General features: G+C 44.1%; 852 protein-coding genes, 5 tRNA genes, 10 pseudogenes, 4 riboswitches and 2 other annotated features (2 of these 873 only partly in view). Of the genes and pseudogenes, 160 read left to right on the forward strand and 707 right to left on the reverse strand.

Features of this window, described 5'->3' with window-relative positions:
- On the forward strand, positions 1-491 hold the 3' portion of the coding sequence (locus PODO_RS18550; protein WP_038572084.1) for an AraC family transcriptional regulator. Its footprint begins 349 nt before the window's first position; 491 of the gene's 840 nt are visible here — the last part of the coding sequence; the start codon falls outside the window, past its left edge; it ends in the stop codon at positions 489-491.
- Positions 492-512: 21 nt separating this feature from the next.
- Here PODO_RS18550 and PODO_RS18555 read toward each other — a convergent pair whose 3' ends face one another.
- The 3 genes from PODO_RS18555 to PODO_RS18565 form a co-directional block, all read right to left on the reverse strand.
- Positions 513-1,163, reverse strand: coding sequence for a polysaccharide deacetylase family protein (locus tag PODO_RS18555; protein ID WP_244886354.1), 651 nt, complete (start codon positions 1,161-1,163; stop codon positions 513-515).
- A gap of 78 nt (positions 1,164-1,241) precedes the next feature.
- Entirely contained in the window at positions 1,242-1,847 is a 606-nt protein-coding gene (locus PODO_RS18560; RefSeq protein ID WP_038572087.1) for a YkoP family protein, read from the reverse strand.
- Positions 1,848-2,088: 241 nt separating this feature from the next.
- The gene (locus PODO_RS18565; RefSeq protein WP_038572089.1) at positions 2,089-3,357 is read right to left on the reverse strand and encodes a hypothetical protein; all 1,269 of its coding nucleotides are present in this window, start codon (positions 3,355-3,357) and stop codon (positions 2,089-2,091) included.
- A 55-nt stretch (positions 3,358-3,412) separates the two neighbouring features.
- Between PODO_RS18565 and PODO_RS31730 the strand changes: the two genes are divergently transcribed.
- On the forward strand, positions 3,413-3,595 hold the full coding sequence (locus tag PODO_RS31730; protein WP_218918651.1) for a hypothetical protein: 183 nt from the start codon (positions 3,413-3,415) through the stop codon (positions 3,593-3,595).
- A gap of 31 nt (positions 3,596-3,626) precedes the next feature.
- Positions 3,627-4,100, forward strand: coding sequence for a hypothetical protein (locus PODO_RS18570; RefSeq protein WP_038572090.1), 474 nt, complete (start codon positions 3,627-3,629; stop codon positions 4,098-4,100).
- A 102-nt stretch (positions 4,101-4,202) separates the two neighbouring features.
- Here the strand turns inward: PODO_RS18570 and PODO_RS18575 are convergent, their stop codons facing one another.
- The 9 genes from PODO_RS18575 to PODO_RS18615 all read right to left on the reverse strand — a co-directional run bounded on the left by PODO_RS18575 (position 4,203) and on the right by PODO_RS18615 (position 13,409).
- On the reverse strand, positions 4,203-5,411 hold the full coding sequence (locus tag PODO_RS18575) for a hypothetical protein (protein ID WP_038572092.1): 1,209 nt from the start codon (positions 5,409-5,411) through the stop codon (positions 4,203-4,205).
- A gap of 34 nt (positions 5,412-5,445) precedes the next feature.
- The gene (locus tag PODO_RS18580; RefSeq protein WP_038572093.1) at positions 5,446-6,840 is read right to left on the reverse strand and encodes a hypothetical protein; all 1,395 of its coding nucleotides are present in this window, start codon (positions 6,838-6,840) and stop codon (positions 5,446-5,448) included.
- Between the two features lie 126 nt (positions 6,841-6,966).
- The gene (locus PODO_RS18585; protein WP_038572095.1) at positions 6,967-7,518 is read right to left on the reverse strand and encodes a DUF4303 domain-containing protein; all 552 of its coding nucleotides are present in this window, start codon (positions 7,516-7,518) and stop codon (positions 6,967-6,969) included.
- Positions 7,519-7,581: 63 nt separating this feature from the next.
- Positions 7,582-8,148, reverse strand: coding sequence for an Imm44 family immunity protein (locus tag PODO_RS18590; protein ID WP_038572097.1), 567 nt, complete (start codon positions 8,146-8,148; stop codon positions 7,582-7,584).
- 37 nt (positions 8,149-8,185) lie between these two features.
- Positions 8,186-8,935, reverse strand: coding sequence for a hypothetical protein (locus PODO_RS18595; protein WP_036688766.1), 750 nt, complete (start codon positions 8,933-8,935; stop codon positions 8,186-8,188).
- Between the two features lie 181 nt (positions 8,936-9,116).
- Positions 9,117-9,734, reverse strand: coding sequence for a hypothetical protein (locus PODO_RS18600; protein ID WP_038572099.1), 618 nt, complete (start codon positions 9,732-9,734; stop codon positions 9,117-9,119).
- Between the two features lie 68 nt (positions 9,735-9,802).
- Complete coding sequence (locus PODO_RS18605; RefSeq protein WP_038572101.1) at positions 9,803-10,375, reverse strand: hypothetical protein; 573 nt, start codon at positions 10,373-10,375, stop codon at positions 9,803-9,805.
- 426 nt (positions 10,376-10,801) lie between these two features.
- Complete coding sequence (locus PODO_RS18610; protein ID WP_038572103.1) at positions 10,802-12,733, reverse strand: AraC family transcriptional regulator; 1,932 nt, start codon at positions 12,731-12,733, stop codon at positions 10,802-10,804.
- A 304-nt stretch (positions 12,734-13,037) separates the two neighbouring features.
- Complete coding sequence (locus PODO_RS18615; protein WP_038572105.1) at positions 13,038-13,409, reverse strand: MerR family transcriptional regulator; 372 nt, start codon at positions 13,407-13,409, stop codon at positions 13,038-13,040.
- Between the two features lie 135 nt (positions 13,410-13,544).
- On the opposite strand from PODO_RS18615, the gene PODO_RS18620 reads away from it, so the two are divergent.
- The gene (locus PODO_RS18620; RefSeq protein ID WP_038572107.1) at positions 13,545-14,303 is read left to right on the forward strand and encodes an SDR family NAD(P)-dependent oxidoreductase; all 759 of its coding nucleotides are present in this window, start codon (positions 13,545-13,547) and stop codon (positions 14,301-14,303) included.
- Between the two features lie 137 nt (positions 14,304-14,440).
- On the opposite strand, the gene hcp is transcribed toward PODO_RS18620, so the two are convergent.
- From hcp to PODO_RS18655, 7 genes are all read right to left on the reverse strand, one after another.
- Entirely contained in the window at positions 14,441-15,733 is a 1,293-nt protein-coding gene (gene hcp, locus PODO_RS18625; protein WP_036688774.1) for a hydroxylamine reductase, read from the reverse strand.
- 93 nt (positions 15,734-15,826) lie between these two features.
- Positions 15,827-17,227, reverse strand: a complete 1,401-nt coding sequence (locus PODO_RS18630) for an MFS transporter (RefSeq protein ID WP_143763127.1) — start codon at positions 17,225-17,227, stop codon at positions 15,827-15,829.
- 188 nt (positions 17,228-17,415) lie between these two features.
- Positions 17,416-17,973 (reverse strand): cysteine hydrolase family protein, encoded by a 558-nt coding sequence (locus PODO_RS18635; RefSeq protein ID WP_036688775.1) that lies wholly within the window; start codon positions 17,971-17,973, stop codon positions 17,416-17,418.
- Positions 17,974-18,173: 200 nt separating this feature from the next.
- Entirely contained in the window at positions 18,174-18,782 is a 609-nt protein-coding gene (locus PODO_RS18640) for a CPBP family intramembrane glutamic endopeptidase (RefSeq protein ID WP_036688777.1), read from the reverse strand.
- A 110-nt stretch (positions 18,783-18,892) separates the two neighbouring features.
- Positions 18,893-20,215 (reverse strand): sensor histidine kinase, encoded by a 1,323-nt coding sequence (locus PODO_RS18645; RefSeq protein ID WP_038572109.1) that lies wholly within the window; start codon positions 20,213-20,215, stop codon positions 18,893-18,895.
- Entirely contained in the window at positions 20,216-20,941 is a 726-nt protein-coding gene (locus tag PODO_RS18650; protein ID WP_038572112.1) for a LytR/AlgR family response regulator transcription factor, read from the reverse strand.
- Between the two features lie 128 nt (positions 20,942-21,069).
- Positions 21,070-22,284 (reverse strand): MFS transporter, encoded by a 1,215-nt coding sequence (locus PODO_RS18655; protein ID WP_038572114.1) that lies wholly within the window; start codon positions 22,282-22,284, stop codon positions 21,070-21,072.
- A gap of 337 nt (positions 22,285-22,621) precedes the next feature.
- Between PODO_RS18655 and PODO_RS18660 the strand changes: the two genes are divergently transcribed.
- The 3 genes from PODO_RS18660 (at position 22,622) to PODO_RS18675 (ending at position 26,752) form a co-directional block, all read left to right on the forward strand.
- Positions 22,622-24,202, forward strand: coding sequence for a spore germination protein (locus tag PODO_RS18660; protein ID WP_080742525.1), 1,581 nt, complete (start codon positions 22,622-22,624; stop codon positions 24,200-24,202).
- A gap of 5 nt (positions 24,203-24,207) precedes the next feature.
- Positions 24,208-25,377: a Ger(x)C family spore germination protein gene (locus PODO_RS18665; protein ID WP_036688784.1), complete on the forward strand. Its 1,170-nt coding sequence runs from the start codon at positions 24,208-24,210 to the stop codon at positions 25,375-25,377.
- A 268-nt stretch (positions 25,378-25,645) separates the two neighbouring features.
- Positions 25,646-26,752, forward strand: a complete 1,107-nt coding sequence (locus PODO_RS18675; protein ID WP_036688787.1) for a GerAB/ArcD/ProY family transporter — start codon at positions 25,646-25,648, stop codon at positions 26,750-26,752.
- 121 nt (positions 26,753-26,873) lie between these two features.
- Here PODO_RS18675 and PODO_RS18680 read toward each other — a convergent pair whose 3' ends face one another.
- On the reverse strand, positions 26,874-27,689 hold the full coding sequence (locus PODO_RS18680; RefSeq protein WP_244886355.1) for a CAP domain-containing protein: 816 nt from the start codon (positions 27,687-27,689) through the stop codon (positions 26,874-26,876).
- Positions 27,690-27,975: 286 nt separating this feature from the next.
- On the opposite strand from PODO_RS18680, the gene PODO_RS18685 reads away from it, so the two are divergent.
- A complete protein-coding gene (locus tag PODO_RS18685) occupies positions 27,976-28,965 on the forward strand; it encodes a ketoacyl-ACP synthase III (RefSeq protein WP_038572117.1) in 990 nt (329 codons plus the stop codon).
- Positions 28,966-28,982: 17 nt separating this feature from the next.
- Here PODO_RS18685 and PODO_RS18690 read toward each other — a convergent pair whose 3' ends face one another.
- Complete coding sequence (locus tag PODO_RS18690) at positions 28,983-29,564, reverse strand: LysE family transporter (RefSeq protein WP_038572119.1); 582 nt, start codon at positions 29,562-29,564, stop codon at positions 28,983-28,985.
- Between the two features lie 124 nt (positions 29,565-29,688).
- Here PODO_RS18690 and PODO_RS18695 point away from each other — a divergent pair, with 124 nt between their 5' ends.
- Complete coding sequence (locus PODO_RS18695) at positions 29,689-30,243, forward strand: helix-turn-helix domain-containing protein (RefSeq protein ID WP_038572120.1); 555 nt, start codon at positions 29,689-29,691, stop codon at positions 30,241-30,243.
- A 77-nt stretch (positions 30,244-30,320) separates the two neighbouring features.
- Here the strand turns inward: PODO_RS18695 and PODO_RS18700 are convergent, their stop codons facing one another.
- Genes PODO_RS18700 through PODO_RS18710 form a run of 3 tightly spaced genes read right to left on the reverse strand, consistent with a single transcriptional unit; the run spans position 30,321 to position 31,003 of the window.
- Positions 30,321-30,527, reverse strand: coding sequence for a hypothetical protein (locus PODO_RS18700; protein WP_143767710.1), 207 nt, complete (start codon positions 30,525-30,527; stop codon positions 30,321-30,323).
- Between the two features lie 26 nt (positions 30,528-30,553).
- Positions 30,554-30,742: a hypothetical protein gene (locus PODO_RS18705; protein ID WP_038572124.1), complete on the reverse strand. Its 189-nt coding sequence runs from the start codon at positions 30,740-30,742 to the stop codon at positions 30,554-30,556.
- 42 nt (positions 30,743-30,784) lie between these two features.
- Entirely contained in the window at positions 30,785-31,003 is a 219-nt protein-coding gene (locus PODO_RS18710) for a hypothetical protein (protein WP_155288149.1), read from the reverse strand.
- A gap of 118 nt (positions 31,004-31,121) precedes the next feature.
- Here PODO_RS18710 and PODO_RS18715 point away from each other — a divergent pair, with 118 nt between their 5' ends.
- Positions 31,122-31,748 (forward strand): glycoside hydrolase domain-containing protein, encoded by a 627-nt coding sequence (locus tag PODO_RS18715; protein WP_036688810.1) that lies wholly within the window; start codon positions 31,122-31,124, stop codon positions 31,746-31,748.
- Positions 31,749-32,393: 645 nt separating this feature from the next.
- On the opposite strand, the gene PODO_RS18720 is transcribed toward PODO_RS18715, so the two are convergent.
- Together PODO_RS18720 and PODO_RS18725 are read right to left on the reverse strand one after the other, a co-directional pair.
- Entirely contained in the window at positions 32,394-34,220 is a 1,827-nt protein-coding gene (locus tag PODO_RS18720; RefSeq protein WP_038572128.1) for a M56 family metallopeptidase, read from the reverse strand.
- Positions 34,220-34,609, reverse strand: a complete 390-nt coding sequence (locus tag PODO_RS18725) for a BlaI/MecI/CopY family transcriptional regulator (protein ID WP_038572130.1) — start codon at positions 34,607-34,609, stop codon at positions 34,220-34,222. Before PODO_RS18725 ends, PODO_RS18720 begins: the two co-directional genes overlap by 1 nt.
- 276 nt (positions 34,610-34,885) lie before the next feature.
- Here PODO_RS18725 and PODO_RS18730 point away from each other — a divergent pair, with 276 nt between their 5' ends.
- Positions 34,886-35,275: a YhfM domain-containing protein gene (locus tag PODO_RS18730; RefSeq protein WP_038572132.1), complete on the forward strand. Its 390-nt coding sequence runs from the start codon at positions 34,886-34,888 to the stop codon at positions 35,273-35,275.
- 136 nt (positions 35,276-35,411) lie between these two features.
- Here PODO_RS18730 and PODO_RS18735 read toward each other — a convergent pair whose 3' ends face one another.
- From PODO_RS18735 to PODO_RS18795, 13 genes are all read right to left on the reverse strand, one after another.
- Positions 35,412-36,287 (reverse strand): amidohydrolase family protein, encoded by an 876-nt coding sequence (locus tag PODO_RS18735; RefSeq protein WP_038572134.1) that lies wholly within the window; start codon positions 36,285-36,287, stop codon positions 35,412-35,414.
- A complete protein-coding gene (locus PODO_RS18740; protein WP_038572136.1) occupies positions 36,274-39,444 on the reverse strand; it encodes a GNAT family N-acetyltransferase in 3,171 nt (1,056 codons plus the stop codon). Before PODO_RS18740 ends, PODO_RS18735 begins: the two co-directional genes overlap by 14 nt.
- 223 nt (positions 39,445-39,667) lie before the next feature.
- A complete protein-coding gene (locus PODO_RS18745; protein ID WP_038572139.1) occupies positions 39,668-40,687 on the reverse strand; it encodes an LCP family protein in 1,020 nt (339 codons plus the stop codon).
- 30 nt (positions 40,688-40,717) lie between these two features.
- Entirely contained in the window at positions 40,718-41,839 is a 1,122-nt protein-coding gene (locus tag PODO_RS18750) for an FtsW/RodA/SpoVE family cell cycle protein (protein ID WP_038572142.1), read from the reverse strand.
- A gap of 99 nt (positions 41,840-41,938) precedes the next feature.
- Positions 41,939-42,502 (reverse strand): hypothetical protein, encoded by a 564-nt coding sequence (locus PODO_RS18755; protein ID WP_244886356.1) that lies wholly within the window; start codon positions 42,500-42,502, stop codon positions 41,939-41,941.
- Between the two features lie 60 nt (positions 42,503-42,562).
- On the reverse strand, positions 42,563-43,948 hold the full coding sequence (locus tag PODO_RS18760) for a sensor histidine kinase (protein ID WP_038572147.1): 1,386 nt from the start codon (positions 43,946-43,948) through the stop codon (positions 42,563-42,565).
- A 3-nt stretch (positions 43,949-43,951) separates the two neighbouring features.
- On the reverse strand, positions 43,952-44,656 hold the full coding sequence (locus tag PODO_RS18765; protein ID WP_038572150.1) for a response regulator transcription factor: 705 nt from the start codon (positions 44,654-44,656) through the stop codon (positions 43,952-43,954).
- Positions 44,657-44,795: 139 nt separating this feature from the next.
- Complete coding sequence (locus PODO_RS18770; protein ID WP_038572153.1) at positions 44,796-45,878, reverse strand: Gfo/Idh/MocA family protein; 1,083 nt, start codon at positions 45,876-45,878, stop codon at positions 44,796-44,798.
- A gap of 17 nt (positions 45,879-45,895) precedes the next feature.
- Positions 45,896-46,813: an AraC family transcriptional regulator gene (locus PODO_RS18775; RefSeq protein WP_235219571.1), complete on the reverse strand. Its 918-nt coding sequence runs from the start codon at positions 46,811-46,813 to the stop codon at positions 45,896-45,898.
- Positions 46,814-46,815: 2 nt separating this feature from the next.
- The gene (locus tag PODO_RS18780) at positions 46,816-47,814 is read right to left on the reverse strand and encodes a Gfo/Idh/MocA family protein (protein ID WP_038572155.1); all 999 of its coding nucleotides are present in this window, start codon (positions 47,812-47,814) and stop codon (positions 46,816-46,818) included.
- A 188-nt stretch (positions 47,815-48,002) separates the two neighbouring features.
- Positions 48,003-48,362 carry a GIY-YIG nuclease family protein gene (locus PODO_RS18785; RefSeq protein WP_038572157.1) on the reverse strand — a complete coding sequence of 120 codons (360 nt, stop codon included), beginning with the start codon at positions 48,360-48,362 and terminating at the stop codon, positions 48,003-48,005.
- 42 nt (positions 48,363-48,404) lie between these two features.
- Complete coding sequence (locus PODO_RS18790; protein WP_038572158.1) at positions 48,405-48,884, reverse strand: DUF6530 family protein; 480 nt, start codon at positions 48,882-48,884, stop codon at positions 48,405-48,407.
- A gap of 189 nt (positions 48,885-49,073) precedes the next feature.
- A complete protein-coding gene (locus PODO_RS18795; RefSeq protein ID WP_038572161.1) occupies positions 49,074-49,628 on the reverse strand; it encodes a GNAT family N-acetyltransferase in 555 nt (184 codons plus the stop codon).
- Positions 49,629-49,744: 116 nt separating this feature from the next.
- Between PODO_RS18795 and PODO_RS18800 the strand changes: the two genes are divergently transcribed.
- Positions 49,745-50,326 (forward strand): LysE family translocator, encoded by a 582-nt coding sequence (locus PODO_RS18800; protein ID WP_038572164.1) that lies wholly within the window; start codon positions 49,745-49,747, stop codon positions 50,324-50,326.
- Between the two features lie 19 nt (positions 50,327-50,345).
- Positions 50,346-51,116 (forward strand): AraC family transcriptional regulator, encoded by a 771-nt coding sequence (locus PODO_RS18805; protein ID WP_038572165.1) that lies wholly within the window; start codon positions 50,346-50,348, stop codon positions 51,114-51,116.
- Here the strand turns inward: PODO_RS18805 and nagA are convergent.
- The 5 genes from nagA to PODO_RS18830 form a co-directional block, all read right to left on the reverse strand.
- Positions 51,105-52,253 carry an N-acetylglucosamine-6-phosphate deacetylase gene (gene nagA, locus PODO_RS18810; RefSeq protein WP_036688848.1) on the reverse strand — a complete coding sequence of 383 codons (1,149 nt, stop codon included), beginning with the start codon at positions 52,251-52,253 and terminating at the stop codon, positions 51,105-51,107. The genes PODO_RS18805 and nagA overlap by 12 nt on opposite strands.
- Before the next feature lie 23 nt (positions 52,254-52,276).
- On the reverse strand, positions 52,277-53,062 hold the full coding sequence (locus PODO_RS18815) for a DeoR/GlpR family DNA-binding transcription regulator (protein ID WP_038572168.1): 786 nt from the start codon (positions 53,060-53,062) through the stop codon (positions 52,277-52,279).
- Between the two features lie 175 nt (positions 53,063-53,237).
- Positions 53,238-53,717, reverse strand: a complete 480-nt coding sequence (locus PODO_RS18820; protein WP_036688853.1) for a DinB family protein — start codon at positions 53,715-53,717, stop codon at positions 53,238-53,240.
- 38 nt (positions 53,718-53,755) lie between these two features.
- The gene (locus tag PODO_RS18825; RefSeq protein WP_038572171.1) at positions 53,756-55,222 is read right to left on the reverse strand and encodes a protein adenylyltransferase SelO; all 1,467 of its coding nucleotides are present in this window, start codon (positions 55,220-55,222) and stop codon (positions 53,756-53,758) included.
- Positions 55,223-55,420: 198 nt separating this feature from the next.
- Positions 55,421-56,710: an L-cysteine desulfidase family protein gene (locus tag PODO_RS18830; RefSeq protein WP_038572174.1), complete on the reverse strand. Its 1,290-nt coding sequence runs from the start codon at positions 56,708-56,710 to the stop codon at positions 55,421-55,423.
- A 138-nt stretch (positions 56,711-56,848) separates the two neighbouring features.
- Between PODO_RS18830 and PODO_RS18835 the strand changes: the two genes are divergently transcribed.
- Positions 56,849-57,652, forward strand: a complete 804-nt coding sequence (locus tag PODO_RS18835) for a lipase family protein (RefSeq protein ID WP_370511235.1) — start codon at positions 56,849-56,851, stop codon at positions 57,650-57,652.
- Positions 57,653-57,954: 302 nt separating this feature from the next.
- Here the strand turns inward: PODO_RS18835 and PODO_RS18840 are convergent, their stop codons facing one another.
- The gene (locus PODO_RS18840) at positions 57,955-58,296 is read right to left on the reverse strand and encodes a DUF4181 domain-containing protein (protein ID WP_036688860.1); all 342 of its coding nucleotides are present in this window, start codon (positions 58,294-58,296) and stop codon (positions 57,955-57,957) included.
- A gap of 426 nt (positions 58,297-58,722) precedes the next feature.
- On the opposite strand from PODO_RS18840, the gene PODO_RS18845 reads away from it, so the two are divergent.
- Entirely contained in the window at positions 58,723-59,154 is a 432-nt protein-coding gene (locus PODO_RS18845) for a flavodoxin domain-containing protein (RefSeq protein WP_036688862.1), read from the forward strand.
- Between the two features lie 56 nt (positions 59,155-59,210).
- On the opposite strand, the gene PODO_RS18850 is transcribed toward PODO_RS18845, so the two are convergent.
- Positions 59,211-61,286 carry a serine hydrolase domain-containing protein gene (locus PODO_RS18850; protein ID WP_038572176.1) on the reverse strand — a complete coding sequence of 692 codons (2,076 nt, stop codon included), beginning with the start codon at positions 61,284-61,286 and terminating at the stop codon, positions 59,211-59,213.
- Positions 61,287-61,378: 92 nt separating this feature from the next.
- Positions 61,379-62,101, reverse strand: a complete 723-nt coding sequence (locus tag PODO_RS18855; RefSeq protein WP_036688867.1) for an MOSC domain-containing protein — start codon at positions 62,099-62,101, stop codon at positions 61,379-61,381.
- 197 nt (positions 62,102-62,298) lie between these two features.
- Here PODO_RS18855 and PODO_RS18860 point away from each other — a divergent pair, with 197 nt between their 5' ends.
- The 3 genes from PODO_RS18860 (at position 62,299) to PODO_RS18870 (ending at position 65,584) form a co-directional block, all read left to right on the forward strand.
- A complete protein-coding gene (locus PODO_RS18860) occupies positions 62,299-63,762 on the forward strand; it encodes an ATP-binding protein (protein ID WP_036688868.1) in 1,464 nt (487 codons plus the stop codon).
- A gap of 86 nt (positions 63,763-63,848) precedes the next feature.
- The gene (locus PODO_RS18865; protein WP_038572178.1) at positions 63,849-64,700 is read left to right on the forward strand and encodes an AraC family ligand binding domain-containing protein; all 852 of its coding nucleotides are present in this window, start codon (positions 63,849-63,851) and stop codon (positions 64,698-64,700) included.
- A complete protein-coding gene (locus tag PODO_RS18870) occupies positions 64,700-65,584 on the forward strand; it encodes a DMT family transporter (protein WP_244886524.1) in 885 nt (294 codons plus the stop codon). The genes PODO_RS18865 and PODO_RS18870 overlap by 1 nt, the downstream gene beginning before the upstream one ends.
- An 81-nt stretch (positions 65,585-65,665) precedes the next feature.
- On the opposite strand, the gene PODO_RS18875 is transcribed toward PODO_RS18870, so the two are convergent.
- The 4 genes from PODO_RS18875 to PODO_RS18890 form a co-directional block, all read right to left on the reverse strand.
- Positions 65,666-70,147: a coiled-coil domain-containing protein gene (locus tag PODO_RS18875; protein ID WP_036688873.1), complete on the reverse strand. Its 4,482-nt coding sequence runs from the start codon at positions 70,145-70,147 to the stop codon at positions 65,666-65,668.
- A complete protein-coding gene (locus PODO_RS18880) occupies positions 70,134-70,892 on the reverse strand; it encodes a DUF6063 family protein (RefSeq protein ID WP_036688875.1) in 759 nt (252 codons plus the stop codon). Before PODO_RS18880 ends, PODO_RS18875 begins: the two co-directional genes overlap by 14 nt.
- 12 nt (positions 70,893-70,904) lie before the next feature.
- A complete protein-coding gene (locus tag PODO_RS18885; protein WP_143767709.1) occupies positions 70,905-72,413 on the reverse strand; it encodes a hypothetical protein in 1,509 nt (502 codons plus the stop codon).
- Between the two features lie 371 nt (positions 72,414-72,784).
- The gene (locus PODO_RS18890; RefSeq protein WP_244886357.1) at positions 72,785-73,336 is read right to left on the reverse strand and encodes a GNAT family N-acetyltransferase; all 552 of its coding nucleotides are present in this window, start codon (positions 73,334-73,336) and stop codon (positions 72,785-72,787) included.
- Between the two features lie 233 nt (positions 73,337-73,569).
- Here PODO_RS18890 and PODO_RS18895 point away from each other — a divergent pair, with 233 nt between their 5' ends.
- Positions 73,570-74,382 (forward strand): undecaprenyl-diphosphate phosphatase, encoded by an 813-nt coding sequence (locus PODO_RS18895; protein WP_036688882.1) that lies wholly within the window; start codon positions 73,570-73,572, stop codon positions 74,380-74,382.
- Between the two features lie 70 nt (positions 74,383-74,452).
- Here PODO_RS18895 and PODO_RS18900 read toward each other — a convergent pair whose 3' ends face one another.
- From PODO_RS18900 to PODO_RS18910, 3 genes are all read right to left on the reverse strand, one after another.
- A complete protein-coding gene (locus tag PODO_RS18900) occupies positions 74,453-75,046 on the reverse strand; it encodes a hydrolase (protein ID WP_038572190.1) in 594 nt (197 codons plus the stop codon).
- 81 nt (positions 75,047-75,127) lie between these two features.
- Positions 75,128-75,460, reverse strand: a complete 333-nt coding sequence (csaA, locus tag PODO_RS18905) for a chaperone CsaA (protein WP_038572193.1) — start codon at positions 75,458-75,460, stop codon at positions 75,128-75,130.
- Between the two features lie 35 nt (positions 75,461-75,495).
- Positions 75,496-76,401, reverse strand: coding sequence for a DMT family transporter (locus PODO_RS18910; protein WP_052097130.1), 906 nt, complete (start codon positions 76,399-76,401; stop codon positions 75,496-75,498).
- Positions 76,402-76,549: 148 nt separating this feature from the next.
- Between PODO_RS18910 and PODO_RS18915 the strand changes: the two genes are divergently transcribed.
- Together PODO_RS18915 and PODO_RS18920 are read left to right on the forward strand one after the other, a co-directional pair.
- Complete coding sequence (locus PODO_RS18915) at positions 76,550-77,440, forward strand: AraC family transcriptional regulator (protein ID WP_038572196.1); 891 nt, start codon at positions 76,550-76,552, stop codon at positions 77,438-77,440.
- A gap of 291 nt (positions 77,441-77,731) precedes the next feature.
- Positions 77,732-78,787, forward strand: coding sequence for an ankyrin repeat domain-containing protein (locus tag PODO_RS18920; RefSeq protein WP_038572199.1), 1,056 nt, complete (start codon positions 77,732-77,734; stop codon positions 78,785-78,787).
- A 71-nt stretch (positions 78,788-78,858) separates the two neighbouring features.
- Here the strand turns inward: PODO_RS18920 and PODO_RS31980 are convergent, their stop codons facing one another.
- Positions 78,859-78,939, reverse strand: a complete 81-nt coding sequence (locus tag PODO_RS31980; RefSeq protein ID WP_232061537.1) for a YjcZ family sporulation protein — start codon at positions 78,937-78,939, stop codon at positions 78,859-78,861.
- Between the two features lie 266 nt (positions 78,940-79,205).
- On the opposite strand from PODO_RS31980, the gene PODO_RS18925 reads away from it, so the two are divergent.
- Both PODO_RS18925 and PODO_RS18930 read left to right on the forward strand, forming a co-directional pair.
- Complete coding sequence (locus PODO_RS18925; RefSeq protein ID WP_036688893.1) at positions 79,206-79,631, forward strand: MarR family winged helix-turn-helix transcriptional regulator; 426 nt, start codon at positions 79,206-79,208, stop codon at positions 79,629-79,631.
- 82 nt (positions 79,632-79,713) lie between these two features.
- The gene (locus PODO_RS18930) at positions 79,714-81,129 is read left to right on the forward strand and encodes an MDR family MFS transporter (protein ID WP_143767711.1); all 1,416 of its coding nucleotides are present in this window, start codon (positions 79,714-79,716) and stop codon (positions 81,127-81,129) included.
- Positions 81,130-81,198: 69 nt separating this feature from the next.
- Here PODO_RS18930 and PODO_RS18935 read toward each other — a convergent pair.
- From PODO_RS18935 to PODO_RS18970, 8 genes and pseudogenes are all read right to left on the reverse strand, one after another.
- A pseudogene (locus tag PODO_RS18935) lies at positions 81,199-81,592 on the reverse strand (GNAT family N-acetyltransferase).
- Positions 81,593-81,632: 40 nt separating this feature from the next.
- Positions 81,633-81,902, reverse strand: a complete 270-nt coding sequence (locus tag PODO_RS18940; RefSeq protein ID WP_036688898.1) for a hypothetical protein — start codon at positions 81,900-81,902, stop codon at positions 81,633-81,635.
- 93 nt (positions 81,903-81,995) lie between these two features.
- A complete protein-coding gene (locus PODO_RS18945; RefSeq protein ID WP_038572205.1) occupies positions 81,996-82,649 on the reverse strand; it encodes a DUF421 domain-containing protein in 654 nt (217 codons plus the stop codon).
- A gap of 122 nt (positions 82,650-82,771) precedes the next feature.
- Positions 82,772-83,899: an ATP-binding protein gene (locus PODO_RS18950; protein ID WP_244886358.1), complete on the reverse strand. Its 1,128-nt coding sequence runs from the start codon at positions 83,897-83,899 to the stop codon at positions 82,772-82,774.
- A gap of 572 nt (positions 83,900-84,471) precedes the next feature.
- Positions 84,472-85,071 carry a chorismate mutase family protein gene (locus PODO_RS18955; protein WP_036688907.1) on the reverse strand — a complete coding sequence of 200 codons (600 nt, stop codon included), beginning with the start codon at positions 85,069-85,071 and terminating at the stop codon, positions 84,472-84,474.
- Positions 85,068-85,508, reverse strand: a complete 441-nt coding sequence (gene fabZ, locus PODO_RS18960; RefSeq protein ID WP_038572210.1) for a 3-hydroxyacyl-ACP dehydratase FabZ — start codon at positions 85,506-85,508, stop codon at positions 85,068-85,070. Before fabZ ends, PODO_RS18955 begins: the two co-directional genes overlap by 4 nt.
- 206 nt (positions 85,509-85,714) lie before the next feature.
- Positions 85,715-86,188 carry a GNAT family N-acetyltransferase gene (locus tag PODO_RS18965; RefSeq protein WP_038572212.1) on the reverse strand — a complete coding sequence of 158 codons (474 nt, stop codon included), beginning with the start codon at positions 86,186-86,188 and terminating at the stop codon, positions 85,715-85,717.
- A 154-nt stretch (positions 86,189-86,342) separates the two neighbouring features.
- Positions 86,343-86,654: an antibiotic biosynthesis monooxygenase family protein gene (locus tag PODO_RS18970; RefSeq protein ID WP_038572214.1), complete on the reverse strand. Its 312-nt coding sequence runs from the start codon at positions 86,652-86,654 to the stop codon at positions 86,343-86,345.
- 124 nt (positions 86,655-86,778) lie between these two features.
- Here PODO_RS18970 and PODO_RS18975 point away from each other — a divergent pair.
- Positions 86,779-87,208 (forward strand): annotated as a pseudogene (locus PODO_RS18975) (LysR family transcriptional regulator substrate-binding protein); the annotation flags it as partial.
- Positions 87,209-87,418: 210 nt separating this feature from the next.
- Here the strand turns inward: PODO_RS18975 and PODO_RS18980 are convergent.
- The 3 genes from PODO_RS18980 to paiA form a co-directional block, all read right to left on the reverse strand.
- Entirely contained in the window at positions 87,419-87,841 is a 423-nt protein-coding gene (locus PODO_RS18980; protein WP_038572215.1) for a hypothetical protein, read from the reverse strand.
- Between the two features lie 262 nt (positions 87,842-88,103).
- Complete coding sequence (locus tag PODO_RS18985; protein WP_036688919.1) at positions 88,104-88,592, reverse strand: LURP-one-related/scramblase family protein; 489 nt, start codon at positions 88,590-88,592, stop codon at positions 88,104-88,106.
- Positions 88,593-88,638: 46 nt separating this feature from the next.
- Positions 88,639-89,154 (reverse strand): spermidine/spermine N(1)-acetyltransferase, encoded by a 516-nt coding sequence (gene paiA / locus PODO_RS18990; RefSeq protein ID WP_036688922.1) that lies wholly within the window; start codon positions 89,152-89,154, stop codon positions 88,639-88,641.
- Between the two features lie 546 nt (positions 89,155-89,700).
- Between paiA and PODO_RS18995 the strand changes: the two genes are divergently transcribed.
- The 3 genes from PODO_RS18995 to PODO_RS31170 all read left to right on the forward strand — a co-directional run bounded on the left by PODO_RS18995 (position 89,701) and on the right by PODO_RS31170 (position 90,623).
- Positions 89,701-89,955: a CCDC106 domain-containing protein gene (locus tag PODO_RS18995; protein ID WP_076225060.1), complete on the forward strand. Its 255-nt coding sequence runs from the start codon at positions 89,701-89,703 to the stop codon at positions 89,953-89,955.
- A 135-nt stretch (positions 89,956-90,090) separates the two neighbouring features.
- Complete coding sequence (locus PODO_RS19000; protein WP_038572219.1) at positions 90,091-90,444, forward strand: hypothetical protein; 354 nt, start codon at positions 90,091-90,093, stop codon at positions 90,442-90,444.
- Positions 90,445-90,449: 5 nt separating this feature from the next.
- Complete coding sequence (locus PODO_RS31170; protein ID WP_155288150.1) at positions 90,450-90,623, forward strand: hypothetical protein; 174 nt, start codon at positions 90,450-90,452, stop codon at positions 90,621-90,623.
- A 90-nt stretch (positions 90,624-90,713) separates the two neighbouring features.
- On the opposite strand, the gene PODO_RS19005 is transcribed toward PODO_RS31170, so the two are convergent.
- The 3 genes from PODO_RS19005 to PODO_RS19015 all read right to left on the reverse strand — a co-directional run bounded on the left by PODO_RS19005 (position 90,714) and on the right by PODO_RS19015 (position 93,074).
- Entirely contained in the window at positions 90,714-91,175 is a 462-nt protein-coding gene (locus PODO_RS19005; RefSeq protein WP_038572222.1) for a hypothetical protein, read from the reverse strand.
- A 68-nt stretch (positions 91,176-91,243) separates the two neighbouring features.
- Entirely contained in the window at positions 91,244-92,536 is a 1,293-nt protein-coding gene (locus PODO_RS19010; protein WP_038572224.1) for a DUF4179 domain-containing protein, read from the reverse strand.
- A complete protein-coding gene (locus PODO_RS19015) occupies positions 92,526-93,074 on the reverse strand; it encodes an RNA polymerase sigma factor (RefSeq protein WP_038572226.1) in 549 nt (182 codons plus the stop codon). Before PODO_RS19015 ends, PODO_RS19010 begins: the two co-directional genes overlap by 11 nt.
- A 206-nt stretch (positions 93,075-93,280) precedes the next feature.
- Between PODO_RS19015 and PODO_RS19020 the strand changes: the two genes are divergently transcribed.
- Positions 93,281-95,146 carry an LTA synthase family protein gene (locus PODO_RS19020; protein WP_038572228.1) on the forward strand — a complete coding sequence of 622 codons (1,866 nt, stop codon included), beginning with the start codon at positions 93,281-93,283 and terminating at the stop codon, positions 95,144-95,146.
- A gap of 69 nt (positions 95,147-95,215) precedes the next feature.
- Here the strand turns inward: PODO_RS19020 and rbsB are convergent, their stop codons facing one another.
- From rbsB to PODO_RS19060, 8 genes are all read right to left on the reverse strand, one after another.
- A complete protein-coding gene (gene rbsB / locus PODO_RS19025; protein ID WP_038572230.1) occupies positions 95,216-96,139 on the reverse strand; it encodes a ribose ABC transporter substrate-binding protein RbsB in 924 nt (307 codons plus the stop codon).
- Between the two features lie 13 nt (positions 96,140-96,152).
- Positions 96,153-97,121 (reverse strand): ABC transporter permease subunit, encoded by a 969-nt coding sequence (locus PODO_RS19030; protein ID WP_036688938.1) that lies wholly within the window; start codon positions 97,119-97,121, stop codon positions 96,153-96,155.
- Positions 97,122-97,123: 2 nt separating this feature from the next.
- On the reverse strand, positions 97,124-98,605 hold the full coding sequence (locus tag PODO_RS19035; RefSeq protein ID WP_038572232.1) for a sugar ABC transporter ATP-binding protein: 1,482 nt from the start codon (positions 98,603-98,605) through the stop codon (positions 97,124-97,126).
- A 21-nt stretch (positions 98,606-98,626) separates the two neighbouring features.
- Positions 98,627-99,022: a D-ribose pyranase gene (gene rbsD, locus PODO_RS19040; protein WP_038572233.1), complete on the reverse strand. Its 396-nt coding sequence runs from the start codon at positions 99,020-99,022 to the stop codon at positions 98,627-98,629.
- A gap of 2 nt (positions 99,023-99,024) precedes the next feature.
- Complete coding sequence (rbsK, locus tag PODO_RS19045) at positions 99,025-99,903, reverse strand: ribokinase (protein ID WP_036689135.1); 879 nt, start codon at positions 99,901-99,903, stop codon at positions 99,025-99,027.
- Between the two features lie 27 nt (positions 99,904-99,930).
- Positions 99,931-100,911, reverse strand: a complete 981-nt coding sequence (locus PODO_RS19050; RefSeq protein WP_036688945.1) for a LacI family DNA-binding transcriptional regulator — start codon at positions 100,909-100,911, stop codon at positions 99,931-99,933.
- Positions 100,912-101,058: 147 nt separating this feature from the next.
- Complete coding sequence (locus PODO_RS19055) at positions 101,059-101,526, reverse strand: DinB family protein (RefSeq protein WP_038572234.1); 468 nt, start codon at positions 101,524-101,526, stop codon at positions 101,059-101,061.
- A 60-nt stretch (positions 101,527-101,586) separates the two neighbouring features.
- Positions 101,587-102,489, reverse strand: coding sequence for a LysR family transcriptional regulator (locus PODO_RS19060; RefSeq protein ID WP_038572237.1), 903 nt, complete (start codon positions 102,487-102,489; stop codon positions 101,587-101,589).
- Between the two features lie 158 nt (positions 102,490-102,647).
- On the opposite strand from PODO_RS19060, the gene PODO_RS19065 reads away from it, so the two are divergent.
- Entirely contained in the window at positions 102,648-103,265 is a 618-nt protein-coding gene (locus tag PODO_RS19065) for a histidine phosphatase family protein (protein ID WP_038572239.1), read from the forward strand.
- Positions 103,266-103,328: 63 nt separating this feature from the next.
- Here PODO_RS19065 and PODO_RS19070 read toward each other — a convergent pair whose 3' ends face one another.
- The 3 genes from PODO_RS19070 to PODO_RS19080 all read right to left on the reverse strand — a co-directional run bounded on the left by PODO_RS19070 (position 103,329) and on the right by PODO_RS19080 (position 106,562).
- A complete protein-coding gene (locus PODO_RS19070) occupies positions 103,329-103,574 on the reverse strand; it encodes a hypothetical protein (protein ID WP_036688955.1) in 246 nt (81 codons plus the stop codon).
- 662 nt (positions 103,575-104,236) lie between these two features.
- Entirely contained in the window at positions 104,237-104,788 is a 552-nt protein-coding gene (locus tag PODO_RS19075; protein WP_052097134.1) for a polymer-forming cytoskeletal protein, read from the reverse strand.
- 184 nt (positions 104,789-104,972) lie between these two features.
- Entirely contained in the window at positions 104,973-106,562 is a 1,590-nt protein-coding gene (locus PODO_RS19080; RefSeq protein WP_052097137.1) for a peptide ABC transporter substrate-binding protein, read from the reverse strand.
- Positions 106,563-106,763: 201 nt separating this feature from the next.
- Between PODO_RS19080 and PODO_RS19085 the strand changes: the two genes are divergently transcribed.
- Both PODO_RS19085 and PODO_RS19090 read left to right on the forward strand, forming a co-directional pair.
- Positions 106,764-107,675 (forward strand): LacI family DNA-binding transcriptional regulator, encoded by a 912-nt coding sequence (locus PODO_RS19085; protein WP_052097139.1) that lies wholly within the window; start codon positions 106,764-106,766, stop codon positions 107,673-107,675.
- A 48-nt stretch (positions 107,676-107,723) separates the two neighbouring features.
- Complete coding sequence (locus tag PODO_RS19090; RefSeq protein WP_038572242.1) at positions 107,724-108,989, forward strand: MFS transporter; 1,266 nt, start codon at positions 107,724-107,726, stop codon at positions 108,987-108,989.
- Between the two features lie 23 nt (positions 108,990-109,012).
- Here the strand turns inward: PODO_RS19090 and PODO_RS19095 are convergent, their stop codons facing one another.
- Positions 109,013-109,540: a hypothetical protein gene (locus PODO_RS19095; RefSeq protein ID WP_038572244.1), complete on the reverse strand. Its 528-nt coding sequence runs from the start codon at positions 109,538-109,540 to the stop codon at positions 109,013-109,015.
- A gap of 242 nt (positions 109,541-109,782) precedes the next feature.
- On the reverse strand, positions 109,783-110,823 hold the full coding sequence (locus PODO_RS19100) for a phosphotransferase (RefSeq protein WP_169744786.1): 1,041 nt from the start codon (positions 110,821-110,823) through the stop codon (positions 109,783-109,785).
- 165 nt (positions 110,824-110,988) lie between these two features.
- On the opposite strand from PODO_RS19100, the gene PODO_RS19105 reads away from it, so the two are divergent.
- Positions 110,989-112,851, forward strand: coding sequence for a rhamnogalacturonan lyase (locus PODO_RS19105; RefSeq protein WP_162164293.1), 1,863 nt, complete (start codon positions 110,989-110,991; stop codon positions 112,849-112,851).
- Between the two features lie 237 nt (positions 112,852-113,088).
- Here the strand turns inward: PODO_RS19105 and PODO_RS19110 are convergent, their stop codons facing one another.
- The 15 genes and pseudogenes from PODO_RS19110 to PODO_RS31735 all read right to left on the reverse strand — a co-directional run bounded on the left by PODO_RS19110 (position 113,089) and on the right by PODO_RS31735 (position 127,112).
- Complete coding sequence (locus PODO_RS19110; RefSeq protein ID WP_036688966.1) at positions 113,089-113,853, reverse strand: ABC transporter ATP-binding protein; 765 nt, start codon at positions 113,851-113,853, stop codon at positions 113,089-113,091.
- A gap of 14 nt (positions 113,854-113,867) precedes the next feature.
- Entirely contained in the window at positions 113,868-116,207 is a 2,340-nt protein-coding gene (locus PODO_RS19115) for an ABC transporter permease (protein ID WP_038572249.1), read from the reverse strand.
- A 34-nt stretch (positions 116,208-116,241) separates the two neighbouring features.
- Positions 116,242-117,489 (reverse strand): MFS transporter, encoded by a 1,248-nt coding sequence (locus PODO_RS19120; protein ID WP_174890044.1) that lies wholly within the window; start codon positions 117,487-117,489, stop codon positions 116,242-116,244.
- A gap of 42 nt (positions 117,490-117,531) precedes the next feature.
- Entirely contained in the window at positions 117,532-118,155 is a 624-nt protein-coding gene (locus tag PODO_RS19125; RefSeq protein ID WP_038572259.1) for a TetR/AcrR family transcriptional regulator, read from the reverse strand.
- A 758-nt stretch (positions 118,156-118,913) separates the two neighbouring features.
- Positions 118,914-119,591, reverse strand: coding sequence for a DUF1266 domain-containing protein (locus PODO_RS30105; protein WP_052097142.1), 678 nt, complete (start codon positions 119,589-119,591; stop codon positions 118,914-118,916).
- A gap of 16 nt (positions 119,592-119,607) precedes the next feature.
- Positions 119,608-121,056 (reverse strand): J domain-containing protein, encoded by a 1,449-nt coding sequence (locus PODO_RS19135; RefSeq protein ID WP_038572262.1) that lies wholly within the window; start codon positions 121,054-121,056, stop codon positions 119,608-119,610.
- On the reverse strand, positions 121,053-122,753 hold the full coding sequence (locus PODO_RS19140; RefSeq protein ID WP_038572263.1) for a molecular chaperone HscC: 1,701 nt from the start codon (positions 122,751-122,753) through the stop codon (positions 121,053-121,055). Before PODO_RS19140 ends, PODO_RS19135 begins: the two co-directional genes overlap by 4 nt.
- Positions 122,754-122,971: 218 nt before the next feature.
- Complete coding sequence (locus PODO_RS19145; RefSeq protein WP_038572266.1) at positions 122,972-123,541, reverse strand: 5' nucleotidase, NT5C type; 570 nt, start codon at positions 123,539-123,541, stop codon at positions 122,972-122,974.
- An 85-nt stretch (positions 123,542-123,626) separates the two neighbouring features.
- Complete coding sequence (locus PODO_RS30635; RefSeq protein ID WP_244886525.1) at positions 123,627-123,818, reverse strand: cysteine-rich CWC family protein; 192 nt, start codon at positions 123,816-123,818, stop codon at positions 123,627-123,629.
- 534 nt (positions 123,819-124,352) lie between these two features.
- Positions 124,353-125,216 (reverse strand): annotated as a pseudogene (locus tag PODO_RS19155) (adenosine deaminase family protein); the annotation flags it as partial.
- Positions 125,217-125,486: 270 nt separating this feature from the next.
- Positions 125,487-125,705 carry a hypothetical protein gene (locus PODO_RS31175; RefSeq protein WP_143758656.1) on the reverse strand — a complete coding sequence of 73 codons (219 nt, stop codon included), beginning with the start codon at positions 125,703-125,705 and terminating at the stop codon, positions 125,487-125,489.
- A 19-nt stretch (positions 125,706-125,724) separates the two neighbouring features.
- Positions 125,725-125,883: a helicase C-terminal domain-containing protein gene (locus PODO_RS32335; protein ID WP_368073997.1), complete on the reverse strand. Its 159-nt coding sequence runs from the start codon at positions 125,881-125,883 to the stop codon at positions 125,725-125,727.
- Positions 125,884-125,922: 39 nt separating this feature from the next.
- The gene (locus PODO_RS19160; RefSeq protein ID WP_155288151.1) at positions 125,923-126,207 is read right to left on the reverse strand and encodes a hypothetical protein; all 285 of its coding nucleotides are present in this window, start codon (positions 126,205-126,207) and stop codon (positions 125,923-125,925) included.
- A gap of 132 nt (positions 126,208-126,339) precedes the next feature.
- Positions 126,340-126,801: a DEAD/DEAH box helicase gene (locus PODO_RS19165; RefSeq protein ID WP_038572274.1), complete on the reverse strand. Its 462-nt coding sequence runs from the start codon at positions 126,799-126,801 to the stop codon at positions 126,340-126,342.
- Between the two features lie 101 nt (positions 126,802-126,902).
- The gene (locus PODO_RS31735; RefSeq protein WP_038572277.1) at positions 126,903-127,112 is read right to left on the reverse strand and encodes a hypothetical protein; all 210 of its coding nucleotides are present in this window, start codon (positions 127,110-127,112) and stop codon (positions 126,903-126,905) included.
- A 393-nt stretch (positions 127,113-127,505) separates the two neighbouring features.
- Between PODO_RS31735 and PODO_RS19175 the strand changes: the two are divergent.
- A pseudogene (locus PODO_RS19175) lies at positions 127,506-127,767 on the forward strand (DUF711 family protein); the annotation flags it as partial.
- A 166-nt stretch (positions 127,768-127,933) separates the two neighbouring features.
- On the opposite strand, the gene PODO_RS19180 reads toward PODO_RS19175, so the two are convergent.
- The 7 genes from PODO_RS19180 to PODO_RS19210 form a co-directional block, all read right to left on the reverse strand.
- Positions 127,934-129,892, reverse strand: coding sequence for a carbohydrate-binding protein (locus PODO_RS19180; protein ID WP_080742531.1), 1,959 nt, complete (start codon positions 129,890-129,892; stop codon positions 127,934-127,936).
- 382 nt (positions 129,893-130,274) lie between these two features.
- The gene (locus tag PODO_RS19185; RefSeq protein WP_038572282.1) at positions 130,275-131,285 is read right to left on the reverse strand and encodes a glycoside hydrolase family 130 protein; all 1,011 of its coding nucleotides are present in this window, start codon (positions 131,283-131,285) and stop codon (positions 130,275-130,277) included.
- Positions 131,286-131,341: 56 nt separating this feature from the next.
- Complete coding sequence (locus tag PODO_RS19190; RefSeq protein WP_038572285.1) at positions 131,342-132,178, reverse strand: carbohydrate ABC transporter permease; 837 nt, start codon at positions 132,176-132,178, stop codon at positions 131,342-131,344.
- 14 nt (positions 132,179-132,192) lie between these two features.
- A complete protein-coding gene (locus PODO_RS19195; protein WP_038572287.1) occupies positions 132,193-133,095 on the reverse strand; it encodes a carbohydrate ABC transporter permease in 903 nt (300 codons plus the stop codon).
- 104 nt (positions 133,096-133,199) lie between these two features.
- Positions 133,200-134,582, reverse strand: coding sequence for an ABC transporter substrate-binding protein (locus tag PODO_RS19200; protein ID WP_038572290.1), 1,383 nt, complete (start codon positions 134,580-134,582; stop codon positions 133,200-133,202).
- 172 nt (positions 134,583-134,754) lie between these two features.
- The gene (locus tag PODO_RS19205) at positions 134,755-136,386 is read right to left on the reverse strand and encodes a response regulator (RefSeq protein WP_038572292.1); all 1,632 of its coding nucleotides are present in this window, start codon (positions 136,384-136,386) and stop codon (positions 134,755-134,757) included.
- Between the two features lie 3 nt (positions 136,387-136,389).
- Entirely contained in the window at positions 136,390-138,198 is a 1,809-nt protein-coding gene (locus PODO_RS19210) for a cache domain-containing sensor histidine kinase (protein WP_038572295.1), read from the reverse strand.
- A gap of 262 nt (positions 138,199-138,460) precedes the next feature.
- Between PODO_RS19210 and PODO_RS19215 the strand changes: the two genes are divergently transcribed.
- From PODO_RS19215 to PODO_RS31180, 3 genes are all read left to right on the forward strand, one after another.
- Positions 138,461-138,691 (forward strand): hypothetical protein, encoded by a 231-nt coding sequence (locus tag PODO_RS19215; RefSeq protein ID WP_038572298.1) that lies wholly within the window; start codon positions 138,461-138,463, stop codon positions 138,689-138,691.
- 123 nt (positions 138,692-138,814) lie between these two features.
- Positions 138,815-139,003, forward strand: a complete 189-nt coding sequence (locus PODO_RS32340; protein WP_076134316.1) for a thioesterase domain-containing protein — start codon at positions 138,815-138,817, stop codon at positions 139,001-139,003.
- The gene (locus PODO_RS31180; protein WP_076273775.1) at positions 138,915-139,124 is read left to right on the forward strand and encodes a hypothetical protein; all 210 of its coding nucleotides are present in this window, start codon (positions 138,915-138,917) and stop codon (positions 139,122-139,124) included. The genes PODO_RS32340 and PODO_RS31180 overlap by 89 nt, the downstream gene beginning before the upstream one ends.
- Before the next feature lie 609 nt (positions 139,125-139,733).
- Here the strand turns inward: PODO_RS31180 and PODO_RS30110 are convergent.
- The 4 genes and pseudogenes from PODO_RS30110 to PODO_RS31185 form a co-directional block, all read right to left on the reverse strand.
- Positions 139,734-140,503: pseudogene (locus PODO_RS30110) on the reverse strand (IS5 family transposase).
- 23 nt (positions 140,504-140,526) lie between these two features.
- Entirely contained in the window at positions 140,527-140,658 is a 132-nt protein-coding gene (locus PODO_RS30655; RefSeq protein ID WP_080742533.1) for a ParA family protein, read from the reverse strand.
- A gap of 66 nt (positions 140,659-140,724) precedes the next feature.
- Complete coding sequence (locus tag PODO_RS19230; protein ID WP_155288152.1) at positions 140,725-141,213, reverse strand: hypothetical protein; 489 nt, start codon at positions 141,211-141,213, stop codon at positions 140,725-140,727.
- 12 nt (positions 141,214-141,225) lie between these two features.
- Positions 141,226-141,387: a hypothetical protein gene (locus tag PODO_RS31185; protein WP_155288153.1), complete on the reverse strand. Its 162-nt coding sequence runs from the start codon at positions 141,385-141,387 to the stop codon at positions 141,226-141,228.
- 69 nt (positions 141,388-141,456) lie between these two features.
- On the opposite strand from PODO_RS31185, the gene PODO_RS19235 reads away from it, so the two are divergent.
- Positions 141,457-141,987 carry a MepB family protein gene (locus PODO_RS19235; RefSeq protein WP_038572308.1) on the forward strand — a complete coding sequence of 177 codons (531 nt, stop codon included), beginning with the start codon at positions 141,457-141,459 and terminating at the stop codon, positions 141,985-141,987.
- On the opposite strand, the gene PODO_RS19240 is transcribed toward PODO_RS19235, so the two are convergent.
- Complete coding sequence (locus PODO_RS19240) at positions 141,957-142,487, reverse strand: hypothetical protein (protein ID WP_038572309.1); 531 nt, start codon at positions 142,485-142,487, stop codon at positions 141,957-141,959. The two genes, PODO_RS19235 and PODO_RS19240, sit on opposite strands and share 31 nt — an antisense overlap.
- A gap of 107 nt (positions 142,488-142,594) precedes the next feature.
- Here PODO_RS19240 and PODO_RS19245 point away from each other — a divergent pair, with 107 nt between their 5' ends.
- Positions 142,595-143,203, forward strand: a complete 609-nt coding sequence (locus PODO_RS19245; protein ID WP_036688989.1) for a methyltransferase family protein — start codon at positions 142,595-142,597, stop codon at positions 143,201-143,203.
- 128 nt (positions 143,204-143,331) lie between these two features.
- Positions 143,332-144,600 carry an alkaline phosphatase gene (locus PODO_RS19250; RefSeq protein WP_038572313.1) on the forward strand — a complete coding sequence of 423 codons (1,269 nt, stop codon included), beginning with the start codon at positions 143,332-143,334 and terminating at the stop codon, positions 144,598-144,600.
- 69 nt (positions 144,601-144,669) lie between these two features.
- On the opposite strand, the gene PODO_RS19255 is transcribed toward PODO_RS19250, so the two are convergent.
- Together PODO_RS19255 and PODO_RS19260 are read right to left on the reverse strand one after the other, a co-directional pair.
- Positions 144,670-144,873: a hypothetical protein gene (locus PODO_RS19255; RefSeq protein WP_038572315.1), complete on the reverse strand. Its 204-nt coding sequence runs from the start codon at positions 144,871-144,873 to the stop codon at positions 144,670-144,672.
- A 68-nt stretch (positions 144,874-144,941) separates the two neighbouring features.
- Positions 144,942-145,463, reverse strand: a complete 522-nt coding sequence (locus PODO_RS19260) for a PadR family transcriptional regulator (protein WP_036688994.1) — start codon at positions 145,461-145,463, stop codon at positions 144,942-144,944.
- A 181-nt stretch (positions 145,464-145,644) separates the two neighbouring features.
- On the opposite strand from PODO_RS19260, the gene baiCD reads away from it, so the two are divergent.
- On the forward strand, positions 145,645-147,570 hold the full coding sequence (gene baiCD, locus PODO_RS19265) for a bile acid Fe-S flavoenzyme BaiCD (RefSeq protein ID WP_052097144.1): 1,926 nt from the start codon (positions 145,645-145,647) through the stop codon (positions 147,568-147,570).
- A 393-nt stretch (positions 147,571-147,963) separates the two neighbouring features.
- On the opposite strand, the gene PODO_RS19270 is transcribed toward baiCD, so the two are convergent.
- From PODO_RS19270 to PODO_RS19300, 7 genes and pseudogenes are all read right to left on the reverse strand, one after another.
- The gene (locus tag PODO_RS19270) at positions 147,964-149,061 is read right to left on the reverse strand and encodes a winged helix DNA-binding domain-containing protein (RefSeq protein WP_038572317.1); all 1,098 of its coding nucleotides are present in this window, start codon (positions 149,059-149,061) and stop codon (positions 147,964-147,966) included.
- A 106-nt stretch (positions 149,062-149,167) separates the two neighbouring features.
- Positions 149,168-150,139: a ring-cleaving dioxygenase gene (locus tag PODO_RS19275; protein WP_038572319.1), complete on the reverse strand. Its 972-nt coding sequence runs from the start codon at positions 150,137-150,139 to the stop codon at positions 149,168-149,170.
- Between the two features lie 86 nt (positions 150,140-150,225).
- Positions 150,226-150,693 (reverse strand): MarR family winged helix-turn-helix transcriptional regulator, encoded by a 468-nt coding sequence (locus PODO_RS19280; RefSeq protein WP_038572321.1) that lies wholly within the window; start codon positions 150,691-150,693, stop codon positions 150,226-150,228.
- Positions 150,694-150,773: 80 nt separating this feature from the next.
- Complete coding sequence (locus PODO_RS30115; protein WP_052097145.1) at positions 150,774-151,487, reverse strand: CPBP family intramembrane glutamic endopeptidase; 714 nt, start codon at positions 151,485-151,487, stop codon at positions 150,774-150,776.
- A gap of 98 nt (positions 151,488-151,585) precedes the next feature.
- Complete coding sequence (locus tag PODO_RS19290; RefSeq protein WP_038572323.1) at positions 151,586-152,926, reverse strand: sensor histidine kinase; 1,341 nt, start codon at positions 152,924-152,926, stop codon at positions 151,586-151,588.
- Position 152,927: 1 nt separating this feature from the next.
- The gene (locus tag PODO_RS19295) at positions 152,928-153,623 is read right to left on the reverse strand and encodes a response regulator transcription factor (RefSeq protein ID WP_038572324.1); all 696 of its coding nucleotides are present in this window, start codon (positions 153,621-153,623) and stop codon (positions 152,928-152,930) included.
- Positions 153,624-153,663: 40 nt separating this feature from the next.
- Positions 153,664-154,025 (reverse strand): annotated as a pseudogene (locus tag PODO_RS19300) (aminoglycoside phosphotransferase family protein); the annotation flags it as partial.
- Between the two features lie 281 nt (positions 154,026-154,306).
- Between PODO_RS19300 and PODO_RS19305 the strand changes: the two are divergent.
- Entirely contained in the window at positions 154,307-154,654 is a 348-nt protein-coding gene (locus PODO_RS19305) for a PadR family transcriptional regulator (protein WP_036689003.1), read from the forward strand.
- Positions 154,641-155,636 (forward strand): HAAS signaling domain-containing protein, encoded by a 996-nt coding sequence (locus PODO_RS19310; protein ID WP_038572325.1) that lies wholly within the window; start codon positions 154,641-154,643, stop codon positions 155,634-155,636. Before PODO_RS19305 ends, PODO_RS19310 begins: the two co-directional genes overlap by 14 nt.
- Before the next feature lie 382 nt (positions 155,637-156,018).
- Here PODO_RS19310 and PODO_RS19315 read toward each other — a convergent pair whose 3' ends face one another.
- From PODO_RS19315 to PODO_RS19375, 13 genes are all read right to left on the reverse strand, one after another.
- Positions 156,019-157,296 (reverse strand): alpha-L-fucosidase, encoded by a 1,278-nt coding sequence (locus PODO_RS19315; RefSeq protein ID WP_038572328.1) that lies wholly within the window; start codon positions 157,294-157,296, stop codon positions 156,019-156,021.
- 48 nt (positions 157,297-157,344) lie between these two features.
- A complete protein-coding gene (locus PODO_RS19320) occupies positions 157,345-158,295 on the reverse strand; it encodes an ROK family protein (RefSeq protein WP_038572332.1) in 951 nt (316 codons plus the stop codon).
- A 28-nt stretch (positions 158,296-158,323) separates the two neighbouring features.
- On the reverse strand, positions 158,324-159,016 hold the full coding sequence (locus PODO_RS19325) for a copper homeostasis protein CutC (protein WP_038572334.1): 693 nt from the start codon (positions 159,014-159,016) through the stop codon (positions 158,324-158,326).
- A 23-nt stretch (positions 159,017-159,039) separates the two neighbouring features.
- Positions 159,040-160,479 (reverse strand): leucyl aminopeptidase family protein, encoded by a 1,440-nt coding sequence (locus PODO_RS19330; protein WP_038572336.1) that lies wholly within the window; start codon positions 160,477-160,479, stop codon positions 159,040-159,042.
- A gap of 41 nt (positions 160,480-160,520) precedes the next feature.
- The gene (locus tag PODO_RS19335) at positions 160,521-161,513 is read right to left on the reverse strand and encodes an ABC transporter ATP-binding protein (RefSeq protein WP_094903192.1); all 993 of its coding nucleotides are present in this window, start codon (positions 161,511-161,513) and stop codon (positions 160,521-160,523) included.
- Positions 161,510-162,511, reverse strand: coding sequence for an ABC transporter ATP-binding protein (locus PODO_RS19340; RefSeq protein WP_038572340.1), 1,002 nt, complete (start codon positions 162,509-162,511; stop codon positions 161,510-161,512). The genes PODO_RS19335 and PODO_RS19340 overlap by 4 nt, the downstream gene beginning before the upstream one ends.
- A 13-nt stretch (positions 162,512-162,524) precedes the next feature.
- Positions 162,525-163,355 (reverse strand): ABC transporter permease, encoded by an 831-nt coding sequence (locus tag PODO_RS19345; RefSeq protein WP_370510612.1) that lies wholly within the window; start codon positions 163,353-163,355, stop codon positions 162,525-162,527.
- A 147-nt stretch (positions 163,356-163,502) separates the two neighbouring features.
- Complete coding sequence (locus tag PODO_RS19350; protein WP_036689023.1) at positions 163,503-164,426, reverse strand: ABC transporter permease subunit; 924 nt, start codon at positions 164,424-164,426, stop codon at positions 163,503-163,505.
- A 112-nt stretch (positions 164,427-164,538) separates the two neighbouring features.
- The gene (locus PODO_RS19355) at positions 164,539-166,143 is read right to left on the reverse strand and encodes a glutathione ABC transporter substrate-binding protein (protein ID WP_038572344.1); all 1,605 of its coding nucleotides are present in this window, start codon (positions 166,141-166,143) and stop codon (positions 164,539-164,541) included.
- Between the two features lie 89 nt (positions 166,144-166,232).
- The gene (locus PODO_RS19360) at positions 166,233-167,237 is read right to left on the reverse strand and encodes an asparaginase (protein ID WP_036689028.1); all 1,005 of its coding nucleotides are present in this window, start codon (positions 167,235-167,237) and stop codon (positions 166,233-166,235) included.
- A 28-nt stretch (positions 167,238-167,265) separates the two neighbouring features.
- Positions 167,266-168,423: an ROK family transcriptional regulator gene (locus PODO_RS19365; RefSeq protein ID WP_036689029.1), complete on the reverse strand. Its 1,158-nt coding sequence runs from the start codon at positions 168,421-168,423 to the stop codon at positions 167,266-167,268.
- Positions 168,424-168,953: 530 nt separating this feature from the next.
- Positions 168,954-169,637, reverse strand: coding sequence for an MgtC/SapB family protein (locus PODO_RS19370; protein WP_244886359.1), 684 nt, complete (start codon positions 169,635-169,637; stop codon positions 168,954-168,956).
- 125 nt (positions 169,638-169,762) lie between these two features.
- On the reverse strand, positions 169,763-170,317 hold the full coding sequence (locus PODO_RS19375) for a GNAT family N-acetyltransferase (RefSeq protein ID WP_038572346.1): 555 nt from the start codon (positions 170,315-170,317) through the stop codon (positions 169,763-169,765).
- Between the two features lie 185 nt (positions 170,318-170,502).
- Here PODO_RS19375 and PODO_RS19380 point away from each other — a divergent pair, with 185 nt between their 5' ends.
- Positions 170,503-170,898 carry a DUF2871 domain-containing protein gene (locus tag PODO_RS19380; protein WP_036689034.1) on the forward strand — a complete coding sequence of 132 codons (396 nt, stop codon included), beginning with the start codon at positions 170,503-170,505 and terminating at the stop codon, positions 170,896-170,898.
- Positions 170,899-170,956: 58 nt separating this feature from the next.
- Here PODO_RS19380 and PODO_RS19385 read toward each other — a convergent pair whose 3' ends face one another.
- Positions 170,957-173,650: a glycoside hydrolase family 6 protein gene (locus PODO_RS19385; RefSeq protein WP_052097148.1), complete on the reverse strand. Its 2,694-nt coding sequence runs from the start codon at positions 173,648-173,650 to the stop codon at positions 170,957-170,959.
- 410 nt (positions 173,651-174,060) lie between these two features.
- Here PODO_RS19385 and PODO_RS19390 point away from each other — a divergent pair, with 410 nt between their 5' ends.
- On the forward strand, positions 174,061-174,489 hold the full coding sequence (locus tag PODO_RS19390) for a VOC family protein (protein WP_036685812.1): 429 nt from the start codon (positions 174,061-174,063) through the stop codon (positions 174,487-174,489).
- 57 nt (positions 174,490-174,546) lie between these two features.
- On the opposite strand, the gene PODO_RS19395 is transcribed toward PODO_RS19390, so the two are convergent.
- The 4 genes from PODO_RS19395 to PODO_RS19410 all read right to left on the reverse strand — a co-directional run bounded on the left by PODO_RS19395 (position 174,547) and on the right by PODO_RS19410 (position 179,786).
- The gene (locus tag PODO_RS19395) at positions 174,547-176,889 is read right to left on the reverse strand and encodes an ABC transporter permease (RefSeq protein WP_038572349.1); all 2,343 of its coding nucleotides are present in this window, start codon (positions 176,887-176,889) and stop codon (positions 174,547-174,549) included.
- A 2-nt stretch (positions 176,890-176,891) separates the two neighbouring features.
- Positions 176,892-177,665 carry an ABC transporter ATP-binding protein gene (locus tag PODO_RS19400; RefSeq protein ID WP_036685808.1) on the reverse strand — a complete coding sequence of 258 codons (774 nt, stop codon included), beginning with the start codon at positions 177,663-177,665 and terminating at the stop codon, positions 176,892-176,894.
- A 160-nt stretch (positions 177,666-177,825) separates the two neighbouring features.
- Positions 177,826-179,100 (reverse strand): HAMP domain-containing sensor histidine kinase, encoded by a 1,275-nt coding sequence (locus PODO_RS19405; protein WP_038572352.1) that lies wholly within the window; start codon positions 179,098-179,100, stop codon positions 177,826-177,828.
- A 2-nt stretch (positions 179,101-179,102) separates the two neighbouring features.
- The gene (locus PODO_RS19410) at positions 179,103-179,786 is read right to left on the reverse strand and encodes a response regulator transcription factor (protein WP_038572354.1); all 684 of its coding nucleotides are present in this window, start codon (positions 179,784-179,786) and stop codon (positions 179,103-179,105) included.
- A 66-nt stretch (positions 179,787-179,852) separates the two neighbouring features.
- Between PODO_RS19410 and PODO_RS19415 the strand changes: the two genes are divergently transcribed.
- A complete protein-coding gene (locus tag PODO_RS19415) occupies positions 179,853-181,124 on the forward strand; it encodes a serine hydrolase domain-containing protein (protein ID WP_051491413.1) in 1,272 nt (423 codons plus the stop codon).
- A 40-nt stretch (positions 181,125-181,164) separates the two neighbouring features.
- Here PODO_RS19415 and PODO_RS19420 read toward each other — a convergent pair whose 3' ends face one another.
- Positions 181,165-181,524, reverse strand: a complete 360-nt coding sequence (locus PODO_RS19420; RefSeq protein WP_036685802.1) for a hypothetical protein — start codon at positions 181,522-181,524, stop codon at positions 181,165-181,167.
- 280 nt (positions 181,525-181,804) lie between these two features.
- Between PODO_RS19420 and PODO_RS19425 the strand changes: the two genes are divergently transcribed.
- Positions 181,805-182,014 carry a hypothetical protein gene (locus tag PODO_RS19425; RefSeq protein WP_036685800.1) on the forward strand — a complete coding sequence of 70 codons (210 nt, stop codon included), beginning with the start codon at positions 181,805-181,807 and terminating at the stop codon, positions 182,012-182,014.
- On the opposite strand, the gene PODO_RS19430 is transcribed toward PODO_RS19425, so the two are convergent.
- The 6 genes from PODO_RS19430 to PODO_RS30120 form a co-directional block, all read right to left on the reverse strand.
- Positions 182,011-182,493: a DinB family protein gene (locus tag PODO_RS19430; RefSeq protein ID WP_052097152.1), complete on the reverse strand. Its 483-nt coding sequence runs from the start codon at positions 182,491-182,493 to the stop codon at positions 182,011-182,013. The genes PODO_RS19425 and PODO_RS19430 overlap by 4 nt on opposite strands.
- A gap of 37 nt (positions 182,494-182,530) precedes the next feature.
- Positions 182,531-183,634, reverse strand: coding sequence for an LCP family protein (locus PODO_RS19435; protein WP_052097155.1), 1,104 nt, complete (start codon positions 183,632-183,634; stop codon positions 182,531-182,533).
- A gap of 8 nt (positions 183,635-183,642) precedes the next feature.
- Positions 183,643-184,452: a GNAT family N-acetyltransferase gene (locus PODO_RS19440; RefSeq protein WP_038572355.1), complete on the reverse strand. Its 810-nt coding sequence runs from the start codon at positions 184,450-184,452 to the stop codon at positions 183,643-183,645.
- 208 nt (positions 184,453-184,660) lie between these two features.
- Positions 184,661-184,888: a MerR family transcriptional regulator gene (locus tag PODO_RS19445; RefSeq protein WP_038572358.1), complete on the reverse strand. Its 228-nt coding sequence runs from the start codon at positions 184,886-184,888 to the stop codon at positions 184,661-184,663.
- Positions 184,889-184,952: 64 nt separating this feature from the next.
- On the reverse strand, positions 184,953-185,153 hold the full coding sequence (locus PODO_RS19450; RefSeq protein WP_036685790.1) for a cold-shock protein: 201 nt from the start codon (positions 185,151-185,153) through the stop codon (positions 184,953-184,955).
- Between the two features lie 684 nt (positions 185,154-185,837).
- Positions 185,838-187,946 (reverse strand): methyl-accepting chemotaxis protein, encoded by a 2,109-nt coding sequence (locus PODO_RS30120; protein WP_052097158.1) that lies wholly within the window; start codon positions 187,944-187,946, stop codon positions 185,838-185,840.
- A 176-nt stretch (positions 187,947-188,122) separates the two neighbouring features.
- Here PODO_RS30120 and PODO_RS19460 point away from each other — a divergent pair, with 176 nt between their 5' ends.
- Positions 188,123-188,527 carry a CBS domain-containing protein gene (locus tag PODO_RS19460; RefSeq protein ID WP_038572361.1) on the forward strand — a complete coding sequence of 135 codons (405 nt, stop codon included), beginning with the start codon at positions 188,123-188,125 and terminating at the stop codon, positions 188,525-188,527.
- A 54-nt stretch (positions 188,528-188,581) separates the two neighbouring features.
- On the opposite strand, the gene map is transcribed toward PODO_RS19460, so the two are convergent.
- Positions 188,582-189,328 (reverse strand): type I methionyl aminopeptidase, encoded by a 747-nt coding sequence (gene map, locus PODO_RS19465; protein WP_036685786.1) that lies wholly within the window; start codon positions 189,326-189,328, stop codon positions 188,582-188,584.
- A 399-nt stretch (positions 189,329-189,727) separates the two neighbouring features.
- Between map and PODO_RS19470 the strand changes: the two genes are divergently transcribed.
- Complete coding sequence (locus PODO_RS19470) at positions 189,728-191,449, forward strand: cellulose binding domain-containing protein (RefSeq protein ID WP_038572364.1); 1,722 nt, start codon at positions 189,728-189,730, stop codon at positions 191,447-191,449.
- A 1,419-nt stretch (positions 191,450-192,868) separates the two neighbouring features.
- On the opposite strand, the gene cysI is transcribed toward PODO_RS19470, so the two are convergent.
- The 5 genes from cysI to PODO_RS19495 all read right to left on the reverse strand — a co-directional run bounded on the left by cysI (position 192,869) and on the right by PODO_RS19495 (position 202,042).
- Entirely contained in the window at positions 192,869-194,593 is a 1,725-nt protein-coding gene (gene cysI, locus PODO_RS19475; protein WP_038572365.1) for an assimilatory sulfite reductase (NADPH) hemoprotein subunit, read from the reverse strand.
- 46 nt (positions 194,594-194,639) lie between these two features.
- The gene (locus PODO_RS19480; protein ID WP_038574638.1) at positions 194,640-196,496 is read right to left on the reverse strand and encodes an assimilatory sulfite reductase (NADPH) flavoprotein subunit; all 1,857 of its coding nucleotides are present in this window, start codon (positions 196,494-196,496) and stop codon (positions 194,640-194,642) included.
- Between the two features lie 234 nt (positions 196,497-196,730).
- A complete protein-coding gene (locus PODO_RS30125; protein ID WP_052097162.1) occupies positions 196,731-199,991 on the reverse strand; it encodes an ATP-binding protein in 3,261 nt (1,086 codons plus the stop codon).
- Positions 199,969-200,349 carry a response regulator gene (locus tag PODO_RS19490; protein ID WP_036685780.1) on the reverse strand — a complete coding sequence of 127 codons (381 nt, stop codon included), beginning with the start codon at positions 200,347-200,349 and terminating at the stop codon, positions 199,969-199,971. The genes PODO_RS30125 and PODO_RS19490 overlap by 23 nt, the downstream gene beginning before the upstream one ends.
- 61 nt (positions 200,350-200,410) lie before the next feature.
- On the reverse strand, positions 200,411-202,042 hold the full coding sequence (locus PODO_RS19495; RefSeq protein WP_038572367.1) for a diguanylate cyclase: 1,632 nt from the start codon (positions 202,040-202,042) through the stop codon (positions 200,411-200,413).
- Between the two features lie 217 nt (positions 202,043-202,259).
- On the opposite strand from PODO_RS19495, the gene PODO_RS19500 reads away from it, so the two are divergent.
- Positions 202,260-202,529 carry an ACT domain-containing protein gene (locus tag PODO_RS19500; protein WP_036685776.1) on the forward strand — a complete coding sequence of 90 codons (270 nt, stop codon included), beginning with the start codon at positions 202,260-202,262 and terminating at the stop codon, positions 202,527-202,529.
- A 17-nt stretch (positions 202,530-202,546) separates the two neighbouring features.
- On the forward strand, positions 202,547-203,902 hold the full coding sequence (locus PODO_RS19505) for a PFL family protein (RefSeq protein ID WP_244886527.1): 1,356 nt from the start codon (positions 202,547-202,549) through the stop codon (positions 203,900-203,902).
- Positions 203,903-203,991: 89 nt separating this feature from the next.
- On the opposite strand, the gene PODO_RS19510 is transcribed toward PODO_RS19505, so the two are convergent.
- Positions 203,992-204,402, reverse strand: a complete 411-nt coding sequence (locus PODO_RS19510; protein WP_232061415.1) for a hypothetical protein — start codon at positions 204,400-204,402, stop codon at positions 203,992-203,994.
- 207 nt (positions 204,403-204,609) lie between these two features.
- On the opposite strand from PODO_RS19510, the gene PODO_RS19515 reads away from it, so the two are divergent.
- Positions 204,610-205,647 carry a glycosyltransferase family protein gene (locus tag PODO_RS19515; protein ID WP_052097164.1) on the forward strand — a complete coding sequence of 346 codons (1,038 nt, stop codon included), beginning with the start codon at positions 204,610-204,612 and terminating at the stop codon, positions 205,645-205,647.
- Positions 205,648-205,660: 13 nt separating this feature from the next.
- On the forward strand, positions 205,661-206,728 hold the full coding sequence (locus tag PODO_RS19520) for a glycosyltransferase WbsX family protein (RefSeq protein ID WP_036685768.1): 1,068 nt from the start codon (positions 205,661-205,663) through the stop codon (positions 206,726-206,728).
- A 33-nt stretch (positions 206,729-206,761) separates the two neighbouring features.
- On the opposite strand, the gene PODO_RS19525 is transcribed toward PODO_RS19520, so the two are convergent.
- A complete protein-coding gene (locus tag PODO_RS19525; RefSeq protein ID WP_038572373.1) occupies positions 206,762-208,222 on the reverse strand; it encodes an MFS transporter in 1,461 nt (486 codons plus the stop codon).
- A 164-nt stretch (positions 208,223-208,386) separates the two neighbouring features.
- On the opposite strand from PODO_RS19525, the gene PODO_RS19530 reads away from it, so the two are divergent.
- Entirely contained in the window at positions 208,387-208,806 is a 420-nt protein-coding gene (locus tag PODO_RS19530; RefSeq protein ID WP_036685765.1) for a MarR family winged helix-turn-helix transcriptional regulator, read from the forward strand.
- 59 nt (positions 208,807-208,865) lie between these two features.
- On the opposite strand, the gene PODO_RS19535 is transcribed toward PODO_RS19530, so the two are convergent.
- From PODO_RS19535 to PODO_RS19625, 19 genes are all read right to left on the reverse strand, one after another.
- Complete coding sequence (locus PODO_RS19535) at positions 208,866-210,533, reverse strand: extracellular solute-binding protein (RefSeq protein WP_052097169.1); 1,668 nt, start codon at positions 210,531-210,533, stop codon at positions 208,866-208,868.
- Complete coding sequence (locus tag PODO_RS19540) at positions 210,530-211,936, reverse strand: response regulator transcription factor (RefSeq protein WP_038572376.1); 1,407 nt, start codon at positions 211,934-211,936, stop codon at positions 210,530-210,532. Before PODO_RS19540 ends, PODO_RS19535 begins: the two co-directional genes overlap by 4 nt.
- Entirely contained in the window at positions 211,929-213,674 is a 1,746-nt protein-coding gene (locus PODO_RS19545; RefSeq protein ID WP_038572378.1) for a sensor histidine kinase, read from the reverse strand. The genes PODO_RS19540 and PODO_RS19545 overlap by 8 nt, the downstream gene beginning before the upstream one ends.
- A 134-nt stretch (positions 213,675-213,808) precedes the next feature.
- Positions 213,809-215,644, reverse strand: a complete 1,836-nt coding sequence (locus PODO_RS19550) for a type 2 periplasmic-binding domain-containing protein (protein ID WP_036685758.1) — start codon at positions 215,642-215,644, stop codon at positions 213,809-213,811.
- Positions 215,645-215,735: 91 nt separating this feature from the next.
- Complete coding sequence (locus PODO_RS19555; protein ID WP_036685756.1) at positions 215,736-216,632, reverse strand: carbohydrate ABC transporter permease; 897 nt, start codon at positions 216,630-216,632, stop codon at positions 215,736-215,738.
- A 17-nt stretch (positions 216,633-216,649) separates the two neighbouring features.
- On the reverse strand, positions 216,650-217,609 hold the full coding sequence (locus PODO_RS19560) for an ABC transporter permease (protein ID WP_036685755.1): 960 nt from the start codon (positions 217,607-217,609) through the stop codon (positions 216,650-216,652).
- A gap of 176 nt (positions 217,610-217,785) precedes the next feature.
- Positions 217,786-217,941 (reverse strand): hypothetical protein, encoded by a 156-nt coding sequence (locus tag PODO_RS31740; protein ID WP_155288155.1) that lies wholly within the window; start codon positions 217,939-217,941, stop codon positions 217,786-217,788.
- 1,099 nt (positions 217,942-219,040) lie between these two features.
- Complete coding sequence (locus PODO_RS19565; RefSeq protein WP_038572380.1) at positions 219,041-220,588, reverse strand: MDR family MFS transporter; 1,548 nt, start codon at positions 220,586-220,588, stop codon at positions 219,041-219,043.
- 40 nt (positions 220,589-220,628) lie between these two features.
- Positions 220,629-221,300 (reverse strand): hypothetical protein, encoded by a 672-nt coding sequence (locus PODO_RS19570; RefSeq protein WP_038572381.1) that lies wholly within the window; start codon positions 221,298-221,300, stop codon positions 220,629-220,631.
- Complete coding sequence (locus PODO_RS19575; protein ID WP_036685749.1) at positions 221,293-221,979, reverse strand: hypothetical protein; 687 nt, start codon at positions 221,977-221,979, stop codon at positions 221,293-221,295. Before PODO_RS19575 ends, PODO_RS19570 begins: the two co-directional genes overlap by 8 nt.
- Positions 221,980-221,991: 12 nt before the next feature.
- A complete protein-coding gene (locus PODO_RS19580; protein ID WP_038572382.1) occupies positions 221,992-222,636 on the reverse strand; it encodes a YhbD family protein in 645 nt (214 codons plus the stop codon).
- A gap of 271 nt (positions 222,637-222,907) precedes the next feature.
- The gene (locus tag PODO_RS19590) at positions 222,908-224,755 is read right to left on the reverse strand and encodes a fibronectin type III domain-containing protein (protein WP_218918653.1); all 1,848 of its coding nucleotides are present in this window, start codon (positions 224,753-224,755) and stop codon (positions 222,908-222,910) included.
- A 324-nt stretch (positions 224,756-225,079) separates the two neighbouring features.
- Entirely contained in the window at positions 225,080-225,688 is a 609-nt protein-coding gene (locus PODO_RS19595) for a 50S ribosomal protein L25 (protein ID WP_051491406.1), read from the reverse strand.
- A 210-nt stretch (positions 225,689-225,898) separates the two neighbouring features.
- On the reverse strand, positions 225,899-226,864 hold the full coding sequence (locus PODO_RS19600) for an ABC transporter ATP-binding protein (protein ID WP_036685744.1): 966 nt from the start codon (positions 226,862-226,864) through the stop codon (positions 225,899-225,901).
- Positions 226,857-227,840, reverse strand: a complete 984-nt coding sequence (locus PODO_RS19605) for an ABC transporter ATP-binding protein (protein ID WP_036685742.1) — start codon at positions 227,838-227,840, stop codon at positions 226,857-226,859. Before PODO_RS19605 ends, PODO_RS19600 begins: the two co-directional genes overlap by 8 nt.
- 11 nt (positions 227,841-227,851) lie before the next feature.
- Complete coding sequence (gene opp4C / locus PODO_RS19610; protein WP_036685740.1) at positions 227,852-228,775, reverse strand: oligopeptide ABC transporter permease; 924 nt, start codon at positions 228,773-228,775, stop codon at positions 227,852-227,854.
- A gap of 16 nt (positions 228,776-228,791) precedes the next feature.
- The gene (locus tag PODO_RS19615) at positions 228,792-229,745 is read right to left on the reverse strand and encodes an ABC transporter permease (RefSeq protein ID WP_036685739.1); all 954 of its coding nucleotides are present in this window, start codon (positions 229,743-229,745) and stop codon (positions 228,792-228,794) included.
- A gap of 64 nt (positions 229,746-229,809) precedes the next feature.
- A complete protein-coding gene (locus PODO_RS19620) occupies positions 229,810-231,558 on the reverse strand; it encodes an ABC transporter substrate-binding protein (protein ID WP_036685737.1) in 1,749 nt (582 codons plus the stop codon).
- A 232-nt stretch (positions 231,559-231,790) separates the two neighbouring features.
- On the reverse strand, positions 231,791-232,693 hold the full coding sequence (locus PODO_RS19625) for an ArsR/SmtB family transcription factor (protein WP_038572383.1): 903 nt from the start codon (positions 232,691-232,693) through the stop codon (positions 231,791-231,793).
- A 1,661-nt stretch (positions 232,694-234,354) separates the two neighbouring features.
- Here PODO_RS19625 and PODO_RS19630 point away from each other — a divergent pair.
- On the forward strand, positions 234,355-234,648 hold the full coding sequence (locus PODO_RS19630) for a GNAT family N-acetyltransferase (RefSeq protein WP_038572385.1): 294 nt from the start codon (positions 234,355-234,357) through the stop codon (positions 234,646-234,648).
- Between the two features lie 82 nt (positions 234,649-234,730).
- Positions 234,731-235,576, forward strand: coding sequence for a GNAT family N-acetyltransferase (locus PODO_RS19635; RefSeq protein ID WP_038572386.1), 846 nt, complete (start codon positions 234,731-234,733; stop codon positions 235,574-235,576).
- 97 nt (positions 235,577-235,673) lie between these two features.
- Here PODO_RS19635 and PODO_RS19640 read toward each other — a convergent pair whose 3' ends face one another.
- The 4 genes from PODO_RS19640 to PODO_RS19655 form a co-directional block, all read right to left on the reverse strand.
- On the reverse strand, positions 235,674-236,441 hold the full coding sequence (locus PODO_RS19640; protein WP_052097172.1) for a hypothetical protein: 768 nt from the start codon (positions 236,439-236,441) through the stop codon (positions 235,674-235,676).
- A gap of 1 nt (position 236,442) precedes the next feature.
- A complete protein-coding gene (locus tag PODO_RS19645) occupies positions 236,443-236,895 on the reverse strand; it encodes a flavodoxin (protein ID WP_038572388.1) in 453 nt (150 codons plus the stop codon).
- Between the two features lie 171 nt (positions 236,896-237,066).
- The gene (locus PODO_RS19650) at positions 237,067-237,432 is read right to left on the reverse strand and encodes a VOC family protein (RefSeq protein ID WP_036685723.1); all 366 of its coding nucleotides are present in this window, start codon (positions 237,430-237,432) and stop codon (positions 237,067-237,069) included.
- Positions 237,433-237,517: 85 nt separating this feature from the next.
- Positions 237,518-238,348: an AraC family transcriptional regulator gene (locus PODO_RS19655; RefSeq protein WP_036685720.1), complete on the reverse strand. Its 831-nt coding sequence runs from the start codon at positions 238,346-238,348 to the stop codon at positions 237,518-237,520.
- Positions 238,349-238,579: 231 nt separating this feature from the next.
- On the opposite strand from PODO_RS19655, the gene PODO_RS19660 reads away from it, so the two are divergent.
- Both PODO_RS19660 and PODO_RS19665 read left to right on the forward strand, forming a co-directional pair.
- On the forward strand, positions 238,580-239,443 hold the full coding sequence (locus PODO_RS19660) for a class I SAM-dependent methyltransferase (protein WP_036685718.1): 864 nt from the start codon (positions 238,580-238,582) through the stop codon (positions 239,441-239,443).
- Between the two features lie 3 nt (positions 239,444-239,446).
- On the forward strand, positions 239,447-240,193 hold the full coding sequence (locus tag PODO_RS19665; protein ID WP_036685716.1) for an RluA family pseudouridine synthase: 747 nt from the start codon (positions 239,447-239,449) through the stop codon (positions 240,191-240,193).
- A 708-nt stretch (positions 240,194-240,901) separates the two neighbouring features.
- Here PODO_RS19665 and PODO_RS19670 read toward each other — a convergent pair.
- The 6 genes from PODO_RS19670 to PODO_RS19695 all read right to left on the reverse strand — a co-directional run bounded on the left by PODO_RS19670 (position 240,902) and on the right by PODO_RS19695 (position 249,202).
- Positions 240,902-241,333, reverse strand: coding sequence for a MarR family winged helix-turn-helix transcriptional regulator (locus tag PODO_RS19670; RefSeq protein ID WP_036685713.1), 432 nt, complete (start codon positions 241,331-241,333; stop codon positions 240,902-240,904).
- A 192-nt stretch (positions 241,334-241,525) separates the two neighbouring features.
- Positions 241,526-243,967, reverse strand: coding sequence for a DNA gyrase subunit A (gyrA, locus tag PODO_RS19675; protein ID WP_036685712.1), 2,442 nt, complete (start codon positions 243,965-243,967; stop codon positions 241,526-241,528).
- Between the two features lie 178 nt (positions 243,968-244,145).
- Positions 244,146-246,128 (reverse strand): DNA topoisomerase IV subunit B, encoded by a 1,983-nt coding sequence (gene parE, locus PODO_RS19680; RefSeq protein ID WP_036685709.1) that lies wholly within the window; start codon positions 246,126-246,128, stop codon positions 244,146-244,148.
- Between the two features lie 169 nt (positions 246,129-246,297).
- Entirely contained in the window at positions 246,298-247,287 is a 990-nt protein-coding gene (locus PODO_RS19685) for an ABC transporter permease (RefSeq protein WP_036685819.1), read from the reverse strand.
- Entirely contained in the window at positions 247,280-248,260 is a 981-nt protein-coding gene (locus tag PODO_RS19690) for an ABC transporter ATP-binding protein (protein WP_036685707.1), read from the reverse strand. The genes PODO_RS19685 and PODO_RS19690 overlap by 8 nt, the downstream gene beginning before the upstream one ends.
- A gap of 102 nt (positions 248,261-248,362) precedes the next feature.
- Entirely contained in the window at positions 248,363-249,202 is an 840-nt protein-coding gene (locus PODO_RS19695; RefSeq protein WP_051491403.1) for a GDSL-type esterase/lipase family protein, read from the reverse strand.
- A gap of 239 nt (positions 249,203-249,441) precedes the next feature.
- Here PODO_RS19695 and PODO_RS19700 point away from each other — a divergent pair.
- Positions 249,442-249,514: transfer RNA gene (locus PODO_RS19700), tRNA-Lys, on the forward strand.
- Positions 249,515-249,647: 133 nt separating this feature from the next.
- Here the strand turns inward: PODO_RS19700 and PODO_RS19705 are convergent.
- The 3 genes from PODO_RS19705 to PODO_RS19715 form a co-directional block, all read right to left on the reverse strand.
- Positions 249,648-250,364, reverse strand: a complete 717-nt coding sequence (locus tag PODO_RS19705; RefSeq protein ID WP_036685704.1) for a CAP domain-containing protein — start codon at positions 250,362-250,364, stop codon at positions 249,648-249,650.
- Positions 250,365-250,668: 304 nt separating this feature from the next.
- Complete coding sequence (locus PODO_RS19710; RefSeq protein WP_038572389.1) at positions 250,669-252,633, reverse strand: WG repeat-containing protein; 1,965 nt, start codon at positions 252,631-252,633, stop codon at positions 250,669-250,671.
- Between the two features lie 255 nt (positions 252,634-252,888).
- The gene (locus PODO_RS19715) at positions 252,889-253,458 is read right to left on the reverse strand and encodes a hypothetical protein (protein WP_155288158.1); all 570 of its coding nucleotides are present in this window, start codon (positions 253,456-253,458) and stop codon (positions 252,889-252,891) included.
- Between the two features lie 124 nt (positions 253,459-253,582).
- On the opposite strand from PODO_RS19715, the gene PODO_RS31195 reads away from it, so the two are divergent.
- Both PODO_RS31195 and PODO_RS19720 read left to right on the forward strand, forming a co-directional pair.
- Positions 253,583-253,747: a hypothetical protein gene (locus PODO_RS31195; protein ID WP_170914200.1), complete on the forward strand. Its 165-nt coding sequence runs from the start codon at positions 253,583-253,585 to the stop codon at positions 253,745-253,747.
- Positions 253,748-254,009: 262 nt separating this feature from the next.
- Entirely contained in the window at positions 254,010-254,288 is a 279-nt protein-coding gene (locus PODO_RS19720) for a hypothetical protein (protein WP_038572392.1), read from the forward strand.
- Between the two features lie 309 nt (positions 254,289-254,597).
- Here the strand turns inward: PODO_RS19720 and mglC are convergent, their stop codons facing one another.
- From mglC to leuC, 17 genes are all read right to left on the reverse strand, one after another.
- Positions 254,598-255,605, reverse strand: a complete 1,008-nt coding sequence (mglC, locus tag PODO_RS19725) for a galactose/methyl galactoside ABC transporter permease MglC (protein ID WP_036685697.1) — start codon at positions 255,603-255,605, stop codon at positions 254,598-254,600.
- Positions 255,606-255,697: 92 nt separating this feature from the next.
- Positions 255,698-257,209 carry a sugar ABC transporter ATP-binding protein gene (locus PODO_RS19730; protein ID WP_036685693.1) on the reverse strand — a complete coding sequence of 504 codons (1,512 nt, stop codon included), beginning with the start codon at positions 257,207-257,209 and terminating at the stop codon, positions 255,698-255,700.
- Between the two features lie 146 nt (positions 257,210-257,355).
- Entirely contained in the window at positions 257,356-258,426 is a 1,071-nt protein-coding gene (locus PODO_RS19735) for a galactose ABC transporter substrate-binding protein (protein ID WP_094903385.1), read from the reverse strand.
- Between the two features lie 198 nt (positions 258,427-258,624).
- On the reverse strand, positions 258,625-259,647 hold the full coding sequence (locus PODO_RS19740; RefSeq protein WP_038572394.1) for a substrate-binding domain-containing protein: 1,023 nt from the start codon (positions 259,645-259,647) through the stop codon (positions 258,625-258,627).
- Positions 259,644-261,473, reverse strand: a complete 1,830-nt coding sequence (locus tag PODO_RS19745; RefSeq protein WP_080742537.1) for a sensor histidine kinase — start codon at positions 261,471-261,473, stop codon at positions 259,644-259,646. The genes PODO_RS19740 and PODO_RS19745 overlap by 4 nt, the downstream gene beginning before the upstream one ends.
- 2 nt (positions 261,474-261,475) lie before the next feature.
- Complete coding sequence (locus tag PODO_RS19750) at positions 261,476-263,128, reverse strand: response regulator (RefSeq protein WP_036685685.1); 1,653 nt, start codon at positions 263,126-263,128, stop codon at positions 261,476-261,478.
- A 194-nt stretch (positions 263,129-263,322) separates the two neighbouring features.
- Positions 263,323-263,787, reverse strand: a complete 465-nt coding sequence (locus tag PODO_RS19755) for a GNAT family N-acetyltransferase (protein WP_232061416.1) — start codon at positions 263,785-263,787, stop codon at positions 263,323-263,325.
- A complete protein-coding gene (gene purT / locus PODO_RS19760; protein WP_038572395.1) occupies positions 263,777-264,967 on the reverse strand; it encodes a formate-dependent phosphoribosylglycinamide formyltransferase in 1,191 nt (396 codons plus the stop codon). The genes PODO_RS19755 and purT overlap by 11 nt, the downstream gene beginning before the upstream one ends.
- A 149-nt stretch (positions 264,968-265,116) precedes the next feature.
- On the reverse strand, positions 265,117-268,809 hold the full coding sequence (locus PODO_RS19765) for a dynamin family protein (RefSeq protein WP_052097176.1): 3,693 nt from the start codon (positions 268,807-268,809) through the stop codon (positions 265,117-265,119).
- A gap of 337 nt (positions 268,810-269,146) precedes the next feature.
- The gene (locus PODO_RS19770; RefSeq protein ID WP_036676334.1) at positions 269,147-269,413 is read right to left on the reverse strand and encodes a hypothetical protein; all 267 of its coding nucleotides are present in this window, start codon (positions 269,411-269,413) and stop codon (positions 269,147-269,149) included.
- A 32-nt stretch (positions 269,414-269,445) separates the two neighbouring features.
- A complete protein-coding gene (gene nth / locus PODO_RS19775) occupies positions 269,446-270,126 on the reverse strand; it encodes an endonuclease III (RefSeq protein WP_036676333.1) in 681 nt (226 codons plus the stop codon).
- A gap of 313 nt (positions 270,127-270,439) precedes the next feature.
- Positions 270,440-273,172, reverse strand: coding sequence for an S-layer homology domain-containing protein (locus tag PODO_RS19780; RefSeq protein ID WP_052097179.1), 2,733 nt, complete (start codon positions 273,170-273,172; stop codon positions 270,440-270,442).
- Positions 273,173-273,259: 87 nt separating this feature from the next.
- Positions 273,260-273,919, reverse strand: coding sequence for a GerMN domain-containing protein (locus PODO_RS19785; RefSeq protein ID WP_036676330.1), 660 nt, complete (start codon positions 273,917-273,919; stop codon positions 273,260-273,262).
- A 116-nt stretch (positions 273,920-274,035) separates the two neighbouring features.
- Positions 274,036-275,475: an N-acetylmuramoyl-L-alanine amidase gene (locus PODO_RS19790; protein WP_038572397.1), complete on the reverse strand. Its 1,440-nt coding sequence runs from the start codon at positions 275,473-275,475 to the stop codon at positions 274,036-274,038.
- 149 nt (positions 275,476-275,624) lie between these two features.
- On the reverse strand, positions 275,625-277,217 hold the full coding sequence (locus PODO_RS19795; RefSeq protein WP_080742538.1) for an N-acetylmuramoyl-L-alanine amidase family protein: 1,593 nt from the start codon (positions 277,215-277,217) through the stop codon (positions 275,625-275,627).
- A 186-nt stretch (positions 277,218-277,403) separates the two neighbouring features.
- On the reverse strand, positions 277,404-278,006 hold the full coding sequence (gene leuD, locus PODO_RS19800) for a 3-isopropylmalate dehydratase small subunit (RefSeq protein ID WP_036676325.1): 603 nt from the start codon (positions 278,004-278,006) through the stop codon (positions 277,404-277,406).
- 29 nt (positions 278,007-278,035) lie between these two features.
- The gene (leuC, locus tag PODO_RS19805) at positions 278,036-279,460 is read right to left on the reverse strand and encodes a 3-isopropylmalate dehydratase large subunit (RefSeq protein WP_036676324.1); all 1,425 of its coding nucleotides are present in this window, start codon (positions 279,458-279,460) and stop codon (positions 278,036-278,038) included.
- 773 nt (positions 279,461-280,233) lie between these two features.
- Here leuC and PODO_RS19810 point away from each other — a divergent pair.
- Positions 280,234-281,145, forward strand: a complete 912-nt coding sequence (locus PODO_RS19810; protein ID WP_036676323.1) for a LysR family transcriptional regulator — start codon at positions 280,234-280,236, stop codon at positions 281,143-281,145.
- Between the two features lie 85 nt (positions 281,146-281,230).
- On the opposite strand, the gene PODO_RS19815 is transcribed toward PODO_RS19810, so the two are convergent.
- Positions 281,231-281,428 carry a hypothetical protein gene (locus tag PODO_RS19815; RefSeq protein WP_036676321.1) on the reverse strand — a complete coding sequence of 66 codons (198 nt, stop codon included), beginning with the start codon at positions 281,426-281,428 and terminating at the stop codon, positions 281,231-281,233.
- Between the two features lie 432 nt (positions 281,429-281,860).
- On the opposite strand from PODO_RS19815, the gene proB reads away from it, so the two are divergent.
- Genes proB through proC form a run of 3 tightly spaced genes read left to right on the forward strand, consistent with a single transcriptional unit; the run spans position 281,861 to position 285,169 of the window.
- Positions 281,861-282,964 (forward strand): glutamate 5-kinase, encoded by a 1,104-nt coding sequence (gene proB, locus PODO_RS19820; protein ID WP_038572400.1) that lies wholly within the window; start codon positions 281,861-281,863, stop codon positions 282,962-282,964.
- 38 nt (positions 282,965-283,002) lie between these two features.
- Entirely contained in the window at positions 283,003-284,250 is a 1,248-nt protein-coding gene (locus PODO_RS19825; RefSeq protein WP_038572401.1) for a glutamate-5-semialdehyde dehydrogenase, read from the forward strand.
- 49 nt (positions 284,251-284,299) lie between these two features.
- The gene (proC, locus tag PODO_RS19830; protein WP_038572403.1) at positions 284,300-285,169 is read left to right on the forward strand and encodes a pyrroline-5-carboxylate reductase; all 870 of its coding nucleotides are present in this window, start codon (positions 284,300-284,302) and stop codon (positions 285,167-285,169) included.
- A gap of 52 nt (positions 285,170-285,221) precedes the next feature.
- On the opposite strand, the gene PODO_RS19835 is transcribed toward proC, so the two are convergent.
- From PODO_RS19835 to PODO_RS19960, 26 genes are all read right to left on the reverse strand, one after another.
- Positions 285,222-285,944, reverse strand: coding sequence for a hypothetical protein (locus tag PODO_RS19835; protein WP_052097181.1), 723 nt, complete (start codon positions 285,942-285,944; stop codon positions 285,222-285,224).
- Positions 285,941-287,047 (reverse strand): hypothetical protein, encoded by a 1,107-nt coding sequence (locus tag PODO_RS19840; RefSeq protein WP_036676314.1) that lies wholly within the window; start codon positions 287,045-287,047, stop codon positions 285,941-285,943. The genes PODO_RS19835 and PODO_RS19840 overlap by 4 nt, the downstream gene beginning before the upstream one ends.
- 15 nt (positions 287,048-287,062) lie before the next feature.
- Entirely contained in the window at positions 287,063-287,560 is a 498-nt protein-coding gene (locus PODO_RS19845) for a hypothetical protein (RefSeq protein ID WP_141240287.1), read from the reverse strand.
- Positions 287,551-288,159 carry an RNA polymerase sigma factor gene (locus PODO_RS19850; protein WP_174890058.1) on the reverse strand — a complete coding sequence of 203 codons (609 nt, stop codon included), beginning with the start codon at positions 288,157-288,159 and terminating at the stop codon, positions 287,551-287,553. Before PODO_RS19850 ends, PODO_RS19845 begins: the two co-directional genes overlap by 10 nt.
- Before the next feature lie 71 nt (positions 288,160-288,230).
- Positions 288,231-288,983 (reverse strand): DnaD domain-containing protein, encoded by a 753-nt coding sequence (locus PODO_RS19855; RefSeq protein ID WP_038572407.1) that lies wholly within the window; start codon positions 288,981-288,983, stop codon positions 288,231-288,233.
- Positions 288,984-289,014: 31 nt separating this feature from the next.
- The gene (asnS, locus tag PODO_RS19860) at positions 289,015-290,313 is read right to left on the reverse strand and encodes an asparagine--tRNA ligase (protein WP_038572408.1); all 1,299 of its coding nucleotides are present in this window, start codon (positions 290,311-290,313) and stop codon (positions 289,015-289,017) included.
- Positions 290,314-290,334: 21 nt separating this feature from the next.
- Positions 290,335-291,543 (reverse strand): acetate/propionate family kinase, encoded by a 1,209-nt coding sequence (locus tag PODO_RS19865; protein ID WP_036676305.1) that lies wholly within the window; start codon positions 291,541-291,543, stop codon positions 290,335-290,337.
- A complete protein-coding gene (locus tag PODO_RS19870; protein WP_036676304.1) occupies positions 291,540-292,412 on the reverse strand; it encodes a 3-hydroxyacyl-CoA dehydrogenase family protein in 873 nt (290 codons plus the stop codon). Before PODO_RS19870 ends, PODO_RS19865 begins: the two co-directional genes overlap by 4 nt.
- A 133-nt stretch (positions 292,413-292,545) precedes the next feature.
- Positions 292,546-294,048 (reverse strand): AAA family ATPase, encoded by a 1,503-nt coding sequence (locus tag PODO_RS19875; RefSeq protein WP_038572410.1) that lies wholly within the window; start codon positions 294,046-294,048, stop codon positions 292,546-292,548.
- The gene (locus PODO_RS19880) at positions 294,041-294,583 is read right to left on the reverse strand and encodes a hypothetical protein (RefSeq protein WP_036676301.1); all 543 of its coding nucleotides are present in this window, start codon (positions 294,581-294,583) and stop codon (positions 294,041-294,043) included. Before PODO_RS19880 ends, PODO_RS19875 begins: the two co-directional genes overlap by 8 nt.
- A gap of 410 nt (positions 294,584-294,993) precedes the next feature.
- Positions 294,994-295,512: a cell wall elongation regulator TseB-like domain-containing protein gene (locus tag PODO_RS19885; protein WP_036676299.1), complete on the reverse strand. Its 519-nt coding sequence runs from the start codon at positions 295,510-295,512 to the stop codon at positions 294,994-294,996.
- Positions 295,513-295,683: 171 nt separating this feature from the next.
- Entirely contained in the window at positions 295,684-296,985 is a 1,302-nt protein-coding gene (locus tag PODO_RS19890; protein WP_038572411.1) for an amidohydrolase, read from the reverse strand.
- Positions 296,972-297,625, reverse strand: coding sequence for a redox-sensing transcriptional repressor Rex (locus tag PODO_RS19895; protein ID WP_036676294.1), 654 nt, complete (start codon positions 297,623-297,625; stop codon positions 296,972-296,974). Before PODO_RS19895 ends, PODO_RS19890 begins: the two co-directional genes overlap by 14 nt.
- Positions 297,626-297,755: 130 nt before the next feature.
- A complete protein-coding gene (gene dinG / locus PODO_RS19900) occupies positions 297,756-300,617 on the reverse strand; it encodes an ATP-dependent DNA helicase DinG (RefSeq protein WP_038572412.1) in 2,862 nt (953 codons plus the stop codon).
- A gap of 126 nt (positions 300,618-300,743) precedes the next feature.
- Positions 300,744-301,385 (reverse strand): tetratricopeptide repeat protein, encoded by a 642-nt coding sequence (locus PODO_RS19905; protein WP_038572413.1) that lies wholly within the window; start codon positions 301,383-301,385, stop codon positions 300,744-300,746.
- Positions 301,386-301,496: 111 nt separating this feature from the next.
- On the reverse strand, positions 301,497-301,880 hold the full coding sequence (gene panD / locus PODO_RS19910) for an aspartate 1-decarboxylase (protein ID WP_036676288.1): 384 nt from the start codon (positions 301,878-301,880) through the stop codon (positions 301,497-301,499).
- Entirely contained in the window at positions 301,873-302,763 is an 891-nt protein-coding gene (gene panC / locus PODO_RS19915) for a pantoate--beta-alanine ligase (protein WP_038572414.1), read from the reverse strand. The genes panD and panC overlap by 8 nt, the downstream gene beginning before the upstream one ends.
- Positions 302,764-303,630 (reverse strand): 3-methyl-2-oxobutanoate hydroxymethyltransferase, encoded by an 867-nt coding sequence (panB, locus tag PODO_RS19920; RefSeq protein WP_038572415.1) that lies wholly within the window; start codon positions 303,628-303,630, stop codon positions 302,764-302,766.
- Positions 303,631-303,967: 337 nt separating this feature from the next.
- Complete coding sequence (locus PODO_RS19925) at positions 303,968-304,768, reverse strand: biotin--[acetyl-CoA-carboxylase] ligase (RefSeq protein WP_051490911.1); 801 nt, start codon at positions 304,766-304,768, stop codon at positions 303,968-303,970.
- Positions 304,758-306,107: a CCA tRNA nucleotidyltransferase gene (locus PODO_RS19930; protein ID WP_038572416.1), complete on the reverse strand. Its 1,350-nt coding sequence runs from the start codon at positions 306,105-306,107 to the stop codon at positions 304,758-304,760. Before PODO_RS19930 ends, PODO_RS19925 begins: the two co-directional genes overlap by 11 nt.
- 10 nt (positions 306,108-306,117) lie before the next feature.
- On the reverse strand, positions 306,118-307,278 hold the full coding sequence (gene bshA / locus PODO_RS19935; RefSeq protein ID WP_038572418.1) for an N-acetyl-alpha-D-glucosaminyl L-malate synthase BshA: 1,161 nt from the start codon (positions 307,276-307,278) through the stop codon (positions 306,118-306,120).
- 234 nt (positions 307,279-307,512) lie between these two features.
- Positions 307,513-308,205, reverse strand: a complete 693-nt coding sequence (gene bshB1 / locus PODO_RS19940) for a bacillithiol biosynthesis deacetylase BshB1 (protein WP_038572419.1) — start codon at positions 308,203-308,205, stop codon at positions 307,513-307,515.
- Positions 308,202-308,624 carry a methylglyoxal synthase gene (gene mgsA / locus PODO_RS19945; protein WP_036676275.1) on the reverse strand — a complete coding sequence of 141 codons (423 nt, stop codon included), beginning with the start codon at positions 308,622-308,624 and terminating at the stop codon, positions 308,202-308,204. Before mgsA ends, bshB1 begins: the two co-directional genes overlap by 4 nt.
- Positions 308,625-308,639: 15 nt before the next feature.
- Positions 308,640-309,443, reverse strand: coding sequence for a 4-hydroxy-tetrahydrodipicolinate reductase (gene dapB, locus PODO_RS19950; RefSeq protein WP_036676273.1), 804 nt, complete (start codon positions 309,441-309,443; stop codon positions 308,640-308,642).
- A gap of 34 nt (positions 309,444-309,477) precedes the next feature.
- Entirely contained in the window at positions 309,478-309,999 is a 522-nt protein-coding gene (locus PODO_RS19955) for a tetratricopeptide repeat protein (RefSeq protein ID WP_036676272.1), read from the reverse strand.
- A 59-nt stretch (positions 310,000-310,058) separates the two neighbouring features.
- Complete coding sequence (locus PODO_RS19960) at positions 310,059-310,388, reverse strand: nucleotide pyrophosphohydrolase (RefSeq protein WP_036676271.1); 330 nt, start codon at positions 310,386-310,388, stop codon at positions 310,059-310,061.
- Between the two features lie 167 nt (positions 310,389-310,555).
- On the opposite strand from PODO_RS19960, the gene PODO_RS19965 reads away from it, so the two are divergent.
- Positions 310,556-311,425 (forward strand): YitT family protein, encoded by an 870-nt coding sequence (locus PODO_RS19965; protein ID WP_036676270.1) that lies wholly within the window; start codon positions 310,556-310,558, stop codon positions 311,423-311,425.
- A gap of 60 nt (positions 311,426-311,485) precedes the next feature.
- Here PODO_RS19965 and PODO_RS19970 read toward each other — a convergent pair whose 3' ends face one another.
- The 12 genes from PODO_RS19970 to PODO_RS31200 all read right to left on the reverse strand — a co-directional run bounded on the left by PODO_RS19970 (position 311,486) and on the right by PODO_RS31200 (position 320,537).
- Entirely contained in the window at positions 311,486-312,388 is a 903-nt protein-coding gene (locus PODO_RS19970; protein ID WP_038572421.1) for a sporulation protein YpjB, read from the reverse strand.
- 153 nt (positions 312,389-312,541) lie between these two features.
- Positions 312,542-313,189: a DUF1405 domain-containing protein gene (locus PODO_RS19975; protein ID WP_051490910.1), complete on the reverse strand. Its 648-nt coding sequence runs from the start codon at positions 313,187-313,189 to the stop codon at positions 312,542-312,544.
- Positions 313,190-313,280: 91 nt separating this feature from the next.
- The gene (locus tag PODO_RS19980; protein ID WP_036676267.1) at positions 313,281-314,153 is read right to left on the reverse strand and encodes a menaquinol-cytochrome c reductase cytochrome b/c subunit; all 873 of its coding nucleotides are present in this window, start codon (positions 314,151-314,153) and stop codon (positions 313,281-313,283) included.
- 26 nt (positions 314,154-314,179) lie between these two features.
- Entirely contained in the window at positions 314,180-314,851 is a 672-nt protein-coding gene (qcrB, locus tag PODO_RS19985) for a menaquinol-cytochrome c reductase cytochrome b subunit (RefSeq protein WP_036676266.1), read from the reverse strand.
- 5 nt (positions 314,852-314,856) lie between these two features.
- Entirely contained in the window at positions 314,857-315,411 is a 555-nt protein-coding gene (locus PODO_RS19990; protein ID WP_036676264.1) for a QcrA and Rieske domain-containing protein, read from the reverse strand.
- A gap of 239 nt (positions 315,412-315,650) precedes the next feature.
- On the reverse strand, positions 315,651-316,070 hold the full coding sequence (locus PODO_RS19995; RefSeq protein ID WP_038572424.1) for a DUF2487 family protein: 420 nt from the start codon (positions 316,068-316,070) through the stop codon (positions 315,651-315,653).
- A gap of 184 nt (positions 316,071-316,254) precedes the next feature.
- Positions 316,255-316,434, reverse strand: coding sequence for an IDEAL domain-containing protein (locus PODO_RS20000; RefSeq protein ID WP_036676261.1), 180 nt, complete (start codon positions 316,432-316,434; stop codon positions 316,255-316,257).
- Positions 316,435-316,680: 246 nt separating this feature from the next.
- Positions 316,681-317,766: a hypothetical protein gene (locus tag PODO_RS20005; RefSeq protein WP_038572426.1), complete on the reverse strand. Its 1,086-nt coding sequence runs from the start codon at positions 317,764-317,766 to the stop codon at positions 316,681-316,683.
- Positions 317,767-317,855: 89 nt separating this feature from the next.
- The gene (locus PODO_RS20010) at positions 317,856-318,443 is read right to left on the reverse strand and encodes a histidine phosphatase family protein (protein ID WP_036676257.1); all 588 of its coding nucleotides are present in this window, start codon (positions 318,441-318,443) and stop codon (positions 317,856-317,858) included.
- 178 nt (positions 318,444-318,621) lie between these two features.
- Positions 318,622-319,068 (reverse strand): hypothetical protein, encoded by a 447-nt coding sequence (locus tag PODO_RS20015; RefSeq protein WP_051490909.1) that lies wholly within the window; start codon positions 319,066-319,068, stop codon positions 318,622-318,624.
- Between the two features lie 152 nt (positions 319,069-319,220).
- Positions 319,221-319,808, reverse strand: coding sequence for an RNA polymerase sigma factor (locus PODO_RS20020; protein WP_036676255.1), 588 nt, complete (start codon positions 319,806-319,808; stop codon positions 319,221-319,223).
- 552 nt (positions 319,809-320,360) lie between these two features.
- Entirely contained in the window at positions 320,361-320,537 is a 177-nt protein-coding gene (locus tag PODO_RS31200) for an HAD family hydrolase (RefSeq protein WP_143766109.1), read from the reverse strand.
- A 196-nt stretch (positions 320,538-320,733) separates the two neighbouring features.
- On the opposite strand from PODO_RS31200, the gene PODO_RS20025 reads away from it, so the two are divergent.
- Together PODO_RS20025 and PODO_RS20030 are read left to right on the forward strand one after the other, a co-directional pair.
- On the forward strand, positions 320,734-321,300 hold the full coding sequence (locus PODO_RS20025; protein ID WP_038572428.1) for a helix-turn-helix domain-containing protein: 567 nt from the start codon (positions 320,734-320,736) through the stop codon (positions 321,298-321,300).
- A gap of 217 nt (positions 321,301-321,517) precedes the next feature.
- Positions 321,518-322,822 carry a CynX/NimT family MFS transporter gene (locus PODO_RS20030; protein ID WP_080742539.1) on the forward strand — a complete coding sequence of 435 codons (1,305 nt, stop codon included), beginning with the start codon at positions 321,518-321,520 and terminating at the stop codon, positions 322,820-322,822.
- A 481-nt stretch (positions 322,823-323,303) separates the two neighbouring features.
- On the opposite strand, the gene PODO_RS20035 is transcribed toward PODO_RS20030, so the two are convergent.
- The 39 genes from PODO_RS20035 to PODO_RS20220 form a co-directional block, all read right to left on the reverse strand.
- Complete coding sequence (locus PODO_RS20035; RefSeq protein WP_036676253.1) at positions 323,304-324,398, reverse strand: prephenate dehydrogenase; 1,095 nt, start codon at positions 324,396-324,398, stop codon at positions 323,304-323,306.
- A gap of 46 nt (positions 324,399-324,444) precedes the next feature.
- Positions 324,445-325,542 carry a histidinol-phosphate transaminase gene (gene hisC, locus PODO_RS20040; protein ID WP_038574657.1) on the reverse strand — a complete coding sequence of 366 codons (1,098 nt, stop codon included), beginning with the start codon at positions 325,540-325,542 and terminating at the stop codon, positions 324,445-324,447.
- A gap of 60 nt (positions 325,543-325,602) precedes the next feature.
- Positions 325,603-326,427 (reverse strand): tryptophan synthase subunit alpha, encoded by an 825-nt coding sequence (gene trpA / locus PODO_RS20045; protein ID WP_038572429.1) that lies wholly within the window; start codon positions 326,425-326,427, stop codon positions 325,603-325,605.
- On the reverse strand, positions 326,424-327,623 hold the full coding sequence (trpB, locus tag PODO_RS20050; protein ID WP_038572430.1) for a tryptophan synthase subunit beta: 1,200 nt from the start codon (positions 327,621-327,623) through the stop codon (positions 326,424-326,426). The genes trpA and trpB overlap by 4 nt, the downstream gene beginning before the upstream one ends.
- Positions 327,620-328,297 carry a phosphoribosylanthranilate isomerase gene (locus PODO_RS20055; protein WP_036676248.1) on the reverse strand — a complete coding sequence of 226 codons (678 nt, stop codon included), beginning with the start codon at positions 328,295-328,297 and terminating at the stop codon, positions 327,620-327,622. The genes trpB and PODO_RS20055 overlap by 4 nt, the downstream gene beginning before the upstream one ends.
- A complete protein-coding gene (gene trpC, locus PODO_RS20060) occupies positions 328,290-329,120 on the reverse strand; it encodes an indole-3-glycerol phosphate synthase TrpC (protein ID WP_036676246.1) in 831 nt (276 codons plus the stop codon). Before trpC ends, PODO_RS20055 begins: the two co-directional genes overlap by 8 nt.
- The gene (trpD, locus tag PODO_RS20065; RefSeq protein WP_174890045.1) at positions 329,110-330,150 is read right to left on the reverse strand and encodes an anthranilate phosphoribosyltransferase; all 1,041 of its coding nucleotides are present in this window, start codon (positions 330,148-330,150) and stop codon (positions 329,110-329,112) included. The genes trpC and trpD overlap by 11 nt, the downstream gene beginning before the upstream one ends.
- A 41-nt stretch (positions 330,151-330,191) precedes the next feature.
- The gene (trpE, locus tag PODO_RS20070) at positions 330,192-331,757 is read right to left on the reverse strand and encodes an anthranilate synthase component I (protein ID WP_036676243.1); all 1,566 of its coding nucleotides are present in this window, start codon (positions 331,755-331,757) and stop codon (positions 330,192-330,194) included.
- A 432-nt stretch (positions 331,758-332,189) separates the two neighbouring features.
- A complete protein-coding gene (aroH, locus tag PODO_RS20075) occupies positions 332,190-332,564 on the reverse strand; it encodes a chorismate mutase (RefSeq protein ID WP_036676241.1) in 375 nt (124 codons plus the stop codon).
- Positions 332,558-333,661, reverse strand: coding sequence for a 3-dehydroquinate synthase (gene aroB, locus PODO_RS20080; RefSeq protein WP_036676240.1), 1,104 nt, complete (start codon positions 333,659-333,661; stop codon positions 332,558-332,560). Before aroB ends, aroH begins: the two co-directional genes overlap by 7 nt.
- A gap of 2 nt (positions 333,662-333,663) precedes the next feature.
- Positions 333,664-334,833: a chorismate synthase gene (gene aroC / locus PODO_RS20085; protein WP_036676238.1), complete on the reverse strand. Its 1,170-nt coding sequence runs from the start codon at positions 334,831-334,833 to the stop codon at positions 333,664-333,666.
- A gap of 192 nt (positions 334,834-335,025) precedes the next feature.
- Positions 335,026-335,187 carry a hypothetical protein gene (locus tag PODO_RS31545; protein ID WP_169744788.1) on the reverse strand — a complete coding sequence of 54 codons (162 nt, stop codon included), beginning with the start codon at positions 335,185-335,187 and terminating at the stop codon, positions 335,026-335,028.
- A 105-nt stretch (positions 335,188-335,292) separates the two neighbouring features.
- Positions 335,293-336,096, reverse strand: a complete 804-nt coding sequence (locus PODO_RS20090; RefSeq protein WP_036676236.1) for a CheR family methyltransferase — start codon at positions 336,094-336,096, stop codon at positions 335,293-335,295.
- Between the two features lie 27 nt (positions 336,097-336,123).
- Positions 336,124-336,567, reverse strand: coding sequence for a nucleoside-diphosphate kinase (gene ndk / locus PODO_RS20095; RefSeq protein WP_036676234.1), 444 nt, complete (start codon positions 336,565-336,567; stop codon positions 336,124-336,126).
- Between the two features lie 99 nt (positions 336,568-336,666).
- The gene (locus tag PODO_RS20100) at positions 336,667-337,635 is read right to left on the reverse strand and encodes a polyprenyl synthetase family protein (protein WP_036676233.1); all 969 of its coding nucleotides are present in this window, start codon (positions 337,633-337,635) and stop codon (positions 336,667-336,669) included.
- On the reverse strand, positions 337,632-338,492 hold the full coding sequence (locus PODO_RS20105) for a menaquinone biosynthetic enzyme MqnA/MqnD family protein (protein WP_036676231.1): 861 nt from the start codon (positions 338,490-338,492) through the stop codon (positions 337,632-337,634). The genes PODO_RS20100 and PODO_RS20105 overlap by 4 nt, the downstream gene beginning before the upstream one ends.
- Before the next feature lie 4 nt (positions 338,493-338,496).
- Positions 338,497-339,099, reverse strand: coding sequence for a UbiX family flavin prenyltransferase (locus PODO_RS20110; RefSeq protein WP_036676229.1), 603 nt, complete (start codon positions 339,097-339,099; stop codon positions 338,497-338,499).
- Positions 339,099-339,971 carry a UbiA-like polyprenyltransferase gene (locus tag PODO_RS20115; RefSeq protein WP_036676227.1) on the reverse strand — a complete coding sequence of 291 codons (873 nt, stop codon included), beginning with the start codon at positions 339,969-339,971 and terminating at the stop codon, positions 339,099-339,101. The genes PODO_RS20110 and PODO_RS20115 overlap by 1 nt, the downstream gene beginning before the upstream one ends.
- Positions 339,964-340,710, reverse strand: coding sequence for a demethylmenaquinone methyltransferase (locus PODO_RS20120; RefSeq protein ID WP_036676394.1), 747 nt, complete (start codon positions 340,708-340,710; stop codon positions 339,964-339,966). Before PODO_RS20120 ends, PODO_RS20115 begins: the two co-directional genes overlap by 8 nt.
- A 9-nt stretch (positions 340,711-340,719) precedes the next feature.
- The gene (locus tag PODO_RS20125; RefSeq protein ID WP_036676391.1) at positions 340,720-341,589 is read right to left on the reverse strand and encodes a heptaprenyl diphosphate synthase component 1; all 870 of its coding nucleotides are present in this window, start codon (positions 341,587-341,589) and stop codon (positions 340,720-340,722) included.
- A gap of 115 nt (positions 341,590-341,704) precedes the next feature.
- On the reverse strand, positions 341,705-342,247 hold the full coding sequence (locus PODO_RS20130; protein ID WP_038572433.1) for a hypothetical protein: 543 nt from the start codon (positions 342,245-342,247) through the stop codon (positions 341,705-341,707).
- Positions 342,248-342,339: 92 nt separating this feature from the next.
- Entirely contained in the window at positions 342,340-342,588 is a 249-nt protein-coding gene (gene mtrB / locus PODO_RS20135) for a trp RNA-binding attenuation protein MtrB (protein ID WP_051490908.1), read from the reverse strand.
- A gap of 115 nt (positions 342,589-342,703) precedes the next feature.
- The gene (locus PODO_RS20140; protein ID WP_036676223.1) at positions 342,704-342,976 is read right to left on the reverse strand and encodes an HU family DNA-binding protein; all 273 of its coding nucleotides are present in this window, start codon (positions 342,974-342,976) and stop codon (positions 342,704-342,706) included.
- Positions 342,977-343,353: 377 nt separating this feature from the next.
- Entirely contained in the window at positions 343,354-344,832 is a 1,479-nt protein-coding gene (spoIVA, locus tag PODO_RS20145; protein WP_036676222.1) for a stage IV sporulation protein A, read from the reverse strand.
- Between the two features lie 451 nt (positions 344,833-345,283).
- Positions 345,284-346,030: a DUF3939 domain-containing protein gene (locus tag PODO_RS20150; RefSeq protein ID WP_244886360.1), complete on the reverse strand. Its 747-nt coding sequence runs from the start codon at positions 346,028-346,030 to the stop codon at positions 345,284-345,286.
- 30 nt (positions 346,031-346,060) lie between these two features.
- Positions 346,061-346,429: a 2Fe-2S iron-sulfur cluster-binding protein gene (locus PODO_RS20155; RefSeq protein WP_038572435.1), complete on the reverse strand. Its 369-nt coding sequence runs from the start codon at positions 346,427-346,429 to the stop codon at positions 346,061-346,063.
- Between the two features lie 34 nt (positions 346,430-346,463).
- The gene (locus tag PODO_RS20160; RefSeq protein ID WP_036676218.1) at positions 346,464-346,643 is read right to left on the reverse strand and encodes a DUF2768 family protein; all 180 of its coding nucleotides are present in this window, start codon (positions 346,641-346,643) and stop codon (positions 346,464-346,466) included.
- 197 nt (positions 346,644-346,840) lie between these two features.
- The gene (locus PODO_RS20165; protein WP_038572437.1) at positions 346,841-347,116 is read right to left on the reverse strand and encodes a stage VI sporulation protein F; all 276 of its coding nucleotides are present in this window, start codon (positions 347,114-347,116) and stop codon (positions 346,841-346,843) included.
- A 66-nt stretch (positions 347,117-347,182) separates the two neighbouring features.
- The gene (locus PODO_RS20170; protein ID WP_036676214.1) at positions 347,183-348,223 is read right to left on the reverse strand and encodes an NAD(P)H-dependent glycerol-3-phosphate dehydrogenase; all 1,041 of its coding nucleotides are present in this window, start codon (positions 348,221-348,223) and stop codon (positions 347,183-347,185) included.
- Entirely contained in the window at positions 348,216-348,833 is a 618-nt protein-coding gene (gene plsY / locus PODO_RS20175) for a glycerol-3-phosphate 1-O-acyltransferase PlsY (RefSeq protein ID WP_036676213.1), read from the reverse strand. The genes PODO_RS20170 and plsY overlap by 8 nt, the downstream gene beginning before the upstream one ends.
- Before the next feature lie 12 nt (positions 348,834-348,845).
- Positions 348,846-350,171, reverse strand: a complete 1,326-nt coding sequence (der, locus tag PODO_RS20180; protein WP_036676212.1) for a ribosome biogenesis GTPase Der — start codon at positions 350,169-350,171, stop codon at positions 348,846-348,848.
- A 176-nt stretch (positions 350,172-350,347) separates the two neighbouring features.
- Positions 350,348-351,670 carry a 30S ribosomal protein S1 gene (rpsA, locus tag PODO_RS20185; RefSeq protein ID WP_174890046.1) on the reverse strand — a complete coding sequence of 441 codons (1,323 nt, stop codon included), beginning with the start codon at positions 351,668-351,670 and terminating at the stop codon, positions 350,348-350,350.
- A 175-nt stretch (positions 351,671-351,845) separates the two neighbouring features.
- Positions 351,846-352,433 carry a lysophospholipid acyltransferase family protein gene (locus tag PODO_RS20190; RefSeq protein ID WP_036676211.1) on the reverse strand — a complete coding sequence of 196 codons (588 nt, stop codon included), beginning with the start codon at positions 352,431-352,433 and terminating at the stop codon, positions 351,846-351,848.
- On the reverse strand, positions 352,430-353,140 hold the full coding sequence (gene cmk, locus PODO_RS20195; protein WP_036676210.1) for a (d)CMP kinase: 711 nt from the start codon (positions 353,138-353,140) through the stop codon (positions 352,430-352,432). The genes PODO_RS20190 and cmk overlap by 4 nt, the downstream gene beginning before the upstream one ends.
- 206 nt (positions 353,141-353,346) lie before the next feature.
- Positions 353,347-354,000: a flagellar brake protein gene (locus PODO_RS20200; protein ID WP_036676209.1), complete on the reverse strand. Its 654-nt coding sequence runs from the start codon at positions 353,998-354,000 to the stop codon at positions 353,347-353,349.
- Positions 354,001-354,134: 134 nt separating this feature from the next.
- Positions 354,135-355,493, reverse strand: a complete 1,359-nt coding sequence (ypeB, locus tag PODO_RS20205) for a germination protein YpeB (RefSeq protein ID WP_036676206.1) — start codon at positions 355,491-355,493, stop codon at positions 354,135-354,137.
- 322 nt (positions 355,494-355,815) lie between these two features.
- Entirely contained in the window at positions 355,816-356,511 is a 696-nt protein-coding gene (prsW, locus tag PODO_RS20210) for a glutamic-type intramembrane protease PrsW (RefSeq protein WP_038572438.1), read from the reverse strand.
- Between the two features lie 153 nt (positions 356,512-356,664).
- The gene (locus PODO_RS20215) at positions 356,665-357,279 is read right to left on the reverse strand and encodes a genetic competence negative regulator (RefSeq protein ID WP_036676203.1); all 615 of its coding nucleotides are present in this window, start codon (positions 357,277-357,279) and stop codon (positions 356,665-356,667) included.
- Positions 357,280-357,513: 234 nt separating this feature from the next.
- On the reverse strand, positions 357,514-357,885 hold the full coding sequence (locus tag PODO_RS20220) for a hypothetical protein (RefSeq protein WP_036676200.1): 372 nt from the start codon (positions 357,883-357,885) through the stop codon (positions 357,514-357,516).
- Positions 357,886-357,988: 103 nt separating this feature from the next.
- Here PODO_RS20220 and PODO_RS20225 point away from each other — a divergent pair, with 103 nt between their 5' ends.
- Entirely contained in the window at positions 357,989-358,852 is an 864-nt protein-coding gene (locus PODO_RS20225) for a polysaccharide deacetylase family protein (RefSeq protein ID WP_425311656.1), read from the forward strand.
- A gap of 151 nt (positions 358,853-359,003) precedes the next feature.
- On the opposite strand, the gene PODO_RS20230 is transcribed toward PODO_RS20225, so the two are convergent.
- The 3 genes from PODO_RS20230 to PODO_RS20240 are packed head-to-tail and all read right to left on the reverse strand — an operon-like array spanning position 359,004 to position 360,834.
- Complete coding sequence (locus PODO_RS20230; RefSeq protein ID WP_052097190.1) at positions 359,004-359,846, reverse strand: metallophosphoesterase; 843 nt, start codon at positions 359,844-359,846, stop codon at positions 359,004-359,006.
- On the reverse strand, positions 359,840-360,244 hold the full coding sequence (locus PODO_RS20235) for a hypothetical protein (protein WP_038572439.1): 405 nt from the start codon (positions 360,242-360,244) through the stop codon (positions 359,840-359,842). Before PODO_RS20235 ends, PODO_RS20230 begins: the two co-directional genes overlap by 7 nt.
- Positions 360,241-360,834 (reverse strand): CPBP family intramembrane glutamic endopeptidase, encoded by a 594-nt coding sequence (locus PODO_RS20240; protein WP_036676197.1) that lies wholly within the window; start codon positions 360,832-360,834, stop codon positions 360,241-360,243. The genes PODO_RS20235 and PODO_RS20240 overlap by 4 nt, the downstream gene beginning before the upstream one ends.
- A gap of 115 nt (positions 360,835-360,949) precedes the next feature.
- On the opposite strand from PODO_RS20240, the gene PODO_RS20245 reads away from it, so the two are divergent.
- Positions 360,950-361,855, forward strand: a complete 906-nt coding sequence (locus PODO_RS20245; protein WP_036676195.1) for a hypothetical protein — start codon at positions 360,950-360,952, stop codon at positions 361,853-361,855.
- A 110-nt stretch (positions 361,856-361,965) separates the two neighbouring features.
- Positions 361,966-362,196, forward strand: a binding site (T-box leader).
- 243 nt (positions 362,197-362,439) lie between these two features.
- On the forward strand, positions 362,440-364,032 hold the full coding sequence (gene serA / locus PODO_RS20250) for a phosphoglycerate dehydrogenase (RefSeq protein ID WP_036676193.1): 1,593 nt from the start codon (positions 362,440-362,442) through the stop codon (positions 364,030-364,032).
- Positions 364,033-364,386: 354 nt separating this feature from the next.
- Here the strand turns inward: serA and PODO_RS20255 are convergent, their stop codons facing one another.
- Positions 364,387-365,220, reverse strand: a complete 834-nt coding sequence (locus PODO_RS20255) for an SDR family NAD(P)-dependent oxidoreductase (RefSeq protein ID WP_036676191.1) — start codon at positions 365,218-365,220, stop codon at positions 364,387-364,389.
- Between the two features lie 159 nt (positions 365,221-365,379).
- On the opposite strand from PODO_RS20255, the gene PODO_RS20260 reads away from it, so the two are divergent.
- The 6 genes from PODO_RS20260 (at position 365,380) to PODO_RS20285 (ending at position 371,759) form a co-directional block, all read left to right on the forward strand.
- Complete coding sequence (locus PODO_RS20260) at positions 365,380-366,336, forward strand: helix-turn-helix transcriptional regulator (protein WP_038572440.1); 957 nt, start codon at positions 365,380-365,382, stop codon at positions 366,334-366,336.
- 121 nt (positions 366,337-366,457) lie between these two features.
- Positions 366,458-367,708 carry a methyl-accepting chemotaxis protein gene (locus PODO_RS31745; RefSeq protein WP_036676188.1) on the forward strand — a complete coding sequence of 417 codons (1,251 nt, stop codon included), beginning with the start codon at positions 366,458-366,460 and terminating at the stop codon, positions 367,706-367,708.
- Positions 367,709-367,882: 174 nt separating this feature from the next.
- Positions 367,883-367,979, forward strand: a riboswitch (cyclic di-GMP riboswitch).
- 155 nt (positions 367,980-368,134) lie between these two features.
- Positions 368,135-369,775, forward strand: a complete 1,641-nt coding sequence (locus PODO_RS20270) for a thiamine pyrophosphate-binding protein (protein ID WP_155288160.1) — start codon at positions 368,135-368,137, stop codon at positions 369,773-369,775.
- A gap of 10 nt (positions 369,776-369,785) precedes the next feature.
- The gene (locus PODO_RS20275; protein ID WP_036676184.1) at positions 369,786-370,154 is read left to right on the forward strand and encodes a carboxymuconolactone decarboxylase family protein; all 369 of its coding nucleotides are present in this window, start codon (positions 369,786-369,788) and stop codon (positions 370,152-370,154) included.
- A gap of 102 nt (positions 370,155-370,256) precedes the next feature.
- Positions 370,257-370,712, forward strand: coding sequence for a hypothetical protein (locus tag PODO_RS20280; protein WP_244886361.1), 456 nt, complete (start codon positions 370,257-370,259; stop codon positions 370,710-370,712).
- 54 nt (positions 370,713-370,766) lie between these two features.
- Positions 370,767-371,759, forward strand: coding sequence for a ketoacyl-ACP synthase III (locus PODO_RS20285; RefSeq protein ID WP_036676183.1), 993 nt, complete (start codon positions 370,767-370,769; stop codon positions 371,757-371,759).
- 76 nt (positions 371,760-371,835) lie between these two features.
- Here PODO_RS20285 and PODO_RS20290 read toward each other — a convergent pair whose 3' ends face one another.
- The 21 genes from PODO_RS20290 to mscL form a co-directional block, all read right to left on the reverse strand.
- Positions 371,836-372,051, reverse strand: coding sequence for a helix-hairpin-helix domain-containing protein (locus tag PODO_RS20290; RefSeq protein ID WP_036676180.1), 216 nt, complete (start codon positions 372,049-372,051; stop codon positions 371,836-371,838).
- Positions 372,052-372,065: 14 nt separating this feature from the next.
- Positions 372,066-373,559, reverse strand: coding sequence for a glycerol kinase GlpK (gene glpK / locus PODO_RS20295; RefSeq protein WP_036676178.1), 1,494 nt, complete (start codon positions 373,557-373,559; stop codon positions 372,066-372,068).
- 118 nt (positions 373,560-373,677) lie between these two features.
- Positions 373,678-375,114 carry an ATP-binding protein gene (locus PODO_RS20300; protein WP_036676176.1) on the reverse strand — a complete coding sequence of 479 codons (1,437 nt, stop codon included), beginning with the start codon at positions 375,112-375,114 and terminating at the stop codon, positions 373,678-373,680.
- Positions 375,115-375,831: a response regulator transcription factor gene (locus PODO_RS20305; protein WP_036676174.1), complete on the reverse strand. Its 717-nt coding sequence runs from the start codon at positions 375,829-375,831 to the stop codon at positions 375,115-375,117. It lies immediately after the preceding gene.
- Between the two features lie 76 nt (positions 375,832-375,907).
- Complete coding sequence (ccsA, locus tag PODO_RS20310; protein WP_036676173.1) at positions 375,908-377,170, reverse strand: cytochrome c biogenesis protein CcsA; 1,263 nt, start codon at positions 377,168-377,170, stop codon at positions 375,908-375,910.
- A complete protein-coding gene (resB, locus tag PODO_RS20315; RefSeq protein WP_038572442.1) occupies positions 377,167-378,852 on the reverse strand; it encodes a cytochrome c biogenesis protein ResB in 1,686 nt (561 codons plus the stop codon). Before resB ends, ccsA begins: the two co-directional genes overlap by 4 nt.
- Positions 378,852-379,373 carry a redoxin domain-containing protein gene (locus PODO_RS20320; protein WP_038572444.1) on the reverse strand — a complete coding sequence of 174 codons (522 nt, stop codon included), beginning with the start codon at positions 379,371-379,373 and terminating at the stop codon, positions 378,852-378,854. Before PODO_RS20320 ends, resB begins: the two co-directional genes overlap by 1 nt.
- Before the next feature lie 120 nt (positions 379,374-379,493).
- The gene (locus tag PODO_RS20325) at positions 379,494-380,252 is read right to left on the reverse strand and encodes a pseudouridine synthase (protein WP_036676166.1); all 759 of its coding nucleotides are present in this window, start codon (positions 380,250-380,252) and stop codon (positions 379,494-379,496) included.
- A gap of 20 nt (positions 380,253-380,272) precedes the next feature.
- A complete protein-coding gene (locus PODO_RS20330; RefSeq protein WP_038572446.1) occupies positions 380,273-380,617 on the reverse strand; it encodes a peptidoglycan recognition protein family protein in 345 nt (114 codons plus the stop codon).
- Between the two features lie 60 nt (positions 380,618-380,677).
- Positions 380,678-381,211: a spore maturation protein gene (locus PODO_RS20335; RefSeq protein WP_036676158.1), complete on the reverse strand. Its 534-nt coding sequence runs from the start codon at positions 381,209-381,211 to the stop codon at positions 380,678-380,680.
- Between the two features lie 7 nt (positions 381,212-381,218).
- Entirely contained in the window at positions 381,219-381,884 is a 666-nt protein-coding gene (locus PODO_RS20340) for a nucleoside recognition domain-containing protein (RefSeq protein ID WP_038572447.1), read from the reverse strand.
- A gap of 36 nt (positions 381,885-381,920) precedes the next feature.
- The gene (locus tag PODO_RS20345) at positions 381,921-383,120 is read right to left on the reverse strand and encodes a D-alanyl-D-alanine carboxypeptidase family protein (protein ID WP_052097193.1); all 1,200 of its coding nucleotides are present in this window, start codon (positions 383,118-383,120) and stop codon (positions 381,921-381,923) included.
- Between the two features lie 250 nt (positions 383,121-383,370).
- Positions 383,371-383,859 carry a GerW family sporulation protein gene (gene ytfJ / locus PODO_RS20350; RefSeq protein ID WP_036676154.1) on the reverse strand — a complete coding sequence of 163 codons (489 nt, stop codon included), beginning with the start codon at positions 383,857-383,859 and terminating at the stop codon, positions 383,371-383,373.
- 89 nt (positions 383,860-383,948) lie between these two features.
- A complete protein-coding gene (locus PODO_RS20355; protein WP_038572449.1) occupies positions 383,949-384,656 on the reverse strand; it encodes a DUF2953 domain-containing protein in 708 nt (235 codons plus the stop codon).
- 181 nt (positions 384,657-384,837) lie between these two features.
- Positions 384,838-385,440 carry an SMC-Scp complex subunit ScpB gene (gene scpB, locus PODO_RS20360; RefSeq protein ID WP_036676149.1) on the reverse strand — a complete coding sequence of 201 codons (603 nt, stop codon included), beginning with the start codon at positions 385,438-385,440 and terminating at the stop codon, positions 384,838-384,840.
- The gene (locus PODO_RS20365) at positions 385,409-386,200 is read right to left on the reverse strand and encodes a segregation and condensation protein A (RefSeq protein ID WP_036676147.1); all 792 of its coding nucleotides are present in this window, start codon (positions 386,198-386,200) and stop codon (positions 385,409-385,411) included. Before PODO_RS20365 ends, scpB begins: the two co-directional genes overlap by 32 nt.
- A 136-nt stretch (positions 386,201-386,336) precedes the next feature.
- The gene (gene ribH, locus PODO_RS20370) at positions 386,337-386,804 is read right to left on the reverse strand and encodes a 6,7-dimethyl-8-ribityllumazine synthase (RefSeq protein WP_036676377.1); all 468 of its coding nucleotides are present in this window, start codon (positions 386,802-386,804) and stop codon (positions 386,337-386,339) included.
- Positions 386,805-386,840: 36 nt separating this feature from the next.
- Entirely contained in the window at positions 386,841-388,094 is a 1,254-nt protein-coding gene (locus tag PODO_RS20375; protein ID WP_052097196.1) for a bifunctional 3,4-dihydroxy-2-butanone-4-phosphate synthase/GTP cyclohydrolase II, read from the reverse strand.
- A gap of 62 nt (positions 388,095-388,156) precedes the next feature.
- Positions 388,157-388,825, reverse strand: a complete 669-nt coding sequence (locus PODO_RS20380; RefSeq protein WP_036676145.1) for a riboflavin synthase — start codon at positions 388,823-388,825, stop codon at positions 388,157-388,159.
- Between the two features lie 55 nt (positions 388,826-388,880).
- A complete protein-coding gene (gene ribD, locus PODO_RS20385) occupies positions 388,881-389,981 on the reverse strand; it encodes a bifunctional diaminohydroxyphosphoribosylaminopyrimidine deaminase/5-amino-6-(5-phosphoribosylamino)uracil reductase RibD (RefSeq protein WP_038572450.1) in 1,101 nt (366 codons plus the stop codon).
- Between the two features lie 219 nt (positions 389,982-390,200).
- A riboswitch (FMN riboswitch) is annotated at positions 390,201-390,374 on the reverse strand.
- A 188-nt stretch (positions 390,375-390,562) separates the two neighbouring features.
- Positions 390,563-390,958, reverse strand: a complete 396-nt coding sequence (mscL, locus tag PODO_RS20390; RefSeq protein ID WP_036676141.1) for a large-conductance mechanosensitive channel protein MscL — start codon at positions 390,956-390,958, stop codon at positions 390,563-390,565.
- Between the two features lie 461 nt (positions 390,959-391,419).
- Between mscL and PODO_RS20395 the strand changes: the two genes are divergently transcribed.
- The 3 genes and pseudogenes from PODO_RS20395 to PODO_RS32345 all read left to right on the forward strand — a co-directional run.
- Positions 391,420-392,130 (forward strand): response regulator transcription factor, encoded by a 711-nt coding sequence (locus PODO_RS20395; protein WP_036676140.1) that lies wholly within the window; start codon positions 391,420-391,422, stop codon positions 392,128-392,130.
- Positions 392,127-393,230 carry a sensor histidine kinase gene (locus PODO_RS20400; RefSeq protein ID WP_038572451.1) on the forward strand — a complete coding sequence of 368 codons (1,104 nt, stop codon included), beginning with the start codon at positions 392,127-392,129 and terminating at the stop codon, positions 393,228-393,230. The genes PODO_RS20395 and PODO_RS20400 overlap by 4 nt, the downstream gene beginning before the upstream one ends.
- 232 nt (positions 393,231-393,462) lie before the next feature.
- Positions 393,463-393,657: pseudogene (locus tag PODO_RS32345) on the forward strand (stalk domain-containing protein); the annotation flags it as partial.
- 16 nt (positions 393,658-393,673) lie between these two features.
- Here PODO_RS32345 and PODO_RS20405 read toward each other — a convergent pair.
- Positions 393,674-397,171 (reverse strand): LPXTG cell wall anchor domain-containing protein, encoded by a 3,498-nt coding sequence (locus tag PODO_RS20405; RefSeq protein ID WP_052097198.1) that lies wholly within the window; start codon positions 397,169-397,171, stop codon positions 393,674-393,676.
- A gap of 243 nt (positions 397,172-397,414) precedes the next feature.
- Here PODO_RS20405 and PODO_RS20410 point away from each other — a divergent pair, with 243 nt between their 5' ends.
- Positions 397,415-398,170: a YwaF family protein gene (locus PODO_RS20410; protein WP_036676136.1), complete on the forward strand. Its 756-nt coding sequence runs from the start codon at positions 397,415-397,417 to the stop codon at positions 398,168-398,170.
- A gap of 55 nt (positions 398,171-398,225) precedes the next feature.
- On the opposite strand, the gene PODO_RS20415 is transcribed toward PODO_RS20410, so the two are convergent.
- The 12 genes from PODO_RS20415 to PODO_RS20470 all read right to left on the reverse strand — a co-directional run bounded on the left by PODO_RS20415 (position 398,226) and on the right by PODO_RS20470 (position 416,027).
- Complete coding sequence (locus PODO_RS20415) at positions 398,226-398,657, reverse strand: peptidylprolyl isomerase (protein ID WP_036676135.1); 432 nt, start codon at positions 398,655-398,657, stop codon at positions 398,226-398,228.
- A gap of 145 nt (positions 398,658-398,802) precedes the next feature.
- The gene (gene lysA / locus PODO_RS20420; protein ID WP_038572453.1) at positions 398,803-400,137 is read right to left on the reverse strand and encodes a diaminopimelate decarboxylase; all 1,335 of its coding nucleotides are present in this window, start codon (positions 400,135-400,137) and stop codon (positions 398,803-398,805) included.
- A gap of 126 nt (positions 400,138-400,263) precedes the next feature.
- Positions 400,264-401,964, reverse strand: a complete 1,701-nt coding sequence (locus PODO_RS20425) for a spore germination protein (RefSeq protein WP_036676370.1) — start codon at positions 401,962-401,964, stop codon at positions 400,264-400,266.
- 573 nt (positions 401,965-402,537) lie between these two features.
- Entirely contained in the window at positions 402,538-402,963 is a 426-nt protein-coding gene (locus tag PODO_RS20430; RefSeq protein ID WP_036676132.1) for a stage V sporulation protein AB, read from the reverse strand.
- 2 nt (positions 402,964-402,965) lie between these two features.
- Positions 402,966-403,622, reverse strand: coding sequence for a stage V sporulation protein AA (locus PODO_RS20435; RefSeq protein ID WP_036676129.1), 657 nt, complete (start codon positions 403,620-403,622; stop codon positions 402,966-402,968).
- 318 nt (positions 403,623-403,940) lie between these two features.
- On the reverse strand, positions 403,941-404,819 hold the full coding sequence (locus PODO_RS20440) for a carbohydrate ABC transporter permease (protein ID WP_036676128.1): 879 nt from the start codon (positions 404,817-404,819) through the stop codon (positions 403,941-403,943).
- 27 nt (positions 404,820-404,846) lie between these two features.
- Positions 404,847-405,737, reverse strand: a complete 891-nt coding sequence (locus PODO_RS20445) for an ABC transporter permease (protein ID WP_036676126.1) — start codon at positions 405,735-405,737, stop codon at positions 404,847-404,849.
- Positions 405,738-405,970: 233 nt separating this feature from the next.
- Entirely contained in the window at positions 405,971-407,689 is a 1,719-nt protein-coding gene (locus PODO_RS20450; protein WP_038572454.1) for a type 2 periplasmic-binding domain-containing protein, read from the reverse strand.
- Between the two features lie 107 nt (positions 407,690-407,796).
- Positions 407,797-409,437, reverse strand: a complete 1,641-nt coding sequence (locus PODO_RS20455) for a response regulator (RefSeq protein WP_038572455.1) — start codon at positions 409,435-409,437, stop codon at positions 407,797-407,799.
- An 18-nt stretch (positions 409,438-409,455) separates the two neighbouring features.
- On the reverse strand, positions 409,456-411,162 hold the full coding sequence (locus PODO_RS20460; RefSeq protein ID WP_244886528.1) for a sensor histidine kinase: 1,707 nt from the start codon (positions 411,160-411,162) through the stop codon (positions 409,456-409,458).
- A 178-nt stretch (positions 411,163-411,340) separates the two neighbouring features.
- Positions 411,341-414,826 carry a glycosyl hydrolase 53 family protein gene (locus tag PODO_RS30660; protein WP_169744789.1) on the reverse strand — a complete coding sequence of 1,162 codons (3,486 nt, stop codon included), beginning with the start codon at positions 414,824-414,826 and terminating at the stop codon, positions 411,341-411,343.
- Positions 414,827-415,070: 244 nt separating this feature from the next.
- Positions 415,071-416,027, reverse strand: a complete 957-nt coding sequence (locus PODO_RS20470; protein WP_038572457.1) for a DMT family transporter — start codon at positions 416,025-416,027, stop codon at positions 415,071-415,073.
- 126 nt (positions 416,028-416,153) lie between these two features.
- Positions 416,154-416,302, reverse strand: a riboswitch (FMN riboswitch).
- A 209-nt stretch (positions 416,303-416,511) separates the two neighbouring features.
- Here PODO_RS20470 and PODO_RS20475 point away from each other — a divergent pair.
- Both PODO_RS20475 and PODO_RS20480 read left to right on the forward strand, forming a co-directional pair.
- Positions 416,512-417,684 carry a PstS family phosphate ABC transporter substrate-binding protein gene (locus tag PODO_RS20475; protein WP_038572458.1) on the forward strand — a complete coding sequence of 391 codons (1,173 nt, stop codon included), beginning with the start codon at positions 416,512-416,514 and terminating at the stop codon, positions 417,682-417,684.
- Positions 417,685-417,891: 207 nt separating this feature from the next.
- Positions 417,892-419,394, forward strand: coding sequence for an N-acetylmuramoyl-L-alanine amidase family protein (locus PODO_RS20480; RefSeq protein WP_038574680.1), 1,503 nt, complete (start codon positions 417,892-417,894; stop codon positions 419,392-419,394).
- Positions 419,395-419,442: 48 nt separating this feature from the next.
- On the opposite strand, the gene PODO_RS20485 is transcribed toward PODO_RS20480, so the two are convergent.
- The 4 genes from PODO_RS20485 to PODO_RS20500 form a co-directional block, all read right to left on the reverse strand.
- Positions 419,443-419,847 carry a VOC family protein gene (locus tag PODO_RS20485; RefSeq protein WP_038572459.1) on the reverse strand — a complete coding sequence of 135 codons (405 nt, stop codon included), beginning with the start codon at positions 419,845-419,847 and terminating at the stop codon, positions 419,443-419,445.
- Positions 419,848-419,870: 23 nt separating this feature from the next.
- Positions 419,871-421,343: a carboxylesterase/lipase family protein gene (locus tag PODO_RS20490; protein ID WP_038572460.1), complete on the reverse strand. Its 1,473-nt coding sequence runs from the start codon at positions 421,341-421,343 to the stop codon at positions 419,871-419,873.
- 19 nt (positions 421,344-421,362) lie between these two features.
- On the reverse strand, positions 421,363-422,517 hold the full coding sequence (locus PODO_RS20495; protein ID WP_036676105.1) for an AI-2E family transporter: 1,155 nt from the start codon (positions 422,515-422,517) through the stop codon (positions 421,363-421,365).
- Positions 422,518-422,759: 242 nt separating this feature from the next.
- Complete coding sequence (locus tag PODO_RS20500; protein ID WP_036676102.1) at positions 422,760-423,119, reverse strand: (2Fe-2S) ferredoxin domain-containing protein; 360 nt, start codon at positions 423,117-423,119, stop codon at positions 422,760-422,762.
- A gap of 149 nt (positions 423,120-423,268) precedes the next feature.
- Between PODO_RS20500 and PODO_RS20505 the strand changes: the two genes are divergently transcribed.
- The 3 genes from PODO_RS20505 to PODO_RS20515 all read left to right on the forward strand — a co-directional run bounded on the left by PODO_RS20505 (position 423,269) and on the right by PODO_RS20515 (position 426,348).
- Entirely contained in the window at positions 423,269-424,855 is a 1,587-nt protein-coding gene (locus PODO_RS20505) for an AraC family transcriptional regulator (protein ID WP_052097201.1), read from the forward strand.
- Between the two features lie 160 nt (positions 424,856-425,015).
- A complete protein-coding gene (locus tag PODO_RS20510; protein ID WP_052097516.1) occupies positions 425,016-425,975 on the forward strand; it encodes an ABC transporter substrate-binding protein in 960 nt (319 codons plus the stop codon).
- 142 nt (positions 425,976-426,117) lie between these two features.
- Positions 426,118-426,348 (forward strand): YczF family membrane protein, encoded by a 231-nt coding sequence (locus tag PODO_RS20515; protein ID WP_036676096.1) that lies wholly within the window; start codon positions 426,118-426,120, stop codon positions 426,346-426,348.
- Positions 426,349-426,354: 6 nt separating this feature from the next.
- On the opposite strand, the gene PODO_RS20520 is transcribed toward PODO_RS20515, so the two are convergent.
- From PODO_RS20520 to PODO_RS20560, 10 genes are all read right to left on the reverse strand, one after another.
- Entirely contained in the window at positions 426,355-427,452 is a 1,098-nt protein-coding gene (locus PODO_RS20520) for a GerAB/ArcD/ProY family transporter (protein WP_038572462.1), read from the reverse strand.
- Positions 427,453-427,488: 36 nt separating this feature from the next.
- Entirely contained in the window at positions 427,489-428,694 is a 1,206-nt protein-coding gene (locus PODO_RS20525; protein WP_038572463.1) for a Ger(x)C family spore germination protein, read from the reverse strand.
- Complete coding sequence (locus tag PODO_RS20530; protein WP_143760463.1) at positions 428,691-430,205, reverse strand: spore germination protein; 1,515 nt, start codon at positions 430,203-430,205, stop codon at positions 428,691-428,693. The genes PODO_RS20525 and PODO_RS20530 overlap by 4 nt, the downstream gene beginning before the upstream one ends.
- A gap of 156 nt (positions 430,206-430,361) precedes the next feature.
- Positions 430,362-431,387 carry an iron-hydroxamate ABC transporter substrate-binding protein gene (locus PODO_RS20535; RefSeq protein WP_244886363.1) on the reverse strand — a complete coding sequence of 342 codons (1,026 nt, stop codon included), beginning with the start codon at positions 431,385-431,387 and terminating at the stop codon, positions 430,362-430,364.
- A gap of 132 nt (positions 431,388-431,519) precedes the next feature.
- The gene (locus tag PODO_RS20540) at positions 431,520-432,530 is read right to left on the reverse strand and encodes an AraC family transcriptional regulator (RefSeq protein ID WP_076147000.1); all 1,011 of its coding nucleotides are present in this window, start codon (positions 432,528-432,530) and stop codon (positions 431,520-431,522) included.
- The gene (locus tag PODO_RS30130) at positions 432,488-433,144 is read right to left on the reverse strand and encodes a hypothetical protein (RefSeq protein ID WP_052097205.1); all 657 of its coding nucleotides are present in this window, start codon (positions 433,142-433,144) and stop codon (positions 432,488-432,490) included. The genes PODO_RS20540 and PODO_RS30130 overlap by 43 nt, the downstream gene beginning before the upstream one ends.
- Positions 433,145-433,288: 144 nt before the next feature.
- Entirely contained in the window at positions 433,289-434,329 is a 1,041-nt protein-coding gene (locus tag PODO_RS20545; protein WP_036676089.1) for an NAD(P)/FAD-dependent oxidoreductase, read from the reverse strand.
- A 42-nt stretch (positions 434,330-434,371) separates the two neighbouring features.
- Entirely contained in the window at positions 434,372-436,087 is a 1,716-nt protein-coding gene (locus PODO_RS20550) for an ABC transporter ATP-binding protein (RefSeq protein WP_036676085.1), read from the reverse strand.
- 42 nt (positions 436,088-436,129) lie between these two features.
- A complete protein-coding gene (locus PODO_RS20555; protein WP_425311693.1) occupies positions 436,130-437,104 on the reverse strand; it encodes a FecCD family ABC transporter permease in 975 nt (324 codons plus the stop codon).
- Between the two features lie 62 nt (positions 437,105-437,166).
- Positions 437,167-438,225, reverse strand: coding sequence for a FecCD family ABC transporter permease (locus PODO_RS20560; protein WP_036676077.1), 1,059 nt, complete (start codon positions 438,223-438,225; stop codon positions 437,167-437,169).
- 213 nt (positions 438,226-438,438) lie between these two features.
- On the opposite strand from PODO_RS20560, the gene PODO_RS20565 reads away from it, so the two are divergent.
- Positions 438,439-439,446, forward strand: coding sequence for an ABC transporter substrate-binding protein (locus PODO_RS20565; protein ID WP_036676075.1), 1,008 nt, complete (start codon positions 438,439-438,441; stop codon positions 439,444-439,446).
- Between the two features lie 88 nt (positions 439,447-439,534).
- Here PODO_RS20565 and PODO_RS20570 read toward each other — a convergent pair whose 3' ends face one another.
- The 13 genes from PODO_RS20570 to PODO_RS20630 all read right to left on the reverse strand — a co-directional run bounded on the left by PODO_RS20570 (position 439,535) and on the right by PODO_RS20630 (position 455,019).
- On the reverse strand, positions 439,535-439,756 hold the full coding sequence (locus PODO_RS20570) for a hypothetical protein (RefSeq protein ID WP_036676074.1): 222 nt from the start codon (positions 439,754-439,756) through the stop codon (positions 439,535-439,537).
- A 46-nt stretch (positions 439,757-439,802) separates the two neighbouring features.
- On the reverse strand, positions 439,803-441,764 hold the full coding sequence (locus PODO_RS20575; RefSeq protein ID WP_169744790.1) for an FtsX-like permease family protein: 1,962 nt from the start codon (positions 441,762-441,764) through the stop codon (positions 439,803-439,805).
- A gap of 4 nt (positions 441,765-441,768) precedes the next feature.
- Positions 441,769-442,536, reverse strand: coding sequence for an ABC transporter ATP-binding protein (locus tag PODO_RS20580; protein WP_036676070.1), 768 nt, complete (start codon positions 442,534-442,536; stop codon positions 441,769-441,771).
- Positions 442,537-442,670: 134 nt separating this feature from the next.
- Positions 442,671-444,086, reverse strand: coding sequence for an MFS transporter (locus PODO_RS20585; protein ID WP_051490900.1), 1,416 nt, complete (start codon positions 444,084-444,086; stop codon positions 442,671-442,673).
- Between the two features lie 199 nt (positions 444,087-444,285).
- Positions 444,286-445,290 carry an AraC family transcriptional regulator gene (locus PODO_RS20590; protein ID WP_038572467.1) on the reverse strand — a complete coding sequence of 335 codons (1,005 nt, stop codon included), beginning with the start codon at positions 445,288-445,290 and terminating at the stop codon, positions 444,286-444,288.
- Positions 445,291-445,455: 165 nt separating this feature from the next.
- Entirely contained in the window at positions 445,456-446,559 is a 1,104-nt protein-coding gene (gene cheB, locus PODO_RS20595) for a chemotaxis-specific protein-glutamate methyltransferase CheB (RefSeq protein ID WP_038572469.1), read from the reverse strand.
- A 41-nt stretch (positions 446,560-446,600) separates the two neighbouring features.
- Complete coding sequence (locus PODO_RS20600) at positions 446,601-448,229, reverse strand: methyl-accepting chemotaxis protein (RefSeq protein WP_244886364.1); 1,629 nt, start codon at positions 448,227-448,229, stop codon at positions 446,601-446,603.
- A 178-nt stretch (positions 448,230-448,407) separates the two neighbouring features.
- On the reverse strand, positions 448,408-449,070 hold the full coding sequence (locus tag PODO_RS20605) for a response regulator transcription factor (protein WP_038572472.1): 663 nt from the start codon (positions 449,068-449,070) through the stop codon (positions 448,408-448,410).
- A gap of 37 nt (positions 449,071-449,107) precedes the next feature.
- Positions 449,108-452,038 (reverse strand): sensor histidine kinase, encoded by a 2,931-nt coding sequence (locus tag PODO_RS30135; protein WP_052097208.1) that lies wholly within the window; start codon positions 452,036-452,038, stop codon positions 449,108-449,110.
- Positions 452,039-452,134: 96 nt separating this feature from the next.
- Positions 452,135-452,890 (reverse strand): RNA polymerase sporulation sigma factor SigF, encoded by a 756-nt coding sequence (gene sigF / locus PODO_RS20615; protein ID WP_036676059.1) that lies wholly within the window; start codon positions 452,888-452,890, stop codon positions 452,135-452,137.
- Positions 452,891-452,901: 11 nt separating this feature from the next.
- Positions 452,902-453,357, reverse strand: coding sequence for an anti-sigma F factor (spoIIAB, locus tag PODO_RS20620; protein WP_036676058.1), 456 nt, complete (start codon positions 453,355-453,357; stop codon positions 452,902-452,904).
- Positions 453,354-453,707: an anti-sigma F factor antagonist gene (gene spoIIAA, locus PODO_RS20625; protein ID WP_036676057.1), complete on the reverse strand. Its 354-nt coding sequence runs from the start codon at positions 453,705-453,707 to the stop codon at positions 453,354-453,356. The genes spoIIAB and spoIIAA overlap by 4 nt, the downstream gene beginning before the upstream one ends.
- 175 nt (positions 453,708-453,882) lie before the next feature.
- Complete coding sequence (locus PODO_RS20630) at positions 453,883-455,019, reverse strand: D-alanyl-D-alanine carboxypeptidase family protein (RefSeq protein WP_235219379.1); 1,137 nt, start codon at positions 455,017-455,019, stop codon at positions 453,883-453,885.
- Between the two features lie 364 nt (positions 455,020-455,383).
- Between PODO_RS20630 and PODO_RS20635 the strand changes: the two genes are divergently transcribed.
- Positions 455,384-456,397, forward strand: coding sequence for a serine hydrolase domain-containing protein (locus tag PODO_RS20635; protein WP_052097210.1), 1,014 nt, complete (start codon positions 455,384-455,386; stop codon positions 456,395-456,397).
- 110 nt (positions 456,398-456,507) lie between these two features.
- Here PODO_RS20635 and PODO_RS20640 read toward each other — a convergent pair whose 3' ends face one another.
- The 9 genes from PODO_RS20640 to PODO_RS20680 form a co-directional block, all read right to left on the reverse strand.
- A complete protein-coding gene (locus PODO_RS20640) occupies positions 456,508-457,839 on the reverse strand; it encodes a pyrimidine-nucleoside phosphorylase (RefSeq protein ID WP_036676056.1) in 1,332 nt (443 codons plus the stop codon).
- Positions 457,840-458,000: 161 nt separating this feature from the next.
- Complete coding sequence (locus tag PODO_RS20645; protein ID WP_036676055.1) at positions 458,001-458,819, reverse strand: purine-nucleoside phosphorylase; 819 nt, start codon at positions 458,817-458,819, stop codon at positions 458,001-458,003.
- A gap of 49 nt (positions 458,820-458,868) precedes the next feature.
- Complete coding sequence (gene deoB, locus PODO_RS20650) at positions 458,869-460,047, reverse strand: phosphopentomutase (protein ID WP_038572475.1); 1,179 nt, start codon at positions 460,045-460,047, stop codon at positions 458,869-458,871.
- Positions 460,048-460,289: 242 nt separating this feature from the next.
- Positions 460,290-461,183 (reverse strand): site-specific tyrosine recombinase XerD, encoded by an 894-nt coding sequence (xerD, locus tag PODO_RS20655; protein ID WP_038572477.1) that lies wholly within the window; start codon positions 461,181-461,183, stop codon positions 460,290-460,292.
- A 159-nt stretch (positions 461,184-461,342) separates the two neighbouring features.
- Positions 461,343-461,576, reverse strand: a complete 234-nt coding sequence (locus PODO_RS20660; protein ID WP_038572479.1) for a DUF4227 family protein — start codon at positions 461,574-461,576, stop codon at positions 461,343-461,345.
- A 162-nt stretch (positions 461,577-461,738) separates the two neighbouring features.
- Complete coding sequence (gene fur, locus PODO_RS20665; protein ID WP_036676051.1) at positions 461,739-462,203, reverse strand: ferric iron uptake transcriptional regulator; 465 nt, start codon at positions 462,201-462,203, stop codon at positions 461,739-461,741.
- A gap of 90 nt (positions 462,204-462,293) precedes the next feature.
- Positions 462,294-462,944, reverse strand: a complete 651-nt coding sequence (spoIIM, locus tag PODO_RS20670; protein ID WP_036676050.1) for a stage II sporulation protein M — start codon at positions 462,942-462,944, stop codon at positions 462,294-462,296.
- An 82-nt stretch (positions 462,945-463,026) separates the two neighbouring features.
- Positions 463,027-464,226 (reverse strand): endonuclease Q family protein, encoded by a 1,200-nt coding sequence (locus tag PODO_RS20675; protein WP_038572481.1) that lies wholly within the window; start codon positions 464,224-464,226, stop codon positions 463,027-463,029.
- The gene (locus PODO_RS20680; protein WP_036676048.1) at positions 464,217-464,789 is read right to left on the reverse strand and encodes an NUDIX hydrolase; all 573 of its coding nucleotides are present in this window, start codon (positions 464,787-464,789) and stop codon (positions 464,217-464,219) included. The genes PODO_RS20675 and PODO_RS20680 overlap by 10 nt, the downstream gene beginning before the upstream one ends.
- A 77-nt stretch (positions 464,790-464,866) precedes the next feature.
- Between PODO_RS20680 and PODO_RS31215 the strand changes: the two genes are divergently transcribed.
- Positions 464,867-465,040 carry a hypothetical protein gene (locus PODO_RS31215; RefSeq protein ID WP_155288161.1) on the forward strand — a complete coding sequence of 58 codons (174 nt, stop codon included), beginning with the start codon at positions 464,867-464,869 and terminating at the stop codon, positions 465,038-465,040.
- Between the two features lie 1,209 nt (positions 465,041-466,249).
- Here PODO_RS31215 and PODO_RS20685 read toward each other — a convergent pair.
- Positions 466,250-467,377 (reverse strand): tripeptidase T, encoded by a 1,128-nt coding sequence (locus PODO_RS20685; protein ID WP_036676047.1) that lies wholly within the window; start codon positions 467,375-467,377, stop codon positions 466,250-466,252.
- Positions 467,378-467,471: 94 nt separating this feature from the next.
- On the opposite strand from PODO_RS20685, the gene prli42 reads away from it, so the two are divergent.
- Positions 467,472-467,573: a stressosome-associated protein Prli42 gene (prli42, locus tag PODO_RS31220; RefSeq protein ID WP_094872112.1), complete on the forward strand. Its 102-nt coding sequence runs from the start codon at positions 467,472-467,474 to the stop codon at positions 467,571-467,573.
- A gap of 70 nt (positions 467,574-467,643) precedes the next feature.
- On the opposite strand, the gene lipB is transcribed toward prli42, so the two are convergent.
- The 5 genes from lipB to lpdA form a co-directional block, all read right to left on the reverse strand.
- Positions 467,644-468,363, reverse strand: coding sequence for a lipoyl(octanoyl) transferase LipB (gene lipB, locus PODO_RS20690; RefSeq protein WP_036676046.1), 720 nt, complete (start codon positions 468,361-468,363; stop codon positions 467,644-467,646).
- Positions 468,364-468,417: 54 nt separating this feature from the next.
- Complete coding sequence (locus PODO_RS20695) at positions 468,418-469,788, reverse strand: dihydrolipoamide acetyltransferase family protein (RefSeq protein WP_036676042.1); 1,371 nt, start codon at positions 469,786-469,788, stop codon at positions 468,418-468,420.
- A 146-nt stretch (positions 469,789-469,934) separates the two neighbouring features.
- Complete coding sequence (locus tag PODO_RS20700) at positions 469,935-470,921, reverse strand: alpha-ketoacid dehydrogenase subunit beta (protein WP_038572483.1); 987 nt, start codon at positions 470,919-470,921, stop codon at positions 469,935-469,937.
- Between the two features lie 3 nt (positions 470,922-470,924).
- Positions 470,925-471,956, reverse strand: a complete 1,032-nt coding sequence (locus PODO_RS20705; protein WP_036676031.1) for a thiamine pyrophosphate-dependent dehydrogenase E1 component subunit alpha — start codon at positions 471,954-471,956, stop codon at positions 470,925-470,927.
- 141 nt (positions 471,957-472,097) lie between these two features.
- Entirely contained in the window at positions 472,098-473,519 is a 1,422-nt protein-coding gene (gene lpdA, locus PODO_RS20710; protein ID WP_038572484.1) for a dihydrolipoyl dehydrogenase, read from the reverse strand.
- Between the two features lie 167 nt (positions 473,520-473,686).
- On the opposite strand from lpdA, the gene PODO_RS20715 reads away from it, so the two are divergent.
- Entirely contained in the window at positions 473,687-473,992 is a 306-nt protein-coding gene (locus PODO_RS20715) for a DUF2627 domain-containing protein (protein ID WP_038572486.1), read from the forward strand.
- A 242-nt stretch (positions 473,993-474,234) separates the two neighbouring features.
- Here the strand turns inward: PODO_RS20715 and PODO_RS20720 are convergent, their stop codons facing one another.
- Genes PODO_RS20720 through PODO_RS20730 form a run of 3 tightly spaced genes read right to left on the reverse strand, consistent with a single transcriptional unit; the run spans position 474,235 to position 478,035 of the window.
- The gene (locus tag PODO_RS20720) at positions 474,235-476,094 is read right to left on the reverse strand and encodes an ABC transporter ATP-binding protein (RefSeq protein ID WP_038572487.1); all 1,860 of its coding nucleotides are present in this window, start codon (positions 476,092-476,094) and stop codon (positions 474,235-474,237) included.
- Positions 476,075-477,808, reverse strand: coding sequence for an ABC transporter ATP-binding protein (locus PODO_RS20725; protein WP_038572489.1), 1,734 nt, complete (start codon positions 477,806-477,808; stop codon positions 476,075-476,077). Before PODO_RS20725 ends, PODO_RS20720 begins: the two co-directional genes overlap by 20 nt.
- 17 nt (positions 477,809-477,825) lie before the next feature.
- The gene (locus PODO_RS20730) at positions 477,826-478,035 is read right to left on the reverse strand and encodes a hypothetical protein (protein ID WP_139329853.1); all 210 of its coding nucleotides are present in this window, start codon (positions 478,033-478,035) and stop codon (positions 477,826-477,828) included.
- A gap of 156 nt (positions 478,036-478,191) precedes the next feature.
- Here PODO_RS20730 and PODO_RS20735 point away from each other — a divergent pair, with 156 nt between their 5' ends.
- Positions 478,192-478,761 carry a thymidine kinase gene (locus PODO_RS20735; RefSeq protein ID WP_036676019.1) on the forward strand — a complete coding sequence of 190 codons (570 nt, stop codon included), beginning with the start codon at positions 478,192-478,194 and terminating at the stop codon, positions 478,759-478,761.
- 64 nt (positions 478,762-478,825) lie between these two features.
- Here PODO_RS20735 and PODO_RS20740 read toward each other — a convergent pair whose 3' ends face one another.
- Positions 478,826-479,344 (reverse strand): DinB family protein, encoded by a 519-nt coding sequence (locus tag PODO_RS20740; protein ID WP_038572491.1) that lies wholly within the window; start codon positions 479,342-479,344, stop codon positions 478,826-478,828.
- A gap of 137 nt (positions 479,345-479,481) precedes the next feature.
- Here PODO_RS20740 and PODO_RS31550 point away from each other — a divergent pair, with 137 nt between their 5' ends.
- The 5 genes from PODO_RS31550 (at position 479,482) to sda (ending at position 481,521) form a co-directional block, all read left to right on the forward strand.
- A complete protein-coding gene (locus PODO_RS31550) occupies positions 479,482-480,147 on the forward strand; it encodes a hypothetical protein (protein WP_169744791.1) in 666 nt (221 codons plus the stop codon).
- Positions 480,128-480,655 (forward strand): accessory gene regulator ArgB-like protein, encoded by a 528-nt coding sequence (locus tag PODO_RS32350; protein ID WP_051490897.1) that lies wholly within the window; start codon positions 480,128-480,130, stop codon positions 480,653-480,655. Before PODO_RS31550 ends, PODO_RS32350 begins: the two co-directional genes overlap by 20 nt.
- On the forward strand, positions 480,652-480,771 hold the full coding sequence (locus tag PODO_RS31225) for a cyclic lactone autoinducer peptide (RefSeq protein ID WP_139329854.1): 120 nt from the start codon (positions 480,652-480,654) through the stop codon (positions 480,769-480,771). The genes PODO_RS32350 and PODO_RS31225 overlap by 4 nt, the downstream gene beginning before the upstream one ends.
- A gap of 21 nt (positions 480,772-480,792) precedes the next feature.
- On the forward strand, positions 480,793-481,128 hold the full coding sequence (locus tag PODO_RS20755; protein WP_036676016.1) for a LytTR family DNA-binding domain-containing protein: 336 nt from the start codon (positions 480,793-480,795) through the stop codon (positions 481,126-481,128).
- Positions 481,129-481,347: 219 nt separating this feature from the next.
- Positions 481,348-481,521, forward strand: a complete 174-nt coding sequence (sda, locus tag PODO_RS32355) for a sporulation histidine kinase inhibitor Sda (protein ID WP_080742544.1) — start codon at positions 481,348-481,350, stop codon at positions 481,519-481,521.
- A 181-nt stretch (positions 481,522-481,702) separates the two neighbouring features.
- On the opposite strand, the gene PODO_RS20760 is transcribed toward sda, so the two are convergent.
- From PODO_RS20760 to PODO_RS20780, 5 genes are all read right to left on the reverse strand, one after another.
- Positions 481,703-482,011: a hypothetical protein gene (locus PODO_RS20760; RefSeq protein ID WP_036676014.1), complete on the reverse strand. Its 309-nt coding sequence runs from the start codon at positions 482,009-482,011 to the stop codon at positions 481,703-481,705.
- 122 nt (positions 482,012-482,133) lie between these two features.
- Positions 482,134-482,793, reverse strand: a complete 660-nt coding sequence (locus PODO_RS20765) for a helix-turn-helix domain-containing protein (RefSeq protein ID WP_036676012.1) — start codon at positions 482,791-482,793, stop codon at positions 482,134-482,136.
- A gap of 945 nt (positions 482,794-483,738) precedes the next feature.
- The gene (locus PODO_RS30670; protein WP_080742546.1) at positions 483,739-483,915 is read right to left on the reverse strand and encodes an S-layer homology domain-containing protein; all 177 of its coding nucleotides are present in this window, start codon (positions 483,913-483,915) and stop codon (positions 483,739-483,741) included.
- A gap of 39 nt (positions 483,916-483,954) precedes the next feature.
- The gene (locus PODO_RS20775) at positions 483,955-484,368 is read right to left on the reverse strand and encodes a hypothetical protein (protein WP_038572498.1); all 414 of its coding nucleotides are present in this window, start codon (positions 484,366-484,368) and stop codon (positions 483,955-483,957) included.
- Positions 484,369-484,485: 117 nt separating this feature from the next.
- The gene (locus tag PODO_RS20780) at positions 484,486-485,403 is read right to left on the reverse strand and encodes a LysR family transcriptional regulator (RefSeq protein ID WP_038572500.1); all 918 of its coding nucleotides are present in this window, start codon (positions 485,401-485,403) and stop codon (positions 484,486-484,488) included.
- A gap of 164 nt (positions 485,404-485,567) precedes the next feature.
- On the opposite strand from PODO_RS20780, the gene PODO_RS20785 reads away from it, so the two are divergent.
- Complete coding sequence (locus PODO_RS20785; protein ID WP_036676006.1) at positions 485,568-486,317, forward strand: SDR family NAD(P)-dependent oxidoreductase; 750 nt, start codon at positions 485,568-485,570, stop codon at positions 486,315-486,317.
- A 79-nt stretch (positions 486,318-486,396) separates the two neighbouring features.
- Here PODO_RS20785 and PODO_RS20790 read toward each other — a convergent pair whose 3' ends face one another.
- From PODO_RS20790 to mobB, 4 genes and pseudogenes are all read right to left on the reverse strand, one after another.
- Positions 486,397-486,687 (reverse strand): MazG nucleotide pyrophosphohydrolase domain-containing protein, encoded by a 291-nt coding sequence (locus tag PODO_RS20790; RefSeq protein WP_036676004.1) that lies wholly within the window; start codon positions 486,685-486,687, stop codon positions 486,397-486,399.
- 154 nt (positions 486,688-486,841) lie between these two features.
- Positions 486,842-487,327: a molybdenum cofactor biosynthesis protein MoaE gene (locus PODO_RS31985; RefSeq protein ID WP_038574689.1), complete on the reverse strand. Its 486-nt coding sequence runs from the start codon at positions 487,325-487,327 to the stop codon at positions 486,842-486,844.
- 252 nt (positions 487,328-487,579) lie between these two features.
- Positions 487,580-487,897, reverse strand: a pseudogene (gene mobA, locus PODO_RS31990) (molybdenum cofactor guanylyltransferase); the annotation flags it as partial.
- A complete protein-coding gene (gene mobB / locus PODO_RS30140) occupies positions 487,881-488,552 on the reverse strand; it encodes a molybdopterin-guanine dinucleotide biosynthesis protein B (RefSeq protein WP_244886529.1) in 672 nt (223 codons plus the stop codon). The gene mobB and the pseudogene mobA, both read right to left, overlap by 17 nt.
- A 134-nt stretch (positions 488,553-488,686) precedes the next feature.
- On the opposite strand from mobB, the gene PODO_RS20805 reads away from it, so the two are divergent.
- Positions 488,687-489,400 (forward strand): YwiC-like family protein, encoded by a 714-nt coding sequence (locus PODO_RS20805; protein ID WP_169744792.1) that lies wholly within the window; start codon positions 488,687-488,689, stop codon positions 489,398-489,400.
- A gap of 191 nt (positions 489,401-489,591) precedes the next feature.
- Here PODO_RS20805 and moaA read toward each other — a convergent pair whose 3' ends face one another.
- The 11 genes from moaA to PODO_RS20860 form a co-directional block, all read right to left on the reverse strand.
- Positions 489,592-490,608 (reverse strand): GTP 3',8-cyclase MoaA, encoded by a 1,017-nt coding sequence (moaA, locus tag PODO_RS20810; protein WP_036676001.1) that lies wholly within the window; start codon positions 490,606-490,608, stop codon positions 489,592-489,594.
- Positions 490,609-490,633: 25 nt separating this feature from the next.
- Positions 490,634-491,884, reverse strand: coding sequence for a molybdopterin molybdotransferase MoeA (locus PODO_RS20815; RefSeq protein ID WP_036675999.1), 1,251 nt, complete (start codon positions 491,882-491,884; stop codon positions 490,634-490,636).
- Between the two features lie 42 nt (positions 491,885-491,926).
- On the reverse strand, positions 491,927-493,417 hold the full coding sequence (locus tag PODO_RS20820; protein WP_036675998.1) for a nitrate/nitrite transporter: 1,491 nt from the start codon (positions 493,415-493,417) through the stop codon (positions 491,927-491,929).
- Between the two features lie 261 nt (positions 493,418-493,678).
- Positions 493,679-494,206 carry a hemerythrin domain-containing protein gene (locus PODO_RS20825; protein WP_038572503.1) on the reverse strand — a complete coding sequence of 176 codons (528 nt, stop codon included), beginning with the start codon at positions 494,204-494,206 and terminating at the stop codon, positions 493,679-493,681.
- A gap of 23 nt (positions 494,207-494,229) precedes the next feature.
- Positions 494,230-494,877 (reverse strand): response regulator transcription factor, encoded by a 648-nt coding sequence (locus PODO_RS20830; protein ID WP_038572504.1) that lies wholly within the window; start codon positions 494,875-494,877, stop codon positions 494,230-494,232.
- A gap of 7 nt (positions 494,878-494,884) precedes the next feature.
- Positions 494,885-495,937 carry a sensor histidine kinase gene (locus PODO_RS20835; RefSeq protein ID WP_244886365.1) on the reverse strand — a complete coding sequence of 351 codons (1,053 nt, stop codon included), beginning with the start codon at positions 495,935-495,937 and terminating at the stop codon, positions 494,885-494,887.
- A gap of 11 nt (positions 495,938-495,948) precedes the next feature.
- Positions 495,949-496,407, reverse strand: a complete 459-nt coding sequence (locus PODO_RS20840; RefSeq protein ID WP_038572505.1) for a GAF domain-containing protein — start codon at positions 496,405-496,407, stop codon at positions 495,949-495,951.
- Between the two features lie 52 nt (positions 496,408-496,459).
- Complete coding sequence (narI, locus tag PODO_RS20845) at positions 496,460-497,146, reverse strand: respiratory nitrate reductase subunit gamma (protein ID WP_038572507.1); 687 nt, start codon at positions 497,144-497,146, stop codon at positions 496,460-496,462.
- Positions 497,143-497,709, reverse strand: coding sequence for a nitrate reductase molybdenum cofactor assembly chaperone (narJ, locus tag PODO_RS20850; RefSeq protein ID WP_036675989.1), 567 nt, complete (start codon positions 497,707-497,709; stop codon positions 497,143-497,145). Before narJ ends, narI begins: the two co-directional genes overlap by 4 nt.
- Complete coding sequence (gene narH, locus PODO_RS20855; RefSeq protein WP_038572508.1) at positions 497,702-499,273, reverse strand: nitrate reductase subunit beta; 1,572 nt, start codon at positions 499,271-499,273, stop codon at positions 497,702-497,704. The genes narJ and narH overlap by 8 nt, the downstream gene beginning before the upstream one ends.
- Complete coding sequence (locus PODO_RS20860; protein WP_038572510.1) at positions 499,263-502,937, reverse strand: nitrate reductase subunit alpha; 3,675 nt, start codon at positions 502,935-502,937, stop codon at positions 499,263-499,265. The genes narH and PODO_RS20860 overlap by 11 nt, the downstream gene beginning before the upstream one ends.
- A 387-nt stretch (positions 502,938-503,324) precedes the next feature.
- Here PODO_RS20860 and PODO_RS20865 point away from each other — a divergent pair, with 387 nt between their 5' ends.
- Positions 503,325-503,744, forward strand: coding sequence for a hypothetical protein (locus PODO_RS20865; RefSeq protein WP_038572511.1), 420 nt, complete (start codon positions 503,325-503,327; stop codon positions 503,742-503,744).
- A 277-nt stretch (positions 503,745-504,021) separates the two neighbouring features.
- On the opposite strand, the gene PODO_RS20870 is transcribed toward PODO_RS20865, so the two are convergent.
- The 7 genes from PODO_RS20870 to PODO_RS20900 form a co-directional block, all read right to left on the reverse strand.
- Positions 504,022-504,417: a DUF488 domain-containing protein gene (locus PODO_RS20870; RefSeq protein ID WP_051490895.1), complete on the reverse strand. Its 396-nt coding sequence runs from the start codon at positions 504,415-504,417 to the stop codon at positions 504,022-504,024.
- A gap of 483 nt (positions 504,418-504,900) precedes the next feature.
- Complete coding sequence (locus PODO_RS20875; protein WP_038572513.1) at positions 504,901-506,259, reverse strand: LLM class flavin-dependent oxidoreductase; 1,359 nt, start codon at positions 506,257-506,259, stop codon at positions 504,901-504,903.
- Positions 506,260-506,290: 31 nt separating this feature from the next.
- The gene (locus PODO_RS20880; protein ID WP_038572514.1) at positions 506,291-507,103 is read right to left on the reverse strand and encodes an ABC transporter permease; all 813 of its coding nucleotides are present in this window, start codon (positions 507,101-507,103) and stop codon (positions 506,291-506,293) included.
- Complete coding sequence (locus PODO_RS20885) at positions 507,100-507,951, reverse strand: ABC transporter permease (protein WP_038572516.1); 852 nt, start codon at positions 507,949-507,951, stop codon at positions 507,100-507,102. The genes PODO_RS20880 and PODO_RS20885 overlap by 4 nt, the downstream gene beginning before the upstream one ends.
- Positions 507,952-507,988: 37 nt before the next feature.
- Entirely contained in the window at positions 507,989-508,999 is a 1,011-nt protein-coding gene (locus PODO_RS20890) for an aliphatic sulfonate ABC transporter substrate-binding protein (RefSeq protein ID WP_038572517.1), read from the reverse strand.
- Positions 509,000-509,041: 42 nt separating this feature from the next.
- Positions 509,042-509,818: an ABC transporter ATP-binding protein gene (locus PODO_RS20895; protein ID WP_038572519.1), complete on the reverse strand. Its 777-nt coding sequence runs from the start codon at positions 509,816-509,818 to the stop codon at positions 509,042-509,044.
- 286 nt (positions 509,819-510,104) lie between these two features.
- Positions 510,105-510,488: a hypothetical protein gene (locus PODO_RS20900; RefSeq protein WP_038572521.1), complete on the reverse strand. Its 384-nt coding sequence runs from the start codon at positions 510,486-510,488 to the stop codon at positions 510,105-510,107.
- Positions 510,489-510,701: 213 nt separating this feature from the next.
- Here PODO_RS20900 and PODO_RS20905 point away from each other — a divergent pair, with 213 nt between their 5' ends.
- Positions 510,702-512,444 (forward strand): ABC-F family ATP-binding cassette domain-containing protein, encoded by a 1,743-nt coding sequence (locus PODO_RS20905; protein WP_038572523.1) that lies wholly within the window; start codon positions 510,702-510,704, stop codon positions 512,442-512,444.
- A 169-nt stretch (positions 512,445-512,613) separates the two neighbouring features.
- Here PODO_RS20905 and PODO_RS20910 read toward each other — a convergent pair whose 3' ends face one another.
- The 27 genes from PODO_RS20910 to PODO_RS21040 form a co-directional block, all read right to left on the reverse strand.
- Positions 512,614-513,333 (reverse strand): hypothetical protein, encoded by a 720-nt coding sequence (locus PODO_RS20910; protein WP_036682805.1) that lies wholly within the window; start codon positions 513,331-513,333, stop codon positions 512,614-512,616.
- A gap of 282 nt (positions 513,334-513,615) precedes the next feature.
- Complete coding sequence (gene spo0A, locus PODO_RS20915) at positions 513,616-514,431, reverse strand: sporulation transcription factor Spo0A (protein ID WP_036682806.1); 816 nt, start codon at positions 514,429-514,431, stop codon at positions 513,616-513,618.
- A gap of 197 nt (positions 514,432-514,628) precedes the next feature.
- Positions 514,629-515,741: a SpoIVB peptidase gene (spoIVB, locus tag PODO_RS20920; RefSeq protein WP_080742549.1), complete on the reverse strand. Its 1,113-nt coding sequence runs from the start codon at positions 515,739-515,741 to the stop codon at positions 514,629-514,631.
- Positions 515,742-515,879: 138 nt separating this feature from the next.
- Entirely contained in the window at positions 515,880-517,607 is a 1,728-nt protein-coding gene (gene recN, locus PODO_RS20925) for a DNA repair protein RecN (RefSeq protein WP_038572526.1), read from the reverse strand.
- Between the two features lie 46 nt (positions 517,608-517,653).
- Positions 517,654-518,103 (reverse strand): transcriptional regulator AhrC/ArgR, encoded by a 450-nt coding sequence (gene ahrC, locus PODO_RS20930; protein WP_036682813.1) that lies wholly within the window; start codon positions 518,101-518,103, stop codon positions 517,654-517,656.
- A gap of 31 nt (positions 518,104-518,134) precedes the next feature.
- A complete protein-coding gene (locus PODO_RS20935; RefSeq protein ID WP_235219482.1) occupies positions 518,135-518,608 on the reverse strand; it encodes a hypothetical protein in 474 nt (157 codons plus the stop codon).
- A gap of 265 nt (positions 518,609-518,873) precedes the next feature.
- Positions 518,874-519,776 (reverse strand): TlyA family RNA methyltransferase, encoded by a 903-nt coding sequence (locus PODO_RS20940; RefSeq protein ID WP_036682815.1) that lies wholly within the window; start codon positions 519,774-519,776, stop codon positions 518,874-518,876.
- Positions 519,777-519,821: 45 nt separating this feature from the next.
- Positions 519,822-521,726: a 1-deoxy-D-xylulose-5-phosphate synthase gene (gene dxs, locus PODO_RS20945; protein WP_038572528.1), complete on the reverse strand. Its 1,905-nt coding sequence runs from the start codon at positions 521,724-521,726 to the stop codon at positions 519,822-519,824.
- A gap of 99 nt (positions 521,727-521,825) precedes the next feature.
- A complete protein-coding gene (locus tag PODO_RS20950; RefSeq protein WP_052097217.1) occupies positions 521,826-522,773 on the reverse strand; it encodes a polyprenyl synthetase family protein in 948 nt (315 codons plus the stop codon).
- Positions 522,760-523,017, reverse strand: coding sequence for an exodeoxyribonuclease VII small subunit (gene xseB, locus PODO_RS20955; protein ID WP_036682818.1), 258 nt, complete (start codon positions 523,015-523,017; stop codon positions 522,760-522,762). Before xseB ends, PODO_RS20950 begins: the two co-directional genes overlap by 14 nt.
- Positions 522,995-524,374, reverse strand: a complete 1,380-nt coding sequence (gene xseA / locus PODO_RS20960; RefSeq protein WP_038572529.1) for an exodeoxyribonuclease VII large subunit — start codon at positions 524,372-524,374, stop codon at positions 522,995-522,997. The genes xseB and xseA overlap by 23 nt, the downstream gene beginning before the upstream one ends.
- Positions 524,375-524,385: 11 nt before the next feature.
- A complete protein-coding gene (gene folD / locus PODO_RS20965) occupies positions 524,386-525,243 on the reverse strand; it encodes a bifunctional methylenetetrahydrofolate dehydrogenase/methenyltetrahydrofolate cyclohydrolase FolD (protein WP_036682821.1) in 858 nt (285 codons plus the stop codon).
- 42 nt (positions 525,244-525,285) lie between these two features.
- On the reverse strand, positions 525,286-525,738 hold the full coding sequence (nusB, locus tag PODO_RS20970) for a transcription antitermination factor NusB (protein ID WP_036682824.1): 453 nt from the start codon (positions 525,736-525,738) through the stop codon (positions 525,286-525,288).
- 257 nt (positions 525,739-525,995) lie between these two features.
- On the reverse strand, positions 525,996-526,229 hold the full coding sequence (locus PODO_RS20975; protein ID WP_036682825.1) for a DUF2273 domain-containing protein: 234 nt from the start codon (positions 526,227-526,229) through the stop codon (positions 525,996-525,998).
- Between the two features lie 15 nt (positions 526,230-526,244).
- On the reverse strand, positions 526,245-526,784 hold the full coding sequence (gene amaP / locus PODO_RS20980) for an alkaline shock response membrane anchor protein AmaP (protein WP_036682827.1): 540 nt from the start codon (positions 526,782-526,784) through the stop codon (positions 526,245-526,247).
- A 74-nt stretch (positions 526,785-526,858) separates the two neighbouring features.
- Entirely contained in the window at positions 526,859-527,275 is a 417-nt protein-coding gene (locus tag PODO_RS20985; protein ID WP_036682829.1) for an Asp23/Gls24 family envelope stress response protein, read from the reverse strand.
- A gap of 115 nt (positions 527,276-527,390) precedes the next feature.
- The gene (accC, locus tag PODO_RS20990; protein WP_038572530.1) at positions 527,391-528,734 is read right to left on the reverse strand and encodes an acetyl-CoA carboxylase biotin carboxylase subunit; all 1,344 of its coding nucleotides are present in this window, start codon (positions 528,732-528,734) and stop codon (positions 527,391-527,393) included.
- Between the two features lie 54 nt (positions 528,735-528,788).
- Positions 528,789-529,298 (reverse strand): acetyl-CoA carboxylase biotin carboxyl carrier protein, encoded by a 510-nt coding sequence (gene accB, locus PODO_RS20995; protein ID WP_038572532.1) that lies wholly within the window; start codon positions 529,296-529,298, stop codon positions 528,789-528,791.
- Between the two features lie 147 nt (positions 529,299-529,445).
- Complete coding sequence (locus tag PODO_RS21000; RefSeq protein ID WP_036682837.1) at positions 529,446-530,363, reverse strand: SpoIIIAH-like family protein; 918 nt, start codon at positions 530,361-530,363, stop codon at positions 529,446-529,448.
- A gap of 67 nt (positions 530,364-530,430) precedes the next feature.
- On the reverse strand, positions 530,431-531,075 hold the full coding sequence (gene spoIIIAG / locus PODO_RS21005; RefSeq protein ID WP_036682839.1) for a stage III sporulation protein AG: 645 nt from the start codon (positions 531,073-531,075) through the stop codon (positions 530,431-530,433).
- Positions 531,076-531,118: 43 nt separating this feature from the next.
- Positions 531,119-531,895 carry a stage III sporulation protein AF gene (spoIIIAF, locus tag PODO_RS21010; protein ID WP_038572534.1) on the reverse strand — a complete coding sequence of 259 codons (777 nt, stop codon included), beginning with the start codon at positions 531,893-531,895 and terminating at the stop codon, positions 531,119-531,121.
- A gap of 27 nt (positions 531,896-531,922) precedes the next feature.
- Positions 531,923-533,155 (reverse strand): stage III sporulation protein AE, encoded by a 1,233-nt coding sequence (gene spoIIIAE, locus PODO_RS21015; RefSeq protein ID WP_036682845.1) that lies wholly within the window; start codon positions 533,153-533,155, stop codon positions 531,923-531,925.
- Between the two features lie 44 nt (positions 533,156-533,199).
- A complete protein-coding gene (gene spoIIIAD, locus PODO_RS21020; protein WP_036682847.1) occupies positions 533,200-533,589 on the reverse strand; it encodes a stage III sporulation protein AD in 390 nt (129 codons plus the stop codon).
- A gap of 7 nt (positions 533,590-533,596) precedes the next feature.
- Positions 533,597-533,800, reverse strand: coding sequence for a stage III sporulation protein AC (gene spoIIIAC / locus PODO_RS21025; RefSeq protein WP_036682849.1), 204 nt, complete (start codon positions 533,798-533,800; stop codon positions 533,597-533,599).
- A gap of 13 nt (positions 533,801-533,813) precedes the next feature.
- The gene (gene spoIIIAB / locus PODO_RS21030; protein WP_036682851.1) at positions 533,814-534,332 is read right to left on the reverse strand and encodes a stage III sporulation protein SpoIIIAB; all 519 of its coding nucleotides are present in this window, start codon (positions 534,330-534,332) and stop codon (positions 533,814-533,816) included.
- Positions 534,325-535,326: a stage III sporulation protein AA gene (gene spoIIIAA, locus PODO_RS21035; protein WP_038572536.1), complete on the reverse strand. Its 1,002-nt coding sequence runs from the start codon at positions 535,324-535,326 to the stop codon at positions 534,325-534,327. Before spoIIIAA ends, spoIIIAB begins: the two co-directional genes overlap by 8 nt.
- An 82-nt stretch (positions 535,327-535,408) precedes the next feature.
- Positions 535,409-535,672 carry a YqhV family protein gene (locus PODO_RS21040; RefSeq protein ID WP_371915730.1) on the reverse strand — a complete coding sequence of 88 codons (264 nt, stop codon included), beginning with the start codon at positions 535,670-535,672 and terminating at the stop codon, positions 535,409-535,411.
- Between the two features lie 302 nt (positions 535,673-535,974).
- On the opposite strand from PODO_RS21040, the gene PODO_RS21045 reads away from it, so the two are divergent.
- Entirely contained in the window at positions 535,975-536,841 is an 867-nt protein-coding gene (locus PODO_RS21045) for a YitT family protein (protein WP_080742551.1), read from the forward strand.
- 134 nt (positions 536,842-536,975) lie between these two features.
- Here PODO_RS21045 and PODO_RS21050 read toward each other — a convergent pair whose 3' ends face one another.
- From PODO_RS21050 to PODO_RS21070, 5 genes are all read right to left on the reverse strand, one after another.
- Positions 536,976-538,229 carry an aspartate kinase gene (locus PODO_RS21050; RefSeq protein ID WP_036682855.1) on the reverse strand — a complete coding sequence of 418 codons (1,254 nt, stop codon included), beginning with the start codon at positions 538,227-538,229 and terminating at the stop codon, positions 536,976-536,978.
- A 193-nt stretch (positions 538,230-538,422) separates the two neighbouring features.
- The gene (locus tag PODO_RS21055) at positions 538,423-538,971 is read right to left on the reverse strand and encodes a dihydrofolate reductase family protein (protein ID WP_036682857.1); all 549 of its coding nucleotides are present in this window, start codon (positions 538,969-538,971) and stop codon (positions 538,423-538,425) included.
- A 147-nt stretch (positions 538,972-539,118) separates the two neighbouring features.
- Positions 539,119-539,676, reverse strand: coding sequence for an elongation factor P (gene efp, locus PODO_RS21060; RefSeq protein WP_038572538.1), 558 nt, complete (start codon positions 539,674-539,676; stop codon positions 539,119-539,121).
- A gap of 47 nt (positions 539,677-539,723) precedes the next feature.
- Positions 539,724-540,794: a M24 family metallopeptidase gene (locus tag PODO_RS21065; protein WP_036682862.1), complete on the reverse strand. Its 1,071-nt coding sequence runs from the start codon at positions 540,792-540,794 to the stop codon at positions 539,724-539,726.
- A 74-nt stretch (positions 540,795-540,868) separates the two neighbouring features.
- Positions 540,869-541,360 carry a YqhR family membrane protein gene (locus PODO_RS21070; RefSeq protein WP_036682865.1) on the reverse strand — a complete coding sequence of 164 codons (492 nt, stop codon included), beginning with the start codon at positions 541,358-541,360 and terminating at the stop codon, positions 540,869-540,871.
- A gap of 206 nt (positions 541,361-541,566) precedes the next feature.
- Between PODO_RS21070 and PODO_RS21075 the strand changes: the two genes are divergently transcribed.
- Together PODO_RS21075 and PODO_RS21080 are read left to right on the forward strand one after the other, a co-directional pair.
- Entirely contained in the window at positions 541,567-542,514 is a 948-nt protein-coding gene (locus tag PODO_RS21075) for a DUF1385 domain-containing protein (RefSeq protein ID WP_094901946.1), read from the forward strand.
- A gap of 7 nt (positions 542,515-542,521) precedes the next feature.
- Positions 542,522-542,860 (forward strand): hypothetical protein, encoded by a 339-nt coding sequence (locus tag PODO_RS21080; protein ID WP_036682871.1) that lies wholly within the window; start codon positions 542,522-542,524, stop codon positions 542,858-542,860.
- 87 nt (positions 542,861-542,947) lie between these two features.
- On the opposite strand, the gene PODO_RS21085 is transcribed toward PODO_RS21080, so the two are convergent.
- From PODO_RS21085 to mntR, 3 genes are all read right to left on the reverse strand, one after another.
- On the reverse strand, positions 542,948-543,877 hold the full coding sequence (locus PODO_RS21085; protein WP_038572543.1) for a patatin-like phospholipase family protein: 930 nt from the start codon (positions 543,875-543,877) through the stop codon (positions 542,948-542,950).
- Between the two features lie 88 nt (positions 543,878-543,965).
- Complete coding sequence (locus tag PODO_RS21090) at positions 543,966-545,654, reverse strand: family 10 glycosylhydrolase (RefSeq protein WP_038572545.1); 1,689 nt, start codon at positions 545,652-545,654, stop codon at positions 543,966-543,968.
- A 263-nt stretch (positions 545,655-545,917) separates the two neighbouring features.
- Positions 545,918-546,343, reverse strand: a complete 426-nt coding sequence (mntR, locus tag PODO_RS21095) for a transcriptional regulator MntR (protein WP_036682880.1) — start codon at positions 546,341-546,343, stop codon at positions 545,918-545,920.
- A gap of 193 nt (positions 546,344-546,536) precedes the next feature.
- On the opposite strand from mntR, the gene splB reads away from it, so the two are divergent.
- Complete coding sequence (splB, locus tag PODO_RS21100) at positions 546,537-547,613, forward strand: spore photoproduct lyase (RefSeq protein ID WP_036682882.1); 1,077 nt, start codon at positions 546,537-546,539, stop codon at positions 547,611-547,613.
- 20 nt (positions 547,614-547,633) lie between these two features.
- Here the strand turns inward: splB and PODO_RS21105 are convergent, their stop codons facing one another.
- The 8 genes from PODO_RS21105 to PODO_RS21140 form a co-directional block, all read right to left on the reverse strand.
- On the reverse strand, positions 547,634-548,347 hold the full coding sequence (locus PODO_RS21105) for a cytochrome c biogenesis CcdA family protein (RefSeq protein ID WP_036682883.1): 714 nt from the start codon (positions 548,345-548,347) through the stop codon (positions 547,634-547,636).
- Between the two features lie 191 nt (positions 548,348-548,538).
- Positions 548,539-549,342, reverse strand: coding sequence for a metal ABC transporter permease (locus tag PODO_RS21110; protein WP_036682884.1), 804 nt, complete (start codon positions 549,340-549,342; stop codon positions 548,539-548,541).
- Between the two features lie 343 nt (positions 549,343-549,685).
- On the reverse strand, positions 549,686-550,435 hold the full coding sequence (locus PODO_RS21115; protein ID WP_036682888.1) for a metal ABC transporter ATP-binding protein: 750 nt from the start codon (positions 550,433-550,435) through the stop codon (positions 549,686-549,688).
- 34 nt (positions 550,436-550,469) lie between these two features.
- Positions 550,470-551,468, reverse strand: a complete 999-nt coding sequence (locus PODO_RS21120) for a metal ABC transporter solute-binding protein, Zn/Mn family (RefSeq protein ID WP_052097222.1) — start codon at positions 551,466-551,468, stop codon at positions 550,470-550,472.
- 199 nt (positions 551,469-551,667) lie between these two features.
- Positions 551,668-553,680 (reverse strand): methionine--tRNA ligase, encoded by a 2,013-nt coding sequence (gene metG / locus PODO_RS21125; RefSeq protein WP_038572547.1) that lies wholly within the window; start codon positions 553,678-553,680, stop codon positions 551,668-551,670.
- Positions 553,681-554,028: 348 nt separating this feature from the next.
- Positions 554,029-554,292: a membrane protein insertion efficiency factor YidD gene (gene yidD, locus PODO_RS21130; RefSeq protein ID WP_036682893.1), complete on the reverse strand. Its 264-nt coding sequence runs from the start codon at positions 554,290-554,292 to the stop codon at positions 554,029-554,031.
- Between the two features lie 2 nt (positions 554,293-554,294).
- Positions 554,295-554,756: a Fur family transcriptional regulator gene (locus PODO_RS21135; protein WP_036682896.1), complete on the reverse strand. Its 462-nt coding sequence runs from the start codon at positions 554,754-554,756 to the stop codon at positions 554,295-554,297.
- 220 nt (positions 554,757-554,976) lie between these two features.
- Positions 554,977-557,208, reverse strand: a complete 2,232-nt coding sequence (locus tag PODO_RS21140) for a stalk domain-containing protein (RefSeq protein ID WP_038572549.1) — start codon at positions 557,206-557,208, stop codon at positions 554,977-554,979.
- A gap of 346 nt (positions 557,209-557,554) precedes the next feature.
- On the opposite strand from PODO_RS21140, the gene PODO_RS21145 reads away from it, so the two are divergent.
- The 3 genes from PODO_RS21145 to PODO_RS21155 are packed head-to-tail and all read left to right on the forward strand — an operon-like array spanning position 557,555 to position 561,883.
- Positions 557,555-559,324, forward strand: a complete 1,770-nt coding sequence (locus PODO_RS21145; protein ID WP_036682901.1) for a sensor histidine kinase — start codon at positions 557,555-557,557, stop codon at positions 559,322-559,324.
- A gap of 12 nt (positions 559,325-559,336) precedes the next feature.
- Positions 559,337-560,581 carry a response regulator gene (locus PODO_RS21150; protein WP_036682902.1) on the forward strand — a complete coding sequence of 415 codons (1,245 nt, stop codon included), beginning with the start codon at positions 559,337-559,339 and terminating at the stop codon, positions 560,579-560,581.
- Between the two features lie 18 nt (positions 560,582-560,599).
- The gene (locus tag PODO_RS21155) at positions 560,600-561,883 is read left to right on the forward strand and encodes an ABC transporter substrate-binding protein (RefSeq protein WP_052097224.1); all 1,284 of its coding nucleotides are present in this window, start codon (positions 560,600-560,602) and stop codon (positions 561,881-561,883) included.
- A gap of 74 nt (positions 561,884-561,957) precedes the next feature.
- On the opposite strand, the gene PODO_RS21160 is transcribed toward PODO_RS21155, so the two are convergent.
- The 19 genes from PODO_RS21160 to PODO_RS21250 all read right to left on the reverse strand — a co-directional run bounded on the left by PODO_RS21160 (position 561,958) and on the right by PODO_RS21250 (position 592,454).
- On the reverse strand, positions 561,958-563,556 hold the full coding sequence (locus PODO_RS21160) for an ABC transporter substrate-binding protein (RefSeq protein ID WP_038572551.1): 1,599 nt from the start codon (positions 563,554-563,556) through the stop codon (positions 561,958-561,960).
- A gap of 94 nt (positions 563,557-563,650) precedes the next feature.
- Positions 563,651-564,613 carry a carbohydrate ABC transporter permease gene (locus PODO_RS21165; protein WP_244886366.1) on the reverse strand — a complete coding sequence of 321 codons (963 nt, stop codon included), beginning with the start codon at positions 564,611-564,613 and terminating at the stop codon, positions 563,651-563,653.
- A gap of 15 nt (positions 564,614-564,628) precedes the next feature.
- Positions 564,629-565,606: an ABC transporter permease gene (locus PODO_RS21170; RefSeq protein WP_235219484.1), complete on the reverse strand. Its 978-nt coding sequence runs from the start codon at positions 565,604-565,606 to the stop codon at positions 564,629-564,631.
- Positions 565,607-566,491: 885 nt separating this feature from the next.
- Positions 566,492-567,283 (reverse strand): response regulator transcription factor, encoded by a 792-nt coding sequence (locus PODO_RS21175; protein WP_036682908.1) that lies wholly within the window; start codon positions 567,281-567,283, stop codon positions 566,492-566,494.
- Entirely contained in the window at positions 567,261-569,114 is a 1,854-nt protein-coding gene (locus PODO_RS21180; protein ID WP_036682911.1) for a cache domain-containing sensor histidine kinase, read from the reverse strand. The genes PODO_RS21175 and PODO_RS21180 overlap by 23 nt, the downstream gene beginning before the upstream one ends.
- 28 nt (positions 569,115-569,142) lie before the next feature.
- The gene (locus tag PODO_RS21185) at positions 569,143-569,973 is read right to left on the reverse strand and encodes a carbohydrate ABC transporter permease (RefSeq protein WP_036682912.1); all 831 of its coding nucleotides are present in this window, start codon (positions 569,971-569,973) and stop codon (positions 569,143-569,145) included.
- Positions 569,973-570,857 carry a carbohydrate ABC transporter permease gene (locus tag PODO_RS21190; protein WP_036682917.1) on the reverse strand — a complete coding sequence of 295 codons (885 nt, stop codon included), beginning with the start codon at positions 570,855-570,857 and terminating at the stop codon, positions 569,973-569,975. The genes PODO_RS21185 and PODO_RS21190 overlap by 1 nt, the downstream gene beginning before the upstream one ends.
- 128 nt (positions 570,858-570,985) lie before the next feature.
- A complete protein-coding gene (locus PODO_RS21195) occupies positions 570,986-572,392 on the reverse strand; it encodes an extracellular solute-binding protein (RefSeq protein ID WP_036682919.1) in 1,407 nt (468 codons plus the stop codon).
- 437 nt (positions 572,393-572,829) lie between these two features.
- Positions 572,830-573,567 carry a pyruvate formate-lyase-activating protein gene (gene pflA / locus PODO_RS21200; RefSeq protein ID WP_036682920.1) on the reverse strand — a complete coding sequence of 246 codons (738 nt, stop codon included), beginning with the start codon at positions 573,565-573,567 and terminating at the stop codon, positions 572,830-572,832.
- Between the two features lie 216 nt (positions 573,568-573,783).
- A complete protein-coding gene (gene pflB / locus PODO_RS21205) occupies positions 573,784-576,045 on the reverse strand; it encodes a formate C-acetyltransferase (protein ID WP_036682923.1) in 2,262 nt (753 codons plus the stop codon).
- A gap of 252 nt (positions 576,046-576,297) precedes the next feature.
- A complete protein-coding gene (gene adhE, locus PODO_RS21210) occupies positions 576,298-578,919 on the reverse strand; it encodes a bifunctional acetaldehyde-CoA/alcohol dehydrogenase (RefSeq protein ID WP_038572553.1) in 2,622 nt (873 codons plus the stop codon).
- Positions 578,920-579,324: 405 nt separating this feature from the next.
- On the reverse strand, positions 579,325-580,791 hold the full coding sequence (locus PODO_RS21215) for an ABC transporter substrate-binding protein (RefSeq protein ID WP_036682927.1): 1,467 nt from the start codon (positions 580,789-580,791) through the stop codon (positions 579,325-579,327).
- A 132-nt stretch (positions 580,792-580,923) separates the two neighbouring features.
- On the reverse strand, positions 580,924-581,796 hold the full coding sequence (locus tag PODO_RS21220; RefSeq protein ID WP_036682930.1) for a carbohydrate ABC transporter permease: 873 nt from the start codon (positions 581,794-581,796) through the stop codon (positions 580,924-580,926).
- A 1-nt stretch (position 581,797) separates the two neighbouring features.
- On the reverse strand, positions 581,798-582,625 hold the full coding sequence (locus PODO_RS21225; protein WP_370510945.1) for a carbohydrate ABC transporter permease: 828 nt from the start codon (positions 582,623-582,625) through the stop codon (positions 581,798-581,800).
- Positions 582,626-582,835: 210 nt separating this feature from the next.
- The gene (locus PODO_RS21230) at positions 582,836-584,164 is read right to left on the reverse strand and encodes a response regulator (RefSeq protein WP_036682935.1); all 1,329 of its coding nucleotides are present in this window, start codon (positions 584,162-584,164) and stop codon (positions 582,836-582,838) included.
- 19 nt (positions 584,165-584,183) lie between these two features.
- Complete coding sequence (locus tag PODO_RS21235; protein WP_036682936.1) at positions 584,184-585,977, reverse strand: cache domain-containing sensor histidine kinase; 1,794 nt, start codon at positions 585,975-585,977, stop codon at positions 584,184-584,186.
- A gap of 1,221 nt (positions 585,978-587,198) precedes the next feature.
- Complete coding sequence (gene pgmB, locus PODO_RS21240; RefSeq protein WP_051491264.1) at positions 587,199-587,837, reverse strand: beta-phosphoglucomutase; 639 nt, start codon at positions 587,835-587,837, stop codon at positions 587,199-587,201.
- A 25-nt stretch (positions 587,838-587,862) separates the two neighbouring features.
- Complete coding sequence (locus PODO_RS21245) at positions 587,863-590,151, reverse strand: glycosyl hydrolase family 65 domain-containing protein (protein WP_038572556.1); 2,289 nt, start codon at positions 590,149-590,151, stop codon at positions 587,863-587,865.
- Positions 590,148-592,454: a glycoside hydrolase family 65 protein gene (locus PODO_RS21250; RefSeq protein WP_036682942.1), complete on the reverse strand. Its 2,307-nt coding sequence runs from the start codon at positions 592,452-592,454 to the stop codon at positions 590,148-590,150. The genes PODO_RS21245 and PODO_RS21250 overlap by 4 nt, the downstream gene beginning before the upstream one ends.
- Positions 592,455-592,876: 422 nt before the next feature.
- Here PODO_RS21250 and PODO_RS21255 point away from each other — a divergent pair, with 422 nt between their 5' ends.
- A complete protein-coding gene (locus tag PODO_RS21255) occupies positions 592,877-593,602 on the forward strand; it encodes a Crp/Fnr family transcriptional regulator (RefSeq protein ID WP_036682945.1) in 726 nt (241 codons plus the stop codon).
- Positions 593,603-593,780: 178 nt separating this feature from the next.
- Here the strand turns inward: PODO_RS21255 and PODO_RS21260 are convergent, their stop codons facing one another.
- The 10 genes from PODO_RS21260 to PODO_RS21310 all read right to left on the reverse strand — a co-directional run bounded on the left by PODO_RS21260 (position 593,781) and on the right by PODO_RS21310 (position 603,645).
- Positions 593,781-594,572 (reverse strand): formate/nitrite transporter family protein, encoded by a 792-nt coding sequence (locus tag PODO_RS21260; RefSeq protein WP_036682946.1) that lies wholly within the window; start codon positions 594,570-594,572, stop codon positions 593,781-593,783.
- Positions 594,573-594,624: 52 nt separating this feature from the next.
- Positions 594,625-594,945, reverse strand: coding sequence for a nitrite reductase small subunit NirD (nirD, locus tag PODO_RS21265; RefSeq protein ID WP_036682949.1), 321 nt, complete (start codon positions 594,943-594,945; stop codon positions 594,625-594,627).
- Positions 594,946-594,977: 32 nt separating this feature from the next.
- On the reverse strand, positions 594,978-597,401 hold the full coding sequence (nirB, locus tag PODO_RS21270) for a nitrite reductase large subunit NirB (RefSeq protein ID WP_036682952.1): 2,424 nt from the start codon (positions 597,399-597,401) through the stop codon (positions 594,978-594,980).
- A 231-nt stretch (positions 597,402-597,632) separates the two neighbouring features.
- The gene (locus tag PODO_RS21275) at positions 597,633-598,343 is read right to left on the reverse strand and encodes a hypothetical protein (protein WP_038572558.1); all 711 of its coding nucleotides are present in this window, start codon (positions 598,341-598,343) and stop codon (positions 597,633-597,635) included.
- A gap of 175 nt (positions 598,344-598,518) precedes the next feature.
- Positions 598,519-599,870, reverse strand: a protein-coding gene (locus PODO_RS30685; RefSeq protein WP_141118633.1) for an IS3 family transposase whose coding sequence is annotated in 2 segments (ribosomal slippage) — positions 598,519-599,483 and positions 599,483-599,870 — 1,353 coding nt in all. Because the reading frame shifts where the segments join, the coding sequence is not laid out codon by codon here.
- A gap of 120 nt (positions 599,871-599,990) precedes the next feature.
- Positions 599,991-600,686: an iron-sulfur cluster repair di-iron protein gene (ric, locus tag PODO_RS21290; RefSeq protein WP_038574702.1), complete on the reverse strand. Its 696-nt coding sequence runs from the start codon at positions 600,684-600,686 to the stop codon at positions 599,991-599,993.
- A 297-nt stretch (positions 600,687-600,983) separates the two neighbouring features.
- Positions 600,984-601,709 (reverse strand): hypothetical protein, encoded by a 726-nt coding sequence (locus PODO_RS21295; RefSeq protein ID WP_038572559.1) that lies wholly within the window; start codon positions 601,707-601,709, stop codon positions 600,984-600,986.
- Between the two features lie 211 nt (positions 601,710-601,920).
- The gene (locus PODO_RS21300; protein WP_036682958.1) at positions 601,921-602,238 is read right to left on the reverse strand and encodes a winged helix-turn-helix transcriptional regulator; all 318 of its coding nucleotides are present in this window, start codon (positions 602,236-602,238) and stop codon (positions 601,921-601,923) included.
- Positions 602,239-602,362: 124 nt separating this feature from the next.
- On the reverse strand, positions 602,363-602,686 hold the full coding sequence (locus PODO_RS21305) for a protein YxiS (protein WP_036682960.1): 324 nt from the start codon (positions 602,684-602,686) through the stop codon (positions 602,363-602,365).
- 23 nt (positions 602,687-602,709) lie between these two features.
- Positions 602,710-603,645, reverse strand: a complete 936-nt coding sequence (locus PODO_RS21310) for a Gfo/Idh/MocA family protein (RefSeq protein WP_038572562.1) — start codon at positions 603,643-603,645, stop codon at positions 602,710-602,712.
- Positions 603,646-603,808: 163 nt separating this feature from the next.
- On the opposite strand from PODO_RS21310, the gene PODO_RS21315 reads away from it, so the two are divergent.
- Together PODO_RS21315 and msrA are read left to right on the forward strand one after the other, a co-directional pair.
- Entirely contained in the window at positions 603,809-604,426 is a 618-nt protein-coding gene (locus PODO_RS21315; RefSeq protein ID WP_038572564.1) for a TVP38/TMEM64 family protein, read from the forward strand.
- 102 nt (positions 604,427-604,528) lie between these two features.
- Positions 604,529-605,515 (forward strand): peptide-methionine (S)-S-oxide reductase MsrA, encoded by a 987-nt coding sequence (msrA, locus tag PODO_RS21320; RefSeq protein ID WP_038572566.1) that lies wholly within the window; start codon positions 604,529-604,531, stop codon positions 605,513-605,515.
- A gap of 91 nt (positions 605,516-605,606) precedes the next feature.
- Here the strand turns inward: msrA and PODO_RS21325 are convergent, their stop codons facing one another.
- Positions 605,607-606,722 (reverse strand): DUF4349 domain-containing protein, encoded by a 1,116-nt coding sequence (locus tag PODO_RS21325; protein WP_051491265.1) that lies wholly within the window; start codon positions 606,720-606,722, stop codon positions 605,607-605,609.
- 428 nt (positions 606,723-607,150) lie between these two features.
- On the opposite strand from PODO_RS21325, the gene PODO_RS30690 reads away from it, so the two are divergent.
- Positions 607,151-607,303 (forward strand): DUF1540 domain-containing protein, encoded by a 153-nt coding sequence (locus PODO_RS30690; protein WP_076098619.1) that lies wholly within the window; start codon positions 607,151-607,153, stop codon positions 607,301-607,303.
- A gap of 146 nt (positions 607,304-607,449) precedes the next feature.
- On the opposite strand, the gene metE is transcribed toward PODO_RS30690, so the two are convergent.
- The 8 genes from metE to PODO_RS21365 all read right to left on the reverse strand — a co-directional run bounded on the left by metE (position 607,450) and on the right by PODO_RS21365 (position 616,861).
- Positions 607,450-609,753, reverse strand: a complete 2,304-nt coding sequence (gene metE, locus PODO_RS21330) for a 5-methyltetrahydropteroyltriglutamate--homocysteine S-methyltransferase (protein WP_038572568.1) — start codon at positions 609,751-609,753, stop codon at positions 607,450-607,452.
- Positions 609,754-609,908: 155 nt separating this feature from the next.
- Positions 609,909-610,114, reverse strand: a riboswitch (cobalamin riboswitch).
- A gap of 99 nt (positions 610,115-610,213) precedes the next feature.
- Positions 610,214-611,074, reverse strand: a complete 861-nt coding sequence (locus tag PODO_RS21335; protein WP_036682972.1) for an undecaprenyl-diphosphate phosphatase — start codon at positions 611,072-611,074, stop codon at positions 610,214-610,216.
- A 50-nt stretch (positions 611,075-611,124) separates the two neighbouring features.
- The gene (locus PODO_RS21340; protein WP_038572570.1) at positions 611,125-611,748 is read right to left on the reverse strand and encodes a DedA family protein; all 624 of its coding nucleotides are present in this window, start codon (positions 611,746-611,748) and stop codon (positions 611,125-611,127) included.
- 18 nt (positions 611,749-611,766) lie between these two features.
- A complete protein-coding gene (locus PODO_RS21345; protein WP_038572572.1) occupies positions 611,767-613,716 on the reverse strand; it encodes an FtsX-like permease family protein in 1,950 nt (649 codons plus the stop codon).
- Complete coding sequence (locus tag PODO_RS21350) at positions 613,691-614,461, reverse strand: ABC transporter ATP-binding protein (protein WP_036682980.1); 771 nt, start codon at positions 614,459-614,461, stop codon at positions 613,691-613,693. Before PODO_RS21350 ends, PODO_RS21345 begins: the two co-directional genes overlap by 26 nt.
- A gap of 85 nt (positions 614,462-614,546) precedes the next feature.
- Entirely contained in the window at positions 614,547-615,554 is a 1,008-nt protein-coding gene (locus PODO_RS21355) for a sensor histidine kinase (RefSeq protein ID WP_036682982.1), read from the reverse strand.
- The gene (locus PODO_RS21360) at positions 615,551-616,252 is read right to left on the reverse strand and encodes a response regulator transcription factor (protein ID WP_038572574.1); all 702 of its coding nucleotides are present in this window, start codon (positions 616,250-616,252) and stop codon (positions 615,551-615,553) included. The genes PODO_RS21355 and PODO_RS21360 overlap by 4 nt, the downstream gene beginning before the upstream one ends.
- Positions 616,253-616,414: 162 nt before the next feature.
- Entirely contained in the window at positions 616,415-616,861 is a 447-nt protein-coding gene (locus PODO_RS21365) for an NlpC/P60 family protein (protein WP_038574703.1), read from the reverse strand.
- Between the two features lie 238 nt (positions 616,862-617,099).
- On the opposite strand from PODO_RS21365, the gene PODO_RS21370 reads away from it, so the two are divergent.
- Entirely contained in the window at positions 617,100-617,849 is a 750-nt protein-coding gene (locus PODO_RS21370) for a hypothetical protein (RefSeq protein WP_052097228.1), read from the forward strand.
- Positions 617,795-618,262: a hypothetical protein gene (locus PODO_RS31230; RefSeq protein WP_155288162.1), complete on the forward strand. Its 468-nt coding sequence runs from the start codon at positions 617,795-617,797 to the stop codon at positions 618,260-618,262. The genes PODO_RS21370 and PODO_RS31230 overlap by 55 nt, the downstream gene beginning before the upstream one ends.
- A 97-nt stretch (positions 618,263-618,359) precedes the next feature.
- On the opposite strand, the gene PODO_RS21375 is transcribed toward PODO_RS31230, so the two are convergent.
- The 3 genes from PODO_RS21375 to PODO_RS21385 form a co-directional block, all read right to left on the reverse strand.
- The gene (locus tag PODO_RS21375) at positions 618,360-618,608 is read right to left on the reverse strand and encodes a hypothetical protein (protein WP_038572579.1); all 249 of its coding nucleotides are present in this window, start codon (positions 618,606-618,608) and stop codon (positions 618,360-618,362) included.
- A gap of 336 nt (positions 618,609-618,944) precedes the next feature.
- The gene (locus PODO_RS21380; protein WP_038572581.1) at positions 618,945-619,178 is read right to left on the reverse strand and encodes a hypothetical protein; all 234 of its coding nucleotides are present in this window, start codon (positions 619,176-619,178) and stop codon (positions 618,945-618,947) included.
- A gap of 46 nt (positions 619,179-619,224) precedes the next feature.
- On the reverse strand, positions 619,225-620,019 hold the full coding sequence (locus PODO_RS21385; RefSeq protein ID WP_038572584.1) for a TIGR00266 family protein: 795 nt from the start codon (positions 620,017-620,019) through the stop codon (positions 619,225-619,227).
- Positions 620,020-620,321: 302 nt separating this feature from the next.
- On the opposite strand from PODO_RS21385, the gene trhO reads away from it, so the two are divergent.
- Positions 620,322-621,218, forward strand: coding sequence for an oxygen-dependent tRNA uridine(34) hydroxylase TrhO (gene trhO / locus PODO_RS21390; RefSeq protein WP_036682991.1), 897 nt, complete (start codon positions 620,322-620,324; stop codon positions 621,216-621,218).
- 252 nt (positions 621,219-621,470) lie between these two features.
- Here the strand turns inward: trhO and PODO_RS21395 are convergent, their stop codons facing one another.
- The 5 genes from PODO_RS21395 to PODO_RS21415 form a co-directional block, all read right to left on the reverse strand.
- Positions 621,471-622,142, reverse strand: coding sequence for a YitT family protein (locus PODO_RS21395; RefSeq protein WP_036682994.1), 672 nt, complete (start codon positions 622,140-622,142; stop codon positions 621,471-621,473).
- A gap of 315 nt (positions 622,143-622,457) precedes the next feature.
- The gene (locus PODO_RS21400; protein ID WP_036682996.1) at positions 622,458-622,958 is read right to left on the reverse strand and encodes a Crp/Fnr family transcriptional regulator; all 501 of its coding nucleotides are present in this window, start codon (positions 622,956-622,958) and stop codon (positions 622,458-622,460) included.
- Positions 622,959-623,134: 176 nt separating this feature from the next.
- The gene (locus PODO_RS21405) at positions 623,135-625,063 is read right to left on the reverse strand and encodes a PTS fructose transporter subunit IIABC (RefSeq protein WP_038572586.1); all 1,929 of its coding nucleotides are present in this window, start codon (positions 625,061-625,063) and stop codon (positions 623,135-623,137) included.
- Positions 625,064-625,101: 38 nt separating this feature from the next.
- Complete coding sequence (gene pfkB, locus PODO_RS21410; protein WP_038572588.1) at positions 625,102-626,013, reverse strand: 1-phosphofructokinase; 912 nt, start codon at positions 626,011-626,013, stop codon at positions 625,102-625,104.
- Between the two features lie 117 nt (positions 626,014-626,130).
- Positions 626,131-626,895 (reverse strand): DeoR/GlpR family DNA-binding transcription regulator, encoded by a 765-nt coding sequence (locus PODO_RS21415; RefSeq protein WP_305953507.1) that lies wholly within the window; start codon positions 626,893-626,895, stop codon positions 626,131-626,133.
- 251 nt (positions 626,896-627,146) lie between these two features.
- Between PODO_RS21415 and PODO_RS21420 the strand changes: the two genes are divergently transcribed.
- Positions 627,147-627,419, forward strand: a complete 273-nt coding sequence (locus tag PODO_RS21420; RefSeq protein ID WP_036683002.1) for a hypothetical protein — start codon at positions 627,147-627,149, stop codon at positions 627,417-627,419.
- Between the two features lie 191 nt (positions 627,420-627,610).
- Positions 627,611-628,720: an AI-2E family transporter gene (locus PODO_RS21425; protein ID WP_036683003.1), complete on the forward strand. Its 1,110-nt coding sequence runs from the start codon at positions 627,611-627,613 to the stop codon at positions 628,718-628,720.
- Between the two features lie 110 nt (positions 628,721-628,830).
- On the opposite strand, the gene PODO_RS21430 is transcribed toward PODO_RS21425, so the two are convergent.
- Genes PODO_RS21430 through rnhA form a run of 3 tightly spaced genes read right to left on the reverse strand, consistent with a single transcriptional unit; the run spans position 628,831 to position 630,634 of the window.
- Positions 628,831-629,235 (reverse strand): hypothetical protein, encoded by a 405-nt coding sequence (locus PODO_RS21430; protein WP_036683006.1) that lies wholly within the window; start codon positions 629,233-629,235, stop codon positions 628,831-628,833.
- Between the two features lie 30 nt (positions 629,236-629,265).
- Positions 629,266-629,934, reverse strand: coding sequence for a uracil-DNA glycosylase (gene ung / locus PODO_RS21435; RefSeq protein ID WP_036683009.1), 669 nt, complete (start codon positions 629,932-629,934; stop codon positions 629,266-629,268).
- A gap of 43 nt (positions 629,935-629,977) precedes the next feature.
- Positions 629,978-630,634, reverse strand: a complete 657-nt coding sequence (rnhA, locus tag PODO_RS21440) for a ribonuclease H (protein WP_038572590.1) — start codon at positions 630,632-630,634, stop codon at positions 629,978-629,980.
- Positions 630,635-630,842: 208 nt separating this feature from the next.
- Here rnhA and PODO_RS21445 point away from each other — a divergent pair, with 208 nt between their 5' ends.
- The gene (locus PODO_RS21445) at positions 630,843-631,436 is read left to right on the forward strand and encodes a hypothetical protein (protein ID WP_036683014.1); all 594 of its coding nucleotides are present in this window, start codon (positions 630,843-630,845) and stop codon (positions 631,434-631,436) included.
- A gap of 65 nt (positions 631,437-631,501) precedes the next feature.
- Here the strand turns inward: PODO_RS21445 and PODO_RS21450 are convergent, their stop codons facing one another.
- The 4 genes from PODO_RS21450 to PODO_RS21465 all read right to left on the reverse strand — a co-directional run bounded on the left by PODO_RS21450 (position 631,502) and on the right by PODO_RS21465 (position 634,255).
- On the reverse strand, positions 631,502-632,074 hold the full coding sequence (locus PODO_RS21450) for a type 1 glutamine amidotransferase family protein (protein ID WP_038572592.1): 573 nt from the start codon (positions 632,072-632,074) through the stop codon (positions 631,502-631,504).
- Positions 632,071-633,189 carry a DNA alkylation repair protein gene (locus tag PODO_RS21455; RefSeq protein WP_038572593.1) on the reverse strand — a complete coding sequence of 373 codons (1,119 nt, stop codon included), beginning with the start codon at positions 633,187-633,189 and terminating at the stop codon, positions 632,071-632,073. The genes PODO_RS21450 and PODO_RS21455 overlap by 4 nt, the downstream gene beginning before the upstream one ends.
- 97 nt (positions 633,190-633,286) lie before the next feature.
- Entirely contained in the window at positions 633,287-633,820 is a 534-nt protein-coding gene (locus PODO_RS21460) for a hypothetical protein (protein ID WP_036683019.1), read from the reverse strand.
- 120 nt (positions 633,821-633,940) lie between these two features.
- Entirely contained in the window at positions 633,941-634,255 is a 315-nt protein-coding gene (locus PODO_RS21465) for a hypothetical protein (protein ID WP_036683022.1), read from the reverse strand.
- Between the two features lie 205 nt (positions 634,256-634,460).
- On the opposite strand from PODO_RS21465, the gene PODO_RS21470 reads away from it, so the two are divergent.
- Positions 634,461-634,670 (forward strand): hypothetical protein, encoded by a 210-nt coding sequence (locus PODO_RS21470; RefSeq protein WP_036683023.1) that lies wholly within the window; start codon positions 634,461-634,463, stop codon positions 634,668-634,670.
- Between the two features lie 77 nt (positions 634,671-634,747).
- Here PODO_RS21470 and PODO_RS21475 read toward each other — a convergent pair whose 3' ends face one another.
- Genes PODO_RS21475 through PODO_RS21485 form a run of 3 tightly spaced genes read right to left on the reverse strand, consistent with a single transcriptional unit; the run spans position 634,748 to position 637,675 of the window.
- A complete protein-coding gene (locus tag PODO_RS21475; protein WP_038572594.1) occupies positions 634,748-635,761 on the reverse strand; it encodes a Gfo/Idh/MocA family protein in 1,014 nt (337 codons plus the stop codon).
- A gap of 31 nt (positions 635,762-635,792) precedes the next feature.
- Positions 635,793-636,806 carry a Gfo/Idh/MocA family protein gene (locus PODO_RS21480; RefSeq protein WP_038572595.1) on the reverse strand — a complete coding sequence of 338 codons (1,014 nt, stop codon included), beginning with the start codon at positions 636,804-636,806 and terminating at the stop codon, positions 635,793-635,795.
- A 20-nt stretch (positions 636,807-636,826) separates the two neighbouring features.
- Positions 636,827-637,675: a sugar phosphate isomerase/epimerase family protein gene (locus tag PODO_RS21485; RefSeq protein ID WP_036683033.1), complete on the reverse strand. Its 849-nt coding sequence runs from the start codon at positions 637,673-637,675 to the stop codon at positions 636,827-636,829.
- A 183-nt stretch (positions 637,676-637,858) separates the two neighbouring features.
- Here PODO_RS21485 and PODO_RS21490 point away from each other — a divergent pair, with 183 nt between their 5' ends.
- Positions 637,859-638,764 carry an AraC family transcriptional regulator gene (locus tag PODO_RS21490; protein ID WP_036683035.1) on the forward strand — a complete coding sequence of 302 codons (906 nt, stop codon included), beginning with the start codon at positions 637,859-637,861 and terminating at the stop codon, positions 638,762-638,764.
- A gap of 413 nt (positions 638,765-639,177) precedes the next feature.
- Here the strand turns inward: PODO_RS21490 and gnpA are convergent, their stop codons facing one another.
- The 4 genes from gnpA to PODO_RS21510 all read right to left on the reverse strand — a co-directional run bounded on the left by gnpA (position 639,178) and on the right by PODO_RS21510 (position 644,735).
- A complete protein-coding gene (gene gnpA / locus PODO_RS21495) occupies positions 639,178-641,337 on the reverse strand; it encodes a 1,3-beta-galactosyl-N-acetylhexosamine phosphorylase (protein ID WP_218918655.1) in 2,160 nt (719 codons plus the stop codon).
- Between the two features lie 26 nt (positions 641,338-641,363).
- Complete coding sequence (locus PODO_RS21500) at positions 641,364-642,218, reverse strand: carbohydrate ABC transporter permease (protein WP_038572597.1); 855 nt, start codon at positions 642,216-642,218, stop codon at positions 641,364-641,366.
- A gap of 9 nt (positions 642,219-642,227) precedes the next feature.
- Positions 642,228-643,169 carry a carbohydrate ABC transporter permease gene (locus PODO_RS21505; RefSeq protein ID WP_244886367.1) on the reverse strand — a complete coding sequence of 314 codons (942 nt, stop codon included), beginning with the start codon at positions 643,167-643,169 and terminating at the stop codon, positions 642,228-642,230.
- Positions 643,170-643,259: 90 nt separating this feature from the next.
- Entirely contained in the window at positions 643,260-644,735 is a 1,476-nt protein-coding gene (locus tag PODO_RS21510) for a carbohydrate ABC transporter substrate-binding protein (RefSeq protein WP_038572598.1), read from the reverse strand.
- A gap of 347 nt (positions 644,736-645,082) precedes the next feature.
- On the opposite strand from PODO_RS21510, the gene PODO_RS21515 reads away from it, so the two are divergent.
- Together PODO_RS21515 and PODO_RS21520 are read left to right on the forward strand one after the other, a co-directional pair.
- The gene (locus PODO_RS21515; protein ID WP_038572599.1) at positions 645,083-646,822 is read left to right on the forward strand and encodes a cache domain-containing sensor histidine kinase; all 1,740 of its coding nucleotides are present in this window, start codon (positions 645,083-645,085) and stop codon (positions 646,820-646,822) included.
- Between the two features lie 4 nt (positions 646,823-646,826).
- Positions 646,827-648,443 (forward strand): response regulator transcription factor, encoded by a 1,617-nt coding sequence (locus tag PODO_RS21520; protein WP_038572600.1) that lies wholly within the window; start codon positions 646,827-646,829, stop codon positions 648,441-648,443.
- Between the two features lie 92 nt (positions 648,444-648,535).
- Here PODO_RS21520 and PODO_RS21525 read toward each other — a convergent pair whose 3' ends face one another.
- From PODO_RS21525 to PODO_RS21535, 3 genes are all read right to left on the reverse strand, one after another.
- Positions 648,536-649,069 (reverse strand): DinB family protein, encoded by a 534-nt coding sequence (locus PODO_RS21525; RefSeq protein ID WP_038574709.1) that lies wholly within the window; start codon positions 649,067-649,069, stop codon positions 648,536-648,538.
- Positions 649,070-649,136: 67 nt separating this feature from the next.
- Positions 649,137-650,084 (reverse strand): helix-turn-helix transcriptional regulator, encoded by a 948-nt coding sequence (locus PODO_RS21530; protein ID WP_038572601.1) that lies wholly within the window; start codon positions 650,082-650,084, stop codon positions 649,137-649,139.
- Positions 650,081-651,277 (reverse strand): macrolide family glycosyltransferase, encoded by a 1,197-nt coding sequence (locus tag PODO_RS21535; RefSeq protein ID WP_038572603.1) that lies wholly within the window; start codon positions 651,275-651,277, stop codon positions 650,081-650,083. The genes PODO_RS21530 and PODO_RS21535 overlap by 4 nt, the downstream gene beginning before the upstream one ends.
- 147 nt (positions 651,278-651,424) lie before the next feature.
- Between PODO_RS21535 and PODO_RS21540 the strand changes: the two genes are divergently transcribed.
- The 3 genes from PODO_RS21540 to PODO_RS21550 all read left to right on the forward strand — a co-directional run bounded on the left by PODO_RS21540 (position 651,425) and on the right by PODO_RS21550 (position 654,626).
- Positions 651,425-652,615: a coenzyme F420-0:L-glutamate ligase gene (locus PODO_RS21540; protein WP_038572605.1), complete on the forward strand. Its 1,191-nt coding sequence runs from the start codon at positions 651,425-651,427 to the stop codon at positions 652,613-652,615.
- A 91-nt stretch (positions 652,616-652,706) separates the two neighbouring features.
- Positions 652,707-653,606, forward strand: coding sequence for a LysR family transcriptional regulator (locus tag PODO_RS21545; protein WP_036683054.1), 900 nt, complete (start codon positions 652,707-652,709; stop codon positions 653,604-653,606).
- Positions 653,607-653,684: 78 nt separating this feature from the next.
- Positions 653,685-654,626 (forward strand): NAD(P)H-binding protein, encoded by a 942-nt coding sequence (locus PODO_RS21550; RefSeq protein WP_038572607.1) that lies wholly within the window; start codon positions 653,685-653,687, stop codon positions 654,624-654,626.
- Positions 654,627-655,067: 441 nt separating this feature from the next.
- Here PODO_RS21550 and PODO_RS21555 read toward each other — a convergent pair whose 3' ends face one another.
- From PODO_RS21555 to PODO_RS21570, 4 genes are all read right to left on the reverse strand, one after another.
- Positions 655,068-656,207, reverse strand: a complete 1,140-nt coding sequence (locus PODO_RS21555; protein ID WP_038572609.1) for a 5-methyltetrahydropteroyltriglutamate--homocysteine S-methyltransferase — start codon at positions 656,205-656,207, stop codon at positions 655,068-655,070.
- A 172-nt stretch (positions 656,208-656,379) separates the two neighbouring features.
- The gene (locus PODO_RS30145; protein WP_218918656.1) at positions 656,380-657,228 is read right to left on the reverse strand and encodes a GNAT family N-acetyltransferase; all 849 of its coding nucleotides are present in this window, start codon (positions 657,226-657,228) and stop codon (positions 656,380-656,382) included.
- Between the two features lie 160 nt (positions 657,229-657,388).
- The gene (locus PODO_RS21565) at positions 657,389-657,580 is read right to left on the reverse strand and encodes a hypothetical protein (protein WP_036683062.1); all 192 of its coding nucleotides are present in this window, start codon (positions 657,578-657,580) and stop codon (positions 657,389-657,391) included.
- A 77-nt stretch (positions 657,581-657,657) separates the two neighbouring features.
- Positions 657,658-658,008, reverse strand: a complete 351-nt coding sequence (locus PODO_RS21570; protein WP_036683066.1) for an MmcQ/YjbR family DNA-binding protein — start codon at positions 658,006-658,008, stop codon at positions 657,658-657,660.
- A 186-nt stretch (positions 658,009-658,194) separates the two neighbouring features.
- Between PODO_RS21570 and PODO_RS21575 the strand changes: the two genes are divergently transcribed.
- Positions 658,195-658,392 (forward strand): hypothetical protein, encoded by a 198-nt coding sequence (locus PODO_RS21575; RefSeq protein WP_036683067.1) that lies wholly within the window; start codon positions 658,195-658,197, stop codon positions 658,390-658,392.
- Positions 658,393-658,533: 141 nt separating this feature from the next.
- Here the strand turns inward: PODO_RS21575 and PODO_RS21580 are convergent, their stop codons facing one another.
- The 12 genes and pseudogenes from PODO_RS21580 to PODO_RS21635 form a co-directional block, all read right to left on the reverse strand.
- Entirely contained in the window at positions 658,534-659,109 is a 576-nt protein-coding gene (locus PODO_RS21580; RefSeq protein WP_038572611.1) for a dihydrofolate reductase family protein, read from the reverse strand.
- 199 nt (positions 659,110-659,308) lie between these two features.
- Positions 659,309-660,781: an amidase family protein gene (locus PODO_RS21585; protein ID WP_038572613.1), complete on the reverse strand. Its 1,473-nt coding sequence runs from the start codon at positions 660,779-660,781 to the stop codon at positions 659,309-659,311.
- 28 nt (positions 660,782-660,809) lie between these two features.
- Positions 660,810-661,268, reverse strand: a complete 459-nt coding sequence (locus PODO_RS21590) for a GNAT family N-acetyltransferase (RefSeq protein ID WP_038572615.1) — start codon at positions 661,266-661,268, stop codon at positions 660,810-660,812.
- Positions 661,269-661,422: 154 nt separating this feature from the next.
- Positions 661,423-662,532 carry a hypothetical protein gene (locus PODO_RS21595; RefSeq protein ID WP_038572617.1) on the reverse strand — a complete coding sequence of 370 codons (1,110 nt, stop codon included), beginning with the start codon at positions 662,530-662,532 and terminating at the stop codon, positions 661,423-661,425.
- Between the two features lie 114 nt (positions 662,533-662,646).
- Positions 662,647-663,711, reverse strand: a complete 1,065-nt coding sequence (locus tag PODO_RS21600) for a serine hydrolase domain-containing protein (RefSeq protein WP_052097231.1) — start codon at positions 663,709-663,711, stop codon at positions 662,647-662,649.
- 202 nt (positions 663,712-663,913) lie between these two features.
- Positions 663,914-665,098 (reverse strand): MGDG synthase family glycosyltransferase, encoded by a 1,185-nt coding sequence (locus PODO_RS21605; RefSeq protein WP_038572619.1) that lies wholly within the window; start codon positions 665,096-665,098, stop codon positions 663,914-663,916.
- A gap of 308 nt (positions 665,099-665,406) precedes the next feature.
- Entirely contained in the window at positions 665,407-665,847 is a 441-nt protein-coding gene (locus tag PODO_RS21610) for a DUF6678 family protein (RefSeq protein ID WP_051491267.1), read from the reverse strand.
- A 122-nt stretch (positions 665,848-665,969) separates the two neighbouring features.
- Positions 665,970-666,413: a GNAT family N-acetyltransferase gene (locus tag PODO_RS21615; RefSeq protein ID WP_038572621.1), complete on the reverse strand. Its 444-nt coding sequence runs from the start codon at positions 666,411-666,413 to the stop codon at positions 665,970-665,972.
- Between the two features lie 178 nt (positions 666,414-666,591).
- The gene (locus PODO_RS21620; RefSeq protein WP_038572623.1) at positions 666,592-667,446 is read right to left on the reverse strand and encodes a P-loop NTPase family protein; all 855 of its coding nucleotides are present in this window, start codon (positions 667,444-667,446) and stop codon (positions 666,592-666,594) included.
- A gap of 404 nt (positions 667,447-667,850) precedes the next feature.
- Positions 667,851-668,633: an SDR family oxidoreductase gene (locus PODO_RS21625; protein ID WP_038572625.1), complete on the reverse strand. Its 783-nt coding sequence runs from the start codon at positions 668,631-668,633 to the stop codon at positions 667,851-667,853.
- 286 nt (positions 668,634-668,919) lie between these two features.
- Positions 668,920-669,686: pseudogene (locus PODO_RS21630) on the reverse strand (nucleotidyltransferase domain-containing protein).
- A 348-nt stretch (positions 669,687-670,034) separates the two neighbouring features.
- Complete coding sequence (locus tag PODO_RS21635) at positions 670,035-670,538, reverse strand: DinB family protein (RefSeq protein WP_036683089.1); 504 nt, start codon at positions 670,536-670,538, stop codon at positions 670,035-670,037.
- A 967-nt stretch (positions 670,539-671,505) separates the two neighbouring features.
- On the opposite strand from PODO_RS21635, the gene PODO_RS21640 reads away from it, so the two are divergent.
- Entirely contained in the window at positions 671,506-671,964 is a 459-nt protein-coding gene (locus PODO_RS21640) for a hypothetical protein (RefSeq protein WP_036683092.1), read from the forward strand.
- Between the two features lie 226 nt (positions 671,965-672,190).
- On the opposite strand, the gene PODO_RS31240 is transcribed toward PODO_RS21640, so the two are convergent.
- The 8 genes from PODO_RS31240 to PODO_RS21680 all read right to left on the reverse strand — a co-directional run bounded on the left by PODO_RS31240 (position 672,191) and on the right by PODO_RS21680 (position 679,581).
- Complete coding sequence (locus tag PODO_RS31240) at positions 672,191-672,331, reverse strand: hypothetical protein (RefSeq protein WP_155288165.1); 141 nt, start codon at positions 672,329-672,331, stop codon at positions 672,191-672,193.
- A 272-nt stretch (positions 672,332-672,603) separates the two neighbouring features.
- Positions 672,604-673,062, reverse strand: a complete 459-nt coding sequence (locus PODO_RS21645; protein ID WP_038572627.1) for a hypothetical protein — start codon at positions 673,060-673,062, stop codon at positions 672,604-672,606.
- A 309-nt stretch (positions 673,063-673,371) separates the two neighbouring features.
- Entirely contained in the window at positions 673,372-674,547 is a 1,176-nt protein-coding gene (locus PODO_RS21650; RefSeq protein WP_038572629.1) for an MFS transporter, read from the reverse strand.
- 24 nt (positions 674,548-674,571) lie between these two features.
- On the reverse strand, positions 674,572-675,390 hold the full coding sequence (locus PODO_RS21655; protein WP_038572631.1) for a MerR family transcriptional regulator: 819 nt from the start codon (positions 675,388-675,390) through the stop codon (positions 674,572-674,574).
- An 821-nt stretch (positions 675,391-676,211) separates the two neighbouring features.
- Positions 676,212-676,388, reverse strand: coding sequence for a hypothetical protein (locus PODO_RS31245; protein ID WP_155288166.1), 177 nt, complete (start codon positions 676,386-676,388; stop codon positions 676,212-676,214).
- A gap of 22 nt (positions 676,389-676,410) precedes the next feature.
- Entirely contained in the window at positions 676,411-677,388 is a 978-nt protein-coding gene (locus tag PODO_RS21670) for a phosphotransferase enzyme family protein (RefSeq protein WP_038572637.1), read from the reverse strand.
- 249 nt (positions 677,389-677,637) lie between these two features.
- A complete protein-coding gene (locus tag PODO_RS30150; protein ID WP_051491268.1) occupies positions 677,638-678,561 on the reverse strand; it encodes a helix-turn-helix transcriptional regulator in 924 nt (307 codons plus the stop codon).
- A 318-nt stretch (positions 678,562-678,879) separates the two neighbouring features.
- Entirely contained in the window at positions 678,880-679,581 is a 702-nt protein-coding gene (locus PODO_RS21680; RefSeq protein ID WP_038572639.1) for a CPBP family intramembrane glutamic endopeptidase, read from the reverse strand.
- Between the two features lie 91 nt (positions 679,582-679,672).
- On the opposite strand from PODO_RS21680, the gene PODO_RS21685 reads away from it, so the two are divergent.
- Complete coding sequence (locus PODO_RS21685) at positions 679,673-680,416, forward strand: MerR family transcriptional regulator (protein WP_038572641.1); 744 nt, start codon at positions 679,673-679,675, stop codon at positions 680,414-680,416.
- 49 nt (positions 680,417-680,465) lie between these two features.
- On the opposite strand, the gene PODO_RS21690 is transcribed toward PODO_RS21685, so the two are convergent.
- Positions 680,466-681,485 (reverse strand): MFS transporter, encoded by a 1,020-nt coding sequence (locus tag PODO_RS21690; protein WP_244886368.1) that lies wholly within the window; start codon positions 681,483-681,485, stop codon positions 680,466-680,468.
- Positions 681,449-681,637 (reverse strand): hypothetical protein, encoded by a 189-nt coding sequence (locus PODO_RS31995; protein ID WP_244886369.1) that lies wholly within the window; start codon positions 681,635-681,637, stop codon positions 681,449-681,451. Before PODO_RS31995 ends, PODO_RS21690 begins: the two co-directional genes overlap by 37 nt.
- Before the next feature lie 183 nt (positions 681,638-681,820).
- Here PODO_RS31995 and PODO_RS21695 point away from each other — a divergent pair, with 183 nt between their 5' ends.
- Positions 681,821-682,681, forward strand: a complete 861-nt coding sequence (locus PODO_RS21695; protein ID WP_235219488.1) for a LysR family transcriptional regulator — start codon at positions 681,821-681,823, stop codon at positions 682,679-682,681.
- Between the two features lie 84 nt (positions 682,682-682,765).
- A complete protein-coding gene (locus tag PODO_RS21700; protein ID WP_036683113.1) occupies positions 682,766-683,167 on the forward strand; it encodes a VOC family protein in 402 nt (133 codons plus the stop codon).
- A 737-nt stretch (positions 683,168-683,904) separates the two neighbouring features.
- On the opposite strand, the gene PODO_RS21705 is transcribed toward PODO_RS21700, so the two are convergent.
- The 3 genes from PODO_RS21705 to PODO_RS21715 all read right to left on the reverse strand — a co-directional run bounded on the left by PODO_RS21705 (position 683,905) and on the right by PODO_RS21715 (position 685,963).
- A complete protein-coding gene (locus tag PODO_RS21705; RefSeq protein WP_038572643.1) occupies positions 683,905-684,606 on the reverse strand; it encodes a DUF421 domain-containing protein in 702 nt (233 codons plus the stop codon).
- 242 nt (positions 684,607-684,848) lie between these two features.
- Complete coding sequence (locus PODO_RS21710; protein WP_036683117.1) at positions 684,849-685,202, reverse strand: VOC family protein; 354 nt, start codon at positions 685,200-685,202, stop codon at positions 684,849-684,851.
- Positions 685,203-685,351: 149 nt separating this feature from the next.
- Positions 685,352-685,963, reverse strand: coding sequence for a DedA family protein (locus tag PODO_RS21715; RefSeq protein ID WP_036683119.1), 612 nt, complete (start codon positions 685,961-685,963; stop codon positions 685,352-685,354).
- Positions 685,964-686,017: 54 nt separating this feature from the next.
- Between PODO_RS21715 and PODO_RS21720 the strand changes: the two genes are divergently transcribed.
- Both PODO_RS21720 and PODO_RS21725 read left to right on the forward strand, forming a co-directional pair.
- Positions 686,018-687,463, forward strand: coding sequence for a hypothetical protein (locus PODO_RS21720; protein ID WP_038572645.1), 1,446 nt, complete (start codon positions 686,018-686,020; stop codon positions 687,461-687,463).
- A gap of 246 nt (positions 687,464-687,709) precedes the next feature.
- Entirely contained in the window at positions 687,710-687,922 is a 213-nt protein-coding gene (locus PODO_RS21725) for a hypothetical protein (protein WP_038572647.1), read from the forward strand.
- Positions 687,923-688,005: 83 nt separating this feature from the next.
- On the opposite strand, the gene PODO_RS21730 is transcribed toward PODO_RS21725, so the two are convergent.
- The 22 genes from PODO_RS21730 to PODO_RS21835 all read right to left on the reverse strand — a co-directional run bounded on the left by PODO_RS21730 (position 688,006) and on the right by PODO_RS21835 (position 716,122).
- Entirely contained in the window at positions 688,006-688,317 is a 312-nt protein-coding gene (locus PODO_RS21730; RefSeq protein ID WP_036683223.1) for a hypothetical protein, read from the reverse strand.
- Between the two features lie 120 nt (positions 688,318-688,437).
- Positions 688,438-689,313, reverse strand: coding sequence for a cysteine ABC transporter substrate-binding protein (locus PODO_RS21735; protein ID WP_038572649.1), 876 nt, complete (start codon positions 689,311-689,313; stop codon positions 688,438-688,440).
- Between the two features lie 19 nt (positions 689,314-689,332).
- Positions 689,333-690,088, reverse strand: coding sequence for an amino acid ABC transporter ATP-binding protein (locus PODO_RS21740; RefSeq protein ID WP_038572651.1), 756 nt, complete (start codon positions 690,086-690,088; stop codon positions 689,333-689,335).
- 22 nt (positions 690,089-690,110) lie between these two features.
- Entirely contained in the window at positions 690,111-690,788 is a 678-nt protein-coding gene (locus PODO_RS21745; protein WP_036683130.1) for an amino acid ABC transporter permease, read from the reverse strand.
- Entirely contained in the window at positions 690,769-691,434 is a 666-nt protein-coding gene (locus PODO_RS21750) for an amino acid ABC transporter permease (RefSeq protein ID WP_038572653.1), read from the reverse strand. The genes PODO_RS21745 and PODO_RS21750 overlap by 20 nt, the downstream gene beginning before the upstream one ends.
- A gap of 222 nt (positions 691,435-691,656) precedes the next feature.
- On the reverse strand, positions 691,657-692,772 hold the full coding sequence (locus PODO_RS21755; protein WP_038572655.1) for a glycoside hydrolase family 88 protein: 1,116 nt from the start codon (positions 692,770-692,772) through the stop codon (positions 691,657-691,659).
- Positions 692,762-694,627: a DUF2264 domain-containing protein gene (locus PODO_RS21760; RefSeq protein ID WP_244886370.1), complete on the reverse strand. Its 1,866-nt coding sequence runs from the start codon at positions 694,625-694,627 to the stop codon at positions 692,762-692,764. The genes PODO_RS21755 and PODO_RS21760 overlap by 11 nt, the downstream gene beginning before the upstream one ends.
- A gap of 24 nt (positions 694,628-694,651) precedes the next feature.
- The gene (locus tag PODO_RS21765; RefSeq protein ID WP_038572657.1) at positions 694,652-696,250 is read right to left on the reverse strand and encodes a response regulator transcription factor; all 1,599 of its coding nucleotides are present in this window, start codon (positions 696,248-696,250) and stop codon (positions 694,652-694,654) included.
- Positions 696,225-698,024 carry a cache domain-containing sensor histidine kinase gene (locus PODO_RS21770; RefSeq protein WP_038572659.1) on the reverse strand — a complete coding sequence of 600 codons (1,800 nt, stop codon included), beginning with the start codon at positions 698,022-698,024 and terminating at the stop codon, positions 696,225-696,227. Before PODO_RS21770 ends, PODO_RS21765 begins: the two co-directional genes overlap by 26 nt.
- 104 nt (positions 698,025-698,128) lie before the next feature.
- Entirely contained in the window at positions 698,129-699,493 is a 1,365-nt protein-coding gene (locus PODO_RS21775; protein ID WP_038572661.1) for an ABC transporter substrate-binding protein, read from the reverse strand.
- A gap of 140 nt (positions 699,494-699,633) precedes the next feature.
- A complete protein-coding gene (locus PODO_RS21780; protein ID WP_052097522.1) occupies positions 699,634-700,416 on the reverse strand; it encodes a carbohydrate ABC transporter permease in 783 nt (260 codons plus the stop codon).
- A gap of 63 nt (positions 700,417-700,479) precedes the next feature.
- Positions 700,480-701,385: a carbohydrate ABC transporter permease gene (locus tag PODO_RS21785; RefSeq protein WP_036683142.1), complete on the reverse strand. Its 906-nt coding sequence runs from the start codon at positions 701,383-701,385 to the stop codon at positions 700,480-700,482.
- Positions 701,386-701,576: 191 nt separating this feature from the next.
- Entirely contained in the window at positions 701,577-702,959 is a 1,383-nt protein-coding gene (locus PODO_RS21790; RefSeq protein WP_052097232.1) for an MATE family efflux transporter, read from the reverse strand.
- Between the two features lie 18 nt (positions 702,960-702,977).
- Positions 702,978-703,409 carry a MarR family winged helix-turn-helix transcriptional regulator gene (locus PODO_RS21795; RefSeq protein WP_038572665.1) on the reverse strand — a complete coding sequence of 144 codons (432 nt, stop codon included), beginning with the start codon at positions 703,407-703,409 and terminating at the stop codon, positions 702,978-702,980.
- A gap of 156 nt (positions 703,410-703,565) precedes the next feature.
- Positions 703,566-706,496 (reverse strand): insulinase family protein, encoded by a 2,931-nt coding sequence (locus PODO_RS21800; RefSeq protein ID WP_038572667.1) that lies wholly within the window; start codon positions 706,494-706,496, stop codon positions 703,566-703,568.
- Positions 706,497-706,567: 71 nt separating this feature from the next.
- Positions 706,568-708,709 carry an S-layer homology domain-containing protein gene (locus tag PODO_RS21805; protein ID WP_038572669.1) on the reverse strand — a complete coding sequence of 714 codons (2,142 nt, stop codon included), beginning with the start codon at positions 708,707-708,709 and terminating at the stop codon, positions 706,568-706,570.
- Positions 708,710-708,876: 167 nt separating this feature from the next.
- Positions 708,877-710,682 (reverse strand): glycoside hydrolase family 20 zincin-like fold domain-containing protein, encoded by a 1,806-nt coding sequence (locus PODO_RS21810; RefSeq protein ID WP_038572671.1) that lies wholly within the window; start codon positions 710,680-710,682, stop codon positions 708,877-708,879.
- The gene (locus PODO_RS21815; RefSeq protein WP_038572673.1) at positions 710,670-711,869 is read right to left on the reverse strand and encodes an N-acetylglucosamine-6-phosphate deacetylase; all 1,200 of its coding nucleotides are present in this window, start codon (positions 711,867-711,869) and stop codon (positions 710,670-710,672) included. Before PODO_RS21815 ends, PODO_RS21810 begins: the two co-directional genes overlap by 13 nt.
- Positions 711,866-712,642: a glucosamine-6-phosphate deaminase gene (locus PODO_RS21820; protein ID WP_076272194.1), complete on the reverse strand. Its 777-nt coding sequence runs from the start codon at positions 712,640-712,642 to the stop codon at positions 711,866-711,868. The genes PODO_RS21815 and PODO_RS21820 overlap by 4 nt, the downstream gene beginning before the upstream one ends.
- Positions 712,643-712,688: 46 nt before the next feature.
- Entirely contained in the window at positions 712,689-714,251 is a 1,563-nt protein-coding gene (locus PODO_RS21825) for an extracellular solute-binding protein (protein WP_038572676.1), read from the reverse strand.
- 44 nt (positions 714,252-714,295) lie between these two features.
- Complete coding sequence (locus PODO_RS21830; RefSeq protein WP_036683160.1) at positions 714,296-715,165, reverse strand: carbohydrate ABC transporter permease; 870 nt, start codon at positions 715,163-715,165, stop codon at positions 714,296-714,298.
- Between the two features lie 15 nt (positions 715,166-715,180).
- Complete coding sequence (locus PODO_RS21835; RefSeq protein WP_052097524.1) at positions 715,181-716,122, reverse strand: ABC transporter permease; 942 nt, start codon at positions 716,120-716,122, stop codon at positions 715,181-715,183.
- 293 nt (positions 716,123-716,415) lie between these two features.
- Between PODO_RS21835 and PODO_RS21840 the strand changes: the two genes are divergently transcribed.
- Positions 716,416-718,704: a helix-turn-helix domain-containing protein gene (locus tag PODO_RS21840; RefSeq protein WP_038572678.1), complete on the forward strand. Its 2,289-nt coding sequence runs from the start codon at positions 716,416-716,418 to the stop codon at positions 718,702-718,704.
- A gap of 75 nt (positions 718,705-718,779) precedes the next feature.
- On the opposite strand, the gene PODO_RS21845 is transcribed toward PODO_RS21840, so the two are convergent.
- The 5 genes from PODO_RS21845 to PODO_RS21865 all read right to left on the reverse strand — a co-directional run bounded on the left by PODO_RS21845 (position 718,780) and on the right by PODO_RS21865 (position 725,904).
- Positions 718,780-720,759, reverse strand: coding sequence for a beta-galactosidase (locus PODO_RS21845; RefSeq protein ID WP_169744794.1), 1,980 nt, complete (start codon positions 720,757-720,759; stop codon positions 718,780-718,782).
- 50 nt (positions 720,760-720,809) lie between these two features.
- A complete protein-coding gene (locus PODO_RS21850; RefSeq protein WP_052097234.1) occupies positions 720,810-722,234 on the reverse strand; it encodes a family 43 glycosylhydrolase in 1,425 nt (474 codons plus the stop codon).
- Between the two features lie 86 nt (positions 722,235-722,320).
- Entirely contained in the window at positions 722,321-723,994 is a 1,674-nt protein-coding gene (locus PODO_RS21855) for a type 2 periplasmic-binding domain-containing protein (RefSeq protein WP_038572681.1), read from the reverse strand.
- A 41-nt stretch (positions 723,995-724,035) separates the two neighbouring features.
- Entirely contained in the window at positions 724,036-724,905 is an 870-nt protein-coding gene (locus PODO_RS21860) for a carbohydrate ABC transporter permease (RefSeq protein WP_080742561.1), read from the reverse strand.
- A gap of 42 nt (positions 724,906-724,947) precedes the next feature.
- Entirely contained in the window at positions 724,948-725,904 is a 957-nt protein-coding gene (locus PODO_RS21865) for an ABC transporter permease (protein WP_080742562.1), read from the reverse strand.
- A gap of 228 nt (positions 725,905-726,132) precedes the next feature.
- Between PODO_RS21865 and PODO_RS21870 the strand changes: the two genes are divergently transcribed.
- From PODO_RS21870 to PODO_RS21880, 3 genes are all read left to right on the forward strand, one after another.
- Positions 726,133-727,863 (forward strand): sensor histidine kinase, encoded by a 1,731-nt coding sequence (locus PODO_RS21870; RefSeq protein ID WP_038572684.1) that lies wholly within the window; start codon positions 726,133-726,135, stop codon positions 727,861-727,863.
- Positions 727,844-729,199 (forward strand): response regulator transcription factor, encoded by a 1,356-nt coding sequence (locus PODO_RS21875; protein ID WP_038572686.1) that lies wholly within the window; start codon positions 727,844-727,846, stop codon positions 729,197-729,199. Before PODO_RS21870 ends, PODO_RS21875 begins: the two co-directional genes overlap by 20 nt.
- Before the next feature lie 75 nt (positions 729,200-729,274).
- The gene (locus PODO_RS21880; protein ID WP_036683178.1) at positions 729,275-730,153 is read left to right on the forward strand and encodes an AraC family transcriptional regulator; all 879 of its coding nucleotides are present in this window, start codon (positions 729,275-729,277) and stop codon (positions 730,151-730,153) included.
- A gap of 1,212 nt (positions 730,154-731,365) precedes the next feature.
- Here PODO_RS21880 and PODO_RS21895 read toward each other — a convergent pair.
- Both PODO_RS21895 and PODO_RS21900 read right to left on the reverse strand, forming a co-directional pair.
- Complete coding sequence (locus PODO_RS21895; RefSeq protein ID WP_038572691.1) at positions 731,366-733,555, reverse strand: alpha-galactosidase; 2,190 nt, start codon at positions 733,553-733,555, stop codon at positions 731,366-731,368.
- Positions 733,556-733,790: 235 nt separating this feature from the next.
- A complete protein-coding gene (locus tag PODO_RS21900) occupies positions 733,791-736,256 on the reverse strand; it encodes a beta-mannosidase (protein ID WP_038572693.1) in 2,466 nt (821 codons plus the stop codon).
- Positions 736,257-736,390: 134 nt separating this feature from the next.
- On the opposite strand from PODO_RS21900, the gene PODO_RS21905 reads away from it, so the two are divergent.
- Complete coding sequence (locus PODO_RS21905) at positions 736,391-737,242, forward strand: helix-turn-helix domain-containing protein (RefSeq protein WP_038572695.1); 852 nt, start codon at positions 736,391-736,393, stop codon at positions 737,240-737,242.
- Between the two features lie 69 nt (positions 737,243-737,311).
- Here PODO_RS21905 and PODO_RS21910 read toward each other — a convergent pair whose 3' ends face one another.
- The 3 genes from PODO_RS21910 to PODO_RS21920 form a co-directional block, all read right to left on the reverse strand.
- The gene (locus PODO_RS21910) at positions 737,312-738,925 is read right to left on the reverse strand and encodes an extracellular solute-binding protein (protein WP_038574721.1); all 1,614 of its coding nucleotides are present in this window, start codon (positions 738,923-738,925) and stop codon (positions 737,312-737,314) included.
- A gap of 107 nt (positions 738,926-739,032) precedes the next feature.
- Positions 739,033-739,923 (reverse strand): carbohydrate ABC transporter permease, encoded by an 891-nt coding sequence (locus PODO_RS21915; protein WP_038572696.1) that lies wholly within the window; start codon positions 739,921-739,923, stop codon positions 739,033-739,035.
- A 26-nt stretch (positions 739,924-739,949) separates the two neighbouring features.
- On the reverse strand, positions 739,950-740,906 hold the full coding sequence (locus PODO_RS21920) for an ABC transporter permease (protein WP_051491272.1): 957 nt from the start codon (positions 740,904-740,906) through the stop codon (positions 739,950-739,952).
- Positions 740,907-741,163: 257 nt separating this feature from the next.
- Here PODO_RS21920 and PODO_RS21925 point away from each other — a divergent pair, with 257 nt between their 5' ends.
- Entirely contained in the window at positions 741,164-742,888 is a 1,725-nt protein-coding gene (locus PODO_RS21925) for a cache domain-containing sensor histidine kinase (protein WP_162164272.1), read from the forward strand.
- On the opposite strand, the gene PODO_RS21930 is transcribed toward PODO_RS21925, so the two are convergent.
- From PODO_RS21930 to PODO_RS21955, 4 genes are all read right to left on the reverse strand, one after another.
- Positions 742,868-743,065: a hypothetical protein gene (locus tag PODO_RS21930; protein ID WP_038572698.1), complete on the reverse strand. Its 198-nt coding sequence runs from the start codon at positions 743,063-743,065 to the stop codon at positions 742,868-742,870. The two genes, PODO_RS21925 and PODO_RS21930, sit on opposite strands and share 21 nt — an antisense overlap.
- Positions 743,066-744,546: 1,481 nt before the next feature.
- The gene (locus PODO_RS30155) at positions 744,547-749,652 is read right to left on the reverse strand and encodes an S-layer homology domain-containing protein (protein ID WP_052097236.1); all 5,106 of its coding nucleotides are present in this window, start codon (positions 749,650-749,652) and stop codon (positions 744,547-744,549) included.
- Between the two features lie 382 nt (positions 749,653-750,034).
- Positions 750,035-751,576, reverse strand: coding sequence for a response regulator (locus tag PODO_RS21950; RefSeq protein WP_038572702.1), 1,542 nt, complete (start codon positions 751,574-751,576; stop codon positions 750,035-750,037).
- A gap of 242 nt (positions 751,577-751,818) precedes the next feature.
- Complete coding sequence (locus tag PODO_RS21955) at positions 751,819-754,140, reverse strand: glycoside hydrolase family 95 protein (protein WP_038572704.1); 2,322 nt, start codon at positions 754,138-754,140, stop codon at positions 751,819-751,821.
- Between the two features lie 211 nt (positions 754,141-754,351).
- On the opposite strand from PODO_RS21955, the gene PODO_RS21960 reads away from it, so the two are divergent.
- Entirely contained in the window at positions 754,352-755,221 is an 870-nt protein-coding gene (locus PODO_RS21960) for a helix-turn-helix transcriptional regulator (RefSeq protein WP_038572706.1), read from the forward strand.
- Positions 755,222-755,274: 53 nt separating this feature from the next.
- Here the strand turns inward: PODO_RS21960 and PODO_RS21965 are convergent, their stop codons facing one another.
- The 11 genes from PODO_RS21965 to PODO_RS30160 all read right to left on the reverse strand — a co-directional run bounded on the left by PODO_RS21965 (position 755,275) and on the right by PODO_RS30160 (position 772,080).
- Entirely contained in the window at positions 755,275-757,329 is a 2,055-nt protein-coding gene (locus PODO_RS21965) for an alpha-galactosidase (RefSeq protein WP_038572708.1), read from the reverse strand.
- Between the two features lie 248 nt (positions 757,330-757,577).
- Positions 757,578-759,962 carry a glycoside hydrolase family 95 protein gene (locus PODO_RS21970; RefSeq protein WP_038572710.1) on the reverse strand — a complete coding sequence of 795 codons (2,385 nt, stop codon included), beginning with the start codon at positions 759,960-759,962 and terminating at the stop codon, positions 757,578-757,580.
- An 11-nt stretch (positions 759,963-759,973) separates the two neighbouring features.
- Positions 759,974-760,126 (reverse strand): hypothetical protein, encoded by a 153-nt coding sequence (locus PODO_RS31250; protein WP_218918657.1) that lies wholly within the window; start codon positions 760,124-760,126, stop codon positions 759,974-759,976.
- Between the two features lie 8 nt (positions 760,127-760,134).
- On the reverse strand, positions 760,135-760,401 hold the full coding sequence (locus PODO_RS31255; RefSeq protein ID WP_036683261.1) for a hypothetical protein: 267 nt from the start codon (positions 760,399-760,401) through the stop codon (positions 760,135-760,137).
- A gap of 66 nt (positions 760,402-760,467) precedes the next feature.
- The gene (locus PODO_RS21980) at positions 760,468-761,601 is read right to left on the reverse strand and encodes an SGNH/GDSL hydrolase family protein (RefSeq protein ID WP_038572714.1); all 1,134 of its coding nucleotides are present in this window, start codon (positions 761,599-761,601) and stop codon (positions 760,468-760,470) included.
- A gap of 97 nt (positions 761,602-761,698) precedes the next feature.
- Positions 761,699-763,324: an extracellular solute-binding protein gene (locus PODO_RS21985; protein WP_052097525.1), complete on the reverse strand. Its 1,626-nt coding sequence runs from the start codon at positions 763,322-763,324 to the stop codon at positions 761,699-761,701.
- A gap of 137 nt (positions 763,325-763,461) precedes the next feature.
- Positions 763,462-764,364 (reverse strand): carbohydrate ABC transporter permease, encoded by a 903-nt coding sequence (locus PODO_RS21990; RefSeq protein ID WP_036683268.1) that lies wholly within the window; start codon positions 764,362-764,364, stop codon positions 763,462-763,464.
- 15 nt (positions 764,365-764,379) lie between these two features.
- Positions 764,380-765,234, reverse strand: coding sequence for an ABC transporter permease (locus tag PODO_RS21995; RefSeq protein WP_038574727.1), 855 nt, complete (start codon positions 765,232-765,234; stop codon positions 764,380-764,382).
- A 350-nt stretch (positions 765,235-765,584) separates the two neighbouring features.
- Positions 765,585-766,895, reverse strand: a complete 1,311-nt coding sequence (locus PODO_RS32000; protein ID WP_244886373.1) for a helix-turn-helix domain-containing protein — start codon at positions 766,893-766,895, stop codon at positions 765,585-765,587.
- Positions 766,892-767,794: a cache domain-containing protein gene (locus tag PODO_RS32005; RefSeq protein ID WP_244886374.1), complete on the reverse strand. Its 903-nt coding sequence runs from the start codon at positions 767,792-767,794 to the stop codon at positions 766,892-766,894. The genes PODO_RS32000 and PODO_RS32005 overlap by 4 nt, the downstream gene beginning before the upstream one ends.
- A gap of 365 nt (positions 767,795-768,159) precedes the next feature.
- Positions 768,160-772,080 carry a X2-like carbohydrate binding domain-containing protein gene (locus PODO_RS30160; RefSeq protein ID WP_244886530.1) on the reverse strand — a complete coding sequence of 1,307 codons (3,921 nt, stop codon included), beginning with the start codon at positions 772,078-772,080 and terminating at the stop codon, positions 768,160-768,162.
- A 377-nt stretch (positions 772,081-772,457) separates the two neighbouring features.
- Here PODO_RS30160 and PODO_RS22010 point away from each other — a divergent pair, with 377 nt between their 5' ends.
- Positions 772,458-773,288 carry a DNA-binding protein gene (locus PODO_RS22010; protein ID WP_169744795.1) on the forward strand — a complete coding sequence of 277 codons (831 nt, stop codon included), beginning with the start codon at positions 772,458-772,460 and terminating at the stop codon, positions 773,286-773,288.
- A 22-nt stretch (positions 773,289-773,310) separates the two neighbouring features.
- Complete coding sequence (locus PODO_RS31260; RefSeq protein WP_155288168.1) at positions 773,311-774,339, forward strand: hypothetical protein; 1,029 nt, start codon at positions 773,311-773,313, stop codon at positions 774,337-774,339.
- 337 nt (positions 774,340-774,676) lie between these two features.
- Here the strand turns inward: PODO_RS31260 and PODO_RS22020 are convergent, their stop codons facing one another.
- Both PODO_RS22020 and uxuA read right to left on the reverse strand, forming a co-directional pair.
- On the reverse strand, positions 774,677-776,287 hold the full coding sequence (locus PODO_RS22020) for a mannitol dehydrogenase family protein (protein ID WP_038572720.1): 1,611 nt from the start codon (positions 776,285-776,287) through the stop codon (positions 774,677-774,679).
- Positions 776,288-777,364, reverse strand: a complete 1,077-nt coding sequence (uxuA, locus tag PODO_RS22025; protein ID WP_038572722.1) for a mannonate dehydratase — start codon at positions 777,362-777,364, stop codon at positions 776,288-776,290.
- A gap of 219 nt (positions 777,365-777,583) precedes the next feature.
- Here uxuA and PODO_RS22030 point away from each other — a divergent pair, with 219 nt between their 5' ends.
- On the forward strand, positions 777,584-778,237 hold the full coding sequence (locus PODO_RS22030; protein ID WP_038572724.1) for a GntR family transcriptional regulator: 654 nt from the start codon (positions 777,584-777,586) through the stop codon (positions 778,235-778,237).
- Positions 778,238-778,395: 158 nt separating this feature from the next.
- Here PODO_RS22030 and PODO_RS22035 read toward each other — a convergent pair whose 3' ends face one another.
- From PODO_RS22035 to PODO_RS22165, 27 genes are all read right to left on the reverse strand, one after another.
- Positions 778,396-779,856, reverse strand: a complete 1,461-nt coding sequence (locus tag PODO_RS22035; RefSeq protein WP_038572726.1) for a glycoside hydrolase family 1 protein — start codon at positions 779,854-779,856, stop codon at positions 778,396-778,398.
- 18 nt (positions 779,857-779,874) lie between these two features.
- Positions 779,875-781,173 (reverse strand): PTS sugar transporter subunit IIC, encoded by a 1,299-nt coding sequence (locus tag PODO_RS22040; protein ID WP_036683289.1) that lies wholly within the window; start codon positions 781,171-781,173, stop codon positions 779,875-779,877.
- A 3-nt stretch (positions 781,174-781,176) separates the two neighbouring features.
- On the reverse strand, positions 781,177-781,482 hold the full coding sequence (locus tag PODO_RS22045) for a PTS sugar transporter subunit IIB (RefSeq protein WP_036683292.1): 306 nt from the start codon (positions 781,480-781,482) through the stop codon (positions 781,177-781,179).
- A 1-nt stretch (position 781,483) separates the two neighbouring features.
- On the reverse strand, positions 781,484-781,822 hold the full coding sequence (locus tag PODO_RS22050; protein WP_038572728.1) for a PTS lactose/cellobiose transporter subunit IIA: 339 nt from the start codon (positions 781,820-781,822) through the stop codon (positions 781,484-781,486).
- A 29-nt stretch (positions 781,823-781,851) separates the two neighbouring features.
- Positions 781,852-783,774, reverse strand: a complete 1,923-nt coding sequence (locus PODO_RS22055) for a BglG family transcription antiterminator (protein ID WP_036683298.1) — start codon at positions 783,772-783,774, stop codon at positions 781,852-781,854.
- Between the two features lie 335 nt (positions 783,775-784,109).
- On the reverse strand, positions 784,110-785,531 hold the full coding sequence (locus PODO_RS22060) for an amidase (protein WP_038572730.1): 1,422 nt from the start codon (positions 785,529-785,531) through the stop codon (positions 784,110-784,112).
- A gap of 15 nt (positions 785,532-785,546) precedes the next feature.
- Positions 785,547-787,175, reverse strand: coding sequence for an ABC transporter substrate-binding protein (locus PODO_RS22065; RefSeq protein WP_038572732.1), 1,629 nt, complete (start codon positions 787,173-787,175; stop codon positions 785,547-785,549).
- 19 nt (positions 787,176-787,194) lie between these two features.
- The gene (locus PODO_RS22070; protein WP_244886375.1) at positions 787,195-788,349 is read right to left on the reverse strand and encodes a M20/M25/M40 family metallo-hydrolase; all 1,155 of its coding nucleotides are present in this window, start codon (positions 788,347-788,349) and stop codon (positions 787,195-787,197) included.
- A 24-nt stretch (positions 788,350-788,373) separates the two neighbouring features.
- Positions 788,374-789,252: an oligopeptide ABC transporter permease gene (opp4C, locus tag PODO_RS22075; RefSeq protein WP_143761236.1), complete on the reverse strand. Its 879-nt coding sequence runs from the start codon at positions 789,250-789,252 to the stop codon at positions 788,374-788,376.
- Positions 789,253-789,267: 15 nt separating this feature from the next.
- Positions 789,268-790,218 carry an ABC transporter permease gene (locus tag PODO_RS22080; RefSeq protein ID WP_038572736.1) on the reverse strand — a complete coding sequence of 317 codons (951 nt, stop codon included), beginning with the start codon at positions 790,216-790,218 and terminating at the stop codon, positions 789,268-789,270.
- A complete protein-coding gene (locus PODO_RS22085) occupies positions 790,215-791,219 on the reverse strand; it encodes an ABC transporter ATP-binding protein (RefSeq protein ID WP_038572738.1) in 1,005 nt (334 codons plus the stop codon). Before PODO_RS22085 ends, PODO_RS22080 begins: the two co-directional genes overlap by 4 nt.
- Positions 791,206-792,201, reverse strand: coding sequence for an ABC transporter ATP-binding protein (locus PODO_RS22090; protein WP_038572740.1), 996 nt, complete (start codon positions 792,199-792,201; stop codon positions 791,206-791,208). Before PODO_RS22090 ends, PODO_RS22085 begins: the two co-directional genes overlap by 14 nt.
- A gap of 296 nt (positions 792,202-792,497) precedes the next feature.
- Complete coding sequence (locus PODO_RS22095; protein WP_038572742.1) at positions 792,498-793,376, reverse strand: LysR family transcriptional regulator; 879 nt, start codon at positions 793,374-793,376, stop codon at positions 792,498-792,500.
- Between the two features lie 140 nt (positions 793,377-793,516).
- Positions 793,517-794,416 (reverse strand): AEC family transporter, encoded by a 900-nt coding sequence (locus PODO_RS22100; protein ID WP_080742565.1) that lies wholly within the window; start codon positions 794,414-794,416, stop codon positions 793,517-793,519.
- A 139-nt stretch (positions 794,417-794,555) separates the two neighbouring features.
- Positions 794,556-796,013: a glycoside hydrolase family 1 protein gene (locus tag PODO_RS22105; RefSeq protein ID WP_155288217.1), complete on the reverse strand. Its 1,458-nt coding sequence runs from the start codon at positions 796,011-796,013 to the stop codon at positions 794,556-794,558.
- Positions 796,014-796,031: 18 nt separating this feature from the next.
- Positions 796,032-796,868, reverse strand: a complete 837-nt coding sequence (licT, locus tag PODO_RS22110) for a BglG family transcription antiterminator LicT (protein WP_038572748.1) — start codon at positions 796,866-796,868, stop codon at positions 796,032-796,034.
- A 44-nt stretch (positions 796,869-796,912) separates the two neighbouring features.
- The gene (locus tag PODO_RS22115; protein ID WP_038572750.1) at positions 796,913-798,817 is read right to left on the reverse strand and encodes a beta-glucoside-specific PTS transporter subunit IIABC; all 1,905 of its coding nucleotides are present in this window, start codon (positions 798,815-798,817) and stop codon (positions 796,913-796,915) included.
- Between the two features lie 261 nt (positions 798,818-799,078).
- Positions 799,079-800,215 (reverse strand): amidohydrolase, encoded by a 1,137-nt coding sequence (locus tag PODO_RS22120; protein WP_052097243.1) that lies wholly within the window; start codon positions 800,213-800,215, stop codon positions 799,079-799,081.
- 31 nt (positions 800,216-800,246) lie between these two features.
- On the reverse strand, positions 800,247-800,699 hold the full coding sequence (locus tag PODO_RS22125) for a MarR family transcriptional regulator (protein WP_052097244.1): 453 nt from the start codon (positions 800,697-800,699) through the stop codon (positions 800,247-800,249).
- Positions 800,700-800,863: 164 nt separating this feature from the next.
- Positions 800,864-801,556 carry an SDR family oxidoreductase gene (locus PODO_RS22130; protein WP_052097246.1) on the reverse strand — a complete coding sequence of 231 codons (693 nt, stop codon included), beginning with the start codon at positions 801,554-801,556 and terminating at the stop codon, positions 800,864-800,866.
- 39 nt (positions 801,557-801,595) lie between these two features.
- The gene (locus tag PODO_RS22135) at positions 801,596-802,372 is read right to left on the reverse strand and encodes an ABC transporter ATP-binding protein (protein WP_038572752.1); all 777 of its coding nucleotides are present in this window, start codon (positions 802,370-802,372) and stop codon (positions 801,596-801,598) included.
- A gap of 20 nt (positions 802,373-802,392) precedes the next feature.
- Positions 802,393-803,541: an ABC transporter substrate-binding protein gene (locus tag PODO_RS22140; protein WP_038572754.1), complete on the reverse strand. Its 1,149-nt coding sequence runs from the start codon at positions 803,539-803,541 to the stop codon at positions 802,393-802,395.
- Between the two features lie 16 nt (positions 803,542-803,557).
- Positions 803,558-804,361, reverse strand: coding sequence for an ABC transporter permease (locus PODO_RS22145; protein ID WP_052097249.1), 804 nt, complete (start codon positions 804,359-804,361; stop codon positions 803,558-803,560).
- Between the two features lie 53 nt (positions 804,362-804,414).
- Positions 804,415-805,257, reverse strand: a complete 843-nt coding sequence (locus PODO_RS22150) for a VOC family protein (protein ID WP_169744797.1) — start codon at positions 805,255-805,257, stop codon at positions 804,415-804,417.
- Positions 805,258-805,262: 5 nt separating this feature from the next.
- The gene (locus tag PODO_RS22155) at positions 805,263-806,243 is read right to left on the reverse strand and encodes a zinc-binding dehydrogenase (RefSeq protein ID WP_038572756.1); all 981 of its coding nucleotides are present in this window, start codon (positions 806,241-806,243) and stop codon (positions 805,263-805,265) included.
- 16 nt (positions 806,244-806,259) lie between these two features.
- On the reverse strand, positions 806,260-807,798 hold the full coding sequence (locus tag PODO_RS22160) for a class I adenylate-forming enzyme family protein (RefSeq protein WP_038572758.1): 1,539 nt from the start codon (positions 807,796-807,798) through the stop codon (positions 806,260-806,262).
- 40 nt (positions 807,799-807,838) lie between these two features.
- Entirely contained in the window at positions 807,839-808,246 is a 408-nt protein-coding gene (locus PODO_RS22165; protein ID WP_038572760.1) for a PaaI family thioesterase, read from the reverse strand.
- Positions 808,247-808,436: 190 nt separating this feature from the next.
- Here PODO_RS22165 and PODO_RS22170 point away from each other — a divergent pair, with 190 nt between their 5' ends.
- Complete coding sequence (locus PODO_RS22170) at positions 808,437-809,417, forward strand: MBL fold metallo-hydrolase (protein WP_038572762.1); 981 nt, start codon at positions 808,437-808,439, stop codon at positions 809,415-809,417.
- A 134-nt stretch (positions 809,418-809,551) separates the two neighbouring features.
- Here the strand turns inward: PODO_RS22170 and PODO_RS22175 are convergent, their stop codons facing one another.
- The 6 genes from PODO_RS22175 to PODO_RS22200 all read right to left on the reverse strand — a co-directional run bounded on the left by PODO_RS22175 (position 809,552) and on the right by PODO_RS22200 (position 816,087).
- Positions 809,552-810,982 carry a YfcC family protein gene (locus PODO_RS22175; RefSeq protein WP_038572764.1) on the reverse strand — a complete coding sequence of 477 codons (1,431 nt, stop codon included), beginning with the start codon at positions 810,980-810,982 and terminating at the stop codon, positions 809,552-809,554.
- 2 nt (positions 810,983-810,984) lie between these two features.
- Positions 810,985-812,565 carry an amidohydrolase gene (locus tag PODO_RS22180; RefSeq protein ID WP_038572766.1) on the reverse strand — a complete coding sequence of 527 codons (1,581 nt, stop codon included), beginning with the start codon at positions 812,563-812,565 and terminating at the stop codon, positions 810,985-810,987.
- Between the two features lie 90 nt (positions 812,566-812,655).
- Positions 812,656-813,369: a GntR family transcriptional regulator gene (locus PODO_RS22185; protein WP_038572768.1), complete on the reverse strand. Its 714-nt coding sequence runs from the start codon at positions 813,367-813,369 to the stop codon at positions 812,656-812,658.
- Between the two features lie 97 nt (positions 813,370-813,466).
- Complete coding sequence (locus PODO_RS22190; RefSeq protein WP_038572770.1) at positions 813,467-814,279, reverse strand: fructoselysine 6-kinase; 813 nt, start codon at positions 814,277-814,279, stop codon at positions 813,467-813,469.
- Between the two features lie 16 nt (positions 814,280-814,295).
- Positions 814,296-815,264 carry an SIS domain-containing protein gene (locus PODO_RS22195; protein WP_038572772.1) on the reverse strand — a complete coding sequence of 323 codons (969 nt, stop codon included), beginning with the start codon at positions 815,262-815,264 and terminating at the stop codon, positions 814,296-814,298.
- 304 nt (positions 815,265-815,568) lie between these two features.
- Positions 815,569-816,087, reverse strand: a complete 519-nt coding sequence (locus PODO_RS22200) for a TetR/AcrR family transcriptional regulator (protein ID WP_038572774.1) — start codon at positions 816,085-816,087, stop codon at positions 815,569-815,571.
- A 153-nt stretch (positions 816,088-816,240) separates the two neighbouring features.
- Here PODO_RS22200 and PODO_RS22205 point away from each other — a divergent pair, with 153 nt between their 5' ends.
- Positions 816,241-817,266, forward strand: a complete 1,026-nt coding sequence (locus PODO_RS22205) for a ketopantoate reductase family protein (RefSeq protein ID WP_038572776.1) — start codon at positions 816,241-816,243, stop codon at positions 817,264-817,266.
- 298 nt (positions 817,267-817,564) lie between these two features.
- Here the strand turns inward: PODO_RS22205 and PODO_RS22210 are convergent, their stop codons facing one another.
- From PODO_RS22210 to PODO_RS22225, 4 genes are all read right to left on the reverse strand, one after another.
- A complete protein-coding gene (locus tag PODO_RS22210) occupies positions 817,565-819,157 on the reverse strand; it encodes a sensor domain-containing diguanylate cyclase (protein ID WP_038572778.1) in 1,593 nt (530 codons plus the stop codon).
- Positions 819,158-820,170: 1,013 nt separating this feature from the next.
- The gene (locus PODO_RS22215; protein WP_038572780.1) at positions 820,171-821,085 is read right to left on the reverse strand and encodes a phosphotransferase; all 915 of its coding nucleotides are present in this window, start codon (positions 821,083-821,085) and stop codon (positions 820,171-820,173) included.
- Positions 821,086-821,288: 203 nt separating this feature from the next.
- Positions 821,289-821,765: a GNAT family N-acetyltransferase gene (locus tag PODO_RS22220; RefSeq protein ID WP_038572782.1), complete on the reverse strand. Its 477-nt coding sequence runs from the start codon at positions 821,763-821,765 to the stop codon at positions 821,289-821,291.
- Between the two features lie 395 nt (positions 821,766-822,160).
- On the reverse strand, positions 822,161-822,799 hold the full coding sequence (locus tag PODO_RS22225) for a hypothetical protein (protein ID WP_038572784.1): 639 nt from the start codon (positions 822,797-822,799) through the stop codon (positions 822,161-822,163).
- Positions 822,800-822,947: 148 nt separating this feature from the next.
- On the opposite strand from PODO_RS22225, the pseudogene PODO_RS22230 reads away from it, so the two are divergent.
- Positions 822,948-823,187 (forward strand): annotated as a pseudogene (locus tag PODO_RS22230) (MBL fold metallo-hydrolase); the annotation flags it as partial.
- Positions 823,188-823,402: 215 nt separating this feature from the next.
- Here PODO_RS22230 and PODO_RS31265 read toward each other — a convergent pair.
- From PODO_RS31265 to PODO_RS22245, 3 genes are read right to left on the reverse strand one after another with little or no spacing between them, the layout of a single operon-like run.
- Positions 823,403-823,579 carry a YolD-like family protein gene (locus tag PODO_RS31265; RefSeq protein ID WP_141240374.1) on the reverse strand — a complete coding sequence of 59 codons (177 nt, stop codon included), beginning with the start codon at positions 823,577-823,579 and terminating at the stop codon, positions 823,403-823,405.
- A 13-nt stretch (positions 823,580-823,592) separates the two neighbouring features.
- Complete coding sequence (locus PODO_RS22240; RefSeq protein WP_052097252.1) at positions 823,593-823,880, reverse strand: LexA family transcriptional regulator; 288 nt, start codon at positions 823,878-823,880, stop codon at positions 823,593-823,595.
- Positions 823,873-824,070 (reverse strand): hypothetical protein, encoded by a 198-nt coding sequence (locus PODO_RS22245; protein WP_038572786.1) that lies wholly within the window; start codon positions 824,068-824,070, stop codon positions 823,873-823,875. The genes PODO_RS22240 and PODO_RS22245 overlap by 8 nt, the downstream gene beginning before the upstream one ends.
- A gap of 208 nt (positions 824,071-824,278) precedes the next feature.
- Between PODO_RS22245 and PODO_RS22250 the strand changes: the two genes are divergently transcribed.
- Entirely contained in the window at positions 824,279-825,136 is an 858-nt protein-coding gene (locus PODO_RS22250; protein WP_038572787.1) for a discoidin domain-containing protein, read from the forward strand.
- A 22-nt stretch (positions 825,137-825,158) separates the two neighbouring features.
- On the opposite strand, the gene PODO_RS30165 is transcribed toward PODO_RS22250, so the two are convergent.
- The 11 genes from PODO_RS30165 to PODO_RS22290 form a co-directional block, all read right to left on the reverse strand.
- Positions 825,159-825,434 carry a hypothetical protein gene (locus PODO_RS30165; protein ID WP_052097255.1) on the reverse strand — a complete coding sequence of 92 codons (276 nt, stop codon included), beginning with the start codon at positions 825,432-825,434 and terminating at the stop codon, positions 825,159-825,161.
- Between the two features lie 42 nt (positions 825,435-825,476).
- Positions 825,477-825,761 (reverse strand): M15 family metallopeptidase domain-containing protein, encoded by a 285-nt coding sequence (locus tag PODO_RS22255; protein ID WP_143759087.1) that lies wholly within the window; start codon positions 825,759-825,761, stop codon positions 825,477-825,479.
- Positions 825,762-825,997: 236 nt separating this feature from the next.
- Entirely contained in the window at positions 825,998-826,168 is a 171-nt protein-coding gene (locus PODO_RS31270) for a hypothetical protein (RefSeq protein ID WP_143759088.1), read from the reverse strand.
- Positions 826,169-827,642: 1,474 nt separating this feature from the next.
- Positions 827,643-828,827: a M48 family metalloprotease gene (locus PODO_RS22260; RefSeq protein ID WP_038572788.1), complete on the reverse strand. Its 1,185-nt coding sequence runs from the start codon at positions 828,825-828,827 to the stop codon at positions 827,643-827,645.
- Between the two features lie 71 nt (positions 828,828-828,898).
- A complete protein-coding gene (locus PODO_RS22265; protein WP_052097258.1) occupies positions 828,899-829,966 on the reverse strand; it encodes a hypothetical protein in 1,068 nt (355 codons plus the stop codon).
- Between the two features lie 97 nt (positions 829,967-830,063).
- Positions 830,064-831,647, reverse strand: coding sequence for an LA2681 family HEPN domain-containing protein (locus PODO_RS22270; RefSeq protein ID WP_244886376.1), 1,584 nt, complete (start codon positions 831,645-831,647; stop codon positions 830,064-830,066).
- Between the two features lie 174 nt (positions 831,648-831,821).
- A complete protein-coding gene (locus PODO_RS32010) occupies positions 831,822-832,001 on the reverse strand; it encodes a hypothetical protein (protein ID WP_244886377.1) in 180 nt (59 codons plus the stop codon).
- A 303-nt stretch (positions 832,002-832,304) separates the two neighbouring features.
- Positions 832,305-832,655 (reverse strand): hypothetical protein, encoded by a 351-nt coding sequence (locus PODO_RS32015; protein ID WP_038572789.1) that lies wholly within the window; start codon positions 832,653-832,655, stop codon positions 832,305-832,307.
- A gap of 621 nt (positions 832,656-833,276) precedes the next feature.
- On the reverse strand, positions 833,277-833,651 hold the full coding sequence (locus PODO_RS22285; protein ID WP_155288170.1) for a hypothetical protein: 375 nt from the start codon (positions 833,649-833,651) through the stop codon (positions 833,277-833,279).
- Positions 833,652-833,995: 344 nt separating this feature from the next.
- Entirely contained in the window at positions 833,996-834,082 is an 87-nt protein-coding gene (locus tag PODO_RS32360) for a putative holin-like toxin (protein WP_425311695.1), read from the reverse strand.
- Positions 834,083-835,169: 1,087 nt separating this feature from the next.
- On the reverse strand, positions 835,170-835,379 hold the full coding sequence (locus PODO_RS22290) for a hypothetical protein (RefSeq protein WP_141240286.1): 210 nt from the start codon (positions 835,377-835,379) through the stop codon (positions 835,170-835,172).
- A 420-nt stretch (positions 835,380-835,799) separates the two neighbouring features.
- Between PODO_RS22290 and PODO_RS22295 the strand changes: the two genes are divergently transcribed.
- Positions 835,800-835,994, forward strand: a complete 195-nt coding sequence (locus tag PODO_RS22295) for a hypothetical protein (protein WP_038572792.1) — start codon at positions 835,800-835,802, stop codon at positions 835,992-835,994.
- 165 nt (positions 835,995-836,159) lie between these two features.
- Here PODO_RS22295 and PODO_RS31275 read toward each other — a convergent pair.
- The 24 genes from PODO_RS31275 to PODO_RS22390 form a co-directional block, all read right to left on the reverse strand.
- Positions 836,160-836,234, reverse strand: a tRNA-Leu gene (locus PODO_RS31275).
- A gap of 140 nt (positions 836,235-836,374) precedes the next feature.
- Positions 836,375-836,680 carry a DUF2513 domain-containing protein gene (locus PODO_RS22300; RefSeq protein WP_342342261.1) on the reverse strand — a complete coding sequence of 102 codons (306 nt, stop codon included), beginning with the start codon at positions 836,678-836,680 and terminating at the stop codon, positions 836,375-836,377.
- A complete protein-coding gene (locus PODO_RS22305) occupies positions 836,664-836,882 on the reverse strand; it encodes a helix-turn-helix domain-containing protein (protein WP_038572793.1) in 219 nt (72 codons plus the stop codon). The genes PODO_RS22300 and PODO_RS22305 overlap by 17 nt, the downstream gene beginning before the upstream one ends.
- Before the next feature lie 105 nt (positions 836,883-836,987).
- A complete protein-coding gene (locus tag PODO_RS30175; RefSeq protein ID WP_052097262.1) occupies positions 836,988-837,332 on the reverse strand; it encodes a helix-turn-helix domain-containing protein in 345 nt (114 codons plus the stop codon).
- A 33-nt stretch (positions 837,333-837,365) separates the two neighbouring features.
- Entirely contained in the window at positions 837,366-838,064 is a 699-nt protein-coding gene (locus tag PODO_RS22315) for a metallophosphoesterase family protein (RefSeq protein WP_244886378.1), read from the reverse strand.
- Between the two features lie 44 nt (positions 838,065-838,108).
- Complete coding sequence (locus tag PODO_RS31280) at positions 838,109-838,276, reverse strand: hypothetical protein (protein ID WP_155288171.1); 168 nt, start codon at positions 838,274-838,276, stop codon at positions 838,109-838,111.
- Between the two features lie 31 nt (positions 838,277-838,307).
- Positions 838,308-838,616, reverse strand: a complete 309-nt coding sequence (locus PODO_RS22320; RefSeq protein WP_038572795.1) for a hypothetical protein — start codon at positions 838,614-838,616, stop codon at positions 838,308-838,310.
- Positions 838,617-838,873: 257 nt separating this feature from the next.
- Positions 838,874-839,338 (reverse strand): hypothetical protein, encoded by a 465-nt coding sequence (locus tag PODO_RS22325; RefSeq protein ID WP_052097264.1) that lies wholly within the window; start codon positions 839,336-839,338, stop codon positions 838,874-838,876.
- 50 nt (positions 839,339-839,388) lie between these two features.
- Positions 839,389-839,556 carry a hypothetical protein gene (locus tag PODO_RS31285; protein ID WP_155288172.1) on the reverse strand — a complete coding sequence of 56 codons (168 nt, stop codon included), beginning with the start codon at positions 839,554-839,556 and terminating at the stop codon, positions 839,389-839,391.
- 41 nt (positions 839,557-839,597) lie between these two features.
- Positions 839,598-840,050, reverse strand: coding sequence for a GIY-YIG nuclease family protein (locus tag PODO_RS22330; protein ID WP_038572797.1), 453 nt, complete (start codon positions 840,048-840,050; stop codon positions 839,598-839,600).
- Positions 840,051-840,080: 30 nt separating this feature from the next.
- The gene (locus PODO_RS22335; protein ID WP_038572799.1) at positions 840,081-840,524 is read right to left on the reverse strand and encodes an AAA family ATPase; all 444 of its coding nucleotides are present in this window, start codon (positions 840,522-840,524) and stop codon (positions 840,081-840,083) included.
- Position 840,525: 1 nt separating this feature from the next.
- Positions 840,526-841,263 carry a tRNA(His) guanylyltransferase Thg1 family protein gene (locus PODO_RS22340; protein WP_038572800.1) on the reverse strand — a complete coding sequence of 246 codons (738 nt, stop codon included), beginning with the start codon at positions 841,261-841,263 and terminating at the stop codon, positions 840,526-840,528.
- Between the two features lie 44 nt (positions 841,264-841,307).
- Positions 841,308-842,084: an RNA ligase family protein gene (locus PODO_RS22345; protein WP_038572802.1), complete on the reverse strand. Its 777-nt coding sequence runs from the start codon at positions 842,082-842,084 to the stop codon at positions 841,308-841,310.
- 639 nt (positions 842,085-842,723) lie between these two features.
- Positions 842,724-843,086, reverse strand: a complete 363-nt coding sequence (locus tag PODO_RS22350) for a cyclic-phosphate processing receiver domain-containing protein (protein WP_038572804.1) — start codon at positions 843,084-843,086, stop codon at positions 842,724-842,726.
- Between the two features lie 70 nt (positions 843,087-843,156).
- Positions 843,157-843,549, reverse strand: coding sequence for a hypothetical protein (locus tag PODO_RS22355; protein ID WP_038572806.1), 393 nt, complete (start codon positions 843,547-843,549; stop codon positions 843,157-843,159).
- Positions 843,539-843,802: a hypothetical protein gene (locus PODO_RS22360; protein ID WP_038572807.1), complete on the reverse strand. Its 264-nt coding sequence runs from the start codon at positions 843,800-843,802 to the stop codon at positions 843,539-843,541. The genes PODO_RS22355 and PODO_RS22360 overlap by 11 nt, the downstream gene beginning before the upstream one ends.
- Positions 843,803-844,177: 375 nt before the next feature.
- A complete protein-coding gene (locus PODO_RS22365) occupies positions 844,178-845,047 on the reverse strand; it encodes a DUF2971 domain-containing protein (RefSeq protein ID WP_038572809.1) in 870 nt (289 codons plus the stop codon).
- 65 nt (positions 845,048-845,112) lie between these two features.
- Positions 845,113-845,346, reverse strand: a complete 234-nt coding sequence (locus PODO_RS22370; protein WP_038572810.1) for a hypothetical protein — start codon at positions 845,344-845,346, stop codon at positions 845,113-845,115.
- 93 nt (positions 845,347-845,439) lie between these two features.
- Positions 845,440-845,583: a hypothetical protein gene (locus tag PODO_RS31290; RefSeq protein ID WP_169744798.1), complete on the reverse strand. Its 144-nt coding sequence runs from the start codon at positions 845,581-845,583 to the stop codon at positions 845,440-845,442.
- Between the two features lie 248 nt (positions 845,584-845,831).
- The gene (locus PODO_RS32020) at positions 845,832-846,107 is read right to left on the reverse strand and encodes a site-specific integrase (RefSeq protein ID WP_244886379.1); all 276 of its coding nucleotides are present in this window, start codon (positions 846,105-846,107) and stop codon (positions 845,832-845,834) included.
- Positions 846,108-846,318: 211 nt separating this feature from the next.
- Positions 846,319-846,798: a site-specific integrase gene (locus tag PODO_RS32025; RefSeq protein WP_244886380.1), complete on the reverse strand. Its 480-nt coding sequence runs from the start codon at positions 846,796-846,798 to the stop codon at positions 846,319-846,321.
- A gap of 177 nt (positions 846,799-846,975) precedes the next feature.
- A tRNA-Leu gene (locus PODO_RS22380) sits at positions 846,976-847,061 on the reverse strand.
- A gap of 159 nt (positions 847,062-847,220) precedes the next feature.
- Entirely contained in the window at positions 847,221-847,697 is a 477-nt protein-coding gene (locus PODO_RS32030) for a WGxxGxxG-CTERM domain-containing protein (RefSeq protein WP_052097266.1), read from the reverse strand.
- A 75-nt stretch (positions 847,698-847,772) separates the two neighbouring features.
- Entirely contained in the window at positions 847,773-848,459 is a 687-nt protein-coding gene (locus PODO_RS22390; protein ID WP_038572812.1) for a M15 family metallopeptidase, read from the reverse strand.
- A gap of 116 nt (positions 848,460-848,575) precedes the next feature.
- On the opposite strand from PODO_RS22390, the gene PODO_RS31560 reads away from it, so the two are divergent.
- Positions 848,576-848,740, forward strand: a complete 165-nt coding sequence (locus PODO_RS31560; RefSeq protein ID WP_169744799.1) for a hypothetical protein — start codon at positions 848,576-848,578, stop codon at positions 848,738-848,740.
- On the opposite strand, the gene PODO_RS22395 is transcribed toward PODO_RS31560, so the two are convergent.
- Entirely contained in the window at positions 848,737-849,072 is a 336-nt protein-coding gene (locus PODO_RS22395) for a YolD-like family protein (protein ID WP_038572814.1), read from the reverse strand. The genes PODO_RS31560 and PODO_RS22395 overlap by 4 nt on opposite strands.
- A gap of 207 nt (positions 849,073-849,279) precedes the next feature.
- Positions 849,280-849,840, reverse strand: a complete 561-nt coding sequence (locus PODO_RS22400) for a hypothetical protein (RefSeq protein ID WP_038572817.1) — start codon at positions 849,838-849,840, stop codon at positions 849,280-849,282.
- Positions 849,841-849,957: 117 nt separating this feature from the next.
- Here PODO_RS22400 and PODO_RS22405 point away from each other — a divergent pair, with 117 nt between their 5' ends.
- Positions 849,958-850,446, forward strand: coding sequence for a PH domain-containing protein (locus PODO_RS22405; RefSeq protein WP_036683346.1), 489 nt, complete (start codon positions 849,958-849,960; stop codon positions 850,444-850,446).
- Positions 850,447-850,519: 73 nt separating this feature from the next.
- Here the strand turns inward: PODO_RS22405 and PODO_RS22410 are convergent, their stop codons facing one another.
- Positions 850,520-851,995 (reverse strand): glycosyl hydrolase, encoded by a 1,476-nt coding sequence (locus tag PODO_RS22410; protein WP_038572819.1) that lies wholly within the window; start codon positions 851,993-851,995, stop codon positions 850,520-850,522.
- 174 nt (positions 851,996-852,169) lie between these two features.
- Positions 852,170-852,586, reverse strand: a complete 417-nt coding sequence (locus tag PODO_RS22415) for a cytidine deaminase (protein ID WP_038572821.1) — start codon at positions 852,584-852,586, stop codon at positions 852,170-852,172.
- A gap of 106 nt (positions 852,587-852,692) precedes the next feature.
- Here PODO_RS22415 and PODO_RS22420 point away from each other — a divergent pair, with 106 nt between their 5' ends.
- A complete protein-coding gene (locus tag PODO_RS22420) occupies positions 852,693-853,124 on the forward strand; it encodes a NucA/NucB deoxyribonuclease domain-containing protein (RefSeq protein WP_036683407.1) in 432 nt (143 codons plus the stop codon).
- Between the two features lie 81 nt (positions 853,125-853,205).
- Here the strand turns inward: PODO_RS22420 and PODO_RS31295 are convergent, their stop codons facing one another.
- Positions 853,206-853,355, reverse strand: a complete 150-nt coding sequence (locus PODO_RS31295; protein WP_155288175.1) for a hypothetical protein — start codon at positions 853,353-853,355, stop codon at positions 853,206-853,208.
- A gap of 149 nt (positions 853,356-853,504) precedes the next feature.
- On the opposite strand from PODO_RS31295, the gene PODO_RS30710 reads away from it, so the two are divergent.
- The 3 genes from PODO_RS30710 to PODO_RS31300 all read left to right on the forward strand — a co-directional run bounded on the left by PODO_RS30710 (position 853,505) and on the right by PODO_RS31300 (position 854,624).
- A complete protein-coding gene (locus PODO_RS30710; protein ID WP_076098563.1) occupies positions 853,505-853,681 on the forward strand; it encodes a YjfB family protein in 177 nt (58 codons plus the stop codon).
- A gap of 163 nt (positions 853,682-853,844) precedes the next feature.
- Complete coding sequence (locus PODO_RS22425; protein ID WP_038574762.1) at positions 853,845-854,396, forward strand: ImmA/IrrE family metallo-endopeptidase; 552 nt, start codon at positions 853,845-853,847, stop codon at positions 854,394-854,396.
- A gap of 66 nt (positions 854,397-854,462) precedes the next feature.
- Positions 854,463-854,624 carry a hypothetical protein gene (locus tag PODO_RS31300; protein ID WP_155288176.1) on the forward strand — a complete coding sequence of 54 codons (162 nt, stop codon included), beginning with the start codon at positions 854,463-854,465 and terminating at the stop codon, positions 854,622-854,624.
- Between the two features lie 83 nt (positions 854,625-854,707).
- Here PODO_RS31300 and PODO_RS31305 read toward each other — a convergent pair whose 3' ends face one another.
- Complete coding sequence (locus tag PODO_RS31305; protein ID WP_155288177.1) at positions 854,708-854,854, reverse strand: hypothetical protein; 147 nt, start codon at positions 854,852-854,854, stop codon at positions 854,708-854,710.
- Positions 854,855-854,963: 109 nt separating this feature from the next.
- On the opposite strand from PODO_RS31305, the gene PODO_RS22430 reads away from it, so the two are divergent.
- The 4 genes from PODO_RS22430 (at position 854,964) to PODO_RS31750 (ending at position 857,541) form a co-directional block, all read left to right on the forward strand.
- Positions 854,964-855,299 (forward strand): hypothetical protein, encoded by a 336-nt coding sequence (locus tag PODO_RS22430; protein WP_036683354.1) that lies wholly within the window; start codon positions 854,964-854,966, stop codon positions 855,297-855,299.
- A gap of 444 nt (positions 855,300-855,743) precedes the next feature.
- Positions 855,744-856,238 (forward strand): RNA polymerase sigma factor, encoded by a 495-nt coding sequence (locus PODO_RS22435; RefSeq protein WP_038572823.1) that lies wholly within the window; start codon positions 855,744-855,746, stop codon positions 856,236-856,238.
- On the forward strand, positions 856,235-857,224 hold the full coding sequence (locus tag PODO_RS22440; RefSeq protein WP_038572825.1) for a hypothetical protein: 990 nt from the start codon (positions 856,235-856,237) through the stop codon (positions 857,222-857,224). Before PODO_RS22435 ends, PODO_RS22440 begins: the two co-directional genes overlap by 4 nt.
- On the forward strand, positions 857,203-857,541 hold the full coding sequence (locus PODO_RS31750) for a hypothetical protein (protein ID WP_218918659.1): 339 nt from the start codon (positions 857,203-857,205) through the stop codon (positions 857,539-857,541). Before PODO_RS22440 ends, PODO_RS31750 begins: the two co-directional genes overlap by 22 nt.
- Before the next feature lie 256 nt (positions 857,542-857,797).
- Here the strand turns inward: PODO_RS31750 and PODO_RS22450 are convergent, their stop codons facing one another.
- Together PODO_RS22450 and PODO_RS22455 are read right to left on the reverse strand one after the other, a co-directional pair.
- Complete coding sequence (locus PODO_RS22450) at positions 857,798-858,724, reverse strand: IS3 family transposase (protein WP_155288178.1); 927 nt, start codon at positions 858,722-858,724, stop codon at positions 857,798-857,800.
- Positions 858,673-858,990: a transposase gene (locus PODO_RS22455; RefSeq protein ID WP_036683594.1), complete on the reverse strand. Its 318-nt coding sequence runs from the start codon at positions 858,988-858,990 to the stop codon at positions 858,673-858,675. The genes PODO_RS22450 and PODO_RS22455 overlap by 52 nt, the downstream gene beginning before the upstream one ends.
- Positions 858,991-859,396: 406 nt before the next feature.
- On the opposite strand from PODO_RS22455, the gene PODO_RS30720 reads away from it, so the two are divergent.
- Positions 859,397-860,955 (forward strand): IS3 family transposase gene (locus PODO_RS30720; protein ID WP_094903917.1). Its coding sequence is split into 2 segments (ribosomal slippage): positions 859,397-860,030 and positions 860,030-860,955, totalling 1,560 coding nucleotides; the frame shifts between segments, so codons are not numbered across the junction.
- A gap of 215 nt (positions 860,956-861,170) precedes the next feature.
- Positions 861,171-861,845, forward strand: coding sequence for a hypothetical protein (locus tag PODO_RS22470; protein WP_036683363.1), 675 nt, complete (start codon positions 861,171-861,173; stop codon positions 861,843-861,845).
- 288 nt (positions 861,846-862,133) lie between these two features.
- Here the strand turns inward: PODO_RS22470 and PODO_RS22475 are convergent, their stop codons facing one another.
- The 11 genes from PODO_RS22475 to pyrR form a co-directional block, all read right to left on the reverse strand.
- A complete protein-coding gene (locus PODO_RS22475) occupies positions 862,134-862,637 on the reverse strand; it encodes a DUF2798 domain-containing protein (RefSeq protein ID WP_038572831.1) in 504 nt (167 codons plus the stop codon).
- 702 nt (positions 862,638-863,339) lie between these two features.
- Positions 863,340-863,413 (reverse strand) — tRNA-Ile (locus tag PODO_RS22480).
- A 44-nt stretch (positions 863,414-863,457) separates the two neighbouring features.
- Positions 863,458-863,534: transfer RNA gene (locus tag PODO_RS22485), tRNA-Met, on the reverse strand.
- A 359-nt stretch (positions 863,535-863,893) separates the two neighbouring features.
- A complete protein-coding gene (locus PODO_RS22495; RefSeq protein ID WP_038572833.1) occupies positions 863,894-865,381 on the reverse strand; it encodes an ABC transporter substrate-binding protein in 1,488 nt (495 codons plus the stop codon).
- Between the two features lie 1,043 nt (positions 865,382-866,424).
- The gene (gene pyrE / locus PODO_RS22500) at positions 866,425-867,063 is read right to left on the reverse strand and encodes an orotate phosphoribosyltransferase (protein WP_036683370.1); all 639 of its coding nucleotides are present in this window, start codon (positions 867,061-867,063) and stop codon (positions 866,425-866,427) included.
- Complete coding sequence (gene pyrF, locus PODO_RS22505; RefSeq protein ID WP_038572835.1) at positions 867,060-867,806, reverse strand: orotidine-5'-phosphate decarboxylase; 747 nt, start codon at positions 867,804-867,806, stop codon at positions 867,060-867,062. The genes pyrE and pyrF overlap by 4 nt, the downstream gene beginning before the upstream one ends.
- A 111-nt stretch (positions 867,807-867,917) precedes the next feature.
- Entirely contained in the window at positions 867,918-871,145 is a 3,228-nt protein-coding gene (gene carB, locus PODO_RS22510) for a carbamoyl-phosphate synthase large subunit (protein ID WP_038572837.1), read from the reverse strand.
- A gap of 1 nt (position 871,146) precedes the next feature.
- Positions 871,147-872,328, reverse strand: coding sequence for a glutamine-hydrolyzing carbamoyl-phosphate synthase small subunit (gene carA, locus PODO_RS22515; RefSeq protein ID WP_051491286.1), 1,182 nt, complete (start codon positions 872,326-872,328; stop codon positions 871,147-871,149).
- Between the two features lie 115 nt (positions 872,329-872,443).
- Positions 872,444-873,727 (reverse strand): dihydroorotase, encoded by a 1,284-nt coding sequence (locus tag PODO_RS22520; RefSeq protein WP_038572839.1) that lies wholly within the window; start codon positions 873,725-873,727, stop codon positions 872,444-872,446.
- A 109-nt stretch (positions 873,728-873,836) separates the two neighbouring features.
- The gene (locus PODO_RS22525; RefSeq protein WP_036683376.1) at positions 873,837-874,742 is read right to left on the reverse strand and encodes an aspartate carbamoyltransferase catalytic subunit; all 906 of its coding nucleotides are present in this window, start codon (positions 874,740-874,742) and stop codon (positions 873,837-873,839) included.
- 4 nt (positions 874,743-874,746) lie between these two features.
- Positions 874,747-875,310, reverse strand: coding sequence for a bifunctional pyr operon transcriptional regulator/uracil phosphoribosyltransferase PyrR (pyrR, locus tag PODO_RS22530; protein ID WP_036683379.1), 564 nt, complete (start codon positions 875,308-875,310; stop codon positions 874,747-874,749).
- A 78-nt stretch (positions 875,311-875,388) separates the two neighbouring features.
- Here pyrR and PODO_RS32180 point away from each other — a divergent pair, with 78 nt between their 5' ends.
- On the forward strand, positions 875,389-875,520 hold the full coding sequence (locus PODO_RS32180; RefSeq protein ID WP_256716065.1) for a hypothetical protein: 132 nt from the start codon (positions 875,389-875,391) through the stop codon (positions 875,518-875,520).
- Between the two features lie 770 nt (positions 875,521-876,290).
- On the opposite strand, the gene PODO_RS22535 is transcribed toward PODO_RS32180, so the two are convergent.
- From PODO_RS22535 to lspA, 3 genes are all read right to left on the reverse strand, one after another.
- Positions 876,291-877,544, reverse strand: coding sequence for an LL-diaminopimelate aminotransferase (locus PODO_RS22535; protein ID WP_038572841.1), 1,254 nt, complete (start codon positions 877,542-877,544; stop codon positions 876,291-876,293).
- Positions 877,545-877,749: 205 nt separating this feature from the next.
- The gene (locus PODO_RS22540) at positions 877,750-878,721 is read right to left on the reverse strand and encodes an RluA family pseudouridine synthase (protein WP_038572843.1); all 972 of its coding nucleotides are present in this window, start codon (positions 878,719-878,721) and stop codon (positions 877,750-877,752) included.
- Positions 878,714-879,226, reverse strand: coding sequence for a signal peptidase II (lspA, locus tag PODO_RS22545; protein WP_036683603.1), 513 nt, complete (start codon positions 879,224-879,226; stop codon positions 878,714-878,716). Before lspA ends, PODO_RS22540 begins: the two co-directional genes overlap by 8 nt.
- 246 nt (positions 879,227-879,472) lie before the next feature.
- Here lspA and PODO_RS22550 point away from each other — a divergent pair, with 246 nt between their 5' ends.
- Complete coding sequence (locus tag PODO_RS22550; RefSeq protein WP_038572845.1) at positions 879,473-880,195, forward strand: TraR/DksA C4-type zinc finger protein; 723 nt, start codon at positions 879,473-879,475, stop codon at positions 880,193-880,195.
- A gap of 92 nt (positions 880,196-880,287) precedes the next feature.
- Here PODO_RS22550 and PODO_RS22555 read toward each other — a convergent pair whose 3' ends face one another.
- The 37 genes from PODO_RS22555 to PODO_RS22740 all read right to left on the reverse strand — a co-directional run.
- Entirely contained in the window at positions 880,288-880,578 is a 291-nt protein-coding gene (locus PODO_RS22555; protein WP_282579970.1) for a DUF5665 domain-containing protein, read from the reverse strand.
- A 335-nt stretch (positions 880,579-880,913) separates the two neighbouring features.
- Positions 880,914-884,006, reverse strand: coding sequence for an isoleucine--tRNA ligase (ileS, locus tag PODO_RS22560; RefSeq protein ID WP_036683608.1), 3,093 nt, complete (start codon positions 884,004-884,006; stop codon positions 880,914-880,916).
- A 732-nt stretch (positions 884,007-884,738) separates the two neighbouring features.
- Positions 884,739-885,013 (reverse strand) — a binding site (T-box leader).
- 185 nt (positions 885,014-885,198) lie between these two features.
- Positions 885,199-885,711 (reverse strand): DivIVA domain-containing protein, encoded by a 513-nt coding sequence (locus tag PODO_RS22570; protein WP_051491297.1) that lies wholly within the window; start codon positions 885,709-885,711, stop codon positions 885,199-885,201.
- Positions 885,712-885,938: 227 nt separating this feature from the next.
- A complete protein-coding gene (locus tag PODO_RS22575; RefSeq protein ID WP_038572849.1) occupies positions 885,939-886,721 on the reverse strand; it encodes a YlmH family RNA-binding protein in 783 nt (260 codons plus the stop codon).
- 9 nt (positions 886,722-886,730) lie between these two features.
- Complete coding sequence (locus PODO_RS22580) at positions 886,731-886,997, reverse strand: YggT family protein (protein ID WP_036683616.1); 267 nt, start codon at positions 886,995-886,997, stop codon at positions 886,731-886,733.
- Positions 886,998-887,004: 7 nt separating this feature from the next.
- A complete protein-coding gene (locus PODO_RS22585) occupies positions 887,005-887,445 on the reverse strand; it encodes a cell division protein SepF (protein WP_036683619.1) in 441 nt (146 codons plus the stop codon).
- 11 nt (positions 887,446-887,456) lie between these two features.
- Entirely contained in the window at positions 887,457-888,143 is a 687-nt protein-coding gene (locus PODO_RS22590) for a YggS family pyridoxal phosphate-dependent enzyme (protein ID WP_038572851.1), read from the reverse strand.
- 3 nt (positions 888,144-888,146) lie between these two features.
- Positions 888,147-889,004, reverse strand: coding sequence for a peptidoglycan editing factor PgeF (gene pgeF, locus PODO_RS22595; RefSeq protein ID WP_038572853.1), 858 nt, complete (start codon positions 889,002-889,004; stop codon positions 888,147-888,149).
- A gap of 104 nt (positions 889,005-889,108) precedes the next feature.
- A complete protein-coding gene (locus PODO_RS22600) occupies positions 889,109-889,453 on the reverse strand; it encodes a YlmC/YmxH family sporulation protein (protein WP_036683628.1) in 345 nt (114 codons plus the stop codon).
- Between the two features lie 130 nt (positions 889,454-889,583).
- Positions 889,584-890,366: an RNA polymerase sporulation sigma factor SigG gene (gene sigG / locus PODO_RS22605; protein WP_036683631.1), complete on the reverse strand. Its 783-nt coding sequence runs from the start codon at positions 890,364-890,366 to the stop codon at positions 889,584-889,586.
- 78 nt (positions 890,367-890,444) lie between these two features.
- Positions 890,445-891,167 carry an RNA polymerase sporulation sigma factor SigE gene (gene sigE / locus PODO_RS22610; RefSeq protein ID WP_036683937.1) on the reverse strand — a complete coding sequence of 241 codons (723 nt, stop codon included), beginning with the start codon at positions 891,165-891,167 and terminating at the stop codon, positions 890,445-890,447.
- A 92-nt stretch (positions 891,168-891,259) separates the two neighbouring features.
- Entirely contained in the window at positions 891,260-892,207 is a 948-nt protein-coding gene (gene spoIIGA / locus PODO_RS22615; RefSeq protein ID WP_036683940.1) for a sigma-E processing peptidase SpoIIGA, read from the reverse strand.
- 269 nt (positions 892,208-892,476) lie between these two features.
- Complete coding sequence (ftsZ, locus tag PODO_RS22620; protein ID WP_036683633.1) at positions 892,477-893,598, reverse strand: cell division protein FtsZ; 1,122 nt, start codon at positions 893,596-893,598, stop codon at positions 892,477-892,479.
- A 61-nt stretch (positions 893,599-893,659) separates the two neighbouring features.
- Positions 893,660-894,922: a cell division protein FtsA gene (ftsA, locus tag PODO_RS22625; protein WP_036683637.1), complete on the reverse strand. Its 1,263-nt coding sequence runs from the start codon at positions 894,920-894,922 to the stop codon at positions 893,660-893,662.
- Between the two features lie 343 nt (positions 894,923-895,265).
- Positions 895,266-896,021, reverse strand: coding sequence for a cell division protein FtsQ/DivIB (locus PODO_RS22630; protein ID WP_038572856.1), 756 nt, complete (start codon positions 896,019-896,021; stop codon positions 895,266-895,268).
- A gap of 64 nt (positions 896,022-896,085) precedes the next feature.
- Positions 896,086-897,369, reverse strand: a complete 1,284-nt coding sequence (murA, locus tag PODO_RS22635; RefSeq protein ID WP_036683642.1) for a UDP-N-acetylglucosamine 1-carboxyvinyltransferase — start codon at positions 897,367-897,369, stop codon at positions 896,086-896,088.
- Positions 897,370-897,575: 206 nt separating this feature from the next.
- On the reverse strand, positions 897,576-898,688 hold the full coding sequence (murG, locus tag PODO_RS22640; RefSeq protein WP_038572859.1) for an undecaprenyldiphospho-muramoylpentapeptide beta-N-acetylglucosaminyltransferase: 1,113 nt from the start codon (positions 898,686-898,688) through the stop codon (positions 897,576-897,578).
- 5 nt (positions 898,689-898,693) lie between these two features.
- Complete coding sequence (spoVE, locus tag PODO_RS22645; RefSeq protein ID WP_036683647.1) at positions 898,694-899,791, reverse strand: stage V sporulation protein E; 1,098 nt, start codon at positions 899,789-899,791, stop codon at positions 898,694-898,696.
- A 49-nt stretch (positions 899,792-899,840) separates the two neighbouring features.
- Positions 899,841-901,262 (reverse strand): UDP-N-acetylmuramoyl-L-alanine--D-glutamate ligase, encoded by a 1,422-nt coding sequence (murD, locus tag PODO_RS22650; RefSeq protein ID WP_036683650.1) that lies wholly within the window; start codon positions 901,260-901,262, stop codon positions 899,841-899,843.
- A gap of 3 nt (positions 901,263-901,265) precedes the next feature.
- The gene (mraY, locus tag PODO_RS22655; protein ID WP_038572861.1) at positions 901,266-902,231 is read right to left on the reverse strand and encodes a phospho-N-acetylmuramoyl-pentapeptide-transferase; all 966 of its coding nucleotides are present in this window, start codon (positions 902,229-902,231) and stop codon (positions 901,266-901,268) included.
- Between the two features lie 21 nt (positions 902,232-902,252).
- Positions 902,253-903,659 carry a UDP-N-acetylmuramoyl-tripeptide--D-alanyl-D-alanine ligase gene (locus PODO_RS22660; RefSeq protein ID WP_038572862.1) on the reverse strand — a complete coding sequence of 469 codons (1,407 nt, stop codon included), beginning with the start codon at positions 903,657-903,659 and terminating at the stop codon, positions 902,253-902,255.
- Positions 903,656-905,143: a UDP-N-acetylmuramoyl-L-alanyl-D-glutamate--2,6-diaminopimelate ligase gene (locus PODO_RS22665; protein ID WP_038572864.1), complete on the reverse strand. Its 1,488-nt coding sequence runs from the start codon at positions 905,141-905,143 to the stop codon at positions 903,656-903,658. Before PODO_RS22665 ends, PODO_RS22660 begins: the two co-directional genes overlap by 4 nt.
- Before the next feature lie 55 nt (positions 905,144-905,198).
- Positions 905,199-907,124: a stage V sporulation protein D gene (locus tag PODO_RS22670; protein ID WP_036683661.1), complete on the reverse strand. Its 1,926-nt coding sequence runs from the start codon at positions 907,122-907,124 to the stop codon at positions 905,199-905,201.
- 79 nt (positions 907,125-907,203) lie between these two features.
- Positions 907,204-909,438: a penicillin-binding transpeptidase domain-containing protein gene (locus PODO_RS22675; protein WP_038572866.1), complete on the reverse strand. Its 2,235-nt coding sequence runs from the start codon at positions 909,436-909,438 to the stop codon at positions 907,204-907,206.
- A gap of 46 nt (positions 909,439-909,484) precedes the next feature.
- Positions 909,485-909,877 carry a septum formation initiator family protein gene (locus tag PODO_RS22680; RefSeq protein ID WP_036683668.1) on the reverse strand — a complete coding sequence of 131 codons (393 nt, stop codon included), beginning with the start codon at positions 909,875-909,877 and terminating at the stop codon, positions 909,485-909,487.
- A 23-nt stretch (positions 909,878-909,900) separates the two neighbouring features.
- Positions 909,901-910,854, reverse strand: a complete 954-nt coding sequence (gene rsmH, locus PODO_RS22685; protein WP_036683671.1) for a 16S rRNA (cytosine(1402)-N(4))-methyltransferase RsmH — start codon at positions 910,852-910,854, stop codon at positions 909,901-909,903.
- 36 nt (positions 910,855-910,890) lie between these two features.
- Positions 910,891-911,328, reverse strand: a complete 438-nt coding sequence (mraZ, locus tag PODO_RS22690; RefSeq protein ID WP_036683674.1) for a division/cell wall cluster transcriptional repressor MraZ — start codon at positions 911,326-911,328, stop codon at positions 910,891-910,893.
- A 263-nt stretch (positions 911,329-911,591) separates the two neighbouring features.
- A complete protein-coding gene (locus PODO_RS22695; protein WP_170914265.1) occupies positions 911,592-912,863 on the reverse strand; it encodes an adenosylhomocysteinase in 1,272 nt (423 codons plus the stop codon).
- Positions 912,864-912,964: 101 nt separating this feature from the next.
- Positions 912,965-914,596: a bacillithiol biosynthesis cysteine-adding enzyme BshC gene (gene bshC / locus PODO_RS22700; RefSeq protein WP_038572869.1), complete on the reverse strand. Its 1,632-nt coding sequence runs from the start codon at positions 914,594-914,596 to the stop codon at positions 912,965-912,967.
- Between the two features lie 230 nt (positions 914,597-914,826).
- A complete protein-coding gene (locus PODO_RS22705) occupies positions 914,827-915,747 on the reverse strand; it encodes an ABC transporter ATP-binding protein (protein ID WP_036683682.1) in 921 nt (306 codons plus the stop codon).
- Complete coding sequence (locus PODO_RS22710) at positions 915,744-916,739, reverse strand: ABC transporter ATP-binding protein (RefSeq protein ID WP_036683686.1); 996 nt, start codon at positions 916,737-916,739, stop codon at positions 915,744-915,746. Before PODO_RS22710 ends, PODO_RS22705 begins: the two co-directional genes overlap by 4 nt.
- An 11-nt stretch (positions 916,740-916,750) precedes the next feature.
- Positions 916,751-917,686, reverse strand: a complete 936-nt coding sequence (locus tag PODO_RS22715; RefSeq protein ID WP_036683689.1) for an ABC transporter permease — start codon at positions 917,684-917,686, stop codon at positions 916,751-916,753.
- A gap of 3 nt (positions 917,687-917,689) precedes the next feature.
- The gene (locus PODO_RS22720) at positions 917,690-918,622 is read right to left on the reverse strand and encodes an ABC transporter permease (protein WP_036683691.1); all 933 of its coding nucleotides are present in this window, start codon (positions 918,620-918,622) and stop codon (positions 917,690-917,692) included.
- Positions 918,623-918,843: 221 nt separating this feature from the next.
- A complete protein-coding gene (locus tag PODO_RS22725; protein ID WP_036683694.1) occupies positions 918,844-920,553 on the reverse strand; it encodes a peptide ABC transporter substrate-binding protein in 1,710 nt (569 codons plus the stop codon).
- A 150-nt stretch (positions 920,554-920,703) separates the two neighbouring features.
- Entirely contained in the window at positions 920,704-921,090 is a 387-nt protein-coding gene (locus tag PODO_RS22730; protein ID WP_036683696.1) for a DUF3397 domain-containing protein, read from the reverse strand.
- Positions 921,091-921,111: 21 nt separating this feature from the next.
- Positions 921,112-922,074, reverse strand: a complete 963-nt coding sequence (locus tag PODO_RS22735; protein ID WP_038572872.1) for a ketopantoate reductase family protein — start codon at positions 922,072-922,074, stop codon at positions 921,112-921,114.
- A 107-nt stretch (positions 922,075-922,181) separates the two neighbouring features.
- Positions 922,182-922,746: the 3' portion of an RsfA family transcriptional regulator gene (locus tag PODO_RS22740; protein ID WP_036683702.1), read on the reverse strand. The gene runs 86 nt beyond the window's last position; only the last 565 of its 651 coding nucleotides appear in the window; the start codon falls outside the window, past its right edge; its stop codon occupies positions 922,182-922,184.

Raw genomic sequence — 922,746 nt, forward strand, 5'->3', positions numbered from 1 at the left:
TGGATCAATATTTCATCGAACAGCTTTTTCAGAAAATGATCCAGGAGGGGAAGAAGCAAGCCCGCGGATATGAACAGTACCAACAAATATTATTGGTGGAGCTGCTCCTCTATCTTAATCGTAAACTATTTGACAGCCGCGTAGCTTCATTTGTAGAATCCAATCGTACACATAAGAAAGTCCTGGACATCGTTAATTATGTAAATCAACATTATATGGAACCGCTCAAGCTCTGTGAGATTTCACGGCAATTCGACATAAGCTCTTCCTACCTTTGCCGCACTTTTAAAGAATCCACCGGGTTCAGCTTCATTGAATATATCAATAATATCCGCATCAAAAAAGCGCGTGATTTGCTGGTTGGCTCTTCGTTTAATGTTACTGAAATTGCGGGAATGGTTGGGTTTGATAACACCTCCCATTTTGGACGAACCTTCAAATTAATAATGGGCATCTCGCCGCTCTGCTTCCGCAAACAATTTAAGTCTTAAAATCAAAATCACTGGAATACGTCAAGACATTTCATCAAGCCGGACAAATTGCAGGTTTCTTGCCTGTAGTTGGTTCAGAACTTCTTCTAAAGCTTGCAGCATAAAATAAGGAGCATGCCGGTCCGCGCCCGCAGTCTCACCGCTGTCGTGAAGTAAAACAACGGAGCCATCGGTGATTCCACCTAATAGAATGGCCTGCATCCGGGTTTGACAGGCCCGGATGTTCCAGTCGCCCGCCTTCAGGGACCATAAAACAATTCGATACTGCTTGTGCCGAAAGAAATCAAATAGATTGATTAATCCCCAGGGTGGACGGTAATGATTGGGTCTGATTCCGACAATAGACTCTATAATATCAGCGGAGCGATCCAGATGTTCTCGCCTAACAGTACTGGGCAGCATCAGCCAGTTAGATGTATGGCAATAATTATGGATGCCAATCTGATGGTCTTCCCGATCCATTCTTCTGATCAGATCTGGATACTGCTCCGCTCGCGATCCAAGCACGAAAAAAGTAGCCTTCACTTGATGTAACTTCAATAAATCCAGCAATTCCGGCGTATATTTCGGATGTGGCCCATCATCAAAAGTGAATGCCACCTGTTTTTTTACCGTTCCTTTGCGAAAGACACCAAAGCCGCTCACTCGCGTAATCAAACTTGGAATAAACATGTAAAGAGTAGCGGCACATAGTATTCCTCCTATCAGATATGTAAGTATGATTACACCTCCTTATAACAAGCCTAAGTCCTATCCAGAGTAGTTCTGTCCGGGTGAGAATCGATTTTTCAGTGAGGCGCGTGAATGGATCAGTAACATCGGGACCAGTTGCTCTGTTCGCCGATTGATTCTTTGTCTCCCTTCCGGATGCATGGTAGACAGCAGCAATCGAAGATAGATGGTGGTGATGCGTTCGAAAACGCCGGACTTTATATTTTGTTGTTCAAAACCAAGACCGTGTGTTAATCCCCGATGGAGCAGTGTAATCCCCAATAAAGCCTTGACCTGCCTGAACTCGGACTGCGATTCGAAGGCTTCATTGATTTGGTGCATTGATTTGCGCAGCATGCGAGCCGTTTGCAGTGCGGCACGATCCGATCCTTCGGACCGGATCAACTTCAGGATTCTTTCATTGTCGAGGTGGAGTTCTCCCACCCACTCTCCCTGATTGATGACCGTGGCGTCTTGGCATACAATAGGCTGTCCCCGGTGCTTTTTTAGCATCACGGTACATATTCCAAAGCGTGACTTATGCGATCCGCGAAAATGTGAAAGCAACGCAAAAGCTTTTTCCCACATCATCCAGACGGACTGCACCGTGTTTTTACGTATTTTGAAACCCAACTCATTCACCATCCTTAAAACGGTTATTGTCTCTCATTTCATCCATTGTACCTAACGGAACTTTCTTTTTTTCTAACGTCTACTTATATTTGACGCTATACACCGGAATTTCTCTGCGTGTATATCAAATTTCCATACAATTATTTTCATTAAGTCTAAATTTTTGGCATCCAACTACATAAAGAAAAACCCATGTCTCTTGGACATGAGTTTCGGAAGTTATCTTTTTGACTAAATCAATCTGGTTTCACTATCAATCCAAACTACCCAACTCCACCACATCTCCGCTAGTAGCCTTCACTGCAAAATCACAATCCAGCTTCCCGCACAGCACATACTTCTTCTGCCCAGGATTATACACATAGACGGGTGTTAATTCGAACCATCCCCTGAGCTTGTCATAAGCTTCGTCATGGCTCACAGCAATTTCCCCTTCGCTCTGGAACTCATCAAACGTATCGAGCATTAACTTGTTATCCATATAATCTATAACCTTATAATTTTTCGTATCGATAAACAGGAGGATCTTACGCTGAAAAATACGATTACTTGGCGCATTCCTCCTCAATGTCGCTTGAATATGTCCTCTTTCCCGATGTAAAGTCTTCAGAATCCATTGTCCGGATTCATCCGGATAGAGCTGGCTTAAACCAGCTTCGACTGCGGCTATACATTGGGCTTGTTCTACGTCTGTGATTGAAAATGAATCTGGATGCGGCTCACGTGCTACTGCCTGTTCGATTGTAACTACTTCTTGCAGACGGATCTCCGTCCTTGCGAACTGTTCCGTGTCCACTTGCTCCCAATGTATTACTTGATCAATATTCAGTCGTGCTCTCGTACCTGATATCATCTCAAATGGAATTGTGGTTGTTCCATCATTTGTAATGTAGATTTCTTCTATCCCATAGATCGGCAGGAGATGCTTCATCTCGTACACTGGATATTCGATAAGCTGTAGTTGTTTTTTCGCCAGTGGCTCTACCGCTTGAAGCGTGAGAGAATAATGCTCTTTGTGCACAAGGGAGCTAGAAGGAAACTGGCCATATACACTATAAAAAATAATCCTACCTTCCGCATCGAAGCGTAATTCCATTCGCCCGCCGGGGGAGATGGGGATACCGTCTATACATTCGGCAAAATGATATTCTCCTCTTTCTTCCTTCAATAGGTAGAATTGTTTACCATATTCAAGCCCTACTTCAGCTTCCATCCACTGAATAACGCCGTTTATTTCAATGTTTTGGAATGGTGTTCGATTTGCATAAGATTTCCCTCCAACAAAAATAACACTTTTATAGTTGCGGGATAGTAAGTCAAGCGTAATGACTGCAGTTCCTTCCGGATTATAATCCTCCTTCCATTCCTTAATGTGAGAAGGAAACCATTCCATACTAAGCAAATAGTCGGTTTCTCCCAGCATCGTAACTTCGCGATAAATTTCATTTGTATGTAAGTAGTAGTTGTCCAATCCATAGGTTTGCTGTGTAGCATTAACTAGTTCTTTGATTCGGAAATCCATATCAGTGCACCCCACAAAATTGATGCCTATATCATATCATTACTTAGCAATGATTATGAAGCGCAACGAATCATATCTGCTACATATTCTAAGAGCTTATGTAATGGGTTTTGCTGGTGTTCAGAAAATGATCAGTAGCTTGGGGTTTAATAATGCAGAGTGTATCAATCTATTGTACCAAGTCAGGGAAATTCACCCTACTGACTTACAACCTTGCCAGAATACTAAACATGTATAGTGAACACATATTTTAATGGAGGTATATCATCATGATTGACATCATCGACGGAAATGCGGCATTAATACATTTTTTTCCACTTCCGGCGCATCTTTATTCTAAGAATATTGCTTGTATTGTTGCTGTGGCTCATGAAGAAGAACGGGGTCCAAATTTAACAGGCCTCATAAACGCTTTATACTCAAAGGGATATACAGACCTTGATCATCTATTAAATTCCACATGGAAAAAACTATACCAAGTTCCGAGGTTGGGCCAGCAAAGACTGGTGCTTCTACTTAGTTTACTAGAACGAATTTCTGCAGATCCCAAGACCATAGAAAACTATACAACTGTCCCTCCTGTTACCATCCACAGTAAAAAGGAAATGAAAGAATTAACTTTAAAGAGGATCATTAAGAAGTATAACGAAACATCTGTAGAGGTATTAACTGAAGACAGCGAAAAAGAAGCTCGTTTAAAGAAAATTAAAGATAGACTCCGAGAAATGGGGATGATCGTATAAAAAAACCCCGCCAGTATAGTAAAGTGCACCCCTTAGAATAGACATTGGATAAACCCCTGGGTCAATCCGATTTCTATTCTAGGGGTGTGACTTTCAATTCATTTAGTAATCGCGCGCTGCATCGAACCAGCGTTGAGCCATCTCCTCTGTGATAGGCTGGCCAATCAGGTGGTCAGACTGGCTAAGTTGCCATACCGCTTCACCAAGATCTTCTCGTTCGGTGGTTTCGATGCCCTTAAGATTGTTGAAGCGCACGGTGAAAGCGGTAATGGCGGCCTCTGCTTCAGCAAAGCTATGGGCCTCGGACAAGGTTACCTGTGCAACGTTGTAAGCTTCATTAGCCAGCTTGGCTAGACGTTTAGTCCAGGAGGAGAATGGGCGGCCAAACTCGGTCGTCCACCACTCTGGCTTTCGTAATTGGCTCACTGAAGCATGGTCGGTCCAAGGACGGGTTTCAGCGCGAGTTTTCATTTGCTTTTTTAGATGCTTGCCAGCGCTCTCTTCCACATTGTAGGCGATAAATCTGTCAAGCAACGGCCACGCGTTCAAGGTCGGCAAATCCTCCAGATCAGGCATGAAGCGCAGCTCCAGATTCGTTAACTCGGTATGATGAGCCAATAGATTCAAATCGCAGAAGTTTCCCCACAAACTCAGTGATTTAAGGTTTGGGTACCGGTTTAGACACTCTAGCGAGATGGGCTGTCCCAGCGGTGCGTTATGTAGCGTCAAGCTCGTTACCTGGTGCAGCTCCCCCATATCGGGCAGCAAAAAAGGGGAATCATTCTTACGTCGGCCGGTGCGCGGTGCTAGTGTAAGAGAAGATGGCATATCACCTGTGGCCGAGAAGCGTGATAGATCGCCAGACACACTCAGGCGGAAAGGCTGCTTCGGAAGTATTAGGCTAAGGGACCTCCCGGATGGTTCCAACTTGACATGCAAGCCATGCAAATTGGACTGACTGGCGTCCGCCACCGTGTCTGCAGACAGGATCGGAGTCCATGTCATCTCTTCAATGGGACGTTTCTGTGCCCAGTCAAAGAAGCCTAAATCACTGCCTGTATAATGCAGAAATCTCGGCCAGGGAGAGCCGGCCGGTGTGGCAAAGACATCGAATACGGTCCAATCGATAGGCGCATCAGACGCGACATGAAGGTCAACCTTTTTCCCCAATTGCGACGGACCCATTGATAGACTGCCCACACCGGGCTTAAGGACAAGAGTATGACTACGTGGACCTGTCAGGTTGATAGGATAACTACCAACTTCTCTAACAGAACCAGCTGAAGGACCAGCTTGGCTATCATTTGGCATTTCTATCATCCTTTCCTCTAAAGCATATCAAGATCTAACTATTCACACCTGACTCTATCTTCTCAGTAATAAATTGTTTAAATCTTGTAAAATACCGCTCTGATGCTTCCCAGCGCCTAAGATCCAAATAGGGCATGTCCTGCTTGCCATATTGATCGGGCGGCTGATAATGCCGGGAAACATAAGTTCCATTGTCCAGTGTATAAAAATAATACGTTTCATCTGGAGTCCTGATTTCAATCCGACCATGTAGGAGGTCTCCGTCCTCGTCCGTATGCGTTTGACGGAAGCTGTAACATTTGGAGCCGTCCCAGAACCCGCCATTCTCCTCCACTTCCGAATTTAATTCCTGAATTACAGTGTGTTGCAAAATGTCTTGCACATACTGTACCTCAATGTTTGGTAAATAAAGCTCAGCCATATTAACGCAGGTCAGCAACATCGTCCAGCAATCGCTAATCTCTGCTAGTTGTTCCTGAGTCTCTTCTGTAATGTCCTCCCACTCAGACCCTTCTTCTATGGTTCTCTTCAACAAACCGACAGAATGATCTTGCTCCAGCCAAATATAATAGTGATGCCGGTTATCATTCATATAAACGCTAAGATCCCGCTCATCCCCATCAGCATCAATATGCTCCAGTTGAACTTTGAAAAAAACGTCTTGCTCGCGAAAATTAAAAGAAGGCTTGTCACTTGGCATTAAAATACACTGCGTCAACTTCAATATATTTTCTTCATTGATCGTGTTATGGGTGAAATATAAATGAACAGCTTGCTTGCTAGTGGGGGATTCATTTATTTTTTTTAGAGCAGAACGGCCTTCTTTAATTACGTTCACCAGTGTGCCAAAGGAAAAGTCCTCCTCATCCTCTTCCATATCCAAAAAAACTTCATCGATCAACACTTCATGAATGTCCACAGGAAGCTCCTGAAATACGCCGTCCCCCTCCCACACATTTACTAAGCAGGTGATCGATTTATGTCCGTCCACTTTGAAACTGTACTCGTCATCCTGAACTAAAACCGCAGCGCTGAGATCACCTTTAACAATCGTTTCCCCATGATTGTAGGAGCCGCATAATATTTCCTCAATAATCAGGTTGCCCGAAACATAAATCTCCTGACCGCCTACAGCTATATTTTTCGCACTCATATTACCGGTCACCAAAAGCCCTATGGCACCATCAGTTTCTTTATTATAAAGATTGTCTACAGTAAGATTCCCTTCTATAAAAATGATGATTACCTCTTTTTGTTGCGGGAAAGGTTGCTCCCAATCTAGATTAAGAGAAGGCAGCGTCAAATCCCCTTCATAGTAAGCGGCAAGTTGCTCGTCACTAAAATCTTGGTAAAACTTCGCCCACCAAGATCCTTCGGGAAATTTATCTGCTAGCTGGCTAATAGGAATGAATCGGAAAAGATTGCTCATACATTATTTTCCCTTCATTTTGAAATTTCCATTATTTCCTCACATGCCCCAAGGCTTACGCCCTGCTTAATCTCGACCATTTTATTAAATCCGAATATAGTAGACGGTTCCCGAAAGCGGATGCTTCTACTCCGCCGCTTCCGCCAACCATACTTGCATAGCCGAAGATTCTGCCCGATTCAAACGGAGGGCGATCTCAGTATTGATCTCATCCGGCGGCATGACTTCGACAAGGACGCATACTGACTCTCGCAGTTGATTCAAGGCAAACACACCTTCATCATCGAGCATTTTCATCGCCAGCTCCATGGCCTTCAGCCTCAAATCAAACTCACGATTTCCTTCGTCATTCTCAAGATCCGCAATGAAAGGACGCTCGGTAAATCGTTGTTTAACGTTATCGAAGTTCTCATCGCCGAAACAACAATAGGGCGAATCCGCATAAGACCATTTGATAAGTTCCGCAATCGTCGATGCCGGTGTGTCACTTTCCACTCCTTGCCTGGCTGCTTCCATCTCCAAAGCTTCCCACGACCAGGCGGAGATACTTGGCGCATGTCCCTCGCCAGTAGTGTATAGAGTACAGTAATAGTAACGTTCGCCATTTTCAAAAAGAGTGCGAAAAGACGTTCTAGCAGCATCGGCGATCTCTATCGCCAGCGTCTCTATTTCTTGCATCGGCTTCCTCCTTTCCGTTAGTGGATCCCCTCAGGCAGGATGTCTTCTATTAGCTCCAGCCTTCTACAAATGATATGGCGGCGCTTTTTCTACTACAAGGTTATCAGGATGAATATCAGTTGGCTCATAGTCATTCATACGGAGAAGGATATACTCAATCTCTTCTAATGGCATCTGCAATTTCTGGCTGACTTCATAAAGATCCATGTCTTGCGAAAGTAATTTCCGTGCTTGATTTAACTTTCCATTTAGCCAATTATTTTCGAGCATCCATTTTTTCACTAGGTCCAGTAGTTGATTTTGGGTTTTCTTATCTGCATGCTTATTATGTTTAGCAACTGACTCTGACAAATAGTTAAAAAGGTGAATACCTAATCCCTCACGTTGCTCATGCTTGGACATCCGTTGGTATTGCTCATAACTTATGCTGATATCTAATTCGAGGGTATGATCCCTGCTATCAAACCGTCTGGATGTTTTTCGACCATAACCTTCAGGTAAAACACGCAAAACAAAAAAGATATCATAGGGAAACTCCCATGTATTTGCTAATTCCTCTAAGGGCAGCAGTTCATCTCTCAATTGACCCACACACGTTCCATGTGTATCCAAAGTAAAAACTAGTTTCATGCCTACCTCCCTCTCCCATACGTAAGGAGCACCCAGATCAGCTGTTATTTTCTGAAATCGCTTCGCAGCCTTTCGACAAGAGCCACTGCTCCATATCGGCAAACGCCTGCCCCGTATCCTGTTCATAGAAGACGGCCACCTCTTGCTGGTAGGCATAATTCAATCGTACATAGCCTCCCAGCTGCCGGTAGAACAGGAAACAAGCATAGGCATTCTCATTAAACAAATCCGGCGGAAATTCATGTTGGCACAATCCAGCCAGTTCGGGTAGCGTAAGCTGGTCCTGCCCTTGTGGCAAACGCAAAAAGCGATGGCTACGAGTGCCCGTCCACGGTTCATAATAGACGCTCTCCCCTTGAATGATTCCATACACCTGACGATATATTTCGTCCAGCACCAAAGCGTACATCCCCTCGTCTTCCTGCTCCGGTGCCTGCAGGAAAATCGCCTTCACGTGCTCCGCATGCCGAGGTAGCCAGAGCAGCCCAGCTGTCTGTGGATACACTGCCAGAAAATCACCGTCAACCGTTGTACCTATAACGATACACTCCCCGATCTGTTGCTCAGTAATGGGGCTGTTTTCGTCATGCTCCCATAATCCGTACTCTGCAAAAGGTTTGAGCACCTCCGCATCCGGAAGCTGAACATTCAACCACCCTCTGTAAGTTCCTTCGCCGAATCGCCGCAAAAACCGGAGGTAGCCCGGTGGATAAACAGCGGCATCTTCCTTCGCAAGTGCTTGGTTTTGGTCATCAGACAGCGGTTTTGGCCGAGATACGATGTACATAAATACTCCTCCTGCTGCCCCCAACATGCAACTCTTCCAAATAAGAGAATTCTTTAAAATATTGCAGGTTGAGGAGCTTTTTTATCCAAGATAATACTGAAATTTTAGAGAGTGCAACATATCAATCCCCAATTTTTGAATTCTCCAGCTTGGCCAGTGCTTCGGTGTCATTTGCCCTGAACTATTTTCCACCCATCACAAGCCCATATTTATTGAAAATCCACGATTTGCTCAAATCTTGCATCGCACCATGGCTTATACGCACAGAAGGCTTTTGCTCCTTCATAGCATCTGCATCATGCGCCGAGAAGCGAAGCGGCCTTGTCATTTTTTTAATAGCACCCGTTATTTCATCGAAAAACGTATATGTTAATGGCTTATGGTCCCGAATATCCTCATAGATATAATACTTCCCTTTTTCATCTTCCAAATCTATTTGAAAGCCTTTAGGAAATGATAGCAAGATACACGGCAGTTCATCCTCTGCCCATTGTCCGTAATATGGAAAATAGACACCTTCATTTCTCGCGAAAAATCCAGAGCTTTCATTATCAGACGCAACAGAAATAGAATAAACAAAGAAAGGGAGACCCTCATTCCTTTTTTCTTCTGCCGTAAAATAATGATAAAAGGTCTTATACGCCTCATACACCTGATTCAGATCATGCTCTGTCTGGGCATAATTGGTTAGATGAAATTGCGCTTGCTTATGTTCAAAAAGCTTCAAAACGCTTTCAAACTCTTCCGGCCTTATGAAGAATCTAAGCTTATAAAATCCGCTGTTCTTTAATCTATCCATTTCTTTTCGCTCACCGCCATGTACTAAAATGTCATCTCAGCTGTCCTTAGCCATTTGCTCGTGTATTTTCAAAATTCATATTTCACAAATCGTTTTCTGAGAGTTTCTTCGTACGGGATCCACTCCCAATCACTCCATAAAGACATACTTACGAGTTCTGACAGCTTATCTACGGCTTGTCCCGGACTCGTTATGTCAATGAAGCCGTCAAAATCCTCATTACGGATATCCAACGCTTTTCGCAGGTAGTCATCATTGAGACGCTCTTCCCGGAGTTCTTCATATTCATCCCTCGTCCACTGTTCACAAAAGATCTTTTCGGCTTGAATGTCTCCATTCTCGAACAACGACAACTCGAATATTTCCTCATTCATATATCCGGCGGTCATCACTGGCTCCCCGATAAGCTGGGACAACGTTTTGCCGGCCTCCTTCACCGTACCCCATACAAAGTAATCGTGGAGCACGCTGATCCAGTTCTCGTTGCTTTTGCTTACGTACATGACAACTTTGCTCTCTGTAGCCTCATGATTGGACTTGCCTAATACTTTGGCATGCCCTTCGCTTAGCTCTCTTAATGCTTCGACAGTCTTCTCAAGGTTGTTCGACTTGATATGCAAATTTGCGAATGATCTTCCCACGAGATGGCCTCCTCTAATCGCTTTTTTTACTCAGCCGGATTCTATTTATATCCTATTGATCGGCTCTATGAATGTCTCATATTTCCATTATAGTGATCGCTTGTCCTGAGTCTACCTACTTTTCACCTGAATTTTGGAAATAACCTTCGCAAAGGAAGAGATATAACCTTGTCCGTTCAGCACAATCTCTAGCTCCTTCCCTCCTTCTCGCTTCGCTCACTCATTAAAAAAGGAGGGTATCCCTACGTCAATTTATGACGTTTGGGACACCCTCTGTCGAACTATTCCACATCCTTATTACAGCACTCTCCAACTTTCCGCTCAAAAATTTCCTGTCGTCCCTAATGGTACGGTTCAGCGCGCTGGCTGTAACGGCAAGTTCTGATTTTAACTTACCGTTGTTCGATCAATCCATACTTTGGGCAGTTACCGACTCGCTGCCTCCATGATCCAGTCGGTCAATTCGTTGATTTGTCTTTTCACGGCGATTGGGTCGCGGTACCAGGATTGGTTCTCCGTCCATAAAAATACCCGATTGTTGCGAATCGGCTCGAGCGTCCCCCAGATCGGATCAGCCTGCAGCGATTCCAAGCTGGCTTCTGTCGTCAGAATCAAATAATCACCCATGTACTCCGAAAGTTTCTCCAGCGAAAATTCATAGTAGGATTCTTTCAGCATAAATTCTGGAACCGTCGTCGGCGGTTTCAGCCCCATTATTTCATACATTAGCCGGCCGCCTCGTCCCGACTTCGGACCAAAAAGGCTCACGTTTCCATCGTACTCTTGCATAATTGAAAGCGTCTCTCCTTCGGGAACGGCTTGTTGGACTTTCTCCCGAATGTCTGCAATGTCCTTCTCGAATTGTTCGTTCCATTTCTCCGCTTCCTCGCGTTTATCCAGCAAGTCGCCGAAATACATCATTTCCTCCTGAATGGATGCAAACTGATTGTAAGGAACAGATACCGTAGGTGCGATCATCTGATATTTATCGACTACCTCAGGCTGTGGATTATGCGTTATGATTAAATCCGGATTGAGCTCCAGCAGCTTCTCTAATGAGTCACCTACATCCGTCACGACGTCCAGCATTCCCTCAAGATAAGGACTCGACATCAAGAACGATTCGGCTGCGATCGGCTGGACTTCCAGCGCAAGTACGGTGCCGAGATAAGAAATTGCCGCTACGCGCTGAGGATGTGCAGGAACCTCGACATCGCCGAAAGCAGTCTTAACTACCTTGATCTCCGAAGATGTCAAAACCTCTGACTCTTGGGTGACCATGGTTGGAGAAGCGCTGACGGCAACCTGGCTGTTCGTTGCGCCTCCGTTGTTCACCGCCCCACCACAAGCTGTTAACATCACGGTCAAACATAACAGCATCACTGCATAAAAACTTCTGGTTGCTCTAGTCATTTTATTCGCCCCATCCTGTTGAAATTGATAATCAATATCACTCACATAAAAAGGATAGCTTAATGACCGGCTTAGAACAACGGACGATTGTGACATATTCCTTGCATAATCTGAAACGAACTGGCCGTATCGTTTACGATATTGGCCTGGCGTCATGCCGACATACTTTTTGAACATGCGGCTGAAATAAATGAGGTCCGGATAACCGACATGTGATGCTATTTCCTGTTGCGTTGCTATCGTGCCGGCCAGCAGAGCCTTCGCATCTTCCATTCGGAAACGAATGACGTAGTCCAGCGGACTGAGCCCCGTCTGTTCTTTAAATTTTCGCGAAATGTATTGTTGGCTGTAATTCAATTGCCGAGCAAGCTCCTCAAACGAGATCGGCTGGCGGTAATTCCTGGACAAATGCCGAATAACTTGCTCCGATAAAGATGGCTCACCGGCTCCGAACAGACGCTCCCTCAGGACAGCGTGAACGAAGCGGATAAAGTCTCCCTTGGCCGACAGCCGGGTCAATCCGTCGTCAGAATTAAGCCAACCGTCGCGTATCGTTTGAAGCAGCTCGAGCATGGCCAGCGGTTCGCCAGGCGGGAACCCCCAGCTTTCCAGAAACGGGTCGGATTCCTCCATCATCATATGAAATTCGCGCGAGGCCGAAGCGGGGAGAGACGCTTTGTAGAGTACGATATATACATTCAGCGCTTCTCGGCTCCGAACCGTCACCAAAGAGCCTTTGCCGGCGTGCAGTACATGAAAACGATCGCACAGCCACACCTCATCATCAACCCACAACTCGCCTTGTCCTTGGAAAGCGAATATAAATGCGCTTGCTGGCAAACGGTATTGATTCAAATCGTTCTCGGTTCCGGCCTGCTTTAGCCTTACGTCCAGCACACTCATAATCACCTGGTTCCATATTTGTATAAGTTTCAGAACGTCCATAGCTGATTCGCAAACTCCCTTTAAATTCTCAAGAGATAATCATTCTCAATTGAATCATGTTTCTAAACACAATAACGAATACATCTAGCGCTGTCAATAAGGTATTGCCGAATGAGACGAGGATGCGAATAGCGAAGCATACGGTTATTTTGCCGGAGTCTAGCCCAAAAGCAAAAGACGCTAGTTCCGCAAACATACGTGCGGAACTAGCGTCTATCAATGAATCGTGAGGGCCCTTTCTTTGAACTCTCAATTATCTTAATCATTAGCATACTTTTATGTTGCCTGCTTAGTGAATGCCTGCTTAGTGAATGCCTGTCTCTTTCGTAAGGGAATTTTTGTAGGCTGCAATTTTGTCTTTCAACATCTTCTCTGTGGCTGTTAAGTTTCTGATTTGGCTCTGTATAGAGTTACTATGATTCTCAAGAAGGTTCAAGCGGGCTTGGGCCGTATGCTCTCCTTCTAAATATAACTGCGCATATTCTCTAATTTGTGAGATCGGCATTTGGGTTTGTTTCAACCTCATCACAAATCGCAGCCAAGCAAGATTGGAGTCATCATATATTCTTTCTCCATTCGCATTCCGTATCGGAGCAATAATCTTTTCCTTTTCATAATATCTCAGTGTATATGCGGTAATCCCTAGTAATTTGGCTACATCGCTGATCGTATACATACAAGCCCCCGAATCTATGTTGATTTTAAGAGTCCCCATAATTATAAAAAACATTTGACTTAGAGTAAACTCTAAGCTTTATGATTACATCGTTGTTGAAACACTAAATATTCTTGTAAAAACGGAGGAATTCACATGAAATATACTGTAGTTACAGGCGCCAGTTCAGGTATAGGTTATGAAACCGCTCTAGCCTTTGCGGCTCGCGGTAAAAACTTAATTGTTATAGCCCGCAGAAGGGAGCAACTGGAGGAGCTAAAATCTGAAATCAATCATAACTACCCCGATGTAGTTGTCGTTATTCGAGTGACTGACTTATCCGTTTCTAGTAATGCTTATAAGCTTTATGAGGATCTACAAGGGTTCGAAATCGAAACTTGGATCAACAATGCGGGATTTGGAAATTTCGCTTCAGTGGCCAAGCAAGATTTAGATAAAATTTCTGCAATGCTGCATCTGAACATTGAATCGTTGACGATCCTTTCCTCTCTATTCGTTCGTGATTACTCCAATGTTGAAGGAACACAATTAATCAACGTTTCATCCGGTGGCGGCTATACGATTGTGGGAAATGCCATTACGTACTGTGCGACTAAGTTCTATGTGAGTGCCTTTACTGAAGGACTCTCTCATGAGTTGAAGAGTCAAGGTGCACTTATGCAGGCTAAAGTGCTGGCACCTGCCGCAACAGAAACAGAATTCGCGAAGCTTTCTTTCGATGTCCCCGAATTCGAATATCATGGGACTGTGCCGAAATATCATACCGCGAAGGAAATGGCTGTATTCATGCTTGATCTGTATGACAACGATCATGTTGTGGGGATTGTTAATGGTTTGACGTACGAGTTCGAGTTGAGAGATACCCTCTATAATTATGTGGCGAGCACGCGATAAGTTCATCTCGTAATGGCAAGTTAAGAAGCATGATCATCCTTTACGGATCGCCGTGCTTCGACAATGATGTATCTCCTAAATCCCCTATCAAAAAAAGGCTGCCAATCCCTTATGGGCGGCAACCTTTGATTTTTACTCTACGACAACGCCAACATCGCGTTCATATCTTCCTCAGCAGTAGTAATTAGCTTCAATCCAAAAAGCTCTACCAACACATCCAGTACACCTGGCGAGATGAACTCGGGTGGCTTTGGTCCGATGCGGATGTCCTGAATGCCGAGACTGAACAAGCCTAGCAGAATGGCCACTGCTTTTTGCTCAAACCAAGACAGCACGATGCTGACAGGCAGCTCGTTCACCGTACACTCAAATGCCTCAGCCAGAGCCATGGCAATCTTCACTGTAGAACCGGAATTATTACATTGCCCAAGGTCAATGTAACGCGGAATACCGGTGTCTCCAACGGTGCCATAATCTACGTCATTAAAGCGGAACTTTCCGCAAGAAGTAGTTAAAATGACGGTATCGTTCGGTAAGGAAGTCGCCAACTCACGGTAGTAATTCCCGCCCGTACCTGGCGCATCACAGCCTGCAATGACGAAAAACCGGCGGATATGCCCGTCTTTGACTGCTTGAATGATCTCTGGTGCTAACCCGATTACAGTTTCATGATGATATCCGGTCGTGAGTACCAGATCTGACTCTACATCAGCCGCAGGTAGGGACAACGCTCGATTAATTAGTGGGGAGAAGTCGTCGCCCGTTATTTTCTCTACACCTTCCAGCCCCGCTACTTCATATGAGAAAAAGCGGTCTGCATAAGTGCCTTTAATCGGCATTACACAGTTTGTGGTAGCAAGAATTGCACCGGGAAACTGCTCAAACAATCTACGCTGATCATACCACGCTTTGCCGATGTTGCCTTTAAGATGCTTATACTTTTTGAGTGCAGGATATCCATGCGCAGGCAGCATTTCTGAGTGAGTATAAATGTTGATGCCTTTCCCCTCTGTCTGCCGCAGTAATTCCTCCAACGCATATAAATTATGTCCAGTCACAACAATACATTGACCTTCAATTTTGTTCTGACTGACTGTGATTGGTTGCGGAATGCCAAAGCGGTCCGTATGCGCACGATCCAGTACATCCATGATGCGCACCGCCGCATCTCCGACCTTCATCGCCATCTCCAAATGTTCCTGCGTATTAAAGTTGGAATTGGTCAACGTCATATACAAAGCTTCGTGGGTGATACGATCCACCTCGGGGTCGCTATATCCTAGCTGCCGGGCATGTGTCGCATAAGCTGCAATTCCTTTTAATGCAAAAATCATCGTATCTTGTAAACTCGCAATGGTTTCATTTTTGCCACATACCCCTACAACGGTGCATCCGCCATTCGGTGTCTGTTCACATTGGTAACAAAACATATCGTTATCCTCCATATCTAGATAATCATTCGTTACTTCCAACGTAACAGAACACCAAACCTTGAGTTGTGATTACACACACATTTTTTTAGATCAAGCAGATTTAAATGACCTTCTATTTATAACAATCATTAGTACAATAACGCCTAAACAAATGAAAATATTAATCTCAAAAACCAATTTGTACGCCTGCAACTGACTCCCTTGTCCTGTCCCTCCACTCATCACACCAAGTCCAAGTGCTGAGCCAAAGACCATCCCCGCATTTCTTGTTAAAGCAATTAATCCGCCAATCGAACCTACGTGTTCCCGAGGCGTCTGCTGCATAATAAAGCTATTATTAGGAGAGGCAATGAGCCCCATACCAAGGCCTATAAGAGATAGAATCGCCGCGATTCCATAAACCGGTATATGGTCTAAATACACCAGCAACAAGATAAACCCGCTTCCCATACAGCTCAGTCCCATAAGCATCAGACGATGAGAGCCATAACGGTCGGAACAGTAGCCTGCGAGAGGACCTGCAAACGCCAAGGCAATGGGATAAGCCGCCATAATATATCCTGTCGTAGATGACGAGAACGGAACCGCCGCCCCCATCAAATAAAATGGAATAAGGACAAGCAATGTATTAGACAGAATAAAAGAGGCACAGCTAACGATCAAGCCTCCCGCTACAGTTGGAATTTTCAAAGCTTGTAAGGGTAGAAAAGGATTCTTTTGCTTCCGTTCCCAGAATAGAAAAGTAATCAGTAACAAGAACCCCCCCACCAAACTTGTCATCGTCCACACGGACACCCAGCCCCATTTGCTCCCATTTGTTATTACGAGAAGAACCAAGGTGATGAATGCCATAAACAAGCTGGCCCCCACGAAGCTGATAGCACCCGGTTTGCGCTCTTGCACACGGTTGGGTATGTACCGATATGCCATAATTGTAGCCACAATCGCCACAGGAACATGGATTAAAAATAACCATTTCCAGCTCAGCCACTCTGCAATCAAACCTCCCGCTATAGGTCCCGTCATCCCGCCCAGTGCGACAGCTGTACTTAAAATTCCGAGTGCACGTCCTCTTTGCTCTTTCGGCATATGAATGGTGATGAGCGCAATATTAGTTGCTTGGAAAATCGCAGCTCCTACTCCCTGTATAACTCTGAGCGTTAGCAATATTGGTAAATTAGGTGAAAAAGCGACCAGGATGGAACCCACAGTAAAGATCACAAATCCAAGATTGTGAATCCGGCGAAAACCATAACGGTCGCCCAGTTTCCCCATAACAGGAAGAAGTGCCGTAATCACTAGCAGATACCCTGTTGTGATCCATAATCCCTTCCCAAGCTCTGTCTGAAAATAATCCACAATAAAAGGAAGCGACACATTCACAATTCCGGCTGTAAAATGGGAAATAAACGCCCCCATACAAATAGCCGCCATCATCCCCAGCCGCTGCCCGTGTCTGCTTTTAAACTCTATATCTTTTGCTGCTATCATGTTGATCCCGTCCCTACTCATATTGTTTAAGAATTACTAACAATTATAAGTAGATCCCTTGCAAGAACAATCCCATAAAGATGGGATGGAAATGGTTTAGGCGAATATGTCTATCAGAATAGGTGAGGAAAATCAGAGGTAATGCAAAACAGCAAAAAGCGGCACATTTAAGTGCCGCCTCTGAATTATTATCTATAAGAGTCATGCGTTGGGCGAAACAAATCTTCTTCGGAACTTCTGACCATAGAAAAATGTTCGACATTGTAGTGCCCATGTAATGTTTTATTGTGATGCTTGATGATTTGTTCTGCACTTAAAACATCATTGCCCGTTGTAGAATGACCATCTCCGACCAATGTAACATCCATGCCGCTAACCGTAGCCGTCCGAACCGCAGTATCGATGCAGTGTTGAGTTTTACATCCCATAATGACCACATGCTCAATCTGCTGATCTTTCAGATATTGTAGCAGTTCAGTTCCGTGAAAAGAATTCGTTGCCAGCTTATCAAAGATTTTGGCATTTACAGACCTATTGATTTCATTGTGCACTTGAAAGCCTGCACCTGTTCCTTCAGCGACATCAAGATCCCTAACAAACACAACTTCGACATTGGCTTCTTTTGCTTGTTCAATCACTTTATTAATATTCCGGATAAGCTGCTCTTTATTGAATACCGCACTTTCCTTTTCGTTTCCATCCATTAATTCTTGTTGTGCATCGATGATTAATAATACCTGATTCAAATGATTTTCCCCTTTCGAATGGTGGGGAACGCTAACACGCTTGATCAGTTAAACGTTTTCCCCATATAATTTTGCAAGCTGACATTGTTTTTCATAATATCTACCTCCCAATAAAAATGGTATATAAACTTTAATCTTATAATTTAAGACTTTTTTAGTTTACCATATTTTTAAAATGTACTCTCTAAAAACTTTGATCGCTACATCCATTGATACATCATAAAAATGGAGGAAATCAGATTAGTCAGCCCGTGCAGGACCCAACCTGGAATGATCGAACCGCCGGATAACTTCTCATTCAATATTCCGATACTCCAACCCACAAGACCCGTAAGAAGCATTACAACAGCAGAATTCAAAAATCCGGCACTACTGTATAACAGCACAGCATGTACGACACCAAATAATAAAGCTTGAGCACAGTTTCCAATTCCGAATCCGAATTTCGAACTTAACCGTTTTCCAATGAAGCCGCGGAACAGAATCTCTTCGGACAAGCTAGTCTGCAACCAAGAATAAATCAATGCCGGAATCAAACCTTTAAGACCTGTACCATAAAACTGTGAGCTGGCCAAAGTATTCCTATCCAGCATGTAGATTGCTGTAAGCATTCCCAGACTGGTGAATATAGTCATCGTAAGTATAAAACATAGTATGAACTGCTTCCTAGAAATCAATTGGGGTTTCTTCCAGCCAATCCACATGGCAAAGGATGATGTTGTTCTGCTTGTAAAAAACCAGTATGTATAGGGAATGATGCTGAATAAGATGAGCTGAAGGACTGCACTGATGAGCAATGACAATGTCAACGGAATACCCTCCCTTTAATAAGAACAGCCTCAATATATCATGGACCGCTGCTTGCCCGCGGGAAGAGACCGTAACTTGCAGGTTAGGTGGAGTAGTTGGTTTCGGATTGCTACTCAGGCAGTGGTAATACCGCCAACATCATGAACTGCCCATTCTCATATCTGAAACTGACGCTTCCTTGAAGCTGTTGAACCGCATACTCAATGCTTTCGATTCCGAACCCTCTACTCCCAAAGTTCCGCTTGCTGGACAAAAAAGAGCCCTGCCCGTCCTCTGTAAGCAGAGATGCAGGATTCTTTAAAGAAATCACCAATAACCCTTCGGTATAAATTACTTCCAGCTCAATAACATTCTGCTCTGACTCTGGTAATCTCTGAACCCCTTCAATTGCATTATCTAATGCATTGCCTAGAATAATTGCAATATCAACCTCTTTGCCTGCAAGTGACAGGTCCTGCGGGATGCGAAAATGAGATTGCATTGTAACTTGATGTAGCTCAGCTTTTGCGAATTTCTCATTATAAATGGCATCAATAGCGATATTTCCAGAAGAAATAAACTTTTCTCCCGCCTCCTGTGTCGAAGCAACCTCTGCAATATATCGCTTGGCTTCTTCTAAAGCGCCTTCATCCAGCAGAGAATGAATAAGGATCAGCACATGATTCAGATCATGCCGCAAACGCTGTGCTTCCTGATTATCTTTCAGTTTACTCGTGTAATCCTTCACTTGCTGCTGAAGCACATGATTATGGAATTCGATCTGCATCCGTTTCATTAACTTTTGATATATAAACATTACAGCCACATTAATTACAAGAATACCAAGCAGAATGAACACAAAATCAAGCGGAATATTAAAAGGTTTATCACTGGAATATCTCAGATTCACAATAATAATAAGCAAAGAACCCGCCGAAACAAGATTCAACACAGCCCAATCCTGATTCGACAATAACGTAGTGGTGTCCACTTTGAATAACCGCAACAATAGCAGACATAACATGATGCTTAGCAAAATAACAAATAGGAAAGCAAAAGATAACCACCAAAAATTAGCTTCATTTATTCCACCGGTATTGAGCGGGATATGCTGAATCCCATACCATACCAGCATTTCAATAACAACCGTAAACACTGTATAGAAACTGCTAAAGAACAGCTTTTGTAGCACACTGCCGCGGAAATAAACAATAGTAATCAGACTATATACAATCAGGTGAAGGATGACCGAATCAACTAGAGATAAGCTAGCAGCAGTAAGCGATTTAACCATATAAAAGATAATAAGACAGCCTATAAATGACTTTTTGCTCCTGTTCAGGATTAGAAATTTCTTGAGAAAAATATAAAATGTGACCCCTTGCGGAACATATATAAGGATGAGCATAAATACACCAAAAAAGTAAGGACTAATCTCCCGGATGAAAGACATTTATCTTAAGAGCCTCTTTTCTATAAAGGCATGGTATGACCGTAAAGAATCAGAGCTTTTACTGCGGCTGACTGGAAGTTCCACCCCGTTCTTCAGCTGAATAAGTTCCTTGCTTAAAGAACGAACATGCAGCCAATTTACTAGGAATCCCGTATGTACGCGACAGAAATCATGTGATCCCAGCTGTCCTTCCAAATCTCCCAGTTTGCCATAATACGAGTAAGTCTCTTGTTCAGTATAAAGGACCAACTTTTTACCTCGTTCTACCGTGATATACATAATATCATCTACCCTTAAATTATAGCTCATATGATGGATTGAGAATGTCAGCACATTGTTTCTTTGCAAGCATTGCTGAATGGCTTTGACTGTGGCGGTCTGCAGTTCATGTTCATCAATAGGTTTCAGCAAATAGCGAAAGGGATGAACCGCAAAGCTTCTTCTCATATAACTTGTATGGCTGGTGACATAAATAATTAATACCCTGGCATCTTTGAGCCGGATCTTCTCTGCAACTTCTATACCGTTATACTCGGGCATCTCCATATCCAGATAAACTATATCGTATGCGGTAGACGTCATTGTCTGAAGCAGGGTTTGGCCTGATTCATAAATCTCAATAGAGGCGGTCATCCCTTGCAGGCTAGTCATCTGCTTCTTGAGTAATTCTTCCAACCGCGAGGCATCTTGCCTCTGATCGTCACAGATAGCAATGTTAAGATTCATATTATGTATCCCTCCAAGTGAACGTAATTCTATCATATTATAATTTGGAAAAATATGAAGAACCGACAAAAAGCCGATCCTCTCGGACCGGCCAATAAACTCTTTTCATAGGAAAGTTTTTACCCTAATCAATTCATCGGAATCGCGGACGCCAGCCGCCGAAACTGGATGAAAATAAACAGAGCGGTCAGCATCACCACAATTCCTGAACCGAGGAACCATAGCTGCACTCCGTATCGATCCACTACAGGTCCTGCCAACAGCAGTCCAATTGGCGAAGACAACATCATAATGCTGGTCACAAGTGAAATGACACGCCCAAGCATCTCGGGTTCAAAAGAACGCTGGATCATCGCCATGAAGGGACCATTGAAGAAGGGTGCCGCACTGCCCATGAAGAACGAGAGAATGGCAAAGATCACAAATGCATTCGGACCAATCAAACCACTGATCACACAGGTAAGACCGATGACTAGCAGACCTACGCTCATATAGCTAATGTCGCTCCATTTTGATGAGAACATCGACAATAGCAGACCACCTAAAATCATCCCGATGCTGAACACCGCTTCCACCAGGCTGGCACTGTATCCTCCACGGCCAAAATGAGACAAAGTCATATAAGGAAACAGTGTCGCCAGCGGCATAAATGCGATACTAAACACCGCAGTAGCCCCCGTAATCAACACAATGGGTTTCGCTTGAATGAGTGCGTTCCAACCCAAACGGAATTCTTGAACGAAAGACGGCGCAGCTGTAGCCTGCACTTTAGGCTGATGGATCTTCACCATGAACAGCATCAGATTCGCAATCAAAGCCCCGGCCACATCGAGTAGCAATACCGCCCCAAGCGAAGTTGCCGAGTAAACCGCTATCCCAAGTGCAGGACCAATTACATTCGAGAAAGAGAACACCATCTGCTGCCAGCCCGCGACTCTTGTCAATTCTTCTTCAGGTGCAATCAACGGAACAGCCGCCTGAAAAGCCGGGGCATGAAAGGCCGAAGCCGCCGAACGCAAGCTCAGAATGACATACACAAAACCAAGTCCCGGTTCCCCCCACATGAAATAAATACCTAATATCAGACTGAAAAGCGCTATTGCGCTATCAGCAATAATCATTGTTATTTTACGATTCCAACGATCCAGCCAAACCCCTACGAAAGGACCCAAGACCGCTTGCGGCAAAAACGCTGCCAACCCAGCAATCATCAGAACTGCCGCTGACCCTGTCGATTCCGTCAAGTGCCAGATCACCGCGAATTGAACCATCGAACTCGTGAGAATCGAGAAAATCTGTCCGCTAAAAATAAGGGCGAAGGCTTTTTTCCATTGTATTTGCATAAGGTCATCTCCTTTGATTAAAAACTTAGATAAACTCATTCCATGAGCATAGGCACACTGAAACAGGCACATCACAAATAAACTCATTTCCTTATCTCAAAAAAATGAATGAGTCCACTTGTCTTGCACCACGGACTACCATAAACGAATGGAATGGGTCACAAGGAGCACCTCCTGAAAAAATTATGTTCATTATAACATCGCAACTCCTCCATGAGCCAGTTCCAATTGATCATTTTGCGAAGAATTTGATCTATCTCTATCTTCCGAATAAATTCCTAAATAAGGGAGAAGATAAAAATCACACTTAACATCTAATTTATTTAAGGAGAATTGCATGCGGAAATTTTTTATCGCCAAGACGCCTCCGTCTAATCCTAAGGTGCCCCCTCAAATCGAAGCCGAAAATGAGCTTTCAATGAAGGATCTTTTTTCCCATGCTATCTCTGCGTCTCTCGAAGACAACTTGCAGATTATTAATGACTGTTTTGCCAATTGCTCAGACCTAAAGGTTATTCCATGGCATTATGGCCCGGATCTTAAGTATGAAGCCTCATCCGTCTATTTCAATACACTTACTAAGTCTGACCCTACAAATTATTTTAAAGATGTCTTGCAAAATATAGTTCCGCATGAGCTGGGGCCCACCTTGGACGTAACCGTTGAAGATGTCATCTCTTATTTTGAAAAAAATGGTGTTTCATCACCGCTGCTTGAATTAATGGACAATATCGGTCAAGCCATTAAGGGGATTCTTGATGGGAAAGTTGTCCTTTTCTTTACAGGTTGGCAAAAAGCCGTTGCCTATTATGCCTTTGATGTAGAACAGCGCCAAACCTCTGAGCCCATTTCAGAGCCTACTGTTCAAGGTCCCCACGTCAGCTTTATAGAAAGCTTAGAGCGTAATATAGGTGTTATTCGTAGTTTGCTAAAATCTACTAATCTTAAGTTCGAGTTCTTTACCTCTGGTAAGCAGGTTCAAAGAACGTTGTCCTATGGTTATCTGGATGGAGTGGTGAAACCAGAAGCATTAAATCAATTCAAACAACGTATAGCAAGTATTGATCAGGAAGAAATTCTTGACGTCTCCTATCTCGAAGAGTGGATCGGTGATTCTCTCTACTCACCATTTCCACAAGTCCGCTACACAGAACGACCGGATACAGCTATAACAGCTCTGCTAGACGGGAAGATTATTGCTATGGTTAACGGAAGTCCTTCCATTCTGATCTGTCCCGGGAATTTCATGGAGTTTTTTACGAATAGCGAAGATTATTACTACCGAACCATTTTTTCATCATTGATAAGATTGATTAGGGTCGCTGCCTTCATCATCGCCCTGCTGTTACCCAGTACCTATATTGCCTTATCCAACTTCCATTCCGAACTAATTCCCACGGTTCTGCTGCTTGCCATTCTAAACACACGCGAAGGAATCCCCTTTCCGGCTATGGTTGAAGCTTTGATCATGGAGTTTTTCTTTGAGCTTTTGAGAGAGGCGGGCATACGCTTACCCAGACCGATTGGATCGGCCGTCAGTATCGTTGGAGCATTGGTCATTGGACAAGCGGCTATTCAATCGCAGATTGCCTCTCCGGTCATGGTCATTGTCGTCGCTTTGACGGGCATTGCCTCATTTGCGCTACCTCAATACAATATGGCAATTGCGCTGCGGATTTTACGGTTTCCCTTAATGATTCTCGCGGCAACGTTCGGAGGACTTGGCATCATGGTCGGTTTTATTCTAATTTACCTCCATCTGGCTACCTTGCGCTCTTTAGGAGAACCGTATTTAGACTCGTTAGCTCCGCTAGATCTCAAAAGAGTACGTGATTCTATTTTTCTACTTCCGAGAAGACTGCTGCTTCATTCACCACGGAATCGACACCTATATAAAAAGACTTCAGGAAGGAAGTAGATATAGTGAAGCGACTTACTACCATACTAATTTCCCTTCTTGTACTCACTCTAACTAGCGGATGCTGGGATAATAAAGAATTGGACGAGTATGGGTATGTGCAGGCGGTCGCCATTGACCAAAGCGAAGACAATCGGATTGTGATCACGACACATTTCTATAATCCTTCCACCAAAATAGAAATGGGACAAGCAGGGGATCCAGCGTCGAAGGGAATTAATATTGTTACAAGTGGAGAAACCTTTTTTGAAGCAATAAGGGAGATCCCGGCAAAATTTGGTCGAAAAGCCAAATGGGATCATATGCGTGTCATATTAATCGGGGAGCAACTAGCCAGAACCTCGAACATCCGGGAGGTGCTTGATTTTTTCTCCAGAGATCAAGAACCGCGTGGTACCGTTCTTCCTCTCATCGCTGAGCAATCTGCGGCACCATTTTTAGATATCAACCCGTTTATCGAGCAGACCATTGGTCAACAGTATAAGAGAATGGAGACGAGCGGTGCTCTATATGCCGCAAAAACTTCCAAGATTCCTCTCTATGAGCTGGCTATACAAATGTGTAGCCCCTCCAATACTTCCATCATCCCTTACCTGCATAAGACCAGTTTGGATCATAAACCATTGATATCTGGGCTGGCTGTAATCCATGACGGGAAAATGATTGACATCCTAAAGGAAAAGGATACAGAAGCATTCATGATGCTGACGGATAGATATATCTATGGAGTACTAGAATTTCCTTGCCCGGATGAAACCGAAGAACCGCTGCGAAAAAAAGAAACGCTTGAAGTGCTTACCTTCAACAGTACGCTTACTCCAACCGTGAAAAATGGTTCTGTATCCGTCGGTGTAAAAATTGCTATTGAAGGGATGATCGGAGAATTACGTTGCTCACATATAAAAAACAATAAGGACATGAAGCTTTTTGAGCAGCGTGTCATAACTCAGGTTGAACAACAGGTTGAGCATGCAACCAAGTTTTTGAAAACAAAAAAGATCGACGCACTCGGAATTGGCAATCAGATTTACCGGAAAAATCCGCAGCTGTGGAAACAACTAGAGCCTCAATGGAAGGATACATTCGCCCAGACTCAGTTCGATATCAACGTTGATGTCAAAGTGTTAAGCACTGGAATGAACTCAGGTACAATATTCGGAACAAAGGAGAAGTAGCTATGGTGGGAAAAATAATCTGCGTCCTCTTATTAGCTTCCGCTATGCTAGCCCATGACATTCCAAGGTTTAGGCAAGCCTCCATCCGCGATCGAGTAGTTTATGGAGTATTATTACTACCCGTACTTTATCTCGGATTTATCTTTATTGCAGCTAAGCCATGGCCCAATTTAGACTCCATCTTCAATTTACTTACGGCTCCAGCTGAGCACATCGTCCATTGGATCAACCCAACCATTTCATAAGCTTAAAGAATGAGGAGGAACGTATGAATAAGCAAGAACGTGTTAGCTCGATCCAAATGTCCATGCTGTTTCTCTTCTTTATGACCGGTTCCTCAATCGTCATCGTCCCTGCATCATTAACTAACTTTGCCGGCAACGGAGCCTGGATATCCCTCTTAATCGCCTCGGCCATAGGAATGCTTCTGCTTTCCGGCATTCTATATTTGAACCGACGAGCGCCAGATCTTTCGCTTGTGGAACAAAGCCGCTCCGTACTTGGAAACGGACTGACCCTTGTCCTCCTAATTCCTTTCACTTGTGTGCTGTTTTGGAATGTCGCAGGAATTGTAATTGAGATCGGAACCTTTTTCAAAAGTACGATGTTAAAAGAAACGCCCACTTACGCGGTAAACACCATGTTTTTTATAACGATTGCGATGACAGCTCTAGCTGGAATCGAAGTGATTGCCCGTATGGCAGCCGTCCTAATGTCACTAATGTTCGGATTTATCATCTTAGTCTGGATACTCGTAGCAGGGTTGTATCATCCCGAATACCTACTGCCCATCATGCCTGATGGATTTAGGCCTATCCTAAGCGCTGCATATGTAGTCTATGGCTTTCCCTATTCCGAGCTTATCGTTTTTTCGATGATTTTACCGTTCGTGCGTAAAGAAGACAATTCTAAACTGGGAAAACAAATGTATCTTGCACTCATCATCAATGCCCTGACGTTAATTGCTTCTGTCATTAGCAGTATTATGGTACTGGGACCACTGTCCGGCAGCTTAAAATATTCATTATATCAGTTGGCGAGACTCATTTATTTTCAGGAAACCATTGAAAGAATCGAATCCGTGATTGGTTTTTCACTCATTATCGGCTTCTATTTCAAGGCTTCTATCCTGCTGCTTATTCTTATTAAAGTACTAAAGGAGCTTCTGAGATTGAAGGATGAACGTTTAATTGTTTTCCCTCTTGCTTTTGTTTGCCTGCTGTTATCTGTAACGACTTACACACAAGAGTCTGAGCTTGAGGAAATCGTGAATATTACATGGCCCTTGATCACTAACCTAGCTTACACCCTGCCATTTCTTCTGATTCTATTGGTCACTTTCATTCGTTATCATATAAAAAAACACAAAAAATAACCCGTTCTATACGGATTCAATATCCCCTATCTCATTTTGCAGACTTCAGAAAAGTAGGGATGCCCTACAGCCACTTTTAGCTTATTAGGACACCCCTGTTAAGTTTATTACTTTAATCGCACTAACCAATAAATTCTTGAACCCACTCGCTGTTATAGTAACCTATTCCAATTTCTGTGAAGCTGCTATTCAGGATGTTGGCACGATGGCCAGGACTGTTCATCCATTGGTTCATTACTTCTTCTGCACTCGACTGACCTTTGGCGATGTTTTCCCCTGCTGAATTGTATGAGATCCCGAAGGCTTTCATCATATCAAACGGAGATCCATACGTAGGAGACTGATGGTCAAAATAATTGTTGTCATACATATCCTGCGCTTTAGCCAAAGCCATTTTCGAAAGTTCGCTATTTAAACTAAGGGGCTTCAAGCCTGCATTCGTTCTTTCTTTATTCACCAGATCCAATACTTGCTGTACTAATTGGGATGTATTGGCGGATGGTTGTGGATTTGCAGACTTCTGCGGGACAGCAGAATGTTGCGGATTTGCAGAATATTGTGGTTTGGCCGACTGCTGCGGATACGTTGTTTGGTCTGTTGTGCCTCCTGTAGGTGGATTGGTGCGGATGAACCCATCCAGCCATTTCGTTACATCGCCAGGAACTTGTTTAGTCTTAATTGTTGAATTCCCTGCATTCTCCGTGGAAATGGAAGATGCTTGCGTTAAAGTTGACGTTGAAGTAGTTTTACGAGCATGATTGTCAACCTTCGTTTGTTGAGTAGTCATTTGGTTGTTGGCCGAGTTATTACCCGAACAAGCAGTAACGAGTAATAGCGCTACTATAACGATAAATGGTTTAATAAGAACCCCTCCTGATTTGGCAAAGTAGTGACTTAATCGAATAAAGTTTTTGTAAAGTACCACTGATTTATTCATCCCTAATTCAAAAATATAAAAAGCAAAAAAGTCCACCCGCAACATGGTTGCTGTGGACTTAATTTTAGTGGATATATTAGATTCGTTGATTTTGTTACACTTTTAGGAATTTATAGAATTTTTTACTAATTAGTGTTATGCTTTATTAAGATAATAAACTATAACATCACAAATTTTTTTGGACAAACAAGCTTATAGAAATGAGCAGGCGTTGTTAGGTAAACAGATACTTTTAGATTACTTAATGTAATGTGATTGCAAAATTATTACAAGGGGTGATCATGCTATGTTAGAAGGTATCTCGATAAAACAAGTCTCCATTTATTGTCCTGAAAGAGTGATTAACAACCAATATTTTATTGACCATTTTCAAAAGCAAGGCATAGATATTAAGCGGATTCTTAAAAAGACAGGCAGAAAAAACCGCCATGTTATTGAAGGAACGAAGGAGAACTCGTTGACGATGGCGATTAATGCCGCTCAACAAGCAATTGATACTGCTTCATTGAAATCCACAGATATAGACCTGATTCTTTTTTCCAGCTCAACTCCGGAATATCTATCACCAACGAATTCATTGCTTATTCACAAAGCTATCAAAGGTAAAGATGATATTCTTTGCTATGACTTGAATGGGAATTGTATAGGAATGTTTATTGCGGTTGAACAGGCTGCTCGTACTTTATACGATGATCCTGATAGAGATAGAGCGTTGGTTATCGGTTCGGATTTTTTAAATTTATGGGCTGATCCTTCACATCCAATAACATATTCAATTTTTGGCGATGCCGCCGTAGCCCTCATTTTAGAAAAAGACCATTCAGAGAGTGGATTAATTGACGTAAGGTATCTTTCGGACAGCCGTTTTACAGAAGAAATTGTGTACCCCGCTCAAGGATTGGCTAAGTCTTTGCGTGATGGGGCTGAACACCGCTACTTACACTGGGGGAGATTCAGCGGAATAGACAGTGTACGATTTGCGGAAACATCTATTGTTGAATTATTGAACAAACATCACCTAACATTCGAGGATATACAAGTTTTTTGCTTTTCACAATTTACATTGGCTAATATTAAATTACTTCAGGCTAAGCTGAACCTGGATCAGCATAAAATTATTTATGTAGCCGACGAATATGGCTATACTGGCACAAGCAGTCCCTTTCTGGCCTTATATTGTGCAATTGAACATGGTTTGATCAAACGTGGCGATAACTTGTTATTTTGGACATTGGGATCAGGTTATCAAGCCGGTTCAATGTTATGGCGTTATTGACATGAGGCTTCATTTATTCATCCTATCACTATCGAAACTCCACAATACACTAACAACAATCCCATCAGTATATTAAATTGACTTCTATATTTAGATATCATTTTTTTGAAAAGAGAACCACATAAACACCAACTAAAAGTGCCCATAAAACCTATGAGAGCTAAGACTATAGAGTAACTCAATAAACTAAAATAGGAAGAATGAGAGGTACGAATAAATGTAGATGTAACTGTGATTCCATATAATATCCCTTTTGGATTAATAAATTGTAAAAGCATACCCGCAATAAAGCTGTTGTGTTTATCGCCACTTCCATCATTTTCTTGATGTTTACTTGTAATAATTTTAAATGCTAAATAAAACATGTAGACTCCGCCTATCACAGCCATAATAGATTCAATCTTTGGGATAAGATTAATCAGAAGTATATTAAAATAGCAACATAACAATATGATCACGAAAAAACCTGTGCCCACTCCTAAACAGAATTTCATTGTTTTTCGTAAACCAAACTGGTTTGCAAAAGTCATTGCCATAATGTTATTGGGTCCCGGAGTAAAGCTAGCAACAAATGCATATAAAAACAAAGAAACAATCACTAACTCATTTCTCCCCTTCCCTTTTTGTATGTTATAATGTATTTATCGAACGTTATAACGTCCTCATGTGCGTTTTATTGTATATCTTGGTCGTTATAAAGTAAATAGGGAGTGGAGAATTACCGTGGAAGAGATAAATCAAATCATTGCGGAGAATATAAAAAAGATTAGAAGAAGTAAAGATTTAAGCCTGGAAAAGGTGGCAGAATTAACAGGAGTAAGCAAAACAATGATTGGTCAAATCGAAAGAGGCGAATCAACACCTACCATTACAACCATTTGGAAGATCGCTAATGGATTAAAAACTTCATTTTCTACGCTAATAGATTACCCAAAGCCTGACACAAGAGTGATATTAAGAAATGAAATTCAACCACTGCTTGAAGACAACGGAAAATATCGAGTGTATCCATCTTTCCCATTTGATGAAAGCAAACGATTTGAGGGTTATACAGTCGAGATAGACGAAGGTGGATACCTTGATGCCAATCCACATATGGAAGGAACTGAAGAATTAATCACTGTATTTGATGGTGAATTGTCTTTGCGTGTCAATGATAATGAATATCTATTAAAATCTGGTGATTCTATCACGTTTAACGCAGACAAACCCCATGTATATTATAATCCAGGAGAATCATTGACCCGTTTAAGCATGATCTTATACTATTCTAGTTAGCAAAAAAACCAAGGTTCTTAAACCTTGGGATCAAATCTTACTATGATAACCTGCGGAGACGCCACTCAGCCTCCCCATTATGAACCGTCCAGCATAAACTTATAAACCTTACCGTCTTGTACATATTCATTATTAAAAAGCAGGGCATCCCCTTCTCTTTTCAGGAACTTCAGGTTATCTCCAAAAAAAGGAAGGTCGTTTGTTTCGGCATATTTTTGCTGCTCTACGTCAAGAAGTGCCTTGTACAACAATGTTTTGGCACTTGTTTTGCGATCTATCATCATGAGGAAACCTTGTTGATTGGACCTAATCAGTAGAAAATCCTCGTCCATTCCTGGCGAATGACCATTCCATCCTTAATAATCATCGTATACCATTTATTTTTGATATGTGGTTCTCCGTAAACATCTGTTACGGTTAGATAGATTAGACCTTTCGGCGTCTTCTGAAAATCGAATTGAACAGCATCGAATAACTGCGAACCAAGGTTCGTTAGCAAGCGAGTTTGTCCTGCGGAATCTGTTAGATATAAACCCCCTGTTTACTTCCAATACGAACGGCTATTTTTTCCCCATCCAGTAAACTCCGCTCTTTGATGCGATTTATCCCATACAACCTTCAACCCTGCCGCTTCCCAGTGACTAGCTGATACATAAGTAATCCCATCCTTTACTAGTGCAGCGCTCGTACCTTTCCCGCCTCCATCCATAATGAAAGTAAAATAAGCGATCAAAGTCTCTCCTTCTATTAATCCTCTCAATCTGCCTCTTTTTCTCTCATTTCGTGGTTCCCCCAAGAATCTGTGAAAGTTTTCTCATATATTGATAGGGAGGTTGGCGCCAAACCTTAAACAAAATAATTGAAAGAAGGCAATTACAATGGCTTTAGGTTGTGATACAGCTACAAATGTAACAGCAGCAAGATTAACTACACTTAAAAATAATAAATTCACATTCGTTTGCCGATATTTGAATCGCGTCGAAGGATATCAGGATGGTCTCACCTCAGCTGAGATTACACGGATTTCAGATGGGGGATTATATATCATATCCCTTTATCAAATCAGCAAATCGCTCGATCATTTTACGAAAGCCAATGGTGTTAAAGATGCTGAAACGGCTGTAGGCTTAGCAAGTGATTTGGGACAAACCAGCAGCACTCCGATTTATTTTGCCATAGACCGCGATATGACCTCTACCGAAATCACAAACAATATAGTACCTTATTTTCAAGGCATAAAATCAGTGCTAGACAGCAGTACTAAAAATTCCAAAGGCTATAAAATGGGTATCTACGGATCACGAGCAGTCTGCTCTCATATTCGAGGCACTAATTCCGCCACAACACGTTACACCTTCATCGTAGATAATGACTGGCAGGGAACCTTCGATGATTGGAACCTGCGACAATATAATTTCAACACTGAGGTAGGAACGAGCACTGGCAAAATCAACGTAGACTATGTAGAGTCCTCCTCACATAGCGGTGGAGGCTGGAAAAAGTAATTTATTCCTCTTTTATCGGTGACGAGGCGTTATACTAAAGCAGATGATGATAGATTCAAATAAAGTCTCGTTATTAAAAAAATAGTAAAAAGACAACCAGGCATTGACTATCCGATTATTGGAGAAGCTCTGCCTGGTGTTTTTGGTTTGTAGCGGAAGTTTAAGCAGATAATGATAAATCGTAGCTATCCGACTTTAAGGTCTTCTTTGAGCAACCCTCGGGGATTAATCCATAGAATTTTCAAATGCCCAGCCGAATTACGATAGAGCATCCGTTTCGCACTGACAGCAGCTTGCGTTCCTCACTAACAGCAGCTGGCTTTCCACTATGTTCTCCCCCTATATTTTTATCGCTCTAACTTTATGCAACCTATGAGATAACTGCACTTTATACACTTATTTCGTCTGTAAAAGGCTAACTTCTCACTTTAACTGTATTCTATACAATTAAAATCACAGTTATCAGCTTTAGCGGCAAAAAACTAAAAAATAGGTGTACAAAATACAACTATCTTCAGGAGCGAGTTTTTCGAGCGAAAATAGCTGTACGAAATACAATTATAAGCCACTACATATTAAAATCGTCAGCCCACCATATAAAAAAGGGGCGGGATCTTTGTAGACCCCCCCCTGCTCCACTTGCTCCTATTTAGAATCGCCCAATTGATCATATGCTGGATCATACGTCCACTTCAGGCCATTGTCCTTACTCGACAGATAGATGGTACCTACAGTGTTGCCCTCTTTGCTGAGCAGAATAGGATACAATCCCTCTTTTCCATTAAAAATAGGTGAAAGCGGCGTTTTTTGATATTCATCAAAGGTTTCCGGCAGGGATACCACGAGCTTTTCCCATGACTTACCCTTATCTTTAGTCCAATAAATAACAGGCCCATTATCTTCATAATATCTGAACCCCAAGAATCCGATATCCTTGTTAGAAAACCCTGCCCCGGCTAAACTTTCCGCGTATAAATCGTTAGGATTTCCAAGCTCCGTCCATGTCTTCCCGCCGTCAGAGGTCTGATATACATAATTTAGCGAACGTCCCACACCTACAGAACCTCCGGAGACGATCCAACCATTTTGCTTGTCAGTAAACCCGATGAACTTGGCATCATAACCCTTAGCACCTTCAATGTTGTAGTTATTCCACGATTTCCCCATGTCATCGCTGATTAATACATGTAGAGGGGATTCTTTACCATCCGCAAATCCATATACAATTGCGGTTTTGTCCTCGGAGATATAAAATCCGGTATCCGCTCTCCCCATCCCCATTTCAGTTCCAGTCGTATCAAGTTTTAAAGGCGTTTGCGCTTGGATCTCCCCTTTCCGATAGGAGACAGAGACATTACCATCCTCGTCCATGGAATACGTATTCCCAGCGTCACGCACAACAACTTGTTCACCACTAGAGCTGTAGGAATAAATAGTACCTGGTTTGAGCGCCGTATCTGTAGATTGTCCGGTTAGGTTCGTACAGGCTGCTAGCACTGCAGTTATACCAACCACCATTAAGACCGCAAGAAATGCACCTACTCCATTTCGTTTTTCTTTCATATTTAAAATACTGCCGAATCGCTGCTTCATCGAGTGTTTTCCTCCTGCAAAATTCGTTGATAAAGCTACATGCCGAGTAGCATTACTTTGCATAACCGATAAAATAGCTTCGCAGTATTTCTTTCGATATGCTGCATTTTGCTTACGTACAACGGTGTCATCACAATAAATTTCAATTTCGCGGACAGCTTCGCGTGCCATGAACCAGACCAATGGATTAAACCAATGCACTGCCTGCACAATCAGTAGCAACAGCTTATATATGATGTCATGCCTTTTGTAATGGACCAGCTCATGTTTTAAGATAAACTCCAGCTCTTCCTCACTATATTGATCATGCGGCAAGAATAGTGTTGGCTTGTAAAAACCCATTAGCATCGGATTCGGAACTTTACTGCTTATCAGAACCGGAATGGCGGGTGTTACATGCATTTCTTTAGCGACTTGTTTGAGCTTGGAGAACATATCCTCTCTCTGAAGAGGGCTGCTCCAACGTAATACCTGTTTTCTGAAAAAGAAATAACTAAGCAAATGATACCCTAAAAAAAGCACAGCTCCAGTAACCCAGATGTACGCTAAGATATTAGTTATAGAAGGGATATGGCTTACATCCCCTGTCTGGACCGGCTGAGAGATTACTGACGTATCCGCCTGCAAATTCTGGGACACTGAGCTTTGAAAGACAGTTGCTATGGCCTGACCTTCGGGTAGCTGAATCGCCACAGGAGGATTGGTAAAGGAAAAGTTGAATGGCAACAATAATCGCAGGGTTAGGATCAACCATATCCAATAGCTCAACTTAGCCGAATAATGTTTTCTTAACAAGGGAGTTAATGTGATTAAGCCGATAATAACTAAACTTATGGTCACAGAGATAACCAGAAAATCTGTAAAAAGACCTGTTATCATCAGGATTCCTCCTTATCTACTCTATCGAGCAGTTCCCGCAACTCAGCAAGATCGCTTTTATCAATCGCCTTTCCGTTGTATAAGGACATTACCATATCCTGCACAGAGTTGCCAAAAAGCTTTTCAAGCGTCGACTTCCCTTCGCTCTCTTTATAATCTGTCTCAGAAATTGCAGCGAGATAACGGTTGCTCCGCCCTTCTTTTTCGCAAGATAGAAAGCCCTTTTCAACCAGCCGTGACAGCACTGTCATCAAAGTTGCAAGCGCCCACTTACGTTTATCCCCCAGTTGATTCAAAATGTAAGAGGAGCTAACCCAACTCTCGGCTCGCCAAATCACCAGCATAATTTCCAGTTCAGCATCTGGCAAGCGTTTGATTTTGATATTCATCCCTATTTCTCCTTGTTATACATTTGTGTAATACATTCATTATACAAACGTATAATTAAAAAGCAAGCACATTATTTCTAAAATATGTATACATTCTTAGACGTTTATTATTTTAATAAAGGTTTCACCAGTCCAGTAGCAAATAATAAATAGAACCCTAGGAACTTTTATAAGATTCCAACAATGAGATAACCAACGCACACTCAGCTGAAATTTATAACTATTTTGGAAACTAAGTGATTGGTCTGCATTATTCTTAAGTAAGGAGGGCAGGTTATGAAAAAATTTAGTATTCTATCATTTTCACTGATAATTTTACTGATTTTATTATTTGTATTAGTCAGACCCACGCAAAAGATCTTAAGTGTCAATCTTGTATCCGAAACAACAGAAATCACTTATACTGACCGTGAAAGCCTTCAAATCTTCGAAGATGCTATAAGAACTGTAAAAAAAGTACGCGGGTCTGTTGATGTCGGTCAACCAACTTATCGAATGACTGTTACTTACGCTAATTCAAAGGTGGCCGGATTCAGCCTTTATATGGATTTTAAAACGAAAGATGGTTTCCTGATTAAAGCTAGCAATAGCGAAAAGATGCTGGATTTAAGAAATAAGAATTCGGTTGAGCTAGCTGATCTGTTAAGTAAAGAAAAGGAAGATTAGAATTTGGAAACTCAATCTAAAAATAGGCATGGTTTCATACAAATGCAAAAATAAGCCACCCTTTAGTACTAACTAAGGATGGCTTGTTCGTAATTATATTATTTTCCTGCGCTTAAAATATACTGTCCCGCTCCGCTCAGAGCGCTGCAATTCTCTGCTGGATGCGTGGGAATAATGCAAAGGCATTCTCATAAAATACTTTCTCGTGGTGCTGCTCAGGCACAAGTCGGCGGACGAACTCCGCATACAGGTCTATAGGCGCGAGTGGCCAATCCGTACCGAACAGCATTTTCTCATAGTGATCAGAGTATACCAGCGCCCGGCGAAAATGATCCATAAACAGGGGTTCATTCATGAACCGCTCAAAATGAGGCCGATCACCAACAACGAGACCAGATAAATCGGCATAGACGTTCGGATTCTTGGCGACCACTTCGGCAGCATCCATCACCCATGGATCGCCTAAATGGCAGATCATAAAGTTCACGTCGCGCCGTTGGAACGCTAGTTCGTCCACGGTAAGCGGATGCGCATACTTAAGCAATCCATTCATCGAATACGTATCACCGGTATGAATAACCACAGGCGTGCCATACTTGGCCGCCAGCTCATAGATCGGCGAGTAGATTTTGTCATAAACGTAATGATGATAGTACCCGGCATAAAGCTTAATACCAGCTACCTCAGGAGCTTGCAGCCGTGCCTCAATTCGGTCCAGCTCATCCAAAGCATCCTTTCCTCCGAGCATATTCGGATTAATGCCCACGCATTCCATTAAGAATGGCGGCACACTATCTTCCAAGTCAAGCCCCATCGGATTGGGAGAGGCAGAGTCAGGAAAGGCACCCTTCGTCTGCTCCGTGACCCCCATTCCAATGCCGAGAACAACGTCGTTCTTGTCAAACTCCGCTTTGAGCCCAGCAGCTGTGTAATCAACTTTGGAGAGGTCCTGTGCTGTCTGATGAAAGCTATCGATGTCCGACAGATGTATGTGAATATCAATGATTGGCATTTATAGTCTCCTTTTTGTCAGAAGCACTAGCAAAGGTCACCTTCATAAGATTACGAATTACCTCTGGATCCAGAGCGAGCTCTCCCATGATCATGAAGGTCGGCTGTGTCCAAGCGGTTTCTCCGTTCAGAAGTAGTAGATGGTGATTCACACCATATGTGAATACCTTATTGTTCAGGTAAGACATAGCTCTCTGATTAGGATAACTATGCACCACATGCAGCATGTCTTTACGCGAAGTTGCACCGATTCGGATAAGCCCCTTGGATTCCAGATGGGCTTCGACCTTCCCGATAGGGAAGTTGCCTTCCTCTGGGAGCTCCATCCAGCCTTCCGAATAGATTGGTGAAGGCTTAAAGTAACTATCCTCGGATAGCGAATAATGCGGCAGCGTCATTCCACTTTCATTGGTTACTGAAATCAACACACAGAGCACAGGAATTCCGGGCAGCATGAGGTAATGCTGATTGATCGTGATCCCCCGGTTTGCTTCCTGCTTCTCCATCGAAGTGGTCAGTCTCAAACCCTTCCAGACGTTGCCGTGATCATCCATCTGCTCCGTCCAAGCTGCGCTTCTTGGCTCCTGCAACCGGCTAAATCCGCCTATTCCAGAAATACCCACACCGAGTCCACCATGCCAAGGATTCCACCAGGAGCGTGGTTCTGCTTTCGGAAAGGTGCTGTCCAACCACTCTTCTCCTCGGTGCTTCAAGGAATGCACAACACTGCCGAAATCAGGAGCAGCTGCAATAGATAGAACTCCGTTGGTCACTGTGTAAATGGGACCCGCAGGTCCTTCTTCTATCCCACAAACAACGCTTGTTTCCGTTTGTGGAAACCAGAGGCCTGTTCGCTCTTGAATGCGGTCCTCACCGCGATAGACGACCCGGACCTTACGGCCAGATTCGTTGTGTTCTGGTGATTCTGTATCCTCAGTAGAGAGCTCAAAACCTGCGGAGTGCAAATTTTGTCCTCTTTGCAACTCCATCTCAGCGACACTTCGCTCCTCTTCTCCATCAGCCTGTACATACAATTCAAGGCTTCCATCAAGCGGTGTCATCTTTCGTTCGATTAGCTCGGCATGAAGTGCCCCTGCCGCAAACGGATTTCCACCGCCGAGCGTTAGCTCAAGATGGTCATCCAACACCGGTATGACCGAATTCTGCTGTTTTAGGGCAAAGGCGCGAAATTCCGACCACTTAAGGAAGGTGTTAAGAGCAAACATCATAGTTTTTGTCCGTACGACATCTCCAGCGGAGATTCGGCCAAGATTATGCTCCAGCCCAAGCGGGTATTCCGGGCGAAGTAATTTTAGCGAAGGATCCCAGCAGATTCCGCATGTGACGTTCTCTTCCTTGCAGAACAACCAGTTCTCCGTAATTTGTGCACTGTCCCAAAGACTTGGATCGCCTGAGTAAGCATCGCCCATGTCCACGTATTGGCCCTGATATGGCAAGATAAGCTGTTTACCGAAAAAGCCGAAATTCGTCAACAGATACATGTCTTCTTCCAGGATGTCACTATTGGTATTGCAGACCTCGCTATAAAACTCAGCGATTCCGTTAGCAAATAGCTTAGCCACTCTTTTTATCTCAAGACCCGGAAATTCTTCCGACTCGTAAAGAGCTTCGAGCACCTGACTCTCCCCTTCAGAATAGATCTTTACTTCTTTGGCCTGTTTCTTAGAGAATTCTTCTGCGAATGGCTTGCCTAACTTCGGATGGGTCAACCAGAAATTATGGCTCGAGCCGGGATATTCAATCCACATTCCATTGTCGGTATTATTAAGATGAATGGAGTAGGCGCCATTTACAGCCACCCACTGATCCCCGTTTTCCCCGCCAAAGCGGCCATGCGTTCCCTTCATTAGAACGGATAGCTTGCTGATAAAGGTGACTGCCTTCTCTCCAACCGGAACGGCCGTTACCTCAATAGCCTGTGAATAAAGACCGTATGACTTTAGGGTAAAGGGTACTTGAATAGAAGCCTTACTCTTAGCTGGAACAGTAAAGCTTACTGTACGGTCCGCCCACATCAGGAATTCGTCTTCGGGCAAATCAAAAGAAAATTCTGCTTCTGCAGCAAAATTATTCTCCACATTAAGGTACAGTTCCGAAGGAAGACCCAGATATAGTTCCCGGTGTGGCAGCGCTATCTTCATTTTGAGTGGGAATTTAGGAGCAACGCCAATGCGGAATTCAGCACGCTTGCCACCGATGATCCACTTGCTCAAAACAACGGGGTGTGTCTTCTTATCGTTCTGCTCTTCCCGAACCGAATCAAGCTCAAAATCACCTTCCACGATAACCGTTTCACCTGGTGCTAGTGTTCGCGCAGCAGATAGAGCAAAACGGATATTTTTATCGTTCTGGCCTTCGATCTCAATGGCCAGCTCAGACGCCGAACGATTCTTGATGCGATAGCGAATCTTGTAGGTCGAACCGAACACAAGATCATGATCATCAATCTCCGTGGAGATTTCATAGTCTGGTGTATCAAGAGCGGTCAGACCGCGGCCAGTCTTCTCGAATTCCGTCCGCAAGGAGAGTTCTCCCTTTTGCCAAGTATAATCAAAGAAATCAAAGCCACGCTCCTGGCGGCCATCTGGCTGGATGGGAAGTTCACGGGTACTGTCTGCATACCAATCCAGTTCTTCAAAATAAGGAGCAAGTGCTTCCGTTTGCAATACAGTTGGAATGAAGTTCATCAGATGGACGTAATCTTCATTTTTCTCCCAAAAAAATCCGCATTTCTTATACATCGGTACGGCTTTCGTATTACCTGCCCAAGTGAACAGATCAAGACGTGGCCAGCCCGCTTCTATTGTTTGGCGAACAGCGTTCAGAATCAGATTGCGGCCAACCTTGTATCCGTGATAATCGGGCCGTACATTCAATAGCGGGACATACAATGCCCCTTCATCTTGACGGTAGTGGGCGAAGCTGCAGAAGCCGACTACCTCTTTGCCATCAACGGCAAGAAAGGCATTAAGATTGGACGAGATCTCCATCTCACGGCGCACACTGTCCTCAGTTCTCTGATTAGTGCCTCCGCCCCAGCTTTCGTTGCTGCGGTTCCACATTTCTGCGACCGCCCCAGCATAAGAAGAATCGTATTCGATAATGCGGATTTGTTCCGCTGTAGTTTTTACAGTCATGCTCTCATCTCCTTATTCCTCAAAAAAATATGAGTATGTATTCGCATAAAGTTATTGTGGATAAGCTCTCTACAACATATTGAAATAACTCCTACGAGTTCTTATTATACTATTAATTGGAAGCTCAATACGAGGTAAAAAACTCTTTCACCTTATTTTCTACATAAACTCACAGCCGGCAGAAAGCTACAAAAAAACTGCTCCTAAGAGCAGTTTGTTGATGTTAATCCACAGTCCCAACATTCTCCAAGTGTAATGAGCTTTCGGAGCTGACGCCTGCTTCCGTACTCAGAGTAGTAAGTGCTTGTTTTAGATCCTCTTTATTCACATAGACATACGGACTCTTCCAAAGAGATTCCACATGTAAGGAATTAATATGCTCTGGTTTAAGTTTAGGGAAGTTGAATAACCACTGCTGCAGATCTGCTTGAGGAATATCCGTCTTCACATTTTCACCAATGATATCCAATACATTTCCCCATTGGGACACGCCTTGGAAATTTCCTAGCTTATCCAGAATCTGCTTGATTACTTGCTGCTGCCGATCATTGCGCTGGAAATCGGAGGATTCAGCCGTTCCTTGATTCGATTTACGGTACCGTACAAAATCAAGAACTTGTTTGCCATCCAGCTTCTGCAAGCCTTTCTTTAAATCGATGTGTGTACCATCTGCCGTATCGGTATATTTCATATCCATATCGACATCTATAGTCAGTCCGCCAAGCAAATCCACGGTCTTCTGCAACACATCAAAATTCACCACAACCATGTGCTCAATCGGCAGACCGAGCAAATTACTGAAGAACTCTTTTGTATTTGGAATAGCCTCTGTTTTGTCTTTTATGTAATGATAAGCATAATAATAATTGGCTTTGCGGGAAGGCAACGATTTAGGTTTTAGCAACAAATCCCGTGGTAAAGATAAGAAACTCGTCGACTTCGTGTCCGGATTGAAGCTGACAAGCATCAGAACATCGGTATTCATTACTCCACCACCGCCATCCCGGCTATCTACCCCGGCTAGCAGAAAAATCATAGGTTCAACCGATACCGTCTCCTTTTTTTCCTCTGGAACAGCTGTGGGCTGGATGGTGACTGGAGCTGCCATACGCTGTATCGCATCATCCGTCTTTTTATATAAATACCCTGCATATACTCCAATCCCTATAATAGCTGCGCCTAAGACAAGACCAATGCTCGTCAGAATTTTACGGGTTGTTGTCCACTTGCGTTTGTTAGACATAATTTCCTCCACTCAGTTCCAATAGCTAATTCAATCAGTGCTTTCATCCTTATGAACTTTAACACTTAACACCATGCCAATCGCAATCATATTAGTTAGCAATGAGCTGCCTCCATAACTAATAAAAGGCAATGAAATCCCCGTCAGGGGCAGCAACCCAATATGCATCCCAAGATTAACGGAAACTTGAAAGATGAACATGGCGATAAACCCGGTGACAATATAGGTACCCGCACGGTCCCTACTATCCAGCGCAATAAAGATCATTCGGTACACGAGCAGTAAATAAAGCATCAGCAGCACGGATGAACCTATAAAACCGTATTTCCCCCCGATGACTACATAGATCGAATCGGAATACGCATATGGAATATATCCTTTTCGCAAAAAAATACCTTCACTGCCCGATAATCCTCCGGAGCCAATGGCTATCATTGCGTTTTTTACATGCCAAGATTTATCAGGATCGCTTTGCGGGTCCAAAAAAGCTTGGATTCGTGACAATTGATGGGGTTCGACAATCTTGGATAACAAGTCGAAGTTGGCATAATACAGCCATAGTATCGTGCCGATCGAAATAATCACAACACCAAGGATCAGAATCATATATAGAGCACGGATGTTACCAATCCACAGCATACTAAGTAATATGCCAGCAAAAACGAGCGCTGTACCCAAATCGGGCTGATCCATTATTAAAATGAAAGGAATTAAAAAAACGAAACAAACCGGTACTAAATCTTGAAAAAACCGCAGCTGCTGGCCCTCTCGTGTACCTAATAGATGAGCAATGAGCAGCACCGTACTTATTTTAGCCAGCTCGGAGGGCTGAAGCTGAAAGCTCCCAATGCTTAACCAACGCACGGCACCATTGAGATTTTCTCCAACCAGCTTGACTAGTACGAGTAAACCTATGCCCACGCCATAAAAGAGATACGCTAACCTGCCTAATAGAATCTTATAATCTACCAAAGCAATGAATAACATGGGTAGGCAAAATAAAGCAAATAAATACAAATAACTTATGTAAAGACCGTCTAACCGCGTATCCGTAGTCGCTTCATAAATAGCAACAGTACCCACGCCAACTAAGCAGGTGGTGAGAAAAAGTACGGATCTGTCCAGCTTTGCAATTTTGGTAGAGATGAGCATAAAACAACCTCTATTTAATTTCTGTAGTTTTCTTGTTGTGCTGAGCACTTTTACTTCTTTTTTTCACATTGAAGCGCTACGGATGACTAGATTGAATGATTACCTCAGATCAAATTTGCCCTGATACGCTTTCTTCGATAACAGCTTCAGTTTATCTTCACTTAGCGTATAGATATCCAGACCATTCCCAGCCTCACCCAATGACCAGCCCAGCGCGAGCTCCTTATGGCCATCTTCATCAACATCAAAGAATCCGGCATAATCTAGACCATACCCAAACCCCTCAACCTCGGAAATCTTCTGCCAAGCTTCATTTTCCTGCCTCAACAACATTGCTTTTATAGTATATCCTTTGTTTTTACTGTACTCATACACAACTACGGCTTCGTCAATTCCGTCTCCATCCATATCGCCAAAAGAGATGGCATTATCCTCTTGTCCCTTCATCGGAGTTATCAATTGAGCTTTGTCTGGAAGCCACTTAATAAATTCCTGGCTCGTTTTGTCTCGCTCCAGGCTTGCTTCTGATGATGGAGGTTTAATCAGCTCTCCGGGTGTTGCCGGGACTCCGCATCCTCCGAGCAAAAATAAAGTTGTAAACAGGGTACCAATTTTTATGAATTTGCCCGGCATTTGGATCATCGACTCCTCGCTTGTCCGCATATATAGTATTTTATCTTTGAAAGAGGTGAAAGTGGTTATGAAATAGTTAAATTTGAATTCTTATTCTATCGGTAAGTCAAATTGGACAATCGTTCCTTTGCCTAAAGTGCTGCTTATTCGCAGCTCTCCATGATGCAATTTAATGATCTGTTCCGAGATGGATAAACCCAAGCCACTGCCCGAAGCCTGTTGATCCCCTTTGTAGAATTTTTGCCGCACATTCTCTAAATCCGTCTCTGCGATACCTGAGCCTGTATCCTCTACAGAAATCACGACTTTCCCTGGAACCGTATGGGCGCTGATTAAAATCCGATCTGATGAACCAGTAAATTTGAGTGAATTATCAATGAGATTAATCATGACTTGCTTCACACGATTCTCGTCAGCTTGAATCACTGGCAGATGTTCTTCTATTTTCACTTCTAGTGAGATGCCTTGTCGGGTCGCTCTAGGGGTAAGTTGTCTGCCGATATGCTGCAGCAGTTCTGTTAGATCCACTGATGTGAAGTGAACGGCGATTCTTCCGTTATCCAACTTAGAGAAATCCAACAATTCATCCACCATATGAGTTAACCTGTCACTTTCGGATTCAATAATATCAAGCCCATCATAAAATAGAGGTTGATTACTCACCTCACTCGCCTTTAAGGTAATTGCCCAACCTTTGATCGAGGTCAAGGGTGTTCGCAGTTCATGGGATACGGAAGCGATAAAATCATTCTTAAGCTGTTCACTCTTGGAGATTCGGCTTGCCATCATATTTAACGTATCCGCCAATGAACCAAGCTCATCTTGATAGCGCTTATGCACTCTGATGCTGAAATCACCTTCGGTCATCTGGTCTGCTGCCTGCTTCAGATCTTTAATTGATCTGGTTATGGTCCAAGACAGCAATAATCCAAGTAAGGTGACAATGCCAATAACGATTATCCCCACCCCGATCAGTAAAACCGTAATATGTTTAACTGTATGTATAGTTTCCGTTAAGGACGTGATAAATCTGACTCCCCCCACTATGTTTCCATTAGCCTGCAAGGGATAAGATACCGCGTAAATTGCTTCCTCTGTGTTAGGGTCCGCACCTTTCCAACTGCCGGGCTGCCCTTTTATTGCTGCTTGTACATCTATGTACTCAGTCATAGTTAGATCGCCTTGAAGTCCATTTGAGTCCTGCAACAGCCAGCCTTCAACATTAATAATCTGCACCTGTGCATCAGAATGACTCGCAAAACCCTTCAGTAACCTATCCGATTGTTCCTCCAGATCCTGGTCCCCAAAGTATTGCTGAAAAAAAGAAGCCGATAGCTCTGCTTGATTCATCAAGGTTTCCTCTATGTTATGAAAATAATAATATCGCACAGATACATTAAGAATGATTTCAAGAATGAGCACAGTAAGACAAATGAGTATAAAATAGCTTCCTACTAATCTTTTCTGAATCCCCATTCTTCAACCATCCTTTCTAAAGCGGTAACCGAGCCCCCATACCGTCTCAAGCCAATGCGGATTAGAAGCATCAACCTCAATTTTCTCTCTTAACTTACGCACATGAACATCCACCGTTTTGGGATCTCCAATATAATCCTCTCCCCAGACAAGATTCATTAATTCATTTCTAGAGAGTGCTGTATCCGGATGCTCCAGAAAGGTTTTCATCAACTGAAATTCCTTCGGAGTTAATTCAATGCTGTCATCCTGCTTAAACATCTTGTTCGCGTTCAAATCCAGCCGGATCGGTCCAGCTTGAAGTATCGTTTTTTGCGGCTTTAGAGCGGATTCTGTACGGCGCAAAATAGCTTTAATACGTGCTACCAATTCTAATGGATTAAAAGGTTTAACAATGTAATCGTCAGCACCCATTTCAAGGCCATTGATTTTGTCCAAATCCTGTCCACGTGCGGTTAAGAAAATGATGATGACCCCAGCGTCTTTCTCTCTTAGCTTTCGGCATATTTCGAACCCATTAGAATCAGGCAACATGATATCCAGAACCATAACATCTGGACGGCTCACCTCAAAGCTCTGCAATGCTTCTTCTCCACAAGCAGCTTCACTAACCACAAACCCATTATTCGTTAAATTTATAGATATAAAACGTCTAATATTATCGTCATCTTCCACAATAAGCACATGATTGCGATCAACAGTATCCACGATTCCCACCCCTATTACCCAGAGTCTAAACAAGTAAAAAAACAAAAAAACTCTCCCGGTAAAGAGAGAGTCTTGTCTCGGATCCCTATAATTAAATCACAAGTGGATATTACTCTAAATCGCTATAGTTGTCAAAAATCTAATCCAGATACACAGCCTTGCCGGTCTGCGCCGATTCATAAATAGCTTCCAATATTTGCGAAACAACAAAAGCCTGTTCAGGAGTTACAACCGGGTCCTTATCCTGTTCAATCGCTTCAATCCACTTTCTTAATTCAATATCCGGAGCACTTTCAGCTTTTCCTTCATAATAGGCAACACCGCCTGCCCCAAGCTCAATTTTATTAGTGTACAGCTTGCTGAATTTCTCTCCGTTAATTCTAAGTCCGTCCTTCATATCTGCGCCTGCTTCCGTTCCACTTAAGCTGCATTTCGCTTCATGTACGTCTAGTGAATTCAGAGCCCAGCTCGCTTCCAGCATGATTGTTGCGCCATTCTCCATTACGACCATTCCAAAGGCTGAATCCTCCACGGTGAACTTTTTAGGGTCCCACGGTCCCCAGGCGTTGGCGGCTTCTTCTTTTTGTGAAAGTTCATGATATTTAGTGCCCAGCACAACTTTTGGTTTATAGTTATCCATCATCCAAAGGGTTAGATCCAGCGCATGGGTTCCGATATCGATAAGCGGACCGCCGCCTTGTTTCTCTTCATCAAGAAATACTCCCCAGGTCGGTACGGCTCTCCGTCTGATGGCATGTGCTTTTGCAAAATAAATATGACCAAGCTCTCCGGACTCACAAGCTTTTTTCAAATATAAGCTGTCTTCTCTGTACCGGTTGTCATATCCAATGGTCAGCTTCTTGCCTGTACGTTTCGCTGCTTCAACCATTCGTTTGGCATCTGCCGCCGTCTTAGCCATTGGTTTTTCGCACATCACATGTTTTCCGGCTTCTAGAGCAGCGATTGATATTTCCGCATGGACATCATTAGGCGTAAGCACATGAATAATATCAATGGATTGATCTTTTAATAGTTCAGTGTAATCCGTATAGACAGTAGCTTCATTATTTCCGTATTTCTCCGCTGCCTCATCAGCACGTTCTTTAATAATGTCACAGAAAGCCACGATCTCAACCTTACTTTGTCTGCTCAAGCTTGGAAGATGTTTGCCATTCGCAATACCACCACATCCAATAATCCCTACACGAAAAACCTTACTCATATCCTTCACCCTCACCTCTAATGGATTTGTTTGCTGTTTCGATAAGTTGCCGGTGTCATACCTAACCGCTTGCGGAAGACAATATGCAAATAGGTAGCATTGGTAAACCCTTCCGACTGTGCGATTTGTTCTATCGGATAATTGCTTTCTTCAAGCTTGCGGCAGACCGCTTGCAATCGAATATCCTCAAGCGCCCTACTGAATGATTGTTCTGCATTTACTTGCTTAAACACCCGCTGCAGCTGCCTTGAACTAATATTTAGCTTTTCCGCAACATTTTCTAAGGTAACCGTTCCTGAATAATTCGCTTCCATATATTGCATTGCGTATTGATACCGGTAAGTCAGCATATCTCTAACCGGCGCCTCCGTGCGGATCCCGCCTGAATCATACGCTCTAACGGCTTTTAGTAAAATACTGATCACAAGATGCTTAATTGAAGTATAATATCCGGTCAACTTCCCATCGCATGCTTCGTACGCTTCTCGAAAACACTTCATAGCCCCGTGATAGTCTTGTGCTGGAACCAAGGGTAAACACTTCAGCTTCTCCACACAGGTCTCAGCTTCCGCAACCTCCCAAAGATCAGCATCATCCCTGATCCTCTTCTTGATGTCAACATGCAGACATAGCTCTTCCATGGATTCATCAGCATCTGCCTCTTGACGATGCATAACACCTGGTCCGGTTAGATAGAACATTCCTTCTGAAAGAGGATATTTTTGATCCCCAAGAATGACTTCTCCCTTCCCGCGCGGAATGAAATGAAATTCAAATTCAGAATGATTATGGAACTCGACTACTCTGCCCGGTGGAAAAGATGTCAAATGAAATCTAAACACTGTAATCTCGTAATGTCCCCATAGAATCGTGATATCCAATCTTTCAAGCATGTCCTGCTTCTCAAACATCATCTCATAGGGAAAGCTGCTCAACGTTAAGTCCTCCCAATCGGAATTACACAGCCTTCTTTAGCCGAGCGGTTCGCCACCTCCATTAATCTGGTAAGCTCAACTGCCATTTCAACATTTTGAGTGGCAAGTGTATTATTTTGAATATGATCAACCCATTGATGGAAGGCGCTTTCACGATTGCTTTGCAGGGCTACTTCTTTCCAGCCTTCTTCTTTATCCGTGGATTTGTTCGTTCTAAGAAGAAGCTTATTCTCTGGTGTTCCGTAAAGCAGCGTTCCTTCAGTTCCATGCACCTCGATAGTAAACGGCGAATGACTATTCACGAAACCAGCCTCCACCACACCAATTGCTCCTGAATCCGTAAATAGTGTCACTACGGCATTATCTTCCACTTCTTTACCGGTTACATAACCAAAATTAGCACTTACCCCAGTCACATCTTGATCTAAGAAAAGCTTCGCCAAATACATGGGATGACAGCCAAGATCAATCAAAGCTCCGCCTCCACATTGCTCCAAGCTAAAGAAATGATCAGGAAGCCAGCTTTCCGTTGCTCCGTTATGGGATAAGCGAACTCTAACGTAAGTAATCTTGCCGAGCAGTTCCTGACTTAGAATCTCTTGAATAGTTAGTGTATAGCCGTCATTTAAACGAGGCAAGGAGACCGTTAGCTTCACTTTGTTCTCGTTAACTTCTGCGATAATTGCGTTAACTTCTTTTAACGTTGGGGCAATAACTTTTTCTGTGAAAATATGTTTGCCCGCCTTGGCTGCAGCCACGATTACGTCTCTATGCATATTCGTTGGTGCATCCACGATAACGGCATCTATATCCTCTTGCGCAAGCAGATCATCCAGTGATTCAAAAAAAGGAATATTCAAGCTTTCCGCAGCTTTGTTCCCACGCTCTACGTTTTCGTCCCAAACTGCAGCTAATACGGTATCTTCATGCTCCTGAGCTTGCTTGGTATAATCCCATGCATGCACATGCCAATAGCTGAGCTTACCAATTCTAATGGTCATTTACTTGTGCCTCCCGTATATATGTTATTCTGACATCTGCTATAAAAATAACACATAATAAACAGCTTTTTTAGTAGGAAAATGCGACAAAACATATATAATATTACGACACATAAAATCCGGAGTGAAATACGATCCAAAAAAAAGAAACCCTTGCTATGAAAGCTAAAGGTTTCTTTATACTTGGCTTAATGGGTAAGTGGCTTATTATATCCTTTGTCATCAAAGGGTTGCAATTTCTCGAACCACTTCTTTTTCAATAGTTTAAGCTCCCAGCGCACGTCGGTTACGTCTTCTGACTCCTTCTGCTCTAACACCTCATAGCTGAAGGCTTCTGCTCCAAGTTCCTTCCAGTCCTTTTGCAGCTCTGCATTCGCAAATCTGCCCATATCTAATTGCATCTGTATAGTCATCCATTTATTCTTCAGGTTGGGATAGCTGTCAACGAATATTTTCCCGCTTCTTTTGTTTGTAATTTGAATAGCACCCATGTACGTCTTGAGCTGCTTATATTGCTCCTGAAGTTCTTTACGTTTACTTTTGTCCATTATAATTTATGATTCTCCTTTCACAGGCCATTCTGCTAAATTTCAGTACCCCATTTCTTTCAATAAACGGGACAATACCGAAAGTCGTTCTCCGATCATTTCACCATCATCACTAAGCGCCTGAGCGAACAGCTTAATATCATTATCAATCATGGGATTATCTGCACATACAGATACACTCATTGCATCTCCCTGCAGTCCAATACGATCAATCATAGGGCTCTCGGGATCATACATTTTTGGAAAACGATAGGCCTCTTGAAAATACAAACTACTTCTGCAAATCAAAATTGCCAGGTCAAGCACTCTGTGCATTGGCAGCTCTTCGGACTGTCTCGACCATTTGTCCCCTGTATGTCTCCATACCTTTGCTGAGATGTCGACCTTTCCTCTATCGTTCCATTGTGCTAATCCTAGGGATAGACCTTTTGCATCTGTGTCCCCGGCGTAGCGGCCATCAACCTGCTCGTAATTTTCTGACACGACTACAGGTTTATGTTTTAGAGTTGTTGGAATTTTCATGTTAGTCACTCTCCATTTTATGATTTACTAATTTACTCATTTACTAAATTACTAATTCACTAAATCTAAGATTCATATTACCCGGCAAAAGATCATCTGTCAAACGACATTACACCCGTTTTATCCAACAAAACAAAAAATCCCTCTGCGCGCAGCAAAGGGACTGTTATTTTTATGAAAAATATATCTCTAGCTTAAATGATCACTCACATTACACAACCAAACCATATGTACGGAATCAGGTCCCCAATAGTCTTCCACTACTTTATAAGGTTTTCCAAATTTACGTTGCCACCTGACTTGTGCACGTTTATAACCGCTGTCCAGACAAAACCGCTCTACCCCTTGCTTTTGTAGAAATATCATCATTTCCTTAATTAAGGCTGAACCTACACCTTGACCCTGATAACTTGGCATGATGTATAGACTGCCCAATTCCCCTATTTCATCTAACTGATGATCCGTGCAGGTTTGAATATCTTCGCCACAAGCTCCAAAGGAAATCGTACCGACCACCTGCTCTTCTATTTTTGCAAGAAGGAAGTAAGGCTCCCCAGTCGTAGTATCCAGTGAAGTCATCACCATTTGCTTTTTATGATCTATTTCACTTTGGATATCGTCTTGTAAATGATCAAGCCCTTCTTTTTCAAAAGCATCTGGGATTGAAATTTCAAAAACAGAGCATGTGGATTCAAAATCATCTGGAGAAAGTGTGCTTATGGCCATTTGATTACTCTTATTCATTGATTCGTACACCTCTTCTATTCCCGGCCGGAATTCTTAAAAATCCTGCAATAATATACTATCAGCATTCAGACTGAAAGGTTTATATTCATAGAACTACTTTACTGGAGGTCATCATGAATATATTGTCCTTTCTGATCTATTGCGTTGTCGCTACATTTACACCCGGTCCTACCAATATTGTTATTCTTTCTTCCGTGCAACATTCCGGGGCTAAAAAATCAATGGGGTATGTATACGGATCCACGCTGGCTTTTGGCTTATTACTTATCCTTTCTACTCTGCTGAACCGTGTTCTAGTAGAAATCATCCCAAATATCCTGATCATTATGCAAGTCATTGGGAGTTTATATATGCTCTACCTTGCTTATAAAATCTTTAAAATGGGTTCAATGGAAGACCAGCCTGACCCCAATGCCAATTTCCGCTCAGGCGTGCTTATGCAGCTTGTGAATCCTAAAGTGCTAGTATTTACACTAACGGTCATTCCCAACTACGTAATGCCATTCTATACCTCTTCGCTTGCCTTGTTTATGTTTGTTATAATTATAACTGTGATCGGATTTTTTGCATTTACGACATGGGTTGTATTTGGGACAATCTTCAGAACATTTATGAAAAATCATCAAAAAGTTCTAAATACCGTGATGGCACTGTTTTTAGTATACTCAGCCATTATGATATCGGGAATCCTATAAAGTCGCGGAGGTTAAGAACGTGGAGAGATTTAACTATAAAAAGTCAGCAGAGATCCTGTCCTTATCCGCCAGCCTTACTGATTTCACCTATAAAAAACATTGCCATGAGGAATATGCACTCGGTGTGACCCTTCGTGGCATTCAGCAATATAATCTTGACGGTAGTTTGCAATCCTCACATAAAAATGGCGTAATGTTGTTTAATCCAGAACAAACACATGATGGCAATGCGTATGATAAAGGTGGCATTGATTATGTCATGCTTTATATTAAGCCAACCCTAATGCGAGAGATACTAGATAAAAAAGAACTCCGCTTCGCCACTCCTATCTTATACGATGACAAATTGGCGCAGTGCATATTAGCCCTAAACCATGCCATCCAGAATGGCAAAGAGGAGTCTTTGTGCAGTGAACTGTTATTCACTCTGGTTCATTTAGTATCTAATACTGAAATAGTTACCGATCGTAGAACGAATAATAAATTTCTCAAAAAAGCAAAGGAAATGATGTACTGCAGTTTAGACCATGTGCTGAAGCTGGACGATCTCTGCACAGAATTTGGTCTGTCCAAATATCAGTTTATTCGCGAGTTTAAGACACATACAGGAATATCGCCCTATCAATTTTTCTTAAATTGCAAGGTAGAGCGTGCCAAGCAGTCCATTGAGAGAACCAAGGATATCTATGCAGCTGTTGTAGATTGCGGATTTGTGGATCTAACTCATCTGAACAGGCATTTTAAGAGCGTGTTCGGAATAACCGCACATGAATATCGGTCACAGCTGTAAGATTTGCCCTCCTACCATTGTCCAGAGCACTTTAAATTCATCATCCATGAGGACCAGGTCAGCATCTAAGCCAGTGATTATCGTCCCCTTTTGTTGAAGTTCAAGAATATTAGCAGGTGTAGTTGAAGCCATTTGTACGGCATCTGTCAGCGAAATTCCAGTTTCGACAGTATAACGTAAGGCTTCATTCATGGTAACTGTACTGGAGGCCAGCGTGCCATCTTCCAATCGCGCTATGCCCCCAGATACCGTAACCTGATGTCCTCCAAATATATAGTTCCCATCCCCTAACCCCATTGCTTGTAACGCATCTGTGATCAAGACCATTCCTTCTGGTCCTTTCATGGTATGCATCAATCGGATAATTGCAGGATGCAGATGGACATTATCCACAATAGCTTGCAGGCTTACATGTTTCTCTTCGAAAGCGGCAACCACAATCCCCGGATCTCGATGATGGATCGGCCGCATGCCATTAAAACAATGCGTAACATGACTTGCCCCAGCGGCAAAAGCTTGTTTGGATTCCTCATATGTGGCATCCGAATGAGCAATTGCTATCACCACTCCCCGTTCCTTCAAAAAGGAAAGAAGCTCCATGCCTCCCGGCAGCTCAGGAGCAATCGTAACCATTTTAATGAGTGATCCAGCTTCTTGGAAAATGAGCTTCATTTCCTCTAAGTTAGGATGCCGCAGATACTTTTCATTTTGCATTCCTTTTCTCTTGGGGTTTAGATAAGGTCCCTCTAAGTGAATGCCTGCGATCTTTGCTCCCACTTCATGCCCAATTACACGTTTGACACTACGAATCATCTCTAAAAGATCTTCCATCGTAGAACTCACAGAGGTAGCCAGAAATGAGGTGCAACCAGATGCTGCGCAAGCCTTCGATACTTCTTGAATACTCTCTTCAGTACCGTCCATCATATCAAACCCGTTAGCACCATGAATATGCACATCTATCATTCCGGGCACTAACAAATGCCCTCCGCCATCAATCCGTTCATACTCACCCTCTGGGATAGAGGTATCTCCTGAGTCTATCCTCATCACTTTTCCTTCAGAAATCCATACATTGGCCGCTGAAACTATACTATTCTGAAGCACTACTTGTACATTTTGCAAAATATAAGTCATAAACGTTCTCCTCCATTTCGTTATCACTCTTGATTTCGAACCTCTTCAGCTTCATCTTGACACTCAATAACTGTGATGTTCTTCTGATCTAGAACTTCTCTGATCTCGATTGGAAGCTCTCGATTTGTAATTAAAATATCAATGAAGTCAAAGTCTAGCCGATAAAAGGATTTGGCATTAAATTTGGTGTGATCGGCTACTAAAATCACTTGATCAGATCTTCGAGCCATTTCTCTTTTTACCCGCGCATCTTCTTCATAAGGATAATAGAGCCCATCAGCACAGATCGCCGACGCTCCAATAAAGGCTTTATCCGCACGAATTTCACTAAGTTTATCGATAATGGAAGAACCATATAACAAGCGGTTTTTCACATTCAAGTAACCACCAAGTACATAAATTTGCAGATCCTCACGATGGGATAAAATCCCTACATTATCTATTGAATGCGTGACAACCGTAATATCCTGTGCACTAATTTGTTCAGCAACAAACTGTACAGTGGTCGATACGTCTAAAATCACAGTCTCACGATCTTGGATAAGCGCGGCTCCGATCTTCCCTATTCTCTGCTTACTCTCGGATTCATCGATCAAACGATCCTGGTAAGATAATAATTCTTTTTGCAATTCAGGTAACGCTAGACCGCCATGCGTCCGAACAACGACGCCCTCTTGTACTAACCTAACAATATCCCGTCGGGCAGTATCTCTTGAGACTTCAAATTGCGTACAGATATCTTGAACACTCATTGCTTGGTGTTGTTTCAAATATTCGAGTATTTTTAATAATCGTTCCTCTTGATACATAATGAAATTCACCTCCTAAAGTCATCATAAGTCATTTTATAAGTATTTACAAGCGTTTATGAGTATATGATTAAGCATATGTAAGTATTAATACGTAAAAAAAGACGAAAGCCAGATGAATGTGCATCCGCTAACGCCTTTTTAATTTTATTTTTTTAGGATTTACTTCACAATGTCACTTCACATTGCGGTTCCAGCTTTTTTGTATTTTTCGAATAAAAACAATCTGGCCCACATGATAAGCATTATGGGTTGTTACATTTCCGAGTACTTCCCACCATTTACTGTCTGGGAATCCTTGAACATCAGCTTCCAATTGTTCTTTCTTAATCAATTCCTGCCAATGTAAAAGAACCTCTAAAAGTTGTTTTTGCAACGCTTCGAACGTTTTCTCTTCTGCAACGACAAAGGTATTATTATTATCCACTGAAGGAACCGCATGAACACTGGCTTCTTTATACCTTGTTTGCCAAGTTTCATTCCAGTAAAGCAGATGCTGCACAATCTCAGCAATACTATTGCTTTCTTCCGTTACCTTCCAAAAAGCTTCTTCTTCACTTAAGTCTTTAACCGCCACTTCAAAGGGCACATACCAACTCGGATCATTTGCATTGGCCAGCAACTGGTTGGCTAGAACATCATAAGCATGAAACATTCTTCCTTCCCCCATTTTCCAGATAGATTATAAGCAATTTAAGTACCGCAGAATGTACGATATGGACATGCGGATTCCTCAGGAAGTGCCGAGTATTCCTCTTGTTCAGGGGAGTAGGCGTATGGGTTAGACAATGCTTGAAGTAACCTCTCCATCACATCGTAATCTTTCCGCTCTACCGCCGCCTCAAGCGCTTCTTCCACACGATGATTCCGCGGAATAATCGCAGGATTACTGGTACGCATCAGCTCCTGTGAAAAGGATTGTGATTCCTGCTGCCTGCTAAGGCGCGCCTGCCACAGCTCATTCCATTGCTTAAATTCAGGAGTGCCAAACAGATCAGCATCTTCCATTACGCCTAAAGTTAAAGACCGAAATGTATTAGTGTAGTCAGACCGATATTTTTGCATCAGTTCAAGGAGGGTATCAATCAGAGCAACATCCTCTAACTCTTCGTTAAAGATTCCCAGCTTCGCTCTCATTCCCGTTAGCCAATATTGATAGGACCGCTCCGAAAAATCTGAAATTGCCTCCTCAGCCAGCTTAATCGCCTGTGCCTGATCGTCAGCCAGCAATGGCAAGAGAGTCTCGGCAAATCTGGCGAGATTCCATGCGCCAATCCCGGGCTGATTATGGTAGGCATAACGACCTTGCTGGTCTATGGAACTAAATACTGTCTCAGGATTGTACACATCCATGAAGGCACATGGACCATAATCAATCGTTTCTCCGCTAAGGGCCATATTATCGGTATTCATCACTCCGTGAATAAAACCTACAAGCTGCCATTTGGCAATTAGCGCTGCTTGACGTTCCATTACTTCCCGAAGCAGAACAAGATATGGATTATCTTCCACAGGAGCTTCTGGATAATGTCTTTGCAATGTGTAATCAGCCAGAATACGCAGATCCTCCACAGTCCCCCATGCAGCAGCATATTGGAAAGTTCCAACACGCAAATGACTCGCCGCGATCCGGGTCAAAACAGCCCCCGGCTGTTCCGTTTCTCGAATTAGCGACTCCCCTGTAGCTACCACCGCCAAGCTGCGAGTCGTAGGAATCCCGAGTCCATGCATAGCTTCACTGATGATATATTCGCGTAACATCGGTCCAAGCGCTGCCCGGCCATCGCCACCACGAGAGTATGGGGTTCTTCCCGCACCCTTCAACTGAATATCTACACGATCACCTTGAGGGGTGATCTGTTCGCCCAGCAGCACTGCTCGACCGTCTCCCAACATGGTAAAATGTCCGAATTGATGTCCAGCATAAGCTTGCGCAAGCGACACGGTACCTTCAGGAACTTCGTTGCCGGCAAGAATCCCAAGACCCTCCTTGCTCTGTAGTGCTGTGCTATTCAGCCCTAGAGTAGCAGCCAATGGTTCATTAAAAATAATCAGTTCCGGTTTACGCACAGGCGTTGGCTTAATTCTTGTAAACATTGATTCCGGCAGATGAGTATAACCATTCGCAAAATTCCAGCCTATATCTATTTTCTCTGTCATATTATCTCCTTTTTATACCCTCAGTCTCTATGCCTTTATTAACTCAGAATAAGTTATGTTAAAATTTAATGCAAATCTTCTCGCAGACCTATGTTTTGCCGAAGTGTTACAAAGACCGCCCGGCTTCCTGCCATTTTATGCAGGGAACCGGGCGGTCTTAATTATGATGTTCTATCTTGTTTTCAACTTATTTGGAAGCTAATTCGCTCCGCCTTTGGAGAGCATAATATTGAGAATGGTCTTGTCAGTTTCCGCCAGCCCTTCCTGAACCAAACGCTCCATGTTGCGGATGGTATCTTCCACCTCTTCGAAAATCACACCATCCTTGGTTGTAGGAGCAATGTTGTTCATAGCCAGTGTGGCTGCCTGGATCGCCGTATTGGTGGAGGTGGAAATTTTCAGCGCACAGGTAGAATTCGCACCGTCACAGATCATCCCTGACAAAGAAGCTATCGTATTCTGTATCCCATGCTTGATCTGCTCAAGACTGCCGCCCATGAGATAAATGATCCCGCTATTTGCTCCTACTCCTCCTGCAATCCCTGAACCACATAATGGGGACAAACGCCCGATATAATGTTTGATGTGCACAGTGACCAGATTGCTCAGTGCAAGCGCCCGAGCTAGCATTTCTTCATCTTTGCCCAGCAATTCCGCCAGAGCTATAACGGGTAGTGTACAGGCGATGCCTTGATTACCGCTGCCCGCAGTTGTCATCACAGGCATTGCACTGCCATCCATTCGAGCATCTGAAGCCGCTGCAGTGGCCGCGATAATTCTGTTCGCTACATCATTGCCGAACAGATTCACCGCAGATTGCTGATTCATTTTCTTGCCTACTTGCAAGCCATAATCGCCTCGCAATCCCTCATCAGAGATCGCTTTGTTCATCCGCGCTCCTTCCAAGAGAAAGCTAAGCTCTGAAAAAGGAGCGTTACAGATAAACTCGAATATCTGGTCTACTGAGCCCGCATACTCTTCCGTGTCGGAAAGACTAGGCTTGCCACAGTCGGCTTTTGAATTCCGGGGTGTTATTTTCTCCCCGTCCAGAGCCAAATATTCTATATGGGTGTGCTCTCTGGCAATAATGGCAGTCGCCGTATGGTTCTGCGTAAACAACTGGGCTTCAATATATAATTTCTCAGGAGTGTCCTTTATCTCCACTTTTAGCAGCTTTCTATCCAGCAGGTCATTTGCCATCTTCAACTCAGCCTGTGTCAGACCTGACAGAATTTCCAGTTCCTTGTGAGAACGGCCGACCACCGCTCCAAGGGCTGCTGCGATGGGCAGGCCTGTCTGGCCTGTCCCGGGAATGCCCACTCCCATTGCATTTTTGATAATATTACCGCTGAGATGCAGCTGAATCCCCGTAATTTCTTCCTCGAGAAGCTCTGCCGCCAAGGAGACGGCATACGCAACTGCAATCGGCTCCGTACAGCCTTCTGCCGGTACGACTTCCTTGTGTAAAATTTCCAATAAGTTGCTCATGTATGCATTTCCCCCTTCTCTCTCCTGTTGGAGTTATTTATATATAGTAACTCAGAGAGAAGTTTCAGGGAATCCTTTTTCTTAGGAATCACTCCTTCATCCCCCTAATATAGTGTAGGAAAGAAAGGCGGGATGCACGTGAGTAAGAGGAATGAGCAAGGGCAAAGGGCGATCTTTCTAGCTGCAGTCTGCGGGCAGACCTATACACAATTTTCAAATATAGATGGAGTTTTCGTCATTCCATTAGATTATCAGCTATGTCATCCCATTGAAGCACAATCCTTCAATAATGTATGGGAACGTTTCGGCTTTATTTTGGAGTCTTCACAAGAGATTATTATTGCCTTTCGGGGAACCAGTACGACGACCAATTGGATATCCAACGTCCTCGCTTCACAGGAACGGTTCAAATATCTTAAAGAAGACTCTCTCACCCATCGTGGCTTCACCAACATTTATTCTTCAGCTCGGGATGGCATCTTCTCTACGCTCTCCAAGCTATCTCCCGACAAGACCTTATACATTACGGGCCACAGCCTCGGTGGAGCGCTCGCCACCTTATGTACCTTAGATATTGCGGCAAATACCTCTTACACCACACCTAACCTCTATACTTATGGTTCCCCACGGGTAGGCGATCTGGACTTCGTTAATATTTTCAAACAATATGTGCGGAAGAGTTACCGGTATGCCAATCTTTTTGATGTTGTAACCTACGCACCTCCACATGTCTATAAGCTCCCCAAACGGGAAAAAAAGTATTATTACAATCATGTCCACACTTTTAACTCACTGTCTTTCCAAAATGGATCTACAAGTGGTAATCACGTAATCAGCAGCTATTTCGCCGAGCTCTCCAAGCTCCAACCGGAATTCGCTCAAGAATTATGTATAACGAACCCTGGATTCTGTCCACTCGTGGCTACGAAAGCAGAAGTATAATGTGAACACAAAAAGGAGGTGCCCAACAAGCCATAAGCTGGCTGCCGAAACACCTCTTTTCTTCGTATGATTCGATGCCATCAGCAGTTACAAAGTCACTAACGGACTCCATTGACACTAACAGCAGTATATTTCCACTTTAAGAATTCCATCGGACTCCATGGCCACTATTGGCATAAAAAACACCTAATATAAGTCACTTTCTAACGAATAGCTGCACTGGAGTCCGAAACGCTGCCCAAAAGGCGATTATTCAGCAATTAACGTCATCTGGGTCCGAAGCCGGTACGAATGAAACTAGATCAGAATATAAAATAAACTAATACCACACCCAGGACTAACAGAATAAGTGAAACTATGTGCTGTTTCGTATGTTTTAGAAATTTCCAGTCGATGAACGACTGAAACCCTATTGCTACTACTATAACTACAATCCAAAACCATTTTATAACCGTACCCTCTGGGCCATCGGCAATTATTATCACAATCCCCGTAATTAATCCCACAAGTGCAAGTATAAGCTTCCCTTTTATATTAAGCTCATAACCGTCTTCAGGAAGTTTTTCTTTGTCCGGGCCAACAATCCATATCCTTAGAAATAGATTAGAAAAAGCAAGTATTATAAGTATAAGTCCAATTTTCACTTTCGTTCACCTCCACCCTTATATAGAATTCATTCGTATTTATTTCTGATCATTAGTTCTTTGATTTCTTTTAACTCATTTAATATTTCTTTTGATAGTTGCGTACTTCTAGAGTTATCGATGCCTACTTTAATCACAAATATTCCAAGCAACAAATAGATGATTAGCATTACGATGATCCCCAATTTACGTTCACTCCTCTTTTTTTGTATATTTCATTAAAGATATAGTTAGCATTAGATTAATATTATTCCCATGATACCATAATAAGGATATCTAATTAACACTCAGGAGCTTGCCGTTGGCTTGACAAATGATCAGTATATTCGATAAAATATATTATATCTTGATTGTCGAGATAATGGATTTCCAAGATTTTTTACAATGCGGGAACGCGATTAATCTTAACTGAAAAGAGGGAACACAATGGCAGTACTTATTCTATACGCTACAAAATCTGGAGCAACAGAACAATGTGCAAAAGTATTATCAGAAGAGCTACCTCAGAGCAAAATTTGCAATATAGAATTAGAGAAGCCAAATATCGAGGCATTTGATAGCATTATTTTAGGGGCAGGAGTAAGAGATGAAAAAATATATAAAGCCATTCGTGACTTTATCAAAAAAAATAAAGATGAGTTACTGACTAAGAAGATGGGCTACTACATTTGCAACGAGAAACCCAAGAAAACCGAAGAATTAATAGAGAAAAATTTCCCTGATGATCTGAAAGAAGCTGCGATTTGTATTGAATCTTTTGGAGGTTATAAGGCCTATAAGGCTCCAAAGGAAGGTACTAATCAGCTCAAAGGGATATTGGTAGATAAAATAAAAGAATTCTCACAAAATTTCAAATAAAAAATCCTGTTACCAAGACGAAAATCTTGATAACAGGATTCTTTTTTTATATACGTTTATTGCGCCTTGAGGGTCACTTCAAACTTCGCACCGACATCACCTACAAATACAATTTTGCCGTTGCTAGGAAGTTTGACTTGCTTAAGACCGCTAATGGTAAAGTAATTCACACATACACCATTCTCATCATAGACGGCAAAGGAACTCTTGGTTGGCAGCTCTACTGTCATTATCTTACCTGTTGCGGTTTCAGGAACTCCATACCATCTAGCATATCCATCTGATTGGATCGTTACCATAGATTGCGGGCCTGCATAAATCGGTTTAACCGCATCTTGATGTATAAATAATTGATTGCCAATCTTTAAATACTCCACACCCTTTTTCTCTTCAAAAATAAGATCCGCAAGATCGCGTCCAGCGATGGTTGGGATTTGCACGGTCATTTCTGCTTTATTAGGTCCAGTTATTTTATTCGAGCCCATATAACCAGGTGCGTCAGGGAACATAGCGATTCCAGCTACCGGCATACTCATGTAATATTGGGAGCTGTACTTCTCGCTGACATCAAAATACAATTTCCCTTGACGCTGCTGCCATGCAGTAATGACCTCTTGAGATAGGGCATTAGGTTCAAGCTTCTCAGCTGCATATTGGGTAACGGCAGTTTCACCAAGTCCTGGAATTACCCCATACCCTTGACTCCAAAGATAGATACGGCCATTGCTCTCCTTCACAAAGCTAACTTTACTTGTACCCTCGGCATCTAAAAATTCACCGTTCGAATTATATGAAAATTTCTGCGCTGGCATTGTAGGAGCTATAATCGAAGATATACTCAATTCCCCAGCTTTACTAACTTCTATCTTCATTAGTTGCGTAGAATCACCATAGACACCCGCATAGTTTACCAATTCTTGCGGCATATCCTCTTTGTTCGAAGCTTTAAAGGTAGGTGTAGCTTTCAGTTCCTTAATAACTCCCTTTTCCTGTAAGGCACTGAGTAAAATTTCGTTGGCAAGCATCTGGTCCGTTGTACTTGCTCCGCCAGAAGATATTACTGCTGCTGCCATCCGTTGTTCGGGCAATACAACTAATGAGGTATGATACAGACCCGTATCTCCCCCCTTTGTCAAAGCCTTGATTTCGTACTGGTTAAATGGATATAAGTTCACACTGTCCCAGCCTAATCCATAAGCTAACGAATTATCTGTTCCCTTAGGCCATATTCCACGCTTATATTCCTCTTGTTCCATCGCTTTCACAGACTTTTCTGACAAAATGCCAGTCGATTGGCCCGTAAAAATAGTTGCAAAGCGCACCAAGTCCTCTGCAGTGGAATAGATACCACCTGTTCCAATCACGTTAATGGTTTCTTTGGGTAAAGCTGCTGAGTAGGTAGCATTGTAGACACTAGCCAGCTGAGAAGAAGCTACAGAATCTACAGGCGTTTTCGTATGTTCAAGCCCTAGAGGTTCTGTGAAATTTTGATGAATGAATGTGGTAAAGTCCGTACCGCTGACCTTTTCAACAATCAACTCAGCCAGCGTAAATCCATCATTACAATATACTGAGTAGGCACCTGGATCGGCCTTCAGACGTTGTGTTGACAACGTTTCTAGTAAACTATCTTTTGCAATAGGATCAGAATCATTAAATAAGAAAGAATTGGATAAGTTGGAGCCAGCAAGACCTGAGGAATGATTCAACAGCATCCGTACAGTGATTTGCTTATAACGAGGATCTTCCATCGTAAAATTATTCAAATAAGATACGACTGAACCGTCCAAGTCTACTTTCCCTTGCTCAACAAGCTTCATAATAGAAGCTGTTGTATACATTTTACTCGTTGAGCCAATTCCATACATCGTTGTAGCGCTTGGTGCTGTCTTACTCTCCACATGACTATATCCAGATTGACCGCTCACAACGATATTATCGCCATCAATAAGAGCATATTGGAGACTAGTCGTTCCCAGCTTTTCCGTTAAGAATGCTGCCTTCTCTGCTGCCACCTTCTGAGTGTTCACATACGTTTGCCCTTTGCCGCTATCTGCTGCTAATGCACTCGTAGGGACATACATTACCAGTAGAAGCAAAGCAACTAATAGGGATGCCAAATTCTTCTTCATACATAACCTCCCGATATGAAATCGTCATCCTTTAAAGGATAATTTATCCATGGAGTAATGTAAAGGAAGTTTGCAATTTTGGGACCATGTATCTAATCTACTAATTCTACTTTATCTCCGATTCGAATTTGCCCAGTTTTGATTACTGAAGCATAAACTCCAAAATGCAAATCAAACTCTTTATGCAGTTTTTTCAAAAGTACTGGGTCCTTCTGGAGACTATCCGGATCCATCGTAATCACAACACATCTCTCGCAAAAACTATCTACCTGTAGCTGTGCATCCCCAATGTTGAGCCGGCGTCCAATCCAATCTCCTTCAAAAAGAGAATCATCATTCAGCGCAATAACAAAATTCCCGCGAAAGCGCCGTGGGTCCAAGGAATGCCCCCAGGTTGCCTCCAGTTTTTTTAAGCTGGCATCCGTAATGAGTAGAATACTAGCGCCATCCACGGATAGGAGCTGCGGATGTTCTAGCTGAGGATGTACAGCTTTTAGACCAGACATAGTGATTGGAGTTTTGGTTTGGCTTTGGATTTCTTCCAATAGATTATCATCCCATCCAAAGGTTCGCCCGTCTGATGCCGTTACATGGATTTGTCCATCTATAAATTGCGCTTGATAGGTAAGCATATTCGGAATATTTCTAGCGGTGATATATTTTCGCCAGCCCTCTTTTGACTCATCGTAAAAGGAGCAAAAACGGTCACCAAGCATTCCATACGGTTCAATCATACAGCTTTCTAAATTCTCACCCGCAAATGACTTGACCGGGTAACGATTAATTCCTTGAATTTCACCAACAACTGATAACATGATACAACGCCTCCACTTGTCTTAAAATGCAACGTATCTTCCCATTCTACCTGATTTTATTTAACTGTTGTATGAATATCTAATAACCCAGAAATTTTATATGTTTTATTGAGTTATATGTTTTATACTATGACTGTTGGATATATTGCATTTTGAGATAACACTCACTCCCCTATAAAGAAGAGAGGTAACCTGCTGTGCGGACAAATGATTTTCAAGGTTTTGACTTTGTTTTTACCCAAGCCGTGATGGGTATGGCCCTTATTTCGCTTGATGGAACGTTCCTAAAACTGAATTCAGCATTATGCGACCTCTTGGGGTATGATGAAAACGAGTTAACGACACCCTCTCCAACCGTCCGTACCCTTCTAGATCAGATTCATAAATTCATTTCATTAGGAAGCTCTCTTCCATCTACGAGTACTGATCCGCAGAGACTCGAATTAGATTATTTCCATCCAACCGGACACCGGTTATCTTTAAACGTCTCCATATCTATCCTTCCGGATGACAATGGTGAACCCATATTTTATCTTACTCAATTCGAGAATAAGACCCTGATCAGGGAGATGGAGACTCAGCTTCAGGTTGTGAAGACCCATCTACTTGAAAAAGAGAGCTCTTTTCTACAGCTGCTGGAGGAACTGCCTCAGCCCGTGCTTATCACTAGGGGAGGGATTGTTCTATATGCAAATTCGGCAGGTTTACAATTAATCCATGCAGAAAGCCTAGATCAAGTGCTTGGTCTATCGACTATGGATATTGTAGACTACTCTAATTATGAAATTCTCTCAGAACGAAGAAAGAAATTCAACACTGATAGAACAACAGGTTCTGTCTGCTACCTGATTAATTGTTTAAATAACCAGCAGAAATATGTGGATGGAATTACATTGCCAATCATTTATGAGGGAAACGAAGCGTACATTGGCATATTCAAAGATATATCCGAGCAAGTATTGGAAGATGAACGACTGATACAGTCCGAGAAATTATCTACAGCAGGACAGTTAGCCGCTGGAATCGCTCATGAAATACGGAATCCTCTTACAGCCATTAATGGCTTTATGAAGCTACTGCGCTCTTCCGAGCGGATGAATGATAAATATATTTCCATTATTGAGTCAGAATTGAAACGCATCGAGTTCATCGTCAACGAACTGCTTGTCTTATCTAAACCCCAAACCACTCATATTAGTAAACCAGTGGATTTATTGTCTTTGCTGGAACAAGTCACCACACTAATGAATGGACAAGCTGCCCTAAAAAATCTCAAGATCCTCCCTGTCTGTACTGATCAATCCATTTGGATTAATGGTGAGGCTTATCAGATGAAGCAGGTATTTATTAACTTACTTAAAAATGCGATGGAAGCAATGAATCATGGGGGAAACATCTATATTCATGTGCAAACCTATGACAGAGAAGCCCGAATCAGTGTGCAGGATGAAGGCTGTGGGATGACAGAGGAACAGATCAATGCCCTCGGCAAACCATTTTATACGACCAAAGAAACAGGAACAGGCTTAGGTTATATGATCACACAAAATATTATACATAATCATGGCGGAGCGATCTCTATAGAAAGTATTCTGGAGCAAGGAACAACTTTTACTGTGAGTATTCCAACGATCATTACACCTGAGGAACCTATCATGTAGAAGATGAGGTATCGCAACATCATGCAAGAATGCCCCTAATTTTCACATTATAATGGTTATACATAATTGGAAAAGAAGGTGCAGCAATGACTCGTGAAGTTCGAACAGTAGTTTTCGATCATGACTTAAAATTTGAGGCCTATCGATTCGAAGGTATTATGCAGAAGTTTCCCAACCATTTTCATGACTATTATGTCATAGGTTTTATTGAACAAGGAAAGAGACATCTGCTATGTAACCAAGAAGAGCATATTCTTAACAGCGGAGATGTGGTCATCTTTAATCCGGCGGATCCCCATGCCTGTGAACAGATAGACGGGAGAACGCTTGACTATCGCTGCATCAATATTCAGCCGGAAGTCATGCGTGAGTATGTGCTAGAAATTACCGGCATAGGCTACTTACCGCGGTTCACACACAACGTTCTCTACCAAAGTGAACTGTCGAACCCTTTACACGACCTGCACCAAATGATATTAGAGGATCAATCCGATTTTCAAAAAGAAGAATTGTTTCTATTTCTCCTGGAGCAGCTTCTGAGAGAATACACGGAGACAGAAACCCCCTATCCAGCTCAAGAGCCTACTTCTGAAATTAAAATCATTTGCGATTACATAGAGTTACATTATGCGCAGAACATTACGCTGAACCAGCTAAGTGAATTGAGCGGCTTAAGTAAATATCACTTGCTGCGTTTATTTACCAGACAGAAAGGAATATCACCTTACCGTTACTTGGAAACTATTCGCATCAACCACGCCAAAAAGCTTTTAGAACAAGGAATATTGCCAATAGAAGTGGCCTCTTTAACCGGATTCAGTGATCAGAGCCATTTCACAAATTTTTTCAAAAGACTCATAGGCTTAACCCCTAAGCAATATATGCGTATATTTGTTCAGCAAACGGGAGTAAAGTCATCAATGGAACTTACGAAATGATAAATCAACGCAAGATTAACACAGGACATCTGCTGGCATTACTTACGATTTTAATCTGGGGAACCACCTTTATCTCCACTAAAATACTGTTAAAAGACTTTACGCCTGTGGAAATTCTGTTCTTCCGTTTTCTTATTGGGTACTTTGTACTGTTACTGATCTATTCACGTCCAATCCGAACTACATCTTTTAAAGAGGAATTACTCTTTATCTCAGCAGGTCTTTGTGGGGTCACGTTATATTTTCTTATAGAAAATATTGCCCTAATCTATACCCTTGCATCCAATGTAGGTGTGATTGTCTCCATCGCTCCATTTTTCACGGCGGTGATCGCTCATTTCTTTTTAGAACAAGAGAAATTTCATAGGCAGTTTATTATAGGATTTTTGATAGCCTTGGCAGGAATTATATTAATTGGGCTGAACGGGAGTTTTCTTCTGCAGCTGAACCCCATCGGTGACTTGCTGGCATTGCTGGCACCTGTGGTTTGGGCAATTTATTCAGTGTTGATGAGAAAAATAAGCGTATTAAAGGTTCATACTATAGGGGCTACCCGCAGAGTATTTTTCTATGGTCTGCTGTTTATGCTGCCTACTCTGTTTCTGTTTGATTTTCAGCTAGGTCCGAGTAGATTTAAAGAAATTTCAAATGTAGCTCACCTGCTTTTCTTAGGTCTGGGTGCCTCGGCACTGTGTTTTTTGACTTGGAATAAAGCTGTAGGGATTCTAGGGGCTGTAAAAACAAGTGTATATATCTATATTGTTCCTGTAATTACAGTGGCAGCTTCCGCCCTTGTTCTGAATGAAAAGATCACCTGGGCAATCCTAACGGGAACTTTTTTAACGCTCACCGGTTCTTATATTTCCGAACGCAAACCTAAATAAACAAAATATCTTTAACATTTAATAAAAAGAAGCCCCAGCAGCGTGATGCATACTGGAGCTTCTTTAAGTTTCATTCCATACTCAGAACAACGAGACAGGAATAAGCTTTCTTCCTCCCTTGATCAGGGTTGATTCCAGCATGTCCCCTTTGACGCCTCCAAAATAAAGCTGCCAATACACGCCAAAACGCACGCTGACATCATTCTTGACAAGCTCCGGCGGCGTAACAATCAGCCATTGGAATTTGAGTGCCTTGGAAATTTCGAAGACGGGGTCAAGCACGTTATTGGAGACCATTTCTCCGAAAGGATTGTCATATAAAAAGACCGTCCAGCCTTTATTCTCACGATTCACCCGTTTATGCGTCATGATCATCATTGCGACCAGCAGCTGTACAGATTGACGTTGCCCCCCACTGCCGACAGCTTCATCCAGTGCGCCGCGATTAATAATCTCCCAGTCCGAATAATGATAATCTTCCGGTGCGGCGTAGAGGAAATAATTCTCCGTTACCGGTTTATACACCTGAAGAACTGGAAAGCGGTTCTGCAGCGCCGCATAGACAATTCGTCCGTCATTAATAACCTCTTTGATTACCAGTGCCGGCACTTGTTCTATCTTTGGATACTTTTTGAGCAATTCATTGATACATTGATTGAAGTAGTCACTCACCATCGGCTCTACCTCATCGCTTGTTCTTGGCACATTGATATTCTTGTAATTCAGACGTACCAGCGGGAAGGCATAATTATTCTCGTTATGAATAATCATCCGGCGTTCCATTCGCTTCATAATATCAATGATTTGTACCACACGTAGAGAAGCCCGGCCTACCCACATCTTGCGGGAGAGATCCATGCCTTCCTTATCGCTTTGAATGCTCTCGATCTGATCACGCGAACTGCGTAGCATGGAATCTAGGACTTGCAGTGCAATAGCGAAATTATCCCAATGGACCGTATTCAATCGATCTAGAATCTTGGTCTCCAGTTCGGAGTTCCGTTCATTTTTCGCAAGTTTTTCGGTTAATGAATTTTTCTCTTCCTTCACCTTTTTGGAGATTTCATCCTGTCTAATCCGGCTATCCTTGATGCGGAGAAGCCAGTCGGCTACTAGAGGCTCGCAGCTTTCTCTAACCCTCAGCGTTATTTCTTCTGGTACACTCCGTAGGTTGACGCGATCCTCAATATGCGCATTCATTATTTTGATTTGATTGGATAAAGTCTGGATGAGGACATCCATTCGATCCAAGGATCTTTTACACTGGTTAAGCATAAGCTCATTCGCTTGGCAGCGCTCCTGAATTTCTGTCTCCTTATCCTCTAGCGCCTCATTCCAAAGCTCCACGGCACGTTCATGTTTCTCCTTGATACCCTTCTCTACTTTGCGCAACTCTTTCTGCAAGTTCTCCAATTCAGTCTGGCAGCGGATGTAACCGTCGTGAACAATCTGATAGTCTTCCTCTAACGAAGTAGTATCCGTCTTTTGGCGATTTCTTGCAGCCATAATAGACTCGGACGTTTCCGTAGGTTCAGTCGCCTTCCGCCAATTCACATCTACTTGATTCAGGCTGGATTCAAGCTCAGCCAGATTCTCGCTTGCTGCCTTAATCTGTGCAGCTCTTGTCCGAACTTCCAGCTCATTTTCGGTAAGTGATTGCTGCAGGCTTTCAACGGTACTGAGCTGCTGCAAGAGAAGATTCTGCTCTACAGGATCTACAGGTATGACTTCTCCTTCATCAGAAAGCTGGCGATCTGTTGGGAAAACAATCTCAGGAAACCATCGTTGCAGTCTAGGGAACATCGCATATTCGGTTTCTCTCGTCCATTTATTGCGTTGTCCGCTCAAGCTTTCCATTTGCACCTTTAGGTGTTCAAGCTGCTGATCTTTACCTGCTAACTCTTTACTCACCAGATTCTTTCGTTCGATTATTTTTTGTTTTTCCTTATAATCTTGTTCCTGTTTCTTCGTCCGTTCAATCCAAGCTTGCAGAACCCCCGCTCTCTGCTCATGCTCCACACTTAGAGCTTTGTTCTCCGCGAGCTCCCGTCCGATCCGGGTAAGCGTCCCTTCGTTCTCATTCATCTCATTGCTCAGATTGATAATGCTCTGCTGAAGTTCAGCCTGCAGTTTAATAAGGGCCTCATGCTTGGTTGTAAGCGTCATGGTATTCTCGTTTTGGAATAAACGTTCATATTCCTGACGCACCGATTTTAACTTAGATAAATAAGCTTCAGAGTCCTGAAGGATCTGCTCCTGTTCTTTGAGCTTCCCCTGAATACTACTCTTCCAATCCTGGAAACGATCCGGCTGCAAGACCATTTGCGGCCCTTGATTCGCAAAAAGCATGAAGGATGCTTGATGCGAAGCTGCCATCTCTTCACGGATAAAGATCGGCACCGCTGATTTCAGCAAGGTGTCCTTCATCAGTTCCGGCTGAATTTTATCAGCTTCGCGCCGGGTCAAAATCAAACTATATGGAAGTAACGGATATTGCTCCAGTTCTTCCTCACGTTCAAGATACGGACGGTCATTTAAGTAGGAACTACCTAGCGTTGATTGAATCTTTAACGAATCGAGTGTATCTTTGACCGTCAGAATATCTGAATTGGGTAGCCAGTAGGATTGGTTCTGTAGTTCCACATCCATGAGCTGATTATAGTAATCCCTTCTGGAACGTTTAGTCTGTTGCTCTACTTCATCTATTTTTCGGATAAAACGTGCCGGGATAACATCTTGTTCTTCAAAAAGGCCAGTAGCTCCTAAACGATTATGCTCTTCATACATTTCCAGCAGTACAACGAGCTGTGACCATAATTGGGATTCTTTCTGAGTCTGTGACTCAAGCAGAACCCCAAGCTCGTCCGCTTCACGCTCATAAGAACGCCGTTTCTCACTCAGCTCAGCATGACTCTTATGCAGTGCCAGCTTCCGAATCTCTTCCTGCTTGTGCTGTTCTTCCAAGTCTCCAATGTCTTGAAGAATCGTTTTGGCCGCTGAGACCGTACGCTGCAGCGCAGCTGCCGGAGAATGGGCGGCATCCTGCCCATATTGGGCTGCGAATGCTCCGAGTTCTTCCGTATATTGCCGAATAGATAAGGTCAATTCATTGATCTGATTATCCAGCCCCGCCAGCTCTACCAAGAAACTTTCCCTTTCCTTGCGCAATTCCCTTTCTTCCGCCGTCAGGTCTTGCTGCGCTGTCTCAAACTCTCTAATCGTTTGCTGCCAGAGATTAAACACCACATCCCACTGTTTCCGCAGCTGTTCCTTGGCTGCCTGAATGACCTCTTGCCGTTCTTTCATCTCCAGAGAACCTTCGATAGCTTGAATTTCTTTTTGCCACTGCTCAATTTGCCGGGTATGGAGCAAACGTTTAGCCAGAAAATAAGCTACTTCAAGCTTCTTCTCTTGCGCTTTGGAATCCTCCAACCGACCACGCGCACGGCTCTGATCATCACTGAGCTTCTTAAACTCTTCTTGCTTCAGTTCCGTTTCTTCCTTGCTGCGTAAGTATTTAAGATTGTCTGTCTCAAAGCGCAGTTGCTTCGCATCCTGATAACGTCCAGCCAGTTCATCAGCAATCTTACTTCGCTCAACTTCTGCATTTCTCTGCTCTTCATAGATAACCGTATAGATTTGGCGTCCACGTAGTTCAGTTTCTTGTACTACGTTTTCCGCCTCCACGCCAAGTTTCACCAGCTCATAAAGCGGTGCAGCCATACCAAGAAACTCTGAATAGACCTGCTCCCGCTGTTCAAGCATCGGCAAGCGCTGAGCCACTGTTGCTGTATCGATAAACATCCGCTGCAGCGTATTGTCGTCTTCCTTTAATCCTTCATTCAGACTAGATCCGATTTCAGGAATAATCAGCTTTTCGAACAAGTTATGATTGGTGAAGGCATCATTCTTTTTAAAATAACCTTTGATACCGCCCTCTTCACCATTGATCCGCCGCATATTTCGCCACTCGGCGATATGGATATCCCGGATAGCCAGGAAGTCATAATATCTTTTCAAATCCGAGCTATGGCTGCCAAAAGGTACAATCTCCCCCCGCCGATCGCGTACAAATTGCTGGATCGTTTCAAAACTCGTAGGTTCAGCAGTCACTTCGTCAAATAACGGCAACGTTGATAGCGTAAGTTCAGCCGCTTCACCGTAATCTGTAAGTGCGTACAGCAAGTAATCCACTTTGATATCCTGCTGATCAAGCGAATTATGTGCCGTCATAGCGATTCCCGTAGTCATATACTCATTGCGCTCATTGTTGTCGAGATGCCATTCGATAGCTACGTGAAAAGTGTACGGTTTAAGTTGTTTTTTATGATTATGAAAAAAAGCCTCAACCTGGTTCTCACTGTCTTTGCCCCATGGTGTTTTGGGCATTAACAGCTGAAAAATGGATTGCAGCAGTACTCCCTTTCCACCGCCATTCATGAGCGTAATAAGCGTATTAGCGGGTCCCTCTTCGTTGCAGAGGTCCAGAATCATATCGTCGTATTTCTTGAGCATCTTCTCGTATTTAAGTCCTGTAATTCGTATGCGTTCAATCCGCGGCATAGGTAGCACCGTCTTTCTCAGCTAAAGTTCTTCCAATGAGGCTCTTTAATTCCTGGTATCGATCGACATCATGATATAAATAACGCATTCTCTCATACAGCTCTTCCCGAGGAAAGATACGCTTCTCTGTCTCAGAGATGAATACGAGCTTCTCCTCTTCCAGAAGTTTCATGCCTTCATGGATCAGTCCAATTCGTGAGCCTGCGCCTCTGGTCAGAAGATCGCTTTCTTCCTGACTCTTAGTCTGCATGTACAGACTGGTCCATACCTTAGACATCGCTTGGATATCAAGCTGCCACTGCTGGCTAAATCGCCCATCCTCATCCATCTGAATCCACGTCTGAAAGAGCGAGGACACCTGATCAGCAATTTGAATATAGGACATACTGTCCTGCCCCGACTTAAAATGAGTCTCATCCTGATCCATTTCGGCCAGAAAAACCAGAATAATAATATTGATAATATGTAAGTGTGTTTTACGCTCAACACGTGAATATTTGTTCTTTAACTGGGTGAAATTGGTTGCAAACACTGACCCCAGCGGATTAACTAGCAGATGGAGACGGTGCCCGGAATTCATCACCCGACAGCCCCCTTCTTTGGCAACATACTGAAGTGCATCATAAGTTCCTGCATCCTGAAGGCATTCTGCCGCTGCAGGGTCATCAAGAGGAATTACTTTTTTACGGAGCAATTCAAAAAATAGCCGCGAAGCTTGCTGTACCTGTTCTAATGTATAACTCATGTTAGTAACTTCTCACCTCTCCACAATCGTAATCATATATGGACTCATATCCAGACCAGGACACCGTACCCTTGAGGCTGGTTCTGGAGCAATGCTCGTCCGCAGCGTTTTGCCGCGTAAACTCTCCAACAGAAGATCTTCTGCAAGCACATATTGGATTAGCTGTTGGCATTCATCAGAAACGCCGCTACCACCTTCTGGTGCCTGTTCCTGCACTAAAAAATCTGTATGAAAAAACTGCACCCACAGATCAACAGCATCCGGTGTGTTTGCCCACCCTGTCAGTTCTTCGGCGGAAAAAGCGTCTGCAGTAAAGGTAAAGCTTCCCTGCTCAGCCAAGGCAGTAAAAACCGGCTTCCACAGATCCACTACTTTTGCCCATGGGATACCTTTAGGAATATATTGAACAGGCTCTGCGTCCACCTCATCTTCGAAATCATCCATCACTAAGTCAGGGATAAACCCTACCTCTTGTTCCTCCCAAGCCCAAGGAAGCGGATAAACGAAGTCCTGATTCGGAGCGAATAATCCGCTGAGCAGCAGTTCAAGACTGTCACCGCTTGGCAGACCCTCTTCTTTCACCCATTCCTCCCATACGTGAGTACGGAAGTTAAACCCGGCTGCTCCCCAGAATAATTCAGGAAAGTTCAATCTTAAATTGGTCTCCATCTCAAAAATATTCAACACTACCTCAGCCAGCTCATCGTGTACACGCCTAGAAAGCTCGACTCGTTCAGAGAGAATACGGATCTCATTGAAGTCGATTACGTCTTTCTCATCATTGGCCAGCCTGGCCAGAGAACGGTGAATACTATCAAAATGTTTGCGTTCCTCCTCGAACTGATGATGAATCTCTTCGAGTCGCTGATGCCGAGCCACTCCGAATTCACTAAAAATATGCTTCGGATTGCGGCGTAACGCATTGCGGTATTCTTGCTGTTGCTGGGTCATCTTACGGACACGGGAGATCAGTTCATTAACATCCTGAAGAGCCCGAGTTACGCGCCCATGTTTAATATGCATTTGAATCTCGAGCAGTTTGATGCTGATCTGAAATTCATCAATAATCTCATGGCTCATAAAAATAAGCTCCATTGCATATTCGGAGAGACGATAGATGGTTCTTCCATTCTCTTCCCAACTGCTGCGGGTCGCATCCTCGTCCACCGTGAAATACTTATATTTCTGCACGGACATTTGCCGGGTCACATCATCATAGAAAAGGGATTCGAAATCTCCACCATTCCCGCTCCACAATAAACCGTCCACGAGACGCTCTACGGATTCGGTAGTCCCAAGATTGGCGATATTAAAACGTTCCAGTGCAGTCCAAGTAAGTTCTATAATATCCTCTTTGGATCTTCTCTCATTCGATTCTAACTCCAGATAATAGACTTGCAGCAGAACGCTTAAAGATACCATTTCTTTGTAAGGTTGGATTTCGCCAAGGTTCATGCCAGCCCCCAAATTCCACAGGGGATTCAATCGTTTGTTTCGTTCGCCAAAATCCGACCAATTCATCTTTCTGCTAACCTCGCCATCACTTCATAATTTAAAATTTCCTGCGGAACTCTCCGGTCCTCTTCTCCCTGTACGGACAACGCCATACTTATTCTCGATCACCCTCACTAAAAGAAATAAAACCCCTATACATCCTGTATAGGGTTCTGAAACACGGGAATATATGTTTCTATTATAACAATCCTTCGAAGCTTATGCTATTTTTGTTAAACAAAATAATAGATTCTAGCCGGATGACAAAAGATCGCAGAATTACAGGGAGAAATCCCCTGATTTTTCTCTTGAAGCTTCATTAACCCTTATGGACTAAGCAAAAAAAGGCTGCCCCAAAAACCATGAATTGGCTGAATGAGACGGCCCTTTTTTATTAACTACTCAGCAACTCCTTGCGTAAACGCCATACAATACTGCTCAAGTGGGCTATTAGGTAGAGGAATGACTTTAACCGTACGGAAATGATAATGCTCATAAATGGGCAAGTTGCTCGGCGTCTGTGTCTCTAACGTGCATAATGTATTGTTCACACGACATTCCGCGAGCAGCGGTGTCATGATTTTTGATACATATCCTTGGCCTCGATATTGTTCTTGCACTGCAAGCATATCCAAATGTTTAACCTTCTGATCCCCAAACATTGATAACCATAAAGAACTCATACTACGCAAAATAGATAAACCACGTATAAATCCTCGCACCCCAATGATTCGGCAGATCGGTAATGACTTGATGATCGCAAGGACTATCTGTTTCATATACCTGACGTTCGAAATCAATGTCCCTGTCTGACGCTCCAAATGGAACACTAAAGCCACTGCTTCAAAGTTAGTAGAAGTCGTTAGTAAATCCGAATATGGATACAACATCTCAATGTAACGATGAAAAAAAATATTCAACACGCGTAATCTGGTTGATTCATCAGGCAAGATATGCTGATATAAAGGATCATTTTTAGCAAATGCTTCGGCCAGAACACTGGCTGCTCTCGGAATATCATGCTTCTGAATTTTTAGTAATGTACTACAAATAGTTCCACCTCATTTAATAGTCTTACGAATTAGTATAACTCGTCCAATTGAATATGGCACGATGGTTCTATTGTCATTTCTTTATTGAATACGATATGATTGAAAAGATTACAAAAATACTGGGAGGTAAAATGGAAGATATTATACTGTGGCTTAAATACTTGTTTCTAGGGTTTGTTCAAGGGGCAACTGAGCCAATCCCCGTCTCTTCGAGCGGCCATTTGATCATCGCACAGAAATTGCTAGGCTTAAAACAAAATGGGCTATCATTTGAAATCTTAACAAATACGGCTTCACTAATCGCGATTTGTTTTATTTTCCGTAAAGATATCGGAAGATTGATCACTGGATTCGTTCAATTTATTCTGACCCGCAAAGAGGAATATAAGTCAGATTTCCTGTTCTCTTTGTACATCATCATCGGTACCTTGCCTGCGGTAATCGTTGCTTTACTCTTCAAGGATCAGATTGAGGATATCTTCTCGTCAGTTCATACCGTATCCATCGCCTTGCTGGTTACGGGGGTAGCTTTATGGTTGATCCGTAACCTTCGCGGCCGTAAACAAGATGGTGACTTAAAAGCGAAGGATGCAGTTATAGTCGGACTTGCCCAAGCAGTCGCCCTTATTCCTGGGATAAGCCGCTCTGGTGCAACTGTCATCTCTTCCATCGCTGTGGGAATGAAGCAAGAAACTGCTTTACGCTTTTCTTTTATGCTTTATATTCCTGTCAGTTTGGGCGGACTTGTTATGGGCGCATCTGATATTGCCCACGATCCTAACCGCTCGCAGCTAGCAATTCCATACTTGATTGCATTTATTACTACACTTATCGTTACTTATTTCTCCATGCGCTGGTTTATGGGGATTATGGCTAAAGGTAATTTGAAGTATTTCTCTTATTACTGCTTCTTAGCTGGGATACTTCTCCTCATCTTTATGTAAGACATAACTTCAATTAAAAAACCTCATGACAATCTCTGAAATTACAGAGAGAGCCTGAGGTTTTTTTATACTATTTCAACATGGATATTACTTCATCGCTCGACCGGATCTTACCTATACGAGGGAAGATAGTTTTGCATACATAATCATGCTCTTCTTTTACCATCGCGGTCATAGCGTCTTCTACAAAAACTTGATGATAACCAAGCTGATAAGCTTCTCTTGCAGTAGTATCCACACCAATCGAGGTAGAAATACCACATAATACGATCGTATCTATTCCGCGGCGCCGTAACTGCAAATCAAGATCTGTACCGAAAAATGCCCCCCACTGACGTTTGGAAATCAGATGTGCATTTTTGATATTCGCTAATTCTGGCACGATGTTGTCCCAACCTTCTGGAAAGGTGACAGAATTCATTTGTAAATCAGTTTTAGGTTTAAGCATATCTTGCCCATCTAGCCATGACACCCTCACTAGAACAACAAATCCCCCTTTCTCCGTAAAGGATTGAGCTAATTTGCTGGCATTCTCAACCACCTGAGCACTTGTATTCGGCCCCTGCTTTGGACTGTGGACAATTCCTTGTTGCAGGTCGATCACGACTAGCGCCGTTTTACTTGCCTCAATACTTTCAGATGCTAAGCTTGTTAATTCTTCCATTGTCTTCTCTCCGATTACTATCAATTTTGTGTACATCTTAAAATAGACCCACTGTTAGTTTAATACAACAATTACCCTATATTACCCAATAGGTGTCCCATTAGGTAATTTAATATCTGGCTTCAAGAGAACCACATCCCCTTTATCCGGTATTCCTCCAAGAACTAATACTTCTGATAGGAAACCCGCTATATTTCGAGCAGGGAAGTTAACTACCCCAATGATTTGTTGCCCTACAATCTCTTCAGGCCTATATCGTTTAGTAATCTGTGCACTTGATGTTTTGCTTCCGATATCGGGTCCAAAATCAATTTGGAGTTTAATCGCAGGTATTTTTGCTTTTGCAAAAAACTCCGCTTTAATAATCGTTCCAACACGAACATCAAGTTTCAAAAAATCATCAATAGTTACCATTTCCCATCCCCCTATACATATTTCCGACTACTCATTTACTTATTTTGAATGTTGTACTTTAAAGATTTCGACCAAAAATACATTCCCATACCGAGTAAGGTTATTATGCCGCCTAAAAGCTGGAATAATGACATAGTTTCCCCTAATAATAGGTATGCAAGGACAATGGCAAGAACAGGCTCACCAATAATCCCAACCGAGACAGTAGTTGCTCCAATCGACTTTAACAAAAGGTTAAAGATGTATTGACCAAAAATAGTTGGAATTATTGCAAGAAGCAAAAAATAAATCCAATCTGATGAAGCATAATTAATTAATGAGACATTATTTATCAAATTGTACACGAGCATAACAGTACCACCAATAAAAAAGACGAAAATGCTGTATATATTTGCATTGATTTTGCCGCTTACTTTTTGCCCGGCCAACAGATAGACTGAAGCGCAGAATGTGCCAATTAACGATAAAGCATCGCCGATTAGTGCATCTTTCGAAACCCATATGTCTCCCCATGCAATAACAATCGAACCTAAAAGAGCAACAATCAGGCAAAAAACGGTTAGCAGGTTAACATGTTCTTTGAATAAAAAGTAAGACCCCATCATAACAAATAGCGGCTGTAACGATAAGATCACCATGGAGCTTGCAACTGAAGTATAGACCAATGATTCCATCCAGAATAAAAAGTGTAACCCTAGAAATAGGCCGGATAAAACAACGATGGCCCAATCTTTTTTATTCATCTCAGCAGAACGAGCCATTTTCCCAGATGTAAAACAGAGCATGATGATTACAGAAATAAACAATCTATACATCCCGGCCACTGAAGTAGGTGTATCTGATAGTTTAATCATGATTGAAGAGATAGAAACGGACAAAATACTGATAAATAACAGAATAAACGGATGAAATAGTATAGGCGGTTTATTTGAACTAACCATAGTTCCTCCAAAATGTGTGACAATCCCTGTGCACAGAATTGTATGATAAGTCTAGGCTGGATATAATAATATCACCGTCAGGGTCTATATTGTGCAACTATATCTTTAATTTATATAGAAATATCGTCAAATAAGGAGAATAAGCACTTTGAAAAGGCAATTGCACGAAGCCATTCAATTTCCTGATGATGCATTTCCATACATCATGTACACTCATACCAATTATGAATCTATTCCTAATGGCAGAGGGGTTAACGATCTACATTGGCACCAAGAACTACAAATTACTTTAGTGACCAAAGGGAAACTAACCATACAAGTCAACGGAATCAATTATGATTTAGAAGCAGGTCAGGCCATCTTTATTAATAAGAGCGTACTTCATATTGTTACGTACCTTAACCAAGAGGGTGAATATGTTAGTTTTAACTTCCCAGAGAAGTTACTCGCTTTTTATTCTGAAAGTGCAATGGAAAAAAAGTATGTACTTCCGTATACCAATTCATTCTTGTTAAGTTTAGAAATCAAAGGAGATAAGGACTGGCATAATCAAATCCTACAAATTCTTTGGGATATGAAAAAAGAATTTGAATCGAAAAAAAAATGGGGATGGGAGTACGAAGTTTCTATCAAAACTGTCCAGTTATGGTTAATCCTTATATCAAATTTTTCTCTATCCTCTGAGGAATCGTCTAAATATAACAGACTCCAGCAAGAGAGACTACAATTAATGCTTAGTTTTATTCACAAAAACTATTCTAATAATTTGACATTGAAGGAAATAGCAGACACAGCACATCTAAGTGTATCGGAGTGCACTCGAGGTTTTAAGAAAAGTATCCATATGACTCCGTATTTCTACTTAATTAAATATCGCATTAATAAAAGCTGTGATTTGTTAATAGCAACTGACTACACGATAACTGAAATCGCACAGCGAGTTGGTTTCAATAACGCCAATCACTTTATCCAGTCTTTTAAAAAACACTTAAACATAACTCCTAAGGAGTTCAGAAAAATTAGAAATGAACGAACTTAAAAAACAACAAAAGCAGAGTCGATCGCTTTGTCTGACTGCCTAGTGTTAGCGTAATTTCGATGTCCTTCGTAAATCTCGAATATATTTCCAAGACACAAGCTTAATGTTTTTATTTTCTATTAGTCTATGATTCGAAATCGACATAAACGATATTCCACTCTTTTCCAATAAAGTTACGTTTATATCTTCAACCTTTTCGTCCTGCATGAATTAGTGTTCAATTCTCCTATATGATAAACTTGCAAGAAGTTATCTGCTATTTATCTATTAATAAAGGAGCGGAAAAATGAGATGGGCAAAAAGAAAAAAACATTACCCGCCAATTTTGCCGAGCTGGTTAAAACGAATGATATGTCTGCCTTAAAAGAGGTATTTGAGCTATGCGAATGGGATGCCCGTGGGGGTTACAGCAAAGGTACCGCCCTCAGCTTCCGGCAAATACCGGATGAAATGGTTTCCTGGCTTGTGGAGCAGGGTGCTGACATCAACGCTGCCGACAACTATAAGCGTACCCCTCTTCATGCTCAGGCTGCAACCTGGTCCGGAAATGTCCCCTTACTCCTTGAGCTAGGTGCAGATATGGAAGCCCTGGATTACCAGAATGAGACACCGCTGCACTCAGCAGCTGCTTCTTACAAAACAAAAGTAGTGCGGGATCTGGTGGTACGCGGCGCAAATGTCCATGCAGAAAATAACCGAAAAAACACACCTCTCGCCAAAGGATTATTACAATGCCGGAATATCGATATAGTTCACATGGCAGAAATCTCGCGTATTATGCTAGATGCAGGAGCAGTAATCACGCCGGAGATGAAGGAATCCGTGCGGCGTATCGGCAAGGATTTTGAATTCGTCAGAACAAATTACAATAAAGATCGACTGGATGAAACGGCAAATGCTCTCCTGGAGCTGTACCGGCAATTTGATGTCGAGCCTATAGCGAAACTGGTGAGACATGATGGAATCTCTCCTATCAAGGTAACGGCAGCCGCATGGCCCGCACAGCACCAAGAGCTGTGGGATTTTCTCGTCCCTGCTTCAGGACACGCGATAACGGTGCAGGGTGAGGTTATCCGCATCACAGGGCGGGTGTCTCATGAAATCCTTAATAATGGCGGAGGAAACTGGGATGCCGATTACCGTAAAATGCTGGATGCACTGATGCGGCATTTTAGCACGGGGACGCCTTTAACGCCCGTCCTTCTTCAAGAGGCAGCTGCACTCGCCAAACGGTTCCGCAACATCGCTGGCAATGAGCAACCAGCCAGATTATGCGAGCTGGCGGTGCAATGGGTACTTGCCAATCCTCAGCCCATTTCTATGACACAACCCGATTATTCCCGTTAAGTCTATCCTGCTAAAGAAAACAAAGAAACGCCCCGAAGAAAAAAACTTCGGGGCGTCAATTTACATAAATTCTAGATCCAACAAGTTTTAAGGATAATGACGAGGAGAATGTAAAGCACAAGAATCGTACCCGTTGATGTCCAAGGATTAATACAAACTGGAGCCTTTTTTTGTTCTTGAACGCCCCCAACACAGTTATACCCCATTTAAATCCCTCCCTAATTATTTTATTTTAATTTCACAACAGCATATGACTATGTATCATCAAGTGATTGGGCATTAAACAACTTTACCGCTTGTATTTAATTCTATGATTCTATTCATTTTCTTTAACTTGACAAGCATCCATAACTTTATGCTAATATAGACAAATCAATAACGTTGATATATCATCTATTCTTCAATTAGGAGAGATCATATGGATTCAAGAGAACCTTTAGGTTTGGTCATTCGAGATTTGCATTTAGAAATAGCAAATTATTTAACAAAGTTACTTGCTCCTTTTCGACTTGCACCTGAACAGCATCTACTTATGGCTCTGATGCTTGAGAAAGAAGGTCTATCTCAGAACGAGATTGCTGCTAATCTTGGTAAGGACAAAGCCAGTGTTGCCAGAATGATCGCCAGCTTAGAGAGCAAAGGTTACATACGCAAAGTAACAAGTGCGCAAGATCGCCGAGCGGTAAATGTATATGTAACAGAAGAAGGACGGAAATTAGAGAATACTATAAATGAGGTGACGGTCAATTTAAACGAAATTATCGAGTCAGGATTATCTGCTTCAGATTACTCAACACTTAAGACTTTGTTAACTCGTGTGCAGGATAATGTAAGAGGTGCTTAGAGCATTTCTCTCCTCCTCATAGTTGATATATCATCTATCCAGCATAAATAATCCGAATCACAATTCTGAAAAGAGGTTCATCATAATCATGGAATCAACATCAACTGTTCAAGTTAAACGTCCCGCCCTTATGGCCTTCTCGCTTATGCTAGGTGCATTCGTCGGGCTATTTAGTGAAACCGCCTTAAACATGGCTTTTACAAATTTAATGGATGAATTTTCAATCAACGCCTCAACGGTTCAATGGCTAACCACAGGATATTTACTTGTATTAGGAATCCTCGTTCCAATATCCGCCCTATTAATGCAATGGTTTACCACTAGACAATTATTCACAGCTTCCTTGCTATTATCTATCGTCGGTACATTAATTGCTGCCCTCTCCCCTAATTTCAGCTCATTATTAATTGCACGTTTAGTGCAAGCCTTAGGGACAGGCTTATTGCTTCCATTAATGACCAATATTATTCTTATTATTTTCCCTGCACATAAACGCGGAACTGTCATGGGAATGATGGGGCTCGTTATTATGTGTGCACCGGCCCTTGGACCTACTCTATCTGGTTTAATTGTAGATCATTTTGGCTGGGAGTATATCTTTTGGATAAGCTTACCTTTATTGTTATTTACATTAGGTTTCGGATTAACATTCATCAAAAATGTAGCCAACATCACAAAACCTAAAATAGATATTTTATCCATCTTGCTTTCTACGCTTGGATTTGGTGGAATCGTCTTTGGTTTTAGTAACTTTGCTGATCATTCTTTGAGTGAAATCATTGTTTTGTTGCCTCTTATTATTGGTTTCATCAGCTTAATCTTGTTTGTATTACGGCAATTTAAATTGGAAACCCCAATGTTGAATTTACGGGTATTTAAATATCCCATGTTTACGATAGGTCTTATAATGCTCTTTTTAGGAATGATGATCATTTTATCTTCTGCAATTTTATTACCTTTATATTTAAAAGGAGGTTTATTGTTATCGGCCACAATGGCTGGTACTCTACTTCTTCCAGGCAGTGTTATTAACGGGGCTATGGCTCCAGTTACGGGTAGAGTATTCGATAAATACGGTCCGAAATTATTGCTGCCGCTTGGATTTTCCATCACAACCATTGCTGGTTTTCTATTTACAAGAAACTCAACTGAAACCAGTAGCCTAACCTTTATTTTAATACACTGCGCAATGTTTATCGGATTAGCAATGGTCATTATGCCCGCTCAAACCAATGGGTTAAATCAATTACCTGTGAAATACTATCCGGATGGGGCTGCTGTTATGAGTACACTTCAGCAAATTGCAGGTGCTCTTGGTACAACGTTCGCTGTTACGCTAATGTCTAGTGGACAAACACGATTCGCAAACACACATCCAACCGCTGCACAGCCTGAAATATTAACCGCTGGAATTACACATGCTTACTTATTTATCGCAGCAATTGCAGGTATAGGATTGATTATATCGTTATTTGTGAAGCGTATTCGAGTGTATTGATTTGTATGTTAAAAAGACAGTGGACATGAACTGCCCGCTGTCTTTTTTTTCAAGTATAATCCTAAGGCTTTAACTCATATGTTTTTCATAAAAAACTAATATTAAGTTGTCATTTATTTTTTTGGTTTCCCCCGTGCTTCTATACCCTAACTTTTCATATAAATAGCAATTCCTTTGCTCTTGTATAATACTATCCAGCTCCCATTTCTTTGATACTGACCCGATAAGTTTTATTTTCCTTTTTAACGATGCGGACACCACCCACAACAATATCAAAACTCTTAATCATGTAATAATCTGCAAAAGACTGATTAATTCGATCCCTTATTTGTTCCACAGATTCATTGGCTGGGCTGGTTTCATAATCTTTATATTTCTCCAGCAATGGCATAAAGGCTTTGACTTGCATTTCATGAATAAACGCTGCGTCACTCGCGTCTGCTTTACATATAGAAATCTCCATAAAGTTATACCCCTCCGAAAGTTAGTAAATATATAAGCTGTCAGATATTCTTTTTATCCTCCGATTTAGAGGAATCTCTAAAAGAGCCCAAGATACCCGTAAACAGCCCAATTAATCCAATAAAAACGCCTATCCCGCGGCCACCCTCATAGGCTAATATCACAACTACTCCAAACAATGTAATGTGAAGACCAAAAAGCTGAGTTTGTAGGACACTAGGCCGGATAAAATCTAATAATGCTCCTGCGTGAAACATTACAACAACTAGCACAATTAGAGCGGTTAAGATCCATAATCCTAAACTAATCATCCTTACCTCCATTAAGATTTATTATTCACTAGGCACTCCTGATTTGAAAAAAGACACTTGAGCCTCCCGGCTCCAGCGTCTCATCATGTGGATTTATGGTTTGTTTTTGGGAAGGATATAGAGCGTTCCGTCTTCTTTATATTCAGCATAGGCAATATCCTCAATGCAATTATAGCCCTGCTCTCTGACGCGTTCCTTAATCTGCTCCTTGTTCATCGCTCTGCCACGCATAGACTCTTCCAGTACCCTGCCTTTATCAATAACTGTAACGGAAAAAGCAGAAGATTGCTCATCTTCAGACTTGCGCATTACCGATAGAGAACCGTTCGTTTCGAGCAGAGCATACCGTACTTCACTTAGGGAAAAGATATTTTGTTGCCTCAGCATGAACAGCAGTTGGGTATACTCAATATCATATTTCTCCAACAAATCCTGATTCACTATGCCATCGTCAATTAGCAGCACTGTCCGGCCTTCCGCCATGTTCCCGAATTTCACAAAATGGGTAGTCACCTTTTCGAACAGATAAGATAATGCGGTCCAAATAAAAAGAGCAAACAGCAGATGCCAGATCTTCACCTCATCATCATATATCGTATTGCCGACAATTTCACTTAAAATCAATGAAGACAGAAAATCAAGTGGTGTCAATTGACTAAGCGTCTTGCGGCCGGTAATAAAGGTAATGATCCACAAACCAAAAAAGCTGATGACCAATTTGACGCCTATAGTTACAAATATCTCCATTGCTGCACCTCCAGATGGGACTCGCGCAGGCACGTTGCCCTTTTTACACGAAATCCATTCATGAAAGGTATTACACACTCCTAGTGGGGTATAAACAGCAAAAGATACTCTCTGCAACTTGCCTATGTTGGGATGGTTATAAGGAATGTTGTCCCTTTGCCTTTTTCACTATCGACTTCAATATTTCCTTTCACTTTATCGACGGTACTGTAGACCATAAGCATACCCAGCCCCGTCCCTTCTGCTTTAGTAGAATAATACGGTTTACCGAGTCGCGATATTTCATCTTTAGTCATGCCGACTCCGTTATCTTTGATACTGATCATAATATTTTGCTTTTTTTCAAATATATCGATAAATAGCGTTCCGCCATCGGTTTCCTTCATCGCTTCTATACCGTTTTTATATAAATTAATTAGACACTGCTGAATCTGGTTCCGGTCATAATTTTTATTTAAGGAATTATTAAAATTGAATTGAACATCTACTTTGTGCATGGTGGCATAAGGCATTATGATATTTTTAGTATATTCTGATTCTGCCTTCATATTGGAGTAAACCATGTTTTCAGATTGTGGCTTGGCAAAGGAGAGATAATCACTTACAATTTTTTCTGCTCGCTGTAGCTCTTGTAAAGACAACTCTACAAATCCCTTTTCCTCTGGCGTCATTGTTTTAGATTTATTTAATAGCTGCAAAAAACCACTAGTCACTGTAAGTGGATTTCTGATTTCATGGGATACACTTGCCGCTAGCTCGCTGACGACATTTAATCTTTCCGATTGGACAATCCGTTCCCGATTTTTAATATTAGATATAATTTTTTCAATCAAAATCATAATGACACTCATCACCCCAACATGAGTCGTCAAAGCATTTAATGAAAGAATCCAAAATTGCCTGTCTAAAGAATCCTGAACCAAACCTAAAATAAACAGATAAACCCCCATAATTAGCAAAGCAATCAGATTTGCCGCAATCACACGACCTTTCGATGGTAATTTTAAAAATCTGTTTTTATATAACGGCACCAAAATCAGAATCGCCGTCGCAAATAGAAACGAATAAAATACGCCATCTCCACCCACATAGAATCTGTACGCATTCAAAATAATATATAGAGGAAAAACATTCCTATATCCTCCAAAGAGTGCCACAATAATAAACGGAATGTACCTTAAATCAAAAATATAGCCAATTTCTAGTCTGATAGGTTTAGCGATACAGAGACTCATGGTCACTGCTGACATAAAAACGAGAATCAATCTATTGTAGGAATAGGCCCGATTCTCAAAAAATATCAGAAATGTTAATACTGGAAAAAGCAAAAACAAAAAATTCAAAAGTAGGGTTTCAAACAAGAGATGACTTCCTTTCAGCCTTTTGCTGCGTAAATGAATATATTCAAGGTTATATTAAGGGTTTTAGATAATTACCTAAGCTAACATTATAAGTCACAGTATTGACTATACACTAAGTATTTCTCAACCATTTTTCAAATAATCCCAAAAAATCATACTATAGAACCACAATTAGCAAAAAAATACAGACATCTGAAGTCTGTATGGGGTCATCAATTTTCGTATTCCTGAATATCCACATTATAAACTGTACCTTCGTAGTTTTTATGGCTGGAAATGAATCATTGAATTTGTTTTACACAGAAAACAGCCATCCCCTCAGGATGGCCGGTTTTTATTTCACTAAAAATCCGTTAACTGTGATATGGAGCGGCGCCTAATTTAACTTCGCTCGGATCTCCACTTTTGATCATAGCAATGGAGACAGCTATAAGCAATATTTTCCGATGAATAAATAAGTACTACAGCCTAAAAACAATTTGATCTCCTGTCTCATTGTTCTTGAAGGGTTTACCATATTTCCTGAACTCTAATGTAACGCCTGAAGGATCGTCAGAAAGCGGTGGAGAAATCACGTAATTATAAGAAGCTTGTCCGGTTGAACTTCCGCCATTCGTCATTCGACTATCATATTCTTCTCCTATAAACAGCTCGAAAAAGCTATGGCTATGAGAATTTGCTGGAAGCTCAGTTGTCATGTCCCAATCTATATTAAGGGTGACCACACTAGCATTACTGTATTGACGTATAGAGGTCAGTGTATAAAATAATTCATCTTTCTCAATTGATTTAAGAACTGCAATATGTTTTCTAAAATCAATTGGCTCAACCATCGGTTTAAAATGCTCTTCACTTAGCAATGTCCCAAATACCGCTTTCAAAAAATCCTCATAGAGCTCATAATTTTCTGCCCATTTAGAGATAGATTCAAACGGTGGGAATCCTGGATTATTATTCGAGATTTCCTTTCGTTGCTTGATCAATGCACATATTTGCTCGTCGATATCCTTAATTTGCAGATCGTAATGTTCAGTTGGTCGTACAAACGGCATCCTTTTCATTTTGAACCTCCTTTTTGCACAAATGCAAAAGAAATCTCAGCTTCACATACCAGCTCACTATTTACTGTTGCGATGCCTTTGCCTTTTACAATCTCACCTTTCATCCGATTGACTTCGAATTCGAGAAGAAGCTGATCCCCAGGCGTTACTTGGCGCTTAAAACGGGCATTATCAATGCCAACTAATAACCCTATCTTGCCCATCAGCTTTTCGTTTTTGCACATTGTGATTCCTCCTACCTGGGCTAATGCCTCCACAATTAAAACACCTGGCATTACAGGATGCTCAGGAAAATGGCCGCTAAAAAACGGTTCATTAATGGATACTTTTTTTATACCTACTGCTCTCTTGTTCTCCTCCAACTCTATAATTCTGTCCACTAAAATAAACGGATACCGATGAGGAATAAGTTCTACAATCTGCTGTATATTTAGCATAATTCCCGTCTTAGCCTCCTAAAATACTTTTTGGGTAATTTTAACACCAGAAGAGATTTTGTACTACTCAAAAATACCAAAGCAACTGGCTTATAACATCACTTCTGGAGAACCTAAAAAACAACGGCAGCCCTGAACTAGTAAATAAAGTCCACGACTGCCGCTTTTTATTGATCTACTGTATCCTGTTAGCTTAAGATTCAAACTCAATTAACAAACACCTGTGTCTTTCTCCCTGCTTCAATTCGTTCAGTGAATTTTCCGCCAGTGTATTCCTCTATTACCTTTTTCCAAAAGCGTTGTGCGGGCTCATTATTATCTTTTTGATAAACTTCCCATTGCCCCTTATGTAAATTAAAAATATCTTTTGCAACTAGTCTACCTAATCCTACTCTCCGATACTTTTTTATAATAAAAAACTCTGCAATGGAAAAGTATAAATCATCATCTCTATTTTTTAATTTGACTAAAACGAATCCAGCATTTTTCTCATTCAGAGTTAACAGATATGGGAAATTCGAGGCTTCTGTCCAGTAATCGTTGAGAGGATAATCATTAAATTTTCCGTTTTCTTCAAGGTGCAAATCCATATACTCGGAGAAATCATACATATAAAATTGCATTAGGTTGTTGAGGATTTCTTTTTCTTCAAGGGTCGCCCTTTTAATTTGATAGTTCATTTAATAATCATCCCATATCTATATTTTATCTAATTAGTAACGGAATCTTCTATTTTCTCGGATAAGTTTCTTCGCATCCTTTTGAAATAAAATGATTGTTGTTGTACGCTTCAATGGATTGATTCCCAATTACTTTGCAGTGATATGTTACCACTCAAGAATACTCTCTTTCAACTTTACAAATTTTTACTTTGTAATTTTGGTACCATTCTTTCTTACCTTTCTCCTGAGCAACTTTGTGAGATTGATGCTGTTTCCAGTTACTAATCGCCTCTAAGTTCTCCCAATAAGAAATCGTAATACCCGCTCCTGAAGAATTCCGGACACTTTCCACTCCTAAAAACCCTGGTTGCCCGGACGCAAGCTGCTCCATTTTTTCAGCCATAATGTTATATCCGTTATCCCCCTCCGTACGTTGACTTGAAAATATGACTGCATAATAAGATCCGTTTGATTCATGAACCATTCCGCTCAAACTCCCCTTTAATCGTAGATGTTTTTATATAAAACAGATTATACTATTATAATTAAGATAAAAATAATGAATATTAATTATTAGTTTAATGAATTTTTTTCATATATTATTGAGGAGAGAAATCATTATGAATCTTTTAAAATATCAGATTTTCAGTAAGGTAGTTGAGATTGGCACTGTGAAAATAGGTACTTTCTCTAGTGTATCGATCCAATGGATGCCCCAAATCATTAAACAATTTCAAAATCAGTTTCCACATATTGAAATAAAACTACTTGATGGTAACTACTCTGAAATAGAAGAATGGATTGCCGATGGAACCGCTGACTTGGGATTTGTAAATCTGCCTAGTAAGTATACTCCCCGAAATGATTCTGTCACATCTCCCCGACAATGTATGTTATCGCCCATTAGAAGGAGAGCATTATCGTTCTATTGGCATTGCAGCCGCCTCCATTAAAAATGCCTCTCCAGCGGCAAAAAAACTAATTGAATTCATAACAGAATGGATCACCCAACGTGCCCAACCCTCCGCATTACCGTGATTAATGATACGGCTCAACGCGCTGTCTGTAACGGCAAGCTTTAAGGTTATCCTTCGCAGAGTAGTCCTTTTTTGAATCTAGTATTAACGTCAGCGTCAGGGAAAAATGAACCTTGTCTATGTATCTTTTGCGTAATTCACTACTCCCGGAACACGAAAATTCGCATAACATAGAGAACAGCCTGCTGGCTGTTCTCTATCGCTGTCTGCTTTAGAAGCACGTGAACGAAGCGATCCGATTCAAATCAATACCAAAGTACGACCAGAAAAAACCGTTCCATCTGAACCCTGCAATAGAATTACGCCCGACGAATACTGGAAAGAACCAGAATTGCTCGCCGTTGTTCAGCCAAATGTATGTGTTGCGGAACAGGCAGCGTCTGATCCCGCCGGGATCAATGGCAAATGTGGTAGTCGACATTTGCGGCACGAATTGCGGTGGAGGAGCCGTCGGCGCTTGAACGCCTCCTGGTGCACCCCCCGGAAATTGTCCGGGGGTTCCCGGAAACCCTGGTCCCCCGGGTCCTCCAGGTCCTCCGGGTCCTCCCGGTATGCCAGGTCCGCCAGGTCCGCCAGGTCCGCCCGGGAATCCTGGAAATCCTCCGCCGGCTCCCGGTGTTGGAAAAAATCCCATATGTGATCGCTCCTTTCAATGAGTAGGCATAATCATCATATGCATTCGTGGAAAGGGCGCTTGGGCGCAATGGGCATTTTTTCAAAAAATGAAAATCAACAATAAGATCTAACATAGGCAATATCAAAAAACTAAACTTGCTCCTACTTATAGTACGGTTCAACGCATCATAAATAAACTAAGCCAATTACACTCATCAGCACCTGCTGAATTAATTCCTTCCACGTCACCTTGTTAAGTTTTCAACTTTAACGTTAAATCGTCACTGATTAGATGCAGAAGCTTGGTCAGCCTTCACACAATCAATAGCGACAACGAAGGCAATCATGAGCGTCTCCATCTCATCATTCAATATTTGAACCTTATAGCTATCACCCCAAGTGAACCACTCCTTGTTCACTTTACCGATGACTACACCATGCTGTAAAACCTGAAAATCCATGTCCCACCAGTTACCATGTACCTCAATGTCAGCCGCATCAATCGTATAACGTGCTTTAAAGAAAGAAAACTCCTTCTTAATCGTTAACACCTCTCGACCATCTACTTCAACAAAAAACTTTGGTAAAAAACTGAACACCTTTTTTGTAATTAGTGCGACTTCATCTCTTGTTGTATTCATAATAGAGAAAGTCTTGGGAATTTGCATAAAACTGCCCTCTACGTAATAGACATCTTGCTCCTGCTGATTCTTTACCGTGAATTTACCACTTAGACTGAATACCTTTTGTTTTATATAAAGTTGCTTCATTCTAAGCCTCCTATCGCTCCTTAGTTAACATCATTTTAGAGAAATGTTATAGTTGTTTTGTCATAATAAAGTCTATTTGTTCCTCATCACCCATATAAAAAGAATGAGTTCCTGTATGAACAAACTTCATTTTTTCATAAAAGCTAATGGCGTTCTTATTTTTTTCCCAAACCCCCAGCCAAATCTTCTCTTTATTACATTGTATCGCTATTTCTATAGCTTTATTTATTAGATATTGCCCAAGCCCCTGTTTATGAAATTTTTTCCTAATATAAATCCTCTCGATTTCAAGCGAATCATTGCCCATTACTTCAGATTGAGCATCCTCGGTGTTAACCTTTAAATACCCAGCGATTTCTTCATTAAAATAAATAAAATAGAATTCTGATGAGCTATCCGACAATTCTTTTTCTAATTGTTTTAAGTTAAATGCACTATCCAGGTAGGCCTTCATATTTTCAGGTGAATTTTGATTACTAAATGTCTCATTAAATGTTTCAACACTAATTCCTTGAAGTGAACCTAGATCTTCGACCGTGCACTTTTTTATATTGATAGCCATATTGTTTTCTCCTTTTAAAATATCAATTTACAAATAAACTCTTATTTTGAGCTCCATTTATATGGTGTTATGCAGATGTGACAGGAAAATAGTATACCATAATTGTTGTATCTGCAACAAAAAAACTAAGGATTTACCATTCATTCTACCTATTAGCGTATTGGGGTAATCAGTCTCTATACGGCAGTCAGAACTCCAAAAGGGGAAGCGAACGAGGTTTTGGGGATTCGATGATGGATGGCGGTTACTTTCGGACCCAGATGACGTTATTTGCGAACATTTCGGCTTTGGAGCAAGGTTTCGGACTCCAGTGCAGTTATTCCTCCGAAAAGGCTGCTTTTGGGGTATTTTTCAGGCCAATAGCGACTATGCGGTCCGTTAGAATTCCATAAGTGGGATATGACGCGTCTAAGGGTCATCTGAGTCCAATAGCTACTTCCGGGTGCGCAAAGTGATCGAAGAAAGTGTGACTTGGGAGTGTGATAGCGGAAGAGAACAAAATTTGAGGATTCGGTGATGAAGAATGTGAGCGAGGTTTGGGGTTGAATGATGGAGAATGTGAGCGAGGTTTGGGAAATCGGTGATAGCGGTAACAAACGAAGTATGAGAAATCGCGGATGGAGGAAGCGAACGACGTTTGGGGATTCGATGATGGATGACGGTTACTTTTCGGACCCAGATGACGTTATTTGCGAATATTTCGGCTTTGGAGCAAGGTTTCGGACTCCAGCGCAGTTATTCCGTCGAAAAGGCATCATTTGGGGTGTTTTTCAGGCCAATAGCGACTATGCGGTCCGTTAGGATTCCAAAAGTGGGATATGACGCGTCTAAGGGTCATCTGAGTCCGTTAGCCACTTCCGGACGCGCAAATGTGATCGAAGAAAGTGTGACTTGGGAGTGTGATAGCGGAAGAGAACAAAATTTAAGGATTCGGTGATGAAGAATGTGAGCGAGGTTTGGGAAATCGGTGATAGCGGTAACAAACGAAGTATGAGAAATCGCGGATGGAGGAAGCGAACGACGTTTGGGGATTCGATGATGGAAGACGGTTACTTTCGGACCCAGATGACGTTATTAGCGAATATTTCGCCTTTGGAGCAAGGTTTCGGACTCCAGCGCAGTTATTCCGTCGAAAAGGCATCATTTGGGGTGTTTTTCAGGCCAATAGCGACTATGCGGTCCGTTAGGATTCCAAAAGTGGGATATGACGCGTCTAAGGGTCATCTGAGTCCGTTAGCCACTTCCGGGTGCGCAAATGTGATCGAAGAAAGAGTAGTTTTTGGGGGATAGCGGAGGTGACAAAATTAGAGTGTTCGATGATGGAGAATGTGCGCGAGGTTTGGGAAATCGGTGATAGCAGCAAACGACGTTTCTGGATTTGCGGATGGAGGAAGCGAACGACGTTTCTGGATTCGCAGATGGAGGAAACGAGCGACGTTTGGGGGTTCGATGATGGAGCAAAAAAATGAGGTGCCCCAGCAGCCATTTTCGGCTTTTGGGACACCCATCCTCTCCGCTGTACGCATATAGCGCGGTATGGTGGACTGGTCAGAGCCCGGTTAAAGCCATCTCATAAATCTTTTTTTAGATAGTTTAATCTGATTACTTTCGGCCCATGCGGTTAATTCTTTCATTCCCTTGTATTCTTCGTCAAGAAAACTAAAACATAATCTATAGGGAGGAAATTTGTGATCTACAGGTTTAATGCCTATTACGGGTATGAAATAGCCCTTTACATAAATATTCTCAATTTGTTTCGCTTGAATTTCTTTGTTATCTACTAGTATAGAGTCTGGAAGAATCCGAACCTCAATGAACTTTCTAATCGTAATGATCCTATAGAGCAATATGATTACAACAATCAGACAGAAGGTCAACCATATATAACCAAAATAAAGTAATACTTTATACTCCATATTATTTCTGGCATTTAACAGTAGTATGCTACTTGAAAAAATCATAGAAAACAGAAGCGACATTAACGACGGACGACTCACCTTATAAGCTCCTATATTTTCCATAACCCCCTCACTTTCTCAGACTATTATAGCTTACTATATTTCATAAATTATGGATATGGCACCTCTTTTTAATCCACTGGAATCTCAATCACCTTGTTATATCCCTTCATATAATGTATTCCTTCTATCAGAATATTTTCAGGTTTCGTTTGTGTATCAAATAATAAGGTGCGTTCCTTCATGAGTTTACCGTTGTTTTTTTCTGACTCTTTTTGATTAATTGTTGTTTTTAAAGCCGTGTTTTCGCCAGCATTTTCTATAGACACACCATCCAGCATTACATCCTCATCTGTAGCAATAGTTACTTCAATCCCTTGAGCGGTATTGGACACATCCTTAATCCATAATTCTTTATCCCCCAGTAGAATCGGCTCATTACTATCAGCATTTAGAGGATACTTCTCTTCCAGCTTCTGATATCCAACAAACTCTTTAACAACCAGCTGCAATGAATGTAGTTCTTTTGGCAAGGTGTCATAACGAATATCAAATGATCTCCCACCCAGCGAGGTTTTAGTGCTACTGCCTAATATTTCTACAGGCTTTCCATTGGCAATTAATTGAATGCCTTCTAACCCTAATCTTATTCGATCGAAATTCTCGACATTCATACTCCCTTTAATCACAGTCATGGTTGGTGTGGCCGTGATCGATTTGAAGGTAATTGATCCTTTGTCGGCTTTGACCTTTTTATTAATCGACTGTTTGATCTGAGTCACCATCGCTTGATTTGGATTATAAGAAAACGTTATGCTCCCTTCACTCATCTGCCCTTTCTGTAGAGGTCCCCAGTAATGAAGTGTTAGTTTTTTCGAAAATGGGCTTACGCTATCAAATGTCATCGTGCCTTTTATTTCTGTATGTTCGTCATTGATTAAAGATACACCACTTCTTATGTTGGAATTCGTGAGAAACCCTTCTATTTTAGAAGGACTAAAATGATCTCCCGTCTCCTCTAGTCCCTTAGGATTGTTTAACGTGTAATACACAATAAATTGATTGGCATCTGCCATAATTCCGTTAATCTTAAGTTCTGTTCCATCTGCTAACGTCGTCTTTTTGTCTATGCTTTGTCCCATTCCTTGTTCATTGAGTTGTTGTAAAGTTCCCTCTAACACCTCATCAAAACCAAATAACTTTTTTCCATAATAAGCGAAGGCATTATAGCTGTTTCCAGAAACCACTATCACTAATAACATGACGACTGCAATCTTCCAGAGGGGGGAGCTTTTTCTTTTTATTCTTTTTGGGGGTGCCGAGTCTAAAGCATTTCTTAATCTCATTTCTAAACCCACAGGTGCAGTTATGGACTCTAAATTCCTCTTCTCATCCACTAATCGTTGTTCGACGTTATCGTTCATCAACATCACCTCTGTAATGATTTTTTAGCGTTTGTAATCCATTGTAGATTCTTGATTTAACAGTTCCGATCGAGACCTGTGTAATGTCAGCTATCGTTTGATAATCGAGATCATGAAAATACTTTAATTGAATTGCTTCTCTTTGCTGCTCGTTCACATGTAACAATAACGTCTGCATATCCATTTGCTGTTCACTTTTATGATAAGGATCGCCTGGTGCAACATGGACGCTTTCCATCTTATCATTGGAGCTCCAATCCTCTAATAACACCAGTTTGCTTCGCTTATGAAGCTGCCTTTTGCAGCCATTTACCAAAATCGTTTTACTCCAGCTGTAAAAAGACTCCTCTTTCTTAAGTTGATCAATCTTCTCGTATAACGTAACTATCATTTCCTCCATGGCATCCATTGCATCTTGCGCATTTCCCATATAGCTGTACGCAAGCCTATAAAAAACATCTTTTTCAGACATAATTAATTGCAGCAAAACTTCTTTATTTCCTTTTTTGGCTTTTTTCACCAATCGTATAACATCCATGCCTTCACCTCTCTCCCCTATATGAGTCAGGAGCACTGTAAAAAGTTCATCTTCATAAAAAATTTTTATATATCGCGAACTATTCAATCCACCTAAACTGTAATATTCAGGAAAATTTCACTCAGACATACCCAAATCTAGTTGATTTTAAACGCTTCAATGTAATAGAATGAACTAATCTAAAAAGAAAAGGATGGGCATAAGCAATGCCGTTTAAAGAACCTCGTACCCTCAGTAAAAGATCCCTGCTATTCTTCTCTCTCATTATGCTTGTAAAAAGCTATTTTGCCTGGTATTTTCTATTTGAAGATGGCCCTACTTGGACCACTTGGCTTAAAGAAATCCCTTTTGTACTTCTAGTCTTTTGCTTGATTGAATGGTTCGCTACGAAACGAAAAATTGCAATTTACATGCTTGTCAATGTGTTGATTACTACTCTATTTTTCTCATTAATTGTATATCATAATCATTTTGGCATCATTGCTACTTCGCAAGTATTAGATCAGGTCAAACAAGTGGGAGCCGTAAAGAAAAGTATATTTTCGGTCCTTCGTCCTCAATATATGCTTATCTTTGTGGATATCATTGTCATCAGCTTGGTGATGTTTAGAAAACAGAAAGCACTGGATTGGAAAAAAGCCATGTCGCGCAAAAGTAACCGTAAAGCGGTGGCAGTCCTGTTCTGTATTTCCATCATCATTTGTGCAATGAATATTTTTCCAAACCGTGCCAGTATGAACGAAACGATTAAAGCGGAGCAAATGGGCATTCTTAATTATGAAGCCTACTCTCTGCTAGCTGATCAAGAGGAAGAACAAATTGACGTCTCTGAGATTACGCAATCCACTATTGATAAAACCAAAGGAATTCAAGCGATCTCTAACCCGGTTTTATTTGGAGCCGCCAAAGGAAAAAATCTAATCATTCTGCAAATGGAGTCTTTCCAGAACTTCTTAATCAATCTAAAGATTGATGGACAAGAAATCACACCAAATATGAACAAGCTTGCGGCCAGCAGCTTCTACTTCCCGCGTTTCTACCAGCAGGTTGGACAAGGCAACACTTCTGACGCAGAGTTTATTGTGAACACTTCTTTTTATGTACCACCTGATGGTCCAGCTACCCAAATGTACGCTCCTAAAGAGCTTCCAAGCTTACCCAAGCTGCTGCAAGCACAAGGTTACGATACGGCAACATTCCATACGAACGAAGTCGACTTTTGGAACCGTGGTGAGCTTTATAGTGCTTTGGGATTCAATCGTTATTATGATAAAACTTACTTCGGGGAAGAAGACACAGTATTTTATGGCGCTTCTGATGAAGTTTTGTATGAAAAAACCGCTGCAGAGCTGGCAAGAATGGATCAGGATAACCAGCCCTTCTACTCCCATGTAATTTCGATGTCATCTCATAACCCGTTCTCCATCCCAGAGGATAAATACAAAATGACACTTCCAGTGCGATTCGAAGGAACGCTTGTTGGCGATTATATTCGGGCTCAGAATTATGCTGATTATGCGCTAGGACTTTTTATTGATGAGCTCAAACAAAACGGAGTGTGGGATAACAGCTTGATCGTATTGTACGGGGATCATCGTGGGCTGCCTATCTTCTCTCTAAAAGAGGATGATCATCTCCTACTGGAAGAGATTCTCGGCCATGAATATTCGGAACGTGAATTGATTAATATTCCGTTGATCATGTCAGCGACAGGGATTACAACACCTAGTGTAAAAGAACAGCTGGGCGGGCAAGTGGATATTTTACCTACCGTATCTAATTTATTGGGTGTCTCACTTACAGATCATATTCATTTCGGACAAGATCTCTTGAATCAATCAACATATAACTTACTTCCACAACGGTATTATTTGCCTACAGGATCTTTCGTAAATAACGAAGAGCTCTTCTTATCCGGCAGTGGCTTCGAGGATGGCCAGCATTATACTTTATCTGGTAACGGCGATCAACCTCTGCAATCCACAGAAGACGAATTCGAGCGTGCCTTACAGCTGCTCCATTTGTCAGACAGCTATGTTACACAGCTACCGGATAGAGTTATTGAAGAATAAGCTGCAATGTACAGCAAAAAAGACTGTGCTCGCCAAATCGGCGAGCGCAGTCTTTTTCTATAATGGTTATTATTTTGACTCTTTAACAACTAGTTTAAGCGGTGCCGCAATCAGCTTTTCTACGGTTTTGCCTTCTAATACATCCTTAGCGGCTTGAATGGCTAGCTGGCCAATTAATTCAGGCTGCTGAGCAACGGTTCCTGTTAATTTACCAGCTTCGATGGATTTAAGTGCATCTTCATTTCCATCAAAACCAATCACAGGGATATTCTTGCCTGAACTTTGAATGGCTTCAATGGCACCTAGCGCCATTTCATCATTATGAGCGAAAACTGCTTGTACGCCAGGATTTCCTTGTAGAAGGTTCTCCATAACGGTCAGGCCTTTCGTACGGTCGAAATCAGCCGTTTGCTTAGCAATGACATCTAGCTGGCTGTCCGCAATTTCATGGAATCCCTTACCGCGTTCCCGAGTCGCTGACGCTCCTGGGGATCCTTCTAGCTCGATGACCTTTGCACCTTTCCCAAGCTGCTCTACAATATATTCTCCCGCCATAGAGCCACCCTTTACATTGTCAGAGGCAACTAGAGCTTTGATATCCCCTTGATCTGCGGAACGGTCCAACGTAACGACGGGAATATTTAAACTGTTAGCTGTTTGCACTACCGTCGAGATCGCTGATGAATCTACAGGATTGATCAATAACGCATTCACACCTTTTTGCATCAAATCTTCGACGTCATTACTTTGTTTAGCAGAATCATTTTGGGCATCAATGACAAGGACTTCCAAGCCTTGCTTCTTAGCCTCGGCCAAAACACCATCTTTAACGGATACAAAGAAGGGGTTATTCAATGTAGATATGGATAATCCAATCTTCATATTCTCCATGCTTCCACCACTGCTAGGCTTAGCCCACTCTGGAGGCTCCAAGGAACATCCTGTCATGAGAATTAATAGTAAGGAAGTAAGAATCAAAGTTAACTTTTTCATGTTGGAATCCCCCTTATACGGCTTTCTTACGGTCTATGAGTACGGCAATGGCAATAACGATCCCTTTGACCACCATCTGGTAAAAAGAGGATACGCCGAGCAAGTTCAAACCATTGTTCAAAATCCCGATAATCAGTGCACCAATCAATGTGCCCACGATACGTCCACGACCACCAGTTAAGCTCGTACCGCCTAATACTACAGCTGCGATAGCATCCAGCTCATAGGATGTGCCTGCTGTGGGTTGTGCTGAGTTCAATCTGGAAGTCAGGATAGCTCCTGCCAATGCGGACAACATACCGGTCAATGAATAGATCATAATTTTAATGCGGTCTACTTTAATCCCTGAAATAATTGATGCTTTTTCATTACCACCAATGGCATAGGTTTTACGACCAAATGGAGTTTTGTGCAATACAACCCATAAGACTGCGAAGACGATGAGCATTGTTATAGCAGGTACAGGTATTCCCAGTAAATATCCACGACCAAACAATTGGAAGGTCATGCTGTCTCCAAGACCTGTGATTGGATTACCGTCTGTGTATACAAGAGTTAATCCCCGGAAAATCGTCATGGTCGCCAACGTAGCGATAAATGGTGCCATTTTACCTTTGGTAATCATGAGTCCATTGACCATCCCCATCACACCACCCGCTAAACAACCTACAATAATAGCTAAGACAGGATCCCAACCTGACAACATCAGGTTAGCTGTGAAGGCACTGGATAGGGCTAGAATAGAACCCACCGATAAATCGATACCACCCGTTAGAATAACAAAGGTCATCCCAAAAGCGATAAGCGCATTTATGGCAACTTGTCTAAGCAAGTTCAGGATATTAAGGGGCTCCATAAAGCTTGGGTTCAACACCGTAACGATAACAATTAGAATAATCAGCCCTAGTAATGGACCTAGCTTCTGTGTAATTTGCCCGATTTGAAAACCTTTATTTTCTCTCTCACCTTTGATAGTTGTCATTACTATTGCCCCCCTGTAGCTAACGTCATGATTTTTTCTTGCGTAGCTTCTAGTTGTGATAGCTCTCCACTAATTTCCCCTTCATGAACCACTACGATCCGGTCGCTCATTCCTAAAACTTCAGGAAGCTCTGACGATACCATGATAATGGCGACTCCACGTTCCGTTAATTCGTTCATGAGCTGGTAGATCTCCCGTTTAGCTCCTACGTCCACTCCACGGGTAGGTTCATCGAGGATAAGCACACTTAAGCCAATCCCAATCCATTTGGCGATGACCACTTTTTGTTGATTCCCCCCGGATAAATTCCGGACCAAAGTGGAGGAAGACTGTGTCTTGATGTGCAGCCGTTTGATAAGTATGTCTACAAATTCTTGTTCTTTTTTATCAATGATTACACCCTTAGGAGCGAAGCTATATAAATTTGTAAGGACCATATTGTCTCGAATAGAGAAATCAAGCACTAACCCTTCATCTTTCCGATCCTCCGTAACGAATCCTATCCCCACCTTCATCGCATCATTGGGATTTCGAATCGTGACCTTTTCTCCCCGTACCATAATCTCACCACGGTCTAACGATTCCAATCCGAATAAGGTTCTCATCATTTCTGTTCGTCCAGATCCCATTAATCCTGAGAAGCCTAAGATCTCACCAGAACGAACGGAGAAATTAACATCTTTAAATTGCCCTTTTTTCGTGGCATTTTTGACTTCAAGAACAACCTCTCCGGGTTTGGAGGTACGCTCAGGAAACCGGTCAGTTAATTCACGCCCTACCATCTTCCGAACTACATCATCGAAGTTAGTCTCTGGAATAGGCTTCGTGTCTACTGTTTTCCCATCTCGCATGACCGTTATTCGGTCACATATCGTAAAGATCTCTTCCATCCGGTGCGAAATATACACGATGGAGACGCCTTCCTTTTTAAGGGAAGTTATGACTTCGAACAATTTTTGGATTTCCCGTTCGGTTAATGCCGCTGTCGGTTCGTCCATGACGATAACTTTTGCATGAGTCATAAGCGCTTTTGCAATCTCAATCATCTGTTTCTCACCTACCGAACATTCCCCCGCCTCTTGATTTAAGGGAATCGTTACGGAGAGCTTGCGAAATTGTTCATTTGCTAACGCTTTCATCTCTTTCATATTTAAGATCCCTAGTTTGGAGGTTCGTTCCTTACCAATAAACAGATTATCTAGAACCGTCATATCCGGCCACACGTTCAGCTCCTGATGGATAAAAGCGATCCCATAACGTTCAGCCTCTTTGGGATTATTAAAGTATGTTTCCTGACCATCTATAGTAATGGTCCCTTGATCACGCTGATGCAGTCCAATCAGAATGTTCATCAGAGTAGACTTGCCTGCGCCATTTTCTCCCATTAGGGCATGAACTTCGCCATCCTTCAGTTCAAAATCCACACCCGTCAACACACGGTTAGCCCCAAAAGATTTATAAATATCTTTCATCGTAATGTGCATACGCTTTGAACCCCCTTTTTATCAAAAATAGACCCCGGCTTGTAAAATACAATTTGCATAAGGCTTAGCTTCCCCCGTACGAATGATGACCTTCGCATGCTGGGTTAACCATTTAAATTGTTCATGTGAAATCGCCTCTATAGGTATTTCCTTAAATTTGTCATTCAAGTATTCAGAGGTATCTTTATTTTTTTCAGCTAATTCCTCTGCTACGATAACTTTCTCAATGACCATATCCTCTGAAATGATTTCGACAAGCTCTTGGAAGCTGGGAACTCCCAATTTAAGTGCTAAATCAATCTTTGGAACACCAGGTGGAACGGGTAATCCAATATCAGCAATGACAATCGTATCGGTGTGGCCTAAATCAGTAAGCACTTTGGAAATATGACTGTTTAAGATTCCTTGTTTTTTCATAATTAAAGACTCACCTCCACCTCTACTCTTGTTGGCATGCCACCTTGGGCACCAAATTTTGTGACGGATAAAGAAGCCGCGCGATTGGCAAACTTTACACTAGTTCGAATAGACTTGCCTTCAGCTAGAGCAACAGCAAATGCCGCATTAAAAGTATCTCCTGCTCCAGTGGTATCTATAGCATTCACTTTATAGGTGGGAACTAAAACTTCCTGTTTACCATCGTAATAACGCACACCATTGCTGCCCTCGGTAATAAATAACTTATTGGGATATTTGCGTAAAGCTTCAGCAGTACTCATCTCAGGAAATAATATTGCACATTCATGTTCATTGGGTGTTAAATAGGTGGCATTGTTTATAATCGTTTCACTGATAGGACGAGCAGGTGCTGGGTTAAGCAACATAGGCACATTGAATTTGTGGCAAATCTCACTTACAAAAGACACCGTTTCTTCCGGAATTTCTTGTTGGATTAATACCATGTCAGAGCCTTTAATATTCTCAAGTGCCCGTTCAACCAAAGCAGGAGTAACTAAATCATTGGCTCCTTTTACAACGATAATGCTATTATCACCTTCCGCTAAAATGATGTGGGCTGTGCCACTTTCGGCATGTGTAACCGGTTCCACATTGGCGGTAAAAACGCGATTCTTTTTCAGATTATCCATGATAGCGGTACCATAGAAATCATCACCTACACAACCAACCATCGTAACTTCTGCTCCAAGACGGGCAGCAGCGACTGCTTGGTTCGCGCCCTTACCGCCCGGAACGGTGGAGAATTGTTCTCCAAGCACAGTCTCACCCGCGTGAGGTCGCTTATTCGAAGTCACTACTAAATCCATTGAACAGCTGCCAATTACACAAATCTTAGCCATTTTCATCAACCTTTCTCATGTTGTCATCTATTCTTTACTTCTTGTAGTTTCCCGCTCCACAAAGCTAACGGGTAGTTGAATAATCTTCTCTTCCACCTTATCTTGCTCAATTAGCTTAATAAGTAAACCCGCCGCTTCTCTACCCATATCATGTGCCGGCTGGCGAATGGTGGATAAAGCAGGTGACAACAAGCTGCTAAGCGGGATATCATCGAATCCGATGATTTGCAGATCCTGCGGCACTCTTTTACCTAAACGATGTGCTTCATGAATGACTGCCGTCGCGACAATATCATTACTGGCAATTACGCCATCTGTATCTATATATTTAGCAAATAACTCCACAGCCCATTGTTCTGCTACTGTATGGGAGAAGGATGAAGTTTGGATCACATTATAGCTGATTCCCATTTCATTAAGTACTTCAATCGCCCCAAGAAATCGATCTTGTGCAGGTTTGATATGCGCCGGTCCTTGTATGACTGTGATTTTTTTGCTTCCCCGTGCGATAATCTCTTGTGCTGCAAGACGTCCGCCCTTTTTGCCATCTGCGTATACGGAAGGGCTATCGTTAGAAGTACGGTCCAGAAATACGACCGGAATTTTCAAGTTAGAATAAACGTCGCTCTCAGGGAAGTTGGTTGACGATATCATGCCAATGACATTATTTTGGATAAAGGTTTGAATATAATCCATCTCTTTGTCCTCGTTCTCATCACTATTGCCAAAGATGATCCGATAACCTTGCTCCTGCATCCGATCCTCTATCCCCCGCGCTAACTGCGGGAAGAAGGGGTTGGTAATATCAGGCAAGAGCAGCCCGATTAATTTAGATTTCCGCTTGTACAATGATCTTGCAACCTCATTAGGGGTATAATTCATTTCTTTGATCGCTGCCTCAACCTTTTTGCGAGTATCGATATTCACATATCCAGATTCATTTATAACCCGTGAGACTGTTGCTACCGAAACTCCAGCTATTTTTGCGACATCTTTGATCGTCATCATTCTTTAATTCATCCCCCAATGTGTAACCGGTTACATGTATTACATAAATTAGATTATCACATAACCTTTTCATTTACAAATCTTTTTTTTGATCATAAAGCTAACAAAAGATACCAATTATATATCGATATCTTTTGTTATTTGAATTTATTTATCTGCAAAGCGATTTAATAATTTTATTGTATTGAAGTGCATACCTTCATGGTAAAGTGTGAAATTTATGAATTCACCGATTGAATTTAAGGTTAATCCACTTCCTGTTGTAAGAGGGGTTACTTGCTCACTTAAGCGATTGTGAAAAGCTTCCTGGATCCGTTTGGGTTGCTCCGTAAACATCTCAAGTAAAACTTCAAGCGTTGGCGGTTCCTCATTCCACTCGGCTGGTTTAGTCCCTTTCGCAAATAAGCGTTCAAAGCTTGCCGGCAATTGCATAAGCTCCCTAGCAGAATGAAAGGCAAACTTCTCTTGCACCAAATAAATATGTCCCAAGTTCCAGCGGATATTGTTATTAAAACCTTCTGGAATACTATCTAAAATTTCCTCAGATAGTCCCTCGACAGCACGCACAGTAACACTACGCACAAACTTAAGTTGTTTGAATATGATTTGATCCATTATGACCCCTCCTAACTTTTATCCATAGTTTACCATAAGCTTATCTTTAATTTCCTAATATTATTTTAAACTTAATTGTTTCATAACGAGCGTAATAAACGACTGCATATAGCTTTCTTGAAGTTCCTTCTTTCTGTAACCCATCCATATCGAATGCTTGGAGACTACATTTTCTACTGCTACATTAGCTAATGTTCCCTGATCAAGATAAGGTTTCGCCAACAAAGCGGATACATAACTAATTCCATAACCGGCAATCACAGCTTGAATAACTTCATTCACTCCATTAAATTGAAGCCCAATCGTTGGTTGCTGTACACTTCTTTCTTCACACAACCGGACAAGCCGCTCTCTGGCTGCACTGCCCTCTTCTCTCATAATAAATGCTTCAGACATCACTTCTTCAAAGCTAACCTGCTGATTGGCAAAAGGGTGATGGGAAGAAACCACGAATACATACTCGTCCCTATATAACTCCCGATGTTCGAACACTCCTGTATTATGCGAAGGAAACTCCATATCACTGTAAATCGCCACGTCTGCTTCAAAATTATTCAATTTTTCCATGACTCCATGAGAATTAGTAGTAGTGATCTGAATGTTAACTTCCGGAAAAGATTGTTTAAATAATGACGCCCACCGGGGAATGAGGATGCTTGTCGCCAAATAATTACCTGCAATCCGCAGATTCCCCTCAGGAAATTTGTGATAGTCTTCAATGATTTGCTGGACTTGATCACCCATGGCAAAAAACTTCTCAAGAGGTTCGATTAACCTTTTTCCTAAAGGGGTGAGCACCATCCTCTTTCCTTTAATTTCAAATAACAAAATATGATTCTCCCGTTCAAACTTACGGATTTGCGCTGATATAGCGGGTTGACTGATATGCAAACGTTCAGAGGCTTTGGTCACACTACCTGTGATCGCAACGTAATAAAACAATTTTAATACATGATAGTTCATCGTGATCTCTTCCTCACTTCATAAAATAATATCTGTATTCGCCGCTTATCCTCAGTCATTTTACTATAACTATACATTATGGATGTTAACTATTATATATTGTTTATTTATATTTATTTCTTTTATACTTACAACTATTCATAAGGGAGGTTTTGTTAATGACAAAGACAGTATTATACTTAACCCGCCACGGGCAAACAGAATGGAATTTACAAAAACGAATGCAAGGGCATCAAAATTCTGCGCTTACAGCCTTGGGCGAACAGCAGGCCGAATGGTTAAGGGATCGTTTGCAAGTAGAAAACTTAGGCGCAATTTATTCTAGTACTAGTCCAAGAGCATTGCATACTGCGCAGATTTTACGGGGAAAGCGGAGTTTACCTATTCAACAGCAAGTTTCTTTAATGGAAATAAACATGGGGAGCTGGGAAGGAATGAATACGGATCAGATACAACTAGAATCCCCTTTACAATATTCCCATTTTTTCACCAGACCCGATCTATATATTCCTCTAACCTCAGGTGAGACTTATAAGCAGCTTGAAGGAAGAGTAGTGCCGACAATGGAGCGCATCATAAACGATAACGTAGGGCTAGAGGTGCTCATCGTCACCCATCGGATGACTTTAAAAGTCATTATGGCTTATTTTCTTAATAAATCATTGCAGGAAATAGGGGAGTTACCGGATATTCTCTCTACTGCATTATGTAAAGTAACCCTAACTGATAACAATACAACCATCGATCTGTATGGAGATACTTCACATTATCAATGACTATGTATTAAAAAAATAAAAAGGTAACTCCGATTAACGGGGCTACCTTTTTAGCGTTCAACATTAAATATCCACACTTTTGATTATAAAACTGCGTACCTTCATCCATTTGCCTGAAATGAATTCATCAATCGTTTTCGTCTTTGGTCTAACGCAAAAACGGTGTTTTGCCCCTTTATCAAAGCCCACAGCTTCAAAAATTAGGCTGTCCCCTATTTGCTCCTTGAAGAACACCTGCTTTAATCCCAACCTATTTAACATTTCAAGCTTTACGCTCTCAATATATGTGCGCGAATACTCCTTAGACATATGTGTTCCTCCTAGTAGTGGTAGTAATATTATAAGTCAATAGGAAGAAAATCAACAATAGTTCATATATTCATCATCCACAAAAAAACAACCAGGCAGCAATTCTCCGTTATTGGAGGTTCGCTGACTGGTGTTTTGGGTCTGTTGTGATTTGCTTGATAGGTTATGAGCTAAGCTTAATCATTCGTAGCTTTCGGATAACCACTCCGTTGTAGCGCACTATCTTGATATATCTGTAAGATAACTGCATTCTATACACTTATTCGATATCCACAAGGGCTAATTCTAACTTTAAGTGTATTCTATACAATTAAAAACTAGAGAAATAGCCTATAGAGTATTAAATCAGGAAAATAGATGTACAAAATACAGCTATTTTCATTGGCCGGGCGTTTTGAGCATTTTAGTTGTACAAAATACAGTTAAAACCATCTACTGTACACTTCAATGTTTCATACTCCATTACTTCATACTCCAATAATTCACTGCTTCAATACTCCATTACTTGTTACTTCAAAGCCGTTGGCTCTCATATGGTAACTAGATGGGGTGTAGTCCATTATGAGTCAGCCCATTCATTACTGATTCCTTTTGCCTATCCTATCCGGATAATTCTATCTATTTAGTCCTTCTACTTCTACCTAATCGAAATCATCACTAACTTATTTAACTTCAGTTGCCCCAGTCACTTTACCTTCAATCCCTGCAGTTGCTTTCATATCTTCGTTTGCGAAGTAAAGATTTCCATCAATAGTCGAAGTTTCATGCAGATTAAATCCGTTCGCATCTACATAAACATCACCTTTAATGGTTCCGCCTTGAACTCGTAAATTTTCACTTTGTACAGTTAACTTAGGTACAGTGAGTGTGTAATTGGCAGTAACTTTGTGATCAGCGTCTTGGGCATAAAGAGCAATCTTACGGTAGATGTCGCCGTCTGCGGCCCCTTTATCATGGAATTCGCCTTCAACAACAACATCTTGGGCAATGGTCACATCATTTAGAATGGCAATAATCCAGTTTCCATCTTTACTTACAGCCTTGGTAAACGCATCTGCTTGATTTACGATTGAAGCTGTAGTAACTGCATCCGTTTGCTCTGTTGCTGGAGTCGTAGTAGCCGCTGAATTAGTTGCATTATTATTATTCGCACCACAACCAGACAAGACTGCAACCGAGACGCCTGCTACTAACATCATTTTAAATAACTTCATTTTAAATCCTCCTTGTTTTTGATTATAAATTAATTATATATTAAAATTTTTAATAAAAAGGTGAAAATTTTCACAATATTGTGTCGTTATCTGAAGCGGTTTCACAAAGGTGATTAATTCCATACAAAAAGGACACTCCCAATAACTGCGGAAGTATCCTCATAGTCTTTATTACTATAATTTTTTAGATTAAATACCCTCTTGAAAAAGATATGGAACCATCATACTCTACACTTACTTTTTTAATGTTAGGTTTATGCAAAACATCAGCATAAAAATAATACAGCGGAAGGATGACCATTTGGTCAATGAGCATTTTTTCAGCTTTTGCATAAAGCTTGTTTCGTTCGCTAGTGTCTAATGTAAGCCTAGCTTGTTTAATATAACTATCATAAAGTGCACTGCTCCAGCCCGAATCATTATCGCTGCTCCAAGATGTGAAATAATCTAAAAAAGTCGATGGATCGTTATAGTCGGCTGCCCAAGCCGCTTTTGCCATTGTATAATTCTGCTTAAGACGATTATCAAGCAGATCTTCCCAGGGTTGAACCTCAAAGCCTACTGTAATGCCCAGATTTTTGTTCCAGCTGTTAATAACGGCTTCTGCAATTTCTTCATGCCCTTCATTTATAATAATCGAAAAACTAGGAAGCTGAGTTAAGCCCTCTTCCTTCAAACCTTCCTGAAGTAATTTCTTAGCCTGTATTACATCCTCTTTGAAATACCGTGTATCAATAATCTCTGATCTAAAATTCAACTTGGAACCACGAATACTCCGAGGAATAAAACCGTAAGCAGGTGTACCATAGCCGATAGATTCTCGGTTAGCTGCCATGGCTAATGCTTTACGTATCTTCAGATTTTTGAAAGGTGCTTTGCTTAGATTGTACTGATAATAATATGTAGAAGCATACGGCAAAGCATATAACTCCTGAGGGAATACAGAATTTAAAGAAGCCTTATCTATCAGCTCATCTTTTGCCCCTACCCAGTCAACTTCATTGTTTAAGTAGGCCATAGTTGGCGAAGGTGTTCCAGCTTTAGGCCGAAGTAGATGCACCTCTGAGAAACGAATTTCTTGCGCCGCATAATAGTTTGGATTTTTAATTAGATGAATCGAATTTTCATCCCACTGTTGCAGTTTAAAAGGGCCATTAGTAACCATAGTTTTAATATTGTACGCCCAATTCTTATCTGCTTTCGCGACTTGCGCATTAATTGGCATGTAAATACTTTCCGCGAGAAGCTGCGGGAAATGTGAAGTTTTTTCATTCAAAGTCACTTGGAGTGTATCGTTATTTAACGCTTTCACACCCACTTTCGAAGACTCCTTTAGCTTCCCTTTATGATAATTCTCTGCGTTAGCAATTATGAACATTTTGAATGCATAGCTATTCATAGACTGAGGTGCAAGCGCTTGTTTCCATGCATACTCAAAATCTGAAGCCTTAACCTGCTGCTGATTACTCCATTTTGCGCTCGGCCGCAAGGAGAACGTGTATGTTTTCCCATCCTTGGAGACTGTCCACGACTTGGCTATCCCGGGAACCGCCTCTCCCGCATCATTCAAACGCACCAATCCCTCAAATATCCCTTTAATGACCGTAGTCGTACTACTATCTGTGGAAGAGGCAGGATCTAGATCTACAGGAATATAATCAAAACCAATACGCAACACCTGTTTAGCCTGTACAGCAGATGCAGTGTTCCCTTCACTTACATTTAAACCTATTAGTAATACTAAAACAAAGAGAACATGGAGCAATTTTTTCATCGACACTCCCCCTATTTCTATTATTTTTATTAAATAGAATAACATGGAATCTATTGATTCCGATAGATTAATTTCACCGTAATTCTTCCATTTCTAGAACCTAGCAGGGTCATCTAACTGCACACTCACTTCCCATTGACGCTTTGGGATCAGAATGTTAATCTTTAGAAAATATCACAAGGATAAGGGAGCTATTTACTGGTGAAAAAGACAACCATGAAGGACATCGCACTTCGTGCCAATGTCTCCGTCGCAACAGTGAGCTATGTTCTGAATCGTGTCGGCAACCAAACCATTCCTGAGAAAACGCGCCAGCAGATTCTTCAGCTTGCCGAGGAACTACACTACATACCCAATCTGGCGGCACGTTCACTTGCGAATCAGAAAACAGGATTGGTAGGTGTGCTTGTTAACACCTCAGCCCATACACCACACTGGAAGCTCCATGCCCAGTTCTCATTTATACATGCCTTGGAACAACGGTTAACAAATGCTGGTTACCATACGCTGCTATATTCACTTGATGTTGATCAGCCTTCTTTGGATATTATCGTAGAAAGAAAGCTGGAGGCTGTATTTCTGATCGATGTGCGCGAGGAAGCCTTTTATTCGATCTCCAAGCATTTTGTAGAAGGAATTCCTTTGATTCTGATCGACAGCATGATTGAAGATAAACTCTTTAAGCAGGTCCTTTTCAACTATCGAGCAGCTCTGCAAAAGGTAAAACCACAGGACCTTTCACAGGTATGTTTAATTATGGAGAGCTTCAATAACTCTTTCCTCACCCGCTTTATTCAGGACAGTATTCCATTACCTGAAGAAGCGATATTCACCGTTGTCAATTTGGAGGAATTAAATACATTCTTACAGGAGGGGGACTATAAAGAGGCCATTGTCATTAATGAGTTTATTGGAAGTTACGTTGAAAAAAACGGGAGGTTCGAACAACTCTCTGTGCTTTGCACCTGCAATTGTCCGGAAATATTAGGCGATGACGTTCATAAATTCATTTTCACAGGGGATAAAGCGGCTACTGCATTTGAACTCATGGACAAATTATTGCATCATTCTGACTACTCCGCACAAGAAAATAATTGTTATTTTGTAGAATAATTTTTTTGTCTATTCACTTAAGCGTTTAAGTTGAAGGGAGCATAACTTATGCCTGATCCTGTATTAGTGAAACAAGTTCCCCCTGCTGTTCAAGCTCATCCCTCTCTTTGGGGAAATCGGAGATTCCTGCTGCTACTCAGTTCGTACTCCATTTCCTTATTCGGTAACACTTTTCATAGTATTGCTTTAAGTTTATGGGTACTGCAAACGACCGGCAGCGCCAAAATGATTGCCATCATCACGATAATCAATTTAGTGCTCAGTTCTTTACTTGGATCGATAGGGGGAACTTTTGCGGATAGGGTCAATCGTCGAACCCTCATGCTGATCACCGATCTGATAAGTTGCGGACTCGTAGTGACACTTGCTTTAGCCATTTCCCTGCCCTCTACATCGTTCATTATAGTCGCTATACTGACGGGTCTTACGACCGTTTCAGCTTTATTCCAGTCCCCGGCATACCAAGCTTCTATCACTACTGTTGTTGGTAAAGAACATCTACAAAAAGCGGTAGGATTGTTGAACTTGTCTGAAAACATCTGCCGGACTATTGGTTATTCAGCCGGTGGTATTTTCGTAGCGAGTTTTGGAGCAGCCGACGCTATTTTATTTGATGGAGTTACATTTTTCCTCTCCTTTCTGCTCGTTTTAGCAGTTCGCTCCCTTCCTTTGCCAACTCAATTAAATAACGCACCCAAGAAAGAACGGAAATTCACACAGGATCTGGTTGATGGAATTCGCTATATTTGGAGGTATCCTTTCGCACGCGCCGTTATGATTATGCTTCCTACCTTAACCTTATTTTTTGTCCCCTCCCTGATGTTGACGCAGGTTATGGCCGTCAAAGTGTGGGATTCCACTCCCTTTCAGTTTGGACTTATTGAAGCCTGTATTCCACTTGGTTATATGATCGGGTCCGGACTGATCTTGCTGCTTGGCTCCAAATTGAAAAACAGAGGTTTCCTTATTATGACTGGACTGCTATGTCTCGGTCCCCTGTACCTCCTGTTATCATTCGTCACTTCCGCTGCGATTGCCATTCCTATCATTCTTGTGATTGGCTTCATGTTCTCATTCTCCACGTTGCTGATTAATACAATCCTTAGGCTGGAAGTTTCAGAAGACATCCAGGGTAGGGTGTTCGGTGTATTAGGTTCTATCATGAGTGTAGCCCCATCCATTGGTCTTACTGCTGTCTCGTTCTTGTCTGATCTCTTCAGCCCTGGTCCTGTCATGGGTTCAATCGGAGTCTTACTGCTGCTGTTTGCCTTATCAACTATCACTAAATTAAAGGTAATTCGAAACTACAAGTAATTTCAGAATGTATCCTGTGTTCTTTATCGCCCTCTTTTTCTAATAACGCGTCTAAGATGAAGCTCAAACAGTAATAGAACAACCAGAAAAATCAATAACAGGAGACCCGCTATTCCAGTTAGAAACGGAAATAGGAGTGGGAAGAAAATACTAGGATAGGCCTTAGTAACATCTGAATAATACCCCATACCCATAAGGGAGGTACCGGAGAACTCGATTAGCTTGACACCTAAATGATTGTTGCTTCTTTGCGCATAGCTGAGAACCTCTTCGTCTACATCTCCGTTTTGTGCAATCGTGATGATTTTCCATTTTCTTGTTTCCATGGGTTGACTATCATCGGTCAGTCTTTGGACTATACTTACTTGTTCCTCACCAGTCTTTCGGTCCTTTACTGTGAGAATATCTATCCACGAAAAATATCTGCTGCCTCTGTCCCGATTGGATAGCCATATTTCATCAGGGGTGGAGATTTTTTGATCATTTAATAAGAACTGAACTTTGACAATATCACCAGGCGGGGCTTTCTCCTCTTCATCCCATGGAGTCATATCTGCTTTCCTGCCTGTTTTCACGTATATAGTTGAACAATGGGTTAAAAGAAATCGCCAGCAAAAATAGCGAGACGCCAGATATAACTATAAACTTCTTCATAAGTCCTCCTTTTTAACTTACAGTCAGTTTAAACTTTTGGCGTGAACCCCCATCCGGTCCATCGGGAACATATTCCTGCAAAGGACTAAATCCAAATTTCCGATAAAACTCCCTGGCAGGTTGGCCTGCTAAATGATCCTCACCAAAGGTAGTGACGGTTATCTAAATCTCCCAACCATAATAAACATTGTGGAATAAAATCTGCATAGTTCTGTAATGCATTAATCGTACGGATTACCTCACAAGTACCCAGCTCCCGTTCTGCGTCATCCGAGCTCTCCAGTCCTAGCGAACGTCTGATATTGTAAGCTAACCATTCTAATTTTCCCAAAAAGCCATAGTTGAGCACAACCTGCCAATCCGCATAAATCTCTCCGCCATGCTCCAGATAGCTGTTAATCAAATTTGAGAATGCCTTTTTGCTTAAATCTCCCGATTCAGAACCTGACCAATATAAAGCTACATCTATCAGCTCTACTGTCGGATGAATAGGTCCTGCTGCTTCCCAATCGATTATTATCGGAACTTTCTGCTCATCCCACAAGACATTTTTGGGGTCTAAATCCCGATGGCTGATAACATATTGATTCGTCAATAGACTCGCTGAAGAATGAATCAATGCCTCCCAATTCTCTATCTTATGCAGGTGATCTGCCAGCAAGCTTGACCATTCTGCACGCTGCTGCTCTCCTTTGAGAGCAAGCTCTTTCCAATTGGCAACTGCAGCATTAGACGCTATAAGCGTTTCAAAGTGATGATCATCCGTTCCCTGTGAGAAATCGATGATGTGGAGCTGCGCAAGAATTGCCCCAATCTTTTTACAACAATCTAAATCTATTTCACCTAAAGGTAATGCCTTCCCCTGAACCCATGGAAACAATAAATAAAATTGCCCCTCAACCTCGTGCATACTACTGCCATTAGATACGATTGCCGGAACAGCATGGATCCCCTTTTGATAAGCCAGATTCGCAACCATTTCAGAAAAAATATAATTAGACATGGCTGTATCTCGTTGCATAATTTGAGGATTTAAGGCCTTTACTGCGTATTGCGCTTTATCCGTTTGCAGGCGATACATTCTGTGCAAGAGTCCACCTGTTATCGGTTCAGGTTCATTCATCAACAGACCCAGATTATATTTGGCACAAAGTGTTGCGAATTTTAAATTATAGCTCATATTTTCCATGTTATGTATTCCTTTCCGTGTGAGTGAAGCCGTACTCATATAAAATGGTTCAAGTAAATTTAAAACATATTTTTATCTTTATGAAATATTATGTACTGTTCACTATGACATCCTGTGTAACCCTCGTGAACCAAAAATGAAAAGGAGGCTTCGTTAATGAGTAAGCGGTTACATCAATCAGGGTATCTTGTAATCATTTGGTTTTTAGTCTTTACCTTAGGGACGGCAGCTTTTGGCTCTCTTTCCTCTGTGTCGGCAGCAGCTGCCCGGCAAGCGGAAAAGCTAAATCGGGGACTAGTAGCAGTGAAGGTATCCAGCGGTGTATTTGTGAGCTGGCGGCTACTCGGAACAGAAGAACTGTCGGTTTCTTTTAATTTATACCGCAATGGCACAAAAGTAAACGTTACCCCAATCACGGACAGCACGAATTATCAGGATAACGCCGGCACAGCTTCGTCTAGCTATACAGTTCGAGCAATCGTTGGCGGTATTGAGCAATCTGATTCTCCAGCAGCAAATGTATGGGCCAACAATTATTTGGACGTTCCAATTCAGATTCCGGCTGGCGGCACTACGCCAGATGGCGTAAGTTATACCTATAGTGCCAATGATGCCAGCGTGGGTGACTTAGACGGTGACGGGGAATATGAAATCGTATTGAAGTGGGATCCTTCCAATTCCAAAGACAACTCGCAAAGTGGCTATACTGGCAACGTCTATCTGGATGCCTATAAGCTGAATGGAACTCGGCTATGGCGAATTGATCTGGGCAAAAATATTCGGGCTGGCGCACATTACACTCAATTTCTAGTCTATGATTTCAATGGTGATGGTAAAGCCGAAGTAGTCTGCAAAACAGCAGACGGTACGGTTGACGGAGTTGGCGTAACCATTGGAAACGCAAGTGCAGATTATCGCAATTCCAGTGGATATATCCTGACCGGACCTGAATATCTGAGTGTATTTTCCGGACAAACGGGGAAAGCCTTAACCACAATTGATTATGTTCCTGCCAGAGGAACGGTATCCAGTTGGGGTGACAATTACGGCAATCGAGTAGACCGCTTTTTAGCAGGAGTAGCCTATCTGGATGGAGTACATCCAAGCATCATTATGGCACGTGGTTATTATACACGCACAGTCGTTGTAGCTTTTGACTGGAATGGCAGTGCTTTGACTCGTAAATGGACCTTTGATAGCAATAGCTCCACCAATGCTGGAACCGCCGGTCAAGGTAATCATAGCTTAAGTGTAGCCGATGTGGATAACGATGGTAAGGATGAGATCATTTATGGTGCCTTAACCATTGATAATAACGGTGCGACCTTATACAATACAGGGCTGGGTCATGGAGACGCGCTGCATGTAGGCGATTTAAATCCGAACCGCCCCGGTCTCGAAGTTTTTAAAGTCATGGAAAATACTAGTTCTCCCTATGGCGCTGCGGTATGGGATGCTGCAAACGGGACGGTCTTATGGGGTGTATACACGGGAAAAGATACCGGCCGGGGGATGGCTGCCGATATTGATCCCAATTATCCCGGGGAAGAGGTATGGGCTCACGGTGTTGGCCTATACTCCATTACAGGCACCAAAATAAGCAGCACAATGCCTTCTGTGAATTTTGGAATCTGGTGGGATGGCGACTTGTCCCGCGAACTGCTGGATGGTGTCAAGATTGATAAATGGAACCCTGCAAGTAACTCCGTTACCAATTTATTAACCGGAGCGAGCGTAGCATCCAACAATAGTACCAAAGCAACGCCAAGCCTACAGGCCGACCTGCTTGGAGACTGGCGCGAAGAGGCTATCTGGAGAAAGTCCGATAACTCGGCTCTACGAATCTATACAACTACGAACATCACCACTAATAAAATATATACCTTAATGCATGATCCAGTATATCGGTTGAGCATTGCCTGGCAGAATACAGCTTACAATCAACCTCCGCACACAGGATTTTTCCTAGGCAACGGTATGCCCACTGTGTCTAAACCCAATATCTACGTAGTGCCGTAAGCTTTCTAAAGAATTAGTAAGTGAATAAAAAAGCAATTGCAGTTATCCGGATGTGCCGGGGCAATTGCTTTTTTGTTCGGTTTATATCAGCAATGATCGAGGTGCGTTAATAGTTTTTTTAATTGTTTAATGCCTTCGCATTGAGTGGTTATTATTGCATATAAAATAGGTTTTAGTGCTGGGCAGATATTAAACTGTAAAACGTTGTTTGACATTCGTACAGCGCTAGATCCCCAATCAGAATCCCAGCTTTAATAGCCAGGCCGCAAGCTTCTCCTCCCGCCTTTTCAATTCACCATCTACGCGATTATATTTTCCAAGCCGTTGCTCAGCTGCAATGCTGCCATCTAGCATATATAAGACACGCTCAGCTTGAGCAGCGACTTTAGCATCATGTGTGGCGATTATAAGCGTTGTTCCTGATTGATTAATATCTGCTAATATGTCCATGATTTCACTAGCTGCTTTTGAGTTAAGCGCCCCGGTTGGCTCATCGCCAAACAATATATCTGGCTGATTAATGAGTGCTCTGCAGATTGCTGCTCTTTGCAATTGTCCTCCTGACACCTGTGTAATATCACGTTCAGCCAGCGTAGCAATTCCTGTTTTGTTCATTAACTCGGCTGCTCTTTTATTGATAGTTCTACGGCTGCTGGTTCTCGCCCGATAAGCAGACAGGATGATATTGTCGCGGATATTCAAGTTTTTTAACAGATGCATTTGCTGAAAAATAAAGCCCATATGCTTTAAGCGCAGTCCGGCTAATTCGTTCTCTGAAACTCCGCTGATCTCCTGCCCTTTAAAAATAACACTTCCCGCTGTCAACTTATCCATCCCGCTGATCGTATACAGCAATGTTGATTTTCCTGAACCAGAAGGTCCCATGACAGCTATGAATTCCCCCTGTGACACCTGAAGCTGAACATCCTTTAATATCGACTGCGGAGTTCCTTGCCCTGTTGAATAACTTTTTTTTAACCCCTTCGTCTCTAATATGAACATTCTGCCACCTCCTATCATTCGACAATTAGTTTGGCTATACTGGATTTTCTCATTGAGATCGTGCTTGTTACGGTGGTGAGCGCTACAATCAGCATGAAAAGTAGCGGAAGAATAAGATAGGCTACCGCCGGATTGATTACAAACTGTATCTTAGAAGCACCCATAAAAGAGCCTAGCATTTGAGCAATTTTTTGCCCGAGAGTGTTAGCCGCAAAAGTACCAAGAATGACGCCCAGCCCTGATATTATCAGCATCCTTACCAGATACTGCCTACGAATATCTCCTAACGTAAAGCCAACACTTCTCAAAATAGCGGTTTGCGAAGAATCCTTGGCAAGCAGCATTTTCAGAAATAAAGAGGTAATCAATACCGAAATCGAAAATGCGATAACGATGGATAAGCCTGTAACTAGCTTCAATTGGCGAATTGTATTTCCTAATGTCTGAGCTAAATAGCTTTGCAGATGAGTGATTTTTGCTGGATAAAATAATTTGGTGTACTGATCCATTTTTGCCTGGACGGAAATTCCCGGGTTCACATCCAAAGCTACTACATACCAGAGAACCGTCTTCGGATCATATGACAATTGCGCTTTTGCGGTTCGGCCACCATTAGTTATATCCTGATAGATCCCGCTAACAGTCAATTTTTTTGCCACCCCAGCAACCTCTAAAAGAACGGTATCCCCCACCTTTTTATTCAGTTCCTTGGCGTTCAGGTCAGAAAGAGCGATCTCACTTGCACTGCTAGGAGTTCCTCCATGAACATACGAGAGCGGAAAAATAGTAAAGTCACCGGTTTCAACATTTAGCGATTCCCATACACCATCACTACCTAATACCTTAAATCTAGAAGTAATCAGTGGAGATAATTTAGAGATGTCCGGGTCATTTTCAAGCTTGGTTATCATCTCATTAAAACGCTTCTCTATTTGGTTCGATTGCTGCAAATCTATGCGAATATCACTCTGACCGACGCCCATATAAGAAACAAACCGGGGAGACTGAAGGGTATTCAATATATTCACTGGCACTAGAACGATAAACAAACTGATCACAAATACGAAGAACAATAATCCGTACATGGTGAAGCGCCCGTAAACATCTTTTACCCCGAGAAAAGCATTCACGTTAACAAATTTACGCTTACTAAGTGAAAATCTGCTTGTGTTAATCCTTGCTTCACCCCTCGTACCTGACCGTAAAGCTTCTACAACCGTGATGCGATTAAAGCGTCTAAGAATCATCCGGCAAAAGAATACAACAACTCCAAAGATCAAACCTACCGCCAGGACAGGAACAAAATATTGAAGGATACTGGCAGGAGCAACGCCCAAATACAAAGTAATATTGGCTGTAAACAAACGCACCACACCTAAAGACAGTAAATATCCACATACAGAGGCGACGGCTGCCATCACGATATATTTTGCTAAATAAATGCTGCGAATATCTTGCTGCGTGATCCCAATCGCTTTCATGACACCTATCTCTCTGTAATCCTCTTCCAAGGTAGCGATCATCGTAAATCTGAGACATAAAATAGCAATCAGCATCAGCAGAACACTTACCAAAATAATAACAACTGCGATAATCCCATCCGTCAGTGCATTCAGCGTTTTAAATAAAGGATAGTCAATAGAGGGGCCTTTATTGGGCAGATTTGAGGATTGATACTCATTGCGGAAATCATTGAGCTTGGATAGATCCGTAAGCTGAAATTCAATCAGGTATTCAGGTTCACCCAGCTTCTGTCTCAGCGCTATGAAGTCAGCAGTATTTACGACAAATCGTTTGGAGCTGACCATGGCTGGATTCATTTGGACATCCCTTACAAAATCAGTAATCACAAACTTTTTATCGAACTGTTCACCTAGAATGCTAACTACGTCGCCGATTTTCAAATTCTTTTGCTTCATATAATAAATGGGGACAGCGATTTCTCCTGCCGATACCTCAATCACCTTGTTCTCTAAATTCAGCAGCAAATCAAACGAAGGATTCTGCTCTACAAAGCCGATATCCATCACGCTGTTTGCTTCCGAGCCTTGGTTACTGCCTAGATAAACGTTAGATCCATCCAAGTTAAGCATCTCTACGGTTTGTTGATCTTTCACCAGTGGATTAGTAGTTGTAAAGCTCTCGATTGCTGAGCTGTCGATTTGTCCTGCGTGCATCTGCACGAAATGAGGGGCTTTGGATTTAATCAATAGCTGATTCAAGGACCCCGACAATTCCATAATCACTTGCGACGCAGAAGCAACAAGCAAAGCCGATAACATGATAAACACAAATAATCCGAAGGTAATGATTTTATTGCGTTGAAGGTCTCTTTTTACAATTCGTAGCAGCATTGACGGGCCTTCTCCTCTCTAATACGGAATTCAATTATTCATGTTCAAGGCAGCGAATTGATTTCATTCTGGGGATCACAAATGCCATAATAATGATGAGCAAACCAGAGATGATAAATAATAAGCCGATTCCCCGTCCTTCCCCTGTGCCTATCACCTTACCTACTGATGAAGTAAGCAGACCTCCCTCTCGCAAAAGAGGATTAAACACTTGATCAGCCAATATGCCAGCAAAAGCATACGCAGCCACATAACCGAGTTGTGATAAAATGCCAATGATCCCCCATGCCCGCCCCTGTGTGTCATTTGGGATATGGTTGCGAATCATAACGTCAGCACTGGTATTAACAAAAGGCAACGTTGCAAAAAATAAAAAGCCAGCAGCTGTAATAAAAGCAACATTCGTGGTCAGACCCACCAATGAATAAAACAGTCCGGCGAATCCTAGGCCGAGCGCTAATACTTTAATATATTTACGATCGATGCTAAAAACTCCAATAATCAGACTGCCGAGCAACATCCCTATAGCACTTACAGACACTACCGTGCCTAGAGTTTTCGTATCCGTAAAGGGTAGAAGCATAGGCGTATATAAGGTTTGGAGAAAACCCACATAAATAGTAACGACAGACAAAATGATCGTAAGCTGCAGTACACCTTTCGTGTAAATAAGAGCATCCCAGCCCTCCTTCAAATCTTTTACAAACGACTGATTCGTTGGGACTCTGTGTTCAGTCTGTAGATTCCTGCGAACAGCCATCACTGCAAGAACTGTAACTAGAAAGGTTGAGATATCTATAAGCAGGATAGTTTTTATATCCATAAAGCTAAGCAAAATCCCGGCAAGGATAGGGGAAAGAAGATATTTTGAGGACGCAGCAAGCTGAACTAAACCACTAGCCTTGGCAAATTGCTCCTCTGTTAATAAATCTGTAATGGTAGCCTTGTAGGCAGGTTCAAGCAAGGATACAAAAATCGAACTAAACGTCACGCCTAGACAAATCTGCCATAAATGAGGTTCACCCAGCAGCATGATGATGAGAACATATACTAGTCCAAAAGCAGATAACAAATCCCCTGCTATCATCATCAATCGACGATCAAACCGATCCGCTAACACGCCGCCAAAAGGACTGAGCACAATGGAAGGGAGAAAAGCACATAAGGTTAAAAGTGCCACGCTAGAGGCAGTCTGCGTCATCTGGAACACATAAACCCCTAAGGTGAAAGCCGTCAACCCGCTGCCAATACTGGATATCCACTCCCCCATCCAAATGATCATAAAATTTCCGAAGGATTTGTTGTTCAGAATATTCCCTCTCCCCTACTCAAACATTTGAAACACATAGTCGAAGCTGCCCTTCTCCGCCCCCAGCGTAATTTCCATCGTATAGATAAAAGCTCTTATCTTCTGGATGATTTCCTCAGGCTGCCACTTGAATATACCTTCATCAAAAAGAAATTGAGAGGTGATCAATAGAAATTCCATCGTCTCCCGGGGATACGGATTGTGAAACAGTCCCTCCTCTATGCCCTGCTCAATGACCTCCGTCAAAACAGGAGTTAGCCGTAAAATGGTTTCCACCAAGCTTTTCTGGTGCAGCTGTGCATTATCAGCCTGATGGAACTGCTCAATCATTTGGCTTTTTCTGTCCGTATCCGGCTTTTGCGCCATAATGATTTGCAGCAGCTTTTCATGAACGGTCAGCTTAGGATCTGCAGCAATTTGCTTAGCGGTTGCTACACCAACATCAATAAATCGCAGCACTACAGCATCCATGACCTCTTCCTTCGATTTAAAATAATAGTAGAAGGTCCCCTTCGCAATACCTATAGCCTGCAAGACATCATTCACTGTCGTTTTGGTATACCCTTTCGTAAAAAACAGCATTTCTGCTGTATCCAATATTTCATTTCTACGTTCTTCCGCTTCTTTGGAAATTCTCATCTGAAACGTCCTCCATTCTACCGACCGACCGTCGGTCTATTCCAATTATATACAAATATCAGATCCTGTCAAGATTAATCCGGCATCACAAAAAGAGAGAATTCCAAAAGCTATGTTATAGCAGCTGGAACTCCCTCTTTTTTGGATAAACTGTTGGGTTTTACTGTTGGGTTTTACTGTTGGGTTTTACTGTTGGGTTTTAGTCTTACTGTTTACTGTTTACTGTTTGGTCTTATTGTTTATTGTTGGATTTTACTGTTTGGTTTTACTGTTGTGTTTTACTGCTGGTTTTTAGTCTTACTGTTTACTGTTTACTGTTTACTGTTTACTGTTTACTGTTTACTGTTTGGTCTTATTGTTTATTGTTGGATTTTACTGTTTGGTTTTACTGTTTGGTCTTCCGGCTGCGTCTTACTTTTAGCTTGCTCTTTGATCTGATCCGTTGAGCGAAACCTTTGCTCGTGTTGTAACACTAAACTTCGTTTGCTTATATCACATTTACACTTACGACATAGCCTATCGGACACAGCTGACCTTATATGCGGCATTATCCCCCATTTGGAATCCTAACGGACCGCATAGCCACTATTGACATGAAAAACACCACAAAAGACCCCTTCCTCAAGGAATAGCTGCACTGGAGTCCGAAAACCGGCTCAAAGGGCTATAAATTTGCAAATAGCGTCCTTTGGGTCCTTAAGCTACACGGGATAGGTATTCTATAGGTATTCAATAGGTATTAATTACCTAAGTACGGACTAAGTGGCTTCCGGCTGCAGATTTTGCCCCCAAACGGCTTCCCTGTATAGAATGCTGCTATTTCGCATGAGCTTCTGCAATCCCGTCTCAAAAAGATTATCTAATCCGCCGGATTGTACTAATGAAAATTTGCTGCCCAAGGAATAGGCTATATAATAATCCGCCCAACTGCTATAACGTTCTTGTAGCTGCCTTGCTGCTTCTATTTTGTATTCCCAGGCTTCTTCCTTCTTCAAATAATCCTCAACATAACCAATCCGGCTCAGATAAATTACCCAAGCTAACCCAAAAGCAGAAATGTCACCAGAAGGCAACTGATGTATTCCTTGTGCAACAACCTTCAGATTAACAAAATCCTCATGATCCTTATGTGCCTCAAGATATTTACTGCGTGAGGTTTCGGAAATTGTGGCTAAACGAGCATGTAAAGATCTATATTCTGCACGGTTGCCATCTTCTAAAAGCCAGCGAATTTGGCGATGAAAGGAGTTAGCATCCTCGATATTCCATCTTTCACAAGCATTTTTGATTAATCCTCTTTTGAAGAAGACATTACTGAAATCAAACTCATAAACCACATAGTATCTCCCTAAGAGACCACGTATGCAGGTAGAGGAAAGACAGCGGAAATACATTTCCAATCGTTTTCTTTGCTTAACATTGTATTCCTTCAGCATGTAGAGCCTCCTGATATTAGTTCGAGAATAAGTATGCTGTTTTGCAAATGTTCCTGATTTTCCATAGAATAATAAGAATGAACACCGCATTGACAAGCGGGGGAAGCTCAGAAACTGAAAAATAACATATGGTATATACCAAAATATAGAACCAGCTTAATTTCAGGAAAACCAATAGATAGAATAATATAGGCCCTATAATGTTCTTTCCAATGGTTACTAGCGAAGAGATACGAAGACGTTGTGGATACAGTTTTTTGTTCTTCAACATGGACTTATTCGCAAGGTAACGAAAATGAATGAACTCGTCCTTTTTAGGCTCATTAGTCTCCGTTTGTGTAAGAGCTTCCTCAATTTGAGAACATGCAATCTTACATTCCAGAATTAAACATTGCACATCTCTATTTCCAGCATCCTCTTGCAACAAATATTCACAATCCTTCATCGCTTCCTCATAACGCTGCAAATAGTAGAGAAGCCGCCCTCTTAATAAGTAACCGTCTCTTTCGTTAGGCCACATAGTGGTTACTCGGTCCAAGCACACCAGCGCTTCCATATAATCAGCAGTATCCAGACAATACTTAGCTCGCAATAATTGCAGATCCGGATCATTCTGAAACAGCTTATTTGCTTCGTCGAGGAGTTGGCCAGCTTCAGTATGTTTATCCTCCATCAGCATGAATTGAGCGGATTGCCTCAGATTTAGATAGTGTTCTATGTCGAACTCAAGAGACTCCTGCAAAAGGAAACACTCATAACGCATCTCCAAACTTCCGTCGACCTGCCCTAGTATGTACTCGACTAACTTATTATCATAACGTTGAAGAAATATTTCCTTGTCCTCACGAAAATGAAAAAATGAATCCAACGCCTCCCATACGGCATGAGGCAAATTCCGATGCTGATCAAGGAACAACATAAGCTTGTCCCTTAGCCGATCACGATGCTCTATACTCCACATGAAATCTTCATTCAAAAGTGAATGCCACGAAGCTTGTTTAATCCGGCGCGAGAAATCCGCATACAGTACCCTAATTTGTCTGTCAAAAATATCTGCTGGCTGTTCTTGAAGATCAGCATCAAGCTGAATGGGAAGAGGGCGAACCAGCGCCCACTCGTTTTCATGAGGTATAGAAGTTGCCCCTTCTGCTTTTTCCTCGCCTTCTTCCTCCTCAGCTTCATCTACTCGTATTACTTTTTCTGCTTGTATCACCATTTTTTCTATTTCTTTTGATATTGCTTCTGCTATTTCTTTCTTATCCTCACCTACCAATGAAGGGACAGTGCTTGCTATGCGCTGCCCGGAGCGGGCCCATTTCACAGCTGTATCATAAGCTTCTCTAAGCTGCTGATATCCTTCAGGGTCATCTTCAGGGTGATGCGATTTCAGTTTTTTGGCATAGGCCTTCTTGATGATCGCTAGTTCATCTGTGGGTTCAATCTCCAACATACTCCAGATTGTCATGTGAAGTATGACCACCCTTCAATTTCCGCCAATTGCTCATTGAAAGCTTGTGCCGCTTTTTCAATCACTTTCTCGTTCTGAGTATATAAAGCATCTTCGAATACTTTCAGACACTGTGCGATAAACTTCCGTTGGTCCCCAAGCACCTCTTCATATAAACGCTCACCTCTAGCAAGCAGAAGCCTGTTCTCGGTACGCTCACGCGGATGAATTTTGATACTCCGCAGTTCCAGTAAACGAGCTTCAATTTGCTTTTTCGTCATTGCACCAGCATTTTGCTCGATGATCATCTGATGCTTCTGACCTGTTGAAACTGTTGTAACCTCCACCTCAAGAATCCCATTCACATCATATGTATATCTGACATCAATACTTTCTTCTCCCCGAGGTGCTTGCGGAATCTGAAACTCCATTTCTCCCAGGAAAAGATTATTTTCAACGCGAGGACTCTCCCCCTGATACACATCCACACTTATGATCTTTTGATTATCTGCAGCTGTATATAGACGTTCTACCCGGCTAACAGGAATCGGAGTATTACGTTCAATGATCGGAAAGTAATGTCCAGATGACGTTTGTCCACTTGAACCTCTACGCAGAACACTGGTCCCTAATGTATAGGGGCAAACGTCCGTCAAAATCATTTCGTCCAGCGCTTGATCACGCTGCTTCAGGGCCACCTGAACCGCAGCTCCCAGTGCGACTGTCTCATCTGGGCTGATATTCGCATAAGGCATTTTCCCGAACATACGGCTGATAATTTGCTTAATCAGAGGCATTTTAGTCGCCCCCCCAATCATCACAATCCCATCCAGATCGGAAGGCTGCAAAGAAGCATCCCGCAATGCTCTTTCTATCGGCTGCCTTAGACGTATTAGTAACGGTTGCACCAATTGCTCAAGCTCTAAGCGATCTATAGTCAGCACGTATTCTTCCTCTTTAATAACTATCCGCATAGTCGCAGCAGACTCTGTACCAAGAATTCGTTTACTCTGCTCTGCCTGCTTATACAACATCGACCTCGTTATTGGTGTTAACGATTCCGCGTCCAGCTTATTCTTTTGGATAAAATAGGCCACTAGTATCTCCGTGAAATCTTCCCCGCCTAGATAGTTATCTCCGGCAATCGACTTAACATCCATTACCCCTTCGAAAAGCTCCAGAATTGACACATCAAAGGTTCCTCCACCCAGATCAAAAACAAGAAATGAAGTCTCCTGATTCTGATGCAGACCATAAGCGAGTGCTGCCGCCGTAGGTTCACTAATAAGCCGCTCTACTTGTAAACCGGCCAGCTCAGCCGCTTTCTTCGTTGCTTTCCGCTGAACATCATTGAAATAAGCCGGAACACTGATTATAGCTTTCGTTACGGACTCACCTAGATGATTTTCCGCATCCTCTTTCAGTGACCGCAGAACAAAAGAAGATAACTCTTCAGGAGTAAAAGTCATCGTACCTAGCGTGTATTTTTTTGCTGATCCCATAAAGCGCTTAAAAGTCGAGGCAGTTAACTGTGGATGTGTAATCAGTCGTTCTTGTGCGATTCTTCCAACTAATACTTCTCCCCCTGCATCTACACTAACAATCGAGGGTGTTACATGCTCCCCGAGTACATTGGGAATAATTACAGCCTGACTGCCGTCCCAATAAGCAGCAAGACTATAGGTCGTTCCTAAATCAATTCCGATTGTTCTCACTACTATGTCCACTCCTTTTATATACAATAATATACAAAGAAAAGAGTCCAAGAATCGAAATGTCACTAATTCAACATATTTACATCCAGAGCATAATAATGAAATTGCACTTCTGCAATAGACATAAAAAAGGTATCTCAAAAGCCACAATGGCTAATGGGATACCTTCATTTATTGGCGGAGGATATTTTTCTGTACATCATCTATAAAAAACAGTCTCATTCATTCTCTTGACGTCCTAACATCTGATCTATCTTCTCTTTTGCACCTTCCCATGAGGTCAATAATGGAAAAGCATATTGTTCACGGGCCCGCAAATTCCATGGATGCGGAATACAAAGCACTTTTCTTCCCCCCTGCAATGCCGGAACCAGGTTATGCACCCCGTCATCGATCAATAGATCGTAGTTAATAAGATTTTTTCGCTTACAGGTAAAGAAATTTTCAATCGGAATAAACGGCATATGCTTCTGCAGCCAGTTCCATTTTTCCACCACCGACTGGGGTTGGGCTGCCGTAACAATAATTACATCATAAGCGTTATGCAACTTCTCCATTTCTCCTACGACATGTTCGTCAAACAGTTCAAGCTCTTCATACAGACCGGGCCGCCCATAGAAAATCTCTTGTGTACAATCCGGATGACGTAAATGATCCGTATTCCAATCAAGCATTTCCTCATACCGCAGCAGATGCGTGGGAAAATCATTATTATTATGGTATATGGCTCGCTTCACTAGATGGCAAATTGTATCATCCATATCTACTGCAATTATTGGCTTCCTCATCTGCGCCTCCATTATTTTTTTAGATTACACTTTAATTATATACAATGAAAATACGGTTTTCGTCGAGAGTTAATTAAAATCCCGGTTAATGTTTATTAAATGCTTCTACGCATTTTTGGCAGATACAAGCTTTCCCTCTCAGTTCTTCCGGGATCTGTTCTTGCAATTCGAGTGGAATTTCTGTATGGAAACACCAACATTCATCGCTTTCAGCGCCACAACGATTCAATTCTTTACATAAAGGACAATGGCGTTCTTCAACCAGTATGTTCATCATATCCAAAATTTCTACTCCCCCAAAAATCACAAACTATTTTTCTTTGGAAAACCATATTAATAAAAAAATCCAACAAATGACAATACGTCAGTAAGTAAAACAAATACCCCCCCGAATAGGTTTCCGCCATAACTACTTCTGAAGATCCCTAGTTTAGCATAAGCCCAATTTCTCTATTATTCCTAGACTTGTGAACTCGGTTCACTTGCATTAAGATAGTGAACATTACGAACTCAAATGGGAGAATAACAGATGAATGATAAGAAGATGAGCTTTTTAGAGTGGGTTCGGGAAAGAAACAGTCTCGTATTTATCCGCTTCAAACCCCCACTGCAATATTTTCATGTGTACCTCCAACAGTATTATTTCACTCTTCCAAGTGCTATCTTTCCTTCTATTAAATCTTTTCTTATTTCATGCAAAGCTTTAACTCCTTCATTCGTAAGTGCGACCTGATTATAGTTTAATCCAACACCCATCCTTTGCCTATCATCCAGAAGGGATGCAAATCAGTGGTCGTTAGTATCTCTTCACCTATATGGATATTCCAGTATCTGGATTATTGGACCAGACCATATCACCAACTTGAACCTGTTCAATCGGCTTGGCACCTTCTTGGTTATTCACCAGTGTGCCAGGTGAGAAGCAATTACACGGGTTGAATTTATAGATTTGCCTGAATATCCGTGCTACAAGAATAAGTTTCTGTCCACGAACAAGATATAAAATGGAGTTGAGTCCATCAGGACCCGCCCCAAGGATTTTAATAATATTTCCTGTTAGATCATAGTGAAAACAAGGTGGGTCGTCAGAATTAATGCATACTTTTACTTCGTTGTCTATTAATTTTTTGATTGGATATTTATCCCACGACGGATATACTTCTAAGCTTATATTAGAAGCTGGACATAGAGTAAGTAATATTTTTTTATCTGCCAACCATTCTAATAACTTTTCGTCCTCTACAGCACGAACACCATGATCTATTCTATCAAATGGTATCGATTGGATGGCATCCCAAATACCTTCTGGACCAACTTCTTCACCAACATGACCCGTAATAAAGAATCCATTTTCTTTTGCAACAGCAAAAGCCTCAGCTTGCCGATGAGCCGGATGTCCAAGTTCTTGCATATCCATTCCCACAGCAATCAATGAAATCATATCTCTGTACTTCACTAACTCTTGAATATATTTACAGTTATCCTTAACTTGAGCTGTTCTATCGAGGTTTGCAATGAAACGTATATCAATATTATTAAACTTTTGTTTTACTAATTTTAAGCCTTTAGCAAAGCCATTCATAACAGTTTTTAGTGGAATTCCTCTACGTCCATAGCAAGCTGTGTAATCAAACATTGCTTCACGATAAATAATATTTTGTTCTACCATTTCACGAGCACACTCAAAGCCATGTCAGCGAAGTCATTTTCTGTTTGAATTGAAGAGATCGCTGTTAACATCACAGTAATAAATTCATTAGCAATAATTCTCAGAATACTATTTCGCTTTAATCCAAATATTTTTTCTTTTTCTGGCCAGGTTAAATTATCCATATTTCTATTTGAAAGAATCTCAAAAGCCCTTATGAAATAAGTTCTCTCTATTAATTCTTTGCTTGAATTCAAACCGTATTCACAACTACAGTCAGGACAAAGAAAATACTGTTTAGAATGCAGCAAGTGTGATAAGTACGCCCTGCAGAAGACGAAGCAAGGATGTTGGGAGTACTCTTGATACTAAAAGTGAATTAGGTTCATCGATATCTGGATGAAGAGAACTAACCACAATTACAGCGACTACGGGTACTGTTATTTTATAATCGGCTAACCCTAAGATCGAAATAGTAACTCCGGTACTTATGGCTAAGTGAGCTCTTCCCATCATAAGAATCAATAACCTTTCTTTAGCAAGGTAGTATGTGAATGATATCCACTAATTTTCTTGAATATTGACACTTTGGGAGACTACGAATGACTCTTCCCCCATATCTCTTGGTTAAGATCCTGTTATCTAGAATGATAAAAGCGCCTTGGCACTTCATGGATCGATTTAAACGCCCAATCCTTGCTGAAGCTTTACCATCATTTTAGGGAACATATAATCAAAGAAACTGCTGCGCTTGGCTTAGAGTAGCACAAACCTCGGAAATTTCAATCTTGGTTGTCATAAGCTTGAAGGCAAGTAATCCTCCTTGATCATCTCTCATCTTCTTTCCTACTTGAGCGTACACTTCATCAATTTGCTGGTGAAAAGTTTGACGAAGCTGAGCAAGCTCGACTTGATTTCCATGATCGAGTTCCGAAAATGCACTTCGTTTGAAGATTGCTTCGTCAAAAATGACGGCATCATATGCTGGAAGAGTACCATTCCCCGTCTTCATTCTCATTTTTAGATCATTAAAGAAGTAGGCGAAATTTGTGACAATTATATGGGAGGTATACATCTTTCCTTTCAGGTCTTCTAACATGCAGTTGCTTGGTTTAGTATTGGCTGGACAATTGGAAGCACTAATCTTTTTTCACACATTGTCTTCAACATCGAATCCTAGAGCCGCACGATCCCCAACCCGTTCTTGTTTCACCATCTTTGAAATTTCACGTACAAGTTTAGCTTCAGAATCATTACTGCGTAACTTTTCTTGCCAGAGAGCTTCTAATTTTGTATTACAAATATAATGATCTTTTTCTTTGACATGTTGGAACTTAAGTGATAACTTCTCCATCTTAAGAATGTTAACTACTCTTGGCAGCTCCACATTAACGATTTGATTCATTAAAGGGATCGTATGCGTACAGACAATAACTGTTTTCTTATTAACGACAGCCCATCGAGCTGCAGGAGTTAAATATCCAAATGATTTACCAGTCCCGGTGCCGGCTTCGCAGATTAAATGCTGTGAATTTTCTAAAGATTCGCCAACCTTTTTCGTAATCTTTATTTGGGGGGCTCGTGGGATATATCCATTTACTAACTTAGACAAATGCCCTTGAGCCCCGAAAGCCCGTTCAATAAATAATATATTGTAAATGCCTTTGTAGGAAGCTTGATAAATAAAATCTATGCTATCACTCTCATACTTATTTATTCATCTAAAATTTTGGAAGCATCTGATTCGTAAAAGTATTCATTTTGTCGATCTTTATACTCCTGCGGAATTTCCTTCCCCCAATATTTTGCATACGAATGTAATGTCCTCTTGTTCCCTCCACTTCCAGGTTTCCCAAAATAAAATTCGAGATAACTCTCGGGTTTGCTAATAGGATCAAAATCCCGATCACTAATATCTTCCACGATGGATTAGGCAACCCTCTAGCTTTTCTACTGACGGGTGGTCAAGTTATTCTTTTCCAGCGATTGAATTGCTTCAGGAGTTAGATATTATTGGAAGTCACATTCTTGGCGACAAAGCCTATGGCTCAGAAGCGATTCGGACTGGATTACGACTAAACAGGCCACTTACACCATTCCGCCTAAAACGAATAGTCAACATCCATGGAAGGTCGATTGGATCGGTAGAAAGAACTCCACTTGGTTGAATGCTTTTTCAATAAAATCAAACACTTTCGCCGTGTGGCCACTCGTTACGATAAGTTGGCTAAGTCAATCCTCGCGTTTATATACATAGCTTCCATTTTTAAATTGACTCAATGATAGTTTTCAGACACGCCCTAAATGACATTATTCAAAAAAAGTGGCGTAATGGCCTCCTCCTATGTAGGTGGGCTTAATAGTAGAGCCTTAATTCCGGTCAATGAAGATCACGGCATGATTCAAGCGGCTCAGCGGGGTACCCTTACACTAGAGAAGCTGGAAGCTATGACCTTTGGTCGAATTTGGCGGCCTGCTCGGATATGCACCAGTTATAGCAGTAAACGGCTTCAACTGCGCGAACTTCGTTAATCGTGGCGGACGAATCCCAGCTCCAATTCATAGCTTTAAGAATTAATTGAAACCTCAAACAGCAAGTCCCTATTTCACTTCACTTAGGAGACTTGCTGTTTTTTTGTGTTAGTTAGTCAGTCGTAGAAAAAAACTTTAGCTGAATGTAGAGGCATATCATTTGATATACCCCTTTATCCATCTTATTGCAATTAAATCAAACCGTTTCCATTCTATTTGAACTGGAACCAAGTTAAATTTGCAACTGTGGTTGAATCTGACTTAACAAAAGTAACATATACTGTATGGGTTCCTACAGCTGTCCCGGCATTAAGCGAGATATTCTTGACTGACCATGTCTGCCATCCGCCTGTGCTTTCTGCCGTCCAATAACCCAGCATAGTGCCTGTAGGGCTGTCCAAGTGGAATTCTATTCTTCCGCCGGAATTAGCGGATGCAACCTTCAAATCAATACTTGTTTTAGCTGTACTACCAAAATCTACATTTTTAAATGCTATATAGTCGCCATTACTCCCTCCACCAACATCCAGCCCACCATCAGTGCTTGCCTCATAGGAAATAACACCTGAACTAAGGTTATAGCCTTCCGCTTCAAATTTCAATGTGTTGAATTTTGGAGCTTCAGCATAGCTGTTAGTATCTGTTATTTTCAATTCTGTCAATGTAGTTGCCGCAACTCCACCGACGCGAACATTGTTTAATGTAACTCCGGAGACAGTAAATGTATCACTCCAACCCTTCATTACTGAAATTTCACCTAAAGCGCGTAAATTGATATTATTATAGACCACATTTTTTATCGGTCCGCTTTTTGCAGAAAGATCAAACCATCTGGAGTGAACACCGGATCTTGGCCAGAAGCCTTCTACATCTATATTGTCAAATATGATGTTTTGTGCTGGTGTAGTCCCATAAAGATGACCTACCGCTAAAGCGCGCCAGCACCTGTATACATAAGAGTTTTTAACAACAATGCCATCCTGAAGCTGTTTAACTCCATCTCCAACCTTAAATGCTCCACATCTGCTCCAAGCCAAAGCATCATCCACAACTACATTTGACTGGTTTTCAGGACTTCCCGGCCAGTTTGCAGCTATATCCGTAGTTGCTACATCCCATGTCTTAAATGAGTATGTGTCATCCTCCGATACTGCTACCGTGTGCTTTATTAGTACATTCTGGCTCTCTTGAATGTCTATTGCATCATTTTCATAATCAAGTTCATTGTTGTTGAAATGCTTTGTATTCTGGAATGTGACGTTATTGGATCTTGTAACTATGGTAGCCCAGCCCCCGCTGTCTCTTATTGTTATGCCGTCAACCGTGAAGTTGCTGCACTGCAAGGGTACAAGAATATTGTTCAAATAATTCTTTGTATTTCTCATATAATGGCCATTGCCGTCAATAGTCCCCCTGCCGTATATCTTAATATTGTTTGCATTTGTTTCGGTGTAAATAAACCATGTTCCATCCTTACCCAGAGAATTCTTATGAAAATGGGTAGTGTAATCGCTCGGATTTCCTGAACCCCTTATAACAGAACCACCCTCCAGATAAACCGAAACATTGCTTTTTAAAACAAGGTTTCCGCACTTATAAACACCGGCTGGAACGTATACTATACCGCCACCTGCTGCGTTAGCCGCATTTATGGCGTTTTGTATTGCAGTTGTAGCCATAGCGGCACCGGTACTGTCGGCACCGTATTGAGTTTTAACATTGTATATACCTGTACCGGATGAAGCCGGAACATTGGTTTCAAGAGCATCTGCCGCAATAACCAGATCTTTCAGATTATTGATTTTAACTATAAGATATGTTGGTGATGAAAGTGTAAATGTAAGTGTATTTCCGCTCTTTGTTGCAGTAATTCCCAAAGCTTTGGGAGAAATATTATAGGTATTGATTGTCTCGCTTGCTGTTATTGTGATTGTAGTAGTACCTGAAAAAGAGAAATTACAATAATTATAGTTTACAAATATCGCCGAAGTGTCGATTACCGGTATATTTGTAGAGTCTGCTGTTACCGTGTATTGACTGGTCGTGGTATAGATCGACGGTAATGGATAGCTTACAATTGTATCCGCCGCTCTTGCTGTCAAAGGAACGACAGCTAAAAGACTGGCGAGCATACAAACAATTAAGCTTAAAAATTTTACCTTTTTCAGCATAAATAAACACCTCTTTCATATTTTTAGGAAATACTCTGTCATCAGTGAATAATGATTTCACCAGTGATGCTCTATTACTCTTTTCATAAAATCGACATATTCCTGTTCAGCTTCGGAAGTGGCAGAGTAATACTAACCTTTTCTGCATCAGCAAAGTTTCCTTTTAAAATACGGTCCCGGTTTTGTTGCACCTTGTGCAGGATTTCTGCGTTGGTCGCTACTACTGAGCTATATTGTTGCATTTTATGGATAATCTACCCACGGTCGCTGTTGTTGATTTAGCATAGTTGCACTTCATGCACAAACTCCGCGCAAGCCGCTCCAATCATGGCACATGGTCCCACTGTTACTCCGCATTTCCGCCCTCAGCCTGCTTCCAATCTTATCTATGCTCCGGCTCCAGACAGAGTCGGAGCAGGTCGTCCACATGGGCCGTTGCCAGACATTCTACCGTATCCGCAGAGCCATAATAGATCTTGACCTCGCCGTTATCCTCCAGAATCATCCCTCCCGGAAAAATCACATGATTGCGGAAGCCCCCGCCAATCTCATAGTCTGTCTCCGGTGCCAGCAGCGGCTGCCTGCTCATGCCGATCACCTTGCGGGGGTCCTCCAGATCCAGCAGCATAATTCCGGCGGTATAGCGCTTCTTCCAGGTGTCCTCCCAACCATGCTTGCCTCTGGCCGGGTCCACATCCACCGCATGGAAGGTGGTCAGCCAGCCCTTATCCGTCCGGACCGGAGGTGCGGCCGGACCGACCTTGTCATTGGCAAACGGCACCTGCTCGACGGCGAGCAGTAGGCTGGAGTTGCCCCAATGCTTCAGGTCCGGCGACTCGGAGATCCAGGCATCGAAGCGGTCCCTGCCGCCGCGGCTGTATACCGTGAAGGGACGCTCCAGCCGGACATACTTGCCGCCGATCAACTCGGGAAACAGTACCATATTGCGCAGGTCCGGTGTAGACAGGCTGAGCACCTCGAAGTGTTCCAGATCATCGGTAACGGCAATTCCGCCGCGGATGCCATGGTGCGTATCCACGGCAAAACACATATAACAACGGCCGCCGATCACGGTCAGGCGCGGGTCGTAGGCGCGGATAATTTCCTCGTCATGCATTTTGAACACTGGCTTCGGGCCGGCGGTCCAGCTCAGCCCGTCGTCACTGTAAGCAATGCCGAGATCCGTGGTGTGGTGCGGCTCAAGCGTCTGATCGGCCAGTGAGCCGTAATCATTGCGGAAGATCATCACATATTTGCCGTTAAATTTCGTTACACCGGCATTGAATACCAGTGCGGTGGGGTAAGGAATCTTCGCTGCAGCCAGCACCGGATTGCCCGGATACCGCCGGATGAACGGGGCAGATTGCAGAATCGCCGGAACGTGTTGAGTCATGGGGTGTACCTCCTTGAATGTTAAAGATGGATTATGGGTTGCGCAGGGCCGGACCGCTACCCTTTGAGGGAACCGGCCGTCATCTGCATGAAGGATTTGTTGGCGAACAGATAGGCCACGAGAATCGGCAGAATGGACAAGCAGGCGCCCGCCATCATATAGTGGGTCTGGGAAGCGGCTGAAATCCCGTATTTCAGGTTCGCCAGCCCGACAGTCAGCGTCTGCAGCTCCGGCTTCGTCATCGTGAACACGAGCGGCAGCAAATATTCATTCCACGCGCCGCGGAAGGTGAACAGCGCACCTACGCCGAGTCCGGGTCCGAGCAGTGGCAGAATAATTCGCCAGAAGGTGCGGCCAGGGGAGCTGCCGTCCATCAGCGCCGCCTCATCCAGCTCACGGGGAATCCCCTTCATGAAGCTGGACAGAATGAAGAAGATCGAAGCATGGGCGGAGATCAGAATCAATATGACCCCCCACAGGCTGCTGTGCAGATGAAGCTTGACCATCAGATCAAACTGCGGACGCAGCACGACCGCCCCTACTGCCACGAACATAGTGAAGGATTGCAGGCCGATATACAATTTCTTGCCTGCAAAATCCATCCGGTCCACCACATAAGCCGCCATGGATGATACCAGCAGCGTGCCAACCACCGCCGCCAGAGAGACAATCAGGCTGTTCAGCGTATATCTGGAGAAATTCGCCTGCGCCCAGGCTTCGGCATAGTTCGAGAAGTGCCAGCTATCCGGCAGGAAGGTGGCTCCCGCAGTCAGTTCGGCATTTGTCTTGAAGGAGCCGAGAATGGTGATAACGACCGGAATCAGGGTGATAAAAGCAAATGCCAGCAAAAAAATCCACAGGATGATATTGCCCAGTATGGTTCTTAGTCTCATAATATCCTCTCTCCTCAATCGGTCTGATTCATACGTCTGGATGCGTAGAAATAAATGAGCGATATGATCCCGACGATGACCGCAGACACGAAGGCGACCGCACTGCCGTATCCGAACTCTTGGACCTGGACCGCCGCGCTGCCTCCGCCGACAGGGAAAAATAATTTGTACAAATACAGGAACATCACCTCTGTCTTGCCTACGGGGCCGCCTTCGGTCAGCACCATAATGCTCTCGTAGCCCTTCAAAGCTGTAATGATCGCCAGCATAATGACCATCTGCATGACAGGCCCGAGCATTGGCAGGGTGACATAGCGGAACTGCTGGATTCTGCCTGCTCCGTCCAGGGAAGAGGCCTCATAAACATCCTCCGGGATATTCTGCAGACCGGCGAGGAAGAGCAGCATGTAATTGCCGACCGCCCCCCAGGCTGCAACCAGAATGACGGTGAGCATGGCATATTTCGGCCCCAGCCAGTCCACACCGGAATCGGAAAGGCCCGAACGGATCAGAAACTGGTTGAGAATCCCGTTATACGAGTTAAAGATCGTGAAGAAGACTACGGCCATTACGGCAGTACTGATGACGGTCGGCATGAAGAAAATCCCCCGCAGCAGCTGTCTGCCCCGCAGCCCTCGATTCAATATGGCGGCCAGCAGCAGAGCCAGCGGAATGGTGATCAGCAACTTGCCGCCTGCATAGACAAACGTGTTACCCACCGACTCCCAGAACTGGGTATCCTTCAGGATGCGTCTGAAATTGGCCAGCCCGGTAAACCGGGCCGTTCCGAACCCTTTGTAATCATAGAACATATAGCGGAACGCCCAGGCAATCGGATAAATCCCGAGGACCAACGTGAGCAAGGCACTTGGAAAGATAAAGCTGTATGAAAATAAGGCTTGTTTTGTTTTGTTCATCTGGTTTCTTACGGCTCCTCTCCCTTGCGGCCAGAGCAGAGGGAGAGGAAAGCTGCTTCCCCATCCCTCTGCTTTGGCCTATATCTCTATCCCTAACCTTCCGTCTACTTGGCGAACTTGCCGCCCAGTGCGGCGGGGTCAAAGCCGGCATCCGGCTCGGCCTTCACGCCATCATTCGCAATCACGCTGTCCAGTGCAGTGTTATAGCGTTTGTTCAGATCGGCGATAATCGCCTTCAGATCGCCGCCGTTCAGCATATACTTGAAGAAGGCGTCATCCGATTTCATCCCTTCCGGTGCTACAGACGGATAGACCGGCCACACTCCATCGTGCTTGTTCGGCAGGAAGCCTTCAATGCCGTTCACATCCGGTGTCTTGGCTACTGCGCTGACGGATGGAACCATGGAGATGCCAAAGCCTTTTTCCTGATAATCCGTCAGCACCTGATCGCCGTACATGAACTCCATGAACTTCCAGGCTGCTCCTTTGTGCTCCGACTTCGAGCTCAGCGCCAGCCACTGGCCCCCGAGGAAGCCCGAAGCCCCCTTCACGGTGCCGTCGATGGTCGGAACCGGAGCGGCTGCCCAGTCAATCTTGGCCGGGAACTGATTCTTGTAGACGCCCGGCTCCGAGGAGTAGGACATATACATTCCGATTTTGCCCTCTGCAAACTGCGACCGCAGCGGATCAATATCCAGTGATTCCACACCCGGCAGCATGCTGCCGTTGTCCCGGATCTGCTTAAAGGCATTGATGATCGGCTCGAAGCCGCTGAAATCGTAGCGGGCCGTCTTGAAATCATACCCGAAGCCGCCGTAGCCGCTCATCTCCGCAATCACCCGCGCCGAACGCCCGAACGCGCTTCCGGGGCTTTTGAAGTTCTGGGCGAAGCCGTAAGCGCCATCCGCTTTACCGGCTTCCGTCAATTTTTTGGCGGTTTCCACCAGCTCCTGCAGGGTAGCCGGCGGATGCTCAACGCCTGCTTTGGCGAACAGATCCTTGTTGTATACAAGACGCATGGTTGTTCCATAATTCGGCAGACTGTAACGCTTGCCGTCGAATTCATTCAGATCCGGCATGGCCGGGAATTTCGTCTTCAGCTCATCGGTGAGGAACTCGTCAATAGGAGCGAGAAAGCCTTTTTTGTAGAAGGTCTGGATGGTATTCTCCTTCACCCGGATTACATCCGGCGCATCGGAGGTCTGGAAGGACAGATCGAGTGCGGTATCGAAGTCGTCGCCCTTGACGACCAGTTCCACCTCAATCCCGTCGGTATTGGTTGCGTTGAACTCGGCTACCTTGTCCTTCACGAAATCCGCATCATGACGGTCGCCGGTCCAGTAGCTGATTTTGGTCTTGTCCCCCGAGCCGCCTGTCTTCCCGTCTCCCTTACCTTCTGCAGCATTGCCGCCGTTACCGTTGCCGCAGGCTGTCAGGCCAAGTGCCAGGACCAGGCTCAGAGATGTTATTAGCATACGCTTCATCATTGGTAGTTCCCCCTTATATATCCCTGCTGTATTCGCTTACAACCTGATTATAGACGGATTGGCGCATCCGGATAAGGCGGGTAAGCCCACTTTAAGGGCAGATTTCTGCAGAAGCTTTATACAGTGAAGGGAGGCCACCTCCGCCCTGCGGACATGCCTCCCCTGCGCATTTTTATTCTTTTCCAAGATAATGCAGTTTGAACTCGGACGGGGTCATTCCGGTATATTTCTTAAACACCTCGCTGAAATAGCGCCTGTGCTCATACCCAAGATCCTGGGCGATCTCCTGAACCTGCCGTCCGCTGATCAGCATCGCCTTGGCCTTCTCCATCTTCTCGTGCATCACATACTGCTGAAACGAAATCCCCTGCACCTTCTTGAACAGGTTGGAGAAATACCCCTGGCTGAGGTTAATCTGCTTCGCTACCTGCTCCAGCGACAGTCCCGTATCCAGATGGCTATCGATATAAGCGGCGGCCTGGCGGATAATCCGCGTGGACTCCAGGGAACGGGTCTCTGTAACCAGCGCACAGGCCTCCCGGCACAGCCCGGACAGCAGGTCCCGGATATCCTGCAGGGAAGGATGCACCTGGTTCTTCATGACGGCAATCCTGCGCTCCAGCGGCTCCACCTGCCCGTAGGGGAACTGCTCCAGCAGGACCCGGCAGATCCTGTAGCCCAGCTCATAGCCGACGCTTTCCACATAACGCGGCTCAGGCAAAAGCCCGCTGTCCAGCAGCTCCGCGAATAGCTGATCGAGCATCTGCAGGCTTTTGGCAGAATTGCCAGAACGCAGGGCGAACAGCAGCTCCTGCTCGGCGGCGGCGGAGTAGCTGTGAAGTGCGAGCGGTTTATTCTCGATATTGCTGTAAATATAGACCCCGTTGCCTCCGGTGTAGAAATGATAACCCAGCGCGCTAATCGCCTGCCTGTACGCTGCGCTCAGCTCCTGAATCGCCGCTGCGCCCAGCCCCACGCCAATGGAAAGCGTATGCCGGGAGAACCGGCTTACATTCGTGCAGCAGGCCTCCGTAACCAGCGCGGCCGTATCCGGGTCCGAGCCGTTCATGATGCAGACATACCGGTCTGTCGCCTCCCGGATGATGACGCCGCGGGTCCAGGCGGAAATCGTCTCTTCGAGAATATTGTGCAGGCTGAACCGCAGCAGCTCGACCTCCTGCACAGGCTGGCCGCTCAGTTTCTCCGTGAAATGATCGATTTCGGCGACAAACACGAAGAAATCATGCTGGTCCAGAGGGATATCGAGATAGGCCCAGCGGGAACGTGCATCCGATTCTGTCGTCTGGTGGTGCAGCAGGAAGATGAGATATTCCTGGCGGAGAATAGGCAGACTTTCTCTGATTTTGGCCTCCATCACAGCAAGTCTGGTGGTCTCCTGACGCTCCTCCCGGCACAACTCCCTGGCCTTCAGCACAGCCTGCATAATCTCGTCCAGCGAAAAGGGCTTCTTGACGAAATCAAGCGCCCCTAGTCGGATGGCTTCCTGGGCATAAGAGAACTCCGAGTAGGCGCTGAGGATAATAATCTTGCAGTCCGGAAGCACCTCCAGAATCGCCCGGGTCATCTGCAGGCCGTCCATTCTTGGCATTCGGATATCCGTCAGCACAATGTCCGGCCGGGTCTCGCGGATAATCTGCAGCCCCGCATCACCGTCAAGCGCCGTACCGACGACCTCAATACCGTGCTCCTGCCACGGCGGCTTGCGCGAGACCATCTCCACCACACTTTTAATATCGTCGATTACACATAACTTGAACCTTTCCTGCTCCAGCTCCCAGTCCATCCTTCATCTCTCCTCCCCTAACGGAATCCACAGATCTGTCCGTGATCCCTTACATGGTTCGCCGCCAACGTCCATACGTGCTTCGGCCCCGTAATACAGCGCCAGCCGATGCCTGATGTTGAACAGGGCATAACCTTTCCTCGACTGCGGAGCCCTGACCATCCCCTGCTTGACCCGTGCAGCATCAAGACCCCGCCCGTTGTCGGTAATGCAAATATGCAGCAGTTCCTGCTCCCGGCTGACCGTGATGTCGATCCGGCCGCCGGCGGTCCGGTCGCTGAACCCGTGCTGAATGCTGTTCTCCACCACCGGCTGCAGGATAATCTTGGGCAGCAGGCAGGACAGCAGGGCCTCGTCCTCAACAGTCACCGTGTATTCAAACAACCCTTCATAGCATTTCTGCTGAATGGCGAAATACTGCTGCATGTGGGACAGCTCATCCTCAAGGGGAATCAGATCCTTGCCGCCGCTGAGCCCGATCTGAAACATCTGCGACAACGACAGGATCATCTCATTCACATCATCATTCTCGCCCATGACCGATTTGCAATAAATGGTATTCAGAGTATTGTACAGAAAGTGCGGCTCCATCTGCGCCGTAAGTGCGCGGATCTCTGCATGACGCTTGTCCTCCTCCTTGGCCTTCACATCTGCAATCAGCACCTTAATCTCCGACATCATCCGGTTGAACTGATAGCCGACCTGGGCAACCTCATCCTCATAACGGCTCTCATAAACTACGCTTAGCTGGTTCTCCTCGACTCTGCGCATCAGCCGCCGCAGCTTGAACAGCGGCTTAAGCAGCACAGACGTCAGCTGATTGGAGATCAGCCAGGTGGCCAGCAGGAAGAATGCGATGACATAGAGGGTGATGCGCTGCACCCGCTGCAGCTTGCCCAGCAGCTGGTCCCTCGACTGCATGCCGGAGATGATCCAGTCCGGCGATGCCGCTGAGCCTGTATAATTAACCAGATACTCCTTCCCGCCATAGCTGTAGTTGTAATCCTTGGGACCGGCTGCTGTCCCGGCTCCGGCAAGCATCGGCTTCCAGGGGAACCTGCCTTGGAAGGGCCAGTGGGACTCCACCACCGCCTCGCCTTCCCCGCTCACCAGGTAATAATCCCATCCCGCTTGTTGTCCCCCTTTATTCAGCAGCTCATTTATCCGGCTCTCCCTGATATTGACCACAATAAATACATTGCTGATCGGTGTGTAAGGGTATTCATAAATTCCCCGGACCACGAAGGAGACCACCCGCTGGCTGCCCGTGAATAACCGGTCATAATGTCCTTTGGCCCAGTAGCCGCCCGGCTTCCCCTTGCTCAGACCATATAATTCCGAGTCGTAGAATGAATGGTCCTGCGCCCGGGTCTGCGTAGTGGAATAGAAATCGCCTATCGGGGTAACGATCAGTACATTCTCAATGATCGGCTGATTGAACGTTGCCTGGGAGAGCACATATTGCAGATCCGACAGATGCACATAGTAATTCGACACATCATGGCTGAACACATCGAGCATCATCTTGCGGTACGCATCGCTCAGCATCAGGGACTGCACGGACAGCGCCACATCATTCAGGCGGGAATCCAGCAGCTGTGCCGTCTTGCTTACGGTCTCCTGGCTGCCCGCGTAGGCATTGTCCTCGATCTCCTGCGCGGCAATCCAATACGAGAAGCTGCCCATTGCACTGATGGACAGCGTGATCAGCACGATGAACGAGAACAGAATTCTCTGCTTGATGGATATCCGGTAATACCTGCTGACGATCTGCCGCCGGATCTGTCGGCCATAGGCTGTGAATTTATTCATAGTTCCCCCTTCTTGAGCATGTGTTTGTATGTTTGTATGTTTGTATGTTCTTGTCACTTGTACCATACGGCTGCTCCAGCCCGGCGTCAAGACAGGGCATGACTATTTAGCTGATTCTGTCCCTTATTATCAATAGGCAGGGGGCCTCCGCTTAACATGGTGCGGATTCATTAATCATGGCTCAGGTTGACGGGAAGCTACGCGATTAAGTAATTATGCTTGTGACGGTCAGTCCATTCCGTTTGATGCCTTTCTGCGGCAAATGTTGAACGATCCAACAGTAGCAGAGCTCACTGATTTTGTTGCCTCATACGTAAAAAATAATACAATTAGCCAAACTGACGGTTTCAAGGGCGATTCTATGAAGCATGAAACAGAGATGGGGGGAACGTTGAGCGAAGTCCTGCCCCAACTGAATACTGGCGGCAACGCAGTGTTCACTTATTATGGCGGCAAGCAATCTGGTCCGCTTCATGTGGTATTCCATGTATAGGTCTGGGGACAATAAACTGCTTCCATTTGCTGCTTCGACACCTGGATGAATAAGGGCTGGGACCAGTTGTTGGCATTACGATTGCGGATGTAGAGCACTATTGAGACCAGGAACATTGACGGATTGATCGAACGACTGGCTGACGACTATGCGGCCCGTCTTCTGGATACCGGACATCGTCAATTTCAGCTAATCGGCTACTGTTTGGGAGGACTGATCGCGGTTGAAACAGCTGGTCGTTTGTTGGAGGCAGGGACTGGAGGTTGTAGACTTGGTGCTGGTAGACAGCCATCCTGTTTTTCATTCCATTGAAGATGAATTAGCAATGGAAGCGCTATTAGTACCGAACCTTAATATTTCACTGGAGCAGACCGGTTTTGTCGGAGTTGCCTCGGGACAACTTATTCGCGACCTACAGACAGTTTTTCTGTGAAAATAAGGGGAACTAGACGAATGGACGAATTTTAGTTTTTGGAGTCGGCCTTCTAAGTAAGCTTCTTTGTTTTTCAGCATGCTATAGGCTATGACCAGTAGGGTTCGTGCCATAGCAATTGGCGTTAGCATGAAAGAAGTACAAGAATGGCTAGGTCACAGTGTCTATTCCACCACAGCCAACATCTATGCTCACTTGGAATTCAGTTTTAAGGTCACTTCCGCAAACCGAATGAATGAAGTAATAAAAATAAAAATAGTCCACCAGATTTTTAATCTATTGAACTGCTCTTAGTAAAGGGCGAGAGGACTCGAACCTCCACGGTTTCCCACTCGATTTTGAGTCGCGACTGCTATTGAGAAGATAGCAGAAATTAAGTCCAAGAAGAGGAGTTTAAAGACCGCTAAAAATCCTTGTAGAATCAAGGTTTTTAGCGGTCTTTCTGGTCTTTTCCAAGCCCGTAAGGGTTCCCGGCATCTGGGCAAAATGAAGCTTTTTGGGACGTTGGAGAGAACTCGGGAAGAACTCAGAAAGAACAACAACAGAACGGCCCGCTCCCTACCATTGACAAAATAATGAAGCATCTGCGTAGGGCGTATCTGAAAACTATCATTGAGTCAATTTAAAAATGGAAGCTATGTATATAAACGCGAGGAATGACTTAGTCAACTTATCGTAACGAGTGGCCACACGGCGAAAGTGTTTGATTTTATTGAAAAAGCATTGAACCAAGTGGAGTTCTTTCTACCGATACCAATCGACCTTCCATGGATGTTGACTATTCGTTTTAGGCGGAATGGTGTAAGTGGCCTGTTTAGTCGTAATCCAGTTCCGAATCGCTTCTGAGCCATAGGCTTTGTCGCCAAGAATGTGACTTCCAATAATATCTAACTCCTGAAGCAATTCAATCGCTGGAAAAGAATAACTTGACCACCCGTCAGTAGAAAAGCTAGAGGGTTGCCTAATCCATCGACCATGGCATGAAGTTTGGTCGTCTTGCCGCCACGACTGACGCCGATGTGTTGGTTTACTTCGTGTCCATCTGCGTTTTTTTTTGCACCGGCACTGTGTCGGTGGGCTTTGACCGATGTAGAATCGATGCTCAAGTTTTTAAAATCGGGTTCGATGTGAAGGGCTTGGAAGATGGCGATAAGGAGTCCGGAGTCTCTCCATTTGCAGAAACGACTGTAGGCCGTTTTCCATGAACCATAACGTTCTTCCGGCAAGTCTCGCCATGCCGCACCACTTCGGGCAATCAAGGAAAGGCGTTAAACATCGTACGATTGCTTAATTTCGACGGTCTTCCTGTTTGATAGGGGGAACATGTCCTTTATTTGTTCCCACTGTTCATCGGTTATTTCGTACCGTCTTGGAATCATGCTTGTTTCTCCATTCGTTTTTCTCATATCATACCATAGGATTCTTTAGTTTTCAGACACGACCTAGATAAAGCGTAAGCAAGATTGTATGCAGTGGTCGTTTTGCCTGTACCGCCTTTCTGATTGGCAATGGTAATAACCGTCGTTTTGGACATTTCAATCCCCTCCCTGAAAACAGTAGGCTATTAAAATGAGTAAAAAAGATTTTATATCGTTCTCCTTTAACTGTTTCGCTTCTCTTCAAAGTCAGTCAAAACTGGCTCGGGAAGTTTGCGTTTCAAATGTGCCAGTATATGCTCAAAGCAATATACCAATGATTCGCGGTTTAAGTTCGGTATCCGTCCTAGCAACTCCCACTCGGCATTAGTCAGATTCTCTTTACACTTCAGGCATTTATGGTTTGAAACCGCAAATGATTGTATTGGAGCGGCTCCATCCTCCACTCCTGTAGGTGGTCCACTCTGTTGTAAATGTGCAAGCGCTGGGTTCCCTGCCCAGTCCTCAAGCTTGTAGGGGGCGAGATCCTTCCATCCCATCTCATAAGTATCAATCGCGTCGATGAAAGTTTCATTGACTGCCTGATCGACCGCTGTACGTATTAACTTGGGCTCGGCAGCAGGATCTCCATTCATAATCGATACTCCGTAGCCATCACGAGTATAGGGTCCAATACGGATCTGTACGATCGCCTTTACATAGCGATGTGGCACACTAATATCCAGCTACTTAATCTCCTTATCCCACTCACTGCCTGTTGCAGTCTCAATTCGATCTGTATAGACCTGATTGGGGATATAAACTCCCTTCTTATCTTTTCGGTGTGTTACTGTCCCTTCCGGAAAGCGCTGCTTCAGCGAAGCTATGATCTCCTGATAGTTATCCATCCTCTCATACCTTTCTATTAGTCATATTTTTTCATGATTTTAGAAAATCGTTCATAAACCTGGATGGCCATGTTTACTTCTATCCTACATAGTGACTTACTTGCTACCATGGAAGAAGTATATAATCCTTGCAGGTTTGATTGCTCCGAACCAATTCTTGAACCGCAAAATGCGGAATACGGAGCATATATCTTTACCTTAAATGCGCTGGCCATTAGATTCCGGGTGGCTAAAATCACACCCACTAAAGTCGGGCAATTTGTGACACTATGGGAGCGAATTGGAGATCATCCCATCCAACCCTATGACATCTCAGATCCTGCTGATCTCTTCGTTATAAGTACACGAAATGGGAATCACTTTGGCCAATTTATTTTTCCAAAAGCTGTACTAGGAGAACAAGATATTCTATCTGCTAAAGGTGAAGGTGGAAAAAGAGCTTTTCGAGTCTACCCGCCTTGGGACAATCCCACGAGTCGCCAAGCTCAAAAAACGCAAACATGGCAGTCGGAATATTTCTTGGATATCCCTGTAAATAAACCCGTAGACTACCTTCGTGCACAAGCACTTTACGGTTTACCTGTAAATCTTACGGTCTGACCTATCTCCTCCACATGTTCCTTATCGCCCTGCAAAATAAAATAATAGTATACATCATCTCCTATTTTCACTGCTTCGGGATATTTAATTATAAGCGCCGCTTGATGATTCCATTCCTCTCCTTGGTCAGTAGAAGGCATTATCAACTTTGCCTTCTCTTCCTCTTTTAACCCCTCTAATGTCAGTTCAGTGATTTGCGGATTGGAGCCATATGGTTTCAGCTGATGGGAGGCAATGATTTCAGCTACTTCATCTATTGATTGTCCCTCTCCAGACATAGCGGATAATTGAAAAAAACCATCCTCCCCCTGACCCTTCTCATCATCTGCTGAATCGACGACCCATTCCGTTGGATACTTCAAAGAGACTCCATAAGCATTGGAAGTAAAGGTTGCAAGCCCAGTTTGCGTAAGCAGCATACCGATTACAGTACCTGCAAGTGCAATAACCACGATAACCAACACCCAAAGCCACCGTTTTTTGTATACATTTGTTTTCACGATATCCCCCTAAATCAATAATTAGTTGACATGTACAATATTAGGAAATAAGATATAGACAAACATATGAGCAATCATTCATATGTATTGGTAAGGAGGAAATCATAATGAGCGATCTTAAAAATATCCTATCTCTACTTCTTTTCTTCATCTTCCTAATTTCTTATCTATTAAAGCTCCTAATACTTTACAAGAAAAACCACATTAAAGGAAACGTTCTGGCTAAAGGTGATAAACTATCTAAGATCCATTATACCGAGCTATTGGTAAAAACCTCTACTTTTTTATGGGGCGCAGCATGGTTTGTTTTTTCCGTAGCAGAGTCCTTTATGGTTACACTTGTAGGTAAACCGTTTGATATTCCTGTAATTCACTTTAGCGGTGTTGGTGTAGCTGCCCTCGGATGTTTTATTTTCATTCAAGCTATGATTGCTATGCGCACTTCATGGAGAGTTGGGATTGATAAGACTACTGTAACCAAACTCATCACACACGGTATTTATAAATATAGTAGAAACGCTGCATTTGTCGGGTTTGATCTCATGTTTCTGGGATTGTATCTGATGTACCCCAATCTGTTAACACTCCTAATATTCATTCTTAACATTGCCGCGATTCATTTACTAATTCTTCAAGAAGAGCAACATTTAAAGTCCGTATTCAGAGATGAATATATCCAATATTCCAATAATACACCTAGATATTTTCTATTTTAAAATCTTTTATCACAGCTCGGATAATTTATATTCGCTATATCATTTTACATTTTTTACAAGACAAGAAAACATTCTCTTAATGTAACTACTATAATATGAGACTGTAAACATACATTAGGAGGGAAATTATGAAATCACCGAAAAAGCATGGCGTCAAAACAGCAATTGTAGCGACAGCGGCAACGGCTCTTTTTGTATCCAGCATAGTCACTACTCATGCACCTAATCAAGCAGACGCAGCATCTTCGAACACAAGAAATGTAATTCTGTTTATTGGAGACGGAATGGGTGCTGCTCAGCGTGATGCCATCCGGCTTGCCACCGTAGGTGAAAAAGGAAATCTAGCAATGGATTCGATGCCATACGTTGGATTAATTCATACAAGCTCCACTGTCCCTGTTACAGATTCGGCTGCTTCTGCTTCAGCCTATGCCAGCGGTGTGAAAACTTATAATGGAGCTATCGGAATGGATGTCGATAAAAAAAGTGTTAAAACCATTATGGAATATGCTAAAGATGCCGGAAAATCAACAGGTGTCGTTACTACTAGTCAGATTACAGACGCGACTGGCGCCGCATTTGGTGCTCACGTCGAAGACCGCTCAAAGCAAAGTGATATCGCCCTCCAGCTTCTGACTAAGAGCAAGGTTGATGTTCTGCTTGGTGGGGGTGAGGATTTCTGGTACCCTGCAGGCAATCCCGGGAAATTCCCAGATGAACCCGCTGAAGATCCTTCAGAGAAAAGCAAAGGAACACAAGGTAACCTTGTTGATAAAGCTAAACAATTGGGCTACACCTATGTAACGAACAAAGCGGATATGCAAAAAGCTAAAGACGGCAAGCTACTGGGAATATTCGCAAACGAGGAAATGTTCCAGCAAAATCCTGAGGGTGAAGGGGATATTTATAATCCGGTGGTATCGCTGCCCGAGATGACTAAGAAAGCTATAGATACGCTAGCAACAAATAAAAAGGGATTTTTCCTTATGGTGGAAGAAGAAGGCACTGACGAATTTGCACACCAAAACAACGCTAAAATGACGATTAAATCAGGTCAAGAACTGGACAAATCCGTGCAAGTAGCCAAAGACTTCGCCAAAAAGAATCCAGATACACTGGTTCTAGTTCTTGCCGACCATGAGACCGGCGGATTTTCTATTGAAGCAGTTGACGCAGATGATGAGTCCGGTGACGGCATATCCAAAGAAGACGGTCCATTCGCCATCGCCAATTCCAAACACAATTTTGTAGTGGACTGGACGACCTCAGGCCATACTGCGGTTGATATTCCAATCACAGCTATGGGCAAAAATGCACAATTATTTACTGGAATCTACGAAAACACCGAAGTATTCACCAAGCTTATGCAAGCATCAGGTTTTAAAGGCAAAAAATAAAGGCGAACAATAAAAGACTAGCCAAATTAAGGAGGATGCCCCCTGCTCTCTATTGAGCAGGGGGCATCCTCACTTCTGATTACCTCGGTTGATATTAGCATCAATTAAAGCATTTTTGTGCTTGTTATCTTCTTCTTCTTCTTCTTCTGTTACAACTACGCTTTTCAAAAATAACGGACTGTTATTAGTAATCATCAAATTATACTCATTATCGTTTGCTACTTTTGTATCATACTTAAGTATTTCTTCACAGTCATAAGCTTGACTCTCCAATCTTATATTCTATTGTACCTCCTCATATTTTAAAAAATGATTGGTTCATAGGGTGCTAAACTGTTTCCTTATGCTTCTAATTTACGTGACAGCTCCTTAATTAACTCGATCTCTCGTAAAACCATACTTCGGGTGTAAAAATAGAGCTCCTCAGAGTAATCCATATCCTCACTATTGCCTACTACCTTGGATAATTGCTGTAAATGGTCCAGCTTTTCGTTCATATAAGTCTCTCTGTAATCAAGCAATCTTCTACGTGTCTCCTGATCCAAAAGCTCATAATAAGCAAGACGAATAGACCATTCATTATCAATTCGAATAGTCTCCAGCGTAAATTCTGTTAAGCAGGTGTTAAACCGCTCCTCACCCTCAGTAGTTATAGAATATACATAACGTTTAGGCCGGCGTTCCTGAATTTCCGTTTTTTTGATTACCCATTTTCGCTTTTCAAATAATTTCAGCTTTGGATAAAGCGAGTTATTGTTTACGATTTTATCATTGCCCATTACAAAAATAATGTTTTTTTTAATTTCATAACCATGTTTGGCCCCTTTCATTAATTGGGCCAGAATCAAAACTTCAATATCCATAATCATCCTCCGGGCTTCCGGAATACGTATCCGGTTCATCATTTTCTTATATTACCTCAATTACTACATTTCTGCCAAATCACTCGTGATTTTTTGCACATACTTTCACCCTACCCTTTCGCTAATATAGGTTAAAATAACCTATTTATTTTTAACCTATATGTAGAGAGGAAGTTATCATATGGAATTCACACATTTATTTAGCAAGGGCACAATCGGAAATATGGAGCTTAAGAACCGGGTCATTTTACCAGCGATGGGCACGAAAATGAATGCGCCGGGTGGATACGTCAGTGATCGTCTGATTGATTACCATGTAGCACGAGCTAAAGGCGGCAACGGCTTAAATACTGTAGAAGTAACAACTATTCACCCAACGGCGGCCTCCGATGATGCTCCTGCCCTTTATGATGATAAATTTATTCCAGGTATGGCTCAATTAGCATTAGCTATTCGAGAGGCAGGAGGCAAAAGCTGTCTACAGTTATGGCATGGAGGTAAAGTAACTCCCAACCTAATTCAGGTCTCCTCTTCACCTGTTCCATTTGAAGGCGTAAGTCATATACCACGTGAACTTGCGCATCATGAAGTCGGCGAGATGGTTCAAGCTTACGCAGATACAGCCTCACGTGCGAAGAAAGCCGGATTTGACAGCGTGGAATTCCATGCCGGCCATGGTTATTTGCCCCAACAATTTCTAAGTCCTGCAATGAATTTTCGTCAGGATGAATACGGCGGTTCTTGGGAGAATCGTTGCCGCTTCCCCTTGGCTTGTATCCGCGCTATCCGGGAAGCGGTTGGACCTGGGTTCCCTATCTTGATGAGAATTTCTGCAATTGAGGATCTACCGGGCGGACTTACGCTGGAAGATATGAAGCTCTTCTCGAAGCTCGCTGAAGAAGCTGGAATTGATGCTATTAATGTATCTCGTGGGGTCCCTGCTGGCGCTGCAATTAAATATGAAGTTCCGCCAATCGATTTACCTGTGGGCTTCAATGTAGATAACGCAGCACAAATTAAATCTGTGGTTAACATCCCTGTTATTGCCGTAGGCCGTATTAATGATCCAGCAATTGCAGACCGGATAATCGCGGAGGGTTTGGCTGATTTTGTAGCCATTGGGCGTGCGCAGCTGGCTGATCCGGAATTCTGCAATAAAGCTTTAGCCGGACGTGCAGACACCATCGTTAAATGTGTGGGTTGCGACCAAGGCTGCTTCGATGGATTCGTGAATCCTAATGTGCCATTTATCAGCTGTGTGTTTAATCCTGCAACCGGCCGTGAAAGTGAATATGAATTGCAGCAAACGAATATCCCCAAGAAAATACTTATTGCTGGTGGTGGCCCTGGTGGATTAGAAGCAGCTGTCACACTGAAACGACGTGGGCATCATCCAATATTATGCGAAAAAAATGACATTCTAGGCGGACAGCTTTATATTGCCGGCGCCGCACCACGTAAAGAGGAAATGGCTGCAGCCGCTCTGAATATGGGAGAAACCGCTAAACGTGAAGGTGTAGACATTCGATTGAATACAGAGGTTACACCTGAATTAATCCAAGAAATTGGTCCAGATGAGGTCATTCTTGCAATCGGATCTTCTCCTATTATTCCGCCTGTGGAAGGCGTCGACAGTTCACATGTGGTCAATTCACATGATGTGTTGTGGGGAACGGTTCATCCAGAAGGAAGAGTCGTTATTATCGGTGGCGGTTTAGTGGGGCTTGAGGTCGCAGAGCTGCTTGTAGAACGCGGACATCAAATCACTGTAGTTGAAATGCAAGCCGATGTTGCTAATGATCTAGGACTTTTGCGTAAAATCTGTGTCATGGAAAGTCTATATGGACATGGCGTTGAATTAATAACCAACAGCAAATGTATGGCGATTCAAGGGGATAGCGTAATTGTTGAAAAAGACGGCGAATCTCACAGCCTACCTGCTGATTATGTAGTAATCGCCGTAGGTTCACGCGCCCTCAACAAACAACCTCTTCAGGATTTCTTGGAGGAAAGCTCCATCCCTTATCATGTAATTGGCGATGCGGTGCAAGCGCGTAGAGCGCTTAATGCGATTTGGGAAGGCGCTGAATTAGCTAGACGAATCTAATTAAGCTAGCTATAAGATTTATGAAACAAACCCGGCAGGTCGCCCTGCCGGGTTATTTTTTACTCAGAGTGCATTCGTGAGCGGTTATCCGGTAATCGGTATCCATTCAACCATTCACCCATTATGCCGTTCTGTCGTTCGGACTCAGGAGGCGCTATTGAGCTAAAAGTAGTCTTTTTACGAATCTATCGGACCCAGATGCCGCTATTCCGCAAAAACAGGGGGCAAAAGTGGTGCTGCGACGGGAATAACTGCATTGGAGTCCGAAAAGCTCAGCAAATCAGCATTTAGGAGCTAATAAGTGCACTGGTGTCCGTTAGCGTTAAAGGTGCGCACAAAAGTATGGTAAGAAAGATGAAAACGGTGAGAATGATGATGAGAATAGTGAAATACTCATATCAATGAACCACTCACATTCATTTTGAGTATCGTCGGCAGCCCAATAAATGCCGCATATCGCTCAGCTTCTTTAAGTACCAACTTTTCCGTATCGCCCAGATCGGCAAAAGGATGGATCATAATCTCAATCCCCTTGGTCTTTAGGGTTCTTTTCCATGTACCCACAACCTGACCCTCCACAACAATCGTTGGAAGAAAAACACCATTATTCCCCGGAACTATCAAAGGAGCAACGTCGGGCTCTAGAACGGCACTTCGGTCTTTATAACCAAGAATGTACTCATCAAAACCCGGAAGCAGATGAACGCCCGAGTCCTCAGCAGTTGGCTCTAGCCGATCAGCAGACATCCAATACTCACTGCCATCAATAACCTCTGATTGCAGTTGACTTTTGGCCGCTTCCAATCCTCGTCTGGCATCTGTAAGGGTTATGCCTGCCCACCAAGCAAAATCTTGAACAGTTGCTAAACCATGTCCAGTGAAATATCTCCGAGCGAGTTCATACAATGACTCTTCGTAAGTAAGATCGCGAAAATGAGGCACCCATTCCTCTAGCAAAACAATCGTTTGCTGCTTACCATTCATCGGCCCGAAACAAATCAGCCCTTGGTACGCAACATTCCACAACATATGATAACCACGCTGGTTCCCTGTGTGAATACCTTCTTCTTCTATTAGCTGAAGTAAAAGAGCACGATCTAGCTGCTTTCCACCTTGTAAAGCATTAACTATAATATGTCTACAACGTTCTAGTGTCTGATCATCTAGCCCAAGCTCTGCATTTCGTCGCTTTGTTTGTCCCGTTAAACGCGGCACAGATAGCTGATGCATCCACTTTACATCTTCCGGTGGGACAAAATGAAGCGTACCACGCAGCGTCCAATTCAGAATCATCTTGCGATCAACGATAGCACACTCTATATCAGCTAAATTCGAAGATGGAGTACGTAATCCGATCGCCCACATCGCCTGCATGTAATCCTGCGCCTGTATTGCCCCTAATTCTTTAACGACCTGTTCAGGCTTGATTAGCTTGGAATCAACGATCTTCTGGTTATATAAACGCTGAGCAGCTATCATTTTATTCGTCACACTTTACCTCCTTAAGTGAACCTTATCAAACCATCGTCTAACCTTATAGGAATGATTTTAATATAATTTTTTCCAATCTCATAGTTTTTCTTATTTCTTAGCTATATTATTGGATAGGATGAAGTTTCGATTCAATCTCTTCCCGGCGTTCTTCCAGAAAAGAAGGTAAGGTCAAATTCTCGCCCAGCGCATCAAAAGATTCATCAATCTCAAACCCTGGACCATCTGTAGCAAGCTCAAAAAGAATATGGTTCGGATCACGGAAATACAAGGAATGGAAGTAATAACGATCAATGACCCCTGTGTTCTTGAACCCTGCAGCTGTGATTTTAGCAGCCCATGCGGTTAACTCTTCCAGATCCTTCACTCTTATAGCCACATGATGAATACTGCCTTTTCCCGGTCTTTCCCGGTCTTGATCATTAACTTCTTTGAGCTGAAGTTCAGTGTACAAGCCGCCTTTAGCTGTTTCATAAATATCCACCATTACCTTCGGGTCACCCATGGATGGCACTCTACGAACTTGTGTATAGCCTAAAATATCCTCCAAAACAGCCTTTGTACGGCTAGCCTCACGGACAGTCAATTCAACGGGACCCAAACCAACAATGGCATATTGTGGTGGAATATCATCAGTAATCCAAGGTTCTACCAGCTGAGTCACATTATCTTTTTCTGCGGACACCAGATGAACCGTTAATTCATCACTATCCTGAAAAGTAAGCGAATTGCGCTCCTCTATACTTACGATAGCTTCATGAGCGATTTCAAATGTATCTAATCTGTTAGCCCAATATACTAAGGCCTCATCGCTAGGAACGAGAAGAGAGATTGCAGAAATGCTGTTCGTTCCTTTCCGGGTCTGGCCTGCATTTGGCATTTCAAAAAAGGATACCTCGGTGCCTGGAGCGCCATTAGGGTTGCCATAGAATAAATGGTACATGGTTGGATCGTCCTGATTTACGGTTTTTTTGACAAGTCTTAGTCCCAGAACTTTTGTATAAAACCATAGGTTTTGTTTAGCGTCTTTAGTAATCATTGATACATGATGTTGTCCGGTTATTTGTTGTTGGCCCATTTTAATTTCCTCCTAATATGATTATGGTTTACTAGTAAACTGATGCTGAAAAAGGAAGCTTTATTCAGAATAAAGCTTTTACAATACTACTGAACTCCTCGTGGAATTCGATTCTCATTCTGGCTATGGCGGTGAATCTTCTTAAGCATGCTGTAAAATACCTTTTTCTCCTCGTCCGTCAGTGGATCGAATAACGAAGCTTGGAAATCCGATTGCAAAGGAAGAACTTTCTCGATAAGCGCCTGGCCCTTTTCAGTTAAAGAAATATACTTCACCTTCCAATCCTGCTTACGCTCAATCCATCCTTCTTTTTCTAATCTGCCAAGCATATGTGATACTCCACCTTTAGTAATGGTTAAATGCTCGGCAATATCCATCTGTGTCACAGGCTGATGTAATAGTATTTGTACTAACGCATCAAACTGGCTAACCGTTAAATCAAACTGCTTCAAGAACTCATTGGAAAGATCGTTACTATTGTCATAAACTCTTACCAGCCGCAGCCAGATCAACAAGCTTAGTTTGTTGTCTTCAGTGAATCCATTGTTTCGCATTATGCCACATCCATTGCTTTGGAATTGGATCTATTTGATTATCAGTTTACTAGTAATCTGATGTGGAGTCAAGTTTCGTATTAACTTAAGAAATAGAGAAGCACAGATAAACCATTACTAAACATGTGTGCACTTATTGGCACTAATATATTTTTTCTTTTCTCATATAGGTAGGCAAAGATTAATCCAGCAGTCATATAGGAGAAGATATTCCACATTTCGTTATAGTTACCCTGAAAAACCACGGCTCTATAGACATGCTGGAAGCCAAATAAAAAGGAAGATATCAGATAAGCCAGAAGACGACTCTTCCTGCGGATCGTGCTATAGATGGTAACCCGATATACTAATTCTTCAATCAAGGGGCCAATCCAGACCACATTCACTGTAAAAATAAATGGATACGAAGACAACATTGCCCGTAAATCCACCTCATTAACAGACTTTGTAATGGGATGAAAGATAGAAATTAGTGTGGGAATCAACATACTTCCGATGATAATAATCAAACAAAGTCCCCAAACCATCCATAACATATTACGGACCCAGTATTGTCTGAAATCATGGATAGCTTGTTTATAGAACCCCCTAAAACCTAAAATCACTCCTATGTAGATCAGACCATTCAACAGTAAGGCCATTCGATTTTGTTGTTCTGGCTGCCAAATAAAAACATGGTTAAGAATCTCCATAACCGGCCGGATCAAGAGAATGGAGAACAAGCCTAAAAAGTACATTACTGCTAATATAACGCCCATGATCAATTGCCTTTTACTTAATTTCTCATCAATCATTATAATCTAATCCCCCATGTAAAATTGTTAATAGACTGAATATCAACCATTTTAGCATTGGGAAATTTCATACGACTTAATGTAATCTTACATAGACCTTAAATTTTCCAGTTCAGCCCAATTATAATTTCAAACTGGTTATCCTGCGTATTCAGCTGAACAGTCCCTCCATGAGCAGTTATTATTTTCTGAACAATGAGTAGCCCTAATCCAGAACCTGCCGGGTTCAAGGCTGATGGTTGACCGTAATTAACAAAAGTAAGCTTGGCTCCATCACTCACCTTTTCCAGCACAACTTGAAACTTAGAACCTCGCTCCTGATAAGCGATGGCATTATAAAGCAGGTTTGAGAATACACGGTTCATTCTTTTTTTATCAAACTGTAGAATTATTTCTTCTGGCTCGATTACAAAATCAGGAATCAGACCCGCAGCCTCAAGCTCGGGCAACATATGTATCATTTCTTCTCTCAAATATTCTGAGAAATCATCTGTTGTAACATCCAAACGAAATTCGGGACTTTCCATTCTCGATAATTCAAACAAATCCTGAATCAATACATTGGCACGGATACTATTTTCGTATATTATTTTGGCAAATTCCAAATGTTCTATCCGACCGCTCACCTGTTCTTTTAGTTCAAGCTCTGCGTAACCCATAATACTTGTTAATGGATTTTTTAAATCATGGGATATATCCAATATTAGATTTTTTCGATTGATTTCACTCTGTTCTTTTAACGAGGTCTGGATCTGAATCACTTCTGCCATATGATTAAAAGCCTGCTCCAGTTGACTAAACTCCCGATTTCCGCCTACCTGTACTCTTGCTGAATAATCCCCATTCTTAACCTTTTCAACAGCAGCGGACAACTGGTCTAAGGGTTTAATGAAACTAACCGCTGTAATTCTCGCATAAATCATCGTGCTTAGAATCAAAATCAACAAATAACCTAACCCAATAAACCCAAGCATTTGAAGGGTATGATCCTGCATAGGTGAATCTGAATTCCAATGGAAACTGCCAATCATCTTCACTTGTATAGGTAAAAAGACGATCAGCCAAAAATGTTCCTGCTCATTATATTCAACAGTGATCATATCTTTGTTAGCTCCAGTATTCATTAGAAAATCCGTAAATTCTTTGACACTAATCTGCTTGGACGTAAATGGATTGTTGCCAATGGAGTGTATGACTTCGTAATTGGAATTCACAACCTGTAAACTGCCCCCGACATCATTAATAACACTAGTGTCAATTCTTTGATAGTCATTTTGCATAAGTTTAGCAGCCGTTAACTGATTATAAATAATGTCCTTAGATCCCAGCCTGTTCATGCTAAACAAAGCAACAATCACCAATATCGTGATAACCGTTGTTATAAGAAAGATCGCGATATAGTTTTTTAACAATTGATAGGATATATTATGTTTTTTCATCTTATTTACCTGGATTGTAGAATTTGTAACCTAGTCCACGCACTGTGACGATAAATTCGGGATGGTGTGGGTCCCGTTCAATCTTATTCCTTAGACGGCTGATGGTAACCATAATCGTATTATTATCACTATAGAAATCCTCTTCCCACGCCGCTGCATATAACTTTTTGGGCGTAAAAATTTGATTAGGACTCTGCATCAGACATTGTAATACCTTATATTCCTTGGCATTTAAAAGAACCGGACTTTCATTTATGTACAACATACATTCCTTTAAATTCAGCTTCAATTCTCTATGTTGGATTGTTTCTTCAGTTATCGATTGGCTAAGATCGTATACATTTCTTCGTCTCAGCTGCGCCTCAACCCTAGCCACAAGCTCTGAAGCACTAAATGGCTTCACCATATAATCGTCCGCTCCAAGACCTAAACCAACAACCTTATCAATTTCTTCACCGCGGGCAGTTAACAAGATAACCGGAATATGGCTTTTCTCTCTTATCTGTCGCAACAGATTAAGCCCATCAAGCTTGGGCATTACAATATCCAAAATGGCAAGATTTATTTCATGTTGATTAACAACCTCTAAAGCCTCAATGCCATCCTTGGCTTCGAATACTCGATAGGATCGATCTTCTAAATGTATTTTCACGAGTTTTCTTATATCAGTTTCATCTTCAGCAATTAGTATATTCATCGCTCAATTCCCCTAACTAATCTCAAATAGCTGAGTCTTTTCACTCAGTATAACTTGCCAAATACCACTTCGGTATATAAAGCCTAAAGAAAAGATCTGGAACATCATGATTAAAATACCCATGGATTCGGCCCGATGCGAACTCTGGACTCGTTAGTGCACACCAAGAAATGCGATTAAATTCCTCCCAAGGATCACCATAATCAAATCTATTAAAATCAATAATTCCAAGTTCCCTCGACTTCGTAATGATCATATTCCTACATGATAGTCGCCGTGTTGAAAAGTCTGCGACCGCCCCTCCAATAAGTAACGATTCGCCTCCACAAACTCAATGACCTGCTCTGCTCCCTTTAGAACAATGCCGAATGTTTGATATTTCGTGATGTACTTATCGATCTTCCACCCCAAACTGAAGAGGTCATTTCACAACCTCCTTTTAATCAAACCGCTTCACAAAATAGAAAAATTTTCTTATTTATTTCTTAGAAGATTATTTTATTCAATTGATGTTGGAACAATAATAGTGTATGATGCATAGTATAGATCGAATACTGTATGACACATAGTAAGTATAAGCGGCTTCGACGTCCTCTCAAGGACAACAAGCGTTTAAACCAAAAATATAAGAACAATTTATAAGAGATTATAAATCCTTATATTTTAAATAATGAGGTGGGTGAATGAGTACTTTATTAAATTCTTTAATCACAGAGCTTAGAAGAGGTACGTTAACGCTAGCCGTTTTAAGTCAATTACGAACACCCCAGTATGGATATTCGCTCGTTCAATTGTTGGAGGAATCCAGCATCATCATCGATCAAAGCACCTTATATCCATTACTTCGCCGATTAGAGAAACAGGAATTAGTGACGAGCAGCTGGGACACATCCGAGAGCAGACCCCGTAAGTATTATGTTCTAAGTGACTATGGCGTAGAGATTTTTTTACAGCTAAAGGAAGAATGGCTTAAGAATTCGAAAGAACTCTACGGCCTATTACAAGGGGAGGATGACCATGAAGCTAATTGAGATTTACATTCATGAAGTTACTCGGAGGTTACCGGAACAAAATCGGGAAGACATCGCATTAGAATTACGATCAACCATCGAGGATATGTTACCGGATGATTATGACGAAAAAGAGGTAAAGGCCGTCCTTGAAAAATTGGGCAATCCAGCTATTTTAGCTAGTGAGTACCGCGATCAGCCCATGTATCTCATCGGCCCACGCTATTTCGATTTATATGTTACGTTATTAAAAATGATTATACCAATCGCTGTAGTTGTTTCTTTAATCGCTCTGGTTGCTGATTACTTGATTGGCTACAGCGGCGATAAAACAGTTGCGGATATTGTTACTGCAGTTATAAGTACAGGAATTGGAACCTTCCTTGAAGTAGGAATCCAAGTCTTTTTTTGGATAACTGTTGTGTTCGCTATTATCGAACGGGCGGATAAAGGAAAGGAAGGGCATCCGCTTACTACAAAATTAAGGAAATGGACTCCTGATGATTTGAAGGATATCGCGCTTGTCCATAAGAAAAAAGCAATTACAAGCTTCGAAGTGTTCGGAAGTTTACTGTGGACTGCCATTTGGGCTACTGTTTATTTTAATGCTGAACACCTGATCAGAGTCTATAGAGGCGGTGAAGGCGCACTTAACTTCGTAGCCCCAGCTTTTAATCAGCATGTGTTACTTGATTATTGGCCTATTATTCTTATTGTGATCGGATTAGAAGTCGCATTAACTATATATAAATTAATCAAGAGACAATGGACTAGAGAATTAGCATTATGTAATACGGTCCTCGAGCTCATTGTACTTATTGTATTCGCTGTTATCCTTATAAATCCGAATGTATTTAACCAAGAATTCATTAACTACATGTCTAATTTATTAACTACTACAGCTAACCAATTTGAAACGGGGCTAGTAGGTGGAGGTATAGCAGTCTTGATTTTAGTTGCGGTCCTCAATATATATGAAGGCTTCCGCAAGGCTCGCCTCTAGTATTCGCAGAGCGGTGATTCTCCTGTTATTTGGAGAATTGCCGCTTTGTTTTCTGACTCGTTGAATGCCTGCTTAAAATGCTTCAACAGTATTGTCACCCTCTAAGAGTTACGGACCCAGATGACTTAATTTGCACATTTTCTGCCTTTGGAACAGGGCTTCGGACTCCAATGACGTTATTCCCTCGAAAGAGCTCCATATCGGGGTGTTTCAAGGCAATAGCGGCTATGCGGTCCGTTGGCATCCCAAACGTGCGATATTTCTGGGTTTAGTGTCATCTGTGTCCGATAGGTGTTTCGTATGTGCAAATGTTAGCGAAGAATACGAAAAAAAGGAGTTGTCCCATAAGCCATGAATGGCTGCTAGGACAACTCCTTCTGATTTAATTAAATAGTTCAAGCTCGATAACCGTATCCATCTCATCAGGTAACATCGCGCCTTTTAATGTAATAAACGCTCCACCGTCAACATCCGAATATTCCTCAGCCATCCACGGCGCCTCCACCTTTAGCTCGGTACCATCACGTAGTAATCTGGCCTTTTTAATCTTCCCTTTCAAGCCTTGGAAATAGATCGGGCCAATTCCACGGTCGTAAACGTGCGCATATAACTTATTGCCCTTTTGCGTATAACGTCCCCACTCTGGCTTAGGTAACAAAGACTTCCCGCATCCATAAATACTGTCTCCATTAAGGCGCATCCACTCCCCAACTTCGTCAAGGATAACCAGTGATTCCCGTGTCATTTCACCTTTAGCATCTGGTCCAACATTGAGGAGCAGGTTACCATTCTTACTGATACATTCGACCATCGTACGGATGACTTGCTTGGTTGATTTATAATTCTTATCCTCGGAATGATAACCCCAGTTGTCATTAAGGGTAATGCAGGCTTCCCAAGGGATGGATTGGCCGTTTACGTCAACAATGCCGCCAGGTGGAATGATCTGCTCGGGGGAGAAGAAATCTCCAGCATATTCCTCAGATTCTGCCGCACGAATATTGCCACCTAATCGATTGTCGATAATAATATCAGGTTGTATGGAACGAATCATCCGGATAAGCTCCGTCGCCTTCCACTTCTCCCCTGTCATATTATCGTAGGAGAAGTCAAACCACATAATGTCGATTTTACCGTAATTGGTGAGCAGTTCCTTTACTTGCCCATGCATATACTCCAAGTATCTATCGAAATCAATCGGCTTATCTTTAGCCGCTTCGTTATCCCGATCAGGATGTGCCTTATCTCCATATCCGGGATAATCCTCATGGTGCCAGTCTATGATAGAGTAATATAGACCTACTGCAATCCCTTCAGCCCGGAAAGCGTCTACATATTCCCGCACTAGATCACGCCCAGCGGGCGTATTAGTGGCTTTGAAATCAGTCAGCTTACTATCGAACAGACAGAACCCGTCATGATGTTTGGTCGTAAGAACAGCGTATTTCTGACCCGCAGCTTTTGCTGCACTTGCCCATTTCTTCGGATCATATCGAGAGGCGTCAAATTCATCGAAATACGTCATGTAATGCTCTCTACTCATCCGCTCGTTACCGCGTATCCATTCCCCTCTAGCAGGAATTGAATATAATCCCCAATGGATAAACATCCCGAACCTATCCTGTAAGAACCATTTCGTTCTTTCTTCTCTTGCACCCATCTCTCCAACTCCTCGTTAATGAAAGCTATAATCAATCTTTCACTCCACCTAAGCGGTATGAAATAATGCTGCGGCTCCAATTAAACCTACATCGTCTTTGAGAGCGGCAGGTTCAATTGTAAAAGTACCCTTATATGGATCCATGACAAATTGCTCCGTCTTCTCCACCAGTGCAGGGAATAACAAATCTCCAGCCTTACTCACGCCTCCACCGATCACGATCCGATCAGGATTGAACGTATGAACTGCATTGGCTAGACCTAGTGCCATATAATGAATACTGCGGTCAATAACCTCGACGGCCACGGCATCGTTAAGTGCCATGGCTTCAAATACGTGCCGCGAAGTAATTTTTTCTCCATTTATATTAGCCAGTTCCGTAATCATCGACGGTCTGCCCTCCATACTTCGCAGCGCCATATCCCGAATCGCTGTGCCCGAAGCGAAAACTTCCCAGCAGCCGAATCTTCCACAGCTACATTCCGTTCCGTTCGGGTCAATAATATTATGACCTAGTTCACCAGCAAATGAATTTTTGCCAAGAAGCAGCTTGCCGTCAATGACGATACCTGCTCCAATCCCTGTGCTAAAGGTAACATAAACCATGTTGTCTGCACCTTTGCCAGCTCCTCGGACATACTCACCCCAAGCCGCAGCGTTCGCATCATTCACTACCTTTACTTCAACGCCTAGCTCCGACTCCATCCAGTGCTTCAGCGGAACATTATCCCATTCCGGAAGATTGGTGCCGTGAATAACGATCCCGTCCTGGCTATTTACAGCTCCGGGAGAAGCCAGCCCCACTCCAGTGAGTGGTCGTCCTTCGGATACGGAGCGGATCATATCGATCATTCGCTGCACCACTTCTTTAGCGGTACGTGCCCCAGCCGTTTCCATCAGTTCCCGTTTCAACACGGTCCCCTTTGAATCGAACAATGCTGCGGCAATTTTTGTGCCTCCTAAATCGATTCCAACTACGTAGCTCTCAACCTTCTGCATAACCCATTCACCTTTTCACTATCTATTATTAGCCGTTAGAATGAATACTCTCTGCTAACGCCCGTAAGGCTGCTGGATCGATTGGCGACAAAGCGTCTTTATCATAACGAACAGCCGACCCAAAATGCACTTCTGTTACTCCAGTCTGATGTATAAATGAAGTAATACCTTCCGGCTTCAAACCGCTTCCAGCCAGTATACTTACCGTTTTACCTCTTGATTCCTCGACTAGCTTCCGCATAGCAGGAATAGCTTCTGGTGCCGGACCTGGCCCAGCAGAAGTGAGTACACGCGTAATTTGCGGATACTTACAAAGCGTTCGATAACCTTCTATTTGATCCTTCAACTCATCAAAAGCACGGTGGAAGGTTACTTGCAATCCATCGGTCAACGGCAATAATGTTTCAAGCGCTCGCTCGTCGATAGTCCCTTCCGGTGTTAACGCACCAATCACAATCCCCGCCGCTCCGCTGGCTGCAATTTGCTTTATCTCTGCTGCCATGGTCAAAATGTCATACTTTGAATAGCAAAAAGAACGGCTGTGCGGGCGAACCATAACAAACGCAGGAATGCTAACCGATTTAGCAACTTGTTGCACCAATCCTATCCCTGGTGTTAGACCGCCTTCCGTAATCGCAGTAATGAGCTCCAGGCGGTCAGCCCCGTTCGCTTCGGCTGTAAGAGCATCGTCCATACAGGTAGCGATGACTTCCAATCTCATAACTTTCCTCCACTCTTCCGTTGTTATTGTTGTGCCTGTTTCATGACATAATCAGCGAGCAATCGAGCACCATAGCCCGTTGCTCCAGCTTCTGAATACCCCACATCCTGCTTGTACTGAACCGTCCCAGCCATATCAATATGAACCCAGCTCAGCGATTCCGCTACAAAACGCCGTATAAAAAGCGCTGCTGTAATCGCACCTGCAAAAGGTGAAGTACTAACATTACGTAGATCAGCGTAATTGCTTCGAAGATCGACTTCATATTCATCCATAAGCGGCATGGGCCACAGTCGCTCACCATTGCGCTCACCGATTTCGACGAGGTTCTGCGTCATCTCTCCATCACCCCATATGCCGGCGATACCTAATCCTAGCGCTGCGCCAACATTTCCAGTAAGTGTTGCAATATCGATGACCTTAGTTGCCCCGATATTTGCTGCATGAATAAGCGCATCCGCGATAATAAGCCGCCCCTCGCCATCCGTATTTGCAACCTGAACCGTCAGCCCATTAGGATAGCGTATAACAGACGATGGCAGCATCGCTTCAGCATCTGGTACGTTATCAACAACTGGGATCAATACGGTCACATTTACATGAGCTTGATTCCGTACTAAAATATCCAGCGCCCCAATAACAGCTGCTGCACCACCCATATCCATACGTGCATCGCTGATATCACTTGCGGTCTTAACATTCATCCCACCTAAATCGAAGGTAACACCTTTACCCACCAATGCCAGCATTGGCAATTCAGGGTTACTCTCATAGCGAATTTCAACGAGGGCTGGGGAGTGTTTACTGCCTGCTCCAACCGCCAGCAACCCATTCATCTGTAGGTCAACCAGCTCCTGCCCCCGGTAAACATGAACTTTCACTGCTGCGTTATCACGCTCGAAATATTCGACCATCCATTCTGCGAACCGATCCGGATTTAGAGTCCCGGGCACCTCATTCACCAGATCGCGAGCAACCACTGCTCCTTCAGCGCGTATGCGGCCAGTACTTAGTACAACTTCCAGTTCAAGCTTAGTCAGCTCAGGCCAATCGGCTGTCTGGAGCAGCAAATCAACTGAATTGTCTATTTTAGTAACGCCACGATAGGTTTGGAAACGATATAATCCGAGAAGCCAGCCTTCAATCCATGCTTGCAGCTCATCCGCAGCGGAAATATCACTTTCTGCTGTCCTACGAACAAATGAAGCGAAATTCAGCCCTTCTCTTAGAGCTAAGCGGGCGGCAGATCCCGCTGCTCGACGAATTTTCTCAAGCGTAAGAGCCTTGCGTTTTCCCATTCCAACAGCTAACACATCGGACTCTTCCTCAGAACGAGCATATAACCATGTCACACTGCCACTCTGTTTGTGAGCTTCTCCCAGTCGAAGAGGAAAAGGCTCCTCTTCATAGGCTAAGTAGATAAGCATATCCGCCACATTAGCAGAATCGAACAAGATATTCATAGCTGTCCCTTCTTTTCCGTAAAGTGTACTCACATTTAAAATTATCGTTCTAGTTTCAACATTTCTTCATCAAACAGATGACAAGCGAGCTCATGACCTGGTTCAACTTCCCGGAATACAGGCACATGTTGCTTACAGATCTCCATACAGGAAGGGCATCTTGTATGAAAGCGACAGCCCGTCGGCGGATCAACGGGACTTGGAAGGTCACCTTTTAGAATAATGCGTTCCTTCTTCAAGCTTGGATCGGGCACGGGAACTGAAGATAGCAGCGCTTGGGTGTAAGGATGCAAGGGACGGTCATACAATGTATCCTTATCAGCCGTCTCCACAAGGGAACCCAGATACATGACCCCAATTCGATCACTAATATGCTCGACCACACTAAGATCATGAGAGATGAATAAATAGGTCAGGCCATATTCCTCCTGCAAGTCCTGTAACAGATTCAACACTTGGGACTGAATCGATACATCCAGTGCTGACACGGGTTCATCCGCCACGATTAGACTAGGGCGCACTGACAAAGCCCGGGCAATCCCAATCCGTTGCCGCTGTCCACCGCTGAACTCAAACGCAAATCGCTCAGCGTGCAAACTGTTCAATCCAACGGTCTCCAGCAGTTCGCAAGCTAGCTTATCCCGCTCTTTGGAGGACAGCTTTGTATGAATAAGCAGGGGTTCGGCGACAAGATCCTTCACCTTCATGCGTGGATTAAGTGAAGCGTAAGGGTCTTGAAACACCATCTGCATATCTTTGCGCAGAGGCCGCATTTGGTTATCTGAGATATGACTAATATTTTGCCCCTTAAACCACACTTCTCCATGATTGGGTTCCAGTAAGCGAGTCACTAGTCTGCCCGTAGTCGATTTCCCACAGCCACTTTCACCTACAAGGCTGAACGTTTCTCCTTTACGAATGGCGAATGAAATCCCATCAACGGCGTGCAAATATTTAGTCGTTCCGAAGAAGCCCTTCTTCACAGAAAACAACTTCTTCAAACCCTTAACTTCAATTAGTGGAGTCTCTTTCATAAACATCCCGCTCCTTCCGTGTCCTCCTGCTGTGTAAGCCAACAACGGCTTTTGCGCTCTAGTCCCTCAATCGGAAGTAGCTCAGGTTCGTGCGACAGACAACGCTCCATGGCAAAGTCGCAGCGAGGCGCAAACTTACAGCCGGCAGGCATTTGTGAAAGGTCTGGCACATTCCCTTTTATAGACTCCAAGCGATGTACATTCTGGCGCAGCTTAGGTACCGATTGAATCAATCCCTTGGTATACGGATGCTGCGGTCTGGCAAACAGCTCCTGAACAGAGGCTTCCTCCACCACACGACCTGCATACATAACAACAACCCGGTCACATAATTCGGCAACTACTCCAAGATCATGGGTAATGAGCAGCATTCCCATATCCTGTTCATCTTTCAACTGCTTCATCAGATCAAGAATTTGCGCTTGAATCGTTACATCGAGTGCGGTCGTGGGTTCATCGGCAATCAACAGCTTAGGATGACAAGACATGGCCATTGCAATCATGACCCGCTGTCTCATTCCGCCGGATAGTTGATGCGGATATTCATCGATTAATTCCTCTGCGCGAGGGATACCTACAAGCCGCAACATATGAATCGCATGCTCACGAGCCTTCTTGCGTCCATAACCCAAATGCAGTCTAATCGGCTCTGTTAATTGCAGCCCAATCCGCAGCACTGGATTAAGAGAGGTCATCGGCTCCTGAAAAATCATTGCCAGATCATTTCCCCGGATTTGGCGCATCTCCTTCTCAGAAATCTTCGTCAAATCCTTTCCTTCAAAACGCACAGAACCTTCAGAAATTCTACCCGGCGTATCTTTAAGCAACCGCATGATCGATAATGAGGTTACACTTTTGCCACAACCAGATTCACCAACCAGGCCTAGCACTTCACCTTTCTTAATGGCAAAGTCTACCCCCGCAACCGCAGTAATACTTCCATCGCCGCGTTTGAACTCCGTTTTCAGCCCTTGTACATCCAGCAAATGTTGAGTCATGTCTTGTCCCTCCTTAGTTTTTCATTTTGGGATCAAGAGCATCACGCAGTCCGTCCCCGACCAGGTTAAATGCAAGTACTGTTAAAAAGATGGCTATCCCCGGAAAATAAACAATATGTGGAGCAATACTTAAATAATCACGTCCCATACTTAACATTGCGCCCCAATCAGGCTCCGTTGTTTTTGCACCCATTCCGAGAAAGCTTAGTGATGCAGCGGCCAAGATCGCTCCGCCAATCTTCATGGATAGATTAACGATAATGCTGGGCACGGTCTCAGGAAAAATATGACGCCAAATAATCCGGCGATGCTTCGCTCCCATGGAACGAGCAGCTTCCACAAACAATGTTTCTTTCGCAGACAGCGTTACGCTCCGAATAATTCGGGCGAACGATGGAGTACCAAAGACTGCAACTGCGATAACAACATTGGATAGACCCGGACCGAGGATGGCGACGATCCCAATGGCAAGCAGCAAGTCAGGAAATGAAAATAGTACATCACTGCCACGCATAATAATCCGATCTAGCCAACCGCCATAATATCCACTTAACAGACCTAGGATGGTTCCAAGTACGCCTGCGATTAAGACGGAACTGAGACTGACAGCTAAGGTTAAGCGAGTACCATCAATCAAACGGCTTAGAATATCACGGCCATATTCGTCTGTCCCGGCCCAATGTGCAGCAGAAGGACCCGCCATAAGGGCATCGTAGTTTGGTTCATCAGGATTATACGGGGTCAGAAATGGCCCGAAAATTGCAATTAGGAATAGCAATATAATAAAAAATGCGGCCACAAGGGGCATCTTTTGTTTACTGAACTTACGTAAAAAAACACCCATACGGCCTTTTGTTTTCTCCGGGGCCAGTACCTCTCCGGGTAATGGAGATTTTGCTCCCATCACCGCCGAATTGTCACTCATGATATCCCTCCTGATCCTAAATTCACCCTATAAATCTATTGAAATTCTGCTTCTTAGTCGCATTAGCTACTGAGAAAACCTTATTTTCGGATTAAGTACGCCATACAATAAATCTACTAATAGATTGATAAGAATAAATTGTGTAGCAAACAGAAGCAGTAAGGCTTGAATGACTGTATAATCCCGGAACAAAATGGAGTCTACTAGCAGCCTGCCAAGACCCGGAATACTGAATACCGTCTCAACCATTACAGAGCCGCCGAGCAGGAACCCAAACTGAAGTCCAGCTACGGTAACCACCTGAATCAAAGAGTTGCGCAGCGCATGCCTGCCGATAACAACATACTCGCGTAAGCCTTTTGCACGTCCTGTACGGATATAATCCTCCCGAAGGGTCTCCAGCATAGATGACCTAGAATAACGGGCCAACATAGACATAATTCCCATCCCAAGTGTAATGGAAGGAAGAATATAGGACTTCCAGGAATCAACACCACCTGTTGGAAACCAACCAAGCTCTACCGAGAAAATTTGAATGAGTACCAAGCCTAACCAAAATCCAGGAATAGACATCCCTGAAATGGCTGTCAACGTCCCTAAATGATCTGGCCACCGATTGCGATAAACGGCTGAAACCACGCCAATTAGAAGACCAATAATTAGAGCCCAGGCCATACTGAGAAAAGTCAGCCACAACGTTGGCATTACTCTGCTTTCTAGCATGTCGGTAACCGGGATCCCTGAACGGATCGAATTGCCCAGATTCCCACTTAGCAGATCACCCATGTAGTTTATGTATTGCTTCCACAAAGGCAGATTGAGACCCAGCTGCTCCTGAATTCCACGAATCTCTTCAAGTGTGGCATCTTTACCGGCAATAAGTCGGGCTGGATCGCCTGGGATTAAGTGAATAAACAAAAAGACAAGCACCGATACAATGAACAACAGCGGAATAACCCCGAGGAGTCTTTGTAAAGCATATCTACCCAACTCATAAGCCCCCTTCAGTATCGACAAATGATTTAGTGAGGCCGCTTCCCACCATACTACAGAAGCGGCCTCGTTCATTTCTTGGGATATTAAACCTAACGTTTGTTTAGCATTATTTCACTTCTGCATTCAGAACATTAATGGAACCATCCGGGAAGACCTTAACTCCTTCCAGATACGATCTTTTGCCTGAGATGATTTGGTCGACGCCCATGAATGCCCATGGAGCATCTTCCCATATTGTTTTTTGAATATTGCCATAAATGGATTTAGCCGCTTCTGGATCAACAGATTTATTCGCCTCAGCGATCCACTTGTCTACATTTTCATTTTTATAATAAGCTGTATTTGAGCCAGCAGGCGGGAACATTTCACTACTGAACAACCCTCTGGTTGCACCATCTGCATCACCTGAAGACGGAGACCAGCTGACATACCACATTTGAATTTTTGCTTCTTCTGGCGTCTTAGCAGAGTTAATTTGGTCGGACAATGTGCCGCCTTCCATGGATTTCACGTCTACCTTAATCCCTACAAGTGCTAGCTGTTGCTGAATAAATTGCATACCCTTCATAGTTTCGGATTCATTTTCACCCCAAATTTCGGTTTCGAATCCATCAGGATATCCTGCCTCAGTAAGCAATTGTTTAGCTTTTTCAATGTCATAGTCATAACCTGTTTGTGGGGAATAGTATTGTGTTTTGGAAGACATCGTGGAATCAAGCTTAGCGCCAAGACCCGATTTCACAACTTTGATATAAGCTTCTTTATTGATAGCATAGTTAATGGCTTGACGAACCTTCACATCATCAAAAGGTTTTTTCATCGTATTTAACGTTACATAACGAACAATTGTCGAATCGATGGTATCTACAGTAATTCCTTCAAGACCTTCAACCTCAGATACTTGCTCCGTTGGCATTGGATAAATGAAATCTGCCTCGCCGGTCTTTAGCATGGCTATCCGTGATCCATTCTCTGGAACAGGTCTAAAGGTCACACTATCCACTTTTGGCAACCCAGCTTGCCAGTAGTCAGGGTTCTTAACGACAACCAAGCGGTCGCCTTGCACCCATTCTTTGAACTTAAATGGTCCCGTTCCTACAGGATTTTTCGAAATATCGGCGCCATTTTCTTCTAAAGCTTTCGGACTAATAATAGGTGCCATAGCTACTTTATTTAAAAATGCGTTGTACGGCTCGCTGAGTGTAATAACCACGGTTTTAGCATCAGGAGTCTCCACTTTCGCTACCTTTGCGAAGCTTTTGCGCAGTCTCAGATTGTTCTTCTCATCTTGAATACGGGCGATGTTTACTTTAACCGCTTCAGCATTAAAGTCAGTACCGTCTTGGAATTTAACATTCTCTTGCAGTGTGAACGTGTAGACCAACCCGTCTTCACTTATGGAATGGCTTGCGGCAAGAACAGGAACTACGTTCATATTCTCGTCAAAACCCATCAGACCTTCGTACATCGTTCTGGCAGCGCTGATTGAATGCGTATCGCTTGCGTTATGAGGGTCCAGCGTAATAAAGTTAGAATTGATGGCAATTACAATGTCTTTATCATTCTTTGTAGTTGGGGTGCTAGTTTCAGTTCCACCAGCAGTATTGCCTTTTTGTCCCTCGTTGCTCGCTTTGTTGCCGCACCCTGCAGTCACTACTACTGTAATAAGCAGCAGCATGAACATTGACCATACTTTTCCTTTTGCTTTCATTTTTTACACTCCCCTATTCAAACGATGTATTAGAAAAGCTTCTAGTCCGATTAATTACCAAACTTGAAGATTATTCTTGACCTTATGCTCTAGATCTCCCATTGAAATACAGCACGGCGTTCGCCGACCACAGTACCGCCATCATTAACAATCGTGTTAGGCACAAGTGCATATAAGCGATCAATTGTGTCTTGATTGCTGTAACCAATACGTTCTAGAATCGATGCGATAATACATGGCCAGACTTGTTCTGATCCGTCGGATACTTTCAGTGATATACCCATTCGTTCCTTACGGAGTCCGATACCGTATACCCCTTTTGCTCCACCTTTAGCTGTCAGATTGTCATCCTTCAGGAGCTCTGAGCATACAAATTTCGTGTCAGCAATCATAACCGGGTTATCGTTCATAAGTTTTGCAATGGCAGCGGCTGCCTTACGTATATCCGTATCCTCAATCAAATCGGGACACGCTAGCTTTAGATAGGAATAAGCGATTTTATGAAGCGGAAGTGCGAAGATAGGAAGTCCACAGCCATCAATACCTTGCGGGATGGACGCTTTGGGAACTTCAGCGATATAAGCCATCATCTCAAGAATCTCCTGTTGTACAGGATGGTTAGGATCGTAATAAGTGTCTATATCCCAACCCATATATTTGCTAAGGCCCATTAAACCTGCATGTTTGCCTGAGCAGTTATGAAAGATTTTACGAGTTGGCTCATTTGCCCGGTGACGTTCTGCTTTGGCTTCTTCATTCAGCGGGTATGTAGAGCAGCAATGAAGTGACTCTTCTTTTAATCCCATTTTCTGAAAAAGAGCTTCAAGCGCTTCAATATGGAAGGCTTCTCCCCGGTGTGAAGCGGTAAACAGCGAAGCTTCTTTACTTGTCAAACCATATACTTCATCGATCCGGCGTTTCATTACCGGCAAAGCTTGGAATGGCTTAGCAGCAGAGCGAAGATAAGTCATATGCTCCGGATCACCTGCTTTGTACAAAATGCTGCCCTTCTCATCAACTACACTAACTGCACCATAATGCACATTCTCCAGCAGGCCTCCACGATATTCTTCTACCAATGTTGTAAATCCCATCTGTACACCCTCCCTAGCAGTAGTTAATTTAATCTAAGGCAAAAAATCGATTCTGTGATAAAAGTCCCGATCCGATAATTACACCCTTCTCATTCAGCAACGAGCGATGAATCGTAAAGGAACCACGAAGCGGCTCCCATGTAAAGCGCGAGAGGTACAGCTGCTCAACTTCTTCGTATATATCCGGGAATTTGTCCACGAGTTCTCCACTTAAAATCACGCTGTCGGGGTTATACATGCATACGACATTATTAATGGTGATGGCCATATACATGAGTGCACGGTCGATCAAGTGAATCGCCCATTGTTCTCCTGCATGTTTTGCTGCGAATAACTCCTCAATCGTACGGATCGGGCGAATCCGATTAGCTTCAGATAATAAAGAACTGATATTTATATAGGTCTGTAAACAGCCCGCTTTGCCGCACTCACACATCATTCCGTTAGGATCCACTGTCGTATGCCCAATTTCACCCGCACTGTTCATCACCCCTCGATAAATCTCTCCCTCGAGAATCATCGCAGAACCCACGCCTTGACCGAAACCCAATAATGCCGTACGGCTGGAGCCGACTGCGGCTCCTTTAAGATGTTCAGCAAGAGCCCTTACTTTCAGCTCATTGTCCACAGCGATTTCAAAACCTGTCAGCTCTTTCAAGCGTTTGGCTAACGGCACATTTTTCCATCCTAGCTGAACAGAGAAGACAACAATTCCTTCTTCGTTATTCACAATGCCGGGAAGTCCAACGCCAATACCCACGATACGTGTTCTGTCAATCACATGCTGCTGGAACAATTGATCGATGGCATCCTTAATTCGTTCCAGCGTTCGATCTGGACTTTCGTCTGGTGTACGGGGAAATTGACTACTGCAGATAAGCTGTCCTTGTAAGTCCACAATTCCAATAGACATAAGACTGCGATCTAGTTCAACGCCAACCGATAATACAGAAGTGTCAATCATACCTATTAACGTTGATTTCCGACCTAATCCTGATGATACTTGCTCAGAGTCGAGTAAATATCCTTCCTCCGTCAACTCTCCGACGATTCGACTTACAGTCGTAGGGCTCATACCAGTCTGTTTAGCAATAGAAGCGCGAGAAATCGGTTGTTGATTTTTTATAATTTCGAAAACCGTTAAACGATTTTGTCGCTTCATGAAATCCTGATCGTGCTTTTTCACGGGCATTCTCCTAATTATTTTCTCCAGTGCATTAACTGGATTAATAAACCACAAAAACAAGAAAATATTTGCAAATAAAGCGCTGATAATGTATTGTTTGATTTAAATTTTAATTTAGTTTCTCCAGTGATGGGATTAATAATAAAGGGTCATGGTTTATGTGTCAATATAAATGACATATTTTTTATTTAAAAATAAATGTAAGCGGTTAACTAAAGATAACCAACACAAAAACCATTAAATATATAACACAGACATAACACACATACCCATGAATTAGCATTTAATTTGAATCTTGAACCTATTAATTGGGATAGAAAGACTGAAAGAAGTATTTTGTTTGGATTAATGTGAGGGGGTTGAATAAAAGATTGATAATGGGAGCTGGAGCAATCTGTAGATTGAAAATATACAAAACGATGTGTGAATCGAAAATACAATGGAGGTAACACTCGCATCAAAAGGAAGCTCTCTAAAGGGAGGTAACCTTTGATGCGAAGTGAGTTAGTTACATCGAGGGTGCTAAAAAATCATTGAAACTCAACGGTCTTAACGGCTGCGTCCTCTTGGATCATCGATAACAATTGCACTGGATTAAATGATTCAGGCAATCTTACAACGATTTCTACGTTTAATTCGGATTCTACACTGTTATTTTCAGCATGAAAACTTAGAACAGCAATTTTGTGTTCTTTAAGTAACTCTTGAATTCGGCCCATAGCGCCTTCTGTGTTAGCTAGACTTATAACGAGCTGTTGGGTTTTTGGTGCGGCCAGCCAGCTGTTACGACTGTGTAAGATCTTTTGCCCAAGTAAAATGATTATCGTTGCTCCTACGCCAAGAATATAAAGACCAGACCCTATGGCCATGCCCACTCCGGCTGTTGCCCAAATCCCTGCAGCAGTAGTGAGCCCTTTGACTGTGTGTCTTTGCATAAAAATCATCCCTGCTCCCAAAAAACCTACTCCGCTTACTACCTGAGCAGCTATCCGAGCGGGATCAAGAGAAAGATTAGGCCAATCCGCTTGGTCCTGAAACCCATATTTGGAGATGACCATCATGAGTGCAGCCCCTAAGGCTACAACAAAATGTGTTCTAACTCCAGCTTCTTTCATCCGGCTTTTGCGTTCATATCCAACTAATACGCCACAAATTCCCGCGCCAATTACACGAAGCAAATACTCAAACTCCATACCTTCACCTTCTTTCATCATGATATGTATGTTGGATTAGTACCACGTAGGATAAATTCGATAATCTATTTATTGTATCACAAACAAAAAACCATAATACGTCCTCTCGCATTATGGTTAACTTGCTTTTATTAATTTTACACTTCTTAGTTCGTATCGGAAGCTAACAAAGAGCAAATCTCCGCATCTACAAATCTACCTTTTTCAAAAAAAGATTCGCGTAACAACCCCTCATACTTAAAGCCCGCTTTCAAAAGCGACTTCTTGGAGGCAATATTAGCCGGATCATAAAACGCCTCAATTCGATGGAGCTTCATATGCTCAAAGCCATACGCAATAATAGCTGTCAGAACTTCCGTCATCACACCCTGCCACCAATAAAGTGGAGATAATTCATACCCAATCTCTGCTTTGAAATTTCTGTGCGCCCAGTTATGATATCCGCATGAACCAATCATTATATTATCCTCACGCCTGGCTATTCCCCAGCGAATGCTTTGTTTGCCTTTGAAACGTTCATCCCATCTTTCGATAAGGTTGATCGCTTGCTGTATATCGGTGAAGCTATCCAGATCATAATACTGGGTCACTTCATCTTTTGAAAAATAATCATATATTTCTTTAGCATCATCCAGTGTAATTCTTCTCAAAATAAAGCGGTCAGTTTCGAGCACCGGAAATACTTCAATGTTATCATTCATATTTTCCTTAAGTCTCCTCTCATTTCTCTAGTAGTACAGTTCGTCGTGGAAAGTGAAACTTCCTTTAGGATATAATGTATTTATAAACTAGTGATTTTTTTCACCTTGTAATCATTTGTTCATATTGCGTTCTTAATTGCTTGATACACTTCAATCATAACGATAACTACAAAGGAGATATTCTTATGAAAAAATTGTATTACACGTCTTTTTTCTATGCAATTCTTGGTTTGATAGCCGGAGTGGCCTATCGCGAAATTACTAAAATGAATGATTTCACAGGAGATACTATATTAGTTGCGCTTCACACCCACATTCTAATCTTAGGATTCTTTTTCTTTATTATTGCTATGATCTTAGATAAGTTATTTAATATCCATGAGGCTAAATCTTTTGGTGCATGGTACATTGTCTATAACATTGGTCTTCTAATCACGATTGGTGCAATGGCTACACGTGGAATGCTGCAAATTAACGGCAGTGATATTAGCTTCCTGCCCCATATTGCGGGGCTTGGTCACGCCATTGTTGGGGCTGGAATCATCTGGCTGCTTGTGCTACTCGGTAAACGAATTAAATAATATAGAAAGAGCCGCCAGGATCACTCCAGCGGCTCTTTTAAATATCCCCTGCTTTCCGTTACGGAGCAATCCCCCATACGAGAGCATCACTTTGATAAAGTGTCACTTTATCCCAGTTAGTATAAGCAGTTTTAGTAGCATCAAAGGAGTAGTCATTGGCTTCGTTAAAATTAGTCCAATCGGATTTATATATTCTGAGCTGAATATCTCCGGACTGGCCTCCAGCTGGAATGGAACCAGCTGCAGAAGTAAACGAAAGTTCAACGTAAGTGTCTGCATTCGTGCCTGTGTAGTCTGCAAAGGCGACTTGAATATTATTGTTGCCAACTTGTGCCCAGTCAATTGCGCTGTTTAACGTCTGATTACTATCTTTAGTGAAATAATAACGGATTTTAAGATCGCTTAAGTTCACTGCGGCTGTGCCGTTATTTTTAATATTAAAATAAGGTTTGATCTGATTGTCTGTCGCATTAGTATCTCCCGCCCGATACTGCAACGTCAGACTAGTTGCTGCCGGAACTTGTGGAACAGCACTCGCTTGTGCCGAATTCACACTCTCTCCCGCACTATTGGTTGCGCTTACAACATAGTAATAGGTTGTTCCGTTCGTTAAGCCCGTGTTGATGTAGCTCGTTGCCGTTAGCCCTGTTGCTACAGTGGTGTACGGTCCTCCGCTTGTGGTTGCACTTTTCACAGTGTAACTCGTCGCACCACTGGATGCGCTCCAGCTCAGGCTCACTTTCGCATCTCCTGCTGTCGCTACCAAGTTAGTTGGTGCCACTGGAACAGTTGCCACCGCTGCTGGGATCGCACTTGCTTGTCCCGAATTCACACTCTCTCCTACACTATTGTTTGCGCTTACAACATAGTAATAGGTTGTTCCGTTCGTTAGGCCCGTGTTGGTGTAGCTCGTTGCCGTTAGCCCTGTCGCTACAGTAGTGTACGGTCCTCCGCTTGTGGTTGCACTTTTCACAGTGTAACTAGTCGCTCCACTGGATGCGCTCCAGCTCAGGCTTACTTTCGCCTCACCTGCTGTCGCTACCAAATTGGTTGGTGCCGCGGGAACAGTCGCCACTGCTGCTGGAGTCGCACTCGCTTGTGTAGAATCCACACTCTCTCCCACACTATTGGTTGCGCTTACAACATAGTAATAAGTTGTTCCGTTCGTTAAGGCGGTGTTGGAGTAGCTCGTAGCTGTTAATCCTGTCGCTACTGTGGTATACGGCCCTCCGCTTGTGGTCGCTCGTTTTACCGTGTAACTAGTCGCACCACTGGATGCGCTCCAGCTCAGGCTTACCTTTGCATCTCCCGCTGTCGCTACCAAGTTAGTGGGTGCCTCTGGAACTACAGTGCCCCCTCCGTTGCTCAGAGGAATTACAGGGTAAGCATTCTGTACCAGCTGAACAAATTGATCATGGAACCAGTGACCTGATACAGGCGCATTAGGTAATGCACCGGTCAGTGTGCCGCTTGAGCTGGTATAAGTCGGATCACACATTCTGTCAAAGCCCTTGCCTTCATTATTTGGAATGGCACTGCTGGAACCATCAGATTCTCCCGGAGGTTTCACCCAGACAAATGCGTCCAAATGTGAGGCTGCATAACCTGCAGGGGCTGCTTGTGGAACTTCTCCAATTCCAGCGCCGCTGGCATTACACCAATTGCCGCGATGGAGACGTTTATCAATCCGACCGGAATCTGCATAAGCGTTAACGGTTGTTCCGCTTGCACTAGTCGGGCGATTAGGTCCACCCCACCCGTTACGGGAGGTATCAATAAGGAAGCCGATCGTGGAAGGCCAACCTTTTGCTACAAAACCTGAATACAAAGCTGCTGTGAAATCGGCTTCATCAAAATACGGATTCCATTCATAATAACTTGCGGAGCGAAGCTGCTGGCTGCCTATCGTAAGATTCGGATCTGGAAGATTAGGTTCTACTAGTGGAGTGGTATTGGCTGTATTCGTAATAAATCCATCGACACTAGCAAGTCCAGCTGTAGTGCCTGACACAACCGAAGTAAAGAGGTCGATAGCGGGGCCACGGTTAGTATCCCATCCGAGCCAGCCGGAGTGGCCAATATCCATGTAAGTATATACATTCGGAATGGCATGGAGAGCATTTAAAGTGTAACGCGTAGCATCACGGTAAATATTCGTGGAGTTAGCTTGAGCACACTGTGGTGTGCTGAGATTGGTGACTAGATTCGGAAGCGAGTCCGGCTCTACGATAGTCACTATACGAATGTCACTATATTTGGGCTTTGCAAAAATACTGGCGATTACGTCAACATAATCTGACTTATAGGTTGTAAGACCCGCAGCTGTCAGTGGCAGCTCGCCATTGGAGGCAAGAGCGTGGCAATCCCGCCCAGGCATGTCATAAATTACGAACGTGGCTGTAATCGGCGTATTGGGTTGCTTTTGCGCGAGTACGGCATCTAAAGTCTGTTCCAGACTTTTTCTACCTCCATTGTCCTCTCCGCCATAAATTGCAGCAATTCGATCCAGCCATACGGCTGTCGGATATTTTTTAATGGTCTCCATCTTGGAAACTAAAGTACTATCGGTAACCTGAGCAATAGAGGTATCAATCAGTGCGGCATAATCAGGATTCACATATGCTGTAGCTCCTACAAACGGATTGTCAACATGTGCCTCACTGGCATACGTGGTAGAAGGAGCATATCCGGTGATAACTAAAGCCATGATCGTAAGCAATAACAACATTTGCTTCCTTAGTGCTTTTGTCATTTATTATTCTCCTTTCGACAATTAAATAAATTCGTAAATAATTTATTAATAGCCACGCGATGCTACAATTGCAGTATTCACTCCTTTAAAGAATTGTCACCTCCTCTATGCCTTACCCGCACTCACCATCACCTCCTCTCAGTGGTAAAGATCAAACACGAGCCCAAATCCACCCCAACTATTTAACATAAATATAATTTTATTTAATTTATAGAAAATTATCCCTTTTCTTGAATACTACCATATCCTATTTTTAATTAGAAGATAGTAGATGAAATAAAAGTTTAATAATGAGACTAAAAGTATATTTGTTTATAAACTGGTAAATGATACAATGTGGATGTGATAAGGTATTTTGAATTTTAAGAACTTTTGATGTGCCGCTAACAAACCTTTAAGGAGTGAAAAAAATGTCTATCGATGTTTATCTTAATTTCAACGGGAATTGTCGTGACGCAGCAGAGTTTTACGCAGAGGTGTTTGGCACTGAACGTCCACAAATCATGACCTTTGGTGAAACACCACCCGATCCCAATTTCACTCTTCCTGAGGAAGCTAAAGATTTGGTTATGCACACCCGCTTGAATATCGAAGGCAGTAATGTAATGTTTTCTGATGTTTTTCCAGGCATGCCTTTTATCGAAGGAAACAATATTAGTCTTTCCGTAGTTAGTAAGGATTTAGATAACATAAAGAAATATTTCAATAAACTTCAAGAGGGCGGTAAAGTAGTTATGGAACTGCAAGAAACCTTCTGGAGCTCTTGTTATGGTAGTCTAAAAGATAAATTCGGCATTGATTGGCAATTCAATTATGATGACGGACGAATGAATATGTAAAAAAAACAACGAGTATGGAGTAACAAACCTCCTGCTCGTTGTTTTTTTGTCTTTTGCTTAGTCCATAATCAAATCGTAAACACTAACCTTCCGAATTCGCCGGGCAACAAGCATAGACACCGCATAAGCGACTACTAGAATGGCTGCACACAATAGCAATACTTGTGGCAAACTAACCGCCAGTTGGACGTTATAAATCCCTAAACTCGAGAGCAATAGTACAAACGCAGAGTCCGAGAAAAAATAACCGCCTATACTCCCCAAAGCTACTCCCACCACAATCACCGGAAACAGACTAAAGGTAATCTGCGTCATCAGATTAAAAGTGGTATAACCCATTCCTTTAAGAATGCCGAACTCACGCTTCCGCTTCAGAATCAAAGTCTTAATCACTAAATATAAAATCAGGCTTACTACTATAATCGTCACCACAGTGATGACTGCTGTCATAGAAGATACTGCGGCAGTGAATGTACTGAGCGTACTATCAACCGTTTCTCGAATGTTAGTAATGTTCCATTTTCCGGGGAAACGTGCTTCCAGATCCTTCACAAAAGCTTGCGCATCTCCCCCCTCTTTCAGATACACATTGATGGACAGAGGGGTGTACTCCGGTTGAAGTCTTCTCATTCCATCACCGGTCATACTCGCCACCATTCCAAGTTGGCTAATCTGCTGGCTTAAGCCAGTGACCAAATAATTCTCCGTCACACCATTAAAAGTGATAGGTACCTCGTCCCCTATTTCTGTATTTTCCAACTTTGCAATAACACCGGAAATCACAATTTCATTATCATAAATAGGCTCTCGCCCTTTGTATATGGTTTGTGTCTCCAGCTTGCTATAATCGTCAGATACCCGGAGCATAAAGCTGGTATTTTTAATCGAAGCGACCATGCTATCCAATACAGTCAACTTTTCAACCCCTGGCATGGCTTCTAATTCTGTAAACTTCCCCTGCTGTAGGTCACCGTTTTTCGGCAACAACAAAAAGTCGCTGCGTTCTATACCTACCAGTTTTATAACTGCTGAGGTGTCTCCCTTAAAGTTGAAATTCAATATAGAGCAAAAAATACTAGAAAAGGTTAATCCGGCAACGATCAATACGATCATCATATTCTGCTTCATTTGCCTTACTAAAGCTTTAAGGCTTAAGCTGAATTGCAGATTCATTCGGGATGTTTCGAGTGGAATTGGGTTCCGCTTAAAATTGTGAGTGAGGATTCCGCTCTGCAGAGCTGTAATCGGAGTAATGTTCCGAATTCGCCGGCTCGACAGATAGGTAACAAGTAGCACTAGTCCAGAGACAATAACCAAACTAAGTACTGCACTGACCCCTTCAAAGGATATTGGCCACAGAAGTCCGATTGAAGACGAAATCATATTTCCTACCAACGGCATAACAAACCCAGATAACCCACCTCCCGGTATAGCTGCGATGATTGACACTGAGGTGAACTGTAGCAGAAGCGCGTTTTTAATCTGCCATGAAGTATAACCGTTGGCTTTTAAAATACCGATATTCGTCAAATTGTCTTCAATATGTCCCAATATTTGAAACCTGATGACAATAAGCGAGATTAGAACCATAATCAGGGCAAATACGATCAGAATGGCCGCTAAAAGATTAACAAAAACACGGTTCCCTTGGAGACCAACCTCTGCCCGCATGACTTGAAATTGATCCGTACTTCCTAAGGCAAAAATCCGCTCACTTAGCATTTGTTCCAGCTTTACATCCTTTGAAGGATCGGTTAAATCTGCTGATAGAAAGCTGTACTGAGCTTCTGTTCCAAGACGTTTCTCCAACTGCTTATAACCTTCATCATTCAAAAATACTTTTAAAGCTCCATTAGTTAACGTCCCTAGCAACGGCTCCTCAATAAAGCCACCTATGGTATAAGAGAATGGCTTATTATCGTATACAAAAGAAAAGGTATCGCCAAGGTTATACCCCGATCCAACATGGAACAAATAAGGCAAATAGATCATATCCGCATCCTTAGATCCTAGCGGAGTCGTTGTCTTGAATAGTCCCTTGGTCCGCGGTGTATCCATGTTAAGAATTATAAAAGCTACCGTAGTGTCCGTTTGTCCGTACTTCATTTTAGCGTCTGCTAACAGAATTGCTGCTTCATTCTCCCAGGTTTCTGTATATGAATAACTATCCACAAGCTCCTCATACTCTTCTAGATGATCATCTTTTGGGAAAAATGCACTTATTTCTGGAGTCCTTAATTCAGTCATTTTTTCTTGCTGAAAAGAATTGAGCTTTAAACTGACCGTAAGGCCAATGTTCAGCAGCAGCACAGCTATCATGATCAAAATGAAGAGTGTAAGCGTGGCGCTTTTTCTTTTACGAATATTTGACCAAGCTAGTTTTCCTATTAGGCTGCTCATCCCTACCACCCCAATTCGGTTAGAAAGGACTGTACTTGCTGCTGCCGTTCAGGTCCGTTATCTTCACTATAAGGGGTAAGACGTAGATCACCAACGATGACTCCGTCCCGCAGATACAATATCCGATTACCACGCAACGCGGTTTTAAGATCATGTGTAACCATAATTATGCTTTGCCCTTGCCTATTCACCTCAGTGAGGACGCGCAATACACCTATTCCTGCTGAACTGTTTAACGCACCTGTCGGCTCATCAGCGAAAACCGCTTTTGGACTGTTGATCAATGCCCGGATAATACCCGCCCGCTGAGCTTCGCCACCTGAGATTTGCGCCGGAAACTTGCCCCAGACAGAGTCATCCAGACCTACATCTGAGAGTAGCTTTTTGGCTTTTTTCACAGCCCCTGCTCTATCCTTTTGTACAAGAAAAGCACTAGATAATACATTGTCGAGGACACTCATCGTATCCAGCAGATGAATCTGCTGAAACACGAACCCACAATTCTTCCGCCGGAATATCGCAAGCTGATCATTACTCATGGCTGTGATATCCTGACCTTCAAATAGAACCTCTCCAAGCGTTGGCTTATCCATACCCGAAATGGCATACAGCAGTGTTGATTTACCAGAACCAGAGCTGCCCATGATAATCGTGAAATCACCATGATATAAGGTCAGATCCAGATTTTTCAAAACATGCTGCTGAGTTCCTCCATGGGAGAAGGTTTTTCCAAGCTTATTAGTCTGCATCAGCACTTTATTATTCACTTCGCTCATGTTGAACACTCCATTTACATTCATGCTCATTAATTGCGCTAAAAGAAAATCATTGCTCTACGCGAAATATAATGGCTGCAATCACAAGCTCATTCGTAATTGCAACCTTATCGTACGTTAAATGTTCTTAACATGTCTTTGTGCAATCCTTAGCTAATTCTTAATTCTGTCCTGCTAAAGGAATTAGCAGTTTGACTGTAAATCCATCCTCCCGATTGGAGCACACAATGTCGCCTTGCATTTTTTGCATCATATAACGGGAAATGTACAGGCCTAGACCCGCACCATTCTGGCTCACGGCCAGACTGCCCCGAAAAAATTTATTAAATACTAAAGGCAGCTCCTCCTCCGGAACCCCGGGGCCATAATCCAGAATATCTACCTCCAGATAATGATCCGTAATCTCGAACCTAATATCAATAGGTGTGTCTATGTAGGCATATTTGTAGGAATTATTCACAACATTATCAATCACCTGCTGCAGCCGCAAGGAGTCCACCGTAATGATACAGTCAGGCACTGCTGCTGCTGAAATCCGTTCATAGAAATTTACATTATTTATAATTTGGATCAGCAGGTGGCTTTGCTCCTCCGTTAAGCTGACTTTAAGTTCATTTAGTTCCTCTAAGGTCGAATGGAACATATCGGTCACCAGACGATCAATCTGATCCGCTTTGGAATACAAAGTGTTAAGCTGTCTGCTGGTCTTCTCATCCCTTGCGCTTAATAACATCAGTTCCGTAATCGCCTTTAACGAAGCAACTGGTGTTTTAATATCATGACTGAGACTAGCAACCAGTTCCTTTTTACTTTTATTCGCCAAATATTCGCTGTGTCTAGCCGCTGCAAGCTCTTCCCGCATCATATCAAAGCTTTCGGTAAAAGCACCAAACAGATGATTACGATCCATCTCCAGCGGAACTTCCAGATCACCTCTCGCGATATGCTTCGCGAATAGCTGCATTTTGCGAAACGGACGGAGAACCGATCGATTCAGGAACCAAATATAGAGAATGCCTAGAACCGTAAGCAGTAGCAGCATCACAATAGAAACTTGTATAAATTGTTTTTTCATATGTATAAAAATCGCATGGTAATCATTATTAATAATCACCTTACCCACCATCTTATCCTGAACAAAAACGTCCACTAGAGTATCCCGATTGTTGATGGCTTCGTTAACGGTAACGGAAATCGCATTTCCCGTCTGATATTTAAGTACTCCCGCGGTATCGATAATGGCAAATTCATAAGGACCTTCCTTGTACAGGTTCGGATCAAGCTTGTCCCAGTTCTGTTCCGTGAGCTTCACAATGGTATTGATAGCCACTCTATCTGTTCCTGTCTCCTCCTGCAAATTAAGAATTAGGAATGTGAGCGTTAAACTTGCGGCAAATATAGTAAGTAGAAGAGCCAACAGCAGTTTTTTAGTCATAACTATTTGTCCTCAAAAGCATAACCGATGCCCCATACTGTACGGATGTACTGAGGATCATTAGGATTCTGCTCAATCTTCTCGCGTAGATGGCGAATATGTACATTTAAGGTGCCATCCCCCGCAAAAACATCTCCCCATACCTCTGTAAATAACTCCTCTTTGGGGATTACCCTATTTTTATGCTGAATCAAATAGCTGAGCAGTTTATATTCCATCGTTTTCAGCTTGAGAGCTACGCCATTAAGGCTTGCCCTCCTAAGTTCAGGGTCTATCTGGATAGATCCGGCTTGAAGGACCGCTGCCTCAGCTATAACTTCGTTATTGTGGCGTTTAAGCACTGCCTTCACTTTTGCGAGCAGCACTCTCAGGGTATACGGCTTATGAATATAGTCATCTCCTCCGATATCAAGAGCAATCAATACATCATCTTCACTGGAGCGGGCACTAATAAACAAGATAGGAATCCCCATCGTCTGACGCAGCTCTTTGCATAACTGGAAGCCGGATTCACCGCCTAAATTAATATCAAGCAGTAACATTGAGACTTGATGCTCACGCAAAAAGCTCCGGCAGGCAGCAGCGCTTGTAACAAACGCGGTTTGAACATCAAACAAATTAAAATATTCGCAGGTGCTCTCCGCAAGTTCAGTTTCATCATCAATAATTAAACAATCATATCTCATGGATTTCTCTCCGCTTCAACAGAATTTAGTATTATGTTAGAATATGCCTTTAAGGAGGGGTTACCTGTGGATAAACAATCCCAGCGTCTGGAGCAATATTTAGAAAAATACGAACAAAGCTGGCCACTGAGCGGCACAGTCTTAATAGCTCAGCATGGAGAAATCAAGCTACAAAAAGCATACGGATATGCGAATCTTGAACATCAGGTTCCGAACACTATAGATACCAAATTCCGGATCTGGTCATTAACCAAGTCATTCACTGGCATGGCAATTCTGATGCTAAAAGAACAAAAACGTCTGCGACTGGAAGATCCGATCCTTAAGTATCTTCCTGAACAGCATGCATTCGAGGGGATTACCGTCCTTCATCTGCTGGGACATACCTCGGGTATAGCCAACTACACTTCTCTACCCGAATATAATCAAAAATTAAATAAGCTGAAGCTGACTCCACTGGAGATGTTACAGCTATTTGTGAGTCAACCGCCTGCATTTATGCCTGGCACATCGTTTTCCTATAATAATTCAGGTTATTATTTATTAGGAATGATTATTGAGAAGATTACAGGCATGACATTTGAAGATTATATCACTACTTTTATATTACAGCCTCTTGGCATGGTAAATACAGGAGTTTATAACAATCAGCAAATCATTTCAAAATTAGCCTCACCTTATCATTCCTCATGGGGTGAGTATACTCAGGGTGAATACATAAATATGAGCTCTATCCTATCAGCGGGTGCTATGTATTCGACGGCTGCTGATCTTTTCCTGTGGGATCAAGCGTTATACTCCGATCAATTAGTATCCCACGATACTTTGGAGATGGCTTTTCATTCAAGTAATCTCAAATATCGTTTTGGTTGGTTTTTGGACGAACGTTATGATCGCAAAAGAATGTATCACGGCGGCGCTTATCGCGGCTTCCGAAGTGAAATGCACAGATATCCAGAAGAGCAGACGACCGTCATCATGTTGACCAATTATGATTGTGTCCCCATTACCAAGTTAACGGAATCTCTATCTGGATTAGTATTCGGTGAGCCTGCCGAGATGCCGATATTCCCGCAAGCCTTCCCACTTGATGATAGCATGTATGCTGAATATATGGGGACCTATGAGGGATTTGGCTGCAAAGCGAGCGTAGAGCGTAGGGGCCAGGACTATTATTTTGTCTGGAATGATGAAGAGGTTACACCGTTCTATCCTATCTCAGAAACAAGATTCCATCATACCAAGCATGACAGTGAATTTGAATTTAAACGGAATGAACAGGGTGAGCTTTCATTTCTGGGGATGAAAAAAAACAAACGAGTGCCGCATAAGCCATGAAATGGCTGCTGGGGCACCCGCCTTTTTTTTCAGCTAAAGCCTAAGCCTTGGCCAAAATAATAAATTGTGTGAGCATCACGATTACCGCTGAAGACACCCCCAGCGAATTAATGATTGTTAAAGCATTTGGATAACTTTCTTTCCGAAACTGTGAGAACAAAGATACCGTCCATAACACGCTGAAAAATAACGACGACAACCCAGATACAGCTTCACTATCAATTCGTCTGCTCCGGAGAAACAATCCGGCAAGGGTGGCGACAGTATAAACAATATATATTACTAGCTCTATCGATGTGATAACGATCGCCTCGCCGGCAGAGAACAAACGCATTAACAAGTATTGAAAACCTAAACAGATAAACACAAGCTGGTTAAAAGATAGTCTCTTCACTCTCATAGCTTAGCTCCTTTAGGATATATTTTCACAAAAAGATAACGCTTACATTGTACTAGTGATTGAATATATCTTCTGTGACTTTCCATACCCTGCCAAATATTAGTCAGATAATATCCTCACATACAAAAAAGGAAGTACACTTTGCGAAAAAGATCCGCAAGGCATACTTCCTTTTTTTACGATTCGATTGTAGATTTAGACGGAATGGGACATCTTAGTTCCAAAATAGAATGAACAGTGGATTTATAAGATGTTTTCTTAAAATTAGGAGGTCATTGCTGTGAGAAACAAACAATCCATTGTCTTCGTGACCATTCCATTATCCGAGATCAAGAAGTTCATCCTTATTGATATTGTTGCTGGATGGGTCTTTTATTTTGCTATAAAATTCCCCTTCCATTCCTTAATTGCCGCCTCTGCCGGAAGCATGTTTGGTCCTATCCTCATACGCCAATCCATGAAGTTAGTTCAAAATCGCGCCAAGGTTTAAGGTTTTAAGAACTGCTCAATCTGTTTTTTATGATGCTTATCATGTGGGATAAAACTTCTCAAGTACTTGCGAACGCTGAATTTTTTGCGATCTCCATCCTTATATTCCTGATTGAATTCATCTTCCGTTAAGCCTGCAGCTGCATCTAAGATTTTAGTTCTATAACGTACAAATTGTTCAATTAATGTTTGTTCAGATAATAATTTAGCATATTCTACAGCATTAGCATTAAACTCGTTAAAATCCAAATGCTTAGTTGTGATCGGTTCCCGGAGAATTATTTTCTTAATCGCACCTTCATAAAAATATTTATCCCATAACATGAGATGACAGATGATATCCTTTACAGTCCATTTACCAGCTGCAATAGGCTGATTCCAATGTTTGTCTGATACTTCCCCTAAAGATTCTACGAACGGGATGAGGGACTTAAATTCGAGTAACATTTGCTCATTTGTTTTTGCAGCCAGAGAGATCAACCTCCACATGAAAAATAAAATAATTCAGTCACAACATCTATGCTGCGTCATCCGCAGAAGCTGCGGCCAGATCCATATCGGTAGAGTCAGGATTCAGCCAAATCTCAATCAACTCATGGGTACGCTTCACATCATTTTCGTCAAGCATATAATACCATTGATCCTTCCGTCTGCCTTCACCCTGCAACATATGGCTTGTGATCTCAGGAGTACCCCCCTCGAGAATTACTCTTTTCGCCAAATCAAGAATAAAGTCTGACTTCATATTGGTTTGGAAATTACTGCCTGCTATTTCGATGATTTTCTGTATATTAAGGATATTATCTACTCTCTTCATCCGTTCAAGCGCAGATTTCAAAAAGATCCGCTGCCGCTCCGTTCGTTTAAAATCAGAATCCTCACGGTATCTTACATACATTAATGCTTCAGCGCCAGAATAAATCGGTTTGTTCGGTTCAATTCTTAATTTCTCATGATCCGGGCTCTTGTTCTCAATCACCTTGGTAATCGGAAGTTCAACACCCCCTAGAGCATCTGTAACGCCCACAAGACCGTTGAAATTAATAGTAGCGTAATATTCGATAGGCGCGTTTAATAAATTTTTAACGGTGTCTACACTCATCTGAGGACCGCCATAGGAATGTGCTGCATTAATCTTGGTTTCTTTCCTAGCTCCTTTAACATTTTCCGCTCCGATAATTTCTGCATAGGAATCACGAGGGATCGACACGAACAATACTTTATGATCAACTGGCCGAATCACAGTATATATAATCGAATCAGAAAGCCCGTTCTCTTTTCCCCGCTGATCAGTACCCAATAGGAGGATAGAAAATGGACGATCCTTATTATCCGTCGTGGGTTGGAATCCAGGAGCTTCAGCATTTTCATTATTTTTTAAAGGAACGTATGACCCATCAAGCGTGTGTTCAATAGTCGGAGCCACAACATTATTAAATCCGAAAATCAGCAGTTCTTTACGAAAAACATAAGATCCTAGCCCAGCAATAAGTACGATAGCAAGCGTAAATAGCCAGATCTTTTTTTTCTTGCTGGTCTTAGTTTTCTTCTTCACCTTTTTTTTCTCAATTCTACTTAAAGAAAATGAAGAAGCTGAATGGGTAATCTGTTTATTTTTCATTCGGATCCTTAACCCTTCCTGATGACGGATTCTACCAGCCGGTAATAGGGAATCATGTAGGTTGTCTCAAAGCCTAATCTATGCGCTAAGTTGAAAGAACCTTCGTTATCCAGACGACACGCCCACACCGGCTCAAGCTGATGTTCTAGACAGTATTCGATTAAGGCTGAACAGACAGCGTAGGCATAGCCCTTCCCCCGATGTGCTTCTGAGGTTTCTATGCCAATTTCCAGTTGATGCTCATTAACAAAACCCGAAAATGCCGTAGAGGCAATTTCCCCAGCATCAAGAATATTGAAGCCCAGCCCCTCAGCAAGAAATTGCTCTTCATTCCTCCAAAAATCCTTAGGATTGACACCTCCTGTTGCCGCCATAAACCGTTCTTTGTTCATTCGCACCACTTCAAGGTCTTGGTTAAGATAAGAAGCTTTCTGGTTCAGATATCTCTCGCGGTTAAAGCTGAAGTTGACCCTTGTATTTCTATGGAGCATTTCCTGTTCACTCCAATGAGCGATAACTTCCGGCCAACCTCCCGCTGGATCAGCCTGCAGCAACTCTTGATGATGCCGAATCATATTTTTATTGGTTATGTAATCAAAAAGGTCGCGCTTAAACTCTTCATTATCCGACTCTCCAATTAATAAAGACATTCCACAAGGGTGTGCAATGTAAAAAGCACGCGGGTTAACGATATCGTCAACATATACGCTGCCAGCAATGACTTGCTTCACCACTGACTCAGCAAACATCGTATTTATTTTCACATTTTCTAAAGGCTCAATTGCTTTGTAATAATCTTTACACTCTAGTCGTTTCATAATTTTCTCCTTAGATATCACGTAATGTTTTGATAGATAACCACCAGCTTGTGAGAATATTTTTTTACTGGATGACACCGTTACCTAAAATATCCCATTATTATAGACGATCTTCGGGTCGATAAGTTTCTATTTATAAGAAATTTGTGAGACAAAAAAAGACCATATCCTATCAAGGATTGGTCTACCCTATTTATTAATGATGATCTTAGGTTTTTTTCACAATCATATCGATCTCGCTCTTCAGTAAAAGATATCTGACGACACTTCTCATGATCGGAACTTTAGTCAACTTATGCTGATCTACATAACTTTTCATTTGATCTTTAGACAGCCCAAGCAAGCTTCCCGCTTCAGATACCGTCAATACTTCCTTGTTACTTGTAGCGTTAAAGGTTTTCTTAACTTTTAAATTCCAGTCTTCAAACACCTGCATTTACATCCGCCACCTTTCTATAAAAAAATCCCCAAACGATACGTTTGGGGATTCATTTTACTACTTACAGTTTTACAACATTCTCAGCTTGTTGACCACGATTGCCTTGAACTACGTTAAATTCTACACGTTGTCCTTCATCCAGGGACTTGAATCCGTCACCAGTAATTGCGCTGAAATGTACGAATACATCTTCTCCACCTTCAACCTCGATAAAACCAAAACCTTTGTCTGCGTTAAACCATTTCACTGTTCCTGTTTGCATAATATAATTACCACCTTATTTTTATTTACATGTTATTCTTATCCTCAAAAAATCTCTTACAAAATCTCTAAAAAAATAAAAATTCACATATGGTACAAGGTTATTAACGTCTAAAGAATAACCCTCTACGCTATGTGAATTCGCCAGGTAAATACTTTCGATAGATTGATTATAGCACAGCTAACACCAAATAGATACTCTTCTGCATTATGAACAAAATGGGAAGAAAGAAGGAGCTGTGTCATAAGTGATTCTACGAGTGGAGACTGACCTCCTCACTTTCAAAATCTTAAAATCAACAAAACAGCGATTCTTCTGTTCTCGAAGAATCGCTGTTCGGCGTTTTTTGGTCATTCGCGGTCTGCTTCAACTACACTTTCATTATCCTGCGGGGCTTTCGGACTCAGTTGACGTTATTTACATGTTTTTATCCTTTACAGCTAGAATTCGGACACCAGCGACGTTATTCCTTGGAAAGAGGCTCATATTAAGCATTTTTTGGGCCAATAGCTGCACTGGAGTCCGATAACATTCCAAATATCGGATAATCCTACGTTTAAGGACCACTGTGTCCCTTAGCAGGTTACTAAGCGTATTTTCCAGTGACTAAGCATGTGCTTTCGACACAGCAGTCATTTTCATAGCTTAGGGGATAGCCCTTTTTCTAAAATTTGAAAAGGGAATTTAAATTTTAAAATAGGACAATTTATCCAACAGGTCTTGCACCATTGAGCTAAGTGACTCCGACGAAGCTGAGATCTCTTCCATAGAAGCAAGCTGCTCCTCTGAGGCTGCTGCCACACTTTGGGAGTCAGATGAAGCTTCCGAAGCAAGATCGGCTAATTGTTTAACTGTAACTGAAATTTGCTCCGTACCCGCGGTCATCTGCTGTGCAGCTGCTGACACCTCTTGGATTTGATCAGTCACCTGCGTCATCTCTGTCAGAATCGAAGTAAATAAAAGATCACTATCAGATACACTTTGCACACCAAGAATTACTTTTTCATTGCCGACAGCCATTGCTTGTGAAGCTTGATTAGTATCTTGCACCACATCTTCAACCAAAGCAGTAACTTGTTCGGCAGCTTTTTTAGTCTGATCTGCCAGCATACGAATTTCTGAGGCCACTACAGCAAAACCTCGGCCATGTTCACCCACTCTGGACGCCTCAATAGCCGCATTTAGTGCCAACAGATTGGTCTGTTTACTTATGTTCGAAATCAGGCCTATAATCCCGCTGATCTGAGCAGATCGTTCGCCTAAACGTTCGATTGCCAGACTCGTCTCATCCACAGACAGCTTTAACTCTGACATTTGGTTCACTGCCATTTGAAGCTGCGCACTGCCCTTTTTCGTCTGATCGGTAACTTCATCTGCAGACGCAGACACCGATGACGAAGAGTCAGCGATCCGTTGCACTCCAACATTCAGCTCGCTCATCGCCATTGAAGAATCACCCGCATAATCACTCTGCAGCTGCGCTCCTTCGGCTACTCGTCCAATTGCCACAGCAATTTGTTCAGCAGCTTTCCCAGTCTGCTCAGCGTTAGCTGTCAGCTCTTCAGAGGTAGCTCCCACAGACATTGATAAATCAGCAACAAGTCCAAACATTTCTCGAAGCTTATGGGTCATATGATTAAAATGTGTAGCCATCTTGCCGAATTCATCATCATTTCGAACCTGCAGGGTTTGAGTCAAATCACCCTGAGACATCAGCTGCAATTTATCAGATAACAAGCGAAGCGGTTTAACTACCATCAACCATAGCTGAAGACCAACAATAACAGCTAAAATCAAAATACCAATAATCATAATGATAAAAAATTCTGTTTTGGCTTGTTCATAATCAGCCATGATTACATCCTTAGAAATCGCTGTCTGTGTGTACCAGACCTGGTCACTTCCAGGCATTGGTATCGGAACAAAAGTCCGCAGCACGTCTTCTCCCTTGGAATTTATCGTGTATCCCAGTGTGGCCTCCCCATTCTTCACACGCTTCCACAGTAATGTTTTATCTTCTGTATCACCGAACTCTTTGAGTACACTTTGAGGATCATTTGGATTGGCTGCATATTTGCCATTACCAGTGATTAAAGAAACATAACCTCCCAGAGGTTTATAGTTAACAGCTTCTTCCTGCAATTGGGTTAACGAAACATCGAACCCTACAGTCCCAAGAAATGCACCCGTTTTATCCAAAATCGGCAGCATGACCGAAATCATCTCTATTGCTCCACCAGTCGTCTCATAGGAATAGGGTTCAATATAGACCGGTTTTTTCTCTTTTTTAGGTAAAAGGTAATAATCACCTGCACCTTCTACATCGTAATTTTTTAAGGGTTCAACCTTAATTGCACCTTGATTTCTAAAGACATAAGGAATAAAACGCCCCGTACCATCATCATATGGCATCTTATTTATATTAGCCTGATCGTTCTGATCAAAAGCATTGGGTTCCCATAATATGCTCATCCCAAAAATTTCTGGTCTGTGCTCAAGCATAGTTTTCATTGTAGAAACAACATCTTCACGGTCCAAGGTTTGACGTTCTCTTGATTCAATCAGTACCTCAGCGAGCGCTTCACCCGTCGACTGAATGTCTATCATTCTATTCTGAATGGTCTCCGCATAACTTTTCCCTGCGATCTCTGCCTGAAGTTCACCGTTGGATATGCTCACACTACGCAGATTAGCCAGGTTTGCGACTAAACTAAAGAAAAAGATCACAATAATTACTAAACTTACCACCATAACAAACTTAAACGTTAAAGAAAGCCTTCGATACAATGCCATCTGAACAACTCCACTCTAGGATAATATATCTTTAATCGACAAAATACGACCTCTATTCAATAGGACTTATTACCTATAATTCAAAGGATGAAAATTTAAAATTCTATCCATTCCAAAAGTATGTTTAAATAAAAGTAGCCTAATCAAAAAAACATAATACAAAGGAGTTCATGCCGATGGAAATATCCTCTTTTTTGTTGCCAAAAGATCAAGTTGCCTATATCACTAACTCACTATCCATGCTGGAAGCCTTAGAACAATTAGAACAGCACCATTACACGGCTATCCCTATTATTGATAATGAAGGAAAATATGTAGGAACACTTTCGGAGGGTGATCTATTGTGGAAGCTGAAAAACACAGCAGACTTAACCTTTGACAATATAGGGGAAGTTCCAGTAAGCGACATCCAAAAGCATGTTCATAACGAAAGTGTTCTCATTAATGCAGAAATGGAAGATATGCTGACGCTCGCTGCGGATCAGAATTTCGTTCCTGTGATTGATAATGAGGGTGTATTTGTTGGAATTATTAGGAGAAAAGATATCATTGAATATTACACTCGCAACATTACGGATTAATAAAAAATGACCAATCTCCATTACGGAGACTGGTCATTTTATTTTTCATCAAAATTACAGTTCAGTCAGGATAATCGTTCCTTGTGGGGTAATCGCTAAAGTATGCTCATATTGTGCTGACAATCCGCCGTCAATGGTACGCGCAGTCCAACCATCCGCATCAATTTTTGTTCTGTAACTGCCTGTGTTCAGCATGGGCTCAATGGTAAATACCATCCCCTCTTTAAGACGAGGCCCTCTCCCTGCTGGACCATAGTGAGGCACTTCCGGAGCTTCATGCATTTCTGAACCGATCCCGTGGCCAATAAAATCACGTACTACAGAAAATCCGTTAGACTCTGCATAAACTTGGATGGCATGCGCAACATCCCCGATACGGTTGCCTGCAACCGCCTGCTCGATTCCACGGAATAACGATTCCTTAGTAGTGTCTAGAAGTTTGGTCGCCTGTTCACTAATATTGCCAATGCCGTAAGACCAGGCCGAATCTGCCAACCAGCCGTTTAAGTTAACAACCATGTCAATGGTTACGATATCCCCGTCTTTTAGCGGCTCTTTTTTCGGGAATCCGTGGCATATTACATCATTTACAGATGCACAGGTTGCGTACGGGTACCCATTATATCCTTTTTGCTCAGGAGTAGCTCCTTGAGACAATATAAATTTTTCTGCAAATTCATCAATTTCCCAGGTCGTAATACCAGGCTGCAAAATTTGCGCAATTTGACGATGACATTCAGCGAGAATTTTTCCCGCCGCACGCATTTTTTCGATCTCTTCCATCGTTTTCATGATAATCATAATATCGCCTCTTCTGTACAGAACTCATCGCTCTCGGGCAACGGTTCTTCTTTTGTATTTAGTTTACCCTTTATATTATGAAAGAAAATCGCGAGAAATCCAAATCATTAGTCAAAAAAAATTATATTTTCCTTCCTGAATCTAAAAATAACATCATTTTTTTATGATAATGTTAGATGAAAGACGAGTGCCTGATCAGCATTTCGTCTTATTTTCTAATAAAACATAAAGTTATTGTTATCGTTAAATTATTTATTATTCCTAAAAATTCCTTTATATGTTATATTCAGAATAACTGAGGAGGTGATACATGCCTGTAATTGAGTGCATTTACTGCAACCACCTGAAGGATACGCATAATCTAAGAAGCAACTCTATTTGATTAAGGAGGAAATGTTGATGAAATTCAGTAAGCATTTTTCGTTCCGGAAAATCAGTTTGTTAGTATTAATTAGTATCCTTACTCTTTCTATTTCCTTACCTCAACAGCAGGCAGCGGCAGCAAACACTTCTGTTAAGGGCTTTTATGTAAGCGGTACCACTTTGTATGATGCCACCGGCAGTCCTTTTGTAATGCGTGGGGTTAATCATGCACACACTTGGTACAAAAACGATCTGGCTACTGCAATACCGGCCATTGCAGCCACTGGCTCCAATACCGTCAGAATTGTACTTTCTAATGGCAGCAAGTGGTCTCTCGATACTTTAGCTGATGTCCAAAATATTCTTAAGCTTTGTGATCAGTATAAAATGATTGCCATGCTGGAAGTGCATGATGCTACTGGCTCAGACAACACATCTGATCTTAACGCTGCAGTCAACTATTGGATCAGCATCAAGGATGCTTTGATTGGTAAAGAAGATCGTGTCATTGTGAATATTGCTAATGAATGGTACGGTTCTTGGAACACTGCAACATGGGCCAGTGGTTACCAAGCGGCAATTCCGGCGTTAAGAAATGCGGGCATTAAGAACACTTTAGTTGTAGATGCAGCGGGATGGGGTCAATACCCACAATCCATTTTCACTAGTGGTCAGGCTGTATATAATTCAGATACCTTAAAAAATACTATTTTCTCGATTCATATGTACGAATATGCCGGAGGTAATGCTGCTACCGTTAAGAGCAATATCGACAGTGCCTTGGCCATTGGAGCCCCCGTGATTATCGGCGAATTCGGTGACAAGCACACGGGTGGAGATGTCGATGAAGCCACCATTATGAGCTACACTAAGGAAAAAAAGGTAGGATGGCTCGCCTGGTCCTGGTATGGTAATGGCGGAGGCGTCGAATATCTGGATCTAGCCAGCGGTCCAGCAGGAACACTCAGCAACTGGGGAAATACAGTCGTTAATGGAGCAAACGGAACCTTAGCAACCTCCGTGCTTAATAAAATTTATACAACGCCTGGTTACCAACCTGTGCCGGATGGTGGCACAACACCTACACCTACACCTACACCTACACCTACACCTACACCTACACCTACACCTACACCTACACCTACACCTACACCTACACCTACAGTAACACCTACACCAACACCAACACCAACGCCAACAGCTACGCCAACGCCAACGCCAACGCCAACAGCTACGCCAATGCCAACGCCAACAGCTACGCCAACAGCAACAGTAACACCTACAGCCACTCCTACCGGCTCGCCATCCAGTAATCTGGCACTTTACTACCGTGCAGCAGATACCAATGCTACAGATAACTCAATCAAACCTTACTTCAACATTTATAACAACGGAACAACGGCAGTCAATCTAAATGGACTGAAAATTCGTTATTACTTTACTAAAGATGGAAGCGCCTCCCTCAATGGTCTGATCGATTGGGCGCAGATCGGTGCTTCTAATATATCGGTTGCCCTTGGGTCCACTAGTGGAACGAACGCCGACTCTTATGTTGAGCTTACTTTCAACGCTAGCGCGGGCTCCATACCTGCCGGTGGACAGTCAGGAGAAATCCAATTACGAGTGCATAAAAGCGACTGGTCTAACTTCAATGAAGCAAATGACTATTCGTTCGACCCAACCAAAGTTTCCTTCAGCACTTGGAACAAAGTAACCTTGTATCAAAACGATGTACTGCTCTCCGGCATCGCTCCTTAAAAACATAAACCAGCGAGCCTCCCAAGATTGGAGACTTGCTGGTTTTTAAAATTAGATCTGTTGTAGCGCAGATGTTAGGATAATGCTTACTTATTGTAGCTCAAAAGATGACTGTTGTTAGATTTGTCAGTCAACAGTGATTTACTGCTGTTAGTCTGCTGCTGGATTAGTCTGCTGCTGGACTGTTACTACTTTGATGTTAGTTTACTATTGCTCGTCTATTGTTCCGCTAGTCGATTGCTGCTCTTTTGCTTGGCTATTCTGCGTACTACTCTACTGTTGCTCCTACTGATCTGATTTCACTCTTTCACACTATCTAATTCGACTCTTTCATTACTCTGACGTTAATCTACTATCGCTCATCTGCCGCTCATCTGCTGCTCATCTGCCGTTCTTTACTTTTTGAACACTCGGTTGTGGTTTTCGGACTCAGATGACGCTATTTGTGCGATTTAAGCCGTTTTGAGCAGTTTTCGGACTGGAGAGACTCTATTCCTCTGAAAAAGGCCTGTTCCTGCCTCTTTTCATCCCCATAACGGCGCTGGGGTCCGAATACTCTGCAATTAGGCAAAATTTCAGGAAATAAGGGCTCCTGAGTCCGTCACCTTGTTAGTCTACTGCCGCTCGTCGCGCTCATCTACTGCTCTGCTCATCTGCCGCTCATGTGCTGTTCATCTGCCGTTCTTTACTTTTTGAACACTCGGTTGTGGTTTTCGGACTCAGATGACGCTATTTGTGCGATTTAAGCCGTTTTGAGCAGTTTTCGGACTGGAGAGACTCTATTCCTCTGAAAAAGGCCTGTTCCTGCCTCTTTTCATCCCCATAACGGCGCTGGGGTCCGAATACTCTGCAATTAGGCAAAATTTCAGGAAATAAGGGCTCCTGAGTCCGTCACCTTGTTAGTCTACTGCCGCTCGTCGCGCTCATCTACTGCTCTGCTCATCTGCCGCTCATGTGCTGTTCATCTGCCGTTCTTTACTTTTTGAACACTCGGTTGTGGTTTTCGGACTCAGATGACGCTATTTGTGCGATTTAAGCCGTTTTGAGCAGTTTTCGGACTGGAGAGACGCTATTCCTCTGAAAAAGGCCTATTTCGGCCTCTTTTCATCCCCATAACGGCGCTGGGGTCCGAATACTCTGCAATTAGGCAAGATTTCAGGAAATAAGGGCTCCTGAGTCCGTCACCTTGTTAGTCTACTGCCGCTCTACTATCGAACATCTACTGCTTATCTGCTACTCATCTACTACTCGTATGCGCTTATCTGCTGCTTATCTGCTGCTCATTTACTCTTGTCTACCGTCTTTACCTCTAGAGCATTTTGTGTACGACACGACACCCCGCGCATCTAACTACGCCCAAACCACAAAAATCCCGGCAGCCATCAACTGGCCCCGGGACATTTTTAAATCTACTTTCATTTAGTCATGGAAATTAAGTCCAGAGGTAACGGCTTTAACATAATCTGCACGGATCACGAAATCTCCAAAATGCTCACCTTGTTGACGTTCTTTGGCATATCGGTGAAGAATAGGTTCAAGCGTCTCTAGGATCTCCTTCTCATCTATGTTTTCTTTATACATTTTATTCAGGCGATCACCCGTAAAGCCTGCTCCTAAATACATATTATATCTGCCTGGAGCCTTGCCGATAAACGAGATTTCACCCAGCGCCGGTCTAGCACATCCATTAGGGCAGCCGGTCATTCGAATTACAATTTCCTCGTCGCGCAAACCAGCTTTATCTATAACAAGCTCCAGCTTATCTATCAACGAAGGCAGATAACGTTCCGCTTCAGCCATCGCAAGTCCGCAGGTTGGCAGTGCTACACAGGACATGGAGCTGCGCCGCAATGCAGAAAGATGTGCTCCATCTGTAAGTCCATGCTGTTTAGCCAGCTCAGCTACTTTTCGTTTTTTGGCAGTAGTGACGTTGGCAATCGTTAGATTCTGATTCGGCGTTAGCCGGAAATCTCCAGTATGGATTTTAGCAATCTCCCGCAAGCCAGTCATCAAGGTGTATCCTTCTTGGTCATGAATCCGTCCGCTTTGAATATAAAGTGTCAGATTCCATTTTCCATTGGTACCCTTCACCCAGCCGTAACGGTCTCCGTTGTGATCAAAATGATAATCATGTGCCGCTTCAAGCTGCCATCCGAGTCTTTCATGCAGTTCGTCAACGAACCATTCCAGACCGTGGCGGTCAATCGTATATTTGAACCGTGCATTTTTGCGGACAGAGCGATTGCCATAATCCCGCTGGATCGTTACGGTCTTTTCTGCCACATCAATCAACTGTTCGGGACGGCAAAAACCAATAATACGTCCCAACTGAGGATAAGTACTGGTATCCCCATGAGTCATCCCCATACCGCCGCCTACAGAAACGTTGAAGCCGACTAGCTTCTCATTTTCCAGAATAGCGATAAAACCCAGATCTTGCGAGAATACATCCACATCATTAGAAGGTGGCACCGCTAAGCCAATCTTGAATTTACGCGGTAAATATACCGGACCATAGATCGGTTCTACTTCCGCACGTTCGCCTAAGCTATCTACTACCTTTTCACCGTCTAGCCAAATCTCATGGTAGGCGGGAGTACGTGGGGATAAGTGATCACTTACTTTACGCGCCCATTCGTAGACCTCTGCATGCACCTCTGACTGGTAAGGATTCGGATTACTCATTACGTTACGGTTAACATCGCCGCAAGCTGCCAGCGTCGTCATCAGCGTATCATTAATGCTGCGAATGGTTTTCTTAAGATTCCATTTGAGTACCCCATGCATTTGAAACGCCTGTCTGGTAGTCAAACGTAAGGTCCCATTACCGTATTTTTGTGCCAAATCATCCATCACTAGCCACTGCTCTGGTGTCGCTACCCCGCCTGGGGCAACTACACGAAGCATGAACTGAAATGCAGGCTCCAGCTTTTGCCGTTCACGCTCATTGCGTAAATCCCGATCGTCCTGCATATAACTTCCGTGAAATTTCAGCAGCCGATTATCATCTTCCGGCAAGCCTCCGGTAATCGAATTGCTTAATGTCTCAACAAGCGCGCCCCGCAGATAGTTACTCTCTTGCTTAATGTGTTCAACATCACTTGGAGGCCCGCCGATCGGCTTAACCTTTTCATTGTTTGCCATTGTTGTTATCTCCCCCCGAAGTCATTCGATAACTTTCCTCTATCCATTAGTAAACATCACGTTGGTAGCGCTGCGCCTGCTGCATATTATCCAAATAAGCTGCTGCTTCTTCAGGACTCAGCCCACCCTCATGCTGGATGACAGTAATCAGAGCAGAATGAACATCATGTGCCATATGCTTCTCGTCACCGCAAATGTAAATATGAGCTCCCGCTTGCAGCCATTCGTAGACCTCGCGGCTCTTTTCCAGAATGCGATGCTGAACATATACTTTCTCTTCGGTATCACGGGAGAAAGCAACATCCAGCTTAGTTAACAAGCCGTCTTTTAGCATTCTCTGCCAGTCTGTCTGATAGAGGAAGTCCGTCACGAAATGCCGATCTCCGTAGAACAGCCATGATTTACCTTCCGCCCCAAGCTCGCCACGTTCCTCCAAGAAAGAGCGGAAGGGTGCAACGCCTGTCCCCGGTCCAATCATAATGATCGGCGCATCAGGATTTGTTGGAAGCTTAAAGTTAGGATTATGTTGAATGTAGATGGGCAACGTATCTCCCGGCTGGACTCTTTCAGCACAATGTACCGAGCAGACCCCATAACGCTCACGGCCATGTGCCTCATAACGTACAGCTCTAACCGTTAAATGAACCTCATCTGGATTAGCTTTATAGCTGCTAGCAATTGAATAGAGTCGTGCTGGAAGCTTGCGCAAAATAGTCACAAAGTTACTGGCTGAGCCTTCCCATGGAGAGAAGTCCTGAACCAAATCGAGCAGATCGCGGCCTTGAATATATTCCTTAAGCTGTTGCGCACGTTCTGGCGCCAATAAATCCTTTAGTTTGTTAGAAGAAGATAACTTCGCCGCTTGCTCAAGCAACGGTTTGGTTAATACAGTGATTTCATAGTGGTGAAGAAGTGCCTCACGTAAGGAACCTTCTTCCCCTTTTTTATTAAATGGAACAATATCATTAGGATTCCAGCCCATAGTATGAATAATAGCGTCTACCAATTCAGGATGATTCTCCGGGTAGACACCCAGCGCATCCCCTGGCTCAAATTGTATGTTAGAGCCTTCTAGTGATAGCTCCAAATGGCGGGTCTCCCGGTCGGAACCGCGTCCGTTCAGATTTAGATTTTCTAATACTTCCGCTTTAAAAGGATTGTTGCGGGTATACAAAGGCTCCTGAGAATCTGTGTCTTCCGCAGCTTGAACCGCTTTTGCCGCAATGGCCGGAGCATTTAAATGTGCATTTAAGGCACCAATCACGCCTTCAAACCATTCGGTAACCGAATCATCATAATCAAGATCACAATCCACACGCGGACTTAACCGCTTGCCGCCAAGTTCCTCAAGCCGCTGATCGAAGTCTTTGCCGGTCTGACAAAAGAATTCGTAAGAGGTATCCCCCAGTGCCAACACTGAGAACTTCAGATTCTCTAATTGAGGGGCTCTTTTGCTATAGAGAAATTCATGGAACATCCGTGCATTATCTGGCGGCTCGCCTTCACCGTGAGTACTGACCAGCAATAGGAGGTTCTCAACCTTCTTAAGTGCATTGGGCTTAAAGCTGTTCATCGCAGTGATCGTGACCTGAAATCCTTGCTCCTCCAGCTTGCGGGACAAGCTCCCAGCCAGCCGTTGGCAATTCCCTGTCTGGGACCCAAACAACACGGTCACTTCACGTGAAGCTACAGGTTGACTAACGGCACTACCTTCCGCATTTCCTATCGTATTTGATTGCACTGCTTGAACCCCGGCACCTGCCGATGGTGCAGTAGTAAGGCCCATGGCCGACAAATAACCGCTAAGCCATATTTGCTGTGTCTCCGTTAAGGATGGTAGAAGACGATTGAGTAGCTCGACTTGGCTCTCGTTAAAAGGACTGTTCGTTACCTGTAGTTGCAACAATATCCACCTCTCCTAAACATGAAATCTTCTGATGATCCGTACCTCATGAAATCAGGCTATCACAATAATTGTAAACGATCAATGATGTCGATTTAACCTAATAATTGTAATTTATTGAAAAAGTATCTATATAGTACGTAAAAACCGATCAAAACAGTATGATTTAACCTGTTTTGATCGGTTTCATTATAAAAAGTGATACTATTTATAAAATATTGTGATAAATAAAAGCTATAATTTTTGCTTACTTTCGGGAAATAACACCTCGCCGATCCCCGTCTTAATCTTCACTATCTCCTCAAGCGTATTCGATAGCTCGCCGGGCGGATAAGGTTTAGTTAAATATTTTTGAATTACATCGTTTAATTGATTCTTATCCGATTGATCCAGAGCAGAAGAAATAACGATAGGGATATTTTCAGTTCTTGGATCTTCTTTAAGCATTCGGATCAAATCCCAGCCATCCAGCTCTTCACCCAACATCAAATCTACCACTATCGCCACAAATGGTGTTTTCAAGGCCTGATCAAAAGCTTGCTGTGGATGGTAATGATGGGTAACACGGAAGCCCTTCCCTTTAAGCTCTTCTGATAAAAGCAACGAAAGACTGTAATCATCTTCAACGATCATTACATTAGGCTTGAGCTCTTTATCGGTGCTCCATTTATTAAGCTCATCCTGTTGCCGGCTCGCTTCCGCATGGAGGATAGGGAGGCAAAACCAGACGGTAGTGCCTTCTCCTTCTACGGAATCTATACCGATATTTCCCTTTTGCTTCTCAATGATCTCCTTACAGATAGCAAGTCCAAGTCCTGTTCCTCCAATTCTTTTAGAGGCGCTATTATCCACTCTTCTGAATTTTTGGAATAGCTGTCCTATTTGATCCTTAGGAATGCCAAGACCATTATCCTGGATACGTACAATAATCCTATCCGACTCGTTATGCAGCAGTACTTTAACTTCATTGTTATCAGGCGAGAACTTAATCGCATTACTTAACAGATTCGTCAGAACTTGGACAATCTTATCCTTGTCCACATCAACATCCGCATTCAAAGCCTCATCCACTAGGAGCACATGATGGGTACTGCTCAGTTTATATTGATCAATTACGCCTAATACAATTTCACTGAGATTCAAATGCTCCGTGATATATTGCTGCTTACCTGACTCCATTCTCTGCAAATCAAGAAAATCATTTATGAGCTCCGTCAGTCGTTTAGCTTCTTTATGAATCGTCTCCAGATATTTAAGCTGCTTCTCAGGCTTCATGGTCTTAGACAATAGCAGTTCTGTGAAACCAAGCACACTCGATAGCGGTGTTCTTAGCTCATGACTTACCGTACTGACAAGATCAGATTTCATAAGGTCCAGCTCATATTCTCTAGTGATATCTCTGTAGACAAACAATGTACCAATACGCAGCTCGCGACGGAATACAGGGATCGCATACACATCAATATGCTTCATCGATTCAGTTCCAATGGAGTATTGCATGCTGCTGGATTCCAGAGCATCCTCAGCAATCGCTTTTTCAAAAAACATCCGAAGTTCATGGTTCTCATTCGAGTGCTCGATGAAATAATCCATCCATTTCTGTCGGGGAATCAAAGTTCCTTCTGTCCACTCATAATTAAAAATGTTGCTCAACGCTTTATTCATCTGCAGGAGCATACCTTCTGTATTCACAAATTGTATGCCCTCGTTCACATTATTTACGATGTCCCGATTCAGCTTTCGTCCATGTTCAATCTCTTCATACATGAATAAACGTTCAATCGCCAGCGCTACGCGGTTCATCATCCCCTGAACCTCATTAATCTCTTCTTTGCTAAAGGAATGACCAATCCGGCTGCCACAGAACACTGCAAGAATCTCATCCTCTGCGTTCACAACAGTAGTGTAGAAGTCGTAAACATAGACCTCACTCGCAGAAATCCCTTGCTCTGGTTGTGTGGCCAAACGCTTGATTAGGTACGTTTTTTCCGCTTGCAAGCGATATAACATCTCATTGTTCTCATGATCAAGATAACGCTCCACATTCTCCTGCGGAATGCCTTTCACAGCTGCGATATTATCTTTCACAAGCAGGAAGAAACTCGAATCAAAGGCATACAAGCGATGCATAAACTCAATAAACTTATCAGCAAATTCATGCTTATCCAAGGTATAAGTAATATCATGATTCAGCTGATTATTAAGCTCAAGCATCATCTTGGTCTGTTCTGTATTTTTTAACGTTTCGGCTAGCTCCTGCTGTACGCTCTTCATTGAGGTGATATCGTTCGCAATAAGGATGTATTGATAAATCACACCCTCTTCATTCAGGTACGGCACAATCGTTAGTTGCAGCCAGATGGGCAATCCGTCTTTGGCTAGAATCTGCAGCTCATTGTTCCACACTCCGCCTGTATTTAATTTGTTAAAGATTTTCTGATAACCCTCGTCAGAGATATTATAAAGTTCAAATAACTTATAGGTGTAACCGATAATCTCAGACTTTTTATAGCGGGTATATCCACTTAAATTATCATTCGCGTAGGTAAAGACACCTTTAGCAGTAAGGATCCCGACCGCAGACGATTGATCCAAAGCTTTCATCATACTTTCAATTTCACTAAGCGAGCGTTGCAGCCTATATTGCTGATCCTGAAGTTCATCCTGCTGCGCATGCAGCTCTTCATTCTGCATCATTAATTCTTCTTCTTTATCTTGAATACTTCTAGCCATATTAAGAAAAGCATCATAAAGTCGGCCAATTTCATCTTGATTCTTAAGCTTGCCCAGAAGAATTTCTTCTCCTGCAGCCAGGGAATGGGTTGCCCCTTCCAGCTTCAGAATAGGATCTATAAGGTTCTTCAGAATCCGCCAGATCATAAAGGTGAAGATTAGCAGAATAATCGTGCTGAAAAAGAATGCGATAAAGGTAAATTCATTGGCACGTTTGATGTAATCCATAGCCATAGTATTTAATGCGGCATCGGATCGTTGCTTGTACTCTTTTGTATACATTAAAAAATCATTCACTGATTTCGTGTTGCCATCTGCGGATAGAGCTCTCAAAGACACATAATCGTCTGCCTCGACAAACCGAATCGCTTCAGGTAAAACTTTAGTTTTGTACTGAACATAAAATGCTTTCAAACCATCTCTAAACAAGGCTTCTTCCGGAGATAAATTGAGATTAGAATAGGTATCCAGAATCTTATCAAAGTTAACAAGTCCTAGGTTTAGGAGATCTAATTCATTGGCACTCTTAAGTGCGCTGAATCCCCTCGCTCGGAAAAAAACCTCATTTAATGCAGTCGCCAATTCGTTAATCGTGTCCGCCTTATTCTGCAGAACTTCACGGTCTCTACTTAATTTGTTCTGCTCATTATTTATGAAAAATAAAAATACAGATCCCATAATAATGATTAACGAAAAAACCAAGGCAATGATACGAAAATATCTATTTTTAATACTGTGATTAGAGCTGCTTCCCTTTGTCACTTAGGATCCCCTCCACAATCTGCAAGAGTTCCATCGGACTAAAAGGTTTTGGCATAAAATAACGTGCGCCTGCATCTACCGCTCGAAGACGATCTACATCTTGGGCTTTGGCTGTTAACATTAAAATAGCTGTAGCCTTCTTTTTCTCATCATCCAGTTGGCCTAGGACTTCAATCCCTGTCATTTCAGGCATCATATAATCCAATATCACCAAATCATAATGATCCTGTGACAATTTTGAAAGCGCCTCTAATCCGTTCTCGGCAGTATGGATCTCCACGTCTTCCAAATCTTCTAAGGTGTCTACAATTAACATTCGTAATACTTCTTCATCATCCACTACCATTACCTTTTGCATAGCTGCCTAATTCCCTCCGCTTTAGATCTCTCCTGGTGCTCACAACATATTCAGAAACCAATTAGAACAAAAATCTATGAGCCAACCGCTCTATTCTCGACAATAACTCAGGCATATGAACCGGTTTCACTACATAATCATCGGCACCCATCTGCAGGGCATGTACAATATCCGCCTGATTATTTCTTCCCGTCAGCATGATCACTAATATATTTACTTCCGGATACGTTTTGCGGATTCTTTCCAGAACTTCTACTCCATCCAGATCAGGCATCACACCATCCAGCAAAATAATATACTTCTCATCCACGGCATACCAATCCGATTGCAGGAAATCAAGCCCATTCGCATAGCTGCTAACCTTCACCTCAGCAATATTATCCGGCTCCCAAATGGCGAACTGACTGGTCACAATTCTACGAATTAGCGTATCATCATCTACAACAATCACATTCAGAACCGAATGCTTTTTAGTAGTGGATAAATGGTCCGAATAAAGCGTTGTCTGATTCCTTCCAGCATGCTTACTGGCATAAAGAGCCTGATCTGCTTCCTCAATCAATTTATCGGCTATATTCTCGGCATCTGTTACCTCAGAAATCCCGCTAGAGATGGTCACATGAAAGATTTCATTTTTCGCAAAAAAGTCAGTAGCCGCAAACCGCTCTTGAATACGCTGTATAACCAACATTGCAGATTCCGCATCCGTGTTAGGTAAGAACACTGCAAACTCTTCTCCCCCATAACGGCAAAAGGTATCCTCCAGACGGATGGAATTCTTCACAAGCTCGGAAAAGCCCTGCAGAACTTCGTCTCCGATTAGGTGACCATATGTATCATTAACGTTTTTAAAATAATCCAAATCAATCAGCGCTAACGAAAATACGCGGTTGGTCCGCTTAAAATCACCAATCAACTGCTTCATGACCTGATTAAAGTGTTTGCGATTGAATGCGCCGGTCAAATCATCCACGATGATGGACTCCTGCCATTCTCTCTTAAGCTGAAAGCGATTTTTGATCAATACCAGAAATAAATCAATATCTACAGGCTTCGGTAAAAAATCCATCACCCCCAGCGAATACGCATGCATTTGCGTCGCTTTGGAGTACTCCCCACTTATAATGATAATGGGAATTCGTTCTTTTTTAGCCTTGCCGATAATTTGGTTCAACACCTCAATCCCACTTTTATCCGGTAAAAGAATATCCAGCAGAATGAGATCTGGTTTCGTTTCATAAAAGATTTTGAGTCCCCGTTCAGCAGATAAGGCTATGCTTACATAGTAATTCTGCTTCTCCAATGACTCTTTCAGATAAGCAACTAACTCTACATCGTCGTCGATAAGAAGAATATCATTCTGCGTGAGCGTCTCAGCAGGTCCCTTTTTATCCAATGCTTTAACAGAGCTTGAAGCTGCCAATGAATGGACATTAAACAATGGAATCAGTGGATATAAATAATCCCCCCATTCCTCAACCGACCAACTCTTAAGACTGCTTTCCATGAAATAGGGCAGCGTATCCTCGGCAAATTGTTCGACATCTGGTAATCCGACAGTTCCAGCAGTGCCTTTTAAATTATGCAAAAAACGATAAATGTCCTTTTCCTTCACTTCCGCCTGTTCCGTCCATTCCTGGAGGGTCATCTTCGTTCTTTGCTCAACCATGTCTTTATATTTTTGTGTAGTCATATTTACTCCTTCAGACTATCATATCAAACTCTCAGTTCATCACATTTTTTATAGGCTGTCAAATGAATTTTCTATAATTTCAGCTGTCAAAATAAATATTTAATCAAACTGACAAAAAACCTTTGGTTGAAGCTTGTTTCATCATTTGCAATAATAGTTGGAATGGTTCATTCCGTATACACGGTGAAATCAATAAATACAAAGGGAGGCTGTATTCATGAAGGGAATTATTACTGTATTGGGAAAAGATAAAGTAGGGATTATTGCTAAAGTATGTACATATCTAGCCGAACACAATTTGAACATTCTGGATATTTCGCAGACGATCGTTCAGGATTATTTTAACATGATGATGATTGTAGACATTTCTAGCTCAACTAAAGCTTTTGAGAATATCGTAGAGGAATTACATTTGCTTGGCGAATCGATTGGCGTGGAAATCAAGCTTCAGCATGAGGATATTTTTAATATTATGCACCGAATCTAGGAGGATGGCTGACCATGATATCACTAGTGGAAGTACAAGAAACGAATAAGATGATTCGTGAAATGAATCTGGATGTGCGTACCATAACAATGGGGATCAGCCTCATGGATTGTGCCCACACGGATATGCGCACCTTTAATCAAAATGTATATGACAAAATCACCAGATCCGCTGAAAAGCTCGTAAAGACGGGTGAAGATCTGGAAAGACAATTTGGGGTTCCTATCGTTAACAAACGGATTTCTGTCACACCCATCGCTATTGCCGCTGGTGCGGTGAAGACAGATACCTATGTACCTGTTGCTGAAATCCTGGACAAGGCTGCAAAAGAGGTAGGCGTTAACTTTATTGGCGGCTTCTCTGCACTTGTACAAAAAGGTTGCACCAAAGGCGATCGTATTCTGATCGACAGTATTCCTGAAGCATTGGCAGTCACTGAAAGAGTCTGCTCCTCGGTCAATGTCGGTTCCTCCAGAAGTGGAATCAACATGGATGCTGTGAAATTAATGGGCGACATTATTATCCAAACTGCAGAACGCACCAAGGATCGGGATTCCATCGGCTGCGCCAAGCTGGTAGTCTTCTGTAATGCAGTCGAGGACAACCCTTTTATGGCCGGAGCATTTCACGGGGTTGGGGAGCGGGAATGTGTCATCAACGTTGGCGTCAGCGGTCCTGGTGTAATCAAACGTGCGCTTGAAGAGGTTCGAGGGCAGGATTTTGAAACCTTATGTGAAACCATTAAACGGACAGCCTTCAAAGTCACACGTGTCGGTCAGCTAGTTGCTCAAGAGGCTTCCAAACGGATGAATGTTCCTTTTGGGATTATCGATCTATCCTTAGCCCCTACTCCAGAAATCGGAGATTCCATTGCCGAAATCTTTCAAGTCATGGGTCTGGAGGAAGCTGGCGCACCGGGAACAACCGCTGCTCTGGCGATCCTAAATGACAATGTTAAAAAAGGTGGCGTGATGGCCTCCTCCTATGTAGGTGGCCTTAGTGGAGCCTTTATTCCAGTCAGTGAAGATCACGGCATGATTCAAGCCGTTCAGCGGGGTGCCCTTACACTAGAGAAACTGGAAGCTATGACCTGTGTTTGTTCCGTGGGACTGGATATGATAGCTATCCCAGGAAGCACCACCAAGGAGACCATTTCCGGTATCATCGCGGATGAAGCTGCAATTGGCATGGTGAATAACAAAACCACTGCGGTTCGCGTGATTCCAGTAATCGGCAAGGACGTAGGTGAAATGGTCGAATTTGGCGGCCTGCTCGGATATGCACCAGTCATGGCAGTGAACGGCTTCAACTGCGCGAACTTCATTAATCGTGGCGGACGAATCCCAGCTCCAATTCATAGCTTTAAGAATTAATAGAAACCTCAAACAGCAAGTCCCTATTTGTACTTAGGAGACTTGCTGTTTTTTATTAATCTGATGCTGAGAATGTTAGTTTACCTTGATTAAGCCCGTTGGATGCCAATATTAGGTGTTCCGCCAGTCAAATCGATAAATAATACATAATCATTTCCATCTGTGCCCTTCAGCACGAGACCAGTCTGACCTACAGCACCTACAGAAAAGTATCGAACTTGTTGCAGGCTGGTAGGAGCGCCTGGTGGCAATGTTGCTTGGTTCGTAGCGATCAACCGGGTTGCAGCTCTAATGGTGCCTGCCCCGCTAATTTCACCGGTTACCCCCAGATGACCAAGTATGGATTCACTGCCGTTCACATTTAGGCTTCCCATTATGGTCTGACTACCATTCAAATGCAGATTCGAATCGATAGTCTCATTTCCATTAACGTGCAGATCATTTTGAATGGTCTGACTTCCTGTAACTAGAACGTTATCGAAGGTTGGCAAGGCGATCATCCCTTTCAGGTTTTATAGCATATCTTATGTTAAACAAGCCAGCCCTGTCATAGATAGATATACAGCTTTCACTAAATCCGCTTTTTATCTTCAGGGCTCTGATTAATGGTCTTATACCTAAAGTCAAAATAACCCCCTACACATATAATGATTAGCAAGACTCGGTGCTAGAGCGGACGACTGGCTCCACAGAATACAGGAGGAATTATGAAGAAGACAGCTAATAGGCTCACTCCTGAAAGGCCTTCAAGTCACGAAGTCACCATCAGCCAAGTTAATCCATCGCAACACCATAACCTCATCCTTGAGATGAACTCTTATAGAGCAGAGCCGCTGCAACGGGAACTCAAGCAATTAAGAATATTGCTGCTGGTTCCTACAGAGGCCAGCGATAAAATGCCTAATGTACGACTTTTTAAAGATCAACTAAGGCATTTGGTCAAAGAAGTACTTGCTATTAAATTCCAGCATAATCTGGAGGAATATTTAGCCCATTTTCAACCTGATCTAATATTAGCTCTAGGATCGGAGACTCTATTTCCGGAGGAGAACCTCCCTGCTCTGAAAACTTCCAACGTTCCCAAAGCGGTATGGATGGCAGATGCAGCTTGTCTTACTCCAACAGAACGTAATCTGGCATTGTTATTCGATTATATTTTCACACAGAACATAGCTAATCTGATCTATTATCAGGGTTTATGGGGCAAGCATTCCAGTTATCTCCCATATGCTGCGGATACGGATCTCTATTATCCAAGACGTGTGGAGGACTGTTATCAGAGTGACGTACTCATTCTCGGCGATTTTCAAATCGATAGTGTGCTTTACACGTTGGCGTATTCAGACCTGCTTCAAGGCCTTAAGGTAATGATCGCCGGGCGTGGTTGGGACCCCCCCAGAAATTTCCTGGATATCACCCATAGTAAAGATATGTCCAGTTATTATAATGGAGCAAAAATCGTCATCAATTGCACTGGTTCTATGCAGCAGATTATGGAGGTCACCGCTTGCGGTGTATTTCAGTTAGTGGAGGATCATCCCCATCTTCATAATTACCGAATTGCAGAAGAAGATCTCATTCGTTTCCAGAACTTCAAAGAGCTCTCCGAAAGCTTTAAGCACTATTTTTCACATAGTGAAGAAAGGAGAATTTCTGCCTCTCGTGCTCTAAAGGAACTTAAATATAACCATTCTTATATCCAGCAAGGAAAGTTACTGCTGAGAAAAATATTCAAGGAACCATAGGGGGTGGCATGACTTGAGATGCATTGCTTTTGTATTGCCTCAGTTTCATCAGATCACAGAGAACGATTCCTGGTGGGGTGAGGGTTTTACAGAATGGACAAATGTCAGGAAGGCTGCAGCCCTTTATCCTGAACATGATCAGCCCAAGAAGCCATTAAATAATAACTACTATGATTTAACGGATCCTAAAGTGAAACAATGGCAGGCAGAGACTGCAAGGGCTCATGGCATTTACGGTTTTTGTTATTATCACTATTGGTTTAATGGCAGGCGACTACTGGAACAACCGGTTCAGCAGATTCTTGCGAGCAAAGAGCCTGACTTCCCCTTTTGCCTTTCTTGGGCTAACGAACCATGGACACGTAGCTGGGATGGCACCGAAGAGGATGTACTGATGCCACAGGAATACGGAGAAGAACGGGATTGGCGAATGCACTTTTTTGCGTTGCTGGAAGCCTTCAAAGATGATCGTTATATCCGGGTGGAAGATAAGCCTGTCTTTATCATTTATAGATCTGCTAGTATCCCGCGCTGTGAAGAAATGCTTCAATATTGGCGCGAATTGGCTCTGCAGAACGGACTTAAAGGACTTCATCTGGTCCGGACACTGGGCGGTTTCCCCCTACAGAAAGAGCAAGGATTCGATGCCAGTCTGGAATTCGAGCCGCATTACACATTCGCACATGGCGGGGTTAAGCATTTATGGAGCTCAAAACAGGTGGAGGATCAGAGGCATATCGTAATTGATTATGATGAGTTATGGGAATCCATGTTGGAACGGACACCCCATAGGGACGGAGAAATCATATATCCGGGAGCCTTTGTCAACTGGGATAACACACCACGGAAAGGCCCTGCCGGACAAAGCACCTTAGGTGCTAATCCTCAAAAATTCGGCCAATACCTTTCACGACAAATTGAGCGCGCCAAAAAAATGTTCAAAAGTGAATATATTTATATCAACGCCTGGAATGAATGGGCTGAAGGCGCCTATCTGGAACCGGATGAGCGTTATCAATATCAATACTTGCAAGCCGTTAAGGAAGCCCTACAATTTCATCACAAAGAAGATCCTTCTTAGCCGTAGCGCCAGAAGGATCTTTTTCATTTTATGTTATCTTTCCGATGACTGCACTCTGGCGCTTCTTGCACTCACCAATCTCCAGCCAGTTAATAAAGCAGCCACTAGACATATGGATGCCGAGGTTACAAACACTACATGCATACCCTCGATAAATAACTCTGGCCGGCCGGGAACTAACCCTGTCACTCTATAGCCGGCTTTACTGCTCATCACTTGAAAAAGAATTGTAGTAGCAATTGTAATGCCGACAACCATACCGACATTACGAACTAACGAATTGACACTACCCGCAGAACCAAGCTGTGTTCTTGGTACCTTAGACATAACAAGCGAGTTGTTCGGCGATTGAAACAGGCCACTTCCTATACCCAGCATAGCGATCCACACACCTACCAGCACAACAGAACTTCCTACATGAAGCTGTGCTAATCCGAACTGTGCAATAACCATGACCACCAGCCCCGCAAAAGTCAAAAATTCAGAGCCTATTTTATCCGATAGCGCACCACTCATTGGAGCCACGACTACCATACATATCGGCAACAACATTAACAAGAAGCCTGCATAGAATGGCGATAAATTAAGCATGTTCTGTGCATAAAACGGCGCGATAATATTGAAGCAGAAATTCGCTGTAAATACGAGAAAACCACATAATATACTTAAAGAAAACAACGGATTCTTAAATAATGACAGCTGCAACAACGGTTCTTTTCTACGAAGCTCCGTCCATATGAAAGCAATGAAGCTGACGACAGCAACAATTATTGATGTAACAATTAAGCTGTTACCATACCCTAGCTGTTGTCCTAGTAATAATCCTGCGAACAAAGTAATAATAAAAACAGCGAACAGTAAACTGCCCGGCACATCAATCGAAGATTTCACTCTCGTTAAATCCTTAGGCAATACCTTCCAGCCAAAAAATATAGCGATCAGACCAATAGGCACGTTAACCCAAAAGATATACTCCCAGCCTAAGGTGGAAACCATAATCCCGCCTAAACTTGGACCAGCTATACTTCCCAGAGACACGAATGTACCAATGAAACCAAGGGCTTTACCACGCTCCGTGGCAGGAAAGATATCCGTAACAATTCCCTGACTGTTCGCCATGGTCATCGAAGCACCCAAGGCTTGAATAACACGCGAAGCGATCAAGGCTGGTAAACTTACACTAAGCCCACACAGCATAGATCCAATAACAAATATAATGGTGCCAATCTTAAAGATTCGAATCTTTCCTACGATATCTCCAAGCTTGCCGAAGAAAAGTATCGCTGCACAGATCGCCATTAAATAACCTGTAGTTACCCATTCGATTTGCGCCATGGGCAACTTCAGTTGTTTGGATAGCTCAGGCAGAGCAATATTGACAATACTACCATCAAGGGTGGACATAAACGTAAATATATTCAGAACAATTAAAATCATCCAGCGCTTCTTCTGAATTTCTTTATCCTCCTGGTAGGTTGCACTTACAGAACTCATAACTAACACCTCATTAAATATTAATAATCACCGTTTAGTTGCGCACGCAACCAAACTCGCCATACCCAGTGTACAACAATTTAGTTGCGTGCGCAACGACTTTATTGTACACTTTATTTCAAGGCAAAAAATGAGCGAACTTATAACCCAAAGAGGTGTCTATATTGGCAAGAGAGCCTATCGGGAAGCTAATTTCCCATCTTCACCGTCAAAATCAAAAGAAACTGGTTAAGCAGTTTGTCCCTTATGGAATCGGTAGTGGTGGACAGCATAGCTTTCTTAAATTGATTCTTTCTCGGCCAGGCATTACTCAGGATCAGTTAACTGCCGAATTGAAGTTCGATAAAGCAACTACAGCACGTTCTGTGAAGCAATTAGAGAATTCGGGGTATATCGAGCGCAAAGACGATCCTAATGATCGACGCTCCCACCTTCTATATCCTACCCCGAAAGCCATCGATTTCTTCCCAGTTTTACAGTCCATCTTAGATGAATTTAATAAAAGCCTTGTGGGCCATTTAACCGATGAAGAAGTAGAGCAACTACATTTCCTGCTGCAAAAAATCAGTACAAACGAAGAATAGAACATAAGAAAAAGGATGTCCCAAAGCCACTCGGCTGTTGAGGCATCCCACTTTTACGTTTACTTTTGCTTTACAATTTCAGCAACTTCTTCCGTAATCTCTTCCCCGCCCATACTCTTCCATTTAGCTACAAACACATCAAAATCACTAAGCGGTGAATCACCCACAATAATATTTAAGAACGTCTCATTCTCCAGATTCTGCAGTTCCGGCCATTTGGTCTTCATAAGTCGGGTGTTCCCATAAAAGACCCCACGCACTCCCTCTATAGCAGTTGAGGTTAACACAGCTACTCCATATTTATACGCATTCGCTGCTTTCCAGCCTTCAAGATCTTTTTTGGGCTGCTCTGTTTCCGCTACCCATTGATCATAAATGAGCCGGGTATCAGAATTTAATGTATCCGGGTCTATCTTTCCGTGCAAAGCCTGCTGGATATCAGCATAATGTTTCTCAATCGCATCCCTATAATCTATCAAAAGATCGAACGGATAATAAGCACGCAGCTGAATGCCTGTCTGCGCAGAGAAATCACCCAGCTTTTTTACCTCCTCTTGATTAGGATCCTGTCTTCTTTCGAGTCTTGTAAACACGTTCAATTGCTTGATTACAGCCTCTGGATGTTCAAACCCTTTACGCACAACAAGATATCGATCTGTTACCGGAGCCAAATGAGCGACAAACTTACCGGAATCATCAACTGGAGCTGCATATGCTCTCCATTCTGCCTTCGTATCCAAAGCCACTGCCTCTGACAAAGGATAATAAGGCATCCACCAAGGACCAAAAAACATCCCTGATTTACCTGTAATAATAGGCTCCTGAGTTTCCTTATATAGTGCAAAGTCCGGATCCAGCAACCCGTGTTTATACCAATCAGCAAGTTTAGCAAGCGCTTGTTTGGTTTCTGGTGTAATGGAGCCATACACGATATTTCCGTTGTTATCCTTAATCCAATTCGTGGGGAAAGCATGAAATGCACTAAAAACAGCATCCAGACCATTAACTAATGGTTTAGTTCCATATACGATATTTTTGTAGCCGCTTAGACCGACGGTATCTCTTTTTCCATTCCCGTCAGGGTCTTTTTCAATAAAAGCTTTGGCAATTTTCTCGATGTCTTCAAAAGTTTGTGGAGGTCGCAGCTCCAGCTTCTCCAGCCAATCCTGACGTACCCAGAGCAGCACGGGAGAGTCTGCATCAATAGCTACATTCGGTAATCCATATAATTTACCGTCGCGGGAAGCGTCCTCTAATGCCTCTCCCTTTGTAGAATTGTACATATCCTTGATAAGTTCAGATCCATATATTTTATATGTCTCTGTCAAATCTTCAATCATGTCATTATCAATTAATTTCTTCAATTGATCCCGATCCACAACCATGGCATCAGGCAAATCGTTGCTATCAATGGCAAGCTGCACCTTTTGCGTAAAAGCATCCTCACCCTTCGCTTCCCAGGAGTGAACCACTTTGATATTCGTAATGCTCTCTAAATAACGGGTGATTGGATTGTTATCGTTGCTGTCACCTGTATTAAGTCGCGAGTCGGGAACCTTAAATCCCACCCGGATCACAATCGGATCCTCATATTTACTATAAGCGATAGAAGTATCTTCATCCCCTGCCTGAGGGCTTGCAACTGAATCTACAGTACTGATATTGTCACGACAAGATGTCATTCCAATGACCATAAACACTAGAAGGATAGATTTCCAAAATTTCATATTTGGTTTTTCCCCTCCGCACGGAATTCACTTGGTAATTTACCAATACGTTCTCTAAACAATCTGCTGAAATAACGATCATCCTCAAAACCGGACCGCGAAGCAATCTCACAGACGGGAAGTGTAGTCTCCAGCAGCAGTGATTTGGCAAGCTCCAGCCGCATTCCCCGTAAACATTCACCAAATGTCTCTCCGGCAAAACGAGCGAAACATTGGCTGAAATAACCACGGCTCATATTAATGACGGCTGCTACGTCGCTCTGATTGATTTTGTCACCTGCATGGCTCTGCATATAACGAACTGCGCGAATAAGACAAGACATAACCTCTTTAGTTAATCCAAGCTCCAGCATTCTTCGTCCCACATGATCAGAAAATCGCCGCAGCCAGTTCTTCCAATGACACCAGTTCAGATTATGGGAAATGTCCCTTTCCAGTTGAGCAGCATCTTCAGGCTTTAATAGTAAAGAACTCCAGCTTTGTATTAGAGAGTGTGCAAACGCCAGAAACTGATCAGAACGGGGTTTCTGCTGAAGTATGTTTGCTACAAATTTCTCCCACTCATTTCCATCAATTGTCCACTTCAAATTCTGTGCTTGCTCCAGCAGATTATCCGCCTCTTGTTTTGAATAGGGAGCCCCTGGTTCCTTCTTTATGTCTTCATATTTCAATGAGGTCAAATCCTCAGGTTCAGGATGATAAAATAGAATACGGCGTAATTTCGCAGTGAGCTGTTCCTCTAATTCCTGTAACGGTTGATCTCTCAATCCACTGATCAGCGCGGTCTGCCATCGTCCGGATAGCTGGATCTTTAGTTCACGTTTGCTCTCATCTATTGAGAAACGATGCAATAAGGGCGACATCCACATCTCATGAAAAGTAATAAGCGGATTATTTTTCACGCTGGACAGCTGAAATAATTCTTCTTCATTGCATTGATGATTTTGGGGCAAATACAGCAGAGCTTTATCAGCAGCCATACGTTTACTTTCCCCACGAACCAGAGCATCCCGAGTATTGTCCTCCCATTTAATGCGATCGACAAGACGTCTGATAGTATCATCCGCATTTTCCATCTCAAGCAGTGTTTTTACAATATAGTCAACGGCTCCTAAACGCATAGCCTCCTGAACATAGTCAAATTCATGATGACAAGTAAGGACAACACAGCGAATACCTGCGAAACGTTGTCTAACCATTTTAATGAGCTCGAAGCCTGAAATGCCTGGCATGGTCAAATCCACAAATAATAAATCTACTTCCTGCTGTTGAAGCAGCTCCAAAGCAGATTTACCATCACCTGCCTCCCCAACTATAACAATCCCTAAGGATGACCAGTCGATCAGGGATATGAAGCCTTTTCGCACGAGTCTCTCGTCATCGACAACTACAGCCTTAATCATCGAAGTCCTCCTTACCTTTCCTCGGAATCACAATGGATACAACCGTACCTTCTCCTGGCTTACTGAACATCTCTAGCTTCATTTGTTCTCCATAATAGGTTCTAAGCATCCGGTTCACATATGAAAAACCAATTCCAAGTCCCCGTTTTTTCGCTCCATCATCAGACAACAGCTGATCTAATGTATCTGCATCCATCCCAGCGCCGTTATCTTTTACACATAACTGAACTTCTCCTTCACCATGTTTCGTTATCTCAACATCTACCTTGCCATTATCGCTTAATCCATGATAAATCGAGTTCTCCACCAGAGGCTGAAGCAAAAATCTCGGGACTGCCACAGACAATACATCCTCATCAGCTTCAACGTTAAATTCAAATTCATAATCATAACGGATACGCTGCAGCTCCATATAATTTCGAATCGCTTCAATTTCCTCGCCAATGGTAACAATGATGCTTTGCTTGCCCAAATTATAATGCAGCACCTTTACAAGAAGAGTGACCAGCTTGTCGATCTCCTTCTGGCCGTTTAGCCGGGCCATCCACTGTACCGTATTTAAGGTATTATGCAAAAAATGAGGATTGATCTGGCTGAGCAACTTCTCAATCTCAAATTGGCTTTTCTGTTTCTCATTATGGGCAACCGCAACAATCAGCTCATTCACCTGTTTTTTCATCTGCTGAAAGTTGGTAAGCACGAAATCAAATTCTTCCACATTCGTATAGGCTACCGGAGCGGTAACATTTTCCGCCATTCGGTTGATTTCAAGGTTGACCTTACGCAACGGACCATAAATTTTCATCCAGATGATCCAAGCCAGAAATCCGGCAAAAAGAAGGGTGGAGAAGGCAAGTAAGATCATTTTATAAAACCAAGAATAAATTTCACTGTTGAATTCAGATTTTTTCACAACGGCAATAAGCTTCCAGCCCTGAGGACTCGCGTAACGAAACAGATGATATCCACTAAGCGTTTCATGAGTGAGATTAGAGTTGCTTCCCGCAGCTTTAATAATACTTAGCGGAAGTTTGCCATCGATCACTTTTGTACTATTACCTTGCTGATTGACCAGCAGATGATTTACTTTCATCCCGTAGGACTCCTGATTGAAGATTTTGCGAAACAAACTATAATTCGTCTCCAAATAAATATAAAGCTTATGCTGGCCCGGCACACGGACAATCCGCTGCTCCGAGAACACGAGATTATCACCAACAGCGTACATAGTGGGATGTGGTCCATAATAGTCAGCCCCGTTATATCGCATAAAAGACGGCAATGTACTGATATCAAAATTTCTGCGTGCGCTCATGTTGGTGAACAGAACGGGATCATCGCTGTCCGGCATAATGTAGGCTGTAAGTCCAATATAAGGGTTCGTAAAATTGACTAGATTGATCTTCTGGTTGATGGAATTCATCATTTGCGATTTGCGAAAAATTTGTTTTTCCTGAATAAATGAGGACATCTCCTGCACAATCTGCCCGTCCAGAGCAAACTGCTTGGAGGCAAAATCCATATTGTCGATGGCATTCTCCAGGCTTGAGGCTTCCTGTCTCAGACTAGCGCTGATCCCGTTGCCAATTTTACCTGAAAGGATGGAGTAAATAGAGGTGTAGGTTACGAATCCTACTAAGAGAAGCGGAAGTAGTGTTCCGATTACCAGATAGATAAATAAGGTATTGCGTAAGGATTTGACAGCTGGAGTATGACTCCGCAGGGGTACTCTTACCATCTGGATTATCCTCTTCTTTCTATCTGAAAGCGTTTTATATTAATGTGAGAATACCACATTTATCCTTAATTGAATAGAATAAGGCAGAACAGCCTCCACGCCGCCCCGCCTTATTTTATAGTTACTAGCCGTGTTTATTTAACGCTTTTACGGGCCTCGAACAATTCCTCAGCCTTTTTAATCGAGAAATCCATAACTTCGGAATAACCAAGACCATTTACCTTATCATGCATTTCTTTATTCAACTTATCATATTCCGCTTGATCTTTAGCAAAGACCATTTTCCAGGAAATCTGTTGAATAACCGTACCGATTTGTTTATTCTTTTGTTCCACTGTTTTATCCATGGTTAACGGCTCTTTGCCAGTGAAGCCTTGTGGTGCTACAGCCAATAGATTGTTTTTCTCAAAATACTCCTTAGGAGTCAGAACGCCCATTTTCGCTCTCCAGTCACTATCAAGCTTGGAAGGGTTACGTTCCAGGGTTGTTGTCCACAGATTATGATCGAATGGCTCACTATTCTCTGGATTCACCATCGCCGGAACCACAAACGAGAAGTTCATTTGATTGGAGCCATAGTAGTAGTCACCACCGCCGTATTCAGCAGGAACTTGAGTATTCTGTTGATCAGTATAAGCTTTCCAACCAAAATCAGTCACTGCAGGTTTGCCGTTTGCATCAATATCCCAAGTCAGACCTTGAGGTCCGTTAGGTACTGCTGTACCACTTCCTGCAGAAATCATTGCACCTTCCGGTGTGTACATCCAGTTAATGAATTCCATAATTCTAGCAGGTTCCTTAGCTTTTGCGCCGATTGCAATAATACCGTTACCACCGTAAACATTGAAGCCTGTGGAATACATCAATTCATCTTTGAACGGAACTAGCGCAAAACCTTTACCTTCGGCTGTTCTTTCTGGTGTATTGTAGTTAGCAGCTCCTAGCCATGGGAACCAAGAGAACAATAGACGACCATCTTTGTATTTCGCTACAACATCGTCGAATTTTTGCGTCATAGAGTCCGGATCAACCAGCCCCATTTGGTTAGCTTCAAAATACAGCTTGAGCGATTTCATGTACCAGCTATCTTCGGATAAAAAGTCATAATACTTTTCTTCATCTGCCTTAACATACACAGCAGTATCAGGAATTTCGTCATAGCCCATCATGTTTGCGAACTGTTTAGCCAATGTCATTTTATAGTTGCCATCCCAATCAGACCACATCGAGAAAGCATAGGTTTTTTTGCCTTGTTCGTTCTTAGGCTCGAGCTCTTGCATTTTTTTCAGCACAGGCAGATAATCTTCAATCTTTGTAATTTCTGGCGCTCCAATTTGTTGGTAAAGATCAAAGCGCAGGTCTGGACCCCAAGTCATATCTTTTCCTTCAGAAGGTCCGGATGGGTTAGAAGCTACGCTGTTCCCCATACCAAAGACTGATGATCCACCGCCAAAAGCTACCTTTGCTTTCTCAATAGCTTTTGGGAAAGTGCTAGAAATGTCTTTTCCGTATTTGTCCAAAAGACCGTCCTGTGTCCAGTCCAAGAGCAGCTTTCCTTTGATGGCATTTGGATAGTGGTTCTTGTCGTCACCGAAAATAATGATATCTCCAAGATCACCGGAAGCCATCATTGCAGAGATTTTGGTATCTCCACCAGTCAGGTTTGAAGCTACAATGTCCATTTCAATGTTGAACTTATCCTTGATGATTTTTGCAAACCATCCGGTCTGTGGACCGGCATAGTTAGCGGTTGTTGAGAATACAGTCAGCTTCAGCGGCTTGGAATGATCAAGCGCTCCGTCATCCGGTGCTGCTGTCTCCTCCGCCGGGGCATTTGTGGCAGCCGACGTAGGTTTCTCTGTGCTCGTGTTTTTGCCCGAATTAGCCGTATTATTCCCCCCGCCACATGCTGCAAGAACGAAGACCAGGATTACGGATAGCATGACAAGCGATGCTCTTCTTAATCTCATTGCTTTATACCCTCCCTTTCATCTCTTCACTTATAGTTCAACTCTGCTTATAGCAGAGGAAAACCCAGTTCTGGTCCAGAGCGGCCACCCATCAGCCTTTAACCGCACCAATCATAATTCCTTTGACGAAAAAGCGTTGGAAGAACGGATACACGATCAAAATCGGCAATACGACGATCATCGTTACAGTCATCCGCACAGAGGTTGGAGTCTGCATATTCGCTGCACTAGCGGCCATATCTGGCGAATTACGAATTAAGGCCGCGAGCGAGCTGGATTCGTTCAAATAACGCCATAATAAGAACTGGAGCGTAAAGTATTTCGTATCTGTCATTAGAAACGCCGTATCAATAAAGGCATTCCACTGATTCACCGCTGAGAAAATCGTAATCGTAGCCAAGATAGGTGTTGTAAGAGGAACAATGATACTCCAGAACACCCGGAAGTAACCTGCTCCATCCATTGACGCCGACTCCTCAAGTGAGGGCGGAATAGCCTCGACGAAGGTTTTGACCAAAATGATATTAAAAGGAGTAATAATGGTTGGCAAAATATAAGCCAGGTAGTTATTAGTCAGATGCAAGTTATGCATGGTGATATACCATGGGATCAGCCCTGCGCTGAAATACATCGTAACTACAACACTGCGGTACCAAATACTCCGGCCCCACATCTCCTTTTTGGTGAACAAGTACCCAAGGAATGCCGAAGACCCAACGGTGAGCAAAGTACCAACAACTGTTCTATAAATAGAGACTGTCGCCGCATGACCTAAACCACTGATTCTTAGAACCTTACTATAGTTATCAAAATGGATCTGCCTTGGATAAAATTTGATATACCCCGCTGCGCTAAGATCATTCGAACTGATCGTATTAATGAACAAATAGTAGAATGGATAAATGCATGACAGGGTGAACAATCCAAAGAGTGTGTAGATAATAATTTGAAAGATTAATTCTCCAGAAGTTAGTTTTTTCTTTCTCAAATGGGATCACCCCCGCCTTAAATGATAGATTCGTCACGCACCATCTTGGATAATGTGTTTGCCGCGAACAGTAGAATTACACTGACGACCGACTTCAGCATACTGACAGCTGTGGCAAACGGAAAGTTGTTAGCGAACGCAATATTGTATACATAAAGATCCAGCACTTCTATGGAATCTTTATTCATCGCATTTTGAAAGGCAAAGTACTGCTCCATCCCGTTATTGACTAGGTTACCTATGGAGAGCAGCAGTAGGACAAAGAAGGTTGGGACAAGACCCGGAATGGTAATATGCCAGATTTTACGGAACCGGCTTGCACCATCCACCTCAACGGCCTCGTACAATTCTTGATCAATGCCTGCGATTGCAGCAAGATAGAGAATGGCACCCCAGCCTAACGATTTCCACCAATACCAAATGATCATCGTGACCCAAATATTCGAGCTGGAGGCTAAAAAGTTATAACCTTCATCAACGATTCCAAGCTGCACTAAAATGTGCGTGATGACCCCGTTATCAACGGAGAACAACGAGAAAGCCAATGCATATACCAGAATCCAGCTGATAAAGTTCGGAATCGTGGTTAGCGTCTGCACCATCTTGCGATACCAGCCTGACTTAATCTCGGTCAGAAAAATCGCAAAGATCACTGGAAATATCGAGGTAATTAGTCCAAGTGAACTCATGGCAAGAGTGTTCTTCAGCACGCGCACAACCTCTGCGGTCTGTGTTGGATTGGATACAATCGTCTTGAACCATTTCAACCCGACATATGGCGTGTCAGACAACGGTATTCCGGGAATGAAATCATAAAATGCATAAATCCATCCGCTGATCGGCAGATAATAGAAAATAAAGGTGACAATAAGAAACGGAAAAGCCATGAAGAACAATTTATGTTTGTTCTTCATCTTCCAGCGGGATCGATGAACCGGATCGACGCTGGGAAGTAATTCACCAGAAGGTACCCCCATGTCGGAATCTCCTATACCCAGATTTTGATTACGTTTTCATAGTATCAGAACCATTATGTATGGCGAGATAGAACACAGAACGGCCTCACTGGAGAACCGTCTGATGCTTGTGAACCAAATTCGCATCTATTTCGACCATTTTCTACCTAATCACTGTGGGTCTAGTGATGTAGAGCCTACATGCCTTTTGGCTTATAAAAAGCGGCAGGATGACGGGAATTCCCCTCATCCTGCCGCTGAAAGAAATGGTTTCTAAGGGACGCTTGGGAGCTATGGGCAACTAGACCCTCCTCGTTCACTACATCAACTATGGTGCGTTTTGTCCTCTTCATCTGCTACATCAACTATGGTGCGCTTTGTCCTCTTCGTCCGCTACATCAACTATGGTGCGCTTTGTCCTCTTCGTCCGCTACATCAACTATGGTGCGCTTTGTCCTCTTCATCCGCTACATCAACTATGGTGCGCTTTGTCCTCTTCATCCGCTACATCAACTATGGTGCGCTTTGTCCTCTACATCCGTTATGGTCTTTCACACTTCATAGATCTCGCATCGGACCCAGATGCACTTATTTCCGGGATTCAGCGTTTTTCCTCGTGCTATTGGACTCAGGTGCAGCTATTCACACAAATATAGTTCAAATATGAGCAAATTCATGCCCATAAGAGCAATACAGTCCGAAACTACGGCAAAGTAGCTCAAAAATCAGCAATAGCGACTATACGGTCCGCAACACTCCACCCATCATTTTTTGGCACACTTCTATCTAGAATCCATCACATTTTCTTGTACTATCGGACTCATTCTAGAATCCATCACATTTTCTTGTACTATCGGACTCATTCTAGAATCCACCGCATTCCCTCATGCTATCGGACCCAGATGCACTTATTTCCGGGATTCAGCGTTTTTCCTCGTGCTATCGGACTCAGGTGCAGCTATTCACACAAATATAGTCCAAATATGAGCAAATTCATGCCCATAAGAACAATACAGTCCGAAACTACCGCAAAGTAGCTAAAAAATCAGCAATAGCGACTATACGGTCCGCAACACTCCACGCATCATTCTTAGGCGCACTTCTATCAAGAATCCATCACATTTGCTCAAGCTATCGGACTCATTCTTGAATCCATGACATTTGCTCATGCTATCGGACTCATTCTTGAATCCATCGCATTCCCTCATCTATCGGACTCAGATGCACTTATTTCCAGGATTCATCGCATTTACTCATCCTTCAACGCAGCTCCCTTACTTCGAGGGTTCATGCTCATTTGTACTCCCAACCACACATAAAAAAGCAGCCTCTCAAATGAGAAGCTGCTCCATCACTTTACAACCATAGTTTGTTTACACCAAATCACTGCATTCCGTATAATACGCACTATTTTCCGCTCATTATTCGAATGCCCAACGTCTTCCGCAAAACCTAATGCCCGGGCGTCTTAACTTCCCCCTCCGCGGAGGCATCCATTTTCTGACGCCCCATAAAAAAGGAAGCCAGCAAAGCTAATGCAGCTGGAATAACCGCCCAAGCGAAGGTGTTCGCAATGGAAGAGGAAAGTCCCTCTGTAATTTTGCTCAAAATTTCCGGTGGAATGAGTGCTCTAGTCTCAGGCGACAGCAGGGAATGCGGATCTTTAAAATCCATAGCCCCCACAGCCCCCGCAGAAGCAGCTCCTCCTCCATTTGCTGTGAGCAACTTAGTTAGACTGCCCGAGAAATAATGGCTTTGAATAATGCCAAATGTGGTAATTCCGATGGTCATGCCAAGCGAACGAATGAAATTTAGTGTTGCGCTGGCGGAGCCGCGTTGCTGCGCTGTCAGACCATGAATAGCTGCTGTGCTTAACACAGAGAAGGAAGCGCCGATGCCCAATCCGATTAAAATCATGTACAAGGTAACCAAGAGACGTGAAGCTTCCGGAGTAAGCGTTGCTACCAGTCCTGTGCCGATCACCAAAAGTACAAACGTAGGTATCAGCAGATTGCGGTAACTGGTTTTTGCCATCAGGAATCCTCCCGTTGTGGCGGTAATTACTGAGCCGACCATCATCGGCAGCAGGACAAGTCCTGAATTGGTAGCCGAACCCCCCAATACACCTTGAATAAAAATAGGAATGTATACGGAGGCCACGATAAATGCAGCACCGCTAAATAGCGCGCACAGAATGCTGACGGCGTACAGTCTTTTTTTGAATAAAGCAAAGGAAATGATCGGCTCTTTCGCTCTCGTCTCTACAAAAAGGAACACTGCCGCCAATATAGCAAAAGCTGCAAATAAGCCGAGGATCATCGATGAGCCCCAAGCGTACTCTTTTCCACCCAGCTCCAACGCAAACATTAAGCAGATGACAGAGCCCAGCAGTGTGCCCGCACCCAGCCAATCAATAGGTTGTTTAGAATGCTCGTGTGATTCTTTATAAAAGAATACGACCATCACAAAAGCCAACAGTCCAAGCGGCAAGTTAATATAAAATATCCACTGCCAAGCAATATGATCGGTGATATATGCGCCTAGCAATGGACCAAAAATACTTGATAATCCAAACACCGCACCAAATGCACCGCCCAGCTTGCCCCGTGTCTCCAGTGGTACGGCGTCGAACATTATGGCAAAAGCAATCGGCACTAGCGCGCCGCCTCCAATTCCCTGAACCGCCCGATAAGCAGCCAACTGAGTAATTGTATCTGCCGTCCCGCAAAGCGCCGAACCTGCCATAAATACAATAATCCCAAAAATAAAAAACTTTTTACGCCCATACATATCAGACAGCTTGCCAAAGATAGGCATCCCCGCCATCTCAGCTACAAGATAAGCTGATGTTACCCAGACAAATTTGTCCATACCGCCTAGTTCCCCAACAATATTGCCCATTGCTGTAGCAACGATGGTGCTGTCCATGGAGGCCATCAGTATTCCTAACAGCAGACCTGCGATAACAATGCCCAGATTGGGCGCTTTGGCAGCACTCATTTATTCCACTCCCCATTGTCAAAAGATCTATAACTATGTGTTACAACTTCACTTGATGCCTCACTATTGCATTCTTGTGAATCTCCAAAACACTACGGTATTCCACAGTATCAATCTCACAGTCCACACCGATGATTACCCGATCTCCTCTGACAATATTTGCTTTTGTATTATTCAGCTCTATCGTATCGCCTTCAATGAGCCCAGCCTCAAAAAGCACTTTAGGATTCTGCTTCATCAAATGCAGGAATTTTCCGGTCTTGCTTTTTTTGATCGTTAAAGCACTGCCTCCAACCTCTTTCGCTCTACTTATTCCATATAAATTGATCTCCAGTTGCTCCGCACTTAGCAGTCCTGCCACATTGAGAGCGCCCGAAATACGCAGATGTTCACCTTCACAATCACCATTGACCTCCAAATTACCATTAAGATGAATATCGTCGATTTTTACGGAGGTTGCTTTAATTTCACCCTGACCCCGCAAGGAATCCCCTTCAAGATTACCCAAAAGTGTCATCTCACCGGTTATTTTCATTTTGGTCATTAGCAGGTTTCCATCTACTCTGGCATTTCCAGTCAGGCTCAGCTTCTCACAATCTACATCACCTGCAAAATGACCTTCCCCAGTAACTTTAATGTCCCGAAAGAAGCCTCCCGCTGAGGTCGTTGTGCCTATTATTTTCAAATTACTCCGAGTTGTTTCTTCACTCACCGATCTTCTCCACCTTTCCAACCTTTGCTTCTGGATGTACTGTGATCTGATCACGATACTCTATCCGTTCGATAGTACAGCCTGGCCCTACAATCACAATATTGCCCCTGATAACATCCGCTATTGTATACTCTAAATCAATAAAATCTCCTTCAATAGTCCGAGCCCGCAGCTCCGATCTTAATTTAGGGATGATTCCACTTAACATTTTGCTCCAGACTCCACTATTCGTTTGCCGGATCACTAGACTCTCCACACCAATTTCATGCGCCTTTCCCTGCCCTTGCAGTTTGAAGTCTACATGTCCTGCACTAAGTAAACCTCCGACACTAAAGCTTCCTTCCCCCGCAAAATCCTCAAGCTCACAATCACCCTTGATATTCAGCATTCCATGAAGAGTGCAACTTTCTCCCCGAAAGCTCTCACCGACAGTAATCATTCCATCCACCTTTAGGGAGTTAAAACGCAAATGTCCCAGCACTTTCATCGTCCCATTGCATTCCGCTTCTTCCGCCGAGAGATCATTCTTCAAATTCATATGCCCATTTCCTTTAAAAATTCGCGTCACGATGGGTCCCGTTACTTTGCCTACACCATCGATTTGCACACTGTTATAAGTACCTCCTGCCCCCCCGCTGACTCCGTTTATAATCAGATCCGGCAGCTGTCGTTTATCCATTACAGTAACCCCCTATTCAACAAGCTTAAAAGCAAGCTTACCTTTCAATTGTTCTATTACATCTGCACTGAGTATTTTACTGACCAGCTTTACCCCTTCATCGAACCATAACTCCGCTGGTGCCTGAGCCAGAATAAAGGATGACACCCCCATTTTGCGGATAAAAAACAACTCCCAGCTTTCACTCTCAAGATTGGAGGCTTTATTCATTAAGGTTCGAAACAGGAGCTCTGCTTCCTCCATATTCATCTCCCCTGCACTAAGCAGGCGGTCTACAGCCAATAAATAAGTGAGCTGATCGAAGCTATATCCATTCTTGACACCAAGCCTCTCTCCAAATTTCCCCAGTGTCACTGACGAAACAATGTTACGTTCTATAATTTCCGCAGCAGATACACTTACTCTGTCAAAAGAAGCCTTATCTGACAGCTTATCAGCCATTTCATCCAAAGAAAGTCCATCTTTCATATTCACAATATTATCGATACGGGACAAGATCATGTCTTTTGGAAAAAAAGTCTCCTGTCCAGTAAACGTAGATTTACGGATAAACCATTCCTCTGGAATCAACTGCTTCCGCTTCCAGCGGTACAATTGCCCATAGGATATACCGGTTAATTCCAATAGCTGCTTCTTCGAGATCAAATCCTCTTCCATGCTTATCACTCCTTGAAGCCATCGTAACATAACACTGTTACGTTGTAAAACCAATAAAATAAACTCACCTCATACCTACCTACGCTAGTGACCATCGAGTCCTAACGTCTCCCCCAAAGATTTTAAAGCATACCTTAAGAGCAGACCTCCGTCTTGAGAAGGATTTAACGGTTATTCACTATTTTTCCCACAAAAAAAGACTGCCCCCGCCGCTTATAAATGGCAGCATGGAACAGCCTTCTCTTAGAATGATTTTTACGAACTGCTAATCTTACTGAACAAAAGTATAATGTGCTGAATCATATTGCGGGCCGGATTTCTCATAAGTGAACCAGTACTCAATACTGCTGCCAGCGCTTAATCCACTCACCGTCTGCTTCCATGTTCCTGAGTTATTAGTCATCCGGTAATTAAGCTGGGAACCACCGCTAATCTTGTAATGTACATCTACATAAAGAGCACTGGTTACAGGTGTAATATAGATACTCGCCTCTGTAGCAGAAAGTCTCGTTACCCCTGCTGTAAAGTCAGCCGTCACATGATCACCGCCTCCGCTGCCTCCAGTGGAATTAGTAGTAACTGTTGCGGTATTACTAGCGGAGGATAAATTACCTGCTGCATCCGTAGCTTTTACTGTAAACGTATAGGCTGTGCTTGGAGTAAGTCCACTAACAGTAGCTGTAGTTCCCCCCACAGTGGACACCTGCTGTGTTCCGCGATAAACAATATAACCTGTAACGCCAACATTATCGGTAGAAGCGGACCAGGTTAAGATAACTCCTGTATCCGTCTTACTGGTTACCGTTAGATTAGCGGGAGCGGTTGGCGCGGCTGCATCCCCAGTATTACCACCACCCGTCAAATATTGACCTGTGAATGGATTAAACCGGTGCAGGGACATTATTAACCAGCCTGTGCTGGAAACACAGTTTTGCTGCGCCATCACCCAATAACTGTTGCTGGACCCTTTCAGCGAGTAGGGAATACCCCCGAGCGAAGCACCGCTTGTGCCTTGTTTTTTAATAATCTCTGTATTAATGGCGTCTGCCTTTGAGGCATTGCCTTGCAGATAATAAGCGAGTGACATGAATGCGCTTCCTTCAAACCATACGTCAGCACCCGTATTGCCAATTTGATTTCCGTTATCGTCATACGCCGGCAATACTTCGTCTGTCCAGTCAAAATCGTATCCGGTGAGCGTATTCCCAGCATCATTGTAAGTAAGCGTCTGCTTGTAACGCGGATTTGCTAGTGTTCCCGGGGTGCCGGAGGCATTTTCCACATAGGTTAAGCTTGCGCCGTAGTTATGGGCCCCGGATACGCCTAAAGCTAACACTCCCCAAGGGTTCACGTCTAAAGGTATTTTGGGGTCGATCAGATTTGTATCGTTTTTCCAGCCCCCCTTGAAACGTTTGACAGTGTCATCCCACACATAATTATCCAGGAAGGTTTTGACTCCAGAAGCCGCACTGTTATAAGTGGCTGCCTTTGAGGAATCCACCGAAGCATAATACTGCAATACCCGGTAAATATCGATATTGTGCTCGGTTGAGCTCCAAGGCTCATCGGAATTACTCCAACCACTCCATCCTCCTGCAATACTGCCATTAGCCTTTTTATACTGTAAACTCCAATCGAGTGCTTTAAGTGCCATCGGACGATACCGTGTATCATTATATTGCTTCTCATAAGCCATAGCAGCCATTGCCATCCATACAACGGGTCCCACATGTTTACGGATTTCTTCTCCGAAGCCGTTGTTATACCAATAAGAATTCAGCCAGAAGCCGGAAGGATCTTGAATGTCCCGCATTTTGTTCAAAACCTGCTCTGCCCGCGTCCGTTCACCCTTTACAATAAAGGCGATAGCTGCAACCGCTTGATCATACGTGTATACAATCTGTTTGGGGTTGTTCGGTCCCCAGAAATCTTCAAAGCTATCTACCAGTCCCTCAAAAGCATACCCCGCTGTTGCATCCTGCTGGGCTTTCAACCAGATTAAAGCACGATTTGAAGCGTCACTTGCAGCATCTGCATTCGCTTTTCCACCAAAGGGTAGAGCTACCCCAAGCACCAGCAAACTTGTCATTAAGATCGAAAACAGCTTCCTCATCTTCATAACTTTCCTCCTCTTAATCATGATGAACTAGGCAATGAGAGTTCTTAGAAGCATAAAAACTAAAGCGTTTTCAAACAGCAACAACAGGGACTTTTGAATATTTCACCATGGTAATTGTCCTCATTTTCAGGCTTAGAAACCCGTTCGTCAACGATTTTATGTAAATTTTTAACTAAATGAGGCGAAACAACCAAAATTGCCATTTGAGAAACCATACGAAAGACCAGCATCTTTTTTATGAATTCATATTTATGAAGGCAAAACAAAAAGAGCAGACAGCTCCTTTATAAGGATTCTATCTGCTCTTTACTATTTATCTCTATACTATTCTGCTTTATCTTCGCCAGCAGTTTCAGCTGCAGCGGGTTCAGCAGTATCTTCTTCTGTTGGCTCTTGCGCTGCTGGAGGTGAAATACGGACAATCAAAGTGTCCTCAGGCGTTAATACTTCCCAGCCTTCATGCTTCGGCAAATCAGATACCAGCAATTGATCACCAATATCTAGTCCACTGATATCCACTTCAAAGGATGCAGCTATTTTATCTGGAAGTGTGCGAATATCCAGCTCATGCAATTCAATTTGTTGCACGCCGCCGCTCTTCACACCTACTGGTTCACCTGTAAAGTGGAACGCTACTTTTGTATCCAATTTGGCCTTCATATCAATCTGCTGAAAATCAATGTGCAGCAGTTGTTTAGAGATTGGCTGACGTTGGATTTCTTGAATAACCACGTTCTTTTTGCCCGAGTCTGGCAATTCCAAAGTAAGAACAGCCCGTGGGTTGCTGGCTAAAATACCTGAAATTGTCTTAGCATCCGCTGTAAAGGACTGGCTATCTGAACCTGCACCGTACACGACTACCGGTACAAAGCCTTTTCTGCGCTGTGAAGAAGTCGAGCCGGATCTTTCTGTCAAACGTACTGTTGTATTCACGATGATTCCTCCTAAGTAGGGATTTTATACTAGACCGATTAGATATGTACGCCTAACCTAACCACTCTCTAATTACCCCATTGACCTGGCTTTGAAACCTCTCAAGACTTTTGAGCCTAGGTAAAAATAAGGTCAAATTGTATTATTATACAATTCAACATTAATTATTCATGTCTTAGGAGTAAATCATTGCTATATTTGTGACAACTATCAAACTAAATGACAAGCTACAAAATGGTTACTGCCAACATCACGAAATACCGGGATTTCAGATCTGCAAACCTCTTGCGCAAAGGGACAACGGGTATGGAATTTACAGCCAGAAGGCGGGTTTACCGGACTCGGAATATCTCCCTTAAGTACAATCCTTTCCCTTTTCAGCTTTGGAATAGGAATCGGAACAGCCGACAGCAGCGCTTTGGTATACGGGTGGAGCGGATTCTTAAACAGTTCATCTCTTGATGCCGTCTCCATCATAGAGCCCAGGTACATGACACCGATTCTTGAACACAAATGCTCCACAACACTCAGGTCATGGGAGATGAACAAATACGTTAACCCTCGACTCTGCTGGAGCTTACTGAATAAATTAATAATCTGTGCTTGGATGGAAACATCCAGTGCTGAAACTGGTTCGTCTGCAATAATCAGCTCAGGATTCAAAACAAGCGCACGGGCGATCCCGATCCGCTGCCGCTGCCCCCCGGAGAATTCATGCGGAAAGCGATCAATATGATAAGAAGATAAACCGCAAGCCGCTAGCGCTTCAAGCACCAGATCTCGCACCTCGGACCTTGAGCATAAACCATGATCTAGTAAAGCTTCACCAATGGCATCACCTATACGAACCCGTGGGTTAAGAGAGCTATAAGGATCTTGGAAGATCAACTGCATTTGGGGTCTAATATTGCGCAATTCAGCGGGAGACAGGGAGTGAATGTCTATCCCTTTGAATTTGATCTCACCTGCCGTTTTATCCGTTAGCCGTAAAATCGTCCGTCCGACTGTACTTTTGCCGCTCCCAGATTCCCCTACAAGCCCAAACGTCTCCCCAGGTTGAAGTGTGATGCTAATATCATCAACAGCCTTCACATGCCCAACGGTTCGATTAAGCAGCCCCTTAGTAACAGGGAAATATTTCTTTAAATGATTGACCTCAAGCAGTGCCTCAGGCATGAACAACCGCCTCCTCATACAACCAGCAAGCTACCTTTTGTCTGCTAGCTACCTCTTTAAGCCGGGGCTGCTGGCTGACACATACAGGCATGCAATGCTCACAGCGGTCATGAAAATAACAAGAGGGCACCAGCTCAAGCGGATTTGGCACTTGACCTGGTATGGAATACAGCTCATCCTGTCGCTGATTGATTACCGGCTTCGATTTGAGCAGCCCTTTTGTATAGGGATGTTTGGGGTTGTTGAACAATTCAACAACCTCCCCCTCCTCCACAATCTTTCCGGAATACATAACAATCACATAATCGGCCATCTCTGCCACTACGCCAAGATCATGGGTGATTAGTAGAATGGACATGCCCGAGCTATCTTTAATTTCACGCAGCATATCCAGAATTTGCGCTTGAATCGTTACATCCAGCGCCGTAGTCGGTTCATCAGCAATCAAAAGTTTTGGACTGCAGGCAATGGCAATAGCAATCATGATCCGCTGCAGCATACCTCCACTTAATTCATGCGGGTAACTATCAGCAATTTGCTCTGGTCGTGATATGCCTACCTGCTTAATCAGTTCAATCGCCCGGATACGCGCCTGTTTCTTGTTCATCTTCAGATGTACAATCAGCGGCTCCATGATTTGCTCACCGATCTTGATTACAGGATTAAGGGAGGACATGGGCTCCTGAAAGATCATCGCGATCTCATTCCCGCGGATGGTCCGCAGTGTGTTTTTGTCCATTTTCAACAAATCCTCACCCTGAAAATCAATTTTCCCTTGGGCTACCTTGCCCCCTGGTTCCTCGACAAGTCCCATGATGGACATCGCAGTCACGCTTTTGCCGCAGCCTGATTCTCCAACGATACATACCGTCTCTCCCTCGCGAACACGGAAGCTTACATCATCAACGGCTTTCACTTTTCCTTCTTCCGTGAAGAAGTATGTACTTAGACCGTCTATATTCATTAAATCACTCATCTGAGGGTCACCTACCTCTTCTGTTTAGGATCAAGCACGTCCCGGAGTCCGTCTCCAAAGATATTGATCGCGATCACTGTCGCAAAAATCGATAACCCTGGTGGAATCCACAGCCACGGCCGATCCTGAAAGTCGATCATATTATTCGCAGCATCAATCATATTGCCCCAGGTTGGAGTTGGCGGCATAACACCTAGCCCAAAAAAGCTAAGAACCGATTCACTCAATATAGCGCCACCGATGTTAAGGGTAGCCATAACGATCAGCAACGGAACGATATTCGGCAGCAAATGATTAAATAATTTACGCCGATCACGGAGGCCTAATACTACCGCCGCCTGCATAAACTCACGTTCACGCAGGCTAAGCATTTGCCCCCGTACCATACGTGCCATACCCGGCCAGCTAACAATACTAAGCATCAGCATAACGATATACATCCGATAATCCGTTGGAATCTTCCACTCCGATAATAACGCACCAAAAATAAAGAGCAGTGGCAGACTCGGGACCGTCAATAAAAGATCCGCAATCCGCATAATGATTTGATCGGCAATACCGCGGTAATACCCAGCAATAGCCCCCAAAAGAGCACCGATAAACACCGAAAGAACCATTGATGCTAGTCCTACGGTCAGTGAAATGCGCCCCGCCTGCATTACCCGGGTCAGAATATCTCTGCCCAATGCATCAGTGCCCAGCCAATGCTTCATATTGGGTGCCTTGTTCATCATAGCCATATTAATTTTGTTATCCGTATAAGGTGAGAACAGCGGACCAATAAAACAAAGCGCAAACATAAAGATCACCACCACAAATCCGGATACCGCCAGCTTGTTCTTCAGCAACCTCCGCATGGATTGCCGGAATAAAGAGGATTTTCCTTTGGTGGTCTGCGGCTTCGCGATCCCAGCTACATTACTTTGAACTGCCACGTCAGCTTCCTCCTCTCTATAGCCGAACTCTAGGATCGGCAATCCGGTACAAAACATCCGAAAGCAACGTTCCTATGACGGTAAGTATGGCAATAAACATCGTAAAGCCCATCAGCAAAGGATAATCCCTTAGTCCGAAGGACTGCATATACAGTTGGCCAATCCCAGGCCAATTGAATATTTTCTCAATAATAAGTGATCCGCCAAATAGTGCTGGAAGCTCAAAACCAACCAGTGTAATTGCGGGCAGCAAGGCATTACGTAAGGCGTGTGTAAAGAGCACCTTGCGTTCTTTTAGGCCTTTGGCGCGTGCCGTACGGATATAATCCTGTTTTAAGACATCAATCATATTGCTGCGGAAATAACGGGTGAGCGAACCTAATCCCAGAAGGGTCATAACTACAACCGGAAGGGTCATATGCATTACGATCTCCTTAAAGTAAGCCAAACCCGTAGCATTACTACCCGTGGTGATTATTCCACCTGGAGGCAGCCACTTGAGATCGACGGCCAGGATTTTGATCAGGAATAAGCCTATAAAAAATGACGGCAGCGACATTGCTGCAAATATAGCGATCATCACTAGTGTATCGAACCAGGAATATTGCTTATAGGCAGAGATGACGCCAATAATGACCGCAATCACCCACGTTAGAAACGTAGATACGGCAGCCAGCAAAAAGGAATTCCAAATATAATCATTAAAAAGCTGCAGCACAGGCTTTTGTTGAGCTAAGGAATACCCGAAATCACCATGCAGCGCATTCTTCATCCAGATCCCATACCGTTCAAGCACAGGCTTGTTTAAGCCGTAGATTTCACGAAGCTCAGCTTTGCGTTCAGCGGTCAATTTAATATTTCCGGTTATGAAATCACCGGGAGTTGAAGCATACAGACAGAAGATCAATAATGATGCCGCAAATAAGATGATGACCATGTACAACAGTCTTTTCGATAAATAAGCGCTCATGACAGACTCCTTATGATTCGTCCCCTGCCCTTGAATCCAGTCAGGGCAGGGGACACTGGTTTATTTATTTCAGGCTCCAAGTTGGCAGACTGCCAGCAAGACCGATGAACGGGCTGACCGAGAGATTCTCAATACGTCCGTTATAGGCGTATACTGTCTTTTTATAACTTGTAAAAATAATAGGCAGTTCATCATTGAAAAGCTGATACAGCTCTTTATATACCGCTTTGCGTGCCTCAATATCAGTAGTGGCCAAGGCTTTGTTGTACAGCTCTAGGAATTTCGGATTGTCATAATCCGTGATTTCTCCATCGAAGAATTGCATGAACCCGTCAGACGGATCAGTCAACATGCTTGTGGAGAAGGATACGAGATCATAGTCCCCACCTTCTACTTTCGATACCAGTGAGTTAAAGTCTGCGAAAACCTCAGGCTGGAATTCGATACCCAGCGCTTCAAAATTCTCTTTAGCTACAGCGATGAAAATATCTGTGTTTTTGCTCTTCGAACCGAGGTAATGGATGCTCAGCGGTTTGCCATCTTTTTCACGGATCCCCCCCGCGCCTACCGTCCAGCCAGCTTCATCGAGCAATTGTTTTGCTTTTTCCGGATCATATTTGTAAGGATTAATACCTTCCTCAGTGTAAGACCAGGAAATCGGCGATGCCGGGATGTTGGCAATAGAACCTGCACCTTGTGCTGCATCCACATAAATACTCTGACGATCCAAACCGTACACAATAGCTTGACGTACAAGCTTATCCTTGAGCTGCTCATGCTTGAGGTTAACTTGCAAGTAACCATAGGTACTTGGAGTGTATGGAATAATATTCACAAAACCAAGTGCTTTCAGCTTCTCGATATTCTCGTCTGTCGCACTAAAGGAAGCGTAGTCCACTTCACCAGTTTCTACGAACTGCCATACGTCGCCTTCCGTAGTTTTGTAGATGAAATGCTCCGTCTTTGGTTTACCTTTGAAATAATTCTCATTCGCTACAAAACGCACTTCTTGACCTGGAATAAATTTTTCCAGCTTGTAAGGTCCATCGCCAAGTGGCTTCTCATGCAGCTTTTTAATGTATTCAAGATTTCCAATTTTATAGTCCTTGCCATAGTAAGCTTTCGATAGTACATTCGAGCCGAGCTGTACCAGCGCCGTTGCGTTTGGTTGCTCAAGGGTTGCTGAGATCGTCTGTGGATCAATTACTTTAATGCCCTCAACTGTAGGGGATGTACCTTCCTTATAGGCTTTGCCGCCTTTAACATTTAGCGATGGAAGCTGGGAGCTACCGTCATACGATTTGTCGTATTGGATCGTCCATGTAAATGCCACATCATCCGCTGTTAACGGTGAACCGTCGCTGAATTTCAAATCTTTTCTCAAGTGGAACGTGTATGTAAGCTGATCATCCGAAACATCCCAGCTCTCCGCAAGCTCCGGCGTTGGAACGCCTTTGTCATCAACAGTTACGAGAGAAGCGTATAGCAGTGAAGAGACATTGCCATCATAACCACTTTGTTGAAAATAAGGAGTGAACGCTCCGCTTGGGTCCGTAAGCCCAACGATAATGGTATCTGTACGTTTCTGGGCCACCGCTGGAAGTTTGGATAAATCCGTGGCAGTAAAAGGTTCGCTTAGAGCACCCGCAGGAACAATCTCTGGTGCAGTGGTTGCTTCCACATTGGTTGAATTGGAGCCTGCAGCCGCATTGTTTGCGGATGAGGATTCGTTATTACTGTTATTAGCGCAAGCAGAAAGTAACAGTGACCCCGTAAGCAGTAATGAAGTGATTACAATCGCATTTTTTCTCATGTACCTATCTCCCTTTTCTCTCTGATAGAATAATAACTATAATTCCTACCCGTTAAGTATGAATAACATCTGATGTTCATTATAGAAAGGTTTTCGAGTTCTGTAAAGAGAGAACTTCAAAAAAATTCTCCATAAACAGAATTAGGCGATAATTAAAACAAATAAAAAAGCCAAAACCCCTCTCTGCATAAGAGAAGCCCTGGCTTTCAGACGGTTATTTTTTTCAAAATCATTATTTCAAATACTCGAATAGCTGCTCGTTCATCCGATGAATACCTTCAAGACGCAGACTGTATCCGGTGACATTCTCTCCTTCAATATAGGCATGAAGCAAACCTGCACAACGAAGATTAAAAATATGATCATGCACAATCCCCTTCGAGATACCCGCATGCTTAACAATTTCGGTAAACGTCTTACGGCCATCACTAAGGGCTTGGAGGATTTTTAGCCGGCTTTTTTCACTCAGACTACGGATCGCTCTGTACATAAAAGGGGAGATTTCCTCATTCTCCATCGATATCCACGCCGCATAATGGCAGATCGTTAATTCCCCATAGCAATAGATAATATTAGCAGGCTGAAAATGATACTGTGGAATCAGTACGAGCTTCTTAAGCCCATCCGTAGGCATGAAGTAAAATCCGTTGGTCGTCTTGTTCACGAAATCCGCAGTGTCCAGTTCATTAAGCTCCGTGTTCTTCGAATCCGCATGCTGCTGCAGTTTGCTCAAAATCGCAGGATTGCATTGGCTAAAGTACTGGCGGTTCCACTCGGAAAGTAAAAATACTACGCGGTTACGGTAATCCTCCATATGGCTTGGAAATACCTTTACATATTTTGATAAGGTCTCATATAACTCACCAACCGATAACCGTTCAATCCAGTTCAACACACTGTCTACATCATCCTTAAATGGACAACAGTAAATGAGCAGATTCAACATTTTCCACTCATTGTTTAGTTCGGTTTCTTTCAGACGGGATAACAGCTCTTCACTGAGCGTGCTTTCAATTTCATTAGCCCACGCTACCCCTAAATCAATCTTCTTATAGGATTTTTTGCAGAGATAAGTATGTAAGCTGTTCAACAATTCATAAATCGATCCAAATTCAACCTCAACCTTGTATTCCACAATGATTCCTCCTGCTAGCGGTTCTTTTCAGTAGTGAGATATTCTCTTAATCTTATTGTATTATCCTGAGAATACGCAAGCTACTCTATAAACGGGAGTGTATAAAAATTCATTAGCTGCTGTTTCAGCACCGAATTTTCTGCATTGCACGCTGGTTTAGCTGTCATTTCCGCGAGCGTGGGCGCTATCGGACACAGCTGAGCTTGTGCTAATAGCGTCTGCTCGATCCGCTGGCTTCAGCGGGAGATCAGGACTCTGCGCTATCGGACATAGTTGACCTTATTCTAATAGCGTCTGCTCGATCCGCAGGCTTCAGCGGAAGATCAGGACTCAGCTCTATCGGACTCAGTTGACCTTGTGCTAATAGCGTCTGCTGGGTCCGCAGGCTTCAGCGGGAGATCAGGACTCAGCTCTATCGGACTCAGTTGACCTAATTCGCAGTATTATCTCCTTTTCAGCATGCTATCGAACTCCATAGGCACTATGGGCATTAAAAATACCTATTTCGTGCCTATTCCAAAGGATTAGCTGCTCTGGTGTCCGAAAATTTACTCAAACGGCTAAATATGTGCAAATAGCGTCTGCTGGGTCCGAAAGCATCAGTGGGAAATTAGAACTCTGGTCCGAAAGGTTCTACGGAGGATTAGTATCCTACGCTATCGGACACAGTTGACGTTATTCGTAGTATTATCCCATTTTTTGTGTGCGATCGGACTCCATAGGCTCTACGGGCATTAAAAATGCCTATTTCGCTCCTATTCCAAAGGAATAGCTGCACTGGGGTCCGAAAATTTGCTCAAACGGCTAAAAATGTGCAAATAGCGTCTGCTGAGTCCGAAAGCATCAGTGGGGAATTAGGACTCTGGTCAGTAAGCTTCTGCTGAGGATTAGGATCCTACGCTATCGGACACAGTTGACGTTATTCGCAGTATTATCCCATTTTTTGTGTGCGATCGGACTCCATAGGCGCTATGGGCATTAAAAATGCCTATTTCGTGCCTATTCATAAGGAATAGCTGCACTGGGGTCCGAAAATTTACTTAAACGGCTAAATATGTGCAAATAGCGTCTGCTGGGTCCGAAAGCATCAGTGGGAAATTAGAACTCTGGTCCGAAAGGTTCTACGGAGGATTAGTATCCTACGCTATCGGACACAGTTGACCTTATTCGCAGTATTATCCCCTTTTCAGCATGCTATCGGACTCCATAGGCGCTATTGGCATAAAAAACGCCAATTTAGTGCCTATTCCACAGGAATAGCTGCGCTGGTGTCCGAAAATTTACTTAAAAGGCTAAAAATATGCAAATAGCGTCAGCTGGGTCCGAAAGGTTCTGCGGATAGGAAAACCAAGGGTTACGGGGTTACGGGGTTACGGGGTTACGGCATTTCGGGGTTCCGGGGGTTCCGGGGGTTACGGGGGTTCCCAGCGTTCCCAGTTTTCAGCTTACCAAAACAAATACTTGAGGTTAGTTAACTCACACTTGCTCATATTCTGCTATAGCCAAGTTGCCCACATGGACAAAAATGCAGCTCAGCGATCCACGGGTAACAAGGAAAGCAACATTCAGCCCGAAGAACAATCAATCTGGTTCGTTCCTCGCTTTTTGCAATTCATGGTAGTAAAATATAGGCAATAACTAATTAGGAGTGAAGCCATAAGATGCAAATTCAAAATGAAAACGGACGTTTTTTTGTTGCTAATGACGGTAAGGACCTTGCCGAAATCACATACAGTTTGGATAAAGAAACCGGGGAATTGGTCATTGACCACACTCGTGTCTCCGAAGAACTGCGCGGGCAAGGTACTGGACAAGAGCTTGTACGTGCTGTTGTGGACAAGGCTCGGAATGAGAATTTAAAAATTGTACCCGTGTGCTCCTATGCTGCGCATCAATTTGAGAAGTACCCGGAGTACAAAGACGTGCTGAGCGGGAATACTGGCGGGAGAGCTTAAAACCTGCTCCCGTTTCCGCGAAGCTTTTTTAGTAACTATGCGAACTTATAATAGTTCAAATACACTTTAGGGGGAAACGGGTTTGACGTCTGCCGACACTTTTAAGAATATTGAGGAATTGCAACAACGCTGTGAGCAATATGAAGGAATCTCATTAAAACTGAATTGGGATATGCTCCGCCAGCCATCAAGCGCAGGTGATACGGAATGGCTTGTGACTTATGAGGACGAATTACTGGTCGGTTTCTTGGGACTCTATGGTTTTGGAAGCGATATGGAGGTCTGTGGCATGGTTCGGCCAGGCTACCGTCGACGCGGAATCTTCACCTCTCTGTGGAACCGAGCACAAAACATAATCAAACGCAATAAAGTCTCTACTCTTCTTCTAAATGCACCCGCCGCTTCTTCATCTGGAACTGCTTTCCTGCAAACCTTGCCTCTACAGTTCAATCACGCTGAATATCAAATGAAATGGGATGGCAATTCCATGGTTTCTTCTGATGTTAGCTCAGCAACAGGGACTGTGGTCTTACGGCCAGCTCGTGAAGAAGAGGCACACATTCTGGTCGAACTGGATTGTGGAGGTTTTGATATGAAGACAGAAGATGCTGCCGAGCAGTATGAGTTGCACAAACAGGAAGATATGCAAGAGAATATTATGATCGAGATGGACGGCAGGCCTGTTGGGAAAATGCGAGTGTGGACTGAAGATAATGAATCCTGGATCTATGGATTTACAGTCGACAAAAAGCTACGTGGGCTTGGCATTGGCCGCAGCGCCCTTCTTCAGACCATCGAACGAGAGCGCCAAAATTATAATGGTGTAAATCTGGAGGTCGCACTGGATAATCCCAATGCACTTAAGCTGTATGAGAGCTGCGGCTTTGTCATTCAGAATAAACAGGATTATTACCGATTTATCGGCTAATCCCCCGACCTAACTCTTGAGATTTTAATAAAGCAGTAACAATAAGACCTCCTTACTTGCTGGTGTTCTAACCTGCAGATAAGGAGGTCTATATTTATTATAGTAAATAATTCGCTTCGCCTCTCTCATTTCTACGATCGCTGCAGCTTAAGGAACCGTCAGCTAACACTTCACGCTCAAGAAATACGGATAACAAACGCACATAATCCAGTGACTCCATAAGCGAGATTGCCTCTCCAGCAAAGCAGTATTTACGTCCATCCAGCAGCGAGAAAACTTCCACGGTCTCCGCTGGCTCACCATAAGCATGATGGCAAAAAACATTGGCCATATGCATAAATCCAGTGATGATATCCTCATTGCCATTAACCATAAACTTCTGAATGTTCACGCTCCGGCCACTTTTTGAAGAGTTCCAAGCCAGTTGTGTAATCATCGATAACTCCAAATTCAACGCTGGAACTGGGACATGCCACTGTTCATATAACATCACTGGAATCTCCTGTAGATGATTGCTTGAAACGATACGCATAAGCTCATCAGCTACACTCGTTTTGATATCCCAATATTGCAAAAGGGAGGGAAAAGCATCTCCCCTAGGAGGCCACCGTCGCTCTAACAGAAATTGTATAGGTGTCTCTCTCCGCACTTCCGGCAGCAGACTATAGAAGTCATTAAGCGTATGCCCCACAGCATATTGAACCTGCTGGCGCCAGCGTGGGAGCCCCGTCGCTGGAGCTCCGCTAGCTAAATTCTCAGTCCCGCCCAGCATAATATGCTCCATGCGATAATCGTGCAGCCGTTTATACGGAGGGGTATGTACAGCCCTTGCTTTGTTAAACCAACTTCCCACTGGCCCCCCCATCTTAGGTTACCGCCATACAGGCTTCGATGAATTGACGTCCGAATTGACGGCAGGCTTCTTTTTCTACAGCATTAGGGCCATACTCAATCTTTAGGCTATCTTGCAAAATGACTGCTCCACGCGCCTTTAACTTCTCCTCGATAACATCCACTGCCCCACAATAAATGGCGTAGCCTGTATCCCCACTACCAAAAACTGCTGACTTCATGGCAGTCAAATCAAGTTCATCCATCTCCTCATAGAAATCAAGAGATTCATCGGGCAACTCTCCGTCACCCCAAGTATATGCCCCTAGCAGAACGCCTTCATATGATTTTATCTCAATCGCATTACATTCAGTGACCGACTTCAAAACAGCCTCACCGCCTGCTTGGCGTATTCCTTCTACAATCAATTCAGCCATTTCTTCAGTGTTGCCAGTTAAACTAGCATATGCCACAAGCACTTTAGCCATAAACTCCTGTTCCTCCCCTACTAACACCTTAAATTTAAATCATATACGCTTCACCTCATTCTATTTGATAATGATTATCATTGTCAATAAATAAAGTTAAAAAAACGCAAACTCCCCGTTATTACACACGGTTGAAGTTTGCGCACCGTCTCATTTTTCTTAAAAAGAAGCTTAATAAGCACCTTCCAGCAAGGTTATGTGATTCCCATCAGGATCACGAAAATTCATTTCTTTACCGCCATATTCCATCGTAACAGGTGGCTGACAATCCAGTCCCTTAGCTTTCAACTGCTCGTATGTCTCATCAAGATTATCACAGCCGAATACTAAATTAACAAAACCTGTCGTAAGATTTTCCCACTTTGCAGCATCCCAAATAATAATTCCCGGCTGTTTCTTGTCAAAACCAAGCTTTGCCCCGTCGAAATTACCGTAGCCTTCGAAAGGCATAGGAATTCCTAGTACCTCCGTATAAAATTTAGCTGACACCGCAGTATCTTTAGTGTAAATGTTAGTCCCTTCAAAAGACGAAATCATAACTTGTCCCCTCTCATTTTCATAATATGTCTCATTTCTTACATGGGTTTAGTCTAACAAGGTTAACACGCTTTGTATTGCAAAATTACGACATTCTTCGGCCTGCATAGACCAAGGCTTCAAGTGGGGTTCTTCCTGCATATTTTTTGAAATTATTGATAAAATGGGACTGGTGACTGTAACCATACGCGAAAATAAGATCCTGCATATTCTTTGTCTGCCCAGGTAAATGACACATCTCCCGCCATACATTCTGAAACCGCACGAGATCTGCTGTTTTTTTGGGCGATACACCTATATATTCTTGAAAAAGCCGTTCAAGTTGTCGTCTGCTTAAATTAGAACTGGTCTCCAAATCCTCTGCGGTCACAATCCCTTTTTGTTTAACCATAGTATAGACTGCGTTCATCATCCGATTGTTAGTCCGCCCTCTACGCTCAAGACGACGAAGCAGATAGGCTTCAGCGGCTGCAATCCTTTCGTCCATCGAGTTTACTTTCTCCAATAGATGACCAAGCTCTTTTTTAAAAGTGCCAAAATAATGTTCTACATCGACATGTGCATTCAAGACATTCCGCAGATGATCATCTGCAAAAAAATGAACCGCCCAGAAATGAAACCGGATACCAAAGGTTGAACTCCCCCCTGGCTTTCCGTCTGAAGAGACTTCAAATGGAGTGTCATTGATACCGGAGAAAAAAGTGTTTGTATTGCCTGATTCTCTATCCAAATCCCAAATAATATCCATACAGGTATCCGGAATTATTGTCTCCGTCTCAGGTTGTTGTATAGACTCCACATCTACAGAACCCCAAAAACAGCGAATAAACGGCTGCAAGGCATGGCTGGGCAGAAACTCACTAGTGTGGTTGGGTTTTGCAGTTATAGGGAAATACAGCGGTGAGAGATTGAACATAGCTTTAGTTCTCCGATCGTAAATAGGGTAAGAACTCTACTATCTGATCATACACAATCAAGTCTTGCAGCACCAGTTGAATAGCCGCATAAGCATGGGAATATTATACACCTCATTAGCATTGGACAAAATAATTGGTGAAGCTGGCTGAGGCGTAATTTGTTTGTAGCAATCAGGTGAAATGTTGTACAATAAAGGCTAAATGAATTTTTTTGAAGGATGGATTAAATCATGTATATAGCGAGCGATTGGAAAGACTATGAAGTAATTGATACAGGCGGTGGAGAGAAGCTCGAACGCTGGGGCGATATTATCTTGCGTCGTCCTGATCCACAGATTATTTGGCCTCTAAATAATGAGACCGCTAAATGGCGTGATGTGCACGGACATTATCACCGTTCCTCCGCTGGTGGCGGACAATGGGAAATGAAAAAAACCATTCCGGACGATTGGAAGATTAGCTATGGTAAATTAAAATTCCACTTACGTCCTACAAACTTCAAGCATACAGGACTATTCCCGGAACAAGCAGCCAACTGGAGCTGGATGATGGACAAGATTGCAGCGGCTAACCGTCCAATCTCAGTGCTGAATCTTTTTGCTTACACAGGTGGAGCTACTGTGGCAGCGGCGAGTGCCGGTGCGTCTGTCGTTCACGTAGATGCAGCCAAAGGTATGGTGCAGTGGGCGAAAGAAAACGTTCAGCTGTCTGGTCTTGGAGAACGTCCAGTCCGCTTTATCACGGATGATGTATTCAAGTTCGTACAACGTGAACAACGCCGCGGAAGTAAATATGATGCGATTATTATGGACCCTCCTTCTTACGGAAGAGGACCTGGTGGAGAAATGTGGAAGCTTGAATCAAGCTTGTATCCTTTCCTTGAGAGCTGTATGGAGATTATGAGCGACAACCCTTTGTTCATGCTCATTAATTCCTACACCACAGGAATTTCTCCAACTGTACTGCGCAACATGTTGTCCATGACCATGGGCAAACGTTATGGCGGAAAGCTTACCTCCGGCGAAATCGGTCTTCCGATCACCTCCTCCGGCATGAATCTGCCATGTGGTATCCTGGGTCGCTGGGAGGCGTAAGCCATGACACAGCATAGTTCCGGCAACAATGAGGCTGTAAGCGGCGGATCACAACGCTTTGAAGTGTTGTACGAAGACAACCATCTTCTGGGGATTGTAAAACCCGTGAATATTCCTGTTCAGGAGGATGCAACAGGCGATCCTGACCTGCTGAACCTGCTGAAAGAAGATGTGAAGGAACGTTTCAACAAACCCGGCAACGTCTATATCGGTCTGGTCCACCGTTTGGATCGACCGGTTGGGGGAGCAATGATTTTTGCCAAGACTTCCAAAGCGGCTTCAAGACTATCCGAGAGTGTCCGTACTCACGGCTTTCATAAGGTGTATTTAACAGTCGTGCATGGTAAACCGCCAGCCACTCGTGGCCGTCTTACAGATACGCTGCTTAAAGACGCAAAGAGTAACACCGTCACTGTGGTTCGAAAAGGAACTCCCGGCGGCAAGGAAGCAATTCTGGATTACACAGTTCTTGACAGTGCAGAAGGATACAGCCTGCTTAAGATTGATTTACTTACAGGCCGTTCCCACCAAATTCGGGTGCAGCTAAGTTCGATCGGCTGTCCATTATACGGTGATCAGAAGTACGGGGCTTCAGTGAACAGACCGGGGCAACAAATTGCGTTATGGTCAGCACTTGTAGGATTCCCTCACCCTGTTACTAAAGAAGAAGTGGAACTCATCTCTCTGCCCCCACAAACCCATCCTTGGGATCTGTGGCCGCGGGAAACACTAAAAAAAGGGCTGTTCTAAAGCAGCCGTTTCTAGGCATTGAAACGATCCCTGTTATTTAAAAACGAGGCAGTGATTCTCCGGTTAGTGGAGAATCACTGCCTCGTTTTTGGTTCTGCGTCTGCTACTTGAACAGACTATGGGAAGAGGGTCCACGCACGCTGAAGTGTTCTTCCTAGCTCCGCAGGATATGCTTAGTCCGATTATTCCAGCCGGGCATTGAATATCCCTTTGAGATTAAACATCCTTTCGAGATTAAACATTCCTTCCACCTTCCAGCCTGAACTTAGCTAACGGTCAACCGCTCTGTTTAGCAGTGGATCAGCGGTGGATCAGTAGTGGAACAGCAGTGGTTCAGCAGTGGTTCAGCAGTGGTTCAGCAGTGGATCCTAGATGGAATCTGAAATGAAAAGTAAGATAACTGCATTCTATACACTTATTCCGAATAAAAAAGCAGTAGATCGGATTTTAAGTGTACTTTTTACAATTAAAAATCAGGGAAACTGCAAAAAGAGAAGTAAATCAAGAAAATAGTTGTATAAAATACAGTTAAATTTCATCAATCGAGTAATTAGCAAATAATAGCTGTACAAAATACAACTAAAGCATCTAGATGCCTCTAATTGCTCTAAAACACTCTAAATGCTTCTACATACTCTAAATACTTCTAACACTCTAAATGCTTCTACATCCTCTAAATGCACTAGTGATACAGCAAAGCTATTTGCTTCAAGGTGTAGAACCCTCCGGTGTAGTTGTAACAACCATTTTGCCCATTAAGTAGAGCAGTAACTGTTGGTTATGAGAGGAGATCGGATCAAGCGCTTCCGCAAAAAAATCACTGCGGATCTTTAGACCACGTGCAGTTTCTTCCTTTCCAGTCTCCGTTATGCTCACCCATACAATCCGCCGGTCCGAAGCATCTCTTTCCCGCACAATAAGCTCATGCTTCTCCATCCGATCAAGTAACATCGTAACCGCTGCAGGACTGGTCGCCAAATGTGGAGCCAGATCAGAAGGCTTCATGGCGTCGCGTTCCTGAAGCAGTTCAAGTACAGTAAGTTGGGCATCCGTCAGCGTTGGAGCAAGATTACTGTCCATATGTAATTTATAATCTTTTAAAATCTTATGCCAAATTTTACTGAATTCAGAAGCATGCACACTTATTCCTTCCTTTCCTCGCGGTTCTATCCGGTATATCTACATTTTCGCGAAACAACTTCCATTTCCTGCAAAAGAAGAAAAAATAATTCTGCCGGACCTTCAGCATAAAAAAATAAAAAACGACGCTTAGTCAACCCTCCAAAAGAGCGGACTAAACGCCGTTATAAAATCACTTGTTAATCGCTAGTTTTAATGAACCGATGGGAAAAGATTTATGATCTCATCCTTTTTCTCCACAGCTACAATCTGTTTGCCTGTAGAACGACGCTCGCCCAGCGGCGCTGATTCAGAGGAGAACGTATGGTGGGCATTCTCACGAGTAACGGCATTCAGTTCTAATGGCTCCTTGCAATAGAAAGCCCCTGCTAACCTGCTGCCATTTGGACGTATTCGTTTGCCTTCCTTGAATTCGAAGGTTGGCATTCCTTTGCCACCACGGCTTTGTGATGGATAATCCACAAGTAATGAACGTTTCGCATAACCAATATCAGAAATAGCAAGGATTTCGCCTTCATCTTCGCTGACCCAGAAGCAGGAAATCACCTCGTCGCCCTCGCGCAGCTGAATTCCTCTTACACCAGATGCAACGCGACCCATAGGGTTAACCTCATTCTCATGGAATCGGATACTCATTCCCTCACGGGTAACCAGCACAATGTCCTTGTCATTCGTACTGGAAGCCACTGTAATGATCTCATCACCCTCGGCTACCTTACAGGCCGCTACAGCTCCAGAACGGCTTGTAGAGTATTCCTTGAGCTCTGTACGCTTCACCTGACCCCGACGGGTGACGAACACAAGACTTTGCTGCGGATCATCTAGATTATTAACCGGAATCACACTAACGATTCCATCTCCTTTAGACAATCCAATGACATTCACAATCGCTGTACCAGGCTCTTTCCATTTAAACTCCGGAATCTGGTGCACAGGAAGCAAGAAGTATTGCCCCTTGCGGGTAAATACCAGCAGACTGTCACGGGTATTCACATCCAGCAGCCTGACGATATGGTCACCTTCTTTGACGCCTGAGGTATGACGCTCCCCACCTGAACGGGTGAAGGAAAGCATACCAGTCCGCTTAATATAACCATCTGCTGAAAGAGCAACTAGCACATCCTCCGCGTTGACCAGCGCTTCAAGGCTAACCTTGAGCTCCTCTACTTCGCCTTGGATCAGAGAACGGCGATCAATGCCGTATTTGTCGCGAATCTCCAGCAGTTCCTTACGGATTACAGAAACTAGCTTTTTGTCGCTTTCCAAAATGCCGCGCAGATGTGTAATCTTTGCCATCATTTCATCTAACTCTTTCTGGAGTGAAGTGATCTCCAGATTGGTCAGACGATACAATTGCAAAGTAAGGATCGAATCGGCTTGGCGTTCACTGAAGCCGAACATCCATACGAGATTGTTCTGAGCATCCTGACGGTTTTTCGACGCTTTGATCGCAGCGATAACCTCATCCAGAATGTTCAGTGCTTTAACTAAGCCCTCTAAGACATGAGCACGGTCTTCTGCGCGTTCCAGATCGAACTGGGTGCGATGAGTCACAACTTCACGCTGATGCGCGATATAAGCTTCCAGGATGGCTTTTAGACCAAGCTGCTGAGGCGCTTTGTTAACAATAGCAACCATATTGAAGTTATAGGTAATTTGAAGATCGGTTTTTTTGAGCAGATAGGCCAACACGCCTTGAGCATCAGCCTCTTTTTTGAGTTCGACTACAATCCGCAATCCCTCACGGCCGCTCTCATCACGAACCTCGGCAATGCCATCGATCTTTTTCTCCAGCCGAATATTCTCCATGGAAGTAACCAGCCGTGATTTTACAATCTGGAATGGAACTTCCGTAATCACGATTTGCTGCTTGCCGCCCCGCATATTCTCAATCTCTGTCTTGGAGCGCAGGTAAATACGGCCTTTACCTGTGCGGTAAGCATCCATGATGCCGTCTCCGCCCATGATCGTGCCGCCTGTAGGGAAATCCGGACCTTTCATAAAGGTCATAATTTCTTCCAGCTCAATATTTGGCTTCTGCATCACTGCGATACAAGCGTCAATTACTTCACGCAGATTATGTGGCGGAATTTCAGTAGCAAAACCCGCAGAAATCCCACTCGTGCCATTTACGAGCAGATTCGGATACCGGGAAGGAACCACAACAGGCTCTTTGGCGGTATTGTCAAAGTTATCTTTAAACAAGACGGTCCGCTTCTCGATATCACGCATCATCTCCATTGCAATGGGAGACAGCCGTGCTTCTGTATAACGCATTGCCGCAGCTGGGTCATCGTCCATGGAGCCCCAGTTGCCGTGACCGTCAACTAGCACATGCCCCATCTTCCAAGGCTGTGCCATACGTACCATACCATCGTAAATAGAGGAGTCACCATGTGGATGGTAATTACCCATTACATCTCCGACGGTTTTGGCTGACTTGCGGTATGGCTTGTCAGGTGTGTTGCCGGAGTCGTACATCGCGTAAAGAATCCGGCGCTGCACGGGTTTAAGTCCATCACGGACATCGGGGATTGCCCGGTCCTGAATAATATATTTGGAATACCGACCAAAGCGGTCACCGACGACCTCTTCCAGAAATGCCGGCAAAAATTGTTCTGATAAACTACTCACTTTGCTCACCTTCTGTTCCTCAAACTGCCCGTTTTAAAATAGTGTGGTGATTCTCGGGTACTTCAGGGATTTTTGGAATTCCGGGCACTATCGCTCCTACAGTTCCAAAAATCTTCTAGGTCCCATAAATCACCAAACTCTTAGAAAATCGGGATTATCGTCACTTGCAGCACTGACATTACTCTACAATTTCGGTGAAATCGACATTTTCAACAATCCAGCGTTTACGTGGATCGACTTTGTCACCCATAAGTGTTGAAACACGGCGCTCCGCCTTAGCGGCATCCTCAATCTGTACCTGAAGCAGCGTACGCGACTCTGGATTCATCGTTGTCTCCCACAGCTGATCGGGGTTCATCTCACCCAACCCTTTATAACGCTGAAGCTCGAAGTTTTTGCCGAATTCCTTTAAGTAATTTTGCAGCTCTTCATCACTCCATGCATACCTTACGGTCTCCAGCTTACCCGTTTTGCGGGTCAACTTATAAAGTGGAGGCTGAGCGATAAAGACCTTGCCTGCATCTAATAAAGGCTTCATATAACGATAGAAAAATGTCAGCAGCAGCACCTGAATATGCGCTCCATCGGTATCGGCATCGGTCATAATGATAATTTTGGAATAATTGCTGTCTTCGACAGTGAAATCCGGACCAATTCCAGCACCTATCGTAGAAATAATTGCTTTATACTCGTCGTTCTTCAGGATGTCCAGCAGCTTAGCCTTCTCCGGATTCATCGGTTTACCTTTTAGCGGCAATATCGCTTGAATCTTAGAGTCACGGCCTTGCTTAGCCGAACCACCCGCGGAATCACCTTCCACGATGAACAGCTCCGTACGTGTAACGTCCTTTGATTGTGCAGGAGACAGCTTACCGCCAAGATTCGAGCTTTCGCTGCGTTTCTTGCCTGTGCGGATCTCATCGCGGGCTTTACGTGCCGCTTCCCGGGCTTTCGACGCTTGAATCGATTTCTTCAGCAGGCTCTGCGCAACTTGTGGATTTTCTTCCAAGAAACGCGCCATATTTTCAGAAACAATATAATCTACTGCACTACGGGCGGAAGCACTGCCAAGCTGATCCTTCGTCTGTCCAACAAATTCAACCTCGGACATTTTTACACTGATGACAGCCATCATGCCTTCCCGCAGATCATTACCTTCCAGGTTTTTATCCTTTTCTTTAAGCAATTGCGTGCGGCGGGCATATTCATTTAATACACGAGTGTACGCAGTTTTAAAGCCGGTCTCATGTGTGCCCCCGCTGCGAGTTGGAATGGAGTTTACGAAGGAAGCCAAGGTTTCTGTGTAGCCTCCGTTGTATTGAAGAGCTACTTCTACCTCGATATCATCCTTTTCTGCACTGAAATGAATAACATCATGGAGAACATCCTTACCTTCGTTGAGGAACTGCACAAATTGACTGGCTCCACCTTCATAAAAGAATTCATCCTGACGGTTGCTCCGCTCATCTTGCAGTGTAATACGCAGACCGGAATTCAGAAAAGCAATCTCCTGAACCCGCTCTGCCAGCGTGTCATAATTCAGAGCAATTCCATTTGGGAAGACACGAATATCTGGCTTGAAAGTAATTTTCGAACCAGTTTTATTGGTGTTACCCAAGATTTCAAGACCAGTTACAGGTTCGCCGACATGCTCTTTGCCCTTCTTGTCCACCCAGTACTCAAACCGCTGACGATGGATTTTGCCCTCACGATAAATTTCTACTTCGAGCCATTCAGACAAAGCGTTTGTGACAGAAGCCCCTACGCCATGCAAACCGCCTGATTTTTTATAACCCGATCCACCGAACTTACCGCCCGCATGCAAAATTGTAAATACAACTTGCGGTGTAGGTACCCCTGTCTTATGCATTCCAGTCGGGATCCCCCGTCCATTATCGCTAACGGTTACCGAGCCATCCTTGCGAAGCAGTATGTCAATCTTTGTACAATACTTGGCTAAATGCTCATCTACGGCATTATCTACGATTTCCCATACTAAATGATGTAGTCCTGAAGAACTCGTACTGCCGATATACATGCCAGGTCGTTTGCGTACTGCAACCAGACCCTCGAGCACTTGAATGTCGTCAGCATCGTATCCAGTACGGCCATTCTCGCCGTTATTAGAAACTTCAGCAAACATATCGATCTGTTCGAGCATTCATGCTCCTCCTTCTTTTCTCTATACTAAGAAGAAACGGCTTGGCCGTCCTTTTTGTTAAGAACGGTATCCGTTACTGCCAAAAACCTAAGGATAGAATATAACGTGAAATTATACTCTCCTATATTTCTAAGAAATGCAAACAAACGTTTTGGTCACTTTGTTCATTCTAATTCAAAATATCCCTTTTCGTAAAGACGGCGAATGAAATGATCACCGAAGCGGCTCCCCATACAGCCAGCACAGCCATGGAAAATGACAAGGACATCCCTTCAATGGGGGCGGGAGTACCAGACAAATAGCTGGTCAGTCCAAGATTTACCATAAATAAGTATTTCGCTGTTGTCCAGGCAGAGGCCATATTGGTCAGTATACTACCTGCAATCAGCGCGGCCATCATAACTACTATACTCGCGGCAGTACTGCGAACAAGCACCGAGATCATGAATGCGAGCAGTGCAACCACTACGCTGACGAACCAAATCAAACCACCTTGCATAAGCATATATTTCCACTGAGGCACTGCATGTACAGTAGACATATCTAGCGAATCACCACTGATTTTAAAGCCTGTGAAAACAGGAATGTTAAAGCCTTTAAAACCAAAGGCGAGACCAGAGATAAAGTAGCTGATTGCAAATGTGGAAAGTACGATAAGCGAGACAAACATTAGCAGTGCTGTCATTTTGCTAAAAAGCACCTTCCAGCGCTTGACCGGCCTAGTCAACAGCATTTTGATAGTTCCAGTTGTCCTTTCGGCCGAGACCAAATCTGAGGCCACCGCCATAATAAGCAACGGAATAAATAATGTAACCGAATTATCCATAAATTCACGGGTAAAGGTAACCCCGCTAGGTTCATTCGGATTAACGTCATGGTGAAGATAATACTGAAGCTGTTGTACAAATATTCGCCGATAAGTCTTCCATTCCTCTGGAATCCGGTCACTTCCCAGTGAATTTTGATTATCGATAATCTGCTGCTGGATCTCAAGCCGCCAATCGGAATTAAACTTCTCCCGGCTCCGTTCGGCTGAACGCATCTGTGCATAGGTGAACATAGGCACCAGTACAATCAGAATCAGCAGTATAACATAAAACCGTTTCTTTTTTATAATCTTCAAGCACTCATTACGGATTAGCGGAAGCAAGTTACTCAACATTCTCACCCTCCGTTAGTTTCAAGAATAGCTGTTCCAGTGTCGGATTAATTTTATGCACAGCCCTCACCTCGATTTCAGCAGTAACCATTACGGCCACAATCTCGGGGATCAGATCCTGATCCATGATCGTTATTAAAGAATTGGGGCCCATCCCTGCAATAATTGAGTCATCTAATGTGACGTCTTCTAGTTTCTGAATCTGAATATCTGAACGATCAGCCAGCATTTCCCGAGCCTCAGCAAAAGGCTCCAGCTCCCAAAGTACATACGGCGAATTACGAGCGATCAGCTCATCTACCGCACCAACAGCCAATACACGCCCTTTACTAATTATCGCTACACGGTCGCAAAGAAGTTGAATTTCGCTTAGCAAATGGCTCGATACGAACACCGCCAGCCCTTCATCCGCCAGCTTGCGAATGAATTCTCGCAGCTCCTTAATACCTTTAGGGTCAAGTCCATTCGTCGGCTCGTCCAAAATAAGCAACCGTGGACGTCCCAACAGTGCCTGCGCAATGCCTAATCGTTGTCTCATCCCAAGCGAGTATGTACTTACCTTATCATGTATCCGCTGATCTAATCGAACAATATCTACCACTTCGCTAATACGTTCATTGTCTACACCAGGCTGCATCCGGGCAAAATGCTGCAAATTCTCCCACCCGGTCAAATAGGTATATACCTCAGGATTCTCAACGATAGAGCCTACATATTGCAATGCTTTTTCCGGATTTCGGTTCACATTGTACCCACATACTGTAATCTTGCCCTCAGTAGGACGAATCAAATCCACAAGCATGCGGATCGTGGTCGTCTTCCCAGCGCCGTTAGGGCCGAGAAAGCCGAAAATCTCCCCTTTTCTCACATCGAAAGTAACATCATCTATTATCCATTTCCGTCCTATTTTTTTACGTACCCCGTCCACAGACAAGACGACTGTGCCGGAGTCTTCACTATTCGCTTTTGTCATATTTAATTTAGCTCCTTGTGACTGTCATTTTCTCGGTTTGTACTTGCTCAAAGGGCATTTACCTACATGATCTTACTGCAAAATTTAACACTCACCTATATACTACTGCACAGCCTGTATGAACCGTTCTCCGATTCGCTGATAGCCATCACCATTAGGATGAAAATGATCGGTGGATAGATACTTGTCCAAATGTCTGTTAAACAAGTCAAACGTAGGAACCAAGGTCATGTTGCTATGCTTATTAATAATATCCATTGCCGTATTATTCCACTTCGTTACCGCTTGATTGCCTGGTACCAGTAATTCTGGAATATCGCCAAAGGGATTATACAGCCCCATATAGTAAATTTGCGCATTTGGATTGATCTGTGAGATTTTATCGAGAATCTTCTCCAGTCTAGCTGCTGCCTCTGGCAGAGCGGCTAATAAAGACTCTGGAGTCAGCTCCTGCTCAGAGGTTGATGAAGTTGTGTTTCCTTGCTGCGCCCCATTATTCTCAAGAATATCCGAATCCTTAAACAGATCATTTCCTCCGACAGATAGCAAAACAACATTCGACATGCGCAAGGCATACTCCACACCATCTTCGTTCAGTTTGCTTAACAGCCCGGCAGTAGTCAACCCGTTAATCCCCATATTGCCTAAAAAGTCTACTGTGACACCTTTTGCAGATAAACCAGTAACCGTACGCTTAACAAACCCTTCTCCGGTGTTATCACCAGTCCCCTTGGTAAGCGAATCCCCGAGCGCAACAATTTTGAGGAGCTTGACAGTCTCCGTCACCGGTGCGGCTGTTTGCTGAGGCAAGCTGCTCTCGGTAACCTCTCCGACCGGATAGATAATATCTTTAACCGCATAAACTAAACCAACCATCAAAACTATAGTTGTTACTATGGAAATCAAGCTGACGCTGCGCCATGTCCATTTCGAATCCTTCAAAGCTATCCCTCCGTATGCCGTTCTATTATGTATTGTTCCACAATTTACAAAGATCTTAACTATGTTACATAAACATAATTCTTCCATACAAGTTTTGCAAATGTCTAGCAAAGAAATAAATCCCGCTGTTACAGTGTTTATGCCGAGGAGCGAGTGTGGACTTTTTTGAAAATAAAAAAATACTGGCTTTTTAATTAATGCCATTATATAATATTTCCCGTTGACTCTTTAGACATTACGGGTTATTAGCTTAGCTGGTAGAGCAGCCGACTCTTAATCGGCAGGTCGCAGGTTCGACCCCTGCATAACCCATAGAGCTAGACAGAAGAAGTAAGGACAAGTTCCTTGCTTCTTTTTTTGTTGCATTTTTGATCTTCACCACACAAAAAAAACCGCTCCCCGACTTACATCGGAGAACGATTTCTTCCTGAAGCATCTACTCGTATTATTTACCAATAAACTCTTGAACCCAGTAATTATTATCATAACCTACACCGATATAATTGAAGTTAGCATTCAAAATATTAGCGCGGTGACCTGGACTATTCATCCATGCCTTCATAACTTCTTCTGGTGTTTTTTGTCCCATTGCGATGTTCTCGCCTGCGGCTTTATAAGTGATGCCAAAGGATTTCATCATATCAAATGGTGAACCATACGTAGGTGAAGTATGTGAAAAATAGTTGTTCGAACGCATATCCGTAGCTTTTGTAGCGGCAACTTTGTGCAGGCTGTCCAATCCAGCTACAGGTGACAAACCAGCTGCTGCACGTTCTTTGTTTACCAGCGTTACGATTTGCTGAACATAGGTTCCTTTATTGCTCACAGCACCTGTTGTAGTTGTATTATCTGTCGGCTTAGTTACAGTAGTTGTGTCTGCTGGCTTTGTAACCGGTTTTGTAGTTGTAGTTGTGGTCGTGTTGTCTTTGTTTGGTACTGTTCCAGTTTGCGGCTTAGTTACCACGATTGTGCTATTCGAAAAAGGGAATCCCTCAAGATTAGCTTGTTTAAAATATTGTAATATTTGCTCATAACTTGTGCCTTTTATTGTTACTGTCGATTCATTCGATGCCGCATTTGCTTCCAATGGAAGAGAAATACTAAGTGCCATAACAGCTGCCACACTACCACCGATGATTGCTTTTAATGTCTTGTTCTTCAATCTGCCATCTCCTTTTTTCTTGCGTGTAATATATGCTTCTGCCTAGAGTGACCATCTACAAATGTTACAAAGTTGTAATTTGTTCCTCAGTCATTGTAGCATAAATCTCTCAAATGTGCGCTTCTAATTTTTTACATATAATAGTCTTGACTGTAAGATCTCTGATTCCTAGATACATTCGCTTTCTTTCGCTGTTTTCCTGCCTAAAAATACCAATTCATCTATTATTCGCGAAAGAAAGCACAAAAAAAGTCGCCCTCCCCGAAAGGACGGCAACTTCAGCAAACCTATGGATACCTGTCGATTAATGAAACGACTGCCAGAACTCGCCCTCCGTAGAGATCAATCCCATGATCTCCGCATAAGGAATCCGGAAGGTTGGAAAACCTGCAGAATACGGAGCGATCTCATAAGGTGCGAAATACAGATACAACGCTTCATTATCCACAAAGAAGGGCTGATCCGAGGTAATTCCTTTATACGTATCCGGAAAAACATATGAATATTGTGGATCGTTCTCGATCTGTTTGCCCACAATTTTACTGAGCTTCTCCACATATCTGCTGCCCGGCTTGAACAAATCTCCCAGCTTATAGAACCTGCCGCTGCGCAAATTAATATGCGGATAGATTTTGGTAGGCATTCCATGTGCTGCTCCAAAAGGAAAACGATAACCGGTCAGCTCCAGCACCAGCAGGTTTTTACGGAAGAAAGAGACTGAAAAATCACCATTATAACTAAAGTCCTGGGAAACCCCTCCACTCCCAACGTCTTCAGCAAGGGATAGCTTGCGCAGCTTATCGTTAACCTCTCGCGAAACTTCCGCACTGGCAATCCCTTCAACGACCGGATAATACACCAGATAATCCCTGTTCGGTTTGTATTTCTTCTCCACTACGGAATAGGGAGGTCTCAGCGGAATGACTCCATTTTGGCGCCAAACCTGCTTTCCCTGCCGATCATAATAAGATGTGCGTTGATCTACATCTGCTCTTATCAAACGTCCGCTAAGGGTGAGTGTTCCTGCACCTGGAATAACTGGAGGCTGGGCTGCCTTTTTTCCACTTCTATCGATAAAATAGGTATCTTTAGCATCAAATACAGACGCCAAGCCTTCCTGATAATTGTTCACGCCAAGCAGGGTGTGATTGCTCAGGACCGCTCCCGTTTCCGCATCTGCAATTACATAACGTGATCCGCGATAAGGCTGGCTGGGGAATACAGGCGTTCCTATGGCTACTCTGCCTTCACCTAGCTGCAATACTTCATAATATTTTGCCGGGATGATCATTTTCCCTTGTTTATCAATCAGCCCATAGGCGTTGCCATAATTCTCAGCGGTATTCACCACCGCACGTCCCTCTGAAAAAGGTAAAGCAGAGGTGAATTGCGGCTGAATAGCTACAGAACCATCCGTATTTAAATAGCCATATTTACCGTTTTCAGTCGCTTGATAGGCGAGTAAACCTTCTCCCGGACTTCCTACAAAAGGATGGTTGTAAGTATGCAGGATGTTCCCAGCCGGATCGATGAGCGCATACTCTCCTTCTTTGATTTTAACCAAAGCCACGCCGTTCATAAAATCATTGGCATCCACATAAATCGCGGGCAGCACCTCTTTACCTTTCGCGTCCACATATCCATATAGCGATTGGCCACCGGTTGTATTTTGTTTTGAAAATAGTGCACGCCCCTCATGTAATGAGTTCAGATAATCATACCGGGCGGACGTCACTTCTTTGCCTTTTTCATCAATAAAAGTGTACCCCTTGGCATCCGACACGACCGCGCGCTCTTCCGAAAAAGGCGCAATAAAGGAATAGATCGGCTTCACTCGTTCTCTTCCAGTGCTGTCAATGAGCCCGCTGCTATTTTTTCGCTGAACTACAGCAAGACCGTTCTTTTGAAAATCCTCAGCATATTCGTACCGAGGTTCAATCTGAACACGGCCTTCGTCATTAATATATCCCCAAAGTGTGCCCTCTTTGAGATTAAACGGCGCCGGATGCAGACCCGTGGTCCGCAGATCGTCCCCCACCCACTCCGGCAATAAGTATGGCGCCTCAAAAGGCTTATTAGAGTAATCTACACGATATAATCCCGCTTCTGCCGGAATCGTGACAAATAACTCCTCTTCCGTGCGTATGAAATCCTCATCCTGCTGAGTAATATATTCGTTCCAGCCAATGCCATCCCATTTCCATACATCCGCCTGTATCAGACCATTGTCATTCCCTTTCCCCAGCTCATTCAACCTAATCCTTAACATCCAGTCGCTCCCCTTTAACAAAGGCATTTGCCTATAGAATATGGGAGAACGTTGGTTTATGTGCTTTTTGATCTTTGGGGTTGGGGGGAGAGGAGCTTTGGTGGGGAATCCGCAGAGGGGGTAGGCGTATTCTAGGGCATTTTTGCCTCTCTTTCCTCCTCTGTATATCATTTCAGCTAATTCTGCGGGATTTGTACCTTTCATTCGCCTCACGTAGCTCGTTTCAGCCAATTCTGCGGGATTTTTACCGTTCTTTCACCCCACGTCGCTCGTTTTAGTCAATTCTGCGGGATTTTTACCGTTCATTCGCCACACGTAGCTCGTTTCAGCCCATTCTGCGGGATTTTTACCGTTCATTCGCCTCACATAGCTCGTTTCAGCCAATTCTACGGGATTTTTACCGTTCATTCGCCACACGTAGCTCGTTTCAGCCAATTCTACGGGATTTATACCGTTCTTTCTCCTCACATAGCTCAGGTCGGATAGATCTGCGGGATTTTTACCGTTCATTCGCCATACATAGCTCGTTTCAGCCAATTCTGCGGGATTTATACCGTTCTTTCGCCTCACGTAGCTCGTTTCAGCCAATTCTACGGGATTTATACCGTTCATTCGCCTCACATAGCTCGTTTCAGTCAATTCTGCGGGATTTATACCGTTCTTTCGTCCCACATAGCTCGGTTCAGCCAATCCTACGGGATTTATACCGTTCTTTTTCCTCACATAGCTCAGGGCGGCTAATTGTACGGGATTTATACCGTTCTTTCGTCCCACATAGCTCATTTCAGCCAATCCTACGGGATTTATACCGTTCTTTTTCCTCACATAGCTCAGGGCGGCTAATTGTACGGGATTTATACCGTTCTTTAGCCTCATGGTGCTTCTGTTCTGTTACTAATATTAGTTTGTTGATATTGTTGGGGAGCTATGATGAATATGATGTGTTTTCGTGGTGCTCCTGATGGCGATGGTCGTGTTATTGCTGCTGATATTGATTTGTGGGCGTGATTGCTGTGTTCATGCTGATAATATTGAGTGGAGTGTGATAGCCGTATTTGTGTTGATGACATTAATTGGTGATGGTAATGATGCTGTAGATGTTCCGTGGCGGTGAAGGTGCAACTATTGGGTGGAGTAAATCCTATTGGTGGAATATTAGATTTGATGGAGCAAGGGTGGCAATGTTGATTGAAGTTTGTGGTGGTAAATAATGTTGATGTTGATTTTAGAGTTGCTGGCGCTGTTTAGTTGTGGTTACATTTTCGCGGGTAGTTTTTGTGGTGTGTTTGTTTCATGTTGGTAGTAGCCATTGTTGATCTGTGTGTTGATGGTGTTGACGCTATTTGGTCGTGGTGGCATCTTAGTGGGTAGTTTTGGTGTTGTGTGTAGTTGGTAGTACTGTAGTTAGTGGTGTTTTGGTTGACAGTCCTGTGGTTGACAGTCCTGTGGTTGACAGTGCTGTGGTTGGCAGTACCGTAGTTAGTATTACTTTAGTTAGCAGCGCTGTAGTTAGCAGTGCTGCTAGTGGCATTATTGGTGTAATTGATATTATTGGTGTAGTTGATATTATTGGTGTAGTTGATATTATTGGCGTAGTTGATGGTGGTGCCAATGGTACTAGTGGGAGCGGAAGTGGTTTATCCCCAACTAATTAAACCAGTTTTTGTGGGTAGTTTTTCATACATAGTTATGGTGGGTAGTTTTCGTGCTCGTGCGTAGTTTTTCTATGCGAGGAGCAAGGGGGCGACGTTAAGTACTTGTGAATTGGTACTTGTGAATTGCTTTTTATGAATCGGTACTTTTAAATTGCATCTTATGAATTGGTACTTTAAATTGGTTCATATGAATTGCATCTTATGAATTGTTTCTTATGAATTGCTTAATCTCAGCAAACAAAATGGACAAACCAAAAAGCGTTTGCCATAAATAGCAAACGCTATGATCACCATACATCCAACACGCAACTATTTCTTCGAAGAATACTTCCGCATATCAAACGCGACGGCGGCGATGATGATCAGACCTTTGATAATCAACTGATAGTAAGGGCTGATGCCAATGAAGGTCAGGCCGTAGTTGATTAAGGTAAAGATAATAACACCGACCAGGACACCTGGCACCGTTCCGATACCACCGGTTGTAGACACCCCGCCCACTACACAAGCAGCAATCGCATCAAGCTCATACATGTTCCCGTAGTTATTGGTTGCGCCACCTGTTCTTGCAGCCTCTAGCACACCCGCCAGACCATAAAGGGCTCCAGCAATCGCATAGATGTAGATCAAGTTCTTGGAAACATCGATGCCAGATACTTTAGCTGCCTGTATGTTACCGCCGATAGCGTACATGTTCTTACCCAGCTTGGTTTTATTGAACACCACCCATACGATGGCGGCGACACCCAAGGCTATCAGCACAATATACGGGATTGAATATTGCCCCTTGCCAATAAACCCGGAACCGATTGTAGTGAAATCTGGACGCAGACCGCCAATCGGCTGCGATTGGTTCGGATCCATGTCAAAGTACAAGGAATTCAAGCCGTAGACGATAACCATCGTACCCAGTGTTGCGATAAACGGCGGGACGTTCAGCTTGGAGACGACAATACCATTGACGAGTCCGCAGAGAAGACCAGCGATGATAGCTATAAGGATCGGAAGCCACACTTGCACCTGCGGCAGATCAGGAAAAAACCGCCGGGAATAATCCGGAATTTGCAGCATCGAAGCAGAGATTACCGCCGTAAAACCAACCACACGTCCAGCAGACAAGTCCGTCCCAGCTGTGATAAGGATGAAGGCAACACCAAGCGCGATGATAATCCGTGTTGACGATTGAATAAGAATGTCCCGTAAAGTATTTACAGAGATAAAGGCCGGCTCATATAAGGCAATACCCATAATCAGAATTACCAAGACAATATAAATGGCATTTTGAGTAATAAAAGATTGGGCTCTTTTAGCGTTCATTAGTAGTGTTCCTCCTTAAAGTTACGCGAAGAGTAATTCTCTTCGTAAACCAATCTAGTTTCGCCCAGCAAAACTATCATTGAAATCCTATCCTAATGCTGTGCAGCGAGCCGCATAACTTCGGTTTCCGTAGCTTGCCCGCCTTCTAGTATTCCGGTAAGCCTACCTTCCGACATGACCATTACACGGTCAGACATTCCGAGCAGCTCCGGCATTTCTGAGGAGATCATAATGATGCTTTTCCCTTGCTGCGCCAAGTCGGCAATAATCGAATAAATCTCGAATTTAGCCCCTACGTCGATACCGCGAGTCGGCTCGTCCAGAAGCAGGATTTCGGGCTCGGTTAGAAGCCATCTGGCGAGCAGCACCTTTTGCTGATTACCACCAGAAAGATTCATGATCAGCGTTTTGGTTGTTGGAGTTTTGGTCCGTAATTTTTCAATCATTTTATCGACTTCTTCTTTTTTCTTTTTTCCATCTAGTAAAAGTAGTAGTTTCTGGTATCGGTGCAGGTTAGCGATTGCGCCATTCTCATGAACAGACAAAACTGGAAAAATACCGGTGACACGCCGTTCCTCGGTAAGCAAGGCCATTCCGTGTTTCTTAGCATCCTTGGGAGATTGGATATGAATGCGCTTACCATCGATAGAAATCGTCCCCGATTTGATAGCCCTCAGGCCGAATAATGCTTCAATAACCTCTGTTCTCTGAGCGCCTACCAGACCACCAATCCCTAAAACCTCACCTCGTCTTAATTCAAAAGAAACATCTTTAAACGATCTTTCCTCAGGGGAGGTTAATCCTTCCACCTTCATATATACTTCGCCAGGCACGTTAAAGCGTTCTGGGAATCGATTGGTCAAGTCGCGGCCGACCATTTTGGAAATGATAAGATCTGTAGTCAATTCCGCCGCTGGCCAGGTTCCGATTTTTTTACCGTCCCGCATAATGGTAACCTCGTCAGAAATTTCGAGAATCTCTTCCATTTTGTGAGATATATAAATAATAGCTACGCCTCTACTCCTAAGATCCCGTATGATCCGAAATAAATGCTCCACCTCCACACTGGTCAGGGAGGAAGTAGGTTCATCCATTACAATAACGCGGGAGTGAAAAGAGACAGCCTTCGCAATTTCAATGGATTGGATTTTGGATACAGACAGCTTACCCACTAATGTCTCGGGATTCAGATCGATATCCAGATCTTTAAACAAATTCTCCGTGTCAGTGTACATTTTCTTATGGTCAATAAACTGAAAAGGTCCAATCCCTTTGGTTGGGAAACGTCCTAACCAGATATTCTCCATCACACTTCGGAACGGCACGGGATGCAGCTCCTGGTGAATCATGGATATCCCATTTTTCAAAGCGTCATTTGAGCTTCCGATAGAGGTCTTCTCACCCTCCAAAAAAATCTCACCGGCATCCGGTGAATAAATACCAAAGAGACATTTCATTAAAGTGGACTTACCCGCACCATTCTCGCCCATAAGGGCATGCACCGAACCTGGTCTGACCTTTAAACTAACTGCATCCAGCGCTTTGACGCCGGGGAATTCTTTAGTAATGTCATTCATTTCTAGCAAAAACTCAGCTTTTTCCATGTTGTTACGCCCCCTACGCTTTTTTCTTTTTTCATGAGAGGCACAGCGGTTTCATCCTGTTCCCTGCCTGAAAGAAATCCGAGGAGCGAATATCCGCTCCCCGTTGCTGCTATATGATCATGAATTCCATCTAGATTAGAGCGTTATTATTTGGCGTCATCGATATTATCTTTGGTGATCTTTTTATAGGAAATCCACACGTATTGGTTGTCTGTGATATCAAAGCCTACGTTATCTTTTGTAGGTGTTTCTCCTTTAGCAAGCAGAGCAGCAACTGTGATCGCAGCTTTACCTTGGTTGTTCGCATCATTCAGCACGGTACCAAGCATCGTTCCATCTTGCAGCGCTTGAATCGCAGGAGCAGTAGCATCTACACCTACTACCGGCATAAATTTATCACCCGTGAAGTAACCTGAAGCTTTCAGAGCTTCGATTGCACCGAGAGCCATATCGTCGTTGTTCGCAAGCACAGCTTCAATTTTGTCGCCATGGGAGCCAAGGAAGGCTGCCATTTTTTCTTGCCCTTTTACGCGGTCCCACATCGCAGTATCTTCAGCCAGCTTTTCTACCTTGATGCCGGCATCTTCAATTGCTTGGATGGAGTACGTAGTACGAAGCTCAGCGTCTTGGTGCCCCGGTTCGCCTTTTAGCATTACGTATTGGAGGACACCGTCGCCGTTTTTATCCGCTTCAGGATGTGCCTTCCAGTAGTCCACGATCAGTTGACCGGACATAGTTCCGGATTCTTCCGCTTTAGCGCCTACATAATAAACCTTATCCCATTTCTTCATATCTTCTGGCAGCGGCTCGCGGTTCAGGAAGACCACCGGAATATTTGCCGCTTTTGCTTTTTCGATAATAACGCCAGCCGCAGTACGGTCAACCGGATTGATCAGCATGCCTTTATATTTTTTGGTGATGAACAAGTCAACTTTGTCATTTTGTGTGGGTTGAGAATTTTGGCTATCTACGATATCTACAGTAGCAATGCCTTTGGCAGCAGTGTCGATTGCGTTACGAACACCCGTCATGAAGGTATCGTCAAATTTGTAAATGGCTACCCCTACTTTTGGCGTTTCAGTGGAAGAACCCGCATTTTCAGTTTTTGGAGCATTGGTAGCTTTACCACTGTCTGCATTATTGTTGCTATTGCCACAGCCTGCCAGAGCGGCACCCAGTATTGCGCTTGCTAAAAGAACGGAAGTGATTTTTTTCATTATTCATTGACCTCCTGTTTATACTTCTTTTTTTTGGTTTAACCCCGAATTCTCTCGGGCACATCCATATTATGCCTTAGGTGAAAACGGTTTCGAATATAAAATCCTACTCACTTTTATAAAAATTCTACTGAACCCAAAAAACGAATACCTCCCATTTTAAGGATGGCATTCGTCTTTTCAAAAATAACCCGTCCACTATCTGACGAAGGGAAATAACAATTTTTGATTCTCAGGCCACAGCATATTGTCCAAATCAATGAGTTTAGTGCCCGTATCGACACGTTCAGGAACATCCATTCCTTCGATTACCTCAACGGCATGTTTTACGGCTAAATACCCGTTACTAAAAGGATTTTGGATTACGGTCGCTTGAACCGTCCCCTCCTGCAGCAACTCCATCATTGACGGGGAGCTGTCGAACGCAACCATTTTAATATTATGCAGCCCTCGGCTCTGGATAGCTTTTGCCGCCCCTTGTGAAGCTGTCTCATTCAAGCTGGCGATCCCGCGAAGATTTGGATGTTTCAGCAGCATTAACCGTGTCAGCTCTTCAGCATCACTAATACTCGAAGTGGTATAAGAAATCTCTACTACCTGTATGTTCGGATATCGGGCAGCGTAATTTAAAAATCCCTTTTCCCGTTCCTCTGCATCTCTTGCACCATATTCAATGCCGTTTGAAGACTCCTGCTCCGCCCCCAAAGATGAATTTGTGAAGTTAATGATGCCGACCTCCCCGTATCCATTTAGCAGCTGAATGAGTCTTTCTGCAGACTTTTGTCCCGCTTCATAGCCGTTTGAACCCACATAGGCTCTTACTCTGGCCGAACCGACTTCTGCATCCACAGACAATACGGGAATCTTGGAATATGCCGCCCGATCGACTACTTGTGCAAGTCCCATGTAGCTACTGGCAGCTAAAATAATTACGTCCGCCTTCTCTTTAATGGAGTCTTCAACCATTCTGACCTGTTCCGCAATATCACTCTCCGCATTCGGAGCTTTGAACGTTAATTTCACATTAAATTCCTGTGCCGCGGCTTCTGCACCCAATCTAACTGTATTCCAATAGTCGCCTTTGTTCATTTTCACAATAAGATGAATATTGCGGGTTTTGTTCGTATTGATATAATTAGGTGCCGAATTAAAACAAGACGTGATCGTGGTCCATAACACCACACATACCAGCAGGGTTAGCCAAAAACGAACGATTTTCATACCGATGTCTCATCCTCCTCATGTCCAGGATTGCCCTCGCCTGCTGCGAGTGCCGGGAAGATAAGAGTAACCGTAGTGCCTTCTTCAATTTCACTTTCAAAAGAAAGACCATAATCACGCCCATAATACAGCTCAATACGCTCGTTAACATTTCTAACGCCTACCCCGGAGCCATGCATACTCTTACTGCCGCCAGTTAAAAGAACCTTCATAGTCTCCTCGGACATACCCAGTCCATTATCACGAATGCGGATGATGACAAGATCATCCTTCAGCTCCGCTTGGATCGAAATAAAACCTTCATCAGGCATCATTTCAATCCCGTGATACAGGGCATTCTCCACAATAGGTTGTAAAATTAGCTTAATAGTCTGACACTGCAGCACTTCATCCTGAGCCTCGATCTCGTAGCGGAACTTATTTTTGAACCGAAAGCTCTGAATCACAAGGTAATGACGAACATGATCAAGCTCTTCCTGCACGGTAATCATATTATTCCCTTTACTAAGGCTAATCCGGAAAAACTTCGATAAGGACTGAATCATCGTGACTACCTCCTCAGTCTTGCCGCGTTCAGCGAGCCGGATCACAGAATTCAGGGTATTGTACAGAAAGTGCGGATTGATCTGGGATTGCAGCACTTCAAGCTCACCTTTACGTTTGGTTTCCTGTTCATAAATAATCTGATCCATCAGTTGGCGGATACGTTGCAGCATAAGGTTAAACCGTTTGGACAGCTGTTCCACCTCATACGCCCCGCTGACATCTATTCGAGTGTTGAGATCCCCTTCGCCCACCTGCTGAAGCGTCCGTTCCAGCTTGCGGATAGGGCGGGCAATACGTGCAGACAAAAAGACGGATACAATAATTACGCATAAAATGACTACCGCTAAAAACCAGGATAAAAAAGTGTTTAGATCACGTTTGGTGGTTACAATCTCATCGTAATAAGCCACGCCCACGATCTTCCAGCCTGTCTGTTCCAGTGTCCTTACGGTGATAAAACGTTTTTCACCCGTAGACTCATCCAAATAGCTACGAAAAGCATATTCCAGTACTGGCTCCACATTCTCATATTTTAAACCAGCGTAAATCAGCTGCTGCTGGGGATGGTACACAATATTTCCTAGCTGATCGAGGATGTAAGCGTATCCTCTTTTGCCAAGCTTAACCTGCTTGCTCAGCTCATCAATGGTTCGAAAGTTAAAATCCATCAGCAGGATGCCGGTTTTTAAGACTCCGTTCTCCTTATATTGAATTAATTTGCTGATAGACACGACCCAGATATATTGACCTTTGAATAAATTCTGAATATGAGGTGCGGAATAGGAGAGCTCTGATGTTCTTTGCGCCGTCGTAAACCAGCTCTGAGTCTCCAGCTGTGTGTTGCTGCGCAGCTTCTGACCGGGTGTACCCACGACATATTTCCCCTGTGGTGTAAAAACAGCCGCCGAGACCAGATCCTCTCTGCTCCCCATTAACATAGCCATTCTTTCCGTCAATAAAGCGGAATCCACGGAAGGGCTATTCGTAATCTGCTCCTCCGCTGTCTCAAAAATATTGCGCATTCCCTTAACATAAAGACCCAGATTGTAATTCACTTGCTCAATGATCTGCTGCATATTCATATTGGCATTCTCTTCTGCGGTCTTGGCAAACTTGTTGTACAGCATAAGGCTGACAACGACAGCTACCAGCACGGCAACAGATGTAAAAGTGAGTGTAATCGTAACTTGAATGCTTCGGAGCTTGGAGGACAACCGACGTTTTCCGCCTTTGGGATGCTGCGGTCTTAGATGAAAGGAATAAGGTTTATCCTTCAGCATCTTTACCCTCCTCTGGAGCTGTTTTTATACTCTTTAGGAGATTGGCCATATTTTTTGCGGAAACAAAAGCTGAAATAGTTAGGATCGGCAAAACCTATTTTTTCTGCGATTTCAAAAGCTTTCAGCTCCGTGGACCGCAAAAGTTCCTTGGCTGCTTCTAACCTAATTTGCAAAAGATAACTAACGAACGTCATTTTCATTTCCTTCTTAAAAATACTGCTAAAATAACCGGTACTTATATGTAAATGCTGACAAACCTTGCCGATGGAAATATCAGATTCAACATAGTGGCTGCGTATATATTCTTTAGCTTCATCAATAAGCAGCTTATAGGAAGATTGACGTTCTAATGCAATCGTATCCATTAAACCGCTACAGACTGCAATAATCCATTGCTTGGCTTCGGCCATACTATTAAATTTATTAATGGCAGTTAGCGACGAAATGCCAGAACCAATATACTTTGCAGCCTCACTGCCGGATTCTTTAGCCACTCGCAGGATAGATGTAAAAATCTCCAGCAAAAAAATCTGATAATCCTGTGTAGACACCTGCTCTGCGTCAAGACCAGCAAATAACTCCTCAACAACCTCTTTAAGTTCTTGCACCGTACCTAGTTTAATCGTCCGGATTAAGGATTGCTGGGTTAGTTCATCATAGGTTAGCAGTGTGCTGGAACGTGACTCAACGTCCTCAATCCAGATCACCCGGTTATTGCCGAGAATAAGCCGATAATCTAATGCCTGCATGGCATCCCCAAATGAATTAAATAACAAAGCAGGCGATGAACAGACCGTTCCGGAGCCTGCCGTTACCGTCAGCTTCAGAAAACGCTGTACGTTCTGGCGGATTTCTTCAAGAAGCTCAAAAGTCTTTCCAGTGATATCAGTTTCTTCCCCTTCTTCATGGATTGTGAGCAATACGACCTCATCACGATGAATAAACACCCTTCCAAAACCATGCTTCGAGCATATTTCTTCAGCAATATTCAGCACAGCGAATAGCTGTAAATTCTTTTCACCAGTGTCTCGTAAAGAAATTTGCCTGCCTGCTGCACCCCCAGCCGATTCCCGCTCAGGACGAATATAATCCACACTAATTACCGAAGCCTGAAACCACCGTCCCGTTAATTTTATGCCATATTCAGAGCTTTTCTCAGCAATTTCATCCGTACGCAATCTACGCGAAATAAGGGACGATAAAAATTGCTCCCTTAACACAGGCAGACTTTTCCGGTAATGCTCACTGAGTACAAATACATTTTCTTTTTCTGCAATTTCAGCCTCGATAGTGGCTCTAACCTTAAGCAATACTTCAATTAATTCCTGCGAAGAGAACGGTTTCAAAATATACTCATCAATTTGCAATTTTATCGCCTTCTGAGCATATTCAAATTCATCATACCCAGTCAAAATGATAATCTTAGTGTTAGGATGATGACTACGAATCCATTCAGCCAGCTGAAGTCCATTCATAAAAGGCATTTGGATATCGGTAACTACCACATCCGGCAGCAAACGGTCTATGGCATCCGCAGCTTCCCGTCCATTCTCCGCCTGCTCAACAATCTCAAATCCGTAACGCTCCCAGTCAATCTGCCCGATAACGCCTTCCCTAACGTCTTCTTCATCTTCAGCAAGAACTAGCTTATACATGTCTCATCCCTCTTTGGAAACGTTTTAGATGTCATAAATTTTATTGTATATGATTCAAACCAATCCATCTATGGTTAAGTTATTTAAATAGTTTTAGGTATTAATATATTAAATACATATAAAAAAAGAGTTCCAGAGCAAAAAAAAACCATCCCGCCGTAGCTGGGATGGGGATGATCGGTAACCTATAAGTATTATAGCAACGCTTTGTTAAAGCGATAGCCTGCTGTCTTTTCGAAACCGATATGACGATAAAAAGCATGTGCCGGTGCGCGTTCTACGCGGTTGCCACTTCTGAGGAAAAGCTGACAGCAACCTTGCTCACGTGCCCATTCTTCTGCTGCGGCCACAAGTCTTTTACCGAGTCCGTTTCCTCTGAGTTCTTCTGATACGATAAGTGCAGTAATCTCTGTGATACAATCTGTCTGTTTGTAATACGAGCTTACCTGTCTAAGGCCGATCATACCCACAACTTCATTATTCAGCTCTGCTACAAGTGTGCATTGGAGATTGCTGTTCTCCATGCTTTCCAGTCTCTCTTTCATCACGCTTAGCGTTGTTGGATAGCCGAATTCCCGCAGAAGCGCTGTAACTCTCTCCAGATCATTCAAGCCGCATTTGCGAATTTCCAGTACAGGTGCCATGGTACTACTGTTCATCCTCATATACCTCCACTTTTAGCATAGACGCCGCCTGCTTGGCTATCGTCCGCGCGATTTCCACATCTTCCGCCGCACTTAACGCTACTGCCATCCGCCGACCAGGACGAACTTCCGGTTTACCAAATACGCGAACCTGAGTCCTGGGCAGTTCCAAAGCTCCTCCAATTCCGGTCACAGCAAAGGCTCGTCCTTCTCCATCAGCCTTCAGCGTAGCTGAGGCACCAGGTGTCAGCAATTGTATTGACTGGACAGGAAAACCAAGAATAGCTCTGACATGCACTGCAAATTGAGATAAATCCTGCGTCGCCATCGTGACCATCCCCGTATCATGGGGTCTAGGTGACACTTCACTGAACAATACGCCTCGATCTGTCAAAAAAAGTTCCACTCCAAAAATACCGAAACCTCCGAGCTGATCCGTTACTGCTTTTGCAATAGATTGCGCTTCTTCAAGCAGCTCTGGCTTCATAAAGTGAGGCTGCCAGGATTCCACGTAATCTCCATCCTTCTGAATATGTCCAATAGGTGGACAAAATACCGTTCCAGATACAGAACGCACCGTCAAAAGAGTAATCTCGCTCTCAAAAGTAACAAAAGCCTCCACGATAACTCGCGTTCCTTTAGCTCTCGCTCCATCCAAAGCAGTGTTCCAGCAGTTTTCTGCATCCTCAGGGCTTTTGCATACGCTCTGACCCTTGCCAGAAGAACTCATAATCGGCTTAATGACACAAGGAGTGCCTAGCTCGGCTATAGCTTGTTGCAGCTCTTCCAGACTATCCGCAAAACGGTAATCAGCGGTTGGCAGTCCAAGGTCTTCAGCCGCAAGACGACGAATCCCTTCTCTGTCCATGGTCAGCCGAGCCGCCCGCGCCGTCGGAACAACGAAAAAGCCTTCTTCTTCAAGCTCTTGAAGAGCATGAGTGGCAATTGCCTCAATCTCCGGAACAATGACATCCGGTTTCTCAGAGCGAATCAGCGCTTTCAGCGCCTCTGCATCCAGCATATCAATTACATGTGAACGATGAGCTACACCCATCGCCGGTGCATCGGTATAACGGTCTACAGCTACGGTCTCTACGCCAAGGCGTTGAGCTTCAATTATGACTTCCTTACCCAGTTCCCCGCTGCCCAGCAGCAACAGCTTGCGGCTTTGAGCTGAAAAAGGAGCTCCCCACATTGTCGATTCCAACCTCTTTCGGCAAATTGACTGTCTCGTTTTTATGAATTTCAGAAAACGTAACAGTTTCATTGTATATTTTCAGGCTTCTTTATTTTCATCCATCATACGCCAGATTGCAAGTGTTCTTCGACATTTTCCTACAAACTTCACAGAACTTTGTCGACTTTATCAACGAAAGTTTGTTCTAGACGTGATAATTGGTGGCTTATTTGGCCCCAATGATCTGCAGTCTCACCCCCTTTAAGGAGATCTAACATCGCTTTCTCTTGCTCCGCAAGCCCTTCTTGCAGGCTTTCGGCAGCAGATTTTAATTCTCTGCTGATATTCTCGACGTAATGAGCAATTAATTTTCCCTTCTGCACTGCCGCTGCAAGATTAACCGCTTCTTTCAAAAGCGGCTCTGCCGCACCTTTGACCAATTCCCGCCCAGTTCCCTCAAAGAAATAACGCGGGGATTTGAAATGGCCCCATAAAGCGGACCACTGCACAGGCTGAAGCTGGCATTCCAGATCCTTAGGAGATGGCCAAGCCTGCTCCTCATTCTCCATAAGATGAAATTCCTCCGTGGAAAAGAGTAGCTCTGTAGCTGCCGCTTCAGCAGCTTCATGAACAAGCCTGCGTCCCGTGCTCTCTAGCCGCAGCGTTGTTGCCCATAGCTCTTGCTCAAGCTCGCGCTGAGTAGTACGCATTAGTTCGGCACTACAGGCAGAGAAAATGGCTTTTAAATTCCCTGCATCCTCACGCAGTAAGGAGGGATGAAAAGATTCCTGAAAATTTCTATTGAAGGAGAAGCTAATCCGCTGGCACACATGATAGATCAGTTCTTCACTTTCGTGAATAAGATCTCTGCTAGGACGTTCCTCAGTCTCCAAAAGAGACAACCGCTTCATGGCGAACTGACGCCGTTCCTGCAGTTCTTTTAACCCGGCTTCACGCTCGCCCGCCGCCTTGGAAGCCAGATTCTGCCATTCCTCAGCCCGGCGCCGAACCGATGCGATACTCTCAGCAGCTGCGTTAAGTGAAAGCTGAGGAAGCTCATCACCAGCAAAGCTGGATAATGCTTGCTCAAATTCATTGAAGCGGGAGGTTCCATAAAGATCGTGATTATGTTGAGTTTTAGCTTCTAGAGCAAGCAAGCTGGACAAAGCATAGATTCTCGGAGACCGCAAACCTCCGGCACGCAGATTTTGAACGACATGTGCTTTAACCTCATCTAGTTCTTCTTCGCTTGAAGCGAGATCGGAGGCATTAATAATAAAGAACATTTTATCGAGAGCAAAGCTGTCTTTAATGCGGCCCAGCTGGGCCAAGAGGCCGCGATCCGACTTCGAAAAAGCGTGGTTATAATAGGTCACAAAACAGATCGCATCCGCATTTTTCATGTAACTAAAGGTTACGCCAGTGTGGCGTGCATGCAGTGAATCTGCTCCTGGTGTATCTACGAGCACAATCCCGCTCTCCGTCAAAGGACAGGCATAATAGAGGTCAATCCCCTGCACAAAGCAAGCTCGGGTCTCTTCCGCAACTAGGTTTCGATATTCTTCCAAATCAACGGTCCGCACCGTTCCTAGCAACGGCTCCGCTTCAGCCCAACCGGATGCTGCGGCTCTTAGAAATCCTGCATGCGGCAGCGCAGAGGGGTGGATTCCCCGTGTTGGCAGGCTCGCAAGTACTGCTGTCCACGTATCCTGTTGCGGCTCTCCAAGCTGCAGCACGCTAAAGGAATGGCAGATGTCATCCCAGAAATCGGCCATGCTCTTCATCGTTACAACCGCGCTGGCATGGCGGAAGTCTCCTTCCGGCGCCAATATGCGGTTAACTGCGGCCGTGGCAGGGTGTGGCGACACGGGCAGCACTTCTTCGCCGAGTAAAGCGTTGGCGAAGGAAGATTTGCCTGCGCTGAACGCACCGAACAGCGCAAGGGTAAAGCGGCCGCCGGCGAGATCCTCCGCCCGTGCGGCCAGACTGCGCGCCGCCGATGCCATCGCTGGCTCGCGGCGCAGCAGCTCTGCCGCAGCCGCCAGCGCGTCAGCGGCTGCCGAGAGCCGGCGGCGTCCGCCCGCCGGCGAAGCCGTTCCCGCCGCCCAGCTTGCGGCGGCGGCACTTCCAGCCGCGGCGCGTTCGCGCGGCTGGGTCTCCCGCGGTGCGGCGCTCTGCGCAGCCGCACGCAGGGTGACCTTCACCTCCGGCAGGATGCCGGGGGTGAGGGTCCGGCGCGGCGGCAGCAGCGCCGCTAGCTCGTGCGCGCGGGCGTCAGCCGCGCGGTCCAGGGCGGCTAGCGCGCGGGCAGCGCTCGCCTGCCGCGTAAGGGCCTGTTCGCGGCGCTGGAGTTCCGCGCGCTGCTCCTCGATAAGCGATGGCAGCTTCGCCAGCAGCTCATCGCCAACTAACAGCGCAGCGCGGCGGAATTGGCTCTTCAGATCTGCCGCAAGTGTGCGGCAGAAATTGAGCAGCGCCTCGCCGCTATACCCCGTTCCCGGCTTAACTGCAGCCGCCAGCCATTCCTGGCTCACCGCCGGGAACCCTTGCTTCAGAGTCGTCTCTACCTCCTCTGCCCACAGTCCGAGATTCTCCGCCCATTGACGTACCAGCTGAATCAGATGCCATTCCAGCTGTGCGGAAACCTCTCGGACCAGTAATCCTTGCCAAGCATCCAGTCGTTTGTCTTGTTCCTTCTCCCGCCGTCCGGCTGTAGAGAACAAACCTAAGCGGAAGCCTGGGCTGACACTCTCCACATAGCTCCCTGCCGCCTCTCTAACATCCGCAGGCATTAAGTTAGCATTATTGAGTAAGGCATCAAGATCACTTCGCAGGCTAGCTCGTGATTGCTGAGGCAGCTCCTCAAGCAGTGCCTTCTCTTCCTCCAGCGATTTCAGCTCTTCCATCACAACTGTAATCTCTGCACCCTCTAGCTCAGCTAAAAGAGTTTCCCGTTCCTCCTGCTGGTCTTCACGGAACGCGGTTAGCGAAGAATCTGCTGTATGATGAATGGAACGTGACAAGCTATATTGAAGCAATTGTTCCCTGTGCTCCAACAGCTCTGTTATAAGGTTCAGCAGATTATCCCAATGATTCAATGGGTGCTCTTTCATTTTGAGTGAGGTAAACAGAATCCCCGCACAATGAATCCCCCACTGCTCAAAAGCATTTTCAAGCTGGCGTTTATATTCTTCAATGGAAATTTCTTGTTCTCTGTGCTTGTCTATCTGATTAACAATAAGATAGAGCGGTTTGCCCCAGTCACTAAGATTTTTGGCAAATGCTAAATTATTCTCTGACTGTACATGGTTATAATCCATAACATAAAAGACGACATCAGCTAAATGCAGCGCGGAACGAGTGGCCGCCTGGTGGCCATCATCCGTCGAATCCACGCCAGGTGTATCCAATAGAACACCATGCTTCCCTAGAAGAGGAAACTCATTCCAGACTTCAATAGCGGAATATTCTCCGCCATTTCGACAATATTCCTGTAATCTTTCTGGTGTTGTCTCTACAGGGGTAGATTCATTTTCATTTCCCTCAACCCTTGGATAGATAAGCACTCGTGGAGCCCCGCTGCGAATAGAAACAATATTGGCACTAGTCGGCACAGGTCCGGAAGGTAACACTGAGCTACCGCATAAAAGATTAATCATGCTGGATTTCCCTGCCGAAAAATGCCCACAAAAAGCAAGGGTCAGTTCATTCCCACCCTCTTTATTTTGTAAATCTTCATATATTCGTTCAGCACTCTCATCGCCCCAGTGGCGCATTAAATCTTTCAGCTGGGAAAGCAGCGATGCTGTTTCACTTAATGTCTCTCTCTGAATTCTAACCCGTTCCGCTCCCACAGACATTCCACCTCCACAGTTACCTTTTAATCATGCACTGATCTTAATCCATTCATGAATACTGATTTAAGCTCTTTTTTATGCAAAACTTATATAGGTGCAATTTCTGAACTTTAGCGCGGAACATTTTTATAAATAATAATTACAGTTTATCACCAGTTTGACACAAATTAAATACACACTACTTACAAAATAACCTATCATCTCCTACGAAATGATAAAAAAAAAGAAGCGACGTTGTCGTCCTGTAAAGCCAACAGTCGTTTCTCGTAGAAATATAAAGATATTCAATAAAAAAAGGAGCCAGCCCCAAGGGCCGACTCCATTTCAGGTCACTTCTCAATTATGCAGTTTCCAAAACAGGCAACAGAATTTCGAATACTTTTCCGTGCTGCAGAATAGTCAATCCACGAGATTTGTCTCTCATTACGACAACCTCTGGTTTTACAGACATACGCTCCAGATAGTGCTCAGGCACGTCACCGGAATGACTGATCGTAATGCCCTCTACTTCTTGCTCTTCATTTTCTTCCAGCGGGCTTTCCACTACGCGGTCAAAAATATCCGAGAATACCTCAAAATTATCTGTGTATACAGAAATGCATTTCATCTCTATCCCATCCTCTTCTTCAACTCTAACTTTTAACTTTTTGGCGTATGATCTTTAGCTTTCCTGACGACAGCCGTTTTCATACGTTTTTTGCCCTCTCGACATACATCAAGGAGCGGACAAACCTGACATTTTGGATTCTGAGCCTTACAGTGATATCGTCCGAAAAAGATTAGCCGGTGATGCGTGAGCGTCCATTCATCACGTGGCACAGCCTTCATCAGCTTTTTCTCCACTTCCAGCACAGAATCTTTCCAGCCTGCCAATGCAAGTCGTTTAGCAACCCGCTCCACATGAGTGTCCACAGCAATGGCAGGAACTCCAAATGCGTTGGATACTACTACGTTAGCGGTTTTACGACCTACTCCTGGCAACGTTACAAGCAAGTCATGTGCCTCAGGCACTTCTCCGCCATACTGTTCTATGAGTATAGAGCACAGGCTTTGGATATGCTTAGCTTTGTTACGATATAAGCCGATGCGCCGGATATCCCCCTCCAATTCCTCCAGCGGCACAGAAATATAATCGATGGGGGCTTTGTACTTTTGGAACAGGTCCTCGGTCACTTTGTTCACCGTTGCATCCGTACATTGGGCTGACAGCAGCACCGCTATTGTCAATTCAAAAGCGTTACTGTGATTCAGCTCGCAATGTGCATCCGGAAACAAATCTCCAATCGTATCCAAAATGTGGCGGACGTCTGCAGCTTTCATAGTGTCCCCTCCACGGAGCAAAAACGCTCAGAAAATTCTATCGAGCGTCTCACCTCAAATGTTAGAAATATAAGCAAAGTATGTATTATAACGTATGGATTCATACATTTCAACACATACGATACTGGCATTATATTTCAAGTATTAACGCCTTGATTGTCCTAATAAGAACAGTAAGCGTTTAAGAGAGAAATATAAGACATACAGTATAAGAGCAATACTTATACTTTCTTATATTTCAAAAAAAACGTCTTGACGCAGGTAAAGCCCCCTGTGTCAAGACGGTGATTCACTCAGAAATCCACCATTGCAACTATTGTTTCACAATTTCAACCAAAATATCATTATTGAAATACATTATAATATTATCATTTTCTTTCAAAGATTGCACGGATAAAGTCGAATCTCCCTGATGAATATAAACATTAGCAGGAACAAAGAATTGATATTTATCGTTCAAATTAGGTCTCTTCGTCACCAATGAGTTTGTTGCACTCTCATAACGTGAGAATGTTCTACTGAGCTGAGACATAATACGAATCGTTGTAGATCCATCCGGATCCTTGCGAATCTCTACTCTGTCCCCTGCCGTCAAGTTGCTAAGAGCAGTCGTTGTCGAGCCGTCACGAATGATTTTGACTCCTCCACTTACCGCTAAGGTCTGTGCAGCTCCAGCATAATCCTTCACGACTACGCTATTCCCAGCGGCATCTACAGAACTTACCTGGCCTGTTGTGAGCTTAACTGCTTGAATAGCCAGCGGTGAGCTACCATCAAAAGTCACATTAAGATAATCTCCCGCTTTTAAATCCGTTAGCTTAATGCTCTCACCAGCTTCATTGGTCAACGGGATTGCCAAAGTATTAATATCACTGGTTCCCCCATTCCATTTGATGCCCAAACGGTTGGTTCCAGAATTCACGGTTGCCGCTTCAACTTGCAGCACAGTCTTCACTTTCAATACCGCTATCAGATCCTGACCTGTAGTCAGTGAAGCCGTTACATTGCTTCCAATAGGAATATCACTTAGGGAAGGACTAGTCTTACCAAAGAGATCAACAAGTTGCGGATAAGGCATCGTTAAACTTTGTCCATCATTAAGCTTCAAAACAAGAGTTTTCGACGTAGAATTAACAGCTGTTAAAGTTCCTTCGTACTTTGTGACAATTTCCAAAGACAAAGCCCGCTGTCCTATTGCCTTCAGATTAACTTTGCGGTTCTCGATAAGTTTCGCACCCATATTAGTTAAGTTAGGCAATGCACCTTCATAAATCAGCTTTGTTTTCTCATCCAACTGAACCACATGGGCTTTTTTGCTGCTGTCCATAACTGTAAGGAGCTGTGTTTTGCTATTATAATCCACAATTGTTGCTCCACTATACTGCTCAATTTGGCGGCTTAACACTTCAATTTTGGTGACTTGATCGCTACTGTTTAAGGTAACCTGAATCTTGTCCCCACCTACTGCATCAGCAATAAGATCATCAGCTACTGCTCCACTCATGTTCGGAATAACAATCGTCGGTTTAGTGCCAAGCAGTTTAACCTCACGATTTCCGTCTGCTTTTTTGTAAACAACTGTGGAACTAGTCAGCTCGGTAAGTACCCCCTCAACTGTCCGTTCAACACCTTCCGTCACTTCTACAGTGCGGATCACATTATCTTGAATCGTATATTTCACCGCATTACCTGTCTTCAAATCTGCAGGTTTCAGCACTGATGCTTGGGAGCTGAATAATGAAGTCCCATCTTCCCATTTAAAAGTTTCTACTGTACCCGCGGTATTTTTGAAAGTAATACTTTTGCCAGTAAGGTCTACACTTTGAATGGTGCCTGTTGTTGTTTTGTTAACGACCCCTGAAGTCACTTGAACCTTCACTACTTTATGCGAACCACTGTACGTTTCACGTTGCAGTGAAACTACACTATCTGTTACCAGCGAAGCAGGTTCAATTCCAGCTCCATTTACATCCACAAAGGAAGTAGTCTCATCGTAGTAGTATTCAGTGAACCCTGTTGGTGACTTTAACCAAAGCTTATTACCTGGAGCTACCATGGCGAAGTTTCCTGACAGAGTCTCTACTTGTTGTGTAGGGTCAGTCACTTCAACATAAGCCGCGTTATATGTCGCACCAATTACAGTAACCTTAGTGTAGGGTTGGACATCACTTAGATTGATTCTGCTTTCAGAAGCACTTGTGTAATAAGCAGTGCTTGCTCCCAGGGTATATGTAGAAGTCTTTCCGTTGTTATAGACGGATAGTTTCCCATCTGCTAATTGACTGATCGTTCCTGATACCGTGTTGTCGTATTCAACCGTATTGTGAGCTTCAGCGCGACTGAAAAAAGTCGCCAATTGCGCACGTGTTACAGCGCCTTGCGGATCAAAACGATTGCCATCAAGTCCATTGGCTAGGCCTAAATCAACGGCAACGTTGATGTAACCACGTTTGTTGGCAGACACTTTGGTATCATCTGCAAAGCCAGTTGGCTCACTAGCAGCCCCTGCTGCATCTGCGCTTTTTCCAAGGGAGCGGATTAACAGCTCCGCAATCCATTCCCGGGATGCTTTACGCTCTCCCCAAGAAGTCTTCAGATTATCTGGAGCCATTTCGGTTGCTTTATCGAGTAATCCTTGTTGAAAAGCCAACACAACATAATCCTTGTAATAATTCGTAACCTTAAAATCGGTAGGCAATGCTACCGCAGAAGAAGCATCCACTTTATCCTGCAACTTCATAAACCGCAGGGCCATAAGCACTGCTTCCTGTTGAGTTACAGAATCTCCAGGACGGAACAATCCATTATTCCCAACCACAATTCCTTGTGAAGCGAGTTTGTAAATATGTTTTTCAGCCCAGAAGCCTGTCTTCACATCGCTAAAAATCCCTACAGATTGAGTAGTGGTTGATGTCGGTGTAGTGGCAGCTGTGTCTGCAAACACTGCACTTGCACCACCAAAAACCATAACACCAGCCATAACAGCCGACACTGCTTTATTAGAATAAGCCTTCAATGGACGTTTTGACCTTTTTTGCGCGGACAATAGATTATTCCCCTCTCTATGACTCAAATAAATAGTATGTTTAAAAATTCGTCAGCTAGATGCCTAATTCCTTTGTTGCATGACCAATTAAGAATTATCTCTAGTCATAGGATGCAATAGGTCCACATGGCCCATCAGACTTTCTACCTTTTCACCATCAACTAAAACTTCGATACTCTTTACTTCCGCAAATTGAAAATAAGTTTTGGCAAGTGAAGTAATGGCAAAGGATTCTCCACCCGCACCAAGCTGAGCTTCATCTGGTTTATGAATATCCATTACGATTTGACCCTCTACGAATTTCAATGATTTCAGCTCAATTTTACCCCATAAAGGTACAAGATCTGTATTCTCATTACTTTGCAGTGCTTTGAACGTCTCTGTATATTTCTCAACATCGTCAGAGTAGTTAATCGTAGTCTTAGCAGGCACTAAATCCATAATTTGCGAATCTGTGTAATAAACTTCAATACTCTGGCTTTGCTTTTGTGTCTCATTTTCTACCGGCTTCGATGACGGCTGTGTTTCTGCATTAGTATTATCTGCTGTCGGTTGCGGAGTGCTAGCCACTTCGCTTTCCTGATCATCAGACGGAGCTGGGGTACTTTCTCCCGCACCACTTACAACGTTTGTAGTATCTTGCTCCACTCCATTAGCAGGAGCTGCAGTAGGCTTATCTCCACAGCCAGCAATCACTAGTAGAAGCAGCGCAGCAACCCCAACCATAGTCCATTTTTGTTTAAACATTAATAAACGCCTCCTCTAGATGAATACGGGCAGACAGGTACCGCAAAACCACTTCTTGCCTTTTTATAGATAAAAGCAGAAAGCTGACTTTGCGGCGCTCGTCTGCCACTGGTCTGTTATTTTATACCCAAATATTCCTTGATTCCACTCACTATTGAAGCAGCAACTTTGTTTTGTAATGCTTCCGTAAATAGCAATGTCTCATCCTTCTTATTGCTAAGGTATCCTACTTCAAGTAGAACAGCAGGCATTTTCGTTTCACGAATGACATGGAAATTCCCGTATCGTACACCGCGATCACTAAGCCCTGTAGCCTCAACTAGATACTTATGCATCACTTTCGCTAAGGCCTTACTGGCTTCCCGCTGATAATACGTTTCTGTCCCGCTTGCCGCAGAAGATGCGGAACTGTTGGCATGTACAGAAATGAATAGATCTGCTTTTAAATTATTAGCCATAGCCGCCCTATCCTTGAGCTCCAAGAATGTATCGTCACTGCGTGTCAGTACGACGTCGATATTACTTTCTTTTTTCAGCAATGCTGCTGTCTTAAGTACTATAGCTAAATTAAAATTCTTTTCGTATTTTCCTGTTACTCCTACTGCACCAGAATCTTTAGCTCCGTGCCCTGCATCCAGTACTACGAGCTTCTTGCCATCATTACCTGGCTGTGTTGAAGTATCATCCGTACTTTCTGCATTCAGGTCAATGATGACCAACTTAGAATCAGTTCCAGATACGCTGATGTTATAATTCTTAGGATAATTCAAATCAATTACAAAACGTACAGTATAAGGGTTGGAGCTATAAAGCGAATACCGTACGCCTGATACATCAGGATAATCCTTCACTTCCAGTTTGCCATTCAGATCAGGATCAAGAACTTGTCCCGTACCAAACAGATCTGAGAAAGTGGCATTAGGAAAATCAATAACTAACCGATCCGGCCCTGTCATTACACTTACTTTTGGCGCTGAATTACCTTCCATCGCAATGCTCAAACGATTCTCACTAAAGCTCAAACCATTTATCATGGTTAAATTCTTAGTAGGATCTACCGGCGGAACAACCTCAGATCCACCATTTCCAGAGTTTCCATCTGAACTTCCGTTTTCATTTGAGGATCCTGGGGTAATAAGGTACACGATCTTCTTTGCATTATCCCAAGTGACGGTGAGACCAAACTGCTCACTTATGAACCGTATAGGTACAAGTGTCGTATCACTCCGCAGGACAGGTGCAGTGGTAAGCTGTACTGTTTTGTCATCAACCGAAGCTGTCTTTTGATTAACAATAAGTTTGATGACCTTACCTTGCTGTTCAATCGTCACCGTTTTGCTTTTTTGATCCCAGCCCACGGTATAACCAAGACTCTCGGAGATCAATCTCAACGGTACCATGATAGTATCATTCACATTTTCAACCGGTACTTTTTGCCCTGCAGTAATCTCTTTGCCGTCCAGATAAATCTTGCTATTCGCGGCAGCAGCATGTCCATGCTCAGGCAAAACCAACACAAAGAGCAACAAAAACAACATCAAACTGAATTTCTTCATTCTTCACCTCTAAGAATCTAGTATTCGCCTGTGAATGGCGATCGTGGTGCCCTGTCTCCGTCAACCTCAGACCTCTATTAGACGCTGGTAATCTATAAAGGTTGCGAATATATTCCATAAAAATTGAGAAATCTCACCAACCTCAAATCTTAAAGCCCCAGATATTCCTTAATCCCGGCAACAATTTCTCTCGCTAATTTCTCTTGAAGCTGCTCACTATACATCGCCGACTCATTCCCTGAATTTGTAAGATATCCTACCTCCAGCAAGACTGCCGGCATAGTAGTTTCTCGTGTAACATGTAGGCTTTTCGTACGAATCCCGTTGTCTTTAAAACCAGTAGCGGCTAATAAATGCTTATGCATAATCTGAGCAAGAGGCAGACTATCACTGCGAGAATAATAGGTTTCACTGCCATTTATTTTATCTCTATTTGGATATCCAACATCTAGCGAATTCGCGTGCACTGAAATAAAGAGATTCGCTTTAGCAGCCTCCGCAATTTTCACGCGATCCTGAAGCCCCAAGGTAGCATCATCCGTTCGAGTAAAGACCACGTCAACTAATGCTTCCTGCGTTAATAGCGTTTGTACTTTGCGGATGACGGCCAGATTGAAGTCTTTTTCCAGCTTGCCTGTGAGACTGACAGCTCCAGATTGAGTTCCGCCATGCCCCGCATCTAGAACTACAATGGGTTTACCTAACGTTCCATTAGCCCCTGGGGTGTTGCCTCCGCTGCTAGTTACATTCAAATCAATCGTAACCAGCCCGGTGCTTTCATCCGTACTAAGCTGGTACGGTTGATTTCCAACCGTTTGAATTACGAATCTGACAGTGGACGGACTCACACTGAACAGTGCATAACGGATCTCAGAAACGAGCGGGTAGCCGGCAACGTCCAGCTTACCTTGTGGACCGCCAGTGGTGGTAACACCCGTAAGACTTCCAATGAAATCCGGATCGAACGCAGCACCCGGAAAATCTACGACGATTCGATCAGGGTTGCTCATTTTTGTAACGTTAGGCTTAGTAGCCCCCGACACAGCGATAATAAGTCGGTTCTCAGTGAATACTGCCCCGTTTACTAGAGGGCCTGTTGGAATTCCTGCTGTGCTTCCCGGTGCCGTAGTTGTTTGTGGAACTGGTGTCGGGCTGGGTGAAGTCACTACACTGCCAGCAGTTGTCCCGTTGTCACTTCCCGGCGTAGCACTTGGAGTTGGAGCAGGTGTATTAGTTGCTGTTGGATTGGTAGTATTCCTCTCAGGTGTCATTGCAGAATTGCTAACTTGTCCACCTGTCAAATAGACGGTTTTATCAACATTATCCCAGCCCACCTTTAAGCCGAACTGCTCGCTTACGAAACGAATTGGAACGAGTACTGTGCCGCCACTCTGCTTAGGAGCTGCATTTAAATCAAACGTCACCCCATCTGCATCAGCTGTTTTCCGTCCTACCGCCAGCTCAATGCTTTTACCATCCTGTTGAACGGTTACTTTCCGGGTCTGCTGCTCCCATAACACCTCGAATCCAAGATTCTCTACTACCACTCTGACCGGAATCATAACGCTACCATTTACGTTTTCGAGCTTAATTCCTTTTGGCAAAGCAAGTTCCTGATTGTCCATAATAATTCTGCCTGCGCTGCTACCAGCTGCGGCAGCTTCTTGTCCGGTGGATGATAATAATAATAATGGCAGTAACAAAAGCAGCAATATACGAAGCCCAGCTCTTCTCATTCTCATTTTCCGCTCCTTCTGCAAGTAATAGATCCTAGATAAGTATTTAGACGACAGAAATCACCAAATGTTTCCTTAATGACCAATGAATATATCGATTATAGCAAAAAAACTTCCATTTCCGACACCCGGAAATAGAAGTTTTGCGTATTTTTTGTAAAGTTTAAGAATCAGACCAGTTATATCCTCTTTTTAAGAGAATAGCTTTGCAGCATGACGCTCTTCATAAGCAGCAATTTCATCCGCATGTTGAAGGGTCAAACCGATATCATCCAAGCCTTGCAGCAGGAATTGACGACGGTGCTCATCCAGATCAAAGTTGATGCTCAGTCCGAATTCATCTTGTAAAGCGTTGTTCTCAAGATCAACTGTCAGCTTGTAGTCCTCATGCTCAGCTGTCCGTTTGAACAATTCATCCACTTGCTCTTCCGAAAGCTTAATCGGCAGAATGCCGTTCTTAAAGCAGTTATTGTAGAAGATATCCGCATAAGAAGGTGCAATTACAACTCTGAACCCGTAATCCATAATCGCCCATGGTGCATGCTCCCGAGAGGATCCACAACCAAAATTAGCGCGTGAGATCAGAACAGAAGCCCCTTGATAACGTGGTTTATTCATTTCGAAGGCTGGATTATCGTTACCTTCTTCATCAAAACGCCATTCATAGAACAAAAACTGTCCAAATCCCGTCCGTTCAATCCGTTTCAAAAACTGTTTCGGAATAATCGCATCCGTATCTACATTTACCCGGTCAACTGGTGCAACAATTCCTGTTAATTTTTTAAAAGCATCCATAGTTTTATCCTCCCGTGTTCTCTCTAGTTCTATGAGCTGACGGCTTCCGTCTTATAATTCCAATCACGTACATCAGTGAAACGACCTTTGATCGCAGCTGCGGCTGCCATAGCTGGAGATACCAGATGTGTACGTCCTCCGCGTCCTTGGCGTCCTTCAAAGTTACGGTTCGAGGTAGATGCACAGCGTTGTCCAGGCTGCAGAACATCCGGGTTCATGGCCAAGCACATGCTGCATCCCGCTTCACGCCATTCAAAGCCAGCTTCAGTAAAGACTTTATCAAGTCCTTCTTTCTCAGCCTGCATCTTAACACGGCCCGAGCCTGGAACAACAATGGCAGTAACCTTTTCAGAAACCTTATGACCTTTAGCTACCACTGCTGCAGCTCTCAAATCTTCGATCCGTCCGTTAGTGCAGGAACCAATAAATACATAATCAATCGGAATTTCAGAAATAGGTGTTCCAGGAGTCAAATCCATATATTCAAGCGCTTTTTCAGCAGCTTTACGTTCATTTTCAGTGGTGAAGTCAGCCGGATTCGGTACGCTGGAGTTGATGTCAGTACCCATGCCCGGGCTAGTCCCCCAGGTCACTTGTGGAATCAATGTTTCCACATCAAATTCAACAACCGTATCGTACTGAGCGCCCTCGTCGCTTACAAGACTCTTCCATGCTTCTACAGCAGCATCATAAGCCTCGCCTTGCGGTACGTATTGACGTCCACGCAGATAATTAAAAGTAGTTTCATCAGGGGCAATCAAGCCAGCTCTTGCTCCACCTTCGATCGACATATTGCAGACAGTCATACGTTCTTCCATCGACAATTCACGAATAGCTTCGCCTGTATACTCAATTACATAACCTGTGGCAAAATCAGTACCGTACTTAGCAATAACACCTAGGATCATATCTTTTGCTGTTACGCCAGGGTTACGTTTGCCTGTAAAGCGTACTTCCATTGTCTTAGCTTTGGATTGCTGCAAACATTGCGTAGCCATTACATGTTCAACTTCACTAGTTCCGATACCGAATGCCAGTGCGCCGAATGCACCATGCGTTGAGGTATGGCTGTCGCCGCAAACGATAGTTTTGCCAGGATGTGTCAAGCCGATTTCAGGACCCATTACGTGTACAACGCCTTGATCAATATCATTCAGATCGAACAGTCTTACACCAAAATCAGCACAGTTCTTAGAAAGGGTATCAATTTGTTGCTTGGAGATTGGATCTTTAATGTTAAAACGATCTTTAGTTGGTACGTTATGATCCATCGTTGCGAAGGTCAGCTCAGGACGGCGAACCTTCCGGTTGCTGAGACGAAGCCCTTCAAAAGCCTGTGGAGAAGTTACTTCATGAACCAAATGCAGATCAATATAAATAATGCTAGGTTTACCTTCCTCTTGATGAATAACGTGATTCTCCCAAATCTTCTCAAACATTGTCTTGTTGCTCATAATTTCACCTCATTAATAGAATCGTTCATTGGAAGAGAGCGTGGAGTCTCTCTTGAATGATCTAAATATAACACCCCTGTCTTTATAATTCCAAGATATGATATCTATAAAAGTGATAGCCTGAACCTATAAGCCGAGTTAGGGTATGTTGAGGCGCAATATGTAGGAGCGATGAGCAAGTGTGAGGTGTTGGTGCGATGCGCAAGCGTAGTGTGTAGAAGCGATACGCAAGTGTGATGTGTAGGTGCGATTCGCAAGCGTAGTGTGTAGAAGCGATGCGCAAGTGTGATGTGTAGGTGCGATGCACAAGCGTAGTGTCTAGAAGCGATGCGCAAGTGTGATGTGTAGGTGCGATGCGCAAGTGTGATGTGTAGGTGCGTTTAGTTGTATTTTGTACAGCTATATTCCTGTGAATCATTCGTTAATGAATATAGCTGCATTTTGTACAGCTATTTTCTTGAATTATCGCCTTATAGCTGGGAACTCTAGTTTTTAGTTGTATAGAATACACTTAAAACCAAAATGATCCCTTTTGCATACGAAATAGCTGTACAAAATACAGTTATTTCATAGATACTCTCAAGATCCGGCGCTAAAAATATACTGTTAGAGGATATCGGATACTTCGGTCAGTGTTGGAGGGTTAATCTCTTGAAATCAAGCCCGCAAATCCTGAGGAGCGATGAAGTGAAAGCTCTTTCGGGTTGCCTATACAAAACTATAATCCAATAGGATATACTTATAAGTAAATCATTTTCCTAAGGAGTTCATACATGGAACTGAGACAACTGCAGTATGTGCTGCAAATCGCAGCCGAAAAAAACTTCTCACGTGCAGCGGACAAGCTGCATATTGCCCAGCCCTCGCTCAGCCAGCAGCTTTCCAAACTGGAAAAAGAGCTCGGCGTAATGCTGTTTCAGCGTAATACCAGCTCAGTTGAGCTGACCTACGCAGGTTCTAAATTTGTTGAACAAGCCCAGATTATCATTGACGCAGTGGAGCTGCTGCGGCAAGAAATGTCCGACATATCAGAACTGCGTACTGGACGTGTAGTTGTGGGTAGTATGCCGATTACAGGTGCACATCTTCTGCCGCATGTACTTCCAGTTTTTAAACAAAATTATCCTGAGGTAGAAATAACGCTGCTCGAAGACTCGTCAATGAACCTAGAGAAGCTCACGGCAAGTGGCCAAACCGATTTAAGCCTGCTCTCCTTACCCCTCGAAATTCCTGCTTTAGCTTATGAAGAGCTTGGAGAGGAAAGAATTGATCTTGCCGTCCCTCCTGAACATCCGCTCGCTAAACGAATCCTAGATGGAACACGGACCTCACTTAAAGAGCTTAAGGACGAACCCTTTATCGTACTTAAGGAAGGTCAGGGCTTCCGCAAAATGACAGTGGAACTGTGCCGGAAAGCCGGATTCGAGCCACGAATCGTTTTTGAGAGCAATAATATGGAAACCGTCCAGTCCCTAGTGGCAACAGGCATGGGCGTGACTCTTGTTCCTCGTTTTATCGCTCGTGCACCGCGGAGTGAATTTGTTCCAGTCTACTTACCGCTCGCTGATCCAGTGCCTAGTCGTACGCTAGTTGTAGCATATCGACGCGGACGATATTTATCCAAGGCCGCAAAGGCTTTTGTAGAGACATTCAAATCAACAGTGTCTGAATTAACGGAAGAATAGAATATATACAAATAAAGTGCCCCAGTAACCATTCGCGTGGTTGTCGGGGCACTTTTTCAGGTAAACCTCTTTTAACAGTACTAGATTATTTACGCAAATTACGCTGTGTAATCAGGCGGTTCTGATCATCCGACACATGTGCTTTACTTGAATCAGCCAATCCCTTATCAACTGGAGCCCCGGTGTGCTCTTCCACAAATTCACGAGTCACACTATTCTGAAGCTCTGCTACTTCGTTTGAATCTTGATTCTGTCCCTGCTCGGCATTGTTGTCTTTAGTCAATTTAATCCACCTCCTGGTAACAGATTATAAGTTCTTTACCCCTTCTCTTTGAGGTTAAACATAATATTTAGAGCTTTCTGCATGAAGAAATATATCCTACGTTTTCCCTTTGCAATGCAACGAGCTCCATGGTATTCTATTGAAAATAAGTGAAACGTGCAGACGGGACCAGTAAGAATGAGTCTAACCGCGCCTAGAGAGTAGATTCCGACAGGCTGAAAGAATTTACCGCGGTTTTCGTTCCGAATCCTACCCCCGAGCGGCCTGTGTCTAACAGGACGGATCCTCCCGTTATGAGAATGAAGTCGGATGATCCCTCATCAATGAAGGTGGTACCGCGGAAGTTTATAAGCTTTCGTCCTTTGCTAAGTCTAAGGATGGGGGCTTTTTGTTGTTTTCAGGACTTAATAAACGAAGAGGATGTGGACAGAAATGACGACGCGAATCGTGGTCAAAATAGGCAGCAGCTCGCTGACCGGACCCGAGGGCGGTTTGAATCGTGAAGCAGTCTCCTTTTTTGCCTCAGAGATTGCCGAGTTGAAGAAAAACGGCTGTGAGGTGTTGTTAGTAACCTCTGGTGCGGTAGCCGCAGGCTTCCGCAGTATCGGTTATCCAGCACGTCCGAAGCTGCTGCATGAGAAGCAGGCCGCTGCGGCTGTTGGCCAGGTGCTGCTGATGCAAGCCTATCAGGAAGCTTTTGCCCAGCATGGAATTACTACCGCGCAAATATTGCTGACTCGCACCGATTTCTGCAGCCGCAGAGCCATGAATAACGCTATGATGACTGTAGAAGAGCTGCTTCGCCAAGGAGCGGTGCCCGTATTTAACGAAAATGACACTGTCTCCGTAGATGAACTGAAATTTGGCGATAACGATACCCTCTCTGCGCTAGTAGCCAACCTGTTAAAAGCCTCTAGATTACTTGTCTTAACCGACATGGATGGTTTATACAGTGGAGATCCCCGCAAGCATCCGGATGCTGTCCGCTATCAGTTCGTAGATGACATTACACCGGAGATATATGCTATTGCTGGTGGAGCTGGCTCTAGTGTTGGAACAGGCGGTATGCGATCAAAAATCGATGCGGCCAAGATCGCTACTCGGGGTGGTGTTCCTGTCTTTGTCGGAAGAGCCACCGAACCTGGAGATTTACAGCTTGCTGCAACAGGAGAAGGCAGGGGCACTTATTTTGCAACGAAGCTATCCTCTCTCCCCGTCAAAAAGCAATGGCTTGGCTTTATGTCTACCCCTCTCGGCTCCCTGTACGTGGACGAAGGGGCTGTAGAAGCTTTGCTTTATGGCGGTCACAGCCTGTTGCCTGTAGGCGTCAAACAGACAGAGGGTAGCTTTCACGCAGGAGATGTTGTAGAAGTACTTGGACCCGACTCCAAATTGCTTGGACGTGGGATTGTAAATTACGATGATGCTCAGCTGCGCAGCATTCAAGGTCTGCCAAGCCGTGAGATTGTACCAAAGCTGGGAGAAGTACACCGGCTTGAGGTCATTCACCGTGACGAATGGATTACACTGAGATAAACAATTTTTTTTCAATTCAAATATAGGGAGGAATCGTCATGAGTGAAGTAATTAATAAGAGTAAATTAGCCAAGGTGACTACAGGAGTTCTAGCAAGCTTAACAACTGGCCAGAAGAATGAAGCACTGCTGGTCATGGCCGATGCGCTTCGCCGCGAAGCTCCCGCCATTATCACCGCCAACGCGGAGGATTTGGAACGAGGAAGACTCAATGGAACTCCGGAATCCATGCTCGACCGGTTAGCGTTAGATGTGGACCGGATTAACAGCATTGCCGAAGGCCTGCAACAAATCGCTGTATTACCGGATCCTATCGGTGACACGCTAGAAAGCATTGAACGTCCTAACGGCCTCAACATCCAGAAGCTGCGTGTTCCGCTTGGTGTGATCGGCATCATCTACGAGGCACGTCCCAATGTAACTGTTGATGCTGCAGGTCTATGTCTCAAAACCGGCAACGCTGTTGTGTTGCGCGGGGGCTCCTCTGCCCTGTCCTCCAACCGTAAAATTGTCGAGGTTCTGCACAATGCTCTTGCTGAAACCTCAATGCCGCCTAACGCGCTTCAGCTGATTGAAGATCCTAATCGTTCTTCAGTAGATGAAATGCTAAAGCTGAACGGACTTTTAGATGTGATTATCCCGCGCGGAGGCAGCTCTCTTATTCAAAATGTAGTCCTTAACGCAACCGTTCCTGTAATTGAAACTGGAGCAGGCATCTGCCATACTTATCTCGACACAACTGCCTTGCCAGAAATGGCACGGGACATTAGTTTAAATGCCAAAGCTCAGCGCCCTTCGGTATGTAACTCTATGGAAACACTACTCGTTCATCAGGATTACGCGAGCAAATATCTGTTATCCTTAGCCGAAGCATTTCGTGAGGTTCATGTAGAACTTCGTGGCTGTCAACAAACCATCTCTCTTGTCCCATGGGTATTACCTGCAACCGTAGAAGACTATGCTACAGAATACAACGATTATATCCTTAATATTAGAATCGTCAGTGATTTGGAAGATGCTATGCAGCATATCGCGCAGTATGGTACGAAACATTCGGAATGTATCGTAACAGAAGATCAGGAGAACGCCACACGCTTTTTACAAGAAGTGGATGCTGCCGCTGTTTATCACAATGCCTCAACCCGCTTCACGGATGGCTTTGAATTTGGATTCGGTGCAGAGATTGGTATCAGTACCCAGAAACTCCACGCTCGTGGCCCGATGGGTCTGCCTGCTCTAACTTCAACCAAATATAAGATCTACGGAACGGGACAAATTCGGGGTTAGTATACACGTTTAAGTTTTCTATCACACAACTTTTAGGAGGATTTTAGCCATGTGTCAGCATCCATCAGTTCCACTCATGAATCATAATATTGTTTTTTATGGCGCAGGCTCCATGGCAGAAGCCATCGTTCGCGGGATGATTAGCCGCAATATCGTGAAGTCCGATAATGTCATCATGCTCAATCGCAGCAGCAGTGAACGTCTGGCAGAACTAAAAAGCCGTTATGGTGTAATAGGCACAAATGATCCCGAACAAAAAATAGAATACTTACGGAACGCACCAGTAATAGTACTGGCAATGAAACCTAAAGATGCTGCAGAATCCTTACGCGGACTAGGTCCAATTCTTTCTCCGGATCAGATCGTAGTTTCTGTCATTGCAGGTCTATCTATTCGCACCATGCAAGGTCTACTTGGCAAAGCACAGCCTATTGTTCGCACAATGCCTAACACTTCCAGTTCCATCGGTCTGGGTGCCACTGGTCTAGCCTTCTCCAAAGAAGTAGACGAAAGAGGCCGTCGCCTTGCTCTTAATATCTTTGAGGCTGTCGGGCTTACAACAGTCATTGATGAGGAACGTATGGAAACCTTGACCGGAATTTCAGGCAGCGGGCCTGCGTATATCTATTACATGATGGAAGCCATGATCGCCGCTGGTATCCGTGGTGGGCTGCCACTTGATCAAAGCACCGAATTAACTGTTCAAACAGTGCTGGGTGCTGCCCGAATGGTACAACAGACGGGAGAAGAACCCGCAGCACTCCGTAAGAAGGTTACTTCCCCTAACGGTTCAACACAAGCAGCTATAGAAGTGCTTGAACGAGGGGAATTCTTTGAAACTGTGATTGCTGCAGTTAACCGATGTGCCGAGCGCTCACGTGAAATGGGTGCTGCCCTAGAGAAAGAGCTTCGTTCTTAACCAAAAAAAGATCGCAGTCCATCCCCTCATCGGGTGGGAAGCGATCTTTTTTTTATCTTGTTACAACATTTCCATAATTATCTCTTACGATTACCTTTAGATTTACAGGAGCCGCAATGGTCACGTTCAATGCATTCCTGGAGTTATCGAATACTAGATGTCTAGGTATGTCTCCTAAAATGACGTAAAATGTGTCTCCGACTTGTTTAGTTTGCAACAGCCGCTTCTCTTGCTCTTGCTTGAGTTGCCCTTCTGCCGTGGAATAACTCCCAAATACATTCAACTCGTTCCCAGCCGTTCGATCAACCATAATTCCATAAGGTTCAGCAGCCTGGATTATAAGTGTGCCTACACCTGGAACATTCCCCTTCCATTCCGGCAAGGAATAATTCTCCTCCGTAGATGAGATCACATGTCTAAGTTCTTGTGTTAATCCTAAAGAGCTGACTCCTGCGAATACTAAACAGCACACTGCCAGAAATCCGACGAACAGAACACTTAGCACATCATAGTACATTTTCCCTTTACCACGGAACCATAAGGTGTAAATTACAATTTCTAAACCAAGTAAGATAAAAATGAGCGGCCACCAAGCAAGCGTTGTCTCGAACACATCCGCTCCTTTCCACTGAGAGACCATTATTAATGCCCCCAGAAATAAAAGGCTCAGTCCCATCGACAACGTACCTACACGCCAACTTCTAGATTTCCCTTCGTTCACTGGAAACTCGCTAGTTACCATGACTCCCGGCTCTACTTCTACTGGATTATTCAAGATTGACCCCCCGCCCCTTTTCTACTCTTATTATTCTTACTTCCAGTCATCAGCTTCACCCCACCACCAATCAATAACACGGAGACGACAATGGTCTTAAAATATTCATTTACGCGATATTCCAGCCGCCATTCTGGAAATCTGATATCGATGGCAGGAACTGCGACATTCACAACAATAAAGTATAATCCGAGACACATCAGGACTGCTCCGAGCCAGCCTTGATGATTTAAGAAACCTTCGATAACCGGCTTATCCTGCAAAGGTTCACGTCCATATCGGCTAACTAACTGTAAGCCATCGAATAAGCTATAGAACCAAATGACCGGGATAAGGAAAAAGAGCAATGTTAACCGCAATAGATCCATGACATAAATACTTCCTAAGAAAAGAAGCATGAGCTGGAGCCCTCTTTTTTGCAGTCCCAGATACATCTGTCCAGCACCAGGAAATGCGGATAGTAATGTCGCTAATACTTTGCTGCGTCGTCCTTCCTCACGTCCAGCCTCCATCTCTTCGAATAATGTGCGGTCAACAAGCATTTCTCCTGCTTGTTTACGATGGATCAACTGAACTGCATCAAACATGCAATACAGCCAAATTACTGGCAATACTCCAAACAGCAGCAAAAATGCATCACTCGAAGTAATTCCGGCCAAGAACAACATAACGGTCATGAATCCGAAAAAAGAAATCAGAAAGGATAGTCCACGCTGCATCAGCCCCATATGAAAATGACCCAATCCAGGAATGAAAGACAATAAGATGACATGCACACGTTCATTATCCTCCGTCTTTACGGGCATAGTAGAACTAAAATCCAGCATTGATCCATCAGGCGCTACAATTGGAGTGGGCATTTGCAGTAATTTAATTACCAGATGAATCATCGAAAGGATCCATAGAAGTAAGAATCCGATCACTCCCAATGCCAGAATTCCCTCATCCCCTTCAGCCATAGCGATTAAGAATGACATAAATAACACACCAAAGCTTAGCAAAAAATAAACAATCCCTTGTGGGCGTCTTCCCATATAATAATGACCTGCTCCAGGAATCATATTAAGAAAAAGACCCTTAATTTTATTACGCTGCTGTTGCATTGTTCATTTCTCCTCTCATTTCTGTCTTCCGTCCATAATCCGGCTCAACCATCCGCTGGTGGCTTGCATGAATTGTTCGCTATAAGATGGCGAATTATCTTTCTTAGGGACAATAAGCTCCATTTCACCCGTGAGTAACTTATCAAACATCCCGGAAGACATAATCAACAGCGTTAACGAAGCAGCAACGGCATAATGAAAGATTGTTTTTTCATACCAGCGATAACGCCGTGATCCTTCTTCTTTCCCCGCTACTTCTTCTATGACTACTGAAGATCTCACCGTAGCAACCCAATCTCCCATAACTCTCTCTGTAAAAGCAGACGAATTCTCCAATGAAGGCAGATCCTCCTTTAGCTCATCCAGCATCTCCATGTATGAAACAAATGTGTCTTCATCCTTGAGCAGCATTAGTTCCCATTCTTCTCGCTCTATACTATCTTCTTGCCCTTCAAGATAAGCTTTTGCCTGCTCGCGGCGAATTAGGTTTTCTCCACTCTTCATCATAGCCATTCGTCCTCCTTCCAATGTTTTCGCATCCATTGTCTCGCCCTATATAGTCTGGACTCCACCGTCTTCAGAGTAATTTCATTTTCAGCAGCAATTTGCTCATATTTTTTATTTTCCAGATAATAAGCCACCATAATTTCCCGATGACCCTCCGGTAAATTGTTGATCTCACCCGACAGACGATTCATCCGGTCACGACGGACAACAGTGGCTAGTACATCCTCCTCATTAGAAGGTGTCTGGCTCAGCACAAGCTCATAGTCAACAGGTAACTCTCGTAGCCGATCACGTTTACGTTTGGCATCAATAGCCTTATTTAAGGCGATCCGCGTAATCCATGATTTTAAGCCTTGATAACGGTAGTCAGGGAGAGATTTATACATCTGAAGAAAAGCTTCCTGAGCAGCGTCTTCAGCCCCTTTGGCTTCACGTAATACAGAATAGGTGATTTTGTATATATGCTGACTGTATGTATTTACAAACTGGCGAAACGCATCTTCGTCTCCTTGGCAAATCCGCTTGATTAATAGCTCTTCCTCAATGACTCTCCCCTCCTTCCCACAGCAATAGACGCTGAGATCTTCGCCTACCCCTGCACTTATCTAAAAAAATAAAAAAAGAACCGTACAGACTCTAGCAATAGCTAAAGCAATACGGTTCTCTCCTAAACGATCTATCTTCCACCATTGCGGAATTTTTGTGTATACGTCTTAACATCCTGAGCGTTCTTGACCCGGTTACGGGCCCATTCCAGCAATATCCGGTCGATATAACGAAAATGAACCTTCCCCGCAAATACGGATTCCTTGAGTGCTAATAGAATCAGCTCTTCAGGATATCGGTCTTGATCCACCCAGCTGGAAATCGTCTCACATTCCATTGGAGACAGCGGGCGCCCGAATTCCTTCTCGAAAATACTGAATAGATTCCGGCTCTCCTCTTTATCTCCAAGTGAAGAAGGAGATGTGGGGGGAGTTCCGAATCCTCCACCTGACGCAGCAGCCCGGGGAGCTGATGTTCCATATGCTCCCTTGTCCTTATCTTGCTCATTTTCTTGTACAGCTGTCGCAAGATAAGCACCTAGCTTTCCATATAGCCCTGAGAAATTGTAGCGTTCATAATGGATATCTCTTAGCTCATCGTTGTCTCCATCGATGCTAATGAAACCTTCCTTCATGAGCTTCTGCAATTCTCCGGCTAGAACGGAAATGCTACGACCAGTTACAACCTGAAGCTCCTCCAGAGAAGGGAACTCAATCCCTTCTACTTGCCTGAAGGAGAGCAGATGAATCAGCAGCATGGCTTCACTTCCGCTTAAATTCAGCTTCCGGTAATACTTCAGTAAAGCGTAAGGTATGACGGCCATTCCGTTCTCCAGACCGAAGGAGACGCCTTCGCTCCAGGTACTCCATGTCTTGCCGTCCATGTGCTTCCCCCTTTGTTCAAATCCTAAGAACTTATGGGTAGAGGCGGTACAGTGTACGTGGGAATGGAATAGTCTCACGTACATGGTCAAGACCACAGATCCAAGCTACAGTACGCTCAAGCCCAAGTCCAAAACCGGAGTGAGGTACAGATCCGTAAGTACGCAGATCCATGTACCATTTATAAGAATCCATCGAAAGATTGTGCTCTTTATAACGCTCTTCAAGCAGTGCAGGATCATCGATCCGCTGTGAACCCCCAATAATCTCTCCATAACCTTCAGGAGCGATCATATCAGCACACAGTACGACTTCAGGACGATTTGGATCCGGCTTCATGTAGAACGCTTTGAATGAAGCAGGATAATGAGTAATAAATACAGGTTTATCGTATGCTTCAGCGATTGCTGTTTCATGAGGTGCACCGAAATCATCACCCCAAGCAATATCTTCAAAGCCTTTATCATTCAAGAACTTGATCGCATCGTCATAAGTAATGCGTGGGAATGGTGCTTTGATATTCTCCAGCTTGGAAATATCGCGGCCTACCGCTTCCAACTCCGCACGGCAATTCTTCAATACGGATTGCACTACGAAGCTAATAAACTCTTCCTGAACCTTCAAGCTTTCTTCATGATCTGTGAAGGCCATTTCCGGCTCGATCATCCAGAACTCGATCAAGTGGCGACGAGTCTTAGATTTCTCCGCACGGAAGGTTGGTCCAAAGGAATATACACGGCCCAGTGCCATAGCTGCAGCTTCCATGTATAACTGTCCGCTTTGGGTCAGGTAAGCATCCTCATCGAAGTATTTCGTGTGGAACAAGTTAGTAGTTCCCTCTGCTGACGTTGGCGTCAGAATCGGAGGATCCACCTTTGTAAATCCGCTCTCGTTGAAGAACTGTTGAATTGCCCGGATAATCTCCGCACGAATAACCAGAACAGCCCGCTGCTTCGAGGCACGGAGCCAGAGGTGACGGTGATCCATCAAGAAATCAACGCCATGCTCTTTCGGAGTAATTGGATAATTCTCTGTAAGGTGCAGAAGTTCAATTCCGGTAACAGTCATTTCAAAACCGGATTGACTGCGAGGCTCCTCACGAATAATACCAGTCACATACAATGAGCTTTCCTGCGTGAGGCTCTTAGCTGCGTCCCATACCTCTTCAGGCACTTCTGATTTCACTACAACTCCCTGAATATAACCTGTACCATCGCGAAGCTGCAGGAACTGAATTTTACCACTGGAGCGCTTGTTGTTTACCCAACAACCGATAACAACACTTTCTCCAACATGTTCATTCACGTTCTTGATTACACTCTTGTTAGCCATGCCTTCAATCTCTCCTCTAATTTAGCCGTTAATTCCTTGCACAATACGGTTTGTATCACGTGCGATGACAAGTTCTTCGTTAGTCGGAACTACAAGCACCTGCACTTTGGAATCTACCGTAGAGATACGACGCGGGTCGCCGGAGCGAACTTTGTTAGCTTCAACATCCAACTCAATACCCAGGAACGTAAGGTTATTTAGCAGTTTCTCACGTAGCAATGAAGCATTTTCACCAACACCAGCAGTGAATACGATAGCATCTACACCGTTCATAGCAGCCGCATAAGAACCGATATACTTGCGCAAGCGGTACTCATACATTTCAAAAGCTAGCGTGGAATTAGGCTCACCTTTTTCCATACCCTCAATAATATCACGCATATCACTGCTTACGCCCGAAATTGCTAGGAGTCCACTATGTTTGTTCAACATGGAGTTAACTTCTCCTACGGACAATTCTTCCTTATTCATCACGTAAGGAACAATTGCTGGATCAAGATCACCACTGCGAGTCCCCATCATCAAACCTTCCAGAGGAGTCATACCCATGGAAGTATCCACAGACACTCCATCTTGAACTGCAGTTACGCTACCTCCGTTACCGATATGACAAGTAATGATCTTCAGATCTTCCAACGGACGCTCCAAGTACTCCGCAGCAGCTTTGCTTACGAAGTCGTGTGATGTACCGTGTGCGCCATACCGACGAACTTTATATTTATTGTACAGTACTCTAGGAATCGCGTACATATAAGCTTTTTCAGGCATTGTTTGGTGGAATGCAGTATCGAATACAACAACCTGCGGTACACCCGGCATATTTACTTCAGAAGCCGTAATCCCCATCATTGCTGCTGGGTTATGCAGTGGTGCAAGGTCAAACAATTGACGAATTTTAGTCTTGGCATCAGCGTCCACAAGTGCGGAAGCTTTGAAGAATTCACCACCATGTACTACACGGTGACCCACAGCATTGATTTCTTTAATGGATTCAATAACGCCATGCTCTTTATCCGTTAGGCAAGCTAGAACTTTACGAATCGCTGTGTTATGCTCCAAAATTTCACTTACTTCTGTTACTTCAGCTTTACCAGTAGGTTTATGGTTCAGAATGGAGGAATCCATCCCGATACGTTCCACCAAACCTTTAGCCAAAACGGATTCATCAGCCATATTGTACAATTGATATTTTAAAGAAGAACTACCGGAGTTAATTACTAGAATATTCATATACGGTCACCATCCTTGTCGTACTGGAAGAAGCCTTCGCCTGATTTCATACCCAATTGTCCTGCACGCACCATCTTCTTAAGGATCGTGGAAGGACGATATTTCAGCTCACCATATTCACGGAACATATTTTCAAGTGCAGCAAGAACCGAATCCAGACCGAATCTGTCAGCCATTTCAAGCGGTCCATATTGGAATTGATAACCAATACGCATAGCATCGTCAATATCCTGTGCGGAGGCAACGCCTTCTTGCAGCACGTGCATAGCTTCATTGATAAACAAGCAAATGAGGCGTGATGTTACAAATCCTGGGGATTCATAAATCATTACACCTTTTTTCTCAACAATTTCATCAACAAAGGATTTTGTATCTTCAAAAGTAGCATCTGAAGTTTTCAGACCGCGTACAATTTCAACAAGATCCACTTTAGCTACAGGGTATATGAAATGCATTCCGATCACGCGTTCCGGATACATTGTAGAACTTGCAAGTTCAGTCAAGCTAAGTGTTGACGTATTGCTGGCAAGAATAATGTGGTTTGGACATACTTGATCCAGTTGATTTAATATTTTTTTCTTTTCTTCTAAATCCTCAACGATTGTTTCGATAACCATGTCACAAGAGCTCAGCTCTGCGAAATGTGTCACTTTTTGAATGCGGCTAAGAATCAGCTTCTTCTCAGCTTGAGTGATCGCCCATTTCTCCAGTTGCTTATCTAGACTTGTCTCGATCATTTCGTAGGAGTAGTCCAGTTTCTCAGGGGTTTTCTCCACCAGCAATACATCCAGGCCCTTGGCTGCCAGCATTTCGGCAATCCCTTGTCCCATTGTGCCACCGCCGATGACACCAATTTTCTTGAAATTCATAAAAAAGTCTCCATCCTTTCAGGTATCTATACTTTTGTATTGTACCTTGTCTGTCGCAAAAATTTATAAAGCCCGACATATAATGATATCTTAGCATGCCTGAAAAGTAAAAAAAAATAACCAGCATAAATATTTATGCTGGTAAACGCACGCTGTCACGAAATTGACATCGAAATTGCTCTCCAGAGAGCACTTCTTCCTTCATTAAAATGTCAAGGGAGTAATCAAATACATTTCGTTGCTTTTCAAGGTGGTCGTGAGTACGCACCATCAATTCATCCAATATTTTACTGTTTTCCTTCATAAGCTCTTCGGTGGTAACCATTTCCAGCTTGGCGATACCCAACGAAGTTAATCCGGATTTCATCATGGTTTCGACAATATTCAGGGCTTGATCAAAATCGCCACGCGAACCAGTGCTTCGTCCGCCATAATACATTTCTTCTGCAGCCGCTCCACCAAGTGCGATCATAATCTGATCTTCGAGATAATCTTTGGTGTACAAATACTGCTCTTGCTGAGGATTGTGACGTACATAACCAAGGGCTTGCCCCCGCGGAGTCAGCGTAACCTGACTAACACTTCCCGGACGCAGCAGCTCTGCCATAATGGCATGTCCCAATTCGTGGATCGCCACCCGTTTTTTCTCTTCGTGGTTAGTTTCTCTGTCCGTTTTTTCCCCCATCATAACCTTGTCAATCGCCATCGACAGATGCCGCTGCTCAACCTCTGTCAATTCCTCACGCATCATATAAATTGCTGCCTCATTCATAACACTTTCGAGCTGAGCACCGGAAAAACCATAGGCTTCTTCGGAAATTTTGTCGAGGTTCACATTTACATGAAGCGGCTTATTTTTGGCATGCAATTCGAGAATCGATTTACGGCCTTTTTTATCAGGCATGTCGACTTGAATATGACGGTCAAACCGTCCAGGACGCAGCAATGCTGAATCAAGCATTTCTTTACGGTTAGTGGCTGCTACCAGCAGAATGCGCGGCGTTTCGTTGTTATAGATCCCGTCCATCTCGGTCAACAGCTGATTCAAGGTCTGATCATATTCTCGCTGCTGTCCGCCTTCACGCTTACCGCCAATTACGTCAATTTCATCTATGAAAATAATAGCGCTTTGCTTGTTTTCCTTAAGGGCGCGGGTACGGGCATCCTTAAACAAATCGCGAATACGGCCGGCACCGACACCTACGTACATTTCTACAAACTCACTGCCTGATGCTGCCACAAATACAGAGTTCGTATAATGTGCTGCTGCTCTAGCCATAAGGGTCTTACCTGTTCCTGGAGGGCCTGTAAGCAGAATCCCTTTCAAAGGCCGAATCCCGAATTTGCTGATTTCCTCATGCCGGATCAGAAAATCCAACGCTTCACGAAGCTCCTGCTTTGCATTGTCTTGCCCGCCAATTTCTTCAAAAGTAAGCTTTGAAGGTCCATCCTTCTTGCGTTTCTTCCCGGCACCTGCATTTACCGCAAGTCCGCCTCTTAAATGAGCAATGATAAGTAAAGCCGTGAGCATCCCAGCAGCAATTACAATCGGGAATATATTAATGCCTAGAAAAGCCATAAAAATAAACAAGACAGGAACAAATCCGATTAGAATTTCTTTAAGGTATTTAGGCATTATTCCATACCCCCAATGTCGCAGGTTTGCGCGGCAAAATAATAAATTTGCTTTCTTTTCCATTACTTAAGCTTACATAGACATTATTGTCGTCAATTTCTGTTGAGGCTATCACATTTTTATATTGCGGATATTGCGCTTTGAGTCCATCAAGTTCTGTGGGTATAAGTGTATATTTACGGCTCTCCATGGCTTCAGCTACAGAGAACATCGCTTTATCCCAGTATTCATCCAGCAGTTCACTGGAGTTCTGTTCTACATCAAGTTTCAGTGTACGTCCATCAATCATCGATTTTCCTTCTTTAGAGACGTACTGAACCAGTTCACGTAATTTCGTGCCTGGCTGGAGATCAAGTTTCAAAGTGACCTCATTGCGGTTAATACTGATATGAGAATCATTGACGCCCTCATATTGAGATACAATCTTCTGAAGTGGTTCCTGCATTGCAAACTGACGATACAAAAAGAAGCCACCAAACAATAGAGTAGCCGACAGTAGAGACGTTATCAGCACAGGTACAAGACGTAATTTCAAGAAACGTCCTCCTCTCAAAGATGACAAAATATAAAGCTCAGTATAATAATTTATAGCTACTTGAGAGCTCATCAGAGAGACTGAAGTCTCTTATTGCTGTTCTAATTACAAGTAGTAGTATATCACAGGTGTATATACTAATTTCAAAATAAATGTGAATATATTTAAAATTTAATTTTTTAAATATTTCCATCAATACCAAATATATTCCTCGTTTTCGACAAAACCGGCCTTGATTTTTAATCAATCGGCCTATTTTTGTATGTGAATTTAAGAGAATATTCGGTGATAACCACCCATTCAGTATATCACTTAGTATATCACTTTTGTACATCAAATAAATGTAAACAAGCGAACTTATAATAAGTTCGCTTGTTTACATTGCCACCCTTAATTTCCTTATGTTCGGCTTAACTTTTAGGTAAACTGTAACCTTCACCCATTCGGGACCCATCCGAAAACCGATAAAATTGATAATAATACCGACCGCTCTGTTTATAAAAAAGCTGCCAAGCATACTCTCCGTTATATACTCCCGGCAGCAAGCGTTCAATCGTTATGTCCGGAAGATCAGCTTTGATAATGCCGCGTATTTGGGCTTCTGAGGTTCCTTTACTTAGTTCCTCAGCAAACACTGCGTCGTCGCCTTCAGCAAATTTTCCATCTACCGTAAAGCGGACCCAGACCATAAGAGCAGTCCCGGCTTCATTTTTTCCTGTTAAAACCCAGTACACTGCATTTTCATCCCAAACCGATTTTTGTGCTTTGGTTACCTCTGTTAGACCCGCTCTGGTTTTGGCAACATCCTTGGCGATATCCCGCTCGTTCCATTGATCTTTCATAATATAGGCATAGAACTGGATAAGTCCAAACCCCAGGAGCAGAATCAGAACTGACCCCAGGAGGATCCATTTTTTCCTTTTCTTCAAGGTACAGCTCCCTTTCTAGTAATATATCTTTTTTGATTATATAACACACCCGCGTGTTTATCCAAAATTTCATAATTTTCTAGCTTTCCCAGCCTTAAAATGTACAAAAGGCCGCAACTTTTGCTAAAAGCAAAAAGTCGCAGCCTATTATTTATTCGTTATTCTCCAGACTTAACGCTTCAATAAACCTTCGAAGGCTTCTTGCGCTTTACGCCGGATAGCTTCCTCATCCAGGGTTAAGCATTGTCCATGCTTGATGACCTGTTTACCATTCACCCACACATGCTCAACATCCTTAGCGCTAGCAGAGTAAACTGCATGAGACAACAGATCTGTGTGTGGCAGCAAATGCGGCTGATCTATATCAATTGCAATGAAATCAGCTTTCATCCCAACAGCAAGTCTGCCTACATTATTTAAAAAGATGGACTGGGCGCCATATTCTGTAGCCATACGTAGAGCTTCTGGAGCTGGAACAGCCGTTGGATCACCGCTGACACCCTTATGAATGAGAGCTGCAAGCCGCATCTCTTCAAACATATCCAAGTTATTGTTGCTTGCCGCGCCATCCGTGCCAAGAGACACCTTCACACCAGCTTTTAGAAGATCAGTAACCCGAGCCACTCCGCTAGCCAGCTTCAAATTACTGCCCGGATTATGAGAGACACCCACATTATGGCGAGCCAAGATCTCAATCTCTTCATCATTTAAATGAACACCATGTGCAACTATCGAGGGACGTGTGAACATTCCAAGATTCTCTAAGTGAGCTACAGGACGCAACCCGTAATCCGCCACATTTTGTTCCACTTCACGTTTCGTTTCGGACATATGCGTATGCATCGGTAAATCCAGATCATGCGCTGCCTGCACGAACTTAACCAGGAAGTCCGGAGGGCAAGTATAAGGGGCGTGCGGTGAGATCATAGTAGTAATTCTACCGTCAGCCTTTCCATGCCAGTTACGGGCAAAAGAAATCGCTTCCGCAAGCTTGTGATTCTGTACATCCTCTGGACATAACCCGATCACACCACGCATCAATACGGAACGGATACCTGATAACTCAGCTACCTCAGCTACTCGGTCCATGTGATCATACATATCGAGGAAGGTCGTAGTTCCACCCTTCAGCATTTCCAATACAGATAAGGAGGTTCCCCAGTATACATCATCACCGGTGAACTTTTCCTCCATCGGCCACATTTTCTCCTGAAGCCACACTTGTAGCGCTAAATCATCTCCATATCCACGCAGCAAAGACATCGCCGCATGACCATGTGTGTTTACAAGTCCAGGCATGAACAGCAGACGGCTGCCATCAACCACTTGCACTCCAGCTTCCATCTGAGGCTCTTCTTTTCCTATGTAAGTGATTAAATCATCTTCAATAGTCATATATCCACTCAGAACCGGCTCATCCGTTCCCGGAGTCAGAAAATACCCGCCCTTAATTATCGTTTTATTGTTGTTCATGTTCGCTTTCTTCCTTTCCATCCCGCAAGTAATAAGCAAGACTTTGCAGATCAGTTGTAAAATCAGCTGCATGCACCCGGATATTCGGTGGTGTCTTCAGAATCACAGGGGCAAAGTTCAAAATTGCTTCAATCCCAGAAGAAATGAGAATATCTGCTACATTTTGAGCTTCTGAATCAGGTACGGTAATAATGGCAATGCGAATACCTTGCTCACGAATCGTGCTGCCTAGTTCATCCATCGGTTGCACAGTAAGGGAGTTGATCTTACGTCCAACCTTAGGAGCGTACGAATCAAATATAGCCGTGATTTTCATAGTATCTTTGAGATATGCATTGTAATTAGACAAGGCATGTCCGAGATTACCTGCCCCTACTAAAGCTACATTAAGCTGTTGATCCAGCTTCAGAATATGACGGATTTTCTCAATAAGATACGTTACATCATAGCCGATACCTTTTCTGCCGAAGTCACCAAAATACGCTAAATCCTTACGAATCTGTGCGGGATTAAGATCAAGCTTTTGTCCAAGTTCCTGAGAGGAAACTGTTAATATTTCGCGATTCTGGAGATCATTCAAAAAACGCAAATACACAGGTAGTCTGCGAACAACGGCTTCTGATATTTTATCCGATTTCATATTTTTCCTCCTAAAAATAGTAATGTTCTTGTGAAAATCCATATTCTAACGTATACCTCTCCTTATTAAGGGCGGTACTGTAACTTACCGCCCTTAAGGATAAGGAGGAGCTAAACTGAAGACGAGCATTTTAAGAAGCGCCGCCATCCTCTAGCCATTCCGCTATGCGGGGGACCATTTGATCAGTCAGCATATGCTCCATTTTGGGACCAGGCAATGAATAAAGGAAATACTTCCCGTAATGAGATTCAATAACCCTTGTATCATAAACAATAACTATTCCGCGATCCTGCGCCGTGCGAACCAGTCTTCCGAATCCCTGCTTAAAACGAATAACCGCTTGAGGAACAGACAATTTCATGAATGGATTCTTCTTCTGAGCCTGCAATAACTCCGACTTCGCTTCCGCCAACGGGTGATTCGGCGGTTGAAACGGAAGTCTCACGATGGCCAGGCAAGTCAGTGCTTCACCTGGAATATCTACACCTTCCCAGAAGCTGCTCGTCCCCAGCAGAACGGATGCTGCACTGTCCTGAAAGCGGCGGATCAGCTTGCTCCGGCTGCCACCTTCCACGCCTTGACCAAGCACCGTAATCTCTTGTGAGGCCAAAGCCTCTTTAAGCGGATCATATACCTGACGCAGCATTTTATAAGAAGTAAACAGAACCAGCATCCGCCCACGTGTTGTTTTGGCAGCTTCTGCTAACGACTGTACGAGTGTATCGACAAATCGAGCATCGCCCACACTGCCCTTCACACTAGGAAAATCACGCGGTATAACTAGCAGCGCCTGCTCGCGATACTTAAAGGGAGATGGAAGGAGTGAGGTCATTAGACGTCCCTCTTCCGCAGCTTCGTTAAGTCCGAGATTATCAATCATAAACTGAAAAGATTTATCTACAGACAGCGTCGCCGAGGTAAGCACGATGCTTTTTTTCTTATCGAAGAACAACTCTTTAAGCTGGCTGCTAACATCCACAGGGACGGCATACATCTGCAGTGATTTGCTGCGGTAATTTCCATTTGCCTCCAGCCAATATACTACATTATCGTCATTCAGCCCCATAAAGAATCTTACTTGCTCACGTATGGAAGCCAAATCCTTAAATAAACCGCTAATATCAGTAACAAGACTGTCTGCTGAGGATTGGCTTTCCTGGTCACGCATCTCATTAAGCATTTTATCACCCTTACGGATGATGGCGCTTAACGTCAGATTCATAGTGTTCTCAAGCGCAACTAATTCATCCCAATCCTTCGGCTTACGGGCAGGAAGCAAACGCATAACCAGTTGCCCCGCTTCCCCTGCTGCTGCATCACTGCGTTCCGGCAAAAGGCTGAACAGCTTGTCGCTGAGTGCATCCCAGGTTTCTTTGACGGTAAGCAGATCCGGGTAGATCCGATCGATGACTCCGCTCCATTCTGAAGCCTCTTCACTGCCTGACGACTGTAAGATCTGGCGCAGAGCAGGAAGCTGTCCGTTTCGGCTATCTTTATACAGTCGCGATAACGTGTGTGCCACAGTGAAATGCTTCATATGCATGCCAAGATGTTTACCAGCCACATCTTCTAAATGATGTGCTTCATCAATTACAAGATGCTCGTAAGCCGGAAGCAGCTGGTGCCCAGCTTTAACATCTGCGAATAGCTTGGAATGGTTCGTAATAACCACGTCAGCAATCCCAGCTTCATGCTTGGCCCTATGATAATAGCATTTGCGGAACCACGGGCAGGAACGGCCCAGACAGGAATCGGTATCGCTTGCCACCGTCTCCCAGAAATCACCGCCCCGGCCGCTTAAATTCAGCTCTTCATCATCCCCTGATTCACTTTGAGTGAGCCATACGATCATCTGAGCTGCAGTAAGCGCATCTTCCCTTGGGCTTATAAAGTCCTTTTTATTAATTTTATGCTCAAACTTACGCAGACACAAATAATGTCCTCTTCCCTTAAAAATAGCAGCTTTAAACGGAAAAGGAACTACCTGCGTTAACAAAGGGATATCCCGCTCGCGCAATTGATCCTGCAGATTAATGGTATGAGTGCTGACCATGACTTTTTCATTGGTGCGAACGCTTTGATAAATGGCAGGCAACAAATAACCGAGCGATTTACCGGTTCCTGTGCCCGCTTCGATCAGTAGGTGTTTGTCTTCGGCAAGTGCCGTCATCACCTCATTGATCATAATATCCTGAGCTTCCCGGCTTTCATACTGCGGTAATGTGTCTTTAAGTCGTTTGGTTACTTCGTCCATATAATCAGTAAAAGATAAATTCGCTAGCGGATTCTCAGCATGCTCATCTCTAGGTGGCGCTAACTCCGTCCAGTCTCCTACTGCAAGCGCTAATTGACGATAGAAAGTCAGATCACCTTCGGGCTGTAGCGTCTCCGCTTCCCGCTCTCGCAGCAGACCATCAAAGTACCAGCCCAGATCACTATCCTCTTCGGTAAACAGCTCACAGAGTCTCTGGATCGTAAGCAGCGGCAGCTCGTAGAGCTCCTCCAGACATTTCAACAGCACTAAAGCAGTCGCAAGTGCATCACTATCTGCCTGATGCGGACGATCATGTGTCACTCCAAAATGAGCACTGACAGAGCCTAGCTGATAAGATGTGAGCGAAGGAAAGCAAATTTTCAGAAAATCAATCGTATCCAAAATCCGCCCTTGAAATGGCAAATAACCACAACGATCTAAAGCATTTTGTAAAAAATGGAAGTCGAAAGCGACATTATGCCCTACAAGCACAACATCATCCAAGAGCGGAACTAGCTCCATCATCATCTCATCCAGCTCAGGCGCATCCTTCACATCATCATCGGTAATCCCCGTCAGACCTGTTATAAAAGGAGGAATCGGCGTTCCGGGCTTGACATAGGAACCATATACCCGGGAGATGGACCGGTCTTCTTCTATAATTGCAAGGCCAACCTGGATAATTTCACCCACGGATTGGGTTCCTGTTGTTTCAAAATCAAGCACGGCAAATTTCATTATAATTCTATTCCCTTTCAATTGAGACTCTTAATCAGCATAACAGAAGTTGCGAAAAAAGGCGATGCACACCACTGGTTCAGGGGATGCATCGCTTGAATAGAAATTTCCAAAACCGTTATTCTTTTACAAAAGGGAAACCAGCTGATTTCCAAAATGCAGCTTCCCTCCACGACGGCGGCATACCTCTAAGTTAACGTTTGGCTCCGGAAGCGCCGGGTCATGCTGCAAGGCAAGGTCAAACAATTCCTGCGCTTCATTAAAACGTTCCTGTGAGGCTCGTATGCAGCCTAAAGCATTATATACCATGGCTTTCAGCTTGGTCTCCCGTATCAAGCCCAGCATATGGTTCAGATGACTCCAAGCGGCTTCACCGTCACCTTCCTGCAGATAAGAGATGGCTAAATATAATCGAGCAGCCAAGCTATCCGGGTATTGCGCAATAACTTCTTTAAACTGATCAATACACTTTCCATACATCAGCAGCTTATAATATCCCTGACCTCTTACAAAGGAATCCATACACAGCTCTGGTGCTTCCTGTTCCGGCACTTCCTCTTCGACCACTGCTGTAAAATCCGCACTTTCGCGAAAGTGACTTAGCTTCTCAGCAAAAGCGAGCCATTCATCCATCACTTTATCGCTCAGTCTATGCAGCATATTATAATTGCATAAAAGCTCGTTCCGGCGGGCACCCTCCGCTGTAGGGTAATCTGTTACGATCTCCTGAAGCACCTTGTTCATTTCAGCAAACAAATGTTGAAACATGGGCTATCCCCCCTTACTGAAGATGAAATCAGTTCAGCTTGCCTGACTTCATTTTCTGCGAGATCGGGGTCTTTCATCCCTGCCATTCATTACATGGCGTAAGTCCATACATTAAGCGATTGTAGCATGCAATTCATGATCAGCCAGCTTCACTGGTTTGTTATTCTCATCCACGAATACCACCGTTGGCTTATGTGACTCCAGTTCTTCCGAGGACAACATCGCATACGAAATGATAATTACTGTATCGCCCGGCTGAACAAGACGAGCTGCGGCACCATTGAGACAGATCACTCCGCTTCCACGCGGTCCAGGAATTACATAGGTCTCCAGTCGCGAACCATTGTTGTTATCCACAATTTGAACTTTTTCATTCTCAAGAATGTCCGCGGCTTCCATCAAGCTCTCATCAATGGTAATACTGCCCACATAGTTCAAATTCGCTTCCGTTACTGTTGCGCGGTGAATTTTGGATTTCATCATATGTCTAAACAAGTGCAGCAACCTCCTTTGGAATAAATACATTATTATCAATCAAGCGTGTTCTGCCAAACTTCACGGCAAGCGCTATAATAATTTCCCCATCCACTTCTGATAAAAGAGCTTCATCCTCTAATCCTTCAAGATCAGGGAATGTTAGGATCTCCGCATAATCAATCACCGCTAGAGGAGAGCTGGAAATAACCGATGTCAACAATTCCCGCACTTCAGCAACGGTTCTTACTTTTCCTTCTTCAATAGACTGACGTGCTTCACGTAAGGAACGAGATAACACCAATGCCTGACTACGCTCCTCTGGAGACAAGAATACGTTACGTGAGCTGAGCGCAAGTCCATCCCCTTCACGAACGATCGGACAAGGGATAATTTCGACATTCATATTAAGATCGGACACCATTCGGCGAAGGACAGCAACTTGTTGAGCATCCTTCAGCCCAAAGAAAGCATAATCCGGCTGTACAATATTGAAGAATTTATTAACCACTGTGGTTACACCATCAAAATGCCCAGGGCGGGAAGCCCCACATAGCCGGGTAGTAAGCTCCGATACCGAGACAGTAGTCCGAGTAGGCTGCGGATACATTTCTTCCACACTGGGGATAAATACAATATCTACTCCCTCACGTTCAGCGAGTTCCAAATCACGACGCTCGTCACGCGGATAGGAATCATAATCCTCGTTTGGCCCGAATTGCAAAGGATTCACAAAAATGCTCATTACCACTGTGTTGCTCATTTCTCCAGCCCGGCGAAGCAGACTGGCATGTCCGTCATGCAAGTATCCCATCGTAGGAACGAACCCAATCGGGGCGTGCCCGCCTTGTCTCATATACTCCAAAGCTTCGCGCAGCTGCTCAATGCTTCTGACCACTCTCATTTATTTCCCTTCCTTTCTGGCAGCGCCATATAAAGATTCCAAGACTGTTTCATCTGCATTAAAAACGTGACCTTCATCTGGGAAGGAACGTTCCTTCACTTCCTTCACATACTGGCTGATGCCCTCACGGATCACATTACCCACATCCGCATAGGTTTTGACAAAACGTTTCTCACGATAAGGTGAGGCATAACGCAGCAAATCATGGAAAACCAATACCTGTCCATCACAGTAACGGCCTGCACCAATCCCAATGGTTGGGATGCTAAGCGCTTCAGAGATTGCATGGGCTACTTCTTCCGTTACCAGCTCCAAAACGATTGCAAAAGCACCTGCTGCCTCAAGCGCCTTAGCTTCATCCATCAGGCGTTGGGCATCCTTGGCGTCTTTGCCTTGAATCCGGTAGCCACCAATCATATTCACGGATTGAGGAGTAAGCCCGATGTGTCCCAGCACAGGGACTCCCGCAGCCACAACCGTAGCTACAGTCTCACAAATCTCAAGTCCACCTTCCATTTTGACGGCATGAGCCCGCCCTTCCTGCATCAATCTGCGCACACCCCGCAGGGTTTCATCTATACTCCCGTGATACGTCATAAATGGCATATCAGCCACGATAAATGTACTTTGTGCTCCTCGAGTTACCGAGCGGGTATGGTACACCATATCTTCAATCGTTACCGGTAAAGTTGTATTGTATCCAAGGACTACATTCCCAAGAGAGTCACCAACCAAAATAAGGTCGATACCTGCTTCTTCTGCAAGAACTGCAGATGGATAATCATAAGCGGTCAGCATGCTCAGTGGCACACCTTCTGCTTTCATTTTTTTCATTTTTACAATATTTAGTGCTTGTTTGTTTGTCATTTCTCTTTTCGTCCTCCTTTTTTAAGTAACCTGCCCGTAAAAATCGCAACAAAAAAACCTTTTAGCAATCATTTGCTAAAAAGGTCCGAAGGGCAAAAAAGAGTCACTTGCGATCGTCCCTTCTGTCTCGGTCCTTACGGCTCAGAGCAGAATCCAACGTAACCGTCAAACGCAGTTATGAAGGTACTTTCAGTAATAAAAAATATAAAAAGTTCTACAATTCAAGAGTACAGTTCGATAAACGATACCGCCTCCGACCCATAGTATATCAAAAAGAGCGCGGAATTACACGAAAAAAATATGACAAGGGATGATACCCCTGTCATATAAATAAATCTTATAAAAGTTCAATTTCACCTGAGCATACGTTAGAGATCTCTCCTGAGCTGTTTTTAAGCAGTAGACCACCTATTTCATCCAAACCCACTACCACACCTTCAGAACGCCCCTGAGGGCTGTTCAGTGCGATCTGGCGCCCCAAAGTCACAGACATGGACTCCCAAAGCTCCTTTATAGGTTTAAAACCTTGCTTCATGTACAGATTGTAATGCATATCCAGTTCGTCCAAAACCGCCCTTACCAGCTCAGAACGGTCAACTGGAGCACCCCCCCGCTCAATCCGAAGTGAAGTGGCGACCTCCTGCAGATGATCGGGATAATCTTCCTCTGTCATGTTCGCGGAAATGCCAATTCCAGCAATGCAATAATGAAGCTCCCCTTCTCTTAGAGAAGATTCGAGTAAAATTCCACAAATCTTACGACCGCCTGCGAGCAGATCATTCGGCCATTTGATGCCGGCATCTACACCGGTCACCCGTCGAATTGCCTTGCAGACGGCAACTCCAGCCAGCAATGTCAGCTGCGGAGTCTCCGACAAGGGTAATTGGGGCCGTAACACAATACTCATCCAAATGCCCTTGCCACGGGGAGAGAACCACTTTCTTCCCATTCGGCCTCGGGCACCCGTCTGTTCTTCTGCGATGACGGTTGTTCCTTCCGGCGCGCCGTTTTCCGCTAAAAACTTAGCTTCTTCTTGAGTGGACACCACAGATTCCAGCAACTGAACGTTGCCTATCCAATTCGAAGCGGAGGTCTCTCGCTTCAGCTCAGTTAGCGACAGCGCTTTATCATCGCTCATGTCCATCCATCCTTTTTGCTTCAAGCAGCAATAATTGTTTATCGTTAGGTAAATCACCTGAAGCGACCGCTTGCAGGAGTCCATTTAACATTTTGCCGAGCCATGGTCCCGGACGTTTGTCCAAAGACTCCAGCAGCTCATTGCCTGTAATCTCAAGCTCCGAAAGGCTGGTTAGCGGCATTTGCGCGATCCATTCTCTTGCCGCTTGTACATTTACAGCGGCAGGTGCGGTTGCAGCCTCTGGCGATTCCACGATGGAAAAGGCAGAAGAGGCCGCAGTGGGAAGAGTAGGTGCGGCTGCTGGCAGTATCGCCAGCAGCGAGAGCCACCCTTCGGCGGCTTCCACGCCGAAGGCCAGCACGGCGGCGATCCATTGCCGCCGCAGACCTTCCATGCCGCCCATATCCGGCGGCATGCCCTCTAGCGCAGCGGTCCAAGCTTCGCGGACCCGCAGCACCTGGACGACGCCGCTCCGCGTCGTCCCCGAGAACGTCCATGCCCGCAGCAGCACATCGGCCTCTTGGGCCGACTGCTTCAGGGCATGGAGGAGAAGCGCCCACCGCAGGCGGGCGCTCTCCAGTTCCCCGATCCCGGCCGTTAAGGCGGCAGCAGCCGCCATATCGGTTCCGGTCCAGGGGAACGGGGCTTTGCCGCGCGCCAGCAGCTCGCAGCGCGCTAGCATGCCTAGGCCGCGCAGAGGATGCGGCCCCTCGACGATGCGGTCCAGCTCCGCGCGGACACGCTCCACAGCAATATGCGCCAGCTTATCCCGCTGGCGCATCAGGCCCCTCCACGTGTTCTTCGCGATGGAGAAATCCAGCACCGATGCAAAACGAATGCAGCGAAGCATGCGAAGCGCATCTTCGTCAAACCGCTCCTCCGCATCGCCTACACAGCGAATCACCTGCAGCTGTAGATCCTTCTCACCTGCGAATGGATCAATAAGTTCCCCATTTAATCCACAGCAAATCGCGTTGATCGTGAAATCACGACGACGAAGATCCTCCTTCACATCGTTCACGAAAAAAACATGTTCAGGACGACGATGGTCTACATAACCACTTTCTGTCCGGTATGTCGTCACTTCAAACCCGCAACCATCCTGTATCACGGTGACCGTACCATGAGCTAATCCTGTTGGCACACTGCGCGCAAAGATAGCTATCACTTCCTCCGGCAGTGCTGAGGTTGTAATATCCATATCGTGCACTGGCCTACCTAATAGCTCATCGCGAATACATCCTCCAACCCAATAAGCCTCGTGGCCATTTTGGGTTAACTCGGAAATTACAATCTCCGCTGCAATTGCCATCGCAGAAGGTGCCATTGTCCATTCCATATGTGACTCCTTACCCCCGAACTGGGTCCAGTCCAAGTACCTTGCGCCCCAGCACCCGGTAATAAATATCTTCATATTGTTTCGTTATCGAATCCTTACAGAAATCTTTGCAGGCTGTTTGTAAACAAGCTTCTCTAAACTGTTGCACCATACGTTCATCCGACAGGAGCTTAACTGCATATTTAGCCATAGTCGTTGTATCGCCAATCGGTGCAAGGAATCCAGTCTTTCCATGCTCTATAAGCTCAGGAATGCCTCCGGTTTGCGAGCCAATCGTCGGTACGCCGCAAGCCATTGCTTCCAGAGCAACCAGACCAAAGCTTTCCTTCTCGGAAGGAAGCAGAAGCAGATCAGCTAAAGAGATCACCTGAGCGATTTCATCCTGCCTTCCCAGAAAACGAACTTTATCTTCCAGACCCATTTCGCTAATTTTGGCTTGAATTTTGGGAAGATCCGGACCTTCCCCTACAAGCAGCAGGCGGGAAGGCAGTTCACGATTCACTTTGGCAAAAACGTCAACAACATCGCTGACTCTTTTTACAGGACGGAAATTACTGATATGCATCAGAATCTTCTCATCAGGCGCTGCGAAATCTCCCCGCAGATCCGTTACATCACGCGGATAATAGACCCGATGATCCACGAAGTTATAAGTGAGATCAATGTCGCGGGTAATATCGAGGACATCCCTTGTTTCTCTAATAAGATCCTGAGAGACCGCCGTAACGGCATCACTTTCATTAATCCCCAGGCGAATCAAATCTTTAAGCGATTCATCCTGACCAAGCACCGTTATATCCGTGCCATGCAAAGTCGTTACAACCTTCATATCGTTCCCAAGCATTTGCTTTGCAAGGAAAGCACACACTGCGTGTGGCACTGCATAGTGAACATGGAGAAGATCCAGATTTTGCATTTTGGCAACCTGAGCCATCTTCGTAGCAAGCGCTAGATCGTACGGGGGATAGCGGAATACATAATAATCGTTTACTTCTACCTCATGGTAAAAAATATTTTTCTGAAACGTTCCCAACCGGAACGGGATACTATGTGTAATAAAATGAACTTCATGACCCTTCTCGGCCAAGAGTTTACCTAATTCAGTCGCAACTACGCCTGAACCGCCAAGAGACGGATAACAGGTAATTCCTATTTTCAGCATACGATCCATCTTCCTGTCTCCTTCTTCTCCAGTATTGATTCGTGTAATGAATCATCTATTGTTTGTCGGCCGCTTTCAAAAAAGCGAAGCGAACACCGTTTCTTTCAAAATCACAGGACTTTATTTCTCTAAGCTGTTCAAAAAAAGCTCTCAGGAGCGCAATGGCGTATTAATTCCAAGCACTCCTGGATCAATCATAATCAGCTTATTATATTATCATACAAACTTCGTTATATCCGTTCCTTAAGTAAACAATTCCACCGTATGAGGTACCTTGGTTGCAAACCCTTCTGCATAAGGAATCAGCCTGCGCTGGCCAAGCAGCATATCTCTCGAACGGACTCGTTCAATGTAGCCTTCCGTTAACGGTGTGGATACAGCATCCTCACCCGGAGGTTTGGTGAACTGGGAGCGATAGCAGGACAACGCCTGCTCCTTCAAGCCATATTGCTCAGTAACATCAACAATAAGATCGGTACGTCCTAAATCATTGATAAAATAGAAGTACAGCTGTGGAGCAGGAATTGCCGGCTTGTCCGGCATATATTTACGTAGCTTGGCATTAAAAACAGCCTCTTCCACCAGCTTGCTACAGGCGATATGATCGGGATGACGATCTTCCCAATAAGGAGCAAAAACTATCGTAGGAGAAAAGCGGCGAATTTCAGCAGTCACAGCCGCCACATGCTCTGCTGTAATAAAAAGCCCTCTATCTGGCAGACCCAGGTTTGTCCGCACGGATGCTCCGAGAAGGTCTGCAGCTTGCTGCGCTTCTTGCTTGCGAAGTTCTACTGTACCGTTCGATGACATTTCCGCGGCTGTTAAATCGCAAAGTCCCACCTTAAGTCCCGCAGCGGTATGTTTTGCAATTGTTCCTGCCATACCGATCTCCGCATCATCTGCATGCGCACCAAATACAAGAATGTCCAGCTTCATTCATCAACACCTGGTTTGTATTTATGAACCAGTGCACGCCAAGCAAAATCACCACGATCAATCGCCTTCACAAGAACCTCCGCTGTGGCAATATTCGTAGCTACTGGTATCCCGTATACGTCACATAGACGAAGTAGAGCTGAAATATCAGGTTCATGTGGCTGCGCCATTAATGGATCACGCATGAAAATAATAAGATCCAGTTCATCCTGTGCTACCATTGCACCGATTTGCTGATCTCCACCTAATGGACCAGACATGTAACGATGAATTTTTAAGTTAGTTACATCCATAATCCGTTGGCCAGTAGTCCCTGTAGAAAAAAGTTCATGACCTTCAAATACATGTTCATAAGCTAATACAAAATTTACGATTTCATCTTTTTTACGATCGTGGGCAATAAATGCGATCTTTAACATGGTGTTCTCTCCTGTCTATTCTATAAAGTGCTCGAATCCATAGATCAAGCCTGTATATCCCATTACCTTTTCAATACCCATCTTAACGCCTGGCATATATCCCGCACGCTCATAAGAATCATGGCGAATCTTCAAGGATTGTCCGAATCCGCCAAAAATCACTTCTTCTTGAGCAAACACACCAGGAAGACGGACACTATGTATCCGGAATCCGTTATAGTAACCACCACGGGCACCTTCAATGGTTTCTTCCTCTTTAGGATTACCTTGACGAAGTTCCTCACGAACTTCCGAAATCATCTCTGCGGTTTTGACCGCAGTTCCGGATGGAGCATCCAGTTTCTGGTCACCATGATACTCTATAATTTCCAGATGCGGGAAGTACTTTGAAGCTTGCGCCGCAAATTTCATCAATAGAATAGCCCCAATGGAGAAATTCGGAGCAATAAGTCCGCCTATCCCCTGTTCTTGACACTGCTTGTCCAGTTCCACCATCTGCTCCGGTGTGAATCCGGTTGTACCGATAACCGGACGCACTCCGTACTTAATAGCTAGCGCTGTATTCGTATACGCTGACTGTGGTGTAGTGAAATCCACAAGGACATCTCCGTTGCTTCCCGCGAGGGCGGCCTCAAGATCAGAAGTTACAATAACGCCTGAGTCTTCCAGACCTACCAGACGCCCTGCATCAATATCGCCCGAAGAACGATCTACTGCTGCTGCTAACTCCAGCTCTTCGTCCTGCAATACAAGTTTAACAACCTCTTTACCCATTCTTCCGCCTGCGCCGGATACAACGACCCTGATCTTGTTATTCATATTTTTTCCATCCTCGCTCTCACTAGTTATATAGTTATTGCATATACGATTGTATGGATTTCTGAAGGTCTCTCATCAATTCCCGCAAGCCAGAATCATCCGGATGTAACGAAATCACTTCTTTTAAGGCAGTCATAGCCTGTAAATGTTCATTCACTCGACTATGCGCGATAGCAAGCCATACATAAGCATCCCCATATAATGGATCAAGGGTAATCGCCTCTTTGAGCAGTGTAATCGGATGATAAGGGTTGCGAGTTTTGTTGTCTTCATCTTCTATCAACCGTTTGGCTTCCTGTACATGCATCATAGCCTGCAAATGCTGCAGATGCAGACTATACTCAGGTTTGCTGGTGTCCAGCTTTACAGCAGCCTGAGCATGAACTAAAGCTTTATCTAGCATACCACTGCGGGCATACGTTATGGAACAACGATATCTAACCTCGGCATCAGCAGGGCTTGCCGCAATTGCAGACTCGAAGCAAACAATAGCTTCGGCAAAGTCACTGCGCAATATCGAGCGGTAAGCCTCTCTTACATAATCCTTATGATCCATATACTCACCATCCTCACGGCTAAATCCCGTTCGTTTGGTACAGCATATGTTATAGAGGCCTAATCGGTGTCTTTCGGTGTCCAACGTCCCGCATCACGGGTATTAAATTTATGCATTACCTTATTATGCGCTTCCGTCAGGTCTATCCCGAGAGAATTTGCAAAACAAACGGTAATAAACAGAATATCTCCCAGTTCAAGTTCAATGGAATTCTCAGCTTCATCAGACTTCTTAGGCTTCTCACCGAACTCATGATTGACCTCTCTAGCCAGTTCTCCGACTTCCTCGGACATGCGGGCCAGCATAGAGAGTGGACTGAAGTACCCTTCCTTAAACTGCGATATATAAGCGTCTACTTCACGCTGTATGTCACCAAGACTTTTGTCCATAAAATGTAACTTCTCCCCCTCTGTATATCTTGCCTTCTGTTTGCCCCTATGTTATCGTAAAGACGTTTTGAAGACAATCTTTTTTGAATATTTTAACACACGCAAGAAAAGGTATACTTATTATAGGAAAAGAAAAACTGCCTACAAAAGGCCTAACGAGGGATTTCATGAATTCAAAAAAGGTAATTACAATCAGCAAGACAGTCGCTCCCATCTTGCTCGGAGCCGCAGTATATGCCTTCGGGCTACTGTATTTCATCATTCCAAATCAGTTGATGGAAGGCGGCGTAACCGGGATCACACTTCTCCTTAATTATGCCTTTAGTATTCCCATCTTTTTATCCACACTGCTGATCAACCTTCCTTTGTTTCTGCTGGGCTGGAAAGTCCTAGGCGGGCGGCAAATTGTGTATACAGGTGTAGGGATCGGGGCGTTGACCTTTTTCCTGTGGGTTTTCGAACGAATGATTACTGCGGGATGGATTATCCCCTTCAGTACCGAACACGACTTTATTCTTGCGGCACTGTACGCAGGAGTAACGCTTGGAACGGGGCTTGGGCTAGTATTCCGTTTTGGGGGTACAACAGGTGGTGTTGATATTGTCGCAAGAATTCTGGGACGGAATTTTGGCTGGAGCATGGGGCAGATTATTTTGGCCATCGACATTATTATTATTGGCTCTTCCATCCTCTACATTCCTAAAGAAAAAATACTTTACACACTTGTCGCAGTTTTCATCTCATCACGAGTTATAGATTTTATCCAAGAAGGTGCCTATGCCGCCAAGGCATTTACAATTATCAGTGATGATGCACCGCAAATTGCCGATCTGATTACAGCGGAAATGGATCGTGGTGTAACCCTCATCCCTGCCATTGGTGCTTATTCCAAGCAAGCTAAATATATGGTGTACTGTGTAGTCTCAAGGCAAGAAATTCGCCGGCTAAGTCTGCTGGTCAAATCCGTTGATCCACGCGCCTTCGTAATTATTAGCGATGTACACGACGTACATGGAGAAGGCTTTCGAGAAACCTAAATAAAAAGGAGTGTAGGCCATTTCAAGCCCACACTCCTTTTTGCTGTTTATAATTTCACCCTACGGAATCGGCTTCCAATTCTGATTCTGACCACGGTACTTGCGATAAGCTACATAGGCTAACGCAGCTATAATGAAGCTTGCTGCTAACCCTCCCCAAATCCCAAATTCTTGCGATGCCAGCGGCAAGGACAATGCGGGTTCATCCTTCTCTTTTCCGAACATCACTCTTACCGCATCCTGACCATAAGATACAATTTCAAGCAGGCGGGCACGTTCAACTTTTTGTGAGGACGAAGGAATGCCGGCCGCATATGAGAGCCAAGAATCAAAAGCACTCACAACTTCAGGCTGGCGGGAGACAATCACTGCCGGCCGGATGTTATCATACCTGCCCTGCAGTCTTTCCAGAGCTGTTTTCCAGCCCGCCAAATCATTTGCAACCGCACTTTGCTCCATCGCATTTAGATCCTCACGAATCAGCTTGTAGTACTGAAGCCAGATAGGCTGACGCGGATGATTAAGACTATTGGCAGCTAGACGTAGCTTGGCGGCTGCCGCTTCCCATTGCTGTGGATTTATTTTCGCGCCTGCCACGGTAGCCTTCAGGTCCATAATGACCCCTGACAACGCATTAATCCCCTCCACAGAGGTCATTCCCTCAAAGGATGTGGACACAAAGATCTTGGAGATCGCTTCGGTCTCCTGTCGGACCTTCATTACATCCCCTTCCAAAACATACCCATACAACGCCTCAGCGGCTTGTTCCAGCTGCTGTGCTCCAGTCTTTCCGCTCATTACTGCCAAACCGTTACCCGAACTAACGTCGGCGCTTTGCTTCGAAGCATTGCCAGACCCTTCGCCATCATCCCCTAGCGCTGCTGAAGCCTTTACAACATCCATACTGGTCAGTAGCCAGCAGAATACTAGCACAACCACTACATAATATCTCCCGCGGAGCATGAAACTCCCCTCCTACCCAAGAAGAAACGACGTTGTCGTCTTTTAAAGACGATATTCGTTTCTCGTAAAATTATAAGGATAAAGTATAGTATAAAACTTATACTTCTTATAATTCTAAATGTATGGCAGGGGGACAAGGGATAGAACTGCTTACTAACGTCTATTCTTGAACTGATAGATTGACTCTACCGGTCTTTGTCTTCTACTAAACAACCAAGCAGCTGCAACACTAAGCAGCGTAAGCGCCATAGTAAAGTACTGTACCTGAATTACATAATCGTTCAAAACAGAAGGTAACCACGGATAGATTCCGTAAGAATAATCCAGCATATCGTTGGCGAGTGTCCATAGTAAGGCTAATGGAATCATTTTGCGGAAAGAAAAAAACCTTGCATAAATCAACGCTTCAACTGCCATCCCCGTATGGGAGATTACCAGCATCCAATCTTTCCAAACCAAAACATCACCGTGATAACCCCCGGCAAAAATAATGCTCACTGCCCATATCCCGTACTTCACTGACGTAACGACCGCCAAAGCCTCAATAAGTTCCCTTACATTGTTTCCTGTGTAGCTTTTTGGAGGGAAGAGCATCAGCAACAGAGCTAAGGTAAAAAACAAACTTGCGGTTGGGCTATCCGGAACAAATGGAAGCAGCCAGTGTGGATAATTAGCCGCAGTGAACTCCAGTTGATTGCCATACCATATGTAGCCATAAATTGTACCCAGGAAATTTACGATAAATAACAACCAAATAATTCCCCGGTTCTTAAACAGTTTGTTAAACCAATGAACTGGCATACAGATTATTAACCTCCCCAAGTAGTGGCACTTTACATTTAGACATACAAAAACCTGACCGCATGCACGATCAGGTTGCGTTATCATTATTTTACTGTTCGCTTTTTTGTTTGGCAAGCCAGCCGGCCAAGGTATCGATATCCGCTTCTGACAGACCTGCTCCCAACGCGGTATCGTACATTTTTGGCATCTGCCCTTGACCCTCTTTTATAATAGTAAGGATTGCTTCTTTGTCATGAGTGTCCCCAACTCCGCGAAGCGAAGGTCCGCCTGCCCCTTTCAAATCCGCTGCGTGACAGGTGATACAAGTGGCTTGTTTGTAGAGCCCCATAGCTGGATCATCCTTGTCCACAATCGCTACTTCTTTTGCCTTAACGGCGCTGGAGGTTGGAAGACCTTTTGCCCTGTTCTCCGCCGCCTTTTCTTCCCGTTGAACATCTTCAGGAATCTGACCCGTTTCAGCCATTTCATGTTTATATTCAGTCCAGGCTGTATTGGTCAAATAAACAATTGCTGCTAGGGACAAGAACATCAAAGATGAAGCAATCGGCCTACGGTAAAAGCGACGCTCTCTACCCGTATCCAAAAAAGGAGCCAACAGAAGTGAACCAAAAGCCACACCAGTAACTCCTAGTGTACCCAGAACGATATAATCGCCCGAAGCATAAGGGAGCTTCAAATACTGATAGAGAAACAAGAAATACCAGTCAGGAATCGGGATAACCGTAGCACTAGCATTTGCTGGAAACCCTAGCGGAGCTGGCTCTGAAATAGTAAGTACTAATATTCCTACAAGTACAACGACTCCGACCATCCATTCCTTCAATAGAAAGTTAGGGATAAAGGCTTCCGATTTGCCGGGGTAAGCCGTGTAGTCCGGAGGTGTGATAAATCCGTTCCCTTTGCGAACTCTGGAATCACCGACATATACAACCTTTTCCTTAGAATTGTTTCCATGCGCCATCCGTATTCCTCCTCTCTCAGATTAACTTACAACGGTCCGGAAATCCCTTGTCTGCGGATCATAATAAAGTGTCCTACGAGCAGACTAAGAAGCACCGCTGGGAGGAAGAATACATGTAGTGCGAAAAACCGAGTTAAGGTTTCGGCGCCAACAATCGTTCCGCCTTGCATCAGTTCCTTCAGCACCGGCCCCATTACTGGAACAGAATTGGCTATTTCGAGAGTTACTTTTGTTGCGAAATAAGCTTTATTATCCCAAGGCAACAAGTAACCTGTTAAACCAAGTCCCAACATTACGAAGAAAATCAGCATTCCAACTACCCAGTTCATCTCACGCGGCGCTTTGTAAGAGCCTGTAAAGAAGACGCGCATCGTATGAAGGAACATCATAACAATTACTAGACTTGCACCCCAGTGATGCATCCCGCGGACAATCTGTCCAAATGCAACACTTGTCTGTAAATACTCAACACTAGCATAAGCATTAATAATGTCCGGAACATAATACATCGTTAAGAACATACCTGATAAAATCTGAATGACTGTAATAAAAAAGGTCAGTCCGCCAAAGCAATACACGAACGCAGAGAAATGATGGGCCGGATTAACATGCTCAGGAACCTCGTGATCGGCCACGTCTCTCCAAATTGGCGTAACATCCAGACGTTCGTCAATCCAGTTATAGACATTTTTAAACATCAGAACTACGCCTCCTCACGAGCTACTGTATTTGGCACAATGTCTCCCAAAAGCACCCACCCGTTATCGAATTTCGTTTTATACTGATCAAGCGGCTTAGGAGCAACCTCGAGATTTTTGCCAAGCTTTGTATAACGTGCACCATGGCAAGGGCAGTGATATTCGTCCGGATGAGCTTTATTGTTGTTCCACCCGACCGTACATCCCAAATGTTTACAAATCGGTGAAAGCGCATAAATATCACCCTTCGCGTCTTTCCGGATCCACGCAGTGAGTGTCGCTGTACTGTCGTACCATCCGTCCTTCTGTTTCAATTCAAAAGTAAATTCCTGGGGCTCTTCGGTGATTTTGCTTATCTCAGCAACCTTGATAAAATCTCCAGCACCCTTCTTATGTAATATCGGATCTACGACAAAACGGACCATTGGAAGAATTGTACCCGCCCCCATAAAAGCAGTGGCGCCACCAAGCGTGTAGGTCAAAAATTGCCTGCGCGACATCTCTTTACGGCTGGGTGGTTGTTCAGGCCATGTCTCCTGTTGTTCATTATGGCTGCTCATACTGTTATATAACCCCCTTCTCAAGATATAAGAAAGTATCTGTGGTGTCCGATCAGAGATGTCTCAATATAAATAATCCGTTTTCAAATCTTTTCAATGAAATACATCACATACCATTTGGATTCAACCTAATAATAGCTTAGGCTCCAAAACCCGTCAAGAATATTGTCTAATTTGTGACAGGCTAAAAAGCGGTTTCAACCTGTAATTGTTGATTTTCTGTCACATTTATAAGGAGTTCATCTCCGCCACATCTCTTGAATTTTGATACTAATTCCACTGTTATTCTTTCCTTCTGGAGAAGCCTCAATGATAGGCAGAGAGAGAACTAAATCGCTTTCATAAATTTGGCTTTCTTGGAGAGGTACATCCGCTGTCAACACCACAACATGCTGGAAACCACTGGATTTGACTTTTTGGCAAATCTCATTAATTAAATTCACATAACCCTCTCCAGCATACTGAATGGCTGGGTAAGTCACGATCCGCCCCTTGAACGGTATTTCCACCATATCCATGAAATTACGTAATCTTTCGAGTGCCTGAACGGTCTCAGGAGGACTCTCAAGTCCAGTTAATCCTGAAAAAGGTATGAGACATGTATCATAGAATTTTCGATTTTCTTCCCAAGTGTCCACTTCAAAATCGCTGAATTTCATTCCCATTCATCTCCCTATGTATAATTGTTAATCTTTTTGATCTTTCGCAGATCTTCCTGAAGTTATAGAACCCATTATATTGAAGGAGGAGGATGAACGTCCAGATTTAGATTTTTTATTTTCGTTCGTTTAAGCAAAGTGAGTAGATTATAAGCAAAAAAAGAAATGCGCTAAGCGCATTTCTTTATGCCAAACTTTTAAGTTCCTCAGTAAGATTTCGGAAAGCCATCTCATCTCCGGTAGCCAGCGCCGTGTCAATCTCACGGTGCAAGATGTCGGAGCGACGCTTTCGCAGCGCTTCATCCCACACCATTTCTGCCGCAAGTCCTAGCATCACTTCATACGTAGCCTTCATTTTGTCCATTCGATACACCTCCGCTGTTTAAGAGATCCTTTTTTCTTGTTATTTGATATTTTGATATCCATCAAGATGATTATGTTTTCGGTTTCAAGAGAAGCGGCACCTACTAAAGCATATTCATCAATCCTGTCTTCGTTCTACATATTTGCCCATTACGCTCAATACTTCCTCTATTGTACCCATCAGCAGCATTAACGGATTCCTACATCTGCGTATGTAATCCCCATAAGCCTTTTCGCATGCGCACCTCTACCGAAGATACTTAGGTACGGCTGTCTCTATCCCCCATGGCGTCATCATCACAGCGAGTCCACCAGAAGTCTCGCCCAATTTAAGCATCCCTAGGTGCACCATCATCCGTATTATTCGTTGCTCTAGAATAGAAGCAGCACTGTCATAATAAAACGGTTTAATTAGCCACCCCACACCATCCACTAAAGAAGGTACTGTCACCCAATTACCGGCGCTAATGCTTATCCAATACACAAGTGAAGGTAGATTTGGCACAGCCCCTTTATATAGTCTTAACCAAAAAGAGAATATCTGCATCAACGAATCACATTTTCCATCGTTTAACACAGCCTCACCGGTCGCAGTAAGCCTTAGCCGGAAGCCTTCCTCAGTGATCCAGCGGCGGTGACGAATATAGTCATACAAAAGCGCAAATCTTGGAGGATAATGCTCACATGCTCTCCCATAACCAAATCTCCAACCGCCTTTGCTAAGAAGCTCCTCCGGAATATGAAGCGCGTTCATCACACCTTGCTGGTACCGCCTATACATTGCCCCTTCCTGATTCAGTTCTGGCTCATTGTCCTTAATATATCTCAGCAGCATTACCAGATCACTGATCATTAATTCTCCTTCACTGCGATACATAACAGGTTCAGGGCTAGTTGCGATGCTCTCTTTGATATGTGCACTCATCGTCTCCCGAAAACGTTCTTTTAAATCTTTGGGTACCTGGTACAAATATCTGGTCTGCTGTGAGGAACCACTAAAAAGCCAGCCTCCACTTTTGAAACGAGAGACCATCTCCCGGAAACCTCCAGTTTTCCCTTCAGGTGCATCAAAGGACGCTTGCCTTGCCACGGCCAACAAATCCTCAAGACTAAAGTATGTGCGTTCATCAAAAAGCAATGTATTCAAAAACCGTAAATCCTCCGGTGCGCATTCCCGGATATGAGACTCCATAAAACTTCTGCTTCCAAGCATAATCAAAATACTTTGGATCAAGTCGTGTTTGGAATTCTGTTTGCATTCACACCGGTAGCGGCCCGCTATGGCGGTCAGCTGTCCAATATCTGCATAAGTAAGCATATCCGCCAGATTCATGTTTTATCGCCTCACCGTTTTACTACCATTATGGGGAATACTGCCTATTTTATTCCCTTTATTGCAAAAAAAATAACCCGAAGCCCGGGTTAATGCTGATTTTGCAGGATATGGCGAGTACAATTATATAAAATAGGATTCCATTCCCGCTCTTTCTTCTCCAGAATCGTCAAGGATAGATTGCCAATTCGTTCAGAATACTTATCCTTGTAAAGAGCAGTATACAGCTGAGCAAGAAATCCTCCATGGGATATGACGAGTATATTCCGATTGGGATGCAGTGCAGAAATATCTTCCATAAAAGCAAGAGCCCGAGCCTGAAGCTGTTCGTCGGTTTCTTGACCGAGGGAGAGCTGGCTCCATTCCTTACCCCACTTCTCTTCACGTTCTGCGGCAGTAAGCCCTTCTACCTGCCCATAAGCACGTTCCCGGATACGCTGATCAGGTTCTAATAGCGGAATTCCTAACTTGTCAGCAATAATCTTACCGGTCTCAGCAGCGCGGGAAAGATTACTAGTAACGCAGTAGTCCCAGCTGTACGGTTCCTGTAATAAGCGGTCAGCAAGCATTGCAGCTTGCATCCGTCCTTCATCATTAAGTGGAATATCACTTTGTCCCTGTATTTTCCCTATCGCGTTCCAGTCCGTCAATCCATGGCGTATCAAGCCGATTAGCATGTTGCCTCCCCCTTTTCAGCAAAGTATTTGTCTCTTAATGTAACATGGATGAAATAAAAAGTCTTCTTTTTATGAGTTTTACAATGCAAAAAGCCCCTCATTACATTAAGTAAAGGGACTCCTTCAATGTTCTGAATATTATAAACAACGGAAGCAAAGACATACGTCTAATAACCCTCTATGATCGGCGATAACGATTCAGCCTAGTTAATGAAAATACTGCAAAGCCTACACCTAACATCGATAACATCATCCAGTATTGAGGATGAGTGGGTCCCATACTTACAACAAGGGGTTCAATGATCCCACCTTCAGAGCCCAAGATTGGATACGTTGATTGCCATTCCATCGAGGATCCAGCGACACCTGTCTCCACAATTCCACTCTGAGCAACAACTGCATCACCTGGAGTTCTGAACATCGTAAAATAAAGAACGCTGGACAGAAATATTGCCAGAAAGCATGCGATCCATAAGCTAAGCCGATGGCGAACAATAGCAGAGGTCCCAGCAGATTTCCCGTCACCGGGCATCAACCATGGACTCTCTAAATAAATCCGCTCCATGACTTTAACATTTATGGCTTCAGCACGCTCTTCACTGATCTCTTCCCTCAAATCTTGCATAAGCAGGCTGCTCTCTTGCCATAGAGCCCATTCTGCAGCGCAGTAAGGACAAGTTTCAATATGTCTTTCAAGTAAAATCCGCCTAGGATGTGTGGGGGGAGCGTCCCACAAGAGCGGAATACATTCTTGCGCTTCCCTGCAATTCATTCGCCTTACACCCTCTCAACCTGCTCTTCAACTTCAGGCTCATTGAAATAGGATTCGAGTTGAAGCTTCACACTACTCCTGGCACGAAACAATAATGATTTCACTGAGCTTACACTCTGATCTAAAATTTCTGCGATTTCTTGATAGTCCATTTGATCATATTCACGTAGGATAAGTGCAGAGCGTTGTTTTTCGGGAAGATTATTTATCGCCTCACGGACCAAATTCATCCGTTCATTGCGCAATGCAGCCTGCTCGGGTGCAACTTCAAACGGTGCTACTGGTGTATATCCACTCTCTTCCAGAGATACATTACCGGCACGGTTCTTGCGAAGCTCACTTAGCACAGTGTTGCGGGCGATAGTGTACAGCCATGTTGAGAATGAAGCATCTACCTCTCGAAAGGAATGCAAGCTACGAAATGCCTTGTAGAAGGTCTCCGAACAAAGGTCCTCTGCGATAAGCTCCATATGTGAATTTCTAAGCATATGATATACAAATGCTAGTATTTTACGTTGATAACGACGCATTAATTCTGAATATAATTCTGTGTTTCCTTGTTTGATTTGCTGGATCAACTGGGAATCCGTCATGGTGAGATTGGCCCTCCTCGCCCTTGCACGTCTTTTCCCATCCGGTCCGTACTTATTATACCGGTTTGGGCTTTAAAAGTTGCGGTGTTACTGCAAATTTTTAGTTTTTTTATGAAATACACCTATGTATATTCAACTACCCGATAATTAAGGCATGATGTATATGAAGAAGACAAAAAGAAATAAGGCATACTTCTAATTTTACATAAATATAGAAACGAATCTAGAAACATACCTGCTCTATTGTACCACATATTCTCATAGGATGACATTAATAGACTTAAGATAGGTCCTCTCGCCAACAAGACCCGACATTGGATTTCTGACTTAGAATCCGGCTTTAAAAATAACACATTTATCAATTTTTAAAAACTGTTGACAAAATGTAAACGTATACATATAATAAAAGTACAGTATGGTTTCTCTCCACTCCTATCCAATACTTAACGGTTCCAATTTATTGTGAACTGTAGCCGCTTACTTTGTAAGCGGTCTTTTTTTGTCCTGAAAGCGCTCTACCTTTTTTTAGATGATCAATATCAGATTATTTTACTATAGCGAGCGAATTAGCTTCCACAAATCCCCACAATCATCTATTACCCCGTCTGCGTCCACTTGAAGAGGTATATGCTCATTACGTTTCCAAATGCCTTGCAGCCCTGCGTTACGGCTCGCTTGTACGTCATTCATTGGATGATCACCTACAAATATAGCCTCCTCTGCGCTCACCCCATTGGTATCCTTCCTTTTGCAAAAATAAAGGATTAAACCGGGGACGGTGATAAGCTTACGGGCAGGTTCGTTACATAGACGTCAGATTTTGTTTAGCTGCGTGTGTTATCCACCCTCTAATCCTAATCGTATGGAAAAGAGTCAAAATAAACAATATACTAGCTATAAAGTTATTTATTGAGGTGAATTTGAAATGGATGAAATCGATGAATCAAAACAACTGGTACTACAAATCGGCGGTGCCTTGAAAAAGTACAGAAAAGAAAAAAACATGAGCTTAGATGACTTAGCGGAATTAACAGGCGTAAGCAAACTTACTCTGGGGAATATCGAACGTGGCGAGACAAATCCAACTTTGGCGATAATATGGAAAATTTCAAAAGGCATATCTTTGCCCCTATTAGCTTTGTTCAAATCTGAAGACCCTGTTAGTCTGTATCGAGCAGGTGAAGGTCTCCGGTTTTCTAATGATCAAAAGAATTGGATCATTGAACCCGTCTTTAAAAACGTAAGCAACGATATTGAAATGTGTCGGGCTTACTTACAGCCAAATAGTTCGTATCACCCTGAAGGTCATCATGTGAATACAACTGAAATTGCGACAGTAATGACTGGTTCCATTGAAATTCGAGTCGATGGAGAAATGTACACATTGAATCAATATGATACGATCAGTTTTCGTGCAGACCGCCCTCACTCTTATACCAATCATACAAATAGCGAAACAGTGCTCCATATCTCCTTAAAATATGGTTTCTAAAAGTCGAAAATTTCACCTATAAAATGCAACTCAGTATACCATTCTATATGGAAACTCTGAGTTGTATTTTTTTAACTAATTTAAGCATTTCAAGATATAGGACAATCTCAATAAAGTAAACTTTAAAATACTTATTGTTAAATTTAATATATTATACTATACTTTCATTGTCCGCGCGGATATTAGTACGCATTAATTCTGGGAGGGAAAATGAAGAATGCCGAATAAAAAATTCGTACCATCATCTTTAGGGCTGCTACTACTCGGCATTATTATTATTGCCGCAAATTTACGTGCTCCCTTAACCTCGGTCGGTCCTTTAGTGGGTCTCATAAGGGATGACGTTCATATTTCCAATACTTTAGCAGGCTTGATCACAACGGTACCTTTACTTACCTTTGCTTTATTATCGCCTCTAGTACCAAAACTAGGACGTAGGTATGGAGTTGAACTTTTAATTTTGTTCGCTCTGATCTTTTTGACTGTTGGTATTGTAATACGTTCTTTATCTGGGGCTGCAAATCTGTATATTGGAACTGCAATTCTTGGATTTGCAATTGCCATTTGTAATGTATTAATGCCAAGTTTAATCAAACGTGATTTCCCTAATAAAATCGGTGCCATGACTGGTGTATTTGCAATTTCAATGAGTTTATCTGGAGCGATCGCATCGGGAATCAGTGTACCGCTAGCTGCAAACGCAGGTTTAAAATGGCAGGGTGCATTGGGAATTTGGGCGATCCTAAGCTTTATATCGATCCTCTGCTGGTTGCCTCAATTAAGAAAGCATACGAAGGAAACAGCCTCGACGAGTCAACAGATGGCCGGCAATGATGTGAATGTTTGGCGTTCCCCTCTTGCCTGGCAAGTAACCTTGTTTATGGGGATGCAGTCCATGATTTTCTATGTGCTAATCGCATGGTTGCCTGAAATTTTAAAACAGCAAGGCATTGACTCAAGCCAATCAGGATGGTACCTCTCAATAATGCAGTTAGCGCTGCTTCCATTTACCTTTATTGTCCCCGTTATTGCAGGGCGAATGTCAAATCAACGTTCGTTAGTGTTCATCACAACCATTTTGCTTTTGACGGGAACGCTCGGACTGCTTTACGGAAGCTCCAATATCATTCTGTTGTGGATTATCATACTCGGAATTGGTGGAGGCTGCGCCTTTAGCTTGTCCATGATGTTTTTCGGTTTACGTACTAAAAGTGCGCATCAAGCAGCGGAACTATCTGGTATGGCGCAATCGATCGGATATCTGCTTGCCGCAATTGGTCCTGCCCTTATAGGATATTTGCATGACACGACAAATAGTTGGAACCTGCCACTTTTCATACTGCTTGGCGCTTCGGTCTTACTCTTTATTGTCGGTCTAGGAGCAGCAAGAAATCGTTTTGTAGGTAGCCAAGCTAGTTACGAGGAAACAAACTCAAGTACCAGAGAATTTCTTGGAAGAAATACTGATCGAAATGAAGAAAGCGAGTTTGGGAACAGTTGCAACAAACCAAACCTAAATTAGAGTCTTCGGGTATTAATCCGGAAGCATTTTGCGGCACTCCTTTCTTTTCTTCGTTGATCCAATAAACATTTAGCTTGTACGAAGACGCTATCGGACACAGTTGACCTTAAATACAGCATTAATCCACATTTGGGATGCTAACGGACCGCATAGCAGCTATTGGCACGAAAAACACCCAATATAAGCCTCTTCATATGAAATAGTGTCAGTGGAGTCCGAAAGACTGCTTCAAAGGCAAAAAACGAGCAAATAACGTCATTAGGGTCCGTAAGTACTAGGTGGTACTTATACTGGTACTTATACTGGTACTTATAGTGATACCGATGGCGATGGCGATACCGATGACGATACTGACGGCGGCATGTTGAAGTAAGCAACCAACAAACCAACAAACAAAAAAAACAGCGATTCTCTATTCACATGAGAATCGCTGTTTTGCTGTTTATTACGATTTGAAAATGAACCCGAGCGAACCTTAATACTACACGTATACCGTATAATCATGATGCTGCAACAGGATCTTCGCCCGCTCCATATCGTTCTCCTGACGGAAAGAGAGACGCATAATCCCCGGAACATCTTCACGGCTTTCGATAATTTGTACGTTGCTAAGGTTAATTCCTTGATCCCCCAGCTCTGTAGCAATACGACCGATAATCCCCGGATGATCCGGTACATCAATATGTAGGTCAAATAAAGGTGCTATCATACCTTTACGCCGTTCAGGCAATTGACTACGGAAGCCATTGGCTTCATGAAATGCCTCTTCAATCCCTACACCATCTTCACTTTCCAGCAAACGAACAAAAGAAGAAACTTCCTCGTTCCAATCCTTCAACAAACGAAGCATCACTGAACGATTGTTTAACAAGATATCACGCCAAATAATTGGATCACTGGACGCAATCCGTGTAATATCCCGAAAGCCCCCTGCAGCTAACGTACTATACAAGGAGTCAGTATCATCATAAGCTTTAATCTGATTTACCAGCGCAACCGCAATAATATGTGGCAAATGACTAATGGCGCCTACAATCTCATCATGACGTTCTGGATTAAGGCGTACAATCTGCGCTCTAGTAAGGTGGAGTAAGGACTCCAACGCATGATAAGCCTCGTCTGGCACTCCCGGTGGAGGCGTTAATACGTAATAGGCATTCTCAAACAACAGCGATGAAGCTGCCTCAACACCTGAACGCTCTGATCCTGCCATAGGGTGACCGCCGATAAAATGTACTCCAGGAATATCCAAAGAGACCGCGCATGCGGCAATACTAGCTTTCGTACTTCCAACATCTGTAATGATGCAGCCGGGCTTGAGCGGCAATTTGCTTAACTGCTGCAAATAATCCTCTAGCATACCCACCGGCACACATAAAAAAATGAAATCGGCATCGATTGCCGCTTCCTCCACAGACAATGTGGCACTATCGACCACACCTCTGCTAATATACTTACTCGCGGATTCAGGACGGTGGGCGTGGCCAACGACGGTCAGGCCCTCCTTGCCTTTAAAGCAAAGGGCCAGTGAGCCTCCGATCAGACCGACACCGAATATTGCTATTTTTGTCGTCATGTTCTTTGAACTACCTGCCTTCTTTAGTCTTGACTTGCTGTTATTACTAGGCGCGTACTCCACTCTCTATAAGAGTTTGTTCCAGCGCGGTGATAAAAGCTGTATTCTGCTCAGCCGAGCCCACAGTAACCCGAATATAAGTCGGATAAACCTGATGACCCGCTCTTACGATGATTCCTTTACGCATCAAAGCATCAAAGACCTCTGTAGCAGGCTTACGAACATCTACCATGATGAAGTTCCCGTGTGCCGGGAAGGATTCTAGACCCAGACGTTTGAATTCACCTTGCAATTGGACAATACCCGCGCTATTAAGACGACGGCATTCCTGCACATAATCTTGGTCATTCAAAGCAGCAAGAGCTGCAGCTTGAGCAAGACGAGAGGTATTAAATGGCTCGCGTACCTTGTTGATCAACGAAATGATCTCAGGACTCGCAACACCGTATCCAATACGCAATGCAGCTAAGCCATAAATTTTGGAGAATGTGCGAAGCACAACCAAATTCTTGTAACGAGTCAGTAACTGGATGCCATTGGAGTATGAAAGATCTGTTACATACTCACAGTATGCCTCATCAAGGACAACCATTACATTGGAAGGCACAGCATCCAGGAAAGAAACCAAAGCTTCCTCTGGTACAATCGTACCTGTTGGGTTATTCGGATTACAGATCCAGATAACCTTAGTACGGTCTGTTATACGGGTCAGCATTCCATCCAGATCATGTGTCCCTTTTACAAGTGGCACCTCAATAGATACCGCACTTTCGATGTCTGCGTTACTCTTATACACGGAGAAGGTCTGGTCCGCCATGATGGTCTCATCACCTGGCAAGAAAAAGGCACGAGCAATAAGTGCAATAATCTCATCTGAGCCACAGCCAAAAATAATATTGTCGTTATTCACGCCAAGACGGCTGGAAAGTGCTGAAGTCAATTCAACGGCTGAGCCGTCCGGATAAAGATAAAGATTCTCAAGTTCTGCTAGAATTGCCTCTTTTGCACTCGGTGAAGCTCCATACGGGTTCTCATTGGATGCAAGCTTAATAACCTCACTTAAGCCAAGCTCCTTCTTGACTTCGTCTATAGGTTTCCCTGGTTTGTAGACAGGGAGATTAACTATATTCGGTTTTGGATTCATTGAATAGTCCTCGCTCTCCATAGTTGATTACTCCACTATACACAGGTCAGAATGACACTGTTATGGTCTTTTTAATTGTGCCACAAATTCTCGAATTTGCAACAGCCCCTCATTCCGCGTAGCAGGATGATCGAGCAACGGAATTACCTCTTCTATTTTGCGGACAATGGCACTCCCTACTACAACACCATCGCAAATCTGAGCAAAACGGGCAACCTGTTCGCCAGTAGAGATCCCAAATCCTACAGCCACTGGCAGATCCGTAGCTTGACGAACGGAAGCAATAAAGGCTTCTACATCCGCATGGAAAGAGGATCTTTCTCCAGTCACCCCTAATGAAGATACACAATAGATAAACCCGCTCGCACCGGATACAATCTTGGCAATACGTTCGCTTGAGGTGGGTGCAACTAAAGGAATGAGATTGACTCCAACTTCATCACTACGGCGCCGCATCTCCGCTGATTCTTCAACGGGAAGGTCCGGGATAATAAGTCCGCTAATTTCATGCTTGTTCAGATCAGCAAAAAACATATCAAGACCCATTTGCAGGATAGGATTGTAATAAGAAAACAAGATAAATGGCAAACTGCTGCCGGCTTCACGAGCCTTTAACGCGGTCTCCATGCAAGTGCGCAGGTGAACTTCACCCCGCAGTGCCCGGGCAGATGCTCGCTGAATTACAGGGCCGTCTGCAAGCGGATCAGAGTAAGGTACTCCCAGCTCCAGAATATCTGCACCTGCTGTCTCCAGTTCAGTAATGATGGCAAGAGTAGTCTCCAAATCTGGATCTCCAACAGTCAGAAAAGGAATCAATGCGGTCCGGTTCTCAGCTTTAAGCTTCCGGAATACCAAATCCATCCGGTTTGTAGTTTGGGTTGTCATTCAGTTCCCTTCCCTTCTGTATACGCCATAATGGATTCTACATCTTTGTCTCCCCGGCCTGACAGGCAGATGACAACAATATCATCCTTAGTAAGGGTTGGACACATTTTAACAACATGTGCTATCGCATGCGCCGATTCTAACGCTGGAATAATGCCTTCCGTTACGCATAGCAGCTTCAATGCATCTAGCGCCTCTGCATCTGTAATCGGTACATATTTTGCGCGTTCGATATCTTTTAGATAGGAGTGTTCAGGACCCACACCAGGATAATCCAGGCCTGCGGAGATGGAATGTGCTTCTGTTACTTGTCCATGCTCATCCTGCAGGAGATAACTCATCGAACCCTGGAATACGCCATGAGTTCCTTTACTCATTGTTGCCGCATGAAAAGGGGTATCAATGCCTTTACCAGCCGCCTCTACACCAATCATACCGACACTTTCATCCTCAACGAATGGATAGAACATACCGATGGCATTACTGCCACCGCCTACAGCAGCTACGAGCAGATCCGGCAGCCTTCCTTCAGCCTCCAGAATCTGGCGCCGTGTTTCATCCCCAATAACCCGCTGAAAGTTACGGACCATCATCGGATAAGGATGCGGTCCTACAGCTGAACCCAATATATAGAAGGTATCGTCTACATTGCTAACCCAGTAGCGAAGCGCTTCGTTGCCGGCATCTTTTAAAGTGCGCGATCCGGAAGTAACGGGAATCACTTCTGCACCAAGCAGCTTCATCCGGAATACATTAAGGGCCTGGCGGCGCGTATCCTCTTCCCCCATAAACACCTTACATTCCATACCTAGCAGAGCTGCAACTGTAGCTGTGGCTACACCATGTTGACCCGCGCCAGTCTCAGCGATTACCTTCGTTTTTCCCATCATTTTGGCCAAAATCCCTTGACCAATCGCGTTGTTAATCTTATGGGCACCTGTATGATTCAAATCTTCACGCTTCAAATATATTTTAGCTTCTCCCAGATGTTTGCTCAGACGTTCCGCATAATACAGCGGGGTCTCCCGTCCGGAATACTGCTTTAATAGATAATCTATTTCTTCCTGAAAAGCTGGATCTGCCGAAAACTTACGGTAGGCCTCCTCCAACTCAATCAATGCATTCATCAAAGTCTCGGGCACGAAGCGGCCTCCGAATGAACCGAAACGTCCATGCTGGTCCGGTACTTGTATCATGATTGCTTCACCCTTTCCACAAAAGCTGTCATTTTTTGAATATCCTTAATGCCGTCAGTCTCTACTCCACTCGATACGTCTACCCCATACGGGACATAGGTATCAAGCAATTCACCAACATTATCTGAATGAAGCCCTCCAGCCACAAACAAGGGCAAGCCATGTCGTACTGCAATTTCTTGGTACTCAGGTAATTTGTTCCATGCGAAGGTTCGGCCAGAGCCGCCGCTCTGCAATGGATCATAAGTATCTAATAAAACCGCATCTACTGCAGCTGCGTAATCTTCCAAGGTATATTCATTTTCAGCTTTATCCCGCTCTTGATCAGCAACGGACAGTGCCTTCCATACCTGAACCTGTGGATAAGCTTGGCGAACCTGCTGGCAAAAAGCCGGGCTCTCCTGTCCATGGAGCTGAATTACATCTAAATGCACCACAGACAACAATTCGTTCAACTCATCCAGCTCCGGATTAACAAAAACTCCTGCAGCCTTAGGAATTTCACCAGTCTTCCAATTTGGAAGTTCTGCAATCAGTTCGGCAGCACGCTCTATGGATACCTTCCGGCGGCTAGGTGCAAAAACAAATCCGATATAATCTAGTGGTAAGTGTAACATAGATTTTAGCACTTCAACGTCCTGAAGTCCACAGATTTTTACTAATGTCTCAGCCATGCCGGACACGGTCCTTTCCGTTAGGAAGCTCACCGAGCAAACCGTTAACCGCATCCTCTACGTTAGCTTGACGCATTAGATACTCCCCAACGAGCACTCCGTGAGCACCAGTAGTTCTTAGGTAGCCGATGTCTTTTGACCCGGAAATTCCACTTTCGCTGATCACTGGAACACCTTGCGGCACAAGAGCTGCCAGCTCGGCTGTTGTCTCCAAAGAGGTCTCGAAGGTACGTAGATTACGGTTATTAATTCCTAGCAGGACGTTAGGTTGGGTTATCTTTTCTGTGCTCAGTACAACCGCCAGTTCATTTCGGTCATGCACCTCAATCAAGATATCTAATCCAAGCCCTGAAGCTATATCTATAAAATGAGACAGTTGTGCCGGTGTCAAAATAGCGACGATCAACAACACGGCATCCGCTCCGAGAAGACGTGCTTCGTAGATTTGCTTCTCATCGATAATAAAATCTTTGCGAAGCAGCGGCAGATTTACAGCTTCCTTCACTTGCTGCAGATAAGCTGCGCTGCCCTGGAAATATTCTGTGTCCGTCAGAACAGATAAACAATCAGCGCCTCCAGCTTCATATCCTTTTGCAATGGAAACAGGATCAAAATCTTCACGGATCAACCCTTTGGAAGGAGAAGCCTTCTTCACCTCAGCGATCAAGCCCATATCTCTGTTCTTCCCTTGGGTCAGAGCCTTACGAAAGCCTCTTGTTGCCGGAAGAAGCGCAATATCACGCTCTGCTTGTGCCAACGAAAAGTTTTTACTGAGCAATTCAACCTCTTTAATCTTAGTCGCGACAATTTTATCAAGATACATAATTAAGTTCCTCCGTCATAGCTACAAGCTGATTAAGCTTGGATAATGCCTTGCCTGAATCCACTACATCTTTTGCTCTCTCTACGCCTCCGGCCATGGTATCTGCCAGACCAGCAACATATATACAGGCTCCGGCGTTAGCAAGAACGATATCGCGATAAGGATTAATCTGCCCTTGAAGGACCGAGGTAATAATCGCCGCATTTTCAGCTACATCTCCACCCAGCACAGCTTCCAGTGGATGTCTGTTAAGACCTAATGCCTCTGGCGTTACCTCATACGTGGTTACGGTGCCCTCTTTTAGCTCAGACACTAATGTAGGGGCCGAGATGCTGATTTCATCCAGACCATCCAAGCTGCTAACAACCATCGCACGCTTGGACCCCAGCTCCTTCAGTACATTAGCCACCGTCTCTGTCTTATTCCGATCATAAATCCCCAGCAGCTGACGGTCAGCACCCGCGGGATTCGTAAGCGGACCAAGCATATTAAAAATCGTCCGCACTCCAAGCTCTTTACGCGGTGCCGCCGCATGCCGCATCGAAGGATGATAGATTTGCGCGAATAAAAAACAAATGCCGATTCGATCCAAGCATTCCCGAGCCTGATCCGCATTCAGATGAATGTTGACGCCCAAAGCTTCAAGTACATCTGCACTTCCTGCTCTACCGGAAGCTGAGCGGTTGCCATGTTTGGCAACTCGTACAGAAGCCGCTGATGAAATAATCGCTGAGGCGGTAGAAATATTAAACTTATGGATGCCGGAACCGCCCGTACCACATGTATCTAGCAGACGCGCTTTTTCAGTAAGGACAGGTGTGCCGAAACCTCTCATGGCTTCCGCAAACCCCGTAATTTCCTCCACGGTCTCTCCCTTAATCCGTAAAGCGGTCAGCAGTGATCCGATTTGCGCCTGAGAAGCATCTCCCAGCATGATTGCACCCATTATATCCCGTGCTTCTCCACGTGTCAGACTTTTGCCTTCGATTAGTCCAGCGATTCCTGATTGTATCAATTTTGTTGCATCCATAATGTTCATCCTCCCAGCCTTAATGTAATCTTTTATATTAATCAAACCACCTGTTCAGGGGTATATGTGTACATGTAATCTTGATTGATGACTTGTTTCTCTTTTATCTCGGGTGGGAACATAGCCTCTGCCATACGAATAGCTTTTAGCATGCCCTTCGCTTTATTCACCGTCTCTTCATACTCTTTCTCCGGAACCGAGTCCCAAACGATACCCGCCCCAGCCTGCACATATGCTCTGCCCTTACGGAAGATGATTGTACGGATGGTGATACATGAATCCATATTTCCCGAGAATCCCAAATATCCAATCGCCCCCGCATAAGCACCACGGGCTTCTCGCTCCAATTCAGCAATAATCTCCATTGCCCGTAGCTTAGGTGCTCCTGAGACAGTACCGGCTGGCAGACAGGAGAGAAAGGCATCAAAGAAATCTTTATCCTCGCTAAGCGTGCCTGACACATTCGATACCATATGCATGACATGAGAGTATCTTTCAATTTCCATAAAGGAGTCGCATTTTACAGAACCAAATTTGGACACTCTTCCTAGATCATTACGACCTAGATCAACTAGCATCAAATGCTCTGCACGTTCTTTTTCATCCTCCAGCAGCTCCGCGGCGTAAGCACGATCCGAAGCTTCACTTTCACCTCTTGGTCTTGTTCCGGCAATCGGCCGTGTCTCCACACGGTTTCCATCTACCTTTACGAGCGCTTCCGGTGAGGTTCCAACAATAATCTCTTCATCCATTTTCAAATAATACATATATGGAGATGGGTTAAGCGTCCTGAGCATCCGGTATACATGCAGTGGAGAAACCTCCGTTTCAATATGCAGGCGCTGCGACAACACCACTTGAAAAATATCGCCAGCCCGAATGTATTCCTTCGCTTGTTCTACGTTGTTGATATATTGTTCTTTAGTCAGGTTGGAATGAATCTCACCCAGCTCAATATCCTGCGGAATGCTGCGGCGGTTCACATTTTCCTTTGGCCCTTCCTTTTGCAGCTCTTCGGCCATATCCTCAAGCTTACGACTTAAGCTTTCGTAATTAGATTTGATATCTGAGTCCGTATCACCGTCTTTAACATGCAGGTTGCCAACTAGGAGAATTTGTTGTTTCACATGATCAAAAACAATGATGCGATCACAGAACATAAACCGGATATCATCCATTTGGAGATCATCTACTGGATGCTCAGGCAGCTTCTCATAATATTGCAGCAGATCATATCCAAAAAATCCGATAGCTCCTCCAGTAAATGGCGGCATCTCATCCAGCTTAGGGCTACGGTATGAACGAAGCAGTGCTTTAAGCTCCTCAATCGGCTTTCCATGCAGCTGTTTTTTCTTACCGTCGATCTCTACGTTAATTGCACCCTTTTTTCCCGATATCATTAAAAAGGGATCGCTGCCGATGAACGAATACCGGGCCCATTGTTTGCCGCCCTCTACACTTTCTAGTAAGAACGCGCGGTCACGTTCAGCAAAACGTTGGAATAACCGGATAGGTGTTTCCATATCAGCCAGCAGCCGCTTCACAACAGGAATCAGATTATAATCCTGCGACAGCTTTACCACCTCTTGAACACTCGGATTCGTCATTTTCAGATGCCCCCTTAGTTATATAAATCTTTCCGAAACACAGAAAAACCCTCTACCAAAGTAGAGGGTTTGTGTAAGTAAGTATATGTTTTTGAGCAATGATCAGCATCGTTATGTTGTGCCTACAGACTTATCTCTAAATAAGATACATCACGGATGTGAAATAACACTCCAGTACATATCAAAATAAAGACTCTGCGTACACAAAAACTGCTAATCAGGCATAAACGTCTTCAGCGTCCTTATAAGGACGGTAAGCGTATATGCGTGAAATATAAGAATGTATAGAACAAAGCTTATACTTTCTTATATTCGCAAAAATTTCTTGCACTCTGCTCAACTATACTCATCTCAACTCAACTAAACTCTTCTATACTCGGCTAATTACACTATACATGATGACAAGGGTCATTGACAACCCACAACTCAAATTTAAGACTTACTCTGCGACAAATCCGGACGAAGCTTCTGAGCTTCATTCAGATATACATGGCGGATCTCACGCTGTGATTTATCCGTATTAAACTGCACCATTAACCGAATACACATCGGCAGACTGCCTTTAACAGGGATCTCCGTTGAACACATAAGTGGCACCATTTCCCAGCCCTCAATCTCACGAATGGCTCTTGCCGGAAAAGTAGCATCCAGATCATTGGTCATCGTAATCCATACATTGCTAATATCCTCAGCTATAACATCATTACGTTCTACGATCTCCCGCAGCAGCACAACGGTTTCACGCAAAATCTCTGTTTCTTCGTTATTAATCACGGTAGTTGCTCCGCGAATCCCTCGATTTACCACGGTTTCCCCTCCTTTTTAAGCTCTGCGAGAACCTCTCGCACAAGCGATTCCTGTACATCGTTTACAATGCTTACGGCTCCTATGGCATCAGGCACAATAAAAGTCATTCTGCCTTCTTTGAATTTCTTATCATGCATCATTGCTTCCATTAGCTCCTCTTCATCATATTCAGAAGGAAGCTGTATAGGCAATGAAAGTGCAGATAACATAGATACTGTATCCTCATAAATGGATCGATCATGTCCAAGCTTTACAGCCAGTAGCGCCGAACCCGCCATACCAATCGCAATCGCTTCACCGTGCAAAAATACGCCATATCCGCCAACCGCTTCAATAGCATGTCCGATCGTATGTCCTAAATTCAGAATCGCCCGAAGTCCATGCTCACGTTCATCGTTCGCTACGACATGAGCCTTGATTGCACAACCGCGCTCAAGGGCATAGCCGAGTGCTTCAGCATTCAGAGCAAGCAGCTCATCAGCATGTTCACGGCACCAATATGCGAATTCTTTGTCCATAATCAGACCATGCTTCACTACTTCAGCCAGGCCAGAAGAGACTTGGCGTGGCGGAAGCGTGCGAAGGGTATCCAAATCGTAAAGCACCAGCGAAGGTTGATAGAACGCACCAACCATATTTTTGGCTAGTGGATGATTGACAGCCACTTTGCCGCCTACGCTGCTGTCATGGGCTAGAATCGTCGTTGGAATTTGTAGAAATCCTATTCCGCGCATGTAGGTAGCTGCTACAAAACCAGCTAAATCACCAACAACCCCGCCACCTAAAGCCAACACCGCTGAGTTGCGATCCAGTCCCGCTTGAATCGCGGTCGTCATAACCTCTTCATACACGGTTAATGATTTGGATGCTTCCCCTGCCGGCATAATGTGGCTGACTACGGTATAGCCTTGCTGACGTAGAGCTTCTTCAAGCGACGGTAAATACAGTGGAGCTACTTCACTATCACTCACAACCAGTATTGGGCTGCGAGTGGACAGTCCAGCCTCAGCACAGTACTGGCCAATGTTCTGCAGCAGACCACTACCGATGTGAATTGGATAAGAACGATCTCCTAAATCTACATTGATCGTACGCATGATTAATAACTCTCCAATTGTGCAAGATAGTTTTCATAGTTCGCTTTAATTTCTTCGAGAGAATCCCCGCCGAATTTATCAAGAAAAGCTTTGGCAACTTCCCATGCCACTACGCTTTCCAGAACCACACATGCCGCTGGAACTGCACATGCATCCGAACGTTCTACTTGAGCTGTAAAAGGTTCTTTCGTATCGATATCTACACTTTGAAGTGGCTTATACAAGGTAGGAATAGGCTTCATAACACCACGAACCACTATCGGCATACCATTCGTCATCCCGCCTTCAAAACCGCCTAAACGATTGCTTGCGCGATAGTATCCTTTAGAAGCTTCATACATAATTTCATCATGGACTTGCGATCCACGCAATTTACCTGCTTCAAACCCAATGCCGATTTCAACGCCTTTGAAGGCATTAATCGACATCACTGCCCCAGCGATCGCCCCGTCCAGCTTCCGGTCTGACTGTACATAGCTGCCAAGTCCGATGGGCAGTCCTTCGACGATACATTCAACGATTCCACCGATGGAGTCGCCCTCTTCCTTGATTTGATCTATGTAAGCCTCCATTTTCTGTTCCGTTTCTTTGTCGACAACTCTGACAGAGGACTGTTCTGTGCGTTCAATCAGCTCATCGATAGGCAGATCATTAGCAGGTGCCTCAATTTCACCAATACGAATGACTTGACCTGCTACTTTCACACCAAAAGCTGCCAGCAGCTGTCTGGCTACAGCGCCACATGCAACTCTGGCTGCTGTTTCGCGGGCACTGGAGCGCTCCAGAACATTGCGAAGATCCGTATGATTGTACTTCAATCCACCATTCAAATCTGCATGTCCAGGACGCGGCCGATTTACCCGGCGTTTTTCTTCATCACTGCCTGGAATAGGTTCAATATTCATTATGTTCTTCCAGTGAGTCCAATCCTTGTTCTCTACTACCAAGGCTACCGGAGCACCTGTAGTATAGCCGTGACGTACTCCACCGACTATTTGTGCCGTATCTTTCTCAATCTGCATGCGGCGTCCACGTCCGTATCCCTTTTGTCGACGATGCAATTGAAAGTTAAGCTCTTCAAAATCCAAAGTTAAATTACTTGGCAATCCCTCAATAATAGCCGTTAGCTGGGGGCCGTGCGTTTCCCCCGCTGTTAAATAGCGTAAACTCATGATGTCTTCCCCCTTTTATACTTTTAAACTGTAAACCGCTAAAATCCTATGATCTTTGCTCATTATAGTATAGGGAATCCGCTTTGACAAGAAAGGGCTCTCCCTAGAAACACTCTATGTATATCGAAATAAAAAGCGCCATCCATACCCTTAAGAGTATGAATGGCGCTCCTCGGCTGGGTCCTCAGCTTGTTAGCTGCCGAGCCGCTGACTTGGTGGAGGGAATGTAGACTTACGCTCTTCCAGCTGCAGAAGGCGCTCCAATTGCATTTCTTCCACACCGAGAATTTGCCCGCACTCACGAACGGTGATAAAGCCTCGTTTGTACGCGGCAATGACCTTGCTTTTGTCCATCGGTTTAACTTTCCTTTCACTTAGCGTACAGATTCTACTATCCAGTATCACTGAACTTTTGCGAAAGTATACCTTTGAAGTTAATGGCGAAGGAGCAAAAAATATTTATTTTTTACGATAGAAAAAAGTTTCCGTCGATTCAAAACCGTATTGAGCCGGTGTAAAGATTTGCTCTGTGCTACCCACAAACAAATAACCACCCGGACGTAAGCTAGCCGAAAACTTATGATAGAGCTTGTTCTTCGCCTCTTCAGTAAAATAGATCATTACATTGCGACAAATAATAAGATCAAAACCTTCGTCGAACTTGTCCAAGAGCAGATTCTGTTTGCGGAAATCTATGTTTTTCTTAAGTGAATCGCTGACCTTGAAAACAGGGCCTTCCGGTGTAAAGTAACGTGCTGCCACGTCTTTCGGCACATCCTTTAAAGAACGTTCCAAATAAAGACCTTGCTTTGCTTTAGATAAAGCGCCATCATCAATGTCAGTGGCAAGAATGCCTGTCTGCGCCAATATATTCTTGTCCGACAAAATCATAGCCAGCGTGTAAGGCTCTTCGCCAGTGGAACACGCCGCGCTCCACAGCTTTAATTTGCGGCCTGACTGCTGGAGGTCAGGAAGGATAATATCCCGCAAAACTTCCCAGCGATTCGGATTCCGCCAGAACTCAGAGACATTGATCGTCATTCGATCTAAAAATTCATAAAATAAGTCCTTATTTTTCATCATCGCTGCAAAAAAATCACTGAAGGTATGATACCCATTCTTCATCCGAAGAGTCGTCAAACGCCGCTTCATCTGCGCTTCTTTATATTGAGCCAGATCAATTCCGGTGCTTTGTTTAACGTTGTGAATAAATCCGCTATAATCCGGATCTGTTGTTAATGCTGCAACATTACGATCAGACATGTTAATCCCCTGCCTCCCACCTGGACCTTACATCCAGACTGCGATGTCTTTGTTATACTGATTCAGTTCATCTGGAGCAAAGAAATTAGCAATTTCCCGTTCTGCACTTTCAGGCGAGTCTGATCCATGAATTAGATTAAGTGGTGTATGGCTGGCAAAGTCGCCACGAATCGTGCCTGGCAGAGCTTCTCCAACTTTTGTCTTGCCTATGAGTGTCCGGGATAACGTAACAACATCATCGCCTTCCCATACCATTGCAAACACTGGACCTGAAGTGATGAAAGAGACCAGCTCCGAAAAAAAGTCTTTGCCTGCATGCTCAGCATAATGTCTTTTCGCTTGATCCTCACTAACTGTAATCAGCTTAGCAGCGACCAATTTAAACCCCTTATCCTCAAAGCGGGTAACAATACGCCCTATTAATCCACGTTGAACTCCATCAGGCTTGACCATCAGATACGTCTTTTCCATAGAAGCACTCTCCATTTTCCCATTTGAAGGGTTGTTTTGACGCTATCTTAACAGAAACATTGCTTTCTGGAAACGTTTAATTTCAATCTCACCAGAAGATCAATAACTTCTTCCTGTTATAAAATAAGCAATATCACGCAGATTGCGCTTAGTCTTATTATTAGGCAATTGTTCCAGCGCCGCCAGCGCCTTGTCAATATAACGTGAAGCGAGCTCCTCAGAGCGGGCGATTCCGTCTCCGGAAAGTATAAGATCAATCGCACGTCCTACCGTGCTATGGCCCTCACGTATAGACTTCAGCTCCTCAAGCAATGACTCGCGCAGCCGCTCATCCTCAAGACTATAAATCACTGGAAGTGTAATGTTTCCTTGACGCATATCACTGCCCGGAGGTTTACCGATCTGTTTCTCTGTGCCTGAGAGATCCAGTAAATCATCACGAATCTGGAACGCCATACCCACGTTATATCCATAATTATAAAGCAGGCGAGCTACTTCTGGATCTGCCTCAGCAGCAAGTGCGCCGAGTTGGCAGCTAACTGCAATCAGCAGGGCTGTTTTGCGGCGGATACGCCGTAGATAATGACGTACACTTTGCTCACTGTTGAAAAAGTCACGAATCTGCTCCATCTCTCCGATCGACATTTCGATCATCGCCTTAGACAGAATTTGATGAATTCGTGGATTCTTCAGCTCCGTAGTCATAACCAGCGCTTTTGCATATATGTAGTCACCAGTGTACATGGCAATTTTATCGCCCCATTTTGCTTTCACGGTGAGTTCACCACGGCGCAATTCTGCATCGTCGATCACATCATCATGGACCAGTGAAGCGCTATGGATCAACTCTAACGGTATCGCCACCCGTTTCAGCTTTTCCAGATCATACTTACCGAATTTCCCGCCCATCAGGACAAATACGGGACGTAATCTTTTGCCGCCTGCCTTTAATAAATGCAGGGAGGTTTCTGTAAGCAGATCGTCATCCCCCTGTACACTACGGTACAGCTCTTTTTCAATCTGATCCATATCTCTGTTCAGTAATCCGAATATTTGCAGTCGTTTCATTCTTTCACCCGTGTCAACAGTTTATGGCTCCAAATCTCCATCTTCACTTCCTGCGGCAGCAGGCCCATCTCATAGGCATAGCGGAAATAGAGGTTCAAACCTTGCTGCTGCCTTTCTCCAAAATCATAACATAAATTGCGGAAGTACCCTTCCCAATAAGACTTTGTTCCTCCAATGTTAGAACAAGCTGCTTGTACAATAGGATCTAAATCTCTCAATCCCCGCATTTTACTCTCGGCAAAAGCCTCTGCAATCTCAGAAATAGCCTCCGGTTTGTCCTCAGCAGCCTTTCGGTTCACTGCCCAGACCGCAAAGGTCATCCCTAAGCCCGTCCATTTCTTCCAAACCTCAGCTAGATCTGTAACGATATAACCTTGATCCTGCCATGAGGCTTTAATAGCATTATCACCAATTAATAAGCAGGCATCCGCTTCATGCATCATGGCATCCAAATCAGGATTAGCGCTAATATATTCCGGTTTATTGCCAAAAGCTTTTTCCATTAAAATTTTCAGCAAATTTACCGAGGTTGCAGAAGTATTCGTAACAGCAATCTTACCGCTACCAATCTGAGCAAATGGCACCCTGGAAAAAAGGAATATTGATCTCACAGGACCGTCCGCGCTAACCGATAAATCAGGTAGTAGTAATAATTTGTCACTGGCCTCAGCATAAGCAAAAGAGGATAAAGCACCTACATGAATAGTTCCACGGCTCATCCCCTGATTAAGAATGGCAGGTACCTCACTCACCATCTCTGCAGGATATTTTAATGCAGAGGGATGAAAATTGTGAAATACCGGCCATGAGTTGGTATAGCTGATTTTGCCGATGATGGTGTGGCTGTTATTGTCCATCCTTTCAATCCCCCCATCTTCGAAATAAATTGTGTTCAATATTAAAGCTGTCAAGCACTTTGCCCACCATGAAATTAATCAGATCATCCATACTTTGCGGCCCGAAATAAAAAGCCGGCATTGCGGGAATCATCCGAACTCCCAGACGGGACAGCTTCAACATATTCTCTAGATGAATGGCATGCAGTGGAGTCTCACGAGGAACAAGCACCAGTGGGCGTCCTTCCTTGAGCATAACGTCAGCAGCACGTGTCATCAGATTATCAGAGGTCCCATTCGCTACCGCGGACAATGTTCCCATAGAGCAAGGCATAATAATCATCCCTTCCACACGAAACGAACCACTTGCAATGGATGCGCCGATATCCGCAACAGGATGATAAAGCAGAGAACCGGGATAGCCTTTGAACCTTTCGTTCAAAAAGCCCTCCCGGTCTGATGCGATATAGCCAAGTTCTTCTTTAAATACGCGCCAGCCCGCATTGCTAACTACCAAATGCACGGAGTAGCCTAGTGACAGCAAGGTTTCAGTTAGACGAACACCATATATCGCACCGCTTGCTCCTGTAATTCCAACCACGATGTTTTTCGGTTTAGTAAGCGTCATTAGTAGAACTGCACCACCAAGTCAATCAAAGTGAAAGAGAACACTACGATGCTCAATACGCCGTTCATAGTGAAAAAAGCAGTCTGCAGACGGCTCAGGTCACTCGGAGATACAATGTAATGCTCATAAAAGAGAATAATATATGCGATGATCATGCCTGCTACATACCACCAGCTTAAATCCGTCATAAACAGCAACGATACGAATCCAATCGCCGTGAGAATGTGAAATACGCGGGCAATAATGAGTGCACCTTGAACCCCGAACCGAACCGGAATGGACTTCAAGCCCTCTTTTAGATCAAACTCAACATCCTGACAAGAATAAATTACATCAAAACCTGCAGTCCAAAACACAATAGTGAAGTAAAATACCATTGAAGTCCAATTCACGCTACCGGTCACAGCTACCCAACCGCCTAAAGGTGCAAGCGCAATGGTCAGACCGAGGATAAGATGGCAAGCCCATGTAAAGCGCTTCGTAAATGAATAAATAACAAGAAGGAAAACTGCGATTGGCAAGAGCTTGGCCGACAAAGGATTCAGCTTAAAGGCTGCCCAAAAGAGTAAGAAAAACGAAATGCCGATAAAAATGACGACTTCACCGATCTTCAATAATCCTGCAGGAATAGCCCTTCCCGCTGTGCGAGGATTCTTAGCATCACTTATCCGGTCAATCAGTCGATTCAGCCCCATAGCAGCGCTCCGTGCCCCAAACATAGCCACTACGATCCAACCAATCTGGCTCCAGGAAGGTAGCGTGCCAGACATGACAACGGAACCAAGTAAAGCGCCCATAAAAGCAAAAGGTAAAGCAAATACCGTATGTTCAAACTTGATCATTTGTAAAAAGATACCGATTTTCTTAAACATTCCCGTTCTCCTTGAGCCCAATATGTAATGCCGCGATGCCTCCGGTCAAGGGGAAGGATTCCACTTTTTGCAGTCCGGTTTCACGGAAAATAGCAGCTAATTGCTCCCGGTCAGGGAACAGCGCCAGCGATTCTGGCAGCCATTTGTATTGCTCATACCTTTTAGCGAATAACTTGCCCAGCAATGGAAGTACACGCTGAAAATAAAAGAAATAGATACCTTTAAACGGTTGTTTCATCGGCTTGGAAAGCTCCAGGCAGACCACCATTCCTCCGGGTTTTACCACGCGTTTCATCTCGTTCAGCACTTGAACAAGATCCGGTACGTTGCGGAGTCCAAAACCAATCGTTGCATAATCGAATGCGTTGTCTTCAAAAGGCAACTCCATAGCATTGCCCTGTACGAGAGAGATCCGGTCCTGAAGCTTGCGCTCCTCCACCTTACGGCGCCCCACTTCAAGCATGCCAGCACTAAAGTCAAGTCCTATCACATTCCCTGTCTGTGTGGCTTCTGCCAAGGCAATGCTCCAATCGCAAGTGCCGCAGCATAAGTCTACAGCTGAATCCCCGCGCTTCATGCCCATCTTCTTCATCGTGAACTTGCGCCAAGCCTTATGGCGGCGAAAGCTTAAGATATCATTCATCAAATCATATTTACCTGCAATACTCTCAAACACCGAGTGCACAAACTGTTCCTTCGGCTTGCTGTTATCACCCACAGCAGTTGTAGTTTTGTCCATAGTCATCCACTAACCCTCCACGGCTGCTTGTCCTGAGACTTTCATCTGCAGGAGAATACGATCCAGCGCTATCTCAAGCTCTCTAAGCAGGCTTTCGTCTTTAACGCTTTGTAATAGTCCCTGAATCGACTGAATCGACTGATGGAGCTTGTCCGTCAGCAGAGAATCACATTTATATTTCATCTTCAGCATCTTCCAGTCCTTCTGATCAAGGTTCTGGTCTTGAAGCTGTTTGCGTTCTTCCTCTGTCGCTGACTCCAGCATCTTCCAGTAGCAATAACCATTGCTAGCATTCTCAAGGTTATCACAACGCTGAAGCTCTATGGCAACAGTTTCGCACTGACTGAATTCTGTCAATAACTTCTCCCACAACTCCACTAAGGAATTCTCGATCATGGGCGTAAAAGAAAGGAACAGCCGCATATTGAGCTGTACCATGTGCCGCAAGTATTGTTCAGCCGAAAGACGGATTCCTCTCATCTTCACATAGAGGTTCGCTTTCAAGACATTGAAATCAGCAATCGCCTTACTCAAGATTCCAACCATCTCAATTTGATCACTCTTTGCAAGCAGATGGTAAAACCAGCTACTGAAATAATCGCCAGCCAATACCTTTAATTGACGGGAACGCATAGGATCTCCACCGCGTCTATCATTCGAGCGGTCAATTACCTCATGTGTATCTAGTCCAAGTTGAATAAGTGCTGTTACGAGCGTATACAACTCACCAGCATTTCCTTTAACAGAAGATCCATGGTTTAGAAAAATATATAACAAATGACCCCGGCCATCAGAAAACGGTGGCAAATCCGTATGCTTCTGAATCATGTCGTAGTCGGTGTAGGGTTTTGCCAGTTGCGGTATGCAGTACGGTTTCATTTCAGCCTCCGAAGCCATTGACATTAATAATAATTCCTTTGTTCACAATCTTGTCTATTATATCACATGTTTTTTTGTCACGCACTGTGGTACGACTGAGTTTCTTTTATTCTTCTCAAGGATAAATGAACTGCTTCTTCCAGAGCTCAGTCTCACTAATACGGAAGCCCGTCTTGAGTCGCTCGGATATGGGGAGATTACCCGCAGACTGAAGTTCATTCTGGAGTTCAGCCGACCACTCCGTGCGTCTGATATCCCCTGCTAGCAGCAGCCGGCGGCTATCCAGCCATTTATCCATGACCACGATGCGCAGCAAAAGCTGATCCACATTCGAGGTTTCTTGAAAAGCAAAAGAAATAGCCTGCGCCATATTTCGATAAAGCTCCTGGGGTTCATGATCATTTCCGCTCACTTTTAAATCCAGTGACAGAACGTGATCCTCCCAGCCTACGCTATCAATGGATAAGGTCAATGGAAGTGCGCCAAGAACATCAACAAGATTATCGTTGTCTAGCACTGTGTTATGGCCGCCAGTAAAAGTCTCTACTGCACCATTGCGTTGCTGTAAGGTAGAATCCATATCTGCCACTTTGGGCAATATTACAGCAGAGGTTGCAGTCAAGAGTAATACGGCTCCGACCCACCAGGCCTTGTTCATGAACACGCCTCCTTATCCATAATTCCCACTCTTAGCTAATACGATCATTTATCTTTACTATATTTTGAAAAAAAGCAGGCTATGCCTGCTTTTCAGCTTTCACTTTCCAATTGTCCGTGCTTTGTCCATATTTCAGCCTTACCGCGAATCTTCATCGCTGAGGTATGATCAGTAAACTGGGCAATCAATACCTCGCCCTTATCCAGCTTCTCTGTATGATGAAAACGTGTATCTGTACCTCTGGTTAGCCCAATGACCTGAACGCCATTATCTTTAGCTTTAACCACAATATAGTCGCTGCCCGTTGGAAGCGGAGTAGTACCCGTATTTTTATCCATCATCACTCATCCTCCTCTAAACCTATTATACAGTTCATAGTATTTCAAAAAACAAATGCCGCCTTGGAGGGCGGCATAGTTGTTCTTAAAAGACTATGGGATAGGTATGTAGAAATCTTTATTTGATTCCGTCTTTCAGCGCCTTACCGGGTTTGAATGCCGGTACCTTGCTTGCAGGAATTTCGATTTCTTCACCAGTTTGCGGGTTACGGCCTTTACGTGCAGAACGCTCACGCACTTCAAAGTTTCCGAATCCAACCAGTTGTACTTTATCACCGCTTTGCAGTGCTTCTGTAATTGCTTCGAAAACCGCATCTACAGCTTTAGTAGCATCCTTCTTGGGAAGTTCAGTTGCTTCTGTAACTACGTTGATCAAATCTGATTTATTCATGTTTTCTCACCTCCCTGAGTAAATTCTCCGGTATCATACACTGTTTCCGTTTCAACGTAAAATATACGTGATAATCCCGTTTAAAACTTAACTTTGGCGCCCTTAGACCTTTAAGCGCAACAAACTTATAGTAATACAGCCCATCCATAAATTCAAGCTGTTACTCAAAAAAGGAGCAGAAATTATCATCTATCCGTGCATATTTATCTAAATTCGATCTAATTTGTTAGACCTATAGGAGCAGTTTAGGTCTTTATTTCATCAGAATAATTGAGTCAGATTCACCGTTATTATAGGAACTAGGAATCAAGTTTTAGGATATATACAAATAAAAAGAGCAGGATTTCTCCCACTCTTTGAATTTATTTATATTCAGCTTAGAGAATAATTGCAATAAGTCCGCCGGAACCCTCGTTAATAATGCGGCCAAGCGTTTCTTGCAGCTTGTAGCGTGCATTATCCGGCATCATAGCTATCTTGCCTTGAATGCCTTCTCTAACAATGGAGTGCAGGGAGCGGCCAAAAATATCGGATTCCCAAATCTTAATAGGATCATTCTCAAAGTCCTGCATCAGATAACGAACCAGCTCTTCGCTTTGCTTTTCCGTTCCGATGATTGGCGAGAATTCAGACTCCACATCCACCCGAATCATATGAATGGACGGTGCAGTAGCCTTTAAGCGAACCCCGAAGCGAGAGCCCTGACGTATCAGTTCTGGCTCGTCGAGCGCCATTTCGGCTAAGGATGGAGCCGCGATACCATAACCTGTAGTCTTGACCATTTCCAATGCTTCTGAGAATCGGTCGTATTCTCGTTTCGCATGCGAGAACTCCTGCATAAGCTGGAGCAAATGATCTTTACCGCGGATCTCAACCCCGACCACTTCCATCAGAACTTGATCGTACAGCTCTTCTGGAGCATACAGGTCGATCTCTGCTACGCCCTGACCCATGTTCATACCACTTAGGCCAGCTTTATCAATAAAGTCATATTCGGTGAACTGAGATACGAGGCGGTCAACATCCCGCAAGCGGCGAATGTCTTTTACCGTATCGCGAACGGAGTTCTCATAACTACTACGCAGCCAGTGGTTTTCTCCAAGCACCATAACCCAGCTTGGCAGGTTTACATTTACTTCATGCACTGGGAATTCATAAAGCACTTCCCGCAGCACACCAGTTACGTCATCTTCGCTCATGTTTGCGGCGCTTAGCGTCATAACTGGGATATCGTATTTGATGGCTAGCTCGTTTCGGAGCTGCTGCGCTTCCTCACTGCGTGGCCGGGTGGAGTTAATGACAAGCACAAATGGCTTACCCACTTCCTTCAGCTCTGCAATGACGCGCTCTTCAGAGTCCACGTACGAGTTCCGCGGAATTTCTGCAATCGTACCATCTGTTGTTACCACTACACCTAGCGTTGAATGCTCCTGAATAACCTTACGTGTCCCGATTTCTGCCGCTTCCTGAAAAGGAATAGGCTCTTCAAACCAAGGTGTAGAGATCATTCGTGGTCCATTTTCATCCTCGTAGCCTTTTGCACCTTCTACAGCGTAACCCACACAGTCTACCAGACGAACATTAACCTCAAGCCCTTCCGCAACCTTGATTTGGACTGCGTTGTTAGGCACAAACTTCGGTTCTGTCGTCATAATCGTTTTGCCTGCTGCGCTTTGCGGAAGCTCATCCACAGCTCTTACTCGATCAGCCTCATTCGTGATGTTTGGCAGGACAATTGTTTCCATGAAGCGCTTGATAAATGTCGATTTCCCCGTGCGAACCGCGCCGACGACGCCAAGATAAATGTCTCCGCCGGTACGCTCGGCAATGTCCTTGAAAATATCCACTTTTTCCAAAAGAGATCCCCTCCTCATATTACTCCGAAGAAAAAATGCCTGAAGAGCATCGACTTCGCGTTCCGCCGGTAATCTGACCCTTGCAGGACATCAACCGGACTTATCGTATGCCCGCCCGAAGCCTAGCTGCTTTCGACCGGGACGTACTTGCCCCGCGCTAAACTCCGAATGCTCGGACATGCATTTGGACTAGTATCATCATATGTATCCGGAACGAATTTATGACCCGTATTCGCGCATTTCCCAATGTAATTTCAAAAAAGTTAAGTCTGCGCGCCGCAAGGCGTCTGACGCCCGGAAGCTTACTCATCCATCTTATGAGCTAGGATTCTTTGATAGAACTATTTTTAGTGGATGCTGAGATTACAGGACTTGGTGTAAAAGGATATAAACAAAAAAACGCCTAATACCCCGGATAAAACCGAAGCTTAGACGCTCTTAAACTTTCACTCTAACTTGGAGGCTGCGGGATTGGCTGATTGTTAATCCATAGATACGGCAAAGACTTCACGGGAACGTAATATGAAGCTTCCTCCAGATCCAGTCGCAAGTCCTGATTCTTATCGTGCTCTCCACCCTTCTTATCGACGGCAGCCATGATATCAAAAACATAATCTACGTAGACAGTTCCATCCTTATCCAGGATAAAATCAAGAACTTGACCGGAATAGACACTAGTTAACGTTATAGAGCTTGTACCCGCCTGCTTATGATTAATGGTATACAATCCGGGATATAGCTCATCAAGCACAGGCAGGTTGCCGCCATGAGCTGATTTATAGCGGTTAACCTGTCGTTGCACGTCATTCACCTTTTGAACCGTAACAAGGTCCATCACCTTCACCACAGGATCAATTTCCTCATTCAAAATAAGAAAATAAGCACTTCCACCCTGCTCAAAGGCGGTAGCCGGTATATCATCCAAATATCCCTTATTATTCAGCTTCCCCAGGTCGATACGGAACTTCTCATACCTTGGAGTAGTTTCATCCGCATTAAGAATGGGCAGTACCCCTTCCTCCTGTTGATAATCATCAACGGCTGCTTGTATCCGTTTAACACTTTCCCGATAATTAACACTAGCCCGCTTCTCTTCACCTGGGTATAGACAGCCCGAAAGCGTAAGCGCGAGCGATACCATCCCTAGCAAAAGCTTGGCCCCTGCCTTCAGTTTCATTTTATATCCTATAAACTCCAACCGAGTCCCTCCCACGGTGACATTCTTACGCTACCACAGCTCATCTTCTTCCCCACGCCGCGCTGCTTCAAGCTTACGGCGCACCGCAGCCTTCAGTAGATCTTCCGGCACCTGAACGGTTACGTCGCTCCATACGGCAGCCTGACAGGCCAGACGCGTTCCTTCTTCTAAGGCCGATCCAAGCTTACGCCGCTCAATATCACCGGGAGGCCTTACTGCAGCAGCCTCTTCCTTCGCGACTGTAACCTTGCACATCAGACAGCCTGCTTTGCCTCCGCATCTAGTTGTTATTGGCACTCCTGCTTTACGAGCAGCCTCTAATAACGAAATGCCACGGTTCACAACAGCTTTACGGCCTTCTGGTTGAAATACAACGGTAACTCCTTTTTGAGATTTCATGATGTTACTTCCTTCCTCAACACTATGTAACTGCTTACATAATTGAAACAACTCCGCCCAATAGGCCTACTAACATGATGACAAAAGCAAGTATAGACAGTACAGCCTTAAGCAAGCCCTTGGTTTTGCTCCGAGCAAAAGTTATAAGAAATACTGATAATCCCATAATCAGCATCGCAATCAGGGATAACCACATTTTTGTCATCGGATCCATGGTCAAAGCCCCCATTCGCCTGTAATTTATTAGGGACTATTATATCATGACCTTATCCTTTTCTGTAAAAAAACATCATTTTTTATGTATTATTTTAAATAAAATGCGCTTTATGAGAATTATCATAAATATAAAAAAAAGCAAAAGACGACGGAATCATTCTTTGACCCGTTTTCTTTTGCTCACCCAACATAAAGCTATTTTTTAAGCATCATTTTCATTAAAGACTCCATTGTGCTGGAACCTGCGCCGCCTTTTTTAACGGCATTGATAATCTCCTGCACAGTAGCTTCACTGACCGGCACTTTCGCCATTGATGACACCTGCTTAATTAACTGGCGGAGCTGGGCTTCATTCTGCGTAGTTCCTGGCTTTACCGTACTGGCTAGCTTTTTGACGGCACTTTCCGTAATGTTCTTGCCCGCCTTTTTGTTAATGGCGTTCAATGCATCCTTGGAAAAATCTCTGCTCACTTTTCATCCCTCCTCCGTCAATCCCCATTACAACATATGAGAATTTGCGGAAAAAGGTGAACAGGATCAGGAATGCCACTGCTCCCAAGTTTCCTGGGAGATCGACTCAAGCTCAGGTTTACGATCACGCCCCATCAAGGCTTCAACCGCACTGCGTGGGCTTCTTCCTTGAAAGAGCACATGATAAATCTGATCCGTAATCGGCATCTGCACACCCAGTTTGAGCGAAATTGCATAAGCTGCTTCGGTAGTACGAATACCTTCGACTACCATCCCCATGGATTCCAGCACCTCGGCCAGCGGCTTACCTTGACCAAGCATGGACCCAGCGCGCCAGTTACGGCTGTGCTGACTAGTAGCTGTCACAACAAGATCGCCAATTCCGGCAAGTCCGGCAAAGGTCAAAGGATTGGCTCCAAGCTCAACTCCCACCCGAGAGATCTCAGCGAGTCCACGGGTTAAAAGCGCTGCTTTAGCATTGTCCCCATATCCAAGGCCATCGGATAGGCCTGCACCAAGGGCAATAATATTCTTAAGAGCACCGGCAAGCTCTACCCCAACCTGATCACGATTCGTATATACACGGAAATCGTTGTTGATGAACAATTCCTGCGCTTCGGCGCTACGTTTGTCATCAGGTGAAGCAACTACAACTGTTGTAGGGCACAGACGTACAACTTCCTCTGCATGACTTGGACCGGAGAGCACAACGATCTGCCCTTCGTCACAGCCCAGTTCCTCTGCAATTACGATAGACATCCGCTTATTGCTTTCCGACTCAAAGCCCTTCGTAGCATGGACACATAACATGTCATCCTTCCAGAATGGCTTCAGACTGCGAGCAACCTGCCGCATTCCTGAAGACGGAGCCACAATTACAACCGCCTTAGAACCGGACACTGCCGTTTCCATATCCGTAGTTGCAATAATGTTAGCTGGCAGAGCGATGCCAGGCAGATACTTATTATTCGTATGAGAGCCATTGATCTCGGCAGCTTGATCAGAGTTGCGTGTCCACAGATAAACTTCCGAGTGGTTTGCAGCCAGCACACTAGCCAGCGCAGTTCCCCAGCTCCCCGCTACAAGTACGGTAACTTTATCAGACAACACGATTCCCTCCTTTAACTTTTGAGCCTATCTTGTTCTCACGGCCTTCTACGATCTTTACAATATTCGTCCGGTGCCGCCAGAAGGCGAAGACCGCAATAATAATACTGGTCCAGAGCACAGGTTGTGTAAATCCTGTCAACAATAAAGCCACTGGTGTCAGTGCTACAAAAATTAATGAGCCAAGGGACACGTAACGTGTGATAAAGATAGACAGGATGGCGATGATACCGGCGAGCAGCGCTGGCCATAAACAAAGCGTAGCCATAACACCGATCGTAGTAGCAATGCCTTTCCCCCCACGAAAACGAAAATAGAGCGGCCAATTATGTCCGATGATGGCAGCGATTCCGCAAAGAGCCGGAACCCAGGTTCCCCATCCGCCGACCCAGGTTCCTAACCATACAGCGGCAACCCCTTTCAGCACATCCAGCAACAGCACTAATATTGCAGGACCTTTACCCAATACACGCAGTGTATTGGTAGCCCCCGCATTTCCGCTTCCGTATTGACGGATATCAATTCCCTTTAGCAACTTTGCAAGCAGTACACTAAAGCTGACAGAACCAAGCAAATAGCTTACAACGATAACCAGAAGTTCAAGCGCCACACTTCTTCTCCCCTAACCTTCGTTTTCGGATTTGCGCCGTGTAAAGAGACGGATTGGTGTTCCTTCGAAATTAAACGCTGCGCGAATTTTATTCTCCAGATAACGTTCATAGGAGAAGTGCATCAGCGATGGATCATTCACGAACACCACAATCGTAGGCGGCTTCACCGCAACCTGCGTTACGTAGTTAATACGCAAGCGACGGCCTTTGTCAGTTGGTGGAGGGTTAATCGCGATTGCATCAGATACAACGTCGTTCACCAAATGTGTAGTAATGCGCAGTGCGTGCTGTTGAGATACATGCTGTACAACAGGCAGCAGTTTTTGCAAACGCTGTTTGGTTAAGGCCGACAAAAAGACAACCGGTGCGTAACTCATAAACAAGAAATGGTCACGTATCTTAGTCTCAAAGTTTTGCATAGTCTTATCGTCTTTCACAATGGCATCCCATTTGTTCACAACAAAAATAGATGCTTTACCAGCTTCATGTGCATAACCAGCAATATGCTTGTCCTGATCGATGATGCCCTCTTCGCCGTTAATTACAACGAGGACCACATCAGCCCGTTCAATCGCACGCATAGCACGCATAACACTGTATTTCTCAATGTTCTCGTATACCTTGCCTTTTTTACGCATACCTGCCGTATCGATAAGCACATAACGTTGCCCATCACGTTCAAAAGGAGTATCGATAGCATCTCTTGTTGTCCCTGCAATATCACTGACGATAACACGTTCTTCGCCCAAAATCGCGTTGACCAAAGAGGATTTCCCTACATTCGGACGGCCAATCAAAGCTACACGAATGACATCCTCATCGTATTCATCATCTATTTTCTCAGGTAGGCGCTCAACTACAGCATCTAGCAAATCGCCGAGTCCGGTTCCGTGACTACCAGAAATTCCGATTGGATCGCCAAAACCAAGGCTATAGAACTCATAAATATCATCCGCACGCTTCATATTATCCACTTTGTTGATGGCAAGAACGACCGGTTTACCTGAACGGAACAGAATCTGAGCTACCTCTTCATCTGAATTCGTCACACCACTCTTTGCCTCACACATAAATACAATAACATCCGCTTCTTCAATCGCCAGCTCCGCTTGAACGCGGATTGATTTCAGAATTGTGTCTTCTCCATCAATTTCAATACCTCCGGTATCAATCACACTGAACGACTTACCGTTCCAATCTGAAATACCATAAATCCGGTCACGTGTAATCCCCGGTTTATCTTCTACAATAGCTAATCTATCGCCAATCAGCCGATTAAATATCGTCGATTTCCCGACGTTAGGCCTCCCAACGATTGCCACAACGGGTCTTGCCATATTCATTCCTCCTGTCATCCTTACGTTACTCATCATAGCAAAAAACATTTAAATTGGCTAACAATCATGTTAACTCTCATCAATCCTGCCGGTTCCGAAAAAAAGACAATCGGCGAACCCCCGTATCGAGGGCTCGCCGATTACTTTACCCGTATATTCAAAAGCTCGTTTAGGGATTAGTTATTACCCTTAAATTTGTCCAGCTTATCACCAAAACGTTCAGCAAGCGTAAAGCTAAGGCCTTCGTTGCTAAGGGAAACGTTAGGGTTGTTCAGAACTTCTTTAGGAGCTCTGTCTCTGCTATTGCTGCGTTCAGGTCTAGCAGATGGAGCTGGAGCTTCTTCAGTTTCTTTGATGCTCAGGCTAACACGTTTCTCGGATGGATTGAAGTCCAGAACTTTCACTTGAACTTCTTGTCCTTCTTTCAATACTTCGTGTGGAGTAGCGATGTGTTTGTGGGAGATTTGTGAGATGTGCACAAGACCTTCCACACCCGGAAGCAATTCTACGAACGCTCCGAAGTTCACAAGACGTTTTACAACGCCTGTTACAACATCACCGATGTTGATTTCGCCAGCAGCAGAGTCCCAAGGACCTGGAGCAGCAGCTTTGATGCTCAGGCTGATTTTTCCTTTTTCAGGATCAACCTTCAATACTTTAACACGTACTTTATCACCTTCAGATACTACATCAGAAGGTTTCTCTACGTGACTCCAAGCGATTTCAGATACGTGTACAAGACCGTCAACTCCGCCCACATCAACAAATGCGCCGAATTGAGTCAGACGTTGTACTGTACCTTCGATGATTTGGCCTTCAGATAGCTCAGCCATAATTTTCAGCTTGTTAGCTTCGAATTCTTCTTCAAGAACTTCTTTAGCAGACAAGATTACTTTGCTGTTCTCACGGTCAAGTTCTTTCACTTTAACGCGCAATGTACGGCCTTTGTAATCGCTGAAATCTTCAACGAAGTGACGCTCTACCATGGAAGCTGGGATAAATCCACGAGCTCCAACATCAGCTACGAGGCCGCCTTTAACAACGTCAGCCACAGTAACTTCGAAAGCTTCTTGGGAAGCGAAGTATTTCTCAAGATCTTCCCATGATTTTTCACTATCAACAGCACGTTTGGAAAGTACAAGGCTTTCCTTGTTGTCGTTGATGCTGACAACTTTACATTCTACTTCCTGTCCAACTTCTACTGCTGCAGAAGCGTTGTCCAGTTGTACTGCGGACAATTCGCGAATTGGAATCACACCGTCGTATTTATATCCAATGCTTACATAAGCTTGGTTATCTTCGATTTTGACGATTGTTCCTTTCACGGTATCGCCTTTTTTCAGAGAAATGATTTCCAAGTCAGCTTGGTTAGTCACTTCTTCTTCGTTAACGGCAGCAACTTCTTCTACAGCTCCGTTATTTTCTGTCACAGCGGAATCCACCGCTTCTACGGATTCATTCTTTTCCGCAGCTTCCTGATTTTTAATTTCTTCAGACATGTGATTAGCCTCCTCGATTCAAAACCCCATTTATTTAAACCTGCGTATAGCAGAGTTCAAAACAAGCAATGCTTGATATTGCCACTTACACTTGATGATAGTATGTTCCAAAAAATAGCGGCTATGCCGTTATTTAATCAAAACATTGAGCAAAATTTATTGCTCTGCTCATCCCTTAACTAGCACTTGGTTTACCTGTCTCTTTCATCTCACGGATGCGATCCATAATGACATCGGTAACAGCCTCGAGAGATTCGCTCCCCGCACCGGCAAATTGACTAAGGTCTACAGGAGCACCGTAGACAACGACCATGCGTCGAAAGGGTTTATACTGGCCGATAATAGCCGCTGGAATAACTGCTGCGCCACTTCGAAGTGCAAAGCTAGCAGCACCCTTCTTGGCCACTCCGGCATCAGAGTTACGCGTACCCTCCGGGAAGATACCCATGACATTACCATTACGAAGTGTGTTAAGGGCCGTTTTTATGGATTCTTTGCTTACGCCGCCACGTTTCACCGGAAAAGCACCCAATTTATTAATGAGCCAGCCAAGCACCGGAACCTCAAACAGTTCAGCCTTAGCCATATACTTTACCTGACGGTCCAGCTTAATTCCAATAGTCATTGGATCAAGCAGACTAATGTGGTTAGCGCAGAGCAGTACCCCGCCCTCCTTTGGCACATTTTCTTTCCCCACAATCTTAAGCGGGAAAAGGATTGCGTAAATCAAGCGAAGCAATCCAACACAAATTGCATAAATCATAAATGATTTCTCTCCCCGTCAACATGAGATCTACAGTGGGATACAATGGCCTCCACAACTTGATCGATATTCATTAAGGTCGTATCCAGAAGAATAGCATCCTCTGCACGGCGCAGCGGTGAAATCTCCCGTCCTTCATCCAGACGGTCCCGCTTTGCAATATCGTGTTCAAGCTGCTGAAGCGTCACCGATTCCGCGTCTCTCAGTTCCTTATAACGACGGAGAGCTCGTTCTTCCACACTTGCCGTCATAAAAATCTTTACCTCGGCATCCGGCAGCACGGTTGTACCGATATCGCGGCCATCCATTACCACGCCTTTGCGAAGCGCCATCTGACGCTGCAATTGACTCAGTCTGGATCTTACATCCTCGATCTTCGCATACTGCGACACAAGGCCGCTAACCTGAAGGCTCCGAATATGTGGGGTCACGTCTTCCCCATTAATCAGCACCTTCTGAATGTCTCGTTCCGGAATAAGTTCAATCACCATGTCGCGAACCTTCTCGTTCACTCGCTGCTGATCTTCCGGTTCAATGTCTTCTTGGATCATATACCAGGTGATTGCCCGGTACATTGCACCAGTATCAACATAGATATAAGACAACTTCTGGGCTACCAATCGGGCTACAGTGCTCTTGCCTGCCCCGGCAGGTCCGTCGATGGCGACGTTTATTCTGTCATAAGTATGTGTACCCTGCCTATCCAACGGGGCATTCCTCCTCAAACACTCTTTCATAAAAAAACATCTAGCGTTACGAAAACTATTCCTGCAATATCAAGGAGCACACATAAATTGTTATGCTTGATGATATTATCAAGAAAAAAGCAGGCATTGCCTGCGACTTATAAAATTATACCACAGTTTATACTTCAGTGCAAAATCAGACAGCTTAATAGAGCTGTTAAAAATGCTTATCTGTTGCGGAAATCAAACTGACGTTCGAAGCAATAACGGATAATTTTCTGGCGTTCCAAATCTGAAATAGCGACAAATTTCAACATGGCTAAAAGACGTCCATTCTCAAGCTTTTTAATGCGCACTACTTCACCTTCAAAATTGACATGCTCCGTGCTTCCGTTTCGATAAGGAACCAGTACCCAGCAGGACAATTTATTACCAACCTCCAGCTTAACCTGGTTATCCACCAAAAAGGAGATTCCTCCGCCACCAATATCATCTGTACGAACCAGGAACCGTTTGCCAAGGCTATCCTTCACAGCAAGCTCTAGATCAGCATTCACTCGAAAAAAGCTTCTTCTCTGGATCTTAAATATCGAATCTGTCTCCGGCTTTTGAATCCTGACCATACGAATTACATCTTCTTTAAAGCCCAGCACATAAGTATTAAAGTAATTTTTAATGCCACCCTCAGTTAAAAAATAGACCGAAAGCTCGTCCCCCATAAAGAGCCTTTTTAGACGACCATTGCTCTCCTGCATAGGAATTTCAATCAGAAATGCGTCTTCTTCCGTCTCTGCAATTCTTGATCTATATTCAACTTCTGCTTCAGCAGCGTCACTGGAAGCAACCTGTATGTATAGATATTCGTTAATTTTAGGATACAAAGATGTCACCGCCACATCAGTTTAGTAATTATCACTAAGCCTGATTATAGCATGGGAATATCAGCCAGTCAGATATATTTTATAGATATTGCAAAAAAAAGGGACGCACCCAACTGCTGGATGCGCCCTCCCTTTTATTTTGCCTCAGACCCCGAAGAAGGTCTGATTTCTTCCACAGACTCTTCAATTCCATCCTCAGCGTTAATATAAATACGATACTTTGAGCCATTGACCCCTCCACCGAACTCGTAAGTCAAGACCTCGACGGAATCATCATTTTTAATCCAGGACAAGCGATTGTATTGCTCCTTGAAATCAGAATTCAGAAATTTTCTCGCCTCAGCAAGAGTAAGCTTTGGTTTTGGAAGCTGACGGTTGTCCTTATGCTCTTTAACATATTCGCTGGCCTCAAAACCGATGGTATCACCTGTATCCAGCCCCATACGAATAGTCATTTTTTCAGGATAAATCAATACATCATTCTGTTTGGTCACAAAGGTCAAATTCCCGATATTATCATAACGATCAGCGCTGACTGCAGTCATATGGGGATATCCTTTTTTCTCAAGAAACTTCTCGGCTTTGGTAACTGCTTCTTTAATAGATACCTTGGCAGGTCCAATCTCACGGTTATCATAATAAGAGATCAGCAATCCGCCATTTTTTGTGAAATCCATACTGATGGTGTGCTTTTCATTCGAACCACTAACTGTTGCCGTATAGGATGGCCATTCGGTGTTCTTCCCATTTTCTTTAACATCGACTTTAGCGTTGGAGCCCGCATCCGCGAACTTCAATGCCTTACGTTTGATGTCTTCGGCAGTCACGGGGTTACCTCCGAGCATTTTGACGGAACGTTTATCGTAAATGCTTGCTACTGAAGGGCCCCAGTCTAGCTCAGGGTATGCGCCAACACGTTTATCCACCGTTTTGAAACCGTCAATAATCGTGTTGTCCTCCGCTTTATTTTCTGTTGCCAATGCCGTTTCAACATCCATCCAGCGCAGCCGGTTGCCAATGACTTTATTCTGTACCTCTTGCAAATCCTTAGAGATTTCTCCCGAGTTCTTATACAATGCTTTTAGATTACTCAATTCTCCATCTGTCAGAGGTTTTTTAGTGAAGTCACGAATCCCGGCTTTATAAGAAAAGTTGGAGATTTTGGACAGAAACTCCTCTGTTTTGCTAAATGGCAGCAAGGTCAGCGGCAGCTGATTAATCTCATTTTGGGCCTCACTGGTCATCCGCCACACATTGACGAGTCCTTTGCGGTGCATTCCGTTAGAAGCAGAATTAACCGCAAGCGTATTTCCAAGCTCACCATGAAGACGGTCCACATGATAGGACAAATCGTGAAAGGCGCGTTGATATTGGTTTTCCGCCTTAATTAGTATTGAATTCTTCTCCTGGTTCTCCTGATAACCCCACACAAGCGCACCAATCAGCAGCAGCGCGGTCAGCGGGAACATTACAGCACTTAATCTTTTGTACATAGGGCTACAAGACTCCTTTCGATAGCTTATTGGCGTTAGTTTGACAATAAACTAGGAGTCTTATGCACTGAAGTTGCTACACCATGTGACTATAACGTCCGCTCATGCTCTTTCTTCAATCTCAAAGCCACTGCTATTACTGCAAAGGCATTGTTTAAAGCCGGTTTGAATGATACCATGCTCTTTAATCCCTCTTAATATGTAGGTCTCACCGCACTGTTTGCAAACGATACGTACTTTTATACGCAAAAAAAGACACCTCTCTCCTCTCTGGAATTCCTTACTAGGAACTGCCCTTCGAATATAAGTGTGTCCATCTCGATTATAGGTTAACCTCTTCTTCACGTTTCAGAAAGCGGAAAGGAGAACGGCTGTTGGCCCTAGCTACCTTTCCCATACCTCCATACCATAGGATAGCCATCAGAGGCACAATAAACCATATCCAATAGTTAGCTGTCGTACTCAAAATAAAGTCATATATCCCATGCCACATCCATGGCAACAGTAGCGAAAAAACCAGAATTCTCCGGGTCTTAACACCTTTTGAGAACTTCGCCCTCCCCATATGGTAGCCCATGATCACACCAAACATAGCGTGTCCAGAAACCGGAAGAAGTGCTCTCAGAAACATTGATCCGATTGAAGCGTTGCTATACCAAGCGTACATTACATTTTCTATTGTTGCGAAGCCGAGCGAAATCGCCACAGCGTATAGTATCCCATCATATGGCTCGTCAAATTCGGTATGATTGTAAATCATATGGTAAAGCACAAACCACTTTAGACATTCTTCCACGCCAGCGGATATGAGAAACGACTCCACATACGGACCGCCATTTAGTCCCAGCATCAGCCCTCTCTGAATGATCATGACAGGAAACACAATCAGAAGGCCGAGCAAGAATACTTTAATGACTACATGAAGCGGTTCTTGATCATACTTGTCTTTCAGATAAAAAAAGGTCAACAGAGCAAGTCCCGGCGCCACTGCCGACGAAATAACCGATAACACGAGCACCGAATAACCTCCCTACACCCCTAAACCCTATTACTGCCGTTACACAGCAAGGTAGATGATAACTTTGATACAAGAATGACCGACATATCACCAACAACAAGACTAGGGCTGATCGGCCTAAACAATGGTCATCAGCCCCTAGATCTTGCCTAATTACTCCTGACGCTTAAAATGAGTGCACAATAACTGGACCGCATTCTCCGGCATCACTGTTTTCCCATATTCATCGAGAACAGCTTCTGTGACCGGTGAGGAATCTCCAAACTCAGCTAGTACGCCAACAAGACCTGACAACGCCGTTTCTTCAAATTCCTTTGGATCGAAATACAGATACCATTTATTGTTATAAGAATACAGTTTCCCCTGGGAAGTAATATTACCGATGAGCACATGGGCCGCTTCAACCAGAACCTCGAAATCGCGGAATGCATATACAATGGAGTCGCTTTGTTCAAGAGTAACTTCCATTTCATAAATCTCTTCTGGCAATTCTTCTTCCCCGGACGCACCGTACTGATGGTGATCATATTTTCCTCGGGTCACTATAACGACCATACCTTGCGCGGGCAATGCGAAAACTTCTACGGCAAGCGGACCCGTGGCATCAAAACCTAGTTCACTATATGCTTGATCCATCATCTCCGTAAACAGGTCATGAACCTTAGGAACTTCCTGCCACATGTCTTCCTTCTGGATGCCCCGCTCGCTCAGGTCGTCAAAAGTGAGGAAAATCCGTATCTTATCTTGACTTAATCGCTCTATTCTCATGACAGGATCCTCCTTTTGCAAGCTCATTTATTATAATGTATGATGAGTCCCGAGTAATGAGCCAAAAATGGTTACTATGTAAGTATGTTATCATTTTGCCGAGATAAATGCACGTAAATAAATATATAAAATCCTCTCTATTGAATAAACCATTTTCAGAGCCCTGAATAATAAAAAAGAATCATTCTGCGGAATATTTCATCCCCAAAATGATTCTGATGGAGTCCTTTACGGTTACAATCCCGGTATGGTTGTATGCGTTTCTTTAAGAATCTGCTCTACTTCGCTCTTCACTTCAGGATTGCTGCGAATGAATTCCTTTAACAATTTAAGATTGGATTCCTTCGACTTCACTGGTGATTCAGTCTTATGCTCAGTGGTTCCGCTACTTGAACCGTTACTTTGAGCATTACTGCTTGAAACAGCAGTGTTACCAAAACCAGTCGTGGCCATACCGATTATTTTTTCTTTTGCTTTATCTGCAGCTCCACTCATGGAACCACCCGATTGCCCTAGCGAAGACATTAAAGAATTCCGCTTTTTGGACATAATCATACTGGCTGCGGCGCCCATCAGCACCCCGCATAAAAATGACGAAGTATTCATATTTCCAGCCTCCTTGTATGGTAAAATCATGTTTAGTGTTCGCGGAAAGATTCCGGCTCATACAACCTAATAACAAGAAAGCGAGTTGAAAAAAGTGGGTAAAATGACATCAGTGCTCCTATTGGCTACCTTGTTGCTTACTGCCTGTGGCAACAGCGGTGCAAATGGAAATACAGCTAAGGAAACAAATGCCTCAAACAATCCGCCCACGGCGGCAGCTACACAAAGCGCAGAAACTACGGCGCCATCACCTGAAGCAACAGCAGATGGAGGTACTACAGGAAATAGTACTGCCAGTAAGGGCGAAGCATCCGCTGAAATTCCACTGCTGTACCATATGAACAAAAATTACGATATCGTCCCTAATGAGGAAGCTACAAATAAAAAAGTGGTTTTGCTCACCTTTGACGACGGTCCTAAAGATGCGGCAATGATTAACCCTTTGATGGATGTTCTGGACAAACATCAAGCTAAAGCCATCTTTTTCGTGAATGGTTATCGTGTTAAGGAGCATCCTGAGCTTCTGGAGTTAATACATAACCGCGGTGGAATTATCGGCAACCACAGCTGGGATCATATTGTATTGAAAGACAAGTCCTATACTGAGGTTAAAAAGCAAATCGAAGATGTTCAAAATATTGTCAAAGAAACGCTGGGAGAAGCTCCTCACTTTTTCCGTCCGCCACATGGTGCTGGCGGGGATGTTGGCAAGAAGGTCGCTGCCGAGAATGGAATGTTATACATGACCTGGTCTGTAGGCTCTCTTGACTGGGAAATGAAAGAAAAAGAAACGGGTAAGACAGAAAAATTGATCAGCAATGTTACCGATCAGCTGCATTCTGGCAGTAATATCCTGATGCATGAGCTACCATGGACCGTTGAAGGTCTGGATACCCTGCTCACTACACTTGAGGGCAAAGGATATAGCTTTGTTGATCCGCGCAGCATTGAGCTAAAAATGCGTTGATCTCATTATCCGTACATGTCCGATAATTGCTTCGTCAGTGCAAATGTTTCAAATCAAACGAAAAATAGAAGGGGGTTCCAAAAGCCATTTGCATGGCTTTGGACCCCCCTTTTTTTACGCTACCTATTTTTCTTACTGGAAAGAGTAAGCACTATTGGGTTGATTTACGCAGTGTCAGCACATGCATTTCAGCAGGACTGCCCCAGCGAATTGGCAGATGTGCTGTTCCAAACCCTCTGCTGATCAGCAGCAGCGCATTTTTTGCGGAACCGTCACCTCTTGGCCAACTAAACTTTCCAGCGTCATATTTATGATAGAAATGCTCAACATGTCTTTGACCCACAAACGGAAGGATCACCTGGCCCCCATGCGTATGACCTGCCAGAATCAGGTCCGCTGGCACACTTTGGCGCTTGGATAACCAAAGCGGATCATGTACAAGAATTATACGACAGGTATCTTCAGCAGAAGTGTTTGTGGTTAATTGCGGAAAAGGACGGTATGGAGTTTTGCCCCCATTTTTCGGAAAATCAATTCCGGTTAACCAAAGTTTAGCTCCCTCACGTTCAAAAGCCACATTTTCATCCATTAACAGTTTTGCACCACTGTCCTGAATAATCTCATCCACCCTTGTAATATTAGCCCGATAATCATGATTTCCATGCACTACATAGGTAGATGCAATAGAAGTAACTAGAGTCATATTATCGACAAGACGATTTAAAGGGCTATCTTTTTCCGTTAGATCTCCTCCCAGAAAGACAACATCTACTCCACCCTTTAATGGCATCAGAAGCGCGGACGGAAGGCGGCGGCGATGGATATCTGTTATAAACAAGATACGAAATCCATCGAACTCTTCAGGTAGCGAATCTAGCATTATTTCCTCGGTAATAATTCTGTTTCTAAACGCGTTGATCACCATGATTATAACAACAGCCGCAGCTATCAATAGAATGGCCAAGACCACTCCCCATGCCCATGTACTCACCATAATGTACTCAGCGGAGGCGCTCCTTCAATTCCCCACCAAAGCAGCCCTATTAGCAAAATAACAAAGATAAAAATCAAAGAGTTCACAAACATCTTGCTTAGACGAACTTTTTCTGAAGAATAAGTATCTGAACGAGAAGGAACAGATTCTTCGTCCTTCTCTTTACTTCCTGTGGAAGAGCGCTTTGCAGAACCTGCTGGGCGGCGAGCTTTTCTTGATAAAGTTGCCGTAGAGACCCGAGCGGTAGCATTTTTCTTTATAGGAGTAGACTTCTTTTCAGGAGTAGCCTTTTTTACAGCCTCCGAAGTCCGCTTCTCTTTTTTACTTTTGCCAGGATGTTTGCTTTCACTTTTGTGTTGTTTTTGTCGAGACTTTACCCGGCTTAATTCCTCACTCATGATTCCCTCCTATAGCGGATCACCAGACCTGAGATCAGGTCGATGAAGAAGTGACATAGTATAGGGGCCCAGAGGCTGCCCGATTGAATGTAAATATATCCAAGACCATAACTGCTTAAGAACACCCAGCCGGTAGGTACAAAGTGACGTAAATAACGGACATGAATAAGAGCAAATACTATACTCGTCCAATAAGGGCCAATGGAATATTGGATGGCACCGCGGAATAAGAGCTCCTCACATACCGATACAATTGCTGCTATGACGATAATATGCCACACAGGGCGATTTCGAAATAAAAGGTCGTTTATTCCACCATCATCCATGCTTTCCTCAGGGACAATATGTGTCAATAAATAGTCAACAATTAGCATTGCAGCAGCAAGTCCGAGGCCCCATGCCACAAAATGTACTTTTTCTGGAATAATTAATAGCTGAAAAGGATTTCTTTTCTGAAATAATATCCATATCAAACCGATAATTAATGTGAGCCCCTGAGTGATATAGAGATTGAGCAGCAGAAGACGGTCTGTCAACTGGCCTGGTTCTACCTTTTTAACCTTAATCTCGCCAAATTTGAATTTTTTCATCGTGACCTGCCTGTTCTTTATTTTTTTCGGGCAGCTCCGAGAGAGAAACCGTCCATAGTGTTGCTATCAATACATAATACATAGGATAATCCCCCCAGAAAAAGGAGCATTTATTATGAGCAAACGTAAGTCCCGCAATCAAATGTTATACACGCTAGTTTTTTTGTTTTTCCTAGTTTGCGCCTTCGCCGCATTTTTTACTGGCGTCAAGGTTGGCGCAGACAAAACTGAAGCCAAATATGACAATCAATCAAGTATGAATGGTTTAGTAGAATTCACGGGCTCTTATCAACAGCAGGATCTGGTTACTTTCTATCATAACGTATTTTTGCCCTATCGGGAATTCAAGCGGAATTGGAACATTCAAGTAGATAAGTTAGCGCGCAGCACAGATGCTCGTATGAATGCGGCAGTAATGAAGAATCTAAGTATTCTAGCAGACCAGCAATATAAGAGAGTTAATCAAGATTCTATTTTCACTAACTCTCCTCTATTACATCAGTCACAGGTCAATGTACTCAAAAGCTTAACTTTATTTTCTAAGGCCTCCGGCAAAGTCTCTACTAGTGCATCTGGTGCAGAGACCGCAAAGTTATTGAAAAATGATGAATTTACAACTGGCGCCGTGAAGTACGGTCTGTTAGCACAAAAGAACTTCTATGATTCTATGCTAAAATGGGGCTCTAAGACAAACCAGAAAATACCTTCTGCACCTGGCGAACTAAAAACGATGTCTTTCATTCAGTGGAAAAAAATGCCCCTTCTTTTGAAGAATGCTTCTATCGCTGACATGATGTTGAATCGCGGAATTTTTGCAGGTTATGATCCTCAGGACATCACTGCTAAAATAGACGATATGATTTACTCAGGCACTGCAAACTCATTAAATCTTTCGGATATCCAGTCCTCAGTAACCTTGTTGATTTCTACAGGTGCTGTGCAGGAACAGGATTTTATAAAATGGCGGGAACAGTATTATAACAGGGAGACACTCCCTCAGCTTCCGTTCTTTTTTGAATAGAACCAGTTATTGAATCATAACGAAAAATGAAGTTCACTTCAAGAAACGCTACTTGTAAAGCCTATTGACACAACTTGCATACCGTGTTACATTATGAAAAAATTAATCATTCAAAACCGATGATGGAACAAAGATCCTGGAAGTCTTCAGAGAGCCGGTGGTTGGTGCAAACCGGTGACGAACAGCTATCTTTAGCGCTCCTGAGATATTGTATCGAACCTTAAAGTAGGTACAATCGGATCAACTCCGTTAACAGTGTGGCCTATGCAGGCCAATGAGGCTGCTTCTTCCAAGTTGCAGTGAATTAGGGTGGTACCACGAAGATAACTCTCGTCCCTTACTACGGCAGTAGTATGGGGTTGGGAGTTTTTTTAATTCCCTAATCCCCCATAAATACTACCTTATGCCCAAAGTTACCGATTTCGCGGTACTCTTGCACGCTGTTTCTTTTGTGCGACACCGCGTTGATCTACTATTATTACATGTTTTTCTCTACTAGTTCGTGAACCTTCTGGTATTGTGGACTGCCCATCAGGGCGTCCTCGACATATAAAGCTTTTCAACTTTAAGGGGGATAAGAAACCATGTTTAAAGTATTAGTATCGGATCCAATCAGTGATTTGGGCATTCAGCAATTGATGGACGCAACAGATGTAGTTGTAGACAAAAAAACAGGTCTCAGTGAAGATGAGCTCGTTGCAATCATCGGTGAATATGATGGTCTACTCGTCCGCAGTCAAACTACAGTAACTGAAAAAATTATCGAAGCTGGAAAAAACTTAAAGGTCATTGGTCGTGCAGGTGTGGGTGTAGATAATATCAAGCTGGAAGCTGCTACTCAACGTGGGGTTGTTGTTATCAACGCTCCTGATGGAAATACCATTACAACTTGTGAGCATGCTTTTGCAATGATGATGGCACTGGCCCGTCACATTCCACAAGCTTATGCAAAAACAATTGGTGGAACCTGGGATAGAAAAACCTTCGTGGGTGTAGAGCTTCGCGGCAAAACTTTAGGTGTACTGGGAATGGGCAGAATCGGTAGCGAAGTGGCTAAACGTGCCAAAGCTTTCGGCATGGAAATCCTTGCTTTTGATCCTTTCTTAACTGCTGAGCGTGCTGAGAAACTGGAAGTAAAATTAGCTTCCGTTGACGATGTAGTCCGCGGAGCAGACTTCATTACTGTGCACACTCCACTTACTCCGGAAACACGCCATATGATTTCCCGCCCGCAATTTGAAGTGATGAAAAAGGGAATGCGCATCATCAACTGTGCCCGTGGTGGTGTAATTGATGAAATGGCGTTAGTAGAAGCTATTGATAGCGGTATTGTTGCTGGCGCTGCATTTGACGTATTCGAAAAAGAGCCGCCACAAGCAGATCACCCATTCTTGTCGCATCCAAAAATTATCGTGACTCCTCACTTGGGCGCTTCTACAATTGAAGCTCAGGAGAATGTAGCGATCGATGTATCGGAACAAGTACTGCATATTCTGCGTAATGAACCGTTCATCAATGCTGTAAATATTCCTCCAGTTGCTCCAAGCGTAATGAACAAACTCCAGCCTTACTTCACACTTGGTGAGAAGCTGGGCAGCTTTGTTACCCAAATTACAGATAGTGCTATTCGTGAAATCCATGTTGAGTATGCGGGTGATCTGTCAGATGTCGATACCCAACCACTTACTCGTTATATTGTGAAAGGCGTGCTCTCCCGCCACTTCGCTGAGGATGTTAACATCGTTAACTCCATGCACTTGGCAAAAACACGCGACGTTAATGTAGTAATAACTAAAGCTTCCAAAACTAAAGGGTTCACTAATCTGATTACCGTGACCCTTAAAACAGATCACGACCAAGAACGTCTCGTAGCCGGAACATTGCTGCAAGGTTATGGAGAAAGAATTGTTCAAGTGAACAAGTTCCCAGTTGATATCGCTCCTGAAGGACATCAAATCGTCGTATCCCATAACGACAAACCAGGGATTATCGGACTTGTGGGCACATTGCTGGGTGAAAATGATGTCAATATCGCCTCCATGCAAGTGGGACGTAAAATCGTTGGTGGCGAAGCAATCATGCTGCTGACCGTTGATAAAGCTGTACCTACTCATGTGCTTGTGAAGCTTGCTGGCCTGCCAGAAATCAACACTGCCGAAGAAATCATTCTTCTGTAAGCAATAAGATAGAAATCAAACAACAGAGCAGCGACTCTCCCCTTATAGGAGTTTCGCTGCTTTTGTTGTTGATCGTCGACCTATTTCGGCTTCATTTACAACACCGAATCGAGTTCCCCTGGAGACTTACGGACCCAGATGGCCTTATAAGCAATAACTTCACCTTTGAAGCAGTGTTTCGGACTCCAGTGCCGCTATTCCTCAAAAAGAGAGCTAAATCAGGTGTTTTGCCTATCAATAGCATCTATGGGGACCGATAGCGTCCTAAATATACGAAAATGCTGCATTTAAGATCAGCTCTGTCCTTTACTGCTTCGTACACAGAAATGGGATCAAACAGATCAAGTTTGCTGTTTAGACTAAGAATGCGGGAACAGTCCGCCCATCGATGTCGGTAAATCCATACTTTTCAGCGAGCTTAGCAACCTGCTGCGGTTGACCGGTCATAGACATAACCTCAGGATCGGTTGCGAGAGCAGCGGCTGCCCTACCGATATAGGTTGTGGATTCAGTCATCTGCAATTCTTCAACCTCATGCCAATGCTCCTCATCCGTGTTCATGCTCTCCAACACCGCCTCTGTCCTCATCCAGCCCGGAGTAAGAGGAATAACTGCAATGTTGTCCTCTTTAAGCTCAATCGATAACCCGTAGGCCATGCGCACAAGTGTATTTTTAGAAAGATCATAATAGAAGTTTCCGAGATATTTGTAATGATCCCAAAAGGTTGTGTGGATGATTAGACCGCCAGCTTTTGCCTCGCGCATTAAAGGTATGGCGTAATAATTTGTTACCAACTGTGCCCTCACACCCGCATTAAACATATTGTCCCAATGCGCTGTTGGAAGCTCCCAGAAAGACTTCTGCTCAATAAGTAAATCGTTGCCGCCCCATACATTGTTGACTAAAATATCAAGCCGCCCTTGCTCTGAAGCAATCTGGCGAATGACCGTCTCTGTCTCCTGATCTTTTGTATGATCACATCGTATGGCGCTGCCGGACCCTCCCTCCGCTTTTATTTCCCTAAGCACGTTATCAATGCTCCGCTTGCTTTGCCCTGTGCCAGAGGCCTCTGTCGTTCTGCCCGTAATATAAACGAATGCACCTTTCCTTGCCAGCTCCAATGCAATTCCTCTACCAGCACCTCTGCTGCCTCCGGTGACCAATGCTACTTTTCCTTTTAAAGTCATGTTCTCAATCCTTTCTACATTTGTTTTTCTCTAAATGTTCTATATTTAATCCTTACCTTATATAAGTATAATTCTTTAATATGACATCAACTGACATATATAATATAATAATTAATTAAGAACTGACTAACATTTATTAGGAGGAGGCATGTTCCCTTAATGAGAGCCGATCGTTTGTTATCCATCTTACTTTTGCTGCAAAATCGTGGAAAGATGACGTCCCGTGAGCTAGCCCAGACCTTAGAAGTGTCTGAACGAACTGTGTTTAGAGATATGGAAGCCTTATGTACAGCAGGAATACCGATTCTTGCCGAACGGGGACGCGAAGGGGGCTGGATGCTCACGGAAGGATACCGAACCTCGTTAACGGGTATGAAGCCCTCAGAGATTGCTACTCTGCTGCTGTCCGCAGACTCCTCGATTTTAAAAGATCTGGGTATACAAAACGACTTTTCTTCTGCCGTACTCAAGCTGGAGGCTGCTTCGCCATCTAGGACGAATAATCCAGCCAGTTACCTAAGCCAGCGCATCCATATTGATGGTGCCAGCTGGCACCCTTCCGACGAGACCTATCCGTTCCTATCTATCCTGCAGGAAGCTGTTTGGGAAGATCGTAAAGTAAAGATCACTTACCCACGGAATGACGAGACGAAGGAACGTTTTATTGAACCTCTTGGGTTAGTCGCAAAACGTGGAGTTTGGTATGTAGTGGCACGAACCGAGGATGAAATGCGGACTTTTCGCGTGTCAAGATTAATACAAGCTGAAGCAACTAATGAATCATTTGTCAGACCTGAGACTTTTGATTTAAAAAGCTACTGGGAACAGTCGACTTTAGCTTTTAAAGCAGCTCTGCCAAAATATGTAGTGAAATTAAAGGTGAATGAGTCTATTCTTAAAGAATTACAACGTGAAAGATATGTAACTATAACTTTAGTAGAACCCTCTGCTAATACTGGGTGGATGAACGTAGAGGCCGAGTTTAATACTATAGAATCTGCCTGTCGTATCGTACTCTCTTTTTCTCCTTCAGTTATTGTTTTAGCTCCTACCGAACTAGTAGGGATGGTAAAGTCTGCTATTAAAACAATTTCCACAATATATGAGGAATTTTGACATGAATTCTAAATATCTACTACTTAAAGAAGATTTATGACACTTCTCTATAGACCAATGACCTATAAATCCCCTATAATAACACCATTACATAAAATTTAATAAGGGGGACATTTTACCAATGAGCTGGATGCACAAACTTCCGTTAAAACAAAGAATTGTTGCCGGATGTTACCTCGTTGCCGCACTGTTTGCTATTCCTGTCTTAGTTACGTTAATGATTCTAGGTCAATTTCTCGTAGGAATTATACTAGTAGTTGTTCTTGCAGGTCTGACTTTACCTGTTGCTCGCTTCGTGGAGAGAACGCTTACATCATCTTTTGATGATATTGCTAATGTATCTCACAGTATTTCGAAGGGGGATTTCACTAGCAGAGCGGACGAAAATGGTTCAATGGGTGACGTAAGCCGCTCCTTTAACACAATGATTGATAAGCTCAAGAAGATTCTGACCGATGCATCGCAGATCACCCGTCAAGTAATGGATGCAAGCCGCGGAATCGAAGATAAGAACCAGAACCTGAAAATTGTTATGGCACAAGTAGCCTCTTCTTCTACCGAGCTCGCTCTTGGTGCAAATGAAATATCTACGGATATCGCTGATATGACAGAATCCATTAAAGACATTGAGACCAAAGTATCCAATTATACGAACTCCACCAAAGAAATGAACAGACGTTCAATACATACCTTAGAACTTGTTGAGCAAGGGCGCCAATCCGTAGATACACAGGCTGAAGGCATGCGTAAAAACATAGAGGCTACACAAAAAGTGGCTGATACTATTGAAGCTCTCTCACAAAATGCCCGCGGGATTACGATGATCACCAAGACCATCACAGAGATCGCTGAGCAGACCAACCTGCTGTCACTCAATGCCTCCATCGAAGCTGCTCGTGCCGGAGAGCATGGTCGGGGTTTTGCCGTTGTCGCTCAAGAGGTTCGCAAGCTTGCTGAGGAATCTACGGCTTCCACAAAAGAAGTATTCGGTTTGGTCCGCAGCATTGAGTCAGATATTAAACAAGCCATCGATAATATCGCCATCAATGAAGAGGTTGTGCAGGTTCAGAATGAAATGATCACTCAATCTGCCCATATTTTCGCACAAATTGTACAAAGCGTGCAGTACATTACCGAGCAAATCTCTTCATTCTCTGCGGAGAGTGATCTTATGCTAGAAAGTGCCTTGAAAATTTCCAGTGCAATTGAGAATATCTCAGCAATCACCGAAGAAACCGCTGCAGGCACTGAAGAGGTATCGGCGGCTATGAATGAACAGATTAATGCCCTGCAGTCTGTTGCAGAAGAAACGGAAAAAATGACCCAGGCCGTATTTAATCTGCAAAAAACCATTCATATCTTTAAATTCTAGTTCAAAACTATCAACTGCCACCTAAGCTGAGTCTTAGGTGGCAGTTTTTTTCGCGAGGCAAAACTTCATCTCTTGGACAAGACTTTCGTCAAATTTCGAGTTTTTTTAGCGGATTATGTTGACAAAAATTAATGAGGAATATATTGTAAAGGAAAATTATTCTTATCAACTATAAATTAATATTGGCAAAATCCTCGAAAGAGGATGACGCAAAACCATGGATCTACAGCCTCATTTTTTCGTTTGAGGCCATGATTGCCAGGTTGCAGAGGAACCAGGACGGCTGAACTATTGTTCAGTCTTAGCGGCGCCTTATGCCACCAACCTGTGCTTACTATAGAGCACAGGTTTTTACTTTTTGAGTATATTGATCTATCGTATCTATTCGGTAGATTAATAACTAATATATATCAAAAAACTTGTGAGGTGTTTCTTTTGAAGACAGTCGCAGATTACATGGCGGAAGCACTACGTAACCTAGGAGTCACCCATTCTTTTGGGATCATTGGCAAATCGATTTGTCCAATAGTTCTAAAGATGGTCGATTACGGTATTGAATTTATTCCCGGCAGACATGAAGCAAGCTCCGGATTCGAAGCAGCAGGGTATGCGCTGAAAACGGGTAACCTAGGCGTAGCATTTGGTACTTCTGGTCCTGGTGGAACTAACCTGCTCACAGCAGCAGCTCATGCGAAAGCTAACAACCTACCTGTCCTGTTTATTACTGGCCACCAATCCATTACAGAGCTTGGAATTCCTCAATGTCAGGACTCCACCTCTTTTCTGGCTGATTTAGCTGATATGTTCAGACCTGCCACCTTGTTCAGTAAATTGGTTGAACGTGGGGATCACTTTGGTACTATTTTTAATCATGCGATTTCTGTGGCCCTGGCCAAACGGGGTCCTGTTCATCTTTGTATTCCTTTTGATGTACAAACTGAAGTATTGGAAGAATGCAATATTGTAATCCCAGAAAGAGAGTCTCTAATTAGTCAAGCTAATATCGATAGAGTCATCGATGCTATTCAAGCTGCTAAGAATCCTTTGATTATTGCGGGTAAAGGAATTAACCGCTCCGGAGCACATAAAGAGCTTGTTCAACTCGCAGAAACTTTTAATATTCCTGTAGTAACATCTCCTGGTGGAAAAGGGGCTATAGTCTGGGATCACCCGCTCTATCATGGTCCTATTGGCGTTGGCGGTTCGACCCACGGGGATGATTTATTGAATAAAAGCGATCTGTTTATAGTGCTTGGATCACGTTTAAGTGATATGACCATCTGTAATCTTAAACGGGAGAATCATCCAGCAACTTTAATTCAATTTGATATTGATCCAAGCTTTGTCGGAAAAATCCTATTGTCCAAAACGATACCGGTCACTGGGGACCTGCGCGATAATTTGGTGCACTGCCTAAATCATATTGACCCAAGCACAATCACCAAACGCGAGGCTTTGGCCGATGCTGATTATTCAGAAGAGCTTCCAACCCTCAAGAATCTTTCACTGGCTTCAGTAATGAGCACTTTAAGTGATTTGATCCCTTATAATAATTCAATTTTCGTTGATGATGGAAGCCATGGATTCCACGCTGCAAAATGGTACAAGGTTAAGAAACCGGGCAGCTTTGTTTTTGATGCTTATTTTGCTTGCATGGGTAATTCGATCGGCATGGCTATTGGTGCAAAAGTTGCAGCTCCTGAAGAAACTGTCCTCTGCATTACAGGTGATGGTTGTTTCATGATGCTCGGCACTGAGATTAACACCGCTGTCTGCAAAGATATCCCTGTCATCTTTATCGTGGTCAATAATAAGCAACTAGATATGGCTCTTAAGGGTATGGAGAAAACCACAGGTCGTATCGATGGAACTCTATATGAAGTACCAATGGACGCCGTGAAATTCGCTGAATCTCTAGGTGCTAAAGGCTACAAATGTGAGACTGCGGATGAATTCACAGCTGCAATTAAAGATGCGGTAGCTCTAAACCATGTTGCCGTTATTGAACTACTAACAGACCGTGATGAAGTCCCTCCGACTGCACACCGTACTTTGAACCTAAACTAGGAGGCTAACCATGAAGGAAAATATCAACAGTGGTCTCAACCACTTCACGAATCTATCAGGAGACTATGGCGCAAAAGCACTAGCTCCAATTAAAGACCACTTCCCTGACTTGGCTGAATTTATTATGGGGAATGCCTATGGCGATATTTTTCAACGTAATACTATAGCCCCTGACTGGAAGGAAATCGCAGTCATTTCATCTTTAATTTCAATGGGTCAATTCGAACAGCTGGGTGTTCATTATGTTATGGCCCTTCGTGTTGGAGTCACCGTAGAACAGCTTAAAGGCATTCTATTACACTTAGTACCCGTTATAGGGGCACCTAGAATCATCACAGCTTTTAATATCCTGCTTGCAACCATAGAAGAAATCCAATAACCCAACAGTTCGACAACAATATACAAAATTCGACTTTATTATTGCATGCACTTGAAAAATATGCCTATAATAGAGTCGGAATATCCCAATACTTGCTGTATAGTGTCGAATTTTGACTTTTATAAAACAGCTAAGTGGATATATAAAGGGCTGGATATTGCAGTCGAACTGTTTTGGACAAATTCAATCTATGGGAGAGATTTAGGCATGGGAAGTTTCGTTTTGAAGACAGACACTGCAAATAAGGTTATTAACATTGAGTTGGATGGAACATTTTCTGAAGAAGATGGTCTAAAATCTATTCAAGCTTATCAACAAACTATCAATCCAATTACTCCAGCTGACTATGAACTAAAAATCGACTGCAGAAAGCTAAATGTAACTGCACCAGATGTGGTACCACTTTTAGAAAGCTGCTTTGTAATGTTTAAGAATGATGGTTTTGTAAAAGTAAATCTAACGCTAGAAAATAACCCGATCCTCAAAATGCAGCTTTCCCGTCTTGGCCGTAAAGCTGGACTCGATAACATCGAGATCATTTCTGCGGTTACAGTCTAGATCTTTTAATCTTAATATGTAGGCCACATTTTACTGCTTTCCTGGAGGCGTATTATGACCGGAATTCGTATTAAAGGCATTGATATCTATCATCCCAGCAATATAGTTGGTAACGACTTTTTCATTAAGCATTTTGACGAAAGAGGCATTGATATTAGAGGTCTATTATCCGCATTAGGTCGTAATGCACGGTATAGTATTAAGGATGCGGAGGAGAATTCCCTTACGATGGCTTTTGAGGCTGCCCGGAATGTTCTGGAGAAAAGTGGTCTCACAGGTGCCGATATCGACCTTATTGCCTATGCAAGTCAAACTCCTGAGTATATCTTTCCTACCAACTCATTAATGATTCACCGTTTGATCAAAGGCGCATCCCATACGATCTGCATTGACAGCAATGCTAATTGTGCGGGTATGACGGCTTCAGTGGAACAGGTTAGCCGTCAGATGCAAGCGAATCCTAGGATTAAACGAGCGTTGGTAATCGGCTCCGATTATGTTACCCCTCATGCCGATAAGAATGATCCAGTCTACTACGCTAACTTCGGTGATGCAGCGGCGGCAGTCATTCTTGAACAAGCTGAGGATGTAGTCGGTTTCATTGACTCTATCTACCAAACGGATCCTTGTGTTTGCGATAAATCCAAGTTCCCGTGCGCAGGCCTGGCTAAACTGGGTAAACAAGGTGTAGCGGCTGGAGAGTTTAATGTGAAGTTTATTCCTTTTGATGATTCCATTTGCATAGATGCTGCTTCTGAGTCTATTCGTACTCTACTATCTAACAACAATATCGCGCCTGAAGCCATTAAAGCAGCCTGCTTCTCACAGTTTTCATTGCCTAATATCTTAGAGATGTGTGAGAAAGTCGGTATTGATCGCAATGTAGCGGTATACATAGGGGATGAATTCGGATATACCTCTACCAGCAGCCCATTTATTGCTCTACATAAAGCTGTAACTACTGGAAAGATCGAACGTGGTGATAAAGTCCTGTTCTGGACAGTGGGCGCCGGTTGGCAAAATGTAGCATTTGTTATTGAATATTAGGAGCTATATAACAAAAAGCGGCAAGCTAGGGATTCACCTAAGCTTGTCGCTTTTTGTTATAAATATGAACGCAACATCAGGACTTACTTGCAAAGGTGAGCCCCTTTTCCGCAAGAGCACTCCGCAGTAGAACGATCGCCTTTGGCCCCAATCCATGTAGCTGCAGAAGCTCTGCCTCCGTAAGCTTGCTGAATTGTTGAAGCTGAACATATCCAGCCCCATGCAGGGCTCGAAGCGCCGGCTTAGATAGTCCGCCCGGCAGATCAGATTCGGTTCCGTTAATCATAGACATATACAGCCCCTTTATCACTGATATCCTTCATGCTTCTCCCAACCCATGGTACGCGCTACAGCGTCCTTCCAGGCGTTGTAACGACCTTCCCGCTCAGTTATACCCATCTCAGGCGAGAAGACCCACTCAGCCTTGTTGAAGCTCTCTAGCTGGGCACGTGTCCAGACTCCGGACGTTAATCCGGCCAGAAGCGCTGCACCTAGCGCTGTTGTCTCCGCATATGTGGTTCTAGTAACCTCACTGCCCAGGATATCAGACTGGAATTGCATCAGCAAATCGTTACGCACAGCTCCGCCATCCACACGAAGGCCGGTCAATGGCATGCCTGCGTCTTTTTCCATAGCTCCTATTACATCTCTAGATTGAAAGGCTAAGGACTCCAATGTAGCTCGTACCAGATGTCCTGAGGTAGTGCCTCTAGTAAGGCCAAATATGGCTCCACGGGCATACATATCCCAATAGGGTGCCCCCAGTCCGGTAAACGCAGGCACAACGATAACCCCTTCACTGTCCTCTACTTCCCGTGCTTTATCTTCTGAGCCTGATGGCTCCTCTATAAGACCAAGCCCCTCCTGCAGCCACTGAACGGCCGCTCCGGCCACGAACACACTGCCCTCGAGAGCATAATAGAGTTCATCTCCCATACCCCAAGCTACAGTGGTCAACAAGCCATGACTGGAGGCTACAGCTTCTGTGCCTGTGTTCATTAGAATAAAGCAGCCTGTACCATAGGTGTTTTTGGCACTGCCGGGTTCTAGACAAGTATGTCCAAACAATGCAGCCTGTTGATCTCCAAGTACAGAGCGAATTGGAATATCCGCCCCAAACCACTGTTTGTCTGCTATTCCAAATTCGCCGCCAGACATTCTTACTTCTGGCAGAATGGTACGCGGAATACGAAGCTCTTGCATTAGCTCTTCATCCCAGCACCGTTCATGAAGATTGAACAGCATCGTACGTGAGGCATTGGTAACATCAGTCGCATGTACAGCTCCGCAAGTAAGTCTCCAAATTAGCCAGCTGTCGATCGTACCTGCCAGAAGCTCCCCTCGATTCGCCCGCTCTCGGGCACCATCCACGTGATCCAGTATCCAGGAGATTTTGGTAGCTGAGAAATAAGCATCTACAACAAGGCCCGTCTTGCTCGCAATAACTTGCTCCAGCCCTTTACTTTTAAGTTCTTCACATTGCTCTGCAGTACGCCTGTCCTGCCACACGATCGCAGGGTATATCGGTTTGCCCGTTGTTTTATCCCAGATTAAAGCCGTTTCTCTCTGATTGGTTATTCCGATGGCAGAGATCTCCTCAACCGCTATGCCACCCCGCGCAATCGCGTCTCTTGCCGCTGCGAGCTGTGACTCCCAGATTTGCTCAGGGTCATGCTCTACCCAGCCTGGATGGGGGAAGGATTGCTTAACATCATATTGACCTTGTGAGACCCATTTAGCCTCCGTATCGAACAATATGGCTCGTGAGCTGGTAGTACCTTGGTCTAAAGATAAAATCATTCTATGCCCTCCCAAGCAAAACCTACAAGATATGTTCCACGATGAACAAGATTAATGTGTTTGTTTCAACAAAAAGCACCTCTGCTGTCAGAGGCGCTATCACACATTGTGTTTGGAATTACTGTTTTTCGACAGGAAGTCTTAGCGTAAAGGTTGTACTTTCGCCTAGTTTGCTTGAAGCGGAGATGGTCCCGTGATGCGACTCTACAATATTTTTAACAATCGCAAGCCCAAGTCCTGTTCCACCTGATTCTCCCCGTACACGCGCCTTATCAGCTTTGTAGAAGCGGTCGAATATATACGGCAGATCCTCTGGTGGAATTCCCACCCCTTCATCCTGAATTTTAATCTCAAGATAACGACGACCTTCTAATACACAAGTTCCTGTATGAACTGTGATTTTTTTGCCACCCTGTGTGTGGCGGAAAGCATTATCGAGTAAATTGGTTAGGACTTGTTCCAGTTTATCCTCATCCGCTGCCTTCAGAACAGCAATATCGCTCTGTTGCTGCAAGTGAAGATGGATATCGCGCTCTTTGGCACGTACAGAAAATTTACGGTAGACTCGTTCCAGCAGTTCATTCATGTCCACCTGAGCTTTCATCATATCCGTATGTCCGGCTTCCATTCGGGCAAGATCAAGCAAATCCTTAACCAGACGCCCCATACGCAGTGATTCGTCATGAATGACCTGGATCAGCTCACTGCTTTCTTCGGGGGATGAAGCCATCCCGTCCAATAAAGCCTCACTGTACCCTTGCATCATCGACAACGGAGTGCGTATTTCATGGGAGACGTTAGCAACGAAGTCTCTGCGCATCTTTTCCAGACGCACCTCTTCCGTCACATCCCGCAGTACAGCAACTACTCCCCGGATGCTGCCTTCAGAATATAATGGTGCCATATGAACAGACCAGACGCCCTGCCGCACATGTACATTGGAGCGGTCATCGCCACCTTGTTTCAGGGTGCTTAAAAATAAAGGACGCAGGGGAGGCGGAACACTGCTCTCAGACGTTTCGGGATGGAGCTCAGCATCACTCGCATGTTCCCACTGCAAATCGCTCCAGCTCTCTAGCAGAGCTTGGCCGTGCGGATTGGTCAAAATAATCTGCCCTTCAATATCAAAGGTGATCACAGCATCGCTCATACTGCGCAGTACGCTAGATAAATGCCCCTTCTCATGATGCAGACTGCGAATATTCTCTTCAAGCTCCTCAGCCATATGGTTAAAGGAAGTCGCCAACTGGCCAATTTCATCACTTGTGACAAGCGTAAGCCTTGTTCCGTATTCTCCCCGGCGAATGTTATTCGCAGCTTCAATGACACGCTGCATCGGCTGAGTGATTTTGGTAAACAAAAATAACGCAAAAAATGTAGTCAAAGAAAATCCGATCATACAAGTATACATAAATAAACGTTTGATATCTCCGGAATTGGCAAAGTTACTGTCTATGTAGGGAAGCAAAAATAACCCCAAGGTAATAAGTACGACAGCGACCAGGCAGATGATCGTAACCCACAGTTTGCCGACAAGACTTCTCCAGAAGTTCACTTATTTAGGTACCTCTAGTTTGTAGCCTACGCCCCATACGGTCGTAATCATCGCTGCGGATTCCGGTGATACTTTATTCAGTTTTTCACGAAGGCGTTTTACGTGAGTATCTACAGTACGCAAATCTCCGAAAAATTCATAATTCCAGACATCCTTAAGCAGTTCTTCACGAGAAAATACTTTATCCGGCGAAATAGCCAAATAATGCAGAAGTTCATATTCTTTAGGTGTCAAACTCACTTCTTCACCACCAGCAGTCACACGGTGAGCATCATGCTCAATAATAAGATGAGTAAATACAATGTTATTGCTGGAATTGCTCTCCTTGGACAAGAAAGCAGTTGCCGAAGAACGGCGCATAATAGCCTTCACCCGGTAAATGACTTCACGTGGACTGAAGGGCTTCACAACGTAATCGTCTGCGCCCATCTCAAAGCCCTGAACACGGTTGATCTCTTCGCCTTTAGCTGTAAGCATTAACACCGGTGTTGACTTCACTCCTCTGAGTCTTGTCAGCACTTCCATCCCATCGATGCCAGGCAGCATAACATCCAGCAATATTAGACCGTAGTCATTTGCTGTTGCTTTACGAAGAGCGATTTCTCCGTCTTCCGCTTCATCGATTTCATAACCTTCTTTTTCAAGATACATCTTTAGCAGGCGGCGAATACGTTCCTCATCATCCACTACCAGAATTCTGTTTAAATGATCTGCCATTTCACTACAACCCCTTCATCAATACAGTAGAACGTAATCTTTAAACCATTGTGCAACGTTAACAGGTAAACTATGCTCAGTCCGTCCCCGCGTAAGAATGAAGTCCGGCGATGACTAAATTAACGCCAACCAGAGTAAACATTACGACCAGGAAGCCAAGCACAGCCAGCCAGGCAGATTTTCTTCCTTGCCATCCACGAGCCAAACGTAAATGAAGATAAGCGCTATAGAAGAGCCAAGTGACAAGCGCCCAGACTTCCTTAGGATCCCATCCCCAGAATCTTCCCCAAGCGATTTGCGCCCATATCATTGCAAAGATCAAAGCGCCTAATGTGAAAATAGGAAAGCCAATGGCTATCGCCCTATACGTAATCTCATCTAGATCGCCCTCATCAATTCCGTCCATCACTGGGTGTAAAGCAGTGCCCAGCGGTTTACGTACGATCAAGCGAAGAACTCCGTAGAGGATTAATCCGGAAAGGAGTGACCAAATTACAGTATTAAACTTCCGTCCAGCATTTACACCATTCATCCAAGATGGTGCCTCAAAGAGTGGTTCTTTTATGCCAAGAAACGACTGGAAGCTCTCAATTTCGCTATTGTGAGGTGCCACAATCGGCGGCATTCGATAACTCACTTTCTCTATTGTACTATTTTCCTGCCCGGGGCTGTCAATCGTAACGTTCGGACGGACAAAAACAGTTTCGTAGCCTGCTCCGCGGAATGCAAAAACAGAACCCAGAAACCCAATTATAACAATGATTGAAAAGAGAGTAAATTCGACCAGCCTCTGTTGCTTGCGATCCGCCTTCTCTTTACTGGAAAAATTGACTGTTCGCAGCAGATACATCAGTCCCGCCGCAAACCCTACTGCGAAGAAGGATTCACCTAGTGCAGCCAGTGTTACGTGAATCTTTAAATAGTTCGATTGAAGAGATGGAATCAGCGGCTGTACTTCCTGTGGAAATACTGCGGCATAAGCCATCACAATAATACTGATTGGAACTGCAAAGAGACCCAAGATTACCTTACGATAAATAGCGTACATCACAGTAAAGGCAACCATGACCATCATCGATAAAAAAGTCATGAACTCGTACATGTTGCTGACCGGAATATGCCCTGAGCCCGCCCAACGTGTAAAGAAATAAATAAGATGAAAGATAAGACCTATTGAAGAGAAAATAAAAGCAATTTTGCCCCAACGTGCGGTATGTTCCTCCGGCTTGCGGCCTGACCACTTGCGACCCATGATGGCGATAGTGAATAACATAAACGAACCGCTGTATAATAAAAATGCGGCAATAAAGACAGCGCTGCTGATGTCGAGCAAGCTCATGAAAGGCCTCCTCCATTATCTAATGATTTTTCATCGACTACCAGATCTACTTTTTCTAAAATAGAAACGATCTCACGGCGGAAACCGAACCAGTTCTTGTTCGTATGTCCTCCGAGGATAAGCTCCCCGTTAGCAACGGTAAGCCAGATACGTCTATGCTGCCAGTAGAAGCCAAGCACTAAACCCAGCATCACGATTGCTGCACCTAGCCATACAAACGGCATTGCACGATCAATACGTATATTCAAGTAAGTAGTCGATTCCGAAAAATCAACGTCGCTCATGTTGTCCACTTCAAGCTCAAGAAATCTATTGCTCCCGCCAAGCTTATCGTTAATGGCAGCCTGTTGAAACTGCGCCTTATCCACCTGTTTAGGAAAATAGAAATACTGCTGCCCTTCCGCCGGGAGATCCGGACCTTGTATCAGGAACAAAAAAGCAGGTGCATTCGGATAAGGTGATTTGGAAATCGGCTGTCCATCCTCATTTAGACCAAAATCCATATACTTTTCTTTCAAAGTTAAAGTATAAGGACCCGCCTGAATTGCCCGCGGAGGATTCTTCATGTCCAGCTTAAATTTGCCGAACGCCTCGCCAGTGGTGGAATTCTTAAGCTCAGGCTGTACCGAACGCAGCACCGGGGTCAGATCATAATCAAACTGATACGCTTTCAATCCTTTATAATCCAAAGGTGAATTTACTTGGATATCATGTTTCGTCACCTCGGATAGCTGTGGTTCCTTCGAAGGGTCTCCACAATCCGCGGTGCATTCATAAAGCACAGCTTGGGTCTGGAATAGCTTTGGAAGTATTTTTTTGCCTCGAAATTCCTCAGGCATCTCTTCCTCCGTATAAAACTCCACGGTGAATTTCTCATTTTTCAAATAATAGGTGGTGTCCGGAATCTGTGTGATCTCCCCTTGCGGGAAAGCAAGATGCTGATCCATGTTCAGTCCCGGCAATCCTCTTGCTAATACAGCAAGTAAAAAAATAATTAAGCCAATATGTATTACATAAGGTCCCCAGCGGCTGAAGCGATGTTTCTCTGCCAGCAGAGCTCCTCCATCCGTCTTCACGCGATAGCCCTTTTTACGCATTGGCTGAATTACCCGGGCTACCCAAGCTTCTGGTTCCTCTTGTACTTCAGTTACTAACACAGCTTTTTGCCGAGTTAAGAACTGACGATGTTTCCGAATCTTCTGCCTGGTTAAGGCCTTATAGAGCGGAAGTACTCGGTCCAAGCTACAGATCACAAGTGAAGCGCCGATCATTACGAGTAGAGTTACAAACCACCAGGATTCGTATGTATGTGAAAGTCCAAGTTTGTGATAAATATATCCGGCTGTTCCGTACTCTTGCTTGTAATAAATTGAGGCATCGATATTAAGAAAAGTACTCTCCTGCGGGAAAATCGTCCCTAACATAGAGCCTATAAGTGTCAACACGATCAGATAGATCGCTATTTTGACGGAAGAGAAAAAGTTCCACACCCGATCAATAATCCCCGGGTTAACGCGCTGAGAACGGCGAGCTACGCCATCGTAACGCATTTCCAAATTCTCGCCCCAGTCTGATTCTTTACCCAACGGCTTCCCGCATGCTTCGCATAAAACAGTGCCTACAGGGTTCTGGTGACCACATTCACATTTGGTATTGGTTATAAATGCCTCGCGTTCACTCATCAATCCACCAGCTTCCCAATTTGATCATCAAGTGAATTCAAATCAAGCTGGCCGATATGAATGTTGTCAATTTTACCCTTGGAATTAATGAATAAGGTAGTTGGCAGCGGAGAAATACCATAACTTCGTACAGCATCACGTCCAGTGTCCATCAAAATCGGAAAATCGATGTTTACTTGCTTCACAAAATTCTCGACAGTCATCCGGTCTTCGCCCACATTAATGCCTAAGACCACTACGTCCTTGTCCTTCCATTTCTCCCATTGCGCTTGGAGAGCCGGCATTTCTTTGACACAAGGTGCACACCAAGAGCCCCAGAAATTAAGCACAATAGTCTTGCCCTTATATTCGTCTAGGGTATGAGCCAGACCGTCAAGCCCAAGCAAATCAAAGGAAGGTGCTTTGCTCCCTTCCTCTGGTTTGCCGCTTCCCCCAAATACAGAGGAACCGATGGCATAACCGCCCACTATAACAATTAGAAACAGAATCACGATTTGAATTGGTTTTCTTGCTTTACCCACACGTAAAGCCCCCTTCTGTGACGCAACTCATACTTATGTTGTAAGGTGTGAACATCCTATGAACATTATAGCGAATTTCGTCACAGCTTTAGGGGGTTTAATTGTGAATATTCTGTGTCTTTATGACTCTTTACGTGGAGTTCTTTCTTTAAGCAATCCTGCTTTGGCAATTTGCTGCAAATGGTTAATTTCATCCTTGGTCAAATGACGGTAAGAGCCACGTTTGAGATTTTGCAGCATAATATCCCCGAATGAAATCCGCTTCAGACGGAGTACGGGGTGTGAAATCGCATCAAACATGCGTCGTACCTGACGGTTACGTCCCTCGTGAATCGTGATGCTGATAACCGCTTCCTTGTTTGCCTCATCAATATCTTTGTACTCTACTTCCGCAGGCGCTGTCATGCCATCTTCCAGCTTAATGCCAGCTTTCAGCTTGTCCAATGCAGTACCATGCGGTATACCCTTGACCGTAGCATGATACGTCTTAGGTACATGATGCTTCGGATGGGTTAGCAAGTTAGCAAAGTCCCCATCATTTGTCAGCAGCAGCAAACCTTCCGTATCGTAATCGAGCCGGCCTACAGGGTAAACCCGTTCAGTAATTCCTTTTAGGTAGTCAGTTACAACCTTACGACCCTTTGGATCGGAAGCGCTTGTGATAACTCCCTTAGGTTTGTTGAACATAATATAGATTTTGTTCTCGCCCCGGATCAGTCTACCGGAAACTTTAATAATATCTGTTGCGGGGTCCACCTTCGTGCCAAGCGTAGTTACGAGTTCCCCGTTGACTTCCACTTTACCGGCCAAAATCATTTCTTCACACTTACGTCTGGACGCCACACCGGCCTGCGCCAAAATTTTCTGTAATCTTTCCATATTCGACTAGTCACCTCAGATCAATGATAACCATCAGAGGGATAAATCACAAGTTCATTCCAAGGAAAAAATGCTCCTGGGCAGGAATTATTGTGGGGTTCGATGATTAAAGGGGAGATTTGGTAGCGTTCTACTAATTCTAAAACGAGTTTAGCCGTTGCAAAAAGCTGCTCCTGCCTTCCGGATATTGGAGGATCGCCCACTTCCTTACCAAAATCGCCTTCCAAACAAATATGAATATATTCCGGATCTGTCAGTAGCGGTGCTGCATAAATTGCGCCATCCACTCCTACCCAGAAGTCAAAACCTTTACCGTTAATGGATGTGCAGCTAGAATGATGCAAAATAAAACCTTTATAGTTCATTGCGGAATGCCCCCCTCCACATTGCTGCAATAGCATATGTTCAGGGGGGCAATGGGGTGACTATCCAAATAATAGCAGACACACAGCGATCGCAGCGACAAAGCCGACAACATCGGAGAACAGTCCAACCTTAAGCGCATAACGGCCATTCCGTACGCCTACAGCTCCAAAGTAAACGGTCAAAACATAAAGCGTAGTATCTGTGCTCCCCTGTATGGTGGAAGCAATCATACCAATTAAAGAATCCGGGCCATGCACACGGATTAGATCCGTAGTGTAAGCAAGCGACCCAGTCCCCGTAAGCGGCCGAAGAAGACCAAGCGGCAATACTTCTGCAGGAACACCCAGCCCCCGCAGGGCTGGGGATATGAAGCCCATAAAAAAGTCCAGCGCACCAGAAGCGCGAAAAACACTGATCGCAACCAGCATCCCCACAAGATGGGGAATAATCGCAATGGCCGTGCCAAACCCATCTTTCGCGCCTTCAACAAAGGATTCGTAGACTGGCACTTTGCGCGTAAAAGCATAGAGCGGGATGAACGTGATCATGACCGGAATCGCCCACGCCGATATGAGACTGATGAACTGGTACAAATCACGTTCACCCTTTCAATGAGGAATTAGGGAGTATTGTCTTCGTCAAAGGAGGAACCCCAGACTTTGCTGAAGGGGGCTTCGGCGGTTTGCGCAGTAAAGTCAGCCTTCGGAAAAACCGGTCTGCCGCAATCGCTGCAAGTGTCGCCACGGCCGTTGCTGCAAGTGTTGTACCTACTATGCCTGCGGGATCGGCTGAACCATAGTTTAACCGGATGGCAATCAGTGTGGCTGGGATAAGCGTAATGCTTGCTGTGTTAAGTGCTAGAAGAGTACACATGGCTGGTGTGGCGGTCTCTTTATCAGGGTTGAGCTTTTGCAGCTCCTGCATCGCCTTGATGCCCATTGGCGTTGCGGCATTGCCTAGTCCCAGCAGATTAGCACTCATATTAGAGAGAATATATCCAATGGCAGGATGCCCTTTCGGCACATCAGGAAATAAAAAAGCTACGACAGGGCCAAGCACCTTGGCAATCTTTTTAAGCAATCCTGCATCTTCTGCTATCTTCATGATTCCAAGCCAGAACACAAGCACACTGATTAAGCCAAAACTTACCGTTACCCCACTCTTGGCTCCGTCGAATACGGCGGCTGTAAACTCATCCATTCTGCCGTTAACGGCGGCGAACAGAAAACCGATGATGATCATTCCTAGCCAAATCCCGTTAATCATGGATACGCCTCCTTCTTCATTCATCAGCCCATTTTCTTATTTCGAACTCGCTCGCATTTCAAATAAAGCTTTCAGCGCACTACCCAGCGCCTGGAACCAATTATTTGCCGGATAAGCCTGTGCTAGAGTAGGACTGTACTTTTTCATATAAGCAGATTGCTCAGGAGGCAGGTTCTCAGGAGTATACACCGGCACGCGGCCTATTTCTTTCCCGCCCAGCTCCAGCACAAGCGCCCCTTGCAATCCAAAATTCGCTCGCGTAGCTTCGGCTGAAGCCGTTTCCTTCTGATTTAAAACAAGTTTCGTAATCACTCTATTTTGTTCACCTTGTCCAAGTGGATAAGCAAAGGTTTTGGAGGTTACAAAGTTATAGCCCGTCACGGCATCCCCACGTTCAATCAATGTTTTGAGCGGATAGTGATTAAACCCAAAGTTTAGCAGGGAAGCATGATCATTCCAGTCATCGCCATCATTTATAGTAACTGCGACAAGCTGCTGGCCGTTTCTGGTGGCAGAGCTGACAAGGCAGCGCAGAGCTTTTTTGGTATAACCTGTCTTTACACCGTCCGCTCCCTCGTATAAATACAGCATCTTATTTTTGTTTCTCCATTTGTAATCCCATTTCTCATTTGGATTGTCTGCAGTTTTCTCCTGCGTCTTCACAATTTCTTTAAATACAGGATTATGAAGAGCATAAGCGGTCAGAACAGCCAAGTCGTTGGCACTTGAATAATGCCCTTCAGCGTCAAGACCATGGGGATTAGCAAAATGAGTATGGGTTAGCCCTAGCTCCTCAGCCTTAGCGTTCATAAGGTATACAAAACCTTCCTCAGAACCACCGATATGCTCAGCGATCGCCGTTGCTGCATCATTCCCTGAGCGCAGCATCAGGCCATACAGCATATTTTCCAGCGTCATCTCTTCCCCCTGCTGCAAGTAAATAGAAGAGCCTTCTTTCGCATAGGCATTTTTTCCTACTTTGACTTTAGAGGCTAAATCACCATTCTCAATGGCGACGAGGGCGGTCATAATTTTGGTCAAGCTGGCAATAAGCATAGGCTCATCCCCACGGCTGCTGTACAAAATACGCCCGGATTCCACATCAATCAGTGCCGCTGCTCTTGCATGTGTAGAGATAGAGCTGTTCTCGGCCTGAATTGAAGATAGCGGCGCCAGAAGCAGCAGCGAAAGGCACAATATTAAGGCGAATGGCCATTTACGGGTTATTGTCTTCATGTTCATCCTCCGGCTTCTTATCGGATCTTAAGTAAAAGTGTTTATGTTGTACAAGTGTATGCGGACCAGCCTTAGGGTATGTCCACTCCTTGGGATGTTCCACACAAAATATCCCCACAACGTGAGGCCTTGCTTCGATATTTTCTCAGGTAATTTGCGGGAAACAAAATATCCTTTCTGATACGTCAAAAAAGGGACACCGCCTGATGTATGGCGATATCCCCGAGGCTATTTGTAGAATTATGTGTACCTAATGAGTTGAAGATTGAGATGTACTTGGATCGGTTTTAACAGGTGCTGCTGCTGGTGTGGCGGGTGTTGGCGGCGTTTGAGCTGCAGCATTGCTGGTTTGGAACATGGTTTGAATTTTGTCGATGAGCCCTGGTGTTGCGTCGATGATTTTTTCGAATAGGTGAGTTTGATTGTCCAGAGGGACAATATTCACTCCATCCTTACCTACCACTAAAAAAGCGATCGGTCGAATGGAGACGCCTCCCCCGCTACCTCCACCAAATGGAAGCATTTTGACTCCACCTTGGGAGCTTGAACCACTTATAGAATCTTCTACTCGATAATCACTACCACCAGCAGCAAATCCAAAGGCAACTTTACTGATAGGCAGGATGATGCTGCCGTCAGGGGTTTGTACCGGATCTCCGACAATGGTATTCACATCTACCATGCCCTTGATATTTTCCATCGCTGTTTGCATTAGGCCTTGAATAGGATGGTCGCTCATATTGTTTCCTCCTTTAATTGAGTACGATTTCTCTTTCTTCTACAGCGTATATCATCCCCACATCCGCCCATTTGTATGTAACTTTCATTTTAAACTTTCCCATGTGGCTCCTGACGCATCTGTTTCAGCAGATTTCTCCAATGGCCGAGCCCGCCTTTTTCACGCAAGACACGCCGAGATAGCCGCATTAAGGCATACAAAGTATAGCCGACTGACATTTTCCCCTTACAGACAAACTCCATTGCAAAACAAAGCTCATCTTCAAAAACAGGCTTAACAAAAATTCGAGGGTGCTGCTGCAATTTCACCCACTGTGAAATAAAACCAACAATACTCCACTTCAGGCCCCAAACCGCTCCCGATGCGGTCGCAGTATCTGCTGCATCACCAAGAGAGAAATCGGTGGACCAATCGAGCTTTGATATTTTGACATGAGCTACAGTCTCTTTTAACCATTCCTTCAACCCGCGTGTAGATTTTACAGCTTGGTTAACATTGTCGCGCCAGTGCATTACTCTTTCTTTATCGAATATCTCTTCTTTTACGGTATCTACACCTGTCGTCGCAGTCCCTGTCTCTTTAAACTTTCCCCACACACCCTGCTCCAATCCCTTAAAGACTAATTGGGGAAGTTCATAGTGAAGCTTTATCAGACCAAAAAGAGAGGTAACATCTAATTCGAGCAGGTCATTTTTTCCATGTTTATAACACCGTATGCGGAAATCGATAGATGAAGACAGGACCAGGATCAGGGCCAGTACAAGCAAAACGAGGGGAATTGCAAGCCATAACGTCACGTATTTACCTCCAAGAAACCTTAATAATGGGAACCTTTGGTTTAGTATGGCAATTTAAGCTGGAAAAAATTCGGGGTTTGCATAAAAAATATGAGCTTAAATAAAAATAGGGACTGTCCCAAACCACATAAATGGTTTAAGGGCAGTCCCTTCAATACAATTATTAGCGTTCTCGTACGAACTATGGCAGCTCGACATCCTCAAAAGTCATTTGAGTGTCCAGCTTATTGAACAATAGCTGTGTCTCTTCTTCCAAATTATCCGTGGACTCAAAGTTTGTCGGTTCCGGCAGATCCTTTAGACTGGCAAGACCAAAGCTCTCCAAGAAGGATTTAGTCGTCCCGTACAGAATTGGCCGGCCTACCGCTTCCGCACGACCAACCTCATGAATCAAATCCTTGTTATTCAGCGTATGAATTGCGCGTTCCGACTTCACACCCCGGATTTCTTCAATCTCCACCCGCGTAATCGGTTGGCGATAAGCCACGATTGCAAGAGTCTCTAAGGCGGCCTGAGACAAGGTTGATCTGGATGGTGAATAGGCCAGACGCTCAAAATAGTGGGCATGATCAGGCAATGTAGCCAGGCGATAATTCCCGGCAATTTGCACTACCTGTAAGCCCCGCTCCTGTGCTACATAATCTTCTTTCAGTTCCTCTAAGGCTCCAGCCGCAAGCTCTGGGCGCTGTTCCGTAATTTCAGCCACTTGGCGCACAGAGATTCCTTCATCCCCTGATAGAAACAGCAGACCCTCAATAATCGATTTCAGCGTTTTGTAATCCATTGAAGTGTTCTCCTCCTCTCCACTCCATTACGATGTCATCAAACAATTTCTCTTGGTAGCAAAAAATCGCCTTCATTTTCATCAGTTCCAGAATCGCAAGAAAAGTAACTACGATTTCGTGCCGTGCCATTTCATCGTGAAGCAGTGCCGAGAAATGCAACTTACCGCCTGTTCCTCTGCGCTGCAGCGCATCTGATACATCACGTATACGATCTTTTACCGATATTTCATCCCGGGTAATCCGCTGGTAAGAAGACCTTCTGGCAGCCTTACTTAGCGCTTTACGAAAAGCGGCTATTAAGTCTGAGGTATGTAGTCCTTTTAGCGTTTGATCAATCTCTTCTGGCACGAATGGACCCAAATCCTCAGGCTCCTTCGTAAAAATCAAGCTCCGCTCGCTCTCCATATCCATTAGATGTACAGCAATACTCTTGAACTTACGATACTCAATCAGTCGCTGAACAAGTTCAGCTCGTGGATCAAATTCATCCTCTTCGTAATATTCAAAATCATCGATCTCAATGACCGGTGGTTTGGGCAGCAATAGCTTGCTCTTTATAGATAAAAGGGTAGCGGCCATCACGAGAAATTCACTCGTAATATCCAATTCAAGCTCCTGCATGCTACGCAGGTATTCCATATACTGTTCGGTGATCTCGGCGACCGGAATGTCCTGGATGTCGATTTCCGCCTTATCAATTAAATGCAAGAGCAGATCCAGCGGACCTTCAAACGTCTCCAGCTTGTACAATACAGTCACGAAGCATCCTCCCGCCAAAAAAAGTAAAGTGCAGCGCCCGTCTGGACGCTACACAAGTAGAAAGGGCTCTTATAATCCATGCTTTCTTCTTATACTATAAATAAGCACGAATTCGACTGATTCGTCAATAGCTGACTTACTTAAACAGTTTGTTAAGATTCGCCATTTCAATCGCAGCAGTCGCAGCATCCCAACCTTTATTGCCTGCTTTAGTTCCTGAACGCTCGATGGCCTGTTCAATATTTTCAGTAGTAACTACGCCAAAAATGGTTGGCACGCCGGTCTTAAGATTGATAGCGGCTACCCCTTTGGCAACTTCATTACATACATAATCATAGTGTGTAGTGGAACCACGGATAACCGTTCCTAAGGTAATTACGGCGTCGTATTTGCCGCTTTCAGCCATTTTTTGCGCGATCAATGGAATTTCAAATACCCCTGGAACCCAAGCAACATCCACTTCATCATCACCGACACCATGGCGTTTAAAGGCATCGAGTGCACCTGACAAAAGCTTGCTGGTAATAAATTCATTAAAACGTCCTACAACAACTCCGTATTTTAACCCCTCAGAAACTAAGTGTCCTTCTAAATATTTCGGCATATCCATCATCTACCCTTCGTTTTTTATAATGTATGGTTAAGCTTTCGAATCCTCATTTTGTTCAATATCGTCAAAAGACAGCATATGTCCAAGCTTCGCTTGCTTCGTGTGGAGATAGTTGGTATTGTCCTTGTTCTCCGGCATTTGTATCGGCACGCGCTCAACGACTTCCAATCCATAACCCTCCAGCCCTTTGATCTTACGCGGGTTGTTCGTGAGCAGACGGATTTGGCGCACACCCAGATCCTTCAGAATCTGTGCTCCAATTCCATAGTCACGCAGATCTGCTGGAAAACCAAGCTTTAGATTCGCATCTACAGTGTCAAGTCCTTCCTCTTGCAGCTTGTAAGCCCGAAGCTTATTGATAAGGCCAATGCCTCTGCCTTCTTGGCGCATATAGAGCAACACGCCCCTGCCGGCAGTTTCGATCTGCCGCAGTGCAGCTTCAAATTGCGGGCCGCAATCGCAACGATGGGAGTGGAATACATCACCCGTCAGGCATTCGGAATGAACACGTACAAGTACTGGCTCATCGCCGGAAATATCTCCTTTTACCAAAGCTACATGCTCTTTATCATCGACTTCATTTGTATAAGCAATGGTCTGGAAATCCCCAAAATCGGTAGGAAGACGTACTGAAACCTCGCGAGTAACGAGTTGTTCTTTTTCATTGCGATAATGAATAAGATCCTTGATACTGATCAGCTTAAGATCATGCTTGCGGGCAATTTCGATTAGATCAGGTAAGCGGGCCATTGAGCCATCTTCCTTGATAATCTCGCAAATGACACTGGCTGGATAAGCGCCACACATCCGCGCTAGATCAACAGCAGCCTCCGTATGTCCGGAGCGGCGCAGAACGCCACCTTTTTTCGCAATCAGCGGGAACATATGCCCCGGTCTGCGGAAATCAGCAGGTTTCGCTTTTGGATCGATCATGGCCTTAACGGTCAAAGATCTTTCCCCCGCAGAGATCCCAGTGGTTGCATCAATATGGTCAACAGATACGGTAAAAGCCGTACCGTGATTATCGGTATTGTGGGTTACCATGGCTTGCAGTTCAAGTTCTGCCGCACGCTCCTGGGTAATAGGCATACAAACCAATCCACGTCCCTCAGTAATCATAAAATTGATGACCTCTGGTGTCGCCCGTTCAGCAAGGGCTATAAAATCCCCTTCATTCTCACGATCTTCATCATCCACTACAATGATGACTTTACCGCGCATTAAGTCATAAATCGCATCTTCAATCGGATCCAAGACACTTTCCTTTTTCGATTGCTCGCTCATGATCCTATCCTCCTAAAAGCTTTACGAAAGATTATTCCCTTCTTCGTAAGCAAACTCTTTATTTAAACAAACCCGTTCGCCGCCAAAAAATCATGACTAATCCCGGAGCGGCTCTCGCCTTCTTCATCTTGGGCGGCTGAGCCATAATGCAATAAATGATCTACATATTTGCCAAGTACGTCACACTCGATATTTACACTATCCCCGGCCCGTTTGTGCGTCAGAACTGTTTCCCCTAACGTATGCGGAATAATGGACACTGCCAGCGATGAGGCCGTAGTCTTCACTACAGTTAAACTAATGCCGTCGATTGTGATCGATCCCTTAGGGATAATATATTTAAATAGTGATTTACGATCCGGTGCAATCTCGAATACGACAGCATTTTGATCACGTTTTACACTCTTAATAATGCCAGTGCCATCAACATGTCCTTGAACAATATGTCCTCCAAAACGCCCGCCAGCTGCCATCGCTCGTTCCAGATTCATCCGGCTGCCGGGCTTCAGTTCCTTCAGGTTGCTATTCCGGTAGGTCTGCGGCATTACATCCACTGTAAAGGAATGATCGCCCAAAGTTGTCGCCGTGAGGCAAACCCCATTGACGGACACACTGTCACCGATTTTTAGATCATCCATGATGACCGAAGCGGCAATATTCAGCACCATCATTTCCCCACCGGCGGAGACACTGCGCAAAACACCAACCTCTTCAATTAATCCGGTGAACATGATATCCCTCCTAAAAAGCATTACTTCCTCAAATTCACTTCTTGCATAGCTTTTGTTAGCGTACCGGAGTACCGCTGATACATACATTATCTCCTAGCACTTTTACTTCCAATCCTTCAAGTGAGATCGCATCCTTCATCAGTTCTACACCCGGGAATACGAAAGTCCCTTTCGCTTCTGCACCACCACCGACAATTTTTGGAGCGAAGAAGAGAATCACACGATCCACTAGCCCGCTTTCCAGCATCGCACCGTTCAGCGTTCCCCCGCCTTCAAGCAAAATAGAGCCAATTTCCATTTCGCCAAGGGATATCATGGCCGCCTTCAGATCCACTCTTGGACCTGCTCCGCACACAACGATTTGAACACCTGCTTTCAGCAGTGCAGCCTTCTTAGCAGGATCTGCAGCATCGGTTGTTACAATAAGAGTAGGCGCTAGGCCATCACATACAACTGCCGAATCCAGAGGAATACGTAGCCCGGAATCAATGATGATCCGCGTCGGGTTAATGCCAGGCACTTCTGTTCTTGTTGTCAGAGAGGGATTATCAGCAATCACTGTATTCACACCGACCATGATGCCCTGATGCCGATGCCGCAGCGTATGTACGATCTCCCGCGCTTCCCCATTCGAAATCCATTTACTGTCACCAGATTTGGTAGCCAGATTGCCATCAAGAGTGCTAGCACTCTTCAGCGTAACAAAAGGTTGTTTTGTCAAAATATATTTGATAAAACGCTCATTCAATCGAAGCGCGCGATCACGCAGCAAACCAACTTCGACCTCAATCCCTTGGTCACGCAGCATTTGGATTCCTCTTCCTGCCACCTGAGGATTCGGGTCTTCACAAGCAACTACAACCCTAGCTACCCCTTCATCGATCAGCCTTTGGCTGCAAGGTGGAGTTTTTCCATAATGGCTGCACGGTTCTAGTGTGACATATGCGGTACTGCCCTGTGCCTGCCCAGCTGCCATATTCAAAGCGTGCACCTCGGCATGCCCCGTACCGCGCTGCAAATGAGTTCCGAGTCCAATCATTGCTCCATTCTTCACCACAACGCAGCCAACAACAGGGTTAATTCCCGTTTGCCCTTGGGCACGTTCTGCCATATCCAATGCTAGCGACATATAAAACTCATCATTCATGTTCTCCATCTCTTCCTCCTATCCACTGCTGTCTATTCTTAAGCTAAAAAAAACAGAAAAACCCATCTCATTCTCCAGGAGGAGTTCAAGATGGGTTATGCGAGAGTTAATCGGCAGTCCAAATAAAAGTGTGCTTAAATAGCCGTCAATCGACGGGTATTGTGAAATATCGCACATAATTATATGAAAACACTGCGATCCGCCAGTCCATTGCAGACAAGCGGTCAACCTCTCCTTCTTCCATCCAGACTATACTGTCGGTCCCGGAATTTCACCAGGTCCACCGTTCGCGTCAACAACGCGAGCCGGGTAGCGGACTGAGCACTGTAGATGAACTTAATAAGTTACTTCTACAACAGCATCACCGCCGGTAGGGAATTACACCCTGCCCTGAAGGATTGATCCTTTATTTAATTGAGGTTCAAGTTTTCCTTACTAACAAAATTATCACTTACACCAGCGAAATGCAAGTGCGTTTATTATATTTACTTAAAATTTGTAACTAGATTATAGATTGTACTGAGTTTATAAAAGGAAACCAAGAAGCGCCAGGGCAAGGACTCCTGGCGCTTCTTGGTTATATTTCATGATTACAAACCACGTTCTTGTTGTTTCAAAAGATCACGAATTTCCGTAAGCAGCACGATATCCTCTGCAGGTGCTGGAGTCTCCACCACTTCAACTTTAACGGCTTCTTTACGCTGAAATTTATTGGCCAGCTTGATAACCAGAAAAATGGAAAATGAAATAATAAAGAAATCCACAACCGATTGTAAAAATAGTCCATAAGGTATTTTCAGGTCCGTACTGACTTCAAGCACCCGATCCTTCAAATCTATCCCACCAGTAAGCAAACCTGCAATTGGCATAATAATGTCATTTACTAATGAAGTTACAATCTTTCCGAATGCAGCTCCAATAATGACCGCAACCGCTAAATCAAGAACATTTCCTTTCAAGGCAAAAGCTTTAAATTCCTTCCACATATTCCAAATTACCCCCAACATATTTAATTTGAAATTATTATAGCATAGTAGCTTCCTAAATTCTTAAGACTTGTTAAGAAACTATTAAGTTTCCCTTTACTTTTATCTGCCAGCGTTGTTAAGAAGTCTCCTGTTAAATAGGGTTTAAGCACTACAAGGAAGGAAGATTTCTATCATGACAACTCTTAAAAAAGATTCCAGAACTGCATGTTAGGGGCATGGCTGGGAATGTATTATCCACAGATCAAAACATGGATTGAGGCACAGCGATCAGAGCAAGCTAAAAAGAAAAAACAAACTGGCATAATGCTGTGGGCGATTTGGTCTTTTATTCCACTAATTTATGAGCTGCTATACAGTTCCTTTGCCTTCACCGGTCTTCAAATGAGGCTTCCAAACAAGAAAATGTTGTATACTTCTTATAGCAAGATTGCTTTACAAGCAAGAAAGGACGCTGAGAAATGCACAACGCAACGCTGCTATTGGTGGACGACGAAGCCGAGATTATTAAACTAATGCAGATCTATCTGGAGAACGAGGGCTACCGGCTGTTAACTGCCAGAGACGGGCTGGAAGCACTCGAAATTATCAATAGAGAGACTATAGACCTAATGGTTCTTGATATCATGATGCCTAATATGGACGGCATTGAGGCTTGTATTAAAATTCGTGAAACGCAAAAATTTCCGATCATCATGTTATCTGCTAAAGGGCAGGAACTTGATAAAATCACCGGACTTAGCGTAGGTGCAGATGATTATGTTACGAAACCTTTTAGTCCGCTGGAGTTAGTTGCCCGTGTTAAATCCCAGCTGCGCAGAACTCGAAATTACATGGCAGATCTAAACGCCAAACAGGATGAAATCATCATTGATGGCTTGGTTATTAATTCGGTTACGCATGAAGTTAGTGTGGATGATCAGCCAGTTAAACTTACCCCGCGAGAATTTGCGATTCTAGAGCTGCTCGCCCGTAATAGAGGACAAGTCCTAAGCATGGAGCAGATCTACGCCAAAGTATGGAAAGAACAATTCCTGGAAAGCACCAATACACTCATGGTGCATATTCGTAAAATCAGAGAAAAAATAGAAGAAGATCCGCGTAAACCACAATACTTAAAAACGGTATGGGGCGTTGGCTACAAACTGGAAAAAGGAGGTCCTTCTAGTTGAACTTTAAACGATTCGATACCCTATCCTGGAAAATAGTTGGCTTCAGCTTAACAAGCCTAGCACTCACCGCTTTAATCTTAATGGGCAGCTATTATGGCACTTCACTATTGCTGTGGTTAAATCCTTCGCGCTCCTTTTGGGGAGTCAGACTCATTCTCTGGGTGATCAATACTATTGGATCGACGCCAGTTGTAATTCTTATAGGGATTCCTTTATTTATTTTTTTCATCCTAAAACTGTCCAGAAATACAACTAAGAATCTTCATAACATTACGAGCGGAGTTCAGGCCATTGCGGATGGCAATTTGTCTTTCAAGGTGCCGGTATCAGGTACGGATGAACTCGGAAAGCTCGCTGAAAATATGAACACAATGGCTAGCAAGCTAAAATCTGCTATAGAGGAAGAACGAGCCGCTGCAAAAGCCAAAAATGACCTAATCACAGGTGTGTCCCATGACCTCCGAACCCCACTAACCTCTGTTCTCGGATTCCTTGAATATGTGGAGAGGGATCGTTATAAAAACGAGGTTGAGCTGCGTTATTATGTGAATATTGCCTATGAGAAATCTCTGACTCTTAAAAAGCTAATCGACGATTTATTTGAATACACACGCGTCAGCAGCAGCGGATTACCGCTAAATATTGAGCCTGTAGATCTCGGCAAGCTGCTCGAACAGCTGATTGAGGAATTTGCACCCGTACTGGAACAAGCAGATATGATCTACCGCATTCATACGGATACAGCTCCTCTGATCATCAACGGAGATGCGGACGAGCTGGTGCGATTGTATGAGAACCTATTTACCAATGCCGTAAGATACGGAAAGGAAGGAAAAATTCTAGACATTTCTGTTGTTAGAAAAGACGGTAGAATAGTTGCTGTATGTACGAATTATGGTACTCCTATCCCTGCATCCGACCTCCCCCACTTATTTAAACGCTTTTATCGTGTCGATAAATCCCGCTCCCGAGAGACAGGCGGAAGTGGCTTAGGGCTCGCCATAGCCAAGAGTATTGCAGAGCTTCACGGCGGAACCATTACAGCCAAAAGCACACGCAAACAAACTGAATTTGAAACCTCTTTCCCTGTGAGCGAATAATGCTTGCAGGGATTTTTTGTACAATCTCATCCATTAAGAAAATGATAAGATTTCATAACATAAAGCCTTAAGATCTCTGACTTATAGTGATTTCATACCAAATCTGCTATAAGTGAGGAATTCCTCTAATATTATTATCCATCTTATTTAACTATGCTAGGGGCCATTTCATTCATACCGCGACAGCTAAGCATCGCCGACCGCTACTGATCTTTAGCTTAAGCACGCCGAGAACACCGTTACTATGACTGTGGGCAGTGTCAAAGCACTCGTGAACGGGAAAGCTCTCACCATTGATGCTGCGCCGCTACTCCCAGGAGGAAAAGTTTTAGTCCCGGTACACTTAAGAATCAGCCATAAAATTTTCAAAAAAAGCACAAAAGCACCCGGCATTTATCATGCTGGGTGCTTTTGCATAAAATCTTAAATCACACTAATCTCAATCACTCCGTCTTACCCCTACGTCTAAATACTCGGTTCAAAACAAAGCCTATCGTTATCAACCCAATTCCCGACAGATACAGTGGCATTGGACTATTCTCACCTGTCTTCGGCAGCTGAGGAGCAACCGAAATGCTATTGTTCACCGTACCCTTTGGTACTTCTTCATCGGCGATATCAACTTCTCCTAAAGGAATTTCATCTTCGGTTATCTCTTGCTCAGGAATTCCCTCATCGGTTGATGTCGCGGATCCTAGATCGGCGGCAATTCCAGGACCAGCAGGAACAGCTGGATCATTAATAATTACCCCTGGTACGGGCGAACTTGTAGACGTGGGTACCACCGAACCTCCAGATGTGCTGCTTGTAGGGATTGGTGTAGGTGCAGCAGTCGCTTCTGGTGATGGAGAAACCGTCGGTTCTGGCGTTGTTGATGGTGCAGGTGTTACGGTTGGCTCTGGTGTTGTTGTTGGAGCATCGGTTGGCTCTGGTGTTGTTGTTGGAGCATCGGTTGGTTCTGGTGTTGCCGTAGGCGTTGGCTCCACTGCTTTTTGATTCGTAATCACCAGTTGAATCGCTGACGAGGAACGAATCTCCACTGGATGCTCGGATGTATCGAGCACGTAACCATTTGGAGCTGCTGTCTCCACCAATACATAGCTACCCAGCCATATTTTATTGAATGTAGCTGTACCCTCTGCATCTGTAGTTAGACTGTTAATCAATACACGTTCCGCTCCATTTAGTCGATACAATGCAAAAGTCGCATCACCAAGCGCTTTTAAGTTATCTGCAGCATCTAGCTTCTTAATATTGAGGGTGCCTCTAACCCCGCTGCCTGTGCCAGAACCGCTGGAGACCCCGACAATAATTTCTTTGGAGGTCTCTTTACTTATTTCGCTGCCGTTAAAACCACTGAAATGTACAGTATTTATTACTTTGTCTCCAGTGTTAGCCACAATCAGGGATTGATATTCGAGAATGTAAGCCCTGCTGATTTCCTTGGCAAAGCTTAACTCAAAGGATTGTTTTCCATCGGCATCCGTTGTAATAACTACGCTATAATCAATACCCTGAATCAATTCAGGGCCGCTTTTCGTGATATCTCCGTTCACAGCTACAGCCGTAGGATATAGATGGAATGAATTCTGCAGCAAAATTTGATTAGCACTAGGAGTATCTTTGATTAAAGCATCCTTTACAGTAGACTGCCCCCGGTTAATTTGCAGGCTCCAGTCGATTTTATCCCCGTTTTGTGTACCGTCCTTCAGCACATAATCCTCTCCAAAAGGAATTTTTACGGAGGCGGTCAAATCTTTGGAAACCATTTTTGTTCCATCATAGAGAGTAGCTTTATTATCAATAGTAGTGCCTATTATTTGCCCTTCAAGACTTGTGTTAAATTCAATGTAGAAAGCGGAGTTAATCTTTTCTGTAAAAATAACCTTTAATTCATTATCGCTATTTACGCTGTGGGTATATTTATTAGGATTCACTTCTGTACCCATGGTAGGGTCACCATTCTTTGCAATATTCATAGTGTAAACTTTAAGTGAACCAGGAACCAAGGTCTGGCCTGATTTTAAAATATCTGCAAGCGCCGGAGCTTCGAGGGTTTTGCCGTTATAATTGGCGCCTATCGTCCAAGTAATTTCTTTAGTTGAAGCATCGTAGGCTCCCCCTTTAAATCCATTGTTTTTCGCTTCAGGTCTAGGAATGAATAACCCTTCTGCTTCTATCGTGCGTAAGGCTTCAGTAGAGTCCATCCAGTCTAAGCGAACTTTGTTGTTGAAATTTTCAGTTTTAGCCCAAATCCAATCCTTGTTAAATTCTGTAGAATAGCTAATCGTGTAAAGTCCAGATATTGGTGAATTAAACACTACCTTGAAGCCTTTATTAGGCTCGACAGGTAAGTTGTATACTAGATTATAGTTATTCGGATTTAAAACATTTCCATTCAGATTTCTAATCACCAGTGATTCCGGAATAAACTTTAGGCCGCCAAATGGGAAGGATTCGGTAACTGCAACATGGCTCATCGGGTAATTGTCACTATTCAATGTGACCTTCCAGCCCAATGTTTTATTCTGATAATCTACGGTTGATAAAGTCTTATAAAGAATGGAAGACCGGATTAATCGGGTAGCCTGATTACTATACGTACTATCGGAGACTGTATTAGTTATGGTGACATCCTCAAACACGCGCTTTATCGCTTTTGTCTTATATTCGATTCGATATGGTGAAGTAACATCGTGTACAAATTGCAATACAAATCCAGCCTTATGAACGTCTGAGGTGGAAACAACCGTGTAGTCAACATCCTTTGTCAAAACATTGCCTAACGTTGCACCACCGGAAGAATCCAGCTGCACAGCATATACTTTTAATGAATCGGCTACCAGCTCTTGAGAATCATCGAACAAATCTGTTAACACAGCGTTTCCTTGCGGGATGTTCTTTTCACTGTAGTTATATTCAATTGCCCAGGAAATGATCTGCTTGCCCCCATCATAGCTTGTGGAATACTTTTTCAAGCTTCCTCCACGTTCTACACTCACTGTGGCAGAGGAGCTGGCAGGCTCTTGCCCATCTCCTGAAAAAGTTGCAGTATTGGTGAAGCTTAGCTGATGGTCATTAGTAATCCCTGTGGAATATACAATACGGTAAGCCTCTTTAATCACAGGCTCCGTAAAACGGACAATCAGTGACCCTCCGGAGAGCTCTGCAGAGTATTTGCTTGTGTCGAGCAATGCTCCTTCCGTTACTGAACCATCCAATTGAATGCTCAGTTGATACACGCTCACAGTGACTGGAGTATTTAATGATAAGCCTGAAGGGATGGGGTCCGTCACAATGGCATTCCCCACGGCTTCCAAAGACTTATTGACATCAACAGTCCATAATATTTGGTTCGCATTGAAGCCTTCGGGAATACCTCTCTTCTCTATGGTCGATCCAACACTTGGCTTAAAATTCACTGTCACTGTCTGAACGCCACCGCTCACGGGAAATAAAATATTCTGAATAGTACTGCCCGAGATTTTCTGTTTATCGAATTTAGTATTTAACCGCAGCGTTCCCTGCACGTCATCATGCATTTCTATGTAGTCATTAAAAGTCATTATCACTTCATGTGAATTTTGCCTGACTTCAAAGCTCCCTACATCTCCATCCTCAGAGACTAAGGGTCCGTTAAAATCATTAAATAGCTGGAACTGTTCCGGTAGCTGAAAAGTAAAAGTGTCGCCCTGCTTGTAATTATGATTTTTAGGAAGAGACCAATTATAATCCAAGGTAACATTAGCATCTTGTTCGTATACGCTATTCGTGACTGTGATTCCATCCGGCCCGTAAACAGCCATCGAAACACTGGTGATGATATTTCTTTCGTCATCAATCGCAGCCGCTTTTACTTGCGGAGCAAATCCGATGCCATAGGCATATTGTGCCACAAGCATCAAAATAATGACCATTACACTTATTTTTTTCTTAAACATGTTCTTTTTGCCTCCATTTTCTTGTTCTAATTGTTTTCCACCCCTGTTTGTTCAAAAGCTTCATATGTAATTCCGCACCCAGCGCCCCATCTTATGTTAATATAATGAAAAGTCTTCCTTATGTGGTGGATTTGACAGAACATATACATATATACCCAATTTATGGATATCTAGAATCAATATTATTAAAATTCTCAAACTTTATTTTTGATGGATGTTTTCACGTTCAAAGGAGGTTTGTCTATGCAGCTTTCATCTTTTTTTGATCGCCAGCACGCGGAGGATTTCATCATGTTCTCATCTTCGCATTGGGTTGCGCTGTCTATCATTACGTTAAGTTGTCTACTGCTCTATGGCTTACGGTTTGAAATTCGTGCAGATTCAAGACTTCGGCAAAGTGTGCGTTTGCTGCTAATCATTCTACTTGTAGTCTCAGAAGCCGGGCTGCAAATGTGGTACATCTCTCAGAACATCTGGCGCTCCAGCTCCTCATTACCGTTCGAGCTCTGTGGAATCACTCTACTGCTGTCTATTATCATGTTAATTTCACGCAGTCGAACCCTTTATTCCTTTCTCTACTTTGCCGGGATCGGCGGAGCATTTATTGCTTTGCTTACCCCTAACCTAGTTTATCCGTTCCCTCATTTCCGCTTTCTCCTGTTTTTTATAGCTCATGGTTCTATTATTCTGGCGTCTCTTTATATGACCTGGATTGAGGGCTACAAGCCGACTTGGAGATCGTTACTCATCACCATGCTTGGCCTCAATATTGTGGCTGCCTGCATCTGGACTGCTAATTACTTCCTAGGCTCAAACTACATGTTCCTATCCCAGAAGCCTAGCACCTATTCCGTATTGGATTATTTTGGACCTTATCCTTATTACCTGCTTGTTGAAGAGCTGTTTGCCTTCACTGTGTTTCTTGCCATGTATTTGATATTCTTCTGGCTGCCAGAACGGCGCAATTCGCGGCGTACACAGGTTAGGCGGATTCTTTAACAACACAAAAAAACCAGCCCCGATATTCGGAGACTGGCTTTTTAACTATTAAATCTTAAGCTTCGATGATTTCTACCGAAGTCATTTTGTCGCGTCCTTTGAAAGCATCAACAAGATCCATGCCTTCTACTACTTTACCAAACACAGTGTGTACTCCATCCAAGTGTGGTTGTGGAGCGTAGCAGATGTAGAACTGGCTTCCGCCTGTGTTCTTACCCGCATGTGCCATAGCAAGTGTTCCGCGTTCGTGTTTGTTTGGGTTAATTTCGCAGTTGATTGTGTATCCTGGACCGCCAGATCCAGTTCCGTTAGGGCATCCGCCTTGAGCAACGAAACCAGGGATAACACGGTGGAATGTTAATCCGTTGTAGAAACCTTCTTTTGCCAGCTTTTCAAAGTTGGCTACAGTGTTAGGTGCATCTTGATCGAACAAGTCCAGCAGCACTACGCCGCCATTTTCTAGAGTGATTTTCGCTTGCTTTGCCATATGTAAATGACCCCTTTCAAAATTAACAAATTTAGAATACCTCAATTATATTACTATGAAACCACGCACAAAGCAAAGCAAGCAGGAGACTTTCCTGCTTGCTCTGTATGCTGCTCAACCTTACCCACCTTACAGCAGCAGGCTATTACTTAGCAACAACTGTCTGTTTGGCGATACGCTCTGGAACAATATCGTTGGCAATAAGATCAGTATAGCTTTCACGACGCACTACAAGATCGCTTTGTCCGTTCTGTACGAATACTAAAGCCGGACGGCGAAGACGGTTATAGTTGCTGGCCATGGAGTAATTGTACGCACCTGTGCAGGCTACAGCCAACAAATCGCCGCTTTCAGCCTTCGGCAGCTCTACATCCCAGATCAACATATCTCCGCTCTCGCAGCATTTACCAGCGATGGAGACAGTCTCAGTTGCGTCTTCGTTAGCACGGTTAGCAAGCAATGCCTCGTATTTAGACTGATACAAAGCAGGGCGTGGATTGTCGGTCATTCCACCATCAACAGCAACGTACTTACGCACGCCAGGAATGTCCTTGTTAGATCCTACAGTGTACAATGTAGTACCTGCATCTCCAACAATACTACGGCCCGGCTCCACCCAAATTTCCGGCAAAGCACTATAAATTCCCGCAAAATGAGTCTTCACTGCATCCGTAATCGCTGCAACATATTCAGAAACATGTAGTGGGGTATCTCCCTCAACATAACGAATGCCGAAACCTCCGCCAAGATTGACTACACGGAAGTCCACTTCCAAGCCTTCTTTAACACTGCGGGCAAAAGTTGCCACACGCTCAACAGCCAGCTGGAAACCATCGGTTTCAAAGATCTGCGAACCAATATGGGAATGCACACCAAGCAGCGTGATATTCTTTTTGCTGATTGCTGCTTTCACTGCTTCATAGGCCGATCCATTACCGATATCAAAACCGAATTTGGAATCCGTCTGGCCAGTTGCGGTATATTCATGAGTATGCGCTTCTACACCTGGTGTCACCCGCAATAAGATGTTCACATTAACTTCTTTACGTGCGGCAATGGACTGCAAAAGGTTAAGCTCTACCAGATTATCGACTACAAAGCAGCCGATTTTGGCATCAATCGCCATTTCAATCTCTTCAGATGTCTTATTGTTGCCATGAAAATGAATACGTTCTGCCGGGAAGCCAGCTTGCAAAGCTGTATATAGTTCGCCGTCAGATACAACATCCAGTGACAAACCTTCTTCATCAGCCAAACGAACCATTGCCATTACTGAAAACGCCTTGCTTGCGTAAGCTACTTGGAAACCAAGGCCGGAGGCTTTAAAAGCATCCATATATTCCCGGCAACGTTGTCTAACCAATTGCTCGTCCAATATATATAGCGGGGTTCCATATTCCGCTTTCAATTCAGTTACATCACATCCGCCGATCTCCAAATGCCCAGCATCGTTAATGCGGCTAGTACCGTGTAGAAACATTCTTTAGTCCTCCAATTTCTGTGGAATATCAAGGTTCCACCCTGTCTTAGTGTATTCAGTATAACAGACAGTGGGAACTCCATTGAATGGACTAATTTGCAGTAGTTTTGTATTTTCCTACGATTGTTACTCATTCTCTTGAGATGGCGGCATTCTGGTATTGTCTCTGGTTTTGTTAAAAGACGGTCTTTCCTTCGAACTTAGGACCGGTTTACGCAATAGAATTTCACTCATTGCCTTTGCATTAAAGGGTATAAACGGCCACATATATGAGGAGTTATAGGACCGATGAGTGGTTAAGAAGATAGTCAGCAACGTCGTGCCAATCATAAAGCCTGGTACCTGGAACGCCGCTACGGCAATTAATAACACAAGCCTGACTATACGATTCGCCAGACCCAGCTCATAACTCGGAGTCGCGAACATACCGATTGAGGCTACCGCCATATATAGTACTACTTCGTTTACAAACAGACCGCTCTGCACCGCTATATCACCAATCAATATGGCTGCAATCAGACCCATCGCTGAGCCTAAAGGTGTTGGGGTATGCACGGCGGCCATCCGCAGTAAATCAACCCCAAGCTCTACAATCAGAAACTGAGCGAGAATAGGAATTCTCGCTGTCTTTTGCGGCCCGATAAAATCCAGCATAGCAGGCTTTAACTCAGGATGGATAACAAGCAGCATCCATAACGGGAGCAGGAACATGGAGGCGAAGATGCCGATGAAACGGACCCACCGCAGATATGTCCCCATAAAAGGAGTCTGGCGATTCTCCTCCGCATGCTGGCAAAGATCAAAAAAGGTGGTCGGAAGAACAATTACAATGGGCGAGGTATCCACGAATAATATGACCCGTCCCTCCAATAAATTGGAGGCAACAACGTCAGGGCGTTCAGAATAACGCACCATAGGATAAGGGTTCCACCCTCCGCCGATAATCGCTTCCTCCAATTGCTTATCCGCCAGTGGAATACCATCGATATCGATGCTGTTGATTTTATCGATGACAGACGTAACCTGTGTTTTATCAACGATATCATCGATGTAAGCCACACAGACATCTGTCCGTGTCCGCCGTCCCACTTGAAACATTTCAAGCTTCAGCCCCGGATCACGTATCCGTCTTCTTACAAGTGAAATATTACTAAGCAGGGTTTCTGTAAAACCATCACGCGCACCACGTACCACCCGATCAATCGAGGGTTCATCAGGACTTCGCATTGGGTAAGATCGAGTATCCATTAGGATAACTTTGTTCTCACCCTCAATAAATAGTGCGCTCATTCCTTTTAATACTTTATCGAAACATTCACTTAATACACTACCCTCTTCAACTTGAATATGAGGGATGTATTCGTTCATAAAGCTACCTAACACACCTGCGGACAAATTTTCTGAAGAAAGGTAGGTTAGTCGTTTCAGAATTTCATCCGTTACATCTTCGTTGGTGAATCCGCTTAAACAGAGTAAAGCTGTCTTATGTCCCCCAAAGGACATTTCTCTAAACGTCACATCAAAACTTGATCCCAGTCCCATCACTTCGGTCAGCGTGTTTTTTGTTTCTTGTAGAGAACCTGGGATATGATCATTGCCTTGCCAATAAATAACGGATTCCTTTAATGAGTTAGAATGCTCACTATCGCGTTTGTCTTGCAGCTTATTTTTCCCTTTGTTCTGAGTCTGCTGCTTCGCCTGCTTCTTCGAAGGCTTCGGTTGAGCTTGAGAACCCTCCCCGGTTCCGGTACCGTTATCTATGCCTCCTGCTGCCTGAGCATTCTGATCCTGTGCCTCATCATCTGATTCCGAATCCTCTGAATCCATACCAAATAACCTGGCAAAAAAACCTTTACTCGGCTCATTGGGCTCCTGATTGCCGAGCTCATCCGATGCTTCTGCATCCTGCTGCCCTGTTCCCTGCTCCGCAGTGGCATCTGCTGCATCCTGCTGCCCTGTTCCCTGCTCCGCAGTGGCTTCCGCATCCTGCTGCCCTGTTCCCTGCTCCGCAGTGGCTTCCGCATCTTGCTGCCCTGTTCCCTGCTCCGCAGTGGCTTCCGCATCCTGCTGCCCTGTTCCCTGCTCCGCAGTGGCATCTGCTGCATCCTGCTGCTCTGTTCCCTGCTCCGCAGTTGCATCTGCGTCTTGCAGCTCAGTGCCTAATTCAGCTGACGCCTCTGCATCCTCCTGGTCTTGGCTAGTTTCAGTTGTTGTAGAATTTTCCGCTGAATCTTCACTTTCCCCGATAGCTGAAGCTCCTACAGGTTCTGTGTGATCTGCAACTAGATCCGCTGCAGTTGTCTTCATTGCTGCAGCAGCTGCAGCATTATCTTCCAGATGATCGTCTTCCGGTGCAGAATCACCGCTGTGAATAAACTTGCTCATTTCCTAACCCCCTGTTTACTGTCGGTATACAAACCAGTCGAACAAAGAACCCGCGACCTTCCCACTCACCATCGCCATTAACAGACCGAATAGATAATGTGTCATATTCAAGCGTTTAGCGAGTATCGGCAGCACATTTAATACCTCGGTCAATGCTGCAGCGAGCATCCCGACAAAAATCCCATCAAATAGTCCTACACCAAGTTCAACTAGAGGACCTGAGGTAATTTTCCAATTCCAAAAATCACTAACAGTACCTACTAAAGATCCACCTACCATCGCGCCTTCGTACCAATGAACTTTATCGTAAGAAGAGGTTAATTGCGCCAGACGCGGCACCATATCGAGCACAACAAATAGAGCGATCACTCCGCCGCCTACAGCAATACCACCCGCAATGCCCAGCAGCAAATTTAGTCCCAGTGCTATGGGTGCCGTCATCTTCAGTCCTCCGTATTCTCAGATTGGTTTTCACTTCGGCGCCTCATCTTGCTGTATTCCTCATTGATGACATATTGGTCGATGTTCTTCTGATACAGATACATTTCCACTTCCAGCGGAGTAGGCTCCTCGTTCCACTTCTTTTTAAATAAATGGTTGAAAAAAATGACCATCCCAAACCCGATGCCCAGAGAATAAGCAATCTGAAATATATAGGGATGCTCATCCCGATGACCCGTTAGCATCTCCACAATTCGAATTTGTACCTCCAGCATATTTACATCAGCATGAAAGTTCATAATCGTCAGAGCAGACCCAAAGAAAAGCAGCAGCCACACTAAAACAAACATCGCCACCGAAGGTTTCCGTCTCTCCACCTGACTCTCAATCTGTACAATCGTCCTCCCTTCACCGATCGGTTCAATGTCTGCATTCGGTATAAGTTCATATATCCGGGGGATAACCATCAACAGATCAATCAAAATCAGATTGCCGTCACTTTGCTCCGGCTTCATTAAGAGAATTGTCTCCAACGACTCTTTCAGCTCAGGCTCCGCTATCAAAAAAGCAATATCACCCAATGTGACACCTTTACCCTTGGGAACCATCACCCGATTTTTAAGCTGTATATAGATGGTGGGAGCAGAATGTTGTTTCATCCGCATTCCTCCTAAAGGTTATGGTGAAGCTCAGGTCCAAGATAACGGTAGTATGGGAGTAAAGCCTTATTTTTACTCTTGCTGCTCTGAATCAATTTCCTGAAATACTGAAATGTTGCTTGTTTATAGGTATCAGGAAAGGCCAATCCTTCTTCTGGAAATTAAAAAGAAGACAGCTCAAGGTAATTAACCTTAAGCTGTCTTCTTGTTTCTGCCAATTCATCAGTTAGATCGCAAGTAATCCAACATACCGTGCCTGTTCAATTTCATCCAGAAACGAAATATCCATTCCATTGATAAATGTAGTTGTCATCATTGCTACTCCTTTACAGAACCAAGTGTCATCCCTTTAACAAAATATTTTTGCAGGAAAGGATATACGATCAAAATTGGAGCGGCTCCGATAAATATTTGCGCGGCTCTCACCGTCGTCTGCGAGATCAGCTCCATTTCCTTTGGATTGATGCTCATGGAGCTCATATCCCGTTGAATGATAACCGTCTGCAGGAATGTCGCCAGTGGAAATTGTTTGGAATTATTCAAATACAATAGTCCATCGAACCAGGAGTTCCAATGAAATACCATGCTGAACAAGGCAATCGTAGCGATCGACGGCAGAGAAATCGGCAAGTAAATACTGAACAACGTACGGAAATGTCCGGCTCCGTCTATTAGCGAGGCCTCCTCCAGATCTTTTGGAATACCACGGAAGAAGTTCAGCATCAGAATCACCAAGAACGTATTTACCGCACCTGGCAGAACAAGTACCCAGAAGGAATCCATCAAACCGATCTTTTGAATCACAATGTAAAATGGAATCAATCCACCGTTGAACACCATACTGAAAACGAACAACCAAGAGTAGACATTACGGCCCTTGAAGGCTGAGTTTTCTTTGGACAACGGATAGGCTGCCAGAAAAGTAATTAAAAGTGTAAGTCCAGTCCCGAGTATGGTTCTTTGAACAGATACCCAGATGGAGTGTAGAAAGATTGGATTGTTTATTGTCTTTTTATAAGCTTCCAGAGAGAACTGCTTTGGCCATAACCCTACCAAATTGGCATCCGCTGCCGACTTCGCGCTAAAGGATACAGCCAGCACGTGAATCAAAGGTACAATACACATCAGTGCGAGCAGGATTAGAAAGCAAGTATTAAACACGTTGAATATACGATAACCTCTTGTTTTGTAATACATAAGTTGTCTCCCTCTTCCTTTGGTAGATTAGAAAATGCGATATCCTGCCCACTTCTTAGCCAAACTGTACGAGACGAGAATTAGGATCATACTGATGGCCGACTTAAACAGTCCGATTGCCGTACCAAAGCCCATCTCACCATTCAGAATAGCCGTGCGGTACACGAAGGTATCAATAATATCGCCTTTCTGATAGACCAGTGGATTGTAGAGGTTAAAAATCTGGTCAAACCCTGCGTTTAATACATTTCCGAGAGCCAAGGTACCTACCACCACAACCATTGGCAATAGAGATGGCATTGTGATAAAACGTGTCTGCTTCCAGCGGTTAGCGCCGTCTATTTCAGCAGCTTCATATAATGATGGATTGATTCCTGCTAGAGCAGCTAAGAAAACGATCGTATTATAACCAAATTCCTTCCACACATCTGTGAGAATAACTGTGAACCGGAACCAGTTGTTGTCGCCTAAGAAAAAGATTGGTTTGAAGCCCATGCTGCCTAAGATCTGATTGACAAAACCATCTGTAGCAAGCAAATCCAGCAAGATCCCGCCGAGAATAACCCAAGATAAAAAGTGAGGCAAGTATACCAGTGTCTGAATAGTACGCTGTATGTATACCTTGCGAATCTCATTTAACAAAATGGCGAATACAAACGGTACAGCCAGATTGAAAATCATTTTTAGAACAGCAATAATCAATGTATTCCAAATGACCTGCATACTGTCATTACGTTCAAATAGATAACGGAAATTGTCCAATCCAACCCATGCCGAGCCTGAAATTTTCAGCCATGGCTTATAATCCTGAAATGCCATCACAATCCCGCCCATTGGAATAAAGCTGAAGATGATCAGGAATATCATCGCCGGCAATAACATCAAGTGAAAAGGCCATGTTTTTTTTAGTGTTCTCATCCTTGGTCCCCCATATCGTGTCAAGTTCTTCTGTAACCATACTCAAATTATAGCAACGCCCGAATTCCTCAAATAGCGAGCAAAACCAATATATATGGTACAAAAGCAATCTCTTTATCACATTGAAAAAAGAGGACTTCAAACGCAAACAGGGACCCTCCCTAAAGCCTAATGCTACGGCTGAAGAGATGGTCCCGTTTACTGCTTTTTACTAGTCAAACTTAATCCAAACCTTATTTTACGCTGTCATACCATTCGTTAACTTCTTTAGTGATTTGATCGCCACCACCTGATTTCCAGGTCGCTACAAAGGAATCAAATGCATCCAGCGGTTTGTTGCCATAGATGATTTCATTAAACGTTTGGTTCTCAATTTTGTTCAGATAGTCCATCTTCGATTTCATAGTTTCGGTCGTAGGACCTGTGAACATATTCTTAAAAGATTTATCCTCTTGCGCCAGCAGAACTTTTGCAGCCGCAGGGGTGTCTTTACCATAATTCACAGCTACGTCCTTCTCCAGACGGGTTGTTGGCTCTGCGCCATCTGCCAGGTTAAGGAGTGCTTTCATTTGGGCATCCGGGATCCGGGCACCGTCACGAACCAGCATATAACGAACACTATTCACATAACCGCCAGCAATTTTATCATTTTCAATCATCTTGCCGTTCGCGTCTAGCTCATAGTCGTATCCTGCAAAAAGACCGTTATCCAGTTCACTGCCTGGCGTTGGATTAGCAAAGTTATCGAACAGATAGTTTTGATAAGTAAAGAAGGCTTCTGGATTTTTCATTTTCGTGCTGATCAAAGTTACACCGTTAGTGAATTGTGTGCCATGACGCATAACCTTTCCATCCGGACCCGCTGGAATTTCAATTGGAGCCCATACTGCATCTGGAGAGTTCTTCACGGTATCCTGAAGCGGCCAGCCGCTCATCCAGTAAGGACCCGGGAGAATCCCTGCTGTACCTGCAACTGCTGGTTCGGCAGTTTTGTTCTCATCCCAAAGAGCTGCTTCCTGAGGAATATAACCTTTCGCCAACCATTCCTTCAGTTTTTCGAGCCCTTGCTTCATGCCAGCATTTACAGAGCCGTATTCTAATTTACCATCAGCATCTAGATTCCATTGCTGTGGCAAGGTTCCGTAAGCACCAAAGATCCAAGAAGGGTCGCCCATCCAAGTGTTCATCGTTGTTTTAAAGCCGATACTAAGTGGAGTTACCTTGTCTGGTGCCAAGCCATCAGGGTTCTGATTCTTGAACGCATCCATCACTTTTTCCAGCTCATCGATCGTCTTCGGTGCTTGCATATTCAGCTTATCCAGCCAATCTTGGCGGATCCACAGAATGTAATCATGGTTATATGCATAATCGAGAACAGGCAGACCCATTCTTTTTCCATCACGGCTGTATTGGTTCCAAACGTTAGGATCCTGTGCCATCGCTTCTTTCCATGTATCTGAAGCATATTTATCAAACAAAGTTCCTACATCAGCATACATGCCGGAATCGATCAAATCCTGTGCAATTGTGTTGTCGGCTGTACCGATGGTTACGACATCAGGCATGTCCTGACCTGAAGACATGGATAAACGCAGCTTCGTACCAAATGCGCCGTTCGTATCTGTGATGGACCAAAGGGACTTAATGTTGATGCCGAATTTTTCTTTAGCCCATTTTGTAGCCACGTTATTCTCAATGCTTTCACCGTTTTTGAATTTAAGCTCAGGGTCCACGCCCCATGCGGTTGTAAATGTCACCTCAGGATCGTATTTATCCTTGTAGGCGTTTTCAGAATTGGAAGCTGTATTTGCAGTCGCTTCACCAGCTGTTTTATCTCCAGCAGTGTCTTTACTATTAGCAGCGTTATTGCCTGAACAGCCCGCAAGGCTACCCGCCAAAAGCATGCTCATACACAGGAGCGGCAGCCATCTTTTTCTCTTCATCGCGCTCATTTTGTTCCCCCTTGGATTCCATAAGTGTTGGTTACAATTTAATTATAGGGAACGATTCTAAGCCCGAATACGTCATTTAAACAAGGTTTCTGCACCTTTCTCAACCTCTATCCGTCCCGGAATTCATTTGGTGTCATATGGTAGTGTTTTTTGAACATCTTACTGAAATATTGCGGATTTTGATATCCAAGCTCAGAGGTGATTTCATAGATTTTTTTATTCGTATTTTTAAGCAGATAAAGTGCCCGTTCCATCCGCATCCGAATAATATAGTCCCCAAGCCCTTCCCCAGTCTCAGCCTTATAAATCTTGGACAAGTAGACAGGATGCAAATATACATGATCGGCAATGGTTTTGACGGACAGCTCATGACCCGAATGGTTTCCTACCAGCTCATGGACCTGCTTGATAATATAACTTTTCGTATTCTGATCGCTTTCGGATAGCTCCTTCTGAAGCTTATCGAGCATATCAAACGCCCATTCTTTAAGCTTATCAAAAGAAACAATAATACTCTGCGTCAACAACGGATCTAAAGCGTATTGGTCAATCTTGGAGATGAACTGGCCACTCTTATGCGCTATATACATAAATGCATTCGTTATCGATAGAAAGACCTCGTACAGATGTTCACTAGAAAACCGTGCATTCTCCATATCCCGGAACACGTCAGCAATTTTTTGCCTTGCTGTATCCCATTGTTTGGATTCCAGCAGATGAATGAGTGTAGGTGGACGATAAAGACATTCGAGCGATTTGATGCTCATCGTCTCCTGATGCTGGCGATCATCCAAAAACAGCACGGAACTGGATTCATCATGTGCTGCCAAATACATCGAGCTAAGGCCGCTTCGATAGGCAGCCGTCATCCCCTCTGGAAAGGTGAACCACTCCGTTACAATCAGTGAAATCTCACCCTTGAGGTAATTGCTTACACTAATTTGGAAATTCGCGATCACCGCTTTTAGGACTTGCTGCCTTGCAGCTTCATAGTTAGCCATTTGCTCCAATCTCTGCTGAACTGCCGGCTTTAATTCAACAAGCAGAATCAAGCAATCATGCGGCGCTTTGCAGAACCAGACATGGAACTGCTCCTTAAAAAGCTCCTCGGCAATGTTACCGATCGCATATTCCATTAGAGAAACCGAATGGTGATCCATGGCGGCATAATGTTTACCAAGCTGAATCAGCAGCATCGCCGCTTCAGCGTCCGGCTGGAAGGAGATTTCATATTCCTTCAGCTTAATGGCCAGCGTCCGCTCGGACAGCACCCTGCCGAGAAGCAATTCGTGCATCAGATTAGCCCGCAAAACACTGTAATCGGCTTTGCGATTATACAGCAGCAAATGATATCTATCATGGGCTTCCCATTCATCTTTCAAAGATTCAATCGCACCGGATACGCTTTTGATAAACTCATCATCACTTACCGGCTTCAAAATATAATCAAATGCCTGCAGTTGAATAGCTTTTTTCGCATATTGAAAATCGGAATAACCCGTCAATAAAATGGACCGAATATTTGGCCATTTCTCGCCTACGGCTTCGATTAATTGCAGGCCAGTCATTCCTGGCATTGAAATATCAGTAACCATAATATCTATAGCCTGCTGTTCCATAATTTGCAGAGCTTCAGCACCCGATGCCGCTTGATGCACCTGCTTCACCCCGATTTCAGCCCATGGAATAGTACGGGCTAAACTTTCCGTAACATAGGGCTCATCATCAACTAACAACAGCTCTATCATTCTTTCCCCTCCTAGATGTCATTCCATTTCATTGTCTGTGTAGGGCAGCAACCACTGCAGTGTCACCTGTAACCCTCCGAGTGGAGAAGGCGAGATGCGCAAACCAGACGTCTCCCCAAAACGCAGCCGCATTCTCTGATGCACATTCCATAAACCGCAGCCCATTTCTTCATCCATCGCCCTGCTTAGTTTATTTTCCAGTTCTATAATTCCCTCTGGCGTCATTCCCTGACCATCGTCCTCAACCGTAAGCGTCATTTCTCTGCCTACACATGAACCCGTAATCCGCACCAGTCCCTCTTTGGCGATGGGCTCAATTCCATGTATAACCGCATTCTCCACCAGAGGCTGCAGTACGAGCGGCGGAAGCTCTCTTTTGCGCATTTGCGGTGGGATATTGATCTCATAACGAAGTCTGCTCATCCTCATCTTCTGGATCTCCAGATAATGATTCACAAATTCCACCTCTTCAGACAGCGCAACCAAATCACGTTCCTGACGAGTGGTGTATCTGTAATATCGGGACAAATTATGCGACATTCCAACGACCGCACCCATATTATCGAGCTTCGCCATACTTGTAATAAAGGAGAAGCAATTATAGAAAAAATGTGGATTAATCTGTGATTGAAGCTGCTTTAAGCGGGCTTCGCGAACGTGGATTTTCTCCATCAGCACATTCTCGATCAGCATCTGAATCTGTTCTACCATACTGTTAAACCGGCCGGACAGGAAGCTGAATTCATTCTTCCCTTTAATCTCCACTCGCGTAGAATAGTCCCCTTGCTTCAACCGTTGAAAGCCTCCAACCAATAACCTTATAGGTACCTGCACTTGAACATATAACAGATAAGCTACGAGACAGCTCATTAACAACAAAGCACTGATCGCAAAATAAAATAAACGATTAGAGGTCAGGATCGGATGTAAGATTTCAGTTAGCGGCATATAGTCGATCAAATACCAGCCCATTTTGTCCGAATAGACGATATTTACACTGTAGGATTCACCTTCTATTTTGACCGTGCGATTCTCACTAGGCTTCAGTTGGGTCTCTTCCAGCCTGTCTACCAATTCTTTGGCTAACACCTTGTCGGCACTGCGGTTAAAAATAAGTCCTGTTCCCTGCTTATAATAAAAAGGATCTCTTCTGCCATCACTCTTGAATTTATCCAGCATATCTTCTATGTTCCGGCTGTCGAACTCTACCTTCATAATCGTTTTGACTTTTTCCGGAGCGAATTCTGACATAAAAGGTGTAAAAGAGAACCACGAGAATACGAAGCGGTCACCCTCCTGCCCTTCAATCTTCTCCACATGCCAGCCCGACTTCACTTCCCGCTTCAGATCCTCATCTTCGTATAATTTCGCATCATTTTCAGATACCATACGGTGAATGGATGGGGAGTATAAATACAGCTTACTTTTCCAATTGGAGGAGCTTTCTTGAATGCTGATTTTGGTCTGAATCCGTTTGATCAGGTTTATCGTATCCAGATTCAAACGCCCTTTTTCCAGATAAGTATCCTTAAGGCTAAGGATATCAGGATCATGGATCAGCAGAATCGGCCACGAGGACAATAACTCCATATTACTTTCTACCTGATTCTGAAAAAAACTAAGCTGATTATTATTCGAAGTATTTAACTCCGTACGCAGCACATCCGTGGTCGTTTTATTGGAATAGAAGTAAAGGATGGTTATCGGGATCAGCATAATGACCATGATACTCACGATTTTGGTAAATAAATTATATCTATACACGTTCCTTCACTCTCCGGCTCAAATGTCATAGCCCCTATTGTACAAACAATCCCTACTTGCGAAAAGATAAATATCTAAAAAATGTGGTAAAGACAGGCCCTAACTGCCTTTTCGAGCACAGTTATTGCCTGTCTGCCTATTATTGCTGCAAAAGATTGAGTATGATGTAAGCTGCTTCAGCGCGTGTTGTATGGGCTTGCGGGCGGAAATTGCCATCTTCGAATCCATTGATAATCCCAGCCTGCGCAAGCGCTGTTATCCCTTCACTGGCATACATCGAGATCAGGTCTTTATCTTTAAAAGAAATAACGTTCACATCCGTCTGATCGTTCACTTTCTCCACCAACTTAAGCGCACGATACGAAATAGCTGCCATTTCTTCACGGGACAATTTATCATTCGGGCCAAAGGTGCCATCCGCATGTCCTTGTACAACACCCAATTTCCCAGCAGTAATCACAACAGAGCTATACCACGCATCAAGGTTCACATCTTTAAAACTGCCTGTTCCTCTTTCTGCTTTTAGCTCCAGCGCGGACAGCAGCATGCTGACAAATTCAGCGCGTGTAACCTCCCCTTGCGGATTAAAGATCCCGTTTCCTATTCCTTGCACGATCCCTTTAGCCGTCAAGGATTCAATCGCTAACGTGGCCCAATCTGCTGCTTTTAAATCTGTGTACCCCACCTCTGCGTACCCCGCAGCATAAATGCTGAAATGACTTGGATTAAACACAATCTGTTCCGCTGTTGGGTTGTACCGCACAGCTTTGATAACTTCGAGTTTTCCATCAGCAAGTATCGAATAAACAGCAATCCGCTGGCTCTGCTCCCCGAGCTTCAGCTTGTAGTGGAAGGCTACCGATATTGCTCCTTTTTTGAAAACATCGATAGAAGTCCCGTCTACTGACACATGGATGTTATAGGCCGGGTAGTCTTTTGCTCCAGTTGCCAATGGTGAAGGCAAGGTTGGCGTAGCTACCTGAACCAGTGAGAGCGTTAGTTCCTTAGCTCCCGTCTTTATAATTCCTGCACTAGCTTCCGTAGAAACCGTAACAGATGCCGCACCATATACAATTACTATTTGAGGATGTTTGCCCTGCTCTAGTATAGAACTCAACGGAAGATGAACGACTGCTCCCTTAAGCTCTCCCGTCGATGGCAGAACAGAAATAATCAGTTTTTCATCCGCCGGAAGCGTCGACAGCGCCTTATTGATATCCTCTATACTTAGCGTGATATCAGCTATGCCGGAAATTCCTGCTTGTGCCTTCACCTGAAGTTGTCCTGCCGCTGTATGTTCGACCACTGCTTTATTTGCTGAATTTACAACGCTTGAATCTCTGACCGTGATGACAGGATCAGGATTAACTCCTGTTCCGGGTTCCCCACCAGTGCCGGGATTCCCTCCCGTTCCGGGTTTCTCGCCAGTGCCAGGATTCCCTCCCGTTCCGGGTTCCTCACCAGTGCCGGGATTCCCTCCCGTTCCGGGTTCCCCGCCAGTGCCGGGATTCCCTCCCGTTCCGGGTTCCTCACCAGTGCCGGGATTCCCTTCCGTTCCGGGTTCCTCTTCGCCCCCCTCACCGGCCACCGGGGTTTTGAAGACATTTAATGAAGAGAGTGCATTCCCTGCAAAATCGAACATTGCCTGATTCTCCCAAGCATTTCCTTCGCCTACCTTCCAGCCTACACCTTGCACTGGAATCCAAGCTGGTTCCCAATAGAACAAGCCTGTTCCTTTACCATCGGGTACTTTGGACAATACATTCATTACTGTTTTGACCTCAGCCATTTGACCTGCAACCGTAGCTGGGAAGCCACTGCCGTCTAGCTGATCTTGGCGGGCGATGTTATTCTCAAAGTTGTCGCCGTCCTCCAGCGTGTAAGGATATGCGGTTTCCGTCACAATCACTTCTTTACCATATCGTTTAGAGATATCGTCCAAGTTAAACTGCAGGCTATCCATAGTTCCGCTCCAATACGGATAAAAGGACGCGCCGATCACGTCATAATCAAGATTCCGCTTCGTTAATTCGTCAAAGAACCAACGAAACATATCATTTTTGCCACCTTCAGCAAGATGGATCATAATTTTGATATCCTGATCTGCACCCTGGCTGTCTCTAACTCCCTTCATTCCGCTCTCCAGAAGCGGAACAACCTTCTCAAAAGCATTCTCTTGATCATAGGATTTGCCGTCAGGCCATAACAAGCCCCCATTAATCTCATTTCCGATTTGGACCATATCGGGTGAAGCTCCCTTTTCCTTTAGCTCATCCATAACATCTTTGGTATAGTCATATACCGCTTGCTTCAATTCATCATAGGAGTAATCCGCCCATGCTCCCGGCTTGTTTTGCTTTCCGGGATCAGCCCAGAAATCAGAGTAGTGGAAATCAAGCAACAGCTTAAAGCCTTTAGCTTTGACACGCTGCGCCATTTCCACAACATGCTCACGGTCATTATAGCCGCCAGCTTCCTGAGGATCATTCCATAAACGCAGCCGAATGTAATTTACACCCCGGCTTTTAAGAATATCCAGCAAATCCTTTTCTACTCCATTGTCGTAATACTTTCCACCGGCATCCTCAATCGCTTCCAGTGTAGAAATGTCTGCACCTTTTATGAACCCGGATTGCAGCACAAGCGGAGTAACCTGAATATCAGCTGTGGGTTGTAGGTCTGACCCTGCAACTTCCCCCATTACGCTGTAAGTTCCTTCAACCGCATACTCCGCTTCAGTAAGGTCATCCCAGGTTACAGGCAGCTGGTTGCTTGAACCATCTTCGTATATAGCAGTTACCGCTGATGGCAATAAAGCAGGCACATCCGTAATTGTGCTGACATTTATGCTCTCAAATCCGACAATAGGAGTGCTGCTGTCACCTACTACTGTTACCTTCGCGACTGGCTTCTGCACAGTACCAGAAATAGAACCGCTTACTGTAAATGTTCCGGGACGGGAATACTCTGCTGGTGGGATCACATCCCAAGCAACCTGAGCATCCTCCGTGTCAGAATTGCTATATACCACAGTTACAACACTTGGAAGCTCAGGGGCTTGCCCAATTTCCGTGTCCAACCGTACTGGCAGTACAGTTTGTATTTCACCCTGTGCCGGCTCATGCGGCGCGCTGTCTGCGGGAACACCCCAGACCTTCAGATCATTAATGGCTGCCCATTTTCCGCCGTTGATGCCGGTCAGGTTGACCCTTACATAAGAAACATTCCGCAGCTTGAAAGCATTGTACTGAGTTTGCTCTACACTGCTGCTCTGACTTTTGTCCACAACTGTTGTCCATACCTTATGATCACGTGATACTTCAATCGTATATTGATTAATGTAACTCCATGCATTCCAGATGACGGTTGCACCTGACAAGTCATATGCTCCTAGCAAATCAACTTCCAGCCAATGAGGAAAGCTCCCGTCATTCGCCGTCCAATGTGTGTTCCATTCATCGGAATCTACTGCGTTACCCGCTTCATACCCTGCAAGCTCACTATCGGATATAGCAGGCTTTCCTAGGGCAATATTCTCATCTCCTGCCGCTTGAGCAGACTGCCCAAACGTAAAAGGGGAAATAAGAAAGGTCAGAATCATAAATAATACAAATGATTTCTTCAATGTCTGCTTCCTCCTAAATAATTTAATCATGGATTATGTACTCAGCGGCACAGTCATTTTGTGCACTTCCTAATTGTAAACGCTTTATTAATTCTGCTATATGTTACGTTAGAAACATTTCAGCAGTTTTTGCAGTCGATTTGATCTAAGCAAGGAGTAAAATCACATACAAAAAAAGATGATCCGAAAGCCATACGGCTTCGAATCATCTTTATATAGGTAGAACCATTCCACTTCAATCTGCTCAGAGCGTTTGTGGTTTGGACTGTTGATTAGATAAAAAGAATAAAGCGACCCAGATCAAGGCAAATCCGAGAATCTGCGGGATAGTGACCAGCTGTTGGAACACAATCCAGTTGATGATTACTCCCGTCATAGGAAAGCTGAGTTCAGCCAATGTGGCGAAGGAAGCTTTGGTCGTGCTAAGTCCTTTGTAATACAACAACATACTAAGAAGTCCTGGCAGCAAAGCTTGCAGCAATAGATTAACCGCAATAGCTGCCGATGCACCAAACCCGCCATGAATCTGCCACGGGGCACCTTCTAGCGTAGTGATAACGAAAAGTAAAGGAAGCGCAAGGATAAAGCGCAGCGAAGTCACTGTCTCATATTTCATAGAACCGAGCAGATAACGTCCCATGACTGTCGATCCCCCCCACAGTGCAGCTGCTCCCAAGGCCATCAGACTGCTAACCCCAATAAAGTTATTCACATGTCCGAAAGGGATACTCCAGCCAAAGGTCAGCAGATAGGTTCCTACCAGTGCCAACACAATGAGTGGTCCGAAATTTTTAGGCAAACGTTCTTTAAGAATTAAAGCAGCGAGACCAATCGCGAATATCGGCTGAAGCTTTTGCAGTAACAGCACCGCATTCAAATCCCCACTGGAAAGTGCCATCGTAAATAGGATCGTCGCCCCGGCAGAACCTCCCCATGAAACAATCAATAAAGCACCAATCTGGCGAAATCCAATTCCTTTAAGCTCCGCCCGGTGACGCCAAAGAACAGGTGAAGCAGCCAAGAAAAGCACCACATGCTCCAGAAGAACAATTTGCGATGAGGTCAAAGATTTTAACAGGATGATACGAAAGAGCGGATCAACGCCCCATAATGCTGCACCAATCACAACGAGCCAAAATCCACTGCGTAGCGCTGGTGTACTGCCAACCTTAGTTGATGATGATGCTGTAACATTACTCATAATTTCATTCTCCTTGTCGATACAAACCCTCGATAAGAGACCAAAAACCCCCGAATTACCAAAAAGGTAAACTCGGGGGCATTATCAATAAAGACGTACAAGGATAGACTCCTAGCGTCTTTATCTTATGATCCTCTCCCATCCGGACTTTACCGTCGGCTCTGGATTTACACCAGATCAGTCACTTCTCTGCAAGCAGAACAAGTGAGTCGCGGGCTCAGTTCACTTTGAACATTACCGCCGGTCGGGAATTTCACCCTACCCCGAGAATCTTGTATTCCGTTGTTTTTTTCACAATCTCAGAATAAACCTCTTCTTGCCATTCGTCCAGTACTTTATGAAAATGTACACATTACTTTCATGTTTCGCAGCATTTTATTACATGTTTGTTCGTAATTGTTCTACTGCTTCATCCAAAAAACTTCTGTATAATGAAAATATGTTGATTTTTCCATAGTTTAGTAATCATGTCGAGGAGGTTGTTATGAAAGAAGCATTCTGGACGAAGTTATTGTTCTCCATCTTTGCCGTTGGAGGAATAGCTTTTTTAGGATTCATAGGTGCTATAATTACTGCGCTTTACGGAGGACTGCTGTTTTATACCCCACTTGTGGCAATCTTAGCGATCGTATTAACCATCTATGTTGTACTTATCATATTTAATGTGTTGTCACGAAAAACAAGCAATATTGTATTGTTATCTATCCTCGGACTTAGTCTGCTCGCGACCGCAGGATATGAGATCAAGCAAGCGTACGTCAACAGAATTGCCATGGTCGATGATCGGGAGGTTAATCTGCTACAATATGAACCCTTTGCTGAGAAGACCAAAGCAGTGAATCTGGATGAACCTTCTTCCTATCATATCGCTAGCAATCTTCCAAGATTGGACGGCGCAACCGCACTTTATCCACTGTATTCAGCTTTCGTTCAAACTACTTATCCTGAGGGTTATTATAATCCGTATGATTTTCAAACAAGTCAAGTAATTTGCAGCAGCACACCTGAAGCTTACAAGAGATTGATTGAAGGAGAAACCGATATTATATTTGTAGCGGCTCCGTCAATCGCACAACAAAAAGAAGCTAAGCGCAAAGGGGTCGAACTGAAGCTTACGCCGATCGGCCGCGAGGCCTTCGTATTTTTTGTAAACAAACGAAACGACGTAACCGGACTTTCCACCGCTCAACTTAAAGATATTTACGCAGGCAAGATCACAAATTGGAAAGATGTAGGCGGAGCTAATAACCGAATCCGTGCTTTTCAACGGCCTGAAGATAGTGGAAGCCAGACGATGTTGCAAAAGTTTATGAAGGACACTCCACTCATGAAGCCGCCTCAAGAAGACGTAGCGGATATTATGAGCGGTATCATTCAACAAACCTCCAGCTATCGAAACTATAAAAATGCACTGGGCTACAGCTTCTTATTTTACGCCTCAGAAATGAATCGGAACGGGGAAATAGCCCTGCTGGCCATCGATGGTATCCAACCAGACAAGAAAAGTATTCGTAGTGGACAGTACCCATTGGCAACAGAATTTTATGCAGTGACCGCGGGAAGCGACAACCCTAATATTCAACCCTTTCTGGATTGGATTCAATCTTCTCAAGGTCAGAAATTGGTAGAGAAAACAGGTTATACATCGTTAAAATAACATATCTCTAGCGAATGAGAGCTATCCCAAATGTTTGGGAAGGCTCTTTTTCTATTTTTATACCGAAAATTTTCCTTTTTATCGCTTGTAGAGCGCAACTTTTGGAAACTATTGTCGTTTATACTTTATACGAGCCTTAAACGGCATCAAAGGAAGAAAAAGTAAGAATTGCTAGAGACCAATAAACGGGGATGGTAGGGATTGCAGATGAAAAAGTTTGGTTTTTTGGCGTTACTGCTGCTTTTGTTGGTGCTGGTTCATCCAGGAACTGGTTATGCCGGCTCTACGGAAACACACATCAACCTAGACGGCAACGATCTTAAGATTTCCAAAGAAGCACAGGTACAAATTGTAAATGGCAGTGTAATGGTTCCTCTTCGCGTTGTTGCGGAACAGCTTGGTTATACCGTGAAATGGGATAATGTGGCCAAGACAGCGATCATTGAGCAAAAGGGAACTACTTTAAAACTGATCGTGGATAATACGATGGCAGAAGCTTCAGGGAAACAAGTCAAACTGGACAACCCTCCGTTTCTCAGTGGCAGCACAACCCTTGTTCCTTTAAGATTTGTTGGGGAACAGACAGGAACTACTGTCGGTTGGGACAATGTAACCAAAACCGTATATTTAACCTCTCCAGTGCCTGAGGTTGGGGGAAGCGATCCGGAAGTTACGGTTCCAGAACCCACTCCAACAGCACCTTCGGAGAACGGATCAACCGGGAATACAGCAACTGAAGGGAATAGCTCAGTGGCTGCAGTCACCAATCTTAGCTTCATCAATAACCAGTTGGTTATTGCAGTGAACGGCAGTATAAAACCTACCGTGTTCACTATGACAGACAAAGACCGAATTGTCGTGGATTTACCGAATACTGGCTTTGGAACCGACTTCCATCAGAATCTTTCCGTAGGAAAGAACCAAAGCGGACAGTTAACGGTTACCGACTATCCTAATGTCTCTGCCGTTCGCTATTCATTGTTCAGCAGTTCCCCATCGACCATTCGGATCGTCATTGATCTAAACAGCGCTAATAGCTACAGTCTGATCAATGCTAATGATGGACTTATTATTGTGGATCTTAATGGGACTAGCGTTACGCTTCCTGAAACCACCTTACCAGAAGTACCGGTTACAACTCCTCCACCTTCTACCGGCAACACAGACAAGAAGATAATCGTCATTGATGCAGGACATGGAGGGAAAGATCCAGGGAGTTCAAGTGTTAACAAGCTTAAAGAGAAAGATTTCACCTTGCCGACAGCACTGAAAATTGCAGAATTACTAAAGAAAGAACCAAATATCGAGGTTATACTCACGCGCAGTGGCGATACATACCCAACTCTACAGGACAGATCTAACCTCGCCAACAATGTAAAAGCCGATCTATTTATCTCTGTTCATGCCAATAGTATTCCGGCGGGCAGTAAAAGTAATCCTAGTGGCACAGAGACCTATTACACACGTAACGATAGCTTATTATTCGCTCAAACCGTTCACAAATACCTCGCAGTTGCTACAGGACTGCAGGACCGAGGGGTTCGTCAAGCTAACTATCATGTAACAAGAGAAACCAAAATGCCTGCAATATTATTAGAATGTGGTTACTTAAGCAATACCAAGGATGAAGCATTACTCTTTACCCCGGACATCCAGAATAAAATAGCCGAAGCAGTAGTTTTAGGAATCAAAGAATATTTAGGTCGTTAAAAAAATGGGTGTCCCATTAGCCATGCAGGCTGATAGGACACCCATCTTTTATTCGGTAGTTGTGTTCCAAACACTCATTCGTTCCCGCAGATTCGAGGTATGTAGCTCTAGCTGTATACCATCCGGATCTAGAAAATTGACCGTCCAGCCTATTCCCCGTTTGATTGGCCCTCTAATTATGGGCACATTCTGGGTTTGCAATACTTGGACGGCTTCCTCAAAATGTTCCTCTGCAATACTAAAAGCGATATGGTCTACCCCAACTACTTTATCTGCAATCGCCATATAATCAGGCTTTTCAAGAAGACATATCCAGGCACTTCCCCATTCCAGATAAGCATCAGTTTTACCTCTATGAACTAGCTGAAGGCCCAGAACTCCTGTGTAGAAATTCAGGGAATTCGCTAAATTACTGACATTTACGGTCACATGGTTAAAGCCTTCTACCTGCATCTTTATTCAGCCTCTCAATCTTCTTAAGCCAGCATAGTGACAATTCTTTTGCGTTTCTCTGACTCAGGATCATAAGCTACATGCGTATCTTCATCAAAGATCAAGGTAGCCCGTTCCTCCAGATTGTATTTCGGCCATAACCTCTCTGCTGTAGCCGGATTTCCTTGATGAGCGAAAGCAATCCAAGCATCATGCATAACTTCAGCCAACTTCTGCATCGTTGGATTAATTTCTGCCCTAAGATGGGTTAGATGAGATAGATTATTAAAGGCATAGACGATTTCTGCACTATGCACAGCTTTATTTAACAATGGATGACCTGGGATCGTGCCGTCAAAACGGTACATCCAGACAGGTGCATATTTCAGTTGGTTCTCTGCCAGGGACACCGAGGTTCCCCAGAAGTAAAGATCCGTTAGAATTTCGGCTTGTCCCTCCCATGAGGATGAATAATGGTTCGCAATCTCCTTCAGACTCCCAGTACCCATCATCTGCTCCAGCGCCTTGAGTGAATCGTCAAAGTCTGCCTCAGGCGATTCTTCTCTGAAGAACAAGTTGCCCTCATCACGATTGGTTCCGATCAATAGCGGAATACCCTGTGCCGATCCTTCTGCCACAGCCTGTGCAGGTTCTACAGGAAGTGTATCCCCATCAATGACAGGCTGAAATAACATACCTATTGAGCCACCTGTTAATTTTTTAGTCATTCTTGCGGCTGCATCGATAATTTGTTCAGAAGAAAATGTTTGCAGAAGACTGGCATCTCCATCTGGAGCAATCCCTAATTCAGCTAGTAGTGCAGCTGCAATGTACTTCCCCTGCTCGGAAGGCAGCGTCTGAGCAGCCCCGCTTTGCATAATCGCACCAGCGAACAACCCCTTCGCTGCTGGCATGGCCAAAAGGGCTGCGATACTCATACTCCCTGCTGACTCCCCGAATACAGTTACCCGCTGCGGGTCCCCACCAAAAGCAGCAATATTCAGCTTTACCCATTCCAGTGCGGCGATTTGATCCAATAAACCTTGATTAGAAGCAAGCCCATGGCCAAATGGAGACAAATTCATGAATCCAAATGGACCCAGCCGATAGTTAATGGTCACTAAGATTACTTTGCCGCGTTCAGCGAAGCTTGTGCCGTCAAACTGCGGCTGACTTCCAGCCCCGGTCACAAACGTCCCCCCGTGAATCCAGAACATAACCGGCAGGGGCTCATCATGAACTGCTGGCGCCCAAATATTTAAATACAGACAATCCTCGGAATGAAGCGGCGTCTTGCCACCGAACCGAGTACCTCTCGTATCCGCTGGCTGATGACTAACTGGACCAAATTCAGAAGCATCTCTAACCCCATCCCAGGCTTCTGGTGGCTGTGGTGCACGAAACCGAAGTTCTCCAACAGGTGGAGCTGCAAAAGGGACCCCACGCCAAATGTTCACATCGCCCTCCTGTATTCCTTGAAGCTTACCATAAGAGGTTACTGCTATTGGTGCTCCCATTACATTTCACCCTTCCACATTATTCCTTATTCTCTTCAATCTGTTTATATAAGCCGGATCGAAACCGGAACCATTCAAAAAGATGTGTAAATACCACCTTAAGTACCGCATAACCCGGAACTGCAAGGATAATCCCCAGAATTCCAAACATTTTACCTGCGAATATAATTACAAAAATAATGGTTATTGGATGAATCTTCAACGTCTTGCCCATGATCTGTGGTGAGATAAATTTCCCTTCAATCAGCTGAACAGCTGTCCACACGATAATCATCTTCAACAGCATAAATGGAGAAGTAACCATCGCAACAATTAAGGCAGGTGTAATCGCGATTGCCGGGCCCAGATAAGGAACAACTGCTGTACAAGCAGCAGCAATAGCCAGAACGAGAGAGTATTCCAAACCAATGATTAAATAGCCAATATAGAGCAGCAGACCAATACAGCAGCTGACAATAATTTGCCCGCGTATGTAAGAGGATACCTGACTGTTCATCTCCGACATGACCATACGAGTCTGCGGCTGCAGAGAAGTAGGTACAAACTTCAGAATATAATCCGGCAATTTTTTTCCATCGCGAAGCAAGTAGAACAAAATAAATGGCGTCGTTACAACCGCCAAGACAATCTCTGTAAGGGCTCCTACAAAGCTGCCAACACCCGTCAAGGCATTATTCAGAAAAGAACTGCCCCACGCCGTAATCTTAGATGTTATCTCACTAAGGTTCGTTCCGATACTATCTTGAACTTGCCCAAAGAACTCCGTTCCGGTCAGATCCATAAACCGTTCTTGAATTAATTCACTATACCTTGGAAAATTGTCGATCAAACCTGATAGCTGAGTCCGTATAATTGGAATGACCATAAACAAAACCAGCGTGATGAGACCAGCAATCAACAAATATAGGATGATTATTGCATATACACGTTTTATTCGGGATCTTTTCTCCATCCGATCTACCAACGGATTCAGCAAATAATAAGCTATACCTGCCAGTAATAATGGTGCGGCCACGGTGTGCAGCAATACTGATATCGGCTTAAAAATAAACGGTATTTTGGAGAATACCAGAATATTAATTCCAACCAGCAGCATAATGAGCAGCACTACTACAAATTTATTATTCAGAAAAAATTTTTTGAACTTCTCTGGCCACACCTGCAGCCTCTCCATCGTACCCTCTCCCCTATAAACCATCATATATACTGTGTTATTTCATTCACTTTTTAATAGCATAGTCAACGTTAGCCCTGCAAGTCAAATTTGATGTCCTTAATTAAGCACACAGTCCTATTACGAGTCTGGTTATAATCAAATCAATCATAATCCTCCCCTGTTTATAAATAAATAACCCTGCACGAGATATTCATCTGTACAGGGTTAGAAGCGCAGCTAAAAGGTACTTACAAGCCTTGCTATTTTTTCTTTTTCCCTTTAGCGCCCTTTTCATTTGAAGCAATCAATTGTCCATCATAGGTGTATAACAAGTGATCTTCAAGCTTCTCCCCCTGCAAATGTTTCCGCACTAATGATTTCGCCAGCTTAGGTGTAATCTCTTTGTACCACACACCTTCGGGATAAGCGATCACCACACAAGCATCTGAACATCTTCCATTACAACGGGTCACAGTCGTATGTATAAGACTTTGTGCGCCCTGCTTCTCAATCTCGTCTTCTATCGCTTCAGCTACCTCTTCACCTTTGTGTTTCTTGCAGCTGCTACCGTTACATATTAATAAGTGACTTACAGTTCCTTGTAAATTCCAGGTCGTCATGGATGACTTCAACCCCTTCTTATCAGCTAACCCTATTCCGTTCGTGGATTATTTTAAACACTATCATAAGCATCATTATAGTCAATAGTAAGAAAGACTGTTATACTATAAATGAGAATGATTATCAATGAAAAGAAGGGGATTACTACATGCAGATCCAATCTGACGGGATGCCTTATCCATCCCATCCTTTTTATATGCCCCTTCGGGTCATCAGCTTATCGGGAATAACCAACTACACAGCCTCAAACATTTCTTCTACTAATTCCAGCCTTATGATGATCTGGGATGGGAAAGGTTTTCTTGAAATAGACGGTAAGATACTCAAGGTCATGGCCGGAAGCTTAATAGCCCTTAGTAGTTCTTCTTTATTGAAGATGGAACCTGAATTACAGTTAAAGGGGATATGGATTGAGTATTCCTGTATACCCCAGAGTAAAAATGAGGACATTTTTATAAATGACAACTCCCCTGTCCACCATGCCTCCACTCGTTTGATAGCCTTGGCAGGTGAGCTTTACAGTGCCTGGATAGACGCTGATAAACAAAAGCCGTTTAGGGTCCAGCAGCTATTCACCCAGTTCATCGTGGAGCTTCATGGTGAACTGACATCCCATAAAGAAAGATCAAGCAGTTGGATGGAACGGGTGACTGAGTATATAGAAGCTCATTACAATGAAGATATCACGCGGGATCAAATGGCTGCTTTAGCTGAAGTGAGCCCCGAGCACTTTTCGCGAACCTTTCGCAAATCAATAGGTCTATCCTTCAGTGCTTATATTACACTACTAAGAATCCGTAAAGCCCAGCAACGAATCCTCACCAGTTCTCCTAATCTAACTACATTGGCACATGAGGTTGGTTACGAAGAGGGAACTTATTTGAGCCGAAAATTCAAGCAGCTTGTTGGCGTTTCACCTACAGCCTACCAGAATAAGAATAAACGGGTCGTTGCTCTGAACTATAATCACACCGCTAGCCTGCGAGTACTGGAAATCATGCCTCAACTCGGGGTTTATTCCGAATGGCAACATAGCTTGGAACAAGTTCCCGCTTCCAAACAGCTTCAAATGAGCGAAGGTAAATTTTCATTACTCTATGACTCAGTAGCTGCGGTAAAACCAGATGTCATTATCGGCTACAGTCTACCCGACAATAAGATTCTGACTCCTGTTGCTCCGGTTATCGAGCTGCCCTTTATGCAAATGAGTTGGCGAGAGCAATTTGCTCTGATTGCCGAGGTTGTGAATCGACGACAGCGTGCTGAACAGTGGCTAAGTCATTATGACAGACTTTGTCTTACCGCCAACGGGTTATTAAACCATGCTATAGGAATGGAGAGAGGTACGGCTATCGTGTGGGAGGTTAGCTCCCGATCCGCCTACTGTTTCAGTAGCAGCTTCGGCAGAAGTTGCCAAATTCTATACGGTGATCTTGGCTTCAAGCCCCCCTCCGTAATTATTGAAAAAGGGATCACAGATTCCGGGTACTTAGAGGCATCTATTGAGGATATCGTATCGTTTCCTGCTGACCATATTATTATCACTAGCATCCCTTCATCATCTGAGGGAAGACAACGTTTTACTCGCCTACTACATTCTAAAGCTTGGAAGCAATTAGATGCAGTCCGAAACGGACGGGTATATATTCTGAACCAGGCTGATATGTTCTACGGATTTGACCCACTGTCCTCACAGGCACAGCTTCAAGAATTGCTACGGGTAATGACATCATAAATTTGCATAAGCTGAGATCATATCCGTCCATAGTAAATACCCGGTGAAGCTTGTAAAGTTCTTATTGAGAATGATAATCAATATACATAGGGGGAACAACAAATTGCATAATCCAGGAAAAAATAGCTCCAAACAAACCCATTGGCTTCTTTTTCCCTTCATGCTGGCATTAATTCTAGTCATATCAGCTTGCGGGAATTCCAATAATTCTGTAGGGAATACAGGCAGTAACACCAGCAACACATCATCGGCAACTGCAGTACCTACCGAAACTAGTCAACCAACAGAAACTACGGAAACAGCTGCTCTTAAAAAGGTCACTACTATAAATGGTGATATTGAAATCCCTGTTCAACCTAAAAGGATTGTCGCTGAGGAATATCTGGGCAGTCTGATTGCGCTAGATACCATTCCTGTTGGTGCTCCCGGATTAACACTGGAGAATATGTATTTTAAGGAGGCACTTACTGGAGTTGCAGACACTGGAACTTACGGCAAAATGTCACCTGAAAAAATCATCGCACTTAATCCTGATTTGATTATTTCTGGACAAGCTGAAAGCTATGAAGCACTAAGCAAAATTGCTCCAACCATCGTTGTGCCATATGGTGATCTGAAAGATGCTCATGCCGAATTAACCTATTTCGGAGAACTCCTTGGTAAGGAAGAGGCAGCCAAAAGCTGGCTTGCAGATTACGACAAACGGATAGCTGAAGCTAAAGCCAAAGTAGACAAAGTAATCCCTGCAGATGCAACATTTTCCATCATGGAAGACGGCGGAAAATCCATTTGGGCCTATGGCGATAACTTTGGCCGAGGCGGACAGCCTGTCTATCAGGCGCTGGGTCGTAAGCCCCCTACAGCTGTGGCCGCAGAAATTATGGAGAAGCAATGGGCGGAAATCTCTACAGAGGCACTCGCTAAATACGCAGGAGATTATATTATCTTAACTTCCAATAACCGTACAGAAGCTGATTACAAAGCTGATCCAATCTGGAGTAGCCTACCCGCTGTAAAAAATGGCCATCTATATGTATGGAAAGAAGAACGGTCCTGGTACTATGATCCAATTGCCGTGTTATCCCAGACCGAAGAACTGGCTGCTTGGCTTACACAATAAAATGCGCTTAAATTAGAATCCCCTACTGCTTCCAACAACGTTGGAGCAGTAGGGGATTTGTTATTTCTTTTGACTACAAAAACACTCAAGAGGTAATAATACATTTAGCCTAAGGTTAATCTAGCAAATGGAGTTGATCAATATGAAATTACTATTACTATATTTCATGCTTGCTTTTATGGGGTTGCTGATGGCAGTAATCATCGACCTTTTATCAGGAGAAAACCTCACCGCTTCAATGCGGACGATCTATGACTCCTTTGCAGCTACAAGCATACAGGAATCAATAACTATGCTCGTTTTTATCTCCTTACCTTTTGTTATTACAATTACATCCTCTATCCGAAATAGAAGCAATAAATCCATCAAATAAAATAAACTAACCTATGCTCCCTAATTTTCTGCGGATGTAATGAACGATGCACAAGAGAATAGGTACAGCGGCACAGAAATACGGCAAAATATATTTCAGAAATATCCTTCCTTCGTCCATATGTATCGGATAATTCGCTGAACTAATAAAAGCCCCGAACAAAACAACAATACCAACGGGAACGGCGAGCTTTCTGCTGTCTTGCACCTTGAATAGATCCGCGGTGACTACCATTGCAGCGTAGCAATATACTGACATTTTAAAAAAGACTCCAATGATTAAGGTTAAGAGCACAAGCGCGTCCAAACGTTGAATGAAATTGGCCAGGTTTACTAACGTTATCGTAGTGAACATCGGAAAATTGGCTCTACTGTAGATTTCTGTTCCTAGAACGGATATTTCGATGGCATGGGTAAAACTGAGTAATAATCCGCATAAAGTAATTGCGATGATTCCGGTTCTTTTTGCTACCTTGGTTTTTTTGATATGAGGTAAAATCGTAGTGAAACATACCATCTCCCCGAACGGAAATAGCCATATATTCAGATAGGCTGATTTCAATGCATTCTTCCAATCCGAGGCCTGTAACGGAAACAAGTTATCTAGTTTTACAAGTCCGGCGGCAATAACCAAAAAGCAACTGGTCAAGCCCAACAATATTATAATCAGCATATAAATCTCAGCCGCCCGCGCAAACACCTCAATCCCCTTATTTAAGATGTAAATTACCGCAACAACCATCATTGCATAAATGATGAACACGGGTGTTCTGTCGTAAGAAGCAGCTATTAACAACTCACCTGATTCATGCAGATTTCGGGAGCCATTGAAGAGAAGGATTGGAATATATGTTAAGCTTAACGGCCAGCCTATAACATTGCCCAGTATCTTTCTTGTATAACCGCTAATAATCATGCCCGGATATTGCCGGTATAAATAAACATAAATCAAATACAAAAGAAGTCCACCGGGCAAAGCTAACAGAATAGCAATCCAGACAGCATGGCCACTTTCAAGTCCAATCGGTACCACAAGGGCCGTTCCCAATTCAAACAAAAAAATCAAAGCAAATAATTGACTCGCGCTGATGGTTTCTTTTTTCATAAAGTGGCCTTCTCCCACCTTTCTCACTGAACACTTTCATTTTTCCTTTAACAATTTCGGCTCTAATCTCATTCCAACACTGCGAATATAGGCCTCTACAGAAACATCCACTTCCGCTTCCGCGAACACTGACTCCCAATCGTCCTTAACAGTCTCCCATGCTTTTGGATTTGTGCGCTTCAGTTCATTCCCGAAATTGAAAATATCGCATTTCATAGTTTGAGCAGCCTGTAAGGCTTGGGTTATTTCCTGTTTAGTTTTAAGAGCCACTTGTTGTTCCAACTGAACGATTACCTCTCTATCACTTAGCTCAATATAACTCTGTGCCTCACTAAGCGTCCCCTCTTCCACAACATTTACATGAATGACGGGTACTTTATTGCGGAGTTCAATCTTAATTTTTGTTTTTGAATAATTAATGTTAACGGCTATCGAATCTTTAACCTCATTTGAATCTACATTAATACTGGTTTCATTAATCTCGTTCTGTACCCATAGTGCCCCCCGAGCAAGAGGGCCATCCAGCCACCCCTGAAAAACCCCTTTTTTCAATACGCTAAGCCCGCTCATTGTGACAAGTGCTTTTACTTTAGTTTGCTCCATCCCGGATTTTTTAGTTCCTTCTTCAGCGTCTCCAAGAATTCTGGCTCCGGATATCACCACTGACCCTTCTCCACTGAGACCATTAATTAGCTCAAAAACATTGATATCCCGGCTTTCTCCATATATTCTAGCGGTATTTTTACTCTTTTTAATAATCCCAATTGCAGGCAGGCTTTCTACGGGAAGCAATAGTTTCAGAATAGAGGATGCTTCCGTATCTCTGGCTACAATAACATTCGTGTTGAGCCGCAGCTCATGGGACCTTTCAAAGATGTCAAAAATCCCATCAATACCGCTCTTCACTGTAGATTCGCCTAAAACTAATAGCTGCGTGTGTGCAAAAAACATCTGTCTTGCCGCCTTTTTTGAAGTCTTGCGAAAAGCGCCAAAGATCGTACGGTCCGTAGAAGAATAAATAGTGACCGTGGGTTGTCCGGTGCTAGCTCCTGCACTTGTGGCTGTTGAGGATGGATTCACAATCTGAAAAGTAACATGATATTCCTCTTTATTCGGCACCTTATCCACACCTATACCAGTCACAATGCCTAAATTGTTTAATTCCCGACTGTTCCAGCAGCTTGTCAGCAACATTAAGCAGCATATACAAATAAATGAACGCATCATCCATCCGACCTTCATTTGCCACTCCCCGGCTTCCCATCATTCACCTTAAGTCGAGTATTATTTTTTTGGCTAACAAGACGCGGCCGAGTTTTCATATATTTCAAGGGCACACGCAAGATCGAGTCCTTCTGATTCTCAGCGATAAAAGGACCAAATGGAGACATATACGGAAAACCCAACGATTTCAAGCTACACATATGAGCAACCAAAATAAAAGTAAAGATCGTTATTCCATAAAGCCCCATAAAGGCTGCGATAAACATAATGATGAAACGCAAGATACGTATGGAAAGAGCCATATTAAAAGCGGGAGTAGCAAAGCTGGATATTCCTGTAAGTGAAACTACAATAACCATTGCAGGAGAGACAATACCGGCTTGTACGGCTGCCTGTCCTAACACTAAGCCCCCAATGATCGACACAGTTTGGCCTATAGGGGATGGCATACGAATTCCTGCTTCACGTATAATCTCAAAGGTAAATTCCATCAGCATAGCCTCAATAAAAGCCGGAAATGGAACCCCCTCCCTTTGTGAAGCAAAATTAATAAGTAAGGCCGTTGGGATCATTTCTTGATGAAAGGTTAGAATTGCAATAAATAACGCTGGGCCAAATAACGAAATAACAAGGCAAATAAATCTCAATAATCGGATCAAAGTCGTGATATCATAACGCTGGTAATAATCTTCTACGGCATGTAAAAACATAAAAAAGGTTGTAGGTGCAATCAGCACAAACGGGGTCCCGTCCACAAAAATAGCAACTCGACCTTCTAAAAGATTTCCTGCAACACTGTCAGGACGTTCCGTATTATATAATGTTGGGAATGGAGAAAAGGGAGTATCTTCTAAAAATTGCTCAATGTATCCAGATTCCAGAATCCCGTCTATATCAATGCTTTGCAGCTTAGTTCTGAGCTCCTTTAAGGTATTATCATTGACGATTCCATGAATATACATAATAGATACATTCGTTTGCGTGACGTCACCTATCTTCATCGACTCCACCCAGAGATTAGGGCTTTTTATTTTCCTGCGCACCAGAGAGATATTCGTCCCAATAGATTCTGTGAAGCCTTCCTTGGAGCCACGAATGGCTACTTGAGTTGTAGCGTCCGATACCGCTCTAACCTCACCGCCGCTTGTATTCCCTCTGATAGCTGCCCTTATCCCGTTGACCCAAAGAATGGTATCACCAGAGAATAAAGCCTCAAAAAGCACATCCCAATCTTCAAGTGTCTGTTCTTCTCCGATCCCTCTCGCCACTTCTTTCATATACAAAAAGATATCTTCAGCGGATGTTACCACCGGGTTTTCTTCACTTAGCTTATCGAACGACATCGCATGCTCCACAAACTCGTTGACCATTAATTTTTCTATTAATCCCTCAATATATACAGCAGCTACCTCAACCTGTGTGGTAGTGGATTTAATTCTACGAATAACAATATCAGGGCTATGGCCAAGCCTTTCTTGAAGCTCTTTAAGATTATCGTCCAAAATAGTAGAGTTAAAGGGGTCCATCATTAACACCTCCTGCTCATACTATTTGTTCTACACCGCTTTTTTATGCAACAAATGGAATCTATAACCTCCCTTAACTTGGAATATAAATACGCAAAAGGGATGTCCTTGAGCTACTATAGCTCAGCGAACATCCCCTTTTACTCTTTTGAAATTAACTTATTGAAGAGACTTCAGCAACGTAACTATCTCATCCAGCTGCTTGTCCAGCGCATAAGCATCGGATAGATAATAAGTTTTTAGATCGTAGGTGAATACATGACCCGACTTGACAGCAGGTAGGTTCTGCCAGAAGACACTGTCCAGAATGTCCAGCTTATCCTGCTCCACACCACAGCTGAAGCCTTGGAAGATATAATCAGCTTCACCTAAGTACTCGGGCAACGCTTCAAGTGAGAGGGAAGCCCAGCCTTCTTTAAAGGCTGCCTCTTGGACAAGATCAGGTGCATGCAGCCCCAATCCGTTATATATAATCTCTCCACCGCGCCCATATGACGAACCGTATAAATACAGCTCTTTACCGGCAATTTCAAAGATCGCCACCTTTTTGTCAGCTGCGATCAGATCAGCCAATTCCGCTTTTTTCGCTTCCAGCTTCTGATTGAAATCCGCCACCCACTTTACAGCCTGCTGCTCCTTGTTCAAGATTTTCCCGATCTCGATCAATCGTTCCTTATAGTCGTATTTGCCCCAAGGAATAAAGACAGTCGGAGCAATCTTAGAGATTTGCTCATAGGTATCTTCCTGATAAGTGATAATCAAGTCCGGTTCGAGGCTCGTTATTTTCTCCAGGGACACCGTCATGTCATCGCCTACTACTTCTACACCTGTCAGCGCCTCTTTGAAATATGGATGGTTCAAGATGTCATTCCCGGCAACGGCAATGGGCGTCACGCCAAGCGTCAGAAGATCACCAATAAAGTCTTGTACCGGAATCACAACTCTTTGTGGATTGCGTGGGATCTGCACCGGGCCTTTGTCGCTTTCGTACGTCCAATACTCTGCATCAGCAGCCGGCTCCGTGCTGGCAACTACAGAATCATTAGTGCTTTTAGCCACTTCAGCCGACGTGCTAGCTGGAGCATTCCCCTGATTAGCAGCTTGTCCGCATGCGCTCAACAGCAGCACCAGCGTAAGCATAACAGCTATCATGCTTGTTTTTCCTAACGATATAATTCTGTACAATGTAAATCCCCCTTGAGACTTTATATTATTATGATATTGATAATCAATATCATTAAGATCTTTGTTTAATATACCGTCTCCGCGGGAAAACATATATACACGCTAATACATCAATTAAGCTATGGACGATTGTCAGCTTAATTTATGGCCGGTTAACAAATCTGTCTGTATTTCCAGCTGGCGTTCGAGCGCAAGCCCTTCGCTGCCCCAAAATTCCTCAAGCTTCAGGTAATATATGCATTCATTCCTGAATGCTGGAAGATTGCGCCAAACCGCGCTTTTACTAATGCGTTTACGTGTTCTCGACATCCAGTCCTCTTGTCCTGATACAACCACAAACATATGGTCAGCCGCGTATATTGGCAATTCCGACAGTGAGATGCATAAATGATCATTCCGCTCCAGAACATCTGACCTTACCTTGTCCGGTGGAGTTACCCCCAGCATTGGATACAGATTGTACACCCCTCGGGCTGTATAATTCCAGATATAAATACTGTTATCTTGCCTAATCTCATACACCGCTACCGTTTCACCAGATTCAATTAATGAGGACAAGCGCTGCTTGGCCAAATCTATTTTCAAATGATAGTGCCTTATCCATGCCTCTGCCCGCTCCTCTTCTCCCAGCAGTCTGCCGAATAAACGAATCTGTTCCAGGCGGTCCATTTTATCACACTCCACAGTAACTAGTGGACCCAACTTTTCCATGCATTTAAGCTGACGAGGGCTCAGATAGGTCGGTGCAATAACTAGATCGGCATCTAGCCCAGACCAGTCCGCTTCCGCCGGACATCCCTGCAACTCAAATGATCGCACACCCGCCAGTTCCGGCAGCAAAAGCAAGGAGTAGTTCATCACATCTTCTTCAACCGCGACAGGCTTCACTCCCAGCGCAAGTAAATCCCCTAAAAATTGTAACGCTACTATCCGCTTCGGTTTGGGACGTAAACGGAATTCTGTTGGGGTCATCCCGGTGACTTGCTTGAATTTGCGGCTCAGATATAGTCCATCTGTATAGCCTACTTTTTGCGAAATTTCCTGTATTGTTGCTTTGCTGGACATCAAGTGTTTTTTCGCTTTATTTACTCTTAAATGAGTTACATATTCGGTGAAGCTCCAACCCGTCTGCTTGCGAACCATACTGAGAAATAACGAGGATTGAAGCCCATCATTCGAGACATCATCTCCCGCGTAATCTCCCTTTGGAAATTCTGGTGGATATAAGAGAGCATTCTGAAATATGAACTATCCGTAATGTCTGCTTCAGCGTCAGCCTCTACGACCAGTTGATGTAGCTGATACAGCAAGGATTGAATTCTATCTGCCTGTGCTTCTAAATTATTGGCAGCAACATCTTCCAATTCGCTGAATAAGCGGGTTATTTTATTCGTCGTACGTATAGGTAAAATCCCATTGACCGGAAAAATTTCACGGCAAAGTCCATAGACCAATTCTTGCTCCGTGCTATTGCTTAGCCCATATACCTCATAGGAAATTGCTAGAACAGAGATAACAGTCTCTAATGGAGCATTAATTTGATAAGTCGCACCTGCGCTTAGAAAAAGAATTTCACCATTTTTCAGAGCTACTGTCTCTCCTTCTATGGTTATTTGAACGATAGCTTCTATTGGTGTCAGGAAGAGTGGGGACTGGGCAATCTGGGGTTTATTGATGTGACCGCCGCCGCATTGGCGTTTCCCTGCCTCTTTTAACAGATAAATTCTATGAACCGGGTTATTATTTGATAGCTTCATTCCTGCTCCCTTCCAGACTGCTAGACTTAATAACCCATAAAATAGAAAGCAAGCGTATAAGGGTTCTCTCCGCTCGAAATGGATAAGATCCCCTATACGCTTTATATAAAACTTCAGATTTTATGGTTTGAGAAGCCTCTATCCTTAGTGGTCGTCAACGACTCCAAGCGCTTTATTCTTCTCTTTGAACCGTTCATTGTGAGAAGATACGTAAGCGACTTTGGCCGCGGTCGGGTCAATGTACAGCTTTGCGCTATTAAGCGCCAGAGCCGCATCAGTGAAAGCGCCTGCGATCAAACGAACCTTGCTCGCATAATCCACAAAGTCACCTGCTGCGAATATACCCGGAAGATTGGTCTCCAGCTTATCAGTTACATTCGCACACCACTCGCCCATATCAAGGCCCCATTCTTTTAACGGACCAAAATCGCTCTTCAGACCATGATTCACAATGACAGCATCCACTTCAAACTGCTCTGTTTCACCTGTCTCTATATGGCTGATCGTAACCTGATCTATCGTTTCACCATTACTGCTGTGTAATTGGCTTACTGCATATGGCGCACGGACATTGACTGAGGATTCCTTCATCCGCACAATGTTTTTCTCATGTCCGCCAAACTGTTCGCGGCGATGCGCAATCGTCACACTTGCAGCGATGGGCTCCAATTCATTCGCCCAATCTACTGCGGAGTTGCCTCCACCGGAGATTAGCACTCTTTTACCGCGGAACGGCTCCAGCTCTTGAACGGTATAATGAAGATTCGTCACCTCATAACGATCTGCACCTTCAATTTCAAGCTTTGCCATCTGTAGAATTCCGTAACCAATTGCCAAAATGACTGTGCGGGTCCAATGTTGTTCCCCAGTAGAAGAGGTCAAGATGTACGTCCCATCTTCTTGTCTCTCTTGATTCATAATTTGCTGACCCAGCACAATAGTCGGATCGAAGGTTTGAGCTTGCTCCTTGAGCTGACCGATCAGTTGATGGCAAAGAGTTGGGGTTACGCCTCCTACATCCCAGATCATTTTTTCGGGATAAATAAGCATTCTTCCTCCGAGCTCATCCTTCGCTTCAATTAACTTTGTCTTCAAGTCTCTCATTCCACTATAAAAAGCTGTATACATCCCAGCAGGTCCGCCACCAATAATGGTTACATCGTATAATTCCAGTTGTTTATTCATCGTGTCCCTCCAAAATTATATTCTAGTGATCCCTTCAGCTACTTAAGCTCCAAACTGCGCTTCATGCAATCGGCTGTAAATTCCGGCAGTCTGCAGCAGTTCCTCATGCTTACCTTGTTCTGCGATGCCGCCTTCCGCAACGACAACAATACGGTCCGCATTTCTGATCGTTGCAAGGCGATGAGCAATAACAAGTGTTGTGCGTCCTTCAGACAACTCGGCGAGAGCCTCTTGTATAGCGGACTCCGTTTCAGTATCCAATGCAGAGGTTGCTTCGTCCAAAATGAGAATCGTCGGATTCTTCAAGAACATCCGGGCGATGGACAACCTCTGCTTCTGGCCGCCAGAAAGCTTGACGCCTCTCTCACCGATCATTGTATCCAGCCCAGCAGGCTGAGATTTGATCAGTTCTTCCAGCTGAGCGCGTCCCGCAGCCTCCCAGATTTCTTCATCGGAAGCTCCCAATCTGCCGTAAGCAATGTTCTCACGGATGGTTCCGTCAAACAGAAATACATCTTGTTGTACAATCCCGATATGGGAACGAAGTGATTCTAACGTCATGGAGCGAATATCTATTCCATCAATAGAGATGTTGCCTTCGCTTACATCGTAAAAGCGTGGCAGCAAGCTGCAAAGTGTTGTCTTACCAGCACCGGATGGACCCACAAGTGCAACCGTCTCTCCTGCCGAAATCGATAAGTTCACATTGGTTAGCACCTTTTCTTTATCACTATAAGCAAAAGCTACATCCTGGAAGGTTATATTCCCTGACAGATGAGACACTGGCTTAGCGTCTTTTGCGTCATCAACATCTGGCTCCGTCTCCAGCAGTTCAAGATAACGTTTGAAACCAGCGATCCCTTTAGGATAGGTCTCAATGACCGAGTTAATCTGTTGCAAAGGTCCTAAGAAGACATTAGACAACATCACAAAAGCAATAAATTCACCGTAAGTCATTTGCTTCTGGATTACAAAATAGGTTCCGCACACGAGTACGAATAATGAGACCAGTTTCATAAGCACAAAGCTAAAGGATGAATTCCAAGCCATAATTCGATAGGTCATAAGCTTCGTAATACGGAAGCGTTCGTTATTAACTGCAAAACGGGAAATTTCATGATTCTCATTAGCAAAAGCTTGCACAACACGGATCCCACTTACATTGTTTTCTACGCGTGCGTTATAGTCAGCAATGTCCGCGAACATGATGTGGAACGCTTTGGACATTTTGCGACTGAAGTACATGGATAAATAAATCATCAGCGGGACAATTACAAAGGTTAGAATAGCTAATTGCCAATTGATGCTAAGCATGATACCGAATACACCAAGCAGCGTCATCACTGCTATGAATAAATCTTCAGGACCATGGTGGGCAATCTCACCGATGTCCATCAGATCATTTGTCATCCGCGAGACCAAATGGCCTGTTTTGTTATTATCGAAGAAGTTGAAAGAGAGCTTCTGCACACGATCAAATAGCTTTTTTCTCATATCCGACTCGATATTGATCCCCAGCTTATGCCCCCAATAAGTAACGACAAAATGCATAAAGGCGCTGACGATATATATCCCCAGCAAACCGAGGCAAGAATAGAGAATCCATTTCCAATTCCCACTTGGCAGCATATCATCCACTACCCGGTTAACCGCCAGCGGGAAGACTAGTTCCAGCAGTGCAGCAGCAATAGCACAGGAGAAATCAAGAATAAACAATCCCTTATAGGGTCTATAGTAAGAAAAAAAACGACGCAACATTGTAAAAATTCGCTCCTTCCGGTGATTGACCATCCTCTTTCATCAAGATTTAGTACGGGCTAGCAAATACAAAAAGTATGGCGCTCCAATTACAGCAACAACAATTCCAGTGGGGATCTCAGATGGCTGTAAGATCCAGCGCCCAATGGTATCCGCTATAATAACTAGCAGTGAGCCGAGCAGCGCTGAGGTTGGCAGCATGAGCTGATGTTTGGGTCCAACTAGTCGTCTCGCCAAATGGGGGCCGACAAGGCCGACAAAGCCAATCCCACCACTCACAGCAACACTTGCCGCAGCTAGACCAACCGCAGCCGCAAGAAGCCGGAATTGTTCTTTCGTTACAGCAGCCCCAAGTCCTACAGCTGTCTGTTCACCCAAATTAAGGACGTTCATTACCCTTGCTTTATAGATGACATACGGCACGAGAATTACGATCCACGGTAGTAAAGAAAGTACAAACTTCCAGCTTGTGCCCCAAATACTTCCTGCAAGCCAAGTAGCCACAAACTGATACTTCTCCGGATCCAGCCGAAGAGTCAGCACGATCATCGCTGCACTCATTCCAGCTGCAACCGCTACACCGGTCAGCAACAGTCGCATGGGTTTTATTCCTTCATGCCGATTATAAGCTAAGACATAGATCAAGGCAGCAGTAATTCCCGCACCAACAAACGCCACCATAGGCAGCAGATACACCGGAGCCGCGGTTGCCGTCGGATAAAAAGATATTAACAGCATAACCATAATTCCTGCACCAGCGTTAATCCCTAAGATGCCGGGGTCGGCCAAAGCATTACGAAAGACGCCCTGCATCACAGCTCCGGATACAGCCAAACCTGCGCCTATCAGAACGGAGATCACAATACGCGGTAGCCGAAATTGAAACAAGATTAACTCTTGCTTATCCGTCCCTTTACCGAATAACGTATTAAGCAGCTCCATAGGTGTCAAACGTATGTATCCTGTATTCATACTAATAATAAAAGCAATAACAATCAGTACAGCTAAAATAATCATTATAACTAAGCCACGTTTATTTTTGGCGGCTTGGAAGGAATCGAATGAAGTTTTCTCTATCATTACAGTTCCCTCCTTTCTTTACGTGCAAGATAAAGGAAGAAAGGTACACCGATCAGTGCAATAATTGCTCCAAGCGGCGTTTCATTAGGGGGATTAATCATCCGTGCTGTTAAATCTGCAAATACTGCAAGCAGACTGCCAAGAATAGCTGAACATGGAATGATCCATCTGTAATCCACACCTACAAAAAAACGGGTCAAATGGGGAATAATTAGTCCAATGAACCCAACGGCTCCTACTACTGCAACTGATGATCCAGCCAGAATCAATACGATTAAAGTCCCTGCCAGCTTAACAAGCCCTGTGCGCTGGCCTAGCCCTTTAGCAACATCGTCACCTAGGCTGAGCATTGTAATCGATCGGGATATTACCATAGCCCCAATTAACGCTGCTCCTATCCAAGGGAACATGACTTTAAGCTGAATCCATTTCGTCCCAGCCACGCCTCCCGCATACCAGAAAGCCAAATCTTGCCCAATGTGAAAATATAAAGCTACCCCTTCACTCAGCGCTGACAGCAGTGCACTAAAAGCAGCACCTGCCAGCACCAGACGAGCAGGAGTCAGCCCTCCCTTGGCCAATGATCCGACCCCATACACAACCCCAGCCCCTACTCCGGCACCAATGAAGGAATATAGGATTAAATACATAAACGATAGATTCGGGAAAAATGCAAAACAAAGCGCCAGCGCAAATCCTGCGCCTGAGTTGATGCCCATCAAACCTGAATCTGCGAGTGGATTTCGGGTCATTCCCTGCATAATGGCACCCGCAACTGCAAAGCTGGCCCCTATCATGGCCCCGCCAAGTACACGGGGTAATCGTAATTCTCTAATAATCTGATGATCCATGATCTCCGGATCAAAGTGAAACACAGCTGCCCACACCACAGAAAGTTTAATATCAGCCGCTCCAAAGGAGACTGAAACAGCGATACCTAGTGCTAATAGTACCAGACCGCCAACCAAGATTAACGTGGCAGCCCAAGGACGTGAACGGAACTCTTGTATGGCTGACCCTTTATTAGGTCTAATCTTGGAAGATATCTGTTGATTCATGAATGCCACCCTATTTCTATGAAATTGATTCTCATTATCACTATGCTATTGTAAATGAGCCTTCCTAGGTTTGGCAATAGATAGATTTAATAGGAGGCATTTATTTTATTGCATTGACAGGAATTCTAGGATTTGATAAAGTTCAAATTGAAAATAATAATGATAATGATTCTCATTATTATTTGTTGGTACACATATATAGGGAGGTTTATCATGCTAAAAAGAAAGACCCTCTTCCCCATCCTGGCACTCATAATGTTATTGTCTGTATTTGTGACAGCTTGCGGGGGAACAAACAATGCTTCATCTAATAAACCAACAGAAACAACAGAAGCAACTACAGCACCGAGCACTGAGCCAACGACTGCTCCTGAGGCTTCAGCTGCTGAAATGCGTAGCTATGAAACCACTAAAGGTACTGTGCAAATACCTGTAAAACCACAGCGGATTATTACAGATTATTATGGTGGGGAGTTGCTCTCCGTAGGAGCAAATGTTGTAGGTGTCGAACCTAGTACCTTTGATAATCCCTTCTTGAAAGACCTGCTCACAAACACACAAGATGTCGGTGCTCCAGTTAACGCCGAGAAAGCTCTGGAACTTACACCTGATCTAATCGTCGTTATGTATGATGATAACTACGATGCTTTATCCAAAATTGCTCCAACCATTCATATTCCATACGGAACTGCTACAAATATCTATGAAACTGTTAAACTGTTCGGTGACATTGTAGGTGTGCCTGACAAAGCTGAACAATTTATTGCTGACTTTGAGAAAAAGGCTGCTGAAGGCCGCGAGAAGCTTAAAGGTGTCGTAAATGAAAATGATACTTTTGGAATCTATGAGCTGACTGATAAAGGTGAGCTATGGACCTTCGGAAATAATGCTGGCCGGGGTGGACAAGCCCTTTATAACGCACTGAAGCTAAAAATGCCTACTAAAAACAGCAACGACAACCAAACGTTGCAGCTGTCCATGGAGCTATTGCCAGAATATGCAGCTGACTACATGTTCCTCACCACTTATGATCCTGACAAAAAAGGAGATAAGCTGAAAGAACTGAAGGAATCTCCAGTTTGGAACGGACTTGATGCTGCGAAGAACGATCATCTATTCTACAATGATTTTGATACCTACTACCGCTATGATCCGATTGCGATTACCGCACAGATTGATCTGTTCGTAGATATGATTCTTGAACGCAACGGTAAGAAATAAACATAGGCACATACAAAAACACCCTACTTTAGGCACTGTCTAAAGTGGGGTGTTTGGCTATACATAATAAGCTTCTGTTAAATTTATATCATCTAGTATATTCATTATACTCATCGGTGTTATTTAATTTATTGTACATATACTCATCATTTTTAAGCTTATAGAGCTGTCCCATCCCCGCAAATACGAAAAACAGCACCAAAATTAATCCATACGCATAGGTGAATTCACCAATATAAAAGCAAGTGACTATCGCAACAAGGGTCAAGATCATTAATGCGACTGCAATTCTGGAAAAAATCTTTTTCAAATGGAATCCCCCCACGTTTTGTGCACCAATATTATCATATTTGGGATTAAATTGAAATCTCATTTTGTTCTATTAAGGGAATATCGAGTAGCTTAATATGTGCCAGCATATTGTGAGTGTATATTTTGGTGTATATACGATAAAAAAGGACTTGAAATAAAAGATATGCTCCGCCCACCAACAAACAAAACCACATCGGCTCCAGAGCTGTAGACATTTCAACCCTGGAAGAACTGACAACATAAAAAGAAGACAATGCAATACCTAATGCATAAGGGAGAAAAAACAGCACTTTTAAAGGGCCGCCTATAATACGAGCCACGTCCTTAGTAGTAATTCCAATCTTGTTCAGCTTCCTGAATTTGATCCGCTCACGCTCTAAATCGGTCTGAATACTGAAATGCAGCACTATCCCGGAGGCGCCGAAAAATATTAAACCAACAAATGAAATTACGAAGATTCCAAATCGGCCAGACTCCTGTAACTGTAGATAGTCACTTATTCTAGACTTCGTAGAAAATACGAGGGCCTCTTGCCGCTCATTGCCATACCAGGACTCTGTATTGTCTTTGTTATATTTGGCTAAAGCGGCATTTAACTTAGCATCTATATCCGCAGTTTTTTTCAAATCCTTAAAATTCAGGAGCTGAAGGATACCGATCCCTTTTCTATTTTCCGCTTTCAGCGCCATATAATCCTCTTCGTTTACAATGATATGAAGACCATTCATTAAATTCGGCACAGGGTTAAATACCATGTGAAATAGGATACCTTGTGAATACAGCGTATACTTCCCGGAAGCAAGCGTCAGGTCAAAGGTCGGCATTTCCGGTCTTTGATTCTTCCACTCTTCTCCTTGTGCAACTGTGGCCAGATTTAGAAAGTGATCTTTCTCCACATGATAATCAGAGCCGATTAATGCGTTTATATTCTGGTCCAGAAATATTTTAAAATTAAACAAGTCGATATACTCCAGCTTTTGGTGTGAAAGCAGCGGCGTAGCGCCATGATCCGTGATCTCACTTAGTATTTTTGGTGAGATGCTATTTTTTCCGAATACTTCTGAATAGGCAATATCATATGGATTGTTTGCAACCGGAATTTCCTCAGCATTCCAGGTCAAATAAAAAATAATCCCGCTTAGAGAAATCGTGATGAAGACGAGAAAGGTGATGAGAGAAAGCACTACTTTGGAGCGACCAAGGGTATAGATCAAATTGGAACTAAACAGCAGGTGCTTGTGATATGCTCTGCTTGATCGCGATATAAAAAGTTTCATCCAGTCCCCAAGTCCTGACAGCAGCAAATAAACGCCCAACATACTAATTCCCAGATTTATTAACATCATGCGAGCATCGGAAGGGTTGTAATGAGTGAGCATATTATAAACGGAGATTCCCAACAGTAAAACTCCGATGACTCCGGTGATTTTCCCATGAATCAGGTTGCGTTCTGCGGTTCTGGATTCTTTTAAAAGACGTAAAATGCTGTATCTCAAAGTGAATAGGAAATTGATTGCAATCACAACTATGTAAATCACCGCGAAGAATTTAATGGTATACAGATAACTATCCGGCGTCAGTATAAAAGCACTGTCCCCAATATTTACAAACAACGAAACAATGAAGAAAAAAATACCGGAGAAAACCGTCCCTGCACCTAAACCAGTGAGAATCGAGGCTAAAGCGATCATACTATTCTCGAACAAAATGATTTTGCGGATATTGTGGCTTGTCATTCCAAGTACCATTAATAGCCCGAAGTCGCTTTTTCTAAATTTCAAAAAGGCCATTTGCGCATATACAATAAACAGAACAGCAAACACTCTTATCACCAAAAAAGGAGCATATAAATTACCCGACACCATCCCATTCACTTGATAAGGGTCATTAAAATCAGGATTACTGTACAGCGAATAAAATGTAAAAAAGATCATGACTGTAAAGCTGCTGCATAAGAAAAACAACAAATATCTTCTAAGATTCGCCTTAAATATCTGAAATGCCATTCTCCTAAAGGTCATCTTCTCCCCCTCCAATAAAGGCCAGGTTCTCCAGAATCAGATCAAAAAATGCTCTGCGCTCTTTATTCTCTCTAGCAATCTCTAGTAGAGCCTTCCCATCTTTGATAAAAAGCACGCGATTACAATAGCTGGCCGCAAAAGGATCATGCGTGACCATCACTATCGTTGCTCCTTTTAGAGTGTTGAGCTTGGCGAAGGTCGCCATCACCGTACTCGAGGATTTGGAATCCAAATTCCCCGTCGGCTCGTCCGCAAAAATCACATCTGGATGATTAATAATCGCCCTGCTGATCGCCGCACGCTGCTGTTGCCCCCCTGAAACCATATAAGGATATTTGTCCTTCACCTCATCCAGATCAAATAGCGATAACGTCTCATCTGTCTTGGCATTGATATCTTCTACCTCTTGATCATCCAGCACCATGGGCACCATGATATTTTCCCGTAGGGTCAGACTATCCAGCAGATTGTAATCCTGAAAAACGAATCCCATACGCTGCCGGCGAAAAAGCGCAAGCTCGTTCTTGGACATCTCACTTATACTAGTCTCTGCAATTCTTACAACCCCACTATACTCCGTATCGATTCCGCTTAGTATATTTAAAAATGTCGTTTTTCCGCTCCCCGAGGGTCCCATAATCGCCACAAACTCGCCACTGTCCACAGTAAGACTAATCCCGTTCAGCGCTCGATACCGATTCGTTTTGCCTTTTCCTTTGTATTCTTTTGAGAGATTCTCTACTTGCAGTATGGACATCCTGGCACCTTCTCATTGATAGGTTTGGATTGAGTTACATTAAATGGAATTCAATCACTCGGTATTACTATAAAGCTAAGAAGGGCGTTCTTTTGTTAGATTGCTCACAGCGCAAAAAAAGCAGGATACCTCCTCTATAATTTCCGCTCCCGCAAAAAACAAAGGCAAAGAAAACCAGTAAAAGCAAGTCCTCCGATTGCTGCTAATGAGAAGGAAAACGCCCTTACATAATCCGCTAGATCTGCTTCCAAAAGAGAATGCTTTAGCGAAGCGGAGAATAAAATACCGATTAACGCCACTCCTAACGAATTCGCAAAATACATAAAGGTAGTGATCAAGCCTGAACCCGTGCCCGTGATCTTTGGGGGTACTGAACTAAGCGTGACGTTAACTAGGGGCGTAGTAGCCATTCCGAGACCGAAACCATATATCAATAATATTAGGATATTACGGGGGTCCAGCAGATTCGTAACGTCCACATTTAGCTCTAACATAAGCAGCAGGCTACAGCTACCCATCATCAGCGCTCCTATCTTAAGTACACTCATCCCCCATCTTTTGACCATTCGAGACGAGATTAAGGAAGTCAGAAAAAAGCCTATCCCTATAGGCAAGAAAACCATACTCGTATCTTGAACACTATAGTGCAAACCAAATTGCATATAATAGCTCAAAATAAAAAAGAAAGAGAACATACTTAGATAAAGGACAAGAACGGTTGCCAGACCTGCGCTAAATGTTCGATCTCTGAAAATAGACAGATCGACTAACGGTAACGCCCCCTGCTTTCCCTTTCGATTTTCAACCCAGATAAAAGTAAACAACACGAAAAGAGCTAACATTAGACAGCCAAAAATCCACAACGGCCACCCTTGTTTTTGTCCCTCTGACAACGGATAGATCAGCAGGAACAAACCGATCAGCAGAAGGAAGCTTCCAGTCCAATCAATACTGTGCGCCTGCTCAGCCCGTGTTTCAGGTACAATCGGCATTAACAGCAGGACGAGAAGTCCAAATGGCACATTGAAAAAAAACACCGTCCGCCAACCGAGATCGAACGGATTCCAATTCACAATAGTGCCTCCGAGGATGAATCCGAATGCAAATCCAAAACCAATCATGGCGCCGTAAATGCCGAAAACAAGCCCTTTTTCCTTTGGCAGAAAGCTGACCTGCAGCGTAGATAGAACCTGAGGTTGAATAAGCGCCGCAGCCAATCCCTGCACAATCCGAATAACAATCAGAAGAGCCGGATCTGAGGTCACTCCGCCCAATACTGCCATGACCGTAAACCCGCTTACCCCGATCAGCAACATCCGTTTCCTGCCGTATATATCTCCAAGCTTTCCACTAATAATCAACGCCACAGCTAATCCTAGCGAAAATCCGGTAACGATAAGCTGTGCTTCCGAAAAGCTTGCGTTCAAGCTATATTGCATAGATGGAAGCGCAACTTGAATCATATAAGTATTTAATGAAATAAGTAATGTTGGCAGTAAAATAACCCCCAGCGCATACCACCGGCGCGAATCTACTTGTTGTTGTTCCATTGTATAACCACCTTTTTATCTGCAATCTATGTAATTATTATCATTTAGAGTGGTCTTTTTCTCTACCTGTTAAGGGAGGTGCACTCCTTGATAAGGGAGCAAACACAAAAAAACCTCAAGCAGACAGAATATAACGTTCGATTCCGAACCCTATGTTCTAACACTTGAAGCTTTAAGCTTTCTGCATTTACAAATCTTCCTACAGCCTGTTTCGTTCCAAACTCTGTTGTTCGATACGTTTTAAGTATTCGCTTGGATTGCAGCCATAATGCTTACGAAAGGTCGTCGTGAAATTGCTGACATTGCTATATCCGACCGAAACAGCTGTTTTCCCTATATTCAAACCTTCAACCTCCATATACCAGAGCGCTTTCTCCATCCTTTTTATACGTACTAGCTCGAAGATCGTCATGCCAAATAATTCGCGGAAGCCTTTTTTCAGCTTGAATTCGTTGATACCTACCCGCTTAGCCAACTCACGTATAGATAACGGTTGTTCGAAATGGATTTGCACCAATTCATGTACCCGCTTCAGATTGGTAATATCATCGTGCCGCAGCGTCATACTATCGCTAATAGAACCGTAACCATCAGACTCACCAAACAAAGCAATAAATTCAAGGGCTTTGCTCTCCATATATAAACGTCTCAATGTTCCATGATAGGTACAGTGGATTATTTCGGAGACACATTTTCGGATTGCCGCAGTATCTGGATAACGATCAATATTGCCACGATGATGTCTAAGCCAGGTTTCCATTTGCTGTGTCTCCGATAAATCTCCGGCGTAATTCAGCAGTTCACTAGGAGCTAACCGTATTTCCAGCAATTGATTGGGGACACCTGCTTTTTTCTCTTCATACACCTGAACATCCTCTAGAAAAAGGACGTTGCCCATTTGTTTATCCGTGTAACTTTCCTTGCCGTTCCATTCGCAATAGATTTCTCCGCTTAGATTATAGCTTAGTTCAAACAACGGACAAGCTTCTTGAATGTAGAGCTTCATATCTTGTTCGTAAGTTATGTCCGTATACATAATCTCCATACCTGGACGAATCCGTGTACGGGTGACAGTTCCCTTACCAATATGTGAAGGAATAGTAAGCCGTTGTTCCCATTGGTTATGCTCAACATGCCCCTCTATCCGTTCTGTAAATTGATCAAAAAGATCATGAATTTCCATATTCAATATATTTAAAGTCATCGCAAACCTCTCCTTCTTCGCTCCTTGTATACGATGAGTTACATAATCTCTACTCTAGCTCCGTAAATGATAATTGTTATCACTTGAAAGTGTCAACCTGAAATACAAAAAAGCATTGGCGGATTTTATCCTGCCAACGCTTTTTCAGAAGTAAAATAAGACCGTTCAAACTGATGGAAATGTGTCCCTTCGGTATCTCAGCTCCCCCGTAACCTCCATAATCTTCGAGGCTAACAAATGCGAGGGCAGCTCGTAATCCACACAACCCAGCTTCGCCGCTGCTTCAGGCATTTCACTTTCAATAGAAGTTTCTTGCGATTCTACAAGCGTTGATTGGGCACCAGCATGTTTGGCAGCTAGCATCCCTTTAGCGCCATCATTTCCCATTCCGGTCATTAGGATTAAATGCTGCTGTAGACCAGTTAATGCAGATATAGACCCAAACAAGACATCGACCGAAGGACAGTGCCCATTCACTGCAGGCTTTTTCATAAGTTTTATTCTGAGATCTTGCCCCTCCTGAATGATGGTCATATGAAAATTACCTGGAGCGATATAGACGGTTCCCCCGAGCACCGATTGCTTGTCCTTGGCTTCCACCACCCGTACACTTGAGAACCGATTCAGTCGTTCCGCCAATGCTTTTGTGTACTTAGGCGGCATATGTTGCACAATTAGCAGGGGATACGGGAAGCTCGCTGGAAGTGAGGTAATTAAGATTTCTAATGCCTTCGGCCCTCCTACTCCACATCCAATTCCCACGATCTGCTCAATGACTTCTGTACATCCACTCTTATCGTTTTTTTGTTTCTCTTGTCGAGCTTTCACTTTGGAGATGTTTATATTGTTAAGAATAAGAGTTCTTAAAGGAATTTCAGCGGCTTTCTTAATTTTGAATAATAACTCATCTTTTATGCTGTATAGACCAGGTCCATAAGATTGAGCTGGCTTGGAGATGAAATCTACTGCACCATTTTGTAGAGCAGTAATGGTTGCAGTTATACCTTCCTTTGTAGCTGAGCTCAGGATAAGTATAGGTGTTGGCCGCTGTGACATTATGCTTGTGAGTGCTACCAAACCGTTCAATTCCGGCATTTCTATATCTATAGCCACGACATCGGGCCTGAGTTTTTGAACCATGCTGATCGCTTCGGATGCATTTCGAGCTACTCCAATGACCTCGAGGGTTGAGTCCTCCGAAATTAGGTTCGAGATCTGTTTACGCATGGTTACTGAAGCAGCTACAACGAGCACCTTTATTTTTTGCACTACTTCTCCTCTCCTATCAATGATAATACCCCTGACACTGTTTATTTAACTTTAAAAATTGATACCAGACTATTTAACTCTTCTGCTAGCTGAGCCAAAGCATTGGCCGTCGTTGCCGTTTCACTGCTGCTTGCCGCCATTTCTTCAGTTGCGGCGGATATGCTCTCAATTGAGAACATCACCTCAGATGATTGTGCCGCCTGTTCTTCACTGGCAGCCGCAATTTCTGTTACTTTATGAGCGGTATCGTTCACCATCGTAAGGATATGTTCAAAGGCTTCTCCATTTTTTTGTGAAAAAGCTACTCCTTCTACTACAGCATTTACACTATGCTGCGTATTCTTCTGCATTTCTTTGATAATGCCCGTGATTTGTTTCGTAGCCCCACTGCTCCGCTCAGCTAACTTTCTTACTTCATTCGCAACAACGGCAAAACCTCGACCTTGTTCACCTGCGCGGGCCGCTTCTATCGCTGCGTTCAGGGCTAGCAGATTTGTCTGTTGGGCAATATCTTCAATCACCGCAATAATCTCACCAATCTTATCGGAATCTTCCGCAAGTCTAGACATTTGAGTATCCAGTACTGCCATTCCTTGTACGGAGTTCTTAACCACGATCCCTCCATCTTGAGCTATACGCATCGTTTGATCTGAAAGCTCAGAGGCCTGTTCAGCACTCTGGGCTACTGAATTAATCGCCGCAGATAATTCTCGGAACAACTCATTCATCGTTTGTGCTGCACTAGCTTGACTCATACTTCCACTAGCTACTTCCTCTGTACTTGCTGAGATTTGCTGTGCAGCAGCTGAGACACTTTCCGCAGAAGAAGAAATGCCGCTCACAGTTCGTCTTAGGTTCAGAACCATTTCATTAACAGAATAAGCTAGCATTCCAATCTCGTCCTTAGATTCCAGATTCGACGTTTCGCTTAAATCACCATTAGCCACTTTACCTAGCAGGCGCATTACTTGATTTAGAGGCCGTGCTATGATCTGCGATATTAGAAGACCCAGACCAATACTGATGAGCAGCGCAACAATAGTAACGCTAAACGTAATCAAACGAGAGGACTGATAAAGGTCATTGGCATTAACAATCGAACCTTGAGCCTGCTTCATATTGATGTCTATTAAATTTTGCAGAAAGTCAGTCAGCTCTGTTGTAGCTGTTTGCAAATCACTTACAAGCAAAAAATTTGTATATTTCTCATTACTAATATTTGTATTATTTAATTCAATAGCCTCATCCAGGCTTGTGATATACCGTTTCCAGATCTCAGGATAATCCTTCATTATGGCTAATTCTTCAGCTCTCAACGCAGTCTTGCTATATTTACCCATGATCTCTTCAATACTTTGAACGTTTTTATGTATTTTATCTTCGTATTCTTTCTTTTCTGCCACTGTTTTAGCCATCGTGTTTATATCACGGATATTGATTCTATTTGTTAAAAATAGTTCATTCGCTTCTCCCAGATAAGCTATAGGTGTTAAGCGGTTTTCATACATGTCCACGATAGAGCGGTCCATCTTACTCAAATTCGTAATTCCATAGAATCCTACAAAGCACAATATTGCGGATACTAACAGAAATGCGGAGATTAACTTCACTGCTGTTCTTAAATTATAAAACCACTTCATTTTCTTCAGCCCCTCATTGGCGTTAGTCATTTTTTAGTAATTCTTAGGAACTATTTCATCATATACGGTAAGCAGATTAAGGTAACCGAAAAAAAATAGCGCGACCACGCAAAAATATTGCGTCATCCCGCAAAAAAAGCGCAGACCAAAAAATCCCGCCTCACAGAACCGTGAATGGGATTTTGATCTATTTGTTTGTTACGAATTTTCATAGTGAATTGTTGAAATCGGACTCCTTCAATATGCCCAGTCGTTTAGCTTTTATTGCCGCTTCAATTCTTGATTTCACATTTAGCTTCTGGAACAGACTCGTTAAACTGTATTCCAGCGATCGTTGACTCATAAGTACAATCTCTGCTATTTCCTTGTTGCTTTTTCCTTTTGCAATCTCTGTCAGCATTTCATACTCTTTTTTGCTTATCTTCGGGTTTGCTTGGTCAACATTAATCTCCATTCCTTTAGATGATACTTTTCTTAACTGTTTAACTAGGGTATGAGGCAAAATGACATCTCCCCTTAAAGCACAACGCACTGCTGCAACCAACTGCTCTCTATTGGTCGTTTTTGAAATAAACCCAAACAGACCCGATTCAATCATCAAGTTAAATTTGTTAGTAATTTCGTATCCGGTATAGATTAAGATAATCGCGTCTGCGTTTATTTTTAAGACTTCCTTCGCCAAATCAATCCCATTCCCATCAGCGATATGAAGATCAAACAACATCACGTCAAACGTATGGCTACCCACCATGTTAAGCGCCTCATGGGCTGAATTGGCTAGGGTAACCTTCATATCTCCCTCTTGTTCCAGTATCATCTTAGTCCCTTCCATGACAGAGGGATGGTCGTCCACTAACAAAATTTGAATCATGCCTAATACACCCCTATCCCCTTATTATGCCCCATGATTAATCTGCAGGTATGGATATAAAGACAGCTAATCCCTTATTCTCTGGCGAAAGAAATCGTATGGTCCCATCCATACTGCGAACCCTTTCTTTCATCCCATAAATCCCCATACTCTTAATAGAATCCTCTCCTAAAAGGCTCATTCCAATTCCGTTATCTTCATAATCCAAAAGCACCTGTTGCCCTTCACTAGCTAAGGAGATACGTACTTCTGTGGCACAGGAATGTTTAGCTGCATTAGCCAAAAGTTCCTGCACAATACGGTACAGACCTATTAGAATCTCGTCTTTTAACTTATGCCTGAAAGCGTTTGACTCAAAATATATCTGATAGTCGTTCCGCAACTGAGCAAATTCAAACAATGTCTCAAGTGAGGAAGCAAGCCCCTCATTGATTAATGCTGGTGGCCTAAGCTCATTGCAGATAATCCGCAGTTCATAGATAACATCGAGTAAACCTTCTGTGATCTGTTCTAACTGCTCCTTTAGTTCCCCCGTAACGGATTTATCACTTAAAAAATTATCAAGCTTACGATACCAGATGATCTGTTCTTGAAGTGCTGAATCATGTAAATCTTGAGCAAGCCGTTTGCGTTCATTCTCGGATAAATTAAACATAAAGCGTAGTAACCATGTCGGAGCTTGCTCGGAAGCCGCTAACTCAAGGTCCTTAGTTAGATCTTCTATGAGCAAAAAATTATCAAATAACACACTAACATAACGGGTAATCGTCTTCAGCCACACTCGAACAGAACTTATTTCTAATAAAATAGACTTCTCATTAATGGATAGAATATAGCTTTTTCTTCGGAACTCTCCGATCTTAAGTGAATAGCCCCGCTCTGTCTCAATAATCTCGCATATTTTATCATGGTTATCTTCAACTTCAACCATACAAATATTGGTAACCCGCAAGACTTCTCTAACTTCTTTTAGTAATCGTTGTTCCATGTGACTGATCTTCATCGCACCAAACAAATCTTGCGAGAATTGATCAAGACTCATCTGTAAGTTGAAATACCTTTCCTCGCTGTTCCGAATGATCTGCTCTGTAAGCTGTCTTTCCACCTCAATTTTTTTCCGATCACTGATATCCCTAAAGATAGAGATACATGCAACCTTACCCTTATATAGAATTGAGCTAGCTGTTACTTCTACATCGATAATAGATCCATCTGACCGCACGACCTTTTGTTCAATAGGAGCTAATATCCGATTGGGTCCATAATAGATTTCACGCATCCGATCTCTAGCCAGCGTTATATAGTCTGGGTGGGCCCAATTAAAAATAGAGGTGCCAATCAATTGATCCTCACTGCAAACTCCAAACAATCCTAAACAGGAAAAATTCACATAAAGGAATTTATATTCACTATGGAGTACTACCGCTTCAGGTGACATATCAATAAGCAGCCGATTGAGTTCCTCGCTTTCTCTAAGTTCACTCTCCATCTGGACCCTTTTTGTAATGTCTCTCGCTACAATCACAATACTAACTACTTCTCCATCCTCACCAAGAACAGGTGTACCCAAGCATTCCAGATCTATAATGTGACCTTTGATGTGAATAAACCGATTGTAAAACATCTTACATACTTTTGTCCGAAAAATATCCAAGATCTGTTCCCGCAACACTTCTTGTTCATCAGGATGAATATACTCCAAAATGGTTGTGTTCTTTATTGAACCAACAGGAAGACCAATAATTTTCTCACAAGAGGACGAAGCAATAATGAAGTTCCCTTGCTGATCCAGAACCCCAATCATATCCTCCATATTCTCTGTAATAAGCCTGTACTCCGCCTCCCGCTGAGCCAGCCGCTTTTCCACCTCCACAGATGCAGTGATATCTCTTGCGATAACAAAGGTACCCACAATTTGATTGTTTTCATGTACAGGGATGTTTTTCATCGACCAATGGTTAACTAATCCATTCTCGCGGACAGAAGTAACCGTGTAATGCTGCAGAACTCCGCCAACCGTTTTCTCAAAATAATCAGACATCATATGCGAATTCTCTGCACCAAATAAATTCACAATGGATAAGTTTTCTCCGAATCTATTAAAAGCTTCTCCAGTAATTTGATCTGCCGCTGGATTGATAGCTACAATGCTGCCCTGCAGATCCAATTCACACACGATATCTGGGTTATGGTCAAACAGGGATTTGTAGCGCTGCTCGCTTTTTAATAGAACCTCTTGCATCTGCTTTTTTTCCGTATGGTCGATTAAGATCCCATTGAGCCGTACCACTGCCCCTGTCTCATCCATACTGGGAATGATCCTGACTTGGACCCATCGGAGTTCACCGCTGGCATGGATGATCCGATATTCACTAAGATTGCTTATTCCTTGCCCCACTGTAGTTATAATCTCTTGAATTAAAGGCCGCTCTTCTTTAGGAGCAATTCTTAGCCAAAAGTCATCTTCCTTCGCCTGTTCTGGTGAATATCCCGTGATATTGAAAATGGCATCCGATATGAATAACATTTTCCGTGATACGTAATCGTAAGACCAAATCGCCACATCGATCGTAGCAAACATCTGCTGATACAGAGAAAAGCTATTCTCTAACTGGGCTTGAGCATTTTTTTGTTCCGTGATATCTATGATTACGCCATCTATTCTACAAACCTTATGCTCTTGATTAAAAACGGGCGTGCCTATACTTTGAACCCACTTCAGCGCTTTTGCAGGTAACTGCATACGATACTCAAGATTACATAGGTGACCAGAGTATAATTTATCTATATACGCATCAAACCGTTCAAGATCCTCACCGTACACATATTCACGTAAAAAATTGGGGTTATGCGGTAAAGCATGATCTGAACAGTCCACCCAATTCTCCAAAACATTCGACATTGTCAGCAAATTCGCTTCCATGTCAATAGACCATGAGGTCATATCCTTGTCACCAAGTGAATGCATATTGAGATTCCCTCCACATAAAAAGCCCCCCCTTTTCGGGGCGGCTTTTTCTTCCTATTCGCTATTTCACAAGCGTCTTTACATTTTAGCCATTATCTACTGAGCAATCTGCTCGCGGATATTCTGCAATATTTTCTTCTCCAGCCGGGATACCTGCACTTGAGAAATCCCAAGGCGACTAGCAACCTCTGACTGCGTTTGGTCACGGTAATATCGAAGATAAACAATCAGCCGTTCACGCTCGCTGAGACCTCCGATAGCCTCATTCAGTGCCAGCTTATCAAACCAGCGTTCCTGTGATTCGTCAGCGATTTGATCAATCAGTGTGATCGGGTCGCCATCATTCTCGAACACAGTCTCATGAATCGAGGTCGGTGGCTTGTTAGCTTCCTGAGCAAATACCACTTCTTCAGGGGTAACTCCCAGTGCCTCAGCAACTTCACCGATGGTAGGCAGACGGTCCAGCGTCTTAGACATTTCATCCTTCATCTTGCGGACCTTATTAGCCATCTCCTTAAGAGAACGGCTAACTTTCAAGGTTCCATCGTCGCGAAGGAAACGCTGAATCTCGCCAATGATCATCGGCACGGCATAAGTGGAGAATTTGACCTCATAGCTGAGGTCGAACTTATCAACGGACTTCAAGAGCCCGATGCAACCGATCTGGAACAAATCGTCAGGTTCATACCCGCGGTTCATAAACCGCTGCACTACCGACCAGACCAACCGGATATTGCAGCTAACTAGTGTGTCCCGGGCAAGATTATCTCCGGCCTGACTGAGCGCGATAAGACGTTTGACCTCCGCATCGTCCAAATAGGTCGGCGGAGCTTTTTTTGACTCTGCATCCATGGCTCCAACCCCTAATTGTATAAAGCTTTTTTCGAAACGATGGTTTTCTTCATTGAGATCGAAGTGCCGTGTCCCGGTTCACTAGTGACTTCAAATTCATCCATGAAATTCTCCATAATGGTAAAGCCCATGCCCGACCGCTCCAGCTCTGGCTTTGAGGTATATAGCGGCTGTTGTGCCAGCTCCAAATCCTCAATGCCCCGTCCCTGATCCTCAATGGTTAAATGTACCGTTTCGTTGTCCAGCGAAGCTGAAATAGTCACAATACCTTCCGGATCACTATCATACCCATGAATAATACAATTGGTGACCGCCTCCGACACGACTGTCTTCAGATCATTCAGCTCGTCCATTGTAGGATCAAGCCTAGAAACGAACGCCGCTACAACTACACGCGCGAATGATTCGTTCTCCGAGAGTGCAGCGAACTGCACGTTCATGAAGTTACCAGCCTTACCATTTGTCATAACGCAACCTCCAAATCCGAGAGTGCAGTACTCTCGTCGTCATATAGGGGCATGATCTTGAACAGGCCTGACATTTCCAGAAGTCGCTTCACAGGTGCCGTTGCATCACACACCACCATTTTGCCGCCTTTACTATGGATCAGTTTATACCTTCCCAGAATTACGCCGAGACCCGAACTGTCCATAAACTGCAGATGCTTAAGACTAAGGATCAAATGCGATACCTGACCCCGCATAATCGCTTCATCCATATCCATTCTTACAAAATCGGCGGCATGATGATCGAGTTCCCCAGATAAACGGACAATCAGCACACCCCTGTGATGCTCCATTTCCACATTAGAATTCATGCTTGCCACTCTCCTCTTCGTTGCTTTGAAAACTTGGCCTTAAGAGACAGTACCCATTCTCTTCAAGGACAAGGTTTCTACGTGGCAAATCAGGAATCCTGCCTCACGACAAAACTAGAAGAAAACCCCTATGAATCTACAAAGCACATGGGCGCAATCTACAAAAAAGCTCTTTTTAATCCATGCCGAACATCGAGCCTGTTGTACGTTTAAAGAGCTTCCACCAGCCTGCTTTTGCCACAGCTTCCCCTGCTTTAAGTTCATACTCTTTAATCACTTGGGTTCCTTGGTAGACAACCAGCTTGCCTATGGACTGGCCTTCAGCCACTGGTGCCTTCACGCTTTCTGGAAGTACTAGTTCGTGACGAATGCCTTCTTGCGTCACACCTTTTTTCAAAAGAACACTATACGTCTCTTTCGCCGTAATCGGCAGCTCGGACTTCACACCCTTCTCAATCTTAAGGGTACCAATAGCGTCCCCTTCTTTGTGAATAGTGTGGATCTTATATTGCGAAAAGAGATAGTCAAACATGCCCGACACTTCACTGTTACGTGTCTTCGTGTTCGGCTCACCCAGCACAACAGCAACAGCACGCAGACCGTCTCTTGCAGCCGTAGCGGATAAGCAGAATTTTGCTTCAGCGGTATATCCTGTTTTCAGTCCATCAGCGCCTGTATAGAAACGTACAAGCTTGTTCGTGTTTACCAACCAGAATGGTTTGGTGGAATCCTTACGCAGATAATCCTGATAGGAACCGGTATATTTGATAATTCTATCATGCTTTAAAAGCTCCCGGCTAATTACCGCAATATCGTAGGCTGAGGAATAGTGATTAGCAGCTGGAAGACCGTTGCAATTGGCAAAGTGGGTATCTTTCAGACCCAGCTCTTCCGCTCTTTTATTCATCAGATCGACAAAAGCGCTCTCCGAACCCGCTATTTTCTCTGCCATCGCCACAGATGCATCATTACCGGAGGCCATAGCGATGCCTTTGAGCATCTCATCCACCGACATTTCTTCACCAGGCTCCAGGAAAATTTGCGATCCGCCCATCGACGCGGCATATTCACTCGTGCGCACCTTATCCGTCAGTTGCAGTCTTCCTTCATCCAGTGCTTCCACCGTAAGCAGCATCGTCATAATCTTCGTAATACTTGCGGGAGGCAGCTTATCATGGCTGTTCTTTTCATAAATAATAGTGCCGGTGCCTGCATCCATCAAAATCGCAGAACGCGCACCAGGCGCAAGATCTACAGCGGCAGCATTACTGCCAGAATCCTTGCTTTTTTCCTCAGCATAAGCACCTGACATCGGTCCTAGAACCGACACAACGATACAGAGCACAAGCACAGCAAAACGCATTTTTCTCACAATGGTTCCCCTCCTGAACGTTAACCTTCATATCACAGGTACTGTGTTCCAGTTTCGTCAGAAAGGGTGGAAATTATTCCATTTCTAAGTAAATAACTATAATAATTTATCCCAAGAAGTAATGTTGTTGTCAATTAAAAAAAGCCCAGCAGTAGTTGCAGAGCATTTTTATTATAGGGGAGATCAAAAATTATTTCAAATTTTAAGTATTTCCAATTTTTTCGTATTCACTTTAAAGGAAAATGGAATATTTTAACGAATGCTATTTAAGAACTTAACTGCTTATAGAGGAGTGAATATACAGATGAACCACCTTGCAGATTGTATTGAAGCAGAAGCTACACAGAACAATTTCTCTGGTGTAGTGCTGGTACAACAACATGATAAAGAAGTCAGCAGCAGCTGTTACGGTTATGCCAATAAGTCGGATAAGCGCGAAAACAATATTCATACCCGGTTCGGCATTGCTTCCGGATGTAAAATATTTACCGCGATTGCTGTCTGCCAGCTGGTCGATCAGGGATTGATTTCTTTTGAAAGTAGACTAATAGATTATCTTAAAAAGGTAGAGTTCCCTCTCTTTAGTCCTGACATCACCATTCATCAGCTACTTACGCATAGCTCTGGTATTCCGGATTATTTTGATGAAACAATTATGGATGATTTCGAGGACCTGTGGAAGGCACGGCCTATGTACACCTTGCGACAGCTTGAGGATTTTGTGCCGATGTTCCGAACCCTTCCCATGATGTGGACCCCGGGCGAACGTTTCCACTACAACAATGCCGGCTATATCGTGCTAGGCCTTCTGGTGGAGGAACTGAGTGAAATGTCTTTTTCCGATTATGTAGAGCATCACATCTTTAAGCCTTGCGGAATGGAGCAATCCGGTTACTTCACGTTAGATGCCTTACCTGCCAACTGTGCACTAGGATACATAGAGGAAGAGAACGGGAACTGGAGAACCAACATCTACTCAATCCCGGTAAAAGGAGGCGCTGACGGTGGAGCTTTCGTCACTGCCCCCGACCTGCAGCTATTCTGGATCGGGTTAATGAACCATACATTATTGAGTCCAGTAATCACTTCATTATTGCTTACTCCCCATGTACATGTGGATGGCGAAGGCTATTATGGTTATGGTGTATGGATTACCCTCCGCGAAGAAAAAGTGTTCAAATTTCACATTATGGGCTATGATCCCGGTGTTTCCTTCCGGTCGGCTATTTATCCAGCTAGTGGCGAGACTGTGGTCGTATTATGTAATACAAGCAGCGGGGCTTCGCAGATTTTCAATAAGATCAATAATCAGTTATAAATATTGCACCATTGAGCAAAACGCAAAGCAGCGACCTTCCCGTTATGGGAGGATCGCTGCTTTGTTGTCTGTTTACGGCCATAGCCATGACAATATTTATATTACCTTGACTAGTACCGTGTTACCCCATCTTTAGTAACAAGTGCAAATACCAAAGGTTGGGCAGGAACAGGTTCAGAAGTGATACGGTAGGCTTCTAACACCTTACCTTCAGCTTCCTCAACTTTCTTCTCACTGGCATCGTTGATATGCAAGACTGCAAGCGTCTCGCCAATCTCTACAGCATCTCCAACCTTTTTGGAGAGTTGAATCCCCACAGCCAGATCGATTACAGATTCCTTAGTTTCACGTCCAGCTCCAAGCAGCATAGCCGCAACGCCAATTTCCTCGGCCTGAATACCTTCTATGAACCCCTTCGTTTTCGCCTTCACTTCAATGAATCGCTTAGCAGTAGGGAGCTTCTCCGGAGAATCAATTTGCGATACATCTCCACCTTGTGCCTTCACGATTTGTTTGAACTTCTCTAGCGCACTGCCATCTTCAATATGCGTCATAAGAATCGAACGTGCCTCCGCTTCATCCTTGGCTTTGCCGCCAAGAACAAGCATCTGGCTGCCCAGAATAAGACAGACCTCCTGTAGATCCTTTGGACCATGACCCTTCAAGGTCTCGATTCCTTCCTTAATTTCCAACGCATTTCCGATCCCGTAACCAAGCGGCTGGTCCATATCACTGATGATTGCAACGGTATTGCGACCCAGATGCGTTCCAATGTCAACCATCGCCTGAGCGAGTGCTATAGAATCATCCAGCGTCTTCATAAAAGCACCGCTGCCTGTTTTGACATCCAACACGATCGCATCCGCACCTGCTGCAATCTTCTTGCTCATCACAGAGCTTGCAATAAGGGGGATGGATTCAACTGTTGCAGTTACATCCCGAAGGGCATACAGCTTTTTGTCTGCGGGTGTAATGTTGCCCGACTGACCGATCACGGCAGCCCCGATCTCCCCTACTTGGTCAAAGAAACGCTCACGAGCCATCTCGATAGAGAAACCACTGATTGACTCCAGCTTATCGAGCGTGCCTCCAGTGTGCCCAAGTCCACGACCGGACATCTTCGCTACCGGTACTCCAGCAGAAGCTACCAAGGGTGCCAATACTACAGTTGTTTTATCGCCCACTCCGCCTGTGGAGTGTTTATCGACTTTAATACCTGCGATTGGGCTAAGATCTACTTGATCGCCGGACATCGCCATTTCCATCGTTAGATCGCCGGTTTCCCGCGCGTTCATGCCTTGAAAATAAACAGCCATTGCCCAAGCAGAGAGCTGATAATCAGGCACTTCACCTTTACTATAGCCCTGAATTAGAAAGGAAATTTCCTCACGACTCAGCTCTCCGCCATCTCTTTTTTTCTGAATAATATCGACAGCTCTCATATTACACCTGCACTTCACGGACAATTGCGCGAGCAAGTCCGATAAATTTTGGTCTAGTCAAATTAGTTACCTTCATTATCTGTTCAAACGTCAATGGCTCAAGTTCATTCACTTGTGTCATAGATTGGACCTCCCAAAAATTCAAAATGCAGTACCCGAAATTACATTTTCGGAATAAAGCCCAACACCAGCTTCAGGAAACGCTCACGCACACGGTCTGCAGTTTCCATAACCTCTTCATGGTTGAGAGGTTGATCCAGAATTCCCGCAGCCATGTTAGTAATACAGGAGATACCCAATACCTCGATACCTGCATGACGGGCAACAATGGTTTCCGACACAGTAGACATGCCCACAGCGTCAGCCCCTAGATGACGAAGCATTACGATTTCAGCAGGTGTTTCGTAGCAAGGTCCCAGCAGACCTGCATATACGCCTTCTTTGAATTCGAAATTCTGCTGCGCTGCCGTTTCCTTCGCTACCTTGATTAGGCGGCGACTATAAGCGGTTGACATATCCGGGAAGCGCACGCCCAGTGCAGGATCATTAGGTCCTATTAACGGGTTCCGACCCGTCATATTCAGATGATCCGTAAGGAGCATAAGATCGCCCGGCGTGAAATCTGTGTTCACTCCACCAGCAGCATTAGTTACTAATAGGCTGGCTATACCAAGTTCTTTCATAACCCGAACAGGGAATGCCGTTACCTCCGGTCCATATCCTTCATACATATGAAAGCGGCCCTTCATCATCACGACACGGCGTCCTTCAATCATACCGATCAGCAGTTCTCCCTCATGCCCTTCTACAGTGGACACAGGGAAGTGAGGAATCTCATCATATGGAATGCTGATTCCATCGGTGATCAGGTCTGCCAGCACACCGAGTCCTGAACCAAGGATCAATCCAATTTCCGGAGCCACCGGACATTTGTCTTTTATATAAATGGCTGCTTCTTGAATTTCTTTTTGAGTTAACATGCTATGGATGATCCTCCTTAATGAATGTTGTGGCGCAACCCACATCCTTTTATTGCAGTTTCGCTAAAAAGCTTGTCCCATACTGCGGCGCCTTCGCACCGAAATTATCAGCAATGGTTGCGGCAACATCCGAGAAGGTCTCACGAATACCTAAGCTATCTGGATGCTTAAGGCGTGGGCTGTAAATAAGCAGTGGCACATATTCACGAGTATGATCTGTTCCGCTATGGATTGGATCATTCCCATGATCTGCTGAAATAATCAACAGGTCATCTTCACCAAGCGTGGATAGAATTTCAGGCAGCGCCTGATCGAATACTTCCAGTGCATGACCATATCCTTCCGGATCGCGACGGTGTCCATATAAAGAGTCAAAATCCACCAGATTCGTGAACAGCAAGCCATTGAACGGTTGGCGAAGTTGCTCAATGGTGACTTCGATACCATGTTCATTGCTCTTCGTAGGGTAAGAAGCTGTAACCCCTTCACCTGTGAAAATATCGTTGATCTTTCCTACCGCGATAACATCTTTTCCGATATCAGCCAGCGCGTTCATTACCGTTGGTTCCGGTGGTTTCACGGCATAATCATGGCGATTTGAGGTCCGTACGAACTTTCCTGGTTCGCCAACATAAGGACGAGCAATAACGCGCCCTACGGAGAATTCAGGAGCCATAGTTAGCTCACGGGCGATTTTACACGCGCTGTATAGCTCTTCCAGTGGAATGATATCTTCATGTGCCGCAAGCTGGAATACACTGTCCGCAGAGGTGTACACAATCCAAGCTCCGGTCTTCATTTGCTCTTCGCCATATTCAACTAGAATTTCCGTACCGGAAGCTGGTTTATTACCGATCACTTTCCGGCCAGTTGCTGCTTCGAATTTTTCAATCAATTCTGCCGGAAATCCGTCCGGATACGTATTAAATGGAACCTCTATTTTCAGCCCCATCAGCTCCCAGTGCCCGGTCATCGTATCCTTACCTACAGATACTTCCTGCATCTTGCCATAATATCCTGTTGGTGAAGCTACAGGTTCAAGCGGCGGCAGCGGAGCAATATTAGCTAATCCTAACTGCTGTAGGTTAGGGAGTTTCAATCCGGGAACACGGTTCAAAATATGACCAAGCGTATGTGAACCCGCATCACCAAAATTCGCAGCATCTGGAGCTTCTCCGATACCTACACTATCCAGAACAATAAAACCAATTCGTTTAAATAAGGACATATTGTCTTCACTCCTTTTTTAATATAGATCGTTAGTTCATTCGTTTGCACCAACAAGAAGAAACGGCTGTACCTTCTCCCGGAAGTCAGATGCTTCCGTAGCTAGCGATACAATGTATCGCCTGTCAGGTATCCGTTTCTGCCAAAGGATAACCTGTGGAAAATTACCCATTCCCCAGTCTATCCTATAAGTATGATTCCATCATAACTATCTTACTCACAAAAAGCATCTTTGAAGCATGATCAGCGCGCTCTGGGATGATGGCTCTCATATACTTCCTTCATATTCTTACGGGCGATACCGTTATAAATCTGAGTCGTCGAAATATCAGCATGACCCAGCATTTGTTGTACGGAACGCAAATCTGCTCCACCTTCCAGTAAATGGGCGGCGAAGGAATGCCTAAGCGTATGCGGTGTAATATCCTGCTCAATGTTTGCTTCCCGTGCGTATTTTTTTATGATTTTCCAGAACCCCTGGCGGGTTAATCGCCCACCCAGGCTATTCAGGAACATGGCCGGCTCCTCCTGATGACCACGAAGCAGCTTGTCCCGCATAAGAGAAGTGTAAGCTGCTACACTCTCAGCAGCAATGGTTCCAATGGGAACCACTCGTTCCTTGCCCGAAGTCCCTGTACAGCGCGCAAACTTCATGTCCGTATGCACATCGTCTACGTTAAGAGAAATCAATTCAGAAACCTTTATTCCCGTTGCGTAGAGCAATTCCAGCATTGCCTTATCGCGCATCCCTTGTGCTGTACTCACATCTGGAGCAGCCAGCAGCCGCTCAACCTCCGAAACCGCAAGCACCATAGGTGGCTTCTTATCAGGCTTCATGGTTTCCATGTCCAGTGTTGGATCCTGCTCAATTAAACGTTCCTTCAACAAATAATGAAAAAAGGCCCGCAGGGACACCGCGTTTCTGTTGAGCGTTGCAGTGGCTCTTCCCGCTCCGCGTAAGGAGCCAAGATATAACATCACATGAGCTCTTCGGATTTCTTCAGGCTGTTCAGCCCCCCGCTCTTCAGCAAACTCTAGAAACTGCGATACATCCCTACCGTAAGATTCCAGTGTATTCGGGGACAAGCCTTTATCTCCGGACAAATAATGTAAAAAAGGCTGCAAGTGTGACTTCATTATTTCACGCTCCTGTCCTGGCGCAGCTACTCTTAGTGTCTTCCTGCAGCACATTCAGCATGAGGCTTCAGCAGATGTGTACACAACTCTTACTCTGCATAAATCCACCCTAGCTTTCTTCGACATTCTTCTCGCTTGTTCCTGCTTCCTGCGGAGCTTTCATTCTCCGAACCAGTAATAGAAACGTAAGCGCTGCCTTGCATCCAGACCATCATCACCAACCTCGGCGTGATCAAATGCCCGAACAGCAGTGCCTTCAGGAATTCCATAGTTCTCTATCGGACTAAGCCATTCCCCTAGCCAGCTCATAGCATAGTAGAGTAAATAGCTTAGAGCCACAAACATGATCATAAAATACAGCTTGCGCACTGTTTTGGACACAGAAACAATCATAAGGACGCCTCCTATTACATATAAATGAATTCTGCTCGTCCTTCATTTTATGCTCCAAAAAAGGCTGATATGTATGGCTCTAATAGACTAATCATTTAAAAAGCCCCCTCCGGTATAGGAACCGGGGAGGACTTGTGAAGTTAATTCTTAATATAAGATAACTTAGGATGGATTTCCGTCTGTATTGTTCTTATCAGTACAGCGGTAGCAAATCCCATGGAAATCAAGTCTATGATCAAGCACTGTGAAATTAAACTCTTTCTCCAGTCGCTCTTCCAGCGGACCGAGCCAATCCTCGCGAATCTCATCCATACTGCCGCATTGCACACAAATTAAGTGATGATGATGATGCTTCGCAGTATCTGTTCGCAAATCATACCGGGCTACACCGTCGCCGAAATTGATCTTTTCTACGACATGTAGCTCACTGAGAAGTTCGAGGGTACGATACACAGTCGCAAGACCGATCTCGGGAGCTTTCTCCTTCACGAGCATAAATACGTCTTCCGCGCTAAGATGATCTTCCTCATTCTCCAGCAGCACTCTTAAGGTCGCTTCCCGTTGGGGTGTAAGCTTGTATCCTTGGGATTGTAACTGTTGCTTAATCTTGTCTATCCGTGCTTCCACCTGTCTCCCTCCCCCTTGGATAATTACCGCACCGGTCTTCAAACCACTTCTTCCATTATAGGGGGTGTCGCTTTCAGAAGTCAAACGCTTTTACTGCACAGTCAAGGTCGTCACCGCTTGTACAAGTGAAGGCGTGACCCAACGCATCATGGTTGGTGTAACCCAGGTCTCAAAACATGAAATACCCAGGATCAAAAGCGCCATCACAAATGACAATATAGTGTACATGGTAAAAGGACGAGTCACTGGCGTCCGGCGTTGTCCCATCACCCGGCTGCGGATCATCTGCAAGGAAAAAGCTATCGCAGCTGCACTGCTAACCAGCAGCACAGGGATCAGCACCAGATTATGTGGAGCCACAGAAACTAACGCGAACAACATCCCATGCCAAGAATATTGACTGACCAAACAGCCAACCGTAAAACCGATCAGTACCCCTTTTAAAAAATCAAGAATCAAAATTCCCGGCAGCCCAATGACCGACAACCCAAGAATCCAGATCAGTCCGATCCATTTCAGATTCAAGGCTGCTATACTCCAGTACGAATCAGGTGCGGCTGGCAGACCTTGCTGATCAACCGTAACAAAGAAATTCCCCAGATAATCCCCCAGCTCCTGCTGCTGATCCATCGTAAGCGCACTAACGATAAGAGCTCCAAATACAACACCTACCAGAAATAATACGCCGACAAAAATATACAGAGGCGTCTGTTCCTTCATCATCAGCCGTAAATTACGCATTTGGGACGTTCCCCTTTCCGGTTACATGTTACACCATATGAGAAAACGTCCCGCGATATGACTTGTCCTTTAGGTAATGACTCTACTTTCTGGGCTGTACCACTTTACCGTACGTCCCGCCACCGCCTGCTGATAGCTCCAAAATGCCAGAGCGGGCCTGGACGATCATCGACGCCAGATCCGCACCTACAACGCTGGCAATTTCCGCTTCACCACAACCATGTAAAATGTTCATCTCAGTTCCAAATGCTTGCAGTAACGCGTTCATCTTCGCCTTCCCTAACCCCGGGATAAATTCAAGCGGAACCTGATAATGATAGGGTGGACGGTCAGCAGGCACTAACGGCGTCTTGCGGTCAGCAATATCTAGGATCCGGTCGAAGACACCTCTAACCAGCTTAAGACTGCCGCAATATTGGCAACGATCCGCGTTGACATAAGCCTCATCAATAATACTGCCGCAGCCCCCGCAATAGCTCCGGTGGTATTTGCCAAGCCGCGGATTAAGTCCGAAATTAGCACTTACCTTCCGCCCATCTTTATGTTCCAGTGCAAGCCGCAGTTCAGCGAACGAAGGCTGTGCCAGCTCCATCACATTATACTCACGCCCTAACTTACCCAGTGAATGCGCATCTGAGTTGGTTAGAAACGTGAAATCATCCAGTTCAGAGAGATATCCAGCCATTTCGGAATCTGCACTCAGCCCAAGTTCAACCGCAGCTATGCGGTCCAGATCAAAGATGTCCGCCATACGCTCGGCTGCACAGCCATACAAGCCCTTGTGAGGCGTGAAAATATGTGCAGGGATAAGAATGCCTCCCCGCCCGTAAATCTCATCCTGAAGCTCCCTAGCCGGAGCATACAGGCGCTGGGAACTTAGATTCACATTCCGCATATAGCGGCTCATCCACGCACTAAAGTCGGTCATGCGTTCCACGTCCGGCATGTAAGCGAGCACATGGCACTCTTTTCGCCCAGGCTCGCGGATTTCAATCTCTGTCCCCAGAATGATCGTAGTCCCTCGGTAAGCAATCCCTCCACCTTCAGCTAACGTCATCTCTCCAGATTCCAAAGAGCGCTGAATATCCCGCAGTACGCCAGGTGAATGACTGTCTATAATACCGATCATTTCTAGTCCCTTGCGCTCTGCAGCTTCTTTGGCAATGCCCGCAAAGGTAAGCTCGCGGCTGCCGCTAATTTTGACAGCCTGACCTTCCGACGTTCGTCCAATATGAACATGCAAATCGCAATAGAAACTCTTCAGTTCAGTTGTTAATTCCATTGGCCTGTCAGCGTGTATAGATGCCAAGCGTACACTGCCATCATCGTTTTTGCATCCGCGATGCGCCCGTCAGCCATATATTGATACGCTTCCTCCAAGGTAAGCTCCGAAACCTCTAGGAATTCGTCCTCGTCCAGTGACATGTCCCCTGGTTGAGCGTTAGTAGTCACATACAAATGAATAATCTCATCGGCGAAGCCGGGAGAAGTATAGAAGGATTTAAGCAATTTCAGATCTCCACTGTGAAATCCAGTCTCTTCCTGAAGTTCACGACCAGCCGCAACTAATGGATCTTCACCTTTATCCAGCTTCCCAGCCGGAATTTCTACCTCAGTGCGTTGCATGGGCTGACGGTATTGCTCTACAACAAGCATTTTGTTGTTGTTTAAAGCAAGCACCGCTACAGCGCCGGGATGCTTCACAACTTCACGTGTCGCAGTATTTCCATCAGGCAGTCTCACTGTGTCCACCTGCAAAGATATAATCTTCCCATCAAAAACAGGCTGTGTAGACAATGTCACTTCATCAAGCTCGGGTTTGCTGTGCAAATGTTGTTCTCCCATAAAGTTTCTGGTCTCCTTTTTCTCTATTGTGCATACGGTGTATTATAGCAAACTTAAAGGGAAAGAAGGAATTTCAGATGAACGAAATCTTCAGCCGTACAAGCTCATCCGCAGTTATGATGGTAGGTAAGCCGGAGGAAATAAAGGCCATCTTGGCTGGATGGATCCAGCAGTATGGGCGCGATATGCCCCTGGCATACATTCTTTCCCTGCACGATCAATCTACAATCCTTCCGTCCAAGGCAGGATGAATTCATCCTCTCCTTTGGGACTTAGCCATACATGTTCACACAACTATAGGGGTGTCTCAAAAGCCATGAAATGGCTGCTGGGGCACCCCAGTCTTTTTGCGTCCTCCCCGATTAGAGGGACTTTTGTGCTTACGATGCTGGTATTGGGCACAAGTTGTTTGATTAAGCGACTATCGCGCTTACGATGTTGATATCTAGCACAACTTGTTTGATTAGATCGCTATTGCGCCTATCTTTGTACGCTATCGGACTCAGTTGACCTTAAACACACGTTTTCCCCACTTTTGCTATGCTGTCGGACCCCAGTGACGCTATCAGCATGAAAAACACACTATGTGCACCTCTTCTTAAGGAATAGCTGCGCTGGTGTCCGAAACTCTGCTCAAATGGCGATAATTTTGCTTATAGCGTCATCTGGGTCCTTTAGCCTCAAGAGAGGGGGCGGACTTGACGCTATCTGTTGTGTCTCTGTGCTGTGTGATGTGTCTCTGTGCTATCGAATGTGACTCGTTGCTGTGTGATGTGTCTCGGCACTATGTGATGTGACTCGCGCTATCGGACTCAGTTGACCTTAAACACACGTTTTCCCCACTTTTGCTATGCTGTCGGACCCCAGTGCAGCTATCAGCACAAAAAACACACTATATACTCCTCTTTATAAGGATTAGCTGCGCTGGTGTCCGAAACTCTGCTCAAATGGCGATAATATTGCTTATAGCGTCATCTGGGTCCTTTAGCCTCAAGAGAGGGGGCGGACTTGACGCTATCGGACACAGCTGCCCTTAAACACACCTTTCTCGCACTTTTGCGATGCTATCGGACTCCATTGCCGCTATCAGCATGAAAAACACACTATATGCTCCTCTTCCTAAGGAATAGCTGCACTGGTGTCCGAAATTCTGCTCAAATGGCGATAATTTTGCTTATAGCGTCATCTGGGTCCTTTAGCCTCAAGAGAGGGTGGTGACTTGGCACTATCGCTCTCTGTACATCGATATGCCTATGGACCCCAGTGTAGCTACTGGCATGAAGACTTCATCGGAGCATTCCGAAAATTTCTACTTCGAGACTCGCCAAAAGCGGCGTTAGAGGTCGCATGACTTTTTTTGGATTTACCTTGATATTGCTACACTAAACTCCCCATAAAAAAATGCAGAGCAGCAATCCTCCGTTACGGTAAGATCGCTGCTCTGCTGTTTTATAAGGCGATTAGCCCTTTGCGCTCTCTTTTACAATATTCACAACGAGTTCAGCCACTTTAACGATATCTTCGGCTTTAATCCGTTCCTTGGTAGTATGGATATGTTCATAACCCACTGCAAGGTTAACAGTCGGAACATCTAGACCGTTGAATACATTAGCGTCACTACCTCCGCCAGAGTGGAACAGACGTGGAGTAAGCCCCATAGAAGTAATGGCCCGCTGTGCAAGCTGCACTACTGCATCATGCTCATTAAAGCTAAAAGCAGGGTAGATGATTTCACTGCGGAATTCGCATTCTGCGCCGTATTCCCGCACAGTTGTCTCGAGCGCTTCGCGCATCGAAGCGATTTGATCGCCAACCTTCTCCTGCACAATACTGCGTGCTTCTGCATCCAACTGAACGTGATCACACACTACATTCGTTGGGCCGCCGCCAGCGAACTTTCCAATATTCGCTGTGGTTTCATTATCAATACGACCCAGCTTCATGGCTGCAATCGCTTTGCTAGCGACTTGAATTGCGCTGATGCCGTCCTCAGGGTTCACGCCAGCATGAGCCGATTTCCCAAAGATTTGCATCGTGATTTTAGCCTGTGTCGGTGCTGCCACCGCAATCGCTCCAACTTCACCATTGGAATCAAGTGCAAAGCCGAAGTCAGCATCCAAGTTACTTGGATCCATCGAACGTGCGCCCAGCAATCCAGATTCTTCACCCGCTGTAATCACGAATTGAATCTGACCATGCGGAAGCTTTTGCTCTTGGATAACACGAATGGCTTCGAACAACGCAGCAAGCCCTGCTTTGTCATCGGCTCCAAGAATCGTAGTGCCATCACTTGTAATCCATCCATCTGAACCAAGTGTAGGCTTGATATTTTGTCCGGGAACAACCGTATCCATATGGCAAGTGAACAGAAGCTTTGGAGCAGCTCCTCCATTCTCAGCTGGCCAGGTAATGAATAGATTACCTGCTCCATGTCCGGTTCTTTCCTGGGAATCGTCTTCGAGCACTTCTAAACCCAGTGCGTTAAACTTACTCTTAAGGACATCGGCAATCTGCCGTTCATTTCTTGTTTCGCTATCAACTTGGACAAGTTCCATAAACTCCTGAATCAATCGGTCTTGTGAAATCACTGGACTTCCCTCTCTTTCGTGAATACGGTACAATGGTTGTACGGCATTACCATCTTCATGTTAATAACTTAAACTAAATCTAAAGGAGTTACCCATGCAACGTAATAAATGGTTCAAGATCTTCATCTACGTCATGTTGTTTGCCATGATTGCCTCTACGCTATTTATGGTTATCGAGCCGTTCCTTGCAGGTTAAACATTGCTCAGGAAGCATTAATAATAGCGGCTAGGAACACCTTGCCGCTATTTGGCCTGCACGTTTGTTCTTAATCAGCCTTTGCCATATCACAGAAAGTATCCATCAGCTCTTCATATGGAAAATGTTTCAAGAAATATGGGACCAGCTCTCTAGCCACCTCTTGAAGCTCAAATCGACGACCTGCACATTCCTCTAGAGAAGTTATTCCAAAATCGGTGATCCCGCATGGAATAATCCCTTGAAACCCGCGCGCCGCAATCCCCTCAGAAATGTTAAAAGCAAAACCATGACTGGTAATAAAACCTCTTCGAAATTTACTCTTATTAAACTTCACACCAATAGCACAGATCTTCTCATCGCCAACCCAGACTCCGGTATACTCCGGTTTACGATCTCCGACAATTCCGTAGGATGCCAAATAATCAATAATAACAGCCTCCAGACTGCGCAAGTACCCATGCAAATCCACTTTGCCATCCTCTCCGAGCTTAAGGATCGGATAACCTACAAGCTGACCTGGTCCGTGATATGTAATATCTCCTCCGCGATCGATTTCAAACAGCGCGATTCCTTTTTCTTCGAGCTGCTCTTGATCCAAGAGAAGATGTTCAGGATGATTTTGTGAACCGATAGTATAGGTAGGCGGATGCTGCAAAAGAATAAGTCGCTCCGGCTGCTCGCCAGAATCAATGGCATGCACACTTTCTTTTTGCAGCTCCCAGGCCGTCCCATACTCCATAATGGGGTCATATGAAATCTGCAGCTTACGAAAATCCGTATTTTTCATACCGTCAGGTCCCCTTTTCCAGTCTCCTGCCTGCACAGTTTGGCTAGTTATTCATTAATAGAGCTTAGTGTCCGGTGTATATCCTTCTATATTATCCTTGACGCGTTGCAAGAAACGGCCACAAATGACTCCGTCCAGAATCCGGTGATCCAGGGACAGACAAATATTAGCCATTGAGCGAACAGCAATCATATCATTGATGACCACAGGCTTTTTCACAATCGATTCAAAGGTCAGAATCGCTGCTTGTGGATAGTTAATGATTGGATAAGAAAGAATGGAGCCAAACGAGCCTGTATTATTTACAGTGAAAGTCCCTCCCTGCAAATCTTCCAGACTAAGTTTGCCTTCGCGTGTTTTTTGTGCCAATTCATCAATCTCACGAGCCAACCCAGCGACATTTTTCTGATCAGCCTTCTTAATCACAGGAGTGATAACCGAATCTTCTGTACCTACCGCTAACGAGATATTGATATCACGTTTGACAATAATTTTGTCTACAGCCCAGACAGAGTTCATAATCGGGTAATCCTTAATCGCACTCACAACAGCCTTCATCATGAAAGCCAGATAGGTTAGATTGATGCCTTCCTTGCGCTTGAATTCTTCCTTATGTTTATTGCGCAGCGCTACCAGATTAGTCACGTCCACCTCAATCATCGTCCAAGCATGTGGAATCTCCGAGACACTCTGGCGCATTCTTGTAGCAATTGTGTTTCGGATTGGTGTTACATCAATCAGATATTCCGAACTGCTTCCTCGTCCACCCTCAACCTCTATCGTTGGAATACGCGGAGATTCGCTCAAATGTAGCCCGGAATGGCGAAGAGGCTCTTCCGCTTTCTTCACTTCGGTTTGAACAAACTGTGGAGCTGGTGGTTGTGATACAGACGGGGCAGGCTGACTAGCAGGAGTTGAAGCTGCGGATGTAGCTCCACCTTTTTCTAAGAAGGTCAGCACATCTTTACGGGTAATTCTGCCACCCATACCTGTACCAGTAACCAACGATAGATCAATGTTATGCTCAGCAGCCAGTGTCTGTACTGCAGGAGAATAACGAGCACGCATCGAATCGCCAGCATTTGCAGTGGACTTCTGCCCTGCAACATCATTAGAAGCATTCGATGCAATTGTCGTCTGATTCGTACTTGGAGCAGCAGCAGAGGCAGCCACAGGCACGGCTATACGACAAATGACTTCGCCGACATTGACAACCTGGCCTTCTTCCGCTAATAGTTCACCCATAACTCCATCGATCGTTGAAGGTAATTCAGCATTTACTTTATCTGTAATAAGCTCACATATTGGTTCGTATTGCTCTACCGGATCGCCCGGTTTCTTCAGCCATTTGCCGATCGTCGCCGATACTAGCGATTCCGCCAGCTGCGGCATGATCACGTCAGTCAACTTTTGGTTGTCAGACATCTTTTCACTCCTTAAAAGTTTTACGAAGCATTGACTCTTAGAAAGACTACATAGTAAAACTTGCTTCGTAAGCATATTCTTAAAGTTTTACGAAGCTTCGTAAGCATCACCTGAGTTTTACGAAGCTTCGCATTCACTCAGCTATTTTAATATTGCGCCAGTCGAAGCATTTCCGCCTTCACTTTTTCTTTGCTAAGCATGAAGAACTTCTCCATTGGCGGGCTGATTGGCATCGCCGGAACATCGGGACCACAGAGACGGAAGATCGGTGCATCCAGCTCGAACAGACAATGCTCAGCGATAATGGCCGCCACTTCGCCGCCAATTCCGCCTGTTTTATTATCTTCATGCACAATCAATACCTTACCGGTCTGACGGGCAGCAGCAATAATCGCATCACGATCCAGCGGTTGCAAGGTACGCAGATCAAGAATATGTGCTGTAATTCCTTCCTCGCGTTCCAATTCTTCCGCAGCCTGCATAGCAAAATGCAGCGGAAGACTGTAGCCAATCACCGTAATATCCGTTCCCTCACGCAACAGATTAGCTTCGCCAATTGGAACGGTGTAATCCCCTTCCGGCACTTCTTCCTTGATCAGCTTGTAACACTTTTTGTTCTCAAAGAAAAGAACCGGATCAGGATCACGTACGGCTGCCTTCAACAAACCTTTAGCATCATAAGCGGAGTAAGGCGCTACAATCTTCAATCCAGGTGTACCAAAGAAAATCGATTCTGGACACTGTGAATGATACAAACCGCCGAACACCCCGCCGCCAATAGGGGCACGAATGACAACCGGGCAACTCCAATCGTTATTTGAACGATAACGGATTTTAGCCGCTTCACTAATGATTTGATTCGTCGCTGGAAGCATAAAGTCGGAGTATTGCATTTCAGCAATTGGTTTCATTCCGTACATAGCTGCTCCGACGGCTACACCAGCAATCGCTGATTCAGCGAGGGGTGTATCCATAACCCGCTCTTCGCCAAACTGTTCCTGTAGACCTTTAGTTGTGGTAAATACGCCGCCTTTGAGACCAACGTCCTCACCAAGCACGAACACGGAATCATCGCGCTCCATTTCTTCCTTCATCGCGAGCCTGATGGCATCGATATATTCCATTATAGCCATGGTTTATGCCCCTCCTTTGAGGTCGGAATCACTGTATACATGCAGCAGTGTGTCTTCCGGTTTCGGGAACGGAGCATTATCGGCATATTCGATAGCCGCTTTAAGCTCAAGATTGCATTCAGCAGCAAGATCTTGTTCTTGCTCGTCACTCCACAATCCCAGACCGATCAAGTAATTACGGAATCCTGCTACGCCGTCCTTCTTCCAGTTCTCATCAACCTCTTCTTTGGTCCGGTAAGCCAGATCATTATCTGAGGTGGAGTGTGGAGACAAACGGTACATCATCGCTTCAATCAGCGTAGGACCTTCACCCGCGAGGGCTCTTTCCCGCGCTTCCTTAACGACACGATAAACCTCAAGCGGATCGTTTCCGTCTACACGCACACCAGGAAATCCATAACCCAGCGCACGGTCGCTAACCTTGCCGCCTAACTGTTTATGAACAGGAACAGAGATTGCGTACTGATTGTTCTGGCACATGATAATAACCGGCAGCTTATTCACTCCGGCAAAGTTACAAGCTTCATGAAAATCCCCCTGATTGCTGGAACCTTCACCGAAGGTTACAAATGAGACGAATTTCTTCTTCTGCATTTTGGCCGCCAGAGCAAAGCCAACCGCATGAGGGACCTGCGTGGTTACAGGGCTTGACCCTGTCACAATACGCAGACGTTTGCTGCCAAAGTGACCTGGCATTTGCCGCCCACCACTGTTTGGGTCTTCTGCCTTTGCGAATACGGACAACATAAGTTCGCGTGTAGTCATACCCACTGAGAGCACGAAAGCATAATCGCGGTAATACGGTAAAAAATAATCATTTTGCCGGTCCAGCGCGAACGCCGCCGCCACCTGACCCGCCTCCTGGCCTATGCCGGAGACATGAAAGTTGATCTTGCCAGCGCGCTGAAGCAGCAGACTGCGCTCATCGTATTTACGAGCGAGCGACATATATCTGTACATATCGATGACCTGGCCGTCACTAAGTCCAAGCTGCTTATGTCTGTTAATCGTTTCTACAGTACCTTGGGATTCCATAAAGAGATACCTCCTTATTCATAAAGCCTGAAGTCTTACAGGAATTAAGACCAATTGTGCCCTGATCTTAAAACCTGGTACTAAGACTTGGCTTGAGTATATTATAATCCCTTTCTACCCAAAAAGAAAAGCTAAGAAAAACTAAAATCCAATAGATCTTCCATCCACAGCTAACATTGCTTCTCCGATAATCTCCGAAAGGGTAGGGTGAGCATGTATAGCTTCACCAATCTCCCAAGGTGTTGCATCCAGAAGCTGTGCCAAGGCCGCTTCTCCAATTAGATCCGTCACATGAGGACCAATCATCTGCACACCAAGAATATCTCCACTGCTACGATCGGCTACAACTTTGACAAATCCGTCCTTCTGGCCATATACAATTGCCTTACCAATGGCGGAAAATGGGAACTTGCCAATCACTACATCATGTCCAAGCTCTTTAGCTTCCTTCACGGTGTAGCCCACACTTGCTACCTCAGGCCGAGTATAGACACAACGTGGTACTAAATGTGTATGGTAAGGATGTAGCTTCTCACCAGATAGATGGTTAACCGCCATAATCCCTTCATGACTGGCTGCATGAGCCAATTGAAGCCCGCCGATGCAGTCACCAATCGCATAAATATGCGGTTCTGCCGTCTGCATACTAGCGTTTACAGCAATAATCCCTTTGTCAAAGCGAATATCTGTGTTTTCAAGACCAATATTCTCGATGTTGGCCACTCTGCCTACGGATACAAGCAATTTTTCTGCGGATAGGCTTTGACTTTGCTCTCCCTTACGGGCTTCGATCGAAATTCCATCCTCCGTTACCTGGCAGGTTGCAGCATCCACTGTAGTTTCAGTCAGTACCTTAACACCACGCTTTTTCAACAACCGTTGCAGTTCCTTAGCTATCTCTTCATCCTCTTGAGGCAGTAACTGACCTGCCGCTTCAACCACAGTCACCTGCACTCCAAAATCAGCCAGCATTGAAGCCCATTCGACACCAATTACACCGCCGCCCACAATAATGATAGAAGATGGCAGCTCTTCGAGCGTGAGCGCTTCATCACTGCTAAGAATCACTTTCCCGTCTGGTTCGAGACCAGGCAATACTCGTGGGCGTGAGCCCGTAGCGATAATAAGATGGCTGGAAACTACTGTTTCCATCTCCCCATCTTCCAGTTCCACAGCTACAGCACCGCTGCGCGGAGAAAAAATAGAAGGACCCGTTACGCGCCCTTTACCTTTGACAACTTGTATTTTATTTTTGCGCATCAAATATTGTACGCCTTGATGAAGTTGCTCAACTACAGCTTCTTTGCGTTTCTGTACCTTTGGGAATACCAGCTGTACACCGCTTGTCTCAATGCCATAGCTCTCACTCTCATTGATTTCAGCATATACCTCTGCACTACGGAGCAGTGATTTACTAGGAATGCAGCCCCGATGCAGACAGGTTCCTCCAAGTTTGTCCATTTCGATGACGACAACGGACTTTCCAAGCTGTGCAGCGCGAATAGCCGCCACATACCCTCCAGTACCTCCGCCAAGTATGGCCACGTCACATGAAATTGTCATGATATGTATCCTCCAGTCATTACACGTAAGTTCATTTTACTTAGTATATTGTACTCTCTTTTTGCTCTATTACAAAACTTATAAACGTCATATGCAAATGGACTTTTTCTTGCTAAAGCGTTATCATATGGGTGAATCTAAAGGGCTAAGAGGGGTAGGAGACACTTATGAAACTGTTAATTTCACGCTTCATTGCCATCCTTATTCTTGTGTTTCCGGGCTTAATAGCAATGAAGGGCTTCCTTATGATGAAGGATGATATTTTTGATTACATATCCATGCATGGTGATGATACCGTTGTGCCCCACTTTGCTTGGCTGCATTTCGGTGGTGGATTGCTGCTCTTCGCAGCTGGCATGACTTTCCTTGGTGGCTGGATTCTGGCTAGGGACCGTAAGAAGAATTACGTAGGTCCAAGGTTCAAGGAGAAGCAAAAGGCGAAACAAGCCGGAACGCAGGAAACGATCTCTTAAGATGCTATACTAAACTTAGAATCAGCATTTTCATCTCATCATTTGTTCATCTGATCATATGAATCTCGAATCGCACACAATCAAGCCTTATTACCCTGCTGATTGTAATTTGTACAATAGATTTCCCCACATTCAAACCCTCCCAGCTCACCCGATCTGGTGCTCGTTATCTATCACAAATAACATAAAGGCGAGAACTTCATGGACGCAATCTGCGCTCCCTGAAAATTCTCGCCTTTTTCTTAAATACCCGCCTTATCAAGCGCCTCTTTCCGCCGCCCCTGTACCAACTCACTGTACAGTCCGCTTTGCTTCAGCAGCTCTTCATGAGAGCCTTGCTGCAATAATCTGCCGCCCTGAAGCACAAGAATTCGATCAGCCGCACGAATCGTGCCAAGTCTATGAGCGATGACGAAGCTCGTTCGCCCTTTCATCAGCGCCTGCAGCCCTTCCTGAATCTTGATCTCGGTCACTGTATCAATACTGCTGGTTGCTTCATCAAGCACAAGCATAGAGGGGTTAGCAAGAATCGCTCTCGCAATGGAGAGCAGCTGCTTCTGCCCTTGGCTTATACCGCTGCCATCCGCCGAGAGCATCCGTTCATAACCTTCGGGCATTCGCATAATAAAAGAATGGGCATTGGCCAGCTTAGCCGCCTCTTCAACCTCTTCATCGGACGCATCCAGCCTCCCGTACCGGATGTTATCGCGGATACTCCCTTTGAACAAAAAGGAATCCTGCAATACAAAGGCCATATGACTTCTCAAGCTTTCCCGCCGAATCGAAGTGATATCTAAGCCATCCAGCGTGATTTTCCCCTGATTAGGATCATAAAAACGGGATAACAGCCCTATTAGCGTTGTTTTGCCTGCACCGGTAGGTCCAACTAAAGCGATCATCTCACCAGGCTTCGCTTCAAAGCTGATATCCTGCAGCGTGTTAGAACCTCCATCATAAGAAAAAGCTACATTTTCAAACTTCACCGCACCCTGTACAGTTTCAAGTGATATGGCTGCACCTTCATCTTTAGCCTCGGTCTCTTCGTCCAGCACTTCAAACACCCGTTCTGCCCCTGCCACCGCTGAAAGCAAGGTATTCCACTGATTCGCTAAATCATTAAGCGGACGAGTAAACTGGCGGGTATATTCAACGAATACGATGATCACACCCACTGTAATCGACCCACGGATCGCAAGCAGACCACCAATTCCTGCAACAATGGCGAAGCTGAGATTATTAAGACCATTCATAAGCTTGGGGATGAAACCAGAAATGGACTGCGCCCAGTAACCTGACAGCATAATTCGCTTGTTGCGTTCATGAAAACCGGAGATGACCCGTTCCTCTTGTGAAAAAGCCTTGATAATCCGTTGTCCGGATAAGGTCTCCTCAATATAACCGTTAAGCTCCCCTACATTGCGCTGACGTTCTTTAAATAGTGGACCTGTACGGCGTGTAATCCAGCGCATGCCTAACAACATCAAAGGCACGACGAGGAATGTGAGCAGCGTCAACAAGGGACTAAGCCACAGCATAACCCCTACGGTTCCCAGCAAGGTTAAGACACTTGAAAATATCTGAATAGCCGAGCTATTCAACGTAGAGCTGACGTTCTCGATATCATTGGTAAGACGGCTCATAATTTCTCCCTGCTGTCTCCGATTAAAAAAGGAAATGGGCAGACGGTGTAAATGGGAGAATAGCTCCGTACGCATCCGTAATACAGTTTCTTGAGCAATTTCGATCATCCATATGTTTTGCAGCCAAGAAGTCAGAGAATAAAAAATGTACACACAAGCAAGGCTTGTCAGAAAAACAACCCATGAGCGCCCGCCGGTACCTTCCAGATAATTATCCACCGCTCTGCCAATCATGTATGGCCCCAGCAGCGCTAGCGCTGAGCTGAAGACAACCATGATCAGTACAAGAATAAGCTTGGCTTTACGCTCAGCTAGATAACTCCAGATCCGGATCAGCGTCCCTGACCAATCCTTCGCCTTTGCTTTGGGTTTGCCGCCAGATGCTGTCCCTAGACTTCGTCCCACGCCAAGTTCAAAGTTCGGTTTAGGATGACGAAAAGGTTCAATTAATGCTTTGAACATGCTGCTTCGCCTCCTCTACCTGTGATTCATAAATCTTGCGGTACAGCTCGGAGCTTGCCATAAGCTCCTTATGCGAGCCTTTGCCAATTAATCGTCCCTCATCCAGCAACAGGATCAAATCGGCTGATGCCGTTGAACTGATTTTCTGAGTAATCAAAAAGGTTGTACAGGAGATATCCTTTAGCGCCTCCAGCAAAAGCCCTTCCGTAACCGCATCAAGTGCACTGGTGCTGTCATCAAGGATCAACATAGCCGGTTTCCTAACAAGTGCGCGGGCAATCGTTAACCGCTGCTTTTGTCCGCCGGAGAGATTAACCCCTCGTTGACCAAGCATCGTGTCATAGCCATCCGGCAACCCTTTTACCGTCTCGTGAATTTGTGCAGCCGCCGCTGCTTGTTGGATTTGTTCCAGTGTGGCGTGTTCATTGCCCCATGCAATATTATTGCGGATTGATCCGCTGAAAAGCTGCAATTCCTGAGGCACATAACCTATCGATCTCCGCAGTCTGAAAATATCAATATCAGCACTTTTTTCACCGTCAATCCAAATGGTGCCGTCAGTCTCTTCATACAAGCGCGGAATCAGACTCACGAGTGAGGATTTTCCAGATCCGGTCGCCCCCATAATCGCTACTCGCTCACCAGCAGCTACTTCAAAATGAATGTCCTCCAGGACAGAGATATCACTATTAGGATACTTAAAGCAAACGCCTTCAAATTTAACGTGGCCCTGAATCGGTTCGCCTTGCAAAGTCCCGCCTTCATGAACTCCAGCTCCCGCTTCCATAACTTCTGAAACACGCTGAGAGGAGGCCCGAGCGCGGGAAAACGTTACAACAAGACCAGATATCGCTGATAGTGCTCCAATCGTTCGCAAGGAGTAATTAATAACAGCAACAGTCTGACCCAAAGTAGCATCCCCATTGGAAATGGCTATCCGTCCAAACCATAAAATCGCCAAAATCGCCGCATTCACAATAAGCATAACAAAAGGCATCGTCGTCTCAGTCAAACGCAAGGCAGACACCGTTGATCTCATCAAATTCCCGCTAAATACCGTGAAACGTTCAATCTCATACCCCATACGCACAAATACGCGGATCAAGCGAATACCCGTAAGATTCTCCTGAATCACGCCATTAACTCCGTCTAAACGCTGCTGGACCGTACGAAATAACAAGGAAGCTTTTCTCATAATCCAGTAGAGGAAAAAAATCAACAAAGGTAACGCCACCGTCAGCAGTAATCCCAGCTTCACATGAACAACTAACGCCATAATCACACTGCCTACCACAACAAGTGGCACCCGTGTCATAAAGCGCAAGCTCATAAAAATAGTATCCTGCAGCTGTGATACATCACCAGTCAGACGGGTAATCAGTGACGAGGTAGCAAAACGATTGAATACTTCATACGTAAAAGACTGTACCTTTTCGTACAATTTGTCCCTAAGATCGAACGCAAAGCTCTGACTTGCATGGGCAGCAAAAAAAGAACTGAGTACCCCGGCTGTAAACGCAACTACCGCGCTGCCGATCAATATACTGCCCCACAGCCATACTACAGAGGTATCTTTTTCTCGGATCCCTAAGTCAATGATTTTGGAAATGATCAAAGGCTGTGATAATTCTACCGTCAATTCAATGAGCATCATTACAAGGGCAGCTATTGCAGCTACCTTATATTTTTTGAGAAAAGAGAAAATCAAAGCCATTCGCATACCCTCTTTTTCTATTCGTACAGTGCATCCCTTAACCGAGTTGACATCGTGGAAGCCTGTCCAGTTTTCAGTATTGCTCGACGCAGTGCTTTATTACTCCGATTCAATTCCACCAAATCCGCCATCATTTCTTCCAGCAAGCTTTCAGTGTCACTGGATAAATCTCCATTCTGCTGCAAAAGAGCTAACCGTTCCTTATATTCATCTAATCTTTCAGTCACACTTATTACTTCCTTTCCCATCTCTTATTACCACTTATCATACCACATCCAATCAATCGCAATGTTTTCACTGGATACATCCGATCCGAATATGATACTCTAATAAGGTCGCATTTTTAAGATATGATCATTGTTTTTACGAAAGGATAGATGGAAGTGGCACAATTGTTTTTCAAATACGGAGCAATGAACAGTGGTAAATCTATTGAGATACTCAAGGTTGCACATAATTATGAAGAGCAGGGGAAATCGGTGCTTATTTTCACTCCATCCATAGACGACCGGGACGAGGTTGGTTTTATTTCTTCTCGTATTGGGCTTCGGAAACAAGCAATCCCCATCGATGAGAACACAGATATTTATAATATCGTCAGCAGTAACCAACCTAAACCACACTGTGTACTTATTGATGAATGTCAATTTCTAAGCAAGGAATGTATTCTCCAGCTAGTGCGTATCGTTGATGAGCTGGGTATTCCGGTAATGGCCTTCGGACTTAAAAATGATTTTCAGAATCAGTTATTTGAAGGCAGCAAATATATGCTGATCTACGCTGATAAAATTGAGGAAATGAAGACGATCTGCTGGTTCTGCGAGCGCAAAGCTACTATGGCTCTACGAGTAGAAAACGGCAAGCCCGTATATAGCGGCAAGCAAATCCAGATTGGTGGTAATGAAGCTTACTATCCGGTATGCCGCAAATGTCACAAGAATCCACCGCTATAGCCGTGTATAAAAAGCATCCCAAAGCCATAAAGGCTATTGGAATGCTTTTTTGATTAAGAAGATATTACCCTAAATATCTTTCTTTAAGAATATTCAAATGATGATGGTCATGTCCAATCATAATGCAGGCCTGAGCTCTCGCAGAAAGAGTAGCCTCGTTAACAGTTCCCTTCCGGATCCATGCTTCCTCCGGCAGAGTTTCCATTAGGAGTAATGTCGATTCTCGAACAAGATTGTAGTGGGCCAGCAACGCTTTTAAAGTGTGCGCTTCGAAATTGGCGGTAAGTACATAGTCTTTCTCTTCAAAACCCGGCAGTGGAGTCGTATCCCCTCTGGCGATGCACAATAAACGGTAGGACATGATTCTTCCGGTATCAGCCAGATGTCCGACCATTTCCTTGATACTCCATTTCTCCGGAGCGTAACGATAGTCCCCTTGTTCTTCCGTAAGATTCGAAATAAAAGTGCAAATCTCATCCGTCTGCTCTCTAAAAATAGTAATGATGTCTCCTTCAGCTGGCACTAAATCGACATATTTTGATAATTCTTCGAGATACTCACTGCTTTCTGGACGTCGATCCATGTCTAAACCCCTCTCATTTTGAATTTTTTTGAAAAAATAGGAGGAAAATTATACTGTAGTTGTTGTATTTTAGCTCATTTTATACGATACTTGCAATAATAGGGTTGGTTAAACTAGAAGTCATCGGGAGTGTCGGCATGCTAGATTTTATTCTTTTTATGATATTTTCAATACTTGAGACTTATGCGATGTTCTTTCTGGCTTTCAAAATTTTCAAAATTGACTTATATCATAAAGAGATGGTGTTTGCTAGTTTTATTATGGGCTTTTTTTCTTATACAATTAGGATCAACTATGGGATGTTTCCATTAGATATTTTCTCACAATATGCACTAATGTTTTGTTTTATGTGGATGTTATTCCGGATTCATCCCTTCTACGCTTCTATATTAACCGGGATGACCTATCAAGCATACTTGGTGATTCAGACCAGTCTTATGTATCTATTAAACTCTGTAATCATCATGCCTCTAAATATCTTGAACCCGATTACCAAAAACATGATCACAATGCAGGTTTTATCAGCATTAACCGCGATTCTCATTGGTATGTATGTAGGTCATAAACGTATTGGATATGACTTTGTACCTGATAAACCCGATGTAAAAATTAAACCAACGACTAATGAAAAAATATTATTCGCTCTTAATCTTCCTACAATAATTGTCGTTACTTCACTCAACTACTTTTTTGAATCTCGTTTCTTTTTCATAATCCCATTTCTCTATGGAATACTATTATGGGGATATCTATATTTCTCATACAAAAAGGACAGAAATAATTATGAATCATTTATCTCTTAAAATTGTTGAGTTCATTAAGAAAAGTAATCCAGAGCAAACGCATTCTATTGAAATCATGCATTATGCCCTTAGCATTATTCTGAATACTTTATTAATTATTATGACTTCATTATGCATTGGCGGGCTCACTGGACAGCTAAAAGAAACATTCTTAGCCTTATTCAGTTTCATACTCCTAAGAATGTCATCTGGTGGTGTGCATTTAAAATCCGCAAGGTCCTGCAATATTGTATCTATCTTTATCTGTTCACTTATCCCTCATATTACCTATCTAATACATAACCATTTGATTTGGATTAATCTTTTTTCTTTACTTGTAATGATCTTATGTGCTCCGAATCCTGATGTTAATGCTCAAATCCCCAAAGAATGGTATTTGGGTTTAAAGATCATTTCCATAATTCTGGTTTCTTTGAATTTTTGGATCCATTCGTCTGTCATTGGATTGGCATTTTTAGTTCAATCCTTTACAGTTATAATCCCATTACAAAGGAGGTCAATCAGATGAAAAAAACCTTAGCTCGTTATGCTTCTAACCTACTGGGTACTTCTGCTCAAGTTTTTACAAAAATTCTAAAACCAGCAGCTTACAGCCCTGAAATTCCAAAAGAACTGCGCAAGTAATTAAACAAGGATGGGGAAAAGATGCGTGTCTTACAGAAAGACGGTTCCTCTAGTGATATTCTAGAGGAAGATATATTGTATTTCTCGAATTATAAAAATACAATATTCGTCCATACGAAAGAAGGCGAATTTATTCTCCCCACCACGCTTTCCGATCTTTCCGTAGCGTATGAGGGTAAGGGATTCGAACGCCTTGACCGCAGCAATGTCGTCAATATCAACAACATAGAAGGCTATGATCCCGGGCGGAAGATTGTATGCTTTAATCAAGGTACGCAGTTCACTACTGTTTCGGAATCCAATGAACCTCGCCTTAAGAAGTATCTTGCTTCACAAAAGAAAAAACCGTCAGAATAAAATTCAGTTTTTAATAATCCCGGCATGTTCACACATGCCGGGATTATTTTATTAAAAATTGAAACTTTTTAGCATTTTCCTCAAAATCGCACATTATGCCATAATAATCCTCAAATGTAAAGATAAATTCGTAGGATGAATGACAGGAGACGGATCCTATTCCAAATGATACCATATAGATAAACCTATAATAAAAACAATTAATGATGGAGGATCATAATGAATTACTATTTTCATCCCTCTCCACGCCCCTCATCCCTGGAATCGATATCTGACGAGGATTTACTAAGAATCTATGAGCTAGCGGTTGATGCCCATGCATTACCGGATTTCATTGAAATTATTAAAGATATCATGAGAAGTAGAAATCTCATAGATTCTGAAAATATATAACATCCCCTTCCCCATTAAATTCACACTGACGCATGGTACACATTTTTCTCCAGCTTCAACCAACAATAAGCTCCTTAGGTCGCCTTAAGTTAAGTACATAAACATAAAAAAGGTAGAGCCTCCGCGGCCCTACCTTTTTTATATGCACATATGATGGTTAATCTCAGATAAAAATAATGCTCTATTCTGTAATTTCTGTTTTGAAAACATTCTCCAATTTGCCGCCGAGTCTTTTCTTCAAAGGAACTTTAATATCTCTGCCCAATTCTTTAAAGAAAGTTTCAACATCACATTTCACATTTTTTGCAGTTGCGATTACCGCACCATCACCAACAATGTTTTGATTCGCTTCAAGAGGAACATCAACTTCGATGTCATACTTTTTGGATAATGTCTTGATGTAACGTGCGAAGATCTCCAGCAATTCCTCGTTATTAAAATTCTCTATAGCGACTTTGCCCTTGCTGGTAAACTTCATGTTAATTTTCATTATTAATATCCCCTTTTCTGTCAAACCATTTTTAGTTGTTAGTTTATGGATCAAGATGAATAGATGGCTGCAAGAAAGGGCAACATTCATTCATTTTTGAGATCATTAGCAAAAGGCATACATTATTTATAAGCACCCTTTATTTGTTGTACTTTAAACTGAGTAAATTCTTTAAGTGCTTGTATGACCTGATCCTGTTCCTCTTCCTTCAGTTCATAAACGCACTCCCGTAGCCACTCGCCAAATAGAAAGGCTTGACGCCCTTTACGGGGGCTCTTTCTTAAGGAGTCGAGGTTACCCTCAAACTTATCGTTCAGGACATCGGTCAGATTGTATTTCTCAATCTTCTCTATTACCATTCCTGCCCCATATTCCGTTTCGTAAACTATAACTTCATTCGAATCAAAGGAAACGTACGATGTTTCTTTCCCTTCCTTCGCTCTGAATTCCTTAAGCTTGTTAAAGGCTGTCTCGTAGATATAATCTTGAGACTGTTTGAGCTGTGGCAGCTCATATCCTTGCTTCAAGGTCTTGATATATTCAATATCTGGCATATAATCTGCCAAATGGTACATCCGATTCTTCAGATCCGTTCCAAGCGCTTCAATGATCTTGTCCAGATTGTCTTTAAGCGGAATGCTCTCTCCACGTTCGATTTTGCTGAGCTGTGAGTAACTTATACCGCTCTTTTCTTCCAGTCCTCTTAAGGTTAACCCTCTCGTCTTTCTGATGTGCCGAATGAAATTACCCAGCTCATCGGGATAGTTCTCAAAATCATTCATGGGAGTCACCTCCCTACTATCATAACACAACATAACAATTTGTGTTGGCTAATAACAATTATTCCTTGTTTTTACTTGCCTCTGAAGAGCAATTCCCAGTATTCCACGCCCAATATAACCCTATCTTTACAAAATACCGGAAAAAGACTCAGCGCTCGTCTGTAAGGATTTGGAATATGCTCGATACTCGCCTCAGTTTTACTATACGCTTAAACCCCATCTGTATTCTGCATCTTATCTTCCGTTTACTGACTCAGTTTACTTACTTTACTCATCTAGCTCACCTTCTCAACTTGCTCACTTTACTCACTTGACTTACCTAGCTCACTTGGCTCACATAGCTCACCTTACTCACCTTACTCACCTTACTCACCTTACTCACCTTATTAACTCAATTCTACTTCATCGGACCGAGGAGACCTTATTAAGCTGATTTCTGCCATTCTGCTCAGCTATCGGACTCAAATGCAGCTATTCATTAAAATATATTACGATTCCGTGCAAAAGTATGACAATAAGAGCTATGGAGTCCGAAAAATTGGAAAAATAGACCAAAAAGTTCAAATAGCGGCAATACAGTCCGTTACGATCCCAAACCATCGAGGCTATCTGTTAAAACAAACTTTCTTGATAAAAGTAGCTCGTCCGAGCCAAACTTACCAAGTGTGCGTCGCTGTTGGCGCACTTTAGCTTTAGCGTACCTCAGTGAGCGTACTTTAGCTTTAGCACACCTCAGCGAGCGTGCCTCAGCTTTATTGTACCTTAGCGAGCGTGCCTTAGTTCTCTGTTCTCCATATACACTTACCTTTTGTGTCACACCCTTATTTTTACTTTTACTCCGCTTCCCCCTCAGTGTATTCATGCGTGCGTATCCTGCGTATATCCCACTAATCCAATTATCAAAAAAACAGCCAGTCCCTATAAACCTGAGACTGGCCATAATCATTACTCCATAACACTCAGCAGGTTGAGGATCATCTGTGCACTTTCAGCACGTGTTCCGTTTTGGTCCGGTGCAAATTGCCCTTCAGCACGTCCTTGCATCAAACCAAGTCTGTACACTTCACTGATTGCCTCTTGAGCCCACTGTGGAGCAAGACCAATATCATTGAATGCCGAAATGTTACGGCTAGCTACAGATACACTACTCTTGGTGTAAGCTTAAAGTCCATTGGGAACACCCGTAGCAAAACCGGGGATTTCATAGAAATCACCGTTGATCCCTGCGATCACTCGGTTTCCAGGCGAATCCGCATACATGGCCATTTCGGTAACGCCCTTCATACCGTATACCTTTCCATCCTTCGTACCTGCCCGCAGCTCCAAATTTCCTTGTTGCGGGTTGAACTCCACTGCATGTATCTTTTGTAAACCACGTTCATTCTGGAGATCTATCCAGGTATACATCGCCCCGGGTGCAAGCTCTGTTTGGCGAACATCAATAACGGTTCCGTAATCTGTTGCTGGTAAATATAAATCAGAAATGGAAGCGCGAACAATTGCTCCCGGTTGTAACAACGAAATCAACAAAACAAAGATAATAACAACATTAATTTGCCTAAGATACCATCTCACTATGTTGACATCCTCCCCACTTGGCTGTCCTAATATCGATCTGAGCTTGGACAACATCATAGGGTTAATATTAACTAGGAAGCGTAAAGGTTAGATAAAATTTACCAAGGCATACTGTTAACTTCGTCTAATCATTTCATCAAATTCATGCTTTAGCCTGTTGATAAATCTCCGGGCGGTCTGGGAGGTCTGTTTTGAAGCAGAGACAATAGCTCCTGAATATTTCGCACGGGTATCTGGTGATCGTAACTCGATGGTTTTCATGAAGGCTGGAGAACCCTCTGATATTTTCAGAAACGAATAATCCAGACCAATTGTGATGGCCAGTCCTTCTGCAACTGCATTCTCAATCGCCCGTGTGTTGTTACTTACAAAAAGCAAATTGATCGGCCCATAGCCAGATAAATATCGCTCTACATAGTCCTTAATGTAAGAATCATCGTATAAAACCAACGTCTGCCCCACTAACTGAGCAGGTGTAAGGATGGAATTCAGGGCAAGCGGTGAGTGAGGATGTACACCGACTACAATCTTTCCTTCCACTAACCGTTCAAACTTAACCCCTTTATATTTGTCAGGCATTCCCTCCGGCGAGACCATAAGTCCAATGTCCATTTCATCCTGCAGTACATTATCCAGAATTTCTTTAGGTCCCTTTTCAAAAATCTCTATTTTCACATTTGGAAAATCTGCCTTAAAGCTAGAGATTACCTTCACCATCAAATGCATGGGTCCAGGTATCATAGCAATTTTCAAATGACCACTTAACGTATCGCTGTAAATCTGTGCTTCTTCTTTTAATTCATTTACTTTCATCAGGACTTCATTTGCTTTGCTAATAATGGCATTTCCTTCTGCTGTGGGAACCGCCTTTTGCCCGCGCGAACGGATGAACAAAGTAACTCCCAGCTCAGCCTCCAGCATGGTAATGGACTGGCTCATTGCGGATAGAGTGATATGACGATTCTGAGCTGCTTTGGTTAAAGAACCAATCTTTGCGACTTCTACGATATTCTCGCACTGCTCCAAATTCATTTGAATCACCCCTTAAGTTAATCTTTACTTAATAACTATTAAATTTACTTAAATTTTAATTAATTTAGACAAGTGCTACAATGTAAATAAGTTAGTAAGTAACCATTTTTACTATATCAACTTTCATTTCTAGTATAACTATATTTCTCGAGGAGGAAACTCAAATGACAGACAAAAGAGTAGCCGTAATAACAGGTGGAGCCAGTGGAATCGGGAAACAAACCGCCATTAAATTTGCAAGTAAAGGTGATCAAGTTGTCGTTGCCGATTTCAATCAACAATTAGGTGAAGAAACGGTAGCACAAATTATTAAAGATGGTGGCGAAGCTATTTTCGTCAAAACTGACGTCTCAAAATACGAAGAAGTTGAAGCACTCGTTCAGAAAACTGTAGATACTTATGGAAGAATTGACGTAATGTTCAACAATGCCGGCATCGGCCGCGTCACTCCTGTACTAGACCAAGACCTTAAGGATTATCATAGTGTCATTAATGTCAATCAGCATGGCGTAGCCCATGGGATTATCGCTGCTGGTAAAAAAATGCGTGAGCTCGGCATTAAAGGTGTGATCATCAATACAGCTTCTGTATTTGGATTCCTAGCTTCCCCAGGTACATTCGCATATCACGCTTCCAAAGGTGCGGTCATTATGATGACTAAATCCGCAGCACTAGAACTTTCCGTCCATGGTATCCGCGTGCTTGCCGTTGCTCCAGGCGCTGTGGATACGCCAATTATCCAAGGATATAAAGATCAAGGAATGGTCGACCAAATGAAGAGTAAAGTAATGGGTAACAAATTAACATTGCCTGAACAAGTTGCAGACACTGTATACTTGCTCTCCTTACCAGAAGCTAGTGCAATTAACGGTAGTGTTGTAATGGCTGATGAAGGTTATGCTTCATTTAAATAAAATTTCGGGTGAAAAAAATCCAAGGCTTCCCACAGGGGAGGTCCTTGGATTTTTTTTTATAGTATTCAATAGATACACCTTACTCCCAAGTCCTCTGTTCATTAATCTCCAGCTTACGTTTAAAAGCCTGCTCCAGATCAATGCCAAGTTTATTGGCCAGATCAAAAATATTCCACACCACATCGTACATCTCGTATCCCAAGTTTTCTTTCCGCTCTGCATCTGGATGAAAAGATACGGACAAAACTTCTTTGGACAACTCCCCAACCTCAGTCATTAAGTACAGCATTCTCTGCTCAATGGTGCTGGTATCAAACCCTTTGATTTCACTGAACTCCTTAACATACTGTTGAAACTCTGCTGCATTCATTTCCTTACGCCTCGCTTTTTGGGTAAAAATCCCTATGTTCTATTGCTGCCTTAGGTTTAGATGGCTTGAATTGATTAATATTATACTACAAGGCAATTCGAGCAGTACTCATTTATGTTCTTTGCTTCCTCCCCTGCTTCATTAATAGCCGCCTCTACTTCTTATCTTCTGCAGAAACATCCGGAAAAAATGGCCGCCCTTCCGGATAGGTTAATTGATTCAGCTGATCGCCAACCCATGCTTCGCCGTCTTCGCCCATTTCTTTTTTCCAAATAGGCACGATTTCTTTAATCCGGTCAATCACATATTCATTCGCTTCGTAAGCGGCCTTACGGTGCGGCGAGGATACAGCGATCACAACGGCGATATCAGTGATTTCAAGTTTTCCTATCCTATGGGTTACAGCAACCATAGTATTTGGCCAACGCTCATTCACTTCCTGCCCGATTCGTTCCAATTGCGCTACAGCCATGAGCGGATAAGCTTCATATTCAAGATATAATGTCCGCTTACCCTGCGTGAACTCCCGTACAGTGCCTAGGAATAAGGTAATCGCTCCCGCTTCTCTACGCAGGACTTTATCAGATACCTCCGCTGGTGTGATCGGTCCGTCTGTAATTTCAAATAATGAACTGCCCATGTGATCACTCCCTTTCGATAGATGCAGCAAATCCTTATATTGCTCAGGTGTATCTACATCTACAGTGAAATCCTCATATATACCAGCACCAGCAAGGTCGCCCTTATCTACCCCTAACCAATGCATCGAATCTAATAATCCTGATAGCTGGTACTGTCGTGTTTCCAGTCTATCAATGATACTTGGCAAAATCAGGTGCGGCCGATATACCCCATGGAGCATCTGATGCTTACCGTTAATGATGGGAAGAACAGCATCATAGTCGCCTTCCTTGAACCGGGTGAGCATCCACGAAGCTGCAGGGGCTGAAATATTAGGACTATCGCATCCGACAACCCAAGCATAATCCGTTTCCACCCTGACAAAAGCGGCATGAAACCCGCTTAAGGGTCCATGCCCTTCATAGATGTCCGGTAGAAAAATGAGACCGGATGGAAGACAATCCTCATACAGGGATGCATCTTTCGTAACAATAATGATCTTGGAGCAAAGGGTACGCATCTCCTTCACCTGTCTAACAATAAAATGCTCCCCGTGATAGGTCAGGAGCGCTTTATTCCGACCCTTCATCCGGGAATTCTGTCCCCCTGCCAGTATTATTCCAGTCAGCACAATGTGCACCTCCTGTAAGGGAATCTCCTTCTCTTATGTCAGGGATTCCTATATTAGATTGAAGCAGCGACAAAGCCAGGTTGAGGACCTCCTGATCTATAAGAGCTTGATCCCTTAAAAGTAGTACAGGGGTAGTATTCTTGCTTACCACAGACGTTACACTTTTCATATTAGCGTCCTCCTCCCAGCTTAACCACATATAAATATTCGTTGCTTGACTTCGCAGATTTATCATTTCATTTACATTGCGGATCAAGGCGATTTTGGGATAATCTGCAGATTTGAACCCTTCAGCAATCAGCAGATCAACCTTACCATACATAGACTGTACGATTTCTTCTAATGAAGTCTCGGACTTCCGCATTATTCTTGTAGCCTCAGACGATGTCAGTACGGTTTCAATCGCACCGTGCAGCAGATGCCTGCTGCTGTCTGTACCCGGATCATCTAATTGAAAATGGTGAGCATCGTGTTTAGCAGACCCGACGCGTATACCTTGAGTAGATAGAGCTCGAATTAAACGGCAGGCAAGTGTTGTTTTTCCGCTATTCTTGTACCCGACAATTTGTAATACAGGAACCGGACCCTGTACTGTTGCATGATGAGATTCCATACTCACGATGTTTACTCCTTTTCTTAAAATGATTAGTGCTTCAAATCACCCGGGTCCCCTCAAGGAAAAACGTATAGTTAAAGAGTATGGCATCCTCGCATGCCATGATATTTCAGGGTAGGAGGATGTTTACTATGAAGAAGTATATCCCTAACCAGCACGGCGCCTGGGCGATGCTCGTCCTTCCCTTTCTGTTCGGGGTAGCCGCATCCCAGGGGCAACCGATACATATTCCGCTGTTTGCTTGCTGGCTTCTGATCTATTTGTTCAGTTTTCCTTTACTGCAGGGGGTGAAGACAGGAAGATTTAAACGCTATGCCCAGCCCTTGAAGGTATATGGAATTCTGCTACTCCCTTTGATCGTCTATCTGGTAGTAGCCGAACCTAAGTTGTTATGGTTTGTTCTACCGCTCGTGCCTTTGTTCGCTGTAAATCTCTATTATGCAAAAACTAAAAATGAACGTGCCCTGCTCAATGACATCTCGGCCATTTTGGCATTTTGCCTGATCATTTATCCGGTCTTCTACGTCGGTCAGGGAGAAAGCTGGCGGACAGCGACCGAGTTGTTCCTGCTGGCTGTCCTGTACTTTGTCGGAACCGCTTTGTATGTCAAAACCATCATCCGCGAACGAAATAATATTAGCTTCTATTACGGATCTGTTCTATATCACCTGCTGGTTGCAGCAGCCGGGCTGTTCCTGTTTCCATCTCTGCTTGTTCCGCTGCTCATCCTGCTTGTGCGGGCAGCTGTCCTGCCAAAGACGGGCATCACAGTAAAACGTACCGGAATCATCGAAATTGGCTTCTCCTTTATGTTATATGTGTCTGTGCTCGTGTTGTACTTCTAGTATACAGTTGTAAAAAACCAGAAAGCTCATCTGCCGGTAATCCGGGTAGAGGAGCTTCCTTGTTGTTGCGTTAGTCTATTCTGCGATCATTTCCGGATTGCTCGATCCTGGAGGTACAGTAAGGATACATTGCTCAGCCAAATATGATCTGCCATCCGGCTCGATCAACAGCTGAAATTGCATTCTGCTCTTTAACCTCCAATATAGGACATGCCGATCTTTGTTCTGTTCTTCACGGTTTGTTCTGTCCGCTCATCGGAGTAACGGTCTGTCCGCTGCTCCCATACATCCCTAATGGCTAGCAGCAGGCTTTGGTCACTCGCCCCGCTGCGGAGCATTTCCCTGAGATCAAAACCGTCTGATGCGAACAGGCAAGTGTACAATTTGCCGTCGGAAGACAGCCGGGCACGTGTACAGGAAGAGCAGAACGATTCAGATACGGAAGTAATAAAACCGACCTCGGTGCAGCTACCCTTGTGCCGGTACCTTTTGGCTACCTCGCCAAAATAATTATGGTCCTGTGCTTCCAGTTCAAATGAGCCTTGGAGGCGCTCCAGTATTTCCCGTTTGGTTACAACCTTCTCATAGCTCCAGCCGTTATCGTTGCCGGCATCCATAAACTCGATGAACCGCAAAGTTATATTCTTATCCTTGAAATAGGCAGCCATCGGTACAATCTCCGATTCGTTCACACCTCTTTGTACCACCATGTTTACTTTGACCTCAAACCCGGCTTCTACGGCATGATCAATATGATGCAGAATTAATCCAGACGTAAAGCCCCGTCCGTTCATTTTTCCAAACCGCTTATGCTCCAAAGCATCCAAGCTGACGTTCAGTCTGCGGAGTCCTGCAGCATACAGTGGCGCTGCCTGCGCACCGAGCAGTACCCCATTCGTCGTCAGTCCCATATCTTTTACACCGCCGATAGCACGGATTCCCGCAACAAGCTCAGGCAGATTACGCCGCATAAGCGGCTCGCCACCGGTCAACCGGATTTTGCTTACTCCAAGGGATACGAACAGCTTCGTCAGCCGGCAGATTTCCTCAAAGGTTAACAGCTCGCTTGCGGGGAGGAATGCATAATCATCACCGAACACTTCCTTCGGCATGCAGTAGGAACAGCGGAAATTGCACCGGTCTGTTACCGAAATCCGCAAATCATGGATAGGCCGTCGCAATTGATCCTGTAGTGGATGTGCATTCATGACTCTTATCTCCCTTCCGGTAGGCTTACAGTACCCATTTATCCGTACCTTCTTCAACACCCAGAAGCAGTACATCAACAAGATCACCTGCGGCGTAACCTCTTGTCCCGCCCGGCAGCACAATCAGCGAATTCCCGCGTGCGATGGAAGATACGGCATTAGATTTATTGAAACCGGCAGGACGCACCGAGGTGCGGTCATGAACAGCCCGGATAAACCGGGTGAACGGATTGGCCTTTGGGTAATCCTCTGCCAGTACCGCCGTCGTGCGCGGCAGATAAATTTTATCCGCTCCCATCATTTTGAGCAGGGCGGGTCTAACAAACAGCTCGAAGCCTGTGAAGCAGGCAGAAGGATTGCCGGACAGTCCGAACAAGTACTTATCCCCGGCAACCGCAACTGTGGTCACGCTGCCCGGACGCATCGCCACCTTGTTGAACAGCACATCAGCCCCGAGACGGTTATATATTTCCGGCAGGTAGTCATAATCACCGACGGACACACCTCCCGTTGTGATCAGGCAGTCTGTTTCTGTCATTGCCTTCCGCACCGTCAGCAGGCATGCTTCCAGTTGGTCTGCGGCTGTATCATACATCCGGTAAGGAATACCCATCCGGGCGAGCTGGGCTGCGATCATCGGTCCGTTACTGTTGCGGATTTTGCCGGGTGCAAGCTGTGCTGTCACCTCCAGCAGTTCGGTTCCCGTAGACAATATCCCTACTACCGGCCGCTTACCGACCTGAACATACCCATAACCGAATGTAGCCAGCAGCGCTACAATCCCGGGATGAATGAAGCTGCCGGCCGGAACGATCATTTCTCCTGACCGCATATCTTCACCCTTCAGGGACAGATTCTCCTGTGGCGCAAAAGCTTTACGGATTGTAAACGTATGACCTGCTGCTGTGGCCTGTTCAAACATAACTACAGCATCCGCTCCTGCCGGCAGCGCCGCTCCCGTCATCAGACGGACAGCTTCGCATGGCCCAATTGCAATCTGAGATACTGCCCCTGCGCCGATATGATCTACTACAGTAAAGCTGATCCTGTTATTACCGGAAGCACCGGCAGAATCTGCCGAAGAAATTGCATATCCGTCATAGGGTGATCGGGTAAAATGCGGAACATCATGGGTTGCCGTCAGCGGCTCCGCCAGGATCCGTCCATAGCTTTCAGCAAGTGGAATCCTTTCTGTACCTATGCGACATGCTCTTTCAGTTACCCGGAATACAGCTTCGGCAACGGTAACCGGAGTTCTGGTCTTTTCCACCTTCATCTGCTCCTAACTTAGTGCCGTACTAAAAAACGGTTCATCCGGTTATTTCTCCGTAATATCGCTGAATGTGCCTACATACCGGACATCTTCGCCGGTCTCATCCTTTACAGCGCTGATATTCAGCCACTGCAAATACTCTTCCCCGCCCTTGCGCTTGTTCCAGATTTCACCCTGCCACATCCCCTTCTCCCTGACTTCGCTCCACATTAAGCGGTAGAACTCCTTGGATTGGCGGCCTGACTTCAGAATGCTGGGCTGTCTGCCAAGAACTTCGTCTTCCGTATAGCCGGTGAGCTTCGTGAACGCCGGATTGACGGTCTTGATCAGACCGGAGACATCCGTAACCAGAATCCCCTGTCCGGTAGAATTGAACACTTCAGAGGTAAGCGCAAGCCGGTCCTGAAAATAGATCCACACTACCAGCACCAGACTGGCCAGCGCTACCTGAGAGAGCAGCATGAACCCGATGGAATATTGCCCTGTAGCCGAATAAATCACCGACAGCATAATGGGAGGGAAAAAACCGCCCAGACCGCCCATCATCGATACGATCCCGTTGGCGACACCCGCCTGCTTATTGAAGTACAGTGGGACTAATTTGAATATGACTCCGTTACCGATTCCCGCGCTGAACGCAATAGCAAGGCAACCTACTGTATATAAGCCCATGTCAGGCATAAATGCCAGGATGATTGCTGCAACCGTATAAATACTGAATGTGCCGGTAAGCAGAAACAAAGGCTGGAACTTGTCGGCAAGCCAGCCGCCTATCGGCCGGAAGAAGGTCGCAACGGCAATGAAGCCGGCTGTGCGCATCCCGGCATCCACTTTTTCCAGACCGAAGTTCGAAACTAGAAAGTTCGGCAGATAAATAGTGAAGGCAACGAAGGAGCCAAAGGTTATGAAATAGAACAAGGAGAAAAGCCAGAGCTTTTCATTTTTGGACACGCCCTTGATCTGTTCAATAATCGGCGTTTTGAGTTTAGGCTCATGACGATCCCCAAAGAAGAAATTTAATGCGATAAATACCAGTAACAGGATAAGATACATTTTAACCGCGGGTGCCCAGCCAATCTGTGCTGCCACAATCGGAGCCGAGAAGGTAGTGACAGCTGTTCCGATATTCCCGATCCCGTAGATTCCGTTGACCAGACCATGCTTATCTTTAGGGAAATACTTCGGCAAAGAGGTTACACCTACCGAAAAAACGGCTCCGCCGATTCCCAGGAACAAACCTCCGATAATTAAATGAGTGACCGAGGATGCTTCACTGATGAAATATACCGGAAACAAAAGCAGGATAAAGCTGAACATAAAAATAATGCGTGCTCCCAGAATGTTTGCATAATAGCCTAAAGGAATCCTTAGAATAGAGCCGAGCACCACCGGAATAGCCGTGACCATCGCTAGCCGCCCCGGAGGAATGCTGATATCCTCGGAAATAAAGGGCATCAGGGAAGAGATGATCACCCACACCATGAATCCAGTAATCAAGTTTAATGTTTGTAGCGGCAATTGCATTTTTTTAATCATTCGACTCACCTTTTCGCCGTTTATTCTCTTGATTATTCATACCAATACTTCCTGTACTCATTGTATCCGCCGATCCCCCGGCTCAGATATAGGGGAGTCCCCTTTCCCTGACAGGGGAAACCCTAAAAATAAAATAACCCCACATAGTGGGGCCTTGCTCCAGAACTTATTCACTCCTATCACAAATGAAACATAATACCTTATCTACTCTCTTAATAAGACCCAAAAAAGCCGCCCCAAGTAGGAGCAGCCTGTTCATTCTCACGTAATGAGCGTATTCAATTGCTGGCTTAACCGTTCTTTGTCTTTCGCACTCAGCTGATGCTCGGCCATCGGGTAAATGACAGTCTCTTCTTTGACAAAGTGTACCGTCAGAACCTCAAAAGCCTCCCCTGCATCCTTAACAGCTGCGCGGATATCCTCAAGCGGCAGCATATCTATATTGCCCTCTGTGTAATGCAGGAAATGCCCTATATATCCGTCAATCTCGCGGTGCTCCTCCTGGATGCCGACCAGTGGTCCTTGTTCAAAGCCGATATAACTGCCAAGCAGCGGAAAAAAAAACGTTTCTTCCTTCACAGTATGCTTCTTCAACGGACCAGTAAACTCCAGAATCGCCTTACGCAGCTTATGCAGCTGTGTCCTAGATTCTTCCAGAACGGGCTGATCGTGTTCAAACCAGAGTACAAGGGCATGCCATTCTTCCATCAGAAATGATAAATAGCGGTGTTCATTCTCAAGAATACGCATGGCGGGCATCGTAAACTTGAGCCCTGTATTTTCCGGCATCCTGCTAACCCTCCATTTGCAAATCAGAAATCCAGCATTTTTTTCCTTAAAGCATACTCGACCAGCTCCGGTCTGCTTTTAAGGTTTAACTTCTCCATAATTTTCGCTTTGTGGGCTTCCACCGTTTTTACCGAAATAAACAGCTTCTCTGCGATTTCCTTGTTCCCGTATCCCTTGGCGATAAGCGGCAGGATCTCCAGTTCACGTTTGGACAACAGCTCAAACAGATCCTCTGTACCGCCGGATTTGTCCTGCTTAATAAATTCACGGACCAGTGAGGTCGCCATCTTAGGATGGATATAAGTGCCGCCTTCATAAATGGTCCGGATGGCCAGCAAAAGCTCCTCGTCCGGAGCGCTTTTGAGAACATAACCGGAGGCCCCGTTCTTCAATACATGAAAAAGATATTCATCATCGTCATGCATCGTCAGAATTAGGATTTTGGTATCGGGATAATCCTCTTTAATCTTCCCGGTTGCAACCAGCCCACTTTCGCCCGGAGGCATGCTTAAATCCATAATCAGAATATCCGGCCGGAATTTGGCAACCATTATATAAGCTTCCCTCCCGTCTGCCGCCGCTCCGATCACTTCTATGTCATCCTGAAAATTGAGAATCATGGAGAATCCGCTCCGTACGATCGCATGGTCGTCTGCAATGACGATCTTCATCAGAAGCTCATTCCTTTCCTCGGGATAATCCTACTGGCACCTGTAAAATAATGGTTGTGCCCCTACCTATCCCTGAATCTACGGTGAAGGTGCCACCCACCAGCTCCGCCCGTTCCTGCATGCCAAAAAGACCAAGTCCGGTTCCATTGGGTTCGTCTCCCTGAATGAAGCCTGTTCCCTCATCCTTAATCAGAAGCCGCAGCACGCCGTCATTTTCTGTAAGAGATACTTTGACGCTGTCTACCTGGGCATACTTCAGGGCGTTCAACACAGCTTCCTGGCATACACGGTACATGACGGTTTCAATCTCACTCTCATACCGTTTCTCCAAAAGCCGGGACTCATATTCAATTATAAGTCCGTAGCTTTGTTCCATCCGCTTGAAGTGTGACCGGAATGCAGCCTCCAGCCCGAAATCATCAAGTGCAGCCGGCCTGAGCTCCACGGAAAGGTTGCGGATATCATTCAGAAGTCTTGTCATGGATACTTCGGTCTGCTTCACCTTCTTCAGCAGCTGTTCATCAGCTGTCATATATTTGAGCACACGCAGATCAATCACGGCACTCATCAGCTCTTGGGCAACGCTGTCATGCAGTTCACGGGATATCCGCTTGCGTTCATTCTCCTGCGCCTCAATGATATGCTTCATCATCTTGTTCTGGTAGAACTTCTCTTGTGTCGTGAACTGTCTGCTCAGATCCCTGAGCATAAACACTCTGATACCATTCTCGTCATCTATCGTGTGAAAGGTGGCGGCATAAGGGACAATCCCCTTATCTTTCGTCTCCAGATAGACTTGATAAGAGGTAAATTCCTCTGAGTCCGGTGTATGAAAGTAACAATTAAGGCATGTGCGGAGCTCCGTCTCACTAGTGTATCCCCGGCAGGTCCCGCATAGTGCCTCCGGATTTCCCTGATACAACTGCTTCAGGATATCCTGGTCAACGATGTTCTCGGCAGCCGGATTCATCGCCAGGGCTTTCCCTTGCCGGTCAAAAAAGAACATCGCCTCCGAGCTGTTCTCGAACAGCTTCGTCATGAGCAGGCTCCGCAGATCCATTCCGGGTGTCATCAACTGAGCAACAATTCCTTCCCGTTCAAGTCTCCAATCCCCTTACGTGCTACCCTGTCCAGGTCTCTCAGCATTTCAGCGGTTACCTGCCGTTCACCCCTGAAACCGCCTAGAAGCACGCCTGCGACGCGGGCATCATTCCACACCGGTACAGCACCAATACTGTTCAAATTCTCCATCTTAGTAATGGGATAATTAAACAAGGTATCAGGCTTCACATCTGTCTGCACAGAAGGGATTAAGAACGGTTTTCCGGTCTTGAACACGATCCCTGCAATCCCTCTGCCGGATTGAAGTACAATCCGTTTGTAACGGTCATTAATGTTCCCTGAGGCGTATTTCCACCGGATTACATAGTCATATTCCGCAGGTTCAGCAAGAGCCAGCGACATGAAGTCATATCCTAGAGCTGCGCGGATCCGGTCAAGCTCGATTTGATAATCCACCTTATTGTTCATCGTTTTCTCTCCTCGATTAGAACAGGAAAAGAAGTCCACGCAACTCTTTCCGTTAATTCGATTTATTTCTTCTGTATAGGATATAACTTCTGCCTATATAATTCAACGGAACACTCCATACATGGACCAACCGGGTGAACGGCCAAAAGGCAAAGATGGCAAACCCCGACAAGATGTGAAGCTTGAAGGAAAACGGCACATCACTCATCAGTGTCGGGTCCGGACGGAACATGAACAGGCCGCGGAACCAGACAGAAATCGTATCGCGGTAGTCAAACTCAGGTTGTACGGCATTCGTTACAATGGTAGAGTACATCCCCATAAACACGATAAACAGGAGGAGTGAGTTGACTATCAGGTCCGATGCACTGCTGAGACGGCGGACATTCTTAAGCGTAAAGCGCCGCGAAGTCAGAATCAGCATCCCGAGCAGTGTGGCTGCACCGAAGATGCCCCCGATGTATACCGCGCCGATGTGGTAAAGATGATCACTTACGCCGATGGATTCCAGCCATGATTTCGGAACAGCGAGCCCGCCAATATGGCCCAGGATAACCGGCATAATTCCGAGGTGGAACAGAATGCTGCCGAATTTCAGTTGTTTCTTTTCAATAAATTCACTGGATTTGGCCGTCCAGTTAAACTGATCCTTACGATAACGAAAAATATGTCCGCCGATAAAGATCACCATACACATGTAGGGAAAAATGACCCATAAAAACTGACCCAGCATATTCATTGACTCAGGGCCTCCTGTTCAGCACAAGCTTTTAATGTTTCGCGCAATCCCTTGACCAGATGGAAATAGGGACTTTCATTTCGTTCCAGAGCCTTGAGCAGATGATACGTACCATCCTCAAGAATCGCTATCAGCATCCGGAAATTCTCCGGCGCTCCCGGGACTTCCAACCACTGCGCGGCATATAGAAATTCACACATAAGCGGCAAATAATCAGGTAGTTCTTCCTCCGGCATTTCCAGACCGAACATTTCGTACAGAAGCTTCAACTTGGCGAGCATTTGCCCCCGTTCCTTGGCCTCCTCAAATTTGAAATAGGTCATATACAAGGCGCAGTCCTTCTGAAAATCAAATGTAGCGGCATAACTCTCCTGAATCTCATCCAGACTGAAGCTCTGCATTTGCTTCCAATAGGTATGCACATGGGCATAACCCGGATGAGTGCTGTCAAACGCCTCTTCCAGAAAAGCCGGATGAAAGTCCAGCTTCTCCGGGTACATGAGCTGCAGGGCGAAATAACCGAAGGATTCCTTGTAATCATGCAGTTTGATCAGATCAATCACGCCAAATCCCCCCGTAGAAATTCTCTTCATACATTTCCTTGCCGGTCTTCATCGTGTCGCCGGCAGAGCTGGCAGGTCCGCAGCCGTCACAACCGGAGCCGGAGCCCATATCGCCCATCCCGTTTCCGAAACCGGTCGAGCCCTGGGCACGGTAAGGGTTCATGTGCTGCTCCTTGTGGGAGGTTGGGATCACGAAACGGTCTTCATATTTGGCAATCGCGAGCAGCCGGTACATTTCCTCTGTCTGCTGTGCTGTCATACCGACACGTTCAAGACGGCTAGCGTCAAACCCTTGGCCTGAGGATTTAGCGCGCATGTAGGAGCGCATCATGGCCATCCGCTGCAGGGCTTCTTTGACGGTCTCCGTATCGCCTGCGGTCAGCATGTTCGCCAGATACTGGATCGGTGTGCGCATCTCTTCGATAGCCGGGAAAATCATATCGGGATTCTTCAGCGAATCTTTACCTTCAAAATAATTCATGATCGGGCTAAGCGGCGGCACATACCACACCATAGGCAGTGTGCGGTATTCCGGGTGAAGCGGGAAGGCAAGCTTGTGCTCAATCGCCAGCTTATAGACCGGTGAGTTCTGGGCTGCCTCCAGCCAATCCTCAGAGATACCATCTTTTCTCGCCTGGGCAATGACTTCCGGATCATGCGGATTCATGAACAGATCACATTGTGCTTTGTACAAATCTTTCTCGTCCGGGATGGATGCGGCATCAAGAACCTTGTCGGCATCATACAGCAGAACCCCGAGATAGCGGATTCGGCCTGTACAGGTCTCGGAGCATACCGTAGGCAGTCCTGCTTCCACACGCGGGAAACAGAAGGTGCACTTCTCCGCTTTGTTGGTCTGCCAGTTGAAATACACTTTTTTATACGGACAGCCAGTCATGCAATATCTCCAGCCTCGGCAGGCTTCCTGGTCGACCAGAACAATCCCGTCTTCATCCCGTTTGTACATCGCACCTGAAGGGCAGGAGGCGACACAGCTTGGGTTGAGGCAGTGTTCACAGAGGCGCGGCAGATAGATCATGAACGATTTCTCGAAGTTGAATTTAATTTCTTCCTCGATCTTCTGGATATTCGGGTCAAGCGGGCCGGTTACATGCGCTCCCGCCAGATCATCCTCCCAGTTAGGTCCCCATTCCAGATCCATCTTCTCGCCTGTTACAGCAGAATGAGCCCGCGCCACCGGGGAATGCTTTTGCTCTCCTGCATTCGTCAGATGCTCATAATTGTAAGTCCACGGTTCATAATAATCCTTCATCTCCGGCATGTCGGGGTTGTAAAAGATTTTGCCGAGCGCAATCTTGGACAGCTTATTGCCGGATTTCAGCTCCAGCTTCCCCTTGCGCAGCTGCCAGCCGCCCTTGTAGAGCTCCTGGTCTTCCCAGCGTTTCGGATAACCAATCCCCGGTTTCGTTTCCACGTTATTGAACCACATATATTCCGCACCTTTACGGTTCGTCCAGGTCGTCTTGCAGGTCACGCTGCAGGTGTGGCAGCCGATGCATTTATCCAGATTCATTACCATTGCAACTTGCGCTTTAATTTTCAAGCCAGTTGACCTCCTTCATTTTGCGGACGGCTACGTAGACATCACGCTGGTTGCCGATCGGACCATAGTAGTTAAAACCGTAGCTGAGCTGTGCGTATCCGCCGACCATCTGGGTAGGCTTCAGATGAATCCGGGTAGGCGCATTGTGGCTTCCGCCGCGCGTATCCGTAATTTCAGAGCCCGGTACTTGAATGTGCTTGTCCTGGGCATGGTACATAAACATGGTGCCTCTCGGCATCCGGTGACTGACAACCGCGCGTGCAGTTACGACACCGTTACGGTTGTAGACTTCGAGCCAGTCATTATCCTCAATGTGATGTGCCGCAGCATCCTCATTATTGATCCACACGGTTGGACCGCCCCGGAACAACGTCAGCATGTGCTGGTTATCCTGATAGGTCGAATGGATATTCCATTTCCCGTGCGGTGTCAGATATCTCAGAACCAGAGAATCCTGTCCACCCTTCACTTCCTTGTCACGCGGCCCGAAGACCATCGGAGGCAACGTTGGCTTGTAAACCGGCAGCGCTTCGCCGAACTGCTGGAAGATTTCATGGTCAATGTAGAAATGCTGTCTTCCGGTCAGCGTCCGGAACGGAACGAGACGTTCAATGTTCGTGGTGAACGGTGAATAGCGCCGTCCCTGCTTGTTCGACCCGCTGAATACCGGTGTCGGAATGACTTCCCGCGGCTGTGCGGTGATGCTCTGGAACGTAATCTTTTCTGCGGCCCGGTCCGCCGAGATATCTCGCAGCTCTACTCCTGAATCCTTCTCCGCTGCAGCGTAAGCCTTCTGGGACACGCGCCCGTTGGTAGCCGAAGACAGGTGAAGAATCGTATCTGCGGCCTGGCGGGCAGTCTGCAGCTTCGGCAGTCCGTTTTTGATCGTTTCATCGAAATAAATACCGCTGAGCTTCTTCAATTCCTCATATTCTTCGGCGACAGAGAAGCTGATGCCGTGCGCGCCTGCTTTGCCGATTGCGAGGTTAGGTCCGAGTGAAATGTATTTGTCATGAATTTTAGTATAATCACGCTCTACAATAGTAAAGTTCGGCATTGTTTTGCCCGGGATAGCCGGAACTTCGCCTTTGGTCCAGTCTTTGACAAGACCCATCGGCTGTGAGATCTCGCTTACCGAATCATGGCCGAGCGGTGACATCACAACATCCTTATAAACGCCAGGCAGATGCGATTTTGCCATTTCGGAGAATACCTCAGCCAGCTGGCGGTAAATATCCCAATCTGACCGGGATTCCCACAGCGGGTTAACTGCCGGATTGAACGGATGAACAAACGGATGCATGTCAGTCGACGACAGATCTGTTTTCTCATACCAGGTTGCGGCCGGCAGCACGATATCTGCATAGAGGGGTGTTGTCGTCATCCGGAAATCCAGGGCAACCATCAGATCGAGCTTACCTTCGACATCCTCACGCCAGATAATCTCTTCCGGTTTCTGTTCTTCATTCGGCTCGGCCAGCAGACCGTCGGAAGCTCCGAGCAAATGCTTCATGAAGTATTCCTGCCCTTTGGCAGAGCTTGAAATCAGGTTCGAGCGCCAGATAAATAATGAACGGGGAAAGTTCTCCGGTGCGCCGGGATCTTCCACGGCAAACCGTGTTTTCCGTGATTTAATCTCTTCCACGGTGTGACTGATAATCTCGCTGTTAGTCTTCTTGCCTTGCTGTGCGGCTTCCTCGGCGAACAGAAGACTGTTCTTGTTGAATTGCGGGAAGGATGGCAGCCATCCGAGACGGGCAGCCAATACGTTATAGTCAGCCGGATGTTGGTAAGCTACATCCCCTCCAGTCGGCGATTTCAGTGAATCAGTGCCGCTCTCCTCATAACGCCATTGCTCTGTTGCGAAATAGAAGAACGAAGTCGCGTTCTGCTGACGTGCCGGACCCTGCCAGTCCTTGGCAAAAGCAACCGTTGACCAGCCTTCAATCGGACGGCATTTCTCCTGACCAACATAATGCGCCCAGCCGCCGCCGTTAACACCTTGGGAAGCGGTCAGCACCACTAGATTCAGAATGGAACGATAGATGGTATCGCTGTTGAACCAGTGATTAATCCCTGCGCCCATGATGATCATAGAGCGTCCACCCGTATCAATCGCATTCTGGGCAAATTCGCGGGCAATCTGAACTACGACACTCGCCTTTACCGTCGTAATCTTCTCTTGCCATGCCGGGGTGTAATAAGAGGATTGATCCTCATATCCCTTTGCGTTAAGCGGACTTTCTGTACGTGCGACGCCATACTGGCTCATCATCAGATCATAGACTGTGGCGGCATAACGTTCTGCACCGTCGGCAAGCCGTATTTTGCGGGCCGGAATCACCCGTCTGAAGGTGCCGTTGCCGGCATTATCGAAGTACGGGAACACGATTTCCGTCCACTCTTCTCCGTGGCCTTCGATGGTCAAGGCGGGTTCTACTTTACTGCCGTCTTCCCGCTCGAGGATCAGATTCCATTTCTTTCCTTCCTCCCAGCGCTGCCCCATGGTACCGTTCGGAACCATCATCTCACCAGCCACCTCGTCAAAGATTACCGGTTTCCAGTCTGAGTGCTGGGAGTTATCTCCAAGATCACTCGCCCGCAAGAAACGTCCGCCTTTAAGGGCATCCTCATGAGGGTCAAGCAGAATCAGGAAAGGCATATCTGTATATTGCTTCGCATAATTCAGGAACATCGGCTCCTGGCGTTCCTGGTAGAACTCTTGCAGGATGACATGCGTCATGGCCTGGGCAAGCGCAGCGTCCGACCCTGGATTCGGGGCCAGCCAGTTGTCGGCGAATTTGACGTTCTCTGCGAGATCCGGTGCCACCGACACGACTTTGGTTCCCTTATAGCGTACTTCAGTCATAAAGTGGGCATCCGGCGTCCGAGTTAGCGGTACGTTAGAGCCCCACATCATCAGGTAACCGGCGTTGTACCAATCCGAAGATTCTGGAACATCCGTCTGCTCGCCCCAAATTTGCGGGGAAGCCGGAGGAAGATCAGCATACCAGTCATAGAAACTGAGCATTTGACCGCCTAGTAGTGATATGAATCGCGCCCCCGATGCGTAGCTGACCATGGACATGGCCGGAATCGGTGTGAAGCCGGCGATGCGGTCGGGACCGTATTTCCGGATCGTGTAGATCAGCTGGGCCGAGATCAGCCGCAGCGCGTCGTCCCAGGCTACACGTATATGTCCACCTTTACCGCGCGCCTTCTTGTACTGGCTAGCCTTCTCGGGGTCTTCAACAATACTGGCCCAGGCATCGATGTAATTGTCATGCTCCTTCAACGCCGTTTGCCACAGCCGCCACAGTTTCCCTCTGATATACGGGTATTTCACGCGCAATGGACTATATTCGTACCACGAGAAGGTAGCTCCGCGGGGACAACCGCGCGGTTCAAACTCCGGCATATCCGGTCCGCAGGAAGGATAATCGATCTGCTGATTTTCCCAAGTAATGATTCCGTTCTTCACAAACACCTTCCAGCTGCAGGAGCCTGTACAGTTGACTCCGTGAGTGGTACGCACTACTTTATCGTGAGACCAGCGCTGGCGGTACATATTCTCCCAATCTCTATTTTTCTCTTCAAGAATGGACCAGTTTCCGGAATAGCTTTCAACCGGTTTAAAAAAGTTAAGTCCGAATTTCTTCTTCATCGATCCAGAACACTCCCTTCAAAATTTATTCAATTAATACCATTATGGATCTACCCGGCCGTGCTTCCCATTAGGGAAACACCTATTGAACCTCGGGAATTCCCTCGATCTGAATAAAAAGCAAAAAGCCTTTCCCACTGAGGAGAAAAGCTGTGTTCCTGCCGTTTACTTCCCGGGCAGAGGATCCCATTAGGGACTTCCCTCTTTTTGGTCCGGGGAATTCCTTAGCGGGAATTCCTCTGCAAATTCGTGTGCTATACTGGCAAGTGGAAACGGCTTTACCGTCCTTTTTTGAAGACGGTACCGTTTCAGCGAGAAGTAGAATGATCATTATCATATGAAACATATAGATTCTTATATTTTCGAAAAACGGGAGGATGAAGCAACATGCCAGGACCCTCACTACGCCAGTTGCATGCCCACCATGCCATTCATCAGGGCGGGCTCTCCGGCGCTGTAGCCAAGACCGAAGAAGTGGAAGAACTGCTGGAAGCGAAGGAATTTGAAGTGGCGCATCAGGCCGCCGAACATCTAATTGAGTACTGGGAGACGCGGATTATCAGCCATGCTGACGCGGAGGAAGACGGGTTCTACCAGGAAATGGCCGGGAGAAATCCTAACCTGCAAGACGCAGTTCTTGGGCTTACACGTGATCATGAATTATTGCGGATTATAGTAAAAGATGTCAAAGCATTGCTTGCGGAAGAAGGCCTCACTCCGGAGGTGCTTCACCAGTTCCACGCGCTGCTGGTTGTGAACGCGATTCATAGCCGGGATGAAGAACGTCTTCTGTTTGAGGAGGCGTGACCTCATTTCTAGCTTGCAGGATGGCACGCAAATCAGCTTTGTTAATCAGTAATTCTTGCAGCGTGTATTCGCCCAACAATGGAAGCGATGATTGGCGAACTGCCCAGGCTCGGGATGAAAGAAGAGCAAATTCATTATGAGTTTTTCGGACCGGCACTCCAATTGAACAACAATTTAATTATGAATCTATTCACCCAGCATCTAATTTTATTTATTAAAAAAAGCACACGGGCCTCCCTCGAAATCCTTAACGATTCGGGGGAGATCCGTGTGCTTTTTATCTGGAAAGCAGCCATTTATATAATACATTCGCATGATTATGTATTGGGTCTTTCGCGGCATATACCAACGTAACATCCTGTTTCAGCACCCGTTCACGGATTGTCGCTGCAAGTCTCACGCGCGTCGGATCTTCCTCCAGTTCCCGGATATAACGGTCACTAAATGCCGCAAAACGCTCCGGCATGTGGTCAAACCATTTGCGCAGCTCCGGGCTTGGAGCAATCTCCTTCATCCATTCGTCTAATGCCGCCTGCGGTTTCGTAATTCCGCGTGCCCACAGCCTGTCCACCAGTATCCGGTATCCGTCCTCCGGAGCCGCCGGCTCATAAATCCGCTTCAGACATATAGAGTACTGATGTTCATCTAAATTGCGGCAGGTATTCTCCAACATGTAGTCTCCCTCCTGGCATCCATACTGGAACGGACCGTTGTCCAATTGCTGTATCGAACGTGCGGTCAGCTATTCCAAAAGAGCGATTTCTTAGTACACTGAATATACCATGGAACAAATTTTCCTGCCAAGGACAGTAACTTGGAGGGAATGTGGTACCGTAAGCAGGTTGATTGCCGATTAAATCCTCTAATTTCTGAGCGGCACTAGTGCCAGGCACAAGAAGAGCAACATTGTTTGTACCTTCTAATACTTGTGAGATAATCCGTGGAAACGGTGAATCGATCGTTAAAATATTGAAAATATACTCAGATGGAATAGAAACTTGTTACATTGCTTCTGGAACGATTCACGAAACTTCTGCAACCAATACAAATATAATGTTATTGCTTCAGGTGGGATGATCTTTTACTATTCACATTATTTTTACATAAAAAATACTCCTTCATTGGTTTTCCAAACCCAATAAAGGAGTGAATCCGCTTATTTACCAGCCCCTATTTCAGCCACTCTACGATTCTGGAAATGACGGATATCCGGACGCTCCAATCCTAAATGTTCACGAAGAGTACTCCCCGTGTACTCAGTACGGAACAAGCCGCGTGCCTGCAAGATGGGCACAACATGATCCACAAATTCATCCAAGTTGCCCGGCAGTACTGGTGGCATAATATTAAATCCATCGCAGCCGTACTCTTCGAACCACAATTGCATTAAATCTGCCAATTGTTCATAGGTTCCAACAAACTGCATATGTCCTCGTGCGCCTAGCAGACGGCGGCCTAATTCTAATATCGATAATTTGTCCTTACGAGCCATATCCATAATCAGCTGAACCCGGCTTTTCATTCCATTTGATGCTTCTACTGGATCAGGAATCTCAGGCAGCTGTCCATCTACTGGGTATTCAGACAGGTCAAACCTCAACATACCAGACAACATACCAACAACAGCGGCAGGAGGAATCAACTCCTGCAGTTCTTTATATTTACTTTGGGCTTCCTCTTCGGTCGCTCCAATGATCGGAGACAAGCCCGGCATAATTTTTAAGCTGCCACGTTCACGGCCGTAATCTGCTAATTTGGAATTGACGCTTTCATAGAAGGCCTTAGCCGCTTCAAGCGACTGCTGTGCCGTAAAGATCACCTCTCCAAAACTAGCTGCAAACTCTTGTCCTGGACCAGAAGATCCGGCTTGAATAAGTACAGGATACCCTTGAGGTGAGCGAGGAACATTGAGGGTTCCTTTTGTAGAATACCACTCCCCTTTGTATTCCACTTCTTTGATCTTCTTCGCGTCAGCAAATTGTCCCTCTTCGCGGTTAACGATTAAAGAGTCATCCTCCCAGCTGTCCCAGAGAAGCGTCGCCACCTCAACAAATTCACGAGCCATTTTATACCGAAGTCCGTGCTCTGGATGCTCCGGCTTCCCATAGTTATAAGCTTCCACATCGAGCTGGGAGGTGACAATATTCCAACCTGCTCGGCCTTCACTAATATGATCTAAAGAAGCAAATTTGCGAGCCACATTATAAGGTTCGTTATACGTGGTCGATACGGTAGCCGTTAATCCGAGTTTTTCTGTTTCTGTCGAAAGGGCTGACAACAGCGTCAATGGGTCCAGCATACCCGAAGCAGCTTGATCCGCACCCATCACATACAACAAATCCGCCAAAAACATCATATCGAACTTTCCACGCTCTGCGGTTTTTGCCAATTCGCGATAAAATTTATAATTGAAGATCTTATCCGCTCCTGATTCCGGATGACGCCAGCCATAATGATGATGTCCTGAATAATAAATAAATGCACCTAAATGTAGCTGATCTTTTCTGGTTCCCATAATGACCCTGCCTTTCGAATTCTAGAGTTCGTTAACCTTTGAATGTATCACGCCAATGCAGCCATCTTTTCTCCAGCAATCGAATTGCAGAATCCGAAAGTTTTCCTATCACTGCAAAGATTGAAATTCCAACGAATACTATATCTGTTTGCGAATAAGCTCTGGCATCCTGAATCATATAGCCTATCCCCGCACTTGTTCCCATCATCTCCGCTACGACGAGTACAAGCCACGATGCACCAAGTGATAAGCGAATACCAAGTAGAATATTAGGCATTGCAGCCGGAATAATCATTTTGCTAAGCAGCTGCCATCTTGTGTATTGGAAAATATGGGATACTTCAACAAGCTTGATATCAACATCACGAATTCCTAGAAAAGTGTTCAGATAAACTGGGAAAAAAGCACCTAATGAAATCATTAGTATTTTAGAAAACTCACCCACACCAAACCACAAAATGAATAACGGAATAAGGGCAAGTAATGGAATCGTTCGAAGCATCTGTAAAGATGGATCCAGTGTACGCTCTACTAATTTCCCAAGTCCTGTAGATAAGCCAAGCAGCAGTCCAGTAGCAGATCCCAATAAAAAGCCAAGTCCTGCCCGATAGGCGCTAATCCCCAGATGTCGAAACAACTCACCGCTAGCTATTAAAGAAAAGAACTGCGTAATAATGGAGGATGGAGCAGGCAATGTCGTCGCAGAGACTAGATGGAGCGCAGCTGCCACTTCCCAAATCACCACTAGAGCTAGAGGTACAATCCAACCATGCAGTTTTTTTGGAATCCAGCTTAAACCATCGTCGTGACGCTCTATTTTATTACTGGATAGGTGATTGCTCATGATCCTTTATCTCCTCTATAACTGTCCTGCCATCTTAGCAATCTCGATTCCAACAGCTTTACTAATGAATCTGACAGTTTACCTACTACCGCAAACACGATGATCCCAACAAATACCACTGTGGTCAAAGAAAACGATCGCGCGTCATTGATTAGATAGCCAACACCTGAGCTAGAGCCCATCATTTCCGCTACGACAAGTCCAAGCCAAGCTATGCCTACAGACAAGCGGATACCTAAAAAGATGTTGGGCAGTGAGGCTGGAATAATTAACTTACTCACCATCTGCCATTTACTGAATTGCAGTACTCTCCCAACATCAAACAACTTGTTGTCCACCGAACGGATTCCTAGAAATGTGTTCACGTATAATGGGAAAAATGAACCTTTGGCAATCAACAATATTTTTGAGGTTTCACCGAATCCGAACCACAAAATAAATAGTGGAGCAATTGCTAAATGGGGCAGCGTGCGCAGCATTTGCAGCGACGGATCCAGCAAACGTTCTGTTTTGTATGAAAAGCCTACCCACAAACCAGCCGCTAAGCCAAGCCCTCCCCCAATTAAGAAACCAAGCAGTGCCCGCCAAGCAGATATGCCTAAATGTTTCGCCAGCTCACCGGACGCGGTCAAGCTAACCAATTCCCGCCATATTTCACTTGGCCTTGGCAGCAATATAGGATTTAACTTTCCCATCGCTCCGGCTATCTCCCAAATCAGGAGCAAAGCAATTGGTAAGATAAGTCCAAGCAATATATTCGTCGTTTGGATGGAAAGTCCACGCTTCTTTACTGGATTCTTTTTATGGATTAGTGGCGAGATCACAGCTTTTTCAGCACTGAATTGCATATAAACAACCTCTTTTCTACATCTGTGGTTTCATCCGTTACTTCAAAGGTTCCTTCAGTGCTGCTTCAATATATTGATTATCTGTTATTTTAGAAACTTCAATCTCTTTACGAATGTTCTTAATATTAAATTGAAAATTGGCTGTCTTCTGCAATTCTTCAACAACAGCATCACTAATTGGAATGTTGATCATCTGGGAACGTTCAAACGTACCTTCTATTACCGCTGCCGGAATGTTCCGCTCAGCCGCATATCTTTCAGTCGCTTCAGCGCGATTATCTGTCTCCCAAGCTATAGCTTTGTTGGTGACTTTTAAATAAAGCGTAACTAGTTCTGGATATTTCTCTGCGAACGCTGAACGGGAGATCACAAAAGAAGGAGATAAGACACCCAATTGCTCACCATCCGTCAAAACCTTCCCTTTACCGGTCAATGCATTTAGAGTAATATATGGATCCCATGTAGCCCATGCATCAACGCCACCGGTTTCAAATGCAGGTTGTGCTTCATCAGGCTGTAACTGGATAATCTCAAAATCTGCTTCTTTAAGACCTGATTCCTCAATACCGCGATAAAGGAAGTTGTAAGCATTGCTGCCTTTTGTAACAGCTATCTTCTTACCTTTCAAATCCTCCAGTTTCTGAGCAGTACTACTACTAGGTACAAGAAGAGCAACGTTATTCGTACCTTCTAATACTTGTGAGATAATCTTAATAGGAATGCCCGCAGCTTGGGCTGCGATCACCGGCATGTTACCAAGCGTCGCTATGTCCAACTTATTAGAAGCGATCGCCTCTGTCATTGGGGGTCCACTTTGAAATTCCGTCCATTCTACTTTGACGCCCAGCTTATCAAATTCTTGCTCATACCATTTTTCCTCACGGGCTTTACCAAACATTCCCCCGCTGCCCTGCACGCCAATTTTAATGGTCACACCTTCATATTTGTTCGCATCGTTCTTTCCCGCGCTCTTTTCATTCGATGCACAACCCGTTGCAAATACAGACAAAACAAGCATAACAAGTAGTGAATTACGAAATAATTTCATGGATCATTTCTCCCCTTTTTATAAAAAATGGACTCTCTTTATCTAGATACCAGCACCAACATCGATTGCCGGTTCTTCAACCTTCTCAAACTCACTCAGAACCAGTCGACGTAACTCTTGGAATGAAGTACTGGATCTTTTTCGCGGAAACGGTAAATCGATGGGAAGAATATTGCGAATATGTCCAGGTCGAGGATTCATAATGACTACCCGCTCACCCAAAAATACAGCTTCATCCAGATCATGAGTCACAAATAACATAGTCGTCTTATTACTCTGCCAAATATCAAGAAGTACCTCTTGCAGATGTGATCTAGTAAAAGCGTCTAGTGCGCCAAAAGGTTCATCGAGCAATAATACATCCGGATTACGGAGCAACGCCCTAGCAATAGATACTCGCTGGGCCATCCCGCCTGACAGCTCACGTGGATAGGATTTCTCAAAACCCTTTAATCGTACAAGTTCAATCAATTCATTTACTTTTTTGCGAACCTCTGGATTTTTAAGCGATAAATTTGCTGCAATATTATGCTCCACCGTCAACCACGGAAAAAGTCTTGGTTCTTGAAATATAAATCCCTTCTCAATACTCGGACCGTCGATCTGTTTGCCATTCAGTAGAACCGTGCCGCTATAGCTCGTATCCAGTCCTGCCACAATTTTTAGCAAGGTACTTTTTCCGCAGCCGCTGGGACCTATAATCGTAATCAACTCGCCTTTTTTCACCTTCAGCTGAATATTACTTAATGCGATAACATCACCTGCAGGCGCGGCGAATACTTTATTCAAATGTTCGATAACCAGTGTTTCCTCCGACACTCCATTCACCCTTTCCGATAAATATAAATTAAACTATACTCATGTATTTAATAGGTATTTAGAGCAAAAAAAAATGATGAGATCCTCTAAAGAACCTTATCCGATTATTCAACTAGGTTTAATTTACATCATCTTATCAGTGACATTCCTCACATGTCAAACATTATTTGCCAAATGAGTGTCTATTATGTGAAGTGGAGTTTTGTGTGAATGGCAGGGATTTATCTAATTGCAAGTAAAAAAAGCCGCACCAGTAATGGCGAGACTTTTCGTCATTATTCATTTATTATTCGCCGAGCTGCGTCTTGATCTGCGAAATTTCTATTTCCATGAACTCTACACGTTTATTCAACTCCGCGATATAGTTTCTTCTAGCCTCTAAGTCTGCTCCGCTTGTTAGGTCGGCCGCAGTAGTTTCCACCAGTTGGATCGCTTCTTTGAGAACTTGAACGCTTGATTCTGCCCCTGCTAATCTTTCCCGGAGTTTAGCCGCAGCAATACTTGCCTTTAGCGCTGCCTTCTCAGTCTCCTTACTCTCCACTATTATCGTTTTTCCTTCAACCGTCACCCCTGCTCCGGTCGCTTCGGACATCGCGCGTACAGGTACGTAGGCCGAGTTATTTACTACAATCGCATCTGCAATCTTCTTTCCGTGCCACAGCCAACCCAACTACTGGCCAGATGTAATCGAGCTATAATACGCTATCTGGGCAGGCGTGATCATATTGTTCTAAGTTGTATTTTAAAATTTCACAAGCAACTTTAATGCGAAATGATTGAAGTTGCTTGTAAACAGTGTTACTCTATCAACGGTAAACTCAAAATCTGTGCTCTTTAATACATCTTATAATAGTCACTATTTTTAGTTAAGAAAGGTAACACTATGATAAAAGTTGATAACTTATCCTTCGCATTCCCGCAAAAAGAACTATATAAAAACATTTCATTTACGCTTGAAGAGGCACAACATTGCGCTTTTATAGGAACAAGCGGCAGTGGTAAAAGTACACTGATCGATATACTAATGGATCCAGAAAAATATTTGTTCGAAGGCAAGCTAGAGATGGACCCAACCTGCAAAATTGGGTATGTAAGTCAGTTTTCGCAACTTGACAAATCTAAAGAAACAACAGTTTTTGAATATATAGGAGAAGAATTTATTAAGATACAAAATGAAATAACAGCTATCCTCACTGAAATGGAAACATCATCAGATATTGATTCATTACTCGAAAAGTATCAATTAGCTCTAGATGCCTTTGATTTAATGGATGGAAATGATTTTGAAAGCAATATTAATAAGAAACTAAATTTAGCCAACCTCTTGAAGCTAAAAGATGCTAGGGTATCCGACCTAAGTGGTGGGGAATTCAAGCTTATTCAAGTGATGAAGGAAATGCTGACTAGTCCAGACTTAATGATTATGGATGAGCCCGATGTATTTTTAGATTTTGAAAACCTAAATGCACTTAAAAATCTTATTAATGCTCACAAAGGAATATTGCTAGTGGTTACGCATAACCGTTATCTATTGAATCATTGTTTTAACAAAATTATACACCTTGAAAACATGGAGATCCAAGAGTTCGATGGGCGATATATTGAGTATAACTTCTCATTACTTCAGACGAAAATTGAGTTACAAGAAATCGCAGTCGCTGAACAAGAAGAGATAGAGAGATACGATAACATTATTGATAATCTTAGAGCGATCGCAACCTATAATTCAGAAGCCTCTAGAGGAAGAGCGTTAAAAGCTAGGGTTAAGTTTCAAGAAAGATTGGAAGCGCGAAAAATTAAAGCGCCATTCGTTGATATTAAGCAACCAAAAATCAGTTTTGGTGTGGACAATGAATTTGAAGAAGACATCACTGTTTTAAATGTGAATAATTATAGTGTTTCTTTTGATGAGTTGATTTTAGAAAATGTTAACTTTGAGATGAAACCTACAGATAAAGTAGCCCTTATCGGTCCAAACGGTACCGGGAAAACGACTTTACTCCGAGATATCTTTAAAAATAATCATGATTCAATTAAAATGAATTCTGATATTAAAGTGGCTTATCTTTCTCAGCTTCAAGACGAAGTGCTAAAGGATTCTAATACCATACTAGAAGACTTCATCGATGCCGGGTTTGCAACTTATGACGAGATTAGAGCACATCTTTCAAACTATGGCTTTGAAGGAGAAATTCTTAATCAAAAGATAGAATCTTTATCTGGTGGCGAAAAAAATATACTGCAATTGGCAAAAGTTTCTGCTAGCAAAGCAAACTTATTGCTTCTTGATGAACCGACAAGCCATTTAGACACCTATACACAAATCGCACTGGAGAAAGCCATTGAAGACTATAAAGGTGCGATACTCATGATTTCTCATGATTTCTATTCTGTAGTAAATGGGATGGATTATGTACTAATCATTGACGATAAGACGATTAGAAAAATGAGTATGCGAAAATTCAGAAAGATGATTTATACCAGTCATTTTGATAAAGATTATTTAGAAAATGAACAAAATAAAAAAGCAGTTGAAATGAAAATAGAATTAGCTTTAAAAGACAATAATTTTGAACTTGCAAAAGGTATGGTTGATGAGCTAGAAGAGCTGATTAAGTTGCTTTAAATTCCAACCCTCTGAATGAAATGATTACAAGAACGATGAAATAAAATGTTGGTGGAAAAGTATCCAAAAAAAAGACACTGATGAATAGATCTCAGTGTCTTTTTACTGCATTGATTTTATTGATAGCTCATGCCGCGGACACTCTGATTGATATAACTATAATGAAGTATCATGAGAAATTTTTATCAAAACAGTCTTTAGTCTCGCATTTAATTTTATACCATTGATAACCATAATCCGATAAGTTTGGTAGGATCAATAATTTGTTACCACAGCGGATACAATTATTTTCTGATAAATTGCCGTTCTTATAGTCAGCTAAGTAACCTTCTGCTAGTTCTACTTCCTTAATGATATTTTCTAGAGCAACATCGCTTATATCAAAAGGGGTCATATCTCCTCTATTTGCATGGATAGAGCGTGAAAAAGCTCCAAATCCACCAACCAGTTCGTGGTGATGCGTATTAATCCGTCCCCCACCTCTCTCAAATAATTTGATCATCGGTTCATATATATCTGGAAACTGCAATGCGATATTGTCGCGCGCATCAAGCAAAGAGCACCAGCGTAAATAATGTATACTTATTAATTTCATAAGCATAATATCAATTTTATTAAAATTCGGACACGTTTCTAAGAAACTGTCCCACTCATTTTCCTCCATCTTAAAACCTAATAACATATCCATTCCTATGTATATACTTGCTGCTTCCTTTGAGATAAACTGCAAAAACACGCCGACTCTACGGTAATACTCTGCAATCAAATTAGCATCTGCTTCATATTCACCCTTAGATCTTACTTCTTCGTATCTTTTTTTTGAAATTTCAATGTATAAATTCGCATCAATATTCCTAATTCTTTCAACACCTGATTCGTAATAATTCATGAAGATTCCTCCGACTTAACTCATAAATGTAGTTCTGTATCTGGATAGAAAATTAGTTTATCTAACCAGTTCGCCCGATTGTTCTATGTCCCTGCTTGAGTTTCACCATTTATAAGATGGCTAATCTTTAAATAAAAACAAAACCCAATAAACCAAAAAGGTTTATCGGGTGAGATGGAAAAAGTTTATCGGCTTCAAAACAAGTTTATCGGTTTTTATATACTGACTGTAAACACCTACCATCAACCTACAATCCCTTACCCCGCACTACCCCTAACCCTTTCAACTAACCTTATGTTCAATCCGCAGCTTGTCTGCTACCATGGCAATAAATTCCGAGTTAGTAGGCTTAGATTTGGAGATATTAATGGTGTAACCGAATAAATGGCTGATGGAGTCGATGTTCCCACGTGTCCAAGCCACTTCAATCGCATGGCGAATCGCCCGTTCTACGCGTGAAGGCGTGGTTTTGAACTTCTCAGCGATTGCTGGGTAGAGCGTCTTCGTAATCGCACCAAGGATCTCGATATTGTTATATACCATGGTGATCGCTTCACGCAGGTACTGATAGCCCTTGATATGCGCTGGGACACCGATTTCATGGATGATCGAGGTAATGTTAGCGTCGAGGTTCTTGCCCTTAGAGAGCGGCACTACATTCGATCTGGACGTCGACGAATAATTGTACATGTTGGAGGAAGAGCTCATGCTGCCTTGAGAGCCGACAAGCTGACGTACACGATTTGCCAGGACCTCCATATCGAACGGTTTCAAAATATAATAGGATGCACCAAGCTGTACAGCTCTTTGAGTGATGTTCTCCTGACCAAAAGCAGTCAGCATGATGATCTTCGGTTGAGGATTCAGATCCATATCACGTAGACGTTCCAATACACCTAGGCCGTCTAAATGCGGCATGATGATATCAAGAATAAGAACATCGGGAATTTTACGCGCTTCGCTAAGCATTTGAAGCACTTCTTCACCATTGTAGGCGATACCCGTTACGGTCATATCTTCTTGCTCAGAAATGTACTCGGAAAGCAAATTCGTAAATTCCCTGTTATCATCGGCCAACAACACTTCAATATTCTGCACTGGCTGCTTCCTCCTTAATTATATCTGCTATTCGAAAATAACATTTTTTTCTTGTCTCTTACGTTTTCGACATGGAGATCGAATTCCCTTCTGTCGAAAATTATTTTTCTTTATTTTTTTTCTGCGTTGGATTATAATTAAATATTTTATCTCAATGTTCGAGGTTCTTCGTAATCGTTCGACAAAAAATCTTAAGGCTAAACCGCCTTAAGATTTAATGAATACCTATTCTCCTGTTTGGTCACACCTGAATCTTGAAGCATCCATTCGATGAAGCACCCATAACCGGACTTAGGATCATTTACAAATACATGAGTTACCGCCCCTATGAGACGGCCATCCTGTACGATAGGACTTCCGCTCATGCCTTGAACGATACCGCCTGTCTTATCGATAAGACGTGGATCGGTGATTCGCAGCACCATTCCTTTAGTGGCTGGCGTTTGCTGATGTGCTACATGAATGATCTCAACCTTAAACCGCTCCACCTGCTGTCCGTCAACTACAGTTAGGATCTCAGCAGGACCTTCCTTGACTTGATCACTCATCGCCACGGGAATCGGTTCTTTGTAAAGACTGTGCTCGGGATTGGAGCTCATTTTACCGAAGATGCCGAAGTCAGTATTACTCTCCACATTTCCAAGCACTTGGCTTTCTTTCAAAAAATGCGCTCGTTTCTCGCCCGGATCGCCATCCTGGCTTTTGGATATGGAGGTTACACTGGACTGAACAATATGACCACTGCCTACAACAATTGGGGTACCGGTATTCATGTCTGTAATCACATGTCCCAAAGCTCCATATACACCTTGCTCGGGAGCATAAAAAGTTAATGTGCCGACACCCGCTGCTGAATCACGAATGTACAGGCCTAACCGCCACACTTTGTCATGAATGTCATACGCGGGCTTTAGCTTAGCTGTATGCTCTTTACCCCCGCGTTTGAAGACAATGGTCAAGGGGTTATTCGCTTTACCAGCACGATCCACCAGCTTGGCCACCTTGGACAACTCATCCAATTTCTCACCATTCATGGAGATCATCAGATCACCCGGCACTAAACCGCTGACCTCTCCTGGGGAAAGCTTAGATTTCTCTGATACTTCAATCAGATGATGACCAACAACCAAAACACCTGCTGATTTCACTTTCACACCGATCGTTTGACCTCCCGGGATCACCTTAAGCTCGGAATGAATTCCTTGTGCAGTCACCTTGGCTGGTTCACCATGCAGTGGTGCAGCAGAACTTAGATTTGTTCCCGTTATGCCCGATAAACTAAGAAAGAAGGCAAATAAAAGGCCTGGCATTAACTTCCTGAGGTTAGGCTTCAATGGCTGTCACGCTCCCTTTTGCTTCTTTCGCTTGACGAAAAAGGTGGTCGCCAATTGCGTACCTATAAGATAACCTTGCCCCCAGGCTTTTATTACTGTCAATCATTGCTCCGCTTAGCTTGTTGCAGCCTTACTTGCCTCGGCCAGATTAAGCATTTCCTGCGAGTGATGCAATGTTTTTTCGGTAATTTCTACGCCACCCAGCATCCGGGCCAGCTCCATTACACGTCCATCGTTTGTTAGGGATTCCACTTCAGTCATGGTTCTTCCATCCTCAACCTTTTTGCGGATTAAGTACTGATGGTCAGCCATACAAGCCACCTGCGGCAAGTGAGTAATGGAGAACACCTGACAGGTAGAGGATAGCTTAAACAGCTTATCTGCGATGGACTGAGCGGCTCTGCCGCTGACACCGGTATCCACTTCGTCAAAAATCAGAACTGGAATTGCATCATGGCGCGCAAAAATACTTTTCATTGCCAGCATAATACGCGACAGCTCACCACCAGAGGCGATTTTGCCAAGAGGTCTCAGGGGTTCGCCCGGGTTAGGGGATATCATAAATTCTGCGCTGTCTATCCCTTGTCTTGTGAGGCGAATACGCCGACCATTGTATTCCACTCCACGGGGGTCCTCCAGCGTGTCTAATTTGACCTGCAACGAGGTTCTTTCCATTTGAAGGTCTTTAAGCTCACCCTCCACTTGGGTGGCCAGATCAGCAGCACAAAGCTTGCGTGCTTCACTTAATTCCGTAGCTGCTTCCATTAATACAGACAGCAGCGAATCGCGCTTCGCCGTCAGTTTCTCCAGATATTCATCTTTATTCTCAAGCAAATCAGTTTCCCGGTGAATTTGTTCATAATAAGCCAAAATCTGTTCTACACTCTCTCCATATTTACGTCGGAGTCCAGTGATCAAATCCAGACGATTCTCGATTTCTTCAAGTCGCATCGGATTGAACTCGATATTTTCCCGGTAATCACGAAGCTGAAAAGCAGCATCCTCTAGCTGGTAATATGAGGACTGCAGCTGTTCGAGCACTGTTCGCAGACCCTTCTCATCGTAACGAACTGCATCCTCAAGTCTGGAAATGACATTACCGATCGATTCCAAGCCTTGTCTGTCGTAAAGCAGCTCATATGCACCCGATACGGAATCCATCATTTTCTCACTGTGGGATAGTTTGACCCGTTCTTCGGTAAGTAATTCATCTTCTCCCGGTTTTAATCCGGCGGATGAAATTTCTTCAAGCTGAAAACGATATAAGTCGAGCATTTGGTATGCCTTCTGGCTGGATTCCTGCAGCTCTCGCAGCTCTTTCTCCACCTTCGCGAAGGCAGAATACCTTTCCTGAAAAACTGCCTTTAGCGGACCAATAATCGGTTCTCCGTATGTATCCAGCAGTCCCAGATGCCGTTCCGCCTTCAGCAAGTTCTGGTGCTCATGCTGGCCGTGTATATTAACCAGCTGCTCGCCGATCTCGCGAAGCATGGTAAGATTGACCATCTGTCCATTTACACGTGATGTACTTTTACCTTGAGAGGTAAGCTCGCGTCGTATAATAAGATGCTCCTCGCGCTGGGCCTCAATGCCAAGACGCTCCAAAGTCTCCCAAACGGGATGACCGCTGGGAAGACTGAAGAGCGCCTCCATCTCCGCTTTTTCACAACCATAACGAATGGAATCCGCTGAACCGCGGCCTCCAACAATCAATCCAAGCGCATCAATAATAATGGATTTACCTGCCCCGGTCTCTCCCGTAAGCACGTGGAAGCCAGGATAAAAATGCACATCAACCGCCTCAACGACGGCAAGATTGCGTATAGACAAGGTTTCTAACACTAATAGAGCACCTCCGAGAAGATGACAGGCATCTGATTAATTATAATTAAGAAATATAACCCATGATTTGTGAAATTACAGTCTTACTGTCCTCAGGTAAACGGCAAATAATAAGGATTGTATCATCACCAGAAAGGGTTCCCATAATTTGCGGCCAGTCAATATTATCAATCAAAGCAGCGACAGAGTTAGCCGTACCTGGTAAACATTTCATCACCACAAGATTAGCCGAGGAATCGATCTGCACAAAATTATCCACAAGAACGCGCTTAAGCTTCTGAATGGGATTGTACCGTTGATCCGTTGGAAGTGAATATTTATATCTTCCATCATCCATGGGTACCTTGATGAGCAACAGCTCTTTTATATCTCGAGATACTGTGGCTTGAGTAACTTGAAAACCTGATTCACGCAAGGCTTCCACAAGCTCGTCCTGTGTCTCGATATCCTTTTGTGTAATAATTTCACGAATCTTAATATGTCGTTGTCCCTTCATTGTTGCCTCCTGGTATATAAAAAATATGGACTCAGTTTGATTCTCCATCGTCTTTGCCAAGCTTAATTACATGGATCGATGCTGTTGCTACATTAACATATAGAACGCCGCTGCATTCCGGATAGATCAGCAGGTAGGGAAGCAAGGTATCACGTAAGCCGCTGCCAGTGAAATCCAAAGGCTTGCGTGGTCTGGAAAGGATAACTAAATATAACGATCCTTCCTCTTTTGTCGCCACATAATCTATAAATAACCGGCTATACATCTGCGCCCCATTTACGTTGAAAGACAAGGGGATTTTTAATTTCCCTCCAACGACCTCATATCCTTCATCCTCAAGTATATCAATAGAGGGATGTGGAATAATCACTTTATTGAACGGAATCTGATCCTTCATAAAAGAACGCGGAGAACTCTGCAGCCATACATATACCCGATATATTATAAAAATCGATAATGCTACCCCAATAAACGCCATAACGACCTTGTCAGAGCTACCCGCCACTATCAATCACCTCGGTGATTTATTCGCGTGAAGCCCTGGTAAATCCTGCTTCTAAGCTGTTTTTTTACGAGCTTTCCGCATAATTGATATTATTCGCTAATTCAGCATTTTACAATTACAACGAGCACAGTAAATCCAAAAAAGATTCAAAATATAAAGACCCGGATTTTATACCGGGTCTTTATTTTAATAAATTCAATCCATTTGAGCAAATCTGCAAAACACCCCGCTGACCATTTGAGGTTGACGGGGTGTTCATAAAGCTCTAGCGGCGCGGGGAGTTTCCATGAGTAGAACTCACATTAAAAGTACTCGTAGCCTGCTTAATCACTTCATCAGCAAGGGAAGCGAAGTCCTCCACTGGAATGACTGCTGCAACAGCAGCTGCCGGCTGTACGGATACTTCTTCGCCTTCCACCACTTCTGGCGTCAGTCTCCAGTGAGCAAGAAACTCAATATTGCCTTCTCCGCCTGTAATTGGTGAAAAGGTTAATCCATGTAGACCGAATCCTAACTCTGCAGCCATAGTCAGTACATTAATCAATACCTCTTTATGGACCGCGGAATCACGAATCACACCTGATTTTCCAACCTTCTCACGCCCAGCCTCAAATTGCGGCTTGATGAGTGCAGCGATATCTGCTGGACGTTGCAGCAAGGCTTTGAGGGGTGGGAGAATTATTTTTAAGGATATAAAAGAAACATCAATACTGGCAAAGTCCGGAACAGGACCCTGCAAATCTGAAGGTGTCATATACCGGAAGTTCGTACGCTCCATGACGCTCACTCGCTCATCATTACGCAGTGACCAATCCAGCTGGTTATAGCCAACATCAATGGCATACACATGGCTTACACCATTCTGAAGCGCACAATCTGTGAAGCCGCCAGTGGAAGCACCAATGTCCAGCATGTTCCGTCCGGTAAGATCAATATTAAATTGGCGAAGAGCCTTCTCCAGCTTTAGGCCTCCACGACTGACATACGGATGCACAGAGCCTTTAACCTTAAGGGTAGACTCCCGCGAGACCTTCATGCCAGCTTTTTCAATACGTTCCTCATCCGCGAGCACCAACCCTGCCATAATAGCAGCTTTAGCTTTCTCCCGGCTTTCATAAAAACCTTGCTCCACAAGCAGTACATCAATCCGTTCTTTACGGTGTTCCATGGTCATCTCCCGATCGTTCAAGGGTTACTAATTTCCGGCTTCCACTTAGGAAGACGAAGTCGTTTTGTAATTATAAGCACTTAGAGCCATCATGGACTTGATACGTGCACATAACGCTTCTACGGTAAGGCCTGTTTGCTGACGTTGTTCTTTAATGGAGCCATGCTCCACGAAGATGTCGGGCACACCCATCAGATGTACACGAGCGTCATAAATTTCATGCTCCGCGTAGAATTCCAATACCGCACTGCCGAGACTTCCCGCTTGGCAAGCCTCTTCAATAACAACCATATTGGTTCCAGCATGAGCCAAATCAAGAAGCATGGAGTTATCAAGCGGCTTCAGGAAACGCGCATTCACAATACCCACCTGAATCCCTTCCCGCTTCAGCAAATCAGCGGCTTCTTCAGCCACTTGAACCATAGGACCACATGCCACCACAGCATATCCTTCTCCTGTACGCAGTCGTTCCCATGATCCTATAGGAAGGGTATGCAGTTCAGCATCCATTGCCACGCCTGTTCCGTTAATACGCGGATAGCGGTAAGCAATTGGACCGTCATTATATTCAAGTGCCGTCTTCATCATATGACGCAGCTCATTTTCGTCTTTCGGCATCATCATCACCATATTAGGGATATGGCGCATAAAAGCAACATCGTACACACCCTGATGAGTCTCACCATCCGCACCCACAAATCCAGCACGGTCAATGGCGAACATAACATTGGCGTTATGGCGGCAAATATCATGGACGATCTGATCATAGGCACGCTGCATGAAGGTAGAATACACGGCGTATACCGGCTTCATCCCTTCCATAGCCAAAGCTGCACACAGGGTTGCTGCATGCTGCTCGGCAATACCGACGTCAATCATGCGATCCGGAAATTCCTTCGCAAAAGGAAACAACCCTGAACCGCCTGGCATCGCAGGGGTAACTGCAATCAGGCGCGAATCTTCACGTCCCAGCTCAATCAGCGTACTGCCAAATACTTCGGTATACATTGGAGGACCTACAGCTTTAAGTGCCTGACCCGACTCAATTTTGTAAGGGGAAATGGCATGCGATTTATAGAAATCAGTCTCAGCCGGTTTGTAGCCCTTGCCTTTGGTCGTCAGCACATGCACAAGCACAGGACCCGCCACGTTATCTGCTTGATGGAAGGTGTCGATCATTTTCTCCAGATCATGTCCATCCACTGGCCCAAGATACGTAAAGCCAAGCTCTTCAAACAATACTCCGGGTACCATCATATATTTAAGACTGTTTTTTAACTGTTCAGCGGTTTTCGCTAATCGTCCACCGATGGCCGGAATCTTCTTAAGCAGCCCTTCAACCTCGTCTTTAGCACGCAAATAATGACGGTCCGAACGAATTTTGCTTAAATAATTGTGCATCGCCCCTACATTCGGAGCAATCGACATTTCATTATCGTTCAAAATAACCATCAGCTTACGCTTCTCATGGCCAATGTGGTTAAGCGCTTCAAAAGCCATCCCGCCGGTAAGCGCACCGTCACCAATCACGGCAATTACCTTGTTGTCTTCGCCTTTAAGATCACGAGCCATAGCCATCCCCATCGCTGCCGACAAAGAGGTGCTGCTATGTCCAGCTTCCCACACATCATGTTCGCTTTCAGAGCGCTTAACAAAGCCGCACAATCCCTGATATTTGCGCAGGGTATCAAAGCGATCTTGACGGCCGGTCAGTATTTTGTGGACATAGGCTTGGTGGCCAACGTCGTAGATCATTTTGTCACGAGGACTGTTGTAGCAATAATGTAAGGCCAGCGTGAGCTCCACCACCCCCAGATTAGAACCGAGGTGCCCGCCGGTTGCTGTAAGCTTCTCAATCAGAAATCGTCGAATTTCCTCTGCAAGAGTAGTTAATTCTTCGACTGACAGTGATTTCAGTTGTTGTGGATCATTTATTTGTGGAAGCAGCACGAATAGTTCCCCGCTTTCCTAGATGTTGTAAAATATATAAAAACCATTATAACACAAACGAAACGGCTGTCGAAATACAGCCGCTTCGAAAGTTCATACTTAGTGATCACGTGCCATTAAATAATCTGCAATTTCCAGCAGGCGCTGGTTGTCGTAAAAACCGCCATTCAGCACAGCATTTTGAGCTGCTTCTGTAAGCTGCTTCACCTCAGCACGAGATTCCTCTAACCCAATAAAATAAGGGTAGGTTACCTTCTGCTGTTTGATATCGCTGCCTGTTTTTTTACCAAGCTTGCCTTCATCTCCAACCAAATCAAGAATATCATCCTGAATTTGAAAAGCGAGTCCGATGCTTGTGCCAAAATCACGCAGAGCTTCAAGCTGCTTCTCTGTTGCCCCTGCGATACGTCCGCCGGCTAACAACGAAAAGATAATTAAATCTCCGGTTTTATGCAGATGAATATACTTCAGCTGTGCAAGATCTGTTAGTCCTTGCTCGCCTTCCATATCTGCTATCTGACCGCCGACCATGCCGCGTGGACCCGCCATTTCCGCCAGATCCTCCACTATGGATAAAACATTATCAGCAGGGATGCCAAATTTACGGGAGGCTTGTACCACACTGTAAAAAGCATGGGTCAAAAGCGCATCACCCGCAAGAATAGCTGACGCTTCACCAAAGACTTTATGATTCGTCAGCTTGCCGCGCCGATAATCATCATTATCCATGGCAGGCAGATCATCATGAATCAACGAGTAGGTATGTACCATCTCAATAGCAGCAGCAATAGGCAAGGCTGCTTCACGGCTGCCTCCCAGTGATTCACAAGCAGCGATCACAAGCAGCGGCCGGAGGCGTTTGCCCCCTGCCATTAGCGAATACTTCATCGCTTGCTGTAAATTTTCCGGAACCGTCCATGCTGCGGGAAGAATAGTCTCAAGCTCCTGTGAGAGCAAATCACTTATCGATGCGATGTAATCCTCCAGCGGCTGCCGCATGCTTTCACTTGCGGACCTTCCCTCCAGATCATTCTCAAAGCGATTCATCGGCGTCCCCTTCCAGACGTGCACCAAACGGCTTTTTGCGCAGTTCTCCGTCCTCTTGGGTAATCATTTCGATCTTACGCTCTACTTGTTCCAGCTTGCTGCCGCAAAGCTGCGACAGCTTCATGCCCTGCTGAAATAAATCGATGGCCTTCTCCAGAGGAACGTCGCCGTGTTCAAGCTCACGAACGATTTCCTCCAGTCGGTCCATAGCGCCTTCAAAATCAAGTTCCGCTTCCTTCGTCATCGTCTTTGCCATCCTCCTTCATCCCCCATACTTGGCAGTTCAGCTGTCCGTCATTCATCTTTATCACCACAAGATCGCCAAGCTGCACTTCGGTCAGCGATTTGATTAAATGTTCTTCCGCCTCGTCATACACTAAGCTGTAGCCGCGCGACATTACTTTTAGCGGGCTCAGCGCATCCAGGTGACGAATCTCTGCCACATAGCGAGATCGCTTCTCCTGCAAACGAGCCTGCATAGCGCCCATTAACTCACGGCGCATGCTGTCCGTGCGCTGACGTGCTGCGGCAACACTGTCGCGCGGATGGAACCGCTGCAGACTGTGATGCAGCACCGCCTTACGCTCGCGGGAACGGCTGAGCCGTGCATCCGCTGAGCGCTGGAGCCGCTCACGCAGCATGTCCAACCGCTGCGTGTGCTGAATCAGCGTCCGGCGCGGGCCTGCCAGCGCCAGCGAGCGCTGCAGCACCGAGTGGCGCTCGCGTCCACGCTGGGCGCGTTGTTGCAGCGCTTGGCGCAGCCGCTGCTGCAGCTGGCGAAGCTGCGCAGCTAGCTCGCCGGCATGAGGCACGGCCAGCTCAGCGGCCGCTGTGGGCGTAGCCGCGCGGAGGTCGGCGGCGAAATCGGCAATCGTGAAATCGGTCTCGTGGCCGACGGCCGAGATGACCGGAATCCTTGATGCCGATATCGCTCGTGCGACTTCCTCCTCGTTGAACGCCCACAGCTCCTCCAGCGAACCGCCGCCGCGGCCGACGATAAGCACGTCGGCTTCACCCATGGCGTTCAGCGCGCCAATCGCCTTCACTATCGAAGGCGCAGCGCCTTTGCCTTGCACCAGTACGGGATAGATTACAATAGCTACCTGCGGAAACCGCCGCTGAAGCGTAATCACAATATCTCGTACAGCTGCTCCTGTTGGGGATGTAATCACACCAATACACTTCGGGAACCGCGGCAACGAACGCTTGCGAGCTTCTGCAAAAAGGCCTTCTTTTTCAAGCTTGCTCTTCAGCTGCTCATAGGCCAGATATAAACTGCCAATCCCATCAGGCTGCATATGTGTGGCATAGAACTGGTATTGCCCATCCCGTTCATAAACGGTCACATTACCTCTGGCAATTACCCGAGCGCCTTCTTTCGGAATAAAAGGCAGCCGCTGGTTATGAGAAGCGAACATAATCGCTTTAATGCGGCTGCTCTCGTCCTTAAGTGTGAAATACATATGCCCGCTGCCATGATGTGTAAAGTTGGAAATCTCTCCGCGAATCCACACATCCGAAAGTAAATTATCCGAGTCTAGCTTCATGCGGATATAACGGTTGAGTTCTTTTATCGAATAAACCTGCCGCTCTGCCGCCATGAATCTTACCCCTATTCCAGGCCGTGACGGCGTTTAGCCGCAATCAGCGTGTTGCTCATCAGCATTGTAATAGTCATCGGACCAACCCCGCCTGGAACAGGCGTGATGTATCCGGCAACTTCTTTTGCACTTTCATAATCAACGTCACCTGCGAGTTTACCGTTATCCAGACGGTTCATGCCCACATCGATGACAACAGCACCCGGCTTCACATAGGAAGCATCAATGAAATTAGCCCGTCCGATCGCTACAACCAAAATATCCGCTTGACGGCTAATCTCTTGCATATTAGCTGTACGGGAATGGCACATAGTTACGGTAGCATTTTCGCGTTGCAACAAGAGGGAAACTGGCTTTCCTACAATATTGCTACGACCAATTACAACGGCATGTTTACCTGCCATACCTGTTCCTGTACGTTTGATCAGTTCGATTACTCCTGCAGGAGTACATGGAAGAAGACTGTCGGCACCGATGACCAGGTTGCCTACATTGACAGGGTGAAAGCCGTCTACATCCTTTTCCACGGAGATTGCATCAATAACAGCCTTCTCCTCGATATGCTTAGGCAATGGGAGTTGAACCAGAATTCCGTCGATATCATCGCGTCCGTTTAGCTCTGCTACCAGTGCCAGAAGTTCTTCTTGAGAAGTGGATTCATCCAATTTATGCACTTCCGAATGGAATCCTAAGCTGATACAAGATTTCTCCTTATTGCGAACATAAACCTGAGATCCCGGGTCTTCACCTACTAGAATAACAGCCAAACCGGGCTTTACGCCGCGTTTCGCCAGTTCAGCAACCTCTTGGGCAATGCTAATACGAATTTCCTCGGATACTTGTTTACCACTGATGATTGCTGCTGTCATGTTAGTCTCTCCCCTTTTATATACTTTACTATGGTTTATAAATTAAGAATGGTCAGCTTTAATAGTATCTATCTCTTGGATCATCTTGCCGAGTACTCCGTTAACAAACTTCCCGGAATCATCCGTTCCAAAATGCTTGGCCAAATCGATCGCTTCATTCACCGCAACCTTCGCAGGCACATCATTAGCGAACACCATTTCATACGCTGCTAAACGTAGAATCTGACGATCCACACGTGACAGACGGCTCATTTGCCAGCCCTTCAGGTAATGTTCAAGTATATCGTCGATCGCTACCTTGTGCTCCCATACCCCATTCACATGCTCTACCACATAGTGTTTAAGCTGAATCTCGTCCGTGATTACACGTTCGGTTTCATTCTCTTCTGAAGCTTCCTCGAGCAGCATTTCTACGGCTTCCGCGCTTTCCACATCGTTCATTTCCATCTGATACAGGCTTTGGACAATAATCTCTCTAGCTATACGTCTTTTCATGTGTTCCTCCTAAAATCTTATATCGCATTAAAATATTCACTTGTACTGCAACAACGTCTACGACCTAAATATCGCTTCACACTTATTCATTCTTTCCCTAATCCTGTGAGGATTATTGCACAAAGCGAAGATACCTTCAGAGGAAGCTCGCAAATATACCTATCCCTTGTCGCAAAAAAACCGCAATGCCTTTCTTCCGGGGGCAACGGACAACACAAACTTACGGTTTCCTGCTCCGGGAAAAAGACTATCGCGGTTCACTTAAAGGGACGCCAGCGTCCGGATAATCGCGAAACCAACTCCTGCCATTGAAACAGGGGCGCTTGCGCGGTATCCTTTCTTTTGCCGAGCGTATATCCGATGAACACTACCAGTGCAAAGAACAGCATATCCCAAAAACCGCAAATTAAATAAATCAAACCCAGACCAATGCCGAAAGTCACTCCGGCGATTCTACCCCCGTGACTTTCCCATACTTCTTTCCAAGACATAAGGGAAACTCACCTCTATTCCACTCGACTTTTGAAGCTTGGAGACTGCGTGAGGTTAGCAATATATACAGACACATCAGCAACCGGAATGCCCGTTGTCTCCTGCACGAAATCATGCACCTGACGTTGTACTTCTGTCGTAAGCAGCGGTAATGAATGCTCACCGTCCACTACTGCACGAATTGTAATTTCAAGGCCAGCCTGAGAGACACGAATACGTGACTTGAGATCTCTGATTCCCTTCACTTTACCAGCAGCCTTAAGACTCAGATTCTCAATAGTTTCCATTGAAATCTGGATATCCCCATACTCTGTACGCTGATCGACCGAAGGCAATGAAGCGCGATCACGGCGCAGAGAGATGTAGAAAAATCGGATGCTCAGAAGGAACAAGACAACTGCTACTATTATTGCTGTAATATAAGCTGCTGGTCCATTCTCAATCTCCAAAGTTCTAGGAATCGCACCGCTTAAGAGGAGGATGGCAATAACAGATAGTATTCCGATACTTAAGCTGTAGACAAACAGCAAAAGTCTGTCCAAAATTTTTGCCACGAGTCTCATAACCTCCTTAAATTAGAGTAAACCCTCGACTTTGCTGTCGGGGGTTTATGGAAGAACGATGACTGCTATTTCACACGAAGAATCGTTTCAGCTTCTTCGTTCTTGTCTACAGTGTTGTTGTTCTTGAATTGCACATCATGAATATGCACATTCACTTCCACAACAGTCAGACCAGTCATAGTCTCGATGGAGCGCTTAACATTGCGTTGAATTTCAGCAGCCACTTCAGGAAGGCGATTGCCATATTCAATAATTACAGAAACATCCACCGCAGCTTCACGTTGTCCAACCTCTACTTTAACTCCTTTGGACAGATTCTTACGTCCAAGAAGTTCAACAATACCACCGGCGAAACCGCCGCTCATACCTGCTACACCTTTAACCTCAACGGTCGCCAGACCTGCAATAACCTCGATTACTTCAGGAGCAATCTGGATTTCACCGATTTCCGTCCGTTCGTATTCTGTCGGCAATGTACTCATTTTAGACTTCACACCTTTCAAGAAAGATTGTTCATGATTTCAAGCGTAAAGCACGTCTCTTATTAAACATACTATATCATTTGACGAACTTTATGACAAACAAACCGAAGTCGTCCTAAATTTCATACTCTTCAAGAAACTTAATGTCAAAGTTACCATCCAAAAATACAGGATGCTCCAACAGTTTCTGATGGAAAGGGATGGTAGTATGAATGCCTTCCACGGCGAATTCAGCCAAGGCGCGCTTCATCTTCGCAATCGCTTCCTGACGTGTAGGAGCCCATACAATCAGTTTTGCAATCATAGAATCATAGAAAGGGGAAATCGTATATCCTGGGTACGCCGCACTATCTACACGAACGCCAAGGCCTCCGGGTGGCAAATAAAAGCCGATTTTTCCTGGTGAAGGCATGAAATTACGCTCTGGATCTTCAGCATTTATACGGCATTCAATCGACCAGCCATTAATCACGATATCTTCCTGAGTGAATGACAGCGGATTGCCTTCTGCTACAGAAATCATTTCCTTAATCAAATCCACACCTGTAACCATTTCCGTTACTGGATGTTCGACCTGAATACGAGTATTCATCTCCATGAAGTAAAACTGTCCATCCGGTCCAAGCAGGAATTCAAGTGTTCCGGCTCCCGAATAATTCACGGCAAGCGCTGCTCGAACAGCTGCTTTACCCATTGCTTCACGAATTTCAGGTGTGAGCACTGAACAAGGTGCCTCTTCAATCAGCTTTTGGCGACGACGCTGCACGGAGCAGTCCCGTTCACCTAAGTGCACTACATTGCCATGTTTATCTGCAATAATCTGAATCTCCACATGCTTCATGCCTGTTAGGAATTTCTCCAGATATACACCAGCGTTACCAAACGCCTTTTGTGCTTCCTGTTGTGCAGCAGTGATCTGCTTCACCAAAGATTCCTCGTCCTCAGCAATCCGTATTCCCTTACCTCCGCCACCTGCAGTAGCCTTAACGATGATTGGGTAACCAATATCGCGGCCCAGCATGACAGCTTCCTCTACATCGCCTACAAGACCATCTGAGCCCGGGATAATCGGAACTCCAGCCAGTTTCATGGTTTCCTTCGCTACAGCCTTGTCACCCATACGGTTTATGGCATCTGGAGAAGGTCCTATGAAGATAATATTGCAAGATTCACAAATCTCTGCAAAATCCGCATTTTCAGCTAAAAATCCATAGCCAGGATGGATGGCATCACATTCCGTTAAGGTGGCTACACTCATAATATTTGTAAAGTTCAGATAGCTGTCCTTGGCCGGCATCGGACCGATGCAGTAAGCTTCATCAGCCAACCGGACATGCAGTGAATCCCGGTCGGGTTCCGAATAGACCGCGACGGTGGAAATGCCCAGTTCACGGCAGGCCCTAATAATGCGGACCGCGATTTCGCCGCGGTTGGCAATCAACACTTTTTGAATGTTCATGCGTTTCCTCCCAAAGTTTTGCGAAGCTTCCGCTCCTTAAGTAGTCTGCGGTATTTATTCCGGTTTAACCAAGAATAGTGGTTGACCATATTCTACAAGCTGACCGTTCTCAGCAAGTACAGACACGATTTCACCTTTGATCTCCGCTTCCAGCTCGTTCATCAGTTTCATCGCCTCGATAATGCAAACCGTTGATTTTTCACTTACACGGTCTCCAATATTAACAAACGAAGGCGTTTCCGGAGAAGCGGCACTATAAAAGGTCCCCACCATTGGAGACACAATTTTATGTAGTTTGCCTTCATCAGCTGCTTGTGGCTGCTGCGCTGGAGGAACTTCACCAACTACCGGATAGGATACTTGCGGTACGCTCTGCGGCTGCGGGGCAGGCGTAAAGGGATAGGCAGCATAAGGAGTCGCCTGTACTGCTGTTCCATCAGCTTCAGGGCGATCCGGTTTGCGAATTGCAAGCTTCATTCCTTCGCTTTCGATCTCCAACTCATGTACAGAGGAGGTCTGGTCCAGCAATTTAATCAATTCCTTAATTTCGCTCAACTTGAACATATATCAGTTCACTCCTTCAGCTTTCTCTCGAAGCCACTTCTTAAGCGGACAAGATAACTTTATGTATTATATCACAATCGGTAAAAATGGAAAGAGCCCGGGGCAACCCGAGCTCTTTCGTCATTTTTCTTTTAATTTTACAGCTTATTATTGCTCGGAAACGTATTGTACACTAATTTTATCTTGAGACACGCTCAGTTCCTTCATTACGAGATCCACGATACTAACGGCTTGCTTTACATCCAGTTTGTCGCTGAGAACGACTACTTTGTAGCTGTCTCCAGCTTCTTCCTTTACAATCGCTTCTCCATATTTTTGTTGAAGCTGTTCTTCGATACCGGTAATTTTGGATTCTTTTTCTTCAAGATTGAGAAGTTGTTCTTGAGCGACTGCGTTATCAGCAGGTGTTTTATCCATGTCATTAATCAAAGCAAGCAAGTCTTGTTGGTTCTTAAGATTCTTTTGCTCACGTTCATAAAGGTAGTTAGTGAACATGCTGCTCGCCGATACACTTTGAGAAGCTACTTCATCGAGAATTTCTTTGTCATTTTTGGCTGGAGTCTTGGTGGTTGTATTTGCGGCTGTATCTTTAGCAGATGTATCTGTTTTCGCGGCATCTTTAGCAGCAGTGTCGGTTGTTGCCTTCTCTGAGTCACTGCTATTTGCGGCAGCTTTACTGCTATCGTCCTTAGCAGCTGTAGTTGTACTGTCGTCCGTTTTAGCAGTAGTAGTGCTATCATCCGTTTTAGCGGTAGCAGCACTGTCATCCGTTTTGGCGGCAGTAGCGCTGTCGTCCGTAGTAGCGGCGCCAGTAGTGCTATCTACAACGCCTTCATCAGCAACAACATCGCCTTGACTAACAACTTCGTTCACAACAACACCTTTGTCACCAACCGTTGGCAACGCTGCACCTGCTGTGTCTTTCAGGGAATCAACCTGCATTGTGCCAGCCGTGTCTTTTGGAATCGAAGCACCTGAGTCTTCAGTGAATAAATAGTATGCAGAGAGGACCACCATCAAGCTGAGCATAGAAACCAACCATATCGTTTGTCTTTTGCCGTTCATTCCATATTCCTCCTAAAATTTAATCTAGTGGCTGCTTCGGAAGCACTCACTTATTGACTTTCTCCTGCTACTCTTGTTTGCGTGGTACTACTGAAATGCGCTGGATCGGGACGTTCAAGCCTTTTTCTATAGCCTGCTCGACGAGTCCACGAACAACCTTGTTCTCTGCCCCTTTGGCAACTACCAGTACGCCGCGTACCTGAGGTTTAATCCGCTTCGTCACAATGGGTGTTTCGTCCCCTGATTGCGAGTAGGTTACGATTTCGCCATCCCTCGTATATTGTGTCGTATGACGTTTCCCCCCACTGGCATCCGTCTCTTCACTAAGCTGCTGGGAGTCATTCATATTACGCACCACGACAATTTCTTCTGTAGACTCCACTGTAACCATGATATCGACCGTACCGACGCCAACGATTTTCTCCAAAATCTCCTTCATCCGGTTCTCCATCGCTAGTTCGATGCTGTCGAACGAATTGGTTGTTGTGGTTGGATCACTCTGCACCAACGCCGTTTGTGAGGACTGATTCAGCGGCGGCTCGCGCCCTGTATTCTCGTTATCAATCCTCTTCACATTGACGAAGGAATTGAATAGCATGATCGCTGCGCCCAGCAGACCCAGAATGATCAGCCAGCGAAAGGTATGGCTTCTCTTCGGACTGCCGGCCCCACCCCCAGCCCACTGCTCAAGCTTTTTCAGCCAATTGCCCACTCCCATCCCTCCTAAAAATTATAGTTATTTAGAAACTGCAAGCTCATGATTTGACGTTACTAGCCACGCTGCCATCCACCTGAATGACTTTGGGATCCAAATCCCACTTCAGTTCCAGCAGCTTTACAATGGACTCCATTTCACTCGAGGACGCGCTGTCTTCCGCCACAGTTCCGTTCACTGCTTTATTAGGTTCATCTGATGATGTTGCTTCACTCTCTACGTTATCTGCCGGATTAGCGCCAATTTTAACTTCTACAGGTGCTACAGGAGTGATTGTAATGGGTGCTGTAGTCGCTGTGCTGGAAGCTCCGGAAGTACCCGGGGAGTTAGCCGATGTCTGAGGCATAGAGACCTTTACATTAGAAATGACAGGGACGTCTTCGTTACCGGTGCCGCCAGACTTCCCCATGCCCAGCGTTACGGTGACATTAACCCCGCGTTTGCCGGTCTCGCTGATAATCTGCTCTTTCATCTGACCCGCCACCTCTTCGGCAGCGAGCTGCAGACTCTGTTCCTGACGGCCTTGTGCAAGCTTTTGCCCATCTGCCAGAATCTGTTCCAAGGATGGGTCTCCCTTCCCTCCGCCAGTGAACAAACCGCCTTCTTTCTCTTGCTGTCCCATAGCGACACTCAGTTCGGAGATTGCATCACCTTTCAGGAGAGAGACGATAGGGCTGAGCATCGTGAGCAGGATTAGGAGACTTAGCACCAATCTTGCATAACGCTCCATGGATTTGCTTGGGAGCAGCAATTCAACAAATGACGCCAACAGCACAACCAGGATGATCTCCCGCAGCCAATCGCCCAACCAGCTCATGGTTTCCCTCCTAAAGTTTTTGTTGCTTCACCTCATCATTACGGTCAAGTTACCCGCAGTCAGCATGATCGTAACCGCCATAAAAAACATTAAGGAAACAGCAGCCAAAGCAGCGAATACGTACACCATGCTTTTTCCAATCGTCTGGAGACAGACTACAATCGGTGTCTCTCCCAGCGGCTGCATCACAGCGGCGGCTATGTTGTAGATAAGGGCAAGCACCAGGATTTTGATTGCCGGAAAAGCACACAGGAACAATATGATAATGACACCCGATAAGCCGATCGCATTCTTCACCAGCAGTGAAGCTGAGATTACTGTGTCTGTGGCATCCGCGAACATTTTGCCGATGACCGGAACAAAATTCCCTGTAATATATTTAGCGGCCCGAATGGTGACCCCATCCGTTACTGAGCTTGTTATCCCTCGAACGGAAATTACACCTAGAAACACAGTTAGCAGTACACCTAACAGTCCAGCACCGATGTTTCGCAGCAGGTTAGCCAGCTGGGTTAGTTTATATTTCTCCGACAATGCGCTGACCAGATGCAGCACAGCCGAGAAGAACAGAAGCGGAAAAACAAGGGTGTGGATCATGGTGCCAACCGTATGAATCATAAAAACAATTAACGGATGGGTGACGGAGACCGTAACGATATTCCCCATCGAAGCCAGCAGCGCGAACAGCAGTGGAATCATCGCCATCATGAAATCGATCATCCGATCGATAGCGTCCTTTGCATAACCAATAGCGATATTGAAGCTGTTCACAGCAATTACCAGCACCACCATATAACAGAGCGTATAAGCGACCTTACTGACCGTTTTTCGCTCAAAAGCGGTTTGCAGCGTCTCCAGAATCATGCTGAGCACACTGATCATCACAATCGTCACGAGCAGCTTTCCGTTGTACAGCACCTCATGCCACATAAAGCCTAGAAGCCCAGATAACACACCCTTCAAGCTGAGCCCCTTATCTCCTGGAAGCAGCATGTCCATTAGCGTAGGTGTGGCCCCGTCCGGGAAAAAACCACCATAATCCTTCATCAGCTGATCCCAATACGACTCCACTTTATCTTTTGGCAAATTATTCACCTGGCTCTTGACCCACTGGTCTACCGGGGAAGAACTGCCGGATTCTGGTGTTGAGGAAGCTTGCACACTCTGAGCTGTACCTGCAAACCATAGAATGAAAAAGAATGGAAGCAGCAGCAGTATTATTTTTAGTTTTGGAGGACGGAAAACACTGCGCTCTTGCATAATTTCTCCTCCCGATTCGTTGCTCAGCTCTCTTTACGATTGCTTTAAGCAGGCAGTAGTTTCATGACGGTTTCGATAATGATGCTGATAATGGGTACGGCTAGTACCATAATTAGCACTTTGCCAGCGAGTTCTATTTTGGAAGCAATCGATTCCTGACCGGCATCTCGTACAATCTGTGCACCAAACTCCGCGATATAGGAAATGCCGATGATTTTGAAAACAGTCTTCAAATAAATCATTTCCATCCCCGATGACTCAGCCACCCGCTCCAGTGTAGAGAGGATCATTCCGATCTTGCCGATCAGAAACATAAAAATTAGAATTCCTGTTGTAGTAGCAAGAAGAAAGGCGAACATCGGTTTTTGTTCCTTCAGTACGAGAATCAATATGGTCGATATCAGCCCAATCCCAACAACTTGAATAATCTCCATAGCACGCCTATTGAAAAAGAAAGATCGTTTTTATTTCCTGCAGCAACCCGTCCAGCATACGAATCACCATGAACAGCACGACTACGAACCCGATCACGGTTACCCAATGTGCAAAATCCTCTTTTCCCATCTGTTTGAGCACCGTGTGTATCATGGCGATAATTATGCCAATGCCGGCAATTTGAAAAATCGCATTGACTTCAATATTCATTCCTGGCACCTCGCTAAAAGATCAAAATGACGATCAGTACTCCAAGCAGCAGACCCAGGCTTTTACTTAACTTTTCATATTTGCCTTGATCCTCTCTGGCCACCGACTCCTCCTGCTTCAATTGCTGCAATGCTAACGCGATATGAGTGCTCTGATTCGACCTATCGCTTGTGCCGAGAGTACAGCTGAGCTGGCGAAGAATCTCTTTTTCTGTCCCCTTCATAGCGGTAGACTTCCAATATGCTTCCATCGCCCGCTGGATGGCATCCTGGGCGCTTCTGTCATAGGGAGGGCTCATCTCCTCCGCTGTTTTGACAAACAACGATTTCAGCGGGTCCTTAGACTGATTCCCAATCCGCCGCATGGCTTCCGGCAGTGGGGTGAAGCCGTACATGATCTCTGTTTCCAACCGCTGTAGTGCTGCTATTAAACCTCTGATATGTCTGGGCCTGTCTGCATATTGACGAGCAAACTGGAGACCTGCAAGCGTACCAGCCACCACAATGAGCACAGCACCGAACAGCTTAAGCATGCAAATCACCACCTAGTCGATCCCCGGGAGAGATAAGCAGCATTCCTCTTTTCTGGCCATCCAGAATACGAAACGTGAGGCCTGCTTCTGAACGATGGAGTATGACATATCTCTCGAACATCTTTTGTTCCAGCAGTCCTCCAAGACCCGGCCTACGAGCCAACTCTGTTACATCTTTTCCGTGAGCGGAAGCAATGACAGATATTCCGGCATGCAGTGCCTCGGTAACCGCTTCGGCATCTTCAGGACGGCCAATCTCATCCGCGATTAATACATCTGGAGATAGTGACCGGATCATCATCATCATGCCTTCTGCCTTGGGACACCCATCAAGAACGTCTGTCCGCGGACCCACGTCAAAGGCCGGAACACCACGCCGGCTGCCAGCAATTTCAGACCGTTCGTCAACAATTCCCACCTTCAGCCCCGGTCTATTCCCTTCGCGCTTGCCCAATTCCCCTAAGGAGATTTGTCTTGCGAGATCGCGGAGTAGGGTAGTCTTGCCATGTTGTGGAGGGGAGAGAATCAAGGTGTGCATCATTCGCTGCCGCCCCTTGTCCAGTAAATAAGGCAGCACTCCATCTGCGATTCCAGGTACTTCACGAGCAATACGGACATTAAAGCCAGTGATATCACGAAGATGTTCTACACCTCCGCCACTCAGTACTGTCCGACCAGCAAGTCCTATCCGATGACCGCCGGGAATCGTAATAAATCCTTTTCTCAGCTCTTCTTCCATCGTATATAGCGAATGGTTGCTGATCAGATCTAGCAGTCGATGAGTGTCTTCCCGATCCGGCTTGTAAGCTTCTTCAGGCCTCTGCGTCAAACTGCCATTCACTCTTAGAAAGTGATATTTACCAGAGTAGTTAATTTCCAGCGGACGACCTTCACGGACACGAATCTCCTCCACCATTCCTAGCAGCGGAAGGGGAAGGCACTTTAACAGTGCTCTTACTTTTTCAGGAAACAATTGCAGCCAGTCATCTGCCATACAAAGTACCCCCAAGCTGTCCTCTACTTAATTGCTTTATTCCATATTTATGCTTGTACGCGCCCAATATGCCTATCATCTATCATTTTTTCAAAATCCCGATTAAGAGAAAGGCTACACCGCAGCCCACCCAGCCTAATTTGCTCCATGACAGCTGCTGCGCCATCCCAGTCAGGCCAATTGCTGTCGTCAATATCAATATGGTCGGGCCTACCAAAGCCAGTCCAGAATTGACAGCGAGTGCCTTATCGACCTGATTTAATCTGAGCATTATCAGGGCAGCTATAATCTCTGCACTGCCCGAGAACAACCGCAGAGTCGCCATCCAACTCACATACTTGTCCAATCAACTCAACTCCTTTTACTAATTCATTCATACCAAAAGACATCTGAGGCTTGTTTAGCTTTCTATTATTCATGGATATGCGTGGCTTTTTCACTTTAGACAATGAGAAATGACAGATTTACAGATCAGACTGTGAAAGAATTCATAGTGAGTGGGTTCATAAATAAATATAATCAGTACGATAAAATAATTTTTACGAACGCCTTCATCTGTGGTATCCTTTTTAATTGGAAATATAGTGAGTTTATATTTTCAAAAAAAGGCAAACTAAAAAGACATAAGAAAAAGAGGGGATTTGTGTCATGCACGTTCGAAATTACGAGCTACCGCTCAGCATGCGGTCCGTAGTCAGACCAGTAAGAGAAGCGGCAATCATTATTTTTTCAGCTTTTTTAGTCGCCGCAGGGATGAGATTATTTCTAATTCCTCATCAACTGCTAAGCGGCGGGGTAGCGGGGGTGGCTTCAGTCATTGGGTATGTAACTAATCCGAAGTACATCTCAATCATTTATTTTGCGATAAACCTTCCTGTTCTGATCTGGGGATTTATTGCAGTGGGGAAAAAGTACATCTTACTAAGCATGCTTTCCGTTTTAGCTACCACCTGGTTCATGACAATTATTCCTGCGGTGAAAGTGACCAAAGACCCGATTTTGGCTAGTATTTTTGGCGGCGTAATTATTGCTGGCGGGGTTGGATTTTCTCTCCGTGCCGGGGGCTCATCTGGAGGATTTGATATATTAGGCTCGATTATTACACGTAAGCGGGATATTCCTATTGGGAATGTACTCTTCGTAATGGATGGGATCGTTATTCTGAGTTTAGGCTTCTTTAAAAGCTGGGACTCAGCCTTATACGCTATGCTCTGTATTTTTGTGAAAAGCAGAGTGGTTGATATGATTCATATTCGTCATGTCAAGCTAACCTGCTTCATTGTTACCAAGGAACGGGATAAAATGCTGAATCGTCTTAGAGAGCTGCCTCATGGCATCACAGTAGTCAACGCAGAGGGCGGTTACAGTCACGAGGGCAATACAATGCTGATGACCGTAACGACCCGCTATGAGCTGTCAGAGCTGCGTAAGACTATCCTTGAGACGGATCCAAGCTCTTTCGTCAATGTACTTGAGACTGTTGAAATTCTAGGCCGATTTAGACGTTTAGGATAAATACCCATATAGATGTAAAAAGGAACGCTGCATTCAAACCTGCAGCGTTCCTTTTCATTTATAGCTGATGCCCAAAAAGGAGACCCCGTAGCTAAGTAGCTGTAGGATCTCCCTTTTTATTGATTAAACGGCTCTTAACGACGATCCTTAGGACCACCAACAAAGGCCTGCTCAGTTGTATCCAGATTATAAGCGGTGTGAAGCGCCTGAATGATCGATGGCAAATTGCCGGATTCGATTACACAAGAAACCTTAATCTCTGACGTGCTGACCATCTTAATGCTTACGCCCTCTTGGGAGAGTACATCAAACATTTGAGCTGCAACACCAGGATGGCTAACCATACCCGCGCCAACAATAGAAACCTTCACGAGGTTATCCTCGGACGTCACTTCACGGTAAGGTAAAGTTTTATGGATTTCTTTAATTACTTCCTTCGCACGATCCAGTTCATCAAGTGAAACTGTAAATGAGAAGTCAGCCTGCTCATTCTGCACACCACTTTGTACAATGATATCTACGTTTACGCCTTCTTCAGCCAGCTTGCCGAAGACTTGAGCGAGTACACCCGGTACATCAGGTACTCCTAGAATACTGACACGCGCTACATTCTTATCATAAGCAATCCCACTAACTACGACACCTTGCTCCATGCTTGCTTCCTCCTTCACAACAGTACCTTCATTATGATTAAAGCTCGATCTAACGACCAGCTTAACTTGATGACGCTTAGCATACTCCACTGCACGCGGATGTAGTACGGCCGCTCCCAGATTGGCAAGCTCTAGCATCTCATCGTAAGAGATTTCGTTCAGCTTGCGGGCTGTTTTCACAATGCGTGGATCTGTAGAATAAATACCATCAACGTCGGTATAAATCTCACATACATCTGCTTGAATAGCAGCCGCAAGGGCTACAGCTGTCGTGTCCGATCCTCCGCGGCCCAGGGTAGTGATCTCACCATCCAAAGTCATCCCTTGGAAACCGGCAACGATAACGATCTGTTCGCGTTCCAAAGACGCTACTACACGGTGTGGATCAATATCATTGATACGAGCTCTACCGTGAGTTTCGTCTGTACGGAACCCGGCCTGCCATCCTGTATAAGATACTGCATTCCGCCCGATCCCATGAAGAGCTATGGACAAAAGAGCAACGGAAATCTGCTCTCCTGTTGTCATCAGCATATCCATTTCACGTGCAGGCGGCTGCCCGTTTAATTGCTTCGCCGTATCGATCAAATCATCTGTTGTATCCCCCATAGCAGATACAACTACAACGCAGCGATGTCCCTCATCCTGCTTGTCTGCGATGCGCTTGGCAACACGTTGCATGCGTTCTGTGTCGCCGACGGAGCTGCCTCCGAATTTCATAACATAAAGTGACAAAGTCCCACTCACTCCCCATATCGGTCTATGTAGTTGCTTCTAATCGGTTTCCCGCTTTAAACCAGTATAATACGAAAATAGCGTAATGCGTTAATGATTTCATTAAAAAATTATTGATTTTCCAGAAGCTAACAAAAAGATAAGGTCAGCTTCAAGACACTAGCTGACCTCATTTCACCCGTCTTCCAGTTTTTTATTGAGAAGCAGGTCGATAAGTCAGGGCCATCACTCCAGAGCTGAATCTTTTGGAGTCCACTAGCTCCAACGTCTTCTCTTCACCAACGTTATCGAACAGGCGCTGACCACTACCCAGCAGAATCGGGAAGACCAGAAGCTGATATTCATCGACAAGGCCAAGCTGCATGAGGCTCTGCGCAAGCGTACGACTGCCAAAAACGAGAATATCTCTCCCCGGCTGCTCCTTCAGCTTGGACACCTCCTGAACAAGATCGCCCTTGATCAAGCTTGAATTGCTCCATGTTGTTTCTTCGAGAGTTGTGGAGACTACGTACTTAGCGTATCCATTCATCATTTCACCGTACTCACCCGTCTGCTCAACCATATTTGGCCAAGCCTCTGCAAAACCTTCGTAGGTTGTCCGTCCTAACATTAGAGCGTCAGCAGCTTTCAGTTCAGCAAATTTGAAATGCTCCTGTTCTTCACTTCCGAATGAGAAGGTCCATTGTGGATTTTCCATAACACCATCAAGGGATATGAACTGAGATATAATTAATTTTCTCATATGCGCCTCCTTCTAATCCTTTAATTCGTAAGTATAATATCCCACACCCATACTGTTCCTCATGCATCCTCGTTTATATACCAAAAACCCCCCACCGTAATAACGGGGGAGGCTGATTGGTTATAAGTTCAGCAAGTATGATGCTTCCTACGCGCGGGAGATATATTTACCTTCGCGAGTATCAATAAGCAGCACATCTCCTTCATTGATGAACAAAGGAACTTGTACAGAATGACCTGTTTCAAGCTTGGCCGATTTAGTAGCGCCTTGAGCTGTATTTCCCTTCACACCTGGCTCAGTTTCAACAACCTTCAGCTCTACGCTGGTAGGCAGGTTGATCCCAAGGATTTCACCTTGGTAACTGATGATGTTTACAGTCATGTTCTCTTTAAGGAAGTTCAATTCCCATTCAAGCTGCTTGCTGGACAATTCGAATTGGTCATAGGTTTCGTTGTCCATGAAAGCATGCTCAGATCCGCTTGCATACAAATATTGCACGCCACGGTTCTCAATAATAGCACGGCCAATAGTTTCACCTGCACGGAAAGTACGCTCGACAGTGTTACCATTGCGCAGGTTTTTCAGCTTAGAGCGAACGAACGCTGCACCTTTACCTGGTTTAACGTGCTGGAAATCAAGAACGGTAAAAATATCACCGTCCACCTCTACGGTCAAGCCTGTCTTAAAATCGTTTACTGAAATCACTAAAAATCCCTCCTGAATTCGATAATTAAACCACTACTTTTTCTTACTTACAGTACTGTATATTCTTTGGACGAATGGGTCAGCAGCGATATTCCGCTCTCGGTGATCACAATATCGTCTTCAATACGTACTCCGCCAATCCCCGGCAAATAGATACCTGGTTCTACAGTAACGACCATTCCCGGCTGCATGATATCGTCACTCAGCTTGGACAAACGCGGCCATTCATGAACTTCCATTCCAAGTCCATGACCCGTACTATGTCCAAATTGATCACCATATCCGTAGCTAGCGATGATATCACGTGCCAGTGCATCACATTCCCGTCCAGTCATACCCGGTTTGATATGTGCCAACGTATGTAGCTGAGCTTCCAGCACAATATCATAGATTTCTTTTAGCTTCGGATCTGGAGCTCCGAGTGCAATGGTACGAGTCACATCTGAGCAGTATCCATCGAGTAATGCGCCGAAATCAAGCGTAATAAATTCATTACCTTGAATTACACGGCTGCTTGCTACGCCATGCGGCATGGACGAACGTTCACCTGAAGCAACAATCGTATCAAAAGATGACGCAGTTGCCCCGTGGGTACGCATATAGAATTCCATTTCCAAATCGACGTCTCTTTCAGTCATGCCTGGTTTGATCACATTCAGAATATGATTGAATGTAGCATCAGCCAGATCAGCTGCACGTTGCATAACAGCAAGCTCTTCAGCATCCTTGAACATACGGAGGTCTTCCACGGCTTTGGAAACTGGAACTAACACTGCCGGCTTAAGGGCTTCCGCATATGAGGTATAAGCGCTGAATGAGACATCATCCTGTTCGAAACCAACACGTACCTCACTGCCTGTTGGCAGCAACTCGCGTACTGTATCAATAAATTTAGGACCATGCTCTACAACCTTAACTCCTACCGCTTGATCCGCAGCCTGTGTCATGTACCTGAAGTCAGTTAGCAGATAACAATCATCGCTTGTCACCAATACATAACCGGACGATCCGGTAAATCCACTTAAATAGCGGCGGTTATAACCGCTGGTTATCAACATTGCTTCCAATCCTTTATCCTGCAAAACCTTACGCAGCTTGGAGACGCGCTCGTTACCCATTTTCATTCTCCTCTCGAAATAGCCACATTGTATTTTAACATAGGGATATCCCCTTGAGAAGTTTTTTCGAGCCGTTAGGCAAGTGCAGTCGCTTGCTCACGCTTTCGTTCGTCGGTATACTCAATCGCCGCTGTGTATCCAATGAACATCCCCCAAAGTAAAAAAAGGCAGAACTCACTAATCACAGTGTTCCACGGCAGCTTAAAAGGCGGCTGCATAAGAAACATTTGCGAGCCGGGAATAAATATAACTACCCACCACAAAACACCATAAACCAATCCTGGCCAAGGTCCCTTCAGCTTGCGCAGAATAAGCACATATAGCAGTGAGGCTATCACTGAAAATAAGATGAAAAACAAATAACCCACGAGATGTCCATACATTGTTGTCAGAAAAGTATGTTTAAAAAACGGCTCTGCTAAATAACCAGGACTAACCTTGGTAAAGCTGAACCAGTAGATTAACCAGTGCAGCCCTCCCCAAATCAAACCTGCGAAAAAACCTAATTCGAGCGCAAAAAACCAAATATTAGTATGATCTGATTGTTGTTGATGTGATTTGCTCATAGAATTGCCTCGCTTTCCGTATTTTAATACCGATTTGTCTCTCCTTGTCCCTATAAGGTAGTATGTGCAGCAAAAGGCGATCCAACTAGTAATGTCTTCAAAAATTAGTTACAATGTATTATATAAATCATATTAATTACGGGAAGGTGAATTGGTTGTCCCAGGAAACTCCCAGCTATGGCGGCCAAGCCGTCATTGAAGGCGTCATGTTCGGCGGCAAGCATATTAATGTAACAGCCGTGCGACGAAAGAATCAGGAGATTACATTTTTGGAGGTGCCAAGAAGCGATAAGAGCTGGGTCACTAAACTGCGCAAGATTCCGCTGCTTCGCGGCCTTGTCAGTATTATAGATGCCAGCGCCAAAGGCTCTAAGCACTTGAACTATTCGGCTGAATCCTATGCCGAAGATGAATTGGAACCCGAAGAACTGGCGAAAGAGAAAGCTAAGCCGAAGAAAAAGGACGAAGGCTGGAGCCTCGGAATGATTTTTGGCGTTGCTGTAATGGGTATTCTCTCCTTCTTATTCGGAAAGCTCATTTTTACGCTTGTCCCAGTATTTGTCGAAGATTTTTTATTCAAGAATGCATTTGATAACTATGTACTGCACAACCTCATAGAAGGCGGCATTAAAATGGTCCTCTTGCTGGTCTATTTATGGGCGATTTCGCAAACACCTGTGATCAAGCGGCTATTCCAGTATCACGGTGCGGAACACAAAGTCATCAGCGCCTTTGAAGCAGGCGAAGAACTGACTGTCCAGAACGTTCAGAAATACAGCCGTCTGCATTACCGCTGCGGAAGCAGTTTTATGATGCTGACGATTATCCTCGGCGTTATTATTTACTCCGTAGTACCATGGGATAATCTTTGGGAACGTGTGATCCAACGGATTATTCTGCTTCCTGTCGTAATCGGTGTTTCGTTTGAGGTTCTGAAGGGTACCAACGCAGTAAGAGAAATTCCAGGTCTCAAATACTTGGGATACCCTGGACTATGGCTGCAGCTGCTCACTACCAAAGAACCAAAGGATGATCAGGTAGAAGTATCCATCGCCTCTTTCAATCGTATGCGTGAGCTTGATGCAGAGATTGAAGCCAGAGGATATACGGAGGCAAGTGTGTCAGGCGGCATATTGGATCCTGCGAAAGGATGAGTGTCCTATGATCAGGCATGCTTTAATTTTTTGGATTTCAGTAATTCTTGCAATATTCGGTTTTGTGATTGGAGTCTTGACTGAGCCTTTCTACACGCTGTCGAAGCTGATTCTCCCCTTAGTATTGTTAGCGATTATCTATTATGCTTACAAAATGGGACCAGGGAAATACGCTCGCAGCAGTAATGGATCTAGAATCAAAGTCAAACCTTCGCAGAAAACCATGACCAAGGTTGCTGGGATTCGCAAGACACAAGCAGCACCAGGCAAACGCAAAAGTTATCCCTTCCAAGTCATCGAAGGAAATAAGGGGAAAAACGATGATCAGCTTCCGAAGTACCATTAACTAAATTATGACAAACACAAAAAAGCATCTCCACGTTTCAAAATAACGTGCGGGATGCTTTTTTTCTGATATTATGAAGCTTGCTTGTTATCGGGGGCGCCATTCCTTAAAGAAGTCTTCCCCTGCTTTCAGTCCGGCGGCATACAATTCGTCGCTTTGCATCTTCGTAATATTAAATTGGGTCGTGCCGATACCAAGCGTTGGGATGGTTACTGTGCGGACATATTTATCATTTTCAATATATTTCTCATCATGAGCAGACAGCATGGTACTGACCATAGCTTGCAGCATACTGAATGGTCCCCTAATCCTGTGGGGCTGCGGGTCGGTTTTACCTACTGTTTGATACCCTACGGTAGGGATTCTTTTCCCCGGCACTTTACTATTCTCATTCATCCCGTCAAATAGCCATAAAGGAAAATTGCTTAATAATCCTCCGTCCACAACGTATACAAATTGCTCAATAAAAGACTTCCCTCTAGCGGACTGTCCATTTAACCTGAGCATCACTGGATCAAAAAAATAAGGAATACTGCAGCTCATACGGACAGCCTTAGCCACCTCAAAATGTTCAGGAGAGATTCCATACTGTTCCAACCCATCTGGTAAGACCAATATCCGGCCATTGGTAATGTCAGAAGCAATTATAGATAGTTTGCCTGGAGGCAGATCACGAAAAGTGATAATTCCCTTTTTAAGCAAAAGCGATCTCATCCACGATTCCAAGGCTTCACCCGAATACAATCCCTTCTTCAATAACACTCGCAGTGCAGGACCTACCCAAGCCGTATTATAAATGGGAGCTCGCTTCATAAACGATGAAAAAGAAGTTCCTTGGATAATCCGACTCATTTCCTCACCTTCATAACCCGCAGCCAGTAAAGTCGCTACAATCGCGCCTGAGGAGGTTCCAGCGACCTTTTTAAAGGTTCGCCCCGCCTTTTCCGTGGCTTCAACTGCTCCAGCGAGAGAAATCCCTTTTACTCCCCCTCCTTCAAACACAGCGTTAATCTCCATACACGAAAATCCCCCGTTTCCCATAGATTCTATTGCTTATCTATGAGCACGGGGGAGCATTCATGACTCCTTATCTAGAACAGTTATCTTATTTGGACTGAAAATAAAAGGTCAGCAAATTTGATAATCCAAACGGATTGCGGACTACAATGTCATTTGCTCTGAACATAATACTGCCTGCAACCTCTTTATATTTCTCATTATATTTAAGCTGGTTGATGATTTGGTCGCCACTTTGCCATTCTGCTTTCTGGTCACTTGCTCCAACCTTATAAGCAGCTTGCCCAATATAGAGCTTAACATTCGTATTCTCTACTTCTTTAACCCACCAATCTACTAGCTTATCGTAGCGGGCAGTGCTAAAGGACAAACTCCAATAAATTTGCGGTGCTACATAGTCAATCCAGCCTTGCTTGATCCATGTCCGAACATCGGCGTACATATCGTCATAAGCGGTAACTCCAGCTGTGGTATCCGAACCTGTGCTGTCTTTTTTGATATTACGCCATACACCAAACGGACTAATTCCATAAGAAACCTTCGGTTTCACCTTATGAATCTGTTCTCCCAATTGACGGACAAATTCATTGATATTATCGCGGCGCCAATCCGCCTTAGAGGACAGGTTCTTCGTGTTATAAGTCTTATAAGCAGTATCGTCGGCAAAAGATACACCTGAAGGATAGAAATAATCATCCAAATGGACACCATCTACATCATAGCCTTTGACGACCTCCAACACTGTATCGATAATATGCTGGCGGGCTGCTGGGATCCCTGGATTGATGTATTTTTTACCTCCGGCGTCTACAATCCATTCCGGATTTGATTTAGCCACATGATTACTTGCTAATGCAGATGTAGAAGCATCCGTTGTCGCGCGGAATGGGTTGAACCATGCATGGAACTGCATACCGCGTGAATGTGCAGCGCTGACCATATAGCTCAACGGGTCATAACCCGGATTTTTTCCTTGGGTGCCGGTCAGCACCTTAGACCAAGGAACTAGAACAGAAGGGTACAGGCTGTCTGCTGAGGTTCTAACCTGTACAAAAACAGCATTAAAACCAACAGCTTTTAGCTTGTCCAGCAGATTATCAAATTCTTGTTTTTGTTTCGCTTCGTTACCTGCAGAAGCTACTGAAGGCCAGTCCAGATTAAATACTGTAGAGATCCAGGCTCCCTTCATCTCCTTGTTAGCCGACGCACCAGGGATACTTGGAACTGTTGGCGAGGTCGGTTTTGGAGTCGCTGTAGGGGCTGGGGTCGGCGTTGGCGTAACGACTGGAGTCGCTGTAGGTACTGCTGGCGTTTCCGGATCAGCAGCCTGCGGCGGCTCTGTATTAGAGTACAAAGAAATATGTTTGGTAGTCTGACCCCAGATAACCTGTAACCCCAATTGCTCACTTACAAAACGAAGCGGCACCATAACCCGTCCCTGCTTAATCTGTACTGAGGTGTCGAGGGCTACAGAAGCATTATTAACTAATGCACTTTTCTGGCCACTGGTCAGCTTGATCTCTGTATCTCCTTGCGTGATTGTAACTGTCTTACTGCTTTGATTCCAAACTACTCCAGCACTCAACCCTTTACTAATGACGCTAATTGGCACCATCGTTACATTCGAAGCTGTGATATACGGCGGCACATCGCTTGCCAGCGCCTCGCCATCCAGTTCAATGGTAATCTGCACAGCTGCCGCACGTGCCCCAGGAGACCATAAAGGCAGAAACAATACTAATACTAGCAATCCCAACATCCATTTACGATAATTCATAATTCCTCCCCAAATCTAAAATAATATGTATCCAATAAAAAAAGAAAAAACGGATCAATCCTCCAAGTTGATGTACCGATTCCACCCTTCAAAAGAGCGGTATCAGTCTCAGCCAGAAAAAGGACTTATCCGTTTTGACGCTAAAAACTGGGAAAGGTTGCACTAAACAAAATAGAAACGGCTATACCATCAAGTAGTTTATGCTCACCAAAGCCTTGCTGGGCATAACTTTAAGGACGGTATCCGTTTCGGGAAAAAACATTTCAAGAATCGCTTGCCAGTTCATTGTGAATAGCATATAAAGTCTGCAGACGTTCTTCATCGCGGCGGAAATATTCCACCAACGTTTCGATACGTGTAATCGAATCCCAACTCAAGTGGTGCTCGATCCCTTCAACATCATTATAGATAAATTCCTGCTGTACTCCGATCAAACCGAGGAATTCTTCCAATAGTTGATGACGATCAACAAGACGTTTCCCTACTTTTTTCCCTTTGTTGGTTAGGACAAGCCCACGATATTTCTCATAGATGAGATATTCGTCCTTATCCAGTTTTTGGATCATCTTGGTCACAGAGGAGGGGTGTACTTCCAGTCCCTCGGCAATATCCGAGACCCGCGCATAACCTTTCTCATCAATGAGCTTATATATGCGCTCCAAATAATCCTCCATGCTGGGTGTTGGCATTAAAATTTACCTCTTTTCTATAATGAACCTGGCGCCGAGCCAAACCTTGCTCTAACAATGATACATGTTTCTAACGCCCCTTGGCAAGTCCTTCAAGAGAACATGCTGAGGAGTTACCCATGATTGCCATGCTTCTAATGAGACTCAGTTAGGCATAATAAACTTACTCATCTTTCAGAAGGAGCGTGAATTCATGACTATAGTGACACCTGAGACCCCTCCCGTAAAGAGAACCAGAAAAGCTACAGCCCTTTTTGTCCCCGAGCTTGTTTTCTTCGAGCCGGATGCTTTAAATTACCCGAAAGGTGAACGGATCATGGAATGGGTGAAGGCTAACAATATTCCCTATCGCATGACTACATCGCATAACCGCATAATGAATTTCCCGGGTGACACAGAGGTCGAGCAATATAAAATTGCCAAAAGAACACTTGTAGTCGGCCTGCGCAAAACCTTAAAGTTTGACCAATCCAAACCCTCCGCAGATTATGCAATTCCGATCGCAACTGGCTGCATGGGCCACTGCCATTATTGTTATTTGCAGACTACTTTAGGTGCAAAGCCTTACATTCGTGTATATGTAAACACCGAAGACATCATTGACGCCGCCAAAAAATATATCGAGGAGCGTAGCCCTGAAATCACGACTTTTGAAGCAGCCTGTACCTCAGATCCATTAGGACTGGAGCATATTACCGGATCTCTGTCAGAACTCATCACATTCATGGCAGCGGAGCCCCTTGGCCGCCTGCGCTTTGTGACCAAATACCAACATGTTGAACCTCTACTCGATTTGCAGCATAACGGACATACCAGAATTCGTTTTAGCGTAAATGCTGACTATGTGATCAAAAATTTCGAGCCTGCTACCTCGCGGTTTGAAGAGCGAATTGAAGCGGCTGGAAAGGTCGCACGTGCCGGCTATCCACTGGGCTTCATCATTGCCCCAATTATTTGGTATGACGGCTGGCAGGAAGGCTACGCGGAGCTGCTGGCCAAATTAGCCAAGACCCTCCCGCCGGAAATAGGAAAAGGTCTAACCTTTGAAATGATTCAGCACCGATTCACCAAAACAGCCAAGACTGTAATTGAGAAACGTTACCCGAAATCTAAACTAGAAATGGACATGGAGAAACGTAAAAAGAAATGGGGCCGCTGGGGACAGAACAAATATGTCTATCCGGATGAACAGCAAACCGCCCTGCGAGAATTTATCACAGAGCGGATTTTCGAGCATTTTCCTGAAGCAGGTATTGATTACTTCACCTAAGCTCTAAAAGTTCTTGTATTTTAAAAAATTAGCCAATCCGGCGTTATTCCTTGTAGCCACACTGTTATCCGGAACATTTGATCCGTGAACAGCAAAACACCCATAAATACCATTAGGACGCCGCCAATCTTCATCAGCAGATTCGAATACTTGAGGATACGCTTCACTCCGCCAAGGAAAAAGGCTAAAAGAAAAAATGGCAAAGCAAATCCGATGCTATACGCGGTAATCAATGTAAACCAAGTGCCTGGATCGCTTGCCGACAGTGCAATAATTGCCGTCAAAATCGGTCCGATACAAGGTGACCAACCAGCAGAAAAACCAATCCCGAAAATAAAGGAGCCCACATAACCCGCCGGTTTCCATTTTAAATCAAGCTTCCGTTCGCGAAGTAGAAACTGGGGCTGAAAAATCCCAAGCAAAAATAAACCCATTACAATAATTAGAATCGCCGACAATTGCCGGATCAGATCACGCTGGCCATTAAAGAATTGCCCAAATAACCCAGCCCCAAAACCAAGTGTGTAAAAAACAGCAGAAAAACCTAATATAAATGCCAATGTATGAGTCAGGGTGCGTATACGAACCTCTTTAGAGTTGCTGCCTGATTTTAATTGTTGAACGGATAACCCGGTAATATACGATAAATAAGAGGGGTACAGCGGTAAGCAGCATGGCGATATAAACGATGCCACCCCTGCAGCTAAAGCAATTCCTGCATTGATATTAGACAAAATAGCGGCTCTCCTTCCGGCATTCGAGTCACTTCATGGAGCTGCTTATGGCTCCTTTTTTTAATATAAGAAAGGATTAATTTCTCATTATTACTTTTCTTATATTTCACACCTAAACGCTTATCGTCCTTACAAGGACACCGAAGGCGTTTACGCTTGCCTAATGCGATACCGATTACTTAATTCGCTGTTTATGCTGGCAATCCCTTTTTACCGATCAAGGTTAATACCAATAATGATATGAGCAAAAGCACAATAGTTGCACCGGGAGCCAAATTCCACACTCCAGCTACTACTAGTCCTCCTACAACGGCAATCTCCGAAATGATAACCGCCAGGATGACCGAGGATTTAAAGCTACGAGATAGCAATAAGCTGATTGCGACCGGAATAGTCAACAAAGCAGATACTAATAGCGAGCCCACAATCTTGATCGCTGTGCTAATCACAAGTGCTGTCAGGATGGTGATCAGCATGTTAAGCAGCTTCACCGGCAGCCCACTTACACTTGCTGCATCCTCTTCAAAGCTAAGCAAAAAGAACTCTTTAAAGAACATCGATACTACTACTACAACAGCTATAGTCACTATGCCTACCACGATCAAATCAGTATTATCGAGCGTATAAATGCTGCCGAACAAATAACTCATTACGTCAGCATTATAACCTTTTCCTAAGGTGAAAAAGAGTGAAGCCAACGCCACTCCGCCCGACATTATAATGGCAATCGACAGCTCCGCATAACTCTTATAAGCCTTGCGAAGCTTTTCAATCGCGAAGGACGCTACCACTGCAAAGATAAGGCCTGCGCCCAGCGGATAAAATCCTGTTAGAAAACCGAGTGCTACCCCCGCTATAGTAACATGAGCCAGCGTATCACCAATCATGGATAATCGTCTAAGCACAAGAAAAACGCCTATAAGCGGCGCCGTTATACCAATCAGCAGTCCGCCCGCAAGCGCCCGCTGAAAAAAATCGCTAAATAGTATTTCCAACTTAAACTCTCCTTCATACAAACTCAAACCATTTTAAAACCTTTTTCAAACCTTTTTCAAACCTTTTTCGATCCCTCCCAAACCCTCCCTTCCAAGGGAGGGCCCCAAGGGCTCTGCCCTCTGGACACCCGTTAAGTGCAACTAGCGTAGGAGTTAGTGTTACTGAACATAGATAGGTCGGGGAAGATCGCTTTCGTCCCTAAAGGGACACGCTTGCAGACTGGCGGTGCCTAGATACGAGAAAGATTAAGATCAACTAGGATTGAGTCCCCGACTTCCGCACTCGCACACTATGTATAGCTCTAATCGCAGAGAAAGCTGCGATTCAGAGTTCAATTATGACTTAAGAGAGCGTGTGCTGCAGGTTCTCTTCTGTGCAATTCTGGAGATCATGTGAGTGGCGGGAGTAAAAGTTGATTTTACCATTTGTCTGCACGGGCTCATGACCTAAATAATTTTTGATCATGTCGATATCATGCGACACCATCAGGAAGGTCATATGATGATGAGCATGCATATGCGTAATTAATTCAAAGAATCCCGCTTGTGATTCGGCATCAATACCCACCGTAGGTTCGTCCAAAATCAGCAGGTCAGGATGGTTAATCAGCGCCCGAGCCAGAAAAACACGCTGCTGCTGACCGCCTGACAGCTGGCCTACTCTTTTCTCCGCAATATCTTGTATCCGCATGACTTCAAGTGCATCCTCACATTGACGATGCTGAGCCTTAGATACTCTGCGGATTAGATTCTTGTTATTATATAGCCCTGACAGAACTACTTCACGCACCGTTGCTGGAAACAATGGGTTGAAAGCATTTTTTTGCGGAACATATCCGATCCGTTCCCAGTCTTTAAACTTGCGGACAGGCGTTCCGAATAATTTAATTTCACCACTGCTCGCCGGAAGCAAGCCGACGATCATTTTCATCAATGTTGTTTTACCAGCACCATTAGAACCAATGATACCAAGGAAATCTCGTTCTCTTACACTATAGTTAAGATTCGATATCACCTTCTGTTCCCCATATGAAAAAGAAAGATCCTGTATATCGATGATATGCTGATGGCAGTCCAAGGATACCGATTGCATGCTTAAGTACCGCCTTTCCCTTATACTTTCCTTATTATTGTAAGGCCATAATCAGATTTTGCAAATTTTTCTCCATCAGAGTGAAGTAATTATCTCCGTTCTTCTCTTGCTCCGCAGTAAGTCCCTCTACCGGATTAAGCACCATAGTGGAAACGCCCGCTTCGGCTGCAAGTGTCTTAGCCAGTTTATCGGAGACAAGCTCTTCAAAAAAGATATACTTAATACTTTCATCTTTTACCATTTTCGCAAGCTTCACTAAATCCTGTCCGCGCGGCTCGGCGTCCGGCGAAAGTCCCATAATCGCATGCTGATCCAATCCATAATCACGGGCAAGGTAAGAGAAAGCCTGATGTGATACTACGATCTTATGGTTGGGCAGCTTAGCAAGCTCCTCTTTGAATTTACTATCTAATGCCTGCAGACGTTCAGCAAGCTTATTGTAACGCTCTTCATAACCTTCTTTATGCTCAGGATCCACGGACTGAAGGCTTTCTTTAATATTCTGAGCCATAGTAATGGCTGATTTTGGACTTACCCAAGTATGCGGGTCCGTATGCAGGCTGTCTCCTGAGGCATTACTGTTATGATCCGTATCCTCATTTTGATGAGACTCTTCCTCACTTGCCCCATGATCATGCCCGTCATCTTCATCGGTCATGATATAATCAATACCTTGGCTTACTTCAACCGCCTTAACTTTACTGCTGCTATCAAGGCCTTTTAAAAAGTTAGGAACCCAGCCTTCTAAGCCTGCACCGTTATATAGAAATAGCTGTGCCTTAGAAGTGTTGATAATGTCTTGACTGCGCGGTGTCCAATCATGTGGCTCCACACCCACTGGAAGCAGGTTAATAGCATTGATATCTTCCCCGCCAATCTCCTTAGCAAACTCGTAAATAGGATAAAAGGTTGTAACTACATTTACTTTCCCTTCAACTATACTTCCACTGCTCTTAGGTCCGCATGCACTTAGTGTAAATACCAGTACCAGTGCAAGGACGAGCAAACTTATACGCGATTTCATTGCTGCCATTATATTGATCTACCCCTCAAATCGTAAATTTTACTATTAGTAGTATAATAGTAATCGTTACGATAAGTCAACAAAGTATCCAAAAAGAAACGGCAATATCGCCTTTAATAAAAAAGGAATGTTCCCTCAGCCAACCCGGCTGAAGAAGCATTCCCTTGATCAAACAACCTCATTAAAAAATTTCTACAACAGTATTGTCTTATTTCACTACTGCTCCGTTTGGCATGCTGTCCGGCACGGTAGCGATCGTTAGCTGGTCACCTTTAGAAGCCGCCAAAATCATCCCTTGGGACAACTCCCCACGTAGCTTCACTGGCTTAAGGTTTACGATACAGATCACTTTACGTCCTACCAGCTCTTCCGGTGTATAGAATTTCGCGATACCAGAAACCACTTGCCGTTGCTCATAACCCAGATCCAGTTGCAGCTTCAGCAGCTTGTCAGCTTTTTTCACTGGCTCTGCAGCAATAACTTGAGCAACACGCAGCTCTGCTTTAGCGAAATCGTCAATGCCGATTTCCTCTTTATGCTCTTCCACTGGCTCGGAGTCCGCAGCAGCAGGAGCAGCCGCTTCCGCCACTTCAGCCGCAGCTTTGCCAGCGCCCATAGCCTCGGCAATATAAGCTACCTCTTGCTCCACATCCAGACGCGGGAAGATTGGATTGCCTTTCACCAGCTTTGTTCCCGCCGGAATCAGGCCAAAAGTCTTACCGCTATCCCAAGTCGTTAACTCACCAGGCTCAATACCCAGCTGTTCCCAGATCTTCGCTGGTGTTTGTGTCAAGAACGGCTGCAGCAGGATTGAAGCAGTACGCAGACCTTCCACAAGATGTCTCATCACAGAAGCCAACTCGGCAGTTCTATTTTCATCTTTGGCAAGTACCCAAGGTTGGGTCTCATCGATATATTTGTTGGTGCGGCTAATGAATGTTCCGATAGCTGTCAGCGCCACGGAGAACTCCATTTTTTCCATAGCTTCTTCTACTTTGGCATAAGTATTCTCAGCTGCAGCTTGAAGCTCACCATCAAATGCTGTTACATTCCCGTCATATGCCGGAATCTCGCCTGCAAAATACTTTTCAACCATAGCCCCTGTACGGTTCAACAGGTTACCAAGGTCGTTGGCAAGGTCATAGTTAACCCGGTCTACAAAGCTTTCCGGTGTGAACGTGCCATCAGAACCAAACGGTACTTCGCGCAGCAGGTAATATCGTAATGCATCCAAGCCATAACGATCAATCAGTGTCACAGGATCAACTACGTTACCTTTAGATTTCGACATTTTTCCATCTTTCATGAGCAACCAGCCATGGGCAAATACCTTTTTCGGAAGGGGTTCACCAAGCGCCATCAGAATGATCGGCCAGTAAATTGTATGGAAACGAACAATTTCTTTACCAACGATGTGTACATCCGCGGGCCAGAACTTGTCATACAAGGTGCGATCCTCGGAACCATAACCCAGAGCAGTAATATAGTTAGTCAAAGCATCAATCCACACGTACACGACATGCTTCTCGTCGCCCTTAACTTTTACACCCCAATCAAAGGTTGTGCGGGAAACTGCCAGGTCTTCCAGTCCGGGCTTGATGAAATTGTTAATCATTTCGTTCTTACGGGATTCCGGCAAAATAAACTCTGGATTCTCCTCGTAAAATTGCAGTAACCGATCCGCATATTTACTCATCCGGAAGAAATAACTTGCTTCCTTCACCAGCTCAACCGGGTGGCCGCTATCTGGGCTTTTTGCACCAGTAATCACACCGTTATCATCACGCACAATATCAACTAATTGCGTTTCTGTGTAAAAGGTTTCATCTGGGATACTATACCAGCCCTCATATTCACCTTTATAGATATCTCCTTGCTGCAGCAACCGATCAAAAATATCCTGTACCACTTTTTTATGACGCTCTTCCGTAGTACGGATGAAGTCATCGTTCGAAATGTCCAGCTTGCGCCATAGCTCCTTAATACCAACAACAATGTCGTCTACGAACTGCTGAGGGGTCTTTCCTGCTTCCTCTGCCTTCCGCTCAATCTTTTGTCCATGTTCGTCTGTACCGGTTAGATAACGCACTTCGTAGCCGCGCAGACGTTTGTAACGGGCCATTGCGTCTCCTGCCACGGTTGAATAAGCATGTCCGATATGTAGCTTGTCACTCGGATAATAAATTGGTGTCGTTAGGTAAAACGTTTTTTTCTCACTCATTCGGTAATCATCCTTTCTTATTAAAAAACAAAAAACTCCCGTCCCCATAATGGGGCGAGAGTATAACTCACGCGATACCACCCAAATTTCCTGTCTCTTCACAGAGCACAGGCTTCGCCAGTTCCCTCGCGGGAACTGTCCATTAACGCTGGATCACGCTGTTATCTTACGTGAACCTCAATTGCAGTCCCCGCTCGAACACAGTTCCTCCCGGACCATATTCAATCTAACGCTCCATACCGGCTTTCAGCACATTCCGGCTCTCTGTAATGGACGTAACGATTTACTTATCCGTTCTTCGGAATTCATACTATTACTTGTGAATATACCCAAAGGTAAGGCACCATGTCAAGTCGCAGGGGCAGAATCCTTCTCAGCAGATTCATCTTGAAGCGGCGGCACAGGATCAAGTCCTCCAGGATGAAAGGGATGACATCTGGCAATCCGCTTAGCTGCAAGCCATGAGCCTTTCAGTGGACCATGGACTTCAATGGCTTCCAAGGCATAGGCAGAGCAGGTTGGATAGAAGCGACAGGTTGCTGGTTTAATAGGGGAAATGTACCTGCGGTACACCCGAATAGGCGCCTGAATCGTTCTGCGTAGGGTCACCATTTCTAAAGTCCCTTTTGTTTATCTGATGCTGCAACTAGTTCTTCTTCCCGGTTCTCTTCACATTCTTTGCAATAACCGAACACCTCAAATTTATGCTTGACTACCCGGAATTGATCGGGTGTATCCGTTAAATTCATCGGGCAGAAATTAATCGGGTAGGTCTTTTGGCATTGAAGGCAGATCATATGATGGTGATGATCCTGATGATTGCAGCTTCCCTTGAACTTCACTCCGTCTTCAAAGACAATCTGTTCAAGCACACCAAGCTCTTCCATTACACGAAGATTGCGGTACACCGTATCAAAGCTAAGCCCGCTATACTTGCGGCCCATATGCTCATATACATCCTTCGCTGACAAATATCCCTTATTCTCGCCGAATAACTGGGCAAGCGTTTTGCGTTGGTCGGTGATTCGCAGTCCTTGCCCCGACATGACTTCTAATATTTGTTCTGTCGACAGCATACGCTCATCTCCCATAAGATCAGTTCATTTATATTTCACTCTCTTAATAATGCCCCAAAATAAATGCCCCGTCAATGAAGCACAATGAAGCACCCCTACATAACCAATGAATTATTATATTTAAACAAAAGCCCGGCTGCGTATTCCTTTACGGAATATTCAGCCGGGCCTTTATTGTAGATAATTCCCCAATAGAGCTTATAGGGATATTCCTATTCTGTTATTTCTTTGCTGGAAGTGGAGTGATGAGGAAATTGACCGGCAAGTTACTGCCTGAAGCTGCTGTGAACAAAATCTCCACACTGCCGCCATACTCACCACTACGATAAACCACACTGTTCATATCAGCATTAGCAAGACTTCCCACGCTTGGCATATGCACGATTTGATTATTAACCATAACCGGCCCCATATAGTTACCGCCACGTGGATTAAACGTAATCAAGGAGTTTGGTGCAACATTTTCGAATCTGATCTTGTATAATACCCCGAAATTACCGGCATTGGATGCTTCCGTACCTGCCATTGGGTCTACGCCAGCCAGGTTCTTATCACTGGAATTATCGCCTAGCAGAAGTTTTGCAGGGGTTTTTCCTACCTCATCGGTAACCGTGATAATACGAGTAGAATCTTCGTAAGTTCCCCGATTATGCACTCCGTCTTGATCCAGAACTGGAAGTGTTGGAAGTGTAGTCAGTGGATCTTTATTCGCATCAATTAACATGACATTATAATCGATTGGATAATCACTAAATAAGTCCGCTTGCAGTGAAACAATTTCACTTGGTTTCATCGCAATTTGGTTTAGATCCGTCAGAATTGAGACGCTTTCCCCGGGTTGCAGAACAATCGTTTTATAATGCTCATTTGTAAGCATAGATTTCCAATAACGTTCTACAGACATTTTACCTGTACCTTCAGGATATGTGCTTGGGCCTGCAAAGCCAACATATTCTGTTGTAAGCGTAGTTGGGTAAAGATTGTTATTCGTAGCAATCACATACACTTTAGCTTTAATATTCAGGTTATTCTTGTGGTGAATCAAGAAGCGGGTTTTACCTAATGAAGTCTCACGGTAAGTAACACCTTCTGTATACACCGTTTCTGGGCTGTTGCTGCGAATTAGTTTATAAGGCTCGGAAGAAAGATTATAAGCTACTTGCTGCCAAGTAGGAACCATCGATCCATCGATGCTAAACACACTGCCCGGAGATGCAAATAATCTGTTGAAATCTTCTTTACTGTACAAGATTTCATCCGAAATATTAACGGTTTTCTCAAAGGTACTGATCGCGCCATGTGAATCTTTTACTTGGACAGCAATTGTCGCTGGACCCGGAGTAAAGAAAGCTTCTGCTTTGTTCGTCCAAGTTACGGTAATTTCATCACCATCAGGATCGTTACTTAGATCGGTATAAGTAATCATTTCACCCATCTTATATGAATCCTTGTCTGTAGTGAAATTAGCAACTGGAGGTGTATTAGGTTTAAGCACTGTGATGGTCATGGAGTAAGGATCACTCCACTGTTGATTCGCATCCATTACGGAATAGGTTACTACATAATATCCTGGTTGATCATAGATATCCTGCTTGTTACCTCCCCAGCTTTCATCCACAATAGCTACACCATTTGGTGACGAGCTGGAGGTAACGAAGGTCACTGGTTCGCCGGCGTAAATTTCAGTTGGCACTGTGAAAGAAGCTTTAGGTTTGTTGTTTAATGTAAGGATTACCCGCTTTTGTACATTATCAACGGTGTAAGGAATGCCCAGTGCCCCAGTTATGGATGTCAATGGAACCATGAAAGTACCCTTGTATTGGTAAGCTGGACCTTTCATTGTCTTCTTTTCACCATTAACTGTATAGACCTTGCTGTCGGTCTTAAAGCGCATAACGTCGCTTCCCTTGGTAACAATGGTTTCTTTCGTTTTATAATCATAAACGTATTTCACACCTACACGTTCTACCATAGCCCGGATCGAAACGTAGGACACGCCGTTTTTCACTGCCATAGGCTGATTAGCTAAATATTCCTGGCCGTTCTGATACATTTTGTTGCTGTTCATCATAAGGATAAGCTGATTGCTAGCCGCAGCACGAGCACCATCTGTTGTTGTAGTAGGTTCTGTAGTAACTCCAGGTGTTGCAGTTGGAAGCGGTGTTGCAGTAGGTTCAATTGTTGCTGTAGGTTCAACAGTAGTCGTAGGATCAACTGTCTCTGCAGGAATAGGAGTTGGTGTTGGTGACACTACTCCTCCTGGCGTCTCCGTCGGCAATGGCGGCAATGGATCGGTAGATTCTGGCATTACCTCCGGCGCAGCTGAAACAACTGTCCCTATTACAGTAGTATTACTTGGGGTATTATTGACAGCTTCAGCAAAAGCCGGCACTGCCGAGGCGGCCTGAGATACAGCCAAAACAGCAACTAACGTTAACTTTTTCAAATCCATGATATAACTCCTCTGCTCCTATTTGTAAATATAAGTAGGACTCTATCTTTTTCATACTCCTCTTATATTCCCCGCAAAATGCTACCACCCACGATAGGGCGGCAAAAAGCTTTTGCCACGATCGTCATAACAAACATAGTATTAGACGCATGCCACCATAAAAAGTTTCATTATTAAGTAAAGAAAGATTAACGCTGTATTAAATAACATTCTACAACCACGCTGTTTCCCCTGAAAAAAATGAGATTTTTTCTATAAATATGTTTATTTTTCGTCTGACTATATTCGCTTTCATTTGCTTTTGTTACAATGTATGGAAGAATATCTTTTACATGCGAGGGATAACATGTCCAAAAAAATCTCCATCCTCGTTCAATTAATCATGGGCTTCTCTCTAATCATCTTCACCATCGTAGGATTCACCATTTTTTTGTCCTACCGCTCTTCCTCTCAAGCTGTTTTAAACCGCTCCAACCAATATATCCTGGAATCCGTCAAGCAACTTCAAGGTAAAATGGACGCAATTCTTCAGGATAACGATAAGCTTTCTTCTACGATCATGTTCAGTCCCTTGATTCAAGAAACCTTGGGAGACTTAGCGTTGTCACGTTCACCTCGTACAGACGCCATGGAAATTACTCGTTACATAGATCAACAGACACGTTCCATAAACTCTGACATCCAGTTCAAGCTGCTCGGGCTGTCCGATGATCAGGTGTATACCAACAGCAGTTCCTTAAAGGTCATCTGGGACAGCGAAAAGGAAATCCGTGATGCTTATTGGTTTCCGGCTATAGCACAGAATAAAGGCCGAATGGTCTGGTTCGGTGTAGATGTATGGCAGAACGGTAATATCCCTGTGGTGATGGGTGCCAGACAAATTAATGATTGGAATGATCTAAACCGGTTAGGAACCCTGTTTCTTGTCCTCCCTGTCGAGGTTATCCATAACGCTGTCAGCCAATTTCACCTCGGCAAAAATGAGAAAATCCAAGTTGTTGATTCATTTAATACCATTGTCTATTCCACAGATCCAAAAGAAATTGGACTCTATATGAACGACGGGCTTCTAAAACAATTCAGCAATCATAAAGCCAGAATCATTCCACAAAAAATAAACTCACGCAATCTATTCGTATCCTATGCCTATTCCGACTATAGCGAGTGGAGCGTTTTTGCTTACATTGATTCTAAAGACGCTGTCAAAGATTTAAATACGATTCGCCGGAATATTATTTTAATTGGCCTGCTGGGGATGGGCGCTGCCCTACTATTCACTTTCTTTTTCTCTTGGACCCTATCCAAGCCCCTTCGTAATCTGGCAACCAAGCTGAGCAATGTCGAACGGGGAACTACTTTACCTTTTGTAAAAACAACCATGAACAAAGAAATGGCTATCCTTTATTCAAGCTATAATTCGATGCTCCAAAACCTGGATCATACTATCGCTGACCTATCCAGCAAGCAGATCAGTGAAAAGCAAGCTCAGATCGTAGCACTCAAAGCGCAATTCCGCCCGCATTTCCTTTATAACACTTTGAATACAATCTATTGGTCGCTCGCCAACAAACGCATGCAGGAAGAGTCCCAAATGGTACTCGCTCTAAGTGACCTGCTCCGCTATAGCATTGACCGCGGATCCGAATTCGTTACAGTTGAGGAGGATTTAAAGCAATTAGAACGGTTCATTTTTCTCCAGAAGCTGCGCTACGAGGACAAATTGCAGATTGATCTTTTTGTAAATCCTGAGGTTATGAATGGCCAGCTTATGAAATTAACCCTTCAGCCACTTGTCGAAAATGCCATTACTCATGGACTTGAACCCACACTTCGGGAAGTATGGCTAATTCGCATACGTGCCTATAGTGAAGGAACATCTCTGGTGTTAACTGTAGAAGACAACGGGGACGGCATGAGCGAGGAAAGTATGGCAGACGCATTAGTCGGCGGTGAGGTTAATCCGGAGAAGCTGCTTCATACCGGAATTGGACTATCCAATCTAAATCATCGCATAGAGCTGATCTACGGACAGGAATTTGGTCTACAGCTATCAACAAGCGAGCTTGGTGGCTTATTTGTGAAAGTCACTGTTCCATTACAGTATGATCAAAGTTAAGGAGGCACAACGATGAATGTGTTAATCGTGGACGACGAAAGTTTTGTTCGCCGTTCTCTGTCAGAAATGCTGGGAAGTGCGAATCATAACTTTAGCATTATTGGCTCGGCAGAGAACGGTTTAGAAGCTGTGCAACTGTTAAAAGAGCATATGGTTGATCTGGTGATATCCGATATACGAATGCCCGGCATGGATGGACTGGAACTTGCAAAGCATATCCATGAATGTTATCCAGACACTGAAACCGTGCTGCTCACAGGTTATCAGGATTTCACCTATGCTAGTCAAGCCATCCGTTATGGTGTAAAGGAATATTTGGTTAAACCAAATTCAGTAGAACATATTCTTGAAGTCGCAACAGGCGTATATGAACGTCTTCAATTGAAGAAACAGCAGAGGCAATTAACGCAGCTGAGAGAAAAAAACCTTCGGGAGAAACGCTTATCTGATCTTCTTTACGGCATCCCGTTACCCTATTTTGAAGAACAACTTATTCCTCCTTTTCATTCCTTTGTAGTCATAACCGTAAACCATCTTGGAGTAGGCATGCCGCAGAACTGGTCGGAACAAGCCATGTATGCAGCGGTCGTTAATATATTAGAAGAATGTTTTGCGCTGTACGCCAATGTTGTTGGTATTCAAGAGGAGCAGGAAGCCATCATGCTATTATTCTATCCTCTTGAGCAGCCTAACGGCGTGGATGAGGTATTGACACAAGAACTGCTGCATAAGCTGTCGGGTATTCTGAAATCGCCATTCTGTGCAGGGGTCTCCAACCCTCACTATCAATTGGGGGCACTCGCGACCGCCTATCACGAGAGTCTGGAAGCTTGTCAGCAGGTCAAAAAAGAGAGTACGCCATCCGTTATCTTTTTCAGAGACCTCACCATACATTCGGCTTCTCCACAGCTCGCTGAACAATTACAAGTAAAGGCAACGCGCAGGGTAATCTCTATGATGATTGAGGTTATGAATTCCCGGCTCCAAGAGAATCTCTCCCTCAAAATGATCGCAGATGAACTGTATATGAATCCTACCTATCTCGGCCGATTGTTTAAAGATGATGTAGGGGAACCTTTCTCTAGCTTCCTTACCAAACTTCGTATTCAAAAAGCTACTGAATTATTAGAGAATGTTACTCTCAAGGTATATGAGGTTAGCGAATTAGTAGGCTTTAAGGATCCTGCATATTTCAGCCTTATTTTTAAGAAATACATGGGGATGACTCCTCAGGAATTTCAGAAGCACAACAAATAAAGTAGAGGTGTGTTTCTCTTGAATGTAAATGGTAAGTTGATTACTGTCCTATTAGCATTTGGCTTATTACTTAATACAAGTGGTTGTCAGCTCTCCCCTTCCAAGGAAGATACCGCTTTACAAGACCCGATACAGCTGAACATCTGGCTCACTGCCGGATCAGGTCTTGAGTCGCTCATTGACCAATATCAATCTCAACATCCCGAGCTAGAGATTCATATTCAAACCTCCACCTCCACGCAGCTTCCAGCCAAGCTACAGACTTCATTCGCAGCAGGTTATAGTTCCCCGGACGTGGCTGCCATTGATATTAGCTATTTGGATCGCTTCAAACAGTTCCCTGATTATTTTTATAACCTAAAAACTTTTGAAGCTGACAATCTGAAGGACCAGTTTCTGAATTGGAAGTGGCAGGAGGTGCTGGGTAATGATTTTATTTTCGGATTACCAACGGAAATTGGACCCTATGCCATGTTATATCGAACGGATATATTCGCATTATCAGGTCTCCCTACTAAACCAGAGGAAGTGGCTAAAGAAATCCAAACTTGGGAGCAATTCCTTGAAGCGGGCACCAAAGTACAGGAGAGAACAGGAAAAGCTTTTGTAAATGACTTGGAGAACCTCTATCTCACCCTTCTACGTCAGTCCAAGCTTCAATATTACAGTCCCACAACGCAAGAATTGATCCTCGACAATAATCCAGCGGTCAAACGAGCCTGGGACTTCTCAATTCATGCCCTTAAGCTAAATCTGTCCGCCAGTATTGCAGTGGATACGCAACGCTGGGGTGCAGGCCTGCTCAACGGAGATTTTGCAGTCATGCTCTGTCCGGCTTGGATGATTGGTCATATCAAGAGCAGCGCTCCAACTGCCAGCGGTTTATGGAATGTAACACAAATCCCAGAAAACAGCGCTAATCGCGGAGGCTCCGTTCTGACCTTACCAAAGACAGGTAATCATCCTGATGAATCCTTTGCTCTTATTAAATGGCTAACCGAACCAACGCAGCAATTGGTTTCTTTCAAGGTACAAGGGGCTTTCCCTTCCACCCCCGAAATCTATGATGACCCAGAGATCCACGATCTGCATGATCCTTATTTTCCTAATTCAGAGCTTGGTCTGACCCTTTCGTCAGCAGCAAAAGCAGTAATTCCGACCTATTACGGCCCTCATCACGCTGACGTGGAGACAAGCATGCTCGAATACTTGACCAAAGCTGAAAAAGGCGAGCTAACTCCTGAACTGGCTTGGACCCTTGCTGTTCAAGCCGCAAAACAAATAGACAGCTCCTTCCGCTAAGTAATATCATAAAAAAGGCTCTCCCCGGCTAAATTAGCCTGCTGGGGAGAGCCTTTTTTTAAATCATTTTCGCTTTATTTTTGCGCAGCCAGGAAAGCATCCAGCTGTTTTTGTTTCTCTGCAATAATCTTATCGAGCCCTGCCTTTTTCAGCTTATCAGCATACTTAGTCAGTACGGTATCAGGATCAACAGAACCCGTATCCAAACTGATGTCGTATTCATCCATTACAGCTTTACAAGCAGCCATTTCAGTCTTCATCGCGGAGGCGTCGAAGTTGAAACCAAGCGCTACAGAAGCTTTACCTTTAGAGTTAAAGGCTTTGAATTGTTCCCATTTGTCTGGAGCTTCACTTTCCCACACGGGGTTCAGGAATTGACTTCCAAGCATCCAAGCTGCAGCCGTATTATAATCAGCTGTTTTGTCTGTAGCTTTGATCGTATCACCACTTACGACTTCATAGTGAACACCTTTTATACCGAAAACAAGCAGATTGTTGATATCTTTATCTGTGTGCAGAATATCTAGCACCATCATAGCCCGGGCCGGATCACCAGAGGAAGCAGAGATCGCAAGCATAGATCCAGCAGCATCACTTGTAGAAATCGTTGGATCATTGAATGCAATTTGTTTCAGCTTGCCAACCAAGCCGGTAGCATTCGCCAGCTCACTATCTTTACCTGGTTTAAGCGATTGCACTGTCATAAAGACATTGCCAGCCTTCATTGCATCCTGAGTCGAATTCGTAGCAACTGCGGCGTCTTTGTTAATGTAACCCTTTTTCATATACTCACGAGTAAGTTTAATGATTTCTTTATAACGATCCATCTCAATCATCGATTGAATCTTAGTATCTGAGGAATCTTTAAGCAGAACACCAGGAATGGCAGCATCACCAAGGGTATCGTATTGTGCCATGTACTGTGAGTTAAAGGTCTCACCTTGTTTGAAATACAATGGAGTCAGGTCAGGTCTTTTCTCCTTCACTACTTTGAGAACTGCATCCAGATCTTGAATGGATTTCACATTCGACATATCGATGCCCAGTTCATCCGCAATATCGGAGCGATAGACAACCCCACCTTGTGCAGCCAGCTCCTTGTTTGTAGGAACAGCATAATTCACACCATTGATCGCTGAACCTTTTAAGAATTGTGGATCCAGATTTTTTAGAATCCCTTGGCCGTATTCATTTAGGAGATTACCATATTTGCCGCTATCGTCATTAATCGGGAGATAAGCGCCTTTAGCTGCATTCGTTACGTAGTTCTTCCATTGAGCTGTAAAGATGATATCGAATTTTTCCTGACTCGCAATTTTCAGATTGACATCATTGTCCCATGGACCCCAATCGATCGGTGCGATATCCAATTTGGCGTTGATTTTAGGTTCCAATAACTTATTGATTTCATCTTCTACTGCTTTTTCATCCTTTTGCACTGCACCGACATAGATTAACTTGACGGTATAAGGCTCCAATTCTTTTGCCGGTTCGGCAGTAGGATCTGCGGCTGGCTCATCCGTAGCAGCAGCATTGGTAGCGGTTGCATTTTCGCTTGGAGCAGGTGAAGCTGCTTCATTATTCCCGTTATTCCCACCGCAGCCTGCTAAACTAAGACTCAGTACCATCGTTAGCAATAGTGTCATTAGTGCGCTTTTTCTAACAGCTTTCATATACACCATAACCTCCCTCAAAATATTTATATATGCTGAATCGGCCGTTCACACCTTAGCATAAAGCGGCCGAATTAAGCCATGACAATCGTCCTTAACCTTTGACAGCACCCACGGTAAGCCCTTTAATAAAATACTTCTGGAAGAAGGAATATACAAACACGATAGGTCCAATACCAATAACAGCCATCGCCATTCTTACCGTTTCTGTCGGAATATTGATCTCTACACCTTGTGCAGCTAAGGCAGCCATCGCCTGAGGACTTGCAGTCAGGAACTGAACATTCAGCATCGTCTTATACATTAGGTATTGTAAATTGACATGACCTTCGGGTGAGATAAAGATCAAACTAAGGTACCAATCATTCCAATAGGCCAGGGTCTGAAACAAACCTACTGTAGCTAACACTGGCATAGACAAAGGCAAAATAATTTGAACGAAGATCCGGAATTCTGGTGCCCCATCGATCTTAGCAGATTCGATTAAAGCTGGTGGTATGGTATTGGCAAAAAAGGTCCGTAAGATGATAACAAAGAAAGCAGAAACCAGCAGCGGCATAATTAGAATCCATAACGTATCCTTCATATGCATCATTCGCGTGTAGACCAGATACCAAGGCACAAGGCCACCATTAAACAACATTGTAAAAAACATAAAAAATGAGAAGAAATTACGATGTGGAAAATCTCCACGTGAGATAGGGTAAGCGTACATAGCCATAATGATAAGACTCAGAATCGTGCCCACCACAGTCACAAATAACGAAACGGAAGCTGCATCGATAATTTGCCAATAATCTTTTAACAGAAATTCATAAGAAGAAATATCCCACTTGTTAGGAAAAAAGCTGTACCCGTTCTGAATAACGGAATTCTCGTCCGAAAACGATACAATAACTACGAGGATCAGCGGCACCACACAAATCGCTGTGTATATCCAAAAGAATATATTAATTAGCAAATTAGATATATTAGATATTTCATTGGGTTGTCTTTGCCGTTTTGTGCACTTTCCTGTACGCCGTGACGACCCTATTGCTGTTTCTGTCTGGCTCAACACTCCCACCTCCCTTTAAAATAAAGCATCATCTTTACTGATTCGTCGCACTGCTAGATTCGCCAAGAAAATCAATAGAAATCCTACAACAGATTGAACGAGACCCGCGGCTGAAGACATTCCTATATCACCGATTGCAAGGAAGGTCTGATATACATAAGTGTCGATAACCTGCGTCGTCGAGTATAATGCTCCTGCATTTCTCGTAACCTGAAAGAATAATCCGAAGTCTGCGTTAAAAATCCTACCTATCTGCAGCAGCGTCATTACTATAATAACTGGACTGATCAGGGGCAGCGTGATTTTTCGAATCTGCTTCCATTTAGAAGCTCCATCAATAAGTGCCGCCTCATAATATTCATTATCTATTCCAATGATAGCGGCCATATATATAACCGTTGTATACCCAATCTCTTTCCATATCTTCACAATTACAAGAATCCCAGGCCAATATTTAGACTGTGAATACCATTCGATAGGATCTACCCCAAAGAACGGGAGTAATGTCTTGTTCATGAACCCATGCTCTGCACTCAGAAAGCCGTATACTAAGTAACTTACGACGACCCAAGAGAGAAAATAAGGGAGAAACATAGCGCTTTGATGGAATTTCGATAGCCATCTGCTACGCATTTCGTTAAACATAATTGCGAAAGCTAGCGAAAAAAATAGCGTCAGTATAATAAACGCTGTATTATACAATAACGTATTCCTCGTAATGATCCAGGCCGTCTCCGTCGAGATTAAATATTTGAAGTTTGCTAACCCGACCCAATCACTACCCAGAATCCCTTTTTGGTAATTGATATCCTTAAATGCAATTACCGTTCCTAACATCGGTATGTAGTTATTGATGATTAGAATCACTATCGCAGGTAACATCATCAAATAGAACACCCAGTATTTCTTCATTACTCTAAGAAAATTCGGCGTTCTTCCCCTGCCTGGTTTCTTTACTTCTGACAAGCTGACGGAAGGATTCGTCACACTCATTTTTGGTTCCCCCATTCTCCATCATCCCATTCTTAAGTCCCAAATACTCTTGCTTGCCTAACGTTTTGCGTATCCTCCTTACACTCTAATTAAAACATATGATAATTTATGGGAGTATAGGGAACATATTATATTTCTATAAAAAAAGAGACGATTATCCTCGAAAATCAAGGAAAACCATCTCTTCAGCCTCTAAATAGAGGCAAAAAATTTAATTAATCATAGCTTATGTACCTTAATCGCATTTATCACAGCCAAGAACTGATCGATAATCTTTGCTCTTTATCACAGCCAAAGGCTGGTTGATAATCTTCGTACTTTATCACAGCCAAAGGCTGATCGATAATCTTTGTACTTCATCACAGCCAAGGGCTGGTCGATAATCTTTGTACTTCATCACAGCCAAGGGCTGGTTGATAATCTTCGTACTTTATCACAGCCAAGGGCTGGTTGATAATCTTTACTCTTTATCACAGCCAAGGGCTGGTCGATAATCTTTTCTCTTCAGCACAGCCAAGGCTGGTTGATAATCTTCGTACTTTATGGTCGATAATTCCTGTCTTAGATTAACTAGGCAATCAGCCCTTGTGTTCTCAGAGAGGCCCACATCCGTAGGTGTGGGCCGGCCCCTATACTACTACGAAGTGGGGTGAGGGAGAAGGAACGGAAAGGAAGTTTGGAACTGTAGGAGCGTAGCGTTCGCCTTTATCCTCGGATTTCAACCGCTAATAGCGGTTTCTAATCAAGAAATCTGAGGATAACAGCGACCGGAAGTCCAAACATTCCTTGTAGCGACGCTAACCTCGCCACTCAGCAACAAACATTCCTTGTAGCGACGCTAACCTCACCACTCAGCAACAAACATTCCTCAGAGCGACGCCGACCTCACTGCACTTCGGTCCGGCATCGGTCGCGATACTCCTTAGGCGACATCCCCGTCTGCTTCTGAAATACCTTGGTAAAATAACGCCGCTCCTGATAGCCAACTCCGGAGCCAATCATCGTAATACTCTTATCACTGTTAGTTAGCATAAACTTAGCAGCTTCAATTCGTTGTAGGGTCACGTATTCCACAAAAGTCATAGCAAAACGATTCTTAAATAAGAGACAGAAATAACTGCCACTAATCCCGATCTTATTCGCCACTTCCTCAATCCCAATATCAGAATGGAGATGTTCTGTGATGTACTTAGCTGCTTGGTTCATCAGCTGATCCGGTGTTTTTTTGCCAGAATCATCTTCACCTTCAGGGATTTCCTGAAAAATTGGAATGCTATTATACAGTTTATTCTTAAACTGCTTACTACGGATCTTAGCCCCAATTTCCCGTACCTTATTGCCAAGCTCTTCATAATGTATCGGCTTACAAATATACTCTTTAACACCTAGCCGAATCGCTTCCCGTGCATAATCAAACTCCTGATATCCGGTAAGAAGCAGCACCTCGCTATCCAATCCCATCTCCCGCAACTTACCGATAAAAGTTAACCCGTCCATCACTGGCATACGGATGTCACATAACACAAGATCAGGCTGTTTCTCCTCGGCAATACGCAAAGCATCCATTCCACTTCGCGCCATACCGACAACCTCCATCCCCATCTCCTGCCAAGGCAACACCCTGTTCAGATTATTCAGAATTGGGGCTTCGTCATCAACCAATAATACTTTTAGCATAATGATCTTCCCCCTGCTCGTATTTAGGTATGACACATTGGATAATAGTACCATGACCTGGACTAGAACAGATAAATATTCCGTACCTGTCACCGTATTCAATGCGGATGCGATCTGCTACACTGCGAATACCAAGACCTCTGCGTTCAAGATTCATCCGGTTATCCCGTTCAACCTTAACTTCTTGCTCCACAGGATCATTCACAATATATTGAAAAATAGCTAACTGAGACGGTGTAATACCAATACCATTATCTTCAATACGTAAAATCAAATCCCCCTGCTTCTCCCAAACTTTCACAGAAACATGACCTTTGTAATCAATGCCCTCAAATCCATGTTGAATGCTGTTCTCTACAAGCGGTTGTAAAGTGAGTTTAAGGATACCGCAACTCATCAATTCATTCGGAATATCGATCTCATATTCGAACAAATCTTCAAAGCGGAATTTTTGTATATCCAAATAATTGCGCAAATGTTTAACTTCTTCATCCAGCGTAATCTCTTCCCGATCCTGAATGCTAATTCGCAAAATACTGGCCAGCCTGTAGACCATCTCACTAACTTTTTTACCTTCATTCTGTATAGCGAGAACATTGATTGATTCTAATGTATTGAATAAAAAATGTGGTTTAATCTGTGCCTGCAGAACACGCATCTCAGCTTGATTCTTGCGACGCTGCTCCACATGAATTCTGTTAAATAACCCATTAATTTTATCCATAAGATCATTAAATCCCTTAGCAAGCAGCGTTAACTCATCATTTCCTTTAACTTCTACCCTAGTGGTCAGATCTCCGTCTTCAACCCGGCGCATAAAACGAACAATGACGGCGATGCCGCCGGTAATCCGGTTCATAAAAAATAAATTGAAGATCACAGCTGCCAATAAGCAAAGGAAAATCACAGCGACGAACCAGCGAGCAAATACTGTAACTTCGTGAGACAACGTATTCCAAGAAGTCACAGATACCAGACTCCATGGATAGTCCTTCAAGTGATACATGGAAAGAATGCTTTTCTCCCCGTTGTACTCTGTTTTGAAACTCTGAAACCCTTTTTTAAAGGTAATCTCTTTATCCGCGAAAGACTGGAAGTCCTGTCCATCCAGCTTTTGATCTGGGTCAAAAAGAATCATTCCATCATCATTTACAAGCATAAAGGAAACATCCTGATTGCTATCCCCAATTTTTAGATTGCGAAATATGGATTCGAACTCCCAATTCTTGATCTGCACAACTAGGATACCTATGTTCTGAAAGAAGCTCAATTCCTTCACTAAGCGAATTTGTGTAAACACAGGTTCAGTACCCGTAAGCTCGGGATACTCGTGAGGAGCCAGCCATTTCGGCACACCATTCAAGTCCATAACTTCCTGGTACAGATCACTTTTTTTGAATGTATCATAGGGTAGCGTTCGGAAATTTTCCTTGTTAAAAAGCGACACGATTTCAGAGTTACCTCTACCGTTAAAATTGTACAAAAACGCATAACTGATCGATGGATGATTAAACAACAGACTACGGAAATTGCGCTGGCTCGCATTCAGATTCAGTTGCTCAGCATCAGTCAAATCCTGATTGGTAGGATCATCTGCACTAAGGGCCATATGAAATACCGAGGTAGCAATTCCGTTGTCTGTAACGTTATCCATATCTTTTAGTACATTAGAAATACTGTAGCTAATCGCTTTAAGTGAGTATTCCGACTGCTGGCTGTACTTTTTCTCAATAGAATTATAAGTCACAAAAAACATAAGCATGCCTAGAATAAATAAAGGAATGATAATCAGGCCCAAAAATGCCGTAAATAATTTATAGCGCAAATTCATCGGCTAGTGCTCCTGACTGAGAATAAAGTTATCCTTTTACGCCGCCCGCTGTTACACCTTCAATAATCTTCTCCTGCAGAATAGCATAAATGATAATTACCGGCAGGACGCTGAAGACGATACCGGCTGACATTTGTGCATAGTTCATTTGGTATTGATCACGGAATTGGACCATACCTACTGGAAGCGTTCGCAGCTCGTCATTCGACAGGAAGTAGTTAGCTAGCAAGAACTCGTTCCAATTTCCCAGGAAATTAACAATGAATACAGTAACCATAGCCGGAACCGTTAGAGGTACAATAATTCTAGCAAAGATACCCGGTGCCTTCAAGCCATCCATGACCGCAGCTTCTTCTATTTCTCTAGGTAAATTTCGCATAAATGCTGCTAAAATAATTATGGTAAATGGAATCGCATTGGCGATATAAGGAATGATCAACGCCCAGTGGGTGTTCAGTATTCCTAACTTACGTACAATCGTATAAATCGGCAGCATTAAAGCATTATTCGGAATGAGCATTCCTACTAAAACCAGTGAGAACAAAATAGTATTCCATTTCCCCTGACGCATCCGCGTAACCGCAAAAGCAAACATAGACGCAAGCAGAATGGACACTACAGAAGCAAGTATCGAAATGTACAAACTGTTGAAAAAGTAAGTACTGATCTTGGCATTTACCCAAGCTTCGACGTAGTTATTGAAGACGAATTCCTTTGGAATGCCAAAAGGATTAAGCGCAATCTCATTATTATCCTTTTTCACAGAAGAGAATAATACGAATAGGAAAGGAAACAGGATCACTAACAAATAGAATAAAAGGGCAATATGTGGCAGACTCTTTTTCAGGGCGCGTGGCATCAGTATTCAATCCTTTCTGTACGACGTGCAATCAGCAGCTGATAAAGGACTGTAACCACCAGTGTAAACGCAAAGATCAGGACAGCGATGGCATTTCCGTATCCATACTTAAAGTTCGTGATCGCATATTTAATCATGTATGTTGCCATTACATCGGTTGAACCTGCAGGTCCCCCCTTAGTCATAACGATGACAATATCCGCCGCTTTCATTGCTCCAGCAATGGATAGCATAATTACAACCGAGATGATCGGTACGATTAGTGGGAGCGTGATACGGGTAGCGCGTTGAAATCCGGTTGCGCCGTCAATGGCTGCAGCTTCATCCAATTCACCAGGAATAGCTAGAATCGCCGCTAGGACCATAACGATATAAAATCCAGTCCACTGCCAAGCATTCGTCAACAAAATAGAAAGCATTGCAAATCTCTCATCTGACAGCCAGTAAATAGGATTAATTCCTACTAGACTAAGGAGCTTATTAAAAAGTCCAATGTTGGGCTCATAGATAAACCCCCAGAGAATACCGATAACTGCTGTAGACATAATGGAAGGCATAAAGACTGCTGTCTTATATAAGCCTTTTAACTTCTTCACATTAGAAATCAATAACGAGAAGAATACGATCAACGGTACCTGGATACATACGGAGAAAAGAATAAACCAACCGTTGTTCTTAACGGATATCCAGAATCGTTCATCTCCTAATGCTTTCTCATAATTACTTAATCCGGCTGATTTAACCGTCTCCGATACACCGTTCCAACTGGTAAAACTGTAATAAATAGAACTGAAAATGGGGTAAATGAAAAACATCGTGAACAATATCAATGCTGGAAGAACGAAAAGGAAAAATACCACTGGATTTCTTAATGCTTTATTCATGACTACCTCCGGTTGCTTTGACATCTGGCGAATAGTGAATGCTTCAGATCAAGTGCAAACACATATTTTCTTTGATTTTAAAAATGTACCCTGGATTTAGCACCAGGGTACATTCAGTTTGCAGCTATTTATTCAACTGCTGCGTTTGCTTCTTCTTGTACCTTTTGCAAAGCTTCGCCCATTTTCTCAGGAGTCGTCTGATCGCCAATCAGTTTTTGAATTTGAATGTTACTGATTTCTGTAGTTACATCAGCTTGAACAAGAGAGTCAAATGCTGGGAACGAAGATTGTGAGTTGTTAAGTACACCTACGATTTCGCTCATCAGATCATCAGTAATATTCTCATTCAATACGTTTTGGTCAATCTTCATTGCTGGCAATACACCATCTTCAACAAGTCCACGCAATTGCATTTCTTCATTAAATAAGTTTTTAATAAAAGATTTCACAGCAGCCAATTGACGTGGATCTTTCTCAGCAGATGCAGAGAAACCATAACCATTGTTTACATCGCGCATCAATGCAGTTTGGTCGCCTGCTCCGCCTTCAACTGCTGGGATATTGAAGAAGCCAACTTTACCGATCAAACCTTCGCCAGATTGGCCAGTTTTAAATACGGAGGATTTCCAAGTACCATCATACAGCAGGATCGCTTCACCACTAGTGAATTGTGTTGTGTATTCAGCATATTCAAAGCCAAGTTCGCCTTTTTTGAAATAGCCTTTATCAACCCATTCTTTGTATTTCGCAAATCCTTTTACTACATTTGGATCAGACCATTTAGCTTCGCCTGTTGCAAATTTAGCAGTTACATCTGGACCTGCATAACGTGACCACAAGTGGTTAGCTAACATAAGTGGTACCCAACCAGCTTTGGATGCACCAGCCAAAGGTACTTTTCCATCAGCCTTGATATCAGCCAATTGTTGTTCCAATTCGGCAAACGTTGTTGGAGCCTTCCAGCCCTTGCTTGTATAGTATTCTTTGTTATAGAAGAAGCCTTCACCAGAACCACCGATAGGCAATCCATAGATTTTTCCTTCATAAGTGAAAGGATCAAGATTTGAGAATTTATCCTTAATTCCAAGTTCCTCAAGAATTGGAGTCAGGTCAAGTAATTTACCTTCTTTAGCATAGATCTTGGAGTCAGGGCTACCGAACAGATCGAAGATTTCCGGCGGATTACCCGCAGCCATTTCACCACGCAATTTTTCTTTACGGTTTACATCTGAATCTACCCCATCGAGTTTAAAGGTCAGACCCGGTACATCCTCTTGTACCTTGTTAACTACTTCTTCGAGAATAGCCAGACGTTTCTGCTTGTCTGCACCGATTTGAGTGTGACGAATCGTCATTTCAAATGGCTCGTTATTTACCGGTTCTTCTGTTGCAGGAGCATTTGTAGCGGCTGAATTAGTCGCGGTAGCGTTTCCATCTCCTTTGTTAGAAGACTCATTGTTGTTGCCTCCGCAACCAGTCAGTAAAGCTGATGATACGAAAATCAGGGACAATAGCAAAGTCATACTTTTTTTCATTTCTTGTGACCCTCCCTATATATTGATGTGCTTTACACTTCTTATTATAGAAAACAGACTTCATTATCGTAAGGTTAAGATTCATCCACTATAGGGATAAAAATCTCTAATGTAAGCGGAATCAACTACATTATAAGTTATATTACATAACACAATAATGTTAAATCGCTTAATTTATTTGTTTTTCTCATCACAAAACTTTGTTTTCACTCTAGAAACAATTAATAAAACATCCAAATAGTCACATTACCTGACATATTCATTTATTATCCATCCCATTAACCACGTGTAACTATAGCATGTCTTTATTAGGAATAGTATAAAACCACCCCCTCAGAGGAGCTTTATCCCCTCCCTTTTTACTTCCTCATAACAAAAAACCGCACCTTCAGTGATCAACCACTGAGGGTACGGTCTCTCTTAAAAATATATATCTATTATACCAATGCCGTTTGCTTACGACCTTCTTCTACCAAGCGATATGCCCGTTGCACTTCTTCTTCTGTTGGAGAAGGTACTCCATCCAGTTCATAAGCTTTGCCGAGCATTTCCCATTTATAGATACCCATCTGATGATAAGGTAAGATTTCGAATTTCTCGACGCCATTTAAGGTTCCAATATAACGACCTAAGTTAATGAGATCCTCTTCACGATCATGAATACCAGGTACATATACATGTCGGATCCACATCTTACGATTATGGTCTGAGAGCCAGCGTGCAAGCTTCAAAGTTCGATCATTGGATTTACCGGTTAACTTGATATGCGCTTCTTCATCAATATGCTTCAGATCAAGCATAACCAAATCTGTAACGTCCAATAAGTCATTAATCTTGTCACCTTCGTTGTAGCCATTACTATCTAATGTGGTATGCAGATTCCAACGTTTTTTCACTTCCGTGAATAACTGCTTTACAAATTGCGCCTGCAAGGTTGGTTCTCCACCGGATACAGTTAACCCGCCACCGGATGAACGATAGTAGTTTATATATGGCTCGATCTCCGAAAGCACTTCTTCTAGAGTCATTTCTTTACCTTCATCTAAAGCCCAAGTATCAGGGTTATGGCAATACTGACATTTCAGCAAGCAGCCTTGCATAAACAAGACAAATCGAATACCAGGTCCATCAACGGTTCCAAAGGTTTCCAAAGAGTGTATGCGACCTTTAATCATAGGATGTCATCCTTTCGCCACGACAGACTAACAGTCCCTCTTTCAACGATGAAGCTTCCTGTCTTTGAGACTGTCATATCCCTAAATCGCGGCTATAAAATTTAAAATTTTAACAATTCTCAAACAAGATATTACCGCCCTTGAGACAAGGGCGGTATCTTCCTTGCAATTATTTCAATGTAGTACTAATTCAAAGATCTTCATGACAGAAACAAATTACATCGAACCGTGGAATGTACGGTTGATTACATCCATTTGTTGTTCGCGAGTCAGCTTGATGAAGTTAACTGCATAGCCGGATACACGAATAGTCAATTGTGGATAGTTCTCTGGGTGCTCCATAGCGTCCATCAGCTGTTCACGGTTAAATACGTTAACATTCAAATGCTGAGCGTTGTTATGGAAGTATCCATCCATCATGTGTACCAGGTTAGACTTACGGGAATCCTCGTCTTTACCAAGTGCCTTAGGTACGATGGAGAACGTGTTAGAGATACCATCTTGTGCATCGGAGTAAGGCAGTTTAGCTACAGAGTTCAGGGAAGCCAAGGCGCCTTTCTTGTCACGTCCGTGCATTGGGTTAGCACCCGGTGCGAAAGGTTCACCTTTCTTACGTCCGTCAGGTGTAGTACCTGTCTTCTTACCGTACACTACATTCGAAGTAATGGTCAGTACCGATTGAGTTGGCACAGAATCACGATATGTTTTGTTTTTACGGATCATAGTCATGAAGGTTTCAACCAATTCTACTGCGATGCTGTCTACAGCATCGTCATTGTTACCGTAGCAAGGGAATTCGCCTTCGGTTTCGAAGTCGATCGCAATACCTTGTTCGTTACGAATAGGTTTTACTTTGGCGTATTTAATTGCGCTTAGTGAGTCAGCTGCAACGGACAGCCCAGCAATACCACAAGCCATCGTACGCAGAATGTCACGGTCATGCAGCGCCATTTCGATACGTTCGTAAGAATATTTGTCATGCATATAGTGAATGATGTTCAAAGTGTTAACATAAGTTTTAGCCAACCACTCCATCATCGGTTTGAAACGTTTCATTACTTCGTCATAATCCAGATATTCAGAAGTGATCGCTGGGAATTCCGGTCCAACTTGTGCTCCGGATTTTTCGTCTATACCACCATTGATAGCATACAGCAATGCTTTTGCCAGGTTGGCACGAGCGCCGAAGAACTGCATTTGTTTACCGATACGCATTGGAGATACGCAGCAAGCAATCGCATAATCTTCACCCCAGTATGGACGCATTACATCGTCATTTTCATACTGAATTGCACTAGTTTCAATGGAAACCTTAGCACAATATTTTTTGAAGGCTTCAGGCAATTTTTCGGACCACAGTACAGTTAAGTTTGGTTCCGGAGCTGGACCCAAGTTGTACAGGGTGTTCAAGAAACGGAAGCTGTTCTTGGTAACACGAGTTGTTCCGTCTTCAGCCATACCACCGATGGATTCAGTTACCCATGTTGGGTCACCGGAGAACAGATCATTATAGTCAGGTGTACGCAAGAATTTCACGATACGCAGTTTCATTACGAAATGATCGACGATTTCTTGTACTTGTTCTTCAGTCAAAGTACCTTCAGCAATATCGCGTTCTGCATAGATGTCCAAGAAAGAGGACACACGGCCTAGGGACATCGCTGCACCATTTTGCTCTTTAACTGCTGCAAGATACCCGAAGTATACCCATTGAGTAGCTTCTTTGAAGTTGGTCGCTGGTCTGGAAATATCCATACCATGAGCGGCTGCCATTTCTTTCAATTCGCCAAGTGCACGAATTTGCTCGGACAGCTCTTCACGCAAACGAATAATATCTTCAGTCATGGAATCAACTTCAAGCTCAGTTTGTTGTTGTTTTTTGTCTTTAATGAGGAAATCAATACCGTACAGAGCAATGCGGCGGTAGTCGCCGATGATGCGTCCGCGGCCGTAAGCATCAGGAAGACCTGTAATTACGCCGGATTTACGCACAGCTCTCATGTCTGGTGTATATGCATCAAATACGCCTTGGTTATGCGTTTTGCGAATGTTCGTAAACATGTCAACGATGTTTTGTGGAAGCTCGAAGCCGTAAGCCTTCGTAGCATCAACCATCATCTTGATCCCGCCAAATGGCTGGATGGAACGTTTGAAAGGAGCGTCAGTCTGTACGCCTACAATTTGTTCCTTGTCTTTGTCAATGTAGCCTGGAGCATGTGAAGTGATTGTGGAGACAGTATCTAGGGAAACATCCCATACGCCGCCTCTTTCTCTTTCTTCCTTACTCAATTGGGAAATAATCTTCCATAGTTCAGTTGTGTTACTAGTAGGTCCTACGAGGAATTCTTCGTTTCCTTCATAAGGCTTAATGTTACTTGCGATAAAGTTGTTAACGTCAACTTTTCTGGACCATTTACCTTTTGTAAAACTTCTCCAACCGGATTTCACTTCTTGTACATCTTTTTCAATCACCGACATGCTAAATCCCTCCATCTATATTTATAATATTTGTAGAGATCGCGGGCTTGAAGGTTGATCCCGTGTCTCGTGATCCCAAGAAAGATATGGTTGTTCGAAAATTCACAATCATTGTTCCATGTATGGGACCGTTGTTTATATAAACATTTTAGTTTATTTTCTATAAATAGACTGTGACAAATATCACCTTTCCGGTGATATTTGTCACTTATATCTAGTCCACAACCATCCTATTATCTACTTAACCAAATATTAATTATCAAATCTTCCGTAGAAAGCATTACGGTACACATCTGCAAGTTCAGATACCAGTGGCAGCTTAGGATTGGCAGTTGTACATTGATCTTCAAATGCACGGTCAGCCAAGTAATCTACACGGGATTCAAAATCCTTAGGATCAAAGCCCAGTTGTTGGAAGGATTCTTCGATACCCAGTTTTTTGTTCATATCGCGAATAGCATTGATCAGGCTAGTTACACCTTCTTCAGTTGTGCGAGCTGGCAATCCCAGAATACGGGCGATTTCTGCATAACGCTCGTCAGCTACGAAGTGTGAATATTTAGGGAACGAAGCGAACTTCGTAGGTTTCTTAGCATTGTAACGAATAACGTGTGGCATAAGGATCGCATTAGTACGACCGTGAGCAGTGTGATATTGACCGCCCCATTTATGCGCTAAACTGTGGTTAATACCCAGGAAAGCATTAGCAAAGGCCATACCAGCAAGTGTTGATGCGTTATGCATTTTCTCACGGGCAACTCTGTCGCCTTCAAGCGCCGATTTTTCAAGGTATTGGAATACCAATTGGATTGCTTTAATTGCCAGACCATCAGTGTAGTCACTCGCCATAACTGATACATAAGCTTCGATGGCATGTGTCAATACGTCCATACCTGTATCAGCTACAGCAGTTTTTGGCAAGCTATATACGAACTCTGGATCAATGATAGCTACGTCTGGAGTTAGCTCGTAGTCAGCCAAAGGATATTTAGTGTGTTGTTCAGTTGTTTTATCGGTAATAACTGCGAAAGATGTTACTTCCGAACCCGTACCCGAAGTAGTTGGAATCGCTACAAACTTAGCTTTGTTTCCAAGTTTAGGGAATTTGTAAACCCGTTTACGGATATCCATGAATTTTTGTTTCAGACCGTTAAAGTCTGCGTCTGGATGTTCATAGAATAACCACATTCCTTTTGCAGCATCCATTGGGGAACCACCACCAAGTGCGATGATGCAGTCCGGTTGGAATCTGTTCATCATTGCTGTACCTTTTTCAACTGTAGTTGTCGATGGATCTGGTTCAACTTCCGAGAACACTTCGATCGCTACAGGAGTTTGGCGTTGACGCAGGTAATGTTCAACTCTCTCAACATATCCGAGCTTAACCATCATTGGGTCAGTGATAATTGCGACACGTGTGATATCAGGCATTTTGGTCAGGTACTGAGTAGCGCCTTTTTCGAAATAGATCTTGTCAGGTACTTTAAACCATTGCATATTCACGGTACGACGATTCACCCTTTTCACGTTGATCAAATTAATTGCTGTAACGTTTTGCGACACGGAGTTACGACCATAAGATCCGCAGCCCAGCGTCAACGAAGGGATGTTAGTGTTATAGATATCGCCGATCGCACCATGAGTGGAAGGCGAGTTAACGAGAATACGTCCTGTTTGCAGACGGTTGGAGAACTTCATGATTACTTCTTCGTTGTTGGAGTGGATAGCCGAACTATGGCCCATACCACCAAATTCAACAACTTGTGCTGCGCGTTCGATACCTTGATCTGCGTTTTTAACTTTGTAGCAAGCAAGCACAGGACTCAATTTTTCAGCGGACAATGGATATTTAGTGCCTACACCTTCAAGTTCTGCTACCAGAATCTTAGTGCCGGCAGGAACTTGAATGCCGCACATTTCAGCAATTTTCACTGCGGATTGTCCAACGATTGCTGGGTTAACCGCACATTTATCAACGTTCATAGCGCCGCTAGTAAGTTTGGCAGCTTCTTCTTTGTTAACAAAGTAGCAGCCATTAGCGATCATTTTCTTTTTCACTTGATCAAAGATTGGTTCTTCGATAATAACAGCTTGCTCGGAAGCACAGATCATACCATTATCAAATGTTTTGGAAAGAATGATGTCCGTTACGGCTTGATCGATATCCGCGCTCTTTTCGATGAATGCAGGTACGTTACCAGGACCTACGCCAAGAGCTGGTTTACCACAGCTATAAGCTGCTTTTACCATTGCTGAACCGCCTGTTGCGAGAATAAGTGCAACGTCAGGGTTGTTCATCAAAGCGTTTGTTTTGTCCATTGTTGGCATTTCAATCCATTGGATACAATTCTCAGGTGCGCCAGCTTTTACAGCCGCATCATGAAGAATTCTAGCAGCAGCTGCACTACACTCTTGCGCAGATGGGTGGAAACCGAATATAATAGGGTTCCGTGTCTTAATCGAAATCAACGCTTTAAACATCGTGGTGGATGTAGGGTTGGTTACCGGTGTGATACCCATTACAATTCCGACGGGCTCAGCAATTTTTTGGAAGCTTTCATAAGCATTGTCTTCAATAACGCCTACTGTTTTATCGTATTTAATTCCGTGCCAGATATATTCTGTCGAGAAGATGTTTTTAGTAATTTTGTCTTCGTAAACCCCGCGGCCAGTTTCTTCTACAGCCAATTTAGCGAGGTACATATGTTTGTCGAGTCCAGCCAACGCCATTGCATGAACGATTGTGTCAACTTGCTCTTGATCCAGCGCCATGAATGCCTCATGTGCTTTTTTCGCTTTATCCACTAAAGTCTGAATATACTCTTCAGCGGTAGTTTGTTTAACTTGGGCGGCGACTTCGTTCTTAACTGCCATCTCCCTCGTCCTCCTGTCAATTTTTAGGTTGTTTTTCTCTACACATTTATCTTATCACATCATTTCCACCTTGTATAGTGAAATCTTTCACAAAGTATAAAGTTTTTTTGATTTGTTTTCAAAGCGCTTTCATTCGATCATATTATAGCTTTTTTACCATTATTTATGCTTTATTATTCCTTAAATTTAAAGTTTATGTTTAAAAAGACAAGAACTGATACCCATTTTCTACCTTTCCGCTCGCAAAAATATTTTAAAAAAGCAAATCTAATTTTGTTGACACTCTATTTTTCCATTGGCCTCTAAAAAATAGTCGGATGCCCCCCGTCGTGTTGATTTATAAAAATATCAATAATATAAACATAAAAAAACCGACTCCTATGGAGCCGGTTCTGTTCTTCCTAGCTATTCTACTTTAATTGTGTCGAAGAATTTCTCTTGCACTGTTTTGGCAGCAGCTTCAAGCTGTGTCTTGGAATCTGTTCCTTTTTTGGAGAACAGCTCTTGAATTACATTGGACATGGTTGCGTAGTAGTCCTGTGTATTGTATTGCGCTTCCGGTTTACCGTCCAGCAAACCTAAAATATCAGGGCTGTATTGATATACATTTGTATATTTATCATACACAGCTTTCGTTTTCTTGCCGAAGTCAGAATCTGCAGAATAGTAATCTAAGAGCGGCGGAATAAAGTATTTACCATCCGTTGTACGTTGTTGCAGAACCGCATCCAGTGCTTCTAGACCTTTATCGGAGAAGTAATCAAATGTAATATAACGGAATGCCATTTCTTGCTCGTCTGGTGTTGCATTTGGATTGATTACAAGGTAGTCACCACCAAGTACCCCGGTGTGTTTTCCGCCTTTTTCCATTGCAGGCATTGGATACGTAAGTACATCTTCTGGTTTCAGACCGCCCTGATTCAACGCTTGCTCAATAACACCGTCAGATCCAGCCATTACCATTGCTGTACGACTTTGTTGGAATGCGCCTACAGCATCACCCCAGCCCAGTGCCCAGTCCTGAGGAATCGCGTTTGCTTCCCATCTAAGTTTCTTGTAGAAATCCAGCGCTTTAATCCCAGCCTCAGAATTAAAAGTAGCTACAACCTTACCGCCTTCAATCTTCTGAATTTCACCGCCAGCTTCGAACAGGAAGTTGGTCCAGTTCCAGCCTGCTTCATTCCCTTTACCCATTGGAGCAATACCGGAAATCCCTTTTTTGGTATCAGCTACGCCTTTGGCGGTATTCAGCATATCATCCCAAGTCCAATCCATAGGTGGAACAGCAACGCCTTTTTCGTCCAGCATTTTTTTGTTGATCATTGTGGTTGTTACATAACCCTTTTGAGTTACGCCGAAGACTTTACCGTCAATGATAAATTGATTTTGGAGAACCGGGTTAATTTGATCCTTAAATTCGTATTTATTCCACAGATCCGTAATGTCAGCTACCCAGCCTTTTTCAACTAGGAATTTTGCTTCTGTAGCGTAGGTGTTAAAGAAGGTTGGAGCTTCATTCGCTGCCATTTTGATGCCGATTTCACTTACATTGTACTGCCAATCGTCTTTGACGATTTCAACATTCGGATATTCCTCTTGGAAACGTTTGATCTTGTCATCTTCCTGTGCTCTAACTTCGGTTAGGTCAGGGGTTGGATAGTGAATTTTGATGGTCACTTTTCTTTGTGTGATATCATCAGTTGGCGCTGCTGTAGCACTGCCAGCATTATCTGTTGCAGCATTCGTTGGCGCAGTAGTCGCTTCCCCTTCCTTGTTTCCTGTCGTGTTTCCGTTATTGTTATTACCGCCGCAAGCGGTTAACAACGATCCGGCCACAAGGAGGCTTAGTAGCACGCTAGAGTACTTACGCATTGAAACTCCCCTTTTCAATTCATAGTTATCTTACATATCGATCATAAAAGAGAAATCGTTTACAAACGAGGTGCATTTATATTCCTTTCATGTGCATGTTTACGATCCGTGACTAAATCCGTCGATCCTTGCTTATCCCTTAACTGCTGATAATGCGACGCCACGCATAATGAACTTTTGGAAGATCAGGAAGACAAGGATCGGCGGCAACGATACGATAAATAGGATGGCGAATTTAATATTCGTATTAAGTGCCTTTACATTAATAACGTATTTATAGATTGCTGTCGCGAGCGTATATTTCTCTTCACTGTGCATAACCAGAGATGGCCAGAACCAGTCATTCCATGCTGTAGAAAAGATAAAGATCGCCAGCGTAGCAAAAATCGGAACCGACAATGGCACTGCAATGGAGAAAAAGCTTCTCGGCTCAGAGGAACCGTCAATCCGCGCTGCTTCAAAAATTTCAGGATGTATCCCATCAAAAAAGTTCTTTAAGAGTAGAAAATAGAATGTATTCGCACCAGCAGGCAGCCAAAAAGCAGCGTACTGATTCAGTAATCCAAGCTCTTTTAGATTGACAAAGTTGGGAATCATATAGCTGGTCGCCGGAATAAACAATGTCATCAGGAAAAAGAAATAAATTGCCTTTCTGTAAGGGACATTCATACGAGAAATGCTGAAAGCAGACATTCCCAATACTACTAGTGTCACGACCATATTCCCCACAAAAATATAAATGGTGTTTTTAAGGAACATCAGCAGATCAATGTAATTCATCGCTTCCTTAAGGTTGCTGAAGTGCCATTCCTGCGGGAAAAAATGCGGTGGGAATGAGTTCACCTCTTGATTCGATTTCAGTCCGTTAAATAACGTCATACAGATCGGATACAGCATGCTGAACACCATAATCAAAATAACCACGCACATCAAGCCATAAACGATCTTATTGCTTGTTTTTTTCAAATCATGTTCTGAGAGAATCCCTCTGTCTGCGCTCTTCATCTTAGTTGTCCTCCTTGTTAAGCTTGAACTGTAAAATGCCCAAACCACCTAGGACAATGAACATTAGCATGCCAAGCGCAGTCGCTGTTCCATAATCGAGTCGCGTAAAAGCATATTTTACGATCAGCAGCGCATAGGTAAGCGTAGTATTATTCGGCCCACCATCAAGCAGCGCCATTTGTGACTGATACCCTTGTGAAGTCCCGATAATCTGTAATATCAACATCAAAATGATCAAATTACGTAGCGAAGGCAATGTGATGTACTTTATACGTGCCCACACACCAGCCCCATCAATCTCAGCTGCTTCATACCAATCCCGCGGAATGCTGAGTACAGCAGCCAAGTATATTAACATCCCTGATCCAAACTGCTGCCACGTCTCCATAAAAACAAGAGAAATCATCGACCACCTTGTATCTGTCAGGAAGGCAACCTGGTCCACACCAAGCGTGCTTAATACCGCATTGATTGGGCCCACCGGATCATAAAGCCATCTCCAGAGTCCATATAGAACCACACCAGGCATAACGAAAGGAAGGTAAGCCGCTACCCGTACAAAGCCCCCAAACCTTCTCAGCTCCGAGATCATAATGGCAAAAGCGATCGGAACCCAGAACCCGATAATAAGACATAGAAGCATGTAATACCCTGTATTTTTTAATGCGGTCAAAACATCTGGATCACTAAGGGCTCTAGCGTAGTTCTCAAAACCAACAAAGCTATTTCCTTTTACAAAATCAACATGGTAAAAGCTGTACAACAAGCCTTTAAAAATTGGCACCCACAGGAACATTACAAAAATAATCACAGCAGGTACGAGGAACATATATCCCCAAAAGTTTTTCTTCCAGCGGTTTTGCTTATACGGTGTACCCTTCAGCGCCGGCGGATTTTCGGATACAACTGCGGTTTGATTCATCAGGCTCCCTCATTCCATTTTTCTTTCAGCATTTTTCGCAAAATGCTTCCTACCTTAAATTGTAGAAAATGAGGGTTGTACTGAACATGTCTAAATCTACCGAAGTAGTATGTGTTTTTACTTCTTCAATTCACTGGGGCTAATCCCATAATATTTTTTGAAAATTTTACTAAAATGCTCCGGTGATTCATAACCTACACGCTCGGCGATTTCGTATCTGCGAAGATCTGTGTTCAAAATCATCTCCCGGCTTTCTTCCATCCGCAGCTTAATTACATATTCCCACAGGTTGTAACCTGTATTTTTCTTAAACAAATAGCTCAAATAATTAGGACTGACATGGTTTTTCTTAGCCACTTCATGGATGGTTAATCCTTTTTGCGCATAGTTCTCGTCAATATACTCTCTTGCTTTCTCTACAATCAGATTGCTGCGTGTATGAAGCTCTTCTACTGAAGGATCGGTTGTGTAGCTGTTCCAATTAAAATCCCCGTAGTAAAACACATAATGGTCATTATGTTCATTATTCCAAAGAATGGCTTTGGAGGCTTGACGGTTCAATACAGCCATAAATGATAGACCCTTGAGAATCTGGCTGATGCCGATGACTGCATTTAAGTGCAGATATTTTTGAATATTAAAATGAAGACTGCGGCCAAGAATATCTAGCCTATTGATTTGACTGGCAGACGAATCTTCATAGCTTTTTTCATCCCATTGAATAATGATCGTTATTTCTTCATCCTCTGCGTAAAAGGCTGTCGAGTTCCACTCCTGATCCATCAGCTCTTTGGCGATATTCAGCGCGGCATAACAAAGAAGCCGTCTGTCCTGCAGGGTGTAGTGCTTCTCCTGATTCATTCCAGCCAGAGGCACCTTAATTTTTAAGACGGAAAAATACGGCCCTTGCAGCTTCAGGTTATCCAGCTTTTGTAAGCGTTCTGCATCACACAGTACACCTTCAGGCTCATTGAGCAGCTCATTTAATAACTTGCTGTATTCCGGAAGCGGCTCTTCCAGCCGAAAGCTTTCATTAATTCCTGACATAAAAATGTCCAATTCTGGTGATGGTTTCCCCATCTTAAGCAGCACATTTCGCACCGAATCCAGAAATTGCTCACTGTTCAAAGGTTTGATCAAATAATCCTTCGCGCCAAGCCTAACCGCCATTTGCGCATATTGAAATGTCTCGTGTGCAGAAATCACGATGGTCTGTACCCAAGGTTTGGCCAATTTTGCATGCTGCATCAGATCAATCCCGCTCATTGCGCCCATCTGAATATCAGTAACGAGCAGGTCTATTTCCTCCATCCGAATGCAGTCCAGCGCTTCAAAACCACTGTTTGCTGTATAAATATGGTCTATGTTTAACCCCGAAGAAGCTAATAAATTGCTCAGCCCTTTACAAATCAAGGGTTCGTCATCCACAACTAATATATTGAACATATCTGTATGCTCCCCTTCCTTAGTCCTGATTCTCTGATTTCGGAAGCTTAACCGTCACCAATGTACCGCCCTCTTTACGAGGCGTATAGCTGATGCCATAATCAGAGCCAAAGTGTAAATGTATGCGCTGGTTAATGTTGCGAATCCCGTAACCGCTGGCCGGATTTGGACTGTCGTCATTCAGCACAGCTTCAATGGCCTGATAATCAACAGACTTATATCCGTTATCTTCAATAGTGATCTCGACGGTATCGTCCACACAAACTGCGCTAATGATGATTTCCCCATCCTCGCCCATATTTTTGACACCATGAATAATAGCATTCTCAATTAACGGCTGCAGGGTAATTTTAGGAATTAGATTTCTTTTCGTATCTGGGTGAATCTCCATTACAACACGAAATATATAATCATACCGGTGCTGCTGCAGCTTGATATAGGCCGTTGCATGCTCCAGCTCTTCTTCAAGGCTAATCAGCTCCCTTCCCCGACTAAGGCTAATCTTCATAAGCTTGGATAATTCCTTGATCATCTCGGCGGATTCAACGTTACCTTCCAGCGAGCTTTTCCAGTAAATACTCTCCAAAGTGTTGTAGAGCAAATGCGGATTGATCTGTTGATAGAGCAGTTGAAGCTGTGATTCCTTCTGTTTTAGCTCCATCTGATATTTATAAGTAATTAGTCCATTAAGCCTGCGGGCCATGTCATAGGTAGATCCAATCAGCACACTGACCTCATCGTTACTCCCTCTTTTTGGCGTCTCAGGGACACGATTGCCTGGCTCAAACTTTCGGACGAAAAAGGCTAACTTTTGCAAAGGCGTCATTAATGAACGCCAGAAATAAGTAATCATGATTAATCCAAAAACAGCATAGGCCACAGTTATGTATTGAATCACACTTTTCATTTCGTTTTGTTGCTGCAGCAGTGCTTTTACGGCGATTTTGTAGACTAGCTTCTGTCCTAAGGCGTGGTTATTATTGACCACATAAATAAAATCCGAGGTAATAACATCCACGGTACCTTCCAAATCCTCAGCAATGACCGTTTCCGGCAACGTAATGATCTCACCAGTATTATTCGTAGTAGAAGCGAGTACACGATTATCCAGATCCGTTAAGTAAATATCACCATCAGGCAACGATATGGATTTGAGGGATTCTCCGATTTTCGCGTCCATCTTGGTAATGACTAAGACCCCAATAGTCTCAGCTTTCCTGGAGATGTTATTGACAGCTCTCATATAGGTAAGAGTCTTCAAGTTTTCCGCTTGCGCACTTAGCTTCCCTGTGAATTTTAGAGATCCGCGGCCCTTTTTCTGGACAACCTCCTCGAACCAATATGGCTCTTCCGCTTTGGAAAAGAAATATACCCCCGCCTTCTTAACCTGTGGGAAATTGGGTGCAAAAAAATAATAATCCTCGGGATCGTATATATAAAGGGAATAATAGATGCCGTCCCCACGCTCAGCTCCCTGCGAGTAACTGACCAACAGCTTCTCTATCGTCTCATAGCGTTTAACCCGCTCCAGGATGGTATCCGAACCCGTCATATTAATCTGCTGAATCAGAGGGTTTTGAATTACAGTGGTAGTAATTTTATTTACGGTATCGATATCTCGGTTAATGATGGTGAAGTTTTGCTTGTTCAGCTCTACATAAGCATTCGTCACATGGCGCTTCAGAATTTGCTCAGCCTTCATATTCCCGTAAATGTTCAAAAACAGAATGGGCGAGATCATAATCAGAAACAGCAGGATAAGCTGCTGTTTGACGTTCAGCTTCAAAATCGGCCTAATCAGCCTAGACAACATCGAGATACACCTCCGGGTTCAATAACTATATCAAAGTGATAAACGCTTACATATGTTTATTTTAAAGTTTTTTATGTTCATTTGTATGTAGTTTTTTCTGTTGGACGGATAAAAAGAGCACGATGATATGTTCGCCACTACGTGGAGCGTTTGGGCTTACGATCGCTGTTATCCTCAGATTTCCTGATTTTATACCGCTGAGCGGTAGAAATCCGAGGATAAAGGCGACCACTGGCGTTTCTCCAGCTCCAAACCTCCACTTCGCAACTCCATCAACGAACTCTTAAAAACCGCAAACAGAAAAAGGGGGAGACGGCGTAAAGGACACTGCGTGGGGCTAGGAGGAATGAACTCTATATGGAAGAAGTGCGATGTATGTTCTTGAACACTTGAACACTCAAGTACTTCAATACTTGAATGTGCTTTGCTGTTGGGCGTCTGGATTACTTGATGTGCTATTTAGCTGCTTGTTGTGCGTTAGGATTACCGGATGTGCGGCTTTGCTGCTTGTTGAGCGTTTGGATTACTTAATGTGCGACTTACTACTTATTCGGCGTTTTGCATTCCCATACGCCCTCTTCACGATGAGCTATAGGACTCAGATGCAGCTATTTGGCTAATTTTTGGCTTTTACGAGGAGTTTCGGACTCCAGAGGCGTTATTCGTTCCAAACTACGCGATATGTGGGCTTTTCGAACCAATAGCGACTATGGAGTCCGATAGGTTCGCATATGAGCCGAATTATTACTTATAGAGACTATGAGGTCCGATAAACTGTTGAGCTTTTTGACTAACCTTCTGAATTATTTACTATACGGCTAATAGCGACTATGGGGTCCGATCACCGTCTGAGCTTAATACTAACCTTTTGGATTACTTAATGTGTAGCTAACTACTTATTCGGCGTTTTACATTCCCACACACCCCTTCACGATGAGCGATCGGACTCAGATGCTGCTATTTGGCTGATTTTTGGCTTTTACGAGGAGTTTCGGACTCCAGAGGCGTTATTCGTTCCAAACATACGCGATATGTGGGCTTTTCGAGCCAATAGAGACTATGGAGTCCGATAGGTTCGCAAATAAGCCGAATTTTGGCTAATAGCGACTATGAGGTCCGATAGACAGTCTGAGCTAGCTAAATACAGAGACTTTGCACAAAAAAAGACCGCCCCCAAAGGCATCCGCTACTTTGGAGTCGGTCCCTTGTTCATTTAGAAATTTAGTCTGTCAGCAGCTCATACAATCCTTTTACGACCAGATCAGCTTCTTTCAGCACCTCAGGTTTGCCGATACCTACAACCTTCATTCCAGCAGCTTTACCTGCTTGAACGCCTGCCTCAGCATCTTCAAACACAACACATCCATCCGGCTGCAAGCCTATCTCTTGAGCCGCGATCAGGAATACCTCTGGGTCAGGTTTGGCTAGTGACACTTTGTTGCCGTCAACAACTGCATCGAATAAGTCTGTAATGTTCAGCTTATTCAAAATAAACTCAGCGTTCTTACTGGCTGATCCTAGCGCAATCCCAATCCCACGTGATCTCAATCCTGTTAGGTATTCTTTCACTCCAGGCAGCAGCTCCGATTCCTCGAGTCGAGAAATGTATTCTACGTACAGGCGGTTTTTCTTCTCCGCCATTGCCTGCTTCTCTGCTTCCTCAAATTCCAGGCCACCCACTTCCAGCAGGATATCAAGCGATCTCAGCCGGCTCACACCTTTAAGCCGTTCATTATCCTCCTCCGTGAATTTAAAGCCAAGCTCATCTGCAAGACTCGCCCACGCCAAATAATGATATTTGGCTGTATCTACGATCACGCCGTCCAGATCAAAGATGGCGCCTTTCATATTTTCCAACATTGATTTGCTTCCTCTCCGTTGTGTATTAATATTTATACTCCTGTTTCGACAAAGCCAGTCGAAGGTTCTCACCAGCAGAGCACGACTTGCCTTCTCCGCCTTGCACCGAGAATACTAAGTCTCCACTGTAATCAGCAGCTGTGATCACAGTGACTTCATCCTTACTGATCCGCAGTTGGATGGTATCGCCGCGCAGCGTAACCGGAAGCTGAACAGACTGCCAATGTTGCGGCAGAGATGGATTGATGTGCACAACCCCTCCGTCGTAGTCCAGCCCAGCGAAGCCAAGAACCGCAGCCATCCAAGCACCACCATTCGCAGCTGGATGAGTCCCTCCGATGTAGAGATCCCCTACATATTGCTTAGATTCGCCGGTGAGATCGACGGTAGCCGTACGCATAAAATACGGATAGCCCCAATCCGGTGAACCAATATCAGCAGCTACCAAAGCGTAGATACAAGGGCTTAAGCTTGATCCATGTTCCGTACGCGGTTCGTAAAATCCCCAGTTCGCTTGTTTCACTTCCTTGCTAAAGGAGTGTTTAAACAGATTCAGCATCAACACAACGTCTGCTTGTTTAAGTATGGTTGTGGTGGTAGCTAAGCCATTGCCGCCGCCAAAATACTCATTTTTATTAAGCACACGTGATTTCAGTTCTGTTAGTTCTACATCCTCCAAGGTGAGGTACCGGTCGAATTGTTCAATAACAAGACTGGCAGGATCAGGCTGTGGAACATAAAAGCTATCCAGCATCGTTTTGAACTCCTTCAGGAATGGCCCTGAGCTAAACGGAGCGGACAATTGACCGTAGGCCTCAGGATACTTCTCTTGCAGCAAAGCTGCCGTATGCAAGGCAATCTCCAGCGTCTCTTTAACCAGTGCATTGGTAAAAGCATTATTGTTCACACGCTCATGATATTCATCCGGACCTGTTACATCCAGAATCTCAAACCGCTGTTTAACCGAATTATAGTAAGCGTAAGAGTAGAAAAAGCGAGCGCATTCCCAGATCACCTCAGCTCCTCCACTAGTAAGCAGACTTTCATCGCCTGTGAATTGAACATACTTCCAGATCCCATGCACAACGTCACCACTGATATGAACCTGCTTATCGCGGAAATAGGTCCGCATCGGCCGGCCTGTAAATACATCGTTCACATTAAACAGCGTACAGGCATCGTCTCCCGTATCCTGACTTTCCCAAGCATAAAATGCGCCCAAAAATCCATATTCCGCTGCCTTACGGCGAGCACCATCCAATGTATGAATCCGGTACATCATCAAGTTCCGCGCTACCTTAGGATCACTGTGCAGGAAAAACGGCAACATAAACATTTCCGTATCCCAGAATACAGCTCCCTTATATACCTGACCCGATAATCCCCGGGCTGGAATAGACACCTTCTCCGAAACTGTAGGGGCAATGATTAACAGCTGATAGATACTATATCTCAAGGCAAATTGGGCAGCTTCATCACCTTCGATGATTACATCGCTGTGTGACCATCTCTCGTCCCATAACAGACGATGAGCCTTAAATAACCCCTCAAAACCCAGCGCCTCAGCAGCATGGACAGATTTAACAGCTTCCGACTCCGGCTGATCAGCATCAAGTCCAGTATAGACTGCTACATACTTAAACCATTCATACGTCTCACCCGCACGGGCATCAAAAGAAATCCGGCGAACAGCAGCCCCATCTTCCAGTAGCTCCTCACCAAAACTGAATACCGCCCTCTCCGCCACAACAACCGGAATCTTCAATTCTCCGCTAACAGAAGAAGAGATCAGCACCTCGTCCTTGAGCTGTACCTTTTGTCCGTAAAGATGAGGCCCATTGATATCCCACACATCTACGTCAATTCCCGTCTCAATCGCTACTCGGCAGTCTTGAGTACTGCGAATAGAGTATTTACTAACGAGCAAGTGAAGATTATCCTGGCTTACGAAACGATCTGCGGTAAACGTCAACGCCCCACCGTCAGATACAGCATATTCAGTGCTCCGATGATGAATGGCATTTCGGATATTCAGCTCCTGAGTATGAGCGACCGGTTCACAGTCAAGCACACTTAAGAGCTGATCATTACAGAAAACTTTGGTCAACAATCCATTAGGGGCATTAACTGGTTCTCTCCATTTGTCCCCCTCTTTGTCATATAGTCCTGCGAGGGTGACAGCTACTAGCTCAGTTTTACTGAATTCCTCCAGTGTGCCGCGATACCCCATGTAGCCGTTGCCTAACATATATTTGTTACCGTTCGTCGTCACAAGCTGTTTATCAAAACAACTCTCCTTTACGATCCAGTTCATCCTGCCAGCATCCCTTCGCCTAGCGGAAGCGTCTTCCCGGAAGCATCCACTGTAATCGACTGTCCGTACACTATAATTTCGGTACTTCCACCATTAACCGCAGTGATTGTTACTGAATTTTTGTCGACCACAATTCTCAGAAGCACTCCTTCATACAATACTTGGAAGCTATATTCATCCCAGCGTTCTGGCAGGGTTGGCTGAAAGGACAGACGTGCTCCATCCGAACGCATTCCACCAAAGCCGTAAACAATATTCATCCAAGCAGCTGCAATTGAGGTAGTATGCAGCCCTTCACGGGTATTGCGGTTATAGTTGTCTAAATCCAGTCGAGTAGCAAATTCAAAAAACGAATATGCTTCCTCGGGTTTGCCGATTTCACTCGCCAAAATGGAGTGGATCGAAGGTGACAGCGAAGACTCATGAATACATCTAGGCTCGTAATATTCATAGTTCGCCAGCTTCGCTTCTTTAGAGAATTGTCCGCTGTACAAGAACATAAACATAAGTACATCCGGCTGCTTAATCATGTCATAGCGATACAAACGATCATATGACCAGTTCGAATATAACGGGAATTCTGTAACAGGAATCGAATGAATATCAATATGTGGCATATCGAAGAACCCATCATGCTCTTCATAAACTCCTGTCACTTCGTCAACCGGAATCCGCATATGCTGCGCCTTGTTTTCCCAATCGGTGAGTTCCTCGTCATGAAGTTCTGTTTTCTCTACCACAGCTGCAAAAGCAGCAGGAGCCTGTTCTTTCATCTCCCGAAGAGTCTCTAGGGTGTATTCAAAAGATTGTTGAGCCATCAGATTAATGTAGCAGTTGTTATTGACCATCAATTGGAACTCATCAGGGCCCATAACGCCAAAATAACCATATTCCCCGCTGCGTTGCCCCCATTGGCCACGTGTAGCATAGAATCTGCTGATCTGAATCAGCATCTCAGCCCCTTTACTGTGCAGGAAGCTTTTATCACCGGTATTTTTGACATAATGCCAAATGCCATAAGAAACAGCAGTCCCTACATGAAGCTGAAGATTAGAGTGCTGCCAGAGATCACAGCTTTCTGTTCCATCTATAGTAGCAATTGGATAGCAGGCTCCCTCACAATCCACCTCTTTAGCGCGCTGCATAGCCTGCGGCAATGTTTTATATCTGAATTCCAATAAGCTCCGGGCAGCCCTTGGATTATTGAACATATAGAACGGTAAGCAATAGGATTCTGTATCCCAAAAAGCCAACCCACGATATACTTCACCCGTCAGCCCTTTGGCACCAATATTAAATCCGGGATGATCGCCATGATAGGTCTGATAAAGCTGGAAGATACAGAAACGAATACCCTGCTGATTCTCAGGATCGCCCTCAATTCGGATATCACTTGTCTCCCAGATGCCCTTCCAATAAGCTGTCTGATCAGCGATTATTTGGGTATCTGTCAACTGGCTTGCTGTTTCAGCAAGAGACAGACCTTTGCTCCACAGCTCTTCAGCTGTATGGGCAGAATCACTATCCGAATAGTTCATAACCAGTTTGGTAAAATAGGAGACTTCTCCTTCCGTAAGGTCCAGGGTGAAATTTTGTCCAATAAATTTATCACTCTCGACAGCAGTGAGCTGTAACGGCTGCGAGGATTGTAAGGTAAAGCTTGAGAACAGCTTATTCCCAGTATTCACTGTACTCGCCATAATAGCAGAGGACGCTCCACTTACTCCGCTGCGGAGACTGTTCCACATACATTCGCCGCGTTCTTCATGAATAATGCCGAAATCAAGACCTGTACAAATGTCCACGCTCCCCGAGAAATTAAGAGGTTCAAAATCTACCCGCTGCAACCCCAAATGAGACATAGTCATACTGACCAGACGTGTAAAGACTACTTTTAGCGACTTGCCATCGTTTAGATGCCAGACTAGCTCTCTCCGGTACGTACCTTTACGAAGATCCAACCTACGCACATAATCCGTTACGTTGCTTTTTGCTAAATCAAGCTGTTCACCATCTACAGATAGACGTGTATACAGCCAGTCCACCGCATTCACCATATATCTCAGCGAGCGAATAATCCCTTTATAGTGATTGCCAATATCCAATTGTTCATTTAATCCATTAAAATAACTTCCTTGCAGGGTGTCACCTGAATATCCTTCCTCTGCATATCCCCGTACACCCATATATTCATTACCCAATGAAAAAATAGATTCCGAAGTCCGATTTCGCTCTGGATCAAAGCCCTCTTCAATAATTGCCCACGGATCAACCTTAAGATATTTGTCTGCTACTTTAGCCATATATGATTTCTCCTTCTCCTGATTTTTGCTCCAATTTCAGGATATCGCTGCATAGCAGTAGAGCCAATGTCCGACCGTAATGAAGATGTGTGCATTTATACGGAGTTGAGATAAAACTAATTTCTTGAACATGAATTTCAGCTATGTTATATGTTACAATCTAACGGGGACGCAAAAAAACAGCGATTAACCCAGTATTTGAGAATAATGGATAGCCGCTGTTCATATATCATAAACGTGAGATCACTTACTCTTTTTTAGTTAAAAAGAATATTACATCGAACACTTTAGAAGTGAAATTTATCACAATGTTGAAAATTCGACACTTTTAAACGATTTTTTATAACCAATTCGAGGGATTTTCAAGGTATAATTAATTTAAAATTTACTGAAAAACTGAGGGAATAAAGGGGATGTCGATTATGCTAAAAGAACATTACAATGTTATCGAAGCCCACGGAAATACAAACTGTTTCTCCGAACAGAATTTCAACAGACTTCTAGTTACAATGAAAGAGCGCATAGTTCCAGAGGGTTCACATCTATTCTGGGAAGGCGACTACTCGGATAAATTGTTTTATATCAAACGTGGACGTGTGAAATTAACTAAATCTACTGATGAAGGTAAAGAACTCATTCTTTATATGTATCAAGCTGGCGATATGGTAGGTCAAGCAGATCCATTCTTCAGCACTAAGCATAGCTTTACAGCCGAAGTGATTGAAGAAAGTGAAGTTGGCGTCATCGAACAAAAGGATCTAGAAATTCTCATCTGCCAACATTGTGACTTTGCTATCGACTTTATGAAATGGATGGGTATTCATCACCGTCTCACCCAAACTAAATTCCGTGATCTAATGATGTACGGCAAACCTGGTGCACTATGCTCCACGCTCATTCGTCTTGGCAATACCTATGGTGAGAAGAGCAGCGATGGTGAGAATATCCTTATCAACAAAAAAATTACGCATACAGATTTGTCCAACATGATCGGTGCCACTCGTGAAAGTGTTAACCGGATGCTGAGCGACCTGCGTAAAAAAGATGCTGTTGAGTATGAGAACGGTATGATTGTCATCAAGGACCTTGGCATGCTGCAAGAAATTTGCCACTGCGAACTGTGTCCGAACGAAATCTGCCGGATCTAATTCCGTTATAATATACCCTCTATTCACCTCAATGAAACATACATGACCCAATTATTCTGCATAATATAAAATAGAGTGGTCCAAGGCGCCTAATGCAGGTGTCTTTTTTTTATATTCAACAAAAAAAGAGCTAAACCCAAGATCGGTTCAGCTCTAATATAGTTAATTAAAAATGGATTTAACGGTTATTGCGAGTACCACGCACTGGTGAGATCAGCCAATAGGCCATGCCGACAAATACGCCCCCACCAATGATATTCCCCAAAGTTACAGGGATCATATTATGCAGCCATCCAGCTATCGTAATGGTTTCCGGATGATTCGGAAGCAACACAGCAACACTAAGCAGAGTCATATTAGCCACACTATGCTCATATCCGCTTGCGATAAAGGCGAACAGACACCACCAGATTAAAATTAGCTTAGCAGATTCACTTTTAGCACGTGAGGACATCCATAGCGCTAAACAGACCAGCCAGTTACATAGGATTCCACGAAAAAACAGCTCAGAGAACGGGAGACTCATTTTTTTAGCAGCGGCTGTAAAGATCAAATGCTCTGGCGGCGCAGCACTGAATAACCCAGTCCCACGAATTAAAAGCGCTAAAATCACTGCACCCACCACATTCCCGATGAATACAAGGATCCAGTTCTTAACGGTATCCCAGATACTGGTTCTGCCTGCCAGTGTACTTACAGTAAAAAACATATTATTCCCAGTAAACAGTTCTGAGCCTGCAAATACTACAAGCGTCAAGGCGATGCCGAAGGATGTACCCATAATAAGCGGTTGGAAAGGTGATTTAGCAGCTGCTAGCGGTGCTCCTAGAGAGAAAATAAGGATAATCCCAATGCCTACATAAGCACCTGCCAACAGGGCTGCTAGAAAATATCTTGGCAAGCTTTCATTCATTTTGTCCCGCTTACTGACTGCCGTCTCTACGATGCTCTCCACACTTTGCGTAAACATAATACTCCACCCCACCGTTTTCTATTAAATCTATTACTACACTCTTCGGTGTCTACACGCTCACTGTAACTTTCTCTCCGTCCAGTGTGACTGGATAAGTCACAACACTACCTTGGTCTGGAGCCTGCACCTCACCCGTGCGCAGATCGATTTTCCAATCGTACAGCGGATCGTACAGATAGTGACCTGACACGATCCCTTCCGCAAGCGGGCCACCCTTAGGATGAGGACTACGATTCTCTACTGCATAGATGGCTCCGTCAGAGGCACGAAATACAGCCAGTTCAACAGCTCCAGCAATCACTACACGGCCAATCTGCAGCAGGAAATCCTGTACTGAGCCTATTGCATACGTTTGTGTGGTCTTATTCATTGGTCTCTCCCCTTCTGTGTGCGTTATATCCGCTAGACTCTTGTTTCTTCAAAAAGCGCAGTACGAGTGCTACTGTCATTAAGCATTTTTTTCCAAGGATCCGTCACCTGAGTCAGAGCAAAGTCAATCCGTGCGGCCAGCTCTTTGCGGTTATCTTCATTATTCAAAATGACCATTTGAATCTGCTCAAGTCCCATACGCTCAACCCACTCGGAGGTTCTCTCCAAATAATTGCCGGTCTCACGGTAATATTGCATCACAGCGGAGCACACTTCGATCAACTCTTCATCGGTCTTAATTTTGCAGAAGGAATCAGCAATCCGTGGTTTGATCCCACCGTTACCACCGATAAATACTTCCCAACCGCCGTCATTACCGACGATGCCAATATCCTTCGTGCAGGATTCCGCACAGTTACGTGGGCAGCCGTTGACAGCTATTTTAAACTTGGCAGGAAAATCAAGACGTTCATACTTACGTTCTATGAGCGCGCCCATTCCCAGCGAATCCTGTGTACCGAAACGGCAGAACTGTGAACCCACACAAGTCTTAACCGTACGTAGCGATTTGGCATAACCATAACCTGATGGCATATCGAGCTCTTCCCATACCTTCGGCAGATCCTCTTTTTTCACCCCGATTAGATCCAGGCGTTGCCCACCAGTCACCTTCACAACTTTTACATCATATTTAAGGGAGACATCAGCGATTTTCTTCAAATCCTCTGGTGTCGTTACCCCGCCGTACATGCGTGGAATAACGGTATAGGTTCCGTCTTTCTGAATATTGGCTCCCATACGTTCATTAACAAAACGTGATTCCTTCTCATCTTGATGTGTATCCGGATTTAGCATCCCCAGATAATAGTTAATCGCCGGACGGCATTTAGAGCAGCCTTCCTCTTGTTTCCAACCCAGTACATGCATAACCTCTTTAGTAGTACTAAGACCTTTAGCTGTAATCTCAGCAACAATCTCATCCCGGCTAAGCGTTGTACAGCTACAGATACCTTGCTTGGCAGACTGCTCAAAACTATCACCCAGGACAAATTGTAAAATTTGTTCTACAACCGGTTTACAACCTCCGCAAGAACGCGTCGCTCCTGTACATGCTTTGATCTCGTCCACAGTAGTAAAACCATTTTCTATGACCGCATCCACAATCGCTTTTTTCGTAACCCCATTACAGCCACAAACGATTTCTTCGTCCGCCATAGCTTCTACAGATGTGCTCTTTTTGGCTCCGCTTCCGCAGCAGCCCGTACCCATGACCTCTGTATAAATCTCATCAGTCATTACAGCACCTTGTTTTACTAACTTTTGCAGGTTAGCCGATTCCGTCACATCCCCGAACAGGACTGCACCAACAATGACATTGTCTTTGAGCAGAATTTTCTTATAGGTTCGCTTCCATTCATCTTTGCTTGAGATTACAGTGTGCTCAGGGGAATCCATAAACTCACCTGCAGAAAATACATCCACACCGGAAATTTTTAATTTGGTGGAGACAACAGAACCTTCATATGGATTTGTATCGCTTCCGCAGAGATGTTTAGCTAGAACCATACCCTGCTCGAAGAGCGGCGCTACTAATCCGTAACAAACTCCGCGATGTTCGGCACATTCGCCAATGGAATATACATTCTGCATAGAGGTCTGCAAATAATCGTCCACTACAATTCCACGATTAACAGCAATTCCGCTTTCTTTTGCCACAGTTATATTCGGTTTGATGCCTACAGCCATAACTACAAAATCAGCTGCAAGTGTAGTGCCATCACTAAATTGTAAACCACTTACTCTCTGTTCCCCTGTCAATTCTACTGTTTGTTTGCCCATGGCAAATTTCACGCCTTGACGCTCTAGCTCAGCTTGCAACATAGAGGAGGCATTACGATCAAGCTGGCGCTCCATTAGATCTTCCATCAGATGCACTACAGTAACGTCCATGCCAAGGTTCACAAGACCCTTTGCCGCTTCCAATCCAAGTAAGCCTCCGCCGATTACCGCCGCTTTGTTGTATTGTTTAGCCGCAGCTAGCATCGCATCACAATCTGCAATATCCCGGAAACCCACTACGCCTTCCTTATCACAACCAGGTACAGGTAAAATAAATGAATTCGAACCCGTTGCAATAATCACTTTATCGTAAGAAACAGCCATACCGTTATCCGCAATTACTTGCTTGGAATGCTCGTCAATTCGCGTAACTGTTGTTCCTGTATGCAAGGTAATGTTGTTATCTTCATACCAGTTCCAGTCGTTTAGGATGATATCGTTGATGGTTTTGCTGCCTTCGAGAACATAGGACAACATGATCCGATTATAATTGGGGTGAGGTTCGCTTCCAAAGACCGTAATGTCATAAGCTCCACCTAGCTTCAATATTTGCTCTAGCGTACCTATGCCTGCCATACCGTTGCCGACTAATACTAATTTTTCTCTCTTCGCTGCCATAGTTAGGTGCCTCCTCAGTCTTATCCGTTCTTGTTGAACTTTGCTTCAACTTATCTTCTACATAATGAAATTATACATTTCAAAATTTAAGAGAGATTGTGATTACAGTCACATTAAATGTGAATATTTTCACATAAAAAATAAGACAACTTTGTTAGGTTCTAAATTCTAATAAAAAAAGCCAGATCACAGGTTCTGAATAACCGTAGATCTGGCATTTATGTACTTTTTTTAACGTATAGCCAATAAAATCTCCAATTCATCCTGCACTCTAAGCTTCATGTCCATTCCATTCTCAAGCAGCTGCTTCCCATTCACCTTCATCTTCCAAACTTCATTGCTAAGAGGAGTATAATCACCAATGGATAACACCTTTTTGTTGTCTTCGGTCAACTGCACCACACTGCTGTTCTTCAACAAACCTCTCACTGTTAAATCTTCAGTAAATCCCATAACATATGAATGATTCAAATTCACTTGCTCACTTCCGCCATTCACGGTCAACAACACAATTTGAAGGGGTTCCTCTTGTTCCTTAGACATCGCCGTAATTACTAATTTTGATTCATGCCCGACGGTTCGACCCCAATCCTCAGATCCAATGGTCTCCCCATCCATTTGCAGCTCCCAATTCATTCCTTGACTGAGTGAAATATTATTTACCGTTAGAATGCTTGTGTTATCCTCAGAAAAGGTGGCCTTCCCACTACCTTTCAGTAGGTCAAAGATCGTTATCCCTTTTCTGTAGCTCTCGCTAAGCTGCTTGTCCAAAGGGTTGGTCAGCAAGTCATTTCCCGCAACGATAAGCGAAAGCGTAGGCCCGTCTGATCCTGCTAAGCCATTATTCCCTTCATTATTAACGTCAGCAAGAGTCGAACATCCACCTATTATGAATACGATGACTAATCCTAGTAACAACCTCCACATATATTTCGTGGGCATAGTGACACCGCCTTGTCCCGCCTAATGACCACACAGCGTCTCAGGCTTGTAGTAAGTTATGCATACTGTCTATTTAAGAATAACGTAAATAAGCTTTGTTCTCAAATATAAAAAAAGTCCCCTAAGGGACTCTGAACTGTGACCGTATTTGTGGAAAGTTGAAAAAAGAAGACCTTTAAGAAGCAATTAATAGGTGACTCCTGAATTCATCGGGAGTCATCTTTTTTAATGTCCATTGATATCGCTCGGAGTTATAGTAGGCGATATAGTCATCAACCTTTGTTCGTAATTCCAAGAGAGTCATACATGTCTTGTACTCCAAATCATCCTTCAGATGGCCAAAAAAGCTCTCCATGGCGGCGTTATCCCAGCAGTTCCCTTTCCGTGACATGGACTGTGTAAACCCAGCTTCGCGTACGAGAAGGCGGAATCTAGGGTGAGTATAGTGCATTCCTTGATCCGAATGCAAAAGGGCTTCTGGATGAATATTGCCATCCAGTCGTTCAAGTAGTTTCTCCAGTGTTCGTTCTACAATTGGCATAGCCAATGAAGAAGAGAGGTAGTGAGCTAAAATTTGTCTCGTAGCCCCGTCTTTCACCACGGATAAATAAGCACATTGTCCATTACCATAATGCATATAGGTAATATCCGTCAGCAGCACTTTCTCAGGCTCTCCTTGGTCAAACTGGCGCTTGAGTAGGTTGGGACATGTTTGGTGCTCTTGTGTGGCTTTTGCCATCTTGCGATAGGGATTTGCTTGCCGGATCGTAGCAACAAGCTTATATTTTCGCATTAATCTTCGAATCTTTTTATGATTCATGATGATACCATTCTCCCGTTCCAGCCACATCTTCACGACCAATGCTCCAGCTTTACCATTCAAAGCGTCATAGTGTTTCTTGATAAGGAAAGCGTCTCGTTCGTCTGCCTTCTCTCGCAACTGTCTTGCTTCCTCAGCGACTTGCCAACGGTAATATCCGCTTAAGCTCACACAAGCTAGCTTACACAAATAACGCGTCATTCGCTGCAGACCGTGCTTACGTATCGTTTGGTTAATAATTTCGTAGCGCTCGGAGGGGGTCAACGTTTCCTCTGCATCTTCTGCTTTTCGAGCGCCTCCAGCTTTTTTAAGAAGTCGTTCTCCATCTCCAGAAGCTTGATTCGTGCTTCTGCACGTTTTAACTTTTCCTCGGTAGAAAGTTCCCCTGTCGGTCGTCTGCCCGGGGATCCTTTTCCTCGTTGTTCCTCTAGTAGTCCAGCCTCTCCCAGAGCATTATATGTATTACGCCAACGGGTTAGGCAATGCTTAGGCTTCTTGCGACCGATAATATCTAGGTTAAATCCTGCGCTAAGGAAGATCTCCATTGGGGCTTGGCCTTCCTTATAGGCCTTAACCGCAGCCAACTTAAACGTTGGTGAATAGGTAATACTCTTTTCCGTCACGTTCTCTACATTTGGATTGTTCTCTAGTTGTTTGATCTCATTTTCGTTGAATATCCTTGAGCTTCCTCTTGTTTTGTTATTCATGAAGGCTTCCTCCGTTATTTCGATATTTCGATTAAAACACAAAATGACCCGTAAGAGGGTCACTTTTTTCAAAGTTTCCATCTTACGGGTCACAGTTCACTCTTTGAAAACTCATTTTTTCTACTGGAATCTAGGGAACAATATATTATTCTCCAGATGAACATGTTCAAAAGTCATGCTCTCCAGCTCCTCTAGCCGGGCATAAGTCAAACGATAGGTTGTACAAGCATGAGCCGGTGGGGTGAAATCATCTGTTATTTTGCGTATTTGTCTCAATATATCGCCTGCTGTGTCATGTTCACTCTCAAGTTCAAATAATGCCTCGCGAAGTGTGGTCAGCCCTTCTTCACTTGGATTGGCATCATACGCTAATAATTTCGGAAACTCATCTTCCTCTTCTTTAGCTGTATGCTGTAGCAGATCTTCCTTGAGTGCATTAAACAAACTATATAACTCTTCTAAATGAGGTGAATCTCCGCCATGAACCCGGTATACCTTAGTTACATTTTGGCTAATCAGGGGCAGTTCTTCCCGCAGGTAATGGTGATGTTTACTCACAATATGGTCGATTAACTCTGCAGAAGGTGCTGTGTTCCATGCGAGTTCTTCTTGTGGTACCGGATATTCCTCGAACAGCTTGTTGAGATCACTAATGATCATCTCTTGATCTAGTCCACGCTCTACAGCTGCTTCAGCAAGAGGTTTGGCGCCTCCACAGCAGAAATCAATCCGTTTAGACTTGAAATAATCCGCAGCTTTTGGGAATTGCAGCACAATATCTTTTACAAGGGCATCTGGAGTAAATCCAGGTTGCACCGATTGCTTATGCTGTAAATCTGAAATTCTATCATTAGGTTGTTTAGTTTCCATAATAGTTCCTCCTCGGGATATGTGATCAGGTTCTGAAAAAATCTTTTCTACCTGTTCACCTTAACCCTGAAAGGAGTTTTGACTTGTGATTGTACTCACGAAAATTGTATCTCTTTGTTGAACGAAAAAGGTCAATCATGGAGATAAATCCCCACAATCGACCTGTCTTTTGTTTACCACACGGGCATCAGTAATGTTATTTGTCTTACATTTATCTATTCGGTCACACCAAATCTGTATCTTTTATTGAACATAAGCCTGCATATACGTTCGCTTCCCCTTTGCGTCCTTCAAATAAGGTCCTAAGCCAGCAAAGCGGGAGTGATCCATATAAACACCAGTCATCCATCTTCCCTCTGTCAGGCCACCATTCCATTTGAGAACAAGGTCAGGGGCGGCTATCCATTCCTGATAGATCTGTATATTCTGATCTTTGTACTCTTTACAAGGCTTAGACTGCTCCAGAAGACGTAGATCATTAAGGTAGGTTGGCACGAAATAAGAGGATATCGTATGCAAATCATCTTCATCAAAAAAGGGCTCATCCCCTAAAAAGGGTTTGAATAATACGGTATTCTCGTACATGGACCAAATTAAGGCTTGTAGCACCATGCTCTGGCGAATGCCATTATGAAACTTATATTGTCGTTGATTACCTGCCATATTCACTTCTTGAAGAGGTTCCGTCGACTCCAGGCAATGCCGTTCACAACCGATACATTTCCAGCCAGAAGGACTTTGAATCCATTTTTGAAAAATAGTTCCGCTATCATTGTTGCCTTTGTAGAGTGAAGAGATAATGCTGTAAGGCACACCAATCCACGCATCCCATAAGGAATCTGGAAGATGGCTATGCAGCATGAACAACGTCTTGTCATAGATGAGCTGTACTTTGATCGAAGCGTTCTCCAGCTCAGCAACATCCTTTTTTCCATACGTTATTTCCCGGGAAAACAGGGTGGTCTTCATCTCCCTCGCCTCCTAATAGTTTTGCTATGCCTGTACTCCAGCTGAGTAGATTTGAGCAAAAACCAATATTGCAAGCGTTTCCATGCAAGGAACATACAACGTTTTTTCTATTATATTACAGATTTTTTCGATCTGTGCAAGGTTTTTATTTAAAAATTGAAAAGCCCTCCTCCGTTCTTCAGGAAAAAGGGCCACAACACGACTTTGATTTCTACTCTACCCAGCTCTCAGCCCAAGACTGAATCTGCTGCATAACAGGCTCCAGCGCACGGCCTTTGTCTGTTAGTTCATATTCAATACGTACAGGTGTTTCCGGGTATACATGTCTAACCAGAATACCCTCACCTTCCAAATCCTTCATCCGCTCGGACAGCATCTTATCGCTCATTGAAGGAATGAGGCCGGAAATATCTTTAAACCGCTTCGGTCCACTCATCAATGTCTGAATAATAAGTCCATTCCAACGTTTGCCTAAGAAAGAGAAGGCTGTCTCAAATCTGGGACACATCGAAATTTGATGTTCTTCCATTGTTCTCACCTCTCACTAGCGAAACTTACTATTAGTTAGTATATATAATATTAACACATTTCATCCCTGATGAACATCGTTTACTAAAAAAAGTTCATCTGACATTATCATTATATCCTCGTTGTCAATCCCCTGTATGTGCTTTAGATTCCCTTTGAGCAATCGCTTCTGTCACGATTTGCGCCAAGTCATCATTTCCGAATAAGGAGAGTACGCCGAGAACTGTGTCATCGGAAATATCCCCTGCTTCCTCCGCAGAAACCGTTAGGGCAAGCGCTTTTCGCAAGGCTTCATTCCCTTCTTGCTGTGGATAAGCCTGCAAATATAAACTGTGCGGGTCGAGTCCTTGATTCACGCACCACTGGGCGAATACAAGGATCATCATCTCTTCCTCCCGCTTATAGCTTTCGATGATTTGTTCCTCCACTAATTTACGGTTGTCTTCCATATTTTACTCCTTTCTTAGAGACCTCATTCAGCAAGCTGAGCTGCCAATCTATGACTAGGCAGAACTGCTGAAGCAGCAATACTGCATAACTCTGGTGTATTTATATTGTTCAGAAAATGATCTACCACTCCACCGAAACCTCTTCTATCCAGCACCGTATCCCAGCTTCCAAAGCTCTGGGTCCATGGCAAAGCATTTTTTTCATATAGGATGGCTTGGTCCAGATCTGCCACTTCCACCGAACGGCCATTACCGTGCAGCTCCAGCTTCTCCAAATCAACACCAGCCTCACGAACCATGCTATACATCCCCACTGAGCCTTGCTCCCAACCCAGCATTCCAGATGCCTGGACAAGTCGCCCCTCTCCATTGGATTGAAGATTACTGCGAAGCAGCTCATACTGATCTCCACATAACCATAACAGCAGATCAAGCATATGAATCAAGTCGTCATGTACAGTCTCACGGCTGCTGCCTAATTGCAGCTTCGTGCGATGTTTAATCGCGTGGCAATGGCTAATGCCTCCAGCTTCCTCGAGCCAACTCTTGGCGGTGACATACATTGGGGCAAAACGCCGATTAAAGCCCACTCCTAGCAGCAGCCCTTTATTTTCTGCCAGCTCTGCCATCCTTCTGGATTCTTCCAGATCATAGGACAGCGGCTTATCTACATACACCGAAATCCCCTGTTCGAGACATTTTGTTACTATATCATAATGGGTCGTCGTTGGGCTATGCACAAATACTGCATCCAGATCCCAAGACAACAGCTCGTCTAAATTTGTCGTACCTTTAGGAAAGCGATAGGCATTAACAGCTTGCTCTACTGTTGTGGATGAGTGACTGAGAACCCCCACTACCTCAACTTGTCCATGCTGAGAGAGCAGTGGCAAATATACTTTGCGGGCGATATTGCCAATCCCGATGATGGCGACTCTTTTGCGTACAGAAACGATCACTGATCTAACTCCCCTCTTTATAATTCAAGAATTTATCTCTCTCTTTGTTCTCTATAAATGCTATTATACCTGCTTGGCGTTCGCCGACAATGATCTTCACTTCAATATTTACTTTTTATCCCGTATGATGAGATGAATGAGTGGAAGAAAGGGTATATTAGCTATGAGAAAATGGTTCTCGATTATTCTTTATGTTTCGGGCACAATCCTTGCGTTTATCTACAGATATGACATCCTTAGCTGGATGAAAGAGGATCATAATGTTTTTGGCTCTATAGGGATCGCAACTTTACTGGCTCTCTTTCCAGTTGTACCGTACAAAGCGGTCATCGGATTTTTTGGTTATGCATACGGAAGTTTGGCTGGTGCTTTAATTTGCTGGGTAGCTACAACCCTTGCTGCCGCATTCCTTTTCGGCGTAGTGAAGTTCTTATTTCAAGATCAAGCGAGAGCTTATCTGACTTCTATTCCCCTACTTGAAAAATTCACAAAAGGCATAGAACGGCGGCCCTTTGCTTCTATTGTCTTAGCACGTCTCTTGCCGATTATCCCGCAGACCGCAGTTAACATCTATGCCGGAGCAGCCGGGCTGCCCTTCTGGAGTTATCTAGCTGCCTCAGCTATTGGAAAAATCCCAGGCATCGCCTTGTATGCCTTCCTTGGGGATCAACTGTTCCAGAACCCTGGAAATGCGATTATAGCCATCGTTGTTTATGCCATTGTGCTTATTATAGCCGGACTAAGCTTTCGTTACAGTTCACAGGAAGTAAAAAAACACTAGGTAACAGAGAGCTTATTTGGCGGAAGCTGGCAGGCTGTGGTTATTTGCTTTATAATTAGATTGTGATCTATTTAATTGCATTACATGAATGGAGGGATATTAATGAGTGAACATCAGACTAACCATATAAATTCCAAGGCGGAAAAAGCAACCTTTGCAGGTGGATGCTTCTGGTGCATGGTCTCGCCGTTCGAGGAATTGCCAGGCATTATTAGTGTCGTCTCCGGCTATACTGGCGGGCATACAGTGAATCCTACCTATGAAGAGGTATGCTCCGAAACCACAGGACATGTTGAAGCGGTACAAATTACGTTCAACCCAGAAATTTTCCCTTATAGCAAGCTGCTTGAATTATTCTGGCAGCAAATTGACCCAACCGATGCGGGTGGACAATTCCATGATCGCGGCACCTCTTACGGAACGGCTATCTTCACCCATTCTGAAGAGCAAAAGCAACAAGCAGAGGCTTCCAAGGCAGCTTTGCAAGAAAGCGGACGATTCGCTAGCCCGATTGTTACCCCGATCCTCCCGGCAGCAACCTTCTATCCTGCCGAAGAATATCATCAGGGCTACCATCGTAAGAACCCGGGCCACTACAAACGTTACCGTAAGGGTTCCGGCCGAGAGGATTTTATCGAAACCCACTGGACACATAAAGAAGATAAACTAAGCTTGAAAGAACGTCTGACGCCACTTCAATATGAAGTCACTCAGAATAGCGCTACAGAGTCACCTTTCCGAAATGATTTTTGGGATCACCACGGAGAAGGCATTTATGTAGATATCGTATCTGGTGAAGCATTATTCAGTTCGCAGGATAAATACGATTCCGGTTGTGGCTGGCCCAGCTTTACACGTCCAATCCGCGATTACGCCGTGAAGGAAAAGACGGACCTCAGCCATTTGATGGTTCGCACAGAAGTGCGCAGCAAAGTAGCAGATTCCCATCTAGGTCATGTCTTCGACGATGGTCCAGGGGAAAACGGCCTGCGCTACTGCATTAATTCAGCGGCACTGCGATTTATACCGAAAGAGGATCTGGAGAAAGAGGGCTATGGCGAGTATCGTGTACTCTTCCAGCCTGCCTAATCTTCGATAACGTGCGAAACTGTACTATCTTATAGAAAAGCCTCCAATTCACGGTATACCATGAATTGGAGGCTTTTTAATTCATAGGAGCTTATTCTTTATTCTCGTCCTCGTTCGCTTTCTTATCCTTTATTGAGGTTGTCACCTTTGGCTCTGCTGGTGCAGGGAGTACCTCCTTGTTCAGCTCCCGATTTTCCTGCCGTATCCGCTGGGTCTGCTGCTCCCGTCGTACGCGGATATTTTTGCGGGCAAACCAAACGATGGCTAAAATAATGCCCGCACCGATTAGAATCGGCAATGCGCCTGCAAGAATTACAAAAATCCACTGAAACATAACAGATAGTGCGTTCAGGCTTCCTTTTAAAGCATCTGATGCGCGTTCCAGCAATGGACCTTGCTCTGCCTTTTCCTTCACAGCTAAGCTCTCATCCGTCTGGTACACTCTAAGCTCTACCGTTGAAAAGGATACGTTCTGATCTATATATCGCATTCTGCCTTTGATCTGCTCAATCGTTTCTTGAATCGAACCAAGCTCGTTTGCAAAGGCAACCAGATCACTTGATTTCGTTGCTTTTTTCATAAACTCAGTATATTGAGCTTCCATTAACTGCTTTGCCTTCAGACGCGACTCTAGATCAACATACTCCTCCGAGACATCCTGACCTTGAATGCTGCGCTGTAGCGATTCGTGTTTTACTTTTTCCAAATTATTCAGAAAAGGAGAGAATCCGGAGGCTGGCACCTTAAGGATAAACGTCCCCCCTTGCTCATATTGCGACATGTTCTCGTTAAACTCTATAATATATCCTTTAGCCATCGTTACCATGTTTCGAATTTCAGTCTGAGCTTTACCGTAGTCTTCTACTTCCATAGTCAGATTGGCATGATAGATAAGCTTCTTGTTCAATCCTTCCACGACATCACTGCCCGTGAATCCCGCGTTTGCTTGATCCGTGTTCTCTGATGTCAAACCTTTTTCAACTGGGGCTTCGTTGCCTCCCGCTGCTGTCTCAGCCTCTGCTGAGGTATTCTTATCCGCTAATGTAGCTTTTGAAGATTGCTCAGTGGTTGCTGCAGCAGAATTACTCGTATTTCCGCCGTCACTAGCTAATTTGTCAGCTGCCGAATTGTTATCACCCGAGCCACAACCTGCCAATACCACCGCAAGAATTAATAAACATAAGTAATGCAGACCCCATTTGCGCATTCTCATTCCTCCAAAAATGTAGTGGTAATCCCTAGCATTGTAACGTTACGGAATGTCATGTTCTATACAGATCTCTTCCGTCTCTCATTTCTTTGACGCCCCAAAACTTGGAAGGTTGCACTGGAATATGGAATTTCGGTAAATTTCTTTTGGTTTTTCATGTTGAAATACACAAAAAGCCGCATTTCTGCGGCTCTTATTGGACATATTTTTTATGTGGGAGGGGTCCTGAAAGTTAAAGAACTCATTTGCTTACAAACTCATTATTTGGTACAATTACCACGTCTAACCTAGTAAAAAAATCCAAATACCCTCTATTCATAATGAATGAGGGCGTGACACGGCTTTGCTGAGACAAGCTCCACCTTGCTGAACAGAGCCGTTCTTTGAATGATACTGTCAATTACTAAAAGGGGAGGTGAACCCTCATGGCAAAAGACGTAGTTTGTGAAGTTAACTCCTGCACCCACTGGGCAGAAGAGAACAAATGCAGCGCTGAATCGATCTTCGTAGCTTTCCACAGCTCCCAAGAACCAAAACGCGCAGAAGAAACAGATTGCAAAACTTTCGAAAGTAAATAAGTAAATGCCTAAAGGGACCCTCCACGGTTCCTTCTTTTTCTTTTTCATTCTAACAAGATTGAGAATTATTATCAAGTAGCTGATTACAAAAAAATAATTGAACTAAAAAGCCAGGGTAAATTACCCTGGCTCTAATTTATTTAAGTCTATTTAGAAGCAATAACCCCTGTCTTTTCCCTCGCAATAGCAGCAGCTCTTACCATGTTACGTAGTGCATCCTCTGTCTCCTGCCAGCCACGCGTTTTCAGACCGCAATCCGGATTAATCCAGAACTGTTCAGGGTCAAGCACCCGCAGCGCACGATCGATATTCGCAGTCATTTCTTCGACAGCTGGAACCCGCGGGCTATGGATGTCGTACACTCCAAGACCGATTCCTTTATCATAGGCTTGCTCCTCAAAGCTGATAATCAGCTCACCATGGCTACGTGAAGTCTCAATGGAGATTACATCAGCATCCATAGCCGATATTGAATCGATCATGTCATTAAATTCGCTGTAGCACATATGCGTATGAATTTGTGTCGTAGCCTTCACATGGTTCGTGGCAACACGGAACGACTTCACTGCCCAGTTCAGGTAATGCTCACGGTCTTCTGCCTTTAGCGGAAGTCCTTCACGAATAGCCGGCTCATCCACTTGAATCATTTCGATGCCTGCATCTTCCAACGCTTTTACTTCATGGCGAAGGGCAAGAGCAATTTGATTGGCTACCTCTTCCCGGCTGAGATCATCACGTACAAATGACCAATTGAGGATAGTAACAGGGCCCGTCAACATTCCTTTAACCGGAAGCTTCGTCAACGATTGTGCATAGACGCTTTCTTTAACAGTCATAGGCTGTATAAATGCAATATCCGCGTAGATCACCGGCGGCTTAACGCAACGGGAACCGTAGGATTGAACCCAGCCATTACTAGTAAACAAGTATCCATCCAGCTTTTCTCCGAAAAACTCCACCATATCTGTACGCTCGAACTCGCCGTGGACCAGAACATCCAGACCTAGCTTTTCTTGGAAGGTAATTGCATCCGCGATCTGCTCACGAACAAATCCATCATAACGCTCCTGATTCCAGACCCCTTTACGCCATTTCAATCTCGCCTGGCGCACTTCGACTGTCTGCGGAAAGCTACCAATTGTAGTGGTTGGCAGAAGTGGAAGCTGCCATTTCTCTTGCTGCACCTTTAAGCGCTCAGCAAAAGGCAGACTGCGTTGGTCTGGTAGAGCTGCAAGTGCAAGCACTTGCTCCGCCACATCCTTACGGCCACGCTCAGGTAGTGCGCGGAACGCTGCAATAGCTTCACGACTAGCGGCCAGCGCTGCTTGAGAAGCTTCTCCTTTATCTGCGACGGCTGCTCCGAGCAGACTAAGCTCTTTAAGCTTCTCATCGGCAAAGGCTAACGCATTCTTAACTGTCGCCTTCAGCTTCACTTCACCTTGAACGGTGACTGGGACATGCAACAGACTGCAAGAAGGCTGAAGAATAAGACGATCAAGCGGCACATGAACGCTGAGCTTTTCTACCAGTTGCAGCTTGGCGTCTAAATCGGAACGCCAAATGTTCCGTCCATCAATAATTCCAGCACCCAGCCATTTGTCCTTCGGCCAGCCAAGACGTTCGATGGAAGCCAGATTCGCTCCACCATCGTGCACAAAGTCAAGACCCAAGCCTTGAACAGGCAACTCTAGCAGTGCCTCCAGCGGCTCAGCAGCTTCAAAATACGTCTGTAAAATAATATTCAAGCCCGGCACGGAGGCGGCAATGTCTGTGTATATCGAGTTAAGCAGTGTTAATTCTTCTTTACTTATGCCTGTAACAATCGCTGGCTCATCGATTTGTACCCAGCTTACCCCTTCTTGCTTCAGTTCCTGTAGCAGTTGAACATAGACTGGAACAAAACGTGCAGCAATCTTGGCGATATCTGCCGCTGCGTAACCTTTGGACAGCTTAAGGAAGGTATACAGACCTAAAAGTACCGGTTTACCTTCAATCCCTGCCTGCGATTTAGCAAAACGATAAGCCGCTAGAGGTTTGTTTTCAGTCAGGCGTGGTGTTTGTGTGCCGATCTCTGGAACGATATAGTGATAGTTCGTATTGAACCATTTGGTCATCTCGCAGGCAGTAGCCTCAGCATTACCACGGGCCATTGCAAAATAAAGATCAAGCCCGATGTCGCCGCCATCATACGCATACCGTGGAGGTACGATTCCAAACATAACAGCCGCATCCAACACATGATCATAAAATGTAAAATCATTTACCGGAATAAGCTCAATTCCTGCTTCTTGCTGGGTCTTCAAATGCTGCAGCTGGATTGCTGCCATTTCGGAGCGGAATTGCTCCTCATTTATTTTCCCCTGCCAGAATGCCTCCAGTGCCTTTTTCCATTCGCGGTTCTTTCCGATTCTCGGATATCCAAGATTGCTTACTTTTACCTTATTCGTCATTTCGATACACTCCCTCTTCAATCTCTTATTTCAAACTCCAAAACTACTTGCTTTCCTATAAAAAAGAGCGCCCTTCCCTAAAAAAGTCAAAGGGAAAGACGCCCATGATATACCCATGGTTAACGTCTAACACCTCCCTATCTTCCGTAGGTGAAGCAGTGCTGTTGAAACAGGCAGGTCTCCTGGCTAGCGGCGTCAACATCTTGAGCAGTCTTCCCAGCAGTAGTAAATTGCCAGTGACCTCTGTTGCTCGAGATTCTTCCGTTACAGTGGCGGGACCGCATCGGCTTCGAACCGAATTTCCCTATTAAGCCTACCGAATTACTATTTTCCGGTCAGCACCTGTCTCCGATATCATTCATCATTTGAGTGTCTTAATCTGATGTCATCATACGTGAAAGCCCCAGCAATCTGCAATAGATTACTGGGGCTTCTGTTATATCGATTCCTTATAACGGACTTAGAAAAATACGAAATATACTACAGCAGCAAGAATTATACGGTATATAGCAAACGGTAAGAGCTTGATACGATTGATCAGTTTTAAGAAGAAACGCATCGATAACAGCGCAAATAGGAAGGCACTAATAAAGCCTGCAATAAAAAACGGCAGCGCGTCCATGGTGAAATATTGCCAGTTCTTCATCAGTGACAACAGACTGGCACCTGCCATGATGGGTACTGCCATAATAAACGTAAAATCAGCAGCGGCACGATGGCTCATCCCGAGGATTACGCCACCAGAAATCGTCGAGCCCGAGCGTGAAAATCCAGGCCATAACGAAAAACACTGTACAAGACCTACACCAAGTGCCTGTTTGTATGTAATCTGATCTACACTCTCAGTTCTGATCTTCTTCGGCCCAAACAGATCCGCAATAATCATTAATATAGCCCCGATCACTAGACCAATTAACACCGTTGAGGTAGAGAATAAATGCTCATCAATATAATCATTAAACAGAACACCTAACACACCTGCAGGCACTAACCCTACCAGAACCTGTGTCAGCTTGAGGTGCCCGCCCTGCTCTAACTGCGGTAGCTTCTCTGTTACAGGGTCCAACTGCTTACGGCTGAAACGCCTTAAGCCCAACAGATCAATGAATCGATTTCTAAAAATCACAACAACCGCTAATATAGAACCCAGTTGAATAACTATTTTGAAGGTATTTGCCGTATATTGTCCAAATAACTCCTGTGATTTCAGCCACATATCATCAACAATAATCATATGACCCGTGGAGGATACTGGAGCAAATTCGGTTAAACCTTCAACAAGCCCCAAAATAATGGCTTTAATAATCGTTAATAGCTCCATGTGTTTCCCTCCTTTTTAATAGTCATTTCTATTATCAGTCCTCCACCCGCTTAGCCCTCAATGTTCATTCTCCGGCTGCGTTTGCGGAAGTACAGAAACCCAAGAATAACTAATCCGCCAGCAATTAGTACATAGACCACATTGGAGTAGACATCCATGTACATGGCAATGTCCTCCCAGGATTCGCCCAAAGCCGCGCCAATAAGCACAAGCAGCAAATTCCATCCCAATGTGCCAATCGTTGTGAAGATCATAAATACTCCAAATTTCATACCTGACATTCCCGCCGGAATCGAAATCAGACTGCGGACCAGCGGAACCATCCGACAAAACAATACAGTCCAATAGCCATATTTATCAAACCAGGCGTCAGCCTTGTGGATATCTTTTTTAGTGACGCGAATTAGGCCCCCCCAGCGTTCAACCAGTTTCTCTAACCGGCTCACATCCAATAATCGGCCAATATAATAGAGAATTACTGCACCCAGTAGTGATCCAGCCGTGGCAGCAATGATTACACCAGGTATAGTTAAGCTCGTCGTAGTGGTCATAAACCCTCCAAAGGGCAGGATCACTTCTGAAGGAATTGGTGGAAATATATTTTCAAAGGCCAGCATCAGAAAAATACCGAAGTAACCAAACTGCTCCATAAAGTCTGTAATCCATGCTTGCATTCTTGTTACCCCCATTTCTCATATCAAGTTCTTCTTCAGGTTGCGTAAATAGCGGCTGCGAATAAAAAAGAAGTATAGTCCTTGAACAGCCAAATATCCGAGTAACACCGCGCCTGTCTCCGTTGCGATAGATAAGTAGAACAACCGTTGAAGCGCAATAAAGGCAAACACACTGTGTAAAATAGCTATTCCGACCGGCACAAAAAACAATAGAGCGAGCTGAATTGTGACTATTCGATTGAGTTCTTTATCCGTAAGCCCCATCTTGGACAAAGTGGAATATTGATTGCGATCATGATCAAGATCGGTATATAACCGGAAGTAAAGAAAGCTGCCTGCCGCGATAAAAAAGACAGTACCCACCAGCAATGAAGCAAAAAGCATTGTGTTATACAATGTTTTCTGAAGCTCAAACAGCGTGCCGCTGATCACAATCGCATACGGAGAATCACTTTCATAGGACTGTTTGCCTTTATGGGCAAGATCATCTGCGATACCTACCGTCTGTGGAAAATCCTCTACATAAAAACCTGTATAAAGATCCGTCTGCACGGGATCAATAGCGCTGTAGAGCTCATCACTGATCACGACACCACTAAAATCCCCGCCATCTCTACCATCCAGCTCCGGCAATAAATATTCAGCAATGGGGACTTGCGCGGTATAACCTATTTCTTTAATGGCAAGTCCTTGCTGCAAGGAATAGACCGCTTTTACTCTGCCTTCTGTTAAACTGCGATCCCGCTGTGAACCAATCATCACCAGACCTTCGTTGCCCACCAGAGCACGCTCAGCCGTTGTGAAACCTGCACGCTGCAGGGCGAGATTATAATCACTAAAAGCAATCAAGGGAAGGCGTAAAGTGCGATCGGGTCCAGTCTGAGCTTCGACCTCAGCATATTTAATCGGGATACTAAGCGCTTCATAAGGGAGTCCGTGCGTCTTGAGCTCTTCCTTAATTTCGTTCAGATGCTGATCAAAGGGTTCATCCGCCTGATTTCCTTTAGCTACATAACCCACTGCTGCAGGATAATCCAATTTCAGCTCTCTGGAAAGTGTATGTATCGATGCAAATACCCCTACTGAAGTGAAGGAGACTGCGGATACAATCGTCACCATAAAAAACATTCGGCCATTCTCTTTCCAGCGGTAGGACAAGCCCGATAAAGTGATGATATTCGTACGATGCCAATACAAGCGCCGAATGTCCTTAAGCAGCTTAACCACACAAATACTTAGCTGGGTATAAAAGAGATACGTCCCGATAACCGTAATCGCAACGACCGGAAACATGACTTTCTCTACGGAAGCAGCTTTTGCAGTAGCCGCCATATAATAACCACTGATCAGCAGTACAGCAGAGATAAATGACAATATAAACGATACTTTGGGTTCTTCTTCTGCCTTACGTTCTCCCTGAAACAGACGCATCAGTGACTCATTGCCGATAAAAACAAAGGTGCAAAGCGATATCAGAAAAAACAATAACACGAAGCTGCAGATCGTAAGCACAAGTGCCTGCCATGGGAGATGAAAGGTTAACAGGGGAATTCCCAAAAAAGTGGATCCGATCATCAGGAATAATTTGCCCAGAAGTAACCCGAGAAGGGTACCCGTCAGGATGGCAGAGGTGCCGATCATCATATTTTCCAGAAAAACCATGGTGTTTAGCTGTCTCTTCGTCATTCCATGCATCAATAAAATTCCGAACTCCATCTTCCGCGACTGCAGGAAGGATCCAACGGATACGAGCACGAACAAAGAACAAAAGACATAAATAATTGCCTCTGCCACCATCATCGTATGAGCCGCCGTACTATAAATTAAGCTCTTTGAAATATCCGGATGGTAAATAAACAAAGCGCACACGAAAAAGATCATCACCGAAAAAGCACTGACGACAAAATAAGCGGCATATTTGCGTTTATTACGTGTTACATTCCTATAAGCGAATTGCCGAAAGGTCATGGCTGGTTCCCCCAAGCAGAGACAACATATCAATAATACTTTGGAAGAAAGCGCCTCTATTACTGCCCTTGTACATTTCACTATAGAAACGTCCGTCTTTAATAAAGATGACCCGGTTGCAAAAGCTCGCAGCCACTGCATCATGCGTGACCATCAGCACCGTAGCTCCTTCTTCCTTATTCACCTCTGTCAACATATTCATGACTTCCCCTGAGGCTTTGGAATCCAGATTGCCTGTGGGCTCATCCGCCAAAATTAACGCTGGACGATGAATCATCGCCCGGGCGATAGCCGCCCGCTGCATTTGTCCGCCTGAGACCTCATACGTGCGCTTCTTCAGCAAATGTTCTATGCCAAGCAAGGTAGTGACCTCTTTTAGCCTGCTCTCCATCTCTGGGACACGGGCACCTGCAAGCGTTAAAGGTAATACGATGTTCTCCTCTACAGTGAGCGTATCCAGTAGATTAAAATGCTGAAAGACGAAGCCTAGCTCATGACGGCGAAAAAGTGCCTTTTCTTTTCTGCTAAGCAGATTAGGATCTCGCCCGTTGATCAGAATCTGACCGGAGGTCGGTTGGTCGATGGTGGCAATCGTGTTGAGCAGCGTTGTTTTCCCACTCCCTGATGGGCCCATTATGCCAACGAACTCCCCCTTTTCTACAGAAAAGCGGATATGATTCAGCGCCTGAGTGGACACTTTACCCTCATATATTTTTGATAAATTATGAACATCTAGAATGGGCAAGTGTTACCTCTCCTTCTTTCGACTGGATTGCCTTCATTATACAAAGTGTACACATGGGCTGCTATTTCTGAAACTTACAATGCCCTTACACATTTGTAAGGTTTGTTATATGCTGCTCCCTAAATACAATCCGCACGGTGGTCCCGCTTCCTTCTTCGGAACGAATACTCACCTCATGTCCAAGCTTGCCGCAGATCTGCTTCACGAGATATAAACCCATCCCCGTAGATTCCTGGAAGGTTCGTCCATTCACCCCGGTAAAATATGCATCGAACACGCGCGGCAGATCTCCTGCTGGTATGCCCACTCCTTCATCCCGGATCTCAAGCACAGTCTGCTTATCTTCCGTGACCATCCCTTGGAAAAAAACATGTTTGCCCTCTTCAGTCGTATAACGTACAGCGTTCGTAATCAGCTGCGTAAGGACAAAAGTGAGCCATTTTTCATCCGTAGTTACGGTAATCTGCTCATCTATTTGTATAGCTGGAAAAACTCTTTTTCGAATAAAAAGCCGCTTCTGCTCAGAGGTCACACCACGCACGATTGTCTCCAAATTCAGCCGTTCCACATAGAAATCGTGTTCAAAAGTATCCAGACGGGCCGTATAAAGCACGGTATCCAGTCCTTTTTTCAGACGATCCAGTTCATCACCAATTGCCGTAAAAGGAGGGCCATCCTTATCCTGAATGATCAGATGAATGACAGACAACGGCGTCTTCATGCCATGTACCCATTGATTAATAAAGTGAATATGTTCTTCTAATTTGTGGCGGTAGCTGTGCAAATCATTTTTGTAGAGGCGGAATTGCGACCCCAGTAAACCTCGCAAGCTTACGGCTAGCGGAGAATCCTGTGCAGGGCCACCTGCCTCATCGAGAGAGGAGGGCGTAGTCTCCAAACGTTCGTAGAACGTGCGATTGGTGACATAACGGTAAGCGAGGTAGCCAATCAGTAGACAAGTGCTGAGCAGCGCGGCATATAAACTTACATTCAGACCGCTGCCTCCATCCAGCCGATACACTAATGTGATCAGGACTAGCTGGGCTAGATAAACCACGATCAGGGGGAACTGTTCCCGTAAAAACAACTTCATTCCTCATCCCCCCAATTCGGAATCAAACGGTAGCCTTGACCGCGCACGGTTTGTAGTCCATCTGTGATAGCGAGAGCAGCAAGTTTTTTGCGTACACGTGTAACATATACATTTAATGTATTTTCATCCACGAAGGCTTGATCATCCCAGATTTTTTCGAGCAGCCTGTCCCGGGTAACGATGACTCCGGACTTTTGCATCAGCTCATCTAGTATTTTGGCTTCCGTGTGGCTTAAGTCCACTTTAGCTTCGCCTCGGGTAAGGATTAGCCGCTCTACATCCAGCGTCATTCCCGCAACGTTCAGTGTGCGTTCATTATTCCCTCCGGCATAGGTGCCGTAGGCGCGCCGCAGCTGACTTTTGATTTTGGCCATCGCGATTTCGTAATCAAAAGGCTTAGTGATATAATCGTCGGCTCCATTTTCCAGCGCCATTACTTGGTCCATTTTGCCATCGCGGGCAGATATAAAAAGAATAGGGCAGGTTGAAATTCCGCGAATCTGGCGGCACCAGTAATAACCATCGTATTTTGGCAAATTAACATCAAGAAGCACCAGATGTGGCGTGAACGCTTCAAACTGAGTGCGGACCCGCTCAAAATCACTCACCGCCTGCGTTTCATATCCAAACTTATGTAAATAATCCTGCAGCAAAGCCACAAGTCCACGGTCATCTTCTATAATAAATATTTTAAACATATCATACCTCCGGTCCAGCCTTAACAATATAAGGGGGTCTGCCAAATAATATATACACCGTGCATAGGGTTAGTCAAATCAGAAGGAAGAAAAAAGAACCCATGAAGCACCTATTTACGGCACCTTCTAGGTTCTTGGATAAGTTAGGTTTGCGGATATCAACTAGTCCCATTGTTTCTTCTGAATCCCGGCAAGAACTCGCTCTACAGGTGCCCAGCCGATAAGTTCTGGTTGGCTCCAGCCTGGAGCAGCTTGCAGATGGCAAATTTCCATGTAGTGATCTATCCTTACTTTATCCCAGGCATGAATGGCCTCGCCATTCCCAAGGGCCAAAGCTACATGCCCCCAATCCTTAAGCTCACCGTCCACCAAACCTGAGCAAGTATAAAAAACAAACGCGCCAGCTGGCGGAGCCCCGGTGTTCTTGTGCGCATCGTACAGCTCAGCGGATTCACGTGCATCGCTGCCTTCCCACATTTCGATCCCATTGCTTCTTTCATATGCATCTTCAACAAAAGCAAGACAACGCAGCGGATACTCCTGCGACCCCAGCCGCTCTTTAGCCCAACTAATAGCATTCTCAATTTCCTTGCCAAATTCCACGTCCATTACCAATATACATTCCTCCAAAGTACGATTTAGTGTTGAACACATCATACCTGAACCAGCTACTCATGAACTGGTATTATATAGTTATTAATTAAACTATCCCAATCCTACCTGAGTGGTCATCTACTTCAGCCAACCATTACTTACAAAAACATAAAAAACCGTAAATGAGCATAGCCCATTACGGCTTTAACAAACTATAAATTGGTTTAAGAATACAGTAGTGGTGGTAGCAGTGGTGGTAGCAGTGGTGGTAGCAGTGGTGGTGGCAGCAGTGGCAGCAGTGGTGGTGGCAGCAGTGGCAGCAGTGGTGGTGGCAGCAGTGGCAGCAGTGGTGGTGGCAGCAGTGGCAGCAGTGGTGGTGGCAGCAGTGGCAGCAGTGGTGGTGGCAGCAGTGGCAGCAGTGGTGGTGGCAGCAGTGGCAGCAGTGGTGGTGGCAGCAGTGGCAGCAGTGGTGGTGGCAGCAGTGGCAGCAGTGGTGGTGGCAGCAGTGGCAGCAGTGGTGGTGGCAGCAGTGGCAGCAGTGGTGGTGGCAGCAGTGGCAGCAGTGGTGGTGGCAGCAGTGGCAGCAGTGGTGGTGGCAGCAGTGGCAGCAGTGGTGGTGGCAGCAGTGGCAGCAGTGGTGGTGGCAGCAGTGGCAGCAGTGGTGGTGGCAGCAGTGGCAGCAGTGGTGGTGGCAGCAGTGGCAGCAGTGGTGGTGGCAGCAGTGGCAGCAGTGGTGGTGGCAGCAGTGGCAGCAGTGGTGGTGGCAGCAGTGGCAGCGATAACGGTAGTGGAGGACAATTTAGAGTTGATATTGCAAACGCCGAACGGTGATATCCCATCGAACATAAGTAACTTATTGCTTGTTGAAGTAACTTATCTGTGGATATATAGCGCTTATAGAGATGTATACGCTCGATCGGCTCTATTCTATGGGATTATACCGCTCCTTTGGCCGCAACTACTCCATCCGCTCCATTCTACGGGATTTATACCGTACATTTGACCGTATACGCTCGATCGCCTCTATTCTACGGGATTTATACCGTTCATTTGGCCATATACGCTCCATCGACTCCATTCTACGGGATTTATACCGTACATCTGGCTATATGTGCTCCATCGGCTCCATTCTACGGGATTTATACCGTTCATTTGGCTATAGGTGCTCCGTCGGCTCCATTCTACGGGACTTATACCGTACATTTGGCTATATGTGCTCCGTCGGCTCCATTCTACGGGATTTATACCGTTCATTTGGCTATAGGTGCTCGATCGCCTCTATTCTGCGGGATTTATACCGCTCATCTGACCGTATACGCTCGATCGGCTCTATTCTACGGCATTTATCCCGTTCATTTGACTGTAGGTGCTCCATCGGCTCCATTCTACGGGATTTATACCGTTCATTTGGCTTAATGTGCTCCGTCGGCTCCATTCTACGGGATTTATACCGTTCATTTGGCTATAGGTGCTCCGTCGGCTCCATTCTACGGGATTTATACCGTTCATTTGGCTATATGTGCTCCATCGGCTCCATTCTACGGGATTTATACCGCTCATCTGACCGTATACGCTCGATCGGCTCTATTCTACGGGATTTATACCGTTCATTTGCAGTATCAAGCAAATCAAAGGTACTTTTGTCCTTCTTTCGCGTCACACTAGCTAATTCGAGTAAATCAAAGGTACTTTTGTCCTTCTTTCGCGTCCCACTAGCTAATTCGAGTAAATCAAAGGCACTTTTACCCTTCTTTCGCGTCACACTAGCTCATTCGAGCAAATCAAAGGCACTTTTCCCCTTCTTTCGCGTCACACTAGCTCATTCGAGCAAATCAAAAGTACTTTCGCCCTTCTTTAGCGCGATACTAAACCTTTACAGCAAAACAAGGGCATTTCTGCCCTTGTTTCACCATCCCAATATAGCACCACCGCTGAAACGATGCGTCCTCTTGTAATGTTGTAAACCTCGTATGCTCCACATTTCGTACGCTCTTTGCTTCATATGCTCAGTATTTCCACGCTCACTCCATATTTCGTACGCTCTTTGCTACATATGTTCAGCATTTCCACGCTCACTCCACATTTCGGACGCTCTTTGCTACATATGTTCAGCAATTCCACGCTCACTCCACATTTCGCGCGCTCTTTGCCTCATATGTTCAGTATTTCCACGCTCACTCCATATTTCGTACGCTCTTTGCTTCATATGCTTTCCACGCTCACTCCACATTTCGCGCGCTCTTTGCCTCATATGCTCAGTATTTCCACGCTCACTCCACATCTCATAAGCTCTTTGCCTCATATGCTCAGCAATTCCACGCTCACTCCACATTCCATATATCCTCTACTTCCACACTATGCAATGCGCTCACGCAGACTTATCTGCCATCCAGCAAATTACCAAGCCCACCAAGCACGCTTCCTTCTTCTTTCCGACCGCTGTTGCCGGCAGCGGACAGGATGCGATCGGCCATTCGGCTGAATGGCAGCGATTGTACCCACACCTTGCCGGGTCCGCGCAACGTTGCGAAGAACAGGCCTTCACCGCCGAACAGCGCGGTTTTGACCCCTTTTACAAACTCAATATTGTAATCCACCGAAGACGTCATAGCGACTAGACAGCCAGTGTCCAGCTTAAGCGTCTCTCCCGGTTGAAGTGTGCGTTCCATAACATAACCGCCAGAGTGTACAAATGAAAGTCCATCACCCTCCAGCTTTTGCATAATAAAACCTTCCCCACCAAAAAAGCCAGTACCCAGCTTACGCTGAAATTCAATACCGATTGAAACGCCCTTTGCCGCGCAAAGGAACGAATCCTTTTGACAGATGATTTTTCCACCGTATTGCTGCAAGTCGAGCGGGATGATTTTGCCTGGATACGGAGCAGCAAAGGTAACACTTTTACGCCCATAAGAACCACTGTGTGTGAAGACGGTCATAAACAAGCTTTCACCTGTCAACAGACGTTTGCCCGCGCCCATCAGCTTCCCCATCAAGCCACTTCCACGCGAGCCTCCGCTGCCGTCACCAAATATCGTCTCCATTGTTATTTCCTGATCCATCATCATGAAGCTCCCGGCTTCGGCAATTACACTCTCTCCTGGGTCAAGCTGCACCTCTACACACTGTATTTCCTCACCCATAATGGCATAATCAATCTCATGAGCACTCATCCCGCAGTTCCTCCTTATAATTAAAGTCATCATGTGACTTATGAATGAAAATATATACGTGCGTTGCGATTCACGGTTTCGCTAATCATAACTATCCATGAAAACCGCCTATATCCTGCAGAAAAAATCAACCAGAGGTTCTGGCTGACCTTAATCCTGGTATCCCTGAAAAATGATATTTATACCAGCTTTCTTCAGGTTACTGTACCACATCTCTTGTCAATACTTGATAATATGTTACAATACTTTTTATACTTAAATGTTTATTTAGTAGTCTAATTCTAATGATAAAGGTGAAATGAATGAATCCACAATCGGAATATGCAATTCTGCTATACTATAAATTTGTAAAAGTGCCGGATGCAGAACTATTCGCCCAGGAGCATTTGGCTTACTGCAAAGAGCTTGATGTAAAGGGACGAATTCTCATTTCTGATGAAGGCATTAACGGAACACTATCAGGTACGGTTGCCCAAACCGAGCAATACATGAAGGATTTGCGCGCAAACCCTCTGTTTAGCGATATCGTCTTCAAGATCGATGAGGCTGATGCTCATGCCTTCAAAAAGATCTTCGTTCGTTATAAAAAGGAACTCGTGACGTTCCGGGTCGAGGATGAACTGGACCCTAACGTGATTACCGGAGAGCATCTGGCGCCTAAAGATTTCTACGAAATGATGCAGCGCGACGATGTGGTGATTCTGGATGGTCGTACCGGCTACGAATTCGATCTTGGTCATTTCCGCGGCTCCATCCGCCCCGAAGTAGACAGCTTCAAAGAATTCCCGGACTGGATTCGCGAGAATATGAGCGACCTTAAGGATAAACCAATCCTGACCTACTGTACAGGCGGGATCCGCTGCGAGAAATTAAGCGGGTTTATGATGAAGGAAGGCTTTGAGCAGGTGTACCAGTTGGATGGCGGCATTGTGACTTATGGTAAAGACCCTGAGGTACAGGGCCAACTGTTTGATGGAAAATGTTATGTCTTCGATGAGCGGATCTCCGTACAGATTAATCATACCGACGAGGATATCGTTGTCGGACGTTGCCATCACTGCGGTCAGCCAGCTGACCAATTTATCAATTGCGCCAATGATGCTTGTCATCTTCAGCATATTTGCTGTGAGGACTGTGAAACACAGCACAGTGGTCATTGTTCGGACGAATGCGAAGCTATCACGAATACCGTGGGCTAAATAAAAGACAAGCTGGTCGCAAATGTCTCTACACGATTCAAAGACGAGCACAAGTGAGTCTTAAGTTAACTAAAAGGTGGCGTGCAGGATTTTCACTGTACGCCATCTTTTGTTATGAGCGAAACGTCCGAACAACGCCCCTAGGACTGCACCCTTTAAAATACGTCATATCCAACAAAAAAAAGTCAACCAGAAATTCTGGCTGACCTTAAATGTAGTATATCCCCAAATAAGCTGTTTATACAGCCTTATTCACATTACCGTACCATCATGAGGTTTACGCAAAGTAGATTGAATCTTTGGCGACTTCACTAGCTTTGGTTTGCCTAAAGAGGTTGTAAAAGTGATTACATAGCCAGCTACGACTACAGCCATCACTGTATACATCGTTTCTTTAACAGGCATATAAAAGAGTGATAGTGCCAGAACGATTACATCCATCATGATGAATACCGTACCTACTTTGATTCCCTTCCATTCACTAACCAGCAGCGACAAAATATCGTCTCCACCGCTAGCCCCGCCACTCCGCAGGATAATTCCCGCTCCTAAACCTGTCAGTACGCCGGACAAAAGAGCTGCTAATGCCAAATTGTCCTGCAAGTTGATGACCAAACCGGAATAACGTTCCATGAGACCATAGAAGATTGTAAAAGCTCCTACAGAAACAAAAGTGTTGCACACGAACGCTTTCCCTTTGAACATCCATGCTATCAAGAGTACTGGAACGTCTAGAAGCAGAGTTGAAATCGAAGGTGAAATTCCTAATACATATTTGCCAAGCAGCGATAATCCTACGAATCCGCCCTCTGACAAATGATTCTGAAAATTGATGTGATAATAAGTAAATGCAAGCAAAAATGTTCCAAACAAAATGACTGTCAATCGGAGCAGTACATTCACTCCGTAATTGTGGTTCCTCATACAGGTCTCCCCTTATCGTATATGGCGGCTAGACGTCCCACCAACCTCTACGACGGGTAAAACCGGAGGTATTGCTCCTTCGCATATATATACTCCTTCCCCTCGCAGAGGCGGTTCGTCAAGTAACAACGGTTTACGCACCTTCTACAGGGAAGCTAAGTATAAGACAGATCATAACGTTTCCAAATCGTCCTTTGGGGAATCGTCCTTCGGGGACACATGGTATCCTGATCCTTTCTCTAATTTGATAAGTTCTGTTTACATTATACCACGGAGCCACCCTACTCTAAACAGTTTGCCAGAAAAAAGCAGGAATCACTCTGTACTCCGCAGCAAACGGTTGATTGTTTCACGTCTTACACCGATCAATTGCCCTATTTCTTCCTGGGTCAATAACTCTGTTAGCGCTGCGCCATGAGAATAGTCATTAAACCAGCGGGTTAGCAATTCCATACGTTCTGCAGGTGTACCTACAGTAAGATGATCCAGCCGTGTCTGCATAAACCGTACCTTCTCCTGAAGCAGTCTGGCGATTTCCATCGCTTGACCAGGATCATCCCGCAGCTGTTGATACCATTCTGCTGATGGAACTGCCTCCACCTCGCTCTTCATCATCGCAACTGCCGTTCCATGCGCCTCCTTTGGCGAAATGAGTGAATGATGGGGAACCATCTCACCAGGATACAGGATGTTAAATAACACCATGTTCCCATTCTCATGAAGTCTTGTGACCTTGAACAGCCCGCTTTTTACCTTAAATAAAAAATCACAGCTGTCTCCTTGGCGGAACAAGACTTCCCCCTTATGTAATATCATCTCGCTCGCTCCTTTTCCTTCTGATTATATATATTTTCAATTATATAAAATTAAACCTCATTTATGGAGATAAATCTACCTATGGGCGAGGAAAGGGGTAGATTAAAGACCATGCAAAAACTGCTGGACACCAGAATGAAAATTCTGGCACCCAGCAGTTCAATTTACTTATAAAGTTACTTTGCTTCAAGCGGTTTCTTCCATAATCCGAGCATCAATCCGGAGATGACCGAACCGATCAGAACAGCCAACAGGAACAACAGCGCGTGGCTTGAAAGGGCAGCTACAAAGATCCCGCCATGCGGAGCAGGCACGTTGATATTCCAAAGCTGTGTAAGACCTCCAGCAACGGCCGAACCAAGAATACAAGAGGTTAGGACACGAAGTGGGTCGGCTGCGGCGAATGGAATGGCCCCTTCCGTAATGAACGACAAGCCCAGCACATAGTTCGTTAAGCCTGATTTACGTTCTTCTTCCGTGAATTTATTCTTAAAGAAAGTAGAAGCCAGTGCTATTGCAAGTGGAGGCACCATCCCCCCGGCCATTACAGCAGCCATCATGAAGCCGTTGGTATTGCCACTGGTAGTGAATACACCGATGGCAAAAGTATAAGCAGCTTTATTGAAAGGTCCACCCATATCTATGGCCATCATGCCACCGAGAACCAGGCCCAGAATAACAGCATTAACAGTTCCAAGATCATTAAGCCAATCGATCAGTCCGACATTGATCCAGCTAAAGACCGGATCGAACAGGTAATACATCAATCCACCGGTAATTAGAAGCCCGAATACCGGGTATAACAGGATCGGCTTCAGTCCGTCAAGTGTTTTAGGCAGACCTGCAAATACTTTACGTAGTCCGATAATTACATAACCCGCCAAGAAACCAGCAGCCAGCCCGCCGAGGAACCCAGCATTGGAATTCAAGGCCATGTAGCCCCCAACCATACCTGGCATCAGAGCCGGACGATCACCAATGCTAAGCGCTATAAATCCAGCAAGGACTGGAATTAGGAAATGGAAGGCACCATCTCCGCCACCGATTGTCTGCAGTAACTGGAACAGCGGATGATCTGCTCCACCTACTTGTTCAATCAGGAAGGAGATTGCCAGCAGAATACCGCCACCGACTACAAACGGAAGCATGTGGGAGATCCCATTCATTAAGTCCTTATATATTTTACTGCCGATACTGCCAGATTTCTCTTTAGACCCTTCGTCATTGCCACCGCGACCTTCATTGTGATAGATCGGCGCTTCCCCATTCATAGCTTTACGAATAAGCTCTTCCGACTTACGGATGCCATCACTTACCGGTCTTTGCAGTACAGGTTTACCGTCAAAACGGGCCATTTCCACCTTTTTATCAGCTGCAACAATTACACCGCTTGCACGCCGAATCTCATCAGGGGTGAGTACGTTTTTGGCCCCTTCTGAACCATTCGTCTCTACACGGATATTAACTCCCATTTCTAGAGCTTTTTTCTTAAGGGCATCTTCAGCCATAAAAGTGTGCGCAATGCCTGTAGGACAAGCAGTTACAGCTACGACAAAAGCTTGGGAATCCGGGTTGCCCACGATTACACGTTCAGGCTCTGACTTTGCGGCAGTTTCAGCGGCTTCGTTCTCTTTCTCCTTAGCTTCGCCTTCCGCCTGCTTGGCATCAAACAAAGCTGATACCTCATCCGGAGTCTGAGTATTCATAAGCTGTTCAATGAACTCGCTATCGATCAGTAGTCTGGACAATGAGGCCAGTGTACGAAGATGCATATTGCCTGCTCCTTCTGGAGCGGCAATCATAAAGAAGATACGTGCTGGCTCATCATCAAGGGATTCAAACTCCACTCCCTTTGCGCTCTTAGCAAATACAACCGTCGCTTCATTTACCGCTTTAGTCTTAGCGTGCGGCATCGCGATACCGCCACCAATCCCAGTACTGGATTGCTCTTCGCGCTTCAGAATCATCTCTTTAAAAAGGATCGGATCATTAATTCGGCCACTAGCAGCAAGACTTGCAATCAATTCATCAATTGCAGCTTCCTTAGTTGTAGCTTTTAGATCCATGATCATAGTTTCTTTTATCATTAAATCCGTTATTTTCATCATGTTCAACTCCCTTAAGTACTTTGAATGCTGTCGGCTTACACTTCTGAGATTTGGATCAGCGGTCTCAGCTGTTCAATGAATTCTCTGTCCGCTAAATCATCAGAGAATGCGGTTGCACTACCCGAGGCAACGCCTGCACGGAACGCCTCCAACAAGTCTCCTGTCAAAGACAGTGTCCCTACAAAACCAGCGATCATGGAATCCCCTGCACCTACAGAATTTTTCACTTTACCTTTTGGTGCGTTGGCGTGGTATACCCCTTGCTCCGTAATGAACAAAGCCCCTTCACCCGCCATGGAAACCAGTACATGTTTCGCTCCTGCATCCAGCAGCTTGCGTCCATAAGTAATAATCTCTTCCCTCGTGTCTATTGTTACGCCGAATAGCTCTGCAAGCTCATGATGGTTCGGTTTAACCAGCAATGGCTGATACGCCAGCGCTTTTTGAAGTGCAGCACCAGTAGTGTCAATGACGAATTCCGCTCCACTCTGTTTGCACACAGATATAAGCTTGTCATAGAAATCTGCACCCAGTGATGGGGGAACGCTTCCCGACAAAATCACTACATCCTCCGCGTTCAGAGCAGCCAGCTTTTGCAATAGTGCATCGGCTTCCGGATCAAGAATGGCGGGTCCAACACCGTTAATCTCCGTTTCTTCTCCATGCTTGAGCTTGATGTTAATCCGCGTATCATCAGAAACAAACACGAAATCGCTTGAAATTGATTCTTCGTGTAACCAATCCTCAATATATCGGCCGGTGAAGCCGCCAAGGAATCCCATAGCCTTATTCTGAACCCCAAGCTGTTTAAGCACTCGGGATACGTTAATCCCCTTCCCTCCGGGAAGCTTCAAATCACGTTTCATCCGGTTCAAGTCACCCAGTCTCAAATCTTCCACTTCCACGATATAATCAATGGAAGGATTAAGCGTTACAGTATAGATCATGATTATCCCTCAATTATGTTGGTTTTCTAAGCCATAGATTACCGATCAAAAATACGGCATCTGTAATTTCTCCAAACGATCACACGGTAATTCATAATTGCTTATCCTATATAGAATTTATACCAGCGTGAAATCCACACCCAATTGCGTGATCTCACGGATGAATTTGTCAGACGCTCCTGAATCTATAATGCAATGATCCATTTCCGTCACATCAGCAACCTTGCTAAAGGATACCTGCCCCAGCTTACTGTGATCTGCCAGTAGAATAACTTGCTTGGCGACTGCGATCATTTTGCGTTTTGTAGCTGCCTCTAACATGTTCGGGGTTGTGATGCCTTCCCGCAAATCCAGTCCATTAGTAGCAAGAAAAGTTTTATCCACTCTCACCATATCTAAGGAACGTTCTGTCATCGGTCCAACAAAAGCCATCGTATCCGGGCGAAGCATACCACCTGTAATTGAGACTTCGATATTGCGGCAATCCCGCAGCTCATTCAGCGCCATAATCGAGTTCGTAATGACTTTGATATTCGAAAAGTTCTTCAGCTCTCTGGCAATCTGCAGTGTTGTTGTTCCTGCATCAAGCAGTATAGCGTCACCCTCCTGAATCATCTCCACTGCTTTGCGGGCAATCCGTTGCTTCTCATCCAATAAATGATCTTCCTTATCAGGATAAGCCGCCTCAAAATTGACACTCTGCAAGGAAACCGCTCCGCCATGAGTACGCTTTAATAGCTTGGCTTCTTCCAGCTCCTTCAGATCACGGCGCACAGTAGACTCGGATACGCCCATTTCCTGACTTAGCTCCTGTACAGAAGCTCTTGAGTTTTTTTCCACAAAAAGCACGATTTTTTGTTTTCTCTCTTCCTCAAACATCATCGTGGCTCGCTCCTTTATGTGAGAGCGCGACCTGTGCAATTCCTTGCGCTCATCTATGAATTTTCTTGACCGTTAATTGATTATATGTGACCGTTATTGATCGTTTGTGCTCGTTTATGATTTTAACAGCGTTTTCATCCTATGTAAAGTGCTAAAAAGAGACAGTGCAAAATTACATCCCAATTGCCTATCTCATATACGGCATTTATAACATATTAATAATACATACCGGGAAAAGCGGGTGATCAGAAATGGCCAATGGAAGAAACCGTGGGAGAAATAACGGTAACAGCAATGCTAATAAGAATGGGACCACCAATAACACTAATCCAGTGGAATCCGCAGAACTTAGCGCTGAGGATTATGAGATCATCGCAGCTGGACTTGTAGCATTAGGTGAGATTTTTTCCTTTTTATCTCTTGTTAAAGCAAGACAAGTTACCAAAGAAACTGGAGGCGAGGAGGTAGTTCCTGAAATCTTCACTTTATCCACTAGAAAATCTCATAAACGAAAGTCAAGATAATCCACGAAAAAAGCAGCGAAGTAGTGATATACCCTTGTTATATTGCGATCTTTTTACTTGGCGTAACCTTTGTAACTAGAACCTCTATATGGGTATGCCAAGAACTACCTATAAGGAATTACACGCTTTTGAATCAATACTTGTAAATTAGGGTTATTAAACTACATAGATATAAATTTGAATTTTGGGGGATGTTTTTATTGCCACAACAGAAGTATTTTCGGACAAGCCTTGCTATTATCGCCTTTTTACTGATTTTGTACTTAGGCTCCAAAGTAATGTTTCTCTTCGCGCCACTAGGTGCCATTTTCAAATTATTACTTGTTCCCATGATGTTATCAGGGTTTATGTACTACCTGCTGCGTCCGTTAGTAAGAATCCTAGAGAAAAGAAAATTAAACCGGGCGTTCTCCATCCTGCTCATTTATTTTCTGATTGCGGGCTTGTTCGTTCTCTTCTGGATTCTAGTCTGGCCGACACTGCAAGAACAAATTCAGAACTTTATTGATAACACTCCCTACCTCGTGCAAGGTTTGCAGGATCAGTTCAATGCATTGAGGGAGAATCCGACACTGTCACGTTTTTTCAAAGGGGATTCTGACGTCGCGGCCCGTTTATCAGAATTTCTTAGCGATACTATTACCTGGGTTACCAATTCCATGTCCAATTTGATTGGCGTTGTTTCCAGCATTGTAGTGTTAATCGCCACTTTGCCCATCATTCTGTACTACATGCTAAAAGATGACTATAAGCTATCGCCTAAACTTCAAGGCTTAATTCCGAGAAAATATCGGAAGGAAGGCCAAGAGATGCTTGGAGATATCGACAGCGCCTTAAGCAGCTTCATCGTCACACGTGTGGTGCTAAATGTCGTACTCGGTATTATGTTATATATAGGATTCCTTATCATCGGACTGCCTTACTCCCTGTTGCTCGCCGTAATTTCAGTGCCTCTTAACTTCATTCCATATGTGGGTTCATTCTTAGCAGCGATTCCGGTAATAATAGTAGGTTTCATTGAATCACCGACGATGGCCATATGGTCTCTAGTCATAATTTTCATTGCCCAGCAGATCCAGGATAATGTACTCTCACCGATTATTTACGGAAAATCATTGGATGTTCATCCACTGACTACGGTCATCCTTGTCCTTATAGGTGGAGACTTCTACGGTATTATCGGAGTTCTTATTGCGCTCCCTGTTTATATGATTATAAAAATTGTTTTCCTGCGCGTGTATGAGATTATTATTGCAGACCGTAAAGATGAAGCTGAGCCTATCAAAAAAGAGGAGCTATAACGGTTGTAATCTACTTCGTGAACGGGCGGAGCTTAACTATAAAATAAAAAAGGGTACGTCTCCAATCACTCGGAGTCGTACCCTTTTTTATTCTTTACAGGTTCCTGAAATCACCCTCGTAAAGAACGAACTACAAAGATGTGATTGCCCTTCATCAGGTTTTGGCCGTTCTGAAGTGTAACTGAACCTTTCGTATGTGAGGTAATAATCGTATTAAAGGCAATAAGCTGATCCTCTTTCCAGACGCTGACCGCCGATTTAAAATACACTGCATTGTCAAATTGCTGCCGATCCCTCATCACATAACCCACGGAATGGAGAACTGGAGGCAGAGCTCTTTCTTTTGGAGCCAGAGCCTTAATAACAACAATATCCCGAAACGGCACAGCAATTTCCTGATGGCCAATGACCGCCACCGATGCGGAAAGGTCCCATTTGCGCAGGATTCCCTTCATAATGGTATAAGGTTTCTCTCCGCAGTACATTATAACGGGTTTACCTACCCAATGCTTCATAGCTACCTCCCCTTCGCATCACTCCATAAATTATAAGTCCGGAATGAACCAATCTATTCCTTCCATACCCTGCGACTCTAGAAATTGATTGGCCTTCGAGAACGGACGACTGCCAAAGAATCCACGATGCGACGAGAGAGGGCTTGGATGAGGTGATTGCAGCACCTTATGCCGGCTTTGGTCGATGAAAGCACCTTTTTTCTGCGCATGACTCCCCCATAATATAAATACCATGGGCGTAGTTCTTTCATTCAGCTTTTGCATTATGGTGTCTGTGAATGTCTCCCAGCCCAGACCTTTATGTGAACCCGCCTCACCCTCACGTACCGTCAGTACGGTGTTCAGCAACAACACTCCCTGCTCTGCTAAGTGCAATAAAGAGCCGTGGTTCGGAACAGGCACACCGACGTCCTCCTTCAGCTCTGCATAAATATTGCGCAGTGACGGAGGGATACGTACCCCCGGATTGACAGAGAAGCTTAGTCCGTGAGCTTGTCCGGGACCATGATAAGGATCTTGACCTAAAATAACTACACGAGTCTCCTTATAAGGCGTTAGTTTTAATGCTGTGAACAATAATTCTTTTGGCGGATAAACGGTATGTTCCTTATATTCTTCTGTTAGTACATCCATTAATTTTAAAAAATAAGGCTTTTGCATTTCATCCTGCAATACCTCATCCCAATCGTTGCCAAACATCCCCAAACTCCTCCTTTAACCCAAACCATAGCGATATAGTTTTTTATTTCCGACCATAATCCGCTTTGATCTCGCCCCACTCTTTTGTGTGCCACTTGAGCACCTTATTGTCATATGTATTGGTTTGCAACCAACGCTCTGCCCGATCAATAAGCACCCAAATTTCCTCTGTTGAAGAATCGCGCGGCAAGGTTGTTGCCACCTTCTTCTGCTTCACCCACTTCATTGCATTTACAGAATCACTGTAAACCGTTTTATCGCTTCCCTCTTTCTTCAACAACGCCAAGGCATGGACAATCGCTAAAAATTCACCTAAATTATTAGTGCCCTTTTTGATCGGACCACAGGAGAAAATGATATCTCCCGTTTGTGTATCTACACCCTTATATTCAACAGGCCCCGGATTACCACGAGTCCCCACATCTACTGAAATACTGTTGTAATCAATCTCCTCAGAGGTCTCTACTGTAGCACTGCGTTTAAAAGAACTAGTCCCCTTAGACTTTGCTGCACCAGCTGCCCCTGTTCCCCAATTCCCCTTCCAGCCCGCTTTATATGCCGCATCAGCTGCTGCTTTGGATTCATAGGATTTATATTTTGCACCGGTATAATGATCTGTCTGTGCCTGGCATTCTGCCCAAGTGCTATAGACTCCCGGTTGTTTACCTTCCCAGACTACATAATATTTCTGTTTGGCCATGGATAATGCTCCTTTTCTACTGCCTGTACTTATTGTAATCCATATTGCTCGTGAATTCATCGGATAAATCACATTTTTCAGGTCATACTATACGCCAGAGATGTCCAGGCCTATATTACCATTTGTAGATTGATTGGTAAATTACTAACTAATCACTCTATAGTAAGCTCGAAGGATATCGGTACAATTACTTAGGGAGGTTATACAGATGAGAAAGATAGCAAGTGTTGCTGCGGTATTTGCTTTTGTGTTAATGGTCGGATGTGGAAATGCAACAGATAATGCTAATAATGCTACTGCAACAAGCACTCCTGAGAACACAAATAACGCGGGTACCACTAATAATGCAGGCACCGCTAATAATCAAAATAACACCACAGATGCTGTAACCTCAGCTTCCGTAGTAGATAATGAAGAAGCCTTCAAACGCGCCATCAGTCCAGAGGGAACCTGGATTGCTGCCACACTTAAAGACTTAACCTTCACCGAAGATCTCGTCGTGGATGGAGAATTCATGAATAAAGAGGAACCCGCCAGAAAAATTGCTCTATACACACAAGATGCGGATCACAACATCACCAACTCCTTCAAACTGACTGCTCCAAAATTGACCATCAAGAGTAAAAACGCCCGTATTCAAGGCGGCACTTTTATTGGAGATGTATACGTAGAAGCGGATGGTTTTACCCTGGTGAACGCAACCGTTGAAGGCAATGTCTACTTCGCAAACGATCAATATAAATCCACCTTTAATTCATCCGATCAAGGAAAAGTAACTGGTGTTACAGAAGTGAAAAAATAAGCTTCAACCCCAGAAAGGTGATCTGAAGTCGTTAAGACTTGAGACCACCTTTTTTATATACATTTTTATTCTTGATAAAAACCATCTTTGAAAAAATTGTACCATCCCTCGACGGTTTCGATTGGGAAACCCTCTAACTTCTTCATAACTTCCCTTGCAAATTCTAAAGCAGCCGTACCATTAGCAGTAATGATATGTTCACTCGAAACTGCCTGTTTTTCTATATAATTTGCATCTCCTTTATAATTAGGAGCGTTTTGTTTTAAATAATCCAATGAATTTCCGGTATGCGGTATGTTGTCTAAATAGCCATGTTCAGCCAAAAAAGTTGTAGCGTCACATATAGCGGCAATAGGTACACTCTCCTGCAAACATTTTTCAATCACTGGAGTAATAGCTGAATTATCTTTCCAGCCTGTGCCCCCGATTAAAATTAACATTTCATACTGAACAGGTAAACTGTCTAAAGTATAGTCAGGTACAACAGTAAATCCACCCATAGATTTGACATTGTCGCTAGTTAAAGCAACTGTGCTTACTTTAAATTCACTCTCCGGCTTATTTAGTTCGGCACTAATATATCCGCTTTCCCAATCAGCGTAGCCATTGGATAGAAACATCAAAACTTCTTTTTTCATATATTAGCACTCCCTTTAAGTTCTAACGCCACTTCCGCCACTTCTCGCCCATTTACCAGCAGCACAATCCGGTGCTCTCCTGGATAATGACGCCGAGTTGTTAAATCAGCCCAACGATGTGTCCGTTTACCTGACAGAATTGTACCTCCAGGTACGGTCTTATCCGATAACAAAAAAGATTTACGAGAGGTTCGACCTGCCGCTTTCACGAAATAGATTCCGTATTCAATCCGAATCCGTGCCGGAGCTCCCTCACGAACTTGAAGCTTATACTGTAATTCAGAGCTTTCGCCAATGGTCAGGATAGAAGGTTCCAATAGAATTGAAGCACTCGTTATAAGTGGAGTAGCTTCGTCTGTCTGCTCTGCGTATCCGAATAAAGCCATAATCTCTGGCTCAGCTTTACGAATCAAAGAACGGCAGCCGTGCCGCACAATCCAGTCTGTATCGGGATGTGTTCCCTTCCAGCGCCGAGCGGTATCGAGCACCACTTCCGGATGATCCTTCGCAATATCATTCAAATTATTAGCGACACTTTTACGCACATACAGGGATGTATCCGCCTTAAGCTGCTCAAGTACAGGTAATACCGGAGCTGGGTCAAGCTTGAACATGGGGAGCGCCTGTCCCCAAGGCAGACGAGGCCGACAGCCTTCACTAGCCAGCCTACGTACATGCTCATCAGGGTGCTTCGCCCATACCAGCATTTGAGCCATCATCCGTTCTGGTTCCCGTAAGAGAAACGGCCTAACTGCAAATTCAGCCGATGATTTCGCTGTGAATCTTTCCAGCGCCTGCATAGACAACGCCCAATGTTCGTCTCCTTGGCCATATACCTCAACGAAATCCGGAAAAATTAAATACGGAAATCCTACACATTCCTCAGCAATGGCGAATAGGATAGCCAGCGCTTCCTCATAAGGAAGCTGTAAGTGGCTGCCCAACGTCTCGGTGATCCGCCGCATTCTTGCCTTCAGCTCAAGCGTTTCCCACGGTTCAGTCATGGCTGAGCTTACAAATGCCTCTGTCTCGAAGACATTATGTACGCCACGAATCTTTTCGCCGAACTCACGCAGAAATTGTTCATTGTACATTGCTTTTAAAGGTTCAGCCATTCGATAATCCCTCATTTTCTTCTTTAGATCAGCAAACTTGATTCTGTCAGGAAATCGTAGCACATCCAATTTGACAACAGTATGTCAACTTTGGCAACTAAGAATTAATTAGTACCTTTACCTCTTCAATCCCTTGTTGGGCTCGACTGTTTAACGCACGTTTATCTTTAAGGTTATGTTCTTTAAGTTCGTGTCCAGGATCAATGACCAGCGGCTGTGAGATTACATCCTCGAGGATTTGAACAGCAACCTTACATCCTTGAAATAACAGTTCTTTTGTGATCACTTGATTATGAGAACGAATGATTTCAAGCATTTTTTCCGCATAAATCAGTCTAACCAAACTATCGGCGCTCATTATATTCCGCGAAGCAAAAGAAGCCACTTTTTCCACAATCCAGCTATCCTGATAATTCCGCGAGATGGATTCTAGTATCGTAATCGCATCCCAGTCCCGTATCGACAACTGCTTGACGTGCTCCGTAGCCCATTCCTGCAGCCATTCCAGCTCCACTTCTCTTGGAATTTCAAAACTCTTGTACTCCTTAAGCACTCCTGCTTTATGCATATTTAAAAAATGACCCAAAAACTGAATGTACAGCTCCTTGGCTCTTTGTGTCTGTTCCGTCATCTGGCAATCATCCTTTCATTATCCAAATCATATCCATTCCCCGGTTTCTTTTCAAATTAAAAAGATAAAAAAGGACAGGTAGCGAAATCATCGCAATACCTGCCCTTTAATAACTTCGGGTTATGGTAAATAGTTTGCTTCAACCGGAGGGTTTTTCTCCACTATTTTCAATTCTAGACCTCCGAATCTCTTCGCCAGCTTGTTATATACCAGCGCTACCAGCATACCCACCAATCCATAAATGAGTATCAAAATAACCGGCATAATCAAATAAGGGATACCCATAACAACCATAAACGTCTCTTTAATGATAAGCCCGATCACCACCATCCCTAAACCTACTATAAACAATAGCAGTGTAGGAATGATCATAAAATAGATAGTCGTTTTAAAAAAACTCTTTTTGTTAATTTCCAGCACTTCATAGTCTTTCATTATGTAATCCCCTTAATTTATTTAGAGTGGTAAAATTCCCCTCTTTGTTTCATTAAAGATGATCTTAAATACAATTTCAACCAAATTTCTCATATTTTCGACTTTTACCAAAGAATTCTTCCTAAAACTCAACGATAAATCATGGTAAAATAACTCCTATGGTTTAATATATCATCATGTACAAGATGTCACCGGAGGGAATAACATGCCACAAACACTAGTGAAAAATATTGATTTTTTTATAGCTGCCTTATCCCAAACCTATATTTCTGCGCTACAGCTTGATCCTGATGGAATGTATTCAGAGGTTGCTTCAGGAATTGTTGAACTGTTCTCTGATGAACAAGTACGGCTGAGAAGATATGACGGATCAGTATCCCATTATGCAAGAGACAACACCAAATTTCAGCGATGACAAAAGGACGTGAACTGGAAAAAGGTCATTGTGAATGATCCTCTTCCAGCTCACGTCCTTACTCACTCTGCACACAACTAATCTAGCACGATCCATTCGCCTTCAGCATCCGCTGACTTCATTTCTGCTTCCACGATTCTTAGAGACTCCGCTGTACTCTCTGGCGTACAAATAATGATAGGCTTATCCTGGATAATGACATTCAGAAAATATACAAGCTCCCTATAGTAGCCAACATCCGGCGAAAGTTCCGCTAAATAGCCCGCCCCGTCGTTCGGATTGACCTTGACCTCGCTGCCGTCAAACACTATATTTCCTCGTTCAAAATTTACCCGATACCCCATGTAAAACCCAAAATCACCTTCCAGCGTCCAATCCACCTGAGCATTAATTACTTTTGCATCCTTATAAAAATAGTGAGTCGATGCGATATCATATCCGCTTCCCGGAAGGACATTACGTCCTAAGGATGATACTTTATCCGGTCTGCCGAACAGATAGTTAATCATATCCGTATCGTGAATATGCATATCCATAATGCCTCCACCGCTTAGTGTCTCATCAAGAAACCAATCCTTAGGAGCACCAGATCCCCTGTAAAAATACCCTTCCGTGACCTGACCGAACTGCCCGCTCTCTATCACTTCTTTTAAATACTCATACCCCGGCCAAAAACGGAGACAATGTCCGATCATCAGTTTTTTCCCACAGCGGACTGCCGTCTCCACCATTTTCAGCGCTTGTGCGGAAGTTCTGGCCATCGGTTTCTCACAAAATACATGATATCCACGTTCCAGCAGCGAACAAGTCATTTCCGCATGCAGATAAGTAGGAACCGCAATGTCGATCATATCCAGTTCCTCACTGGCTATCATTTTCTCCAGATCATCGTATAGATTGTAAGCTGACAAATCATAGACTTCCTGGGCAGTGCTCATATTCCCGGCTGCTTTTCCATCCTTTAATTCCTCAATTCGCAAATCACAGATGGCTTTAAGGGCAATGGGCTGCCCCTCTTCCGTTAAGCGCACATAATTATCAAAATGCATCCGGCCCATAAATCCAAAACCGATCAAACCTATTTTCAACATCGTGAAGTCTCCTTTACTAAAAATATGGCACTTAACGTATCCGTATCCAGGTACCTTCCTGATCAGCCGATTGGATTTCAGCCTCAATGATTTCTATGGATTGGGCCGCACTTTCGGGCATACATAGAGTCACTGGCTCATCGTTCTGAATGACTTTTAAGAAATATACCAACTCTCTGTAATATCCGGTATGCGAAGAAAGCTTCGCAATGAACCCCGGTTGACAATTAGGATTCACCTTAACTTCCGCGCCATCGAAGACTACATTCCCCCGTTCAAAATTAATCCGATAGCCCATGTAAAAACCAAAGTCGCCTTCCAGTGTCCAGTCCGCTTGGGCATTGACCACTTTTCCATCCTGATAAAAATAATGAGTGGAGACGATATCATAGCCACTTCCCGGTAAAACCTTCCGCCCAAGCGTTGACACTTTATCCGGTTTTCCGAATAAGTGATGGATGATGTCCGTATCGTGTACATGCATATCCAGCATACAGCCACCACTTAGCTCATCATTGACCAGCCACCCTTTAGGAGCACCGGAACCCCGGTAAAAATAAGCCTCTGTCACTTCACCGAACTCACCGCTAGCTATGATCCCCTTCAAATATTCATATCCCGGCCAGAAGCGAAGACAATGGCCAATCAGCAATTTTTTTCCGCTGCTTTGCGCCGCCGCTACCATCTTCCAAGCTTCTGCGGAATGTCTCGCCATCGGCTTTTCACAGAACACATGATACCCTCGTTCCAGCAGCGAACAAGCCATTTCAGCATGCAAGTACGTAGGTACCGCAAGGCTAATAGCATCTAGTTCTTCTTTTTCGAGCATATGCTCCAAATTCTCATAAAAATTGTAAGGGGATAAATCATATACCTCGTGGGCCGTGTTCATATTCCCCGCGGATTTAGTATGTTTAAGGACTTCAATCTGCGGGTCACAAATGGCAACCAGAGAAATCGGATGGCCGTCTTCCTGCAATTGAACATACTGATCAAAGTTCATTCGGCCCATAAATCCAAAGCCCACCAGCCCCACTCTGAGCACAGCCTTCACCTCTCTTAAACTTAGTAACTAGTGCGTCCTAAAATAGCATCCATCGCTGCAGAAGTATTAAAAATGATTTGCTCCGAATAATGCGTATATGGCGGTATCATTTCACCAGTAACATAATTGCTGTAGCCGATCTCTTGCAGTGCTTCCATAACAGCAGGATAATCCACATCCCCAGCAAGTAGATCAACAAATCCATGAAGTCCTCCGGCTGCCCGGCGGTAATCTTTGAAATGCACCTTCTTGATTCTATGGCCTAGAATCCGTATCCACTGCTCTGGATAACCAGAATGAACGATATTCCCTACATCCAGATAGGAACCTACATAATTGGAGCCTACAGCATCTATAAAAGAACGTAATTCAAGCGGAGACAGCAGGAATTTATTCCACACATTTTCAATCCCAATAGAAACACCCGCCATTTTAGCATCCTGAGCTAGATCACTGATCGCCTTCAAGGCTCGATCATAAGCTTTTTCATAATCGATTACTTCACAGCCCTCAATAAAATCGACACCAACCGCACCAGGAATGACAAGAATCGTATCTACGCCAAGTGTTGCGGCCAGCTCCAATTGTTTTTTACATACATCGATAGCCTTCGTCCGGTTCGCCGCGGATTCACTTGTCATGGCATATGACCAATATAGTCCTGTCGCCAGTCCTGCAATTTCTAACCCCATCTCCTGAATGGAATTTCTGATCTTAATAGCTTCTTTCTCAGTGGTTTGCAGGCCAAGTTCACCCGATTCATTCAAAGACAATTCAATTCCATCGAACCCCGCCGCTTTAGCCAGACGTGCACATTCTTCGATCTCAGTACCTTCGCGAAACGACCAAATGTTTATTCCCTTTTTCATCTGAATCCTCCTCAAATTTGTTATTTTCCGTCTTTTAAGATCCTGCCCTAAATACCCTTATATCCTTGATTTATTTATATTATAATAGATTGTAAGTTAGATTTATTTAGGTGAACAAGAGATTTTTTGCACGATTCCGGTCTATTTGAAAAAATCATTTTATACTGTATGGGAGGTTTATTCGTGGCTGAAAAAGAACCCCGTTATCCCCTGAGAAAACAGGTCCCTTCCCGGGAGTGGTCACCTGGCATTCACTACGCACAATTCCAAATCCTCTCACCTTGCCTCTTTCCAAGAAGAAGATTGTATGATTTCGAGCTGCTATACGTTCGCCAGGGGAAATTATCAACAAAAATGGATACGGAGGAATATATCCTGAATTCAGGACAACTGATATTCCTTTCTTCCGGGGTATATCATCAGAATGCGATTGTGTCAGATTCGGAAACCAAACTCATTGGGATCCATTTTGATTTTTTTGGGGAATCGATTATTACAAGCGATGAAGACATGCTGGTCAATGAGGAGGAGGTTATGGCCGAGAAGTTTGCCTTGGAAGCTGTGACCGCTCCTTTTATGCCATTGTCACAGGAGCCCATTTATACCCCGCCACCCGAATGTATTCATGCGATGGAACAGCTCGTGCATGAATTTACGATGCGGCCTGCCGGTTATGAATGGGTCTGTCGGGGGTTACTGCTCGGCATTCTAACCTCGCTGCTCCGAACACAAAGCTCCCGAAATGCAGCCAAATCTTCCGTTCATACCGGGCGGATCAGAGCTTTAATCGACGAGATGGATTCAAAGCTAGCAGACCGCTGGAGTAATAAATTCATGGCTGGTGCCATGAATATGCATGAAGACCATTTCTCCAAGCTGTTTCGTGAGGTGGCTGGCATGCCTCCTGGTGAATATCTCCGTTCCATCCGGCATCGGGAAGCACGCAAGCTGCTGCGCGAAACGGATTGGCCGATTGAACAGGTCGGTGATAACGTTGGTTATCCTGATATCCATTATTTCAGCAGGGTATTTACCGCGAATGAGGGGATTTCTCCGCGGGCTTATCGCAAGTTGTCCCGGATACTCTAGATACGGAAACCCCAGAATATCTCAATCCAAGTTAGAAGAACTCGCTAAAAACATTGAGGGTGGTGGATTCTTCCTTATGATTCAAAAAAGCAAAAGCCCCCTTCCCTGAAAAATCAAAGAAGGGGGCGGCGGCTCTAAAACTAATTAGGGAAAAACTCCCTGAAAATAATCAATATTCGCTCTAAATGAACGAAATCAGGGAATTCCTCCCTAATAATAAGAGGAATTTCTATAATTGCTAACGAATCAGCTAAATTTTAGGGAGATTTTCCCTGATTATTAGTCTGATGACCAAAAATCCCGGAATTTCAGGGAGAAATTCCCCAATCACTCCATCGAAGCGGTACAATTCAGGAAAGTTGGAGATAACAGCGGCCGGAAGTCTAATTATTCGCCGTAGTTACGGCTGACTCCTAATGTGTGATCTCAAATTGAAACCACACACTTTCCATCCCACCCAACTCTATTTCTTGGATCACGGCATTGTCCATCAGGATCGTCGTCTTTTGGATCTCGGAAGTGTTATTTACGGCACAATATCGACCCGTCTCAGGATACGCATGACATTCAACATTCGGATTCACTGAGAACCATGAATACAACTGCTCCTCTTGATGTGCAGCCCAAAAGATCGCTCGGCTGAGTAGTCTGGTATTCTGAATACTGTACGGAAGTCCAGCGATATAAACGCCCCGACCCTGACCAAATGAATTCACGGCAAGATTGCAGCTGCCTTGGTGCACATCCAATATTTCTGCTCCGGCCTCCGCTTGATAAACCATGGTCATCCCTTCACCATAATCGATCTCACCTTCCAGATCTTCCGTTATGAAATGATCCTGCACAGGCGTTACCTTGGGCTTATTGATGCTTGCTGTAAATCCAATCTCCTTCTGAACCCCTAGAATATCCGCTAGTTGAAAAAGAACCCCTTGATGTTCATAAGCTGATGGATCACCAATCCCAATAAAACCGCCCCCTTGATCCACCCACTCACGAAGTGTTGCCACAACTTGCGGATCGCTCCATTGATCTCCACCGCTCCAAGAGGTATGGACATCACCCGCGTTAATAATCACACCGATACTAGGATCAATCCCACTTAACCTGATGTCATCAAAGCTTATAAACTCAATGTCGAACGGCAAGCCCGCCAATGACTCTAATGCCCCTATGTAGGAATAACATCTTTGATTCCATAAAGAATGAGCCACTTGATGTGTCTGCCAGCTTCGAAGGGAACCCCAGGTATTCAGAACCGCTACTTTAAAAGGAGCTTTAAAAGGCTGTGTCCCTTCTGCATTAGCATGAATCCCTTTGAACTGCGTCGCAATCTCTGTCACATGATCAATAAAATCCGGGAATTGATGCGCTAGACTCAAATATCCGCCATACCCCATCCTGCCAACTGGTTTGCGCATGAGCGCACGCCGGCATTTGATCCAGATCGGCATGGACTCTCCGACAGGGTCTCCCCCTTCAAAAAAGACATCTGGAAAGAAATAAGGATAGAAACGTGCCTCGGTATCCTTAATAGGTATATCCGCAATCATACGGGTTGTAACGCCATCTCCTGCTGCCCCAACCACTGCGTCGAGCCCGATCTCCGGAAAATATTTGCCATAAGGCTCTGTGCCAGCCCAGTGATCTCCAAAAAACATAATCGCTTTCTTCCCGAAATCATGCACCATATCTACACATTGTTTGGCATAACCTGCGATGAATTTCTGATTGAAGTCCATCCAGTCCAGGTATCTTTGGGTCGGGTTCTTAAATGGTGTGTTATATCGCCCCTGATCCACAAAATCTTCTGCAGTCAATCGGTACCCATAAGCTTGTTCGAATTGCTCTAACGCAAGTGGACTTACACAACTCAGATAGCCAAACCAATTTACCTGTTTCTCTTTACCTTCCTTGTTAAATATCAAATCAAAATTATAAAAGAAGGTCGTAAAACGAACGATATCAGTCTTGGGATGTTTCTTCAGCCAATCTTCCAGCACCTTCAAAACATGCTCTTGAGCCTCGGGATAACGAACATCCAACGGTAAACGATGCTCCTCATCCCAATCATTCGTGATGTGGTTGTACATGGAGACCGGCTCCCATTTCTGGTAGGCCAAGAAACTGACCGTATATTTGTGAAATTGTACCGCCTGCTCAAGTGTGACAATCCCCTCTGCATAACTCCAACATTCAGAAGGTAATACTTCTCCTGTAGTCCGGTTTACAACCTGCCAATATTTTTTTATATTCACATCTGTGTTAGGACTAAATTGATCGACAAAATAATCAGCCATAATATCGATGGTCTTCACCTTTGAAGTTACTATTACTGGAGCAGACATCAGATAAATCTGCTGTCTATATTGCGGATGCTGCTTCGCCCACTCGTTGTCCTCACGGACGAGACAAAGCGTTGAATAAATTTGCAGACCCATGTCGAGAATGTCCTGCGATAGATTCGTGCCATCACTGTCACGTACGGCATCTACACCCCATCTTTCGACGAGATCACCTATGACCTCTTCCATCCCTGTTTCACCAGGCAGTGTAAATCTTCCTTTGTCCACGTAACTTCCCTCCATGTCTTTGTTGTTCAGCCCTTAATTCCGCCTGCGCTTATTCCTTGGAGCAATTGCTTTTGTCCTATCACATATAAAAGAATTGTTGGAATCAGCACTAGGATCAGCGCGGCAAAAAGTGCACTCCAATCTGTAGCATAACGTTGAACCTCAAAAAGATTGGCTAAACCTACTGGCAATGTTTTTTTGCTATCACTTTGAATTAAGACCAACGCCAGCGGATACTCATTCCAAAAGCCCATCGCTGCCAGCATACAGACCGTCACAATACCCGGTTTAGCAAGCGGCGCAACAATTCTGACGAGCACTCCCGTGTTGCCACAACCGTCAATCTTAGCGGCTTCTTCATAATCTCTAGGGATGGACCGCAGAAATCCACTTAATACAAAGATGGCAAAGGGAAACTGCAGAACAGCATAGATTAAACTGAGCATCCCGCGATTGTCCAACATCCCGAACGAATTCACCTGAAGAAATAGAGGAACCATAATGTAGGAGGCTTGCAGAAAAATACAGGCCATATAAAGGTTAAGGATTAGTTTGGAGCCCCAAAACTTAAATCTCGTTAAGACATAAGCCATAGGAACCACAAAAATAACTAGAATCGCCGTGGATAACACCACAAGAAAGATAGAGTTCAGGAAATAACTCCCCATCTTGGATTTCTGAAAAGCGCGTACATAGTTATCAAAGTGTAAGACTTGTGGTAAGGAGAAGGGGTCGGTTAGAAATTCCGTATTGCTTTTAAATGAAGCTAAGAGATTCCATACAAACGGATATAACAAAACAATGGTGGCTACAATCAGAAACAGCCGGGTAATCCAGTGGGCAATATTCATTTTTAGAAGACTCTGTTGATTGCTCGTCATCCTTCTCCCCTACCCTTCTGCTCGATTTGTAAGTAGTCTGGACAGAAAAGAAAGCACAAAGGCGAACACCAGCGTAAATATAGCTATAGCCATGGCATAACCAAAGTTCGCATTCTGGAAGGCCTGCGTGTACATGTAGTGGAGTAAAACAGTAGTTCCACCTGCCGGACCACCGCCAGTCATTACAGTTACAACTATAAAACTTAAATTGATCGTACCTGCCAGGGACAACACAAACGTAATGCCAATAATATCTTTTAGCAGAGGGATCGTAATGCTGGTAAGCTTCCGGAAATATCCCGCACCATCAATAGTCGCCGATTCAAACACATCCGCAGAAATCCCGTCAATCGCAGCGATATACATGACCATATAATAACCAACCGCTTGCCAGATCAGTGTAACGGCTACACACCACAATGCTGTTCGGCTATCTCCAAGCCAAGGTCTGCTCAGTTGATCTAATCCGATGCTCCCCAGAATATTATTCAAAATGCCCATGTTGGGATGAAACACAAAGGACCAGATAATTCCGACTACCGTCAAAGAGATGATACTAGGGAAAAAGAATACGGTTCGGTAAAATCCTCTTTCCTTCAGCTTCGTCTGCGTTAATAGAAAAGCAAGCACCAGCCCAAAAATCAATGTAATTACTGGCACAACCAGCATCAGTTTAAATGTATTGCTCAGCGCTTTGAGGAACATCTCATCTTGAAACATATATTTATAGTTATCCAAAAAGATAAACTTGTTCTCATCACTCATCCCGGTGGCATCCGTAAAAGACATAAAAAATGCCCGAAAGGTTGGAATAATCATAAATACGAGGGTTAACAAGAGCGTAGGAATCGTGCATACCGCTATGAATAGCTTAGGATTTCTGGTTTTCGCTGTCCTAATCTTTGATTTTCTCTGTCTAGGAGCTACTTCTGCCAGCTGCATTTCAGACATCTTTCTCACTCCTCTTCATACAAAATGCATCCCGTTCATAGATAACCTTATCCATTCCTAACAGGATGCATTTGCATGAGATACTATAGATTATTTACTAGCCGCTTTCTCTTTACGAATCTGTGCAAAAGCTTTTTCCACATTATCCATCCATTGATCCGTGGTCATCTGGCCTGTCATCACTGGTGTGACCGTATTCTTGAACATTTCAGTGACTACACTAACCTTGGAACCCTTCGGTAACGATTGCCAGCCCTGTAGAATAGAAATGGAACCATTATAAGCCTCAAACATGTCATAGACACCTTTAGTTAAAAATGGCTTAGACAGCTCCTTCGCATCGTTAAGCGCATACGCCCCATTCGCTTTTTCCGCGAATAGTTTCACAGACTCATCGGTATATAGGAACTTCAAGAATTCCTTAGCGAGCTCAGGATTTTTAGCCTTAGCAGGGATGGAGAATTGCTCGTAGCTGGAAAGCACATACTTCTGATCACCTTTATTGAACACAGGTACTGTTGTCATCCCAAATTCAAACCCATTTTCTCTAGGTGAATCCTTCATTTCATTTTCCATCCAGTTGCCGTTTACGATAAACAAAGCTTTACCCATCATCATATCGGTCTGCGACTGTGTATGGTTCAAGGCAACCGTGCCGTCCATCAGATAACCGTCTTTAGAGATTTTATAGAAAATATCCAGTACTTTTTTGATCGTGTCGTTCTTAAATGAACCTTCTTCATATGCAAAGACTTTATCCAGCGTTTCTTTCCCCCCCGCACTGGCAATGGCCGGGTAGAGAATTTCCTCCAAATAATCCGGATAGATGCCTTGATAAGTGAATAAAGCCCGCTTCGTTTTAGTTCCATCTGCATTAACCAGGTAGTTCTCCTCTTTGTTCAGCTCATCACCTAAAGCAAAGAACTCCTCCCAAGTCTCAGGAACACTCCAGCCTTTTTCTGCGAACAGTGTTTTATTGTAAATCAAGCCCATCGGTCCAGCATTAAAAGGTGCGAGATACGTCTTTCCATCTTGATAGGGCTGAAATCTTGTACTGTCCAGCATCCCCGGAAGAATCATGTCCTTAATTGTCTCCTCTTTATCAAGCGCTTTGCTTTCAAATACATCGCTGATATCTAGCAGTCCTTTTTCTTTAATTAATGAAAGCACGATACCACTTTGCTCTGTATCTGTAACAGACAGGAAGTCGGGAGGATTACCCGCAACAATCTGCGGCCGGATTACTTCACCAACTTTTGGATTAATCGTCATGTTCACTTTCACACCTGGATAAGTACTTTCGAATTTGCTGACAATTTCATTCCAATAATCCGCACCATATCCCCCTTGGAATACAGCAATACTAAGTTCCTTGTTATCAAAATCTTTAGCAGGTTCTTCTTTAGTATTCTCGGCGTTCGTTGTACTTGTAGCTTGCGCTGTGCTCGCAGCTTTCGTTGGATCCGATTCATTAGAGGCAGCAGGTTTATTATTGCTGTTCCCGCAGCCGAGCAACCCCACACCTAGTAGCATTACTGCTAATAATGTACTCATAGTCTTTTTCATAAACGCCCTCCTTAAGATATTCTTGTAAACGCTTTTTTAATAATTTAAGTATAAAAGGATTTACGCTATATTTACATTTACAATACAAACCTACCTATGTATTATCTTATCCATCTTCCAATGCAAGCTCGTATAAGCTTATTCATCAGGGTCACATAACCTGTAAACTTAGCCGTTAACGGAATGGATAATATTATCCATTCCATAGATTATTCTCACTTTTCGCCGCTGCATATATATTCCATTGTTCTTTTTATGTTAACTTGTAAGTAAAAGATAGTGAATGGGAGGTCATCCACCTGAGTCGACGTAAAGGGAAGCTGCATTTTCCTAATCCTCCGCAAATCATGCGCAAGGTTAAAATTCAAAATCGCTTAACCGTCATTCTCTTAATCGTTTCTGTGATCCCAATCATCTTTATAGGTTTCTACTCCTACACCATTTACTCCAAATCCATTAACAATAAATTAAGTAAATCCACATTTCAGGCTTTAACGCTGCTTAATCGAACGATGTTAAGTGAACTTAACAACTATCAATATCTTGCAGGCTCTGTTTCTACCAATAGTATTATTCAGGAGCGTTTATCGGCAGCACCAAATGAACCCGCTCCTAGCAATGCTGCCATTAATCATGCCATGGACAATTTATATAGAACCATCTACCCCGGATATGTCCAGAACGTTCGGGTCATCGACGCCAAGAACCAACCTATCTATGAATTAGGCTACGACGGCATCCCCAATCCTAAGTATGAAGAAATTATGAAACAAGTAGAGCTGAATGCCCCTTATGACAGTCTTAACTACGTAAAAAGCTATCGCGCTTACAATACCATTGTCCTGGGCCGGAAAATTTTTGATCAAGATGACATTGGCGTTCCCTTAGGTCATGTGTTTGTTTTTATTGGTGGGGAGTTATTTTCAAAAGTCATTCTTTCCAGTGTGGATTTAGGTACAGGTTCCAGTCTCCTTATTATGAATAGGGAGGGAAAAGTAATGTCCTCGAATCAAAAGGATACTCCGCTAGGAGAACCCTATTATAAAGATGAGCTTTTTAAGCAAATCAAGACACAAGAGGCAAAGAAAAACCATTCCTTCCAAGGCATGGTCAATGGAAAAATGCAGCAAATCTCTTATATTAACAATAATCAATTAGGCTGGTACATGATTTCTACCGTCCCCTTCTCTTATATCAATTCAGAGACAAGTAAAATCACCACTGGACTACTTATTGTTGTCAGCATCATTGTAGTCGTGTGTATTCTAATTATTATCGTATTGTATAAAAGCATCCTGAAACCAATCAAACAAATCATCGTCTTCTGCAACCAAATTTTTTATGGTGATCTATCGAGTCGGATCGAAGATCACAGCAACGATGAAATGGGCGTGTTGGCCAATAGAATTAACAGCATGGTCAGTAGAATGGAACAGCTGATGAAGGATCAAAAGAAAGATCTGAAAAGAAGACGTTCGCTCGAATTGCAAATGCTGCAATCGCAAATTAATCCTCACTTTCTTTTTAATACACTTAACTCCTTACGATGGCTGGCGATGATTAACCAGGTTCCCGTCCTTAGCGACGGCATCTCCTCACTAGCTGAATTGCTGCGTAGTACCATTATCGATCAAGATGAGCAAATCACCATCAAGCAGGAGCTGAACAATCTGGATCATTATTTTGCCATTCAAAAAATACGTTATGCCGACAGGTTTGACATTGAATATGACTTGGATGAGTCTTTATTACAGAGCATGATCCCCAAGCTCATCCTGCAGCCGATCGCAGAGAACGCGATTCTTCATGGGGTTACAGATATAGGAGGAAAAGTTCTAATCCAAATTAAGGTATACGCAAAAAATGAATATACCCTTATTATTGAAATCATCGATAACGGAAAAGGGTTTGACACCACCAAATCAGAAAAGGCTGACAATCTGTCGGGTATCGGAATTTCAAATGTGGCCGATCGCATTAAACTTCAATACGGTGAGAGTTACGGGCTGTTCATCACAAGCTCTATGGGTCATGGAACCTGCTGCCGCCTGATTATCCCTATACAAACATACGAACTTAAGGGGTGATACTATGTATCCTATGTATAATGTAATGCTAGTGGATGACGAACCTATTGTTAAAGTTGCGCTCAGAACCATGATTCCATGGGAAGAGCTTGGATACATGATCTGTGCTACTGCCTCTGACGGAGTTGAAGCCTTAACACTTGTAGACAAGTTTAATCCCCATATCATCATTACAGATCTCAAAATGCCTAATATGGATGGTCTGCAGCTGATAAAAGAACTGAATAACAGAGGGTTTGCAGGAAAAATTCTGGTGGCCAGCAACCACGGGGAGTATGAGTTAGTTCGTGAAGCCTTAGTGCTTGGTGCTGTAGATTATATGCTGAAGATTAGTATGAAAACGGGGGATTTGATCCATTTGCTGGAGAAATCTACGAAGCTAATTCAAGAACAGCTTCAATCTAGGCAGCAGCAGGAGACCCAAACACAGTTATTACAACATAACTTAAAAAGCGTGAAAAATGCGCTTTTAAAAGATTATTTCACCGATCCTTATTACGATGTGCAGCAGCTTGATCAGCATGATGCTATAACGTTCGCTTTCAGCGAAAGCAGCTGTTATTTATTCTACATTACTTTTGAGCAGAATAACGCCACTCAAAACGAAAGACAAAATCACATCTCCGTATCCTTTATTGAAAACATCATCTTGGATATCTTGGAGACCGTAGATCAGTTAGAAATTATTCAGCTAGAATCTAATGGGCTGCTGCTTCTAATCTCCTGTGATACCTTAGACGATCATCAAATTATCCGCACAGACTTTATCCAGAGGGTCATTCGTTTAATCAAAATGTATATTTCTATCACCCCTACTATTGTTTTTTCTGATCCTGTACGGGGATATGCTGAAGCAAAACGAACCCTAGAGCAATGTAAAGAATCCTTGCAAATCCAATTTTACAACGAAATAACGATTATAGATCCAAAGGATGTCCATTTAAAGGATACGCTGGACTTCGAGGATGTACATGATTTCTCGACGCAATTAATTCAGAACTGGAAGCTTTCAGGGGTTGAAGCCGTTACTCAAGCAACTCAGCAATTTCTTGACATCTGTAAATCCAAGCAAATTAATCCTGCTGAAACCAAAAAGTTCATTGTAAATTGTCTGCATTATCTTCCCTTATGCGATGCCCATCTCATTGTCGAGGATCCAAAGCTTTTAAAGAACTATATAGAAAATATCGCCAGCAGTAAACGTACCACTGACGTTCTATCTATAATGGAGCTTGTGTTCCAACTATTCTCCCATCAAAAGCAACAGATCGTAACTACACACAATAGAGATGTTAAACAAGCGATTGACTATATCAACACACATTATCAGAAGAAGCTGACCTTATCTCTGATTGCCAAGCATGTCAACTTAAGTGAGAACTATCTGTCCAGAATCTTCAAAGAAGAAGTGGGGCAAAGCATCATTCACTACATTAATACTGTGAAAATGGAAAAAGCCGCAGATTTAATACTTAAAGGGAATCCATACATTAAAGAAATTTCCACGCAAATCGGTATACACGATCAATTTTATTTCACCCGGTTATTCAAAAAACACTTTGGTGTTAATCCTAGTGAATATAAGAATCACGTTCAGGCCACGCTTGGTTCAAGAAATTAAGACCATTCCAACTCTTTTTATTGGAATGCGGTTCCTGATTTTATGATCCTTTCACAACCTGAATGAACCCTTCTTTAGGTGCAAATATGGAATTAAACAACAATTCTTTTGTTTAACCGCTCCAGCTGCAGAAGATGATGACGATAGTGCATTTCAATAAGTAGGAACCATTCCTCCGCGCATAATCCACCGAATCGCGGGTGAGAAACGGTATTTTGTTTGGATGCTTTCTCAAGAGAGGGTTCGATCTCTCTCATTCTTTGGATGACTGTACGTAACCCTTGAATTAATTGTTCTTTGCTCTCCGGCTGCTCCGGCGTATATTGGGCGGAAGGCGGAACCTGAATACGAATGGGCGGAAAGCTTCCTTGCGCAAATATAGCCGCACCATCCTCAGTTTTCCCCACATGAGCTACTAAGGGATCTTGGTCGAGCACAAGGCATTGATCAATATTACGAAGCTGCATATACAGCGCCGAGTTAATGAGATGCTGAAACATCTGTCCGATGGACCACTCGTTTTCACTCGGCTTTTGCTTCAGCTGCTCCAGATTGAATCGCTCCAATTCTTGAATATAGTATGTCGCAGTTTCTTCAAATCGTTGTAAGGCTTCTTTTGTTGTAATCATCATATATCAGCTCCTGTAGTCATTGATGGTCCAAGTATACAAAAACGCTACTGACAGCGTTATGTCAGTAGCGTTTTAACATTATTTCTATTTCATTTCTAACCTGATCACGGAAAGATTCGGGCTCCAGCACAACCATACCGCCTCCCCAGCCAAGCACCCATTGCAGCAATTCCCCTGGCTCGCGAACGCGAAAAGTAACAAGTAACCCCTCCGCATGCTCCTCAATAGTTTCCATATAGAAATTATTTGATTCCCTTACCTTATCGGCTATGTCAGCTTGGACTAAGATAAGCACATGAACGTTGCGATCATCAGGAGGTTGGTATACCTCCAGATGAAAATCTGCTGGCAGTATAAATTCATCTTCCAGATTAATAAGCTCCCTCATTCGGGATAACCGGAAATGACGGATGTCTTGACGCAATTCACACCAGGCGATGAGTACCCATGACCCGTGATGAAGCACAAGTCCATAAGGAGCAACCGTACGAACACTTTGACGGTTCCCATCGGCTTCGGCGATTCTTTTGGAATAACGAAATCTTATTTTCCTTCCCTCCAATATCGCTCCACGAATGGCTTCCAAACATGCCTTCTCTTGTATGGGTGCTATATCTTCTACGGATGCAAATAAACGAAAACTTTTGCGAATCTGTGATGCTTCACTGCGGATGGCTTCCGGCAGGATAGCTTCTATCTTTGCTTTAGAACTTCTAGCCTTATTACCATAGTGTGCATCAAACCGCTGCTCGATAAAATCAGTTCCGATAAGCAATGTCACTGCTTCATCCAGCGTGAAACTAACGGGTGGCAGGAAATACCCCTCGATTAAGGAGTAACCCTGCCCTGGCGCTCCTATAATGGATACGCCCGCTTCACTCAGTGCCTGAATATCCCGATAGATCGTTCTTACGCTCGTTTCAAACCTAGCAGCCAAATCCTCCGCCCGCAACATTTTGTTACGCTGCAGTTCAAGCACTATAGCTAACAACCGGTCCATTTTGTTCATACGACTCCCCCTCCCCGAACAATCTCATCAACAGCTCGTCGATACCCACCCGAGTTCCGAAACGATTCACTGATATTGGAGACAGCTTTTTTATAAGATAAATCGCTTAATACATGATCTACGGCTTCTCGTAGGTGATTTGCAGTTAAACTTTGCATTTGTAACTTAATGCCTGCTCCGACATGGACGACTTGCTTCGCAATTATTGGCTGATCCGCACTTTGTGGAATTACAATTAGCGGAACCCTGTAATAAAGCCCTTCATTGATACTGTTCATTCCACCATGTGTAATAAATAACTTTGTGTATTGCAGTATATCCGTTTGTGGAACATAATTTTTCACGAAAAAGTTTTGCGGAATTTCCCCTAAATCAGTGATTTGGACTTTATCTCCAATTGACATCACAATAGTGTGCTCCGTGTTCCCCAATGCTTCAAAACAAAGTTTATAGTATTCAATGGCTTGGTTAAAAACTGTGCCGAGTGAAATGTAAATTAGACTTTTCCCCTTAATTGCCATGAGATCGAATTTTTCTGGAGCTAATCGTGAAGAGATGGAGGGTCCTACAAAGATATAAGACGGGTCAAAAGCTTCTCCCTCAGGTTGAAACTCCCTAGTTGTATAAACGATAGTAAGTGGGGCAGGATTACAAAACACTTCATAAGGGGATTGGATGTCCACATCATATTTGCCCTTCACCATTTGCGTCAAGCTTTGGAATTTATCCTTTATAGGATTAGTTACTTCTGCAGGGACTGTAGTATAAAATCGTTCTAACATGTCATCGAATGCTGCTTTTGTCTGCGCAAAAGAAGTACAGGAGCTAATGGCCGGAAGCTTAAGAATTTGAGCTAGCAAACGTCCACAGCCAAACATAGAATCATGGACGATGTAATCAAAATGCTCCCCTTTGATCTGTTCAAGAACGCTTGGAATAACTATATCTGCCGTAAGTAAAAGACCGTTGATTCTTTCCAGTACATAATTTCTTCCACCTGAGATAAAAGCTTGTATAAATTTCTGATCGTCAAATGTTCGTACTGTAGCCCCCGTCATCTCCATACGCTCTTTATAAGCTTCTATACAAAAGTACACTACCTCTTCGCCATGCGAAATAAGCTCTTCCACAACGCCAATCGTGGGATTGATATGTCCCTCTGATCCACCATTAATAAATAACACACGCGCCAATTGTAATCCTCCTTAACTATAAATCATTTTTATATTAGATATTATAAACATTAATTTTACTTATATCGCTCTAAAAGGGTATAGTAATATAGGCTTTAAAACCATTTTAATAATATAGAGTATACCCTTATTAGAGGAGAGATCATATTGGAAAGAGTAGTTGGAACAGTTGTACGTGGACTTCGCGGACCTATCATTAACAATGGGGATAACATTGAAGAAATCGTAGTTCAGACGGTATTGAATGCAGCAACAGTCGAGGGTTTTTCGATCGAAGATCGTGACATTGTGACCGTAACTGAATCCATTGTTGCTCGGGCACAAGGAAACTATGCGACGATTGACAATATTGCTGCTGATATAAAGGGGAAATTCGGCGAAGAAACCGTAGGGGTCATTTTTCCAATCCTTAGCCGTAACCGGTTTGCTAACTGCTTACGCGGTATTGCCAAAGGGGCACAAAAAGTAGTCCTAATGTTAAGCTATCCAGCTGATGAAGTAGGCAACCACCTTGTAGACATCGACGAACTAGATGCTAAAGGTATCAATCCATGGACGGATGTATTAACAGAAGCTCAGTTCCGTGAGTTTTTCGGCTATATTAAGCACCCATTCACAGGGGTTGACTATATTGAATATTATAAAGGTTTAATTGAAGCTGAAGGTGTGGCTTGTGAAGTCATCTTCTCCAACAACCCAAAAACCATTTTAAACTATACAAAAAATGTATTAACTTGCGATATTCACACTCGCTTCAGAACCAAACGTATTCTCACAAACAACGGTGCTGAAAAAGTATTTGGCTTGGATGATATTCTTACACAATCAATCGATGGCAGCGGCTTTAACGAAGCCTATGGTCTGCTAGGATCAAATAAAGCAACAGAAGAAAGTGTTAAGCTATTTCCAAATAACTGCCAGCCTATCGTGGATGGTATCCAAGCAAAAATCAAAGAAATGACAGGTAAAACTGTAGAAGTTATGGTTTATGGCGATGGAGCATTCAAAGATCCAGTCGGAAAAATCTGGGAGCTGGCAGATCCAGTTGTCTCCCCTGCTTACACCGCCGGACTTGATGGAACACCAAATGAAGTAAAATTGAAATACTTGGCCGATAACAACTTCTCTCATCTTCGTGGTGAAGAGTTAAAACAAGCTATTTCTAAATACATCCAGAATAAAAATGATGATCTAGTTGGTGCGATGGAAGCCCAAGGGACTACACCTCGTAGATTAACTGACCTGATTGGATCATTATCTGATTTGACTTCTGGTAGTGGCGATAAAGGAACACCAATGATTTATATCCAAGGTTATTTCGATAACTACACAAAATAAGAGTAGTACAACAAAGGGAGTCTCTAAACGAGGCTCTCTTTTTTACTTTCTGGGTTATAATAAAAGCAAACAGCGGCATGCGGAGGATACTATGAACATAAGAAGGATTAAATATTTTATAGATCTCGTGGAATGCAGAAATTTTACGGAAACAGCTAAAAAGAACTATGTATCGCAGACCACCATTAGCCAACAAATCGCCGCGCTTGAAGAGGAATTCAACATTCAATTGATTGACAGAAAGCAGATCCCTATTGAGCCAACCAAAGCCGGATGGCTTTTCTATGGCGAAGCCCTCATCCTCTGGAAGCAATATAACCATATGAAGATGAGCATGGAAAACTTTCAAAAGTATAATACGCAATCCTTGAGTATCGAATATGCGGCGATGACGGATATCCAAAGTTTGTTGAAATTGATTCCCTCGTTTCAGGATCATCATCCGAATATTAAGCTGGAACTGAATAAAGTATTGCTAAAAGATATTGCAGAATACTTGCAAAAAGGGATTTACGACGTGGCTATTGCCTTTGATTCCGAGTTTCAGGGAAAAGAGGACATTGTAACCTATCCCTTGTATAAGGGACGTTATTGTGCGGCTGTGAGTCACCACCATCCCCTGTTTCATCATGAATCGATCGCCAAAGAGGAGTTATATGAACATCCACTAGTCATGCTGAATCCAACAGCTATTGGAAACTCTTATCATCTAATGATCCAGCATGCAATTGAAGACGGCTATCAGCCGAACATTCTTCGAACCGCAGACGATGTGGAGACAGAATTGTTTTATATCATCACGGAGAATTTGATTGGCTTTTTCCCGGATAACTATCAGCTCGCTTATCTTCAAGATGAAGTCCGGCTAATTCCCTTAGATGATTCACACCATACCTTTGCAATCGAAGCAGGTTATCTCAAAAATAATACAAACCCGGCCTTGCCTTCCTTCCTGCAACAAATCCAAATTGGATTTAGCAATCGACCATAAGTTTTATGTGTTAGACTATGTTACTTTTTTCACATACTATAAGGGTATAATTCATTTCAACAAGGAGTGACAACGATCATGGGTAAATTATTGTTGACTGGTGTCGATGGAAATCTAGGGAAGCAAGCTGCGGAATATTTGTTGGAGCTGGTAGATAAAGACCAAATCATTTTTTGCGCTTACGATCCAGCATGTTTGAAAGAATATGCGGAACAAGGGATTGAAACACATGTGACCAACTTTAATAACAAGGACGGCCTTGCCGAAGCTTTTGCTCATGCCGATAAACTCGCTCTAATCTCCATGCCTTTTGTTGGAGAAAAACGCCAAAATGCACAAAAAAATGTGATCGATGCTGCCAAAGAAGCTGGAGTCAAACAGATCATTTATACTTCTCTAGTAAACGCAGCCGATGAAAGCAATCCAAGCGTAGAAAAAATCGACCATGTGTATACCGAACGTTATATTCAAAGCGTTGGGCTAGATTATATCTTCCTTCGGAATTCCCAATACGCGGAAGCCATGATTACCAATTACTTCACGTATGTGAAGGGTGACGGGGTATTAACAAACAATCAAGGTGACGGTAAAATGGCTTATATCTCGCGGAAGGATTGCGCAAAAGCCGTTGCGTATGCCCTAGCCTCCAATAATTATCAGGAAGCGATTCTAAATATCAACGGACTTGAATTGATGACAATTACCGATTTCATTAAGATTGGTAATGAAGTAACGGGCAATCATATCACCTACAAAGAAAACACGGATGAAGAAAATTATGCCGTATTCGAAGCAATGGGCGTGCCTAGAACCACCGACGGTGCATTTAAAGAAGGCTCCGAAGCACCCTTTTCTTCAGAAGGTATGGTTACTTTCGGACAAGCTATTCGTGAAGGAAAAATGGATGTTTATACAGACGACTTCAAACAACTTACTGGTCATGACCCTCTGACCGTGAAATATATGTTTGAACATGCCGATGAATTCCAGGTTGGCGAAAGACACTCTAAAGACAATTAAAAGCTGACACTCTTACTTCTTAGGCTAAATCACCCTCGTTTATTAAACGGGGGTGATTTCTTTTATACTGAGCGTGGCAAAAAAACTCCGTAAAGCTCAATCATATGCTCGCCCTGGAGATAATTAGGGGATTCCTCCCTTATTACCAGAGGATTCTGGTCATCAGACTAATAATCAGGGAATTCTTCCCTGAAATTTAACTGATTTGGCGGTAATTCTTGATATTGCTCTGTTTTTTAGGGAGTTATTCCCTAATTTCATTCATTTAGAGCAATTATCGGCTTTTATTAGGGAGGTTTTCCCTAATCCTCCGTCACGGTATAGATAGAACTGGCCAAGTATATCGGTATGCTCACTGTAGAACAAAATACACCTTTAACCGAACGGATGAACATCCGAATGGCTAAAGGTGTATTGTCTCTGTCTACTTTTTAATTAGAGTTAGTTCCAGATCTCTTCAGCAATTTCTTTAATATAAGCAAGCTTACGCCATTGCTGCTCTTCTGTCAGGTGGTTGCCTTCTTCCGTAGAAGCAAAGCCACATTGCGGGCTAAGGCAAATCCGGTTTAGATCAACGTATTGCTTCGCTTCCTCAATACGCTTCAGAATATCTTCCTTGCTTTCAAGCTCACCAAATTTGGATGAGAACAGACCTAACACAACCTGCTGATTGTCTTTCAAGAAACGCAATGGCTTGAAGTCACCTGCACGTTCGGTATCAAACTCCAGATAATAACCCGAGTAGTTATTGATATTAAGAAGCGTTTGCGCGATAGGCTCGTAGCCTCCACCTACTCCAGCATAAGTCGAAACATAATTGCCCCGGCATACATGGGTCGTTACAACAAGATCTTCCGGCAGACCAGTTACAACTTCCTCATTCAATTTTGCAAGTTCGCTTGCATATTCAGCTACGTTAACGCCAATCTGATTCATAAATGCTATAAACTGTTCGTCGCAAAGCGCTCCCCACGTACAATCGTCGATCTGAATACTGCGGCAGCCCGCTGCATAGAAGGCCAGAATCGATGCTTTGTATGCTTTGGCAATATCCGAGATAAGCTCTTCGCGATTCGGGTATAATTCATTTGTGCTTTCCTTGTTTTCCGCCCGATCTAGCTCGAACAGGAATTGTGCAGCCGCAGGAATCGATTGACGCGTAACAACGTCCTCACCAGCAGCACCTTTTAAAAATTCATAATGCGAAACAAAAGGATGGCTGCTGTAGCTTATTTTCCCGGTCAGTCGGGCTGTTTCTGGTCTGGACTCTGCACCGTTAAATTGGTAACCTTGGTCAATAATTGTCCGATCTACACCGTCAAGTCCCCAGAAGAAGTCGAGGTGCCACCAAGAGCGGCGGAATTCGCCATCGGTTACTGCTTGAAGACCCACCTCTTTTTGTTTCTGCACGAGCTTAACGATTTCGTCGTTCTCTACTTCCTTCAACTGCTCGGCAGTAATTTCACCATTCTTGAATTTTAATCTAGCATCTTTCAACGCTTGGGGGCGCAGGAAGCTGCCCACGATATCATATCGAAATGGAGTAACGGTTCGTTTTTGGGGTACGGTTTGAATGCTCATATATTAATCTCCTCGTAAACAAATTATTAGAATAAATATAGCATAACCGACTGACTAAACCGATCTACCAATGAGCTATGACAGGTTATAAGTATTAACTATAGCTAGATTCAGCGTGATAATTAGAAGGGCATGATAAAAAAAGAAGAGGCGCATGAGTAGCGCCTCTTTCTTAATAAATCATATCGACGGATATTACATAGTAATTAGACTCCGCAGTCACCTCAAACCCAATCGACTGATAGAGGGATAATGCCTTTCTATTTTGAGTGACCACGCCAAGACGAATCTGGAAATCCCTCTGATCTCGCAAGATTTTAACTACCTCTGAAAGAATTTCACGTCCGTATCCTCTGCCTTGACACGAAGGAAGCACACAAAAATCATGTATAACCGCTGTATTTGTATATAAATAATTGACTCTGATCATCCCAACCGGAATCATGTTGTCCACAGCAATGTAAGTAATCCGTGCCGGTTCTCTTGTACGAGTTAAATATTTCCTAGTCCAGGACTCTGAATCACCAAAAGCTTGTGATGAACATTTAACCATGAACTCTAAATCCTGATCTTCTTCTAATCGCACAGCTAAACCGGAGTGGCTTGATCCAGCGATTTGTGCCCGATTAAAAACCATGAGGAATTCAGACGGTGCAGCACTTGCCCCTAAATACCGTATATAATCCATCCCTGATTCAGAATTAGAAGGTATCCTAAAACGGCAAGTTTGTATGCCTTGCATTTGCATATCTGATGCGGCACTTTTCAGTAAGTCGTGGAATACACCTTGGCGACGAAAGTCCGGGTGAACCATTCCGTTAATATTAGCTTCGATGCCATCCGAAGTATACCAACTGAGAAATCCGACTACTTGGTTATCGATCTGGCACAAGAATGCCTCATCTCCGTCTATCTCCTTAAGGCTTTCTATACCCACCCTCAAACTTGATCTGTCGGACGTCTTGCAAAGATGTTCTAATATGCGGATTTGATCAATCGATTGCTTTGAATAGTCTTTCATTGTACTAATTTTATATTCTTGCATCTAGTACCCTCATTAAGAAGGAAATACGCAGTTTATGGACGAGTAGGCGTTATCCTTCTAAATTCTGTCCACCTAATGATAGTTACCAATGGAACCGCCTCCTAAAAGTCAATGTCTTCACTCTAAACCAGGGTAATCATAAAACAAACCTTATAACTAAAAAAATGATAGCAATTATAGCCACAACGATCAACAGATTGGTTACCTCACTCCAGAATCCTGGAACGCCTTCAGTATGATATTTTTGCGCATTTACATCATGGTTTGCTTTATGGCCTGCAGGGTCCGACAAATTGGGATTAGGTCCTGAATTAAAAAAGTCAGACATAAATACAACTCCTTCCCATGAATATAAACCATATTATACCAGTTCATTGCCATTTTAACGACAACTTAATGCCACCTTCAATATATCGTTTGTCGGAGGCTCTTAGGGAGATTTTTGACAACCATATCGTAAGAATGATCAATCATTAAATAGATATCCGACTCTGGTAAGGAGCCATCCAAAACAATCGTATTCCAGTGTTTTTTGTTCATGTGGTATCCTGGCCGAACGCTCTCATGCTGCTCTCGCAAGTTCCCTGCAATCACCGGATCACATTTTAGATTTATGTAAGCATAATTCCCCTTATTCTCAAATATAAGCGCGAACATTTTACCGGCAATTTTGATCACCATTGGATCGAAGCCGAAAGGAAAATCCTTTGTTGCTCCATTCTTTTGTAAACAGTATTCGATAATATTATGGGTCAAAATCAGTCCCTCACCTTCTTCATTAAAACGAATCCTGTATACCTTATATCAAATATTATAACTGAAATAAACCTAACACTCTTGCCCTTGGCAAAATGAACTCGTGAGTAATCCTTTCAAGTGCACGAAACCTGAATAACCTTAAATACGTTAAAGTAATATACAAATCTACAGGAGGTTTTTATAATGAGATACAGTGCTGCAGGCGCACCAATAACCTGTCCTTGCTGTCAAAACGATACCTTTGATCTGGATTATAAACTGCTTAACACAAGCGGCGCATCATTTTTAGGCTTTGACTGGGCGAACAAAAACGCTGCCATCCTTATTTGTAAGCGATGCACCCATATTTCATGGTTTATGAAAGAACCAACATCTGATTAGTGTTTGGTAAAAATAAAGTATTAGACTGGATCCATTAAAACAAGCAGCGGCGGACCAAGACTTGATAAATAAAGTCTTAGACTGCCGCTGTTGTCGTTGCAATAACGTTCCTCGTGAGCGTAATCACCTTAAGTGACAAGGTCATCTTACCGTCTGGTAAACGAGACCTATGGCTCCAGAATCAAAGGTCTTGTTTTCGATTAGCTTAAGATTTCTCTTCTCCTTGAGACCTTGGAATAATGGCAATCCCTTACCGATCAGGACGGGAGAAACCGTAATTTTATACTCATCAATTAAATCAAGCTGCATAAGGTGGTGTGCGAATCTAGGACTGCCGAGGATGACCATATCCTTGCCGGGCTGCTGTTTGAGGTTATTGATCTCTTCCTCGACAGCTTCTTTCACGAGTCTGGAATTATTCCATTCGACTTTCTCCAGCGTCGTGGAAAAAACGATCTTAGCTGTCTTTTCGATCCACTCGGCATGATTCCGTTCATGCTGCGAAGCTGATGGGTTCGAAGGGACAGATGGCCAGTAACTGTGCATCATCTGATAAGTCCCACGTCCCCAAATGACAGTGTCGGCAGTACTCAGAATTTCTTTCGCATGGTTCTCCAAATCAGCATCGTAGGAAACCCAGCCAATGTCCATTTCACCATTCGGCCCTTCTACAAAACCGTCAAGCGATGCGTGAAGAAATAGAACGAGTTTTCTCATTTTCAGTTCTCCTTTGTTCATGAGGGATATCTACATTAGACATTAACTACATTTTAGCAGAATTCAACTTGGGTTGTTTCTTATGGATTGCTAATCTCAAACGCTCTTTTCTTCACTTTGGTATTTTTATCCACATCAACATTTTAGCAAACATACGTTCGTTTGTAAATGCACCTTTTTCTAATTTTCAAATCATCTTTCATTTCTTTAGAGCCGGCATTTTTCTGTGTTTCGTTTGTTGTTCGAATGCAAATGCAATCCGAATGAGTGTCGGTTCACTAAATGCCGTTCCTGCAAATGTGATCCCAAAGGCTCTTCCATTCTCTTGAAAGCCTGCGGGCACTGCTATAGTTGGATAACCTGCTCTAGCACTTAAATCAGCTCCGACATAAGCAGGAAACAGGATTGCATCCAATCCATACTTTTCTAAAGCATGATCGATCCCTATATTTTGCGAATAATATAAGTCAGAGATAGACTCTACAATATATTCCGAATGATTCAACGGTTTATCTAGCTGTGATCGATAGTTCAGCATATCTTGTCCATATTTCAAAGCCTTTTCCGAATTCCGCTCGTTCCATTCAATCAATTCATTTAGGTTATGGACAGGAAGTTGAGCCGGAAGGTTATATAAGTAATTTTCAACGGAATGCTTAAATTCAAGATTCATTTTGTTATATTTCCACTCTCTATGGAACGATGGAATATCTATATCTTCTATTATGTTGGCTCCAGAATCTTTTAATTTAGCCACAGCATCATTAAATAAATGTTCATCATATTCACCCATGTCACAATAATTCTTAGGTAGAGCATTTCTAAAAACGCCTATGGTCGCTTTATTTAATCCGTCTTTATCCAAAAATGCTGTGTAGTCCATAGTAGAATATTCATTTTTACAAGTAGCAGGATCACTTTCATCTTTTCCCGTAAGTGCATTTAATAAGATCGCAACATCTGTCACATTCCTTGCCATAGGTCCAGCTGTATCCTGAGAATATGACCATGGAATTATGCCTGATCTACTTATTAGACCTACAGTTGGCTTTAAACCAACAATTGCGTTTTGCACAGCTGGACTTAAAATAGAGCCAGACGTCTCTGTCCCCACGGCTACTGTTGAAAAATTGGCTGCAACAGAAGCGGCAGAACCCGTACTGGAACCCCCCGGAAAATGATCCCCGTATGGATTTTTGGTTTGTCCTCCTATTGAGCTATACCCAGCCCACATGGATGATGACATCCCATTTGCCCATTCCGTCATATTTGTTTTTGCAAGTATAATTGCCCCAGCATCCCTTAGTTTTTGGACAAGAAAAGCATCGTTTGAGCTAACATGGTTTTCCAAAGCTAATGCGCCAGCGGTTGTATGCATTTTATCATTCGTTTCAATATTTCCTTTCAATAATACAGGCACACCATGTAAAAGACTTCGTGCTCCGCTTAATTTTCTCTCCTGATCTAATGCCTCGGCAATAAAAATCGCATCTGGATTCATTTCCATAATAGAGTTTATCATGGGACCACTCTGGTCAAACGTTGCTATCCGATACATGTAATACATAACAAGTTCCCTAGAACTAACATCCCCTCTATCCATTGCATCCTGCAGTTCGAGTATCGTTATTTCTTCACTCTTTATTTTTGCTAATTCGAAGATATGCTCCATGATAACTCCTGCTTTCCATTTGGGTCATTTATGTAATAGTGTCATGTTCATATATTTTGGTGGGCCGTCCCCACTCGAAGTTATCCAGACCTATCTCCTTAAATCCATATTTCTCATAATAAAGAATATGATCCGTCGCCAAGTAGACTTTTGCATAACCTAGTTGTCCAGCTATTTTTCTGGCATGCTCCAACAGAACGGCTCCTAGTGCTTTGCCTCTCTCACTTTCGTCAATAAACAATGGCGCAATCCAAGGTGATAAATCTTTTCGAGTTATAAATTCCTGCTCAATTAATTGATAAAACCCGATGATTACATCATGTTTCAACAGCAAAAATGTAAAAGGAAACTCCTCATCTTTTGAGATTAAACTTTCTTGTATATTGGGGAGCACAACTTGTTGTACTTTTGGCCACCGTTTTTTGACATACTCAATAAGCTCATTTTGACGAAGAGGACATTCTTGTAAGGATTTAATATCTAGCATCTAACCATCCCTTCTTGTAAAAAGAAATTCCTATACCCATGTCTGCTCTCACAATAGTCATCCACCAGCTCTCAAAATGCATAGCAGCAAGCCCCGAGTGGGGCTTGCTGTAGGTTGTAAATACTAAAGTAGGTTATAACGCTGGTTCACTTCATTACTTAGAAACCGGTGTATAGATCAGGCAGCGCAGCGTCTTCTCGGGATAGCGCAGCTCTGCCGTGTAGGTGCTACCGTCTTTCAGTTTGACCAAGACCGCTACCACTCCGCTTTTGTCATATGCACTGTCTTTAATGATAGAGGAGCTGGTTATCGCACGGGTCTCGCCCTGCTTGTCCACCACAATGGATTTAGCGGCTTGAAGCCAGCTGGAATCCTGGCTAATCTTTTTATTTATAGCTGCTGTAATCGGAGTTCTCTTATAGGACAGATCCACTATCGTAGTATCCAGTACGGTCCCACTCTTTGCATCCACGAACGTATTATACATGAAATAGGACTTATCCTGAGCCCGCAGTGTCTCTGCCCGGTAAGGTAGAAAATTAACGAACCATTGACCTTTCGAATCAGGAAAAGGCTTATGATATGAGGTCTGAGCCTGCAACTTAGAGAGATCCACACCGAATAGACGGCTTACGCTCTCTTTTGCTCTGCGTAGGGCTTCATCCTGACTGATGTCCTTCTTATCTGGCTGTGCCACGACAAGATTGAGGCTTACCACATAATTAAAACGGTAATTCCAGTCGATCAATTGCAGCATTTCTTCATCGGTCAGTTCGCGCTTAGGAAATACATAGGTAAATTTGCTTTGATCCAGATAAAATTCGGAGCTCCCTGATTTCAAAGGTAGCTTCTGCTTGGGCCGTAAACCATCGTACTTGTATTGATCATCCAATAACATCCGCCGCTTATTCTCCTGGTCCGTAAATTGCCGCGTAAGCTGTTCATCCTTGCCAGTGAGCCTGGCCTTCTCTGCATACTCATTAATCTGCTTAATTTCTTCAGCGGTGACTGTGCGCTCAAAATAAGACTTGATCGTCGAGACTGGTGTTTTGGTTGCAACCTTAAGTACCGGGATCTGGCTGCTCGCCAGTTGAACAGCAGGCTTCTGGTTGAGTTCTTGCGTGTAGGAAACGTTCGCTTGAGACACATTCTGGTTCACTGTAGTGTAAGCGACGATTTTGGGCACTGCCAAAGCAGTCAGGGCCAGCAGACCACCGGATATCGCGATCACCCCAAGGGCTGATTTCACATCTTTACTCTTCATTTCTCATAACCTCCATAGTGTAAGTGGGCTTGACTTACATGTACTTTAAGTTACGAATGTTATAAAGTACGAAGCCCCTTGTTATGAAGTTGTAAAATCAGTTACAGACTCGTTCTAAATATTGGAGCCAAGCAACAGATCAAGGATTGGGAAGCATACACTGCCCATGTTGACATAGTCACAATTACTCATAACAGAAATAGCGATTTTTTCATCGGGAAGCAGGAACAGATTGCTTAAGAATCCAGTATCCCAGCCGGAATGTGAGAGAATACGAGAACCTTTATATTCTCCTAGAAACCAGCCCAATCCTATCTGTGCATTTTCCGGATCATAGCCCGTTTGTGCATGAGGTTTCCACATTTCATCATAGCTACCTGGCTGGAGGATTTCATTGCCGTTCCCGGCTGTTCCACCGTTTAGATGAATCAACAGATATTGGCACATATCTTCGGCATGGGTATATAAAGTGGAGCTAGGTGCATGGGCCCTGTTATATGGAAAAACACTACTAACGCAGCCACCACATTCATGGGTAGCTCCAAGCACATGAGGTGCAGCAATATAAGCTTCAACCTCCTGTTTAAGAAAAGAACTGGACTGCATTCCTGTTGGTTCAAGAATATTTTTTTCCATATACTGCTCGAAGCTCATATCGCTGACTTTTGCTATCATATCTCCCAAGATCTCATATCCTATATTACTATAGGCAAATTTCTCTCCCGGTTGGCTTAACAGCTTGTGGTGACCTATCCCTTTTACATATCGTTCAAGACTTTGCTCGTCGTATTCAGGGCGATCCCACGCATAATCTTCCTCATCAGGCATACCGGAGGTATGATTCATAAGCTGTCTTATTGTTATATTTTGATACCGCTCATCCTCTAACTTAAAATATGACAGGTATTTAGTGATGGGGGCATCCAATTCTACCTTACCACGCTCAACTAATTGCATAATGGCGGTTGCTACGAAGGTTTTGGAGACAGAGGCTTGGTGAAACAAAGTGCCACGAACTACAGGATCACCCGTCGATAAATTTGCCGTCCCATATTCACCAGTAAACAGAACTCGGTTGTCCTTTACGATTCCGGCCGCTAATCCCGGAAACTTTTCATTTTCCACAAACTTGATTAGCATTTCATGCAAGATATCCTCTATCTTCTGATTCGTGTACATTTTGTCCTCCCCAATGACAATAAAGCACCATTTTCAATAAATTCACCCATACAAATAATAACATCTTATCGACCCTTTATCTGGTAATAAATAATTATAATCAAATAAACAGTCGCTTACTTGAAAAGGCAGCAATTCATTTTCCGAGCTTCCGAGCCAGCCTCCAATTAGAGGACCCACAACGCGTGGTCTTTCTACCTTGCTAATAATATCCATGAATCGTCTTCGCCTGCCCTTCAACAACCATAGATTTTACGGCTGAAACAGACGGCTGCCGCAGCTTGATAACCTCTAAAGCCTCAGTAACGATAGCATCCGCGGCTGATTTCCGGGAAAAGTTCTTCATATCCTGCACCTTTTCATCCCTGTACCCCAGATGCTCCAATCTCTGAAGCTGCTCTACTAACTGCTCCTCGTTTCGGGCAATCTCTATTAAATTGTGCTCAGACAACCATTCTGCATTGCCTGCCTCCTGACCGGGGAGCGGACGATAGACAATTACAGGAAGTGCTAGAGCCATCGCCTCAGTCAAGGTAATCCCCCCTGCTTTGGTCAACAGACAGGAGGATATGCACATTAGCTCCTGCATTTCTTCTGTATAACCCCGTATGTGAACCCGAGGATTCTCTTGAAAAAGCTCTTCCGTAGCCATCTGGAGCTTATGATTATTCCCGCACAATACCATTACATCGAAGTTTGATTGCTGCAGCGCCCTTATTATTAAATGGTTAATATCACTCAATACGCCGTAAGCCCCTGCCGCAAGTAATAGATAATGTCGATTTCCATCTAGTCCATGCTTACGTAAAAGGGCTTCACGTTCCTGAGTCTGTTCAAAAGCTTCACGAATCGGAATCCCGCTAACCACAAGCTTTTCTTCAGCAATACCTAATGACATCAGTTCTGCTTTCATACTTTCCGTAGCAATAAAATACTTCGAGGTTTGTGGATGAAGCCACCTGCCATGAACCACATAATCCGTCATGACAGTGAAAAGGGGGATTCGTCTTCCCTTTGTTGATGCAAGCTCAGCAGCGGCCAAATAGGGAAAGGTATGAATGATAATATCCGGTCCAATCTCGTCGATGATCCTTTGCACTTTCCGCTTGCCCATAGAATGAATCCATTTACCCATGAACTGGTCTGGTTTAATCTTGCTCGTCAACTTATACACTAATCCATAAAATTCTTGAGTATAACCTGTGCTGTTCAGATAGAATCTGCGGGACAGCTCATTCAGACTAGGGTAGACTGCAGCGAAAAGATCCAAGGTAACAATCCGGCTGATCCCTCTACGTCTAAAAGAATGATCAATTGCTTCTGCTACTTTGATATGCCCGTCTCCAAATGCCGAAGTTACAATAAGTACTTTAGGATCTGTGTTCATGAGAAAGCTCCTTTTTCGCTTGGCCTTCTCTAACTCTAACTCTGAATCGTAAACAGATAGTGATGAGATCCTCAACTTAATATTAACTTCATGATTTTCTATAGAGCGAAGCAAACGAAGAAATCCGCAGAAAAAAACACAGTGCATCAACCTCCAGTAACGATAGGATTAATGTTCTGTGTTTAGTTAAAGGCCAACTGTGTCCGAAAGCATCTTCGAACGTGTAATATGATCAAATTAAATGAAAGTTGGTGTCTGAGTAAATAAAGTTTTAGACTGCCGCTGGTTTATTGAACTAACGTGTCCCGTTAGCTCAATTGATTACCTTTGAAAAGTGAGTCTGTATTTGATATATATCCATAAATGAAAAATGTATTATTTTCTTCTCTATACGGAATTCTTAATTCATGTAAAATCGAAAGAAATTCTTTACTTATGTCAATTAATTCAGGAGGAAGCAGATTCCCCTTGTGCTTCTGATACCTTGGTCTAACCCGTATCCATTCTACAGAAAAAAAAGGTGAAAGTCCTTCTATCCAATCCCCTAAATACCAGACGTCGTTTTCGAAGTTCTCTGGATAAAGTATATCGTCTAATACATACTTAGCTTGATATGGAGGGGTAAAAGGTAGTTTATTTAGTACATCACTTTGTAAGTTTCCCCACTTAGTGTCATTCATAACTGAACATAATTGTTTCTGTGTAATAACTTCATGTACCCTTTTTTTAAAATCCTGTTCAAAACCCACAATTAAAAATCCTCCTGAATAACAACATAAATCCCACGCTGACCTGCCCGTGTGTCGTTATTGAGTTATCGTTATCCGTTAACTTAATACAAAATGGCTGCTCGGCTATTACATATTCAAAATTAGTCAAGTTTAATAATCTTATCAAAGCAGTATGAATCTTTGTCATAGCCATTATGCACATAGAAAGCATGGGCGTCGGTTCGCTTAAATCCGCTACATAAAATAATACTTGATATTTCCATTTCTTTAGCGTAATTTTCAGTGTATCTTAGTAGTTCTGTACCTATCCCATTATGCTGTAATTCCTTTTTAACAGCAAGCCCTTGAATATGTAGATAACCATTCGAAGACCCTACGGATAACGCCTGAACTATAGTGACAAAACCAACCACATCATTTTCAAATAATGCAACGAATGTTTTGTAATTTCCAGCCTTATTCATGTTTTCCATAGTAACTCGAAAGTTTTCAATATTAACATTGCGAACGCCAAGTACATCATTCCATAAAAAAACAACTTCAGTATAATCATTTGCTACAACTTCTCGTATTTTAATTTCCATCCCCCCCTTTATAGAAATATTCAAGCAAAGGATTCGACAATTGATGAAGCAATCCTGCCCGTAACTTTAACAAATAAAAGAGGAGCATTGTCATGGCAATGCTCCTCAGCTATCGTTTCCCGTAAGCTTTATAGATTGCCTCTTTTTCAGCCTGCAATCATTAGAATCCATTCTCTCATTAGTTTGTTGTTTTATAATATTCTGATAAAATGCCCTCTAAAACTTGCTTATAATCATTTTTATTATAAGAAGAGTTATCAACTTTTATCTTGGTAATGTTTAATCTGTTAAAAATTTCTTCTTCCAGTTCCCTTCTTGCTTTAAGAACCTGCAGTGTTCCATCTAACCCTTTATAATTTTGTTCTTTTCCATACCCTTGGTTCGTGTAATATTCAATAAATCCCTCTGACCATTCCTGAGGTCTTTCCTTTACAGCCTTTCTGAAAGAATGATCAAGATCATTCTGCTGTACATATATCAACAAGGGATTCAATCGCTCTACAATTGTTGCCAGTTCAATAACATAACTTATAACGTCTTCCTTCTTCGCACCATGTTTAATCATGCCTATAGTTACAGGGTTTTGTATAAAACAACAATCAAAAACAAAGGTGTCTGCGCCATACAAAACACGATCCGCAAACTTCTTCCATCTTTCTGTTATCAGTTTCCTATTTTGATCTAGCGGCAATTCATAAATATCATGTTTAAAAACTGCGTGATGCAATTCATCTGGAAAACTTGACCAGACTTCATTTTTTATTTTCCGATATTCCAGGAAGTAATCGTTACCTTGTTTAATCATTAGATTACTCAACAAATCTTTAAACTTTTTATGGGTATTCAATAATTCATCGCATTCGGTTTTCTTAAAGAAAGCGACTCCATCATAATCAGCAGGATGTTCCAGATTTCCTTCTAAAAAAAGCTGGGATGTAATGTTCACTTCCGTAAGAATTTCATGAACTTGCTGAGCAGTTGTTGTTTTACCAGATCCTGGAATTCCCTCAATCAAGACTAACTTCGATCGCATAACAAAGTTCCTCCACTCGCTAGTAGAAGGATAAACAGGTAGGAATCAATAGAGATGCTGTTATGCTGTTTCCCACGAATAAAAGCGGATACCATCAGGTATCCGCAGGATGGGTATATGATACACCTTTTCCTGCATACCCTATAAGATTAAAGAAAAGCATACCTAATAAATAGTGTAGTCACTATTTCAGGCATCCTTTCAAATTGTTAATCTTTACAGAGTATTCCACATGATAAGTTTATGCTCCTTTGTTTGCATCTCTATTGTTTAGATTAACAGTAAGCATAGGTAAATACAATCAGGGACTTTCTAAACAATCCTGCCTGTTAGCTTAATAAAAAGAGCAGGATACCGAAGCACCTGCTTATCAAAGTAATGTATTATTCAACTATCGTTCTCCGTTAGTTGAATCCACCCGTGGAATGTAAAACTTGGCCGGTAATCCACTCCCCATCATCGCTGGCTAAGAATGCAACCAGACGAGCTGCATCCTTAGGCAATCCTACTCTACCTGTTACAAATTGCTTAGATAACTGCTGTCGTAGGTCAGGAGTCATCCAGCCGGTGTCTGTGGGTCCAGGATTTATCGCATTTACGGTGATGCCTTTCGGTCCCACCTCTGCTGCAAAAGTTCGTGTGAAAGCATCTATTGCCCCTTTCGTTGTGGCATAAGAGATTTCACCAGCCATGGGACCTAGTGATTGGCCCGATGTCATATTAATAACTCGACCACCTGCCGATTGCGTAAACCGTCTAGCGAATTCCACACTAAGCATAGTTACCGCCCTAACATTAATTGCGTAGTGTGCATCCAAAGACTCTGGGGTAATCGTGGTTAAGTCATCGTTAACCGAATAACAAGCATTGTTAACAAGAATGGAAGGTTCTCCCAGCTTCTGCTCAACGTTATTTAATAAATCCACAAAGCTTTCAGGTACAGAAAGATTCATCATTAGGTGTTCGCAACGAACGCCCATGGAACGTATTTCCTCACAAAGTTGCTTTTGCTCCTCATTATTGCTACCCCAGGGCATCTGTTGATCGTAACTAACCCAGTGTGTAAAAAATACATCAGCGCCTAGATAGGCCAACTCTTTGCACACTGCAGCACCGATTCCTGTGCTGCGACTTGCACCTGTTACTATTGCGATTCGACCTGTTAATCTGCCAAGTGTAGTATTCATGGGTCTTTTCTCTCCTTTTTATTTTGAAGTCGCATTAAACTGCGGTGACTATTGTGCAAATCTGCCCGTTACTTCAATAAAAACAGCAGGCTACCGTAGCGCCTGCTCATTAATGTGTATTATTCAACTAAAGTTCCCGTTAGCTCGATAGTCATATGTTTTAATTAGAGTCGCTGCTTATAGTTGTGAGGCTTGCCAAACACCTAACGCAGTGACGTCCCGACGGGCTTAGGGGGCTGGATGTGGTCACTCGCTTCCCAGAGTGACCCGGAGCGTCAATATGGTGTTAGCCGAAGGAAGTTCTGGAAGCAGCCATTGCATTTAAGACGTTCTCAAAATAGCTACATACTTCATCTGCAATTCCCAGAAACTCTTCAACAAGTACATTACTATCCAAGTAACAAGCATACAGATAATCAACTAAAGCGGAGTCAATCTCACAATAGTTTAATAGGGCATTCTTCATCTTAATAATGTCATCTTGCCATACACCTGTATCTTAAAAAACAAAGAGTATAATGCACGAATTAATCTCTTAGAGTAACCTTTAATATATCTAGTTTTCATTGTGTTATCACTAGCATTAGAAAGTAAACTATGTATACGATCTATTTCCTCCTTGGTCTCTGTATTTAAGTCTAAAATGAACTCTGGAGAAATAATTATCGGTGGTACTTTTTCACCAACGTCATGACCATATATGCAAACACAAATTATCTTTACCCAAAAACCCCACTCATTTGGTTTACTTAATACATCGTCAATCGAGCAAATTATCGTATCAATCTTAGTTACTATTGGATATTCTTCCAAAAGCCTGTCTTTAATATTTGACAATCTTTCGTAATCAATATCTTTGGGATTTACACATACAATAGTAAAGTCTGCATCTGACTTAAAAGGTTTAGCAGTTCCTTTTGGAATCGAGCCACACATATAAATGCTATGAATCTTACCTTTGAATTCGGTAAGTATATTATCTATATACTTATCAACAAAATCCTTATATTCACTTTGTATTTCAATTCTATTTATAACTTTTTCTAATATCATATAGACTCCTCCTAAACTAAGAACTTCTTTCGGCTAACGCCTTTTTGCGAACTTCGTAAATTCGTCATGACTTAAGTTATTCGCGAAATCATTCAACTATCCTGCCCGTTAGCTTTAATGAAAAAGCAGCCGGTTGTTTGAGCGGCTGCTTACATGTTTTTATTAAATTAACGTTTCCAGTTAGTTCAATAAATCTTAACCTCAATCCGCGTGGCTCAACTTACCCGTTAGTTCAATAGAATCAACAGTTTCAGTCCGATGGTATCCTCTTGTCTATGATTCAAGCCACCACTAAAATACTTATAAATCCCACTATAGCCAAACGGCCAAAGCGGATATAATCTTACTCTAAATTACTGGAGGTAGCGCTCCGTACTCTGCCCACTGCTCTTTTGTCGGGCCGTAAAGATCCGGCACACGAAGGCCTGCCTGACGCATCAGGACTGTCATCTGACCACGATGATGAATCTCATGCTTTACGAGAATATCCAGCATTAAGCCGTTTGGCCATTGATCACCATACATATCGCTCATGATAAGCAGATTCTCATCTTTCCAACTGGACTGTATAGCATCAAGGAGCGCTTGTGAGGTCCTCTTATAGACTGACGCGATGTCTGCTGCCGAAGCTGGCACCGGCATATCTTCGCCCGGTCCTTCGAAAGACAGTCCCGTCCGAGATGGCATTTCGTGCAACGTCTGTACAAGGTGCCATGCAACACGTCCAAGCGTTCTATGATCGCTTGTTATCTGTTGGCCAAGAGACTCGTCGGTCAGCATCTCCAGTGTCCGCATTGTTGCTTCCGTTTCATTCTGCCAAGTTGCGGCAAAATCTTTAATGTGTTTATACATATCCAACATCTCCTTTTTGTAATGGAATCAAGTTTATTGTATCGAACATTAGTTCGCAAGTAAATATTTACATTTACTTAAACTACCCCCGTTAACCAAACGAAACTGCCGAAAATCATTGCGCTAATCCCGAAATGTAATTAACTACGTATGGTTAATACTTTGGATGATTTTGTTTACGCTAGCCTGCCTGTTAGCTTAATAAAAAGAGCAGAATACCGAAGCACCTGCTTATCAATGTAATGTATTATTCAACTATCGTTTCCCGATAGTTGAATGCTCAAAAAAAGGGTTCTTTTTCAAATAAAAGACGGTCAATTTCTCGCTGGTTCAGTTTCTCCTTTAGCTCAGGTAAAGTGACATCGCGGAATTGTTTTTGTTCCTCTTGTTGTCTCATACCAGCGTATAGGTGGCTTTTGTATAGCTAAAACCAAGCCGTTCAGCATTCTAGGGATTCCTTTTAGGGTATATTTCTCGCCGAACTCGCGAAGGACCCATGCACGAACGTCCAAGTGCATTTCGCTTCGAATCTAGCATCCACCGTTCTTTGCTTGGCAATGGTCTCCTTCAGCCGTTCTTCTTGTTCGTCAAAAAGTTTTCGGATTCCTCCAGGTTACACACCAAATTCAAGGCCTGAAGTCCCAGCTTGCGTTAAGCGTTCCAAATACCCGCTGAGGGCAGGAAATAATTTGTCCAAAATGTCTACAATTTCGGTTAACGCAGGTCTTTCCAAATGCCACCGGAAATACATAGAGAAGAATTGGAGATTTAATGCATAAGGAAATTAATATTATCGTAAAATGATGTTCACATGTACTTTAAAAGGTATTATTATAAAATTAGGAAAATAGAACATTTTATAGTGGGATCTTTTCCTTTACGAACCTTATCGATTCGTTCAACATTTTTGTGAATATAATGTTTTAAAGTAGGACATATTTACTGGTAAAGAAAGGTTGGGGATAGTATGTTTAAAAAAATAGGCTTAATAGCCTTTGCAGTGACTATTATTTCAGGAGTGGTGTTAATATCCAATTCAAAAGCAGACACCTATCCAGAAATGGTAACCGTAAATAAGACAGATGAACATCCTGTTAACACTAATTTTTCAACAAATAACGTGGAATCCGTAGAATCTGTAAAAGAATCCGTAGAATCAAAAATCGCAAAAGGGTATTATAGTCAACTATATACACCTCAAGGCATGTTCTTGCGAGCAGATAAACAAAGTATCTTTAAGGAATCGGAGATAGCAAGAAATTTAGATCAAATCGGACCTAATACGAATCAACTAATTTTTGAAGGCAAGTTTTTTTTAAAAGTAGATGAATCAACATTTTCGAAATTTTATCCCAATTCGTTACTCATAAATGAAACAAATGAAAACCCGACTGATGCTCATATTCCAACAAGTTCATCAAAATAGCAAGTCATAAAGAAGGAGCCGTTGTTTTTCGACAATGGCTCCTTCTTCGCTTTCATGTTTTACTTAATTATTGATAGATCCATAACCACTAACATCCGTATTCCCAATATTTTATATTTGCGTCTCTCTTCCCTTATAAAATATTTTCAAGTTCAATATATATAGCTATATTTAAAAGCTCCGTTTCAGTCACGTCCATATCTATTTTCCTACGTTAATCTGCCCGTTAGCTTAACGGAACTTCGATATTATTGTTATTATCTGATTTAGGATGAAGACGATTTTCTATTACAAAAAAATGATTGAAAATACCTACTACTCGTATTTTATTATCTGCCTCTCCAAAAATTTTTGTTTCTGCTGTCATAAAAATAATCTGATGTGTGAGACTTGATGATTTCAAGTCATTAATAGTATGAAAGCAATTTGAGCTTTCGGAACTGTCACATTTAAGACCATGAACCTTATGGAGGTAATTATCATAATATTGACTACTTGGTTTTGTATAAGCCATCACAAATAATAATATGGAAACGATTAGAAAAGCATATTTCTTCTTGATAAAGGCACCTCATCTCTTATGGATAATCGTACCATATAATACCGCATTTAACTGCCGAATAGTGCTTTTGAATACACTTATATCCACGTTTGAAACGATTTATTGACCATCTTAACATTGTTCATTTTTGCCCAACTCTTTAAATCCGAGATACCTCTATCTTCATCCTTTAAATACCTAAATGCCATATCCAATGGGACGATCTTCCTCCTGTAAGGTAATATCCCAATAACAGGTTTAAAGTACCCCCTGGTCATTATCACTTTAATATCCTTTGAATTAATAATATTTCCATTTAATAAAATTTGCTCATTGGATAGGCATAACTCCGTTGGTTTCTTAAAAAATGTTCTGTACAATGCGAGTAACAATAAAACTAAACACAAAAGAACCACAGTTAACGAAGCGTAGAATACCCCCCTCTGATTCCATAATCTCAATACAAGAATAGATTGACTCGATATAATAGCAATCATGCCTATAATAGTTCCAATTCTTGATGGATTCTTAACTGGATATTTTATTTCCGTCAACATGGCTCCCCCCTGTTCAAATCCCATACCTTAGAATACCACATATTGGAAGTATCCTGCCCGTTAGTTGAACATAGGCAGCCGATCCATTGACCGACTGCCTGTGTGTCGTTATTGAGTTATCGTTTCACGTTAGCGTAAAGTTAAGGTAATGAATCGACATGTGATTCGACTTCAAAAATAAATTCTTCGAGGTTATCGCAGTCAAACCAACCACTTTTTTCATTAATTTCATATAGCCCTTGAAAACCAGGATAGGCAATTAATTCTATCCACCCGGCTCTCGAAATCATCAGCAGTTCGATCCATTTCTTATTTAATAGCCATAGTAGTTTTAGTCCTACTGCTCATTTTTTTAAATAGTAAGATGGCAAGAAGTAAAGCTATGCATACAGCGGCAAAACCCAGCCAATTCAAATATAGGACAGATGTACGACTGATAACTAACCCGCCTAATCCAGATCCCAGTGCAAAGCCAAATTGGATGAACGAAGTATTTACACTAAGAGCAATGTCCGGATTTCTAGGCGCCAGAGTAACCAGATATAGTTGCTGGGCCGGGGAAATACTCCACGTTGCTAACATAAAAATCATTAATACCAAGATTAATACCAAGAGATTCACTCCGGCTAGAGCGAATAAAAGCAAAGTCGCCCCTTGTAACAGGAGCCCGAGACAAATGGTAAATTCCGATCCTTTTGCATCTGCCAATTGTCCGCCTAATCTGGATCCGACAAAGCTGCAAATGCCCGCCAAGAACAGAACACCGCTGATTTCGGTCATGGAAAGAGAGGAGGTTGCTTGCAAGAAAGGCGTAATATAAGTAAACAGTGTAGAATAGCCGCTGACATAAAATAACGTAATAACCAAGGCCATCAGAATAGTTGGATTTTTTAAAATAGAGAGCTGCATTCTGAGAGTAACCTTTTCCTCTTCTTTGATTGCCGGAACCTTTTTATAGATGATAAGTAATGGAAGAATACTTAATAATCCTATTAAAACAAATAGCACTCTCCATCCAAACATCTCACTAAAAAATGTGCCCACAGGAACACCAAGCACTAGCGAACTGCTAAGCCCCATCAAAATGATGCCGATGGCATTGCCCCTTTTTTCTTTTTCAACAAGACGTGTCGCTATTGCCATGGCCACAACGGTAGCAATTCCTCCGCTAGCCCCTTGGATAATACGTAACCATAGTACTGTTTCATAAGCAAGATCTACAAACATAAGTCCGTTGCTGGCAATAAACACACCTAAGGTGGTCATTAGTAGTTTTTTGCGATCTGCATTGATCGTTAATGCAATCAAAACCGGAGCGACAATGGCTGCGGAGAGGGCAAACACAGTCACCAATAATCCAACTTCTGAAGTAGATACTCCCAAGTCCACAGCGATCATCTCAATAACTCCCGTAATAATATATTCAATGGTTCCAATCAGAAAAACAGCCAGTGCCAGAACATAAATGATCCGTTTATTTTTCAATTTCCCCCACTCCACCTTCTTCAGTTATCTATTTATAATGGGAATTTGTATTTCTATGAATTGTGCATCTCGTTCTGGAGATAACGGTAAATATAACTCCCTGCCCGGTTCGTTCTCCTTGATCTGATAGTTGTTTTTCTCAATCCATTTAGCTAAATGAACACAGGCCGCACAATCAAAATTAGTATTTGAATGAAAAGCCATTGTGGCCATCATCGGTTCAGGAGGAAGAGTCCGTAGCTGAAACGGTTCTGGGAATGATCGCAGCTCACAGGTTAAAAAATACCCGACTTCAAACTCAAACTCATCCTCTTTTCCTTCGACTTCTTTCCACAAAACAACCTGAGGACCTTGAATTAATTGACGATTTTCCGTCGTTATAAACTGATCAAATTGACGAAGCAAATCCGGAATGTCCTCTTCTTTCCCGCATGCTTTCTGATAAAGAAACAATTGAGCAGCCTCTGCCTTGACTCTGATTTCTTGACCCGTTTCGAATTGCCCCTCTTTTTCTATAAGCTGCATACGCTCCTCAATCCTGACGAGTTTAGCTTGTTCCGTATCGATGATATGCTGGATTTCGCTTCTTTTCAGCTTAAACATGCCTTGAATATTTTCTAATGAAATATTTTCCTGAAGCAGCTGTTTAATTTGGGGCAATGTAAAACCCAATTCCTTATAGATTAAAATTCGGTTGAGCTCTAGAAGCTGATCTGCGGAATAGTAACGGTAGCACGTATCCTGATCCACTTTTTTCGGCCTAAGTATGCCAATCTGGTCGTAATAACGCAGTGTTTTTAAGGACACCTTGCTTAGCCTAGAAAATGCACTGATTTTGAACAAAATATCATCTCCAATCTATAACATAATGTGAGTATACAGCTTCCCGTGCAGGGGAAAGTCAAGGATGCCTTTATTTATTTAAGAAATTACTCTTAGATGAACAAAAGCAGCTGATCGTGTTGATCGGCTGCCTTCTTGTTTATATTATGCTTCTTTCCAATGTTTAATTGGTGCGTAATAAGCCAATAAACGTTTTCACCTTTGCCCATCCTTAAATTATCGCACGGAGTAGCTAGGTTGGGCTATAGGTAGCTAATTCCGCGCACGGTGTAGATAGCTTGAGCTATAGACGGCTAGTTTAAGCACTGGGTAGCACGTTTAGGAGCAAATTTGGCAGGCGGCGTTCTTTTCACCAACTGTTCGGACTCAGTTGCTCTTATTTCCATAATTCAGCTCGTTTTGCCACACTATCGGACTCAGTTGCAGCTATTCGCTCAAATGTACTTCTTTTCTGCGCAAATCAAGGGCAATAAGAGCTATACAGTCCGAAACCTTCGCAATATGAACTCATATGCTGGAATAGCTGCAATACGGTCCGATACGATCAAGATCGCGCAAAGGGCAGCTAGTTTCGAGACATAGGCGGTTAGTTTGAGCAACCGGTAACAAATTCTGCGCACGGTGCAGCTAGGTTGGGCTATAGGTAGCTAATTCCGCGCACGGTGTAGATAGCTTGAGCTATAGACGGCTAGTTTAAGCACTGGGTAGCACGTTTAGGAGCAAATTTGGCAGGCGGCGTTCTTTTCACCAACTGTTCAGACTCAGTTGCTCTTATTTCCATAATCCAGCTCGTTTTGCCACACTATCGGACTCAGTTGCAGCTATTCGCTCAAATGAACTTCTTTTCTGCGCAAATCAAGGGCAATAAGAGCTATACAGTCCGAAACCTTCGCAATATGAACCCATATGCTGGAATAGCTGCAATACGGTCCGATACGATCAAGATCGAGCAAAAAGCAGCCGACCACGCAGCTGCCTGATCGTGATTCTTGAGCCATCGTTTCCCGTTAATTAAACAAACTACTCCCAGTAAGGAGTCCCACTGAAGAGAAATTCTTCTTTATTTACATATAACTTAAATTCCCGACTTGCTAATTTACTAATATGACTGGGCAACCACTCATTAGAATCAGGCAACCCAAGCCAAAAATTCATTGTTTCGAGTTGGGCCGCCACAAAGAAGCCTTCTAACTGTTGAACATAGTTATGAGGCAGGTCGAATTGTTTTGCGTATGATTCTAGCAACTGGCTTCTGAAAACTGGATGGATATAAGAAAGTGTCCAACCTAAATCGAATAAATAATATCCGAACCCGCAAGCTCCAAAATCAATGGCTCTAGCTTCTTGTTTATGAAACACATAATTACTTGGAATCAAGTCTGCGTGAATTACCCCCCAGTTGCTAGGTGTTCTTTCTATATCGTTCATCATTAAAATTGCACGCTCTCCTGCCAATTGCAGAATTGCCACATCATTTTTATTGAGCTCACCACCGTCAGCAAGCTGTTTGAGCTTTTCTAATGATTGTGAAATTCTAGTATTATCAAAGGATGGTCTAGTAAATGATTGCGGAACCTTCCAAATAGATGATTGTTTATGAAGCTTTCCGATCAATTTGCCTACGTACTCGGCATCATTGACTGTTGGAACAAATTGTTTTTGCTCACCCTCTACCCATTTTACCAATGTACAGTTCATGTCAGCTATCTTAGTAACATATTCACCAATGTTATTTTTTATAGGTGACGGTAACACCAAATCAGTATCATTTATTAATGATTCCAGCCAAATCATTTCTGAATGAATGACTTTTTCCTCAGACCAAATCCTTTCCATCGAATCATTTTTTGATAGATGTATCCGCAAACTATAGCAGTTACTTTCTTCATCTGTCACTTTATAGATAGTGTTTGCATTTTGACCAATATGATCTATTGATTGATAAGTAATTGAATAACAAGTTAATGCTTCTATTGCAACATCATGAGTATTTAACATGTTTTCCTCACTCCCCCTGAAACAACCGAATAAGGACATCGTACCATGACTTTTTCTAATAGTTCGGGAGAGAACTCTTATATTTATATTTTATCCACCACTTAGTTTATTAAGGTAACTTGCCCGTTAGTTGAATAAAGGCAGCCGATCACATTTACTGACGGGCTGCCTTTATCGTGTTTATTGAACTAGCGTATGATGTTAGCTTAACGCCATTGCCTATGCATCACCAATCTCCGATATACGTGTCTACTTTACTTTATTTAATAAGTTTGTCACCATTCTGCTCAATGTCCCTTGATCGACGAAAGGAGCAAGGCTTGCCAGCAGATCTGGGCTAAGATGTTCAGCTTCGACTCCACTAATTAACTTCTCGAGATTTTCCCTGTCCAGAAAAGGTACGAGGCTAATGATCCGGTTCGCATCAATAGTGCCATCTGCAACCCGGTCTACCAAGCGGCTTAACGTTTCTCTGCTAATAAAGGGTGCCAACCCTTGAACGGAATTCCAGCTCAAGCTACCCTCTTCTGCTTGTTGTACCAACCGATCTACATGTTCTTTTTCAAGAAATGGGGCAATTCCAACAAGATTGTGCACTTCTAAGGAACCGTCAATTGATTTATCTACCAGTCGGCTTAATGTGTCGCTGCTGACGAACGGAGCGAGTCCAGTAATGGTATTCCACACAATTTCGCCCTCTTCTGCCTGACGAACCAGTTCATCCAATGTATCTGTTCCAAGGAACGGAGCCAGCCGCATGATCACGTCTAACTTAAGGACGCTGCTGTCTAATCGTTCTGTAACCTTATGCAGAGCACTCGCTTTTACAAACGGCGCTACTTCTACAAGTTCTTCCACCTCCACCTCACCGGTATTGACCATCTCTGCAACTTGGTCCGGCCTGTTCTCTGCGATCTCCTCAACGATCGTTCCTAGGTGCGGGTGCTCCCGATTTTCTGCGTTGTCTCCTGCATTTAAAATGTCGTCTACCGTTTTGCCGAATAACCTCGCAAACTGCGGAAGCGTTCCGATATCCGGTAGCGAGTCGCCCCGTTCCCATTTCGATACCGCTTGATGACTTACATTCAGTTGGTCGGCAAGTTCTAATTGGGTCAAATCCTGGTCTTTGCGAAGCTTTGAAATATAAGCTCCAATTTTACGCAAGTCGAGCATTGTATACCTCCAATAAAACAAAATGTACAGTGCGCACTGTCGAAAACAGCATAGCATTTCCTCAAACGCAATCCTATCAAGCGGTGGTTGAATTTTCACAGGCGCTTTATTCAACTGCCGGTAGAATTGTCCACTTTTGTCACTTTCATTTATAGGTTTTTTTCTACAAATCATTTCCATTATCCTACCCGCTAGTTGAATTATACCCAGGCCTTTGGTCAGTACCGAAGTCTTAAATACGTTGCTCTCTCGTCCAATTAATGCAGAAACCCTGAGGCTCATCAGCGCTCATCGTTTATACATAATATAATCATCACTCTAACTCATCGCTGTTAACAACACGGCAATCGTATTAAACACACCGTGAACGATCATACCAGGCACGACCGATCCCGTACGTTCATAGGTCCATGCAAGGACAACTCCACTAATAAAATTCACGGGCATGGCATTCATAGTGGGAAAATGTGCAAGCGTAAAGATTAGCGAACTAATCACAATCGCCCAGCTCATACTAACACGAGTCCGTAACCAACGATATATAAATCCACGGTAAAATATCTCCTCATAAAATGGTGATACGATCCCTGCCGACACAATACCAATAATCATAGTAAATAGAGTGACATTTTGCTTCAGACTCTCTGTTTTGCTATTGTCCACCGTATTCCCAAGAAAACTCGTGAGATAGAGAGTCGCCATACTCAATACGATAAGAATAAGTGTCCACAGCGCAATTCTCCACCAATCTTTCGCAGAAAATCTCTTTACTCCTACCTCAGTCCAAGGCATTTTCTTCGGTCGTAAAGCAATAAAATATAACCCTAACAAAAGTACAATTGCTATGGTAAGCCCTGTAAGAGTTCCTGAATAAAGAGTATTCCCCAGCCATTGCTCATACATTGACTGTACCGCATATTTGATAACGAATATAACAAATACAAACTCAAGCGCAAGTAAAGCAATAAACTCACGCCATGTCCACTGATCCATCTTCTTCCACATTTCTGTGCTGGTCATCCTTAATCCCTCAATCCTCTGTGATATAATTTAATGATAATAGGTGACGTTCCGTCACCTGCAAGCATTATTTTTGGGAGGAAAAAGAACCATGAATAGATGGACAACAGGACAAATATCCAAACAGCGGAACATTTCGGTTCGAACCCTACGTTATTACGATCAGATCGGTCTACTTACACCGAGTTATAAGGAAGATAACGGCCGCCGTTATTATTCAGAAGAAGATTTATTCACTCTCGAAAAGATAACGTTGCTTAAATCACTATCACTACCGCTTGAAGACATTCAAAATGTAATGGACAAGCTATCCTTTCGTCATATTCTAATCGCACATCATAATCATCTTCAGGAGCAGCTTGCTTCTCTTCAGGGCAGTATTGCAAATACTACTTCTTTGATCAACATGATTGATCTAGAAGGTACACTCTCCTGGGATCGGGTTTCTCATCTGGTCCAGAACGTACAACCCATTTCTAAACAATGGATCGATTACTTCAACGATGACGAAAGTACCTTTCTACAAAATGCACTACCCAATCTCAGCAGTAATGACCAGACCACTCAGCAATATGCCTCTTTGCTGCGCCGGATTGAGTGGTGCATACAACAATCTGTTCCACCTGAATCTGATGAAGGTTATTCCATTGCCTGTGAGTTAATAAAGCTATCACACGAAACCTTTAATGGAGACGAGGAATTGATGGAGAAGTTTTGGGAAGTGAGGAAGCTCCCTACATCAGAGTCAGGACTATATCCCGTTTCCGACGAAGCGCTGAACTTTGTGGAGCTTAGCATTGCTCACGCTCTAGAAAAAGAGACGGAACAGAAATAGGAGATTTCATCATATTGATAGATTTCTTTATACACCAGGTTGCGGTTTATCATAACTCGCTGGAGAACTTTTTTTTATTTCCTATAGCCATTTGAACGATAATCTGAAGCACGATGATTACAGCCAATCCATAAAATGCTTGAACGAAGCTGCCTGTTGCATCGTGCAGCCAGCCAATGACTAGCGGCCCAAGCGCTCCGAGAATGTAGCCACCAGATTGGGTCATTGCGGACCAGCTACTGGCTTCTTGAGCACTGCTTGTTTCATCAATGGGCAACATCAGTGCAATCGGGAACAGCCCACCCGCTCCAATACCGAGCGGAATCGCCGCGAGCCAGGGGCTAACGGTTAGGTTCAGCATCAGGACACCCATCAACTCCAATAATGCACACCCGACAAGCCAGAATACACGTCTTTGGTAACGATGTACAAGCATGGGAATGAACAACGTAGAGGGCAGTGATATCAATGTAAATAAAGTTTGGATTTTGCCGGCCGTCTCTTGACTATACCCCTGGCTTTGGATTGCTGGTGCAAGCCAAGCGGTCAATGAATAGAAGATCGCTGCCATCAGCCCGAAGAATAATGTCAGCACCCAGGCACGTTTGTTGTTCACCGGAAGTGGTGCATTAAGTACACTGGAGATTTTACCGGATTGTCGATCTGCGTGCGCAGACCAGGCTAATCTCAACCATATCGGCAATGCAATGGCTGCGAGTAATGCCCATACAGCCAACGAGCCTCTCCACGAACCACCCAGCGTATGCTGTAGCGGAACCGATAGTCCCACACTAATGCTGGCCCCCATCACCATCGCTGTAGAGTAAATACCCACCATGGATGCCACTCGGTCAGGGAAGTACTGCTTAATGAAGCTGGACAACAGCGGCCCTGCCAATGCAATCCCTACACCGGACAGAAAAGAAGTGAACATCATCAAAGGAGTTGTACCAACAAACCATCGTAATCCCGTACCTAACCCAATGAGGATTAAAGCCAGAACAATTGCACCCTCATTTCCCCACCTTCTGCTTAATCGTACGGAAACGGAGCAAATATACCCATACATAATACCGGAAGTGTGGTTAACAGACTGGCGGTAATCCCGCTTATACCCAGATCATTCTGAATGGTGCTCATTAGAGGAGAAATGGATGTAATGGGTGGCCGTAAATTCAGTGAAGCCAGAATAAGCGCCAAGACGATATAAAAAAGTTTCATTATGAATCACCTCATGGTAGTAGTATCGATGCATTCACCCATGATCCTATTTGTTAATAACAGATCTTTGGATGGTGCACGATTAAGTATAGAATCATTAGAATGATTGAACAATACTATAGTTTCTATTAAAATGATTACAAAAACCAATGATTAGAGGTCATTCATATGGAGATTCGTCAGATGGAAAACTTCATTGCTGTGTGTGAGGAGCTTCATTTTACACGAGCAGCTGAGAAGCTTGGCATATCTCAGCCTACGTTGAGTCAACAAATACGCGCGCTCGAGGATGAACTCGGAGTTCCCTTATTTGACCGAGTCGGCAAAAAGATTGTGATGACTCAGGCCGGAAATCTCTTTCTGGAGCACTGTGTACAGATGATTCGGCATTTACAGAATACCCAGGATGCGTTAGCTGAATTACGCAATGATCAACGAGGGCGGTTGGTAATTGGTGTTCTCCCTTCCGATCTGGACTATCGGCTCACCCCATTACTCGTGAATTTTCATACGCGATTCCCTAAGGTGCAGCTGAAGGTTATCTCTTCGATCTACGTCTTGAATCAAGTACTGGATAATGAAGTAGACATCGGGATCGAGATCATTTCCGCTCCTGATGACCGGCTTGTACGCATTCCTTTGTGCAGTGAAGAATATGTACTTGTCGTTTCCGAGAAACATGATTGGGCTGAACGAAGCACAATTGGAATCCAGGAACTGCGTAATATCCAAACTGTAATGTTCCCCGAAGGATTTACAGGCAGAGAATTGGTTGATGGCTATTGCCGTAAATATGGCTTCAGCTTGAATACGATCATGGAGACCAGTTCGGCAACTTCCATTATTAGCTTGGTTAAAGCCAACGTCGGAGGAACATTGCTGCCTTATCCTCTGATCCAAGCGATGAATGAACCAACACTACACTGCATCCGAATTACAGACGATCCGCCATATCGTCACTTTGAGATCATTCATCGTTCCGACCGTTTTCTGACAAAATCGGCCAAGGCATTTATTGAGAAAACTATCGAGTATTTCAATTAAAGGTGAGTTGCGAAAGAGATCGCTTCTGCTGCCAGAAGTAGAGTATAGTAGGAATAGTTGAAAATATATTAGGAGGCTACAGCCATGTCACAGGAGATTTGGATTAACCTGCCAGTCAAAGATGTTGAGAGGTCAACTGCCTTTTTCAATGAGATTGGATTCCAAGCGGTGAGTGTTGGTAACGAGAGAGCCAAGCTTGTTATAGGCCAAACAACAATTCTGCTGTTTCCGGATGCGGCGTTTGAGAAATTCACAGGTTCAAAGACCGCAGATACTTCCCATAGCGCTGAAGTAATATTCTCCATTGGTGCTGAAAGCAGAGAAGAAGTAGATGCCTTTATCCAAAAAGCAGAGTCTGCCGGAGGAAACATCTTTGGCAAGCCAAGTGAAACTGACGGCTGGATGTACGGCGCAGGATTTGCCGACCTGGACGGTCACCGCTGGAATCTGCTGTACATGGATGAGAGCAAAATGCCAAAACGCTAATATAAAAACGCAGGTCACCTGCATATTTGAACTAACCTTCCGTTAGCTAAACAAAGGCAGCCGCTCCATTGACTGGCTGCCTTTGTGTCGTAATTGAGTTTTTTAGGAGTGAAATTTGAAGCGAAAAGCCAACACCGACAAATCCAAGATATGGTGTAAAAATTTTGCTTATACGTTGATGAAAAGAGCTGGGAACGGAATGAATAAAGAAAATAGGGACTTCGCTGAACGAGTTCGATGATTTAGCTGGTCAACTGTACCTGAACATTGAATCAAAGTGGACTATATTTGATTCAGTTCCCTCTCAATACCCTAGTAATGAAAGTCAAATTGCAGATGTCTCAGAGGAAGAAAAGTACAGTCAAATAATAAAGCTGAGACGTGAAAAAATTACAGATATAAAATCGGGAGACGTTACTCCACATTTAATTATAAACTTGGAATCAGGAAGCATATTATTTGTTAATGGTTTTCATGAGAAGTATGAATGTTGGCAGGTGGGAGTAGAATTTGATAATTGGCTGGTTGTTGCATGTCCAATGAATGGAATTGCTACATGGACCTCAAATAAATTTGAATAACAAAAAACACTCCATTGTCAGGAGTGTTTTTTGCTTTATATACTGATATACATTTTGTGGTCAAACTGTACTTTGTATTTGGAAGCATTACGGTGAACCGTATTATATATTCAAATTTCATGGCTACGCGATTACACTTTCGGAGGAAACATACGTTTATGGACCCTCAGCCACATGTACCTGCACTGTAAGCTTACTATCTACGGTTGCCAAGATGACATTGTTCAATAAGTGGGGCTGTATTACCGTTTCCAACCATTCGCGGTTTTTGCCGATTTCGCGTAACAGTGCATGTTCAATGTGGCCATCCACAATAATCGGTTTGGTCAGGTTAAATGGTTGTGTGGCCAACTTCAGATCAGCCGGAGTTACAGGCTGATAAGCCGTATTTACGAAGACAGAAAGAGTACCGCCTGGCTCCCATGAAGCAAAGGCAACCTTCGAGATATCCTCTACGCTCGACTTTCTCAGCTCTGCATACAAAAAATCAATAGGTAACTTTGCCTTCGACAGGTTCCGGTAATTAAGCTTCCCTTCCTGAATAAGAGTAATCGCTGGAGGATCGAAAAATTGTTTTAACAGTGGGATCTTTAAACTGAGCCAGATCGCGACTATGTATAGGATCACGAGCGAAAGAGTCGTAATCATGGAACCCTTCAGGCCAAGTTGCTCGTCCGACAGTGGATGCGCAATAATATTTCCCAGCGTCAGCGCGATGATGAAATCAAGAAACCTAAGCTGCGATATTGAACGCTGACCCATCATTTTGGCAGCAATTATAAGGAATACAAATCCGACAATCGAGCGTAAAATCCACCCTATTGCCGACAATGACTCTTGGCTCTTAAAAAAATCCACGCGCTCTTTTCCTCCGTTATCTTATTTTCCATTAATTAGGTTGCCCTATCTCTACCCAAGACATACAATTCGTAGCAACACTTTATGTAATGTTAGTTTTTTGTATCAGCGACATTACGCTCTACTGCCCGTTAGTTGAACAAAGGCGGCCGATCCCCTGACCGGCTGCCCCTATGTCATCATTTAGCTATCGCTATTCGACAGTTTAACAATCAAGATTTCTGCACGCCGTGACCACTCTTCTAATGTCTATGTGCAAGAATATTAATAAGTTTGCCAAACGGGTCGCGGACATAGAATCGCCGAACGCCCCAAGGCTCATCAACAGGCCCATATTCTATCGGAAATCCAGCTTTCTTCATGCTTTCAAATGTAGCATCGACATCATCGACTTCAATTGATAGATCAGGCGTAGGCGTTTCTGAGCCACCCTGTGAGGCAAAACTAATCTGAATGCTCATCTCCTCGTCTAAACCATAAGTTCTAATCCAACCATGATCCATCATTAAATCAAGACCGAGCACATCCTCATAGAAGCATTTAGCTGCCGTGATATCCTTCGTGTTTATATTGGCGACGATTCGTTTGACCTTCATTTCAAACCTCCCAGACATAAGTAGATTAATCTTGAATATAGAATACATTCAACATATAACAGTTAATTCTAGCATCGACGTTCCTAACCTTAATTTATCCATAATAAGCTGTGAGGCTCACCGAGCAGAAAACACCCGAAGAGTTGGCATTAAGTCTGGTTACGAAATCTCCGTACTAACCATCTCAACACAAGAAGCACCACGATTCCGCAAATGGTATAACTGATTGGGCGAATAAATTGCTCCACGATACCCCAGTTGTCACCTAAGCGGTATCCCAGATAGATCAAAGCTAAGTTCCACGGGATACAGCCGAGTGCTGTAAATGTTATGAATCTCCAAGCTTTCATTCCAGCAATCCCTGCGGGCAGTGAGATAAAAGTACGAATAAAGGGCAACATACGAGTAAAAAATACGGTACTCTCGCCATAACGCTCGAACCAACGCTCCGATTGCTCCAAATGATGCTCATTCAGGAGAATATATTTTCCGTATTTCTCTAATAACCGGCGTCCACCAGCCTTACCAATATAATAGGCAATGATGGAACCCAGTAGGTTTCCGAATATCCCAGCAACAGCAACTTCCATAAAAGTAAGCGAGCCTTGCGCAATCAGCCAGCCACCGCTGAGCATAATCACTTCGCTGGGAATGGGAATACAGGCACTCTCTAGAATCATCCCTAACCATATGCCCCAAATGCCCATAGAATTAACAAGGTGAAGCGCGGATTCAGATATCCACGTAAATAGTTGATGCATGAGTGTTCACTCCGCTTCATAAATTTTCTATTATATAAGAAAGGAAACAAAATAATGGTGAAATTCAATATACACAAACTTTTGTACGGCATATTCGTTATAGCCGCTATCTTGCTGATGTTCCCTAAATTTTCTTACAATGATCCCGATACCTTCTGGCATATAGAGCTAGGACAATATATGATCGAGCACGGACAAGTTCTACATCATGCCATACATACTTTTTACGGAAATAAGCTGCCCTACGTCCCTCATGAATTCGGATTCCAGCTGCTCGTTGCCCCGCTTTATGCAGCGTTTGGATGGCCGGGTGTGTATATTTTGACCGCTGTATGCTTGTTCTTTTTAGTGCTCGGATTGCTTCGGCTGGGTAAGGTTTCACGCAAAGAACTGGGACTTCCGGAAGACCATGTTCTCCTGCTCCCTTTTGTGCTGCTAATTTCTTGCTGGATTTATTATAATTATTTCAAAGGCCGTCCACAGATGATCTCTTCGTTTATGATTGTCTGGTTTTTCGTATATTTGCGTGAATATCAAATGAGTGCTCAAAAGAAATATGCCGCTGCGATGATTGCCCTTTCTATTGGCATTGCCAATTTCCATGCAGGAGTATGGCTTGTAATTGCTGTATTTACAGGGATGGCCTTGCTTGAATCATTGATCCAAAAAACGCTGAATGAGCGTAAAATTATAGTCTTCGGTCTCATCTGGTTAGTTGGCATTCTAAATCCAGGCGGCGTAAAAAGCCTCTTGTTTATTTTGACAGTAACGAAAAAGAACTTTAACCTGCTGATTAATGAATGGCAGCCGATTCGGTTCAATAGCTTGGATAATTTGCCCATTCTACTGTTGCTTTTGTTCTTTGCCTGCACACTTCCTTTTGCACTCCAGCGTAAACCGTTCCGTTTTTTTCTTATGCTTGGGATTCTATACCTCGGTGTATCAAACTTCAAGCAAAACCTGTTTATGTGGCTGTTCATTCCCTATTTTGCGGCTGTATTTTTTGATGCGCTTCCTGAGTTCACCAAAACAGGTATTCTAGTCCGACAAAGTACATTACGAGGGTTACTGGCAGTTGGTCTGCTGCTAAACATTGCTTATCTGTTCCTTGTACCACCAGTTATTGACGCTAAAAAATATCCTGTAGATGAAATGGACTATATTCTGCAGCATACACCTGAAGGTACACGTCCCAAAGTTCTCGCCCACTACGGTTCATCCGGCTATGTCATGTTCCGAGGGGGAGATGTGTTATGTGATGGTAGACAAGATCCCTTCGTGACAAAAGATTCTCTTGGCGTATTCGGTTGGACTGCTTTTGAACGCTCGATGCACGGATTCTCTGAATACCTTCCCGAGATCGTTAATTACGATCATCCCGATTATGTAATTACGAGCAAAAAGGTCTCATATAAGCTACTCAAGGAATGGACACAAAAATTCGGTCAGCCCGTATTTACAGGGACCTATGGCAGTGTCTTCTCGTTTATCCCAGAGTGATGATCCAGCTCGTTAATTCCTCACTCTGTAGAACGCAAAAAAAACGCTGACCTGAGGCAATCTAGCCAATAGTCACCGATCCGCAATTAAGTATTCTGATTAATAACATCCGCATGGTAAGGATATACATAATTACGACAAATAAGAAAAATAAGTTAGTAAAATATCAAATATAGCGTTGATAGTTCCGAAATTGTATAGTATTTTATGGAAGAAAGGTAATTTAAAAGAAGGGAGGAATTAAAAATGGACAAGATGTGTATGGAAATGATGATGAACATGTGTATGGATGATATGATGTCTAAGATGAACTGTATGAAGATGGGCATGGAAAAAATGTCTGAAATGGGCATGATGGATATGAACATGGATATGATGATGAAAAAAATGCAGGACTGCGATGAAATGATGACTATGTGTATGACAATGATGCGCGAAGGAATGCAGATGTCTAAGTAGCCTATAGACCATCGTAAGTTTGGCAGAGCAGACTAACTGCATGCCTTTTTTTATTTTCTTTTTTATCACAATGTGGGCTTAAATTATATCCTGATATATCTACTCTGAATCTTCTTCGATAGATTAATCCGTTCCTGCTTTAACTCCCAGATTTTCTCTTTCCACCGGTACTGCTCTACTGGATCCACACTTTCCCTCAGCTTATTAAATAAATCCATTAATATTGCATTTATATCGTCGAATTGAATCCACAGCTCGTTCACACTTTGTTCTGTTGTCTCAGCATGAGAAGCCTTACTCAGCTTATTCAAACGGTCTATGATGTCAGCTTGCCACTGTCCATCGTTAATTGCTTTGGCGTAGTTTAGAAGATCCAGATAATCATCGACAGACATTTTCACCGACTCCTTATTCTGTGTATACCCAGTATTATACTCGGCATTATAGAAATTGCAATAGTCTATCAGCAGAAAAGGCATCTTCTCAGATGCCCCCGCAATGTTATTCCTAATCTGTTACTGGATTTTCCCGCCTTCAACAACAAGCTCATCGGTATATCCTTCACCGTAAATTTCATTTAAGGTTTCTTTATAGGCTTGATGGATAAATTGTTCTTTACCAAGGGTATCAAGTTCTGTATTAATCCAGTCCAATAATTCCTTATTCCCCTTTGCCACTGCTGGAGCAATTGTATCCTGACCCCCGAAAGCAGGAATGCTGACCGTAAATCCAGGATTTGATTTAGCCCAGGCAATGAGTTCTGTATTATCGTTAGCGATTGCCGCCCCCCGACCATCTTTAAGCGCTGCAAAAATCTCTGTGTACTGATCGAATTTGAGCAATTCAATATCCGGATATTCTTTGGTAAAATAGGTTTCCGCTGTCGTACCTTTAGCTACAATGAGCTTTTGCTTGTTCCCTTTTAATTGATCAATGGAAGTGATTGGAGCACTGTCTGGGGATACGACCCCAAAGGACAATTTCATGTACGGATTAGCAAAATCCACTTTTTCTTTTCTTTCCTCGGTGACCGTAAAGTTAGCCATAATGATATCAACCTTACCCGATTCAAGATAAGCCACGCGGCTGGCAGCATCAACTAATACAAATTCAACCTTCGATTCATCTCCTAGCAGATCCTTGGCAAACCGCTTGGCAATATACACATCAAACCCTTGGTTTTTACCCTCAGCGTCCACATAACCAAAAGGTGGTTTGTCTGCAAATACGCCGATCTTAATCTTCCCTTTCTTCTTTAGCTGTTCAATAGAAGTGAATTTAGAAGATGCTGAGTTTCCGTTGTTATCCGAACTATTGCCGCAAGCAGCCAATCCCATCAATAATATACTTACACCTACCAGCATCGTTAGCCATTTCAAACTTTTCTTCATTTCTCTTCCTCTCCTATTTCTATAATTTTTCGTACTGAAATATATCCAGAAAATGCTGGGCACGTTCTGTCGCAGGGTGGGTAAAAAATTGTTGCGGGGCAGCGATCTCACATATCTTGCCTTGATCCATAAACACGATCCGATCCCCAACCGATCTGGCAAACCCCATTTCATGAGTCACGATGATCATCGTCATTCCTTGCTGAGCAAGCCCTAAGATCACATCAAGCACTTCCCGAACCATTTCCGGATCCAAGGATGCCGTCACTTCATCAAATAACATAATCTCCGGATTCATACATAAAGCTCTTACTATAGCTATTCTCTGCTTTTGTCCACCGGAAAGCTGCCGTGGATAGTCAAGTTTACGCTCAAGCAGCCCAACCCGCTCTAAGAGCTGTTCCGCTTGCTGCGTTGCTTCTTTGAGCTCTCTCTTTTGTACTTTCAGAGGACCTAAAAGAATGTTATCCATAACCGTCATATGCGGGAATAACTCATAATTTTGAAAGACCATTCCGATATGCTGCCTAACTTCACGCCAATCTACAGCAGCCCCCGCAAGGTTCTGCCCACGATATTGTATCGCCCCTTCCTGAACCGGCTCCAAACCGTTAAGACAACGCAGGAACGTACTTTTTCCACAGCCAGAGGGACCGAGAATAACGATTACTTCTCCTTTTGCCACCTGCAATTCAATGCCGTCCAGAACCTTTCGCTCTCCAAAATATTTGTGTAATTGTGTAACCTCCAGCAGGAGTTCTCCGGAATCTGCCATTACAACCGTTCCTTCCTAAGCCTTAATTTTGCCATCTGCTTTCAACTTTTTTCGAAAGTCTGGATAACGGAAAACATACAGAAAAATATAATATAAAGATAAAGCCGTATACCCAGAATGAAGCGGTGGGCGCTTTTATCACGCCGAGTTCAATAATCTGCTGCCCGATCTTTACCACCTCAATCACTCCAATCAGCACCACCAGTGATGTTGTTTTGATCATTCGTGTGGCAAGATTAATCATTCCCGGCAGCATTCTGCGTACAGCCTGCGGGATCAAAATATGCCGATAAAGTTGACTGCTGCTCAGACCTAGCGCCCTGGCAGATTCCACCTGATGTTTTGGCATAGATTGCAAAGCTCCACGAACAAGATCCCCAATCTCCGCAGCTCCCCATAAGCTGAACACCAATATAGAGGTAGCCTCCCCGCTGATATCGATATGAAGTAATGGAGAGAAACTGAAATGTACTACATACAGCCACACTAGAATCGGAATAATTCTAAAGGTCTCCAAATAAAGACGTAATATAAACCTTAAAGGCCTCGATCCCAGCGTCCGGAGCAATCCCATAAGGATACCTAATAACGTACCGATTCCAATAGAGAGGAATGAAATTTCAATCGTTACAAGTAAGCCCCCTAATAATCGTTCGAAATTAGAACCTTCAAAAAGCACCTCAATCCCCGAATTCTGCATATCTCACCTTCCTTTCCACCCAAGTCAATAAAAGCGATAAGGGCAGGACTAACACCAAATAGGCGAGTACCAGAAGGAGCAGAGACTCCGCTGTTTTGTAATGCATGCCGATCAAGTCTTTTGCCACATTCATCAAATCCATTAAAGCAATGGCACCTACAATAGAGGTCTCCTTCAGAAGAAAGATCGCATTTGCCCCTAAAGAAGGAATACTTATCGCAAAGGCTTGGGGAAAAATAACATATCTGATCAGCTGCAGCTTAGACAGTCCAATGCTCTGACCTGATTCAATCTGCGATTGGCTAACTGCCTCGAACCCACCACGAAAAGCCTCCGTCATATAGCTCCCGCCCAAAAATGTCATGCCTACAATCGCACAGGTCATCTCACTAAAGTGAATTCCGATCTTAGGTAAGCCATAGTAAAGAAAAAAGAGCTGCACAAGTAAAGGGGTGTTCCGTGAAAGCTCAATGTAGATCTTAATAACATCACTAACGATTTTGACTTTATAGTACAAGACGATACTGAACAGTAAGCCAATAAGGAGTGAGAAGACAATAGCTAACAACGCTAGCTTCACTGTCAGCCACATCGCCTCACTATAAAGCGGCAAACTCTCATAGATAAACTCCCAGTCTAAATTCATATCTGAGTAACCCGATCCCCTTTTCTTAATTTCTAATAATTATCAAAATCTTACATTAAACCTTACGTGTGGTGATATGATTTTATTCATACTATTCCAAGTAAATAACTACGTTTTAAAATTCTTGTATAGTAGTCCACAAAAAAAAGAAAACCGCTAAGAGATTAGTCTTAGCAGTTTCCTTTTTCTATAGGCTAAACCTTTCCACATTCTAACATCCCACTACCAATAGCCTCGGATGCCAGTCTGCAAGCGGATCAACGCTTCCAAATAATAATAATCTCCCCAAATCATATGACCATCAGGCACACGTCCACCTCTCACATGATAAGAACCATGCTTTAGAAGTCCCTCTGCTTCCGGATTTCCAGATGTCGCATAATGTTCCACTAGGGATTTCATGCTACGGTGTAAAGCAACTTCATAAATGGCCCGGTCCGGATCATCTACACCTAGGTGATCGAGCAGTTCCAAAAGACCGGCTGCAGCAATCGCCGAAGCCGAGCTGTCGCGAGGGGTGTCCGCTCCCACTGGCACATCGAAATCCCAATAAGCCACACCGTCCTCCGGTAGATGACTGATAAAATAATCCGCTAGGCTCTTAGAGGTATTAAGAAAATCCTCATTCTGCGTATAGCGATACGCCAGAGCAAAACCGTATATTCCCCAAGCTTGACCCCGTGTCCAGGTCGATCCGTCCTCATAACCTTGATGTGTTCCCCCACGAATTGCATTTCCGGTAGCCGGATCAAAATAAAAAGTATGGTAAGAGGAGGCATCCCCACGCACAAGAAATTTCCGGCTCTTAAACGCATGTTCGAGCGCTATTTCATAATAGCGCTTATCTCCTGTTTCCTCCGCTGCCCAGAACAATAGAGGTAAATTCATCAAGCAGTCAATAATGATACGTCCCGCATTCTCCGGGTCACTCTCCAGTCCCCAGGCCTGAAGAATCCCTGCTGGTTCACGCCAGCGCTTGCACAGCGTGTCCGCAGCTTGCAGGCCGACAGCTCGCGCCGCTTCGCTGCCCGTTATTTTCCACTCCGCTACTGCAGTCAGTGTATACAAGAAACCAATATCATGATGGTCCAGGGCAATGTGCTGATCCAGACGATGCTTGAAGTCCCCTAACCAAGAGGCTGCCGCCTCCTTATAGCATGAATCCTTACTATATTCATAAGCAAGCCACATCATCCCAACATAGAAACCCTCTATCCAGTCGTCGTTGTCTCCCCATTCGTACTGTTGCCCCTCAGCGATATGAGGCAGTTTGCCCGGATGGTTAGCCATATTGCTCCCAACTTTGTGAATCGCATCCTCAATAGCCTTATTCCACATCTTTGTTTCTCCCTTCCCTTAAATCAACAGTATGCAAAAGTGTATCGTTACCAGGTTCGTATACAGCAACCCTTCCGTCCGAGTGCCATTGAATAAGCGGTGGTGAAGCAAGACTTGCCTGGTTCTCCGGAGTATTCGTCGCTCCGAAGACAGCAGATATCAATACTTGATCTCCCGGTTCCAGTCTGGAGCACAAGCTCGGAAGAAGTGTCCGCGGCTTCAGCAGATTGGTATTCGGCTCGGGATGTACGCACTCTCCCCGATCAAAGCCGCTTAGCCTATGTATGGCACTGATTCCCCAGGGCAGCTGCACCGAAACAGCAGTGTTTGATACCTTAATGGTTTCCCGTTCACTGTGCGAGAAGCCAGCTGACTGGCCAATGGCAAATCCACCCTCCGCTACATCCAGCCGCCGGGCAGTATGAATGCTGTGAACACGAACATGCCATAGACCTGCCGGAATAATCCATGTCTCCACATGTACATCACTCCAGGGATGCCAGCGGGAATATACATAGCTGTCTCCGATTTCCCAGGTCTCGCAGAATCTGCGTACCCGATAGTGTTCATCACATTCGCATAGTGCGAGTGTAGAATCGTAAGCGCCTTGAACCAACCCGTAACCCGCTTTCGGGACACTAAAGCCAAACAGAGTGGAATATGCAAATTTAGAATATTTGGCTGCACTATGGGCCATATCAAAATTAGCCATCTGGCCAGAGGTATAGGCAATAACATGCCGATTTCCTTCCGGATGACTCACAAGCATTCGCGCCTCTTGGAGAGCCCGTACCTCTTTCAAAATAGGCAGTGGCTCTTCCTCCGCCTGCCAAAAAGGATGATCATCTGGCAAGGCAAGAATAAGCATAGCTTTAAAAGCCCAATACGGAGATCCGGGGGCGTTGTAGCTCTCTGTCATGACTAGATTCGGATAAGCATATCCGATGCTAAGCAGTCCGTCTAATCCCATAATAGGTTGTTCAAACCACCAACGAAAATGGCGCATAATGATTCCTTTAAGAACGCCATATGAAAAAGGAACCACTTCTGCATACACCAGCGCACTCCAGAAAGAAACCTGTGCAAAACGATAGGTCAGGCTACGACCAAAAGGAAGTGCACTTCCGTCCTCAGCGAACCAATAAATGAAATCCTCGGCAAATCGTGCGGATCTTTCCCGATAAACAGCAGCTCTCTGAGGATCATCATCCGCCATCAACTTAGCGTATATCAGCGTATAATAATGCATAGCAAAAGCAATATAATAATCCCTCTGATCGGTCAATCCATCGGAATACCAACCGTCACCAAGATAGTAATTATCGATCTGCGCTAGATAATCATCCATTATGCTCTGATCATAAGGTAATCCGACTTTCTTGAAGCCCACATTCACAAGAACCGTGAACATCAGCCAGTTATTCGGATTGGAACGATCCACATGATTAATCTGATTCAGCCAGTTATATACATTCATTTTCTGCGTGTCGCTCAGCGGCTCCCACATTTTATGTGGTGCAAGAGCAAGCCCCAGTCCCAACACGGCCTGCTCTACCATACGCTGATCTTTGGTAGTAAATTGCCCCCAATATTCTTCATGCTCCGGGTCTGTTCCGTTGATGATCCCTTCCAGAAACATCGGCCAGAGTGCACTTTCCCCTCCACCGCTGGCATGAGGAACAAGGCCCCATAAAGGACGGGCGAAAGCTTCCATAAGCGCTGTAGCTTCATTGTAAATGGATCCTGTAGCGCCCATATTAATTCCTGCACAACCAGAAGTAAATCTGCTCTCCAGTGGAGTATATAGTTCATTTAGGAACATCTGTAATTCATTTTTAGTGGCCTTTATTTCCACAGCAATGTTTCCTCCTGTCCACACTTAATGCCAAGCCGCATATTCGCTAGGTCTCATGCCCATTTCCCGTTTAAACAGCTTGATGAAATAACTTTTGTTGGCATATCCCAAATACTCGGAGATCTCTTCCACTGTCTTTTCAGATTGGTTAAGCAGCTCCTTTGCCTTCTGAAGCTTTAGCATATTTACATATTCAATGAAGTTCTGGTTTGTTTCCCGTTTGAATAAGCGGCTGAAATAACTGGCATTTAAGTTAAGGCGGCCTGCCATGTCCTCCAGCGTTATTTTCTCCGTCACATGACTAATCACGAACTGCTGGGCTTTGATGACTTCACTCCGTTTAGACTTGATGGAGAACATACTTATTTTCCGCGCTAATTCCTCCAAGTACTGCACCAGCCATTGTTCCAAATGCTCCAGAGTTTCAATGTCACCAACCACGCTAAATAGCTTTTCTTCGGTTATAGGCAATGGAGATTGCAGAAGCTGTTTCGTCTTCATCTGCAAGTCCATCAGCAAGCGAAGCACACATTCCTTGACTTCATTCGGATGGAATTTTTGCGAGGCCACCCATTCCCTCCATTCCTTTACATGAACGCGAAGCTCCGTGTTCCTGTTCAAGGCAATATCATCATTGATAACAGCGTATAAGGTTCCATATTCAGCATAAATATCTTCTCCGGAAAAGCAGACTTCTTCAAAACGGTGAATTCCCGCCGCAGGGAGATAAAAGCGCTGTATTTTCTCCTTCAGCATCCGCTGCAATGTTCCGCGAATTTCCTCAGGACTGCGCGCCTCAGCGCCAAATAAGCAAGAGACAGAAAGTTTAAGATATTTCTGAACCGCAGAGGCTGCATTTTGAATGGAGTGATAGATTGCCTGATGATCTTTGGAAGGCTGGTCGCTGCAAAAGAGAATGACAATCTCCTTATGGCTGTATCTCGAAATAAACAGACTGTGATCAGCCTCAAGCACTTCCTGCATAATATTCTCAACCGCAAAAGAAATCGTATATTCACTCATCCGGCGCACCCTTGAAGCTTCCTCTGGACGGTCAATTACAATAACCAGCGGGATATAGTTTTTGGCATGGATCATAATTCCGTTTGATCGGGCCTGTTCGATCCAAGCCCCCTTGTCCCAGGATTGATACAAGGTATCTTTTAGAAACTTTTCCTTCAGCGCGGCGCGATTTTGAGACTGCTTTTGCTTATAAACCAGCATCTCCGTATGCTGCTGCCTATTCAGTCCCACTTCCGCCACAAGGGTTCTAATCGCTTGCTGTAACTGCTCAATATCCAGTGATTCCTTTAAAATATATTCTCCTACGTTTAATTTCAGCGCTTGCTGGGCGTATTTGAATTCGTTGTGGCAGGAGAGAATAATCGCACGGATTCCGGGCTGCACAGCTCTGAATTGCTCCAGCATCTCCAGCCCGTTCATCTTGGGCATGCCAATATCGGTAATAATGAGATCTGGTGGACTCTGCTGTGCTTTTTCCCAAGCCTCGAGACCGCTATAATAACATCCGATGAGTTCAATACCGAGCTCGCTCCAAGGTACGGCCTGCGACAAATAACGGATAACCGGATAGTCATCATCCACCAATATTGCCGTCAGCATTCTCCACACCCACCTTTCCGTAATTCAGAGGAAACTCCAGACAAATCTCCGTGCCCACATCAGGTTCACTTTGAATATTCAGCTTAAAAGAAGCGCCATAAATCATACTGAGGCGTTGGGCCACATTGCGTAAACCTATGCCGGAGAACCCTTTTCTGTCCTCCTCTGTAATTTGTTCGCTGCTGTATGCGGTTTCACGAAGTCTTGTTAAAGTTTCCGGTGACATCCCGATCCCATTATCCTTAATGGTGATAACCAAGCTTCCCGTAGTTGCAACAATACGAGCTTCAATAAAAATCTCGCCACCAAACTGCTCGAAGCCATGGATGATGGCATTCTCGATCATGGGCTGAATCATAAATCGAGGCACCAGTGCTTCAGCGCTCCCGTCCGCTAAATTCATTTCCAGCCTGACCTGATTGGCATGGCGAAAATTCATTAAAGTGACATAATGCGATATCGTATCTGTCTCCTCACAAAGCGGGATAAACTCATTGTCCCTGTTAAAGGTCATACGGAGCAAAGACGACAGCGAACCAATCAACTCAGCATTCTCCCGATCGCCTTGCATCAGAATATTTAAGCGAATCGAATTCAGCAGATTAAACATAAAATGTGGATTGATCTGCGCTTGTAGCATCTCTAGTTCGGCTTTTCTTTTTCCCGTCTGTTCATAAGTGATTTGTTCAATCATAGACTCGATCCGATCCAGCATCTGGTCAATGGTGCGGGCGAGCTGTGCTGCCTCATTATTCCCTCGAATGAACGAACGTTCATCTAACTGACCACGACCTATTCGCTTTACAAAAGCGCTTAATTTTACGATAGGCTGAGTCAGCTTTGAGATTAGAACGGTTAAGAGAACGGAAAACAAAGTAAAGAAAAGAATCTGCACCGCCAGGCTGATAAATAAAATCTGCTTATTTTTTGACAAGGCTGCCTTCAGCGGGATAATGCTGACCATCCGCCATTTGTTGCTGCTCAGCTCCTGATCAACATATAAAAACTTCTCTCCGTCGATTTCCACAGTGTCAAGCTCGCCATCCTTTTTCAACCACGTCATCGTCTCTCCGATTCGGGCCTTATCAGCATGGGAAACTACAGTTCCCTTGTCATCCAAAAGCATCATCTCTTTATCATTATCGTTATTTAGATAAGGACGGAGCTTGCGCTCATTGATATTAATAATTAAATATCCGATGGTACTGCTAGAGGTCGATTGAATCGGCCTTGCAATGGTTACCCAATCAGCTGAGCCTTTATCAGAATAATTGTAGTACGTATCGTGCTCCGCTCTCCAATAAGTCGAGATGGGTTGAATTTGTTTCAGCAACGATGTCCAATTCTTGTTGTAGAAATTACTCGGGTTAAAGTCACTGTAAGGATAGCTGGTATAAATAAGACCATTTTTTCCGATTAACGTCACCTTCAAATATTCTGTTAAAACAAACATATCATCCAGCATCCGCGACATACGGTTATACTGAATGATCTGCTTTGGTGCACGGAGCGACTCTGAATCGGCAGACATCATCTGCCTGATCTCGCTGTTCTGGAGCACAAAGTTGGACTGTTCCAGTGTCTGTTCAAATATGGCATTCATATTGGCGCTGGCTGCATTTAAAGATTCTCTTGCGCTACCAACCGCTTTCTCCAGAATGAGATCCCGGGTCAAATAATCAGTAACCATGTAAATGCAGATCAGCGGGATCAGGACGCAGATCAGCGATGACCAGACAAGTTTCTTACGGAGGGATTGATGCTTTCTAAACACGGATTACAGGCCCCACATCTGTTTGAATTTGGAGCAGGAGGCAGAAATGCTTTCCTGCCCCCACATTATAAGCCCCCTTTGAAAAGCGTACAATCAGTCTCCGCTTACTTTCCGCTATTGTTCTGAACAACTTCCGTTATTTTTTTATCGATATTGGCAACCGTGACATCCAGATCCTGTTGGCCAAGGAGATACATCTCCGCTTCTGGAATAACGTTGTTCTTAGCTTCATCCGCATATTTAGCCGGAACTTGCGTTGCACCAGGTGTCGAGTTCTCCATCGTATATTTCAGAGAATCGACATCAATCTTAGAGGCATCCTTAGAACCACTCACAATTGTATCCACTAATTTGTTCGTATCCGATTTGGCCCAGCCAGAGAAAACGCGTCCACCGATTTCCAGTCCTTCTGAGGTATACCAGCGCACAAAGGTATAGGCAGCCTCCTTATGCTTGGATTTAGCGGCTATTCCCATGTAGGTCGGCTGTACGGGTGAGTAGTGTTTGCTCTCACTCTCAAGTCGGGGAATCGGCGCAAACGCGGTAACAAAGGTTGCCGGAATGGCATCCGTTCCACCCGATTCCGCAACCATCCAGTCGCCCATCGGAAGCATCGCTGCTAAACCGTTAAAATACTGATTCCGGTAAGCTAGTTTTTGCGAAATAATATCCTCATAAGGAGTGGCACTCTTATCTTCGTACATCATTTTCTTCATCATCTGCAGATTAGCCTTAAATTGCGGGTCAAGTGCATTGGAGGTTCCATCAGCTTTTAGAAAAGTATTATCCGTAGACTTGCTCATCAGCTGGAGCTGGAAATAATCCGGCCAATTATGCAGATACGCGCCAAAACGTTTCGTTGCGCCCTCGCCCTTGGTCAATTTCTTGGCATACTCTTCGAAATCCGCCCATGTCCAATCTGTCGGAACCGGAAGGCCTGCTTCATCTAACATTTCTTTGTTAAGGAGCACGAACCAGCGCTGCATGGAAGACGGTAACGCATAGATTTTGCCATTGACCGTAGTGTCCACCAGATATTCATCTGCGAGCTTATAACCTTCCTTCTGAATATAGTCATCCATCGGTTCCAATAACCCGATATCTGCACGCTGTGAATAGTTGGTATAAGGCAGTTCGACAATATCCAGCGGATCGCTTGCAGCCGCCATCAAATCCAGCTTCTGCATAGAGGCTACCGAATCACCTTTTTCATTCAGCAAATCTACTTCCACATGAATATCGGGATGCGTCTTCTCAAACTCCGCGATAATCGTGCTCCATTTCGCTTTGGCTTCTGTCTGCCAGGTGCTCAGCTTCAGGGTAACCTTCTCTGCTGCAGGCTTTGAATTTCCACCAGCATCGGGTGCATTAGTCGCTCCTGCATTATTGGTTTTCGCATTTCCGCCGCAAGCGGCCAATGATAACGCCATCGATGTGATGATGAATGCAGATAATAATTTCTTTTTCATTTAGACCCTCCTATAAATGTGTTGGGCATCACTCGCTTAATAACCAGTGACTATGTAACTGCTTACAAGAACATCCTAACATGCAGGATTGACGAGGAAAGTTCTCATATTCTACCGAAGAGAAACTATTTTGACTTTTATTATCCTTTCACACCTCCGAGGGCAATTCCCTCAATAACCTGCTTCTGTCCGAGTGCAAAAATGATGAGCAACGGCAGAATTGCAGATACCGCACCAGCCATCATGAGTGAATAGACATCCCCGTATTGATCCCCGAACAACCGGATCCCCAGCTGAATCGTAAACAACTCTTTAGATTTCAAAAAAATGAGTGGATATTGATAGTCGTTCCAGGTCCAAATAAAGCGCAAAATAGCATAAGTAGCTACAGCGGGACGGATCAGCGGAAAGGCAATCTGTAGAAAAGAGCGAAAATGCCCTGCTCCATCCATCCGCGCCGATTCAAGATACTCGTTGTTTACCCCCATAAAAAATTGCTTGAGCATAAACGCTCCAATAATACTAAAGCTGTTAATCAGGATCAATCCCAAATGTGTGTCAATTAAATTCAGCCAGTTAAACAGTAGAAACTGTGGAACCAACGAAGCCTGCGGAGGAACCATATAAAGTGCCAATACAACTATAAACATCGCATCCCTGCCCGGAAAACGCAGCTTGGAGAACCCATAAGCAGCAAGTGCGCATATCAGCACATTAATTATAGTCGTAGCCAGCGTAATATAAATGGAATTTCCATAATAGCGAGCGAAGTCACCCGACCATACCTGTTTATAATTTTCAATGAGGTTCCACTGCTGTGGCAACCATTGAATCGGAAAGTTAAACACATCTTTCTCCAGCTTAAAGGAAGTGGATAACATCCATAGGAACGGTAAAAGAAATGCGATACCTAGCAGTCCCATGGCGATGGTCCAGAAGGTTCTGGATAGAAGCTCTTTTTTCACTGTAATTTCTCCTTTCCGCCTTTAATAGTTGACCCATTTTTTTTGCGCCAACATCTGCAAGGCTGTAATGATCAGGCAAATAAGGAACAGAACGAGTGCCATGCTAGAGGCGTAACCTGTCTTCAGCTGATTGAAGGCTGTATCATATAACTCGTAGACGATAACGGTCGTGGAGTTAGCCGGTCCACCCTGGGTCAATACTTGTATCAGATCAAAGATTTTAAATGAGCCGATAACCCCTGTTACCAGCAGGAAAAAGGTAGTTGGCGAAATGCAGGGAACCGTGATGTTGCGGAATTTGCGCCAGACGTTGGCACCATCAATATCAGCTGCTTCATAAAGATCCTTTGGAATACTCTGTAAACCTGCAATAAAAATAATAATGTTGTAACCGAGCTGAATCCAGACTTGAATCAACATCAGCGACGGCAGAGCATAATGGATATCAGCTAACCATTTGGGTGGGTTGTTCCACCCCAGTGACATCAGGAATTGATTGACGGGTCCCAGCGAAGGGTGAAACATAACCTGCCAAACCATAGCGATGGCAACTACACTGGAAATGTACGGAAGGAAATAAATTACTTTAAACAAATCCTTCAGAAAAACCTGTTTATCAATCAGGATAGCCAGCAGCAGGGCAACGATGATCGTAACCGGTACTGTGATAATAAAGAGCAAATTGTTCAGCAAGCTTTTCATAAAAGCATCATCATGAAACAGCCTGATGAAATTATCCACGCCCGCGAACTTAATCCCCCCTAACCCAGCCACAAAGTTCCAGTCCGTGAAGCTTAACAGCAGTGAGCCCAGCACCGGGATCAACGTCAAGATGATCAGCCCAAGCATAAGCGGAGCAACGAATAAATATCCCGCCATCGCTTCGCGCGTGTCCATGTTAAGATGAAACCTTTTTTTGCGTATCATAGTTCTCCTCCTTTACTTATCCATAATTGTAGAAAAAGTAAGCAGTCATCATAAGAACTAGAATTGTTCATTTTGGAACGAATTTTACCGATCCAGCAGTTTTATATTCCTTTTGCACAACGCAAAAAAAGCGCGAGCTAAGCTCCCGCAGCAAACAAAATCCATATTGAGTTTTACATAAAGCAATCGCGTTATCCCGACGTAACCTCTACAGCGCCTTTTCCATCCCCGCCCGCACTATTCAGTTTTTTCCGAAAAATCATAAACAAAACCACACCCATCACACTCGTTATTACCTCAGTCACAGTCATCGACCAAATCACACCGTGCAGGCCAAAAATAGAATGCAATACGATAATCATCGGTATAAATAATACACCTTGGCTTATTGCCATAATAGTAGTGGGTGTGCCTTGCCCCGTTGCTTGAAAAATGCTCATAAATAATCCGGTAAATCCATTAAATAAAGCCGAAATCAGCATAGCTGCCAAAATATAAGTTCCCATGCTTAACACAGAAGGATCGCCTGAGAACCAATGAAGAATCGTTCCTCTAAACACATATACTAGACTCACAAAAACAACTGCAATGCCGCCTATATATGCAAAAGCGTATTTGATGCTGGATTTAAGTCTCTCCGTATTTTTACTAGCAAAGTTAAAAGCAAATAGCGGAATCAATCCCAAAAATAAACCCATCGATAAAAATTCTGGAATCTGCACAATTCTTAAAGCCACACCAAATCCGGCGACCACACTCTCCCCATATTGAATGGAATAGTTATTTAACAAAAGCGTGCTGACAATTAAAAAACTGGCTTGCAATAGCTCGGCTGTACCTATTTTATAAACCTCAAGCTGATCTCGTACAGATATCTTAAAATGCTTCAAAAATCCTCTTAAATGCTCACTTTTCGTTTCCAAAAAGTAAATATAATAAATAGCAGAGCCCAAATTTGCTAAAACCATAGCCAAAGCAGCCCCGGCAACATGCCAATTCAGCACGAGAATAAATATAGGATCAAAAATCAAACTTAAAGCCGTACTGATAAAAATACCATACATTGATTCCTTCGAGGCCCCTTCCGAACGGACCAGTTGTTCCAATGCAAAATTAAGCACAACAGCAAATCCGCCTGCAAAAAGAGTGAGCGCGTAAGACTTCGTAAAGTCTAAGGTAGCAGCATCTGCACCAAGCATGCGCGTGATCGGATTAATAGCTAACCAAGCGATGAGCGCGATAAGAAGCCCCACTACAATACTCCCGTAAAAAGTATATCCGGCAACCTTTTTCCCTTTTTCCGTCTCTTTTTGCCCCGCCAAGCGGGTTACAAATGTTCCTCCGCCTACCCCCAATACATTTCCAAAAGCCATTAAAACGGTAAAAATAGGCAGGCCCAGCGTGATTGCGGTCAGCATACTTGTATTGTGCAATAAGCCGATGAAGTAAGCATTGATTACATTATAAATAGTACCCACAGACATCCCAATCATCATGGGAATCGATAAATGAGCGATCGCTTTTTTCATGGGCGCCGACTCTAAATAATATTGATTTGAGAACTCATTTGTCATAAGTGAACCTCCGAACGTTTATAAACTTGAACTAACTTTTTGAAGTAAAGACTTTAGGGTTGCAGTTTCTTCCGGACTAAGCGCCTTAGTAATGCTTGCTTCTACCTCAGAGAAAATCTCATTGAACTCTTCCACTAAAAGAGCACCTTTTTCCAATACAAAAATACTCTTTTGACGTTCATCATTTTCAGGAGTGACACGCTGGATATACCCTTTCTTCTCCAACCCCTGAAGCATACTGGTGATGCTCGCCCCCTTCCTGTTAAAGACCTCCGCTAAATCCTTCTGAATAACCCCTTCTGCTTGATTCTCAAAAATATAGCCGATCATGCGGCCTTGTTGTGAATTCAGACCTAACTCATTTAACCTGGTGTCAGCTGTACCTTTTATTTTCATCCCAATCTCTCGTATTAAATTAGAAAATGGTGTGTCTACAACGGGTTTGTTCATTGTTATTCCCTCCTCTTTTGAATTAGTTAGAACTCTAAGTAACATCATTATCATAATAGTTAGAACTCTAACTGTCAAGGTTCTAACTAAATACAAAAAAACTCCTCTCCAGCACTTGTCGGCAGACAGGTACTGAAGAGGAGTTTATAGAGAGAATTACATTACTAGTTCTTCTAGGTTTCCGAATAAGACTTTTTTCGATTCCAACTTGGAGGCATTGCCGACAACTGTGAAATAATTTTGTTCCGTCACAGCCTTAAGCAAATCGGCATACTGTCTGATGTCTTCCGGTGTGGTCGACAAGATTTCATCCCGTTCCTGCTGCAGCTCGGCCCCGGTTACCTGCTCAAAATAATGCCGGTCCGCCCGCCGTCCCTGAGCGCTTGGGCTCAGCGGCTGGTCCAGCATGGACAGGGTGCCGATAACTGCTTTGGTCATCTCGTCGGCATCCGCTTCATATCCTTCGGTGAATCGGTACGCCTGATCATAAACCTCCAGCGTCTCCTGCAAATTGGGATCACGGTAGGAAGTGAACATCAATATCCCATCTCTGCGCAGCATCAGGCTTCCGCCATAAGCTCCGCCCTTCACGCGCACGGCATTCCACAGATAGGTGAGGCTCATGATTTTTTTGAGCACCTGCATTTTGCCGGAATACGTAAATCCCAGCTTGTTGAAGTCGTAGCCTTTAACCACATATTGCACCTGGCTGGAAGACATAAAACCTTCATTATCCGCATGCCCCTGCGCCGTAATCTTAGGTTTATTCACCACTGGCCGATCCTGAATATCCAGCTTCGCTACATTAGCGGCAAATTCTTCATACAAATCAGGGGTACCCGTCACGCTGATGATTAAATTCTGTTTATTGAATAAAACCGCACAGATATCCTTCAGCGTGTCTGCCACCTCAGCTCCCTGCTGATCGATCTTCTCGGCAAGCTCACGGATAAAGCGGTAATAGGCCACACCACCCTGTTGTTCCTGATACGCTCCCATGTCCGAAAAATAAGACATCAGGCGGCTGGCCGCGATTTCATTGCCTTTTTGGTTCAGAACCGATTCCATCTGCGAAGCTTCCCGGCGCACGATTTCCTGTAGCTTCGTCAGGTTATCGAGCGCGCTGGTATAGAGCAACTCGCGCAGCAGATCCAGCGATTCGCCAATATGCCCCGCCATCACCTTAACCTGCGCAGTGAATTTAGGCTGATAACTGGCTCCAGTATCTTTTGCAGCGCCAAAGATCTCATTTTTGAAATGAATGCCTCCGGTTTTGATCCCAATTTCACTAGTGAGCTCTTCAATGCTGTAAGAAGCTGTCTCCATTTGGCCCAATACCTCTGCCAGCAGCACAAGATAAGGAATTTGCTCAGGAGCCACAACACTCGTATCCCAATAAAACTTGAAATACGCAATCTTTTGAGTAGATACGTCATGATGGATCAGCTTTAGACCCTCAAGGTTATATTCATGGGATGGCACCTGAGGTTCAGCACTGCGGTTAATGTCCTGTAGAGATAAACTTGGCAGCTTCTGCAAATCCTCGGCAGCATCTGCACGGCCTTGCCGCGCCAGAAGATGCTGTGTACTCTGCACAAGCTGCTCCAGCTGGTCTGGTTGCTGTGATGATTTGTATTCACTTAATTGACGCTGGGTGCTCGCTTCCTTGTCGGCTGCAATCGTCTTGGACGGGTTCAGCACCACCAGACTGCAATGATCACTATTCAGTAAGTAGACCTCAATCAGCTTCTCAAAATAACGATCCGTTATTTTTTCCCGAATGGTAGTGAATACCTCTTCATAAAGCATATGAGTAGACGGCTGACCGTCATAGAGCCAGGACTTCATCACTTCGATATTGTAAGTAAGTCCCTTTGGATATCGGCTAAAGTCCGCTTCCCGCAGTTCAAATTCCTTGCTGTTGACCGCCGCCAGCACCAGCTTCTCATCCAGCCCGTTCTTAACCAAGCTGCTTAATGTGGTCTTCACCAGCTCCACGAAGGCATCTTTGGCGGAGGCGTTCGAATGTGTCAGGGTAATGCCAAGCAGCGGCTGAACCATACTGTCGGAATAAAAAGCAAAGGCATCTTTACCCAGACCGCTTTCCAGCAGGGCTTGCTTAAGCGGAGCTGCATTGCTGTCCATCAGCATGCTTTTCAAAATATCAAAAGCCAGATTCAGTTCCCGATCCGTAGAGGTTCCAATTACATAGTTCAGACTCAAATAAGTTTTGTCGTCGGCCGTTTCTGCTTCCAGAATCGGATAATCCGCTACCAGCTCCGTCATTCCGGTAGGCTGTTGTAGGGGAATGGAGGTATCAAAGCTGTTTTTTTCATAACGGCTAAGGTATTCCTGGTCTATAAATTGCAGCTTCTCTTCAATAGAGACGTCTCCGTACAGATAAAAATAACTGTTGGACGGGTGATAATAATTGCTGTGCGCCTTAAGGAATTGCTCATACGTAAGCGCAGGAATCTCCTGCGGATCTCCACCTGAAGAATGGCGGTAAATCGTGTCTGGATACAACGACTTTTTGATCCTGTCCATCAGCACTGTAAACGGCGAGGAATAGGAACCCTTCATCTCGTTGTAAACCACGCCTTTATAGATCAACTCGTCTTCTGTTTGCTGAAGCTCGTAATGCCAGCCCTCTTGCTCAAAAATCTCCCTTTGCTTATAAATATTCGGCTGAAATACACTATCCAGGTAGACCTCCATCAGATTGGAGAAATCCTGCTCATTCCGGCTCGCCACCGGATACATCGTCTTATCCCCAAACGTAAATGCGTTCAGGAATGTCTGCATCGAACCCTTTAGCAATTCTACAAAAGGTTCCTTCACCGGATATTTCTCCGAACCACATAATACAGAATGCTCCAAAATATGAAAGACCCCTGTACTATCTTCAGGAGGGGTCCTGAAGCTCACGCTGAATACCTTGTTGTCATCCTGATTCTGCACGAAAAGCAGCCTGGCGCCGCTCTTCAGATGTTCCATCGTGAATACGGCGGAATCGATCTCCCGGATAAATTCCTCATTAACGACCTGAAATCCATAATATATGTTGCCTGTGATCAAGCGGCTCATAGATTTGCCTCCTCTGCACTGGATGTGATAACTCTATCTGAAGCTTATCATATCCCTGGACGTTTATTCCATTAATAGAAGGCTTCCGGGATTAATTTCTGCAGTCTGACTAAAATTGCCGCTGCCTGCTCACGCACCAGAATCTGCTTAGGATCGAAACGGCTCCCGCTGCCGGTCATTACTTCATGTTCATTCACGGCCTGAATCGCCTGGCGGCTCGCCTCTGACAAACTGGAAGTATCGGCAAACTTCACACGGTCCGGGCTGCCGTACGTAGACAACCGGGCAGCTTTGGTTACCATATCCGCCGCTTCTTCCCGCGTAATACCGCGGTCCGGTTCGAACTTGCCGGCTGAAGAGCTGATAATGCCCAGCTCCTCAGCCTTGGCGATGGTACCGCTGTACCATTTGTCCGCCGGAACATCCTTAAAGCTAGAAGTGGCCTTGGCATCGGGGAACTCATGCAATAGCCGCAGCAGCAGGGTCAGAAATTCAGCCCGGGTCAGCTTCTGCTTAGGAGCCAGCACATTTCCGCTGGCACTCACGCCCTGAATATATCCGCTGCTGAGCGCTGTTGCGATATCCAAACGTGCCCAAGCTGCGACTTTATTGGCATCCGTAAAGCTGGCCAATTCCGGGGAAGAGACATGCAGCGCAAACGTCCGTTTGGAAAGTGCTGGAGCAGCATCTTTACGGTATTTGGTGACTTGCACAGGATAGACACCGGGCTTCATGCCGGCAAAAGACACCTTTCCCGTGCTGTCAGCCACTACGCTTTTTCCTTGAAGTGTCACAGTAGCGCCGAAAGCCGGAAGACCGCCCAGCTGACCGTTTGACTTGGTGATATGGAGGGAAAACGGCATATTGGCGCTTGCGTATCCACCCATTTCCTGGCCGTTTTTATCTTTCCATTTCACTTCCATCCGGTCAAGCAGTTCTGTATCATCCGCGTAGTAAACAAGCAGCTGATCCCCATTGCCTATTGTCAGTCTGTACGGGCTATTCTCAGGATACATCCATGCACTGCCCCCGCTGAATACAGCAATCTTCCATTCTCCGCGTCCATTGTATCGCCCGTTCTCAATCCCTTCTATAGCTGTGAAGGCTGGTTTAGCTGCATCCGCATTCAACTTATACGCTAAACCCTTTGCCTGTAAAAAGGCTGCCGCTGCCTTCACAGCATCTCCGCCAACAATATGCCCCCCGGCAAGGGTGCCACCGGGTCCTTCGACCTGAATCGTTGCCCGGTCAAGTCCAGCATGATGTAGTCCGCTATACAGCATGCCAGCCTGCTTGGACAGCAGCTTATAGGAAGTCAAGGCAAGGTAGGCTTGCACAGTAGCGGGACTATCGTTTCCTCCGCCTGCTGTCTGCGCAAAGCCGCCACCCGTAAGCTTCCGCGCCAGCAAATGGTCCAGCAACGAGGCTCCGCCTTCCTTGGTGAAATCTGCTGCATCAACTCCCTGCGAGGATAAAGCAACAATCACCTGCGCTGTCGTCGTAGTTTTACCATCGAATCCTCCGTCTAGCTGCTGCTTGCTCTTAAGCCACTGCAAAGCCTTCTCAATCGGCTGCGCAGTTTGTTCTGAACTCACTTCGGAAGCAAGTGCCGTCAGTACCCAGGCAGTAGCTACCAGATCTCCTTGCTTCTGCCCGGCCAGCGGCCAGCTGCCATCCGCTAGCTGCATATCAAGCAGCTGATAAAACAGCAAATCGGGGTAACGGTTTGTCCGCTCCAATGAATTTGAAATGGAGTTCTTCGAGGTAATATAGGCGGCTGCTACCGCTGCTGCCCCTTCCGAATCAATTCCGTCATGATTCATCAGGAATGGATAAAGATCAATACCCGCGATGTTGTTGATGTTGCCCCCCGCAGCACTGTAAGCCAGCGCTGTTCGAGTTAGCCCTGCCACCTTGGTGAACTTGCCCCGCTGTTCCAGAATCTTATCGGCAGTCTGCTCCAGATATCCCTTGGGCAGACTACGCCCATTCTTGAAGAAACCTACGGCTGCTTCGTCCGGGAATGGCTGTATCGTAAGCAGCACATTCTGCGCCCCTTCCAAGGTACTCTGCATCTCCGCTGTGAATACCGCGGTTGTCTTTTGTGCCGGAGACGGCTCCGCCATTACCCTGCCACTCAGCAATACAAGCAAAATACATAATGCGGTAAGTGTAACCTTCCTTATCGTCCTGTTTATGGGTGTTGCTCTCATATTCATTCTCCTCCAATGTAGTTTGCTAGAACTTTATAAGGTTAGACGCAGCGAAATGGGATTTTGTTCCTGACTATGTTTCAATATACATTTTTATCCAGATAAGAATAACAAAAGACCGCACAGCTACCCGCTTACACGGTAGCCGTACGATCTTTTCAAAACCTTTATTCAGCCTGGCCAAACCCCAGCTCACGGTATAATGTCTGCTCCAGATAATCGTGAAGATAGAACCGGGATTTCACAAAATGCTCCGCCATATCGGATGGCTGGTAACGCTCCAAAACCGCTTTCATGCGAGGCAAAACGTTCTCACGTCCACGGCGATTTCTCATGTAATTGTTCAGCAGCGAATGCCATTCCGCATCGTCTCCCGGATAGAGCTCCCAGCGGTAGACATATTTGTGGATCGCCCGCGAACGGTCCGTCGCCGCTTCAAAATCATGCATAATGGCAATCAGCTCTGCTTCATCCTTATGATCCTTCACCTTGTCCAGCAGCTTCCAGATAACATCATAATAATCTTCCAGCTGATAATTCCCGAGCTGAGCATGACCTGTTCTAGGATCAATGCCATGAAACCGCTCCATGAATCGATCGATAAATGTTGAGGCGTCCGCTTTGCGGTTCCAGGCCAAATCGGCGTGCAGCAGCATCGGATACCACGTCGTCTCGAAGATACCATAAGGAACGCCAAGGCTGAACGGCCCCGTCCAGTTCGTGGCGACGATGCAACCGAGGTCCAGCTTATCCGCTGTCTCCGCCCATTGGAGCAGATTATCCGTCCGGTTCAATAGTACCGGATAATTCTGATGTTCAGCCCAGTCAAAGCTGCGAACCGCCGGTGCTCCCATAACCTCGATACCTAGTGACCTGAATTTATCCGCAAGAGAGGAAACCTCAGCTTCGATATTACGTCCGTTGTATATCCAGATCATCGCCGCACTCCGCTTATCCAGCTTTGCCAGTTCTTCCGGCGGGCATTTGTCCAGCATGTCATGCCAGAAAATCGCTTTTTTACCACGGCTGGCTGTAAATTCAATCAAAGTGTTCAAAAAAGCGATAAATGCCCGCTCCCGTACCCCTCCGAACAACGTTTTACAGCGTTCGCATTCACATAAGCTGTACACCTCGTCGCAGCCGAGGTGAATATAACGGGAATCAGGATGGGTATCCATCATCCCCTGTAACAGATCGGTAATCAGCTCGAAGGATTCCGGATGCGACGGGCAGATCTCCCCGAGGGATAACTCCGTTTCGCGCAAGTGCCGCCAGGTGTCGTGGCGGAGCACATACTCCAGATGTCCAAAGCTCTGCTGCAGCGGAATGATCTCAATAAAATATTCATGGGCTGTGCGTTTCAGCTCCTCTAGCTGTGTGAGGCTTAATGAATGCTGTGGATGCACGAATTCCGGGTACTTCTGGAACGGGAATTTATCTTCGTATTCAATCAGAACCGCATTCGTTTTATACCGGGCAAAATCCGCCAAATACGATAGTAACAGCTCTGGCTTGGAAAATGTCTGGCGAAGATCAAAATTCATCGCCCGCAAAGTAGTGTCAGGCCAGTCCGTGATAGACACGGCAGGAACTTCCCCTGCTGACTTACGCAGCTGTAGTAACGTTTGCAGCCCGTAAAACAGCCCCGGCGCGTCCAGTGCTTGGATTACCATCCGGCACTCCGACACCTCCAGCCTGTACCCTTCCGCCCGACCGTTAAGCATTTCCAGATCCACTTCATCTGGCTGAGCTCCTTTCGTTTCTGGCAGCAAGGGACTCTGAAGAATAAGTGAATATCCTTTTCCCGAGATAACATGTGTACATTCCAGCTCCGGAAACGCCCGACGGCAATGAACCACCAGTCTCGGATCATGCTGCTCCATGTAGAGGCTCAGGCTTACATCCTCGCTGAACTGAAAAGCTTCTCCCTCTTTCACTTGGATCTGCTTCGGTTGCGGTATCAAGCTCTGCATCGTTCTCCTCCTAATCTTTGCTGTAATTCATTACTGCAAGCCCTGCTATGACCCTTTTTCCAGCATTCCAGCACGGTAAGTGTCCTGTCTTCATAGCAGAAGCTCACGAGATCGGCAGGCGCTCCAGCCCTAAGCCCTGCCGCCTGCTCCAGCCCCAGCAAAGTAGCCGGATGAACAGAAGCACAATCCCAGGCTTCATCCAGCCGGGCTAATCCAGCCTCCGCAAGATAGGCTACCTGATCTGGAAGCATCATGGCGGAGCCTGCCAGCAGCTGCGGATTACCGGCCAGATGCAGCCGTCCTTCTGCTGTTAATACAACCTCTCCACCGATGTGCAGGTGGTAAGTTCCCGGCAGCATTCCGCTCAGTGATACAGCATCGCTGACCAAGATGGTGCGGCTGCGCTTCATCCGCAGAATTACTTTCAACAGAGCAGGCGGCAAATGTTGGCCATCTGCAATCATACAGCCGTATAGTTCATCCGCCGCCAGCTGCTCCCACAAATAGTTGGGATGACGGGGCAGCGTCAGATGTGTGCCATTGCCGAGATGCGTAGACATCACCGCTCCTGCGGCAACCGCCTCCCTTATCTGTTCGGGAGAAGCTGCTGTATGCCCGATGGAAACAAGGATGCCTGATTCGCTGCACCGGGCGATAAATGCAGCGGCGTTTGGCCATTCCGGGGAGACGGTGAGGATACGGATAAGCCCTTCAGCCGCTTCCTGCCAGCGGCACAACATATCCCAATCCGGCGGGCCAATATGTTCCCTTGGATGGGCGCCGCGTGGACCCTCTTCTGCTGATAGAAAAGGACCTTCCAGATGAATTCCTACAATCCCCCCAGCATCTTCCGGATACAGCGAAGCGGCTTCCGCAATAGCGGAGACCGCTTGAGCCAGCGCTTCTTTGCCATTGGTAATCAGAGTTGGACAATAGCTGGTAACCCCGTTTCCTAGCAGAAGTCGGGACAGTTCCAATACCGTGGCAGGCTGCAAAGGCAGCGTGTTGAGATCCAGCCCCCAGCCCCCGTTCACTTGCAGATCCACCAACCCGGGTGCCAGCCAGGGCCAATCGGCCATGGCTGGACTCTCCGCAAGTTCGGTGACCGAAGTGATTCGCCCCTGCTCGACACTTATCTCAACCGGCAGCCCAGTCTTGTAGTGTTTTCCCTTAATTGACACGTTCATAGGCCGAAGGCAGCCCGATCCGTGAACATCGTGATCTCCGGATGGGTGCGCAGAATAGTAGCTGGACATGCCGTGCTGATCGAATCATGGAGCGCCGCCTGTAAAGCATTGCGTTTGGACACCCCAGGTACAATTCCGTACAGGTGACGGCCAGCCAGCAAGGCTGGTACCGTAAGCGTCAGCGCATGGGTTGGCACCTCGTCCAGCCCGGTAAAACAACCGTCATTCACCTGCTGGCGACGGCAGGCTTCCTCCAGTTCGACCGCTTTGACCAGCTGCGGGTCGGTAAAATTAGCAACTGGCGGATCATTAAACGCGATATGCCCGTTTTCCCCGATCCCGAGGCAAACGATATCAATAGGAGCCTCGCTCAACAGGGCCGAATATCTCTGGCATTCCTGCACCACATCAGCGAGACCATCCAGCAGTTCTACCCGGCCAGGGTTAACCCGACTATATAGCCGATCTGTCAAAAAACGGCCGAAACGCTGGGGAGCCGAAGCCGCAAGACCAATGTATTCATCCATATGAAAAGCATTGACCCGGGACCAATCAATCCCCTGCTCCCGCACCAGCCCCTCGTACAGTTCATTTTGCGAAGGTGCGGCTGCAAACACGATTCGGACCTGACGCGCGGAATCTTGAAGCAAAGCTCTAATTTTCTGCGCAACCTGCGATGCCGCCGCAGCGCCCATTAGGCTACGATCTTCATAAACCTGAACGGACATCTGCTCTACTCTGTGTGTCTCTAACGGTTTAATGATGTCATTCATCCCGTTCATCCTTTCCGGGCAACTATTGTCCTTGGCACCAGACAGATTAATTCCCGTTTAACTGAATGTTCTGAACACGCTCGTAAGCTTCCTTATAAGTGCTCAACAACTTATCCACGCCGAGATTGTTCATCTCCTCCACATATTTGTCCCAGTCGGCCAGCTTTCGGGAGCCGGTTACAAACTTGGCAAAGCTTTCATCGCGGTGTTTTTGGATCGCCTGGCCGGTAATCGCAATAATTTCATTCTCTTTCTCCGTAAATGCAGGCCGTGGCTGCATCATGGACGGATCATATTTCGTTGCTTCTTCAAAGGCATACTTCAAATTGTCTGAGAACAACGACAGATGTGAGCCAAAGTCGATCCATGTGTACGTTCCGCTAGTCTGAAGTCCTGTCTGCTTCCGCATTTCGATCACATCGTTGTACTCTGGTTTGAACTTAATCGTGTCGCCTTCCTTCACATACGTCTCGCCCTCCACGCCCCAGCTGCTGAGCGTACGTCCCTCTTCGGAATAGAAAAAGTCCATATAGCTCATCACATCATCGATGTTCTTTGAGGTTGATGCCACGGTTAGGCCACCTTCCATATAATGAAAATACGGGTTCAGTTGCTTGCCGCCGGCAATGCCCGCTGGAGGAGCCATGAACTGCATGTTGAACTCCGGATTTTCCTGCTGCATCGCATTGTTAAAAAAATCGATACGGCTGATGTAATCAATGGTCACAAACGATTTGCCCGTGGACACCATGTCCTGCCATTGCTTAGTTTGCAGAGATAGAAAGTCAGGCGGAATCAGCCCTTCGTCATAAAATATTTTCCACATGCCAACCATTTCCTTGTAACTATCTTCCGTAGGCCCAAAAAGCCACTCTTTTTTATCAAAATCATAATAAGCCCCTTCACCTGTCCCGTAATTCACAGTCATATTGGCATTCATTTCATCAGGAATTTGACCGTAACGGATCGAGAGCGGATAGCTGTCCGGATATTTCGCCTTCAAGGTTTTTAGAGCTGTATGCAGCTCCTCATATGTGGCTGGTGCCTGGATTCCTTCTTTGTCAAAAATGTCTTTACGGTATAACCAGATCATGCGATTCGTCTCGCCAAAGCCCTGATTCGGGAACATATACATTTTGCCATCAGCAGACAGTGCAGCCTTCGCTTCCTCTGGATACTGCTTTACCCAGGCGGTCAGATTCGGCATTTCGTCCATATACTCCATCAAATCCACCAACGCACCCTGTTGCCCGAATTTATTCGATTCTTTGCGGTTAGGCATATACATCAGATCCGGCATTGCCTTCGAGGCAATCGCCAGGTTCAAGCTCTCTTCAAGCTTTCCGGAAGGGGTCTGCACCTCGAGTGTGACACCGGTTTTCTCCTTCAGCCAGCTCCAAATGGGCCAGCTTTTCGAATAAGGGAACGTAGCATTGTTGTCTAAGAGCGCAGTGAAGGTTTTTTCCGTTTTGGACGAGTCAGTAGGTGAAGCGGTACTACTGCCCTGAGTATTACTCTGCGGCGAGGTGTCATTGCCCCCTCCGCTGCAGCCAGTTACTACGGTTGCTGCAATTACCAGTGGCAGCAGTACAGATTTCCATTTGTTCATTACGATCTCTCCCTTATTCTGAATTTGTGACGGTTCCACCCACCTCAGCCTTTAACCGCGCCAATCATGGCCCCCTTAACGAAATACTTCTGCACAAATGGATACACAATCAGAATCGGAAGCGTCGAGACCATAATCGTCGCGTACTTCAGCGATTCTTCTATCACCATGTTGTCACCTCCAATGCTAGTAACATCTCCCGAGCTAGCACTGCCAGCCAGCACCAAATTGCGCAGCAGCACTTGCAGCGGGAACAAATCCGGTGAGCGCAGGTAGAGCAGCGGGTAAATAAAGTTATTCCACATGCCAACCGCGTAAAAGAGTGCTATGGTGGCGAAGGAAGCCTTGGAAAGCGGAACAATAATACGGATAAATATGCCGATATCATTCAGTCCGTCGATGCGGCCTGACTCCTCCAGCTCTTTAGGAATGCCGGAGAAAAAGGTCCGCATCAGAATCAGATTCCAAGTGCTAACCGCCCCCGGCAGCACCATGCCCCATACGGTATCGACCAGATCCAGGGAGCGAACCACGAGGAACGTAGGAATCATCCCTCCGCTGAAAAACATCGTCACCACAATCAACAGGGTGAAGCTCTTGCGCAGCGCCATATCACTGCGTGAGAGTGCATAGGCACCCGTGGAGGTGACCACCAACGAGATAAAGGTGCCAAGCACGGTGTAAATGAGTGTATTTTTGTAAGCCACCCAGATTTGCGAATCTCCGAGTACAAGCTTATACATATTCAGGTTAAAACCCTTAGGCCAGAAAGAAACTGTATTCTTCATGACATGCACATCACTACTGAGAGAGACAGCGAGCATATGCAGGAACGGATAAAGCGTGACCACCACAACCACGAGAAGGATAAAAGTGCTCACGACATTAAACCAGGATAAACGGGGTGATCTCATCACCACACCTCTTTTCTACCATAAACTTGTCTCGCTTACACGACGGCTGATGTAATTTGCTGTATAGATGAAGATCAAGCTAATCACGCCCATGAAGAGATCAATAGAAGCGCCATAGCTGAAGTTCCCCTGCACCATACCCACCCTATAGACATAAGTACTGATAATATCCGCTGTGTCGTAGATCGCCGGGTTCTGCATCAGGAACACCTTCTCGAAGCCAATCTCGAGCACTTTACCGATATTAAGAATCAAGGTGATCACGATGGCGGGTGAAATGCCGGGCAAGGTGACATGCCATATTTTACGCATGCGGCTGGCTCCGTCCATATCAGCGGCTTCATACAGCTGCGGGTCGATAGCGGTCAACGCGGCCAAGTAGATAATAGTCTCCCAACCGATATGCTGCCAGATTTCCGACAGGACATAAATACCGCGGAACAATCCAGGTTCATTCATGAAATTGATCGGTCCAATCCCTATGGCACCAAGCAGATTATTAATCAGCCCTCCGGTTGGGGATAAAAACATAATCACCATACTGGCTACAATGACATTTGAGATAAAATGCGGAAGATAGCTGACGGTCTGCACAACACGTTTGAAAGCAGCCTTGCGCACCTCATTAAGCAAAATCGCCAGTAGAATTGGTGCCGGGAAGCCGAAAAACAGCTTATATAAACCAAGCAGAAAAGTATTTTTCATCAGCGGCCAAAAATCGGGATTCTCAATAAACATCCTGTAATATTTGAGTCCCACCCAATCGCTGGCCCAAATTCCTTTAAAAAGATTGTAATCCTTGAAAGTGACAACTAATCCAAACATCGGCGCATAGCGGAAGATCAAATAATACAACAGGCACGGCAGGAACAGCAGCCAGAGCGCCTTGTTTTTATTCCAAGTTCTAAGGATTCCCGTTTTGTGGCGTTGGGGTCGCCGGTGCACTTTCTTTCGCATTTTGTCCTGCACTACGCTAGCTTGAGCCATATGCATGTCTCCTCTTGTTAAAATGATCATAAATCATATAGATGTCAGATTACTTCCCCCTTTTTTCTGGGATTTGTCTCCGAATTATAGCTGCATTTCTTTGGAAAGCGCTATCTACATGTTATATAACATTTCGCCTTAACTGCGGATTTCCATAGAATAGCGTACAAATCAGCAAAATTGCATATTGTTGGTGTTAGCTTTTTGCCGCTATGATAGAATTAATCCAATTCATTTACGGGTGCATCCAAAGGGGGATACATATGAAGGGATCCGTTACAGGCAAATTTGCGCTGAATGCCCTGTTCGTTAAGCTGATGCTAAGCTTCCTCAGTGTCATCTTGATTTTGGCATCATTTAATCTGTTCTCCCATCTGTATTTAAGCGGCAAAATCTATAAGGAGATGATCCGTCAAAATGAGCTTGGACTCGCACAAACGGTCGAAGGCTACGAAAATCATTTCCGGTTGACCCAGAACATGATTCTTGCCCTCACCCAATCCGATTCATGGACTGCCAATCTGGGCATTTTAAGCCACCTCAAAGAGAACCGTCGATATGATATCCCGGCAGAAGTGACATCGGATCTCTCAACTTTGTATGCTAATCCTTTTCTGCATATCGAAAATTTCATTCTTTATTTTAAAAAGGAAGATTATGTACTGGAGAGGGAGGGCCTAAGCAGCGCCGCAGATATGTTCGGTAAATACTACTTCAGTGCAGAATATCCTCCGGAGTACTGGAGCCGGCAAACGATGGACAATCAATTTTTAAAAGTCATGCCCGCCGTAACCTTTACCGAGAAAACTATACATTCCACCCGTACGCTCGGAAGGTTAATGCCAGTGCTGGTCAAAGCGATTCCTTATGAGGAAGTGTATGGGATTGTCATGCTGAATCCGCAGCTGATGCAGGATACCTACGGTGATGCCGGCAATACCCCATTCTATATTCTGGATGCACAAGAAAATTTATTGTTCTCTACATCAGATGTTAATCTGCAAACAAGCCAGCTTCCGGAAAGTAGCAATGCCCATGAGCGGGTCGGAGATCAATATTACTTCTATGAAAAAGGTAAACAAACCGGATTCACCTATATCCGAGTGACCGAGGTGGCGGCTATTGCCGCGGAAATGCGTGGTATGCAGCTATTGCTGGCTGTGTTACTCTCTGCGGCAGTACTGATCAGTGTTCTCTCATCCCTGATCTTCAGCCATCGGCTTAACCAGCCGCTCCAGCGCCTGATTGGTGCCTTGGACCGTAAAGCGGGCAGCCGGCCAGAAAAATTGAGCAGTGTGAAGGAATTCGCCATTATCGGCGACCGCCTCAGCTCCATTTTGGAGAATAACCGATTCATCCAGACCGATCTTGATCATAAGAACTCACTGGTACGCCAATATGCCTACACTCATAAAGTGAAAAATATCCCGCTGAGTAAAAGTCTTGCGGAGCTTGAAGATGTCCGGCAATCCGAACTACCCTATGCCTCCATTCTGTTCAAGGTCAGCTTCAAAACCTTGCCGGACGAATTTGAGAAACACACACTGATGTTATGGAAACTAATCCAAACCTTGATCACCGGAGGTGAAAGCGACAGCGTCGCACTCCAGCCGGAGCAGGATCAGCTCTTGCTGCTCCTGTTCAACCCCGGACCGCAGAGCAGTTTTCTGCAGGCTCTTGATACACTGAAAGAACTGCTGGATTCGGAGACATCCTTATACCTGACTATTGCTGTAAGTCCGGTATATTCAGGCGAAACCTCATTTACCGATGCCTACAATAATCTATCGATGTTGTTAAATGAGCGTAGATTGAACGGGGAAACACAAATTATCGTAGAACCTAGAGCCTCGTCCGCCAAATCCTTTCATTTAAAGGTGACCCACGGAGAGGAGCTGCACAATCTGCTGCAGTCTGGCAATGAGGAGGCTGTATTCGCTTGGCTGGATCGTCAGCTGGAGCAGCTGCAGCACAAGGACGCGGCGGCGGCGGATTTTCGGGCATTTGCCTTGGGAGCAGCGGAACAGACGAGCAAAACGGTGACGAAGCTGAATCTGCCCCAAGCGGAAGCGGAGCGTCTCTTACCACCCCGACTAGAGCCATTTAACGCTTTCCACTCAATGGATCAATACAAGGAATGGCTGCGTGATCTGGTTCGTCCTGTGCTCGTGGTCATCAGTAACCGCTCGGAGTCGCGCGACCCTATTATCAGCTTTGTGCTGGATTACTTAGACAAACATTACGGCGAGGACATCAACCTCAACCTAGTAGCAGACAAGTTGAATTTAACTCCAGGTTACCTGTCCAGCATTTTTAAAGAGAAAACAAACATCAACTTCAGTGAATATCTGAACAATCTGCGAATTGAGCGGGCCAAAGAGCTGCTAATGAATCTGGAACTGCGGATTCAGGATATCGCGCTTCAGGTCGGTTATCAGAACGTAAATTCCTTCATCCGTATGTTCAAACGTTGTGCCGGAATAACTCCGGGGGAATACCGCAAGCGCTATTCCCGTGATGATTCACTCCCCTCCTCCGGCCTTGGCTTATAAAGGGGCTACATTGCAGAGGAGAGGACAAAAAAGGCCCCCATTGGCTGGGGGCCTTTTTGTTGTAAAGATTTGCAATCAGAATCCCGTTTTCGGAATCTCTATTGGCACAATATTATAGGGTGCTGTCCTCCCCGTCCGCACCTGATACATCTGGTCATGGGCCTTTTTCGCTGCTTGCACGAAAGGTTCATATGGACGGTTGCAGACATCCACTACGCCGATTTGATAGTTTTCTCCGTCATAACGTCCAAGCACAGGCTGATCATTCCATTGAAAATAATGAACTCCGATCAGCTGCGGGATGGCTGCCCCCTGCTCTACATAATAACGGTAAGCTTCACCGCGCTCCTTCTGAGTTGCCACCGCACGGATCCCATAAGCCAACATGCCGCCTTCAGCCGCACCAAAATGATATTCCCCAATCATGACTGGTTTGTTCAGTCGTCCGCTGATCTGGGCGATCTGTTCCTTGTCAGGACTGAACTGATAGCAGTTCATAGAGAATACATCAAACCATTCGCAGCCCTCCAGCACCTCATCACTGCCAACCCAGGCATAACGCATTCCCAAATTCAGATGATTCGGATCCGTCTGCTTGCAAAGACAGGCTGGCACTTCTACATACCGCCGGATCATGATCCGGTTGAACTGGTTATAATCCACTTCTCGGGCAGAAGTGAGATTATCCCCGGTTACATTCACATTCGATACATCGTATAAATCCTCGAATTCTTCAAAAACACTATCCCACGCCATGTTTAATTGCTCCACTGTTTTGTACTTTTCTGCAAGCCAGCGAATGAATTCCTTCTTGCTGGCATAACGGACCGGAGATTTCAGCATCTGCCCGGTCAAATTCAACCCATCCACGAATGCCCAATGCGGCTCATTACGCATGAAATAGCCAACCATTCTCTGATCTTCCCTTAATGGAAGAAGCTGCTCCGCAAAGCTCCCGGCATTCCGCTCATACTCCGGGCTAAACACATCCGGGAAATCCCGGAAAATAGATTGCTCCGTCATAGGAAAGTCCACTAGAGGATAAACATACGGAAGCTGAGATTCCTTAATAAAAAGATCATTGGACCAGTTACCGATGGTGTTGAATCCCCATTGTTGTAAGCGGAAATCCGTCATAGCCACCCAGTTAGAGCGCCACTCCGCCCCAAAAGCAGTGATCAGATTAGCAATCTCGAAGCTGAATTCCTCGCCATCCTGTGACCAAGCTTCTTGATAGATTCCTTCCCGCTCCGGCAACGAGGGTATCAAGTGCTCCATACCAGTTACATGCATAGAACAAGCCGGACCCACACAGTCCATCCCCGTACTGAACAGGGCATAACCCTCTGGATCAACGAACCACCAGCGGCTGCCGTCAAATTCCGTGCGGAAATATCCAGTTGGCGCGAATCTCAGCGCCTTCCAACCCCCGTACCTGCTGAGGTCACCTCCACTGTGATCAACTTGTGCCGCAAGTTGCCGCTCTTCGCGCAGCCGATCCGTCAACGCTTCTGCATCAACCGTTTTCCCTGGCCAACCCCTTCCCTTTAATTGGCCCAGATCATCTATATATGGTTGCTGTTCATACTCAAAGACGGGCTCAGTTAGACTTAGAGCCAAGCCACTAATTTGCACAGCTCTACTTGTTGTTGAAGGGAGAGTAGCGATAGAGAATCGGGTGATATGCTTGCGATCGATGCCTGCATCTCCCCTCAGTACTGTCTGCATCACACCCGGATAACGGGGAAGGAACAACTTCTCCCCATTTAAATGAATCAAGGGTAAACAAATTTTCGTGCGCACACCAGGTAAAATTCCTACATGATAAGTAATGACGCGATGATCCCGATCATAAAAACTGAATAACAGCACCAGAACGTCATGGCTTTCATGGTAAACCTCAGCATTAACGAAACCATAATCGCACCAAGCGGCGGATTCCAGCTGCCCTGGCTGAAGCTCAATTCCACCACCTTCTGGTGTAGTGATTAACTGAAAAGCCTCAGAGGAAGTCGCAGTAAGTTGTGTATGGGGGTCACTTTTAAACCATTCCATAGGGAAGGAGACAGATAAACTCATCGGTATACCTCTTTTCTCTAAACTGTTTACCTTACTGAAATCAGTTGAAAAAGCTGCGGGTCTGCAACTATACGGGGATCATGGCAGCGTTTGGATTCAAGAAACACACAACCCCAGCCCCCACGCTGTTCTCCTGCTACGGTAAGAACTCTTCCGTCATTGCTCCCAATAGTCAGTGAACCTGCTTCTGTCTCTGTAAGCAACCATATAAACTGATCTTCGTTGTCCCGAATAGGCTCCAGCAGCAAGGAATTCAACGAGCCAATAGATAAGACCTTTACATTGTTTCGAATTCTTGCCCTGCCCTTCTCCCCGTATTCAACCGTCCATCTCTGCTGCTGATCTTCATACGAAAGCGTACGGACTTCGACGTTCAGGGTCTCCTCATGTTCAATAGATTGATTTCCCGCCGCCAGATAAATCCCCATTCCTAAGCTTTTCAATCTGAACAGACCACTACCAGAGCCGCATTCCACAGCTACGATTCCCTTCCTAAGGTCAATCACGGTTCGCTCTGCCCAGTCAAGCTTCATTTCCCGGTCAGAAGGAAAGCTGAGCGGCAGAAATACATAGGAAGAGGCATAATAATCCGCAGGGTCCCAGCGATCCCCAACATACAGGTAAGAGCACTGGTCATTGTCTGTTCCTACAATAGGAACTATAAAAGCAGGCTGGCTGTCGTATGTAGTGATGTCGCCCAAAGGCAGCAAGGGTGACCAACGACCAAATAATTCCTCGGACCAGGCATAGGTTCCTTGGTTAGGCAACCAGCCCGTACAGGCGGACGAGATGAGGAAATATACACCCTGACGTTTCATTAATGCAGGTGCTTCACGCGCTTGTCCGGGCCACAAGGTCTTGACCTGTTCTTCTATGCTGAGGTAATCAGGTGACAGACGATACATAATAAGATCAGCATTTTCCCTTGCCGCGGAGATAAAATAAGCCGTCCCATCGTCATCCTGGAACAAGGTGCAGTCACGAGACATGTTACCTATCGGATTAAAGCTGCCCCGGTAAACATAATCCCCATCTACCGTCCCGCAATCAGCGATCGCGCAGCGCGCATCAGAGTAGTCGCGTCCATTTTCCCAATGCATCCACATAACAAATCTCCCTGTAGGTTCGTTGTAGAGTACTTTTGGGCGCTCAATTACCGCACCCGTTGGGCGCCCCTCCCTGTCCAAGGGTTCAAGCTCTAATGTGGTGCGGTGATAAATCGGCTGTACCGGTGAATCGAGTGTGAGCACATCATTGCGCCATTCCCAACTCACTAGATCCACGGATCGGTAGCAGCTCACTCTCCGCCGATCCATCCGCTTCTCACCAAACCAGTAATAATATCCATCCGTATAGAGCATATGTCCACCATGTGCATGTACAGGATTTCCGCTCATATCCAGAAGTGGAGCGCTATTTAGTAGGGTGACTGTATTCGCGTTTTCGTCCATGATTATCCTCCAGAGGATCAGATTTTTATACAAAAAAGCAGGTCCGGCCAAGGATGACCTTAACTGAACCTGCTGTTCTTGCGAACTTATTTCAATCCCATCTGAGACATCACATCCACCTTGCTAGCATTGTTATACCATTCGTTGATTTCTTCGGAAATTTTCGTACCGCCTTTGTCATGCCATTGCTTCACGAAGTCATCGTACGCAGTTAGCGGCTCTTTACTGTAAATAATTTTGGTGAAGGTTTCCTTTTCCATCGTATTCAGTTGTTCCCAGGTTGTCTGCATAGTCTTGGTAGGAGGACCGTTAAATGCATTTGGAAGCAGCGACTCTCTATTCTCATAGGAAATCACATATCCCTCTTTGGCTGTTTCATCATTTGATGCCGATCTGATCAAGACCCCATTCTCTGCTTTTGCACCTTTGGAAAGATCATAAAAAGATTTACCTGGGCCATCAACACTTGGTGTATTTTTGGTAAAAGCCATTTTGCCTACACCTTGAGCGGCATCCAAAGGAGTATTGAATTTTTTGGAATCGAATACCACTTCATCGCCAACAATGTCATAATCATATCCCTGAGCATAACCATATTTGAAATCTCCGGTACCAAATGCTGCATCGTAAAGCTTGTCATAATACAAGAAGAAAGCTTCCATATTGTTGAAGTCTTTATTAAACATAAAGACACCATCGTTCTGTTGACCGGATTGGTAGGTTCGATCCCCACTTACACCGTTGATTGTTGGGTAAGCTTTGATTTTAGCCCCTTTTACGTTAGTTTCCACATCTTTAACACTGCCGTACAGCCAAGGACGGCCAATAATAATCCCTGCTTTACCTTCAGTGAAATCCGCAAGTGCATCCCATGCACCCTGTGTAGCCAATTCCTTATTTAAATACCCTTTGGAGTACCAATCGCGAAGTTTAGCTAACGCATCTTTTGTCCCATCAGCGACAGAACCGTAAGTGAGTTTACCATTGTCGTTATACCATTGGCCGGGGAGACTCTTGCCTGTATAAGCACTAAAAATCATTACAGAGTCACTCACCCAGCCCGTGTTGTAAGAATCTTTTCCCGAGAAATCAAATCCATAAGTATCATTTTTTCCGTTACCGTCCGGATCATTATTCGTAAAGGCAGCGATAACCTGTTCAAATTCATCTATATTTGTTGGCGCTTTTAAATTTAATTTATCTAACCAATCTTGACGGATAAGCATGACTTCACCTTCAGTGAGATTGGGCGAGATCGCCATCCCATAAACCTTGCCGTCCTGGATAACCGGGTTGAACGTTGTTGGATATTGTTTATATATTTCTTTCAGACGCTCAGGCATATATTTGTTAATGTCTTCCGCAATATCTTTTACAAGTCCAGATTGAATCAGATCATTTTCTAAGGAGGTGTCATACACTGGCAAAACATCCGGAAGCTTCTCGGAACCAGTGAGCGCTAAACGAAGTTTCGTATTATATTGGGAGGCATCACCGCCCAAAAGAGTAGTTTGGATGTTAATCCCTAGATTCTCGACACCCCAGCGGGTCAACACATTATCATTTAAGCTCTCCCCGTTGATATATTTACCGGCATTCTCATCTTGTTGCTTGGCGATGTTGATAGTAATAGGAGGATCGTATTTGCCGTCTTTGAGAACCGCTTCTGCCGCATTAGATTCTTTACCGTTTGAGCCGCAGCCCGCTAGCAATCCTGCCATCAATACAGTAGTCGTTATTAAGGCCCCTGTTTTTTTCATCAATAAGCTCCTTTGAATTTAAGTTTTATATGTTGGTCACGTTATTCTTTTACAGCACCCAGAACGATGCCTTTGACAAAGTACTTCTGTAGAAATGGGTACACAAGGATAATGGGCAGTGTGCTAATAAAAATTTGCGCAGCTTTGATACTCTGTTCTGACAACGCGGCTGCTTCTGATTGACTAAGTGCCATACTCTGCGCTGAACCTTGTACAACTACAGTCTGTAAGAATGAAGCTAACGGATAGTCCGTTGTATTCGACATATACAAAATCCCATCAAACCATGCGTTCCAGCTCCCCACCATGATAAACAATCCGACGGTTGCCAGACCGGGAAGGGAAAGCGGAAGATAGATTTTCCGGAAAATGACGAAGAACGAAGCCCCATCGATAAATGCCGCCTCTTCAAGCGCCTTAGGGATTGTTTTAAAGAAATTCATAATCAGAATCAAATTGTAAGCTCCGAAGGCACCGGGAAGCACGAGCGACCAGATTGTATCCTTGAGCCCAAGTTTCGTAACCAATATATAAGAAGGAATCAATCCACCGGAAAACAACATCGTGAAAATAAAAATCCACATTAAAGCATTACGCCCCCGGAAATCTTTGGACAAGGCATACCCTGACGTTGTAATAATAAACATACTGATTAACGTCCCCAGCACCGTCCGGACCACTGAGATTCTCATGGAGCCTGTAAAATTCGTGTTTTTAAAAGTTTTCACATAGGCTTCGATATTAAAGTCCACCGGCCAAAAGGATACCAAATTCCCATTTACCGCTGTCTTACTGCTAAATGATTGTGCTAGCAAATGAAGCATAGGCAATAAACACGATAAGGCTACTAGAATCAGGAGGATATGATTGAAAATCGAAAATATCCTATATCCCTTGGATTTATAATACACTCCCATTCCTCCTAACTGTTTTGAAAGCTTAACAACTTCGACTTAAAATATTTTGTAGTTAGCTACCTTGTAAGCAATTCGATAGGAAATTACGATTAAAATGAAGCTGATGCCAGATTTAAACAACCCAACAGCGGTACCAAAACCGTATTGGCCATTCAATAAGGATGACCGGTAAACATAAGTATCGATGATATCTCCCGTACTATATACGAGTGGATTGTATAAGTTAAAGATTTGGTCAAATCCTGCATCCAAAATATTTCCAAGGCTTAACGTCGCAATTACGATGATCATCGGCATCATACTCGGTAAGGTAACATGGCGTATTTGTTGGCGGCGTGACGCGCCGTCGATCTCGGCGGCCTCATAATAAGAAGGGTCGATCCCTGTGATCACCGCTAAGTAAACAATCATGCCAAATCCGAAGTTTTTCCATAAATCACTGATGATGATCGTCGGTCTGAACAGCGTAGGATCACCCAAAAAGAAAATTGGTTTTAGTCCGAGGAAATTCGTAAGAAAATGATTTATGCCCCCGTCAAGACCCAGGATATCAATCATGATTCCGGCAACGGTTACCCAAGAGAGGAAATGCGGTAAATAGACCAAGGTTTGAATACTCTTTTTAATCCCCATGTTTCTAATCTCGCTTAGCAGAATCGCCATAAAGATAGGAACGATAATTCCGACTATAATTTTGATTACAGCAATAATGAGGGTGTTGATAATAGATTGTGTCGCCTCTTTATATTGAAAGATTCTTGCGAAGTTATCCCAACCAATCCAAGTTGAACCTGTAATTCCAAGCCAGGGCTTGTAATCCTGAAAGGCCATCACTAATCCGACCATAGGACCGTAGGCAAAAATTAGAACGAATACCAAAGCTGGGATACATAAAACATACAATGGCCAATTTTTTTTAATTTCCTTTTTCCAAGGATTTTTCCTGTTTTTTTTAACGTTGGCTTTCTCACTCCATTTGAGCTGGGTATTCATTATCTGTGCTATTGTGCTTACCCCCTTTTACATTCTTGGCTGCTAATTTCTTTCTGATTTAATGTTAACAAAAGCGCTTTCATTCGAAAATGTCTCAAATTAAATATCATAACCACTCGCTAAACATCTTTATAAACGCTTTCATTTTGCGAGAGCTCTTCCCTTTTTCTTTTGGAATATATGGCTTATGATGAATTCACACGAGTCCTAGCGACAGGAGTAATGCTTATGATTAAAAAAGTAAATATGAAACGATTCATATATTTTTTCGTTTTTTTCCTTTTACTTACCTTAAGTTTGTTTTTCATAATGAACTCCCTAGGTTCCAAAACCATTCAAGAGAGCTTGGTTAACTCCTCCAAAAATCAGCTAGCTTATACGGAAAGCATACTGGATGGCATCATCTCTGAGGCAAGTTTGTATGGCATCCAATATACAGCCGACACCTCCGTACGTTTCTATCAAAGCAAAATACAAGAGATGAACAATTACGATGCCCAGATGAAAAAAAACGATATCTATGACCGCATATCAGCACCACTCCTCTCCAGTCAGGCCATTGAATCTATCGGTATCTACTGGAAAACGGACGGCACTTTTATTTTCACGGGTCATGATTCGCTTGCCAAACAGCCCTTTCAGAAGGTCACGCAGCGAGGCTGGCAGATTGTTAATAATAATTTGTATTATTTTTCAATCTACCCTTATATTCATGAGCCTAAGAATCCTGCCAATATTCAATACATTGTGGGCGTTAAGCTGAAAAAGGAGTATTTAACAAGTCTTTTAGAAAAAGCAGTGAGTGGCGGTGAGAGCTCCAATGCCTTTTTGCTTGTGAACAAGAGTTTGATGATTAGCAATAAAGCGGTGGATATTCGAATCGAGGAAAAAGCCAAGGAGACGATAACACCCAATGCACATGAAATTCTAAAGTTTGACTATCATATCAACGATGACGATTATTATGTTTTATCGAAGTATATTGAGCCGATTGATACGTATCTTGTTACCTATACGCGAATGAGTGATTTTTTGAATCCGCTTAACCGGAATACACAGGTGTTTTTTGTCAGCATCCTAATGATCCTGATCATTGGTCTTATCGTGATTTTTATGTTCTATCGAAACTATTATCGTAATGTATATTTGCTCGACAAGAAATTCTACCAAGTGGAACAAGGGAATTACAGCACCAGAATTAGTGAGAACCCGGACAATCAATTTTATAGTCTATTTAAAAGCTTTAACCACATGGTCGCCAAAATACAGGCTTTATTCGCTTCATTAAAAATAGAAACCGAGCTGCGCAGAAACGCGGAAGTGAAACAGCTGCAGGCTCAGATCAATCCACATTTTCTTTACAATAATCTGTTTTTCATTATGGCTGTGGCAAAAACTTCACCGGAAGCCGTAATGCAGATGAGCAAGCATTTAGCAGAGTACTATCGTTATTTAACAAAAATGAATTCAGATAATGTTACGTTGGCTTCTGAATTGCAGCTTGCCGATCATTTTTTATCCATCATGTCACTTTCCAAAAAAATAAATTATGAAATCAACCTGCCCCCTGAACTGGGAGAGCATCTGATTATGCCACTGATTATCCAGCCTATGGTCGAGAACGCGATTCAGCATGGGATTGAAGAACAGCAAGGGGCTTATCGCGTTACTATAGATGTAAAAGAACTTGATACTGGAGCGTTAATTATTGTTGCCGATGACGGTAAGGGGCTTACTGCTGAGGAAATACACCAGCTAATGGCCAGACTTGAGAATGAATCCCCCCCTGAAGGATCAAGAGGAATTGGTCTTTGGAACATTCATCATCGCCTCAAAAATGCGTATGGTGAATTAAGCGGGCTGCGGTTCTTCATCAATGACTGGGGCGGTTTATCCGTGCTGGCATTCATAGATTTCTCGCTGGATGAAGGAGGTCAATATGCGATTATTGATAGTTGATGACGGGCATTACATCGTTGAATATTTAAAACACCTGCTGGATTGGAACAAATTTGGGATTGAGCATATTGAGACGACAACAAATTCGATTGAAGCCAAGGAGCTATTGAATCAGAATCATATAGATATCCTTATTACAGATATTCGTATGCCCGAAGTATCCGGCATTGATTTACTGCATCATGTTCATGAGAAAAAGCTCAATACCAAGGTAATTTTTCTCTCCGGTTATTCTCAATTTGATTATGCACAGCAAGCCATTCGTCTGGGTGCACTCGATTATTTACTCAAGCCGGTAGATAAAGAGGATATGGAAAAAGCCATGAGTCAAGTTATTAAGAGTATCGCTGAGAACCCCCCAAAAACTCCAGTGGCAGAGAAAAAGATAGATGGGCTAGGTTATTTGCTTTCTGTTATTAGCGATCCTTCCCCACTACGTTATGATCACAGTACATTCGATCCTACCTTCCGGAATGAGCATTTTTGCTTTTTTCATGTCTCAGGGGCTAGTGGGAAAGATGAAATGATGTTAAAAGATCATAATGGTGGACGAGACTTTATTTGGACCACTCCATCAGCAATTACTGGAATTATTCCAGAATCCAATACCGAAACTGTGGCAAACAGCATCGATTCCATTTCTTTTTCCGAGCCGTTTGAATTTTCTCAGAAGCATGCTGTTCGGCATATTTTTTATCATTACTTTTTTAATGAAAATGTTGGGACCAATGACTTTACTATGCTGAGTACCTCTAGTGCTCTCCCTAAATTAGAGCTTGGAGAATGGGAACAAACCAGAAAAAACATTTTAAAAAACTTTGCCAAGCTCACTGCAAAAAAACAAAAGCTCCTCTATCTGCTCGAATTCATTAATTTGCTATATTCCACAACCGATAAAATCCAATCAGCTGAGGCCGCAGACTGGATTTTCAATCAATTATCAGAGCCAAATACGGCTCTTCAATCCATCTTGCAAAGCCTCACCCAATTAGATAGAAGCGCTAAATTTTCCAATCAAAATATTGTTCATACCATTCAAGCCTATATCTCCAATCATATTAGTGAATGCTTGAGCCTGGAGGACTTAGGGAAAATTGTTCACCTCCATCCTGTTTACCTGTCCAAATTTTATAAGCAGGAGACGGGCGAAAATTTATCGAGCTACATTTCTTCTAAACGCTTGGAAAAGGCCTCCAAGTTATTGATCGATTCCAAATTACATGTGCTCGATATTTCACATCTAGTCGGCTACAAAAAGCCACAATATTTCATTAAGCTGTTCAAAGATCAGTATGGCATTACGCCTTATCAATATCGAAGACAGCAGATTAAATGAAACAAAAATTGAACAGATCAGCAAAAAAGTTTACACTTTGAATGAAGTAACGAACCATGGAAAGGAAACCTGCTAATGTTGCGCTCCTCCTACACCATTCGCTCGGAAGAACAAGCTTCTATGCTTCTGTTTGATTCAATTGGCTGGGAACAAGCCGAGACTCCGGCATATTCATTTAACGGCCAGAACCGGACGGAGAGAAGTTGTGTTATTTTTCAGTACACCTTATCTGGAGAGGGTAGAATTGAAATAGACGGGGTTGTTCACCCATTAACGAAGGGCAAAGCTTTCCTAGTGACTGTCCCCAGTATACACAGATATTATTATCCGGAGGAAGGTACAGAGCCCTGGGAATTCATTTGGCTGAATGTACGAGGACCTCTAGCTATTTCACTCTGGAACCAACTGATCGCACATGGCGGTCCCATTATAGAACTCCCTCAGGAATCGGTTCCGATGGATTTATTGTGGAGTATGTTCAAGGACATACAGGTTGATGAGGAAAGAGATTTGCATTTTCTAACGGGGAAAACCTTTCAGTGGATATTGTCCATGGAGAAATACCTCAAGAAACCGAATTTGTTAACCACCTATATAAAAAATGACAAACTTCATGCTGCTATACAATTTATGAAAAATGATCTGCACAATAATAACCTTAGCTTAGACGATGTCGCCGCACATGTTGGAATTTCCAAACATCATCTTTGCAGGCTATTTCAAAAAAACATCAATCTCTCGCCTTTTGAGTATTTAAGAAGGAGACGGATCGAGCTGGCAGCATCTATGCTGAAAACAACAGATCAGACGATCTACCAGATCGCTGTGGACACCGGGTTTGACAATGCCAGCTATTTCGGCAAAGTCTTTCGTTCCTATTTTGGAGTCAGCCCCTCCACTTACCGCGAGCAGGATCTGGAGTTCCTGTCCAAACATGTGTTTTTTGAAAATTGATGTTGCTCGGCATAACCGTTCGGCTTCGATAGAGCTGAGTGGCATGCGTGGCGTGCTAATTCGGGGCCGGTGGATGCAAGTAGTAACCATTCAGATTTGGTGGCGCCAACTCAAAACCATCCCCCGCCGCTTTCGGACCCAGATGACGCTATTTGCTAATTTTTCGCCTTTTGAGCACAGTTTCGGACTCCAGTGCAGCTATTCCTTCGAAAGAGGTGCATATTAGGTACTTTTCGAGTCAATAGCGACTATGCGGTCCGATAAAACTCCAAATGTGTGAAAAGGCTGCGGTTAGCGGCATTTGAGTCCGATAGTACTGTGTTGGTTGGGTAAGCAACTTGCATGTCGCACCAATTCGCGTACGCTGGCCCACGGCTAGGGAAGCATCTTGTTAAACACCCTAATTCGCGTACGGCAGCACCGAGTCACAACCATCCCCCGACGCTTTCGGACCCCAATGACGCTATTTGCCAATTTTTCGTCTTTTGAGCACAGTTTCGGACTCCAGTGCAGCTATTCCTTCGAAAGAGGTGCTTATTGAGTACTTTTCGAGCTAATAGCGACTATGCGGTCCGATAAAACTCCAAATGTGTGGAAAGAGAGCGGTTAGCGGCATTTGAGTCCGATAGCACTGTGTTGGCTGAGTAAGTAACTTGCAAGGCGTACCAATTCGCGTCCAGCAGTCCCCGGCTAGGTAAGCATCTTGTTAAACACCCTAATTCGCTTACGGCAGCACCGAGTCGCCCCCTCCACCGCCGCTTTCGGACTCAGATGACGCTATTTGCCAATTTTTCGCCTTTTAAGCACAGTTTCGGACTCCAGTGCAGCTATTCCTTCGAAAGAGGTACATATTAGGTACTTTTCGAGTCAATAGCGACTATGCGGTCCGATAAAACTCCAAATGTGTGGAAAGAGAGCGGTTAGCGGCATTTGAGTCCGATAGCACTGTGTTGGCTGGGTAAGCAACTTACATGGTGCACCAATTTGAGCCCGCCGGCTTCAGTATAAACAATCAGCTCCAGTGGCGCCAAGCTACTTGCAAGTCGCACTAATTCGCGTCTGGTAGTCCCCGGCCAAGTAAGCATATCTCGCAAAGCGCCCCATCCAATAACAGCTTCGGGCGCGCAGCTAGTCACAAAAGAACTCAAAAAAGGAGAAAAAAAAGGAAGGTTCCCAGCAGCCAATGGCTTTCGGGGCACCCTCCTTTTTTGATTAAACTTCTCTAAGCACGAAAAGTAGGCTTCTGAAATCGCCCTCTAGCTGTGGAAGCGTGAGTCCGAAGTGCATCAGCTCATCCCCTCTGTATACTCCGCCGTTAAGCTCAAGCTTATACGATTTTGCAGGGTCGAGTCCTTTCAGACGTAATCTGCGCAACGGTGGATTAGGCCCGGCCAGAACTTGGAAGTAGGTGGCGAAGGCTTCTTTTTTATCAGCGGAAACAAACATCCATGCCGTCTCGTTTCCTTCAAAAGGACTAAGCAGTCGATAGAAATCACCGTACTGAATCAGCATTCTCAGTTCCTTGTACTCCGAAACCTGCTTGCGGATATCCTCGCGTTCAGCTTCAGTAAGCTTGGTCAAATCCAGCTCGTAGCCGAAATTACCCGACATCGCGACATGACCACGTGTCTCCAAAGGAGTAATACGATGCACCTGATGGTTAGGAACAGCCGACACATGGGCACCCATTGAACTCGCTGGATACACAATACTTGTTCCGTATTGGATCTTTAATCTTTCCACTGCATCCGTATCATCGCTAGTCCAGGTCTGTGGCATATAATACAGCATCCCCGGATCAAATCGTCCGCCACCACCAGAGCAGCTTTCGAACAAAATATGAGGGAAACGGGAAACGATACGTTCCAGCACATCATAAAGTCCAAGGATATAACGGTGTGCCGTTTCGCGTTGACGTTCGGCTGGAAGAAGCGCTGATCCAATCTCTGTCATATTCCGGTTCATATCCCATTTCACATAAGTAATCGGAGCAGATGACAATACCGAGCTAACTGACTCGACGATATAATCGCATACATCCTTGCGGGATAAATCCAGCACTAGCTGCTGGCGGGCTAACGAACTTTTATGCCCAGGTACATGGAGACACCAGTCTGGATGTTCACGGTAAAGATCACTTTCTGGCGATACCATTTCTGGCTCGAACCATAATCCGAATTCCATGCCCATTGCCGTGATATCTTCGCCTAGCTTTCCAAGACCTTCAGGAAGCTTGCGACGATCCTCTACCCAGTCTCCCAGGGAGCTGTCGTCGTTATCACGTTTGCCGAACCAGCCGTCATCCAGCACGAACAGCTCCAGGCCTAGCTCTTTGCCTGCTTTAGCAATTTCTTTGATTTTATCCGCATTAAAATTAAAATAAGTCGCTTCCCAGTTGTTGATCAGAATAGGACGCTTGCTATCGCGGAATTCACCTCTGCATAATCGGGTCCGATACAGACGGTGATAGGTTCTCGATAATCCACCAAGCCCTTCACTGGATCTTACCAATACGGCTTCTGGAGCCTGAAAGGATTCGCCCGGTTCAAGCAACCACTGAAAGTTAAAAGGTTGAATACCGATCCCTACTCTGGAAATTCCGTATTGATCCACTTCTGCTTGGGCAAGGAAACTTCCGCTATACACAAGGCTGAACCCGTAAACTTCGCCATGATCCTCTGTTGCATCTTTTGCAAGCAAGGCCATAAAAGGATTCTGCTGATGGCTGCTGGAGCCGCGTTTGCTGTCAATCCGCTGGATGCCAGGAACGAGTGGTCTTTTGTGAATATGGCGTTCTCTAGTCCAAGTACCGGATAATTGCAGCATGTCATAGTCAGAATCATGGAAGTCAACATTCGCGCTTAATACTCTTTTCAGAACCAGATTGTCCTTACCCAGATTCTCAATCCGCACGGAACGTGTTATAACATCCTGATTGTTAAATACGGTATAGCTCAAGGCAGCGATCAATCCTGTTTTATCATCTTGCAGTATAATTTCCAGGGTCTCTGCTTCTTCTTCACTTTCAACATAAGTAGCAGGCAGACCCTTGAGTGCAGGTTTTCCTTTATTAATGGTGTGGCTCTTATAACGGAAATCCGTTACGGTCGTGCCATCTACTAGGTGAACCTCAAGTGCCGGCTCGCGGAAATCACCGTTTCCATAAGAAGGGAATTCGCTTGGCAAGGTGTCGAGGGAGATATTTTTATCCTCCTGCAAATAAGTTGGACTAAAAGAGCAACGTTCCACCAAATTCAACGGATGTTGAAATTCTCTCCCTGCCAATTTTGGGCCCCAGTAGACATGCGCTGGAATAACACCTTTGATCATTTCAATAATATAGCTGGATTTCTCAGACTGTAAATGAAACACCTTGCGGTTGTCATCATAATAAATACCCATAATATGTTTGCACTCTCCTTAAGGTAGCTCAATAGAACGTTTATAGTTTGTAATTAATGCTTCTTCGAAGTCTATTTTAGAGTGAAATGGAAGGGTATACAATCTTAATATCTATACCTATTATAGTAAAATATTGATCTATCTATACACAGAGTCTAAACCACTAAAATATATATCATCAAACTGTCATTTGGAGATTGACAGCCTAGGATATAGTAGGAAAATAACCTTTTTCTTAAATATCAAAGACGGAACGTACAGTAAGCTGGGTACGCAGTTCCTCAGCCGTAGCTGGTTTATCGAGATCTTTTTTAGCAACCGTAACGGTTCTTGAAACGCCAGCTGATAGGTCGAAATAGTTATCACTGAAGATCGCATCTCTTTCCTTGAAATCAAGTCCGACGAAACAGGCATATGCTTTTGACTTCACAGTAATAACGAATTGTTCTGCTTCCTCAGTGAGTACGGCTTCAAGCTCAGGATCAACAAAGCTGAAATGTTTCGGCTTAACGAACAAGACGGTTCCCCCGCTTATCGTCTCCCCCTCTACCTCAAATACATATTCCAGATAAGCTTTACGTTTCTTCTCTTTTGTATCCAAGACATGACCAAAATCAAGCCGATCGAACTCGGCACTGCTTAAAGCCTCAATCTTCACCGACTTCGCACCTTCCATTAGAACCTCTGATGTCGGAGTAAGCAGTCTCCATCTTAATTCACCACTCACCTTCTCTCTGCTCTCATTAGAGACATGCAGGGAAACTACGGTTCCTTCGTCATGTGCAGAAGCAAGAACTGGAGCAAAAAAACGTCTAGCTGTATAATGCATTGCTTTCCACCGGCCATAATAATCGATGCTAGACCAGGAAGCAACCGGCCAACAATCGTTCAACTGCCAATACAATGCGCCCATGCAGCGCCCTCTATGTCTACGCCAATGCTCTACGCCACAGCGCATGCCTTCGGCTTGGATAAGCTGGGACGCATAGAGAATAGATTCAAAATCCTTCGGATATTTGTAGGTCTCGCCGATATAATAGAGAATTTTCTCATTTCCGGTATTGTTCTTCTGGTGGGACTCCATGACATAGGAGAAAATATTGCGATCCTCCGGCAACGTAAAGGATTCAATCGTCTTCAAGCTTGGGAAGGATTGCAGGCCAAACTCAGACATATAACGCGGATAGAGCTTCCGGTAATCGGTAAAAGGCTCCTTGCCATGCCAAACGCCCCAGTAATGCATGTCTCCATAGTTCTCGTCATTCGGTTTATCAAAGCTTCCTTTAGAGGAAGGAGAGGCACGCCAGTAGAAGGTATTGGGATCAACTTCCTTAGCGATAGCCGGCAGAAGCACTTCATATTGCTTGATATAGTCGGCCTTTAGCTGGAGCGAATAATGATTCTCCCAATCCCAATCGACCCAAGCCATCTCCTGTTCGTTGTTACCGCACCACAAGCCTAACGATGCGTGATGGCGTAAGCGCTTCATGTTGTCCATCGTCTCATGTGTGATATTGTCCTCAAAAGATTCTGTCAGTGCATAGATCCCGCAGGCATACAGATGATCCTGCCAGACGATAAGCCCATATTCATCGCATAGATCATAAAAATAATCGTCAGGATAATAACCGCCACCCCATACACGAATGGTATTAAAGTTAGCAGCCACGCAGCTTTGGAGCAAGCGATCCGTGCGCTCCTTAGTCACGCGAGGCAGAAGATTATCTTCCAGAATATAATCGGCACCTGTAGAAAAGATAAGTACGCCGTTGATTTCAAAAGCGAATGATTGTCCCCACTGGTCTTCTTCCTGCTTCACAGAAATCGTTCTTAATCCAATCCGCAGTTCTCGACGATCCAGCTCCTGTCCCTTCTGCAACAGTACAACCTCGACGTTATACAGGGGTTGTGCACCCAGATTATTCGGCCACCACAGCTCTGGCTCCATAATTTCCAGTGTAATATGATGATCTTCTCCCGCAGTTTCGGACACACGACGTTCAACGGCCACACCTGCTGGAGTGTGAACGCTGACTACGATTTCCCGTTCAACCTCCTGCCAACTCTCTGTTCTTACCCGAACATCCAGAGTAACCTTATCCGGCTCGTGAAATTGTGTAATATAAACATCGTCAACACGGGCACTGTCATACCCCTGAATGGAGAGACTTCTCCAGATTCCAAGATCGGGCAGCTTCGGACCCCAGTCCCAGCCGAACATGGAATGTGCTTTGCGCAGATGGGATATTCCCTCCACTGCATCAGCACAACTGCTAAGCGGCAGCTCCGCTTGCTTCCGCAGAGCAAATTCCACTGGGGAACGAAAAATCGCGTGAATGGTGTTATCGCCTTGCTTCAACACTGACTTAATGTCCACTTCATACGTCCGGTGCATATTATCACTGTTCAGAATGTTAGTTCCATTCACAAAAAGCTCGCATAACGTATCCAGCCCCTCACACAGCAGAAATACGCGGTCATGCTGTAACACTTCAGCTTCCACTTGAAAGCAACGCTGATATTCGTAATCGTAATTGGATAATTCCAGAACCTCATATTCCTGCTCACGATAGAACGGATCCGGCATTTCTCCGGCATTCAATAAATCGTGATAGACAGAACCTGGCACACTAGCCTCCAGCCAGTTCGGCTCATGCAGACGTCTCATTTTCCATTTGCCATTTAGATCTACAAGATGCATTTTCTCCCGCCTCCAAAATGTGCTATTTTGCCTTCTTATAGATCAAGTCTATCAATAATATCTTTATATTTCTTGTGTTGTGTTCTCGAGAATCATGTGCTATTTTAACATCATTAATACACTGGAGGACGAACATGTTCAAATACACCGAGGCAAGCCATATGAATCCTGAACTACTAGCAGACCCTTTCTGGGTGGAGTCCTTAAGTCAGGTATCTCCAGAACATACGCATGATTTCTATGAATTTTTCATTCTCACAGAAGGCAGATGTCAGCATATTGTTAACGGGACAGCGCAGCTGCTTCAGACTGGCTGCCTTGTCTTTATTCGGCCCAGTGATACCCACAGATATGAAGCAGATGGTGATAGCGATTGCCGTTTCCTGAACATTCCCTGCCGCAAAAGCCTCATTGAAGATGCTTTAACTTATCTGAATGAAGAGGAGTTTTTGCACGGATTGCTGAACACGCCTCTCCCCCGAATCGCCATGTTATCTCAGCTGGAAATGGCTAGTTTCGTCCGTTCTATGGAACGCATTCGCATCCTATCAACCCTAGACAAGGTTAAGTCCCGGATTTTTCTAAAAGGCCTGCTCGTCGATACACTCACCCAGCATTTTTTCTCCGCAGAGACAGTCGCTCAACCAGAATTCCCACTCTGGCTAGAGCATGCCATAACCAAAATGCATTTAAAGGATAATTTGCACCGTGGACTTCATGCCTTATACGAGCTGTCAGGGAGAAGCGCCGGCCATGTGAACCGCGCCTTCCGGCAATACTTGAACCAGACGCCTACGGAATATATCAACCAGCTAAAGCTCAATGTAGCCCGCAACCTACTGCTCACTACCGAGCTGCGTGTGGTCGATATCGCTTTGGAATCCGGCTTCGAGAATGTCAGTCATTTCTATCATCAATTCAAAAAATTCTATCATCAAGCCCCGCTTGATTTCCGCAGGAATGCACATGTTAATCGGCTGGTTTAGCTTTTTTATACAACAAAAAGCTTCCCTCTGCTGAAATGCAGAGAGGAAGCTTTTACATAGATAAATATATTATTTTGAGTTCCACAATTCCATACGTTCGCTATACTTCTGATTGAAGATTTCTTCTACTTTTTCATCCCCAGCTTTTTTCATATCCGCAAGCATCTTGTCGAATGTAGAATTGGCTTCGGCTTCAGAAGGAGCGATGATTACTCTCGTAATGCTTTGGTCCATAATATCTTTTACTTTTTGCGCTGTCAGCGCTTCAGGCGTTCCGCCGTCAGGGCCTAAGTTATCAAATTCTGCTGTATCCCATACGGAATCTCCAAGGCTCTTAATGGCCATTTCGTCAATTTCACTACGTTGGTATTTAACGGCCATATCGTATGGCTGTTCATTGGCATCCAGACCATTTTTAACAAACCACAACCATTTACGAACACCGCTCTTCTTCACAGCATCGTCCCAGTTATCCTTGAAGCTTTGCAGGAATGCAGGGTCTGGTTGTCTCTTTCCATCCACCATGGTGTACTGCTCGCCTTCCTTACCCCATAGCAGCAAATGTTGTCCTTCGTCACTCGCTAGGTAGTTGAACAGCTTGATAGTTTCTTCAGGGTGTTTGTTATTTTTCGTAATGGCAATAGCATCCCATCCAAGTGAGCTTCTTGGTCCGAATGTTGTTTGGGAGGTCTCAGTGCCTGGAGCTACAACCTTGTAGGGGAAGAACTGATTATCATCTCCGCCATCCTTCTTCAGAGTACCATTTGCATTACCTGGGTCCCAGTATGCGCCTGGTGTGGAGAACACTGCGCCGGTAGCCAGCTTTTGAATCCAGGTTTGTGTTTTGCTGATGGCAAACTCTTTTTCGATTAGACCTTCTCTATACAGACTGTTCACATAAAGCAGCATCTCGCGATACTTTGGATCCTTAACATCATATTGTAATGTTCCATTATTATCATAGTAGGTTCTCAGACCCCACATCCCTTTAAATGTACCGAGGTTGGCGCCCATATTCTCACCGTTCATCGTCATTGGAACAGTTTCTTTTCCATCAATTGTCTTGTTTTTCTCTTTAAAATTCTTTAAAAGTGCTTCAAACTCATCCGTTGTGAGTGGGGTGGAGCCATCTGCCTTATCTGGAGCTAGGTCCGCAACCAGATTTTTTCTCATCAGCATACCGAAAACAGGATCACTATCCAGGCCATACCAGTTAGCTAGATAATAGTTTTTCCCATCCTTATAACGTGTTTTGATCAATGTGTCGCCGTACATTTCTTTAATGTCTGGTCCACTTTTCTCAATTAACTCATCGAGCGCTATAAATGCGCCACTTGTAATGTATTTATCGAGGGAAGCATCGCCCCGGCTCATTACAACCACATCTGGATAGTCACCACTGGCAAGCATCAAGCTCAGCTTTTCCGTAGGATTACCCGTTGGCTGCTGGATTGAGATCGAAATGCCTGTTTTTTTGGTGATTTCCTGCGCAATAGCATCAGTGAAAGGTTCTCCCTTGGTATTTGAATCAAACCAGGTCAATGTAATCGGCTCTTGTTTTTTATCGTCTCCGGCCGTTTGGTTTGTATTGTTTTTTCCATCATTTGAAGCACAACCCGCTAATACACCAACGGCTAATGCGGCAGTAATACTCACGTTCAACCATTTATTTTTCTTTATCATAGACACCCTAATTCCTCCCATTAAGTAAGTTACTTCATAAGTCTATCAAGCAACCAAGCAAGTCTGCCCGTTCACCCCCCTTCAGGGCCGCTATTTATTTAATCATATTAACTCTTAACCGCTCCCAAAGTCATACCCTTAACAAAGTACTTTTGCAGGAATGGGTATACCAGTACGATAGGCAATGTTGCCACCATCGTCGCTGCCATCCGGATAGTATCACTTGAAACCGCATTCCGCTTAGCCGAGTTAGCTAGCATTTGCGATTGCGATACCATGCCTCCGGTCTGGAATTGGCTTAATATTTTCACGAGTACGGCTTGCAAGGTCTTTAAGTCAGAGCTATAGGTAAACGCATAGGAGTCAAACCACGAATTCCAATGTGAAATTGCCTGAAAAAGTCCTACAGTCGCAAGCACGGGTGTGGTCAACGGTAGAACAATCCGGAAGAAAATCGTCAGGTCATTCGCCCCGTCTACCTTCGCCGACTCCTCGATCTCACCAGGCAGCCCCTCCATAAAGGTACGGACAATAATCATATAGAAGACATTCATCAGCCCTGGCAAAATAAATACGGAAAACGTGTCAATCATATTCAGCGCTTTAAGCACCATGTAATAAGGAATCAGTCCGCCTCCAAAATACATTGTGAAGACAAAATATAGATTCCATCCTTTACGTCCCATCAAATTCCGGCGGCTTAGCGGATAAGCAAGCATCGTAATGACAAGGACAGATAGCGGCGCGCCAATTACGGTACGTTTGACAGTAACCCATAAGCCATTCAAAATCTCGCTATCTTTTAAGATTTGACTGTAGCTATCAAAGGTGAGGACTCTGGGCCACAAATAGACGCCACCACGTACGGTATCCTCAGCAGCATTTAATGAAAGAACGAGAATATTCCAAAAAGGGAGAAAGGTAACTAGCAACACAAGTATAAGAATGAGATAAACTATAAATTTAAAAATATGATCCCCGTATCTATTCGAAATCATCACAAGCGCTCCTCTCTTTTTCGGGTTTAGAACAACGCTTGGTCGTTCACTTTTCTAGAAATTCGATTCACAATTACAACAAGTATGAAGGCAATCACGGATTTAAATACCCCAACGGCCGCCCCGTAGGAGAACATGCTGTTTTGTAGCCCGTATTTATATGCATAAATATCGATAACCTCTGAATACTCAAGCACGGTATTATTTTGCAGCAGGTATTGTTGTTCAAAGCCCGCATTCAAAATGCCTCCGACGGCAAGAATCCCTAAAATAACAATGGTTGGACGCAAGGCTGGCAACGTAATATGCCACATTTGCCGGAAGCGACTGGCTCCATCCACTCTAGCTGCTTCGTAGAGCTCTGGATTAATAGCGGAAATTGCAGCAAGATACATAATGGCGCTGAAGCCCATTTCCTTCCACATATTGGACAAAGCGATAATCCACCAGAATAGCGGTCCATTTTGTAGAAAAGCAACCGGTTCCTGAACAATGCCCAACGTCACCAGTAAATTGTTAAACATCCCATCGGAAGCCAGCAGTGTAATCACGATGTTTGCAGCGATAACCCATGAGATAAAATGCGGCAGATAAGAAACCGTCTGTACAAATCTTTTGAAAAATCCCTGTCTAGCTTCATTCAGTACAAGTGCGAGGATGATCGGTGCTGGAAACCCGAATAACAAGGTCAGCAAGCTTGTAGCGAGCGTATTGCGCATTACACGGTAGAAGTCTCCGGTAGTAAAGAAATACTCAAACCACTTGAATCCTACAAACTCTGCATGGAAAAATTGTTGAAAAAATGTTCCTCCGCCCGGCTGATAATTCGTAAACGCCATATACATCCCAAACATAGGACCATAAGAAAATAGCAATGTCGCAATTAAGGCAGGCAGCATCAGCAAAAATAACCATTTCTGCTCTTTTAATCTGTACCACAGATTATTGCCTCTGACTGTTTTGATAGCGCTTGCTTTATGCATCAAATACCCTCCCTTTTTATTTAGTGCAGCATGTCGAGCCACATCTCGATTCAACTTCTCTCCTATTCATCTTAAGTCCGCAACAGGTGGCTTTCTATACTTCAATCCTCCGAATGATAGCGCTTTTTAAAGGAGTTTCGGCAGATTCGAGCATTGGATTTCGATATTCAGTCTGCTATGATGAACATGGCAAACAGCGAATTTACAGTAAAGAAGGGACTTCTTCTATGCGCCATATATATAGGAAATATATTTATATGCCTTTTATCGATTTGAGCTTTCGCTCCAAGCTGTTCAGCGTATTTGTGCTAGTGACCATTGTTCCGATGATGCTTTTCGCCTACCTTTCCTACGAATTAACAAAATCAAAATTAACGGATCAGATTTACAGCAATATGATGAATTCAACAGCTCAGATTAATAAAAATTTGGAAAACAAGCTGGACAGCTATGAACATATTTCAGCTTCCATCTACCTGGATAACAGACTTGCCAGCTACCTCACGAGTGAATACCAGGATGATCCTTCTTATCTGGATGTCTATCAATACATAGGCAACCGCATGGACACGATAATGACTGCCTATCCTGATTTTGATAGCGTTTTCATTTATTCGGACAATGAATCACTGCCCAAAGATGATTACTATATCAAGCCGGTGACAGCTGAGGTTAAAGAGACCGAGCTGTTCAAGCAGCTTCAGCAGTCACATGGGAATATCATTCATCTATCCTCACCGCAGACCGAAGATAGTCCGGCCATGTTTACCTTAGCAAGATTTTTGAACAATAACCGCAATCAATATCCCTACGGTATTCTGGTCTTCAGAATCTCCGAATCGGTCATCTATTCTTTAATGGAGGAAGAAGCGGGCGGGAAAGATATTTTTATTATTAATGACAAAGGGCTTATTCTCTCAGCAGCAGACAAGCACTTATTAAATACGAGCCTGCCGGAATTGCTTGATCAGAAATTCGATGAGTCACCATCGGGCAGATTTGATACAACTTACAAAGGGGTAAAGGCATTCGCGGTCTACAACACGCTCAAAAATGGATGGAAAACTGTATCTATCTTCCCCTATGACAGCATCATTCAGGACGCTAAATCACTCTCAGATCTGATTATCAAAATCTCACTGGGCTTTATTGGTGTGGCCCTCCTGCTGATTTACATTACGGCGTCGCTGTTCAGCAAGCGTATCCGTACTTTAATCCGGATGATCCGCCGCCTGGAACGGGGCGATTTCAATCATAGTACAGAAGAACATTTGGGGAATGATGAGATTGGCCAGCTGCATTTTGCCTTCAAGCAAATGACCACCCGGCTCAAAAGTCTCATTACCGAGGTGTATCAGAAGGAGCTGCAGAGTAAGGAGGCCGAGCTTGACCTGCTGCAAGCGCAAATCAACCCTCATTTTCTGTACAACACGCTGGGCTCCATCTCGTCGCTTGCCCTAAAACATCAAGATACGCGTATACAAGATTTGGTGCTTCATCTAGCCAAGTTTTATCGAATCTCCTTGAATAAAGGGAAAAGTATATTGACCATCCACGAGGAATTAAAGCTGACCCAGAGCTACAACGCCATTCAGCTAATCCGCTTTAAAGGCCAACTGAACATTACTTACACAGTAGATGAAGCGATCCTGCCCTACTCTACTGTCAAGCTTGCCTTACAGCCTTTTGTGGAGAATGCAGTGCTGCATGCCGTGTGGAGCCAAGAAAGTCCGCTGAACATTCATATCAAAGGTGTCATGGAAGCAAACGATATTATCTTGTCGGTAATCGATGATGGCATGGGGATGAGCCGCGAGACGCTCAGTTCTTTGCTTGAGGATAAGCCTGGACGAGGGTATGGAATCACTAACGTTGATCGCCGCATCAAACTGAAATTTGGTGAGCACTACGGCGTTAAAGTGTTTAGCAGACTAGGAATAGGCACCACCGTGCAGATTCGTTTACCACAAAAAGAGGTGTAGGAGCGGTGACGAGGGGATTCTCCATTGTGAGAATCCTTTGGCTTGCTTCTCCTTGGATTTGATGGGATCGATGGGATCGTTTGGATCGAAGGGATCGTTTAGATCGAAGGGATCGTTTAGATCGAAGGGATCGAAGGGATCGTTTAGATCGAAGGGATCGTTTGGATCGTTCGGCACTATTTGCTCCCTCCTCATTCGTATCGGACCGAGGAGACCTTATTTCGATGATTCGGGGCATTTTGCTCGACTATCGGACTCAGATGCAGCAATTGACTCGTTTGTACACTAATTCTGGACAATTTTATAGCAATAAGAGCTATACAGTCCGAAATCTTTGTAAAATGCCTCAAATACCCGAAATAGCTGCAATACGGTCCGATGTGTTCTACTTTTGCGGGGGATTCTACATTGCTGGGGTGTGGTCAACTTTTGCGGGGATTCTACTTTGCTGAGGAGTGTTCTACTTTTGCGCGGGATTCTACTTTGCTGAGGTGTGTTCAACTTATACTCCTTCCTCTTACGCATCAGACCGAGGGGACCTTATTTCGATGAGTCGGGGCATTTTGCTCGGCTATCGGACTCAGATGCAGCTATTGACTCATTTGCACAGTAATTCTGGACATTTTTATAGCAATAAGAGCTATACAGTCCGAAATCTTTGTAAAATGACTCAAATATCCAAAATAGCTGCAATACAGTCCGATGTGTTCTACTTCGCGCGGGATTCTACTTTGCTGGGGTGTGCTAGACTTTTGTGCGGGATTCTACTTTGCCAGAGTGTCTTAGTGTGTTCCAACTTATACTCCTTCCTCTTACGCATCGGACCGAGGAGACCTTATTTCGATGAGTCGGGGCATTTAGCTCGACTATCGGACTCAGATGCAGCTATTGACTCTTTTGCACACTAATTCTGGACCATTTTATAGCAATAAGAGCTATACAGTCCGAAATCTTTGTAAAAAGACTCAAATATCCGAAATAGCTGCAATACGGTCCGATGTGTTCTACTTTGCGCGAGAGATTCTACTTTGCTGGGGTGTGCTAGACTTTTGTGCGGGATTCTACTTTGCCAGAGTGTCTTAGTGTGTTCCAACTTATACTCCTTCCTCCTACGCATCGGACCGAGGAGACCTTATTTCGATGATTCAGGGCATTTTGCTCGACTATCGGACTCAGATGCAGCTATTGACTCATTTACGTAGTAATTCTGGACAATTTAATAACAATAAGAGCTATACAGTCCGAAATCTTTGTAAAATGACTCAAATTTCCGAAATAGCTGCGATACGGTCCGATGTGTTCTACTTTTGCGCGGGATTCTACATTGCTGGGGTGTGTTCGACTTTTGCGCGGGGTTCTACTTTGCTGGGGAATGTTCGACTTTTGCGCGGAATTCTACATTGCCGGAGTGTGTTCGACTTTTGCACGGGATTCTACTTTGCTGGGGTGTGTTCGACTTTTGCACGGGATTCTACCGCTGGAGTAAGGTCCGATAGATAGTAAAGTGCGGTACTAATAACTGCCGAACAGTAATGTACCTAATAATAATGTAGTACCTATTAGTAAAGTTCGATAAAGTAGCTAATTTCATCAAGTGATCTATCAAAAAAAGCGACTCTCCGGTTAATGGAGAGTCGCTTTTTTGTAGTGATTTCAGCTTACTTCAAAATCAAATTATAGATCACTTGAGCTGCTTCTGCGCGCGAAGTGATTCCTTTTGGTGCAAACCGTTCATGACTTTGACCTTGAATCAGTCCTAGATTGGCCGCTTCATTAACAGAAGCAGTGGCCCAAGCAGACACCTGATTCATGTCGGTGAACGCAGCGGCAGTTGCGCCGTTTGTTGTTGCGCCGTTAGTTGTTGCACCGTTGGTTGTTTCACCATTGGTTGTTGCGCCGTTGGTTGTTGCACCATTGGCTGTTACGCCGTTGTTCAGCTCGTAAGCCTTCATTAGCATCACCGTGATTTCTTCACGGGTGATTTGTGCTCCCGGCTCAAACTTGGACGCACTTCTACCACTCACGATTCCCGCCTTGTAAGCGATTGAGATAGGCTCCGCATACCAGGCAGATGGAGCAACATCAGCAAAGCTTTCTTTTCCTGTCGCGGTCAGTCCAAGGGCATGAACAAGCATCGAAGTGAACTCGGCACGTGTAACTGCCCGGCTTGGTTCAAACTTTTCTTTGCTTGTGCCCTGCACATATAGCTTGGACGACAGCTCTTGGATTACTGGGTTAGCCCAGTGATTGGCCGGCACATCGACAAAGATGCGGTTCAACTCCAGCACAGCATATTTGCTGAAGTGGCTGACCTCAGCTTTTAATACACCGTTAGCATAATCAGCTTGAATATATTCCAGCCTGCCATTGTCCGCGATATAATAAACACCGCCTCGTTTAGCATTGAAGCCTTCTGCCACTGGCATGATGAGTGTTATCGGCTTATCAAATGTAGCGAGTGTGTCTGTAATGCCTGACTTGGTGGTAATAGAAAGACTAAATTCATAGATGTCTCCCTTTAGTACAACAGCCGCATTAGTAGAACTAGCCACTGTAGCAACTAACTCATCGGCCTTGCTGCTGAGGTTCACCATCTTCAGGGCAATCGTGCTATCTTCCCGCTGTCCCTCTGGCAGCTTGTTTTGTAGCTGGTGAATTAGCTCCGCTGGTACCTGCAAGGAGAGCTTACCCGCATTCAAAACTAGGGTGTGGTTCGCCAACTGTCGGACTACAGCAGAGGATAACTGAAATTGTTGGATGTCCCCTTTAATCTCAACCACTACCTGGCCAGTAGAACTGTCCAATTCCAGCATATCTGGCATGAGAATCAAAGTGCCCGCAGCATTCTCTTGACCCGAAGTACTGCCAGAGGTACTACCAGAGGTACCGCCATTGTTTCCTGGATTCCCAGGATTACTCGGTTCTCCCGGATTTCCTGGATTCCCAGGATTACTAGGCTCTCCTGGATTGCTCGGTTCTCCCGGACTGCTCGGTTCTCCTGGATTACTAGGCTCTCCCGGATTGCTCGGTTCTCCTGGATTACTCGGTTCTCCCGGACTGCTCGGTTCTCCTGGATTACTAGGCTCTCCCGGATTACTAGGCTCTCCTGGATTTCCTGGCTCTCCCGGATTTCCTGGATTGCTCGGCTCTCCTGTAGAGGCCTTTTTGACCGTGATTTTTGCCGATGCTTTGAATCCACCGTCTACCGTTTCCACAGTAATGGTGGCCTTTCCAGCTTCTACAGCGGTTACTGTTCCGTAGACTACGGTAGCTACAGAGGTATCGCTCGAAGTCCAGAGGACTGCTTTATCCGTCGCATCTTCCGGCGATACCGTAGCCGTCAATTTGCCGGTTTCACCTGCGGTCAACGAAAGCTCTGTCTTATCCAGTGTTATACCGGTTACTTGCTTAGGTGCAGCCGTCAATTTTACCAATTTCGACTCTGTCGGCTGCAAGGACAATTTCATAGTTCCTGTGGCAGAGGAAACTTCTCCTGTCCAGAGATCTTGCGTAGTATAAATCTCTGCAGCATCCAGTCCAGCGCGGCCAAGATCAACTTGCTTATCTGCCGAAGCAGATGCACTGTAATTGAATACGGCCAGATAATAATCATTGCCATCCTTCATAACAAAAGTATCAGCGGCATTGGCGTTTGTATTTCCTTCAAGTGGCTTGAACACTTTTCCTTTTAAAGCTAAATCGAGAACATCCTTGTTGTTGAACAAAGCGGTCATGTACTCCTGTGCTTTTGAGTCGTTAACATTGTCAGAGCCAAGCAGTACTGTTCCAGCGATAACGCCAGAGTTCATACGGCTACGCGCTTCAGTCAAGCTGGTAGCACGGGCCAATGCCAAATGATCAGGATCGGTGTAGGTGTAGATCGTGCCATTTTGCCAAAAGCCATAGGTTAATGAATTCAGCATATATTCGGTTTCATTGATCTTGCCGTAAGTGTCGCAGGAAATTCGTCGGCTATGCGCATATTGGCTCGGGAAAATAGGCGCAATTGATGCGCTAATGAACATTTTTCCATCCAGACGTTCTTTCACATAACGCATTCCTTCATTATAAGCTTGGATTCCTGTCGTTATAGTTGGATCGAAATGTTGCCCCTCAAGCGAACCATGCGTTAAAAAATCTAATTTGATGAAGGTGAAGCCCAGACCTTTAAATTTGTCCAAAAAATAGTTCATGCGCAATTGGGCACCAGGATGTGTTACATCCAAAGGAAAAGCCCCGTCCAGAGTCGGCAGCGGTTGACCCGCGGCATCCTTAAGGACAATATCGCCGTAAGTATATTTATTGTCAGTTCCCTCTACAATCTGGTCCATATTGTTGCCCCAGTATACAAACGGTGCCCAATAAATACCCGCATGCTGGCCATTCCCTTTAATAACCGATACGGCGTCAGCCAGCTGCTTATCATTCAGATTATCCCAATAAGAATCCATGTTAATAAATACATTGCCGTTATTATTGAAATTTTGCAGATTCTCTTTATAGTAATTGGAGACATCCACTACATCCTGATACGAAAGTGTACCCTCGTAAGCTCCCCAGCTATTAAAACCAACCGGTACGCCTTGTGGCAGCTCGGGGTTTAGCTCAAGTGCAGGTGTAATGATCGCATTAGCTTTGCCATACTCCTCAAGCCCTGTACGGTAATCACTGAAGGCCCCTACCATGATCATAGGTGAGGACAAGTTTGTTCCACTTAAGCTGCCATGTGGCTGGGTATCGCGGGTAACATCACTAGCTGCACCGCCATATACGACCAGCTCATTCAGCCGATTGGCGGAACCCTTCCAGTCGATGCCTGTCTTCCAGGTATCATGAGTTACAGAGCCAAGCACAAGGCCGCTGCGTGTCGAGTTGTTAAACACAGTAGTCACCTCATAGCTGGTATCTGCACGGTTCATAGATTGAGATTTATAACGAATCCAAGCATCGTTGTCAAAAGGAACTGTAAGCACACGATTATCCGCACTAGCTCCGATATCCACACCACCTGTACGTTTTACGGTAATAGGTGACATATAGTTGGTCTTGACCGCTGTATCACTGGCGACATCCAGACGGGTCAGAAAATACTTTTGATCGTCATAAAACTTGTAGACCTGCTTTAGCGTCGGTTTTCCTGTGGAAGTGTGGACAAAAGTTAGCTCCACGCCTTTGCCGAAACCATCCTGAATTTCTACCGGAGCACCAACAATTGTATGACTCTCATAGCTTGTAGTCTCAACGAGCGTATCGCCGATTTTGATACTGCTATAGATCCCATGCAGCTTCTGTCCGTCAGCCCAGTTATAGCTTGCATATCCAGACTTGGTATTATAGGACACTTCATATTGGCCATTTGATACAAGCAGTCCGTAAGTATATTCGGTAACTGTGATAGCTCCGTAGTTCTTCGAAGCGCCCGGTGTTCCTAAATCACCGTCTTCCTCCACTGGGGGATTAGGATCCACACCCATGGCTGGCTCAACTATAATTCGGTCCAGATCTGGCGCATACCAGTTGCCATCTGTAAATTTGATTGTATTCTCGCCTTCGTTCAGTGGCAGTGTAAGTTCATACATTCCAACCGTATCCCAGTCCGGTGTCTTGGGCAGCTCATAATACTGTTCTGCACCACCATTCGCACTAACGTAGAAGCTGCGTGGGTCACCTGAAATGTAGGCGACTGTGATTCGGTAATCACCAGTCATAGGGGCTGTAATCTTGTTGAAGGTTATGGAACTGCCGCTATTCAAGTACCCTACCTTCTGGCCACCCGAAGCATTCGGGCTTTCGGAAACTTGGGCCTCACCTGTCAAAACATTGAGCGGAGATTCTGCTTCATAGCTGAGGGTATAAGGAATAATTTCTATCCGGTCGAAATCTGGAGAATACCAATCATGATCTGAGAAGGTGATAGTATTCAAACCCTCTACCAAAGAGGCCTCCACATCATAGGTTCCCACGGTGCTCCAGCTTGCCGTCTTTGGCAGGTCGATCATTTCATCCATTCCATCGTTAACCTGCATATAGACAGGACGTTGATCGCCGGAAATATAGGAGATGCGGATTAAATACGTTCCCGCTGCTGGTACTGCAACATTTGTGAACTGTAAGGAACTGTTTTTGTTCAGATCCGTTACGATTTTACCGCCAGAGCCCACACTGCTGTCCGCCACTTTGGCGTTGCCTGTAAGCATATTCTCAGTAGCCTCGGCTTCCATGATCACACCATGCAGCTTCTCCTTCCAGTCACCTCCGGGTCCTTCACCTGGATCGCTGTCGTCTAGTCCACGGATTACGATCTTATCGATGTCTGGAGAATACCAGTTGTTGTCATCGATCAAGATGTTATTAGCACCCGCGTTCAGCGGAAGCGTCACATCATAAGTGCCTACCGTATCCCAGTCCACAGTCTTGGACGGTTCTTCAAATTGCTTGTCACCGCCTTTGGCACTGATATTAAACGGGCGCGAATCGCCAGAAATATAATACACTGTAATTTTATAATTCCCTGGCTCGTTTACGGTCACATTATTGAACAACAAGGAGCTGCCTTGATACATGCCGCCAACTTTTTTCCCTCCGGAAGCCGCTGGGTGGTCAGAAATTGACGCATTACCCGTCAGAATATTCCCATCCGCTTCAGCTTCATAGCTATTTGTATCCTCGGCGTAAACCTTGCCGGCAAACTGACCACCGCTGCCTAACACTAAGCTGATCATAAGAAAGAACAAGAACCCTCTTTTCATTACACGTCCAAACATTTAATCCCTCCATTTAACTTTCTGATATAAGAAAAGCCTTCCGGTTGCAATTCATCAGTTGTTCCTCTTTCCAAATAACGTCTTCAGAACTCCTCTCCTTGTTGTAAGTAACGTCATGTAAGGAATGAACGGCCCGTACCGATTACTCTCTCAAGAATGCTGTATCCAACTATTGCCGTCTGGATTTCTTGAAAGCGCTATCGCAATTAGATTTGTAAAAAAGCTTCCTTTAATCGCAATAATGAATCAAGCCCCTCACATGTGCTGAGTTGTAATACATGCTTATTGTAAAAAGCAAAGGGGCATCTTTCCATATCGCAAGTTTACAATTCATAAAGGAAAGCGACTTTTCTTTCTATTCAGTAAGCAGAAGTGCGGAAGGTTAAATATTTTTCCTATACTCGTTAGGTGTGACCCCAAGGTTCTTCAGAAATAGAGAAATAAAATAAGACGTGCTTTCGTACCCCACTCTCTGGGCAATATCTTGAATCTTCAGTGACCCGTCTGCGAGCAGCTCCTTAGCCTTATCAAGCCGAATACGGGTTAAATAATCGTGGATCGTGATGCCTGTTTTATCCTTAAAAATAGATCTTAAGTAGTTCGGTGACAGATAAACCTGATCAGACAGACTATTAATCGTAATCGGCTGATCGTAATTTTGTTCAATCACGGTGCGAACCTTGTGGACCAGCTTTGTATTTTTATCCATAAGTCGCTCACCTAGCATGCTCACGGCATCACCCGCAGTGCCCAGGATTAAATCCTCGATCTCATGTAAAGTCAGCGCATTATAGATGGAATGATAGAGCTCCGCCCGCTTAAAGCCCTCGGGAACCGACTGATGCAGCTGCTCTAGCAGTTCATCAACAAGATCAATCGCCCAATTACAGATGATTTTTTTCTTGATTCTCAGCGTGGCCAATCCCACGAAATATTGATGCAGCTTTTGTGCGGCCTGCTCGAAGTCCAGCTGATTGATAGCTTCAAACCACTCTTTTCTCTCAAAAGGTGGCATATGTTCACTGTCGAACTGATTCGAAATAGCCGCGGCATGAATAATTAAGCCCGTGCCTTTATAAAAACGTTCATTTAAAATCACACGCGTCTGCTTATACAGATTATGGACCAGCGCTAATTCTGCTGCCTGCGCCCCGACTGCTGCCGTCACCGTAAAATCCAGTGCACTACGAATAGCCACTGCTAAATCCTCCCAAGTATAATAGCCAGGCTGTTGAGTCGCTTCCATAAACACACCTGTCTCGCCATCCTTGTAAGGAACAAAAACAACCTCTATATTTTTCGCCTTAAAAAAGTGATCCAGATAAGAGATCAGCCTACTCATACACTCTTCCAGACTCTGCTGCTCACCCTCCGCCTCTTTGGGATCGATGCTGAACAGTGCCATGGTATAACGATTACTCTCTGGGAGACGTGTCAGCCTGTTGAAGTTATTTGCCAGCTCTGCGGCTTGCTCCGCATTTTTTTCAAAAGAAAGCTCCTTAAGAATTTTAGTTTTAGCAGCCTCCATAGAACGTTGTTTCATCTGAACCTCTTCGCAGCGTGCTTTAACCTTTTCGATAACGCTTTCAATTTCAGTCAAATCTAGCGGCTTCAGTAAATATCCAACAGCTCCTACATTAAGGGCCGATTTAACATAGTGGAATTCATCATGTCCGGTGAGGAACATAATTTGCATATGGTCATAACATTCATGTATTTTTTTAGCCAACTCAATTCCATTCATTATCGGCATCTGAACATCTGTAAGAATAATATCCGGTTGAAAAGCCTCTATTTTCTCCAAAGCTTCTCTACCATTGCTCGCTGTTCCAACGACATAGATGCCCATCTCTTCCCAGCGGATATAATCTCTCATCATCTCAAGACCCATTTCTTCATCATCTACCAGAAAAATACTATACACCTGAGGTTTCCTCCTTCTTGTTGTCTGTATTTGCTCCTATTATATTCTTTTCCCCTTAGGCGATCATCGACCAAATTAATGTAAGTCATTTTCAGGCATGAATCGTTACTTTGTAAGATCTAATCCCAACGTGCTTGTAAAAAGGCTATCGGGTCCTAAGCAGACCAGATAGCCCTTTGATACGTACTCATCATTATTCGGACGCATAATGAAAACGGAGGCTCATCGCCCCCGCCGAATTATTATAACAGCTCCAATTGGCTGTTGAAATAGTAGCTTCCTCCTGTTTCTGCTTGGAAGGTATTTCTCTGATCTCCCCATCGAAGGGTCACCGTTCCCGGTGAGTAGGTGCGAAGCGTAGCTTCCGTCAACTGCCCCTTCTCCCAAACTATGTCTACCTCTACCTTTCCTTTGGCTCGTAATCCAGACACCGATCCTGTATTCCAGGCTTGCGGGAGCGCTGGCAACAGATGAATTTCATCCGCGTGGCTTTGCAGCAGCATCTCTGCAATGGTAGCCGTCCCGCCAAAGTTGCCATCCACGACAAAGATATTGCACTCTGCCCCACCAATCCCTGATTTGGAGAAACTGAACAGATTATCGAAGCACAATCCGCTAATCAAATGAGAGATATGCTTATACGCCTTCTCCCCGTCATATAGTCTGGCAAAACTAAGGCCGAATAAGGCGGCGGTGAATTCTACATCCTCCAGTTCTTCCTGAGCCATCCGGTTCTCCAGCGTTACCCTTGCTGCCGCACTTAACTCCGGTGTTCTGTCCGGTGTAATCTGGTTGCTTGGATACAAAGCGAACAAATGAGCCAAGTGTCGATGCTCAGGTTGTGCTTCCTCATAATCTTCAAGCCACTCCTGCAGCTGACCTCTTTTGCCAATCTGTAGCGGGGGTAACTTAGCGATAGCTTCCTCTAGCTTCAGCTGAAGCTCAACATCTGTATCAAGTAACACCGCAGACTTCAGGCAGAACTCGAAAAGATCCTGCACGAGCACTTGATCCATGGTCGAGCCCATAGACAGCTGCTGTGCACCCTCGCTGCTATCTGCGGGATAGAAGCTGTTCTCTGGCGAGTTCGAAGGCCCCGTCACCAGCCAGCCATATTTCGGATGAATCGTCATATAGTCGAGGAAGAATTCTGCGGCTTCTTTTAGAACAGGATATGCCTGGCGCTCTAGAAATACACGATCCTGACTATATTCATAATGCTCCATCAAATGGGTTGCAATCCATAATCCGCCTGTGACATTGAGCCCCCATGAGGTTTCCCAGCCCGGAGCTGTAAAACCCCAGACGTTAGAGAATACATGCGCCACCCATCCTTTGCTGCCATATAAATCGCGTGCAGTTGATCTTCCCGCCTGAGATAAATCTTCAATATATCGCATCAATGGAAGGTGGCTGTCCCCAAGGTTCACGACTTCTGTCGGATAATAATTCATCTGTGTATTAATATCGAGATGATAGTCGCAGCTCCAGCCCATACGACAAGCCTCACCGTCATTCCAGATTCCCTGCAAGTGCAGTGGAAGAGGTGAATCTTCCCGTGATCCGGCAATGGTCAGGTAGCGGCCATACTGGAGGAACAATGCGAACAAATGAGGGTCCTCCACCTGATCCTGTGCCAGCAACCTAATCCGCTGATCGGTAGGCAGACTTTCTTTCCCGGAGCTTCCCAATTGAATATCCACCTTTTCATATTCCTGACGGTAATCTTGAATATGATCTTCTTTTAACTGTGCATAACCTTTGGTTAAAGCCTGCCGTAGGTTGCTGTAGCTCTCCGTCTCCCAATCCTGGTTGCTCCGGCGATAATCGGTACTGACCCCAAAATAAATCCGGGCCTCATTAGCTCCGGAAACTCTTAATCGGCCATCCCCCCTGTAGATCGTACCGCCGGATAGACTTACTTTGAGCTGCCCTTTTGCCCATACCCCGCATTTACCATTACTATGCACCTTTTCTGTAGCTTGCCCCTTGAATTCAATGGTGTCGCCATCCACAACCTCAGTCGTAAACGATTCTGTCCCACCTTCGATGGCAAGCGTAAAGGATACACCTCCAGGCTTATCGCTCCAAATTCTTGAAACTAACAGATCATCGGCATGTGAAGCGAAGACCTCTCGATGGATGGTTGTTTCGCCGCTCTCATAGACCGCCCCAGCCACTGCACTTGTCAATTCCAGCTCCCGCCGAAACACACCGCCTGATTTAACATCCGCATCCTGGGCAAAATCAATAACAACCTCGCATAATCCCAGGTTCGTACCGAAATTTTGTTTTTTAGGCTGTAAATACTGTTTGGCTAAACGATCACCGCTGTCATAATCGCCGGCAAAAAAGTGACTTCGCGCCTCTTCAAGCGCAGTTCTACCTCCGGCAGGAGCAGGGTCGGGATCCTTTTGCCCAGACCAATAGGTCACCTCGCTCATGCTCCAAACCTCACGATGCGGCGCCGCCATTATAACAGCACCTATTCTTCCGTTGCCCAATGGCAAACCTTGCGACCAGCTTGTTGCAGGGGTTGAATACCACAATTTAAAACCGCTCATTAGATCGTCTCCTGTCTGTAATAGACCTCAAAGTGTTGTTAATTAATTCGCTTATTTCTTTATTAGCATTGTCTATTTATCGCATTTATCGTAACATTGTCGGTATTAATAGTCTTTGTTGACTCGTTCATTCATTTGACAATTTATCCGTTATCCCAAACATTTAACTACAGGCCAGAATTAAGAAATGCTGCTAGAAAAGGGGTATAGTATGAACAAACTATCTGAAATCACACCGTATGTTGGAGCAATCATGCCTTATCTGTACGACGGCAGTAGCAATGAGCATCTGCGCGTCGGCAATGCCTACGCTTTTCATCTATTTACCGATGGCCCCGGTGAGATGGAAATCGACGGAATTCGTTATCCGATTGAGCGTAGAACACTGGTGTTTCTCCGTCCCGGCCAGCCACATGCCTTTCATATTTCCCCTTCTCATCCACTCTCGTCCTACAATGTCTATTTTGATTTGTGGGACAAGCAGTCGCCTATGTCTACTAATCTTTCTTTTATCCATGCGCCTGAACCCTTAAGGCTTGAGAAAAAGGCCACCGAAGTCCCCTGCGCCGAGCTGAACGAATTGCCTTGCGTCTTCCCGCTAGCTAAATATCCACAGCTATACGATAGTCTTGTGATGATTGCCAAAATATACAATGAAGCGATATTCTACCGGAATGAAGCGGTCCATAGCTTGTTATACGGTTGGATATTAAGCTGGTATAATGCCCTCCATCAGCATCAGCCAAGCGATTATCGGATTGTCCGCCTGTTGGAGTATTTGAACACTCATCCCGAACGTGGTAAATCTATCGAAGACTGGGCACATCTCTGCGGACTCAAGCGAACCTATTTTCATGAGCTGTTTCTGCGAGAAACCGGGATGACGCCGCGCGCTTATCATCATAATCTCGTTATGCGACGGGCGGCAGGTCTGCTTCTGGAGAGCGAGCTAAGTGTTACTGCCATTGCTGAGAAATTAGGCTATCCTTCGATCCATCCCTTTTCCAGACATTTCAGTGCCTGTTACGGCATAAATCCCACACAATACCGCCTTAATCCGCTAAGCCGAATACAAATATAGGTTATAAAAAAAATACGCGCTATCCGCAAGAAGCAGAGGGCGCGTATTCTTTTTTATTTTGCTGTCAATTTGAAGATTTTAGATTCTGCGGGTTCAAGCGTAACTTCCAGCTCTCCTGAGGTTTCCCCTTTTACACCTTCCCATAGGTCCAGCAGCTGGTAAGCACCTTGAGCATTCAGCCCTGCACGTTCTAATGAGATAGATCTAGGAGTGGATTTCACGGCATCGTAATTGAAGACGGCTATATAAAAAGCATTTTCTTCTGCAGATTCGAGCACAAAAGTATCACAGGATTGCTTGCCGAGGTCCCCTTCTATCGGTCTGAAGGTTTTGCCAAGACGAGCAACATCCATAATGTCCTTATTGCTCAGCCAAGCTTTGGCCCGGGCGGCGGCTTCCTCTTTTCGGAAGTCATCCCCTAGCAGCAGCACCGTTCCCGCGATCACCGAAGCGGTTAGCCGGCTGCGACCTTCATGCCAGCCCGTGGCTTCCTGGTTATGGCTCTTGTACAGTACGGAATGGTCAGGATCATTGTAACGGTACAATGAATCGCTCATCCACCAGCCATGGGTTAAAGAGTTGAGCATGTATTCTGTATCCTGCAGCGTGCCAAAAACATCACAAGAGACACGCCGGCTATGTGCAAATGCATAAGGGAACAACGGTGCGATGGACAGATTAATAAAGAACGGTCGACCAATTACCTCTAGAGACAGCTTGTTCTGCAAGTAGGACATACCGTAGTGATACGCCGCAATGCCCGTCGTAATCTCCGGATTGTGATGCTGCCCTTCCAGTGCGCCATGTGCTAAGAAATCCAGCTTGATATACTCGAATCCTTCCGAGATGAATTTATTTGTATACCAATCCATTCTTTGCAGGTTCCCCGGATGTGTGGGGTCAATGGCTAGCCCTCCATCAACATCCGGCAGAATCTCTCCTTCGCTGTCCCGAAGCAGGATATCGCCATAGGTGTATTTACCGTTCGTACCCTCCACGACATCTCCGAACTGAGAAGGACTTCCCCAGAAAGCGAAAGGGGTCCAGTAGGTTCCCGGTCTATGACCATTCTTCCGCACTAGCTCAAGTGCATTTTTCATCTCTTCTGCTGTGAAATTATCCCAAAAAGCGTCAAAGTTGATGTACAGCGTATCCTCATTCTGGAATCCTAACGGCTGCACTTCTTTTTTCAAAAACTCACTGGTCGACGTATACAAATCATAATCGAGTTCAGCCATTGCGGCAGACCAGCTATTCCAGCCAACAGGAACGCCACCCTCCCAAGCCAGCGGAGCTTCAATCCATGTATTGGCCCGGCCGTAAGCTTCAAGACCTTCTCTGTAATCGTCATAAAAACCTACGAATACGAGCGGTGACTCCACTCTTTTGCCTTTTACATAACCGTGCGGCTGAAAGTCGCGGGTTAATTCACTCACAGCCCCACCGTAAAGATCCAGCTCCTCGATCTGGCCGCTTCGCTCGCTTTTGATACGGATACCCGTTTTCCACACCTTATGAGTTATGGAACCCATGATAATCCCTCGCCGGCTATCCGGCGCGAACACTGCTGTTACCTCGTAGCTCTCTGTATCCATAGGTGGCTTCACCACTGTATATCTGACCCATTTATCGTTGTCGTAAGGCACACGCAGGATGCTTGGTTCATCCGGTTGACCTGACTCGCCGCCGAGTGATACCGATTTGCTCTGAATGACCGCCATGCGGTTCGCTTTGATATCCTCATCGCTTGCGATCGCACTTTGCATCAGCACATATGAGGACGACTCATAAATATAAAAATGCTGCTCCAGCTGTGGCAGCAGGGATGTTTCATGCACAATCACTAGATGAACACCTTTGCCAAAACCTTCACGAACAACCTCTTCCTGCAACTTCAGCACGTGGCTCTGATAGTGCTCAGTATTATATTCCCGGCCCTGCCAGCGAAAGGCGCTGCGAATCCCCTTTACATGTGCAAAAGTCCCGCCGACAACGGATGACTCACCTGTTCCGAGATCAATCTCCAGATTCACCAGGCCATTGGTTACACGGATAAGAGACGTTGTGTCTGTATTCACGTTTACGGTTGTATTACTGTCAGTTAGCATAATTTGCCTCCTTGTTGCTGCATTTTGGACCTTGAAGGCGGTAGTCTCAGTAGCTGTATCCCCCAAGTATGACCTCATTATAAAGAGCGGATAAAGCGTTTTCTATACAACGATCTTCCGATCCATACCGCGATCTAACACATCTTACCTAAACACTGCTGGTCCTGAAGATTCATGCAGCAATACAAAAAACAGCAGCAGGACCAGACGTTCAGGTCCTACTGCTGTTCATACGCTTATAAAACAGATTATTGCTGATCACCAATGATAAGCTTGTAGGATTGTCCCGCGGTTGTAGCGAAGCTTACCCTTCCTTCGGCAGAATGTTCACACTGTAAATCGTGGCTGCCACAGGTTACCTTAAGTGGAGTATCCATGCGGATCACACATTCTGTGCCCAGCAGGGAAGTGATCTGCGCTTCCACTAGCTTGCCGTTGTCCCACTGAATGCTGACTTCAAAGCCACCGCGGGCACGTAAACCTGCAACGCTTCCCTCCTGCCATTCATTTGGCAATGCAGGCAGTAGTTCGAGATAGCCGCGGTGAGATTGCAGCAGCATTTCGGCAATCCCGGCGGAGGCTGCGAAGTTGCCATCAATCTGGAACGGCGGATGCGCGCCGAGCAGATTGGCATAAACTCCGCCGTGATTATACTGCTCCGACTCCCCGTCCTTCACCAGCCGCAGCATGTTGGAGAGCAGACGCAGGGAACGGTTTCCATCCCGGAAGCGGCTCCATAAAGCGACTCTCCAGCCCAGACTCCAGCCTGTGCTTTCATCCCCGCGCCGCTCCAGCGAGGTTCTTGCCGCAGCAAATAGCTCAGGGGTCTCTTCTTCTGACAACTGGCGGCCCGGATAAATACCAACCAGATGCGAGGTATGTCTGTGGTACATGTCCTCATCCTCAAAATCAGAGGACCATTCCTGCAGTTGCCCGTACTTGCCAACCTGTAGTGGCAATAGACGCTCACGGGTACTTTTCAGCTCTTCACGCAAAGCTTCATCCGTTCCAAGAATCACAGATGCCTCGATACAGTTCGTGAACAACTCCCAGATCAGCGATATATCCATTGTGGCACCCGGGCTGACCGCAGCCACACCTTCCGCTATCCGGAATTTATGCTCTGGTGAAGTGGACGGGGAGGTCACAAGATTGCCTTTGCCATCGTCAATTAGCCAATCCAATGCGAACAGAGCCGCCTCTTTCATGACAGGATAAGCCGAAGCCCGCAAGTATTCAGTGTCTCCGCCAAAAGCATAATGTTCCCAAAGATGCTGAGTCAGCCAGATACCCCCCATTGGCCAATAAGCCCAGCTTGGATCTCCATCGCCATAATCACCTACCGGTGCAGTGTGTGCCCAAAGATCCGAGTTATGATGAGCTACCCAGCCCCGGGTGCCATAGTTGGTCCGAGCGGTATCCGCCCCTCTCTTCGCCAGATTGCCGACGAAATCCAAAAGTGGCTCATGACATTCTGCCAGATTGCAAATCTCAGCGGGCCAATAGTTCATTTCTGTATTGATATTCAGTGTATAGTTACTGCTCCAAGGCGGACGAGTAGAGGCATTCCATATTCCCTGAAGATTGGCAGCCTGCGTTCCGGGGCGCGAGCTTGCGATCAGCAAATAACGTCCGAAATGGAACAGCAGCTCAACTAGACCCGGATCTTGCGCGGAGTAAGTCGTAATCCGCTGCTCGGTTGACATTCCTTCCGGCGCCAGCGGCTTGCCCAGCCGAAGCTTCACCCGATCGAAAAGTACCCGGTAATCGGTGATATGCGCTTGAAGCAGGCTGGTATAAGACTTGCCTTGAGCATCTGCCAAGAAAGAAGCTGCAATGGTGGAGGCATCTTTTCCTTGAACTCCCGGGATTAGGTCATACCCGTTAAAGCCTGTAGCCGCACTGAAATAAAAGGTTGCCGCTGTCGCACCCAGCAAATGAATCCCACTGCCATCAACCGTTACTTGGCCGTCATCCGCCGTCACGGAGAGTTGTCCTTCGAAAGCCATTCCCTTGCTGCTGCCTGATTCACCGTATCGGATGGGATTGTCGCTCCCGAAATAGCTTGGATCTACATGCTCCGGTGCCGTTCCCGATAGAACATAGCTCTCACCTTGCGAATAAAGGTTGTGCCGGAGCGGACTTTCCAGCGTAGCATGCACATTCAATGCGCCTGGCACACTTGCGGTCAAACGAAGTACAAGCAACTGATCAGGATGAGAAGCGAACATCTCACGGGTATAAGTAACATTGCCAATCTGATATTCAATGCGATGCAGCGCATTTTCCACATCCAGTGTACGCTGATAAGAATGATAGACGTTGCCATGCTCAAAACGAAGCAATAGATCACCAAAAGGTAAATAAGATTGAGTATACGGCCCCATCATTTCTCTGGTCAGCGTGTCCGCCTCAACATAGCGGCCTTCTTGAATCAGCTGTCGCACCTTTGGCAGAACGTTTTTAGCACCGGGATTGTTACCCTCTTTTGGGTATCCTGACCAAAGCGTATCCTCGTTCAGACTAATTTTCTCCTGTTCCACACCACCGAAGATCATACCGCCCAGACGTCCATTCCCAATTGGAAGTCCTTCCGTCCATACATATGCTGGCTTGTCATATTGAAGTTTCATACGCGCTCTCCTCACCATCTGTCATTTAATAAATTATCAGCAATTTCAACCTCACTGCAGGCATTTAATTCAATCGCATCATCAAGCCTCACCACTGCCTGCCGGAATTCCATTGCACTTAAAGACCAGTCCGCAGGTGCTCTTGTTACTAAGGGCCAACGCATCAATACTCTCAAACTTGGATTAGTGACATCCCGGTTCTCTTCCTCGCTGGCAGTATTCGAGATAAAATAAGGTTTCCGGATGGCCTCGTCCGGATAGAAATGATAGCAGCCCTTCGGCAATCCAGTAGTCCCGGGCCGGGAATTTCAGCGACAGCCTGAATAGCCCGAACCATGGCTGGCTGCGCGTCTAAACCAGAATCCGGCAGTACTCCATAATCCGTCAGGCGGATTACAGTAGGAGTAGTTAAGGCATTGTTCTCGGCAGAAGTGATCATCGGCACCGCCTTTCTTTTTTTGTAAACGCTTAATATTTGGCAGTATAATATCTCCACTTAAAATAATCAATTGTGCAGCAGTTTCAGAATACGCAGGCTGGTACCTTTACTCTGTTCGTCCTTCAGCCCCGTAATGCGTACTGTAACCCGCAGTTCTTGACGTTGTTCCCGGATCGGAAACATGGCGATAATAGGCCGAAAGGCAAGCGGACACCATTCATCGAATAAGTTCACAGCTTTATAAGAACTGTCATTAAGCGAATATTCAAAAATCCCGCTGTCCGGTCCGTAGAGCAGCATCAAGCCTGCGCTTTGCCCGGTTACGGTAAAAGAAAACATAGCCTCCTTGCTATGGGTATACAGATGCTCTGTTCCAAAACGCCAGTTCATCAGCGGATCTCCTGCAGACAGTTCGCGAAGTTCGTAACCGTTCACATGATCAGCCGCGCGGAAATCAAGCAGACTGCCATATTCATAATTTTGCTCCGCTAAGGGTGGAATATCTAAAGAGCTTTCGCTGCTCAAATTCGTCTTGCCAGGAACAAGCGCTGTCTCCAGATACTCTCGCAAAAAAGAAGCATACAGCGCATGACCGTCATCATTGGGATGATATCCATCCGGTGCCAGCTTAGTCCACTCCATTTGTCCCGCCTCTAGCTGCGCATAGACTCTAGCTGCAAAATTAACAGAGGGAAGCTTATAATGCTCAGCTACTTCTTCATGGACAGCGATATTAAAGGGATTGCTCCCGGAGAGATTCTTCTCTGCTGCCGTATACAAAAAGCAAATATCAGTGCCCGGTGACAACCGTCTGCATTGGCGGACAATGCCCTCCATCCCTCTAATGGATTCTTCCCGGTCACTGCCGTCATTGACGCTAAATTCAACGAATAACAAATCAATTGTGCCCTGCTGCAGGACATGCTCCTGTAATCGATGAGCACCTAAAGTTGAGTTCGTTCCTCCCACTCCTGCGTTGATGAAGCGGAACTCCTGATCCGCAAACCGTTCCTGAAGATACTTACCGATGAGCGCTCTCCAGCTATATGTGTCTGCTTCGGAAGCACCTGCCCCCTCCGTAATTGAGCCGCCTAAAAAGGCAACGGTCACAGTCCCTTTTTCCGTAAGCCTGCCGTTAATTTGAGGTAGTCCACGGCGCGGAACTACAAATGAATGATTGCAATGTTTCTCGTCTGTCATAACTCAACCTCCATCCATAAAAAACCATATTTTCTCCTTGAAATCAAGAAATCAGGTGCGGGGTCTATCATACAGCACCTGATTCTGATTTCAATACTTATTTTTTTGAAGTATCATAAGCCTTTTGTAAAATTTCGAGATAACGGTCAAGCTTCAAGTTCTGCAATCCCTTTACATAAGCGTCCCAGTCCTTGTTCAGATCCTTGTTGCCTGTGATGAATTGCAGCTCATTTTGTTCGATGTAATTTTTCAAATTTGTCTGCAGCAAGCTGGCTTCATCAATCTCACTTGGATCAATCCAGATCGACCAGATAGGGAACAACTCTTTAGGTTCATGACCTTCGTATAGCAGAGTCGCATCATACAATCTACGTTCGTAACCATCAGAAGCAAAGATGTCGGTACCTTGAACGTAAGTATCACGGTATTCTTTAGGCTCATAGAAGTGAGCCATACCACTCCAGCCCGCATTACGTGGTGCTGCGCCTTCTTCACCTGGAATTAATTTGATCATCGGTTTAACATCTTTACCCAACGCCACATCGCCTTCAACCGGATCGGTCCAATCGGTTCCCTTCAGGCCAGCTGCGCCATTCGTTTGGCCTTCTGGTGTGAACATATAATCCACCATCTTGATCAGTGTAATTTGCGCTTCTTCACTTGCTTTGTTTGTGATCACGAATTTTGCACCCGGGACTACGCCGCCTCCATCATGAGTCGCATAAGAAATTCCTGAAGGTCCCGAAATCGGAGGAAGCGGGTTGTAATGTGCTGAGCGGGTATTCCCCGGGTCGATGTTTACGAAGATCGCTGGGTGCATACCTGCACCGACACCTAGAATTTCTGCATCAGCATTTTCACCGATTTTCTTAAAAGCTTCCGCGTTTTGTGTAAAGGCACCCGGATCAATTAACCCTTCGTCAAACAGGGATTTAATATAGGTCAATCCTTCTTTCCACTCCGGAGTAATGGCAGCAGATTGCACCTTTCCATCCTTCATGTTCAGGTAATTACGATCATCATCATAAACAAATGCGTTCATCAAAAAAGGAACGATCCGTACGCCGAACTCCTCGATGGAACCGCTTAGCGGCACTTCATCCGCTTTGCCGTTGCCGTTCGGGTCTTGCGTTTTAAAGGCTTTCAGTACATTTTTAAATTCCTCAGTGGTCTTCGGCATCTCCAAGTTAAGCTTTTTCATCCACTCAGTATTCAGCCACATTTTGCTAGGATAGGAACAGTGGAAACATTCTGTATAAGCTACAAGTCCGTAAATGTTGCCATCAGGTGCAGTATTAAACGTTCTTAGGTCAGAGTTCTTTTCCATGGCTGCTTTAATATTAGGAGCATATTTATCAATCAGATCATTTAGCGGAATGAGTACACCTTGCTTGCCGTATTTCAGTAGATCGGCCTGTGAGAATTGATCAATATAGTGAGTAAGCAGGTAGGCATCTGGATAGTCGCCACTCGCCAGTGAGATCTGGCGTTTTTCCTGAGCACCATCCGATGGATTGATCTGCCAGTTGAATTTGAAATTAAATTTCTCTTCTACATGTTTTGTGAATTTATTGGTCGAAAGGTCGATGCCGGATTCCTGAACTGAGAACACGCTGATCTCAACCGGCTTGCCAGACGAACCCGAACCAGAGCCCTGCTGCGTGCTGGATGCGTTACCTGTATTTTTATTTGCACATCCGCTAATTACAACCGTAAATGCCATGACCAGAATTAGTAAAGTTATCAAGCTTTGCTTCTTCAAATATTATCACTCCCTTTTGTAATTTAGCAGGTGATACGATGATACCTTAAGTGTGTACTCCGGGCATACCTCCTTTCCAAAAAAAGAGATTCCTAAGATCAACCCTTGACGGAACCAACAAGCATCCCCTGTACAAAATAACGCTGTACGAAAGGATAGATAACAAGTACCGGCAAGGTGGCAATCACAATTAAGGAATACTTCAGCAGCTCGGAAAGCTGTTGTTTCTCGACCAGTTTCCCCACGTCCATAGCCCCACCAGCGCTGTTGTTCTGAATGATGATGCTTCGCAGGACAAGCTGTAAGGGGAACAAATCTGCTGATTTCAGATAAATCAACGCATCGAAATAGGCATTCCATTGACCTACCGCGTACATAAGCACCAACACTGCGAGAATCGGTTTGGATAACGGGAGTACCACGCTCCAGATGAATCTCATATCACTACAGCCGTCGATTTCACTAGCTTCCAAAAGCTCCTCCGGAATCGAGGATTGAAAGAAGGAGCGGGCAATAATGACCTGCCAGACCCAAATGGCGTTCGGAATCAACAGCGCCCAGCGAGTGTCGATCAGATGCATCTCCTTCACAACCAAATAGGTGGGAATTAGCCCCCCACTGAAGATCATGGTGAAGGTAATGATCATCATCAGTGTATTTCGTCCGAAAAAACCTTTTCGAGACAGTGGATAAGCAATCATAACCGTTAAAGTTATACTAATCAGCGTTCCCGCTGCGGTGTAGAAAATTGAGTTTCCATAACCAGTGATAATCTCAGGCGTATTCAGCAATACTTTAAAACCTTTGAAAGATATATCCACAGGCCAGAGCCAGACACGACCAGAGGTCACGGCTGCCGGACTACTGATTGAGCTGCTGATGATAAAAATAAGCGGATAAAGTACAGCGATTACCACAAGAGTGAGCACAATATAGATTGTGATCAGGAACGCTTTGTCGCCGACGGATTCTTTAATCTTTTTTTGAACTGCTGCTGCCATAGATAAGCTCCTTTCCTACCAGATGCTATTCTTCGTGATTCTTTTCGCCAGACCGTTTACTGTAAATAAGAGAACCAGGTTGATGATGGAGTTGAACAGGCCCACCGCAGTTGCAAAGCTGTAATTGGCATTCAACAGACCGACCCGGTAGACATAAGTGGCAATGATCTCAGAATTAACGAGGTTAAGCGGGTTCTGTAGCAGGTAGACTTTTTCAAAGCCGATCGCCATTACATTCCCTACATTCAGAATCAAAATGATAACAATAGTTGGCACAATCCCTGGCAAATCGACGTGACGGATTTTTTGAAACCGCGAGGCTCCATCAACTTTGGCAGCTTCATAAAGTGTTGGATCTATCCCTGCAAGCGCTGCCAAATATACGACTGCACTGTAGCCCGCTGTCTGCCAAATATCAGACCACACATAAATCGAACGGAACATGCCGGGTTCACCTAGGAAGTTAATAGAATCCAGTCCGAAGAAGTTGAGTGCAATGTTGGCAAAACCGAGCCGTGGGGCCAGAAATAGCATAACGATTGACACCATGACAACCGTCGAGATGAAATAAGGAGCAAACGATACAAGCTGAACGAATTTCTTAAACCTTCCTCCCCGTACCTCATTAATCATGAGCGCAAGAATAATCGGGATTGGAAAACCCGCCAGCAACTGATAGCCACTAAGCATAATAGTATTCTTGAGCAGCGTCCAAAACTGCGGATTCTCAAAGAAGAGCTGGAAGTTTTTAAATCCGACCCATGGACTTCCCCATATCCCTTTTATGACGTTATAGTCCTTAAAGGCTAGGACAGTGTTCAGCATCGGATAATACTTGAAGATGATAAAAAACAGCAAAGGCGGAATCACAAGCAGATGTAACTGCCAGTGCTTTTTTATGCTTTTGCGAGCATTTTGTAAGAATGCGGGGCCTTTGCTTTTCGGCAACGACTTGCGATGTAATACTATTTCTTTCTCCAGAACAATTCCCCCTAAGCAGATGTCTGTGATTTTTGATAGCGCTTTCTACGGATTGATCATAGATGACTTTTATCTCCAAAAGAAAGGTACACTTGGGGACTTCAGCGTACAAATCGCCTTATCTGAGGAGCACAAAATAGCAGTAGAACAGCCATTTTTCCGAATTGCAGGGTTGAAATCAGAAAAAAGACTGCATCGTCCAAAGTGGACAGTGCAGCCGTATGTTATGGCATATTTTTTTATTCATCCACAGATTGTCTATAGGTACTCGGGGAGACACCCATCAACCTTTTAAATGCGCGTCTGAAGGAATGTGAACTGTTGTAGCCCACCCGCACGGCAATCTCATCCACCGTTAATCCATTCTCTTTGAGCAGGATAATGGCTTGATCCATTCTGACTTTTATCAAATGGTCGGAGAAGTTGACACCCGTTACCTCTTTAAACAGCTGGGAAATGTATTTTTCCGGCCGCTCCACCTGTTCCGCCACCCGGTAGAGGGTCAATTCCGTATCCGAATAGTTTTTTGCTGTGTAGTCCTTAATCTGCTTGATGATCTGAATATGAATATCTTTCTTTTTATTCGCAATGAGTCCGCACAGCTCTTCCATAATGTCAAAAAATTCGTTCTGGATCGTCTCAAGCGACTCTGATGAGCCAATGTCTATGACCCGCCGTTTGACACTCTCGATCTCTGAATATTCGGTAAATGCCTTTTGATCCAATAGCTTGAGAAAAGTCCCCTTCATTTCCCCGACAAGCTGGTGCTTCATTTCGATGGATAATTCTCGCTGCTCCATATTCTGGGCGATAATCGCACGCACAATCCGTTCGGCTTCTTCTAGCTCTCCGGCTCGAATCGTGCTGATTAACCGTTGCTCCGAATCCAGCGGATAATAATAAGTTGTATTCTCGATCTGAGCTTCACTACTCCAGATAATTCCTTTCTTATTCATGTAAACTGCATATTCCAGCGCCTGCTTCGCTTGATCATACGAAAGGCTAACCTCCGTTACCTCTGTGAATAGATCCCCGAAGCCCGCCAGAATGGTAATGCGGTACTCATTAAAGACATTTTGAGCGAGCTCCTCCATCGTCTGGGTGATATTCGCTGCTTCCTGTTCCTTGTCAGCTCCTTTTTCCCTAGAAAAGAACAGCGTTACAACTTTATCAGAGCCCATATCCGTCATCAAGACATCCACGCCAAGATCAGCCAAGGTCTGTTTCAGCAGCAGCCGGGAAGCGCTCAGCTCGTTCAGAATTTCAACACTGTCCATACCCGCATAACCGTTAATTTGAACAATTCCTACGTAGCCAGTATCCTGATTCATGCTGATATCCGCCTGCTTGGCTGCAGAGATAATTTCATCCCGCGTCTTGAATTCACCGGCAATCAGCCGTTTCAGGAAGGCATCTCGGACCAGAGGAAGCTGGCGGTTAAGCTCGGACTCGAGCAGCTTATTTTTTGTAATCATATCGGCAATATTTCCGCTCAAAAAGTCAAATTCATTCCTCTCCGAGGCTTCTTCTTTACCGAATTGCTCCTTCATGACGCTGAGCATACGATTGATTGGCCGCTGTTACGGTAAGCTAATATCAGTCCGGCAATCAAACCGATAATTAGAGTGCCTCCTGTAATTTGTATGGAGATTCTTTTGATCTTGTTAGCATTCTCCATCAAAATATCTTGAGGAATCCCGGTCTGATACACCCAGCCATTGGAATCGGAACGGGTAGTAACCACCAGATCATCCTTGTAGAACTGACTGACCTTATTCTTATCAAAAGCTGGATCGTCGAGCATTTTGGCCATTTTCTGCTCATCGCTTCCTTGCAAAACAATCGTATTCCCTTTAGCGTCACTAATATGCACCCAGCCCCCGTATCGCTCGGTCAGGCCTGAGAGCAAGCTGGAAATATTTTTTTCATCAATAATCACGACTGCGACAGCCGGCGAGGAATCATTAAAGCTATCCAAGGGGAGTGACTGCATATAGGTAATAACCGAGGTTTGCATCCCCCTGCTGACAAAATCACTAAGTGGCTTGATCTCGCTGCGGTGGGTTGTCTCAAGCACTTCTTTTCTCCAATCCTGTAACGAAAGACCCTTATAGTTGAAATTAGAGTAGTAATGCTCCGGACGATAGGTCGAACCTGGGGTTAGGATAAGATTATAGTTAGCGAGGTAAATATAATAGTTTTGCAAAAAATCATTAGTCTGGCCGAAAGTCAAAACATTCCGCATCGTTTTCCAAATCCCATACACATTCGTCTCATTTTCACTTTCATTCATAAGAACATTTAGCTCCTGGTTGACCGCCAATTGCCTGGTAAAGCCTTCAACCTCCGCCATACGGCGCTCCAATATCTCCTGACTTTTCTGAAGCTGAGTGACTCCATTCTCAATCGAGATGGACTGTGTCACGGAGATTGAGGTTAGATAGGACATGTACCCGCCAATGCTGGGTATGACCAAAATGACCACATAAGAGATTAGAAATTTACGAAAGATATTGGAATATTTCAGCGTAGTTAGCCTCCCTCAATATGACATTTCGATAGCGCTATCATTACCATAGATTAAAACATTTTGCTTCATAGTCAAGGGTTCGAACTCACTTCACCCTCCTGCACCTCTTCAGAAATGGAAAAAAAACAGCGATCTACGCCGTTATCACTGCCTTTTATCGGCAATTCCGATATTTTATCTATAGTGCGTCAGCTGTTTCGATGTGTGACCCTTACATGGCCCTCCTGTCATTTAGAAAAAAGGGGCCAATAACGGCCCCCTTCATCATTGCTTTGGCTAGACAATCAGTTCTTCTTCTGATCTCTGGCCTCTGATCCAGATGTAAAGACATGATCCGTCGAAGCTTCTTCAATGTCGCCGAAGGCCCAATGTGTTGCCGGAACATCTGCCCACTGTGGATTCGTTACATTGATTAGGGGACCTCTGCCTAAAGCTCTATTCATAGCCACAACAGCTTCGGCACGAGTAAGCTTGGCATTAGGACGGAAAGTCCCGTCATTATAACCAGTGAAAATGCCAGTACCTTGGGCTTGCAAAATCGCCGCCTGTGCCCAATGTCCATTGATGTCAGAGAAACCGGAACCCTTCTGCGTCGAATCCGTTCTAAGCAGGGTCACCAGAGTGGCCATTTCTGCACGCGTCAACATTTGATTAGGCTTAAAGGTGCCATCGCTGTAACCCTTTATTAGTCCCATCTTCGCTACTTTAGTTATGGCATCAGCACCCCAGTAACCAGAAGGCACATCACTGAACACGACACCTGCTCCAGTAGCCCCCTTCTCAGAAACATTGGCAAGAATCGTTGCCATCTCAGCACGCGTAATTTCGTGCTCCGGCTGGAAGAACCCACCCGGATAACCTTTGATATATGCTGTATGACGGATCGTATTAGACTCGCCATTCCCTGCAGATCCATCCTCGTTTCCAGTTGCCGGAGTTGGCGTCGGAGTCAAGGCAGGTGTGGAAGAAGGCTTAGCTGGAATGTACGAGCCACCCGAATCCGTTGATGTTAGTGTTGATGTTGGTGTCGGACTTGGCGTTGGTGTCGGTGTCGGACTTGGCGTTGGTGTTGGAGATACAGCAGGACTCGTTGAAACTGTGAATTTCAATTGATCCGTCAGCATGAAATCACCAGATTTCTTCACAGCTTTAAGCGTGTGTATCCCGCCTTCCAATCCCGAAATACTATAAATTTCCTGACGGCTCAGGCGGCTCTGACTATACGCATTCACGGTTTGGACCCGTTGTCCATCCACATAAATATCCATATCACCTTGCTCTGGACCAATAGGTGTAATCAGGCTGATTCCGTTACCCTTGAAGGTATATTCAAAGGAATCACCGTCCACTGATGTAGAGTGAACATCATTAAGATAATCTCCCCCTACAGTAAACTTAAGGTTCAGCGTGCCCACTGGCTGTGCAGCAAGATAAGATTTATTCAGTGTAACACGGTTACCTGCTACTGAATAATCAGTCCCCAGAACCAGATCATATGATCCGTTAGTAATGCCGGCAAAGCTTTCCGCTTGCTGCAGTAATGTCACCTCAATATCTTCCTGAGCGGAAGCAGCTTTATCAAAGCTGGCAGCGATCGGATTAATCATATTCGGAATTTCTACCTTGAACATATCAAGAAGCATAAATCTGCCTGATTTCTTCACAACCTTGAGCGTGTGCATACCATCCGGTAAGCCAGAAATGCTGTAAAGGTTCTGAAGTGACATTTGTCCATGATGATAGGCACTGACTGTTTCCTTAAATTGATCGTCAACATAAATATCCATATCACCCTGTGACTCATCTACCTCTGTGAACAGCTGAATCCCCGTTCCTCTGAAGGTATATTCAAAAGAATCACCATTCTGCTCCGTATATTGCACATCGTCTTTATAGTCGCCCAATCCTCTGCCACTGCTGCGGTTCCAAGTGCCATTGTACTTAACTGTCGAATCATCGTTATTAATCATCACATAACGAATGCCTGTAGAATCGCTAATTTGTATCGACAGGGTCTGTGGATCACCAGCGTTAAAAATGAAAATCAAGTCGGTTGTGCCTGCCGGCTGCTGCGCAAGGTATTGCTTATGGATGGTCAATTTGTCATTCGTCACCGTAAAATCGTCTTCCGAAAGTGCCTCGCCATTATTTTCAATACAGCTCAGTGTATTACCATTCAAATTCAGGGTGACAGTAACATCCTCTTGTTGTTCTGTTGCTTGGTCGAATCTAGCAGATGTCGGAGTAATGGTACTATTCTGTCCTCCTGCTGGAGTTTCTGTAGTCACCTTAAACGCGTCAAGCAGCATAAAATCACCTGAGCTTTTGACCACTTTAAGTGTGTGAGAGCCGTTAGCAAGTCCCGAGACACTGTACAGATTTTGCTGTACCTCTCTTGATCCCGTTTTATAAGCACTAACGGTCTGTGCAGCCTCATGGTCCAGCGTAATAATCATATCTCCCTGAGATTCATGCTTTTCGGTCAGCAGGTCAATGCCAGTGCCCGTAAAGGTGTACTCAAAGGAATCACCGTTCTTCTCGGCATAATGCACATCGTCTTTATAATCACCCAATCCTCTAGATGAGCTTACCTGCCATGCGCCATTATATTTAATGCCGCTGTCATTATCATTAATGTATACTACATTAGTGACCGTTGCCTTGTTCGCAGCAGACGAATTCTCAGACGGGTCAGTCCCATAGTTCGTAACATCCGATTGTGAAGCCATCGACGGAGCAGACGAGGAATCCTTGATCGTAATGCTCAAATCTTGCTTTCCTTCTAGCAGCTCTTTGCCACCATTTCGCTTCCAATCCCCGCTGTAGCGCATACCTGTATCATCATCATTGACTGTAGAGGTGCCACCTAATGCTGTAACTTTAAGCATCCGCGACGCATGAGGTTCAAGTATCCCTCCGCTAAATTCCTTCTCAAAGTCTCCCAGCTCAGTGTGACTCCATAAATCGCGAACGGAAGCCGGGCCCTCAAGGCCGAGATCACTCCATTTGACTTTCACCTCCGCACTCCGACTGCCCAAATTGAACAGAGCTACGCTGTAAGTGCCATCTCCATTATTGGCATACCAAACCTGCTGCTGGGTATCCATAGATACCGGATGGCCTGGACGTCCTGCCTGATTTACGGCAATTACCTCATCATTGGTAAGCAGTTCTAGACCATAGCTGTCCAGCCTAGTCATGTCATTACCTGTATACAATGGCACGGAAGAGATTGACCAGAATGTCATCGCGGATTTCCGCTCGTCTTTGGTCAGACCATCCATAGATCCGTTACCAACGTTCAGAGAATCAAAATCATTCCAGCCACCAGGACCTGCATCCCTCCACCAAAGTGCTGCTTTGGGGAACAAGCGGGAAATACTCGGCCAGGCTGTCAGCCCACTGCCATCGTAAGCTTCAACATCCCAGTCAATTCGCCAACCGTTGGCATACTTTTTCCAGAAATCCACGTAATTGTGATCGAGCGCCCAGGACAGCTCAAACCAGATGTTATTTCTGTCAAAAGCCTTAGACCATGCCTCTACATCGCCGCGCGCATCACGGCTCAAGTTGTCAATCCCCGAGCCAGGAGTCACGCTGTCAAATTTGACGAAATCAATGCCCCACTCGCCAATCATATCCGCAATAGAATCCACATACTTCTGGGCACATGGATTCGTGAAATCAATTTTATAAGTGTAGGAATTCCAATAATCCATAATGGTAAGCGGTTTGGCTGTAATGTCCTGTATACGGCATTGGCCACCCGTTCCGTAAATCTCTAGATTCTGATTATAGGCATCGATGGATACCCCCGGAATCATATAGATTCCAATTCTCTGTCCATTATTATGAACATAGTCGATGACCTCTTGAAATCCGTTAGGATATAAGGTCTCACTTGGAATCGGTCTGCCGTATTCATCCATGCTGCCATTCCAGCCCGCATCAATATTGATGTATTCATACCCATGGGCTTGCAAATTCTCATGCATAACATCCGATTGTTTTTTGATGCTTTCGGCCGAGGTCCAGTTGCCTGCACCGTCGTACACCTGCATGCTGTAACTGCTCCAGCCCATATAGGGCTTTTGCGCCATACTCTTCTCAGCTGCTAGTGCCACATTGCCCTTCGTTCCTGTGAAACCGAACTGCGCTGCTGCAATTATAAATACCAACAGGCTCATTCCCAGCTTTTTTCCCATTCGCTTCAAATCATCCTTACCCCCTCATAAAATGTGGTTAAAATTTATTTGATAGCGCTTTCTTTACGGGATGATCATAAAGGAAGAACGAGTTCCACGATAGGTACATTTCCGCATTTTACGTACAAATAACCCAAAAACAAGGGGACAAATGAACAACAGAACAAACATTATTCCTCCAACAATAGAAACTTAAGGAAGATAATATGGGCTGGATCTATTTTGAAAATTATTAATAAAGACCCTTTTAACCTTATGTAACGTGATGGAAATCACATGATTTAATGTAAAATAAATGAATAATTTAGAAATGAAATACAATTATCTTAATCGATGCATGATATGCTCTAGAAAGGGAGATAGGATTGAAGTTGGATTTGGAAGGGTTGAATGTGGATTCCTTGATTCAGATGCTTAAGGCATCATTTTCATTTGAAAATTGGGATGCCATGATTGAAATTGCAGACAAGCTACATGAACAAATTTCCGTCATATATGAAAACAATAGTAACCTCATAAGAGGTCCTAAACTGAAACGGAGTATCCCCTATTATTTTGGATATAGCTCATGCGCAAAAGGTATAGCACTACAAAAATCCGGTAAGTTTGACGAGGCAAAAATATGTATTCAGAAGTATGCTGACCTGGGCTGGATAGTAGGTTTAGATGAAGAGGGTATTAATGAAGTCGAATATTACCGCAATATAGCAAAAGCCAATTCATACGTTATCGATCTGTTGGAAGGCAAAATGGGAGTCCTACATAAATACGTTGAGTTTATTAGAAAAAGTGATGATGAAGAGTTATTGCCGGGACTCATTACAATCTTAGAATCTTCGATAATACATGATTATTCCGTTGATTGGATTCTGAAGGAATTCAAAATCAATGTTGATGACATAGGAGAACATGAGACTATTGTGAATATCAGATACCATGAGGATTACATTTATCTGCTGGCGATGTATTACTATAAACAAGAGAATATGTACGATACAATCAACACTATTCTAGAAATCTTATTATTAAGCATCAAGCTAGACGATGATACAGGCTTCAAAAAATCAGCAGCGCTCTTTGAACTCCTTAGAGACCACGCCGATCAATCACAACTCAAAGTACATCACAATATCATGAAAACAATAATCGAAAAAGAGTTTACTAGGTCCTTCAGCTCGCGAATCGAGTTCAGCAATTTACACAGTTAACGATCACGGAGGTCGTCGTTGATTGGATTATAAAGTTGGCTATAAAAAAGGAGTGGTTCTCCGGTTAATGGGCGGAATCACTCCTTTAAGGTGTATTGATCCGGACCGGTCCGCTCGATCCTTTGCTTTCTGCGGGATTTATGCCGTTTATTTCGCCACATTCGCTCGATCCGGTACATTCTGCGGGATTTATCCCGTTCATTTCTCTGTATCCGCCCGATCGACTGCATTCTACGGGATTTATACCGTTCTTTTCGCCACATCCGCTCGATCGACTGCATTCTGCGGGATTTTTACCGTTCATTTCGCCACATCCGCTCGATCGACTGCATTCTGCGGGATTTATCCCGTTCATTTCACCATATTCGCTCGATCCGCTGCATTCTACGGGATTTATACCGTAGAATTCTCCGTATATGCTCGATCCGGTACATTCTGCGGGATTTATACCGTAGATTTCTCCGTATTCGCTCGATCCGATATATTCTGCGGGATTTATACCGTTCTTTTCGCCACATTCGCTCGATCAGCTGCATTCTGCGGGATTTATACCGCTCATTTCACCGTATTCGCTCGATCAGCTGCTTTCTACGGGATTTATCCCGTTCATTTCCCCGTATTCGCCGGATCGACTGCATTCTGCGGGATTTATCCCGTTCATTTCACCACATTTGCCCGATCAGCCGCATTCTGCGGGATTTATCCCGTTCATTTCCCCGTATTCGCCCGATCCGCTGCATTCTGCGGGATTTATACCGTTCCTTTCCCCGCATCCGCTCCATACGCTGCTTTCTGCGGGATTTATCCCGTTCATTTCGCCACATTCGCTCGATCCGCTGCATTCTGCGGGATTTATACCGTAGATTTCTCCGTATTCGCTCGATCCGGTACATTCTGCGGGATTTATACCGTAGAATTCTCCGTATATGCTCGATCCGGTACATTCTGCGGGATTTATACCGCTCATTTCTCCGTATTCGCCCGATCAGCTGCATTCTGTGGGATTTATCCCGTTCCTTTCGCCACATCCGCTCGATCCGCAACATTTTAGGGCATTAATGCCTCTATTGTCTCCGCAACCACTCCATCCGCCTCATTCTACGGTATAAATCCCGCTTCCTTTTCGCCGCTTCTACTCCAGCCGGCCTTTCTGCCCGCCCCACAATATGGTGTTGAACCCCCTCAAAATTCGTCGCTCAGTTGACGAACACCGGTTATTCGCCATGTTTTTAGTTTAACTTTCGTTCTTCTCATTTTATATAAGATTCTTTTCACACTTTGTTTGGATTTTTTAAAATCATACAAAAAAAGCCCCGATTGATTGCCTAGGGACTTTTTTTGCTTTATTTTCTCCTATATTAAATCAAATCTACTTAACTACCTAGCTTTCACTTCAAATAGTTCTCTAATGTTCTCCGTACCGCTCCTGGGCCTGCCATCATTTCCTGGAACATAACCTCAATCTTATCGCCTAGACCAATTGCGTACAACGGAACCCCAAAAAGTCGCTCATCTTCAAGAATGGGGCGCACACTTGCGGTTTGGTCTCCAAGCGAAACTCCTTGAAGGTAACCTTGCAGTGTTTCTAGTAACGGATCTGAACTCAATGTGAAGACCTCTCCAGCATCATTCACTCCAAGTAAGTAACGACACCACACCGCGATAGCCAGTGGAATCGCTGTTAGCTGCGCTGGATCGAGCTCCTCCCGTCGAATATAGGATTTAATAGTTTCACCGAACCGTATACCCACCTTCTGCGAAGTGTCTGTAGCAATCCGCTGTGGAGTATCGGGGATAAATGGATTGGCAAAACGCTCCGTAAGGACTTCGTCCAGGAACTGCTTTGGACTGAGAATCCCCGGGTCCACTACGACGGGCAGACCTTCTTTGTAACCGATTATCTCCACAAACCTCCGCAAAGTATCGTCCTTCATCTCATCCGCGATCAAGGTGTAGCCAAGCAGACAACCGGAAACAGCAAGCGCCGTATGCAGCGGATTAAGGCAGGTCGTTACTTTCATCGTCTCCACCTTGTTGACTGTCTCCCGGTCCGTAAAAATAATTCCGGCTTCCTCTAGTGGTGGACGTCCGTTCGTAAAGTTGTCCTCCACTACAAGGTATTCGCTAATCTCGGCATTTACGAAAGGAGCGGTATATGTGTTTTTGGAGGTAATGATTACATCCATATCGCCAATTCCCTGTTCCAGAAGCGCGGCCTGTACACTCTCCGAAGGACGTGGTGTGATTTTATCGATCATGGACAATGGAAAGGTTATTAATCGTTCATCTTCCAGATAGCGCACAAAGTCTTCCACAACAAGTCCTCTTTGGGCCCATTCCTTAGCGATGGACACAACACCGTTCTTCAACTTGTCGCCATTGTGTGAGCAGTTGTCCATGCTGACAAAGGTCATCGGATATTGGCCTTTCAGATATCTTCGATAAGCAAGCGAAGCTACAATGCTCATGACATGAACAGGATGCTCCGGTCCGCTCTCGATATCCTTTTTCACAATGCCAAGATATTTATCATGCGGATCCGTCAACGAGTATCCCTTCTCCGTGATGGTGAAGCTGGCCATTTGCAGGCTCGGATTCTCGAACACCTCGATCAATCGGCGGTACTCCGCTTCACGGTTTTTGTCCGCTGCGATTCCCTCCACAATACTGCTGACTACTCTTTTCTGAAAATCACCACGAGCATTCATCAGCACTAAAAGGGTCAGATTGTCGTAGGGCTTGTAGACTTTATCAATCATTTCGAAATCAAAGGTTTCCACCGCAATAATACCTGTATCCGACTTCCTGCTATCCAGCAGCTTCTGATGAGCATTTGCCACGAATCCCCTGAAAATATTACCTGCACCGAAATGAATCCATTCCGGTTTAAGCTGTGTATTGTTTGCTACCTGCTCATAGTCGAACTGTGGAAGCTCCACTCCAGCAGCTTTCCAAGCTGCTTTTTCCCCTTGGATACTGCTTCTGGTCAGATGCAGCATTTATTTTGCCTCCTTGACGTTGTCCAAGCTATCCCAGACACCAAGCAAATACATGATGCCCATAGCTCTATCATACAAACCATAACCCGGGCGGCAGTTCTTCTCTTCCCCCCACAGATGACGCCCGTGATCCGGGCGTACATAACCAATGTATCCGTTCTCATGATAGGCTTTGACCACCTCGGCCACATCAACGCTTCCGTCACGCCCACGGTGCGACACCTCAATGAAATCACCATTCTCAAATACCTTCACATTACGGATATGTGCAAAATGAATACGGTCATGGAACTCGCGGATCATCGCTGGCAGATCGTTATCCGGATTCGTGCCGAGTGACCCTGTGCAGAACGTCAAACCGTTGTACGGGCTGTCCACCAAATCCAGAAAGCGGCGGATCATATCCCGATTGCGGATAATACGCGGCAGTCCAAAGATCGGCCAAGCCGGATCATCCGGATGAATAGCCATCTTGATGTCCACTTCCTCGCATACTGGAATAATGCGTTCCAGGAAATACTGGAGGTTGTCGAACAGTTTATCTTCCGTCACATCCGCATAAGCCGCAAACAGCTCATCTAGCTTCGCCAGCCGCTCCGGCTCCCAGCCCGGCATCGTGAACTGCCCAGCTCCCTTCAAAATCCGGTCCACCATCTCACGCGGATTATCGGTAATGGCAGCCTTTTCATAAAAGAGGGCATTCGAGCCATCAGGCAACTCTTTATACAGCTCTGTGCGGGTCCAATCGAAAACAGGCATAAAATTATAGCAGATCACCTTAACGCCAACCTTGGCGAGTTTACGAATGGTGTCGATATAAATATCGATATATTTATCACGGGTCGGCAAGCCGATTTTGATATCATCATGAACGTTGACGCTTTCTACTACAGCCGTGCTGAAACCCTTACTGGTGATTTGATCCGCCACTTCTTGGATCCGTTCCATTTCCCACACTTCTCCAGCTACTTTCTCGTGCAAAGACCAGACAATCCCCATTACACCCGGAATCTGCCGAATATGATCCAGCGTGATATTGTCATTGCCCTCGCCGTACCATCTCCACGTCATGTTCATTGATAAACCCTCCTGTGAATTCGTTTTCATCTATCTTGTATACAAGATTTACTTGATCATAGAATAAGAACAATTCTTTGTCAATCACAAATTCATCAGGAATTTTATCATAAAAACAAGGAATTTCCACCCTATTTTCATCTCGATAATTTTAATGAACGAACTTATCATGTATACTAGTACTGTATCTGTCATCAACAATTGAAAGCAGGAACAGAAATGTCAATCAAAGCTGAAATTCTAAACACACTGAAGCAAGAAATCCTCACGCTGGCGTTAAAGCCAGGTACCATTCTAAGTGAAACAGCCTTGTCTGAGCGGTTTCAGATTTCACGTACGCCGTTGCGTGATGTTCTCAAGCAGCTTGCACTGGAATCTTATACCGATATCTACCCGAAAAAAGGTAATATTGTGTCCTTTATTGATCTAGAATCTGTTGAACAAATCACATACTTGCGTTGCACACTGGAAAAGGAGATCCTCAAGGATCTTTCTGCACAGCTTTTACTACCCGGGGTGCACGAACTGAAGGAGATTCTTAAGAAACAAAAAGAGGTCATCGGGCAGGAGAATGCTGTAGATTCTTTCCTTAATTTAGACGACGAGTTTCACCGGTCCTTGTACAGGCTTGCTGGACGTGAGTATCTGTGGACTCTGATCCAGCAGTCGAATGTACATTATCTCAGGTACCGCAGACTGCACATGCTCAAGACCGACAAGCTGGAAGAAATCTGGAGCGAACACCAATCCATTCTTGAGCTTATGGTGCAAAAGGAAACTACCAATATCGGTCCGCTAATCCACCACCATCTTCGGGAAGATATTCATTCACTGGACTTTCAGGAGAACTTCTCGGAATACCTAAAAAAATAGTCGGCCAAAAAGCGGCTTGCCCATAAGTTAAGTGCCTTCCCGGATAAAACTTCGTTATAAGAAGAAGCACACACGATCTCTATTCCCTATTAAAAAAACAAAAAAACCTTGATTTCTCAAGGTTTTCATAAAAAATGAACAAGGACTATAACACCACACTAATAGCTTAAATCTGCACCGTTAGAGGTTATGACCTTTTTGTACCAGTAAAAGCTGTCCTTACGCAGACGCAGCAGCGTTCCATTGCCTGCATCATCCTGATCAACATAAATGAAGCCGTACCGCTTGCGCATCTCCGAGGTGGAAGCCGAGATCAGATCAATACAGCCCCAGCTGGTGTAGCCCATTAGCTCCACGCCATCGGCAATGGCTTCCGCCATCTGCTCAATATGCTGTGCCAGATACTCTATCCGGTATGGATCACGGATAGTGCCATCCAGTTCGAGTACATCTGCAGCACCCAGACCATTCTCTACTACGAACAAAGGAAGCTGGTAGCGGTCATGCATCTCCTTGAGCACAAACCGCAGCCCCTTTGGATCGATCTGCCAGCCCCAATCGGAAGTTTTCAGGAAGGGATTCTTCAGCCCTGAGGACAGGTTACCTTCCGTGGTGGCCGTGATGCTCTCATCCACACTGACTACTGAGGACATGTAGTAACTAAAGGAAAGAAAATCTACAAGATTGTCCCGCAGCAAAGCTTCGTCCCCCGGCAACATGGTTATTGTCACTCCATGCTGCTCCAAATGCCGGCGGATATAAGAAGGATAATAACCTCTAACCTGAACATCGGAGCAGAACATTGCCATTTGGTTCTCCGCTTGCGCTTTCAGTACATCACCGGGATGACAGGAATATGGGTAGAGCAGCTTGCGGGCCAGCATGCAGCCGATCTGGAACTGCGGATTGATCTCCCGGCCCCGCTTAATCGCAAGCGCACTGGCTACGAACTGGTGATGCAAAGCCTGAAAAGCAACCTGCTTCTCATTTGACTTGCCATCCAGAATAATCCCTGCGCCCAGAAACGGCGCTTTGAGCGTACAGTTGATTTCGTTGAAAGTCAGCCAATACTTCACCTTATCCCGGTAACGGGTGAACACAGTTTCCGCATAACGGACGAACAGTTCAACCAGTTCTCTGGATTCCCAGCCGTTATATTTGGTGACTAGGTGCACAGGCATTTCATAATGGGAAATGGTGACCAGCGGCTCGATATTATATTTACGCAACTCATCAAAAACATCGTCGTAGAAACGCAGTCCCGCCTCGTTGGGTACCTGCTCATCGCCATTCGGATAAATACGTGGCCAGGAGATGGACATACGGAATACCTTAAAACCCATCTCAGCGAACAAGGCGATATCTTCTTTGTAGCGGTGGTAGAAATCAATCCCTCTGCGTTTGGGGTAATTTCCCTGATTATCATCCTGTATGGCCTCTTCTAGCTGGGGACCGGACATGGACAATAGCTGCTCCAGGCTCTGCCGTTCCTTAGGAGGACAATATTTGACTACATCAGCAGTAGACAAACCCTTCCCGCCCTCATTATACGCGCCTTCGACCTGATTGGCGGCTACCGCACCGCCCCACAGGAAGTTTTCCGGAAATGGATAAGTCATCGGTTGAGCCTCCTTTTATTAATTGGTGGCAGCGGTTGCTGCCGCTTTAGCTTCAGCCTGCTGTTCTTGCTCCAGCGCTTCGGCATCGGCTTTTTTAAAGAATGGATAGTAGATCATGAAGCTTGCGCCAATCATAACCAGCTGGAACGCACTTACGCGCCAGCCCCCGTTCATCCAGCCATTAACCAGCACCGGAATGCCCAGCGGTACCTGAATCCCGTGCAGCACAGGAAGGATACCCAGCGTCGTCAGAAGAATCGCCAGACCACTACTCACCAGCGGAGTCAGGATAAACGGAATCATAAACCGAACATTCAGCACCAATGGCATCCCGAAAATCACCGGCTCATTGACACCGATCAGACTTGGGATAATTGCCAGTTTACCAAGTGTCTTATAACGTGTAGATTTGGCGAACAACATCGCAATAATGAGACCTAACGTTGCCCCCGCACCACCGATCAGTACATAAACCGGGAAGAACGGTGAACCAATGATATGCGTACCTTCCACACCTCTTTGGTAAGCGTCCAGATTCTCAAGTCCCAAAGCCACCCAAATCGGGCCGACAACGGAATAGACTACCAAGGTGCCGTGAACTCCAAAGAACCACAGCAGGTGAATTACGAAGATGCAGATCAGCATCGCCCACCAGGTACCCCCCAGACTAGTCAGTGGCAGCTGGATAATCGAGAAGACAAACTCGTGCATATTGCCATATTTCGTTGCGGCGAAAATCGCCGTCAGCACTAGCATCAGAACCGCTACGATAAAACCAGGCGTAAGCGCGGCAAAAGATTTCTCGACCGTGGGCGGAACACCCTTCGGCATTTTGATATAGAATTTCTTTTCCAATACAAAGGTATAGATCTTACCTACCAGCAGTGCCAGGATGATTGCCACAAACAATCCCTTGGCGCCTAACCAGGAGTAACCAAATGCTTTGGTCACACCGTCATCCAGCAGACCTTTTGGTGTAACTAGCAAGAAACTCATCAGCGCCAAAATCCCTGCCGAAAAGCCTTGCTGCTTATGTTGGGTAGCAAAATTATAAGCGATGGAGAACACCGCGTAGAGTGCGATCAAATCGGTGGTTACGGTTGCCGGAATCGAAGTATAAGTTTTGAGTCCAGTGCTTTCCAGGAAATTCTGATAAGGATCAAGCTTGAGTGCATTAATCAGGGAAAAAATAGCGCCCAGAATCAATATTGGCATCAAGGCCATCAGACCGTTGGAAATAGCGCTGATATAGGTGTTTTTTTGGATTTTCGTGCTGACTTTCTGGATCTTGGCTCTCCATTCTGCGCCGCCTGCCATGACTTAAGCCCCCTTCTCCATCAGTTCAAGTGCTGTAGCCAGCACCTTGTCCCCATCCATCATGCCATAGTCCATCATATCGATCGTAGTTACTGGAATGTTCGGATATTCTGCGGCCAGATCGCCTTCGGCGTGTCCCATTTGTGGTCCAAGCATAATGATGTCAAAAGGCTTTTGATCGGCGATATCACTCTCCGCCACTGCATCAATAACCACTTCAACCCCTTGTGTCCGTGCCGATTCTTTCATCCGTTCCACCAGCATACTTGTCGAGAATCCGCCTGCACAGGCGAGCAATATTTTTTTCATCTTAGTTCACCGATCCTTTCAATTCTAGTTCGAGTGCTTTGCGTTCTTTGATTTCTTCGATCAATTCCACAGCCAGTTCTCTAACCGTCAGGGCATTCATCAAATGATCCTGCGCGTGAATCATCAGCAGCGTAATTTCTGTCTTTTCGCCCCGGCCTTCAGCCTGGATCAGCCCCGTTTGCACTTTGTGTGCTTTGGTCAGGCTGGTCTTGGCGTTCTTAATCATCTCGCCCGCTTCTTCCAGGTTTCCGGCGCGCGCGGTTCTTACCGCTTTTAGGCTAAGGCTTCTAGCCTCTCCGCTGCTGGCAATAATCTGCATAATCGTTTGTTCATAATCCATGGGTTCTCCACTCCGTATCGTCATTTTATTTATAGTAGGTTCTCTATCTCATTCATAAATTGCTCATAACTATTCGTGTTTAGCAGCCGGTTACGGCTGTCTTCCTTCTCCATTAGAACCAGTAGCAGCTTGCTGATCTCTTTGTGCAGGAACAACTGCCCCGGACCCAGATTGATCAGAAAAATCAACTGGACCGGCTTACCCTCATAGATCAGCGGTTTCTTCAACACGGTAACACTTATACAGTCGCGGATCGCGCTCATCCGCATCGGATGCGGGCCGGCCACCCCATTTTTGTAAATGGTGGTGAATTTCTGCTCTCTGAGCAGCACTTGTTCAGGGAAATCGTCAGCTGCATAATGATTGCCCACGATCTCCCGGCAGCGCTGCTTTAACAGCTCCATGTAATCTTCGTCCGAACCAGACAGATGGAACAGCTCCCTGCGGAACAAATCCTTGAAATCCATCAGCTTGTAGGACGGTTCTGTACGATTAATCTGCAAAGACAATATTTCTTTGATCCGCTGAATCTCTTGATCATCCAGCAGCTGTTTGATATGGATCACCGGTTTTTCCTTAATCTCTGTTGCCAGCGGTACAGTAGAGAGAATCAGATCCACAGGCTTGCTGCTGATCTCCTCCACCTCCGTAATGGAGGCTGTGATCACCGACGCTTTGGGGAATACCGCTTCCAGCTTCAGCCGGATTAACTGGGCACTGCCCCCTCCCGTCGAGCAGATCACGGCAATCCGCTTGAACTTCTCCAGATTGCGCTGCTGCATCCGTTCCAGATGAGTGGCAAAATGCAACGCGACATACCCTGCCTCATCGCGCGACATCCGAAACCCGTACTGCTCCTCTACAATCTCAGCGAAGCGGAAGGAAATGACGAACACATTGGCATACTGGCTGTAAACATCCTCCACCAATGGGTTGCCGAGCTGAAGATTGTAATACAACCGGTTCAGCAGCGGGAACATATGCAATAGAAGCGCTTCGCGCAGCTCGTGATCTTGAGTGAATCCAGTGAGGAACTCGCGGTCTAAGCGCTCCAGAATAGCCGTAATTCCCTCCCGCAGATGCGATTTGGTCTCTTCCGACATCCGCTCCATAATGGTCTTGCCAGAAATGTGCAGCGCCAAATAATCAATCTCATCCGCCGGAAGCTTAATCCGGTAGTGAGAGGAGATAAAATCTGCGATGCTCCTAGCAATATCCTGATACAGCGGCTCAGGTGTTCCCTGCAAGGCTTGACCAGCCACAATGAAATTGTGCTTGGAAACCCGGTATAGAAGAATGAACAGATGGGTCAAGATATTATCCAGAAACACATCTGAGATCTTCAGTTCTTTTTCCTTGAGGATTTGCAGTAGAAATCCCTTAAGCTGCTCAGCATCAAAGTCCTGACTGAAGGCATGAAAATCCTCCGTATGCTGCAGCGTATGACCCGATTGCAAGATAAAGTAAGAAAAGGCTTTGCGGAAGTCTTGCTCTTCCCCCTCGATTTTCATGCCATAATGAGCCCGACGTTTCAAGCTAAGCCGGAAAGCGGCCAGTCGCTGCTCTACTTCCTTCAGATCAGAAATAATGGTAGAACGGCTGACGCCGATTTCTTCCGCCATGTTATCCATAGACTGATAGCCATCATTCTGTAAGAGATAAAATAGCAAATACTGCTGGCGTGACTGCTTATTATCGAGATCCACCTGATCCAGCTGCAGCATTCCTTTTTCCTGGTAGCTACTGAATTTGGCTTCATCACCAATCTCCAGCAGATAACCCTGGCCGCGGATCATGCGGATACCAAAACCATTCGCCTCTCCTGTTTTGTCGAGTGCACGGATTACGTCACGGAGAGTCCGTTCAGACAACCCCACTTCGGCAATCAGCTCACTCATGCGCACAGGACTCTTGCGGGTATATAAAATATTAACAATCGTATATTCTCTCACCTTAAATTCCCTCATTTGTGATACTAGTATCGGATGAAGCACTCAGCTGGTTATGAATACATCATACGTGGAAGCGTTATCTTCTGAACAGTTTGTATTCTGCTGTTTGGAACGGCAGAAACTGACGGATAGGTAAATAACGGATTAAATTCTTAGCATACATTATTTGTGGCCACAAATCAGGAGGAAATATACAACAAAGAGGAGAGTGCCGATTAATTTGAGATCATCTTCTATAGATGCGATGTGAAAGAATCAAAAATCCCAAGGTCAGTGTAACTGACCTTGGGATTTTGATGGAAGAATTAATATAAGATAAGGAAGTCTCATACTGCTTATTTGCTAATATCCCCCAAACTCAGAGAAAGGTCCCCTGTCTTTAGACATATTGCATCACGTGTCTTGTAAAATTCATGAAGAAAGTTTTGTTCATACGTATAACCGGCCTTCATCAGCATGCCCTCCTGATTGGGAGCTGCAATCAGTTGCACACTGGCAGGAAGGTTCTTAGTTGTTATACCACATGGCAAAGCTAGGGCCGGGTAACCGACAATATTAAAAACAGCGGTGAACCTATTCATACAATGAAATATATCTTCTATTTTTGAATCAATAAGCACTTCTTTAACCCCAATTTTCTGAGGCGTTTTTGGCAATGTCGGCGTGATCAGCAGATCAATAGATTCGAACATTTCATTAAAAGCAGCAAGATACTCATCCCGTCTAAACATGGACCCAATATACTGATAAGCAGGAAAACTCCCCATTTGCTCGATATAGACTTTTAGATCTTCTCCCAATAGTGCAATTTGAGATTTATTCGACATAACTTGCTTAAAAATATGTCCCGCCTCAGAGATGGCAATAGCTAGTGTAAGATCGAAAAAGTCAGAGATATCTGGAAGTTCAACTTCAACAATGTCACAACCTAAACTTTCGAATTGGGAGATGGCTGTGGTATAAAGGTTATAAAGCTCAGCATCCAATTGTTCATTAAAAAAGGAAGTTGGAACCCCTACTTTTACACCTCGAAGATCTTCAATCAGCTGGTCGGACAAGTTCTTATCATCCGAGAGCACGCCTGTTACAATAGCCATGTCCGTCATATTAGCTGCAATAGGTCCAACATGATCAAGCGTCCATGAAATATGTTTTGTCCCTTGTGGCGGAATAAGGTTTCTGGTAGGCTTCAAGCCAACAACGCCATTAGAAGCGGAAGGTCCTCTGACAGATCCCCCAGTGTCCGAACCTACAGATACAACTGATAATCCCGCTGCCACAGCAGCTGCCGAACCGCCGCTGGAGCCTCCAGCTACATGTTCTTTATTCCATGGATTTTTAACGGTTCCATAATGAGGATTCTCCGAGGTTACCCCAAATGCAAACTCATGCATGTTGTTTTTCCCGATGAGTACCACTTCTTCTTTGCGGAGGCGGCTGAAGGCAATAGAATCACGCTCAGGAATTCGATCCTGTTCAATTTTCGAGCCCGCTGTCGTTCGAATTCCATGTGTATCAATATTATCTTTAATAGAGACCGGAACTCCGAATAAGCTTCCAATCTTTCCACCACTCATCAATAATTTTTCCAAGCTTTTGGCTGTGCTAAGCGCCTCTTCCGCAGCAATAGTTATATAGGCATTCATTTCAGGATTAATTTCTTCAGCATGTTTCAGATATTGCTTAGTAATTTCAACAGGGGAGATTTCTTTATTTAGATATCCGTTATGCAGGTCTTTTATATTCCAGCGTATCATTTATTCATCCTCCTTTTATTCAGCAATATCCCATTCATTCACATTATTCATCATGCCAATGGCCTTCGGTTCTCCCACGAGCACATTTTTAGAAACAGCATTAAATGTGTTCTGTTCATAAATGGTTACACTAGGCATATCCCGGACAAGAATCTGTTGGATTGTATAATAAATCTCTTTACGCTTAGCCGAGTCCGTCTCAGCAGCACCTTTTCTCAATAGGTCATCTATTTCAGGATTACTGTACTCACCAAAATTGTAGAGCGCACCAGAAGCGTAAGTACCACTGATATCCGGATCGATTGTAATCGTTGAGCCGAACATCGCAAGATCAAAATCATGCTCTACGCTGGCTTTGTTAGCAGCCGTTACAAAATCAAATTTATCCACTTTGACCTTTACACCAATATCCTTTAAGTTCTCAGCCAAAATGTCGGCAGCTTGTTCTCTCACTTTATTTCCGGTAGGCACAACTAGTGATAATGTTTGACTAAAATCATAGTTCGCCTCTTGCAAGAGCTGTTTAGCCTTATCAGGATCATAAGGTGTTAGTGTCAAACCGCTGTCAAAGTAAGGATGAATGGAAGTGTATGGAGCATCAATAACTTTGCCATAACCACGCAGCAGATTCTTCGTAATCAGTTCTCTATTAAATGCCAGCACAATAGCTTGACGAACGCGGGCATCTGAAATTCTTTTGGTATTCATGAATAAAGACTGAATGCTCAAAGGTTTACCAGTGACAACACGCACGTTATCCATCGCTTCGACAGTTGCATAATCTTCAGGAGCTATATTCCCTTTGCTTGGGTAATTCATATTCAGTTCACCGCTCTTGAGCTGGGCCACAATATTGGCGGAAGGTAATATTTTTATGAACAGCGAATCGATTTTGGGTGCACCCAGGAAATAATCCGGATTGGCCGCCAGTTCAAAATATTGATCCTTTGCATTCTCCTTAAGACTGAAGGCACCATAGGATACCGTTGGATTGATCATGTATGGATCTTTGTTAACCTCTGCAGGATTCACATCTTTCAAAATGTGCTCCGGTACCGCCCGAAGATTGATCCCGATTTTCTCCAGAAATAAATTGGTATCTACAGCATTTTTCATATGAAAAATAAGGGTATGATCATCCGATTTTTCAACAGCTTGATCAATAGAGGCCCCGGCCTCTAACTTCCCCTTGTCGTCCATACCCTGTAATAAATTAAAGCCTTGGCCGGACGCTGCAATAACATTTGTGTCTGCTATTAACTTGGCCGAAAAAAGCACATCATCAGCAGTCAATGCTTCACCATCAGTCCATTTGGCATTTTCCCTTAAGTTCACTGTGAAGTTTTGATGATCTGTGGTATTTACCTCTTCTGCAAGCATCATATCAAATGACAACTCTTCATTAGGCAATACAAGAGGAGGAAAGATAATATCGGCAATTAATGGATCATCCATTGAGTTAATCGGATTAGCACCGGCAATGGTATTGGTAATTCCAACAGTAATGATTTTTGAACCAGCACTCGTTGACTTAGCCCCACTCGTGTTCGTTCCAGTTTCACTATTTTGTGTATTGGCAGAAGTACCACAAGCAGATAATAATAAGACCATTGTTAAACCGATAAGTACTTTCGCTCTTTTCATTAGATGTCCCCCACATTAATCATTTTTTCTGTGATTCATACCAGTTCTGAATAATAGCTAGCGTAAGACGGGCGGTATTGACGACATTGGATACACTTACGTTCTCCTGGAACGTGTGGATTTGGCGAAATCCATTCCCAAGGGTAATGCACTTTAAACCAATCTCATTTAATGCATTGGTATCTGCTCCACCTAATGTTCTGGTGATATCAGGCACAACACCTATTTGAACCGCAGATGTAATAGCCGTTTTCGCAATAAAATCATCCTCTTCAATTTTGAAGCCTACATAGCGGTCATCTATTGACACTTTAGCGCCACCACCGTGACTTTTTGCCGCCTGTTCAACCGCCTCTTTCATGCGCTTCAGTTGCTCTGACAGATCCGTTCTATTGAATGAACGAACTTCCCCTATCATTTCTACAGTTCCGGGAACAATTGACGTCATATCACCCCCTCGCAAAATTCCAATGTTGGCATTCGTTTCGCTATTGATAATGCCCAGCTTCATCGCCTTTAGGCCATCAGCTGCGATCACCAAAGCATTAACAGCCTCTGGATTTAGTACAAAATGTCCGGATTGGGGTTCACCCGTTTCGATATCAAAGTGTATCCGCGTGCTGTTACCTCCCTGCAAGATAATTTGTCCAACATCACCGTTACAGTCAAAAACATACCCTTCCTTGCTTATTACTTTAGTGATATCTAAAGCATGTGCCCCTTTTAAACCTCTCTGCTCGCTCACAGTTAGGATTAACTCAATAGGACCACAAGATATTCCATTCTCTTGTATGGTATTAATAGCCTCAAGATAACCAGCTATAGCACAACGATCATCTGCGCCAAGGATGGTTGTGCCATCCGAATAGATAACTCCGTCCTTGATCACAGGCTGCAATCCTTTTGTCGACCAAACAGTATCCATATGAGCTGAGAAAAATAACGGCGGAATGGACGAATCCGTGCCCTCCCAGTAAGCGATAAGATTCCCGCATTCACCACCAATTTCTTTATGCGCCTCATCGATTTGAAAAGTAAAACCCTTCTGACCCAAAGCCTCAATCAAATAATCAGCCATTGGTTGTTCAAATTGGCTAGGCGCATCAACTTTGCAAATCTCAAAAAAGTCTTCAATTAAACGCTTCTCGTTCACACTAAAAATAGTACGACTCATCTCCATCTCTCCCTCTCACATCTCTTATTTTGCATTTCTTGGATCAAGGGCATCTCTAAGCCCATCTCCTATAAAATTCACAGCCAGCACAGTGAGCAATATAGTAATGCCCGGCGGCAACCAAAGCCATTGCTGATGAAGCAGAACACTAATCGATTGCGCATCCATGAGCATATTCCCTAAGCTGGCTGCGGGTGGTTGTATTCCCATGCCCAGAAAACTCAAAGCAGATTCTGTCATGATCGCTCCAGCGACACCAAAAGTCGCATTCACAATAATAGGGCCCAGCGCGTTCGGAATAACATGCCGGAATAATATCCTCGTAGGGCTTAATCCCAAAGCAACTCCCGCCTTGACAAAATCCCTTTCTTTCAGGGAAAGCACACTTCCTCTAGCGATTCTGGCTACCCCTGCCCAAGAAAACGCTGATAGGACAAAAATGATCGTGCCCATGTTTGGGGTAAGAATACTTACTGTAACAAGGATAATAATCAGTTGTGGGAAAGATAAGAAAACATCTGTAATTCTCATAATAACCATATCTACTTTGCCGCCAAGAAAACCCGCTATCGAACCCACAATAGTGCCAACCACTACAAAAATAGCTACAGAACAGACGCCAATTAATAGAGAGACCCGTGTTGCGTAGATTAAGCGGCTAAACACATCTCTCCCCAGTGAGTCCGTACCCAACCAATGATCCATAGACGGACCTTCATTAAAACTAGTGCTTAAAGCACTTTGGCTGTAAGGTGCAATGAATGGAGCGAGGAGAGCAATAAGCGCCATGACTACAAAAAAGCCAAATCCAACCACGGCCATGCGATGTTTACGAAAAATACGTAATGAATTCCGGAATACATTGTCAGGAACACTAATTGATACTTTTGCTACCTCTTCCACATGTCCAATTCCTCTCTAGTTATATTTAATTCGCGGGTCAACAACAGAGTATAGAATATCCGTTATTAAATTCGCCGCCAGCATAACTATCGCAGCTAGTATACTGATGCCCATAATGACCGGATAATCTCTGGACAGGATAGACTGAATGGTGAGTTGCCCTAGCCCCGGCCATTGAAATACCTGCTCAGTTACTGCCGCCCCGCCTAAAAGCTCACCTACAGATAACCCCACTAATGTAAGGATAGGAATAAGCCCATTACGCAAAGCATGCTTTCCAATCACAAAAAACTCTTTCAACCCTTTCGCACGAGCAGTACGCATATAATCTTGTCCAAGAATCTCAATCATGCTGGAGCGTACATACCGGGTCACCGTTGATGCAGTTCCGATAGATAGAATACAGGCAGGCAAGATTAAATGATTAATAATATCCCATGCTCCTCCGCTGTTCCCTAACGTTTTCATTCCTCCGCTGGGCAGGAGATTGAGTTGTAGTGCAAAAATAAATATAGCTACTAAGCCTAAGAAAAAGGTTGGGATTGAGAAGCCCAAGAAGGAAAATCCGGTTGAACAGTAATCCACGATTGTATTACGTTTGATTGCACTGATAATACCAAGCGGTAATGCGATCAGTAGCCCGATGATTAGCGCACTTCCGGTCAAGAGCAGCGTCGGTAAGATCCGCTCTCCAATCAGTTGAATCACCGGCTCATTGGTTTTTAGAGAATAACCGAGGTTACCTTGAAATAATTGGCCAAGCCATTTGAAATATTGAAGCCAGACAGGATCATTTAAGCCCATTTGATCTTTCAAGTTAGCAATATTCTCTGCAGAAAGCTGCGGACTGATATACATATCAGCGGGGCTCCCTGGCGCCATCTGGATAATAAAATAATTGATTAGAGTCACTCCAAATAGGACAGGAACCGAGATTAATAGTCTGCGAATGATGTAATTTATCACAATAACCCTCCAAACTCCTCTACTTTTAAGCAGGCAACAGCATGTTCCCCACCTTTCAGCAGAGGTTCTTGTTGCGTACATTCCACAGATGCAATTGGACAACGAGTGTGGAACCGACAGCCTTGGGGAGGGTTTACTTGACTCGGCACATCTCCCTGTATAATCACCCGTTCTTTTTTTCTCATTAATGGATCCGGAATGGGGTACGCTCCTAGCAATGCTTTCGTATACGGGTGTTTCGGATTTGCCATTAGCTCTTCTGTCTTCCCGGTCTCCACAATTTTTCCCATGTACATTACCGCAATTCGATCACTGATATATTTAACAGCACCCAAGCCATGACCTATAAAGAGATAAGAAAAGTGAAATTCTTGCTGTAAGTCCTTTAGTAAGTTCAGGATTTGAGATTGGATCGATACATCAAGTGCAGATACCGGCTCATCACAAATGATCAATTTGGGGTTTACGGATAACGCCCTCGCCACACCGATTCTTTGCCTCTGTCCCCCTGAAAATTCATGAGGGTAACGATTGATATAAGATTTAGACAACCCGACCATTTCCAGTAGCTGATTCACACGAAGCGAAGCTTTATCCGGTTCAACAAGACGATGCACTTTGATAGGCTCTTTTAAAATATCACCGATGGTCATTCTCGGATTTAGGGAAGAGAATGGATCCTGAAAAACCATCTGCATCCCTGTACGGATGTTTCTCATCTGTTTTTGTGAATAGGAAGTAATGTCCTGTCCCTGAAAGTGGATACTTCCCTCCGTTAGCTGCTCCATACGAATGACCGATCGGCCAACGGTAGATTTGCCGCAGCCGGATTCCCCCACCAACCCAAGCGTTTCACCCTTATTGATCATAAAATCCACACCATCAACAGCCTTCACATGGCCAACAGTTTTTGATACAATTCCTTTTTTGATCGGATAATAAGTTTTTAATCCTTTTACGTCTATTAAAGGTTCCTCAGCGGCACTCTTATTCGTTGGCATCTGCATCTGTCTCCTTCATCATGGATTCCACCAACCAGCATCTGGCTTTTCGAGTGCCGATTTCATATAAAGGCGGTGCCTGTTGGCATTTGTCGTGTACTTTAGAACAACGCGATTGGAACCGGCAGCCGGTTGGCATCTCTTGGATTGAGGGTACAGAGCCTGGAATGGACTCCAATCTGGTTTCCCGTTGATTGTCTAAATGGGGGATGGACTGCATTAACCCCTGAGTATAGGGATGTAATGGGCTTGCGAATAATTGGTAGACATCAGCTTCTTCAACAACTTGTCCCGCATACATGACTATGACTTTATCCGCCATTTCAGCAACTACCCCTAAGTCATGAGTAATTAGAATAAGTGCAGCACCAGTTTGTTCCTTCATCCGATTCATTAGATCTAGGATTTGCGCTTGAATCGTCACATCCAAAGCCGTTGTGGGTTCATCTGCAACGATTAATTTCGGACTGCAACTTACCGCCATCGCGATCATTACCCGCTGGCGCATTCCTCCAGAAAGGGCATGTGGATAGTCTTTCATAATGGATTCAGCTCTCGAAATTCCTACTTCCTTAAGTGTTGCAATACAATGTTTCCGGGCTTCGGCAACAGACATTTTTAAATGATTTCTTACACCCTCGATCATCTGATTGCCTATCGTGAAAACCGGGTTCAGGGCCGTCATCGGCTCTTGAAAAACCATTGCTATTTCTTTTCCTCTCACTCTCTGCATTTTGCTTTCGGACATAGCTGCAAGATCACTATCTTCAAAAAATATATTTCCGTTTGTTATTTTCCCATTGTTACTGAGGAGCCTCATGATCGCCAACGAGGTCACGCTTTTTCCACAACCGGATTCACCGACAATCCCAACGGTTTCACCAGAATTAACATTGAAGTTGATTTGATCTACAGAGATAACCTCACCATGATCCGTATTAAAAACCACTTGAAGATTTGATACTCTAAGAAGACTACTCATTGATTCTCTTCACTCCCCCTGTAATGCAATGAACAAATATACCATTTTGTGTTATATAAATTTACACATTATATTATATATTTGTATATTAGCAGAATCATTTTTGCCTATCCAATACTTAAATCGTTGTTTGCATATACAAAAATCGTATAATCAACATAAAAATCTTATTTTAAAACATATTATGAGTGATATTATCTAACATATATATTTGTGCATAACAAAAAGACTTGCCGTTTTAATAACGACAAGCCCTGTAACCATCCTATAATATAGCTCTATTTTTCATCCTGTTACTATTCAAATAATTCCAGAAAGAGGCGAGCCTGCTTGGATAAGTAACGTTCTTTCATCCAGATCACTGCCGATTCCATTTTCAGCGAGGTATCTTTGAGATTTAGAATTCGATATTTAGGATTCGCCGCATGCTGAACAAAAAATGCAGGGAATATAGCAGCACCCAAACCGGCATTTACTAGAGCCAAAACGGATTCCACATTATTGCTTTCACATAATATATTCGGTGTGATCCCCAGTTTACTGCATTCATTTAAAATGATCGGCTGCAATCCACTTTGACTGTCCCGTTTTAAAATAATCCAAGGAATATCTTTCAATTCGTACAGAGACACGTCGTGGCCTGCGAAGTCCCCTCCTATATTATTCGGAACAGCACACGCCAATCCATGATCCCCAAAAATTCGCACAGAGAAATCGTCCATAGGGATAGGCAAATTCACAAAAGCTAAATCAATTGTTCTGTCCTTCAGCAGCCCAATCAGTTGCTGGGGTTCATGTTCCAATATTTTAAAGGTGACCAAAGGATACTTATTCGAGAATATCCTAATCTTCTCTGCAATCAGACCTGAATAAAAATCGTAAATCCCTATATTCAGTTTCCCCCTTAGACCCTCTGCCGTCTCCATCACTTCACAACGTGCATCCTCTATAGATTGCAGGATCTTAACAGCTTGCTGATATAAAACTTCCCCCGATTGTGTCAAATAGAGCCTTTTCCCGTGGCGTTCGAACAAACTAACCCCTAGCTCCTCTTCAAGCAGTTTCACCTGTTGACTTAAAGGGGGTTGGGCTAAATTCAATAACTTGGCCGCCTTTGTTATATTCTGATCCGAGTCCACAATGGTTACGAAGTAACGCAACTTGCGTGTATCCATTAAAGCCCTCCTCCTTCACTTACAACATAGACGAGCTTTAATAAGTATAGTCAATCTCTTCATTTTTTAATAGTTTCTTGCGAATACAAAGCAAAAGCACTCCATACATAATAAAGAACCCCTCTCATCAAGGGGCTAATCTAAAAAAGAAATAGCAAAACGGGAATCGTCACCAGCGAAAAAATAGTAGACATAAATATGCCCTTCGTGACCAGTTCAACATCCGCGTCATATTCCAGACATAACATGGACACATTGCCGGCTGTCGGCAAACTTGTTAAAATAACGGCTATCCCCAAAATCATTGCGTCGTGAATAAAAAATTGAAGAATAAACCACAGCACTCCTGGGATTAGTACGATTTTCAAGAAGGTAAATTGATATAACGTCTTATCTTTTATAACATCCCTTATACTTACTGCAGCTAGAGTAGATCCAATAACGATCATCGCCAGTGGTGTGGTGACACTCCCAATAGTCGCTAACAGTTTAACAAGCGGAAGTGGAACCGGTATGTCTAGGATAAATATGACTAAGCCTAGGATTGCTGATATAATACCTGGATTAATCAAATTTTTAAAAATCCCTACACGGCTCGCATCATCCTTCTGAATAATGGAAATCCCATACGAAAAAAGACTTATATTAAATAACATCATATATATCGATACATAAAATATAGCACTCTCACCATAAATACTAGAAATAATAGGAATGCCCATAAACCCTAGGTTGCTGTACACCAGCATGATTTCATAAGTTTTGTTCATTTTCAGCTTTTTCACAAAAAATCTACCGAAAATAGGAGTTATAATAAACACTGCCATCGCTACTGCGAATACGGTCATGGCTTCCATTTTGTTGTCCATATTCTGACCAATCGATGAACTGATTATCGTTGCTGGGATAGCAATATTAATAATAAGCTTAGAGAAACTCCTATTACTACTTTCGTCTAAAATTCCTCTTTTGTTTGCTATAAACCCAATAGCCATTAAACCAAATAATATCAATATTTGTGTTATGATCATCTCTATCATTTATCCTTTCCGTCAACGTCATTGCTTAATTCAGCGCGACAGAAAAATCCTACCATAGGTCAAATCATATTCCAAATATATATATAATCTAGTTTTAATACTTAAAAGATATAAGCACTTATAACATCAACACTTTAACTTACAATCCATTGTTTGCAATTACATCTTTATACCAATAGAAACTCTTTTTGCGCTTTCTTTCGAGCGTCCCATTTCCTTCATTGTCTAAATCAACATAAATAAATCCATATCTTTTCTCCATTTCGGAAGAAGAATAGCTGACAAGATCTATCACGCCCCAACTGGTGTAACCCATGAGCTCCACACCATCCAGAATAGCCTCGTGCATTTCCTCGAGATGAGCTTGGAAATAAGCGATTCGATAATCATCCTGAATTGTTCCGTCATCTTCTATTTTGTCATGCGCTCCAATTCCGTTCTCTACAATAAATAGCGGAACTTGATACCGGTTGTAGAGATCGTTCAGAGAAATCCGAAGACCAATGGAGTCGATTTGCCATCCCCAAGCATTGGTTTCTAAGTATGGGTTCTTTACGCCCCCCATAGTGTTTCCGCTAACTTTCTCTAGACCCTCGCTTTCAGCGCTGGCAACCAATGACATATAATAGCTAAATGAAATAAAATCGACCAGATGTGATTTTAAGATTTCATCATCACCCTCTACCTTATGAATATTTATACCTTTATCACTGAAGAAGCGTTTAATAAAGTTAGGGTATGCTCCACGTACCATCACATCTGTAAAGAAGTAATTGAACTGGTTATCCTTAAAGGCGGCCAGAACATCTTTGGGACTACAGGTATGGGGATACATCATGAGCCGAGTTAGCATGCAGCCAATCTTTGACCCAGGAACAATTTCATGGCAGTACTTTACTGCCAGTGCACTAGCTACGAATTGGTGATGCAATGCTTGATAAACAGCTTGTTCAACATTGTCATGACGATTTGGAACAATCCCGCCACTAGTAAACGGATGACGTACAATACTGTCAATTTCATTAAACGTAACCCAAAGCTTCACTTTGTTTTTATATCTTTCAAACACCGCTTTGCAGAAAGTAATAAAAAATTCTACGACACGCCGATCTGTCCATCCCCCATATTCATTAACAAGGTGCATCGGCATTTCATAATGGGATAAAGTAACCAGTGGTTCTATCCCTTGCCTATGCATTTCATCAAACAAATTATCGTAAAATTTCAACCCAGCTTCATTAGGATGTTCTTCATCACCATTCGGGAATATCCGTGTCCATGCTATGGATACCCGCAAGGTTTTTAAGCCCATCTCTCCGAATAAGGCGAGGTCTTCTCGATATCGGTGATAGAAATCAATACCTCTGCGTTTTGGATAATCCCGGTCTGAAGCATCCTCCATAGCCATCTGAATCTGCTCTTCACCCACCGTATTATGTTTTTTATAGTCACTTTTGCTTAGATTCTTTTTGTATATCGCTATATCAGCGGTTGATAATCCCTTACCGTCTACATTCCAAGCTCCTTCCGCCTGATTAGCCGCAATTGCCCCTCCCCACAAAAAACCTTCAGGGAATTTTCTTTTTAAATGTTCTATCACTTTTATGGCTCCTCTCTAATTCCGATGAATAACACGGTTAATATGAATAATTAGATACATCATTTCTTCATTTGATATGGTGTACTCGAATTTCGCTTCTATATAATGTTTGATAGATTCGACGCATCGTTCTTCTTCCGGATATTTATTTATGATCTGCCCCAAAAGTTCATGATCATGAGATTCCAGCATCTTGTTTTCTAGTAAGCGTTGGACAAAAAACTGCAAATGGGTTAAAAAACGTGAGTAATTAATACTCTGGGTATAAAGTTCAATTCCATATTGAATTTTGATAATGTTAAGTATGTCTTTTACTGTACTCGTCATGAGTAGGACCTGATTCATATTGTCATCGGTTTGTTGAGCATTAACCAGATGGAAGGCTATATTAGCCGCTTCTTCTTCTGGCAGCAAGATTCCCACTTGACGTTCAATAAGTTGAAGGGCTTGGACTCCAATACCAAATTCAACTGGATAAAACTTTCTGACTTCCCAAAGCATCCGGTTCTGAATTGTAAGATTATCTTTATGACGTTTGACCGCCATATATAAATGATCCGTCAGAGAGATATATAAATGTTCGCTGAGGTGCCTGGAAAGAACGGTTTTGGCATTAGATATGATTTCGTCCGCAAGAATCAAGTACTCCTGGGGAGTTTCCTTCATTAAAGCAGTCAAGTTGGAAGACATGCTTTCATTTTCAAGCACATATACCTTTTCGATCTCGTCCTCATTAATACTGTCACCCGGTCTGCTTTTATACCCGATGCCTTTGCCCATTACGATAACTTCTTTTTGATCTGCACGCTTGGCAAGAACGATGCTCGTATTGAGAACTTTTACTACTTCCATATAAAATGACCTCTCACTTTCCAGGCATATTTTCTTTTTCCAAGTTAAAACGCAGTAATCAGCGGCTTATCTGGTCCAGTTAAACCTGGGCTATCATGACCCAGAACTTCCAGATAGTCAGCCGAATTTGTGACGATAACCGGTGTAGTGGTATCAAATCCTGCCTTTCGGATCTCATCAAGGTCGAACTCCATCAGCAGCTGCCCGTGCCGGATCTCATCGCCTTCTTTCACATGGAGATTAAAATGCTGACCTTTTAATTTCACAGTATCAAGCCCTACATGAATAAGTAATTCAATGCCGTCAACTGATCTTAACCCAATGGAGTGCTTTGTACGGAAGACTGTTTCCACAGTGCCGTCAAACGGGGCTACAACTTTTCCGTTAGCAGGTTGAATCGCCATCCCTTGGCCCATCGCCTCTTGAGCGAAAGCCTCATCGTTAACCTCACGAAGCGGCAATACAGTTCCTTCAATCGGTGCAAAAACAACATATTTAGCTTTGGTATTTTGCGGTTTAATTGGCTGTTCGGCAAGCTTGTCTTTTCCGTCAGCCAACGTTGGCTCACCTGAAGCGGGTACAGCTCCCTCATCATTGAAACCGAGGATAAAAACAGCCACAAACGTAACGATGATGGAAATAGCCATGGTAATCAAAGCGTTTATGAGGTTTGAGCTGTCCTCGCTGATAAACATAGGAAGCGAAGCCAAGCCTGGACCAACAGCAGCATATCCCTTAAGATTCACCAGCCCAGCGTATAGTCCAGCCGTTCCCGCACCGATCATACAGGCAAAAAGTGTTTTTTTCAGACGTAAATGTACTCCATATAGAGCTGGTTCAGTAATTCCGAATAACCCAGATATTCCAGCGGGCAAAGCAATCTGTTTCAATTTAGAGTCTTTAGTCTTTACAGCAACGGCTAAAGCGCCTGCTCCTTGGGCCATATTGGAAGCCAGCATAGCAATCAATACCAACGTTTCGTAACCTGGTGATGCGATAGCGGCAAAAATAATCGGGTAAAACACTTTATGCATCCCGAACATAACGATTAACGGCATCAAAATGGAGAGAATGACAACCGTTAACCAACCGATCCGCTCCTGTATCCAGAAAACACTGCTGGAAAGCCCTGTACCTACATAATTCCCCAACGGCCCCAAGGCAATCAAAGCAACGGGAGCAACAATTAGAATAGTAATGAGTGGCTTAAGGAAAATTTTTACCGGTCCAGGTGAAATCTTATCCGCAAATTTTTCAATGTAAGACATAAACCAAATCGTTAAGATAATAGGGATAACAGAAGTTGCATAGGTGACAGAAGCAACTGGGAGCCCAATAAAACGAACAGGTTCTTCACCGCCAAGCAAACTGATTAAATTCGGATGCAGTAAAACCCCTCCTAAAGCAACTGAAACATAAGGGTTTGTTTTGAATTTTTGCGAACTTGAAAAGGCTAGTAACAGCGGAAGGAAATAAAAAGCAGAATCTGCCATCACACTAAGGATCGTATAGGTCTGCCCTTCCTTAGAGAGAATCCCGGTTACGGTGCTTAATAGAAGCAACGCCTTTAGCATTCCGGCAGCAGCAATTGCAGGTATTATAGGCTGAAAGATCCCCGATATGATAGCAGCAAAGCTATTAAACAACCCTTTTAGGCTACGGTCAGGTTTTGCTGATATCTCCTGCGCTGGAGCAGTCTTGTCTGAATCGAGTAATTTTACCATTTCGTTATAGACATACCCTACATCATTTCCAATAATGACTTGATATTGTCCGCCACTATAAACAGCTCCCATAACTGGAGTCAAAGCTTTAATTTCCTCTGTTTTCGCGAGACTAGGATTGTGGAGGTTAATTCGCAGTCGGGTCGAACAATGGATAACCCCGCTAATATTCTGATTTCCGCCTACTTTGTCAAAAATCAACTGAGCCGTTTCTTTGTAATTCATATGGGATACACCCGCTTTCCTCAAATAGGGAACAAAAAAAGACCTAAAGAGGGTAGGAAAATTTCTCTACCCAATTTAGGTCTTGCCTGCCGAACAGTAACACGCCTGTATTGGATTACGCTTTATGAAGTTATAGTGAATTATATAAGTATTATTATAAGCAGCGATTCCCGGGTCATTTCGCCTAAAACGCTTACATGCACACTATATCATCTGCTAATTGAAAATGCAAGAGCTTCTGTGACAGGTTATTTTTGTATTTTATTTGCTCAATTCTTTCAGAGCCCGCACGCTCAGGGTAGCAAAATATTCTGCTGCTGGAAGCAGCAGGGTCTCATCGGGCGCAAACTTTGGATGATGTAGATTATAGGTAGCCCCTGATCCGATCATTACAAAAGCTCCAGGAATCGTTTGCAGATAATAAGAGAAATCCTCTCCTCCCATCTGGGGACCTATCTCAAGAACTCGATAGCCTTGCTCTTCAGCCACCGAACTCATAAATGCAGTCCATCTGGAATCATTTATGGTTGCAGGCGGTCCAGGATACCAGTGCAACAATGCTTCTGCCCCAGCGGCTGCAGCCAACCCCTGAATAATTTGCTCCATTCGGCGGGGAATCTCCTGCTGAATCGATGTATTTAAAGTTCGAACTGTCCCTTCAAGGACCACGGTTTCCGGAAGCACATTCCATGTATTTCCTCCGCTAATCCGTGTTATGCTCACTACTACAGATTCTAGTGCACTAATAGACCGGCTGCTAATGGTCTGCAAAGCCAGCACAATTTGTGAAGCCAACACAATCGAATCTGTACCTTTCTCCGGTAACGCAGCATGAGCTCCCGTTCCGTTAATTGTAATTTCAAATCGGTCTACGCCTGCAGTAATTGCACCGACCCTGGTTCCTAATTCACCTACCGGAAGTTCAGGCCAATTATGCAAGCCGAAGATTGCTTCAACATCTTTGAGACCTCCAGAATCTATGATCTGTTTGGCTCCATGTCCAGTCTCTTCAGCAGGCTGAAAAAGGATACGCACAGTTCCAGACAATTCTTTCTCCCGCTCTTTAAGACTATAAGCGGCCCCCAGAATCACTGCCGTATGTACATCATGTCCACAAGCATGCATCTTCCCGGCCACTTGAGAGCTATAGGGCAGCCCCGTCTCTTCTTGTATCGGAAGAGCGTCAATGTCTGCACGAATGGCTATGATGGGTGCTTGTCCTGTACCGATCTGCGCGACGAGTCCTGTTCGTAGAGAGGGTGTATCCAAGATATGAATTTCCGCCTCTTCTAACCAGTCCCTCAGCTTGCGAGTTGTCGAATATTCCTCGTTGGATAACTCCGGATTTTCATGCAAATTATTACGAATCTCCTGCAATTTCTGCTCCAAGTTCTTCAATGCATTTCCTCCTAATGACTAGACAATAGCCTTATTCTAGATAACGTCCCATTTCCTCCGTGTACATGTGAATGAACCTCAGGATGATCCTCTGCTCTTCAGGAGAATAATTGTCGAATTCTCTATCAATATCCGAACTTCTCGCCTCATGTAGCTGATAGTGACCTTCAAAGGCTCCTTGTCCCAGTTCAGTCAGTCTAAAATACACTTCCTTCTTGTTCCCTTCAACCTGATATTTCGAAACAAGACCTTTTGCTTCCAGCTTGGATAATAATTTGGAAGTGGTGCCTTTGGTAATGTTAAGAACATTTGAGATTTCTGTTAATTTACAGTCGGGATGATGCCCAATCGCTTCAATCATATGAATTTCAGATAAATATAAGACGACCCCAGAAGTATACTCTCTTGGTCTCTTGTTCAGTGCATTATAAACTTCGAACATTCGAACCAACGCGCGGTCCAGTTCAACATGAAATTTCTCCAATCTTTAACGCCCCTCTTGAAATTTTGTTTTCTTACGAAACAATTTCATACTATACGTACTCCACAAGATTCGTCAAACAAAAATTTCATTCTCACCAATGCCCATGACGAGTTCAAAGGCAATCTCATGTTGAAAGCTGGGGCGCGGTATTCTCTAGGTTGTTTTTAGTAAGTATCACCGAGCATAGGACGAATACTAATCTCTTCCACAACTGCCTGTGGGCTTAGCTCCAGCATCATCTCAACGATCTTGGCTATATCATCTGATGCAAGAAATCTATCCTCAGCAATCCCTTCTCCCGGTACTCTTCTTTCAGTAAATGTTGCCCCAGGATGAATGAGGGTCACGCCTACGCCGGATGTTTTTAGTTCCTCTCTTAAGCCACGGGCATAATTGCTCAAGGCTGCTTTGGATATGGCATAAAAAGAGCTGTCCGAACGAAGAGCCGCCGTTGATCCTATGAAAAATATACGTGGGTAACTTCCGGTCTTAATAGCTGGAAGGAAAGCCTTTACCAAAGCTACATTCGCCAGTAGATTCACCTGTAATATACGATCTAGTTCGGCCACATCGGGTTCAATCACCGAACGGCTTGCATCATAGAAGGCTGCAGCATTAAGCACCAGCACATCTGGCGAGAATGAATGTTCTTCGGAATATTTGACAAGCCGGTTAATAGAAGATAAGTCCCCAGCATCTGCAGTCAAATACAATGCATCCTGAGGTAGTACTGCGGCTGCATTTTCGAGATGACGTTCTTCCCGCCCAGATATGAGCAAGCGGTGGCCCCCCGCACCAAGCCTCCGGCTGATTGCAAATCCAATTCCTCCGCTTCCCCCGGTAATTAATATATTCATCGTGTCACCTCCGTGGCTAATTTATTGAAATGTGACTTATTAAATAAAATACTCGGTCTGATCCTCAGGGGGATTATTGATACTGATATAGATCTTCTCCACAATGTTCAGAATCTCGGCATCATTTCTACTGCGCGGTCTTTCAAAAGGAACATCAAATATCTTATGGATCCGTCCTGGACGTGGACTGAGCAGGACGATACGTGTAGCCAAATATACGGCCTCAGCCACATCATGAGTAATGAAGAATACCGTCTTCTTCTCCTGTTGCCAGATCCGTATGATCTCATCTTGCAGCGTTAGTCGTGTCAGGTGATCGACAGCACTGAAGGGTTCATCCATCAAGATGACTTGTGGATCTGCTACCAGCGTCCGGGCTAAGCCGGCTCGCTGGCGCATACCTCCAGATAATTGATGCGGATATTTGTCAGCAAAACCGCCTAGCCCTACAAGATCAATCGTGCGGATTGCCCGCTCACGTCGCTCTGAACGAGGAACCCCTGCAATTTCCAAGCCGAATTCTATATTCCGGCGAATAGTACGCCAAGGAAATAAAGCGGAATCCTGAAATACAACTCCGATATCTCTGCTCGTTCCAGACTGCACCTTGCCATCCAAAATAATCTCACCAGTGGATTGTTTAAGTAAGCCCGCCACGATTTCGAGCAGCGTGCTCTTTCCGCATCCGCTTGGCCCAAGAACGCAGACGAACTCGCCATCACTCACCTGAAGATTTATATTTTTGAGCGCTAGAGTCTGCTCATCGTCCACACTGGAGTATTCCTTGTTGATGTTACGGAGTTCAATAGTAGGCATAAGCGCTCCTCCCTGTGTGATTATTGCTGCTTCGCATATTTTCCAAGCAGCAGTGTCTTCGCAATCTTTTCGGCAAATGTGTTATCGACAACACCGTCAACAGAAATCGCTTCACGTTGCATGCCATATTTGGTTAGCAGATCTTCAGTAACCTGAAGACGTTTCGTATCGACGATCGGATTGTTCTCCCATAATACAATCTCGGAATTAATAGCCGTCTTAACTGTTTCTTCATCCAGATTCAGATATTCGGCTGCCCAAGGATAAAATTCATCAAGATGAGTTTTGGCATATTCATTCGCATAAAAGTAAACTTCAAGCAAGCGTTCAACAACCTCCGGCTGTTCATCAATCAACTTCTGGCTGGCTACAAGCACACCCGTCTGATATTCGGGGACAAACTCCCAGGTTTTTGCAAGAACATGTCCTGTTCCTTCTTGTTCAGCTAACGTGGCGAATGGCTGGTGAATGATCGTAGCGTCAACTTCACCCTTCACAAAAGATGCATAGGCTTCTTGAAAAAAGTTATTCGCCGCATATTCCACATCATTTTCATAATCAATCCCGTTCTGGCTAAGAACCTCCTTGAGAGTCAAAGGCATGCCACCTGTGGCTTGACCGGTTCCAATGGTTTTGCCTTTCAGATCTGCCCATGTCTTAATCTCCGGTTTGGCAATAATCCAGTAGGCGCCTCGACTTCTCCACATATTGCTGACTATTTTCATCTTAACGCCATTAGCGATGGCTGGAATATAAGTACCTGGGTCACCATCGGCAATGTCTACCTCGCCCGCGCCGAAAGCAGCTACAGGATTGGGAATATCAACGATATCAAGATCTATACCAGCATCGGAATACCAACCTTTTGCTATTGCAAATTGATTGGCTATCCCAGTCATTCCTTTGGCGAAGCCAGCATTGATTTTAACAGGTTCATTGTCGCGGCCTTGCCAAGGAGGGATTCCATCGGCTGGGCTCAAGGACGTAGTTTCCTCATTGTTTGCATTTGAAGGGGACGCGGTAGCTGCAGGGGTATTACTTGTATTGGAATCGTTAGCGGATTTATTGTTCGCAGCATTTGAACCAGGGTTAGATCCACATGCTGTCAAGATGAGGGATAGAATGAGAATTATGGATAACAGGTTGATTGTTTTATTACGCTTCTTCATATGGATCGCACCTACTCTATTTAGATTGATGTGGGCTCGTCATCCAACGGCGGCAAGTGATCCGCTCGACAAGATTGACGATGTTCACGAATAAGACAGACAAGATCGTTACGATGATAATAACGAGATATAACCTGGCTGTATTAAGTACAGCTTGAGACTCATTTAGCATAAATCCTAATCCGCCCTTGGAGGCTGCCATCTCTGCAAAAACAACGCCGGTAATCGCTGTGGCCGCAGTGACCCGCAGCCCGTTGAAAATGCTTGGCAGCGCCGATGGCAGAAGTACCTTGAATACTGTCTGAGCTCTGCTTGCCTTGAAGACCCTGGCTAGTTTGATATGATCGTTCCGGGTCTGTTTGGCACCTGTAACGGTGTTGTAGAGAATATTAAAAAAACAAAAAAGAATAACCAGCACGACCTTGCTCGTAAACCCAATCCCAAACCAGACGATGAGCAGCGGCATGATCGCTGTCTTCGGGATAGCCATTACTGATGCTACCAGTGGATCTATCAGCTTTTCCAATGTTGGGAATGACACGAAGAGTACACCGAGTCCGATTCCGGCAACAACAGATATCAAATAGCCTACTGTAACCTCCTTCAGACTTAAGATCAGATGCGGCCACAATGTATTTTCTTGAATGGTATAGACAAGCTCATTCCAAATTTGTGTTGGTGAAGCCAGGAAAACTCGACTCACCCAGCCTTTGGAGACCGCAATTTCCATCCACCCCAGCAGCAGAATTACAAACGCCACCTGAACAATAATAATCCATAGAGGTTTTTGCCCCGTTCGGCCTTTCCTCTCTTTGGCCATACAGTAACCTCCCTTCTTTGCCTGTTTTGTCAGAAGAAGTCTGACATGCAGCCTCAATCCAAATGATATAGTGAACCGTGAATATCAACATATTGCTGCTGACTTCCAGGTTCTTCGGAACTTAACCCTACAAGGAATGGTCGCTGTCCGCGCAACTTCAAGGCTTCTGCAGCCGGCCCCTCTTCCACAGGCTCGACAAAGCTGAGTACAGTCCCTTGCAGATCAAGAGTCTGCCGATTGCCTCTCAATATAGGATCATAGACAACTTCACCCGCGTAGACGCCGAACCACTTCGCCCATTTTTCGACTGTCTCTTGCAGACGAATCACTGTAAATCCGACCTCACTAAGCTTGAGAAGTCCACGTTCATGTGGAACGATCACTCCGGCCTCCTGCAGCTCTTGCTTCCGCTTCGATTCTTCTCCTTCCCACTGAATGAAGAAGGGAAGTGGGAGCCCGTCTTCTACATCGGCTTCTCCTGCGAATAAGAGCTTCCACTTTAACAGCGTACCGTCCGGTCTTCTGCGACTACCTTCCTCCGGTCCAATTACCTCAAGACCTTGACTGCGCAGATGCGCTGCAAGTCCTTCAATATCATGGGTACGAAGTGCGATTCTGCTAAGCCCTTCCTGGAATCCATCTTCGGCCAACGTTTCTATCAGACCATAACGGCTTGTCCGGTCTCCAAGTGGAAGCAGACTATGATCGTATACACCGATCCACTCGATATAGCTGAGATCGAAGTAGCTGAGTGCATTATAAGTCCCAATTTGTTCGTGTCTTCCACCCTGTATGGCACTGATGCCGTAAGGTTCCAATGCTTTAAATACCTGCTCCGGCTGATGTACATAATGAACAATATGGTCAAACTTCAATGTGAACCCGATAATGTCCACCTCCCTTATGGTTTGATAATGATCTTGCCAAAAAATTCTCGCTCTTCAATGATGCGATGAGCTTCCCTGATTTCATCAAGTGGCAATACTCTGTCAATAATCGGTTTCAGCTTGCGACTTTGCACAAGCTCCAGCAGAGTGATCAGATCGCCCGCTTCCCAACCATTGGAGCCGATAATTGTAATTTCACGTACCCACACATACCTCAGATCCGTCACTGCTTCAAAACCAGTCGTTGCACCGCAGGTTAGAATTCGTCCACCTACCCGAGTCGATTTAATACTTTGAGGCCATGTAGCCTTTCCGGTATAGTCAACGACGACATCCGCTCCTTTTTTGCCCGTGTAATTCCAGACTTCTTTCGAGAAATCTGTTTTGTTATAGTTAATGACCAGATCCGCTCCAAGCTCCTTAAGCTTCTCCAACTTGTCATCAGATCCGGCTGCCGCAATAACTTTGGCACCCGCCAGCTTAGCGATGAGCACAGCCGCGTTACCTACACCGCCGCTTGCACCCAGAATCAAAATCGTTTCATTCGCTTGTAGCTTGCCACGGGTAATCAGCATTCTCCAGGCTGTTCCATAAGCAATAGGAAGAGCAGCCGCATCTTCAAAAGAAATCTCATCCGGCAACGGGATCAAATTCTGCGCTGGAACCTTCACATATTCTGCAAGTCCTCCAGTCAGGTCTTCCCCCAGCGCCCCATGACCCGGAATAGATGGATCAATGAGAACCCGGTCACCAGGCTTGGCGTTTAGAACTCCTTCTCCTACTTGTTCCACAACTCCAGAAATGTCCCCACCAGAGATATGTGGCAAAGGGAGCTTTCTCCCCGGAATTCCTCGCCGTACAAAAATATCAAGGTGGTTCAGTGAAACTGCTTCAACCTTAACAACAACTTCGTTTAGCCCCGCTTCGGGTTTCGGGTACTCTCCTACAACAACTTTATTGCGATCTCCATGTTCAAGAATAAGTGCAGCTCTCATCGTATATCTTCTCCTCTTAGGTTAAATTTCGAATGACTTGCTCTTTTAAAAACATTCGATCAAGCTTGCCCGGTCCGGTAAGTGGCAAAGCATCTACAAAGATGACTCTGCGGGGATGAGCGTAAGCAGGACCATTCAGGATGAAGAACTGCTTCACCTCTTCCTCCTTAAGTTCACCTCTTTTGCCTGTCACAATGACGGCTATAGGAACTTCTCCCTTTACTTCATGAGGAATGGGCAGGACACAGACATCATCAATCGAAGGATGCTTCAGCAGAATGTTCTCCACCTCTTTGGGATACACGTTCTCTCCGCCTACATTCATCATGTCGTCCTTACGTCCAACAATGTAAACAAATCCATCCTCATCCCTACAAGCTGCATCCCCAGTCTTCAGCCAACCATCTGGTGTAATCTTGCGAGCAGTAACCTCCGGGAGATTCCAATAACCGTCAGCCACTCCCGGGTTGTTCACCCAAAGCTCACCCGTTACATTCGGCCCGACCTCGTTCTCGTGTTCATCCACGATTCGGATCTTACAGCCTGGTACTGGAATACCTGCCGAGCCCGTTCGCTGAACACCCTCCCGGGATTCCAGCACAACGGGTCCCCCTTCGGTAAGTCCATACCCTTCATATACCGGCATCCCCATGAGCAGTTGAACCTCATCCAATAGTTCGCTAGGCGTATCGGAAGAACCGCAGATACCAAAAAGTAAGGACGTAAGATCAAAACCGGGATGCTCTTTAAGATAGTTTATTAACATTCGATAAAGAGCGGGCACTCCCGTCATATATGTAACGCGATGAGTCTCAATGGCTTTCAAGATCTGCTCGGGATCTGCTTTAGGCAATATGACGGCTGAGGCACCAAGCCAAAAAATGGTCTTCATCGTCGTCATGGCATTCTTGTGATAGAGAGGCAGAGAGATGACCACCCGCGTCTCATTCGTTAAACCTCTAAGCTGCGAAGTAGACTGAACATTCCACAACTGCCCTCGGTGAGTTAGCCTGCAGCCTTTGGGATTTCCGGTTGAACCGGATGTATACGGGAGGAAACAGATATCTCCCTCCTCTGACGGGTACAGTTCCAGACTTAAGGACTGCAGAGGAAGCAATTCATCGTAGGACAATGCAACGGGAGTCTTTTGTTCATTCACGCTGGCGCAGCGTACCAGAATAGAGGCTTCACTGATCTGCTGCACAGCCTGTACCTTCTCACTCAGTTCATCATGAAAGATGAGTACACGGCTGCCGCTATTGCGATACACATAAGCTAACGTCTCCGCACCCAGCTTGGCATTCATCGGCACTGGAATAGCTCCGATCGACATCAAGCCGAAGCAGATTTCCAGGAATCGGTAATCATTGTTAAATAATATACTGACACGATCTCCCGGATTAACCCCAAGGGATAAGAAGAAATTCCCCGCTTGATTCACCCGCTGAGTCAGCTCTGAATAATTCAATGTAATCTGGGGTGTGATCAACGCAGTCTTTGAAGGATATCGAGCAGCAGATTCTTGAATGATGCTTGCAAAATTATACGTATTCATAACTCCTCTCCTTCTAGGGCTGACTTCCTAATAGTTATGGTTACTGCTTCGAGCTGAACAATCCTCGGCCTACAGCAACTTCCTTCTCTGTATGATCTGTTACTGAAATATCTACCAGACTAACCGTTCTTCCCAACTTAACTAAATTGGCCTTGGCATGCAGAGCACCTGGCGCAGCTGGTCTTAAATAGTCAATCCGCAGATCAATAGTGGGTGTGGGCAGATTTACCTTGCGATGTACTGCAAAGTATCCGGCAATGTCAATCAGCGTTGCAATAATTCCACCATGAATATATCCAGCATCCCCTGTAACAAACAGATCATTTTCCGGAAGTAAAATCGTAATTGACTCTTCGCTTAATTCTTCTACTTGAACATCCAAAAAGCGGTGATACGCCGAGCTTCTAAGCAAAGTTTCAATCCGCTCTCGGTTGATTGCATCTTTCATGCTGTGTCACCCCCTTTTTGTTTGCCAACGAAACATTTTAATCATACTAAACCGATATGATTTAATTGTCAATATACTTTTTTTCATCCTTTTTTCAATTAAAAAGCGTTGACACTGCGCTATTTCTGGATTATAGTTCATACTAATTTCACAATTCCGATAAATCAGATTAAATTAAAAGGAGATAAAGATGAACCATTCAGAGCTGCGCATACATCAAGTGAGATTACCTCTGCCCCTGCGTCTCAACCATGTGAATAGTTATCTCATAGAGGATGAAGAGGGATGGAGCGTAATTGATCCTGGTTTAGCTACAGAGGATACCTTAACGGTCTGGACTGAAGTATTGAAAAACTATCATCTGACTTTCGGCGACATCAAAAGGATTATAGTGACTCATTATCATCCGGATCATTACGGCCTTGCAGGTCTGTTTCAGCAGTGGACGGATGCTGCTGTTTACAGCAGCATGGAAACATTTGAATGGGCAGATCGCATCTTTCACAGCGAATCTATCAGGAAGTCTGCTCAATTTAGCCTAAAGTGTGGGGTTCCAGGTTCACTCGTAAACAAGATGAGTGAACACCATGAGGAACTGTTTACTTGGGTGAAGCCTATCGAGGGAGCCAAAGTGATCCTAGAACCAGAGGAGAACATTCTATTAGGAGGGAAGCAATTTCAAATTAAATTGGGTAACGGTCATGCGGAAGGGAGTATCGGCTTTCTTAACGAGTCAAGCAAATTATTCATAGGTGGTGACCTTCTGCTTGAGAAAATCACGCCTAATATTACGTATGATTACAGTACCAACACCAACCCCCTACAAGATTATTTTGATACCCTACAAATGCTGCGGACATTACAAATCCAAACTGTCCTTCCTGGGCACGGCAAAGTATTTGAGTTAGCTGAATCGTTCATCGATGGCGTAATTAAGCATCATCTTGAACGTCTTCAGGAGATCCGGTCCATATGGAGAAACTTAAACGCCGAAGAACTCACCCCTTACGAAATCAGCACCTATTTATTCCCTAAGGTAGTCGATCCTGCTTCCCTAAATTTTGCGCTTGGAGAAACGGTAGCGCATTTGCGGTACTTACAGAAGAGGAATGAGCTTAGCATTATAGAACGAGATGAATCGTTATATTGTGTTTTGAACGATGTTCTATGAGTAGCGGGCGCTTTTTTTGTTTTTGAAGCATGGCCATATAACAGGTTTGTTTTGATGTAGGCTTCTGCCGTAAATAATGAAAATTCAAAAGCCATGCGGGGAATCCCGCATGGCTTTGCAATATTTTTTATCCACTACATGCCTACAGCTGAGGAAACTGCGGCAAAGATTGCCGCCACCAGCCAAAGAATCGGAAACAGCTTGAGAATTACCTTTAACCATTGTCCAAAATTGATCCGGGCGATGGCCAAACCTGCCAGCAGCACACCGCCTGTTGGCGAAATGAGATTCGTTAATCCATTTCCAAATTGGTATGCGGTTACTACTGCTTCGCGGTTAACACCCACAAGATCGCCTAATGGTGCAAGCACAGGCATCGTCAAGGCCGCCTCTCCTGATGAAGAAGGAACCAAGAACGTAATAATATTATGCACGACCAGCATGATGGTGGTGAACAAGTAATTCGGCAAGCCCTCAAGCATAGTAGCCAGCCCATTCAAAATGGTATCGATAATCATCCCGTTCTCTGCAACGACGAGGATCCCCCGGGCCAAACCGATAATCACGGCAGCGTAGATAAATTCTCCGCAACCTTTAACAAAATTCTCGGCAATTTCCTTCTGACTCATCCGGGTGACAATCCCCGAAAAAATCCCAAGTGCAAAGAAAAGCGCTCCGATCTCGGTCATATACCAGCCTTTGCTCAGTATTCCCCAGACAATTAGCCCCAAGGTAAAGATGAAGCCTCCAATAATTAATTTATCCCGGTTCGAGAAACTTACATCTATCCCATCGTTCTCCTTGATGAAGTGTTGGCGGTTTAGAATATCATTTTGGAATACCGCTGATTTCTCCGGATTCTTCTTCACCCGCTGCGCATACCACATCGTAAAACCAATCGATATCGCAGTAAAAACAACCCATTCAATAAATCTGAGCCATAGCTGTGGATTTCCCTGCACCCCTGCTACGCCTTGCGCAATCAATACAGAGAAAGGATTAACGGTTGATCCGACATAGCCGATCTGTGTACCGAGAAATAGAATGAGAATCGCCGCCATGGAGTCAAAGCCCAAGGCAAACATTAACGGTATAAAAATGGCATAAAGCGGAATGATTTCTTCACTCATTCCAAAGGTTGAACCCCCCAGGCTGAAAATCACCATGGCTATCGGAATCAGTAATATCCCTTTACTTTTGAGTCTTCCGGCTAGAGCCATCAGTGCCCGGTCAATCGCCCCAGTCTGCAGAATAATTCCAAAAGCTCCCCCTACAATCAGGACGAAGGCGACGACATCAGCAGCATTGATGATTCCTTCTAACGGCGCACTGGCAATTTGGGCAAATCCTTGTCTCAAATCCCCTTGCTCACTGATTTTGGGAACGGTATGATAGGTTCCCGGGATGATGGCTGTTCTGGAGGAACCATCCACCAGCACTTCCTGACGGTCAAATTGGCCGCTCGGGACAATCCAGGTTAATCCGGCAATAGCCACGATAATCAGAAAAATCAATGTATAACTATGAGGAAGGGACCATTTTATTTTACGTTTAACCGTTTCCATTTCTACCCCTCGTTCCTGGCAGCATCATAGGTGATTTGACCGGCGGTAATTGTCAAAATCACACGTGCATCTCTAATCTCGGTTGCAGCTGTATCCAGAAGATTACGGTCAAATACAGCGATATCAGCAGCTTTTCCAACTTCCAAGGTTCCTGTACTTTCCATACCGCAATGTCTGGCCCCGTTAATCGTCCAGGCCTTTAGGACTTCTGATGCCGGCATCCCCTGCTCGGAATTCCAGCCTCCCGGAGGGGATCCATCAGGGAACAACCGAAAAGAAGCCGCATACAGCGAATCAGGAACACTGGTGAGGAAAAGCGGCAAATCTGTACCTATCGTAATCGGTACATTGGCCTCAAGCATGGACTTGTAATTATAAAACCGGCTTTCATTCTCTTTTCCGGCCACAGCAGCCATATAAGCATCCTCATAAGAAGAATTTAAGAGCAAGATCTGGGCATATACCTCGGCAAAAATCCCGTTCTCCCCCATCCTCTGAATGTCTTCGGGATGTGGATATTCTAAATCGCTGATTGAATGCCTAATCCGCTGTTCTCCCCGGTTACGATTGCAATCTTCGATCATGTCTACTGCCTTACGAATTGCTGCATCCCCCTCAGCCGTTAGACAGCATTTAATTCCATGGCTATCTGCTGCCCGAAATGCCTCTTCTAACCCTTCGTAGTCAACTGACTGCAAGTTTGTAACACCTGGCATATCCGCATAAGGCTCCAGCATATCTCCCGTATGATCAGCTACCACACCATCCAACATCAGCTTATATCCCTGAAACCGAAGAAATTCTCCTTGATAACGCTCTTTGTACTGCAAACCCGTGGAAATATCAAGCGGCTGCAATACAGGTTCAAGCGCAAAATGGACCCGCAACGGCAGCTCTCCCGTTGCTTCCAGCTCTTCAAGGACCGGCAACAAACCGCTATGCCTGTCAAAGCCTATATCTTTTATCGAAGTGACACCCCGTTTAGCAAGCATTCGGGCAAAGTCCAAAAACTCTTGTCTGACTAATTCCTGATCCTGCATCATGTCATGAAGGAGGAGGGCGCGTGATTCCGCGCTGCATTGGTCAGGGAGAAACTGATACTTATCCTGAGCAAACTTGTTCATCCAACAATAGCTTTTCGTCAGATTAATGGCGATTACAGCCCATTCAGTAAAAGCTTCGTCTAATAAGCTTTGCCCCGGAAGCTCGCCCCAACACTCTTCACTCCACCCGTAAGCGTATACATTTTGCTTTGAGGGTATTTTTTCTGCTTCTTGTTTAAGCAACTCTAAAGCCTCTTGAATTGTAGCGACATTCGTCAGATCCACTCCACGGTGCATGGACATGTAACCGGTAAAAAAAACATGGTTATCATGTATACCAGGCATAATGAACGCATCCTTCAGATGATGAACAAATGTTGCCGGTCCTATCCATTCCTCTGCTTCTGCCGGGATTCCAACCGCGACGATTCGCTCCCCTTGCAGGGCAATAAATGCCGGTGAAGCGCCATCTTCTATTCCTGTAAATACTGCATTAGACAACAGTACCCGATCTGCAAAACCATGTTTAACTGCTTCCATGATTTCAACGCCTTTCTGCCGATTAATAATACGACTTATAACGTTATATTGAAGCTTCTGCTTCCCGCTTACCGCAAGAAGCAGAATGAATTATAAAGTAAATTGATAACGGTCACCGATAATGTACTGCTTGCCTACATGAACCGGCTGACTGTCCTGATCATAAATAATAGTGTTCATATAGAACAAAGGATCACCAATGGGAATCTCCAGTAATTTTGCTTGCTGTTCATCAGCCAAGGTGATTTGCAACACCGTTTCTCCCGGCTGATTGGGATCAATATGATAACGTTTCCGCAGCAGCTCATATACCGATCCTTCAAGCTTTTCATCCATTAAGAAAGAAAAACGGTCATACGGATAATAGTTATTTTCCAGCATTAGGGGTCTTTCGCCAGCATATCTTTTACGTTGAATATATAACACCGGTTCACCCTGCTGTATTTGCAGCCGCTCCGCGGTTTCTTGATCGGCTTTAAGTTTAGTTCTCTCCGTAACGACGCTGTGTGATGAAACACCATTGGCTTTGCAGGCCGCCGTAAAACTGATGACATGCTCAATCTTGCGGCCGATCTTTTGTGCGTTGACAAAAGTGCCCTTGCCCTGGCGTTTCGTCAGATATCCCTCATTCACCAATTCCTCTATAGCTTTCCTAACAGTAATTCGGCTGACATTATATGTTTCACTAAGCTCAATTTCAGTAGGAATTTTATCTCCTGAACTAAAGGTACCGTTCGCAATGGCGGATTGGACCGCTTTTTTCAATTGAATATATAATGGCTCTGCCTGCTCTGAATTTAACATGATTTACCCTCACTTGTTATATAACGTTATATTACTCTATTGTTAGAGTAACAAACGATCCTCTTTTTCACAAGCAAAGATAAGTACGCATCCGTTGTTAATAAGAAGCCCCGAATCCAAAGGAACCTTCCACCATACAGCTCTTGGCAGCTAATCTGGAGCCTTCCCGCATAGCAGCTTGAATATCACCATCCTTAATCATACTCATTAAAAAGGCAGTAATATAAGAGTCGCCTGCTCCCATCGTATCAACAGCCTCAATAAGCTCAGGGGTCTGATAATAAAAGCTTGCTCCATCATAGGCAATGGATCTGTCTCCCCCGCGTGTTGCCACCAATACTTGGCCTTCTCTTCTGCGTTTAGTCTCAATAAAATTCTGCGTCTCTTCATCCGTCATATGGCTGCAGGAAAAGAAAGCAAAATCCGCATTGCCAATATACCGTTCTACCTGCGCATCCTCGAAGTCATCGGAGAAATCAAAAGAGAGGGGAATTCCCAGTTCATTCAGCTCCGCAAGCAAATGTCCGGTGTGACTATAAAGCCCTGTATGGATGATATCAAACCCGCGGATATATTCTCTGTCGGCTTCACTCAACGCTATTGGATTCAGTCTCGTAACCCCGCCTTCGTTGCTGCCCAGAAATACCCGTTCCCCATTCTCTAAGGTTACCCGTGCACATCCGTTCTCTCCGCTATGATGTCTGCAATGTGAGATATCGATTTCCAGCTGCTGCAGCGTATTTTCCACAAGACGTGCCTCGTCATCATCGCCGAAAACACCGAGGAAAGCCGCGACAGCTCCTTCACCTTTGGCGAAAACACTAAAGTTGAGTGCATTGCCGCCGGGATACATCGTACGCTGATGAACATACTTGTCTACCACATTATCGCCAATACCTAGAGCTTTCATGGTTTTATCCTCCCGATTAGTAGGCTACTTTCCCCATATAACGGCGGGTTTCTAGCGGATGATTTCTCACCTCGGCAAGAGCCTCGCGATAGACACAAATGATACTGTAGAATAATACCGGATTAAAGAATTCCACAACTTCATCAGCAATTGTACCAATTCCCAGCTCTTTAGCATCAATCACTTCGACTTTCTCTGCATACTGATTCAGGAAAGTCCGTGCTCGTTCATCCAGCTCACGGGTGCGCCCTTCATTAATCATTAGGATGAATGGGGTTTCTTTATCCGTCACTTCAAAAGGACCATGGAAGAATTCACCGGAGTGAATCGCCGCAGCATGCAGCCATTGCATTTCCATCAAAGAACAGATTGCAAATCCATAAGCATGTCCGTACGAAGCTCCACTCGTCAAGATATAATAAAGCTCCTCATTACGGTATTTGTTGGCAAACACACGGGCACGTGGAGCGACCTGCTTTTTACCCTGGTTAATAATGCCATCGATGGCTTCCAATCCTTTTTGAAAAGCTTCAACATGCGCATACCCTTCAGCCGCATCTAACAATTGAGTAGCGAGATCCAGAATGATAGCCATCGGGTTATTTTTCACATTGCTATCATCTCCCCATTCATACAAGAAAGAATAATCAGAGTAATTCAGCAGCGCAGCTTCCTTGTTATGGGTTAGGCCAATGGTGTGCGCTCCATGCTGTTTGGCTACTTGCGCCGCAGCTACCGATTCCGGTGTATTTCCGCCATGGGAACAAACGATTACTACCGATTGTGTGCCCAGACGTTTAGGCAATGCATGAACAAACTCATTCGCCGTATAGAGCCCTGCTACCAGTTTCTTCGCTTCACTATCCAAAAAATATTTCGCGGGATACATATCAACCAGTGAACCCCCACAAGCTACAAAATATACCTCTGAAATCCCCTCTGCCACTTTTTCACGGATACTTTGAACAACCTGATTTGTATTCATTTGATTCTCTCCTTTGATATAACGTTATATAACGTATTGTTTACGAGATAAATATAACCGCTTTCAAAAATGCTGTCAACTATTAATTTATTCAGAATTCAACTCCAAAATATCTTCGGCAGCGACGATCTGTAATGCTCTGATTTTTAAAATAAAAAAATCGCATGACCTCAATATTTCATGAGAGTCATGCGATCTTCTGGTCAAGGATGATAATGTTAACAGACTGTTGATATATAGTACATTATTACAGTAATTATTATATAGCTTCCTAAAATGCCACTCTTAGCGTGTTTTTTTCAAACTATTTGTTCTGATGACCCAAAGAATAAATTATATTAGCAATGGATTGCGGACTTTCTCCACCATTGGACTCGAGCCACTGATTAATGACTCCAATAGATCCATAAACCTTGTAAGTGAAAGAATAGTCCCTTAGAAAGGGTTCGTTCCAATTTTGTTCAAGTAAAACTCGTGTTAAAAATTCACTTTTTCCACTCTCTGAAATTAGAAGCTGATACATGGTTTTCTTATCTTGAATGATGTTTAACAGTTTGACCATGGATTCTTCAGATGTGCAAGGACTGCCTCCTTCTTGTAATGCTTCCACCAATTCTTTATTAAATTCATTCTGCATCACTTCAAATAATTCAAAAGGATCTTTGTAGTGCAAATAAAAGGTGCCACGGTTGATATCAGCGTAGTTACATATTTCAGTGACCGTTATTTGAGGTAACTTTTTGGTTTCTAATAAAACCAGGAAGCTCTCTTTAATGAGATTAATCGTATATTTAGTTCTTCTGTTATTCTTGGTTCCAACCATATGCTCCTCCTGTTCTATCCTTTCAACATAATAGATGTAATCTGTTTACTTCATAACATTTACAAAGGTATTGATTATTGTGATTGTTCAGACGTGTAGATTATACTGACAACACGACATTAAATCAACACATGTCAAGGAGATGAACTAACCATGACAATCACTTCAGATAAAACAAACATTCTTATAGTAGGTGCAGGAGCAGTAGGTTTCTCTGTAGGTTACCATCTACATTTATCAGGCACCGATGTTACCTTTCTTGTACGAAAAGGACGAAAAGCAGACTTCGCTCCTCCTCAAAAACTATATTGCTATGACGATGATACATTGAAAGAATTTAGCAACTTTAATGTCATAGAAGATATAGAAGAAATAAAACCTCAGCAGTATCAATTTATTATTATTACATTGGACGGAAATGTGAGCCGTTCACCAGAAGGCGTAGCTACGTTATCCAAATTGGGAGGTGTCGTTCGTAATTCTAAAACTACGGTGATTATGAGTGCGTTTGGAAGCGGGATTCGTGAACATTACATTCAGTATATGAGAATTCCGGAAGACCAGCTGTTAAGAGGAATACTGGGTACGTTAAGTCATCAATCCAAGGCTGATTTGCCTGTGCATGCACCAACAGACCCCAAACTCATTAACCAAGCCATTGTCTGTTACAAACATCCGGCGAACAAGGTCGGTTTCCAGGTCGAGAACAATAATAAATCAGCTGCCAAACAATTTAGCGCACTGTACAATAACTCTGGGGTCTCACGCTGTGGTCAAGTAAGTCCGGCGATGTTCAATATTTACTCAAGTATCGGTTTTCCTGTGTACGCTGCTTGTGATATCGTAGGTTGGCCGAAATTCTCAGTCGTTATTGCAAATAAAGATCTTTGGCAGCTCGCTTGCCGTGCTCAGGGTGAAATAGCATCCCTGCCCAAGCATGGTCTAATCGGTAAGATTATGAGTTTTGTGATGGGGCCACGCATGACAGCAAAAATACATCTCAAAATGGAACAAGATATGCTGCCGCTAGATTATCAAGCATTCAATCGTTTCCATCATGGGGGTAAAGTGAAGGCTCAGGATGTAGAATCTCTACGGAATTCGATTGTAGAGGGAGAACTTCAAGGCCGGCAGATGAAGGCTTTAAAGGAATTATTGCAACGTGTTGAACATAATTAACATCCGCACAAAAAAACAGTATTTCATCAAAGATGAAATACTGTTTCCGCTCCGAACATTCATAATAGCGAATAACATTTTCCTTGTTCAGCTTGGAAGGTTACACTTTCGTCCTTTGCTGCCCGCTGGCTTCGTGCCACCCGTGCTGATATGCAGCATTCGGTCAGCCCGCTCTTCATCTAATTTAATCAGATACAGCAAAGGAGACTTATATTCTTCTACGCAAATTCTGTATTCCTAAGGTTTTCACTATGATGCCGAAGACGGGGGCAAGTACCGCATATTTCGAGCCATTGTTTCAAACATCAGCGACCATCGTCCGGTTTCTTCCCCTGCTCTTGGCCAGGTATAACGCTTGATCCGCCTTCTCCAGCAGCCCCTCCCGCTCCAATGCATGAATAGGATAATGGGCGATTCCTAGAGAGATCGTAACCTGTGTCGGGATTGGCCCCCTGCTTTGTTCCATTGCCCGCCGGACTCTTTCAGCTATGGTGAAGGCTTCCTCGGGTCTAGTGTGGGCTAGCAAGATGATGAACTCTTCACCGCCGTAGCGGTGGCAAACATCGTCTGGACGAAACGAGGTAACTATAACATTGGCTACATGTTTCAGCACTTCGTCGCCGATGAGATGGCCGTAGGTGTCGTTCACGAGTTTGAATTTGTCTACATCCAGCACAATGAGCGAAAACGGTTGTCCTGAGTCAATCCACTGACTCATCGTATACTCTAAGGATCTTCGGTTCATTAAACCGGTCAGAGCATCCGTCGTAGCCTCTTGGGTCAGTTGATCCGTCTGCTTCTGAATATCCGTCACGGCAAGCAACACAGCCTTGGTCAGCAGATCTGCCTCTCGGCTCCATTGCGGCTTCGCTTCTGGCAATTCAATCTTCTCCTTGCCCATCCTGCTCACCAGATTTGCCAGGTACACAAAAGGCCGGGCCAGCTTGCGTGCTACGAGAATGACGCCCATCAGGAGTATAATGAACGGAAACAACGAATACCAGAGAATGGTCCGAAGGTGCCCCATCAGTTGATGATGGATGACACTAATCGGCGAAACGACCACAATTCCCCATCCGTTGGCTGGAACGCTGGAGTATCCGGCAAGCATTTCAACGTCACGGGTGTTACGCACTTGCTGTTCCCCACTCTCCCCATTCATGAGTTTCTGCACAACCTTGTTATTGCTAACATCCTCCCCAATGAGCTGCTTATCCGGGTGGTACAACAGATGCCCGCTTGAATCCACAATATAATAATAGGAGCCAGAATCGTCCACGTTATTATCGCCAAAAATCATAGACAAAATATTGTTCTCCTGCAGATAAAATGTGCCGCTCAAAATACCGCGATATGTACCATTCTTGCTAAAAATCGGCTGACTCATAAAAACGATTAGTCTCTTGGTGGTTTGGGTCATGTAGGGGGAGGATATGTAAGGTTTCTTTAACGCCAGAGCTTCCAAACCGACCTTAGAAGTAATATGGTTTCCTACTGACCCCAAACTAGCCGGTACTACATTGCGGATCAGCCCGTCGGCATCGAGCACGGCGATAGAATTGAAGTAATTGCTACTATTGCGCATCAGTTCCAAATTATCATCCACTTGCTTGGGCGTTAAGGTTTCGTCATCGGAGAGTGTGTCAGCACTGTATTCCAAACTGCTGCGCATGGACTGAAATAAGGAATCCATTGTTTTGGTCATTCGGTCAGCGTTGTAGTAATTCAGATGGAGTGTAGTCTCCATCAATGATTGTTTTTTGGACTCGTAAGAGCCAATCAGAAGAATGCTTGAGGTTAGTAGAACCACCAGCGTAACCAAGCCCGTAAGCAGCGATGTGAGACTGAGCTTTTTACTTTGACGCGGCTCGGCTCTTCTCAGTGTAAGCAAACTTTAACCCTCCTTGGTTCTTGAAAACTAGCTTAATCAATAATACAACAAATTAAGATGTTATTCGACAGTAATCAATGAGCACGGATCTCTCATACCACTGCGCGTACCGTTTGATATACGGCGGTTCATGAAATCTTCCATGCTAAAAACTCCCCTCCAGAGCTTGTGATTAGACAAGCACTGATAAGGAGTATTACCATCCTGAGTACTGTGTGTTTGAATGTGATTCCCAGATATACAGAACCTTAGCTTTTGACGGAAGCTTTACTCAAGAAAAACAAAAAAACCTTGATTTCTCAAGGTTCACTATGATGCCGAGGACGGGAGTCGAACCCGTACGGTACTCACGTACCGCAGGATTTTAAGACATGGGTTTTTATTGATATGATATGGAACTAAACTCAATAACCTAGTCATATCAAGGACTCAACCCGTTCTTATATTGTTCTCATTTGGACTGGTTTCTACTGGTTGACCTAGAGTCTGTCCCCAGTTCGTCCCCAGCCCGTCCCCTGCGATTATTTAACAAAACCTTGTATTATAAAGATAAAAATACCACTTATACTATAACCAGAGTTTTGATCCCTTGCAACAGAAATTAAAATCTGTGCAAGGATTTTTGTTGCTTCTTGGGTTAGTGTCTGGTTAATATCTAATTTGTGTAATTGCATGCCTCACTTCTTTGCTCTCATTAATTTGCATATCTAATAAAAACCTAAATGTAATCTATCAATTACTTGAAACATGCTAAAATATCTTTGGTTACAGAGAAACGCAAAACCCCACCAGTATAATCACTGATGAGGCATATTTTTACAATCGTATCGGTTGGGTGTCTTATGTCTATATTGAGCTAACGTTTCCCGTTAGCGCAACGACTTACTCTGTTGGATTTCGTGTTCCTCAACATAAAGCGGTATCAGAGAAGGCGGATCGTACCTTATCGCGGCCTTTAAACGACAAAATGGTGCCGATAGCCATAGCCCCATAGCCGCAACGAAATAATGAACCTAATCCGACAGTGCCCGCATGATGTTGGATTTCGCCTCTGCCGCAATTGCTTCATTCCCGTCATCGACCGCTTGCATTAAGATCAGTATGGGGATGTATACCGCGATTAGCCGCGCCAGCAGCTTCGTTTCCTCGTCCGCTCCTCCGTACGTTTCGAAAAACACGCCGCGAGCGTAAGGTGGTAAAAAGCTATAAGCAACGCTCAAATCGCAAGCCGGATGGCCTACGCTCAGATCGCCCCAATCAATGATGCCGGAAACGATCCCGTTCTCATTCACAAGCATATTTTTGAAATGAAGATCGCCATGTAGCAGTGCATTCACCGCCTCGACACGGTCCTTTTGCAGCCTGCTAATATACGCTTCGATCACACCGGACTCCTCCGGCGACAAGTGTTCAACCACCTTCGATAGAAAGCCCTCCAATTTCACTTTGCGCGATGCTATGTCCGTCAAGTTTCGATGATCTTGCTGAACTCCGCACTTCAGCGCCGCCTGCACCGGAAACTCATGCAATCTCCGCAAAAATTTCGCCAGCGTCTCTGCCGATAAAGCCCGGCGTTCTTCCGTCAAACCGATTGGGAAATCTCCTAGCACGTAGGCATAGCCAAGAAATGGTGCCGGGTATTCGTCACTTGCTTCGCCATAAAACAACGGTTTCGGATAGGGGATGGTTATATATGCCTCCAGCTTTGGCAGCAGCTTCCCTTCCATACGAATCGAGCCAACTGCAATCGTTCTTCTTGGAAACCGGAACACGTACTCGTCACCGATGAGAAAAACCGTATTGTCCCAGCCCCAGCCCAGTCGCTTCACTTGCTTCGATGACAGCTGAGGGAATTGTCTGCCGATCAGCGTCCGCGCCTGCTCTTCGTTAACCTCCCACTCCGCATCCCATACATTCGTTCCTCCCATGAATTGTCTGCCTCCTCGTTCCTTACGTTATTTAGATGTTTACATTCCCTAAAAGTTACGCATAACTGCCCGTTAGCTTAAATGAAAAAGCAGCCGGTTGTTTGAGCGGCTGCTTACATGTTTTTATTAAATTAACGTTTCCCATTAGCTTAATGATCATTTACTGATTCAGTACACAAGGAGCATTTGAAATTCCCCATATATTAGTTATCAAGTATTTTTTCCATTATCGCATTTCCATCATTGTTCTCAACTTCTTTATATTTTAGTTTTTTATATAGATTGTAGGCTGGTTCATTGAAATTAAATACACTAAGTCTGAGTTTTCTAATTCCTTTATCTTTGGCATCCTGCTCTATCAATTTCATAGTTTCAAATCCATATCCCTTATTTCTGTAATTTTGCTTAACCAAAAAATCACAAATGAATCCTGATGTATTCTCTTTTTCATACCAAATAAAACCAATTTTTTCTAAACTATGATTTATCATTACATATAAATAATTATTTTTTGTTGATAAACCCATCGGAAGTAGTTCATTGAATTCTTTTTCAGCACACTTATAAGCATCTTTATCGCTACTCATTTTAGATTTGATTAAATCTTTTGCATAGTCATTAACAGACCACTCTTTAAATTTTTCAAATTCATTTTCTGTCATATTTCGAATCTTTATCATTTATTAACCCCTATTCATTTAAATTTCTCGTTCGTATTTTTTCACAAACACGAGTTGTATAAAAGAAATTCCACTAAATAATCTTTTGCATAAGGCAACAGGATGTTGCGAATGAATTACTTTAAAAGTTTTTTGGGCCGCTCTTTCAGATAATGTCATATTTACGAACTTCGTAAATAATTCCATATGTAGAGTATTCGCGAATTTATTGAGCCATCCTACCCGAATCTAATTAGCTTTTCGTTCATCCTCAATTCCAAACAGTACAACAGATGCTTGCCCCACTGGATTTAACTCTATTTTTCACACTTCTTCTGTAAGGCTATTCCAAGCTATTTAACTTATTGATGACATTCTGAAGTCCCTATTTTGTTGACTTCTTGAAACAGAAAATTTCAAATTACTACTCCTAGTTTTGAGAGAACCCGATCCATTTCATCAAAATGTTCTTTGTCGCTTGAAGCAAAAATCAAATTAAAACTATCGTCATTATTCATCACCGTTATTATGCTGTCATCGTAATTCCCATAAAATTCGATGCCAATCCAATGCCGAAAGGAAATATCTTTGTTTTTAAAATTTTCACGAATAAAATCCAAGTCGGTTTGTTCAATGGAATAAAACGATTCACAGCCGTATTCAAGAGCGAATACGGTTTGCAAATAGGCCATCGCATGAAAAAAATCGGTCAATGTTTCAAATTCCATTTTCCATACCTTTTCATCGTAACTCATATAGACAGGGGGATTGGACCTGGATAAATCGTTCCTATGGATTCCCCAGACACAGGCACGCTGATTCTCGCAATAAAAAATTAAATATTCGCTATGCTTGAAGTATTGGAATTGCTCGGGCTTGATCAAACTATCTTGCGTATGATTCAGCCGCTCGTCTTTACCGAGTTCCAAATAATAATCTATAAACACCTGGGGCAATTCACCGAAATTATTTTTAATGGTTTGTATCTCATCATGACTAAACCCGTTTCGTTTCGTAATATGAAACAGCTTTTTAATCATTGTAAAATCAGTCATCCGCATCACACCTTATCCTTGTATAATTTGCTATCGATTGACTTAAGAATATTCCAAGTCAGTCTCCTTAACCATCAAGGGGGCACTTTATATATTTTACCATATCTTCACTCCACTAATCTGCCCGTTAGCTTAATAAGGAATAAGTGAAAATGTAGTAAAGTACCTGAAAGCCCTTGGTGTAAAGACACTTGATGCCATGGTTGCTACTCATCCTGACGCAGATCACATTGGTGGGCTAGAGGATGTTCTGAAGGCACTGGATGTGAAGGCAGTGTACGCGCCGAAATTTTCGTATACAACTGAAACTTACAAAGATTTTTTGACCGCTGTGAAGAGTGAGGGACGTACCATCAAAGTAGTGACTAAAGGCGTTATTATTAGTTTAATGGATGAGTTATTTGAGGAATAATAGTTATGCCCCGGTGAAAGCTTCCGGGGCATTTTTTATGTAGTCACCTGAATCACATCATCAATCTTAATCCAATCATAGTCATCATCCGTTTGCAGTTTAATCCGCCATAGCTGCTTGTCTATGGCCATCACAACTCCCCGAAGCTTAATATTTTGAACTGGTTCAAACTGAGTTATTGTTATCTGCTCTCAATATCGTTTTGAATATGCCAACACTTGATCAATCAATTCCCACTCCTGCGCGTCAAGCATCGGCTTTTTACGATCTCTCCACTGCTGCCCTCGCTCATCACTGAGAATCCGAGTCTTATGCTCCGGTAGCATCATCCTACTGCAATCCCAAATACTCTCCAGTTTCTTAACCATGGTGTCTGTCCTCCTAGTAATCTGTCCAGTAATCTATATGGCCACCGTCCAAGCCCCATGCAACTGATGCTGATCGATCCTCTATTCGCTCCCATCCCTCAACGACAACTGCACTCTCTGATGGTTTCCCAAACTCCCACAGAATGTAGTTATCCTCTGCCAATTCCTGAAGTCCGGCATGGATCTTTACTGGTGTCCGCCCACTCTTTGTCTCCAGTACCTCAAGTGTAGGCATATAACCGTGATGCACCGAGCAATGCCGCATGATCATCAGCAGCTTACGGGCCGTGTCGCTAAGCATAGCTTTTTTCTAATATAGCCTGCCAAGCGAGGATATTGGACGTTAGGAATACGCGGGGCGCTCCTGTATTCTTGCAGGTGGCCCGGATACGACCGTTTCGAATACCATTGATCTCAATTTTACGCTGAGAAATCTTGCCGACTTGATCTAAGTAAACAATTTCAACGATTTGACCAATCTGCATTTGCATGTTGATAGCCTCCCAAAATAAGAACGTTTGTTTGTATTATAACCAAACATGCGTTCGTTAATCAACGGAAACCCCATCACTAAATGTCATTATTATGAATTAATAATTATAATATTCTTTTAATTACATATTTAAGAAATTTTGTTTAGACTGTTCTTGTTGCATTTATGTATCTTTGATTCCTATAAACATACTAAAGGAGATACATATGAAAAAGAAAATTTACGTACCTATCATTTTATCCTTACTTCTGCTATTTAGTTTTGTTTCTATTACTAAAGCAAATACCACAACAGTATCAAGTTTAATTCCGGTAATGACATCTAATACTTCTCCATCTGGAGTGGTAAGTGCAAGTAGCGAATGGGGTATTGACCATCAAGCATTCAACGCATTTAACAATAACAACAACGACTATGGATGGGCTTCTAAAGAAGGTGTGCCATATGGATGGATAGCTTATGAATTTGAAAGTCCACAAATTGTTAACTCTTACTCTCTAACAGGTCGTGGCAAAAACGAGAATGTAGCTAAAGAATCACCTAAAAATTGGACTTTCGAAGGATGGGATGGGGAAAACTGGGTTATTCTTGACACTCAAAACAACATTACTGGTTGGACTACATCAGTGAACAAAGTATTCGCGTTTAATAATGAAAAAGAGTATAAAAAATACAAATTAAATATATCAGAAAATAATGGATACTCTTATTTTGTTACTATTGGTGAAATAAAAATGAACTACACTCCTGCTCCAGAACCAACTGCCACACCAACACCAGAACCAACTGTTACGCCTGTTCCAACTCCATCTGCTACTCCGGAAGTTCCAACAGGTGACAGAGCAATTTTGACAGTAACTCTAACCACTGGGTTAGAAAAAGAATTTGATCTACCAATGTCAGAAGTTACTACATTCCTAAATTGGTACGACAGTGTTTCGGGATCTGCTAAGTATGGAATAGATAAGCACGAGAACAACAAAGGCCCTTTCAGCAAACGTACAGAATATGTTGTACACGATAAGATACTTACCTTTGAAGTTAGTGAATACACAATTGAATAAATAAAAGCACCCCGCTGACCTATTAAGGTTGACGGGGTGTTCTTATCACTGCTCTAAATTCAAATCGCACTCGCACCAAATGGGCACGAGCAAGCTTTATTGAGTCTGGTGTATATCCCTCTACGATTCCGTCGTAATCCATCTTGGTACCATAAAGATACCATAAATCAAACCAACACTGCCATAAGAAACTCCCCGCTTCCTTGTACCGCTCTATATTAGTCAAATCTTTAGCCATTTCCGTTTCAGTCGGCTTAGTACCCGCACGTAGTTGTGAGGTTGTCAGTCCAGAAGTCATTTGAAAATGCTATGCATCCTTATTAAGGAAAAAAACACCGCCTCAGTTGAAGCCAAAAGATTTTGCCTCTTGAACTACCTCCGTCCAATCAGCCACTTTACCACCGTCGCCGTCACGTTTTATATCCCAAGATACTTGTTTCCCATCGGGTAATAACACTGCAAGGTCGATAGCTAGTCCAAAGTCATAATAACTAGTTCCACCCTTTGCATTGATAACACTAAAGCTGAGTTTAATGCTTCCTAGTGCATTTAGAGCGACTTGCTCAGCAATAGTTCGAAATAGTTGAGTGAAACGGATAGGCATTCCGAGTGTAACAGCGTTCAATTAAAACTGTGATAGCTAAAATAACGGGATGGAAACCAATAAATCTCGTAGATGATTTACTCTTTACTCGATCCAGTGTCAGAGACATTAATCATCGTTCCCTTTCTGCTGGTAGCGCGTTATCCAACTCACTACCTCCCCACTTGAGCACTACATCCAAGAGAGGTAATGGAAGTGAATCTCCCCACACTGTCCGAATTGAGTTAGGACTCATGCTTTGTAAAACATGAAATAGGTTACTGATGGACAGTGCTCCAAACCTCAGGCAGTCCAAACACCATGTTCAAAAGATGTCCATCGGCCGGAAGCAGTAACATAAAAAATGTTCGGGAGACTCCATCAATTCCGTATTTACTAGCATGGGTGTTGTCTTTCTTGCCTGCTCTAATACCTGATAACCAATCCATGATAATAAAAGCGCGACCATGATGGTTACGACATCGTCCGCCTCCCCATATTAATAATCATATGTCGGAATAAGTACTGCACCTACTGTTGACGTAGCGATTTGTGATTTAGTCATTATAATTCGCCCCTTTCTATTGTTTTTCCGGATTAACTACTACTTCTAAATTTGAATCTTCTTTTGGTTGCAACGCAGCTAATATTTCACCGACTCTAAGATCAACTTGCTGCAATATCTCAAGTTGTGGCCCGGGGTAAAATTCTTATACTGTTATAATCGCTTCAACTAACACTTCAACTTGTCTCGTCAGAAGAAGTGCTAATTCAAGTTTTTTATAAATATCAGCCCTGTTCCTCCTTCCAGACAAAAGTAAAAGCCCCCAAAATATTGGATTGGATTTCTTATAAATTGAACTTATCTAGAAATATTCGTAATCACTGCGGATTTGATGACCACCGTTAACTCCAGGGCATTTAAGGAGGATACAGTGAAATAATGTAGAATTCTGGTAATGGAAAGAAGAGGATATTATTAAGCCAAAGAAGGAGGAAGAAAAGCAATGGAACTCATTAATGGATCTGTCGATAAGGTATCGGCAAGGAATTTCCCTAAAACATCCGGCGACATCAACAGAACTTCATCTCAGGATGCCACCAAGAGTGATACGTAAGGAGAACAATAACATGTGTAATAAACAAGCAGCTAATAGTCAGCCTTTATTTGAGCATCTTTAATTTGCTTTGAATCAAATATTTTTACATAAATGCCCGACTTTGTGTCATGAAAAATCTTGTATACTGAGATATCGTGTCTTCTTTCTCATTTACTTCTCCAATTCCACAATCCGCATATCGACATCAGATAGCTGCTGCTGGAGAACGGTGAGATCGGACTTATGCTTTAATAGAATTGCCTCATACTGTTCAAGTACTGCTTTTGCTGTTTCACCAGCGCCTCTATTATTTTTGAGAATTTCTGCTGACTTGATACAAATTCATTTGTAACTCGTATGCTTGCCCAGATAAAAGATGGAGAACTTAGATATGTGTAAATCAGTGTCCATTCTGACAAACAAAGAGTAACGCTATTGAAAGCTTTACCTGGGGTTCTAATATAGGGACAAAGTTCTTATCAAGTGCTTCTAATTTGTCCAATATTATCATCCTTTGTTAAGGAATTTTTTCCGAAACCAATAAAAAACAAAAAAACCTTGATTTCTCAAGGTTTTCACTGTGATGCCGAGGACGGGGGTCGAACCCGTACGGTACTCACGCACCGCAGGATTTTAAGTCCTGAAACGGTCTTCGTAGACCCTTTTCTACGCTACGGGAAGATTGAGCATAAAGCCTTTAACCATAAGGGTTATGGGTGCTTTTTTTCGTTCTATACTCTCTGCGTTCAGAGATTTGGATATGCAGCCATGTTAGCAAAAATGTTAGCAAAATGAAGGGGAGCAGCATACTTAACTAACTCAATTAAGAACCGCTCCATCCCTTACCTATTATAGCCCACTTAATTGTTTGAGAGAAATGTTTAAAATAATCTCTGTAAGACCATTCTGTATAATCTTGTATCATTTTTATACGGTATTCAATACTTGGGTGGGAATGCCAACTATTATATCTTGAATAATATTTTTGAAACCACAAAATATTTGAGTTTTCAGCCGCTTCTTCAACCTTTAACCTCTCTAACAACTTAAGCATACCCTCTCTCATGTTGCCTGATAGCTTACAACTTTTTCTATCTGCACGTAATTCTCTGATCTGAAACCAATATCCATGTTTGCTGCAAAGAAAATACAAAAAAATAATGATAATCGCGATTAGTAAAAGAGGGAGAGCAATTATTAAAACTAATGCAAATAACGGAATAAGCTTGCGAAAAAGATCAATTAAAGAAGCATAAAGCATAGTTCCAAATAAGAATCCATAGATTGTTCCTAAAGAAAATAGCGAATTGTTAGAACGATAATCCTTATTACGAATATGCATTAGTTCATGAGCTATCAATGCACGAAGCTCATCAAATGATAATTTTTCAGACGAATATGATGAGATGAGTACAAAGGACAACCCTTTTCTAAATCGTGGTTTTAGTATAGCGTATCCTCCTGTATTATCACTGGGATATACGCAAAGAATTACATTTGAAACACCAATTTCTTTCCTTAGTTCATTTAATATCTGCACAGCTCTATCATCTTGTTCGCTCGGAAGAAAACGCTTAAAATTCTTTAACCACGCTTTATAAAGAAACATTTTTTCATAAACTTGTTGAAGATACTTTAAGAAGCTTACTAAAGATTTTCTCCAAAACTGTTCTACACTTGTTTTTTCAATTGTTTTTATCTCCTGTTCCCTTAAAACCACTTTTTCAAACTCATCTGTTGTCTGGACCCAAGAATCAGACCATTTAAAGCCCACGGCGAAGGAAGCGATTATTATCAGTGCATGCTGAACCCAGCCATATTGAGACTGAAAAATAAAGAATAGTATGACAGCAGGTGATAACTGAAGCCAAACTAATAAAACAATTCCTAACCAATCAATTATCTTATCTTGTTTTTTCCTATTATTAATTCCAATTAAAAAATGAACTAGACGACCGATTCCCGAAAAATTACCTATTAAAAAGCTAATGGAATATAGTAATCCCATGTATTCCTCCTACAAATCCTTAGATTTGACATAATCAAGGATAAAGACAATGAACTCTATGCAGAACCTTATTATTGGTTATCTTGATAATTTAAATGCCCTTTATCAGCTACAATTTCCATTAACCTATGTTTTTCTTGTTCAATTAGTTGGCGCAAGTATATTTTTGGGTCTGCGCCGAAGTCCGGTATTATCCTGTTTCTTTGATTGAAATTTACTACTTCGAATATTTTCTGGGAATCACTCTTGGAAAATACGGCTTCAATCAGCGTACCTACGCCACCACTAGTATACGTATTTATAAATATTCTTTTTAGTAGAATATCATTAGTTGCGAACATAAAAATCTCATCCATAGTTTTTTCGTAATAATGAAAGCTGCTCCAATTCGATAAATAATTTAGATCCCACGCTTGATTTCTGCAACCGACAAGTATTTTTTCTATGTCATTACTTCCTGAATTTTTAGGTGCTTTGATTCCAGATTGACTTGTAAACAACATTGCTGTATAAACCAAGGTGCTCTCACAAATTAACAAATATTTATAATTCCACATTAAAAAATCCAACATCTTTTCAACCGGCGATAGTTCTCGTCGTCTACATAAATATACTACATGAAGCATTTCTGCAATGTGCATTAGTAGGTGATCATCATCTTCATTATATTCAATTTCTGTAATAAAAGGTTCCGTTGGCAGTGGACACACAGGAATACTATCTATAGCCCCTTCGGCCAAACGCAGCCACATCATACTAGGGTAATAATCAAAAATATTGTTGAATTCTCGAAGTTCCCTTTTGGGTTCAATTATGTCATTTATTTTAGTAGCATACTCCTTCAATGCTAGCCCTGGACTTGCAGGGTAATTATTCATAATCATCCATGTCATTAATAATGCAATTCTTCGCATCTCTTGTTCATCTTTTAGATAACCATCACGAGTAAGCTTTAGTAAACTACTTAAGAGGTTTCTGTCAAGCATAACAGAGACTTTTTTTGTAGTTTTTAAACCTAATAACTCCTTGTGATCTATTTTCCCTTCACGAGAATACTTCGGATGAAATATTAGTTGTAATTCGCATAACGTTTCCCAAATGAAACTGTACTCTTCATCATCCATTACTAAAAAGCTCATAGCTATCACCCTAGTCCTTAGAAATACAATTACGGTATTATGTGATTACCTTTAAAAGAAACGCCCCAGCAGCATTCATGTTCGATATTTTTTAATGCTAAAATATCTGCTTCCATGTATCTTCAAACTTATCTAAATACATAGGTGCTACCAATCCGTTTACATCTCTTTGCTCATTTCTTAGCTGTTCCTCTCGATGAACAGCTAAGACTAAAAGTATAATTGCTTCCCTTGAATACCGTAACAATTGCATACAAGTACTTTTGAAAACATCAATTTTTATAGATTTAGCCAATGTATCACTTAATGCTGGTTCTTCATGAGGAATAAATAGAGAATCATGTAATTTAAAATAACGATGTTCGAGTGAATGCCTTATATCTGCAATCTGCTTGATAGCAGGTTCTAGGTAATCGTGTTTAATCTCTTTCTTTCCTATATCTTTAAACAGCCAATATAATCCTATAAGCGGAAGGTTATACGTATCTGCTCCTGTCATTGCTTTCTTCAAATCAAAATTATACTCATATCCGCCTTTTCCACCTTTTCTTCCTTCCCATATACTTTTATAAGATACATCTCGCTCCTTAATTCCAAGTTCAAAATAGTCGTTAATGAAAAATGCTATACGGTCGAATAAGGAATATAAACTCCTGAATGCACACTTAACCATCTCAATACTTAATCCGTATATAGGAAAGTCAAGCGTATTGTACATAAGAACCTCTTTGTCTGAGTAATGTTCCCCCCGGTTATGTAACCCATCATAAATCATAAACCTAGCGGAAACATATTCTTGCTTCAACTGATTGACCAGTCCATGAAATTTGAAGCCTACATGAATATCTGTAACAATGTCGGGAAGATGAATACAATCATGCGCAACCAATGGGTAGTAAAAAGCATCATTAAGCGTGTTTAGAAACAATGTGTTCTCTAAACACCACATTCTATAATTCTTCTCTTCACTTGTCTCCCCCATAGACATGTCTTCAAAACTATATGGTTCCTCTAATAAATCTTCAGAAAAGCACCTCTCTAGCCATTCTTTTTGTCTTAAAAAACTGTGCCTCGCATCTTCATGTAAATCCCCTTCTAACGCCTCTAATAATAATTGGTAAGCCTCGTTAAAAAAGATATGACCATGCCCAATGTCATAGTCATATTGTCCATAAGTGATCAATTTAGCTGCCATATTTCCTACTGCCATCGAAAAGTGACTAGAAACTCCATACTGTAATTGCGAAATAGATTGTAATAATCTACCACACTGATTTAGATCATTTGCATAATTAACATATAGCATTTGCAAATAGTTCGAATAATATTGTTTTTCTACAGCATCAGCCTTATTCCATGAATCATTATTTTCTCTAAAAGTTCTAAAAAACTCTAGGCTTTTTCTGTATAAATATATACAGAACTCAAAGTCAGATTCATTATTACTTTCTTCAGAATATTGCATTACATCATTATGAACTAATGAAATATAATTAGCATAAGAAGTTGCACCATGATACCCCAAAATTGCTTTATCTAATTCAGAAAAATCAGAGGAGTTGAATTTCTCAAGAATATCTTCCGCTATGCTTTTTAAAGTTTGAGTATCTTGTTGATCAAAAGCTTGATCTGCAAACTGTGCAATTATATCAACATCTTTATTTATAGGAATCTTATTCACCCCTTAATAAATGTATTTGGTTATTAGCAATTCAAGTTTTGAAAAAGCTCACCCATTTATCCATTTAACAGCATACTTTCGCTTACAAACGGCTCTGACTCAATATTAAATTTAGCAACTTTCTTTTGTAATAAGTCAATTAGAGAAATATTCCGAGTTAAAACCATTCTCAAATCATAACCATCCAATAATAAAAATTGATTTGTCCGGGTGTTGCTTCATTAAAGGAAATACATGTGGAGACCATCCACCAATTGAAAGAAACAATCCCATAGTTTGTTTGCCTGAGCGAGCAACCTTTCCGTATAATGAATCTAATTGTTTCATATCAGTTAACTGACTTGTCCATTTCATTTCCACGAGGTAATGTCATCCATCCAGTTTAAATGCTCCGTCGATTTGTTCTCCTCCTTCATTACGTCGAAAGCTTTGCATTAGCGCAATGTCATATACATTAAAGAGCATATTCATTAATTGTTCTAACATTAAACCTCACTTTTGAGGATTATCTTTCATCATAACAAGTTCGTCATACATCATTAACAGAAGTTTTGATTGATTATTGATTTCATGTTCCATTTCCAAAGTTGCTCCTCGTCTTTCTTCCTCCAATCTCTTTCTTTCCTTTTCTTCTCTTAGAATTTGCTTCTCTTTTTCTTACATTATCTCTATTATATTCAGAACTTCTCTCGCTTTCTGAACAGTAGCTCTTGCAAGCATTTCATTATCAGTTAAATGAAATTGATTCCAGTTAGCTGCAATTTTTATAATTGAATTAATATTGTTCTTGTATTCTAGTTTCTTTTCCAGTTCCTGAACTATTATGCTCCCCATATCTCGTTTAGTGAGTGGTTTCCCATCTACACTACGTTTTTTCATAAGACCCGCAAAGAACTTTTCACTTATTCCAGCTGGTCTAAGTATAAGTTCGTACATTTGAGTCTTTTTGTATACTAAACATGCGATTATATCTATAATAAGCCTTTTAATATCAGTATTTGCATGCATAACCATTACTCCTATTCGGAACTGGAATCAAAAAAAATACAATCAGTTGAGAAATGATAATAATCATAAGGGACGCAGATTAAGATGATATATGAACTGAAGAAACGGGAAATACTAGTATATATGAAAGATATCTAGTTGTGGACAGAAGCTACCAAATTGCAGATGTCTTAGAAGATCTCTTGAATTGATTGATCGCAACTGAATTAGGGGGTAAAATAGAGATTCCTTACCACTTATATGAATTGCAAGAGAATTTTCATTCCCCTTTGATTTGACCTCTAAAATAAAGTCCTATGTGTTCTAAAAATTCAAGGTATTTGAATCTTATTCTCTCATTTCTGTTTATAATTTCATATATTTCATTTAGTTGAATATCAGTAACTTCGCTATTTCTAACTGTAGTAAACTTTCCTTTCCATTCCTGAATTCAGCAAACTCTTCGATCAATATTTGTAATTGAATATAATGATTTTCTTCGATATTAAGCCTACTTTTTTCGATTTCTTTTTTCGTAACAATAAGTTGTTTTACGTATTAATTAAACCTTCTTGCACCTGCACTATTCCAGAGATCATCCGCTTTAACTTTCAGATCAATCAAGGTTCCCCATAAAGTATTTTAAAGTTTAAATTGATGTTCAGAATATCTAAAAGCATGGGCTTTTTGCTTCTCTATTTCTGCTCTATGTATATCGAGTTCTTTTTGATAATTAGCTTTCGTTTGTTCAAGTTTCATTTGTATTTCACCCTTAGTTTTCTCAACTTCCTTTAATAACACTTCTTGAAGGCTCGCTTTTTCCTTTTCTATTTGAGACAGCATTTTAGTTGCTAATTCTGCTTTTTCTTGTTCAATTTTCTTTTCAGTCTTCCGCTTAGTGAAGTAATTCATAAGTCCAGTAATGATTGCTGCTACAACAATTGGTGAAGTAAACATAATAATTAAGGTTTTAACTATTTTTTGAGTAGTCAATAGATCGTTAAATGTATTCAACATACAACCCCCGTAAAAATCTTCATACTTTTATTGTATATACCATTTGATAAAATTACCATAATGCTTTTTCCCGCCTTTTACTATACGAACTTATATTAATCTCTGAAACAGGATAAAATTTTAGACTGCCTGCTTTTAGTCGAGGGTTACAGCGTCTATCCCACGTGCTTCCGCTGTTGTGTCCGAAATCTCGCAAGACTAGCGGAGATCAAGAAAAAGCGCCAGTCCACGGCTTTAATCCGTTTCTTGGCGCCTCTGTTGTGTCTTACGTGGAATAGGCGTACAATAGCGTTGAATAAGTTCAGCGGAGTGATAACTGTTATCTTGGAGGATGGCCGGTTATTTTAGATCCGCTTTTTTCTGTCTAGAATTGCGATTACTAACGATCCAAACGCCAGCATCAGCGTTAACGATTCGTACACTGTCATCATTAAGAGCACCTCCTTATGGCAGTAATTTATCCTTAGCTCTTTTATTATAGCTACTCCGCATCCAACTAGTAAAATCTCCTAAAACGTTAAATATTCGGATTTCGAAATTTATCAACCGAAAACTATCCCTTCTCATCCGTATACAGCTTGTTAACAGCAAGTAAGATTAGACTATGAATTGTATACATTAAAGAATGCCTGTTAACAATTCAAACTTTCAGGGATAAGAAACGCCTATTACATTCCTCTCTTTTTTTGTATTTTCATCACTAATTCATATTGAGCACAGTCATAAGCATATTTTTCCATAATTCTGTTAACTAACGTATACGTCGAATAAGATGTGATAATAACTATCTGAAATAGACAAACTCTTACAACCTCAATTAAACACACGATTACTCCCAATAGCTAAGCTTGCGCGGAAATCACGTTGTGTTTTCGTCCTCTCACTCGTCGTCATCCTTTGACACCTCCGATTATATATTTGATGATCGCGCAGTGCACCCGCCAAATTCAGCGATTTTGCTTGATTGTTCATGTGCAAAAATTGGTAATTATCCGTTGTAACATAGAGAATTCTAAGTAATCCTAGATAACCATAGTACACGGTAGTACAGAGCGTTTTCCAGCAGGTTGAACACGCGAACTCCCTATATCTCTCTCATACCCCTCCATTCTTACGTTTTCTTTTAACCCGCCTTATTCCGGAACTTCTCCATATAGAACACCGCGACCTGCTCGCGCCAGCTCAGCGTCTGATAGCGTGGGTTATAGTACAGCTACAGATTAAACTCGTGGATTTCTTCGTTTGTCACCTCCACTCCGACTGTCACCTCCGATTATATTAATAACGCTGTAGATTCGTAAAACGTCAAATTCGGCGATTAACCTTTTTCAGTCGTGAAAAGCTCAAGTTACAAAATGATAAGTTAAGATAAGCTATTAAAGCCCATTTTATCTTTTTCAGTAAAAAAGTATTGTATACGATACAGTATGATAAACTGTGTAAACCGCTGTAAAACGGCGTAATTTCTAACGATCCTATATTTCCTCCCGCATACTCCGCCGTTCTTACGTTTTCATTTCAGCTCCAGACGACACTCCGCACACTAATCGTGTCAGAGTACGGCCGCTCGATCACGAGTACATACCGTGCCGGCACAGACAATATGCCTGTCATTAAGCTTACAGCGAATACGGCCAACGCGCTCCTAGTGTTATCCGCTTCGAGAATGTAAAAGAGCGTAAACACCACCGTAATCCTAGAGATCACCGCGACGGCCCACGTAATCACCTGCGCGTATAAATACCAGTTCAATTACGCTGCCACCTCGTATAATCCATTTCTGCGTGGGTACAGCCGGTAAGCCGTCACGTCGGCCCATCGATAACGGCGCGCCCACCACAGTAAGCACTCCGCTATGAACATATCATCTACGTCATCAAACGGCCGTCCGGTCGTGTGCAAACGCCAGTGAACAGGCTTATAAACGAAGAAAAGCCGGTCGGCCTGTTTAGCTTCCCAGCTTGATTCCACTATGTCGTACGCTTAATTTTACGATCTTTCCCGAGCTTTCCAACGACATCGTTAATAGGCGAATATTTATCGTGCTGTTCTTTAACGGACCTATACGCACATCGACATGGAGACGAAAAAGGATACTGCTCAAAAGATCAACGATCTATTTTCCAAAAATACAAAGGAAGCAGCTCAATGAAGTACAAAGCCTGGAGAGCTTTAGATAATGAGACGATCAGTTCTGCGCTGCTGGACATAGCCAGACTCCATGTAAAGCTTGCTTTGGAGTACAGCGGCAAGAATACTTTATCTTGCCGTAAAGAAGTCATTAGAGCAGAAATCCTGCGACTGAGAATGGAGCGGGACAGAATTCTCGAACGCAAAGTATAAGCTAAAACTATTCATCACGAAGTCGGTTCAAGCATCATTCTCAGCGCATCGGAAACCTCGAATCCACACGAAAACGAGGCACCGTTAGCAAAATGTTAGCAAACCATCTTAAAAACAAACAAGGGTTCCAGCTCTAATGAGCTGAAACCCTTGTTGTTCTAGTGCCGAGGACGGGGGTCGAACTCGTACGGTACTCACGTACCGCAGGATTTTAAGTCCTGTGCGTCTGCCTGTTCCGCCAAAGCGTTGATAACACTGGGTTTTTCAGTGATTGTCGTTTCTAGCCACACAGGACTCATGTCATGAAATATAAACTTATTTTAGGAGATTCTGTGTGTTCATACTAAGATACTCTATTACCTATAGCTCGTCAATCATAGTTATCCTAATAAAGTTCTCTTAGCAATCTCTACCAGTAAAGTTTTTGTCAATTCAAAAGGTAAACTCAGAAAGTCCATTCCCTTTTTCTTTGCAATTTCTTTAGCTTCGTTAAAAACAACTTCGTTTCTGGCAGCATCTAGAAAATCATGCCCTTCCCACGTCATGCTTCTTACAATAAACTCATAAGGATTGTATCCTCCTTTGGCTTCAACATAACCAGCATCCTTCAGGAGTTTCACTTGATACTGTACCATTTCACGTTGTTCTTCGGTGTCATATCCTTCAATTTCAACAACAATGTGGATTTTTTAGATCCAATATCCAGTCAGCAGATACTTCATACAAGTTACATAGTGCGCGTAAAGTATCAAAGTCTGGTTGGCTGATCCCGTTTTCATAATTGCTTATCGTCTTATTGTTTACATTAATGCGTTTCATAACTTGCTCTTGAGTTAACTTACTTTTCTTTCGAGCTTCCATTAGGCGCTTACCATATTCATCAGACATTGTGCGCCTCCTCTTTTCGAGATCCATCATTGTTGGGTTCCGCTGTTATATAATTCTCAACTATAACTCGTAACACACTCAATAACCTTTTTTCATCTGTATTAGTTAATTACGCCTATTATATGAAAGAGCCGTTGAACCACTTAATAAATCGGTTAAATCAACTACTGGATATTCACCATCAAAGACTGATTGTCTGATTCCGTGATCCTTTACTTTGTCGTTGTTTCTTTTTATTTTTGTCCTGCCAAGAATCCAATCAGCAGATACATTGTATATGTCGCAAAGATAATTCAATGTATCAAAGTCAGGCTGATTTCTTCCAGATTCATATCCAATCAAAGTTTTATTGTGAATTCTGTTTTTTGTAAGATTCATAACATCTAGCTGTGTAAGTTCAAGATTTTCCTTGCCAGTTTTAATCGTTCTGCGAATGACAGTCCCATACACTATTCCTCCTTATGAAATGCCACTTTCATCCTACTAAATTCTAATGATATCGCTATATAATAATCTCTGACTATCTGGCAGCTCAGAATCATAATGAAAATGTCCAAAGAACCACTTTTGATATTCCACTTTAAACTTAATCTCATTGAAATATTTATGCATCTGATCTATTTCCATATGGACTCCGTAACGTTGAGAAATCCATTCTAAAGCATCGTAGGAACAGGTATGTGTTAATACATAATCAACAACCCAATAGTTCATATTGAGACTCTCAAGCCCTTCTTTGTACTCATCTTCGCTTGGCATCTCACGTTCCCACCATGATTTATCTGGCTTGCGATACTCCTTATCATGAGAGGCAGCTCCTCCAAAAGTGAAAAACTTCTTATCTTCTATCTCAAATACTTGACCTCTCATTAAATGAATAATACTTGGTGTAATATGATGAACCTTGCCACCATTCCATTCGCTTATTGGGTATTCTTCGAGTAAATTAAAATTTTCATGATTTCCATCAATGAATAATGTTGTCCATGGCTTGTTGGTTAGCCACTTTAACCAAAATAAATCTTCCTTGTCATTAGCCCATAATAGGCCGAAATCTCCAACTATAATTACATAGTCTTGTTTGGTTAATTTCTTGCCTTGGGGAAAGTTCTTGGTACTAAAGCGACTACCAACGCTTATTGAGCCGTGAATATCTCCTGTTATATAGATCAGACGTATCAACTACCTTTTAGTCAAAGTCATATTTTATTCAGAATCAGTCTTCATTACAACTCTCTCTTACCATTGATTAGGCATGACCTACAGTGTGAGATTATTTTTGAATCATTAACCAATACTTTCTTCTCATTCATTTCCTTTTCGGTATATTCATCATCCGTTTCTCTTTCTTTTTCACAAACAGGGCATACAATAATCCACTTTCTCTTTTCCATTTTCATTCACTCCTAATGATCTTGATAAACTTCACATTTCATTAACTGTTTTAGTGATTCGTTGTGCTGCAAATCCCTCATATTTAGGCTCATACAAGCAGTGCATTATTGATTCTATTAGATTAAGTGCAAATATACCAAGAGACTCATTGATCTCAATATCTATTCTATCTACATTTCTTTTGATCCAATCTCCCACTGCATCATCAGTTAATTCATAGTTTTGCATTATTGGGTCACACAATATAGATTTCGCCAAATTACTTCCAGTTCGTGATGGATGATAGTGATGACTAAAAAATCTCGGCTTACTATTGCTTCCAGCCTTATCTATCTTCAAAAACTCCCCCTAATATTGAAAAGTATAAACATATGCATTCCCTTCAACAAAAGAGAGTCGGTGTGGGTTACCCCTATTTATAATTTTTATGTCTGCTTCAGTTGGATAAATGTTGACATCATTCAATATCTTTTAGAGTAGAGGTTTAATGTCACTCAAGTCATTATTCATTTAGTATCCACCATTCTTCGATATATTAAATTAATGCTATTTCATTTATAATAAAAGATTGGTTTATCATCTTTTGTCTCGAACTATCATTCTGAATAATATTTGCCCAATACTCTCTTCTCGTATTCTTTTTTGGGAAGTCGTGTTAAAAATGATTTGGTTTCATTTTTTGATCTTTCCCAATCATGTTTCAACAGAATGCCAACACTATCTCTCAGATCTTCTAAGGTTGTCATGCTATCATCGCCACTCTCTATGGCCTTTAATAATTCAATAATATGTAAATCAAGGGTATTCTCCTTTTCTTGGAGAGGATTCAGATTTAGTATTAGCAAAGTTGTTAATTTCTTCAGTGTGGGACGCTCATCCCCCTCATACTTCCCAGAATATAGCACCGACACCGTTTCTTTAATTTCCTTTCTCCAGGCTGCCCTTTCTTCGGTTATATATTTAAGAGACATGGTTTTGTTATTGTTTGACCTTGATACAATGGCCGAAATAATGGCAGCAATAACTACAGGTGCAATAAAGGCAGTAATAAGCGTATCCATTTAATCACCACTCCTTTCCTTTGGCGTTTTATTCTAGTGCATCTAATTTTCTAATCCCACTCAATGGTAAGGCATCTAACAAAAAATGCTCTCTGGCTCCATAATTCTCTAAAAATGGTATTTGTCTTTTCAATAGCTGCTGTGATATCTTCCGCTTCCAACCTTGCCAATTTGGTGTTATTTGAAGTACCAGTATGATAAATTTCGATGTATTCCATTCTCAATTCTCCTTATGAAAGGCTAATTTCATCATCGATTTTCATTTGTGTGTCATGTTAAACCTTGGCTTCAGCTTAATAATAAGTTCCTTTTCCAATGCAGAAACTTCAGTGGGACTCAAATTCTTATAACTTTCAAATGCTACTAGATAGTTGTTCTTCAAATATTGAACTGAATCATTTCCTGCCAATAATGAATATTTTCGCGCTACACTTTTTCTAAAGGCAGATTTATCAATCCCTGTTTTATTATTATGAAGAACTGGATTGTTTACTTGGAATGAATCTTTACTGGTAAACTTTGATGTCCTACATTCTAAATATTTTGGATTCAAATGCTGTGACCAAATTCTTTTTCTTAATCCACCTTTGCCCGTTGCCTTTCCTATGTAAATTAGTTCTTCGTTTGATTTGGTGTACCATGTATAAATACCAATATCTAGAGGAATATCATTTCGAACAATAAGATTTGCATCGTGCTTCTTATCCCACATAACATCTCTCCTCAAGATTCAGTAAAAGACTCATTTGATAATGATTTCTTCGACTTCAAATCCCTCATTGGATGATCGTATTGTGTATAATTTATCAAATCCTTCACTAAACGAGGGCACCTGTAACTTCTTCAACGTACTTTTGATTCCTACTTCGGCAATCTTTTCTTTTCCTTGCCTCTCTTCATTGCGCATATACGATAAATCATAATTTGGTTCAAAATAATAACCCACTACCAAATATTTGTGTTTTTTAGCCAATTCAATATACTTTTTTCGTTCCTCAATTGTTGGATTAGTATTATCCACAACGAATGGTAAGTTAGTTCCAAGCGATGCTTCAACAAAAACATTCTCTCGGTATCTACTCTTTAACATGTCGAGATTAATTCTCATATGGGTTTTAAAAAACTTTTCTTTATAAAAAGTGGATTTTCCAGTAGCTTGAATACCAATGAAAATTACACACTCCATATTACTCATCCTTTGATAAATATACGTATTGATTTATATACTCTCTGTTCTGACTAAATATTGGTGTATCGAAATCCACGTCCCATTTACTTCGAGTGGCTTCACCTTTTTTATAATATTGTTTTGTAATGCACGCTCCGCGTTTCTGCCACACAGGGATATCATTCCAATTAATTTTCTTTTCAACAAATAGCTTATCTTGAAGTTGTTTTCCGCTTAATCCTTGTAGTTCACTATGTGGAAAGTTTGCCTGAGCAACCATAGAAATACTATTCTTGGTTGCGTCCTGCTGCCTCCAAAGAAAATAATTTGCTACCTCATCATGAGGTAATACCCATGCTCTGCTATCAAATGTGGCTAGAGGCATGTCTGGAAAGTTTTTTTGTATAACCTCATTGAACTTTGCAGTAGCCATTGAAGCAGAAACTGAAACGATTTTTTGTAGATTATTTTCAAACCAAGACTGTGTTGTTAACTTATCATAATTAGTAAGCAGAATAGATATCTCATCGCTCTGATGGTATATCAGTTTACAGCCCATTATATTTTGCGCTAAGTACTTACACGTATCCCAAAAAGCCTCGATTAATTCCTCATCAAACGGCTTATTCATCCCACGTGTAAAGGTGTGAAAATGTGAACCATCTATACGAATAATTAATGGTAGCCTTTGGGGAATTGTTTGTCTAAAAATGTTTTCATAACCTTTCATTCGATTACCAAAGTCGTCTTTCTTCATATTTTCTCCTTTAAATTTCTTTATAAAATAATTGTTTTATCAAATCATTTATTAAACGTTCTTTCATAGTCTTCAAAACGAATCTTCCTGATCTGCTTACGATCCGCTGTTCTTACAATGATTCCTTCTGATTTACCAGCCAATTCAATCCCTACCTGAGTTTCTTCGAAGTTTTTTAAATATAAATACGTACTCTCTAAAGTAGTCGGGAAATCAGTGCCTTTTGTTGTTTCCAGAAGAGGTGCGACTTGCAAATCTAAGGTCTCAACTAATCTCTTTTTCTCAACTTCATCGTAAAAAGGTTGATTCCCGTGATCGCGCCATTCTGCAATCTTCTCCTGTGGTAATTCAAAAAGCTTATCTAATTCATCCTTATCTAAGGAGAACACATCAAACACACGATAGTTTTGAGTTTTTCTGTCTGAGTAGTTCTTAGATGCCTTAGTTTTTCCTCCATAAGATTCTTGATAAATTACAGTCAGTGCCCAGTCTCCTCTTGGAAAAATATCTGCAACATTTTTTTCTGCTAATGGCTTCAGAAATTCCGCAATATTCCCATACGGATTACCGACTCTATCTCCTTTTGCATATAACAACTCTTCTCTAGAGCCAATCAAATAATCAATTTCGTTATACTGATTCTTGAAAAGTATGATTCTTGAATTCTCTCCATCTACTTTTTCATAAACATATACATCGCTTGAGTCATCAAAACCTTTTGACTCAGATAATACATCATTTAAACGACCACGCTCACCTAACTGATGATATGTAAGAATACTTGGATATTTTGTTAAAGAGTTAATTTTCTTTAATTCCATGTTCGAATTTCCCTTTCTATATAAAAGTATTATTTTATAATATTATCTATTTTTTTGTGCAACCTTATCTCATATTCATCATTATCTTTTCTCTTACCCACAACTGATTAAATATAGTCTTTATACTCTTCGGTAGCATAAGATTTAAAAATTGCCCAATGCTCATTTTCTGGATAATGAGAATATCCTATTTCAAAATACCATCAAACATCGGTATCCTTAATGCTTTTAACAAATTGAATGATATCCCATGCACATGGACAGTTATCAATAAACTGCTCTTTGGTTTTTAGTACTTCTCTTCTCATCAAGAATTCCTCTTTACTTATGAATTCGTTGTTATACAACCATTTAGATTCAAATTTCAATGCAAATACTTACATGTATAGCTAATATCTCGACTAACATATTTAAATTCCTGTAATGCAGGCTTAAGATATTCTATATACAAGGAATGCTGCACATGAAATGTAGTTTTCATGTTGCTCTTAGATTCAATTAGCATCAAACCTAACTCGCTAAATCGTAAAGAAAATCAAATTAAGAACAAGCATAACTAGAGAACCAACACCTAAAGAAAAAGAGAATATAAATCGGCTATCCATAGGATCTCTCCTTTATACTCTTACTCTTATGTAATTAGTTACCAGAATACACATTCTTAGTAATTGGATAATAATAAATCTCAATATCTTCGTTGATGAAGCCTCTTCGCTGCGCAGCTAAAAGCGTTTCATACATATTCATACGCCCAACAGGATTATCGGTGTGCATATAGATCTTATCTACTTTCAAACCACGTTCACAGAAATACTTAACTAGGTCATACCCATTAGGAAGTTCTTTCCCTTGCGCATCTTCACCTAAATCATGATCTAAAGTCAAAATATGCACCCTTTGAGTTTCAAGTATACTAATTGCCTCTTTATATGTACGTGCTACAACAAAACCCTCTGGGCAATCTCGTAGATCATCTACATAAAGATTTATTATCTGAGCCATTCGATTCTCCTTTCGCTTAAAACTTGCATTTTATTGCCCTAATCGACACTCTATTTTCAACAAAAAAGCTTCATCTGTTCTTATTCAAGCTAAGTATCATCTCTTTGTATTGCAATTCATAATCAGGAAACTTGTGAATGATTTCAATTTTGAATGAATTCTTCTGAAGTACTAATCGATGGATCTCTCCACCAATACCCACCTTCTCGTCAAGTAAGTCATCTTCGGCTTTCTGTAATTCCATCAATTTAATAAATGCATCGTCAATTCCATGTTCCTCCATAGCGGCATATACGTCAAAATGTCCAAAAGGTTGTGGTTTATATACAGCACCATATTCATATTCTTCCAGATTGAAATTTGTGGCGCTTTTATAGGTGAACCCCCTAAAAGCCTGAGACTCTTCCGAATAGCCAAATTGATAGATGGTTGAATTTCCAAATTCCGAGTATTCAGCATTCAATTCTTGTAAACACATTTGAGTTATATCGTTTCAAATAGTCAATGTCTTTTGCTACCACATTTTTTTGAATTCTTGTGTACCACTTCAATATTAAATCTAGGTTACCTGTTCCACACATTACTCCTCGCAGATGTGGCAGAGGAAAAATTTTAGAGGCATATTTATAAGGCTTTCTATCATACATGGAGAGAGATAGCGTATCCATAGCGATATACACAAAATCTTCAGTAAAAAATGCATCCATTGCCGTCATTCGCAAATCCCCCACTATTCGTTTATATATGCCTAAATCACATGCACTCCAATAAGCTGATATAAGGAGTAATCGTTTAGTTCAACTTCGTGTATAAGAACGCTTGTTACTCATTCACATATTTCGTCAATATTAAATTCGTTTTCGCTTACAAGGGTAATATCCTTCTCTACGGTCTCACCCTGTCCTATATGTATTTCATAGATACTTTATAAATATCATCGTCGCGATACTTGTTCTTTAAGTCAATGGGTAGATCCAATGAGTAATCTTTTCAGTATCATCAAGAGAATGATAGTAGACAACATAATCCATTAAAATTATTGAAATCTCATAAAATGCCATTTGATTAAAATTATTCAAATCAATTCATTATCATCTATAAGTAGAGGAGGAAGAATGAACAATCAACCTATACTCATTATAGCCACATTTAATCAAGAATTTTTTCAAGTCACCATCATTAAGTTTTGAGTTTGATCCGATATATATAGATTTAATAATTTCTTCCTTGAGTTTTGAAAAATTTACTGTAAAGTAAGAAATTATCTTTTCTCTATCGTTTCTAAACTGCAAATCACTAATCGTGACTTTTTTGTTCCAGTCGTCTCCATTTCTATATGGGTCATATGAATATATCAGCCGAACTTCTCTTTCTTCTCTAAATGCCGGATTTTTGCAACCTATTGACTCACTCAAAATATTCTCCAGTAAAATCATGGCAGCTTCAGCCATATGTTTCATCCGTTTAAATTGTATTGTATCGGGATCATCTAAACCATTTTTTTTGAGTATATCGATTAATAATGATTTTTGCTCGTCTACAGAATAACTAACTTCCTTAAGCTTCAGATTAGAATTCTCAATTAACTTGTTTAGATCAAATCCTATTGAAACTCCTCTAGAATCATCTGCATATGAGCGCCATTGACTTAATACGTCTCCCTCTTTCGAAAAACAAGCAATATAAGGATGTTCATCCTCCATACCCTTGTAAAAATTTTCAAATATTTGATCACACACTTCAATATAAAAATATCTGTATTTTTCTCTAATCTCGTCGTTATCAATTTGATTAATATACTCATTCATTACTTCCGGCAGGATATTTAAAAGCCACTTATATTCTTGTGTGTCATTCATTTTGTATGGGTTAGACAATCGAATTGTTGAAGTTTCCATTATCTTCACAAATGTATCAACAGAACAATAATGATAATATAATTCATTTTTTACTGGCGTCATTAATCGATACCCCTCTATGTTTGTACTGTATTTCACAATAATAGGAAACAGTCATTTGATTTGCATTAATAAGTATCAAACCATGCATTAGCTGCATCCTCAGCATCTACAAATCTATAAAATATCTTTTCTTCACTTCTTGAGTCATATATAACACCATCTTTATTTGTCACTTCAAACCAATGGAAATCTTCCGATTCGGAGGGCAGGTGAATTTGTACTAGTATTCCCCTGTTCGTTTCTGCTACATGAATTGCCACTTCTCCATTTAGCCAAGCTGCTTCTTTAAATATCAACATTAATATCGTCTCCTCATATAATAGTTATTTGATAAAGTATCGTAGACTTAGAAACAAAGTTACATTCCCAAACTTGTACGTACCAATAATATATTAATGCTCCTTAAGAAGGGCATAAGCTTTTTCAAATAAAATAGCTTCTTCCTGTTCTTCAGCAAAAGGAATCATAACTTTCTTCAAAACTCCAAATTCACCAAATAATATGTCTTCAGAACATCCGTTCTTATAAATATCCAAAAGATACTCTAGGATTATTTTACCATAATAAATAGTGCGATAGTATGAATTTCCCAAGTTTAGAGATAGATCGAAAAACACAAAAAAGCTAATCCACAATATCTGGATTAACTTTTTTAGAAGTATGATTTTGATATTTTTTCACTATTTCTTCTGCTAATAAATTAGGAATGAACTTCGCCTGTCATTATGCCCCCTAGATAACTCAGTTAACTGGAAGGATAGCAATCAGATGATTCATTTACTTCTCATTGCTTAAACAATAACCATCTCTTCAATTCACAATTTTTTAATCTTTTAGTTTCAGGCAACAACTTATGAATAGGACTAGCTAAACCATGCTCTTTTTTCAAATCATTGTTGGTCAGTGCTACGTAACGTTTGGTCATAGAGAGGTCTGAATGACCAAGTGTCTTCTGTAATATAAGTGCATTAGCGCCATTCCTAATATACTCCAGAGCGAAGGTGTGCCTTAGATCATATGGACGTATATACACCCCCAGCTCCTTGCTGTAGCGCTCCATTCTGTCCCCCCACGTGTGACGATTCAGCGCTTTGCCCTCAAGTGTGCAGAAGATTGGAGCGTCCACACTCCAAGATCAGCTCTAACATGGATCAGTTGCTGGATAGCCTTGATGGTTGGCATGGAGATTGGCAATGTTCTGGTGACTCTTGTTTTTGCTTTCTCAGATGTAATGTAGATTTCTTGAGAATGAGCGTTAAAGTCTGGAATGATCAGCGATAAGCTTCTTTAGGTCTGATACCTGTGTCTAAGGTTAAAAGAATCAACGCATAGTCTCGTAATCCCACAAAAGTATCCCTGTTAGGAAGGGACAACAACTTTATTAGCACCTCCTGATCTAAATTCACAACACGCCCTTCGTCCTTACGCTTCTTGAGCGATTTCACAGGATTAGAGTCGATCAGTTCTTGTTCAACACACCAATTCAGAAAAGTCCGCAGATAGACTAGACGATTGTTGTAAGTACATGGCTTAATACCTTCTTGTCCAAGATATTCAAACAGATTATTTTTTAGATTTTCTACTGTCTCGAATGAGTCGCTGTACCTTTTGAGGAAAAGCTTCACATGTTGCTCATAATCCTTTTGCGTCTGTTCACTTACTCCCTCTGCCTTCTTCCAAAATAGAAACTGCTTTAACTCCTCTTTCCAATCCACTACCTTATTCTTTTTAATTTTTGTAACTCTAACCATAATAAAAACTCCTCTCCAGAACTTGTGATTAGACAAGCACTGAAAAGGAGTATTATCGTCAGGGTTCTGTGTGTTGGAAAGTGATTCCTAGACACACAGAACCTTTAGCTTTTGACGGAAGCATTACTTGATGGCAATAAACAAAAAAACCTTGATTTCTCAAGGTTTTCACTGTGATGCCGAGGACGGGGGTCGAACCCGTACGGTACTCACGTACCGCAGGATTTTAAGTCCTGTGCGTCTGCCTGTTCCGCCACCCCGGCATATTAAGTGTTGAAGCTTCATACGTTGTTCACATATAACGCGACAAGAAATATAATATCATGAATATCGATAACGCGCAATCCTTTTTCGAAAAAAATTTATTTACAATAAAAATAACCCGTTCAGCCTAAACCGACACGGGTTATTATAGACGGGGATTATCTACGCTCGTCACTTCTGCTTCTCATTCCGGCAAGACCCAAAAGTCCAAGCAGACCGAGCCAGCCCCAGTTAGATCCTTTGTTAGTCGCAGCATTCGTTGTTGTACTAGTTGCACGGTATTTGCCGGTCTGTGTAGTGTTGGTTGCCGGGTTAACAGTGCTGTTGGTTCTGTAGTTATTGCGGGTGTCATTGTAGTTATTGGTGTTGTAGTTGTTAGGTCTGTAATTATCATCGATGCGGATCTTATCTTTCATAATGCTCTCATGCTGATTCATTGTTCCCGTGGTGCCATTCATTAGATTACCTTCCGTATTCATCATCCGAGTGTGTTCCGCAGTGCCATCCATTCCGGTATTCGCGGCTGGGATACCGCCCAATGCTGCTGATCCAACGGCATTTGATGCATAGCTAGCTCCCATTAGACTCATTGACAGTACAGTACCGCATGCAAGGCTTGTTATCAGCTTGTTCACAGTGTTATGCCTCCCTTTAAGGTTAGTTATCACTGATAATTTCCCCTTGGACGGCACTGTCTATGCATGATGATTTTACTCTTTTACTACATTAACTGTCTTGGTCACAGCATCATAAGTAACCTTTGCTCCAAGTGCCTCAGCCAGCGCACGTATGGGCACATAGGTTATTCCGGTATCGAGAACGCCATCGGTAAGCTTACGGCCGTTTAGGTTAATGGTCACTGTAACGTCTTTGTTCACCTGATCATCCCCTCCGGTAATCTTTTTTAAAGCCTCTTTGGCTTGGTCCGTCGTTGGACGTTTACCTGCCCGAAGTTGATCTATAGTTAAACCGAAAGTCATTTGCAGATGTGAATAATCTTTAAAAGAGGTCCAGTCCCCGCCCCATTCTAATCCAAGCCGCTTAGCCTCCTGTACAACCTCTTGCCAATCCGCAGTCTTATCTTTATCACCATCACGATTGATATCCCAAGAAAGGCTAGTGCCATTCGGCAGCAAAAGCGCAAAATCAAACGCAAGACCATAATTATGATAGCTGGTACCGCCTTTAGCGTTGGTAACTATCGGCCCCGGTTTGCTTCTACCCTGCGCATACAAAGCATTTTGCTCAGCGATGGTCCGTAGACCCTGAGTAATAACGATAGGGACTCCTCTCGCATGGCTTTGCTGAATCAAAACATTCGCACCTGCCGCCAAGACAGGATGAAGCCCGACCAGACGCGCCGCGGATTTTCCCCTCAATTGCTCCAAAGTCAGCATAGAATCACCCCTTTGGTATATTCAATGATGCCGCTGTCCTATTTGCCTGTACCCCTGTCCCCTTAGGATGATTTCCACAAAAAAGGACAACATATTTAACGAAAGGTGGGAGACATATGGATATTCATAGCGATAGCTATAAAGTTGCAGCCCTTAGTGAACAGGAAGAAGCACTGGAAATTATTCGGAATGCTGAAGCTTCCATTGCACATCTGACCGGTAACCCTACCGTTACCTTAATCGCTTATGAGAAAAGCGAAGGCAACGGTTCTCAGCATTAAACGATGTAGACCTCGACAATATCATCCACATCGATCCACTTCCATTCCTCCGCCCACTGCAGCTTAAACTCACGCGAGTGGGTGTGAATGGAAGTCACAAAGCCACTTAACATCGTATTTTCAAAAGGATCAAACAGAACAACTATCACTCGTACATGACTCCGCAACGACAAAGCCAGTGTACATTCGATCTCCTCCAGCTTTTGCTCATCCAGAATAGGCTTGATGCGGCGCAGCGTCTCCCGTTCATCTCTTATAATTCTTGTCTTATGCTCCGGCAGCATCATGCGGCTGCTTTCCCACAGCCCGTTTTTTTCCAGCTTTTTGCCCATGGTAACCCCTCCCTTATAATATATCTATTCTTCTGAACACGAACGTATGTTTGTATTATATCCGCATCTTCGCATATTAATCAATAATCAGGAAAAAGATACCTTTTTGAAGGAGCGCTTTTTATCCAAAAGATGTATATCAATGTATATCCATGTAAGCGCAGCAAAAAGACGCTGACAGATAAACTGTGCAGCGCCTGATTTGATTTATTCTTGAACAACATCTCCAGATACTGAGGTAGCTTCACCTTCGGAATCTATAAGTCCAGTTGCTTCTCTTGCCTCATTAAGCTTGGAGATACCGAACAACATCGCTATATCAGCTTTTTGATTCAATTCATTAAATTGCTCAGCCGTAACATTTGCGGAATCTGCGCCCTGAGAAGCCTCTTTTTTTAAAGAATAAGCACTTTCAAAGGAAATTTTAGACTCTTCAAGCAACTTACGAATGTCTTCAGGCAGGCTGGAGGAAATTTTTACTTTCTCGGCTTGATTCGATAAATCAATTGCGGTACTCTGAAATTGCTTAATTTTCTTCTCCAACTGCTTGTCCGTGAGTTCTCCTGCTGAATAACCAGCAATGGCTTCGTTGAACTCCGCTAAAGAAGATTTTCCCGACTCTTCAAGTTTAGACATTTCATTGTAGAAGTTTTGCACAGTCTCCTGCACTTCTTCTTCCGTGGCAGGTGCCGATGAAGTTGAATTATTGCTGCAGGCGCTAAGGATGACAGTCATCATCAGCATTCCTATTAGTAAAGCTTTTTTCATTATTTATCCCTCCACTTAACAGGATAATGTCGGTTTGTGTAAAGCGCAAATGAAATATATGTAAAATGACTGTTATGTTATAATTATTTTAATTGTGATCAGAAAAGGAGGGTATTTATGCCTTATTGCACCACCTGCGGAGCGGAATACAAGCAGGGCGCTAAATTTTGTGGAGAATGTGGAACCAGCCTTAACGGTACCGCTCCAGTGACCGCCCATCGACCAGCAGAAGATAATCATGTCAATCAAGAAGTTGTGCTCTGGAAAGGCAAACCTGCCGGCATCTCAGATCGACTTAAAGGAATTATAGCTCTTAACACAACTTCATATACCATTACAAGTCAGCGCATTATGTTAAAGACCGGACTTATCGGTAAAAATGTTGAAGAAATCGAATTGCTGCGCGTACGCGATTTATCCGTGAAACAGTCAATAATGGACCGGATGCTTGGCATCGGGTCATTAACTGTATTTTCTGATGATGCCTCAGCGCCTCAGCTTCTTTTTCGAAAAATCCATGATGCCCAAACCGTCAAAGATGTTCTGCGCAAAGCCGTTCGTGACGAGAAGATCGCCAACAACATTAGCTACCGCGAACAAATTTAAGACGCTCATACGTAAAAAGGCCCCGGAAAACCGGGGCTTTTTGCTTGCGCTTGTACACTTGAAGTACTCTTTTTTAAGGAAGATAAAATGCCCCCGCTGGGATAACCCCCTTGATCTGGCTAGGACTCTCCCACTGCAAAACAACCCGGGCGTCGCCCGCATTCTCATAATACTCCACCTTTATTTCATACGGCTTACCTGCTATCAGACTTATGCTTCCTTTTCGTTCCTGGCCGCTCTGATTTACCCAACTATCAATGACTAGCCCGCCATCAATCCATACCCGTATCCCATCATCAGAGTAGGAATAAATCGTATAAATCTCGCTAAAAGCAGCCGTCAGCTTCCCACTCCACCGCACAGAAAACGCATCTACACGAATGGCAGGATCAGGCGAACCTTGTCTCCATGAAAAGTTAATATTGGCATCCGTACGCAAAAGTGCAGGTGTGCCGCTAAGCGTCATGTTATTGTAGTATTGCCCACAGAGTCCACTCTCCAGCACACTATCCCCGATAGCAGCGAAAGCGGCGGCCTCAGCAGCATACTCCTCTCGTGTGAATACCATTTTGTCGTTCATAAAAGCTTTTATCACAGCATCGGTATTCTTCTCATAGAGGAGTTTCCCCCAGGTCAGCTGATAAGACCATTTGGGCTGCGTTTTGGACAACAGTTCAGCAGACGGAAGCTCTCCATTCTCACCAATCGCAATCAGCTTGCCACGACCCAGATCCCATAAATTATCATAATGGCTAATCTTGAAATCCGCGTCATAAATGTCGAGCGCCAGCACATCTACCTTATCACTGCCCGGATAGTATTCTGCCGGCTCATCACACCACTGATTTTTTGCATTTGGACTCCAAACCCACAATAAATTATGCAGCTTATGATAATTGGTAAAACGATCGAACATAAGGTTCCACAATGCAGCGTAATTGCTCTTTTGCCCCCACCAAAACCATCCACCATTCATTTCATGATACGGCCGCCAAAGTACAGGAATCCCTGCGTCATTAAGCTTTTTCAGCGACTGGGCTATCTTATCCAGATCAGCTAACAGCGCATTATACTGGGTGGTACCTGAGGTTATATATTTATCAAAATCAGCATTGCTTAGGCTCGTATTTACATTCCCCCAAGTTGGCGCTGTCCCCGGTAATGCAGCGTGATAACACATCGTTACGATCCCGCCGGCCCTAGACCAGCGTATCGCACTGTTGACGACCCAATTCCGCTGATTGTCAATTAGAGCCTGGGACTGATTATTGATTGCGCCCAGCTCGTAGCCATGAAGCGCAGCATATTGCCCACTGGTATTTTTAAGCTTCTCCATGAGCTCGTCTGCACTTTCCAAATAATCATGTTGGCCGCTTATCACACCCTTTCCCTGCAAGTAATAGAGGGTATTCAGCAATAGCTGAGCCGAGGACGACAGTCCCGAATCCGCCGGAGCCATTTGTAATCTGCGAAAAGCCATCTGCCACTGCACATCGCCCACGAACCTTGATGCTGAATCAACCATCTGACGAATAATCCGCTGCTCCATCTATTCTCACCATCCTTTTAAATCTTTTTAAGTTATAGTATGGGGACAATAGTGACATGAACTCAGCGAATGGACATGAAGTTGTAAAATAAGTTGGGACGATATAAGGAACTGCTGAATAATTTCACGGCTCAACAAAAAAAGGAGCTCAGCGGCTCCTCATTACTTTTTTTCTTATCTCGTGTACCTTAAAGGCAATAGCTCAGTGATTTCATATTTAGCTAATCGGTCATCCTCCGATACAATTATCTTGCAGTCTATTCCGTAATCCGCAATTAACTCTCGGCACATGCCGCAGGGAGAGACTACTTTAATCTCTTTTTCCTCGCTGTCTGGATCAGAATGCCTTACCGCAACAATCGTATCAAATTCCTTATAACCTTCGGATATCGCTTTGCCAATCACCATCGCTTCTGCACAGACTGTAATCCTCCCCATGCTGGCTTCCACATGTACCGCTGTAAAAATCTCTCCTGTTTTAGTACGAAGCGCTGCACCCACATGATGACGCCCCCATTCATAACGTCTGGTAATTATATCTTCGGCAGCCGTAATAAGCGTCTGATCCTCAATGGTAATTATGTACTCCATATCCAGTTACGTCCTCCTTTATTTTACCTAATTATATTAAATCGCACTGAATTATGATATAAGATATACTATTTTAAGTGCCAAAAAAGGAGGAGCAGAATTGAAAGTGAAAAAATGGATCTCCAGTCTCATCATTGTTGCATTACTTGCTTTGGCTAGTTACTGGTTTGAACAAAACGGAGAGCCTACAGACCCCTCGTCTCCATCCAATTCGAGTGTTGTTCAGCTAACCTTCCCATCAGACCGCTATCCTGAGACCGCCAAGCATATTCAGGATGCCATTGCGAAAGGTGAATCCGCCACATGTACGATTAACCGAGAGCAGGCTGAAGAGAACCGCAAAGAGTCCTTAAAAGGGATCCCTACTAAAAAGGGATATGACCGGGATGAATGGCCAATGGCTATGTGTGAGGAAGGCGGCGTTGGTGCCGACATTGAATACATAACGCCAAGCGATAACCGCGGGGCAGGAAGCTGGGTTGGCAATCAGCTGGAGGATTATGCAGACGGAACCCGGGTGGAATTTATGTTTAAATAACGATCTGTCTGACCATCCCCAGGCAACAGAATAGCCCCACCTGGCATTCGCCAGACGGGGCTACACTTCACATCAGCTAACTTAGAATAAGCAAGCTTTAGTGATGATAACCAGCAAGATGAAAAGTACCAGGATTGCTCCTGTAGAAGTCCAAGGACTACACACCGGACCTACTGATGCTGGACTTACTACCGGACCAACGTTACAACCACAACCATGTTCCATACCCATTTTCAATTCCTCCTAATGATTAATGACTACAGCACAAGATATGTAAAAAGGAGATAAGCCGTTTGGGCGAATTGGCAAACAAATGCCAATCACCTAATGAATTGAAGGCGGACAGTCGATAAACAGGATATACACAAAGGAGGTGCAATATGGATATAGCTGCATTATCAATGGCAATGAGCCAAGCATCCTTAGCTCAAAATGTTGGGATACAGGTCATGAATATTGCCAAGAATCAGGCTGAAACCCAGAGCCAAACTATGGTGGAAATGCTGGGCAAAAGCGTTGCTCCGAATTTGGGAAAAACACTTGATATTAGTGTGTAATTGCTTTATGCTAAGGGTACATGAGAACTAACGTTCCTATGTATCCTTAGACTTTTTTTACTCTACATAGCCCTTCGGGCTTTTCTTTTGCGCATTTATGCGAACATACGATCCCGTTAGTGATTTATTAGTGATTTTAAACGAGGTGAATAAGTTGGAGAACATGAAATCATATTATCAAATGACTGTGCTTGAGAAATGGACGGAGGATCTATACAAGCGATTAAATCTTCATCAGCCTTCGCAAATTTCAATATCGTATATTGCAGAGCGGCTTAATATCTGGGTTCATTATTTGGATGTGAGAAGCAAGAGCATTGAAGCGTCTGCAGGGATGTACAGCCTGTTTATCGACAACCGCCTTCCAGCCAATCTTCAACGGCTAGAGTTTCTTCATGAACTGTGTCATCTACTTCGCCATGGCAGCGATAATCAGACCTTGATGCCAGAGCATTTCACGCGGGCACAGGAGGACGAATCAGAGCGTTTTATCTTGTATGCGGCGATGCCTTACTCCATGATCTCCCGCATGACATTGCCTGAGCAACGGGAAGATGCCATCTCCTATCTTGCAGCAGAATTCCAAGTACCTGCCGAGCTGGCCTTACAGCGGATTGATCAGATCCAAAGACGTGTGTTCCAAGGGCAATTATTGGCCGTGATGGGAAGAAGCGAAGAACGACAGACACATATTCGCAACGGATCACGGAGATAATAAACTTAGTTGCAGTAGTTCTCTGCATATTCATTTATGGTGGAATTTCTCGTGAGGGGGAACGACATGGAAGCCATTAAAGTAATTGAATTATTACTGACTCATCCGGATTATAATGTAGATGCAGTACACCCCGAAATCCCGGATTTTGTGGGCATTGAGACGATTGAGGTGGATCACGAAACGGGGACCTTCTCCATTTTATTGCAAGAACCCAAAGAAGACTAAAAGAGAATCATTATTCTTCATAAGTTAAAAGGCAGCAAATATAGTATGTCCCGGCAATTCTTCGTTCGCCTACGCCTGGATTACTATCGGTATTTGCTGCCTTTTTGTATTACACAACCCCAAATTAAAAACCATAAGATTTTCATCCCCGGCAGCCTCGGACTTGCCTGGTTTTCCAGCACCTTAATTCGCTGCTCCAGCTCCAGTATTTTCTCTTCTTCCTGCGTCATATTCTTACCTCCTTTCTTATTTGTACATTTACAAGATATCTATGAATGACATAATAGTCTCTGTATATTATCTTATACTACATACAAATTATCTATATGGAGGGAATTAATGAAGAAAAATACAAAACTAATCTTCATCGTTCTAATCCTTTTAATCTGTGGAATAACATCCTTAGCCCTCCACTCCTTCCGAAATCATATGAACAGAGAAGTCATTCATTATCTAATAGAGACGAGAAATTATAAGAAGGAAGATTTTTATAAAGTATACACCCAGATTGCCAAAGCTCCCCTCGTAAGTACCACGGTGATTTTCGCAGACGAACCCTACGCAAGATACTTTTATCGAAAAGAAAATGGAAGGATCTATCAATACAGCAGGGCTCCTGTTAAAGGTAATGATCCTAGCTATACATATAAACATATCGAAGAGGATCTCCAGTGAAGGAGTCACTCTATTAAAAAGACGCGTTTGTCCAGCAGTCAGCACTTGGTGCTTGGGCAAATGCGTTTTTTTGATCTCCCCTGTTCTAAATAAGTAACCATCGTTTGCGTAGACAATATTGGCGTGGTGCTTAGCAGCTATCGGACACAGTTGATCTTATGCGTAGCATAACCCTCCATTTCGAAGTGTAACGGACCCCATCGCCTTTATTGGCATGAGAAACACCTTACAAGGCCCACTTTTTAAGGAATAGCGTCACTGGGGTCCGCGAACTTGCTCAAAAGTCTATTTATATGCAAATAACGACTTCTGAGTCCATAACCCTCTGGCGATAATTTATGAATAGGCATCATCTACTCTCAAACACAAAGAAATTTTCTCAGGAACAAAATGTGACCTAATGCCGTCCTAAATGGTGTTATAGGTAAAGGGGGGCACAGTATCATGCAGCGATCCATGACCCGGCCGGGAAATCATGTGATGAAGAGTTACGAAATCTACGCAGATATGCTGTTCCGGATCGCTTTGGTCCATCTAGGCAGCCGGCAAGATGCCGAAGAAGCCACTCAGGATACCTTCATCAAGCTAATAGAAAAAGCGCCAAAGTTCAAAGATGCCGAACATCAGAAGGCATGGCTGATCCGGGTAATCACCAATCATTGTAAAACACTACTGGGCAGAGGCTGGCGCAAGCGCGAGGTTAAGCTGGAGAGCGCTGAGCCAATTGCGGCAGACAGCCCCGAGGATTGGGCTCTGCTGCAGTTAGTTATGGCGATGCCCATGAAGTATAAAACCGTAATCCATCTTTATTATTACGAGGACTATCCCATCCAGGAGATCGGCAAGATTCTGCAGATTAGTCAGTCTGCCGTGAAAATGAGACTTCAGCGGGGACGGCAACGGTTAAAACTGGAGCTGGAAGGAGCGGAACCACAGTGAAGGAAGATCAGTTTCGAACATCATATAAGAAAGCGGTGGATTCGATGAAGCCAGGTGAAGAAATGAAAAAAGAATTGTTCGACAAAATGGAGCAGCGGCAGGAGCGGAAACGTCCGCGCAAGACGGTTTATATCGCGGCAAGTGTCGTGCTCGCCGCAGGAATCGGTCTGGCTGGGCCTAGTATATGGCAGCAGTTGAACAGTCAGAGCTCCCCGGGGCAGGTTGCCCAGGTAACTCCGGGTGTAAGCAATGCTGGCAATTCGGGCACAGCTACATCGGGCAGCATTGTCATTCCCAAGCTGAAACTGCCAGATAAGGAATCTGGCGTGAAGGCAGATATGATCGCCTTGGTCGTGTATAAAAATAATATTTACACACAGTCAGCGACTCGCATCGACGCTGCCGATGCTGCCGCTCTGCGCGGTGACAAGTTAGGACGCACTACAGGCGGCATCAACGAATGGAGCGGTAACGACGAATATATTGAGTTAGCCTCGAACATCGGCGAAACGGATCTCTATTCCGTGAAGGGCTATGACTCCAGCTTCCTGATTATGTCCTATTCGGAAATCAACGGCGAGGTATTCGCTGAACTGTATGAGCACACGAACGGCATCACCATAAACAGCGGCGCCGACCTATTCGGCAAGCTGAATCTTGAAGGCCGAGTTACTTCAGCTCAGTCGGAAAGCTTCAACAGCTGGAACAACGGCCTCCAGCAGCAGGCGCCAATCGCCAATGGCGAGGCGCTTGATGGCTTCCTGACAGCACTCCAAGCGGCTAAACCGCTGGCAGCAGAGCCGCTGATCGAGCAAGGCATCTACGACAGCGAAGACCGCAAGATCATCTATCTGCAGCTGGAAGACAACGCCCGAGTAGAGCTGACGCTGTTCGGTCAAGGACTTGTACGCTACGGTCAGGCACCGGTATTCTTCGAGGTCGAATCCGGGGCATTCCAGCAGCTGTGGGACAGCATGAAACTTTAGGGATGTTGGTGGATACCCAGGGCCTGCGGTTGGGATTGGGATTGCGATCGGGATTGCGATCGGGACTGCGATCGGGATTGCGATCGGATTGCGATCGGATTGCGATCGGGACTGCGATCGGGATTGCGATCGAGACTGCGATCGAGACTGCGATTGGGACTGCGATTGGGACTGCGATCGGGACTGCGATCGGGACTGCGATTGCGAATGCGATCGAGATTGAGATTGAGATTGAGATTGGGACTGCGGTCGGAAGCAATTGGGTACATCGTTTCGATCGCCTTGCTCTCCATTGGAGGAATTTAGCTGACTGCTAACAAAAACGGCGCTGCTTCCAAACCATTTCATGGTTTGGAGCAGTGCCGTTTTGTGCTTTACTGTATGGTTTATGAGCTCGCATACTAGATATGCTGGTTGCAGAGGTGAAACTACTGACTGTTCCTTTATAGGCTACTTCTCATTGTAATTTCTGCAACTACATCTGCGAGGAGCATGGCACTAACGAGCTAACGAACTAACCTCCTTCACCTCGAGCTATCGGACCTAGTGGACCTCTGTCAAGAAAGTGGACAGTCACGCAACAGACATTCTAGTCAATTGCTCAGCAAAACGAACTGGAGAAAGATACCCCAGCGCGCCATGCATTCGCTTGCGGTTATAATAAAACTCAATATATTGAAAAAGTGTCTGGTAGGCTTGCTCCTTAGTTTTGAAGCGTGGATTACAATAAATGAGCTCCTTTTTCAAAATGCTGTGCCACGACTCGATACAGGCGTTATCATAACAGTTACCTCTGCGGCTCATGCTGGACTCCATGCCATACGCTTTCAACTGCTGCGTGTATTCATGAGAAGTATATTGAGAACCTCTATCGGAGTGATGTAATAGACCCTTTTCCGGTTGTTTAGCTTCGTAAGCATCTTGTAAAGCGCCAGAAATCAAGCTAGTTTCCATATGGTTTTCCAAGCGCCACCCCACGATTTCGCGCGTGCAAAGGTCCATCACACTAGCCAGGTACAAGCGCCCTCCCCGGCAAGGAATGTACGTAATATCGGTAACCCATACTGAATTGGGTTTGAGTATTTTAAATTGCTGGTTCAGCGTATTTGGGGCAATCGGATGGTCATGATTGGAGTCGGTGGTCTGTACGCGATACGTTTTGGAGACAATGGAGCGAAGCTTCATATGTCGCATGTACACACTCACCGTGCGTTCGGTAACGGTATAACCTTCTTGATGTAGCAGGCGGGTGATCTTCGGACTCCCATACCGCTTTTGATGGTCTGCAAAATGATACTGAATTCGCTTCATTATCGCAGCCTTACGAAGCATATGCGTACTGTTTTTTTCTGTCCGCCACTTGTAGTACCCGCTCCGTGACACATGTAGGGTCATGCACATCTTCTCCAAGAGAAACTCGGAGCGATGTTTTTCAATAAACTGGAATCTCAGTTCCTTGGTTTGCTGAAGATGTGCACTGCTTTTTTTACGATCGCTAATTCCTCTTCCACATCAGCAATCTTGTTATCTTTTTCTTGAAGTTGACGGCTCATTTCTTTCAACTGTGCCTCGAGTTCCCGTACTCGATCCACGCTAGCTGCCGGTTCATTCTTTAGTTCTCGATACTGGCTCATCCATTGATGCAGGGTACTTTTTGGGATGTTGAGCTCTTCCGCCAAGTCGCCCACTGTCTTTGTTTGCTCTTGAATGAACTGCACTGTCTGTTTTTTAAATTCTTCGTTATACCGTTGTCGATGTTCTCCCATGTGAACACACCTCCGTGGACTCATTATCGCCAGTCTGTTAACTACTGTCCACTTTTTATTCTAGCTTCATAGATGCCGCTATTTGCTGATTTTCAGCCTTTGGAGCATGGTTTCGGACTCCATGGACGCTAATGCCTAGAAAGAGACTCAAATGCGGTACTTTTTATGCCAATAGCGACTATGGAGTCCGTTAGAATTGCAAATGTGGAGAAAAACCTCTTTAAGGGTCAGCTGGGTCCGATAGGAGCCTCATACCAAAAATGCTCCCTACTCAAACGAAGTTTGGTGTTTAGTATAAGTAAGTTTGCAGCAAGAAAGAGTGCCCCAACAGCTATTTTATGATATGCTCCCCATATAGTAGACAGGTGAAATAATAAAAACCTGTCGCTGTATGGGGAGCATTTTTATGGAACAAAAAAAGTATACAGCACTGGAAAAGTTAACGATTCTCCAAGAAATTGAACGGGGCGACATTGGTTTGAAAGCTGCGGCCCGGAAGTATGGAATATCCAAAAACTCTATAGTGAAGTGGCGGCAACGTTATCAATTGTATGGATACGAAGGGCTGGAAGTCCGAAGCTACAATCGTACGTATTCTGCAGAACTTAAACTCTATGCCGTTAAGGATTATCTCGAGGGAGGATTGTCGCAAAACCAAATCATCTGCAAGTATAAGATTGCAAGTGCAACCCAACTCGCCAACTGGATTAGGAAGTATAATGGTCATAGCAACAGCTTAACAGCTCATTCAGGAGGAACTAAAGCTATGACCAAAGGACGCGTAACCACTTGGCAGGAACGGATAAATATCGTGCTGTACTGCCTTTCGAACGGAGAAGACTATGCGAAGGCGGCAAGCCATTTTCACGTGTCTTACCAACAAGTATATAGCTGGGTAAAGAAGTACGAAGCAGGTGGTGAAGAGGCATTACGAGACGGTAGAGGACGCACCAAAGCGCCTGAAGAACTTACGGAAGCAGATCGCCACAAACTCGCGATGCAAAAGCTGGAATACGAGAATGCACGCCTGCGTGCGGAGAATGCTTTTCTAAAAAAGTTAGAGGAACTCGAAAAGAGGAGGCGTTAAGAACCATTCGCCAGGTGAATATCTACCTGGCCATTCAGGCTGTTCAGCAGGAACAGTCTTGCTCCATTCGGCTTTTGTGTGACATCGCAGGGATTTCACGGTCAAGTTATTACAAATGGTTGAATCGCAAACCCAGTTTTCGAGAGGCTGACAACGAGAAACTGACAGAGGCCATGCTCCTCTTGTATGAGAAGGTGGAACGAACCTTTGGGTATCGCCAATTGACCCTGCATTTGCGCAGACAAATGGATAAATCTATTAACGCAAAGCGAGTGTACCGGCTGATGAGATGCCAAGGTATCCAGTCAGTCATCCGCAGAAAGAGAAAGAAGTATGTAGGCTCCACGCCTCAGCAGGTTGCAGAGAATGTGCTGAACCGTAATTTTGAGGCTGAAGCTCCAAACCAAAAATGGGTAACGGATGTAACGGAATTCAAATACGGCAACGGCAAGAAGGCGTATTTAAGTGCAATAAAAGATCTGTATGACAAGTCCATTGTTGCTTACGTTCTGGGTCATTCCAATAATAATTCGCTAGTTTTTAACACACTGGAATTAGCTTTGCAGGCAGCACCGGAGAGCCGAACCTTACTCCATAGCGACCGTGGTTTCCAGTATACCTCTCTGCATTTTAAGAAGATGCTGGACGATGCAGAACTGAAGCAAAGCATGTCCCGAGTAGGCTGCTGCATTGACAATTCGCCGATGGAATCCTTCTGGGGAACATTGAAATGTGAGAAGTACTACTTACATACCTACCAGACCTTTGAAGAACTCCAAACAGATATTGATACCTACATTCACTTTTATAATAACGAACGGTTACAGGCAAAACTAAACGGCCTCAGTCCCATTGAATTTAGGACTAAGGCCGCTTAAACTACTTTTATTTTTTGTGCTGTCTACTTGACGGGGTGCAGTTCATTTATCGGATACCGGATAACTCTTTCTTTTTTTCTGTCCATAACAAATCTTTCATACTCCAGAGTCCTTATGTTACTAATCCTCAGTCAAATACAATTCAAATTTCCTCACTATTAAACTATTTCACATGGTAAAATAAACCTGATTTAAATAAAAGGAGAGTACATAATATGGGATTTTTCAAAGGAGTATTACAGGGTCTTCTTACAATAATAGAAGATAGAGAATATCAGAAACTTTCGGAATCAAATACTATAAAAATCGATAATAAATTAACTTATACTCCAACAGTAAACAGACAATTCGCCATCATTGAAATTAAAGGTAATAATTATCTGCATAAAGATAGCATATTGAGCATGAAATTGAGTTCAGGATTTTTATCCATTGGAAACGTTATGATAAGTCGTTCATTAGTGTCAGGAAATCTTGATATGCTTAATTTATCGCAAGATGACTTTAACAATGGCGTTAACCTATATGGAATGATTTCCGATGAACGACAGAATGTAACAGAGATAGTATGTTGCTTGAAAAATGATATTTCCTTAATTCAAGGGTACGTTCAAGAAGCACTCGCTATTAAAAAGAATGAAGCTGAAAGAAAATTCATAATTCAACAAAATGAACAACTTAGGAAAGAAGAGGAAGAAAAACGAAAAAAATCACAAAAAGAATACTTCCAAACGCATATCAAAGAAAAACAAATTATGAAATATGGAATACGTCACACTAAATGCTGGAGATGTCATGCTCCTTTAGGCACTGAGACACACCCTATTCATTATTCTTGTGGTTGGCTCCAGTGTGACTGCGGTGCATGTAAATGCAATTATCACAGATAGTAAAAGAGTATTTTCGTTTTCATCGGTTACTTCTCCTTAGTGGGTACTTGTAAACTCAACCGCGGTGACCGGGGGCTAGAGTTATTGCTGGATTAATTCTTTAGGAAGCAATTCGCCCCAAAGGCAAATCAAAAGTACGCAGTATTTAGAGCATGCTTCTACATTGTGCGTTCAGTCATTCGCGAGCATCTCCTGTTGAGCATTATAGTCCGACTACTACGACATAAAAAAGGAACGCCCACCATGGACGCTCCTTTTTTTCTTATTCGTCTACAAAATTCTAGCTAGTTACGCATTTACACTTTCCGATTTTCGATCCTGTCTTGCGTGTAATGTTTTCATTGCAAATCTTGCTATCGGCTGCGCAACCAACAGTTCAATCCAAAATGCTATACCAAAGTTTCTTGGCCAGATGTGAAGGAAATTTTTAAGTGGATCCAGGCTTATTTGTTTCGTCCCAACCCATGTGCCGATAATTGATAGTAAAATAGATAACACCGTGACATTCAATAAAGTATTCAACAGAATCCTTGCATTAAATCCATCTGTTTGTCCCATGAATTTCGGCATCACTTTCCCGACAATCGGTCCTGCAACTAATCTTACAGATAAAACTACGATCATCCACATAAACGGAATAACCTTTAGTGTATCTATATACACTTCCTTACTGAAGCCACGTTCCAACCCCACAATAATAGGGGCAATAGTGTTTACTGAAATGATTGAAATAATGAGTAAAAATAGTATACCTTCTTTTCCGTTTCTGGGCAGTCTTTTGTCTCCATGCATGTTTGTCATCTCCGTGAATAATATTTCAGATGGCAGACGTATCATGAGACATATATTTTTGGCCCAACAAAAAAGACCAATATCTCTACACACTGATTTAATAATTATAACATTTATTTAAAATGAATGTCAGACCTTCTACTAAAATTTATTAAATCCCCCTACTAACAAAGAACAGTTACCTGCATGCGCCTTAGCAAGAGCGGCAGTGGAAGAGAAGTAAACTGCCGTACTCTACAACGACACTAGAAATATTCTAGATTGGCTACAATGATAACCAGTGGTACTTTGCAAGGTTTTTCAGAATATTATTGATGGTCTTAAGGAACGCTATACGCAAATCGGGGCTAAAAAAAAAGAATACGAGGACTCATACAAGGAAATTGACTTAGTATGTTGCTACTCTGGTCGGAGCTATATAAAGCTAAAGGTAGGTAGCTGCTGAACGACTGGGTATGACTCCAGCGATGTTCAACGAATAATACTCACACCTACTCCCAATCATGCAGGAAGAGGCCGTTGATAAAATTGAAGCAGAACTGAATAAATACGCTGAAAAACAGCTCGAAACTGCAGAAAAATAATTCCAGTTAGCAAATCCGTTAGCAAACTCAAAATTCTGTTCTTTATCCATTCTACTTTCTTATATTGCTAAGCTTATAGACAGCAAAAAACCCTTACAAAGTAAGGGTTTTTGATAAGTGGGCCCTGAGGGACTCGAACCCCCGACCAATCGGTTATGAGCCGACCGCTCTAACCAACTGAGCTAAGGGCCCGGATCTAAAAATATCCGAATGTACAATTGCTGTTGTAATAAAATTGGTTGCGGGGGCAGGATTTGAACCTGCGACCTTCGGGTTATGAGCCCGACGAGCTACCGGGCTGCTCCACCCCGCGTCAGAAATAATATTCAAACAGCGACAATAAATAATATACAGTACAAAATGGGTCTACGTCAAGGATGAATTTGTAAAAGTTCTCAAGGCAAAAATCTAACCCCATATCTTCCTTTGCGGGATCGATAAATTTCCACAAAACTTGGGTCATGGTAGCCATAAATCCAGCCATCTTGCTCCAACCTTTTTGCTAAACAACCTGCTTGAAATCTCGTTCTGAACAGTTTCGCGAAGTATATCCAATTCATGATGCCCTCTTCTCCTTTTTGCAAATTAATCTCACGCTGCTCTGAACTTATCATGCCCAAGTTCCACAAAATAAGCCACCGGAAATCCGGTGGCCGCTACATATTCCAAAACTTAATCCCCTATAGAGTCGAAATAATATGTGGGATCTTTTTCGAGCGTACCCAGCATGGTATTCCCTTGCTTCTCCCAAGCTTTGAGGGCACTCTCCACCGTTCTTTTGCCCTGATAAACTTCTGTGAATAGTTGGCGCCCAACATCGTTAATACGGCTAATTCCAGGCTTCTGTGTTTGTAGGACGTTCATCAAAGGATCATTGGCTGGTAATGGTTTGAGCGTATAGAAGGATTCCAGATTTACTGAAGGTACCTTCGTGGTAATGTAATCCTTACGGGAAGTTAGTTCCCCGCGGGTATGAGCTTTAATTTTGGCTACCTCATTACTGTTGACGAACTTGATCAAATCCCAAGCATCTTCCTTATTAGCAGCCATAGTGTTGATAGCCATCATATTACCTACCCAAGTACCTACAGCCACTCCTGGTTTCTCCTTAAAAGTAGGTACGGTAACGAAACCCCAATCGACGGGACTGTAATTTTTAATTTTTGCTGCATTGCGGCTCACACCTGCAAGCTCATTAAGATAATCGTATTCTCCAATTACCATTGCAGCTTTTCCGGTAAGGAATAGATCCCCTTGGACAGGACTATAGGTGCTCCGTTCTGTTTCTATAAAATCCATACCGTTTAACCCAGGTGTAATTTGCTTTTTCACCAATTGGCTGTAGGTCGTCCAAGCTTGACTCCACTGTGTTTGGTTTACCTCCATCTTATGTCCCTTGTTGTCATACATAGCAAGCTCAAGCGGTGAGACATAGGTCTGCATATCCCAGAAAGGATCGCTCATATAACGGTTCATCGAAAATCCATATATACGCTTATCTTTATTTGTCGATTTCTTGGTCACCTTTTCGGCCAGCGCGAACACTTCATCCCAAGTCATTCCGTCCGTCGGATAACCTACACCAGCAGCATCAAAAATACCTTTGTTAAAATATAACGCACTCGACATAAAGGTCGGTGCTAACGCGTAAAGACTTCCTCCACCCAGCTCACGTACTCCATTTAACATTGTAGGTGCCATATTGCTTAAATCATATTGATCTCGTGCGATAAGCGGCTCCAGCGATTGCACCAGATTATGCTTCACCAAACTCTTCACCAATGTACTATCACCGACGATTACATCAACTGGCTGTGCACCGCCCATAATTGTTCGGATATTCTCCAGATTATCTGGGTTAACCTCTGGATAGGTGCTGTCAAAACGAAGCTCATTCATATTGATGGCTGGAATAATCTCAAGTTTGATTTCAGGATGCTGCAATTCATACATATCTGTAAACTGCTGACGAAAAGAAGAATCGTCTTCTCCAGACCAGAGGCTGCCAATACGTAACACGCGCTGTTCTGTAGATGGCTTAGAAGCCTCTGCCCAGGCTGTATGCCTGCTTTCAGAAATTAAAGGCAATAGGAGTGCTGCACATATTCCAAAGCTTAACCAGCGCCGCCATAGCCTTCTATTATTATTTATATGATTCATTCTTGAACCCTCCCATAAAATACTCAATCCATCCACCTTATGAATAATTACCCATAATTCTAGTAACAGTATATAGCTTTATTCAGGAGGGGAAGTTACAGGCTGTTTAAAGTTATGCTACGATTTCTTCATATTATTTCTATAAAAAACATTCCGGGAGTTTTCTGAGGATCCTGATATGCCTTTCTACGGCAGGATAATTGCACTTTGTGCGACTATTACAGCTGTGTGTGTTGCGCTTCTCCTTTTAATTGCACTATGTGCAGTTAAAAAACGTTATTAGGAGCTTTCGGCGGATTTCTGGCGGATATAATTGCACAAAGTGCAACTATATCCGCCAGATCCTCTAAGGAAGGTTAGTTTAAGTGCACGAACTGAAACTATTCTGCGTTTGAGACGACAGTGCGATGAAATCACCAGGTGTCAGAGCGCAATATACCAGAGCGACAGAGCGTAATACCAGAGTGACAGAGCGCAATAAACCAGAGTGACAGAGCACAATATACCAGAGCGACAGTGCGCAGGTCAGCCAAATGTCAGAATGTGAATGTGAATGCAAACACCAAAACCCTACTCTCCACTCCACTCTACTTTTCCTTTTACCAATACAGCATTTGCCTTCCCTACTAACTAACCTACTAACTAACCTGCTGCCTTTCCTATGACCGGCACAAATCGCCCCTTCTACGCAGGATAATTGCACTTTGTACAACTATTAAAGCCGAATGTATTATGCTTCTTCCTTTTAATTGCACTATGTGCAGTTAAAAAACGTTATTAGGTGCTTTCGGCGGATTTCTGGCGGATATAATTGCACAAAGTGCAACTATATCCGCCAGATCCTCTAAGGAAGGTTAGTTTAAGTGCACGAACTGCAACTATTCTGCGTGTGTGACGACATTGCGATGGCATCACCGGGGCAGAATATAGTATTCCAGAGTGTCAGAGCACCTTTTCCTTTTAATTGCACTCGGTGCAGTTAAAAAGAAAAGCCTCCCACCAAAATGTGAGAGGCCCGTCCAATCTATACACAGGTATTTATTTTAAACGCCAAATGCGGACGGATCTTTTCTCCAAGATTTCAGCAGTTCCACATCCGTAGCTGCGATCTCGCCTTGTGTAAGAGCCACATCAATCAATGTGCTGTAGTTGGACAAGCTTTGTAATGGCATTTCAGCGGCAGCAAAAGCATCGACCGCACGATCCAGCTCGTAGCTGAAGATTGCCAATACAGCCAACGCTTCTGCGCCTGCTTCTTGCACAGCTTGAGCTGCTTTGATGGAGCTTCCACCAGTAGAGATCAGGTCTTCGATAACGACTACCTTTTGCCCCGGCTTAATTAGGCCTTCGATCTGATTCTGCTTGCCGTGACCCTTAGCTTTATCGCGGATATAAGCCATTGGCAGATTAAGTTTATCAGCTACCCAAGCTGCGTGAGGAATGCCTGCGGTTGCTGTACCTGCGATCACCTCTGCATCTGGATACTGGCTTTTAATAAGCTCAGCGAAGGCATCAGCAATATAGTTACGTACCTCTGGGTAAGCCATAGTCAGACGGTTATCGCAATAGATCGGGGATTTAATACCAGAGGTCCAGGTAAAAGGCTCCTGCGGACGCAGTGCCACCGCTCCTATCGTAAGCAGATAACTTGCTACTTGTTCACTTCTATTTAATGTACTCATGCTAAGGTCATCTCCTCAATAATATTTAGTGCTGCTTGACGTGGATCAGCTGCAGTTGTAACAGGACGGCCCACCACCAGGAAGTGGCTACCTTGTTGAATGGCTTTGCCCGGCGTCATCACCCGGGACTGGTCACCTAGGGATGCACCTGCTGGCCGGATACCAGGTGTAACTGTACAAAATGCGGGCCCACAAGCCTCTGCGATCGCTGAAGACTCTTGCGGTGAAGCCACCACTCCATCCAGACCTGCAGCGGCTGCCAGCTTAGCGTATCTGACTACAGTATCTGCTACGTCTCCTGCGATTCCAATTTCGTTATTCATCACTTCTTGGCTCGTGCTGGTCAGCTGTGTAACTGCGATAATCAAAGGCATTTTAAGCGCAGCATTCGCATTAACTACTGAAGCAGCGCCTTCCCGTGCTGCAGCCATCATCGCTGAGCCTCCTGCGGCATGTACGTTAAACATATCCACACCGAGGTGCGTAAGGCTTTCTGCCCCGCCTTTTACCGTGTTAGGAATATCATGCATTTTGACATCTGCAAATACAGAATACCCCCGAGATTTCAGTTCATTAATGAATTCCGGTCCCGCTGCATAAAAAAGCTGCATTCCCACTTTCATATAACAAGGAATCCCTTCCAGCTTGTCAATCAAGGTTCTTGCCCCAGCAACATCAGGGTAATCTAAGGCGATCATCAAGCGATTCGCCATTTCATTCCACTTTGCATCTCCCTGTCCCATAACCGTTCTCCTATCCAGTGCAGACTTAAATCCACACTCTTCATTTATTAGCCCCTAGGCATAGCGGAACGGTCTGCGTAAACGCAAACCGCCCTATACATCTTTATGAGATTAGTTTAATTGACCGACAAAAGCAGGCATGGACTGTGACGAGAAGTTGATCGTCTGCAGCATTCTGAGCAGTGCCGTTACTGTATCGAGTGATGTCATACATACGACGCCATTCTCAACCGCTTCACGACGGATACGGAATCCATCACGCTCTGGTGTTTTCCCTTTAGTCAGTGTATTAAAGACGAAGTTGGCTTGCCCACCACGAATCAAGTCGAGAATGTTCGGCGCACCTTCATCCAGCTTGTTCACGTTCATTACGTTGAGACCTGCTTCTTCAAGCGCTTGAGCGGTGCCTCCGGTAGCAATGATCTTGTAACCCAGCGAGTGGAAGCCTTTCATAAGCTCTACAGCCTCTGCTTTATCTTTATCTGCCACTGTAACGATGATAGCGCCGGTTGCTGGAATTTTCATTCCTGCTCCGATTAGACCTTTATACAAAGCTTTTGCATACAATTTATCGCGGCCCATAACTTCACCCGTCGATTTCATTTCAGGTCCGAGCGTTGGTTCTACTCTACGAAGCTTGGCAAAAGAGAACACCGGCACTTTAACCGATACATAATCACTTTCCGGCCATAGACCTTCTGCATAACCGTCATCTTTCAGCTTGCCGCCGAGAATGATTTTGGTTGCCAGATGCGCCATTGGAATTCCAGTTACTTTACTCAAGAATGGAACCGTACGCGATGAACGTGGATTTACTTCAATTACGTACACTTCATTCTGATAGATAACGAACTGGATGTTGACCAGACCAATCGTTTTCAGTTCCTTAGCAATCTTGATTGTGATCTCAGCAATTTTTGCTTTCAGACCTTCATCCAGATATTGCGGAGGATATACAGCGATGGAGTCACCGGAGTGAACGCCTGCACGCTCAACATGCTCCATGATCCCTGGAATAACTACCGTCTCACCGTCACAAATTGCGTCTACCTCAACCTCTTTACCTAACATGTAACGGTCAATCAATACCGGATGCTCCGGATTCACCTTAACCGCTTCTACCATGTAGCTAAGCAATTCCGCATCATTATATACAATTTCCATTGCGCGTCCACCAAGTACATAGGAAGGACGTACCAGGACTGGATATCCAAGCGATTGTGCAGTTTCTACTGCTTGATCTACGTTGATAACCGTCTTCCCTTTTGGTTGGGCAATATCCAGACGAGCCAGCAAAGCTTCGAATTTCTTCCGATCTTCAGCTTCGTCAATACTGTCTAGGCTAGTTCCGAGAATCTTAACGCCAGCGGCACTTAATGGTGCAGCAAGGTTAATGGCTGTTTGGCCTCCGAATTGTACGATAACCCCAATCGGATTCTCTTGCGCAATTACGTTCATTACATCTTCAAAGAACAAGGGTTCAAAATACAACCGGTCCGAAGTATTAAAGTCGGTAGATACAGTCTCAGGGTTATTATTGATAATAACCGCTTCATAACCTGCCTTCTGAATCGCCCATACTGCATGCACAGTGGAGTAATCGAACTCAATCCCTTGACCGATCCGGATTGGACCCGATCCAAGCACGATAACCTTTTGTTTATCGGAATGAATGACTTCATTTTCAGTCTCATAAGTAGAGTAGTAGTAAGGTGTAGAAGCTTCGAACTCAGCCGCACAGGTATCTACCATTTTGAATACAGGCGTTAATCCTCGCTCTAAACGAAGCGCGCGTACATCAGCTTCTTTGATGAATTTAACGTTCGCTTGTCCTTCTGCACGAATCTCAGCAATCGCACGGTCTGTAAAACCTCTGCGTTTAGCTTGATACAGGGTTTCTGCTGATAAGCTTTCATCCCCACGGATAACCTCTTCAAAGTTGATCAATCCCTCGATCTTGGACAGGAACCACCAGTCCACGTTAGTGATATCTTGGATCTCTTGCAAGCCAAATCCGCGGCGGAAGGCTTCCGCGATCAAGAACAACCGCTCATCATCAGGTTTTGCCAGACGTTCACGCAGGACGCTTTCTTCCAAATCTTCAGCGCCCGGCAGGCGGAAACGGTGTACACCGATTTCCAGGGAACGAATTGCTTTATGAATGGACTCTTCGAAGGTACGACCGATGGCCATAACTTCTCCAGTTGCTTTCATTTGTGTGCCCAGCTTACGGTTCGCATGAATGAACTTGTCGAACGGCCAGCGTGGGATTTTGCTTACGATATAGTCAAGTGTAGGCTCGAAGCAAGCATAGGTCTGTCCAGTAACTGGATTGACGATTTCATCAAGTGTGTAACCAAGCGCGATTTTGGCAGCCATTTTGGCAATCGGATAACCGGTTGCTTTCGAAGCCAAAGCCGAAGAGCGGCTGACACGTGGATTTACTTCGATTACATAATATTGATAGCTTTGCGGATCCAGTGCGAACTGCACGTTGCAGCCACCCTCGATATTCAGCGCACGAATGATTTTGAGTGAAGCGCTGCGCAGCATTTGATATTCACGATCGGATAACGTTTGGCTAGGTGCCACAACGATACTGTCACCTGTATGCACACCTACCGGGTCGAAGTTCTCCATGTTGCAGACAACGATACAGTTGTCGTTCGCATCACGCATAACCTCGTATTCAACTTCCTTCATGCCGGCAATACTTTTCTCCACCAAACATTGTCCGATCGGGCTATAACGAATACCTGCTTTGACAGTCTCAAGCAGCTCTTCTTCGTTGTCGCAGATCCCGCCGCCGGTGCCGCCAAGCGTATAAGCCGGGCGTACAATTAGAGGGAAACCAATTTCCTCAGCGAATTTCATCGCTTCATCTACTGTGGTAATAATAGTGCTCTCTGGTACAGGCTGTTCCAGTTCGCGCATCAGATCACGGAACAAATCGCGATCCTCTGCTTTTTCGATGGACTCAAGCTGGGTACCTAGAAGCTTAACATTCTCTTGCTCTAGTACTCCTGCACGAGCCAATTCTACAGCCATATTAAGACCTGTCTGTCCTCCCAAAGTTGGCAACAAGCCATCTGGGCGCTCCTGACGGATGATGCCAGTTACGAATTCAAGGGTAATCGGCTCGATATAAACTTTATCAGCCATATTGGTGTCAGTCATGATAGTCGCTGGGTTACTGTTGATCAGCACAACTTCGACGCCTTCTTCTTTCAGGGCCTGACAGGCCTGCGTTCCGGCATAGTCAAATTCTGCGGCTTGCCCGATAACAATCGGTCCAGAACCGATTACTAATATTTTTTTAAGCTTTTCATTCTTAGGCATGTTATAGAGCTCCTTTCACGGCTTCAAGCTGTTTTACTGTAGGTTTTGGCGCCGTGATTCTGGCGTTTGCCGCAAGCTGCGCCTGGCGCGAGCTTACAGGTGTGTTAGCTTTATGATCAGCGATCATCTGTAAGAAACGATCGAATAAGTAGCTGCTGTCATGAGGTCCCGGTGCTGCTTCTGGATGGTACTGTACTGAAAACGCAGGATAACGGGTATGTTTAAGTCCTTCAACGGTCTTATCATTATTATTAATGTGAGTAACCTCTAGATCCGTGCTCTTCACAGAGTCTTCATTCACTGTGTAGCCATGGTTCTGAGAAGTAATGAAGCAACGTCCGCTCTCCAATTCTTTAACCGGATGGTTACCGCCACGGTGTCCGAATTTCAGCTTCTCTGTATCCGCGCCACAAGCCAGTGCAAACAGCTGGTGACCTAAGCAGATACCGAAGATTGGGTATTCGCCAAGCAATTCTGAGATCGTCTTCACTGCGTGTGGAACGTCTTTCGGGTCCCCAGGGCCGTTGGACAGCTGGATACCATCTGGATTGAGGCGACGAATCTCATCAGCAGTTACGTCATGAGGTACAACTACAACATCACAACCGCGATTGTTCAACTCGCGTAAGATACCAGCCTTCGCTCCGTAATCTACCAGCACGATGCGTTCTTTAGTTCCCGGGCTATTGTACATGCTTGGAGTAGATGTGCGAGCTACCTGATTGCGCAGTTCTTCAATTGAAGTGTCGCCCATCATTTCCATCAATTCCTCTACCCGTTTGTTAGAGGTAGTCAGGATCGCCTTCATTGTTCCGTAGTGGCGAATAATCCGCGTCAACATCCGGGTATCAATCTCGCTGATTCCAGGAATATCGTATTCTTTCAGCAGGTCGTCCACACTGTATTCTGCGCGCCAGTTACTTGGAACTTCTTCATGACGACGCACTACAAAACCGTGTACGAAAGGTCGAACAGATTCGAAATCATCCCGCGTAATCCCGTAGTTCCCGATCAATGGGTACGTCATGGTAACGATTTGTCCGCAATATGAAGGGTCAGACAGCACCTCTTGATATCCTGTAATTCCTGTGTTAAAAACAACCTCGCCTGTCTTTTCACCTTCAGCGCCAAATGCGGTACCTGTAAATAAAGTTCCGTCTTGAAGCAGCAATCTCGCCTGCATTCCCTTCCACTCCTTCATGTTCTGTAGTCTAATACGTATGCCTTGCATGCCTTCCGGAGTGTACGCGCTCAAATTGCTGATCCGCAAAGATCAGCAATTTCGCCTCACCAGTCCGCTAGTTTTTCTCAGTCCATACGGCTTTGCCGTCCACCCAAGTTTTTACTGGCCAACCCTTAAGCTTCCAGCCGCCAAAAGGTGTGTTGCGTCCTTTGCTTGCGAAGGAACCTGGGTCTACTTCTTTTTCCTGCTCCAGATCGATGAGTGTCAAATCTGCAGGAGCTCCGATCTCCATAACCCCGGTGTTCAATCTGAATACTCGTGCAGGATCGGCAGTCATTCTTTGTACTAGTAAGGATAAATCCCATTTTCCGGTTTCTACAAACGCCGTGTATAAGAGGGGGAAAGCTGTCTCGAATCCAACGATACCAAAAGGTGCCAGCTGCATTCCTTTCGCTTTCTCTTCCTCACTATGTGGCGCATGATCTGTAACAATCATATCTAGTGTGCCATCAAGCAACCCTTCGATACACGCCTCAACATCGCGGCGGGAGCGCAGCGGCGGGTTCATTTTCCAATTGGCGTCAAGGCCTGGAATATCGTCTTCAGCAAGAAGCAAGTGATGCGGACATACCTCAGCAGTTACTTTAATGCCGATCTCTTTTGCTTGGCGAATCAGCCGCACCGACTGTTCAGTACTGACATGGCATACATGGTAATGAACGCCTGTCGCTTCTGCCAGCAAAATATCGCGTCCAACATGGATCGCTTCTGACTCATTCGGAATTCCTTTGAGGCCATGCTTCTTAGCGAACTCACCTTCAGCTACACAGCAGCCCTCAACCAGCGAGTTATCTTCGCAGTGAGCAATGACTGGCATATCGAGCGATGCTGCGATGTTCATTGCATCTTTCATCATTTGAGCACTTTGTACGCCCACACCGTCGTCTGTATAACCAATAGCTCCAGCTTCTTTGAGCGCCGCAAAATCCGTCAACTCACGTCCGAGCTCATTTTTCGTAATGGCTGCATAAGGAAGCACTTTAACTAGTCCTGCTTCACGCGCCTTGTCTTTCACAAATTGCACGATCTCCGGGCTATCTGTCACCGGACGAGTATTTGGCATACATGCAATGGTTGTAAATCCGCCTTTAGCAGCTGAGCGACTTCCGGTTTCCACTGTTTCCTTGTGTTCAAATCCCGGTTCACGCAAGTGCACATGCATATCAATGAGTCCCGGAATGAGCAGCTTACCTTCAGCATCAATGATCTCCGTGGCTTCTCCGATAGCTTCATTTCCGTCGATTATAGCCGAGATCACACCATCCTGTAGTTCGATGTGTTTGCGCTCAAGCAAGCCTTCCTTATTCAATACGCTGGCGTTTCTAATAATCACTGTCATGATTCTACCTTTACCCTCAGATCACAGCTGCGGGCCCTCTCGTTATTATATAATAAAAATTCATCTTTGTGTATATTTATTAGTCTCTATACGTTAGCATTCTGTAAGCTTATAGTAAAGCTCTTTCGAGAACCGCCATCCGAACCGGTACGCCATTAGACATTTGCGGGAAAATCCGCGATTGACTGCACTCTACTACTGCATCATCAATCTCTAGATTCCGGTTAACCGGAGCTGGATGCATAATGATTGTGTCTTTGGCGAGCTTAGCTGCCCGCTCTTCTGTTAGACCATAGTGGCTACGGTAATCTTCAGCAGACAGCTTAATGCCGGAAGTATGGCGCTCAAGCTGTACTCGAAGCATCATTACTACATCCGCTTTAAGAGCTTCTTCCATAGTTACGTAAGGCGCATACTCCATAAGCTCAGGAGCCTTCATATTATCCGGTGCGCAGAACTGCACCTTGGCTCCCATTTTCGTAAGCCCCCAGAGATTAGAACGCGCTACGCGGCTATGCATAATGTCCCCAATGATGGAGACTGTCAGGCCTTTTAGTTCCCCAAAGGTTTTGGTCATGGTGTATAAATCAAGCAGCGCCTGCGTAGGATGTTCATTGTTACCGTCGCCCGCATTGATAAGCGGTATGGACACCTTCTCAGCTAACTGCTGCAGCACACCTGCAGGCTTCAAACGCACAACTCCGGCATCGATCCCCATCGATTCCAGTGTGCGCACTGTATCGTAGATCGACTCCCCTTTTTCTACACTAGAAGCTGCAGCCGTAAAATTAAGTACTTGCGCACCTAGTCGTTTCTCTGCCATCTCGAAAGAGAAGCGTGTGCGTGTGCTGTTCTCAAAAAACATGTTAGAAATAAAATGGGAGTTCAAGATGGGCGTCAGCTTTTCACTTTGATTGTCCCAAAATGCTGTTCTGTCAAGCAGTTGGATAATTTCCGACCGGTCAAGCTCTTTGATTCCCAGCAGACTACGTTCCTTTACCTTGGTAAGTGTCATGATGTTATCGTTCCTCCCGGTTTGAAATAATGTAGACCTCATCTTTGCCGTCGTATTCCTTCAGCGCCACTTCAATCTGCTCGTGCTTTGAGGTAGGTACATTCTTACCGATGTAGTCCGGCCGGATCGGCAGCTCGCGGTGTCCGCGGTCAGCCAGTACTGCCAGTTGAATCATTCGTGGGCGTCCGCAATCCATCAAAGCGTCCATCGCCGCGCGGATGGTGCGTCCGGTGTAAAGTACATCATCGAACAAAATGACTTTCTGATCATGGATGCCAGCACTTCCTGAAGTAATAACGACGTTACTCTTCACTACTGCTTCACTGCCTTCCACTTCACGATCATCCCGGTAATGTGTGATATCCAGCTCACCGTATGGAATCTCGACGCCTTCAATCTCCTTGATGCGCTCAGCGATACGCTGTGCCAGATACACACCTCGTGTCCGAATGCCGACCAGCAGACAATTTTCGATACCTTTGTTCTTCTCCAAAATCTCATGAGCAATACGCGATAAGGCCCGGCGGATCGCCGTTTCATCCATAATGACATTTTTCTCAGTAACCATAATCTTGTCACCCTCCAGCTTGTTCGCCTATTCAAGTTCCCGGAAATCAAAAAAATCCTTGCCTATAACAGGCAAGGAGTGAAATCCGCAGATGAGGAAGATGACGGCCGCGCGCATAAAAAGACAGTTCCGTATTTACACACGGATACCTTTCTAAGAGTCGCGAACCTCGATTCACGTTACCTTGCCAGCCTCACAGGACTGAATTAAAGGCGCTATTCATTTAACAAGAATTATGACAGAACAACCCCCTCATGTCAACTTTCTCTGCCTAAACTTTTGCACTTCTCTTCCTTACTTCTATTAACAACAAGGGGAAAGCGGTACTCAGTATATCTGCATAAAAAACGAGGCTGGTCCCAAATAGCCGTTTCATCACTTTTAGGACAGCCTCGTTTATGTTCTTAACACTACTTGATGTCCAAATGGTTCAAGAGGCGCACCTAGTAATGCTCCAAATGATGCAATCGTTGAGGTACTTATATAGTAATTAGGGAATTCCTCCCTGAAATTCAGAGATTTCTGTTCATCAGACTTGTAATTAGGGAAAACTTCCCTAATTATTGACCGATTCAGTAACTAATATAGAACCCCCCTGATTATTAGGGAGGTTTTCCCTGATTTCGTTCATTTAGAGCGAATATCGGTTAATTTCAGGGAGCTTTTCCCTAATTAGTTTAAAACCCACTCTTTACTTCACACAAACACAGAACGCATATAGCTCACCACACAAGTCCGCCACACAAGTCCACCGCACAAAGTCCACCGTCACAGCTACCACAAATCATCTACTGCAAGCTGTACGAAAATCACACACAGCATTCATCCACCACCCACCCCAATAGTACAGAACACGACACGCGGCTTATAGTCATAAGGCACAGCAACATCTACAACATTTCCTATTCCATAAAAAAGAAGCTGCCCCAAAGTAGAATTCACTACTTTTGAGACAGCCTCATTAATTTCAATAACAATGCTTAAAATTCAAATTCCACATCGCTAAGACGTCTTTGAATTTCAGAGATGACACGTCTCTCTTCCTCTTCACCTTTAGCAATAAAGGTAACGGAGAAACGAACAAACGGACCTGCATCATCCCAAGGCACAGTGGAGATCAGCTTCTCACGAATCAGGAATTGGGAGAAATCTTCACCGGATTCAAAGCGACGGCCGTCTTTGATTCCCTTAGGTGCAGCGACATACAGGAAGAAGGAACCTTTTGGCTTCTCAGCTTTAAAGCCGAGGCTGTTCAGTGCATCAACCAGCAGGTTGTGACGACGGGAGTATTTATCCGCAATCGCTTCAGTAATCTCCGGATGAGCAAGACCATAAGCCGCTGCTTTTTGAATCGCGATAAATTGGCCGGAATCGTTATTATCCTTCACATCGCTGAAAGCTTTAACCACTAGCGGATTGCCAGCCACAAAACCAATTCTCCAGCCCGTCATATTGTAAGACTTAGAAAGAGAATGCAGCTCTACACCCACATCCTTTGCACCTGGTACGGAGAGGAAGCTAAGTGGCTTCAAACCGTCATAGGTCAAGGCAGCATAAGGAGCATCATGAATAACCACTACATCGTATTTTTTCGCCCATGCAACGACCTCAGCAAAAAACTCAGGAGTGGCACTAGCACCCGTTGGATTGTTTGGATAGTTTAGATAAAGAAGCTTAGCTTTACGAGCAATGTCTTCCGGAATTTCATTCAGATCTGGAAGAAATTTGTTCTCCTTCTTCAGCTCCACCGTAAATACTTGTCCACCCAAATATTTAGTATGTGTACCCAAGACTGGATAACCCGGCACGGTCATAATCGTGATATCACCTGGATTGATGAAACAAGATGGCAACATAGCCAGCGCAGGCTTCGATCCGATGGAGTGAACTACCTCCGTATCTGGATCAATACCTTCCACCCGGAAAACTTCCCGCAAATATTCAGCAGCAGCAGTCTTGAATTCGGCAATTCCGTTGTCCGCATATCCGCGGTTTTCTTCCTTCGCTGCTTCTTCAGCAAGCTTAGCTACGATACCCGCATCAGCCATCTCATCCGGCTCGCCTACGCCCATATCAATTAGTTCAATGTTTGGAAAATCCTGTTTTGCGGATGCTTTAGCACGTTTGATTTTCTCGAATTTATAAATCGAAGTGTCTTTGCCATAATCGGCACCGCCGATGCGGTCTGCAAAATTAGTCTGAATGAAGCTATCTTGGTATTGTTCAATACTCATACTGTCATCTCATCTCCTGAATATCTATTCTACTTTTAAAAGAAACGGCTTCGCCGTCCCTTGGATGGCGTATGTTTCCGGATATCCGTTTCATTATAAAAATAAGGATAAAGAATAAGGCATTACCCTTTCTTTATCCTTATGTTTTTAAATATGCCGTAAAGTAGTGTTCAATACCATAGACTAATTATCACTTCATTTGTACTTATCTGCTGCGTAGTGTGAACAGGACTTCTTCCATGTCCTCCGGAATAGGTCTGCTGAATTCTTTATATTCACCTGTGGTAGGATGAATAAATCCGAGCACCGCCGCATGCAACGCTTGTCCATTCATCGTAGTGCCCTTGCTGCGTCCATATATCGGATCGCCTACAAGTGGATGGCCAATGAACTTCATATGTACCCTGATCTGATGCGTGCGGCCAGTCTCCAGCTGCAGCTCCAGCAGTGTACAATCTCCGAAGCGTTCCATTACTGTAAAATGGGTCACGGATTTTTTGCTGTTCTTTTCGGTTACTGTGTATAGCTTGCGATCATGTGGATCTCTGCCAATCGGTGCGTCAACAGTGCCCTTATCATGCGACAAGTTGCCGTGTACGACTGCAATATATCGGCGCGTAACACTATGCTCTTTAAGCTGTGCGGCAAGTGAGGCATGACTGGCATCATTCTTAGCCACCATGATAAGACCAGAGGTATCCTTATCGATCCGATGTACAATACCTGGACGAATCTCACCGTTAATGCCGGACAGATCCTTACAGTGATACATCAGCGCATTTACTAAGGTGCCTGACGGATGTCCCGCAGCTGGATGCACAACCATGCCCCGGGGTTTATTAATCACAATGACATCGCTGTCTTCATATACAACTTCAAGAGGAATGTTCTCCGCGATCAAATCCGTTACTTCTGCTTCAGGGACAACAACGCTAACCACGTCGCCTTCCGATAGCTTATAGTTGGCTTTCACTGGCTTGCCATTAACCGTAACGTTACCGCCGCTGATCCATAGCTGCACCTGAGAACGGGAAATTTCTTCTTCCCATGATTCCGTAATATATTTATCGATTCGCTCCCGCGCGTTCTCTGCCGAAACGGTCCATTCCGTGACGTCCCTCTCTTCTTCGCTCGTAGATGCCGCTTGGTGATTGACGTCTTTATTCAAATCATTCATTCCCTTCTCTTACTTCCTTTGCTTCTTTTACTTCTTTTATTTCCGTAATTTCTTCGCCGTTCTTAAGGTCACGAAAAGAATCCAGAAGAATCAATCCAACCCCAATGACGATACAAGAATCCGCCACATTAAAAATCGGGAAGCTATAGCTCCCAAAATTGAACAGAAGGAAATCAACAACCTCACCATTGATTATCCGGTCCAGGAAGTTACCGATAGCTCCACCCAGTACAAGCCCTAGGGCAACAGATAACAGCTTCCGCGAGTGTCTAGTCTTGTTCAAATACCAAACGATACCACTAACCACTACAACCGTAACTAGAAAGAAGAACCATTGCTGACCTTCGAGAATCCCAAAAGCAGCCCCGCGATTGCGATGAGAGGTAATCAGGAAAAAATCTCCGATAACAGAAATCTGTTCTCCAATCTCCAGACGTGTAGCAATGAGATACTTTGTCCCTTGATCCACCAAAAATACAATAAGAGCAATCAAATAGTACACCACAGAAGTTGTCACTCCGTTCTTATTTTTCCCGCTAAATGCGGTACGAATACTGTTTAAAGACTTGTATATTGTAGCACAGCCCTTAAAGAATCGTCTATTGCGGGACATCCGCTAAGTTCAATCTTGGGGACTATTTTCCAGCGGTAAAATCCCTGCTCTCCGGTCAACCTAACAGAAGAACCATCCGGTGTTATCCGGCAAGTCGGAATGATTCTTATAAAAGGTACAGAAAGGAGCTTTCTCATTATGACGCACCTGACAGTACAGCAGCTCTCAGAGCTACGTGCACGATTGGAAAAAGATCGGAATACGATTCAGCGCAGGCTTCAGAATAATGAACATTACGGCTTAGATGAATCCATGCGGGATGGTTCCGGAGAACTTTCCGAGAATGACAACCATCCAGGAGATGCAGCCACCGATTTGTATAATCGCTCCATGGACATTTCACTGTTAGAACGGGACGAGCATGAGCTGGACGATATTGAAGCTGCTTTATCCGCTATGGATAATGGCACTTATGGGATATGCAAGGCTAGTGGTGAGCCGATCCCTTTTGAACGTTTATCTGCCATCCCTTCCACACTTTATTGTAAAGAGCACAACCCGCGGCAAAACGCACCTTTCACTCGTCCAGTGGAAGAGGAGCTGTTATCTCCACCTTTTGGACGCACCAGTCTGGATGAGCGCGACGATCAAAACGGTTTTGACGGCGAGGATGCCTGGCAGATTGTTGAAAGCTGGGGTACCTCGAATTCTCCCGCCATGGCGGAGGGCAACAATATTGATTCTTATAATGATATGGAGATTGAAGCCGATGAGCTGGAAGGCTGCGTAGAGCCTTGGGAGAACTTTATCGCCACTGATATCACGGGCAACAATCTGATTGTAGTGCCGGGACGGAGCTACCAGCGTTATTTGGACAGTGACGAGGCAACCCATAGTCTTGATCCTCTCGAGGAAGACTAAACACAGATGTCCCATACACAAAATCATTTAAACGGCGTACTGTTCCAGTTTTAAGGAATGGTTCGCTGTTTTTAATCTTAACGTTTCGATGACTATTTGAATTCTAGCTGACGCTGTACGATCCGCACAATATCCGCAATATAATCCCCAATGATCGGTAGATTGAGCGCGCCTAGTCCCTGAAGGATATAAATAATCGTTGCCGCAAAAAAAGTAAAACCCAGTGCAATCCCAACTCCCCGAGCTGCTCCAAATAAAATATTTCTCCAAATCAACCGCCAAGGTGAATATAGTAGATCCGTATATTGATAAATTCGGGATTTTTCCAAAATATGAGCCCACTCAAAGGTCAATCGGTACATCGTATTCATTTTTTCTTCCAGCGGAATATCCTCGGGATTACGCGGATCTGCTGTTAGATACTCAGGATTAACTTCAGGAAAAGCCTTATTCTCCTTTTCCTTGTCTGGGTTATTCTTATTGCCGGATGTCTTAATGGAGATTCTCCTCTTGTTTCCCTCCACAGCTACGGCTCCTCTCATATGTCTTTCCTTCGCTACAAAGTAAACGAGCCCGGCCAAAGAGAATTCATCTCCTTAAGCTCGGGACTCGTTAGTTTTGCGCCGAAATATAAAGACTATATTTCCCGCATAAACGGAATATCTCCGTTTACACTTATGCCGCTAGTATATGCTGTTTTGGGACAGGTAATGCAGAATTATGCTTCGATATGGATACCGATTGATTTATCACCGACTTCTACCGTCTCAAAAGCATGTTCTCCATCAAAATCAACCGTAGTCACAAGTACATTGTCTCGCAGTACATTGTCAAATGCTGTAACAGCTGCTTTTAGCTCATCGTCTAACTTCAAAGTGAGTGCGATCCGTTTCTCGATCGGCAGATCCAGACGTTTACGGTAATCTTGAACCGCACGAATAATCTCACGAACCCAGCCTTCTTGTTCAAGCTCAGGCGTGATTTCGGTATTGAGCGCAACCGTAACTCCATATCCGGAAGCTGCGGCGAAACCTGCTTTGGCTTGTTTTTCAACAAGCAGCTCTTCAGAAGTGATTACAAGCTCTTCACCTTCAGGTGTCGCAATCGCGATTGAGCCGTCTTGCACCGCTTTACGGGTAGAGTCACTATCCATAGCTTTCAGAAAGCCTTGCAGGAAGCCTACGTTTTTACCGTATTTTTTACCGGCAACCTTAAGATTCAGCTTGAGTGTGAAATCAACAAATCCGCTGTCACTGTTCTCCAGCACGATGTTCTTGATGTTGATCTCGTCTTTGATGATCTCTTCATACTCAGACAAATGGAAGTCACGGTTCATCGAAACGATCAGCTCGGACAGCGGTTGACGATTCTTAATGCCTGTTTCGTTACGTACGTTACGCGCCAGCTCAACGATCTGTCTTGCACTTTCCATATCCTCTTCCAGCTCTTTATCGATCAAGTTCTCGTCAGCAACCGGGTAGTCTGCCAAATGCACACTTTCTCCGCCGCCAAGGTTCGTGAAGATATCTTCGGACAACATCGGTGTAAATGGAGCCATCAAAGTCGCTGTCGCCAAAAGCACATGAGTCAACGTACGGTAAGCATCCAATTTATCTTCACCTAGACCACTACCCCAGAAGCGGTCACGGGAACGACGGATATACCAGTTGCTCAGCTCATCCACAAAGTTCTCAATCGCTCTAGACGTATTTACGAAGTCATTTACCGCAAGTCCTTTATCCACCAAAAGAATCAAGCTGTTCAGACGGGACAGGATCCAGCGGTCCAGCTTATGTTTTGATACCTTAAAAGGATGATCGGCTGGGTCGTATCCATCGATGCCCGCATAAAGCGTTAAGAAGGCATGTGTATTCACCAGCGTATCCACTACTTTAGATTTTGTCTCACCTACAAGACCACGCGAGAAACGTTTATTATTCCACGGTGCACTGTCGGACAAAATAGCCCAACGGAATGCATCCGTGCCGTAATCGTTCATGATTTCCCAAGGATCAATAACATTGCCTTTGGATTTGGACATTTTTTGACCATTCTCATCGAGGATATGACCGTGAGCAATAACTGCTTTATATGGAGCTTTACCCTTAAACAAGGTGGATACTGCAAGCAAGCTGTAGAACCATCCGCGGGTCTGGTCGATCCCTTCACAGATCATATCTGCCGGGTACTGATCATTCAGCTTATCCTCGTTCTCAAATGGATAATGGCTTTGTGCAAAAGGCATTGAGCCACTGTCGAACCATACGTCGATCACTTCCGATGTACGAACCATCTCTGCACCTTCGCTAAACGGACTGCGCAGCTTGATCTTATCCACGAAAGGTTTATGCAGCTCGATATCTTCAGGAACATCACCAATCGCCATCGCTCTTAGCTCTTCAATGCTGTGTGGTGCAAACTCTTTGCCCGTTTCTTGACATACCCAGACGTTGAGGGGTGTACCCCAATAACGGTTACGGCTGATATTCCAGTCAACCAGTTCATCCAAGAACTTCCCGAAACGACCTTCACGTACATGCTCAGGGTACCAAGCCACACTGTTGTTGTTAGCAATCAGCTGATCTTTGATCGCTGTAGTGTTGATGAACCAGCTGTCTGTTGCGTAATACAAAAGTGGTGTATCACAACGCCAGCAGAACGGATAGCTATGCTCGTATTTCTCTTTACCGTAAAGCAATCCTTTTTCAGACAAAACCTTAATGATATCCAGATCGCAATCCTTAACAAAACGTCCCGCAAAATCAGAAACTACATCCGTATACTTACCGGAATTATCAACCACATTTACGAAGCTGATGCCATTCTCACGGCAAGTCTTGTAGTCATCTTCACCATGTGCTGGTGCCATGTGTACGATCCCTGTACCACTGGAATCTGTAACGAAAGAAGCACCTACGATAACATTACTTTTCTCTGCCTTAATATATCCGAATGGAGGTGCGTAAGTTTTACCGATAAACTCGGAACCTTTATGTGTAGAAAGGACTGTGTGCTCGCCTTTCATTACTTCTTCGACCAAGTTTTTAGCAACGATGTACACACCATCTTCTTGTTGCACACGTACATAATCCATGTCCGGGTTCATAGCTAGCGCCATATGGGCTGGCAAGGTCCAAGGTGTTGTCGTCCAAGCCAATACGTAGTCTCCGCTGTCATCCAGCTTGAACTTCGCAGTTGCACTGAGATCCTTAACGGTTTTGTAGCCTTGGGCAACTTCATGCGAGCTTAATGTAGTCTGGCAGCTCGGGCAATACGGGCTAACACGGTGTCCGCGGTAAAGCAACCCGTTCTCATGCACTGTAGCCAAGATGTTCCATACACTTTCGATATAGGTGTTATCCAAGGTTACGTAAGGATTATCTAGATCTGTCCAGTATCCAATCGCTTCTGTAAATTCACGCCATTGCTTCTCATAACCGAAGACGCTGTCTTTACATTCCTGGATGAATTTTTCTACGCCATATTCCTCAATCTCTTGTTTACCGGAGATGCCAAGCTTCTTTTGTACGCCTAGTTCTACTGGCAGACCGTGTGTATCCCAGCCTGCTTTACGTACTACGCGGTAACCTTTCATTGTCTGGTAACGACCGATGAAATCCTTGATTACCCGTCCCAGCACGTGTCCGATATGCGGCGCACCGTTTGCTGTTGGCGGACCTTCATAGAATACATAGTTTGGACGTCCCTCACGGTTCTCCATGGACTTGCGGAACGTATTCTCTTCGTTCCATTTCTTCAATATGCGGACATCTCTTGCCCGCGCCTTTTCTCTGACATCTACTTTTTGCATGTGATGGTCAATCCTTTCATGGATTAGTCTATAAAGCTCTTTTCGATCCTTGGGCGATCCTGCGCAGCAGCTGCCCCTTCTTTCCGGGCACCCGAGCTGCGATCCCGTAGGGCAGCAATCGCTCGGGGGCTTCGGCGGCATTGCGCAGCAACCGCCCCTTCTTTCCGGGCACCCGAGCCGCGATCCCGTTAGGGCAGCAATTGCTCGGGGCGCCAATGAGCGACCTTGCGCAGCTGGTCGCACACCGCTCTTGCCCTGGCTCCCGAGCCGCGATCCCGCAGGGCAGCAATCGCTCGGGGCGCCATTTCGCGACCTTGCGCAGCTGGTCGCACCGCTCTTGCCCTGGTACCCGAGCCGCGATCCCGTTAGGGCAGCAATTGCTCGGGGCGCCAATGAGCGACCTTGCGCAGCTGGTCGCGCACCGCTCTTGCCCTGGCTCCCGAGCCGCGTTCCCGCAGGGCAGCAATCGCTCGGGGCGCCAATGAGCGACCTTGCGCAGCTGGTCGCTCACCGCTCTTGCCGTAAAGGCCCCGCAGGCGAATCCGCCAGGGGAGCCTAAGAAGGGCCGCTCCTTCAGCCACATGATTCCGTTCGTTTCCACCACCGTACCTATTTGCACGAGGCTTTACTTTGCGGGTGTCCAGAGGGCGGCAGCCCTTGGGGTCCCCCTTAGAAAGGGGGATTTAGGGGGATGGCCGCCCCGGAACAACAAAATAAGCGTCATCCCACCCCCAAAGGGGCGAGACGACGCTCGCGATACCACCCTAATTCTGCGCATGAGCACATCCTTAAGGGGAGTGTATTCAGCACAATCTCAGTCCTGCGCGTAAATCTTGTGCACAGGTCCGGTGTAACGTCCGGCAGACGGTTAAGCTTACGCACGATCAACGCTTCAGCTTAACTTCTAGGGGAAGATCTTCCGGCAGGGCTCGAACAATCGGCTCGCAGCAATCGCCGACTCTCTGGAGAACGTTACCTTGTCGTACTTGTCCCGTCATCGAATACATATAAACATTATACAGATATGTTCTATTTATAGACTTTTTGAATCTAAATGTCAACAGCCATTCGCCCAATCTAGCTATTAAGGACGTACTTGCGCATGGAGTTCACTTTATTATGGTCTATTTTATCGGAAAATAAAAATAGAGGGAATAGCTCCCTCTATTTAGCCAATTATCGTCTGAAACCTTTAGATGCGATGAAGAACATCATCCTTGAAGGCTACGTTCTCGCTCGCCTCACGACTCTCTAAGGCATTCCAGTCATCCTGTGATAACAGCTCCAGCTGAGCTTCCACTAATGTCCGGAAACGAGTGCGATAGATCGAAGCTTGCTTACGCAATTCTTCAGTCTCAATAGCAACCTTACGGGATTTGGATAACGCTTCGTTAATAATCCGATCGGCGTTTTTCTCCGCTTCCTTGATAATGAGCTGGGATTCCTTCTTGGAGTTGTTCTTCACATCATCCGCCGCTTCCTGAGCGACTAAGATCGTCTTTGATAAACTTTCTTCAATATTCACAAAATGATCCAGACGCTCTTGAATAGACAAAAGCTGATTCTGCAGTTCCTTGTTCTCACGGATGACGCTTTCGTAATCCTTGATCACTTGATCTAGAAATTCGTTGACCTCGTCCTCATCATAACCGCGAAGTCTCCGAGAAAACTCCTTGTTATGTATATCGAGCGGTGTTAATGGCATGCTGTGCACCTCCTAGAAATTTCGGACCTTCTTTATCTCTAAATCGCAACTAAGCGGCAGACAAAGAAGAAAGACTGTACTTCAAGTAAAGGCAGAAGGTGTTTCTGTGTTCCGCCTGCCATTTATGGTCCGCCTCTTCTTTAAAGTATCGGCGTCCAGCTTTAAAAATGTTTGATTCCCTCGAAATAATCAATTTCGACAAGTAAGACCGTATTCCTGCAAGGGATTCACACAAATTTACCAATCTGAACACGGTATCGGCCCTTTTTCGTCAAACTGCCGACCTCTAGCACCTTGAAGCGACCGAAACCTTGAATAGATACCATGTCACCATCCTTAAGACTGCAGGATGGGTCTTCCTCCACTTTCCAGTTTACCCGAACGCGTCCAGCCTTGATGGGAGCAAGAATTTTGCTTCGGCTAAGCCGTGTTACATCTGCGGCAATGCCATCCAATCGCAGGGACGCTACAGTCAAATCCATCACTTCCAGCTTAACCTCACTATTACGCAAGGCGGAAAGGGGTAATACTTCCGTACTTACCTGTATCCGGTGCACTCCAGTTAAATTCATAGCTAAATAATCTGCAATATCAGCAGCGACTACAACATGACAACCATCGTCCAGAACATGAATATCACCGATTTTGCCTCGTTTAACGCCCAGCCCCAGAATAGAACCCATGTAGTCCCCGTGCTCCAAGGCCAGAAACTTCTGCTCCCCTGAGGTTATCGCAAGCACCTTCAGCTCCATGTCTTCCTGATCCAGATCACGATAATCAGGGGCGACAAGCGCTCGCTTCCGCTCTGCCTCAGCATGTCCACCCTCCCATTTAACAATCACGTCAGGATGGCGGTTAACTAAAGTTTGCAGAATAAAACCTTGGCGGGGATCGAGAAATTCAGTTAATTTAGTCTCATGATATTCTCCAGCATTGGTAACCCATTCGAAGGCCTTGTCCACAAATTGACGTTCATCGGGATGAAAATGCCCGTAAACTTCGTTCTTCATCACAGATGCCTAAAAAATCAAATGCAGGATAGATTTAAGTCCGCCTGCTGCGAATTCCAAGACAAGTAATGCAATGATTGGAGAGATATCAAGTGTACCGAAGAGCGGTGGAATAAACCGTCTGAAAGGTGTTAAATACGGCTCTACGAGTTTGCTTAGCAGTTCTCCAATGAAGTTATCACGAACGTTGGGTAACCAGGACATTAGCACATAGAAAATAATCATGTAAAAATAGATATTAAACAAAATATCGATAATGTAATCAATTTGAAGCAAAGCCCATTCACCTCATTCTGTTATAGTCTTGATCGTCACCTAGGATTTCTGTAATGGAGCCTTGAATTTCAACAGTATCTGGAGTGCACATAAATATATTGCCCCCAATTTTAGAGATTCCTCCCCCAAGGGCATAAACAGTTCCACTGAGAAAATCAATAATTCTCATTGCTTGATCATTGCGAACACGCTGCAGGTTAATTACTACCGTCCGATGCGAACGGAGATGATCAGCAATCTCCTGTGCCTCATCATATGAACGTGGTTCATATAATACAACCTTGACATTTTTTTGCGAATGGATACTGACAACGTTGCCCCTTTGATTTTTGCGGGTTTCTACAGGGGCCGGCTCATACTCATCCTCTTCGTGGATTTGCTCCCGCTCCACAACTTCCTCTTCCTCCTGCAAGCCCAAAAAACTCATAAATCGGTTCATAACGCTCATCACGATCCCTCCTAATGGCCTACTAACACCGTACCCAGGCGTACCCAGGTAGCTCCTTCCTGTATCGCCACTTCAAAATCATTCGACATTCCCATGGACAACTCCGTAATCGGCTCAGGTGTCAAAGCAAGTTGATTAAGCTCATCGCGCAGCTCACGAAGTCCGCGAAATACAGGACGGGTAAGCTCTGGATCACCTTCTAAAGGTGCCATCGTCATAAGTCCAATTACCTTAACGCGGTCCAAACTAGCGATTTCACGTAAAAATCCAGGTACTGCCTCAGGTGACAGACCGAACTTCGTATCTTCGCCAGAGATATTCACTTGAAGAAACACATTCACTTCCTGATCGGCGGCAAGCGCCTTTTTGTGTAATTCTTGCGCCAGAGACATCCGGTCCAAAGAGTGTATATATTGAAATTTTCCAATAACGTCTTTAACCTTATTGGTTTGCAAATGCCCGATAAAATGCCATGTCCCTTTGTCCCCTAAAACCTTCCATTTGTGCTCAGCATCCTGCCAGCGACTCTCGGCAATATGCTCTAGTCCTGCCTCCAATACGGAGGATACCATTTCCAGAGAAACATATTTCGTCACTGCAATTACCTTGACGTCATTACGATCCCGGCCGCTTGCTGCGCAGGCACGTGCTACACGTTCCTCTACCTCAGCAATTCTCTCCTGCAGTGTTAAAGACAACTTTCAACTCTCCTTTATTCCGATCCAGCTCGTCATTCTGCCTGTAATACCGTTTTCTTTGCGATATGAAAAAAACAAATCACGATTACAGCTTGTACACCATGTTGTACATTCGATATGAGTCGGCAATATTCCTGCTTTTATCATAATGCGTCGATTCATTTCTTTCAAGTTTAGCAAGTATTTACTCTGATCAGTCTCTGAGGCTCTGTAAAGCTCCACAGCATCGAAAGTTTCTATACCCTCATTCAAGCTGCCCTCCAACTGGCGAACATGCTCCATCACATAATCATCCACCTCATAACAGCAGTCGCCAATGGATGGACCGATCGCTGCCACAATATCATGTGGATTGCTGCCGTATACCGTTTGCAGCTTATTCACCATGGCTGCGGCAATCTGAGCCACCGTCCCTTTCCAGCCTGCATGCGCAAGACCGACGACTCTACGCACGGGATCATAAAAATAAAGGGGCACACAATCCGCATAAAAAGAAGTCAACAAAACCCCGGGCACATCCGTCAGCAGACCGTCCGTGGCTTGAAATGCCGATGCTCTGTCCTGTTGTCCCCGCCCACGGTCTACTTCCTTTACCACAGCTATCTCTGCCCCATGGGTTTGTTCTCCACAGGTCCATGCTTCCGGTTTGAAATCAAGAGCTTCGGCAAGCGCTCTCCGATTGCTCAGGACAGCTTCAGGAGCATCCCCAACGTGAAACGCACAATTCAGGCTGTCATAGGGCGCCTTGCTAGCCCCTCCCTGTCTACCAGTAAACCCCGCTGTAATTTCGTTATGCTCCACTCGCCACGGCTCCAGATGGAGCAGCATAAGCATTTCTTTCCCCTGCACAAACGGTTCCATTTCCTCACCTCCGCCTTAGTGTACCACATGTAAATACCCGTACAAAGTGACGCTTAAGCCAGATCGCCTAAATTCTTAAATAAAAAAACAAAAAACGCACCTAATTAATAAGTGCGCCGTTCGCTGCGATCTCCCCGCTCCAGATACATCGTTTCCCGCTCTTCCTGTCCCGGAGACATCCGTGACTCTTCAATCTTCACGAGCACTACATCGGACCCGATCTTGACTATATTCCGCCATGGAATAATCAGATCTGTCCCGCCTCCGAACAATCCCATAAACCGAGTGTATCCGGGTATAACGATGGCATCTATGACACCACGGCGCAAATCAAGCTCCAGATCACTAATCTGCCCCAGCCGCTTGCCATCTACAATGTTGATAACATCCTTCGTCTGAAAATCAGAGATTTTCATTTTTTTGGCAGACCCTTGATAATCCTCGTTCATCTCACCACCCCTGTACAATCCGACCTATAGTCCAATATATGATACGGAAGCTTGTCTACATTCATTAAAAAGAGGAGATCGCCCAAAATCCTTAACCCGGATTCTGGAATATCTCCTCATGGCTACTGCTCTAAGATTTCACGTGTTTTTGCATTTGCTGAATCGCAGATTTCTCCAAACGTGAGACCTGTGCCTGTGAAATGCCAATCTCGTCTGCGACCTCCATCTGTGTTTTCCCTTCGAAAAACCGCATGGATAAAATTCGTTTCTCCCTTTGTCCTAACTTACGCATCGCTTCACGTAATGCAATTTCTTCGATCCACGACACATCCTTATTCTTATCGTCGCTAATCTGGTCCATTACATAAATAGGATCGCCGCCGTCATGATAGATCGGCTCGAATAAGGACACTGGATCCTGAATGGCATCAAGAGCAAATACAACATCTTCCTTCGGCACACCCAGCGCTTCTGATATTTCGAATATCGTCGGTTCCCGCGAGTTCTGATTGGTCAGACTATCACGTACCTGGAGCGCCTTGTAGGCGATATCTCTGAGAGAACGTGATACCCGAATCGGGTTGTTATCACGCAGGTAACGCCGAATCTCACCGATAATCATCGGAACTGCATATGTGGAGAATTTAACGTTTTGTGATAAATCGAAATTATCAATGGCTTTCATCAGACCGATGCAACCCACCTGGAACAAATCGTCAACAAATTCTCCCCTATTATTGAACCTCTGGATAACGCTTAGAACAAGTCTAAGATTACCGTTTACCAATTTCTCTCTGGCGGATCGCTCGCCCTGCTGCTGCAGCGAAGTGAACAGTTGCCGCATTTCCACATTCGTTAGAACAGGCAGCTTAGCAGTATCCACACCGCAAATCTCGACTTTATTACGGGTCATGATGATTTACCTCCCAAGGAGAAACATTACTGTACATTATCTCCCGGGCTCGCCATTTTATTCCTTGCTAATTTCACCTTACACCATCTTGTTAAACTCCTTGCGCAGCCGCTTGATAATTCTTTTCTCCAGCCGCGAAATATAAGATTGGGAGATGCCAAGCAGATCGGCCACATCTTTTTGTGTCTTTTCTTCGCCTCCGCGCAGGCCAAATCTCAGCTCCATAATGAGTCTTTCCCGGTCACTCAGCTTTTCCAGTGCCTTTTGCAGCAGCTTGCGATCAACCTGTTCTTCTATGTTCCGATAAATGGTATCATTTTCCGTTCCTAATACGTCAGAAAGCAATAATTCATTGCCATCCCAATCAATATTAAGCGGCTCATCAAAAGAAACCTCACTCCGTGTCTTGCTGTTCCGCCGCAGATACATCAAGATTTCATTCTCTATGCAGCGGGATGCATAAGTAGCCAGTTTTATTTTTTTCTCAGGATCAAAAGTGTTCACAGCCTTAATTAAGCCAATAGCGCCAATCGAAACCAGATCCTCGATATTGATGCCGGTATTCTCAAATTTACGAGCGATATATACTACCAAGCGAAGATTGCGCTCAATCAACATCGCACGAACAGCTGCATCGCCGCTAGACAGCCGCTGAAGCAGATATTCTTCTTCTTCCCGTGTCAGCGGTGGAGGAAGTGCCTCACTCCCGCCAATATAATAGATTTCCTGACTCTTCAGCCCTAGTAGAAACAGCATGCGGTAATATTGCAGCTGCAGAGCAATTTTCCATTTGACCATTATTTGTTCCTCCTCCAAGAAGTGCACGGTTCGCGTGTGAAGCTTTCAAATCCCGCTTTCAGCCATCAGAAGTTTGGTTCAGCTAGCTTTAAAGATTAGGAAGGCAGTGCTGCATCAATAGCGCTCTCTTTTTGAGTCAAATCAGGATGTATTACAGCCCGATAGGCTCCATCCCCCGACAATGTCCCACCATCCAGCCCGATCAAGACTCTTTTACAATAAAAGATATCTTCACCAAGCTTTATCGTCACCTGATCAGGCTTCAGTGCAAGCATAAATGATGCCCCCCGGTTAACTCCCCTGTAAGGCACCAGACGCATCCTGTCCTGCCAAGCAAACGACTGCCCGTCCGTTTCTAGTAAAAGTTTGTCCGCTCCGTCCTGAGTGAGTCTACCTTTCCATGTTTCAGGCAGATGTCCCTCCCAGAGCGAAGATTCCATAACCATCACCGGTATGCGGGTCAAAGGATCACAAAGCCGGTTACCTGTGTCTAGCAGGCCGGGACAGGAAACAGTCACTCCATCAATTTCTACTACCACCTCACCGATATAGGTTTCAAGCTGCTCCCTTCTGATTCGTGAGGAGTGCACTGCCTTGAAGCAGATTAACACCAGGGGAAATACTGCAATTACAAACCAAAAACCAATCTTTAAGCGGTAAGCATGCCCTCCTGAAGCAGTGAACATAATACCATTCCAAATATCACCGGAGCTCTGCAGCAAATAGTGAATACCTACAATCCCACCAGCAGCTGCGAAGTTGATAATATAAAAAGCTCCCATAGTGCGAAGGTAGCTTTGCAGACTCCCAAAACCAAAGGCAATCCATAGCATAACCACCGACAATCCAAACTTAATGAGGAAGGTATACATGAAAGACAACTCCGGCACAAACATCATCACCACATAGAGCGCACCAACCAGAGCTGAGAGGACTAGCCGCCACCATGATATCCTCAGCTTGACCATCCAGCCTGTCAGCCACAATAGAATTCCGTCGATCACTAGATTGGCGGCGAATATCAAGTCAATATAAACAACCAGTGCATTCACCTGCCTACTATGGCGGAATCTATCCTGTAGCCAAAATGGATCAGGCTCTGTTTTTTGGACGATATGATTAGTATAAAAAGTCTCGCTTTCAAAGTCTGTCTAAACTTGGGGGGCATTCTTGAGGTTTTTTTGTCGAGTTATAGCGTGGGAGGGTTTTATTCCTTCTGAACAGCATTTCACATAAAAAAAGCACCGCAGTACCCTAGCTCTATTAGCTGGATAATACGGTGCTTTCATATCTTCTTGATAAAAATATTTAACTAGTCGTTGTTGCTACGATTACGGTTACGCAGGAACGTCGGAATATCCAACTGATCTGACGTGTTCTGATTCCCGAACGGACGCAGATTAGCAGCGTTCTTATCCGGTGCTGCCGCTGGCTCGTTATTCGTCGAGACCGGACGACGTCCTGGAGCTTCAGGCGATGGTTTATGTTCAAAGCCAGTAGCAATTACTGTTACTTTGATATCATCCTTCAGGCCTTCATCAATTATCGCACCAAAGATCATATTCACTTCAGGATCAGAGGCGGATGTAACGATCTCAGCCGCTTCATTGACTTCGTATAGGGAGAGGTTAGATCCTCCCGTAATATTCATGATTACGCCGCGGGCGCCTTCAATAGACGTTTCCAAGAGTGGGCTCATGATGGCTTTACGTGCTGCTTCAGACGCACGGTTCTCACCATTTGCTATACCAATTCCCATAAGCGCTGAACCGCGCTCTGTCATGATCGTCTTTACATCCGCAAAGTCAAGGTTAATCAGACCAGGAACCTTAATTAGGTCAGAGATACCTTGAACAGCCTGCCGGAGAACATTATCTGCTTCACGGAAAGCTTCCAACATCGGTGTTTTCTTATCAACGATCTCAAGCAAACGGTCATTTGGAATGACGATTAGCGTGTCGACTTTTTCTTTCAAAGCTTCGATTCCAAGCATTGCCTGGTTATAACGTTTTCTTCCTTCAAAAGTGAACGGGCGAGTAACTACACCCACAGTCAGGGCTCCACATTCTCTAGCAATTTCAGCTATAACTGGCGCCGCCCCTGTACCTGTACCGCCACCCATTCCTGCAGTAACAAATACCATATCTGCACCTTTAAGGGTATTCGAAATCAGATCACGGGATTCCTCCGCTGCTTTCTTACCGACTTCAGGGTTGGCGCCTGCACCCAAACCACGGGTCAGCTTGTCCCCAATCTGCAGCTTGTGCTCCGATTTGGCCATATGCAACGCTTGGGCGTCTGTATTAACCGTAATAAATTCTACACCCTGAACGCCGTTTTCAATCATCCGGTTGACAGCATTACTACCTCCGCCGCCCACGCCGATGACTTTTATTTGCGCCAAGCTCTCCATTTCAAAATCAAATTCTAACATATTGTTCCATCTCCCCCTCAATGTGCTTGGATGGCCGGTCCAAGTATATCTGGACTTACACTTATATAAACTCGCTAAACATATTTTTTAGACGCTCCACAAATCCGGGCTTCTGAACAGTTTCCTGACTCGGAGTGGCGTTCTGCTTGCTCCGGTTGACCGTCTTTTTGTTGCTGCTTCCACCACTGTTTCTTGCTCGGAAACTACGGACAACATTATGCAGAATACCGACACCGCCGGTAAACCCAGGGTCCCGTACACCGATATAATCCGGCACGGCGATGCGTACAGATGCAGCCAGCTCGGTCTGAGCAGCCTTCAATACACCCGGCATCGAGACAGTCCCACCTGTAAGTATATAACCTCCAGGCAGTTCACTGTAACCAAGCCGTTTAACTTCTTGACGAATCAGGTGGAATATTTCTTGCACCCTTGGCTCGATAATTGCCGCCAGATCCTCTTGGTTAAATTCCTTCTCCACGTTACTGCCAATGCGCAATACCTTGAAGACAACGTCTGAGGCTGCATCGTCAATCCATGCGCAACCATATTTAAGTTTTACCTTCTCCGCTTGATCAGTAAGCGTCCGAAGTCCGTAGGCAATATCATTGGTTACGAATTCTCCTCCGATCGGAATCGTGGAGGTTGCACTAAGAGAACCCTCTTCGTATATGGCTATTGTTGTTGAGCCCGCACCAATATCAACCAGAACAGATCCCATCGATTTCTCGTCCTTGGACAGCGCCAATCCACCAGCTCCAAGAGACATCAGCACAAGATCCTTTACCTTCAGCCCTGATTTCTCAACACAGCGTAGTAGATTATGTATTGGCGTCTTAGCACCCGTAATGATTGTTGCCTCAACTTCCAGACGAACACCAATCATTCCGCGCGGGTCTTGAATTCCTTCAAGACCATCGACGATAAATTGTTTGGGAACAACATCAATCACTTCACGCTCCGGAGGCATAGCAATGACTTCCGCAGCTTTAATTACGCGATCGATATCATCATCGCCGATTTCACGATCCTCATTCTGAACGGCCACAACACCGTGGCTGGATTGCAGGCCAATATGATTACCGGAAATGCCTACATAAACCTCTGATATTTGAATACCCACCATCTGCTCTGCATGATCTATAGCACTTTTGATCGATTGCACAGTTTGGTCGATATCTACAATCGCGCCTTTACGTATTCCTTCCGAATCAGCAGATCCAACGCCAATAATATTAAAGGTTCCATTGGTAACTTCCCCAATTATTGCCCGAACTTTGGATGTACCGATGTCCAAACTAACAATGATGTCATTGTTGCTCAAGTCCTATGGCACCTCCTGTTATAATCATAATTAATTGCATTACCTTATCCCGGTCCCGGGAAACTTCTCTGTACATATTCAACATACCTAATCCTTTCCCTCTTTTTTCTACAAATTTTTTGAACGGAATAATATTCCAACATCCCCAAATGTGAATAGTTACTCATATGTTATTGTAAAAATAGCAATTATCACAAGAAATATCGGCCTAATTGGTCATTTCAACCAAATATAGTACTATATCTCAAAAAAATCGAAGAAAAAAGAGGGATATAGCTTCTTGCCCGTAACTCCGATTGTAGCATTTTTTTAACTCTATTAGTAGGGACTATTTACCTCCACACTACTCTTGCGCAACATCTTCTTCATCGCTTTCCACCTGAAAAGGAACATATGAATCGGCTTCTAGCATTTTAATGAGTCCAGGCTGTTCAGTCTCTATAATCTGATTCAAATAGGACACCTTGCTCTTTAGCAAAGAGATGGCTGTAATCACCTCAAAACGGGATCTAGTATAGAGCTTGATCCGGTCTGGAAAAGACAAGGTTGGCGAGGGAACAATCTCAGAGATATCACTTGTCAATTCATTAGGAATGCTTGCTAATGCTTGACAAAGCTTAGCCTTATTCGGATCTTCCGGGTCCCAGTTCGTTAATATAGGTTTCTCAACAGCAATTCCAGTCTCATTAACAGGCACTGCAGCTCCACTGGACAGAATCGCCTTTAAGAGGCCTCCCTGTTCCAGTTCATAAGCTACCGCAGGGAATTCCTCAATCTTTACTGTGATCACCCCGGGGAAATCCTTCTGCACGCTGACGTCTTTAATCGTCTTAAGCTTCAGCAGAGATTCTTCCACAGCTTTAGTTGATACAGCAAAGAATTGCCCACCTATTTTAATTCCACTTTGTGAGAGTAACTCTTCACTAGTAGAATACTTGCTACCTTGAAAATCTATCACTGTAATATGGCTAATAGACGATCTGAAAAAAATCACAGCAAGAAGCGCAGTGAACAGCAGCAGCAGGATCGCCGTAATCTTACGGCTCATTTTTTTCTTAGGCTTGTCCTCTTTAAGAAGAGGTAATCGGGTTGTAGTCATTCTCATATCTCCGTAATAAGGCCCTGTCTCCTTCTCTGAGAGATCTGGAAGGAGACAGGGAGCTTTAATTGGCCAAATCAAGTGGATCCGTTACAGGCACCTTACGGCTTATACGCGCGCCAAGCTTCTGAAACAGCTTCTCTATTCCATCATAACCACGGTCAATGTGATGCGCTTGCTCAACGACCGTAGTCCCTTGTGCAGCAAGCCCGGCAATGACCAGAGCTGCACCCGCCCGCAAATCAGTAGCTTCCACAGTAGCACCATACAATCTCTGAACGCCGCGAATAAACGCACGATTCAAATCGATAGAGATGTCAGCACCCATCCGGGCCATTTCTTCCACATGTTTGAACCGTCCCTCAAACACCGTTTCCTTGATCACACTAAAACCATCGGCGAGCGACAGCAGCACCATGACCTGAGATTGCAGATCCGTCGGGAAAGAAGGATAAGGAGAGGTTACGATTCTCTCAACCGCACGCGGACGTCCCATGCAGCTGACATTAATTATATCATTGCATACTGTGATTTGAACACCAGCCCGCTTAAGCACATGAATAAGCGAAGTCAGATGCCCGGCGTTCGTATGTGTCAAGGTCACATTCCCACGTGTAGCTGCCGCAGCAATCATTACAGTTCCAGCCACTATCCGGTCTGGGATTACCTCGTACGTACAGGGATATAAGTTTTTGACACCCTGGATCGTAATGGTATCCGTGCCTGCACCGATAATCTGAGCACCCATACTATTCAAAAATTGCTGTAGATCCTGTATTTCCGGCTCTCTTGCTGCTCCCGATATCGTCGTTGTCCCCTCTGCCTTGGCGGCAGCCATCATAATATTCTCCGTGGCTCCAACACTTGGATAGTCGAGATGAATATCACTCCCTACAAGCTTTGAGCCCCGACAGGATATTCGTCCGTTGCTTTCCTCGATCTCCGCCCCCAGTGCTTTAAGACCCTGCAAATGAAGATCGATTTTACGCTCCCCGATCGCACAGCCACCAGGCTGATAGATCGTTACCTCACCAAATCTGGATAACAGCGGTCCCATTAAAAAAATGGAAGATCTCATCTGCCGCATCAAATCCTCAGGTACATGAGATGTCCCCACGGCTGACGTATCTATCGTCACCGTATCCTCTTGATGCACGCACCTGCAGCCCAGCCGATCCAAGATGTCTAGCATAGTCTCGATGTCCAGCAGCTTCGGCACATTATGCAGTGAGTGAACTCCTTCGGCCAGCAGGCTTGCCGCTAGAATCGGCAGCGCCGCATTTTTTGCTCCATGGATACGAATGGTGCCTGACAGGGGACTTCCACCCTCAATCACCAATTTGTCCAATGTATCACCTCCGAGATTACCGCTCACCCACCACAAACACTTCCGATACAAGGTCATATGAAATGTACAAGATTATCCTGCACTACCTTTCAGGTTAGGAAGTGTTCTGGGTGATTGTCACGATTATAGGATTATCCTATGTTCGTTCCTCCAAGTGTGTGACAGAGAGCTGCCAATAAGGAAAATACCTCTCAAAGGTAAATGGCTTAAGACTGTTTACCGGCTAGTCTTCGGAGTTCGTTAGTGACAATGGCAGCAGAATCCCTTTTGCCCAGTCGTTTGGAAGCCTCAGACATTTTTTGGCGTACAGCTTCAGTTCCAATGATTGCTTGCACAGCTTCATAAAGCGCCTTACCATTCAAATCCTTCTCAAGCACCACCACAGCGGCCCCTTCGCGTTCCAGCTGTCTTGCATTCGCCTCTTGGTGATTGTTCGTCACATTAGGAGAAGGGATAAGTACAGAAGGAATACCCAGCGCTGTAATCTCAGCGAGAAAGGATGCCCCCGCCCGATTTACGATTAAGGAGGTACAAGCCAAGACCTCCGGCATATTGTGAACATAAGGTAGGACATGCAGCCAGTTCGGTGTGCTACCCAGCTTCTGACGCAATTCAGCACGGGTATCCTCAAAATAAGGCTCACCTGTAACGTAAACATAATGAACACCATTACCCTTACCCACAAATGGGGCCATTTCAATCATGGCTTTATTAATAGCCTTAGCCCCTTGACTACCGCCAACAACCAAAACAACCGTGCTGTTATCCGGAATGCCCAGCGAGGCAAACCCCCGTTGTGGACTAGCCGTAGTAACCGTCGTTGCCCGAGGATTACCTGTGTAGATTACGTGCTTACTCCCCGGAAAAGCAGATTCTGTCCCTTCAAAGCTTACGGCCACTGTACTCGCGTAACGACTTAGAAAACGATTTGTTAAACCAGGGATAGCATTTTGTTCATGGATCAAAGTTGGGATACCCAGCCGGGATGCAGCGTAAACGACTGGACCACATACATAACCGCCTGTACCAATTACAACATCAGGCTTAAACTCTCTTAACATTTCTTTGGAAGCCTTAACGCCCTTTAAAAAACGCATCACCGTCTTGACGTTGTCCATGGACAGCTTGCGCCGAAAGCCAGTGATGTCGATAGATTTGAAAGGGATATTCTCTTGGGGAACAAGCTTGCTCTCTAAGCCACGCGTTCCACCAATATACAGGAAGGTAGATTCACTATCTTCTGCTTCCAGTTGTCTAGCAACAGCGACTGCGGGATAGATATGACCACCCGTGCCTCCGCCGCTTAATACGATACGCATGTCTTTCACCTCGCATAACGGGATAAGTTCAATAGAATGCCCAGGGAGGTTAACATCAGTGTAAGCGAAGAACCTCCATAGCTAATCAGAGGAAGTGTGATGCCTGTTACAGGCATTAGACCGATGACCACACCAATATTAATAATGACTTGCACAGCCACCATACAGACGATGCCAACGGCCAAATAGCTTCCAAAACGGTCAGGCAGACTCATCGCCACCTTCATTCCGCGCCAGATTAGAATAAGAAACAGGATCAACACAGCCAAACCACCGATAAACCCCAGTTCCTCGGCCAATATAGAAAAAATAAAATCGGTCTGCGGCTCAGGTACATAACTGTACTTCTGCCGGCTCATTCCAAGTCCGAGACCCCCAAGCCCTCCAGGGCCAATCGCGTAGAGCGACTGAATAATCTGGTAGCCTGCACCGAGGGGATCGGACCAAGGATCAAGAAAAGCGGTTATCCGCTGCAACCGGTAAGGTGCTGCGGCAACCAAAGCAACAAACCCAGCCACGCCAGCTACTCCTAGTGAGAGTAGATGTTTCATTCTTGCCCCAGCTGTAAAGACCATCATCAAGGCTGCGCCAAACATAACGGTACCTGTACCCAGATCCGGCTGGAGCATAATCAGTGCAAAGGCTGATCCGATAAGCGCTAACGGTGGAAGTAAGCCACGAGTGAAGGAGGTGATATCATACTCTTCTTTTCCCAGCCAATTCGCCAGAAATAGAATCATCCCCATCTTCATGAACTCGGAGGGCTGAATCCCGAAGGAGCTGATTCCGAGCCAGCTGCGCGCTCCCCCGCGAACTACACCAATGCCGGGAATAAGCACCATAACGAGCAGGATAAAGCAGACAATCAGTGCCGGCTTAGCCAGCTTTTTTAACACTTTGTAGTCTGTATTCGCTGTAACAAACATTGCAACAAGTCCCAGTCCTGCAAACAAAAGCTGCCTCTTTACAAAGTAAAACGAATCTCCATAATTGCGGAAGCCCAAGACAGATCCGGCGCTGTATACCATCACCATGCCGATTACCAGCAAAGAAAGAATGGGAATCAGCAACCAAATATCGGGAGCATGACGAGTTTTGTTCATCAGGAGCACACCTCTTGCATCCGTAGTAGGGGCTTATCCACCCCCCTACTTAAAGGTTATGCACCGCCTCTTTAAAAATACACCCGCGCTCTTCATAGGATGTAAACATATCCCAACTAGCACATGCAGGAGACAGGAGAACGATATCTCCTTCTTCCGCCAGAGCGGAAGCTTCCCGCACAGCTGCTTGCAGCACGGCGGCGGCGCTCTCCCCATTATCGACGGAGATAATCTGCTTTAATCCTGCCAGCTGTGCTACATTTATTAGCTTGTCCTTGGTTTGTCCTAACGCCACCAAAGCTTTGACGCGTCCGCTCAGGACAGGCAGCAGCTCCATATAATCGGAGCCACGGTCTAATCCGCCAGCGATCAATACCACCGGACGCTGAAAAGATGTCAAAGCCGTAATTGTCGCTTTGGAGTTCGTTGCTTTGGAATTGTTGTAATAAGCGGCTCCAGCCTTATCAGCTACATACTCCAGGCGGTGCTCCACACCACGAAAAGAAGAAAGCACTTCGCTTAATAGAGAGGGGTCAGCTCCAGCGGCAATAGCAATTCCACAGGCAGCCAGCGCATTCCCCACATTAAAGCGACCCGGAAGAGCGATGGAATCCACATCCGCGATTATCGTTTCCTTGTCCGCAGATTCGCGATAGATAATGTGGCGCTTCAGCTCATCATCTTGCCCCGTAATATAGGACGGGCTAACAAATACTCCATGAGGCAGCTCCTCAAACAAGGAGAATGGAAGAATCGAAGCCTTCACATAGGGCACAAGTTCCCGGCAGACAGGATCATCCCAGTTCAGCACTGCTGTATCCGTAGCTAATTGATTAGCGAACAGCTTGGTTTTGGAATCCACATAATCTTTCATGCTTCCATGATAATCCAGATGAGTCTCTGCAATATTCAGCAGACAGCCTATCTTTGGCCGGAAGGTCTCCGTACCTTTGAGTTGAAAGCTGCTAAGCTCGACCACCATCCAGTTATCCTCTGTAGCCTCTTGTGCAGCCTGACAAAGAGGCGTACCAATGTTGCCCGCAACTATAGGGTTCATTCCCGCAGCTTCCAGCATATGGCCTACCCAGGTCGTCGTTGTCGTCTTGCCATTGGAGCCTGTGATGCCGATCATCGGCGCTGCACAAAGTCGATAAGCCACCTCTACCTCTGTGACCACTTCAATTCCAAGCTCAATTGCCTTTTGTACAGGGGGCGCAGAATAAGGAATGCCTGGATTTTTGATTACCAGACTTACACCTTCATGAATAAGTCCTTCCGGATGCCCGCCGCATATAACACAAATTCCCAAAGATTCCAATTCGGAAGCTTCGGGACTTTGATCTCTTTCCTTTTTGTCGTTAACCGTAACTATAGCGCCGCGTTCATGCAGCACTTTAGCCACCTGGACACCGCTTTTAGCAAGCCCAAGAACCACAACTTCTTCACCACGATACATATCTGGATGTTTCATTCTCTACAACCCCTTGCTAATAAATAGTCCCACAGCAGCCAACACCAAACTAACCGCCCAGAACGAAATTACCACACGCCACTCCGACCAGCCACCAAGCTCAAAATGATGGTGAATCGGGCTCATTCTGAATACACGTTTGCCACGGGTTTTAAATGAAACCACTTGAATCACGACGGATAACATTTCAATTACAAAGACACCGCCTATGATGAGAAACAGCAGCTCACTCTTCGTGACAATAGCAATAGCACCTATAGCACCACCAATACCAAACGAACCCGTATCCCCCATAAACACTTTAGCAGGGTGGGCATTGAACACAAGAAAGCCTAATACAGCACCAATCATTGCCGCAGCACATACACCTGCCGCAATAGACGTAGCTTGCATTGCCACCACCGCGTATGCGGCCAATGCAATGGCACTGACACCAGACAACAGTCCATCGACTCCATCTGTAAAGTTAACGGCATTCGTCACTGCCATCATCATAATAATGATGAATGGATAATAGAACCAGCCACCCCAATCAAAGCTGAAATCAGTACCTGGTACGCTGATATTTGTACTGTGTCCGGCATAAATCAGAAGACCGCACATCAGAGCACCAACCAGCAGCTGTCCAAATAACTTTTGACGTGCTGTGAGCCCTAAGGAACGCTTAAATACAATTTTGATATAGTCATCCAAAAACCCGATCAATCCAAAACCAAGCGTAGCTACGAGCAGTACGTAAAAATCTGTATTCACCACAGAAAATTTCAGATAAGACAAGGTAAAAGCTACGATAATCACGATACCGCCCATAGTCGGCGTTCCCGCCTTCTTCAAATGGGTTTGCGGTCCGTCATCTCGCACCTGCTGTCCGAATTTCATCCTGCGCAGAAGCGGAATGAAGAGCGGAGCGGCAATGACCGCAAGGATAAAGGAAACAGCAATAGTCAATAACAATAGTTGATAATCCATGGGTACACCCCCTCCAATGATTTAGGTCTGTTGAATATCTTTATTTAGGCTCTGAAGCACTTCCTCGAGCTTCATTCCTCTTGATCCTTTAAATAGAACAATATCCTTAGCACTGCATTTCTCTAGAAGGACAGCGGTTAGTTCCGCTTTATCTGTAAAAGCTTTTACGCGCTCTTTGCCGAATTTCTCTTCTGCTGCTTTGGCAATATGAACGGATAATGGTCCGTAAGTACATACAAAATCAGTTAATGAAGGGTCAAGGTAGTAGCCTATTTCTTGATGAAATTCTACTTCCTCCGGCCCAAGTTCCAGCATGTCCCCGAGCACAGCGATTTTATTGCCACTGCATTTCATAGATTGCAGGACATCTATAGCCGCCTTCATAGAAGTAGGGCTGGCATTATAAGCATCGTTTAAAAGCGTAAGTCCGGAGGAAGTCCGAATCACTTCAATCCGCATGCCCGTCAACTTGAGCTTGCTTAGACCGTCCTTCATATTCTGCTCCGTAACCCCATAATGACGAGCAACCGCTAGTGCAGCCAGAGCGTTAACAACGTTATGCTGACCTGGCAGCGGTAATGTAAAAGCATGTTCCTTATGACGGCTTGACGTGAACGTCATGCCACCAGTATGGGACATCATCCCTGTTGGATAATCATCATTATCCTCATTTAGACCAAAACGGAAGGTTCTCATCCCTTCTGGAGCCTTAAAAGTGGACTCTTGCATTACCTCAGTCAGCAGCGGTTCGTCACCGTTATAAATCAGCAGTCCCCCCGGCTTCAGCCCCTCGGCAATCTCCAGCTTGGCGCGGGCTATTTCTTTACGTGACCCCAGCTGCAGTAAATGCGACTCGCCTACATTAGTAATTACCGCTACGTCAGGTTCAGCCAAAGAAGCCAGCAGAGCAATTTCTCCCCGCGAGCTCATCCCCATTTCAAGTACAGCGATCTCTGTATCCTCAGCCATGGATAAAATAGTAAGCGGAAGACCGATATGATTATTGAAATTCCCCGCTGTCTTGTGCACTTTGAACTGCACTTCAAGCAGAGACATAATGATATCTTTTGTTGTTGTTTTCCCGTTGCTGCCCGTAACAGCGACAACCTGCGGAGCCACTTCCTTCAGATAAGCAGCGGACAACTTCTGGAGAGCCTCCAGCGTATCTTCAACAATAATAACTCCGCCACCTTCAGGTACCGGTCCTTTATCGCGTTGCCACAAGGTTGCGCCAGCACCAGCAGCCAGTGCTGCGGCAGCATAGTGGTGACCATCGAATTTGTCTCCAGATAGAGGCACAAACAGGCAGCCGGGTGTGATCTTACGGGAGTCGGTAACGACTCCCGTAAGGGTTGTATTCATAGCTTCGACAGCAGCAGGTTCCCCTGCGCACATGGCAGCAATATTTTCAAGCGTTCTTGTAATCAATAGTTTCGGCCCCTTATAACTTCTTTAGCGACGATGCGGTCATCGAAATCATGAACCACTCCGCCAATCAGTTGATAGGTCTCATGACCTTTCCCCGCAATCAATACTACATCGCCAGGGCTTGCCATTTCAATAGCCTTCCCGATAGCTTCTCGGCGATCAACAATCATATGATACCGGTCAGAGGTGACTCCATCCTCTACTAGTCCTGCTTCTATATCCTTCAAGATTAGTTGAGGGTCCTCCGTCCGAGGGTTGTCAGAAGTTACGAATACCATGTCGCTATATCGTGCAGCGATCTTCCCCATTAATGGACGTTTCGTCCGGTCTCTGTCTCCGCCACAGCCAAACACTGTAAGCACTTTGCCGGTAGCAAATTCGCAGACCGTCTTTAATACATTCTCTAGCCCGTCTGGTGTATGTGCGTAGTCAACGATAACAGCAAATTCCTGACCTTCATCCACTGACTCCACCCGTCCAGCTACACCATCGATTGCCTCAAGACTAGTCTTGATATCAGCCAGAGAGACATCTTCCAATAAAGCAGCTGTAATCGCCGCGAGTGCATTGTAGACATTGAACTTTCCAACCATACGGAGCGAAATGTCCGTCTTCCCCTTAAACGTATCCACATGGAAAAAAGTTCCTTTTGCAGTGATCGATATTTGCGAAGCTCGGACATTAGCGTTGTTATCAATGCCATATGTAATCACTTCCGCCGCAGTTTGGGCTGCAAAATATTGACTGGCTTCATCATCCGCGTTCAACACCGCATATTTGCGTTCTTCCTTCCACGGAGAGATCACATTTCCTAATCTGGAGAAAAAGAGCCCTTTAACCGCCCGATACTCCTCCATTGTATGATGATAATCCAGATGATCTTGGGTTAAGTTCGTAAAAATTGCCGTACGGAAGTCCGCACCCTTCACACGTCCTTGCTGAAGTGCGTGAGAGGATACTTCCATTACGCAACATTCCACACCTTTGGAAGCCATATCATGAAGGGACCGCTGCAGATCTAGCGACTCCGGAGTTGTGCCTGACATAGGGTAGCTTTTGCCGTCATAGCGCATTTGAATCGTTCCAATCAGACCTGTCTTCATATTCTGATCCTGCATAATCCGCTCAATGAGATAAGTCGTTGTTGTTTTGCCGTTTGTGCCCGTCACCCCGATCATTCTCATCCGGCTGCTAGGTGAGCCAAAGAAAGCATTCGACATGACAGACATCGCAAACCGGCAGTCATCCACAACAATCTGCGGGATATCAAGCTCCAGCTTGTGCTCACATACAATAGCCGCCGCTCCGGAGGCTACTGCTTGCGGCGCATATTTGTGCCCGTCCACGGTGTGGCCAGGCAAACAGATGAATAGATCTCCCGGGCCTACACGGCGGGAATCCGTCTGAAGATCAGTAATCTCCACATCTCCATCCCCGTATAGTTGCGAAGTAGCAAGACAAGCAGATAATTCGTTAACTTTCATAGTAATCCCTCACTCTACATTTTCGGATACGAGCTGAAACCTTATACCTTAATCATTATTCACTAGATGCTCCCATATAAATCCTGATGGTTGAGCCCTGTTCTACTCTGGCCCCAGCCTTAGGAGCTTGATTGATGACCGTATTTCCTGTGCCTGAACGTGCAAGATTAAAATTCATATTTAAATCCTCATAGATATCCTGCACCGTTGCTCCGGTAAGATCAGGTACGGTCACTATCGGAGTTTCGCCATACTTATAAGTTTTGGGAAGCTGATCACTGCGCTCCGGAACCTTCATATAGTGCAGTGAGTCTTCCAAAATATTTTGCACGATTGGAGCTGCAACCACACCCCCAAATTGAATCCCTTTCGGATTATCCACGGCAGTGTACACAACGATCTGAGGATCATCCGCTGGCGCAAAGCCAATAAAAGAAACAATGTGCTCTGTTGGAGAATAACGTCCATTTACAACCTTCTGTGCAGTACCCGTCTTGCCACCTACACGATAGCCGTCAATAAAAGCCGGCCGTCCTGTGCCTTTGGCAACCACGCTCTCAAGTGCTGCCCGCACCTTCTTGGATGTTTCCTCCGAAATGACCTGCCGCACAAGCTCTGGCTTCACCTCTGATACAGTCTCTCCCGTAACCGGGTTAACCCATGCTTTTGTTACATGCGGTTTATAGAGATTACCGCCGTTGATAGCCGCGGATACCGCAGCAATCTGCTGAATAGGCGTAACCGAAACCCCTTGGCCGAAGGCTGTAGTCGAAAGCTCTACCGGACCTACTTGACTGAGCTTGAACAGAATGCCATTAGCTTCCCCATTCAGATCAATTCCCGTTTTACTGCCAAAACCAAAATCACGAATATATTTGAAAAGTGATTCTTTTCCCAGCCGTTGCCCTAAGGCGACAAACCCAGGGTTACAGGAGTTCTCAACTACCTGTAAAAAGGTTTGACTACCGTGGCCGCCCTTTTTCCAGCAGCGCAGCTTTGCGCCCGCTACCTCGATAAAACCCGGATCATAGAAATGATCGTTCTGAAGATCTACTTTACCTTCCTGCAGCGCAGCAGCCAGAGTAATGATTTTGAACGTTGAACCAGGTTCATAGGTCATCCAGATAGGCAGATTCCGGTTGTAAATCTGCGCATCATATTCCTTGTATGATGCTGGTTCATACCCCGGTCTGCTAGCCATGGCTAGTATCTCACCATTCTTCGGATTCATAGCTATAGCCCAAGCACCCTGCGCCTGATATTTTACCATAGCCTGATCCAGCTCACGTTCCATAATGGACTGGATCTGTTTATCAATCGTCAGCTCCAGATTAAGTCCGTCTTGAGGGGCAGAATATTTCTCAGATGAGCCAGGCATAAGTCTTCCGCCTGCATCAGACAAATAAGAAATATTGCCGGCTATGCCTTTGAGCAGATTGTCATATATACTCTCTACTCCTGTAATACCCTGGTTATCTATACCTGTGAAGCCTAAAATATGCGCGGCTAAATCGCCGTAAGGGTAATATCTTTTGCTATCCTCAGCGACAACGATGCCCGGCAGCTGCAAATCACGGATGCTCGCGGCAAGATCCATCGTAATTTTGCGGCCGCCGGGCTGAAGTTTCACCGACATTTCTTTTTTGGACAGCAATGTCATCAGCTTCTCCTCAGTCATCCCAAGCAGTGGAGCTAATTGCTGTGCTGTCTTTTGCTTCTCTTTTACCTGCACCGGTACTGCATACACTGTAGGTGTGGTGATATTAGAAACGAGCGGCACACCTTCACGATCCATAATTTCACCACGTTTAGCGGTAAAAGGAATATTGCGGCGCAAGGAATCTTCTACCTTCGCAGTCAATTCCTCGCCTTGAGATAATTGCACATACGCAAGACGCACGACCAGCGAACCGAATAACACTGCCAGTCCCAGCAATGTCCACAGCATTCTCCGCCGTGTTACGACTTTGGAAACCTTCATTCCGTTCTCCCCCACTTTCAACAATAGACATGAGCTCTTATCTTCATGACTATTCGGGACAAACAGGGGTTAGAACAAGCTATGTTCCGCTCTCGGAATCTGTCCCCTCATCAGCAGGCGGGGCCACGGGAATATCTTCGCCATAATCATTTAATGGCTTCATTTTCAAAGTGACCAAGGTCTTGCCATTTTGCGTTCCTACAATCTGTTCTGAGACGTAACCTTCTCCGTCTACCGCAATCTCTACTTTTAGTAGAGTTAGAATTTCAAGTGCATCACGCAGGGATTCCCCTTTTAAATCTGGAATGGTAGGCTGAGCCCCCTGCGGACTTAATAAATAGATCCGTTGCCCTGTAGCAAGCTTCGTACCTGCCTCAGGATATTGACTCTCTACAGCAGATCCTTCTCCGACCACTACATAATCGAAGCCTTGATCCAAAAGTGCTTCTCTTGCTTCCTTCATCGTCTTGTCTGTTAGATCTGGTGTAGTCCGAAGTGCGACTGTTTCAGTCTTAGCCGGCTTTTTGCTGCTGCTATCACTAGCCTCAGACGCCAGCTTAGGTACTCCCATGTATTGCAGAGACTGGGATACAATCTCTTTAAATACTGGAGCAGCTGCCTTACCGCCGCCAACCTCAACGTTCGGTTCGTCAATAATGACAATAACAGCGATCTTTGGATCATCAACAGGAGCATAACCAATAAAGGAGACAAGTACTTTGGATTTCACATAATCCTTACCTTCAACCTTGATAGCCGTTCCTGTCTTTCCTGCCACGCGATAGCCGTCAATATAAGCGTTACGCCCTGTTCCTTTTACTTGGTCAGCAACAACCTGCTCCAAATATTCACCCGTTTTCTTGGCGCTTTCCTCATCAATCACCTGACGCACTACACTAGGCTCAGTAACCTTTGTCTCACCAGTGTTAGGGTTTGTGACCTCCTTAACTACATACGGAGTCATCAACTTCCCCCCATTAGCGATAGCAGATACGGCAACGAGCTGCTGAAGTGGGGTTACTAGCACTTTTCCGTGTCCATATGCGAGTGTCGCAATTTCTATAGGACGTCCAACATTAGGGTTAACGACCCCGCTTGCTTCTCCTGGCAGATCGATTCCCGTTTTCTCATTGAAGCCAAAATCATTGATATACTGTAATAGCTTGTCCTGTCCGAGCATTTCATATAGCTTAACGAATAGAACGTTACTAGAACGTTTCACACCTTCAAGAAAACTGATTTGCCCCCATCCAGCATGATTAATATCATGCAGTGCCTTACTATATCCCTTTATCCGGATGGACCCGGACAAAAATGTCGCAACAGGATCAAAAAGCTTCTCTTCTACTGCGGCGGCAAGCGTTACAATTTTGAAGGTGGAACCAGGCTCATAAGTAGATTTAATAGCATGATTATAGAATCCTGCCCCTTCAGCCCCGGTCTTCCAAAATTCATTTGGATTATAGGTAGGCATGTTGGCTAATCCCAAAATCTCCATCGTGTTCGGATCAGCAGCAATGACACTCATACTTTTTGGCTTATATTGCGCATACGCCTTTTGCATGGCCTCTTCTATATAATGCTGGATCGTACTATCGATTGTAAGCTTGAAATTACTTCCATTTACTACTGGCTTATAGGTATCTTGTGAATCCGGCAATTTTACCCCTTGACCGTCACTTTGATAAAGCAGCTTGCCATCGGCACCCTTAAGCTCCGTATCAAAGTATTTTTCCAGTCCCATGATAGCATTGCCGTCCCTATCTGTATAACCTAAGATATGTGCAGCTAATTCATCTTTTGGATAATATCGTTTCTGCTCTCTAACAAGCCCAATACCGGTCTCTTGAATTTTATGTTCTTTACCTAGGGCTACATAAAATTCTTTCACCTTATCGGCAAGCTCCTGATCAATCTTCCAGCCTTCATTACGTATTTCACGGTTCTTGAGGTAAGCACCCGTCTTTTCGTCCTTGGCTTCAACCAGCTTACGCAGCTCATCCTCTGGTTTGCCTAGCAATTCGTGTAATCCTGTGATGACCTCTTCCCCAATGCCTTGTTGTTGAATCACTTCAGGATTCACCACCACGGTATAAGCAGGGACATCGCTAGCGAGCACACTCCCGTTACGGTCAGAAATCGTACCTCGCTCCGCTTTGATAGTTGAGGTATGTGCCCAAAGTGTGGCGGCCTTTTCCTGCCATTCCTCACCTTGCATAACTTGAATCCAGAACACTCTAACGATCAAAACAAGAAAAAAGAGGGTAATACACCCTCCTATAAACAGCGTGCGAAGTTTTATTCTTTTCAGCATAAGCGAACCTCACAACTTTTTTTATTGCGATCTTGCCAATCGCTCACTAATTATCACCTGGAGTCGTTGCCGAGCTTGCCGGAATATAGATTGTTGCATTCTCATCCGGAGACACATAACCAAGATCCCGTGCTTTTTGGGCGACTTTCTGCTCTAGATTCTGCTTTTCCATCTGATACGTAGAAATCTGCTTCTTGGCTGTTGCAATATCCTGATCTAATTTCTGAGCCTGCAAGTTCAAATCATAAATTTGGACGTAACGTGAAATCAGGGTGATCGCCACCAGAACGCATACTCCTAGCGTCAGCATATACAAAAGTTTCTCTTGCAGCGGAAGTACTCTTCGTCTGGTAACTACTTTTGTCTTCTCGCGGTAAAGGGGGTTTACCTCTTCTTTTCTTTTGGGCTGAACTGCTAAATTGCCGCGGGTATAGGCCATCTCTGACTCTCCTTTATCGTCAATTACAATTTTTCTGCAATGCGCAGCTTAGCTGAGCGGGCTCGGGTATTAAGCTCAAGCTCTTCTTCAGAAGGCACAAGCGGTTTACGATTGATTAACTTAAGCGTGCCTTTCGCGCCGCATACGCAAAACGGAAAGTCAGGCGGGCATGTACATCTGCTTAAATAGCTGCTAAAAATTTGCTTGCAAATTCGGTCTTCGAGCGAATGAAAGGTGATGACGGATACTCTGCCTCCTGGTGCAAGGCAACGTACTGCACTATGTAGCCCTTCTTCAAAAGCACCCAATTCGTCATTCACAGCAATCCTTAATCCTTGAAAGCTACGTTTAGCGGGATGCCCTCCTGTTCTTCGAGCAGCTGCCGGGATACCTTCCTTGATCAGTTCTGCTAATTCTCCTGTTGTCTCAATAGGAGCTTCTTCTCTTCTGTCTACAATTTTTCTAGCGATTCTCCGCGAGAATTTCTCTTCTCCATATTGGAAAAGAACACGGGCAATCTCCTGCTCGGACCATGTATTCACAATTTCAGCAGCCGTCAAAAGTGCTGACTGATCCATGCGCATGTCCAGCGGAGCATCATGATTGTAACTAAAGCCTCGTTCCCCTTCGTCAAACTGGGGAGAGGATACGCCAAGATCAAAGAGCACTCCATCTACTTGGGGAATACCATCTGTTTGTGGCACAAAGGGCACATCCTTAAGTACACTCTCCAGATCACGGAAGTTAGTCTTAATAGTCACAACCTTGTCTCCGTATTCCGCTAATCTTTCTTTTGCGTTCTCCAAAGCCCAATCATCTTGATCCAAACAGATTAAACGGCCTTCGCCGCTAAGCTTGGAAGCGATAAGTGAGCTGTGTCCCGCTCCACCGAGAGTGCAATCTACATAGATTCCGTCTTTTTTGATGTGCAGCCCTTCTGTCGCTTCTTCCTTAAGCACCGTGATGTGGTGAAACAAGCTGCATCCCTCCAGGACAGTATTCGTTATTGTGTTTTATAGATCAAAATTGAAATCCACCAATTTCTCAGCGATTTCGTTGAACGATTCCTCGGACTGTTCGAAGTACTGTTCCCAAAGCTCTTTGTTCCAGATTTCCACCCGGTTCGAAACGCCCAGAATGACACAGTCTTTGTCCAGTTTGGCATACTGCCGTAAATTAGCCGGCAGATTTACCCTTCCCTGCTTATCCCAAACACATTCAGTTGCACCTGAGAAAAAAAAGCGGCTAAATGCGCGGGCATCTGATTTCATCAGCGAAAGGCTTTTAAGCTTTTGTTCCATGATTGCCCATTCTTCCATGGGATAAACAAACAGGCAGGAGTCTAGGCCGCGGGTCGTCACGAAGGAGGTTCCGAGCAATTCACGGAGTTTAGCCGGAATAATGATTCGGCCTTTGTCGTCAATGCTGTGTTGATACTCTCCCATGAACATCCTTTTTCCCACCCCTAATCCCCGAATCCCCACTTTACCCCACTTTTCACCACTTAAGCATAATAGATTCGCCATTAAAAATCAAAAACCTTTTTCTGGCCAAGGAAATTTTTCCTAAATCAGATAGCTCGTTTCCCGAAAAACATTTCTCCACAGAAAAAAGCCATACAATCGGAATCTTGTCCGTTGCATGGCTTTGTTAAAAAAGTTGCTTCAGTTCAAGGTACACTGGTTAATACACTTTATTGTTATGCGTTCAGTTATTAATCGTTCAAATTCCAGCTGTCCAAATAATCCACTTGCGCCGGAGTCAGGCTATCGATGTTAATGCCCAGACTTTCCAGCTTATAACGTGCTACTTGCTCATCCAGCTCATAAGGAACATTCTCAACTTTTACGCCAATGCTCTTATAATTATCATTTACATATTTCAGCGACAGCGCCTGGAGCGCAAAGGTTGTATCCATAATTTCAGCAGGGTGACCATCAGCAGCACCCAGATTTACAAGTCTGCCTTCGGCAAGCAGATATAATTTACGTCCGTCACGAAGCTGGTACTCTTCGATATTTTTGCGAACGGTACGTTGGGATACGGATCTTTCCGACAACTCAGGCTTATTCACTTCAACGTCGAAATGGCCCGCGTTGCACATGATCGCTCCATCCTTCATCACATCATAATGTTCACCGCGAATTACATAACGGTTACCAGTTACTGTAACGAAGAAATCACCAACCTTAGCTGCTTCCAGCATTGGCATTACTTCAAAACCGTCCATATGTGCTTCAACGGCTTTAATCGCATCAACTTCTGTGACAACCACTTTTGCTCCAAGCCCTTTGGCGCGCATGGCAACACCTTTACCACACCAGCCGTAACCGACAACAACTACTGTTTTACCCGCTACGATAAGGTTGGTTGTGCGAATAATTCCATCCCATGCCGATTGGCCAGTGCCATAACGGTTATCAAACAAATATTTGCAGTAGGCATCATTAACCGCGACCATTGGGAACTTCAATACGCCTTGCTTTTGCAGAGCTTTTAGACGAATAATCCCGGTTGTTGTTTCTTCAGCACCCCCGCGAATATTCTCCATCAGATCAGGACGCTCCGAATGCAGCAATGTAGCAAAATCCCCACCGTCATCAATAATCAAGTCCGGTTTGCTCTCCAGTGCCTTGATATTAAGGGCTTTAAATTCTTCAGGAGACGGATTGTATTTAGCAAATACTGTGATTCCATCCTCCACAAGCGCTGCACATACATCATCCTGTGTAGAAAGTGGATTCGAACCTGTAATGGTTACATCTGCACCACCAGCTTTGACAACCTTCGCCAAATAAGCGGTTTTAGCTTCCAAATGCAATGTGATCGATACTTTCAGACCTTTAAATGGCTGTTCTGCTTCAAACTGCTCACGAATACGGTTCAGTACCGGCATATGCTGGCGAACCCAGTCGATTTTCAAATGCCCTTCCGGTGCGAGTGACATATCAGCCACGATACTATTTTGTTTAGATGAACTCATTATGAAACCTCCTAAAAGTTTGTGAGCGTTACTACATTGAATCTACTTCGTACAAAACTTGCTTCGTAAGCATACGCTTTGTTTTGTGGAAAGCGATACTTCCATTACATATAAATGATGCGATGTGTTCCACTGTAATCCGGTTCAACCGTCATTAGCTCATCCAGCCAAACAAGCCCGTACCGGTTCAAGTAATACATGATATTGTACACTCTTTCCTGCAGTTTACCCAGTGGCATTAATGACAGCTCGATTCGCTCCCATTGCCGGATTGCAGCTTCGTTCTGTTTTGCCATTGCATCTTGGGCTTTCGCCTGTAAAAAAGTAATCTGATCTAGAATCTTCTCTTTATTGTTATTCCCCAGCTTAAGCAGACCGGCCTGAACCGTTCCAAGCTGCTCAATCAGCGGTTCGTACATGGCGGCAAATGAGGTTTTGGTTTCTTCAAAACGGCGTTCAATCCCGAGCTCATCCTGTGCGGCCAGCCATTCATGTCTTTTATGATCCAGTCCTTGTCTTACATCCTCAAAGCTAAGTTGATATTTGTCCATATGCTTGTGCAGCGTACCTTCTACGACAGTAAAAGACATTCTAGGGATAATTAACGGCATTTCTCCCCCAATGGTCTCAAACGCACGGCGCGGAATGGCCCAGTAAGCAATCTCACCTTGACCCAGCACCGTTGCCAGAACAGGCAGCACATAATCCTGCATAAGTGGACGTGTCAGCACATTGTTGCTAAAGCGTTCCGGATGTGCCTGCACCTCCTCAAGTAATTCATCACGGGTAAAGGATACCTGACCCTTGCGATCCGTAAAGATTCCGTCCTTCTTGTGAAGCAGAAGCCGTGTACCTTCATGAATATAAAAGAGGTTGGCATTGCCAGCTGTAACATCAGCCTGAAGCTCATATCCAGCGCCCACAATATCAGAAGCAGAATTCATATACGCTGTTTCCAGTGCATCATTCTGCATAATTAGCGAAGTGAAAAATGGCTGTTCTAACTTACGTAAGTTGGGATCAGCAGAATCAAGCAGAATCAGACCAAATTTACCAAATAATGAACCCATCAGCTTGGCAAATGCATCCGTCATACTATCAGCTCTAAAAGAAGAAGTGCGAATGAATTCCATGATCTGCGGCTTAAAGTCGCTTTCCTGAAGCAGACCGTCTAACTGTTCTACTACCTGCTGCCAGCTTTCCTCTTCTACACGAATATCACTTACTGAGGAGCGTTTCTCTTCTGACTTTTCTATCTTAATCTTAGTAATCTCCTGCGTACGATTCAGTACATACGTATGATTCACTTCATCCCAGTCATGATCTTCACCTGCAATCCAGAATAAAGGAACTACAGGTCGGCCGAGTTGTTCAGCTGCTTCTTTTGCCGCCATAATGGTAGTTGCAGCTTTATATACCACTAACAGGGGTCCAGTAAATAGTCCGCTTTGCTGCCCACCTGTCACCACTAATGTCCCCGGCTGCTCTAAGAGCGCCAGCGAAGCCATCACCGCATCATGCGAATTATGCTTTTCATTATATTGTCGTAGACACCCAGCAATCTGAGTCCGGTCGGCACGAAGGCTTTCTCTGCTATCTAGCCAATCGGCCCGTCTACTTCTACTTTCTTTATTGCGGAAATCCCCACCGTACAAATGACTAACCTTTTCAAAATGATCTATATAGTCGCGCGAGAGTGCAGATCCACCCTTGAGCGGTTCCGTTACAATATTCATTTGCTAGTGCCTCCAGTTCTACTAAGCAGTTATATGTAAATCCAAGTTGATAAAAACTCTCTATGATTGTATCCAAAGTCAGGAGCCGCGTCAAAGCAAAACATGTCTTGATATCAGCAACACAGGTACAGCCAACTGTTCAATTATACTATAAAATCATTAAATAATATCCTAAATACATACAAGAGGCGAGAGCATAATGCTCCCGCCTTTGAAAACCTAAGTATAAATTATGCGAATTTTTTGCTGACAAAGTGGCCTTTAGATACTTCTACTAATTCAAAGTCACTGTCATTGGTCTTATCGTTAGCAGAATAAATAGGGCTGCCAAGCTCATCATGCAAGTGAATACGTTTTTTGTTAACTTCAATTTCCGGGTCCGGAACTGGAATAGCCGACAATAGGGATTTAGTATAAGGGTGGATAGGATTTGCATATAGCTCTTCACTTTCCGCCAACTCAACCATTTTACCCAAGTACATAACTGCTACGCGATCACTGATATGTTTAACCATGGACAGATCATGCGCGATGAAAAGATAAGTCAATCCCAGACGATCTTGCAATTCTTTAAGCAAGTTAACGACCTGAGCTTGAATGGATACGTCAAGTGCGGAAATCGGCTCATCACAAACGATGAACTTAGGATTAACCGCTAACGAACGGGCAATCCCGATACGTTGACGTTGTCCACCGGAGAATTCATGCGGATAACGGGTTGCATGGTCATGATTAAGACCAACCATATCCAGCAGTTCTTCAATCCGTTTCTTACGTTCTGCACGGCTGCCAGCCATTCCGTGAATGTCCAGTGCCTCGCCGATGATATCAGAAACCGTAAACCGCGGGTTAAGCGATGCGTACGGATCTTGGAAAATCATTTGCATGTCACGGCGCATAGCCTTCATTTGATTTCCAGGTAATTTATAAATGTCTGTACCATTATATTTCACACTTCCAGCAGTTGGCTCATACAAGCGAAGAATCGTACGTCCAGCAGTAGTCTTACCACAACCGGACTCACCTACCATCCCAAGTGTCTCGCCCTCACGGATCGTGAAGTTAATATTATCAACAGCCTTAAGAACCTTACCTTTACCTACATTAAAATATTTCTTAAGACCTTCTACCTCTATTAGGTTCTTACTCAAGAGTACTGCACCTCCTTGGCCATCGAATGCAGATTCCAGCAACGCGCCATATGCGTTTCGCTGAATTCTGTGGCGCCGGGATCGATTTGTTCGCACACATGCATCGCTTCATTGCAACGAGCAGTGAACGGACAGCCGATCGGCGGCTTGATCAGATCTGGCGGTGTGCCGATGATCGGAATAAGCGGCTCGCCTTTCTTTTGGTCCAGACGCGGCATTGAGCGCAGCAGACCTTTGGTGTATGGATGTTGTGGATTTTTAAAGATTTCCCATCTTGTTCCGGTCTCCACAACCTCACCTGCATACATTACAATCACCCGATCACACATGCCAGCAACTACGCCGAGATCATGTGTAATCAGAATAATGGAGGTACCTAGTTTTTGCTGCATCTCTCTCATAACTTCCATGATCTGCGCCTGAATGGTTACATCTAGAGCCGTTGTAGGCTCATCCGCTATCAGCAAAGCCGGACGGCAAGCTAACGCGATTGCGATCATTACACGCTGGCGCATACCGCCTGAGAATTCGTGGGGATATTGGTTAAAGCGAGCCTCCGCATTTTTGATGCCTACTAATTTCAACATCTCCATACCTTGCTTTTTCGCTTCGGCCGCTGACATTTTCTGATGTTTAATCAAAACTTCAGTGATCTGTTTGCCCACTTTGATGGTTGGGTTCAGAGAAGTCATCGGGTCTTGAAAAATCATGCCAATATCTTTACCGCGAATAGATTCCATTTCTTTCATGCTTTTGTCTAGCAGATTCTGTCCTTGAAAAATAATTTCTCCCTTTTTCACTTTAGAAGGTGGAGAAGGGATCAAACGCATAATCGATTGAGCAGTTACACTCTTACCGCTGCCGGACTCGCCGACGATGGCAACCGTTTCGCCTTTGCCAATTTCAAAATTCATACCACGGACAGCTTGTACTTCTCCGCCCTTAACAAAAAAGGAAATATGCAAATCTTTGACTTGTAAAATAGGTTCCATCCATATTCCTCCTATTTCTTCAGCTTAGGATCAAGCGCGTCACGAAGACCATCACCGAAAATGTTGAAAGAAAGCATTGTTAAGCTGATTAGGATCGCAGGGAACAAGAAGCGCCATGGATAATACAGCCAGCCGGTGAGTGAGTCATTGATCATCGATCCAAGTGAAGCAACAGGAGCTTGTACACCAAGACCCAAGAAGCTTAGGAAGGCCTCAGCAAAGATAGCATTTGGTACAGACAGTGTAATGGTTACGATAATCGGACCAACCGCGTTCGGCAGAAGGTGCTTGAACAACAGTCTCGCAGAACCAGCACCCATGGAACGGGACGCCAATACGAATTCGCGATTCTTGAGCTGCATAATTTCTCCACGCACAATCCACGACATCGTAATCCAGCCTGTAATGGTTAGAGCTAGGATGATTGTTCCAAGACTTGGCTCAAGAACGACCAAGAGCAAGATTACAACCAGCAAATATGGAATAGAATACAAAATTTCAGAGAATTTATTCATAATATTATCTACACGGCCGCCGAAGAAGCCCATAATGCCTCCGTAGATAACACCGATGAACAAGTCGATGGCTGCCGCAGCAAGACCAACGATCAAGGAGATCCGTGCACCGTACCAAGTACGAACAAAGATATCACGACCAAGATCATCCGTTCCAAACCAGTGATCGGAGGAAGGGGGCTTGTTGGTGCTCATCAAATCATTAGAATAATAGTTATATTTCGAGATAAAAGGTGCAAAAATCGCTGCAAGTACAATCAAACCCAGGATACCGAGCGCAGTCATCGCCATTTTATTTTGACGCAACCGTTGCCAAGAGTCTTTCCAAGCAGAGAGACTCTCACGCTGGATAACTTCGGCTTCTTTTTCATCCACACCGACTTTTTGAAAATCTTCCGGTTTTAGATTTAGCAAGTTATTTTCAGTAGCCACTCTTTAGCCCTCCTTTCCTCCACTTAATTTCATACGTGGGTCAATCAATACATAAGCAATATCAGTAATAAAGCGGGCAACCATGAGTAATACACCATAGAAAATGGTTATCCCCATAATAACGGTATAGTCACGGACACCAATCGCTTCCACGAACTGTTTACCAATACCCCCAACACCAAAGATCTGCTCGATAACAACCGAACCAGTTACGATGTTAGCTGTCATTGGACCCATATAAGTAACAACAGGTAGAATTCCGTTACGAAGTACATGACGGCTCAGAATAGCCATCCAGCTCAATCCCTTTGCTTTAGCCGTTTTGATATAATCCGCATTCAAAACTTCAAGCATGCTTGAACGGGTCAAGCGGGCGATAAAGGCGATCGGCTGTGCCGAGAGCGCGGCCACGGGTAAGAAATAATAGATTGGCCCTTTAAAACCTGAAACCGGTACCCAACCCAGTTTGAAAGCAAATACGTACTGCAGTAATGACGCGACTACAAAGCTCGGAACCGCAATCCCCAGAACTGCCAGCACCATAGCTGCGCTGTCAATAAACTTTCTGTGATAGAGTGCCGCCAACATGCCGAGAAATACTCCGACAATAACCGCCACAACGATTGCGACGAGTCCCAGCTTCAGCGACGCTGAAAAGGTTTGACTGATCAAATGTGATACATCTTGATTTAGGCGTTTCATTGAGACACCTAGGTCACCTTGGATAATATCACCTAAATACTTAAAATACTGATGAGAGAGCGGCTTGTCCAGACCATATTGTTCCATCAGACGTGCTTTAATTTCTGGCGGTACCTTCTTTTCAGAAGTAAACGGATCCCCCGGAATAGCTTTCATCAAGAAAAAGGTAGCTGAAATCAATACAAATAGAGAAACCAACATATAGAAAAACTTATTTGCGACATAACGAACCATCCCCATCACACCTCCTCCGACAATTTTTGATACACATAATAATGATTTTATGAAAAAAACGGATTTTTGTCTATTTTCTATATATGTTATTAATAACATTAATTAACAAATAGACAGGAGTACAAAAAAAAGGGATATATATGGAATTCCACATATATATCCCGAAGTATTCTGCAACTTCAGTCAACTAACTATTCTGTTGTAATTACTAAAGCAATATCTTAGTGCTCAAGCAAGTATCCGCGAGTCAAGTCAATTGCACCACTAAAGTCAAGAGTAACACCTTTAAGGTACTCTTTAGTCAGGGAGTTGTTAGTGTAGTAGTACAAAGGAATCAGAACCATATCTTGCTCGATGAGCAATTTTTCAGCTGCAGCAAACTTTTCTTGACGTACTGCCAAGTCAGTGCTTGTTTTAGCTTCGCTGATCAATTTGTCATACTCAGGGTTAGCGTAACCAGTATCATTGTTACCGCCACCTGTTACCCACATATCAAGGAAAGTCATTGGATCATTGTAATCCGCAGTCCAACCAGCACGAGCAACTTGGTAGTTCAGGTTTTGACGGTTTTCAATAAATACAGCCCACTCTTGGTTAACGGTTTGTACGTCGATACCAAGATTGTTTTTCCACATATCAGCAATCGCCAAAGCGATTTTCTTGTGACCTTCACTTGTGTTGTAAGTCAGGGAGAATGTAGGCAGTTTATCCATACCTTCTTCTTTCAGACCTTCAGCAAGCAATGTTTTAGCTTGTTCTAGATCTTCAGTGAAGTAGCTATCTTTAACTGCTGTACGGTATTCACCATCAGCACCAGCGATACCTGGAGGTACAAAACCGAATGCTGGGAATTGTCCACCTTGAACTACATTGTCAATCAAAGCTTGGCGGTTAAGCGCCATTGCAAGAGCTTTACGGATTTTAGCGTTTGTAAATGGTTTTTCAGTGATATTGAATTCGTAGTAGTATACGGAAGCAATACCTTTACGGCTGAATTCGTTAGGAAGTTCTTTTTGTACGATTGGAATTTGTTCTGATGGAATTTCACCAGTTGGTCCGCCCGCACGATCATATTCACCGTTCTTGTAGCTGAGCAGTTCAGTTGCACCGCTGTTTACAAGGGAGAAATCGATAGCGCTAAGTTTAATGGAATCTTTATCCCAGTATTTATCGTTTTTAGTTACAACAAGAGTTTGACCAGTAGTCCACTCAGTAAGAGTGAAAGCACCGTTAACGATCATAGAATCTTTGCTTGTTGCCCATTTAGGATTACTCTCAATGGATTTGTGTACAGGGTAATAAGTGTAGAAGGAAAGCAATCCAAGGAAGTAAGGAGTGGAGGATTCAAGAGTAACTTCAAGAGTTTTCTCATCAATCGCTTTGACACCTACTTGACTGAAATCAGTAATTTCCTTGTTGTAGTACTTTTCAGCATTTTTGATGTAGTACAATTGATAAGCGTAAGGCGCAGCAGATGCAGCAGCAGGATCGAGCACGCGTTTCCAAGCGCGAACGAAATCTTCTGTTGTTACAGGATCGCCGTTACTCCATTGTGAATCACGGAGTTTGAAAGTATATACCAGACCGTCAGCGGAAACTTCCCAGCTTTCAGCAACACCTGGTTCAGCTTGACCTGTTTCATCATTCATGCGAGTCAAACCTTCGTACATTGTTTTCAGGACAGTGTTAGCTTGGCTATCTTGCGCCAATCCTGGGTCAAATGTTGGAGGCTCAGAACTAAGGTTAATTCTCAATGTTTGGTCAGCAGCCAATTTTTCTTCTGTAGCTGCATTACCAGTTGCCGTGTTACCAGTGTTAGCATTGTTACCTTTATTGCCGCTGTTTGCATTGTTTCCGCCGCAGCCAGCAAGCACTGTGCCGATAACAAGTACTAATGCAATCATTAGCAATAGACTTTTACTCTTCTTCATCTAGCAGTTCCCCCTAAATAGAATGTGGTATATGGTTTATGATTATACAACCAGTGGTCAAAAAAATCTAGTGCAATGTTTTCAGAAAATATTTTTTTTTTAAAACTTTAAACTTTTGTGACGTTGACGCTTCACCGAAGCAGTGGAACGTTACATCGCTTGTGATATGTAGGTAATTAGCCCAACAAACATAAATAATAAATATCCGACGCTCATAAAAAAGAACGAAAGTCTCCAAACTGCCCGAAATAACCGCTTCCCATCTACCTTTCCTTTCATCCGATTTTGAGCTCCGCCAATCAGTCCAGCGGATATTAATACAATAATTAGTATAAGGTAAAACCCAAAACCGGAATTAAAGATGTTATTAAACAATGCGGAGACCGACAATAATAAAAAAAATGTGGTCACGTCCATAGCGAGCATAAAAGTTTTCTTTTTATCTTTTTTTAAGCCTTTTCCAATGAAAAAAACAATCAAAAACGGCACAATCGGAATAACGCTTAAAGTAATAACCGAATCCATCAGCAGTCCCATAGCTTCACCTCTCCCCAGAGATCATACCCCAATACCTTCTACTAATTGGCAGAGCCAGCGATTTAATGGTGCCGACACTCCAGATCGTTCTGCCATTTCTACAAGACTTCCATTGATCCAACGAATTTCTGTGGTTCTTGAAGCAAGTACATCTGCCAGCATAGATGAAATATTGCCAGACGTTAACCGGCAAACCTGAAGGATGTTATCCCAAGCATCCTTATCATAAGTAATTTCACAGAAATCATACACCATTGTTGCTTCTTCAAAAACTTCCTTCATTAATTGGAGGCGTTGCTCTGAAGACAGCAGCTCCCCATTTGGAATACGCCAAATCGCCGTGAGTGGATTAATAACGGCATTGATCAAGAGCTTCCGGTAAATCATGGTATCCACTTCATTCGACAAAAAGGCTGCGAATCCTGCCATTATGAGAACTTCTATTAAATTATTCGCTTTTAAATCATTATGTATGCTATGAGCTTGTCCATCCCCTGAGCTCCATTTTCCTATCCACACCTCCCCTGCTCCTGCATGAATGACCTCAGTTAATGATTTGCGCTTCGCAGCCTCCGTAGTCACAGCTACATATAAAGTGGCGTCCGGCAACAAGCCCCCCAACATCTCCATATGTCCTGTACCATTCTGAAAACATATCATATGTACTTGCTCTTCCTTAAGTAGGGATAGAAATTCAGGCAAATCATTATGTAGAGTATTCTGTTTAACCGTCACCACGATCCAATCACTCGGCTCTTCCAGATAAGCACCAGCGAACTCCCCTATTGGCGCGGATACAAACTGATCTTCCGAAATTGTTATCGGCTCGTGTTCATCCTCGTAGGTAACCGTTAAGCCATCACGCCCTAATCGTTGGCATTGTTCTATCCCTCGGCACCACAGTCTCACATCATTCCCGGCTTGGATCAATCTCCCTGCCAGCAGCAGCCCGAGTGAACCTGCACCAATTATATCAATTTTCATATAACCCTCCTGCTGATCTTAAGCACAATTTTTCTAAGTATACCAAAAACCCCGCAAGTGGTGCTTAAAAAGCAGACCACTTGCGGGATTGTTAGTTAACCTATCGTTTATTCAATGCGTTCTAAATTTCCGTTACCATCCATTTTGAAACGAGTCTTCATTTCTTCTTCTTCTTCATTTAAGAAAGCAAGCCTGCGAGCACGATCCATAATCTGAATTAAAGCTTTGTAATCATCGTTGACTACCCGGTAGTCGCTTTGAGCAAGATTAACCTCTTTAGACAACCGCTCATTCTCAGATCGTAATTCTGTTAATTCATCTTCCTTCTCGCGCAGGTCTCTTTCCAGCATTTTCAGCTGACGTCCTGCTTCCTGAATCGTACCCTTCCATTGCCTTAAGAAACGAATGACCGCATCGATGGATAATGTGTTTTCACTTAATCCCTCACCGCGTCCAAATTCCTCATCGACATCACCCAGAATCAGACCAGCTACTTGCGCTCCTCTTACTGACGGCTGCTTTTTCAGGTAGCTACGCTTTTGACGCTGCCCTTTAGCAATACCGATTGCACCTTCATAACTTTTCCGAACACAACTGTTCCAGCGGAATCCGCAAGCGGCCGAAGTTCTGCCGATTTTTTCACCCACCTCTTCAAAAGCGGCAAGCTGTGTG

The organism is Paenibacillus odorifer (assembly GCF_000758725.1).
Classification (GTDB): domain Bacteria; phylum Bacillota; class Bacilli; order Paenibacillales; family Paenibacillaceae; genus Paenibacillus_AQ; species Paenibacillus_AQ odorifer.

Excerpts from the sequence above, each read along its gene's own strand:
- PODO_RS22405 (WP_036683346.1), top strand. The coding sequence starts at position 849,958 with ATGCCTTATTGCACCACCTGCGGAGCGGAATACAAGCAGGGCGCTAAA.
- PODO_RS20375 (WP_052097196.1), bottom strand. The coding sequence starts at position 388,094 with ATGAGCGAGCAATCGAAAAAGGAAAGTGTCTTGGATCCGATTGAAGAT.
- PODO_RS21600 (WP_052097231.1), bottom strand. The coding sequence starts at position 663,711 with ATGTACACGAATCAGAAGATAGAGGATATCTTGCATGAAATGCTAATC.
- PODO_RS18740 (WP_038572136.1), bottom strand. The coding sequence starts at position 39,444 with ATGACTGTAAAAACTACAGCGGAACAAATCCGCATTATCGAATACGAT.
- PODO_RS21785 (WP_036683142.1), bottom strand. The coding sequence starts at position 701,385 with ATGATACGCAAAAAAAGGTTTCATCTTAACATGGACACGCGCGAAGCG.
- PODO_RS20635 (WP_052097210.1), top strand. The coding sequence starts at position 455,384 with ATGAACCACCTTGCAGATTGTATTGAAGCAGAAGCTACACAGAACAAT.
- deoB (WP_038572475.1), bottom strand. The coding sequence starts at position 460,047 with ATGTCCTTATTTAAACGAATTGGTTTTATTGTTCTGGATAGTGTAGGT.
- rbsD (WP_038572233.1), bottom strand. The coding sequence starts at position 99,022 with ATGAAAAAACAAGGAATCTTAAACAGTCATATTTCCAAAGTGCTTACT.
- panB (WP_038572415.1), bottom strand. The coding sequence starts at position 303,630 with ATGACAAACAAACAAGCACTAAATATTGTAAAAATGAAAAAAATGAAA.
- PODO_RS21220 (WP_036682930.1), bottom strand. The coding sequence starts at position 581,796 with ATGAAGAGCGCAGACAGAGGGATTCTCTCAGAACATGATTTGAAAAAA.
- PODO_RS21300 (WP_036682958.1), bottom strand. The coding sequence starts at position 602,238 with ATGGAAGAACATCAAATTTCGATGTGTCCCAGATTTGAGACAGCCTTC.
- PODO_RS19370 (WP_244886359.1), bottom strand. The coding sequence starts at position 169,637 with ATGATGAAAGAAGGTGAAGGTATGGAGTTTGAGTATTTGCTTCGTGTA.
- PODO_RS19295 (WP_038572324.1), bottom strand. The coding sequence starts at position 153,623 with ATGAATATACTAATTGCTGAAGATGAAACTGATATAAGAAAACTCGTG.
- PODO_RS21275 (WP_038572558.1), bottom strand. The coding sequence starts at position 598,343 with ATGCCCACGAAATATATGTGGAGGTTGTTACTAGGATTAGTCATCGTA.
- PODO_RS20700 (WP_038572483.1), bottom strand. The coding sequence starts at position 470,921 with ATGGCTATAATGGAATATATCGATGCCATCAGGCTCGCGATGAAGGAA.
- PODO_RS20840 (WP_038572505.1), bottom strand. The coding sequence starts at position 496,407 with ATGAACAATAAGGTGGATTATCAAATCGAGCTTGACCGGATCCGCGCA.
- PODO_RS20940 (WP_036682815.1), bottom strand. The coding sequence starts at position 519,776 with ATGGAACACCGTAAAGAACGGATTGATGTACTGCTTGTGGAGCAAGGT.
- PODO_RS22570 (WP_051491297.1), bottom strand. The coding sequence starts at position 885,711 with ATGCCATTAACACCGCTCGATATACATAACAAGGAGTTTTCTCGGAGA.
- msrA (WP_038572566.1), top strand. The coding sequence starts at position 604,529 with ATGAGTGAACATCAGACTAACCATATAAATTCCAAGGCGGAAAAAGCA.
- PODO_RS22600 (WP_036683628.1), bottom strand. The coding sequence starts at position 889,453 with ATGAACGAGGATTATCAAGGGTCTGCCAAAAAAATGAAAATCTCTGAT.
- PODO_RS31245 (WP_155288166.1), bottom strand. The coding sequence starts at position 676,388 with ATGGCTCAAGAATCACGATCAGGCAGCTGCGTGGTCGGCTGCTTTTTG.
- PODO_RS21920 (WP_051491272.1), bottom strand. The coding sequence starts at position 740,906 with ATGCATAAAGCAAGCGCTATCAAAACAGTCAGAGGCAATAATCTGTGG.
- mraZ (WP_036683674.1), bottom strand. The coding sequence starts at position 911,328 with ATGTTCATGGGAGAGTATCAACACAGCATTGACGACAAAGGCCGAATC.
- PODO_RS22245 (WP_038572786.1), bottom strand. The coding sequence starts at position 824,070 with ATGCAAATGCAGATTGGTCAAATCGTTGAAATTGTTTACTTAGATCAA.
- PODO_RS21635 (WP_036683089.1), bottom strand. The coding sequence starts at position 670,538 with ATGTATAAACACATTAAAGATTTTGCCGCAACTTGGCAGAATGAAACG.
- PODO_RS21345 (WP_038572572.1), bottom strand. The coding sequence starts at position 613,716 with ATGACCTTTCGGCAATTCGCTTATAGGAATGTAACACGTAATAAACGC.
- PODO_RS19405 (WP_038572352.1), bottom strand. The coding sequence starts at position 179,100 with ATGACTAAAAAACTGCTGTTGGCTCTTCTACTTACTATATTTGCCGCA.
- PODO_RS22425 (WP_038574762.1), top strand. The coding sequence starts at position 853,845 with ATGAAATCATATTATCAAATGACTGTGCTTGAGAAATGGACGGAGGAT.
- PODO_RS19640 (WP_052097172.1), bottom strand. The coding sequence starts at position 236,441 with ATGGGGGGGCCAGTGGGAAGTTGGTTTAACAAAGCAAGGGCTGTACAT.
- PODO_RS22725 (WP_036683694.1), bottom strand. The coding sequence starts at position 920,553 with ATGAAGAAGAGTAAAAGTCTATTGCTAATGATTGCATTAGTACTTGTT.
- PODO_RS19340 (WP_038572340.1), bottom strand. The coding sequence starts at position 162,511 with ATGACTCAACATTTGCTGGATGTACAAGGGCTGAAAACGGAGTTCAAA.
- PODO_RS21150 (WP_036682902.1), top strand. The coding sequence starts at position 559,337 with ATGAATGTGTTAATCGTGGACGACGAAAGTTTTGTTCGCCGTTCTCTG.
- sda (WP_080742544.1), top strand. The coding sequence starts at position 481,348 with ATGAATTACTATTTTCATCCCTCTCCACGCCCCTCATCCCTGGAATCG.
- PODO_RS21680 (WP_038572639.1), bottom strand. The coding sequence starts at position 679,581 with ATGACCAGCACAGAAATGTGGAAGAAGATGGATCAGTGGACATGGCGT.
- PODO_RS18900 (WP_038572190.1), bottom strand. The coding sequence starts at position 75,046 with ATGGAAGAATTAACAAGCTTAGCATCTGAAAGTATTGAGGCAAGTAAA.
- PODO_RS21730 (WP_036683223.1), bottom strand. The coding sequence starts at position 688,317 with ATGTCTGTCGATGATTATCTGGATCTTCTAAACTACGCCAAAGCAATT.
- PODO_RS22070 (WP_244886375.1), bottom strand. The coding sequence starts at position 788,349 with ATGAGTCGTACTATTTTTAGTGTGAACGAGAAGCGTTTAATTGAAGAC.
- PODO_RS19655 (WP_036685720.1), bottom strand. The coding sequence starts at position 238,348 with ATGTTCAATCTCTCACCGCTGTATTTCCCTATAACTGCAAAACCCAAC.
- PODO_RS22250 (WP_038572787.1), top strand. The coding sequence starts at position 824,279 with ATGAAAAAGAAAATTTACGTACCTATCATTTTATCCTTACTTCTGCTA.
- licT (WP_038572748.1), bottom strand. The coding sequence starts at position 796,868 with ATGGAAGTAGTAAAAGTTCTCAATACGAGCATCGTTCTTGCCAAGCGT.
- PODO_RS19525 (WP_038572373.1), bottom strand. The coding sequence starts at position 208,222 with ATGAGTTCTGTAAGTGCAACCTACCAGGAGGATAAAGAAATTCAGAAG.
- ung (WP_036683009.1), bottom strand. The coding sequence starts at position 629,934 with ATGTTTGGCAACGATTGGGATGAGGTATTGCAGGATGAAATGCAAAAG.
- PODO_RS21510 (WP_038572598.1), bottom strand. The coding sequence starts at position 644,735 with ATGAAAAAGACTATGAGTACATTATTAGCAGTAATGCTACTAGGTGTG.
- PODO_RS18675 (WP_036688787.1), top strand. The coding sequence starts at position 25,646 with ATGAATAAGCAAGAACGTGTTAGCTCGATCCAAATGTCCATGCTGTTT.
- PODO_RS31995 (WP_244886369.1), bottom strand. The coding sequence starts at position 681,637 with ATGAAACTTTTTTATATCGTCTTGGCGCTTATTCTGGCTTCACTGAAT.
- PODO_RS21750 (WP_038572653.1), bottom strand. The coding sequence starts at position 691,434 with ATGAATTTAGACTGGGAGTTTATCTATGAGAGTTTGCCGCTTTATAGT.
- PODO_RS22330 (WP_038572797.1), bottom strand. The coding sequence starts at position 840,050 with ATGTGGGATAAGAAGCACGATGCAAATCTTATTGTTCGAAATGATATT.
- PODO_RS19470 (WP_038572364.1), top strand. The coding sequence starts at position 189,728 with ATGAAATTCAGTAAGCATTTTTCGTTCCGGAAAATCAGTTTGTTAGTA.
- PODO_RS19605 (WP_036685742.1), bottom strand. The coding sequence starts at position 227,840 with ATGAGTGATTTAATGAATATAGACGGTCTAAGTACATACTTCTTCACG.
- PODO_RS21820 (WP_076272194.1), bottom strand. The coding sequence starts at position 712,642 with ATGAATGACATCATTAAACCGTTAGAGACACACAGAGTAGAGCAGATG.
- PODO_RS22305 (WP_038572793.1), bottom strand. The coding sequence starts at position 836,882 with ATGTCTGATGAATATGGTAAGCGCCTAATGGAAGCTCGAAAGAAAAGT.
- PODO_RS19205 (WP_038572292.1), bottom strand. The coding sequence starts at position 136,386 with ATGGACTGGGAGCTGGAGCAGGAAAGGTTCAAGTTATGTGTAATCGAC.
- PODO_RS21045 (WP_080742551.1), top strand. The coding sequence starts at position 535,975 with ATGCACGTTCGAAATTACGAGCTACCGCTCAGCATGCGGTCCGTAGTC.
- PODO_RS21550 (WP_038572607.1), top strand. The coding sequence starts at position 653,685 with ATGGGTAAATTATTGTTGACTGGTGTCGATGGAAATCTAGGGAAGCAA.
- PODO_RS21645 (WP_038572627.1), bottom strand. The coding sequence starts at position 673,062 with ATGTTGACGGAAATAAAATATCCAGTTAAGAATCCATCAAGAATTGGA.
- PODO_RS30115 (WP_052097145.1), bottom strand. The coding sequence starts at position 151,487 with ATGATTGATGAGAAATTAAGTAAAAGGCAATTGATCATGGGCGTTATA.
- PODO_RS21505 (WP_244886367.1), bottom strand. The coding sequence starts at position 643,169 with ATGTCTGAAATGCAGCTGGCAGAAGTAGCTCCTAGACAGAGAAAATCA.
- aroC (WP_036676238.1), bottom strand. The coding sequence starts at position 334,833 with ATGAGTTTACGCTATTTAACAGCGGGGGAAACGCACGGCCCCCAGCTA.
- PODO_RS20560 (WP_036676077.1), bottom strand. The coding sequence starts at position 438,225 with ATGAATCAACAGATATCTTCCAAGATTAGACCTAATAAAGGGTCAGCC.
- PODO_RS22340 (WP_038572800.1), bottom strand. The coding sequence starts at position 841,263 with ATGAAGAAAGACGACTTTGGTAATCGAATGAAAGGTTATGAAAACATT.
- PODO_RS21225 (WP_370510945.1), bottom strand. The coding sequence starts at position 582,625 with ATGTTCCTCGTACCTGCTGTGATTATTTTTGTAATGTTCCTGTGGGTG.
- PODO_RS21170 (WP_235219484.1), bottom strand. The coding sequence starts at position 565,606 with ATGAGTGTGACGAATCCTTCCGTCAGCTTGTCAGAAGTAAAGAAACCA.
- aroB (WP_036676240.1), bottom strand. The coding sequence starts at position 333,661 with ATGCGTACGATCAATGTAGATTTAGGAGATCGTTCTTATCCAATTCAC.
- PODO_RS22170 (WP_038572762.1), top strand. The coding sequence starts at position 808,437 with ATGAACCATTCAGAGCTGCGCATACATCAAGTGAGATTACCTCTGCCC.
- PODO_RS19955 (WP_036676272.1), bottom strand. The coding sequence starts at position 309,999 with ATGGATCATAAGGATTATGTAAGAGAGGCTTACCGCTCGATATTGCGC.
- PODO_RS19335 (WP_094903192.1), bottom strand. The coding sequence starts at position 161,513 with ATGAAAGAGACTCCACTAATTGAAGTTAAGGGTTTGAAGAAGTTGTTT.
- PODO_RS19445 (WP_038572358.1), bottom strand. The coding sequence starts at position 184,888 with ATGCAGGTGTTTGAAGACTGGAATTTAAAAGTTAAGAAAACCTTTAAC.
- PODO_RS19380 (WP_036689034.1), top strand. The coding sequence starts at position 170,503 with ATGAAAAAATTGTATTACACGTCTTTTTTCTATGCAATTCTTGGTTTG.
- PODO_RS20860 (WP_038572510.1), bottom strand. The coding sequence starts at position 502,937 with ATGAAGAAGAAATTCGGACTTAACTTTTTTAAACCGGTTGAAAGCTAT.
- PODO_RS21775 (WP_038572661.1), bottom strand. The coding sequence starts at position 699,493 with ATGAAAAAGAAATTATTATCTGCATTCATCATCACATCGATGGCGTTA.
- PODO_RS22535 (WP_038572841.1), bottom strand. The coding sequence starts at position 877,544 with ATGAGTATTGAACAATACCAAGATAGCTTCATTCAGACTAATTTTGCA.
- PODO_RS22390 (WP_038572812.1), bottom strand. The coding sequence starts at position 848,459 with ATGCTGACTTTGGAGCAATTGAGGGGAAAATCCGCGGCGCGTCTGGTC.
- spoIIIAC (WP_036682849.1), bottom strand. The coding sequence starts at position 533,800 with ATGAATATTGAAGTCAATGCGATTTTTCAAATTGCCGGCATTGGCATA.
- PODO_RS20565 (WP_036676075.1), top strand. The coding sequence starts at position 438,439 with ATGCTAAAAAGAAAGACCCTCTTCCCCATCCTGGCACTCATAATGTTA.
- map (WP_036685786.1), bottom strand. The coding sequence starts at position 189,328 with ATGATTATCATGAAAACGATGGAAGAGATCGAAAAAATGCGTGCGGCG.
- PODO_RS19115 (WP_038572249.1), bottom strand. The coding sequence starts at position 116,207 with ATGCTGCTACGAATTGTAAAAAGAGACCTTCAACGCAATAAAATCATT.
- PODO_RS20015 (WP_051490909.1), bottom strand. The coding sequence starts at position 319,068 with ATGCAAGATTTGAGGGAAGAGATCAGTGAAGAGCGTGCTGAAGCCATA.
- PODO_RS19135 (WP_038572262.1), bottom strand. The coding sequence starts at position 121,056 with ATGACAATCTGGAGTATGTTGGAGATTGAACCCACAGATGAACTAGCG.
- PODO_RS21580 (WP_038572611.1), bottom strand. The coding sequence starts at position 659,109 with ATGAGAAAACTCGTTCTATTTCTTCACGCATCGCTTGACGGTTTTGTA.
- PODO_RS22730 (WP_036683696.1), bottom strand. The coding sequence starts at position 921,090 with ATGGGACTGCTGATGGATTCGGTTATTACTTTAAGCGTTATTCCGATT.
- narI (WP_038572507.1), bottom strand. The coding sequence starts at position 497,146 with ATGAATATGCTGGGTCAGTTTTTATGGGTCATTTTTCCCTACATGTGT.
- PODO_RS20825 (WP_038572503.1), bottom strand. The coding sequence starts at position 494,206 with ATGCCGGAAAATACAGGGCTCAAGTTTACGATGCCCGCCATGCGTATT.
- PODO_RS19810 (WP_036676323.1), top strand. The coding sequence starts at position 280,234 with ATGGAACTGAGACAACTGCAGTATGTGCTGCAAATCGCAGCCGAAAAA.
- PODO_RS18725 (WP_038572130.1), bottom strand. The coding sequence starts at position 34,609 with ATGAATATCAAAATCAAACGCTTGCCAGATGCTGAACTGGAAATTATG.
- PODO_RS22225 (WP_038572784.1), bottom strand. The coding sequence starts at position 822,799 with ATGACTGATTTTACAATGATTAAAAAGCTGTTTCATATTACGAAACGA.
- PODO_RS20605 (WP_038572472.1), bottom strand. The coding sequence starts at position 449,070 with ATGATTCAAATTTTGTTAGTGGACGACCATCCCTCTGTCATGGAAGGG.
- lysA (WP_038572453.1), bottom strand. The coding sequence starts at position 400,137 with ATGTTTCTACACGGTACTAGCCGCATTAACGATGCTGGGCATTTGGAG.
- PODO_RS19310 (WP_038572325.1), top strand. The coding sequence starts at position 154,641 with ATGAAGCTAATTGAGATTTACATTCATGAAGTTACTCGGAGGTTACCG.
- PODO_RS22550 (WP_038572845.1), top strand. The coding sequence starts at position 879,473 with ATGACGCACCTGACAGTACAGCAGCTCTCAGAGCTACGTGCACGATTG.
- PODO_RS31745 (WP_036676188.1), top strand. The coding sequence starts at position 366,458 with ATGAGCTGGATGCACAAACTTCCGTTAAAACAAAGAATTGTTGCCGGA.
- PODO_RS18620 (WP_038572107.1), top strand. The coding sequence starts at position 13,545 with ATGAAATATACTGTAGTTACAGGCGCCAGTTCAGGTATAGGTTATGAA.
- PODO_RS18610 (WP_038572103.1), bottom strand. The coding sequence starts at position 12,733 with ATGGACGTTCTGAAACTTATACAAATATGGAACCAGGTGATTATGAGT.
- PODO_RS19100 (WP_169744786.1), bottom strand. The coding sequence starts at position 110,823 with ATGAGCTATAATTTAAAATTCGCAACACTTTGTGCCAAATATAATCTG.
- PODO_RS20155 (WP_038572435.1), bottom strand. The coding sequence starts at position 346,429 with ATGAAATCTCAAAAAGGAGTTACCGTTGTATTTCAACCAGAAGGCCGT.
- PODO_RS22040 (WP_036683289.1), bottom strand. The coding sequence starts at position 781,173 with ATGGCAGGCGGCGCAGAATGGAGAGCCAAGATCCAGAAAGTCAGCACG.
- PODO_RS20480 (WP_038574680.1), top strand. The coding sequence starts at position 417,892 with ATGAAAAAGTTTGGTTTTTTGGCGTTACTGCTGCTTTTGTTGGTGCTG.
- PODO_RS20705 (WP_036676031.1), bottom strand. The coding sequence starts at position 471,956 with ATGGAATCCCAAGGTACTGTAGAAACGATTAACAGACATAAGCAGCTT.
- PODO_RS31300 (WP_155288176.1), top strand. The coding sequence starts at position 854,463 with ATGGAAGCCATTAAAGTAATTGAATTATTACTGACTCATCCGGATTAT.
- PODO_RS20455 (WP_038572455.1), bottom strand. The coding sequence starts at position 409,437 with ATGATAGAGCTGTTGTTAGTTGATGATGAGCCCTATGTTACGGAAAGT.
- PODO_RS18785 (WP_038572157.1), bottom strand. The coding sequence starts at position 48,362 with ATGGACAAAAGTAAACGTAAAGAACTTCAGGAGCAATATAAGCAGCTC.
- PODO_RS19995 (WP_038572424.1), bottom strand. The coding sequence starts at position 316,070 with ATGAAATTCAGCGATTTTGAAGTGGACACTTGGGAAGAAAATCGAAAA.
- PODO_RS31215 (WP_155288161.1), top strand. The coding sequence starts at position 464,867 with ATGAACGAAATCTTCAGCCGTACAAGCTCATCCGCAGTTATGATGGTA.
- PODO_RS18950 (WP_244886358.1), bottom strand. The coding sequence starts at position 83,899 with ATGTCAGCAGTGACCATGAGTCTCTGTATCGCTAAACCTATCAGACTA.
- rbsK (WP_036689135.1), bottom strand. The coding sequence starts at position 99,903 with ATGGCTAAGATTTGTGTAATTGGCAGCTGTTCAATGGATTTAGTAGTG.
- PODO_RS22060 (WP_038572730.1), bottom strand. The coding sequence starts at position 785,531 with ATGATACGCTGGAATATAAAAGACCTGCATAACGGATATCTAAATAAA.
- PODO_RS20495 (WP_036676105.1), bottom strand. The coding sequence starts at position 422,517 with ATGGAGAGGCTGCAGGTGTGGCCAGAGAAGTTCAAAAAATTTTTTCTG.
- PODO_RS18965 (WP_038572212.1), bottom strand. The coding sequence starts at position 86,188 with ATGAACTATCAAATTAAAAGGGCGACCCTTGAAGAAAAAGAAATCCTC.
- PODO_RS18820 (WP_036688853.1), bottom strand. The coding sequence starts at position 53,717 with ATGTTTCATGCTTATGATGTTCTAGCCAACCAGTTGCTGGCCAATGCA.
- PODO_RS20660 (WP_038572479.1), bottom strand. The coding sequence starts at position 461,576 with ATGATTGTTTCTGTGTCCAAAACAGTGCGCAAGCTGTATTTTATGATC.
- PODO_RS21500 (WP_038572597.1), bottom strand. The coding sequence starts at position 642,218 with ATGACGAGCAATCAACAGAGTCTTCTAAAAATGAATATTGCCCACTGG.
- qcrB (WP_036676266.1), bottom strand. The coding sequence starts at position 314,851 with ATGTTTAAAAATGTCTATAACTGGATTGACGAACGTCTGGATGTTACG.
- PODO_RS21145 (WP_036682901.1), top strand. The coding sequence starts at position 557,555 with ATGTCCAAAAAAATCTCCATCCTCGTTCAATTAATCATGGGCTTCTCT.
- accB (WP_038572532.1), bottom strand. The coding sequence starts at position 529,298 with ATGTTCAAGTTGAGCGAAATTAAGGAATTGATTAAATTGCTGGACCAG.
- PODO_RS32020 (WP_244886379.1), bottom strand. The coding sequence starts at position 846,107 with ATGGAGCGCTACAGCAAGGAGCTGGGGGTGTATATACGTCCATATGAT.
- PODO_RS19035 (WP_038572232.1), bottom strand. The coding sequence starts at position 98,605 with ATGCACATTACGATGAAAGATATTTATAAATCTTTTGGGGCTAACCGT.
- PODO_RS21215 (WP_036682927.1), bottom strand. The coding sequence starts at position 580,791 with ATGCGTAAGTACTCTAGCGTGCTACTAAGCCTCCTTGTGGCCGGATCG.
- PODO_RS22455 (WP_036683594.1), bottom strand. The coding sequence starts at position 858,990 with ATGGGAGAACATCGACAACGGTATAACGAAGAATTTAAAAAACAGACA.
- PODO_RS19215 (WP_038572298.1), top strand. The coding sequence starts at position 138,461 with ATGTTGAACGATCCAACAGTAGCAGAGCTCACTGATTTTGTTGCCTCA.
- PODO_RS22140 (WP_038572754.1), bottom strand. The coding sequence starts at position 803,541 with ATGAAGAAGCGTAATAAAACAATCAACCTGTTATCCATAATTCTCATT.
- PODO_RS20225 (WP_425311656.1), top strand. The coding sequence starts at position 357,989 with ATGACATCAGTGCTCCTATTGGCTACCTTGTTGCTTACTGCCTGTGGC.
- PODO_RS21545 (WP_036683054.1), top strand. The coding sequence starts at position 652,707 with ATGAACATAAGAAGGATTAAATATTTTATAGATCTCGTGGAATGCAGA.
- PODO_RS20875 (WP_038572513.1), bottom strand. The coding sequence starts at position 506,259 with ATGGGAACCAGAAAAGATCAGCTACATTTAGGTGCATTTATTTATTAT.
- dinG (WP_038572412.1), bottom strand. The coding sequence starts at position 300,617 with ATGAAATTTGCCGTGCTTGATTTTGAAACAACAGGAACCCAATCCGTG.
- murD (WP_036683650.1), bottom strand. The coding sequence starts at position 901,262 with ATGAAACATCCAGATATGTATCGTGGTGAAGAAGTTGTGGTTCTTGGG.
- PODO_RS21865 (WP_080742562.1), bottom strand. The coding sequence starts at position 725,904 with ATGAATACCCAGCTCAAATGGAGTGAGAAAGCCAACGTTAAAAAAAAC.
- PODO_RS18855 (WP_036688867.1), bottom strand. The coding sequence starts at position 62,101 with ATGTTATCAGTTGTTGGTGAAATTCAAGGAATTAATCGTTACCCGGTC.
- PODO_RS31305 (WP_155288177.1), bottom strand. The coding sequence starts at position 854,854 with ATGACGCAGGAAGAAGAGAAAATACTGGAGCTGGAGCAGCGAATTAAG.
- leuD (WP_036676325.1), bottom strand. The coding sequence starts at position 278,006 with ATGGATGCTTTTAAAAAATTAACAGGAATTGTTGCACCAGTTGACCGG.
- PODO_RS19510 (WP_232061415.1), bottom strand. The coding sequence starts at position 204,402 with ATGATCGCCTTGCCAACCTTCGATAACGTTCTAGTTACAGGAAGTCAG.
- PODO_RS20580 (WP_036676070.1), bottom strand. The coding sequence starts at position 442,536 with ATGTCCATACTGCAAGTAGAGAATCTCTCAAAAGAATACAAAGGAAAA.
- PODO_RS20395 (WP_036676140.1), top strand. The coding sequence starts at position 391,420 with ATGCACAACGCAACGCTGCTATTGGTGGACGACGAAGCCGAGATTATT.
- PODO_RS30160 (WP_244886530.1), bottom strand. The coding sequence starts at position 772,080 with ATGGGAAAAAAGCTGGGAATGAGCCTGTTGGTATTTATAATTGCAGCA.
- PODO_RS22370 (WP_038572810.1), bottom strand. The coding sequence starts at position 845,346 with ATGTTGATATTTAAAGAAGCAGCTTGGCTAAATGGAGAAGTGGCAATT.
- PODO_RS19795 (WP_080742538.1), bottom strand. The coding sequence starts at position 277,217 with ATGAGAATGAGAAGAGCTGGGCTTCGTATATTGCTGCTTTTGTTACTG.
- PODO_RS19960 (WP_036676271.1), bottom strand. The coding sequence starts at position 310,388 with ATGGACAAAAGTCTTGGTGACATACAGCGTGAAGTAGACGCTTATATA.
- spoIIIAE (WP_036682845.1), bottom strand. The coding sequence starts at position 533,155 with ATGCAAGAGCGCAGTGTTTTCCGTCCTCCAAAACTAAAAATAATACTG.
- PODO_RS19245 (WP_036688989.1), top strand. The coding sequence starts at position 142,595 with ATGAGCGATCTTAAAAATATCCTATCTCTACTTCTTTTCTTCATCTTC.
- splB (WP_036682882.1), top strand. The coding sequence starts at position 546,537 with ATGACTATAGTGACACCTGAGACCCCTCCCGTAAAGAGAACCAGAAAA.
- PODO_RS18735 (WP_038572134.1), bottom strand. The coding sequence starts at position 36,287 with ATGCCAATCATTGATATTCACATACATCTGTCGGACATCGATAGCTTT.
- PODO_RS22200 (WP_038572774.1), bottom strand. The coding sequence starts at position 816,087 with ATGGTTGGAACCAAGAATAACAGAAGAACTAAATATACGATTAATCTC.
- dapB (WP_036676273.1), bottom strand. The coding sequence starts at position 309,443 with ATGAATAACAAGATCAGGGTCGTTGTATCCGGCGCAGGCGGAAGAATG.
- bshC (WP_038572869.1), bottom strand. The coding sequence starts at position 914,596 with ATGAATATTGTAACGGAACCGCTCAAGGGTGGATCTGCACTCTCGCGC.
- PODO_RS19870 (WP_036676304.1), bottom strand. The coding sequence starts at position 292,412 with ATGAATTTCAAGAAAATTGGTGTCATCGGCGGTGGCACAATGGGACAA.
- PODO_RS19620 (WP_036685737.1), bottom strand. The coding sequence starts at position 231,558 with ATGAGAAAAAATGCGATTGTAATCACTTCATTACTGCTTACGGGGTCA.
- PODO_RS19060 (WP_038572237.1), bottom strand. The coding sequence starts at position 102,489 with ATGAACTATCATGTATTAAAATTGTTTTATTACGTTGCGATCACAGGT.
- PODO_RS31240 (WP_155288165.1), bottom strand. The coding sequence starts at position 672,331 with ATGACAGCAGAAACAAAAATTTTTGGAGAGGCAGATAATAAAATACGA.
- PODO_RS21620 (WP_038572623.1), bottom strand. The coding sequence starts at position 667,446 with ATGCGATCGAAGTTAGTCTTGATTGAGGGAATTCCAGGATCTGGTAAA.
- PODO_RS30130 (WP_052097205.1), bottom strand. The coding sequence starts at position 433,144 with ATGAAGCTATCAAATAATAACCCGGTTCATAGAATTTATCTGTTAAAA.
- PODO_RS22175 (WP_038572764.1), bottom strand. The coding sequence starts at position 810,982 with ATGGAAACGGTTAAACGTAAAATAAAATGGTCCCTTCCTCATAGTTAT.
- mntR (WP_036682880.1), bottom strand. The coding sequence starts at position 546,343 with ATGCCAACACCCAGCATGGAGGATTATTTGGAGCGCATATATAAGCTC.
- PODO_RS21845 (WP_169744794.1), bottom strand. The coding sequence starts at position 720,759 with ATGGAATGGTTTAAAAGTGACCCCCATACACAACTTACTGCGACTTCC.
- PODO_RS18925 (WP_036688893.1), top strand. The coding sequence starts at position 79,206 with ATGGATTCAAGAGAACCTTTAGGTTTGGTCATTCGAGATTTGCATTTA.
- PODO_RS22095 (WP_038572742.1), bottom strand. The coding sequence starts at position 793,376 with ATGGATACACGCAAGTTGCGTTACTTCGTAACCATTGTGGACTCGGAT.
- PODO_RS21690 (WP_244886368.1), bottom strand. The coding sequence starts at position 681,485 with ATGTATGGGTATATTTGCTCCGTTTCCGTACGATTAAGCAGAAGGTGG.
- PODO_RS20020 (WP_036676255.1), bottom strand. The coding sequence starts at position 319,808 with ATGACGGATTCCCAGTTGATCCAGCAAATCAAACAAGGAAACACAGAA.
- PODO_RS21790 (WP_052097232.1), bottom strand. The coding sequence starts at position 702,959 with ATGACAAATGAGTTCTCAAATCAATATTATTTAGAGTCGGCGCCCATG.
- PODO_RS21140 (WP_038572549.1), bottom strand. The coding sequence starts at position 557,208 with ATGGATTTGAAAAAGTTAACGTTAGTTGCTGTTTTGGCTGTATCTCAG.
- metG (WP_038572547.1), bottom strand. The coding sequence starts at position 553,680 with ATGAGTGAGAAAAAAACGTTTTACCTAACGACACCAATTTATTATCCG.
- PODO_RS20340 (WP_038572447.1), bottom strand. The coding sequence starts at position 381,884 with ATGATTAACGGGATTTGGCTAGGAATGATCATCATCGGTTTTCTGTTC.
- PODO_RS30120 (WP_052097158.1), bottom strand. The coding sequence starts at position 187,946 with ATGGCATTGTATCGAAGGCTTTCTTTAACGTTTAAGTTTGTTATGGTG.
- PODO_RS21455 (WP_038572593.1), bottom strand. The coding sequence starts at position 633,189 with ATGGCTGAACCTTTAAAAGCAATGTACAATGAACAATTTCTGCGTGAG.
- PODO_RS31295 (WP_155288175.1), bottom strand. The coding sequence starts at position 853,355 with ATGGGTATGGAACATGGTTGTGGTTGTAACGTTGGTCCGGTAGTAAGT.
- proB (WP_038572400.1), top strand. The coding sequence starts at position 281,861 with ATGACGACGCGAATCGTGGTCAAAATAGGCAGCAGCTCGCTGACCGGA.
- PODO_RS19980 (WP_036676267.1), bottom strand. The coding sequence starts at position 314,153 with ATGGCGCATGGAAACAATTCTAAGGAAAAGGTTGTATATGTCGGTGAT.
- mgsA (WP_036676275.1), bottom strand. The coding sequence starts at position 308,624 with ATGTTAAAGATCGCATTTATTGCCCACGATCGTAAAAAAGATGAAATC.
- PODO_RS21190 (WP_036682917.1), bottom strand. The coding sequence starts at position 570,857 with ATGAATAAAGCATTAAGAAATCCAGTGGTATTTTTCCTTTTCGTTCTT.
- PODO_RS21305 (WP_036682960.1), bottom strand. The coding sequence starts at position 602,686 with ATGGAAGACAACCGTAAATTAGTGGAGGAACAAATCATCGAAAGCTAT.
- PODO_RS32025 (WP_244886380.1), bottom strand. The coding sequence starts at position 846,798 with ATGGTTAGAGTTACAAAAATTAAAAAGAATAAGGTAGTGGATTGGAAA.
- PODO_RS19260 (WP_036688994.1), bottom strand. The coding sequence starts at position 145,463 with ATGGATATTGAAGTTTTGATTCTGGCCCAATTAATGAAAGGGGCCAAA.
- adhE (WP_038572553.1), bottom strand. The coding sequence starts at position 578,919 with ATGGCAGTTAAGAACGAAGTCGCCGCCCAAGTTAAACAAACTACCGCT.
- ytfJ (WP_036676154.1), bottom strand. The coding sequence starts at position 383,859 with ATGAGCGACCATCCTATTCAAGGCCTAATGCAAACAGCGATGGAAAAT.
- PODO_RS19400 (WP_036685808.1), bottom strand. The coding sequence starts at position 177,665 with ATGAGCGAAGTGAATAATAAAGTGCTGATGCAGACTAATAAGCTTGGA.
- PODO_RS21765 (WP_038572657.1), bottom strand. The coding sequence starts at position 696,250 with ATGCTGACGGCAATATTGGTGGATGATGACTATCCGGTTATCCGTTAT.
- PODO_RS22215 (WP_038572780.1), bottom strand. The coding sequence starts at position 821,085 with ATGGGAGGAACGAATGTATGGGATGCGGAGTGGGAGGTTAACGAAGAG.
- PODO_RS21915 (WP_038572696.1), bottom strand. The coding sequence starts at position 739,923 with ATGATTTCGAATAGATACGGGGATCATATTTTTAAATTTATAGTTTAT.
- PODO_RS19325 (WP_038572334.1), bottom strand. The coding sequence starts at position 159,016 with ATGAGATTGGAAGTCATCGCTACCTGTATGGACGATGCTCTTACAGCC.
- PODO_RS22285 (WP_155288170.1), bottom strand. The coding sequence starts at position 833,651 with ATGTTGAATACATTTAACGATCTATTGACTACTCAAAAAATAGTTAAA.
- PODO_RS21120 (WP_052097222.1), bottom strand. The coding sequence starts at position 551,468 with ATGGCAGCAATGAAATCGCGTATAAGTTTGCTCGTCCTTGCACTGGTA.
- PODO_RS21415 (WP_305953507.1), bottom strand. The coding sequence starts at position 626,895 with ATGATGTTTGAGGAAGAGAGAAAACAAAAAATCGTGCTTTTTGTGGAA.
- PODO_RS21360 (WP_038572574.1), bottom strand. The coding sequence starts at position 616,252 with ATGTTTAAAATATTTATTATAGAAGATGACCGTGGACTTGTGGCTTTG.
- PODO_RS22540 (WP_038572843.1), bottom strand. The coding sequence starts at position 878,721 with ATGAATGATTTGAATAAAGACGTCAATCACCAAGCGGCATCTACGAGC.
- xseA (WP_038572529.1), bottom strand. The coding sequence starts at position 524,374 with ATGGCGGCAGAGCGGCAGGTTTATTCGATAAAAGAACTCAACCGTTAT.
- ndk (WP_036676234.1), bottom strand. The coding sequence starts at position 336,567 with ATGGAAAAGACGTATCTGATGGTCAAGCCTGATGGAGTTCAACGTGGA.
- PODO_RS21070 (WP_036682865.1), bottom strand. The coding sequence starts at position 541,360 with ATGAGCAAATCACATCAACAACAATCAGATCATACTAATATTTGGTTT.
- PODO_RS19235 (WP_038572308.1), top strand. The coding sequence starts at position 141,457 with ATGTTTACTTCTATCCTACATAGTGACTTACTTGCTACCATGGAAGAA.
- uxuA (WP_038572722.1), bottom strand. The coding sequence starts at position 777,364 with ATGAACATGACGTGGAGATGGTACGGCGAGGGCAATGACAATATCACG.
- nagA (WP_036688848.1), bottom strand. The coding sequence starts at position 52,253 with ATGACTTATATTTTGCAAAATGTACAAGTAGTGCTTCAGAATAGTATA.
- PODO_RS18880 (WP_036688875.1), bottom strand. The coding sequence starts at position 70,892 with ATGAGTTATACATTAGAACAGGTACAGCAAGCTTCGCGGCTATTTTTT.
- PODO_RS22085 (WP_038572738.1), bottom strand. The coding sequence starts at position 791,219 with ATGCCAACGAATAAGAGTGCCGCTGAGGAACCTTTAATAGACGTAAAA.
- PODO_RS22155 (WP_038572756.1), bottom strand. The coding sequence starts at position 806,243 with ATGAGAGCTGCACTTATTCTTGAACATGGAGATCGCAATAAAGTTGTT.
- PODO_RS31250 (WP_218918657.1), bottom strand. The coding sequence starts at position 760,126 with ATGCGTTGGCCCTTAGTAACAAGAGCACCTGCGGACTGGTCTTTAAGT.
- PODO_RS19090 (WP_038572242.1), top strand. The coding sequence starts at position 107,724 with ATGCCTGATCCTGTATTAGTGAAACAAGTTCCCCCTGCTGTTCAAGCT.
- PODO_RS20515 (WP_036676096.1), top strand. The coding sequence starts at position 426,118 with ATGAAATTACTATTACTATATTTCATGCTTGCTTTTATGGGGTTGCTG.
- PODO_RS18720 (WP_038572128.1), bottom strand. The coding sequence starts at position 34,220 with ATGATAACAGGTCTTTTTACAGATTTTCTGGTTATCTCTGTGACCATA.
- PODO_RS19320 (WP_038572332.1), bottom strand. The coding sequence starts at position 158,295 with ATGCAGAAGGTTGAGAGCTACGTAGTTGGAATCGATTTAGGAGGCACA.
- PODO_RS19000 (WP_038572219.1), top strand. The coding sequence starts at position 90,091 with ATGAAGAATGTGAGCGAGGTTTGGGAAATCGGTGATAGCGGTAACAAA.
- PODO_RS31985 (WP_038574689.1), bottom strand. The coding sequence starts at position 487,327 with ATGGGCAGTTCATTATTTGAAATTACAGACGGACCGATCACACCAGCG.
- PODO_RS32350 (WP_051490897.1), top strand. The coding sequence starts at position 480,128 with ATGAATCATTTATCTCTTAAAATTGTTGAGTTCATTAAGAAAAGTAAT.
- PODO_RS19105 (WP_162164293.1), top strand. The coding sequence starts at position 110,989 with ATGAGTAAGCGGTTACATCAATCAGGGTATCTTGTAATCATTTGGTTT.
- PODO_RS19895 (WP_036676294.1), bottom strand. The coding sequence starts at position 297,625 with ATGAAATCGGATAAAATATCAGAAGCCGTTGTTCGCAGACTACCTGTG.
- PODO_RS22180 (WP_038572766.1), bottom strand. The coding sequence starts at position 812,565 with ATGGAAGCAGTTAAACATGGTTTTGCAGATCGGGTACTGTTGTCTAAT.
- PODO_RS21460 (WP_036683019.1), bottom strand. The coding sequence starts at position 633,820 with ATGACGGAACAGACACAAAGAGCCAAGGAGCTGTACATTCAGTTTTTG.
- PODO_RS20675 (WP_038572481.1), bottom strand. The coding sequence starts at position 464,226 with ATGGAATTAACAACTGAACTGAAGAGTTTCTATTGCGATTTGCATGTT.
- PODO_RS21720 (WP_038572645.1), top strand. The coding sequence starts at position 686,018 with ATGGTGAAATTCAATATACACAAACTTTTGTACGGCATATTCGTTATA.
- resB (WP_038572442.1), bottom strand. The coding sequence starts at position 378,852 with ATGAGTGAACGCGAGGCATTTATAACCAATACCAAATGTGAATGTGGT.
- PODO_RS21725 (WP_038572647.1), top strand. The coding sequence starts at position 687,710 with ATGGACAAGATGTGTATGGAAATGATGATGAACATGTGTATGGATGAT.
- PODO_RS22145 (WP_052097249.1), bottom strand. The coding sequence starts at position 804,361 with ATGGCCAAAGAGAGGAAAGGCCGAACGGGGCAAAAACCTCTATGGATT.
- scpB (WP_036676149.1), bottom strand. The coding sequence starts at position 385,440 with ATGGATTACAAAACGCTGAAATCGATTATTGAGGGTCTGCTGTTTCTA.
- PODO_RS19785 (WP_036676330.1), bottom strand. The coding sequence starts at position 273,919 with ATGTTTAAACAAAAATGGACTATGGTTGGGGTTGCTGCGCTGCTTCTA.
- PODO_RS20630 (WP_235219379.1), bottom strand. The coding sequence starts at position 455,019 with ATGTCAGGTGCTTATGCTGAGGAAAAAAGCAAGGATTCTGGCAGTAAT.
- PODO_RS18680 (WP_244886355.1), bottom strand. The coding sequence starts at position 27,689 with ATGAATAAATCAGTGGTACTTTACAAAAACTTTATTCGATTAAGTCAC.
- PODO_RS22525 (WP_036683376.1), bottom strand. The coding sequence starts at position 874,742 with ATGACACTTACCAAGGTAAAGGAACGTAGTCTGCTGGGAATCAAAGAG.
- PODO_RS19730 (WP_036685693.1), bottom strand. The coding sequence starts at position 257,209 with ATGGAAAAAGCTGAGTTTTTGCTAGAAATGAATGACATTACTAAAGAA.
- PODO_RS21575 (WP_036683067.1), top strand. The coding sequence starts at position 658,195 with ATGAGATACAGTGCTGCAGGCGCACCAATAACCTGTCCTTGCTGTCAA.
- PODO_RS21755 (WP_038572655.1), bottom strand. The coding sequence starts at position 692,772 with ATGTGGAATAAGGCTATTGAGGATGCGATTCACAAAGTTGGGAGCAAT.
- PODO_RS20500 (WP_036676102.1), bottom strand. The coding sequence starts at position 423,119 with ATGACGACCTGGAATTTACAAGGAACTGTAAGTCACTTATTAATATGT.
- PODO_RS18630 (WP_143763127.1), bottom strand. The coding sequence starts at position 17,227 with ATGATAGCAGCAAAAGATATAGAGTTTAAAAGCAGACACGGGCAGCGG.
- PODO_RS19550 (WP_036685758.1), bottom strand. The coding sequence starts at position 215,644 with ATGAGATTAAGAAGAGCATCGCTTGTCATGCTATCCGTAATCCTGGTC.
- PODO_RS19305 (WP_036689003.1), top strand. The coding sequence starts at position 154,307 with ATGAGTACTTTATTAAATTCTTTAATCACAGAGCTTAGAAGAGGTACG.
- PODO_RS21175 (WP_036682908.1), bottom strand. The coding sequence starts at position 567,283 with ATGCTAAAAGTATTATTGGTTGATGACGAAGCCCCAATTCTGAATAAT.
- PODO_RS21740 (WP_038572651.1), bottom strand. The coding sequence starts at position 690,088 with ATGGCAGATTCCGGAGAACTCCTGCTGGAGGTTACACAATTACACAAA.
- leuC (WP_036676324.1), bottom strand. The coding sequence starts at position 279,460 with ATGAGCAACAAGACAATGTTTGAGAAGATTTGGGAGAATCACGTTATT.
- PODO_RS19080 (WP_052097137.1), bottom strand. The coding sequence starts at position 106,562 with ATGAAAAAATTGCTCCATGTTCTCTTTGTTTTAGTATTACTAATAGGT.
- PODO_RS31255 (WP_036683261.1), bottom strand. The coding sequence starts at position 760,401 with ATGATCACTTCTGCCGAGAACAATGCCTTAACTACTCCTACTGTAATC.
- PODO_RS20985 (WP_036682829.1), bottom strand. The coding sequence starts at position 527,275 with ATGAGTACATTGCCGACAGAATACGAACGGACGGAAATCGGTGAAATC.
- csaA (WP_038572193.1), bottom strand. The coding sequence starts at position 75,460 with ATGGTAACTATTGATGATTTTTTGAAACTTGATGTTCGTGTTGGAACG.
- PODO_RS22045 (WP_036683292.1), bottom strand. The coding sequence starts at position 781,482 with ATGAAAAAAATATTGCTCGCCTGTGCAGGCGGATTCTCGACAAGTATG.
- PODO_RS21085 (WP_038572543.1), bottom strand. The coding sequence starts at position 543,877 with ATGGAGATTAACGCTGTGTTTGAAGGAGGGGGAGTAAAAGGGATTTCT.
- PODO_RS19930 (WP_038572416.1), bottom strand. The coding sequence starts at position 306,107 with ATGGAATGGACAATGGCACCTTCTGCGATGGCAATTGCAGCGGAGATT.
- PODO_RS20470 (WP_038572457.1), bottom strand. The coding sequence starts at position 416,027 with ATGAGTAATGTTACAGCATCATCATCAACTAAGGTTGGCAGTACACCA.
- PODO_RS18980 (WP_038572215.1), bottom strand. The coding sequence starts at position 87,841 with ATGGGATTTTTTCCAACACCGGGAGCCGGCGGAGGATTTCCAGGATTC.
- PODO_RS21895 (WP_038572691.1), bottom strand. The coding sequence starts at position 733,555 with ATGGGTATTTATTATGATGACAACCGCAAGGTGTTTCATTTACAGTCT.
- trpB (WP_038572430.1), bottom strand. The coding sequence starts at position 327,623 with ATGATACAAGTACCGGACCAGCATGGACGTTTCGGTTCATTCGGAGGC.
- PODO_RS19990 (WP_036676264.1), bottom strand. The coding sequence starts at position 315,411 with ATGAGCAGCCATAATGAACAACAGGAGACATGGCCTGAACAACCACCC.
- trpD (WP_174890045.1), bottom strand. The coding sequence starts at position 330,150 with ATGGATGCAACAAAATTGATACAATCAGGAATCGCTGGACTAATCGAA.
- PODO_RS21250 (WP_036682942.1), bottom strand. The coding sequence starts at position 592,454 with ATGGCTAAAGTAGCAGACAAATATCTTAAGGTTGATCCGTGGGCAATT.
- pflA (WP_036682920.1), bottom strand. The coding sequence starts at position 573,567 with ATGATTAAAGGTCGCATACACTCTTTGGAAACCTTTGGAACCGTTGAT.
- spoIVB (WP_080742549.1), bottom strand. The coding sequence starts at position 515,741 with ATGCCAGGCCTTTTATTTGCCTTCTTTCTTAGTTTATCGGGCATAACG.
- PODO_RS18865 (WP_038572178.1), top strand. The coding sequence starts at position 63,849 with ATGACTCGTGAAGTTCGAACAGTAGTTTTCGATCATGACTTAAAATTT.
- PODO_RS22415 (WP_038572821.1), bottom strand. The coding sequence starts at position 852,586 with ATGGAGTACATAATTACCATTGAGGATCAGACGCTTATTACGGCTGCC.
- PODO_RS21870 (WP_038572684.1), top strand. The coding sequence starts at position 726,133 with ATGATTAAAAAAGTAAATATGAAACGATTCATATATTTTTTCGTTTTT.
- PODO_RS18970 (WP_038572214.1), bottom strand. The coding sequence starts at position 86,654 with ATGGTTCATGAATCAAACGGATCTTATTATGCAGTCATATTTTCAAGT.
- sigG (WP_036683631.1), bottom strand. The coding sequence starts at position 890,366 with ATGACCCGTAATAAAGTCGAGATTTGCGGTGTGGATACTGCTAAGCTG.
- ribH (WP_036676377.1), bottom strand. The coding sequence starts at position 386,804 with ATGCCGAAATATTTAGAAGGACACTTAGTTTCTGAGGGGTTAAAATAC.
- PODO_RS18945 (WP_038572205.1), bottom strand. The coding sequence starts at position 82,649 with ATGGAGATATTTGTAACTATAGGCGTCAAATTGGTCATCAGCTTTTTT.
- PODO_RS21080 (WP_036682871.1), top strand. The coding sequence starts at position 542,522 with ATGATCAGGCATGCTTTAATTTTTTGGATTTCAGTAATTCTTGCAATA.
- PODO_RS22585 (WP_036683619.1), bottom strand. The coding sequence starts at position 887,445 with ATGAGCGTTATGAACCGATTTATGAGTTTTTTGGGCTTGCAGGAGGAA.
- PODO_RS18845 (WP_036688862.1), top strand. The coding sequence starts at position 58,723 with ATGGCAGTACTTATTCTATACGCTACAAAATCTGGAGCAACAGAACAA.
- PODO_RS22365 (WP_038572809.1), bottom strand. The coding sequence starts at position 845,047 with ATGACGCCAGTAAAAAATGAATTATATTATCATTATTGTTCTGTTGAT.
- PODO_RS21160 (WP_038572551.1), bottom strand. The coding sequence starts at position 563,556 with ATGAAAGCTGTTAGAAAAAGCGCACTAATGACACTATTGCTAACGATG.
- PODO_RS21195 (WP_036682919.1), bottom strand. The coding sequence starts at position 572,392 with ATGAAAAAAAGTATGACTTTGCTATTGTCCCTGATTTTCGTATCATCA.
- rbsB (WP_038572230.1), bottom strand. The coding sequence starts at position 96,139 with ATGAAAAAGTTAACTTTGATTCTTACTTCCTTACTATTAATTCTCATG.
- PODO_RS20290 (WP_036676180.1), bottom strand. The coding sequence starts at position 372,051 with ATGTCTATGATTAACGGAACCGAATCTGATCTGCCGGGCGGACTATCT.
- PODO_RS20720 (WP_038572487.1), bottom strand. The coding sequence starts at position 476,094 with ATGTTCAAAGCATTAATTGAACCTTTTCGTCATCCTAAACCGAACTTT.
- PODO_RS21260 (WP_036682946.1), bottom strand. The coding sequence starts at position 594,572 with ATGTTTACGCAAAGTGTGGAGAGCATCGTAGAGACGGCAGTCAGTAAG.
- PODO_RS19500 (WP_036685776.1), top strand. The coding sequence starts at position 202,260 with ATGAAGGGAATTATTACTGTATTGGGAAAAGATAAAGTAGGGATTATT.
- PODO_RS20905 (WP_038572523.1), top strand. The coding sequence starts at position 510,702 with ATGATAAAAGTTGATAACTTATCCTTCGCATTCCCGCAAAAAGAACTA.
- fabZ (WP_038572210.1), bottom strand. The coding sequence starts at position 85,508 with ATGCTAAATATACAGCAGATTGTAGAACTTATTCCTCATCGGTATCCG.
- PODO_RS20125 (WP_036676391.1), bottom strand. The coding sequence starts at position 341,589 with ATGAAACCGTACTGCATACCGCAACTGGCAAAACCCTACACCGACTAC.
- PODO_RS20890 (WP_038572517.1), bottom strand. The coding sequence starts at position 508,999 with ATGAAATTATTTCGTAATTCACTACTTGTTATGCTTGTTTTGTCTGTA.
- PODO_RS20865 (WP_038572511.1), top strand. The coding sequence starts at position 503,325 with ATGCCAGGACCCTCACTACGCCAGTTGCATGCCCACCATGCCATTCAT.
- PODO_RS22475 (WP_038572831.1), bottom strand. The coding sequence starts at position 862,637 with ATGCATGGAGACAAAAGACTGCCCAGAAACGGAAAAGAAGGTATACTA.
- PODO_RS19390 (WP_036685812.1), top strand. The coding sequence starts at position 174,061 with ATGTCTATCGATGTTTATCTTAATTTCAACGGGAATTGTCGTGACGCA.
- PODO_RS21115 (WP_036682888.1), bottom strand. The coding sequence starts at position 550,435 with ATGCAATCGGTATCCTTGGACTGCCATCAGCATATCATCGATATACAG.
- PODO_RS22115 (WP_038572750.1), bottom strand. The coding sequence starts at position 798,817 with ATGAATTACAAAGAAACGGCTCAGTTGATTTTTGACAAAGTAGGCGGA.
- yidD (WP_036682893.1), bottom strand. The coding sequence starts at position 554,292 with ATGGTGACCCTACGCAGAACGATTCAGGCGCCTATTCGGGTGTACCGC.
- asnS (WP_038572408.1), bottom strand. The coding sequence starts at position 290,313 with ATGGCTAACAAGAGTGTAATCAAGAACGTGAATGAACATGTTGGAGAA.
- PODO_RS18730 (WP_038572132.1), top strand. The coding sequence starts at position 34,886 with ATGAAAAAATTTAGTATTCTATCATTTTCACTGATAATTTTACTGATT.
- PODO_RS19580 (WP_038572382.1), bottom strand. The coding sequence starts at position 222,636 with ATGGAAGAGGATTTGATCTCGAAGAAGCAGCTATTGGAATTAACCGGT.
- PODO_RS20835 (WP_244886365.1), bottom strand. The coding sequence starts at position 495,937 with ATGGATCTGCGGAGCCTGCTCATGACGAAGCTGTTCGAGAACAGCTCG.
- folD (WP_036682821.1), bottom strand. The coding sequence starts at position 525,243 with ATGACAGCAGCAATCATCAGTGGTAAACAAGTATCCGAGGAAATTCGT.
- PODO_RS21335 (WP_036682972.1), bottom strand. The coding sequence starts at position 611,074 with ATGGAGCTATTAACGATTATTAAAGCCATTATTTTGGGGCTTGTTGAA.
- bshA (WP_038572418.1), bottom strand. The coding sequence starts at position 307,278 with ATGGATCGTATGCTGAAAATAGGAATTACCTGTTATCCGTCTCTTGGC.
- PODO_RS19110 (WP_036688966.1), bottom strand. The coding sequence starts at position 113,853 with ATGTTCATATTAGAGACGAAGGGGTTAAAAAAAAGTTATTCAACAGGG.
- PODO_RS20830 (WP_038572504.1), bottom strand. The coding sequence starts at position 494,877 with ATGAAGATCGTCATTGCAGACGACCATGCGATCGTACGGAGCGGATTC.
- PODO_RS18565 (WP_038572089.1), bottom strand. The coding sequence starts at position 3,357 with ATGGATTTCCGAATCAAAGAACTAGTTAATGCTACACAGCAAACCTAT.
- PODO_RS22090 (WP_038572740.1), bottom strand. The coding sequence starts at position 792,201 with ATGAGTAGTCTTCTTAGAGTATCAAATCTTCAAGTGGTTTTTAATACG.
- PODO_RS19120 (WP_174890044.1), bottom strand. The coding sequence starts at position 117,489 with ATGATCATTTGGATGGGGGAGTGGATATCCAGTATTGGCAGCGGGTTG.
- PODO_RS20275 (WP_036676184.1), top strand. The coding sequence starts at position 369,786 with ATGAAGGAAAATATCAACAGTGGTCTCAACCACTTCACGAATCTATCA.
- PODO_RS20530 (WP_143760463.1), bottom strand. The coding sequence starts at position 430,205 with ATGATGGACCCCTTTAACTCTACTATTTTGGACGATAATCTTAAAGAG.
- PODO_RS21970 (WP_038572710.1), bottom strand. The coding sequence starts at position 759,962 with ATGAAACTTCAATATGACAAGCCAGCATATGTATGGACGGAAGGACTT.
- PODO_RS22335 (WP_038572799.1), bottom strand. The coding sequence starts at position 840,524 with ATGGAGTGTGTAATTTTCATTGGTATTCAAGCTACTGGAAAATCCACT.
- PODO_RS22220 (WP_038572782.1), bottom strand. The coding sequence starts at position 821,765 with ATGATAAAGATTCGAAATATGACAGAAAATGAATTTGAAAAATTTAAA.
- PODO_RS18615 (WP_038572105.1), bottom strand. The coding sequence starts at position 13,409 with ATGTATACGATCAGCGATGTAGCCAAATTACTAGGGATTACCGCATAT.
- PODO_RS21255 (WP_036682945.1), top strand. The coding sequence starts at position 592,877 with ATGCTAAAAGAACATTACAATGTTATCGAAGCCCACGGAAATACAAAC.
- PODO_RS19575 (WP_036685749.1), bottom strand. The coding sequence starts at position 221,979 with ATGGATAAACGACAGCTGCCGGATCTGATTATAAACGGAGTCAGCGGG.
- PODO_RS20740 (WP_038572491.1), bottom strand. The coding sequence starts at position 479,344 with ATGGATCGACGTCCAGAAAGCAGTGAGTATCTCGAAGAATTATCAAAA.
- PODO_RS30105 (WP_052097142.1), bottom strand. The coding sequence starts at position 119,591 with ATGCTGAAGGAATACAATGTTAAGCAAAGAAAACGATTGGAAATGTAT.
- PODO_RS21985 (WP_052097525.1), bottom strand. The coding sequence starts at position 763,324 with ATGGCATTTACGGTTGTAATTAGCGGATGTGCAAATAAAAATACAGGT.
- PODO_RS21925 (WP_162164272.1), top strand. The coding sequence starts at position 741,164 with ATGCCTTTTATCGATTTGAGCTTTCGCTCCAAGCTGTTCAGCGTATTT.
- PODO_RS20640 (WP_036676056.1), bottom strand. The coding sequence starts at position 457,839 with ATGAGAGCTGTCGATATTATTCAGAAAAAAAGAGATGGCGGAGAGCTG.
- PODO_RS21555 (WP_038572609.1), bottom strand. The coding sequence starts at position 656,207 with ATGAGCATTCAAACCGTACCCCAAAAACGAACCGTTACTCCATTTCGA.
- PODO_RS18815 (WP_038572168.1), bottom strand. The coding sequence starts at position 53,062 with ATGTATCAAGAGGAACGATTATTAAAAATACTCGAATATTTGAAACAA.
- murG (WP_038572859.1), bottom strand. The coding sequence starts at position 898,688 with ATGCGTATCGTATTAAGCGGCGGAGGCACGGGTGGTCATATCTATCCC.
- PODO_RS19435 (WP_052097155.1), bottom strand. The coding sequence starts at position 183,634 with ATGAAAAATAAACAGATTACCCATTCAGCTTCTTCATTTTCTTTAAGT.
- PODO_RS21700 (WP_036683113.1), top strand. The coding sequence starts at position 682,766 with ATGTCACAGGAGATTTGGATTAACCTGCCAGTCAAAGATGTTGAGAGG.
- PODO_RS20000 (WP_036676261.1), bottom strand. The coding sequence starts at position 316,434 with ATGGACAAAATGAAGGCTACGTATGAAGTGATGCTAGGACTTGCGGCA.
- PODO_RS31280 (WP_155288171.1), bottom strand. The coding sequence starts at position 838,276 with ATGGAAAAGAGAAAGTGGATTATTGTATGCCCTGTTTGTGAAAAAGAA.
- PODO_RS20545 (WP_036676089.1), bottom strand. The coding sequence starts at position 434,329 with ATGAATAAACAACTGGAATTATACGATGTAACCATTATTGGTGGCGGA.
- PODO_RS21245 (WP_038572556.1), bottom strand. The coding sequence starts at position 590,151 with ATGAACTGGATCGTAAAGGAGAGTTGTTTTGATAAACAGCTTGTGACG.
- PODO_RS32015 (WP_038572789.1), bottom strand. The coding sequence starts at position 832,655 with ATGCATGCAAATACTGATATTAAAAGGCTTATTATAGATATAATCGCA.
- PODO_RS19275 (WP_038572319.1), bottom strand. The coding sequence starts at position 150,139 with ATGGGCCAACAACAAATAACCGGACAACATCATGTATCAATGATTACT.
- PODO_RS21875 (WP_038572686.1), top strand. The coding sequence starts at position 727,844 with ATGCGATTATTGATAGTTGATGACGGGCATTACATCGTTGAATATTTA.
- spoIIIAF (WP_038572534.1), bottom strand. The coding sequence starts at position 531,895 with ATGAGCTGGTTGGGCGATTGGCTGCGGGAGATCATCCTGGTTGTGCTG.
- PODO_RS20510 (WP_052097516.1), top strand. The coding sequence starts at position 425,016 with ATGCTGGCATTAATTCTAGTCATATCAGCTTGCGGGAATTCCAATAAT.
- sigF (WP_036676059.1), bottom strand. The coding sequence starts at position 452,890 with ATGGATGCAGAGTCAAAAAAAGCTCCGCCGACCTATTTGGACGATGCG.
- PODO_RS18920 (WP_038572199.1), top strand. The coding sequence starts at position 77,732 with ATGGGCAAAAAGAAAAAAACATTACCCGCCAATTTTGCCGAGCTGGTT.
- PODO_RS21090 (WP_038572545.1), bottom strand. The coding sequence starts at position 545,654 with ATGAATTATCGTAAATGGATGTTGGGATTGCTAGTATTAGTATTGTTT.
- panC (WP_038572414.1), bottom strand. The coding sequence starts at position 302,763 with ATGAGAGTGGTCAGAAGCATTGAGCAGCTGCGCGAAGCTTTGGAGTAT.
- PODO_RS20880 (WP_038572514.1), bottom strand. The coding sequence starts at position 507,103 with ATGAGCAATCACCTATCCAGTAATAAAATAGAGCGTCACGACGATGGT.
- PODO_RS21405 (WP_038572586.1), bottom strand. The coding sequence starts at position 625,063 with ATGAAAATAACGGATTTAATGATAAAAGAAACTATGATCATGGATCTA.
- PODO_RS18875 (WP_036688873.1), bottom strand. The coding sequence starts at position 70,147 with ATGCCGCGGATTGAACGCATACGAATTACAGGACTTAAATACGAGAAG.
- nth (WP_036676333.1), bottom strand. The coding sequence starts at position 270,126 with ATGAAAGCTGCAGACGTCCGCCACATTTTGGATACGATTGGAGATTTG.
- PODO_RS19065 (WP_038572239.1), top strand. The coding sequence starts at position 102,648 with ATGACAAAGACAGTATTATACTTAACCCGCCACGGGCAAACAGAATGG.
- PODO_RS20025 (WP_038572428.1), top strand. The coding sequence starts at position 320,734 with ATGGATGAAATCGATGAATCAAAACAACTGGTACTACAAATCGGCGGT.
- PODO_RS21855 (WP_038572681.1), bottom strand. The coding sequence starts at position 723,994 with ATGAAAAAAACAGGGGCCTTAATAACGACTACTGTATTGATGGCAGGA.
- PODO_RS18985 (WP_036688919.1), bottom strand. The coding sequence starts at position 88,592 with ATGAAGCAACTTTATATAAAACAAAAGGTATTCAGTCTAAGTGGTAAA.
- PODO_RS20260 (WP_038572440.1), top strand. The coding sequence starts at position 365,380 with ATGAGAGCCGATCGTTTGTTATCCATCTTACTTTTGCTGCAAAATCGT.
- PODO_RS18585 (WP_038572095.1), bottom strand. The coding sequence starts at position 7,518 with ATGCAAGAAATAGAGACGCTGGCGATAGAGATCGCCGATGCTGCTAGA.
- PODO_RS19075 (WP_052097134.1), bottom strand. The coding sequence starts at position 104,788 with ATGAAGTTATTTAAAATGATGTTAGTAGCAGGCGTCTCGGTTGCAGTC.
- PODO_RS22205 (WP_038572776.1), top strand. The coding sequence starts at position 816,241 with ATGACAATCACTTCAGATAAAACAAACATTCTTATAGTAGGTGCAGGA.
- spoIIIAA (WP_038572536.1), bottom strand. The coding sequence starts at position 535,326 with ATGGCAGATGACTGGCTGCAATTGTTTCCTGAAAAAGTAAGAGCACTG.
- xseB (WP_036682818.1), bottom strand. The coding sequence starts at position 523,017 with ATGACGAAGGAAGCGGAACTTGATTTTGAAGGCGCTATGGACCGACTG.
- spoIIAB (WP_036676058.1), bottom strand. The coding sequence starts at position 453,357 with ATGACAAATGGTAAGGCTGGTAACTTCATGAACGTGCAGTTCGCTGCA.
- PODO_RS18790 (WP_038572158.1), bottom strand. The coding sequence starts at position 48,884 with ATGAAAATTCCAACAACTCTAAAACATAAACCTGTAGTCGTGTCAGAA.
- PODO_RS20220 (WP_036676200.1), bottom strand. The coding sequence starts at position 357,885 with ATGAATACTTCGTCATTTTTATGCGGGGTGCTGATGGGCGCCGCAGCC.
- PODO_RS21515 (WP_038572599.1), top strand. The coding sequence starts at position 645,083 with ATGCGCAAGGTTAAAATTCAAAATCGCTTAACCGTCATTCTCTTAATC.
- PODO_RS21465 (WP_036683022.1), bottom strand. The coding sequence starts at position 634,255 with ATGAAAGACTATGAAGTGCTGGAAATTAACAAAAAGAGTTTTTTTAAA.
- PODO_RS19630 (WP_038572385.1), top strand. The coding sequence starts at position 234,355 with ATGCAAATTCAAAATGAAAACGGACGTTTTTTTGTTGCTAATGACGGT.
- PODO_RS22160 (WP_038572758.1), bottom strand. The coding sequence starts at position 807,798 with ATGAATACGTATAATTTTGCAAGCATCATTCAAGAATCTGCTGCTCGA.
- PODO_RS18755 (WP_244886356.1), bottom strand. The coding sequence starts at position 42,502 with ATGCGGACAAGCGAGGAGTCGATGATCCAAATGCCGGGCAAATTCATA.
- PODO_RS18955 (WP_036688907.1), bottom strand. The coding sequence starts at position 85,071 with ATGAAAAGGATGCCGTTTGTACGACCAACTGAACATTACGATCTGCAA.
- paiA (WP_036688922.1), bottom strand. The coding sequence starts at position 89,154 with ATGGCTATCAATATAAAAAAGTGCACGGTCGAAGATCTAGGTTCACTT.
- PODO_RS21485 (WP_036683033.1), bottom strand. The coding sequence starts at position 637,675 with ATGAAAAAGGGAATAAACATTTGGTCGTTTCGCGAAGGTACTGAGATC.
- mobB (WP_244886529.1), bottom strand. The coding sequence starts at position 488,552 with ATGGAATCTCATCATGCAACAGTACAGGGTCCGGTTCCTGTATTACAA.
- PODO_RS19565 (WP_038572380.1), bottom strand. The coding sequence starts at position 220,588 with ATGAGTGCTGCCAAAGCGCCCAATCTGGGCATTGTTATCGCAGGTCTG.
- pyrF (WP_038572835.1), bottom strand. The coding sequence starts at position 867,806 with ATGGGACAGGGAGATGCAAAGTGGAATGAAATGGCGAATCGCTTGATG.
- PODO_RS21180 (WP_036682911.1), bottom strand. The coding sequence starts at position 569,114 with ATGAATTTGCGCTATAAATTATTTACGGCATTTTTGGGCCTGATTATC.
- PODO_RS22195 (WP_038572772.1), bottom strand. The coding sequence starts at position 815,264 with ATGAATACAAATCAGGTTGTTCAAAGTATCCGTGAAAAAGTGGCAGAG.
- PODO_RS18570 (WP_038572090.1), top strand. The coding sequence starts at position 3,627 with ATGATTGACATCATCGACGGAAATGCGGCATTAATACATTTTTTTCCA.
- PODO_RS30655 (WP_080742533.1), bottom strand. The coding sequence starts at position 140,658 with ATGTCCAAAACGACGGTTATTACCATTGCCAATCAGAAAGGCGGTACA.
- PODO_RS19755 (WP_232061416.1), bottom strand. The coding sequence starts at position 263,787 with ATGAACAGTAGTACCATGGCACCTGTACTGGAAATTCGCAAATGCGGC.
- PODO_RS19290 (WP_038572323.1), bottom strand. The coding sequence starts at position 152,926 with ATGAAAAAACATAATATATCCTATCAATTGTTAAAAAACTATATCGCG.
- PODO_RS20950 (WP_052097217.1), bottom strand. The coding sequence starts at position 522,773 with ATGAATCGCTTTGAGAATGATCTGGAGGGAAGGTCCGCAAGTGAAAGC.
- PODO_RS19545 (WP_038572378.1), bottom strand. The coding sequence starts at position 213,674 with ATGGTAAGAGTACCCCTGCGGAGTCATACTCCAGCTGTCAAATCCTTA.
- PODO_RS18895 (WP_036688882.1), top strand. The coding sequence starts at position 73,570 with ATGGAAGATATTATACTGTGGCTTAAATACTTGTTTCTAGGGTTTGTT.
- trpA (WP_038572429.1), bottom strand. The coding sequence starts at position 326,427 with ATGACAACCCAAACTACAAACCGGATGGATTTGGTATTCCGGAAGCTT.
- PODO_RS20055 (WP_036676248.1), bottom strand. The coding sequence starts at position 328,297 with ATGGCTGAGACATTAGTAAAAATCTGTGGACTTCAGGACGTTGAAGTG.
- PODO_RS22360 (WP_038572807.1), bottom strand. The coding sequence starts at position 843,802 with ATGACGGCAATGGATGCATTTTTTACTGAAGATTTTGTGTATATCGCT.
- hcp (WP_036688774.1), bottom strand. The coding sequence starts at position 15,733 with ATGTTTTGTTACCAATGTGAACAGACACCGAATGGCGGATGCACCGTT.
- PODO_RS21625 (WP_038572625.1), bottom strand. The coding sequence starts at position 668,633 with ATGAATACTACACTTGGCAGATTAACAGGTCGAATCGCAATAGTAACA.
- PODO_RS18750 (WP_038572142.1), bottom strand. The coding sequence starts at position 41,839 with ATGCTCATCTCTACCAAAATTGCAAAGCTGGACAGATCCGTACTTTTT.
- PODO_RS22350 (WP_038572804.1), bottom strand. The coding sequence starts at position 843,086 with ATGGCTCAGATAATAAATCTTTATGTAGATGATCTACGAGATTGCCCA.
- PODO_RS19005 (WP_038572222.1), bottom strand. The coding sequence starts at position 91,175 with ATGGAAAATATAGGAGCTTATAAGGTGAGTCGTCCGTCGTTAATGTCG.
- PODO_RS30690 (WP_076098619.1), top strand. The coding sequence starts at position 607,151 with ATGGCAAAAGACGTAGTTTGTGAAGTTAACTCCTGCACCCACTGGGCA.
- PODO_RS21450 (WP_038572592.1), bottom strand. The coding sequence starts at position 632,074 with ATGAAAAAAGAAGTTTTGATGTTTCTATCCAATGGCTACGCTGATTGG.
- PODO_RS22680 (WP_036683668.1), bottom strand. The coding sequence starts at position 909,877 with ATGGCCTATACCCGCGGCAATTTAGCAGTTCAGCCCAAAAGAAAAGAA.
- PODO_RS22035 (WP_038572726.1), bottom strand. The coding sequence starts at position 779,856 with ATGACTTATCCATTTCCGGAAAACTTCCTGTGGGGCGGTGCGGTAGCC.
- PODO_RS22735 (WP_038572872.1), bottom strand. The coding sequence starts at position 922,074 with ATGAAAATTGATATAATTGGTGCAGGTTCACTCGGGCTGCTGCTGGCA.
- PODO_RS30155 (WP_052097236.1), bottom strand. The coding sequence starts at position 749,652 with ATGTTTGGACGTGTAATGAAAAGAGGGTTCTTGTTCTTTCTTATGATC.
- PODO_RS22410 (WP_038572819.1), bottom strand. The coding sequence starts at position 851,995 with ATGGAGCAGCGGATTATTCGTCAGATGGTTGATTCAGCATCAAGGTTC.
- PODO_RS19410 (WP_038572354.1), bottom strand. The coding sequence starts at position 179,786 with ATGAGATATGATTGTTTAATTATTGATGATGAAACTGAACTTGCGGAG.
- PODO_RS30710 (WP_076098563.1), top strand. The coding sequence starts at position 853,505 with ATGGATATAGCTGCATTATCAATGGCAATGAGCCAAGCATCCTTAGCT.
- PODO_RS31225 (WP_139329854.1), top strand. The coding sequence starts at position 480,652 with ATGAAAAAAACCTTAGCTCGTTATGCTTCTAACCTACTGGGTACTTCT.
- PODO_RS21295 (WP_038572559.1), bottom strand. The coding sequence starts at position 601,709 with ATGAAGACCACCCTGTTTTCCCGGGAAATAACGTATGGAAAAAAGGAT.
- PODO_RS30145 (WP_218918656.1), bottom strand. The coding sequence starts at position 657,228 with ATGAAAGACTATTCAAAGCAATCGATTGATCAAATCCGCATATTAGAA.
- PODO_RS21745 (WP_036683130.1), bottom strand. The coding sequence starts at position 690,788 with ATGCAGAATTCGGGGATTGAGGTGCTTTTTGAAGGTTCTAATTTCGAA.
- PODO_RS18700 (WP_143767710.1), bottom strand. The coding sequence starts at position 30,527 with ATGATGATAGATCGCAAAACAAGTGCCAAAACATTGTTGTACAAGGCA.
- PODO_RS21380 (WP_038572581.1), bottom strand. The coding sequence starts at position 619,178 with ATGTGGAGTGAGCGTGGAATTGCTGAGCATATGAGGCAAAGAGCTTAT.
- PODO_RS21365 (WP_038574703.1), bottom strand. The coding sequence starts at position 616,861 with ATGGACGTGGAATTTGGCAAGGAAATTGAGAATGCTATTAGTTGGGCT.
- PODO_RS20765 (WP_036676012.1), bottom strand. The coding sequence starts at position 482,793 with ATGAATGATTTTGAGAACTATCCCGATGAGCTGGGTAATTTCATTCGG.
- PODO_RS21425 (WP_036683003.1), top strand. The coding sequence starts at position 627,611 with ATGTTTTTATTGCCACAACAGAAGTATTTTCGGACAAGCCTTGCTATT.
- PODO_RS19600 (WP_036685744.1), bottom strand. The coding sequence starts at position 226,864 with ATGCCTGAGGCACTGCTTGAGGTCAATCATTTAAAGAAATATTTCCCT.
- PODO_RS19395 (WP_038572349.1), bottom strand. The coding sequence starts at position 176,889 with ATGAGCAGCCTAATAGGAAAACTAGCTTGGTCAAATATTCGTAAAAGA.
- carA (WP_051491286.1), bottom strand. The coding sequence starts at position 872,328 with ATGCAGGCGAGATTGCTGCTTCAAGACGGAACTTTATTTACAGGTACC.
- PODO_RS21710 (WP_036683117.1), bottom strand. The coding sequence starts at position 685,202 with ATGAAGGTCAAACGAATCGTCGCCAATATAAACACGAAGGATATCACG.
- PODO_RS18780 (WP_038572155.1), bottom strand. The coding sequence starts at position 47,814 with ATGACCATTAGAATTGGTAAGCTCAGCTATTGGCATGTGCATGCATGG.
- PODO_RS21685 (WP_038572641.1), top strand. The coding sequence starts at position 679,673 with ATGAATAGATGGACAACAGGACAAATATCCAAACAGCGGAACATTTCG.
- PODO_RS32010 (WP_244886377.1), bottom strand. The coding sequence starts at position 832,001 with ATGAAATGGACAAGTCAGTTAACTGATATGAAACAATTAGATTCATTA.
- PODO_RS20160 (WP_036676218.1), bottom strand. The coding sequence starts at position 346,643 with ATGGATCCGATGACAAAAATGTGGTTATCCCTGATTGCGATGCTGATT.
- PODO_RS20525 (WP_038572463.1), bottom strand. The coding sequence starts at position 428,694 with ATGAAGGTCGGATGGATGATGCGTTCATTTATTTGTATATGCTGCTTA.
- PODO_RS20680 (WP_036676048.1), bottom strand. The coding sequence starts at position 464,789 with ATGGGAGAACAACATTTGCACAGCAAACCCGAGCTTGATGAAGTGACA.
- PODO_RS19925 (WP_051490911.1), bottom strand. The coding sequence starts at position 304,768 with ATGAGCGATGATAAAGCGCTGTCGCTAACTGAGCTGAAGCGAGAGACC.
- lipB (WP_036676046.1), bottom strand. The coding sequence starts at position 468,363 with ATGAAAAATACGGATTTTCGTAAGCTGCAGATTTCATATGACCCCATT.
- PODO_RS21800 (WP_038572667.1), bottom strand. The coding sequence starts at position 706,496 with ATGAGCCGCTTGATCACAGGCAACATATATTATGGATTTCAGGTCGTT.
- PODO_RS19875 (WP_038572410.1), bottom strand. The coding sequence starts at position 294,048 with ATGCCTAAATACCTTAAAGAAATTCTAATCGGATTTGTTCCTGTCTTG.
- PODO_RS19180 (WP_080742531.1), bottom strand. The coding sequence starts at position 129,892 with ATGCTGAAAAAGGTAAAATTTTTAAGCTTAATTGTTTGTATGCTCGCC.
- PODO_RS20785 (WP_036676006.1), top strand. The coding sequence starts at position 485,568 with ATGACAGACAAAAGAGTAGCCGTAATAACAGGTGGAGCCAGTGGAATC.
- PODO_RS21980 (WP_038572714.1), bottom strand. The coding sequence starts at position 761,601 with ATGACAGACGAGAAACATTGCAATCATTCATTTGTAGTTCCGCGCCGT.
- PODO_RS18595 (WP_036688766.1), bottom strand. The coding sequence starts at position 8,935 with ATGTACATCGTATCTCGGCCAAAACCGCTGTCTGATGACCAAAACCAA.
- PODO_RS20575 (WP_169744790.1), bottom strand. The coding sequence starts at position 441,764 with ATGGCATTTCAGATATTTAAGGCGAATCTTAGAAGATATTTGTTGTTT.
- PODO_RS22710 (WP_036683686.1), bottom strand. The coding sequence starts at position 916,739 with ATGGAACCTATTTTACAAGTCAAAGATTTGCATATTTCCTTTTTTGTT.
- PODO_RS21385 (WP_038572584.1), bottom strand. The coding sequence starts at position 620,019 with ATGAGTGCTCATGAGATTGATTATGCCATTATGGGTGAGGAAATACAG.
- PODO_RS20255 (WP_036676191.1), bottom strand. The coding sequence starts at position 365,220 with ATGACTTTAAAAGGAAAAGTAGCATTGGTCACCGGAGGCAGCAGAGGT.
- PODO_RS20130 (WP_038572433.1), bottom strand. The coding sequence starts at position 342,247 with ATGAACAAGGCCTGGTGGGTCGGAGCCGTATTACTCTTGACTGCAACC.
- PODO_RS18650 (WP_038572112.1), bottom strand. The coding sequence starts at position 20,941 with ATGAATCTTAACATTGCTATCTGTGACGATCAGAGGCAAGATGCCTCG.
- ftsZ (WP_036683633.1), bottom strand. The coding sequence starts at position 893,598 with ATGTTAGAATTTGATTTTGAAATGGAGAGCTTGGCGCAAATAAAAGTC.
- PODO_RS19535 (WP_052097169.1), bottom strand. The coding sequence starts at position 210,533 with ATGAAATTTTGGAAATCTATCCTTCTAGTGTTTATGGTCATTGGAATG.
- PODO_RS18825 (WP_038572171.1), bottom strand. The coding sequence starts at position 55,222 with ATGACAGAGAAAATAGATATAGGCTGGAATTTTGCGAATGGTTATACT.
- trpE (WP_036676243.1), bottom strand. The coding sequence starts at position 331,757 with ATGACGAATCCGAGTGTTCAAGAGGTGGTAAAGCTGTCGCAGGATTAT.
- PODO_RS20450 (WP_038572454.1), bottom strand. The coding sequence starts at position 407,689 with ATGAGCGCGATGAAGAGAAAAAGATGGCTGCCGCTCCTGTGTATGAGC.
- PODO_RS19195 (WP_038572287.1), bottom strand. The coding sequence starts at position 133,095 with ATGAACAAAACAAAACAAGCCTTATTTTCATACAGCTTTATCTTTCCA.
- PODO_RS20410 (WP_036676136.1), top strand. The coding sequence starts at position 397,415 with ATGCAGCTTTCATCTTTTTTTGATCGCCAGCACGCGGAGGATTTCATC.
- PODO_RS21135 (WP_036682896.1), bottom strand. The coding sequence starts at position 554,756 with ATGCTGTCGACAGAACAAATATTAGAAGTCATGTCGGGGCAAGGACTG.
- PODO_RS19015 (WP_038572226.1), bottom strand. The coding sequence starts at position 93,074 with ATGGATGTTATACGATTGGTGAAAAAAGCCAAAAAAGGAAATAAAGAA.
- PODO_RS22430 (WP_036683354.1), top strand. The coding sequence starts at position 854,964 with ATGAAGAAAAATACAAAACTAATCTTCATCGTTCTAATCCTTTTAATC.
- PODO_RS19905 (WP_038572413.1), bottom strand. The coding sequence starts at position 301,385 with ATGTTTCAACATTTGTTTGCTGAAATGAACAAGGTGCTTCAGGAGATC.
- PODO_RS20490 (WP_038572460.1), bottom strand. The coding sequence starts at position 421,343 with ATGGGAGCACCAATAGCAGTAACCTCTTATGGTAAGCTTCAAGGAATA.
- PODO_RS22665 (WP_038572864.1), bottom strand. The coding sequence starts at position 905,143 with ATGAAAGTTAACGAATTATCTGCTTGTCTTGCTACTTCGCAACTATAC.
- PODO_RS21400 (WP_036682996.1), bottom strand. The coding sequence starts at position 622,958 with ATGATATTACATAAGGGGGAAGTCTTGTTCCGCCAAGGAGACAGCTGT.
- PODO_RS18795 (WP_038572161.1), bottom strand. The coding sequence starts at position 49,628 with ATGAATAAGAGTAATCAAATGGCCATAAGCACACTTTCTCCAGATGAT.
- PODO_RS22050 (WP_038572728.1), bottom strand. The coding sequence starts at position 781,822 with ATGGATTATGAACAAACGATTATGCAGATTATTGCCAGCAGCGGAGAG.
- PODO_RS20725 (WP_038572489.1), bottom strand. The coding sequence starts at position 477,808 with ATGGCTTTGATTTTCTCTTTTCTCAAAAAATATAAGGTAGCTGCAATA.
- PODO_RS22135 (WP_038572752.1), bottom strand. The coding sequence starts at position 802,372 with ATGCCTACTATTGAACTCCGTAACATCAACAAGGAATACTCCAGTGTG.
- PODO_RS19185 (WP_038572282.1), bottom strand. The coding sequence starts at position 131,285 with ATGACTCAACACGTTCCGGCGATTCTGCAATCTGCCCCGTTCATCCGG.
- carB (WP_038572837.1), bottom strand. The coding sequence starts at position 871,145 with ATGCCTAAGAATGAAAAGCTTAAAAAAATATTAGTAATCGGTTCTGGA.
- PODO_RS21715 (WP_036683119.1), bottom strand. The coding sequence starts at position 685,963 with ATGCATCAACTATTTACGTGGATATCTGAATCCGCGCTTCACCTTGTT.
- PODO_RS20425 (WP_036676370.1), bottom strand. The coding sequence starts at position 401,964 with ATGGATTCAGAGGATTCGGAATCAGATGATGAGGCACAGGATCAGAAT.
- nirD (WP_036682949.1), bottom strand. The coding sequence starts at position 594,945 with ATGAATAAGACCACACAAACGTATGCAATAGGCTCAGTACAGGATTTC.
- hisC (WP_038574657.1), bottom strand. The coding sequence starts at position 325,542 with ATGAATCCAAAACCGAATATAGTTAATCTCCCTGTCTACAAACCAGGG.
- PODO_RS18885 (WP_143767709.1), bottom strand. The coding sequence starts at position 72,413 with ATGAATTGGTCGGATTTTGGCGAACGAAACAAACGATTGAATCCCCTG.
- PODO_RS19490 (WP_036685780.1), bottom strand. The coding sequence starts at position 200,349 with ATGCAAAAGGTAATGGTAGTGGATGATGAAGAAGTATTACGAATGTTA.
- PODO_RS20790 (WP_036676004.1), bottom strand. The coding sequence starts at position 486,687 with ATGAATGCAGCAGAGTTTCAACAGTATGTTAAGGAGTTCAGTGAAATC.
- PODO_RS21670 (WP_038572637.1), bottom strand. The coding sequence starts at position 677,388 with ATGTTAAATACTCATGATGTTGCAATAGAAGCATTAACTTGTTATTCA.
- PODO_RS19190 (WP_038572285.1), bottom strand. The coding sequence starts at position 132,178 with ATGAGACTAAGAACCATACTGGGCAATATCATCCTGTGGATTTTTTTG.
- PODO_RS20805 (WP_169744792.1), top strand. The coding sequence starts at position 488,687 with ATGAAGAAGTATATCCCTAACCAGCACGGCGCCTGGGCGATGCTCGTC.
- PODO_RS30150 (WP_051491268.1), bottom strand. The coding sequence starts at position 678,561 with ATGCTCGACTTGCGTAAAATTGGAGCTTATATTTCAAAGCTTCGCAAA.
- PODO_RS19360 (WP_036689028.1), bottom strand. The coding sequence starts at position 167,237 with ATGGGATTTACAACATTGGTAGAAGAATATCGTGGAGGCCTGCTGGAG.
- PODO_RS21235 (WP_036682936.1), bottom strand. The coding sequence starts at position 585,977 with ATGTTGTCTAGGCTGATTAGGCCGATTTTGAAGCTGAACGTCAAACAG.
- PODO_RS31270 (WP_143759088.1), bottom strand. The coding sequence starts at position 826,168 with ATGGATTGGTTATCAGGTATTAGAGCAGGCAAGAAAGACAACACCCAT.
- PODO_RS21910 (WP_038574721.1), bottom strand. The coding sequence starts at position 738,925 with ATGATAAAGAAAAATAAATGGTTGAACGTGAGTATTACTGCCGCATTA.
- PODO_RS20715 (WP_038572486.1), top strand. The coding sequence starts at position 473,687 with ATGAAACTGTTAATTTCACGCTTCATTGCCATCCTTATTCTTGTGTTT.
- PODO_RS19095 (WP_038572244.1), bottom strand. The coding sequence starts at position 109,540 with ATGACTCCATGGGATGAAGAGGAGAAAGCCCCGCCTGGTGATATTGTC.
- PODO_RS20585 (WP_051490900.1), bottom strand. The coding sequence starts at position 444,086 with ATGGAACAACAACAAGTAGATTCGCGCCGGTGGTATGCGCTGGGGGTT.
- PODO_RS19710 (WP_038572389.1), bottom strand. The coding sequence starts at position 252,633 with ATGTTAAGGATTAGGTTGAATGAGCTGGGGAAAGGGAATGACAATGGT.
- PODO_RS19660 (WP_036685718.1), top strand. The coding sequence starts at position 238,580 with ATGTATATAGCGAGCGATTGGAAAGACTATGAAGTAATTGATACAGGC.
- PODO_RS18940 (WP_036688898.1), bottom strand. The coding sequence starts at position 81,902 with ATGATTAGTTTAGGATTATGGATCTTAACCGCTCTAATTGTGCTAGTT.
- PODO_RS31185 (WP_155288153.1), bottom strand. The coding sequence starts at position 141,387 with ATGGATAACTATCAGGAGATCATAGCTTCGCTGAAGCAGCGCTTTCCG.
- PODO_RS20405 (WP_052097198.1), bottom strand. The coding sequence starts at position 397,171 with ATGTTTAAGAAAAAAATAAGTGTAATGGTCATTATTTTGATGCTTGTG.
- PODO_RS20475 (WP_038572458.1), top strand. The coding sequence starts at position 416,512 with ATGAAAGAAGCATTCTGGACGAAGTTATTGTTCTCCATCTTTGCCGTT.
- PODO_RS22260 (WP_038572788.1), bottom strand. The coding sequence starts at position 828,827 with ATGGGATTACTATATTCCATTAGCTTTTTAATAGGTAATTTTTCGGGA.
- PODO_RS20240 (WP_036676197.1), bottom strand. The coding sequence starts at position 360,834 with ATGAAAAAATTCAAATTTGGCGAGATTAAGGTTAAAAAGGTAGAACCA.
- PODO_RS20590 (WP_038572467.1), bottom strand. The coding sequence starts at position 445,290 with ATGACTTTAAATATATTGAATATGGAAATTCATGATCTTTTTGATCAA.
- PODO_RS21000 (WP_036682837.1), bottom strand. The coding sequence starts at position 530,363 with ATGAACGGCAAAAGACAAACGATATGGTTGGTTTCTATGCTCAGCTTG.
- PODO_RS20600 (WP_244886364.1), bottom strand. The coding sequence starts at position 448,229 with ATGACTAACGCCAATGAGGGGCTGAAGAAAATGAAGTGGTTTTATAAT.
- PODO_RS20485 (WP_038572459.1), bottom strand. The coding sequence starts at position 419,847 with ATGCAGGTAGAAGGCTTTAACCATGTGACCGTAAATGTCAGTAATTTA.
- mscL (WP_036676141.1), bottom strand. The coding sequence starts at position 390,958 with ATGTGGAAGGAATTTAAAGCTTTTGCCTTGAAAGGAAATGTTCTTGAT.
- PODO_RS21605 (WP_038572619.1), bottom strand. The coding sequence starts at position 665,098 with ATGAACACAGATCCTAAAGTACTTATTGTAACTTCGGCATTTGGAGAC.
- PODO_RS21810 (WP_038572671.1), bottom strand. The coding sequence starts at position 710,682 with ATGCAGAGCTTGATACCGCAACCGAAGCAGATCCAAGTGAAAGAGGGA.
- PODO_RS20760 (WP_036676014.1), bottom strand. The coding sequence starts at position 482,011 with ATGAAAATTAACATGAAGTTTACCAGCAAGGGCAAAGTCGCTATAGAG.
- PODO_RS19650 (WP_036685723.1), bottom strand. The coding sequence starts at position 237,432 with ATGATTTCGTCTTTTGAAGGGACTAACATTTACACTAAAGATACTGCG.
- ileS (WP_036683608.1), bottom strand. The coding sequence starts at position 884,006 with ATGCAAAAAGTAGATGTCAGAGAAAAGGCGCGGGCAAGAGATGTCCGC.
- PODO_RS20460 (WP_244886528.1), bottom strand. The coding sequence starts at position 411,162 with ATGGTCATTATGCTGATCCCGATAACCATCCTTTACTTCTATTCCAAT.
- PODO_RS19200 (WP_038572290.1), bottom strand. The coding sequence starts at position 134,582 with ATGATGAAGCGTATGCTAATAACATCTCTGAGCCTGGTCCTGGCACTT.
- PODO_RS19845 (WP_141240287.1), bottom strand. The coding sequence starts at position 287,560 with ATGGCTATGATGAAGAGTGGAGAAAACCTAATTCGCCGCGAGCAGGCA.
- PODO_RS21990 (WP_036683268.1), bottom strand. The coding sequence starts at position 764,364 with ATGGCAGCAGCAGTTCAAAAAAAGATTAAAGAATCCGTCGGCGACAAA.
- PODO_RS21695 (WP_235219488.1), top strand. The coding sequence starts at position 681,821 with ATGGAAAACTTCATTGCTGTGTGTGAGGAGCTTCATTTTACACGAGCA.
- PODO_RS21805 (WP_038572669.1), bottom strand. The coding sequence starts at position 708,709 with ATGAGAGCAACACCCATAAACAGGACGATAAGGAAGGTTACACTTACC.
- PODO_RS21840 (WP_038572678.1), top strand. The coding sequence starts at position 716,416 with ATGAAGGGATCCGTTACAGGCAAATTTGCGCTGAATGCCCTGTTCGTT.
- PODO_RS19055 (WP_038572234.1), bottom strand. The coding sequence starts at position 101,526 with ATGGATCAAATCATATTCAAACAACTTAAGTTTGTGCGTAGTGTTACT.
- PODO_RS31545 (WP_169744788.1), bottom strand. The coding sequence starts at position 335,187 with ATGGACAAAAGCAAGGTCATTGCCGCGTACAAACGAGGCTTTATCACC.
- PODO_RS20415 (WP_036676135.1), bottom strand. The coding sequence starts at position 398,657 with ATGGCAAAGCAAGCGAAAATCACTCTAGAAAATGGCGGCGTAGTGCTG.
- moaA (WP_036676001.1), bottom strand. The coding sequence starts at position 490,608 with ATGAATGCACATCCACTACAGGATCAATTGCGACGGCCTATCCATGAT.
- PODO_RS21355 (WP_036682982.1), bottom strand. The coding sequence starts at position 615,554 with ATGAAGTTGTTTTTACGGGAACAGTTCCCCCTGATCGTGGTTTATCTA.
- PODO_RS21340 (WP_038572570.1), bottom strand. The coding sequence starts at position 611,748 with ATGCAAGCATGGATTACAGACTTTATGGAGCAGTTTGGTTACTTCGGT.
- PODO_RS22575 (WP_038572849.1), bottom strand. The coding sequence starts at position 886,721 with ATGAAGAACGAAGTTTACGGGCATTTTCATCCCGATGAACGTCAATTT.
- PODO_RS20520 (WP_038572462.1), bottom strand. The coding sequence starts at position 427,452 with ATGAAAAAAGAAACCATCAGCGCGAGTCAATTATTTGCTTTGATTTTT.
- PODO_RS18830 (WP_038572174.1), bottom strand. The coding sequence starts at position 56,710 with ATGAGCAACTTATTGGAAATTTTACACAAGGAAGTCGTACCGGCAGAA.
- PODO_RS20245 (WP_036676195.1), top strand. The coding sequence starts at position 360,950 with ATGAGCAAACGTAAGTCCCGCAATCAAATGTTATACACGCTAGTTTTT.
- PODO_RS31285 (WP_155288172.1), bottom strand. The coding sequence starts at position 839,556 with ATGGAATACATCGAAATTTATCATACTGGTACTTCAAATAACACCAAA.
- PODO_RS21185 (WP_036682912.1), bottom strand. The coding sequence starts at position 569,973 with ATGCCACGCGCCCTGAAAAAGAGTCTGCCACATATTGCCCTTTTATTC.
- PODO_RS20120 (WP_036676394.1), bottom strand. The coding sequence starts at position 340,710 with ATGGACAAAACTACAACTGCTGTGGGTGATAACAGCAAGCCGAAGGAA.
- PODO_RS20505 (WP_052097201.1), top strand. The coding sequence starts at position 423,269 with ATGCAGATCCAATCTGACGGGATGCCTTATCCATCCCATCCTTTTTAT.
- PODO_RS19615 (WP_036685739.1), bottom strand. The coding sequence starts at position 229,745 with ATGAGCGCTTATTTATCGAAAAGACTGTTGTACATGGTCATCATCTTA.
- PODO_RS18660 (WP_080742525.1), top strand. The coding sequence starts at position 22,622 with ATGCGGAAATTTTTTATCGCCAAGACGCCTCCGTCTAATCCTAAGGTG.
- PODO_RS21475 (WP_038572594.1), bottom strand. The coding sequence starts at position 635,761 with ATGTTGAAAATAGGTTTGATCGGTTTTGGATTTATGGGCCGGATGCAT.
- PODO_RS21850 (WP_052097234.1), bottom strand. The coding sequence starts at position 722,234 with ATGGACGAAAACGCGAATACAGTCACCCTACTAAATAGCGCTCCACTT.
- ccsA (WP_036676173.1), bottom strand. The coding sequence starts at position 377,170 with ATGAGCTTGCTCGACATCAGCAGCGCTGTCTTTATTGCCGCATTTTTA.
- PODO_RS19450 (WP_036685790.1), bottom strand. The coding sequence starts at position 185,153 with ATGCAAACAGGAACAGTGAAATGGTTTAACGCAGACAAAGGTTTTGGT.
- PODO_RS18800 (WP_038572164.1), top strand. The coding sequence starts at position 49,745 with ATGAATATATTGTCCTTTCTGATCTATTGCGTTGTCGCTACATTTACA.
- PODO_RS19560 (WP_036685755.1), bottom strand. The coding sequence starts at position 217,609 with ATGGGGGTACCTTCTGGTGAATTACTTCCCAGCGTCGATCCGGTTCAT.
- PODO_RS19280 (WP_038572321.1), bottom strand. The coding sequence starts at position 150,693 with ATGCGAAACAATGGATTCACTGAAGACAACAAACTAAGCTTGTTGATC.
- PODO_RS21585 (WP_038572613.1), bottom strand. The coding sequence starts at position 660,781 with ATGGAGCATATCTTCGAATTAGCAAAAATAAAGAGTGAAGAAATAACG.
- PODO_RS20005 (WP_038572426.1), bottom strand. The coding sequence starts at position 317,766 with ATGAATCTGGCGGATATGCTTACTTATGCAGATATTGGACAGCTGACC.
- PODO_RS18850 (WP_038572176.1), bottom strand. The coding sequence starts at position 61,286 with ATGAAGAAGAATTTGGCATCCCTATTAGTTGCTTTGCTTCTACTGGTA.
- PODO_RS18770 (WP_038572153.1), bottom strand. The coding sequence starts at position 45,878 with ATGAGTAAGGTTTTTCGTGTAGGGATTATTGGATGTGGTGGTATTGCG.
- PODO_RS21055 (WP_036682857.1), bottom strand. The coding sequence starts at position 538,971 with ATGAGAAAATTAATTATATCTCAGTTCATATCCCTTGATGGTGTTATG.
- PODO_RS20645 (WP_036676055.1), bottom strand. The coding sequence starts at position 458,819 with ATGTTAACTCAAAAAGAAATTCAAGAAGCAGCCATTTATATAAAAGAC.
- PODO_RS21595 (WP_038572617.1), bottom strand. The coding sequence starts at position 662,532 with ATGAAGAGTAAAGATGTGAAATCAGCCCTTGGGGTGATCGCGATATCC.
- PODO_RS18655 (WP_038572114.1), bottom strand. The coding sequence starts at position 22,284 with ATGCAAATACAATGGAAAAAAGCCTTCGCCCTTATTTTTAGCGGACAG.
- PODO_RS22400 (WP_038572817.1), bottom strand. The coding sequence starts at position 849,840 with ATGAAAAAAGCTTTACTAATAGGAATGCTGATGATGACTGTCATCCTT.
- PODO_RS19590 (WP_218918653.1), bottom strand. The coding sequence starts at position 224,755 with ATGAAGATGAGGAAGCTGTTTTCGATCTTAATGACAAGTTTGCTGGTG.
- serA (WP_036676193.1), top strand. The coding sequence starts at position 362,440 with ATGTTTAAAGTATTAGTATCGGATCCAATCAGTGATTTGGGCATTCAG.
- PODO_RS22470 (WP_036683363.1), top strand. The coding sequence starts at position 861,171 with ATGGGATTTTTCAAAGGAGTATTACAGGGTCTTCTTACAATAATAGAA.
- cysI (WP_038572365.1), bottom strand. The coding sequence starts at position 194,593 with ATGGCAAACAATGAAAAGGTTAAGCCGATCGGCGGGCCTCCAAGTGAT.
- pyrE (WP_036683370.1), bottom strand. The coding sequence starts at position 867,063 with ATGAGTACATTAAATAGAAGTGAACAAGTAGCAAGTTATCTGCTTACG.
- PODO_RS18645 (WP_038572109.1), bottom strand. The coding sequence starts at position 20,215 with ATGTCTTTCATCCGGGAGATTAGTCCTTACTTTTTTGGTGTATTTATG.
- PODO_RS22670 (WP_036683661.1), bottom strand. The coding sequence starts at position 907,124 with ATGAAGGTTTCCAAAGTCGTAACACGGCGGAGAATGCTGTGGACATTG.
- PODO_RS19750 (WP_036685685.1), bottom strand. The coding sequence starts at position 263,128 with ATGTATAAGCTAGTTCTTGCTGAAGATGAAGAAGACGTTAGGGAAGGC.
- PODO_RS19740 (WP_038572394.1), bottom strand. The coding sequence starts at position 259,647 with ATGAAAATCGTTCGTTTTTGGCTAACCCTGCTGGTATGTGTGGTGTTA.
- mglC (WP_036685697.1), bottom strand. The coding sequence starts at position 255,605 with ATGAACGCTAAAAGAGCCCAATCTTTTATTACTCAAAATGCCATTTAT.
- PODO_RS19210 (WP_038572295.1), bottom strand. The coding sequence starts at position 138,198 with ATGAATAAATTCACAGCCTATGGCCGACAGATCCGGCGGCAGATCGTC.
- PODO_RS21315 (WP_038572564.1), top strand. The coding sequence starts at position 603,809 with ATGAGAAAATGGTTCTCGATTATTCTTTATGTTTCGGGCACAATCCTT.
- PODO_RS20870 (WP_051490895.1), bottom strand. The coding sequence starts at position 504,417 with ATGTTGGAGAATACCTGCCGCAATTTAGATGAACATCAGTACTCTATA.
- PODO_RS32000 (WP_244886373.1), bottom strand. The coding sequence starts at position 766,895 with ATGAAGGAGCAATTCGGTAAAGAAGAAGCCTCGGAGAGGAATGAATTT.
- PODO_RS20885 (WP_038572516.1), bottom strand. The coding sequence starts at position 507,951 with ATGCAATTCAGTGCTGAAAAAGCTGTGATCTCGCCACTAATCCATAAA.
- PODO_RS31550 (WP_169744791.1), top strand. The coding sequence starts at position 479,482 with ATGCTAGATTTTATTCTTTTTATGATATTTTCAATACTTGAGACTTAT.
- PODO_RS20695 (WP_036676042.1), bottom strand. The coding sequence starts at position 469,788 with ATGTCTGACAACCAAAAGTTGACTGACGTGATCATGCCGCAGCTGGCG.
- pgmB (WP_051491264.1), bottom strand. The coding sequence starts at position 587,837 with ATGTTGGAAAATATGAAAGGCGCCATCTTTGATCTGGACGGCGTGATC.
- PODO_RS19825 (WP_038572401.1), top strand. The coding sequence starts at position 283,003 with ATGAGTGAAGTAATTAATAAGAGTAAATTAGCCAAGGTGACTACAGGA.
- PODO_RS18590 (WP_038572097.1), bottom strand. The coding sequence starts at position 8,148 with ATGAAACTAGTTTTTACTTTGGATACACATGGAACGTGTGTGGGTCAA.
- PODO_RS21065 (WP_036682862.1), bottom strand. The coding sequence starts at position 540,794 with ATGGGTAACGAGCGCGTCTCCAAGCTGCGTAAGGTTTTGCAGGATAAA.
- PODO_RS22020 (WP_038572720.1), bottom strand. The coding sequence starts at position 776,287 with ATGCTGCATCTGACCAGAAGCAGTATCCAAGGGGAAAAAGCAGCTTGG.
- PODO_RS18715 (WP_036688810.1), top strand. The coding sequence starts at position 31,122 with ATGGCTTTAGGTTGTGATACAGCTACAAATGTAACAGCAGCAAGATTA.
- PODO_RS21530 (WP_038572601.1), bottom strand. The coding sequence starts at position 650,084 with ATGAACAAAATGGACCGGTTGTTAGCTATAGTGCTTGAACTGCAGCGT.
- PODO_RS19010 (WP_038572224.1), bottom strand. The coding sequence starts at position 92,536 with ATGAACGATAACGTCGAACAACGATTAGTGGATGAGAAGAGGAATTTA.
- PODO_RS18910 (WP_052097130.1), bottom strand. The coding sequence starts at position 76,401 with ATGGTTAGTTCAAATAAACCGCCTATACTATTTCATCCGTTTATTCTG.
- glpK (WP_036676178.1), bottom strand. The coding sequence starts at position 373,559 with ATGATTTTATCTTTAGACCAAGGTACTACCAGCTCACGAGCCATATTG.
- PODO_RS21325 (WP_051491265.1), bottom strand. The coding sequence starts at position 606,722 with ATGCGCAAATGGGGTCTGCATTACTTATGTTTATTAATTCTTGCGGTG.
- PODO_RS18745 (WP_038572139.1), bottom strand. The coding sequence starts at position 40,687 with ATGTCTAACAAACGCAAGTGGACAACAACCCGTAAAATTCTGACGAGC.
- PODO_RS31730 (WP_218918651.1), top strand. The coding sequence starts at position 3,413 with ATGAAGCGCAACGAATCATATCTGCTACATATTCTAAGAGCTTATGTA.
- PODO_RS18580 (WP_038572093.1), bottom strand. The coding sequence starts at position 6,840 with ATGAGCAATCTTTTCCGATTCATTCCTATTAGCCAGCTAGCAGATAAA.
- PODO_RS18760 (WP_038572147.1), bottom strand. The coding sequence starts at position 43,948 with ATGGGGATTCAGAAAAGATTAGTAGGAAGCTATTTTATACTCATTTGT.
- nusB (WP_036682824.1), bottom strand. The coding sequence starts at position 525,738 with ATGAAAAGACGTATAGCTAGAGAGATTATTGTCCAAAGCCTGTATCAG.
- nirB (WP_036682952.1), bottom strand. The coding sequence starts at position 597,401 with ATGGCAGCGAAGAGAGAAAAATTAGTATTAGTCGGCAACGGTATGGCA.
- PODO_RS21520 (WP_038572600.1), top strand. The coding sequence starts at position 646,827 with ATGTATCCTATGTATAATGTAATGCTAGTGGATGACGAACCTATTGTT.
- PODO_RS21565 (WP_036683062.1), bottom strand. The coding sequence starts at position 657,580 with ATGTCTGACTTTTTTAATTCAGGACCTAATCCCAATTTGTCGGACCCT.
- PODO_RS20430 (WP_036676132.1), bottom strand. The coding sequence starts at position 402,963 with ATGACGGCACCCATAGCACTGGGACTAAATTTGCTGCTGGGCATTGCG.
- PODO_RS22240 (WP_052097252.1), bottom strand. The coding sequence starts at position 823,880 with ATGCTTAGCGACACGGCCCGTAAGCTGCTGATGATCATGCGGCATTGC.
- PODO_RS21815 (WP_038572673.1), bottom strand. The coding sequence starts at position 711,869 with ATGAACGTGTCAATTAAGGGAAAACACTACAAGACTGGGCTGCCGGTT.
- baiCD (WP_052097144.1), top strand. The coding sequence starts at position 145,645 with ATGGAATTCACACATTTATTTAGCAAGGGCACAATCGGAAATATGGAG.
- rnhA (WP_038572590.1), bottom strand. The coding sequence starts at position 630,634 with ATGGCCAAACAGAAATATTATGTAGTCTGGGAAGGTAAACAACCGGGA.
- PODO_RS19745 (WP_080742537.1), bottom strand. The coding sequence starts at position 261,473 with ATGCTGAAGGATAAACCTTATTCCTTTCATCTAAGACCGCAGCATCCC.
- PODO_RS22325 (WP_052097264.1), bottom strand. The coding sequence starts at position 839,338 with ATGGATACGCTTATTACTGCCTTTATTGCACCTGTAGTTATTGCTGCC.
- PODO_RS21960 (WP_038572706.1), top strand. The coding sequence starts at position 754,352 with ATGAACAAACTATCTGAAATCACACCGTATGTTGGAGCAATCATGCCT.
- PODO_RS19330 (WP_038572336.1), bottom strand. The coding sequence starts at position 160,479 with ATGAATATCTTGTTCGATTCTGCTAATGTGGCGGATATGCTTATCTAC.
- PODO_RS21835 (WP_052097524.1), bottom strand. The coding sequence starts at position 716,122 with ATGCGAAAGAAAGTGCACCGGCGACCCCAACGCCACAAAACGGGAATC.
- PODO_RS19645 (WP_038572388.1), bottom strand. The coding sequence starts at position 236,895 with ATGGCTAAAGTGCTTGTGGCATATGCTAGTTTAACTGGCAACACTGAA.
- PODO_RS19375 (WP_038572346.1), bottom strand. The coding sequence starts at position 170,317 with ATGAATGATAACATTGAAGTATTTCCGGTGCTCGAAACTGACCGCTTT.
- PODO_RS20090 (WP_036676236.1), bottom strand. The coding sequence starts at position 336,096 with ATGTCTGATCGTAATGTTGCAGCATTAACAACAGATCCGGATTATAGC.
- PODO_RS20325 (WP_036676166.1), bottom strand. The coding sequence starts at position 380,252 with ATGGAAAGATTACAGAAAATTTTGGCGCAGGCCGGTGTGGCGTCCAGA.
- pfkB (WP_038572588.1), bottom strand. The coding sequence starts at position 626,013 with ATGATCTATACTGTAACGCTTAATCCTTCCATTGATTATATCGTGGAA.
- PODO_RS18560 (WP_038572087.1), bottom strand. The coding sequence starts at position 1,847 with ATGGTGAATGAGTTGGGTTTCAAAATACGTAAAAACACGGTGCAGTCC.
- PODO_RS21590 (WP_038572615.1), bottom strand. The coding sequence starts at position 661,268 with ATGCTAGATATTAAATCCTTACAAGAATGTCCTCTTCGTCAAAATGAG.
- PODO_RS19975 (WP_051490910.1), bottom strand. The coding sequence starts at position 313,189 with ATGCCAGTTCATTGGTTTAACAAACTGTTTAAGAACCGGGGAATTATT.
- PODO_RS21965 (WP_038572708.1), bottom strand. The coding sequence starts at position 757,329 with ATGCTAACTGACAGTAATACAACCGTAAACGTGAATACAGACACAACG.
- PODO_RS22495 (WP_038572833.1), bottom strand. The coding sequence starts at position 865,381 with ATGAATCATATAAATAATAATAGAAGGCTATGGCGGCGCTGGTTAAGC.
- PODO_RS20235 (WP_038572439.1), bottom strand. The coding sequence starts at position 360,244 with ATGAGTGAGGAATTAAGCCGGGTAAAGTCTCGACAAAAACAACACAAA.
- PODO_RS19460 (WP_038572361.1), top strand. The coding sequence starts at position 188,123 with ATGGAAATATCCTCTTTTTTGTTGCCAAAAGATCAAGTTGCCTATATC.
- PODO_RS22630 (WP_038572856.1), bottom strand. The coding sequence starts at position 896,021 with ATGACTACAACCCGATTACCTCTTCTTAAAGAGGACAAGCCTAAGAAA.
- PODO_RS19770 (WP_036676334.1), bottom strand. The coding sequence starts at position 269,413 with ATGAAATGCATTTCTGTATACACAGATAATTTTGAGGTATTCTCGGAT.
- purT (WP_038572395.1), bottom strand. The coding sequence starts at position 264,967 with ATGTGGGGAGCTCCTTTTTCAGCTCAAAGCCGCAAGCTGTTGCTGCTG.
- mraY (WP_038572861.1), bottom strand. The coding sequence starts at position 902,231 with ATGGATTATCAACTATTGTTATTGACTATTGCTGTTTCCTTTATCCTT.
- PODO_RS30165 (WP_052097255.1), bottom strand. The coding sequence starts at position 825,434 with ATGACTTCTGGACTGACAACCTCACAACTACGTGCGGGTACTAAGCCG.
- pgeF (WP_038572853.1), bottom strand. The coding sequence starts at position 889,004 with ATGGAACCGTTTGTGCAGGGGAAAGAAATGCTTATGCTGCTCCATCTG.
- PODO_RS22065 (WP_038572732.1), bottom strand. The coding sequence starts at position 787,175 with ATGAAAAGAGCGAAAGTACTTATCGGTTTAACAATGGTCTTATTATTA.
- parE (WP_036685709.1), bottom strand. The coding sequence starts at position 246,128 with ATGCTCGAACAGATCGATATGTTTGCTGAAGTTTCTAATAACGGCGAG.
- PODO_RS18575 (WP_038572092.1), bottom strand. The coding sequence starts at position 5,411 with ATGCCAAATGATAGCCAAGCTGGTCCTTCAGCTGGTTCTGTTAGAGAA.
- PODO_RS18600 (WP_038572099.1), bottom strand. The coding sequence starts at position 9,734 with ATGGATAGATTAAAGAACAGCGGATTTTATAAGCTTAGATTCTTCATA.
- pflB (WP_036682923.1), bottom strand. The coding sequence starts at position 576,045 with ATGTCGGTGATTGAAAAAGATGTACAAGAAGTGAAATCCGGTTGGAGA.
- proC (WP_038572403.1), top strand. The coding sequence starts at position 284,300 with ATGTGTCAGCATCCATCAGTTCCACTCATGAATCATAATATTGTTTTT.
- PODO_RS22165 (WP_038572760.1), bottom strand. The coding sequence starts at position 808,246 with ATGAAAGATGCAATCAACCGAGAGCGGATTGAAACTTTGCTTAGAAGC.
- PODO_RS21640 (WP_036683092.1), top strand. The coding sequence starts at position 671,506 with ATGTTTAAAAAAATAGGCTTAATAGCCTTTGCAGTGACTATTATTTCA.
- spoIIM (WP_036676050.1), bottom strand. The coding sequence starts at position 462,944 with ATGCGTAATTTACGGCTGATGATGAAGGAACAGACGCCTCTGTATATT.
- PODO_RS31740 (WP_155288155.1), bottom strand. The coding sequence starts at position 217,941 with ATGAAGAGGACAAAACGCACCATAGTTGATGTAGTGAACGAGGAGGGT.
- PODO_RS21825 (WP_038572676.1), bottom strand. The coding sequence starts at position 714,251 with ATGAACAAATGGAAATCTGTACTGCTGCCACTGGTAATTGCAGCAACC.
- PODO_RS20030 (WP_080742539.1), top strand. The coding sequence starts at position 321,518 with ATGCCGAATAAAAAATTCGTACCATCATCTTTAGGGCTGCTACTACTC.
- PODO_RS21430 (WP_036683006.1), bottom strand. The coding sequence starts at position 629,235 with ATGAAGCATTGGGTAGGTAAACCCGTTATAATGTACTGCGGAGAGAAA.
- PODO_RS31265 (WP_141240374.1), bottom strand. The coding sequence starts at position 823,579 with ATGGTTAAGAAACTGGAGAGTATTTGGGATTGCAGTAGGATGATGCTA.
- PODO_RS19020 (WP_038572228.1), top strand. The coding sequence starts at position 93,281 with ATGCCGTTTAAAGAACCTCGTACCCTCAGTAAAAGATCCCTGCTATTC.
- PODO_RS19385 (WP_052097148.1), bottom strand. The coding sequence starts at position 173,650 with ATGACAAAAGCACTAAGGAAGCAAATGTTGTTATTGCTTACGATCATG.
- PODO_RS20010 (WP_036676257.1), bottom strand. The coding sequence starts at position 318,443 with ATGCTAATCGGCTTGATACGCCATGGATTGACGGACTGGAACGCGATA.
- trhO (WP_036682991.1), top strand. The coding sequence starts at position 620,322 with ATGAATCCACAATCGGAATATGCAATTCTGCTATACTATAAATTTGTA.
- ahrC (WP_036682813.1), bottom strand. The coding sequence starts at position 518,103 with ATGAAGGGACAACGACATATTAAGATTCGTGAAATTATTACACAAAAG.
- PODO_RS18995 (WP_076225060.1), top strand. The coding sequence starts at position 89,701 with ATGATGGAGAATGTGAGCGAGGTTTGGGAAATCGGTGATAGCGGTAAC.
- rpsA (WP_174890046.1), bottom strand. The coding sequence starts at position 351,670 with ATGTCTGAAGAAATTAAAAATCAGGAAGCTGCGGAAAAGAATGAATCC.
- der (WP_036676212.1), bottom strand. The coding sequence starts at position 350,171 with ATGGCAAGACCCGTTGTGGCAATCGTTGGGAGGCCTAACGTCGGGAAA.
- xerD (WP_038572477.1), bottom strand. The coding sequence starts at position 461,183 with ATGAAGTCACACTTGCAGCCTTTTTTACATTATTTGTCCGGAGATAAA.
- PODO_RS22030 (WP_038572724.1), top strand. The coding sequence starts at position 777,584 with ATGTCAATCAAAGCTGAAATTCTAAACACACTGAAGCAAGAAATCCTC.
- lpdA (WP_038572484.1), bottom strand. The coding sequence starts at position 473,519 with ATGACAATTTCATGTGACGTGGCCATACTTGGCGGAGGTACTGGAGGG.
- PODO_RS20435 (WP_036676129.1), bottom strand. The coding sequence starts at position 403,622 with ATGAAACAACATTCTGCTCCCACCATCTATATACAGCTTAAAAATCGG.
- PODO_RS20285 (WP_036676183.1), top strand. The coding sequence starts at position 370,767 with ATGACCGGAATTCGTATTAAAGGCATTGATATCTATCATCCCAGCAAT.
- PODO_RS21905 (WP_038572695.1), top strand. The coding sequence starts at position 736,391 with ATGTTCAAATACACCGAGGCAAGCCATATGAATCCTGAACTACTAGCA.
- bshB1 (WP_038572419.1), bottom strand. The coding sequence starts at position 308,205 with ATGAAGCTGGACATTCTTGTATTTGGTGCGCATGCAGATGATGCGGAG.
- PODO_RS20815 (WP_036675999.1), bottom strand. The coding sequence starts at position 491,884 with ATGAAGGTGGAAAAGACCAGAACTCCGGTTACCGTTGCCGAAGCTGTA.
- PODO_RS18685 (WP_038572117.1), top strand. The coding sequence starts at position 27,976 with ATGTTAGAAGGTATCTCGATAAAACAAGTCTCCATTTATTGTCCTGAA.
- PODO_RS21880 (WP_036683178.1), top strand. The coding sequence starts at position 729,275 with ATGTTGCGCTCCTCCTACACCATTCGCTCGGAAGAACAAGCTTCTATG.
- PODO_RS20305 (WP_036676174.1), bottom strand. The coding sequence starts at position 375,831 with ATGGCAGATCATTTAAACAGAATTCTGGTAGTGGATGATGAGGAACGT.
- PODO_RS20035 (WP_036676253.1), bottom strand. The coding sequence starts at position 324,398 with ATGACGACAAAAATAGCAATATTCGGTGTCGGTCTGATCGGAGGCTCA.
- mtrB (WP_051490908.1), bottom strand. The coding sequence starts at position 342,588 with ATGATGGATAAAAATACGGGTACTACTCCGCTTCCAACGGGCAGCGAC.
- PODO_RS21955 (WP_038572704.1), bottom strand. The coding sequence starts at position 754,140 with ATGAGCGGTTTTAAATTGTGGTATTCAACCCCTGCAACAAGCTGGTCG.
- PODO_RS20555 (WP_425311693.1), bottom strand. The coding sequence starts at position 437,104 with ATGATTATTTTAGCTGTACTGATTGTTATTGCTTTTATTATTAGTATG.
- PODO_RS30135 (WP_052097208.1), bottom strand. The coding sequence starts at position 452,038 with ATGCATTCACTTGGTGACAAGGATATGACCTCATGGTCTATTGACATG.
- PODO_RS20140 (WP_036676223.1), bottom strand. The coding sequence starts at position 342,976 with ATGAATAAATCAGATTTGATCAACGTAGTTACAGAAGCAACTGAACTT.
- ypeB (WP_036676206.1), bottom strand. The coding sequence starts at position 355,493 with ATGTACAAAAGATTAAGTGCTGTAATGTTCCCGCTGACCGCGCTGCTG.
- PODO_RS19865 (WP_036676305.1), bottom strand. The coding sequence starts at position 291,543 with ATGAATATTCTAGTAATTAACTCCGGTAGTTCTTCTTTAAAATATCAA.
- PODO_RS22435 (WP_038572823.1), top strand. The coding sequence starts at position 855,744 with ATGCAGCGATCCATGACCCGGCCGGGAAATCATGTGATGAAGAGTTAC.
- prli42 (WP_094872112.1), top strand. The coding sequence starts at position 467,472 with ATGCAACGTAATAAATGGTTCAAGATCTTCATCTACGTCATGTTGTTT.
- PODO_RS19840 (WP_036676314.1), bottom strand. The coding sequence starts at position 287,047 with ATGCAACAGCAGCGTAATAAAATTAAGGGTCTTTTTCTTAATATGATT.
- PODO_RS22100 (WP_080742565.1), bottom strand. The coding sequence starts at position 794,416 with ATGATAGAGATGATCATAACACAAATATTGATATTATTTGGTTTAATG.
- spoIIIAB (WP_036682851.1), bottom strand. The coding sequence starts at position 534,332 with ATGCTTAAGCTGTTCGGTGCTGTGCTCATTGTGGTGGCTGGTACGCTT.
- PODO_RS20110 (WP_036676229.1), bottom strand. The coding sequence starts at position 339,099 with ATGACGCTTACTAAACCGAAAAACATCGTGGTTGGAATTACAGGAGCA.
- PODO_RS19250 (WP_038572313.1), top strand. The coding sequence starts at position 143,332 with ATGAAATCACCGAAAAAGCATGGCGTCAAAACAGCAATTGTAGCGACA.
- PODO_RS32360 (WP_425311695.1), bottom strand. The coding sequence starts at position 834,082 with ATGATGACAGTGTACGAATCGTTAACGCTGATGCTGGCGTTTGGATCG.
- spoVE (WP_036683647.1), bottom strand. The coding sequence starts at position 899,791 with ATGAACAAAACTCGTCATGCTCCCGATATTTGGTTGCTGATTCCCATT.
- trpC (WP_036676246.1), bottom strand. The coding sequence starts at position 329,120 with ATGTATCTTGATAAAATTGTCGCGACTAAGATTAAAGAGGTTGAATTG.
- PODO_RS19315 (WP_038572328.1), bottom strand. The coding sequence starts at position 157,296 with ATGGGTGCAAGAGAAGAAAGAACGAAATGGTTCTTACAGGATAGGTTC.
- PODO_RS22675 (WP_038572866.1), bottom strand. The coding sequence starts at position 909,438 with ATGCTGAAAAGAATAAAACTTCGCACGCTGTTTATAGGAGGGTGTATT.
- PODO_RS32005 (WP_244886374.1), bottom strand. The coding sequence starts at position 767,794 with ATGTCCTATCTAACCTCAATCTCCGTGACACAGTCCATCTCGATTGAG.
- PODO_RS22185 (WP_038572768.1), bottom strand. The coding sequence starts at position 813,369 with ATGTTAAATTCAGAGCAGGCAGAGCCATTATATATTCAATTGAAAAAA.
- PODO_RS19160 (WP_155288151.1), bottom strand. The coding sequence starts at position 126,207 with ATGAGAATGAAGACGGGGAATGGTACTCTTCCAGCATATGATGCCGTC.
- PODO_RS20215 (WP_036676203.1), bottom strand. The coding sequence starts at position 357,279 with ATGAGAATAGAGCGATTAAGTCAAGATAAGATACGGATTTTCCTCACT.
- PODO_RS19735 (WP_094903385.1), bottom strand. The coding sequence starts at position 258,426 with ATGAAAAAAATCACTTCCGTTCTTTTAGCAAGCGCAATACTGGGTGCC.
- PODO_RS22520 (WP_038572839.1), bottom strand. The coding sequence starts at position 873,727 with ATGACAGTGATTATTAGAAACGCCAGCGTATTGAATAAGGAAGGCTTG.
- PODO_RS20755 (WP_036676016.1), top strand. The coding sequence starts at position 480,793 with ATGCGTGTCTTACAGAAAGACGGTTCCTCTAGTGATATTCTAGAGGAA.
- PODO_RS21470 (WP_036683023.1), top strand. The coding sequence starts at position 634,461 with ATGCCACAAACACTAGTGAAAAATATTGATTTTTTTATAGCTGCCTTA.
- PODO_RS22130 (WP_052097246.1), bottom strand. The coding sequence starts at position 801,556 with ATGAATATATTAATTACCGGGGGAAGCGGAGGAATTGGATTTGCAATC.
- PODO_RS21780 (WP_052097522.1), bottom strand. The coding sequence starts at position 700,416 with ATGGGACTGCTAGGTATCGCATTTCTTTTACCGTTCCTATGGATGTTA.
- spoIIAA (WP_036676057.1), bottom strand. The coding sequence starts at position 453,707 with ATGAATTCTAATGTGGAAATGGAGCATCACAGGGGTGTGCTGATTGTC.
- PODO_RS19070 (WP_036688955.1), bottom strand. The coding sequence starts at position 103,574 with ATGTCTAAGGAGTATTCGCGCACATATATTGAGAGCGTAAAGCTTGAA.
- PODO_RS20780 (WP_038572500.1), bottom strand. The coding sequence starts at position 485,403 with ATGAATTTGGAGCAGTGCGAGAATATCGTAGAAGTCGCAAAGATTGGT.
- PODO_RS19345 (WP_370510612.1), bottom strand. The coding sequence starts at position 163,355 with ATGGGTGTTTTTTTACGTAAGTTCAGTAAACAAAAGATGCCCCTTGTG.
- PODO_RS20910 (WP_036682805.1), bottom strand. The coding sequence starts at position 513,333 with ATGAATTATTACGAATCAGGTGTTGAAAGAATTAGGAATATTGATGCG.
- PODO_RS19965 (WP_036676270.1), top strand. The coding sequence starts at position 310,556 with ATGAATTCAAAAAAGGTAATTACAATCAGCAAGACAGTCGCTCCCATC.
- PODO_RS21900 (WP_038572693.1), bottom strand. The coding sequence starts at position 736,256 with ATGCATCTTGTAGATCTAAATGGCAAATGGAAAATGAGACGTCTGCAT.
- accC (WP_038572530.1), bottom strand. The coding sequence starts at position 528,734 with ATGAACATTCAAAAAGTGTTGATTGCCAACCGCGGCGAAATCGCGGTC.
- PODO_RS19765 (WP_052097176.1), bottom strand. The coding sequence starts at position 268,809 with ATGTCTGTGGGAGCGGAACGGGTTAGAATTCAGAGAGAGACATTAAGT.
- PODO_RS19125 (WP_038572259.1), bottom strand. The coding sequence starts at position 118,155 with ATGAGAATTTCCAAAGAAGCGGAAGAACGTAGAAATGAAATATTGGAT.
- PODO_RS20230 (WP_052097190.1), bottom strand. The coding sequence starts at position 359,846 with ATGGTGAGTACATGGGCATGGGGAGTGGTCTTGGCCATTCTATTGATA.
- PODO_RS20975 (WP_036682825.1), bottom strand. The coding sequence starts at position 526,229 with ATGTCTTGGAAAGAAGTATGGGAAAGTCACGGGGGTAGAATCGCCGGA.
- PODO_RS19355 (WP_038572344.1), bottom strand. The coding sequence starts at position 166,143 with ATGAAAGCAAAAGGAAAAGTATGGTCAATGTTCATGCTGCTGCTTATT.
- PODO_RS22395 (WP_038572814.1), bottom strand. The coding sequence starts at position 849,072 with ATGGGCAAAAAGCTGGAAAAAAACGGGCTGTGGGAAAGCAGCCGCATG.
- PODO_RS19690 (WP_036685707.1), bottom strand. The coding sequence starts at position 248,260 with ATGACAAAAGCGAATAGTGAAGACTCCGGCACAGTCGTCTTGTCTGTG.
- PODO_RS18555 (WP_244886354.1), bottom strand. The coding sequence starts at position 1,163 with ATGTTTATTCCAAGTTTGATTACGCGAGTGAGCGGCTTTGGTGTCTTT.
- PODO_RS22345 (WP_038572802.1), bottom strand. The coding sequence starts at position 842,084 with ATGGAATTAAAGAAAATTAACTCTTTAACAAAATATCCAAGTATTCTT.
- PODO_RS20440 (WP_036676128.1), bottom strand. The coding sequence starts at position 404,819 with ATGTATTACAAAACAAGAGGTTATCGTATATTCAACGTGTTTAATACT.
- PODO_RS22265 (WP_052097258.1), bottom strand. The coding sequence starts at position 829,966 with ATGAGCTTTTTAGTAATGGATGATGAAGAGTACAGTTTCATTTGGGAA.
- PODO_RS20445 (WP_036676126.1), bottom strand. The coding sequence starts at position 405,737 with ATGAGAACACTAAAAAAAACATGGCCTTTTCACTTGATGTTATTGCCG.
- PODO_RS21795 (WP_038572665.1), bottom strand. The coding sequence starts at position 703,409 with ATGAACAAACCCGTTGTAGACACACCATTTTCTAATTTAATACGAGAG.
- ribD (WP_038572450.1), bottom strand. The coding sequence starts at position 389,981 with ATGGAGAACATGAATGATGAGTTTTATATGTCGCTAGCATTGGATATG.
- metE (WP_038572568.1), bottom strand. The coding sequence starts at position 609,753 with ATGACGAATAAGGTAAAAGTAAGCAATCTTGGATATCCGAGAATCGGA.
- PODO_RS21075 (WP_094901946.1), top strand. The coding sequence starts at position 541,567 with ATGTTCGGCGGCAAGCATATTAATGTAACAGCCGTGCGACGAAAGAAT.
- PODO_RS19440 (WP_038572355.1), bottom strand. The coding sequence starts at position 184,452 with ATGAAACGACTAGAGTGTAAAGATTATTACAAAGCAATTGAGCCTTTA.
- PODO_RS20380 (WP_036676145.1), bottom strand. The coding sequence starts at position 388,825 with ATGTTCACCGGATTAATTGAAGAGGTTGGTGTTTTGCGCAGTGTCTCC.
- PODO_RS20115 (WP_036676227.1), bottom strand. The coding sequence starts at position 339,971 with ATGTTTAAGAAAATCGGTATCTTTTTACAAATGATCAAGTTTGAACAT.
- PODO_RS22295 (WP_038572792.1), top strand. The coding sequence starts at position 835,800 with ATGAAGTACAAAGCCTGGAGAGCTTTAGATAATGAGACGATCAGTTCT.
- PODO_RS20190 (WP_036676211.1), bottom strand. The coding sequence starts at position 352,433 with ATGATTTATGCAATTTGTGTTGGATTGCTTCGCTTGATTTACGCAATC.
- PODO_RS19970 (WP_038572421.1), bottom strand. The coding sequence starts at position 312,388 with ATGCTCCGCGGGAGATATTATGTAGTGGTTGTGCTAGTATTCTGCTGG.
- PODO_RS21615 (WP_038572621.1), bottom strand. The coding sequence starts at position 666,413 with ATGGAAATTAAAATACGAGAAGTTGTAGCAAATGATTATACTGAAGTT.
- PODO_RS22720 (WP_036683691.1), bottom strand. The coding sequence starts at position 918,622 with ATGGTTCGTTATGTCGCAAATAAGTTTTTCTATATGTTGGTTTCTCTA.
- PODO_RS30635 (WP_244886525.1), bottom strand. The coding sequence starts at position 123,818 with ATGATGAACATACTGGTTGAAGAACGCCATTGTCCTTTATGTAAAGAA.
- PODO_RS20345 (WP_052097193.1), bottom strand. The coding sequence starts at position 383,120 with ATGAAGACAATAACCCGTAAATGGCCATTCGCCTTAATATTGTGCCTT.
- PODO_RS20105 (WP_036676231.1), bottom strand. The coding sequence starts at position 338,492 with ATGGACAATAACAGCCACACCATCATCGGCAAAATCAGCTATACCAAC.
- PODO_RS21445 (WP_036683014.1), top strand. The coding sequence starts at position 630,843 with ATGAGAAAGATAGCAAGTGTTGCTGCGGTATTTGCTTTTGTGTTAATG.
- PODO_RS19420 (WP_036685802.1), bottom strand. The coding sequence starts at position 181,524 with ATGAGAGTGAAGAGACTATCTTTTAACCAGCTTGTGTTTATCTGTTTA.
- PODO_RS21395 (WP_036682994.1), bottom strand. The coding sequence starts at position 622,142 with ATGAGGAACCACAATTACGGAGTGAATGTACTGCTCCGATTGACAGTC.
- PODO_RS19665 (WP_036685716.1), top strand. The coding sequence starts at position 239,447 with ATGACACAGCATAGTTCCGGCAACAATGAGGCTGTAAGCGGCGGATCA.
- PODO_RS19540 (WP_038572376.1), bottom strand. The coding sequence starts at position 211,936 with ATGATTAAGGCTGTAGTTGTCGATGACGAGAGACTCGTGCGAAAAGGC.
- PODO_RS21420 (WP_036683002.1), top strand. The coding sequence starts at position 627,147 with ATGGCCAATGGAAGAAACCGTGGGAGAAATAACGGTAACAGCAATGCT.
- PODO_RS20540 (WP_076147000.1), bottom strand. The coding sequence starts at position 432,530 with ATGGTTCGCAAGCAGACGGGTTGGAGCTTCACCGAATATGTAACTCAT.
- PODO_RS22190 (WP_038572770.1), bottom strand. The coding sequence starts at position 814,279 with ATGAAAGCTCTAGGTATTGGCGATAATGTGGTAGACAAGTATGTTCAT.
- PODO_RS19855 (WP_038572407.1), bottom strand. The coding sequence starts at position 288,983 with ATGGACGGCAAGACATGGAGTACCTGGAGCGAAGGCGTCTCCTTCGGT.
- PODO_RS19030 (WP_036688938.1), bottom strand. The coding sequence starts at position 97,121 with ATGACAACTATCAAAGGTGAGAGAGAAAATAAAGGTTTTCAAATCGGG.
- PODO_RS20820 (WP_036675998.1), bottom strand. The coding sequence starts at position 493,417 with ATGATTAAAAAAATGCAATTGCCGCTACAAACATTAAACTTGATTACT.
- PODO_RS21230 (WP_036682935.1), bottom strand. The coding sequence starts at position 584,164 with ATGTTCAATATATTAGTTGTGGATGACGAACCCTTGATTTGTAAAGGG.
- PODO_RS31560 (WP_169744799.1), top strand. The coding sequence starts at position 848,576 with ATGGATATTCATAGCGATAGCTATAAAGTTGCAGCCCTTAGTGAACAG.
- PODO_RS19050 (WP_036688945.1), bottom strand. The coding sequence starts at position 100,911 with ATGATGACGATCAAAGATGTCGCAAAAATAGCTGGAGTTTCGGTAGCA.
- PODO_RS19515 (WP_052097164.1), top strand. The coding sequence starts at position 204,610 with ATGAAGAAGACAGCTAATAGGCTCACTCCTGAAAGGCCTTCAAGTCAC.
- PODO_RS19495 (WP_038572367.1), bottom strand. The coding sequence starts at position 202,042 with ATGACTACACAAAAATATAAAGACATGGTTGAGCAAAGAACGAAGATG.
- PODO_RS19890 (WP_038572411.1), bottom strand. The coding sequence starts at position 296,985 with ATGAACAACAATAAAACGATAATTAAGGGCGGGTATTTTCTGACTCCG.
- PODO_RS20550 (WP_036676085.1), bottom strand. The coding sequence starts at position 436,087 with ATGTTGCGTCGTTTTTTTTCTTACTATAGACCCTATAAGGGATTGTTT.
- PODO_RS21735 (WP_038572649.1), bottom strand. The coding sequence starts at position 689,313 with ATGAAGAAAAGTTTGAAATGGCTAACGATGCTGGTAGGTGTAAGTATA.
- PODO_RS19790 (WP_038572397.1), bottom strand. The coding sequence starts at position 275,475 with ATGAAGAAATTCAGTTTGATGTTGTTTTTGTTGCTCTTTGTGTTGGTT.
- spoIIIAD (WP_036682847.1), bottom strand. The coding sequence starts at position 533,589 with ATGGAGATTATTCAAGTTGTTGGGATTGGGCTGATATCGACCATATTG.
- PODO_RS21830 (WP_036683160.1), bottom strand. The coding sequence starts at position 715,165 with ATGAGATCACCCCGTTTATCCTGGTTTAATGTCGTGAGCACTTTTATC.
- pyrR (WP_036683379.1), bottom strand. The coding sequence starts at position 875,310 with ATGGTTACTGAGAAAAATGTCATTATGGATGAAACGGCGATCCGCCGG.
- PODO_RS20100 (WP_036676233.1), bottom strand. The coding sequence starts at position 337,635 with ATGAAACGACTGCAAATATTCGGATTACTGAACAGAGATATGGATCAG.
- PODO_RS31175 (WP_143758656.1), bottom strand. The coding sequence starts at position 125,705 with ATGATGGGAAGAGCTCACTTAGCCATAAGTACCGGAGTTACTATTTCG.
- PODO_RS19145 (WP_038572266.1), bottom strand. The coding sequence starts at position 123,541 with ATGAGGAAGCCAATAATTGCAGTAGATATGGATGATACAATTTGCCAT.
- PODO_RS20330 (WP_038572446.1), bottom strand. The coding sequence starts at position 380,617 with ATGAACTATAAAGGTTTTATTTTGCATCATTCTAGCTGCACATCCATT.